797 protein-coding genes, 5 tRNA genes, 4 rRNA genes, 1 other RNA gene, 48 pseudogenes, 3 riboswitches and 1 other annotated feature are annotated in these 922746 nt (G+C 49.0%); of the genes and pseudogenes, 461 read left to right on the top strand and 394 right to left on the bottom strand.

Annotation, left to right across the window (positions count from 1 at the left end):
* Positions 1–20: 20 nt before the first annotated feature.
* The 3 genes from cobO (at position 21) to EL645_RS04055 (ending at position 2636) form a co-directional block, all read left to right on the top strand.
* Positions 21–656, top strand: coding sequence for a cob(I)yrinic acid a,c-diamide adenosyltransferase (cobO, locus tag EL645_RS04065; protein ID WP_126548837.1), 636 nt, complete (start codon positions 21–23; stop codon positions 654–656).
* A 68-nt stretch (positions 657–724) separates the two neighbouring features.
* Positions 725–1780, top strand: a complete 1056-nt coding sequence (gene cobT / locus EL645_RS04060; protein ID WP_218031723.1) for a nicotinate-nucleotide--dimethylbenzimidazole phosphoribosyltransferase — start codon at positions 725–727, stop codon at positions 1778–1780.
* 49 nt (positions 1781–1829) lie between these two features.
* Entirely contained in the window at positions 1830–2636 is an 807-nt protein-coding gene (locus tag EL645_RS04055) for a uroporphyrinogen-III synthase (protein WP_126548836.1), read from the top strand.
* An 84-nt stretch (positions 2637–2720) separates the two neighbouring features.
* Here EL645_RS04055 and EL645_RS04050 read toward each other — a convergent pair whose 3' ends face one another.
* Entirely contained in the window at positions 2721–3578 is an 858-nt protein-coding gene (locus EL645_RS04050; RefSeq protein ID WP_126548835.1) for a sugar phosphate isomerase/epimerase family protein, read from the bottom strand.
* A gap of 170 nt (positions 3579–3748) precedes the next feature.
* On the opposite strand from EL645_RS04050, the gene EL645_RS04045 reads away from it, so the two are divergent.
* Positions 3749–4234, top strand: a complete 486-nt coding sequence (locus EL645_RS04045) for a MerR family transcriptional regulator (protein ID WP_218031722.1) — start codon at positions 3749–3751, stop codon at positions 4232–4234.
* A 275-nt stretch (positions 4235–4509) separates the two neighbouring features.
* Here the strand turns inward: EL645_RS04045 and EL645_RS04040 are convergent, their stop codons facing one another.
* Positions 4510–5166, bottom strand: a complete 657-nt coding sequence (locus EL645_RS04040; RefSeq protein ID WP_218031721.1) for an NAD(P)H-binding protein — start codon at positions 5164–5166, stop codon at positions 4510–4512.
* Positions 5167–5171: 5 nt separating this feature from the next.
* On the bottom strand, positions 5172–5354 hold the full coding sequence (locus tag EL645_RS43895; RefSeq protein ID WP_218031720.1) for an NAD-dependent epimerase/dehydratase family protein: 183 nt from the start codon (positions 5352–5354) through the stop codon (positions 5172–5174).
* Positions 5355–6002: 648 nt separating this feature from the next.
* Between EL645_RS43895 and EL645_RS04035 the strand changes: the two genes are divergently transcribed.
* Complete coding sequence (locus tag EL645_RS04035; RefSeq protein ID WP_161977090.1) at positions 6003–6491, top strand: Hsp20/alpha crystallin family protein; 489 nt, start codon at positions 6003–6005, stop codon at positions 6489–6491.
* 292 nt (positions 6492–6783) lie between these two features.
* Positions 6784–8676, top strand: coding sequence for a molecular chaperone DnaK (gene dnaK, locus EL645_RS04030; RefSeq protein WP_126548833.1), 1893 nt, complete (start codon positions 6784–6786; stop codon positions 8674–8676).
* Between the two features lie 84 nt (positions 8677–8760).
* On the opposite strand, the gene EL645_RS04025 is transcribed toward dnaK (EL645_RS04030), so the two are convergent.
* From EL645_RS04025 to ftsY, 3 genes are all read right to left on the bottom strand, one after another.
* Positions 8761–9747 carry an acetyl-CoA carboxylase carboxyltransferase subunit alpha gene (locus tag EL645_RS04025; protein WP_126548832.1) on the bottom strand — a complete coding sequence of 329 codons (987 nt, stop codon included), beginning with the start codon at positions 9745–9747 and terminating at the stop codon, positions 8761–8763.
* A gap of 74 nt (positions 9748–9821) precedes the next feature.
* A complete protein-coding gene (accD, locus tag EL645_RS04020; protein WP_126548831.1) occupies positions 9822–10697 on the bottom strand; it encodes an acetyl-CoA carboxylase, carboxyltransferase subunit beta in 876 nt (291 codons plus the stop codon).
* A 13-nt stretch (positions 10698–10710) separates the two neighbouring features.
* Positions 10711–11718 (bottom strand): signal recognition particle-docking protein FtsY, encoded by a 1008-nt coding sequence (ftsY, locus tag EL645_RS04015; protein ID WP_126548830.1) that lies wholly within the window; start codon positions 11716–11718, stop codon positions 10711–10713.
* 1139 nt (positions 11719–12857) lie between these two features.
* On the opposite strand from ftsY, the gene EL645_RS04005 reads away from it, so the two are divergent.
* On the top strand, positions 12858–13862 hold the full coding sequence (locus EL645_RS04005) for a sigma-70 family RNA polymerase sigma factor (RefSeq protein WP_126548828.1): 1005 nt from the start codon (positions 12858–12860) through the stop codon (positions 13860–13862).
* Between the two features lie 214 nt (positions 13863–14076).
* Here EL645_RS04005 and prfB read toward each other — a convergent pair.
* From prfB to EL645_RS03975, 6 genes are all read right to left on the bottom strand, one after another.
* A protein-coding gene (gene prfB, locus EL645_RS04000) for a peptide chain release factor 2 (RefSeq protein ID WP_218031719.1) occupies positions 14077–15190 on the bottom strand; the annotation gives its coding sequence in 2 pieces (ribosomal slippage) (positions 14077–15123 and positions 15125–15190; 1113 coding nt in all).
* A 43-nt stretch (positions 15191–15233) separates the two neighbouring features.
* Positions 15234–16388, bottom strand: a complete 1155-nt coding sequence (locus EL645_RS03995; protein ID WP_126548826.1) for a cytochrome P450 — start codon at positions 16386–16388, stop codon at positions 15234–15236.
* Between the two features lie 138 nt (positions 16389–16526).
* Positions 16527–17687 carry a hypothetical protein gene (locus tag EL645_RS03990; protein ID WP_126548825.1) on the bottom strand — a complete coding sequence of 387 codons (1161 nt, stop codon included), beginning with the start codon at positions 17685–17687 and terminating at the stop codon, positions 16527–16529.
* A gap of 197 nt (positions 17688–17884) precedes the next feature.
* Entirely contained in the window at positions 17885–18625 is a 741-nt protein-coding gene (locus EL645_RS03985) for a zinc ribbon domain-containing protein (protein ID WP_126548824.1), read from the bottom strand.
* 508 nt (positions 18626–19133) lie between these two features.
* Positions 19134–20099 carry a ribonuclease HIII gene (gene rnhC, locus EL645_RS03980; protein ID WP_126548823.1) on the bottom strand — a complete coding sequence of 322 codons (966 nt, stop codon included), beginning with the start codon at positions 20097–20099 and terminating at the stop codon, positions 19134–19136.
* A gap of 57 nt (positions 20100–20156) precedes the next feature.
* Positions 20157–21035, bottom strand: a complete 879-nt coding sequence (locus EL645_RS03975; RefSeq protein ID WP_126548822.1) for an alpha/beta hydrolase family protein — start codon at positions 21033–21035, stop codon at positions 20157–20159.
* A 237-nt stretch (positions 21036–21272) separates the two neighbouring features.
* Between EL645_RS03975 and EL645_RS03970 the strand changes: the two genes are divergently transcribed.
* The 6 genes from EL645_RS03970 to EL645_RS03945 all read left to right on the top strand — a co-directional run bounded on the left by EL645_RS03970 (position 21273) and on the right by EL645_RS03945 (position 28858).
* On the top strand, positions 21273–22250 hold the full coding sequence (locus tag EL645_RS03970; protein WP_126548821.1) for an alpha/beta hydrolase family protein: 978 nt from the start codon (positions 21273–21275) through the stop codon (positions 22248–22250).
* A 355-nt stretch (positions 22251–22605) separates the two neighbouring features.
* Positions 22606–24711, top strand: coding sequence for an exonuclease domain-containing protein (locus EL645_RS03965; RefSeq protein WP_126548820.1), 2106 nt, complete (start codon positions 22606–22608; stop codon positions 24709–24711).
* A gap of 153 nt (positions 24712–24864) precedes the next feature.
* Positions 24865–25458 carry a dCTP deaminase gene (gene dcd / locus EL645_RS03960; RefSeq protein WP_126548819.1) on the top strand — a complete coding sequence of 198 codons (594 nt, stop codon included), beginning with the start codon at positions 24865–24867 and terminating at the stop codon, positions 25456–25458.
* Positions 25459–25496: 38 nt separating this feature from the next.
* On the top strand, positions 25497–26132 hold the full coding sequence (tmk, locus tag EL645_RS03955; protein ID WP_126554012.1) for a dTMP kinase: 636 nt from the start codon (positions 25497–25499) through the stop codon (positions 26130–26132).
* A gap of 140 nt (positions 26133–26272) precedes the next feature.
* Positions 26273–27658: an AI-2E family transporter gene (locus EL645_RS03950; RefSeq protein ID WP_126548818.1), complete on the top strand. Its 1386-nt coding sequence runs from the start codon at positions 26273–26275 to the stop codon at positions 27656–27658.
* Positions 27659–27952: 294 nt separating this feature from the next.
* Positions 27953–28858 (top strand): phosphatase PAP2 family protein, encoded by a 906-nt coding sequence (locus tag EL645_RS03945; protein WP_126548817.1) that lies wholly within the window; start codon positions 27953–27955, stop codon positions 28856–28858.
* A 74-nt stretch (positions 28859–28932) separates the two neighbouring features.
* Here the strand turns inward: EL645_RS03945 and EL645_RS03940 are convergent, their stop codons facing one another.
* Both EL645_RS03940 and EL645_RS03935 read right to left on the bottom strand, forming a co-directional pair.
* The gene (locus EL645_RS03940) at positions 28933–29313 is read right to left on the bottom strand and encodes a tetratricopeptide repeat protein (protein ID WP_126548816.1); all 381 of its coding nucleotides are present in this window, start codon (positions 29311–29313) and stop codon (positions 28933–28935) included.
* A gap of 12 nt (positions 29314–29325) precedes the next feature.
* The gene (locus tag EL645_RS03935; protein ID WP_126548815.1) at positions 29326–29967 is read right to left on the bottom strand and encodes a nucleotidyltransferase family protein; all 642 of its coding nucleotides are present in this window, start codon (positions 29965–29967) and stop codon (positions 29326–29328) included.
* A gap of 252 nt (positions 29968–30219) precedes the next feature.
* On the opposite strand from EL645_RS03935, the gene larE reads away from it, so the two are divergent.
* From larE to EL645_RS03920, 3 genes are all read left to right on the top strand, one after another.
* On the top strand, positions 30220–31101 hold the full coding sequence (larE, locus tag EL645_RS03930) for an ATP-dependent sacrificial sulfur transferase LarE (RefSeq protein ID WP_126548814.1): 882 nt from the start codon (positions 30220–30222) through the stop codon (positions 31099–31101).
* Positions 31102–31260: 159 nt separating this feature from the next.
* The gene (nifS, locus tag EL645_RS03925; protein ID WP_126548813.1) at positions 31261–32412 is read left to right on the top strand and encodes a cysteine desulfurase NifS; all 1152 of its coding nucleotides are present in this window, start codon (positions 31261–31263) and stop codon (positions 32410–32412) included.
* Positions 32413–32767: 355 nt separating this feature from the next.
* Positions 32768–33940: an aminotransferase class I/II-fold pyridoxal phosphate-dependent enzyme gene (locus EL645_RS03920; RefSeq protein WP_126548812.1), complete on the top strand. Its 1173-nt coding sequence runs from the start codon at positions 32768–32770 to the stop codon at positions 33938–33940.
* A gap of 83 nt (positions 33941–34023) precedes the next feature.
* Here the strand turns inward: EL645_RS03920 and EL645_RS03915 are convergent, their stop codons facing one another.
* Positions 34024–34659, bottom strand: a complete 636-nt coding sequence (locus tag EL645_RS03915) for a mycothiol-dependent nitroreductase Rv2466c family protein (protein ID WP_126548811.1) — start codon at positions 34657–34659, stop codon at positions 34024–34026.
* Between the two features lie 593 nt (positions 34660–35252).
* On the opposite strand from EL645_RS03915, the gene EL645_RS03910 reads away from it, so the two are divergent.
* A complete protein-coding gene (locus EL645_RS03910) occupies positions 35253–35906 on the top strand; it encodes a ThuA domain-containing protein (RefSeq protein ID WP_246035272.1) in 654 nt (217 codons plus the stop codon).
* Between the two features lie 53 nt (positions 35907–35959).
* On the opposite strand, the gene EL645_RS03905 is transcribed toward EL645_RS03910, so the two are convergent.
* Entirely contained in the window at positions 35960–38839 is a 2880-nt protein-coding gene (locus EL645_RS03905) for a ribonucleotide reductase barrel domain-containing protein (RefSeq protein WP_174845291.1), read from the bottom strand.
* A 5-nt stretch (positions 38840–38844) separates the two neighbouring features.
* Entirely contained in the window at positions 38845–40692 is a 1848-nt protein-coding gene (locus tag EL645_RS39040; RefSeq protein ID WP_161977089.1) for a ribonucleotide reductase N-terminal alpha domain-containing protein, read from the bottom strand.
* A gap of 296 nt (positions 40693–40988) precedes the next feature.
* Between EL645_RS39040 and EL645_RS03895 the strand changes: the two genes are divergently transcribed.
* The 4 genes from EL645_RS03895 to EL645_RS03885 all read left to right on the top strand — a co-directional run bounded on the left by EL645_RS03895 (position 40989) and on the right by EL645_RS03885 (position 45064).
* Complete coding sequence (locus EL645_RS03895; protein WP_161977088.1) at positions 40989–42227, top strand: competence/damage-inducible protein A; 1239 nt, start codon at positions 40989–40991, stop codon at positions 42225–42227.
* Between the two features lie 176 nt (positions 42228–42403).
* On the top strand, positions 42404–43204 hold the full coding sequence (locus tag EL645_RS43890) for an Nramp family divalent metal transporter (protein ID WP_218031717.1): 801 nt from the start codon (positions 42404–42406) through the stop codon (positions 43202–43204).
* Positions 43099–43737, top strand: coding sequence for an NRAMP family divalent metal transporter (locus EL645_RS43885; protein WP_281276260.1), 639 nt, complete (start codon positions 43099–43101; stop codon positions 43735–43737). The genes EL645_RS43890 and EL645_RS43885 overlap by 106 nt, the downstream gene beginning before the upstream one ends.
* A 223-nt stretch (positions 43738–43960) precedes the next feature.
* Positions 43961–45064 carry a site-2 protease family protein gene (locus EL645_RS03885; RefSeq protein WP_126548807.1) on the top strand — a complete coding sequence of 368 codons (1104 nt, stop codon included), beginning with the start codon at positions 43961–43963 and terminating at the stop codon, positions 45062–45064.
* Between the two features lie 64 nt (positions 45065–45128).
* On the opposite strand, the gene EL645_RS03880 is transcribed toward EL645_RS03885, so the two are convergent.
* The 6 genes and pseudogenes from EL645_RS03880 to EL645_RS03855 form a co-directional block, all read right to left on the bottom strand.
* Complete coding sequence (locus tag EL645_RS03880) at positions 45129–46031, bottom strand: NAD(P)-dependent oxidoreductase (RefSeq protein ID WP_126548806.1); 903 nt, start codon at positions 46029–46031, stop codon at positions 45129–45131.
* Positions 46032–46124: 93 nt separating this feature from the next.
* The gene (locus tag EL645_RS40625) at positions 46125–46325 is read right to left on the bottom strand and encodes a biotin/lipoyl-containing protein (RefSeq protein WP_126548805.1); all 201 of its coding nucleotides are present in this window, start codon (positions 46323–46325) and stop codon (positions 46125–46127) included.
* Positions 46280–48166 (bottom strand): acetyl-CoA carboxylase biotin carboxylase subunit, encoded by a 1887-nt coding sequence (locus EL645_RS03870; RefSeq protein WP_126548804.1) that lies wholly within the window; start codon positions 48164–48166, stop codon positions 46280–46282. Before EL645_RS03870 ends, EL645_RS40625 begins: the two co-directional genes overlap by 46 nt.
* Before the next feature lie 9 nt (positions 48167–48175).
* Positions 48176–48970, bottom strand: a complete 795-nt coding sequence (locus tag EL645_RS03865; RefSeq protein WP_126548803.1) for an enoyl-CoA hydratase/isomerase family protein — start codon at positions 48968–48970, stop codon at positions 48176–48178.
* Positions 48971–48994: 24 nt separating this feature from the next.
* Positions 48995–49981 (bottom strand): magnesium/cobalt transporter CorA, encoded by a 987-nt coding sequence (gene corA / locus EL645_RS03860; RefSeq protein ID WP_126548802.1) that lies wholly within the window; start codon positions 49979–49981, stop codon positions 48995–48997.
* A 152-nt stretch (positions 49982–50133) separates the two neighbouring features.
* Positions 50134–51740, bottom strand: a pseudogene (locus EL645_RS03855) (carboxyl transferase domain-containing protein).
* A 276-nt stretch (positions 51741–52016) separates the two neighbouring features.
* On the opposite strand from EL645_RS03855, the gene glmU reads away from it, so the two are divergent.
* The 6 genes and pseudogenes from glmU (at position 52017) to EL645_RS03825 (ending at position 56666) form a co-directional block, all read left to right on the top strand.
* On the top strand, positions 52017–53303 hold the full coding sequence (gene glmU / locus EL645_RS03850) for a bifunctional UDP-N-acetylglucosamine diphosphorylase/glucosamine-1-phosphate N-acetyltransferase GlmU (protein ID WP_218031715.1): 1287 nt from the start codon (positions 52017–52019) through the stop codon (positions 53301–53303).
* 157 nt (positions 53304–53460) lie between these two features.
* Positions 53461–54096: a CNNM domain-containing protein gene (locus tag EL645_RS03845; RefSeq protein ID WP_126548801.1), complete on the top strand. Its 636-nt coding sequence runs from the start codon at positions 53461–53463 to the stop codon at positions 54094–54096.
* Positions 54069–54902: a hemolysin family protein gene (locus tag EL645_RS03840; protein ID WP_136625161.1), complete on the top strand. Its 834-nt coding sequence runs from the start codon at positions 54069–54071 to the stop codon at positions 54900–54902. Before EL645_RS03845 ends, EL645_RS03840 begins: the two co-directional genes overlap by 28 nt.
* A 3-nt stretch (positions 54903–54905) precedes the next feature.
* Positions 54906–55136 (top strand): annotated as a pseudogene (locus tag EL645_RS43880) (hydroxymethylglutaryl-CoA lyase-like TIM-barrel protein); the annotation flags it as partial.
* Positions 55137–55201: 65 nt separating this feature from the next.
* Positions 55202–55837: a hydroxymethylglutaryl-CoA lyase gene (locus EL645_RS03835; protein ID WP_281276259.1), complete on the top strand. Its 636-nt coding sequence runs from the start codon at positions 55202–55204 to the stop codon at positions 55835–55837.
* Positions 55838–55979: 142 nt separating this feature from the next.
* Positions 55980–56666 (top strand): AAC(3) family N-acetyltransferase, encoded by a 687-nt coding sequence (locus tag EL645_RS03825; RefSeq protein WP_246035271.1) that lies wholly within the window; start codon positions 55980–55982, stop codon positions 56664–56666.
* Positions 56667–56697: 31 nt separating this feature from the next.
* Here EL645_RS03825 and EL645_RS03820 read toward each other — a convergent pair whose 3' ends face one another.
* Both EL645_RS03820 and infC read right to left on the bottom strand, forming a co-directional pair.
* Positions 56698–58155 carry a S41 family peptidase gene (locus tag EL645_RS03820; RefSeq protein ID WP_126548797.1) on the bottom strand — a complete coding sequence of 486 codons (1458 nt, stop codon included), beginning with the start codon at positions 58153–58155 and terminating at the stop codon, positions 56698–56700.
* Positions 58156–58404: 249 nt separating this feature from the next.
* A complete protein-coding gene (infC, locus tag EL645_RS03815) occupies positions 58405–59037 on the bottom strand; it encodes a translation initiation factor IF-3 (protein WP_246035270.1) in 633 nt (210 codons plus the stop codon).
* A gap of 454 nt (positions 59038–59491) precedes the next feature.
* Here infC and EL645_RS03810 point away from each other — a divergent pair, with 454 nt between their 5' ends.
* Both EL645_RS03810 and EL645_RS03805 read left to right on the top strand, forming a co-directional pair.
* Positions 59492–60562 (top strand): DUF255 domain-containing protein, encoded by a 1071-nt coding sequence (locus EL645_RS03810; RefSeq protein ID WP_126548795.1) that lies wholly within the window; start codon positions 59492–59494, stop codon positions 60560–60562.
* Entirely contained in the window at positions 60559–61098 is a 540-nt protein-coding gene (locus EL645_RS03805) for a YyaL domain-containing protein (protein WP_136625160.1), read from the top strand. The genes EL645_RS03810 and EL645_RS03805 overlap by 4 nt, the downstream gene beginning before the upstream one ends.
* Positions 61099–61107: 9 nt before the next feature.
* Here EL645_RS03805 and EL645_RS43875 read toward each other — a convergent pair whose 3' ends face one another.
* From EL645_RS43875 to EL645_RS03795, 3 genes are all read right to left on the bottom strand, one after another.
* Positions 61108–61626 carry a methylenetetrahydrofolate reductase gene (locus EL645_RS43875; RefSeq protein WP_218031714.1) on the bottom strand — a complete coding sequence of 173 codons (519 nt, stop codon included), beginning with the start codon at positions 61624–61626 and terminating at the stop codon, positions 61108–61110.
* On the bottom strand, positions 61617–63053 hold the full coding sequence (locus EL645_RS03800; RefSeq protein ID WP_218031713.1) for a bifunctional homocysteine S-methyltransferase/methylenetetrahydrofolate reductase: 1437 nt from the start codon (positions 63051–63053) through the stop codon (positions 61617–61619). The genes EL645_RS43875 and EL645_RS03800 overlap by 10 nt, the downstream gene beginning before the upstream one ends.
* A 151-nt stretch (positions 63054–63204) precedes the next feature.
* Positions 63205–63657, bottom strand: a complete 453-nt coding sequence (locus tag EL645_RS03795) for an Hsp20/alpha crystallin family protein (protein ID WP_161977086.1) — start codon at positions 63655–63657, stop codon at positions 63205–63207.
* Positions 63658–64040: 383 nt separating this feature from the next.
* On the opposite strand from EL645_RS03795, the gene tyrS reads away from it, so the two are divergent.
* From tyrS to recA, 8 genes and pseudogenes are all read left to right on the top strand, one after another.
* Positions 64041–65270 (top strand): tyrosine--tRNA ligase, encoded by a 1230-nt coding sequence (gene tyrS, locus EL645_RS03790; RefSeq protein ID WP_371865718.1) that lies wholly within the window; start codon positions 64041–64043, stop codon positions 65268–65270.
* 364 nt (positions 65271–65634) lie between these two features.
* Positions 65635–66509: pseudogene (gene mtnP / locus EL645_RS03785) on the top strand (S-methyl-5'-thioadenosine phosphorylase).
* A 103-nt stretch (positions 66510–66612) separates the two neighbouring features.
* Positions 66613–66712: signal recognition particle sRNA small type (gene ffs / locus EL645_RS03780), an RNA gene on the top strand.
* Positions 66713–66831: 119 nt separating this feature from the next.
* Complete coding sequence (dnaX, locus tag EL645_RS03775; RefSeq protein ID WP_126548792.1) at positions 66832–67707, top strand: DNA polymerase III subunit gamma/tau; 876 nt, start codon at positions 66832–66834, stop codon at positions 67705–67707.
* Positions 67683–69014 (top strand): hypothetical protein, encoded by a 1332-nt coding sequence (locus EL645_RS03770; protein ID WP_126548791.1) that lies wholly within the window; start codon positions 67683–67685, stop codon positions 69012–69014. The genes dnaX and EL645_RS03770 overlap by 25 nt, the downstream gene beginning before the upstream one ends.
* 15 nt (positions 69015–69029) lie before the next feature.
* Positions 69030–69326 carry a YbaB/EbfC family nucleoid-associated protein gene (locus EL645_RS03765; protein WP_126548790.1) on the top strand — a complete coding sequence of 99 codons (297 nt, stop codon included), beginning with the start codon at positions 69030–69032 and terminating at the stop codon, positions 69324–69326.
* 2 nt (positions 69327–69328) lie between these two features.
* Complete coding sequence (recR, locus tag EL645_RS03760) at positions 69329–69937, top strand: recombination mediator RecR (protein ID WP_126548789.1); 609 nt, start codon at positions 69329–69331, stop codon at positions 69935–69937.
* A 426-nt stretch (positions 69938–70363) separates the two neighbouring features.
* Complete coding sequence (gene recA / locus EL645_RS03755) at positions 70364–71434, top strand: recombinase RecA (protein ID WP_174845316.1); 1071 nt, start codon at positions 70364–70366, stop codon at positions 71432–71434.
* Between the two features lie 175 nt (positions 71435–71609).
* On the opposite strand, the gene EL645_RS03750 is transcribed toward recA, so the two are convergent.
* Positions 71610–73028, bottom strand: a complete 1419-nt coding sequence (locus tag EL645_RS03750) for a DUF4032 domain-containing protein (RefSeq protein ID WP_126548787.1) — start codon at positions 73026–73028, stop codon at positions 71610–71612.
* A 200-nt stretch (positions 73029–73228) separates the two neighbouring features.
* On the opposite strand from EL645_RS03750, the gene EL645_RS03745 reads away from it, so the two are divergent.
* Positions 73229–74005: an SDR family oxidoreductase gene (locus tag EL645_RS03745; RefSeq protein ID WP_126548786.1), complete on the top strand. Its 777-nt coding sequence runs from the start codon at positions 73229–73231 to the stop codon at positions 74003–74005.
* A 284-nt stretch (positions 74006–74289) separates the two neighbouring features.
* Entirely contained in the window at positions 74290–75654 is a 1365-nt protein-coding gene (locus EL645_RS03740; protein WP_161977085.1) for a cytochrome P450, read from the top strand.
* An 87-nt stretch (positions 75655–75741) separates the two neighbouring features.
* Here the strand turns inward: EL645_RS03740 and EL645_RS39035 are convergent, their stop codons facing one another.
* The gene (locus EL645_RS39035; protein ID WP_161977084.1) at positions 75742–75909 is read right to left on the bottom strand and encodes a hypothetical protein; all 168 of its coding nucleotides are present in this window, start codon (positions 75907–75909) and stop codon (positions 75742–75744) included.
* A gap of 303 nt (positions 75910–76212) precedes the next feature.
* Between EL645_RS39035 and EL645_RS03735 the strand changes: the two genes are divergently transcribed.
* The gene (locus tag EL645_RS03735) at positions 76213–76521 is read left to right on the top strand and encodes a hypothetical protein (protein WP_126548784.1); all 309 of its coding nucleotides are present in this window, start codon (positions 76213–76215) and stop codon (positions 76519–76521) included.
* Positions 76522–76804: 283 nt separating this feature from the next.
* Positions 76805–77029, top strand: a complete 225-nt coding sequence (locus EL645_RS03730) for a hypothetical protein (protein ID WP_126548783.1) — start codon at positions 76805–76807, stop codon at positions 77027–77029.
* 118 nt (positions 77030–77147) lie between these two features.
* On the opposite strand, the gene EL645_RS03725 is transcribed toward EL645_RS03730, so the two are convergent.
* Together EL645_RS03725 and EL645_RS03720 are read right to left on the bottom strand one after the other, a co-directional pair.
* Entirely contained in the window at positions 77148–77993 is an 846-nt protein-coding gene (locus tag EL645_RS03725; protein ID WP_126548782.1) for a 2-oxoacid:ferredoxin oxidoreductase subunit beta, read from the bottom strand.
* Between the two features lie 3 nt (positions 77994–77996).
* The gene (locus EL645_RS03720; protein WP_218032039.1) at positions 77997–79697 is read right to left on the bottom strand and encodes a 2-oxoacid:acceptor oxidoreductase subunit alpha; all 1701 of its coding nucleotides are present in this window, start codon (positions 79695–79697) and stop codon (positions 77997–77999) included.
* 838 nt (positions 79698–80535) lie between these two features.
* On the opposite strand from EL645_RS03720, the gene EL645_RS03715 reads away from it, so the two are divergent.
* The 4 genes from EL645_RS03715 (at position 80536) to EL645_RS03705 (ending at position 82431) form a co-directional block, all read left to right on the top strand.
* A tRNA-Ile gene (locus tag EL645_RS03715) sits at positions 80536–80608 on the top strand.
* 162 nt (positions 80609–80770) lie between these two features.
* On the top strand, positions 80771–80977 hold the full coding sequence (locus EL645_RS39030) for a hypothetical protein (protein ID WP_161977083.1): 207 nt from the start codon (positions 80771–80773) through the stop codon (positions 80975–80977).
* Positions 80978–81012: 35 nt separating this feature from the next.
* A complete protein-coding gene (locus EL645_RS03710) occupies positions 81013–81930 on the top strand; it encodes a tyrosine-type recombinase/integrase (protein WP_161977082.1) in 918 nt (305 codons plus the stop codon).
* Between the two features lie 255 nt (positions 81931–82185).
* Positions 82186–82431 (top strand): hypothetical protein, encoded by a 246-nt coding sequence (locus EL645_RS03705; protein WP_126548780.1) that lies wholly within the window; start codon positions 82186–82188, stop codon positions 82429–82431.
* Between the two features lie 171 nt (positions 82432–82602).
* Here the strand turns inward: EL645_RS03705 and EL645_RS03700 are convergent, their stop codons facing one another.
* On the bottom strand, positions 82603–83328 hold the full coding sequence (locus EL645_RS03700; RefSeq protein ID WP_126548779.1) for a YdcF family protein: 726 nt from the start codon (positions 83326–83328) through the stop codon (positions 82603–82605).
* A gap of 4 nt (positions 83329–83332) precedes the next feature.
* Positions 83333–84472: a helix-turn-helix domain-containing protein gene (locus EL645_RS03695; protein WP_126548778.1), complete on the bottom strand. Its 1140-nt coding sequence runs from the start codon at positions 84470–84472 to the stop codon at positions 83333–83335.
* Positions 84473–84789: 317 nt separating this feature from the next.
* On the opposite strand from EL645_RS03695, the gene EL645_RS03690 reads away from it, so the two are divergent.
* The 13 genes from EL645_RS03690 (at position 84790) to EL645_RS03635 (ending at position 92079) form a co-directional block, all read left to right on the top strand.
* A complete protein-coding gene (locus EL645_RS03690) occupies positions 84790–85008 on the top strand; it encodes a hypothetical protein (protein ID WP_126548777.1) in 219 nt (72 codons plus the stop codon).
* 282 nt (positions 85009–85290) lie between these two features.
* A complete protein-coding gene (locus EL645_RS03685) occupies positions 85291–85563 on the top strand; it encodes a hypothetical protein (protein ID WP_126548776.1) in 273 nt (90 codons plus the stop codon).
* Between the two features lie 54 nt (positions 85564–85617).
* On the top strand, positions 85618–86103 hold the full coding sequence (locus tag EL645_RS03680) for a hypothetical protein (protein WP_126548775.1): 486 nt from the start codon (positions 85618–85620) through the stop codon (positions 86101–86103).
* A gap of 50 nt (positions 86104–86153) precedes the next feature.
* On the top strand, positions 86154–86357 hold the full coding sequence (locus EL645_RS03675) for a hypothetical protein (protein WP_126548774.1): 204 nt from the start codon (positions 86154–86156) through the stop codon (positions 86355–86357).
* Between the two features lie 179 nt (positions 86358–86536).
* On the top strand, positions 86537–86863 hold the full coding sequence (locus EL645_RS03670) for a hypothetical protein (RefSeq protein WP_126548773.1): 327 nt from the start codon (positions 86537–86539) through the stop codon (positions 86861–86863).
* A gap of 170 nt (positions 86864–87033) precedes the next feature.
* Positions 87034–87384 (top strand): hypothetical protein, encoded by a 351-nt coding sequence (locus tag EL645_RS03665; protein WP_126548772.1) that lies wholly within the window; start codon positions 87034–87036, stop codon positions 87382–87384.
* A gap of 22 nt (positions 87385–87406) precedes the next feature.
* The gene (locus tag EL645_RS03660; RefSeq protein ID WP_126548771.1) at positions 87407–88216 is read left to right on the top strand and encodes a hypothetical protein; all 810 of its coding nucleotides are present in this window, start codon (positions 87407–87409) and stop codon (positions 88214–88216) included.
* A 221-nt stretch (positions 88217–88437) separates the two neighbouring features.
* Positions 88438–88872: a DUF488 family protein gene (locus EL645_RS39025; RefSeq protein WP_161977081.1), complete on the top strand. Its 435-nt coding sequence runs from the start codon at positions 88438–88440 to the stop codon at positions 88870–88872.
* Positions 88847–89806, top strand: a complete 960-nt coding sequence (locus tag EL645_RS03655) for a TOTE conflict system archaeo-eukaryotic primase domain-containing protein (protein ID WP_161977080.1) — start codon at positions 88847–88849, stop codon at positions 89804–89806. Before EL645_RS39025 ends, EL645_RS03655 begins: the two co-directional genes overlap by 26 nt.
* Positions 89803–90033 carry a hypothetical protein gene (locus EL645_RS03650; RefSeq protein ID WP_126548769.1) on the top strand — a complete coding sequence of 77 codons (231 nt, stop codon included), beginning with the start codon at positions 89803–89805 and terminating at the stop codon, positions 90031–90033. Before EL645_RS03655 ends, EL645_RS03650 begins: the two co-directional genes overlap by 4 nt.
* Before the next feature lie 274 nt (positions 90034–90307).
* Positions 90308–90556, top strand: a complete 249-nt coding sequence (locus tag EL645_RS03645; RefSeq protein ID WP_126548768.1) for a hypothetical protein — start codon at positions 90308–90310, stop codon at positions 90554–90556.
* A 33-nt stretch (positions 90557–90589) separates the two neighbouring features.
* Entirely contained in the window at positions 90590–90814 is a 225-nt protein-coding gene (locus tag EL645_RS03640) for a hypothetical protein (protein ID WP_126548767.1), read from the top strand.
* 68 nt (positions 90815–90882) lie between these two features.
* On the top strand, positions 90883–92079 hold the full coding sequence (locus EL645_RS03635; protein ID WP_126548766.1) for a rolling circle replication-associated protein: 1197 nt from the start codon (positions 90883–90885) through the stop codon (positions 92077–92079).
* 11 nt (positions 92080–92090) lie between these two features.
* Here EL645_RS03635 and EL645_RS03630 read toward each other — a convergent pair whose 3' ends face one another.
* The 6 genes from EL645_RS03630 to EL645_RS45240 form a co-directional block, all read right to left on the bottom strand.
* Positions 92091–92693 carry a hypothetical protein gene (locus EL645_RS03630; RefSeq protein ID WP_126548765.1) on the bottom strand — a complete coding sequence of 201 codons (603 nt, stop codon included), beginning with the start codon at positions 92691–92693 and terminating at the stop codon, positions 92091–92093.
* Positions 92694–92745: 52 nt separating this feature from the next.
* Positions 92746–93492: a DUF5131 family protein gene (locus EL645_RS03625; RefSeq protein WP_126548764.1), complete on the bottom strand. Its 747-nt coding sequence runs from the start codon at positions 93490–93492 to the stop codon at positions 92746–92748.
* A 10-nt stretch (positions 93493–93502) separates the two neighbouring features.
* Positions 93503–93955 carry a DNA adenine methylase gene (locus EL645_RS43870; RefSeq protein WP_503827025.1) on the bottom strand — a complete coding sequence of 151 codons (453 nt, stop codon included), beginning with the start codon at positions 93953–93955 and terminating at the stop codon, positions 93503–93505.
* A 239-nt stretch (positions 93956–94194) separates the two neighbouring features.
* Positions 94195–94989: an IS21-like element helper ATPase IstB gene (istB, locus tag EL645_RS03615; protein WP_126548762.1), complete on the bottom strand. Its 795-nt coding sequence runs from the start codon at positions 94987–94989 to the stop codon at positions 94195–94197.
* Positions 94986–96236, bottom strand: coding sequence for an IS21 family transposase (gene istA, locus EL645_RS03610; RefSeq protein WP_126548761.1), 1251 nt, complete (start codon positions 96234–96236; stop codon positions 94986–94988). Before istA (EL645_RS03610) ends, istB (EL645_RS03615) begins: the two co-directional genes overlap by 4 nt.
* Positions 96237–96332: 96 nt before the next feature.
* Entirely contained in the window at positions 96333–96758 is a 426-nt protein-coding gene (locus EL645_RS45240) for a DNA adenine methylase (RefSeq protein WP_371865717.1), read from the bottom strand.
* Positions 96759–97359: 601 nt separating this feature from the next.
* Here EL645_RS45240 and EL645_RS03600 point away from each other — a divergent pair.
* From EL645_RS03600 to EL645_RS03570, 8 genes are all read left to right on the top strand, one after another.
* Entirely contained in the window at positions 97360–98955 is a 1596-nt protein-coding gene (locus EL645_RS03600; RefSeq protein WP_161977078.1) for a hypothetical protein, read from the top strand.
* A 10-nt stretch (positions 98956–98965) separates the two neighbouring features.
* On the top strand, positions 98966–101356 hold the full coding sequence (locus EL645_RS03595; RefSeq protein WP_126548758.1) for a Rad50 family protein: 2391 nt from the start codon (positions 98966–98968) through the stop codon (positions 101354–101356).
* Positions 101356–102420, top strand: a complete 1065-nt coding sequence (locus EL645_RS03590) for a hypothetical protein (protein ID WP_126548757.1) — start codon at positions 101356–101358, stop codon at positions 102418–102420. Before EL645_RS03595 ends, EL645_RS03590 begins: the two co-directional genes overlap by 1 nt.
* A gap of 204 nt (positions 102421–102624) precedes the next feature.
* Positions 102625–102691, top strand: a tRNA-Ile gene (locus EL645_RS39020).
* A 128-nt stretch (positions 102692–102819) separates the two neighbouring features.
* Positions 102820–103930, top strand: a protein-coding gene (locus tag EL645_RS03585; protein ID WP_371865631.1) for an IS3 family transposase whose coding sequence is annotated in 2 segments (ribosomal slippage) — positions 102820–103098 and positions 103100–103930 — 1110 coding nt in all. Because the reading frame shifts where the segments join, the coding sequence is not laid out codon by codon here.
* 122 nt (positions 103931–104052) lie between these two features.
* Positions 104053–104499, top strand: coding sequence for an SRPBCC family protein (locus EL645_RS03580; protein WP_161977077.1), 447 nt, complete (start codon positions 104053–104055; stop codon positions 104497–104499).
* A 119-nt stretch (positions 104500–104618) separates the two neighbouring features.
* Complete coding sequence (locus EL645_RS03575) at positions 104619–105053, top strand: SRPBCC domain-containing protein (protein ID WP_126548754.1); 435 nt, start codon at positions 104619–104621, stop codon at positions 105051–105053.
* Positions 105054–105114: 61 nt separating this feature from the next.
* Positions 105115–105552 (top strand): SRPBCC family protein, encoded by a 438-nt coding sequence (locus tag EL645_RS03570; RefSeq protein ID WP_126548753.1) that lies wholly within the window; start codon positions 105115–105117, stop codon positions 105550–105552.
* A 131-nt stretch (positions 105553–105683) separates the two neighbouring features.
* Here EL645_RS03570 and EL645_RS03565 read toward each other — a convergent pair whose 3' ends face one another.
* The 4 genes from EL645_RS03565 to EL645_RS03550 all read right to left on the bottom strand — a co-directional run bounded on the left by EL645_RS03565 (position 105684) and on the right by EL645_RS03550 (position 108086).
* Entirely contained in the window at positions 105684–105974 is a 291-nt protein-coding gene (locus tag EL645_RS03565; protein ID WP_126548752.1) for a hypothetical protein, read from the bottom strand.
* 197 nt (positions 105975–106171) lie between these two features.
* Positions 106172–106843 (bottom strand): class I SAM-dependent methyltransferase, encoded by a 672-nt coding sequence (locus EL645_RS03560; RefSeq protein WP_126548751.1) that lies wholly within the window; start codon positions 106841–106843, stop codon positions 106172–106174.
* The gene (locus EL645_RS03555; RefSeq protein ID WP_126548750.1) at positions 106843–107367 is read right to left on the bottom strand and encodes a hypothetical protein; all 525 of its coding nucleotides are present in this window, start codon (positions 107365–107367) and stop codon (positions 106843–106845) included. The genes EL645_RS03560 and EL645_RS03555 overlap by 1 nt, the downstream gene beginning before the upstream one ends.
* A 227-nt stretch (positions 107368–107594) precedes the next feature.
* Entirely contained in the window at positions 107595–108086 is a 492-nt protein-coding gene (locus EL645_RS03550) for a hypothetical protein (protein WP_126548749.1), read from the bottom strand.
* 197 nt (positions 108087–108283) lie between these two features.
* Here EL645_RS03550 and EL645_RS03545 point away from each other — a divergent pair, with 197 nt between their 5' ends.
* A complete protein-coding gene (locus tag EL645_RS03545; RefSeq protein WP_126548748.1) occupies positions 108284–109198 on the top strand; it encodes a CDP-alcohol phosphatidyltransferase family protein in 915 nt (304 codons plus the stop codon).
* Between the two features lie 28 nt (positions 109199–109226).
* On the opposite strand, the gene EL645_RS03540 is transcribed toward EL645_RS03545, so the two are convergent.
* The 3 genes from EL645_RS03540 to EL645_RS03530 all read right to left on the bottom strand — a co-directional run bounded on the left by EL645_RS03540 (position 109227) and on the right by EL645_RS03530 (position 112644).
* The gene (locus EL645_RS03540) at positions 109227–110048 is read right to left on the bottom strand and encodes a class I SAM-dependent methyltransferase (RefSeq protein WP_126548747.1); all 822 of its coding nucleotides are present in this window, start codon (positions 110046–110048) and stop codon (positions 109227–109229) included.
* Between the two features lie 30 nt (positions 110049–110078).
* The gene (locus EL645_RS03535) at positions 110079–111644 is read right to left on the bottom strand and encodes a radical SAM protein (protein WP_246035266.1); all 1566 of its coding nucleotides are present in this window, start codon (positions 111642–111644) and stop codon (positions 110079–110081) included.
* A 130-nt stretch (positions 111645–111774) separates the two neighbouring features.
* A complete protein-coding gene (locus EL645_RS03530; protein WP_126548746.1) occupies positions 111775–112644 on the bottom strand; it encodes a class I SAM-dependent methyltransferase in 870 nt (289 codons plus the stop codon).
* Between the two features lie 260 nt (positions 112645–112904).
* Between EL645_RS03530 and EL645_RS03525 the strand changes: the two genes are divergently transcribed.
* The 5 genes from EL645_RS03525 to EL645_RS39015 all read left to right on the top strand — a co-directional run bounded on the left by EL645_RS03525 (position 112905) and on the right by EL645_RS39015 (position 116646).
* Entirely contained in the window at positions 112905–113690 is a 786-nt protein-coding gene (locus tag EL645_RS03525; RefSeq protein WP_126548745.1) for a PAS domain-containing protein, read from the top strand.
* Complete coding sequence (locus EL645_RS03520) at positions 113632–114591, top strand: sensor histidine kinase (protein WP_161977076.1); 960 nt, start codon at positions 113632–113634, stop codon at positions 114589–114591. The genes EL645_RS03525 and EL645_RS03520 overlap by 59 nt, the downstream gene beginning before the upstream one ends.
* 259 nt (positions 114592–114850) lie before the next feature.
* On the top strand, positions 114851–115882 hold the full coding sequence (locus EL645_RS03515; protein WP_126548743.1) for an endonuclease/exonuclease/phosphatase family protein: 1032 nt from the start codon (positions 114851–114853) through the stop codon (positions 115880–115882).
* Positions 115883–116005: 123 nt separating this feature from the next.
* Positions 116006–116404: a hypothetical protein gene (locus EL645_RS03510; RefSeq protein ID WP_126548742.1), complete on the top strand. Its 399-nt coding sequence runs from the start codon at positions 116006–116008 to the stop codon at positions 116402–116404.
* A 95-nt stretch (positions 116405–116499) separates the two neighbouring features.
* Positions 116500–116646, top strand: a complete 147-nt coding sequence (locus tag EL645_RS39015; RefSeq protein WP_161977075.1) for a hypothetical protein — start codon at positions 116500–116502, stop codon at positions 116644–116646.
* Between the two features lie 172 nt (positions 116647–116818).
* On the opposite strand, the gene EL645_RS03505 is transcribed toward EL645_RS39015, so the two are convergent.
* Positions 116819–117613, bottom strand: coding sequence for a class I SAM-dependent methyltransferase (locus tag EL645_RS03505; protein WP_126548741.1), 795 nt, complete (start codon positions 117611–117613; stop codon positions 116819–116821).
* Between the two features lie 80 nt (positions 117614–117693).
* On the opposite strand from EL645_RS03505, the gene EL645_RS03500 reads away from it, so the two are divergent.
* The 3 genes from EL645_RS03500 (at position 117694) to EL645_RS03490 (ending at position 121723) form a co-directional block, all read left to right on the top strand.
* A complete protein-coding gene (locus tag EL645_RS03500; protein WP_126548740.1) occupies positions 117694–118530 on the top strand; it encodes an IS5 family transposase in 837 nt (278 codons plus the stop codon).
* 258 nt (positions 118531–118788) lie between these two features.
* A complete protein-coding gene (locus EL645_RS03495) occupies positions 118789–120660 on the top strand; it encodes an alpha-amylase family glycosyl hydrolase (RefSeq protein WP_126548739.1) in 1872 nt (623 codons plus the stop codon).
* 586 nt (positions 120661–121246) lie between these two features.
* The gene (locus tag EL645_RS03490) at positions 121247–121723 is read left to right on the top strand and encodes a hypothetical protein (protein WP_126548738.1); all 477 of its coding nucleotides are present in this window, start codon (positions 121247–121249) and stop codon (positions 121721–121723) included.
* 115 nt (positions 121724–121838) lie between these two features.
* Here EL645_RS03490 and EL645_RS03485 read toward each other — a convergent pair whose 3' ends face one another.
* A complete protein-coding gene (locus tag EL645_RS03485; RefSeq protein WP_126548737.1) occupies positions 121839–122486 on the bottom strand; it encodes an ATP-dependent Clp protease proteolytic subunit in 648 nt (215 codons plus the stop codon).
* A gap of 534 nt (positions 122487–123020) precedes the next feature.
* Here EL645_RS03485 and EL645_RS03480 point away from each other — a divergent pair.
* The 7 genes and pseudogenes from EL645_RS03480 (at position 123021) to EL645_RS03450 (ending at position 132607) form a co-directional block, all read left to right on the top strand.
* The gene (locus EL645_RS03480) at positions 123021–124361 is read left to right on the top strand and encodes an NAD(P)/FAD-dependent oxidoreductase (protein WP_246035265.1); all 1341 of its coding nucleotides are present in this window, start codon (positions 123021–123023) and stop codon (positions 124359–124361) included.
* 70 nt (positions 124362–124431) lie between these two features.
* Positions 124432–125523 carry a serine/threonine protein kinase gene (locus EL645_RS03475; protein ID WP_126548735.1) on the top strand — a complete coding sequence of 364 codons (1092 nt, stop codon included), beginning with the start codon at positions 124432–124434 and terminating at the stop codon, positions 125521–125523.
* On the top strand, positions 125466–126188 hold the full coding sequence (locus EL645_RS03470) for a hypothetical protein (RefSeq protein ID WP_126548734.1): 723 nt from the start codon (positions 125466–125468) through the stop codon (positions 126186–126188). Before EL645_RS03475 ends, EL645_RS03470 begins: the two co-directional genes overlap by 58 nt.
* 102 nt (positions 126189–126290) lie before the next feature.
* Positions 126291–126821: a hypothetical protein gene (locus tag EL645_RS40210; protein ID WP_174845290.1), complete on the top strand. Its 531-nt coding sequence runs from the start codon at positions 126291–126293 to the stop codon at positions 126819–126821.
* A 162-nt stretch (positions 126822–126983) separates the two neighbouring features.
* A pseudogene (obgE, locus tag EL645_RS03460) lies at positions 126984–128324 on the top strand (GTPase ObgE).
* 504 nt (positions 128325–128828) lie between these two features.
* On the top strand, positions 128829–130157 hold the full coding sequence (locus tag EL645_RS03455) for a CHAT domain-containing protein (RefSeq protein WP_161977074.1): 1329 nt from the start codon (positions 128829–128831) through the stop codon (positions 130155–130157).
* Complete coding sequence (locus tag EL645_RS03450; protein ID WP_126548732.1) at positions 130094–132607, top strand: tetratricopeptide repeat protein; 2514 nt, start codon at positions 130094–130096, stop codon at positions 132605–132607. Before EL645_RS03455 ends, EL645_RS03450 begins: the two co-directional genes overlap by 64 nt.
* A gap of 74 nt (positions 132608–132681) precedes the next feature.
* Here the strand turns inward: EL645_RS03450 and EL645_RS03445 are convergent, their stop codons facing one another.
* From EL645_RS03445 to EL645_RS03430, 4 genes are all read right to left on the bottom strand, one after another.
* Positions 132682–133986 (bottom strand): MFS transporter, encoded by a 1305-nt coding sequence (locus EL645_RS03445; RefSeq protein WP_126548731.1) that lies wholly within the window; start codon positions 133984–133986, stop codon positions 132682–132684.
* Between the two features lie 251 nt (positions 133987–134237).
* Positions 134238–136190 carry an MraY family glycosyltransferase gene (locus EL645_RS03440; RefSeq protein ID WP_126548730.1) on the bottom strand — a complete coding sequence of 651 codons (1953 nt, stop codon included), beginning with the start codon at positions 136188–136190 and terminating at the stop codon, positions 134238–134240.
* Positions 136191–136299: 109 nt separating this feature from the next.
* Positions 136300–137835 (bottom strand): UDP-N-acetylmuramoyl-L-alanyl-D-glutamate--2,6-diaminopimelate ligase, encoded by a 1536-nt coding sequence (locus EL645_RS03435; protein ID WP_126548729.1) that lies wholly within the window; start codon positions 137833–137835, stop codon positions 136300–136302.
* Positions 137836–137908: 73 nt separating this feature from the next.
* On the bottom strand, positions 137909–138949 hold the full coding sequence (locus tag EL645_RS03430; protein ID WP_126548728.1) for a queuosine 5'-phosphate N-glycosylase/hydrolase: 1041 nt from the start codon (positions 138947–138949) through the stop codon (positions 137909–137911).
* Between the two features lie 419 nt (positions 138950–139368).
* Here EL645_RS03430 and EL645_RS03425 point away from each other — a divergent pair, with 419 nt between their 5' ends.
* Positions 139369–142248, top strand: a complete 2880-nt coding sequence (locus tag EL645_RS03425; RefSeq protein ID WP_126548727.1) for a sensor histidine kinase — start codon at positions 139369–139371, stop codon at positions 142246–142248.
* A gap of 119 nt (positions 142249–142367) precedes the next feature.
* Positions 142368–142634: a MarR family transcriptional regulator gene (locus tag EL645_RS03420; RefSeq protein ID WP_161977073.1), complete on the top strand. Its 267-nt coding sequence runs from the start codon at positions 142368–142370 to the stop codon at positions 142632–142634.
* A gap of 205 nt (positions 142635–142839) precedes the next feature.
* Here the strand turns inward: EL645_RS03420 and EL645_RS03415 are convergent, their stop codons facing one another.
* Positions 142840–143505 (bottom strand): sigma-70 family RNA polymerase sigma factor, encoded by a 666-nt coding sequence (locus tag EL645_RS03415; RefSeq protein ID WP_126548725.1) that lies wholly within the window; start codon positions 143503–143505, stop codon positions 142840–142842.
* A gap of 157 nt (positions 143506–143662) precedes the next feature.
* Between EL645_RS03415 and EL645_RS03410 the strand changes: the two genes are divergently transcribed.
* Complete coding sequence (locus EL645_RS03410) at positions 143663–143965, top strand: anti-sigma factor family protein (RefSeq protein WP_126548724.1); 303 nt, start codon at positions 143663–143665, stop codon at positions 143963–143965.
* 108 nt (positions 143966–144073) lie between these two features.
* Here EL645_RS03410 and EL645_RS03405 read toward each other — a convergent pair whose 3' ends face one another.
* From EL645_RS03405 to EL645_RS03375, 7 genes are all read right to left on the bottom strand, one after another.
* Positions 144074–144391 (bottom strand): hypothetical protein, encoded by a 318-nt coding sequence (locus EL645_RS03405; protein ID WP_126548723.1) that lies wholly within the window; start codon positions 144389–144391, stop codon positions 144074–144076.
* A 17-nt stretch (positions 144392–144408) separates the two neighbouring features.
* On the bottom strand, positions 144409–144915 hold the full coding sequence (locus tag EL645_RS03400) for a DUF2085 domain-containing protein (protein WP_161977072.1): 507 nt from the start codon (positions 144913–144915) through the stop codon (positions 144409–144411).
* A gap of 13 nt (positions 144916–144928) precedes the next feature.
* The gene (locus EL645_RS03395) at positions 144929–145612 is read right to left on the bottom strand and encodes a cytochrome c biogenesis CcdA family protein (RefSeq protein WP_126548721.1); all 684 of its coding nucleotides are present in this window, start codon (positions 145610–145612) and stop codon (positions 144929–144931) included.
* Between the two features lie 92 nt (positions 145613–145704).
* Complete coding sequence (locus tag EL645_RS03390) at positions 145705–147390, bottom strand: HEAT repeat domain-containing protein (protein WP_126548720.1); 1686 nt, start codon at positions 147388–147390, stop codon at positions 145705–145707.
* A 215-nt stretch (positions 147391–147605) separates the two neighbouring features.
* A complete protein-coding gene (locus EL645_RS03385; RefSeq protein WP_126548719.1) occupies positions 147606–148244 on the bottom strand; it encodes a hypothetical protein in 639 nt (212 codons plus the stop codon).
* 44 nt (positions 148245–148288) lie between these two features.
* Positions 148289–149170, bottom strand: a complete 882-nt coding sequence (locus tag EL645_RS03380; RefSeq protein WP_126548718.1) for a protein kinase domain-containing protein — start codon at positions 149168–149170, stop codon at positions 148289–148291.
* Positions 149171–149680: 510 nt separating this feature from the next.
* Positions 149681–150604, bottom strand: a complete 924-nt coding sequence (locus EL645_RS03375; RefSeq protein WP_246035264.1) for a sigma-70 family RNA polymerase sigma factor — start codon at positions 150602–150604, stop codon at positions 149681–149683.
* Between the two features lie 774 nt (positions 150605–151378).
* On the opposite strand from EL645_RS03375, the gene EL645_RS43865 reads away from it, so the two are divergent.
* From EL645_RS43865 to ftsH, 5 genes are all read left to right on the top strand, one after another.
* Positions 151379–151750: a protein kinase gene (locus EL645_RS43865; RefSeq protein WP_126548716.1), complete on the top strand. Its 372-nt coding sequence runs from the start codon at positions 151379–151381 to the stop codon at positions 151748–151750.
* Positions 151684–153183, top strand: coding sequence for a serine/threonine protein kinase (locus tag EL645_RS03365; RefSeq protein WP_126548715.1), 1500 nt, complete (start codon positions 151684–151686; stop codon positions 153181–153183). The genes EL645_RS43865 and EL645_RS03365 overlap by 67 nt, the downstream gene beginning before the upstream one ends.
* 191 nt (positions 153184–153374) lie before the next feature.
* Complete coding sequence (locus EL645_RS03360) at positions 153375–155696, top strand: Tex family protein (RefSeq protein ID WP_218031709.1); 2322 nt, start codon at positions 153375–153377, stop codon at positions 155694–155696.
* A 26-nt stretch (positions 155697–155722) separates the two neighbouring features.
* A complete protein-coding gene (locus tag EL645_RS03355) occupies positions 155723–157564 on the top strand; it encodes a S9 family peptidase (RefSeq protein ID WP_126548714.1) in 1842 nt (613 codons plus the stop codon).
* A 750-nt stretch (positions 157565–158314) separates the two neighbouring features.
* Entirely contained in the window at positions 158315–160615 is a 2301-nt protein-coding gene (ftsH, locus tag EL645_RS43860) for an ATP-dependent zinc metalloprotease FtsH (protein ID WP_126548713.1), read from the top strand.
* Between the two features lie 72 nt (positions 160616–160687).
* Here ftsH and EL645_RS03345 read toward each other — a convergent pair whose 3' ends face one another.
* The 4 genes from EL645_RS03345 to EL645_RS03330 form a co-directional block, all read right to left on the bottom strand.
* Entirely contained in the window at positions 160688–161428 is a 741-nt protein-coding gene (locus EL645_RS03345; protein ID WP_126548712.1) for a nucleotidyltransferase domain-containing protein, read from the bottom strand.
* A gap of 321 nt (positions 161429–161749) precedes the next feature.
* The gene (locus EL645_RS03340) at positions 161750–162679 is read right to left on the bottom strand and encodes a PP2C family protein-serine/threonine phosphatase (RefSeq protein ID WP_161977071.1); all 930 of its coding nucleotides are present in this window, start codon (positions 162677–162679) and stop codon (positions 161750–161752) included.
* Positions 162680–162990: 311 nt separating this feature from the next.
* Complete coding sequence (locus tag EL645_RS03335; protein ID WP_126548710.1) at positions 162991–163707, bottom strand: type 1 glutamine amidotransferase; 717 nt, start codon at positions 163705–163707, stop codon at positions 162991–162993.
* A gap of 275 nt (positions 163708–163982) precedes the next feature.
* On the bottom strand, positions 163983–166181 hold the full coding sequence (locus tag EL645_RS03330; protein WP_126548709.1) for an alpha-amylase/4-alpha-glucanotransferase domain-containing protein: 2199 nt from the start codon (positions 166179–166181) through the stop codon (positions 163983–163985).
* A gap of 570 nt (positions 166182–166751) precedes the next feature.
* On the opposite strand from EL645_RS03330, the gene EL645_RS03325 reads away from it, so the two are divergent.
* The 5 genes from EL645_RS03325 to EL645_RS03305 all read left to right on the top strand — a co-directional run bounded on the left by EL645_RS03325 (position 166752) and on the right by EL645_RS03305 (position 173138).
* Positions 166752–167522 carry a response regulator gene (locus EL645_RS03325; RefSeq protein WP_126554005.1) on the top strand — a complete coding sequence of 257 codons (771 nt, stop codon included), beginning with the start codon at positions 166752–166754 and terminating at the stop codon, positions 167520–167522.
* Entirely contained in the window at positions 167522–169594 is a 2073-nt protein-coding gene (locus tag EL645_RS03320) for a hypothetical protein (RefSeq protein WP_126548708.1), read from the top strand. The genes EL645_RS03325 and EL645_RS03320 overlap by 1 nt, the downstream gene beginning before the upstream one ends.
* 11 nt (positions 169595–169605) lie before the next feature.
* Positions 169606–169890, top strand: a complete 285-nt coding sequence (locus tag EL645_RS03315; protein ID WP_161977070.1) for an ATP-binding protein — start codon at positions 169606–169608, stop codon at positions 169888–169890.
* A gap of 223 nt (positions 169891–170113) precedes the next feature.
* On the top strand, positions 170114–171013 hold the full coding sequence (locus EL645_RS03310) for an SDR family oxidoreductase (RefSeq protein WP_126548706.1): 900 nt from the start codon (positions 170114–170116) through the stop codon (positions 171011–171013).
* 220 nt (positions 171014–171233) lie between these two features.
* Positions 171234–173138, top strand: a complete 1905-nt coding sequence (locus EL645_RS03305; RefSeq protein WP_161977069.1) for a GAF domain-containing protein — start codon at positions 171234–171236, stop codon at positions 173136–173138.
* Between the two features lie 46 nt (positions 173139–173184).
* Here EL645_RS03305 and EL645_RS03300 read toward each other — a convergent pair whose 3' ends face one another.
* The 9 genes and pseudogenes from EL645_RS03300 to EL645_RS03265 form a co-directional block, all read right to left on the bottom strand.
* Positions 173185–174051, bottom strand: coding sequence for a GNAT family N-acetyltransferase (locus EL645_RS03300; RefSeq protein WP_161977068.1), 867 nt, complete (start codon positions 174049–174051; stop codon positions 173185–173187).
* A 177-nt stretch (positions 174052–174228) separates the two neighbouring features.
* A complete protein-coding gene (locus EL645_RS03295) occupies positions 174229–175458 on the bottom strand; it encodes a histone deacetylase family protein (protein WP_161977067.1) in 1230 nt (409 codons plus the stop codon).
* Between the two features lie 196 nt (positions 175459–175654).
* Positions 175655–176518 (bottom strand): succinate--CoA ligase subunit alpha, encoded by an 864-nt coding sequence (sucD, locus tag EL645_RS03290; RefSeq protein WP_126548702.1) that lies wholly within the window; start codon positions 176516–176518, stop codon positions 175655–175657.
* Positions 176519–176523: 5 nt separating this feature from the next.
* Positions 176524–177673, bottom strand: a pseudogene (gene sucC / locus EL645_RS03285) (ADP-forming succinate--CoA ligase subunit beta).
* 261 nt (positions 177674–177934) lie between these two features.
* Positions 177935–178966 (bottom strand): phosphohexomutase domain-containing protein, encoded by a 1032-nt coding sequence (locus EL645_RS03280; protein ID WP_218031706.1) that lies wholly within the window; start codon positions 178964–178966, stop codon positions 177935–177937.
* The gene (locus tag EL645_RS40600; RefSeq protein WP_218031705.1) at positions 178905–179297 is read right to left on the bottom strand and encodes a phosphohexomutase domain-containing protein; all 393 of its coding nucleotides are present in this window, start codon (positions 179295–179297) and stop codon (positions 178905–178907) included. The genes EL645_RS03280 and EL645_RS40600 overlap by 62 nt, the downstream gene beginning before the upstream one ends.
* A gap of 162 nt (positions 179298–179459) precedes the next feature.
* Positions 179460–180026, bottom strand: a complete 567-nt coding sequence (locus tag EL645_RS03275; RefSeq protein WP_126548701.1) for a GNAT family N-acetyltransferase — start codon at positions 180024–180026, stop codon at positions 179460–179462.
* On the bottom strand, positions 180023–181204 hold the full coding sequence (locus tag EL645_RS03270) for a phosphopentomutase (RefSeq protein ID WP_126548700.1): 1182 nt from the start codon (positions 181202–181204) through the stop codon (positions 180023–180025). The genes EL645_RS03275 and EL645_RS03270 overlap by 4 nt, the downstream gene beginning before the upstream one ends.
* A complete protein-coding gene (locus EL645_RS03265) occupies positions 181201–182409 on the bottom strand; it encodes a 6-phosphofructokinase (protein ID WP_126548699.1) in 1209 nt (402 codons plus the stop codon). The genes EL645_RS03270 and EL645_RS03265 overlap by 4 nt, the downstream gene beginning before the upstream one ends.
* Positions 182410–182775: 366 nt before the next feature.
* On the opposite strand from EL645_RS03265, the gene EL645_RS03260 reads away from it, so the two are divergent.
* Positions 182776–183711 (top strand): nucleoside hydrolase, encoded by a 936-nt coding sequence (locus EL645_RS03260; protein WP_126548698.1) that lies wholly within the window; start codon positions 182776–182778, stop codon positions 183709–183711.
* Positions 183712–183748: 37 nt separating this feature from the next.
* Here EL645_RS03260 and epsC read toward each other — a convergent pair whose 3' ends face one another.
* Positions 183749–184519: a serine O-acetyltransferase EpsC gene (gene epsC / locus EL645_RS03255; protein WP_218031704.1), complete on the bottom strand. Its 771-nt coding sequence runs from the start codon at positions 184517–184519 to the stop codon at positions 183749–183751.
* Between the two features lie 386 nt (positions 184520–184905).
* On the opposite strand from epsC, the gene EL645_RS03250 reads away from it, so the two are divergent.
* The 3 genes from EL645_RS03250 (at position 184906) to EL645_RS03240 (ending at position 187189) form a co-directional block, all read left to right on the top strand.
* Positions 184906–186375 carry an MFS transporter gene (locus EL645_RS03250; RefSeq protein ID WP_218031703.1) on the top strand — a complete coding sequence of 490 codons (1470 nt, stop codon included), beginning with the start codon at positions 184906–184908 and terminating at the stop codon, positions 186373–186375.
* A gap of 190 nt (positions 186376–186565) precedes the next feature.
* Entirely contained in the window at positions 186566–186952 is a 387-nt protein-coding gene (locus tag EL645_RS03245; RefSeq protein WP_126548697.1) for a hypothetical protein, read from the top strand.
* Positions 186953–187113: 161 nt separating this feature from the next.
* Positions 187114–187189 (top strand) — tRNA-His (locus tag EL645_RS03240).
* Positions 187190–187342: 153 nt separating this feature from the next.
* Here the strand turns inward: EL645_RS03240 and EL645_RS03235 are convergent.
* The gene (locus EL645_RS03235; protein ID WP_218031702.1) at positions 187343–188134 is read right to left on the bottom strand and encodes an LLM class F420-dependent oxidoreductase; all 792 of its coding nucleotides are present in this window, start codon (positions 188132–188134) and stop codon (positions 187343–187345) included.
* 314 nt (positions 188135–188448) lie between these two features.
* Between EL645_RS03235 and EL645_RS03230 the strand changes: the two genes are divergently transcribed.
* The 15 genes and pseudogenes from EL645_RS03230 to EL645_RS03165 all read left to right on the top strand — a co-directional run bounded on the left by EL645_RS03230 (position 188449) and on the right by EL645_RS03165 (position 204406).
* A complete protein-coding gene (locus EL645_RS03230; RefSeq protein WP_126548696.1) occupies positions 188449–189459 on the top strand; it encodes a Gfo/Idh/MocA family protein in 1011 nt (336 codons plus the stop codon).
* A 184-nt stretch (positions 189460–189643) separates the two neighbouring features.
* Positions 189644–189886, top strand: a complete 243-nt coding sequence (locus EL645_RS03225; protein WP_126548695.1) for a hypothetical protein — start codon at positions 189644–189646, stop codon at positions 189884–189886.
* Between the two features lie 298 nt (positions 189887–190184).
* Positions 190185–191075 carry an LLM class flavin-dependent oxidoreductase gene (locus EL645_RS03220; protein ID WP_161977066.1) on the top strand — a complete coding sequence of 297 codons (891 nt, stop codon included), beginning with the start codon at positions 190185–190187 and terminating at the stop codon, positions 191073–191075.
* A 250-nt stretch (positions 191076–191325) separates the two neighbouring features.
* Positions 191326–193653 (top strand): xanthine dehydrogenase family protein molybdopterin-binding subunit, encoded by a 2328-nt coding sequence (locus EL645_RS03215; protein ID WP_126548693.1) that lies wholly within the window; start codon positions 191326–191328, stop codon positions 193651–193653.
* Between the two features lie 724 nt (positions 193654–194377).
* Positions 194378–195712 carry an ABC transporter substrate-binding protein gene (locus EL645_RS03210; RefSeq protein WP_126548692.1) on the top strand — a complete coding sequence of 445 codons (1335 nt, stop codon included), beginning with the start codon at positions 194378–194380 and terminating at the stop codon, positions 195710–195712.
* A 223-nt stretch (positions 195713–195935) separates the two neighbouring features.
* Positions 195936–196883 (top strand): carbohydrate ABC transporter permease, encoded by a 948-nt coding sequence (locus EL645_RS03205; protein WP_174845289.1) that lies wholly within the window; start codon positions 195936–195938, stop codon positions 196881–196883.
* 251 nt (positions 196884–197134) lie between these two features.
* Complete coding sequence (locus EL645_RS03200; RefSeq protein ID WP_218031701.1) at positions 197135–197809, top strand: carbohydrate ABC transporter permease; 675 nt, start codon at positions 197135–197137, stop codon at positions 197807–197809.
* A gap of 162 nt (positions 197810–197971) precedes the next feature.
* Positions 197972–199072: a HEAT repeat domain-containing protein gene (locus tag EL645_RS03195; protein WP_126548690.1), complete on the top strand. Its 1101-nt coding sequence runs from the start codon at positions 197972–197974 to the stop codon at positions 199070–199072.
* 518 nt (positions 199073–199590) lie between these two features.
* A pseudogene (locus tag EL645_RS42315) lies at positions 199591–199722 on the top strand (rhodanese-like domain-containing protein); the annotation flags it as partial.
* 158 nt (positions 199723–199880) lie between these two features.
* Positions 199881–200609, top strand: a complete 729-nt coding sequence (gene moeB / locus EL645_RS40590; protein WP_218032038.1) for a molybdopterin-synthase adenylyltransferase MoeB — start codon at positions 199881–199883, stop codon at positions 200607–200609.
* 149 nt (positions 200610–200758) lie between these two features.
* Positions 200759–201031, top strand: a complete 273-nt coding sequence (locus EL645_RS03185; RefSeq protein WP_126548689.1) for a MoaD/ThiS family protein — start codon at positions 200759–200761, stop codon at positions 201029–201031.
* A gap of 12 nt (positions 201032–201043) precedes the next feature.
* Positions 201044–201977: pseudogene (locus tag EL645_RS03180) on the top strand (PLP-dependent cysteine synthase family protein).
* Complete coding sequence (locus EL645_RS03175; protein ID WP_126548688.1) at positions 201971–202399, top strand: M67 family metallopeptidase; 429 nt, start codon at positions 201971–201973, stop codon at positions 202397–202399. Before EL645_RS03180 ends, EL645_RS03175 begins: the two are co-directional and overlap by 7 nt.
* Positions 202400–202663: 264 nt before the next feature.
* The gene (locus EL645_RS03170) at positions 202664–203488 is read left to right on the top strand and encodes a hypothetical protein (RefSeq protein WP_126548687.1); all 825 of its coding nucleotides are present in this window, start codon (positions 202664–202666) and stop codon (positions 203486–203488) included.
* A gap of 396 nt (positions 203489–203884) precedes the next feature.
* A complete protein-coding gene (locus EL645_RS03165; RefSeq protein WP_126548686.1) occupies positions 203885–204406 on the top strand; it encodes a hypothetical protein in 522 nt (173 codons plus the stop codon).
* 181 nt (positions 204407–204587) lie between these two features.
* Here EL645_RS03165 and EL645_RS03160 read toward each other — a convergent pair whose 3' ends face one another.
* Entirely contained in the window at positions 204588–205709 is a 1122-nt protein-coding gene (locus tag EL645_RS03160; RefSeq protein WP_126548685.1) for a hypothetical protein, read from the bottom strand.
* A 361-nt stretch (positions 205710–206070) separates the two neighbouring features.
* Between EL645_RS03160 and EL645_RS03155 the strand changes: the two genes are divergently transcribed.
* Genes EL645_RS03155 through EL645_RS43855 form a run of 3 tightly spaced genes read left to right on the top strand, consistent with a single transcriptional unit; the run spans position 206071 to position 208906 of the window.
* The gene (locus tag EL645_RS03155; protein WP_218031700.1) at positions 206071–207357 is read left to right on the top strand and encodes an aspartate aminotransferase family protein; all 1287 of its coding nucleotides are present in this window, start codon (positions 206071–206073) and stop codon (positions 207355–207357) included.
* A gap of 36 nt (positions 207358–207393) precedes the next feature.
* Positions 207394–208440 (top strand): aldehyde dehydrogenase family protein, encoded by a 1047-nt coding sequence (locus EL645_RS03150; protein ID WP_218031699.1) that lies wholly within the window; start codon positions 207394–207396, stop codon positions 208438–208440.
* On the top strand, positions 208436–208906 hold the full coding sequence (locus EL645_RS43855) for an aldehyde dehydrogenase family protein (protein WP_218032037.1): 471 nt from the start codon (positions 208436–208438) through the stop codon (positions 208904–208906). The genes EL645_RS03150 and EL645_RS43855 overlap by 5 nt, the downstream gene beginning before the upstream one ends.
* Before the next feature lie 88 nt (positions 208907–208994).
* On the opposite strand, the gene EL645_RS03145 is transcribed toward EL645_RS43855, so the two are convergent.
* Together EL645_RS03145 and EL645_RS03140 are read right to left on the bottom strand one after the other, a co-directional pair.
* Entirely contained in the window at positions 208995–209543 is a 549-nt protein-coding gene (locus EL645_RS03145; protein WP_126548684.1) for a substrate-binding domain-containing protein, read from the bottom strand.
* Positions 209531–210121, bottom strand: a complete 591-nt coding sequence (locus EL645_RS03140) for a winged helix-turn-helix domain-containing protein (protein WP_218031698.1) — start codon at positions 210119–210121, stop codon at positions 209531–209533. Before EL645_RS03140 ends, EL645_RS03145 begins: the two co-directional genes overlap by 13 nt.
* Before the next feature lie 1106 nt (positions 210122–211227).
* Here EL645_RS03140 and EL645_RS40580 point away from each other — a divergent pair.
* The 4 genes from EL645_RS40580 to EL645_RS03125 all read left to right on the top strand — a co-directional run bounded on the left by EL645_RS40580 (position 211228) and on the right by EL645_RS03125 (position 214841).
* A complete protein-coding gene (locus EL645_RS40580; RefSeq protein WP_218031697.1) occupies positions 211228–211401 on the top strand; it encodes a twin-arginine translocation signal domain-containing protein in 174 nt (57 codons plus the stop codon).
* Positions 211374–212699, top strand: coding sequence for an ABC transporter substrate-binding protein (locus tag EL645_RS03135; RefSeq protein ID WP_218031696.1), 1326 nt, complete (start codon positions 211374–211376; stop codon positions 212697–212699). The genes EL645_RS40580 and EL645_RS03135 overlap by 28 nt, the downstream gene beginning before the upstream one ends.
* A gap of 256 nt (positions 212700–212955) precedes the next feature.
* Entirely contained in the window at positions 212956–213954 is a 999-nt protein-coding gene (locus EL645_RS03130; protein ID WP_126548683.1) for a carbohydrate ABC transporter permease, read from the top strand.
* A 14-nt stretch (positions 213955–213968) separates the two neighbouring features.
* Entirely contained in the window at positions 213969–214841 is an 873-nt protein-coding gene (locus EL645_RS03125) for a carbohydrate ABC transporter permease (protein ID WP_126548682.1), read from the top strand.
* A 100-nt stretch (positions 214842–214941) separates the two neighbouring features.
* Here EL645_RS03125 and EL645_RS03120 read toward each other — a convergent pair.
* The 4 genes and pseudogenes from EL645_RS03120 to EL645_RS03110 all read right to left on the bottom strand — a co-directional run bounded on the left by EL645_RS03120 (position 214942) and on the right by EL645_RS03110 (position 218402).
* Positions 214942–215756, bottom strand: a pseudogene (locus tag EL645_RS03120) (carbohydrate ABC transporter permease).
* 147 nt (positions 215757–215903) lie between these two features.
* Positions 215904–216863 carry a carbohydrate ABC transporter permease gene (locus EL645_RS03115; protein ID WP_371865716.1) on the bottom strand — a complete coding sequence of 320 codons (960 nt, stop codon included), beginning with the start codon at positions 216861–216863 and terminating at the stop codon, positions 215904–215906.
* Positions 216864–217107: 244 nt separating this feature from the next.
* Positions 217108–217455 carry a hypothetical protein gene (locus EL645_RS42310; protein ID WP_246035262.1) on the bottom strand — a complete coding sequence of 116 codons (348 nt, stop codon included), beginning with the start codon at positions 217453–217455 and terminating at the stop codon, positions 217108–217110.
* A 17-nt stretch (positions 217456–217472) separates the two neighbouring features.
* Positions 217473–218402: an ABC transporter substrate-binding protein gene (locus EL645_RS03110; RefSeq protein WP_246035261.1), complete on the bottom strand. Its 930-nt coding sequence runs from the start codon at positions 218400–218402 to the stop codon at positions 217473–217475.
* 530 nt (positions 218403–218932) lie between these two features.
* Between EL645_RS03110 and EL645_RS03105 the strand changes: the two genes are divergently transcribed.
* From EL645_RS03105 to EL645_RS03065, 10 genes and pseudogenes are all read left to right on the top strand, one after another.
* Entirely contained in the window at positions 218933–220141 is a 1209-nt protein-coding gene (locus EL645_RS03105) for an ROK family protein (protein ID WP_126548680.1), read from the top strand.
* 228 nt (positions 220142–220369) lie between these two features.
* On the top strand, positions 220370–221440 hold the full coding sequence (locus EL645_RS03100) for a sodium:calcium antiporter (RefSeq protein ID WP_126548679.1): 1071 nt from the start codon (positions 220370–220372) through the stop codon (positions 221438–221440).
* 255 nt (positions 221441–221695) lie between these two features.
* Complete coding sequence (locus tag EL645_RS43850; protein ID WP_281276257.1) at positions 221696–222385, top strand: FAD-dependent oxidoreductase; 690 nt, start codon at positions 221696–221698, stop codon at positions 222383–222385.
* On the top strand, positions 222352–223374 hold the full coding sequence (locus tag EL645_RS43845) for an L-aspartate oxidase (protein ID WP_281276256.1): 1023 nt from the start codon (positions 222352–222354) through the stop codon (positions 223372–223374). The genes EL645_RS43850 and EL645_RS43845 overlap by 34 nt, the downstream gene beginning before the upstream one ends.
* Positions 223367–224209, top strand: a complete 843-nt coding sequence (nadC, locus tag EL645_RS03090) for a carboxylating nicotinate-nucleotide diphosphorylase (protein WP_126548678.1) — start codon at positions 223367–223369, stop codon at positions 224207–224209. The genes EL645_RS43845 and nadC overlap by 8 nt, the downstream gene beginning before the upstream one ends.
* A 158-nt stretch (positions 224210–224367) precedes the next feature.
* Positions 224368–225417, top strand: a pseudogene (gene nadA / locus EL645_RS03085) (quinolinate synthase NadA); the annotation flags it as partial.
* Positions 225418–225757: 340 nt separating this feature from the next.
* Positions 225758–226363: an ECF transporter S component gene (locus tag EL645_RS03080; protein WP_218031694.1), complete on the top strand. Its 606-nt coding sequence runs from the start codon at positions 225758–225760 to the stop codon at positions 226361–226363.
* A gap of 2 nt (positions 226364–226365) precedes the next feature.
* The gene (locus EL645_RS42300) at positions 226366–228159 is read left to right on the top strand and encodes an ABC transporter ATP-binding protein (protein ID WP_170207711.1); all 1794 of its coding nucleotides are present in this window, start codon (positions 226366–226368) and stop codon (positions 228157–228159) included.
* A 52-nt stretch (positions 228160–228211) separates the two neighbouring features.
* Positions 228212–229045 (top strand): energy-coupling factor transporter transmembrane component T family protein, encoded by an 834-nt coding sequence (locus EL645_RS03070; protein ID WP_126548675.1) that lies wholly within the window; start codon positions 228212–228214, stop codon positions 229043–229045.
* An 80-nt stretch (positions 229046–229125) separates the two neighbouring features.
* Positions 229126–230427, top strand: coding sequence for an ArgE/DapE family deacylase (locus tag EL645_RS03065; RefSeq protein WP_126548674.1), 1302 nt, complete (start codon positions 229126–229128; stop codon positions 230425–230427).
* Here EL645_RS03065 and EL645_RS03060 read toward each other — a convergent pair.
* Positions 230424–230714, bottom strand: coding sequence for a DUF1330 domain-containing protein (locus EL645_RS03060; RefSeq protein WP_126548673.1), 291 nt, complete (start codon positions 230712–230714; stop codon positions 230424–230426). The two genes, EL645_RS03065 and EL645_RS03060, sit on opposite strands and share 4 nt — an antisense overlap.
* Before the next feature lie 527 nt (positions 230715–231241).
* Between EL645_RS03060 and EL645_RS03055 the strand changes: the two genes are divergently transcribed.
* Both EL645_RS03055 and bcp read left to right on the top strand, forming a co-directional pair.
* A complete protein-coding gene (locus tag EL645_RS03055) occupies positions 231242–232570 on the top strand; it encodes an MFS transporter (RefSeq protein ID WP_126548672.1) in 1329 nt (442 codons plus the stop codon).
* Positions 232571–232832: 262 nt separating this feature from the next.
* Complete coding sequence (gene bcp, locus EL645_RS03050) at positions 232833–233330, top strand: thioredoxin-dependent thiol peroxidase (protein WP_126548671.1); 498 nt, start codon at positions 232833–232835, stop codon at positions 233328–233330.
* 59 nt (positions 233331–233389) lie between these two features.
* On the opposite strand, the gene EL645_RS03045 is transcribed toward bcp, so the two are convergent.
* Positions 233390–233953, bottom strand: a complete 564-nt coding sequence (locus EL645_RS03045; protein WP_126548670.1) for an acyl-CoA thioesterase — start codon at positions 233951–233953, stop codon at positions 233390–233392.
* A 333-nt stretch (positions 233954–234286) separates the two neighbouring features.
* Between EL645_RS03045 and EL645_RS03040 the strand changes: the two genes are divergently transcribed.
* Entirely contained in the window at positions 234287–234910 is a 624-nt protein-coding gene (locus EL645_RS03040) for a TetR/AcrR family transcriptional regulator (RefSeq protein WP_126548669.1), read from the top strand.
* A 142-nt stretch (positions 234911–235052) separates the two neighbouring features.
* Here the strand turns inward: EL645_RS03040 and EL645_RS03035 are convergent, their stop codons facing one another.
* The 5 genes from EL645_RS03035 to EL645_RS03020 form a co-directional block, all read right to left on the bottom strand.
* A complete protein-coding gene (locus EL645_RS03035) occupies positions 235053–235901 on the bottom strand; it encodes a ferritin-like domain-containing protein (protein WP_161977065.1) in 849 nt (282 codons plus the stop codon).
* 133 nt (positions 235902–236034) lie between these two features.
* On the bottom strand, positions 236035–236673 hold the full coding sequence (locus tag EL645_RS03030) for an ATP-binding cassette domain-containing protein (protein WP_161977064.1): 639 nt from the start codon (positions 236671–236673) through the stop codon (positions 236035–236037).
* 38 nt (positions 236674–236711) lie between these two features.
* Positions 236712–237416 carry an ABC transporter transmembrane domain-containing protein gene (locus tag EL645_RS03025; RefSeq protein ID WP_246035260.1) on the bottom strand — a complete coding sequence of 235 codons (705 nt, stop codon included), beginning with the start codon at positions 237414–237416 and terminating at the stop codon, positions 236712–236714.
* Positions 237416–237808 (bottom strand): hypothetical protein, encoded by a 393-nt coding sequence (locus EL645_RS42295; protein WP_246035259.1) that lies wholly within the window; start codon positions 237806–237808, stop codon positions 237416–237418. Before EL645_RS42295 ends, EL645_RS03025 begins: the two co-directional genes overlap by 1 nt.
* A complete protein-coding gene (locus tag EL645_RS03020) occupies positions 237805–239553 on the bottom strand; it encodes an ABC transporter ATP-binding protein (protein ID WP_126548665.1) in 1749 nt (582 codons plus the stop codon). The genes EL645_RS42295 and EL645_RS03020 overlap by 4 nt, the downstream gene beginning before the upstream one ends.
* 521 nt (positions 239554–240074) lie before the next feature.
* Here EL645_RS03020 and EL645_RS03015 point away from each other — a divergent pair.
* The 3 genes from EL645_RS03015 to EL645_RS03005 all read left to right on the top strand — a co-directional run bounded on the left by EL645_RS03015 (position 240075) and on the right by EL645_RS03005 (position 247552).
* Positions 240075–244145, top strand: a complete 4071-nt coding sequence (locus EL645_RS03015) for a hypothetical protein (RefSeq protein WP_126548664.1) — start codon at positions 240075–240077, stop codon at positions 244143–244145.
* Positions 244146–244595: 450 nt separating this feature from the next.
* The gene (locus tag EL645_RS03010; protein ID WP_126548663.1) at positions 244596–245429 is read left to right on the top strand and encodes a hypothetical protein; all 834 of its coding nucleotides are present in this window, start codon (positions 244596–244598) and stop codon (positions 245427–245429) included.
* Positions 245430–245524: 95 nt separating this feature from the next.
* A complete protein-coding gene (locus tag EL645_RS03005; RefSeq protein ID WP_161977062.1) occupies positions 245525–247552 on the top strand; it encodes a S9 family peptidase in 2028 nt (675 codons plus the stop codon).
* Positions 247553–247730: 178 nt separating this feature from the next.
* On the opposite strand, the gene EL645_RS03000 is transcribed toward EL645_RS03005, so the two are convergent.
* From EL645_RS03000 to EL645_RS02975, 6 genes are all read right to left on the bottom strand, one after another.
* Positions 247731–248885 carry a Vgb family protein gene (locus EL645_RS03000; RefSeq protein ID WP_161977061.1) on the bottom strand — a complete coding sequence of 385 codons (1155 nt, stop codon included), beginning with the start codon at positions 248883–248885 and terminating at the stop codon, positions 247731–247733.
* Positions 248866–250344: a tRNA (N(6)-L-threonylcarbamoyladenosine(37)-C(2))-methylthiotransferase MtaB gene (gene mtaB, locus EL645_RS02995; RefSeq protein WP_126548660.1), complete on the bottom strand. Its 1479-nt coding sequence runs from the start codon at positions 250342–250344 to the stop codon at positions 248866–248868. The genes EL645_RS03000 and mtaB overlap by 20 nt, the downstream gene beginning before the upstream one ends.
* Before the next feature lie 136 nt (positions 250345–250480).
* Positions 250481–251092 carry a DUF2085 domain-containing protein gene (locus EL645_RS02990; RefSeq protein ID WP_126548659.1) on the bottom strand — a complete coding sequence of 204 codons (612 nt, stop codon included), beginning with the start codon at positions 251090–251092 and terminating at the stop codon, positions 250481–250483.
* A gap of 28 nt (positions 251093–251120) precedes the next feature.
* The gene (locus EL645_RS02985; RefSeq protein ID WP_161977060.1) at positions 251121–251384 is read right to left on the bottom strand and encodes a glutaredoxin family protein; all 264 of its coding nucleotides are present in this window, start codon (positions 251382–251384) and stop codon (positions 251121–251123) included.
* 590 nt (positions 251385–251974) lie between these two features.
* Positions 251975–253837, bottom strand: a complete 1863-nt coding sequence (typA, locus tag EL645_RS02980) for a translational GTPase TypA (protein ID WP_126548657.1) — start codon at positions 253835–253837, stop codon at positions 251975–251977.
* 680 nt (positions 253838–254517) lie between these two features.
* Positions 254518–256380 (bottom strand): glycoside hydrolase family 15 protein, encoded by a 1863-nt coding sequence (locus EL645_RS02975; protein ID WP_126548656.1) that lies wholly within the window; start codon positions 256378–256380, stop codon positions 254518–254520.
* 733 nt (positions 256381–257113) lie between these two features.
* Here EL645_RS02975 and EL645_RS02970 point away from each other — a divergent pair.
* Complete coding sequence (locus tag EL645_RS02970) at positions 257114–257857, top strand: FadR/GntR family transcriptional regulator (protein WP_126548655.1); 744 nt, start codon at positions 257114–257116, stop codon at positions 257855–257857.
* 59 nt (positions 257858–257916) lie between these two features.
* On the opposite strand, the gene EL645_RS02965 is transcribed toward EL645_RS02970, so the two are convergent.
* The 3 genes from EL645_RS02965 to EL645_RS02955 all read right to left on the bottom strand — a co-directional run bounded on the left by EL645_RS02965 (position 257917) and on the right by EL645_RS02955 (position 260017).
* Positions 257917–258894, bottom strand: a complete 978-nt coding sequence (locus EL645_RS02965; RefSeq protein WP_126553992.1) for an aldo/keto reductase — start codon at positions 258892–258894, stop codon at positions 257917–257919.
* A gap of 116 nt (positions 258895–259010) precedes the next feature.
* On the bottom strand, positions 259011–259496 hold the full coding sequence (locus EL645_RS02960) for a helix-turn-helix domain-containing protein (RefSeq protein WP_126548654.1): 486 nt from the start codon (positions 259494–259496) through the stop codon (positions 259011–259013).
* Between the two features lie 200 nt (positions 259497–259696).
* Positions 259697–260017, bottom strand: coding sequence for an SCP2 sterol-binding domain-containing protein (locus EL645_RS02955; RefSeq protein ID WP_161977059.1), 321 nt, complete (start codon positions 260015–260017; stop codon positions 259697–259699).
* A 311-nt stretch (positions 260018–260328) separates the two neighbouring features.
* Between EL645_RS02955 and EL645_RS02945 the strand changes: the two genes are divergently transcribed.
* The gene (locus tag EL645_RS02945) at positions 260329–260802 is read left to right on the top strand and encodes a 6-pyruvoyl trahydropterin synthase family protein (protein ID WP_161977058.1); all 474 of its coding nucleotides are present in this window, start codon (positions 260329–260331) and stop codon (positions 260800–260802) included.
* Between the two features lie 93 nt (positions 260803–260895).
* On the opposite strand, the pseudogene aroF reads toward EL645_RS02945, so the two are convergent.
* The 11 genes and pseudogenes from aroF to EL645_RS02890 all read right to left on the bottom strand — a co-directional run bounded on the left by aroF (position 260896) and on the right by EL645_RS02890 (position 272396).
* A pseudogene (gene aroF / locus EL645_RS02940) lies at positions 260896–261974 on the bottom strand (3-deoxy-7-phosphoheptulonate synthase).
* 194 nt (positions 261975–262168) lie between these two features.
* Positions 262169–262537: a chorismate mutase gene (gene aroH, locus EL645_RS02935; protein WP_126548651.1), complete on the bottom strand. Its 369-nt coding sequence runs from the start codon at positions 262535–262537 to the stop codon at positions 262169–262171.
* Between the two features lie 259 nt (positions 262538–262796).
* Complete coding sequence (gene trpA, locus EL645_RS02930) at positions 262797–263657, bottom strand: tryptophan synthase subunit alpha (protein WP_126548650.1); 861 nt, start codon at positions 263655–263657, stop codon at positions 262797–262799.
* 98 nt (positions 263658–263755) lie between these two features.
* A complete protein-coding gene (gene trpB / locus EL645_RS02925) occupies positions 263756–264991 on the bottom strand; it encodes a tryptophan synthase subunit beta (protein WP_126548649.1) in 1236 nt (411 codons plus the stop codon).
* Positions 264992–265096: 105 nt separating this feature from the next.
* Positions 265097–265789 carry a phosphoribosylanthranilate isomerase gene (locus EL645_RS02920; RefSeq protein ID WP_246035505.1) on the bottom strand — a complete coding sequence of 231 codons (693 nt, stop codon included), beginning with the start codon at positions 265787–265789 and terminating at the stop codon, positions 265097–265099.
* Between the two features lie 60 nt (positions 265790–265849).
* Positions 265850–266547 (bottom strand): annotated as a pseudogene (gene trpC, locus EL645_RS42290) (indole-3-glycerol phosphate synthase TrpC); the annotation flags it as partial.
* Between the two features lie 6 nt (positions 266548–266553).
* On the bottom strand, positions 266554–267600 hold the full coding sequence (gene trpD, locus EL645_RS02910; protein ID WP_126553989.1) for an anthranilate phosphoribosyltransferase: 1047 nt from the start codon (positions 267598–267600) through the stop codon (positions 266554–266556).
* A gap of 58 nt (positions 267601–267658) precedes the next feature.
* A pseudogene (locus EL645_RS02905) lies at positions 267659–268221 on the bottom strand (anthranilate synthase component II).
* A 1-nt stretch (position 268222) separates the two neighbouring features.
* On the bottom strand, positions 268223–269827 hold the full coding sequence (trpE, locus tag EL645_RS02900; protein ID WP_126548646.1) for an anthranilate synthase component I: 1605 nt from the start codon (positions 269825–269827) through the stop codon (positions 268223–268225).
* Between the two features lie 128 nt (positions 269828–269955).
* The gene (gene trpS, locus EL645_RS02895; protein WP_126548645.1) at positions 269956–270996 is read right to left on the bottom strand and encodes a tryptophan--tRNA ligase; all 1041 of its coding nucleotides are present in this window, start codon (positions 270994–270996) and stop codon (positions 269956–269958) included.
* Between the two features lie 584 nt (positions 270997–271580).
* Positions 271581–272396, bottom strand: coding sequence for a LysM peptidoglycan-binding domain-containing protein (locus EL645_RS02890; RefSeq protein ID WP_126548644.1), 816 nt, complete (start codon positions 272394–272396; stop codon positions 271581–271583).
* A gap of 343 nt (positions 272397–272739) precedes the next feature.
* Here EL645_RS02890 and EL645_RS02885 point away from each other — a divergent pair, with 343 nt between their 5' ends.
* The 6 genes from EL645_RS02885 (at position 272740) to EL645_RS02860 (ending at position 277866) form a co-directional block, all read left to right on the top strand.
* The gene (locus EL645_RS02885; protein ID WP_126548643.1) at positions 272740–273462 is read left to right on the top strand and encodes a metal-dependent transcriptional regulator; all 723 of its coding nucleotides are present in this window, start codon (positions 272740–272742) and stop codon (positions 273460–273462) included.
* Between the two features lie 422 nt (positions 273463–273884).
* Positions 273885–275543 carry an O-antigen ligase family protein gene (locus tag EL645_RS02880; protein WP_161977057.1) on the top strand — a complete coding sequence of 553 codons (1659 nt, stop codon included), beginning with the start codon at positions 273885–273887 and terminating at the stop codon, positions 275541–275543.
* Between the two features lie 149 nt (positions 275544–275692).
* Positions 275693–276421, top strand: coding sequence for an MBL fold metallo-hydrolase (locus tag EL645_RS02875; RefSeq protein WP_126548641.1), 729 nt, complete (start codon positions 275693–275695; stop codon positions 276419–276421).
* Complete coding sequence (locus EL645_RS02870; RefSeq protein ID WP_126548640.1) at positions 276411–276989, top strand: TetR/AcrR family transcriptional regulator; 579 nt, start codon at positions 276411–276413, stop codon at positions 276987–276989. Before EL645_RS02875 ends, EL645_RS02870 begins: the two co-directional genes overlap by 11 nt.
* 57 nt (positions 276990–277046) lie before the next feature.
* Positions 277047–277391: a YrdB family protein gene (locus tag EL645_RS02865; protein ID WP_126548639.1), complete on the top strand. Its 345-nt coding sequence runs from the start codon at positions 277047–277049 to the stop codon at positions 277389–277391.
* Between the two features lie 160 nt (positions 277392–277551).
* Positions 277552–277866 (top strand): DUF3307 domain-containing protein, encoded by a 315-nt coding sequence (locus EL645_RS02860; protein WP_161977056.1) that lies wholly within the window; start codon positions 277552–277554, stop codon positions 277864–277866.
* Positions 277867–277955: 89 nt separating this feature from the next.
* On the opposite strand, the gene EL645_RS02855 is transcribed toward EL645_RS02860, so the two are convergent.
* From EL645_RS02855 to EL645_RS02840, 4 genes are all read right to left on the bottom strand, one after another.
* A complete protein-coding gene (locus EL645_RS02855) occupies positions 277956–278708 on the bottom strand; it encodes a PadR family transcriptional regulator (RefSeq protein ID WP_126548637.1) in 753 nt (250 codons plus the stop codon).
* 522 nt (positions 278709–279230) lie between these two features.
* Entirely contained in the window at positions 279231–279638 is a 408-nt protein-coding gene (locus EL645_RS02850; protein WP_126548636.1) for a hypothetical protein, read from the bottom strand.
* Between the two features lie 382 nt (positions 279639–280020).
* The gene (gene purU / locus EL645_RS02845) at positions 280021–280881 is read right to left on the bottom strand and encodes a formyltetrahydrofolate deformylase (RefSeq protein ID WP_126548635.1); all 861 of its coding nucleotides are present in this window, start codon (positions 280879–280881) and stop codon (positions 280021–280023) included.
* Between the two features lie 382 nt (positions 280882–281263).
* Positions 281264–281788 (bottom strand): hypothetical protein, encoded by a 525-nt coding sequence (locus EL645_RS02840; RefSeq protein ID WP_126548634.1) that lies wholly within the window; start codon positions 281786–281788, stop codon positions 281264–281266.
* 368 nt (positions 281789–282156) lie between these two features.
* On the opposite strand from EL645_RS02840, the gene EL645_RS02835 reads away from it, so the two are divergent.
* Complete coding sequence (locus EL645_RS02835) at positions 282157–283737, top strand: sensor histidine kinase (RefSeq protein WP_126548633.1); 1581 nt, start codon at positions 282157–282159, stop codon at positions 283735–283737.
* 23 nt (positions 283738–283760) lie between these two features.
* Here the strand turns inward: EL645_RS02835 and EL645_RS46205 are convergent.
* A pseudogene (locus EL645_RS46205) lies at positions 283761–284434 on the bottom strand (response regulator transcription factor).
* A gap of 316 nt (positions 284435–284750) precedes the next feature.
* Here EL645_RS46205 and EL645_RS02825 point away from each other — a divergent pair.
* Together EL645_RS02825 and EL645_RS02820 are read left to right on the top strand one after the other, a co-directional pair.
* Positions 284751–286022, top strand: coding sequence for a glycosyltransferase family 39 protein (locus EL645_RS02825; protein WP_126548632.1), 1272 nt, complete (start codon positions 284751–284753; stop codon positions 286020–286022).
* Positions 285917–286867 carry a mannosyltransferase YkcB-related protein gene (locus EL645_RS02820; RefSeq protein ID WP_126548631.1) on the top strand — a complete coding sequence of 317 codons (951 nt, stop codon included), beginning with the start codon at positions 285917–285919 and terminating at the stop codon, positions 286865–286867. The genes EL645_RS02825 and EL645_RS02820 overlap by 106 nt, the downstream gene beginning before the upstream one ends.
* 154 nt (positions 286868–287021) lie before the next feature.
* On the opposite strand, the gene EL645_RS02815 is transcribed toward EL645_RS02820, so the two are convergent.
* A complete protein-coding gene (locus EL645_RS02815; RefSeq protein WP_126548630.1) occupies positions 287022–287849 on the bottom strand; it encodes a hypothetical protein in 828 nt (275 codons plus the stop codon).
* Positions 287850–288575: 726 nt separating this feature from the next.
* On the opposite strand from EL645_RS02815, the gene EL645_RS02810 reads away from it, so the two are divergent.
* The 12 genes and pseudogenes from EL645_RS02810 (at position 288576) to EL645_RS02755 (ending at position 298838) form a co-directional block, all read left to right on the top strand.
* Entirely contained in the window at positions 288576–288824 is a 249-nt protein-coding gene (locus EL645_RS02810) for a hypothetical protein (RefSeq protein WP_174845288.1), read from the top strand.
* A 182-nt stretch (positions 288825–289006) separates the two neighbouring features.
* The gene (pcaC, locus tag EL645_RS02805) at positions 289007–289411 is read left to right on the top strand and encodes a 4-carboxymuconolactone decarboxylase (RefSeq protein WP_126548629.1); all 405 of its coding nucleotides are present in this window, start codon (positions 289007–289009) and stop codon (positions 289409–289411) included.
* Entirely contained in the window at positions 289408–290142 is a 735-nt protein-coding gene (gene pcaH / locus EL645_RS02800) for a protocatechuate 3,4-dioxygenase subunit beta (protein ID WP_126548628.1), read from the top strand. Before pcaC ends, pcaH begins: the two co-directional genes overlap by 4 nt.
* Complete coding sequence (pcaG, locus tag EL645_RS02795) at positions 290139–290720, top strand: protocatechuate 3,4-dioxygenase subunit alpha (protein WP_126548627.1); 582 nt, start codon at positions 290139–290141, stop codon at positions 290718–290720. The genes pcaH and pcaG overlap by 4 nt, the downstream gene beginning before the upstream one ends.
* A gap of 13 nt (positions 290721–290733) precedes the next feature.
* A complete protein-coding gene (locus EL645_RS02790; RefSeq protein ID WP_126548626.1) occupies positions 290734–291555 on the top strand; it encodes a CoA transferase subunit A in 822 nt (273 codons plus the stop codon).
* 28 nt (positions 291556–291583) lie between these two features.
* Positions 291584–292375 (top strand): CoA-transferase subunit beta, encoded by a 792-nt coding sequence (locus tag EL645_RS02785; protein ID WP_126548625.1) that lies wholly within the window; start codon positions 291584–291586, stop codon positions 292373–292375.
* A complete protein-coding gene (pcaB, locus tag EL645_RS02780; RefSeq protein WP_126548624.1) occupies positions 292359–293714 on the top strand; it encodes a 3-carboxy-cis,cis-muconate cycloisomerase in 1356 nt (451 codons plus the stop codon). The genes EL645_RS02785 and pcaB overlap by 17 nt, the downstream gene beginning before the upstream one ends.
* A 36-nt stretch (positions 293715–293750) precedes the next feature.
* A pseudogene (locus EL645_RS02775) lies at positions 293751–294925 on the top strand (4-hydroxybenzoate 3-monooxygenase).
* Between the two features lie 620 nt (positions 294926–295545).
* Positions 295546–296055 carry an FMN-binding protein gene (locus tag EL645_RS02770; protein WP_126548623.1) on the top strand — a complete coding sequence of 170 codons (510 nt, stop codon included), beginning with the start codon at positions 295546–295548 and terminating at the stop codon, positions 296053–296055.
* 5 nt (positions 296056–296060) lie between these two features.
* Positions 296061–296804 carry an FAD:protein FMN transferase gene (locus EL645_RS02765; RefSeq protein WP_126548622.1) on the top strand — a complete coding sequence of 248 codons (744 nt, stop codon included), beginning with the start codon at positions 296061–296063 and terminating at the stop codon, positions 296802–296804.
* Positions 296801–298321, top strand: coding sequence for an RnfABCDGE type electron transport complex subunit D (locus EL645_RS02760; protein WP_126548621.1), 1521 nt, complete (start codon positions 296801–296803; stop codon positions 298319–298321). Before EL645_RS02765 ends, EL645_RS02760 begins: the two co-directional genes overlap by 4 nt.
* Before the next feature lie 229 nt (positions 298322–298550).
* Positions 298551–298838, top strand: coding sequence for a hypothetical protein (locus EL645_RS02755; protein WP_126548620.1), 288 nt, complete (start codon positions 298551–298553; stop codon positions 298836–298838).
* A 38-nt stretch (positions 298839–298876) separates the two neighbouring features.
* Here EL645_RS02755 and EL645_RS02750 read toward each other — a convergent pair whose 3' ends face one another.
* The 3 genes from EL645_RS02750 to EL645_RS02740 form a co-directional block, all read right to left on the bottom strand.
* On the bottom strand, positions 298877–299965 hold the full coding sequence (locus EL645_RS02750) for an ABC transporter substrate-binding protein (protein ID WP_126548619.1): 1089 nt from the start codon (positions 299963–299965) through the stop codon (positions 298877–298879).
* Between the two features lie 150 nt (positions 299966–300115).
* Complete coding sequence (locus tag EL645_RS02745) at positions 300116–300511, bottom strand: PPOX class F420-dependent oxidoreductase (RefSeq protein WP_126548618.1); 396 nt, start codon at positions 300509–300511, stop codon at positions 300116–300118.
* Positions 300512–300722: 211 nt separating this feature from the next.
* On the bottom strand, positions 300723–301583 hold the full coding sequence (locus EL645_RS02740) for an SDR family oxidoreductase (RefSeq protein ID WP_126548617.1): 861 nt from the start codon (positions 301581–301583) through the stop codon (positions 300723–300725).
* A 230-nt stretch (positions 301584–301813) separates the two neighbouring features.
* Here EL645_RS02740 and EL645_RS02735 point away from each other — a divergent pair, with 230 nt between their 5' ends.
* Positions 301814–302524 (top strand): TetR/AcrR family transcriptional regulator, encoded by a 711-nt coding sequence (locus tag EL645_RS02735; RefSeq protein ID WP_161977055.1) that lies wholly within the window; start codon positions 301814–301816, stop codon positions 302522–302524.
* A gap of 124 nt (positions 302525–302648) precedes the next feature.
* Here the strand turns inward: EL645_RS02735 and EL645_RS43840 are convergent, their stop codons facing one another.
* Together EL645_RS43840 and EL645_RS02730 are read right to left on the bottom strand one after the other, a co-directional pair.
* Positions 302649–302771 carry a hypothetical protein gene (locus EL645_RS43840; protein ID WP_281276255.1) on the bottom strand — a complete coding sequence of 41 codons (123 nt, stop codon included), beginning with the start codon at positions 302769–302771 and terminating at the stop codon, positions 302649–302651.
* 161 nt (positions 302772–302932) lie between these two features.
* Complete coding sequence (locus EL645_RS02730; protein WP_126548615.1) at positions 302933–303373, bottom strand: rhodanese-like domain-containing protein; 441 nt, start codon at positions 303371–303373, stop codon at positions 302933–302935.
* A gap of 486 nt (positions 303374–303859) precedes the next feature.
* Between EL645_RS02730 and EL645_RS40205 the strand changes: the two genes are divergently transcribed.
* From EL645_RS40205 to EL645_RS02665, 13 genes and pseudogenes are all read left to right on the top strand, one after another.
* Positions 303860–304231 (top strand): hypothetical protein, encoded by a 372-nt coding sequence (locus EL645_RS40205; RefSeq protein WP_174845287.1) that lies wholly within the window; start codon positions 303860–303862, stop codon positions 304229–304231.
* A gap of 6 nt (positions 304232–304237) precedes the next feature.
* Entirely contained in the window at positions 304238–305140 is a 903-nt protein-coding gene (locus EL645_RS02720) for a DUF5724 domain-containing protein (protein ID WP_126548614.1), read from the top strand.
* Positions 305137–306168 (top strand): DUF5724 domain-containing protein, encoded by a 1032-nt coding sequence (locus EL645_RS02715; protein WP_126548613.1) that lies wholly within the window; start codon positions 305137–305139, stop codon positions 306166–306168. Before EL645_RS02720 ends, EL645_RS02715 begins: the two co-directional genes overlap by 4 nt.
* Positions 306074–307375 (top strand): DUF4132 domain-containing protein, encoded by a 1302-nt coding sequence (locus tag EL645_RS02710; protein ID WP_161977054.1) that lies wholly within the window; start codon positions 306074–306076, stop codon positions 307373–307375. The genes EL645_RS02715 and EL645_RS02710 overlap by 95 nt, the downstream gene beginning before the upstream one ends.
* A 330-nt stretch (positions 307376–307705) precedes the next feature.
* Positions 307706–309055: an extracellular solute-binding protein gene (locus tag EL645_RS02705; protein WP_126548611.1), complete on the top strand. Its 1350-nt coding sequence runs from the start codon at positions 307706–307708 to the stop codon at positions 309053–309055.
* Positions 309056–309133: 78 nt separating this feature from the next.
* On the top strand, positions 309134–310114 hold the full coding sequence (locus EL645_RS02700; protein WP_126548610.1) for a carbohydrate ABC transporter permease: 981 nt from the start codon (positions 309134–309136) through the stop codon (positions 310112–310114).
* Positions 310114–310983, top strand: a complete 870-nt coding sequence (locus tag EL645_RS02695) for a carbohydrate ABC transporter permease (protein ID WP_126548609.1) — start codon at positions 310114–310116, stop codon at positions 310981–310983. Before EL645_RS02700 ends, EL645_RS02695 begins: the two co-directional genes overlap by 1 nt.
* A gap of 112 nt (positions 310984–311095) precedes the next feature.
* Complete coding sequence (locus EL645_RS02690) at positions 311096–311974, top strand: SDR family oxidoreductase (protein ID WP_218031686.1); 879 nt, start codon at positions 311096–311098, stop codon at positions 311972–311974.
* Between the two features lie 187 nt (positions 311975–312161).
* A complete protein-coding gene (locus EL645_RS02685) occupies positions 312162–312698 on the top strand; it encodes an RNA polymerase sigma factor (protein ID WP_126548608.1) in 537 nt (178 codons plus the stop codon).
* Between the two features lie 12 nt (positions 312699–312710).
* On the top strand, positions 312711–314276 hold the full coding sequence (locus tag EL645_RS02680; protein WP_126548607.1) for a WD40 repeat domain-containing protein: 1566 nt from the start codon (positions 312711–312713) through the stop codon (positions 314274–314276).
* Positions 314277–314755: 479 nt separating this feature from the next.
* Positions 314756–315896, top strand: a pseudogene (locus EL645_RS02675) (FAD-dependent oxidoreductase).
* Positions 315897–315993: 97 nt separating this feature from the next.
* Positions 315994–316449, top strand: coding sequence for a MarR family winged helix-turn-helix transcriptional regulator (locus tag EL645_RS02670; RefSeq protein WP_126548606.1), 456 nt, complete (start codon positions 315994–315996; stop codon positions 316447–316449).
* A 288-nt stretch (positions 316450–316737) separates the two neighbouring features.
* Positions 316738–317997 (top strand): leucine-rich repeat domain-containing protein, encoded by a 1260-nt coding sequence (locus EL645_RS02665; protein WP_126548605.1) that lies wholly within the window; start codon positions 316738–316740, stop codon positions 317995–317997.
* A 937-nt stretch (positions 317998–318934) separates the two neighbouring features.
* Here EL645_RS02665 and EL645_RS02660 read toward each other — a convergent pair.
* From EL645_RS02660 to EL645_RS02650, 3 genes are all read right to left on the bottom strand, one after another.
* Positions 318935–319612: a hypothetical protein gene (locus EL645_RS02660; RefSeq protein WP_126548604.1), complete on the bottom strand. Its 678-nt coding sequence runs from the start codon at positions 319610–319612 to the stop codon at positions 318935–318937.
* 20 nt (positions 319613–319632) lie between these two features.
* Positions 319633–320241 carry a hypothetical protein gene (locus EL645_RS02655; protein ID WP_126548603.1) on the bottom strand — a complete coding sequence of 203 codons (609 nt, stop codon included), beginning with the start codon at positions 320239–320241 and terminating at the stop codon, positions 319633–319635.
* 151 nt (positions 320242–320392) lie between these two features.
* The gene (locus tag EL645_RS02650) at positions 320393–320803 is read right to left on the bottom strand and encodes a protein kinase domain-containing protein (RefSeq protein WP_126548602.1); all 411 of its coding nucleotides are present in this window, start codon (positions 320801–320803) and stop codon (positions 320393–320395) included.
* Between the two features lie 386 nt (positions 320804–321189).
* Between EL645_RS02650 and EL645_RS02645 the strand changes: the two genes are divergently transcribed.
* Positions 321190–322245 (top strand): hypothetical protein, encoded by a 1056-nt coding sequence (locus EL645_RS02645; protein WP_126548601.1) that lies wholly within the window; start codon positions 321190–321192, stop codon positions 322243–322245.
* Here EL645_RS02645 and EL645_RS02640 read toward each other — a convergent pair.
* Positions 322230–323338 (bottom strand): annotated as a pseudogene (locus tag EL645_RS02640) (IS3 family transposase). The gene EL645_RS02645 and the pseudogene EL645_RS02640 overlap by 16 nt on opposite strands.
* Before the next feature lie 81 nt (positions 323339–323419).
* On the opposite strand from EL645_RS02640, the gene EL645_RS02635 reads away from it, so the two are divergent.
* From EL645_RS02635 to EL645_RS02615, 5 genes are all read left to right on the top strand, one after another.
* Positions 323420–323746 (top strand): hypothetical protein, encoded by a 327-nt coding sequence (locus tag EL645_RS02635; protein WP_126548600.1) that lies wholly within the window; start codon positions 323420–323422, stop codon positions 323744–323746.
* Complete coding sequence (locus EL645_RS02630; RefSeq protein ID WP_126548599.1) at positions 323743–324015, top strand: hypothetical protein; 273 nt, start codon at positions 323743–323745, stop codon at positions 324013–324015. The genes EL645_RS02635 and EL645_RS02630 overlap by 4 nt, the downstream gene beginning before the upstream one ends.
* Complete coding sequence (locus EL645_RS02625) at positions 324015–324851, top strand: hypothetical protein (protein WP_136625157.1); 837 nt, start codon at positions 324015–324017, stop codon at positions 324849–324851. Before EL645_RS02630 ends, EL645_RS02625 begins: the two co-directional genes overlap by 1 nt.
* Before the next feature lie 90 nt (positions 324852–324941).
* On the top strand, positions 324942–325412 hold the full coding sequence (locus tag EL645_RS02620) for a hypothetical protein (RefSeq protein ID WP_126548597.1): 471 nt from the start codon (positions 324942–324944) through the stop codon (positions 325410–325412).
* Complete coding sequence (locus tag EL645_RS02615) at positions 325399–326115, top strand: hypothetical protein (RefSeq protein WP_126548596.1); 717 nt, start codon at positions 325399–325401, stop codon at positions 326113–326115. The genes EL645_RS02620 and EL645_RS02615 overlap by 14 nt, the downstream gene beginning before the upstream one ends.
* A 132-nt stretch (positions 326116–326247) precedes the next feature.
* Here EL645_RS02615 and EL645_RS02610 read toward each other — a convergent pair whose 3' ends face one another.
* The 16 genes and pseudogenes from EL645_RS02610 to EL645_RS02545 all read right to left on the bottom strand — a co-directional run bounded on the left by EL645_RS02610 (position 326248) and on the right by EL645_RS02545 (position 339339).
* Positions 326248–326535, bottom strand: coding sequence for a hypothetical protein (locus EL645_RS02610; RefSeq protein ID WP_126548595.1), 288 nt, complete (start codon positions 326533–326535; stop codon positions 326248–326250).
* A 77-nt stretch (positions 326536–326612) separates the two neighbouring features.
* Positions 326613–327440 carry an NACHT domain-containing protein gene (locus tag EL645_RS02605; RefSeq protein WP_136625156.1) on the bottom strand — a complete coding sequence of 276 codons (828 nt, stop codon included), beginning with the start codon at positions 327438–327440 and terminating at the stop codon, positions 326613–326615.
* Between the two features lie 59 nt (positions 327441–327499).
* A complete protein-coding gene (locus EL645_RS02600) occupies positions 327500–327883 on the bottom strand; it encodes a toll/interleukin-1 receptor domain-containing protein (RefSeq protein WP_126548593.1) in 384 nt (127 codons plus the stop codon).
* Between the two features lie 618 nt (positions 327884–328501).
* The gene (locus EL645_RS02590; RefSeq protein WP_126548591.1) at positions 328502–329530 is read right to left on the bottom strand and encodes a DUF8370 family protein; all 1029 of its coding nucleotides are present in this window, start codon (positions 329528–329530) and stop codon (positions 328502–328504) included.
* Entirely contained in the window at positions 329523–329894 is a 372-nt protein-coding gene (locus tag EL645_RS02585; RefSeq protein WP_126548590.1) for a hypothetical protein, read from the bottom strand. The genes EL645_RS02590 and EL645_RS02585 overlap by 8 nt, the downstream gene beginning before the upstream one ends.
* A 213-nt stretch (positions 329895–330107) precedes the next feature.
* A complete protein-coding gene (locus EL645_RS02580) occupies positions 330108–330905 on the bottom strand; it encodes a restriction endonuclease subunit S (RefSeq protein ID WP_126548589.1) in 798 nt (265 codons plus the stop codon).
* A gap of 33 nt (positions 330906–330938) precedes the next feature.
* Positions 330939–331049 (bottom strand): annotated as a pseudogene (locus tag EL645_RS45235) (restriction endonuclease subunit S); the annotation flags it as partial.
* A gap of 151 nt (positions 331050–331200) precedes the next feature.
* The gene (locus EL645_RS02570; protein ID WP_126548588.1) at positions 331201–331389 is read right to left on the bottom strand and encodes a restriction endonuclease subunit S domain-containing protein; all 189 of its coding nucleotides are present in this window, start codon (positions 331387–331389) and stop codon (positions 331201–331203) included.
* On the bottom strand, positions 331379–331765 hold the full coding sequence (locus EL645_RS40555; protein ID WP_218031683.1) for a hypothetical protein: 387 nt from the start codon (positions 331763–331765) through the stop codon (positions 331379–331381). The genes EL645_RS02570 and EL645_RS40555 overlap by 11 nt, the downstream gene beginning before the upstream one ends.
* 3 nt (positions 331766–331768) lie before the next feature.
* Positions 331769–332578: an HsdM family class I SAM-dependent methyltransferase gene (locus EL645_RS40550; protein ID WP_218031682.1), complete on the bottom strand. Its 810-nt coding sequence runs from the start codon at positions 332576–332578 to the stop codon at positions 331769–331771.
* An 8-nt stretch (positions 332579–332586) separates the two neighbouring features.
* A complete protein-coding gene (locus tag EL645_RS40545; RefSeq protein ID WP_218031681.1) occupies positions 332587–333156 on the bottom strand; it encodes a type I restriction-modification system subunit M N-terminal domain-containing protein in 570 nt (189 codons plus the stop codon).
* Positions 333157–333172: 16 nt separating this feature from the next.
* Positions 333173–335911 (bottom strand): type I restriction endonuclease subunit R, encoded by a 2739-nt coding sequence (locus EL645_RS02560; RefSeq protein WP_246035256.1) that lies wholly within the window; start codon positions 335909–335911, stop codon positions 333173–333175.
* A 54-nt stretch (positions 335912–335965) separates the two neighbouring features.
* Entirely contained in the window at positions 335966–336241 is a 276-nt protein-coding gene (locus EL645_RS45230; RefSeq protein WP_371865713.1) for an IS66 family transposase, read from the bottom strand.
* Entirely contained in the window at positions 336213–337451 is a 1239-nt protein-coding gene (gene tnpC / locus EL645_RS02555; protein WP_371865628.1) for an IS66 family transposase, read from the bottom strand. Before tnpC (EL645_RS02555) ends, EL645_RS45230 begins: the two co-directional genes overlap by 29 nt.
* A 181-nt stretch (positions 337452–337632) precedes the next feature.
* Positions 337633–338004, bottom strand: coding sequence for a cupin domain-containing protein (locus EL645_RS02550; protein ID WP_126548586.1), 372 nt, complete (start codon positions 338002–338004; stop codon positions 337633–337635).
* A 21-nt stretch (positions 338005–338025) separates the two neighbouring features.
* Complete coding sequence (locus tag EL645_RS02545) at positions 338026–339339, bottom strand: helix-turn-helix domain-containing protein (RefSeq protein WP_126548585.1); 1314 nt, start codon at positions 339337–339339, stop codon at positions 338026–338028.
* 196 nt (positions 339340–339535) lie between these two features.
* On the opposite strand from EL645_RS02545, the gene EL645_RS02540 reads away from it, so the two are divergent.
* From EL645_RS02540 to EL645_RS02520, 5 genes are all read left to right on the top strand, one after another.
* Positions 339536–339751 (top strand): hypothetical protein, encoded by a 216-nt coding sequence (locus EL645_RS02540; protein WP_126548584.1) that lies wholly within the window; start codon positions 339536–339538, stop codon positions 339749–339751.
* A gap of 4 nt (positions 339752–339755) precedes the next feature.
* Entirely contained in the window at positions 339756–340094 is a 339-nt protein-coding gene (locus EL645_RS02535) for a hypothetical protein (protein ID WP_126548583.1), read from the top strand.
* Between the two features lie 116 nt (positions 340095–340210).
* On the top strand, positions 340211–340606 hold the full coding sequence (locus EL645_RS40200) for a hypothetical protein (RefSeq protein WP_126548582.1): 396 nt from the start codon (positions 340211–340213) through the stop codon (positions 340604–340606).
* 68 nt (positions 340607–340674) lie between these two features.
* Positions 340675–341847: a methyltransferase domain-containing protein gene (locus EL645_RS02525; RefSeq protein WP_126548581.1), complete on the top strand. Its 1173-nt coding sequence runs from the start codon at positions 340675–340677 to the stop codon at positions 341845–341847.
* A gap of 488 nt (positions 341848–342335) precedes the next feature.
* The gene (locus tag EL645_RS02520) at positions 342336–343265 is read left to right on the top strand and encodes an argonaute/piwi family protein (RefSeq protein WP_136625155.1); all 930 of its coding nucleotides are present in this window, start codon (positions 342336–342338) and stop codon (positions 343263–343265) included.
* A gap of 32 nt (positions 343266–343297) precedes the next feature.
* Here the strand turns inward: EL645_RS02520 and EL645_RS42275 are convergent.
* Positions 343298–343342, bottom strand: a pseudogene (locus EL645_RS42275) (hypothetical protein); the annotation flags it as partial.
* A 285-nt stretch (positions 343343–343627) separates the two neighbouring features.
* Between EL645_RS42275 and EL645_RS02510 the strand changes: the two are divergent.
* Positions 343628–343873, top strand: a complete 246-nt coding sequence (locus EL645_RS02510; protein ID WP_126548579.1) for a transposase — start codon at positions 343628–343630, stop codon at positions 343871–343873.
* 12 nt (positions 343874–343885) lie between these two features.
* A complete protein-coding gene (locus tag EL645_RS02505) occupies positions 343886–344857 on the top strand; it encodes an IS701 family transposase (protein WP_126548578.1) in 972 nt (323 codons plus the stop codon).
* A 288-nt stretch (positions 344858–345145) separates the two neighbouring features.
* Here the strand turns inward: EL645_RS02505 and EL645_RS45225 are convergent, their stop codons facing one another.
* Positions 345146–345616: a D-sedoheptulose-7-phosphate isomerase gene (locus tag EL645_RS45225; RefSeq protein ID WP_371865715.1), complete on the bottom strand. Its 471-nt coding sequence runs from the start codon at positions 345614–345616 to the stop codon at positions 345146–345148.
* A 62-nt stretch (positions 345617–345678) separates the two neighbouring features.
* Here EL645_RS45225 and tnpC (EL645_RS02495) point away from each other — a divergent pair, with 62 nt between their 5' ends.
* Positions 345679–347166, top strand: a complete 1488-nt coding sequence (tnpC, locus tag EL645_RS02495) for an IS66 family transposase (protein ID WP_126548577.1) — start codon at positions 345679–345681, stop codon at positions 347164–347166.
* 500 nt (positions 347167–347666) lie between these two features.
* Here tnpC (EL645_RS02495) and EL645_RS02490 read toward each other — a convergent pair whose 3' ends face one another.
* From EL645_RS02490 to cysC, 3 genes are all read right to left on the bottom strand, one after another.
* Entirely contained in the window at positions 347667–348476 is an 810-nt protein-coding gene (locus EL645_RS02490; RefSeq protein WP_161977052.1) for a sulfite exporter TauE/SafE family protein, read from the bottom strand.
* 145 nt (positions 348477–348621) lie between these two features.
* A complete protein-coding gene (sat, locus tag EL645_RS02485) occupies positions 348622–349788 on the bottom strand; it encodes a sulfate adenylyltransferase (RefSeq protein ID WP_126548575.1) in 1167 nt (388 codons plus the stop codon).
* Positions 349789–350035: 247 nt separating this feature from the next.
* Positions 350036–350596 carry an adenylyl-sulfate kinase gene (gene cysC / locus EL645_RS02480; protein ID WP_126548574.1) on the bottom strand — a complete coding sequence of 187 codons (561 nt, stop codon included), beginning with the start codon at positions 350594–350596 and terminating at the stop codon, positions 350036–350038.
* Positions 350597–351200: 604 nt separating this feature from the next.
* Here cysC and rfbB point away from each other — a divergent pair.
* From rfbB to EL645_RS02455, 5 genes and pseudogenes are all read left to right on the top strand, one after another.
* Positions 351201–352174, top strand: a pseudogene (gene rfbB, locus EL645_RS45220) (dTDP-glucose 4,6-dehydratase).
* 620 nt (positions 352175–352794) lie between these two features.
* Positions 352795–353775: an ABC transporter ATP-binding protein gene (locus EL645_RS02470; protein WP_126548573.1), complete on the top strand. Its 981-nt coding sequence runs from the start codon at positions 352795–352797 to the stop codon at positions 353773–353775.
* Positions 353768–354568, top strand: a complete 801-nt coding sequence (locus tag EL645_RS02465; protein ID WP_161977051.1) for an ABC transporter permease — start codon at positions 353768–353770, stop codon at positions 354566–354568. Before EL645_RS02470 ends, EL645_RS02465 begins: the two co-directional genes overlap by 8 nt.
* Before the next feature lie 30 nt (positions 354569–354598).
* A complete protein-coding gene (locus EL645_RS02460; RefSeq protein WP_126548571.1) occupies positions 354599–355390 on the top strand; it encodes an ABC transporter permease in 792 nt (263 codons plus the stop codon).
* 26 nt (positions 355391–355416) lie between these two features.
* Positions 355417–356403, top strand: coding sequence for a glycosyltransferase family 2 protein (locus tag EL645_RS02455; RefSeq protein ID WP_126548570.1), 987 nt, complete (start codon positions 355417–355419; stop codon positions 356401–356403).
* Between the two features lie 151 nt (positions 356404–356554).
* Here the strand turns inward: EL645_RS02455 and EL645_RS02450 are convergent, their stop codons facing one another.
* Complete coding sequence (locus EL645_RS02450; RefSeq protein WP_126548569.1) at positions 356555–356740, bottom strand: hypothetical protein; 186 nt, start codon at positions 356738–356740, stop codon at positions 356555–356557.
* 201 nt (positions 356741–356941) lie between these two features.
* On the opposite strand from EL645_RS02450, the gene EL645_RS02445 reads away from it, so the two are divergent.
* From EL645_RS02445 to EL645_RS46200, 5 genes and pseudogenes are all read left to right on the top strand, one after another.
* On the top strand, positions 356942–358333 hold the full coding sequence (locus tag EL645_RS02445; protein WP_218031679.1) for a transposase: 1392 nt from the start codon (positions 356942–356944) through the stop codon (positions 358331–358333).
* 13 nt (positions 358334–358346) lie between these two features.
* Complete coding sequence (locus EL645_RS40530; protein WP_218031678.1) at positions 358347–358622, top strand: transposase; 276 nt, start codon at positions 358347–358349, stop codon at positions 358620–358622.
* 47 nt (positions 358623–358669) lie between these two features.
* Positions 358670–358807, top strand: a pseudogene (locus EL645_RS45215) (hypothetical protein); the annotation flags it as partial.
* Between the two features lie 20 nt (positions 358808–358827).
* A complete protein-coding gene (locus EL645_RS42270) occupies positions 358828–359139 on the top strand; it encodes a hypothetical protein (RefSeq protein WP_246035254.1) in 312 nt (103 codons plus the stop codon).
* Between the two features lie 135 nt (positions 359140–359274).
* A pseudogene (locus EL645_RS46200) lies at positions 359275–359444 on the top strand (ISL3 family transposase); the annotation flags it as partial.
* A gap of 230 nt (positions 359445–359674) precedes the next feature.
* Here EL645_RS46200 and EL645_RS40525 read toward each other — a convergent pair.
* From EL645_RS40525 to tnpC (EL645_RS02350), 18 genes and pseudogenes are all read right to left on the bottom strand, one after another.
* The gene (locus EL645_RS40525) at positions 359675–360481 is read right to left on the bottom strand and encodes a GHMP family kinase ATP-binding protein (RefSeq protein ID WP_443090039.1); all 807 of its coding nucleotides are present in this window, start codon (positions 360479–360481) and stop codon (positions 359675–359677) included.
* 271 nt (positions 360482–360752) lie between these two features.
* On the bottom strand, positions 360753–361394 hold the full coding sequence (locus EL645_RS02425; protein ID WP_126548568.1) for a D-glycero-alpha-D-manno-heptose-1,7-bisphosphate 7-phosphatase: 642 nt from the start codon (positions 361392–361394) through the stop codon (positions 360753–360755).
* 164 nt (positions 361395–361558) lie between these two features.
* Positions 361559–362332 carry a 3'(2'),5'-bisphosphate nucleotidase CysQ gene (locus EL645_RS02420; protein ID WP_126548567.1) on the bottom strand — a complete coding sequence of 258 codons (774 nt, stop codon included), beginning with the start codon at positions 362330–362332 and terminating at the stop codon, positions 361559–361561.
* The gene (locus tag EL645_RS02415) at positions 362307–362987 is read right to left on the bottom strand and encodes an HAD family hydrolase (RefSeq protein WP_161977048.1); all 681 of its coding nucleotides are present in this window, start codon (positions 362985–362987) and stop codon (positions 362307–362309) included. The genes EL645_RS02420 and EL645_RS02415 overlap by 26 nt, the downstream gene beginning before the upstream one ends.
* Positions 362988–363005: 18 nt before the next feature.
* Positions 363006–363503: an NAD-dependent epimerase/dehydratase family protein gene (locus EL645_RS43835; protein ID WP_126548565.1), complete on the bottom strand. Its 498-nt coding sequence runs from the start codon at positions 363501–363503 to the stop codon at positions 363006–363008.
* A complete protein-coding gene (locus tag EL645_RS43830; RefSeq protein WP_126548564.1) occupies positions 363500–363928 on the bottom strand; it encodes an NAD-dependent epimerase/dehydratase family protein in 429 nt (142 codons plus the stop codon). Before EL645_RS43830 ends, EL645_RS43835 begins: the two co-directional genes overlap by 4 nt.
* A gap of 183 nt (positions 363929–364111) precedes the next feature.
* The gene (locus EL645_RS02400; RefSeq protein WP_161977047.1) at positions 364112–365050 is read right to left on the bottom strand and encodes a sulfotransferase; all 939 of its coding nucleotides are present in this window, start codon (positions 365048–365050) and stop codon (positions 364112–364114) included.
* Positions 365038–365874: a radical SAM protein gene (locus EL645_RS02395; RefSeq protein WP_371865714.1), complete on the bottom strand. Its 837-nt coding sequence runs from the start codon at positions 365872–365874 to the stop codon at positions 365038–365040. Before EL645_RS02395 ends, EL645_RS02400 begins: the two co-directional genes overlap by 13 nt.
* Positions 365875–365972: 98 nt before the next feature.
* Positions 365973–366677 carry a B12-binding domain-containing radical SAM protein gene (locus EL645_RS02390; protein WP_126548561.1) on the bottom strand — a complete coding sequence of 235 codons (705 nt, stop codon included), beginning with the start codon at positions 366675–366677 and terminating at the stop codon, positions 365973–365975.
* Between the two features lie 44 nt (positions 366678–366721).
* Positions 366722–367159, bottom strand: a complete 438-nt coding sequence (locus tag EL645_RS43825) for a DegT/DnrJ/EryC1/StrS family aminotransferase (protein ID WP_161977045.1) — start codon at positions 367157–367159, stop codon at positions 366722–366724.
* Positions 367160–367190: 31 nt separating this feature from the next.
* Positions 367191–367847 (bottom strand): DegT/DnrJ/EryC1/StrS family aminotransferase, encoded by a 657-nt coding sequence (locus EL645_RS43820; protein WP_161977044.1) that lies wholly within the window; start codon positions 367845–367847, stop codon positions 367191–367193.
* A gap of 190 nt (positions 367848–368037) precedes the next feature.
* Positions 368038–368499, bottom strand: coding sequence for a class I SAM-dependent methyltransferase (locus EL645_RS02375; RefSeq protein WP_126548558.1), 462 nt, complete (start codon positions 368497–368499; stop codon positions 368038–368040).
* A gap of 226 nt (positions 368500–368725) precedes the next feature.
* Positions 368726–369058, bottom strand: coding sequence for an NUDIX hydrolase (locus EL645_RS02370; protein WP_126548557.1), 333 nt, complete (start codon positions 369056–369058; stop codon positions 368726–368728).
* On the bottom strand, positions 369043–369480 hold the full coding sequence (locus EL645_RS02365; protein WP_161977043.1) for a glucose-1-phosphate adenylyltransferase: 438 nt from the start codon (positions 369478–369480) through the stop codon (positions 369043–369045). Before EL645_RS02365 ends, EL645_RS02370 begins: the two co-directional genes overlap by 16 nt.
* Before the next feature lie 8 nt (positions 369481–369488).
* The gene (locus EL645_RS02360) at positions 369489–370079 is read right to left on the bottom strand and encodes a nucleotidyltransferase family protein (protein WP_126548556.1); all 591 of its coding nucleotides are present in this window, start codon (positions 370077–370079) and stop codon (positions 369489–369491) included.
* Positions 370080–370231: 152 nt separating this feature from the next.
* A complete protein-coding gene (locus tag EL645_RS02355; RefSeq protein WP_126548555.1) occupies positions 370232–371380 on the bottom strand; it encodes an N-acetylglucosamine-6-phosphate deacetylase in 1149 nt (382 codons plus the stop codon).
* Positions 371381–371485: 105 nt separating this feature from the next.
* Positions 371486–371761 (bottom strand): IS66 family transposase, encoded by a 276-nt coding sequence (locus EL645_RS45205; protein ID WP_371865713.1) that lies wholly within the window; start codon positions 371759–371761, stop codon positions 371486–371488.
* Positions 371743–372971, bottom strand: a pseudogene (gene tnpC / locus EL645_RS02350) (IS66 family transposase). The gene EL645_RS45205 and the pseudogene tnpC (EL645_RS02350) overlap by 19 nt, the downstream one beginning before the upstream one ends.
* A gap of 481 nt (positions 372972–373452) precedes the next feature.
* Between tnpC (EL645_RS02350) and EL645_RS02345 the strand changes: the two are divergent.
* From EL645_RS02345 to EL645_RS02305, 9 genes are all read left to right on the top strand, one after another.
* Positions 373453–374526 carry a glycosyltransferase family 4 protein gene (locus EL645_RS02345; RefSeq protein ID WP_126548554.1) on the top strand — a complete coding sequence of 358 codons (1074 nt, stop codon included), beginning with the start codon at positions 373453–373455 and terminating at the stop codon, positions 374524–374526.
* A gap of 412 nt (positions 374527–374938) precedes the next feature.
* Entirely contained in the window at positions 374939–375973 is a 1035-nt protein-coding gene (locus EL645_RS02340) for a glycosyltransferase family 4 protein (protein ID WP_126548553.1), read from the top strand.
* A 53-nt stretch (positions 375974–376026) separates the two neighbouring features.
* Positions 376027–376530, top strand: a complete 504-nt coding sequence (locus EL645_RS02335) for a dTDP-4-dehydrorhamnose 3,5-epimerase family protein (RefSeq protein WP_126548552.1) — start codon at positions 376027–376029, stop codon at positions 376528–376530.
* Between the two features lie 71 nt (positions 376531–376601).
* Positions 376602–377702, top strand: a complete 1101-nt coding sequence (locus EL645_RS02330; RefSeq protein ID WP_126548551.1) for a glucose-1-phosphate thymidylyltransferase — start codon at positions 376602–376604, stop codon at positions 377700–377702.
* 120 nt (positions 377703–377822) lie between these two features.
* Complete coding sequence (locus tag EL645_RS02325) at positions 377823–378560, top strand: SDR family oxidoreductase (RefSeq protein ID WP_126548550.1); 738 nt, start codon at positions 377823–377825, stop codon at positions 378558–378560.
* Positions 378503–378751 carry a sugar nucleotide-binding protein gene (locus EL645_RS43805; protein ID WP_281276371.1) on the top strand — a complete coding sequence of 83 codons (249 nt, stop codon included), beginning with the start codon at positions 378503–378505 and terminating at the stop codon, positions 378749–378751. Before EL645_RS02325 ends, EL645_RS43805 begins: the two co-directional genes overlap by 58 nt.
* 73 nt (positions 378752–378824) lie before the next feature.
* Complete coding sequence (gene abc-f, locus EL645_RS02315; RefSeq protein ID WP_126548548.1) at positions 378825–380486, top strand: ribosomal protection-like ABC-F family protein; 1662 nt, start codon at positions 378825–378827, stop codon at positions 380484–380486.
* A gap of 134 nt (positions 380487–380620) precedes the next feature.
* Positions 380621–381796 (top strand): glycosyltransferase family 4 protein, encoded by a 1176-nt coding sequence (locus EL645_RS02310; RefSeq protein ID WP_161977042.1) that lies wholly within the window; start codon positions 380621–380623, stop codon positions 381794–381796.
* Between the two features lie 23 nt (positions 381797–381819).
* The gene (locus EL645_RS02305) at positions 381820–382560 is read left to right on the top strand and encodes a TylF/MycF/NovP-related O-methyltransferase (protein ID WP_126548546.1); all 741 of its coding nucleotides are present in this window, start codon (positions 381820–381822) and stop codon (positions 382558–382560) included.
* 29 nt (positions 382561–382589) lie between these two features.
* On the opposite strand, the pseudogene EL645_RS02300 reads toward EL645_RS02305, so the two are convergent.
* The 14 genes and pseudogenes from EL645_RS02300 to EL645_RS02240 form a co-directional block, all read right to left on the bottom strand.
* Positions 382590–383147, bottom strand: a pseudogene (locus tag EL645_RS02300) (IS256 family transposase); the annotation flags it as partial.
* Positions 383148–383503: 356 nt separating this feature from the next.
* Positions 383504–384175 carry a tyrosine-type recombinase/integrase gene (locus EL645_RS43800; protein ID WP_126548544.1) on the bottom strand — a complete coding sequence of 224 codons (672 nt, stop codon included), beginning with the start codon at positions 384173–384175 and terminating at the stop codon, positions 383504–383506.
* A 428-nt stretch (positions 384176–384603) separates the two neighbouring features.
* Positions 384604–385521 carry an IS110 family RNA-guided transposase gene (locus tag EL645_RS02290; RefSeq protein WP_126548543.1) on the bottom strand — a complete coding sequence of 306 codons (918 nt, stop codon included), beginning with the start codon at positions 385519–385521 and terminating at the stop codon, positions 384604–384606.
* Positions 385440–385637: pseudogene (locus tag EL645_RS02285) on the bottom strand (IS110 family transposase); the annotation flags it as partial. The pseudogene EL645_RS02285 and the gene EL645_RS02290, both read right to left, overlap by 82 nt.
* A gap of 31 nt (positions 385638–385668) precedes the next feature.
* Positions 385669–387558: a reverse transcriptase/maturase family protein gene (locus EL645_RS02280; protein WP_161977041.1), complete on the bottom strand. Its 1890-nt coding sequence runs from the start codon at positions 387556–387558 to the stop codon at positions 385669–385671.
* 166 nt (positions 387559–387724) lie between these two features.
* Complete coding sequence (gene istB, locus EL645_RS02275) at positions 387725–388519, bottom strand: IS21-like element helper ATPase IstB (RefSeq protein WP_126548540.1); 795 nt, start codon at positions 388517–388519, stop codon at positions 387725–387727.
* Positions 388516–388881, bottom strand: a complete 366-nt coding sequence (locus EL645_RS42250; protein ID WP_371865712.1) for a Mu transposase domain-containing protein — start codon at positions 388879–388881, stop codon at positions 388516–388518. The genes istB (EL645_RS02275) and EL645_RS42250 overlap by 4 nt, the downstream gene beginning before the upstream one ends.
* A 342-nt stretch (positions 388882–389223) precedes the next feature.
* Positions 389224–389763 (bottom strand): helix-turn-helix domain-containing protein, encoded by a 540-nt coding sequence (locus tag EL645_RS02265; RefSeq protein WP_161977040.1) that lies wholly within the window; start codon positions 389761–389763, stop codon positions 389224–389226.
* Between the two features lie 666 nt (positions 389764–390429).
* A pseudogene (locus EL645_RS02260) lies at positions 390430–390615 on the bottom strand (IS110 family transposase); the annotation flags it as partial.
* Positions 390616–390849: 234 nt separating this feature from the next.
* Positions 390850–391152 carry a hypothetical protein gene (locus EL645_RS02255; RefSeq protein WP_126548537.1) on the bottom strand — a complete coding sequence of 101 codons (303 nt, stop codon included), beginning with the start codon at positions 391150–391152 and terminating at the stop codon, positions 390850–390852.
* A gap of 26 nt (positions 391153–391178) precedes the next feature.
* Positions 391179–391925 carry a hypothetical protein gene (locus tag EL645_RS02250; RefSeq protein WP_126548536.1) on the bottom strand — a complete coding sequence of 249 codons (747 nt, stop codon included), beginning with the start codon at positions 391923–391925 and terminating at the stop codon, positions 391179–391181.
* A 200-nt stretch (positions 391926–392125) separates the two neighbouring features.
* Positions 392126–392833 (bottom strand): ATP-grasp domain-containing protein, encoded by a 708-nt coding sequence (locus tag EL645_RS02245; protein ID WP_126548535.1) that lies wholly within the window; start codon positions 392831–392833, stop codon positions 392126–392128.
* A 579-nt stretch (positions 392834–393412) separates the two neighbouring features.
* Positions 393413–393507 (bottom strand) — tRNA-Sec (locus EL645_RS39005).
* Positions 393508–393574: 67 nt separating this feature from the next.
* Positions 393575–394228: an HAD family hydrolase gene (locus tag EL645_RS02240; protein WP_126548534.1), complete on the bottom strand. Its 654-nt coding sequence runs from the start codon at positions 394226–394228 to the stop codon at positions 393575–393577.
* A 279-nt stretch (positions 394229–394507) separates the two neighbouring features.
* On the opposite strand from EL645_RS02240, the gene EL645_RS02235 reads away from it, so the two are divergent.
* The 4 genes from EL645_RS02235 to EL645_RS02220 all read left to right on the top strand — a co-directional run bounded on the left by EL645_RS02235 (position 394508) and on the right by EL645_RS02220 (position 400230).
* A complete protein-coding gene (locus tag EL645_RS02235) occupies positions 394508–395854 on the top strand; it encodes a phenylacetate--CoA ligase family protein (RefSeq protein ID WP_126548533.1) in 1347 nt (448 codons plus the stop codon).
* A gap of 189 nt (positions 395855–396043) precedes the next feature.
* Positions 396044–397534 (top strand): MiaB/RimO family radical SAM methylthiotransferase, encoded by a 1491-nt coding sequence (locus EL645_RS02230; protein WP_126548532.1) that lies wholly within the window; start codon positions 396044–396046, stop codon positions 397532–397534.
* A gap of 77 nt (positions 397535–397611) precedes the next feature.
* Positions 397612–398385 (top strand): tetratricopeptide repeat protein, encoded by a 774-nt coding sequence (locus EL645_RS02225; RefSeq protein ID WP_126548531.1) that lies wholly within the window; start codon positions 397612–397614, stop codon positions 398383–398385.
* A gap of 213 nt (positions 398386–398598) precedes the next feature.
* Positions 398599–400230: a helix-turn-helix domain-containing protein gene (locus EL645_RS02220; protein ID WP_126548530.1), complete on the top strand. Its 1632-nt coding sequence runs from the start codon at positions 398599–398601 to the stop codon at positions 400228–400230.
* Positions 400231–400303: 73 nt separating this feature from the next.
* Here EL645_RS02220 and EL645_RS02215 read toward each other — a convergent pair whose 3' ends face one another.
* The gene (locus EL645_RS02215; protein WP_126548529.1) at positions 400304–401380 is read right to left on the bottom strand and encodes an L-threonylcarbamoyladenylate synthase; all 1077 of its coding nucleotides are present in this window, start codon (positions 401378–401380) and stop codon (positions 400304–400306) included.
* A 156-nt stretch (positions 401381–401536) separates the two neighbouring features.
* Positions 401537–401998 carry a GNAT family N-acetyltransferase gene (locus EL645_RS02210; RefSeq protein ID WP_126548528.1) on the bottom strand — a complete coding sequence of 154 codons (462 nt, stop codon included), beginning with the start codon at positions 401996–401998 and terminating at the stop codon, positions 401537–401539.
* A 259-nt stretch (positions 401999–402257) separates the two neighbouring features.
* Between EL645_RS02210 and EL645_RS02205 the strand changes: the two genes are divergently transcribed.
* Positions 402258–403478, top strand: a complete 1221-nt coding sequence (locus EL645_RS02205) for a cytochrome P450 (RefSeq protein ID WP_126548527.1) — start codon at positions 402258–402260, stop codon at positions 403476–403478.
* A gap of 89 nt (positions 403479–403567) precedes the next feature.
* On the opposite strand, the gene EL645_RS02200 is transcribed toward EL645_RS02205, so the two are convergent.
* From EL645_RS02200 to EL645_RS43790, 5 genes are all read right to left on the bottom strand, one after another.
* A complete protein-coding gene (locus EL645_RS02200; RefSeq protein ID WP_126548526.1) occupies positions 403568–404044 on the bottom strand; it encodes an NUDIX hydrolase in 477 nt (158 codons plus the stop codon).
* A 166-nt stretch (positions 404045–404210) separates the two neighbouring features.
* Positions 404211–405449, bottom strand: a complete 1239-nt coding sequence (locus EL645_RS02195) for a sugar ABC transporter permease (RefSeq protein WP_126548525.1) — start codon at positions 405447–405449, stop codon at positions 404211–404213.
* Positions 405446–406267, bottom strand: coding sequence for an ATP-binding cassette domain-containing protein (locus EL645_RS02190; RefSeq protein WP_126548524.1), 822 nt, complete (start codon positions 406265–406267; stop codon positions 405446–405448). The genes EL645_RS02195 and EL645_RS02190 overlap by 4 nt, the downstream gene beginning before the upstream one ends.
* Before the next feature lie 88 nt (positions 406268–406355).
* The gene (locus EL645_RS43795; protein ID WP_126548523.1) at positions 406356–406892 is read right to left on the bottom strand and encodes a substrate-binding domain-containing protein; all 537 of its coding nucleotides are present in this window, start codon (positions 406890–406892) and stop codon (positions 406356–406358) included.
* Positions 406787–407509 carry a substrate-binding domain-containing protein gene (locus EL645_RS43790; RefSeq protein WP_126548522.1) on the bottom strand — a complete coding sequence of 241 codons (723 nt, stop codon included), beginning with the start codon at positions 407507–407509 and terminating at the stop codon, positions 406787–406789. Before EL645_RS43790 ends, EL645_RS43795 begins: the two co-directional genes overlap by 106 nt.
* Positions 407510–407792: 283 nt before the next feature.
* On the opposite strand from EL645_RS43790, the gene EL645_RS02175 reads away from it, so the two are divergent.
* Positions 407793–408827 carry a hypothetical protein gene (locus tag EL645_RS02175; protein ID WP_126548521.1) on the top strand — a complete coding sequence of 345 codons (1035 nt, stop codon included), beginning with the start codon at positions 407793–407795 and terminating at the stop codon, positions 408825–408827.
* A gap of 105 nt (positions 408828–408932) precedes the next feature.
* Here the strand turns inward: EL645_RS02175 and EL645_RS02170 are convergent, their stop codons facing one another.
* Positions 408933–410423, bottom strand: coding sequence for a general stress protein (locus tag EL645_RS02170; RefSeq protein ID WP_126548520.1), 1491 nt, complete (start codon positions 410421–410423; stop codon positions 408933–408935).
* Between the two features lie 367 nt (positions 410424–410790).
* Here EL645_RS02170 and EL645_RS02165 point away from each other — a divergent pair, with 367 nt between their 5' ends.
* Positions 410791–412152: a glutamine synthetase family protein gene (locus EL645_RS02165; RefSeq protein ID WP_126548519.1), complete on the top strand. Its 1362-nt coding sequence runs from the start codon at positions 410791–410793 to the stop codon at positions 412150–412152.
* A gap of 137 nt (positions 412153–412289) precedes the next feature.
* Here the strand turns inward: EL645_RS02165 and EL645_RS02160 are convergent, their stop codons facing one another.
* Together EL645_RS02160 and EL645_RS02155 are read right to left on the bottom strand one after the other, a co-directional pair.
* Positions 412290–412646: a YtxH domain-containing protein gene (locus EL645_RS02160; protein ID WP_126548518.1), complete on the bottom strand. Its 357-nt coding sequence runs from the start codon at positions 412644–412646 to the stop codon at positions 412290–412292.
* 288 nt (positions 412647–412934) lie between these two features.
* Positions 412935–414059, bottom strand: a complete 1125-nt coding sequence (locus tag EL645_RS02155; RefSeq protein WP_126548517.1) for a competence protein CoiA — start codon at positions 414057–414059, stop codon at positions 412935–412937.
* Between the two features lie 101 nt (positions 414060–414160).
* Here EL645_RS02155 and EL645_RS02150 point away from each other — a divergent pair, with 101 nt between their 5' ends.
* The 3 genes from EL645_RS02150 to EL645_RS02140 all read left to right on the top strand — a co-directional run bounded on the left by EL645_RS02150 (position 414161) and on the right by EL645_RS02140 (position 417319).
* Positions 414161–415294 carry an amidohydrolase family protein gene (locus EL645_RS02150; RefSeq protein WP_126548516.1) on the top strand — a complete coding sequence of 378 codons (1134 nt, stop codon included), beginning with the start codon at positions 414161–414163 and terminating at the stop codon, positions 415292–415294.
* Positions 415295–415356: 62 nt separating this feature from the next.
* Positions 415357–415812, top strand: a complete 456-nt coding sequence (locus EL645_RS02145; protein WP_126548515.1) for an NUDIX domain-containing protein — start codon at positions 415357–415359, stop codon at positions 415810–415812.
* A gap of 148 nt (positions 415813–415960) precedes the next feature.
* Complete coding sequence (locus tag EL645_RS02140) at positions 415961–417319, top strand: mercuric reductase (protein WP_307720569.1); 1359 nt, start codon at positions 415961–415963, stop codon at positions 417317–417319.
* 74 nt (positions 417320–417393) lie between these two features.
* Here the strand turns inward: EL645_RS02140 and EL645_RS39000 are convergent, their stop codons facing one another.
* From EL645_RS39000 to EL645_RS45190, 5 genes and pseudogenes are all read right to left on the bottom strand, one after another.
* The gene (locus tag EL645_RS39000; protein ID WP_246035251.1) at positions 417394–417531 is read right to left on the bottom strand and encodes a Beta-galactosidase C-terminal domain; all 138 of its coding nucleotides are present in this window, start codon (positions 417529–417531) and stop codon (positions 417394–417396) included.
* Positions 417532–417666: 135 nt separating this feature from the next.
* A pseudogene (locus EL645_RS02130) lies at positions 417667–419318 on the bottom strand (beta-galactosidase); the annotation flags it as partial.
* 336 nt (positions 419319–419654) lie between these two features.
* Positions 419655–420320 (bottom strand): NUDIX hydrolase, encoded by a 666-nt coding sequence (locus tag EL645_RS02125; protein ID WP_126548512.1) that lies wholly within the window; start codon positions 420318–420320, stop codon positions 419655–419657.
* 18 nt (positions 420321–420338) lie between these two features.
* Positions 420339–420677, bottom strand: coding sequence for a thiamine pyrophosphate-dependent enzyme (locus EL645_RS45195; protein ID WP_371865711.1), 339 nt, complete (start codon positions 420675–420677; stop codon positions 420339–420341).
* A gap of 113 nt (positions 420678–420790) precedes the next feature.
* A pseudogene (locus tag EL645_RS45190) lies at positions 420791–421267 on the bottom strand (thiamine pyrophosphate-dependent enzyme); the annotation flags it as partial.
* A 373-nt stretch (positions 421268–421640) separates the two neighbouring features.
* On the opposite strand from EL645_RS45190, the gene EL645_RS43785 reads away from it, so the two are divergent.
* The 9 genes and pseudogenes from EL645_RS43785 (at position 421641) to ndk (ending at position 431031) form a co-directional block, all read left to right on the top strand.
* The gene (locus tag EL645_RS43785; RefSeq protein ID WP_126548510.1) at positions 421641–422009 is read left to right on the top strand and encodes a thiamine pyrophosphate-dependent enzyme; all 369 of its coding nucleotides are present in this window, start codon (positions 421641–421643) and stop codon (positions 422007–422009) included.
* A gap of 29 nt (positions 422010–422038) precedes the next feature.
* Positions 422039–422590: pseudogene (locus tag EL645_RS43780) on the top strand (thiamine pyrophosphate-dependent enzyme); the annotation flags it as partial.
* 90 nt (positions 422591–422680) lie between these two features.
* Positions 422681–423736 carry an alpha-ketoacid dehydrogenase subunit beta gene (locus tag EL645_RS02110; RefSeq protein WP_246035501.1) on the top strand — a complete coding sequence of 352 codons (1056 nt, stop codon included), beginning with the start codon at positions 422681–422683 and terminating at the stop codon, positions 423734–423736.
* Between the two features lie 144 nt (positions 423737–423880).
* A pseudogene (locus EL645_RS45185) lies at positions 423881–424168 on the top strand (double zinc ribbon domain-containing protein); the annotation flags it as partial.
* Between the two features lie 275 nt (positions 424169–424443).
* The gene (locus EL645_RS42235; protein WP_246035250.1) at positions 424444–424794 is read left to right on the top strand and encodes a hypothetical protein; all 351 of its coding nucleotides are present in this window, start codon (positions 424444–424446) and stop codon (positions 424792–424794) included.
* Positions 424795–425114: 320 nt separating this feature from the next.
* Positions 425115–426383 (top strand): M16 family metallopeptidase, encoded by a 1269-nt coding sequence (locus tag EL645_RS02095; RefSeq protein ID WP_161977037.1) that lies wholly within the window; start codon positions 425115–425117, stop codon positions 426381–426383.
* 23 nt (positions 426384–426406) lie between these two features.
* Positions 426407–430147, top strand: a complete 3741-nt coding sequence (locus EL645_RS02090; protein WP_126548505.1) for a tetratricopeptide repeat protein — start codon at positions 426407–426409, stop codon at positions 430145–430147.
* Between the two features lie 47 nt (positions 430148–430194).
* On the top strand, positions 430195–430542 hold the full coding sequence (locus tag EL645_RS02085; protein WP_126548504.1) for a roadblock/LC7 domain-containing protein: 348 nt from the start codon (positions 430195–430197) through the stop codon (positions 430540–430542).
* 27 nt (positions 430543–430569) lie between these two features.
* Positions 430570–431031, top strand: coding sequence for a nucleoside-diphosphate kinase (gene ndk / locus EL645_RS02080; RefSeq protein WP_126548503.1), 462 nt, complete (start codon positions 430570–430572; stop codon positions 431029–431031).
* Between the two features lie 338 nt (positions 431032–431369).
* On the opposite strand, the gene EL645_RS02075 is transcribed toward ndk, so the two are convergent.
* Complete coding sequence (locus EL645_RS02075; RefSeq protein WP_126548502.1) at positions 431370–431654, bottom strand: hypothetical protein; 285 nt, start codon at positions 431652–431654, stop codon at positions 431370–431372.
* A gap of 156 nt (positions 431655–431810) precedes the next feature.
* On the opposite strand from EL645_RS02075, the gene EL645_RS02070 reads away from it, so the two are divergent.
* Both EL645_RS02070 and EL645_RS02065 read left to right on the top strand, forming a co-directional pair.
* Positions 431811–432395, top strand: a complete 585-nt coding sequence (locus EL645_RS02070) for a hypothetical protein (protein ID WP_126548501.1) — start codon at positions 431811–431813, stop codon at positions 432393–432395.
* On the top strand, positions 432392–432583 hold the full coding sequence (locus tag EL645_RS02065; RefSeq protein ID WP_126548500.1) for a CPBP family glutamic-type intramembrane protease: 192 nt from the start codon (positions 432392–432394) through the stop codon (positions 432581–432583). The genes EL645_RS02070 and EL645_RS02065 overlap by 4 nt, the downstream gene beginning before the upstream one ends.
* Positions 432584–432668: 85 nt before the next feature.
* Here EL645_RS02065 and EL645_RS02060 read toward each other — a convergent pair whose 3' ends face one another.
* The 3 genes from EL645_RS02060 to pncB all read right to left on the bottom strand — a co-directional run bounded on the left by EL645_RS02060 (position 432669) and on the right by pncB (position 435245).
* Positions 432669–433475: a hypothetical protein gene (locus EL645_RS02060; RefSeq protein ID WP_136625152.1), complete on the bottom strand. Its 807-nt coding sequence runs from the start codon at positions 433473–433475 to the stop codon at positions 432669–432671.
* Positions 433476–433836: 361 nt separating this feature from the next.
* Entirely contained in the window at positions 433837–434355 is a 519-nt protein-coding gene (locus EL645_RS02055; RefSeq protein WP_126548498.1) for a beta/alpha barrel domain-containing protein, read from the bottom strand.
* Positions 434241–435245 carry a nicotinate phosphoribosyltransferase gene (pncB, locus tag EL645_RS02050; protein ID WP_126548497.1) on the bottom strand — a complete coding sequence of 335 codons (1005 nt, stop codon included), beginning with the start codon at positions 435243–435245 and terminating at the stop codon, positions 434241–434243. The genes EL645_RS02055 and pncB overlap by 115 nt, the downstream gene beginning before the upstream one ends.
* A gap of 413 nt (positions 435246–435658) precedes the next feature.
* On the opposite strand from pncB, the pseudogene EL645_RS45180 reads away from it, so the two are divergent.
* The 4 genes and pseudogenes from EL645_RS45180 (at position 435659) to EL645_RS02035 (ending at position 439785) form a co-directional block, all read left to right on the top strand.
* Positions 435659–437175, top strand: a pseudogene (locus tag EL645_RS45180) (phytoene desaturase).
* Between the two features lie 203 nt (positions 437176–437378).
* Entirely contained in the window at positions 437379–437783 is a 405-nt protein-coding gene (locus EL645_RS42230) for an alpha/beta hydrolase family protein (protein WP_246035249.1), read from the top strand.
* Positions 437783–438433 (top strand): alpha/beta hydrolase, encoded by a 651-nt coding sequence (locus EL645_RS02040; RefSeq protein ID WP_371865626.1) that lies wholly within the window; start codon positions 437783–437785, stop codon positions 438431–438433. Before EL645_RS42230 ends, EL645_RS02040 begins: the two co-directional genes overlap by 1 nt.
* A 299-nt stretch (positions 438434–438732) precedes the next feature.
* On the top strand, positions 438733–439785 hold the full coding sequence (locus EL645_RS02035; protein WP_126548495.1) for a hypothetical protein: 1053 nt from the start codon (positions 438733–438735) through the stop codon (positions 439783–439785).
* 226 nt (positions 439786–440011) lie between these two features.
* On the opposite strand, the pseudogene EL645_RS02030 reads toward EL645_RS02035, so the two are convergent.
* Positions 440012–441426: pseudogene (locus tag EL645_RS02030) on the bottom strand (dihydrolipoyl dehydrogenase family protein).
* Positions 441427–441692: 266 nt separating this feature from the next.
* Here EL645_RS02030 and zwf point away from each other — a divergent pair.
* Positions 441693–443279 carry a glucose-6-phosphate dehydrogenase gene (gene zwf / locus EL645_RS02025; RefSeq protein WP_126548494.1) on the top strand — a complete coding sequence of 529 codons (1587 nt, stop codon included), beginning with the start codon at positions 441693–441695 and terminating at the stop codon, positions 443277–443279.
* A 121-nt stretch (positions 443280–443400) separates the two neighbouring features.
* On the opposite strand, the gene EL645_RS02020 is transcribed toward zwf, so the two are convergent.
* The 3 genes from EL645_RS02020 to EL645_RS02010 form a co-directional block, all read right to left on the bottom strand.
* Positions 443401–443628 carry a CsbD family protein gene (locus EL645_RS02020; protein ID WP_126548493.1) on the bottom strand — a complete coding sequence of 76 codons (228 nt, stop codon included), beginning with the start codon at positions 443626–443628 and terminating at the stop codon, positions 443401–443403.
* Between the two features lie 274 nt (positions 443629–443902).
* The gene (gene pepF / locus EL645_RS02015; RefSeq protein ID WP_126548492.1) at positions 443903–445699 is read right to left on the bottom strand and encodes an oligoendopeptidase F; all 1797 of its coding nucleotides are present in this window, start codon (positions 445697–445699) and stop codon (positions 443903–443905) included.
* Positions 445700–446227: 528 nt separating this feature from the next.
* The gene (locus EL645_RS02010) at positions 446228–447226 is read right to left on the bottom strand and encodes a glycosyltransferase family 2 protein (protein WP_126548491.1); all 999 of its coding nucleotides are present in this window, start codon (positions 447224–447226) and stop codon (positions 446228–446230) included.
* Between the two features lie 167 nt (positions 447227–447393).
* Between EL645_RS02010 and EL645_RS02005 the strand changes: the two genes are divergently transcribed.
* Positions 447394–447654 carry a hypothetical protein gene (locus EL645_RS02005; protein WP_126548490.1) on the top strand — a complete coding sequence of 87 codons (261 nt, stop codon included), beginning with the start codon at positions 447394–447396 and terminating at the stop codon, positions 447652–447654.
* A gap of 283 nt (positions 447655–447937) precedes the next feature.
* On the opposite strand, the gene EL645_RS02000 is transcribed toward EL645_RS02005, so the two are convergent.
* Both EL645_RS02000 and EL645_RS01995 read right to left on the bottom strand, forming a co-directional pair.
* Positions 447938–449002, bottom strand: a complete 1065-nt coding sequence (locus tag EL645_RS02000) for a mannose-1-phosphate guanylyltransferase (RefSeq protein ID WP_126548489.1) — start codon at positions 449000–449002, stop codon at positions 447938–447940.
* 276 nt (positions 449003–449278) lie between these two features.
* Positions 449279–450172 (bottom strand): acyl-CoA desaturase, encoded by an 894-nt coding sequence (locus EL645_RS01995; RefSeq protein WP_126553974.1) that lies wholly within the window; start codon positions 450170–450172, stop codon positions 449279–449281.
* A 445-nt stretch (positions 450173–450617) separates the two neighbouring features.
* Here EL645_RS01995 and EL645_RS01990 point away from each other — a divergent pair, with 445 nt between their 5' ends.
* The 4 genes and pseudogenes from EL645_RS01990 (at position 450618) to EL645_RS01975 (ending at position 454036) form a co-directional block, all read left to right on the top strand.
* On the top strand, positions 450618–451487 hold the full coding sequence (locus tag EL645_RS01990) for a hypothetical protein (RefSeq protein ID WP_126548488.1): 870 nt from the start codon (positions 450618–450620) through the stop codon (positions 451485–451487).
* Positions 451427–451633 (top strand): annotated as a pseudogene (locus EL645_RS45175) (lipid II flippase MurJ); the annotation flags it as partial. The gene EL645_RS01990 and the pseudogene EL645_RS45175, both read left to right, overlap by 61 nt.
* A gap of 19 nt (positions 451634–451652) precedes the next feature.
* Positions 451653–452978, top strand: coding sequence for a murein biosynthesis integral membrane protein MurJ (gene murJ / locus EL645_RS01980; protein WP_307720554.1), 1326 nt, complete (start codon positions 451653–451655; stop codon positions 452976–452978).
* Positions 452979–452992: 14 nt separating this feature from the next.
* Positions 452993–454036, top strand: coding sequence for a homoserine dehydrogenase (locus EL645_RS01975; RefSeq protein WP_246035499.1), 1044 nt, complete (start codon positions 452993–452995; stop codon positions 454034–454036).
* Between the two features lie 64 nt (positions 454037–454100).
* Here the strand turns inward: EL645_RS01975 and EL645_RS01970 are convergent, their stop codons facing one another.
* On the bottom strand, positions 454101–454424 hold the full coding sequence (locus EL645_RS01970) for a ferritin family protein (protein WP_126548484.1): 324 nt from the start codon (positions 454422–454424) through the stop codon (positions 454101–454103).
* A gap of 325 nt (positions 454425–454749) precedes the next feature.
* On the opposite strand from EL645_RS01970, the pseudogene EL645_RS45170 reads away from it, so the two are divergent.
* Positions 454750–456426, top strand: a pseudogene (locus EL645_RS45170) (isovaleryl-CoA dehydrogenase).
* On the opposite strand, the gene EL645_RS01960 reads toward EL645_RS45170, so the two are convergent.
* The 17 genes and pseudogenes from EL645_RS01960 to pgmB form a co-directional block, all read right to left on the bottom strand.
* Positions 456423–457829 carry an FHA domain-containing serine/threonine-protein kinase gene (locus EL645_RS01960; protein WP_161977034.1) on the bottom strand — a complete coding sequence of 469 codons (1407 nt, stop codon included), beginning with the start codon at positions 457827–457829 and terminating at the stop codon, positions 456423–456425. The pseudogene EL645_RS45170 and the gene EL645_RS01960 sit on opposite strands and share 4 nt — an antisense overlap.
* Before the next feature lie 166 nt (positions 457830–457995).
* A complete protein-coding gene (locus EL645_RS01955) occupies positions 457996–459342 on the bottom strand; it encodes an LCP family protein (RefSeq protein ID WP_161977033.1) in 1347 nt (448 codons plus the stop codon).
* Between the two features lie 441 nt (positions 459343–459783).
* Positions 459784–460242 carry an XdhC family protein gene (locus tag EL645_RS40495; protein ID WP_218031672.1) on the bottom strand — a complete coding sequence of 153 codons (459 nt, stop codon included), beginning with the start codon at positions 460240–460242 and terminating at the stop codon, positions 459784–459786.
* Complete coding sequence (locus tag EL645_RS40490; RefSeq protein WP_218031671.1) at positions 460239–460523, bottom strand: XdhC family protein; 285 nt, start codon at positions 460521–460523, stop codon at positions 460239–460241. The genes EL645_RS40495 and EL645_RS40490 overlap by 4 nt, the downstream gene beginning before the upstream one ends.
* Before the next feature lie 123 nt (positions 460524–460646).
* Positions 460647–460964, bottom strand: a complete 318-nt coding sequence (locus tag EL645_RS01945; RefSeq protein ID WP_126548481.1) for an XdhC family protein — start codon at positions 460962–460964, stop codon at positions 460647–460649.
* 65 nt (positions 460965–461029) lie between these two features.
* Positions 461030–462382 carry a vWA domain-containing protein gene (locus EL645_RS01940; RefSeq protein ID WP_126548480.1) on the bottom strand — a complete coding sequence of 451 codons (1353 nt, stop codon included), beginning with the start codon at positions 462380–462382 and terminating at the stop codon, positions 461030–461032.
* Positions 462383–462384: 2 nt separating this feature from the next.
* Entirely contained in the window at positions 462385–463242 is an 858-nt protein-coding gene (locus EL645_RS01935) for an AAA family ATPase (RefSeq protein WP_126553972.1), read from the bottom strand.
* Positions 463243–463353: 111 nt separating this feature from the next.
* Complete coding sequence (locus EL645_RS01930) at positions 463354–464457, bottom strand: aminopeptidase (RefSeq protein WP_126548479.1); 1104 nt, start codon at positions 464455–464457, stop codon at positions 463354–463356.
* Between the two features lie 231 nt (positions 464458–464688).
* On the bottom strand, positions 464689–465093 hold the full coding sequence (locus EL645_RS42225; RefSeq protein WP_246035498.1) for an FAD binding domain-containing protein: 405 nt from the start codon (positions 465091–465093) through the stop codon (positions 464689–464691).
* Positions 465091–465554 (bottom strand): annotated as a pseudogene (locus tag EL645_RS42220) (FAD binding domain-containing protein); the annotation flags it as partial. The gene EL645_RS42225 and the pseudogene EL645_RS42220, both read right to left, overlap by 3 nt.
* Positions 465555–465567: 13 nt before the next feature.
* Positions 465568–467904 (bottom strand): xanthine dehydrogenase family protein molybdopterin-binding subunit, encoded by a 2337-nt coding sequence (locus EL645_RS01920; RefSeq protein ID WP_126548478.1) that lies wholly within the window; start codon positions 467902–467904, stop codon positions 465568–465570.
* A 95-nt stretch (positions 467905–467999) separates the two neighbouring features.
* Entirely contained in the window at positions 468000–468506 is a 507-nt protein-coding gene (locus tag EL645_RS01915) for a (2Fe-2S)-binding protein (RefSeq protein ID WP_126548477.1), read from the bottom strand.
* A gap of 493 nt (positions 468507–468999) precedes the next feature.
* Positions 469000–469533: a hypothetical protein gene (locus EL645_RS01910; RefSeq protein WP_126548476.1), complete on the bottom strand. Its 534-nt coding sequence runs from the start codon at positions 469531–469533 to the stop codon at positions 469000–469002.
* A gap of 330 nt (positions 469534–469863) precedes the next feature.
* Complete coding sequence (locus EL645_RS01905; protein WP_126548475.1) at positions 469864–470247, bottom strand: cupredoxin domain-containing protein; 384 nt, start codon at positions 470245–470247, stop codon at positions 469864–469866.
* A gap of 262 nt (positions 470248–470509) precedes the next feature.
* Positions 470510–470586: transfer RNA gene (locus tag EL645_RS01900), tRNA-Glu, on the bottom strand.
* A gap of 149 nt (positions 470587–470735) precedes the next feature.
* A complete protein-coding gene (locus EL645_RS01895; RefSeq protein ID WP_161977032.1) occupies positions 470736–472952 on the bottom strand; it encodes a glycoside hydrolase family 65 protein in 2217 nt (738 codons plus the stop codon).
* 66 nt (positions 472953–473018) lie between these two features.
* Positions 473019–473669 carry a beta-phosphoglucomutase gene (gene pgmB, locus EL645_RS01890; protein WP_126548473.1) on the bottom strand — a complete coding sequence of 217 codons (651 nt, stop codon included), beginning with the start codon at positions 473667–473669 and terminating at the stop codon, positions 473019–473021.
* Positions 473670–474204: 535 nt separating this feature from the next.
* On the opposite strand from pgmB, the gene EL645_RS01885 reads away from it, so the two are divergent.
* Positions 474205–474924 carry a hypothetical protein gene (locus EL645_RS01885; RefSeq protein WP_126548472.1) on the top strand — a complete coding sequence of 240 codons (720 nt, stop codon included), beginning with the start codon at positions 474205–474207 and terminating at the stop codon, positions 474922–474924.
* Between the two features lie 140 nt (positions 474925–475064).
* Here EL645_RS01885 and EL645_RS01880 read toward each other — a convergent pair whose 3' ends face one another.
* The 11 genes from EL645_RS01880 to EL645_RS46305 all read right to left on the bottom strand — a co-directional run bounded on the left by EL645_RS01880 (position 475065) and on the right by EL645_RS46305 (position 491018).
* Positions 475065–476375 carry a hypothetical protein gene (locus tag EL645_RS01880; protein WP_126548471.1) on the bottom strand — a complete coding sequence of 437 codons (1311 nt, stop codon included), beginning with the start codon at positions 476373–476375 and terminating at the stop codon, positions 475065–475067.
* A gap of 201 nt (positions 476376–476576) precedes the next feature.
* The gene (locus EL645_RS01875; RefSeq protein WP_126548470.1) at positions 476577–479909 is read right to left on the bottom strand and encodes a glycosyltransferase family 39 protein; all 3333 of its coding nucleotides are present in this window, start codon (positions 479907–479909) and stop codon (positions 476577–476579) included.
* A 37-nt stretch (positions 479910–479946) separates the two neighbouring features.
* Positions 479947–481365, bottom strand: coding sequence for a tetratricopeptide repeat protein (locus EL645_RS01870; RefSeq protein WP_126548469.1), 1419 nt, complete (start codon positions 481363–481365; stop codon positions 479947–479949).
* 25 nt (positions 481366–481390) lie between these two features.
* Positions 481391–482695, bottom strand: a complete 1305-nt coding sequence (locus tag EL645_RS01865; RefSeq protein WP_126548468.1) for an efflux RND transporter periplasmic adaptor subunit — start codon at positions 482693–482695, stop codon at positions 481391–481393.
* Between the two features lie 66 nt (positions 482696–482761).
* Positions 482762–483853: a lysylphosphatidylglycerol synthase transmembrane domain-containing protein gene (locus EL645_RS01860; protein WP_126548467.1), complete on the bottom strand. Its 1092-nt coding sequence runs from the start codon at positions 483851–483853 to the stop codon at positions 482762–482764.
* Between the two features lie 81 nt (positions 483854–483934).
* Positions 483935–484897: an NAD-dependent epimerase/dehydratase family protein gene (locus EL645_RS01855; protein WP_126548466.1), complete on the bottom strand. Its 963-nt coding sequence runs from the start codon at positions 484895–484897 to the stop codon at positions 483935–483937.
* Between the two features lie 34 nt (positions 484898–484931).
* A complete protein-coding gene (locus tag EL645_RS01850; RefSeq protein WP_126548465.1) occupies positions 484932–486122 on the bottom strand; it encodes a glycosyltransferase in 1191 nt (396 codons plus the stop codon).
* Between the two features lie 116 nt (positions 486123–486238).
* A complete protein-coding gene (locus tag EL645_RS01845; RefSeq protein WP_126548464.1) occupies positions 486239–487315 on the bottom strand; it encodes a glycosyltransferase family 2 protein in 1077 nt (358 codons plus the stop codon).
* Positions 487316–487431: 116 nt separating this feature from the next.
* On the bottom strand, positions 487432–488190 hold the full coding sequence (locus tag EL645_RS01840; RefSeq protein ID WP_218031670.1) for an SIR2 family NAD-dependent protein deacylase: 759 nt from the start codon (positions 488188–488190) through the stop codon (positions 487432–487434).
* Positions 488191–488280: 90 nt separating this feature from the next.
* Positions 488281–489366: a DUF8815 domain-containing protein gene (locus EL645_RS46310; RefSeq protein ID WP_503827024.1), complete on the bottom strand. Its 1086-nt coding sequence runs from the start codon at positions 489364–489366 to the stop codon at positions 488281–488283.
* 473 nt (positions 489367–489839) lie between these two features.
* Positions 489840–491018, bottom strand: coding sequence for a DUF8726 domain-containing protein (locus EL645_RS46305; protein WP_503827009.1), 1179 nt, complete (start codon positions 491016–491018; stop codon positions 489840–489842).
* Positions 491019–491277: 259 nt separating this feature from the next.
* On the opposite strand from EL645_RS46305, the gene EL645_RS01830 reads away from it, so the two are divergent.
* Positions 491278–491733: a DUF6992 family protein gene (locus tag EL645_RS01830; RefSeq protein WP_126548461.1), complete on the top strand. Its 456-nt coding sequence runs from the start codon at positions 491278–491280 to the stop codon at positions 491731–491733.
* 100 nt (positions 491734–491833) lie between these two features.
* On the opposite strand, the gene EL645_RS01825 is transcribed toward EL645_RS01830, so the two are convergent.
* From EL645_RS01825 to EL645_RS01810, 4 genes are all read right to left on the bottom strand, one after another.
* Complete coding sequence (locus EL645_RS01825) at positions 491834–493591, bottom strand: Eco57I restriction-modification methylase domain-containing protein (RefSeq protein ID WP_126548460.1); 1758 nt, start codon at positions 493589–493591, stop codon at positions 491834–491836.
* Between the two features lie 101 nt (positions 493592–493692).
* Positions 493693–494295, bottom strand: coding sequence for a type IIG restriction enzyme/methyltransferase (locus EL645_RS01820; RefSeq protein WP_126548459.1), 603 nt, complete (start codon positions 494293–494295; stop codon positions 493693–493695).
* Between the two features lie 56 nt (positions 494296–494351).
* Positions 494352–496229, bottom strand: coding sequence for an Eco57I restriction-modification methylase domain-containing protein (locus EL645_RS01815; RefSeq protein WP_126548458.1), 1878 nt, complete (start codon positions 496227–496229; stop codon positions 494352–494354).
* A 158-nt stretch (positions 496230–496387) separates the two neighbouring features.
* Positions 496388–496930: a hypothetical protein gene (locus tag EL645_RS01810; RefSeq protein ID WP_126548457.1), complete on the bottom strand. Its 543-nt coding sequence runs from the start codon at positions 496928–496930 to the stop codon at positions 496388–496390.
* A gap of 176 nt (positions 496931–497106) precedes the next feature.
* On the opposite strand from EL645_RS01810, the gene EL645_RS01805 reads away from it, so the two are divergent.
* The 6 genes and pseudogenes from EL645_RS01805 (at position 497107) to EL645_RS01785 (ending at position 503214) form a co-directional block, all read left to right on the top strand.
* Positions 497107–497859 (top strand): FKBP-type peptidyl-prolyl cis-trans isomerase, encoded by a 753-nt coding sequence (locus tag EL645_RS01805; RefSeq protein WP_218031669.1) that lies wholly within the window; start codon positions 497107–497109, stop codon positions 497857–497859.
* A gap of 129 nt (positions 497860–497988) precedes the next feature.
* Positions 497989–498144: a hypothetical protein gene (locus EL645_RS38995; protein ID WP_161977031.1), complete on the top strand. Its 156-nt coding sequence runs from the start codon at positions 497989–497991 to the stop codon at positions 498142–498144.
* Positions 498145–498357: 213 nt separating this feature from the next.
* Complete coding sequence (locus tag EL645_RS01800; protein WP_126548456.1) at positions 498358–499563, top strand: sensor histidine kinase; 1206 nt, start codon at positions 498358–498360, stop codon at positions 499561–499563.
* A gap of 485 nt (positions 499564–500048) precedes the next feature.
* Positions 500049–501409 (top strand): annotated as a pseudogene (locus tag EL645_RS45165) (solute carrier family 23 protein).
* 216 nt (positions 501410–501625) lie between these two features.
* The gene (locus EL645_RS01790; protein ID WP_126548455.1) at positions 501626–502498 is read left to right on the top strand and encodes a MerR family transcriptional regulator; all 873 of its coding nucleotides are present in this window, start codon (positions 501626–501628) and stop codon (positions 502496–502498) included.
* 197 nt (positions 502499–502695) lie between these two features.
* Positions 502696–503214 (top strand): carbonic anhydrase, encoded by a 519-nt coding sequence (locus tag EL645_RS01785; protein WP_218031665.1) that lies wholly within the window; start codon positions 502696–502698, stop codon positions 503212–503214.
* 399 nt (positions 503215–503613) lie between these two features.
* Here EL645_RS01785 and EL645_RS01780 read toward each other — a convergent pair whose 3' ends face one another.
* Both EL645_RS01780 and EL645_RS40330 read right to left on the bottom strand, forming a co-directional pair.
* Positions 503614–504264: a YIP1 family protein gene (locus EL645_RS01780; protein WP_176599836.1), complete on the bottom strand. Its 651-nt coding sequence runs from the start codon at positions 504262–504264 to the stop codon at positions 503614–503616.
* Positions 504216–504557 carry a hypothetical protein gene (locus EL645_RS40330; protein WP_176599835.1) on the bottom strand — a complete coding sequence of 114 codons (342 nt, stop codon included), beginning with the start codon at positions 504555–504557 and terminating at the stop codon, positions 504216–504218. The genes EL645_RS01780 and EL645_RS40330 overlap by 49 nt, the downstream gene beginning before the upstream one ends.
* A gap of 672 nt (positions 504558–505229) precedes the next feature.
* Between EL645_RS40330 and pyrB the strand changes: the two genes are divergently transcribed.
* The 5 genes from pyrB to pyrF all read left to right on the top strand — a co-directional run bounded on the left by pyrB (position 505230) and on the right by pyrF (position 512278).
* On the top strand, positions 505230–506222 hold the full coding sequence (pyrB, locus tag EL645_RS01770) for an aspartate carbamoyltransferase (protein WP_126548454.1): 993 nt from the start codon (positions 505230–505232) through the stop codon (positions 506220–506222).
* A gap of 113 nt (positions 506223–506335) precedes the next feature.
* Positions 506336–507481, top strand: coding sequence for a glutamine-hydrolyzing carbamoyl-phosphate synthase small subunit (carA, locus tag EL645_RS01765; protein WP_126548453.1), 1146 nt, complete (start codon positions 506336–506338; stop codon positions 507479–507481).
* Positions 507474–510677 (top strand): carbamoyl-phosphate synthase (glutamine-hydrolyzing) large subunit, encoded by a 3204-nt coding sequence (carB, locus tag EL645_RS01760; protein WP_126548452.1) that lies wholly within the window; start codon positions 507474–507476, stop codon positions 510675–510677. The genes carA and carB overlap by 8 nt, the downstream gene beginning before the upstream one ends.
* Before the next feature lie 13 nt (positions 510678–510690).
* Entirely contained in the window at positions 510691–511350 is a 660-nt protein-coding gene (locus EL645_RS01755) for a phosphoribosyltransferase family protein (protein ID WP_126548451.1), read from the top strand.
* Positions 511351–511429: 79 nt separating this feature from the next.
* Positions 511430–512278, top strand: coding sequence for an orotidine-5'-phosphate decarboxylase (pyrF, locus tag EL645_RS01750; protein WP_126548450.1), 849 nt, complete (start codon positions 511430–511432; stop codon positions 512276–512278).
* Between the two features lie 154 nt (positions 512279–512432).
* Here the strand turns inward: pyrF and EL645_RS01745 are convergent, their stop codons facing one another.
* From EL645_RS01745 to EL645_RS01715, 8 genes are all read right to left on the bottom strand, one after another.
* On the bottom strand, positions 512433–513212 hold the full coding sequence (locus EL645_RS01745) for an alpha/beta hydrolase (RefSeq protein ID WP_126548449.1): 780 nt from the start codon (positions 513210–513212) through the stop codon (positions 512433–512435).
* Between the two features lie 139 nt (positions 513213–513351).
* On the bottom strand, positions 513352–513507 hold the full coding sequence (locus EL645_RS38990; RefSeq protein ID WP_161977030.1) for a hypothetical protein: 156 nt from the start codon (positions 513505–513507) through the stop codon (positions 513352–513354).
* A complete protein-coding gene (locus EL645_RS01740; RefSeq protein ID WP_126548448.1) occupies positions 513504–514952 on the bottom strand; it encodes a penicillin-binding transpeptidase domain-containing protein in 1449 nt (482 codons plus the stop codon). Before EL645_RS01740 ends, EL645_RS38990 begins: the two co-directional genes overlap by 4 nt.
* Positions 514953–515545: 593 nt before the next feature.
* Positions 515546–516349, bottom strand: a complete 804-nt coding sequence (locus tag EL645_RS01735) for an LLM class F420-dependent oxidoreductase (RefSeq protein WP_246035247.1) — start codon at positions 516347–516349, stop codon at positions 515546–515548.
* A 231-nt stretch (positions 516350–516580) separates the two neighbouring features.
* Positions 516581–518659 (bottom strand): arginine--tRNA ligase, encoded by a 2079-nt coding sequence (locus EL645_RS01730; RefSeq protein ID WP_126548447.1) that lies wholly within the window; start codon positions 518657–518659, stop codon positions 516581–516583.
* A gap of 116 nt (positions 518660–518775) precedes the next feature.
* A complete protein-coding gene (gene acs, locus EL645_RS01725) occupies positions 518776–520725 on the bottom strand; it encodes an acetate--CoA ligase (RefSeq protein ID WP_218031664.1) in 1950 nt (649 codons plus the stop codon).
* Positions 520726–521251: 526 nt separating this feature from the next.
* Complete coding sequence (locus EL645_RS01720) at positions 521252–521497, bottom strand: hypothetical protein (RefSeq protein WP_126548446.1); 246 nt, start codon at positions 521495–521497, stop codon at positions 521252–521254.
* Between the two features lie 44 nt (positions 521498–521541).
* Positions 521542–521916 (bottom strand): hypothetical protein, encoded by a 375-nt coding sequence (locus tag EL645_RS01715; protein WP_126548445.1) that lies wholly within the window; start codon positions 521914–521916, stop codon positions 521542–521544.
* Positions 521917–522227: 311 nt separating this feature from the next.
* Between EL645_RS01715 and EL645_RS01710 the strand changes: the two genes are divergently transcribed.
* From EL645_RS01710 to EL645_RS01675, 10 genes are all read left to right on the top strand, one after another.
* Complete coding sequence (locus EL645_RS01710) at positions 522228–522950, top strand: Chromate resistance protein ChrB (protein ID WP_126548444.1); 723 nt, start codon at positions 522228–522230, stop codon at positions 522948–522950.
* A gap of 714 nt (positions 522951–523664) precedes the next feature.
* The gene (locus EL645_RS01705; protein ID WP_126548443.1) at positions 523665–524330 is read left to right on the top strand and encodes a hypothetical protein; all 666 of its coding nucleotides are present in this window, start codon (positions 523665–523667) and stop codon (positions 524328–524330) included.
* Between the two features lie 183 nt (positions 524331–524513).
* Positions 524514–524915, top strand: a complete 402-nt coding sequence (locus EL645_RS01700) for a hypothetical protein (protein WP_126548442.1) — start codon at positions 524514–524516, stop codon at positions 524913–524915.
* A gap of 144 nt (positions 524916–525059) precedes the next feature.
* Positions 525060–525263, top strand: coding sequence for a hypothetical protein (locus tag EL645_RS01695; protein ID WP_136625151.1), 204 nt, complete (start codon positions 525060–525062; stop codon positions 525261–525263).
* Positions 525264–526727: 1464 nt separating this feature from the next.
* Positions 526728–526880: a hypothetical protein gene (locus tag EL645_RS38985; RefSeq protein ID WP_161977029.1), complete on the top strand. Its 153-nt coding sequence runs from the start codon at positions 526728–526730 to the stop codon at positions 526878–526880.
* A gap of 2113 nt (positions 526881–528993) precedes the next feature.
* Entirely contained in the window at positions 528994–529269 is a 276-nt protein-coding gene (locus EL645_RS01690; protein ID WP_126548440.1) for a hypothetical protein, read from the top strand.
* A 4-nt stretch (positions 529270–529273) separates the two neighbouring features.
* The gene (locus EL645_RS38980) at positions 529274–529447 is read left to right on the top strand and encodes a hypothetical protein (RefSeq protein WP_161977028.1); all 174 of its coding nucleotides are present in this window, start codon (positions 529274–529276) and stop codon (positions 529445–529447) included.
* A gap of 169 nt (positions 529448–529616) precedes the next feature.
* Positions 529617–530090: an RNA polymerase sigma factor gene (locus EL645_RS01685; RefSeq protein WP_161977027.1), complete on the top strand. Its 474-nt coding sequence runs from the start codon at positions 529617–529619 to the stop codon at positions 530088–530090.
* A complete protein-coding gene (locus EL645_RS01680) occupies positions 530050–530508 on the top strand; it encodes an RNA polymerase sigma factor (protein WP_371865624.1) in 459 nt (152 codons plus the stop codon). Before EL645_RS01685 ends, EL645_RS01680 begins: the two co-directional genes overlap by 41 nt.
* A gap of 1806 nt (positions 530509–532314) precedes the next feature.
* Entirely contained in the window at positions 532315–532731 is a 417-nt protein-coding gene (locus tag EL645_RS01675) for a hypothetical protein (RefSeq protein ID WP_126548437.1), read from the top strand.
* 94 nt (positions 532732–532825) lie between these two features.
* Here the strand turns inward: EL645_RS01675 and EL645_RS01670 are convergent, their stop codons facing one another.
* The 4 genes from EL645_RS01670 to EL645_RS01655 all read right to left on the bottom strand — a co-directional run bounded on the left by EL645_RS01670 (position 532826) and on the right by EL645_RS01655 (position 540220).
* On the bottom strand, positions 532826–533506 hold the full coding sequence (locus tag EL645_RS01670; RefSeq protein ID WP_126548436.1) for an O-methyltransferase: 681 nt from the start codon (positions 533504–533506) through the stop codon (positions 532826–532828).
* A gap of 211 nt (positions 533507–533717) precedes the next feature.
* Positions 533718–534668 carry a GNAT family N-acetyltransferase gene (locus tag EL645_RS01665; RefSeq protein WP_161977025.1) on the bottom strand — a complete coding sequence of 317 codons (951 nt, stop codon included), beginning with the start codon at positions 534666–534668 and terminating at the stop codon, positions 533718–533720.
* 487 nt (positions 534669–535155) lie between these two features.
* The gene (locus EL645_RS01660) at positions 535156–539610 is read right to left on the bottom strand and encodes a DUF6788 family protein (RefSeq protein WP_126548434.1); all 4455 of its coding nucleotides are present in this window, start codon (positions 539608–539610) and stop codon (positions 535156–535158) included.
* 202 nt (positions 539611–539812) lie between these two features.
* Positions 539813–540220 carry a VOC family protein gene (locus EL645_RS01655; RefSeq protein WP_126548433.1) on the bottom strand — a complete coding sequence of 136 codons (408 nt, stop codon included), beginning with the start codon at positions 540218–540220 and terminating at the stop codon, positions 539813–539815.
* A 516-nt stretch (positions 540221–540736) separates the two neighbouring features.
* Between EL645_RS01655 and recD2 the strand changes: the two genes are divergently transcribed.
* Positions 540737–543058 carry an SF1B family DNA helicase RecD2 gene (gene recD2 / locus EL645_RS01650; protein ID WP_126548432.1) on the top strand — a complete coding sequence of 774 codons (2322 nt, stop codon included), beginning with the start codon at positions 540737–540739 and terminating at the stop codon, positions 543056–543058.
* 216 nt (positions 543059–543274) lie between these two features.
* Positions 543275–543694: an iron-sulfur cluster assembly scaffold protein gene (locus tag EL645_RS01645; protein WP_126548431.1), complete on the top strand. Its 420-nt coding sequence runs from the start codon at positions 543275–543277 to the stop codon at positions 543692–543694.
* A 4-nt stretch (positions 543695–543698) separates the two neighbouring features.
* Here EL645_RS01645 and EL645_RS01640 read toward each other — a convergent pair whose 3' ends face one another.
* The 3 genes from EL645_RS01640 to EL645_RS01630 form a co-directional block, all read right to left on the bottom strand.
* Positions 543699–544325, bottom strand: a complete 627-nt coding sequence (locus EL645_RS01640; RefSeq protein WP_126548430.1) for a uracil-DNA glycosylase family protein — start codon at positions 544323–544325, stop codon at positions 543699–543701.
* Positions 544300–544935, bottom strand: a complete 636-nt coding sequence (locus tag EL645_RS01635) for a flavin reductase family protein (RefSeq protein ID WP_126548429.1) — start codon at positions 544933–544935, stop codon at positions 544300–544302. The genes EL645_RS01640 and EL645_RS01635 overlap by 26 nt, the downstream gene beginning before the upstream one ends.
* 448 nt (positions 544936–545383) lie before the next feature.
* A complete protein-coding gene (locus EL645_RS01630; protein ID WP_126548428.1) occupies positions 545384–545896 on the bottom strand; it encodes a GNAT family N-acetyltransferase in 513 nt (170 codons plus the stop codon).
* A gap of 174 nt (positions 545897–546070) precedes the next feature.
* On the opposite strand from EL645_RS01630, the gene EL645_RS01625 reads away from it, so the two are divergent.
* The 3 genes and pseudogenes from EL645_RS01625 to EL645_RS01610 all read left to right on the top strand — a co-directional run bounded on the left by EL645_RS01625 (position 546071) and on the right by EL645_RS01610 (position 548845).
* Positions 546071–546646, top strand: coding sequence for a Uma2 family endonuclease (locus tag EL645_RS01625; protein ID WP_307720568.1), 576 nt, complete (start codon positions 546071–546073; stop codon positions 546644–546646).
* Between the two features lie 299 nt (positions 546647–546945).
* Positions 546946–547422: pseudogene (locus tag EL645_RS43765) on the top strand (serine/threonine protein kinase); the annotation flags it as partial.
* 91 nt (positions 547423–547513) lie between these two features.
* Entirely contained in the window at positions 547514–548845 is a 1332-nt protein-coding gene (locus EL645_RS01610; protein ID WP_126548424.1) for a serine/threonine protein kinase, read from the top strand.
* On the opposite strand, the gene EL645_RS38975 is transcribed toward EL645_RS01610, so the two are convergent.
* Positions 548830–548970: a hypothetical protein gene (locus EL645_RS38975; RefSeq protein ID WP_161977024.1), complete on the bottom strand. Its 141-nt coding sequence runs from the start codon at positions 548968–548970 to the stop codon at positions 548830–548832. The genes EL645_RS01610 and EL645_RS38975 overlap by 16 nt on opposite strands.
* A gap of 570 nt (positions 548971–549540) precedes the next feature.
* On the opposite strand from EL645_RS38975, the gene EL645_RS01605 reads away from it, so the two are divergent.
* The 6 genes and pseudogenes from EL645_RS01605 (at position 549541) to EL645_RS01580 (ending at position 556636) form a co-directional block, all read left to right on the top strand.
* Entirely contained in the window at positions 549541–549813 is a 273-nt protein-coding gene (locus EL645_RS01605) for an HNH endonuclease (RefSeq protein WP_161977023.1), read from the top strand.
* 250 nt (positions 549814–550063) lie between these two features.
* Positions 550064–550293, top strand: a riboswitch (cobalamin riboswitch).
* A 128-nt stretch (positions 550294–550421) separates the two neighbouring features.
* Positions 550422–551524: pseudogene (locus EL645_RS45160) on the top strand (FecCD family ABC transporter permease).
* Positions 551518–552879 carry an ABC transporter ATP-binding protein gene (locus EL645_RS01595; protein WP_126548422.1) on the top strand — a complete coding sequence of 454 codons (1362 nt, stop codon included), beginning with the start codon at positions 551518–551520 and terminating at the stop codon, positions 552877–552879. The pseudogene EL645_RS45160 and the gene EL645_RS01595 overlap by 7 nt, the downstream one beginning before the upstream one ends.
* 53 nt (positions 552880–552932) lie before the next feature.
* Entirely contained in the window at positions 552933–553979 is a 1047-nt protein-coding gene (locus tag EL645_RS01590) for a zinc-dependent alcohol dehydrogenase family protein (protein ID WP_126553967.1), read from the top strand.
* Between the two features lie 270 nt (positions 553980–554249).
* Positions 554250–555941, top strand: a complete 1692-nt coding sequence (locus EL645_RS01585) for an ATP-binding protein (protein ID WP_126548421.1) — start codon at positions 554250–554252, stop codon at positions 555939–555941.
* Entirely contained in the window at positions 555938–556636 is a 699-nt protein-coding gene (locus tag EL645_RS01580; RefSeq protein WP_126548420.1) for a response regulator transcription factor, read from the top strand. The genes EL645_RS01585 and EL645_RS01580 overlap by 4 nt, the downstream gene beginning before the upstream one ends.
* Positions 556637–556742: 106 nt before the next feature.
* Here EL645_RS01580 and EL645_RS01575 read toward each other — a convergent pair whose 3' ends face one another.
* Entirely contained in the window at positions 556743–557315 is a 573-nt protein-coding gene (locus tag EL645_RS01575) for a putative glycolipid-binding domain-containing protein (RefSeq protein WP_126548419.1), read from the bottom strand.
* A 613-nt stretch (positions 557316–557928) separates the two neighbouring features.
* On the opposite strand from EL645_RS01575, the gene EL645_RS01570 reads away from it, so the two are divergent.
* The 6 genes from EL645_RS01570 (at position 557929) to EL645_RS01545 (ending at position 564552) form a co-directional block, all read left to right on the top strand.
* Positions 557929–558426, top strand: a complete 498-nt coding sequence (locus tag EL645_RS01570) for a response regulator transcription factor (RefSeq protein ID WP_126548418.1) — start codon at positions 557929–557931, stop codon at positions 558424–558426.
* 104 nt (positions 558427–558530) lie between these two features.
* A complete protein-coding gene (locus tag EL645_RS01565; RefSeq protein ID WP_126548417.1) occupies positions 558531–558626 on the top strand; it encodes a potassium-transporting ATPase subunit F in 96 nt (31 codons plus the stop codon).
* A 33-nt stretch (positions 558627–558659) separates the two neighbouring features.
* The gene (gene kdpA, locus EL645_RS01560; RefSeq protein ID WP_126548416.1) at positions 558660–560396 is read left to right on the top strand and encodes a potassium-transporting ATPase subunit KdpA; all 1737 of its coding nucleotides are present in this window, start codon (positions 558660–558662) and stop codon (positions 560394–560396) included.
* 70 nt (positions 560397–560466) lie between these two features.
* Positions 560467–562617 (top strand): potassium-transporting ATPase subunit KdpB, encoded by a 2151-nt coding sequence (gene kdpB, locus EL645_RS01555; protein WP_246035245.1) that lies wholly within the window; start codon positions 560467–560469, stop codon positions 562615–562617.
* A 74-nt stretch (positions 562618–562691) separates the two neighbouring features.
* On the top strand, positions 562692–563387 hold the full coding sequence (locus EL645_RS01550; protein WP_126548414.1) for a potassium-transporting ATPase subunit C: 696 nt from the start codon (positions 562692–562694) through the stop codon (positions 563385–563387).
* 154 nt (positions 563388–563541) lie between these two features.
* On the top strand, positions 563542–564552 hold the full coding sequence (locus EL645_RS01545) for a serine/threonine protein kinase (RefSeq protein ID WP_126548413.1): 1011 nt from the start codon (positions 563542–563544) through the stop codon (positions 564550–564552).
* A 116-nt stretch (positions 564553–564668) separates the two neighbouring features.
* Here the strand turns inward: EL645_RS01545 and map are convergent, their stop codons facing one another.
* Positions 564669–565457 (bottom strand): type I methionyl aminopeptidase, encoded by a 789-nt coding sequence (gene map / locus EL645_RS01540; RefSeq protein WP_126548412.1) that lies wholly within the window; start codon positions 565455–565457, stop codon positions 564669–564671.
* Between the two features lie 30 nt (positions 565458–565487).
* Entirely contained in the window at positions 565488–565811 is a 324-nt protein-coding gene (locus EL645_RS01535; RefSeq protein WP_174845286.1) for a helix-turn-helix domain-containing protein, read from the bottom strand.
* A 332-nt stretch (positions 565812–566143) separates the two neighbouring features.
* Between EL645_RS01535 and EL645_RS01530 the strand changes: the two genes are divergently transcribed.
* Both EL645_RS01530 and EL645_RS01525 read left to right on the top strand, forming a co-directional pair.
* On the top strand, positions 566144–566437 hold the full coding sequence (locus EL645_RS01530) for a MoaD/ThiS family protein (RefSeq protein ID WP_126548411.1): 294 nt from the start codon (positions 566144–566146) through the stop codon (positions 566435–566437).
* Between the two features lie 121 nt (positions 566438–566558).
* The gene (locus EL645_RS01525) at positions 566559–567875 is read left to right on the top strand and encodes an MFS transporter (RefSeq protein WP_161977022.1); all 1317 of its coding nucleotides are present in this window, start codon (positions 566559–566561) and stop codon (positions 567873–567875) included.
* Between the two features lie 4 nt (positions 567876–567879).
* On the opposite strand, the gene EL645_RS01520 is transcribed toward EL645_RS01525, so the two are convergent.
* Positions 567880–568344 carry a MerR family transcriptional regulator gene (locus tag EL645_RS01520; RefSeq protein WP_126548409.1) on the bottom strand — a complete coding sequence of 155 codons (465 nt, stop codon included), beginning with the start codon at positions 568342–568344 and terminating at the stop codon, positions 567880–567882.
* Between the two features lie 131 nt (positions 568345–568475).
* Here EL645_RS01520 and trxA point away from each other — a divergent pair, with 131 nt between their 5' ends.
* The gene (trxA, locus tag EL645_RS01515; RefSeq protein WP_126548408.1) at positions 568476–568841 is read left to right on the top strand and encodes a thioredoxin; all 366 of its coding nucleotides are present in this window, start codon (positions 568476–568478) and stop codon (positions 568839–568841) included.
* Between the two features lie 9 nt (positions 568842–568850).
* Here trxA and EL645_RS01510 read toward each other — a convergent pair whose 3' ends face one another.
* Both EL645_RS01510 and EL645_RS01505 read right to left on the bottom strand, forming a co-directional pair.
* Positions 568851–569456, bottom strand: coding sequence for a response regulator transcription factor (locus EL645_RS01510; RefSeq protein WP_126548407.1), 606 nt, complete (start codon positions 569454–569456; stop codon positions 568851–568853).
* Between the two features lies 1 nt (position 569457).
* Positions 569458–570711: a sensor histidine kinase gene (locus EL645_RS01505; protein ID WP_218031660.1), complete on the bottom strand. Its 1254-nt coding sequence runs from the start codon at positions 570709–570711 to the stop codon at positions 569458–569460.
* A 354-nt stretch (positions 570712–571065) separates the two neighbouring features.
* Here EL645_RS01505 and EL645_RS01500 point away from each other — a divergent pair, with 354 nt between their 5' ends.
* Together EL645_RS01500 and EL645_RS01495 are read left to right on the top strand one after the other, a co-directional pair.
* Positions 571066–571533 carry a MarR family transcriptional regulator gene (locus EL645_RS01500; RefSeq protein WP_126548406.1) on the top strand — a complete coding sequence of 156 codons (468 nt, stop codon included), beginning with the start codon at positions 571066–571068 and terminating at the stop codon, positions 571531–571533.
* 15 nt (positions 571534–571548) lie between these two features.
* The gene (locus EL645_RS01495) at positions 571549–573798 is read left to right on the top strand and encodes an FUSC family protein (RefSeq protein WP_126548405.1); all 2250 of its coding nucleotides are present in this window, start codon (positions 571549–571551) and stop codon (positions 573796–573798) included.
* A gap of 98 nt (positions 573799–573896) precedes the next feature.
* On the opposite strand, the gene EL645_RS01490 is transcribed toward EL645_RS01495, so the two are convergent.
* Positions 573897–576023, bottom strand: coding sequence for a serine/threonine-protein kinase (locus EL645_RS01490; RefSeq protein ID WP_126548404.1), 2127 nt, complete (start codon positions 576021–576023; stop codon positions 573897–573899).
* A 910-nt stretch (positions 576024–576933) separates the two neighbouring features.
* Here EL645_RS01490 and EL645_RS01485 point away from each other — a divergent pair.
* From EL645_RS01485 to EL645_RS01465, 5 genes are all read left to right on the top strand, one after another.
* Positions 576934–577821 carry a hypothetical protein gene (locus tag EL645_RS01485; RefSeq protein WP_126548403.1) on the top strand — a complete coding sequence of 296 codons (888 nt, stop codon included), beginning with the start codon at positions 576934–576936 and terminating at the stop codon, positions 577819–577821.
* 283 nt (positions 577822–578104) lie between these two features.
* Positions 578105–578899, top strand: a complete 795-nt coding sequence (locus tag EL645_RS01480) for an ABC transporter permease (protein ID WP_126548402.1) — start codon at positions 578105–578107, stop codon at positions 578897–578899.
* A 7-nt stretch (positions 578900–578906) separates the two neighbouring features.
* Entirely contained in the window at positions 578907–579731 is an 825-nt protein-coding gene (locus EL645_RS01475; RefSeq protein WP_126548401.1) for an ABC transporter permease, read from the top strand.
* A 35-nt stretch (positions 579732–579766) separates the two neighbouring features.
* Entirely contained in the window at positions 579767–580825 is a 1059-nt protein-coding gene (locus EL645_RS01470; protein WP_126548400.1) for an ABC transporter ATP-binding protein, read from the top strand.
* A gap of 109 nt (positions 580826–580934) precedes the next feature.
* A complete protein-coding gene (locus EL645_RS01465; RefSeq protein ID WP_246035244.1) occupies positions 580935–582074 on the top strand; it encodes a hypothetical protein in 1140 nt (379 codons plus the stop codon).
* Positions 582075–582182: 108 nt separating this feature from the next.
* On the opposite strand, the gene EL645_RS01460 is transcribed toward EL645_RS01465, so the two are convergent.
* Positions 582183–583325 (bottom strand): ABC transporter ATP-binding protein, encoded by a 1143-nt coding sequence (locus tag EL645_RS01460; RefSeq protein WP_126548399.1) that lies wholly within the window; start codon positions 583323–583325, stop codon positions 582183–582185.
* Positions 583326–584005: 680 nt separating this feature from the next.
* On the opposite strand from EL645_RS01460, the gene EL645_RS01455 reads away from it, so the two are divergent.
* Complete coding sequence (locus EL645_RS01455) at positions 584006–585232, top strand: AI-2E family transporter (RefSeq protein WP_126548398.1); 1227 nt, start codon at positions 584006–584008, stop codon at positions 585230–585232.
* Positions 585233–585451: 219 nt separating this feature from the next.
* Here EL645_RS01455 and EL645_RS01450 read toward each other — a convergent pair whose 3' ends face one another.
* Together EL645_RS01450 and EL645_RS01445 are read right to left on the bottom strand one after the other, a co-directional pair.
* Positions 585452–586627, bottom strand: coding sequence for a diacylglycerol/lipid kinase family protein (locus EL645_RS01450; RefSeq protein ID WP_126548397.1), 1176 nt, complete (start codon positions 586625–586627; stop codon positions 585452–585454).
* A gap of 2 nt (positions 586628–586629) precedes the next feature.
* Positions 586630–587094, bottom strand: a complete 465-nt coding sequence (locus tag EL645_RS01445; RefSeq protein ID WP_126548396.1) for a diacylglycerol kinase family protein — start codon at positions 587092–587094, stop codon at positions 586630–586632.
* A 190-nt stretch (positions 587095–587284) separates the two neighbouring features.
* On the opposite strand from EL645_RS01445, the gene fxsT reads away from it, so the two are divergent.
* Both fxsT and EL645_RS01435 read left to right on the top strand, forming a co-directional pair.
* Positions 587285–590062, top strand: a complete 2778-nt coding sequence (gene fxsT / locus EL645_RS01440; protein WP_126548395.1) for an FxSxx-COOH system tetratricopeptide repeat protein — start codon at positions 587285–587287, stop codon at positions 590060–590062.
* A gap of 309 nt (positions 590063–590371) precedes the next feature.
* Positions 590372–591166: a PRC-barrel domain-containing protein gene (locus EL645_RS01435; protein ID WP_126548394.1), complete on the top strand. Its 795-nt coding sequence runs from the start codon at positions 590372–590374 to the stop codon at positions 591164–591166.
* 93 nt (positions 591167–591259) lie between these two features.
* On the opposite strand, the gene EL645_RS01430 is transcribed toward EL645_RS01435, so the two are convergent.
* The 4 genes from EL645_RS01430 to EL645_RS43750 form a co-directional block, all read right to left on the bottom strand.
* Positions 591260–592111, bottom strand: a complete 852-nt coding sequence (locus tag EL645_RS01430; protein WP_126548393.1) for a 3-hydroxyacyl-CoA dehydrogenase family protein — start codon at positions 592109–592111, stop codon at positions 591260–591262.
* A 188-nt stretch (positions 592112–592299) separates the two neighbouring features.
* Positions 592300–592971 (bottom strand): HIT family protein, encoded by a 672-nt coding sequence (locus tag EL645_RS01425; RefSeq protein WP_126548392.1) that lies wholly within the window; start codon positions 592969–592971, stop codon positions 592300–592302.
* 211 nt (positions 592972–593182) lie between these two features.
* Positions 593183–593362: a flavin reductase family protein gene (locus EL645_RS43755; RefSeq protein ID WP_281276249.1), complete on the bottom strand. Its 180-nt coding sequence runs from the start codon at positions 593360–593362 to the stop codon at positions 593183–593185.
* Positions 593363–593384: 22 nt separating this feature from the next.
* Entirely contained in the window at positions 593385–593633 is a 249-nt protein-coding gene (locus EL645_RS43750) for a flavin reductase family protein (protein ID WP_281276248.1), read from the bottom strand.
* A 350-nt stretch (positions 593634–593983) separates the two neighbouring features.
* On the opposite strand from EL645_RS43750, the gene EL645_RS01415 reads away from it, so the two are divergent.
* Positions 593984–595396, top strand: a complete 1413-nt coding sequence (locus EL645_RS01415) for a PQQ-dependent sugar dehydrogenase (RefSeq protein ID WP_218031659.1) — start codon at positions 593984–593986, stop codon at positions 595394–595396.
* 6 nt (positions 595397–595402) lie between these two features.
* Here the strand turns inward: EL645_RS01415 and EL645_RS01410 are convergent, their stop codons facing one another.
* The 4 genes from EL645_RS01410 to EL645_RS01395 all read right to left on the bottom strand — a co-directional run bounded on the left by EL645_RS01410 (position 595403) and on the right by EL645_RS01395 (position 598437).
* Positions 595403–595735 carry a YbaK/EbsC family protein gene (locus EL645_RS01410; RefSeq protein WP_246035243.1) on the bottom strand — a complete coding sequence of 111 codons (333 nt, stop codon included), beginning with the start codon at positions 595733–595735 and terminating at the stop codon, positions 595403–595405.
* A gap of 297 nt (positions 595736–596032) precedes the next feature.
* On the bottom strand, positions 596033–597469 hold the full coding sequence (locus EL645_RS01405; protein ID WP_281276369.1) for a CUAEP/CCAEP-tail radical SAM (seleno)protein: 1437 nt from the start codon (positions 597467–597469) through the stop codon (positions 596033–596035).
* Entirely contained in the window at positions 597466–597798 is a 333-nt protein-coding gene (locus EL645_RS01400) for an oxidative damage protection protein (RefSeq protein ID WP_126548391.1), read from the bottom strand. Before EL645_RS01400 ends, EL645_RS01405 begins: the two co-directional genes overlap by 4 nt.
* Positions 597799–597966: 168 nt before the next feature.
* Positions 597967–598437: a hypothetical protein gene (locus EL645_RS01395; protein WP_126548390.1), complete on the bottom strand. Its 471-nt coding sequence runs from the start codon at positions 598435–598437 to the stop codon at positions 597967–597969.
* A gap of 189 nt (positions 598438–598626) precedes the next feature.
* On the opposite strand from EL645_RS01395, the gene EL645_RS01390 reads away from it, so the two are divergent.
* The 3 genes from EL645_RS01390 (at position 598627) to EL645_RS01380 (ending at position 605095) form a co-directional block, all read left to right on the top strand.
* Entirely contained in the window at positions 598627–599604 is a 978-nt protein-coding gene (locus tag EL645_RS01390; protein WP_126548389.1) for a methionyl-tRNA formyltransferase, read from the top strand.
* A gap of 54 nt (positions 599605–599658) precedes the next feature.
* Positions 599659–603516 (top strand): chromosome segregation protein SMC, encoded by a 3858-nt coding sequence (gene smc, locus EL645_RS01385; protein ID WP_136625150.1) that lies wholly within the window; start codon positions 599659–599661, stop codon positions 603514–603516.
* Positions 603517–603718: 202 nt separating this feature from the next.
* Positions 603719–605095, top strand: coding sequence for an Nramp family divalent metal transporter (locus EL645_RS01380; protein ID WP_126548387.1), 1377 nt, complete (start codon positions 603719–603721; stop codon positions 605093–605095).
* 137 nt (positions 605096–605232) lie between these two features.
* Here the strand turns inward: EL645_RS01380 and EL645_RS01375 are convergent, their stop codons facing one another.
* Positions 605233–606633, bottom strand: a complete 1401-nt coding sequence (locus tag EL645_RS01375; protein WP_126548386.1) for an AAA family ATPase — start codon at positions 606631–606633, stop codon at positions 605233–605235.
* 412 nt (positions 606634–607045) lie between these two features.
* On the bottom strand, positions 607046–607564 hold the full coding sequence (locus tag EL645_RS01370) for a DUF2721 domain-containing protein (protein ID WP_126548385.1): 519 nt from the start codon (positions 607562–607564) through the stop codon (positions 607046–607048).
* Positions 607565–607846: 282 nt separating this feature from the next.
* On the opposite strand from EL645_RS01370, the gene EL645_RS01365 reads away from it, so the two are divergent.
* From EL645_RS01365 to EL645_RS01355, 3 genes are all read left to right on the top strand, one after another.
* Entirely contained in the window at positions 607847–608671 is an 825-nt protein-coding gene (locus EL645_RS01365; protein WP_126548384.1) for a CPBP family intramembrane glutamic endopeptidase, read from the top strand.
* Positions 608672–608833: 162 nt separating this feature from the next.
* Positions 608834–608950, top strand: a 5S ribosomal RNA gene (gene rrf / locus EL645_RS01360).
* 89 nt (positions 608951–609039) lie between these two features.
* Positions 609040–609420, top strand: coding sequence for a RidA family protein (locus tag EL645_RS01355; RefSeq protein ID WP_126548383.1), 381 nt, complete (start codon positions 609040–609042; stop codon positions 609418–609420).
* A gap of 371 nt (positions 609421–609791) precedes the next feature.
* Here EL645_RS01355 and egtD read toward each other — a convergent pair whose 3' ends face one another.
* From egtD to EL645_RS01340, 3 genes are all read right to left on the bottom strand, one after another.
* Complete coding sequence (gene egtD, locus EL645_RS01350) at positions 609792–610700, bottom strand: L-histidine N(alpha)-methyltransferase (protein ID WP_126548382.1); 909 nt, start codon at positions 610698–610700, stop codon at positions 609792–609794.
* A gap of 67 nt (positions 610701–610767) precedes the next feature.
* Positions 610768–612066 carry an ergothioneine biosynthesis protein EgtB gene (gene egtB / locus EL645_RS01345; RefSeq protein ID WP_218031658.1) on the bottom strand — a complete coding sequence of 433 codons (1299 nt, stop codon included), beginning with the start codon at positions 612064–612066 and terminating at the stop codon, positions 610768–610770.
* A 525-nt stretch (positions 612067–612591) separates the two neighbouring features.
* Positions 612592–613752 carry an aminotransferase class V-fold PLP-dependent enzyme gene (locus tag EL645_RS01340; RefSeq protein ID WP_126548381.1) on the bottom strand — a complete coding sequence of 387 codons (1161 nt, stop codon included), beginning with the start codon at positions 613750–613752 and terminating at the stop codon, positions 612592–612594.
* Between the two features lie 292 nt (positions 613753–614044).
* Here EL645_RS01340 and EL645_RS40190 point away from each other — a divergent pair, with 292 nt between their 5' ends.
* Positions 614045–614581, top strand: coding sequence for a GNAT family N-acetyltransferase (locus tag EL645_RS40190; RefSeq protein WP_174845285.1), 537 nt, complete (start codon positions 614045–614047; stop codon positions 614579–614581).
* A 108-nt stretch (positions 614582–614689) separates the two neighbouring features.
* Here the strand turns inward: EL645_RS40190 and EL645_RS01330 are convergent, their stop codons facing one another.
* The 4 genes from EL645_RS01330 to EL645_RS01315 all read right to left on the bottom strand — a co-directional run bounded on the left by EL645_RS01330 (position 614690) and on the right by EL645_RS01315 (position 619269).
* Positions 614690–614920, bottom strand: a complete 231-nt coding sequence (locus tag EL645_RS01330; protein WP_126548380.1) for a helix-turn-helix domain-containing protein — start codon at positions 614918–614920, stop codon at positions 614690–614692.
* Positions 614921–615165: 245 nt separating this feature from the next.
* Positions 615166–616161, bottom strand: coding sequence for a GTP 3',8-cyclase MoaA (gene moaA, locus EL645_RS01325; RefSeq protein WP_126548379.1), 996 nt, complete (start codon positions 616159–616161; stop codon positions 615166–615168).
* 269 nt (positions 616162–616430) lie between these two features.
* Positions 616431–617864, bottom strand: coding sequence for a type I glutamate--ammonia ligase (glnA, locus tag EL645_RS01320; RefSeq protein WP_126548378.1), 1434 nt, complete (start codon positions 617862–617864; stop codon positions 616431–616433).
* A gap of 520 nt (positions 617865–618384) precedes the next feature.
* A complete protein-coding gene (locus tag EL645_RS01315) occupies positions 618385–619269 on the bottom strand; it encodes a helix-turn-helix domain-containing protein (RefSeq protein ID WP_126548377.1) in 885 nt (294 codons plus the stop codon).
* 155 nt (positions 619270–619424) lie between these two features.
* Here EL645_RS01315 and EL645_RS01310 point away from each other — a divergent pair, with 155 nt between their 5' ends.
* Positions 619425–620240: a phytanoyl-CoA dioxygenase family protein gene (locus tag EL645_RS01310; RefSeq protein WP_126548376.1), complete on the top strand. Its 816-nt coding sequence runs from the start codon at positions 619425–619427 to the stop codon at positions 620238–620240.
* A 70-nt stretch (positions 620241–620310) separates the two neighbouring features.
* Here EL645_RS01310 and cofC read toward each other — a convergent pair whose 3' ends face one another.
* From cofC to cofE, 4 genes are all read right to left on the bottom strand, one after another.
* Positions 620311–620955: a 2-phospho-L-lactate guanylyltransferase gene (cofC, locus tag EL645_RS01305; RefSeq protein ID WP_246035241.1), complete on the bottom strand. Its 645-nt coding sequence runs from the start codon at positions 620953–620955 to the stop codon at positions 620311–620313.
* Positions 620956–621120: 165 nt separating this feature from the next.
* A complete protein-coding gene (cofD, locus tag EL645_RS01300) occupies positions 621121–622053 on the bottom strand; it encodes a 2-phospho-L-lactate transferase (protein ID WP_126548375.1) in 933 nt (310 codons plus the stop codon).
* Positions 622054–622064: 11 nt separating this feature from the next.
* Entirely contained in the window at positions 622065–622745 is a 681-nt protein-coding gene (locus EL645_RS01295) for a nitroreductase family protein (RefSeq protein ID WP_126548374.1), read from the bottom strand.
* A 21-nt stretch (positions 622746–622766) separates the two neighbouring features.
* Positions 622767–623534 (bottom strand): coenzyme F420-0:L-glutamate ligase, encoded by a 768-nt coding sequence (gene cofE / locus EL645_RS01290; RefSeq protein WP_126548373.1) that lies wholly within the window; start codon positions 623532–623534, stop codon positions 622767–622769.
* Positions 623535–623844: 310 nt separating this feature from the next.
* Here cofE and EL645_RS01285 point away from each other — a divergent pair, with 310 nt between their 5' ends.
* The 4 genes from EL645_RS01285 (at position 623845) to EL645_RS01270 (ending at position 627521) form a co-directional block, all read left to right on the top strand.
* Complete coding sequence (locus EL645_RS01285; protein WP_126548372.1) at positions 623845–624207, top strand: DoxX family membrane protein; 363 nt, start codon at positions 623845–623847, stop codon at positions 624205–624207.
* A gap of 180 nt (positions 624208–624387) precedes the next feature.
* The gene (locus tag EL645_RS01280) at positions 624388–625119 is read left to right on the top strand and encodes a PIG-L deacetylase family protein (RefSeq protein ID WP_126548371.1); all 732 of its coding nucleotides are present in this window, start codon (positions 624388–624390) and stop codon (positions 625117–625119) included.
* Between the two features lie 53 nt (positions 625120–625172).
* Positions 625173–625335, top strand: a riboswitch (FMN riboswitch).
* 195 nt (positions 625336–625530) lie between these two features.
* Positions 625531–626394 (top strand): ABC transporter permease, encoded by an 864-nt coding sequence (locus EL645_RS01275; RefSeq protein WP_161977020.1) that lies wholly within the window; start codon positions 625531–625533, stop codon positions 626392–626394.
* A 197-nt stretch (positions 626395–626591) separates the two neighbouring features.
* Entirely contained in the window at positions 626592–627521 is a 930-nt protein-coding gene (locus tag EL645_RS01270) for an ABC transporter substrate-binding protein (RefSeq protein WP_126548369.1), read from the top strand.
* Between the two features lie 77 nt (positions 627522–627598).
* On the opposite strand, the gene EL645_RS01265 is transcribed toward EL645_RS01270, so the two are convergent.
* The 6 genes from EL645_RS01265 to EL645_RS42200 form a co-directional block, all read right to left on the bottom strand.
* Positions 627599–628531 carry a CPBP family intramembrane glutamic endopeptidase gene (locus tag EL645_RS01265; RefSeq protein ID WP_126548368.1) on the bottom strand — a complete coding sequence of 311 codons (933 nt, stop codon included), beginning with the start codon at positions 628529–628531 and terminating at the stop codon, positions 627599–627601.
* Between the two features lie 156 nt (positions 628532–628687).
* Positions 628688–629107, bottom strand: a complete 420-nt coding sequence (locus EL645_RS01260) for a LamG-like jellyroll fold domain-containing protein (RefSeq protein WP_126548367.1) — start codon at positions 629105–629107, stop codon at positions 628688–628690.
* On the bottom strand, positions 629089–630933 hold the full coding sequence (locus EL645_RS01255) for a serine/threonine-protein kinase (RefSeq protein WP_126548366.1): 1845 nt from the start codon (positions 630931–630933) through the stop codon (positions 629089–629091). The genes EL645_RS01260 and EL645_RS01255 overlap by 19 nt, the downstream gene beginning before the upstream one ends.
* Before the next feature lie 473 nt (positions 630934–631406).
* Entirely contained in the window at positions 631407–631547 is a 141-nt protein-coding gene (locus EL645_RS46300; protein WP_246035497.1) for a cation transporter dimerization domain-containing protein, read from the bottom strand.
* 17 nt (positions 631548–631564) lie between these two features.
* Complete coding sequence (locus EL645_RS42205) at positions 631565–631924, bottom strand: cation transporter dimerization domain-containing protein (RefSeq protein ID WP_161977019.1); 360 nt, start codon at positions 631922–631924, stop codon at positions 631565–631567.
* 35 nt (positions 631925–631959) lie between these two features.
* Positions 631960–632889 carry a cation diffusion facilitator family transporter gene (locus tag EL645_RS42200; RefSeq protein ID WP_126548364.1) on the bottom strand — a complete coding sequence of 310 codons (930 nt, stop codon included), beginning with the start codon at positions 632887–632889 and terminating at the stop codon, positions 631960–631962.
* 1012 nt (positions 632890–633901) lie between these two features.
* On the opposite strand from EL645_RS42200, the gene argC reads away from it, so the two are divergent.
* The 9 genes from argC (at position 633902) to EL645_RS01195 (ending at position 642611) form a co-directional block, all read left to right on the top strand.
* Entirely contained in the window at positions 633902–634990 is a 1089-nt protein-coding gene (gene argC, locus EL645_RS01235) for an N-acetyl-gamma-glutamyl-phosphate reductase (RefSeq protein ID WP_126548363.1), read from the top strand.
* Between the two features lie 55 nt (positions 634991–635045).
* Positions 635046–635915: an acetylglutamate kinase gene (gene argB, locus EL645_RS01230; RefSeq protein WP_126548362.1), complete on the top strand. Its 870-nt coding sequence runs from the start codon at positions 635046–635048 to the stop codon at positions 635913–635915.
* Between the two features lie 237 nt (positions 635916–636152).
* Positions 636153–637412, top strand: a complete 1260-nt coding sequence (locus EL645_RS01225) for an HAD family hydrolase (RefSeq protein ID WP_126548361.1) — start codon at positions 636153–636155, stop codon at positions 637410–637412.
* Positions 637413–637468: 56 nt separating this feature from the next.
* A complete protein-coding gene (locus EL645_RS01220) occupies positions 637469–638482 on the top strand; it encodes a hypothetical protein (protein ID WP_126548360.1) in 1014 nt (337 codons plus the stop codon).
* A 130-nt stretch (positions 638483–638612) separates the two neighbouring features.
* On the top strand, positions 638613–639221 hold the full coding sequence (hisH, locus tag EL645_RS01215) for an imidazole glycerol phosphate synthase subunit HisH (protein ID WP_126548359.1): 609 nt from the start codon (positions 638613–638615) through the stop codon (positions 639219–639221).
* Positions 639218–639934, top strand: coding sequence for a 1-(5-phosphoribosyl)-5-[(5-phosphoribosylamino)methylideneamino]imidazole-4-carboxamide isomerase (hisA, locus tag EL645_RS01210; protein WP_126553954.1), 717 nt, complete (start codon positions 639218–639220; stop codon positions 639932–639934). The genes hisH and hisA overlap by 4 nt, the downstream gene beginning before the upstream one ends.
* Positions 639935–639939: 5 nt before the next feature.
* Positions 639940–640707 (top strand): imidazole glycerol phosphate synthase subunit HisF, encoded by a 768-nt coding sequence (hisF, locus tag EL645_RS01205; protein WP_126548358.1) that lies wholly within the window; start codon positions 639940–639942, stop codon positions 640705–640707.
* Positions 640701–641639 carry a phosphoribosyl-AMP cyclohydrolase gene (gene hisI, locus EL645_RS01200; RefSeq protein WP_126548357.1) on the top strand — a complete coding sequence of 313 codons (939 nt, stop codon included), beginning with the start codon at positions 640701–640703 and terminating at the stop codon, positions 641637–641639. The genes hisF and hisI overlap by 7 nt, the downstream gene beginning before the upstream one ends.
* A gap of 234 nt (positions 641640–641873) precedes the next feature.
* Complete coding sequence (locus EL645_RS01195; protein WP_161977018.1) at positions 641874–642611, top strand: HAD family hydrolase; 738 nt, start codon at positions 641874–641876, stop codon at positions 642609–642611.
* A gap of 85 nt (positions 642612–642696) precedes the next feature.
* Here EL645_RS01195 and EL645_RS01190 read toward each other — a convergent pair whose 3' ends face one another.
* Together EL645_RS01190 and EL645_RS01185 are read right to left on the bottom strand one after the other, a co-directional pair.
* On the bottom strand, positions 642697–644199 hold the full coding sequence (locus EL645_RS01190; protein WP_126548355.1) for an amidase: 1503 nt from the start codon (positions 644197–644199) through the stop codon (positions 642697–642699).
* A gap of 525 nt (positions 644200–644724) precedes the next feature.
* Positions 644725–645765, bottom strand: coding sequence for a LacI family DNA-binding transcriptional regulator (locus tag EL645_RS01185; RefSeq protein WP_126548354.1), 1041 nt, complete (start codon positions 645763–645765; stop codon positions 644725–644727).
* A 451-nt stretch (positions 645766–646216) separates the two neighbouring features.
* Here EL645_RS01185 and EL645_RS01180 point away from each other — a divergent pair, with 451 nt between their 5' ends.
* The 4 genes from EL645_RS01180 (at position 646217) to EL645_RS01165 (ending at position 649391) form a co-directional block, all read left to right on the top strand.
* Positions 646217–647257, top strand: a complete 1041-nt coding sequence (locus tag EL645_RS01180) for an ABC transporter substrate-binding protein (RefSeq protein ID WP_161977017.1) — start codon at positions 646217–646219, stop codon at positions 647255–647257.
* On the top strand, positions 647232–647498 hold the full coding sequence (locus EL645_RS01175; protein WP_161977016.1) for a hypothetical protein: 267 nt from the start codon (positions 647232–647234) through the stop codon (positions 647496–647498). Before EL645_RS01180 ends, EL645_RS01175 begins: the two co-directional genes overlap by 26 nt.
* Positions 647499–647760: 262 nt before the next feature.
* Positions 647761–648462: a carbohydrate ABC transporter permease gene (locus tag EL645_RS01170; protein ID WP_126548351.1), complete on the top strand. Its 702-nt coding sequence runs from the start codon at positions 647761–647763 to the stop codon at positions 648460–648462.
* A gap of 107 nt (positions 648463–648569) precedes the next feature.
* Positions 648570–649391 carry a carbohydrate ABC transporter permease gene (locus EL645_RS01165; RefSeq protein WP_371865710.1) on the top strand — a complete coding sequence of 274 codons (822 nt, stop codon included), beginning with the start codon at positions 648570–648572 and terminating at the stop codon, positions 649389–649391.
* Between the two features lie 67 nt (positions 649392–649458).
* On the opposite strand, the gene EL645_RS01160 is transcribed toward EL645_RS01165, so the two are convergent.
* The 3 genes from EL645_RS01160 to EL645_RS01150 form a co-directional block, all read right to left on the bottom strand.
* Positions 649459–650493 carry a LacI family DNA-binding transcriptional regulator gene (locus tag EL645_RS01160; RefSeq protein WP_126548350.1) on the bottom strand — a complete coding sequence of 345 codons (1035 nt, stop codon included), beginning with the start codon at positions 650491–650493 and terminating at the stop codon, positions 649459–649461.
* A 211-nt stretch (positions 650494–650704) separates the two neighbouring features.
* Entirely contained in the window at positions 650705–654019 is a 3315-nt protein-coding gene (ileS, locus tag EL645_RS01155; protein WP_126548349.1) for an isoleucine--tRNA ligase, read from the bottom strand.
* A gap of 96 nt (positions 654020–654115) precedes the next feature.
* Positions 654116–654841 carry an alanyl-tRNA editing protein gene (locus EL645_RS01150; RefSeq protein ID WP_126548348.1) on the bottom strand — a complete coding sequence of 242 codons (726 nt, stop codon included), beginning with the start codon at positions 654839–654841 and terminating at the stop codon, positions 654116–654118.
* A 39-nt stretch (positions 654842–654880) separates the two neighbouring features.
* Positions 654881–655250, bottom strand: a binding site (T-box leader).
* A 336-nt stretch (positions 655251–655586) separates the two neighbouring features.
* Between EL645_RS01150 and EL645_RS42195 the strand changes: the two genes are divergently transcribed.
* The 7 genes from EL645_RS42195 (at position 655587) to EL645_RS01120 (ending at position 664050) form a co-directional block, all read left to right on the top strand.
* The gene (locus EL645_RS42195; RefSeq protein ID WP_246035240.1) at positions 655587–656654 is read left to right on the top strand and encodes a 2-oxoglutarate dehydrogenase E1 subunit family protein; all 1068 of its coding nucleotides are present in this window, start codon (positions 655587–655589) and stop codon (positions 656652–656654) included.
* Positions 656597–658444: a 2-oxoglutarate dehydrogenase E1 component gene (locus EL645_RS42190; protein WP_246035239.1), complete on the top strand. Its 1848-nt coding sequence runs from the start codon at positions 656597–656599 to the stop codon at positions 658442–658444. Before EL645_RS42195 ends, EL645_RS42190 begins: the two co-directional genes overlap by 58 nt.
* A complete protein-coding gene (gene odhB, locus EL645_RS01140) occupies positions 658434–659726 on the top strand; it encodes a 2-oxoglutarate dehydrogenase complex dihydrolipoyllysine-residue succinyltransferase (protein ID WP_126548347.1) in 1293 nt (430 codons plus the stop codon). The genes EL645_RS42190 and odhB overlap by 11 nt, the downstream gene beginning before the upstream one ends.
* Positions 659727–659932: 206 nt before the next feature.
* The gene (locus EL645_RS01135) at positions 659933–661387 is read left to right on the top strand and encodes an FHA domain-containing serine/threonine-protein kinase (protein ID WP_161977015.1); all 1455 of its coding nucleotides are present in this window, start codon (positions 659933–659935) and stop codon (positions 661385–661387) included.
* A 106-nt stretch (positions 661388–661493) separates the two neighbouring features.
* Positions 661494–662033: a DUF6391 domain-containing protein gene (locus tag EL645_RS01130; protein WP_126548345.1), complete on the top strand. Its 540-nt coding sequence runs from the start codon at positions 661494–661496 to the stop codon at positions 662031–662033.
* A 38-nt stretch (positions 662034–662071) separates the two neighbouring features.
* A complete protein-coding gene (locus EL645_RS01125) occupies positions 662072–662953 on the top strand; it encodes a sulfurtransferase (RefSeq protein ID WP_126548344.1) in 882 nt (293 codons plus the stop codon).
* A 23-nt stretch (positions 662954–662976) separates the two neighbouring features.
* Positions 662977–664050: a phosphotransferase enzyme family protein gene (locus EL645_RS01120; protein WP_161977014.1), complete on the top strand. Its 1074-nt coding sequence runs from the start codon at positions 662977–662979 to the stop codon at positions 664048–664050.
* An 82-nt stretch (positions 664051–664132) separates the two neighbouring features.
* Here EL645_RS01120 and EL645_RS01115 read toward each other — a convergent pair whose 3' ends face one another.
* Positions 664133–665737, bottom strand: a complete 1605-nt coding sequence (locus EL645_RS01115) for a serine/threonine-protein kinase (protein WP_126548342.1) — start codon at positions 665735–665737, stop codon at positions 664133–664135.
* A 1024-nt stretch (positions 665738–666761) separates the two neighbouring features.
* On the opposite strand from EL645_RS01115, the gene EL645_RS01110 reads away from it, so the two are divergent.
* The 6 genes and pseudogenes from EL645_RS01110 (at position 666762) to EL645_RS01085 (ending at position 672026) form a co-directional block, all read left to right on the top strand.
* Positions 666762–667580: an arginase family protein gene (locus tag EL645_RS01110; protein WP_126548341.1), complete on the top strand. Its 819-nt coding sequence runs from the start codon at positions 666762–666764 to the stop codon at positions 667578–667580.
* Positions 667481–667921, top strand: coding sequence for an arginase family protein (locus EL645_RS42185; RefSeq protein WP_307720567.1), 441 nt, complete (start codon positions 667481–667483; stop codon positions 667919–667921). Before EL645_RS01110 ends, EL645_RS42185 begins: the two co-directional genes overlap by 100 nt.
* Before the next feature lie 102 nt (positions 667922–668023).
* Positions 668024–669552: pseudogene (locus EL645_RS45155) on the top strand (YifB family Mg chelatase-like AAA ATPase).
* A 221-nt stretch (positions 669553–669773) separates the two neighbouring features.
* A complete protein-coding gene (locus EL645_RS01095; protein WP_126548339.1) occupies positions 669774–670628 on the top strand; it encodes an amidohydrolase family protein in 855 nt (284 codons plus the stop codon).
* A gap of 21 nt (positions 670629–670649) precedes the next feature.
* Positions 670650–670973, top strand: coding sequence for an L-rhamnose mutarotase (locus EL645_RS01090; RefSeq protein ID WP_126548338.1), 324 nt, complete (start codon positions 670650–670652; stop codon positions 670971–670973).
* A 138-nt stretch (positions 670974–671111) separates the two neighbouring features.
* Positions 671112–672026: a diacylglycerol/lipid kinase family protein gene (locus EL645_RS01085; RefSeq protein WP_126548337.1), complete on the top strand. Its 915-nt coding sequence runs from the start codon at positions 671112–671114 to the stop codon at positions 672024–672026.
* Between the two features lie 48 nt (positions 672027–672074).
* Here the strand turns inward: EL645_RS01085 and EL645_RS01080 are convergent, their stop codons facing one another.
* From EL645_RS01080 to EL645_RS01060, 5 genes are all read right to left on the bottom strand, one after another.
* Positions 672075–672485: a hypothetical protein gene (locus EL645_RS01080; RefSeq protein ID WP_126548336.1), complete on the bottom strand. Its 411-nt coding sequence runs from the start codon at positions 672483–672485 to the stop codon at positions 672075–672077.
* Between the two features lie 261 nt (positions 672486–672746).
* On the bottom strand, positions 672747–673112 hold the full coding sequence (locus tag EL645_RS01075) for a zinc-ribbon domain containing protein (protein ID WP_126548335.1): 366 nt from the start codon (positions 673110–673112) through the stop codon (positions 672747–672749).
* 214 nt (positions 673113–673326) lie between these two features.
* Positions 673327–673962 carry a hypothetical protein gene (locus EL645_RS01070; RefSeq protein ID WP_126548334.1) on the bottom strand — a complete coding sequence of 212 codons (636 nt, stop codon included), beginning with the start codon at positions 673960–673962 and terminating at the stop codon, positions 673327–673329.
* A gap of 64 nt (positions 673963–674026) precedes the next feature.
* Positions 674027–674728, bottom strand: a complete 702-nt coding sequence (nth, locus tag EL645_RS01065; protein WP_126548333.1) for an endonuclease III — start codon at positions 674726–674728, stop codon at positions 674027–674029.
* Positions 674729–675000: 272 nt separating this feature from the next.
* The gene (locus EL645_RS01060; RefSeq protein WP_126548332.1) at positions 675001–675279 is read right to left on the bottom strand and encodes a hypothetical protein; all 279 of its coding nucleotides are present in this window, start codon (positions 675277–675279) and stop codon (positions 675001–675003) included.
* Positions 675280–675783: 504 nt separating this feature from the next.
* Here EL645_RS01060 and EL645_RS01055 point away from each other — a divergent pair.
* The 6 genes from EL645_RS01055 to EL645_RS01025 all read left to right on the top strand — a co-directional run bounded on the left by EL645_RS01055 (position 675784) and on the right by EL645_RS01025 (position 685005).
* Positions 675784–677019, top strand: a complete 1236-nt coding sequence (locus tag EL645_RS01055) for a GTP-binding protein (protein WP_161977013.1) — start codon at positions 675784–675786, stop codon at positions 677017–677019.
* A 3-nt stretch (positions 677020–677022) separates the two neighbouring features.
* On the top strand, positions 677023–677811 hold the full coding sequence (locus EL645_RS01050) for a hypothetical protein (RefSeq protein WP_126548330.1): 789 nt from the start codon (positions 677023–677025) through the stop codon (positions 677809–677811).
* A gap of 127 nt (positions 677812–677938) precedes the next feature.
* A complete protein-coding gene (locus EL645_RS01045; protein WP_161977012.1) occupies positions 677939–678547 on the top strand; it encodes a 4'-phosphopantetheinyl transferase family protein in 609 nt (202 codons plus the stop codon).
* A gap of 248 nt (positions 678548–678795) precedes the next feature.
* The gene (locus EL645_RS01040; protein WP_126548328.1) at positions 678796–679665 is read left to right on the top strand and encodes a prephenate dehydrogenase; all 870 of its coding nucleotides are present in this window, start codon (positions 678796–678798) and stop codon (positions 679663–679665) included.
* 592 nt (positions 679666–680257) lie between these two features.
* Positions 680258–681736, top strand: a 16S ribosomal RNA gene (locus EL645_RS01030).
* Positions 681737–682046: 310 nt separating this feature from the next.
* Positions 682047–685005: ribosomal RNA gene (locus EL645_RS01025) — 23S ribosomal RNA — on the top strand.
* Between the two features lie 311 nt (positions 685006–685316).
* Here the strand turns inward: EL645_RS01025 and rrf (EL645_RS01020) are convergent.
* Positions 685317–685433, bottom strand: a 5S ribosomal RNA gene (gene rrf, locus EL645_RS01020).
* A gap of 313 nt (positions 685434–685746) precedes the next feature.
* Here rrf (EL645_RS01020) and EL645_RS01015 point away from each other — a divergent pair.
* The 3 genes from EL645_RS01015 to EL645_RS01005 all read left to right on the top strand — a co-directional run bounded on the left by EL645_RS01015 (position 685747) and on the right by EL645_RS01005 (position 689103).
* Entirely contained in the window at positions 685747–687393 is a 1647-nt protein-coding gene (locus EL645_RS01015) for a peptide ABC transporter substrate-binding protein (protein ID WP_161977011.1), read from the top strand.
* 217 nt (positions 687394–687610) lie between these two features.
* Positions 687611–688234: a cyclodeaminase/cyclohydrolase family protein gene (locus EL645_RS01010; protein WP_126548325.1), complete on the top strand. Its 624-nt coding sequence runs from the start codon at positions 687611–687613 to the stop codon at positions 688232–688234.
* The gene (locus EL645_RS01005) at positions 688231–689103 is read left to right on the top strand and encodes a bifunctional 5,10-methylenetetrahydrofolate dehydrogenase/5,10-methenyltetrahydrofolate cyclohydrolase (RefSeq protein ID WP_126548324.1); all 873 of its coding nucleotides are present in this window, start codon (positions 688231–688233) and stop codon (positions 689101–689103) included. The genes EL645_RS01010 and EL645_RS01005 overlap by 4 nt, the downstream gene beginning before the upstream one ends.
* 51 nt (positions 689104–689154) lie before the next feature.
* Here EL645_RS01005 and EL645_RS01000 read toward each other — a convergent pair whose 3' ends face one another.
* The 3 genes from EL645_RS01000 to EL645_RS45150 form a co-directional block, all read right to left on the bottom strand.
* Positions 689155–690663 (bottom strand): sensor histidine kinase, encoded by a 1509-nt coding sequence (locus EL645_RS01000; protein WP_126548323.1) that lies wholly within the window; start codon positions 690661–690663, stop codon positions 689155–689157.
* Positions 690664–690988: 325 nt separating this feature from the next.
* Positions 690989–691477: a hypothetical protein gene (locus EL645_RS00995; RefSeq protein WP_126548322.1), complete on the bottom strand. Its 489-nt coding sequence runs from the start codon at positions 691475–691477 to the stop codon at positions 690989–690991.
* Between the two features lie 818 nt (positions 691478–692295).
* Entirely contained in the window at positions 692296–692712 is a 417-nt protein-coding gene (locus EL645_RS45150) for a zinc-ribbon domain-containing protein (RefSeq protein WP_371865621.1), read from the bottom strand.
* 679 nt (positions 692713–693391) lie between these two features.
* Between EL645_RS45150 and hemA the strand changes: the two genes are divergently transcribed.
* The 7 genes from hemA to hemB are packed head-to-tail and all read left to right on the top strand — an operon-like array spanning position 693392 to position 699632.
* Positions 693392–694753 (top strand): glutamyl-tRNA reductase, encoded by a 1362-nt coding sequence (gene hemA, locus EL645_RS00985; RefSeq protein ID WP_126548320.1) that lies wholly within the window; start codon positions 693392–693394, stop codon positions 694751–694753.
* Positions 694659–695660 carry a hydroxymethylbilane synthase gene (hemC, locus tag EL645_RS00980; RefSeq protein WP_126548319.1) on the top strand — a complete coding sequence of 334 codons (1002 nt, stop codon included), beginning with the start codon at positions 694659–694661 and terminating at the stop codon, positions 695658–695660. The genes hemA and hemC overlap by 95 nt, the downstream gene beginning before the upstream one ends.
* A complete protein-coding gene (locus EL645_RS00975; protein ID WP_161977010.1) occupies positions 695653–696270 on the top strand; it encodes a uroporphyrinogen-III synthase in 618 nt (205 codons plus the stop codon). Before hemC ends, EL645_RS00975 begins: the two co-directional genes overlap by 8 nt.
* The gene (locus tag EL645_RS43745) at positions 696255–696557 is read left to right on the top strand and encodes a uroporphyrinogen-III synthase (RefSeq protein ID WP_126548317.1); all 303 of its coding nucleotides are present in this window, start codon (positions 696255–696257) and stop codon (positions 696555–696557) included. Before EL645_RS00975 ends, EL645_RS43745 begins: the two co-directional genes overlap by 16 nt.
* A complete protein-coding gene (locus EL645_RS00965) occupies positions 696523–697293 on the top strand; it encodes a chlorite dismutase family protein (RefSeq protein ID WP_126548316.1) in 771 nt (256 codons plus the stop codon). The genes EL645_RS43745 and EL645_RS00965 overlap by 35 nt, the downstream gene beginning before the upstream one ends.
* Positions 697294–697320: 27 nt before the next feature.
* Positions 697321–698625 (top strand): glutamate-1-semialdehyde 2,1-aminomutase, encoded by a 1305-nt coding sequence (gene hemL / locus EL645_RS00960; protein ID WP_126548315.1) that lies wholly within the window; start codon positions 697321–697323, stop codon positions 698623–698625.
* 29 nt (positions 698626–698654) lie between these two features.
* Complete coding sequence (gene hemB / locus EL645_RS00955; RefSeq protein ID WP_126548314.1) at positions 698655–699632, top strand: porphobilinogen synthase; 978 nt, start codon at positions 698655–698657, stop codon at positions 699630–699632.
* Positions 699633–699802: 170 nt separating this feature from the next.
* On the opposite strand, the gene EL645_RS38970 is transcribed toward hemB, so the two are convergent.
* Entirely contained in the window at positions 699803–699961 is a 159-nt protein-coding gene (locus tag EL645_RS38970; RefSeq protein WP_161977009.1) for a hypothetical protein, read from the bottom strand.
* A gap of 355 nt (positions 699962–700316) precedes the next feature.
* On the opposite strand from EL645_RS38970, the gene EL645_RS00950 reads away from it, so the two are divergent.
* The 3 genes from EL645_RS00950 to EL645_RS00940 all read left to right on the top strand — a co-directional run bounded on the left by EL645_RS00950 (position 700317) and on the right by EL645_RS00940 (position 704264).
* Entirely contained in the window at positions 700317–702302 is a 1986-nt protein-coding gene (locus EL645_RS00950; protein WP_126548313.1) for a glycoside hydrolase family 15 protein, read from the top strand.
* Positions 702303–702471: 169 nt separating this feature from the next.
* Positions 702472–703674 (top strand): class I SAM-dependent rRNA methyltransferase, encoded by a 1203-nt coding sequence (locus EL645_RS00945; protein WP_161977008.1) that lies wholly within the window; start codon positions 702472–702474, stop codon positions 703672–703674.
* 125 nt (positions 703675–703799) lie between these two features.
* A complete protein-coding gene (locus EL645_RS00940; protein WP_126548311.1) occupies positions 703800–704264 on the top strand; it encodes an SRPBCC family protein in 465 nt (154 codons plus the stop codon).
* Positions 704265–704359: 95 nt separating this feature from the next.
* On the opposite strand, the gene EL645_RS00935 is transcribed toward EL645_RS00940, so the two are convergent.
* Positions 704360–704794, bottom strand: a complete 435-nt coding sequence (locus tag EL645_RS00935) for an SRPBCC family protein (RefSeq protein ID WP_126548310.1) — start codon at positions 704792–704794, stop codon at positions 704360–704362.
* A gap of 241 nt (positions 704795–705035) precedes the next feature.
* Here EL645_RS00935 and EL645_RS00930 point away from each other — a divergent pair, with 241 nt between their 5' ends.
* The gene (locus EL645_RS00930) at positions 705036–706292 is read left to right on the top strand and encodes a hypothetical protein (protein WP_126548309.1); all 1257 of its coding nucleotides are present in this window, start codon (positions 705036–705038) and stop codon (positions 706290–706292) included.
* Between the two features lie 364 nt (positions 706293–706656).
* Entirely contained in the window at positions 706657–708000 is a 1344-nt protein-coding gene (locus EL645_RS00925; RefSeq protein ID WP_161977007.1) for an acyltransferase family protein, read from the top strand.
* Between the two features lie 40 nt (positions 708001–708040).
* Here EL645_RS00925 and EL645_RS45145 read toward each other — a convergent pair whose 3' ends face one another.
* A complete protein-coding gene (locus EL645_RS45145) occupies positions 708041–708361 on the bottom strand; it encodes a sensor histidine kinase (protein ID WP_371865709.1) in 321 nt (106 codons plus the stop codon).
* Positions 708362–708561: 200 nt separating this feature from the next.
* Positions 708562–710940: pseudogene (locus tag EL645_RS00915) on the bottom strand (GAF domain-containing protein); the annotation flags it as partial.
* A 100-nt stretch (positions 710941–711040) separates the two neighbouring features.
* Between EL645_RS00915 and EL645_RS00910 the strand changes: the two are divergent.
* Entirely contained in the window at positions 711041–711337 is a 297-nt protein-coding gene (locus tag EL645_RS00910) for a hypothetical protein (protein WP_136625149.1), read from the top strand.
* A gap of 95 nt (positions 711338–711432) precedes the next feature.
* The gene (locus EL645_RS00905; protein ID WP_161977005.1) at positions 711433–712323 is read left to right on the top strand and encodes a DUF1464 family protein; all 891 of its coding nucleotides are present in this window, start codon (positions 711433–711435) and stop codon (positions 712321–712323) included.
* Here EL645_RS00905 and EL645_RS00900 read toward each other — a convergent pair.
* On the bottom strand, positions 712273–713301 hold the full coding sequence (locus EL645_RS00900; RefSeq protein WP_126548304.1) for a YihY/virulence factor BrkB family protein: 1029 nt from the start codon (positions 713299–713301) through the stop codon (positions 712273–712275). The genes EL645_RS00905 and EL645_RS00900 overlap by 51 nt on opposite strands.
* Positions 713270–713509, bottom strand: coding sequence for a hypothetical protein (locus tag EL645_RS00895; RefSeq protein WP_126548303.1), 240 nt, complete (start codon positions 713507–713509; stop codon positions 713270–713272). Before EL645_RS00895 ends, EL645_RS00900 begins: the two co-directional genes overlap by 32 nt.
* 270 nt (positions 713510–713779) lie before the next feature.
* On the opposite strand from EL645_RS00895, the gene EL645_RS00890 reads away from it, so the two are divergent.
* Positions 713780–714064, top strand: coding sequence for a J domain-containing protein (locus tag EL645_RS00890; RefSeq protein ID WP_126548302.1), 285 nt, complete (start codon positions 713780–713782; stop codon positions 714062–714064).
* Here EL645_RS00890 and EL645_RS46195 read toward each other — a convergent pair.
* The gene (locus EL645_RS46195; RefSeq protein ID WP_126548301.1) at positions 714021–714782 is read right to left on the bottom strand and encodes a hypothetical protein; all 762 of its coding nucleotides are present in this window, start codon (positions 714780–714782) and stop codon (positions 714021–714023) included. The genes EL645_RS00890 and EL645_RS46195 overlap by 44 nt on opposite strands.
* 686 nt (positions 714783–715468) lie before the next feature.
* On the opposite strand from EL645_RS46195, the gene EL645_RS00880 reads away from it, so the two are divergent.
* The 3 genes from EL645_RS00880 to EL645_RS43735 are packed head-to-tail and all read left to right on the top strand — an operon-like array spanning position 715469 to position 720063.
* Complete coding sequence (locus EL645_RS00880; RefSeq protein ID WP_126548300.1) at positions 715469–717565, top strand: DNA gyrase/topoisomerase IV subunit B; 2097 nt, start codon at positions 715469–715471, stop codon at positions 717563–717565.
* Between the two features lie 15 nt (positions 717566–717580).
* A complete protein-coding gene (locus tag EL645_RS43740) occupies positions 717581–718417 on the top strand; it encodes a DNA gyrase subunit A (protein WP_161977004.1) in 837 nt (278 codons plus the stop codon).
* A 32-nt stretch (positions 718418–718449) separates the two neighbouring features.
* Positions 718450–720063: a DNA gyrase subunit A gene (locus EL645_RS43735; protein WP_126548298.1), complete on the top strand. Its 1614-nt coding sequence runs from the start codon at positions 718450–718452 to the stop codon at positions 720061–720063.
* Between the two features lie 102 nt (positions 720064–720165).
* On the opposite strand, the gene EL645_RS00865 is transcribed toward EL645_RS43735, so the two are convergent.
* Positions 720166–720597, bottom strand: coding sequence for a DinB family protein (locus EL645_RS00865; protein WP_371865708.1), 432 nt, complete (start codon positions 720595–720597; stop codon positions 720166–720168).
* 217 nt (positions 720598–720814) lie between these two features.
* Positions 720815–721156 (bottom strand): DUF4342 domain-containing protein, encoded by a 342-nt coding sequence (locus tag EL645_RS00860; RefSeq protein ID WP_126548296.1) that lies wholly within the window; start codon positions 721154–721156, stop codon positions 720815–720817.
* A 339-nt stretch (positions 721157–721495) separates the two neighbouring features.
* Between EL645_RS00860 and EL645_RS00855 the strand changes: the two genes are divergently transcribed.
* On the top strand, positions 721496–721909 hold the full coding sequence (locus EL645_RS00855) for an EVE domain-containing protein (protein ID WP_126548295.1): 414 nt from the start codon (positions 721496–721498) through the stop codon (positions 721907–721909).
* Positions 721910–721971: 62 nt separating this feature from the next.
* Positions 721972–722820 (top strand): aminotransferase class IV, encoded by an 849-nt coding sequence (locus EL645_RS00850; RefSeq protein ID WP_126548294.1) that lies wholly within the window; start codon positions 721972–721974, stop codon positions 722818–722820.
* A 91-nt stretch (positions 722821–722911) separates the two neighbouring features.
* On the opposite strand, the gene EL645_RS00845 is transcribed toward EL645_RS00850, so the two are convergent.
* Positions 722912–723535, bottom strand: a complete 624-nt coding sequence (locus EL645_RS00845) for a helix-hairpin-helix domain-containing protein (protein WP_126548293.1) — start codon at positions 723533–723535, stop codon at positions 722912–722914.
* Between the two features lie 254 nt (positions 723536–723789).
* Between EL645_RS00845 and EL645_RS00840 the strand changes: the two genes are divergently transcribed.
* The 6 genes from EL645_RS00840 to EL645_RS40445 all read left to right on the top strand — a co-directional run bounded on the left by EL645_RS00840 (position 723790) and on the right by EL645_RS40445 (position 727723).
* Positions 723790–724515, top strand: coding sequence for a hypothetical protein (locus EL645_RS00840; protein ID WP_126548292.1), 726 nt, complete (start codon positions 723790–723792; stop codon positions 724513–724515).
* Between the two features lie 171 nt (positions 724516–724686).
* Entirely contained in the window at positions 724687–725208 is a 522-nt protein-coding gene (locus EL645_RS00835) for an NAD(P)/FAD-dependent oxidoreductase (protein ID WP_126548291.1), read from the top strand.
* Positions 725120–725929, top strand: a complete 810-nt coding sequence (locus tag EL645_RS00830; RefSeq protein ID WP_161977003.1) for a geranylgeranyl reductase family protein — start codon at positions 725120–725122, stop codon at positions 725927–725929. The genes EL645_RS00835 and EL645_RS00830 overlap by 89 nt, the downstream gene beginning before the upstream one ends.
* A gap of 201 nt (positions 725930–726130) precedes the next feature.
* Positions 726131–726412: a mycoredoxin gene (locus EL645_RS00825; protein WP_161977002.1), complete on the top strand. Its 282-nt coding sequence runs from the start codon at positions 726131–726133 to the stop codon at positions 726410–726412.
* A 139-nt stretch (positions 726413–726551) separates the two neighbouring features.
* A complete protein-coding gene (locus EL645_RS00820; protein WP_218031653.1) occupies positions 726552–727346 on the top strand; it encodes a cysteine desulfurase family protein in 795 nt (264 codons plus the stop codon).
* Positions 727347–727408: 62 nt separating this feature from the next.
* A complete protein-coding gene (locus EL645_RS40445; RefSeq protein WP_218031652.1) occupies positions 727409–727723 on the top strand; it encodes a hypothetical protein in 315 nt (104 codons plus the stop codon).
* Positions 727724–727854: 131 nt separating this feature from the next.
* Here the strand turns inward: EL645_RS40445 and gnd are convergent, their stop codons facing one another.
* The 4 genes from gnd to EL645_RS00800 all read right to left on the bottom strand — a co-directional run bounded on the left by gnd (position 727855) and on the right by EL645_RS00800 (position 732723).
* Positions 727855–728871: a phosphogluconate dehydrogenase (NAD(+)-dependent, decarboxylating) gene (gene gnd / locus EL645_RS00815; protein ID WP_126548288.1), complete on the bottom strand. Its 1017-nt coding sequence runs from the start codon at positions 728869–728871 to the stop codon at positions 727855–727857.
* A 295-nt stretch (positions 728872–729166) separates the two neighbouring features.
* Positions 729167–730165, bottom strand: a complete 999-nt coding sequence (gene glk, locus EL645_RS00810; RefSeq protein WP_126548287.1) for a glucokinase — start codon at positions 730163–730165, stop codon at positions 729167–729169.
* Between the two features lie 398 nt (positions 730166–730563).
* Complete coding sequence (locus EL645_RS00805) at positions 730564–731106, bottom strand: type 1 glutamine amidotransferase (protein ID WP_126548286.1); 543 nt, start codon at positions 731104–731106, stop codon at positions 730564–730566.
* A gap of 201 nt (positions 731107–731307) precedes the next feature.
* The gene (locus tag EL645_RS00800) at positions 731308–732723 is read right to left on the bottom strand and encodes an amino acid permease (protein WP_126548285.1); all 1416 of its coding nucleotides are present in this window, start codon (positions 732721–732723) and stop codon (positions 731308–731310) included.
* 669 nt (positions 732724–733392) lie between these two features.
* On the opposite strand from EL645_RS00800, the gene EL645_RS00795 reads away from it, so the two are divergent.
* Positions 733393–733770: a zinc-ribbon domain-containing protein gene (locus EL645_RS00795; RefSeq protein WP_126548284.1), complete on the top strand. Its 378-nt coding sequence runs from the start codon at positions 733393–733395 to the stop codon at positions 733768–733770.
* Positions 733771–734081: 311 nt separating this feature from the next.
* Positions 734082–735293: a WD40/YVTN/BNR-like repeat-containing protein gene (locus tag EL645_RS00790; protein WP_126548283.1), complete on the top strand. Its 1212-nt coding sequence runs from the start codon at positions 734082–734084 to the stop codon at positions 735291–735293.
* Here the strand turns inward: EL645_RS00790 and EL645_RS00785 are convergent.
* From EL645_RS00785 to EL645_RS00775, 3 genes are all read right to left on the bottom strand, one after another.
* Positions 735282–735671, bottom strand: a complete 390-nt coding sequence (locus tag EL645_RS00785; RefSeq protein WP_126548282.1) for an MBL fold metallo-hydrolase — start codon at positions 735669–735671, stop codon at positions 735282–735284. The genes EL645_RS00790 and EL645_RS00785 overlap by 12 nt on opposite strands.
* 92 nt (positions 735672–735763) lie before the next feature.
* Entirely contained in the window at positions 735764–736183 is a 420-nt protein-coding gene (locus tag EL645_RS00780) for an MBL fold metallo-hydrolase (protein WP_126548281.1), read from the bottom strand.
* Positions 736184–736214: 31 nt separating this feature from the next.
* The gene (locus EL645_RS00775; protein WP_126548280.1) at positions 736215–736673 is read right to left on the bottom strand and encodes a hypothetical protein; all 459 of its coding nucleotides are present in this window, start codon (positions 736671–736673) and stop codon (positions 736215–736217) included.
* 218 nt (positions 736674–736891) lie between these two features.
* Between EL645_RS00775 and EL645_RS00770 the strand changes: the two genes are divergently transcribed.
* The 3 genes from EL645_RS00770 (at position 736892) to EL645_RS00760 (ending at position 739709) form a co-directional block, all read left to right on the top strand.
* Entirely contained in the window at positions 736892–737338 is a 447-nt protein-coding gene (locus EL645_RS00770) for a response regulator (RefSeq protein WP_126548279.1), read from the top strand.
* 286 nt (positions 737339–737624) lie between these two features.
* Positions 737625–738587 carry a S1C family serine protease gene (locus tag EL645_RS00765; RefSeq protein ID WP_126548278.1) on the top strand — a complete coding sequence of 321 codons (963 nt, stop codon included), beginning with the start codon at positions 737625–737627 and terminating at the stop codon, positions 738585–738587.
* A gap of 120 nt (positions 738588–738707) precedes the next feature.
* Positions 738708–739709: an NAD(P)H-dependent flavin oxidoreductase gene (locus EL645_RS00760; RefSeq protein ID WP_218031651.1), complete on the top strand. Its 1002-nt coding sequence runs from the start codon at positions 738708–738710 to the stop codon at positions 739707–739709.
* A 68-nt stretch (positions 739710–739777) separates the two neighbouring features.
* Here EL645_RS00760 and EL645_RS00755 read toward each other — a convergent pair whose 3' ends face one another.
* Together EL645_RS00755 and EL645_RS00750 are read right to left on the bottom strand one after the other, a co-directional pair.
* Positions 739778–741214, bottom strand: coding sequence for an acetate--CoA ligase family protein (locus EL645_RS00755; protein WP_126548277.1), 1437 nt, complete (start codon positions 741212–741214; stop codon positions 739778–739780).
* Entirely contained in the window at positions 741207–742169 is a 963-nt protein-coding gene (locus EL645_RS00750) for a PAC2 family protein (RefSeq protein WP_161977001.1), read from the bottom strand. Before EL645_RS00750 ends, EL645_RS00755 begins: the two co-directional genes overlap by 8 nt.
* A 269-nt stretch (positions 742170–742438) precedes the next feature.
* On the opposite strand from EL645_RS00750, the gene EL645_RS00745 reads away from it, so the two are divergent.
* From EL645_RS00745 to EL645_RS00730, 4 genes are all read left to right on the top strand, one after another.
* On the top strand, positions 742439–743383 hold the full coding sequence (locus EL645_RS00745) for an RluA family pseudouridine synthase (protein WP_161977000.1): 945 nt from the start codon (positions 742439–742441) through the stop codon (positions 743381–743383).
* 40 nt (positions 743384–743423) lie between these two features.
* On the top strand, positions 743424–743969 hold the full coding sequence (locus EL645_RS00740; protein WP_126548274.1) for a hypothetical protein: 546 nt from the start codon (positions 743424–743426) through the stop codon (positions 743967–743969).
* A gap of 336 nt (positions 743970–744305) precedes the next feature.
* Positions 744306–744659, top strand: a complete 354-nt coding sequence (locus tag EL645_RS00735; RefSeq protein ID WP_126548273.1) for a hypothetical protein — start codon at positions 744306–744308, stop codon at positions 744657–744659.
* A complete protein-coding gene (locus EL645_RS00730) occupies positions 744614–746179 on the top strand; it encodes a MutS family DNA mismatch repair protein (protein ID WP_126548272.1) in 1566 nt (521 codons plus the stop codon). Before EL645_RS00735 ends, EL645_RS00730 begins: the two co-directional genes overlap by 46 nt.
* 76 nt (positions 746180–746255) lie before the next feature.
* Here EL645_RS00730 and EL645_RS40440 read toward each other — a convergent pair whose 3' ends face one another.
* Together EL645_RS40440 and EL645_RS40435 are read right to left on the bottom strand one after the other, a co-directional pair.
* On the bottom strand, positions 746256–746531 hold the full coding sequence (locus EL645_RS40440; RefSeq protein ID WP_218031650.1) for a hypothetical protein: 276 nt from the start codon (positions 746529–746531) through the stop codon (positions 746256–746258).
* A gap of 44 nt (positions 746532–746575) precedes the next feature.
* Complete coding sequence (locus EL645_RS40435; RefSeq protein ID WP_218031649.1) at positions 746576–746926, bottom strand: hypothetical protein; 351 nt, start codon at positions 746924–746926, stop codon at positions 746576–746578.
* A gap of 419 nt (positions 746927–747345) precedes the next feature.
* On the opposite strand from EL645_RS40435, the gene EL645_RS00720 reads away from it, so the two are divergent.
* A complete protein-coding gene (locus tag EL645_RS00720) occupies positions 747346–749280 on the top strand; it encodes an ABC-F family ATP-binding cassette domain-containing protein (RefSeq protein WP_126548271.1) in 1935 nt (644 codons plus the stop codon).
* 33 nt (positions 749281–749313) lie between these two features.
* Here the strand turns inward: EL645_RS00720 and EL645_RS00715 are convergent, their stop codons facing one another.
* Both EL645_RS00715 and EL645_RS00710 read right to left on the bottom strand, forming a co-directional pair.
* Positions 749314–750261: a tetratricopeptide repeat protein gene (locus tag EL645_RS00715; RefSeq protein ID WP_126548270.1), complete on the bottom strand. Its 948-nt coding sequence runs from the start codon at positions 750259–750261 to the stop codon at positions 749314–749316.
* 209 nt (positions 750262–750470) lie between these two features.
* Positions 750471–750971, bottom strand: coding sequence for a hypothetical protein (locus tag EL645_RS00710; protein ID WP_126548269.1), 501 nt, complete (start codon positions 750969–750971; stop codon positions 750471–750473).
* Positions 750972–752123: 1152 nt separating this feature from the next.
* Here EL645_RS00710 and coaE point away from each other — a divergent pair.
* From coaE to EL645_RS00675, 7 genes are all read left to right on the top strand, one after another.
* A complete protein-coding gene (coaE, locus tag EL645_RS00705; RefSeq protein ID WP_126548268.1) occupies positions 752124–752735 on the top strand; it encodes a dephospho-CoA kinase in 612 nt (203 codons plus the stop codon).
* Positions 752736–752752: 17 nt separating this feature from the next.
* Positions 752753–753790, top strand: a complete 1038-nt coding sequence (locus tag EL645_RS00700) for an alpha/beta hydrolase (protein WP_126548267.1) — start codon at positions 752753–752755, stop codon at positions 753788–753790.
* Between the two features lie 574 nt (positions 753791–754364).
* On the top strand, positions 754365–755768 hold the full coding sequence (locus EL645_RS00695; protein WP_246035238.1) for a branched-chain amino acid ABC transporter substrate-binding protein: 1404 nt from the start codon (positions 754365–754367) through the stop codon (positions 755766–755768).
* Between the two features lie 175 nt (positions 755769–755943).
* Positions 755944–756885, top strand: coding sequence for a branched-chain amino acid ABC transporter permease (locus EL645_RS00690; RefSeq protein WP_126548265.1), 942 nt, complete (start codon positions 755944–755946; stop codon positions 756883–756885).
* A gap of 55 nt (positions 756886–756940) precedes the next feature.
* Positions 756941–758989 (top strand): branched-chain amino acid ABC transporter permease, encoded by a 2049-nt coding sequence (locus tag EL645_RS00685; protein ID WP_126548264.1) that lies wholly within the window; start codon positions 756941–756943, stop codon positions 758987–758989.
* A gap of 20 nt (positions 758990–759009) precedes the next feature.
* Entirely contained in the window at positions 759010–759867 is an 858-nt protein-coding gene (locus tag EL645_RS00680; RefSeq protein ID WP_126548263.1) for an ABC transporter ATP-binding protein, read from the top strand.
* 32 nt (positions 759868–759899) lie between these two features.
* Positions 759900–760604 (top strand): ABC transporter ATP-binding protein, encoded by a 705-nt coding sequence (locus EL645_RS00675; RefSeq protein WP_126548262.1) that lies wholly within the window; start codon positions 759900–759902, stop codon positions 760602–760604.
* A gap of 85 nt (positions 760605–760689) precedes the next feature.
* Here the strand turns inward: EL645_RS00675 and EL645_RS00670 are convergent, their stop codons facing one another.
* The 3 genes from EL645_RS00670 to EL645_RS00660 all read right to left on the bottom strand — a co-directional run bounded on the left by EL645_RS00670 (position 760690) and on the right by EL645_RS00660 (position 762781).
* Positions 760690–760899 carry a hypothetical protein gene (locus tag EL645_RS00670; protein ID WP_126548261.1) on the bottom strand — a complete coding sequence of 70 codons (210 nt, stop codon included), beginning with the start codon at positions 760897–760899 and terminating at the stop codon, positions 760690–760692.
* Positions 760900–760980: 81 nt separating this feature from the next.
* Positions 760981–761349 carry a nitroreductase family deazaflavin-dependent oxidoreductase gene (locus tag EL645_RS00665; protein WP_126548260.1) on the bottom strand — a complete coding sequence of 123 codons (369 nt, stop codon included), beginning with the start codon at positions 761347–761349 and terminating at the stop codon, positions 760981–760983.
* Between the two features lie 55 nt (positions 761350–761404).
* Positions 761405–762781 carry a TolB family protein gene (locus EL645_RS00660; protein ID WP_161976999.1) on the bottom strand — a complete coding sequence of 459 codons (1377 nt, stop codon included), beginning with the start codon at positions 762779–762781 and terminating at the stop codon, positions 761405–761407.
* A 113-nt stretch (positions 762782–762894) separates the two neighbouring features.
* On the opposite strand from EL645_RS00660, the gene EL645_RS00655 reads away from it, so the two are divergent.
* Complete coding sequence (locus EL645_RS00655) at positions 762895–764568, top strand: ATP-binding protein (protein WP_161976998.1); 1674 nt, start codon at positions 762895–762897, stop codon at positions 764566–764568.
* A complete protein-coding gene (locus EL645_RS00650; RefSeq protein WP_126548257.1) occupies positions 764561–765259 on the top strand; it encodes a response regulator in 699 nt (232 codons plus the stop codon). The genes EL645_RS00655 and EL645_RS00650 overlap by 8 nt, the downstream gene beginning before the upstream one ends.
* A gap of 34 nt (positions 765260–765293) precedes the next feature.
* On the opposite strand, the gene EL645_RS00645 is transcribed toward EL645_RS00650, so the two are convergent.
* A complete protein-coding gene (locus EL645_RS00645; RefSeq protein WP_126548256.1) occupies positions 765294–767324 on the bottom strand; it encodes an APC family permease in 2031 nt (676 codons plus the stop codon).
* A gap of 587 nt (positions 767325–767911) precedes the next feature.
* Between EL645_RS00645 and EL645_RS00640 the strand changes: the two genes are divergently transcribed.
* From EL645_RS00640 to rsmG, 13 genes are all read left to right on the top strand, one after another.
* Positions 767912–768382, top strand: coding sequence for a response regulator (locus EL645_RS00640; RefSeq protein WP_126548255.1), 471 nt, complete (start codon positions 767912–767914; stop codon positions 768380–768382).
* 87 nt (positions 768383–768469) lie between these two features.
* Positions 768470–768565, top strand: a complete 96-nt coding sequence (locus EL645_RS00635; RefSeq protein ID WP_126548254.1) for a potassium-transporting ATPase subunit F — start codon at positions 768470–768472, stop codon at positions 768563–768565.
* 23 nt (positions 768566–768588) lie between these two features.
* Positions 768589–770328: a potassium-transporting ATPase subunit KdpA gene (kdpA, locus tag EL645_RS00630; protein ID WP_174845284.1), complete on the top strand. Its 1740-nt coding sequence runs from the start codon at positions 768589–768591 to the stop codon at positions 770326–770328.
* A gap of 3 nt (positions 770329–770331) precedes the next feature.
* Positions 770332–772467, top strand: coding sequence for a potassium-transporting ATPase subunit KdpB (gene kdpB / locus EL645_RS00625; RefSeq protein ID WP_126548253.1), 2136 nt, complete (start codon positions 770332–770334; stop codon positions 772465–772467).
* Between the two features lie 29 nt (positions 772468–772496).
* Positions 772497–773090: a potassium-transporting ATPase subunit KdpC gene (gene kdpC / locus EL645_RS00620; protein ID WP_126553944.1), complete on the top strand. Its 594-nt coding sequence runs from the start codon at positions 772497–772499 to the stop codon at positions 773088–773090.
* A 122-nt stretch (positions 773091–773212) separates the two neighbouring features.
* Positions 773213–774499 carry a universal stress protein gene (locus EL645_RS00615; RefSeq protein ID WP_126548252.1) on the top strand — a complete coding sequence of 429 codons (1287 nt, stop codon included), beginning with the start codon at positions 773213–773215 and terminating at the stop codon, positions 774497–774499.
* Between the two features lie 123 nt (positions 774500–774622).
* Positions 774623–775132, top strand: coding sequence for a universal stress protein (locus EL645_RS00610; protein ID WP_126548251.1), 510 nt, complete (start codon positions 774623–774625; stop codon positions 775130–775132).
* Between the two features lie 250 nt (positions 775133–775382).
* Positions 775383–777533: an APC family permease gene (locus tag EL645_RS00605; protein ID WP_246035237.1), complete on the top strand. Its 2151-nt coding sequence runs from the start codon at positions 775383–775385 to the stop codon at positions 777531–777533.
* Between the two features lie 174 nt (positions 777534–777707).
* Entirely contained in the window at positions 777708–779231 is a 1524-nt protein-coding gene (locus EL645_RS00600; RefSeq protein ID WP_126548250.1) for an ISKra4 family transposase, read from the top strand.
* Positions 779232–779401: 170 nt separating this feature from the next.
* A complete protein-coding gene (locus tag EL645_RS00595; protein WP_126548249.1) occupies positions 779402–780805 on the top strand; it encodes a sigma 54-interacting transcriptional regulator in 1404 nt (467 codons plus the stop codon).
* A gap of 11 nt (positions 780806–780816) precedes the next feature.
* Positions 780817–781860, top strand: coding sequence for a hypothetical protein (locus tag EL645_RS40430; protein WP_218031647.1), 1044 nt, complete (start codon positions 780817–780819; stop codon positions 781858–781860).
* A gap of 11 nt (positions 781861–781871) precedes the next feature.
* A complete protein-coding gene (locus EL645_RS40425; RefSeq protein ID WP_218031646.1) occupies positions 781872–783020 on the top strand; it encodes a vWA domain-containing protein in 1149 nt (382 codons plus the stop codon).
* A gap of 1 nt (position 783021) precedes the next feature.
* Positions 783022–783720, top strand: a complete 699-nt coding sequence (rsmG, locus tag EL645_RS00585) for a 16S rRNA (guanine(527)-N(7))-methyltransferase RsmG (RefSeq protein ID WP_126548248.1) — start codon at positions 783022–783024, stop codon at positions 783718–783720.
* Positions 783721–783817: 97 nt separating this feature from the next.
* Here the strand turns inward: rsmG and EL645_RS00580 are convergent, their stop codons facing one another.
* From EL645_RS00580 to EL645_RS00560, 5 genes are all read right to left on the bottom strand, one after another.
* Positions 783818–785149 carry an adenylosuccinate synthase gene (locus EL645_RS00580; RefSeq protein ID WP_126548247.1) on the bottom strand — a complete coding sequence of 444 codons (1332 nt, stop codon included), beginning with the start codon at positions 785147–785149 and terminating at the stop codon, positions 783818–783820.
* Positions 785150–785245: 96 nt separating this feature from the next.
* Positions 785246–786739 (bottom strand): spermidine synthase, encoded by a 1494-nt coding sequence (locus EL645_RS00575; protein WP_126548246.1) that lies wholly within the window; start codon positions 786737–786739, stop codon positions 785246–785248.
* A gap of 51 nt (positions 786740–786790) precedes the next feature.
* A complete protein-coding gene (locus EL645_RS00570) occupies positions 786791–787927 on the bottom strand; it encodes a hypothetical protein (RefSeq protein ID WP_126548245.1) in 1137 nt (378 codons plus the stop codon).
* A 134-nt stretch (positions 787928–788061) separates the two neighbouring features.
* Positions 788062–788526 (bottom strand): M67 family metallopeptidase, encoded by a 465-nt coding sequence (locus EL645_RS00565; protein ID WP_126548244.1) that lies wholly within the window; start codon positions 788524–788526, stop codon positions 788062–788064.
* Between the two features lie 233 nt (positions 788527–788759).
* Entirely contained in the window at positions 788760–789440 is a 681-nt protein-coding gene (locus EL645_RS00560; RefSeq protein WP_126548243.1) for an HAD family hydrolase, read from the bottom strand.
* 287 nt (positions 789441–789727) lie between these two features.
* Here EL645_RS00560 and EL645_RS00555 point away from each other — a divergent pair, with 287 nt between their 5' ends.
* Positions 789728–790000 (top strand): hypothetical protein, encoded by a 273-nt coding sequence (locus EL645_RS00555; RefSeq protein ID WP_126548242.1) that lies wholly within the window; start codon positions 789728–789730, stop codon positions 789998–790000.
* A gap of 9 nt (positions 790001–790009) precedes the next feature.
* On the opposite strand, the gene pdxR is transcribed toward EL645_RS00555, so the two are convergent.
* Positions 790010–791560 carry a MocR-like pyridoxine biosynthesis transcription factor PdxR gene (gene pdxR / locus EL645_RS00550; RefSeq protein ID WP_126548241.1) on the bottom strand — a complete coding sequence of 517 codons (1551 nt, stop codon included), beginning with the start codon at positions 791558–791560 and terminating at the stop codon, positions 790010–790012.
* 161 nt (positions 791561–791721) lie between these two features.
* Between pdxR and EL645_RS00545 the strand changes: the two genes are divergently transcribed.
* A complete protein-coding gene (locus EL645_RS00545) occupies positions 791722–792726 on the top strand; it encodes an SIS domain-containing protein (RefSeq protein WP_161976997.1) in 1005 nt (334 codons plus the stop codon).
* A 260-nt stretch (positions 792727–792986) separates the two neighbouring features.
* On the opposite strand, the gene EL645_RS00540 is transcribed toward EL645_RS00545, so the two are convergent.
* On the bottom strand, positions 792987–793901 hold the full coding sequence (locus tag EL645_RS00540) for a DMT family transporter (protein WP_126548239.1): 915 nt from the start codon (positions 793899–793901) through the stop codon (positions 792987–792989).
* A gap of 503 nt (positions 793902–794404) precedes the next feature.
* Between EL645_RS00540 and EL645_RS00535 the strand changes: the two genes are divergently transcribed.
* The 5 genes from EL645_RS00535 to EL645_RS00515 all read left to right on the top strand — a co-directional run bounded on the left by EL645_RS00535 (position 794405) and on the right by EL645_RS00515 (position 800320).
* Positions 794405–795811, top strand: a complete 1407-nt coding sequence (locus tag EL645_RS00535; RefSeq protein WP_246035236.1) for a cystathionine beta-synthase — start codon at positions 794405–794407, stop codon at positions 795809–795811.
* 259 nt (positions 795812–796070) lie between these two features.
* Positions 796071–796874 (top strand): metallophosphoesterase family protein, encoded by an 804-nt coding sequence (locus tag EL645_RS00530; protein ID WP_126548238.1) that lies wholly within the window; start codon positions 796071–796073, stop codon positions 796872–796874.
* Between the two features lie 197 nt (positions 796875–797071).
* Positions 797072–797491 (top strand): archease, encoded by a 420-nt coding sequence (locus EL645_RS00525; protein ID WP_126548237.1) that lies wholly within the window; start codon positions 797072–797074, stop codon positions 797489–797491.
* 254 nt (positions 797492–797745) lie between these two features.
* Positions 797746–798765: an RNA ligase (ATP) gene (locus tag EL645_RS00520; RefSeq protein WP_161976996.1), complete on the top strand. Its 1020-nt coding sequence runs from the start codon at positions 797746–797748 to the stop codon at positions 798763–798765.
* 100 nt (positions 798766–798865) lie between these two features.
* Entirely contained in the window at positions 798866–800320 is a 1455-nt protein-coding gene (locus tag EL645_RS00515; RefSeq protein WP_126548235.1) for an RtcB family protein, read from the top strand.
* A gap of 207 nt (positions 800321–800527) precedes the next feature.
* On the opposite strand, the gene EL645_RS00510 is transcribed toward EL645_RS00515, so the two are convergent.
* The 3 genes from EL645_RS00510 to EL645_RS00500 form a co-directional block, all read right to left on the bottom strand.
* Positions 800528–801550, bottom strand: a complete 1023-nt coding sequence (locus EL645_RS00510) for an ABC transporter permease (RefSeq protein WP_126548234.1) — start codon at positions 801548–801550, stop codon at positions 800528–800530.
* A 184-nt stretch (positions 801551–801734) separates the two neighbouring features.
* A complete protein-coding gene (locus EL645_RS00505) occupies positions 801735–803276 on the bottom strand; it encodes a sugar ABC transporter ATP-binding protein (RefSeq protein ID WP_126548233.1) in 1542 nt (513 codons plus the stop codon).
* Between the two features lie 56 nt (positions 803277–803332).
* On the bottom strand, positions 803333–804268 hold the full coding sequence (locus EL645_RS00500) for an ABC transporter substrate-binding protein (protein WP_161976995.1): 936 nt from the start codon (positions 804266–804268) through the stop codon (positions 803333–803335).
* Positions 804269–805037: 769 nt separating this feature from the next.
* Here EL645_RS00500 and EL645_RS00495 point away from each other — a divergent pair.
* Entirely contained in the window at positions 805038–805790 is a 753-nt protein-coding gene (locus EL645_RS00495; RefSeq protein WP_126548231.1) for a cytochrome c oxidase assembly protein, read from the top strand.
* A 144-nt stretch (positions 805791–805934) separates the two neighbouring features.
* Here the strand turns inward: EL645_RS00495 and EL645_RS00490 are convergent, their stop codons facing one another.
* The 3 genes from EL645_RS00490 to EL645_RS00480 form a co-directional block, all read right to left on the bottom strand.
* On the bottom strand, positions 805935–806936 hold the full coding sequence (locus tag EL645_RS00490) for a CE1 family esterase (RefSeq protein WP_126548230.1): 1002 nt from the start codon (positions 806934–806936) through the stop codon (positions 805935–805937).
* Positions 806937–807107: 171 nt separating this feature from the next.
* Entirely contained in the window at positions 807108–808364 is a 1257-nt protein-coding gene (locus EL645_RS00485; RefSeq protein WP_126548229.1) for a glycosyltransferase, read from the bottom strand.
* 91 nt (positions 808365–808455) lie between these two features.
* Positions 808456–809073 (bottom strand): TetR/AcrR family transcriptional regulator, encoded by a 618-nt coding sequence (locus EL645_RS00480; RefSeq protein ID WP_161976994.1) that lies wholly within the window; start codon positions 809071–809073, stop codon positions 808456–808458.
* Between the two features lie 305 nt (positions 809074–809378).
* Between EL645_RS00480 and EL645_RS00475 the strand changes: the two genes are divergently transcribed.
* The 7 genes from EL645_RS00475 (at position 809379) to EL645_RS00445 (ending at position 819831) form a co-directional block, all read left to right on the top strand.
* Positions 809379–810500 carry a LacI family DNA-binding transcriptional regulator gene (locus tag EL645_RS00475; protein WP_126548227.1) on the top strand — a complete coding sequence of 374 codons (1122 nt, stop codon included), beginning with the start codon at positions 809379–809381 and terminating at the stop codon, positions 810498–810500.
* 514 nt (positions 810501–811014) lie between these two features.
* Positions 811015–811650 (top strand): PAS domain-containing protein, encoded by a 636-nt coding sequence (locus EL645_RS00470; RefSeq protein ID WP_246035234.1) that lies wholly within the window; start codon positions 811015–811017, stop codon positions 811648–811650.
* Between the two features lie 30 nt (positions 811651–811680).
* Positions 811681–813021, top strand: coding sequence for a hybrid sensor histidine kinase/response regulator (locus EL645_RS00465; RefSeq protein WP_126548226.1), 1341 nt, complete (start codon positions 811681–811683; stop codon positions 813019–813021).
* 178 nt (positions 813022–813199) lie between these two features.
* Positions 813200–814033, top strand: a complete 834-nt coding sequence (locus tag EL645_RS00460; protein WP_218031645.1) for an alpha/beta hydrolase — start codon at positions 813200–813202, stop codon at positions 814031–814033.
* Between the two features lie 555 nt (positions 814034–814588).
* Positions 814589–816838 carry a serine/threonine-protein kinase gene (locus tag EL645_RS00455; RefSeq protein WP_126548224.1) on the top strand — a complete coding sequence of 750 codons (2250 nt, stop codon included), beginning with the start codon at positions 814589–814591 and terminating at the stop codon, positions 816836–816838.
* Between the two features lie 10 nt (positions 816839–816848).
* Positions 816849–819230 (top strand): serine/threonine-protein kinase, encoded by a 2382-nt coding sequence (locus EL645_RS00450; RefSeq protein WP_126548223.1) that lies wholly within the window; start codon positions 816849–816851, stop codon positions 819228–819230.
* Between the two features lie 202 nt (positions 819231–819432).
* Positions 819433–819831: a YidH family protein gene (locus EL645_RS00445; RefSeq protein ID WP_126548222.1), complete on the top strand. Its 399-nt coding sequence runs from the start codon at positions 819433–819435 to the stop codon at positions 819829–819831.
* A gap of 43 nt (positions 819832–819874) precedes the next feature.
* Here the strand turns inward: EL645_RS00445 and EL645_RS00440 are convergent, their stop codons facing one another.
* Together EL645_RS00440 and EL645_RS39915 are read right to left on the bottom strand one after the other, a co-directional pair.
* Positions 819875–820315: a hypothetical protein gene (locus EL645_RS00440; RefSeq protein WP_126548221.1), complete on the bottom strand. Its 441-nt coding sequence runs from the start codon at positions 820313–820315 to the stop codon at positions 819875–819877.
* Between the two features lie 6 nt (positions 820316–820321).
* Positions 820322–820573 (bottom strand): hypothetical protein, encoded by a 252-nt coding sequence (locus tag EL645_RS39915; protein WP_126548220.1) that lies wholly within the window; start codon positions 820571–820573, stop codon positions 820322–820324.
* An 894-nt stretch (positions 820574–821467) separates the two neighbouring features.
* Between EL645_RS39915 and EL645_RS00430 the strand changes: the two genes are divergently transcribed.
* From EL645_RS00430 to EL645_RS00415, 6 genes are all read left to right on the top strand, one after another.
* Positions 821468–821782: a hypothetical protein gene (locus EL645_RS00430; protein ID WP_126548219.1), complete on the top strand. Its 315-nt coding sequence runs from the start codon at positions 821468–821470 to the stop codon at positions 821780–821782.
* Positions 821779–822036: a hypothetical protein gene (locus tag EL645_RS00425; protein WP_126548218.1), complete on the top strand. Its 258-nt coding sequence runs from the start codon at positions 821779–821781 to the stop codon at positions 822034–822036. The genes EL645_RS00430 and EL645_RS00425 overlap by 4 nt, the downstream gene beginning before the upstream one ends.
* On the top strand, positions 822015–822179 hold the full coding sequence (locus EL645_RS38965) for a hypothetical protein (protein WP_161976993.1): 165 nt from the start codon (positions 822015–822017) through the stop codon (positions 822177–822179). The genes EL645_RS00425 and EL645_RS38965 overlap by 22 nt, the downstream gene beginning before the upstream one ends.
* Before the next feature lie 190 nt (positions 822180–822369).
* Positions 822370–822612 (top strand): HMA2 domain-containing protein, encoded by a 243-nt coding sequence (locus EL645_RS38960; protein WP_161976992.1) that lies wholly within the window; start codon positions 822370–822372, stop codon positions 822610–822612.
* A gap of 32 nt (positions 822613–822644) precedes the next feature.
* Positions 822645–827189: an HAD-IC family P-type ATPase gene (locus EL645_RS00420; RefSeq protein WP_161976991.1), complete on the top strand. Its 4545-nt coding sequence runs from the start codon at positions 822645–822647 to the stop codon at positions 827187–827189.
* A gap of 259 nt (positions 827190–827448) precedes the next feature.
* Positions 827449–829884, top strand: a complete 2436-nt coding sequence (locus EL645_RS00415; RefSeq protein WP_126548216.1) for a phosphoketolase family protein — start codon at positions 827449–827451, stop codon at positions 829882–829884.
* 97 nt (positions 829885–829981) lie between these two features.
* Here the strand turns inward: EL645_RS00415 and EL645_RS00410 are convergent, their stop codons facing one another.
* From EL645_RS00410 to EL645_RS00400, 3 genes are read right to left on the bottom strand one after another with little or no spacing between them, the layout of a single operon-like run.
* Positions 829982–830347 (bottom strand): response regulator, encoded by a 366-nt coding sequence (locus EL645_RS00410; RefSeq protein ID WP_126548215.1) that lies wholly within the window; start codon positions 830345–830347, stop codon positions 829982–829984.
* 18 nt (positions 830348–830365) lie between these two features.
* Positions 830366–833908: an ATP-binding protein gene (locus tag EL645_RS00405; protein WP_371865707.1), complete on the bottom strand. Its 3543-nt coding sequence runs from the start codon at positions 833906–833908 to the stop codon at positions 830366–830368.
* Entirely contained in the window at positions 833863–834702 is an 840-nt protein-coding gene (locus EL645_RS00400; RefSeq protein WP_126548213.1) for a helix-turn-helix domain-containing protein, read from the bottom strand. Before EL645_RS00400 ends, EL645_RS00405 begins: the two co-directional genes overlap by 46 nt.
* A gap of 454 nt (positions 834703–835156) precedes the next feature.
* Between EL645_RS00400 and EL645_RS00395 the strand changes: the two genes are divergently transcribed.
* The gene (locus EL645_RS00395; protein ID WP_126548212.1) at positions 835157–835975 is read left to right on the top strand and encodes a hypothetical protein; all 819 of its coding nucleotides are present in this window, start codon (positions 835157–835159) and stop codon (positions 835973–835975) included.
* Between the two features lie 63 nt (positions 835976–836038).
* On the opposite strand, the gene EL645_RS00390 is transcribed toward EL645_RS00395, so the two are convergent.
* Positions 836039–836917 (bottom strand): nucleoside hydrolase, encoded by an 879-nt coding sequence (locus EL645_RS00390; protein ID WP_126548211.1) that lies wholly within the window; start codon positions 836915–836917, stop codon positions 836039–836041.
* Positions 836918–837142: 225 nt separating this feature from the next.
* Between EL645_RS00390 and EL645_RS00385 the strand changes: the two genes are divergently transcribed.
* Together EL645_RS00385 and EL645_RS00380 are read left to right on the top strand one after the other, a co-directional pair.
* On the top strand, positions 837143–837370 hold the full coding sequence (locus EL645_RS00385; RefSeq protein WP_126548210.1) for a hypothetical protein: 228 nt from the start codon (positions 837143–837145) through the stop codon (positions 837368–837370).
* 303 nt (positions 837371–837673) lie between these two features.
* Positions 837674–838315: a cytidylate kinase-like family protein gene (locus EL645_RS00380; protein ID WP_161976990.1), complete on the top strand. Its 642-nt coding sequence runs from the start codon at positions 837674–837676 to the stop codon at positions 838313–838315.
* A 76-nt stretch (positions 838316–838391) separates the two neighbouring features.
* Here the strand turns inward: EL645_RS00380 and EL645_RS40420 are convergent, their stop codons facing one another.
* Positions 838392–838643 (bottom strand): hypothetical protein, encoded by a 252-nt coding sequence (locus EL645_RS40420; RefSeq protein ID WP_218031644.1) that lies wholly within the window; start codon positions 838641–838643, stop codon positions 838392–838394.
* Positions 838600–839475, bottom strand: a complete 876-nt coding sequence (locus EL645_RS00375) for an LLM class flavin-dependent oxidoreductase (RefSeq protein ID WP_218031643.1) — start codon at positions 839473–839475, stop codon at positions 838600–838602. Before EL645_RS00375 ends, EL645_RS40420 begins: the two co-directional genes overlap by 44 nt.
* A gap of 454 nt (positions 839476–839929) precedes the next feature.
* Between EL645_RS00375 and EL645_RS00370 the strand changes: the two genes are divergently transcribed.
* From EL645_RS00370 to EL645_RS00360, 3 genes are all read left to right on the top strand, one after another.
* Positions 839930–840823 carry a PIG-L deacetylase family protein gene (locus EL645_RS00370; RefSeq protein WP_161976989.1) on the top strand — a complete coding sequence of 298 codons (894 nt, stop codon included), beginning with the start codon at positions 839930–839932 and terminating at the stop codon, positions 840821–840823.
* Positions 840824–841104: 281 nt separating this feature from the next.
* Complete coding sequence (locus tag EL645_RS00365; protein WP_126548207.1) at positions 841105–842649, top strand: DUF7125 family protein; 1545 nt, start codon at positions 841105–841107, stop codon at positions 842647–842649.
* The gene (locus EL645_RS00360; RefSeq protein ID WP_126548206.1) at positions 842646–843014 is read left to right on the top strand and encodes a response regulator; all 369 of its coding nucleotides are present in this window, start codon (positions 842646–842648) and stop codon (positions 843012–843014) included. The genes EL645_RS00365 and EL645_RS00360 overlap by 4 nt, the downstream gene beginning before the upstream one ends.
* A gap of 62 nt (positions 843015–843076) precedes the next feature.
* Here EL645_RS00360 and EL645_RS38870 read toward each other — a convergent pair whose 3' ends face one another.
* A complete protein-coding gene (locus tag EL645_RS38870) occupies positions 843077–843292 on the bottom strand; it encodes a hypothetical protein (protein ID WP_136625146.1) in 216 nt (71 codons plus the stop codon).
* A 489-nt stretch (positions 843293–843781) separates the two neighbouring features.
* Positions 843782–845461, bottom strand: coding sequence for a 2-isopropylmalate synthase (gene leuA, locus EL645_RS00355; protein ID WP_126553939.1), 1680 nt, complete (start codon positions 845459–845461; stop codon positions 843782–843784).
* Positions 845462–845983: 522 nt separating this feature from the next.
* On the opposite strand from leuA, the gene EL645_RS00350 reads away from it, so the two are divergent.
* The gene (locus EL645_RS00350) at positions 845984–846832 is read left to right on the top strand and encodes an NAD-dependent epimerase/dehydratase family protein (RefSeq protein ID WP_126548205.1); all 849 of its coding nucleotides are present in this window, start codon (positions 845984–845986) and stop codon (positions 846830–846832) included.
* Positions 846833–847178: 346 nt separating this feature from the next.
* Positions 847179–847943 (top strand): dienelactone hydrolase family protein, encoded by a 765-nt coding sequence (locus tag EL645_RS00340; protein WP_126548203.1) that lies wholly within the window; start codon positions 847179–847181, stop codon positions 847941–847943.
* A 293-nt stretch (positions 847944–848236) separates the two neighbouring features.
* Here the strand turns inward: EL645_RS00340 and EL645_RS00335 are convergent, their stop codons facing one another.
* On the bottom strand, positions 848237–849223 hold the full coding sequence (locus EL645_RS00335; RefSeq protein ID WP_126548202.1) for a glycosyltransferase family protein: 987 nt from the start codon (positions 849221–849223) through the stop codon (positions 848237–848239).
* On the bottom strand, positions 849151–849612 hold the full coding sequence (locus EL645_RS00330) for a hypothetical protein (protein ID WP_126548201.1): 462 nt from the start codon (positions 849610–849612) through the stop codon (positions 849151–849153). The genes EL645_RS00335 and EL645_RS00330 overlap by 73 nt, the downstream gene beginning before the upstream one ends.
* Positions 849613–849802: 190 nt before the next feature.
* Between EL645_RS00330 and EL645_RS00325 the strand changes: the two genes are divergently transcribed.
* Positions 849803–850288, top strand: coding sequence for a redoxin domain-containing protein (locus tag EL645_RS00325; RefSeq protein ID WP_126548200.1), 486 nt, complete (start codon positions 849803–849805; stop codon positions 850286–850288).
* 29 nt (positions 850289–850317) lie between these two features.
* Here the strand turns inward: EL645_RS00325 and EL645_RS40415 are convergent, their stop codons facing one another.
* The 7 genes and pseudogenes from EL645_RS40415 to EL645_RS00300 form a co-directional block, all read right to left on the bottom strand.
* Positions 850318–850806 (bottom strand): transposase, encoded by a 489-nt coding sequence (locus tag EL645_RS40415; RefSeq protein ID WP_218031641.1) that lies wholly within the window; start codon positions 850804–850806, stop codon positions 850318–850320.
* A complete protein-coding gene (locus tag EL645_RS40410; RefSeq protein ID WP_218031640.1) occupies positions 850757–851185 on the bottom strand; it encodes an IS5 family transposase in 429 nt (142 codons plus the stop codon). Before EL645_RS40410 ends, EL645_RS40415 begins: the two co-directional genes overlap by 50 nt.
* Before the next feature lie 298 nt (positions 851186–851483).
* Positions 851484–851886, bottom strand: a pseudogene (locus tag EL645_RS40405) (transposase); the annotation flags it as partial.
* Positions 851837–852265, bottom strand: a complete 429-nt coding sequence (locus EL645_RS40400) for an IS5 family transposase (protein ID WP_218031640.1) — start codon at positions 852263–852265, stop codon at positions 851837–851839. The gene EL645_RS40400 and the pseudogene EL645_RS40405, both read right to left, overlap by 50 nt.
* A 434-nt stretch (positions 852266–852699) precedes the next feature.
* Complete coding sequence (locus tag EL645_RS00310) at positions 852700–853947, bottom strand: hybrid sensor histidine kinase/response regulator (protein WP_126548199.1); 1248 nt, start codon at positions 853945–853947, stop codon at positions 852700–852702.
* A gap of 87 nt (positions 853948–854034) precedes the next feature.
* Positions 854035–854754, bottom strand: coding sequence for a glycine/sarcosine/betaine reductase selenoprotein B family protein (locus EL645_RS00305; protein WP_126548198.1), 720 nt, complete (start codon positions 854752–854754; stop codon positions 854035–854037).
* Positions 854755–855612: 858 nt separating this feature from the next.
* The gene (locus EL645_RS00300; protein WP_136625145.1) at positions 855613–856731 is read right to left on the bottom strand and encodes a S53 family peptidase; all 1119 of its coding nucleotides are present in this window, start codon (positions 856729–856731) and stop codon (positions 855613–855615) included.
* 395 nt (positions 856732–857126) lie between these two features.
* On the opposite strand from EL645_RS00300, the gene EL645_RS40395 reads away from it, so the two are divergent.
* Together EL645_RS40395 and EL645_RS40390 are read left to right on the top strand one after the other, a co-directional pair.
* Positions 857127–858014 carry an alpha-amylase family glycosyl hydrolase gene (locus EL645_RS40395; protein WP_218031639.1) on the top strand — a complete coding sequence of 296 codons (888 nt, stop codon included), beginning with the start codon at positions 857127–857129 and terminating at the stop codon, positions 858012–858014.
* Positions 858015–858130: 116 nt separating this feature from the next.
* Positions 858131–859222, top strand: a complete 1092-nt coding sequence (locus EL645_RS40390) for an alpha-amylase family protein (RefSeq protein WP_218031638.1) — start codon at positions 858131–858133, stop codon at positions 859220–859222.
* A 116-nt stretch (positions 859223–859338) separates the two neighbouring features.
* On the opposite strand, the gene trhA is transcribed toward EL645_RS40390, so the two are convergent.
* Positions 859339–860031: a PAQR family membrane homeostasis protein TrhA gene (gene trhA / locus EL645_RS00290; RefSeq protein WP_126548196.1), complete on the bottom strand. Its 693-nt coding sequence runs from the start codon at positions 860029–860031 to the stop codon at positions 859339–859341.
* A 599-nt stretch (positions 860032–860630) separates the two neighbouring features.
* Here trhA and EL645_RS00285 point away from each other — a divergent pair.
* From EL645_RS00285 to EL645_RS00260, 6 genes are all read left to right on the top strand, one after another.
* Positions 860631–861017: a hypothetical protein gene (locus EL645_RS00285; RefSeq protein ID WP_126548195.1), complete on the top strand. Its 387-nt coding sequence runs from the start codon at positions 860631–860633 to the stop codon at positions 861015–861017.
* Positions 861018–861638: 621 nt separating this feature from the next.
* Positions 861639–862886, top strand: a complete 1248-nt coding sequence (locus EL645_RS00280; RefSeq protein WP_136625144.1) for an alpha/beta hydrolase family protein — start codon at positions 861639–861641, stop codon at positions 862884–862886.
* A gap of 18 nt (positions 862887–862904) precedes the next feature.
* Positions 862905–863189 carry a hypothetical protein gene (locus EL645_RS00275; RefSeq protein WP_126548193.1) on the top strand — a complete coding sequence of 95 codons (285 nt, stop codon included), beginning with the start codon at positions 862905–862907 and terminating at the stop codon, positions 863187–863189.
* Between the two features lie 108 nt (positions 863190–863297).
* Complete coding sequence (locus EL645_RS00270; RefSeq protein ID WP_126548192.1) at positions 863298–863924, top strand: TetR/AcrR family transcriptional regulator; 627 nt, start codon at positions 863298–863300, stop codon at positions 863922–863924.
* Between the two features lie 365 nt (positions 863925–864289).
* Positions 864290–865147, top strand: coding sequence for a hypothetical protein (locus tag EL645_RS00265; RefSeq protein WP_126548191.1), 858 nt, complete (start codon positions 864290–864292; stop codon positions 865145–865147).
* A 66-nt stretch (positions 865148–865213) separates the two neighbouring features.
* Positions 865214–866125, top strand: a complete 912-nt coding sequence (locus EL645_RS00260) for a sugar phosphate isomerase/epimerase family protein (RefSeq protein ID WP_126548190.1) — start codon at positions 865214–865216, stop codon at positions 866123–866125.
* A gap of 14 nt (positions 866126–866139) precedes the next feature.
* Here EL645_RS00260 and EL645_RS00255 read toward each other — a convergent pair whose 3' ends face one another.
* From EL645_RS00255 to ribD, 4 genes are all read right to left on the bottom strand, one after another.
* Positions 866140–866760, bottom strand: coding sequence for a riboflavin synthase (locus EL645_RS00255; protein ID WP_126548189.1), 621 nt, complete (start codon positions 866758–866760; stop codon positions 866140–866142).
* A gap of 22 nt (positions 866761–866782) precedes the next feature.
* A complete protein-coding gene (gene ribH, locus EL645_RS00250) occupies positions 866783–867268 on the bottom strand; it encodes a 6,7-dimethyl-8-ribityllumazine synthase (RefSeq protein ID WP_161976987.1) in 486 nt (161 codons plus the stop codon).
* Positions 867258–868526, bottom strand: a complete 1269-nt coding sequence (gene ribA / locus EL645_RS00245) for a GTP cyclohydrolase II (RefSeq protein ID WP_126548187.1) — start codon at positions 868524–868526, stop codon at positions 867258–867260. Before ribA ends, ribH begins: the two co-directional genes overlap by 11 nt.
* A gap of 144 nt (positions 868527–868670) precedes the next feature.
* Positions 868671–869600 (bottom strand): bifunctional diaminohydroxyphosphoribosylaminopyrimidine deaminase/5-amino-6-(5-phosphoribosylamino)uracil reductase RibD, encoded by a 930-nt coding sequence (ribD, locus tag EL645_RS00240; RefSeq protein ID WP_246035233.1) that lies wholly within the window; start codon positions 869598–869600, stop codon positions 868671–868673.
* A gap of 570 nt (positions 869601–870170) precedes the next feature.
* Positions 870171–870329, bottom strand: a riboswitch (FMN riboswitch).
* A gap of 191 nt (positions 870330–870520) precedes the next feature.
* On the opposite strand from ribD, the gene EL645_RS00235 reads away from it, so the two are divergent.
* Positions 870521–871297, top strand: a complete 777-nt coding sequence (locus tag EL645_RS00235; protein ID WP_126548186.1) for an SDR family NAD(P)-dependent oxidoreductase — start codon at positions 870521–870523, stop codon at positions 871295–871297.
* Positions 871298–871384: 87 nt separating this feature from the next.
* Complete coding sequence (locus tag EL645_RS00230; protein ID WP_126548185.1) at positions 871385–872416, top strand: Gfo/Idh/MocA family protein; 1032 nt, start codon at positions 871385–871387, stop codon at positions 872414–872416.
* Between the two features lie 84 nt (positions 872417–872500).
* On the opposite strand, the gene EL645_RS00225 is transcribed toward EL645_RS00230, so the two are convergent.
* From EL645_RS00225 to EL645_RS00210, 4 genes and pseudogenes are all read right to left on the bottom strand, one after another.
* The gene (locus EL645_RS00225; protein ID WP_126548184.1) at positions 872501–873454 is read right to left on the bottom strand and encodes an LLM class F420-dependent oxidoreductase; all 954 of its coding nucleotides are present in this window, start codon (positions 873452–873454) and stop codon (positions 872501–872503) included.
* A 143-nt stretch (positions 873455–873597) separates the two neighbouring features.
* Positions 873598–875069, bottom strand: a pseudogene (locus EL645_RS00220) (rhamnulokinase).
* The gene (rhaI, locus tag EL645_RS00215; RefSeq protein ID WP_126548183.1) at positions 875063–876283 is read right to left on the bottom strand and encodes an L-rhamnose isomerase; all 1221 of its coding nucleotides are present in this window, start codon (positions 876281–876283) and stop codon (positions 875063–875065) included. Before rhaI ends, EL645_RS00220 begins: the two are co-directional and overlap by 7 nt.
* A 38-nt stretch (positions 876284–876321) precedes the next feature.
* The gene (locus EL645_RS00210; RefSeq protein ID WP_126548182.1) at positions 876322–877140 is read right to left on the bottom strand and encodes a DeoR/GlpR family DNA-binding transcription regulator; all 819 of its coding nucleotides are present in this window, start codon (positions 877138–877140) and stop codon (positions 876322–876324) included.
* Between the two features lie 146 nt (positions 877141–877286).
* Here EL645_RS00210 and EL645_RS00205 point away from each other — a divergent pair, with 146 nt between their 5' ends.
* The 6 genes from EL645_RS00205 to EL645_RS00180 all read left to right on the top strand — a co-directional run bounded on the left by EL645_RS00205 (position 877287) and on the right by EL645_RS00180 (position 885232).
* Entirely contained in the window at positions 877287–877853 is a 567-nt protein-coding gene (locus tag EL645_RS00205) for a LutC/YkgG family protein (protein WP_161976986.1), read from the top strand.
* A gap of 11 nt (positions 877854–877864) precedes the next feature.
* Complete coding sequence (locus tag EL645_RS00200) at positions 877865–880231, top strand: LUD domain-containing protein (RefSeq protein ID WP_126548180.1); 2367 nt, start codon at positions 877865–877867, stop codon at positions 880229–880231.
* Between the two features lie 840 nt (positions 880232–881071).
* On the top strand, positions 881072–882229 hold the full coding sequence (locus tag EL645_RS00195; protein WP_246035231.1) for a sugar ABC transporter substrate-binding protein: 1158 nt from the start codon (positions 881072–881074) through the stop codon (positions 882227–882229).
* Between the two features lie 290 nt (positions 882230–882519).
* Positions 882520–883353 (top strand): ATP-binding cassette domain-containing protein, encoded by an 834-nt coding sequence (locus EL645_RS00190; RefSeq protein WP_126548178.1) that lies wholly within the window; start codon positions 882520–882522, stop codon positions 883351–883353.
* On the top strand, positions 883353–884612 hold the full coding sequence (locus EL645_RS00185; RefSeq protein WP_126548177.1) for a sugar ABC transporter permease: 1260 nt from the start codon (positions 883353–883355) through the stop codon (positions 884610–884612). Before EL645_RS00190 ends, EL645_RS00185 begins: the two co-directional genes overlap by 1 nt.
* A gap of 125 nt (positions 884613–884737) precedes the next feature.
* Entirely contained in the window at positions 884738–885232 is a 495-nt protein-coding gene (locus EL645_RS00180) for a methylglyoxal synthase (RefSeq protein ID WP_218031636.1), read from the top strand.
* A 216-nt stretch (positions 885233–885448) separates the two neighbouring features.
* On the opposite strand, the pseudogene EL645_RS00175 reads toward EL645_RS00180, so the two are convergent.
* Together EL645_RS00175 and EL645_RS00170 are read right to left on the bottom strand one after the other, a co-directional pair.
* Positions 885449–886604 (bottom strand): annotated as a pseudogene (locus EL645_RS00175) (RNA-guided endonuclease InsQ/TnpB family protein); the annotation flags it as partial.
* A 154-nt stretch (positions 886605–886758) separates the two neighbouring features.
* Positions 886759–887163 carry a PPOX class F420-dependent oxidoreductase gene (locus EL645_RS00170; protein ID WP_126548176.1) on the bottom strand — a complete coding sequence of 135 codons (405 nt, stop codon included), beginning with the start codon at positions 887161–887163 and terminating at the stop codon, positions 886759–886761.
* Positions 887164–887972: 809 nt separating this feature from the next.
* Here EL645_RS00170 and EL645_RS00165 point away from each other — a divergent pair.
* The 3 genes from EL645_RS00165 (at position 887973) to EL645_RS00155 (ending at position 891293) form a co-directional block, all read left to right on the top strand.
* Positions 887973–888860 carry an alpha/beta fold hydrolase gene (locus EL645_RS00165; protein WP_126548175.1) on the top strand — a complete coding sequence of 296 codons (888 nt, stop codon included), beginning with the start codon at positions 887973–887975 and terminating at the stop codon, positions 888858–888860.
* A 116-nt stretch (positions 888861–888976) separates the two neighbouring features.
* Positions 888977–890578 (top strand): alpha-amylase family glycosyl hydrolase, encoded by a 1602-nt coding sequence (locus EL645_RS00160; protein WP_126548174.1) that lies wholly within the window; start codon positions 888977–888979, stop codon positions 890576–890578.
* A gap of 322 nt (positions 890579–890900) precedes the next feature.
* Positions 890901–891293 carry a PPOX class F420-dependent oxidoreductase gene (locus EL645_RS00155; protein WP_126548173.1) on the top strand — a complete coding sequence of 131 codons (393 nt, stop codon included), beginning with the start codon at positions 890901–890903 and terminating at the stop codon, positions 891291–891293.
* Positions 891294–891386: 93 nt separating this feature from the next.
* On the opposite strand, the gene EL645_RS00150 is transcribed toward EL645_RS00155, so the two are convergent.
* Positions 891387–893744, bottom strand: a complete 2358-nt coding sequence (locus EL645_RS00150; RefSeq protein ID WP_126548172.1) for a phosphoketolase family protein — start codon at positions 893742–893744, stop codon at positions 891387–891389.
* Positions 893745–894187: 443 nt separating this feature from the next.
* Between EL645_RS00150 and EL645_RS00145 the strand changes: the two genes are divergently transcribed.
* Positions 894188–894502 (top strand): hypothetical protein, encoded by a 315-nt coding sequence (locus EL645_RS00145; protein ID WP_126548171.1) that lies wholly within the window; start codon positions 894188–894190, stop codon positions 894500–894502.
* A 166-nt stretch (positions 894503–894668) separates the two neighbouring features.
* Here the strand turns inward: EL645_RS00145 and clpB are convergent, their stop codons facing one another.
* The 8 genes and pseudogenes from clpB to istA (EL645_RS00110) form a co-directional block, all read right to left on the bottom strand.
* Complete coding sequence (gene clpB, locus EL645_RS00140) at positions 894669–897284, bottom strand: ATP-dependent chaperone ClpB (RefSeq protein ID WP_126548170.1); 2616 nt, start codon at positions 897282–897284, stop codon at positions 894669–894671.
* Between the two features lie 226 nt (positions 897285–897510).
* Positions 897511–899402, bottom strand: a pseudogene (dnaK, locus tag EL645_RS00135) (molecular chaperone DnaK).
* 507 nt (positions 899403–899909) lie between these two features.
* Positions 899910–900380 (bottom strand): Rossmann-fold NAD(P)-binding domain-containing protein, encoded by a 471-nt coding sequence (locus EL645_RS42170; RefSeq protein WP_246035230.1) that lies wholly within the window; start codon positions 900378–900380, stop codon positions 899910–899912.
* A gap of 58 nt (positions 900381–900438) precedes the next feature.
* Positions 900439–900951 (bottom strand): annotated as a pseudogene (locus EL645_RS45135) (metallophosphoesterase family protein); the annotation flags it as partial.
* A gap of 171 nt (positions 900952–901122) precedes the next feature.
* Positions 901123–901275: pseudogene (locus EL645_RS45130) on the bottom strand (nucleoside kinase); the annotation flags it as partial.
* 33 nt (positions 901276–901308) lie between these two features.
* On the bottom strand, positions 901309–901971 hold the full coding sequence (locus EL645_RS00120) for an alpha/beta hydrolase (protein ID WP_126548168.1): 663 nt from the start codon (positions 901969–901971) through the stop codon (positions 901309–901311).
* Between the two features lie 705 nt (positions 901972–902676).
* Entirely contained in the window at positions 902677–903471 is a 795-nt protein-coding gene (istB, locus tag EL645_RS00115; protein ID WP_126548167.1) for an IS21-like element helper ATPase IstB, read from the bottom strand.
* Positions 903472–903532: 61 nt separating this feature from the next.
* On the bottom strand, positions 903533–904717 hold the full coding sequence (istA, locus tag EL645_RS00110) for an IS21 family transposase (RefSeq protein WP_126548166.1): 1185 nt from the start codon (positions 904715–904717) through the stop codon (positions 903533–903535).
* Between the two features lie 195 nt (positions 904718–904912).
* Here istA (EL645_RS00110) and EL645_RS00105 point away from each other — a divergent pair, with 195 nt between their 5' ends.
* Positions 904913–905284, top strand: coding sequence for a hypothetical protein (locus EL645_RS00105; protein ID WP_126548165.1), 372 nt, complete (start codon positions 904913–904915; stop codon positions 905282–905284).
* A 287-nt stretch (positions 905285–905571) separates the two neighbouring features.
* On the opposite strand, the pseudogene EL645_RS00100 reads toward EL645_RS00105, so the two are convergent.
* The 5 genes and pseudogenes from EL645_RS00100 to EL645_RS40375 all read right to left on the bottom strand — a co-directional run.
* Positions 905572–906006 (bottom strand): annotated as a pseudogene (locus EL645_RS00100) (IS6 family transposase); the annotation flags it as partial.
* A gap of 430 nt (positions 906007–906436) precedes the next feature.
* Positions 906437–906592: a LysE family transporter gene (locus EL645_RS00095; RefSeq protein ID WP_126548164.1), complete on the bottom strand. Its 156-nt coding sequence runs from the start codon at positions 906590–906592 to the stop codon at positions 906437–906439.
* 19 nt (positions 906593–906611) lie between these two features.
* Positions 906612–907052, bottom strand: coding sequence for a LysE family translocator (locus EL645_RS00090; RefSeq protein WP_126548163.1), 441 nt, complete (start codon positions 907050–907052; stop codon positions 906612–906614).
* Positions 907053–907231: 179 nt separating this feature from the next.
* The gene (locus tag EL645_RS40380; RefSeq protein WP_218031635.1) at positions 907232–907543 is read right to left on the bottom strand and encodes a dihydrofolate reductase family protein; all 312 of its coding nucleotides are present in this window, start codon (positions 907541–907543) and stop codon (positions 907232–907234) included.
* An 8-nt stretch (positions 907544–907551) separates the two neighbouring features.
* Positions 907552–907758, bottom strand: coding sequence for a hypothetical protein (locus EL645_RS40375; RefSeq protein ID WP_218031634.1), 207 nt, complete (start codon positions 907756–907758; stop codon positions 907552–907554).
* Positions 907759–908398: 640 nt separating this feature from the next.
* On the opposite strand from EL645_RS40375, the gene EL645_RS00080 reads away from it, so the two are divergent.
* Both EL645_RS00080 and EL645_RS00075 read left to right on the top strand, forming a co-directional pair.
* Complete coding sequence (locus EL645_RS00080) at positions 908399–909208, top strand: GNAT family N-acetyltransferase (protein WP_126548162.1); 810 nt, start codon at positions 908399–908401, stop codon at positions 909206–909208.
* Positions 909209–909442: 234 nt separating this feature from the next.
* A complete protein-coding gene (locus tag EL645_RS00075) occupies positions 909443–910393 on the top strand; it encodes an alpha/beta hydrolase (RefSeq protein WP_126548161.1) in 951 nt (316 codons plus the stop codon).
* Between the two features lie 72 nt (positions 910394–910465).
* Here EL645_RS00075 and EL645_RS00070 read toward each other — a convergent pair whose 3' ends face one another.
* Positions 910466–910990, bottom strand: a complete 525-nt coding sequence (locus tag EL645_RS00070) for a transposase (RefSeq protein ID WP_246035228.1) — start codon at positions 910988–910990, stop codon at positions 910466–910468.
* Between the two features lie 418 nt (positions 910991–911408).
* On the opposite strand from EL645_RS00070, the gene EL645_RS00065 reads away from it, so the two are divergent.
* Positions 911409–911639 (top strand): hypothetical protein, encoded by a 231-nt coding sequence (locus EL645_RS00065; RefSeq protein ID WP_126548160.1) that lies wholly within the window; start codon positions 911409–911411, stop codon positions 911637–911639.
* A 603-nt stretch (positions 911640–912242) separates the two neighbouring features.
* Here the strand turns inward: EL645_RS00065 and EL645_RS00060 are convergent.
* Both EL645_RS00060 and EL645_RS00050 read right to left on the bottom strand, forming a co-directional pair.
* Positions 912243–913028, bottom strand: a pseudogene (locus tag EL645_RS00060) (PAS domain-containing protein); the annotation flags it as partial.
* Positions 913029–914027: 999 nt separating this feature from the next.
* Complete coding sequence (locus tag EL645_RS00050; RefSeq protein WP_126548157.1) at positions 914028–915434, bottom strand: ISL3 family transposase; 1407 nt, start codon at positions 915432–915434, stop codon at positions 914028–914030.
* 371 nt (positions 915435–915805) lie between these two features.
* On the opposite strand from EL645_RS00050, the gene EL645_RS00045 reads away from it, so the two are divergent.
* From EL645_RS00045 to EL645_RS00005, 9 genes and pseudogenes are all read left to right on the top strand, one after another.
* Positions 915806–916366, top strand: a complete 561-nt coding sequence (locus EL645_RS00045) for a hypothetical protein (protein WP_126548156.1) — start codon at positions 915806–915808, stop codon at positions 916364–916366.
* A 410-nt stretch (positions 916367–916776) separates the two neighbouring features.
* A pseudogene (locus tag EL645_RS00035) lies at positions 916777–918605 on the top strand (reverse transcriptase/maturase family protein).
* A gap of 575 nt (positions 918606–919180) precedes the next feature.
* Complete coding sequence (locus EL645_RS00030) at positions 919181–919795, top strand: Mu transposase domain-containing protein (RefSeq protein ID WP_126548154.1); 615 nt, start codon at positions 919181–919183, stop codon at positions 919793–919795.
* Positions 919796–919821: 26 nt separating this feature from the next.
* Complete coding sequence (locus EL645_RS43725; RefSeq protein ID WP_281276244.1) at positions 919822–920298, top strand: ATP-binding protein; 477 nt, start codon at positions 919822–919824, stop codon at positions 920296–920298.
* 101 nt (positions 920299–920399) lie between these two features.
* Positions 920400–920597: an ATP-binding protein gene (locus tag EL645_RS43720; RefSeq protein WP_281276243.1), complete on the top strand. Its 198-nt coding sequence runs from the start codon at positions 920400–920402 to the stop codon at positions 920595–920597.
* A gap of 261 nt (positions 920598–920858) precedes the next feature.
* Entirely contained in the window at positions 920859–921266 is a 408-nt protein-coding gene (locus tag EL645_RS00020) for a hypothetical protein (protein ID WP_126548153.1), read from the top strand.
* Positions 921260–921859, top strand: coding sequence for a hypothetical protein (locus tag EL645_RS00015; protein WP_126548152.1), 600 nt, complete (start codon positions 921260–921262; stop codon positions 921857–921859). The genes EL645_RS00020 and EL645_RS00015 overlap by 7 nt, the downstream gene beginning before the upstream one ends.
* On the top strand, positions 921847–922233 hold the full coding sequence (locus EL645_RS00010) for a hypothetical protein (protein ID WP_136625143.1): 387 nt from the start codon (positions 921847–921849) through the stop codon (positions 922231–922233). The genes EL645_RS00015 and EL645_RS00010 overlap by 13 nt, the downstream gene beginning before the upstream one ends.
* A 172-nt stretch (positions 922234–922405) precedes the next feature.
* A complete protein-coding gene (locus EL645_RS00005) occupies positions 922406–922738 on the top strand; it encodes a hypothetical protein (protein ID WP_126548150.1) in 333 nt (110 codons plus the stop codon).
* Positions 922739–922746: the final 8 nt, after the last annotated feature.

Genomic DNA, 922746 nt, shown 5'->3' with positions numbered 1-922746 from the left:
GGTGGAATAGGATAAAAATAATGGAAGAGCAAAACTATGCCGAGACTCAATTTGAGTCTGGTGAACTTGAAGAATTAACTGAAGAGGGCCGTGCCCGTATTCGCAAGGAGCAGGCCGAAATGCGTGCCAAGCGCAAACCAGCGAAAGGACTGGTGATTATCAATACCGGTAATGGTAAAGGTAAGACCACGGCCGCCCTGGGTGTACTATTTCGTGCCTGGGGACAGGGGCTGCGTGTGGTGATGCTGCAGTTTTTGAAATCACAGACCGGCAAGTGGGGAGAGGTACGGGCGGCCCAAAAGATGGGTGTGGAGATCATTCCACTGGGCGAAGGTTTCACCTGGAACAGCGAGGATCTGGAGCATGATAAAGCCCTGGCCAGAAAATGCTGGCAGCTCTGCCGCGACAAGGTCGAGAGCGATCTGTATGATGTGGTGATTATGGATGAGATCACTTATGCGATCAATTATGGTTGGCTGGACGTTAACGAGGTGCTGGAGACCTTAAAGGCGCGCAATCCTAAAATGCATATCATTATTACCGGGCGCGACGCCCCTCAGGCTTTGATCGATTATGCTGACCTTGTCACTGAAATGACCGAGATCAAACATCCTTATCACCAAGGTATCCTGGCCCAGAAGGGCATAGATTTCTAGTTCTATTTGCCTGTTTGCTTTCTCTCACAGAAAGCAAACAGAAAATTGTATATGAAGAAGGTATTTTTATGACTGATATATATGATGTAATGGCGAAGATTACTGCACTTGATACTGACAGTATCGAGCAGGCGCGGGCACGGCAAGCGCAACTGACCAAGCCGGCTGGCAGTCTGGGTCGCCTTGAAGAGGTAGCTGTGCAGATGGCTGGTATCACCAGAAGCGTGACACCAATTGTACAGCGGCGCGCGGTAGTTGTAATGGCGGCTGATCATGGGGTAACCGCCGAAGGTGTGAGCGCCTATCCAAAGGATGTCACACCGCAGATGGTACTTAACTTCCTGGCCGGTGGCGCGGCCATCAACGCACTGGCACGGCAGGCGCAGGCGGATGTCACGGTGGTTGATATCGGTGTGGCGGCCGACCTGGAACATCCCCAACTCTTGTCGCGTAAAGTGCGCCGTGGCACCGCCAATATGGCACGTGAAGCAGCGATGAGTCAGGCTGAGGTGTTGCAGGCGATTACTACTGGTATCGAGGTGATGGAAAACCTGGCTGCGCAGGGTGTGGATCTGGTAGCCACCGGGGAAATGGGTATTGGCAATACAACCGCGGCCAGTGCAATTACCGCCAGCTTATTGAATGTACCAGCTGAACATGTCACCGGCCGTGGTACCGGTATTGATGATCAGCAGTTGACGCACAAAGTGCGCATTATCGAGCAGGCCATCGCGCACAATGTTCCTGATGTAGAGCAACCATTAGATGTGCTGGCAAAGCTGGGTGGCCTGGAGATAGCTGGCCTGGTTGGTGTTATCCTGGCTGCCGCCGCCCACCGTATTCCAGTTATCATCGACGGCTTTATTTCCAGTGCAGCCGCCCTGGTCGCCGTTGCTCTTGCTCCTGCTGCGCGAGACTATCTTTTCGCCGGCCATCTCTCGGTTGAGCGTGGCCACCGCCTGATCCTCGAAAAATTGGGTCTGGAGCCCCTGCTCACTCTCCATTTACGGCTAGGCGAGGGTACCGGTGCTGTCCTGGCTATGCATATCATCGAAGGCGCCCTGCGCACTCACAGCGAAATGTCTACATTCGCTGAAGCAGGCGTAAGCGACAAAGAAGCATAATATTTCTGGTATACTTACGTGGAGTATAGTAAAAAATAGGAGTAAGCTCATGGCTTTTCACGAAGCTCGCATCGCTGTATTAGAAGCGCGCATGAGTGATGAGATGGCTGATCTGATTCGGCGTAATGGTGGCACAGCCTGGAGCGTCCCAGCTGTCCGTGAGGCTTCCTTGAATGCCGCACAACCAGTAGCCACATTTGTGGACCGCTTAGTCGCTGGTCAGATTGCTACTGTGGTATTTTTTACTGGCGTTGGCGTTAAAGCACTCTTGCAAGAGGCTGACCAGCTGGGGCGTCGGGCTGAATTAGTCGATGCTCTGCGTAAGACCACCGTGATTTGCCGGGGACCTAAACCTTCGGCTGTGGTGCGCAAGGAGCAGATCCCTATCGCGGCCAGTGCCCCCGAACCTTATACCAGCACTGAATTGTTGCAGACGCTAAGTGCCTTTGAAGTGGCGGGACAAAGTGTAGGGATCGTGCACTATGGCGAGCGCAACGAACTGGTCTCTGCTGTTCTACATGAGCGGGGAGCTCAATTAGAAGAGCTCTGTCTGTATGAATGGCAACTGCCCACCAATACCGATGCTCTGCGCACCCTGGTACGTGAACTGATCGCTGGACAGGTGGACGCGATCGTCTTCACCAGCCAGATCCAGGTGCGTCACCTGTTTGTAATAGCTGCTGAACTGGATTGCAGCTATGAGTTGACTGCTGCGCTGAATAGCAAAACCATCGTAGCTTCTATTGGACCTACCTGTACAGGTGTGCTAGAAGGATATGGTGTCACCCCCCATGTTATTCCAGAGCATCCAAAGATGGGCCACCTTATCAAGGCCCTGGCTGAATATATGGTTTAGCTTGTACGTATGAATACGAAGCGGCAGTGATCAGGAAATGTTGCTGATCATCGCCGCTTCGTATTCATGAGTATCTATTAGATGTTAGCGTAAACCAGCCTGTTGCCATATTTTAGCCAGGCTCTCGCGGGTGGCTCTGGCACGCTCCGCATAAGGTAGGGCGCGATGCTCGGCGTTGAATGGCTCTACCACTACCGGGCCGTCGTAACCAATGCTTTGCAGGGCCTGTAAGAAGCCTGCGATATCGATAACTCCGCTGGCTCCCGGCAAGAGACGCTCGCTATCGAGTTGCTCATCCACGGCTCGGCCGGCAGGTGCATCGTTAACGTGCACATAGACAACCTGTTGATTGGTCAGTTGTTGGATCTCGGCCACGCTGCCATGGGCTGTATACCAGTGATAGCTATCCAGCAGGAGACCAGTGTTTCCGGTACCAATCTGTTGACCCAGTTCAAGGCCACCAGCGATAGTCGAAATGAACTCATAGCGATGTCCTGCGCGCATCGTCTTTGGCCCCACAAACTCCAGTCCAAAACGCTGTCCGTGGTCGGCCAGTATCTGGGCAACGGGGCGTAGGCGGCTGGCATGGAATTCAATGTTGGCCTGATAATCGCGTGTATCTGAAAAAGGCAGGATCCAGGTCGAGCAGCGGCTACTGCCCAGGGCCTGTGCCAGTTCGGCATAGGCCGGCAGCTGTGCCAGGCCCGCCTGATAGCTCTCCTCATCTCCTCTGAAATCGACAGGAAGTCCCCAGGCTCCAGGTCGGAGTTGTGCCTCTTGTAAGCGCTCTTTAATTTCTTGCACGGAAGTCTGCCGGGCGCGGGTCAGCAGTTCCTTCAACGGCAAATCCAGGCCCTCAAAGCCATTGCTGCGGGCAAGTTGAAGTGCCTCTTCGAAAGACACAGAAATACCAATGGCTCCGGGATCTAAACTGGTGAACATCGCACACTCTCCTTTGACGGGTGAATTGTTCGATATATTCTCATGTGAGGATATACTCTTTTATGGTAACAGAGGATATATAGAGATGCAATGTCGAAAATAGAAGCAAAATAAGTTAATGTTTGATGGTTTTTGTCTATGTGACTTGACAAAAAATGTTAAATTATATTATGATTACAAAAAATAATGCGGCCATAAAAGAGCATGACAACCGCTTTGTCATGCTCGTTTTCCGTGATAACGAAGGTGGCCAGCTAGAAGGAGGTTTTACCATGAAGCGACGTTCCAAAGTATCCCAGTCGATGAGTGATGATGAGCATCGGCGCCTTCCCAAGTATTCTATCGGTGTGGTCTCGCAGTTAGTTGGTATACCTCCGCAGACCTTGCGCCGCTATGAAGAAGCCGGCCTGCTTGATCCTGCACGCCAGGATGGCAAAAATCGGCTTTATTCAGACGAGAATCTGGCTATTCTACAAGAAATTGCAGAGCTGGCCAATCAAGGCGTCAATGCCGTTGGCATTCGTCATATACTTCAGATGCGCCGCCAGGTCATTACCCTCGAACAAGAAGTGAATGAGGTACGGACCCTGCTCATGCGGGTGCAACATACCGAATATATCATCGAAACTTCTGAAGACCTTAAAAAAGATAGCTAAACCCTTAGTTGCGGGCTTTAATACCCGCTTCCATTCCCCACTCGTAAAGCATGTCACTCTTCATATGGATGGACTTTGCCTTCTCTCTTCTCTCCTAGCAATTAGGGGCGACAAGATTATCAGGGGGAAAACCTGTGCTAAGCGCTTAGCACAGGTTTTCCCCCTGATAACTCACGGTTCGCTTAAATTCCGGACGGTTTTTGAGAATTGCCCTCTCAAGTGCCTGATTTTTGAGTGCTTGAACTACAACCGAACCTGATTCAAATCCCCTCAATTCATACGAAAGGGGAAAAGTCTGATGCGTGGTCTTTTGCCCACTGCGCGAGTGTACGTGCCTTATGGGAGGTTAACTGCTCGACGGTAGGGAGCACCACATCGGGAACGGTGACAGTATCCGACCAGTAGTCCAGAAGCATCTTGATGACAGGGAGAGGCATGTACTTCTCCATCTCCTTCTGGAAGGCGTCGACAGGAATCTCTTGAAAATGAAGTTGCTTGCCAATAGCCGTTCCAATACAGTTCAGTTGCTCGAGTCGCGTCAGTGCCTGGGGTCCCGTCAGTGGATATGTCTTTCCCTGATGTCCATCTTGCGTAAGCGCAACTACGGCAACGGCAGCAATATCCGCTTCATGGATGGGTGCCTGGACAGAGTTGGCATAGGGTTCATAGACGGTAGCTCCAGTTTGGATGGAGTATGCCCAAAACAGCAGATTATTAGCAAAGCTTCCCGGGCGCAGGAACGTATACGGAATGCCGCTGGCCATGACCGCTTTCTCGATGGCAAGATGATGCAGCGCACTCACGGACGTTTTGTCTCGCTCATATTCCATCGCTGCAGCCAGCGAGGAGAGTACAACTATCTGTTCCACCCCGGCTGTCTTCGCCTGCTTTAAGAAGGCATCGACGCCCCCCTGTGCAGGGAATAGGAACACTCGGTTCACACCTTCAAAAGCCCTGGAGGACAAATCCCTTTCGTAAAATCACCCTGAAGAGCTTCTACCCCAACAGGGGCTTTGTCTAGATCACGAGTGACAATACGAACCTCCTGCCCAAGGGCGCGAAGCTGGGTCACGATGGAATTGCCTACAGAGCCTGTGGCACCGGTAATAAGATAAGTCATCTATTTCTCCTTCGTTTTCATATCTCTGCGTTGTTCGTTCGACTCCTTGATAGACAAAGTATATCTTTAAAGGAGGGCAGAATCCGACCTCTTTATCCCTTTATCCCGTCGTTTTGCCGAATTTTGTGATACATGTTGTCGTCATCGATGTATCGGTCTCTGTTACAGTCATCCAGGGGTCGGAAAAACCCTCTTTAGAAGAGAACAGTGCTATCGATTGTGATGAAAAAGTGGTTGTTGATTGTGATGAGTGACAACTTAAACGTTCCTCAAGATCGCCACGATCTCCACGCCTGAGTTTGAGCACCAAAGTCGCTCAAGAAGTTTTCTTACGTAGTGCAAAAAAGCTGGCGCAGCAGCGCACGTCTGCGCAAGAGCGGCACGCTTCCCATGATGATGGCAGTAAGACACATACTATGTTTACATATTGTTATGGATCAACTGTTAGAGATTTGTTAGAATGACGAATAATTGCTTGTAAATGACTTGACAAAAATTGTAAGGTAACGCATAATATGGTCGTAAGGTGATTGAGGGAAGCGAGTAAAGTAAAGCTAGTAAATATAACGCTATCCTTCAATAGAACTCTCGAAGTTCGCGCTGTTCATATTCAGAAGAATGGTTATAAACAAAAAGGAGGCTGTTATTATGTCAATGATTATGCGCCACGATCCATTCCGCGATTTTGTCAGTCTGCGCAATGCGATGGACCAGTTGTTCGAGCAGAGCTTTGTCCGCCCAACCTGGGAACAGTCTTCTCAGGGCGTGCGTGCGGTGGTAGATGCCTATGAGACCGAGCAAGGCTATCATATCCGTGCCCTGCTACCAGGCGTCAAGCCAGAGGATATTGAACTGACCGTACAGGATAATACTTTGTACCTGAAAGGCATCCTGCATCCCTGGAATGTCCAGGAAGAAAAGGCCAACTGGTTGGTGCAGGAGAGTGGCTCCGGTAAATTCGAGCGCAGCATTACTTTCCCGAAACCCATTAACGCCGATGGTATCGAAACCAGTTATGAACATGGCGTGTTGACCATCACTGCACCCGTTGTCGAAGAGAGCCGCCCACGTAAGATTACAGTCTCTAGTGGTAAAGCCCAACCCAAACAGATGGTTGAGTCCGGCACCAATGCCTGAGTGTGCGCTTAGCAAAGCAGGAGGGTCAGGGGACCTGATAGCGGTCCCCCTGGCGGCTACACATCTTCTCCTCTCGATCTACAGACGATAAGAGCGGTTACCATAAAATCACACATTCACAGCTTAACACAGCTGTTTTACATACATATCTAAAAAGTTTTTAAGCATAATCAAAGTTACGTGGTAAGGGATGTAAGTGAAGGGTGGCTATGCTTAAACTGATTGAAAACTTTATGCGGGGACTTTTCTCCAGACATAACACAACCTCACTCAAGGGGAGGATCTAGACATTATGGCAAAAGTAATTGGTATTGACCTTGGCACCACGAACTCTGTGGTGGCGGTTATTGAAGCTGGCGATCCAACGGTACTAGAAAATAGTGAGGGTGCGCGCCTGACTCCTTCGATTGTGGCGATCACGAAAAATGGTGAGCGCCTGGTAGGACAGGTAGCCAAGCGCCAGGCCGTCACCAATCCAGATAACACCATTTTTTCGGTGAAGCGTTTGATGGGCCGTCGTTTTGACGATGCCGAAGTGCAGCGCACAATTAAGAATGTACCTTATAAAGTGACTCGTGCCGCTAATGGAGATGCTCGTGTTTCGTTGGCTGGACGTGATTATAGTCCCCCGGAAATCTCGGCCATGATCCTGCAGAAGTTGAAAGCGGATGCCGAGGCGCGCCTGGGTGAGCCTGTGACTCAAGCGGTGATTACTGTGCCCGCCTACTTTAACGATGCACAGCGGCAGGCGACTAAAGATGCTGGCCGTATCGCGGGCCTGGAGGTCTTACGTATCATCAACGAGCCAACTGCCGCATCCCTGGCCTATGGTCTGGACAAGAAGAACGATCAAACGATTGCTGTCTATGACCTGGGTGGTGGTACCTTTGATATCTCGATCCTGCAATTGGGCGAGGGTATCTTTGAAGTCAAGTCCACCAATGGCGATACCCACCTGGGTGGTGATGACTTCGACCAGTTGATCATGGATTGGATTGCCGATGAGTTCCGCCGCGAGCAGGGCATCGACCTGCGCAACGATCGTATGGCCATCCAGCGTCTAAAAGAGGCGGCTGAGAAAGCCAAAGTAGAGCTCTCATCCGCGATGCAGACCGAGATCAACCTGCCCTTTATTACGGCGGATGCCAATGGTCCAAAGCACCTGGTGATGAATCTGACCCGTGCAAAGCTGGAACAACTGGTGGGTGGTCTGATCGAGCGCACCAAAGGTCCAGTGTTAAAGGCACTGGAAGATGCCGAAGTTCGTCCTGGCGATGTAGATGAGGTCGTGCTGGTTGGTGGACAGACGCGCATGCCAGCAGTCGTAGAGATGGTACGCAAACTGTTTGGCAAAGAGCCGCATAAAGGTGTTAATCCGGATGAGGTGGTGGCCATTGGCGCGGCGATCCAGGCTGGTGTCCTGCAAGGAGACGTTAAAGATGTTCTCTTACTCGACGTGACTCCGCTGTCATTGGGTGTAGAAACTCTGGGTGGTGTGATGACGCGTTTGATCGAGCGCAACACGACCATTCCGGTACGCAAAAGTGAGGTTTTCAGCACCGCGGAAGATAGCCAGCCAGCCGTTGAGATCCATGTCTTACAGGGTGAGCGTGAACTGGCGCGTGATAACAAGAGTCTGGGACACTTTCGCCTGGAAGGGATCGCGCCTGCCCCGCGCGGTGTACCACAGGTTGAGGTCATCTTTGATATCGACGCCAATGGCATCCTGAATGTCACAGCTCGTGATAAAGCCACTGGCCGTGAGCAACGCATCACGATTACCGCATCCAGTGGACTTTCCAATGCGGAAGTCGAGCGCATGGTGCGTGAGGCTGAGGCGCATGCACAGGAAGATCGCGCTCATAAAGAGGAGATTGAACTGCGCAACCGGGCTGATAGCACCGCTTACCAGGCGGAGCGTACCCTGAAAGATCTTGAAGGCAAAATTTCTGCCAGCCTGCGTTCAGATGTTGAGCAGCAGATCAAAGCCCTACGGGATGCCTTGAGCAGCAACCAGACCGCACGCCTGAGTTCGCTAACCTCAGAGTTGGAGCAGACCCTGCAACGGGTGGGACAGGAAATTTATGATAGCCAGAACGCGGCGGCGGCCGGCGCTGGCGCGGGACATCCTTCATCTACCACTGATGAGACTGGTACGGTTGAGGGTGAATACCGCGAGGTATAAGTTGTAGCGCATGGTTGCTCCCAATGAGCGTAACAAAAAAAGACATCCATCTAAGTGGATGTCTTTTTTTGTTATTGAGCACTACTATGCTTTAGAGCTGACGAGCTCTGGCTCTTTGATCGAGCCATATTTGCCCATATTGCGGAACTTCTGGTAGCGCTGGTCCAATAGTGTTTCGATTGGAAGGCTTTTGGTCTCTTCCAGATGACGCTCTAAGGCCTCTTTCAAGGTCGTGGCCATCTGTTGATAGTTGCGATGAGCGCCGCCAACTGGCTCGGGTAAGATCTCATCGATCAGACCCAGTGGCAGCAATTCGCGGGCACTAATGCGCATCGCGGTTGCCGCGTGTGAAGCATGGGCCGAATCGCGCCACATAATCGATGCTGCGGCCTCAGGGGCAGCCACCATGTAAATGCTATGTTCCAGCATCAACACACGGTCCGCCACGCCAATGGCCAGGGCACCACCGCTGCCGCCTTCACCAATAACCGTCGCAATGATTGGAACCTGCAAACGAGGCATCAAATAAAGCGTGGCAGCGATTGCCTCAGCCTGTCCACGTTCCTCATCGACCAGGCCTGGGGAAGCACCCGACGCGTCGATCAGCGACACGATCGGCATACGAAACTTTTCAGCCTGTTCCATCAAACGGTGAGCTTTGCGATATCCTTCAGGATGCGGCATACCCAGATTGCGGAACTGCTTCTCCTTCATATCGCGGCCCTTTTGATGGCAGACCAGCATGACCGTTTGTTTGCCAATACTGGCAGGACCCGCCATAATCGCGTGGTCATCACCAAAGGAGCGATCTCCATGCAGCTCAAAAAAATCATCGCAGATGAGCCGGATATAGTCTGCAGCGTAAGGTCGATCCTTGTGGCGTGCCACTAACACAGTTTGCCATGTGGTGAGGTTTTTATAAATCTCCTCGGTTTTTTGCCGAAGTTCGCGCTCAGCCTCTTGTAACTGTACCAGATCGTCCGCTTTCAGACGATCACCCTTGCGTTGCAGTGTAGATATCTTTTTTTCTAGCTCAGCCAGCGGTTTCTCAAATTCCAGATCGTAGGCCATCTCTTTCCCTTCTATAGTGCATTCCTGTCTCGCTGTGCCTGGTAGTCACAAAAAGTGCTACACTCAAACAAAGTTTACGAATAAAGACGTAGGATCCGTCCCAGGGTCGATCTGAGATCGCGTCGATGTACGACGGCGTCGATCATACCATGTTGTAGCCCAAATTCCGAATTGACGGTACCTTCAGGCAATTTGATATGCATAAACTGTTCAATGACACGCGGTCCGGTAAAGCACACCAGGGCTCCGGGCTCAGCCAGTGTAATATCGCCTAGCATCGCAAAACTGGCAGAGACACCGCCGGTTGTTGGATCGGTAAGCAGACTAATGTATGGGAGCTTAGCCTCGCCTAATTTGGCCAGGGCCGCCGAGGTCTTTGCCATTTGCATCAGCGAGAAAAGACCCTCTTGCATGCGCGCTCCGCCCGAGGTAGAGGCAATCATGACAGGGATTCGACGCTCAATGCCAAGTTCGATGGCACGTGTAATCTTCTCGCCGACGGCTGAACCCATACTGCCACCCATAAAGTGGAAATCCATGACCGCCAGGGACAATGGTTTACTCTCAATGGTCGCATGACCAATGATCACAGCCTCATTGATACCTGCTTTTTGCCGCTCAGCCGTTAGCTTATCGGCATAGTTACGTTGATCTGTATATGAAGGTGGAAAGGTCGTGAACTGGAGAGGATCGACAGAAATAATATCAGCATCCAATTCAGTAAAGCTTCCAGGATCAACTAAAAGATCGATACGCTCGTGGGCGGTCAATCTGAAGTGGTGATTACAACGTGAGCACACCTTCAGATTCTTCTCCCAATCGCGACCGTATAAAATTTCTTTGCATTTAGGACATTTGACAGCTATATTGCCCACTGAGGGCAGAGCAGGCTTATCCTCAGTGGGGGAGGAAGCCTGCCTGGTGAGTGGGACAGCCGCTTCTTTTGCCATAAGGAACCTCCGGTTACTGTTGTGCGAAGAGCGCTGCCACGAAATTTTGCGGTTCGAATGGCATCAAATTCTCTACTTTTTCACCCATGCCAATAAATTTAATTGGCACACCTAAATCGTCTGCAACTGCAAACGCGAAACCACCCTTGGCTGTACTATCCATCTTGGTGATAATAACGCCGGTCAGCCCAATATCCTCAGCAAACTTGCGCGCTTGCAACAGGGCATTCTGGCCGGTAGTGGCATCAATTACCATTAACAGCTCGTGTGGTCCATCCGGAACGAATCTCTGAATAATTTTATTAATTTTCTTTAATTCTTCCATCAGGTTAAACTTGGTATGTAAGCGACCGGCCGTATCGACGATCAAGACATCGCTGCCACGGCTCTGGGCCGCTTGCAATGCATCGAAGACGACTGCGCCGGGATCAGAATTTGGCTTCTGACTAATGACCGGTACCTCAACACGATTGCCCCACTCCTGTAGCTGATCAATGGCGGCGGCGCGGAAAGTATCGCCGGCGGCCAACATCACGTTATGCCCCTCTCGTTTGAGGCGATAGGCCATTTTAGCGATGCTGGTAGTTTTTCCTGAACCATTGACACCAATGACAAGAATCACAGTAAGTGGAGATTGTTTAGAAAAGCGAAGAGCCGATGGCTTTCCAAGGAGGGAGGATAATTCTTCTCGTAAGGCTTGTTGTACCTGGCCACCTGTACGCATATTTTCGTCGCTTGCGCGCTGGCGCAGGCGCTCGATGAGCCATATTGTCGTGCTTGGTCCCACGTCAGCCCCCAACAATGACTCTTCCAACTCATCCCACAGGCTATCGGTTATGGTGTCGGTTTCCTGAACAGTGTTGCCCAGCCGGTTAAATATTTGACGGGTGCGATTCAGGAAGGTAAAACGGGGTTCAGCAACAGGTGGTTGTTCCGTTGGCTGCGTAGGAGCAGCCTCACCTGTTGTTTTATTTTGTTTTGGATCTTCCTGAGGTTTCTGCCCAAAGAATCGATTGAGCACGTCAGCATTGACTCCTTTTAATAAAGTTAAAAATTTCTAAATGAATTGCTATACTCTATGACTTTATACCGCATTTGTTCTGAAAAAGCCAAATAGAGGGCCAATAATCACCCTTTCAGGTCACTCCAGTGGCCTTTTTTGTGACTACCCCTCTATGTGTAGAGAGGCAAAAGGAAGTGTACATATAGCTGCCTTTTGCCTCCTCTTTACGCTAGCAAGCGATCAAAACCACTCGTGAGCGCCGTTATTGGTGTTGTCAACACTCCTACTGTCGGCCACTGCGATAAGTATGGAGTGAACCATCACTAATTGGTTCATTAATAATGATATCACCATTACGGATCTTAATATTGTACAGGCAGGAGGGGTTGGTGCAAACCCATGCCTTGTACTCTATGGAAGCTCCCTGGCTACCGAAATCCGAAAGCGGAACCAGATCACCTTCACTACATTTGCGACACCGGGGAAATGCGTTTTCCACGAAATCGCCTCCTTCCTTCTCTCTGGAGGTAATATGCGCTTGTCGATTTTGCTGAACAAGCGTGGCTTAGCGAGATTGTAAGCCGAGGGGGAGCCTCCGCCGCTGCATCCGCGTCCCCACAGCAAGGTGTAACCCATGCCCTACCTATCATACCATAAGTCCCCTTCTATGTCAGTAGTTAAGTGAAGAATTGTTCATTTTTATAGACAAAAAAGGGGTATTCTTCATCTTTCTTCTGTCAATAGAAGTGGTAGGAAGCATAGTTTTTTGCTTCTTACCTTCAGCATAACAGGTGATACAACTCTAGTCAAGCATACATATTTATCGAATTACTGGTCCATAGAGCAATGTGAAAAATTCCTCAATTCTGGAAATATCTTCATTTTTCTACTTTACTCATTGCTTGCTGACTTGCTTTAATATGCTGTCCTGACAATCTCCATGATGTCGTTTATCTCCACTTTATTGTCTCCTGGTTGATGTGCAAAAAGCTGATTATTCGCTTAGCAGGCACGTTATCGGGTCTTTGGCATGATTATTGCAAAGTGAGAGAAGTGGGAAGATATTCTTTAGATCTCTTCGTTGCCCTCTGTCTATTGTCAGGAAGTGAATTGTGTGTGACCTGGATTTATGTGTGTAGGTAGAAGGAGGATGATGTATGGCGTCCAGAACTGGAAGAACGACCAGTCGTGCTACGACCGCGGTAGCTGAGAAGAATGAGAATGGTAAGTCCGCGCCAGAGCCTCTGCTGTTAGATGAAAAAGATTTTAATGATGATGTTTATAGTGAAGAACTTCCTGAGGAAGAGGAGGAAGAGGATCAACGAGCAATCAGTGATGATGCCGTGAAGCAATATTTAAAGGAAATTGGTTTTTATCCACTTTTATCTTCTGAACAAGAATTGGCATTAGCTGAGCGTGTGGCCCGGGGCGATGCCTATGCGCGCCAGCGTTTAATCGAGGCCAATTTGCGCCTGGTGGTAAGTATTGCCAAGCGCTATGCCAATCAGGGTCTGCCGTTATTAGACTTGATACAAGAAGGCAATATTGGCTTAATGCGTGCCACGCAAAAGTTTGATTACCAGCGTGGTTTTCGTTTTAGCACCTATGCGACCTGGTGGATTCGCCAGGCTATCAGTCGTACGATCGCCGAGCATGCGCGTTGTATTCATATTCCAGTGCACGTAGTAGAGCTTATCTATAAAATCAAGCGCGTAGCGCGCCGGATCTATCAGGAGGAAGGTACAGAGCCCTTGCCTGAGCAGATTGCGTTGGAGGTAGGTTTACCTCGAGAGCGGGTGATTGAATTGCTTAACGCGGCCGATCAACCTGTCTCGCTGGACGCGCCAATGGTCGATGATGAAGAATACCATCTGGCTGATGCGATCGTTGATACTACCCATCAAGAGGCGCCGGTGGATCAAGCTGTTCAGCAGTTATTGCAGCAGCAGATCGAGCAGATTTTGCTGGTCCTTAATCCCCGTGAACGTACGATTATCGAGATGCGCTATGGCCTGAAAGACGGCCACTCCTTGTCCTTAGATGAGGTCAGTACCGTATTTCACCTGACACGTGAGCGCATCCGGCAGATTGAAGTAAAAGCATTGCGTAAAATGCGTTATCCCGAACGCTACGAAGGTATACGCGAGCTCGCTCGGGTCTAAGAATGTATCTTATCCGCATGATCTCTGCGCTCTTCGCACCTGTATTTGAGCGACTTTGGCGCTCAAAATTGTTTTTATAGTGTGGTGTAGAAAATGCGCTTTGCGCATTTTCTACACCACACTATAAAAAAGTGCGGGCGCGCCAGCGCACGTCCGCACAAGGGTGGCATCCTCCCCATGATGATGGGAGTAAGATACATTCTAACAAATTACTTTATTCGCTGGTCGCAACCCCACCTGCTTTATCTTGTAAGTAGGCGTGGATGAAAGGATCAACGTCTCCAGCCAGGTAGCCCTCAGTATTGCCAGTTTCAAAGTTTGTACGATGATCCTTAACAATACTATATGGATGCACGGTCACGGAACGAATCTGGGTACCGAAGTCCGCCTGTACATGTTCGCCCTTTAGCCGCGCCGTCTCTTCCTCACGTTTCTTTAGCTCCAACTCAAAGAGTTTGGCTTTGAGAAGTTTCATCGCAACCTCACGGTTTTGAATCTGTGAGCGCTCATTCTGACATGTGACGACGATACCCGTTGGAATATGGCGCATGCGTACAGCAGAATCTGTCTTATTAACGTGCTGTCCACCGGCCCCGGTTGAGCGATAGGTATCGACTTCAATATCTTCAGGACGAACGTTGATCTCGATGGTGTCCTCAACGTCGGGTATAACCTCTACTTTAGCGAAGGACGTATGACGTCGATGGGCAGCATCGAAAGGTGAGAGGCGGATCAAACGATGGGTGCCAGCCTCTGAACGTAGATATCCATAGGCATAGCGTCCTGTGATCTCGACGGTCGTGCTTTTCAAACCAGCTTCTTCACCTTCGCTATAATCATAGACCTCGGTTTTGAAGCGATGTTGTTCAGCCCAACGTAGGTACATACGCAACAGCATTTCCGCCCAGTCCTGGGCATCGACGCCGCCACTACCAGCATGAATACTCACAATTGCATCGCGCTCATCATGTTCACCACTGAGCATCAAGGCAAACTGGAGTTTCTCAATCTGCTCTTCTATAGGAGGGAGGGATTGGGCGACCTCTGCCTGCATATCTTCATCTGGCTCCTCTTCCAGCAATTGGGCTAATCCAAGCAGGTCTTGCAGTTGTGTCGCGATCCCTTCCCAGGTTGTGACCTCTTCGCGTAAAGCGTTCAGCTGTTGCATCACGGCCTGCGCCTTCCGGTTGTCTGACCAGAAGTCGGGGTCCATACTTTCAGCTTCTAAGGTCTTAATTTGTTCTGCTTTTGTCGCCAGGTCAAAGACGCACCATAGTTTTCTCGACGCGTCCCTGTAGGCGTTCGATTCGATTTGTCAATTCATTCATAGTCGATATTTTAACATGATTTCTATTTGATTGTATATTCTTCTTACGCTGTGGCGGTAAACGTGATTGGAAAGCTGCGTACACCTACAATAAATGGACTCTGGACAGGCTCGACTGGCCGGGTAGGATCGCGCTGTATGTTCTGTATGCGTTGCAAGACTATATTGAGTGCGATCTTTGCTTCCAGGCGGGCCAGGGGAGCACCGAGACAGAAATGGATGCCATAGCCGAAGGTGATATGGCGATTGGGATCACGATGGATGTCGAAGCGTTCTGGCTCCGGAAATTGTTCCTCGTCATAATTGGCTGAGATCGCCATGACGCTGACCGTCTGGTGTTTCTGGATCTGTTTATCGCCCAGCATGAGATCTTCCAGGGCCACCCGATTATCTCCTGCGACTGAGGGGAAGCAGCGTAAAATTTCTTCGACCGCTCCCGGCATAAACTCTGGATGTTGGCGCAACTCCTCAACTACCTCGGGATATTGATCAAAGCAGACGAATGCATTTCCCAGCAGGTTGGCGGTAGTTTCATAGCCAGCGATTAACAAGAGGCGGCAGAACTCTAATAGCTCTTCGTCGCTGAGCTTTTCACCATCTACTTCAGCGCTAAGCAGCCGGCTCATTAAATCCTGTTGGGGCTGACTGCGACGTTCGGCCAGCTTTTGTAAGAAATAAGCCTGGAAGCTCTGCGCATTGGAGACGCGTGTCTCGGGTGTATCATTAGAGCCATTGGCGGCGGTCAGTGAGTCAGACCAGGAGCGAAAGATGGCTTGATCTTCGGCTGGTACACCCAGCAAGCCTGCGATAATTATGATAGGTAATGGATAAGCGAAATCTTGAATGACATCCATCCGACCACGCGGTATTACCTTATCCAACAATTGCTGGACCACGGCGGTGATCTGGGGTGTTAATTGCTCGATCATGCGCGGCGTAAAGACCTGTGACACTATATTGCGTAACTTGCGATGTCGAGGCTCATCCATACCCAGGATGCTGGGTAGATGGGGTTGTCCTGGAAGGATGGCTTCCGAAGAAAATAATTGTGGGTGGCTCAGCACATACATCGCGTCTGCATAGCGAAAGACTGCCCAGCCGCGCATGCGTGGTTCAAAATGTACCGGATCGTTCTGGCGCATCTGGCGAAACATTGCCAATGGGATATGGGCAAAAGCTTTGTATGGTATCTCAGACATTGCAGATTTTCCTTCATTTCACAAATATCCTACACACTTTGGGAAAAGGGCATAGAAGCGCATTTCGCTGTATCACTTCTTAATACGCCTTGTTACTGGTAGGGGTTGTAGTTCAACTGGTGAAGGTAGCGCGAAAATTCAATCCAGGAAAAGGTTGGTCAGGAAGAGCCGCCCCTCTTCGTCAGAGGATTTTGGGTATACGGTGATCAGTAGTAATCCTGGCTGATCAGGGATCAGGTTGGTATAGGTGAGTGTGCCAGCAAAATGGCCTGAGCTATCTGTTTGTAAATTGTTGCCATTCTGCAAAGGAATGCTGGTCAGCGTGTGATTGAAGAGGGTCGCTATCACTTTTTCATGGGTTGGAATGACGTTACCCTGAATTTGGAGCGGCGATGAAAGCGGGGTATTGAATTGCGTCTGATCGAGTGAGATGCCCGGCGACTGAGCATTTGTCACCCACCATAGCCCTTTGCGATCAGTCTGAATCAAGCGATCCAGCGTCACCGCAACCTCAATATGGGTATTCTTTTTTTCCAGCAGTACATGGGCCTCACTCCCATTGTTATCTTTCAGCGTCGCATGAATAGCATTGCCAGACCATTGAAAAAGATCCTGGGCCATCTGTTCAGCCGTTGCCACTGGCTCCGACCACGGGAGTACCTGATTGTTGTTGGCCTCATCTTGCAAAGCCTCGGCCTCACTACGACTTGTGACGGGGTAGAGTCCGGGGAAGGCAACCTGGTGTAGTGAGCCATTTTGCCAGGCATACTCCTGAAAGACGCTCTGCTGCAGCGGTAAGAGCAGGGTGTCACTATCAGCGGGTAGGGTGGTGTCGATCTGGCCTATGCTCAAGCTATTGGCCTGCGTAATATCGACTGTACCTTTGATCAAGCCCTGTTGTTTAAAGATCAGGTTGAGCGTTGGCTTATCCTGCTGACGAATACAGTCATACAGGTAGACATCCAATTTTTGCTGTGAGCCAAGATCTTCAACCTGGATCAGGGCAGAGGGCTGGCCACCCGTTACCGCGTTCACAAATTGGACCGCAGCCATACGCTGTGTTTTAGGTTCTACCGGCACCAATTGTGTATAGTCAGCGTTGTGTATGAGTGAGTTACAGGACTGACCTGAGGCCTGGCTAGGACTGGCAACATGGTGGACCGCAATAAAATGAGCTAGAGCCAGTAATAGCAGTAGAGATAGGATAATTGTCAGTACTCTGGGCCGCCACTTACTCCGGGGACGTATAGGAGGTGGCACTTGAATCCCAGGCAATGGCTCATGCTGTGCCTTAGTCATAGATTATTATCCTTTCTCTTTCCTATTGCTTCTTTTTTTTATTCTACCGGATGCACAGAAATCCGCTATATCAATATTCTTTCTGATCGAAGACACAATGATAGAGAAGAAAGAGGATGGGTGGATACGTGAAAAAAGGAGGCAAACAATGCCTCCTTTTTATCTGCGAAGAAGCTGAAGATTTAGAGACGCAAGAGCTATGGAATAAAGGCTCCCATTGCGGGTATGTGAAGCGTTACAATTGTTAATGCCTGCTTAAAGCTATCGGGTGTGACGGCTTTGTTTCCACCGAAGAGGCCACTTTGTAAGGCAAAGAGCACAACTGCTGTCAGGATGAATATCAGTCCACATAAAACTAATATCAGACCGGTAGTGCGTCCGCGGGCCGCGCGGGCCGCATGTTCATTCTGTTGATATTGATTAGGCACCTGTGGATAGCCCATTGATTGCTGGGGCTGATTGGGATAAGACATTCCGCTGCCATATGCGCCGGCTCCATGGGTCGTAAAATCGGGATACATATTTTGTTGGGTCGGGTAGTTGCCGCCACTTTGAGTCGGGTAGTTGCCGCCGCTTTGGGGCGCATAACCTGCACCAGTTTGAGGTGGATAACCTGGATAGGAATTGCCCATCGGTGGCGATTGTGGCTGGCTGGTTGACTCCATCATACTGGTGGCATCATAGGGCATACGTGTGCCATAGTCATTATTTCCCGGTGCACTGTTGCCCGGACGTAATATTAATGGCTGTCCCCCTCCCGCTTGTGGCTGAGATGGTGTCTGATTCTGTGCCAGCAGAGAGGGGGTCGCTATGGTTGCATCATCAGTATGTAACTCACCACCCATGTCTGCGTTTGCTTCTTCAATTGCTGCCCCACAGCGAGGACAACGTGTACTTCCAGGGGCCAATTGTAGACCACACTGACCACAGAAAATCATATATGCTCCTTTCAAACCCCTGATGCATTGATTGTTGAAATGATCAGTGAGTTGCTGAGAATGTAGAATTAGTGGGGATGTTCCAGGCGGTTACGCAGATTTAAGATAGATAATGGCGAATGAATAATGTATGTTCCTGGTATCCCTTATTAAGTTTTGTTGTTGCGTTTCTTCTGTCATCGCGTTCTATTGGGTTTGCTGCCCAATGTGGTAGATGTTTTCTGTGAGATAGAAACTAACATTCTTGCCTACATTTTCCTCATTATAACCTATGAGGGGTAGTGAAGCAACGAACAGACACATTGGCGGCTGTCAATGTGTCTGTTCGTTGCTGTTGTTTGCTTTGACTACGTGCGCTGACGCGCCAGCATCCTTTTTTATGTTGTTGCAGCAGATGTGCGGAGCACATCTGCTGCAACAACATGGGTATTAATGTTTTGAGAGCCGGTGATGCGCTGTATTCACTTTTCTGTGGGTGGTGATATTTTTGTGCTCCTTTTTGCTTATATTATGGTTGGGGTTGTAGGATGGTGGCGGTTGTTTTGAAGTGGAGTTTGGCGATGCGGCGTAGGGCTGTTTCTCCTTGTTGGGCGACGAGTTGGCGACCGATGGCGACAATTTGGGGGTTGGAGGCTCCTTTGGGTAGGTTTATGTCGATACTCTCTGAGAGTTGGGTGAGTTGGTGGACAAATTCAGCACGGGCTAAGATTGAGGCCGCGGCGACCGCTGTGTCTTCTTCGGCACGATGGCGTTGTTCCAGTGAGAGGGTGCTGCCGGTTTGGTAGAGTGCCTGGCGTACCAGTGCTTCATCTCCAAACTGGTCGACGATGGCATGCCGGGCGGCGGTCTGGTTGGCTACGCTGGTAAGGACTTCCGCATGTGCTCGGGCTAGCAATATATTGAGATTTGAGAGTTGTTGATAAAGTTGATTGTAGGCTTCGGGCAGGTAAGTTAAGATGTGGTAAGGGCACAAGCGTTTGATTTCCTGGGCCATGACTGCCATATTTTTGTCTGTGAGCTTTTTGCTGTCCTTTACCCCTAGTTGTAATAGTTGTGGTTCGCTTTGCTGGTCCACATAGACTGCGGCGATAACTAAGGGTCCATAAAAGTCTCCTTTGCCCGATTCATCTGATCCGATACGGGCCAGCCCCGTGGCCTGTGGTAAAGGTGAACTTTTGATGCTGCTTGGCGTCAGGGTGCCCGTTTGTGCATCAGGCGCGACTATTGAGTTTAATGTACCTTGTGTTTGCCCCGGTTGGTCCCAGACTTTGAGCGCTGTCTGTAGCGCACTGGCCTTGCCCTGCACCAGTGTCTTGCCAGTCGCATATAAAGCGACTGGCACGCTGGATTGACCATCGGTGACTGTGAACTGGTAACCGTAAGCAATGGCTTTTTCGCTGCTTATCGACCAGCCTTGTTGGGCAATGAAGTGCCGAAAACGACGTACAATTTCACTAAGCTTATCCCCTGCCAAGAGCGTCCTCCTGTCGCTAACCTCTTTGTTTGGTAGTCTATATTTAGATAGTGGATCTCATTGTAACAAATGGGTTTGTAGGAATACCAGTGTTGCTTCAATAATCTCTTCAGTACGGGCATCGGCATCGAGGATATCGAAGGCGTGCTGGCCTGTGGGATGATTCATGACTGTCAGGGCTACATTCTGGGTCAGGGCTTCACTGATAAAGCTATCTAGTGCTGCATTTAGTTCGGGATAGTCGAGGCCGGCGCGGGCTATAAAGAGTGGGGCGATATCGCGGGTGCGCCGTTGTAGCAGGTCAGTGGCTGAGAACTCATCAAAATCTTCTTCGCTAAATTCCGGGGCGCTGACGTTTTCTGCATCGTTCGTCGCGCCATAGAGACCTTCATAATAGGCTTTTAGTTCGACGAAGCCATAATAACAAATGATGCAACGGATAAACTTTGGCGCTTCATGCATGGCGACGCGCAGACCAAAGGGAGCACCAGCCGAGCAGGTCCAGATGCCAAGACGGTTAGTGTTGATGTGAAGCCGTTTTTGGTGTTCACGGATGTATGTCACCAGGTCATCTACGTCGTTGGCGACGCCGACCACATTATTAAGTCCTTCGGTGGAGCGATGATTGGCGGTAATCGCGATCAAACCTGAAGCTGCAATCAGCTTGCCCCAGGAAGTGTATTGGCCACTATCCTTAATATTTTTGAGGTAATCGGTTGGCCCATCGCCATGAATAAGTATGACCGCGGGGAGAGTCGCTTGTTTCTGATAATTGGCGGGATAATAGATATCCAGTTTCAACTCGACATCCTCCACCGTCTTATATGTAATGTTGGTATGTACCTCAGTCTGCTCCATATCAGGGATGGTATAAACGACAGGACGAAGCTGTAGCATTTCGGGCCTTTGTTCTTCGGCTGAATACTGTTGAGTCATAGCTCTTCCCTTTCTTTATTTGAACATTTGTCCTATTATTGAGATTGTACCACAAATTTAGCCTGTAGTAGAGGGGCTTCCGGACATGTAATATCACAACCCTCTCTCAATGCTATTATTCTTGTACATACATACAAAAATGACGTGGTTAAGCGACGTTTTGTAGATGGAACGGAAAAAACCATTGCCGGTTATCACTGATCCGTTCCGTGGTGTCTTAAAAAGGAGTTTTTGCCCATGTCTGTATCAGAGAATGAGCTGAACCCGGCCAGTATGCGCCAGGCCTTTCTATCTTGTCTGGGAAATTTGCCTCTACCCTCTCCTTTAGAGGTTATTGTGGAAGAGCAATATGAAGGAGATACCTATATTCGTGAACGGATCAGCTACCAGGCGAGCCCGGGGGTTCGTGTCCCTGCCTATGTGCTGGCTCCCCGCCGTTTGACGAAGCCAACGGCGGCTATAGTGTGTATCCATCAACATAATGGCGAATTTCATATCGGGAAAAGTGAGCCGGTTGGCCTGGCGGGCAATCCTGATGTATTTTATGCGCTTGAGCTTTGTCAGCGTGGCTATATTGTCATAGTTCCAGATCAAGAAGGCTTTGAAGAGCGCCAGGCCTCGACCAGCGACATGGAGATATGGAAACGCACTGTCCCCAGGATGCTGGCTGAAGGAGAATATGAACGTTATTTAGCTATGGGTCATCTATTGCGTGGTAGTAGCTTACAGGCGCGTTATGTCTGGGATCTGGCGCGGACGGTGGATTATCTTTTTACGCGGCCCGACGTGGATACCGAGCATATTGGGGCGCTTGGACATTCTTTGGGAGGCCAGGAGGTCTGCTGGTTACTCTTATTTGATTCACGTGTCAGGGTGGGGGTGTGTTCATGTGGGGTTAGTACCTTTGAGGCTATTATGCGCAATGGTATTAACCACAATTTTGCGGCCTATACGCCAGGTATGCTAGAGGTGGGCGACATGGATAAATTGATTGCCGAGCTAGCGCCAACTCCTCTCTTACTGACAGCAGGAGCACAGGATTGGATCTTTCCTATCGATGGGGTGCGCCAGATTGCACAGGCCGCGCGGCTTGCCTATGAGCAGGCTGCAGCCCCGCGTGCCTTTCGCTACCATGAATTTACAGCTGGCCATAGCTTTCCTTCTGAGGTACGTCAGTTAGCGTATAGCTGGTTAGACCGCTGGCTGCATATTTAAGCTTTTTCCTGTCCTGATGCTCTAAATAGCTATTTAATTTCATACTATTTCTAGAGTATATCTGATCCTTATGATCTATGCGCTCTTCATGCCTGATTTTGAGCGCCAAAGGCGCTCGAGAAGTAATCTTATGTGATGCAAAAAGCGCGCTGGGCGCGCTTTTTGCATCACATAAGATTAAAAAGTGCGGGCGCGCCAGCGCATGTCCGCACGCATAGGGCTACCTAGCACTTGCTCAATGTAAGGGCTGAATAGCCCTGTTGTATCTTTGCTTGCCAAAACTGTTTTGCTCGTGCTATTCTCGTACATATGATCTAGTAGGAATTAACCCATTTGTACGAGGAGGCGTGTTGTCATGGTGCAGGAGGGGGAGAGCGGAACTCCGCAACGGAGTGCCTTGTTACGCCGTGCGTATGAGTTGTTGGAAACGCTTGGGCAACCAACAACCGAGGATTTGTTGATTCAGCAATTGTTTGGAGCACATGGCAATGCCGCGTTTTGGACGGTATTACTGCGTCAGACGCTACGGAGTTCTGAATTATTTGAAGAGCAGGGTGAGCCGGCCGCTGGTGATGAGATTCGCTGGTCTTTGCGTGCCTGGAAGAGCACTCAGCAATCCCTGGAAAATGTTGAGTTTGTGGTAATCGATACGGAAACCACAGGGCTGCGTCCCGGTTCTGATCGAGTGATTGAGGTCGCAGCAGTCCGGGTTGGTAGAGGCCAGATACTGGATTCGTATCACAGTTTGATCAATCCTGGCAGGCGTATTCCCCCTTTTATTGAACGCTTTACTGGTATTACGCAAACTATGGTCAATGAAGCGCCTCTGGCCAGTCAGGTATTGCCTGAGCTACTGGACTTTATTGATGGTGCCCCGCTGGTTGGACACAACCTGGGTTTTGACCTCAATTTTTTAACTTTTGAGGCGCAACTGTTAGGTCTTTCTTTCCCGATCGATGGCTTTGATACTATTCCGCTGGCACGTCGTTTCTTACCAGCTTTGAAACGTTTTAAACTGGATATGGTGGCAGCCCACCTGAATATCGAGACCATTCATCGTCACCGAGCCTTTGGGGATGCCGAAGTGACTGCGGAAGTATTTTTACGTATCCTGGTCCTGGCCCAGAAAGAAGGTATTTCAACCCCAGGCTATCTACGACGGCGTTTGCAATTACCGGTGGCCTGGAGTGGCGATATTGCCCAGGTTAGTATGCAGAAAGACGGCACCCAGTGGCGTGCGGATGGCAGCCTGTCTCCTATCGCGGCCGCCAAAGCCCGGCCTAATGGGGGCCTTTTCCTTAATCCAGCCTGGAAGCGCACCTTTCCCACCAAGCCGGGTGTTTATTTAATGAAGGATGTGCATGGTCAGGTTATCTATGTTGGGAAAGCGAAATGCTTGAAGGACCGTCTCTCATCTTACTATAGCCAGCCGCTTGGTTATACACGCAAGATGGATGGCCTACTACAAAACGTCAAAGAGATTGAGACGCGTGTACTGGGTTCAGAGCTAGAGGCCTTACTGGTTGAGTCGCGCCTGATTAAAGAGCTTCAGCCTGCCTATAATGTGCAGTTGCGAAACTACGAATTGTATCCATTTATAAAAATCGACGTGCAACATACGTTCCCGCGTGTCTATGCTACCCGCGAGGTTGCAGCGGATGGTGCACGCTATTTTGGTCCTTTCCGCAGTCGGCGTATGGTAGATATTACCATTGAATTATTGCAAAAGCTTTTTCCGGTACGTACCTGTACGCGTAGTTTGCCGCCGGCCGCCAAAGTCAGCGATCCGTGTCTACGTTTTCACCTGGGGCGTTGCTCAGCTCCATGTCGCGGAGACGGAGATGCTGAGGCCTATCGACAGGTCGTTGAGCAGGTCTGCGCTTTTCTGGGTGGCGAGCGCGAAGATCTGCTGGAACGCCTGCGCAGGCAAATGTTTGAGGCCGCGCAACAGCTCAACTTTGAACGAGCAGCCTGGCTGCGTGACGCGGTTCGTAGCGCCGACGAAGTTCTGATTGGGCAGCGCTTGATCACAGGAGCGGTCGAGGCTAATAATCTCTTTATTGTCTACCCATCCGCGCAGGAAGGCTGCAACGAAATCTTTTTAATTCGACATGGCCGCCTGATCGAGCAGAGTTGTGTACCTCATGAGCCTAATCAAATGCAGACAGCGCTAAATGCACTGCTTCAGAGAGCCATTGAACTGGGTGAACCGCCCAGCATCGTGGGCAAAGCTGAGGTGGATCAGATTAATATTATCAGTCGCTGGCTTCATCATCACAGCAATGATCGGGCCTTTTTCCCGTTTCAGCACGTTCTGACCAGCAGTGACGAGATGGAGGTCCTGACTCAGCGTATCTGGTCTGACGTTGATCTGGCCCATACATTGCCAGCAGAAAATCAAAGTGAAGAGACAGAATTTCTGGCTGCGGGGACTACTCCATTAGAATATGATGCGCTATAATAAGCGGTACTTATTACGAATGGTTTAAATCTACATCTATCAACAACGGATACCCCTTCTCAAAATCTTCATCCTACAGCCAGCGCGGCAATAGTGATTGGTGTGAGCGATCGGGGATGCGATAGTCAGATTGTCACGAGGAGCTATATTTTCATGTTATTGTCAGATAAACGTATTGTGGAAGAGATGAAAAACGATAACATCGTTATCGAGCCGTTTGATGAGCGTCATCTGGGACCGAACTCTTACGATTGCCGGCTGGGTGAATGGTATTTTCAGGGTGATGCTAACGTTGAAGTGATGCACCTGGACATTCCAGATGAGATTCGTCGCTATTGGGGTGAGCCGCGCCATGCTACCGATGGCAAGATAGCCATTCGACCTGGCACCACTATCCTGGCTCATACCCAGGAGATTATTGGTGGGCATAATGGTTATCTGGCAAAGATGTATTCGCGCAGTACCGTCGCGCGTTCGGGTCTCTCGGTTTGTCGTTGCGCAGGTGTTGGGGATGTTGGCTATATTAGCCGTTGGACGATGGAGATCAGCAATCACACACAGACCACGATCTGGGTACCAGTCGGCTTCCGTATCTGTCAGCTTACCTTTGAGTATGTGGGTGAGACGCTTAAAGAGTATCATGGTAAATATGGTAAGAAAGATCAGCAATGGTCGCCCGAGGATATGTTGCCCAAACCATATTTTGATTGGGACTACGATGTCTATCGCACTGATCGCGTTCGTTAACTCGTATGTAAGAAGTTAAAGGAAGGTAGATTTTGAGCATGGGCCAAGGATACTTTATCTCATTTGAAGGCCTGGATGGTGCCGGTAAAACAACCCAGATCGAACTGCTAGAAGGCTGGCTGGAGCGACAAGGCATTGCTTATGTGCGCACCCGTGAGCCTGGTGGTACCCCGCTGGGAAATGAAATCCGGCGCCTGCTCTTTCACCAACCCGAACTAAACGTCACGCCATTAGCTGAAGCGTTCTTATTTCAAGCTGACCGGGCGCAACATTTTCAAACCCTGGTCCTGCCTGCATTAGCCGCTGGTAAGGTTGTGATCTCAGATCGCTGCTTTGATTCGAGCATTGCCTATCAGGGAGCGGCGCAGGGCCTGGGAACCGACCTGATCGCCCAACTCTCCCAGATTGCTACCCAGGGTCATGCGCCTGATCTAACTATTTTTTTGGATCTTGATCCTGCCCAGGTTCATGCACGTACCAGTGCCTCAGATGGCAGGCGCGAAGAACAAAGTCGTTTTGATAGCGCATCCGAGCAATTCCACCTGCGGTTGCGCCGGGCTTTTCTGCAGTTGGCCCAGGATGCTCCCCAACGCATCAAAATTATCGATGCCTCCCAAACCCCCGACCGCGTCCACCGAACTATCATCGATCTTATTAAATCCCGCCTCATTTAGCTTAATTTAGCTCAACAAAACTGCAGCAATCTTTCTGGCTGGATCGTATTACCCTTAGAGAAACGGTTACAGAAATCCTTGCATGCCAAAGGTATTGACCTTTTCTTTTGAAATTATTCGAGCGAGAAGGATAAAAAAGTATGGGCCAAATAAATTGGCAGCAACGACGGGATGTCCTGATCTGCATTATCTGCATGGGGCTAATCCTCTGGACAGTCTGGAATCTTGTTAATCAATTTATCGACGCAATCTTTCTGTTATTATTGTCGATGGCTGTGGCCTTCTTAATTACGCCGGTGACGAATTTTCTGGAGCGTAGTGGCCTGCCGCGATTGTTTGCTACCATTATCTCTTACGTTTGCGTGCTTCTTTTATTGGGACTCTTTTCTTATATTCTGATAACTTCATTTGTCGGTCAGGTTACCGTATTCTCGGATACCATCGTACGCTTTACCCAGCATATTCCTGATAATTTTAGCGCCCTGCTCAGATTTTTGCGGGTGCAGGCGGGTATTCCCCAGACGCGTATCGATCAGACCCTGGCTCAGCTTAATTCGCAGGTGACTAGCTTCGCCAACGCTGCTGTAACCAATACTATTAATGTGCTTTTTGTCCTGACCAATACCTTCTTGAACTTCTTGATTGTACTGATGGTTAGTTTCTATCTAACTCTGGATGGAAAGCGTATTCGCAATAGTATCATGGGAATCATGCCCAAGCGTTCCTTGCCAACGGCCCAGTTGTTTGAAGATGCATTGACGCGTGTGGTTGGCAACTATATTCGTGGTCAATTGACGTTAGCCCTGATCATTGGTGTTGCTGTCGCCATTGTGTGTTGGGCTACCGGACTGGGCCAATTCGCCGTCATCTTTGGTGTGCTCGGCTTCTTGTTTGAGACGATCCCCATGGTAGGGCCTGGGTTGGCCTCAATTTCACCACTTATCGCCTCACTGCTGCTGCCTGATCCGTTCCCACGCACCCTGTTTGTCTTGATTGCTTTTGTGGTTATTCAGATACTTGAAAGCAATATTCTAGGGCCACGTATTGTGGGCCATGCAGTTGGCTTGCACCCGGTTGTCTCAATTATGTCTCTGGTTGTGTTTGCCCAATTGTTCGGTGCCTCGTATGGAGCCTTTGGGGGAGCCGTTGGCGCTCTGGTCGCTACCCCCATTGTTGCTGCCGCCTGGGTGGTTGTAGCCAGCCTGTATCGTTCGGCACGCGGCGAAACCGCCGATCAGATTCTGGCTCGCAAACGAGCGCCATGGATGCTCAAGCGACCTTCGTCGTCCCCTGGTAGGCCTGGATCACAAAGGAATTCCGGTTCTATCTCGGGCATGTTGCGTAGGCGTACTCCTGTGGCCACTGGCAGCGTCTCGCGTAATAACATCATCTCAGTTTCATCACCCGAGAATGATACCAGATCAGCTAAATCTAATTCTAATAATGAGGATAAGGAGTCGACCCAGGCGCGCCAGGAGAGGTTGGCGCCCGAGCAACCTGTTTCGGCAACGGAAGACAACAAGTAGTCCGTTCCATGCCTTGAGAAGAGGGACCATATTTCTGGTCCCTCTTCTTTTTGTCTATATCCTTTAAGGGGAAAGCCGGGTGCAGGGGCGGCAGCCCCTGACGGAGCGCGAGGTGTCCTCGCCACCCCAACCCCCTCTCTGTCCTTCCGGAGGAAGGGCGGAGAGGCCTCTTCTTTTTGTCTAAAACGCCTAATGCTCTTGCTATTTCTTAACAAAGTAACTACAATCTGCGTAAATAACTTCATGTATAAAAAAATGTGGTACTGAAAAGAATTTGATAGGGAAGTTTAACGAATGCAGACACATATACCTTCACAAAAATATACCTCTGCGCTCCCCTGGTTTATCGCAGCGGTCATCTTAGGTATTGTCTTCTTGATCTATACGGCAGCCAATGCCAGTGGCATCCTGAATCAATCGACCCTGGAGATTGAGCGCTCGCTACTCTGGCGTCCCATTACCCGTGTAGATTGTTCTTTTTTGGAATGGCGTAATCTGGGTGAGGTACCAGCGACGGCTGTGGTGTTATTGATCTTAGGCGGATTATGTATTCTCGCTGGCCATAAGAAACGGATACTGGCCTTTTTCCTCTTACTGCTATGTATATGTGTAGGCTTTGAACTGGGTGGGAAGATGGTGTTCGCTCAGCAGATGCCTCCTTCACTGCGTTCAGGTATGACTGTATTGACCTGTCCGCAGATGGAGGGGCAGCCTGTCTCTGTCCAGCTTTCGGCGGCCCTGGGCCTGCTGGGACAGGTACCCGATCCACCTCGTAAACAGGTAAGCTGGGCTCGTGATGTGGCGCAGATGCCTATCGATCCTCGTATGGGTGATAGCGAGAATGGTTATCCTGGTGGCCACGCGGCCCGCTGGTGCCTGGCTGGCTTGATTATGGCCTGGATGAGTGCCCGTTATCTACGCCCGCGTTTTCTGGGTAGATTCCTGGCGGTACTTATCAGCATCGGCTCCTTAGTGGGTGGTTTTATGCAGTTCTATATTGGCGTGCATTTCATTACCGATACGATTGCAGGCTATCTGCTGGGTATCGCCCTGGGTTGCTGCGGTATTGGTTTTATGCTTCTGACTGAAAAGGAGCGCGCGCCGAAAATTGCTACCGATACCCAGGGATATTATCCAGGCGGGGATGCAACGATTGGCTTGCCACGAAAAGAGCAGAGTTTTTCGAAACCTTTGCGTTAGTTAGATCTGCCAGCAGGCCAGGCGAGATGCGCTATGCTCAAACTCAGGTGAGCTGGCCTGCTGCAAGATAGTGCTTAGAGCGCCTCTAGGCGTTTTTTGCGATGTTTAGCCTCACGATAATCTGGTTCGATCTCCAGCGCCTTATTGACGGCGACCAGTGCGGCCTCTTTATGTCCCAGTATGCCTTCGACCCAGGCCTTGCCATCCCAGGCAGCCACATAGTCAGCATTCAGTTGCAGTGCCTGGTCAAAATCCGCCAGGGCTTCTTCGTAGTGGGCTAGCATTGCCTGGCAGGTTCCCCGTGCATACCATGCCTCCGCATTAGCAGGGTCCAGTCTGACTGATCTCTGGGCCGCTGTTAGCGCCTCTGCGTAGCGGATAGAATTGGAAAGTTGCTGGCTATAATCGAGCCAGAATAAAGCTTGTTTTCTCTGTGCATCTGATGTTTCTTCCATCGGTATGTCCCTTCAGGTTGTTTGCTGGTCTTGCCAGGCTGTGAGCGCTGTTTGATAGGCTTCCCAGGTATCAACGTCATGTTGTGCAAGCGCATCGCTTAGTTCAATGTTCTCCACCTCATCCTGGTGGTGCTTGATTACGCTGCGGCCACCTTCATCACCACTAACTGTAAGTAATTCTGCAAATAAACTGGCATCGAACAGCACTGGATTACCTCGCTTCCCATGATAACATGGAGCAATGATGCGTTTCCCGGTCTGTTCTTTTGTCGCCAACAATTTGTCTATTAATTGGGTACTGACAAACGGTTGATCTCCCAGCATTATTAACGCACCAGTGCAGGCAGGATATTGTGCCAGTGCCAGAATGCCTGTGCGCAGGGAAGTGCTCATACCAGCCTGATAATCGGGATTTTCCTGGATATTTAATTTGTTATGGTTCGTATAACTATTGAGAGCAGCAACAACCTGTGAAGATTGGTGTCCAAGTACAGTGATAACCGGCGAGGCTTGGGATTGCAGCGCGGCTTCTACCACATGGGTAAGTACGGGTTGTCCACCCAGTGGTAGCAGTAGTTTATGATAGCCATGGGCCATGCGACTTGAACTGCCGGCCGCCAGAATTAGCGCGGCGATAGAATTCAGGTTTGACATTATGTACTCTTCCTTTTAAGCCTTGGATGGTATGATTTGACTTATGCTATCGATTGTACTCTTATATTTTATATATTCTACGAGCCACGGCTGGAATTAAGAAGATTGTAGATAATGATATAATAACGGCTAGTCACTTCAGCGAAGTTGCTGATGGCTGTTTACCGCAAGTTGTGTGCCTGAAACCGGCCCCCTCTGGACTGCGGTTGCGCATAGCGCTGACCGTAGACCGCACACGTTCAGGAGTTTTAGATGTTAAATACCCCTCATATACATGATGAAAACAGTGTAGCGTTGGATGCTGAGACGCAAGAAAAATACGAGCATCTACAAGCCATTTTGCGCGAGATGGGTTCGGTGCTGATCGCTTATTCGGGTGGTGTAGATAGTGCGCTCCTGCTTAAAGTCGCCCATGATGTCCTGGGTGATCGTGCTATGGGCGCCATCGCATCCTCTCCCGCCTATGCTTCTGAGGAGACTGAGGAAGCTATCGCGGTTGCGCGCCAGTTGCAATTACCTTTAATTACGTTAGAAACCCATGAATTGGAAGATGAGCGCTACGTCAAAAACGATGTCAATCGCTGCTATTTTTGTAAGACGGAGCTCTTCACCAATCTGGAACCGCTGGCGAAAGAACATCATTTAGAGCATATTGCCTATGGTGTTAACAAGGATGACGATGGTGATTTTCGTCCGGGACAGCGGGCCGCGCGTGAGTTTAAGGTGCGAGGACCACTCAAAGAAGTTGGCATGGGCAAGAAAGAGATTCGGGCCATTGCTCGTCTACTTGGAATGCCAGTCTGGGACAAGCCTGCCATGGCTTGTTTCTCTTCGCGTATCCCCTATGGCAGCAAAGTAGATGTTGCTTCTTTGCAGATGGTGTATAAAGCGGAAAAGTTCTTGCACGAACTGGGTTTCCGGCAGTTACGGGTTCGCCATCATGATAAAATTGCACGTATCGAGGTGGAGCGCTCAGAAATTCCACGCCTGGTTGAAGATGAAATGAGCCGTAAAGTTACCGATGGACTTCGTAAAATTGGCTACACCTATGTAACGATGGACCTGCTTGGCTATCGCACCGGTAGTATGAATGAAGCATTTTTTAAGAAGAAAAAGAAACAGTCAGAGGCATAAAAAGATGGGCGCGGCAGGATAGGTGTGACGGACTCGACGTGCATGAGCGCCTACAGCGCCCGCTTCCTGAGCCCTGTGGTATAATTTATATGCTATTAAAAGTAAGCAGAAACGTGTAAAACACATCATCTAGCAACTGGATAACAGGAAAAAGACACCATGTCAGAGCGCACAATCTATCTCGATCACGCGGCTACCACCGCCTTAGATCCGCGGGTACTCGATGCGATGTTGCCCTACTTCACAACCGAATATGGCAATGCCAGTAGCATCTATACAATTGGACGTCATGCGATGCAGGCAATTGATCATTCACGTGAACAGGTGGCTGAGATTTTACATGCCCGCCCCTCAGAAATCGCCTTTGTGGGTTGTGGAACGGAAAGTGATAACCTGGCCATCAAAGGCATGGCATTTGCCGCACAAAAAAAGGGTAATCATATTATTACTACCCCGATCGAGCATCATGCTGTCCTGCATACCTGCCAGTATCTAGAACGTTTTGGTTTTTCTACTACCTATCTGCCTGTGGACGAGTATGGCATGGTCAACCCTGATGATGTGGCACGTTCGATTACAGATCAGACGATCCTTGTCTCCGTGATGTATGCGAACAATGAAGTCGGCACCATCGAGCCCATTGCAGAGATCGGACGCATCTGCCGGGCCCGCAAGATCCCATTCCATGTTGACGCCGTCCAGGCTGGAGGGGCATTGCCAATCGATGTGTTAGAGCTCAAGGCGGATATGTTATCGCTCTCTGCCCATAAGTTTTATGGCCCCAAGGGTCTGGGTATCTTATATGTGCGCCAGGGTATGCGCATCCTGCCGCAGCTACAGGGTGGTTCTCAGGAACGTGGTCGTCGGGCTGGTACTGAGAATGTAGCGAGTATCGTTGGGGCTGCGACCGCGCTTGAGCTGGCTTATGCGGAACTTTCCCAGACCACTCCACGTGTTCAGGCATTGCGAGACCGCTTAATCGAGGGCGTATTGCAAATTCCTCGTAGCCGACTCACCGGTCATCCCACCGAACGACTCCCTAATAGTGCCAGCTTTGCTTTTGAAGGTGTTGAGGGCGAGTCTATCCTCTTAAACCTGGATCTGCTGGGTGTGGCGGCCTCAACCGGCTCTGCCTGCACATCCGGGTCCGTTGACCCCTCCCACGTCCTGGTCGCTATGGGTTTCCCACCCGAGTGGTCCCATGGTAGCCTGCGCCTGACCCTTGGCAAGCGCAATACCGAAGACGAAATCGAGACCGTTCTGACAGCTCTTCCTGGTATTATAGAGAGATTGCGTGGCCTGGGCATCTAAATAAGTCGTATTGTAAGAAGCAAGAGTTTTCGCTGTTGTGTCAGAATGTGCTCTCTTAAAATCTCATCCTTTGTGGAGTGTGTTTGGTGGGCGGCCGCAGCCGCCCACCAAACACACTCCACTCTCCCAACCCGGCGCCGCAGGCGCCAAAGAAGAACCTTAAAAAGCCTTGCAACGGCAGAGAAAATTATTGTTTCATCCACAGAGTTATGTTACCATGAAGAGGGGAGTGTTGAGGGTAGTGGTAGGTGAGCATGTATATAGTCTACTATCATAAATTCTCCTACCAGGATTTGTATGGTTGTTGATTGGATGTTTCAACGCTCTTTACTCGAAAGAAGGGGTAGTATATACTATGGATACTCTCAAGCGGGAAGTTTTATCTCAACGTGTACGGCAGGTAAAACCTTCCGGCATCCGTAAATTTTTTGATATCATCAATACGATGCCCGATGTGATTTCGTTAGGTGTAGGAGAGCCAGATTTTGTGACGCCCGAGCATATTCGCCAGGCTGGCATCGAGTCTATCAAACAGGGGCGCACACGCTATACCTCGAATTCTGGTACCGTTGAATTACGTGAAGAGATTGCCAGCCTGTTTCAGAGTCGCTATGGTTTGACGTACGACCCTATTTCACAGATTCTTGTTACTGTCGGCGTCAGCGAAGGTGTTGACCTGGCCATGCGTACCATTATCGACCCCGGCGATGAAGTTATCTCACCTGATCCTGGTTACGTTGCCTATGAGGCAGATATCATTTTTGCTGGTGGCGTGCCCGTACCTGTGCCGACCTATGCACAATATAATTTTGGCGTACGCGCCGCCGAGATCGCTGCCGCGATTACTCCTCGTACCAAGATGATCCTGCTGGGTAATCCCAATAATCCTACGGGTGCTGTCATACCACGTGAAGAATTGGAAGCGATTGCAAAACTGGCGGTCGAGCACGATCTGATTGTGGTTAGTGATGAGGTTTATAGTCGTCTGGTGTATGGAAGCGAGCATGTCAGTATTGCGACCCTGCCGCAAATGCAAGAGCGCACCATTATCCTGGATGGTTTTTCCAAAGCTTACGCGATGACTGGCTGGCGTGTGGGCTATGTGCTGGCGCCGGTCCATATCCTGGGCGCGATGCTCAAAGTACACCAGTATGCGATCATGTGTGCCGGTACGGCGGCGCAGGAAGCGGCTTTACAGGCCCTGCGCCATGGTGAAGCCGATGTAGAGCGTATGCATGCCGATTATGCGCGTCGTGGCCGTATGTTTGTCGAAGGTTTGAATCGTATTGGCCTGCCCACCTGTGAGCCACGTGGTGCCTTCTATGCCTTCCCCTATATCGGTAACACAGGCATGAGCGACGAGGAGTTCGCGGAAAAACTGCTCTTTGAAGAAGAGGTTGCCGTCGTTCCTGGTAGCTCATTTGGAGCAGCTGGCAAGAATTATGTACGCGCAGCATACTGTACGGCCTATGAGCAACTGGAAGAGGCTCTGGTCCGCATTGAGCGTTTTGTTAACAAGCATGCCTAGCAGTTGTGACCAGCAGGACAAATACTAACATAATTGTGGAGATAGCAACAAGCTCGCTATCTCCACAATTGTATCGTTGTCATTTAAGCTGATACTGGTCCAAATGGAGGCGCACCAGCACGGTCACGTTTCAGTTCATAGATGTTGTCATTGTGGAGCAGCCACACAAAATGATCCCATAGCTCGCCCGCATCCTGGCCCTTTGGCACACTATGGATGACCGGACCGTAGTAGCCCACATTCGAGTCCTCAAGCGCAATGGTAGGTACCCCAAAGGCATGATAGCGCTTAACAGCCTCTTCATGATCATTGATGACATCCTGGATGGTCGAAGCATCGGCCAGGGCCTTCTCAACGAAATCCGCTCCCAGCCCTGCAGCCTGGGCGGCCGCCTCAACGATCTGGCGGGACCGAATATCCTCTTTGCGCCCGTGGGCAGCGTTGCCAAGCTCGATATACAGTTTCTCTATGCTTTCATTGCCGTGTAAGCGGCGCGCTAATGCCAGTGTGCGCAGCGCTGTCCAGCCATTGCCATTGACATAATCGGGTTGTACATCTGGTTTCCGATTGACAATTTCCAGGCTGAAGAGGCGCCAGGTGATGTGAATTGGGCGTATCTGACGTGTTTCCCGTGCCCATAGCGCGGTACGCCAGGCTAATGGACACAATGGATCAAAGTGGAAGTTGATATTTGTTACACTTGCCTCTCTTGTACTCATCAGAGAAAACCTTCTTTCATTTATTTTTGTTGTCGTATTTGCTTTACTTCATAAAGTGAAGTGAGCTTTTATAGCATACGTTCGTGGCATGAATTATGTCAAGAAATGTTGGTTGGTATCTCTATCGACCTTTCCTGGGAGGTCAGTGGCGCTACCGATTTGCAAGCAAATGCTGCTTGTCCACAGGGCTTTTCATGTTCGTCTAGAGAGCGTAGGAAGATCACGAGCAAGCGATACGATATACCTTCTTTCAGGTGTGGAGAGTGTGGTGAGTGGCCGCGCCACCCACCACACTCTCCACACTCTCAATTCGGCGCCGCAGGCGCCAAAAAGGGAAAGTAAACAGCCCTGGATTATCCATTGGTGCGATGAGCGAAAATAATTGGGCATGGTAGACTATGGAGAGGAATGTGTTGTTTGGCTAAACATTTCAGGAGGGGCGCATGCCTAGGAAATTGTTGTTCGTAACCTGCGTTGGGGCGTGTGTGCTGGTGGTAGGCGTGTTTGTTTTCTTTGGGAATCGCCGTCTTTCGTCTGAAAGCAATCGGTCAGCACAACATACAGTGTCGTCAAGAAGCAATGGAGGCTCTACAATGCTATTGATTTTTTCGAGGACCACTGGATATCGTCATGCGTCGATTGAGAATGGCATTGCTGCTATTCGGCAACTTGGTGTCGAGCATCATGTTGAAGTGCAGGCATCTGAGGATTCAGCCGTCTTTACGGATGAAAATCTGGCCCGCTACCAGGCTGTTATCTTTCTGAGTACAACAGGCAATATTCTCGATGACGCCCAGAAAGCGGCCTTCGAGCGCTATATTCATGCTGGTGGTGGCTATGTAGGAATACACTCTGCCAGTGATACGGAGTACAGTTGGGCCTGGTATGGGCAACTGGTGGGAGCTTACTTCAAGAGCCATCCGAAGATTGCGCAGGCGACAGTGCATGTGGAAGATGCCCATACGAGTTCAACGTCGATGTTGCCTGCGCAGTGGGTGCGTACGGATGAATGGTATAACTTCCGCCAGAATCCACGTGCTCATGTGCACGTATTGTTGACGCTGGATGAATCGACCTATCAGGGAGGCGAGATGGGACAGGATCATCCCATTGCCTGGTATCATGATTTCGATGGTGGTCGTTCCTGGTATACCGGGATGGGCCATACCCCTGAAAGTTTCTCTGAGCCACTATTTCTGGCCCACCTGTGGGGGGGGATCAGTTATGCCGCAGGCTTGAAGCAATAACAAAAAAGGTGTGGACGCGTCAGCGCCCACACCTTTTTTATTGTTTTGTTATCTTAGCACTCGCTATGGCCGCAGCTATAGCATTTGCGGCAGCCTTCCTCATAGACCATGGTATTGCAACCGCACTCAGGACACAGGTTGCCAGTGACCTTGAGCTGGCTCAGGTTCACTTCAGGGGCGTGTCCATTGACTGGTGCCAGAGGGGCTACGGCGGCGCTGGCTTTGACCTCTGTATGGTTCTCAGCGGCGTCGATCGCTTCCTGCAGGGTATCCAGATGCAGTTCCAGGGCGCGGGCAACCGCGTCTGGCAACGAGCGTACCTGTTGAGCACCAAAGCCAACCGAGCGGCTACCACCGATACCACGCAACTGATTGGTGATTTCCTGGGCACGATCAGTCTGTGATAACGGGCTGAGCAACTGTAGATTGATTGAGATCAAGCGACCCAGAGCCTCGGAGAGAGCGGCAATATCGCTACCAGCCTTACCTACGTTGACAAAGACCTCGAAGGGTCCCTGATCATCGCTGTTGATGGTGATATTGATTTTACCCTCTGGCGCATTGACCTGGCGGGTATAGCCCTGGACAACCGCTGGACGCTGTTTGATGCCCTGGTGGATCGATGTCACAGGCTCAAACATAGGCGTCTGTGCTGCCTCAGGCACTGCTGGCTGCTTGGCTTTCTGCTCATCCTCAACGCGCGTCAATACGGCGTCACGCGAACCATCGCGATAGTAAGTTACACCTTTACAGCCCATCTCATAGGCCAGGCGATAGAGTGTCTGAACCTGCTCAACCGTATGGTTATTGGGTGCATTCACCGTCTTACTGATGCTGGAGTCGGTGTAGCGCTGGATCATCCCCTGGACGCGTACATGCTCTTCAGGAGTGAGATCTTTTGAAGAGACAAAGTAGGCCGGGGTTGGCTCATTGGGATGGTTCTCGCGCCACTCCTGCAGCAATGGATGGTACAGGATATGCTCACCGGTACGGTCGCGGCGGATCATCGCAAAGTCGTAGACCGGCTCGATGCCAGAGCTGACGCCAGCCAGCAGGCTGGTGGTACCAGTAGGTGCCTGGGTCAGGATAACAGCGTTACGAATACCCTGTTTGCGAATCTTCTCCTGCAGGTTTTTCGGCAAGCGCTTGATGAACTTACCTTGCAGATATTTGTCGCGATCAAATTTGGGGAAGGCCCCTTTTTCGGCGGCATTATCGCTTGAGGCCTCATACGAAGCATTGCGAATGGTGGTGTAGATGCGCTCGATGATCGGTAGCGACTCTTCACTGCCGTAAGCCACGCCCATCTTCAGCAGGGCATCGGCCAGTCCCATTGTACCCAGACCGGTCCGGCGCGTTCCCAGTTGTGCCTCGGCGTTTTCCTTGATGAAGTACTCGGTGGAATCTACCACATTGTCCAGGAAGCGCATCGAAGTCTTGCTGATTTTTGCCAGGCGCTCATAATCCATCTTCCCATCTGTAACGAAGGCCGACAGATTGATCGCACCCAGGTTACAAACTCCCCATGGCGGCAGACCCTGTTCGCCGCAATTGTGGACGACGAGGCCATTGGCTATGAATAAATGATCCTGTTGTGGTTCTGTGAGATCGTATACTGTCTCTTCACCATCTTCGACCAGGCTTTCAAAGGTGGCTACAAAATTCTCTTTGTATGGACCACGCTGGTAAGCGGCGATCAGCGTTTCAAGCTTCGTCTGCTTTTCTTGTGTCAGGAAACCAATCTGGTGGGCGAAGGCCGCAAAGCTCCCTTTTGAAATGACCAGGTCGTGATAGCTCTGGCAATAACCACCTTTTCCATCTGGTAGATTTCTCTCGCCAGCTTCTCGACGCTCTGTGTAGATGCGGGAGTAAATGCCAAAGTTGAGCAGCAGTTGTTGAACGCCTTCCAACAGATTTTGATTAACAGAGGTCAGTCGTACGGACACCCCTTTTTCAAGGCTACCCTGGACGGATCCATCAGCTGTAAAGAGCGCTGCCAAAAAGCCTTTCTGCATCTCATGAGAGCCACGGAAGACCGATGGTGGTACCTGTAATTTATTGACCAGAAGCTCGGGATCGACCATGCGTAAGAGCCGTACTGACTCAACATGCGTCTCTTCGCGTTCCGCGATCTGCAATGTGCCTACTTTATACTGGCGCTGACCCTCCGGACTACTTACCAGGCGATTAACAGCTTCGGCAAAACGTGGTGCAATGGACTGTTCACTGCCAAAGAAAGAGAGTACTGCGCTGCCTTCACGCTTGGTGTTGATATAGCCATCACCAACCAGCCAGCCCAGTACATGTCCCAGATCTAGACTGCCCGTAGTGCCAAAGTGGCCCTCACCGTTGAGCAACTTGATCTTATCACCCGCAATTAGCTCGCCAGCCTCTTTCCAGCCATTTACCGTTAAGACCTTATGATCTTTGGTCAGGCGAATGGTATATCCCTCGCTTGTTTGCAAGCGATACACAGGCTTCACGCCAGTTGGGAAAACGTGGCTGGCCTGGCGCAGGGCTACGCCGTCCTCGTTGGTTGAGACCACCGTGATGGGAGCGCCGATTTCGGCTAATTCACTGGCGGGGAAAAGACCTTTATCGGTATAGATCAGCGTATCACCAGTAACACAGGGATTTACGCAGCGGATGTTCTCGTAGTACCAGGTGTTGGACTCTTTGTTGTAGCGATCCATAAACACCAGGCCGGGTTCAGCAGATTCCCAGGCGGAAGTACAGATGAGATCCCAGAGCCCACGGGCGCGAATGGTCTTTTTGACTTCGCCCTGCCATATCAGGTCCCAGTCAGCATCATCTTTCACGGCCTGCATAAAGGCGTCAGAGATACACACCGACAGGTTGGCGTGCTCGATTTTGCCCGCCGTACGCTTCACGGTGATAAACTCTTCGATATCAGGATGGGTATCGTCGAGCATAAGCATTAATGCTCCCGACGAGAGTTAGAGGTATAGAGTCCACCACCTGCCAGCAGATGGACCTCGTCTACCTCAAAATCGTAGACCTCGGAAGGACCCAGTGGCGTGATCGAGACAATAGCATCGGGCAGGGTACCCAGCAATGCATCCAGGCGCTCAACCATTTCGACGCCGCCAGCGGCCTGAACGCGCTCGCGCACGCGTGTGAGGGCATAATGTGAAACACGCTCTTTGGTTGAATCGAAAAGCCCTTGATAGTAGCGACCAGGGATTGCCAGTTGCTTCCAGGCTTCCATGGGATAGCTAACGCGGTGGCTACGATAGCCAATGCGTTGCTGATCTTTAAAGCTCTTCGCAAATGTGCTGAATCTGGCTTTAAATTGTGCTCCCGTAACGATCAGGCGATAGATAGTTTGCCAGCCCTGGGCACTGCGATCCTGGGTGTGGATATGTGACACGATGCCATTAGCCAGGAGCAGCAACTGCATGTCTTTCAGCATGTCCAGGCTGATGCTATCGATGCCATAGCCACCCTTATGTCCACGATCGCAGCCATCGGCTTCGAAGTAGCCAGCGATAAATGATCCCACTACACTGGAAGGCGAGCGGAAAATCACCTCAGGGACACGTACTGCATTAGCTTTCTGCTTCAGTATGCCATTCTCTTTCAACCACTCGATCAGGACACGTGAGTAGACCCTGATAACTGTACAGGCACCATCGCCCGGGCTCACTACAGGCTCAAGCGCAAAGAGATCTCTAATTGTGCTAATCAGGCGCTCTTGCGCTTCTGGCTGGTTGTTGGCGACCACAAGAGAGAGACCCTTATCATCGGCCCAGGTGACTTTTTTGCCACGGATGACATAGCCATCGCCGTAAACATAGCCCAGGAAGTAAGCCAGTTCTGGCGTCATATGGGTTGGCAATGTGACCTTTTCATTCAGGGTCGTGCTCATTTTAGAGCGTACATACTCACTGGTATTTAATGGTAGCAGGGGCATCTCATTGTGTGTACCTTCACCAACCAGGAGCAGTATTTCGTCGCCCTCTTCAAGTTCGCGCAGGGGGATCGTTACCACCTCGCCATTGCGCAGGACACCCATTTTGTGATCCATGGTTACGCGCACACGATAGCCGCGACTGGTTTCGACCTCATACAGGTCTTTGATGCCATTACGGAAAACAGAGGTAAACGGGCGAAAGCCCTTATGTGTCTGTGCTTGAATCGCTTCACTACGATCCAGGCGATCAGCAAGTTCTGCCGCAGGGATAAGTCCACGGTCGGTAGCGATACGTTCGGCGGGACCGAAACAACCGCCTTGCTGGATGACGTCGCCGGTGGCAACGGAATAGAGTTGGGCCCAGGAACATGGGCCTGAGGCGGTGCCGTTGACCGTCTTGATGTATGAGCCACGTGGACGCAGGGTTGAGAGGTTGATACCTACGCCACCGCCACGGGCCATGATTTCGGTCATGACTTTGAGGTTGTCGAGAATTCCCTGGCGACTATCTTCAGGGCTAGGTATCACGAAACAATTATAGTATGTCACCTGGTGTCCGGTACCAACTCCGGCGAGAATACGACCGCCGGGTACAAACTGAAAATTGGTCAGGGCTTCATAGAAAAGTTTTTCCCACTCAGCACGTTTCTCGTCGGTTTGTTCAACTGCTGCAATACCGCGTGCCACACGCTGCCAGAGTTGCTCTGGATAAAACTCCAGGGCATTGCCATCTGGATCTTTCAGGGAATAGCGATCCATAAATACTTTCTGGCGAATTCCTTCCAGTTGGGTCGTTGTGGGGCTACCTGTATCACCACTATTTTCGACTGAGCGGGCTTCTTGCTCTAGCATCCTGAACTACTCCTCTTTTAGTTTCTTCTTTTTTATTGTATGGAGTGAAAAAGCATTCATTGCCAATCATTGGCATGGATTTTTTGTGTTTTTTGTCTACCGCACTCAGTATACTCGCAAATGTGGCCAAAAACAAGCCTTCAGACACAACATATTGATTGACTGGTTGTGTATAGCACAATATGTTGATACACGACACAGTATGATATTATAAGACTACCTGTAACAGTTAGCAAGATCTAGCAGTTTGGGTACTATCGAAAAAGGCTATGATTGCCTCAAAAGCAGGAGGATGCATGCGTGCAGAGATTTTATCATGTGGTACTGAATTGCTGTTAGGCCACATTACTGATACCAATGCTACCTATCTGGCTCAGAGCCTGGCAGCACAGGGTATTGATCTCTATAATGTTTCACAGGTTGGTGATAATCAGGGACGGGTGGTTGATTTATTGCGCCAGGCATGGCAACGTTCTGACCTTATTATTATGACGGGTGGTTTGGGACCGACTGAAGATGATCTGACTCGCGAGTCGATCGGAGAACTTCTGGGAGAAAAAATGACGTTGGATCCCGAGCTGCAAGCGCAACTACGCGCTCGCTTTAGCCATTCAGGTCCGATGCCCGAACGAAATTTAAAGCAGGCTACCCTGATACCTTCGGCCCAGAGCATTCCCAATCCGGTTGGAACGGCGCCAGGCTGGTGGGTTGAGAAGGATGGCCATATTCTGGTGGCGATGCCCGGGGTGCCGCGCGAAATGTATCGCATGTGGGAAGAAGAAGTTGTACCCAGGCTGGCAAAATATACCGGTGGCTTAATCTTTACGCGCCTTTTGCGTGTGTATGGGTTGGGCGAATCTGCTACTGAAGAGCTATTAACCCCTCTGTTGCGTTCCACCAATCCAACTATTGCCACCTATGCCAAAATAGACGCGGTAGATGTGCGCATCACTGCCAAGGCTGAACGGACCGAAGATGCGTTACAGCTGGTTGCGGAGATGGAAGAGAAGGCGCGTGCCCTCCTGGGTGACCACGTCTTTGGCATTGAAGGCGATACCCTGGCCAGCGTAATTGGTAAGGCATTACAGGCCCGCCAGCAAACGCTGGGTGTAATGGAATCCCTGACCGGCGGCATGCTTGCCAGCACGATTACCGATTTCCACAGCAGTTCCAAGCACTTTATTGGTGGCATCGTCACCTATAGTACCGACCTCAAAGTACAGATGGGGGTGCCACAGGAGATCGTGGACCGCTATGGAGTGATCAGCGAGGAGACCGCCCGTGCGATGGCCCATGCGGTGCGCGAGCGTTTAGGCACAGACTTCGGCATCGGGGTAACCGGCGTGGCTGGACCTGATAAGCAAGAAGATAAACCTGTGGGTACCGTGCATATTGCCATAGAAGGACCTGAGGGGACCGTGACGGGTATGGGACCGGGTTGGCGCGGTGGTAGGGCGGACAATAAACGTCACGCCGTTCTGACGTCTCTCAATTTGCTTCGACGCTATTTAGAAGGGACGATTGTTCCCCAATAAAGTATCTTTTTCAGGGTGCACATCCGTATCCTCCTCAGAGGAAGGCCTGATTATACTCAGGTTTTTACTTGTCACCTCAAGTTGAGGATGATATGATCAGGCCAGGAAATAACACGGACGAAAGGGTGGGTAGGTGGGCATCGACCATATATGCCACCACCCAGTGTGTGCACCCTATGGATACAACACGCCAGAAAGCACAAAAACCTCAGAAGGACCGCGCCGAGCGTAGAACTCGTCGGCGGTCTCGTTTTCGTCTCAGCCGTTCATCCCCGGTTTTAAAACTATTTGCGATCCTTGGCCCTGGACTGATTGCCGCTAATGCTGGTAATGATGCTGGTGGTATCGCGACTTTTTCTACCTCAGGGGCAACTTACCAATACAATTTGCTCTGGGCATTGGTGGTAGCGGGTTTCTGCCTGGCTATTGTGCAAGAGATGTGCGCTCGTATGGGTGTTGTCACCGGCAAAGGCCTGGCTGACCTTATTCGTGAGGAATTTGGTGTACGCTGGACAGTGGTGGCGATGCTGGCCTTACTGGTAGCCAATACAGGGGTGACTATCTCTGAATTTCTAGGTATTGCTGCCAGTGTACAGGTTTTTGCGAACAACGTGCATACTCCCTGGGTTTATGTCGTTGTTCCAGCATGTGGTATCGCCGTGTGGTGGTTAGTCATCAAAGGGTCCTATCGCCGCGTGGAGAAGATCTTTTTATTTATGTCACTGGGCTTCCTGGCTTATATACCGGCAGCCTTTGCTTCACATCCAAACTGGGGTGCCGTAGGTCATAGTATAATATTGCCCACCTTACTGCTAGTAATGCTTATATACTGGCTGCCGTGGCCCTGGTTGGCACAACGATTAGCCCATATATGCAATTCTTTGTGCAGTCCTCAGTGGCAGATAAAGGCATTCCCGCCAGTGAATATACCTATGAAAAACTGGATGTCTATAGTGGAACTATCTTCGCGGTCTTGATTGCTGGATTTGTCGTTATCACTACTGGTGCCGCCCTCTACCCCAATCATCCTGTCGAGACGCCTCTGGATGCTGCAATGGCATTGGATAAACTGGCGGGTGGTTTCTCTTCAATTCTGTTCGGCATAGGCCTCTTTGGGGCTTCTCTCCTGGCGGCAGCGGTCCTGCCTTTATCTACCGCATACGGCATTTGTGAAGCCTTTGGTTTTGAGCGTGGCGTTTCGCGCAGTTTCAGCGAAGCCCCGGTATTTCAGAGCATCTTTACCGGCCTGATTATCCTCAGTGTCTTGATTACCTTGATCCCTGGCCTCCCTATTATCCAGGTATTGGTTATTCTGCAGAGTCTGAACGCGGCCATGGTACCCATTTTGCTGATCTTTATTATTCTGCTGGTCAACAATCGCCGTCTGATGGGACGACATGTCAATGGCCTTGTCTTCAATATCATTTCCTGGGGTACCGTGATCCTGGTCACGATCCTGGTTGCCATGCTCCTCGTTACCACCATCTTCCCGGGTATTATGGGTAGTTAAAAGTGACAGCGAGGGCAAATCTGCCCTCGCTGTACCGTCTTTTCTTTTTACTTCTAGAAAATGGATCATACGAGTAGATTTCCAGGGGAAATGAGCAATAATTCTGGATATACGGGTATCACGGTGATAGTTTGGAATAGGGCAGACAATTTCACTGTTTATACTTATATGGTAAACTTATGCACAACACCATTTTTTATATACCCAGAAATGAGGCATAATTGTGTATAACAGCAATCCCGAGGATTATTCTACATATCGTGATAACAATGGGAGTGCTCAAGAAATAGATTATGCTCACCCGGAGTACTACCATGCTCCCTCTGAGCAGCCAACATCCTTTTCTGCTCAGCCTGACCCATGGCGTGATCCATATGCGGGCTCGCCGCCAGATCCTTATGCTGAAAACTATCCAAATTATCAACAGCAGACTTACAATCCTTATACAGAACAGCCATCGTATCAGCCTCACTATGGGGAGCCAGTGCCGGAATATCGTGGTCCACAGAGCATAGAGCACTATGCTGCCCAGCAGGAGCAGGCCGGCACGGCCCAGAGTGGCGCCCGTAAGAAAGGGGCTGCGGGCCTGGGTGGATTGTTAGTGGCGCTGGGTGGCTTATTGCTAAAATTTGGCTGGCTGCTCAAGTTTGGCTTATTCGGCTTTTCTGCGCTGGCCTCTGTTTTTGTCTATTCGCTGTTGTTTGGCTGGCCCTTTGCTATCGGCCTGGTAGTAATGCTCTTCATTCATGAAATGGGGCATGCCCTGGTCATGCGGTTGAAGGGAATCCCGATGGGTGGCATGATTTTTGTGCCGCTGTTTGGGGCCGCTGTGACGATGCGACGCATGCCGCAAAACGCCAAAGATGAAGCCGAGGTTGGTATCGCTGGCCCGATCGCCGGTGCACTGGCTGCCAGTTTCTGTCTATTAATGGTCCAACAGCATTTCGGCGCGATCTGGGGATCCCTGGCCTACTTTGGTTTCTTTATAAACCTGTTTAATCTTATTCCTATCGTGCCCTTTGATGGTGGGCGCGTCCTGGCCGCCATCGATCGCCGCATCTGGATCATTGGCTTTATCCTCTTGCTGGGGTATCAGATCTGGCAGTGGCTGAGTGGAAATTTCTATCCCTGGCTCATGCTCTTTGTCGTTATGGCCGCGATGCAGTTGTGGACGCGTGGTGTTAGTTCACAAAACGCGCAGACAAAAGCGTACTATGACGTTCCACTTAGCTCCCGTATTCTGATGGGCTTCTTATACTTTGGGCTGGTAATAGTCCTCTTCCTGGGCATGACCATATCTCATGGTATGTTGCCAGTTGCCCAGTAATAACCAGACGATAAAAAATCGCCTCCCATTCGGAAGGCGATTTTTTATCGTCTGGTTATAGTAATTATTTGGTGCGCACCTCGACACCTGCTTTTTCCTCAAGGACTTGCAGCAGCGAGGTATAGTCGTCTTTACCGTGACCGGCGGCCTGGGTCTGCTCATAGAGCTGGCGGGCCAGGGCGGTCATTTCCGCGGATGTCTGGTTTTCAGCGGCCAGATCGAGGGCCAGTCCCAGGTCTTTATGCAGCAGGTCGGTCATAAAGCCGGGCTTGAAGCTACCATTGAAGGCGCGTAAAGGAAACTGGTTGGCGAGCTGCCAGCTAGCGCCGGTACTGATGCCAATGATTTTCGCCATGGTAGCGACGTCGGCTCCGGCTTTAACACCCAGCACCAGCGCTTCGGCCGTAGCGGCTGCGATAGTGCCGACGAGCATATTATTGATCAGTTTGACAACTTCACCCGAACCGCTGGGACCTACATGGATAATATTCTCTTTTTTGCCCATCGCTTCTAACACGGGCAGTGCTCTCTCAAAGCTTTCTTTTTCTCCTCCAACCATAATTGAGAGGGTCCCGTTGACTGCTCCCTGTGAGCCTCCGCTGACGGGGGCATCCAGGAAATGGACACCTTTGGCCGCAGCTTTCTCAGATAGGGCGCGGGTGACGGATGGCGCGATCGTACTCATATCTACAATAATTAAGCCTCTGCGCGCCCCTTCTAAAATACCACCGGGGCCCGCAACCACCTCTTCAACCTGCGGGGAGTTTGGAACCATCGTGATCACGATCTCAGAGGCCATCGCCACCGCTCGTGGTGATGGCGCTTGCTTAGCACCCGCTTGTAGGACTTCCTGGACCTCTGCTTTCTCGGGATGACGCGCATAGATGGCGACATCATGACCTGCTTTGAGCAGATTAAGTGCCATGGGACGTCCCATAACTCCGATACCGATAAAACCTACCTGCATATCTATCTGTCCTTTCGCGCTATAGGATGATCGATTGAGATCGATGCTGCTCCCGGACGCAGGCCTGGATGATAGACAAGCCGGTTTTACTGTTCAGCTTTCTTCTTCCATCTCGACAATGACGGCCCCGCCCTGCACCACAGCACCTTCTGTATAGTGGATACGTTGGATCTTGCCCGCATAGGGTGCGGTAATAGCATGTTCCATTTTCATGGCGCCAAGGATAACTAATACCTGGTGCGCTTCTACTATATCACCATCCTGGGCCTGAACTTTGACAATGGTACCAGCCATAGGGCGGTCAGGCTTTTTTGCTTGTGTTGTCCACTTGTTCCATGGGCGGCGCTATCAACCTCCACTGGCTGTCGCCTGTGCAGTTTATAGCTTTGTCCTGCCAGGGCAATCTGTATTGCTGTGTTGCCAGCCTGTACTACGACTGCTTGCTGACCATCCTGGGAGCGCAAGACAAGATGCTGGTCGTTGCCACGGATGCTTGTCACATCCTGTGCTGCTGCCTGGTCAATACTGATGCGCCAGTTATCCTGACCTGAAGCGAGTGGTTGGATTGCTACCTGGTATTCTTGCTCTCCATAGATATAGGTGAGCGTTCGTTGACCACCTGCGATACGCCACGGACCCAGCTTTTGCCATGGATTGTGTTGCTGATAGGTATTGCTGGTAGGCGTGGTGGGTGGGAATGGCTGCTCTGCTACCTCATGTTGCAGATCGGTGATCGCTGCTGCCATAAGAATTGTAGCAGGGAGTTGAGGTTGCTCATCGCCATTCTCTTTTGTGAGCAGGCCATGGAGTTCCAGGAAACTGGTTGTGGTCTCGCCGCGATAGAAAGCTGGCTGGATGCTGATGCGATGCAAGAGTGAAATATTCGTGGTAACGCCAAAGATGGCACATTGTTCTAAGGCCGACTGCAAGCGAGCAATAGCCGCTGAACGATCTTCGCCATAAACAATCAGCTTGGCGAGCATCGGATCATAATACTGAGTCACCTCATCGCCCGGCGCAATCCCACTATCGAGCCGGATGCCTGGTCCCTGGGGTTTGATAAAGGACGTGATCGTCCCGGTCGAAGGTAAGAACTGTTGTTGTGGATCTTCAGCATACAGGCGTGCCTCGATGGCATGCCCACGAGGTGTGATGTCTGCCTGGGTTAAAGTCAGGGCTTCGCCAGCCGCGACGAGGATCTGTTGCCGCACCAGGTCCAGGCCGGTCACCAGTTCTGTGACTGGATGTTCCACCTGCAGCCGGGTGTTCATTTCTAGAAAATAGAAATGTGAGTCGGTGTCAAGCATAAATTCCAGCGTACCTGCATTGACATAATGGGCAGCCTGCGCGATGCGAATTGCCACGTGCCCCATTTCCGAGCGCAAGGTTGGTGAGAGCGCCACCGACGGGCTCTCCTCAATGATCTTTTGATGGCGGCGCTGGATAGAGCATTCGCGCTCACCCAGGTGAATAACGTTACCGTGCGTATCGGCCAGAATCTGGATCTCAATGTGGCGTGGTTGTTGTAGATAGCGTTCAAGAAAGACGGTCCCATCGCCAAAGGCAGCCTGGGCCTCGCGCCTGGCGCCTGCCAGTTGCTCTGGAAACTCCTCGGCCTGTCGTACGACGCGCATTCCTTTGCCTCCTCCACCTGCTGATGCTTTGATAAGCAGGGGAAAACCAATGCGCAGGGCTTCTTGTAGGAGCACCTGTGTGTCCTGGCTCTCTCCACTATATCCAGGCACCGTGGGAGCATCGACCTGTCGGGCCAGTTGTTTGGCGGCAATCTTTGAGCCCATCAAGCGCATCGCGCTGGCCGAAGGGCCGATAAAGATGATACCCGCCTGTTCGCAGGCCTCAGCAAAGTCCGCATTTTCGGACAGGAAGCCGTAGCCAGGATGGATCGCTTCCGCGCCACTGCGCCTGGCCACCTCCAGGATGGCCGTCACATTCAGATAGCTCTGGCTGGCTGATGCAGGTCCAATCAAATAAGCCTCATCGGCGTACAGTACATGTTGGGCGCCTTGATCTGCCTCAGAATAGACCGCAACGCTGCGGATGCCCATCTCACGGCAGGTCGCCATGATCCGAACAGCAATCTCACCTCGATTGGCAATTAGAATTTTCTTGAACATAGTTCCTCATCAACCTAACCAATGGGGAGGCCGTTTTTCCAGGAAGGCTTGCAATCCCTCCTGCCCCTCTGGACCGACGCGCAGATGAGCAATTGTTTCAGCCGTATAGCGGCGGGCATTTTCTGTGTTCATCTGGCTGACCTGTAGGGCGAGGGCTTTGCAAGCACGAATGGCCTGAGGGCCTCCACTGATCAATTCATTTACAGCACGCGAGACGGCATCGTCCAGGTGCTCAGCAGGCACGACAGAGTGTACCAGCCCGATTTCATGGGCGCGGGTCGCGCTAAAACGCTCACCGGTGACAAACAGGACGCGGGCCATGTTTTCACCGATTTTTCGCAAGACATAAGGCGAAATAACGGCGGGTGCAATGCCAAGTTTTACTTCACTGAAAGCCAGGCGGGCACCTTCAGTCGCAATGACAATATCGCAGACAGCGAGCAGTCCCACTCCACCTCCCAGTGCATCACCATTGACACGCGCGATGACTGGACAGGGAAAGGTATTGATCGCATGCAGCATATCTGAGAGTCGCAACGCATCCTCGATATTTTGCTCTGCCGTGTAAGCTATCGCTTCACGCATCATATTGATATCGGCCCCGGCACAAAAAGCCTTGCCCTCACCGGTCAGGATCACTGCATGCAATTGTTCATCAATGCTCAGCTCGGTAAAGACCGCTGTTAGCTCCTGGATTAACTGTGCATTGAGTGCATTGCGTACCTGGGAGCGCTGCAAGGTGACCACAGCGATCTTATTCCCAGAGCGATAATCAACCTTCAATTGTTGATACTTCTCGGCCATTCCCTCTCCTTCTTAAATTGAAGTTTAAATCCATTTACGATAACGGAAATACCAGATCTGCCCTACTGTTACCAGTGCCATAAACAGTAATACAAACCAGAAGTTGAAACCCTTATCAGCCTCAACCTGCGGCGAGTGTCCAAAATTTTGTCCAAAGACACCTGTTACAAAGGTGATTGGTAAGAAGATGGTTGAGATCAATGCCAGCTGTTTCATGATCTCATTTTGACGATTGGCCACGGTCGTTAAATACACATCCAATAGGCCACTCATCAGATCACGATATGAATCGAGTACCTCAAAGGTACGTATCAAGTGATCATGGACATCAGCAAAGTAGGGTTCAACCTCTGTCGGAATCGTATCTCCCGTGCGTGTGATCAATGAGTTTGAAACCTCGACCTGAGGGCTGATGACGCGGCGCATTTGTGCCAGGACCCGTTTCATACTAAAGATACGCTTCTGCGTCTCATTGTTACTCTGCTCAACGGTGGCATTTTCTAACTCATCAACCAGGTCATCAATATCGTCTAGTACTGGAAAATAGCTATCGACCAGCGTATCCAGGATCTCGTGAAGCAGGTAGGGGATCCCTTGTCCTATTACGCAATCCTCTGATTGATCTGCACTGATAGTCTGGTGTAGCTCTTCCAGCCAGGCTAGCCGAGTAGGATGGACCGTGATCAGAAAATTTTTACTAAAAACGATATCAAGTTTCGGTGTGCCGGCCTCTATATTCTCGCTATCAAATTCTAATCCATGGACGACCAGGTAAAAGTAATTATGCTGACTGAGTAATTTAGCGCGCTCTTTCTCTTCCTGGATTTTTTCAATTGTTAATGGTTGCAAATGAAATTCTTCTGTCAGTAAGTCTGTATATTTTTCTAGATGATTGTCAGATTGAATATCGAGCCAGCTAATAGCCTGAGGATCTTGTAGCGCATCATGCAGTTGCTCACGTGAGCAATCGACCAGCAACGATCCCTGCTTCCAGACAATAATTTGTTGCATAACCTCTGCTGTACCCCTCGTGACAAGATTTTTCTACTTAAAGAAGAGCATGTCTATCTCAGGTCAAGAAATGACTACTCCTGCCCTCAACTGATACACGGAACAGAAGAGATATTCTGATACCTGGTAACAGCCAATTTTGAGGATACAGCTTACATTCTAAACACGCCGAATGGCGTCTCGGGCATAGGAGCATTGAGCGCAGCGGCGATGCCCAATCCAAGGACGGTGCGTGTATCGCGCGGATCGATGATACCATCATCCCAGAGGCGGGCGGTACTATAATAGGGATTGCCCTCTTCCTCATATTTGTCCAGGATAGGTTGCATAAAGCTCGCCTCTTCTTCCTGGCTCATGCTTTTCCCACGCGCGGCCAATCCTTCTTTGCGTACCGTTGCCAGCACCGTAGCAGCCTGTTGCCCTCCCATCACAGAGATACGGGCATTCGGCCACATCCAGAGTTGATGTGGTGAGTAGGCACGTCCACACATGCCATAGTTGCCAGCGCCGAAAGAGCCCCCCATAATCACAGTGAACTTAGGAACCGCTGCATTGGCGACGGCCATCACCATTTTTGCACCATCTTTGGCGATACCACCATTTTCATACTGGCGTCCAACCATAAAGCCGGTAATGTTTTGTAAGAAGATCAAAGGCGTCTGGCGTTGTACACAGAGCTCAATAAAGTGGGTGGCCTTCAAGGCACTCTCGGAGAAGAGGATGCCATTATTGGCGATGATGCCGACGGGAAAGCCCATCAAGCGCGCAAACCCGCAAACGAGGGTGGTGCCATACAGAGCTTTAAACTCATGGAAATCGCTGCCATCCACCAGGCGAGCGATGACCTCCCGTACATCGTAGCTGCGACGATTATCAGCTGGCACAATACCGAGCAGATCATTGTTGTCATAGCGCGGCTCGATTACCGGGCGAATATCCCAGGGCACATATTTGCGGCGATTAAGGTGTGATACGATACTGCGGCAGATAGCCAGCGCATGTTCATCGTTGAGAGCGTAATGGTCGGTTACCCCCGACGTGCGGCTATGCACATCGGCGCCTCCCAGTTCTTCCGCGCTGACCTCCTCTCCGGTTGCGGCTTTGACCAGCGGTGGGCCGCCCAGAAAGATAGTACCATTGCCACGCACAATGACTGTCTCATCGCTCATTGCCGGAACATAGGCTCCCCGGCGGTGCAGGAACCCATCACCGCCGCAATCTGTGGAATGCGCAGACTGGACATACGGGCCTGATTATAAAAGATGCGCCCAAAGTGGTCTCGATCGGGGAACACCTCGGCCTGTAGAGGTAGAAAAGCGCCACCAGAATCGACCAGGTAGATACAGGGAAGGTGGTTTTGTTGCGCGATTTCCTGTGCACGTAGATGTTTTTTGACCGTTTCAGGATAATATGTACCACCTTTGACCGTCGCATCATTAGCTACGATCACACATTCTTGACCTTCAACCAGGCCAATGCCAGTGACAATACCCGCGGCTGGAGCATCGTTATTATACATATCCCAGGCTGCCAGTGGACTGAACTCTAAAAACGGGGTGTTGGGATCGCAGAGTAGTTGAATACGCTCACGGGCCAGCAATTTGTTGCGCTTGCGATGTTTCGCGATGGCATCCGCGCCCCCACCTTGCTGGACTTGCTGGATATTGAGGTTTAGTTGCTCGATAAGTCGCTGAAAATAGGCGCTATTTTCCACAAAATCTGGGCTATGACGATCTACATGGGTTTCGATGACAGCCATAGTATCTATATCCTCTCAACAACGATGATAGAATAGGATTTTTGTTGTAACTATTGCGCATCATTGCGCTGTAAATGAGCATATCACTCTGCTCAGCAAGCGTCAAGGGACAGGTCGGCAAGCGCAATATTATGTTGACAGCGGGTGCCATTTCGTGTACTATACATGTGTAAAATTAGGAATTAAGCTGATCTACATGGGCGAATGGCGATCCGTTTCTCATGTATCCTCCAGGTAATACATATTAAAGAATATAAAGGGTTTGCAAAACAAACTATGAATACATATGCGACCGTAGTCCTTGCAGCAGGCAAAGGTACGCGGATGCGTTCAACGTTGTCAAAACTCCTTCATCCATTGGCTGGCCAGCCGCTATTGTCACATGTGCTGAAATCTGTTGAGGCGATCCCCTCTACCTCTGTATTTGCTCCCTGGCGCGAAAGTGTTGCAACACAGCGTCCTATTGTGGTTTTGGGACATGAGGCAGAACAGATTTTATCCGCTTTTGGAGAGCGCTGTCAGTATGCGATGCAGCATGAGCAGTTAGGTACTGGTCACGCTGTCCTGGCGGCTCAGGAGGCCGTTGACGCACTTGCGCCTTTACCCGATACTGTGCTTGTTTGTTATGGTGATACGCCGCTGGTAAGAAGTGAGATGCTGGCCAGTGTGCTGGCTGAACATCTTTCCCAGCAGGCGACCGTAACATTTCTGACCGCCGATGCTGATCCTTCTTCTGATTATGGGCGTGTCGTACGTGATAGCCATGGAGATGTGCGGGAAATTGTAGAGGTCAAGCGCGCCACACCTGAGCAACTGCAGATTACAGAAGTAAATTCTGGCGTCTACTGTTTTGAGCGGGCATGGCTCTGGGAATCTCTGCACGCCCTGCCGCGCAATGCCAGTGGTGAATATTATTTGACCGATCTTATTGCCGTCGCGGGGGTGCAAGAGCGTCGCATTGCGACCGTGCGTGGCTCATTGGATGAGACACTGGGTGTAAATAATCGCGTGCAGCTGGCCGAGGCCGAGCAAGTGATGCGGCGGCGTATCCTTGAAAGGCATATGTATGCCGGCGTAACCATTATCGATCCAGCCTCGACCTATATCGATGAAGAAGTCTCCATTGGGACCGATACCGTTGTTTTACCAGGGACGATGATCACCGGAAAGACTACCATTGGATCATGGTGCCGCATTGGCCCGGGGACTACTATTTATCAATCTTCAATCGGAGAGCGCTGTGTTATTCGTAACTCGGCACTGGAAGAATCCGTATTAGAAGATGAGGTGAGTATGGGCCCATTCAGCCACTGCCGACCGGGTGCACACCTGGCCCGTGGTGTACGTATGGGTAACTTTGGAGAAGTCAAAAATTCGTACATTGGCGCTGAGACAGATGTCCATCATTTTAGTTATGTAGGTGATGCAACCGTTGGCGAACATGTCAACATTGGTGCCGGCACGATTACCTCCAACTATAACGGACTCACCAAAGAAAAATATCATACCACTATTGGTGATGGTGCCTTTATCGGGTGTGATACCGTGTTTGTGCCCCTGTAACCGTTGGTGAACACGCCATGACCGGGGCCAGCTCGTTAGTTAATAAAGACGTTCCACCCCACGCGTTAGTGTATGGTGTTCCAGCACGACATGTGCGTACGTTGCCTTCATTGGAAGATGAAGCGGCGGATGGTGGCAAAAAGGAATAGGTGCTCATATGGACGGCCCTGGCTTATCGAGCTTAGCCGCCAATATCAATTTTCATGTTTCACAATTCGATGCACAGGCCTGGCTCCAGCTGATCATTATGCTGGTAATGTTAGTGCTCTGTGCATTGGCTTCAGCCGCTGAAACAGCCTTTACCTCGGTCAATCGCATTAAGCTGAAAAACCTGGTCGAGGAAGGTGATAAACAGATGCTCAAAATTGAGCGTTTGTTAGCTGAACCAAATGTTTTCCTCTCGACGATTCTGATCGTAAACAGCGTTGCTGTGGTTGTGGCGTCTAGTATGGCGACAGTCTTAACGCTGCGCTTCTTCTCCGCCTCCTTTGGCGAAGTGATTTCTTCTGTTGCTACTTCACTGATTGTGTTGATCTTCTGTGAAATCTCACCCAAGACGGCCGCGGTACAAAATCCGCTGCGCTGGGCGCGTTTCTTCATTGATCCTGTGCGTGCCACTGCCTGGGTGTTACGGCCAATCGTCTGGATACTCAGTGCTGTGACAGCAGGTCTGGTACGGCTTCTGGGTGGCCACATGAAGCATCGGGGCCTTTCATTACAGAAGATGAGCTACGCCTGCTGGTCACGGTGGGTGAAGAAGAGGGTGTGCTTGAAGAAGAAGAGACCGAGATGATTCGCAGCATCTTTGAATTCGCGGATACCACCGTACGTGAAGTGATGGTTCCGCGTATTGACATGGTGAGCCTGCCCAGCACTGCCACGGTTAACCAGGCGGTAGACCTGGCCATGCAAGGTGGGTTCTCGCGTATCCCGGTCTACGAAGCTTCCGTGGGCGTAGATGACATCCTGGGTATCCTCTATACCAAGGATATGCTGCGTCAGTTGCGTGAGAATCATGGTTCACTGCCAGTCCACAATCTAGTACGTAGCGCCTATTGTGTGCCAGAGACCAAGAAACTGGATGATCTCTTGCGCGAACTGCGTCAGAGCCGAACCCACATGGCCATGGTGATCGATGAATATGGCTCGGTTGCTGGACTGGTCACTATCGAAGATTTGATGGAAGAGATCGTGGGAGATATTCAGGACGAATATGACCATGAAGAGAAACTGGTTGAGGTTGTCAATGAAAATGAATATATCATCGACGCCAAGATGAGCATCTATGATTTCAATGAGTTGATGGGCACCCACATGGACGATAGCGACTACGAGACGCTGGGCGGCTTTGTCTATGCGCAGTTGGATAAGATTCCAGGAGTGGGAGACACGATCTCATTTGAAAATATGACCCTGACAGTTCTGGCCACGCGGGGTCGCCGTATCCTCAAGATACGTGTGGCACGCCACCAGGAAGAGGAGTCAAGTCTGCTGTTGTTACCTGCACCGGCAGAGGATGAGCAGCAGTCCGCGGATACGGTGGAAGATAAGGGAATGCTGACCGAACAGCCATCCCGTTTCGAATACAAAGGTGCGTAATATATGCTTCCAGCTATCGCCACATTGCCAGCGTCAGTTAGGATCGTTGAGGTAGGGCCGCGTGATGGTCTACAAAACGAAAAGGTCCAGATTCCGACTGAGCAGAAGATTCAATTTATTCACCTGCTAGCAGAGGCTGGCCTCCCGGTGGTGGAGGCCACTTCGTTTGTCAGTCCACGGGCCATTCCACAGTTGAGCGATGCCGCCACTGTGATGACGGCTTTGCAGCGCCTGCCAGCAGTTGAATATCCCGTACTGGTTCCCAATCTTAAAGGGATGGAGCGCGCCCTGGCCTCAGGGTGCGCTCCATTGCTGTCTTCACTGCTGCCAGCGAAAGTTTTACTCGCCATAATATCAACGCCAGCATCGCCGAGAGCCTGGCCAATTTCCGGCCTGTCCTGGACCTGGCCCGGCAGGAGTCTATCCCTGTACGCGGCTATATCTCAACCGTTTTTGGCTGTCCCTATGAAGGCCAGGTGGATCCGCAGCGTGTCGTTACCGTGGCCAGAGAATTATTGGATATGGGAGTAGCCGAGATCTCGCTGGGTGATACCATTGGCGTGGCCAATCCACTGCAGGTCGCGCAGGTCCTGGAGCTGGTGATCCATTCAGGGGTGGAGTTAGAACAGATTGGTGTGCATTTTCATGACACGCGTGGTACCGCGCTGGCCAATGTGCTGATGTCCCTGCAGATGGGTATTACTACCATTGATGCTTCCGCTGGTGGCCTGGGTGGCTGTCCTTATGCACCAGGCGCGGCTGGCAATCTGGCGACAGAAGATCTACTCTATATGCTGGATGGTATGGGTATTGAGACGGGTGTAGACCTGGCAAAGGTAGTGGAGGCCACACGTTATATTGCCCCTTACCTGGATCATCCTCCTACCAGCAAATATTATCAAGCGGCCAGGGCTGCGGCGGGAACAGAAGCATGACTGTAACCATCAAAGATATTCGCCAGGCGATAGAGATACTGAGTTTGTCAGGGATGCCCATTTGTGTGCATTCCTCCTTACGCTCATTTGGCCCGATAGAGCATGGTCCTGAGACCATTGTGTCCGGTCTGCTGGCTGAGGGGTGTACCGTGCTGGTCCCTACTTTTTCGGATGCCGCTTACGCCGTGGCTCCCCTGATCGTCCCGAGATGCGGCCTGTACGCAATGGTATACGTTATGATCAGCTCTCCTCTCGCTTCCATATGGGCGGTAACGAGGTGTATACCCCTGCTTCGCGGGAGATAAATATTACCATGGGGCTTATCCCCCAGTATATAGTTGAGCACCCCCAGCGTGTACGGGGCAATCATCCTTTAAACTCATTTGCCGCGCTGGGACCACTGGCTGAGACCTTGATTGATGGACAGGACCCGCTCGATGTCTATGCGCCCCTCCATACTTTGACCTTGATGCATGGCTCGATTATCTTGATGGGCGTTGGTCTGGAACGCATGACTTTTTTACATTATGCAGAGCAGGTCGCAGGGCGTGAATTATTCCGTCGTTGTGCCAATGGCCCTGATCGGCAACCCATGCTGGTTGAGGTTGGCAGTTGCTCAGAGGGATTTGGTCGCCTGGAGCCGGTCCTGGTGACAGCGCAACAAAAGCTCAAAGTAGGCCAGAGTCTCTGGCAAGTATATGCCGCAGGTGAGGCGTTACAGTTGGCGGTGGATGCGATCCAGGAGCAGCCTGAGATTACCCATTGTGCCGATAATGAGTGTGTACGCTGTAATGATGCCATAAAAGGAGGACCGCTGCTCGCGATCTAGGCAAGCAGCGGCCTCGTAGCTTATACGTGACTTATTTATTTCCCTGTAAGTACTCAAGCGCCTTAATGAGTTGATTATCCTGACTTTTTAGTATTTGCTGGGCGTTCATATTCGCCGCATTTTCATCATTAGGTGTCACAATAGTGCCGGTTGCTGGAAGTTTGACCTCAATATTTGGGGTGATACCTCCATTGTGTTGATCTCCCGTATTGCGAATAAAATGCCCCTGAGGCGTCAACCATTCCTGCGTTCCAATAAGCAATTGTGAACCATCTGAAAGGTTGAAGGGTTGCAGTACGGTGCCGGTTCCATATGTACGCTCACCAATGACGGTTGCGCGCCCATTCTCTTTCAGTGCGCCGGCCACAATTTCTGCCGCACTGGCCGAATTGGCATTGACCAGCACAACCATGCGGGATGTCGTATCGACTGGATTACCCGTAACATCTATCGGAGTACGCTTACCGCTGCTATCCTGTTGTAGCAACACATGGCCACTCTTCACAAACAGACTGGTCATATTGACTGCTTCATTTAAGAAACCGCCTGGATTGTCTCGCAAGTCCAGGATAATATTGGTTGCACCCATACTTTTTGCTTTAGCAAGCTGATCCTTGACCTGTCCCGATACGCCGTCCGCGAACTGAACAACCTGGATATGTACTGTATGGGTCTCCGGGATATAATGCATGATCACATTTGGAACATTGATTTCTGAGCGCGTCAATTTGAACGTGCGCGGTTGTGCTTCTCCAGCCCGCTGAACCGTAATATTAACGCTCGTGCCAACTTTGCCTTGAATCATGGTGCTTACACCGGCTGTATCCTTGCCTGCGGTACTCTTGCCATCGACCGCGATGATGACATCACCATGTTTAAGGCCAGCTTTTTCAGCTGGAGAACCTGGAATTGGTGAGGTTACAATCAATTTACCACTGGTTTTATCCTGGCTTAAATAAATGCCAACGCCTGTGAACTTGCCGCTCAATTGCTGATTCTCAGCCTGAGTGGCCTGGGGGTCCATAAAACGTGTATGCCCTTTATCACCTAAAGTCGCAATCATTGCATTGATCGCAGCATACGACATCTTCTGATAATTGACAGCTTTGCGATCCACATAATTTTGATCGATTTTGTTCCAGGCCTGCTGGAATAAGGCGGAGTATGCCTGAGAGGGATCATTCTGGTTGAAATAGGCTTCGCCAAAGTACTGATGCCCAAACCAGCCACCGAAGAAGGCCACCACCACAAGGGCTACAAGGGCAAGGATGCGCCCAATCATATGTTGTAGTCGATGTGTGGTTGGTGCCTCATGTTGTGGAGGATAGGTTACGGCTCCTTGTTGATAAGGGTGAACGTTATTCGCATCCTGCGATGGAAGAAAAGGATAATGATCAAAATCATCGGGATTTTGCTGTGATTGTGGCGACGTCGTTTGATCATTCTGTGGCTGCTGTTCATACCAGCGGGGGTCATCGTATCTGCTCACCAATTGCCTCCTAAGGCACCGTTGCTTTGAGTGCGCTTATATATTTTACTATGTTCCCTATATACCTGAATGTTTAGTTCTATCTTAGATGTCGTTTTCTTAAAAGTCAAATAAAAGCAGGGGTAAACAGGTAAAAAAGATGGTATAGTCCCTACGAACTATACCATCTTTTGCTTTTTATTTTTGTGATCCACTGTTGAGCAACCTACGAGCCATCGACATAGGATGCGGTGCATGTGAGGTGAATAACTACTGTTCCTGTGGCCCACTGGGTGTCTCAGTTGCCGCAGTAGCTTCTGGCGCAACAGGCTCCTGCTCATCCGCAGTCTCTGCTTGTGCACTTTTATTCTTCTCTGCAGCGGAAGCCGCCTGTTTCTTTGGTGGTTCCCAGCCAGGTGCGCGGGAGACGATCATCGACATCAAACGACCTTCCATTGCCGGGGAGCGTTCGATTGTCGCTATACCTTTCAGTTCTTCCGCTATACCATCTAGCAACTTACGCCCAATATCGGGATGGCGCATATCAGGTCCACGGAACTGTACACTGACCTTTACTTTATCACCATCAGCTAAAAACTCTTGGATTTTGCGTGTTTTAACTTCTACATCATGGTCGTCGGTACGTGGACGCATGCGAATTTCTTTGAGTGTGATGGTTTTCTGATTTTTGCGGGCCTCGTTTTCCTTCTTGGCCTGCTCGTATTTATAGCGACCGTAGTCCATCAGCTTACAGACTGGTGGCATTGCGTGTGGCGAAACCTCGACCAGATCCAGGTTCCGGTCGCGGGCAATATCGAGTGCGCGTATTGGAGGCATCACTCCCAGCATCTCGCCATTTTCATCGATTAAGCGTACTTCACGTGTACGAATGCGTTCGTTCACACGTGTCTCTCTTGAACGGTCGTTGTTCCCCCGAAAATCCTTATTAATAGGGCTATTCTCCTCTTCTTGAATTACTAATTGGTAGTTGCCTTCAACAATGAGATACTCTGTCTATGGATGATATTACACTTACGGCTAATTTTGCCCAGCACGAAATATCTGCCATAAACGGACTGTACAAGTATACTACTTGCAAACCAGCTTTGCAAGTGAGCAATAAGGTTAGAATGTATAGTTTCTGAATACTAGATCGGCATGGCAGTTCTTTTTATAAAGGAATAAGCCGCCAATTTTATCATCTTTGTGTATACTGATATTTCGTGTGTTCAAGTAGTGGCAGTGCATGTTTTTATGGTATACTTGAAGCCGAACGGATTTTATTGTAAGAGGTATGCCCATCTTCTCATTTCAACTCCACTTTACAAAACAGGCTTGACACGAAGGAGGCTCTTCTATGAGCGGCAATGTGATCGCCAACAATTCGTGGTCATTTGCTCCCGTGCCTGAGGTATTCCGCTATTCTGCTCATCCTAACCAGGCCTACAAGATTCATTGGAGGGCCTGGGGAAAAGCTGCGTTTGAAGAAGCTATCCAGATGGATAAGCCCATCTTCTTATTGATCTCTTCTCTGTGGTGTCAGGGATGTCATCTGATGGATGAAACGACACTTTCAGAGCCTCGTGTAATTGATGTACTTAATGCGGGCTATATTCCAATTCGGGTTGATAGCGATCTACGACCCGACATTAACCAGCGTTATAATCAGAACGGCTGGCCCAGTGTATTGCTCCTCTCTGGAGAGGGAGAGATTCTCTGGGGCGGCACGTATGTACCGGCCACAACGTTGTTGTATTATCTTGGCTATATTCGGCGTTATTATGCCGAGCATCGTTATGATATCGCTGAGCAGGTGCAAGATCTGCAGTATCAACGCCATACACGTGCGTTGACCCAGACCTTATCTGCTAAGAGGGCACTCACATTGTTGCCAGAAGAGCAGCTAGCGTTGCAAGATTTACCAGCGGCGGCCGCTAATATTCTGCGCGATCTATACGATCATGAACAGGGTGGCTTTACCATCCATCCCCACTTAAAATTTCCACACCCTGATGCCCTTGAGCTTTTACTTTTAAGCAACCAACCCGGCGATTATGAGATGGTGCGCTATTCGCTGGTGCAGATGCGTGATGGTGGGCTCTGGGACAATGAGGAAGGTGGCTTCTTCCGTTATTCCGCTACCAGTGATTGGAGTATGCCGCATACAGAGAAGATGTTGGATGAAAATGCGGCCATGCTGCGGTTATTGATATTGGCGGCCCAGTCTTCTGGTGATCGACAATGGATTGAATTGGCCAGGCAGTTAATTGCCTATCTCAACACTACCCTCTGGTTGCCAGAAGTGGGGCATTTGGCGGTAGCCAATGTGCGGACGAAGACTACTATGAGCCTGGACTATATTCGCGCGCCTCGCGTACCCCGCCACAGGTGGATCACACCGTCTATACCGCCAGTAATGCCCATATGATCTCTTCTTACCTCCTGGCAGCTCAGGTATTGGAAGATGCAACCCTGGGGGCCCAGGCCCTACAAGCATTGGATTATCTGTGTACTCACCTCATGCATCGCGATGGTTATATGTTTCACTATGTTATGGGTGATCAAGCCTATCTGGCTGGCCAGTTGGCTGACCAGGTCTGGATGGTGCAGGCACTCCTGGATGCTTATGCTATGTCTGGTTCCAAAAAACATCTAGAGACCGCAATTGCACTGATGCATTTTACCTGCCAGGAATTATTAGATCCTCAGAGCGGGCTGTTTTATGATTACCTCGCTGATCCTGAGGCCATTGGACGCCTGGCCCTGCGGGAGCAGCCGCTGACCGAGAATGCCCTGGCTGCTGCTTGCCTGCTACGTATGTCTGCTTATAGTCATCGAAAAAACTTGCATGGTACAGCTTTACGTGTCCTCTCAGGTAGTCTGAGCAAATATTATCATACTGGTATCCAGGGTGCATTCTATGCCTGCGTAATAGCGCAGGCCAGCGAACAAAGCTGGCTGTAAATTCTACCTTTAAGCGAGCTGCTGGGCGCGCAACGTCTTGATCAGCTCGCTGACAATGTCATAGCGGCGATAAGATGGCAGTAGATAAACTCCCTGAATATGTGTATAGGCCTCTGCGAGCAGTTCCTGTGCTATCCTCAAGCCTTCTTCATTGCCGTGCTCTCCGGCCGCCCGAAGACGGTTACGAACCTCTTCAGGGATTGTAATACCGGGCACCTCATTATGTAGATATTCAGCATGTTTGGAATTGTGTAGCATCACATACCCAAGGAGCATGGGGACCGGGGGCTTGCCTGCCCTGCTGAGAAATCGTTCCAGGGGTGCCAGTTCATAAATTGGCTGCGTCATGATAAAATCCGCGCCCGCCTCGATTTTGCGCTGATACTTCTCGATCTCGCGATCAGTCTCTTCGTCGGTCATATTTAAATTGAGGGCACAACCAATATGGAAGGATGCCTTGGCACCTATAGAGGAACCGGCGGCGTCGTGACCTGCGGTGAAGCCGCGAATAATCTGAATCAAGCCCACTGAATCGACATCCCAGACGCCAGTGGTATTGGGTAGTCACCGACGCGCAAGGGATCTCCCGTCAGAGCCAGCACGTTACGGATGCCCAGTGCATGCGCTCCCAGTAACTCAGATTGCAGTGCCATCAGATTGCGGTCGCGCGTGGTGTAGTGAATAATGGTCTCAATGCCCAGGTGATCCTGTATCAACCGTGCCAGCGCGATGCAACTCATACGCACGCGGGCCAGAGGACTATCGGCGATATTGATAAAGTCCGCGCCGGCCTGTTGTAACAGGGCAGCCCCCGCCAGTAGTTTGGTAGGATTTAATCCCTTCGGTGGGTCCAACTCAATACTGATGACATACTCCCCAGCCGCTAACTTTTCCTGCAGACGGGTCTTTGTTCCCTCTTGCGGCAGCAAGGTCTCTTCCTCGATCAACTGTGTTACCACTGCATGACCATTTATAATGGCAGGAGAATGACCCGCAGCCGTTGGTGTGGTTAATGGAAGGGTCGCAAAGCGATTGCTGGTCCCATAATGTTTTGCCAGGGCCTGATTCATAGCTTCAATATGGCGTGGCGTTGTGCCGCAGCAGCCGCCGATTAACTGTACGCCAGCCGCAGCGAATTTTAGCGCGTAGTCGGCAAAGTAATCAGGGGTGGAGACATAGAAGAAGCGGTTCTCGATACGTTGCGGCAAGCCAGCATTGGGCTGGGCTGAAAAGAATGGTAGCGTCCTTGATCCTGTCTCGGATGCATCCTGGATGGCTGTGATCATCTCATTCAGTACATCTAATGTGGCTGCGGGACCCACGCTACAGTTTGCACCGATGACATCGACTCCCAGATCATTAAGCACGGTGGCTACACGTGTCGCTGATTGTCCGGAGAGGGTATGGGCATCTTCATAAAAGCTCATCTGGGCTACGATCGGTAACCCTCCAACCTCCTTGGCGGCCAGTACGGCCTGGCGCAGCTCAGAGAGATTCGAGAATGTTTCAAGGATCAGGAGTTCCACGCCACCTTCTTGTAAAGCTTCGATCTGCTGGCGAAAGATTGCTCGCAGCTCCTTGAGGCGCTGTTCGTCAGGAGCCTGGAGTGGTCGGCCTGTGGGTCCTAGCGCGCCTGCCACAAAAGCTGGCTGGCCAGAAACCTCACGGGCCTCCAGCGCGATACGGGCCGCCCGGTAATTCAGCTCGCGTACCTGTTGTTCCAGTCCATGTTCCGCCAGTTTCACCCGGTTAGCACCGAAGGTATTCGTCTCAATGACCTGTGCCCCCGCGCTCAAATATTCGCTATGGATACCCTGAATCAGCTCGGGCTGGGTAACATTCAACTCATCAAAGCAACGATCATATTTCACACCACGAGCATATAACAGTGTACCCATTGCCCCATCACAAAGCACCGGGCCGCGTCTCAGTTGCTCAAGGAACAGGTTATTCATTTCGGTACCTCTCCACCACTATAGACAATCTTATCTGCCGCTATCTCTATTGTACATTGTTTTTAAGCAGTGGTGCAGGCTGCTGAAGCTATGTTGATCAAACAAAAACGCCAGGAGAGATATGTCCCTCCTGGCGTTTTTATCATAATGCTTACTGGCAAGCAGATTTAGCGTGCATTGACCTTGATTGTGCGGGCTTTGGCATGCTCAGCCTTTGGCAGCTGCAGGTCAGAATACCATCGGTATAATGGGCTTCGACGCGCTCAGCGTTGATGGCAGCCGGAACAGTGATGGACTGCTGATAGCGACCGGACTGGAAGCCGTGCCAGTGGACGGTTGCGCCCTCTGGTACCTGCACTTTGGTCTCCCATTTCAGATGTACCACATCTTGCTGGACGGTGATCTCAACATTCTCAACATTGACGCCGGGCATAGGCAACTGGAGAATGAAGCCCTCAGCTGTCTCATACAGGTTGGCGGCTACGCCGCGGCTGCTGCCATTGGTCATGCGAGGGGAGATAACACTATCCTCAAATAGGCGATCCATCGCCTCGCGCAATGAAACTGCTTCGTTGAATGGATTGTAGCGTGTAATACCGGCCATTGAAGTACTCCTTCTTTTTTTACTATCTATGTTAGCTTTTTTATAAAGTGTTTGAACAGGAATGCATGTACCTTTAGGTCTAAAGGAGGCGAGAGCAGCGTACCTCTGCATTCGTCCTCTGTCCTCGCCTCCCTCATGTCTGTGTTTTTCTTTCTGTTGATAATATACTCCACTCTCTGTTAGAGGAACGTAAGCGCAATGTAAGAAGTTTGTTAGAAAGATTGATAGCCCTGTTATCAAGTTTCCTGCCAGGGGGACACTCTCGACGACATTCCTATATTCTGCTACAATGCAGCTAACAAGCGATCCGGGGAGACAAACTTCGCCGTAACAGTGTCGCGAAGTTTAATAAATATGCATATTGGGAGGAATGAAGATTGGTGTTGAAGCAGTCACCTACAAAGAAAGAGATCGACCATCTATTAACACGTGGTGTCTCACTGGTAGAGAAAGAAGCCGACCTGCGCCGGCTATTGGTAGAGGGCAATAAAGGCGAACCTTTGCGTGTCAAACTGGGTGTTGATCCGACACATTATGATTTGACCATCGGACACGCCGTAGTTTTTCGTAAGCTGCGACAGTTCCAGCGCCTAGGGCATAAGACCGTGGTGGTGATTGGCGATTGGACCGCCCGCCTCGGTGATCCCAGTGGTCGCCTGGAGGCTCGTAAGGCCCTGACTGCCGAAGAAGTGAATGCCAATGCCGCCACTTACCTTGATCAGTTCTTTAGAATCGTTGATAAAGATCAGACTGAGGTTCACCGCCAGACGGAGTGGTTTGACAAGTTTAATCTTGGCGATGCGATTAAGCTGCTTGGTTTCAAGACCGTGGCTCAGATGCTGGAGCGCGATGATTTCTCCAAACGCTACAAGAGCGGCATTGAAATCTCGCTATCGGAGTTTATGTACCCACTTCTGCAGGGCTATGATTCGGTCGCGTTGCGCTCAGATGTAGAGCTGGGTGGTACCGACCAGACCTTTAACCTGCTGGTCGGTCGTGACCTGCAGCCGATCTTTGGCCAGGCGGCGCAGCAGATCTTGACGATGAATTTGATTGTTGGTCTGGATGGCGTGAAGAAAATGGGCAAATCGCTGGATAACTATATCGCCATGACGGCCCCAGCGAAAGATATGTTTGGCAAACTGATGTCATTGCCCGATCAGACCATGCGCTCCTACTTTGAGGCCCTCACCGAGGTCGAAAATGAAGAATTGGACGAATTTGATCGCAAGATGTCTGAGGGCTCGTTGAATCCTCGTGATGTAAAATTGCGTATGGCACGTGAGATTGTCACGGAATTCCACAATGCAGCCGAGGCTGCCGAGGCCCAGGAAGCCTTTATTCGCCAGTTCTCTGAGCGCAAATTGCCCACCGATATTCCTGATTATCAGCTGGATAGTGCAAAGAACATCGTAGAGGTAATCGTAGAAGCTGGCCTGGCCGCCAGTAATAACAAAGCCCGTGAGCTGATCAAGCAGGGTGGGGTCGCCCTCTTCCCGAAGGGTGCATCCAGTGATTCAGAGCGCATCTCCGATGCCAACTATACCCTGGATGTCATCGATGGCGCCATCCTCAAAGTCGGCAAGCGCCAGTATATTCGCATCAAAGCATAGTCTTCGTACCTTTACCACTCAAAAAGTAGGTATATTAATACAGAAAATATGCCACTTAAAAAATCTATTATGCGTCATCCCGGATTTTTCAAAAATCCGAAAAACGGGTTTCGCGCTCCCAATGCGGGAGGTGCAGGAGGGCGGCGAGCCCTCCTGCCGGGGTGCGGGGTGTCCCCGCCAAACCTCTTTTTTCTTTTTACGCGCCGCCGCAGGCGGCGCGAGAGGGAAAAGGCCAGGGCGGGGACACCCCGCACCCCGGCAGGGAGGCCCCTGCACCCCAGTTTTGGGAACTTTTTCAAAAGTTAGGGATGACTCATAACGTACGCGAGCTACAAAGTTCCAAATTAGTTAAGGAGGACTCTCTATGCCACAGGCAAAGATTGGGGTGATTGGCGGTAGCGGACTTTATCACATGGAGAACATGACCGAGATAGAAGAGGTCAGGATTCAAACCCCCTTTGGAGATCCTAGTGATGTGATCACCATTGGTAAAGTTTCGGGTGTCTCAATGGCATTCTTACCCGGCATGGACGCGGCCATCGCCTCAGTCCGACAGAAGTGCCCTCACGTGCAAACATCTGGGCCCTCAAAAGCCTGGGAGTAGAGTGGGTAATCTCAGTCAGCGCTGTTGGTAGCCTGCGTGAGAATATTGCGCCACGTGACCTGGTCATTCCCGATCAACTTTTTGATCGCACCAAGAGCCGCGTCAATAGTTTCTATGAAGGTGGTGTGGTGGTCCACTGTTCCTTCGCTGAGCCATTTTGCCCCACGCTTAGCTCACTGCTGCTTGAGTCAGCGCGTGAACTGGGAGATGTCAAAGTGCACCAGGGGGGTACCTATGTCTGTATGGAAGGGCCACTCTTCTCAACTAAAGCGGAGTCCAACGTCTACCGCAAGCTTGAGATGGATATTATCGGCATGACGGCCTTACCAGAGGCCAAACTGGCCCGCGAAGCCGAGTTATGTTATGCCATCATCGCCTGTGCCACCGATTACGACTGCTGGTATGAGTCGGAAGAGACCGTGTCAGTGGATATGGTGATCGGCAACTTGAGCGCCAATATCGAGAATGCCAAGCGTATTTTGCAAAAGGTAGCGCAGAAACTGCCAGCAGATCGCCACGCGCAAGAATGCACATGCGAGCATGCCCTGGCCTCAACCATCATGACCGCCCCCGCCTTGATTCCAGCTGAAGCTAAAGAGAAATACAATCTCTTAATTGGCCGCTATATCTCTTGACAACTGTTCCAATTAGATGTAGAATGGGTTCATCCCACGAGGGAAAAGAAAAAAACCTTCTGGTGGGATGGACCGATTTTCTTCCGGTCCTGTCGGTTGGCGTAATCGGGTCCTGCGCGGCAGATGTTTGTGAACTCCGCTAGGTCCGTGAGGAAGCAACGGTAAATGGACCTCTCTGGGTGACGTGGGGGTTCCTGATTGCGCTAACCGGCAGGACCGGGAGAAAATCGGTTTTCTATGTCAAGCGTATCATCTACAACTCTTCTGGCAGCGGGTGGGCTCGTGGCCCCGTCATGAGGACACATAGGCGGGAGTAAGGAATATGGCCTCACAATCACTCTACCGTAAATGGCGCTCTCAGACCTTTGGCGATCTCGTTGGTCAAGAGCCTGTTATTCGTACTCTCAAGAATGCACTCAGCAGCGGCAATCTCGCTCATGCATATCTCTTCACTGGCCCAAGGGGTACCGGCAAAACGAGTATGGCCCGTCTCCTGGCTAAAACCATCAATTGCCTCAATCCACAAAATGGTGAGCCCTGCAATCAATGCGAACAATGCCGTGAAATTACCAACGGCAGCACTTTCAATGTGTTAGAAATTGATGCAGCCTCTAATCGCGGTATCGATAGTATTCGTGAGTTGCGCGAAAAAGTTATGATGCCGCCCTCGACTGGCAAATACAAGGTCTACATTCTGGACGAAGCACATATGCTGACGACCGAAGCCTTTAATGCCTTGTTGAAGACCCTCGAAGAACCACCGGCCCACGCTGTCTTTGTGATGGCGACCACCGATGTGCATAAGATGTTGCCAACGGTGCTCTCGCGCTGTCAACGCTTTGATTTTAAGCGCTTTAGCCTGCGTCAGTTGGTGAGCCGCTTACAATTTGTGGCCCATGAAGAGAAGGTCGACCTGGAGGGTGGGGCCGCCGAATTGATGGCGCGCGCCGCTGCCGGTGGTATGCGCGATGCGTTGAGCTTACTAGACCAAGCCATTGCCTACTGCGGCCATGTTATTACCCTGGAGCAGGTTCAGGCTATGCTGGGTGTGGCTGATCCACGAGCTATTCAGAAATTTATCCTTCATGTCGCAGAACTGGATAGTGCCGGGGGCCTCCATCTGATCCATGAGTTATCTGAAGCCGGGCTGATCTGCGACAGATCAATACGCAGGTGGCCGAGTTCTGGCGCGCGATGATGTTGTCTAAAGCAGGTGCCAATATCGCTGATATTCTGGACAGTACCGAGGATGAGCTCAAGGAGATTGAGCAGGCGGCCAAATATTTTGGTTTAGAGGAATTGACCGAGTGCGCGCGTGCCTTCGCGCAAAATGAATTGATGCAAAAGGGCCAGGGGACACCACAACTGGGCCTGGAACTGGCTTTTTTGGCATGCGTTGAATTACATCGTCGGGCCCAGAATGGTCATAGTACCGCGCCATCCGTTACTGCTCCTGCCCGTCCATCTACGGTCTCTAACCAGACGGCGCGTCCACGTGTGGCAGATTCGCCTCCAGCGACGTATGAGCCAGCGCCGGTAGCGGAATACCGTACGCCTCCAGCCAGGCCCGAGGTAGCCAGACCTGATCCAACCGCTGAGCCGCCAACAGCCAGTGCACCAGTGCAATCCGCGCCGAGGGCAACCAAAGTTGAAGAAGTAGAGGAATTGCCCCGGGTACCGGAACCGCATCCTACTAATCCAACTGTTGTTACACCAGTGGTACCAGTTACTCCTACTCCAGTAACAGAAGAGATTGAGGCGCCCGAAGCTGCTGCGGTTGATGATCCACCAACCCTGACTCTGTCAGATGTAAAAGAGAAATGGGAGATGATACGTAGGCGGGTACGCACGCGCACTGATGGTCCGAAGATAGCGGCCTTGCTGGGCGGTTATGTCGTTCTGGGCGTTGAAGGTACCAGCCAGTTACCCATTGTCGTTTGCAAAGCAAATATGGATTTCCATTATAAGACCTTGCAGAATGATAGCTACTATGAGGCTATTCGCTGGGCCCTTAAGGTTGAGTTAAAGACTGAATGTAACATTCGTCTGCTGCCGCCCAATGCGAATGTTTCCATTCCCACCTTTCCACGGCCTGCGGCACCGGCCATAAATACTATGCAGGCAGCGGCACCGCAGCAATCTGCGCGCACTGAGAGGCCGGTGCCACCACCAACACCACAGCAATCTGTACGCACTGAGAAGCCAGCGCCACCACCGACGCCACCCGCTCCACAGGCACGGCCAGCCAGCCCGGCCGCTGAGCCACAGCAATCAATACGTCTGGTACCACCGCCAGAACCTCGGGCCGCCGCACCAGTTCAACCGGCTGCGCCTATCGTCCCACCACTTGCCAGAAGTGAGGTTGTGAGAGAGAATACTACCAGGACATCTGCAAATAACGGAACACGTTTGCAGAGCATCAGACAGCATGCGGAGAGTAATCCGGTCGTAACCGAAGTCATTCGTATGTTTAAAGCTGAAATTAAAGAAATACAACCAAAATAAGGAGTTTTTCGCCCCATGAACATGCGTGAAATCCAGAAAATGCAACAAAAGTTGATGAAGATGCAGGAAGACCTGGAATCCAGCCTGTTTACTGGTACCGCCGGCGGTGGTGCTGTTACAATCACCATGACCGGTAAGTATGAAATCACTGAAGTCAAAGTAGATCCTGAAGCATTTAGTGCCGATGATATCGAAGAGCTAGAGGTAATGGTGAAAGCCGCTGCCAAAGATGCGCACGATCGCGTGACGGATGCACAGCAGAAGCTTGTCAACAGTGCCACTGGTGGAATGAAAATTCCTGGACTGTTTTAAAAATGAGTGATGTCGCAGCTCCTGTGGCAGCGTTAGTTGAAGAACTCTCGAAACTGCCTGGGGTCGGCGTAAAAACGGCGCAACGCCTGACCTTTTTCATTTTACGTAGCCCCAATGATCAGGCTCGTCGCCTGGCCGAGGCTATCTTGCGCGTCAAAGAGAGCATCATCTACTGTTCGCGTTGTTATAATATAACTGAGACAGATCCGTGTCCTATTTGCAGTAATCCGGGTCGTGATCAGGATAGTATCTGCGTGGTAGAGGAGCCTCTCGATGTTCTGGCTTTAGAGAAGACGGGCGTCTATAAAGGTCTGTACCATGTCTTGCATGGTGCACTCTCACCTTTAAATGGCGTTGGGCGTAAGGATATTCGCATTGATGAACTTCTCAAACGCCTCTCCGCAGGAAATGTGCGTGAAGTCATCCTGGCCACTAATCCTGGCTTTGAAGGCGACTATACCGCGGGTGTCATTAAAGACGACATCAAAAGCGGAATCGCCGCACCGCTGCGGGTCACAACCCTGGCGCGAGGTCTTCCTCTGGGAAGCGACCTTGAATACGCCGACGAAGGCACACTTAGCCGAGCCCTCGAAGGCCGCCGCGAAATATAATAAAAAGGGATGTCTCAATCGGCATCCCTTTCCTTTTTTCAACCTATAGCTGAGTGTAACTTGACACATGTACAGCCTCGTGGTACACTTGTTCTACTTTGCACGGAAAATAGAAAAACACACAATCTATTTCCGACTTTTTGCCCATATCAAAGAATAGTATTTTGTAGGAACACTCACAAGAGTAACATGGTCATCATCCCATAAAACATTTGTTTGCCATGTGCTCTCTTAAACATACTTTATTGAAAAATGACAGCCCTTGAGTGGATTGAAAAAAGGAGGAAGGCAGGGTGTGCCCTGGGAAGATGGCATAATCCATAGATACCATCCCATATCCTGCTAAAGTGAAACATGGCAATAAGCAAGAAGGACAAAAACGCAGCAGCAGCAGCAGCAGCGAGCAGTAGCGCGAATACGGCTGGCATGAGTGATCGTGAGAAGGCGATTGACCTGGCGCTGAATCAGATCGAGCGACGCTTTGGTAAGGGGTCAATCATGAAGCTTGGCGATGCTGCCAAGATCCAGATCGAGTGCATTCCCTCCGGCTCAATTTCTCTTGATCTGGCATTGGGTATTGGTGGTGTGCCGCGCGGACGTATCACTGAGATTTATGGCCCTGAGTCTTCTGGTAAGACGACCCTCTGTTTACACATTATCGCGAATGCCCAGCGTGCGGGTGGCTTCGCGGCCTTTGTTGATGCCGAGCATGCGCTGGACCCTTCCTATGCCGCTAAACTGGGTGTGGATACCCAGAACCTGTTGATCTCGCAACCGGACACCGGTGAGCAAGCGCTGGAGATTGTAGATTCGCTGGTACGCAGTAATGCCATCGATGTGGTAGTTATCGACTCGGTAGCAGCCCTGACCCCACGCGCTGAAATTGAAGGCGAGATGGGCGATTCCCATGTTGGCCTGCAGGCTCGTCTGATGAGCCATGCGCTGCGTAAATTGACTGGTGCCATCAATAATTCACATACCACCGTGATTTTTACCAACCAGTTGCGTGAAAAAATCGGTGTGATGTTTGGTAATCCAGAGACCACCGCTGGTGGTAAGGCCCTCAAGTTCTACGCTTCGGTACGTCTGGATATCCGCCGTACAGACTCGATCAAACAGGGTCAGGATGTGGTTGGTAACCGTACCCGCGTGCGTGTGGTAAAGAATAAGGTTGCGCCACCTTTCAAGACCGCCGAGTTCGATATCATGTATAGCGAAGGTATTTCGCGCGAGGGTGGCTTGATCGATCTAGGCCTTGAGATGGGCCTGGTGAAGAAGAGCGGCGCCTGGTTTACCGTCGGTGATATTCGCCTCGGTCAGGGCCGTGAGAACGCCAAAGAGTTCTTGCGCCAGAACAGTGATGTGGCGACCGCGATTGAAGATCAGATTCGTGGTAACATGCTGGCCTTCAAGACCGCCGAGGCTGAGGGTGTGGAGGAAGAGGACGACGCTGAGGTAGCCGCTCTGGCAGAGGCTGCTGAGGAAGAAGAAGTCTAAACTTTAAAGCCTGCAAGCAGGCCTCTCGGTGCTACTATCCGATTAGCAACAATTCATCGAAGAGATATCCCAATATCTCTCATAAAAATAAAAGCGGTCGCTCGGAACCAATGCTGGCTATCGAGCGGCCGCTTTATTGCGCTTTATGGTAACGCGTCGTTCTTTCTCTGGCGTACTACTCCTCATCCGATGGCTCTTTATTCAAGATTTTGGGTAGCTCCTGCTCAAGCTGTGGTAAATCCAGATGAACCAGGGGACGTTCGGCGGTTGAGAGCAGTGGATCGAGCTCATCGCTTTCGATCATCGGTGGCTCCAATACCGCCGCTACCGGTTGACGCTGTCTCCACCAGGTAGCAATGGAGGCCGGATCGACCGGACCCAGTTTGCCGGTCTGCGCTGTCAGCAATTCCCAATCCAGGATGGCCTCATCCAACGGAATCTCATAGCCCGCTTTTAAGCTCATCTCCCATTTATGTTGCATTATGGCGAAGTAAGCCTGCATCGGATCTTGCTCACTTGTTAACCGTTGCCGCAGCATCAAGATGGTTGGTAGGTGATAACTCTCATACCAATCCTGGGCTGCCTCTTCCACACTGACTGCCCGCTCTTCGTTCTTGCTCATGATCGCCTGGTGGCCGATGATCAAGTTGTAGAAACGTCGTGCATAGGCGCGTGGGATGGTCACATGGAGCATCTCATAGATGCGCTGTTGATACCAACCAGGCAAAATGGGCGTAATCTGATGCATGGCGCTGCTGGCCTTTTCCGAAAGAATGTCTCTCCAATCCCCCATAGCGCGGAAGAGACGCTGTGTATGATAGATCGTGTTGAGATCATGCGGACCCGTGACGCGGGAATGCTCACGGCGCACTGTGCGATAGCGCTGACAAAAATACCGATAGTCGGCATCATCCAGCACCTGCACATCTTCCGGTAGCCCTTTAGCCTGTCGTAGATCTTCAGCCTGCCAGGCCAGCGATTCACCAAACTGGGCCAGATCCTGTTCACGTAGACCTTCACTGATTGGCCCTGGAAAAAGTTCTACCGTTTCCGCATCGGCCATAATCGAGAGGATCTGTTTGCCATCGATACGAATCAATGCATTGGCTAGCGAAGGATCACCCCAATAAACGCCATGCTCATGTAGCTCGACCATCAGGACCGCGACCGCTGACAGCATGCGCTGCTTGGTGCGTTTGGTCAATGGTAAGCGATAGAGGAGTACATGCGGAACTACCCGTGGCGCCAGGCGTGTCACAGTATAGCCGCGATCGCCATTGATATATTGGCGCATGCCTTTTAAGCCAGGTACCTCAATCGCGATTGGCGGCGCCGATACCAGTACCGTCCCAATCGGACTCAAAGCAGGGATGCCCCGATGCTCAATCTCACGTAGATTACGGATCTCGCGCTCCGCCATGCGTGGTGTCGTCTCCTTGATCGCATAGCGTGCCCCCTGGCGCTCAACGAAGATTACCGGATGGCGCGAGTCGCCGCGGCGCACCACCAGCACCGGAACTCCATGGCTTTCCCATTCTTCTAACTGGATATCCCATGGGAGTCCCTCCACGCGATGGCGATCATCCGCACTCATGGTAAATTGTATTTTAATATTATTGGTAGTAATAATAAGCTCCTTATAGTGGTGATAGGCGGATAAAATCTCATGTATGTGTTAAAGTGATGATAGCATGCCTGGATCATGAATCGCAAACTGAAGAACGAAGGAGTTTTTATGCATACCATAACAGGGAAGTTTTCACAAAAAGCCATTTGTGCCAGAGGAGGTTTACATTGAGTACCTTAGATTTATTTCGCTTAGATGGTAAAACCGCTATTATTACTGGTGGTGGACGTGGCCTGGGCCAATATTTTGCCCAGGCGCTCTCAGAGGCGGGGGCTAACGTTGTGCTCTGCTCACGTAAGCTAGCCGCGTGTGAAGAGGTACAGCGTGAGATTGAGGCCAGTGGTGGCCACGCCTTGTCCCTGGCGTGCGACGTCACGAAGCTTAGTGATGTAGAGCGTGTGGTGGCTGCCACTCAGGAGAAGTTTGGGGGCATTGATATCCTGGTCAATAACAGCGGCACCACCTGGGGCGCACGCGCTGAAGACATGCCACTGGAGAAATTTGAGCAGGTTATTGATGTCAACATCAAAGGCACCTTTCTCATGAGCCAGCAGGTAGGACGCAGCATGATCGCCCGTGGTCAGGGTGGCAAGATCATCAATATCTCCTCGGTGGCTGGCCTGACAGGTGGCAATCCCAAATATATCCAGGTAGTTGGCTATCACGCCAGCAAGGCCGCAGTAATCAATATGACGCGTGACCTGGCCACCAGCTGGGCCCAATATGGTATTACCGTCAACAGTATCGCTCCCGGCTGGTTCCCGACCCGCATGTCGCACGCCCTGCTTGAGCGTTACGAAGAGGCCATGCTGGCCGATATTCCCCTGGCCCGTTTTGGTAGCGCTGACGACCTCAAAGGCGTAATCGTCTTCCTCGCCTCGCCAGCCGCAGCCTACATGACTGGTCAGACCATCGTGGTCGACGGAGGCTCAACCGCCTGGTAACCCCTGAGGGTTTTAATCTCGCAAAAGCTTTTAAAGGGATGTGCCGCTCAATCTTTGAGCGGTACATCTATACCTGGCTCCGAACTTTCTTGTGGTGGGTGAAATTGCCTGCATCAGCCTCATATAAATGCTGATAGCTTGCCGCAAAACTTGTTGGAAGGTTCAGATCGAGTGTTATAATATGGATGTGTAAATATGTGATGTAGCTAAATTTTTGATCTGGCAATGCAGTTGTATGCGCATGCCCTGGCTTTACAGGGGTGTCTGTCAGAAGGCAGATGATAATGAGTATAGAAATCAAGGAAGTTCCCGGCACCAAAAACATTCCGGGTATCACAGAGACGCCACTGGTTGGCTCTATGTTCAAGCATAACAATGATCGCTTGAACCTCTATCGTCATGTCGCGCAGGATTGTGGCGATATTGGACTGATGCACTATGGGCCATTTCGCTTTATTCAGATAAGCTCTCCAGACCTGGTACGTAGCATGCTGGTTGAGCATGCCGCCGACTTCGACAAAGGCGATGGTATGCGCAAGGCCTTTCAGCCAGTTATCGGGAATGGCCTGTTTATCAGTGACGGTGCCTTGCATCGTCAGCAGCGCAAATTGATGGCCCCTTCTTTCCAGCCACGCCATATTGTGAGTTATGCCGATGATATGGTGCGCTATAGTGAGCAGATTCAGCAGGGCTGGCGTGATGGACAGGTGGTGGATATTGGCCATGAAATGACTCAACTGACGATGAGTATCGTAGGCAAGGTTCTCTTTGATGCCGAAGTATTCACCGAAGCCGATGAACTGGGCGCAGCTATGAGCACTGTCCTCTCATTCGTCAACTACTCCCTCTCGCATCTGTTTCCTATCCCCATGACCTGGCCAGTGCCACGCAGCAACAAAGCGCGCCAGGCCCTGGCAGTGCTTGACCGACGTATTAATCAGATGATTGCAGATCGTCGTGCTAATACTGGCGATGCCAATGACTTCCTCTCCGTACTGCTGCGTGCCCGTGAAAATGGGAGTGGCATGGATGATAAGCAGTTACGTGACGAATCTTTGACCCTGTTTGGGGCTGGCCATGAGACGACCGCTACTGCCCTGACCTGGGCCTGGTATCTGTTGGCCCAGCATTCTGAGATCTTTGCTAAAGTACAGCACGAGGTCGATACGGTCCTACAAGGACGCACACCCACCTATGCGGACCTGGCTCAACTGCCTTACACACTACAGGTGTTCAAAGAAGCTATGCGCCTCTATCCGCCTGCCTATGCGGTTTCGCGCGTAGCATTAAAAGATTGTAATCTAGATGGCTATCCCATCAAAAAACAGGATATCGTGATTGCTGCCATCTTTGCTATGCATCGCCGGCCAGAATACTTTCCTGATCCGGAGGTCTTTAATCCAGAGCGTTTCACTCCAGAGAACGAGAAGCAATTGCCGCGCTATGCTTACCTGCCTTTTGGGGCTGGTCCACGCATTTGTATTGGCAACCACTTCGCCCTCATGGAAGGACATCTGATCCTGGCTACCCTGGCCCAGCACGTTACCTTTGACCTGGTGTCTGGACAGCAAGTAACGCCAGATCCCAACAAGACGATCACTATCCGGCCCCATGCGCCCATCAAGATGGTGGTTAAACGTCGCTCATAAACCTAAATAGACTTCCAACCAAATAAAGAGAAAGTAGGCCAAAGCGTGCGCTCTGCCTACTCTCTCTTTATTTGGTTGGAAGTCTATTTATTCCTGTGTTTTGCGGCGGAACAGGAAAAAGATGCCCAGCAGGGTCAGGCCCAGGATAATGGGTAGCGTGAAGCGGAATGAGTTCTTGCCTGTCTCTTCTTGTTCATCTGGTTGATCTACAATCTCTATTTTCGGCATCGTTGTTTCTTGTGTGGCTTGGGCCATGAAAGTTATCCTTTCAAAACTTAAAGGTGCTATTTCGCTCACCGTTGTAGCGAAATCTTCTCTGGTGTCAGGAGTTTTTTACTTCTTTCACCAACACTTATTATTATACGGCGGAGCCTGTAAAAAACGTTACCCCTGTCTATAGATAGCCAGGATACCTCACGTACGCCTGTGATGCCTGTTCCATAACATTTCTTGCTATCTCAAAAATAATTTCGCCCGTGAAAATCTCTTGACGCACCTGGGCCGTCGCGTTATCATCCTACTAGAATAGTATTTTTCGTAAAGGTATCTTTTGTCATCATGATGAAACACTTAGAAGGACGCAATCTGGCCCATCCCGGGTGCTTAATTGGCGTTACTCTTGGTTTAATTATTGGGATCGTCCTGGCTGGAGTTCTGGCTGCAGGCTTTAATGTAGCCTTTAACACCGTTTTGCTGGTCTGGCTGGGTATTACCCTTGGATTGGGACTAGTTGGCTGGATCTGGGGTGCCTATCTGACTACCAGGCAACAGCTAGCAACCATGCGCGCCAATGCCTCAGCGACCCCTGCCGAATCAGAATATACTGCTCAAGAGGGCAATAGTCCTGATCTGCCTGCAGGACAATAAGAGGACCAACATTGTCTTTATGATACGTTAAGAACTGGTAACTTGTATCAAATTATGGTATAGTATATCTTACTCAGCCCCTTTGTTTCGATATTTCCGATGGTGCTGAGTAGAAGAGCAATGATGCTCACGGGCAAAGACGCAGCGGATATGCGTATCATTGTGGGTGTATTCAAAGGCGTGTGCTTACCACTGGATACGATAGTCCCCCTTTGTTGTGTACTGTTTATCTTTTTATGTGTATGAACAGTATCACTGATCAACACAGTAGAGGAGGCACCTGATGTCCAATGAATTCCAGCGACCCGTCTCTGTAGATTTTGCTCCACGTGGTAGCGCTTGCGAATGGTGTGGTAAGCCTGCTGAACGGCAACTTACAGCTATTGGTGGCACGTATCATAATGAAAGCGGCGTTTTCTGCCGTACCTGTGGCGAATTGTTTGTCCAGGGTGTTGCCAATTCTCTTAGCGCCTCTACATTTACTCAAGTGCGTCAGCAGCAACAGTAAAGTAGATCCATAAGCGTCATTTTAAGCTTATGGGTATCAGACTTTGATTTCCAAGAAATAAGTAAAGAAGGGACTGGTTATAATATACCAGTCCCTCTTTATGATTCCTACATGGAGATTATGCGTAGCGCTTCATATATTGTTCAATATCAAATGGTTTAGATTGCTGTACCTGGTGATGGGCTGCCTGGTCCATTGTCTGGCGCTCCTCTTTAAAGAAGACACCTGTATACTGTTTTTCGGTCTCCAGAGCCAGGGTAATGGCTTTCGCTTTATCATGGGTATTATGGTTTGCCTCTATCGACGTGACCGAGGCATCCCAGGCATCAAAGGTATGATAAAACGTGGGACATGGGCTGAGTGCATGAATAAATGAGAAGCCCTTATGCTGTACACCCTGCTGGATCAAGGCTGCCAGTTCTTTAGGTTTGGCCGAATAGCCGCGCGCGACAAAGCTAACGTTCAGTGAGAGCGCGGTAGCGATCGGATTAAACTGAGAGGCCAGCAAACCATAAGGGGTTGACTTGGTGACATGACCCTGTGGCGACGTTGGTGACGTCTGGCCTTTGGTCAGTCCATAAATCTCATTGTCCATCACGACGACCGTAATATCGATGTTGCGCAGGGCAGCATGGACCAGATGACCGGCGCCAATACTGAAGAAGTCGCCATCGCCACCTACAGCAATCACATTCAGATCCGGGCGAGCCATTTTCAGTCCCTGGGCCACCGGCAGAGCGCGACCATGGACACTATGGAAACCAAAGGTCTTCATAAAGTGCGGAAAACGACTGGAACAGCCAATGCCCGAGACAACCACAGTTTGATCTGTGGGCAATTTCAGTTCAGCCAGACCACGAAAGGCTGCATTGAGCACACCAAAGTCTCCACAACCGGGACACCAGGTGGGCTTTACCTCACTCTTATAGTCTTTTGGCGTTGGATTAATCAGTGTTTGAGTCATGATTTAATAAACCTCCTCAATTGCCCGTAGGATCTCGGCGGCTGTAAATGGAATCCCTCCGTATTTATTGACGCGGATGGCCTGCAGCCCATATTTGGCACCTAATAGATTAGCAAGTTGGCCTGAATAATTATTTTCTGGCACGATAACTTTCTTTACTGAGGATATAAAGTCCTGGATTGTTTCATCGGGAAGTGGCGAGAGGATGGTTGGATGGAGTGCCGCGACTTTCAAGCCTTTGGCACGCGCGCGATCCACCGCTTCCTGAATGGTTCCTTCGGTTGATCCCCAGCCAATTACTCCAATAGTGGCATCTGCGTCACCATAGCGCTCCGGTTTTGGCATCTCTGCGGCTGCAGTGGCCAGTTTGCGGAAACGCTTCTTCATCATTGCGGTATGATCTTCTGGTTCATAATTGGGATGTCCGGCCTCATCATGCTCCAGGCCAGTGGCCACATAAGCAGGGGAGCCCGTACCAGGAGTACTCATTGGCGAGATACCCGTTGCGGAATATGCGTAACGGGTATATTCATGCTCCTCGGCCCCTGCACCTACCAGAATCTGTTCAGTTGAGTGTCCATTGTGGTGTCCGTTGCTCCCATTGGCCTCATGCTGACTGTTGTATTGCAGGCGCTCATGCAGCTCAGGTGTTTTGAATACCTGGCTATCAACGCTCTCAACGCGGGCGGTCAAAGACTGGTCACTCAGGAACAAGACCGGCATTTGATAGCGTTCCGCCATCTCAAAGGCCTGGATGATCAGCTCATAACAATTGGCCACATTTGAAGGAGCGATCACGATACGCGGTGTATCGCCATGGCCGGCGTGCAGCGCGAAGCTAAGATCAGACTGCTCCATTTTTGTTGGCATACCAGTACTTGGACCCGCACGCTGGGCGTCTACGATGACGGCAGGCAATTCAGCCATCGAGCTCAAGCCAATCAACTCGGTCATCAAAGAGAAGCCAGGACCTGAAGTGGCAGTCATCGCGCGCATGCCTCCATACGAAGCACCGAGCACGGAAGCCAGGGCGGCAATCTCATCCTCAGCTTGCAGGAAGGTTCCTCCCACCTGAGGCAATTCTTTCGCCAATCCCTCCATGATATCGCTGGCTGGTGTAATCGGATAGCCTGCGAAATAGCGGCATTGAGCTGCCAGGGCGCCAGCAACAATGGCCTGATTTCCATTCAGCACCACGCGATCAGCCTTCTCGACAGGACCAAGCAGGTAAGGATCACTTTTTGTTACTTTCTCGGTAACATATTTTTTTGCTACATCGAGGGCCAGCAAGTTCTTTTCCATCAACGTTGCATTGGCCTTACGAGAGCGAGAGAGTTTTGACTGCACTACCTGGATGATCGCTTCAAGAGGGGGACCAAACAGTCCACAGATCGCTCCCAGCATGACCATGTTTTTCGTCTGGAAGAGCTGCACCTCTTTACGCGCAATCTCATTAAAGGGGACGGCATACGTGATATAGTCACCAGGCTCGGGTGTAAAGTCGGATGGATCATACATCAAAACGCCACCGTGGCGTAGCTCGCCGACGTTACGATCATATGCTTCTTTATTCAAGCAGATCAACACATCCGCGTAATCGCCCATCGACTTAACCGGGTGATCGCTAATACGAACCTGAAACATACAAGGTCCACCGAGAATCTCGGCTGGAAAAGTTCTGAAGGTATAAACATGATACCCCAGCGAGCGGAAGCCAGGGCAAGGATATCACCACCTGAGATGGTGCCCTCACCGGACTCACCGCCGATACGTATTGTTACTTCATTCTCCATTGAATGCCCCCTGGAAAAATGTTGACCGCGCCACTCGTCAGAGCATAGCGCGGTATATACAAAGTCGGGCTGTGCTTTAAGATGGGGATTTTTGTCACAGGAGCATCTATATATCTCTTTCTAACAATAAGAGAGATATGTGTTCTGTGAAAACATATTCTTCTTCCACGTGCCAGACAACATTGAACGGCATGTATCAGCAAGTGCATAATACTGTACCCGTTTCTAGCTGACTGAGCAGATACATCCTCAATCTAACTGTCCGTTCCTACTTGACATTTATAGGGTTGAACGTAGCACTTGGCTATTCTTATTATAGCACACCAAATGGATGAGTGTCCGCATAAAATGATGAAAATTACTTCATATACGCCGATTTGCGCCCCAATTTGACCGAAAAAGAACATATTTATATGCACAGGTATGGGAAATTGTGATAAAAGTAGCGCCATTAAGAGGATCAAGCATCTTTTTGATGAGCCAGAAAAAAGCGGGAGAATGGTAGTGAAATGTATTGTTCACGTTTCACTAGCGCATCAGCAGTTTATTCGGTGATCGTCAATGTAATTGTGCCAGCGAGCATCCTGAATAATTTGTAATCACATAAATAGAGAATGCAGGTAAAAATTTTTTGCTCAAGCCCGACGACCACTATTTTAGAGTAACACAGAGAAAACATGAGCCAGCGGAAAAATTCGCCTGAAAGCCCTTCACAAACGCCTGACGATATGCTACAATACACAGCGCAAGGGCCTATAGCTCAGCGGTTAGAGCAGTCGGCTCATAACTGATTGGTCGCTGGTTCGAATCCAGCTGGGCCCACCCTATTGCTCAGGAAGCCAGTTCTCAGGCGCACTCACGCCAGGCTGGCTGTTTTTGTTTTTTGGTAAGAATTGGTCGAAAAAGCTGTTAGTAACCAATCAGCCCAAAAACGTATGAACAATCAGCTACCTGTGAGCGCGTCATGGAAAGAGAGGTTCCCTGATGGCTGCTCGAAAAACTGATAAACCTACGAAAACCACAAAGAACACAACACCTGCATCTTCTGGCACATTATCTCGCCGCGTCAAAACAATAAAGATCGCGGTGGAAGATTTTATTCTGGATCACCAAAGTCGCGTGGAAGTTTATTCTGGATCACCAAGTCAAAATCATAGCCTCAAACTTTGCGCTGGCACACTATTGCGCTGAGTCATTTCTTGAACTACCTGGAGCAAGAGCAGGATGTGACAGTTATAGACCAGCTGGAGACATATCACTTTCGCGCCTGGCTCGTCTTCCTGGAAAAAGAGGTTGGGCCTCGCGGGAAAGTTCGTGCTACCCGTACCCGTCGCTGGTACGCTCAATCGGTACATGCCTTTGGCCGCTGGCTTTATGGCGAGAGATATATTGGTGAGGACTTCACGGAACGCGTCAAGCTGCCCAAATTAGAAAAGCCCCTCATTCGTATTATTGAGTTTGAGGAATTTGAGCAACTGCTAGATGCATGCGCGCCTCCCCAGGAGAAGAGTTTGACTGCTGAACGTAATGCTGCTCGTAATAAGGCGATATTATGGTTGCTCTGGGATACCGGTATACGACTTAATGAGCTGTGTGATTTTCGCATGTCAAATTTTGATCGTCAGAATGGTTCTATTATTGTGTATGGTAAAGGTCGTAAAGAGCGCCGTGTTGCGCTTGGTCGTAACGCTTTACGTATGCTCCTCTACTATATAGATCGCTGGCGGTATAACTCCGATGGCCTGCAGCAGCTGGGGATTATCGATAGCGGTCATGTCTTTCAGGCTGAGACTGGCCAGGCGCTGACAATGCATGGTATCCAGATGCTTTTCAAACGTCTGCGCAAGCGAGCTAATATCAGCGATCACCGTATTACTCCTCACATTTTCCGTCATACTTTTGCTGTTCGCTATCTCATGCTGGGTGGTGACATCTTTAGTTTGCAGGAGATGCTTGGCCATGAGGATATTAGCACTGTCAAAAACTACATGCATTTGAACGATCTGAATGTTCAATCCCAAAAGCGGAAGTTCAGCCCCGGCGACAACGTGCCCTTCATGGCTCAAACCCAACCGCGTAAGCAGCGCAGCGATTTTCGGGACCCGGTCAAGTGGAAAGCTGATGCTAAAAAAGAGAAGCAATAATAGTAGTACTTCTCGATTACCTGAGAATAAGAAACTGATGGGAACCATATACGGATCTGTCTGGCGGCAACGTACCCTTTCATGGAAAGGCACCACTTACAGGTTTCCGTGATCCTATCAAACGTAAGCCTGGACTTGAAAGGAGATTAAAGCTAACAAAATAGAATTTAAGCGTAATAGGCAGGGTGGTTATTGCATAAATCGATATTGGTGAGATAATTGTATTGAAGAGTTTTTTGTTGAAAGAGGGATCGAATGCAACAATTTCCACAAGGGTATCAGGCACAGATGCCAGTGCAAAACGCACCACAGCCACAACAACAGGCGCAAGAAGTCAAGTTCTATAAATCCTCCATTTTCTTGTTTGCCAGTGCTGCAGGCAAGCTCGAGCGTGATTATGCCCGTATGGCAGGTCAGGGTTGGAAGCTTCTGGGCACTCCGTCGTTTGTGGGTGTCAACTTCTGGCTGCAGCGCGTGATCTGCGCAGTCTATGTGCGCTAAGTCCACAGGTAAAAAGAAACCCGTCTCATATCGAGGCGGGTTTCTTTTTGGATCTTATCTGCCCAGATACAAATAGATGATCATCTCTGCTGCAATGACAATGACCATCAATGCTACCGATCAAAAGAAATTAAATCTGGTCAGAGAGATATTTCCTCTGGCCAGATTTTGTTATAGTAGATCGCCTTTCGCTCTGTATTTCTCGATTCTTTCTCGCTCGCTTTTTATCAGCTTACGATGTTCTTTATTAAGAAACCAGGTCGCCGGGCTCCATTCATCTGAGTCTGCATAGTAGTTAATAATCTCAATGTTATAGGGCTGAAATACTTTTGCAAAAGTGAGATAGGTTCTTAACTGGTGGAATGGTGATGTCACCAGTATTATTCTCTGCATATTGTGCTTTTTGAGAATCTCCAGGACATATTCTGCGTTTTCACGGGTATGTAAGGACTCTGCTTCCATTAAGATCGCCGCGCCTGGCACTCCTAATTTAATGGCCTGGTCACGGATGTATGTTGCTCCTAGCCCTGTGTCCCAGGATTTAGCTGCTACTGTAGCATCCTTCTGGCCAATACGCCCTTCTTTAACTGCCTTCTCCAGGTCTTCAATTGGGATCAATGAGGGGGTGTCGGTTATTTTGAAGCTAAATTTTCCAGAAGCAATCAAATATGGTGCCCACCCTTTACAATAAAGATGAGCAGCTGTCTGGATTTTACCATCAAGAAATTTGATCTTCCCGCGGGTTCCTGCCAGGACAACAATCGCATCAGCATTCTTGAGCCGATCTCGTAGAGCGAATTGTTTGCCTTTGAGAAAGAGTACAGTCCATGCAATAAACGGCATCAGAACAAACGTACTGATGCCGATCAAAAGAAATTTGACTTTGTTTGTCTGCATATTCCTAGTTGGAAAGCATTGCTCCTAAGTGGGCTATGCTAAGTTCCTTTCTCCATTTTGATTGAGTAAGGTAAGAGTAGAGCTGCTTTATCCGTGTTATTGTCTTATTTGATCCTACTGACCTGGCCAGCATTAATGACTCCTCCGCATGAGCGACACAGATATCAATTAAACCCAGGCCACAATATGCTTCAGCCTTTTGAGCTAATAATCTCGCACGGCCACGAATAATTGTAGGATCATACGTTACTAGCCCTCTATCTATTAACGTTATAGCGCGTTCATAGTCTCGCAATAAGACTGCATCTATGCCTTTTTGGGCTGTAACTGATGACAAACTAAAGCGGCTCCCGTTCACTTCTATATATTGATCTTTCCTCTCTAATATACGCTCTGCTAGCCCAATATACCTCCAACTTTCTTGAGGCATTTGTGCCTTCGCATATGCTTCAGAGAGTGCTTGTAGTGTGTATCCCCTTAAGTTTGGTAAACCCTGATTGTTGATGACATTAAGTGCTCCGGTAAGAAACTTTATTGCATCTTCCGGCCTATCTTGCTGGATGAAGGTTACACCCTGGCGCGCAAGCGCTGAACCGATCAGTTCTGGATCATTTATTTCCCTGGCGACCTGGTAAGCGTTTTTGTAGGCCTGGTGCGCTAACTTATAATCCATCATGTCTCTTGCGAGACAACTCTGGAGCTGGTAACTCATTGTAAGCAGCGTCATGGCTCTCACATGCCAGGATGTTCCTTGTGTGGATCTAGTAAAAGCACTGATTTCTTTAATCCACAAGTCTAGCCCTCGTGCGGCTCTCAATGTTCCCCCGGTATGATACATGTCCCAGCGTGTAGTCATTTGATCTTCTAAAAAGGCCATGCGATCTTCATTCAAGGCTATCTCTGCCTGATTGATTTGGGGTGTCTCATTCTTCACATCTAGAAGAATTGCAGGTATACCAAGGAGTCCAACTAGAAGTTTGCGCCTCTCTGTGCTTTTAATCATGCTCTGTTGCTCCATTCGTTGCACAGTTCGCACGTCAATTTGTAGTGCTTCAGCGAGGTCTAGTTGAGACCATTTTTTAGCTTTGCGATACTGTGCTATTACTTGTCCCTGATGTGTTGCATCTAATGACTCAATGCCCATGATGCATTACCTCCTACAAATGTCGTGTCTGTGCGGAATTTGCCGTAGATTCATGCCTACGGATACACGATAATTAGGGTACAAGTTGCAGATGAGCGGATCGCTGGTGGTGAAGGTAGCGCGTCCGCTATTATTCGGAATTTCTTAGAGCATGTTTATCTCAATCCGAGTATACCATCTGCTTGGATGTAAGGCAATAGCAGAAAGGTAGAAATAGCAATTCGGGCTGAAGCGAATATTAGGTCATCTTAGTTACTGGCTTCCTGAGCAGGGCACAGTCTATATTGCTTTATTCTATCCACTCTGATGAAAGGAGTATGGTGACATCCAAGAAGCTTAAGTCGGTTTTGGGCAATAGTTTGCCAGCTGGTATGTCAAAAGCAGATGTCGAGGCTGTATTGCAGTTTCTGTATGGGGCTTTTGATAAAAGATCAGCTAAACAAGTTCAAATTTCTCATCCTTATATCGAGGAAAATGCTCCTCAAGTTAGCGTTTCTGATTTTTGTCGTTGGCTTCAATTTGTGTGTAATTCCTGATGTAAGGAGGTATGCACATTTCTTGCGATGTTGAGTTGTTCCTGGTGAAACGGCTTCTCCCGGGTAGCGGCGGGTAAGTAAGCAGTGTGTTTAGCGATTTGGTGTTGAACTTAAATAGTTTTCGTTCGGCGTTGCGAGGTTCTCTCTCGCGGAAAGTCAGAGGTTGTTATGGGTAAAAAAGAAGTGTTGTTTCTCGTGGTGGCGATTGTCTTGCTCTTGCTGCTAGCGACGACTGGCGGGTTCGTTTATCTGATGAATTTTCTTCATGGAGTCGCGTAGCTGGTGCTCCGATTTGATGTTGCGCTTTGGCGGCGCTGGTCTTCGCTGTTTCCTGACCAGGTTGGATACCTGGAGGCAGATAATGCCTACTCAGCCATTGTTCAGCTGATGCATACCTATGGATATACACAGGTCGAACATGCAGCCGCCAGGGCTCTTGACGGTTCTCTTGTCTATCGCGTCTATCACCTTCGCGGGATTGAACGCGGTCCGATCTGGTTTTATGGTCGAACACTCAAGGATAGTACCATTCAACACGTACCGGATCAAGGATGAGCGTGCCGTTGATGCTTTCGTGAAATGACCAATGTTACTCTGGAGGGTTTCCTTATGGCACATGTATTGCATGAACAAGGTCAGTCTTTCGAAATGGAGCGTGTTTCCACGCAGCGTATCCAGATGTGGGCCTGGGCTGCAGGACATTCCTATTCATCGCTCGAGCTGGACCTTGCATCTACGGCATTTCTGGCGCTGTGGTACGAAGCATTCGCTTTTGATCAGTATGAAAAGCTGCTCAGTGATGCTGGAAATGCCCACAAAGTGGTGAGCTGGTTGGATATGCTCGTCTCGGTTCTGGGGACTGCGGCAAACTGTTGGGTTAAAGTTGTGGAGTTGTTCACCGCTAATCCAGATTGGCCACATACCCATTTACGGCATCTTGAGCAGGATGCTCGGGAACAATTTCACTTCCTAAAGGGGCTGCAGCAACAAGCTGCTGAACATGTCGTTGCGCTTTGCTCTACCTGTGGCTGGGAAGTGGCAAAGGACACCAGTAGCTATCTGGCCTCTCAACAAGAAGGGAATGCAGCGTGGTAGGGCTCCATGCAAAACGCTTTTGCATTCACATCTGGTTCTCAGAGGATGCGGTGAACGTAGTTCCTGACATTAGTGAAGAAGTTGAGGCGCTTACGTCGTTGTTCGCCATTCAACAGGTGATGGATCACCATGAGGTTATGTATGCGGAAATGGTATGTGCTACGCTTGCACACCTGCAGAACCGTATGACCTGGTTCTTTGCAGTTAACAAGACGGTAGCAGGACTCACGTATTCACCTGAGCGCCTGGTTTAACTGTATGTTGTGGTTGCTGGCCAACATGTAGCGATGGTGGCCAGCTGAGAGAACACTAACAGCGTTCGTTCGGCGTTGCGAGGTTCTCAATGGGCATTGTCTCATTGGCTCCTCTGACTGTCAAGGTTCTCTTCAGTTCTTTATTCTTGTGCTTTTACAACACATGAGAGGAGTCTCTGATGATTATCAATCTTTCCAATGTTCAAGCGGCCTGCTACATGTTTCAGGTCGACAATCCTGATCGCATCGTCTGGTATTACTCCCTGATTAAGGAGTGGACGACTCAAACACCCATGGCTGCTGTTGATGAGGTAGATATCGTAGTTTGGATCAATCCCTATACCTCACAGGCCGGGATCATCCATGCACAGCCAACTGGCGTCCGTGGGAAAACCTTGGAGGGATGTCTGGAGCAATTAGCCAATGATGTCTATGCCGATCTGCAAACCGATCTGGAGTACCTGCAGCATATGTGTGTAACGCCTATGCCTGTCTTCGCCCATTAGTGCGGACAGCCCAAAACACAGAAACAGCCTCATGTGATCATTGGATATGCCAATGATGAAACTAAGCAGGCGATTATTACTCACCTGCTTGCGACTGGAATGTGTATGCAACCAGTCATGCTCTATTCAAAACTTCTGTTGAACCACACAAAGAAAAGGAGAGTGATTCCATGAGAATCGATGCTCAAGTAACCAAAGTTGAAGTTAAGAAATTTTCGGCATTTGATCCAAAGACTGGTGCTCCTGACCCTGGCTATATTCTGCAGATGACGGTCACGGACCTGGATACTAGCGATACCCATCAATGTTCTTTCAATGAGGGCTTTGGTCTGGAAAATCTTCGTCAAGCGCGCAAATTAAAAGCTCCAGAAGCTGAGCGGGATCAGATCGCGGCACAAGTTGAAGCTGCGGCAAAGGCACTTGAGGGTCAACGCATTATGCTCGTCGTTGGCAAACCACGTGCCAAAGGATTTGTTACCTTTCCTGTTGTCTCTGTCCAGGGCGCTGGGCAAACAGTCTAGCTGTCTCTAAAGGAGGTCGTCGATGCAATTACCTATGCAGGCGCACGTCCAAACCTTCGCCCCCACCAAAGCGCGTGGGGGTAGTTGGGTTCGGAAAGTCGAACATTGGGCAGTGCGCTTTTTCTCTCTGGTGTTTTCGGTTGTGACAGCACATGCAATCTGGTGGTTTTTCTCCTCTGCGCTTAACTGGCTGGATCAATATCAGTGGATTGTGACCTTACTGATGGCTGTAGGATTTGCGGGCCTGGGCTTTATCATCAGCCGTGGCCTGTCTCATCGCCTGCAGCGCAAAGAGCCATTGGGCGTGGTGGTGCTGATTGTAGCGGTGTTTGAACTCGTCGAGGTTGGGGCCTGTTTTGCGCAAGCGGCGGTCAGTATCAGCCATATTGACTGGCTTGCAGCTTTTCAAGGTGGGATGCATGGTTTTCTCACCTTTCTCTGCTATCTGCTCCTGCCCATTGTTCCCTTTTTCACGATCGCGCTGGCCTGGTTTGATATGGACCTGGATCGGGAAAAGACCGGTGAAAAACCTGCTCCTGCTCCCAAAGCTGATAAGAAAGCCAAACAGGCTCCTGTCTCAACTGCTGCATCCTTCAATGGGACTCCTGGTGTTGGGACGGCCATCAATCCACTTGCACCTACTCATGGGTATCGCGGTCCTCTGCCAGGCACCAGTTCACAGCCACAGAGTGCCTACCCGAGCATGATGCCACCAATGAGTGGGCAACAGGGACAAGCCCCTTTTTTCGGTCTGAACCGGTCACAGGGAATGCCACAAGCGGAACAACAAACGATGGCCATGCCTGGGCCGGGGGGTCCCTATCAGCGGTAGTGCCTCCTGAAGTTGTTCGCATTGATCCATCTGGGAAACGGCGCAATCGGCAAGAATCGGCATTAGTCCGTGAAGCGCTGGAGCAAGGTTACGAGGTGCAATTTACCACAGCGGATCAATGGAAGCACTATCATCGATCACATCCACAATCCTGACGCGGTGGGATGCCTGATGCAGTGAAGCAAAGGGTATCCCTTCTTTTGAGTGAAGGAGGTTTCTCTATGTCTGATGTCCTTGCAACCCCTGCCGGGACGTTTCTCTACCCGATTGGGTATGCTGCGCCTGGCAGTGAGGACCTGGTGCTCTCGCTGATGCATTCCTATCCACAGGCGTTGTTACTAGACGTACGGCTGCGGGCTCGGTCGCGGTGGTTCCCAGCCTGGAATAGACGGGCCTTGGAAACGCGCTGGGGTGAGCGCTATATCCATGAGCTACGCTTTGGCAACGTGAATTATCAGTATCCCCGTCGTCCCATCGAACTGGCTGATCCTGATGCCGTGGTGCCCTGGGCGGCGTCACTTCTGCTGCAGGGGTATCATCTGCTCGTGCTCTGTGCCTGCAAAGACTATGCGCGCTGTCATCGCAAAGTGGTGGTTGAGCGCATTTATCAGCGGTGTGTGGAAGGAGTGCATGATGCATCCAACCGAACTAACTGACCTGGCTGCGCTGTATGCTTCGGTGTTTGTGCATTGCTGGGACTCCTACGCGGTGCAACAATCTGATGGTTCCTATCGCCGCATGCATGAGCCGCTCTCGCTCCAGCACCTGGCTGCGCATCTTACGGGTCACATCACTCTTGGCACGTACCTTTTAACCGCCGATAACACCTGCCGTTTCGCGGTTTTTGATGATGATCAGCCTGGCGGTCTGGTCCGGCTGGCACACCTGGCCGCGGAATTGGAACATCGCGAAAGTGTACAGACACTGCTAGAGATGAGTCGGCGCGCTGGTCATCTCTGGGTGCACCTGGCTAAGCCAACTCCTGCAGACCAAGTGCGCGCCTGGCTCTTACCCTATGCGCTGCAGTTGGGGTGTGAACTCTATCCCAAACAGGATCAATTACTCAGTGGTCCGGGCTCGCTAATCCGGCTACCCCTGGGTATTCATCGCCAGACCGGGCGCTGGTATCCGTTCCTGAGCATTGATCCTGCGATAAGTCAACTGGTGCCGGTCGGCTCCACACAGCAGGCCTGTTTTCAGTGGGTGGCGCAATCCCTCTCACGGGTGGATGTTCCTGATCATATCCGTCTGCAACCTGTGCTTCCTGAGCAAGTGAAAATTCCAGTTGAGACGGTGTTCGTGCCGCCTGGCCATGGTGCTATTCGCGCCTGGTGCCAATCACAAGACATTCGACAGGTCATTGGTCACTATGTGGCCCTGGATCATCGCGGTCTGGGCTCCTGTCCCTTTCAGGGTCATCATCGGCGCGGCGATCGTCGTCCAAGCTTTCAGGTCTTTGGGGGCCGTGATCCCCATTGGTACTGTTACACTTGGCGGCGAGCTGGGAACCTCTTTGATTTTTTCTGTGAATACTATGGGCTTTCAGTGCAAGAGGCCTGGATACGGTTACAAGAAGGGAGGCTTGCATGAGTGGATCAGGTCCTCATGAGAGCAAACATGCCCTGCTGATGTATAACGCTGATGGTCAGCTGCGCAATGGTACGGCAACCTCGAAAGATATTGTAGCTGCGCGCCGCCTGGCACAACAGGTATTTATCCTGCAGCCTGACATTAACTACATCGAACTGTATGTGTGTACCCCAGCGGGTCAACTGGCATCGGGTGCCCTGGAACGGGTAGATCGGGTTCAGAATTGAAGCGTCTCTTGCTGATGGGGCTACCTATCGGCTGGCAGGCTGGCCAGGTGCGACACCTCATCTCTAGCCCACGCTCGCCGCCCGATTCCCTCGCCCCTGGTCGCTCGGCCCACGTGCCGCCCGGCCTCGTCCTCCCGGAGCTTTGCGCGGTGGGGGCAGGGGCCCCCAACATGCGCAAAGCGGAGGGTCTTTACTTGACCCTAATAAGGATAAATCACACAAGTATAAACGCTGATGGGTATCACACACGATGATACCGGAAAGGAAGACACACATGAACGATGACATTTCTATTATTCACAACGCGGAAGTTGCTCACCTTGCCAATAACGAGGCTGATAAGCAAGAACAAAACCGGGTCTCCCTGCAGACACTCAAGCTCTGTTTTTCACATACACAGGTTCCCTGGTTCGTGGAAAAGCAGGTGATTGATCTCTACCATCGCTATGGCCTGGTGGTTGCTCTTGAAACGGCCAAAGTGGTCATTGAAGCGTTTGATGCGGGCCTACGACGGCAGAAATAAGCCGCGTATGTGGTGTTGGAAAGGATGCAACGCATGAGTGATGTACGCCGGGTCCATGTCGAGGGCTCAATCTGGGTTGACGCGGAACACGTCCAGTGGAATGACGATGATGAGCAGTGGGGCACTGCTCTCATCGGCGGCGAAGAGTATGCGGTGATCTGGAGCTATGATGGCGACGGATACACCGAAATAGCGGAGAGTGACCTTGAATGGTTCCGCACCATTAATCCCGGTTTCTATGATGGTTCCTGCAGATAAGGTGCCTCTTATGACGCAAAACATTGTCTTTGTTTATTCTCCCAGGAAAGCGGAAGGCTGTAGAACGTATGTGTATTGATGATCTCGTATTAACGAATTATGTTGATCCCCTTCCTACGTCCATCGAAGGGATTCGGCTTGCTCCCATCTCGGAGCAGGCCGATCTTGCTGAGCAGGCGGGAACAGAAACACTCTACTTTTGCCCTGACTCCTGGGCGTTGCGTCATCGCTTTATCAATCAGGAAACAGGGGAAGTAATACGTGCACGCTGTGACCGTTGGAGCTGCCTCTACTGTGGACCGCGGAAGACGGATCAGTGGCGGCAGTTGATTGCTGCAGCTGAGCCAGAACTGCATGTGGTCCTTTCACGGGCGGGCAACACCGTCGAAGAAGCTGCTCGTGCCCTGACGACCTGGGTACAGTTTCTGCGGCGTGGCTCCAAAGGTCGCGGCAAAGGTCGGATTGGTGCCCGGCCTGCCTTTCCCATTGAATACTTCGCCGTGCTTGAACGCCATGAGAATTTTGAAGAGAGCGGGTTTCACTGGCATATTCTGATCAAGGGCACTGATTATCTCCCGAAAGAGATGCTTGATGCAGCCTGGTCATCGGCGACTCATGGCAAAAATGAGTTTGCCTGGGTTGATCGTGTCAAAAATGCTCGGGCCATTGGCTACGTTACGAAGTACCTGACCAAACATATAGCTCGCGGTGAAAAAGGAACAAAAGAACGACGGCGTGAAGTCACTGAGGCACAGCTGCGGCAGGTCTCTGAGCATGCCTTTGAAGTCGTGCGTGATGACGAGGGCAAGCCGATAGAGCACACGCGTATCCAGGTCGACCAGGTCACGAGTAGTGCTCGCCGTATTCGCTACTCTCGGCACTTCTTCCCGGCGTCCGTTGAAGAATTGCGCTTCCGTCTCTTCTCACAACTGGATGATCCCGACCAACTTGAACGGGATACGACACCAGCAAAACCAACGCCTGCAGACACTGAAGAGCCTAGTCTCTCACGAGAGGAAGAGCAGCCGTCAGACGCACCCTTTGATGAGTTTGCTGAAGCCGAGCAATCACAAGACGAACCACCGACTCGACCACGCTGGTCGCTCTATGAAGCTGAACCGTTTTCGAAAGATGTGAATGAATATAGACAACGGAGGCGACAAGCACTGCTTGAAGCTATGATGGTCGTCCGGTCTGGTCAGTGGCGTATCTCTGGCCGGGTAATATCAATTTGGTCCTTTCAACGCTTGCAAAAACGGCAATGAATGCCAATCTTTTAAGCCTCGCATATGCTTTTTCGGACAACTTCCCATGCAAAAACTCGTCCCCGTTTATGGACAGGATGAATAAGTCCTTCAAAGGTACTTGTAATTCTATCCCCCAAGATAACTTTTTCTTTAGCAAGCACTTCAAAAGCATCTATTGCAGGGTCTAGGGATCTCTTATCATAGTCATAGCCATAAATTAAAATTGCTTTATTGCCTAAAAAAGACGATTGAGTAAGCTTTTCACAATCACTCAAAGCACTATGATCTGTGTAGTAAGGAGAAAGTAGATGAGTAATAATTGTATCTGCAGGCTTACCATTATCACCAAAAAACCTGACCATTTTTACTTCAATAATCCATTCCCAGTTATCAGCTTTACCTAGGCAAATATCACACTTCTGTCTAGTTTCTGCGTAAGGAACTTGAATAGAATAGTTTTCGTATCTATCTGGATATAGCGCAACGAGTTCACCAATAACAAGGTTTATTGTCTCTGTTTCAGTATGTGGTCCTATACCAGGTGAATATGGCATTTTGTGGGGACGCTTCTTATCGGCAAGCATAATACCTTGCGCAAAATCAAAAACCAAGCTACTTAGTTCTAAATCCATATAATTAATTTTTACCTTCAAAAGATAGATGTTGTAATATCATTTTTATCTTCTATAACTTCCGATGCTCACCTTGAGGATGAGTAAAAGGTACATCAGGAAACTCATCCCACGTTTGACCATCTAATATTCTTCCCTTAGCCTTTGGAGTGGTTCCTCCCCATTGCTTAAAGAAAAACGCTACTCGAGCTAAAATGCACTGATCGCGCAAGTCTCTTAGCCATTCTATTTCACAAGGTCGGTATTTATGACCGCTTTCTCCTCCTGCTATTAACCAATGAATGCCATCTAGGTTTAACTGAGGAAGTGCTTCAAGAAGTGGCTCTGCACTTATAAAACGGACCTGTGCAGGCACTTTTCTAAGGTGGTCTATACGCCACGCATATCTATTCGTCTCAACTGACACGCCCACCCAAATATTTTTTTGCCAAGGAAGTGCTGAAGCCATTTTGGCTAAACGAGCACTGCGTTTTGTCAGTATCTGAAATGTATGCCAATCAGCCTTTTGCATAGTTTCAAATATTTGAAAAATATATTCATCAGGTACATTCTGATGAAAAAGATCTGACATTGAATTTACAAATATCATTTTAGGTTTTCGCCATTTGAGTGGCAGCTCCAACCTATCTGGCCATAGTTTTAAATCGAATCCTTGTTCATAGGGGTGTTTAGGAACACCTCTGAAACGCTCCGCAAAAGTCAATGCATAACAATGATCACAACCTGGACTGACTTGAGTACAACCAGTTATAGGATTCCAAGTAGCATTAGTCCATTCAATTGCAGATTGTTCGCTCATATTTATTTACTCATTCTTGACAAACTAACGGCATTTCTTGTGGTGTTTTGGATAAAAGCACATGCAAATCCATTTCATTGCTTACACTATTCAAGTGAGCAATGCGGGTTTCATCTGCATAGTTATTTTCCTCTCGAGCAAAATTTGCAAGATTGCTTATTAGGAGTTCTTTTCCTGTTTTGGCCCTATCAGCCACCCACATTACATCTAAGGAAATATGTTGAAGAATAGGATCAAATAGATACATCTTTCTAATAAGTTGATGATCATGGTAGCTTAATATCCATGGCACTTGAAAGTCTTGTAAACAGTTCTTCAGCCTTAAATGCTCCTCTCTTTTAAAATTATGTGGGTATAAAGTTTGCCCTTTAGAAACATAAGGAGGATCAATGTAATAAATATAGTTATTGTTAGGTTCTAGCTTTGCTTGATCAATAACATCAAATACTGATGCAGTGTAGATAGCTACAATTTTTTCTGAGAACTTTTCTGCGGTGCATCTTATACGATGAGTTAACTCTTTTTTATTAAAACGGCAGTCTATTTTGTATTGTCAAGGCCGGTGTAATCACGAGCCGATTGAGAATTGGCCGCCCTAGTGAAACGAACTCCAAAGAACAACATTCCATGAGCGCCGGCGAACAAATGCCGACCAAACTGCGCCAGAATCAAGTGATCCCAACGCCGGCGCACAAACGCCGCTTACCGAACGCCGGTAGATTTGCCGCCGGTGGCGCTGAGAGCCACTTCCGGTGAGGCTGAGAGGCTCGTACGCTCGGTCTGACGCTCCTTCATGCGATAACTGCGCCCATTAATGGGGATAACCTCAGCATGGTGAAGCAGCCTGTCGAGCAGTGCTGTGGCAAGCACTTCATCCCCCAGGAGAGCGCCCCATTGAGCAAAGCTCGTGTTGGAGGTCAGGATGATCGAGCCATGCTCATAGCGTGCCGTCACCAACTCAAAGAAGTGGTGCGCCTGCTCCTGTGACAGCTTGGTGTAGCCGACTTCGTCGATGACCAGCAGACTGGGCGCGATATAGCGCCGCAGACGCTGCCGCATGAGGCCAGGATGCGATGCACTTTCCAGGGCCTGTGCGAGCTCAGCCAGGGTCGTAAACAACACGGAATGCCCTGCTGCGAGCGCTCGATCCGCCAACGCCAAGCTCAAGTGTGTTTTGCCTGTCCCCGGAGGGCCGAGGAAGACTACATTGGTACAGGTTCGCACAAACGAGAGATCCGCCAGTTCCCGCAGTCGCCGTTCGGAAAGGGTCGGCTGAAAGGAGAAATCGAACCCATCCAAGGTCTTTTTTCCAGGAATGCGCGCCGCTTTGAGCCGCCGAGCGATGGCCTTCTGCTCACGTCCATCTAACTCCGCAGCCAGAGCTCGTTCCAGCAACATCTCATAGGTCCACTGCTCGTGCCGGGCCGCATTTAGGACGTGTGGCAGTGCTGCTTCCAAGTGCGTTAAGTTCAGTTGTTTGTATACTCCTTTCTTCATGCGACCACCTCCTGCATGGTCACGACTCCACAATACTGATCATACTCCTGGAGGGGACGGCTTTCGACGTCCGGGGCAGGCTGCAAATGGCCTAAGGGCGTGGGCGCACGGCGGGTAGCTGAGACGGAGGCGACGGTCTTCCACTGGTCCGCGTGCGGCACGCTCTCTTGCGAGCGCGGTCGCTTCTCGATAGCAAACACCTGAGTGCCAGCCGACCAGACGGTGAGCAAGCCCTTGCGCTCACGTACCTGGACCTGTTTGCCTGCCAGTTGCAGCGTCCCTGGCAGCCCATACAGCACGCCATCGTAGGAGACGTAGCCATCCCAGGTGACTTTGCGCTCTTCGGTGGCGAAGCGTTCCCAAGCAAAGTCTTGGGGCAAGGGCAGCAGCTTCTCTTCGGCAAGGCGATCCACGGGCCGTGCATGGGTCGTGCGATGCACACGGGAGTTGATACGCTCGCACCACGCATGCGCCTGGCGATTGAGATCATCCAGATCGGTAAAGGTGACCCCACCCCATAAACTCTTCTTGACATGGCTGACTGTACGCTCGACTTTGCCCTTCGTTTGTGGTGTGTACGGCTTGCAGACGCGTGCGCCAACTCCAATGGAAACCATGAAATCGGCAAAGCGGGGATTCCACCGCGGCTTGTTCTCCTCCATTTCTAAGAGGACGCTCTTCATGCGATCCGTCAGCGCAACCTTCGTTAAGCCACCAAAGTACTCAAATGCCTCCATTAAGCAGCGGATGAGCGTGGGTGTGTCGCAACGCTTCACAAAGGTCACAAAGCGCATGCGTGAATAGCCAAGGATAGCCGTAAATCCATAAAATTTACGCATCTGACCCTCATGCTCGTATACAAACTCGCCCCAATCGAATTGAACCTGCTCTCCTGGATTGGTTTCGTATCGTTGTACGGGCGCGTGGCCAGCCACTGCAGCCCGCAGCGGCTGCACGTATTCCTTGAGGATACTGATCCTGCCGGTGTAGCCCATCTTCTGTAACCGCTCGAAGATCACCTCGCAATTGGTGCAATGGTCTTCCATGACCCACTTCTTGATCTGTTCTTTAAATGGATCAAGCTTGGAGGGACGCACCGGACGCGGTTTCGGGATCACCGCCTCGGGATGTTTCAAGTATTTGCGTACCGTTGTGCGTGAGATCTCCAACTCCTGAGCAATTTCCTGTACATTCTTCCCCTGTGTGTAAAGATCGTGTATTGTTAGCACTGTCTGACTCCTAAGCATGGTCGGTCTCCTGAGAATATTGTTGTGTTTATATCCTCAGTCTACCGCCTTCTTGGGGGTCGGTCAATTCTTCACCGGCTCGAGTATACACCGTCCTTAATAGTATTTAGAACTCTGCGTTTTTCCTCCTATAATTCCTCCGTGCAATATACCTGAATAGCATGTACGATTAAAGAAGAAACAGTAGAGTGCCTCTTGTCGGATAGTTAGTGGAGGCGTCCTTCTTAGCCGCTCCCAAGTTTCAACGGTGACATCAATATTATTGATATCTTCTATTAATTGTTCTGTATGAAAAAAAAGCATTTGCCAAAAGCTCGTTATCCAAGGATCTATATCAACAAGTATAGCGGATGATACTATCTTCTGGTCCAATAAATATAAACTTACTGAAGAACCTCCACAACAAGGCTCGACAAATGTTCCCCCAAGCCACCCATAATTTTGCATTAACTCTTTGATATGATGAGCCATCTTCCTTTTTGCACCGGGATACCTCAATGGGCTTAAATAATTTACTGGCATGACTTGCAAGCTCAGCTTTCTAGATATCTTTATCATCGAAATACACCGTAAAATAATATAGATAAAATATAACATCATTAGTGATTAATTTCTATACATAAACCCCAATATCAAAAAGATTTTAATACACTTAAAAATTTTCTTGACATTTTTTAACCTAAAGATTATATTTATATACATGAATGATGCAGTTTTTATTATGATTTATAGCAATTTGTCTCTCAAGCTATCCAAGCTTAGATTTCAGCAATTGCTATACATTATCGTGTTGCTAATTAGTCTTGTTCTGTTTTTAATCAAACTGTCATTGTTTGAGATCCCCTATTTACCTTATCCTTATTAAATGCCCTGGGGAATCAACGTGACTATTAGTCAGGAAGGTTTAAAAAGTTAAATGTAAAATATAGATGTGATAATATCAAAAGCTATAGATAATTATCTATAGACAAATTGATGCAATGTATAAAAGTAGGTGAAAAATTGTATACATAACCAAATGAATAAAGCGTATCAATATCAAATCCTAAAGTTATAGATTGGTTTTAAGTTTGTAATTATTGGATTTATGTTCTGGCTACTAAATACAGGTAGGATAACAAGTATGGCTGAATTGGCAGTCCAGGATGTTGTATTTGCTTTAAAGCATTTCCACATAGATGTGGATTCGAAACTACGTCGAAGAATTGAATGGTCTTTAGGTAGTGGAAATTACGTTTGGGGTGAGAAAAATTTAAAGGAAGAATTAAGTAATTTCATATTAAGAAGAAGCCGCTTAAACTATTCTAAATTGTCGGATATTTCATTAGATGATTTCTTATGTGAAAAATACATTTCATTTTCCCAGTACCGCCAGTATGCTAAAACACTTAATGCATCTTATTGCACTCCTTCTATAATAAGCACTGAAAATCTCAACAGCCTTGATATTGATAGCAACTATTTACACTATGCCAAACAAATTTCAAACTTGGAAGAGGTTATTGGTGAATTAAGAAATTTAGGGCTTAGCCATATACAGTGCAAAATGATATTAGGTTTAGGGACAAAGTCATATGAAAAGTTAAAAAAGCGAATACAAGAGCAAAAAAAGTTTGAAGTAAGCCGTCCTGGTAGATCAGAAGAGGACGCTTGGTCATTTGCCAAACACATTATCAGTGATATCTCGGTACAAAAGTTTACAAATCTGCATGTTCCACCACTTACAATACTTGAAACACATCAAGGTATTGGTGATGCAACGTTTATTTACCATAAATATGGTCATGTACTTGGCTTTGAAAATCATCATGACTCACATGAAGTATTTTCCCAACGAGTTCAAAAAAGTGGTTTTTTTTGTAATGCTCGAGAATTTTATTTAAAAAGGTTTTCTAGTGCCTCCTTAAATTCTGAGTCACTTGTATTTGTGAATGAGGAGGCCATTTCGTGCACTCAAGGATTAAAAATCGTGTATGAACAAGGCATAAATTTCGATGTCATAGATATTGATCCTTGGGCTACAAGCAAACCTTATTTTCAAGATGCACTGAGTGTTATTGCTGACCAAGGTCTTCTCATGCTTACAGTTGGTGATCAGCATCCGTGGCCACGAAGTGAAATGCAAGGATGGGAAAATTTTGGTATAGATCTATTCAATATAGTTTTATCAGAGCAAACAAGGCAAGAATGGAGGAGATCTTGGTTCTTCTTAAGACGTGCTTGTGCCTGGTATATGCAGAGTGCAGCAAAGCAGTCTATATGTTTATTGCCAATAGTTTTGATGCGGAATTTTGAACCATGGTCTCTGAGAGGAGATTTTTCTTATGGCGTTACAGGTATTGATAGAATATATTTTCTAGCTAAAAGAGCAGTGAGCTCAGAGCATATCGAGCGGGTACTTCAATATTGGCTAGAGCCACTACCATTTTTTAATGAAATGATGGTGCGCACTGAAGTAAATACATTTGTGGGCCCTAGCGGGCCAGTCAATTTCATGAGTTTCAGCGATGATATTTGGCCAGAAATCAAACTATTATGGCCTCTCTACCAAAATTGGTTAGCATCAACTGCTAAAGATGTAAAATTGCGCTGGGACTGTGTTGAAGTTACAAAATCTGAAGAAGCGCGTAGTGATTTACAAAAGGCTATTGAGAGAGCTAAAAAGGATAAGTTAGCCAAAAGCTTCGATCTGGCAGATGGTTGGTTGAAAGAATTATAAGGAGGTCATAATGAATAATACAGATCAACAAGAAATTATTCGGCCAGTACGATCTGAGTATAAGACATTAGTTGAAACCATCGCATTGTCAGTAGGAGTTACTGCGGATAATATTTCAGAGCTTCTAGAGTCAAATGAACAACTAACCAGGGCTTCAACACTTATAAAAGGCAAACCTTGTACTGTAAAACTTAATATTGAGAAAGATTACCCCATATCTTTAGATAGTAAAAAGTTAGGACGAGTTTTTGAATTGTCGGGTCAAAGTGACAGAAACAAGACAACCTCACTTATATATTTAGCTACTATATTAGGCATAAATTGGGATGAGACAAGACCGTTTTTGGATAAAGATGATAAGGTTTTTCATACTGCAAGTAGAATTGTAGTGCCATCGCTTGCTCGATCTCAAAAAGCCAACTTGCGGTTAACCTCTACTGGTTTTGATCTTGCAATTTCTATAGCAGAAGGTAAAGCAACAATATTGCTACAAGATGAAAAGGGCCAAGCCCTGCCTGACTGTGATAATAGAGTTGTTTCTTTAGCTTCTTCTGAAGACTGGCAAGAATATAGACGTCTAATGGCTTTTATTTGCGACGTTCAATTTGTCGGAAAAAGTCGCGATTTTATAGGCCAAGTCTCTATTGAAGAGAGTAAAGATTTAGGTAATTTCTGCTCATATATTGCAACGAATAAAATTGCAATCAAACTAAGTTCTTTAAGAAATTTGCCTCGAGATCAAGTTTATGGGCGAACAGAGAAAGATTTAGCCCAAGAAATTAGTATTCTTACTAATCGTTCAACGGGGCTACAAAAAGAAATCGATGGTTTTAATAATGAAATTACTAATTTTCAGCAACTAATTCTTTCTAGTCAAGAACTAATTTCTACCTATCGTAAATTGGAAGAGATACAAACTCCTGACCTAGCAGAAGTGCTTCATTGTTTAAAACGAGAAGAAATGGTACGTGATCAAGATAAAGAAAGAGAAAATCTAGAAAAAAATATTATCAATGTAGAAAATGATTTGATGATAGTGCAGGATGATTTAGCCCAAGTAGAACCTTTATTCAATAAAATTATTTTTGATTTAGATGCTCTTAAAAGCAAAATAGCAAATGAATTGAAAAATTTATCTGCACTTAGCGGTTATGCAGCTCAAGTCCTTTCAGGAATAGCCGCTAAAAATTATGATGCGTTACTTGCCTTTTGTTCTTATGCTCAAGTTGATGATGAAGTAATAAATCTATTAGATGGAATTTTAAAAGCTTCAAAGGAATTTAGCAAAGGCTTAGTTATACCAATAAAAACCTTAGATGACAATCGAATAAAATTAGTTGAATTGGAACAAAGCTGGTCCGAAGCTCGTCTAATAGCTTTGGACATTCAAAGATTGAATCCCGAACTTAAAAATGCCTATAGCGCATTCAACGCTGCTGGATTATCTTCTGGGCAAGATGTACATAAATTAGAATCCTCAGTGGAAACAATTCAGCTGAGGATTAAAGATAAAGAAAGGCTACTAAAAGAATTTACTAATAACCTAAAAATTATTAAAGAAACAATACAATCTCTTCTAGGTTCAGAGAATCTTTTGGAACTTAAAGAGCGCCGAGTTCAGTATACTCAATTGCTACTTCCCAATCAAAAAGACTTGTTGGAACGTGTTGAGCAACTTTCTGAAGCTGTTGGTTTTACAGATCCCTGGCAATTAAATCTCTCGGAGTTACAAGATTTCATTAGAGAATGGTCAAATAAAATCCAATTACTAGAAAACAGCAAAGCAGAAAAGGAAGAAACAGAACGAATAGTACGAAATCATCTCATAGAAATGAAACGCAGTTCTCCTCGTAACGATACTGGCCGCCTACAAATAGATGCATTAATAGATTTGCAGAAGATTTTGCTACTCATTAGCAATTATCTCAACGAATATAGAAGAAAAAGAGAAAGAGGACAAGAAGAATCAAAATTATATACCTCAGCGCAATTTGAACAGCTTAAGGAACAACTAGGAAAAAATGGAAAAGAAGTGCACCAAACACTTAACCGTGTTATTCGTAAACGTTGTCCCGTGATGTATAAAAATCGGGCTCCAGGGCAAAAAAAAATACCGGTACATGACTATGATTTCCTAACAGGCGAACAAGTAGTTCCTGATCTTCAAATGGGAGAATGGGCAGGAGGTGGCGGTGACTCAGCAATGACTGTATTTGGGCTTGCTACAAAATCTTCAGGGAGTTATATAGGGACAATACTCCTTGTAGATGAGTTTAACGATGCGGAGACTTTTAAGGACACTGTTTGCGAAGACTTAGCTGTTCTTGAGCATTTAGCATTTGCTATCTTCGTTAATCAAGACCCAGAAGCTTTTGCTGTAAGTTTTGAGGTGATAAAGTAATGTTTTCAATTAATCTAGTAGTAGAAATGATTCGGTTATCTTATGAGCGTTCATGTCCCTTTCTTACAATTAAGCCTCTTTATGACAAGAAAAAGATGCCCGTTGATTTAGCTAGGTATGTCAAACAATTCTGGGGTTCAGAACGTAAAAACAAAGCAACTGCTCAAGGCCTCGTTTCAAAGGATGATCTATTAATCATAGCTAAAAAATTTGATCCTCATATAAATGAAGAAACACTCAGGAGACTTTTATCTGAATTAATTCAAATAGGGGTATTTTGGAGTTTAGAGATAGACGTTAATGGGGCCGTTTGTGAAAAACTTGTTCTTGCACCTTTAGGTCTAGCTTTATGGAAAAACATTGATGGAGGAGCCATTTTCAACCAAGTAGATGTCTCATTTCAACATTTTCAACAAATTTTAACAAAAGACAAGTTGTTTGAAATTCTAGAGTATGAAAAAATTGCCTGGATTGATTTGCATCATCCAAGGCTATCTTCTTCAAGTGGGTCGATAAGCCCTCAGCTAGTTTGTTTGGGCTTATATCTTTTATTAAACGGTGCTATAACACAAAATTGCTCTTTACATCTTGTTCGGACTACGAACAAAAATTTCCAATGGCATGAAACCCTTGTAAAAGGGTTAAATACCATTGCCCAAACGCTATTTGAAGTTGATGATTTATTTAAAGAGCATTCTTTAAAAGATGATTTGCAAAGACGAAGTGGATTAATTAATAAAGTTGGCTCGTCTTTTAAATGGCTAAAACCTAAAAGAGGGCAAAAAACAGAATACTATTGGTGGGAAATTGGTAATTACAAACAAAATCAAGATGTACTTAACTATATTGTCCGAACACTTATCAGTGCAATTCCAGTTGGAGACAAGTACCAGCCGATTAATGATCGTCTGCAAGTTCTTATAAAATATTTCTGTGATCGTGTAGGTTATACACTTCCATTTTTTGAAATGTCACAATTATTTCCACTACAACCTGATCAAGATTATAGTAACGTATTGCAATTTTCCATTGAGAACACGCTACGACAGATCACTGAAACGTAATCAGTATTTGTATTTGCTGGTCAAAAATAGTTATATCTGTTAATACTAATCCAAGTTCTCATGAGCTGTTAATATAAATTGTATTATGTTATACTGTTCTCCAGAGTGACCAATTAGCTAAAAAAATACAGACCAATCAGCTATTTGGCGCACAAAAAAATTTTGATCATCTAGATTGGCTTCTAGAGCCATTTTAAAGGAAGCGGCCTGCGTTTTTGGGACCAGTCTCCTCATAACTGATTGGTCGCTGGTTCGAATCCAGCTGGGCCCACCCTTCGCTTCCTCTGCGTTATCTTTCTTAGTCTTTATGGAAATCTATCTGTATGATGGTACCGGAATCCTGGACAGGCAAATAAGATAAAATAGCTGTATCAGAATGAGTGCAAAAGGAGAAAGATTATGGCAGGACCACGCAAACGATACAGCGCAGAATTGAAAGCAAAAATAGCACTCGAAGCCATTCGCGGCAACAAAACCGCCAACGAAATAGCGGCTGAGTATGGGGTTCATCCAACACAAATTGCTCAATGGAAAAAACAAGCGCTTGACGGATTACCTGCCGTGTTCTCGACACGCGGTCCTGGCCAGGAAAAAAGTGAGGAAGACCTCACAGCGCCCTTGTATCAACAAATCGGTCAGTTGAAAGTGGAACTGGACTGGTTGAAAAAAAAATCAGGCCAGCTCCGTTGAGCACAAGCGCCAACTCATCGATCCTAACGATCCGCAGCTTTCCATTGGACGCCAGTGTGAACTGCTGGGGCTTGCGCGTTCGAGCTACTACTATCAACCCGTTGCAGTCAGTGAGGAAGATCTCATGTTGATGCGCTTATTAGATGAGCAATACACGCGGACGCCGTTTTATGGCACACGAAAAATGACAAACTGGCTCAACCAACAAGGCTATGGAGTCGAACGCAAACGGGTCCGTCGCCTGCTTCGCACGATGGGTTTAGAAACGATCTATCCTCATCCGCGCCTGAGCCAGCCTGGAGCTGTGGAGCAACGATTTCCCTACCTGCTGCGCAATGTGGAGATCACCACTGTGAACCAAGTGTGGAGCACGGATATCACCTATATCCGCCTGGCACGCGGGTTTGTCTACCTGGTCGCTGTGCTGGATTGGTGGAGCCGCTACGTGCTTTCCTGGGAACTCTCCATCACCTTAGATACGAGTTTTTGCCTGGAAGCCTTGGAGCGAGCTTTGAACCAAGCGACGCCAACCATTTTCAATAGCGATCAGGGGGTCCAATTTACGAGCACAGAGTTTGTGCAGCGATTGCAAGCCAATCATATTCGCATCAGCTGGGATGGGAGAGGAAGAGCCTTAGACAACATTTTTGTGGAGCGGCTCTGGCGCTCTCTGAAATATGAAGACATTTATCTCAGGGAGTATCAAAACGTTAAGGACGTAAGGAACGGAATACAAGCGTACTTTGAATTTTATAATCACCAGCGTTTGCATCAGTCACTTGACTATCAAACGCCAGCTCAAATCTATCGGCAACGTTGATAAGCGTAACGTAAAATACTCATTCTCATGTTGCTGAGTTTTATCTTATTTGGGCCCGTTTTTTGTCTTGACAAACGGTACCGCTATACTGCTAGCGATCCCCGAAGAGGAGCAAGATGCTGATGATACCTCCATTACCACATGATACTACTTCCCTTGTGCTGCGGCGCACGTTTGCGGCCTCACGCCAGCGGGTATTTCGCGCCTGGATTGAGCCAGAGGCTGTACGACACTGGTTCAGACCGAGAGGAATGGGTGTGACCGTTACTTCGCTCGATGCGCGCGTTGGCGGCTCGTTCCGTTTCGATTTAGAGGACGGCAGCTACACGGCTGGTACCTATCTGCACATTGTTCAACCCTCAAAATTAGTCTTTACCTGGTCAGGTGGCGTCATTCAGGATAGGGAGACCATCGTCACGCTGGATTTTCTTGAGCATGGTCCAGTGACGGAAGTCGTGCTGACCCACGAGCGGCTGAACACCCCCGAGATGCGTGCGCTGTTTGGAGGAGGCTGGCCATCACTGCTCGATGCACTCGCAGAGGTCCTCTCTTCCCACCTCGATTTCTGAGCATCAGCTGGATTGAGACTCTAAAGTTCTTCAGAGAGGAATATCCTTGACACGGTTCCCCTTATTACCTATACTTAACCTATAGGTTAAGTATAGGTAATAAGGGGAAAGGAACAACAATGCCAACCATTGTTATAGAACGTTCTATTGCAGCGACACCAGGAAGCGTCTTCGATGCCCTGACGCAGCAGGATGGCATAGCGCGCTGGTGGACCAACGATCTGACCGTCAAACCAGAAGTGGGCTCTCTGGCTGAATTTCGCTTTACCAGGTGGGGGGCAGGTATCCTGCAATTTGAGATTGCAGAGCTGGATGCGGGGGCGAAAGTCCACTGGTTTTCCAGGAAAGGACCTCCACAATGGGCAGGGACCAGCGTTACCTGGCAAATCACCCCTATTCAGGATGGGACAAAGATAGTATTTACTCATGATGGGTTTGCCCAGGTTGATGCGGTATATGAACAGACACGGGGGAACTGGGAATACTTTCTGGACAGCCTGAAGTCATTCCTGGAGACTGGCAAAGGCACGCCTGGTCTTCCAGTGTTTTTTTGATTAACGGCAGAGCTTGTTCGCTGACCAGAACGACCGCTTAGAAAGGATTTGTCTTTTTCTTATGGATAAAACACATCTTCGTAGCCGCTCGATTGAGAAAGAACTGTTCATTAAAGCTACTCCTGAACGCGTTTTCCAGGCCCTGACAGAGAAAGAATATCTTGAATGCTGGTTCCTTAAGCATGCTGAGGTCGATTTACGTCCTGGGGGTATGATCAGCTTCGAGTGGGGAACAGGCACGTCTAATTTTGGCAAGGTCCTCGTTCTCGAACCGTTCCATCGCTTCAGCTATACCTGGGAAGCACTTGAGCCCAGCCCTACCACGATTACCTTTGAATTGAAGCCGCGCAACGACGGCACGCTGCTCCATCTCATCCACTCTGGCATTGGCGAAGGTGAGGATTGGGATCACTACTACGACTCCAGAAACAAAGGCTGGAGCGTCCACCTCAAGCATTTGACAGACTGGTTGGAAGCCGGCAAAGAGAGAAGCTGGTAAGAGGAGCGCACTAACTTTTCTCTGCTAATTTTTTACACATAAGAATTGAATGAGTATAGTATTCGACTTTTTCCTTAACAGTTTTTTGCACATATGGAGCAGCTAAGCTTATTCTGCTCCATATGATGTTGTCAGGGTGTATCTTTGGGCGTAACGGTATCTGGAGTTGGCTGTTCTATGGGAGCTTCTTTGTCTTCGTTTTCGTTGGTGGGTTCGGCTGGTTCGATAAATTTCACGTCGGGCTCTGATATAGGATTGATCCAACTGCGAATAGCTAGAACGGGAGAGAAATGGGTGGGCTTTTCTACAAAGGTGTCCAGGGCAAGCTGAAAGTCTGGATTGGAGAGGCCTAATGAGAGGCTGGGTAGGTCTGGACTGTGGTGGCATGATCTTCCAGGTAGTGACCCCAGGATTTGCCACATTTACAATAGCGTTTTTCTGGATACAAGCGTACAATATCTCCACAGTACCAACAATAGAGCAGCTTCAATTCACTCACCTTATTCGTCCTAAGTACGTTTTGTTGTGATTTATTGCATATTTTTCAGGATATCTATATAAACTTTACCACAGCAGTATTATTTTTACTACTACTATTAACACTATTTCGAAAAAGCATCTACTTATCCCTCACTATTTCCGCACGTAGTACCCAGCCGCGCCAGACGAGGCCAGCCGAGAATGTGCTGGCTGCCAGTATGTGTAGTCCGGCCTTTTCGCAAATTTTTTGAGCTTCTGGCAGGGTGTATGCCTTGTTGTGTTGTGGGTCTATGCGTTTGATGAACCATTCAAAGGTTCGCCAGGGAAAGGGAAATGGGCGGCGTGCATAATCTTCTAGTATCAGTTGGCCGTGTGGGGCTAGCAGGGTGGCTAAGCCTTCTAGTACTGCCTGTGGGTTATCCAGGTAGTGGAAGGTGTTAGTGCAGGTAATCAGGTCGAACGCAGCTGGCTGATAAGGTAAAGTAGCCATACTATCGCCTTTGAGCGTTCCCTGAGCCAGGTGGATGTTTGGCATGTTTGCGAGGAGTTTTTGTGCCTGGATCAGCATGTCCGGACTTTGATCTATGCCATGCGAATCGGCCTGTGGGAGCAGTCGGGCGAGCTGCTGTAAAAGTAGTCCTGTGCCACAGGCTACATCCAGGATTTCTGGTTGTTTCTCTTTTATTGCGGGTATTTCTTGTAGTCGTTCGAGGTCGATAGTGGCGATGGTCGCTGCCAGTGTCTTGTCAGAAAAAGTTTTCCAGGTTTGGTTGTAGGCCGCAGCTCGTTTTCCCCGGTAATATGTATTCATCAGCCCTGGTTACTTTCTGCTTTACCGCTTTCAGAGTGCAGGCTGGTTAGAAAATAGATAACACCGAGTATGAGCAGGCCAAGTCCAGGTAGCCAGAGCGAGAGCATAAAGGGGATAAAGCCTGCCGGGGTTAGATGCTTTGCCAGGAGTATTTCTATAATACCGACTCCCATTATGATGATGGCGGGTGAGAGGGCTCCGCGCCCCACGTAGCCGCGACGAGCGGCGAAGGCGATTGGCAGCAAACCGATGCCCAGCGCAAGAATGTAGACAGGAAAGACCAGGTTACCGGGAAGCTGTCCTGTGAAGGTAAAATAGACGGCTATCCCGATGGCTGTAGTCAGGCAACTGGCGATCACCAGGCGCCCTGGATTAATCAGGGCGGCGATGAGCATGCCGACGCCAAGCAGTAAGACGCCGACCGGATATTTAGCAGGGCTGGGCTGGACCAACCACGCTCCCAGGAGAAAGATGATGCCCAGCAGGAATAGTGTATAGGCCTGCCGTCTCTGTCTGGTATCCATTGCGGACAACTCTTTTATCATAGCTCTCTATCCCTTTTACATATTGCTTAAGTATTGCGCGTACTTTAGCGGCTCATGGCTGCGAAGGTTTGTAAGATGCCTCCGGCTAGAGCCCACAGGATGATGAAAAATATCCAGCTGCCTCCATGTCGTTTACGCGCCTCGCCTGTCTGGAGTGACTGTTTTAAACCATTGCGCCGTGGCTGGACGACTCAAGCGCCAGACAATTAAGGGGAGAAGATAAGCAGGATGATCTCCGTCACCAGGGGCCAGTAGTTGCCAATTTTGATACTTTGATACAGGTTAATGAGTCCGACCAGGCCACCTAGCGAGAGTAAAATATTGGCAACAAGTTGTATATTACGTGCCCAATAGCGACCACTGCGTATCATCTCGCCAAAAAGGGCCGGCAGGCAGGCAATAACAAGCGCAACAATGACAAAGAACACATTGCTCCCGATTGGAGTAAATCCGGTTATGTTTAGCATACTCGAGGGACGAAACAAGAGCATAAAAATGGGCGTGAATGCGATCTGTACGGCCAGTCCCCAATCGAAAGCGACGGCCATGCCAATCCCTTGCGGTGCAGGTAATTCGTTTACAGTCTCTGTTTCTAGCGTCGATTTCTGTGTTTCCAATGCTGGTTTTCCTTTAAATAAAGTGGTGCCACCAACAATAATAGCCGTTTTTCCGTTGAGGTGATAGGCAATGATGAGCATCTTCTGGCAGCAGTCTGAATTCTACCATATTTTATCCTCTATCCCTTTTTCCTTACCTGATATTACAGCACGTTCTGGCTCAAATATTTTTACAGGCGCTTAAATGTAGCAGCTTCAGCCAGTTTATGCGACAATACTGCCGGGCGTTACTCTCTAGGGTACATTATTGAGCCGAAGGATTGCCAGGGAGATGTTGCATGCAAAAAGATGCTGAACAGGCTTTTGTGGTTGAGCTATTAACGACGCTGCGTCGTGAGCGTTTTAGTGCGCGTGCCTGGGGCCGCTTCTTTCAATACTCCTGGTTGATGTCCTGCCAGACCGCCTATGAGAATCCGTCGTTGAGACGTTCCTGGTTGCGAGTAACCTGGTTTATTGGCTTGCTGGCCCTGGTGATCTTGTTTGCGAATAGCCTGCTGGCGGGCGTCTCCGACACAGTGCGCCTGTTGCCCGCCTTCATTTTCTGTGTTGCCTGGCAGCAGTGCGACCTGTTCTGGCATCTGGGCCTGCATCGTTCTGTCGCCAGTGGCAGGTTACTACCATATGTTGGAGTCGCCAATACGCTCACCTGGTTACGGGGATTGGGCGCAGCATATTTGCTGGCCCGACTGGTAGGCGGCCTGGCAGTATCTTCAAGCCTGGCCCTCGCCATCTTCTCATGTGGCATCGTGACAGATATTTTGGATGGCTATCTTGCCCGGCACTGGCGTATGCAGAGCAAACTGGGCCAGATTGCTGATGGTGAAGCTGATTTCTGCCTCTACCTGGCCCTCACCCTTATCCTGCTCCAGAATGGCATCTTGCCGCTCTGGATTGGACTGGTGATGCTCTTGCGCTTTTTACTGCCTCTCATTGCAGCCTTGTTGAGCTACCTGGCCTTTGCCCAACCGGTACGGTTTGGCTCGACACTATGGGGCAAAGCTGCCGGGCTGATGCAGTGCCTCTATTTCTTGCTGCTGCTCGCGCCCCCTTATTTATCCAATTTTATCCATTTCCTGCATCTGCCCTTGCTCGTTGTTATGATCTGTTTGCTGATAGCCGCTCCAGTGGCCCAACTGGCTGCAAACGTGGGTACACATATACAGACGACAAAATCCACCTCTTCGCTTGACTAGGGCTGTTGCCAGCTAAGATGTCGCTGTTTTAGGCTGACTGCCTGGCCAGTATCACGACGTAGCCAAAGGTCTGCGCTTGAATCGCTGTCCTGGCTGCTCTGGCCAGCTTTTTTGCTTGCTCCAGGTTAAAAGAGGCTGGTAGTTCGATCTTCTGCAGACGTAGCAGTAGCTCGGCTCCCAACAGTTTTCCTTGGATCTGCTGTACCATTTCTTGTAGTGCCTCATCGTGGGCTTCGACCAGGGTTGGATGCAGGCCCGCATCTGTCAGATAGCGCGTGTAAGCCTGTACGGGTTGGGCGTCCGCGATACAGGCAATCCAGGCCAGCAGACCTTGCAAATCTGCTGGTACTTCACCAGTGCGTGTTAGATCGCTCAGGCCCAGTTGGCCGCCCGGTTTGAGGACACGTTGGAACTCTGTCGCCGCCGTTGCTTTATCTGGAAATGTGCAGAAGGCGCACTCACAGATAACGGCATCAAAGCTGCCAGTGGCGACTGGAAGCTGTTCGGCGTCCCCTTGTTGGAATGTGACCAGATGAGTGATATTGGCCTCGATGGCAGCCTCTGTAGCCTGTCTGACCGCTTCGGCACCATACTCGATGCCTAGCACATGGCAACCAAAACGTTGGGCCAGGGCAAGCGCGCTTCGGCCCTGGCCAGATGCCACATCCAGTACCCTCTGTCCTGGCGCTAGTTGAAGTAAGCTGCCCAGATGTTCGGTCAGACGAATACCACCCGGATGAAAAGAATCACCCAGCAACAGTCGGGCCGCATCGCTCTGATAGGCCAGCGCACAGCAGGCTTTAACTTCGGTTGCGTCAAGCTCAGTTTGTGCCTTGTGCTCTGTATTCATTGTTAAAAACCCCTTGCGGTATCGGATATATTACTTTTCCTCAAAGGAGAAGGTCAGTGGTTCAGGCGTGTAGGGCGTGCCCGCTCGTCTGGCCTGGTTTCGCTGCCGCTCGCGTGCCTGCAACTGGACACGTGCCTGCTCGCGGTAACCAACGTTGTTATAGGCACAGAATGGAATCTGTTTCCCATCTGGTAACAGGATCTCTTTACAACATTTCATTAGATTCTTCTGGTTAAATGTCCAGGGGTCCATAAAATCTTGCAGCATGATCATAAAGATATTGCTGGCAAATGCCTGCAAATCTAATCCGTTATCCGGCAACCCGCAGGCGGCACAGGAGAGGGCGAACTGCTGGGCCGCTTTATCTGAGCCAGCGACGGCCGAGGAAGACCACAGCCCTTCGAGGGCGGATTTAATATCTTCTGAAATGTCGACCACAGCTCGATTGGTGATATAGTCCAGATAATCCTCGACATCGAGCAAACGTGTCAGGGGCAAGACGGTATCGCCATCTTTAAGTACATAGGTGACGGAGTTACAGGTAGGGAAGCAGCATGGCACCGGGACAAAGTCCGATACTTTTAGCGTCTCTCGGGTCTGTTCCTCTAACGCTTGCAATATATCGGGAATGGTCAGGCGCTGCATTGGATCGCTTTCGCCGTGGCGACCAGATTGAAAGGCGGGTTGGAAATTGATGCCACGTACCGCTGGATGTCGCAGGCCAAAGTTGACGATGGCCCCTACTTCGTGCAAATTGACAAAGCGATCCACGGCTGGCACCAGCACGACGTGCGCTCCGATCTCTGCCAGGCGATCCAGGGCGCGGAGCTTTTGTGGCAAGATATCAGGCTCATCGCGCAGGATGCGATAGGTCTCGGACTCAAAGCCGTCAAACTGGAAGTAAACCGAGGGGCGCAGATCGGCCAATTGTCGCAGAAAATCATCGTCGTCGGCAATGCGCTTCCCATTGGTGTTAAGCATGACATGCCGGATATTGCGTTGCTTGGCCGCCTTGATCATATCGATAATCTGTGGATGGATGGTTGGCTCTCCGCCTGAGAACTGGACGACCTCCGGATTGCCCTCAGTCTCTACCAGGTGATCAAGTATATTTTCGACCTCTTCCAGCGTAAGGTTAAAGCCTGCTCCAGCATTGGCAAAGCAGAGCGGACAATCCATGTTGCAGGCGCTATTGACCTCGATGATGCCCAGGCAGGCATGTTGTTGGTGGTCTGGACACAGTCCGCAGTCGTGTGGACACCCATGTTGTATTTCGGTAGAGTAAGCCAGTGGGATGGTACCTGGTTTGTTGAAGCGGGTAGCGGAGATATAAGCCTGTGCATCACCATAGACCAGACCTTCAAAGACGCCATGCTCAGCACAGCGTTTGCGCATATACACTTTATTATCTCGCACGAGTATATGTGCATCAATCACTTTGCGGCAGTCGGGGCAGATGCTGCGGGTCAGTTCAAGAAAAACGTAATCCACATCTTTTTTGCGGCGCATGCGTGATTCTTGCGGCATTGCTGCCATCGCTACTGGTGTTTCTGAGGATGGAACGGCCTGGGTAGATAAATGATCCTGATTATCCATGGAAATCTCCTTAGGCTCTATCATCAACTATGCGAACTGTTCTCGAGTCAATATCTGCCTGCCAGTATCTATGTTGATAGTATACTGTCCATCGTACAAATTGCTATAGGGTCTGGTCTGGATATGCTAATTATTTTGCGTTCTCTCCCCAGGTCGTGAGGTAATACCACAGGCAATTGAAATCTTCATTATTCATCTCTTCTAATGCCTTGGTGTAGAGTAACTCTATCTCATCTTGAGAGGCGATACCAGTGTGGAGCACAAGTGGTTGTAGTAGCTTGAGGAAGACCAGCATATCTTCATAGAAGCTCTGGTGTGACTCGGCGCCTGAAGAGCAATCAACCACAAAGGCTTTGTGTTGAATATTGCGGCATCCGGCGTTGCGCAGGAAGCGCTTGAGCATTGGCGTTACTGCCAACTGGCGTCCATCCTGAGAAAATGTATTTCCACTGAGATGAATGGCTCGCGTGCATAAACCAAATAATTTTTCGGTCATCGGGCTATTACTGATAAACCACTCACAATCTGTCAGGCGGATAATGCCGCCCGGGCGCGCTACACGGACGCATTCCCGTAGTAGCCTCGGCCAGTTATCGATAGAGCGAAACATAAAAGAAGCGATCAAGCGAATATTAATAAAGTCAAAAGCATCTGCCTGAAAATCAAGTGATTGGAGGATGTTCATCGTATGAAAGTGGGCATTGAACAGGGAGCGCTGGGTGGCTTGAAAGCGTGCATAATCGATCATGAGCTGGCTGACATCCACCCCAGTGATTTGTTTATTGGGATAGGTCGAAGCCATTTCCAGTGCCCACTCGCCTGGCCCGCAGGCAAGGTCCAGTACATCGATAATAGTTGACCGATTGATATCCATCCAGCGCCCTCCCATTGCCCTGGTTAGCAAGCGGGCTTGTTTCGTAAGCCGAGCCATTTCTGAAGCACTTTCGGGATCAGTAAAATAGGCCTCTTCATGTGTTACATTGTTCTGTAGGTCTGACATCGCACTTCCCCTTTACTCAGTATTGGTGATGATCTACAATTACCGAATGTAGCATACCCTGTAGTAATATATATTATTCGTAGTCTCCTGTGTCAGAAAAAATGGTACTTTGCTAGTATAGGGATATGTTACTTTTCGTGCAAGCAGAAACACTTCTTGACACGTTTGTTAAAGGAACGTATAGTATTTTATTGTTTGTAAGATGAAATAAGCTTAGAAGTAAGCGTGCAAATATTTCTATTTATGAAGTGAGGCTTGTGATGAGTCAGACGCACATAGGTCAGCAGCTCATTGATAGCGTGGCTCAGAGTGTCCGTGAGTCTTCAGATATCAATTCTGTTATTGGTAGGACTTTGGATACTATTCATACCAATTTGCATACGAGCCTTACCTGTCTTCATGTTGTAGATGATACGCGGCAAAGTTATCGTTTATTAGGTATTCATTCCCGTTGTGACGACGATGCCCTTGCGCAGCGCCTACATACGCTATCTGGACAGCCTTTCCCATTTTTTGAGCAGCAGCATATTCCACATCAACCAATGGTTATTGAAGATATCCAGGCTGACACATATATAGATCACAGGGAGAAATGGCAGCTTTGGACGCATGAACAAATACAAAGCATTATCTTTATTCCACTATGGTTTGGCAGTTGTTACGAAGGTATGTTAACGGCGGCATTTGGCTCGAAACTGCAGTCAGAAACGGCTGAGGTATCCACGTTATTAGCCGTGGGCACATATCTGGCGGCTGCACTTGGACAGGCCCGGCTGATGTTGACTGTGCAGAGTGAGCAGACGGGTTTACATACAATCCTGGATCAGTTACCTGAGGGGGCGCTGATTGCTGATGCTGTAACAGGCTCTATTCGCTACGCGAATGAAGTTGCAGCTCGTTTATTGCAGATCCCGCTTGTTCAATTGATTGGCTTACCAGTGCATCAGTTCACACGTCTCATATGTACAGAAACTGACCCAGGACCCCTTGCCCCCATGGAATTTTTTCCTGATTCAAGCGTTAAGTGGCGAAATTGTCAGCAGTAAAGAAGCCACGATTTTTACTCCCAATGGCCAGCAGGCAGTAGTTCTGGTCTCATGTGCCCCCATCTCTATCAAGCATGATAAGCAGCGCATCTTGACTGGCGCGATCATCCTTTTTCAAGACATAACAAAAGCGAAGGATATTGAGCAGCAAAAAAATGAGTTCCTCTCCATTGCCAGCCATGAACTGCGTACACCAATCACCATTATTCAAGGTTTTGCGGATTTATTAACGCAGATTCCATTAAAAGAAGGTTCGTTCGACGAGTTGACCCAATCGGCACTGATGCATATTGTCGATCAAAGCGAATATTTGACTCGACTCATTGATGCCATGCTTGATATTGCTAGAATTGAGCAACAGCAACTGAGCCTTAATCTAGCCACGCACGACCTTCACCACCTCTTAATCCAGGTAGTGGACAGTCAACTTATGACAACCAATCAACATCAATTACACCTGGTTGTCGAGGGACTACAAGCGCATGAACCTCTGCCAGGCGAGTTCGATAAGCAACGCATCGTTCAGGTGATGAGCAACCTGATTAATAACGCTATCAAATATAGTCCCAATGGGGGCGCGATCGAAGTGGGCCTGCGTGTTACTCATACGGGTGAGTCGCTAAGTGGGAAGTATCGTGATGCGTGGTTGTGGGTGAAAGATCACGGTCTTGGTATTGCTCCCAATGAGTGTTCACGTATTTTTGAGCGTTTCTATCGCGCGAGAATGACCGATAACTCTTCATTGAGTGGTTTCGGCATCGGGCTCTATGTAACCAAAGAAATTATTAATCGCCATGGTGGCAGGGTCTGGGTGGAGAGCCGTCTGCATGAAGGTTCAACTTTTTATGTACATTTGCCATTGCATTCACCTCACCGGGTAGCGACAGAGTTGGTCGATTAATACATCTCCGTGCCCGGGCAGCCCTACCACAATCTACCCATCAACCCACCCCTCAAGAGAGTGACACCGGCGCAAGGTTTCAACCCGCTGTGAAATATGTGATCTTATACCTTGACTCTATCATTGAAATCGCCTACGGTATAAGCACGCGTTTAACGTCGCAGAATGTAGAACTCAATAAAACAGCTAAAAAGCCTGGATTGATAAAGGATCATATAGTATCATTACTATGCATTTGCTAGTAAAGGATTTTTAAGTAATGGTTGGGAACTGGTTTTTACGTGTTTGGCAGAAACAACGTTTCAAGACATTGATTATTGGAACCCTTTGCTATCTACTGGTAGTTGACATAATTATCGTTGCTCATGTTTTCGTACCTCAACGTGAAGGTATATTGGCCTTGCTGGCTATTTTCGCGCCATACCTGTTTATCCCACTGCTAATCCTCATCCCTTTCCTCCTTTGGCGCTTTACCTCTGTGCTGCGTGTGGTATTTGTGCTTGGCATTGTTCTCTTTTGTCTATGGTTCCCGCCGCGTTTGGGCAATGGAGGCGCACAAGAGTCAGCTACAGGCCAGACTGTAACCGCGCTGACCTGGAATTATCGCGGTAGGAATAAGCGCGATGGTTACCTCAGACAAATCATTGATGAGAAGGATCCGGGTATCATCGCATTACAGGAAGCTGATTGGTCAGGTATCGACCTGGCGACTGATATATTGCAAGCCTATCCTTATCATCTCTATCAACCCAATGATGTCCCTCCGGGCGAAGCCTTGTTAAGTAAATATCCGATTGTTGATCATGGTATACTGCAAGCCTCGGATGGTTCACGTACAGTCTGGGATATCCCACGGGTCCTCTGGGTGCGGCTGGATCTGGGCCATGGACGTACGATGCTTGTGGTTAATGCGCATCCAATCTCAGCGGTAAATACGGTTTATGGTTGTCTCTATTGCCCCCAGCGGCGCGACAACCAGGTCAAAGAGCTACACCAATTCTTGCAGCCGCTACTGACACGTGGAGAGCGGCTCTTGTTGTTGGGTGATATGAATTTGACTGATCGTGAACTTGCCTATCATGATCTAGCGTCCGGCCTTGAAGATACTCAGTTACAGGTAGGCAGTGGTAGCGGGGAATCCTGGGGGATAAACTCCTTAAACCGCGTCTGGGCCGTTTTCCGTATCGACTACATGTTTGTCTCGCCCAATATTAAACCACTGAATCTAGATACCGATTGTGTCTCACGTGGTAGCCAGCATTGTATCTTGATTGGCCAATTTTCTGTGTGACCTCTAAATGCCTCCGATTCTATGATAAGATTGGAGGCAGTTGTTTTTTATTCGACTCCTATCAGAGTAGCGCTTGTTGGCGTGATGACTTAATGTTTATAGTGAAGGTTGATAGACGTAAGAATGGCTGAGAAATATTTACCCGTCCCGGTCTGGAACAGTTCGACGGCACACTGGGAGGCAGTTGATTTTCGCCATGGGCAACGCATAGTAGGCTGGCCAGCCGGTTTCGATCCCGCGACTTTACCTGTTCCTGAGTATAGTGAGGGTGACCGGGTACAATTTGTGCGCGATGAGACCTGCGCACGTGAAGGAGTTGTGCGCCGAGTGTTCCTGCGTGGTGGTGTATATGGTCCAGTAGAGGGCCAGGAGAAAGCTATCCAGCGCTGGTACCTGGACCCTGAAAACATCACCTACATCGTCACTGCCCGTGGCCATGACCATACCATCAAATCCTGGAATATCCTGGGACGTTTCGTCTCGCTTGAACGCATCTCGCGTGTCTTTCCTTTGAGCGAGTGACCTGTGTTGCACCACTGGCCACGGATAATGAGAGAATAGATTTTTAAGTTGCTTACCATACCAGATTAATTTTTTTAGCGGGAGATGTGAGATTTATGGAAGATAATGATAGGCGGCGCCCATCCTATGCACAAGAAAGTTATCCTAAGAGCCGCTTTATACGCCTTGCTCTTATAGTCACATTTATTATCCTGGCCTGTCTACTCTATTTTTTCTGGCCCTACGTTGCCAGCCTGTTTTAAGTAGCCTGGAATATTGATGTTCCCAATCTTTTTCAGGTATTGTAGCTAGCCTGTTTTAAGCCGTCTAAAGTGCCAATGTTTCCAAAATTTTCAGGTAGTGTTGCAGAAAACGCGCAACACTACCTGAAAATTTTGAGCGTCGTAGGCGCGAACAGTATGTTTTGTTTTTGTTTTAGTGGGTGGGTTTAAGGGGATGGCCCCAGGCGACGGTGCCGATGACCTGTAGGGGAAGGATACCATTGGGTTGGTAGCGTAAGAGGAGGGACCTGGCCTGCTGATCGAAACTTTGGGCAGCTTCCTGCCCCATGCGTTCACGGGCAAAGTTGCTGCGCGAGTGCAGACCTTCGATGAAATCGTCGATGCTCTGGTGGAAATCGATTGGCGTGGTCTCTGTTTCCCCCACGGTGTGAAACAGGCCGCGTTCTTCCAGTTCTTTGCGTACATAGGTTGAGCGGTGTCCACGACGGGTGGAATATTGAGCCTGCAATTGTGAGAGCTCTTCATTCCAGGGCATCGATAATGTGCGGCGGTGCACCAGGGCCAGCACACCATTGGGGGTCAGCAGATCATGGAAGCGTGGGAAGGCGACTTCCCAATCCGTCCAGTGGATGCTGGAGCCGGCAGTAATTAATGCGTAAGGTGGTGTAAGCGGCACTTCTTCAATCTTACCATAGATCCAATTCAGGTGGGGATGGTTGCCATCGGGCAATTGTTTCCCACGCTCGATCATATTTTGAGAGAAGTCCACCGCGTCCACACGTTCGACAAAGTGTACACATTGTCGTGCTACATCTCCTGAACCTGCGCCTACATCTAACAGTGTGCGGGGCTCATCCTTGATCAGGTCAGCTAAGATGGCAAAGGTCTCTGGTGGATAGGGAGCGCGATAGCGATAAGCATCCACGACATGTTGATTTTTGAATGACTCTGCGTATTGGCGACTAAAGTTTTCAGGTTTGGGTTGCATGCTTTTTCCTATCTAATATATTAGACCTTATCCGAAAACCAGTGATACAATACAGACAAAAAACGATGAGGTGAACAACGATGGTACGAACACGACCGTGGGAAGTCAGCGATGAACTGTGGGAACGCGTACGCCCCCTGATCCCAGAACGGCCGCCGCATCCCAAAGGCGGAAGGCCTGCAGCCGATGATCGCAAGATGTTTGCCGCCATCGTCTATGTGTTGCGAACCGGCATTCAATGGAACGCCCTGCCTCGTGAGTTGGGAGCATCCAGCACCGTCTATGACCGCTTCCGCGAGTGGGAAGCCCAAGGCGTCTTTGAGCGCTTGTGGCAGGCTGGCCTGCAACACTATGACGACTTGGTCGGCATCAGCTGGGACTGGCAGAGCGCCGACAGCTCGACCGTGAAAGCCCCTTTCGCCAGAGCCGCCGTCGGCCCCGCTCCCACCGATCGCGGCAAACAGGGAACCAAACGGAGCATTCTGTGTGATCGCCGTGGCTTGCCCCTGGCGCTGTGCATTGATGGGGCCAACCGCCATGATAGCAAGCTGCTTTTCTCCACCCTGGATGCTCTCGTCGCTGAACAACCAGAACCCACCGTGGAGCATCCTCAAAACCTGTGCTTGGATGCGGCGTATGATCATGAGGCAATCTATGGTGAGCTCTATGAACGAGGCTATGAACCACACGTGCGGCTCAACCGGAAGTACCACACGTGGTATCAGCCTCCCCAGGAAGAAGCCAACAGCCTGGAACCAGGAAAAACGCCGCGTCGATGGGTGGTCGAGCGCTTTTTCTCCTGGCTCAATCGGTGGCGCCGCTTGCTGGTCCGCTGGGAAAAGCTTGGTCAAACGTATCAAGCGTTCTTGCAGCTGGCTTGCGGACTCATTTGTTTTCAGTATGCTTCTCATCATTAGGTTTTCGGATAAGATCTTAACCATGCTATTCTGAAACGGCTACTTGTATATCTTACTACAGATTGAAGAACGTAGAAAAAGGGCACTTCATCGCGCTTATCTATCCCAACAATCGTTGGTTGAAACCTGTAAAAGCTCTGCCACGTGCTAGATATGGTTGGGGTTTGTCTGGGTGTAATATTCGTGGAGGATTGGATGCCCAACTGACAACCTTATTATTTTCTCTAATGATATATATGATTTATAGTAGGAGCATCAATGATCAATTTGCGTGAAGTTGGCGCCTATGCCCGGCCAGCCAACCAGGATGGTGTGGATATAACCTTTGGCATTTATCTTCCCGGTATTACTGCTCAGGATGGCTACGAGGTGCATGTGCAGGTGTTGCATAAAGCAGACCACTTCTATGAAAGCGTTCTCCCGCGAGATTTTACTCTACAGTATAAAGAAGGGTCCACCAATGACCGCTGGCATGCGGATGTGCACCTTTCGCTGGAGGAAGGGACCCATTTTGGCCTCTCCGGCACCTATCTTTATCGCTACCAGTTGTTACAGAGCGAGCCTGATACTGACCAAAAGCGTATTGTGACACGCTGGTTTACAGATCCTTTCGCGCTGGCAACTGATATTGGTCTCCTCTCATCGGTAGTAACTCCTGAGAGTTTTCCGCCTTTCGAATGGACTGATGAGGAATGGAAGACGCCCGAGCTGGCTGATCTGGTGGTTTATGAGTTAAATGTTGAAGAGTTCAACAGCAACTTCGGAGGTGTGGTCGAGCGTATCCCCTATCTGAAGAGCCTGGGCGTGAATTGTCTGGAGCTGATGCCGATTACCAGTCTGAAATTGAATTTTAACTGGGGTTATGAGCCACTGCACTACTTTGCCCCTTACGAGCGCTGGGGTGGTATCCAGGGCTTAAAGCAGCTGGTCGATGCCTGTCACAGTGAAGGCATTGCGGTCATTCTGGATGTTGTTTATCAGCACGTAGATCCCAGTTTTCCTTATAACCTCATTTATAAGGATACAGGGCTGGAGAGCCCCATGATTGGAGGGGACGGTCCCTTTGGTCCGGAGATCGATTTCTCTAAGGACTTTGCTCGTGAGTATATCCAGGCGGCCAATTGCCACTGGCTGCACGAATATCATATCGACGGCTTCCGTTATGATGAAGTGACCGATCTCTATGACGGTCCGATGGGTATCCAGTACGCGCAGATTGCCTACAATACTTATAATGAGTCATTGAAGATTGCGCGTTTTACGCCCACAGGCAAGGCTGGTGAGTATAGCCGCTTGATTCAATGCACCGAGGCCCAGAACCGGCCACAGGAGATTCTCAAAGATACCTTTTCAACCAGCACCTGGCAGGATAGCCTGCGCTGTATGGCGGAAGGGATGGCCGAGACCGGGACCGTGGATGAACATTTTGTGCATAATGTGGTGCTGGATCAAAACTATACCGGTTATCCTTACACTAAGACTGTACAGGATATAGAGGGGCAGCCGGTAGATATGCCGGTGATGCCATTCCAGTATCTGGAGAATCATGACAATAGTCAGTTGATCTCGCATGTGGCAATCCTTCCAGATGATGTGCCATTTGGGGATCGGAGTCAATTCTATAAGCTGCAGCCGTTTGCGATTGCTCTTTACACCAGCGAGGGGACACCGATGCTCTGGCAAGGTCAGGAGTTCGCTCAGAACTATGTCCTGCCAGCAAAGGGACGTGCTCGCGTCTGCTACCAGCGTAATGTCAACTGGGAATACTTCTATGATGAGTATGGTACCCCCCTGGTCCAACTCTATCGTACTCTAGGCTTTTTACGCCGTAATTATGTCGCGCTGCGCAGCCGTGAATCCTTCTACTATAGTGCTGAGTCGCGTATCGAGGATAAGATTGTTGCTTACCGACGTCATCACTGCGAAAGTGGTCAGGTCGCGCTGGTTTTCCTTAATTTTTCTGATGAGCCTCAAAAGATTAGTGTCCCGTTTCCCCTGACAGGCACATATCGTGAGATGATCGATCAGACAAAACGGCCCGAGCCCTATGAGATCACGGTCTCCGAGGAGAACCAGATGTTTGAAGTCGAAGTTCCCGGCCACTATGGCTTTGTCTTTATCAAAGAATAGCTGGTATTGATCAACGAAAAAAGAGCAGGAAAAGTGTCACCTTTTCCTGCTCTTTTTTCGTTGATCATTCCCCTTTTCAGCGTGTCAGACTTCCATATTTATGGGAAAGCATGTCGTTGTTATACAGGCGCGCGCTGTCGCGCCCGAACTGGTTTATTACCGAATAAACCAGTTCGGGCTTTTGCGTCTGCGGTGCTCAATTAATTAAATGGTATGTTGTCGAAACGGGGCTCGGCCCCGTTTCGACAACATACCATTTAAACCAGTTCGGGCGCGACATCGCACGTATACAAGGTGCAGCACGATTCCCCGCACCATAGGAAATAATCACACTCTTTGAGGCATGCTCCAGACGATTCTAAAAAAGTGTGATCTTTTTAGAATCGCTCTACCACTATTTAATAGATCTATTTAATAGATCAGCCTTACCGATAATTACTATTAGATTTCCAGAACATGTATGTCTTACACGCAATGGAAATTGTCAGGAGAGTAGCACTAACACTCTTCTGATGCACATTCTAGACCTGTCAAATAATGTTTTCTACAATAACAAAATGTTCCGATTAATGGAGGTTTACTCTCGATGTCTATGCATAATATTACACGTAAATTGGTTTCTATTGCCGCCGGAGTTGCTTTAAGTGGATTCCTGGCCTTCGTTCCTGCGCAGATTGGTATTCATGCTGCCCCAGCTCCTCATGGTGGTGGACACCATGTTGCTGGACATCATGGCGCAGCCCATCACGGCGCAGCCCATCATGGTGGCGCGGCCCATCATGGTACAGCAGCGCATCACGGCGGCGCAACCCATCATGGTACAGCCGCCCATCATGGCGTTGCTGGTCATCACATTATTAGTGGCGCGATGATTGAAGCCGCTCCAACATCACCAATGGCTCCAGCTCCTCATGGTGGTGGCCATCATGGCGCAGCCCATCACGGTGGCGCAGCCCATCATGGCGGAGCAGCTCACCACGGTGGCGCAGCTCACCACGGTGGCGCAGCCCATCATGGAGCAGCCCATCATGGAGCAGCCCATCATGGAGCAGCTCACCACTAATATAAAGCATATAGTAAATGCCAGGTCGTTGAATGAGCTATAGTGTATCACTGAAATACAGCAGTGCCACCGGACAATTTGTTCGGTGGCACTGTGTGCTTTTTTTGGGCATTGATTAATCTTCTCGGGTGAGCACTTCGTCGATAATCCCGTACTCTACAGCCTGAGGTGCGGAAAGGTAGTAATTACGGTCGGCATCTTTTTGAATGCGTTCGATCGGCTGACCTGTATGCTTGGAAAGGATTCCTAGCAGGCTTTGCCGTAAACGAATAATCTCACGCGCCGTAATTTCGATATCGGAAGCCTGTCCTTCTGCACCGCCTAATGGTTGGTGGATAAGGATGGTCGAATTGGGGAGCGCAAAGCGTTTTCCCTTGGCTCCCACCGCCAGCAGTACGGCCCCCATGCTCATAGCCATACCCATACAAACGGTTGAGACATCAGCTTTCAGAGACTGCATAGTGTCATAGATAGCCAGGCCAGCATAAATGACTCCACCTGGGCTGTTGATATACATGCTGATATCCTTAGTTGCATCTTCATTTTGTAGATAGAGTAACTGACCTACGACACTATTGGCAACCATATCATCGATCTGGGTTCCTACAAAGATGATACGGTCCTGGAGCAGGCGGGAGAAGAGGTCATGGCTGACAATGCCGCGCGGCGTGGTTTCCACAACATATGGTATGATCCCTCGTGGCTCGAGATATTCGCGAGATTCCTTGATCCATTTTGGATCCCGTGGATTGAATGCACTCATATTCGCTCCTGATAACAAACATTTATCTTTCCATCCCCGGATGGAAAACGCGCTCCTCTTTGTCGCAAGATGGCACGGGTAGCATTTCTAAAAGGTGAGTTATATGTCTTCATGATACAAGATGTAGACGAAATTGTCCAAGTTTTTCTGATCAAATCTATTTCATAGTATACAGGCAATTTTTAGAAGCGCAAGGATTATGGCTTGAGTATAAAAAATATGCAAAACAGTTTTTTAAATATGTACAAAGTGTATACAGAGTAGAAAGATAATTTACAGTTTTTCGTGTTGAAATTCTATGGATGATTTATACATAGTAGCTAAACAATCTTTACGGAACTTCCCCGAAAGGTATAGGTGATTAGTAAAGGGTGTTTTGTAAAAAGAGAAAACATGGTAAGCTAGAGAGTATAAATATACTAGTGATAATTTTATATGCTGGTATATACCCATCAAATTTATAGCTAATCGATCGAACATGGTTCAGTGAGGAACTATTATCTCTCGGATGAGGCTAGGGAGAAGAGACACACTTTGGACGCTTTACATACTCAACGTGGCTCGACGACTATTACTGGTGCTGCAAAACGACCTCATGTTGTTATTGTTGGTGCTGGCTTTGGCGGTTTGAATGCTGCTCAAGCTTTAAAGGATGCACCCGTCGATATTACTGTTATCGACCGCAATAATCATCACCTCTTCCAACCTTTATTGTATCAGGTTGCTACAGCTGTACTGTCTCCGGCGGATATTTCGGCGCCTATTCGCCATATCTTGCGCAAACAAAAGAATACAAAGGTATTGCTGGCTGAAGTGACAGGTATTGATCGTGATCAGCAAGTGGTACTGACGGCTGATCGCTCGATTCCCTATGATTATTTGATTGTGGCTACTGGCGCCAGTCATAGCTATTTTGGCAATGATCATTGGGCCCCTTTTGCGCCCGGCTTGAAATCGATAGCCGATGCGACTGCCTTGAGGCATAAAATTTTGCTGGCTTTCGAGGAAGCCGAGCAGGAGACCGATCCTGATCGTCAGCGTGCACTGTTGACGTTTATTTTGATTGGAGCTGGTCCGACCGGCGTTGAGATGTCCGGTGCCATTGCTGAGCTGGCTCACGTAGCCCTGGCTTCGGATTTCCGCAATATCGATCCCAAATCCGCTCGCATTATCCTGGTTGAAGCCTTGCCACGTATTATGCCGGCCTTTGATGAGAAACTAGCCAAAAAGGCCCAGGATGGTCTGCATCAGTTGGGTGTTGAAGTTCGCACCAGTTCAGCTGTACAGGAAGTCAACGAGCATGGTGTCGTGATTGCTGGCCAGCAGATCGAGGCCGGGACCGTCATCTGGACCGCTGGCGTTTCCGCTTCTCCGGCTGGTAAATGGCTGGGAGCTGAATTGGATCGTGCTGGTCGTGCCAAAGTAGATGAGTATCTCAACCTGCCTGGCTATGCCAACATCTTTATTATCGGTGATACCTCCTCGGCTACCCAGGACGGCAAACCCATTCCAGGCATTGCGCCTGCCGCGATGCAGGGTGGTATCTATGCTGCTTCTGTTATTAAAGAGCGTGTCGCAGGTAAACTAAATAGTCAGCCATTCCGTTATCATAATAGGGGCAATCTGGCAACGGTGGGACGTTCCTATGGTATCGCCGATCTTGGTAAAGTGAAATTTACCGGCTTCCCGGCCTGGGTATTCTGGATCGTAGCCCACATTTTCTTTTTGATTGGTTTCCGCAATCGCTTTATGGTTCTGTTCCAGTCATTCTGGGGATATATTACTTTCCAGCGCAACGCTCGTTTGATTACGCATGAGCATCAGCCAGCGATCGCAAAGACAAAGTCAGGAGAGCGGGAACTACAGCCAAGATAGAGCTTTAATCTTCGCCCCTTCGTATACAGAGTGTCACGTGCGCAAAACAACGAGAACTTGAGGTGAAGGGATGCAAGATTTTCCAAAGGGCAAGATAGTCCGAGACCGTTATATTATTGAAGATTTGTTGGGGCAAGGTGGATTTGGGGCAGTGTACCGCGTCAGGGACAGACGTGTCAAAGGAAATGTCTTTGCGCTCAAAGAGGTAGAGAGTGTAGAGCGGCGTCAGCGGGAGAACCTTCTATTTGAAGGGGAGGTTCTCCGGCGCGTGGATCATCCAGCCCTACCTCGTGTCTATCGAATCTTCGAAGAGCCAAAGCGTGATCGCATCTGTATGTTAATGGATTATGTGGCTGGTCCTAATCTGGAGCAGTTACGCTCGAAGCAACCTGATAAGCGTTTTTCTCTGCCTCAGGTTATGCAAATGATGGAGCCTATCGCCTCAGCTCTCACATATTTGCATACTCAGCAGCCACCCATTATTCATCGCGATGTCAAACCATCCAATATTATTGTCCCAACTTCAGGTGAAAACGCCGTGCTCGTCGATTTTGGGATCGCCAAAGAATACGATCAAGATGCTACGACGACAGCGGTACGGCATTGTTCTCCCGGATATGGTGCTCCTGAACAGTATGTTAGTGGCACGGAGACCCGGACTGATATTTATGGCTTTGGGGCGACTCTCTATACGTTACTGTCAGGTGTCATCCCGATTGATGCGCTCTATCGCATTACGCGTATGAGCGTGAATAGAGCTGATCCTCTGGTACCTATACGTGAGATTGTGCCGGATCTCCCTCCTGACTTTGCCGAGGCTATCCAGCGTTCTCTGGCTGTCAATAGTAGCGATCGCTTTGCGACTATCGAGGATTTCTGGCAGACATTACAGAAAACCATGCAAGTGCCAGGTGAGCGGTCAGGTCTGCCAACTGGCCCTCTGCCTGTTCAAGAAGAGGCTCGGCCTGCACTGGCACCGGCCGTCTTGCCTGCGGCTGGGCGCCTGATGTCGCCACCTGTCGTTGATAGAGCTAGTGGACCTGACACACGTGAAGATTTTACGGAATTGGAGACCTTGCCTGTAGGGGGATGCCTGCGGGTAATATGCCGCATTCAACGCCTCCTGTGCCACAGCGGCGGCGGCCACGCAAGACAGGACTGATAGTTCTGGTGATTGTGTTGCTGCTTCTGCTTGGGGGTGGAGCGAGTGCCGCGGTCTGGTTTAATCTGCCTCATGCCGCTCCTGTACATCCCACAACGGGTATACAGCATACACCCGTCGCGCAAAAGACAGCCGTACCCACAACCAGGCCTACCAGTGCACCTACCCATACACCTACCAGTGTACCTACCCATACACCAACGCAGCCAGCAAAAAATTTCCCTGCCATTGTAGCGGCCTACAATGGTACCATCCATAATACACCGGCGGCTGTGGATTCTACTATGACGTTGACGCAGATGCGTCAGCAGCAAGGGGCGATTTCGGGCCATCTGGCCCTGGGTCCGGGCCTGCAAGGTGATGGAGATTTTACTGGTACGGTTACCACGGACAATAAAATCCAGTTTTTGGTACCTGGCTTTGCGGGACATCTTCCCTCTTTTTCCAGGGGCAGGTTCAGCGCGATGGCTCTATTAATGGATCGTATTGTAGTTACCAGAATAATCAATGTAATAATGCCAATGGTGCCGGGTATGGCAGCTGGAAGGTTGAGCCAAACGGGAATAATGGTGGCTCGCTGGTCCCTTCGTCCAGTCCTGGACGTATGGCCTATTCCACCAGAGATTCATGGTTTATGTTGTGAAGATGAATACGAGACGCTTTGAAACTTCTGATTAAAGCGTCTCGTATTATAACGGTCACATGCAATCACAAATGAAATCACTATAGCAGTATTGTTTATAGAGCGATAGAAAGAGTGAACGCTTATGAATCCATACCAGAACAATTCTCAGTTTAATCAACAGTATGCTAATGCCTGGGATCAAGGGACCTATAATCAGATCCCTCATCAAGAGGCCTGGCAAAACTATAATCAATTTGCTCAGAATGTTCCACCACAAGTGTTTGAGCAGGCTCATCAGCAGGTTTATGAGCAGATGCCTCCTGAGCAGCGTGGCGGATTGCTCCAGAATATCCTGGGTGGTTTGACGCAACGTGGGGTGAGTCCGCAGCAGATGGGTGTCCAGAATACTGACCCTTATACCATGTCTCCCGCGGATGCCGCACGAGTGACCAGTTATGCCCAGCAGCAGCAACCCGATGTTTTACATCAGGTATTCAGTCCTGGTGGCGCTTTGGGTAGTCCCTGGGCTAAATTAGCTGTTGCCGGAGTGGCTGCTTTTGCCGCCAAGCAATTTTTAGGCGGTGGCTTTGGTGGAGGAAATCAAGGCGGCTTTGGTGGAAATCAGGGCGGTTTTGGTGGAGGCAATCAGAACAACGATAACGGTTTGTTGTAGTAGAGATAATCCATCCCAAAGCTTTTTCATTTCCCATGAGGATACAAGCCTGGCAGGATCGAACACATCTGTTCACAGCCCCTGCCGGGCTATTTTTGTGCCTGCGGTTCATTTGTGATATACTCCACTCGCCACAAAGATACAGATTTTAATGCCTGCACAATGCATTGGGGATGGATTATGTTTTACGATCATACAAAGATTTTTGTTAAGGCCGGAAATGGAGGCGACGGATCAATACATTTTCGTCGTGAGAAGTTTGCTCCATTTGGTGGTCCAATGGTGATGAAGTGGCTCGTGGAGATGGTGGAAGAGGTGGAAGTATCTACTTTGAAGCTCAAATGGGTTAAATACCCTGATTGATTACCGCTATAAACAGCAGTTCAAAGCTGATTCGGGGCTCCTGGTGTGCGTCAAAAGATGCATGGAGCTAAAGGGGACGATATTATTCTACGTGTGCCCTGTGGCACGATTATTAGGGATGCTGAAACGGACGCACTGGTTGCTGATTTGACTGAGCCTGGACAACAGGTGATGGTTGCTCGTGGTGGGCGTGGTGGCCTGGGCAATGTGCACTTTGCGACCTCAACGCGTCAGACTCCGAAGGAGGCTCAGCGTGGTGAGCCCGGTGAAGAGCGCTGGCTCAAACTGGAGCTACGCGTGATTGCTGATGTGGGCCTGGTAGGTTATCCAAATGCTGGCAAATCGACGCTACTCTCGGTTGTCTCAGCGGCCCGTCCAAAAATCGCTAATTATCCTTTTACTACTTTAGAGCCGAACCTGGGAGTTGTTGAGGTTGGTCAACCACGTAGCGGCGATGGGTTTGGTTTTGTCGTAGCCGATATTCCAGGTTTGATTGAGGGCGCCGCCCAGGGTGTTGGACTTGGTCATGAATTCCTACGCCATATTCGCCGTACACGTTGTTGTCATATGGTTGATGGTTCGGCTATCGAGCGCGATCCCTGGCAGGATTTTGAGGCTATCAATAAAGAGCTGCGCGAGTACGATGCACAACTGGCTGAGCGCCCACAACTGGTAGTACTCAATAAGATGGATGTGCCCGAGTCCCAGGAGCGCTGGCCTGAATTTAAAGCCAGGGTCGAGGCGGCAGGTTATTCAGCTTTCGCCATCTCGGCTGCTGCCCACCAGGGAACCGAGGAACTGATGGCCGAAGCCTCACGGCGCTTGCATGAAATCGCGCGTGAAGAGGCCGAGCGTGCCGCGGCCCAGGTGGTTGTCGATCTGCGCGAAGGCGAGAGCCCCATTCTACGTCCGATGCCTGACGATGCTTTCACCATTTCCAAAGAAATGGGTATCTTCGTTGTCCATGGTAAGCGCGTTGAGCGCATGGTCAATATGACTAATCAGGAAAGTGAAGAAGGCATGGATCGCATGCAGGTCCAGCTCGAAAAGATGGGTGTTACCAAAGCTCTCGAAGAAGCCGGAGTTAAAGTTGGTGACACGGTACGGTTCGGAAAAGTTGAGCTATATTGGGGTGAGTAGCATCCCAATATAACTCTCGGACATTCCCTCTCTGGCCCGATCGGCCCTATCAACGGCCCAAAAAAAGATGTACCCTTCTGTTTGCAATGGCAGGGCTTTTTCATGCTCTTCCAGAGATCACGCGCAAACGATACGATGGACATTCTTTCCGGAGTGTGGTGGGCGGCTACGGCCGCCCACCACACTCCACAGTCCCAACTCGGCGCCGCAGGCGCCAAAGAAGAAAAGTAAAAAGCCCTGTTGTAATGGTCTTTTTGAGATCATTGCAAACACATGTGTGGTATACTTGTACGTGAGAAAACGGCATATTCAGCATTTGTCATCGTGCATTAGCGCGAAAAGCAATGGAATGCGAGATCACTTAAGCCCATGGGAGAAACATTAAGCTTATTATTTTGTGCGCGTGAGGATGGTTCGTACGAGGTACAACTAAAGGAGAGCTGGTCGGGGCATGCGGTGAGTGGATGTTTTGTTCCTCCTTACACATCTAAACAGATAGGCGCATTGCAAAAAAAACTCAATACCCTGGAAAGTAGTGATACGGAGCTACGTGGGATTGGCTATCGTCTCTTTTGTGCTATTTCGGGGACCGATCCTTCACAATGTCAGCCGTCGCCGCCAGCCGAAGGTTCGGTGGCTGCGGTTTTGCGCAATGTGATTCAACGCACATTGAAACGGCGTGGAACGGTGGCTTTAACGCTGATTTTTGCTCCTGGCTGTGAAGAGTTTGTGCGTTTCCCCTGGGAATTACTCTATAATGGAAATCACTTTTTGATCGCTTCTGGCATTTTTACGCTCAGCCGGGCACTGTTGCGTCCAGATGCTCCCGTCGGCTCCGAGTTACCGGTACATCCACCTTTTCGCATATTATATATCAGCGCCTCCCCTTCAAATTTTGCCCCCTTGGAGACCGAGCGTAGTTTTGAAGCGATGGAAGAGGCGTTAAACCCTTTGATCGAGACCGGTCAGGTGTTTTTGGATCGCCTGGAACCCCCAACCTTTAGCCAGTTTGTACGTTATCTTAATTCTTATGGCGGGGCCGGTACTTTCGATGATAGTGATACCACGCTCCCCTGTTATGTGGTGCATTTTGATGGCCATGGAGCTTATGGCAAGCTTTGCCCCAAAGATGGTTGTGAGACAGTCAATAATCCAGACGCACGCAAATGCAGCAAGTGTGGCACCTCCTTAAGTCGCGTGCAGGCTCAGACCTATCTCTGTTTTTGTGATGATGAGGGTTACAACAATTTTATCGATACCCAATCATTGCGTGGTGTCCTGGTTAGTAGCGATGTTCACCTGGCCGTCTTCGCTGCCTGTGAGACCGCGACCGTTACTAATGATAAGGCCGCTGGAGGGACTGCGCCGTCATCTCAGCACCTGACTGCCGTGGATTCGACATTGGCTACCTCACTGGTGACAGCTCAAGTTCCAGCTGTAGTGGCGATGCCATTTTCGTTGCAGGATGATCTGAGTCCAACGTTTATGTACCATTTTTACGAGGCTCTTGCCGATGGTCGAACCCTGGAGGAAGCTTTAGCGCGGGCACGCCAGGCGATGTTGCCAATGCAGCAGAAAAGCTGGTTTATCCCGGTGCTCTATCGCCACGTTGCTGAAGATGACGAGGGTCCTGTAGCTTTGATGATAGCTTCGGATGCGCAGGATGAACATGCTCATCCACTGGCCCATCTGGGTCCTCCTGCGTCGTTTGTGGGGCGCGAAAGAGAGTTGCATGATATCGAGCAACTCTTAACCCTGGCCGCCACCGATTGGTCTGGGCCGACGGCCCGCAGGGGGCACGCAAGCAACAGGGGTATCATCATATTGCCTTGACTGGTTCGCCTGGCATCGGTAAAAGCGCGTTAGCGTTAGAGGCTATTCGACGCAATCGTGATAAATTCTTAGGTGGCATTATCGGGATTTCGCTAGAGAACGGTAAGCTATTTAATGATGGGCTGCTGGAAATTATTCATGCCCTGCAGATTCCCGCACGTAATGTGACGAATAGCGATGCCAGGCAGCGTTCCCGCCTGGTTCAAGGGACCTTGCGCTCCCTGGCTAGCCGCGAACTCCCCTGCCTCCTGTTGCTGGATAGCTTTGAAGAAGTCAAAGATAGAGCTGAGTTAGAACAATGGCTGGCCTTTTTGAATGGCCTGCCTCAGGAAGTGGTGGTGGTCGTTACCTCGCATTCTAATCCTGAGAGTATGCTGGTGATGGATGGTGTGCTGGGTCGCTGGTATGAATATCGAATTGGGAAGATGACCAGCGCCGACCTGTTAACGCTTTTTACCGATCTCGCGGCCACCAGCGGCCTCGATCAGCGCATCCAGTTGGATAATCCGCGCCAGCAAATCATTTTAAAAGAGATCTGTGCCTTACTGGATGGTTATCCTCTGGGGGCCGAACTGATCTTTGGTACCGCACGTTCAATTGGCGGTCAGGTTTATACTCCAGAAGCGGCTACGCGCTCCTTAGAAGAGGTACGCGACGATCTGTATAGTAATCCCCTGGCTGGAATTATGGCGGTTCTGGAAGTCTCTTATCAGCGTTTAAGCTCTCCGGCCCGTGTGTTGCTTTCTTATCTGGCTGCATTTCGTATTCCCTTTAATAGCGAGCAGATCGCGACTTTAATCTCTTCTGATACATTGTTGGCCGGACGTGAGCCGGGATCGGCCGCCACAAAAGAAGATGTCGCTGACCAGACTGAACCGCCGCTACGTCTGACTACATTGCGTCCTCCTCAGCACTGGCGAGCAGCCCGCGACGAATTGGTGCAGGCCTCGATTGTCTTATTCGATGGCTACGTGTACTCAATTCATCCACAGATACGTCATTTTGCTCTCTCTCGCCTCCCTCTGGAAGAACGCCGCCGCGTGCATCGTGTGGTGGCTGCTTACTATTATGGCCTATCTCAGCCAGGAGTAGAAGAATGGATTGAGGCCTTTGAGCATCTAGAGGCGGCGGCTGAGGCAAAAGATCTGCAGGAGGCAATTCAGATTGTTTTGCGCGCGGCGCAACCTCTTGAGGGCCAGGGTCAGTTTGCGAGCTTGCAAAAATTATTGCGCCGGGCCTCTGGCTATGCGGCACGCCTGAATGATCAAACGAGTGTTGGCCTGCTCCAGTGCCGCCTGGGTGCCTTGCTGCGACAATTAGGAAACTATGCCGAGGCTGAAGCATGCTTGAGAAATAGCCTGGCTATCCATCAACGCAATGATGGCAAGGCCGAGTACGCCGGTTGGGCACAATATGAACTGGCCCTCCTGTTGCATGATCAAGGAAATTTTCCGACGACCCTTACTTATATCCAACAGGCTCAAACGCAATTTAAGAACTGTGGGCAAGAGCGTGGCTTAGCGCGCATCCTGGATGTACAGGGCATGGTGTACCGTGGACAGGCCCGTTATGCTGAGGCATTGCATTGCTTTGAGCAATGCATCAATGCCTGTTCTCAGCAGGGGGATAGTATTGGACATGCCTGGGCCCATTATGATCGTGGGACCGCCTATGGCGCATTGGGTCAGTATAGCCGGGCTGTGCGTAATTTTGAAGAGGCACTACGCCTGTTTAACGAATTAAATCGGCCGGTGGATCAATATTGGGCTATGCTTGCTAAAAGTGCTGTCCATATCCAGCAGGGCAAGTTAGATCTGGCAGAGCAGGCCTGTCTTGAGGTGTTACCATATTTTCGGGATCAGCAGTTGCGCCGTGGTGAAGCTCTGGTATTGCGTACTATGGGAGATCTCTATCGCCAGAAGCAAGATATGCAGCGCGCGCATTCGTCATATAATGAGTCCTGGAAATTATTTAATGTCCTGGGGGATCGCTTAAACACCGCCAGTACCTTACAGGCAATTGGTTCCCTCTACTTTGCTGAAGGCGTCTATTTAGAGGCCAGAGAGCGCTATGAGCAGGCACAATTTCTGGCACAGGAGAATGCCGTAATCTACATTCAAGGGCTGGCTCTCGCCGGCCAGGGCGATGTCGCAGTTGTGTTGAGTCAGTTTGCTGATGCGGAACGCTATTATCGCGAAGCCGAGCGTTTATTAAGGGACATTCCACTGGATCGAGAGCGTTTCAACGTTTTATATCGGTTAGGGATAGTGTATCAAACCCGGCAACGCTACCAGGATGCCCTGGATGTCTGGGTTCAGGCCTTGACGCTGCGCTTAGAGGACACTTCAGACCTCCATGCAGAAGTACAGGACAAAATCCAGGCTCTTGTGGCAGAGCAGCATTTAGAGGCTGAATATCGCGCCTCCAGAAACCGTTTTAACCTGGTTTAACGTAAAAGCAACCATAAAAGCAAAAGAAGATGGCAGCGGAAGAGCAACCTGACTCCCCTGCTATCTTCTTTTGTTTACAAGCTACGTATAATAGGCCGAGCCAGCAACAGGTAGAGCGAGTAGAGCCCTACAATTGAGGCGCATATTAACACGGTGAGTGGTCCACCCACCAGAGCGATCAGGCCGCTGGCGGGGAAATCACCCAGTGGGCGTATTCCCATAATCATCAGGGTATTCAGGCTCATGACGCGTCCCCTCATCTGGGGTGGTACCCGTGTTTGGAGCAGCGTAATTGTCGTTGCTCCCACTCCGTTCTGAGCGATACCAAAGAGCAGGAGGGCCAACAACGAGAGCCAGAAAAGATGACTGAGTGAAAAGATAAGCAACGAGCTTGTCCAGACCAGCAGGGAGAGAAGGAGTAGCAAGCCTTTATGTTGAAAATCTCCCAATGAGGCCACCGCCAGGGCTCCCAATATTGTACCCAATCCGGCGGCAGAGAATAACAGGCCCAATTGTGCCGCATTCAAGTGCAGGATTTGTGTCCCGAAGATCGGTAAGATTAAAGTATTGGATGGTCCGAAGAAGAGCAAGGCTCCATAGCCAGACAGCACCCATGGGAGCACCTCATCCCGGCCTACTGTGCCGAGGGAGGCGCGTATGGAGGCCAGTAAGGGGCCCCGCCTGGCTGTACTCTGTTCTGCTGCATCCGGTGGTATCTGGAGCATATACAGTACAACCAGCACCCCGAGAAAGCTGATACCATTGAGAAAGAAGTTACCGGCATAGGGAAAGAGGCTATTCCCGTTTCTGGCACTGCTAAAAATAACAATCAGCACACCCGCCAGCGTAGGTCCGACGAAGGCTGCACCATTGAAGACAATTGATTGGAGTGAGATCGCGTTCATCAGATCTTCACGTGGAACCAGGGTTGGGACAAGTGAAGAGCGGGCCGGTTGATCAAAACTGAGCACGGTGCCGGAGCAGAAAGCCAGCAGAACAATCATCCAGACCTGTACGATGCCAGTAATAGTAATGATACCCAGGATAAATGCCAGGAGCATTGATAGCGTTTGAGTTATCAATAAAAAGCGCCGTTTATCGCTCTGATCGGCAATGCTCCCTCCAATAAAAGCAAATAAAAAGAATGAAATGGCCTGGGCCAATGAGACGATGCCTAGCGCCACTGGCGAATTATGGGTAATCTTTAATACTAATAAACTCTGGCTTACAATCTGGAGCCAGGTGCCAATTGAAGAGACTACCAGGCTGATCCATAAAAGTCGAAAATTGCGGTAGCGCAAAGCACGCAGGGTAGAAATACCTCTTTTTGTGGATCTTTCTTGCGAGGGTTGTTCTGGTAAGGTAGGAGCCCTGGACATTTTTTATATAATCCTCTTTTCCCGCTGGATTTCCTATACTTGATATGCATTATGACAAAAGATGCTCCAATAAGCAAATATAGGTAAGAAAAAAACAGGGCTTTTTATTTTTCCTCTTTGGCGCCTGCGGAGCCGGGTGTGGAGTGTGCGTGGTGGGCGGTCGCGACCGCCCACCACGCACACTCCACACCTGAAAGAAGGTCCATCGTATCGCTTGCTCGCGATCTCAGGGCTTTTTAATGTGTGTTTCCCTATTTTTTCGGTAGCTCCTGCCGGCGCGAGGTATGGGTGCGGTTATTGGTGGATGGGCTATTCTCCTTGTTCGGCAGCTCTTTTGTCTGCTTACTCACCAGCACCTCACCGTTGAGCGGTGTTGTTATCCTTAGCTCTTCATCATCGCTCTCAATAGGATAATCTGGAGTATTAGTGGTCCATATCTGGAGAGGCCCACTGTGACTCTCTTCCTCGCTGACAGGCTCATAAGGATTGGGCAGATCTGCCGGCGGCAAGTTGCCCTCCAGAATAGGCTCTTCTTTTTTGCGCAGAATATCCTGGCGTCGAATCGGCTGCGTCTCTTGTTTTTCGAGCGCTAATTGGCTTTCCAGTTCATTGAGTAGATGAACTATTTCGGGCCGCAAGATACGATTGCGTTCCGGAATGCGGGTCCACTGCGCCTGCGCGGCTGGATAATAGCCGGCACGGTAGCAATAGAGACCTAACATCGCTCTGGCATCAAAGATGGTCATACGCTGCCAGAGGGCCAGTTCTTCTGCTGGCGTCTCAATCACGTCTTCACTGGCCTCTACTACCTCGACCAGGTGATAGAGTCTTAGGCCCATAATGCGGAAAGGATAACCGTAGTAGAGGGCCAGGCGGTAACGGCGGGCGCCTGCCACAAGATGTTTACCAACAAAGTAATTTTTTGACCAGGAGCCACTGGACCAGATCAAGATAGCCAGGAGTATAATCAGGAAACGTCCAATATAGCGTTGCCATGAGAATGGTACCAGGCTGACCATGATTCCAAGTACGGCGAAGCAGGCTCCCAGGGCCCAGGCGGCATAAACCAGGCGCCGGCGATCCCACCCTAGCAGATCGAAATGATGGTGGAGTGGTGTTGCCAGAAAGGGCAAAGGAAATTCTGTATGTGGCACAAAGGTTTCTGTATGTGCGAAGCGCAGGATGGTCAGATAACGGCGGAAGAAGCGGGTCAGTACACGGGCTGAAATCAGAGCCGAAAGGCCCTCCAGCACAAAGGCGCCGCCGATCATCAATAGCAAGGTTTCATTGCGTGAGAAGATGGCGATCATGGCCAGTAGACCACCCATGCCGAGAGCGCCGCTATCTCCCATATAGATTTTCGCGCGCCGGGTGGCATGTCCACGGCGGGCCGCCCAGGCCGAGGGCCAGTTCCATGGCAGGTAGCCCAGAATCGCGCCGGCCCCTAAAAGCGCCAGCACCTCTAACACAACACCATTAGGCTGGGTCCCTACCAGACCTGTGACTACGATACCCAATCCTAATGAAGCACTGAAGACCAGCCCACCAGCCAGCCCATCCAGTCCATCGCTAAAGTCGACCGAGACCGAAGTGAGGCTTCCGATTACTCCGGTCATAAGCATCAGAAAGATCAACCAGCCGTAGTAGGCCACGGGATTGCCCGCAACCGAACAAATTTCTGGATGATGCGCGATAGGGGTGGGGCAGAGAAATGTATTGAGGATAGGGAGATCTTTCCACAGGCTGTAAGAGATTTGTCCACTTTGCGGTAGCAGGTAAAAATAGAGTGCCGCAGCTATCGCGCCTACCAGGAATACGCCAGAGAACTTGGCGATCTCTGAGAGGCCTTCATTGCGATAGACTTTACGCCAATCATCAAGAAAGCCGACCAGTACATAGCCCAGCATTGCTCCCAGGGAAATGAAGAGTAATATCCATTGATCCAGGGAGAAATCAAGCAAGTAGCCAGAGGCGATGCCGACCCCAATGATTGCCAATGTAAAGGCCGGACCGCCTACCAATGGCAATTCGATAGTTCTGATTTCGCGTTTCCCGGTAGGAAGGTCAGCGCGATGGGTGCCGGGTTTGTGCTCACCACTGCGAAACTTGGGAAAAAGCAATCTGGCCACCTGGCATAGCAAGGTACTTACTATGGCACAGCCGATAAACACGAGTAGTAATAACCACGGAGAATTTGGATTCATATGTACTCCCAAGACGTAATGATGGCCTATTCAAACAATTGTTGTTGTCTCGCCCTACGCAGGGCACTTATTTCCTGGCAGATCTGCCAGGAGCAGTAAGCGTTGTATTTCACGCCAGCCATCCCTGCTTTTTGAGCTGTTCGCGCGCAACCCGGCGGTCATCCCAGGGAAGCTTTTCCCTTCCCATGATGATGCTCTGCTCATGTCCTTTGCCTGCCAGGAGCACCGTATCGCCAGCCTGTGCGTGTTCAAAAGCGGCGGCGATGGCCTGGGTACGGTCTGCGATACGCAGGAAATCTTTGCCCTCACGTTTCCCGGTCGCGCTAGCCCCAGCGGCAATTTCTTGTAAAATAGCTTCTCTATCTTCGTCGCGTGGATCTTCGTCGGTGATCACAAAGAATTCAGTCTGTTCAGCGGCGATGCGTCCCATTATGGGCCGTTTTTGCAGGTCGCGCTCACCGGCGGACCCAAAGACCAGGATCAATTTGCCCGTTGTCAAAGGCCTTAATGTCGCAATTACTTTTTGCAAACTATCAGGTGTATGGGCATAGTCCACAATCACTGAGAACGGCTGCCCTTCCGCGATTGTCTCCATGCGTCCAGTGACGCCGGATACTGATGCCATGCCGCGTTCGATGTCAGCAATACTGATACCCTGACTGTACGCTGTAGCAATAGCTGCCAGGCTATTACTGACATTAAAGCGCCCAACCAGGCGAGTTTCGATATGTGCCTCTCCATCGGGCAGTAGTACGCGGAAACTGGTACTCTGTGCACCCAGATTAAGATCAACGGCGCGTACAGCGGCTGGTGTGTCGATCCCATAATCTAATATAGGTACTTGGCAGTAAGGCTTAAGCACCTCATAACTAACATCATCACGGTTCAGGATAGCGACTGGATGAGCATTGATACCTTTGTCGCGTTTAGGATCGAGCATCTCAAACAGGCGTGCCTTAGCTCGTCGATAGGCCTCAATGGTTTTATGAAAATCCAGATGCTCATGGGTAATATTTGTAACCACGCCGACATCGAAATTACAGCCATGGACACGACCCAGTTCCAGCCCATGTGAAGTTGCCTCGACAATCGCATAGGGGACCTGCGCCGAGACCAGCCGTTGGAGAAACTCCTGGATCTCCAGTGCCTCCAGCGTACTCTGGCGGGTAGCATTCTCCCACTCTTGCCCGGCCATCTTAAAATTTGCAGTGGTCATCAACCCATTGCGTCGTCCTGCCGTATCAAATAGCGTGCTGATCAGGTTACTGGTCGTAGTTTTTCCGTCTGTACCAGTAATACCGATCGTACAGAGCTGATCAGCGGGATAGCCATAAAAAGCGCGAGCCAGATCAGCCAGGGCAATGCGAACATTGGGAACCTCGATGTATGGCAGCGGCAATGTCTGTGTAGTCGCGGCAGAAATTTTTTCGCCCACCGCTATACTGGCACCGCGTGCCGCAGCATCTGCGAGATAGAATTGACCATCTGTATGGGTACCCGGTACGGCCACAAAGAGTCCATGCTCTACAACTTTTCTAGAGTCGTAAGCGATGGCTGTAATCTCGCTCGTCGTATCGAGTGAATCGTCTTGTTGTGTGCGCCATGAATAATTTTCTAGCGCTGTCAGTAATGTTTGTAATTGCATAAGTTGTTATTTTACCATCAGTATTTGTATTTATCAGTAAAACGACTGGTCGTATGGTAGTGTCCTGTACGCATCAATAGTATATCGTGCGTGTCCGATGATAGGGATGCATCTCTTCTGAACGTTGCCCGAGTAACCAGAGACGCATATCGATCTCTGCGGCAGTCATAGCATGTCCCTGTCGTTGTAACGACTGGCGCAAGAGCTCACATGCCCAGATCGTACAGGCGCGGATCTCCACTTCTTCCTCACTACCAGCCTGAATAAGCTCTTTATTGTCAACTTTTTGAGCCAGGTGTAACTCATATTCCAGTACATTATATTCGCGCAACACCTGAGGTAGTTTATAATCAGCGAAAATGGTCAATTGGTCCTGGTCAGCAAACTTTCCCCAGTCCTGGCCATGAAAAGAACCACTGATATCGGCGACTGTAATTTGTGCTCGTTTCAAGAAACGCACCTGTTGACCACGATAGGATGTGATATCGCGGAACGAGGGAAAATCCCGTTCCAGTAAGAGAACGAGTTTGATCGCATTTCTATCGGCTTCTTCTATCGCATTGGTAAATTGGCCTGCGTAGCGATCAAGTAACACCTGTCCAACTTCGCGTGCGTTGTGAACGCGTTGTTCAAAGAGAGGAATTGTGCCAGAGCCACGAAAAATATGGGCTATGGTTTCTTCTGGTATCGTGCGTAAATATTCAGCGTCCCAGAGTGGTAGACCTTCTTCTACGGCTCGTTTCAGGGCGGCCGCTTCAGCCCAGTAGCCATTAAGGGTTTGCCCTTGATAGTCAATGGACCAGCGGGCTTGACCTTTTTCAGCCCAGAAACAAAAATTCAGTGCATCCAGCAGCAGCAACCAGTTGACAGTACGTGCTGTACCATCTGAGAAATGATAGCGTTCATCCCATAAGGGGATATCCAGCTTCTGTCCCTGTGTATCTGCTTGTAGCCAGCGTTTACTGAGTTTCTCTATCTGATCTGTATTAATCCATACATCTTCACCGAGTTCAACGACAGTACGTGTGCTGGTCAGGATACCCAATGGATCGCTTGTTTGTATTGTGAAGCTCTCATTACCCTCATCCTCGGGCCAATGTGTAAGCTCTGCCATAATCGCGCCTCTCTGCTTTTTTCGCTTCGATTCTACAAACAAACCCGCGTTTCGTCAATCATTCATCCATCAATGGATGGATGATATAGGTAATATCGGCTGATTCGCATGCTTCGTTGTCAGCTGTTCTATCGGCGATGCCTTGCTTTTCATATAACGATTATCGCTTTCTCTTTGTTGCAAGCACACAGGGCACGTAATTGTCCATGTCTTTGTGCCTTTTGCTCGGATCAGTGGGATTGGCAATAGGCGAGCTATCAGTACTAGATAGGGTGCTCGAATGGCATCTAAACTTGACAATAATGCGTATACTTTCTATTATCTTTTATAAGCTGAAGGAAATTGTATTATTAGTAGTGGAGTCTTAAAAACGAGAACAAGCATCAATATGGTCTGCTTGAAAAGAGGCGACTTTACACATGCCACGTATACATCAAATATTTATGAAATCTCAGCGTCTCCTGATCATATTGCTGGCTATTGTGGCCTTTATTCTCCTATTGCTGATTGATGGAAATTATATTTTTTATGCTACGGTGCGCAATGAGGTGGAAGGAGTTGTTTTAGGGGCAAGCTTCGGTTTTTCACTTATCCTCTCCATGTCGTTTCTCGTGGTGGGTGTCTTTGTCTGGTTATATGCACGCAACCGGCAGGTAGCATCTCCTGTGTTAGGTTTATGTTTATCGTTAGGGGTTGCATTTACATTGCAGGGGAGAGATCCTACAAACGGGTGGTTAGATTTTTTGACGGGGACGAGCAGTAGCTTATCGGTTATTTTCCTGAGCGCTTTTCTGATGATCTTCCCTCATAATCTTCTCCAACTCACTGAACCACATGTATCAAAGCTTGTGTCCTGGTTATCACGGCTCTATCTCTGGATTATTAGCCTGAGCGGCGCATGGATGATCTCCCTGTTTTTTGTCTCCTATGTATTGATGATAAAAGTATCATCCTGGTTATATCTGAGTAATTGTGTCTATTTCTCGCTCGCTTTTGTGGGCATTTTCTTTCTTCTCATCTATTCGTATCGCATTTCATCGTTGTACCGTGAGCGCCAGCAGATCTTGTTATTTGTGGGTGGGGTCATTATAGTTGCAATCCCCCTGTTGATATTTACCGTATTTCCTATAGCTTTGGGCATGGCGCCGTTTAATGGTCGTCTCACGGCAGCGACGCTCTGCTTTTTCCCGCTGGCACTGGGGTATTCGATTCTACGTTACCAGATTTTGATCTTTGATTCGTATATCTGTAAGGCTGTTTCTATTATTTTTGGTGTCGTGGTTTTTGCTACTCTGACCTATGTAATCGTCGCCCTGGGCAATATTTTTCTCATCAATCCAGTTCTTCCGCACCGTAATCTCTACGAGTTGCTGATTGTCTGCCTGGTCACTTTTCTGGCTCCCGCAGTCTGGTGGCTGGCGAAAATGTTGAGTGAGAAAATTTTCTTTCGCGAGATCTCGCGTTATCGCCGTTTGCTTGTTGACTCAACTATGCTCACAGATGAAACCCTGGAGGTACGTGATGCAGCCAGCCTTATTACAGCGGTGGCGATCCGCATCTTTGAGACAGCCCAGGTGTGCGTTTTTGTCTTTGACGAGAGTCGTGAACAGTACTGCCTCTCACCCGCACTGGTAGATAATGCAAGCGATGAGGCACGGCGCTCGTTGTTATGCGCGCTGTTGCAGACATTGCATGTACCAGAACGCATCCATGAAACCAGGGTGGATTATCTGGATACCTTCTTACCGGCGGTACAACGCCTGGAGGCAGCCCGCCGCCCCCTTTTAATCAGTGAGGTTGTTCGTTCGGTGGATGATGAGCCGGTTGGCCTGGAGCGCTATCTGACCTCACCTTCCTCTCTGGGCGAAAAAGAATGGCTGCTGGCCCCTATCCGGGCTCAGGGAAGGATGATTGGCATACTGGTGCTGGGCGAGCGCGGGGACCAGACCTATGCAGGGCCTGAGTTAGAAGTTGCGCAGTTGTTGGTGACGCAGTTCTCAACATTGTTGGAGACGGCGCGGCTCTATGCGCGTACCACCCGGCATACCTCGCTACTCAATACCCTCTATTCGATAAGTAGCCTACCCAACTCGGCGTTCAATACCTTACAAGAAGCCATCAATACCTACACCATAGTAGCTGCTGAAGCTACGGCCGCGGCGGCTGAGATGTGGTTATACGATCACCGTCTCCAGCAACTACAACTGGTGGCTGCTACAGGTCGTGGCTCAAGTCTGGTTGAGCAGTCGCTGCTCTCCAATGTGCAGTCAAAGGATTGGATGACCTATTTCTTTCAAGGCAAAAGGACTTTTCTGGAGGATGACCAGGCAGCTGTTATTCCGCCATGCCTCCCTGGCAGACCTATTTCTCCTTTTGCCTGGTTGCCTTTACAGAAAAATGAGCGCTTTTTAGGAGTGCTGGTGGTAACCTACTCACATCCCCATTATTTTTTGAGAGAAGAGATGAGAGCTCTAGAGATGTTTGCCAGCCAATGCCTGGTTGCATTGGAGAATGTCCAGATGACCACTGAGCTGCGCGCAACCTATGAACGCCAGAAAGAGCTGGATCAACTGAAGGATCAGTTTATTATGACGGCCTCGCATGAACTTCGGACACCCCTGACTACCGTACTGGGTTATATTGAACTGTTAGATCAATACCATGAAAAGTTAGAAGCGGAATCGCGGGCCGAATTTATTGAGAAGGCACAACGTGGCTGTGACGAGCTTTCGTTATTGGTGAGTAACATTATGGATGCCGGCCGTGTCAACCTGGATACTGAAGTAGTACACCTGCGACCGATTGCCTTGTTAGATGCATTGTCCCATGTATTAGAAATTGTCGAGGCGACCCTGACTGGTGAGCAGCGTAGTATCAACGTAGAGATTGCTAAAGATCTTTATGTCGCAGCCGATGATGTACGCTTGCGCCAGGTGTTGCTCAACTTGATCAGTAATGCCCTCAAATATTCTCCAGCAGGTACTCCACTGCTATTTTCGGCCACCAGTGAGCAGCAGCAGGTTATTATGTCTATTCGTGATTATGGTCCGGGTGTTCCTCCAACCGATCAGCAGCGTCTCTTCGAGCGCTTTGTACGTCTGGAGCGAGACATCAATAGTCCGGTGCGTGGAGCGGGCCTGGGACTCTTTATCTGCCGCCGCTTATTAGACGTAATGGGTGGTCGCATCTGGTTAGAGAGCAGCGGGCTGCCTGGCGATGGCTGTATCTTTTCCTTCGCTTTGCAACTGGCGCCGAAAAAGCACGCTGCAGAAACAGAGACAGTACAACTTCCCGTATAATTCTCTCCCTCAATGCTTTCAGGAACGGTACCCGCTTTTCTTGTACACAACGTCATTTTCCATGAACGCATATAGTTGGTATATGCATAAGAAAATTTCATGTGTAGGAGAAAATGCGTATGACTATGGTGCGCCGGACATCTACCAGTGTTACCTCTCGTCAACTAGAAGTTCTGGCATTTCTGGCACGACGCGAACACTGGCTTGTTGGTGAGGTTGCATCCGCTCTCGGTGTGAGTTCTGCGGCAGCGACAAAGGCAATTGCTCGTCTAGAGCGTAAAGGATTAGTAACACGTTCGGTGGATATGATGGATCGGCGTTGTGTCAATGTGCGTATTACGCGTGCGGGCAATGATGCTATACGTCACATTGCTAAATCCGTGTAAAAGCATCCTCCTGGTATATATTCTCTGGCGGTATTGCCAGCGCGGAAGATCTTATGGCCATTCAATTGGATAAGCCTGCCCGCCTGGTGGCTGGCACGTCTCCTATCATCTGATACGCGTTGCAACGGTTGAGATGTAGTGACGGCGCTAGCCGCGACTGAGCGGTGTTCCCAATTGTATTTCATCGCATCCCAGTTAGTGGGATTTAAGAAGCTTCCGTTTTGACATACCCTCTGTCCTTAGCATATTGCCATAAGGATTTCTGTAATTGTCGGCGGGCACGTGAGATGCGACTCATTACGGTTCCGATTGGAATTTGTAATGCTTCGGCTATCTCTTTATAGGAGAGCCCCTCAATATCTGCCAGGATGATAGCCATTCTAAAGTTGGGAGGGAGATCGTTGAGCGCCTTATAGACATCTTCATCCAGATATTGATTTAAAACTTCTTCTTCGGCCCCCTGGCTGCGTTCCTGACCGCTTAAGTCGCGAATCTGGTTGTAGAGGTAGAACTCCTCACCTTCAGGTAATGCGATAGGCGTCGGGTGGTTTGCCTGCTTGCGATAACGGTTGATAGCAGATGTATTAAGTATGCGAAAAAGCCATGCACGTAGGTTCGTACCTGGTTGATAGGTATGAGCAAAACGGATGGCTTTTAGCATAGTTTCCTGTACCAGGTCTTCAGCTTCTTGTGGATTATTCGTCATCCGCAAAGCTGTGCGGTAAAGGCTATCCAGTTGGGCCAGTAATCCTGCCTCAAAATCCTCCGAAGGTGGCTCATTCCTCTGTGTTGGTTCGTTTTCTCTATCTTCTTCAGTCGTTTCTGTTATTTCTTCTGTGGGTAGCTCGTCGAAATGTGACTTATCCTGCATTAAATACTCCTCTGACAAGGGGCTCACCACGAGGTCCTCCTACTTTCTTACGGAAAGTATTATCAGTATATCTTATAGGTCCAGGGAATGAAAGGGCTACCTAATTATGTTAGAATGAACAGATAGAGTGGCGAGCTAGTGTAGGAGAAGTTTTACTATGGAATGTTTAGATTGTGTTGAGGCGACAGCACGTCTGCATCTTTATATCGATCGTGAACTCACCGCTGAGGAAGTGACGATCGTGCAGCAGCATTTAGAAGGTTGCCCACATTGTGAATGCCGTTTTCATTTCGATTTGCAACTAAAGAGACTCATTCATGAGCGTTGCACTATCCAGCGTGCCCCTACTCATCTAAGGGAAGCTGTAATGCGCCTGGCTCGTGGCGACCGTGGTACAATTGATGCTGATCTGGCCCATGAGATCAAGAAAGAAATTAAGGCTGATCTCGAAGGTTGCTAGGTATTACTCTTTCCCCTTGGGATTCCTAACCAGAGAGTAGCCGGTGGACATTGGTAAGTTCCTGGCGGTTATGTATTCTTATAATGCTTGGCTGTTCTATCGCGTGCGTTAGAGAGGAATTCCAAGAGCCTGGAAGAGTAGTAATTTGAGTTGGGCCAATATGAGCAGTTCTCCAGCAGCAGCCAGCAATGCAAGGCCGCAGAACGGGATGAGCTCGTAATAGCGCGTGAATGATTCATCGCGATGTTTGAGCAAGAGGAGAAAGATGAGGTTGACGCCACCTATGGCACTGAGCAGACCCAATGAGCTCAGTATTGCTAATGGATAGAGAACTAGCCAGCTCTGGGATATAGCAGCATAGAAACATAAGAGCAATATTGGCAAGAACCAGCCCAACTCCTTCCAATCTGGTAAGCTGCGTTGCATGTTGCTCTGACGCCAGATTAGCCGTTGATAACTGGGAGCACAAAAATCCCCATCGCAAAGCCCGTTAAAAGGCCACTGCTCAAGCGCAGTAAGTTATCTGGATGGTAGAGGTGGGGTAGACCCAGATCAACTAAAAATGAGTTGATGCCATCGATGGCAAGAAAGAGAATGCCCGCGCTAAGCATGGCAATTTTGGGTTTATCTGGAAGTGCCTGAGCACGTCCGCGTTTCCTTGTATACAAGATAATCAATGTAACAATGAAACCCAGATAGATCCCCGTGTTTCGTGAGCACAGTGGTAATCTTTCGCCTCCCAGATACAGTGAGTGGGTTGCCAATTGCGCACAGATCCCACTATCTAACCAGCGCAAACGCTCGAGTAAATTCGCTCCTGGCCACCATATAAGGGTGGCCAGGAGCGCCACATAGAGTAATGCAAGCAGACCAGTGAACCAGGGCGATAGTCCACCAGTTTCGGGCGTCTTCTTTCTATACTGACGCACCACCATACCCTTCTGGGTCATATTATTTTCCGATCTATACATTAAAGCCCATATTAAAAAGCGAATTGATATAGGTAAGTACATTAAAGAAGATCATACAACCCACGATCATCATCAAGATCCCCGTACCAATCTCTATTTTTCCGAGATGAGGCTTAAACCATTTAAGTGCCCGGCTCATCTGATTAACACCCAGCCCCAAAATTAAGAAGGGAACGCCCAGGCCGAGCGAATAGATAAGTAGTAAGCCAACCCCTTGTTGCAGGGTCGTCGCGTTTGCGGCCAGAATCAAAATACCAGCCAGGATAGGCGTGATACAGGGTGTCCAGGCGATGCCAAAAATAAGCCCGACCAGTAGCGAGGCTGGATAACCAGGTCGCTCAGGTATGAATGTAAAGCGCTTCTGTTGATTAAGAAATGGAATTGTAAGCAGGCCTGTCAGGTGGAGGCCGAAGAGAACCATGATGATGCCTCCCGCCTGGCGTAGGATGGTCAGATGGTCTCTTAAAAAACTTCCCAATGTACTGGCGGTAGCCCCCAGGGCTACGAATGCGATAGTAAAACCCAGAACAAAAGTAGCGGCATGCAGAAATGTTGTCAGGCGTGTCGAGAAAGTCTGCTGGGTATTATTGGATGCTTGATAAACGCTGGGCCCTACCAATTGTGCCAGGTAGATAGGAACCAGGGGCAGGACACAGGGAGAGAGGAACGAGGCCAACCCGCGATAAAAGCTATGCCCAGGCTAATTTGTGTTGGATTCATGCATGCTCCTTGAACAGTCTTTTGTCTTTTGCTTTATAGTATAGGGGGTTAATTCAAACTGTGCAACGTCTTGCGCGCCTCATTTTGCTCTGCTTTTTGCCATTTTTTTAGAATTGCCTGAGCTTCGCGGGCCAGATTATGGGCGGAAGAGGGTTCTTCTTGTAGGCGCGCCAGTTCGAGCAAGGCGTAGACGACAATAGTATCTTCCGTGGTGGCAATCTCACCCAGAGCATGTAGGGCGGTGGAGGCGACATGCTCATCGGCATCCAGCAGGGCCTGTAGCAGGCTGCTAATAGCCCAGCGCGCTCCTATCTGTCCGTAGACATAGGCGGCGCAAGCACGCACGCCGCTATCGCTATCATTTAAAAGTAAAAACTGGCAATAGGGATGAAGATCTTTGGTGGTGTGTAAGAAATTGCCCAGGGCCGCGCACAATTCCAGTGCTCGCTGCCGTAATAGCGGACTGTTAGCGTGGAGCAACTCTATAATGGTGCCATCTTGAATAATTTCCTGGCTAATCTCCTGCCACGCTGGTTGTCGGCCGCTGTTGCGAGCTTGCCAGAGCAGTTGGGCCAGCGAGTCCAGGGCCGTCACCTGAATCTCTTCCTGGGGAGTGGCCAGGACGCGAAGTAGCCAGCGTACAATATGTCCACGCAATGGTGCACGCAGGGCGCCATGAAAACAGCGCAAACACTCGATAACTTCTCCCTGTCCCGGATGCTCTTTGTTCATGACAATCGTACCCAATACTGCCGCCACATATTCACCCCCACAGGCTGCCAGTGTATAGCATGCCTGGCGCCGTAAGTCTGGATGAATGGATTTGAGCATAGGTAAGAGCCGCATGGTCAATGTATGCTGACGCATCTGATGACGGAGAGTTTTATTGTGCTGCGCAATCTCTTCCAGTACTGTCAGGATAATAATTTGGAGTCGTTCATCAGTTGTCTCTAACAAAGGATAGAGCACCGTAACGGTTTGTGCGCTAGCGATCTTGCTGAGCGCATGGGCTGCCTGCTGAGCGATGTCAATATCGGGGTCGCCCAGCAGTTGGATCAAGTGGGCGCTGAGGCGCTCCTGTTGGTCAGTGGTAAGTTGTAGCGGGACCTCCGTTGCCAGAATAAATGTGGCGGCCTTACGTATTTCTGCGGGAATCTCTGCCAGCAATAAGCACATAAGTATCTCCAGTCCGGCAGGATCTCCATTATTCAGTAAAGCATAAGAGGCGGTGAGGCGGACCGGATATGTTTCCTGTTCTCCTTGATGGTGATGGAGTATGGTACAGGTGGAAGGATGCAAGCTATGGGTTCTGGCACGTGTCGCCAGGGCCATGGCGGCCGCGTAGCGGACTGAGGCCCAGCCTGTGTGAAGTCCCTGGCATAGAAGCTCTTCATTGTCCTCTTGTGGTACCAGGCTGGCTGCCTCCATAATGCTGGTCCATAATACGGGTCCGGGTGCATCGCCCAGGATAGGATGCTGTAAGAGCTCGGCCAGACTGATCTTCTCCAATTGACAGAGATGGAGTAAGAGCCGGCTGGTATGTTCGTACTGTGGTGGCCACCAGGGCCATGCTGGCCTGGTAATCTCTGGATAATTGCTGAATGTACTGAGTATGAGCGGGAGTATTGTTGATCCTTGTTTAGCGAGCCGACGACTGGCGCGTAGACGGGTTCGATATTCTGTTTTTGGACCAAGGAGGAGAGCGAGCGCCGCCTGAATGCTTTCTTGCTGCATAGACCACAAATACGCTTTCTTTTGCACTGGATGCTGGTTGTCTGAATGCCGCCATTATTTAAATGCAAGAAACCAACACATGTGGCACCGTTGATCACTCTGGTTAACGGTGCCTTGTATTAGTGTAACTGTTTCCCAAAATTTGTTCACTTTTCTTGTATATGCAGGCCTTGTATTTTTTTCCTCTTTCTGGAACCTTTGCTTCTCCTACACTTTTAGTGATCGGGCATCTTAAATAATTTGTGTAATTGATCCCAGAAATTGAGGCTGGGAACCTCTTTTTCTTTCTGTGACGGACGAATCAGCCTGCCATAATTTCCCGAACTCAGTTCTGGTTGGCTGCTTTCAAAGGTTGGCAGGACGGGAGTAACCGGTACGCCATTGGTTGGTTGTGATTGTTCGGCAGGCATACGAGCAAAGCCTTGCGTGGATTGTGGAGGCGCAGGCTGTTGATATGGCTGTTCTGTTATACGAGCAAAACCCTGGGTGGATTGTGGTGGCGCAGGCTGTTGCTGACGCGGAAAGCCCTGGGTGGATTGTGGTGGCGCAGGCTGCTGCTGGCGTGGAAAGCCCTGGGTGGATTGTGGTGGCGCAGGCTGCTGCTGGCGTGGAAAGCCCTGGGTTGACTGTGGTGGCACAGACTGCTGTGCATTGGATGTAAGCCTTGCCATGTCCCGGGTTGATTGCCTGAATGTAGATTGAGATGGCTCTCTCGAAATGGGCGCAAAATCCTGGGTGGATTGTGCTGGATGGGGCTGTGTTGGTTGGGCCGACTGGATGGGTGTAAAGCCCTGGGTCGATTGTCTTGGTACCGATGGCGTGGGACGTGTATGCTGTTGTTCAATGGTTGTCATATAACGCGGCAGCGCTGCTTGTGGCCGCCTGGGTGGCTGCGAGTTTATTTTATGTTGCGCACCATAGGAAGATTGAGGCACACGAGGATCTGAGGTTGGGGCTGTAGATTCAGGGCACGTAGTTCCTGCGCCATGATGGCCGCTTCTCGATAGCGATAATGGCGATCGCGTGACAGGGCTGTCAGGATGATCTGTTCCAACTCAATTGGTAGAGCTGGATTGTGGAGGCGCGGTGGTTGTAGCTGACCTTGAATAATCGCTTGTGTTACCTCAGGCATTGAGCGACCGGCAAAAGGACGTCGTCCACAAACCATTTCGTAGAGCACAACGCCCAATGCATAGATATCACTACGATTGTCGATAGTATAGCCCCAGATCTGTTCGGGAGAGGAATAGTAGATGCTTCCTACCAGTGTACGCGCCACTGTAATAACCTGAAGGCCAGGGGCTCGCGCCAGGCCAAAATCCATTACTTTAATCTTGCCCCACCGATTGAGCATCAGATTTTCTGGCTTGATATCACGATGAATGACATTTCGTTCGCGATAGGCTGCATCAAGTGCATCGGCAATCTGGGCCGCATATTCTACAGCAAAGTAAGTGGCAATGGTGCCATCTAGATTAAGGAGGCTCGCCAGGGTCGGGCCTTGCACGAACTCCATTGCAAAATAGAGCAGCTTACGCTGTTGTCCTGCATCATAGATCTGCACAATATTGGGATGATTAAGACCTGCGATAATTTGTGCTTCGCGAGTAAAACGAGCCACATAAGAAGCATCTCGCGCCAGGCCCTGTGGTAGCACTTTAATAGCCACCTCACGTCCTAATGCAAGTTGTTTTGCCCGATACACAACCCCCATCGCCCCTCGACCAACTTCCTCTTCCAGGTAATATCCACCAAGACTTTGCCCTGCCAGTTCATTCATGATAGGTTGCGACAGACACAATAACAGCGTTAGCGGCTATGCAGAATGTCGCTCTCCTTTCTGGTATGAAGAATTGTCCATCCGTAGCGATGGATAACGGCCCTACGGCTGCAGCAAATACCCCCGGCTACCTATGGTCCAAACATTTCTATAGATATAGACGGATGATGCCTACTTCAAGAGTAGCCGGGACCAAAAGTACTTTATTCATTCAATCTTTAGCTGTGGGGTTATCTGCTTTTTAGATTGTGCAATGCATGTTTCTATGTTGTCGTGTATCCCTATGGATGCAGTTTGCCACGATTGCGCGGTGTGAATGAATGATTATTGCCGTGACAGGAGATGACGAAGCTGCTAATTCTACTCCTATCCTATATGTTATTTTATAGCCCAATACAGCGTACGTCTAGAGGTTTTTGCATGACATTTCTATCATAGCAGAAAAAAAGGGCAAAAAAGAGTGCAAAGACGTGATATGCCTTGCACTCTCAATGAATTTATTGCACCTACTTAATCGAGATAATCTTTCAAAATCCGACTGGCCTGCGGATGTCGTAATTTACGAATCGCACGCTCTTCGATCTGTCGTACACGCTCACGCGTAACTTTTAACTTTTTGCCCACTTCTTCTAATGTATGGTCATGGTCATCGATGAGGCCGAAGCGCAGTTCAATAACCTGACGTTCACGCACTGTAAGTTGTCCAAGAACTTTGCGAATCTCTTCGCGCAATAATTGTTGATCTGTAATTTCGGTTGGCCCTCGCTCGTGCATATCCTCTATAATATCGCCAAGCGTATTTTCCTCTTCTTCTGAAAGAGGAGCGTCGAGTGAGAAGACCTTTTCTGCCCAGATGAGCAATTCGCTCACACGTTCTGCAGTCATGCCGAGTCGTTCACCGATACTCTCAGGAGTTGGCTCTCGCCCCATTTCCTGGTATAGCTGGCGTGTGGTACGTTTGACACGCATCACTTCTTCCATAATATACACAGGGAGTCTCACAACACGCGTGCCCTCAAGGATGGCACGTGTAATGGCTTGTTTAATCCACCACGTTGCATAGGTGGAGAAACGAAAACCTTTGCGATAGTCAAATTTGGTAACAGCCCTGATGAGACCGATGTTGCCCTCACCAATGAGATCTTCCAGGGAAAGTCCCTGACCAACATATTTTTTGGCAATGCTGACAACCAGACGCAAATTGGCTTCAATGAGATGGTTTCGGGCATCCTTATCGCCTTGCTCGGCTCTCTCTGCAATGCGCGATTCGCTTGCTGCAGAGAGCAGAGGAATGCGTGAAATCTCACGAAGATAGAGGCGTAAGCTATCGCTTTGTGCCAGGTTACTGAGATCAGCTTCCGCTACATTTTCGCGTTCAGGTTCAGCCGCCTTATCACGGTCGCGTTCTGCGTTAAACATCACATTTCGTTCCAAGTGCTTGCTCTCTTCTCCTGCAACATGTACGTAGATCAGTTCAGTCTTGGCTTATTGTATCATACGTAGATGGTATTGCAAGCAACAACGTCCTCTCTTCTGAAGATTGTTTCCCCACGTTTAATGTGTTTATTATTGTGTCGACTTTCTGTCTGTTCTCAACAGGTCTGCACACCTGGCTGCGTGAGGTATTCTCGCCTTTGTTTAAGTATACCCATAAGAACAGTATTTTGTTTTTTGTTATTCCGGATCTCGATCTATGGATGAGTGTTTTCACTGCTCTGGCGTACGTGCGCTGACGCGCCCGATCTGAATTTTTAATAACCTGATGAGAAAAATGCGCCGGGGCGCATTTTTCTCATCAGGTTATTAAAAGTGTATCCAATTCTCATGATCACTGGGATCTTCCCGCCCGAGCTTTTATTTGTGTGGTGCAAACAGTGCGCCCGGCGCACTGTTTGCACCACACAAATAAAAGCTCGGGTGAGCCAGCGCACGTACGCAAAAACCATTTGAGAGGAACGGGTGAAAAGATATAGGGTGGTTGAAAGGAAATATAAAAAAAGTGGCATTCTTTCGGGGATATATAGAGAATACAGGTGGTTTGTTCACCCAATAAGTTATGGTGTGCTATGATAATGGCTGGAATGGATGACACAAATGTTCAAAAAGGATGGTTTGCTGTAACCACCTGGATCACTGTAACGTAAATATGTTGCGTGTCTTCCCGTCTGGTTTAAATCCCAGTTTATGTCTCGCGGAAAGTAGAGGAGCTTGCTCGGCTATGAGCTTACCAGTCGCATTAACACCAGGAACTCTTATCGGGGCCACTATATTATTGGCAATCTGATTAATCAGGGTGGCTTCGGTGCGGTTTATCGCGGGGTCGATACAAGCGAAAAGAATCGTCCTTGCGCGATTAAGGAAACATATGATGTGACGCCCGCGGCACGTCGCCAGGCTTTGATGGAGGCGAGTGTTCTGTTTACTGTGAGGAGTCCTCATCTTCCAGAGGTATATGATGCGCTTGAGGCTAATGGGCGTTTTTATTTGATTATGCAGCTAATTGAGGGCAGAATTTGCTACAGCTGCTACGTTCGCGTGCGCCTGGTGGCCGTGTTGGTGAGCAGAAGCCTGGTCAGTTAGCGAGCGGACCATGCAGTGAACAAGAGGTGTTGAGCTGGCTATTGCCGCTGATGGATGCGCTGCAGGAGTTGCATAGTCGCCGCCCACCAGTAATGCATCGCGATATTAAGCCAGGCAATATTGTCTTGACGCCTAATAATACCGCTGTCTTGCTGGATTTTGGCCTGACCAAGCTTTATGATCCTGATGCGAGCACACAGACATTAGGGCGTGCAGTGACCGAGGGTTTTAGTCCGCTTGAGCAATATATAGGCAAGACCTCTCCGCAGTCAGATATCTATTCGCTGGGAGCGACGATGTATATTTTATTGACCAATCGCCTCCCTCCCGTTGCTACCAGTCGAAGTGTGCGCGATGAGTTGATTGCTCCTCGTTTGCTCAATCCATCTATTTCACCTAATGTGGAATGGGTTTTGCTGAAGGCGCTATCCCTGCACGCTGATGAGCGTTTCCAGAGTATGGGTGATCTGGCCCGTATTTTGCGCGAGCCATCATTTGATGCCTATAACGATCAGACTGTCGCGGTCCAGATGGGTCCTGCTGGTCCCATTGTGACCTCTCAGCCTCCGTCTCAGTTACAGAGCTATGCTGGCACGCCTTATGAGCCGACTGTGGCTGCCAGTACATCTTCAAACGCAATGCCGCCGGGACCAGTAAGCTCGCCCCACCAGGTGCTCGCTCCACAGGCGTATAATCGAGGACCATATTCGCCTATTCCACCACAGCAATCTTACGGTTATGGCGCAGGCAGCAATCCACAGCAGATGAGCTATCCTGGGCAACCTCCCTTTCCTCCGGGCCAGGGCTATATGGGACCGGCCTTGCCTGGAACTCCTGCTTATCCTTATCCAAATCCAACACCAATCGCACCTCCTCTGTCGCCAGCTGAGCAGAAGAAGCGGGCCCGCGCCCAGGCTGCCCAGAATCGACCTTTGCCAACCCCTTCCAGTCAGGGCTGCTTATGGGGATTAATCCAGGGATGTATGGCAGTGTTTATGGTATTGGCATTGAAGGAATCGGCGGATTTCTACCTGGCTACTGTGCTCGGCTTTTTATTCTACGTCCTCTCCGGTTATATGACCACACGCCGTGGTGGTGGCTCACTTCGTGGAGCCTGGGCCGGTTATTGGGCAGGTATCTGGAGCACAATCGTCTTCTGGGTGGGTATCTTACTGGGTTTATTAATCAGTGCCACACAACGCTATCAAACTCTGATTACTTATAATCCTCAGAATGATCCGCGGGAACTATTTTCACAGGCCTGGAGCTTCGTGCAACCGCACTGGCCTGCTGTCCCTATGCTGCTTGCTAAACAGACCCCTTTCGTTAACTTCCTCTTCTTGATGCTGCTTGGACTGATTGTGGCCTGGGTCCTCGGTTTGCTGGGTGGGTTATGGGGCAATGCCCATATGCAAGAATCCCGGCGCGTGTAGGTGGGCCTGAAGGCTATGCTGGCAGATGCTTTATAAAGGCCTTACAGGCGCGTACATAGACATGGCGTAGAAACAACTTATGTGAAGTGTTATACTGGGTAGACGTTCACACACGCAAAGAGGAAACGTTTACTTATAATTGCAATAGAATATACTCCTCTCTATTGTCCAGGGAAGGTAGGCTTAGATAATTGGCAACTCAAGAACCGCTGAAGCAGGCAGCAGTCGAACCTATAGCTGTGTTGTCTGTTGAAGATATTGCACGTACACTCAGTACCGAGTTAAATCTTGGTCAGGGGCAGATCGCACGTACGATTGCCCTTATCGATGAGGGAAATACGACCCCGTTTATTGCGCGTTATCGTAAAGAGGTAACGGGGAGTTTGGATGAGGTTCAGATTCAGGCTATTACTGATCGGGCGGCGGCCTTGCGGGCATTATTTGAGCGCAAGCAGGATGTGCATCGCTTAATTGATGGCCAGGGCAAGTTAACTCCTGAGTTGACGGCTGCGCTTGAGGCGGCAAAGACCTTACAAGAGGTTGAAGATCTGTATCTGCCATATCGGCCAAAGCGGAAGACGCGCGCCAGTGTAGCGCGCGAAAAAGGACTGGCCCCACTGGCTGAGATTATTTTGAGTCAGTTGGAGACTGCTGGTGATGCTCAGGCTATTCTGGAGGAACAGGCCCTTCCGTTCCTGGATGCCGATAAAGGTGTGGAGACCAGCCTGGAAGCTTATGCTGGTGCCAGTGATATTGTGGCAGAAATGATTGCCGAGGATGCTACCGTGCGTGGCTCTGTACGCTCGACATTTTTTAAAAGTTCAGCCGTTGGCGCCCGGGTAACAGATCCAGAAAAAGTGGCTGAGAAAGATCCCAATGGAGTCTATCGGCTTTATTATGAATTTAATGAGAATGTGACGAAACTGGTCCCCCATCGTGTGCTGGCGCTCAATCGCGGCGAGCGCGAAGACGTGCTGCGCGTAAATATTTCACTGCCATATGAACAGGCACAGCGCGACATTACAGCCCACTATCCCATTAAAGCCACCTCTCCTTTTGCTTCTCTGTTGTCCGAGGCCATGGAAGATGGATATAAACGCCTGCTCTCTCCTTCAATGGAGCGTGAAGTACGCGTGGAGCTGACACGCCAGGCTGAAGAGCATGCCATCAATGTTTTTGCCACCAACCTGCGTAATCTTTTGTTGCAGCCTCCTCTGCGTGGCAAGAAGGTGCTGGGCATTGATCCTGGTTTCCGCACCGGCTGTAAGCTCACTGTGGTGGATGAGACCGGTAAATATATTACTTCTGACACCATGTACCTGTATCAGTCCGATAAGGCACGCAAACTGTTGCAGCAGATGCTTTCAGATTACGGTATCAGTGTGATTGCGATTGGCAATGGCACTGCCTCGCGCGAGACTGAGCAGTTAGTGGCCGAGTTGTTGCGCGAACTGGCTGAGCGCGAACAAGGGTCAGAAAAAATTGGGTATATGATTGTTAATGAGGCAGGAGCTTCGGTCTATTCAGCCTCGGAGGCCGCCCGTGAAGAGTTTCCTGACCTGGATGCTACCCAGCGTGGCACGATCTCGATTGCCCGCCGCTTACAGGATCCACTGGCAGAGCTGGTGAAGATCGATCCTAAAGCAGTAGGTGTGGGCCTCTATCAACATGATGTGGATCAGAAGGAACTGGCCGCTACCCTGGAACGTGTGGTGGCATCGTGCGTCAACTTTGCTGGTGTAGAAGTCAACTCGGCTTCTGCCGCCCTGCTAAAGCATGTATCGGGCATTAACACACGCGTCGCCAATGCGATCGTCAAATATCGCGAAGCTAATGGGCCCTTTAAAACACGTAAGGATCTCTTGAAGGTTCCAGGTCTGGGTCAGGCGACCTTTGTGCAGGCGGCTGGTTTCTTAAAGATTGCCAATGGCGCTGAGCCACTGGATAATACTTTTATTCACCCCGAGAGCTATCAGTCAACGCGTACTCTGCTTAAAATGTTACCCGAGGGTGAAGGGAAGCAGAGCAGGCCAGCGGAACGTATTGCGCAGTTCAGGCAATTTATCAAGCTACAAAATAGTTTAGGCCGCTCCAATCGTAACCGAGGCAATGCGGAGGCTGGTAATGAGGCCGCTGCGTGGCGCGACCTGGCCGATAAAGTTGGCGTAGGTCTACCAACCCTCAACGATATTCTAGAGAACCTGGAGAAACCTGGGCTGGATCCTCGTGATGAGCTTCCCGCACCCATTTTGCGTCATGATGTGTTGAAGATGGAAGATTTACAGCCAGGCATGCTGCTGCAAGGAACGGTGCGTAATGTGGTCGATTTTGGAGCCTTTGTTGATATTGGCGTCAAGCATGATGGGCTGGTACATGTTTCTGAGATGGCAGACCGCTTTGTGCGTGATCCTTTGACCGTGGTCTCTGTCGGCCAGGTGGTGCAGGTGCGTGTGCTGGAAATCGATGTTAAACGTAGCCGTATACAACTAAGTATGCGCGGAATCAATGCATAAGGCAAGGATAATTGGAGAAATAGCGCATGGTAAAAGAGGCATATAGTTTTGAGCGTTACCTCAATGTACGTACAGCCTTCGGCCCCCATTTCTCTCCGGATGGCAAGAAGCTAAGTTTTTTGACGAATATCACTGGTGTGGCTGAGGTATGGAGTGTGCCGCTGAATTTACAGGCTGCAACCCCACTCTGGCCAGACCAGCTAACCTTCCGGGGTGAGCGCGTGTCGAGTGCGGTGTATGCGCCACACGCCGATGTTTTGCTGGTTTCGGGCGATATCGGGGGGAATGAACGTGCCCAGCTTTTCTTATTGGAGGCTGATGGTTCACGTCTAACTGCATTAACCTCTAACCTTGAGGTAATGCATATTTTTGGCGACTGGTCTCCTGATGGTCAGTACATCACATATAGTAGCAATGAGCGCGATGCTCGCTATTTCGATGTCTATGAGATGGAAGTCGCGACTGGCGAGCGCCGTTTATTATTGCAGCATGATGGCACAAATTACGTCCATGGTTATTCCCCTGATGGTTCACAGATACAGGTGTCACGCTGGCTCTCCAATACGCGCAGTCAAATCTTACTGGTGGAGCGGGCTACGGGTGCCGTACGAGCCTTGACCCCGGAGCCAGATGCGGATGTACGTGGTGTCGTTTACCAAGCGGCTGCGTGGTCGGCTGATGGCCAGGGACTTTATCTATTGAGCAACTGTGACAGACAGTTTCATTCGCTTGCCTACCTGGATCTATCTACACTGGATTTGCATTACCTGGGTGAAGATCGTTGGGATGTAGAGTTGCTTGAAGTGACAAAAGATGGTACCCGGTTGGCGATGAGTGTCAATGAGGATGGTTATTCCACGCTAACGCTTTTTGATATAGCTCAGGGTTGGGAGCAGCGCCAACCATTGCTGACTCCAACTTTACCCCGGGGTGTCGTCTATGAATTAACCTGGTCTGAAGATGGTTCACGCCTGGCCTTGTCCTATACAACCGCAGACGATGCACTGGATGTCTGGGTCTGGGATCTAGAGGCTGGCGCTATTACACGTGCTACCCAAAGCTCACGCGGCGGAATTCCACAGAGCTCTTTTGTCAATCCGTCGCTCGTCCACTATCCAACCTTTGATGGTCGTGAAATACCCGCCTTCCTCTATCTGCCTGCGGAGCAGCAGCAACAACTGCCTGTAATTATCAATGTGCATGGCGGACCAGAGGGGCAATCGCGACCTGTTTTTGATCCCGTGACGCAGTATTTTGTGTCTCAGGGTTATGCGGTACTGGTCCCCAATGTACGTGGTAGTACAGGCTATGGCTATGAGTATCAGAGCCTCGATGATGTGCGCCTGCGTATGGACTCGGTCGCCGATCTCCAGCATGCCGCGCTCTGGCTAAGTCAGAGTAGTATCGCTGATAGCAAGCGTATTATCGTGATGGGGGGGAGCTACGGTGGCTTTATGGTGCTGTCGGCGATCACGACCTATCCAGATCTGTGGGCCGCTGCGGTAGATATTGTAGGTATCGCCAATTTTGTGACCTTCCTGGAAAATACTGGCCCCTGGCGCCGTAAGTTACGAGAGTCAGAATATGGGAGCCTGGAAAACGATCGCGAGTTTCTAGAGCAGATCTCGCCTATCCGCTCGGTAGACAAGATCACGGCCCCACTGTTTGTCGTACATGGCGCCAATGATCCACGCGTTCCTGTTGGGGAGGCTGAGCAGATCGTGTCCGCGCTACGTCAGCGCCAGGTTCCGGTTGAATATCTCCGCTTTGAAGATGAAGGGCATGGGTTGATCAAGCGTAGTAACCGCCTGATTGCCTACCCTGCCATCGCACGCTTCCTCGAACAGCAACTCGCCTCTCATGCCTAAAGATCCTGCTAAACACGATATCCATAGATCTTTTGCTGAAGATCAGATCTATGGATATCGTGTTTTTTATTATAATGCTATAGCAGAGCGACAAAAATAGAGTACTTCCCATAAAAAGCTTCAAGATAACTTCTATTTTTTATGATTTGAAAAGCAAAAAAGAGTAAGACACCTTGACAGATGTCCCACCCCTTTTTGGTAGTGGCAGTACCCATTATGGGTGAAATGTGTATCAAGTAGAGACAATAGCAACGTATTAGTAGTACTGATAACGTGTAATGGGTTCTGACTGATTTTTACTGAAACAAGCGCGGTCGATTCTATCGATAGCGCTATTCGGGCTATCCTGAGCTATGAAAAAATACTTAATGGCGTGCTTTGAAACATCTTGAATTACCCTGTGATGAGAAGAAAGTACCGCGAGTATCACAGGACACAATGAAACGCGGTAAACTACAGCTAGTTTGACTCCAAGCAGCGTTTGTTTTTCCGACATGGGTTTGTCATTGTCTATTCCTTATCATGAAAGAGGATGTGGAAGGGCGGGTCTAAGGAAAAGAAGACAGCATATGAGAAGGCAAGCTTGCAGCCATAGGGTTGTGATGATGATATGGAGTGCTCTATACCATATAGAAGTGCTGGTTAATCACTTTACTTTTCTGGTTTATGAGTAGTTCTGTTTTTCATTGGGACTAGCAAAACATTTTTTTTAGTAATAGAACAACAACCTGTTTTAGGCGAGGTGAAGGTATGGATGATAAAGCTAGTCGTCGCATGAATCTGGGCAATCGGCGGCGTCAACGGCGGTCTATAAAAGATAATGGTCGGATGTGGTGGAAATTTTTGTATAGTCATCGTAATGCTATTCTCACAGGTACACTTATTATCGCACTGTGCGCATTATTGCTAGGCATCTGTGCGCGGCTCCCTGCGCCTGGAGCCAGTGATCAATCTGATGGGGCGCAAGTTGTCGATTATACAATACTGGTACACCAGATTCAAAATGGTAATGTTTCTGCGGTAGCAATTCAAGATGACAATATCCATGCTTTACTTAAAAATCCCCTACAATCTACAAAAACTATAGCTTCTAAGGCTGGTGCTCAGTCGTCGTCGGATGCGCCCATTGATCCAGCAAGCTGGTATCACATGCTTACCAACAGTGATACTCTTCTGACGGCCTCGCAAGATACCACAGCTTTTGATCGTCACACGGTTTATATTCACATTCCTGCTGGTGGGAAAGACCTCTTAATGACTCAGCTGGAGTCTGCCCATGTTGATGTGAATATTCTTCCTACTCCTCAACCTTCACCTTTGTTAACAGTGTTGGGACGTTTCGCCCCCCTGCTGCTTGTCATTGTGTTACTACTTGTATTCTTTTCCATAAGGCAGAAGCAGAACCCCCTGGGTTCTATGGATGATCGTATCAGTCAGATTGGTAAGAGTCGCGCCAGGCGCTTTGATCGTTTGCCTGAAGGGACAACACCACCTACAAAGCCTCAGGTAACCAGTCCCAAGCTATTGACGGGTGGCAGGAGTCCTGCTTCTGCGGTAGCCAAATCCGCGGCGGCCCCTGTTGTGGCCATCCCTTCGGTGACTTTCGCTGATGTGGCTGGCATCGATGAGGTTAAATCTGAACTGGTTGAAATGGTGCAATTTCTGCGTGAGCCCGGCAAATTTAGTCGCCTAGGCGCGCATATTCCGCGTGGAGCCTTACTGGTAGGTGCTCCTGGTACCGGTAAGACCTTACTGGCCAAGGCAGTGGCGGGCGAAGCGCAGGTACCCTTTTTTAGTATGAGTGCCTCAGAGTTCGTTGAGATGTTTGTGGGTGTGGGCGCGAGCCGGGTACGTGATCTTTTCCAGCAGGCGCGGCGCGTTGCTCCCTGCGTTGTTTTTATCGACGAGCTTGATGCCGTGGGCCGTAAACGTTCTATGAGGGCCTCGGGCAACGACGAAAGAGATCAAACCCTTAATCAACTGCTGGTTGAATTGGATGGTTTTGATGCTCGCCAGGCTGTAATTGTGATGGCGGCGACAAACCGCGTAGATATTCTGGACAAAGCCCTGTTGCGGCCAGGTCGTTTTGACCGTCGGATTACGGTGTCAGCACCAGATCGCGTAGGTCGCGAAGCCATTTTACGTGTGCATGCGCGTCAGACACCGCTGTCCGAAGATGTCTCTCTGGAGCGCCTGGCCCGTTTGACTACTGGTATGACTGGAGCTGACCTGGCCAACCTGGTGAATGAAGCCGCCCTTTCGGCTGCCCGGCGTGATTTGATGGCCATTAATCATGATTGCTTTGAAGATGCCCTGGCCCGCATTCAATTAGGCGCGTTACGGCCTCTGGTGATGAGTGAGTCTGAGCGCCGCATTATCGCTGTGCACGAAGGTGGACACGCATTGGTGGCCCATCATTTACCTGAAGCTGATCGTGTGAACCGCGTAACCATTTTACCGCGCGGACAAAGTCTGGGCGTGACCCAGTTTAGTGCTGAAATGGATCGTTATAATTATAGCCGTGAAACCCTGATGGCGCGTATCGCTGTTGGCCTGGGGGGTCGAGTCGCAGAAGAATTGACCTTTGGACCTGAGCGTATCACAACTGGTGCTGAAAATGATTTGCAGGTTGTGACTGATCTCGCGCGTAAGATGGTGACACGCTGGGGAATGAGCGAACGTGTGGGTGTCGTATTCGCTGACTATCAGCCTGAGGAGTCATATGCTATGAATATGCGTAGTATTGACCCCGATGCTATTCCCTCACAATCTCGATCTCTTGTGGCCGATGTCCGGGGCAATCTGTACCTGAATGGTTCACAGCCTGCTCAGGGCCGCTATTATGCGCAAACCATGGCCTCCAGGTCCTCGGGCGGTGTGATGATGAATGCACTGATTGATGCGGAAGTACAGCGCATTCTTAACGATGGCCGTGCCATGGCCCGCGCCATTCTTACCGAACATGCCACACAACTAACCACGTTAGCTGACGCGTTGATAGAGCATGAGCAGCTGGATCGTACCCAGTTTGAAACTATTATACAGGGCTAGCTGGTAGGTAGGTAGTATCTTCAACAGTGTTTATAGCTGTTGAAGATACTATCTGTCTTATTGCGCTATGTTTTATGCTTCAGATGTCAGAAGATCTTCTTGCTGAGGCTGCTCTTTTTGACCATGAACAATAGTGTGTAATCTGCCACCGGTTGATTGCAATGATTGTTCGGCAAAAGCAATTAAATCCTCTTTCCTTCCATGTTTATAGAAGCTATCCATTGCGTGCAAGCATTGTTGGGCCTGCTGGGGATCATAATGCTGGAATTCGCGTAGGAGCCATTTGCCTGCACCAAGCCAGTGTTTATGGGCATTGAGTTGGATAACAATGGACCCGACGATCACGTGAAAAGCAATGATGTAGTTCTCATAGGGGTTCTTTGATCCAATAAGATCGTCAAGATAGTCTGTAAGCTCATTGCGATGTATATTTTGTTCTTCCTGACTTATTGGTTCCGGGCCATATTGTAGTACTTGCCTGGCTTCATGCTGAATTTGTTGTGCCAGCCCATCAGTGTCTTTAAGGATAATACCTTGCGCGCACATGTGCGATAACACTGGTCGGCGTCGCTGGATTTCCTGCTTGAAGAGCTTGAGGCATGTCTTATGGGTATAAAACAGAACATCAATAGAACGTCCTAAGGCACTTAATGACTCTTCATAAGCAGACGCACCCTCTTCATTGATCACTAGAATATCTAGATCCGACTGCTCTGTTTCTTCTCCCCGAGCGGCACTACCAGCAAGAATAGCGGCTTTACAATTGGGAAACTCTCGATCCACAAAGGTACGCGCAATATCAACAGCGTTCATAAGACCTCCTCTATGTGCTATCAGTGTTAAGCACTATTCTTTATCGGATAGTCTAATAAATATGTTGATGTATTTGATTGTATTACTGAAAAATTCTATGATCCTGAGCTGGCTTTCTCTGGATTGAGTCTGTGATGTTTTCTGTTTGTGAGGAGGAATGGCCAAAAAAGGGAAAAGAGCACCCAGGGGTCGTTGACGACCCCAGCTTGCCGTTCATGCGGATACGTGTTGCTGTCTGTTTAGAATGGCACTTGCAAGCAGATCAGTTGCAAATGTAGCGCCACGCTTCCTTTCTTATTGCGCTGGCTTTTAATAGATTTACTAAAAGCGACATGTCATAACGATGGCGCTCATATCATCTGGTTTGGAACGAATAGTCTGGCTGCGATCTTCGTGTGACCGTTGGCGTGCACTCTCAACCAGAACGCGTGCAGCAGAAGGACGCGGACTTGTTCTCAGGATATCTTCAATCTCTTCGTCTGTTAAATTATCATGGATACCATCAGTACATAAGAGGATGCGATCTCCCGGACGTATACTTATCTTATCGGTGTGGATAGTAGGTGGTATCGGGCCTCCCAGTGCTTGTGTAATGCCGCCGCGTAATCTAAAGTAGCTGTATTCGACTTCAGAGAGCTGGTCAGCTCGCATCGCCTGGTCAATGCGAAAAGCGTGATATTCATTAACAATCTGATTCTCGACCAGCTTGGTTAATAGACCATCATCGTGGGTGAGGCGCTTGATGCGTTCATCTCCACGCAATAGATAGATGCGGCTATCTCCCACATGGGCATAGACCATCATATAGTCATGCGAGCCAGGTTGGCCGCAAAAAGCTGCCAGGGCCACGGTCGTAGCAAGATCATCTGTGCCTGCTCGCTGGGCGCCGCTGGTTCGTACCTGTTCGTCTGCTTCTAAGATGAGTTTTTCCAGAATCTCGCAGAGATCGCGCTTGCTGCAATCTTCCAGAAATGTATAGATTTTGCGACGGTTGCGCTCGCGTGTAAGTATGCGTTTCCAGGCCTGGCGGGTAGAGTGGGCAGCCGTCTGGGAAGCGATTTCAGCAGCTGCGCTACCACCTACGCCATCAAAGACAGCAAAGAGGCCACCGAGTTCATCGATAATCATACTGTCTTCATTACGGGTCGGGTGGCGTTCGTTGGCGATGCTGCGACTAGAAGTAGCGAAAGGTGATCGCTTATGAAGATGATGAATAGTAGTACGTTTATAATGTCTGGTTTTGTGTGGCATCTTCGTCGATTGCTGCCTTTCGAATGATTTTACTATAGATGTTGTACTTTTTCTCATCACTTGATAATTCATGTCTATACCATTAACAATAGAACAGACCACATGGTCCAGGATACCATTAAAGTTGGTTCTTCAAGTCCTATACTTGCTCTACTTTGTCACAACCCCCAACGGCCTGCTGTATACATTTTGGGTTCGTTAGATTGATGTATTGGTCGAACCTCTGTGTGGTTGGTACATAAACTATTGAGTGCAAGTATAGCAGATTGTTGGATGAAAAGAAAAGGGTTTTGCATTCTGGAATGCCCTTTTCAATGGATCAGATTACATATTCTTAGAAAATTCTCAAATAGCATTTTTGTATGCTGTTGATAGATAGGAAACTGTTTTTTTCGCTCTTGCTCGATAGCCTGGTAGGCTGGAATTCCTAAAGTGGTAATCATACTCTCTTTCATTGACGGATGATAAAGCCAGGTATTAAGAGTATCATTATCAAGTTCTATATGATACTGGAGTCCATAGGCGTAGCGCCCATAGCGAAAGGCCTGATTCTCTGTGTTTGCGCTGGTTGCTAGCAGTACTGCGCCATCTGGCAGGTCGAAAGTATCTTCATGCCAGTGAAATACCTTCTGGTAGCCAGGTAAGCCATTAAACAAGGGATCTTGTTGCCCTTGTGGGGTAAGTTGCACGTCAAAAAATCCAATTTCAGCCATTATATGCTGGCGCACTAGCCCTCCAAATGCATCAGCCAGTAACTGGCAGCCCAGGCAGATGCCCAGGTAAGGAATATTTTGAGCAACGATGTCGTGTAGCCAGACTTTTTCCTGTACCAGGTAAGGATATTCTTGTACTGCATATACATGTTGGGAGCCACCCAGCGCAATAATGGCGCTATAGGCGGATGGATCTGGGAGCGTATCTTTTTCGATCTCTGCGACATCATATGCAATGTCATGAGCCTCTAAAAGTTCTCCCAGATAGCCCATGGGATTGCCCCACTCATGCTGTAGCACGAAGACCTTCTGCACGTCCTTTCCTCCTTTCTATATACAGAATAATCGATAATTATCTCAGCAACATAAATACATCACCTTATAGATACGTAAGCTGATGCCGGCTTCGTCCATATGCCTGGTTGTCTGTGCAAGCGATAAGAAAAAGAAACATATAATATGTCATCTCTTGTGCAGAGAATTAGAAAGATATGCCATGAGGCAAATTCTTTCCTCCTTGTAATCAACGTCACATATATGTTTCTTTTTCAACTATGCCTGTTTGATCCTATATGGACAGGACTTTTAGGTTACCTTGACTGCTTGCCCAGGGCAGTAATTTCGACATGCCAGCTTTCACCACCATCCAGGGATAGTGTCCAGAGGAAGGTGAAGTTGCTTCCCTGATGGGTACGTTCAAAGCCTGCTTCTGATCCAGTGACGGTATCGATTGAGTAGTGCCAGAGGGTTGCGGGTTGATTTAGTGAGATGCCCAGGTCTTGTTGTAGCCAGCTATTTCCAATGTGCATAGCCTGGACATTATTGACCTCTCCTGTGCTATCAAAGCTGTGACTATCTAACTGTTGTCCGTCAACGAAACAGTAGGCTTGTGGATTGCCACCGCCGCCGAGCAGGTTCACATTTAATTCAGTGGCGAACGTGCTTTGTAGGCGTGCCTGACCCTGGTTCTCAATCTGGTAACGGATGACCAGCTTTTCCTCTCCCTTAGGAACAAAGAGTGTTTTGGTCAGGCGTACTGGTAAGGGGCTTAGCGCTCCGGCACGTTTAACCTGGCCATCGCGACTCATTACAACCGTGATGCCGGTCTCGTCCTGCGCAATTTCTGTCTGATAGGGTTCGTTGGCAAAGTTGCCCTGCTCCTCATAGCGCACCTGCGCAAAACTGGCGAGTGGCAGGCCGGCAGGTAAGAAATGATCTACCAGGCTACTACGGCGATAGCGATCCATCACCAGATGCTGGTCCAGATCCGCTTCTTTGGTACGGATGGTGCTGTGTGGATTGCCTGGATCGCCACTGGCCTGCTCTTGTTCCTTGCTGGCGGCGTTACGACGTCGCTCCTGCTCGTAGGTGCGCAGTGTCTGGTGATAGCTCTCTTCTTGCCGTGTCATGACGCTGAGCATATTATGGGCGCTACGTCTCAAGTCCCATTCGAACAGACTGCCACCATGCTGGGGGTCCAGATAGAGGTTTTGTTGGTCGCTTTCAATGATCAGTTGCTGGAGCGTGTTGCGCTCAAAATCGGTGAATTCATATTGTTGCCATGATGCTGATCCGTGCTTGACACGGTCGGCGGCATTCTCTGCTTTGATCAAGTGGTGATAAATAGCTGAGCGCACATGGGCCATATAAATGCCACCAAAGAGACCATGCCAGTAGGTATCGTTGGCCTGAGCCTTTAATAGATGGGTTAAGCCAACCTCTTCGCTGGCACCAGCCTTATAGACGGCGTCATGGACACGCAACATTTTCTTATGCTGGTTGTTGATCTCAGGATAGCGCACCAGGAAACTGCGCCAGAAGCCACCGCGCATAAACTGGAGGATATCATTGCGTTTTTCGTGTTCCAGTTGATGTACGAGCTGTGAAAATTGATAAGAGCGCTGAGCTGGTAGGGCCCACTCGGTCATTTCAATATAGGATGATGTGGGAATATAAACCCGTCCCAGGGCTGAGTGCTGATTGGCATATTCTCCCAATGGGGTAGTGTGCAGCCAGTCGCTATTCTCTTCCAGCGCACTGAAGAACTGATCTACCCACCCAGAGTGGCCGTCGGGTCCCCAACAATATGGATGTGTATCGGGCCAGCTACCAAATTTTTCGCCATCATCGCCCATGACCACAATGCGATTGCCATCCGTGGTCGCCAGCTTTTTCAATGTATCAATCGTCTCCTGGGGAGGGCGCCATGGAATGGTGTAGCGCAACGATTGGCTGGTCGCATAGACCTTCAAGATGCCTGTTTGATCCTCGGTGGCATAGTAGCCATAGAGATCTTTATCTTCCAGACCCACATTCTTAAAATGGATGTCGTCCAGAATCGTCCATTCGATACCCGCTTCTGTTAGATAGCGAGGTAAACTGGGCTCCCAGACGCGCTCAGCTAACCACATGCCGGTTGGATGAGTCCCAAAGTCGGCCTCTACACGTTCGGTCAGGCGGCGAATCTGGGTTACCTTGTCACTATCAGGAATAGAGGGGAGGATTGGCTCATAGTAGCCACCACCCACAATCTCAACCTGTTGGCGGGCCACGAGCTCAGCTACGCGGCGCAAGAATTCTGGATGGGCCTCTTCCAACCAATCCAGGAGTGAACCCGTATAGTGGAGTGAGAGGCGTACATTTGGATGTCGTTCCAGTGCCTCAATCATTGGCAGGTAAGATTCTTCGTACACCTGTTGAAATACCCAGGGGAAATTCCCAACTGGTTGGTGATTATGTAAAAGCAGCCCGATATGAATGCTCTTGTGTTGATTTGACCCTGTTGTCATTTCTCTTTATCCTCTATGTTTCGTCTGTAGTGGCTATCTTATAAGCAACCTGCTGTTGCCGCGGTTCTCGCTGTACTATTTATGCTGTAAAAAGGAGTGCACATTGCCACATGTGTATGCATACTATGCACTGTTGCATGTATTATCACGCCTGTGGGTACGTGGCCTCCCTTTGCGCAATGCCTCTACTATGTACGGTGCTATAGTATAGTTTTCTCAGCCTAATTTCAATATAGCATGCACATTCTGGCAGGGTTATTCTACTTCTCTCTTTGACCGAGGGATGGTGGTAGAAGACGAGTGGAGAGGTTTTGGGTGCGCTGTTTCTGACTTTCTGGTTAAATCCTGCGATCCCTTGCATCCCCGTTTCACGCAGTTGTACGACTCCACAAATAACCTGGGCGGTTCGCGGGTGCAGATTTTTGGGTTTCGGATGCTATCTTCTTATGCCAAAAATTGCTATACTTGGCAATATGTATAGATGTGAAAAGCGAAATGCAGGATTGGTCTGCATATGAGAAAAGTCAGCTGTTGGCTGGCATCATCGCATGGAGTAGCCAGGTTATCTGTATGGGAACACTGAAAGTATTGCTGGTTGATGATCACGGTCCTTTACGTAAAGCATTATTTGAAGGATTGGAAGCCACCAGAGATGTGCTAGTTCTGGGAGAGGCGGCAACGGGTCGCGAGGCAGTGATGCGCGCGCTCGAATTAGATATGGATGTGATCCTGATGGATGTGCAGTTGCGCGATCCCCAGGAGGGTCGGCGTGCCTTGAGCGGCGTTGGTGCTGCGGTCGCCATTCGCCGTGAACGTCCTCGTATGCCGGTCGTGTTTTATTCGATTCAGGATGATGACGAGTATTATCGCGAGTTTCGAGCCTCTGGTATTCTAACCCATTACGCTTACGTGCGTAAAAGTAATTATCTATTGCCTAGCATGCTGGTGCCTCTTTTACGCGATGCGGTGAGCGGTCGTAGCCTGGTAGATCCTGAGATTGAAGATCGTGTACAAGAGGTGCGCGATCTGGATGAGCAGTCTCCACGAGCTTTATTGGAGCCAAACGAGTTACGGGTGGCTGAGCTAATGGCGCAGGGTATGACCAATGAGCAGATTGCTACACGCTTAAATCTTCATGATAAGCGAGCGGTAAGTCGGACTAACGGGCGTATTTATGCGGCCTGGGGATTAAGTGAGAACGCTGTGGATGACAAGGTTGCGCGTGCGAGGGCAACCTTGATTTATATGCTAAATCGTATGGTAATGTGGGATGAGGAGGGCGTTGCTCTGGTGCAAGATCGCCGGGGAGAATGGGTACCTCTCTACAAAGAAGAATACTAATGCCTGTACTGTTTTTTCAAACTCCTGTTTTGTTTCTACAAACCGTTTCTCTGGCCCTATCGATTTTTAATCTGATTGCTTTTTTGTGGTTGGCATTCACCGTATGGCTAAATGGCGATCGGCGTAGTATGATCGCGCGCGTAGGCGTGGTGGGATTGGGCCTGGCTGCCCTCTTCTTCTTTATTCATGCACTGTTGATTTCTGGTCCTCTATCCAAAACAACAGGGGGACCCATTTCCACTGATTTTTTGTGGCACCTGGTCTGGTTTCCAGCCGTCGGGGTCCCTTATATCTGGTTTGTGATTGGCCTGTATTATGCCTCCTTCCTCAACAATAAATGGCGTCGGCGACGGCCATATTTATTGGTTAGTAGCGCAGTACTGGGCTGTAGTGTGCTCTTGATACTGCTCTTTAATCAATCAACATTTACGTTTAAAGAAACACTGTTATTGCTGGCTTATGGCAAGGATATCGATGGGGGATTGCCTGGAAGCCTATCTTTGCCACTGCTGGTGTTGCCGATTTTTCTAGCTTATGTGACATTCTGTGTGATTGGACCCTGGTTTACACCGGCACGAGTGGGACGTTTGCTTAACGCCCTCTGGCGTTTTGGCATTATGCGTGCTCGTACGCGTTCTTTGCGTCGCTCACTGGTAGATGCTTTTTGGGATGATCAGATTGATGTGGGTAATCTGGATGAACCCATCCTTTCCTGGCACCTGGCCCGGCCTGTGTTGCTATTGGCCGCCTTATTAATGGTCTGTCTGACATTAAGCCTGGGTGTGCTGGGTGTCTGGTCAATGATCAACTGGGTAAAGGTCCAGGAGACTGGCGCGCAGCCCGCCATCTCTTTTACCGATCCCAATACCATTCCCGCTAATCTGATCATGCTGGATATCTATGCTACCGGGTGCGTTGCTTTAATTGTTTTACTGATTGGATATTCAATTGTGCGACATGGGATTCTGATCGAGCGACCCCTGGCCAGGCGCGGCTTCTTTGAGCAATGGCGTGGTATCGTCATTGTGGCGGCTACTATTGCGCTTTTTATCTCCTTCCTGATGCTGATTACTCATAGTTCACTGGGCAGCCTTTTGCTAATCACTATCATTGCCACGGGTACCTATGCACTCTTTACCTGGAGTAGCTATACGGCGCACGATCGCTATGTCTCATTATTAGGACCCTTCTTGCGCAGTACGAGCGTGCGCCACTGGCTCAATACAGATCTGCAGAAAACTGAGCAGAATATGGAAGCTCTCTTCTTCCATCTATGTAAAGAGGTTTTAGAGGTCCGTTGTGCTCGTCTGGTGGTACTGACTGGACCAGTCAGGAGAAGCTTCTCATATCGTTGGTCGATTGTAGACCCCGCCGGGAATACTGATGAATTGGGTAGCAGCGTGGTCAATGAACATATATTGAGCGATGGCCATGGGCCGCAAACTTTGCGTTCGGATTTGCATGCCTATCGGATTCGCGTGTTGCTGCATGGCTTGCCCGTTATTTGTTGGGTCCTACCAATCTATGATGAATTGGGGTTGGTCGCCAAACTCTATCTGGGGCCCCGTCAGGATGGAGGAGCCTTTACCAATGAGGATATGGACCTGGCACAGGCGTGCGGGCAACGTATTCTGGATACCTTGCGCGATCATGAAGCTATGCTGGCGGTGGCCGGGCTATTGCGGCGGCGTGTCGTAGACGTGAAGTTATTAGGTGCTCAGCAGCGCCGCGTGCTGCATGATGAGACCTTGCCCATGCTACATCTGGCTCTGTTACGCCTGGAGACTGTGCGTTCTCTGCATCATCAGGATACAGAGTCTCCTGAGCGTTTTGAGCAGGTCCTACATGAAGCAATCGGCTCTATCAGCTCTGTCCATCGCCAGCTCGCGTCCATGATGCGAGCTATGTCGACCGGCGCACCCCATCGCCTGGAGCGGGATGGGATGATGACCGCCATCCATACTATGCTTGAACAGGATTTCCAGCATGCCTTTGATGTCGTTGAATGGAAGGTTTCTGAAGAAACGGCCCATCTTATCGATGATATGGTTCCCCCGCTATTGCTGAACTGATCTTTGCTGCCGTGCAGGAGGCGTTACGCAATGCCGCGCGCCACGCACGGGGTACAGATGTCCATCGCCGTCTCCAACTGACCCTCTCTGCCTCCTGTAATCCGCATCTGGAGGTCGTGGTGGCTGATGATGGTGTTGGCATCGTCGCTCCCAGCAGCTCAACTACCGGCACTGGTGGTGGATTGTTGACCCATAGCGCGCTATTGGCGATTGCCGGTGGTAATGTCACCATCAAGACCACCCCAAACGAAGGGGTTAGCGTCCGCATTTTCCTCCCCAGTGAAGCCCTGCGCTAGCCAATGCTTTCCTGTGCAGGCTCACCATTCGACTCATGTTGCCATACCCTGGCCCTGATATTGCTCCAGGACTACACTTAAAAGAGGATGAGCATGGGATGCTGGTACTGATGATCTTGCAACTATTTTCGAGATATCAACAGTAGGAAGCTAATGCTACCTGAACCACGCTTACCCGGCATCTCTAGCGTAAAGAGATTATTTCGAGGGAGGAGTACGGCTAATGTTACTCATTACAGGGGCAACTGGTTTTATTGGACGACACCTGGTCGCGCGCCTGGTGGCCCAGGGCGAGCGACCGCGCTGCCTGGTACGCGATCTGCGCCAGGCCGCCAACATCCTACCTGCAGATAAAGTAGAGTTGGTGCAGGGAGCAACCACCCAACCTTCTACCCTGGAGTCCGTATTGCAGGGCGTCGATACCATTGTACATGCCGCCTTTATGACTGCTGACCGCAAACAATCTGAGGGCAATCACTATGAAGAGACGAATGTGGGCGGTACCTCAAATCTAATACTGGCGGCCAAAGCGGCTGGTGTCAGGCGTATTATTGAGGTCAGCGGCCTGGGCACCAAACCGGATAAACCGGGCAGTTATATGCAAGGACGCTATTTGTCCGAAAAGATGTTGATCGACAGTGGACTGGACTGGACTATTATTCGCCCCTCAGTCCTTTTTGGCAAGGGAGCTCCCTTTATTAAAGGGTTGGTCGATCTCATTCAGACGGCTCCCGTCGTGCCTCTAATTGGTGGTGGCAAGATCATGTTCCAGCCCATTGCGGTGGACGATGTGGTGACGGTTATCCTTAAAGTCTTGCAAAATCCTGCCCAGACAAATCGTAAGATCTTCACTATTGGTGGGCCTGAATACTATTCCTTTAGCCAGATTTTTGATCTGTTGCTCCAGGCTACCCACAAGAGCCGGCCAAAGGTTTATGCACCATTGCCGCTGGTAGGTATAGGCGCCGCCGTGATGGAGGCTGTCTTACCCAAACCACCGTTGACTAAAGCCGCTATGGCTCTATTCTCTTTCGACAATACAACCGACCTGAACAGTGTTGAGCGCGATTTCGGTTTTAAACCCCAATCCTTCAAAATCTATCTACAAACACAAGGCCTCTAAAAGCAGGTGGCGTAAGGGATGATCAGGCAACACAAAAGTTGCTGTGCTATAATAGGTGGGCATATTCGTTTAAGAATAAAAGAATATGCCCACTTTGATTTGCACTATTTAACATGTAGCTGTATCGTAACTTTATCTGGCTATGTATCTATTTGACTGTGGCTGATTTTTCGGAATGACCCGGCGAAGGCCAATGCTCCATCTGGAGGGAGGAATCTGCGTGATCTCTGCCGATTTATCTGGCAAAGCAGGCGATGAATTACGCGCTATCAGTGAAAGGGTAATCCGCATTTCGCGCCTCATCCATGAGAGTTCTGAGAGACTGGGAATAGCTGTTGAAGGGACCTTTGCAAGCGAGGGCAGCGATCCTCGGGTGCGTTTACTGAGTGACGCTTTAAATGTGAGCCGGAGTGCGGATTTAGAATTAGGTCGCATCTATCAGGCTATGCAGCGCACGGTAAATGCGGCCCAGTCGCAGTCACCTACGCCTACTAGCCCGGTACAAATGGCCAATCTTTCCGCCAATCCCTCACCTTCCAGGAGCTCTTTTGAGCATGAGCGCGAGGCTATGGCAACCAGTATCTTTAATCTGGAGCAGCAGCGCGATGAACTGGAGACCCTCTCAGAAATTGCCCGTACGCTAAATTCGACCCTGGAATTCGATGAAGTTCTGACGCTGGTGATGGATCGTGTGATCCAATTTGTGAAGGCTGAGCGCGGTGTGTTGATGTTGGTGAATACAACCTCCGGAGCTTCGGAATTGACGGTCGCACGCGATAAGAACGCCAATACCATTCCTGAAACCACCTTTGCCACAGCCCAGATCAGTCGCAATACGATTAAAAAAGTTATCGAGAGCCGCCAGCCATTGTTGACCGATGATGCGCAGTTGGATGCGGGTTTGAAAGATAATCAAAGCATACTGGTCTATGGAATTCGTTCCATTATGTGCGCCCCCTTGATCGTGCGCAATAATTGCATTGGCGCTGTCTATGTTGATAGTCGTTACAATACCAGATTATTTAGTAAAAAGCACCTGGAGTTATTGCTGGCTTTCTGTAATCAGGCTGCTATTGCGATCGATAATGCACGCCTCTTTGCCGATCTCAATCGGGCTATTCGTACGGTACGTGAAGATAAACAGTACATGGATAATATCTTTGGTTCTATCGCTAATGGGGTGATTACTACCAATTCCGCTGGTGTGATTACCACCTTTAATGCGGCCGCCAGTATTATCCTGCATGTGCATCCTAACCAGGCCCTGGGCAAACATTATCGCGAGGCCTTCAAGTTCTTGCCTCCTAATGTCGGTATTATTGATACGCTGTATAATGCGCAGGCTCACCATGAGCATGGTACCTTGATCAAGCAAGCCATCAATTGCAAGGTTCCAGGTCGTGAGCGCGATGATGTTGTGAGCTTAAATTACTATGTTAGCTCATTGCGCGATACGCAGGGGGCGCATATTGGTATGGCGCTGGTGATTGATGATCAGACCGAGCTGAAGCGTTCTGAGGCAAGAGCCAGGCAGGTACGTGGCATCTTTGAACGCTATGTCCATCCCCATGTGGTGGAACAATTGATACGCGATCCTATGGCCCTGAATCTGGGTGGAGAAACAAAAGAGATCTCCGTTGTTTTTGCCGATATCCGGGGCTACACGCGCCTGAGTGAGAATATGCGGCCGGAAGAGGTCATGCATATGATTAATCGCTACCTCAAGATCATGTGCGATGCGATCTGGGAAGAGTCCGGTACACTGACCGCCTTTCAGGGCGATGCATTGATGGCTATCTTTAATGCTCCTCTGCCCCAGTCGGACCATGCGTTGCGCGCGGTCCGGGCGGCCTGGAAGATGCGTATGGCGGTATTGGATTATCAGCGTTCACAGCCGCAGGAGATTCAGGTTTCGTTTGGGATTGGGGTGAATACCGGACCTGCTACAGTGGGAAATGTGGGGCACAAGAGCGTTTACAGAACTATACCGCTATCGGAGATGCGGTCAATGTCGCCTCGCGGTTACAAAATAATGTATCCGATAATAATATTTTGCTCAACGATACGACTTACCAGCAAGTCATGCATCAGGTCCATACTGGTAAGCCTTATGCTCTCTCCGTGAAGAATAAGAGCGCTCCTCTAACGGTTCGCTATGTATTGGGCTTGCCCTAAAGATGTTTGCGCAGTACAAAGCCTTTTTGCTGCAAGCGTATAAAGCCAAACCACTCATAGAGACGGTGGGCATGGTAGTTATCTTCCTGCGTGTTGAGCATAATACGTGAGACATGCGCGCGCTCAAAAAAGCGGATTGCCTCGACCATTAAGCGTGCTCCAACCCCCTGGCTCGCAGCGGAGGGATGGACGGCTATGCGGATCAGGTAACCGTAATCATCGTCCAGGGCATTGAATTGATAGCCCACTACCTCACCCTGTAGCTCGCTGACGACGAAGTAGGGATGCGTGCTGGCGATATCTTGAAACGCGAGTGCATCGTAGCGCCACAGGTCTTCAAAGCAGGCCTCTTCAATACGCAGCAAGGCCGGCATGTCATGGGCCAGATCTACATTGCGGATCGTTACGTTCTGATTTCCGCTGGTGGGAACCTTGTAATCAAATTTGTCGTAGGAATAGAGATTGCGATAAGGAATAAAACCACGCCCCAATAGCAGGGTGCGGAGCCAGTCATTCTCGCTATCATTGCCTGAATAGTGAAAATAGTGTACGCCCTGGGCGCGCAATTGCTCATAAAGCTGATCAAGCAATCGTGCCAGCACCGCTACATACTCCCTGCTCTCAGTCCAGCTGACACCAAAGCCGCTAAACCAGGCCAGAGGCGGATTGATAATCTGCGAAAGTAGGAAGCCATAAAGAGTGCTATCATTCCACAGGCCAACAGCAGGATAGCGTTTGAGTAACAAGGGTAGCTCATTGAGTGTAAAGCGCTGGTAGACATACTCAGATGTACGCAGCAGCCGTTCAATCGCAGGGATATCTTCCTCGCTGAGTACTCGTATCTGTCTCGGTTTATTTTGCATATGTCCTCTGTGCACGCGGCCCTTTTGCATTATTTCCCATCTCTGTCCTAAGTTGAAATTATTTGTAGTGTATCTCTTAATCTGCCCATGAGTCAACAGGAAGATAAAAAGCAAAGGCGTGGATAAGCATACGAAACATGTGTGTTTATCCACGCCTTTTTTAAAAGACAAGTCGGGTTATTCTTCGTTCTGGCAGCAGCTATCGCTATCTGCTTCTGTGGGTTCAGAGGCTGGAGTTTTGGTGATCACGGGACCTTTAACTTCATTCAAGAGCTTCTCACGGTCGGGTCTGGCCTGGTTGCGCATACGATAGCCAGTGAGCTGGTGTATGCGGCGCAGCTCTGAAATAATGACGTCGGTGTTGATCTGATATTCGATATCGGGAGCCTGGCCATATTTATCAACGGCTTCGTCTCCACCGAGGAGCTGGTTGAGGCTGGTCGCGACGCCGCTGGCGACAACATCCAGGTCATAGCCACCCTCTTGTACCATGATCAACTTGCCATCACAGAGGTTGTCGGCTAGCTTGATAATGATCTCATTGAGCTTGGCGAAGCCAGCCGTGGAGATCCGCATTCCAGGTTGCACTCCTGTATGGCCCTCTGCCTCTTTCCAATGGGCATCATAGCCGGCTGAAACCAGGATCAATTGTGGATTAAAGCGGTCAGCGGCTGGTGCCAGGACCTGGCGGAAGATGGGTTCGTAGATTTCATAGCCTGAGCCAGCTGGTAAAGGAATATTGATGGTCGTACCTTCACCTGCGCCTTCACCCCGCTCGTCGGATTCTCCGGTGCCAGGGAAGAAAGGGGCCTGGTGGACTGAAAAATAGAGGACGCGTGGATCTTCGTAGAAAGTTTCCTGGGTACCATTACCATGGTGCACATCGTAATCGATGATCATGACCCGTTCCAGGCCATAGTGATCCAGGGCATAGCGGGCTGCGACCGCCACATTATTGAAGATACAAAAACCAAAGCCTGCTTCCGCGACGGCATGATGGCCTGGAGGGCGTACCAGGCAGTAGGCATTCTTGATCTCGCCATTCATGATGGCATCGAGGGCTGTCAGGGGAGCCCCGGCCGCCTTGAGGGCCGCTTCATATGTTTTGGAGGATACATAAGTATCGGTTCCCAATTGCAGACTGGTGGGGAGCCCGCTGGTCGCCTCAGTTTCAGCGGCTTGCTGACTGAGCTCTGCAATCTCTTGAATATAGTCGCGCTCATGCACAGTTGCCAGTTCATCGATACTGGCGGCACGTGGTGCCAGTTGCACGAGTCCCGGGCGTTCAAGCCATTTCAGGGCTTTCAGGTAACCGATCGACATCTCCATTCTTTGCGGACGTTCGGGATGTCCTTTGGGAACGCGATGTTCCATAAATATTGGGTCGTAGACGAGGGCCGTTGTCATAGATTTCCTTTGGTCAGGCTTATAAGTGACTGCCTGGTTGTGTTCTATTGCAGTATCCTCGAAGTGGATCGTGAAAGCATGCACGTTGTGGCCCTCTCGCCCTACTTCCAGTATACATACGATGCAAAAAAGGTCTGATGATAAAACACCAGGTGGAGTACCCATGCCGGTCAGACATGGATACTCCAGCGTTATGTTAGAGTACTTTTTTAACTAATTCAGGAATATCAAAAATGGTGTCTGCGACAGGGACGTTCGCGGCCTGTAAGGCGGCTACTTTTCCCTGAGCGGTACCGGTATTGCCAGAGATGATCGCTCCTGCATGTCCCATGCGTTTGCCGGCGGGCGCGGTACGACCGGAGACGAAAGCGACAACTGGCTTGGTCATCGTTTTGATGAACTCTGCCGCGTCTTCTTCATCACTGCCACCGATCTCACCACACATCACTACAACCCTGGTCTGTGGATCATTCTCAAAGAGGCTGAGGTAGTCCGCAAAGGTCGAGCCGATGATGGGATCACCACCAATACCGATACAGGTTGACTGACCAATGCCGGCCTCTGTAAGCAGAGAGACGACCTCGTAGGTCAGTGTGCCTGAGCGAGAGATAAAGCCTACCGGTCCTGGATTAAAGATCTGATAAGGGATGATACCGATTTTTCCAAAACCTGGGGTACACATGCCCGGGCAGTTGGGGCCGATCAGGCGGGCACCCTTTTCGCGCACAACCAGCATGGCACGGGTCATGTCTACGACGGGAATGCCTTCGGTAATACACACGATCAGTTCGATACCAGCAGTGGCCGCTTCCATAATCGCATCAGCGGCCCCGGCTGGGGGAACGAAGATACAACTGGCATTGGCATCGGTAGCGGCCTTTGCCTGGAAGACCGTATCAAAGACCGGCACACCTTCGACGGTCTGTCCACCCTTGGATGGGGTCACGCCGCCCACAATGTTGGTGCCGGCGGCAATCATATTGCGGGTATGGTATTGACCTTCGCGGCCAGTGATACCCTGAACGATGACTCGTGTTGTGTTATCTAATAGAATACTCATGTCCCTTACAGTCCTTTTTCCGTTCGAGCGATCGCGGCCACGATCTTCTCTGATGCGTCGCGCATATCTTTACCCCAGTCCAGTCCTGCGTCTTTGAGCAAGGCTCGTCCTTCTTCTGCACCGGTGCCAGAGAGTCGGACCACGATGGGCAAGCCCTTGGGGAGCTCAGCCTGAGCCATGATAACGCCCTTGGCGACCTCTTCTCCGCGGGTGATACCACCGAAGATGTTGACGAGAATGCCTTTAACCTGGGGGTCCCGAGCCACAAACGTGAGTGACTTATACATGACTTCGGCTTTGGCACCGCCACCGATGTCGAGGAAGTTAGCGGGTTTCCCACCTGAACGGGCCACCATATCGAGCGTGGTCATAACCAGGCCCGCGCCATTGCCGATGATACCCACATCGCCATCCAGTTTGACATAGGTCAGACCGGCCTGCTTGGCTTCGTATTCCAATGGATTGGCCTCTTCTGGTTCGGCCCAGGTGGCATATTCTTTCTGGTCGAAATAGACCGTTATCGTCGATCACAATCTTGCCGTCGGCGGCCATCACTTTTCCATCGGCGGTATAGGCCAGTGGATTGATCTCAGCCAGGTTGGCATCGCTCTCAATGAATGCTTTGGCCAGGGCGGCTAGAATAGCGGCTGATTGGCGGAGCACATAAGAGGGGAAGCCAGCGCGTGCCACGATATCCAGAGCTTCGAAGTGGCGCAGGCCCCAACGCATATCAATAGGCTGTTTGATGATTTTTTCTGGCGTCTTTTCCGCAACCTCTTCGATATCGATACCACCAGCGGTCGAAACCATCACTACCGGTGCCTGAGTTTTGCGGTCGAGGACGATACCTAGATAGTATTCTTCTTTAATATCAATTTTAGAAGTTACCAGTACCTTTTCAACGGTAAGCCCTTTAATATTCATACCGAGCACGCGTGAGGCTGCCTCGCGAGCCTGCTCGGGAGTATCGCCAAACTGGATACCGCCAGCCTTACCGCGTCCCCCAACATAGACCTGAGCTTTAATGACAACTGGACCGCCCAATTCACGGGCAATGGCTTCGGCCTCTTCTGGTGTATGGGCGACTTTTCCCGGCTGGACCGGAACGCCATACTTCCCCAGAATATCTTTGGCCTGATATTCATGAATTTTCAAAATAGTTGCTCCTTGTGATACTTGTCGTACACCATTGTACTCCTCACTATTTTAAAGAAATTACTTATCATGCGCAAGAGAGAATATAGTGCCTGGGATTTCTCCTATGCCGCCTATGAAGGCAAAAAAGGGCGGTAGATAGGAGGTAATCGGGGCTATGCTCCAATTACCTCCTGATGAGATTATTTTCTTCTACACTCCCGCTTTTTTCCTGTCTGTAATATACCACCTGGAGAGCAATCCTGACAGGTGGAAAGAGGGCTATCCGCGAATGAAGGCCAGGACTTCGTCGCGTTTCTCCTCCAGTTGCTTTTGATCTCTGGCTTCGACATTCAGGCGCAGCAGGGGCTCTGTGTTCGAGGGACGTACATTGAACCACCAGTCGCCGTAGTCAACGGTCAGGCCATCCAGCTTATCAACAGCTTTAGCGGATTTGCCAAAGTGTTCCTCTAAGTCCTTGAGCTTGGATTGCGCATCTTTGACGGTGCTATTGATTTCGCCACTGCGCACCCAGTGATCCAGGGGCTTGATGATCTCAGACAGGGGTTTGTCCTCGACAGAGATCAATTCCAGCATGATCAGCAACGCAATCAGGCCGGAGTCAGCGAACCAGTTGTCGCGGAAGTAGAAGTGTCCAGAGTGCTCTCCACCGAAGATACCATTGGCTTTGCGCATATCAGCTTTGATGAAGGAGTGACCAACGCGGGTGCGCAGGCCTTTGCCGCCTAGCTTCTCGATCAATTCTGGCACGCTCTTGGAAACGATCAGGTTGTAGAGGATCGTTGAGCCGGGCTGTTTCTGTAGCAGGCTATTGGTGACGGCCAGGGTAACCATTGAGCCATCGATCAGATTGCCGTACTCATCGACCGGGAACATACGGTCGGCATCGCCATCAAAGGCGGCTCCTACGTCTGCCCCTACCTCGCGTACCTTTTTCTGAACATCAACCATGTTTTCTGGTTCGATCGGGCTGGCAGGATGATGTGGGAAGGTGCCATCCAATTCAAAGTACAGGGGAACCAGTTCACAAGGAAGGTGTTTGAAGACACGGGGCATGATCAGACCGGACATGCCGTTACCGGCGTCGATGACCACTTTAAGGGGTTTAAGTTTGCTGACATCAATGAATGAAAGGGCGTGCTGAACATAATCGTCGATGACGTCGCGCTGGGTAACTTCACCTTTCTTAGCTGGTTGGGCGAAATCCCCGCTCACAGCCAGGTCGCGGATATCACCGAGGCCAGTATCCAGGCTGATTGGGAAAGCCTGGGCGCGGCAGAACCTTAATACCATTATATTTACCAGGATTATGCGAAGCGGTCACCATCGCGCCGGCTGAATAGTTGAATTTGCCCACAGCAAAATAAAGACCATCGGTTGTGATCTGTCCCAGGTCAATCACATTGACTCCCTGGTCGCTGATGCCACGGATCAAGGCCTCGGCGATTTCAGGAGACGAGACACGCATGTCGCGTCCGACGGCAATTTCTGGTACGTTCAGGTACTGGGCGGCAGCGCGTCCAATACGATAGGCGGTCTCGGCGTGTAATGTCTCACCGTAAACGCCACGCACATCGTATGCTTTAAAGATAGAAGGATCAACGGTCGCATGAGAAGTACTCATAGTTATATGTGGAACTTTCTCTTCGCTACGCTTGCCGGATGAGTGGCTCACGAGATAGAGAAGGTTCAACTCCTTTCTTATCTAACTACACAGTATGCTATTCAATCGCATGAGCCAGTGGCAGCGGAGCGAGCCGCGATTAAGCGGCGTTTCCGATTGCTTTTAAATAGCATGTGATTTCCATATTTCCAATAACACCCAGGGTTCACCTGTACTGCGTGGATCATAGATCTGCCCCACCTCGGTAAAGCCAGCTTTTGAGAAGGCCCGACGTGAGGGATGATTGGCTAAAGCCGTTTCGGCATAGATACGCCGAATACCAGGCAAGGTAAAGAGATAACGTACCAGCGTACGAATTGCTTCTGGCCCATATCCCTGGCCCCAGCGGGTTTTATCGCCCAATCCCAGGCCAACCTCGGCTTGTCCCAGTCGGTTATCCACATTGAAGTACGTAATGGTGCCGATAGGGATTCTTTTTTCGTCTTCAATGATGAACCAGAACTGGCGCCCATTGCCGCGGATATAGTTACGTTCGAATGTGGGTAGAAATTCGCCCATAGTACGTGAATACGGTCGATGAATATCATAGCGCCATACTTCATCATCGCGTTCCCAGTGAAAGACAAAATTGGTATCTTTCAGGTTTGGCCGGCGCAATTGGATACGTTCACCTTGCAGGTATGGTCCTTGCCCCATACCTGCTTTGTTATCACGTTGTAGTTCTGTCATACTAACCCCAGTGTGCGTGCAAAACTCGTCCCGGCGGCCAGAGGTTCTACACCAAAGGCTTCGGCTAATGTTTGCCCAAGGTCGGCGAAGGTCGGGCGAACGCCAAGATTGACGCCAGAACGAATTGGCTCTCCATAGGCAAGCAAGGGCACACATTCCCGTGTATGATCTGTGCCGCGATAGGTTGGATCAACCCCGTGATCAGCGGTAAAGAAAAGTGCATCTCCAGGTCGCATGCGTTGTTGAACCAGTGGTAGCCACTGATCCACATCGCGTAAGGCCTGCGCATATCCCTGGCTGTCGCGTCGATGTCCCCATAACATATCAAATTCTACCAGATTGACAAAAAGGAGACCTGCAAAATCTTGTTCAAGCCATTTCAGGGTGGAAGCCATCCCTTCGCGGTTGGTTTCGGTATGATCGCGTTGGGTTAAACCGCGTCCTGCAAAGAGATCTTCGATTTTGCCGAGTCCAATTACGTCCTTGCCTGCATCCTTGAGACGATCCAATAAGGTAATGCCGGTTGGGGCCAGCGAGAAGTCCCTACGGTGCTCAGTACGCTTGAAGGCGCCAGCTTCACCGATGAAGGGACGTGCGATAACTCGCCCCACTGCATGATCGCCTGTAAGCATACTACGGGCAACCTCGCACATCTGATACAACTCCGTGAGCGGAATAACATCCTGGTGGGCTGCGATCTGAAAAACGCTATCGGCTGAGGTATAGAGGATGGGGAAGCCGGTGCGTACATGTTCCTCGCCGAGCTCTTTAATAATCTCGGTTCCTGAGGCAACTTTGTTGCCAATAACTTTTCTTCCAATCGCCCGCTCAAACGCTGTGACGACCTCCGTGGGGAAACCATGTGGATAGGTAGGGAGTGGTCTCGACAGAACGACGCCGGTCATCTCCCAGTGTCCGGTGGTACTGTCTTTGCCAGCTGCGGCTGATGCCATGCGCCCATAGGCGCCAGCGACTTCTTCACGGGCAGGTGTCCCGATAATCGGAGTAATATTGCCTATTCCCAGGTTCCCAAGATTGGGGAGCTCCAGGCCGCCGATGGCCTGGGCACAGTGTTCGAGCGAGCTGGCCCCTTCGTCCCCGTAGGCGCGCGCATCGGGATTTTCGCCCGCGCCCACGCCATCTAGAACGATCAGAATTGCTCGCGTTAGGTGTGTCATGACCTTATCCTCGTCATTTCCAGTTGGGTATGGTGTTCCAATGGTTCACCAATTAATGGTAAGGCATATTCATAGAAAGCCGGCGTTACCATTGTTTTGGTTTCATTTAAATATTCAGCGGGCATCAGTCGCTGTACATTGGCGACCTGGCCCAGGTCCGCTAATCCAGTTGTGCAGTGATAGGGTGATTGTGTTTCTCGTACCAATGTTATCATCTTATCACTTTCACCAGCGAGTAGTGCATGGACGCCCATCTTGCCCACCAGGTATGCTTCATTGCGATCAGGGATTGAGATGTGGGTAGAAGACATACGTTGCAGGTCGCCAGGTTTATCAAAGCGGGCGCGCAGCTTCAACTCGCGTTTAACCAGCTCTACCAGGTATTGGGCCGCCCCGCTTAGTAATGGATGCTGGAAGGCGTCCAGGCCAGCCTGCCCGGCACTGCCAAGGGCATTACCGTTTTCATCGCGAATGGCTTCGGCGGCCACAATAATTACAAAGCCAAGCTTTTTATAGATCTCTTCTACCTGTGTCAGAAAGCTCTGTTCGTGGAAGGGTTTTTCTGGCAGCAGCAAAATATGTGGCGCATCGCTCTCATCACGCTTGCCCAGGGCTGCCGAGGCTGTTAACCAGCCAGCATCGCGTCCCATCGTCTCAATGACTTTAACGGGATAATGCCAGGGGATCGACAGCGTATTCATTGTAGAGTCTTGCGTGGCCTGAGCCAGGAAACGCGCGGCACTGCCATAACCAGGACAATGGTCGGTGAATGGCAGGTCGTTATCGATGGTTTTCGGAATGCTAATAATGAAGAGCTCATAGCCGCTCTGTTGCGCGGCCCCAGCCAGCTGATGGGCGGTATCGGCCGAATCGTTGCCCCCGATATAGAGCATGTAGTGAATATCATAGCGGCGCAGAATTTCAATTGTGCGCTCCAGGTCATGCTCCTGCAGCTTATAGCGGCACGAACCCAGGGCCGCCGATGGTGTATGTAAAAGCTGTGACCATACAGAGTTTGGTTGATTGCCTAAGTCGATAATATCTTCCTTGAGAAGACCTTCAATGCCATGGTGCATGCCATAGATGCCACCGATGCGCTGATCGGCGAGTGCGGCCTCAACCGCACCAACCAGGCTGGCATTAATTACGGCGGTTGCCCCGCCGGATTGTCCGATAATCAAATTCCCAGGTTTTTTTGATGACAATGCAATACCCTCTATTTTCAACTAGCTGTCGCAGCTATGATTTTCCTGGGTCATTATAACAATGCCATCGGCCTGCGTCGAGTGCTCCCCAGAGATCGCAGGAGATCACGAGCAAGCGATACGATGGACATTCTTTCATATGTGGAGTGTGTGGTGGGTGGCCGCGGCCGCTCACCACACACTCCACACTCCCAATCCGGCGCCGCAGGCGCCAAAGAGGAAAATTAAAAAACCTGCTGTTTGATAGGCATGAGTTGAAAATTGATAGAGAGACATGCTACGATAAATAGCACTCATCGATGCGATTATTACCTATCGTTCAGGCTGGCTCTCAATGATGATGTAGCTGACAAAGGATAGAACCACATGAGACAAAAAATCATCCTGGATTGCGATCCGGGACACGATGACGCCATTGCATTGTTGCTGGCGGCCCGTCATCCTGCCTTAGAATTGCTGGCGATAACCACGGTGGCTGGCAATCAATCAGTAGAGAAGACCTCGACCAATGCTTTAAAGGTGTGCTCAGTGGCTAAGATTCTGAATGTGCCGGTGGCACGTGGTATGCATCAGCCGCTGCTACGTCCGGCGCGCTTCGCTACTGATATTCATGGCGAATCAGGTTTAGATGGTCCTGAATTGTCGTCGATTGCCCCTTTACCCCTGGCTTCTCAACATGCTGTAGACCTTTTAATCGAGCTGCTCTTACAATCTGATGGCGATATTATATTGATCCCTACCGGTCCTTTGACGAATATCGCGGCGGCCATGCGCCGTGAGCCAGCCATTGTGCCTAAAATTCAGGCTATCTCGTTGATGGGTGGGGCAATCAGCGTTGGCAATGTAACGACCAGTGCCGAATTTAATATCTGGGCCGATCCGGAGGCTGCGGCAATTGTCTTTGCTTGCGGCAGACCAATTACGATGGTCCCGTTAGAAGTGACGCACCAGGCATTAGCCACCGAAGAGATTATACAGCGCCTGCGTGCGATGGGACGTCCTGTACCCACATTTGTCGCAGATCTACTGCACTATTTCGCGGATTCTTATCGCCAGGTCTTTGGTTTTCCAGCTCCACCCATCCATGATCCCTGCGCTGTCGCCGCGGTAATTGATCCAGACATCATTTCAGGCTGGGAGATGCATGTTGCTATTGAAACGCAGGGAGAATGGACGCTGGGCCGGACCGTGTGCGATATTTATGGGAAGACGGGCCTGCCTGCTAATGCCCGCGTTGGTTACGGACTGCAGGTTGAAAAATTCTGGACCTTGCTCCTGGATACTTTTCAAGCCTACGACTAAGTATCCAGCTTAAGCATGGTTATATTCTGAGCAGTTGTTAGATCTGGTAATCCATTTCCCAGGGATCTTTGCCATTCCAGCCCTGGGTCAATTCCTGGTGCTTCTCCAGGGTTTCGCCACCCTTGACTAATAGCTCGGCTGGTTTGGACACAACTACAGAGTTAGCTGGTACCGATTCTAGTACCAGGGCCATACCGCCAATCTTGCTTCCTTTGCCAATTGTGATTGGACCCAGGATGGCCGTGCCGACACCAATCGTGACATCATCCTCAATGGTGGGATGTCTCTTTTGCTGTTTGCGAAATGGATTAGGTCTCCACCAGCCTGTGGCACCCAATGTGACCTGGTGGTAGAGCATAACATTGTCACCAATGATCGTGGTTTCGCCAATCACGACACCAGCTCCATGGTCAATAAAAAAGCGTTTACCGATCTGAGCGCCTGGATGGATCTCGATACCACCGGTGAGGAAGCGCGCGAACTGGGAGATCAAGCGTGGAATGAGCGGCACATGTGCTTTATAGAGTGAATGCGCCACGCGATGAAACAGGACCGCCCATAAACCTTGATATAGCAGCGCCTCAAAGATATTTTTACAGGCTGGATCTTTTTCAAAGATAACGTCAATGGCGTCCGGCCAGCGTGTCTTGCGGCGGGGTGTTTTTGCCGGAACAGGAATAAACATACCTGGAGGCAACTCTGGCAAGGCCGCCAGATCTTCTCCGTCAGCCGCGAGTTGCTGGTCGTCTTCTTGAGTGCTCTCAGGAATGCCTGTCCCTTTTGAAACACTATTTGGTCCCTGTGACATACCTGCTTGTGTCCTTTTCTCTCGATTACCAATGTTGGTCTATGTCTTCTCTTTGGAGTGTAGGACAGGGATTTCTGCTTGTCAAGTGTGTTTCAATGTTCCTCCTGATCCTATTGGACTTCGTCCCTTGTCTGTTAGCGATATCCTCTACTTATTTCTATGAGTTTCATGAAAAATTAAACCTATCTATAAGGATAGTCAAGGGAGACTTATATTGTTTTATCTAATATATCGGGAAGATTCACAAGAATATTACATTCCCTTAACAAAAATGCATTCTGGCTCCCGTGTTATAGGTAGGCTGTAGTGAATGTAGAAAATTCTATCTCGAATACGATGCGTCATTATTAAGAACTTATTGTTGCACATTGTGAGAGGAGATTTCTGTGTCAACTTCACAAGAAGCGCTGAAGCAGCTTGATGAAAGTCCAATGTCTGGTTTTCATTTCAAAACAGTTATTACGGCAGGCATGGGATTTTTTACGGATGCTTATGATCTCTTTATTATCGGTGTGGTGACCTCTATATTGAAGGACACCTGGCATATCAATTCATTTGAGACTTCGATGCTCAGTAGTGTCGCCTTGCTGGCTTCGGTGCTGGGAGCAATTGTGTTTGGCCGTATCGCAGATACCATGGGTCGCAAGTTTATCTATGGCTATGAACTGCTTGTGCTGGCTGCAGGTGCTATCGCCTCGGCTCTCGCTCCTAATATTATCTGGCTTTTAATCTTCCGTTTTGTGCTGGGTGTAGGTATTGGCGGTGACTATCCTGTCAGCTCAACTCTGATGAGCGAATACTCTAATCGTAAAGATCGTGGTAAGTTGATCACATTTGTCTTCTCTACGCAGGCGCTAGGACTTATCATTGGTCCGCTTCTGACCTATATTCTATTGCAAAGCGGTGTGGATAAAGAATTGACATGGCGGCTAATTCTGGGCGTGGGGGCTATCCCTGCCCTGGCTACCTTCTGGCTGCGCCGTCAGATCTCTGAGACGCCGCGTTTTGCGCTGGCGCAGGGTGATAAGGCAGGTGTAACCCGCGCGGTTGAGATGGCTGAGGGCAAGCATCGCGATGCCGCAGAGGCTGGTGATAGCAGTGAGAGTCTTGTGCCCACTCAGCAACAACCGGCTGCCTCTACAGAAGAGCAACCGCAAAAGACAAGTTGGAAGGAACTATTCACGGTACGCCACTGGTTGATCTGGCTCATTGGTGCGGCGGGCACCTGGTTTCTGTTGGACATTGCATATTATGGCACCACTGTTTCAACGCCAATTGTCATTAAACTTTTCAGCCCCAAGACATCTTTAAGCACAAATATGCTCTATACGTTGCTCATTTTTGTGGTGGCTGCCCTCCCAGGGTATATCCTGGCCGCATTCACCGTAGATCGTCTGGGCCGTAAGCCGATTCAGTTAATAGGCTTTGCTGTGATGGCGCTCTCCTATGGGGTCCTGTTCATTTTCCCGCAATTGACAACGGTCACTATTCCATTCCTGCTCTGTTATGGACTGGCCTATCTGTTCACCGAATTTGGGCCGAATGTGACCACATTCCTCTATCCAGCTGAGATCTTTCCAGTGACTGTGCGTACTACCGCCCATGGTCTTGCCGCTGGCTTAGGAAAGTTTGGCGCTTTTATCGGGGCGTTTGTTTTTCCATTAATGCTGGCCTCTCCTAACTTCAAATTGCCCGGTGCGATGGGTGTGGCGGCGATCATCTGTCTGGCAGGTTTCTTCCTTACTTTTGTTTTGCCAGAACCAAAGCAAAAGTCGCTAGAGACCATCGAGAAAGAAGGTGACGCACTGGACGAAAAGTTGGAAAGTGGAAAAGACCAGACTGAGGTTTCGGCCTAGCTTATACGATAGAAACGTCTGGTGAGGAAGGGTGGGGCAGAGATTGCCCTGCCCTTTTTCTTTTGCCCTCTGGTACCAATTATCGCAACTCTTTTTGACGTAGAGGTAGATGGTGCTGTATAAGTAGAGGTATATATTCAATATGCTTATCTGTGACTCGTGATAAGTCAAATTGCTGCGAAAAGAGAAATTGAATGAAATTAACACGCCGTTCACGTCCCGTAGTATTACCACCTTTGCTCTTTTTGAGCTGATGGGATCGCTGGGCTGTCTTGTATTGCTACCTTTTACCGTTGCAGGCTCACGTGATTTTATTGCCCTTCTGCTGGGAGCGTTGCTCGGCTTTGTTGTTGTCTATAGCCTCTGGACCGTCCAATACTGGGCCTACTGGGCTACAGTAGCTTATGAGACCAGTGAAGTGCTTTATGAGCTTTTCTTGCTTACCCGGCCTGAATACAGAAATATTATACACATGTTTGGGCCCATCTTTGGCATTCTAATGAGCGCCCTGGCTCTCGGTTACCTTTTTCTGGATCGCTCGATCAAGCCGGTTTTTAATCGCACAGCCATCTCTTAGCTTTGTAGATGGACTGTAAGGCTCCTCAAAAGTGGTCAAATTCCACAGTTTTATTGAATTTTGCTGATTCTGAAAAAATTGCGCTGTTTAGCTATTGACAATTCGCAAGTGGTCCGGTATACTGTCGACGTGTTAAGAAATGAGCACACAAAAACAGTATGGTGACCGTAGCTCAATAGGCGGAGCTCTGGATTGTGGCTCCAGCGGTTGTGGGTTCGAGCCCCATCGGTCACCCCACTCAAAGCGATACATCCTTGATAAGATGTATCGCTTTTTTGTTTTCCTTTTACGTAGAATCAAATACTGGACTGTGGCGAGCTGGCAAAAAAAGACCAGGTGACTACAGATTTGTAGTCACCTGGTTTGCTTGTCAGGATAGCGCGCAAGCGTTTACTTGTGGGAGTCGCGCCAGCGTACCAGCTTCTCAACGGCTGCAAAGTCCCAGGGAGCGCCCAGGCCCAGAATGAGCTGGCTGACACCTGCATTGACGAGTGTATCGCGCTTCTCGTCGCTGTCGTCCTTATCGGTGCCACAGGTACGCTCGATCTCGTTGGGATCTCGTCCCTCTTTCGCACACCAATCGTTGAGTACTTCCATTTTGTGGGTGATGGTCTCGGCATCACCGAAGCCATGCCACAGGTCTGCATATTTGGCGGTGAGGCGCAGCGTTTTCTTTTCGCCACCACCACCGATCAGTATGGGAACCGAGCCACGGACAGGTTTGGGGACATCGACCTGCCAGCGTTCTTTAATAGTGGCCAGCGAGTCTTCGAGTGCACTCAGGCGACTGCCCGCTGTACCAAAATCATAACCATACTCTTTATAATCACGCTCGAACCAGCCAGCTCCAATACCAAGAATCAAGCGACCATTGGTGATATGATCGAGGGTCTTGGCCATATCGGCGAGTAAGGCTGGATTGCGGTAGGTGTTGCAGGTTACCAGACAGCCGATCTGAGCTTTGCTGGTGAGCATACCCATCGCTGTCAGCAAGGTCCAACCCTCAAAGTGGTTGCCCTGTGGATCGCCATAGAGTGGGAAGAAGTGATCCCAGTTCCAAATACTGTCTACGCCAATTTCTTCTACGCGTTTTACCGCATTAGCGAAGTCTTCGTATGAAGTGTGCTGTGGATGTAATTGAACACCCACTTTCAATGGATACTTTTTCGTTATCTGTGACACGAGACATCATACCTTTCTCAGTATAAGCAGTATAGAAATACCTATACTTCCATGATTGTATGCACGTTTTAACGCCGGTCGCAAGTTTCAGTATATTCCCTCCATGGCTTTTTTATGTTCCTCTTTGGCGCCTGCGGCCGCCCGCCCCACACACTCCACACCTGAAATGATGTCCATCGTATCGCTTGCTTGTGATCTTTGGACGAACATGATAGTCTCTCGCGATGCCCTGGTAGCAAACCGTGCTATTGAATCTGGTTGGCTGTTTTCGCTTATAATAGAGGGTGAGTTTGAGCGAAAGGATTTTTTAGGTTATGGAACCCAGGATTTTGATTCGAAAAGACCCCGTTCGTTGGGGCATTATCAGCGCGGCCAATATTGGTGTACGAGCAGTGGCACCGGCGCTTCAAGCCTCTTCTAATGGTAAGCTGGTAGCTGTTGGAAGCCGCGATACCAAACATGCTGCTGAAGTCTATGCCTTTGCCCCTAATGTACGTATATATGATTCCTATGAGGCGATTATTGCGGACCCTGAGATTGAAGCGGTCTATATTCCACTCCCTAATAGTTTGCATGCAGAATGGACTATCAAGGCCCTGCAAGCCGGCAAGCACGTGCTATGCGAGAAGCCACTGGCCATCACACGCGAGGAGGGTGAGGAGATGGTGCAGGTGGCGCGCGATAACCAGGTGTTGTTGATGGAGGCCTTCATGTATCGTTTCCATCCTCAGATCGTCTGGGCTCTGGAGCAGATCAGGACCGGCGTGATCGGTCCGGTCCGGCTGGTGCGCGCCTCTTTCTCCTTTGATATCCGCGCCCATGCCGAAAATATTCGTTTACAGCCCGACCTGGCTGGAGGGTCTTTGATGGATGTAGGTTGCTATCCTATCAACCTTTTCCGTGCTATTTATGATCGCTCCCCTCGTTCGGTCGCCGCGCGTGTACATGTAACTGGTCCTACCAGTGTCGATCTGGCTACCAATGCTGTACTGGATTATGGCGATGGCTGTTTTGGCGTCCTTGATTCTAGCTTTGGTTTACCTTCACGCCAGGGAGCAGAGATTATTGGCGAAGCCGGTATTATTACCTTGCCTGTCCCTTTTACGCCAGGCAATTATGATATGACCGCCTTTGTCACTAAAAATGGCCAGATGAGTGAGCAAAATTTTTCTGGTGTTGATCAATACCAGCTAGAAGTCGAGCATTTTTCACAGTGTATGCGGTCTAATCAGGATCCACAACTTTCTCTTAGCGAGACACTTGAAAACCTTGCTACTATCGAGGCCATTTATGAGGCGGCTGGTCACGATTGGCCTATCCTTTAAATGAATACCTGTAGCTTTAAACATAGGAATAAGGTATCCTCCTTGAAAAATAGCTATAACACTGCTTGTTTGTTGACGCAGCTTTAGTATCCATCTAGAATGGAAATAGTACCGAGCATAAGCAGACAAGAGATGAAATGTATCTGGTGAGACACTATCCCTTGCAGGGAAGGAGCCAACAACTATGGATGCAATCTTTGGACGTTACCGGGCTCGTATGGAAGAGGCTGGTTTGATCCTCAAGCACCCCTCGGGCATCAATTTTGATTTGACCCCTGAGGAGACATTGGGTTTACTGGATTTTATCACTGCTTATCGGCAGACGTTGTTGGCACTACAAGAGGAGCGCGATACCGATCCACGTATGGTGAGTATTGTGCTGGATAAAGACGATAAAGCGGGCGGTACACAACCCTTTAATCCTTAGTTTTACCGCCCCTGGCAACAACGCTGGATCGTGGTTAGCAGAGCCACTCTATCTCAGCGCTTGCCTTGATCGTTATGGTTCTTTCTTCAAGAAATAGTAAGCCAGGATGAAACCTACAATTTTCTCCTGGCTATAGGCGTCTGGCTGCCCTTTCTTTTTTCTCCTTCCTTGCTTCCTCTTCCCAAAACATGATAGGCTCAATTTGAGATAGATGTATCACGAGAGGATGCATATTTTCTATTCTGAGCAGGGTGGGTGTTTTTTGCATTTACCTTTACCAGGCAAAAAGATGGAGGTTATGATATTGGCTGCTGCTGAATTTGGTATCATGTTGCGACAGAATGACCCCGGTCATACATTGCACGAGTTGATGGATTTTAATCGCCGCTGTATTGAAGAATTGAAGGCGGGTTTTACCACGCTCTGGTTAGAGGATCATTTGCAGGTTAGTGAGACCGACGAACTGGAGTGCCTGACCACCCTGAGCTATCTGGCGGCCCAATATCCTCAGTTTAAGATTGGTTCACTGGTCTTGTCTCAATCTTATCGCAATCCAGCTTTACTGGCCAAGATGGCTGCCAACCTGCAGGCTCTGACAGGAGGGCGTTTAATACTGGGCATCGGTGCGGGTTGGAAAGAGGATGAATATAAAGCGTATAATTTCCCATTCCCGCCTGTGAAGACGCGCATGGAAGAGTTAGAGGATGCGATTCGGGTGTTGCGCACGATGTGGACTGTACAGCCAGCAACCTATGAAGGTTCGCATTACCAGGCGCATGAGGCTTATTGTGCTCCCCGGCCTGATCCGGCTATTCCTTTGCTGGTTGGCGGTGGTGGCGAACAACGTACCCTGGCCATTGTGGCGCGACATGCAGATTGGTGGAACTTTAATTCCTGTACGGTAGAGGAATATGAGCGCAAACTCGGAATTCTGCGTCAGCATTGCGAGCGCATCGGCCGCGATGCCTCCGAGATTACCTTATCCTATTTGAGTACCCTCAGCGTGTCGGATGATCTTGCGAAGGTCAAGCGCAATCCAAACAAACATTTTATTGCAGGCAACACTGAGGAAGTGATACGTGAGCTTGAACAGTTTCGCGCTATCGGTGTCTCGCACTTTATGTTCCGTATCCTGGATGTGGAATCCTTGCAACATTTTGTGGCCCGTGTGGTGCCGCATTTCGTATAGTTTTGATTGTTTGCTTGGATGGTAGTGCTTGTGTCTGACATGAAACCCATGTGTGTGATACACTGCTTAAATGAAGATCTATTTAAGTCCTAAAAAGCTCTACATGGCGATGGGCCTTTAGTTTAAGCCCTTTTGCCCCTGCCTTTTTCCGCTGCTTTCCGTCAGCCACCAATTGGTGAGGAAAGCACATCGCCCATAACTGGTGAATGTATGTACTGTGTTAGATCATCTTATGGAGTATTTTCCTGATATGACGCAAACAATTGATCCTGAGACAAATCATCTGGCGGTTGGTAAGCCCACGCGCCGTTTAGATGCCGAAGAGAAACTGACGGGACGTGCACGCTTTTCTGGTGATATGTCTTTTCCGGGCTTACTTCATGCGCGTCTGGTGTTAAGTCCTTATGCACATGCCCGTATTGTCTCAATTGATACTGCAGCAGCCCTGGCTATCCCAGGTGTGGTTGCGGTTTATACGGCAGACACGCTGAAAATGGCTAAATCACACGAGAGCTCTCGCTCGCAGTCGCCACTGGCTCGTGGTGAGGCGTTCTGGTGTGGACATCCTGTGGCTATTGTGCTGGCAGAATCCGAGGCTCTGGCAGAGGATGGCGCGGCGGCGGTTGATGTTGATTATGATCCATTGCCAGTAGTAATTGATCCATTGGCGGCGTTGCAGCCTGATTCTCCATTGACACGGCCGCGCTCCGAGGATGAGACCTCTGAAATCGCTGGCGGTGGTACCCATGCCGACGTTGGGACCGCGCAGGCTGAGGAAGAAGAGCAAGAGGAGCTATCACTGAATGTCAGTGATCGGGTGCATATGCACTCGGGAGACATTGAGGCCGGTTGGCGTGAGGCTGACGTGGTGGTTGAACGTAGCTATCGCACACGTTCGGTTCACCAGTCCTATCTGGAGCCACAATCGATTACGGTCGTTCCCAGCAAAGGCAGCCATAAAATGACGGTCTATGCCAGTAGCCAGGGACTATATAGCGCGCGTTCCGATATCTCGGATGCCCTGGCTTTGCCGGAGCGGCAGATTCTGGTTGAGCCTGTGCCGATTGGTGGTGCCTTCGGTGGTAAGTTTGGTTTGATCGAGCCTCTGGCGGCGGCGGCGGCTTATGCTACACGCAAGCCGGTACGCATGGTTTATACGCGCCAGGACGATCTGCTGGCTGGCAATCCTGCCCCACAATCCTTTATTACGGTCAAGTTAGGTGCTAAGCGCGATGGTACCCTGGTGGCTCTGCAGGCTAAAATTATCCTTGATGCAGGTGCTTTTCCAGGTGCGGCGGCCGGACTGGCTGGCTACCTGATGTCGAGCGTTTATCGCTGTCCCAATACTGATATTCGTGGCTATGAAGTTCTGACCAATAAGGTCAGTGTGGGTGCCTATCGTGCTCCTGATGCTCCACAGACGGCCTTTGCCCTTGAATCGACCGTGACTGACTTGTGTCATGAATTGCAGATCGATCCACTTGAGTTCCGCAGGCAGAATGGCTTGCGCGGCGGTGATCCTTCGGGCAATCCTCGCCATCCCGTTTTGCCGCCGCTGGGCTTGATGGAATGCCTGGATGGTATTGAGCAGCATCCTTTGTGGAAAGAGCGCCACGCACAGAAAGAGGTGCCCGCGGAACTGGCTGGTTGGAAGATCGGTATTGGCCTGGCTGTTGGTGGTTGGCCCGGTGGAAATGATGCCGCCGCCGCCGCCTGTCGTCTGGAATCAGATGGCACGGTCTCTGTAGTGATTGGTACCGTAGATCTGACCGGTTCTGATACCTCGCTGGCTTTGATTGCGGCCGAGGCCATTGGTCTACCTGCTTCTCAGGTCAACATTGCCCATGATGCTACCGACACGATGCCTTATAGTGGTGGCACAGGTGGTAGTAAGACAATTTATTCGATGGGACCTGCGGTGCAGGCAGCGGCGCAGCAGGCTCGCCAGCAGATCTTGCAGATTGCCAGCGATATGCTGGAGGCAGCCGTGGATGACCTGGAGTTCAAGGACGATAACGTGGTAGTCAAAGGCGTGCCAGGCAAGGCCCTGTCGCTGCAAAAGATTGCCCGTGCTTCGACCAGCTTTAGTCGTCGCGGACCTGTCTATGGTCAGGGACGCACGCCAACTCCTGATAATTCGCCCATGTATGCGGCCCACCTGGCCAAAGTGGCGGTTGATCCCGATACCGGCGAGGTGCGGGTACTGGATTATGTGGCGGCTCAGGATGTCGGTCGAGCAATCAACCCACCCGCCGTCGAAGGACAGATCCATGGCGGTGTCACCCAGGGACTTGGCTGGGCACTCTTTGAAGGCCTGGAGCATGATGAAGACGGTCAGCTTTTAACGGCTACCTTTATGGATTATGCCCTGCCGCATAGTTTTGATGTCCCTAACATCACCCCGCTGCTGATCGAAGTTCCTTCAGGCATCGGTCCTTATGGTGCCAAAGGTGTGGGTGAGCCACCGGTTATCCCGGTTGCTGGCGCCATTGCCAACGCTATCTATGATGCAGTTGGCGTGCGTCCTGCTGAGCTTCCGATGACACCCGAGCGTATCTTTAACGCGCTCCATCAATAGTAAAATCCATACTCTAAAAAGAGCGCCTGCATATTCTATTCACTGTAGAATATGCAGGCGCTCTTTTTAGAGTATGGATTGGTATCCCCTCTGGCCTTCCCCATTATAGATGAGAGTAGATTTTGCTTTCCCGGGTTGTTGCGGGAGAGAGATGTAAGGCCAGATTTATCGATTTTTTTGGATGAAGAGATTATCCAGTTCATACCATCAAATAGTTGACTTGGCACCTATTTGATGGGTTTTTTCGTCGTGATATGAATATAAATGTAATAAATTATTTAATTGTAGAATAAAATCGTTTTTTACTATGCTTTGATATGCTGTCAATATTGACAGCTATCGAGGTTGATGCTAATCTTAGCATATATAAAATAACACAAATGATATATGTTTTCTGTGTGGAAATAGTATCTAGATCATTTGTGTGTATCTGATTTACCATCAAAAAGGTACCCTGTGGCTATCTCATTTCTAACATGTGAAGTACGATGCTGCATTATCACTAGATATGGATTTCTTTGCCGCAGGGTAGGAAACTCTGTCCTCTCTATACGTAGCTTGCCAGCTAGATGCTTTTCTAGAGGGTAAGCAGAGAGCATTCTGCGTTTTTTTGTAGATAGGTTCTTTTGTCTATAGACACTGAAAAGCCTATCGCTGTTGGCGTACTATCGAGAGGTAAGTGCCAATTACCTGCCGGTAGTAGCTCAAAGGAGAGTAATCATTTATGCAGTCTCGTTTCCATCTTCGTCGCCCGCGTATTACAAACCTCGCGTGTTTGTTCCTGGCGGCGTTTCTACTGCTGCCAGCTTTAGCCGCTTGTGGTGGTTCTTCTAGCACTGGGAGCGATACCAGTAATGGACCTGTCACTCTGACTTTCCAATCCTGGGTCCCTGGTATGCAAAATGCGGTTGATCGCTTCAACAAAAGTCATCCGAATATTCAAGTCAAATGGGAGTCGGTCCCTGCCGGTAATAACGGTACCTACGCAAAAATGTTTACAGCCATCAAAGCTAAGAATGCGCCTGATCTGGGCCAGGTGGAATATCAGTTTCTACCAACCTTCGAGGCTACCGGTGGTTTGCTTGATCTTTCCCAGTATGGGGCTGGTTCACTCCAGAATAAATTCTTACCCTGGACCTGGAATCAGGTAAAGCAGGGTAGCGCTATTTATGCTATTCCTCAGGATACCGGTCCAATGGCGATGTTCTATCGCGCTGACCTGTTCCAGAAATACAACATCCCTGTCCCCACAACCTGGGATGAATATGCTCAGGCGGCTGAAAAGTTGCATGCCGCTGATCCTAATGCTTACATCACATCCTTCCCACCGAAATCACAGGGCTGGTTTATTGGTATGATCTGGCAGGCTGGTGGTCGCTGGTTCAATATCAATGGCGACTCCTGGAAAGTGGGTATCAATGATGCAACCTCCAAGAAAGTTGCTGACTACTGGCAGGGTCTACAAGACAAGAAACTGGTCAAAAACGATCCTGACTTCGCCCAGGCCTGGTATAACGATTTGAACACCGGTCAGGTGGCGACCTGGGTTTCTGCTGTCTGGGGTGCCAACACTATTCTCTCGAATGCTCCTAAGACCGCTGGCGACTGGCGTGTCGCTCCAATGCCTCAGTGGAATGCTGGCGGTAATGTTGCCGGTAACTGGGGTGGCTCGACCACTGTAGTCTTCAGCAATACCCAGCATCCAAAAGAGGCTGCTGAGTTTGCCATGTGGCTCAACTCCAACTCTGATAGCGTCAATGACATGGTCAAATCTGCCCAGATTTACCCTGCTTTGACCTCTGCTCTCAACATTGCTACCGCTGATGATGTCAAAAAATTCTATAGCGGTCAGGATATCAATCAGGTCTTTAGATCTGCTGCCAGTCAGGTGGATGATCAGTTCCAGTGGGGACCAACCATGAACGACGTGTTCACGGCGATGTCTGATAGCTTCAGTGATGCCGTCAATGGTAAAGGCACATTGAGCTCTGCACTGGATAACATTCAATCCTCTATAGTTCAGGGTATGCAGAAACAGGGCTTTAAAGTATCAAAGTAGGTAGACATTAGAGCAAGCTCCCACTCCCCAATGGCCGATGATGGTGATTGCCGCAGTCGGCTATTGGGGTTCCCCTACGATTAGAACTGGTTATGCGATACACGCTTTATCTGCTCTAAGCAAAGTATTCATCGCCTTTTGCCCGATCTATTTCTATTGTAAAAAAGATTGGTTGCCATTGTTCTTATTGCCAGGGGATAGGGATCAGAGAGGATGTATGTTTATGGCAGTTGCGACCTCCAGGACTGAGGGAATCTCTAAGCCGCGACGTGTGCAGTCGCGGACGCGTTTCCAGCGTAAAACGCTGACTCCCTATCTGTTCTTGACGCCTTTTTGTGTGATGTTTGTGCTGTTTTTTGTGGTGCCAATTTTCTATGCAGTATATCAGAGTTTGTTTCGCACTCAGCGTAGTGGGTTGGGCCTGGGAGCTCCTACAGTAGTTTTCGCGGGCCTGAGTAACTATCAGCAGGTATTGACTGATCGCAATTTCTTTGAAGGTATTGGTCGCATGCTGTTGTTTGGTATCGTTCAGGTACCAGTGATGTTGGGGCTGGCTCTTTTACTGGCATTGTTGTTGGATGCGGCGACAGTACGCTTTAAATCCTTTTTCCGGGTCGCATTCTTTATTCCGTATGGTGTTCCTGGAGTAATTGGTGCGCTCCTATGGGGATTTCTGTATGATCCTCAATTGAGCCCCCTGGTGCAAGGATTACATGCGCTGGGTATTAATATCAATTTCTTGAATGGGAATACTATTCTCTGGTCAATGGCTAATATCGTTACCTGGACCTATACCGGCTACAATATGCTGATTATTTATGCCTCCCTGCAAGCGATCCCGACGCAACTATATGAGGCGGCTGGCCTGGATGGCTGTTCGGCTATTGGCATTGCCTGGCGCATTAAAATACCTATGGTTGCACCCGCGCTGATCCTGACCTGTGTACTCTCAGTGATCGGCACATTGCAGCTCTTTACCGAGCCTCAGGTGTTATCGCAGGTGTCTAATAGCATCACCAGCTCTTTTACGCCAAACCTCTATGCCTACTTTATGGCTTTTAGCAACAATAATTATAACTATACCGCGGCACTATCAGTGGTACTGGCTGTGGTTACATTTATCTTTTCCTTTGGGTTCTTGCGTCTGACCCAGCGGCAGTCAGGAGTGTAAGTAATCATGGTAACAACAACTACAAAATCACAGGGGCCAGCTGCTACATTGAAGGTGAAGCACGCCCATTCACGCCGGCGAGTGCGTCCCGGCAGTGTGCTGGCCATGGCCATCCTGTTTGTGCTCTCAGTTTACTTTCTCTTGCCGTTATACTGGTTGTTAATCTCAGCCACCAAGAGTTCCGGGGATCTTTTTAGCACCTTTGGCCTCTGGCTTGCCCCAATTTCAATCTGTGGACCAATATACAGCATGTGTTCGCCTATAATAATGGTTCATATCTGCTCTGGCTTGGGAACTCATTCTTCTATGCCATTGTCAGCGCGGGGATTGGAACGTTGTTCTCATCGATGGCTGGCTATGCGCTGGCGAAATTCACTTTTAAGGGTCGCAATGCCATCTTCTCGATCATCCTGGGTTCGATTCTGGTGCCGGCACCGGCGCTGGTCTTGCCACTTTATCTTTTGATGAGCGGCTTTCACCTGACTGATACCTACCTTGCCATCATCTTGCCCAGTATCGTCAGCCCCTTTGGTGTCTATCTATCGCGTATCTATGCTGATGGTTCGGTACCCGATGCACTGCTTGATGCGGCGCGCGTGGATGGTTCCAGTGAGTTCAGGACCTACTGGTCAATAGCTATGCGCATCATGTCACCCGCACTGGTCACTGTTTTTCTCTTCCAATTCGTGGCCGTCTGGACCAACTACTTCCTGCAGTATGTCATGATCAGCAACTCCAATCTGTTCCCGGTAACCGTTGGGTTGCAACTGTGGAATTCGTCCTATACCAGCGGCGGAGTGCAGCAGTACGTCTATAGCATCCTGGTCACGGGCTCGCTACTCTCGATTTTGCCGCTGATTATTGGCTTCCTATTGTTACAGCGCTACTGGCGCAATGGTCTGACCCTGGGCAGTGTTGTTGGCTAGTTTGATGCCTGCCCACATCCTCTAACCATAAATATATCTCTTGCTCGTGTGGGCCGAAGCCTGCACGGGCAAGAGATATGATATACTTTAGTGTAGTCTCTTTTTTTAATCTTCCTCTCTGACGGTGCGTTGTTCAAATCCTTTTTATTAGGAGAAATTACGATGACGCCCCATTCAGATCCTTATTCTCAAAACTACCATGATATAGAGCAGCAACCCGCCTCGGCTTCGATGCCACCGGCTTCTGATATCACGCCACCTATGGGAGAGACGCCCCCGCAGGTGTTAGCTGAGCAGGCTGCCGAGGGCCACCGTGGCGCAGCCTGGCGCTTGATGATCTGGATCCTTAAAAATGATTCACGCGCGGTGGTTGCCGTTTCCTCATTAGATGATGATCGCCTGGCTCGTAATCTTTTAGAGTTTATTGCTCTGGGTACCTGGGCTGGTAAGCCATTTGTGGTCCCGTTACCGCTGCGCTCTCCTTATGCTCGTACGCGTTTGCGCACCCTTTTTATGCCGGGCGCTGGCATGGATAGCGAACGTGCACACCGGGTCTTGATGGCTGGTATGCATTCTCCTGACCCGCACATGCGTGAGAATGCAGCTTATCTGCTCGGCCAGATCGGAAATCGCAATGATGTTCCGATCTTGATGAACGCATTAAAAGATCCCTCACCAGGAGTACGCTTACAGGCCGCGAGAGCTCTGGGACGCTTAAGAGCGGTTGAGGCTGTGCCTGCCCTACTGAGTGCATTGCATAGCGCTGACGAACTGCTGGGGGCCCAGATCTTTCATGCCCTGGTGCAGATTGGGGTTCCGGCCGTACCGGCTTTAATTGCTGAGAGCAGTAGCCTTTCAGCCTGGACACGCTGGCATTGTGTGCGTGCTCTGGGAGAAATCAACGACGCACGAGCCATCCCGACCCTGGCCCAGAGCTTGAATGATCCCGATCATGGCGTGGCCTGGATGGCCGCGAAAGAACTTATTCAATTTGGTAAATTAATTGTCGTACCCACGCTGCAGGTATTGCTGTCCAAAGATACCTCACCCTGGTTGGCCGAGACGGGCTCGTATGTATTGCATCAGCTCTACATGCGCTATCGAAAATTGAAGCCTTATCTGGCACCTCTGGTGCAGGAGATGCAACAACCATCTTTCAAGATTGGTACCGCTTTAGCTGCCCAGAAGACGTTGCAGAAAATAGAGAACGACAAAGTATTACAGCAAACGACACAAGAGCTCTCAGCTACCGAATGGAGCTGATCTAGCAAAACCAACCGTGCTCAGTAGAGGTGTGGGCATGGTTGGTTTTATATTGCTAGAAATGCAGCTTTTGGGAATAATCGACAACCTCACCATGTTTGTATAAACGAGAATACATAAAATTAAAAAAAGTCTGACCATAAGAGGATATGTATGGAGTGATAGAGGTGTGGGGGGTTGGAAGGGGACATCGAATACCAGTGGCACCTTCTCTCGCCACTGCAGGCGGCTAACAACGCTATCAGGAAGCGTGATCAGTTAGCTCAGCTTTCTTGACAAGAAAAAATCATACATGGTACTCTTTGGTTAGCAAGCTTAAAACTAATTTGATATACTTAGTCAACATTGAGGTGATGTAACATGGGTGATGCTTTTCGCGAGATATTGCGGCAAGCACGGCAACATGTACCCGAATGGTCTGCGTCCCAGGTGAATGAGGCATTGAATCAGCGTAAGCAGGGTGATGCAGATTTCACACTGGTAGATGTACGTGAAAAGACCGAATGGAATGAGGATATATTCCCGGTGCGGTACATGTTCCTCGGGGACATCTTGAATCACAGATTGAAGAGACGGTCCCTGATAAATCGAAACGGGTTGTCCTATATTGTGCTGGCGGTGTTCGCTCACTCATGGCAGGAAATACCTTGCAGCAGATGGGTTACACGGATGTCGTGTCTATGGCCGGCGGTTTTGGGCAGTGGAAGGGCAGTGGTCTGGGCTTTACACAGCCACGCACACTGAACGAGGCCCAGTCGAAGCGCTATAGCCGTCACTTGCTGGTCCCTGAGGTCGGCGAGCAGGGTCAATTGAAACTGCTCGATTCAAAAGTCCTCTTTATCGGTGCGGTGGCCTGGGTTCTCCTTCGGCTCTCTACCTGGCTGCGGCCGGCGTTGGCACCATTGGCATTATTGATGCCGATGTCGTGGATGATAGTAACCTGCAACGCCAGGTTATTCACAATACAGAGCGTATTGGCCAGTATAAAGCCGAGTCGGCTCGCACAACCATCAATGCGCTGAATCCCGACGTCAAGGTTGTCACTTATATCGAGCGCCTGGATGAAACCAACGTTAAGCAATTGGTCTCTGAATATGATCTGATTATTGACGGTACCGATAATTTCCCCACGCGTTATATGCTGAATGATGCGGCTCTTATCTTCAATAAGCCAGTTGTCCATGGTAGCGTTTTCCGCTTTGAGGGACAGGTTACGGTGTTCAAGCCGTATGATGGACCTTGCTATCGCTGTCTATATCCAGAGCCCCCACCCCCAGCACTGGCTCCTAGCTGTGCCGAGGCTGGTGTACTAGGTGTTCTGCCTGGTATTATTGGCCTGTTACAGGCGACTGAGGCCATTAAAGTATTGTTGGGTATTGGCGAGCCTCTGGTTGGCCGTTTATTGACCTACGATGCGTTGTCTGGTGAATTTATGGAGTTGCGCCTCTTCCGCGATCCTAAATGTGAAGCCTGCGGTGAGCATGGGCATCCAGAAGATCTGCCTACATACGCAGATGTTTGTGCGATACCTGCATAATCAATAGCAATTGTAGGTGTGTGGAGGGCGTTGAGCCCTCTACCTGGGAGTACAGAGGCCTGTACTCCCAACTCTTCCCTTTATTCTTCTCGCCGTCAATGGCGGTAATAGACTTGAAATTCATTATTATTTTTGTTGGAGGGAGCATTATGGCAACTATCCGTTTAGCACCAGTTTTACGCTCATATGCGGGCGGTTCCAAACAAGTTAGCGCACAGGGGAGCACCCTGGGTGAAGTGCTGACCAACCTGTATCAGAGCCATCCATCGTTGAAAGAGCAGATCCAGCCCGAGCAAGATCTGAGCCGTTTTGTGAATGTGTATGTCAATGACCAGGATGTTCGTTATCTGCAGGGTCTGGAGACCGCTGTGGGCGCGAATGATACCATTACCCTTTTGCCAGCTATGGCGGGTGGGCGCTAGGAGAGAAGACGTATGCGCTATGGCAGCTTATTAGAGACAATTGGAAATACGCCGCTTGTCGAACTAAAGAGCTTCAGCCCGCGTCCAGGGGTGGAGATTTATGCCAAGCTTGAAGGTAGTAATCCTACGGGCAGTGTGAAGGATCGTGTCGCGAAGAAGATGATTGAAGAGGCTGAGGAGAGTGGCAAGCTACATCCTGGCTCGATTTTGTTGGAACCGACAAGCGGCAATACGGGCATTGCTCGCAATGATCGCTCGCATTAAAGGCTACCAGTTTGTGGCTGTAATGCCTGATAATGTGACGAGTGAACGTAGGCAGATGCTTGAGCTGTATGGCGCAAAAATCATCTATTGTGATGGAAGTCAGGGCAGTAATGGGGCGGTTAGAAGGGCTAAAGAACTGGTACAGGAAGATGATCGCTATGTGATGCTCTATCAATATGGTAATCCGGCCAACCCACGAGCCCATTATGAGGGTACGGCGGTTGAGATTATCCAGGATCTTCCCGATATTGATGTCTTTGTGGCAGGCCTGGGTACCGGCGGTACGCTGACTGGAAATGCGCGTCGCTTGAAAGAATATAATCCTGCCATCAAGGTTGTGGCCGCCGAGCCCCAGCAGGGAGAGGGGGTACAGGGCCTGCGCAGCTTACAGGATGGTTTTGTGCCACCTGTGCTGGATCAGTCGTTGCTGGATGGCAAGATCCTGGTTTCTAGTGGGGATTCTATTCGCCGTACACGCCAATTGAAAGATCAAGAAGGCATCTTTGCTGGTCCATCCTGTGGTGCGTCTCTGCATGCGGCTTTGCGCGTTGCGAGCAGCATGGAGCGCGGTAAGATTGTGGTTTTGCTGGCCGATGGTGGTTGGAAGTATCTGAGTGAAGATCTCTGGACGCGCCCGGTAGAGCAGATCGAAGATACGTTAGAGGCAAAAATATTATGGTAGCTGAAGCAAGTTTTGTGGTGCATATTCCTGCGACCATCTATCAAGAGATGGTCGAGCATGTCAGTGCAGGATATCCTAATGAGACCTGTGGTGCATTGGGTGGTGTGGATGAGCGAGCGGTCAAGCACTATCCGACCGCGAATGCCGCTGAGCGACCCGATGATTTTTCTATTATTGGCTCAGCTGATCTGTTGCGCATCTATGATGATATCAGTAAATATGATGGCGATTTGATCTATTATCATTCACATCCCATTACTGAAGCCTATCCATCTCTACGGGATATCGAGCATGCAAAGCATAACGGCTATCTCTATATTATCTTTTCTCACCGTCACCATCCCGATCTACCCTATGCCCGCGTCTTCAAGATCGATCTGCAGGGCCAGGTCACTGAAGGTGAGATCAGCATAGATGAGTAGCCTGGCGTGCCAACCTACGCACGTGTGCTGACGAACCTGAGCTGTTTTTAGCGTGTGGTGTGGTAAATGTGTATGGCACATTTACCACACCACACGCTAAAAACATTTTTTTGTCTTGAAGGTACGAGCGCGTGCACTTATAGTGCTATGCTTGTTTGCTTTTTCCTTCTTTTTTCCTGTCAAGCTAAACTGTCTCCCTCTTAGCACTTTCACACGTGCTTTAAGCGTATCTCATATTTGCGCATACCAGAAAGGGGGACGTTTATGGCAGCCCGGACCGATCTGCCAGATCTGGTGGTGCAGAAACTGGCAGCTTTTGACCAATTACAGCCCGAGTTTGAGCGGTGTTTTCTTTTTGTTGAGCATATCCAGGGGAGGCAGCGTTTCAACTCCCTATCAGTGGCTGATGTCGTGCGCTATTTGCACGCACTATGGGTTAGTGAATGTAAAACCAGCCTGCTGAGTATCTCACGTACCGTGAAAGAATATGATGGCTTGTTTTGCCTGAATTTGTTGCAGCGCTGGCAGGAAGACGAAGATGTTGCCGCCGTGGTCAGTTTCCTTTATCGTAAGCTGGACATGTTGCCTATTGCAGATATTACGCGGCAGATTCAGGAGGCTCACAGAGCAGGGACCCGGGCAGAACAAATACAACGCCTGGTTTATGGGCGACAGGTCATGTTGACTCGTCAGAGCAACTTGATCCAGATGTTGGATGCCCTCTTTTCTCTATCACCGGAAGAACTATCCCACCAGGTTCAGCAAGCCTGCGCATCTTATGGCCATCTGCCCGCACAGATTGAGCAACAACGTGCAGCTATGCAGGGACCGCTTTATGCTTTTGCACCCCACCAGGTTCTGGCCGAGCGCAATATGCTGGTAATGAACACACTGGCACGTCAGACCGTAGATCGTCCAGCCAATCCATCCGCGCAACGGACTTCGCCCGTCCAACAATCTGAGACTTATCCTCAACCATTGGCTGAAACTGTGATCCCTAATTATCAAGACATGACCTCGTCGGCGTATAATAATCTCATGCAGGATCGTTTTGTGGAACCATCGATAGCGGAACATCAATCTCCGTAAGGAGGAGGCCCTCCATGAATGACAGGCATGCTAAGAAACGAACATGGCTGATTACCGGAGCCTGGTTTGGCACCATCGCTCTGATCGGCGTTTTAAAGCGGATCATGGATAAACAGCAAGCCTCTTAGCTTATTAATTAATGCCTATGCGGTAGCTTTTTTCTTAGTTGTTGCTGATGTATAGAGGAGATGTGGTAGAGCCACGTTCCTGGTATACCAGCAACTTCAAACGAGTGCCGCAGGCGCGAGTACAGCGTTTTGAAAATTGCCTTCAAGGCAATTTTCAAAACGCTGTGTCTCTTTTTTTCCTGTTTTCTCGTGACAACAAAGAAGCTATCGGTATTTCGCAGAGATAGAACTGTATCTGTTGATCGTAAGAAGGAGGATGGTGATATCTATGCTATCGAAGCCCCTTATCGCTGTTTTTGACAATTACGCTCATGCGGAACATGCAGTTCATCAACTGCATCAATGTGGTATTGCGCGCAAAAACATTCAGTGCACTCGTAAAACAGACAACTGGAAGCTTTTACATATACTCAGTAGACGTCATGAAAGCTTTGAAGCTTTAGAGGCGGACCTGGAGTCTATCGGGATCTCGCAGACCGAGATTCATTATTATGAGCGTGCTTACGAGGCGACGAAGACATTGCTGGTTGTGCGGGCCGGTATATATTATGAGCAGGCTAAAATCATCCTCGCCAGCCATGGTGGTTACGACTATGCGACTCACCCACAACTCTCCTTTGCGTCTGCGACCAGTTCTGCTATGAGGATTGAAGACTGTTCTCAGGCCGACACCGCTTTTACCTCAGATGGCGTCAAGGCCATGCAGGTTGACCCCAATGTGATCGATGCTGACGTTACCCATGCTCTCCATCTCCTTAATGAAAAAAACCAGGGTGACCTTCACCCATGAAGGTGAAACCGGGCAATGACGATGATCGTCATTGCCCGGTTTCACCTTCATAAGAATATTCTTGTTTTCTTCCATGCGTACGTGCGCTGGCGCGCCCGGTTATGGTAAGTTAGAAAAATGCGCAAGGGCGCATTTTTCTAACTTACCATAACAATAGGCTTTTTCTCCACAAAGAGTAAAATCACAAATTAATTTTGGGTCTATGTCCTTTAGGGTGAAAGCGGGGTCCCCTCTCCGTCCTTCCCCGGAAGGACGGAGAACCTTGATTTTTATTTTGTGATGGGGGTGGTTTGATCAGGTAGGTGAGGAGTAGTCCGAGTAAGCCGCTGACAACGATTGAGCCGGCTGATAAGTGTATTGTCCAGATTACTCCGTTGGGGGTAGCAAATTGTAGTACCAGGAAGTAGGCCAGGAAGAAGCACATTGGAACAAACAGGGCGAACAGGCGATAGTTGGTCAGGCGCTTTTCGGGGTCTGGCTGCAGAAAATGATAAGCCGTATCGGCCAGCACGCCACCCAGAGCGGCAATCACGATACTCAAAACGCTATCACCGAGTACGGCCATGGTAATGGCTGTTATGCCCCAGGTGAGTGTAAAAAAGCCAGGGAACAACTGCCAGCGCTGCACCGCAAAGAGCGCAAAGCCAGTCACAACTACAGCCTGGAACAAAATACTGACCACGGCCAGCATCTGCCCTGTTCCGTCTCCCGTCGGCGTATACGTAGGCCAGAAGTTGGCCAGGGGATGGAAGCCCGTAGAGATAATTGCTGGCAGCGCCATTAGCAGAATCTGCGACAGGACCAGGTTCAGGCGTTGCAGGCCATGTAAGGTGCCTCCATAGCGATGATAGAGGGCTCGATAGGGGCTGGCCAGAAAGACACAGCCACACATCATGAGCCAGATATGGGTCGGGCTGAGTTCTGCGTCGATGTTGCGCTCGATGCCAAAAAAGATATGCCAGAGCATGTCGCCAACGCCGCCGATGGCGAAGCCGGCCACCGCCAGTACGGTCAGTTCGTAGCCTGAAGGAATGGCTTCATACCACGAATCACAACGTTTGCGATTGATACAAATAGTTACAATCAGCACCAGGGCTGTTACCAGAAAGCCCGAATAGAGGACCGCATGCCAGGGTGTAAAGAAGGTCTCAAGCCGAGCCAGGTGGCTGTGTGCCCAGGCATCAAGGCACGCTCCAGCCAGAAACCAGGCGGTCGATAGCGAAAAGACCAGATCAAAACGTGAGCCTTCAAATTTTGCTTTTTTAGTAATCCCTAACGGAAGATCTGTAGAGAGAGTCTTCATTTTTTTCTCCAGCCACCTGGTAAATATGTATACACAAGCGACCCATCTTTAGTCAGACGAAATTCATTCTAATTATAATGGCACTTCTTCTCCATCATGAATATCGAAATGGTACATGTCACTGTAGTTATACATAGAAATTCCCATTCTGACAATGGTTAGCCAATTGGTGTTACTCCAACATGTCGTCTAACCGATATCAATACTGTAGACTATGTGCCTGAATATTTTATGTAACGAGAACAGAAGTGCCTTTAAGAAATGTTCATGCAGGGCTTTGCATTGACAAAGGTTTTTGTCACTGGGTACATTAATTGAATACTGTAGTTGTGCAAAACATTGTTGCTATCGCTAGAGGTGTATGATGGATACGGTTGAAAAATATGCGCGCTATGTGAATACAAGCTTTGTCAAGAGTATAGAGCCAGTGGTAGTAGAACATGCGGCTGGCGCCGAGGTGTTTGGGGCTGATGGACATAGCTATCTAGATTGTTTTGCGGGTATCGCTGTCGTTAATGCTGGCCATGTGCATCCAAAGGTGGCTGAGGCTGCCAAGGCCCAGATTGATCGTTTGATCCATGCCGCCAGCTATATTTATTATGTGCCGACAACGGCTGATCTGGCTGAAACCCTGGCAAAGATTACGCCTGGAGCACTGCAAAAGACCTTTTTCTGTAATTCAGGGGCCGAGGCGATTGAGGGGGCACTGCGCATGGCGAAGGTGGCCACCGGCAAGCGTGAGGTTATCTCTTTGCAGATGGCCTTTCATGGTCGCACCTATGCTACCCTCTCCGTAACGGGGAATATGGCGCGTAAGACGCGCGGCGGACCCTATATGTCAGGTGTCGCTTTTGCTCCGGCTCCATATTGTTATCGCTGTCCCTTCAAGCTAGAACCCTCTACCTGTGGTCTGGCCTGCGCCAACGCAGTTGAAGATGTTATTCGCACCCAGACCAGTGGAGATGTCGCGGCCTTTGTGGTTGAACCAGTCATGGGTGAAGGTGGCTTGATCCCTTTGCCGCAGGGCTACCTGGGACGGGTCAAACAGATTTTGGAGCGTGCTGGTATCTTATTGCTGGTGGACGAGGTACAGACCGGCTTTGGACGTACCGGCAAGATGTTTGCTATAGAGCATCATGAGGGCATTGAGCCGGATATATTGGCGCTGGCTAAAGGGATTGCAGATGGTTTTCCGCTGGGAGCGTTTATCGCGCCAGCTGCGATTGCTGATAGTTTCCAGCCGGGCGAGCACCTGAGCACCTTTGGTGGCAATCCTGTCTCATGCGCGGCGGCACTGGCGAATATTGAGGTATTGCAAAATGAGGGCATCATTCAGCACGCGGCTGAACTGGGTCAATGGGCCTTGCCAGCTTTAGGCGAGTTGCAGGAACGTTTTCTATTGATTGGCGATGTACGCGGGCAGGGTTTGATGCTAGGCCTCGAACTGGTAAAAGATCGGCAGACAAAGGAGCCGGCGGCAGCTGAGGCTGCGCGTGTACGCACACTTTGCCGAGAATCTGGCGTATTGATCGGTGTCGGTGGCCAGTTTGGTAATGTCTTGCGTTTACAGCCGCCGCTGGTGATCACGCAAGAACAATTAGCCCATGCCCTGCAGGTCCTCGCCCACGCTCTGGAAGCCTGCCACTGATGTCTTGTTTACAATGCTGCAAGGAGTATTTCAGTCATGACTATTTCGCATCCAACCCAGGCACAGGTTTTGCATAACTATATTGGTGGACACTGGACTCCCTCCGAAGCCAGTGAGACACAAGAGATCCACAATCCGGCCACCGATGAGGTACTGGCCCTGGTTCCTTTAGGGACCAGGAAGGATATCGATCAGGCTGTCGAGGCCGCCGCCGCTGCTTTTCCAGACTGGCGCGCTACACCACCCCAGGAGCGTGCACGCTATTTCTTCAAACTGCGCCAGTTGCTAGATGAAAATCGCGAAGAACTGGCCCGCTTGATTACTACCGAGATGGGTAAGACACTGGATGATGCGCGTGGTGAGATCCAGCGTGGCATCGAAAATGTCGAGACGGCCTGTGGCATTCCATCTTTGATGATGGGCTATAGTCTGGAGGATGGCGCGGCCCAGGGAATTGATGAAGAGGTCATCTATCAACCACTAGGTGTTTTCGCGGGTATTACGCCCTTCAACTTCCCATTTATGATCTCATTCTGGTTCTGGCCTTATGCGGTGGCCTGTGGCAACACCTTTATTCTCAAGCCATCTGAACAGGACCCGATGGTGCAGAAACGCGTCTTTGAGTTGATCGAGCAGGTCGGTTTTCCGGCCGGTGTGATCAATATGGTCAATGGTGGCAAAGAGGCCGTCAATGCCTTGCTGGAGCATCCGCGTATCAAAGGCATCTCGTTTGTTGGTTCAACGCGTACAGCGCAATATGTCTATGCTCAAGCGGCTGCGCATGGCAAACGGGTGCAGGCATCCGGAGGGGCCAAGAACGCGATTGTGGTCATGCCAGATGCAGACCTGGATATGTATCTGGGCACAATTATGAACTCCTGCTTTGGGGCCGCTGGCCAGCGCTGCCTGGCGAACTCGCTCATTTTAACCGTTGGCGGTGCCCATGAGGCGGTGCGCGCTCGTGTAGTCGAAGCGGCCTCTCGTCTGAAGATCGGGATGGACTGGCAAAAGGTACAGAACTTGGTCCTGTCGTCTCGGCTGCCGCGCGCGACCGCATCTTTGCCGCCATTACGCGGGGATTGAAGAGGGGGCCATCGCCGCCCTGGATGGTCGCCAGGTTCATATCCCTGACCATCCACAAGGTTACTTTGTGGGACCCACCGTTCTGGATGGTGTGCGGCCAGAGATGAGTGTCTATCGAGAGGAGATCTTTGGTCCGGTGATCAGCCTGGTGCCGGTAGCAAGTCTGGAAGAGGCCATCGGGCTGATCAATGCCAATGAATATGGCAATGCCGCTTCCATCTTCACCCAGAGTGGCTTTGCTGCCCGTGAGTTTCGCTACCGCGTTGAGACGGGTAACATTGGCATCAACGTCGGGGTTGCGGCTCCCGTAGCTTATTTCCCATTTAGCGGCGCCAAACGTTCCTTCTTTGGCAACCTGCATCCCCAGGGACGTGACGCGGTGCGCTTCTTCACTGAGAGCAAAGTAGTAATCACGCGCTGGACTCCAGGCGATGGCCAGCGGGCCATCACTGGCATCGGACGCTAAACGCAAATTAAAAGCTGCTATGTATATTTCAGCTGAATTGTGATCTCGCATTTTTAAATAAAGTAGGAAAAACTACCTTCTTTAAGTATCAGGGTGTCGTTGGGAAGGAGGGATATTGGCGTAGTTGAGGACGCAGGCTGATCGTAGTATCAGAAAGTGCGGGATCCAGCATGAGTTTATCTAAGAGAGAGAACATGGCCTGGACTATGTAGGCCGGGTCAAACTCAAAAACAGTCATATTTTTGGTGCGTCCAAATAAGATTGGGGATCCAGCATTGGCATGGGTAACGATATGAATATCTTTTCCAATGCTGACGCCCAATTCTTCCAGTGCCACCAGCGCCCCATCAGTCATCATATCGTTCGAAATAAAAATACCATCTGGTTTGACTGGATTGAATTCACCAAACACCTCTTTCGCCAGCAAATAGCCTTGCTCTTGTAATGTTAGAGGCCTTTGTGAAGGCGGAATATAGGATTGCCTGGTAAATTCTGGATAATAGGGTATCTTGCGTTCTGCCAGCACTTGCCGCATTGCCAGTACAGGATTATTATCTTCTAGATAAGGATATTGCATGGTTGGAGCCCAGATGCCGATGCGCTTGCAATTTTGCTGTACCAGGGCTAAGGTCGCCATCCGCCCAGTTCTTTCGTATCAAGTGTGATATTCCAATAGCCATTGGCGGCGAATGTAACGCAAGGGATACTCATATCAGCATTAGAATTGCCCTGCAGGGTATTAATACCAATGCTCAGCAGACCATGAAACTTCCTGGCCTCAATCATCTCCACAATTTCAGGCGGAAGTGAATTTATGTGATTGTTGAGAGGTTTGACAAAGCGAAAAGTACAGATTTCATCCCGATAGGAAGTTCGTTGCAATGCTTCTTGTTCTAAGCTAATCCATAGCATGCTCCAGATTGGTGAAGCTGCGGGCCCTGCAAGTAAGGATGAATCGAAGATAATACCAATGGATTTGTGATAGATCGTGGGCGATACAAAGATCCCCTGGCGTTCCTTGCGATATAGGATTTGTTCAGCCTCTAATTTATTGAGTGCCTCACTGAGCGTTACGCGTGTTGTACCCAGTTCATCACATAAATGGCGGATAGTGGGCAATTTTGCGCTAGGTCCCTGGGCAAAAGCCAGGTCACGCAACAGTTTATAGATGACCTCGACTTTTGTTTCTGCTTTGAGTTGTGGTTTCAACGTCACTCTCAACAATCTTTTGTCTGTTGGATAGCGATGGAGTTTCTGATGCTACAGCTGTCCTAGAACAATTATAAGTTTGAGTCTGAAATCTTGTCAAGCTTTTTTAGCTGGCTTCTCTTTTCTCGCATTTATACAAAAGTACTTCTTCAATATCTTCTCTATTATCCGCGCAATATAACCTTATTATGGTATTTAGAGGTGTATTTGGGTTTCTTTGGAGAAGATAGTGATATTTTTATAGGATAATCTGGATTTGAGTAGTAAACTCTTGACAATAAATAAATGTCTATTTTATACTTGTACTAGGACATGAGTCGTTGAAGAAGAGTAGACAAATCTTCTTGTTTTTTTTAACCGTCTCAATTTTATGGGTAAACGAACGATCACAGTATCGCCAGACCATGAAATTATATATTTGATCGGCCTGATCGGAAAATAATGCAAGGAAAGTAGAAGTTAAAGATTAATAAGCGCGTGGATGCGCCTTTTGTTAAATCATTTTTCTTTTACTGGATAAAAGTAGAACACTCGAAGCCATGATGGTTTTCTCTTATCTGTTCTAGTCCTATACCATCACCCCTGATAATCAGGTATAGGATCTTGAAAAATATTGGCGTTTTCATTGCAGAGGCGCTGATGAGCTGAGTGCTAAGGAGCATAAGCATGTCTTGCAGTATTTCTTGTTATCGTGACAGCTGTCTATTTCCCTATGAAATAGATCTCTCCTTCAGTCCTTATCTTAAGGATACAGCGGTTATATCCTGTGGTAGGACACGCTTGGCCAATAAATCGAAATTTTAGCATTTATCACCTTCCGGAATAAGATTGCAGGCATGTTGCCTGGTAATCGTTTACTTTTTTTACCTTTTTCGGCACACCTTGAAATCATTAGGACCTTATAGCTTATCTCTGTTTTAGAACAGAGCGCGTGTTCCGTTTATGATCATGGTTCTGCTGTGGTCATAACTGATAGATATATATTCCTTAACCTGGTGTTTTTTCGATGCAGTTGAGTGTGCTGACAGGAAAATACTTGTCTGCAGAAGAAGCGTTTGTCTGGCATATTTGTCCTGTTCTTATTTTCTTAGAGCAAAGGAGCAAGTTCTGTTATGAGTGATTTTGCGCGTATGAATCGCCGCAGCTTTCTGCAAACCGCGGCCGCCACAGCTGGCGCCGCCACGTTAGGAAGCGCATTGGCTGCCTGTGGTGGCACTTCAGGTAGCTCTTCGTCTACCGTTACATTGAAATACTGGGATTGGTTTGTCACCCAGGCCCGTGGGTAGATGCTGAGATCGCCTTATTCCAGAAGGCAAATCCAAGTATTAAAGTTAAGAAGACAACTCAGGCTTCTGGTACATTTGACAACCTGTATGCACTGGCGGTCAAGAGTGGTAACCAGCCAGATGTCTCGATGATACCCCAGAAGCCGAATCTTAATATCCAGGTTGACCAGGGCTGGTTTTTGCCAGTCGATAAATGGGCCAACAGCGCATGGCGTGCGAAATTCCCAGCTGGCACTTTCCACGAAGGTAGTAATGAGTTTAAGGGAAAGCTTTATTCAGCACCTTTCAGCGGTACGGCCCCCTGGTTACAGCTCTATATCAACAACAAGGTTTTTAAAGATGCCGGCCTGGTCAACGCTGATGGAAGTGTGTTTGTTCCCAAGACCTGGGATGATGTAACCCATGCCGCTGAGACAATTACCAAAAAGAGCGGTGGCAGCACATATGGCCTTGGTTTTGGCAATAGTGCCTTTAACCTCTTGTTCTGGTGGATCCACGTTTTTGTCCTGGGTGCCGGTAGCCCTGGTGGTGCATATGGCATAGATTATCGTACTGGTAAATATACTTTTGGCACGGATCGTAATTATTCTGATTTTCTGACCCTCTTTAAAGAGTGGAAGACGAAAGGCTACTTCCATCCCAACTCGATCAGCCTGACCGATGAGGTAGCCCGTGCCTACTTTGAGCGTGGCAAGTTTGGTATGACCGTTGGAGGTGTCTGGAATCAGCCAGAGTGGACCCAGCACAATTTCACCGACTATACCCTGACTACACTGTTGTCGCCAGATCCCACCCCTAAAGGTTACTTCCCTTATACCCCTGGTGGTACCTTTGTTGCTATCTCATCTAAGACCAAACATCCTGATGAGTCCTGGGCCTGGTTTGATTGGATATATAGCCCTGCAGCTGGTAAGCGTTGGGTTGCCCTGGGTGAGGACCTCTCAATCTTCCAGCAGAATAATGATCCTGCCCTGGTGAAATTTAAACCCTTTGGGCAATATGTTGCGACCTCCAAGCTGGTCTTGCCGGCTCCTGACCCGACGGTGCGTAATCCATTGACCTCTAATGTACAGGTTCAAGGTGTCAAGCCTGACTTTGGCGATCTGGCAGTTGGTTATTACACAGGTCAGATTTCTGATCTGCAGAGTGCCCTGACTGATCTGCAGGGACGCATGCAAAAGGCTCAGGATGATGGAATTAAACAAGCGCAAGCGAAGGGCATTAAAGTAAGTGACAGTGACTATGTCTTTGCGGACTGGGATCTGACCAAGCCCTACATTACAAAACCCGCCTCATAGTTACCGCTTAAGGCTGAAATGGGGAGCGTGCAGAGGATCTCTCTTCTGCCGTTTCCCCTGATGTATCTGGGCTAGCGAGCGGCTGTTTTTCAGCAGCCCTTGCAGATGGCGCAGCATAAAGTAAAAAAGCGAAACCAGTAGAAAAATATGTACCTGACACAGGTTTTGCGTCGGAGTGAAAAAGCCAACAAACGCACATAGGCTAACAAAATGTTCCTCCCACCTGACCTGCTGATGTGTAAAGGAAAGAGATTGTATGCAAGCACCGACGCTGCCTTCTAAACCCTCGGGTACACCAGCAGCATCTCGCCAGCGCGCACCACTCAAGCGGACAATCTGGCAGGATATCATGGCCAACGGTTGGTCATATCTCTACATTGCCCCGCTGGTGATCCTGATTCTAGCGTTTACTATCTATCCCACATTTGCTTCATTGGGCTACACATTATATCAATGGAATGGTATTGGCGACCCCTCTAACTTTGTGGGCTTTGACAATTTTACGCGTGTAATGCACGACTCCATTTTCTGGGGCTCGTTCTTACATACCTTGATTTACACAGCGGTGCTGGTCCCGGTCCAGCTGGCGCTGGCGCTGGCCTTAGCCCTGGTATTGAATAACCCCAAACTAAAATTTTCTACCTTCTACCGCTCGGTCTATTTTATTCCGGCTGTGACCTCGGCTGCAGTCATCGGCGTTGTGGTTCAATTAATCGTCTCAAACTTTGGCGACAATATCAATCAATTTTTGATAAACATACACCTGATCCACGATCAGATTGACTTTTTAGGTGATCCGCGTTTTGCTCTTGGCATCATTATCGCGGTGGGTATCTGGAATACGCTGGGATATAACTTGGTCTATTTTTTGGCTGGACTACAAACCATCCCAACTGAAATGTACGAGGCGGCTACTATTGATGGGGCCAACAGTTTTGGACGCTTCTTTTATATTACTATCCCTATGTTGCGCGCTGTGGGCCTGGTCATTGTCATCCTGGCGATTCTGGGTAGCCTGCAGGTTTTTGACCTGGTCATGGTAATGACGGATGGTGGCCCATATAACGCGACTGAAGTTGTTAATACATATATCTTCCACCAGGCCTTTGGGGGCGCATCGCGTGTAGCGGTTGAGCCAAATATTGGTTTTGCTTCGGCTGCATCATTCTTCTATGGCCTGATTCTCATGGCCTTTTCCGCCCTCCAATTGTTGATTGTTCGTTACGTTAGACGCCAGCGCGAACTTGTATCCTAGAGAGGAAAGAAACAATGTCTGTTATCTCCCAAAAAGGAGCTGTGGCGCGCCCTCGTAGACGGCGCGTGGGCAAATCGATGTGGCTCACCCATCTTATTCTCCTACTTGGCGGCTTGGTCTGGATTTATCCTTTCCTGTGGATGTTGGGAAGTTCGCTAAAGACCAATCAGGATTTCTTTGATGAGGGTTTAAATATATTTCCAAAACAGATCGAATGGGGTAACTATCCCTCAGCCTGGAATGAAGCCTCCTTTGGCCAGTACTTTATTAATACGCTTGTCGTCTCTAGCCTGACCGTAGTCTTTGTACTGCTCTTCACCTCGATGGCTGGCTATGCCGTTGCGCGTACAAACTTTCCTGGCAAGAATTTATTGTTCGGCCTGATCGGGCTAACCCTCTTCTTGCCACATGGCTATACCATTTTGCCCATCTTTGACCTGATCCAGCGTCTGGGCCTATTAAATAACCTCACCTCGATTATCCTGGTGCAGACAGCAGGTGGGCTAATTTTTAGCACCTTTCTCTTTATTGGTTACTTCTCATCAATGGATCGTGAGATCGAGGATGCGGCCCGTGTCGATGGTGCTGGTTTCAATCAGCGTTTCTGGCAGATCATGTTTCCGCTGGCTGGTCCTATGCTAGCCACCGTTGCCCTCTTCACCTTTATCGGAGCCTGGAATAGTTTCTTTATTCCATTGGTCTTCACGCTAGGTGTACCGGAATTGCGTACCCTGGCCGTTGGCATGTATGCCTTCATTGGACAAAACTCCACCAACTGGACCTATCTCACCGCTGGTGCAGTTATCACCCTGGCACCGATTATGATCGTATTCATCTTCCTGCAGCGCTATTTCATCAATGGTGTTGCCGGTGCCATTAAATCCTAACATACTACTTCGACTTTGGCCCTTGGGGAACCTCCGGGAGGCAGGCCAGTGCTCCACACACTGGCCTGCCTCTTTTTTATGCCCGTAAATATCTTACTTCTTACCCTTTGAGGCCGCTTTGTCGATAACCTTCGACAATAAAGCGTTGCAGGAAGAAGAAGATGACCACCAGGGGAGAATGGCGATGACTGTGCTCAGGAAGAGCTCGTGGAGATTGACATCCTGTGAGTTCAAGAAATTGGAGATGACAACCTGGATCGTCCAGGCGGATTGATCCTGTCCAATAATCAATGGCCAGAGGAAGGCATTCCAGCCAGCGATAAAGGAGATCACGCTCAAGGCGGCTATAATACCGGTAGAATTGGGCACCACGATACGCCAGAAGATACCCCAGTAGCCCAGGCCATCTACGCGCCCCGCCTCTTCTAATTCATGAGGAAAACTAAGGAAGAACTGGCGGAAAAGGAAAGTCGTAAAGCCACTAAAGATACCTGGCACGACCAGTCCTTGTAGTGTACTGACCCAGTGTAGATAAGAGACAATGACATAGACCGGTTCAAAGATGACCGCGAACGGAATCATCAGGGTTGCCAGGATAGAATAGAAGATCACATTTGCCCAGCGATAGGGGATGCGAGCCAGTCCATAGCCAGCCAGCATACAGATAAGGATCTGCCCGAAGGTTTGCAGGATAGAGATCACTGCTGAGTTGACCATACCATCGACAAATGGTACCTCCGGATCTCTGAAGAGCTCGGTTATATTTTCAAAATGCAGGCTGGTGGGAATAAAGGGCGAGGTTGGTGAGGTAACCTGCGCCTCGGTCATGAAGCCATTGCGAACCATAATATAGAAAGGCAGTATGAATAAGAACGCCAGGATAATCAAAATACCATAGCGTACAACTGCACTAATAATTTTTCCTGCTGATGGGCGGGTTGCGTTGGCTTTGACCTCTCGGGTTGTTGAGTAACAAGGGTTGCCATTACATCATTCCTTTTTTGCTACAATTGCATGCATTCAGGTGCGGACATACTATCTGTTAGTCGTGTGTTGTACAGACTAATCTCTAGTGCCAAAACCCAGGAATTTTCCTTGAATCAAGGTAAAGATCACAATGATAATGGTCAGGATGATCGCACCTGCGCTACCAAGTCCATAATCCTGGTTATTTAGAGCTACCTGATAGAGGTAGATCAATGGGGTACGGGCCAGATTCGCATTACCACCAAAAAGAATATTAAAGAACTCATCAAAGGCCTGGAAGGCAGCGATCACATTGAGCAAGAGTACTGAGATGGATGCATTACGTAGTAAGGGAAAGGTAATCGCGCTAAATGTTTGCCAACCGCGCCTGGCGCCATCGACATAGGCAGCTTCATATAGCTCGCGTGGAATATCTTGCAGGCCAGCGATGAAGATGATCATATAGACTCCCACCTGTAGCCAGAGGCGCACCGTTACCAGCACCAGCCAGAACCAGGGAGGTGTTGGACTAGAAGTCCAGGCGATCGGATCAATGTGAAATAGATAGAGAATGCGATTAGCGATCCCATAAAAAGTGCCCTGGAAGAGGCTGGCGCGCCAGACGACTGAGGCCAGGACATAAGAGCAGGCTGTCGGCAAGAAAAAGACTGAGCGGAAAAAGCCCTGTCCGAATTTAACGCTATTGACCAGTAATGCCAGGCCCAGCGAAAAGATGAAGGTGGTCGGTACAATGAAAATGGCAAAAACGGTGAAGGTGCCTAATGTACCGGTAAAGGTTCTATCATTGAGCATCTCAATGTAGTTTTGCAGGCCCACAAAATGGGTGGGCGTGATGGTGGCGCGAGCATCGGCGAAACTTAGCACCACCGCCCAGATGATAGGAATATAGAAGAATACTATCAGACCAAGAATAAGAGGTGCGACAAAACTCCAGAAGGCCAGCGCTGTTTTCTGGTTTATGCGCCGTGTCCTTTGTATACGCTCTTTTTTATCATTGCGCAGAGTCAACACCTCTGAATTAGAAGGGGTACTCAGGGACTTCATTGATTCTACCTTTTTGCAATATTTATGGCGACATCTCGTCCATGTTGCGTTAAAAACAGATGTCTTGCCTCACGGTAAAAATAATCTTGAACGGTATACGGCATGTAGATGCGTAAAGAGGAAGAAAGGAACCACCAGTTGCTTGTATGGTTCCTTTCACTACTACTGAAAGTGCCGAGGATTGGCAAGGCCGTTTTTCCTGCGGCCTTTCAATAGTCAGTACCGATAGGTGCGTTTAGAGCAGTTTCTGCAGCTCGGTATTACATTTGTCGGCTGCTTTATCCAGTTCTGTTTTACCGTTGACACCTTTTTTGATGATATTGGTGACAGCATCCACCAGGGCGCTATCCATCGCGGAATCCCAGTATGGAGTCATCGCGTGCCCATACTTGTTCAGGATATCCACGGCTTCAGCTGCGGTCCCTGTTTTGAGTTTATCAGTCTGAGCCGAGATACTGACACGTGGAGGAACATGGAAGCCATAACCAACGTTCCAATCTTTCTGAATGGCAGCATTATCGATCCAGAGAGATTTAACATAGGCTTTGGCAGCCGCGACATTTTTGCCTTTGGCCGCGACCATTTCTGCCCAGCCACCATCTACTGTAGCAGGTTTGCTCTGGGCATCAAGAGCGGGAAGGGGAAGATACCAAAGTCATCACCCAGGGCAACTTTAATTTCAGGCATGGCCCATAGACCGCACCACTGCATCGCGACACTACCATTTTTAAAAGGAGCTGGATTCCACCAGAAGTCTGGAGCATCTGGCAGCAATGCACCAGAGGTATACAGTTCATGGAGCTTCTCGTAGATAGCGCCCATGCGGTCATTGTTAAAGATAATCTTATTATCCGCAGAGATAAAGTCGCCACCGGAGGCCCAACCGGCAATCTGATGGAATGCGTCTACACCGCCATCGGGACCCACATAGATACCTTTAACGGTGCCTGCGGTCAGTTTTTTTGCGACCGTGATAAGCTCGTCGATCGTTTTTGGGGTATCGGTAATATTTGCCTTCTGGAACAGACTCTTGCGATAGTAGATGAAGGTTGGATCATTGATCATTTTAATCGCATAGATATGGCCATTGATGGTCAATGGTTTCAGCGAGGCTTCCAGGAAATCGCTCTTGACATCGGCAATAATGTCATCCAAAGGCTCAATCAAGCCAGCTTTGACCTGGTCTACGGTAGGACCTCCTAGCTCAAATACATCGGGTGGATTTGAGCCGAGCAAGGCCGCGCGTACTTTATCGCCATATTCGTTTCCGACGCCGGGTACCCAGCTAACTTTGACATTAGCCTTGGTATAGTCTTTGGCATATTTAAGCACTGCTTCATGAGTACCGGTTTCGCCATAAACATGATACCATTGGGTAAGATTGGGCAGGTTGTTATTTGTGCTGCTTGGAGTGGATGCACCCGTACCTGCGCAAGCCGCTAAGAGTGAACCACTGAGCGCCAGACCACCAGAGTATTGGAGAAAGCGACGACGAGAGAGTGAGGTGGGAAGGTATTGGCTCTGACCCATTTTTAGTCTCCTTGCCTCGTAATACATCTGTGTATTACCTAAATAAAAAAAATAGTAGAAGTTCATACTTCCATAAAATATCAATGCACCTATATGACATGACGCATTATTTTATGGAATATAAAGAAAAGCAATATTATCTTAAGACGCCAATGCATTAAGACAACACAGCTTATTTTCAATTATGATGTGAATACTTCTTCTGTTTTATTAAAGAGCACATCGATGGGGGGAAGGATTACCCATCTGGGGAATACTCTTCTGGTTCTTTGTTGTCCAGTACAGCTTTCATCCGTCTGGCATAACGATGAAGCAAGAGGTAACATCCCATTATGTTCCCTTTAGCTTCTAATGACAACTAAACCGTGAATATTCTCTGCTACTTGTCAAAACCAAGCATAACATCTATACTTTTTTTTGTCAATGATTAAAATAGACTTCATGAAAATGATAGTTCTTAAACATTGATATGCGTAGCAAGATATGACTATATAATTGTTTTTTGGTAATTGTTGGTAAAGGATTAACATATGTATCGGCAGGTCCCACCAGTAGATCGCAAGATGATGCAAAAGATTAATCAGAATACCTTACTTAATCTGATTCGTGTGCACGCGCCAGTTTCGCGAACTGAGTTGCGGCGCCTATCTGGTTTAAGTCAAGGCACGATCTTTGGCATGACTGCGAGTCTCATAGAACAACAGCTCATTGTAGAGACGGGCGAGACACAATCGACCGGAGGCCGTAAAGCTGAACTATTAGAAATTTATCCGGAGGGCGGATATGTGATTGGCCTGGAGATTCGCGAGTACGAACTGGTAATTGTTTTGCTGAACCTTCATGGCAATATTGTATCGATAGAGCACTATGAAGCCCAGTTTCGTAGTAATGCCAACCATGCGATCGAATGGATGATCACGAGTGTCGATGCCTTTATTGAACGTACCCAGGTGCCACGCAACAAAATTTTGGGCCTGGGCTGTGGTGTTTCTGGCTGTGTTAATACACAACTGGGGGTGGTGGTGGATAGCTGGATCCTGAACTGGCACAATGTTACGATTGGTCCACCATTGCAAGAGCATTTTGCGCTGCCCGTTTTTGTGGATAACGCGGTCAATTGTCTGATCTGTTATGAACGGCTATTTAGAAGTGGCCAGATGTACCACGACTTTCTACTGGTAACCATTGGACGCGGACTGGGGATGGCGGCCATTATTCGCGATATCCCGTTTCGCGGATCGCAAGGGCTGGGTGCAGAATTTGGCCATATTCCTTTTGGTGCTGAAGGACGGATCTGTGAATGTGGTAACCCCGGATGCCTTGAAGCCTACGTCTCTGATCACGGGATTGTGCGCACCTACGCTGAAATCGCGGCCCGCTCTAATGCTTCTCACTCTGCTGTATCTACTATTTCTATAGAGCAACTGGTTGAGTTGGCCCTTCAAGGAGATCAGGATGCTTTACAGGCTTTTGAAGTGACTGGCACTTATTTAGGCAATGGTCTGGCCTCCCTGGTCAATCTTTTCAATCCAGAATGCCTCATTATTTGTAACGAAGGTGAACATCTGCTTTCCCTCCTATCCACAACAATGACAAATGCCTTGACGCAACACACCTTTTCGCAGCTCGGGAAAAATCTCCAAATTATCTGCGAGAAAAATACCACCATCGAATCCTGGGCGCGTGGTGCGGGCTGCCTGGTTCTGCAAGACTTCTTCTCCTCTCCCAAACACTTTTAAACCAGACCACAAGCGGTAACGTGCTCGCATTGCCGTTTGTGGTCTACCGCATTGCGTTAATTGCGCTCAGCAAGAGAGAGCCTTGCCCCGGCAAGCCTGCCATCAATATTGTCTTGTATCACAATGCCTGATCAATAGCGTATAGAAGGCAGCATTTCCATTGTTCTATTCATTGCTCTTATGTCATGCTTGAGCATATATCTAGCGGAATTAAAAAGGGGAATTCCAATGTTCCAATCACTCCCTTTAGTAGCTCTTATTGCAATTTTTATTGTTGCTGCTATCGCTGTCTGGATAGCCGGCATCCAACTCTCCAATAGCACTGATATCCTCTCTGACCGCTTTCATCTAGGACAGGCGTTGGGCGGGTTGATTCTCCTGGCTATTGCCACCAACTTACCAGAAATCGCCATTACCGCGACCGCCGGGTTGACCCACAATCTTGACATCGCAACCGGCAATATCCTGGGTGGTATCGCGCTACAGACAGTTGTATTGGTAATCCTGGATGCCTTTGGCGCCCGGCGTAAAGATGCCCTCTCTCACCTTGCCTCTTCAATTGAGCTCTCTTTGGAAGGTATTCTGGTGATTGCGGTGCTTGTCATCTCCATTATGGGTACACAGTTACCTCAAGGGGTGGCCTTTTTGCGTATGTCTCCCTCTGCTCTACTTATCCTTGTTGTCTGGCTGGTCGGACTCTGGCTCTTAAGTAAGGCTCGCAAAGATTTGCCCTGGCAAATTAAAGAGCAGGATAGTAAGCTAAATTTATCGCCACAGGATAGTAGAAAGCAGCAAAAAGAGAAAGAGAAAAAGCAAAAAACCTCAACCGGGCGTGCGCTATTAATTTTCATCATGGCGTCTGTGATCACATTGATTGCTGGTGCGGCCCTCGAGTTTAGTGGTGATGCTATCGCCAAAGACACTGGCTTGAGCGGAGTACTCTTTGGCGCCACCGTCCTTGCCGCCGCCACCTCGCTACCGGAGATCTCAACGGGACTCCAATCCACCTGGATTGGGGATTACGAACTGGCCTTCAGCGACATCTTTGGTGGCAATGCCTTCTTACCGGTCCTTTTCATCCTGGCTGATCTTCTCTCGGGCCAGGCGGTGCTGCCCCAGGCCCAGAAGAGTGACATCTATCTGGCCAGTCTGGGTTGCCTCCTTACGGCCGTTTACATCTATGGCCTCATCTTCCGTCAGCCCAAACAGCTTTTCCATCGCCTTGGCATCGACTCAACCACCGTCTTATGCACTTACCTTATCGCCATCATTGGCATCATTTTCATCCCGGGCAAATGATGCACATACACACTACCAGGTAGGTAAAGAGATCCAAAGTAAAGCGCCAGCACGTTACTGGCGCTTTACTGGACCTTCCACTCTAGACAAGGAAATTTGAGAGGAGTGCCAGATTCGCACGATCTGGCATGGACAAACGCTCCAAAATAGGGTACACTCTACACCAAAGGTATGACTTAGTGTATAGAAAACACCTTTTCTTTTTTGTCTGAGTCGTAAGTGTACAAGTTACACTTATTCGAAGGAGAATAAGGCATGACTCACAGCCAACCGTTTGATGTTGCTATCATTGGTGGTGGCATCGCGGGACTTTCGGTGGCCTTGCGTTTACCTGAGCATGTGCGTGTGGCGCTTTTTACAAAGGGCCAGCTCGGTGAGAGTAATACACGGTACGCTCAAGGTGGTCTTGCGGTAGCGTTAGGGGATGATGATAGCCCCGAGCTCCATTTGCAGGATACATTGGCTGCTGGCGCTGGATTGTGTGATGAGGATGCGGTGCGTATCCTGGTTGAGCAGGCTCCGGCTGCTGTACGCTGGTTGATCGAAATGGGGGTCCAGTTCGATCGGGCGCAGCCTGGTGAAGATGCTCATACAACACCCGATGGGCTGCTGTTAGGCCGTGAGGGTGCCCATTGTCGCTGGCGTGTGTTGCACGCGGGTGGTGATGCGACGGGCGCTGAGATCGAACGCGCTCTTACTGCCGCTGTTCAAGCGCGTTCCTCGATTGAATTATATGAAGAGACCTTTGTACAGAAACTGATTATGCGCGCTGGTCGCTGTGTGGGTTTGCAAGCGACACGCCGTAATGGAGAGACCTTCGATCTGGAGGCTCAGGCTGTTGTGCTGGCGAATGGGGGGCTGGTGGCCTCTGGCTACATACCTCGAATCCGGCGGGCGCGACGGCTGATGGGTTGGCGCTGGCCTGGCAGGCTGGTGCCGCACTGACCGACCTGGAATTTATGCAGTTTCATCCGACTGTGATGGTGGCTGATGGTGCTTCACATCTGATTTCCGAGGCTGTGCGTGGTGAGGGAGCGTATCTCCGCAATCATGCGGGTGAGCGTTTCATGCCCCGCTATAGCTCTCAGGAGGAGCTGGCTCCGCGTGATGTGGTTGCGCGTGCGATCTTGAATGAGATGCTGAACGAGCAGACTGATTGTCAGTATCTTGACCTGCGGCACTTGCCCGCGGAGAAGATGCGCGCTCGCTTCCCGACCATTTCTGCCTTCTGCCAGCAATATGGCCTCGATCTGGCGACCGATTTGTTGCCGATCGCGCCAGCCGCCCACTATTGTATGGGTGGTGTACTGGTGGATACTTATGGTCGCACAACTGTGGATGGTCTCTATGCCGTTGGCGAAGTTTCCTGTACTGGCGTTCATGGCGCTAATCGTCTGGCCAGCAACTCGCTGTTAGAGGGCCTGGTCTATGGTATTCGCATTGCCGATCATCTGGTACAGATAGACGGTGTGGATGTATCTATGCACACATCATCCTTGTATCGTTCGGCATATGTTTCGACTTATGATGATGCCTTGAGTACAGCAGATGTTTTGTCATCTGCTCAGTTGCACGATCTGTCAACAGCACAGGTGCGCCGTAAGGTACGGCACCTTATGTGGCAATATGCTTCACTGTGTCGGGATCAGGCAGGACTGCTAGAAGCGAAGCAGCAGATCCAGGAGCTGCGTACTGCACTGGCCCAGAATGTTGAACACGATACCAGTTCTTTAGAGACTTTGAATATGCTGCTTGTGTCTGAACTTGTGATTACCGCCGCCCTTGAGCGGCGCGAGAGTCGGGGCAGTCACTGGCGCCTGGATTACCAATCTTCGGATGCTCATCTGGCCGCCCAGCATCTTGCTTTTGTGCCTCTGCGCATTGATCCTTATGGATCAATGGACCGGCAGAAGGAGGCTTGCTCGTATGTATAACCCACCTGTAGATCTGATTAAAAAGGCGTTGGAAGAAGATGGAGCCTTTGCCGATATTACGACTCTGAGCACGGTGCCGGATGACCAATGGTCTGAGGCGCGTATCCTGGCGCGTAAGCCGGGGGTTGTGGCAGGTGTTGCTGTGGCCATTGAAGTGTTTCGGCAAATGGATGAGCGCATTCAGGTCCAACAATTGGTGCAGGATGGAGCGTCTGTGCAGGCCAATGAAAACCTGCTGCTTCTAAAGGGACCGGCTCGTTCGCTTTTGAGCGCTGAGCGTGTGGCCCTCAATTTCCTGGGCCGCCTTTCTGGCATTGCCACCCTGACTGCACAATGTGTGCGGGCTATTGAAGGTGCGCAGACGCGGATAATCGATACCCGTAAGACAACGCCGGGACTGCGCGCACTGGAGAAGATAGCCGTTCAACTGGGTGGTGGACATAATCACCGCTTTGGTCTCAATGATGGTGTCTTAATCAAAGATAATCATATTAAAGCGGCAGGTGGTATTAAGGCTGCGGTAGCAGCGGCTCGGCAATCGGCTCCCCATCTGCTCAAAATTGAAGTTGAATGTGAAACGTTGGCTGAGGTACATACTGCAGTGGAAGCTGGCGCTGATGTTATTCTATTGGACAATATGACAGTCGAGCAAATGCGCCAGGCGGTGGATGTAATTCGCCGTGAGGCTCCCCGCATATTAATAGAAGCGTCTGGTGATATTGGAACCAATACTGAGCGTTTAATCGCAGTCGCTGCCACTGGTGTAGATTTTATCTCGCTTGGTGCCCTGACGCACTCAGCGCCTAATTTTAATATCTCTCTAGAGTTTGCATGAAGCATTTTCTGAAGGAGCAAACCCATGGCTGTAAAGACCGAGTGTGCAGTAAGCCAGGAAACACATGTGTTACCATTGCTGAATCCGCAAAAGCGTGCTCGCTATGATCTTTCAAAGCGCGTAGACACGATACCTTTGTTCTATGCTGAGATGGGGGGGAGGAATTAGATCGGCGTATCAGCGCGGCCCGTGCTGCGCTGGGTGAGCGCCTGGTTATTCTGGGCCACCACTATCAGCGTGATGAGATTATCAAGTACGCGGACTATCGCGGCGACTCGTTTAAGCTGGCCCAACTGGCCTCTAAACGCAAGAACGCCGATTATATTGTCTTCTGCGGTGTCCATTTTATGGCTGAAAGTGCCGATGTGCTCAGCGAGCCACATCAGAAGGTTATTCTGCCCAATCCCGCTGCTGGTTGTTCGATGGCCGATATGGCGAACATTGCCGAGGTCGAAGAATGCTGGGAGCTGTTGCACGAGACCCTGGGAGATGACGCTGGCATTATTCCAGTGACCTACATGAACTCGGCTGCTAACCTGAAAGCATTCTGTGGCGCCAACGGCGGTATCGTCTGCACCTCCTCGAACGCCCCTAAGGTCATTGACTGGGCATTCAAGCAGGGCAAACGTGTGCTTTTCTTCCCGGATCAACACCTGGGACGCAACACCGCGGCCCACTACGGGATTGCGGCGGACCAGATGGTAGTCTGGGACCCCAAAGATCCCATGGCCTTTGATGATGCAGAAGAAGTATTGGCCAATTCCAAAATTATCCTCTGGAAGGGCCACTGCTCGACGCATATGCGTTTTAGCGTTGAGCAGATTGAGAAGGCGCGTATCGATTATCCTGGCATCAATGTGATTGTACATCCTGAATGTCGCCAGGAAGTTGTCAACGCTGCCGATCTCTACGGTTCGACCGAATACATCATCGAGCAGATCGAGAAGGCCCCGGCTGGTAGTCAGTGGGCGGTAGCCACTGAAATCAACCTGGTCCATCGTATCGCGCAAGAGAATCCTGATAAGTTCATCTTTTGTCTCGACCCGATTGTTTGTCCGTGCTCAACCATGTACCGCATTCACCCGGCTTACGTGGCCTGGGTGTTGGAGGAGCTACTGGACGGCAATGTCATTAATCAGATCAGTGTCGATGAAGAAACCGCTCACTGGGCCCGTGTGGCCCTCCAGCGCATGCTCGATCTTGCCTAGACCGCTTTTAATCCAGGTCTGCTGTTTTGATCAATAAGCAGATAGTACAGAGGGACTGTCCATGATAATTATTGGACGGCCCCTCTTTTATATTTATCCAGCTAAAAATATTTTTGTGTTTATTGTCTTTGTTTTCTCTTTTTAAATTATTAAGTTTTTTCTTTTGTTTTGTTAGCAAATATTGACAAGTGATGAGCTAGTTGTGTAAGCTTGTGACATCCATTAGGAATGCAGTCATTATTTTCGGAATGTTTGCTGTCCATCTGAGCATGTTTGCTAATTTAGTTTGAGCAAGCAGTTTTTATTTGAAAGCTGATTTTCTTTCCGAAGGAGCATGAATGTGAGTAACGTTAGCGCTAATCCTTCCACTACTCGTCCCTGGTCTTTGACTACGGAACGCATCATCATTGCAGGTGTGCTGGCTGCCATCACTATTATTCTTGGGGTGGTACCAAACCTTGGTTTTATCCCCCTTCCCAATGCAATCGGTAGTGCAACTATCGAGCATATTCCAACTATTGTTGGTGGCGTCATTGCTGGTCCGATCGTTGGTCTTATTTCAGGTTTAATCTTTGGCGTGCTCAGCTTCTTCCGCGCGACCGTGCCTTTTTTCAAGGATCCGACTGTGGCTATTCTGCCGCGTCTCTTTATTGGCCTGACGGCCTGGGCTACCTTTGCTGGCCTGGTGCGCATCAACCGAGACCTGGCGGCGGCGGCGGCAGGTTTTGTAGGCGCGGCAACCAATACCATTCTGGTTGTGAGCGCTTTGATTATTCGCGGCTATTTTCCCGCGCAGGTCATTATTCCAATCGTGCTAGTGCAATCTATCATTGAAGCGATTATCGCTGCCATCCTGACCGTTATCCTGGTACGTATCTTCTATATTCTAGAGGCGCGCCTTGTCCATGCTCCTGACACCAAGCCACGTGATCAACTGCCTTATTAATTATGATTGAAATCAAGAACGCTACATTTAACTATAGCGCGCAGGAAGAACAGGACGTTCCTCCTGCGTTGCAAGATATCTCCCTGACCATTCGTGAAGGGGAAACGGTCGCCATTATCGGACATAATGGGTCGGGCAAGAGCACGCTCACCAAATTGCTGGCCGCTATTTTGATTCCCCAGGCTGGTTCTGTGCTGGTGGATGATCTGCGTACCGATGCTGGCGGAGAAGATATCTGGACCATTCGGCAACATGTCGGGGTAGTCTTTCAAAATCCTGATGATCAATTGATCGCCAGTACCGTAATTGATGAGATTGCCTTTGGTCCGGAAAATCTGGGTTTGCCACGCGCGGAGATTGCTGTACGTGTGCAGGAAGCTATGCAGACGCTGGACCTGGAAACCTATGCGCAGATGGCGATCAGTGAATTGTCGGTCAGCCTCAAACAGCGTGTGGCTATTGCCGGAGTACTGGCGATGCGGCCGCGCTATTTGATCCTGGATGAACCAACTACCATGATCTCCGGCCATACCGCCCAGCAGCTTCTGAGCACAATTCAGAAGCTGGCGCATGAGCAGGGCATCGCGGTCATCCATATTACTCATTTTATGTCAGAGATTGTCTCGTTTGACCGGGTGATTGTAATGGATGCTGGTCGGATCTTAATGGATGGTACGCCAGCGCAAGTCTTTGCACGCGTAGCCGAACTACAGGCTGTCGGGCTTGATGTGCCGATGGTGACGCACGTTGGACAAACGCTACGCGCGCAGGGCTGGTCTCAGCTTCCGGATGTGGTATTAACTCCCGACCAACTTGCTTTATCTGTTGAGTCTATTAATCAGGGGGATCGTGCCGCGGTTAATGATGTGGATGGCTCTGCGCAAAGCGCTGTAAGCCCTTCTCCACCTGAGTTGACGGTTGGTGAAGAGGGAAGGGCGGCTCTCTTTACCCTAAAAGATGTTTCCTATATTCATAGGAGTGGAACTCCTTTTGCCCTGGTGGCTTTGCAGCAACTGGCTTTAACCATCACTCCAGGTAGTGCGGTTGGCCTGGTTGGCCCGACTGGTGCCGGCAAGTCAACCCTGATTGATCTGCTGGCTGGCCTCAATAAGCCGTCTTCCGGCTTATTCTATTTTGAAGGCACTGATACGGCCGCTAAATCTTTTAAATTGACGCGTATTCGTTCTCAGGTTGGGGTGGTCTTTCAGTCTCCTGAGTCACAGATTTTTGAGGAGACGGTGGGGAAGGATGTCTCGTTTGGGCCACGCCAGCGCAAGGTACCTCTGGCCGAATCGCGGCGCCTGGTGCAGGAATCGTTAGAGGCGGTCGGTCTGCCCTATGAGGATTTTCGCACGCGTTATACTTATGCGTTGAGTGGAGGGCAAAAGCGCCGGGTGGCGATTGCCGGGGTGCTGGCCCTGCAACCAAAGGTGATCATTTTTGATGAGCCGATGGCTGGCCTTGATCCACGTGGGCGCAATGAACTTTTTGCTTTGATCCAGGCGCTTAAGCAACGCACAGGACTGACGATTATCTATGCATCCAGTAGCCTGAAAGATGTCATCGAACTGGTGGATACTATTCATGTATTGGATAAAGGAAGCCTGGTCTTTAGTGGGACGCCGCGTGAGACACTGGCGCGAGCTGCTGAGTTACGTGCCCTGGATATCGCCTTGCCTGAAGCTGCGCAGATCGCGCTTGCGCTACGTTCGCAGTTGCCAACCTTGCGTACCGCTGTGCTGGATCGTGCAGAACTGGAAGCGGAGCTACTGAAAGCGTGTTCCCGTGTCCTTTGAGCTGACTTTTTCTCTTTAAAATAGAATCAGTGTCTTTGTAAGAGTGGTGGCTATGATTGAGCTTTCTCGTTATGTAACCTTTGGGCAATATGTCAATAATGGTTCCCCGCTGGCGCGTATGGACCCACGGGCCAAGTTGATCTGTGCTGTGTTGCTGATCGGATTGACCTCCTACCTGAGCACCTTTCAGGCTTTTGCGCTCTGCTTGCTATTCTGTGTTGTGCTACACCAGCTTTCGCGTATTTCAATCGGCTACGTTCTGCGCAGCTTGCGGCCCTTTATTATCTTCTTGCTGATTGCTTTTGTGTTTGAAGTACTATTCTATGTACCTCCCAAAGCGCCCCAGTGGCTCTGGCACTGGTGGGTGTTGGGTATTACCTGGCAGGGCATCATCAATAGCATACTGACTATTGTGCGCGTACTCTTTCTCTATTATCTGGCCGCCATGCTCTCTTTTACGACTTCGATGGTAGATTTGACCGATGGTATGGAGGTTCTGGCTGCGCCGTTGCAGAAGATTGGTATTCCGATTAATGCATTTGTGATGGTGCTGGTAATCGCCTTGAAATTTATACCCATATTTGTGACTGAAGTTGAACGTTTGATGAAGGCGCAGGCGGCCCGTGGACTTAATTTTGACCAGGGAAATCTCTTTCAACGTGTCTCTAAGCTATCGCTGTTGTTGATTCCGCTGTTTGTCAGCGGCTTTAAAAAGGTCAAAGTACTCAATGTTGCCATGGAGGCTCGTTGCTATGGTAGCCATGCTGGTTGGCACCGCACCAAACTGCGCGCCCTGCACTTCGCTCGTTTTGATGTGCTGGCATTGACACTGACAATTTTTGTCTGTGTTATTCTAGTTGGCGTAAACTTGCTGGTCAGTCGCTAGCATCGGCTACTGTATGCTATATAGTAGAGGTCTATCTGATATTGGCCTTGTTCACTAAGCACTCTTGTGGAGTTTTATATATGCCAGATATTTTACGACCTGAGGATAAGCAAGCGATTATTAGTGCTGCGGACTCCTTGATTGAAGAGGCTATCGATTTCTTGCAAGGAATGCTGCGGATTCCTAGTATTAATCCTCCGGGCGTAGCTTATCCAGAGTGTGCCAGTTATATCGGGGAGCGTCTAGCCGCGCTGGGTTACCAGGTTGAATATATTACTTTATCTGCCGCTGAAAATGCGGAGTTGGCCCCGTATGGTGAGGGGTTGCCGCGTACCAATGTACTTGGACGCCTACCTGGCCCACAATCTTCCCCAGTTATCCATTTCAATGGTCATATGGATGTAGTGCCGGTTGGCATGGATTGGTCGACACCGCCTTTTGGTGGCGAGGTACGTGCTGGTCGTGTTTATGGTCGTGGCGCGGCAGACATGAAAGGTGGTATTGCCGCCCAGGTCTATGCCGTCGAGGCGATCAGGCGCGCGGGCCTGCAGCTACAGGGAACCGTTGAGCAAAGTGGGGTGGTGGATGAAGAGAGCACCGGTAACCGCAATGCTGGGATGGGCCTGCTGGTCGAACGCGGCCTGATCTCGTCTGAACGCACTGACTATGTGGTAATTACCGAACCATTAAATATCGATAATATTTGCCTGGGACATCGCGGGGCTATCTGGGGGGAGATCCAGACCATTGGTCGCCAATCCCATGGCAGTACGCCTGCTCAAGGTGTCAACGCGTTGGAACACATGGCCGGCTTTATTGATGAAGTGACGGGTCAGCTCGCTCCGCGACTACGCCAGCGCCAGAATCACTATCCTGTTGTGCCCGCTACCGCTAACGCGGCCAGTCTCTCTTTCAATGTCATTCAGGGCGGCACCAACGTTAACAGTGTGCCCGATAGCTGCTGCGTAGCATTTGATCGCCGCCTGGTTACCAGCGAAAGCCTGGCAGATGCCCGGCAGGAGCTCTGGGATATATTAGAACGGCGCGTCCAGACCATTCCAGATTTCCGTTATGAGTATAAGGAGCGCTATGCGGCTGCTCCTACCTGGGTTAGCGCCGAGACTCCACTTGTCCAGTCCTTCGCATCTGCCATCCAGCATATCCTGGGGCGCGCACCGGGTTATGTTTGCAGCCCGGGTACAGACGACCAGCGTTTTGTGGTACAAAACGCTGGTATCGAACAATGCATCATCTATGGTCCCGGTGAAATTACGCAGGCCCACATCGTCGATGAATCTCTGGCCATCGCCGACCTGCTTGTCTCCATCAAAATTATGGCTCTCGCCACTGCCGAACTGCTGGGCGTGCAGAGGCATGCTTAATCGACGCCCTGGACCAATATGGCTCGCGCATCTGAAGCCTGGAAGCGGATCTCTCTGATCCTGCTATATTCGGGTGAGCTATACCAGCGTTTGAATTGTGCTGTATCCGCAAATTCCAGCATAACCAGGCGTTGTAGTGGCCATTCGCCCTCGATCACCTCAAATGCTCCCCCACGTATCAGAAATTTTCCACCATATTTTTCCAGGGTCGCGCCGACCTGTTTGCGATAGTCTTCGTAGAGCTGGGGATCATGCACCTTGATATCAACCACAAAATATACCGCCATTGATCTTCTCTTCTTTCTTTTCTAATTTTCCCTTGTGCGTGACAGGTTCATTTTACGTTGGTCTGCCCGCCCTGCGTCACGTTGTCCACAGCATAAAGAAATGGCGCCGATATGTCAATTTCGTTGTATGTGAAGCAGGGCTTTTTCATGTTCGTCCAGAGATCACGAGCAAGGGATACGATCTCCATTCTTTTAAGTGTGGAGTGTGTATGTGGTGGGCGGCTGCAGCCACCCACCACATACACACTCCACACCCCAAACCGGCGCCGCAGGCGTCAAAGAAGAATATGAAAAAGCCCTGCATGTGAAGCACCAGGTAGAAGCCTTTTACTTTATAAAAAATATAGTAGAGAGCGCTCATAAGTCGTATCACAGTCGCTATTAGAAAGATATTCTATTTATGTGTTATGGGTTTTAGTTATATGGCAAGAATCTTCTTTTAGTATAAAAAATCATATTGTTGTGTTGTAGGGTTTGTGCTACAGTGGAGGTACCCTGTGATGGGTTTATATGGAGGTTAATTTACAATGGAAAAACGCGTTGGGAATGTGCGTTGGGGCATTGCGAGCCTGTTAAGTCTAGGAATTATTGTTAATTACCTGGATCGTGTAAATATATCGGTTGCGCTTACTCCACTTGAAAAAGAGCTTGGGCTCTCAAACTTTCAGACTGGTCTGATTCTTTCTTCATTCCTTTGGAGCTATGCTCTTTTGCAGCTCCCTGTCGGTGCATGGTTGGACCGTTTTGGGGTCCGGTGGCTAAATCGCATAGGTAGTTTTATCTGGGCGTTAGCCACGTTCATGACTGGTATTGTCAGTGGTTTTGGATTGATCCTTTTGTCTCGTATCCTGCTCGGTATTGGAGAGGCTCCAGTGTTTCCTGGTGCTTCCAAGGCAACCGGTTACTGGTTCCCCATTAAGGAGCGTGGCCTGGCAACATCGGCTTTCGATGCGGCCGCCAAGTTCTCTTCAGTAATTGGAGCCCCGCTCATGGCATTTGTTGTGGCGGGCCATGGATGGAGAGCAGCCTTTGTGGTGACAGGGATCATCAATGTCGTTTATGCAATCCTCTACTGGATCTTTTATAAAGATCCCTGTGAGTCAAAGTCGCTCTCGGAGGAAGAGCATCGCTACATCGTTGAAGGGGGCGCGCAGCCTGAGAAGGTTGCTCCAACCAACGCTGTCGCTAATTTCGGGTTCTTATTGCGCCAGCCAAAGGTCTGGGGTTTAAGCCTTGGCTTTGCGGCCTACAACTATTCGTTTTATCTGTTTCTAACCTGGTTACCTGGCTATCTGCAGAAATCTCTGCACATGTCCGTTCTGAAAAGTGGTTGGTACACGATTATTCCCTGGATTGTAGCAACAATTACCGATCTGGTTATCGGTGGCGTGCTGGTAGATGCCTTAATCGCGCGCGGTTATGACGCTACCAAAGTACGCAAAACGATAGTGACTATCGGTATGTTGCTCGGTCTGGCTGTAATCGGAGCCGCTTTTACCACTGATGCTACTGTGGCTACCATCTGGATCAGTATCGCCATTGGCGGTCTGGCCTTTGCTGCCCCGGTAGCATGGAGTCTGCCAAGTATCATCGCGCCCAAGGGCACCGTTGGTTCTGTGGGTAGTATTATGAATCTTATGGGCAACCTCTCGGGCATTGTTGCACCGATTGTTGCTGGCCTGGTGATTGATAAGACCAACTCATTTGCCGCCAACTTCCTGATTGCGGGCGCCATTCTCATCGTCGGTATTCTCTGTTTTGTCTTCCTCCTGGGTCGTATCGAACAGATCAAGATGCCGGGCGAGGGTGAGAAAGAAACAGTTGATGAGAGTCTGGTGCAGACCTCTAAAGCGTGAGCTGTGTAGCTCTCATTCCAAAGCTTGATTTTATACCACCAGAAGGCAGTAAGATGCAAACTAACATGCTTCTTACTGCCTTTCTGTTTTCCTCCTTGTGGTTAGGAAATAAGCTGCATTAGAGTCCTGAAGGGAATATTTTTGATGATCTCTCTGTTTCTATGCATGAAAGAGCACACCAGGATGCTTGCCTGTTTTGTCTTTTGGGGTGATCTTTAATAAGAGCTAATTACTCTATTTTGAGATGTTGAGAGGTGTTTTTATGAGCGAGAGCGAAATTCAAGAGCAGCAGCCTGCTCCCGATTTTACTTTACCTGCAATCGGTAGTGAAGATATTGTCAAAGATGGTCAGGTGCATCTAGGGGACCTCAAAGGCAAAAATGTGGTCCTTTATTTCTATCCAAAAGATGATACCCCGGGTTGTACGAAAGAAGCGTGCTCTTTCCGTGATGCCAATCATCTGTTGCAGCAGCGTGGCGTAGTCGTGCTCGGCATCAGCGTAGATAGCGTAAAGTCCCATCAGAAGTTCATTGATAAATTTTCTCTGCCTTTTCCATTGCTTGCTGATACCGAGAAAACGGTGGCCGAGCAGTACCATGTCTGGAAAGAGAAGAGCATGTATGGAAAGAAGTATATGGGGGTCGATCGTCAGACCTTTTTGATCGATAAAGACGGCATTGTGCGTAAGGTATGGCGCAAGGTCAAGCCCGACGACCATGCCAATGAAGTACTGGAGACCGTCGAGTCTTTGGGCCTCTAGCGGTTAAGCGAACAAATAAAAAAAGCGGGTCCCTGTCCTCGAACAGAGACCCGCTTTTTTTATTTGTTCGCGTCGTTTTCAGCTTGCAGTTGTTTAAATTCTTCGTCGATCTTCTGGCGACGCAGGCGGCGCTGGCGAGCGTGCTCAATGATTTTTGCCTCAGCTTCGTCGGCCGGGATCAGCGGTGGGACTGGTCGTGGCTTGCGATTCTCATCCAGGGCAACATAGATGACGTAACTGCTGGCGATCTTGCGTATCTCGCGGTTGATCAGGTCTTCTGCCGTGACCTCGACGCCAACCTCCATGCTGGTTTTACCAACATAGTGCATGGTGCAATGGACAGAGACCACGTCGCCAATGAAGGCGGGAGCCAGGAAGTCAAAGCGTTCGACACGGGCAGTGACGACGGTCGGGCTCTGACTATGTTTGATGGCGACTATGGCGGCAGCTTCGTCGACCATGCGCATGATAACGCCGCCATGCACATTGCCATGTCCATTGGCGTCGATCAATTCCATCATCCTGCGCGTTGTGCTGCGCGAGAAGGCGATGCTACGGCCCTGGGTTATATCGACTTCTGGGAAGTTACGGTAACGGGTGAATATTCTATCGAATGGGTTCATTAGTATTCTCTCTTAAAATTTAGCTTGTGATTACCTCACTACTATACTCTATTCTGTCCCTGGCAACAAGGTTGCTTGCATGCTGATAGGGCTTTTTACTGGTCGTCCAGAGCTCGCAGAGAGATCACAAGCCAGCACACACTCTCCACACTCTCCACCTGGCGCCGCAGGCGCCAAAGAGGAACATGAAAAAGCCCAGGCATGCTGAAAATAAGCATGTCTGATTGTGATTCTTCCGTTTATAGGGTGGTTGATGGTATTGCTAATAGTAGGAAAGACGGATATGTATTCGCTATAGATTTTTTAGTATGCTGATCTGGTTGGGGGGCGAGGATGCGCAATAAAGAAGAGTTGTGGTTGATGGTAGTGAAGTTGTTTAGCGATCAAGGATATCGGGGTACCGCTATGCGTGATATCGCACGTACCCTAGAGCTGAGCGAGGCCCATGTAACGAGTTTGTTTGGCACCCGGGAAGATATGCTCTGGCATATTGTATCGCGCGCGGCTGGCTTGTTTTTGACGCAGGCCCGTACTGTGCCGCGCACTATTTCGCCTGCTGAGCAGTTGCATTTACTGGTCTATCGCCATCTGGAAGTTGTGTCTCAGGATCGAGAGTATGTGCTGGTGTTTTTACGCGATTGGCTCTTTCTGGATGACGTACATCGTCAGGAAATCCAGGCGCTGCGTGAGACATATGAGGCATACTTTTATCGTGTGATTGTGGCCGGGGTAAAGGAGGAGGTTTTCCGTGTTCCCGATACCTTGCTGGCCTGCTTGTTTGTACTTTCAGCTTTGCAATGGACCCATCAATGGTTTAGCACCAAGGATGTTTTAACGTTTACCCGTATGGCTGATCAATACAGTGCGCTGATATTAAGTGCGCTCTGCTCGGGCTATGCCGTGCCACTGGATGGTGCCATAGCTTATCTCTATCAGAAAGAAGAGCAACCAGACTGATGTCCCAGCGTGGTAGTGAATGCGTATGTGTCGCACCACTACCAATGAGGTGGGTAAAGGCTCTATACCAGCGGGTATATGTGATGGGTAGGGTAGAAGTATAGAGCCTACCATCATGTGCTGGTAACATCAGACTGATCGACTAGAATTTTACCCGGACAGCGGCGCCATCACCTGAATCAGGCTGGCTACCATTGCTGTAGCCCCAATTGTTACTATTGGGATTGCTAGTGGTAATGTATGGGGTTCGATACTCAGTTCCAGGGTAATTAGTACTGACCTGTACATACATATATGTATTATTTGAGGTAGGACTGAGATACCCTGCAGAGGATAATACGCTGGGTACATCTTCCACCTGTTTAATCAGTACCGGTGCATAAGCATAATTATTCGCCGGGCTAGAGCCAATAATGATGCGACCCAGTACACGATGCTCTGATTCGATACAAGCGATCTGAGCCAGGATTTGGGCCAGTCGATACTGATCAATTGCAGCCACTTCCGCTATGCCTGCCAGGTAGGCCGAGGCAATGTAACCTTCCAGTTGTTGTTGTGTTGCAATAAATGTTGACAGATCGGTAAACGTGGAGGTGCCATTTGGATAGCTGAATGTACTGGTAAGAGGTTGTGCACCCCAGGATTCAAAGAATAGTTCATGGATCTGCTCTTCTACCAGGGCGGCCTGTAGATAGACCAGGTCGTCGCCTGAGATGCCCAGCGTGGTGGCATTGGCAATACCATTGCTATAAATGGTGACAGCTAATTGTTCGGCTGTGACCGCAATATCAAGGATATGCTGAAGCTTTGAGCGTGAGCCATGTGCAAATACCGCCCCAGATCCGATTAGCGCATTCGTTCCCAGGGCTGACAGCGAGGCCAGGCCGGCAACGGCACCTTTAAGAACTGTACGGCGCGCACGCTGGGCAGAGATCATCTCAATCAAGTTCGTTTTGGCATTATCAAGCGACTGATCGTCATTTTTTCTCATGAGATACATATGTCCTTTCTCAAGAAGGATTAGAAAAATCCTGGTAGTGAGACTAACGATTTAATAGTCTCACTACTAGAATAAACAAGAGCTAAAATGCCGAATGCGTATTCGTCGCTTGTGTTGAAAAGGGCTACTCTGTGCCGGGTTGGAGGCTATATTGTCCTTGCCAGAGGCGTAGCATTTCATCGCTATGGGCCAACAAATCGTCGAGCTTCCCCCGGGCCTCAACTTTACCATCCTTCAGGACAATAATTTGGTCTGCCCGGCGTAGCGCGGCGCGTCGATGTGAAACTGCCAGTACCGTATGTTCGGGATGCTCAAAGATGCGTTGCCAGAGCAACGCTTCGGTCTCGACGTCCAGGGCACTGGAAAGATCGTCCACTACCAGTAAACTGGCCGGGCGCACGAACATACGTGCCGCAGCCGAGCGCTGGATCTGTCCACCCGAGAGGCGCACACCTTTAGGTCCGACCAGTGTATCCAAACCTTTGTCCATCTCGGCGAGATCTGGTTCCAACACCGCCAGCCGTAAGGCTTCCTGTAGTCTCTGCTCATCCTCTGGTAATCCCAGAAGAATGTTATCGCGTAGACTATCGCTGAAGAGTTGCGGTACCTGCGAAGTATAAGCACTATGAGGAGGGATAAAGAAGCTAGCCGGTTCATCAATGAGCTGGTTGTTCCAGTAGATGCTCCCCTTCTCTTTGGGCAAGAGGCCCAACAATGTCTGTAGCAAGGTTGTTTTGCCCGAGCCGATACGTCCGGTAACCACGGTGAAGGAGCCTTGTTCCAGGCGTAGATCGATCTGCTCTATCCTTGTCCACTTTCAGGATGACGATAGGTCAGGTCTCTGGTTTCCAATATTTGGAGTCGATCGTTCCCAATTTTGGGGAGATCTGGTACCTCGGGAAATGGACCTTTTGTATAGATCGGTCCGGGCTGCACAAGCGTGTGAGCGGGAGCGCCTTTGAGCAGGGTAAGCATGCGCTCCACCGAGACCCCGGCCTGGCGATAGCGTGTCAGGACCAGGCCAAACTGGGTGGTGAACTCGGTGATCCAGCCTAGATAGTAGACGAAGAGGGCAAAGTCTCCGATCGTGAATGTACCTGCATGCATCGATTGGCCGGCCAGCAATAAGATCATACCGGTTCCCAGGCTAACGGTATTGGCGAAGAAGGACTGTAAGACCTGGTCAAAGATGCGGTCGCGTACAGTCATATCCATGCGTTTCTGATTGAGTTGGCGAAAATGCTGGATGGCCTGCTCTTCGGCATTGGCCACCTGGATGGCCTGGACGGCCCCGAACAGCTCACCCAGGAAGCCGGTTACATCGCCCGTCGCCTTGCGATTTTCACCGCGTCGCTTTTTGATCTGTACACTGGCAATATTTACTATCGCGGTAATGACAACCAGTGGCAGAAAGATGGCCAGGGTAATCACAACATTGATGCGCAACATAATCAACATTGAAATGACGGCAAAGGTAGAAAAGGCGATCAAATCATTAAAGGCCATCAGAAAGACGGCATTTTCATCGACATCATCGCGCAGGCGACTGATGGCTTCTCCTGAAGAGGCTGGGAGGGCATGTGCTCCGGTAATTGTAGGATGCGTGCCAGAATATTCTTTTGCAACAGGGCTGTATTGCAGAGAATAAATGGTGAATTGGTAAGCTGGCAACTCACAATACCTGCGATGCGCCCCATAACAGCGAATAATAGTAGTGTGATCAGCCACCAGAGCCCGATATCTACCGCTGGTCGCGCTGTCAGACGGTCAAAGAACTGTTGACCAACCAATCCTGGTATCATTTCAGCCAGCAAGACAATAATGATTGCGAGACAATTGAAGGCATAATTCCAGGGTTGAAAGCGGACCAGACTCGCGAAGAATTTCCAGGTTTTCATGCCAGTACCTCTGCTTCGTGTGCTGTCAGGAGTAATTGCGCGAAGTGAGAAGCGGTATCCGCCTGTAGGGCGCTGCGCTTCCCATATTCCGCGATCTGTCCTGCGTCCATAATCAAGATAGTATCTGCCCGTTTAACGGTCCCCAGGCGATGGGCTATGATGATGCCAGTGCGCCCACTGAGTAGTTTATCCACGGCCTGCTCGATGAGCTGTTCGGTGGCGGGATCCAGGCGCGATGAAGCTTCATCCATGATAATCAAGCCGGGATCGTGCAAGAAGACACGTGTAAAGGCCAGTAGCTGTGCCTCGCCAGCTGAGAGTCCCCCGCCGTTGGCGGCCAGCATCGTGTCCAGCCCATCGGATAGTTTATCAAACCAATCGGTCAGGCCCAGATCTTGTAATGCTTGCAGGATGCGTGTGTCAGCGATACTGGTATCGAAGAGGGTCAGATTGTCGCGCACGGTCGCGTGAAACAACTGCACATCCTGGGTGACGATCCCAATATGGCGTCGTAGATCGGCCATGCTCGCCTGGGAGATATCCACTCCACCCAATTTGAGGATGCCGACCGCTGGATCATAAAGGCGGAAGAGGAGGCGCGTGATGGTGGTTTTGCCACTACCGGTACGGCCAAGTAGACCAAGTACCTCACCTGGATTGAGATGGAAAGAGACATTTTTCAGTACCATATCTTCTTCACCATAGCCGAATTGCACCTGCTCAAAGTCCACACTCAATGGTCCAGCAGGCAGTGGTGTACCCGGACCATCCTTTAACTGGCTGTGGGTACTCATCAACTCCTGTACCCGCACAATGCCAGCACTGGCCTTTTGAAAATCATCGAGCTGGTTAGAGATCATCATAATGGGTTGTGAGAGTTGCTGGGTATAGTAATAGATCAGAAAGGCGATGCCGAGACTGATGCTTTTTGTGCTATAGAGCCACGCGATCAAGGTGAAGGCAATGATATAGGCCACGGCAAAGAAAAGAATCGGCAGACTCCAGGGGATAGATGAAAGAAGACGTGCCCGCGTGCCGGAGCGGAGCCGCTCGCGCGTGAGCATATACAGGCGACGCATGATATAGGGCTGGGCTCCATTAGAACGAATATCTTCCGTGCCGCGCAGGCGCTCTTCCAGAAAGCCAAAAAGTTCCGCACTCACCTGGCGAAAGGCTTTCCAGGGCTTGATGGCGATGCCGCGCGCACTATTAATGGCGACCAGTGCGACCACTGCAAAGATGCTCAAGGCCAGGCCGACATGCCATTCGGTATACCAGAGCACGGCCAGGATACCTGCTAAAAGCAAGAGGCCACCCAGAATCTTGATGACGAATTGAGAAAAAAAGTTGGCCATGTTGGTAACGTCACCATCAACACGTTCGATCAGTTCTCCAGGCGTGTGCGTTTTATGAAACGACATATCCATACGTACCAGATGCAAGGCGAGATCGGCGCGCAATGCATTGGTGGCGCTCCAGCCGAGGCGCTCGCTTATATAGGTCGCGGCAATGGTGATCAACTGCTGGATCAATGCCACCACCATAAAGAGGATCGCTAACCCCAATAGAAAAGGTTGTGGGCCGCTGGCTGTAATGGTATCGATAAATGTGCGCAGAAATTGTGGATTGATCAATTGCAATATTATATCTGCGCAAAGCAATAGCCCGAGTAAGAACACGCGTATATGTTGAGGTGCAAGGTAGCGCCATAAGAGCTCCCGATAATCTTTAAGCGGGACTCGCATAAGGAAGGACTCCTTTCCTGAATAGGCGACAATGGGCGACCAGAGACCAGGCAAAAACAGTAAGCCGGATATGCCACGGCAATTAGATGTGTGTGGGGCTAAAAAACAGGCAGAAAAAAACCGTGGACCTCTTCCGGGGCGTCCACAGTCGTATAGATCAATAGAATGCTTTTAAGGGCATAATGTGGTTAGTACTTCAAATTCCCGCAAAAATGAGCATAGTACGACTGTGGGCGATCAAAAGCTGTCCAGCGGGATAATGGAGGCGCAGCCATTGTAAATTCACCACAGTCAAACTCCTTCTAATAGGGGACTACTCGAAGTTGAAATCTTTCTTTCTTTTCTAAGCAAAAAAAGCTTAACCTATTTATTGCGTTTTGTCAAGGATGAAATAGGACATATGACACTGCTGAGTATCCTCTGAGCACAGTACACTGGAACTATCATCTTTGTCTGTATCTTTTTTGTTTATATCAAAACCTCTAGAAAAAACATGTTGTGACATATAAAGGAGTCATATTATGCAACTGCACGCTTCCCGTTGCGATTGCTGTGGGTTGCCCATTCCTGGGAGTGAAGACGAATGTCCACGCTGTGGCTATCCAGTCGAACTCTCTAAAGAGAAGCAGTATCTGCGTGGGACGATCCGGAATCTGGCACGGGTAGCCACCCATGGTGGGGCGGCAATCACCGTTACTGATCTGTTGAGCCGCTACCAGCGCCGTCTGGACTATCTGGTTGGTGTGGAGGCTCAGGCTAATGCTCAAGCACAGAACGTGAGCCGTCCAACTGCCGTGCTGCCCCAGTTTGTTGCCGCATCCGTACGTCCGCTGGAGCCGAAACGACCTGCAGTGCCGGTGCCATCGAGCCCGGCTGTCCCGACTAACCAGCCATTAACGCCGGTGGTTTCCGCTGTACCACAACAGACCTTTTCCTTTCATGCGTTCTTCGCTGACCAATCGATTAATATCGTTGCCTCACTGGGCGCATTTCTTATTCTGGTCGGCTCCTTGAGCTTTATTGCTTCCACTTCTGATGCGCTCCTGGCCCTCCTGGTGCTCTTAGGCGTGCATATCTTCTTTGGTGCTACCGGCGCCATTACATTTCGTTTTTCCAGTATGCGTACGGTTTCCATCATTTACACCGCCATTTTTGCTTTACAGATACCTCTGGTTGGCTTTTCGTTCTATCGACTGGTCAGCCGTGCGCAGTTATCGCCCTCGACACTGATCGCGATCTCCGCTGCCTATGCCACGCTTGCCTATAGTTCGCTGGCTATCTATCAACGTTTTAAGCCATTCGGCTACCTGGGAGCGGTGGCGCTGGCCGTTACGGACCTTGCCATTGCCTCTGCCTTATCATTGAGTCTCTGGTGGTGGCCCTCCGCCTTTCTGCTGCTGGCATTCCCTATGCTCTACTTCGTCACACGCCCGACTGGCCCGAAAGTGGGTAATGAGCGTTTGGAGATACTGCGCCAGCCTGGACTGGCATTGATGTATACGGCTATTATTGGACCACTCTGCCTGGGTGGGCTGCTCTATCTTATTGAGCTCCTGGTCACCCAGCATTGGCATAATACTACTGACATTGAGATGCGCCTGTCCCTGACGATTTTTGTCCTGTTCTTATTGGCCTGGGTCTGTCTTTTCATCTGGCGCTCTCTGCGCTATAGCTTGAGTCGTCTGGTCCCATATCTGTTTCTGGCCTTTGTATTCTGTCTCCTTTATACTTTTCAGGCAGCAACGCCTGTCTATATGCTGGTGATGACACTGGTCGCTATCCTCTACTGGGCTGGGGCCCGCAACATCGCTCAACGCTCATGGCCTATCAAGTTTGTGTCTATACAACTGGATATCCTGATTGTTGCATTGGTGGTATTGACTGCGTTTATTAGTGATCCCAACTTGATAATCGAAGCACTCAAACAAGCATATATACCACATGTAAGTTTTATTAGTTCCTTTATCGTTGATAGCTGGTTGCCGCTAAAATTATTGCTGCTGGCGATTGGGTGCGCCGTCCTCTTTGGTGTAGTACTTAATCATGTTGGCTGGCGGCGGGTGCCCGGGCACGCCGTGGCTCGTTGGTGCTGGTTATTATTGCTGGCTGGCCTGGTATTCCACCTGGTGCTTATCAATATCCTTTTATGGACCCAGGGCTCTTTAGGATGGGGTTTGTCTGCTTTTGCTATCGGTTGTGCTGTAGCCGCCGCATTTGTCCGGCGTCAGACCAGTGAAGCCTGGTCATATCCCCTGGCAATCCTGGCCCTCTGGATTGCCTGTGAGTCTATGGTATTGAGTTTTGGGCTCCCGGCCCAGCAGCTAATCCTCCTTTTGCTCTTGTATGTTGTCTCTTCCTATGCGTTACTCTTTTACTTGAAGCTAGATAGTTGGCTCTGGTTGCCAGTAGCTTTTGCCGTCATCTCTCTGTTTGCACTGAGACAGCAACCCTTGCCGTTTCTGCTACTGGGGCTGGCGATTCCCTTGCTGGCGGCCAGCCTTACGCGTTGGGAGAAGCTGCCTCAACAGTCTGTGCTCGCGCATGGACAGGCCAATCATACCTGGCCGCTGTATGTGATGGGTCTGTTGTATAGCGTGGCTTTTGCGCTCTTCAACTATAATGCGCCTCAGGGCACGTTGGAGACCTGGTTCTCGCTGCCTGGATTGTTTACTATCGAGATGGCTTTGCTGGCGCTATCCTGGTATGCCGCGGCTGTGATTGTACGTGAAGTCTGGCCGCTGGGTGTGGCAACAGGATTTGCACTATTAAATGTGCTGATGCCGACGAACCAATTCTGGTGGTTATTGGGGGTAGCTATTGGAGCCTTGCTACTTGCCGTGTTGATCAGTCGGCTATTCGATTTAAAGTGGGCCTTCCCCTGGTATATCGTGGCGATCAGTGCGGCGTTTGTAATGGGTATCCAGGGAGGAGCCCAGGGTTGGAGCCAGGCGGCCTCCTGGTCATTGCTCTGTTTTGCCTTGTTGGTGTACCTGGCCGGGATCGCTGAGCGCAATGAAATATCACAATTGATCCTGTTCTGGACGTTTACCGTCCTGTCCTGCTGGGCTGTCTATGCGGCTGGATCGGTTGGAGACCTCTATCGTCCGCCTCTCCTGACTCTGCTCTTTGCGGGCATTGGCGTTGGCATTCGCTGTGTGCGCTTTGGCCTTGAAGAGGGGACCGCCTGGCAGCGCCGCCTACGAATGCGCTCTGTTTTACCTCTCTATACTACTGCCACCTTTGGGGCGACACTGACAGGTGTGCAAGGTTGGCTGAACGGCGTCAATGCTCCTTTTTATGCTGCGGTGCCAGTACTCCTGTTTGTCTTTGCGTTGACTGCCTATGGCATCTCTTTGATTGAACGCAGGTCAGTCGGACTCTGGCTGGTGGCTCTCTTTGCCTTCTGGGGCATGCTACTGCTGCCCACGATCGTTACCTGTGGATCGACCATCATTCTCCCAGCTATTGGCCAGCTCAACTGTCAGATGCAGATCCAGCTGGTACTCTTCAGCCTGGCCAGTAGCGTCTTGCTGTGTTGTGTACTTGGCATAGTTGTCTTGCGTCTGTTGAAGCTTCTCTCTGGCCATTCGATACAGCACTGGGGTTGGATCTGGTACATCATTGCATTGGGAGGAACGGTTATTAGCTGCTTCTGGGCTGAAAGCCAACGGGTCGCTCTCCCATTACCCTTGCTGTTATTGACGGTGGGTATGTTTGTCGCTCTGGCGGCGCTTATCATGCTGGTAGAGCGCTTGCCAGAACTTATTATCATGGTCACGCTACTGGCAGCGTGGACTGTTTTACATTTTGCAACCACTCAATGGAACCAGCTGGGCATTCTGAGCATCTTCTTCTGCCTGGTGTTTGCCGCCCAGTTTATCTGGAGATGGCTCGCGCCGCGTACCCAGATAATCGCGGCCGATCGCCTCACCAGAACTGTCGCACTGTTTGGACAGTTGTTGGTGGTCGCCAGTGCATTTGTGATCATGGTTAACGATGGTCAGGCCTCTCACATTGGAGCGGCCACTCTGCTTATATTCGCTGGATTGGTCTTCTGGTGGGGTCAGCTACAAGCTGAGTCGACACAGCGGCACCTGGCTCGTTATGCGGGAGGCTTTCTCTGTGCCCTGGCTGTCAGCTGGGAATTGCACACCTTAGGGCAGACAGAGCTAACAATTCTTTGTACGACCCCGGCAGTCTACCTCATCGTCATCGCACCGTTTATGAATCGTGAGGTACAGATTGAGGAGCATCAGCTACTTGGACAGATCTGTTCAATTGTAGGTGCTACCCTGCTGTTCGGCCCTACGCTCTGGCTTAGTTTCCAGCGTGCTAATGTAGGACCTTCTCTCCTGCTTGCTGGAGAGTCTATCATCTTGCTATTATTGGGCTTCATCACGCGTATCCGTTTCTTTGTACTCAGTTCAGCGGCACTCGTGATTATCACTGCTATCCATGTGCTTTTCCTCCCATCATTGGGGATTCCAACCTTCCTGGCGCTCTTCTTACTGGGTATACTGCTGGTGATCCTGGCTACTACCTTGCTCCTTGTGCGCCCTCGCCTGGCCGCCTTCTGGGCTAACGCCGGATGATAGAGAAAGCTTGAGAAGCGGCTCGCCGCAGGAGCAGTCAGATCCTCCGGTGGCGGGCCGCTTCTCTTACTTATCAGGAAACTGGTCATCAGAATTATCTCAATTCTCCCTCATTGTGATATGATTATGGCGTATATTCTGAAGCGGGCTATATCCAAATTGCATCTGCCTATCTATCACCTTGTGTATTCTTACCTTGCCCCTGATTATGATAGGGGCAAGTATGCTAGAAGGGGACTTTCTTGCACTCACAGGAATAGGGCTGTGAGTGTGGAGTGTATTTTACGAGTTCGGGTGATAATATATTATAAATGGTCTCTGTTTTTTGTCTGAAACAAGCTTTTGCCTCTTGATTCATACCGGTGGACTGGTATGGGGAAAGAGATTATGGGCTGGTAGCATTTCAAATGGATTCAATAGCCGGTTCGTTCGGTTTATGAGGAGGGAGTCATGGAAATTTCGCTGCGGCTGGACACGCTAGGTGTGGTCGAAGTCCGCTATCTGCGTGGCCGAGAACGGTACCGGGACTGGCCCCAGTTTCAATTACTGGCCGCCTCACGTCAAGCACGTGTTATTTCTTACTTCCCAAGAGAAGTAGCGGAGCAGCTTCACCAGCAGATTCTGATGATCGAGGCGGCGCTCGGTTTAGATGCAGGGGATGACGATGATGAGGATGAGGATGAGGAACAACCAGTGCAGAATCATGATGAAGGTGAGCATGAGGAAGCGACAAAGTCAGCTGAACGGGATGGGAATTCGTTTTCGCCAGCGTTTGCCCAGGCTTTAAAGCAGTTGAATGAACTGGCACGTCAGCGCTTACCAGATGCTACTCCGAGCAATCAGAGCCATAATGAGTTGGCTCCGGAGATGGATGCAGATAATGATGAGGATGCTCTGGAGCAGTTGCAAGATGCTTTTGTTCAGATGATGGAAGTTGTGCGTGAGCTGGCTGAGGAAATGTCGACAGATGCGCTGAAAATCACTGGTCGTTTAAAATGTGCCCGTACTAATATTGAGTTTATTCCGCGTGCAGCCAGTACCGAGGAAGAATCTGATGAAGACGAAGAGATTGAGAATCCACTGGATCTACCAAGAGATGATGGGTTACTAAGTCTGGATGAAGTTGAGTTGGTAATGGTTTTGCAGCTTTTTGAAGATGGGCGTGCACGCCCCGAGGATTTGCCTGCAATTGAGCTCCAACTCGATGTAGACGATTTTGAACGCCTTCATGAGACGCTTGATATTGCACTGGAGCGCGATCGTCGGAGTCGCCGTCGGCGTTAAATATTCTGAAATTCTCTAAAAACCCGTGGTAATATGCTGAATGAGAGCGTATATATACCATGGGTTTCGATTTTTTAATGAAGAGGATTGATGCTATGGGACGAGCCATTACAATTGATGATCTTTATCAGCTGAAATTTTTGAGTCGGCCACGTATCTCGCCAGATGGGCAGCGGGTTGCCTATGTGGAGACGACGATTGATGAGCAAAAGCATGAGTATCACTCGGCGATCTGGATCGCTTCACTACAGGATGGGCAGACGCGGCGTTTTACTAGCGGTCCGGCCAATGCTCATAGCCCCAACTGGTCACCGGATGGCCGCTGGCTGGCTTTTGTCTCTGAACGGGTAGGCGAAGGCTATGGTAAGGATCCAGCTGCCCAGAAGAAGCAGGGCAAGGATAAACCGCAGATCTGGGTGTTGCCGACAGATGGTGGCGAAGCCCAGCAGGTAACCTTTATGCAGCATGGTGCCGCTGCCCCTGTCTGGTCACCTGACAGCCAGCGCCTGGCCTTTAATGCTCCAGTTGGGCCTGCCGACGAAGAGACCGCTGAAGGGAAAGCGTTGCCCAAGGTACGCGTGATTGATCGTCTCTGGTATCGCCTGGATGGGGTGGGCTTTATCAATGAGCGGCGCTCTCATTTATTTCTGGTAGATCGTACAGGTGGTGAGCCACAGCAGTTGACCGATGGTGATTGGGATGATGGTGAAGCTGTCTGGTCGCCGGATGGTACACAGATCGCATTTACCTCCAATCATAGCGAGGATCGCTGGCAGTTTCCAGGCGATGATGTTTATGTGCTGGGCCTGCAGAATTCTGAGCTACGTTGTTTGACCAATAGCAAGCTGGGTTGTGCTTCCCTTTCCTGGTCTCCTGATGGAAAGGCCCTGGCTTTTCTGGGCGCTCCTAAGGTCCATGCAGCGGGGCAGTTGCGCCTGTATCGCATTGCTAGTGATGCGCAGACCAGTACACCTACCTGTCTCTCAACCGATTTTATCGGCGCTTTCGCTGATTGGACCAACTCGGATGTTGGCGACGAGCATCTGGCTCCGGCTCCGCTCTGGTCGGCTGATGGACAGATCCTCTACGCTATTGCTACGTATCATGGTGCCTCACAGGTCTTTGCCCTGTCCAGTCAGGGGGAGAATGCTGAGCCACAGGTGCTGACTCCCGGTGAGGTTCATGTACGCGATATCAGCATTGACCATGCCGCGCAAAAGCTAGCCTTGCTGGTTGGCGGAACAACCCAGCCACAAGAAATCTTTGTGCGTTCGCTGGCTCCCCAGGCAGAACTTCAGCGTGTCTCACATGCCAATGATGCCTTGCTCGACGAGCTATACCTCTCACAGGCAGAGCGCATCACGTATGCTGGTGCCGATGATTGGGAGATCGAGGGCTGGATTCTCAAGCCACAGAACTTTGATCCCGCCAATAAATATCCATTGGTGATCGAGATTCATGGTGGCCCCAACACGGGCTATGGTTATGGCTTCTTCCACGAGATGCAACTACTGGCTGCGCAAGGGTATGTCGTATTCTACTGCAATCCCCGTGGCAGTCTGGGCTATGGCTACGAGTTTTCTGACGCGGTACGCAATGCCTGGGGTGAGAAAGACTCCATTGACATTATGCTGGGCATGGATGAAGTTATCAAGCGAGGCTATATTGATGAGCAGCGCCTGGCAGTCACCGGGGGTAGCTATGGTGGCTTTATGACCAACTGGCTGGTTGGACATTATGATCGCTTTAAGGTCGCCATCACCGATCGTTGTGTCAGCAACATGGCCACCATGTTTGGCACCAGTGATATCGGTTGGGACCTGGCCAGCGATGTACTGGACACCACGCCCTGGGAGAGTCTGGACCGCTACATGCACATGTCTCCTATCTCATATGTGCAGCACATTCATACCCCCTTGCTGATTATCCATAGCGAACAGGATCTGCGTTGTAACATTGAGCAGGCCGAACAGCTCTTTGCCGCCTTGAAGTGGATGGGGCGCGAAGTCAAATTTGTGCGCTTTGAAGGGCAGAGCCACGGTCTCTCGCGCGGTGGACATCCTAAACTGCGCCAGATCCGCCTGCAACACATTCTTGACTGGTTCGCAACCTATCTAAAATAACCTGGTAGCGTTTTCCGAGCGCCTGTTTGGATAAAGTAAAGGGATTTCTAGCATGAACCTGGAAACCTATGCTGGAGATCCCTTTCTGCATCTCTTGTCCGTTGAAGACGCGCCCGCGTGAAAGATTTGGAAGCCTGTACAGGTCGGAAGTTAGGATACAAGCATGCAATCATCTTGTTCAGGGTTTGAGCACGCCTATCTGGTTCGTTGCCGATTCTGTAAACCAGAAGCTTTTGTCGGGGGCCTGGGCGATGCCCAGGGGGGTGCAGTCAGGGCTGGGTATGGGATAGTAATTGAACGTTTTTGTTTTAACATTGAAGTGGGCAATGGCATTAGAGACCGAGACGGTGGCCCAGATATCATTAGGTGAGGTGGCAAGCAGCCCATAGATGCCTTGAATGCCATGGCTGATCATGGGGGCGTTATAAGTCGTGAACGTTTCTGTGTCTGAATTAAAGCGGATCAATGTGGCAGTGTTGAATGTGCTGATCCAGAGCATTCCCGCTGGATCACTCACGATCTCCATCAAGGATAATGGATCTTGTCCAACCAGTGTTGGGGGTGTATAGAAATGCAAGGCACCGCTATTGGGGTCGAGGCGACCAAGCGTATTTGTACCCGAGTTGGTGAACCAGACCTCTCCACGCTTATCCAGCGCGATACTATAAGGGCTGAGCTGTTGCACCGTGCGAGGATTTGAGAGTGGATAATGGGTAATTTTGCCGCTTTTAACCTCCAGTTTGCCGATGGCATCAGCGTTCATCTCTGTAAACCAGATGTTTCCTTGCTGGTCCAACATCAGTTCATTGGGAGCAACGGGCAGGCTGAGCGTCTGTTTGCTGTTGCCAGGATCTGGTTTGTTGACTGTAGGCAAAAAATAGGTATCGAAATGTCTGGTGGCAGGATTATAGTGGCCTATATAGTTGGCGTATTGTTCGGCATACCAGATGGTATTGTCGGGGGCCGCGATAACGCCCATGATACCGGCCTGTCCATGTGGCGGTTTAAGTTGTTCAAAGGTCTTGCTCTGGGGATCAAATGAAGCCAGGTAGTTCTGACCCATTTCGCCGAACCAGACGCGGCCATGACCATCTACCGCGGGACGCATCACTCCACTTTTATCCTGTGGCAACGGATATTCATTGAAGGTTCCGCTGGCCTGGTTGAGGGCTGTATGGGCCTGGTTACTGGCGGTATAAGCCGGGCTTGCTGTGGTGCTATTTCCGCAGGCGCTGAGCAATAGTAAGAGTAAGAGGCCTACCAGCAGAGTCAGACTCCAGGCTGGCAGGCATTTGTATTGGGTTGCGTAGTTTTTATCGTGTGTATGTGCCATTGACACCATCATCAATCAGGTGGTTCAGTCGCGCTTGTACGACGGTATGTTGCCAGCCAGCAGCATTTTCTGGTAGCTCATTAACCTCGACGCGAATATAGTTATCGGTCAAACCTTCCCATTTACCATGCTTGAATTGTTCAATCAGTACCGGTACAGTCTGACCCAGGAATTGTTCGCGGAACAGGCGGCTATGCTCATCGTTCAGCTCAAGCAGGCGCTGACTGCGGGCCTTTTTATCCACATCCTTGATCTGTCCACGCATGCGGGCCGCTGGTGTACCCTGACGGGGTGAAAAGCGGAAGACATGTGACTTGGCGAACTCTAACTCTTTGGCCAATTGATAGGTCAACTCAAAATCCTCATCGGTCTCGCCAGGGAATCCGGTGATGATATCTGTGCTGATCGCGATGCCAGGGACCAGCCGTTTGGCGGTGGTAATGATTGTGCGGTATCGCTCACTATTGTAGCGCCGGGCCATACGACGCAGGATCGCATCTGAACCACTCTGCATTGGCAGGTGTAGATGGCGGCACATACGCGGATCGGCCCACATCTCCAGCCATTCCAACTGAAAATCTTCGGGTTCCAGGGAAGAGACACGGATACGTGGCATCTCTGTCTCGCGCAACAAAGTCGCAATCAGATCGCCCAGGTCCAACTTCTCATCGGAGTCCGGATGGTAGTCGCCCAGGTGAATCCCGGTCAGCACGATCTCCTGATAGCCAGCGCGTGCCTTGCGCTGCACATTCTCGACCACGGACTCGATGCTGCGGCTGCGGGACTTGCCGCGCACATAAGGTACGATACAGTAGGTGCAGCGATTATCGCAGCCATCCTGCACCTTCATCTGCACGCGTGTACGCGAGAAGAGCCGATTATTAGCCAGTTCACTGGTCTGTACATTATCTGTGAACGGTGTCAGGCGGGCGGGATTTTCAGGTTGGGGCTCCTCTTCCTGTACCTGGAAAGTCAGAGCATTATCGCTTCCAATATGCTGGGTATCCAGGGGGAGCACTGGCAGCGTGCGCCGTAGTTGTGGCTCTGTTGTTGCTGTTTCATCGACAGCATTTGTACCGGTGAACTCCTGCTGCACCAGTTTCTCGCGAATGGTCGAGACCAGGCCCTCTTTCTCGGTATTGCCTATGACCAGATCGACGCCGGGTAGCGCTGAGACACCCTGCGGATTCAGTTCGGCATAGCAGCCAGTGACGACGAGTAGCGCATCAGGATGGCGGCGATGGGCCTGAGCAATCAATTGGCGTGAGCTTCTATCACCCAGATGCGTCACGGTACAGGTGTTGACAATATAGATATCCGCGGACTCCTCGAAGTCGCGTTGCTCGAAGCCAGCCGCATGCATCTGATCGCTGATGGCCTCACTATCGGCTTGATTGACTTTGCAGCCCAGCGTGGTCACTGCAAATGTGTTTCCCTGTTGTGCTAAATTCTCGGACATACTCTCTCTACTTGTTCTGGCTCTCGCATAATATGCTTGCAATTGTATAACAGCCTGCTGGCTCTAACGATTAGAATTATTCTGCTAATCGCTTGATTATAGCGCATTCCGCCATATTTGGCTACCAGCTTCGCCCTTACTGCGCGCTTTTGCTTTTGTTGCGCGTCATTGCCTGCACTTGTGGGGGAAGGGTCGTCTCTAGCAGGCTTTTCTGCATCAAAGGTAGGGCGAACCAGATATTACCGACACCGAAGAGTGTACCGGTAATCACACGCAGTATCCAATCGCTCTCACGCCAGCCAAACATCTGGGTTGTGCCATCCCAGGCCATAGGAAGTAACATCAAGATCCATAGCCACCAGGGGATGCCAGGCATACGTTTCTTGCTCAGAACAAAGACCAGGCTGGTGAGGAACATAGAGGTATAGATAGAGAAGTTGCGCTCACAGAGGCCAAGCTGATGCCCAAAGATATAGATCGAATGTGATGGAATCTGGGCGCACACATAGTGTAAGGCAAAGAAGAGGGGTTTGGCGATGCTATCCAGTCCAAGATAAGACAGAAAAGGAATCGAGATAGCGGTAGCAACCAATGTTCCCAGGCCGATAGTAATAATCAAAGCCCAGTATTCGGTTAAGAAATCACCACCGCGATCGATCCAGCGTTCAAATGCCGATTTGGGTCGACCTGGTAAAACATGTGGGGGTGGTGCCCCATAATGCTGGTTGGTAAATGGTTGTATTGACATACCCCTACTTCCTTGTCATTTCGCCATGTTAAACATGAAATGCGTTTGCCAGATCACTATATTCTATACGGCCCTCAGCAACAATGGTTTCATCAATCATCACGATAGGAATACGATAGCGATAAAGCTCAAATAATTCCATATCTCGACGAATATCGATTTCGGTGAGATCATATTCTGTGAGGGTCGCGATCTCATCCAATAACTCGCGGGTATCATCACAGAGATGGCAGCCGGCTTTCGTATAGAACGTAACCTGTGGTGCTCTCTGGTTTGGGACCTGCTCTTCCACGTTCCCATTCCTCCATATATTCCGGATTTGCTTCAATCATATCATATTTTGTGGCTAAAAGGACAAGGAGATGGTACAAGAGGACCTGTACAGTCATCTTGTGCCATCCATAGTTTTCCTTACCAGCAGCCTCGGGGTGGGGGAGGACAGGTGACATTACCTCCATCGTGGATACTAACGTGTGCTATCTGAGATGTTGTGTGAAGCTTCTGTGTGTAATGACTGACATTGGAAACATTGTATCCTGTCCATAGTGTGGGCGTAAACAAGCTAAACAAGAATATAGACAGGACAAGGGCCGCTTTGCGCAGGAATTTTGCCATCATGAAGTCTCCATTTCTGACATTGTAATGTCTGTTTTTTGCCAACTGAAAAGGAACGTTGGCGTTCCTGTGGTTTGGGCGCTAGTCCGTCATAACTATTACTATCGGGAAGAGCCATACACATATATAGACAAATTTGAAGGCTTCATGATGACAAATTTTTCATGGAAAATGAGCAAATTTATATACCGCACACATAAAAGCAGTCAAAAAAAGACCACCTGCACATAAATTTTTACGCGCAGGTGGTCTTTTTTTGACTGCTTATTATTCGTTTTCGCGGGAGCGCATGCGAGAGCGCTCATGCTGTGTCAGGTAGCGTTTGCGCAAGCGAATATTCTTTGGTGTGACCTCAACCAGTTCATCATTGTTGATGAAGTCGAGTGACTGCTCCAGGCTCATCAAGATTGGAGGGGTCAGTCGCACTGCGATATCCGATGTAGAAGAGCGAATATTTGTTTTCTGCTTTTCTTTACATACATTGACGACCAGATCATCAGGGCGAGCATTCAGACCAACGATCATACCTTCGTAGACAGGAGTTCCTGGCTCGATAAAGGTATCGCCGCGCATCTGTGCATTGCTCAGTCCATAGGTGACGGCTGTACCCAGTTCAGAGGCTACCAGGGCACCCATGCGGGCACTGTTGATTTTGCCCATCCAGGGTACAAAACCCTTGAGCAGGCTGCTCATCGCGCCATTACCTTTAGTTAAGGTCAAGAAGGCGTTACGGAAGCCAATCAAGCCTCGGGTCGGAATATCATACTCGATACGAATATTGCCAGTGCCATCATTGGTCATGTTGGTCAACTGAGCTTTACGTACAGCCAGAGCCTCGGTTAAGACACCCATATAGGTATCCTTGGTGTCGATAACCAGGTGTTCGACTGGCTCCAGTAGATGTCCACCCTCGTCTTCGCGTGTGATAACTTCTGGGCGTGAAACTTGTAGTTCATAGCCTTCGCGGCGCATCGTCTCAATCAAGACTGAGAGGTGCAGCTCGCCGCGGCCAGAAACGATGAACTCATCAGGTGTATTGCCATCAACGACTCGCAGGCTGACGTTCGTCTCCAGTTCACGATAGAGGCGGGCGCGCAACTGGCGTGAAGTTGAATATTTACCGTCGCGACCCGAGAAAGGACTGGTGTTTACACCAAAGGTCATTTGCAAGGTTGGCTCGGAGATCTCGATTGATGGTAAAGCCTCAGGATTATCAATATCGGCCAGCGTCTCGCCAATATTGGCATCCGAGATACCTGTCAGCGCAACGATGTCGCCAGCAATAGCCTCAGACACCTCGGAGCGCTGTAGACCTCTATAATTCATCACCAGATTGATCTTCTGACGAGAAATTTCGCCTTCGCGATTGATACGAGCGACAGGTGTATTTGGGGCAATCCGACCACGAATGATACGGCCGATCGCATACTTACCTTTGTAGTCATCGTAGTCCAGGGCTGTGACCAGCATCTGGAACGGAGAATCAATCTCAACGTTCGGGGCTGGAACAGTTTTAACGATCGTATCAAACAAAGGCTGGAGATCTTTTCTCTCATCCTCTGGATTGTACATCGCTACCCCATCGCGACCGATCGCATAAAGCACCGGGAAATCCAGGTGATTATCAGCGGTGGCCAGTTCCAGGAATAGATCCTGGGTCTCCTCCATCACATAGTCAATACGTGCATCTTTGCGGTCAATCTTATTGATGACCACAATCGGCTGCAGATTAAGTTCCAGAGCCTTCTGCAGTACAAAGCGTGTCTGGGGCATGGGACCCTCAGCGGCATCAACGAGCAAGATACAGCCGTCTGCCATATTCAGTACGCGCTCCACCTCACCACCAAAGTCAGCGTGTCCCGGAGTATCGATAATGTTAATTTTGATATCGCGATAATCGATGGCTGTATTTTTCGCCAGGATAGTGATGCCACGCTCGCGCTCCTGGTCGTTTGAGTCCATAATCAATTCGCCCACTTGCTGATTGTCGCGGAAGATATGGCTCTGTTTCAGCAATCCATCTACCAACGTTGTTTTTCCATGGTCTACGTGGGCAATAATGGCGACATTCCGAATATTATTTCGTTTAACCAATTTTGAGTCCGCCTGTAAAGCCGTTTCAGCCTGCATAGTAATTTATTAATCCCTCCGTGTGACAGCAGATTTGGCAGCAAACTTTTCAGCATGCGTTCATCTGGACACAACTATTTACGAATATTGCTTTTCTGCCGAACGTTTAAAAAGTTCTTTGAAGTGCTCTTTGCTTCTTAGAGGCATGGACGTTCAATGAGGTCCATACGCACCGCAATTTCTCTGTACGTTTGCATGACCGAGCCGTTGCAGTACAACATTGGGGTCAACGCTCATTGCCAATAGTGGCCGCGGAATGTCGCAAGTCATGAAATCGCATTCTAGTAATCATGCGTCCTTGCAGATTGCATCATAATTACCTGGTTCCCGTAAGATTTTATCCTAATAATGTGCTTCTGTCGAGTTGAAGCCTACCAGATTAGTATATTACCATGCGGAAACTGCTCAAGTTTGTTTTTCTGCATGTATATATGGTCTATGAAAACGTCGACGGCAGCAATGAGCAGAGGAAAAATTCTTTTGCGGCCTCTGTTTTCTAGTGTGCACTTATATCATACCCATACCTGACCAATCTGTCCTATAATATACTAACAAATCCCTCTCATTGGCTATTCCCATGCGACAATTGGCCGTATTTCTCACCACAAAGTTTGCAACAAATTTCAATTCACCTGTTTAGATAGGTGAATTGAAATTTGTTTTTTGCTGGCCAGGAAAGGTTAACGTAACAGGGTACCATTGAGGGCACGGTCCATATTGTAACAGGTACTGATCAGCGAGAGATGAGTAAATGCCTGCGGAAAATTGCCCAGCGCCTCGCCAGTTGGTCCAATCTCTTCGGCGTATAGGCCCAGATGATTGGAATAGGTGAGCATTTTCTCCAGGACCAGGCGGGCCTCGCTGAGGCGGCCAGAGCGTGCCAGTGTCTCCGCTAACCAGAAGCTACAGGGACTAAAGGTACCTTCAAGGCTGCCCAGGCCATCGGCGGCGGCGCGCGTTGGATTATAGCGGTAAACATGAGAATCGCTGGTAAGCTCTTTCTGGATGCGGTCGATGGTATCTCGCATGCGTGGGTCGGTCGGGCCAGTGAACTTGGTCAGTACCATTAGCAGAGAGCTGGCATCGATTGCATCACTGCCATAGTATTGGATAAAGCTTTTGGTTTTTTCATCCCAACCCTGTTGCATAACCTCTTCATAGATCTGTGAGCTCGTGTTGGTCCATTCGGTAAGGGGAGCGGGCAGACCACGATGGCGGGCGATGCGGATGGCCCGATCAAAGGCGACCCAACTCATGACGCGCGAATGGAGGAAACGCTGCTGACCACCACGCACCTCCCAGATACCTTCATCTGGTTCCTGCCAGTGTTGTCCCAGCCAGTCCAGCAAATGGCGCAGATTATGCCAGAGATCATAAGAGATATCCTGGTGGCGATTAAAGATATAGATCGAATCCATCAACTCGCCATAGATGTCTAATTGTTTTTGTTTATAGGCCCCATTGCCGATGCGGACCGGCGAGCTCTGGCGATATCCTTCCAGATGATCCAATGTCAGCTCGGTTAGATCATGTCCGCCATCAATCGTATACATAGGCTGCAACGAGCCGTTTTCTTTCAACTCATGACAACGGGCATCCAGCCAGCCCATAAACGCTTCCGCCTCCTGATAAAAGCCCAGGATAAGCAGGCTATAAATGGAGAAAGCGGCATCGCGTAGCCAGGTATAGCGATAATCCCAGTTGCGTGCCCCACCCAGCGTTTCTGGCAGGCTGGTTGTTGGTGCGGCCACAATCGCACCCGTCGGAGCATATGTCAATAGTTTAAGCACCAGGGCCGAGCGTTGCACCATTTCGCGCCAGCGCCCCTGATACTGACATTGTGAGAGCCAGTTTTGCCAGTAGCTCATGGTTTCCTGAAACGCGCGTTCATATTGCCGTGTGGTAAGTGGTTGAGGCTCTAGATCATGGTCTTGCGCGCTTTCAAGCACAAAGTAAGCTCTTTGATTGGTATGCAGGGTAAAATTTGCGCGCACACCACCCTGCCCATCCTCTTCAAGCGGGATAGTCGCAGCCAATCCCAGGCAGAGCGAGTCGCTATGAAAAATTGCTCCATGATTAGAAATGGTGGTGGTATGTTGATCTCGTCCATAGTTAAAGGCAGGCGTACACACCATTTCGAAGGGAAGTGAGCCACGAACTACTTTGACTTCACGAATGATGTGGTGTTGCAGAACCTTAGAACCAGGTTGCTTGATCGGCATAAAATCCGTGATCTCGCCTACACCATCCGCAGTCAGAAAACGTGTAATCAGGATATTTGTTTCGGGCAGATACATTTGCCGACGTCCTACACTGGTTGTCTGCTCAAAAACTGGACTAATGCGGAATGTTCCACCTTTATTTACATCCAGCAGTGCACCAAAGACGCTGGGCGCATCAAAGCGGGGAATACAGCACCAATCGATTGCGCCATTTTTGCCTACCAGTGCAACCGTATGCAGGTCTCCAATAACACCATAATCCTCAATAGGCTGGTAAGTCCTATTTTTAGAGGAAGGAATGAATATGTGTTCTTGCGCCATTATTTTTCCTCAATGCATAAATATATCTCTATTTTTGATACGTTCCATTCCTATATAGCAGATGTGTTTGATTCCCACAGATATGGGAATCAAATCGCTCTTTTGTGGGCGTGCGCTGACGAGCCCGAGCAGTTATTATAGTGTCGTGGAGAAAAATGCGCCCGTGCGCATTTTTCTCCACGACACTATAATAAAATAATGTTTAGCATCACGGAATATGACTCCTTGAACGCCAAAGGCGCGCAGACTCAGGCCTGAAGATCACGAAGATCAGCCACGCTCTCGTAGTGCGTCAGATTTCCATTGCTATCGCGCCCTTCGTGTATGAGCTACTGTGCTGGAGGAGCTCATACACGAATTTCTTATGTGGTGTAAAAAGTGCGCATCGAGCACTTTTTACACCACATAAGAAAACAGGTGCGGGCGCGCCAGCGCACGCCCGTATGGGCATGGAGGTACCACAGCTGTAGCGGGCAATAAATATGAATAATCTTGCGCAATGAAAGGGCTGCTCAGAAATAGAGGCAGCCGAAAAGCCTCTTTTCTGCTGAGCTGCTAGCGAAGCTTGTCATAGACGATCTTTTTCGCTATAATGCAGGTCAAGGCTTATAGTAAGTCCTGAGCGACTGCTAGAAAAAAGTAATACTTATTCTTTGCCTCACTTAGTTTTCAATCTACAGCTGGTGGGGATAGAAGATATATTTTAAATGTCTTCGGAGAGAAAAAGGAACCTATGACAGCAACCACCAGAGTTGACAGTAGCTATCAACCTCAATATGAGTCCATCGCGACGAAACTTGTTGAGTTTATTCAGCAAACCAGACTGCAGCCTGGCGATCGCCTACCAACCGAGCAGCGATTGGCTGAACAGCTTGGTGTGAGCAGGGCGGTTGTACGTGAGGCCGTGAAGATGCTGACTGCCAGCGGGTATGTGCGCACGCGCCGTGGTAGCGGTATTTATGTTAATGATAAGTCGCGCCCGTTTGCGGCGGCGGCCATCGAGTTCTCTATGCCGGTTGATCCTGAACATGTGCGCGAGCTGTTTGAGTTTAGAAGCTTACAAGAGACATTGACGTCCCAGCTGGCCACCGAGCGCATTACCCTCTCCGAACTGCGCGCTTTAGAGAAATCTGTCAATCTTAATCGCCAGGCCGCCGAAGCTGGTGATTGGAATCTTTTTCTCGAAACTGATAATGCCTTCCATTACGGTATCGCCGAGGCCGCGCACAATCCTTTTTTGCTTGAAACGGTTGCCACTGTTATGCGTTTACAACGCTGGGCGATCAAGATGGCGACCGGTGGTGCGCCTGGTTCACTCTTGACTTCAGCGGACCAGCATGATGCGATTTTTGTTGCTCTCAAGAATGGTACGCCCGAAGCCACCATCAATGCCATGAAAACACATATCGAATCTGTCTTTCAGGCCTATCAGCACGACGTTCGCCGCCGCCTGAGAGAAGATATACCAGAAGAGTAGCTGCATAGGTATAAAAGGCAGGGCTCGGTTGCGAGAATCTGCCTTTTATTTTTTATCGTCTATTCTGCGATTGCGCGCATACCAGCTTCACTGTAGCGTTGTCCGACCGTTTGTCCACTGAGCTGTTCTAACTCCTGCATTTCGGCGGGGCTAAGCTCTATTGAAGTGGCGGCGACATTCTCTTCTAGATATTTTATCCGCTTGGTTCCTGGAATAGGTACAATGTCGTTGCCTTTATGTAAGAGCCAGGCCAGGGCGATTTGTCCCGGGGTTGCATGTTTGGCTGTGGCCAGTTGTTTGACCCGCTTGACCAGTTCCATATTTTTAGCAAAATTAGCACCCTGGAAGCGAGGATCGCTACGTCTGAAATCGTCCGGCGCTAGATCGTCCAATTTTTGAATTTCGCCCGTGAGGAAGCCACGTCCCAATGGACTATAGGCCACAAAACCGATCCCCAGTTCTCGTAGGAGCGGAATGATCTCTGCCTCGGGACTGCGCTCCCAGAGCGAGTATTCGGTCTGGATCGCAGTTAAAGGATGAACCGCCTGGGCACGGCGAATGGTTTTAGGGCCTACCTCTGAGAGGCCGATGTGGCGAATCTTGCCCTGCTGAAGCAGCTCAACCAGGGCTCTCATTGTATCTTCAATTGGCACGTTGGGATCAAGCCGATGCTGATAGTAGAGATCTATATAGTCGGTTCCTAAGCGTTGCAATGACTCTTCACAGACTTTCTTGATGTGAGTCGGATGGCCGTTAAGGTGGCGCTCGCCGTTGTCTGACCACTCCCAGCCGAACTTAGTGGCGATAACTACCTGTTCCCGTCGTCCTTTCAGTGCACGTCCTACCAGGCGCTCATTGGTGAAGGGTCCATATGCTTCTGCGGTATCAAAAAAAGTTATGCCCAGTTCCAGGGCGCGATGAATGACACGTATGCCTTCTTGTTCATCTGGCGGTCCATAGTAGCTGGTCATTCCCATCGTGCCAAGGCCCAGGGCCGAAACAACCAGGCCATTTTTGCTCAGCGTACGTTGTTGCATCACGATTCTCTCTCCTCTAATTTTACTTGCTGCAAGACTACAACAGTGTATCCCTGTTCAACGTCTTGACGTCAAGGAGAGTCTTCACCGGGGCAAACTGAGGTGAAATTTTTTATTTAAAGTGAGGCTTGCGTGCGTTTGCCGCGTTTAATGGGTGATGTTGTGTTTCCTATCGTGGGTGATTCTGCTGAAATGAGGGAAGTAGCTTGCAGGCGTGTGACTTTTTCTCGTATCAGTGATATCTGTGAATGGACTGCTTGACGAGACTGTTGAAGTTTGCGGGCAATTTCGGAGGGACGTTCGTTGGCGATGAGATAATGACAGATGACGGTTTGCTTTTCTGTCAGGCCAATGGCTGGACTTTCGAGGGCTGCTCTGGCCATATCCTCCAGCACTCCAAATTTGCTACGTCTATAGTCATTGAGGTCGTCCGGCGAAAAGAGCCAGCGATCGACTACCCGTACTCCGGGTATTCTTCCGGCTTCTACCAGATGCATAAAGTGCCAATAGCTCAGGTCTAAATGCTTCGCAGCCTCGTGTGTGGTCAACATACCATTCAGATATTGAAGATTATGATGTAACTCACTGCTCCTAAGAACCATGTCGGACGCCTTTCTACGGTGTGCCGTATACTAAAAGTGCCTGGCAAAGACATAACTTAGTCATGTGGAGTATACCATAGGTCCTTGTTGTACTGCAAGGTTGATCAGGTTTGGTGCTCTAAAAGCTGCAAAAGGGCAAATGCTATGTATTAACAGCATTCGCCCTTTTGATTCTAATTGATGGTAAATAATATTTATATTTATTTTGTTGGGAAAAGTTGGGGAATCTTCATTGCGAGCATCATATCGCCTGTTGCTTTAATTTTACCTGATAAGAAGGCATTCATTGGATTTAGCTGGCCCTGGGTGATAGCGATCCAGTCTTGATCACTCATGGTCAATGTGAGATCAGGTTTAATAGATTCGGGTGGAACAAGTTCACAAGTCTGATTCTCAATTTTTAAGGCATAGACGCCTGCGTCATCGCCCGTGATATTCAGTTGGATGGTCTTATTCAGTCCAGCTGCTGCTGCCGGGTTAAAGAGTTTTTGCATAGCTGCGAAGGTGTCAACAACTTTCATCGTTCGCGCATCTCCTTTGTTGTTCGAGCAGGAATGGCTCCTGCTAGCCTGCCCACAGTATACCATATTCTGATGAGACCAAGCTTGCGCTGTCCCGCCTGCAGACTGGGATATCCTTGTCTCACGAGTTCCGCCCTTGTGCCACCGTTTGAGCAATGATATCCTGTGTATACGGTTATTTTTGTCGGGTTCTGTGCACAAAAGAGGATTGTGGAGGTGGCAAGTCTGGTAGAGCACATGATGCTGGCATAAGAAACATTCTATGAGGAAACGAGGTCCCTGGTATGGCTGGTACGAGGATTATGCGGAAGGTGAAGGTAGAAGGCGGCTACCTGAATTTTAGTTCCGCTCATTTTATTACATATAGCGGAAAATGTGAACGTCTACATGGGCATAATTATGGAGTTCTGGTTGAAGTAGAGGGCGAACTGGGTCCTGACAATCTGGTCTTTGATTTTACGGTCTTGAAGAAGCGTACTAAGGAGATTTGCCAGCATCTAGACCATCGTTTCCTGCTGCCTTTGCGCAATCCTCAACTGGAATTGACGCGTTTACCCGATGCCTGGGATATTCGTTTTAAGGAGAAGCACTATGTTTTTCCGCTGGCGGATGTAGTCGAGCTACCGATTGAAAATTCTACAGCCGAGCTGCTGGCCCAATATATTTGTGAAGAGCTCTGTCAGCTCCTTGAGGAATACCCTACGGCCGGCTTGCATAACATTATGGTCGGCGTGGAAGAAGCCCCTACGCAGATGGCTTATTATCAAAAAGATTTACAGGGCTGATATTCGGGTAGCTGGTTAGATATTCAGATAGAGCAAAAGAGCTTTCAAAGTATGAACTGAAAGCTCTTTTGCTCTATCTGTGCTTTGGGCCAGTTATTTGGTGACCAGCGCACGCCCGATGGCTGCCGCTACGGCGTGGACCTGAGGCATCAGTTCGCGAAATTGATCAATGGTGACTGACTGTGCACCATCTTTGAGTGCCTCATCGGGATTAGGATGGACCTCAATGAGCAGAGCATCGGTGCCTGCAGCAACTGAAGCAAGCGACATAGGGCCCACGATATCTCTTCGACCCGTGCCCTGACTGGGATCAGAGATGATTGGTAAGTGTGAGAGACGTTTGATTAATGGGATGGCGCTGATGTCCATGGTATTACGGGTGGTTTTCTCGAATGTGCGGATACCACGCTCACACAGGATGACGTTGCGATTGCCCTGTGACAGGATGTATTCGGCGGCCAGCAGCCACTCCTCGAACGTTGCGGACATACCGCGTTTGAGTACAACTGGTTTGCGGGTTCGTCCAACTTCGTCTAGCAGCATATAGTTCTGCATGTTGCGGGTACCAACTTGCAGGATGTCGGCGTATTCGCAGACCATGGCAACGTCGGTTGGGGTCATGACTTCGGTGATGATGGCCATACCAAACTCGTCACGTGCTTTGGCCAACAACTTCAGGCCTTCTTCGCCCAGACCACGGAATCCGTATGGTGAGGTCGATGGCTTAAAAGCGCCACCACGTAAAATAACCGCGCCCTCTTTGCGTACAGCGGCAGCGGTTGTCATTAACTGTTTCTCGGTCTCAACGGTACAGGGGCCTGCCATCATTACCACTTCAGGGCCACCGATGTGTACCACACCGCCAGCGACGCAGGCTGATGGAACCTCTACCACCGTATCTTCTGGATGGAACTCGCGGCTGGCCAGCTTATAAGGCTTGGAAACACGAACGACATTCTCGACATTCGGCATGCCCTCAAGCGCTTCGCCAACCGCCGGGCTGATCCCACCAATGCTACCGGGGCGCCAGTCGGGCTTATCGCGCCCAGCACACCGATAACGGTTCGCTCTACACCCTGAGAAAGATGGCCGGTTAAACCATGTTTTTCCAGGTAGTTTAATACATGTTGAATATCAGTATCGCTACTGTTTGATTTCATCACGACAATCATGAAAAGTAACTCCTTTTGTTAATCAAATTGATAGAGGTCGGGGACAAGGATGAGCGACAGGCATCATCCATACAGGTTCTGAGCAGATGTATTGCGCATGAACGGTTCATCGTGACCTCTTCGTCATGATTGCCGGTGCTTGCTCTTTTATCGTGTCGATTCATTCCATGGTCCAGGGAATGATCTCTCCTCAGTTACGCATCCACGCCAAAAGTGGGACGTAGGTTCACCGCCTCTTTGAGGTATACATGTTGTATTTCCTGCGCATTGCGCGTTGTATTTACATGGATGAGCACGCGAATACATTTTTGCAGGCTGTTCGGCACTGGAATCTCGCGGGTACACATCAGTGCTGTTTCGGTCCATCCCAGCCCTCTGGCCGCCACTGCAGGAAATTCGGCATCCAGATCTGCTGTTAGTGAGAAGATCGCGCTGACGATATCCTCGACTTTGAGATCATTTTTTTCGATCAGCAACTCGAGTAGTTCTCTGGTTGCAGCCAGAATTTCCTCTCTGTCATTATGCTCTATAGTGGTTGCACCACGAATTCCTCGACAATACATCACTTCTTCATCCCTTTCACAATGGGTAACATCTCCGACTTTAGAGAGAAAGCCAGACGGATGTATCCTTTATTGTAAAGGATGATGGCAATTTTTTATCTGTATTATGTGACCGTTAGTATGACCGTTCCTATGTACAGATGATATGTGTTTTACATCCTCAGGATGTATAAACGGAATGGAGCGTCGAAGGTCTTTTCCGGTTAGAAGACCTGTCGAGCTCTCTGTTTTTTTGCCTGTCTGGTATCTCTGGGCCGGACTATTGTTGGCGCAGGCTTTGGATATAGGTTTTGACGGCTTCAGCCGGGTTGCCGTCTTTATGCTGATCTATAAGTTTGACCAGGGCGCTACCAACGACTGCCCCTTCAGCATAGCTGGTGACGGTGGCGATGTGTTCTGGTGTTGAGAGCCCAAAGCCAACGGCCAGGGGGAGCTGCTGTTCCCGGGTTGCTGCGCGTATACGTGCGATAAAGTTTTGCAGTTGCGGCGGTAGTTGTTGACGCGAGCCGGTGACTCCACTGAGCGATACGCAGTAGATGAATCCTCCTGGGCCAGCGGCGGTCCGCCTGGCTGCCATCGTAATCCGCTCATCGGGTGCGGTAGGTGGTACCAGGAAGATCAAGGCCAGGCCATGGCGATAGGCAACTTCTTGCAGTGGGTCGGCCTCCTCGGCGGGCAGATCTGGAATAATCAAGCCACTAATGCCATTGGCGCGGGCGGTGGCGCAAAAACGTTCCAGTCCATAAGATAGGACTGGATTGTAATAGCCCATCAAGAGCAGGGCTGCATCACTTTTAGCCGCTACCTGTTTAGCAATCTCCATGCATCCCCGGATACTCATACCATTTTCCAGGGCCACATGTCCTGCATGCTGGATTGTAGCACCATCCGCCAGCGGATCGCTAAAAGGCATGCCCAGTTCGATGATATCCGCCCCACCTTCAGCGGCGGCGAGAATGATCTCGACCGAGGCCTCGGCACTTGGATAGCCACACATAAAATAAGGGATGAGGACGCCACGTCCTTCCTGGTGGGCGCGCTCAAAGGCGCGGGTTATTTTATGGGCCGGAATATTCTGACTATCTTGTTCTGTAACGACGCTGCTCCTGGTTGTGTCCATTATTTTCTCCTGCTTCTGCTCGACGCGGCGAGTCGGGCAGCCCCTCTTATCTAGAGGGGCTGGCCCTCTAAGCGCCTGGTCCAGGTCGCTTAGATAACTTACAGATTGACATTAAATGCTTTGGCGACGGTCATCATATCTTTGTCGCCACGGCCTGACAGGTTGATGACGATTAGTGAGCCTTCTGCGAGCTTACCCTGTTCGCCCTGCTCCAACACATAGCCAAGAGCATGTGCCGACTCAAGGGCGGGGATGATGCCTTCGGTGCGACTGAGGGCTTCCAACCCCTTGAGGGCAGTGGCATCATGAGCGGTTACATAAGTGGCGCGTCCACTATCTTTGAGATAGCTATGTTCTGGCCCCACCCCAGGATAATCCAGACCGGCTGAGATGCTATGGGTGTCCAGGATCTGGCCATCTTCGTTTTGCAGCAGATAGCTCATGGCACCATGCAGCACGCCGGGACGGCCCGCAACCAGGGTTGATGCATGCATGCCGGGGTCCATGCTGGTGCCGCCCGCTTCAACACCGATCAATTCAACTTCGCTGGCATCGGCGAAGGGATAGAAGATGCCGATGGCATTACTGCCACCACCGACACAGGCATAGATCTGATCGGGTAAGCGACCCTCCTGCTGCATAATCTGTTGGCGGGCTTCGCGGCCGATGACCGCCTGGAAATCACGTACAATACGTGGATACGGAGCGGGGCCAGCGGCTGTACCAAACAGGTAGAATGTGTTTTCGACATTGGTGACCCAGTCACGGATAGCCTCATTAATGGCATCCTTCAGCGTTTTGGTGCCGCTATCGACCGAACGTACTTCGGCGCCCAGCAGTTTCATGCGGAAGACATTCAGCGATTGGCGTTGGATATCCACCTCACCCATATAAATGATGCAGTCCAGGCCCAATTTGGCGCAGACAGTAGCCGTTGCCACACCGTGCTGGCCTGCGCCAGTCTCAGCGATGATGCGCTGCTTACCCATGCGTTTGGCAAGCATGCCCTGTCCCAGCGCATTGTTGATCTTATGGGCGCCCGTATGGGCCAGGTCTTCGCGCTTCAGGTAGATTTTGACGTTGTTTCCCACCATCTCTGAAAAACGTGGCACATAGTGCAAGGTGGTAGGACGCCCGACATAACTGGCGAGCTCATGATTAAGCTCGTCAATAAAAGTCTTGTCCTGCATTGCATCTTTATAGGCGGTCTCCAGTTCTGTCAGGGCGGCCATCAGATTTTCAGGTACAAATTTGCCACCAAAATCTCCAAAGCGTCCACGCTCATCTGGATAAAGATTATGCTGATAGTTATTCTGTGTTTTTGTATCTTGCATGCTTGTCTTCTTCCCTTATCGCCCTGAAGGGGCGAATCTATAAGCCCATTGAAGGGCCAGCTTATTATCAATAAGAGTATCCAGGTCGTTGAAACGGGGATTACCCTAACTCTCCAATTTCTCTCTGCTGATATTCTCGCTCTGGCGTACCTGTGCTATAAAAGCTGCTATCTTCTGACTATCTTTTTTCTTATCGGTTTCAACTCCGCTGCTAACGTCAATACCCCAGGGGTGAACCTGTTGGATGGCGTTGGCAACATTTTCGATGGTGAGGCCACCAGCCAACAGAATCTTGTTTTGCTGCGCCGCCAACGAGGCCAGTTCCCAGTCACCAATGCGACCAGCACCGCCCCAATCTGGAGTTGGGGTATCGATCAGGAGGCGCCAGGTGACATCTCGATAGGCTTCCATGCGCTCAAGTTCCGTCGCATCTTGTAGTGAGAGTGCCTTGATAACGGGTCTCTTAATCCGTTGGCAGAATTCAGGAGTTTCGTTGCCATGTAACTGGATATAATGCAGTCCAACCTGTTCGGCGACCTCGTTGATATAATCAGCCTCCTTGTTCACAAAGACCCCTACCAGGTCAGGAAGTGCCTGACCTTTGGCTGGCTGCGTATAGCTCCGGCTTGCCGCCAGTATGGAAGAAACGCGCTCTGGCTGGATGTAGCGATGGCTGGGTTCATGGAAAATAAACCCTAGCATATCAGCACCAGCATCAATGGCGGCATCGATATGTTCTGCCTCACTCAGGCCACAGATTTTGACCTGGGTGGTGTGGTTCGCATTGTGTAATAACATTTGAACATGCGTTGGAATATCGTTGGAAACGACCAGCGACTCTCCGACCAGCATCGCCTGTACATCGTAGCGAGCCAGGCGGCGCACATCGGCCGCGCTATGGATACCGCTCTCAGCCACAATAATGCGATCCCCAGGTAGTGTTTGTCGAATTTCCCGAATCAGGTAGGGATGCATCTCAAAGGTTGTCAGGTCGCGGCTATTCACTCCAATGATTATCGCCCCGGCCTCCACGGCCCGCCTGGCCTCTTCCTGGCTGTGCACCTCGACCAGGGCGCGCATACGCAGGCTGGTCGCTACATGCAGTAGATGTCTTAGCTGCTGATCATCCAGAATAGCGCAGATCAGCAGGATCATATCAGCGCCCAGGCTCTGGCCTCATAGACCTGGTACTCGTCGATAATAAAATCTTTACGTAAAACAGGCACACTGACCGAGTTTTTGATCGCGGTCAGATATTCAGGGGAACCCAGAAAGAAATGCGGTTCCGTTAGCACTGAAATAACCGAAGCTCCGTTTTGTTCATACAGGCTGGCGGTCGCGACCGGGTCCAGATCTGGCGCCAGCAGGCCCTTAGAAGGCGAGGCACGCTTGACCTCGGCAATCAGGTGTACCTGTTCTCCTGACTCAAATACCTCGAGCACATCCCGGGGGCGTGGTTGCTCTAGAGCCAGCTGTTGAATTTTTCCCAGCGGCAGCTCTAATTTGCGTTGGGCTAAATCTATCCGTGTTTGATTGACAATGCGATCGAGAAACATATTATTTTACCTACCATATGCTTGGGAACATTCAATGACCTCAGCAAGTTTGCGCCTGGCCTTACCTTCTTGCAGTGTTGACTGTGCCAGCTTAATCCCATCCTTAAAAGAAGCAACCTGCTCATTTGCCATCAAGGCAGCGGCCGCGTTGAGGCAGATCATATCAGTAGCGGGATTGGCATTATAGCTTGAGAGAATTTCACGCAACATCGCGGCATTGTGGGCTGGATTTCCACCCTGGAAGCTTTGTTTATCGCTGATGCTGGTGAGCCCGACTTCTTCAGGCGTGATCGTGTAGGTGTGCAGATCATGACCAGCGCGTACCTCACAGATGTGGGTGGGGGCACTGATCGAGCATTCATCCATGCCATCTTCACTATGTACAATCAACGCATGCTTGCATCCCAGGAGCAATAGCACTTCGCCCATTTTCTGCATTAAAGAGCTGTCCGCGACCCCCAGGACCTGGTATGGTGTATGGGCAGGATTGGTTAAGGGGCCCAGGATATTGAAAACGGTGCGGATACCAATTTCGCGCCGCGTCGGACCTACATATTTCATGGCCGGATGGTAGGTCTGGGCAAACATAAAGCCGAAACCACATTCCTGGACGCTACGCGCCAGTGCCTCAGGTGCCAGGTCAATTTTGACTCCCAGTGCCTCCAGTACATCCGCGCTACCGCATTTGCTGGTCGCCGAGCGATTGCCATGTTTAGCAATCGTAGCCCCGGCAGCGGCGGCAATAATGCCCGCTGCAGTGGATACGTTCAGGGTGCCCGATCCATCTCCTCCGGTACCACAGGTATCCATCGCTCGACTCGCAGCCTGCTCTTCCAGGTTCACCTGGAGTGCCTTGTCGCGCATGACCAGGGCCATGCCCGCAATTTCTTCAACTGTCTCGGCCCCTGGCCGCATCCGTAATGCGGTCAAAAAGGCGCCAATCTGGGAGGGAGTCGCGGCGCCAGTCATAATTTCTTCCATGGCTGCGGCGGCTTCCTCGGTATTGAGGGTGGCACCTGCCGCGATATGAGCAATAGCTTCGCGAATCATGATCACAATCTGTCCTCTCTGGTTGCATTGCAGGCTATAAACCTGCGCTCACATATCTCGTCTACTGCTCTAAAAAGTTTCGTAATAAATCTTTACCAACGGTTGTCATAATAGATTCAGGATGAAATTGGACACCCTGGACAGGATGGGTACGATGCTTGAGTCCCATGATCAGGCCGTCATCTGTATTGGCGGTTACTTCAAGTTCTGCTGGAAGCGAGCTGGCTTCAACAATCAAGCTATGGTAGCGAATAGCTTCAAAAGGTTGGGGCAGGCCTTTAAAAACCCCTGCCCTTCATGGTGCATCAGAGAAGTTTTTCCATGCATTGGTTCTGGCGCACGAATAACGCGTCCGCCATACACCTGTCCGATTGACTGGTGGCCCAGACAAACACCCAAAGTAGGAATGCGCGGACCGAAGGCGGCGATCAGTTCACATGACATTCCTGCCTCACTGGGTGTGCAGGGGCCGGGTGAGACCACAATATGGGTGGGCTGGAGTTGTTCTACCTCGGCGAGTGTGATCTCATCATTGCGCCGCACCACAATCTCCGCACCGATCTCCGCCAGGTACTGATACAAATTGTATGTAAAGCTGTCATAGTTATCGAGTAACAAGAGCATCTTACTTTTTCCCTCCCTGCGGAATCGTGGGCGACTCATGGGTCGTCTCCCGATTAACCTGTGCGATACGTTCGGCCTCATCCAGTGCGCGCAGTAGCGCCTTCGCTTTATTCAAGCTCTCCTGATATTCATTGGCTGGTGTTGAATCCGCCACCACACCACCACCGGCTTGAATATAGGCCCGACCATTTTTCATCACCATTGTACGTAGTGTGATAGCGGTCTCCTGATTGCCCGTATGGCTAAAATAGCCAACCGCACCCGCGTACACCCCACGGGTCTCGCCCTCTAACTCGCTAATGATCTCCATCGCCCGAATCTTGGGTGCCCCAGACACGGTTCCGGCGGGAAAACCAGCGCGTAGCGCATCAAAGGGTGAAACGCCCTCGCGTAGTTGCCCCGAGACATTGGTTACCAGGTGCATCACATGCGAATAGCGTTCAATCGTCATAAAGTCATCGATCTGGATACTACCGATCTTACTAACGCGTCCTACATCATTGCGTGCCAGGTCCAGGAGCATGATATGTTCGGCGCGCTCCTTGGGATCTTGTTGGAGCTCGATGGCCAGTTGCTCATCACTCTGTTTATCCACGCCGCGTGGCCGTGTACCCGCGATCGGACGAATGGTTACCTCATTATCCTCATAGCGTACCAGCAACTCTGGCGAGGCACCGACCAGGTGGAAATCATCTAAGTCTAGAAAGAACATATGTGGCGAAGGATTGATGGCTCGCAGCGCCCGATATACAGTAAAAGGAGAAGCATTTACATGGCGACTCAAACGCTGCGATGGCACTACCTGGAAAATGTCTCCCGCCTTAATATACTCAATCGACCGACTAACCATCCCCTCGAACTCAGCCCGTGTTCGGTTTGAGGTTACCTGTAAAGCGTCATCATCCCGGATTGGCTCGGGTTCTTTGGGTAGACGTACCGGCTCATGGAGTCGGGCCTGTACATCGTCCACAATGGCCTGTGTTCGACGATACTCTGCCTCAATATCGGGTGCATCCAGGTGAATATGGGTTACTACACGTACACTATGGCGCACATGATCGAAGACCAGCACTGTCTCAGTTAGCATGAAAACTGCCAGGGGCAGATCCAGTTCATTTGGTTTGGGTTGGGGAAGGCGTTCAAAGCGGGCCGCCGTATCATATGAGAGATAGCCAACCGCCCCACCAAAGAACTTTGGCAGCTGATCATGTGAGCGTTCTAAATGAGGAGGTGTCACTAACTGATATTGCCCCAACTCCTCCTCTAATAGTCGTAATGGATCATGACAGGCCACCACTTCCTCTTTATAGGAGCCCGGGGTAGCATGCATGCGCCGTAGCCTCACCGTTTCGTCGCGATGAATCATTACCAGGTAGGGATCAATTCCAATAAACGAATAACGAGCCACCTGTTCTCCGCCTGATACGCTCTCTAACAAAAAGCTGTATGGTCGCTGCGCTGTCTTACAATACGCTGAGACTGGCGTCTCCATATCAGCTAGAATATCGCTATAGAGCGGCAAAAGCGGCCGACGGGTATCTTTCCTCTCACCACTCATCACCGCATCCCTTACCTGTTTTACCTCATCCAAGGTTGGATAATACATATCAACACCTGCTCCATTTACCGCTATGCAAATTGCCTTACAAAAATCCCAGGGAACACCCAATGCATTTTTATTTTCTGGTTGCTTGTTTGTACCTGACAGGCAAGCAACCAGAAATCGATCAATCTCTAGCCCAGGCCAGCAGCCTGTTTCATCTTCTGGACCGTACGTTCAGCGATGGGACGAACATCGTCGGCGCCCTGTTTCAACAGGTCTTCCAATGCAGGCATATCGCTGATCAACTCCTGGTAGCGTTGCTGAATTGGACTCAGCGTCTCCACCAGGCGATCGGTCAGGGCTGCCTTGAAGTCTCCATAGCCTTTGCCCTCGAACTCGGCCTCAATCTCTTGCTCGGGTTGACCGGTTAATATCTGGTAAATCGACAACAGATTGGTGATGCCGGGTCGGGCTGGATCAAATTTGACCAGGCGTTCCGAATCAGTGGTGGCGCGCCCGATTTTCTTTTTGATCGTTTTAGGATCATCCAACAAAGTGATGTAGGCATTTGGATTAGGATCACTTTTACTCATCTTCTTAGTTGGATCTTCCAGGGACATAATACGTGCGCCCGCGCTACGGATTTGAGCTTCCGGGATGGTAAAGATTTGTTTGTGATACAGACTATTGACGCGTTGTGCCAGGTCGCGGGTCAGTTCCACATGTTGGCGTTGGTCATCACCCACTGGTACATAATGGGTCTGGTAGAGCAGAATATCGCAGGCCATGAGGATTGGATAGCAATAGAGTCCTGTGCCAACCGAATCCATATCCTCGCCCGCCTTGGTCTTAAACTGCGTCATGCGGTTCAACCAGCCCATGGGTGTGAAACAGTTTAAGATCCATTGCAATTCAGCGTGCTGGTGGACATGCGATTGTACGAATAGCTTGCAGCTATTGAGATCGAGTCCACAGGCCAGATAGAGAGCCGCCAGCTTGCGGGTATTAAAGTGCAATTCTTTTGGATCAATCGGCAATGTAATCGCATGCAGATCGACAATACAGAAAATGTTGTCATATTGGTCTTGTGTCTCAACCCAGTTGCGGATGGCTCCCAGGTAGTTGCCCAGGTGGATATTGCCGGTTGGCTGAATGCCAGAGAAGACACGTTTCTTCACTGGCGCTTTCACCTGCTCGATAGATTGTGTTTCTTGACTTGCTTCTATTGCCATTGTGTATTCCTCCGCGACTATTCAGGTGTGTGATACATGACGCCTGACAATTAAATGCTGTAATGCTAAAAAATTCCAATAAAAAAACGCCCCTCATCCCTTACAAGGACGAGAAGCGTGATAAAATGCGCTTTCGTGGTACCACCCTGTTTTAGATCATCTGCCCAGTATGTGTCGTGTACGTTTAGCTGCTGGTTTTTCTTAGAAAAGGGCAGATAATCCCTCTTGCCGGATACGGTGCATTGTGCTAACGTCGCTTAATTACAAAATTGCGCTAGAGCGCGAGACGTAGCTGCATTATATCCTGTCCTCAGTAACGGGGGACATTCCGAAAGAGTACTACTGATTTCGCGTGTGCCTGAGACACACAGCAGAAATGTTCGCTCTTTAGCTACCAGGCCCATTCCATAGCTAGACTGGTGTCGGTTCCCACCACCCCCGACTCTCTGTGCCCATGCATGGCTATGTACTCTTCCTGTTCGTGGCTTCACTATTTTTTTGTCTATGTACAACAGTATAAGGTGAATAGTGGCAAGTGTCAAGCCTACACTCGCGTTTTTCTGAAATGCTGCATTTTTTGCTTTTTAGTAGTACGACATAAGGGATCGTACATTGTGGACATAGCGCCAGTTAAAAATACCACGGTGGCGCACATTCCAGCCGCCTTCGTTGTAGGCGCTAATGATTTTACTCATGTTGCCGTTAAAACCGTGCCAGAGCGCGCGTAAATAGATGGCGCCTAACTCTATGTTGTCATAGAGTTTGTAAGGATCATAGTGTCCGTTCACTTGCCGGTTGAGACCTTGCGCCGTATAGGGCATGATTTGCATAATCCCGATACCGCCGTCTCTAGCGATAACATGTTGCCTCCAGCCACTTTCTTGCCAGGCAATGGCTAGCATCAGGTTGACCGGAAGACCGTATCTAGCAGCGGCACTGCGTAGCAGATGATGGGCCTGCATGCGCGTTGACCAGTCCAGGGCTCTGTAGTTATACCAGCTGACATAGCCATTGGTATGCAAGCCGGAGGCTGCCCTTTTTACTTTTGATGGAATGCAGAGGCTCTGGCCGGTGTATATCAGATTGATATTGCGAATCCGATTGACCCGGGCAATGGTCCATATATTGGCACGATAGAAATAGGCAATGCCGTTGAGTGTATCACCAGCACTGATGCGATGCCAGGAACAGTTCGCAGACGACAGGGAATTTGATGCAGCGTGTGCATCAGGTTGTTGCTGGGACGTTATAAAGGATCCCCAGAGGAGTAGCATGCTACATAGGAGTAGCACCATATGTTTTGGGGTGATAGAACGTAAACAGGTCAGTCGACCTCTGGTCGATGAGTGATAACTTGTATCAGGTTTGAGTAACATTTTTGACGATGGGTCCTGCTCCATACTTCTACTTCTCCTTTCTCATTTACTATATTCCTCCTCGCAATTGTTAAATACAAATGCAGATGTAGGAAGAAATGCTATTCTTATAAACTGTAGTAAAAATACTACAATAACTACCACATAAGAAAAATGTATACTATAGCGTAACCGGTTGTATCATGCATATAGACTGTAGGCACAAAAAATGTTACACTAGTAGTGGAGTACGCCCCCGAAAAGCGTATGTACAATTGACGGAAAGGGATGCTATCATTTCTTCCTTTCCTTCCTCGAGATTACAGCTCCTCCTGGCTACATATAGCAGCCGCTTTTTGAAGATACTAGAGAAACGGGACATGGTGCCATGAAAACAGAAGAGATCTTAAGTGCAACGGTTGAAGAATACCTGGAAATGATTTACAACATGAGTATGGAAGATGAGGTGGTTATCGGCGCTCGGCTGGCGCAACGTTTTCAGGTCTCGCCTCCTACGGTAACGGAGATGTTGAAACGTCTCGTGCGGGATGGCTATGTAGAGATGAATTCCAAGCGACATGTGTCTTTGACTGAGGCTGGCAATCAGGCAGCGGAAGCTGTTTTACGCCGCCATCGCCTGACTGAGCGTTTCCTGGTTGACATGTTGGGAATGCAGTGGCACGAGGTCCATGAAGAAGCCTGCCGCCTGGAACACTTCATCTCGGGGGCAGTTGAATCACGTGTAATTGCCAATCTCAACAATCCAATGACCTGTCCACATGGTAATCCTATTCCTGGTTCAGTGCCTAACGCTCGTACTTATCTTAAAGACAACCATGCTGTACGCCTCTCAACTGTAACCAATGGCACACATGTTAGAATACTATGTGTCTCAGAGGTGGTAGAGGATGAAGAGGCATTGATTATGTACATGCATGAGAAAAGTCTGACGCCGGGCACACGTTTAATGATGCTGGCCCAGGCCGATGCAACAGCTCCTGCCGAGTCCTCGGAGGCAGAGCCACAAGAGAAGGTGCGCTTACTGGTAGACGAGCGTGTGGTTGCCATCAGTGCCGAAGCTGCTGCTAAGCTCTGGGTTGTACCTGCGTAATAGGTAGCTACTGACTTCAGAAGTAGATGTATCTGTTGCCCATCTGCTCCTGAGGTTAGTGACTTCAGCCTCTATCTTGAGCACGCCTCCTCAGCCATCCTGGTACTATAGATTCCACCAGCACCCCCTTATCTTCTGAGTAATGGACTTAGGTATCTGGATTCTGTTATAATTCTTGTTTGTCTACAGTTTATGTTTTCGTCACCCATCGATATAGAAAAGTCAATAGGAGCGCAGGGAGATGAGACCTTCTCAATGGAAGCATGAGCGCTGTGCCCACATCTACATCCCCTTCTCCTTGATGCCGCATTGACGGCCATAAAAAAAGAATATGCACACTGGCGTGCGGATTGGTAAAATGTGTCATGAGCGATTCACCTATGTCTTTGTCGCATACAAACCTAACATCGCAGGCGCCTGATATGGCGGAACCTGCCAACCTGCCGCCTTCGGTTGCTACTGTCCCTCCAGTGAATCATAATGGCGGAATAATGAGAACGCGTTACGCTTTCTGGCGCGATCGATTGATAGAATGTGGCCTGATTCTTTCAATGGCCCTGTATTATGTAATTGGCAACCAGAATATCAAATTTTCACTTGGCCCCATGGCACACATAAATCCATGGTTCGCCCTCCCTTTTCTTGGTATATTTATTGCTCTTTGCTGGTATCGTCTACCTTTTGCTGTCGCCTTGCTACCCCTGGCCCTTCCTTATTATCTGGCGCCCAAGGACGTGATCCGCTCGGCTGAATTCAGCCCGGCTGAGATTGTGCTCTGGATCTGTGTTGGGGTGGCTACGCTACAGTTGCTGCTGCAGCGTCAGCAGTGGCCATATCGACTCTCGTGGTCTGAATTACGGCAGCGCACTGGACCATTCTTGTGGCCAGTGGTCGTTTTTGTGCTGGCCGCCTTGATCTCTCTGGCTGTTGCCAGTTCACAGCGAGATGCGCTGCGCGCCTTCCGACAAGAGATTCTGGACCCCTTGCTCTATGTGGTATTGATCCTATTGTGTCTGCGCTCCCGCCAGGATCTGGGACGCTTACTGGGTTCACTGTTTGCAACCGGCCTCATTATTGCCATCATGGCCATCATTCAATATGCAATGTTCCAGAAAACCTATACAGTTTATGGAAGTGATCCAAGCGTTGGCCTGTTATTTGATTACACTGTACCAATCGGGCTGGCCATCGTGTTCTCGCGCATTTCCTGGAAGATACGCCTGCCGGTTTTGTTGCTGTGTATACCATTTGTATATTCCTTGTTGCATAATGACTCGCGTGGCTCTGCGATTGCGGCCTTCCCGGTTGTATTATTATTTATCGTGATATTAGCCATTCGCAACCGTAAGGTCTTACTGGTTGGAGGGGCCATTGCCATCGTCGTCGCCGTCGCAGGTTATGGCGTGTTTCATCATAAAGTGAATCAGGCGATCGTTGATACAGTTATTAATGGACATAAAGATACTAATAATGTAACAACGCTTCAGAGACGTATATACCTCTGGCAGAGCGCTGAGGCCATGATTCATGATCAACCACTATTTGGTTATGGGCTCGATAACTGGATCTGCCACTACGCCGATCCGCGCGTTGTTCCTAATATAGGCAATAAAGATTATCAAACGTATGGGCCCAATTCACCCGAGTTTTCATGGATGCAAACCTGTCCGCTTGCCTCCCACTACTATATTGTCAGTGAGGTAAACGGCAAGACAACGCATATGTATGATGAGCCGGGCCTCTCGCACCCTCACAATATCTTCCTGCATGTCTGGGTTAGTATCGGCATTTTTGGCCTGCTCGCTTTTATTACCATCCTGGTCCTCTTCTTCTGGCTCTTTGCCGCCATTCTTCGCTACCTGTCCAGTCATGTAGTAGAACAGAGTGAGCACTGGCGCTGGATGGCGATCGGGTCCGCTGCCGCTATGCTAGCCGGACTCATCCAGGGTATGGTTGATAGCTCGTTTCTAGCGCAGGACCTATCCTTCTGCTTCTGGCTCCTGGTAGCAACATTGCTAGTCATCCGTGTTCAAATCGGCCTCCCATGGAGTAATCCATTTAAACTCCAACGCCAAAAATAAACGATACCAAAAAACAGGCACCGCAAACTAAACTTGCGGTGCCTGTTTTTTGGTCCCTTTTTTTCTTGACAAACTAATCACATTAGTATAATATACTAATGTGATTAGTTAATAAGTTAATGTGATTAGTAAAAAGAATGGAACGAGCAATGAAAGTAACCGCTTCTGGTCATAATCTGTTTCAACTGACCCATCTGGGTGCGATCAATTGTTATCTGGTACGCGAGGATGATGGTTTTACCTTGATTGATACCGCCTGGCCCGAAAATCAGGCACAGGCGATCATGGCTGAAGTGAAAAAACTTGGCCTTCCCATTGTCCGCATTTTGCTGACCCACGATCATATCGATCATGTGGGATCGTTGGATGCCTTGCATGCTGCCCTACCAGACGTTCCTGTCGCCATAAGTGAGCGTGAGGCCCGTTTAATGACGGGCGATTTGAGCCTTGACCCTTCAGAGCCTCAGGATAAAAAGCTCGGTAACTATCCCTGTACCACAAAGCCAACCTTTCTGTTACACGATGGTGATCGCATTGGTTCATTGGTAGCCATCTCTTCGCCGGGCCATTCTGTGGGCCATATGGCTTTCCTGGATACCAGGGATCGGACCCTGATTGCTGGTGATGCCTTCCAGACATTGGGTGGTGTGGCCGTCGCTGGTACATTCAAAATTCTGTTCCCCCTGCCAGCCCTTTCTACCTGGCATAAAGATCTGGCCCTGGAAAGTGCTCGTAAGCTATTGGCCCTGCAGCCATCTGTGCTGGCTATTGGTCATGGGCGCATGCTGAATCAGCCCCAGGTGGCGATGGAGAAGGCTATTCGAGTTATGGAGCAGTCACAATTACAAGAGCAGAGGAAACAATCTCATGTCGCGTAGAGCCGGTCTGGATCATGAAAGTGTCGTAGAAGCAGCCGCCCACTTGATTGATGAGGAGGGGATAGAGCAACTCTCTCTTGGGCGGCTCGCTGAAAGATTAGGGGTGCGTACTCCTTCGCTCTATAATCATGTGGCCGGTTTACCGGGACTCAAACACGATCTGGTGCTCTATAGTTTGAGGGATTTGCTCTCGCGTATTCTGCATGCCATGGTTGGCAAGTCGAAGGGTAAAGCTATCCTGGCGCTGGCTGATGCCTATCGCGAATACGCCAGGACAGCGCCAGGATGCTACCTTCTTACTCAGCAGGCGCCAGATTCAAATGATCAAGAGTTACAAGAAGTGGCACAACAATTGATCCGGGTCATTCAACAAGTGCTGATTCCATACCAATTGAAAGAGGAAGATGCCATCCACGCCATTCGTGGTCTGCGTAGTATTGTCCATGGCTTTATCACGCTGGAAGTATCCGGTGGTTTTGGCATGCCGATAGATCGGGAAGCAAGTTTCCATTGGCTGATTACTATGTTTATCGCCTCCCTCGAAGGCGCAGTTGGTACAGAGCTATAAGCCAATAGCGTATGAACTCCTAAAAAAATTTGATACATGCAGAAAGGATTCTAGATCATGGTTATTACTGTACTGAAAAATATGAATCTGGCGCTGGCTTTTTTCCTGGAACTGGGCGTCCTGGCGGCGCTTGGATATTGGGGCTTCCACAATGGGCAGGGGGTGATTGGTAAGATTGCGCTGGGAATTGGTGCCCCTGCATTGGCAGTAGTGGTATGGGGAATCCTGGGAGCACCAAAATCACAATGGCAACTCCATGATCCCTGGTATCTGCTGTTGCAGATTGTTTTCTTTGGTTCTGGTGCCGTCGCCCTCTTTGTTGCTAATCAGCGCTCACTGGGCATCGCTTTTGCACTCGTCTTTGTTCTGAACTGTATCCTGGCTCGTGTGTGGGCACAGTAGCCTCTATGTTTTCTGGGTGCTGAAAAAGTAGAAGGAGGAACGACCGCACTAACTATAAAAGATATGTGTGATGGTCCACTATCTGATAGCGATGTAGTTCACTGTAATTGTTATCCCTGGCATCTAAAATATGTATAAGAGAGCTGTCAGGGAGAAATATATGAACTTTACTTTTTCGGTCACCACCTTATTAATATGGTTAGCCTGCCACTTTATCGGCGATTTCGCATTTCAAAGCGCATGGATGAGCATGGAGAAGGGGAAAAGTTGGGAAGTTAATTTTTATCATTGCGCCACCTATACAGCGACCTTTGTGTTGTTTGCTCATCCATCTCTAATAGCAACGGCGGTCCTCTTCGGTACTCATTTCATTATCGATCCATTAAAAGCGCGCTATAAACTGATTGACCCGATCTGGTTGGATCAAACATTGCATATAGTCACTATCCTTCTCATCCTGCTGTTTCACTTCTAGATCGCCACATTCTCGCCATGACAAGAAGAGGAGAAGCGCGCGCTTCTCCTCTTCTTGTTCAGTTTGCCAGTAGTTACCTGATAGTGAGTTTAGATGCTCTGATCGGTTGGTGGTGTGCCGCTCTCAGGTTCTGCTGCCTTTTCCGCAGTGCCATAGATGAAGTCACTCAGATCTTTGTGGGTGCGTTCCAGAATAGTGCGTAGGCGGCCTAACTTCTCGCTATCGCGGAAAGACGAGCGACCCGCAATCGCAAAGAGGCGAGCTACTTCCATAGCCTCGGTGCGAATAGCCTGAATTTCGGGCTCATTCCAGAAGCGACCTGGACCATTGCCGCGCGCCCAGGGTGGCGTGAAATTTTCTTCCTCTTTCTGACGCTCAGTCAGAAAATTCTTGCCTTCTTCTGTAATGCTATAGACTTTCTTGCCCTCTGCCTCTTGTACTGTGACCAGTCCGCGATCTTCCAGTAATTGTAAGGTAGGATAAATGGTGCCAGCACTAGGAGCGTAGAAGCCACCGGAGCGCTCCTCCAGTGCTTTCATCATCTCATAGCCGTGCATAGGACGCTCGCGTAGCAACTCAAGCAGCGCATATTTGACGTCGCCGCGCCCGAAGAAACGCTGTCCTCCTTTGAAGGGTCCACCCTCCGGACCAAAGGGACCGCCAGGACCAAAGGGACCGCCAGGGCCAAAGGGTCCACGGCGCATACGCATAGCAAAGAAACGTGGTCCACGATGATGATGGTGGTGATGGTGGTGCTCATCCCGGTTTAACCATGGTGGAGTCCATCCCTCCCAATCCTGGGGCCCACCTTCATAGCCAAAAGCAAAGCGTTTGTTAAACATATTGCTGGTCTCCTTTCCGAGTCCATTACTTTGCGATATATCGCTAACTTATTCTTACTATATACGATATATCGTATTGTTGTCAATATGAATTACGTGCTCTTGCGCAAAAGGTTGCAAAGTATATCATTATTTCGCAATCTATTGCGATGGAGGCATATTATTAAGTAGTGTGTTTGATTTCTGTTGTCAGGGAGCTTTTGTCGTTCGCCTGAGTGCGGGCGCATTCGCGCCCGCATCTTTTATTCTGTGTGCTGCAAAAAGGTGCCGCGGCACCTTTTTGCAGCACACAGAATGCGTTTGAAGGAAGTAAAGGTGCAGCACCCTGAAGCGTTTGAAGAGGGAAAGTGATAGTGCTCGGGGAAGCCTTTGAAAAGGTGTGCAATACACGAAGATCCGCAGTGGGGCAGTATATTCTCTCTGACAGAATGGCTGCACTCTCTGCGGATCTTTGCATTTCTCTTTATGAATATGACTGGTGGTGGAAAATAATGCCTTGTCTGACGACGTCTTGAAAATAAGTTATGCCAATTGGCTATGCCAGCGTGTGGCTAACAAAGCATAATAACTATGGTTGACAAGAGTCCAGAGCGCTTGAAAGAAGGCGGGGTCGCGATATTCAAGGTGGCGTAGCAAGCTTTGCTGTTTTTCCGTACTGGCGAGACAGAAATCTCCATCGGCGGATAAGTTTAACTCATGTAACGCTGTACGTAAACGCTTCTCACTCAACATTGGGGTGTTTTTTCGTCCGGCTTTGGGCGAAAGATGTAGGAGTAGTTCGTCAATTAAATGCAAACTAGACGGGGGTGGAAAATCCTTATCAGACGGTATAAGTAAATCGATAATAGTGTTTAGTTGAGCTTTTTCTTCGATACTTAGCTCAATTCGCTGTTTACGAAATGTCGGTGCGAGCCGAAGCATGTCGTTCATTTGAACTCCTCTTTTGGATTTGGGGGCGCTGCCGTTTCTACCTCGCATAATATTATCATATACTTCTTGGGTAATTCAACACCTGATTCGGAAAATGTGTTTTTTCTAATATGAAGCTTTTAAGCTCTACCATATATGAAAATCTACCTTTAAATCTTATCCATATGGCCTCTTTTAATGTAGTTAGCAAGGGAGTGAGGGAGCCTGTTATCAGGTTTGGGGATAACGTTATCTAGCAGCTTGTTTATTGGTGCGCTTATCAGGGGATCAGGAAAAGCATCTGATTGCATGAAACTGAGCACAAAAAGTGTCAGAAAATGTGGATAAAGTGTATATATCAGGGACTTTTCAAGAACCACTGCTTTTGAAGAGTCCCTGATATTTAAAAGACGACTGTTTTGTTTTCATAGACCAGCACACGGTCAGTGGTATAGAGGCGTACTGCTTCCGCCAGCACGCGACGCTCGACATCGCGGCCCTTACGGATTAGATCGTCAACGCTATCCCGATGATCACAGTGAATGACATCCTGGGCAATGATGGGGCCTTCATCCAGGCTGTTGGTAACATAATGGGCGGTTGCCCCGATAAGCTTGACACCTCGCTTGAATGCCTGGTCATAGGGACTGGCTCCAACAAAAGCGGGCAGGAAACTATGATGAATGTTGATGATACGTTGAGGGAATGCTTCAACAAAGAAAGGCTCCAGGATCTGCATATACCGTGCCAGGATCAGGAAGTCTGCCTGCGCGCCAATAAAATCGAGCATGCGTTGCTCATCCTGTTGCCGCGTCGCCCGCTTGACGGGAAAATGATAATAAGGGACATCATACATATTGGCTAGCCCCTCCAGATCAGGGTGATTGCTGATAATAAAAGGGATATCCATTGCTAGCTCGCCAATTTTCCAGCGCCAGAGTAGATCAACGAGGCAGTGATCATATTTAGAGACGAGGATGCCAACACGTTTGCGTCGGCGCGAATAATTTGCGGTCCATTGCATCTGAAATTGGGTTGCTATCGGCTGAAAAGCTTCGCCCAACTCTCCCTCCCCCAATTGGAAGGTATCTTCTGCGAAACAGATGCGCATAAAAAAACTGCCGTCATGCTGGTTGGTTGAGTATTGATCTGATTCTAAGATATTTCCGTTGTGCTTAAAAATGAAGCCTGAGACAGCGGAGACAATGCCCGGTTTATCAGGGCATGAAATTAGTAAGCTAATTGTATCTTTCTGTGTTGACACCGTGTGGCCCTCCCACCTGTTTTTGGATGACAATGTTTGTATTGTGTGTGCTATAAGTTCAGATGCCTATGGTACGTCTTGTCTATTGCTCTGTCAATGGATAAAATGCCCTGCTCTACTCTACCTATATGAGAAAACGCGGCGATTAGGTCTTGATCGCCGCGTTTTCTCATATGGTGTCTGATCCTTATGATCGCCGCGCTCCTCATGCCTGAGTTTGCACGCCTTCGGCGCTCACGAAGTCATCTTGTGTGGTGCAAAAGTGCGCCCGGCGCACTTTTGCACCACACAAGAAAAAAAGCCCGGGCGCGCCAGCGCCCGCCCGTAAAGGAGCGACAAGCTTCCCATAAACATGAGTGTATGACACTCTGTCATAAAGCAGCTACTGCAAAACCGTTTTATTAAACTGCAATTTGATTTGGGAGAGGTCAATCTTGTCATTGACCGGAAAATCCACATAGCCGCTCTGTGGTTTTCCAGGATACACGGCCGCATTGATTGATGCTACTTTGCCTTGAACGCTCTGCCCTGAAGGCAAAATTAAGCGGGTCAGATTAAAGTAATCGACACCAATGGTATCTTGATTATTATTGGTTGTATTTAAAGAAATACGTACGACATAATTGCCGCCGTGTTTAAAATCATCTGAGAATTTACTGGCCATTTCGGCTTTTGTAAAGACGATATGGACCCCGTTGTAATCATACGTCTGGTGTAGATTGGTGCTGGCCACAGGATTTGTCACCACAACAGTGGGAGTCGGTGGGGCTGCGAAGAGAGAGTCATGTTCGACTTCGTGTGGTCCTGAGTAAAGCACGCTAATCACCGCAAGCGCAATTACTACCAGACCCAGGATGGTACCCGTCCTGTGGGAGATATGAAGACGTTTTTTTGCCGGCTGTTCCATGGTATATCGATAGCTCCTGATAATAATCTCTGTCTATGTTATCGTATTATAGCAAAGGCTTGCTATGAAAAAGCTAGGCGCGAGTAAGCATAGTTTTCGCTTGCTTTTAAGCGTAGGTCACAATTTGTAGCTGTGGGGTTGGTACTTTTTGGAGCTCGAGCCCCTACCTTTTAAGGAAGTTCTAGCCGCCTGTCGTATACTGGTGGTCTGAGAAATATGATATACTCCTTAGACGCATACTGTTGCATCAAAGCCAAAGATCTGTGTTGGTAGTCTTCTCACCTTCACTCTTTTTCTCCCGCCAGGTACAGTATAATCGAGGTGAGCAAATCGGAACATACTGCTTCCGGCAGAAATGAGCGCATACTTTGCCAGAATTTATAGATAAAACACAGAATACCTCTGCCAATCTAAGCAGGTTATTTTTATCAACCGATATCCTCCATCAAGTTATTGAACAAAGTACAGATTGTATTAAAGTGCTGGACCTTGAGGGCCACCTTATCTACATGAATAAGGGTGGGCAAAAACTGTTGGGGATTGAGGATCTTTCTACCTGCCTGTATGCCCCATGGGAGACGTTATGGCCTGAGCATGAGCGGCAAAAGTTACGTGATGCTATGCAGGGAGCAATAGCTGGAAAAACAACGACCTTTCAAGGCGATTGCCCTACTGCTCATGGCTTGCAGAAATCCTGGCGCGTTACTGTGACTCCTACTTTTACCTCAGTTGGCGACGTTGCCAGCTTGCTGGTTATATCAAAAGACGTGACTGAAGAAGTTCTGGCATGCCAGGAACGCGATACTTTGCAGCGCAAATTGCAATTAGAGCAGTTACGCCTGGAAACGATTATGGCCCAGATGCCCTCGGGATTGTCGATTGCCGAAGCACCCTCTGGTAAGTTACTCTTGCATAACGAAGAAGCCATTCGCCTCTTGCGCCATCAACTACTAGAGAGTCCTACCTATGCTGGCTATGTTCAGTATGGCGCCATACATGCTGATGAATCCTCATATCGGCCTGAAGAATATCCTATCACACGCTCGTTAACTGGTGAGGTTGTGTTGCAAGAGGATATGCTTTACCGCCGTGGTGATGGCACCATAACCCTGTTTTCGGTCAGTGCGGCCCCTGTCTATGATACGGATGGAAATATCGTATTTGCTGTCAGTACTTTTTATGATATTTCGCAGCGAGACGAATTAGAGCGCCGTAAAGATGAATTTATCCATATCGCCAGCCATGAGTTGCGCACACCCTTGACCAGCATTAAAGCAAACACACAACTGCTGAATCGCCGCTTGAAGCAATTGCAGACAACCCCTCATCCTTTGACTGGCGATCAACAAGGGTTGGTCGATGACATGGCTACCATGCTCGAACGGACATTGAAACAGATCAATGTGCAGACCAGATTGATCAATGATATGGTTGATGTGACACGTATTCACACTGGTAAATTGGCTGTCAATCCAGTGCCTTGCAATCTTTTTGAAGTGGTAAGAAACGCCGTTATAGAACAGCAACTTATGATCCGTGAGCGCAAGATTACCTTTGATAGTACATTTCAGAACCTTCCTGTGCTGGCTGATGCCATGCGTATCAGTCAGGTCGTCAACAACTATCTGACCAATGCGCTCAAATACTCGCCAGCCTCTTCTCCTATATCTGTAGGTATAGAACCATCCTCTGAGGAAGTGCGTGTCTGGGTCCAGGATCTTGGGCCGGGTCTGAGCGAGGAAGAGCAGAGACGTATCTGGAAGCGTTTTTATCAGGTTCCCGAGCGCAATGAGAATAAAGGGACCGGTGGCGTTGGTTTAGGATTGGGTCTGCATATCTGCCAGGCATTAATCGAGCAACATAATGGACAGGTTGGTGTTGATAGCGTGCCGGGTGAAGGTGCCCGTTTCTGGTTTACCCTCCCCCTTCAACATACGGAGCCACTCTGACTGCATGGTAAATCTCATAGCTGCTATCCGAGTATTTTATAGCCAACACCCCGAACAGTCTTGATCAATGGATGTGGAAAGCCTTGATCAATCTTCTCGCGCAGGTAGTGGATGTATATATCAACTACGTTTGAGAGTGCTTCGAGATCATAACGCCAGACTGCGTCAGTAATCTGTGTCCTTGTCAGGACCTGCCCAGGGTGACGCATCAGATATTCTAGCAGGGCAAATTCTTTGGCCGTCAATTCTATGAGTTGACCATCTCGGTGCACTTCATGGCGCATCATATCCAGTGTCAGATCTCTTACTATCAATTGTTGTTTCTCATCAAAGCGTTGTGTGCGCCGGCGCAGCAAGGCATTGATGCGGGCCAACAATTCTTCCATTGCAAAAGGCTTGGTGAGATAATCATCGGCCCCCACATTCAAGCCGGTGACGCGATCTTCCACTGCCCTAGCGCCGTCAACATCAGGACTGGCGCCATCACATTCTCCGCGCGCATCTGGCGGCAGATCTCAATCCCATCCATGCCCGGCAGCATGACATCCAGAATCACTATATCATACGTATCACTTAAGGCCAGATCCAGGCCAGCAACTCCATCATGGGCCAGATCAACAGCATAGCGCTCTTCAAGTAGCACCCGGCGCAATAAATATGTCAGCCGCTTCTCGTCCTCGACCACAAGAACATGCATCGCTTTTCTCCTCTAGAAACTGTTTCCGCTAATATTGAGAGAATACTTAAACTTTATTGAAAAATCATGAGAGAAAAACATGAATATTGTAAATTTTTGATCAAATGCTTAAATCCTGCCCGTGCCGCCCATAATTTTGCTACCTTTCCAATCTTTTTCTCATCAATACTCTCTACTCTAAAAAATATGCAGCGTCTGTACACATGGCGCAGCTTGAACACTGCCTGTCTGGTAGCTGTGTCTACCGAGGCTGTGATTTGCGCGATATGTCTGGTGAAGGTAGTGATACCTATCCAGAAAGGAAATATGGGGAATAATGATTGATACAACGGCAACTGTTTCTGATTCACGTTCAGAGCGTTGGCCAGAGCCGAAAGCGGGTAACTGGCAGCGTTTTCAACAACCTGTAGGGCTGGCCCTCGTCGCCCTGGTCTCGATTTTTATGAATTTTTATCAATTGGGACAGAATGGATATGGCAATCAATATTATGCGGCCGCGATTCGTAGTATGTTGGATAGCTGGCACAACTTTTTCTTTGTCGCCTTCGACCCCGGTGGCTTCGTCACGGTAGATAAACCCCCTTTAGGCTTCTGGCTGCAGGCGGCCAGTGCAAAAATTCTTGGCTTTACCCCCTTTAGCATCTTTTTGCCCCAGGCGCTGGCCGGCGTGCTCTCTGTCATCTTGCTCTACTACCTGGTGCGCCGCCACTTTGGCGTGATGGCCGGATGGCTGGCGGCCCTGGCGCTGGCCATCAGTCCGATTAGCGTGGTGACCAATCGTAATAATACTATCGATAGTACCCTGGTCCTGGTGATGTTGCTTGGGGCCTGGATGGTGATGAAGGCAGCTGAAGCGGGCAAATTGCGCTGGTTATTACTCTGTGCGGTCTGTGTGGGCCTTGGTTTTAATATCAAAATGCTCGAAGCCTACCTGGTGGTCCCTGCCTATGGGCTGCTCTACCTGTTAGCCGCCCCCAAACGCCTCTGGGTGCGTCTTATTCACCTGGCACTGGCGGCTTTGCTGATGCTGACAATCTCGTTATCGTGGGCGGTGGCTGTGGACCTGACTCCAACCTCTCAGCGTCCATACGTTGGGTCGAGTCAGGATAACTCAGAGATTAGCCTGGCACTGGGCTATAATGGTGTTCAACGTTTGCTTGGTTCTTTTGGTTTAGGTGGCCGCAATACTGGCATTCCGGGTGGTAATACAACTGGACAAAATCCTCCGAATGGCACGGCTGGTGTGCAGGCACCCCCAACTACTGGTGGCGGAAATTTTGGCGGTGGTGGCTTCGGTGGCGGTGGTGGGGCCTTCAATACGGGCACTCCTGACATCTTGCGCCTCTTTACCCAGCCTCTCGGTGGGCAGATAGTCTGGCTCTTACCTCTGGCGTTGCTGGGTATGCTGGCCCTGGCCTGGCAGCGCCGCCCACAGTTCAGGGATGATCGGCAACAACAATCGCTATTGCTATGGGGGGCTGGTTGCTTACGATCGCAATCTTCTTTAGCGCGGCCAGTTTCTTCCATCAATATTACCTCTCCACCCTGGCTCCTGCTATCTGTGCCCTCTTCGGCATTGGGATCGTAGTCATGTGGCAGGATTATCGGCGCGCGGGCTGGCATGGTTGGCTCTTGCCCCTGGCTTTGATTCTGACCGCTTTGGAGCAGATCTATATTATTGCTACTGACCCATCGTGGGGAAGCTGGCTCATTCCAGTGATAGCTATCGTCTGTGCCCTGGCGGCAGCTATACTCTTCCTGGCACGATTGCTACCGCGCCTGGCTTTTACTACGCGTCTGCTGTTGTCTGTGGTTGGACTGGCCCTGGCGGCGTTGCTGCTAACTTCTGCTGTCTGGTCTGCCATCCCGGCCGTCAACAACATTGTGGCGGACCTGCCGACCGCGGGTGCGAGCCAGCAGGGATTTGGTGGTGGTGGCGCTGGCACTGGTCGCCGTTTTGCTTTTGATCGACAGGGTACCACGAGTGGGCAGCAGGCTCCTACAGGAGGTGCGCCAGCCAATGCGGGCGGGGCTCCGGGCGGAAACGTCGATAGCGCCCTGTTAAAATACCTGGAGGCCAATCAGGGCAGCACGAAATATCTGCTGGCCGTTCCCAGTTCACAATCTGCCGACTCGATCATCCTCTCTACGAACAAAGCCGTCATGGCCCTGGGTGGATTCTCTGGTAGCGATCCCATCCTGACCAGCAGCCAGCTCAAAGCCCTGGTCGCCAACAACACAGTCCGCTACTTCTTGCTCAATAGCGCAGGTGGTTTTGGTGAGGGTCCTGGTGGACAAAGCAGTAGTGCAACCTCCTGGGTGACTCAAAGCTGTACTGTTGTTTCATCCAGCCAGTGGCAATCCAGTTCAGCTACCAGCACTGGGGGCTTTGGCGGTTCCTCACATTTATACGATTGTAAAGCTGCTAGTTAGCCAGAGAAGACGACAGGAAGTAGGCCATTGCCGCAATGGCCTACTTCCTGTCGTCTCTTTTTCTATTCGCTTATTGCCGCGTTATCCTCCTGACGATATTTATGCACAATTAATTGCAAAGGCACCAACTCGGTGATGAGGAAACGGAATGTGCCTAGCAGATCGAGGATCTGAGGAAGACAGTGGGTAGGTCGTCATCGATAAAGAGACGCCATTTATTTAAGGTCCAGAACGCTCGTGGCGGCACCCCTTCCTGTGAGCGTTGCCATTCATCCAGATGTTCCAGCATGATAGTCAGGGCGTCCGCCAGTTCCTTTTGCATAATATTGTCAGCCACAAAGCTCTGGGCCTGTTTACGTATCTCTGGAGCGTGATAAGGACTGTTGCTTAACTGTTTAAGCACTTTTGATAACTCTCGCACATCTACCCGTTCGCGTAGCTGACTGCCAACTGCTTTTTGGAACTGTTGTGCTCGTATTTCAGGATCGTTGAATGCAAAATCGCCCAACAGGGTGTCGAGCAGTTTCGCATAGTTGCCCGTTTGTGTTGGCTGTAGCAGGCGCTCTAGCTGTACTCTCTGCTCCTGCTCGCGCTGGGCACGTGTCTGGGCACTCTCTGGTGCTCCGGCGGCCCATTCCTCTAGCAGTGCTCCAAAAACATAGACAATCTCAGAGCGTAACTGTCCACCAGCCAACTCCTTTTCTAGACGTTGACGCCAGAAAGTCAGCGTTTCTGCAGACACCGGTTGACCATCGGCCTGATCCAGCAGCGGTTCCAGGTTGGCGATATCGGGATGTAGTTCCTGGTTGGCAAACTTTAACTGGCGCAAGCCATTGTATAAGGTACGTAGGCGTTCTGTTTCTGTCTCCGTCACATCAACTTGCTGGCGTAATTCGGTATAGGCTTGTGTTAATCGACTACGCTGCTCACGTAACTCGCGCAATTTCATCTGGGTAATAAAATATTCATTGCTTGTGATCATAAATTGACTCCTCCTCCGATGATGCTTTACTGCTAGCAAAGTCAAATATAATTTATATGTTTTGAATTTATGTTCTATTGAGCTTTTTCTTCATTAGAAAGACAATTACGGAAAAATAATTGCATACTTTTACGCAATTATTTTTAATCAAATAGAGTGAGCTTACGATTTCGATGCTAATATGGTAATAAAAGTCAAGCAGTATAATCGTGCGGCATGCACTGCTGTAATCGCTCTATCCTATGTTAGAATAGTGAGGAGTGGTAAATTCTTTGTAGGTGAGTCAGATCTTGTTCTTGTAAAAATTGAATATTGTGAATAGTGTTGCAACCAGTTTGATGGGTAACAAATAGTGTTACCTCCTCTCTTTTTAGCCCAATATTAGTAGGAGGAAATCAAAAATGACCTATCACAGTGAGGTGGTGGGAGATATGTGGTGTAATTTTGAGCGTGCTTTGAGCTGCGCCAAGGATAGAAAAGTATGGTTGGCGGGGGCAGAAATTAGGTCTTGGATCGCAGGGATAGATGAGTTTCTATAGAAACAAAGAGCAACAGCATAGAGGGCTGATGATGATATATGCACTCATTTGCTCTTGTGATGCTTTTGGAAGTAGATGCAACACGTGCTGGCTTATGGATTGGACTTGGATGTCTAAGCTTACCTATCGAATTTCTGGTTGCGTATATAAAATACGGAAGTAACGGAAGCAACTATTTGGAGGACATATGGGAACAAGTCAGGAAGACATCAAAAGATGGCTGAATCGTGGCAAGGAGGAAGGCGCTACTCATGTTATTGTAGTATGCGACACCTTTAGCTACGAGGATTATCCCGTGATGGTTAAACCAGAGGAGAAGGTCAAAGATATTGCCAAGAAATATGATGGCGAGAATATGCAGCGTATCATGGAGGTTTATAACCTGAGCATGGACTTTGATAAACAATTGGCCGAGCGCCGAAGCTTTAACTACTAGCAAGCAACCGACCGGATAACCTATGAGCAATTTAATTGTCATACTTTTTCTAATGACCGCCTGGGCATTCTGGTGTTCAACAATAGACCATCAAGGCTTGGTTATGATTATGCTGACCAGAATGTCAAGTTGGCAGAGGCATACAAGAATAAGGCAGACTTTGAAGAACTGGAGCAGTAATCATGACGGAATCACGCTATGAAGCTGGAATGAATGTCCGCAAAGAGGTGCTCGGAAGCGAGCATGTTGAGCGGTCGCTAGCGAATACGACGGACCTGGATGCTGATTTCCAGCGCTTTATTACCGAGACGGCCTGGGGATTCCTCTGGGCCCGTCCTGATCTGGATCGGCGTACCAGGAGCCTGGTCACGATTGCTATTCTGGCGGCGCTGGGTCGTGAAGAACTGGCTTTGCACCTGCATGGCAGCCGCAATTGTGGGGTTGATCCACACGAAGTGGCTGAAGTGCTGCTGCATGTAGGCATCTATGCCGGTGTGCCAGCGGCCAATGCCGCGTTCGCCCTGGCTAAAAAAGAGTTTCCTGAAACGGCCACGCAAGATGTGAAGCAGGCTCAGGAGGATGTATGAACCCCCATCTTACGATTGGTGATATTGTGCGTGGTGATAGCGAGGTCTTCCCACCCTATTTGTATGAAGCCTATCAATCCACGCGTCGCCGTGCCCCGCTCTTGCCGCTGATTAAGGTGCCATTGACCATCTCTGAATTGACAGGCCCTGGTCCAGCTATTAGCGCCATCACTCCGGAGGATGCAGATCTTACGCGCAATGCCGGCACTGGTGGTGAGGCTCTGGGTCAGCGTATCATCGTCATGGGTCGCGTGCTCGATGAGAGAAACACTCCTATCCCAAATACCTTGCTAGAGATCTGGCAGGCTAATGCGTCGGGTCGCTACCTGCATAAACGCGATCAATGGCCGGGACCGCTTGATCCCAACTTCCTTGGCATGGGCCGTTGTTTAACCGATGCCCAGGGTGTCTATCGTTTCCTGACCATTCGACCGGGAGCGTACCCCTGGAAAAATCACCCAAATGCCTGGCGCCCGGCCCATATTCATTTTTCGGTTTTTGGTCCGGCGCTGCTATCCCGGCTTGTTACCCAGATGTATTTTCCCGATGATCCACTGCAACGGCACGATCCAATTATGCAATCCGTCCCCACTGCAGCGGCCCGCGAACGTCTGATTGCTATCTATTCCCATGAGGTCACCGAGCCAGAGTGGGCACTGGGATACCGTTGGGATATTGTTGTACGTGGACCTTATGCGACACCTTTTGAGCCAGCCGAGGTACCATCATGAATGTACTACCATTAACCGCCTCACAGACTGTTGGCCCTTTTTTCTCACCAGCCCTTTTACGTGAGGATTGTCGTCGTAATATCCTGACCTCGCCGCAGACTGTTGGGGCGCGTATACGTATTGAGGGGATTGTTGTTGATGGCGATGGACTTCCGGTGCCCGATGCGCTGGTTGAGATCTGGCAGGCCAACGCCCATGGGCGCTACAATCATCCATCGGACCAGGGATCAGCACCACTTGATCCATCGTTCAGTGGTTTTGGGCGTTCCGGTACAGATGAGAATGGAGCCTACTGGTTTGAGACGGTGAAGCCTGGTGGAGTGTCCTTTGATGAGCAGCAATTGCAGGCACCGCATATCTGTATAACCGTTTTTGCGCGCGGGCTGCTCAATCACCTGGTGACGCGGCTATACTTTGAGGACGAGCCCGCCAATGCCAGCGATCCGGTCCTGCTGCTCGTCCCTGAGCAGCGGCGACTGACTTTGTTGGCCAGATGTGAACTTATCGGTGAGATGCTTGTCTACCGCTTCGATATTATTCTGCAGGGCGCGCATGAGACGGCGTTTTTCAATCTCTGATGGAGCTAGCCCGATGACCTCTTTTCTTTCATTACAGGCTGCCATTGCTGAGTATGTCCAGGATGGCAGCACGATTGCTCTGGAAGGTTTCACCCATTTGATTCCTTTTGCCGCCGGTCATGAAATCATTCGGCAGCAGAAACGAGACCTATGCCTGATACGTATGACGCCAGATCTAATCTATGACCAGATGATCGGGATGGGATGTGTCCGTAAATTGATCTTCTCGTGGGGTGGGAATCCAGGGGTTGGGACGCTGCACCGGCTGCGGGATGCTGTTGAGCATGACTGGCCCCAGTCGCTGGAGTTGGAAGAGCATAGTCATGCCGCGCTGGCCAATGCCTATGCCGCGGGCGCCGCGGGCCTACCTTGCGCGATCTTCCGTGGCTATCAAGGTTCCGACCTGGTTAAAGTAAATCCTAATATTCGCTTTATTCAGTGTCCTTTCACTGGCGAGCAACTGGCGGCTGTGCCTGCGTTGCGCCCGGATCTGACGATCATCCATGCCCAACGAGCCGATCGTAGTGGCAATGTGCTTCTCGAAGGTATTATTGGAGTACAGAAAGAGGCGGCCCTGGCCGCGCGGCGTGTACTTGTGACCGTAGAAGAAATAGTTGACGATTTGCGTGCGCCCGGCCCCAATGCCGCAGTGTTACCGCACTGGACTATCAGCGCGGTTGTCCAGGTCCCAAACGGGGCATATCCGTCCTATACTCATGGCTACTATGGACGCGACAACGCTTTCTATACTGCCTGGGATGCCATTGCGAGGGATCGTGAGGCCTTTCTTGCCTGGATGCAGGAGCATGTGCTGGTTGCCCGGTCTATGAAGTAGCTTTGGCAACGTAGTGAGAGGAAGTTCAATGGAATATTCTGCGCTGGAGATGATGGCCATTGCCGCGGCACGTGTCCTAAAAAATGAGGATGTCTGTTTTGTCGGCATTGGTGCCCCTTCGGAAGCCTGTAACCTGGCGCGGTTGACCCATGCGCCCGACATCACACTCATTTATGAATCAGGGACGATTGGTACCCGGCCCGCGGTCTTGCCGCTCTCGATTGGCGATCCGGAATTGAGTGAAACGGCCCTGACCACGGTATCTGTGCCAGAGATGTTTCAATACTGGTTACAGGGCGGACGCATCTCGGTTGGTTTTCTAGGCGGAGCTCAACTGGATCGTTTTGGCAATATCAATTCGAGCGTCATTGGGGATTATCAACGCCCTAAAGTGCGGCTCCCTGGAGGGGGTGGCGCGCCAGAGATTGCCAGCCAGTGTGGCCAGACCTATATTGTTATGCGCCAGAATCGCCGTACATTTGTTGAGCAGGTAGATTTTATTACCTCATTTGGTTATGGACGTGGTGGTGATCATCGTCAACAGCTTGGCATTACTACATTAGGACCCACCCTGGTGGTGACCGATCTTTGTCTGTTAAGACCAGAGCCTGGAACACACGAGTTAATTGTTACTTCGCTGCATCAGCGTGTCACGCGTGAAGAGGTTGTGCGCAATACCGGCTGGCCAATTCGGTTTGCGCCTGTCGTTGAGCAGACGCAACCTCCAACCATTGATGAGCTAACGATATTACGTGAACTGCATGCGCGTACAGAGCAGGCTCATACGGGAAAGGCGCTACCCCATGTCAGAACCGATTGATTTCTTATTCAGTACGCCGGCAATGTCTGCTATCTTCTCAGCCGAGGCACATGTGAGCAGTATACTGGCTTTTGAAGCGGCCCTGGCCCAGGCAGAGGCCCGTGCCAGTGTTATCCCAGCCAGCGCTGCCAGCGCTATCACGGCCCATTGTCGCTTAGAGCTATTCGACATAAATACTCTTTATCAAGAGGCGGCCGTTGCGGGGACGCTGGCTATTCCACTTGTACGTATGCTGACGGCCCAGATCGAGGGGGAGGCGCACAAATATGTGCATTGGGGCGCCACCAGTCAGGATGCGCTTGATACGGCGCTGATGATGCAGGCTCGTGAGGGCATAAATCAGCTCGTGGATGGATTGCTGGCGATCTGTGCGCTCTGTGCCAGCCTGGCTGAGCAGCATCGGGGTACCCTGATGATTGGGCGCACCCTTTTGCAGCCTGCGTTGCCGATTACCTTTGGGATGAAGACTGCGCGCTGGTTGAGTATGCTCTTGCGCCAGTTACAGGCGTTGGATGAAGTGCGGACGCGGGCCCTGGCCGTGCAACTGGGAGGAGCCGCCGGTACATTGGCTGCCTTAGGCAACAAAGGTCCGCAGGTAGTGGAGTTTCTGGCCGATAGTCTGCAACTGCCTGTACCGGATCTGCCCTGGCATACCGAACGAGATCGTGTGACCCATATCGCCACGGTCCTGGGTGTGATCGCGGGGGCGATGGCCAAGATCGCCGAGGACCTGGTATTGCTGAGTCAGGGCGAGGTGGGTGAGGCAGTAGAGCAGTCCGCACCGGGGAAAGGTGGCTCATCAGCCCTGCCGCAGAAACACAATCCTGTCTATGCGACCAGTGCCCTGGCCTCATCACGCCTGGCCCTGGGCGAAGTTCCCGTACTACTCGCAGCCATGGTCCAGGAACATGAGCGTGGTGTTGGTGGCTGGCAGGCTGAGTGGATAGCCCTACCCAACCTTTTTCGCTATACCGCATGCGCGGTAGCGAGGGTGCAATCCGCGCTGACCGGTCTCCAGATTGATGATATCCGTATGCGCGCGAATATAGAGCTAACAGGTGGACTGATTATGTCCGAGTCACTCACTATGGCCCTGGCTCATCATCTTGGACGTCCGGTGGCCCAGAGTATTGTAAAAGCAGCCTGTGAACACGCCAGCCGGGTGGATATCTCACTGCAGCAAGCAGCCATGGCGGAAGAGCAGATATCTTCTATTCTGACAGCGGCCGAGATCGAACAGGCCCTCGATCCAGCATCCTATCTTGGAAGCTCAGATATCTTTATCGATCGGGCCCTTAAGGACTATCATGAATTACGCATAGCACGAGGTGGTGTATAGATTTTTTACTCATGGAGGAGACGAATGACTATGCATATGCATACCCGTGTCGGCATTATTGGCGCTGGTCCGGCTGGCTTATTTTTGTCGCTCCTTCTGGCATTGGAGGGGATCGATTCAATCGTCATTGAAAATCGTAGCCGGGCAGAGGTGGCATCAACGATCCGTGCCGGTGTGCTTGAGCAAGGCACGGTAGATCTGATGCGTGAAATGGGTCTTGGCGAACGTATGCAGCGCGAAGGGGTGGTTCATCATGGCATTGAGTTGCGCTTTGATGGCCGCGGACACCGCATTAATTTGCATGAATTGACCAATGGGCGCGCTATCATGATCTATCCACAACATGAGGTCATTAAGGATTGTATTGCGGCCCGCCTCAAGCAGGGTGGTCAGATCCTTTTCGAGGTGCAGGAGGTGCAACTTTCCGGGGTGGCTAGCGATCAACCGCTTATCCAGTTTATGCATGACCATGAGCAGGTTGAGCTACAATGTGATTTTATTGCGGGCTGTGATGGTTTTCATGGCGTGGCGCGTGGCTCTATTCCTGCCTCGATCCAGCATACGTATAGCCGCGCCTATCCCTTTGGCTGGCTGGGCATCTTGCTCCAGGCTCCTCCATCGGCACAAGAATTGATCTATGCCTATCATCAGCGCGGCTTCGCCCTGGTCAGTACGCGCTCACCAGAAATTCAGCGTATGTATATCCAGTGCGATCCGCAGGACGATATCGCCAACTGGTCCGATGCTATGATTATTGAGGAGCTGCAAGCGCGCCTGGTCACCCATGACAACTGGCAATTGCGCGTGGGACCGATTATCCAAAAGAGCATTCTGGCTATGCGCAGTTTTGTGATTGAGCCGATGCAATATGGTCACCTCTTTCTCGCTGGTGATGCCGCCCATATTGTGCCGCCAACGGGTGCCAAGGGCCTTAACCTCGCTGTCGCCGATGTCCGGCACCTGGCCCGCGCGTTGGCCCAGAGCGGCGCACCGACCTCTTAGAAGCGTACTCCGCTACCTGCCTACGACGCGTCTGGCGCACCGAACACTTCTCGTGGTGGATGACCTCGATGCTCCATCGCTTTCCAGATGATGATCCCTTCCAGCAGCGTATGCAGCGCGCCCAACTCGAGTACACCGTTAATTCTCTGGCCGCTGCTACCAGTCTGGCCGAGAATTATGCCGGGCTTCCCTTCATCGAGCAATCATAGCCAGAGGAGCCATTTCGCTTCCTGCTTGTCATACATTATTACCGACCTCTTCCATTAGTTATAGGCTCAAGGGAAGAGGTTTTTTCTGTTGGTACTTTACAATTTTTTTACAGCTTTACGTCTCTTTTTTGATATCGACGCGCTACTATTGATTTAAATGAGTCATAGGACAATGACGACCTCTGAGAAACCTTGCCTGAGTTATCAATGTGATCTGTATGCTATTAATCCAGACTTCATATTCTTGTGATAAATAAGGAACGTACTATAAGTAACCAGATCTGTGTTCCTTGTGACTGCTTTGCTGTTCGACGTAGCTAAAAGACATTGATAATGATTATTGTCAGGCGCGCATGCTTTCTACTTTCTCAGACATTGTGTTCTTGTTGGCAAAGTCAATTAGAAAGTTGGCGTAAGGTTTTAATGGAATTCAAATAAAAGCAATGTAAGCTTTGAGTATAAATAAAAAACGAAAGACAGTCATATGTTCGCTTGCAAATTTTTTGGACTAAGGTAGTCAAAAATGGCAAGCTGAGCGCTGGCTGTAGACCTGGTCCTGGTGACCTTTTCTCTACCATAGCGATTATGGCTCGTGCATTTTTCGGAAGGATATCATATACATGAAGAAATTAACTGTAGCGGTCCTCATTGTAGGCGCCTTTATTCTCTATAGTTTACTATTCAGCCATGCTAACCAGGTGGCTGTTTTACCCTCAACCCCAACGAGTTCAAGTTCTTCGTCAAGCTCATCAAGTACATCAGGCTCGTCTGGCTCATCGGGTAACTCGAACTCCAATGGTGCAACGCCAACAACTGTGCCCAGTACAAATGGTTCCTCGAGCGGTCAATATAAAGATGGTTCATATACGGGAAGTGTGGCGGATGCCCATTGGGGCAATATTCAAGTCAAGGCAATCATTCAAAATGGCAAGATCAAAGACGTACAGTTTTTGCAATATCCCAATGATCGCAATCGCTCAGTTTCTATTAATAGCTTTGCCGATCCACAACTGACACAAGAGGCCATTCAAGCGCAAAACAATAATGTTGATATTGTGACCGGTGCTACCGATTCGAGTGAGGCATTTATTCAGTCGCTCGGCGATGCGCTGTCCCAGGCTAAGGCATAACACCCATGAAGAATACACGTCTGCTGATGGGCATGCCAATTACCGTTGAAGTTCTGGATGCAGCCGCCACAGAGGCTATTTTAGAGCAAGTGTTTGACTATTTTATCGCGGTTGATGAGCGCTTCAGTACATACAAAACTGATAGCGAGATTTCGCAAATCAATCGAGGTGAGTTGCCAGTCGAGCGCTATAGCGCGGATATGCAGACTATTCTGAAGCTCAGTGAGCAGACCAGGGAGGAGACGCAGGGATATTTCGATATCCACCATAATGGTAGCTGTGATCCTTCGGGCATTGTCAAAGGCTGGGCTATCCAGAATGCGGCCGCTATATTAAAGGCGCAAGGCTTGCAGAATTTTTATATTGATGCTGGCGGAGATGTTCAGGTGGCCGGCAGTAAAGATGGCCATCCCTGGCGTATTGGCATACGCAATCCTTTCAATCGTAACCAGAATGTAAAGATTGTGGCCCTTACTGGGCAAGGCATCGCCACCTCTGGTACGGCCATTCGAGGACAGCACATCTATAATCCACATGATCCGCAGAAGCAGTTGCAGAATATAGTCAGTATTACCGTTATTGGGCCAAATGTATATGAAGCGGACCGCTTTGCCACGGCCGCCTTTGCGATGGGGGAGAAGGGAATACTTTTTATTGAAAAATTAGCTGGTTTTGAAGGATATATGATTGATGCCCATGCTCGTGCGACGTATACCAGTGGATTTGAAAGGTATGTATTAAAATCATGATAGCAAAAATAGATTACCTGTTGGATCGCATAACTATGTACCGCCTGGTCCTTTATATCCTGATCGCATTGATCGGCGTCGCGGCGGTCCTGGCCTACTTTAAATTTCTGCCTTTCTCGCCACTGGCGTTGCTGGCATCTACCGCCGTACTGGTCATCATCTGTTGGGCCATGAACACCATCATGGGGTACTTTTTTGAAGTGCCCACCAATATTGAATCCGCCACCATTACGGCCCTGATTCTGGCGCTGATCATTGACCCGGCGCAGTCACAGGCCAGTTTTCAATTTCTCGGTTGGGCGGCCATCCTGGCCATGTCTTCCAAATATATCCTGGCCATTTACAAAAAGCACATCTTCAATCCAGCAGCCATCGCGGTCGTGATTACCTCTTTTGCGCTGGGTGAGTCGGCCAGCTGGTGGATTGGCACTACCAGTATGTTGCCCCTCGTCTTGATCGGTGGTTTGTTGATTGCTCGCAAACTACGCCAGATAGACCTGGTCGTAATTTTTAGTGTGACCGTACTTGTCTGTGCCTGTGTGCTTGATCTGGTGCAAGGCAAATCAGCCCTCTCAGAATTCAACCAGTTGCTGTTGCTCTCGCCGCTTGTCTTCTTTGCTACAGTAATGCTGACCGAACCATTAACGGCACCTCCCACCAGAAATCTACGACGCATCTACGCCGTGCTCACTGGTGTCTTATTCATTCCTCAGATCCATATTGCCAGCATCTACCTGACCCCGGAACTGGCCCTGGTGCTTAGTAACATTTTCTCCTACCTGGTCAGCCCCAAACAGAAAGTTGCCCTTAAGCTCAACCGGAAAATCAAAATGGGCCCAGATATTCTGGATTTTGTCTTCAAACCTTCACAGAAATTGGCTTTTACCCCTGGACAGTATATGGAATTCACGCTGGAGCATCCTCATGCTGATAGCCGGGGCAATCGCCGCTACTTTACGCTGGCCTCTTCGCCGACCGAGAACAATGTACACCTGGGTGTACGCTTCTATGACAAGGGGAGTAGCTTTAAGAATGCTATGTATCGCATGGATGGTAAAACAAAGATTGTGGCCGCCCAGATTGCCGGAGATTTTACGCTACCATCTGATCCTAATGAAAAGCTCGTGTTTATTGCGGGCGGCATTGGTATTACCCCATTTAGAAGTATGCTGAAGTACCTGCTCGATATGCGCCAGCGACGCGATATTATCCTGCTCTACGCCAATCGATACGCCAACGAGATCGCTTATAAAGATGTCTTAAACTCTGCCTATACACAACTGGGTATCAAAACATTTTGCACCCTGACCGACACCAGCGCCATTCCGCGTGACTGGACCGGTTTTGTCGGCCGACTCAATGAGCAGATGATCCTCCAGACCATTCCTGATTATACTGAGCGCACGTATTATATCTCTGGACCCCCGGACATGGTGCGAGCCTATGAACAGGTTTTGAAAAATATGAACGTTAGAAATGATCAGATCAAAAAGGACTTCTTTCCTGGCCTGGTCTAGTTGATCTTGGGCCTGTTGACTTTAACATAAGGGGGAGTGTCACATTTTCTACTGGTGAACGTGTGTACTTTATGATAGAACTACCTGACTACCTTTACTACGATGGTAAACGTCAATCAGCAGGAGATACTCTCCTTTACGAAGGAGCGCGGTATATGAATTTTCGGTAGAGCAGTCAAGATGATAACGTCTGATCCTTGAATTCTCAATGGTTGAGAGGGGGCAGAAAATGGCAAAAAGGCACCAATACTGGCGGTCAAAAATGGCTGGGGGTCGCAATAATCCCCAAAAAAGTACACCGATTACTACTGGAACATACAAGAAGCCAGAAACCTTTCATGCGCAAGCAATGGCGCACGCAAATCCTGGTGTACATCCTCAGACAGAAAAAAAGCCAGCAGGTCGGGATCTACGCATGGGGCGTACCCACAAGGCTGATTCACAGGAGTGCACTCAGGATCGAGATGTGCGATCCGGTAGTGCTTCGAATGCACATAAGCATCGCAAGGGTTCCTAGGTATTATCAAGCTTGCATGCCTGAACAAGTCCCGAAGATTATTGATTGAATGGCACAAGTAGAGGACGCTCTGCTTGCTCTGGCGGCCATACCACACGGCGTTCCCCATCCTGCCATTGCACGATAAGTACCTGGTGCGCTGCTTGCAGGCCGCTCTGAGGATCGATGCGAAACGCGCCATAGAGGGTATTGCATTCCAACTGGCGAGCAGCCGCGAGCTGGTCTGCATCCTCACAACATCCACTATCGCGCAGACAACGCGCGCAGAGTAGCCCGGCGGCGAATGCCTGGGCCGCTGGATAGGGAGGGTCATCCCCTACCATTTTCTTATAGTTTTTAACAAACCAATCTACATTAGGCCCTTCATCCGCTTCTAGTGCTGCCGTGGATATCCATTGTGCTGGACCTAGCAAACCCTCTCGTAGCTTTCCTAGTGGTGCCAGCACTTCTTCTACCCCGGCTCCAACGAATGCCGACGCACGCCATTTACGTGTCAGCAAGGGCGTAGCTACCGCCAGCTCGTCAGCGAAGTTCCCTACCACTAACAGTACATCGGCGTCCGGGACGGTGTGTGCCATGGTCGCAGCCTGCTGCGGTTTGAAAGATATGGATTGTAGTTTAAATTGAAGCTCGCTGGCAGCCTTTATGGCACCACCTGCCACATCGCGTCCGAAGCCAGTCGTAGCATGGAAGAGCGAGACCGTCGTTGCAACTGGATCGAATGCACGCACAGCCTGCAGGACGCCTACAAAATAGGTTGAAGCTGGTGAAAGTACATTGATGACCTGTGGAAACTCTGGTAAAGACAGTCGAGAAGTGGCACCACCATGATTCCAGATCGTACGTTGGGTGGCGCGTGCCATCGCGAGCATCGTATTACTGCCATATGGCCCAAACAATATATCGGGCCGTGTATTTAGCGCTGCCTGGAGGCCCGCGGCCATATCACTGCCCAGGTCATAGACATCAAGCTCCACGCCGGTCCATGGAGGAGGTAATTGCGCAGCATGGCGGGCCCATAGCGTAAGCCCATTGGCACAAGCCCGACCAAACGGGGCCAGCGAGCCACTCAAAGGGGTCACGAGTGTTGCCCGTAAGAGGCGCGTTCCCTGCTGTGGGCGCTTCATCCCTTGAGCCCTCCCAATAGGTATGCCCTGCGCGAGCGATGATTTTCATTTGATAGAAAGAAAGGGACATATAGCATAGTTTAGCATTATTATTGTATCGCTCGCGCGGGGAAAAGCGCCTTTGAGGGACGCTTTATTACTTTGCAGGCGTTAGCCCTGATAGGTTACATGTTCTGGTTGTACAACCATCACCACACGCTCATCGCCGGGTTGATGCCACGGATATTTATCGAGACCAAGATATTTCTTAGCCATAGAATTGATGAAATCCAGCTTAGGATCCTCATCAACGCGTACCACCTTGCCGCGAATTTCAAGGTAGCGCTCTAATAATTTGGGATCTGTAATTGACAGCGCGATACGTGGATCGCGTTGTAGATTATGATACTTCTGACGACCTTTAGTCAGGCTAAAGAGAACATGCTCACCATCCCAGCCAAACCAGACCGGCGAACTCTGGGGTTCCCCTTTAGGTCCGATTGTTGCCACATGAGCAGCAGATTTTGTGTTCAGGAGATCCTTATATTTTTCTGGAATCACTGCCATTGCTAACTTCCTTTGTTTGCTTCGTGCATTTTTAGTAAATCCACTTTAACTCTTAAAAAGAAGGATGTATATCTTGCAAACCTGGAAATTGTTTGCTGTTGCGTTTTCCTTCAATATCTATTAATCGTCACTCTCTGTTGAGATGTGGACTACTCGATTGACCCACGTTTCAGGCAGTGAAAAAATTTCACCAGTCCTCAGTGATTTGTTTCTATTTGCCCAGGCGTGCTTCGAAAAAAGCCAGCATAGCATCTCCTGTTGGATCAACATATTTTTGAGCGGCCAGGCTCTGGATAGTCTCGGAGGTTGTGTAACGGAAATGCGGTGTCTCGCCTAGCGCAGCCGTGAGGATCACCTGACCAACCTGTTCTGGTGTCTGCCCTATCGTAGCGAAGCGTGTTTGGGTTTTGCCCATGTATGACTCAAGCATTGGGCCATAGATTGCTTGTAAATCCTGGCCAGGTGCGGGCAATCCTGAAATAACCGAGGAGACAAAGTTGGTATTGACCGGACCTGGCTCAATCAGGCATACATCAATTCCCAGGCGTTTGGCGACCGGTGCAAAGCTTTCCATCAGCCCTTCAACCGCAAACTTGGCCGCGCAATAAGCATCGTTGAATGGTTGCCCAATGAGGCCACCAATACTACTAATGGTTATGATGCGACCTGAGCGAGCTGAACGCATATAGGGAAAGACAGTCTGGGTGACACGCCAGACCCCAAAGAAGTTCACATCCATCGTGCGCTGCAGATCCTGCATAGAGGTTTGTTCCAGCGTGCCCAGATAACCTGCTCCCGCATTGTTCACCAGCAGATCTATCCTTCCATAGGTCTGGATCACCTCATGGACGCAGCGCGAAATGGAGGCATCATCCTGCACATCAAGCTGGCGCACATCGATGCTGCCGCCAGCCTCGCGTGCCTTTGTTTCTAACTGTGTTGCCTTTGCTGTATCCCGCATAGTTGCAACAACGGTGACCCCTTGCTGTGCCAATAGCACAGCGGTACTGAGACCAATGCCAGATGAAGTTCCAGTAACCAGCGCGATCTTCCCAGAAGGTTGAGTACTCATAGTGTTGTCCTTTCATATTGCTGAAAAATGGCTGTAAATAGGAAAACCTGCCAACATCTTTTCCTGAACGCAAACTAATGACGTATCTGCGAATACTATAGCATAAATATCGTACAAAGTAAACCAAATTTACATTTTTGGTTTACTTTGTACGATTCGTTTACATGACCAACTCAATTTGTTATACTGGTGTAAAACTGTTGCAGGGAATACAGGTAATAGGAGCGGGTATGAAAGCAGATAGTGGCGACACAACCCCAGGGCCCCGCCAGGATTTGAAAGAGAAGTATCTCCTAAAATTGCTGCCCGTTATCAAGCAGCGTGGATTTAGCCACCTGAGAATCGATGATATAGCGCGCTATATGGATATCAGCAAGGCTACCTTTTACAAATACTTTGCCTCGAAAGAGGAAGTAATTGAACAGGTGGTAGACATGGTAGTTGCCTATTTTTACCAGGCTTTTACCCTGCTAGAAGATGATTCCTCCACTTATCTACAGCGCTTTCAGCATATTTTTGGGCAGGCAGTGCTGATCGCCAGCTATCTTTCTGATGCGTTTGTGTCTGATTTAAAACAGGTCTTTCCTGCGCTGTGGGAGCGCGTCAAGCAGGTTCAGCAGGAACGGCAACGGCAAATTCAAAAATTCTATCAACAAGGGGTTGCCGCAGGGGTCTTCCAGCCCATTAACCCTATATTGTTGATGCTTCAGAATGAAATGCTCCTGGGGAGCATCATGGACCCCATATTCCTGATGGAGCACGATCAAACACTAAGAGCGCTATTGTATGACTACTATGAGCTACAAAAATACCAGTGGCTGGCGCCTGAGGCTCGTATGAAGATAGACGATGCACCCATAAAAGAATACATAGATAAGATGGCACAAAAGATCTCTCTCGGTATGCGCCTCGATGGTGGTCCCGATCTTTTTCGATCCTGAAATCTCCTCTAAGCTTGCTTTTGGGATGTATACCATGCTGAGAATCATAACTACCTTGTTATGCCTTCTGGCTCAAGGTAGTTAATGTATTGTTGCATTTGGTTGTATCTATTTTTAGGTGTTACTAACGACCACGTACTACGCGACGGATAACGCGCGCGGCGGCAGTAATCAGGACTGTTTCGGCGATCCATCTCAAGATTGGCGAACCTTTTCTCTCTCTTCTGCCGCGATCTCTTCTAAACATATCTTGTCTCCTTCCTTTCGCATTATGAATAGTTTCCTCATAACATTAGTACGTATGATCCTATGTAATAGTGGCAAATCCCTGGCTATTCTATGGCTTGCCGTATCTGCCAACATCGGTCAGGAAGCAGCAAGCTATTTCTCCTGATTTTCTATATTTACCTAGCGCACGAGAGGTGCCTGTTCGCCCAGCGTTCCTTCTACTGGTCCACCTTCACGCCTCCAATACTCGATTCCTCCTAGCATTTCTTTCACCTGGAAACCCAGTGCGCTCAGCCTGGCCGCGGCTTTGGTAGCAGCGTTGCATCCGGGAGACCAGCAATAGACAACAAGCAGTTTCTCTTTGGTGAGGTGTGTAGTAGAAGCGGCCGTGATTTTGCGATATGGCAGATTGATAGCTTCTGGAATATGGCACTCCTCGAAATCCTGAGCACCACGGGCATCAATCAGGATGAAACCATCTTGTCCACGTTGCAGATCCAGCCTGACATCGGCTGCGTCGGTTTCCACTGAAAGTTTGGCGAGAAAATGACGGTGTGCCTCCTCGGGGCTGGCTGCTGGTGTTTCCGTAACTAAGGAAAAATGGGAAGTAGTTGAACTCATAGTAACGACTCCTCTTGCTGTTTTGATGGTTGAACTGTATCTAGCACCTGGCGCATCCATACTCTACCATAGATTTTCTATCTGTGTGCGTTATAGTTTTCGATTAAAGAGTTCAACAATTTTGATGGATGGCAATCAGTGGATTTTTCTCTTACAGTTCATCTATAGTTTCCATTTTTCATTTTTAAGTATGCTGGCATCACCTTTCTTTTCAACTCCCAATTGTTGGTGGAAGTAGCCCTGGTTACACGCCAATGGTTGTATAACCGCTTTCCTCTCTCATCTGGAGAATGGTATCGTGTGGATGAAAGCTGATCAGTAGAGGCGAAATGCTACACACTCCATTCAATGAGAGTGCGTTTCACCCCTATTGAGATTATCTAGAGGATGACTTATGGATGAGGCTAATATAACTCTGCGCATCGAAGCCAGGGTGATTGGGAAGCGCAAACCACTGGGTGCTCCCTGGCAGGTGACACTCTCCCCATGTTGTTGCGCACTGACACTGAGATCGGGCAGACTTTGCTACTGCGTGACTTGATCGCGGCACTGGTGCGCGTGGAAGTTCAAACTTTTCGGCTCCGCCAGCAAGAACGCCGCATGCTCAGCGTTTTAAGTGCTCAGGAGATCAACGATGCTGCCCAAACAGGCAAGATTAGCATGGGAGGTGAAGAAGCGCAGGCCTCTGGTGAGGTCGATGAGGATGAGGCGGTTCAGGTAGCGCTACAAGGCTTTGTAGATGGTATCTACCTGGTCTTTCTTGATGGCCAGCCACTGCGCGCATTGGATGCCCCGGTGCAGTTGCATCTGGATAGTTTCCTGCTCTTTATTCGCCTTGTTGCCCTGGTAGGAGGTTAAAATAGGATGGTCCTTTCACGCGAAGATGTTCGGGATAGATTGAAATCCGAAGAGACGGCGAACTGGTTGGAGCTCTCTTTAGCCGCCATTGAGAACGAGTTACCAGCTCCCTTGCGTAGTCCTGCCTATGCATTGTTAAATCGTGATGAGCATGGTAAAGAACTGAAGCAGATCTATGATGCCACAGAGTGGCCGCGCCAGCTTAAAGAGCGAGAAAAGCAGATGGCTATTTTGGCTGATCTGAGCTCGAAGGAGCGGTACGCGATTTTCGTGGCAGTGGTGCCTCGCCTGGCCACGCATCTGGAAGCGGCGTGGCAACTGTTCGAACAGTTACCATATCAGTTTCTTGCCCATCGGCGCGCCTTTCGTGCGCCAGCTCAGACCAGAGCATATCGCGAGAAACGTCTGGTCTGGCTTAGAAACATTATTTTACAACTGGCGCCCTATCGTGAGAAAGAGTTGGCCTGGTTCGCCGCCTGGGTAGCGTATCTTGCCCCGTACAATACACAGCCCTTCGGTATCCTCTTTGCTGCTACCATCGATGCGGGCGGCTCTGAGGGTGAAGAGATCTTTCAGCTTCTATTAGCCTGCGCACGTGGCGAACATGAGATTGGCAGGATGGGTCGCCATGTGACCACTGGCCTGCTCGTGGCGGACCGTCAGGATGGTTGGACGTTAGTGGAACACCTGTTGCTGGCCGCCCAACGCGAAGAAGGCCTGCGTCAAGTAATTTTGGAGACGGTGGACGAGGCTCATCCCCAGGCGTTTCGTCGCATGCTCAAACTTATCCTTGAGCACAATTTGTTGCGTTTTAGTGCCATAGTGCGTGCCGTTGATGTCTGGTTGGGCTTCGACAGGGACGTTTCGGACGCCGATGATCTACGTCGTGCCCTTAGCGCGCGTTGTTGACCCGTAAAAGCGTTGAACTGCGGCGCGGCCTGCTTGAGTTGTTGCTCAAAGGTGACGATCAGGCCGTGCTGGCCAGTGCCGGTCGGCTGCTGGCTCAAACACATACCTCGCAGCGCCAGGCTGGACTGGATCTGCTCAATGGATTGATTGCAGACAAACGCCAGGTCGAGCAGGTGACAGCGCTGGCTCGTTCTTTCGCTAAGGGAAGTGAGAGTCTCACTCCTGCAGAGAGCGTGCTCCTTGAGACGATCTTCGCGGCCGGTCGCACAGAAGAAACGTATACGCGTGAGAATGTTTTGGGCCTGATCAACCCCGAACAGCGCACGCCGATTGTTCCACCGCGCAACCTGAGCGTGACTATTGATACACCAGCCGCGCGTGCCTGTCTGCGTTCCCTTGACGCACTGATTGAGGAGCAGAGCACAACTCCGATACAGGTGAAAACCTGGCGTGGCCATGAGGAAATGCTTTTAGGCAATATAAAGCAACCTTATTACCTGCCGCAACCCGACCTGAAGCTGAATGCCGCCGAGGACGAGCGCGAGCATCTGCCGCTGGCTGAGGTCTGGCTCACGTGGGAACGCGAGCGGCCCGCTTCTCTGCGCGATGAAGATGGCCTTGAACTTGTCCGAGCCGCCCTTTTCCTGCGAAGGATGTTCAGGTCGCTTCCAGTGAAGGAAAGTGAGGTTGCCAGCCAGGAACCATTCATCTTGCGTTATTACCTCTTAATAAGCTGGCTACTCAGCTGGCTGCGTCGCCGTCAAGAGATGTCGCTCGTGACCTTGAACTTCCTGCTCGATACCGCAGAAGCCGCGCTTGCCCATATTGATGTCGCCAAACTGGTGACCCAGGAAACGGATTCCCAGAGGCTTGCTAGTGAGCGGCACTATACCCATTATCAATTCTCCTGGTATGGAGGACTGGCGCTTCTCCATGAGTATTCCATCTGGCATGGGCAAAAATGGGAAGCGGAGCACGTCAAACGCCACTGGCAACTTGCGCAACGGCATGTTGAGTGTTACGGTTGAGGATATCACGGTTACGCTGGAGCTTGATCCTATTTCTGCTGAACCGGCATTAAACGTAGTTGGAAATAAAGGCAAAAAGCTCAAAAGCCTGCCGGTGCGCTTGAAAAAGCACGAGGAGGTCGCGCATCTACTCGACCGCAAACGCGAAATCGAGCGCCAGATCTCGCGTATACGTGCCACACTGGAAGCTTCGATGTGTCGCGGCGAGTACTTCACCGCGCGCGAAATCCTTGATCTGCTGGCCCATCCCGTGCTCTCATGCTTGCTGCAACAGCTCATCATCGTACGCGACGCTGATAGGTCAGCCATGGGTTATCCGTGCCGTCTCGAGGGCAAAGGCGAGCCGCAACTCGGCTTACGCTCTTACTCTGGCAACACCAGCGCGGTCGAACTCACTGCCAAAGATCTGCGCCTGGCCCACCCGCACGACTTGTGGCAGACAAAAACATGGCACGCGTGGCAGCGCGAGTGCTTCACAGTAGCGCGCACCCAGCCGTTCAAGCAGGTTTTCCGCGAACTCTATGTCTGCACCAGCAACGAAACACGACACGGTGATGATGCGCTCTCCCAGCGCTACCATGGCCACCAGGTCCAGCAGCGCCAGTCGCACGCTTTGTTGGGACAGCGGGGCTGGATTGTTGACTACGAAGAGGGGGTGCGGCGCACCTTCCATGCTGAGAAGCTGACCGCCATTGTCTCCTTCATCCATGGCGTTTTCACTCCCAATGAGGTTGAAGGGCTGACTGTAGGGGATGTCTTCTTTCTCCAGCGTGATAGCTACAAGCCCATCGCGCTGGCCAGCGTCCCGCCACGCGTCTTCAGTGAAACTATGCGCGACCTGGACCTGGTGGTCAGCGTTGCCCACAGTGGCGGGGTAGATCCAGAGGCCAGTACCTCAACCGTGGAAATGCGCAGCGCCCTGGCTAGCGAAACCTGTACGCTGCTTGGTATCGAAAATGTCACGTTCAAGAGTTCCCACGCCTTGATCTCCGGTTCTCTCAGCCATTACAGCGTCCACCTCGGCAGCGCCAGCGTCCATCGTCAGCCAGGCGGCGCGCTCTGCATCATCCCTGTGCATGCCCAGCATCGCGGGCGCATCTTTCTTCCCTTCGCCGACAACGATCCCAAAACAGTAATCACCAAAATCATTACCCTGGCCCGTGACCACGAAATCAAAGACCCCAGCATCCTGGAACAGATTTTGTGAGCGCGACATGCCTTGTGAATAGAGATCCATGGCTCATCCCGAATTCGGGATGAGCCATCTTTTTTTATCTAAAGTGCCTCTGTGTCATTTTCTTTATTATAAAGGATTGCTTTTGGTCTTAAATTTGAGTATGCTTGTTTTCGGATAAGATGATTTATAGCCCTATGAAGCTGCTTTCCTTATTACCTCTGTCTTTATGCTTGTTATGTTTTCGGTGTTTAGCAGATTGTATGAGGAAATTTTTTGTCATTATGGCCTTGTACTGGCCAGTGTTTTTCAGCGCTGTATTTGTTATCCCATGTTTGTTATCCAATGGAGGAGACAAAATCGATGAAAGCAAGCAGCCGACTAATGAGCCTTTGCTCATCTTGGATTGTATTGCTGTCACTTGTGCTGGCAGCATGCGGTGGTTCCAGCGGTGGTGGGACCACGAACAGTGGTGGTCAAACCCTCCACGTACTGGTAGGTGTAAACACGCTCTTTGCGACACAGCAGAAGCAATGGATGCAGCAAATTGGTAACGATTTCCATAAGGCGACCGGGAGTAGTATTGTCTGGGATACGTACTCGAGCAGCAGCGAGGAACAGACAAAGCTCCAGACCTCGATTGTCAGCGGGAGTGGCCCCGACATATTTAGCCTGGGCACTACCTTTGTGCCTACGGCACAAGCAACGAAAGGTTTCACCACGCTCACCGCTGATGACTGGAACAAGGTGGGTGGGAAGAGCCGTTTCTTCCCGCAACAGATGACCATGTCCGGGTCATCGCCCGATCAGTCGATTGCTGTTCCCTGGGTGATGCGTCCTTTTGGTATGGTCTATAATACGGACCTGTTCAAAAAGGCCGGGATCAGTGTTCCTCCTACCACCTGGAGCGATTTTGTTGCTGACGCTAAGAAAATGACAGACTCTTCTACCGGCGTCTATGGAGCGGAAACGGACCCCTCTGATTCATATGATCCATGGAAGATCTGGTGGATGTTCAACGAGCAGATGGGTGGTGGAAGTTTCCTCTCCCCGGACCTCAAGACCGCTGAAATGAACTCACAAACGGCTGTCGATTCCGTCAAGTTCTGGTTTGACTGGGCCACCACATACAAGATTACCGATCCTAACTCGATGACGTGGAAAGCGGCTGATGCCACGCGTGCCTTTGATAACGGTAAGGTAGGCATGTTGATTATGGTCACGCCGACGATCACACCGACGCTCCAGAAGTCGGCTTTAGCAGGCAAGTACGCTTTTGCGCCCATGCCAACGGTGCCTTATGGTATGCAGCAGCGGCCAGCTAACGGCGTAGCCGCCTCGACGATTGTGTCCGGTGACATGCTTGCCGTCGCTGATTACTCCAATGTAAAGGATCTGGCTTTCAAGTTTATTAACCTGGTTACAGATTACCAGCACCAGCTCGATTGGACCAAAACCTTCGGAGATTTGCCCACGAATGTGCAGGCCGCGAATTACCTGAGCAGTAAGGACCCCACGACCGCGGCCTTTGTCAAGGCAGAGCAAGGTGCCACGCCGACTCCCTTCTCTGGTGAGTGGGGACCGCTCGAGGTCGCATTAGCCAGTGTCAGTTCCAAGCTGGCCAATTCGGTTGCGACGAATCACTATAATTCCTCCCAGATCAAGCCACTGCTGGACCAGGCCAACAAAGCGATTCAAAGTCAGCTGCATTGAGGATAGGATGCGCTCTGATATGAAGCTGAGAGAGACCCGTGTTCAGGCGCGGGTCTCGTAGCCTTGAAGGTAGGAAATATGTCAATACAACCTATTCCAGAAACCAGCCCCGTAAGTCCCTCCGCTCTCCCCGGAGCACGGATACCTGAGCATGCTCCCAGTAGCGGCGCCGGCGGACGGCCTCTCTGGCTTATGTGGCCAAGCATCATCATGCTCTTTGTGATTGTTGGTATCCCTTTTCTGATCGCCGTATACATTAGCTTCTTGAATCTCGATCAATATACGCTGAGGAGCTGGATTCATGCTCCATGGGTCGGGTTGACGAACTACGTGAACTCGTTTATTGAGGGTAATATTGTTGGTGATTCAACGTTGGTGTCGTTAGGGGTGAGCCTGGGGTTCTCGATACTGACGACCGTGATCATTACACCTATTGGGGTACTGGGCGCGTTGACCGTCAATACTCCGTATCGTGGCCGCGGCGTTGTGCGCGCGTTATACTTGATCCCCTATGTGATACCGACATTTGTGACCGCGCTCGTCTGGCGTATGATGTTCTTGAATAGAAGCGGGCTTGTTGATCGTTTCCTGTCCGCTATACATGTAGCGAGCATTAATACATACTGGCTGTTGGGGCCAAATAGTTTCTGGGCGATGGTTATCGCCGATGTGTGGGCTTCCTGGCCGTTCATCTACATTATGGTCCTGGCCGGATTACAGTCGATTCCGGCTGATATGTACGATGCCGCCTCGGTGGATGGAGCGAACTCCTGGCAACGGCTGACAATGATCGTTTTGCCGCAACTGCGTAGCATCCTGGGACTTGCTCTACTGCTCTCGACACTGAATCACTTCAACAACTTTACGCTGCCATTTGTAATGTTTGGCACGCCTCCTCCAGTGCAGGTTGATGTCCTGCCTCTCAATATCTACGTCACCTCATTCCAACTATTTAATTTCGGACTTGGTGGGGCGATGTCCGTGATTACACTGATTGTTATGTTGATTCCCGGTATCCTTTACATTCGCATGCTACGCCTTGGGGAGGTGACCGTATAATGAAGAGGCAGAGAAATGCGCAGGATATTTTATCGCCGCCTGTACGCATCATTGCGACCGTGTTCCTGATAATCTTCGTGTTGATACCTGTCATCTATACATTATTGCTCTCAGTCACTCCCGATAGTGAGATTAGTGATGGTGAGCATCTTCTTCCGTCCAACTGGGCTTTTGGCAATTATATCCAGATGTGGACGACGGTAAACCTGGCGCAGGGTTTATTTAATAGCCTGTACATCTCACTGGTTGCGAGCGCCATCGCTGTGATCATGGCTGTCGGCGCGGGATATGTCATTTCCCGTTTCAAGTTCCATGGACGTTTGCCCTATCTTTACTCTCTCATTGGTTTACAGACCGTGCCAGGCGTGATGCTGTTGCTGCCACTCTTTGTACTCTTTGCTTCGATCCAGGCTGTGCTCCAATTCAAACTTGTGGGGACATACCAGGCGGTAATCATTACATATCTGACATTCGCGCTTCCATTTGCTACCTGGCTTATGGTGTCGTACCTGGGCAGCATACCGATAGACCTGGAGGAAGCGGCGCTTGTCGATGGCGCGACACGGTTGCAGGCGCTCTGGAGAGTAATAGTGCCGCTCGCGCTTCCAGGTGTGGTGGTTGCCCTGGTCTTTTCCTTCCTGACTGGTTGGAACGATGTGTTATTCGCCAGCGTACTTACGGCTCCGGAAACGCGTACCATCGCAGTGCAATTGCAGGCTTTCAGTTCCGCGCAGGAAGGTGGCGCGCTGCCCTTGTATGGACAATTGATGGGCGCGTCGGTCGTGAGTGCTCTGCCTGTCGTCATTTTGTATATGGTGTTCCAGCGCTATTTGATTGGCGGCCTGACGGCTGGAGGCGTGAAGGGATAAAATGCAGGCTGTATGCTATTGTTAGTAATAGACAGCAATCTACACCTTATGCAAAAAAGGAGGAGCGTGCCTCTCTTCGCCTGGATGCGAGAGCTCTGGCACGCATTGATGCATGAATCAGATATACCAACCAATGCACGGCAAGATTTGCCTGGTGACTGGTGCAACTTCAGGGATTGGTAAAGCCACAGCACTTGGCCTGGCAAGGCAAGGGGCAACGGTGGTCATGGTTGCACGCAATCAGGCAAAAGCAGAGGCGGCCCGCCAGGAAATCCAGCTAGCCAGTGGGAATACCTCGGTTGACCTCTTACTCGCTGATCTCTCATCCCAGTCATCAGTCCACCAACTGGCCGCAACGTTTCTGGAGCGCTATGAGCATCTGCACGTCCTCATCAACAACGCGGGTGTCTTTCTGACGAAACGCACCCTCACAGTTGACAATCTGGAAATGACCTTTGCGGTCAATCACCTCGCACCTTTTCTGCTTACGCAACTGCTGCTTGAACGCCTGAAGGTCAGCACACCGGCGCGGATTGTGAATGTCTGTTCTGGCGCGCATTATACAGCCCATTTACCATTGCAAGATCTGCAATTGCGGCGCGGCTACAATGTTTGGCGGGCTTATGCGCAATCAAAACTCGCCATGCTCCTGTGCTCGTATAAGCTGGCTCGCCAGCTGGAAGGCAGTGGCGTGACGCTCAATTGTCTCAACCCCGGCTTTGTGTTCACTAACATGGGCATGTCCAATGTCGGACCACGCGCGCAGGCGGTCGCAAAGGCACTCCTCTCACGAATGGGGTCCAGTCCCGATAAGGGGGCACTCACGTCGCTTTTCCTGGCCATGTCACCCGAAGTCGAGCAGGTAACCGGAAAATATTTCGATAAGCTGATCTTAAAACAGACATCAAAAGACTCGTATGACCTGGCATTGCAAGAACAGATCTGGGCGATAAGCATGCAACTGGTTCAACTGCCCATGGAAGCTCAGTAAGTAGCTTCAGATGATTTGGGCGAGGTAGGGGAGGTGGCGCTCATGGGTGCCATCTCCCCTACCTCTCTTTTTTGATGATCATTTTGCTGTTCCAGAAGATCGATTTGTGACATTTTGTGCATATTCACGATAGTGATAAGTGATATGTTCATGCACGAACATTGATTACAAAATGTAGGAATCAGATATGCGGCAACAGTTATACCTGGATGAGAATATTGATTCGACAATAGCTCTTCTCTATCAGCAGCATGCGCAGACACTCATTACATATCTACGTTTGCATCTACCGCTACGAGAGGATGCGGAAGATATCCTGGTGGATATCTTTGTTGCGGCAATAGAGAACCAGGCATTAAGCTCACTTGAACCTGGACAGCAGAGGCAATGGCTTTGGCGCGTCGCGCACAACAAAGTTGCTGACTACTATCGTCTGGTGGCCCGCAGGCGGCACACTGTGACGTTAGAGGAAGTTACGGACAGCCTTCTTGATGACGACGAACTGGCGCCGGAATGGTTGGCAGAACGCAGCGAGGAGTACGCACGTTTACAGATGCATGTACAAGGACTGCCGGAAATCCAGCAGAAAGTGTTACATTTGCGTTTTGTGAACGGCTTACGTTGCGCGGACATCGCCAGGATGGTAGGAAAACGAGAAGGGAACGTGCGCATGATCCTCTCTCGCACCCTCAATTTCTTACGCACTATCTACGAAAGGCACTGAGGTATAGCAACGATGACAGATCACAGCAACGAATTTACACCTGAGGATGTGGATGAACAGGTTGAACAACATATGCCTCTCACGACCGCTGAGCCTTTGCGATTGATGGGTCCGGAAGGTAGTGCTGATGACAGGTTGATAGTGGATCTACAATTGATGTATAGCCAGGGCGCACCCCGAGCTACAAGTGATGAAGATGCACAATCGCTCCAGAACGCCTGGAAACGCATCACAGCGGTTGCCGCAGAGAAGCAGACAAGGAAGTCGGGGCCTGCTCTGCCCCAGAATAAGAGGAATATCACAATGCTTCAACGGGAAAACCAGAAGGCCAGCCGATCAGAGAAGCGACATACTTTGCAGAATCGGCTCGTGTTCATTACTGCAGCATGCGTCGCAATAATGGTAGTGAGTAGCATGGTGTTATTGTTTCATAACGTACGCCAGGCAAAAACACAGGTAGGTGCGGGTACAGGACATCCAAGTCCAGCGGTGACCACAACACCTGGCTTCAAACCCACGACAACGAACTCGCCAGTTACATTGAGTCGTAATGTGGGGAAAAACGTCTACACCTGGGTTGGGCAACAACATGGGCAGATAGATGGTGTGTATGATCTATCCTGGTCGCCAGATAGCAAACGTATCGCCAGCGCCAGTATGGATGTTGACCTATGGGATGCTACCACCGGTCAAAACGTTGTCTCCTTTCAGCCATACCTCAATGGTGGAGGAGCAAGTATCCTGGCGGCAAAATGGTCACCAGACGGCAAGTATATTGCATCGGTAAAAGGTGGACAGATACAGATCTGGAATCCTATCACGAAGGCGATTGTGCAGACTCTGACCTATCCAGGCGTGCAACCTGTCGCGTCGATAAATACACCTCTAGCAAAGATAAGTGAAACGTCGTATCTGGGTAGCTATCAGCATATGAGTGGTGGTACATTCATTTATGGTTTTGCCTGGGCTCCTGATGGAAAACGGCTTGTAGCCGCCAGTCCCTTTGCTAATGGTACTACAAGTATGGTGATCTGGGATCTGGCAACCCAGCAGACAACGACATTGACAGGACATAGCGACCAGGTAGATAAGGTTGCCTGGTCGCCTGATGGTAAGTATATCGCCTCGTCATCCTACGATAGCACGGTGCGTGTGTGGGATGCGGCAACAGGAAAGAACATTTATACGCGCAATGCTCCAGGCTCACGTGACTCTGCTGCACTCGCCTGGGCGCCCAATAGAGGTGACGAGCGATTGCTGGTTGGCTATAATAGCGGCTCGATTGAGAGCTTTGACGCAACCAGCGGCGCTCATCTTCTGGTGTATAATAGCGCGCACATGAACCAGAGCATCTCTTCTGTGGCCTGGTCTCCCGATGGCAAGGTTGTTGCCGTAGCAGGTAATGGTGTTAAGTTGCTCGATGCGCATAAAGACGCGTTACTCTTTACCTATACAGGGAACGCGAATTACATCCGTTCGATGGCCTGGTCTCCGGACGGAAAATACATTGCTACTGGTGACAATATGGACGAGGGTGGTTCTCTTAATACCGATGTAAAGGTCTGGATAGCCCGGTAAGGATCAGTCATAAAGAAGGCATGACGAAAAAGGAAGCCAAAAGTCGATTGATAAGTCGACTTTTGGCTTCCTTTTATTTTTATGAGCAGAAAGCATATCTATCTTCTCAACCTTCAGCAGCGAAAAGGACGACTTCCAGGGTTCACTTTTTCTCGGTCAGTTTGAGCTGAATTTACAGAGGCGAGCGCGAAAATTACCGGTGAGGGTTTGACAGCATCTTTCCTCTGGTGTATGATGTTCTTATCAATTAATGAACTAGGTTGATTATCAACCAGGTTTGTTAAAATGCGTGCTCTTTTCCCTTAACAGGGACTTATGAAGGAGAAACTTGCTGTGGACAACAAAGATGAAAAAGGAAAGATGAGACAGACGAGGGATAAGCCTGGCATCTATTAAGACATGCTTGATCATCTCGACAGTTCATCACAGGTAAAGCCCTCTCTTCTAAATTGTTTGTCAATGCAAAAGGAGACACGATCTTGGAACAACACATTACTATTATCGGCGCCGGTCTTGGTGGCCTCACCCTTGCCAGCATACTGCATAAACACGGTATTGACGTTGCCGTTTACGACCTTGAAGCATCACCTACTATCCGTCATCAGGGAAGCATCCTGGACATGCACGAGGAGTCGGGTCAGCTTGCCTTACGGAAGGCGGGACTTTTTGAGGCTTTTCGGCAGAAGGTTGTCCCAGCAGGCGACGATATGCTTATTCTTGACAAGAGCGGGACCGTTCGCTGGGAAGACAGCGGCGACGATAGCCGACCAGAGATTGATCGCGGGTCACTCCGTGAAATCTTGCTCCAATCACTGCCAGTCGAGAGTATTCATTGGGGAAGCAAAGTGAGCAGTGTCGCCAAACTGGAAGAGGGAAGCTATGAGGTACGACTGGCGAATGGTGAAACATTCACAACAGGGTTATTGATCGGCGCGGATGGTGCCTGGTCAAAAGTCAGGCCGTTGCTATCAGGCGCGCAACCCATATACTCAGGCATCTCATTCATTGAAACATATCTCTTTGACGTAGATACATGTCATCCTGAGATTGCCAACCTGGTTGGTCGCGGTTCGATGTTTGCGCTATCTGACGAAAAGGGTCTGATGACCCACCGCGATGGCGATGGACGGCTCACCGTCTATATCGGGCTGAAGATACCTGAGCATTGGATGACCTCCGCTGGCATCGACGCTAGCGATACCGAGGCAATCAGGCTGCACCTGCTCAACTACTTTTCTGGCTGGGATGACCGGTTACGTGCTCTCATTGCCGAAAGCGATGCAGAATTTATTCATCGCGGCATCTACGCATTGCCGGTTGGGCAGCGTTGGGGAACGCGTCCCAGGGGTCACGTTGCTTGGCGATGCCGCCCACCTGATGTCGCCGTTCGCTGGCGAGGGTGCCAATCTCGCCATGCTTGATGCTGCCGAGTTAGCCGAAGCTCTACTTACTCACCAGAACGACGTGGAAGCGGCCCTCGCGGCGTACGAAGCAGCATTATTCCCTCGGAGCGAAGCTGCCGCCGCTGAATCTGCCACCAACCTTGTCGACAGCTTCAGTCCTGGCGCTCCTCAAGCTATGGTTGACCAGATGGCTCTCTATACGTCTCAAGGAAAGTGAGGAACAAGCTGTCAATATATGCTATGCTACAGATACTCCCAGTGCTTCCGTCAATGGCGGAAGCACGACAAGAAAATGACAGAAGAAAGGCCATAGGATGAGTCAGGAACATGCACAGGAACTTCCTCTCCCCGCTCTGATCCTTCAACTCTCGCGTGATCAAGCGCGCCTCTATGAGAGGCACGTTGGCATGAGCCAATCCCGCCTGACGCTCTTGCTTGAACTGAGGCAGACGGGAGAAATGAGCCAGGCCGAACTGGTGCAGCGCCTGGGAATGGAAGGGACACTGGTAACGCGCTTTGTCAAACAGATGGAAGGCTCCGGGCTGCTCACCCGTCGGAGCGACCCGCGCGATAATCGTTTTACCCTGGTCACCCTCACCCCCGCAGGAGAGCGCATCGCCCAGCAGATGGCGGATTTCACCCATACGCTTGAGGCTCAGCTCCTGGAAGGTCTCAGTGAGGAGATGAAAGCAATTATCAGGCAGGGACTCGAACAGATCCAGGAGAAATACGAGCAGCTGAAAGAAGCAGATCCCACCATCAATGTATGAATTTGAGCACTGAACCGGTCAGAGCTTGTCCCTTCTCTGCTGGAGGTTGGTTGGTGGCCACCCCTCTGCGCGCATGCCAATATTCCTATAGTCTTGAAGATTAGTGGAATTATAGTTTACATCGCGTCTTCCTGGGGGCTCGGTGTGTTAGCTGAAACACATATAAAGCAGGGATGACTACTATTTCGCGTATCCAAAGCAACGAAGCCTTTTGTTTTCCATTTTCTCGCTGCATAAAAAGGAGAAAAAGAAAAAGTCACATTACATTGAAGACAGCAGGGAGATCTTATGGGCTGGAAAGGTTATGCCATCTTTATTGAATCCATCACAGCTGATCGAGCATTAGCTGCGTTCCCAGGCGCATTTACCTTCAATGAACATCACTTTGATGTCGAGGATGCTTTTAGTGGCACGTTTTCCGAGCGGTTGGCCAAAGGGACGGGGCAGTGGTTAGCCGAGTGTATCATCAGTCAACACCATGGTTGGGTTGTTTTACTTGATCCGCACTGGATGACTCTGGACTGGCACGAGCGTGGTGTCTTTGAGCGGCTCTCGCAGGGGAGGCGCATCTTTGCATTTCTAATGGAAAGTACGTCTGGCACCTACTGGTTCTGGTATTATGTCAATGGAGTGCTGAAAAGATCAGTGTATGATGAAGATACTCGGAGAGACGAGAGTGGCCCTCCATTGCCTCAGGAAGCGCAGATCACTCTTCCATGGTTTGATGAGGAGTATCTGTTTTTGCTGTTGGAACGCGTCACTGGCTGGACGTGGGAACGGATGGAGTCCCTTACCTATGTTGGCGTGGACATGGATCACCAGTGGTATGATCTCGACATGCTTCATCCCGACGAGCAACCAGTGCTGAAACGTATCGTGGAAGCAGTGAGACAGTCATTCGAGCACGTGATCCCTGGCTACAGCCTGGATACGGAAGGCTATTTGACAAAGCTGATGTTGGCACACGCTCCAGATGTGTCAGAGCTTTCTTCGTTGACGCACCTCAAAGAGCTAACGCTTGACCAATGCCAACTGAGTCCGGCAATGTGGTCCTGGCAGGGGGTGGAGGCACTAGAGCTCAAGGGAACTGGCCTGGCGAGCCTCTCTCCACAAATCAGTAATCTCAAGAATCTCACTTACCTGTACATCTGTGAGCCTCTGCTCAGATATCTTCCCAGCGAGATTGGGCAGCTTCCCAACCTGGAATACCTTCAAGTCGGTTGGACACATATCCAGACGTTGCCGGCCAGTATTGGTGATCTTACACACCTGCGCCAATTGATCCTCAACGATAATGCTCATCTGACACACTTGCCAGCCAGCATCGCCAGCCTGACTCACCTTGAACGCCTCGATCTGAGCAGTGCTGCACTCACGCAATTGCCACCAGAAATTGCCAGGCTTTCCTCCTTACAGACATTGATTGTCACGGGCTCACAATTACGTGTGTGGCCTATTGAAATTACCCATCTGCCACATCTCCGACGTTTTGAAATGCAAGAGACACCATTATGTGTCAGCGAAGGGGATGGCTCCTTTGACCTGTAAGCCGGCTCGCTCATCTCATAGATCATTCATGGAGGTAGTGCCATCCTGGCCTTCCTGCTTTTCATCTCTTTTTCCGAGAACTGAAAAGTCCTGAATACAGGATGTTTCTAAAATTATTCCGGACGGCACTGTAACTTAACCCATGGTTCTGCAACTGATGGGAAGCATAGTATTGCAGAAAACAAAAAGGTTAAGCCTAATAGGGAAGCTTCTCTCTATGATTTTTGTCTCTCAATAATTCAACGGTTACGTCTCTTGATAATTAACGGTTAAATTGAGGAAGCATAGTATTGCAGAAAAACCATGGTTATAACGATGGAAGTCTCGCTGGTGGTAAATAAATGCGATGGAGATTTTGGGATGTTATTCTGTCTAGCACAAGCTAAGGAGGAGGGTGCTTTTCTGTGCGTAAAGTTTGAAAACAGGTTTGCCTGTTTGTAATTAGCAAGCCTTATATAGTGGTATTCTCCTTCACCTTCGAGAAAGTAAGTTCCATATACGTTAGGTGAAGAATGGCTATTTGGCGTTTCTTTTTTTGACACTATGTCGATTAGACTCTTCCGCATTTTCCGCGCTCAGCAATAAAGCAAAACAGAGGCGTGTGAGCCTGAGAAGCAGATTGGGAAATATTTCTGTCTCCAGAAGCCGAAAATGGAGGCAAACTCCTGTCCATAGGCTTACTATGAACGCTCCGTGCCAACCGTTTCATTGCTGAGCACGAGAAATGTGGAAGAGCCCAATCGGCATGGCATTCTTCTTTTTCCTCAGCATATCTGAGTCTGATGGGTGTACCAAGTCTGCAATAGATTTGTTTCACCAGCCAATGCTGTACTTGATAATCCAAAGCGATCTCTTTTTCTGTACTTTCCTAGCAGGAAATGGAAGAGAACGGAACTCTTCAGCTTATAAATATAGAAGTCGACTTGGCCTTTCTTGACTAAACTTCACCACTATGAGCGGTATTAATCTTCCAGGCTAGATATTGGATTAGTTCATCAGGGAAGAACATTCGATCATTGTTTTTTCTTCTTTGATACTTTCTAAGCCTTTCTACAATGAATTCTTCACAGTCTGTAAGCGTTATGTGAAATGCATATCTATCTAGCAATAACGATATTTCTGTGTTTCTTCTACCAACTGTTGCTTCCTTACTGATGAATAGCTTGCCTATACGTTTAGATTTATCATGGGACACATATATTTTTTGTTTCTTCAGTATTTTCATTGCTTCCATCGATTCGTCATATGGAAATATTCCAGTTCTACGTATCGCAGCATACATTCTGTTGTCACCAAAAGCCCTTTGGGCTTCTTGCAATATTGCATTTTCACTTAGATCGCCCGTTTTTATTTCTATAATAAAAGCAGTTATTTCTTTATCAAGTGAAAATCCCCAGTGGGCAAATATAGGGCTCCAGTCATCTGGTTGCCCCCCAATTTCTTCATAAACATGAGGAAACCGTATAGCTAATATATCAGTATCTGCTGTTCCATTTTGATCTCTTCTTTCACCTTCTATAGGATGTTGTTGTGGAAGATGTAGAACGAAATTGTTCAAAGGGAAGAAACCGTTAAAACGTAAGAACCAGTAAGCGATAATTTCTCCATAGTTCATTTTGATGCTCCTAATGCTTGTCATTTTTCCACTTTAACAAGAAGAGTTTTAAATGTAGCATTTTTTTGTGATCTATCCAGTTGGGAATAATCATACCAATTAAGCGTATACAGGCTCTTAAGCACAATCGGGGCATTCCTTTCCTTTTTAGTCCCGTTACCAGCCTTTTCCCCCCATTTGAGTGTTCCTGTCAGCTCCCTATTTTGATAAATGTGAAATTCTAGATCTGATTTATGGGCAGATCTATTGGAGGAACAATTCCAATAGGAGCTATCGTTAGAAAGAAAAATTGCATAACCAATTGCATTATACACTTTTATTACTTGCTCGAGCCTCTGAATATCTTTTAGGAAATCATATCTACCTTGATCTCGTGCGTTTTGATTAGATAAGTGAAAATCTTCGTTTTGAAAGTTCGTATTTAAAGCTGTAGTTTTATATTTTAGTTCAATTGCAAAAGCAAGATTTTGATACGTTACCCAAATATCTATGTAAGTATTGTTTGTTGTTAGTGGTTTGTATTCTAGTCTTATTGCGCAACCTTGATATTGTTGGTGAATTTCCCATGCTAAAGCGTGCTGAAAATCAGCCTCTGAATGAAAAATGGGTCTTTTTCTTTGCGAGTTCATTTAAAGTTTTTAACATACCAATCATTTAATAGGATCCTCATCTATTGTGAAATAGACTTAACTTTTATAAGTTGTGCATCTTTTTTATGAAATTTGTCTTGTCTTTAATCTCTTAAGTAAGTGTAGAGAGAAATTCATCAATATTGTTATGTCACTGCTTCTGCTTGAATGAAAGTGACTTGAGTATAGCATACCCTACTTGAGGAGTGACACTGGGATTAATAAAATGTGGCGCAATTGGTGGCTTAATTTGGTCAATAGGTGTAAGCGGGAACGGCGGCTCATCAAATGGTAAATGACCAGTGCAAAGCTCATAAGCAATACAGCCGAGAGCATATTGATCACTTTTCTGGCTTACTGATCCTCTGAATTGCTCTGGAGCCATATAATTTTGTGACCCCGGTTGTTGTGGTAATAAACGGTGATCTATAGAACTGGTCAGAATTGCTAAGTCAAAACTAGTTAATAGAAAGTTGTTATCCTTGTTAATAAGTATTGCTTTGGGTTGAATTCCACGATGAATGATTCCTTGTTTTGTGTAAATATGATAGTACCCGCCCAATTTGCTTCAAAACGCCCATAATATCAACAAAAGGTAAAGGATGAAAAACAAATTCTCGATTCGTTTCTGTAATGTTTCGATGCAAATGTAACTTAACCCATAGTTTTGCAGAAAAACCTATTGTACTGGTGGCTCTTAACCTTGCCCCTTAAGTAGCTTTTCGAAAAAGATGCCAGATCTCAAAGCTTTAAAAAAGTCATTCCTCTCGGTATTGTTGCCCAGTGTGTGAGGTAATCCGTCCCTTTTTATGGCATAGTAAGCTTTGTAGCTAAAAATACTTGACTTATGGCGCTGAGAAATATAATGTGTTTGGGCTTAGAATTTAAGGATAAACTAGCCATTAATTATGATGCAATCTTACTATTAAATATAGTATTTGGGGGCTTATGTCGCAAAAGCTGACAGCAAGTAGTATCGGGCTTCGCGCACAAGAGTTTCATGAAGGCTTGAAGGATATTCACGCATTTGGGCCTAGAGAGGCGCATTTGCAAACAACAATCCTCATAGGGAAAGCTGCTAGTTTGGCTACTCATTTAAAAGGACTTATTTACGTCGACAATATGCAGGCGTTGAGGTATTTAGCCGCAGAGCTGGGTATATCTAGCATCGAATTACAGCCTGTACTCAGAGTTCTTGAAGATGTAGATTTTGCGTCTGTTGTTACCGCTGGATCGCAAATAAAAAGAATAGAATTAAGAGTTCCTGAATTAAGAAATGGGTATAATGATCTTGGAGAGCGATGGCTTCAACTTGAGCCCGGAGAGATTGAACAATCTGCTATAGCCTTATTAGAAAATGTAGCAGCATTTCCTCAAGGAGAATTAGCAATAAGAGAAGATTTAGGCCTGGATGATAGGGTGTTTAATACCATTTTTACTATAGGAGCCGAAGGAGCCTTGCTCGATAAGTATGAAACTCCTACTGGGGATACAATTTTATATTCGCCTTTGACAGTTGAGGAGAAACCTCAGTCACTTATCTCCTTAGCACAAAAATTTCCGGAAAGTGACGTGATAGCAGCTTTACATGAAGTGAAGAGACGACAAGGCTTGGTAATGGAGTTAGTATCGAATAGTGGTAGAAGTGTAATGGATCAGGCTGTTCTGCTGGGAGTTTTATCACCAGTTCAATTAACTATGGGAAGGCAAAATCGCATTTTCCTTTTTTCTCCACGAGGAGGACTAGAAAAAGAAGAAAGGACTATTCTGGAGAAGGCTCGTGCTATTCTTGCGTGTGTGAGATGTGGCGAGCATTATGCTGAAACAAGGAAAATTTTGTATCCACGTCGTATACTAGAGACACTTCGCGACAGCAAAACATTTAGGTACCCTAGACCAGATATAGCGGTACCGTTTGTCAAGACAAAAACGGGCCCAAATAAGATAAAACTCAGCAACATGAGAATGAGTATTTTACGTTACGCTTATCAACGTTGCCGATAGATTTGAGCTGGCGTTTGATAGTCAAGTGACTGATGCAAACGCTGGTGATTATAAAATTCAAAGTACGCTTGTATTCCGTTCCTTACGTCCTTAACGTTTTGATACTCCTGAGATAAATGTCTTCATATTTCAGAGAGCGCCAGAGCCGCTCCACAAAAATGTTGTCTAAGGCTCTTCCTCTCCCATCCCAGCTGATGCGAATATGATTGGCTTGCAATCGCTGCACAAACTCTGTGCTCGTAAATTGGACCCCCTGATCGCTATTGAAAATGGTTGGCGTCGCTTGGTTCAAAGCTCGCTCCAAGGCTTCCAGGCAAAAACTCGTATCTAAGGTGATGGAGAGTTCCCAGGAAAGCACGTAGCGGCTCCACCAATCCAGCACAGCGACCAGGTAGACAAACCCGCGTGCCAGGCGGATATAGGTGATATCCGTGCTCCACACTTGGTTCACAGTGGTGATCTCCACATTGCGCAGCAGGTAGGAAATCGTTGCTCCACAGCTCCAGGCTGGCTCAGGCGCGGATGAGGATAGATCGTTTCTAACCATCGTGCGAAGCAGGCGACGGACCCGTTTGCGTTCGACTCCATAGCCTTGTTGGTTGAGCCAGTTTGGTCATTTTTCGTGTGCCATAAAACGGCGTCCGCGTGTATTGCTCATCTAATAAGCGCATCAACATGAGATCTTCCTCACTGACTGCAACGGGTTGATAGTAGTAGCTCGAACGCGCAAGCCCCAGCAGTTCACACTGGCGTCCAATGGAAAGCTGCGGATCGTTAGGATCGATGAGTTTGGCGCTTGTGCTCAACGGAGCTGGCCTGATTTTTTTTTCAACCAGTCCAGTTCCACTTTCAACTGACCGATTTGTTGATACAAGGGCGCTGTGAGGTCTTCCTCACTTTTTTCCTGGCCAGGACCGCGTGTCGAGAACACGGCAGGTAATCCGTCAAGCGCTTGTTTTTTCCATTGAGCAATTTGTGTTGGATGAACCCCATACTCAGCCGCTATTTCGTTGGCGGTTTTGTTGCCGCGAATGGCTTCGAGTGCTATTTTTGCTTTCAATTCTGCGCTGTATCGTTTGCGTGGTCCTGCCATAATCTTTCTCCTTTTGCACTCATTCTGATACAGCTATTTTATCTTATTTGCCTGTCCAGGATTCCGGTACCATCATAAGACGTGCCAGAGCAATATGGTCTTCTGGTCACCAAGCAAATTGGATTTATTGAGCAGGATATTGCTCGTCCTGGTTTCTACCACTTTAAACTTTATGATACACCTGAAAATATGCATGCATTGAATATCGCTATAGATCTTCTTGATGCTGATCAACTGCCTAATAGTAGGCTTGAGCTTGATGCAAAAGAATTTTTTAATGTGGGTGGTTCTTTTTCCGGCACACTTCCAACACGATCAAGAATGAGTAGGGGTGTAGTACGCTCTAAAGAAGCAGCTCGTGAAATCATTGGAGAGATCTCCAAGTTGGCTAGAGGATCAATTAAATGAACGAAGTTAGCAATCAGATGAAAGATAGCTATTTAAAACTAAGAATTAGAAGAATTTTGTGGTCACAAGGATACCATTGCCCGCTTGAGGTAGATTTATCTCATTTTGATTATGAGGATAAAGAGCAAACTTTAAAAAGAAACCCTTTGACTGACATAGATGTTCTTGGTGTTCGTTTTGAGCCAGATCTAAGAATAAAAACAATAATAGTAGACTGTAAATCAGGAAGAGAATCTGAGCCTAATAGAATATTTTGGCTAAGGGTGTGATGGACTTTTTTGGAGCAGAAGAAGGCATTTTGCTAAAGAAGATTTTACATAGTCATGCTCGGGCTATTGCACCAAAATTGGGTGTACGAGTTATAGATGAAAAAGGATTAGACATACTTGAAAAAACGTTGGCAATAGAAACTTCTTCCTTTGATGTAGGAGATATTGCTGTCTATAACCGAATGACTAGTTTATGGGGAATAGAGGTCAAAGGAAATCAAAAGCCCACAGAGAAACAACTGTCTATTAAAAATGTTTATCAGTATGTTCAGTATCAATACTGGATGGTAGAAGAATATAAAAATATTCAAAACTTGATAGAGAGATTCTCTAGAGTTAAAGCAGAATTGCATGCTAAAGATATTAAAGCGAAATACTTAGCTTATATAGGTTTGCAGCGACTCGTCCTATCAATACTTAGAATGGCAAGTGATGTTGCTTCACGAGATTTAAGCGATGTTAAAGGCCAATCGCACACCTATCTATTTGGTGGAGCTTTTTCATTAAGCGAAAGAAAGCGGATCATTGGACTTTTGAATAAGCTAACCGAAAATTACGGTATAGATGAGCAAATAAGTCTAGAACCATCTTATTTTGATGAATTGGTTGAGATAGTAAACAAAATTGTTCTGAGTTCTTTACATGCAGCGAAAATGCTACAACACTTAGATGTTGTGATTATGAAGTATGTCTTAGGTTCAGCAGAAGGTATAGAGAAATCTTTGGGAACAACATATAGCACAGAGGCACTTGTTCTCGTAAAAAGGATAGCTACACTTTTTCAGAAGAGTGCAGATCTTGAAGAAGAAATGTTCATAGAGCTTAAGCATCTTTAACAGGCATCTTTAAAAGGAATGGGCGAATCTTGAAATCACTGCCAGATGCTTGGCTGTTCCCAAGATTATTAATGGGAGAGGTTACCTGCTGTGACTGTAAAAGAAGATGAATATTACGATGGCCTCTATCAAATCCTTGTAAACATACTTCATCATGAACAGCTGTCTTGGATTGTTCATGACGTGACTGAGCAAATTGTAATGGGTAAAGTGAAGATCCCAACTCCTGAAGAAAAGAAAAAAGCTCCCAGAGGAAAGGTACCAGGAACTTACAGTACTTCTTACACAGCTAAAGAGCGTGTTCAGTTGCTCATAGATTCTATTAGATACATTGTCGTTAATAATGCCTCTATAGAAAAAGAGGTGTTATTATTCTATCTTGAACCAGATGCTGGTAGCCAAACTCAAAAAAGACCTCAATCGGTAGTATTTTCCTCACAAGTAGAACCTGAAGATGTAGTTGTCATTGATAGACAACAATCCCCGCTTAGGTATGCACGGGCACAAAAGTTAGGTATGGTTCTAAATCGATTACAGGAGTTACTTAATGATGGCCATTGAAGATGAACTTCTGACCGAGATTCAAACAACGCTAGGAAGTTCTATTACTCCTAGTCTCAGGAGATCAGACCCTTCAGGTATCTTTGAAGGTTACATACTAAGCCTTATTCTTAGAGCCGCTGTAAGGATGGGAGCCAGGAATCCCATCCAATACGAAGATGTGCATGGTAACGCACCAACAATATTCGAATTTAGAACAAGTCCTGGTTATATTGCATCTAGAGCTAGGCCTTATACTCATGCTATTATCGAATTTCCAGGTAAGCCAGTGTTGGAGGCTCATGTTGGTGTGTTAGTAGAAGGTGAGTCGGGAGTTTTGCATGAATGTGATGTTGCAGTTCTTACTAGAGAAGAAGCTGTAAGATGTCGCAGAGAAAGCCGATTAGCATGGTCAGGTTCTCCAGCCATTTGGGTTTCACCAAGTACGGCAAGAATTGTGCTTTCAGTAGAATGTAAATTCTATCGGCGAGCTAATTTAGATATAGATCTTGCTAGATCCTTCTTGGGGCTCACCTCTGACATGTCTTCAAAGTGTGTGAAATATTTTGTTGCAAGCACTTCTTCTAATTCTGTCGAGGTACTACTAAATAGTAAGGGCAAAAGTTGGTACAGCAATATTCTACCAGGTGCAGTAGGAACTGAAATGCTTCAAGGCTCATTTCAGAAAACCTTTGAGAATTTTATAACCTCACGAAAGTGGTGATAGATGTGAAAAAGTTAGCGCTGGCATATTATAAATCTAGAGTTACCTTACGAAATTTTTAACATTGACACCTGAACTGACGAGGCTCATTCCAGACTGTGTTAACCTAAACACAATATTCTAGAGAAATACTTAGTCTTCTAACTCGGCAAAGTAGTCGAGCAATAGACGATGTATGAAAATGTACCTGTTGCTTACTTTGCGGAGAATAAGCCGTTCCACTGCTTCATCAAGAAAAGACTCGATATCCCTTGGAAACAAATCTGATGGAAGATCTTTGGCTTGAATCATTGTTTGATCTTGTTGAAACATATACTGAGCTAGTTTGGTAAGCCATTTGTGGAACAGCTCTGGGGTACCAGTACGTAATTTCCCATATTTAAGAGTTCTTTCAATATATATAGCAACTACGTTATGCATAGAGTTTCCTTGCTGCATTTCCCTAAGAAAATTTGTTAACGTTCCATTTTGATACGCTGAATTAAAAATACTAAGCATTAAGGATTACGAGTAATGTTGGCAAATTCATCATTTCCAAGAATTAACTCACTTAAGTGAGTTAATTCACTGCCTGCCTGTTGTAAATATTGCTGTATTTCCTCACTCGTCAACGGAAGAAGTTGGACCGCTCGATTTAGCGGCAACTTTGTAGAGAGCATTGAATATTGTAAAGTACGGCAGCAAATAACCAAAGGAGTTCCATTTAGTCCGTGAAAATTTTGATGATAGTTAATAATAGCTTGAATACAAGCCTCAAGCGAAACTTCCCCAGCAATTTCGTCTAAACTGTCAAGCATTGGAAGTATCTGATTCTTTTTAATCCAGCTTTGCCCGATTTCACTCGGAATATTATACAGACGAGATAATTCTTTAATCATCCAGTCCGTTAATGGTAATTGTTCTTGTCCCCAGGAGGAGAGATTAAAGACGACTGGTACAGGATTAGCTGTATTATCTTTTGCTCTTTGCAATAATACACGGGTCAATTGCAGGAGTGCGGTAGTTTTACCTGCCCCAGGTTCTCCGAGTATAAGTAATTCATTGTCGGAAGCATCATAAATCTGAACAATATTTGTGCTTTCGGAAAGTTGGCGCGGAGCCTGGTTAGAATCTTGTATTGTTAAGCTCCATACATTGAATTTCCAGGGATCTTCCAGCATATCTGATTGATCCTCTAAGTGAAGATCGATTTCGCGAGACCCATGAAGAGAGGTTTTTAGTTTGCCTTCGATCCAGATTGTATGTACTTTCTTTATTAACTGGCTACGTAGTTGTTGCTCTTTTTGAGAGATAGCAAGATCTGCAACTAACAGAGATTTGATCATCTCATATAAACCCTGAGCTATATCAAGAAATGCTTGATCAATTTGTTCGCCCCAGGTAGTTACTGCTTGACCATTGCGAGGCAAGCAGTGTAGGCGAGCAAGAGGGTTACATCCCAGAGACAGGGGCGCAAAATAATAGGTACAACTTGTACTTTGTCTCTTCTATGGTGTTCTAGTGCAAAGCGCATTTCTCGAAAACATTCATCAGAGGCCAAGTAATCTGAACTTATTAACAAGAGAATAAGATTTGAAGCTTCGAGTGCATGTCTCTTCTCCTCCGCATAATTTTTCCCAGGTGTGATAAGATACTCAAACCACTCTTTTACTATTCCAATATGCACAAGTGGGGCTAGATGTTTAGAAAGTTGATTACAGAGATATTCATCAGATGACGCATAAGAATAGTAAACAGAAAGAGTGACTTGTCGCGACTGGTGTTTCATATTAAAAGTAGCCCCCTCTTTACTGCTAGCGTATATTTTGTAGTATAGTCATTGGCTCGCAAAAGATAGATGGGCTTGTTATACTATATCCAAACCCGCTAAACTGCTCTATGGCGACTTCATGTTCTGACAAATATCTACTATTTTTAACAGCCATAATACAGTAAATATATTATGATCAAGTATATTCTATATGCTTGGGTACTTTCAATTTATTATTGTACGCGCGTCTGAAAGCGTCTATAGATTTTTTGCACATGGGTTGCAGGATTATTATTTTCTTGCTTGAGGCGGATCATTAGTTTGATATCCTCATCTGTCAATATGAGTATCGTCTTTCGAGGTATACTCGGCGTATCATTGTAAATAGCGTATATTTTTTGAATAATGTTATCACCTGGCTGCTTTCTGGTGGTAACAAATCCTAACATGCCCAACCTTGCTCCCAAGTAATTAGCCGTCTGATTTATGTGTTCAAGTTCTACTTTCTCTACATTTTTATTCTCAAACATCACAAACAGGCTTTTATAAGTGTCTCTAACATACCCCAAAACGATTTTTCAGCTTCATTTGTATAAACTATGTCTCGTCGCTCTGTTCCCTGATAGGTCTTAACCTCTAATTCACCATCGTTAGTTCCGGCTCAAACAAATAATTCAAGATCTCGAAGATGAGCCGTTGGTATTCATTTGCGGTAGCGCGTCCACTAGGCAGGTTGTTTAACCGAGCAATGAAGTTTTCTCCAATCTGGTAGTTAGATGTAGTGTCGCCTGCCTGCTCATGAGTGAGTAAAGGTTCTGCTTGACTACCCTCTTTTTCCTTGCGCCTGATATATTGATCTAATAATGTAAGGCTCTCCCGCGTAAGCTTGACAACTTCTTGCTTGGCAATTTGAAGTTTCTCTTGTTTTGCCATACCTGGATAAGTTGGCATTCGTTTATTGGGGGTTGGACGCAGAAACATTTTAAGCTCGTGATTAACAAAGTCATCATAGTTTATCCAGGGAAGCCTACGCACTATACGACGTGGAACTAGTAGGATCGGATCTCCAGTTATAGGATTTTTTGGAAGATCAAAATAACCATCAGACCATTCCCAACTCTCAAAATCAAAATAGTGTGAGATTGGCAGGCCTGGAGTTAAAGGAATATTCCAAAGTTTAGCCTGCTTTTGGGTATAATTGATCAAGAACTCCTTGAGGACATTGGCCGCAATATCACTAACTCGGTCTGCTCCAATTCCAATAGAGACAAGCTGTAGTTCTTCAATATGACGAAGTCCGCGTACCTGAAGTGGTTCGCTAGCAGACAGAGTATTGGAAAGCAGTTGATTAAGCTGAGTTCCTAGACCACTCCCCTTGCTATGTCTATCGCTATAACCAAAGCTAATTTCATTCGCTTCTGGAAAATCAATAAGATGGGCAAGCTCTTTCTCTTTACCCTCTCGGTAATATCGGATGCCTTGGTTGAATATAGCAAGCAGGTTTTGGTGCTGGTTACTTAGTAATGCATCTTTGCTCCTATAGAGCAAAAATGGATCAATACATAAAGGAATGTCAGTTGTCAAATCAGGTATGACAAAATCGACCTCCGATTGTGTGAAAGATAGTCCAAAGCTATGGGGCAGCAATAGTTTTTTATTAAACATAGTACTCATTACGATCTAGCTTACGCCACTCATTCTGATATTTGTTCTCAAAGCGGCCTAGTGCCGCTCGCACCTGACTTAAAATTAGAACAAGGTCACGCATTTCTGGTAAATCACCTGCTGGAATAATTTCGTTAATATCTTCAGCAAAATCATCGTCTTCGTTTTTTAGAAGATCCTTGAAACTCTTGATTACTTTGTTTGTCTTATTTAGTGTCAATTGTGTTATTGGCATAGTAGGCCATTTGCGAGACAGTTTATCGACTTCTTCATAAAGAGCGAAAACAACGCTCTCGATCTGATGATGCCTCTGTTTTGCTTCTGTCAACCATGTAATGTATTCATTAGTTTGCTCTTCTTTCAATGCTTCCTCCTTAGAAATTCGTTGTTGCTCTATAACTCTCTCTTCGAGAATCTGTTTTTTTTATGGTTAGTAATTCCTCCGAAGTCAATTTTGCCAATGTTCTATCTTCTGCTACTTTTGCTCTAAATATTTTATTGTAGGAAAAATTCTGCTTCCTCTAATATAGAGAGGAAGCTTACTGTACCCCTCGCTTTAATTTTCATATGATTTAGCTTACTCTAGTGGCAATGCCATTTGATAAGCATCCTTACTGATAGGATCAATAACATCTGTTAGAACAAGCGCCTGCTGTTTAGTTACCTCCACATCTGGTATCAATACCTTATCCTCATCCAAACTTAGCTCACCCTGAAAGGCTTTGTGCAGCAGCGTTTGGAATAAATGTTCCGCTTGTCGCTCCGCTTCTCTTTGTTGAGCTTGAAGACGCTCAAACCTCTGAGCAATATCTACGAATTTTTGCTGAAGAGTAAGTGGTGGATGTGGAACAATAAGTTCTTTAATGATCTCCATATTTAGCCCTGGCATGACAGCTCCACGTTCTGATACATTCAATTGGCGTAGCACAGAGGGGTGAGTGAGAAAACAGAATTTTAAGTAGGTGGGTAAGCATTTATCTTGATCTAATGTGATACAACATAAATGTTTTGTATTGATAGCAAGAGGAATATTTTCAGGTATAACTGCACACCTTCCAGGAGTTCCCATAATTGTAATAATTACATCGCCTGGAAACACCCTGTATCTTTTTAGTTCTTGGTATTTCTCCTCAGCTATAAATCTCCGAGCTCCCCATTCGAAACGATTTTGTACTGCATTATCAATGCCTAGTACAGCAATCCCTTCTTTCACGAACTCTGAATGTAAAAGCTGGCTTCCGAATGGACCCGTACGAATTGCACCTTTTCTCTCTTGAGCAAGTGACTCTATGCTTATATTTGGCCAATGAGTGTCTATATTTGCTGAAAACATTTCCAAAAACACAGACTGCAAATATGTCTCGCTCAACTCCAAGGCATACCGCCTTAGCCTCTGCAGACGATCTGCTTTTTCGAGGATAGTGGCGATACGTTTTTGTTCATTAGGTGATGAGGGTAAGGGGATACGCACATTTTCTAAATCATCTCTACTAATAGCATCAAAGGTTGATCCCTGGATGTTTGTGCTAGTTGTGATTCATAGAAACGTAAAAAGTACAGTAAATACTTGGTAGCAGATTTATCCCTGCAGCGCAGTGACGCCAAACCGCGTCCAATGCAAGATTGTTTGAGATTTATATTGGTTGGTCCTACGGGAGCCCTGACCGATATTAAAATGTCTCCAGCTTCAGCAATTTTCTGCGGTTTTGTACAAAATACTCTTGCCTTGGATATAAATCTCCAAAGTCTGCTTTTCCTTGAAAAAATGGTAACCCTTGGCCTTGTAAGTTGTATGATGAGGAGGAGGGGCTTTGACCCATGATGATATCTGCAATTTCTGAAAGTTTTTTAGATTTCATGAAGCATCCTCTCTAATTCCTGTATTTCCTCAATCATCTTTTTTTCTAAAATTAGTATACGATCTGCAGTTGTTTTTGAAGATTCATAATACGCTTCATCTTGTTCCAATTCTCGATAACGGCTTGCGGATAGATCATATTTATTTTTGCTTACTTGGTCTTTTGTAACCCAAAATTGACGTGTCAGCTGGTTTATTTCCCACTGTAAAGGACTAATCTGGGCTTGAATCTCGGATATCTGGCTTTGAGCGGCCTCAAGTTGAGTGCGGGCCTGCTGGTCGTTTTCGGGTGCTATAGCGCTTTCAAAGGTCAGGCAATTAATCTCAGCTTGGAGCCGCAGCTTTTCCACTTTTAAGGGAGTGACTTGTTCCCTCAAATGCTACAATCGCTGCTCTCGCTCAGTTTGAAATGTTGGATCATGCCTTTTGCGCCAGCAGGCTAAAATATCAGGAATATCGTTTTCTGCTATTGGTTGGCGTTTGTCATCTAGCGAGAGGCCATCGTGCTCCATATCGTAGAACCATATCTTATCTGTTGTTCCTCCACGTGTAAAGAATAAAATAGCCGTGGAGACACCAGCGTAGGGCTTAAAGACACCGCTGGGCATACAGATGATGCCATCCAGTTTATTCTCATTGATGAGCTTTTTACGAATATTGATATGGGCTTTGCTGGAGCCGAAGAGTACGCCATCTGGTATGATGACTGCGCTGCGTCCGCCGCTATCCAGAACACGCAGGATAATATGCAGAAAAAGGAGCTCTGATTTGGTAGTATTCGCTGTAGAAAGAGTCGGATTGATGTCGTTGGGATCGACGGCACCTTTGAAGGGCGGATTCATCAGGATAACATCGTAGTCTTTGGCCTCATTAAACTCTTTGGAAAGCGTATCAGTGTAGTAAAAGCGTGGCTGCTCAATACCATGCAAAATCAGGTTCATCGAACCAATTCGTAGCATGGTCATGCCAGAATCGTTATCATAGCCGCGAAAAGCTTCTTTCTGGAGAAATTGGCGCTCTTCTTCGGTCAGTAATTCACCGGTGACGTGATGTGGCCAGTTATCTGTATCATAGCTCAGATGCTCAGATGGGGTTTTCTGTTCTAAAATATATTGATAGGCGTTGACTAGAAAACCTCCTGTGCCAGCGGCGAGGTCGCCAATTTTCTCATTTGGTTTGGGATCGATCATTTGTACCATCATACGAATAATGTGGCGGGGGTGCGGAATTGGCCATTGCGACCAGCTGTACTCAATTTGCTGAGGAGGTATTCGTATAGATCTCCCTGCACGTCTTGATTTTGCGCAGAAATCTGCATCTGGTCAATCAGGTTGCAGGCCTCGATCAATAGGCTGGCTTTGTTGATTTTGAACTCGGCATTTTGCATGTAGAGTTCAAAGCTATTTTTTTTCTCCTGTAGCGTCTCTGTCTCATTGTCAGGGAACACGCCTGCTGCATTTTGAACACGTTCACTGTTACCTAATTGACGAAACCAGGGAAATACTTTGTCACGCAAGTGTTGCAAGACGTTGGAACCAGTTAGTTTTGACCAGTAGCGCCAGCGCATCTCTTCTGGAATACGCGCTGCATAGTTCTCATCTCGTAATCTGGCCAGTTTTTCCTGACGATTTTCTTCGTCATCCAGGCGTTTTAAAAAGATCAAGTAAGAAAGTTGTTCGATGGCATCAAGGGGATTGGAAAGTCCCCCTGTCCAGAGCTTATCCCAGAGTGCATCAACCTGTGAACGTAATTTAGGATCAGTAAGCATGGTTTATCATAAACTCCTAAGCAGCAAGTGAGTTGGTGAAGTTGATGAGGTCGTCGATCTGTTCTTTTGTAAACAGCCGTTCCACTGCATCCACCCCGAATCTTGTAAATGGTTCCTGATACAGATCAACCCGATGTAGACGCCGTTTTTGCAGAAAGAAATTCTCCAGCGCACTCAAAAAACGAAGTTGATCCGAGTTAAAGATATGCTGAGTAGTATAACCCTTAAATTGGCGACGTACAATATCATTATAATCCGGAATGCCGTCCAGCTCTAGCAGGTTGCGCACAAACTCAATCAAACTTCCTATTTTCATGCCATAAGCCATTCGTATATGCTCTTCTGTCAGCTCGACCTCTCCCTGTCCTAGATCTTTATGCAGTGTGCGTTCCAGTTCAAGCAATTGCTGGTCTGAGACCTCTTTATCTTGCGTAATAGCCTCTAGCGTGGGATGTGTATCAATCAACTGTAAAATATGCTCATCTACGCGCCGGCGATATTCCTCAACATAGACCCGCTCACTTCCTCCCTTTAGAAAGATATACCCATGCATATCTATGTAATCGGGGAGATCCAGTTTGATAAACGTATTGGCCTTTTCTCGCCTCTTGTTCATCTGTGGAGCCAGCAGATCAATTACCTCATCTAGCTTCTCTGCTGATGACACCAGGAGTCGCTGTGGAGCCAGGCAAAGGTCAATAGCTGGCTTGTAGCGTTGATCTTGGACGATGAAGTTGGGTAAACGGCTCACATCATCTGCAATTAATATCGCCGTCGTTTGCCACTCTTTACCTGTGAATAGCTGTAGCTTGAGCCGCTCAACTTTATGGGTAAAGGTGGTCACCTCGACGTTGACGGCTGGCACATAGCGCAGCAAAGGGGCAATCTTGCGCTTAAGTAAATCCAATTTGTGCTTCGTAAGATACTGCCAGAAGAAGTCCTGCTGTACCTCTTCCAGATCTTCCTCAAACTTTTTGACTGAGAATGAGTCAGCAGGAATTCTACTGATTTGTTCCCGTAAGCGCTCGATAATGTGGTTTTTCTCTGCTTCGTGCTTTCCACTTTCCAGATAGCGTTCGAGAAGATTGATTCGTGTATTGAACAGCGCCACGAACACAGGCAGACTCTGTCTCAGTTCTTCGCTTGCTGATTTATTAAAGTTATTTTCCCAGAAGTCAATAATCAAGAATTGCTTCTTTTCTCTGTTGGGTAGTCGATTGAGATAGCGACAAGCAGCCTGACTTCGAGTCCCTCGGCCAATCATCTGTTCTAGCTTAATTCGTGATTGTACTGGTTTCATGAAAGCCAAATTAACCACCTCGGGAACATCAATTCCAGTCTCTAGCAGATCGACTGTAATCGCAATACGTGGATATTCTTCTTCGCGAAACTGCCTGATTGAATTTCCTTTGTGATCAGATTTAGAGGTGATGACGCGCACCATATTAGGATATTGAGGAAACATCTCATTGAAAGTTTCTTCAAGTCGTAAAGCATGTTTTTGTGTCATCGCGAAAACAATTGTTTTGCCAGGAATCTGCCCTGACTCGTCTTTATAGCACTCATCCCAGATTTCCTGCCATTGTCTGCGTAGAGTATCTTTATTACTGACATTTCTCTCTAAATCGGTTCCGGTAAAGTCTAGATCATCTGGATCTATACCTTGCTCATAAAGGGCATTGCGATCTTCTTCGTTCAGGTCAATGCCTTTAATACCTTCTCGTTGAAATTTCGTACGTGCTTGAAAAACTGCATAGTCTACTAGATAGCCTTCCTGTACTGCTTGTCGATACGGATAGAGATACGTTGGTTGCATATTGCTGCAGTCAAATGTCAAGAAGGTATTGCGATCAATGAAATCGGCTGGTGTAGCGGTCAAACCAATGATGCGGCCATCGAAGTATTGTAGCACCTCATTCCATTTATTAAAGATAGAGCGGTGCGCCTCATCAAAGATGATCAGGTCAAAAAAACCTGGAGTGAATGATTGGAAGCAAAGATTCAATGTCTGGAGCGTGGCGGTGTAGAGCCGACTAGATTGCTCAAGTTTGTGGGTAGTAATACGCTGACATGGCTCATTAGGTAAAAACTTTTGAAAGCCATCAGTAAGTGCTTGTTGTACCAGTGCATCACGATCAGCCACAAAGAGAATCCGCCGAGCCTGGTTGGCACGCATGAATAGATCAATCAGAGCCATCACTGTACGCGTTTTACCCGTTCCCGTGGCCATTACGAGGAGCGCTTTGCGTTTATGCTGTTGTTCAAATGTCTCACACACCCGCCGAATAGCCTCTTGTTGATAGATACGGTCAACAATGCTTGTGTTAATAGAGACCAGTGGTAATGGTATTTTATTTTGACGAAGAGAAAGCAAATTTTCCAGATCAGATGGTGAGAAAAAGCCCGCTACTGGACGCTTATTCTCGTTGCCTGCATCCAGGAAGTAGATATCTTTTCCATTGGTCATAAAGGCAAACGGTCGAAAGCTCTGGCGCTTTTCTAGTTCAGTGACATAAAACTCCGCTTGCGTCTGGGCCAACCTCGGATCAACACTAGTTCGTTTGGCTTCTACAATGGCAAGAATCTCGCCGTTAGAACGGTACAACACGTAGTCACTGATACCCGTTGGGAGATTTGCGTGATATGTGCCGCCGCTTTCTTTAACGCGATCTAATTTCACTTTTAATGCTGCCCAGGCCTGCGGATCAAAACCATCAACAGGAATTTCGAGTCCTACCTGGTTTGGATTGTCCACGCTCCATCCTGCTTTGTTTAACGCCGGATCAATCAAATCTTTTCTGGTTTGTAACTACTCAGTAGCCCATGCAATGGGGAAAGGAGAACCAGCAAAAACCGCAGCAATGGCAGCAAGCATTGAGCGCCCCTGCTTGCGCATGGTTGAAAGATAGCTGCGAATGATGCAAAAAGCCGTAGCTCCATCGTCACTGCGGAAGGTTCCGGAAATCTTTTGCTGCACTTTCACCATGCGTAAATCTCGTTCGGCGAGATTGTTGGTAAAAGGCACAGACAGGTCCTCCAGAAAACCCAACACTTGATCAGCTCGCTTTAAGAGCGCATCGAGCAGATTCTTGGAGGCTTCCTGTTTTTTGCGTCCTTGTCGTTTGGGCTGCAGACTTCCTGGGGAGGGGCTTGAGCGGCATGCGTGGCAAAGCCAGCGGCCAGAATGGCAAAATACTGGGCAAGCCACTGCTCCCGTTCGGGGTGGGGACGGCGCTCGCTCCTTGGAGGCGCCAGCGATCAGCGGCTTGCTTCATCGCCAGCAACAGATCGAACATGGCTTGTCCCCAAGGCTGCTTCTCCTGTTCGGCGACATACAGGCAGTCGCGTAGCAGGTGGGCTCCGCAGAGGCTATGGGTACAGAGGTAGCGATCATAGCTGGACCAGCGATCATGCATGGAGCGGCCCTGATAGTGTGGCCAGATCCCAATCTGCTCCAGAGCCTGATGCCCTCGTTTGCGATGCCAGGAGTACAGGGTGAGCCAGGGAGTCGCATTGAGATGCATCCAATGCAAGATGCCTTTGACACGCATCCCCGTTTCGTCAGCATGTTGCAAGGGGCTGGCCAGCAGTAAGGTTTTGATCCGCTCGATGCTCGACTCAAGGGTCTTGGCTGCCTGAGCAATCCAACGGACCAGCGTGCCTTCGGACAACTGACACCCGCACAGATCAGCAAGAGCTTCACAGGTGCGTTGCAGTGGCACCAGTTGAAAGTGGGAAAGATAGACCGCCAAGGCTTGGACCTGCGGGCCATACTGGACAGCAGCATCGACGCCTGCCGGAAAAGACGCCTGCGTCACATGCTGGCAATAGGGGCAGCAGATTGCTTGTCGGCAATGCTCCTCGACCAGCAAACGCCACGTGGGCAGATCGTGGACTTGACGGCGTTCGTTGGTGATAGCTGCCTCCTGCTCAAGAGGGTACTGACATGCTTCACAGTGCGTTGGACGATGAAGCACGACGCTATCAGGAGTCAATGCTTGCATCAGGGTATGACCGTGGTGACCGGCTTGTCCACCGGAAGTCTTGCCGCTTTTGCGCCGCTGTTTGCCAGGTTTGCGACCCAATCCATCACTGGAAGGAGGTTTACTACTATTATGACTATCTTTTCCCAATCGCCGTTCAAGCTCTTCAATGCGCAACAAGGCACCTATGAGCAATCCTTCGAGCTCTTCGATCCTGCGATCTTTCTGCTCTGCTTGCTCTTTGAATGCCTCTGCTTGCTCTTTGAGCTCTCGGTAGGCTTTCTGAAGATTTCTCACTTCTTCTTCTGTCATGCTCTTAGTTTATCAGCTTTGTCCAGCTTTTCTCAAGGTACTGAGTAGTTACTTTTTTTTCTATTAGTTCTGCCCATAATATTACCTTAAATAAAATGATGAGTCTCTATGTAATGAAAAATTATTTATCCGTTTTTGAGCAAGCCTCTTAAAAGGCCTGCAAACGTGTCTGCAGGCCTCTCTATTGTTTATTCTGTTGGTAGTGTTTCCTTGACACCAAAGCAAATGAAGCGCATGGGGTCGATCCAGTATTCTTTAGATAGTGTTCTATCTGAGCAGGTATGATGAAGCGATCACCGGGGGCAACGGTTTGTATTTCATCGCCTTTGAATTGGAACGTGCCCGTGCCTTCGAGAAAGTAAAAAATCTCTTCCATATCTTGATGGGCGTGGCTTTTTAAGTCTTCACCAGGCTCGACGTACACTTCATTCAAGAACATCAATTGAGAATTAACATCCTCATGTTTTAGAAGCACCTTCTTGAGGGCTCCATGGCGTGTTGGCTCTAATGCAGCTTCGGCGAGAGAATATTTTGTTGGTTGTCTATTATTCATCAAGAAAATCCTCCTGTATATTTAGATCACATTCTTCCCAGCGCGATAGACGCTGGTGTGTAACGTTCGGAGAAAAGCATTTTTGTTAGTTTGCAGTCTTTGATGGGCCAGAAATTCTACCCGGTAGATTTTATCGAGAAGGGTTGGGAAATGTTGCTCCGCTGGTTTACGTAATTGATCAGTTAGCCGCAGTGCGCTTTCGGGATCGGTAAAGATCATACATTGCGCTTTCGATGTTTGTATGACGAGGGACTCATAGCTGGGAATCTCTATTGTAGCTCCATCCCATTGATTGAGGCGTGAAAGGGCAACGTTGGCATATCGTTCTCTTGTGGCAAACGATAAAGTTTTTTGTGCATGGAATGCCAGGCGCTTATACCCCTCTCCCTGCATATAGTCTATTTGATTTAATGCCTTTGCCTGGTTCTCATTTCCTAGTACGCCGCGTCGAGCTTCTTCCAATTTTTGGAGCCAGCCTGTTTCATTGCCGCAGGTCACCTCTATGTGGGCACGTTCACACAGAAAATGGGTATAAAGAGGAAAGTTATCGGCCGCTTTGGCAAGTGTTAATCCATGCTCACATTCCTTGATAGATGCATCAAATTGCCATAACACCCGATAGTGGCGCCCTCGCTTTGCTAATAGCTGTGCGTAGGCTGAGACAAGGGAACCTTTAAGGGGAAATTTCTGGAAGATAGACTCTTCAATATGATTGTACGTGTGTATAACTGTCTGGTCGCGTTGATACCAGGGTAAGATATATTGTTGTGCTGCGCACATAAGCATACCAAGGCGCATAGAGAGTTCTGCAAGTCGAATATCTTGTGACTGCCTTTGCCTGGGTTCGAGTTTATCGTACCATCTTTGTGATTGCTGAAGCACATAAGAAGATTCGCCTTTTTCAAATAGTTTGTGTAATGCTCCAGTGTAATCATTGATCATATCGAGATCAACGCTCTCGTTGGCACCTTTTGCTTCGGCAGGTTGCTCTCTCGTTCCTGTAAGATAAGCGCCAGCGGTGAGTCCTGCCATCATGCGAAGCGTATCTCGTTTGGTCTCATCGAATTGACCCACTATGCTACCTCCTACTATGGTTGAATCCTCCATCGCCCCTTGTCCCCATGCTTTGTCCGGATCTGAAGCATTCAATCCCAATTCTTCAGCGGTCTTTTTGAGATAGGTGCAAATGCGCTTGCGAGAGTCCAGGCTAATCGAGATACTGTTTTCTGCGCACCAGATAGTTCTGGCGCTCAAGCGAGTCCGAGCCGCGAGGTCTTTCTGCGTAAGGTTTCTCTGCCTTCGCTCTTTTACTAATGGATGCTCACCATTATTCATTGCCGCCCCTAAAGTCACGTAATATATAGGTTCGTTAGGTGTAAGACTCGAAAAACTCTCGAAAAACAATGAGCGCATTTTCAATAAATTATCGGCTCTTATGTGTTCCTGCCGTCTATACTCCAATCATATCACATCAAAAATATCTGCTCAACGTCGAAAGGAACGTTCATGATGGAGGTACTAAAGAGGAGTTATGATGAGTGAAATTGCTGATTTGCGAAACAGGATTGAATTAGAGTGCCAGGCGCTACGGAGCCTGATGGAGGATTTTAGACAAACGGCGCCTCATCACATTATTCAGAGCCGGTTCGAGTCAATCACTCCATTGCAAAAGCAGCTTTCTGCACACATAGGAGATGAAGAAGCAGCACGCATGGTGGTAGAAACCTATATTCGAGTGATTGGATAGAAACATGAGAGGAAATGGAGAACACTATGATCTGGGCGAGATGGTGCCGGTAGCGTCTATCCATACAGCCAGACCCTACGACGATGTTGAAGAGATCGTGAGGCGAATTCTAATCGAGCATGGAGCGCGTATAGAGGTCAATCAAGACGATTGGACTGTAACGTTTCCTGAGGGAACAACGCGAGTAGAGATCTGGCCGCGAGCAGACTCTACGCGGTTTCGCATTATTTTTCCAGATCAGTACCACATTTATGAAACCGTGACGCGATATGGCGTAAGCATTTTACGCTATCCATCTGGCGAATTCCCTCAAGAACTACTTCGGAAATACGGAAAATTTTGAATAAGAAAGAAGTTGCCTATCAGTCTCTAATCTTCTAGAACTACTTCATCTCGTGATTGCTGATCAGTTTTGACGCTTTTATAGGACAGATTGTTTCAAGAGGAAGGAGTCTCAATATGTTGCTGACAATACCAGAGAATTCGTTCGTTTTAGAAGTTAAAGCTCCTCATGCTCCATCCAATCTCTTTCGTCGCCGAGGCGGTGGGGGTAGTAGTGGTGGACGGGGATCTGGTAGAGGAGGAGGCGGTCGAGGCGGTGGGCATGAATCAGGGAAACGTGGAGGTGGTCGTGGGCGAGACGATGATCAATATATAGATTATGATTATCAGGATGACGATGACGAATATGAGTATGACGATCCTGATTCAGATGGAAGTGGCGAGTACAATCATCAGAATCCCGAGAATGATCACGATGGTGGTACTGAAGGGAGCGCTGACCCACGTTACACGCGTTATAGGGAGACCAATAGGTATCATCCTGGTAGGCGTGGCGATCATCGGAAAAATTAATGTATGAGGGATAAAAGAACATGCTCGCTGTTTGAGGATGTCCTTTCTATAAGTAAGGAGCGTGTCATATGGTGGTACAGAAACAACAGATAAACCCATATAACGATCATCTCGTACAGAAGATTGCTCAATTCATCGAACATGAGCCTATTCTTCGCGCATTTGTACTGGCTCCCAGGCATCTGTTTGTGCATGAGTTTTTCCTGCCAGCGAATGCTCCGGGTCAGTTGCCTCAGTGGCGGCGTGTTTCGCCGCAGCTCGTTTCTGAAGACGAATGGTTACAGCAGGTCTATACAAATCAACCACTTATTACAAGAATCGCTGAAGATGGGTACGCGTCATCATCCTCATCGAAGCCATCCATTATGGCATTGATGCTGCAAGTGCTTCAGGTGAGTCCAGGCCAGCGTGTTCTCGAAATTGGCACTGGTACCGGCTGGAATGCTGCATTGCTTTCTAATTTGGCCGAGAATGCTGCCCTGGTGACAACCATTGATATCGATCCTTCTTTGATCGCTGAGGCTGAATCACGGATTACGAGTGTTGTTGGGCCTGGAATGACCATTGTTACCGGAGATGGCCGTGAAGGCTACCAACCTAACGCTCCATTTGATCGCATTATTGCGACTGGAAGTTATCCATACATTCCTTTCGCCTGGTTGGATCAACTCGGGCCTGGAGGGAGGTTGGTGATGAACTGCAAAACTCCGTATGTATCTATGATGCTTCTTGCCTGCCGCGATAGTGTAACTGGCGAGATCAATGGGAATATTCTTGATACTGTCCAGGGGGAGTTTATGCAACTGCACGATGGCACCGGGATCGTACATAATCCTGGCCGCAAAATATATCCCGCCAATAAAATGGATCCTGTAATTGATTCAGATTGGGATCAGGATCGTTGGCCATTCGATCTCATCACGAATGCTCACTTTCAATTCTTCCTCTGGTTGCACTTTCCCCAGATGCACGCGCATTTGATCACGCGAAAAGACAAGTCATCAGCCTTCTATTATCTGCATGACAAACAGACAGACTGGAAGATACAGTTTAATTTTGTTGGCCACAATGATATCCGTGGCAGCCAGCCTTTATGGAGGGAATTGCAAGACATCCTTGAGTATTATCGTGCCCTAGATTATCCTGTGCGCGAGGCATTTACATTTGGCGCTGACCAATACCAACAATATTTTATGTATGCTGATGCACGTTGGAATATTGCTTGTCGAGGAGGCAGATAATAGGAGCTCTCTACAAAAATGTTATGAGCGTTTCCTGATCTTTGTACGTTTAGGATTGGCTGATGAGACGGTAATTTTGTGAACGAGCACAAGGAGTAAGCAACCAGCCAATTTGTGGTTCGCCTAAAATAAACGCCCGTTACCTGAGATGGGTAGGGGCTTTTTCTATTTCTGGTAGATTGCGACGATGAGCGAGTTGAGCGCAGCGTTGCCGACATTGGCCGCAAATATGAGCTGCCAGCCTTCTCGCGCCATCTCAGCACAATCTTTCTCGAAATGAATGTGGGGCGCGCTTGCCACCCCATGATGATAGAACTTAGTCGCCTGCTGCGTTGGCTGTCCAGGTATTGCCTGGACGTTGAGTTGTTCTTTATTATGTTATCCTTGCTCTCCCTGATGATCTTTTGGTTCATTGTGCAACTGTCGATTATATAGAAGATAAACGAGATGTCCACCGAGATTTTCGCCGAGCACTCAAAGCAGAGGCAATGCGCCATCGTTTGACAACACAAATCATTCGACAGCGCACTTATGATGCTGTGCCAGGTATTAAGGATATCGACCATAAATCACGTGTTGCCTGGAACCTGTTTTCTGGCATGTATTTTAAAGGTGGCGGTATTCCTTGGAGTCCAAAGGGGTTAATGCCAGGAACTTGTTATGTTGGGATTAGTTTTTACCGTCCTCTTGGTTCTGCTTCTACTATGTGTGCCAGCGTCGCCCAAGCATTTAATGAATATGGTGATGGCATGGTATTGAGAGGACAAGATTTCCCCTGGGATACTAGAACTCAGGGGAAATCACCACATCTAGATAGTAATCAGGCTAAATTATTGATCGATCTTGTCCTTAAGCAGTATAAAGAAACGATGAAAAATTTACCGCAGCGTGTCGTTGTACATAAGTCTTCTCATTTTTGGTCTCCGGAGGAAGAAGGTTTTCAGGATGCACTTAGGAGTGTGTCCCGTTATGATCTTGTCTCGATACGTCCAACAAATCGTATTCGTTTGTTTCGCGAAGGTCAATATCCACCATTGCGTGGAACCGCTTTTACGATTGATGATGTGCGATATCTTTATACAACAGGTTTTATTCCATCATTAAAAACGTATCCACATGGTCATGTGCCCTCACCATTGCAAATTTCTGACTATATTGGAGATACTTCCCTTACTACTATTCAGGAGGAGATCCTACTTTTAACTAAAATGAATTGGGACACAACTGCATTTGCAGATGTTCGGCCTATTACCCTTCGTTTTTCACAACTTGTCGGCGATATTATGCATGAGATCCCCATAGGCCGTGAACCTCTTCCTCAGTTGACTTCTCAGGCGCTCTCGCAATTGCGTATGCATCTGTTCCCATATACCCGTCTTCCGCCAGATGTGAAAATAGCTCCAATCGTCGACCAATGAGAAAATTCATAAGGAAGCATGCGCCATTGACACCTGCTACGCAATATATAATAGATGCCATTCATCACTTCACGCATATTGGTCGTTCTGTTCCGCTCACCTGGCTTGGCAAGTGGAATGAGCGGTTCCAGAATATTTCACTCATCATCGTTGGTATCACACGGATAGAGTCGCTTTCTCCTTATTTTGCACCTTTATCGCTAAAAATTCCTTTTGTCTGCTGTCTTCTCCGCTCATTCTATCACTTTTTGTCTGGCTCCCCAGGTCTTTCCACACATCTTCTAGTATTACAACCGTAGTTAGTCTTCCTCGTGGAAAAGAGAGAGGAGAAAAAAGGACTGAGCAACGAAGGAGGCATCCAGATGAGACTGGAAGCATTGGATCAGTGGCAGGAAGCGTTTGAACAGTTTCATGCTCGTTTTGCTGACTTGTTTGAGCGGACTGAGTCCCGTGAACAAGCCAAGAAATACCTGCGCGGCTTGCTGGCCAATGTGGGATGCAAGAACAGTTGGCAACTGGCCGAGGTGGTCGGGCAAGGCATCCCCGACCGCATGCAGCGCTTGCTCTATCGCGTCCCCTGGGATGCTGAAGCAGCGCGGGATCGCTGAGAGCAGTTTGTCATCGAGCGCTTTGGGGATGAGGAAGGCATCGGGGTGGTGGATGAGACCAGTTTCCCCAAGAAAGGTAACAAGTCCGCCGGAGTCGCCAAACAGTATTGTGGGGCGATGGGCAAACTGGAGAACTGTCAGGTGAGCACGGTGCTCTCGTATGTGGGCCGGGGGAACCATGTCTTTCTTGACCGCCGTCTCTACTTGCCAGAAGAAGAGTGGACCTGGGATCAAGACCGTCGAGCCGAGGCAATGGTGCCAGAGTCGGTGCGATTTGAAACCAAGCCAGAACAGGCCATCATCATGTTTCGGCATGCTCGGGAACAGGGGGTGCCGATGTGCTGGGTGACGGGTGATGAAGTCTATGGGGACTCACCCCGCTTACGCGAAACGATCCAGGCTGCTGGACGCTTTTACGTCCTGGCAGTGGCAGCCAACACCCGTGTCTGGAAAGAGCTGCCGGCCATTCAGGAGCCAAAGGAGCAGACGGGAGGCCGGCCCCGACGCGCGCGGCGTCTGGCAGAAGGCTCGCCCCAATCTCAAATGGTGTCCGAGATTGTGGCAGCCTGGCCCCGAAAGATGTGGCAACGCCTCTCGGTGATGGAAGGGGAAAAGGGCTCGATCACCTATGACTGGGCCTGCCAGCCAGTCGTGGAAAGCCGAGATCAGCTTCCTGGACCCGATATCTGGTTGCTGGCTCGTTGCTCGATCAGCACACCCGATGAACTGGCCTATTATCTGTGCTATGCTCCCCCGGCAACGGCGCTGCGGGTGCTCATCTGGATGGCCTCAAGCCGCTATACGGTGGAACAATGTATCAAGGAAGCCAAAGGCGAGACCGGGTTGAATGAGTATGAAGTGCGGTTCTGGCACAGTTGGCACCGGCATATCACGCTCTCGATGATGGCCCATGCCTGGCTGGCGAGCATTCGGGCCGCTGAGCGAGAAAAAAAAGCCCGGCCAGCGAGGAACTCGCCGAACTGACCGTCCCAGAAGTGCGGCGGTTGTTGGAGATCGCGCTGCCTTTACCGAAAGGTTCTGCTGAACTTCGGCTGGCCTGGTCAAGGTGGCGGCGACGCAAACGGCTGTGGGCCCGTCAGACTCATTCCCGTCGCCATGCGTATTCTGCCAGAACACCTGGATCAGGAATCGTTCTCCCTAAATAACTACGGTTGTAATACTAGGTAGGTCGCCCACTCATCCGTGATGAACAAGATGGCAAACAAAGCCTTCAGCAGACTCGAACCTGTTGAAGGAGGTGATATAAAAAAACTAAGATGACCTATAGTTGCATAATAGATTCTTCGGCGCCCTCTGAATAACCTGTTTCATATGCCTCGTAATAATATGTGAAAAAATAAGATGAGCATCTTCTTCTTGTTCAATGTTAGAACCGGGAGCTAGTACATAAGCATCTACAATATCTTTCATTTTTCCACCATTTGCTCCTAGTAATCCTATTGTATATGCATCATTCTCTTTTGCAAATTTAAGCGCATTTATAACATTTAAAGAATTACCACTGGTACTAATACCAATTACTACATCATTAACCCCTAAAAAATTTTTAAGTTGCTCTGAAAATATATACTCATAGGCAACATCATTACTCCAGGCTGTTATTAATGGAACATGATCTGTTAATGAGATAGCTTTTAAACGTGGCTTATCGGGTGCATATGTGTTTTTTGTGAGATCAAGGGCTAGATGAGAGGCTGTTGCTGCACTTCCACCATTTCCAATAACAAAAATGGTAACTACTCAGTACCTTGAGAAAAGCTGGACAAAGCTGATAAACTAAGAGCATGACAGAAGAAGAAGTGAGAAATCTTCAGAAAGCCTACCGAGAGCTCAAAGAGCAAGCAGAGGCATTCAAAGAGCAAGCAGAGCAGAAAGATCGCAGGATCGAAGAGCTCGAAGGATTGCTCATAGGTGCCTTGTTGCGCATTGAAGAGCTTGAACGGCGATTGGGAAAAGATAGTCATAATAGTAGTAAACCTCCTTCCAGTGATGGATTGGGTCGCAAACCTGGCAAACAGCGGCGCAAAAGCGGCAAGACTTCCGGTGGACAAGCCGGTCACCACGGTCATACCCTGATGCAAGCATTGACTCCTGATAGCGTCGTGCTTCATCGTCCAACGCACTGTGAAGCATGTCAGTACCCTCTTGAGCAGGAGGCAGCTATCACCAACGAACGCCGTCAAGTCCACGATCTGCCCACGTGGCGTTTGCTGGTCGAGGAGCATTGCCGACAAGCAATCTGCTGCCCCTATTGCCAGCATGTGACGCAGGCGTCTTTTCCGGCAGGCGTCGATGCTGCTGTCCAGTATGGCCCGCAGGTCCAAGCCTTGGCGGTCTATCTTTCCCACTTTCAACTGGTGCCACTGCAACGCACCTGTGAAGCTCTTGCTGATCTGTGCGGGTGTCAGTTGTCCGAAGGCACGCTGGTCCGTTGGATTGCTCAGGCAGCCAAGACCCTTGAGTCGAGCATCGAGCGGATCAAAACCTTACTGCTGGCCAGCCCCTTGCAACATGCTGACGAAACGGGGATGCGTGTCAAAGGCATCTTGCATTGGATGCATCTCAATGCGACTCCCTGGCTCACCCTGTACTCCTGGCATCGCAAACGAGGGCATCAGGCTCTGGAGCAGATTGGGATCTGGCCACACTATCAGGGCCGCTCCATGCATGATCGCTGGTCCAGCTATGATCGCTACCTCTGTACCCATAGCCTCTGCGGAGCCCACCTGCTACGCGACTGCCTGTATGTCGCCGAACAGGAGAAGCAGCCTTGGGGACAAGCCATGTTCGATCTGTTGCTGGCGATGAAGCAAGCCGCTGATCGCTGGCGCCTCCAAGGAGCGAGCGCCGTCCCCACCCCCGAACGGGAGCAGTGGCTTGCCCAGTATTTTGCCATTCTGGCCGCTGGCTTTGCCACGCATGCCGCTCAAGCCCCTCCCCCAGGAAGTCTGCAGCCCAAACGACAAGGACGCAAAAAACAGGAAGCCTCCAAGAATCTGCTCGATGCGCTCTTAAAGCGAGCTGATCAAGTGTTGGGTTTTCTGGAGGACCTGTCTGTGCCTTTTACCAACAATCTCGCCGAACGAGATTTACGCATGGTGAAAGTGCAGCAAAAGATTTCCGGAACCTTCCGCAGTGACGATGGAGCTACGGCTTTTTGCATCATTCGCAGCTATCTTTCAACCATGCGCAAGCAGGGGCGCTCAATGCTTGCTGCCATTGCTGCGGTTTTTGCTGGTTCTCCTTTCCCCATTGCATGGGCTACTGAGTAGTTACCAAAAATGTGTTGGTTTTGGTTATATGCACGCTCCAATATATGTAAAATTGTCTGAATTTGTGGATGCGATATACTTTTTATCATTTGATTCAATTCTTCCAAGTATCTTGTAATTGTTTCCATTAGTTTTTCCTCTTTTCATGAACAAAAGATAACTACAGTCAATAGGTATAGTGATTGCTTAGTACAGGATCTCGATCTACTCTTCAATGCACGCAACACTCCTACTTGTGCATACACGAATGCATTAATAGCCACGTGGTGCTCAGCATAGTACGAAACCTGATTGAAGCAGTCTTAACTCACAGAAATAACCACGTTAGTTTTTCTATTTTTGGCTCTGTAACCAATGAGGAACAATCCCGTATATAAATCTATGATTCTGATTCTTTCTATGAACAAGATCGCACACCTTGTTTATTACTAAGCATTATTTAATTGGGAGTGCATTTTACTGTGTGCTAGGCATTCCCAATCTGCATGTAGGTGGACGTATTAAATTAATTTTAAACCTGAAAGTCCTAATATAACAGCTAGTACGGGATTGAGATATTTGTTAGGAATGTATTTGCTAGAAATGCTACCAATCAAAACACCAGGTAGCGAACCAAGCAATAGCAAACAAACGATGGTCCAGTTGATTTCACCAGAGGCGAAATATCCAACAAAACCAGCTAATAGTAATAAAAATGCTTGAAAAATATCCGTTCCTATCAACTCTCTTGATGGCATCCTAGGGTAAAGGAATGCAATCGCGGCAACGATTAACGTACCACTACCAACGGAAGTGAGACCAACCATAAGACCAACAACTGCTCCTACAAGGATCGTTGCCATCGGGCGCTTCCATATACGCCTGTGTTCTGACCCTTGAGCACCTGTCTTTTGCCTGATTTTCGCTTGCTGTCTGTGCTCTATCCAAAGCATAAGAGTGGGTTTGAAAAGAAGTAATACAGCCACAAAGACAAGCACGAAGCCGATTAAATGTACAATAATGCTATTGATCAGTGAAGCATACTGCTTATGTGTATATTGGACTAATAGCACACTGATTAGTGTTGCAGGAATACTACCACAGGCTAACCAGAAGACAATAGAAAAGTTTACTTGCTTGTGCTGTATATATACAATGGAGCCAAAAGCCTTTGTAACGGTTGAATAAGTGATATCAGACGCAACTGCCCATACTGGAGGGATACGAAACAGAATGATAAGGATTGGAGCAAGTAATGAACCACCGCCCATTCCTGTTAGACCAATGAGAAAACCTACTAACAATCCAGCAAAACTTATATGATAGTCCAAGAATCCCTCCTGATATATCTGGAACAAGTGCATATTGCACAAATTTTATATTTGGTTGAATGGGAACCTGAAACGGCCCCGCATGACTTTTGCTGACTTGATCGATTGGTAGATCTTCATGAGAGTCACACCAAACGTCTAACTATTATGCCTGTTGCTGCATAGCTTCAATAAGTACTTTCGCAACTTGGGGGCGTGTGAACTCAGAGGGGGGGATGATACCAGACTGGAGCATTTGCCGCACTCGAGTTCCGCTGAGTGTCACATGAGCATCACTCCCGTGAGGGCAAGTTTTGGCGGAGGCCATACCTTCACATTGACGACAATAAAAAGTGTGATCGAAGAACAATGGTGTAATGCCAAGTTTCTGAGGATCGAATTCGGCAAAAATCTTATGAGCATCATAAGTGCCATAGTAGTTACCAACACCGGCATGATCACGTCCAACGATAAAGTGCGAGCAGCCATAGTTTTTACGCATAAGTGCGTGGAAGATTGCCTCACGTGGACCGGCATAACGCATTGCTGCAGGTAAAACACCCAGAATTGCGCGATCAGCTGGGTAATAGTTATTGAGAAGAACTTCGTAGCAACGCATACGTACCTCGGCCGGGATGTCATCACTTTTAGTCGCACCGATCAGAGGGTGCAGGTAGAGCCCGTCAACCATCTCTAGGGCACACTTCTGAATGTATTCATGAGCACGATGGACAGGATTACGCGTCTGAAAACCGACAATACGCTTCCAGCCGCGTCGTGCAAAGATTTGGCGAGTCTGTGTAGGCGTGTAACGATACTGTTGGAACATCTGCGGCTGAAGTTCGACAACACGGACAGGACCCCCCAAGAGAACTTCTCCCTGCTGGTAGACAACCGCGACGCCTGGGTGTGCATCGTCTTCTGTGCGGTAGACTTGGCGGGCTTCATCATGTTTATTATACATATATTTTTCTTCGAGTGTCAGAACAGCATAGAGTTCACCTTTATCATTGACAAGTGCAATACGCTCACCTTCAGTTAATGTTGCTGCTTGCTCTCTGGTGACAGGAAGGGTAATAGGAATTGACCAAGGGAGGCCGTTGTCCAGATGCATCGTATTAATGACGCTGAGATAGTCATCCCGTTTGAGAAAACCTTGTAGCGGACTGTATGCGCCATTAGCCAGTTGTTCGAGATCAGCGAGTTGGCGTGGACCAATAATAATACGTGGTAATTCTGAGACCTGTTCTTGTAATTCTTGTAATTCTGCCTCGCTAGCTAGATTAATCATAAGTTTTCCACCCTGAGGCGTGATTAAACCATCTGTTGTCATAAGAGTCTCCTATAATTCTGCTTGCATTTATAATTCTGCACGTAGTGCTATGTGTTATCCCGTAGCTTGTCCTTTTTTATTCGTACAAGAGAGGGATGTTGGGACATAGCCTTGCCCAAACATAGATGCGAGAATTATACTTCCTGTTCACATATACTGAGAAAAGGCCTGTGAATACTCCGACCTCTATTGAGAAACGAAAACTAAACAGTAGACATTGCCACTTGTTGACTAGGGAAACAATTTATTATATGCTGAGAGATTCTTCCAAATAGCTTGGATCAAGGTACTTCATCTCGACTAGCTTGCTCAGAACACGTGTAACGCTTTCATCTAATGTCTCTTTAAAGGTCTCGACAATCAGATCCGGATTTTCTGGCTCCTCATAGGGATCATCCACGCCGGTAAAGCCCCGGATCTTGCCCTCGTCAACCAACTTATAGAGGCCTTTTACATCACGTTTCCGGCAAACGTCGATAGGACATTTCACATAGATTTCGACAAAGTTTCCAATCTCCTGGCGTGCCCAAGCGCGAGCTTCACGATAAGGTGCGATGGCTGCCGAGATACAGATCACACCATTACGAGTAAGCAAATTACAAACGAAGGCGATACGTTTAATATTGATATCACGATCCTCGCGGCTGAAGCCAAGGCCCTTACTCAGATGAGTACGCACGATATCGCCATCTAGGATCTCTACATTGCGTCCATGCTGTTGCAGACATTTCTCGATCCCACCTGCCAGCGTACTCTTACCTGCACCAGAGAGGCCGGTAAACCAGAGAGTAAAACCAGTGTTTGTCATGTTTCTTCTTTATCCTTCCCTCTTATTTTTTCACTGGATAGTAAATATTCAAAATGAACGTTGATAAAGGATATTTACGAACCAAATACTAAACTCAAGGTAAAGTTAAACTACTTTACCTTTTTATAAGGCAATCTATGTTTAATAACGATATAGAATAATTTTGGAAATTATTCTATATAAGAGACAACTCCGACTATAGATAGGTAGCTCTATTTATGTTTGTTGAAACTCTCTTTACCCTCATAAAGGGTGTAAATTATGGTATTGCATTGGTCGAGTTAAAATTGAGAAAAACGTCACATATAACTCCTGACGCACAAGCACTTAAATGCATACATGTAATTGACTTGCATATATACATTCGAATATTGACTTAGTATGCTAATATCATTATAACACATTTTAGACAATTTTAAACCAACTGAAAGATTTGTTGGTGATATTGAATCATTTCGATTTAGATATAACAAATTTTGGAGCTAGAGAAACTATTTCGAAAAGATCATTAGCTGATCTAAAATGTGCTATGTGCAACACTCTTATAGAATTTATTTACAAACTGACCTGGCTATTTGAGATTTTTCTGAAAGGATACTACCAGATGAAACATATTCTTGTTACCGGCGGGGCCGGATTTATTGGTTCACATTTTGTACGCTATATGCTGGAAAAGTATCCTGATTATGCAATTAATATGCTTGATAAACTAACCTACGCTGGAAATTTATCTAACCTATCCGATGTACAAGAGTGCTATGGACCATTAGAACGCTATCACTTCTTCCAGGGTGATATATGTGATCCTACATCTGTTAAAGAAGCGATGCAGGGCTGCGAGTATGTACTCAATTTTGCCGCAGAAAGCCATGTGGATCGCTCACTTGAGCATCCTGGGCATTTTATTATGACAGATGTCTATGGAACTTATGTCCTACTTGAACAAGCCCGAAAAGAACACATAGAAAGGTTTGTGCAAATTTCCACTGACGAAGTGTATGGGGAAATACTCTCAGGCAATGCTGGAGAAGATGCTAACGTGATACCTAGGAGTCCCTACAGTGCCAGTAAAGCAGGTGGAGAGTTCATCGCACAAGCTTATTTTGTAACCTATGGGTTGCCCGTTATTATCACACGTGGTAGTAACAACTTTGGTCCATTTCAACATCCGAGAAGTTTATTCCGCTTCTCATAACAAATGCTAAAGAAGATCGCTTACTCCCGATTTATGGTAACGGTCGGCAAATACGCGATTGGATCTATGTTTTGGATCACTGTCGGGGAATCGATGTTGCTCTCCATCAGGGTAAAGTAGGAGAAATATATAACATTGGAGGTGATAATGAATATCAAAATATTAAGATTGCCCAGCTCATTCTTGATTTGCTCGGTAAATCGTCATCACTAATCCGTTTTGTTACGGACAGACCAGGGCATGATCGACGTTACGCACTCAACACGACTAAAATACGACAACTCGGTTGGCAGCCACAATTTAGCTTTGAAGCTTCCCTTGCAGAGACAGTAAGGTGGTATATGCAATATGAATCATGGTGGAAGCCGCTGAAAGATGTATAGCCTCTACCAGCATTTCTTCTATAAGCGCAAAAATTTTGAAAACGCTTTGGTTTGTGTTGATAGTTTTTTTGCAGGAAAACACAGCATTTCTTAAAAGCGTATTTATGAACGAGGAAGATCAAGTAGGATCTCAAGTAATAGTTCAGCTATTACTCATCCCAATTATGCAGACTAGTTAAAAATTTCATCTTGAAAATCTCATTATCACCAATCGCTAAGAATCTCATCGTTAAGCCCACGAGATAAAAACAAACAAGTCAGAAAAGATGAGAACTATTCTTTGAGGGAAAGGAACAGTTGTTAAGGGATAAATAAAAAATGAGCGACGAATTTTCCTCATACTAATACAAAATCCATGCTTTACAATTACAAAAATATTATTCCCCAAACAAACTTTTTGAGCTACTATTGATTGCGTCGAGACTAATATAATAGTTGGGAAGTTTCTTAGCTCAAGCCTCATTTATGTATTTTTTTCTTTAAAAAGGTACCTGCAAGGATCAAAATAAAATGGTTTCCCAATAATAGCGAGAAGTAGCTTAAGTTGACATCTAAATATAATTGTGTTATATAACTATTATTGCATTTAGTATTAACATCGCAACTTTACGTGGGTGAATATGTCAATTACAGTTAATAAGTTAGCAAAATATTATCGCTCGTACCATCGAAATGTTGGCATTCGAGCTTCAATGAAGAGCTTATTTCATCGGGAATATGAGATGGTGCAGGCAGTGAAGGGCGTCTCATTTCATATTGAACAGGGAGAAATCGTTGGTTTTTTAGGACCCAATGGCGCAGGTAAGACAACAACGTTAAAATGTTTATCAGGACTTTTGCACCCCACATCGGGTACCTCCCGGGTTCTAGGTTTCACTCCTTATAAACGCGAAAAGGAGTTTTTGAGACAGATAACCTTTGTAATGGGGCAACGTAACCAATTGCTTTGGGATTTGCCTGCCATGGAAACATTTTTGGTCAATAAGGCTATTTATGATATTCCAGAAAAACAGTTCAAGAGAACCCTGGATGAACTTGTAACGTTGCTCCATTTAGAACCATTGCTTGGCCGGCAAGTACGTAGATTAAGCCTTGGTGAGAGAATGAAATGTGAGATTGCCGGCGCACTCCTGCATCAGCCTCAAGTGCTCTTTTTAGATGAGCCAACAATTGGCCTTGATGTGACAGCTCAGGCAACTATTCGTAGTTTTATTCAATCCTATAATCGCGATCACAGCGTAATTGTATTGCTTACCAGCCACTATATGGCTGATATAACCGCGCTTACACAACGTGTTCTTGTGATTGAACATGGCACACTCATGTATGATGGTGATTTGCAAGAATTGGTAACGCAGACTGCACCATATAAATTACTACGATTAACGTTGGAACGCTACGTCGATAAATCGGAACTTTTGAGTATTGGAGAGCTGGAAAAACTGGATGGATTGGAAGCAATTATACGGGTGCAGCGACAAAACACAGCGCAAATGGCTGCTCAGGTACTCGAACATTTACCAGTAGCAGACATTATGATTGAAGAGCCTCCAATTGAGCAGATCATTCGCGATGTCTTTCATGGAGAAAATCATGTCTAAATTTGTCAAATTGTATAGAGGTCTGGCGAGAGCTTCGTTTGCTAGTGCCATGACCTATCGCGCACATATGCTGCTATGGATACTTTCTTCAATCTCACCGTTAGTAATGATGGCTGTCTGGTTAACTATCGTAAGCGAGGCAGGCCCCGTTGCGGGCTGGAATCGCAGTGATTTCATTATCTATTACGTTGGCTTGATGGTGATCGACCGATTAACTGTCGCATATCAGATTATATTGCAATGGGATCAAGATATCCGTTCTGGTGAATTATCTGCAAAACTGCTGAAGCCTGTGGATCCTTTTCATTATCATTTATGTGAACAAATAGGCTGGAAAGGATTGTTTCTGCTAGTGATTATTCCTGTTGTCATAATACTTCAATTGACACCTTTACGAAATCACTTACCAGATATAAATCATTTGGCAGTTTTCGTGATCAGTGTAATTGCAGGTTTTTTACTGAGCGTTGTAATGAACTCTGCATTTGCGATGATTTCATTTTGGTCTACCCAAAGCCTGAATCTCTACTCATTTTGGTATGGTATTGGACAGTTTTTCTCTGGATTTGTTGCACCGTTAGCACTACTTCCCTTGCAAGTACGCAATCTGGCGTACTTCTTACCTTTTCGGAGTATTATCAGTCTCCCAATTGAGATCTTGCAAAATAAAATTGCCTGGCCTAATATTGGCATTGGTATGGGAGTAACACTGTTCTGGATCGTATTCTTCTGGTGCCTTTACCGTTGGGCATGGAGAACTGGTGTGAAACATTATGAAGCAGTTGGCGCTTAAGGGCCCTAGTGTTTGTTACTAGGAAAACAGATGAAGATTTATTTGCGGCTACTCAGAATCTTTTATACAAATGCTTTGATGAGCGAATTCGAATATCGGCTTAATTTTTGGTCGAATATCGGAATGAGTTTCTTTTGGTTAATAGTATCCATCTTTAGTATCAATATTTTTTTTCTACATACACAGACAATTGCAGGGTGGAACTATTATAATTTACTGGTTGTATTAGGTTTGTTCTTTGCCATGAATGGCTATCAACAAATGGTTTTGCAGCCCAATCTCTCTCGCTTATCAGAATATGTACGCTTAGGAACATTTGACTATGTCCTTACAAAACCAGTTAATAGCCAATTTTTTATCAGCTTACGTAATATTGGCATTAATAATGTGAGCGATCCTCTTTTTGGGATAGGCTTGATTATATATGGTCTATATCAATCACACAACACCCCGAACTTACTACAGGTCTTATTCTTTATTTTGCTCATGATTTCTGCCATGATAATTTTATATAGTCTGAACTTAATAATCCATATTCCAACCTTCTGGCTCGTCAATTTAGATCAGATCGATATTTTGACCACGCGGTTGTTAGAAACCGCCCGTTTTCCTCTAGCTTTTTACCAGAATCCCTTGTTACGCAATTTGCTGACTTTCGTGATACCAGTTGCTTTCATGACAACCTTTCCTGCTCAAGCCCTTCTTGGCCGATCAGATTGGCCAGTTGTATTAGGAGCAGTGCTTTTAGCAAGTACTTTATTCACCTTATCTGCTGCTTTCTGGCGCTTTGCCTTAATTTACTATAGTGGCGCAAGCAGTTAGTATTCAAATTTCCATCGAGGTATACAGTGATTGATATTTCTATCATTATTGTCAGTTGGAATGTTGCTGAATTGCTGCGTTCTTGTTTACTCAGTATTCACCGATCCCCTGTATATATTGTGCAACCAGATAAAGACGTTCCAACAGAAATAAATCAGTTATCAGTTGAAATCATCGTCGTCGACTCACATAGTAACGATAACACATTGGAAATGCTTCATGAGTTCTCGAATGTCCTCGTTATAGCACAAAAAGAAAATTTAGGTTTTGCAAAATGTAATAACATAGGCTTACAAATAGCAAGGGGAAGATATCTCTTTCTCTTGAATCCTGACACTGAACTTGTTGGAAATGTGCTCAATACTCTCATTGCATATCTTGATCAACATAGTAATGTGGGTATTGCTGGCCCTCATTTAACTGATGCAGCAGGGAAGCTACAAAAAGTACCCCGCCGCTTCCCTAAATTTATTATTACGCTTTTTGATACACCTTCTTTGCAAGCGCATCTGCCGCGTTGGCTACTTTCACGGTATGCCATTATTAATCCTATTAAGGATGCTTGCACTCCAGTTGAATGGGTGTTGGGAGCTGCTCTGATAATTCGCCAGGAAACTTTTCAAGATATTGGTCCCCTGGATGAAAAATATCCAATGTACTCCGAAGAAATCGATTGGTGCATGCGGGCGACACAACATGGCTGGAGTATTGAGTGTGTAGGCATTGGGCAAGTAGTGCATCATGGAGGGAAAAGTTCGGAACAGATTCCTTTAGTGAGACATACATACTACTGGCAAAGTACTTTGCGCTTCTTTCAGAAGTATTACAAGCAATATGCTATTTTATTGCGCTTTTGCGTGATACTTAGTTACTTACATGTGCTATGCTTTGAATTTGGACATGTATTGATGAGCAAAAACAGTAAGAAAAAGAATGATGCCCGAATGAAAATCAAGATATATCGAAAAGCGCTAGTCGCATTAATTACACATCCCTACAAATTAGTAGTATAAAAGAGAAACAATTCCACTAACTCCTCTGAAAAAGGGAGAATGACTGCAGGGCAATGGAACCCCCAAAAAGGCATAACAAAGGAGCCGAAACCAGAAGTTGCTTCGGGAAGAAGAAGGTCTTCTCGAAAGATCGCGCGGTTGCCGAAGCCGGCTATCCTTGAGAAGCAAGAGGAGTCAGAGAGACCTCAAACCCCAGCTTTTCGAGCTGACGGACGAGACGCTTTTCTTTTCCTCGACGCTCCAACTGGCCGAGGTAGTTAGCTCCCAGTTCTTGATACTCCTTGGTTTCAGCTAGGATGTGGTAGATAATAATGAGGAGCGTATGCCCCAAAGCCACGGCAGCTCGCTTCTTCCCGCGACGAAAGGCGATCTGGTGATACTGGGCAGAGAGATAGCACTGCTTGCAGTGAGAGGCTGCGTGTGCTGCTTCAATAAGAGCGGCCCGCAGCCACTATTAACGCCGACGTAATTACGGTTCATCCCAGCATTTGATCCTGGTGGCGAAGTCAAAGAGAGAGCCTGGAACTCATCAACTAAGATGGGTGAAGATGGATCATGTTGTTATGTCGATAGGGAGGTCACCTATGTCGCTCAAACTATTGCCGATTCCGCCGATTCCAGAAGAAGTCGTTCGTATTGCTCAGACTGTCTTTTCCGTGGCAATGTCTTCATGCAGGTACGTGACACGTTAGGAACCATTTACACGGATGAGGCCTTCGCCGACCTGTTTCCGACCCACGGCCAACCCGCTTTCGCCCCGTGGCGGCTGGCACTCGTGACCATCTTTCAATTTATGGAAGGCTTAACAGATCGCCAGGCCGCTGATGCGGTACGAGATCGATTGGCATGGAAATATGCACTCAGCCTGGAACTAACGGATGCCGGGTTCGATCATACGGTGCTTTCTGAATTCCGCTCCCGCCTGATGGAGGGCCATGCAGAGCAACGTTTGCTGGATCTGCTCCTGGAGGGTTGTCGGAAGGGAGGATGGCTCAAAGCGCGTGGACGACAACGCACCGACTCCACCCATATTCTGGCCAGGATTCGCTCCCTGAACCGCACGCTCTGCGTGGCACAGACGATGGTATACGTCCTCAATGTGCTCGCTGAGGTCGCGCCTGAATGGATGTGTGCTCATATCCCAATGAGTTGGGTCGAACGCTATGGCGAGCGGCTCAGCCATGAACACTTGCCTAAAGATGAGCAGGAACGCAAACAGTACGCCAACCAGGTCGGAGCCGATGGACGGCTCTTACTCAGTGCAGTCGAGGCTCCGGATGCCTTAGACTGGATGAAGACCCTGCCTGCCGTCAACACCTTGCGCACGGTGTGGGAGCAGCAATTTGAGCCCCTCGAACAGGGAGGCGCGTTTCGGCGTGAGCCAGCCGTGCCCGCCGCCCAGATGATTACGTCGCCCTATGATCCTGATGCACGCAACGCGAAGAAGCGCGCAACCTACTGGACTGGCTACAAAGTGCATTTCACTCAAACCTGTGATGATGAGGCGCCCCAACTGATCACCCACGTCGAAACCACCGCTGCACCACTGAGCGACGAGGGCGTGGTTTCACACATTCATGCGGAGTTAGCCAGAAAAGACCTCCTCCCAGAACAACATCTGGTCGATTCAGGATATGTCACCGTCGCCAACCTGGTCCAAAGCCAAGCAGATGAAGGGGGGGATCTGCTTGGCCCGGCGATGAAGACCCATTGGTATCAAGCAGAGACGGGCTACGATCTCACGCATTTCTGCATTGATTGGGAGGCCGAACAGGTCACCTGTCCGCAAGGCTATGTCAGTTCCAGTTGGACACCGGTTCAGGAGGCCGGCAAGGAGCTGATCAAGATCAAGTTCTCGCAAAGCGACTGCAAGGTGTGTCCCAGCCAGAGCCTATGTACCGGAACGACCCGCCGGACGCTGACCTTATAACCCCAGAGAGCTCATGCAGGCACTGTGTGCTGCTCGTGGGCGCGAGCAGACGGACATGTTTAAGGACACGTATCGCCATCGCGCGGGGATCGAAGGAACCCATTCGCAAGCAGTACGGGCGATGGGCTTACGCCGCTCGCGCTATATCGGCCTGCCCAAAACACATCTGGGTCATATTGCGGTGGCTGCGGCCATCAACCTCGTTCGGTTGACCAGCTTTTGGCGCGGAGATGTGCCAGAACAAACGCGCACCTCTGCTTTCAAACGGGTGATGAAGCAAGCAGCCTGAAATGTGAGCGACTTCGCCACCAGGATCAAATGCTAGGATGAACCGTAATTACGCCGACGCTGACAATACGAACCTATCAAGCGCAACGAGAAGATCGTTTCCAGCAAGTCGTCTTGCTGTGGGCACAGGGGATGAAACAGGTTGATATTGCCAATCGGGTTGGCACCTCTGAGCGAACCGTTCGTCACTGGCTCAGCGCCGACATTTGCCTAGCTACCGGCGTCCCAACCGCTGCAGTATCTTTGATCCTTATGCAGCCTATGTCCTGGATCGCTGGAAAGAAGGCATTCATGAGGGACAGCAAATCTTTGAAGAAATCCAAGCACAGGGTTTCAAGGGATCTGCCCGCATGGTGAGACGCTTTTTACAAACCCTGCGAGGAAACCGTCGCCCATTGGCTGACCCGGCTCCTCCATCGGCAGCCGAGCAGTTCTCTGCCAAGGCTGTTGTCTGGCTCTTTATTCGAGCGTCTACAGATCTCACGGAAGAAGAGCAAAAAAACCTCCAGTTTCTTTGACAGGTCAGCGTGACTGCTGAAACGGCTTATGGTCTGATCCAGGAATTCTTAACAATGGTGTGTAAACGGGAAGTAGAACGCCTGGATGCCTGATTAGAGCGAGTTCAGAACAGCCGCATCCCGGAATTACAACGCTTTGCGCTCGGCATTCTCCGTGACAAAGAACCCGTTGCCGCTGGATCAACACAGATCTATAGCAACGGTCCCGTCGAGGCCCAGGTACACAAGCTCAAATTGGTCAAGAGACAAATGTTTGGTTGTGCAAAGCTTCCCTCCTCAAGCAGCGACTCATCCACGCCCTCTAATCCTCCGAAGTCGATTACCCGACTGAAAAGTATTGCATCTCTGTGCTTTTTGTTCTCTGCCTCCTTTCTCCATTTCTTCGTTTTTTAGCAAGTGGACACACTAATTGCCGGGGAAGGCCAAAATAATTACCCGTAAACAACTAAAGAGGTTTTTAATTGTGGAGGATAATGAAAAAATCACAATGTTCTCAGTAAAAAGGGTAAAATAGAACATTGTACACTCCTTCTCATCAAGATGTTGCTGAATACGTGTCAATCTTCAGATTGTTAAAATTGGTAACATTAAGTAGAACAGTGGCACCCTGATTGTCAAAACGGAAGTTCATTCGTTTCAAACCGTATTCTTCTAAATTATGGGTTATATCATTTTGTGCTTCCTCATGACTATACAACATAAGAAAACCACCACCACCGGCACCGTTGATTTTCCCTCCCAATGCACCATTATGCAATGCTAGATTATAGCACTTATCAATGAATGGTGTTGAGAGCCCCGGGGCAAGACAACGTTTTTCTTGCCATGAATGATGCATTAGTAGTGCAAATTCATCAAGATTTCCATGCTCTAAACAGCATTGCATATTTTCCGCTATTGCTTTTATATTATTCAATGCATGTATAGTTTTACTATCATGATTCTGTATCGATTTTTGTTGATGTTTTAAGATAGAGGAGGATTCGCGAGAATTACCCATAAAAAATAGCATCAGGCGTTTTTCAAGTGTATTCATTACATCAGGATCTATTTTTAGACTTTCAACTGTAACACCTTTATCCGTAAAGGTAAATTTATTCAGTCCTCCAAATGCTGCTGCGTATTGATCTTGTTTTCCAATGGGCAACTTCATTTTGTCTATTTCAATAAATGATGCGATTTCCGCAATCTGGTATTTGGTCATTGATTGTTCAAGAAGAGTCGAAAGGGCTCGTATCAGAGTAACGGCGGCCGCACTGGATGAACCCAGCCCTGTGCCAGGTGGTACTTCACTGGCAAGAAACAGGTGAATACCACCCCGGATCCCAAAATAGTGTAATATTGCACGCGGAAGCGCTAGATCACCATTCCAAAAGAGCTCTTGCTGAGAGGTAACACGAAAAAACGAGTGGTAATCCGCAGAAATTATCTGTAGATCATCCGTATCACTATCTGTAATAACTGCATAGAAGTACTTATTAATAGTAGTATTAATTACAACACCTTTATATGTTCCATAATACGCCTCAAGATCTGTCCCCCCCCCCCGAAACTAATACGCATTGGAGCTCTCGCAATCAGCATTTTTTTCTCCTTTGAAAACACAAAGTATGTTAAGAACACTTTGAAATGTAGATACCATTCAAAACAGCGTCTACAGCATGATATAAATTTGCTTTCACTAGAAACGGCTGAATCACAGCGCTTGAAGGATGCTGGATCTGTTCTAGTCCTAAACCAGTCAATACAAGTATGGGCAATACACCTGCAGCAAAACTAGCTTGTACATCAGTTATATTATCTCCAATAAAAACAGCATCAGTTAAGGCAAGGTTGAGTTCTTTGCACGCACGCAAGAGCAAACCTGGGCGCGGTTTACGGCAAGCACAACCTTCGTGCTTGCCGTGTGGACAATAATACACGTGTTCAATATGTCCACCTGCTTTTTCTACTTCGGAAAGCATGTGTTGGTGGATATCATTGAGGGACTGGACTGAGAGCCTACCAGTAGCAATACCAGCTTGATTTGAACAAACAACAATTCGATGGCCCGCAACAGTTAATTTCGCAATTGCTTCGCGTGCACCTGGTAAAAAACAAAATTCATTCCAATTCTTTACATAATCGGATCTATTTTCATTGATGACTCCATCTCGATCTAAAAAAACTGTTGACATAACACTTTGATTACCCATTCTTGAACAACCGAGACCAGCTGATCTAAACCCTTGTACAACCTTGCGCGATTGTTCCAGCCACGTATCGGTTTGTTCTGCTAATTAGTTGAATATCCAATGTTGCTCTGGATCTCTAGGAGAGATCTGAAGGGAAATCTATCCATTCATATAAGAAGTGTCGAGTAAGAACTGATACCTTTTTCATGTCCATTCTCATTCGCACCAAACGCTTGACCAATTTTTTATGAAGAGGTGCTTTTTTCAATGAGAAGAGAAATTACCCGCAGTATATGATCCGCGATCTCAGGGCGACATATAAGCAGGTCAGGAAGCCATGGATTGGGCTGATTATACTTTAATTCTGTTCCATTGATGCGAGACGTATAAACACCAGCTGATCTTGCTACGCCAACTGGAGCAGCCGAGTCCCATTCGAACTGCCCGCCTGCATGAATATAAACATCCGCTTCACCACGCACAACTGCCATTGCTTTTACTCCTGCTGATCCCATTTCAATCAACTCTGCATTAAGCTGTTGAGCAAGAGCAGATACAAATTGAGGTGCTCTTGTTCTACTTACAACAATACGCAAACGACGTGATATGCGTGGACTAAGGGTTGGTGGAGCAAAGGTGTTTAATACCAAATCACATGCGGGTAAAGCAACAGCTGCACTTTTTGGTTCCCCATCAAGTGCTAGCGCCACATGAACGGCCCAGTCGCTTCTCCCTGCTTCCCCAAATTCTCTTGTTCCATCCAATGGATCAATGATCCATACACGATGACTTTCTAAACGAGACTTATCGTCTTGTCCTTCTTCCGAAAGGACTGGATCATGAGGATACCGTTTAGAAAGTTCATTCAGAATAAAATTGTGCGATAACTTATCACCTTGCGCCTTTATCTCTTTTGCTGGATAGCCTTCTGTCTCTAGCCTCTGTTGCAATGAAAGTAATAACTTCCCCGCTTGCCTGGCAATATCCATTGCATCATAATGCTCTTTTTGTAATTGCATGATAATCTCCCTTATACTTGCAAAGGCTCCCTAGGATTTTCTGTAATTCTTCTTGCATCTGGGTGTATGTACGAAAATGAATAGCAGGCATCCCAAAGGTTCTAGCTGCGATAACATTTGCTTGATAATCATCAATAAAAATCGTTGTTGCAAAGGTTGAATGAATTTCATGCATCGCATGGAGAAAGATACGCTTATCAGGCTTTTTTATACCCTCTTCCGCTGAACAAACTATGGTGTCAAAGTATTGGGTAATATCCGGCCTCGATTCTAACCATCTCCGAAAGCCAATGTGGTTATCAGAAATCAATCCTAGGCGATATTTTGAATGAAGTTTTGAGAGCAATTTTTGCATTGGCTGGGAGATTTTATAGGAATTATCAACCGCTTCCCACCATTGAGACCAACTTTCTTTATCTCCTTTCCATGCCTGTACGCGTAATCGTTCACGTAATTCTTCAATACTTATTTTTCCAAGATCTAATTCTGTATTGAATGGGTTGTTATAAATAAGATCAGTGAGAACCGTTAGAGGAGGGAGGATGAATGAAGCGTAGTGGTCATCAGCTGCCTTGAGTGCTAATGTTTTATCCATGTTTACAACAACACCATCATAATCAAAGAGAATAGCCTGAATGTTAGTCTGCTGAAACATCTTCATCTCACTTAATATCTATTTAGAACCTCTACTATTAGTGGTAAGGAGCTTCTGTATTCCTTCATCTATACTTATACGTGGAATCCAGCCTAAGCTGTGTTTTACCTTCTCTTGTGAAACGATACGATCATTAGTGGGCCGTAATTCTCCACGGCGATTATCATCGGTATAATGTACAATTTCGATGCCTCCGAAAGCACAAGATACTTTCTCTGCTAATTCATTTACAGTAATATTTTGTGGCCCCTCAAGATTATAAACTTCATTTTGGGCGTTATCATTTAGGGACCTAACAAAAGCATCCACTAAATCATCTACGTGTAGAAAAGATCTGGTTTGATATCCATCCCCAAATATAATAATTGGACCTCCTTCTTTTGCTGCATTAATAAATGCATTCAGTGCCAGGCCTGGCCACATATGTGGTCCATAGATTGGACTATAACGAAAAATAGTAAAAGGTAATCCATAGAGTCGTTGGAAATCGTGAGCTAATAGTTCACGGGCGATCATCGAGCTCGTATAGATGTGCCCCCGCCTGCGGATAGAAATTGTGTGTTTTCGTCGATGGGGCCGTCATGCATAGCATTATAGACCCAACAACTACTTGCAATCACCACCCTTGTAGCATTGATTTGTTGTGCTGCTTGAAGAACACAAGTCGTTCCTGTAATATTTATATGGACAGCACGTATCGGATCAATTAAAGCAGCGCGTGCATCAGCTACTCCTGCAAGATGAAAAATTACTTGTGGCTGGAAGTCCGCAAAAACGCGTTGCAATTGTTGGCTATCACAAATATCAACATCCACTCCTTGCTTATCAGGCATTTCTCGATGGAGGATATCTATACTTAAAACTTCATGACCACAGTTCTGAAGACCATTTACCAGATGTCCGCCAATGAAACCAGCACCTCCAGTAACAATACAACGCATGCTACGTTCCTTTCATTTCAGCCATACATATACAATAAAAGACAATCATAAACGCTGATCACTCGCGGCTAGCGTAGTCGCAACTGATCAGCAATTGGCAACTGATCAGTTATGCGGAAACGCAGAAGCCTGCTAGACAACGTCGCTCACACGATTGAATGGCAGGCCCTTGATTTTGAACAATTACAGCCACTGAGACAAGTCACGTCCGATGATTTGAGATAGCGCTAAAATGTCCTCTCGATATTTTTTTGTGAGCATTGTACGAGTGTCTTTGGACATTGGCGCGACGTTATCTGTGCGATTCCATTTTAAAAGCCGTTCCCTGATTGCTGTTCGGGATTGAGAACCTATCAGCATACGCGAATATTTATCCTGGAACAAGCGCGTACGAAAAAAATATTGGAGTGGAATTGAATACGGACGTGCCTTTTTGTGTAAGTGATCAAATTTGGGCACAAAGCTGGGGTCTACCTCCAAAAATTGGCAAATTTCTTGAAAGGTACGCTCAGGATGTTTAGATACATCATCAAACAATATGGGAAAGACTCTTTCCCGCCCAAATAAGTCAATATAACGTTGTACCTGTTCGCTATACAGCCCACTGTAGAAATACAAGTAGTCAGGGAAAAAATATGGGTTGTTCATTTTAAAATCAGGATCCTTATATCTTGCCTCCTCGGCTTCTAAGGCTTTTTCAAATGTATCAAGCCTCTCATATCCCTCTCTAATCATCATCAAGTACAGAGAATATGCTCGATCTACTGGATTTCTAAGTACCATCATGATTTTGACCTGCCCAAATTCTTCTAGAATCCAGGGGGCGCTCTCTGCACAATAGAGATAATCAGTTGATGATTCTCCAACCGCTTTCTCATCAGACACATCATCAAATAACCCAAGATATGCATCCCAGTGTTCATAACGCTCGTTCCATTCACCATATCCATTATGAATAAAATATGCCGGTTCTTTTTCTATCGGCATGAAGACTTGAGGATGCTGTTTTAGCCAGTAATACAGTGAGGTGGTTGCCGATTTCACCGCCCCAACCACCAAAAAATTGGGGCGATGTTTATGTTGTTTATTTATATTCGGTGTCTGATCTGCTAAGATGCCCATGGTGAGCTCCCCCATTTCATACTAGAAATCAATGTTTGTGTCGACTTTTTTCCGTATGCAAGGCGATCAATGAACCTTCCGTGTGCAATATCATCGAGAGCCTCTAAGATGAGACCCTTCTCTTGCTCATAATCTCCTAAAAGGTCGAGCATAGCATAGAAGGTTACCAGCGATGCTGTACGTCTTGGCATGTGGGTTATGCCAAATTTTTGGCATAATTCCTGCTCATAACTAGGATAGTGCTCGATGAATTTCTCCGCTAGGGTTTTTACCTCAGGATCTTCAGGAAGAATAAAGTGGGGCTTGCGCAATATTTTATTTGCGCCTTCCACAAAGGTGTCTTTGTACATAACTTCGTGTTGTTCAGACTCATACACTGGCGTTCCGGGAATGGCCCAGATGTATGTGTTGATACTGACCTCAACGCCAACTGTAAGCGCGATAATGGATTGCCGAATAGTATCAATTAATTCATCTAACTTGATTGTAGGTGCGAATGGAATAACATAATACAAGGGCTGAATACCGGCGTCGAGTATTCTTTGAATTGATTTCCATATTTCAGGCACCGTAATACGCTTATTGAAATCCTTCAATACTCGTTCAGAGAAGGATTCCACTCCAAGCATGATCATTCGAAATCCTGCCTGTTTCATGTTTTCAAGCATTTCTTCTCCTCTTGCACGATTTAAGTGATCAACCCTGCTCGAGCAGATAAATGTTAAGTCACGTGAAATGGCCCCTGCCTCTTTAGCTTCAATGATGCGTTTGCACACATCATTGACATATTTGATTTGTGGTGTGTAAGCGTCATCATCGAAGATGACTGTTTTTACTTCGGGCCATGTCTTCGATAGCTGAATAATAAGATTGATAGCATTGTCGGCATTGAGGTAGATAACACGGCTACGCTTGCTGTCATCTAAACCACCGGCCGATCTAAAAAGAAGCTGCTAGAACAGAAGGTACAGCGGAAAGGACAGTAGTTTGAGGTAAAAATCCGAATGGTCTTAATTTCTATATCATTTGGCTCACGTTGTAGGTATTGTTGAGTGTTATTTTCCCAATACTTATCATAGGGAACCTGAGCAAAATCGAAGGGTTTGGTAACGTCGTTAAATTCTTGATGATTTAGCTGTGGATTAGGACCAGTGTCTGAAATGGTTCCATTTTGCTTCCAGACAATGCCAGTAATTTTTTGTACTACAAGCTCCAAATCCGTTCGCGGTTGATCAGATAAAGCCTGCAAAAGACTTAACATGGGCTTCTCGCCCTCACCTTTGACAACTAAATCAACATCAGCATAGTCAAAGAATTCTTGAAACGAGAAGGTTGCCTGGATTCCCCCTACAATTATAAGTGAGTCCGGGCAAGCAGCTCGCGCTTGATGAATTAAAGCAATATCATTCTCCAAGGTATCATGGTACGTTCCAAAACCAATTACCTTGTATTCATGTTGTGTAAAACTCACTGAATCTAGATTGGGATCGATAACATCAACCTGAAAGCCCTGCGTTTCAAGATAAAACTTCATACGATACAAGCCAAAAGATGGAGCAAGAAATGTCTCCCATTTTGAGTTTACCTTATAAGGGTTGACCAGTAGTAAATCTTTCTTGAATTTCATAAATTCTTTCCTTGATAATCGTAATTGCTATATTTCAATTTTCTCTAACGCTTTAAGCTTCCTACCTTTCGAAATGCCTGGTTAAGTGATTTGATGACAAATTCAACTTCATCCTCCCTCATTCCATAGTAAATAGGAAGGCATATATGACGAGCACAAATATCCTCAGCCTTGGGAAAGCTTTGCCCCTGATAATATTGTGCAAGCACAGGTTGCTTGTGAAGAGGGCGATCGTAAATCTCTCCTCCCAAATGTACTTCGTCAGCAAGCATAGATGCCTTGATTACGTCTCTGTTGATCTCTTCGTGCAGAATAATAGCATATTTATACCAACTACTTTTATACATGGGAAGTACCGGCGTTGCCCATGGACAATCGGCTAATAGTTGAGTGTATTTTTCTGCTACTTGTGCACGCCAGGAGATAAATTCTTCAATCCGCTTAAGTTGTACACGTCCTACTATTGCATGAAGCTCGCTCATACGTGCATTTGCCCTAGACGTACATGCATGCTTAGCCATTTATCCGGCTTCCCGAGATTCCGATAGAGTCGCGCCTCTGTCGCAACATTTTCATCATTGGTAATGAGCATACCTCCTTCCCGCTGGTAATAACCTTCGTGGCAAAAAAGGAAAAGCCACCGGCCAGGCCAAATGTTCCAGCATGTTGATGTTCATGAAGGCTACCATGAGCATGAGCACAATCTTCAAATAACCATAGATTATGTTCATCACACCAACGCCGTATTTGGGGTAACTCAGGCGTAACGATGCCTCCCATATGAACTAAAATTACTCCAACTGAATTCTCTGTAATGGCATTCTCTAAATCTTCTACGCTGGGTGCAAAGGTTGTAGGATTGATATCTGCCAGACATACCTTGGCACCAGCAAGCAATGGTCCAAGCGCCGTCGAAAAGAATGCGTTAGCTGCTACAATAACTTCTTTATTCGCTACCTTTAACAATCGCATCGTGTTCTCGATTGTTGCTGTACCACAACTCATCGCTATGGCATAGCGGCTATGTGTATAGGTGGCAAATTCATTTTCAAAAGCTTCTACATGATCTCCATTTGAGAGTTGACCACGCTGTAAGCATTTCTTTATTTCGGTTGTAATAAACGCTTCATCATCCTCTGAGAAGAAGATATTTACTGGTTCTATTTTCAATGCTAATTGCCTTCCACTTCGGAGGTTGCTTCCCAAATCATCACCGTATACTCATCATTGACAAATAGTGTCTCTTCCCTATAGATCAAGCGGCACCTCTGTGCGAGCAGTTTATAATCCTCAATCGTTCTCCGAATGGTAATTTTTGATGTCGTTGGGCGACACCGCTGAGGGCTAATGCCATCAATAATTAAAATTTTGCCCCCGGCTTCAATACCCGTGTAATGTTTTTGAGTGAAGTTTGAAAACTACTTTCGTCGATAATATGCTGCAATACAAATATTGCGATTACTGCGTCGAAAACTTGATCATTAAAGGGCATTTGATCAACTGAGGATTGTATAAATTTGAGATTTGGCTGTTGATATGTTTGACGGGCTTTCTGCAGCATTCCTTCACTGATGTCGATGGCTGTCACATGCCTGGTCAGGCCACTTAAAGGGCCAGCAATGCGTCCAATTCCACATCCAACGTCCAATACATCTTTATTTTCTAACGGAGATAGTAATTGAACTATTTTCGCTTGTTGCTCTTGATTAACTCTTTGACAATCTGTAGGAGACCAGCGCTTGGAAAATACTGCATATAAGTCCTCTTGGGCTGCTCTTCTCTCCCATTCTTCGACTGGTATTTGTCCAACAAAAAAACTCATATGGTACTGTTCCTTTCTAGATAGGATTGACAAAGAAAGAGAGCGAGGGCAGTAGGGGCATCAGTAATCTCACCCATTGAAGCCATTCGTAATGCTTCTTGGAACGGAATACGTTCTATTGAGAAAAGCTCTGTTGGCTCTGGATGGTTTTGCTGCATAATAACATTGGGAGCCAGATAAAGATGGCAACGTTCGTTGCTCAGACCATTACTGGTATAAAACGAGTTTATAAAAATGAGATCATGGCATACAGCCCCACCTCTTCTTGCAATTCGCGTAGAGACTCTGTTCTTAAATCTGCTGATTCAATTGATCCTGCGGGAACTTCCCAACACCAATCATTTACTGTATAGCGATACTGGCGTAAAAATACAATCTCTCGTTCAGCGGTCATTGGTACGACTAAAACAGAACCTGGATGGTCAAGAAATGTATATGTTATTTCTTTTCCATTATGAGTACGAACTTGATCTTTTCGTAACTTTAACCATTTTGTAGTTACAAGATATTCCTTTGAGAGCGTAAGCCACGCATTCTTGTTTTCTACACATTTTGGCACTGATATTCCCCTTTTGCCGTAAATTTATCTTCCTCAGTTATGTGATTTTTTCCTATCAAACCTCCCGAAATAATAGCGTTATCAGGAATCACTGTTCCTGGCAATAAAACGGTATGGCTGATGTATGTATTGCGCCCAATCAGGCAGTTAGCTCCAATTACTACTGGTCCAATCAAGCTGGCACCCTGGCAAATAACACTGCTTTCACCAATTAAAAGTGGACCATGCAAGTCTGCATCCTTGGCTATCGAGCAACCTGGCTCGATTCTCGTATTTTTGTTCTGCACACTTTCTGGAAAACTAACCCTGACATGGCCTTGTAGAGCATCCATATTCGCAGTGAATAATGCTTGAGGAGTCCCAATATCGGTCCAGTAAGAAGATGTTTTGTAGCACAATACAGGCATATGCAGAGACAGCATAGTAGGCATCAAATCCTTGCCGAAATCATATACATCAGAACGCCTGAACAAAGTGAATAGAGAAGGGTTATGCAATAAATCCCGCAGCTTACCAATCCATAGTCCTCATGTGGGAGCGGCGGCTTCTCTACAAAATCAGTTAACAAGTTATCTTGTCCGACACTCCCTACCCCAAATCGCCCAGCATCTTGTACTTCCTTCATCACAACTGATAGTTGAGCCCCTGATTTTTTGTGGGTCTGCACAAAGTCATCTAAATTAACATCATGTAATGCGTCCCCTGATACTACTAGCACTACTTGTTCCTGACAAAGTATTTCTTCAAAAGTAAGTAGAGCACCAGCGGGTCCCGACAATTTCGTTTCATGCCCCCATGTGATATGCACACCATAGTTCGAGCCATCACCGAAATAGCTTTTAATAGTCTCAGGAAGATAAAAGAGATTGATGAGGATATCCTGTATCCCGATATTTCTGATTGTTTGAATAGTATGTTCGAGTAGCGGCTTATTGACAACCGGCATCATTGGTTTCGGTAACTCTTGAGAGAAAGGTTGCAGGCGGCTTCCTAAACCAGCTCCCAGAATGACACATTTCATGTCCGTTCTCCTCTAAAGTCTCGTGACTGATAGATGCTCGCGTTCAATATTACGATAGAAACCAGTAATACTCCATTTTGCTAGTAAGTAAAAAAGGCTCGGACCCACTCTTATCAATAGCGAATCCGTTAAGACTCGTGCTGCATTATTTGTTATACCGAAATATCTACAGGTAAGGAGAATACGCCATTCTTAGCAACATACGAAAATCTATCAGGAGGACTATTAATCAGGTCATCTTGCCATAAACCAAGAATACGTTCAGGCACAAATGCAATCATGTCCCAAATTTCTTTTTCATTGAGTCCAATTGCTAGCATATTTTGCATCTGGAGATGCATTGAACTCATTCCCGCCGCTACGATACCATCGTCTTGATACCAGAGATTTGTACCTTCTTTACGCCACAAGCGTTCACCACCAAGCGAATTTGTGTCCGTTCGATCAGTTATCGCAATGATTGATTGTGATCCGACCAATTCAACCACGCGACGACAGACACCAAGATCTACGTGTGCCCCATCGAAATTAATACACAATGTTATTAACCCGGCATGTGCAGACTGCAAGAGAATTGCTGGAACATTACCTAAGCGTTCATCCAGATTTTCCATTGTCCACTCTTCTATTTGTAGGGTTTTAAATTGTTGGTTCCGTGCCTTTTTATCTTCGGTTGTGCGCCAAGCATGTCTAAAATTGAGTGGCATGTCATTAAAAACATGGTCTGTTAATATGCGTCCGGAAAATGGTTTGTTGCCCAACTTTTTTGCGACATCCAACACCGTTTGTATACACTCTACGCTGGCGTTCGGATCATTCTTTTGAAAATGTCCTAGAGCAGGAGAAATATTATGCTGTAAAAGCATTTCTATAATCCAGGCAATGTCAGGATGGTCGGGTTTTAAATTATGCGATAAGCAAGAACCTGGCAACATTGCATCGGGCGAAAGGACAGTGTAGCGTAATCCTAAAGAACCACAGCGAGCAATTTTTTCCCATTCTTGCTTAGTTGGAACCCAACTTCCTCGCTCAGGCGTACCACCAACACTTGAGAGTAGAGGTCCCTCCAGGGATATACCAACAATATAAGATAACTTACCAGCTTTACGAAGTGATGAATAAAGCTGCATAAAAAAGATAAATTCATCGATTGAATCTTTAGGCAATGATATGGTTAAAATGCAGAATATATTTTCTTGCTCTGCCTCTTTGTTCACTGTTTCTAAGTCTAAAGTTTGGAAAGAGCTAAAGTCTTGTTTTTTTATACCGTGAGAATGAAATTCTATTGGGATGGTTGGCACAACATATCCATTATTCGGCTGGTTGTATGGCTGATCATGTACTTGAAACGATTTCCAGTAATTTGTATCTCTAGAAATGGTGGCTTTTCTTAAGCCCTTTAGTAACTACTCAGTAGCCCATGCAATGGGGAAAGGAGAACCAGCAAAAACCGCAGCAATGGCAGCAAGCATTGAGCGCCCCTGCTTGCGCATGGTTGAAAGATAGCTGCGAATGATGCAAAAAGCCGTAGCTCCATCGTCACTGCGGAAGGTTCCGGAAATCTTTTGCTGCACTTTCACCATGCGTAAATCTCGTTCGGCGAGATTGTTGGTAAAAGGCACAGACAGGTCCTCCAGAAAACCCAACACTTGATCAGCTCGCTTTAAGAGCGCATCGAGCAGATTCTTGGAGGCTTCCTGTTTTTTGCGTCCTTGTCGTTTGGGCTGCAGACTTCCTGGGGGAGGGGCTTGAGCGGCATGCGTGGCAAAGCCAGCGGCCAGAATGGCAAAATACTGGGCAAGCCACTGCTCCCGTTCGGGGTGGGGACGGCGCTCGCTCCTTGGAGGCGCCAGCGATCAGCGGCTTGCTTCATCGCCAGCAACAGATCGAACATGGCTTGTCCCCAAGGCTGCTTCTCCTGTTCGGCGACATACAGGCAGTCGCGTAGCAGGTGGGCTCCGCAGAGGCTATGGGTACAGAGGTAGCGATCATAGCTGGACCAGCGATCATGCATGGAGCGGCCCTGATAGTGTGGCCAGATCCCAATCTGCTCCAGAGCCTGATGCCCTCGTTTGCGATGCCAGGAGTACAGGGTGAGCCAGGGAGTCGCATTGAGATGCATCCAATGCAAGATGCCTTTGACACGCATCCCCGTTTCGTCAGCATGTTGCAAGGGCTGGCCAGCAGTAAGGTTTTGATCCGCTCGATGCTCGACTCAAGGGTCTTGGCTGCCTGAGCAATCCAACGGACCAGCGTGCCTTCGGACAACTGACACCCGCACAGATCAGCAAGAGCTTCACAGGTGCGTTGCAGTGGCACCAGTTGAAAGTGGGAAAGATAGACCGCCAAGGCTTGGACCTGCGGGCCATACTGGACAGCAGCATCGACGCCTGCCGGAAAAGACGCCTGCGTCACATGCTGGCAATAGGGGCAGCAGATTGCTTGTCGGCAATGCTCCTCGACCAGCAAACGCCACGTGGGCAGATCGTGGACTTGACGGCGTTCGTTGGTGATAGCTGCCTCCTGCTCAAGAGGGTACTGACATGCTTCACAGTGCGTTGGACGATGAAGCACGACGCTATCAGGAGTCAATGCTTGCATCAGGGTATGACCGTGGTGACCGGCTTGTCCACCGGAAGTCTTGCCGCTTTTGCGCCGCTGTTTGCCAGGTTTGCGACCCAATCCATCACTGGAAGGAGGTTTACTACTATTATGACTATCTTTTCCCAATCGCCGTTCAAGCTCTTCAATGCGCAACAAGGCACCTATGAGCAATCCTTCGAGCTCTTCGATCCTGCGATCTTTCTGCTCTGCTTGCTCTTTGAATGCCTCTGCTTGCTCTTTGAGCTCTCGGTAGGCTTTCTGAAGATTTCTCACTTCTTCTTCTGTCATGCTCTTAGTTTATCAGCTTTGTCCAGCTTTTCTCAAGGTACTGAGTAGTTACGCCCTTTAGAGGGTCTAAAAATGCTTCACATTCAAATCTATCTGTTGGAAACATATTCCAATTCTCCTTTTCCAAATACATCTAAATAAACCTCTGGATCATTAACAACTTTTATAATGAATACTACATCCAGGTAAAATAAGCACATTAAGAAGCTATCACATGCTGAATGTTTTAATCATCAATAAACTGCTCCTTCCTTTGAGATATCAAAAATAACTTACTCTAATTATTAATAACCAGAATGAGATAAAAAGTCAATAGCTTTTTTTAGATCACTAAGTACAACTAGCAATAAATTATCTATTTGAATTTCAAACACTACTATATCTTTCTAAGCTTTCTTGCCATAAAAAAATTATTTGACATAATAAATTTATCTATATTATAATTATTCTATCAAGTATCATAAAGATTGAGGTACTATACATGACCTTATTACGAATTGCACAAATAGCACCTTTAGGATTTCGCCTCCCTCCCCTAGGATATGGAGGTGTAGAGCGTATTGTGCATCAGCTTACGGAGCAACTCGTCAAAAAAGGGCATATGGTAACACTTTTTGCTTGTGCTTCTTCCCACACATCTGCTAATTTAGTTCCAGTAGCACCTCATCCTGTTCTTTACCACAAAGGAAACAAGGAGGAGGTTAGGTATTATGGAAAAAAACAATTAGAGATTGCGCGTGTGCTACAAAATGAATTTGATATTATTCATGCACATAATGCTCATTTTTCTCCATTAATCTATCAGATGGCAGAACAAATTAACAAACCAACTATCGTCACACTGCATCACTCACCCACGCATTGGGAGAGCCTGGCTGTTGATGAAAAGCCTGAAACAGTTGTTGTGGAAAGATACTATACGGATAGTGCCTTGACAATTGCTTTAAGTCAGAGTCATAAGGAGACATTTGCTTCAACATCGATACGCTGGGGCCCGTTAATTCCTAATTTCTTAAATCTGAGTGATTACACCTTGTCCACGCAAAAAAGAGAATATCTGGCGTTTTTGGGCAAACTTGCTCCTGAGAAGGGGCCAGATAAGGCTATTGAAGTTGCACTACGTATAGGGATGAAGATAAAACTTGCTGGCCCAGCCTTTGACAGTGAGTATTTTAAAGACAAATTGCAACCTTTCTGTAATCATCCGCTAGTTGAGTTTGTAGGAGTACTCAACGATCAACAGAAAAGTGATTTTCTGGGAAAGGCACATGCGTTGCTATTTCCTGTGGATTGGCCTGAACCATTCGGCCTGGTCATGATAGAGGCGCTTGCCTGTGGAACTCCAGTAATTGCCTTGAGGAGCGGTGCTGTTCCGGAAATTATTAAGCATGGGGAAACCGGGTTTATTTGTGATTCAATAGATGCCATGAGAAATGCATTCAATAATCTCCAGCAGATTGATAGGCAGAAATGCCGGATTGCTGTGGAAAATCAATATAGTGCATTAGGGGTCGCTGAGATGTATGAAAATCTCTATCAAGAGATAGTTACTTAGTATGCCTTTAGATCTTAAAGGTTTATCTACATCCTTTGGCATTTGCACATCTCACCCTGAGCATTTTCTTGTTTCAAATAAATCCGCAAAACCCGTGCTACATAGCCTAAAAAAGGTGTATTTGCAGTTTTTGTGATCATTCCACGTTTTTTTGCTACCACGGCAATATGTGATCTCTGCAAAAAATATTATACCTTCACAATCCATAAATCTGACCCAGGGTGCCTGCTTTGATTATGAGAAGATTCTCATCAATAAAAAAGCAGTCTCTATATCAGGTATAGATTGGAAATAACAGCCGGACCTTAGCTAACATGTGTATACGATAGCTTATTTGCTAAACGACATGTTACCGTAACAATCAACAGGGGCAAACTGAGGCAAAATTAAGAATGAAAGTGATGTGTGTTGTATGAAAATTGGCATTATTGCTCCACCGTTTGAAAAAGTTCCTCCTCCCAAATATGGAGGAGCAGAACGTGTTATCAGTACTATTACAGAGGGCATGTGCTCACGCGGACATGATGTTGTATTGTTTTCAGTCAAAGATTCACAGACGAAAGCCCAATTACGCTACATATACGAACATCCACTACGGACATTCAATATGTTTAGTGACGATGCTCAGGCAAATTTTGCGTTTCAATCTGCCAGCGAATTTGATATCATTCATGATCATACATACACAGGTGCAGGGGTCCGGTATGCACAAATAGTTGACGTGCCGACCATCGCAACTATCCACAATATCCCAAATGATGCGGTAGAAGCAAATGATCAGACTATAAAAATTTATAGTAGCTATAAAAAAGCCTTTCTCGTGAGTGTCAGTAATACACAGCAAACATTGTTTCCTGGAGTGAACTTTTTTTCTACTGTCTATAATGGTGTGGATACGCATGAGTTCCAATATCATGCCCATAAGGATGATTTTATGCTCCATATTGGAGCTATCTCGCGACGCAAAGGAAGCCATATAGCTGTTGAAGTCGCTCGTAGGACTCGATATCCTCTTAAGTTAGCAGGAAAAATTGATGATCACGAGAAACCATTCTTCGACGAATATATCGCGCCATATTTGAAACCAGGTTTCATTGAATATGTTGGCGAAGTGGGTGGTCAGGAACGCGTTGAATTATTCCAGCGTGCACGTTTTCTCTTGTTTCCGGTACAGTGGCCTGAACCATTCGGATTAGTGATGATAGAAGCAATGGCTTGTGGGACTCCTGTCATCGCTTTTGGAAACGGTGCAGTTCCTGAAGTAATCAAACACCGCAAGACGGGGTTTGTTGTCTTTGACATTGATGAAATGTGCTTAGCAATCAATGATATTAACAGTTTATCTTCAAGGGATTGCCGAGAACATGTTTTAAAAAATTTCAGCAATGAGATAATGCTTCAAAGGTACGAATCTATTTTTCATGAAATATTGCAAAAAAGGAAGTGAATGTAGCGACATGTAATTTTGAGTAGGTATATTTCATCAGAAAGGAAATCTGTATGTCAACCTATTCTCATAAGGTAGATACACACACACGAACGTTAGAACTAGAGGGAGTTATGTTGAAAGAACTAACTCTCCATCCTGACGAACGCGGCTTCTTTATGGAACTTATCAGATCTAACGATGCGTTTTTTGCTGAAGGTTTTGGACAATTGAGCCATTCAAAAATGTATCCTGGTGTGGTAAAAGCATGGCATGTCCATAAAAATCAGGTAGACTGGTGGTATGTGCCGATAGGCCGACTACGTGTTGCGCTCTATGATACGCGTCCTAAATCACCTACCTTTAAAAAAACAATACAACTCTACCTTGGTGAAGGCTATACCTCATCTGTACTTAAAATACCAGCTGGCGTTGCACATGGATGCAAAGCCATCGGAGAAACGGTTCACCTATTCTATGTGACCTCACATATCTATGATACAGCTGAGGAAGGACGCATTTCATACCAGGATCAAACAATTGGGTATAACTGGTTAGATACTCCTGAGATTACATAAATAGCGCAGCATGAAAAAGATTGGAACAACCTCAGAGGTTGCAATTACGTTGTGTTAAGGGGTAAATAGAAATGAAAGCACTCATTTTAAGTGGGGGCAAAGGAACACGACTACGCCCAATTACTTATACACGAGCCAAACAATTACTTCCATTAGCCAATAAACCCGTGCTTTTTTATGCTATTGAAAGTATTCTAGCAGCAGGAATACTGGATATTGGCATTATCATTGGGGATACCGGACAAGCAATACAGTCCGAGATTGGTGATGGATCCTTCTGGGGATCAAATGTACGTATTACATATATTCTACAGAAAGAGCCATTAGGATTAGCGCATGCGATTCAAACGGCAAAATCATTTCTCGGAAATAGTGCTTTTATTATGTATCTCGGTGATAATATTATCGAAGAAAACATCACTCCCTTTGTTGCTGCGTTTGAGCAAAATCACGATCAATGTAATTGCCAGATCTTTTTGAAACCTGTGTCTAATCCTCGAGAATTTGGCATTGCAGAAGTCTTTGAAAACTCTTCTGACTGCACATTATACGTCAAAAAACTTGTTGAAAAACCTCAACATCCTGATAGCAATATGGCATTGGTCGGAATTTATCTTTTTGATGCATCAATTTTTCACGCTGTTGATGAAATATATCCATCTCAACGCGGAGAGCTAGAAATCACTGATGCGATCCAGTGGCTGATCGATCATAGATATATCGTCCGTGCATATAAATTACAAGGATATTGGATCGACACTGGAAAAATGGAAGATATCCTTGAGGCAAATCGATTAGTACTTAACAAACTTCAAACGAATATTTCAGAAAACACCTATATTGATAGCAAATCACAGCTGCAAGGGAATATCGTTATTCAAAGAGGCGCAGAGATTCGCAATAGCGTGATAAGAGGGCCAGCGATTATTGGTGAATATGCGCATTTGGAAAATACCTATATTGGCCCATTTACTTCTGTCTACCATAATGTAGTCATTTGTAATAGCGAGATTGAGCATAGCATAATTCTTGAACATTGCTCTATCTACGATCTTCCTTTTCGTATTGAGAATAGTTTAATTGGTCGTAATGTAAAAATTCATGCTTCATCAATTAAACCACGGGCTTACAAATTCATGCTTGGCGATCATAGTGACCTGGGTCTTTTATAGTAATTAATATTTATTGGATACAGCCAATCTATGCTTTCTCTCTGGCTCTGTTATTTCCCAGATTTCTGTTTTTGACAGCATCTGTAGGCATTCATTATACGTGATCAAGGAGGTTTCAACATGAGTGGTATACTTGTTACTGGTGCTAGTGGACTAGTGGGTAATTGTCTTATTCAACAGTTGCTACAAACAACCGACCAGCCCATTCACGCTCTTTATCATCGGAAAATAAACGGTACTATACCCGGTTATCCACTATGTGCTTATTTTCTGGATATAGCAGACCTGGATATACTGATACAGACCATTATGGCAATTGAACCAGAAATTATTTTTCACTCAGCTGCAGTGACCAATGTTGATTATTGTGAACAAAATAAAGAACATGCATATGCCGTCAATGTGCTCAGTACAGAAGCAATAGCTAAAACTTGTGTATCTATCAGAGCGCGCTTAGTATATGTTTCAACCGATTATGTCTTTGATGGTTCAGATAAACAACCAGGGCCTTATGCAGAAAACGCTCAAACTCACCCTATCAATTATTATGGTCTGACAAAATATCAGGGAGAGGTCGTCATTCAGTCACTTTGTAGCTATCATACAAGCTGGGCTATTTGCCGAACGTGTGTTGTCTATAGTGCACCATCCAAAATACATCATGACTTTATCTCCTGGATGTCACGAGAATTAGGCCAGGGTCACCTTGTTTCAATTGTAACCGATCAATGGAATACACCAGTACTCCTCGATCACCTTGTGAGCATGCTTATTGCTGTCGGGCTCCGGGGGGAAATGGTATCTATCATACCGCTGGTGCTTGTTATATTGATCGATGGGGCTTTGCACGTCAAATAGCGCAAGCATTGTCACTGAACATGCAACTTCTGCAGCCTGTTCTAACTGCTTCGTTGAATCAGATTGCCCGTCGCCCTTTAAGAAATGGCTTGCTATGCCAGCGGATTTTTGATGAGCTTGGTATTCAACCACTTTCTTTGCAAGAAGCAATTCTTCGTGTTAAGCAGTATACAAATCAACTCACTTTATAAAAAATTAAAGTCTCTATACTTTATATCAGAGGTTATCAAGTGGGTTTGTGTATATTCAAGAGGAGAAGAAATTATGTTGTTAGCTGTTCGCAATATATCAAAAAGCTACGGTATAACCACAGTTCTCGAGACGATTTCTTTTGTCATTAATGATGGAGATCGAATTGGACTTGTGGGAACTAATGGTGTGGGAAAATCAGTATTGCTAAAAATCCTTGCCAGAGAGGAAACAGCAGATACAGGTGACATTGCGTATGCACCCTCTATCGAGATTGGTTATCTTCCTCAAGCAACGCCTGATTTTTATGGGCAAACTATCGATGATCTTTTGCTTGAATCGGTTGGCAATCTACGTCAACTAGAGGAAAAAATGAGACAGCTTGAGTTTGTGATGTCCAAGTCTGCGGAGGATGAGATTGCAACTGTAATGGAGGAATATAGTGATGTTACAAGTAAATTTCAATCACGTGGTGGGTACGAACTTGATCATAAAATCGATGTAGTTATGAATGGTCTCGAGCTGTCTCACTTACCACGAGATAGGGATATCGAGACTCTTTCTGGTGGTGAAAAAGCACGCATTGGCCTCGCATCACTCCTCCTACGTGCACCTGACATTTTGCTCTTAGATGAACCAACTAATCACCTGGATTTTGCTACTGTAAATTGGCTGGAGTCTTATATTAATCAACATTCTGGTGCTGTCCTATATGCCTCCCATGATCGACAATTCCTCAATCGCACAGTCAAGAATGTCTTTGAAATTGATGAGTATACTCACAATTTAATAAGCTATACTGGCAACTATGATGACTATGTTGCAGCTAAAGAAGCAGCCAGGCTGAAGTGGGAAGATGATTATAAGGAGCAGCAGGAAAAGCTAAAATCATTAAAGCATTATATTAAAACTACCGCTCGCACCGTAGGAGGCTATAATCATGCAAGTAAAGATAATGAAAAATATTTTTTTAATAATAAAGGAAATCGAGCCGAAAATGCCGTAGTTCGTGCTGTCAAAAATGCAGAGGAACAGATAAGACGCATCGAAGCTGATTCAATTTCAAAACCACCAGAGCCATTAAACATCACTCCTCGCTTTCAGACAGAAACTCTTAAGGCAGATATTGCTATCAGGGTTTCAAATCTTTCTAAAAAGTTCCATGAACGGTATGTGCTACATGATATTAATTTTGCTCTCAAATCAGATGCTCATGTAGTTATTGTGGGGCCTAATGGAGTTGGAAAAAGTACTCTCCTCAAAATTATTGAGCATTTAGAAACTCCAGATCAAGGAGAAGTTTACATTACGAATGCCGCGCGCGTGGGCTATCTAGCTCAGGAACCAGCGTTTCAAGATTTAAATAGAACTACTCTTGACGCCTATAGCGATGGCTTAGAAGGAGGGATGGAGGAGTTTGTGGCAGGTTTATTGCGATATGGCTTGTTCCGCTATGAAGATTTATCGAAGTTGGTTGGACAGCTCAGTTTAGGGCAAAGAAGAAAGCTGGAAATTTCGCGTTTAATTGCCCAACGCCCGAATATTCTCTTACTTGATGAGCCAACTAATCATATTAGCCTAGATGTATTAGAAGCATTTGAGGCTGCAGTCAAACATTTTCCTGGACCAGTTTTGGCTGTTTCGCATGATCGTTGGTTCATTCAACATTTTGGAGGTGAAATATGGCAAATAAACGATGGAATGTTACAACAAAATATTGAATTTGAGTTACCATAGCATAATTGCAGTTTCTTTTCTTTGTTTTTACTAGCAGCATCTTTATTCTGGTTAAAATATTTTCCAGAGAAATGCTGTTAATAGACATGATAGTGCATTAAAATATGTACCACTATACTTAAGAGGTGATGAACATGAATATTTGCTTATTAACAGGCACCTTCCACCCACAAATTGGAGGAGGTGAGACATACGCAAAAACAATTGCAGCTGGTATGTGTGCCATGGGACATACTGTGTTCGTGATCACTGATAGACCTAACTCGAGTTGCCCCGACTACGAACAAATAGGAGGGATGCACATTTTTCGTACTTTTTCCTACAAAGCATTAATTGAAGATCCCGATAAGTCATGCTGGGAACAAGCATACTTCGCGTTACCTGGAGAGATTGCAAATTTACTTAGACATCACCATATCGATATTATTCACGCTAATAGTCTAGAGTGCGCTATTATTGGCTCAATGCTTGCTCTTACAATTCAAGTTCCTCTCGTGTGTAGTTTTCACGAACAAGAACCTGAGGCGGAAGCCGCTGGCGAGGGAAAATGTCGTTTAGTCTTCTCACAATTACCTGTCCAGATTTTTTTAGCTGGTAGCCGCTTTTACTATGATAAAGCAATCGCCTATGGAGCAGATAGTGCACGTTTAAAACTTATTTATCATGGTGTCGACCTGGATAATATTTATCCAGGTACGCGCGCTCAAGCTCGGCAAGCTTTCCAGGTACAACCTGATGACATTTTTATTGTTTGTGCTGCTCGGCTTAAACAACGTAAAGGCCTTCTTGAATTGATTCGAGCAATTCCTGGCGTTAAGAAGAATATGCCGCATATACGTGTATTAATCGCCGGTAGTTGCCATTCTGCTTCACGTCAATATGCCACTAACCTTTATAAAGAGATAGAACTATTGGATCTCACAGGCGTAGTTAGTATTAATGAACAACTCCATTTATCTGACATGTCAGAGGTCTATACCGCAGCTGATATCGTTGTTCAACCCAGCTATAGTGAAGGGCTTGGTCTAGCATTGCTTGAGGCGATGGCGTCTAACAAACCTGTCATTGGGACGACGATCTCAAGTATAGAAGAGATTATTACTTCTGAGCAGAATGGCTTACTGATCCCCCCAGGAGATGTTTCAGCCCTGGGAGACGCAATTATTCGTTTAGCAACAGATCACCAATGTGCACAAAAACTAGCAAAGAAAGGCTACGAGCATGTGAAAACACATTTTAATATTAGGCGCATGATAAAAGAAACAGAACAATCTTATAAAACTGCAATGCAAGTTTTTACTTCCGTATAGTCATAAACAAGAAGGAGGAGAATATGAAGTCATTAGTGTATAACGGAGCTCCTAAGTATGAAGATTTTTCTGAAACAGATACTGATATAGTTGAAAAAGTATATCAGTATACATTGACTACGCCAGAGCGTATCTTTGCTCTTATAAGAGCGGTTGAATATGTAGTTACCCATGATATCCCCGGCGATATGGTTGAATGCGGCGTATGGAAAGGTGGCAGTATGATGGCAATAGCGTATACGTTACTACGTTTAGGGTGTACCGACCGTCATCTTTATCTCTTTGATACATTCGAGGGGATGCCCGACCCAAAAACCTATGCCAGTAAATATGACCTTACCTATAGTGGAGAAACTGCATCCAAAGTGCAGGAAGGTAGGAAATCAGCCAATCCAGATGATGTTTGGCATTATGCACCTCTTAACGAAGTTCAAGCATTGCTCTCCTCCGTTGGATACGATACAAAAAAGATTCACTTTATTAAAGGAAAAGTAGAGGAAACTCTTCCGCAGCAAGCACCTAACAAGATTAGTATTCTTCGTTTAGATACGGATTGGTATTCCTCTACTCTTCATGAATTAGTACATCTTTTTCCCCTGCTTTCCCAAGGCGGTGTACTATTGCTTGACGACTATGGACATTGGCAAGGAGCAAAAAAAGCGACTGACGAGTATTTCCAAGAACACCATATACCTATGCTTCTAAATCGTATCGATTATACTGGACGTATAGGTATCAAATATACAAAACCAAATAACTCATAGTAACAATTGATAAGGATTGTGGTAGTATGTCAAGTATTGTGTAAAAGTTCAGGGTCTGGTTGCGCTTGAGATGTTTGTGGCATCGTGAGCTTGTTGAACTTGAGACCGCGAATAACCGCATAGAAAAGCAGCACACAGCTCCTTTCGTTGCGAAAAGCAGCTGCCATCTTATGCGAGTGACGTTTCACTTCCCCGAAGAGCCGCTCAATCGCGTTATTGGTGCGAATCGTCTTCCAGTGTTCTTTGGGGAAAGAGTAAAAGGTCAGACATGCCTCCAAATCCTGCTGTAAGCACTCGACCGCTGTTGGATACATCTTCTGGTATTTCTCGATGAATGCTGCCGCCGCTAGGTCAGCTTGCTGGCGACTTTTTTGGTAGAACAGGCCTTTGAGTTCCGGATCGATCTGCTCCCGCTGTTTGTTGGGAACATAGCTCAGCACGTTTTCCATTTTGTGTATGACACAGCGTTGCCTCTGCGAGGTGGCGAATTTCACACGGATAGCATTCAACATGGTTTGGCCTCCATCGCTGACCTACAGATCAATCGTTTTGACTTCTCGTGCTTTGAGATCGTCTAAAAGGTCTTCCGTAATGCAGTTTTATGATCCAGCTATAGCAGGCGAGAAGATCGATTCTTGCCTGTTTTCTTTTTCGAGTGTTTCTGTCCATGATATGGAATTAATTTTTAGTCAGATTTTTAAGTTCTGTACTCCATGCCGTACACTCTTTAGAATCTCAACCAGGGGAAAGTGCCAGTTTTTTGATATGTGTCGTTCTGTATCAGCAAGCTCCCTATTGAGAGCGACAACTTTTAAGTTCGATGATCAGCGTCGTCCATTCTCCAAAATCTCACAGCGAGAAAGAAGCCTGAGAAACCGTTTGCCAGGCCTTTTCTGCATTGATGGGATGAGGCACTCGTATTCCTTGATCGCAGAAATGACCGCTAGGAGAGGCCAGGTGCTGTCAACATGGCATGAAATTGAAGCATGACTTCCTCTTGCAGAGGAGGAAGGATGTGTGAATAAATTTCCAGTGTGACAATGATCTGGCTATGTCCAAGCAATTCCTGCACAAATTTCGGATGTGTTCCCATTGAGAGAAGGAGTGTAGCTGTGGTAGGTCGCAAATCATGAAAACGGATGGGTGGGATACTTGCTTTTTCTAATAATGACCGAAATGATCTGCTGATAAGATTACTCACATGCAATGGTTTCCCGTTTGTGCAGCAAAAGACCCACGTCCTTCTCCATTTTCTCTTGTTGCCTCCTCTCGGAGATGTTTCTGTTGCAAGGAGTGGCTTTGGAGAGCATCGAGTGTTACGTAAGGTCGAAACGTATTTGCAGACAACCAGCGTCAAAACAGCGAAGACGAGTTTCAAGCGTTTTCTGCGCTTCCTTGAGGAGACGGGAAGAATAGAGTATGAGCAAAGCGAAGAACTGCGGCAGGTGCTGAGATGAGAGTCTCCCTGGAAAGTAGCAGCCGGCAAGAGGATTATTATACTTACAAGCTCTTTACCTGGAGCGACAACGATGGATTTTTTGACATTTTGTTGGCATCCAGGCCAGTAGTCAACGATAGACAATGACAGCCAAGTCAGAAGTAGAATGGTGCTCATTGGAGCGTAAACAGATGTCTGTAGACATTGGTGGAGAGATTTTTACCTTTTCTTTATGTTGACGTTTAGATAAAATCTGTAAGAATTGGCCTGTAGAGCCATTTTATACTATCTTGTTATGAAATAGCTCAAGCCGCTTCTGGCCTAGCTGCATAGGAATTTTATCTAAACTCCAATTTATGGTCTTCGGAACTAAGTGTTTAAAGCTTCCATGTAAGATGCGAGCAGAACGATTGCTTTTCTTCGTTTCTGGCGTGTTAGAAAATAACTTTGGTCTATGCTACATACATTTTCAAGCGTTTTGAAAGGGTGCTGAGGGCATTTCGCCTGAAAATTCAATTCGTAAGGCCCCGAAAAAACGACAATAAAAACCTGCTCCCGAACCGCCTGGTTGGGAGAATTGAGTGAGAGAGAGCGCTAACTGCCTGCTAACCTGCTGACGTGAGCGTTACCTGAAAGCCCAATGCCTCCAATCGTCGCACATAGTGGCGCTCCAGGTGTTGGGCTTGGAGCTGGTCAAAGTAGCCCTGTCCCAACTCCTGATAAGAAACCTGGTCGCGGAGCATGTAATAAATGCTCACGAGCAAGCTGTGAGCCACCGCCATCATGGCTCGCGACTTGCCTCGTCGACGTGCGATGTGTTGATAGAGTGCATGCAGGTACGTTCCCGGCGTGCAAGCAATGGTGGCCGCGATCTCGCACAAGATCGTCTTGAGCTGTTTGTTCCCTTTGGTGCTCGCCCCGCTGAGTTGTTTGCCAGCACTCCGTTTGTTGCCGGGACAAACGCCGGCCCATGACGCGAGATGAGCAGCACTGGGGAAGCGACCCATATCTGTCCCGATCTCGGCGATGATAGCCGCAGCGGTGACCGGCCCGGTTGCTGGTAAGGTCAGCAGAAGCTCCAGCGCTTTTTCTTCCTTGGCAACCAAGGCAGCAATATTGACCTCCACCCGATGGATCGCCCGATCCAGATAGTCAAGGTGGTCGAGCAGCTCGCCAATCAGCAGTTGATGATGCGCTTGGACTCGCCCGTCCAGAGCCAGACGCAACGCGGGCAGCTTTTCGCGTAAGCGTCCTTTGGCCAGATCGGCCAGAACCTGGGGGTCAGACTCTCCCTGCGTGATGGCCTCAAGCATCCGTCGCCCACTGACTCCGACGACATTGCTGGCGACTGCCCCCAGTTTGATGTTCGCTGTCTCCAAGACCTTGTGGACGCGATTAATTTCCTGGGTACGGTGTTCAACAAGATTCTTGCGATACCGAGTCAGATCCCGTAGGACCCGGATGGGGGAGGAGGAATAAAGCTTGGGCGTAAGAGTCCGTGGCGCAGCAGGTCGGCCAGCCATTCGCTGTCTTTTACATCCGTTTTGCGGCCTGGGACCGCTTTGATATGCTGCGCGTTGACCAGCAGAAGCGTACGCCCCTCCTCCAGCACGTTGAAGGCAGGACGCCAGAGCACGCCCGTGCTTTCGCCAGGGTAAGAGCCGTGCGCCTTACTGTATTGCTACAGTAGGTTTCACTGCTCTCCCCTCAGAACCAACCGTACACCTTTCGGCGTAGCTGGCTCGCCCGTTTTCCCTGTGCATTCGTTTGCTTGCTACTAACTTTCCCGCATGTAACTCGTCATGGCACTGCTCGCAAAGCACCATTGTTTTGCGTCGGCGTTGGATCATTTGACGCTCCCAGGCCGCTTTTCCTGTCAGGTTTCCCAATTTTCGTACATGATGAACTTCCATCATCCCTTCTCTGGTTCCGCACCACTCGCATCGTTGTGCGAGCAGGCGCTTTCCCAGTTCCGTTCGACTTTTGTACTTTAGTACGTTTGGTTTCAGGTCCGGCTGGTGGTAATTGATGACGCCCTTCTTCAGTTGGCGGGTCGATGAAAGCAGTTCATACTCTTTGATGGGCTTGCCTTCCGGGTGGATCGTCATCACATAGCGTCCTGGTCCTCTTTTGATGCTTCTGGCTACTTGTTTCACGGTACTCTGGCGCTTTCCAGCTATCGTGCGAAAGAAACTTCCTGTCGTGAGCCAGAGGATTTTGTGTGCTTCTTTGGTCAAGTTGTCAGCGAGGCTGTAATAACCCAGGAATCCTCGGACTTCCGCGTTGTAGATGAGGAGGATTTCGAGTTCACTGAGGTTGAGCAAGTGATTTCTGTGTTTGCCATGCCAATTCCTTGTATCCCCATAGGTTTTGGCGAAGGCGCTGATTTTGTCTTGAGGCATGAGGAGCCGAGGCTGGTAGGCTCCTGAGCGACGAGTGATAGGTCCTCGTTTTGTTTGCGTGCGTACAATTCGCTGTCCCTTCCATCGGATGATGTCGTACCCCAAGAACCGTACTCGTTTCCGTGCATGGGTAATCAGGGTCTTTTCCGCTGAAAGCTCCAGTTGCAGTTCCTCACGCAGGTACTGCTCTAGCCATGCCTTCAGTTCGATTGCTTCTGTCTTGGTTCCGATGACTGCCACCAGAAAATCATCGGCGTACCTTGTGTAGAAGAGGCGTCGATACTCTGGGTCCTGGAGTTCCCCTGATGGGATACTTAGCATCTGTTTGCGCAGTGCTTTGTATTCCGTCCAGTTCCCATTCTGCCTGGCCTGCTTTTTTGCTCTTTCTACTCTTCCACTGGCCCGGCGATATTCCTTGCTTGTTTTCCTAGCTTTGCCCTTGTTGAACGCTGCTATTTTGGCGTGCATAGCTTGATCGAGTTCATTCAAGTACACGTTTGCCAGGAGCGGACTGAGATTCCCGCCTTGAGGAACTCCTGTATACGTCTGGTGGTGTTTCCAATCCTCGACATATCCAGCCTTCAGGAACTGCCCGATAAGGTGGAGGAACCGTTTGTCCGTGATGCGTTTGCTCAATATCCTCAGTAACATTTCATGGTTCACATGATCGAAAAATCCTTTAATATCTCCTTCTACCCACCATCGTGTGCCCGTCATCTCCCTTTTGATCTGTTCGAAGGCCGTATGACAACTCCTTTCTGGTCGGAATCCGTGGGAACAGTTGGAGAAGCTAGGCTCGTAGATGGCTTCCAGGATGAGTTTCAGGACGGTTTCGAGGAGCTTATCCCGGAAACTGGGTATTCCAAGCGGGCGCAGACGGCCATTGGCTTTGGGAATGTAGACCCGGCGGGCTGGGCAAGGTAGATACCTTGAGGCTTTCAGATCAGCAATCATCTCTGTGATCAACTTGAGTCCCGCTTTGTCTATCGTTTTCCCATCCACTCCGGTGGTCATGTTTCCCGGCTTGGGGGCGATCTGTTGATAGGCCAGGAGCCACAATTCGACATTGTAGAGCTTTTGGAAGAGTTTATCGAATTGTACTTCTGGCTTCTGGGCCATCTTGCTCAGTATTGCAAGCAGGATCGTTGGTTGTTGCACTGTGTGCTCTGTCAAGGCCGGTGTCATGACGAGCCGATTTGGAATTGGTCGCCCCAATCAAACGAACGGTAAAAAACAAACGTTGAGAACGTCAGCGATGAAAACGCCGACCAAACCGCGCCGGAATCCAGGCGATCCCAACGCCGACATCGTGAACGCCGGTTGACTACACGCCGGTGGGCAAATCGCCGGCGGCATGTCGTGCTGTGTCTGACAAGGTTGAGGGGGTTCGGCTCTCTGTTCGGCGCTCCTTCATGCGGTAACTGCTCCCATTGATGGCGATGACCTCTGCATGATGCAGGAGCCGGTCAAGCAAAGCCGTCGCCAGTACCTCATCCCCCAGTAACGCTCCCCAGCCAGTAAAGCTGGTATTGGACGTCAGGATAATGGAGCCGTGCTCATAGCGGGCTGCCACCAACTCAAAGAAGTGATGAGCCTGTTCGGCGGTGAGCCTGGTGTAGCCCACCTCATCAATGATGAGCAAACTGGGCGCAATGTAGCGCCGCAGGCGCTGACGCATGAGACCAGGATGCGAGGCACTCTCCAGGGACTGAGCCAGTTCCGCCAGCGTCGTAAACAGGACGCTGTGTCCCTCTGCCAGTGCCCGATTGGCTAGAGCCAGGCTCAAATGCGTCTTGCCCGTTCCCGGAGGGCCGAGAAAGATCACATTGGTGCAGGTCCGCACAAAGGACAGATCGGCCAACTCCCGGATGCGCCGCTCGGAGAGCGAGGGTTGGAACGAAAAATCGAAACCCTCCACCGTTTTTTTGCTGGGAATGCGTGCAGCCTTGAGACGGCGAGCTGTGGCTTTTTGCTCGCGGCCATCCAGCTCTGCGCCCAAGGCTCGCTCCACCATGGTTTCATACGTCCATTGTTCTCGCCGGGCCGTTTCCAGTAACTGGGGTAACGCCGTTTGCAGGTGGGTCAAGTTCAGTTGCTTGTACGCGGTGATTGACTTCATGCTCCCACCTCCGCTCCGGCCGACACGCCACAATACTGGTCATACTCGGCCAGGGCCCGGCTTTGCACCTGTGGTGCCTGCTGTTGGTGGCCTAAGGGTGCTCCTGCTCGTCGGATCGCCGAGGCTGAGGGAATACCCGTCCATTGCTCTGGATGCGGCACACTCTCTTGTGAGCGAGGACGCTTCTCGATGGCGAACACCTCTTGGCCCTGCGACCAAACCGTGAGCACACCCTTGCGTTCACGAACCTGCACTGTGGTTCCGGCCAGATGCAGCGTGCCTGGCAACCCGTAGAGCACGCCATCGTAGGAGACATAGCCATCCCAGGTGACTTTGCGTTCTTCGGTGGCAAAGCGCTCCAGGCAAAGGCTTGAGGCAAGGGCTGGAGCTTCTCCACCTCCAAACGATCGACCGGGCGAGCATGAGTCGTGCGGTGCACGCGGGAATTGATGCGCTCACACCAGCGATGGGCCTGGCGATTGAGATCATCGAGATCGGTGAAAGTCACCCCGGCCCAAAAGCTCTGCTTCACATAACTCACGGTGCGCTCGACCTTGCCTTTCGTCTGTGGGGTGTAAGGCTTGCAGACGCGGGCGGTGACCCAATGGAGACCATGAAGTCAGCAAAGCGAGGATTCCAACGAGGTTTGTTCTCCTGCATTTCGAGCAACACGCTTTTCATGCGGTCAGTCAGCGCAGACCGGGTCAGCCTCCGAAGTATTCAAACGCCTCCATCAAGCAGCGAATGAGCGTTGGAGTATCGCAGCGCTTCACAAAGGTCACAAAGCGCATGCGCGAATAGCCCAACACCGCGGTAAAGCCATAGAATTTATGGATGATGCCTTCCTGTTCATACGTGAACTCGCCCCAATCAAATTGGACCTGGTGGCCTGGCTCGGTTTCATAGCGTTGCACGGGCGCATGTCCTGCCACCACCGGGCGGAGGGGATGGACGAACTCCTTCAAGATGCTGATCCCGCCGGTGTACCCCATCGGCTGTAATCGTGCGTAGATCACTTCACAATTGATGCAATGATCTTCCATCACCCAACGCGTAATCTGTTCTTTGAATGGATCAAGCTTTGAAGGCCGAGGCGGGCGTGGTTTCGGGATCACCGCTTCTGGATGGGCAAGATATTTGCGCACAGTGGTCCGCGAAATCTCCAATTTCTGGGCAATTTCCTGAACCGTCTTCCCTTGTTGATGTAAATCGTGTATTGTATTCACGGTCTGACTCCTGAGCATGTCGGTCTCCTGAGGTTGTGTTTTTTGATTTTCCTCAGAATACCGCCTTCTTGGGGGTCGGTCAATTCTATTCCGGCTCGAGTATACACCGTCTTTAATAGCTCCTCTGTTCTTTCTTGCAATTGGAAAACCTGCGCCCCTTCGCCCTGTATGCTGCTTTCCAGCATTCCTTGAGTGGACGTCACTCCACCGACTACTATGAGCGCTCCATGATCTGGTCTGATTTTCAGGCGCTGCCGCCATAGCCTGTTCCCTTCATTGGGTTCTTGCATTCAGACTCGGACCATCCCCGTTTAGCATTCAGATAGATGCACTCGATGTAGGTGCCCCGTTTGAACCGTTGTCCCGTTATTCGGGCTGCGTCCTCTGGGTGGGAACAGAGATGTGCCATGGACTCATCTCTGTCCAGAGGAGAGTGGGTGTCACCATCTTTCCCACCCGACCACATGCAATCCGCTTGGTTCTAGGGTTCAGGCTGTCTAGCTTTCACCATGTCGAGCTTGCCCTGAGAGACGCGCGGACGTGATGGCGTCTTCGTTCTCCCTTTTCGCATCATACTATGGTCCTAAGCGACCTTTCGTCCGCTTGGTGAGATGCTGGGCACACTCCTTTCCCACAGGAGTGAGGATTGTCTCCTACTACGTTGAATGCCTCTTACGGGCGTCACATGGCGACATGAGTCACCTCGTGGAGACGCAGCCAGTCGCCCAACGACAACAGATCTGCGGTCATGGTCCCAAAGGTGCGTACAAACCGACGGATCGCGCCATCCAGGTCGGTCAGCAGCACGCAGGCCACGACTGTCTTTTTGTGGATATCCAAACCACAGCAGCGCGGATACAGGACTTGCATACCGTGTATTCCTTTCCGGGCAACCTGCGAGAGGTGCGAGGGAAACACCAGTTTCGCCTGCGTGCTCACCGAACACTCGGGGCAACAGTCATCCTTACGGGAACGCACCAGGATCAGCTTCCTAATCGAGCTAAAAGCATCAAAATGCCACGATCTCGTCTCGCTGGCTCCCCTGGCCAGTATGACACATTTTCATCCGCTTCCCTGTCCGCTACGGACATCGCGCTTCCTAACTCATAGTCCCTCCCAAAGATGAGCTAAAACGCGTTTAGGAGAGCGGATGAGATCAGGACGACCAGCATGTTGAGCGGCCAAAGCCACGATGATGGTAGCGGTGTAGGTCAAGGCGACCTGCCGAGCGATGGTGGACCAACCAGCGAGAGGAGGTCGTTGCAAACGAAAGAAGAGGAAAACGCGGCCAAAGAAGCGTTCGATACCACTGCGCTTTCCTAAATCTTCCTTTGTCCAAGTAGGAGGCAAGCAGAAGCGATTTTTCTGGCGTTTAGGATTCCAGGGAATTACTGCAACCGCACCCAAGGTAGTATAAATCCAGGCGATGAGCTTCAAACCCCAATAGGCAGCGTCCAGGCGAATAAAGTGCGGACGGATCTGATACAATTGCACAGCCCACGCCAAGAGGGGTTGAGCAAAGGAGCATCATGAACATTGGCCGGAGAAAGGAGAAAAAAAAGTGGTAAGCCTGATCCACGACAGATCAGCGTATGGACACGGTAGACACGTAAGAGCGGGCGAGGATGCTGCGCCGGAGCATGGCCAATGGCAGCATCAGGATCAGCACGACGCCAGGCAAGGATGGGCGCGCTATCGATGATGAGATCGCGTGCCCCTATGAGCCGACGACGGAGAGCAGTCAAGACTGTCAGCACAAACAGCGCTTCCGGCAACGGTGCCCCGGCGCGATGGCTGCGCTTCCACTGTTGAGAGGGACAAGGGACGCGAGGATGACCATGCTTGTCCAGCGGCAAACCACACGCAAGAGCGAGAGCAGGCCAGCCACGTAACCAGTCGTGCATATCTTGATAGGAAAGCCGCCAGAGCGTACGCAAGAGTGCGATGAGGAGCAAAGGCTCTTCGCTGTAAGCCCGAGGCGCTCCTCCTGCACCTGTTGGCAATGGAGGAGGACAGCGGCGATGTGCTAGATGCACGGCCAGACGACAGTTAGCAAGCAGATGCAAGGTGTTGATCAGGGTCAAAGCATCGATGTGTAGGGCTGGGCTGAGTCGGGCTTGTGCACGATGATAGGCTGGTGGGGGCACTGGTGCCTCTACGTTTTCGAGTGGAGGTGTCATCCACTGATCTCCATGACGAGGAAACGGGCCTCGTTTGTGTTTTTCGATTTCCTCTCCAAGCGGCCAGTTTCTCACGTGCGCTTGGCATTGCGATTGCATTCCCAATGGGCATCATCGGCCGAGAGGTCAGAACGCCTCACACAGGCGCGAGCGAGGACGGGCAGGATCTGGAGGGGATCACAGCTATAGATGCCAGCAGCTCAGGCAGCATTCGTCTCGATCACTGCCCAGCCGCGCCCGCGTATTTTACCGATGTCGATAACAATGGCAGGAGGGATCTGCACAGTCGGATCAGCAAGCAGAGTCTGGAGGAAGCCCTGTGTTTCTTCTGCTTCCGCTGGCCAAGCTTGCCAACTGCCATCTGAGAGGCGTGTGGATCGGCCACCATGCCAGTATGATGAGAAGGTCATCACGCGCCGCTCAAGGACAAAAAAGCGGAATTCAATCTCCCAGTGGACCGGTTCGGCAATCAGGACAGGCGTAGCCTTAGACAGACTCTGGCTGGTCTGTGGGAGATCTGCGCCCGAAGCGTATACCCCGGCCGCAAAGGCTTTGCCGGTGGCATGTTTGATAAAAGCAGGGCTGGTGAGCTGGCGCGCGTCCGCGAGCGTTTTCCATTCAATAGTGCGCTGACGATAGTTCCAGGAAAGGGAGGGCAGCCAGTCAGGAGAGGCATCGAGAAGTGCCCAGGAAAGCTTGTGCGCAACGACTGGTGTATAGCCAATTTCCCCTGAAAAGATCAGCTTGCGCAGGAAAAGGCGTTCAGGCACATCCCAGCCACCCAGACGCTCAACATGCCAGCCCACTTGCAACGCCGCTCGCCGCAAAACGCGCGAATCCTCTGAATAACGTGGTGATAAAACAAGGATAGGAACAGTGCTTTCAGGTTGTGGTAATGGTGCTGGCATGCCTTCAATGCTCTTTCTATCTCGTTGACCTGCGTTTCAAAACACCTTAGCCGAACAATTGTATCACAGTATGTTCCTGCCTTTTCTAGGGCATTTCCAAACCTGACAAGGCATCCGAGTTTGGAGATGCCCTCAGGGTGCTCTCATTCGCTAAAAGGGACAAAGAAAAATGATGTTCTTGTGACAAGTTTCAGAAAGTTGCCCACCACGCTAGTTAAGGAGTTCGTAGAAAAACAACGAAGCGGGCATCGATGCAAGCTTCCTGTCAATTTTACAACAGTAGCCGTACAACAATGCCCGCTTACAGTCATTGATGACCTATACTAATCACTCACTATTTGTCACTAACAAGTGAATACGAGAGATGCTAAATACACACATTTCACTCATACAAGCAGAAGCGTCTGAAGATTGAACCTACCAGAGGCTACATTGAGCGGTCTTTGATATTGTAGCAACTGTGTAGCAACGCCCCTTTACAACCATTGATTTGCATAGACACCTATTGATAGCGCCTCTTCTTTATTCACAAAACCGATGAGGTAATAGGTGCAAAAGAATGTATTAAGCTCAAATAAACAGAGGCGTATGGGAGTCGAACCCACCGGGGAACGCGCCGAGCGCCCCCCAGCCGTTTTGAAGACGGTGAGACCCACCGGGGCCCCTACACCTCCACGTTGATGTGAGGTAAGTATACACCACCTACCTACCTCTTCATCATGCCACGCTTCAGGTCGCCTGTCAAGCGAGGTTGCGTATGGTTTCGACGTTGACCTGGGTGAGGTCTTTGACCATGAGTTCGGCGGCTTTGAGTCCGGGGAGGTCGCGTTCTCCAGCGACTGCGATGCAGTACATTCCTCCCGCGTGAGCGGCTTGAACCCCGGCGACGGCGTCCTCTATGACCAGGCTGTGTGCTGGCTCGACGCTTAGTTCGGCGGCGGCTTTGAGGAAAACATCGGGGGCGGGTTTGCCATGTGGGACGGTCTCGCCCGAGACGAGGGCGGTGAGGTATTTCTTTAGTCCCAGGGCTTCGCTGATGACTTCGATATTTTTGATCGGCGTCGAGGAGGCCAGGGCTTGCTTATAGCCAGCCTCTCGCAGGGCACTGAGTAGTTCAATGGCTCCTGGCAGAGGTGCGGCTGTATCACGTACGAAATCACGGAAGTAGGCCTCTTTCTTATCGGCCAGTTCCTGTACGCGCTTCTTATCCGTTACATTCCAGAGGATTGGGATGATGGCATCGTTGCGCATACCAAAGGTGTCGTGAAATTGCTGGTCGCTGAAGGGTAATCCTTCCTCTTCCGCCAGGCGATACCAGGAGCGCTTATGCTCCTCGGCACTATCAATAATTACGCCATCTAGATCCCAGATGACGGCATGAATGGTATCTGTCATAGGTGAAAATACTCCTGCATATCCTTTTGCACGCCACTCCTACTTTCCTACCGTATGATGGACGGGATCAGGTGACCATGATAGAATGGTTGCCAGGCATATGCTGTTTGTAACGCATACATATATTTTGACAATTGACGCCTTTTCCTGGTGAAAGTGGGCGCCGAAATATTTCTATGTTGATACTATCATATCCCGTATGTTGTATGTAGTGGATTGTCAATAGGCCAGTCTACTGGCTGCCTGCTGGGATTGAGATATGGATTTGGAGGATATTCTGTGGTAAGTCATCGCAAGTTCTTCAATGAGGAGATGGAGTCGCTTCCAAAGCAGAAACTACAGACCTTGCAGTTGGAACGCCTTCAGGCAGTTGTTGAACGCGCTTATACGCACAATCAATTTTATAGAAATCTCTATGACGAGGCTGGTGTTAAGCCTTCTGATATTCGTACTTTAGATGATATTCGTAAGCTTCCTTTCCTGGAGAAGAAGACGGTGCGGGCCGCGTATCCGCTAGGTACCGCTATGCGTCCGGCTGGTGGTGAAGGGGGCGCGCTCCAACTCCATGCGACCAGTGGGACGACCGGTAAGAGTGTGCCGGTCTTTGCGACTAAAAAAGATATTCAGAACTGGGCGGAGTTGAATGCTCGTGAGCTATGGATGGTGGGCCTGCGTCCTGGCGATGTGTTGATGAACTGCTACGGTTATGGTCTGCCGACCGGTGGCTTTGGTTTCCACTATGGCGCGATGGCTATGGATGTGATGTCTATCCCAATGGGTTCCGATGCGCGTCAATATGAGCGCATGTTTGATTTTATCCGGGACTTCGGGGTTAAAGCGTTCTGTATGACCCCTTCCGTTGGTCTCTATGTTGGCAATAAAGCGATCGAGCAGGGCCTGGATTTTAAAGATACGCAACTAAAGATCGGCCTGTTTGGTGCTGAGCCCTGGCCGTGGGAGACGCGTCAGAAGATTGAGAATCTCTTTGGCATTACCGCTTATGATGAGTTCGGGATGACTGAGTTCCTTGGACCTGGTATGACCTGCGAGTGTGAGGTTCGCGATGGGATGCATGCCTGGGCCGACAATTTCCTGGTCGAGTGCATCAATCCTGAAACTGGTGAGCCGGTCGAAGAAGGTAAAGATGGTGAACTGGTCTGGACCTGGTTGACTGGCGATGGGACCGCTATGATCCGTTATCGCAGCCGCGACCTGTCCCGTCTCTGGTGGGAGGAGCGCTGCGCCTGCGGCCGTACCCATCCTAAAATTGCTTCCATCAAAGGACGCAGTGATGACGCCGTCTCTATTCGTGGCTTGATTGTTTTCCCGAGCCAGGTTGAGGCCGCGTTGGTGCAGTTCCCTGAGACTGCCTCAAACTTCCGCATTATCGTCGATCGCAAAAATGATCTTGATACCTTTGGCCTTAAAGTCGAAGTCAATGATTTGAGTGTCCTCGATGACGCAGAACGTGTCCAGTCGCTACAGGGGCGTATGGCTGCCGCCGTCAAATCGATTACTGGCAACACTCCCAAAGTCGAGCTTGTCGCTCAGGATAGCCTTCCTCGTGCCACCGGTGGCGAGTCCAAAACTGCCAGTGCCCGCGTCGAAGACCGCCGTAAAAAATAAATACTTTTTAGCGGTGCTATCACTTTAAGCGCTAGCACCGCTAAAAGTCAGAAAAGTCCGAGCGCCAGAAGGGTGACAGGTAACCTCACATGGTGTATAATACCGTCCATCTTAGAATAAGGACGAGTAGGTAAGAGATATCCCATATGCTACTACACAGGCAATTGATGCTCGAAGAGAGGCTCTGAAATGACTACAATTAGTATTCCGCGGGGAAAATATCATATTTGGACAGTTGGCTGTCAGATGAATCAGGCTGACTCTCAGCGCATTCAGACTATGCTTGATGAATTAGGGTGGGAAGAGGCAAGCATGGAGCAGGCAAATCTGGTGGTTCTGAATACCTGCAGTGTGCGGCAGGCTCCTGAGGAGAAGGCCCATAATTTGCTTGCCCAATTGAGACGGGCCAAGAACGATCGTAGTGATCTTTTGGTAGCCTTGATGGGATGCATGATTGGCAATCAGAAGACGATTGATACATTAAGCAAACGCTATCCCCATATCGATCTTTTTATGAAGGTCGAACATGCCGATATTTTGCCTCGTTTCCTTGAAGAGCGTTGGACTCCTATCTCCGGGGCGGGCTGCCTGGATATCGAGTTTATGCCCGATCCCGTAGAGGATGCCATCGATGAGATTTCTGTCTCACCTATCGTGCCCACGTTCGCGACCTCTACCAATCGCGTGGGCGCGCGCACGGTGCTTCCTATGGCCATTACCCCCAAGCCAGGGGAGCGTGTCGCCCATTATCCTACTAAGATTGAGCCAGCTCAGGCAAGCCCCACTGCCTGGCTACCGATTGTGCTTGGTTGTAATAAGGTATGTACTTATTGTATTGTACCTTATCGCCGTGGACGTGAGCGTAGCCGACCTATGGATGAGTTGATGGTTGAGGCTCGATCGTTGGTGAATAAGGGAGCCAAAGAATTGACTCTTCTGGGCCAAACAGTGGAGGCCTATGGTCTGGATCTGCCCGGTCAGCCCGACCTGGCGGACCTGATGACCAATTTAAGTGAGATCGATGGGTTAGCGCGTATTCGCTTTATGACTTCCTATCCGCGCCACATGACGGATAGTATGATTGAGCGTATGGCGCATCTGCCAAAGGTGTGTGAGCATCTGAATATTCCGGTTCAGTCTGGCGATGATGCAATGCTTAAACGTATGAAGCGTGGGTATTCCCTGGATGAGTACGTTGAGCGTATTGAGCGCGTGCGCGAGCTGTGGCCGAATATTACCTTATCGACCGATGTTATTGTAGGCTTCTGTGGTGAAACTGAAGAAGAGTTCCAGCATACGTTGGATTTGTTGGAGAAGATCCGTTTTGATGTAGTTCATGTCGCTGCTTACTCGGTTCGCCCTGGAACGGTTGCGGCCCGTTGGGAGGACGATGTGCCCCTGGCGGAGAAGAAGCGCCGTCTGCATGCAGTGGAAGAAGTTCAGGGTAAGATCGCGTTTGAACTGAATCAGTCATATGTAGGGAAGGTAGAGGAAGTGATGGTTGAGGATACGAATACGACGCATGGGCGTAAACAACTAAAAGGGCGTGATCGCGCCAATAAGTTGGTGTTCTGCCCCGCGCCCGAGGACCAGCGTGTCATTCAACCTGGCGATTTTGTGCAGGTGCGTATCGAGCGGGCTACGGCCTGGTCATTGCAGGGTGACGCTGTTGCACTATAAGTTGCGCCGTACAACGTGCTTTTTAAGCGCGTAAGCTAGAAAACACAACATATCCCACGAAGTTGGAGGAGGCTTTGATGACACAAACACTGTCAGCTGAAGAAAAGTTACGACTGAAGAAGCAGTGGACAGATCTGGCGATCCGGCAGGCTCAAGAGGGCCAATGGGGAGAAGCAGTAACGACGAATAAGAATATTCTGAACATTTTTCCCCAGGATCCGGAGGCCTATAATCGTCTGGGTAAGGCATATAGTGAGTTGGGTCAGTATTCAGAGGCTCGACAGGCCTACTCACAAACCTTAAAATACAGTCCAGCTAATACCATCGCTAAGAAGAACCTGGATCGTCTGCAGACCTTACAGGATGCTTCTACTCCCGGCCCTGTCGGCGTGGATCGCATTGATCCACGACTCTTCATTGAGGAGACTGGTAAGACAGGTATTACTGAGCTAATAAACCTGGGTCCTGCTCCCGTGCTCTCACGCATTGGGGTTGGGGATCGCATTAACCTGGTTGTGGATGGCCATCGTTTGCTGGCGCGCAATGCTGCCCAGGAGACGATTGGACAGATCGAGCCCCGCCTGGCGGGCCGCTTGATCAGTTACATCAAAGAGGGTAACCGCTATGCAGCTGGTATCTTGACCCTGGATATTCATCTTGTTCGTATTATCGTTCGCGAAGAGTATCAGCATCCGAATATGTTCGGTACCGTGAGCTTCCCTCGCAGGGTAGTGGCGATACTGTCCGTGCTTATATCAAGGATTCCATTTTACGTCATGACCGTGAGGAAGATGATGAGATGGGGACCGATGATGAGTATTATGATGGTGGTGATGATTCGGAAGATATGAACGATTTTGAATTCGACGGCAATACCGATATTGAAGAGTAACATTTCTAGTAGAAAGGTTGTATAATACAATGAATAAGACAAAGAAAGTCGCCTGGCATAAGCATTTACACAAAGCGAGAAAACTGAAAGAGAAGCAGCAGGCTCAGAAGGCCGCTGCCGCTCCTGCAGCAGCTCGCCGTTAATTGGTGCACTGCTAGTTTGCGTGTGAGTTATGAGCAGTTTGTCCCCTTCGCAATCACAATCTTCGGCTTCAGTCCGGAACATTTTAACTCTGCTCGCCTCACGTGACGCACAATTAGTAGCTGGCGGAGGAGGTCTGGAGCGTCGTGTAACATGGGCGTGTCGTATGCGTTCTCGCTTGCCCGCTTTCGAAAGCGTTCAAGGAGGCGAGCTCGCTTTATTGACATTGTCTCAGTTGCGACGCCTGGACGAAACCCTTCCCCATCTCCTGAAGAGCCTGCACCAGGCTGGCGTAGCGGTCGTTGCAGTCGCTGCGCCATCTGTGGAGGCTTTGGGTGCGGAAGCGCGAGATTTCGCGGATCAGATGCATCTGCCTCTGATTTTGCTTCCGCTCAATGCTCTGCTTGAAGAGATTGAGCGCGAAGTGATTACATTTGTGGTGAGCTTTCGTGGCGAAACCGAGCGCAAAGCGACCGAGATTGCCAGTCAATTAATGCAGTTAAGTCTGCAGGGGGCTGGTATTCAGGGTGTCTGTGAGCATCTGGCGACCAATCGTGGCAAGTGGGTCGTTATACAGGATGCTGATCAGCATGTGCGTTTACAGGCCTCGCCCGCCAATGTCCCTCCCCTGTTATTACCCAGCCCACTAAGTGATGAGCAGTTGCGCCTGCAAGGCCTGGTACGTGTGGTCGAACCGATTCCCAGTAGCCGCCATGAGATTGCTGGCTATCTCTCGTTGGTCGGCAATGAGAGTGATTTCGACTACCTTGAGCGTATTATCCTGGGTCAGGCAACCCCTATTATCGCCATTGAGTTTGCTCGTGAGCGTGATCGTACAGAGGTTGAGAGCCGCTACCAGGTTGAGGCTTTTACCGATGTGATCCAGGGCCATTATCAGCAACCCGAAGAGATGATGGCGCGTGCTCGTTTGCTTGGTTATGATTTAACCACACCTCAAGCCGTGGTGGTCTTTGAAATTTCTCCCAACGAACATGATTTTCCTGCCAGTAGCCAGTATGCCCAATGGAGCAAGCGCGTGCGTGAGGAGCTTTTGCGCGAGTGGTCGGGTTGCTGGGTACAAAACGAGGCGCGGCGTGTAATTGCGATCCTGCCTTTGCCGCCTTTTGAGGATCAGAGCGAGACTGAGCGTGAACATGAAAATTCGCTCTATTCGCGTCTGGAGCGCGTCGTTTTCCGTATCTCTTCCCAGAAAAGCAATGGTACTGCGCGCCCTACCTATTCCTGTGGTATTGGGCGGATCGCGAAGAGCTTGCAGGGTCTGCCCCTCTCTTTTCGCGAAGCACAACAGGCGTTGGAGATTGGCCGCCGTCTCTTTGGTGAGGGCAATCTGCATTCATTTGCGCGCCTGGGTATTTATCGCTTGCTCTTCCACCTCAATGGCCATAGCGAGCTGGACGATTTCTATTATGAGACTCTGGGTCCCTTACTTAATAACGACAGCACCTACGTAGAAACGTTGGAAGGCTTCTTTCGCTGTAATGGTAACCTCAGCGAGATGGCGCGCACCATGCATTTTCATCGCAATTCTTTGCTTTATCGCCTCAATCGCATTGAGGCCCTGCTTGGCCGTTCGCTAGAAGATCCTGAGCTTCGCCTGGCGCTTCAGATCGCGCTCAAGATTCATCACCTCAAAAAACACTGAGTGCTTGACCCTTCGATATATCCACATCCACCTCGCCACAATAGATATACGCTCTTGTCTCAGCAGCAATTGGCTAGAGCTTTTTGACTTTGCCGCCTGTGGCTTTGAGCAGGCGGTCACGTATGGCCAGGCCTAATCCGTGTTCTGAGTAGTTGCGGCAGAGGATAACATCGACGCCCGCTTCTTCTAGCGTGCGCAGGCCGGCGAAGAGCCGGGTAGCGATCTGTTCAGGTGTGTGGCCCAGGCTATAGATGATCGCTCCGCTCTCCTGGAATGCACTCAGGTCTTCGTCGGCGATCAAGACTCCCACCAGCTCTCCCTGGGTCTGGCGCGCTTGTACTTCTGCCAGCATGGCCTGGCGCATGGCCACTACTGAGCCCTCGAACAGATAAGCTGGTACGCTGGGAGAATAATGGATGCGCATCTGTCCCGGAGCCATCTGGGCCAGCATGTGGTCCTCTTCGTCCTGCATCTGCCGTGGACTGGGTGGTTGGAGCTGGGGGAGCACGCTGCGTAGTGCCTCCAGGCCAATGCCACCGGGCCTCAGGATAGTTGGTACCTCGGCGCAGAGGTCGAGGATCGTAGATTCGACCCCGACTGTACAGGGGCCTCCATCCAGGATCAATGGGACACGACCTTTAAGGTCTGCATAGACATGCTGCGCCGTGGTAGGGCTGACATGCATAAAGCGATTTGCGCTGGGGGCTGCTACCGGTATACCTGCGGCACGGATTAAGGCGCGCGCGATTGGATGGGCGGGCATGCGTACGGCCACATTGGGTAGCCCGGAGGTAATCAAGCCAGGCACTCGTGGACCGGCGGGTAAAATCATGGTCAGCGGTCCCGGCCAGAAGGCTGCTGCCAGCTTCCAGGCCGTTTCTGGTACCACTGACACAATATTTTCTAATTCATGCTTATCAGCGATATGCACAATCAAAGGATCGCTAAATGGTCGTCCTTTGGCGATAAAGATCTGTTCGGCTGCCTGGGCATCTAAGGCGTTCGCACCCAGACCGTATACGGTCTCGGTTGGAAGAACTACCAGCTCACCCGCGCGCAACAATTGGGCTGCGTATGCGATCTGCTGTGTATAGTGTTCATCCAGATGGTTAGGGTCTATCTTAATAATCTGTGTCTCTCGCTGTTGCATGGATCTGTTTATGTTCCTCTAAAAAGCTCTTAGCTATTCACATTATCCTGTTTTCGCTTGAGTATAGCACGTTTCCTGCTAGCTCGAAAGTTGTGTGCCAGCTCTGGGTTCAAGCTTTTAACCTTTGGTTTTATTCAAAGGCAGGCACCTGCAAAATTATTGTGCCTGGCTGGTCTTTGAGGAGTTGTAGATGTCGGGATGTAGTATTTCCATCAGGCGCTCAGGATAGCGCGGTGGTGCGAAACCGAATTGCTGGTACAGGCCATGGGCGTCTTGCGTCGCCAGTAGCCAGCGTCGCAATCCTTGCAGTTCAGGATGTGTGGTGATTACCTCCAGAAGCCACTTGCTGAGACCCTGGCCGCGATAGGGTTCTAAGATAAAGACGTCTGCCAGATAGGCAAAGGTGGTGTAATCGGTGACCAGGCGAGCCAGGCCGATCTGCTCTTGTCCTTTGTAGAGGCCAAAGGCGAGCGAGTGTTTGAGTGCTTGTTCCACCGTTTCTCGTGGAATGCTGCTGGACCAATATGCCTGGGTGAGGAAGTTGTGAATAACGGTAATATCTAAACGTTGTTTGTCTGTACTGATAATATAATCGCCGCGTCGCCATTCATAAGACATAGAAAAATACTCCTACCTGGAAATAGCTATTCTGTGCTCTTTTTTGTTAGAACGAAGAAGTGTACTGCTCAGTAATACTTGCTTGCTAAATGGTAGTGCTAAGTAGTTTAACATGCAGCTACGCTGATTTGTCGATTGAGACGATTTGCGTTACTATGATACATATTGGTAAGTTTTATGAAATGCAAAAAGTATAGTGGCAACAGAAAGGAGATGGTGTTTCTCGGCGGTTGACCCTCTGAGAAGCATCGTACCTGCGATGAATCCACGTGACTTGTTGGACCAGCTACTCTATCCATATGAGAGCTTTACGGGCTTGCGCACCGAGTTTGGCCCTGTTTCTTATAACGAGCGAGCGAAGTTTTGGGAAATGTTTGAGTATGATGATGTGTTAACACTGGCCTCGGACCACGAGACCTTTTCTTCAGATGGCGCGCCGTTTGCTGAGCATCCGGAAGAGCTGACCAAGGGTCAGAGTGTATTGACGACTGATCCGCCGCACCATCGCCAGCTACGTTCTCTGGTTTCTCAGGCCTTTACGCCACGGGCGATCGCCAGTATGGCCCCACGCATTGCTGAGATTACCCATGATTTACTGGATCAGGTAGCGCAGCAAGGCAAGATGGATATTATTGCGGACCTCTCGTATCCTTTGCCCGTGATCGTCATTTCTGAAATGTTAGGAGTGCCATCCGAGGATCGTGCTCAATTTAAGCGCTGGTCCGATAAGATGGTGATAAGCGAATACGATGACCTCTCACGCGATAATATCGAAGAACATACTGAGCGTATGCGCACGGTCGTACGCCAAACTTTGGATGAACTCTACGATTATTTTCGCCTGGTGCTGGCCCAGAGACGTTTGCAGCCACAACATGATCTGGTAAGCGCCCTACTTACCGCGCAGATCGAGGGCGAGTTGTTGTCGGAGCCTGATATTCTGGCATTTTGTGCCTTGCTGCTGATCGCTGGCAATATCACGACCACCAATCTGATTGGCAATGCCTTGCTCTGCTTTGACGAACATCCTGAAGTAATGGAGCAGCTGCACGAGCGTCCTGAGCTAGTGCCGCAGGCGATTGAAGAGGTGCTGCGTTATCGTTCTCCAGCCTTATTAGTGGGTCGCTATACCACGCGCCCCGTTGAGATCCATGGCCAGAAGATCCCACGTGGGCAAACGATCATTGGCTGGCTGGCCAGCGCCAACTTTGATCCGACCCAATTTCCTCAACCGGAGCGTTTTGACATTGAACGCACCCCCAATCATCATCTGTCATTTGGTCATGGTATCCATTTCTGTCTGGGTGCTCCCTGGCGCGTCTGGAAGCGAAGATCGCGCTGGGCATTCTGCTGGAGCGCTGCCAGCATATTCACCGTGAGCGCGCCCAGAAGCTTGAAACCATTCACAGCGCCTTTATCATGGGCCCTCGACATCTACCAGTTACCTTCCAGGTGCGCTGATGAGATGCATGATCGCTGAGAGTTGTATAGTGGCAATACATATGGAAAGCAAAAGCGCGCCCCTCGGGGCGCTTTTTAGCTTGCGCTTGTTGCCAGCTCGCTATTGTGTTATCTTGAAACCTCGCTGTGTGTGGCACGATGGCGCAGATATTGCTCTAACATCAATTGAAAGTATGGGCTGAGCTTTTTCGGAAGTTCATCCGCCGGTAGCCAGAGTGGATGTCCCTCGGAACTGGAACGCAGATTGCCGCCGATGATCTCGCCATGATAGATAAAGGTCACGGTACTCATCTGGTGGAAGCCCTGGCTGGTTGCGGGTAGAAAGCCAACCAGATCATGTAGCCGCAGCTCAAGTCCTGTCTCTTCTCTTCCTTCTCGTATCAATGCTTGCTCAGGCGTCTCGCGCCACTTCATAAATCCGCCTGGAAATGCCAGTACACCTCCCGGTTGCTCTAGCAGTAAAAATTGTTGTTCTTTTTCCACGATCACGCAGACGCAGCCAAAGGGAGGTAAGTTTCCTCCCAGTAGAAAATTAAGTATATTAAAGCAGATGCTTGCCAGACTTTTTGCTAGGTAATAGAACATCGCTTTTCTCCTCTGATGTGATGCATATTAGCTCTGCTTCTATTACGTTTCGAGTGCGCTTAGAGGTACGTTTTGACCATGTATACTATCTACTTTTAAACGCGTTGGACTCCCTGTGGACAGTATACATGATTGAGGATGGTTTGTTGTGTCTGGCTGGTGGGCTTCAGCGGCCACTGCGCATTTGCGCCCGGCGGATCAAGGCGTCGCTGGTAACGGCCAATACCAAAACCGCTCCTTCGATCATTTGTTTGACCTCGACTGGCTGATTGTTCAGGTCCAGCCCATTTTCCAGGCTACCTATAATCAAAGCTCCCAGGAGAATGGACCAGACGGAGCCGCGTCCTCCAAACAGGCTGACCCCGCCGATGACTGCGGCGGCAATGGCCTGCAAGAGCAGAGTCGGGTTGATCTGGCTGGCGACCGCGCTGGCACGCGAGGCGGCCAGGATACCGGCAATCGCTGCCAGGGTTGAGCAGAGCGTAAAGATGGTGATGCGTATCACTACAACATTAATGCCAGCACGCCTGGCTGCTTCAGCATTGCCACCGACCGCATAAACATGGCGCCCATACGCGGTCCTGGTTAGCAGTAGCCAGGTTAGGAGGATCAATCCAGCCAGGATGAAGAGTGCCTGCGGGACACCCAGGTAGGCATGGAAGAGCAAGAGCGAGCCAATTACAATCAATGAAGGCACTCCGATTGTTGCAGCCAGATGGAGCGAATGTGTAGCGCGTAACCCCATCTGCTGGCGGCGTCGAGTGATATAGACCACTCCTCCAATATAAACTGCCAGTACCAGCAATGGTAGGCCCGTGCCTATAAAAAGGCCAGACTGGTAATTATTCGCGATCCCAATAATAAAGTCATTGTTAATGATCAATGTAGCCTGTCCCTGCAGCAGGTAGATGAGGAGTCCCCCATAACTGATAGAGGCGGCCAGTGTGACAATAAAGGAAGGGACGTGTAGATAGGCGATAAAGAAGCCATTGAGCAGACCGATGAATGCCCCGGCGGCGATAGCGGCCAGGATGGCGAGCCAGGCCGGGTAGCCCATGCGCTCTGAAAGGATGCCCATCACGACTGAACAAAGGGTAGCGACCGAGGCTACGGATAGATCTATCTCTCCAAGTAGCAGGACCAGGATGACACCCAGGCCGAGGGTGCCAATAGTTGTGATTTGTAGTACCAGCTGTGTCAGGTTACGCGGCGTCAGGAACAAACCCTGGGTGGTGATCTGGAAAAAGACGGCGATCACAATCAAGGTAAGCAATACAGGTAGAAAGCCGAGGTCATTGCGTAGTATCTGTCCCAGCGATTGTTTATGAAGGGAGTAGGGAGCCTCAACACTATTCGGCGTTTTGGGGGAACGTGGCAGCCGGGTATCTGAATTGATCGTATTCATATGCGCGCTCCTTCTGACAATCCTCCATCGACCTCGGCTGATAGCTCTCCGAACTCTGCCCCGGTGATGGCCGCGACAACGCGGGCTGGCGTAGTTGCTTTAACATCAAAGGTCCCTACCCGTTTACCTAGTCGTAAGACAATAACCCGGTCAACCACTTCAAAGACATCAGCCAGGTTGTGTGAGATGACCACAACGGCGAACCCTTGCTGGCGTAGACGTAGGATCAGGTTGAGGACCTGTCTCGTTTGAGCTACTCCCAGGGCGGCCGTTGGTTCATCGAGCAAAACGACTCTGGCATTGCGCAGGATAGTTTTGGCGACGGCGATACATTGGCGCTGTCCGCCAGAGAGCGTGGCAACCTGGGCCCGAACAGAAGGAATTTTAACATCCAGGGTGCGTAGCACTTCCAGGGCACGGTGTTCCATCGCCAGCGTATTCAGCGTGCGCGCCGGGCTACGCATTTCGCGACCTAGAAAAAGGTTAGAGACGACATCCAGATTATCGCAGAGTGCCAGATCTTGATAGACGGTCTCGATGCCTAACTGGGTAGCCACCTGGGGAGTATTGATTTTGACCACTTGCCCGGCGACAAAAATCTCACCTTCATCGCAAGGACTGACACCTGAAATTGTTTTGATCAGGGTCGATTTGCCCGCGCCATTGTCTCCCACCAGGCCGACCACTTCGCCGGCATACACTTCAAAGTCAACATTGCTTAAGGCCCGCACAGCCCCAAAGGTTTTACTGATACCCCGCATACATAGCAGAGGCTTTGGCAACTGCCCGGTTGGAGTTGGTGGAATACTTGTGCCCATAAAAAGTACCTCTTCCTATGTGTTGCCCATACCGCAATTAACCTTAAAATATGATATAATCGCGGTATGGGCGGGCATAAAAGGTTTTTTAGCAGATGCCATGGGTATCGGTGCCTGCAGGAAGATCCTGGCAGACCTGGTCTTTCGTCAGGTAATTGTCGGCGAGCACTGTGCTTGCGATCGTCTCTTGCGTCACGATGACCGGGGTTTCCAGAATTGAAGGGATCGCCGTTCCATCTTGTGTCCTGGTTGTGTGTCCCTGAGTCAGGTTTGCCGTGCTGGTATTGTGGCTAAGCGCTGCCACCAGTTCGGCGGTCGCATTGGCTTCTTTTGAAATGGCCTTGTAAACAGTCATGGCCTGATTGCCTGTCAGTATATTCTGAATACCGGCCACCGTCGCATCCTGGCCAGTGACTAACACTTTGCCATTCATTTTCTGTTCGCGCAGTGCAGCAATAACGGCATTTGCCATGCCATCGTTAGCTACGTAGGCGACCTGAATATTATTTTGATTGGCGGTCAGTGCCTGTTCCATCGAGGTACGGGCGCGATCATTATTCCATTCAGGAACAAAAATGTCGTATACTTTGTGAATTTTATTGCTCTGTATGAGCGGATTGAGCACATTGAGGCTCCCTGATTGAATTGCAGGGCATTATTATCGGTCTTTGAGCCATTGATCATGACCATATTAAGCTGACCATTGTGCGCGTATTGTTGAAAATGATCGGCGATATATTGTCCTTGCAACTCACCCACATGCATATTATCAAAGGAGACATAGTATTTCAGGTATTTGTTTTGGATCAGGCGATCATAGGCGATTACTGGTATATTCTGGTGTCTGGCACTGGTCACGATAGCTGAAGCCTGGTCGCTATCGACAGGCGCCACTACCAGGATACAATCGCCACGGGTCATAGCCTGTTCGGCCTGATTTTGCTGGGTAGAGGCATTCCCTTCAGCATTTACTACATCTATTTTCGCGTTTGGAAGTGCGTGAGCAATGGCCGCTGTCAATAAAGGGCGATCTTTAGCTTGCCAGCGATCTGAAGAAGCGGTATCGGGAAGAAGCACACCAATCTGTTTACAATTGGAGGCTTTTGAGAGCTTAGAGGTTGTTACACCGGCGACATTGCTACTGGTGCTTGTCCCACAGGCAGAGAGAATGACCAGCAGTAATAGCAGGCAGGCCATTGCAGGTACATGGCGATGTTGATAGCCAGATACTCTCTTCGGCATTGAATATGTCCTTTCCTATCTAACTGCATTGAGTTTCTTTCCAGCATATAATCGTGACTTGTCTCTCTTCATCGGCTATTTTCTGTAGTAGTGTAGGTCTGGCATGCATCGGGGATCGTCTCGGCGCTGAAGGATTGCCGGATAGGAAAGTTTTCCCTGTAAAAAACCTTTTGCGACACGTTGTAGTATTGATGAGTTATGCTAATTGAGTCAACTCTTAATTGTCAATGCTGTGTGTCTTCCTTTGACAATCTTATTTGGTGCATATAAAAGGAGCTATCGTGTGGCTACACGTGTTTCTCGGCGCTCTATTTCCTTATTGCTAAGTAGTCTTGTTCTCGCAGCGGGACTATTTATGGTTGGTGGGGGCCTGCTTTACGGTGCATCTTCTTATCATGCCTTTTATCAAGCCATTAGCGTGGGGCGTTTTCAGCTAATCGCGATTGATAATGGGACGTATGCTTTTCAAAAAATTGGTACTGATAGCTATTATGTGGTTGATCCTCGTAAATTTACCCCGCGTATTAATCCTTCTTTATTACTGCTGCATCTTTCAATCACTAAATTGATATATAAAGATGATCCGCAGTCACTTGCTTTCAACCTGAACCATGTTCAAACAAACGTATCCTCTTACGATGTAGAGCAGTTTGCTCTGGCCGATAAAAGGGTCTGGAAGCAATATACTTATACATCATCAGAATATAGTCAGGATGCGGATAGTGCTTATATAGATCGTTGGCCACAGGGGATAGCATTTTCTGTCGCGGGCTTTGTGGCAGCGACTGTTGGCTCTATCCTGCTGATGTTGAGTATGAAACCGCAAAAAATAGAGCGCCATCTACCTGGGCGCCTGGCCGTAGTACCTCCAGCACAAAGCAGTTTTCCTGGTATCATGCGCGAATCTTCGCATGCTTCTCCAGTAGATAGACGGGCAACATCCAATGTTAGCCCTCCTGCGGAGGCCGCTTTTCCTCTTTCCGAGCAGACTACCCAAAGGCAGCCTGCGCAAGCAGCAGGCTTACATTTCAGTACGCAGACTGGTGGACAGCTACAGCCAGACCGTATCATGTCAGCTGCGCGACCTGGAATTCTCTATCCGGAGCAGACCACACGCTCCCTGACCCCTGACAGCAGGTCTGTAGCGCAGGCTGGCACTAACCAGGTTGATGAATTGCCAAAGGTGTCAAGGCGGCGACAATTCGTCTCTGCTAATCCAAAATCACAGGCAGGCGAAATAATCTCTGACATTGAAACTATGCCGACTTTGCCGACCACTCCTCGACCGCTAGATCCTTTCAATGATAGATCATCGTAACCTGTCGCGCTCGGTGCAGAAATATTTATCACAAAAGGGAAGCCAGCCCATCAGATAAATGGGCCGGCTTCCCTTTCCTTTCCAATCGCTGTGTCATTCATAGCCTTAGCGCTCGGGTTTTTGCTTTTGGTCGCGCTTAGCATTGTTATTTTTATATGACTGAGACTCCTGGCGTGACTCACGATTCTTGATCGTGTTGGGGTCTTCAGGCTCCTCATATGAGGAATCGATACCCTGGCTGTAGGGTCCAGCAGGACCTGCCGGATGGATGGGCGGAGTCTGCTGTGCGTTAGCATTGGGCGCTTTTACGTCCTGTTTAGTAAGCTCATCCGCAGGACGCATTAATTCAGGATAGTCTGGCTGACTATTATAAGCGGAACTGCCTGCGTTCTTCGTACTATCCTCTTTGGGATGTATTGGGACCGAGTACTCTGACTGGTTGCTAGCACTGGTAGTATCCTTGTCCTTTTTTAAACTTTCCTGGGTGCTACTATAGTCAGGAGTACCGCTTACTTGTCCGGGGGTGTTTTGGGGACGATTATAGTCCGGGGTAACGCTTTTTTGCCCCGAAATATTTTGTGGCCTGGCAGCCTCTGCAGCATTGATGTTCTGTTTATACTCTCCCGCAGGGCGGAGCGTTGCATCTAGATTGCTCTCTTGCTGCTTGCCAGGTTCTGGCTTGCTAATATCGCGCTGGTAGGTACTAGCTGAAACCTGAGAGGGTCCGGAAGAGCCTGGTTGTTGAGAAGGAGCATTGGTTTGTTGCCCTGGTGTATTTTGTGGTCTGGCGGGGGCTGATTGTTGCCCAAAGGCACCTGCCGTACTCGGCGCTGCATTAGAGCCTTGCTGCTGCTTATAATCAGGCTGGGCTACATTCCGCTCATTGATATTGCCCTGGCGCGATGGTTCATTCTGACCATAGTTTTCAGTTGAGGGTGCCTCCTCCCGATAAGGTTGCTGCTGCTTATAATCAGGCGCATTGACGTCCCGATTGAATACATTGCCAGCAGGCTGAGAAGAAGCAGTAAAGCCGGGCTGACCACTATAGTCGGGCCTATTTACTCCCTGCGCATAGCTGCCCATGCCAGTTCCGGGGGAGCCGCGCTCGCCAGGTGTGGCATTCATATCTTGCCTGGCATTATAGCCTGTTTGCTGCTCATAGGCGTCTGCTTGATTATAGCCGGCTGCACCGCTCTCTGTCCTTTGAGTACCACCGGTTATTGTTCCTTCTGGACTATGGAAGTGATAGCCGCCATGGTTCTGTAGAATGGCCAGTACATCCCTGCTATTCTCCTCTGGTTGGACCGCTACGATTATTCTACCCATCTCAAACTCACGTCCATAGTACTGGGCTTCCTCATCGGGCAGACCCATATTTGAAAGGTCATGCATCACGTTGTTGGAGGTATGAGTGTGAGTGCCGCCAAAGAGGTTTTTGAGGCTATCCAGAAAGCTTTCTTCGGGGTGAGCTGCGCCTCTACCTGAATAGCTAATGCGATTACTTGCCACACCAGCATTGTACAATTGTTCAATGGCTCTCTCTGCACTACCTTGTTCATTAAAGACGGCCACTATCAACGTGCTATATACTGCCATGGAAATTCTCCTTGTCTGGTCACATTCTCAGAGAGAGATATGACAGGCTATTCGTGTGACTCAATACAGTTGACAGTTCATTCTTGAGTTCCCTTTATTCTGATCTGAGCTTCTCTTCTGGTTGAAACACAGTGGTTAATAAGTTACTCTTTGCACGAATAAAATGATGAATAGTGTTACATTAAAGCACAACTTTTCACTATCTTCTCGAAGAAATGAGTAGCAGTGTTTTTTGAGCTTTATGAAGCGCGGTTATTTTTATATGCTGCTTTGTTGTTTTGAGAAAATCGCTCTGTTATACTACTTTCAAAGGTGATACATTGCTCTTTTCGTCTGATATAGAGTAAAAAACAGGAGTAATATGGTCATGGATACGCGGGATGTGATACAACAGACCCAGGCTGCGAAAATCCGGCTTGTGCGCTTCTTATATTGTGACAATGGCGGCATCATTCGCGGCAAAGCCACCCATGCACAGAAATTGGCCAATCGGATGCGAGAAGGGATCGGCCAAACGCTGGCTATGCAGGCCTTTACCGGGGTTGAGACGCTCGCTACTGTTGAGGGAATGGGACCTGTCGGCGAATTTCGTTTACAACCTGATCCAGAAACTTTTGTGGTCCTTCCATATGTGCTTAACACTGCCAGTATGCTATGTGATATGGTGCGCCTGGATGGTGTGCCCTGGGAGGCCTGTCCACGCAGCTTCCTGAAACGTATGATCGCTCGCCTGGCTGAGCATAATATGCGGGCAGAGATCGGTGTGGAGCATGAATTTTATCTGGCCCGCGATGTCGAGGGCCAATATGCACCGGCTGATTATAGTGCCTGTTATAGCAGTATTGGTATGGATGAGCAATCCATGGTTGTCGATAGTATCCTGGCTGCCCTGGAGGCACAAGGCTTTGCCGTTGAATTATTTCATACCGAACTGGGGCCGTCACAGCAAGAGCTATCTTTAAGCCACACGGACGCGTTACGTGCGGCCGACCAGGTATTACGCGTGCGTGAGACTGTACGTGGCGTGGCCCGTTTATTTAAGCTCTATGCCTCATTTGCTCCTAAGCCTTTTCTAGACCAGGGAGGAAACGGAGCCCATATTCATCTCAGTTTGTGGGGAACAGATAAGCATGAGCGAGCACAGCAGAACCTTTTTTATGATGCGCAGCAGCCCGGCAGCCTCAGCCAGACAGGGCTTTATTTTATAGGTGGTGTCCTGCGCCATCTACATGCTTTAGTAGCTATTACCTGTGCCAGCCCTAATTCTTATCGCCGTTTGCTGCCGCACTTTTGGAGCTCGGCTTATGATGCCTATGGCTTTGATAATCGCGAAGGAGCAATCCGTGTACCCTCACTCTTTAGGGGTCGCGAGGCAGAGTCCAGCAATCTAGAATTAAAGAGTGCCGATCACAGTGGTAATCCTTATTTATCTATTGGTGCCTTGATTGCCGCTGGCCTGGATGGCATTGTCAATAAAATCAAGCCTGGCGAGGCCCAGGCTATCGATCCGGGCAATTATAGCGACGAGGAACGTGAACGCTTTGGTATTCACCGTTTGCCCACCACTCTTGATGATGCATTGGATGCCTTAGAGCAAGATCGTGTTCTCCTGGATGCACTGGGACCACTACTTGCCACATCCTATATAGCCGTTAAACGTGAGGAAGCCTCCTTCTTTCTGGAAAAATCACCTGAAGAAGAAGCTGTACAGCATTTTTATAAATACTAGTCAGTTATAAAGGACACAAAAAAGATCCACCTCACCGTAAATGGAAAGAAGTAGCGAGGTGGATCTTTTTTTCAAGTGATATTGTATACCCTGACGATTCATAGGGACATGATGCCCGGCCAGGTCATTGGATGCTATTAGAATGTTGAGTTGTTCTTTGTGGAATTGATAGCATCCTTGGTTGTATCAGCCACATCCTGGCTGTTATTCTTTACAGTTGTCCCAGCATTCTGGGCAATGTTGCTGAGACTATTTGCTGAGCTCTTTACGGTTGTCGCAGCCTGCTGAGCATAATCTTTCAAAGAACCAGCAGTCTGATTGACGCGATCGGAGATCTGGCTTTTGTAGACATCGAGTTGCTCATTCTCGGGAATATAACCGCGCAGTTCGCCAATGCGCTCACTAACCAGTTTGCGCATCTCATCACCCTTCATTGGGGCAACAAGCAGACCAACTCCAACGCCGAGAAGAATACCCTTCACAAAGTTGTTCATAATTTTTCATCCTTTCCCTATGGACACAGCCGTATTTTATTACGACAGTATTGTTAATTTTATACGTCTCACTGAATAGATTACGCGTAGCACAAGCGTTTAGTTTCAGATAGTTATAGTATAGGCTGTGCTCAAAACACTCTCCCATACTCTTGTTGGCTGTTCCTATCTTCTCTTGAATAGAGGTATTTAAATAATAGGGAGTGCTAGAGCAGTTGAAAAAGAGCTGCACGAGATTTTGGTTTTTATTGCTGTTGCGGGCTATAGCTATGACTTGCTTTGAACAGATTAATGCTGGGCGGCGAGGGTTAACAACATTTCAGTGTAGCCTGCGAACGCAGCGTAGGGCCCGGCAAAAGGCAGTTCTTTGGCCAGCGACTGAAGTTTTTCTAACGTATAACCATGACGGACCAGGCTGCGCAGCCAGATGCAGGCTTTGGTGATACGCTGCTGATCATCGGAGCGCAGTGGTTGTCCCGGCAGACCACGGCCATAGTTATAGCGACGAACCAGGTCTGGGTCCAACAGGTAGGCATGGAGCAATGGTATGATAAAAAGGCGCAGGGCCGCGTCGTTGATACCAGGCTGAAGATAGGCGACCAGTTGTTGCTCATCTAACGTTGTCGCGCTACTCATCGTTTGTAAAAGCGTATTACGTTGTAGTGACGCAACACGTATGGGATGGATTAGCCGGGCCTGTGGGTTGAGCTTGATTTCGTTCAGTGTACCCAGTATGGTCATACCATAGCCAGTACGACCCACCCAGCCATCAATGGTGGCTGTCCGTTGTTTATGCGTAGTCTCACTGGCTGGCGCCGCCTGCCAATTTAGAGCTTGCTGTCGGGTGATAGGCCAGCGCAGCCAGGTGCATGGAGGACTGACGAGTGGATCTAAAAAAAGGAGCTCATGAGCGCTGCCAAGCAGTGCCTCGATAAAGGCCTCTTGTTTTTCGCGTCGATTATTGCCAATGATCCAGGTATCGATAATGCCGGCTTTCCTATATGCATTGTGGCGCATCTTCCATTCCTCGATATCCAGAGGAGCGCATTGAAACTCGATTGCCCATTGTTGTCCATCAGGATGTTCTAAAAAGACATCCGCGATCCGATTTGGTTCGGGTAAGCGTTTCTCTAGCGAGATAGTGGCCTGAGGATATTGTTGACGCAGCCATTGTGCCAGTACCAACTTGCCCTGGGCGTGGCGCACCGACTCCGCCTCTGTGCTCCAGGCGCATTCGCCTTTTTGATGTGCGAAATGTAGCTGGGTACGTTTTTCCGCTCCGCCACGCACATGTACAATGCCACGACAATTTGGACAATGCAATTGATGATTGCGTGACCACTGCTGCAGTTGTGAAATTGGCGTCTCTTCTGCGATCACAGTGTGCTGATCGGGACCATACGCGACAAGCATAGGATGTTCCTATATTGATGCATGAAAAAACATGTTCTATCAGGTTTATTATAACACTATCAAGGAAGATATTGATTGTAGAATAGAAAGGATGCTGAATCATGCTGGATCTACGCGATATAGCTGTGATCGATAATCATTGCCATCCTATCCTGCTTGAGCAACAGATGGATGTCGTACGTTTCCGTAGTTTTTTTACCGAGGCGGCGCATGCCGATTTTGCGCACAGGCATGTGCAGCAGACCGTGTACTACACCTGGCTATTGAGGCAACTGGCGACCGTCTATAACTGTCAGCCTGTTGAGGAAGAAGTGCTGGCGGCCCGCAATCGTCTGCAGGGGAGCGAGCTACTGGCCCACCTGGTCGAGGCTGCTGATATTGATACTCTGATCTTAGATATTGGTCATCCTCTGCCTGAGCACTGTTTTTCGCCGCAGGCTATGCAAAAGGCTGCTGGCTGCCGAACGGCTCGCATGTTGCGTCTGGAAACATTAATGGAACGTCTGGTAATTGAACATGCTGATTTCGAGAGTGTTGTGACGCTCTTTGAGCAGGCATTACAGAATCTACGTGGCCAGGGTTATTGTGCCCTTAAAAGTATTGTTGCGTATCGTTGTGGGCTTGAGATTCGTGAATGGAGTAAGGATGAGGCGGCGCAGGCTTTTCGGGAGGCGCGCCAGCTTGTTGAGCGCCAGGGATCATTGCGCCTGGTACAGAAGCCGCTGATTGATTATCTCTTGCACCGTGCCTTTCGGTTGGCGGCTCAACAGCATGTACCGCTTCAGTTTCATACTGGATATGGGGATAGCGATACAGATATGCGATTGGGAAATCCTTTGCATCTGCGTGCGGTTCTGGAGGTGAGCGATTATCAGACGATGCCGATCATCTTGCTGCATGAGAGCTATCCGTATAGTCAACTGGGCGCCTATCTGGCTGCGATCTATCCACATGTCTATTTTGATTTGTCGTATATGATCCCAATGGTGGATAAGTTAGAAATGCAGGCTTTTACGCGCCAGGCTCTCGGTGTTGCACCCGCCAGTAAACTCATGTATAGTTCGGATGGCATCCATGTTCCTGAGATGTACTGGGTTGGAGCGGTCCGTGGGCGCGCCATTATTGGACAGGTATTGCAAGAAATGATTGCGGCCGATGAAATGGATCAAGAGCAAGCATATCGGTTTGCGCGCCTCATTCTACGCGAGAATGCATGTGCGGTCTATCAACTTTGAAGCACAGCTACTAAATTTTTGGTGCGACCTACCGCACGTATGCCAGGGGGAGATTTTCTATCATGATCGATTCCGCACTAAGGAATTTTCGTATTGCTGTCTCTGCACTTATCTTTGACAGGCAGGGACAGATTTTATTGGCTTTACGCCGTGATATCGGGTGGTGGAATTTACCAGGCGGCGGGATGGAGATCGGTGAGACGGTTGAAGAGGCTGTGCATCGAGAAGTGCGCGAAGAGACGGGGCTGGAGATCGAAATTGAGCAGCTGGTCGGGGTATATTCAAAGCCACAGAAGCAAGAGGTGGTCTTGACCTTTCGCTGTCATGTGATTGGTGGAACATTGAGCGTTACCGAGGAGTCCAGCGAGTGTCGCTATTTTATACCTACCAATCTCCCGCGTAACGTATTGCCCAAGCATCGTCAGCGCGTTGAAGATGCTTTGTTGCGGCAGGAAAAGGCGGTCTTGCGCAATCAATTGAGTCGTCCTGAAGAAGATCAGCGTTTAGCGCAAGAATAAACTTTTTTTTCTCTACCTGTCTCTTTTCCATCATATACGTGCGTGTTGAGGGTGTGTGATATGAGCGGCACACCTATTGTGATATTTATTGGATAGAGGAGTAAAACGGAATGCCAACTGTAACAGCATATGATGTAATTATTATTGGATCTGGCCAGGCTGGGGACCCCTGGCGACGGCATTTGGGCAGGCTGGGAAGAAGACAGCAATCATCGAGCGTGAGCATGTAGGTGGAACCTGTATTAATGAAGGGTGTACTCCCACAAAAACTATGGTGGCCAGTGCTCGTGTCGCTTATTTAACCAGGCGGGCCGCTGATTATGGCGTTGAGACTGGCGGACCCGTTACTGTGGATATGACGGTTGTGCGCAAGCGTAAGCGTGATATCGTTGAGAGCTTTCGCGGTGGCAGTCAGAGTCGCCTGGAGCATTCAGAGAATGTAGACCTGTTGATGGGTGAGGCCTATTTTGTGGCTCCTAAGGTCATTGAGGTCCGTTTGCGCACCGGTGAGGTACGCCAGTTGAGCGCCGAAACAATCTGTCTCAACGTTGGCGAGCGTCCAGCACCGCCTCGTATTGAGGGCGTGGAGCAGGTTCCTTACCTGAACTCAACGACCATCATGGAACTGGACCAGGTTCCGCAGCATTTGCTGGTCCTGGGTGGTGGCTATGTTGGATTGGAGTTTGGCCAGATGTTTCGGCGCTTTGGGAGCCGGGTGACTATTATCCAGCGGGGTAAACAATTATTGACGCGCGAGGATACTGATATTGCGCAAGAAGTCACTAAGATTCTGCGTGAGGATGGTATTGAGGTTCTGTTAGAAACCTCGGCGCTCAAAGCGGCAAAGACCGCGGATGGACAGATCCAATTGACGGTACGCACTTCTGAAGGCGAGCGTACCCTTACTGGCTCGCACCTGCTGGCCGCTGCTGGCCGTATTCCCAATTCTGATGCACTCCATCTGGAAGCTGCCGCTATTAAAACCGATCAAAGAGGCTATATCCAGGTGAATGATCGGCTTGAAACCAGTGTTCCTGGTATCTATGCCCTGGGCGATGTTAAAGGTGGGCCTGCTTTCACCCACATATCCTACGATGATTTCCGCATCTTGCGCACCAACCTGATTGAACACGGCAATGCCAGCATCGCTAACCGACTCCTGCTCTATACAGTCTTTATTGATCCCCAACTGGGCCGGGTTGGTATTACCGAAACCGAGGCTCGCCAGCAGGGACGGCATATCAAAATTGCTAAAATGCCCATGAGCTATGTCGCCCGTGCCCTGGAAGTCGATGAGTCGCGTGGTGTCATGAAGGCTATTGTCGATGCCGATAACGACCAGATCATTGGAGCCTGTATCCTGGGCTTAGAGGGCGGCGAAATCATGTCGATGCTCGAGATCGCTATGCTTGGCAAGCTTCCCTACACCGTGCTGCGTGATGGTGTCTTTGCCCATCCCACTCTCGCCGAGTCCCTTAATAATCTTTTTAGTTCCTTTGAATCTTAAAGTTAATAGCAAGAAAGGAGCCAGGTAGTGGGGCGCCCCACTACCTGGCTCCTTTCTTATAGTTTACGAATGGCTTATTGTGCCTGCAGGACAACCGCATCCATGGCCGGAATGGTCAGCTGATCTTTGACCGTAGCGCCATCCAGCAGTGAGGTGTACGTTGAGCCTTTAGGAAGTGTGACCTGGCGGGCCTGTTGCTGGTGGTTCAACAAGAAGTAGACACTCTCCCCATTGGAGGTAATCCGACGGGTAACCTCGATATTGCTATCGATAGGCAACAATGGCTGGACATTTGTTTGCCGGCAGATCTCAGTGGCCAATTTGTTGAGAAAATCCTGGCTGCTCTGGGTGGCCAGGTAGTAAGCGTAGCCAGTGCCAAACTTGTTGACGGTGAGCGCGGCCTGGTTAGCGTAGTAATCCTCGCCAAAGGTGCCCAGGGCTTGAGCTCCTTCCAGGTGCACCAGCTCCCCCACACTTCGCTGGGATAGGTGCCGCTCAGGTTGCCTTCTTTGACGACCAGTTTATTGGTCATGGCAGGTGTCAGAGGATCAAACTCTTCGACGTGGATGCCCAGCAGTTTGCGTAGTCCACCAGGATAGCCACCCAGGAATACATGATCCTTTTCGTCAACGATGCCGCTAAAGAAGGAGGTCAGCAGTGTGCCTCCCTGAGAGACAAAATGTTCCAGGTTTTCGCTGACGCCCGGGCGCAGCATATATAGCAATGGTGCCACCACCACTTTATATTTGCTCAGGTCGCTCTCCGGTTTGACGATATCGATGCCGATATTCTGCTGGTGGAAGGCATGGTAATAGCGGCCTACGATCTCCATATAGTTCAGTCGATCGCTGGGCCCTGGTAGATATTCGACTGCCCACCAGTTATCCCAATCCAGCAGGATGGCTACCTCGGATTGTGTGCTGGCCCCGGCTACCGTGGATGAGAGTTTTGCCAGCTCGGCCCCCACCTGAGCAGCCTGCTGGAAGATACGATTGTGCTCGTTACTCTCATGGGTAACCACGGCACTATGGAACTTTTCCGCGCCTGCTTTGGATTGTCGCCACTGGAAGAACAGGATACCATCCGCTCCGTGCGCGACACCTTGTAGTGAGTGCAGGCGCATCTGGCCGGGACGTTTATGTGGATTCCGGGGCTGCCAGTTGACCTGGCTCGGACTCTGCTCCATCACCAGGTGTGGATGACCGGATTTGGCGGAGCGCATCAGATCGTGGTGCAGCGCATTCCATGCTGGTTCGGTGCCTGGCGCCGGGTACATATCAAAAGAGACGATATCCATGTGTTTGGCCCAGTCATAGACATCCACCGGCTTAAAGGCTACCATCAAATTAGTCGTCAGGGGGACATCTGGTGTGACCGCGCGCAGAATATCTTCCTCAATGCGGTAGCAGCCGAGCAATGAATCATTCATAAAGCGCCAGTAGTCGAGGGTTTGGCCTGGATTATTCTGGGCCGGGCTGAGACGTGGTGGCAAGATGTCTGCCCACTCATAGTAGCGCTGGCTCCAGAAATTGGTTCCCCAGGCTTCATTGACCGCTTCCAGTGACTCATAGCGATCCTGTAGCCAGACGCGGAAGGCCTCGGCACAGTTATCGCAATAGCACTGTCCAGTATGGCAGCCATATTCATTGTTGAGGTGCCACATTTTTAAAGCGGGATGTTTAGCATAGCGCTCAGCCAGGCATTGTACCAGTTCGGAACTCTTGCGCCTGAAATCGGGGCTATTGGGACAATAGTGCTGGCGCGATCCATGAGTCATGCGTACCCCTTCGCGGGTCACCGGCAGCATCGATGGATAGAGACGACTCATCCAGGTTGGGGGAGAAGCTGTCGCGGTCGCCAGGTCCGCCGCAATACCATGCTCATGCAAGAGATCCATAATGCGATCTAATTGCTCAAAATGATAGTGGCCTGGCTTCGGCTCAAGCAAGGTCCAGGAGAAAATATTTATCGAGACCATATTGACGTTGGCCAGCTTCATCAAGCGCATATCTTCCAGCCAAACGTCCTCTGACCACTGTTCTGGATTATAATCACCGCCATACAAAATTTGACCCGGTAAAGGATGTTGCATAACTCAATACTTCCTCGTAAAAATGATTGACACCACTATCTTTATGCTTATCTGAAGCAGGCAACTTTATATAATTGGTGTATATTACATGGATATATATCTGCCTATAACGAAGCGAGGAGATATATATATGTTTCATTATATCAAAAACTCGCCGTTTTCGTTAAGTTGATTGGCTGAGGCACGAGGAGCACATCTCTTCAACCTGCTAGTAGTTAAAAATGAAGAGATGTGCTCCAGGGATCAGTGTAATAAGTCAGAATGTTTTTGTAGCAGCGCTGCAGCTTGAGCCAAAGATTCCCACGAGGGCACCCAGAGTTGACGCTGGCGAGGAATCTCTTGTTGCTCAATAATAGTGACCCCCTGCTGCAATAGACTCTCTAGCGTAGGCTGTTGCAGTAAGGCGGGCCAGAGTTCAGGTCGAATGAGCAACAGCGCCTCGGTTGTTCCGGGCTGTGTAATTGGTTGGGATGGGCGGGCTAAAAATAAGCAGTAATAAGTATAAGGACCCGTAGGGAGTCCGGGACGTAAAGGCGTATAAGGATATAAATTACTCTGGCGTTCAAGCAGAAAAGGAGGCGTGGTATCGGTTGATTTAACTAGATATTGTTCACCGGTATCCAGTTCATGGAAATAGGTTGAAGGTGATGGCAGCAACTGGATCTCGACCTTAAGTTTTTCCCAGGCTTCACGTAGAGCGCACTCCCAGATAGTCTCTCCCAGCCTCTGATCCCCACCCATACCCCTGACCCGATATGCGGCCGTCTGATTTCCCTTTGGTGACGGAAGGTGGTCGGCATTGAGCCTTACCACCAGTTGACCCTCCTGCAGTAGAATGACCCCGGCGCAAAAAGGCTGATTGGTTGTAAGATGTCGCAAATCAATGCTTTCCAGGCGTGAAAATGTCATATCCTCTGCTCGGCTTTCTCATTTTGACTGGAGTGTGTCGCGCAGTGCATTTTGGAGTGCGCGCTCTACTTCGGTCATCATGCGTGTGGAAAGTTGGGCGGCCCATTCTTCATCCCATATGCCTTGCTCTTGTAGAATGTGCTGACATCGCACCAGAGGATCAAAGAGCTTTCCTGCATTGGACTGGGGAGGCGCATACTGTACCACATTGGAGAGATCCCTACCATAAGGAAGTAGTACAGCCGGTTGAGAGCGGGTAATCGCCATTTCCAGAAATGTCGGGCCATGTCCCTCGCGTGCATGTTGCATTGCCTGGCGCATCGCAGTGTAGACAGCGACAACGTCTGTGCCATCGATTCTTTGATAGGCGACACCTGCGGGTAGCGCGTTTTTTGGCAGGCAAGAGGGGGTAGCGAGGTGGCAAAGCTATCTGTACCCCAGATCTGGGTACAATCCTGTTCACAGATAAAAATCACGGGCAGTGCATGTTGGGAGGCAAACTGCATCCCTTCTGCAAAATCTGGTTCCTTTGTGGCATCATCGCCGCAATATGCAATCGTGACGACCGCGGCCTTACGAAGTTTACTGGCAAAAGCGATGCCAGCGGCATGGAGCAACTGGGTAGCGACCGGGGTGGGGCCAGTAATTGTATTATGTTTTTGATAGCCCCAATGTTGGAAAGACGGCTCTGAACTTCCCTTTTGACCCTTTTGCTGTTGACGTTGGAAATGCAAGCACGTCCGAAAAACCTCGTAGGGAGTCATGCCAATGGTCAGGACCACCCCGAGGTCTCGATAATAGGGTAATGTGAAATCTTGCCCAACCTCAATGCAGACTGCGCTGCCTACCTGTGCTGCTTCATGTCCACGGCTGCTGGTAACAAAATCGATGTACCCTTGTGCATACAACCTCCAGGTGCAATCATCCACGATGCGAGTTAAGAGCATCTTTGTGTAGAGATCCCGTAAAACTGCCGAAGATGGAGCTGTGCTCGTCATTTACTGATACATCTCTTTGGGTGCCCATGACCTTCTCTGCCATCAACCAGTATTTCGCTGGTGAGACATGTTCCGATGAAAAAAATAGTTAGACACATTATAGTGCTCAACCAGAGAGAATGTCTAGTAGGTGCTTTCCCATCCCTCCGGAAAAGCCTTTTTCCTGTTTTTTTTCTCTGCTTGTAGAATAGAGAAAAAAGATGCGATCATTGCTTTTCAAAGCCATCAACCATTATAATGGTGGTGTGATTTATTATATTAGGAGTATCGATGAAGCCTACAGCGTCAACGCAGACAAATATGTGGAGGCATTAGTACAAAAATGACAACGAACCTTCGAGCTACAGAAGCCGAGACTCCAGCAAGGCCGCTGGATGTCGTTACACTTTATCGCACAATGGTCACCGCCAGAGTCATCAATGACTTACTGAAAACACGCAAGACGCAGGGGAGATTCCCTTTTTACATAGGCTGCGCCGGGCATGAGGTGATGGCTGCGGTAGTTGCGGCTCTGAATGAAAATGATTGGCTCGCTTTATATTATCGCGATTTAGGTGCCTGGTTACAACGGACCGGTGATGTGTATGGGCCTTTGCGTGAGGCTTATTCGCGTGTAACCGGGCCAATGAATGCCGGCCGCAATATGCCAGCGCATTATGCCAGTAAGCAGTACCAGATTCTCCCACCGTAAGTGAGGTTGCTGGGCTCTGTCCATTTGCTGGTGGTGTTGGTTTTTCCCTTAAACAGGACAAAAGTGACGCTTTAATTTTATGTTCCACCGGTGACGGTGGGGCTGCGACAAATGATTTTAATGTATTGTTCCGACAGGCTGGCATTCATCGTCTTCCTATTTTGATGGTTGTTGAAGATAATGGTTGGGCTATTACTCAGCCCGGTGGAAATCAATGGTCTGGTTCGCTGGTAGATTGGGCAAATGCAGGTAATGTCTATGCCGAAGAGGTCGATGGCACGGACGTGATTGCGACCTATGAAGCGGCTTGCCGCCTGGTGCAGCACATTCGTTCGGGCCAGGGACCTGCCCTTATGCATTTGCGCCTCGGTCTTTTGGATGCACATTCAAGTAGCACCGATATTCGCTCATACCGTACAAAGGAAGAGATTGAACAAACTACAGCGACCAAAGATTCCGTAAAGAATTTTGGTCGTTGGCTGGTTGAGCAGGGGTTATTACAAGATGCGGATATCGAGCGTACACGGAAAGAGATTCGTGCTCATCTTGAGCGCGTCGAGCAAGAAGTGCTGAAAGAGCCAGAGCCAACCCCTGATCGGGTGCTTGATCACGTAATAAATATTCCTGAGTGGCGTGAGAATGCCCCTCGTGGAAACCGGCGCACGCTGACGATGCTGGGGGCGATTAATGAGGCCCTGGTTGAACTAGCGCAGCGCGATCCCGGCTTCTTTGTTTACGGACAGGATGTAGGGAGCCCCAAGGGGGGCGTCTTTGGCGCAACCGCTTCCCTGGTCAAACAATTTCCTGGCCGGGCAATTAGTAGTCCGCTCAATGAGCAGATGATTGTCGGTATCGCCTCCGGTGCTGGTCTGCGCGATGGCAAAGCCCGCTGTGCCGAGATCCAATTTGTGGACTATCATCAGTCGGCAACCCAGACCATTCGCCTGGCTGCACGTATCCCCTATCAGACCAACGGTAATTGGAATTCTCCGTTGCTGATCCGTACCAAATCTGGTAGTGGTGGTGGTGGCCCCATCTCTAGTAGTACCGCGGGTGGCGGTGCCTATGGACACTCCAATACGGGTGAACAATGGTTTACCAATATTCCGGGTATGATTACTGTCTGTCCAGCCTCACCATTTGATGCCAAGGGTCTCCTGTTGGAAGCGGCCCGCGCGCAGTCCCCGGTAGTTTTCCTGGAGCGAGGACGCCTCTATCGCTCAGAACCACCAAAGGATGCAGAAGGCAAGATTATTCCTGAGATGGCTGAATACTGGAATGTGCCCGAGGGCTACTACACACTCCCAATTGGTAAAGCCAGGCGTTTGCGCTTTGGTAAAGGGCCTTTGAGCATCGCGATTATCGCCTGGGGCACGATGGTACTGGAGGCTTGTACGGCTGCGGTTAATATCGTCAGGCGCGAAGGGGTCAGTATTGAGGTCGTAGACCTGCGAACCCTGGCACCTTTTGATGAGGTTGCCGTTGCGGCCGCCGTCAAAGAGGCCAATCGTGTGATGGTAGTGACAGAAGAGATCGACCTGACCAGTTTTGGTCGTCATCTCCATTCCTGGATAGTCCAGAACTGCTTCTATGATCTGGATGGCACGCCGGCCTTCTTATCAGCTGTGCCCGCTCCACCCTCGCCTTATAGCGGAATTGAAGAGCAGAACTTCTATCCTGCTGCCAATACAATTGAGGCAAAAATCAATGAGCTGTTAGCTGAATAGTTTCAGCAGAGGTCCCAACACTCCGCCCTTCTCTCGCCGCCGGCGCAGGGGGCGGAGTGTTGTTGTCCAGAATTATCATGTGTGGCTCGACGAATTGAAGAAACTATGTTACACTGCGTTTACATATATATGTAGCAGATATTAATGTTTCATGTTGCGAAAGGCAGGCGCGGAATGACGACGTGTGCATTCTGTGGAACAACAGTAACCGGTAAGAAATTTTGTCCCGAGTGTGGGAATGCTGTGCAGCCAGCAACAGCTGTTGCCCGGCATTGTCCCCAATGTCAGAGTGAGGTGCGTTCAGATGCGTCGTTTTGCATGCATTGTGGTACCTCGTTAAAGGCTGCTGCGGCCCCGGTGACTCCACCCCCACCGACAACGCGGCCCTGTCCAGCATGCCATACGCAAGTAGCACTGGGAAGTGCGTTTTGCACACAATGCGGACATAATATGAATGCGCCAGCTCAGGTGTCCCAGGCTGCCGGTCTGCAATGCAGGCAGTGTGGTCGATTGAACGCGGCTGATATGAGTTTTTGTGGTGGTTGTGGTGCACCACTGGGTAGCCAGTCTGGCCAATATGCTCCTGCTCCTACATATCAACAGCAGCCCTATCCACAACAACAGCCATATCAACAGCAGCCCCAGCCATATGGGCAACCCTATGGGCAGGCTGGCTATCAGGCACAGCCGATGGTGGGCAGACACCTATGGGATTGCGCTGTCCGACCTGTATGGCGATGGCCCCAATTGGTTCAACAAACTGTGTCAATTGCCGTACTAGCCTGGCAGGTATTGTGCCGACGCCTACGAATATTCCTATGCAGGGTCAGCAAGCAGGTATCGGTGGTTTCTTGCAGGGGAATGGCGGCAAATTTGCCATGGGAGCATTGGGTGGTGCCGCGGCAGTGCTGGGCGGCGAGATGTTGATGCATGGTGTCGAAAATCAAATTGAAGACAATATTGGCTTTGGTGGTCATCATCACCATCATCGCCGTGATGAGGATGATGGAATGTTGGGCGGCCTGGGCAGACTGGCTGATGATATCGGCCTGATTTAATCTCCCCTCTGGGATGGAGTGAACTGTTTATTGTCACTCCATCCACACTGTTCGCACCGCTTCTGACGTGCTCATTTGTGCTGGTTGATTCGATACTGAAACTTCCGGCTTTTCTTCCTATTCCGTCTGTTTTCTGTTGCGGCAGCCTGCTAAACCGTCTATAATACCTGCGAGTAAACTAAATTTGTGTGCAGGAAATTGAAGAACAGCTAAACTGTCGGAATTTGTATCAGTATTTTTTTGATCAGGTACTATAAGGAGATCGGGGCACTCTTTCCACGTATGAATGAGGCTCTGTGCCCAATTATCGAATGAATTACGTGCGAACAACACTAAATAACGGACTACGCCTACTTACCACTCATATGCCTGGTATGCGCTCTGCGAGTATCGCTTTCTTTTTTAATGTAGGTTCTCGCTATGAGCCAGATGCTATTTCTGGTGTTTCCCATTTTATTGAGCATATGCTTTTCAAGGGTTCTCAACAGTATCCAAGCGCAAAGGCCATTTCGGATGCGATCGAAGGGGTGGGGGGTAATTTCAATGGGAGCACAGGCAAAGAGCTTACAAACTATACGGCCCGTGTACCCGGTGAATATGTATCGGTGGTGCTACAGGCCATGGCTGATATGATTCGACGCCCGCTTTTTGATCCTATGGAAGTAGAGAAAGAGCGTGGCGTTATTATTGAGGAACTGAGCTCTACCCAGGATGATCCACAGGAGTGGGTCAACCTTTTAGTTGACGAGGCAATGTGGCCAGGCCTCCCGCTAGGACGTGATGACGCTGGCTCGGTGGAGGTTGTTTCGCGCATACAGCGCCAGCAGATGCTGGATTATTTGAGCACTTATTATCGACCGAATTCCCTGGTGCTCAGTGTTGCGGGCAATATAGACCATGAGCAGGTTATTGAGCAGGTAAAACAGTTGTTTAGCGACTGGGAACCCGCAGACCATCCTCTCTGGAGCGAGAGTTTTCCTCCCCGTGGTGTTCCTTCCGTACGTATGATTCAAAAAGATACAGAGCAGACAAATATTTGTTTGGCGACACTTGGAACTGCGTATGCTTCCTCGGACTATTATCCTATGTTGCTTATTAATGGTATCCTTGGTGATGGCATGAGCTCTCGCCTTTTCCAATCCATTCGGGAAGATCAGGGCCTGGCCTATGATATTGGAAGTTATGTCAATAGTTACTATGAAACCGGGAGCCTGGTGGTAAGTGCGGGCGTTGACCCATCACGGGCGGCTCCGGCCATTCGTGCTATTATTGCCGAACTTACCAAATTGTGCCAGGAGCCTGTGCCATTAGATGAGTTGCAGCGGATCAAAGCATATGTTCGAGGTGGCATTCTACTCGGTTTAGAAGGAACTCAGCAAATGGCTTCCTGGTTGGGAAGTCAGGAATGCCTCTATAACCGCGTGTGGAACGTGGACGAGGTAATTGCAAAGGTGGATGCTGTCACTGTTGAGGATATACAGCGTGTAGCGCGGAACTGCTTTGCTCCTGAGTGGCGTCGTCTGGCAATTATCGGGCCAGAGCCGCTCCACCGAGCTAACTATTTCGAAAAATTGCTCGCAGGTGCATAGGCGGGAAGAGGAGACCAAGTTTTATGGCACAAATAACGCTTCGTGATTATTTGCAAGAGATTGAGGACGCGATTAGTTCGAAACGCGTCGATGAAGCTCTTGCCAGTTGTCAGTACGTTCTGGCCTTTTTTCCGGAATCGCTTGAGGCGCAGCGTCTTCTTGGTGAGGTATATCTGGCTCAAGGCAAGCTGGAAGATGCGCAGCAGGCTTTTGATTGGGTATTGACCAACGATCCTGAAAATGTGGTTGCCTATTGTAGTCGTGCTCTTGTGAGCGAGCAGATGTCCGATTACGATACGGCTTTGGACTGTTATCAGCAGGCATATGAGTTGAGTCGGGGCAATGGGCAGATTCGCCAGGCATTTAATCAATTGAGTGAGAAGGCGGGGCAGCAGGGCTTTATGTTCTCGCGTGCTGGCCTGGCTCGCCTCTATATGCGTGGTGACCTGCTAAGCCAGGCTTCCCAGGAATGGGATATGGTGCTTGCTATGTCTCCAGATCGCCTGGATGCACGAACCGGTTTGCTGGAAGTTTACTGGCGTCAGGGTCTCAATGATCGGGCCGCCCAGCTCGCTGAACAGATCCTTCAAGATGTGCCGGGATGTATTAAAGCGTTATTATTGCTTGCCTATGTAACTGCTCCACAGGATATGTTGCGCTCAAAAGAGCTTGTAAAGCAGGTTGAAGCTTTTGACCCCGATCTGGTGATGGCGCATGATTTATTTGCTGATCACCTGGCCAATCGCGCTGGTGATCCTTTCTTGAAATTGTTGAGCAAAGCTCCTGCCACGCTTGGCGCAGCTGATGCCGCTGCGAAAACAACGGCCTCTCAAACTGCGAATGCTTTCACGTCGTCAAGTGTGGCTGGCGGCTCGGTTTCTTCTAATGCCCTGGCTGGATGGGGAAGTAACGCAGCCTGGAACAATGACGAGACATTGGTAAAGCCACGCTCAAATCAGACTCCTGCGCAGGCTGATGCTTCGTCCCTGCCATCCTGGATGTCTGGAGATCTGACACCTGGTGGCGCAGGCATTTCGAATAGTGGCACCTCTTCCTGGGGAGGGGAGTCCTGGGGTGCTATGGGCAATTCACCCGCGCAGCCGCAAGCTGCGGCTGCCAGCGACCAATCTGATCCGGCTGAACCCTGGCAACTGCTACAGAATGCTCTGCATAGTATTAGCCCTGAAACAGTCAAGCAGGCTTCAGATCCCGGGCTGGCTGATCCTAATGCGACTCCCTGGCTGGGTGGTTCTGGTCTTGAAGCCTCTGAAACTGCCATACCCGACACTCAGGATACAGGCTTACCTGCTGATGACCGTTTTTCACAGGAACCAGATCAGTCGTGGTCGTTTGACATACCTGAAGGGTCGAAGAATAACGCTGCAGTTCCTGCCTGGTTAAATATGTTAACCCGGAATGAGCGCCAACCGATGCAGGATCAGCCGGAATCAGTGACACCGTCCGTGGAGAATCCGCCTGTCGCAGCTGAACCTTTTAGCGCTGGCCCTGTTCCACAGCCTCAAGCAGAGCCGGAGCCACCTGTGGCCCCTCCTGCTCCTGCTCAGCCTGCTGTGAAACCATCGACGATTGCTGAATCCGCATCAGTTCTTTCACCCGGCCTGCAATCTGATGGCGATGGTGACTCTGAAGAGGAGTCATTCTTTGGTCCTGATTGGTTGAAATCTCTTGGCGCGGCATCCCTGGATGGCACGGGCGCTTATAATTTCTCTGAATTAGCAGAACAGCAGCCCGCAGCGCAGAAATCCAGCGGTGCCTCATGGGAGCAAGCTCCAGCGCAGAGATCCAGTGGCGCTTCATGGGAGCAGCCAGCGGCACAGAAATCCAGCGGTGCCTCATGGGAGCAGCATTCCGGACTGGCTTCTCCTGAAGCGTCGGTACAAAATCAAAAGAATAGTGGCGCCCTGCGGGAACAACCTGTAGAGCAACCCAGAGCCAGTAGTAGTCCCTCATGGGAACAGGTGGCGGAGCAGCCTTCCTCGCGGAAGAGCAGCGGCGCCTCCTGGAGCCAGCCAGAGCCAGCGATTGAGCAACCAAAAGCTCAGGCCTTCTATGATCCTTCCTGGTTATTAGAATCGCCCTCACAGGCGAAAAAGAAGAATAGTAGTCCTTCCTGGGAGCAACCACAGGTTGAGGAGCAGCCGGAAGCGAACTCAGTATGGGAGCAAGTACAAAGCCAGCCTTCGGTTTCCCAGCCAGGTGAATCTGCCTTGAATCAGTTGGCAGAGGAGTCACAGAATGCACCCTCTGAGAATGATCCCTGGGCTGCCTGGCAGGCGGCCTATGCGCCGTCTCAGCAACTTCAGCAGCCAGTTGAGAATCAAGACTACTGGTCTTCTTCACAGCCCACGCGTGAGCCTGAGACATCTGAGCAGCCCTCCTGGATGCAGCAATTAAGCCAGAGTAGCTCCAATGCATCTAATCAGGCTTCCAATACGGGATATGATGATTGGGCCGCCGCATATGCGACACCTACACCTGAGACATCAGCTCCGCAGCCCGATCAGGCGTGGCAAGGGATCCCTTCTCATGCGTTGAGCTCTGAGGAGCCAGAACAGCCACGAGAGAGCTTATCTATTGAAAGACCAGAGCCGGAGCAACCGGCAGTGGAAGATCCCTGGGCCATGCTGAATCAGCAGATGCAGTCGCAGAACATTGACTATGATTGGCTGGCGCAACTGGCCGGTGGTAATCAGCGCGCGTCGACCCCGGCTCAACCAGAAGAGGAGCTCGCAAGTAAGCCGATTGTGCAGCCAGAGAGCCAGCAAGCGGAGAACGAACAAAATCTGGTTACAACCCTGGAGGAATTAGAGCAAAAGCTGCTTTCACACGGTTTTACTCCGTTGGAACCCAATTCTCTGGCCAGCATTGCGCAGTCCCAGGAAGAACCCCAGCTTCCAGAGTCTCCACTGGATGTTGTTGCTGATAATAAGCAACAGGTAGAAAAGCCCGAACCATCCCTATCATCGGCATTGGCAGAATTAGGGAATTTCTTCCCTCGGCCAGCGGAACCAGCTTCTGTTGAACCACTGGCTGATGAGCCCCAGGCTCCAGCTTCCTGGCAGCCTCAGGCTCCAGCTGCTGAGCCATCCTGGCTAGCTGCTTTGGGTGCGGTGCCAATCGCTCCCGCTGCGGCTGCTCAGATCCCAGAGCAGCCTGTTGAAGAAGTTATACAGTCGCCTGTTATTGCCGAGCAGCCAGTGATGAATGCACCTGTCGAGCCACCTGCTACACCACCGTTGCCTGCTGAAACACCTTTCCAGCCATTGAATCGTGAAGCAGCCGAGCCCATGCCAACTGCCCGCATGAATCCCTTGTTGGATAGTGGACTAGAGACTACAATGAAGCGACCGGCTGTACGTCTACAGCCGATGCAACAGCGTGCGGCAGTCCGTGAAACAGGTATTCCCACTGGGAATCGCAATCGAGCAGGTGAAAGAGCTGGGCAACGGGTTGCTGATAGCGGCGGCAATGTGAGCCATCGTGAGCGTCTGATTAGAGGCTACCAGGCTCAATTAATCGGGGATTTTGATAACGCGATGCAAGAATATCGTGTAATTATCAGAAACGCTCCTGAATTGCTTGGTGAGGTTGTAAGTAATGTCCGTGCTTTGTTGAAGCTTGCTCCTAACTACTCTGCTGGCTATCGTGTCCTGGGTGATGCGTATATGCGGCAGGGAGAGTACTTACAGGCGATGGAAGCGTATAATAAGGCGCTGACAATGGCCAAGAAGGCGAAGGGCTAAAAACGGAGATGTGTGGCACATCATCCATAAAGAGAAGGAGTCTTTAAGTGGAAACCATCCTGCAACGTTTAACCGAACTCGAAGAGGTACATGATGCGATTCTTGTTGGGAAAGATGGCCTGATTGTCTCTGGTATACTACATAGTGATGACGAGGAAGTTATTGGTGCAATGGCTGCAGCCGCTTTTGGCTCCATTGGCGATTTAACTGCCCAGGTACATAATAGTGAGGCAAGGCACGTGATTGTCGAGACAAAAGCTGGTACAATCCAAATGGAAGAAGCAGGTGACCTGATCCTCATTGTTACAACACAGGGCTCAGGAAATCTTGGGCGTGTACGCGTAGAGATGAAAAAAGCCTGCCGGCAGCTGATCCAATTGGTTGCCAGTTATTAATATATTACAAGGAGTTTCTGTAACGTTATGGAACGTACTTTAATTTTGCTAAAACCCGATGCGGTACAAAGAGATCTCGTCGGTGAAATTATTTCTCGCCTGGAGCGCAAAGGCCTTAAGCTGGTTGGCTTGAAGCTGATGAGCCTTTCAAGCGAATTGTTGAATGAGCACTATAGCCATCTGGTTAGCCGCCCATTCTTTCCAGAGGTGAAATCCTTTATGCAGCGCACCCCTGTGGTCGCGATCTGTGTTGAAGGCTATAAATGTGTGGACGTCGTCCGTTTGCTGGCTGGTGTTACCAACTCACGTGAGGCTACTCCTGGCACCATTCGTGGTGAGTTCTCTATGAGCATGCAGGACAACTTGATCCACTGCTCTGACTCCCTGGAGACGGCCCTGATAGAGGTACCTCGCTTCTTCAAGCCTGAAGAGCTTTTTGAATACAATGATGTTCTGCAGGATTACGTCTACAACTCCAGCGAGCGCTAAATAGCGCGCATTTGCCACACAAAAAGAGACCGGGGAATGACTTCCAGGTAGAAGTCGTTCTCCGGTCTCCTTTTTCAATCCGTCTCTATTAATAGTTTCCCTGCATGCCACAGCGACATCATATATCGCCTCGCAAAGCAAGGCACCATATATAGATGAGGGGGATGAAGGAGATCGCGTATATAGCGAGGATGAGCGGTATCTTTATTCAGCCGTTCTATTAGATTGCTCAAGTTCTGTAGATTGTTGTGTGCGCCCAGGATCAGGATTGGATGTATGCGTCCGGGTGGACGTGGATCGTGGATTGATATCGGCGATCGAATATATGCCTGATGCGTTTAATGTGAAGCTGCTCGAGCCGCTGTGACTGGTTCTTCGGCCGCGGCATGCTGAGACTGTTTTCTTTTTTTGCTGAGACGCCAGCAACAAGACTTACTACGGAAACATTTTTCCTGTTCCTCAATGGTTTCAGGCGGGGTGCCTTTAAGACAGAACACCTGATACATTGGTTCGCCTGCTACATCGTTGCATGGGAACCAACGTTCCCGATAAAATGGACAAGCATTTTTGTGCTTACGCCAGTTGGAATTTTCTTCTGGATTTGTTTCGATTGTCCCTGCCAACCAGGTATCCTTCCTAACTATATGCGACGTGCTATATGTGAAAACGATGGTTTGCACCTAGTATACCATATCTTTTCTGTAGTAATAGGGGTCTGACTACAGACAGAGTGGGAGGTGTAATGGTATAATTGATTATGAAAAAACCGGAGTAAGCTCTTGCTTAAACAGAAGTTTGACAATGTCCCCTGGACTACTAAACAAACCTTTAATGGTATTTTTTTTACCCTTATCCCCTGGATTGCCTTTACGATAGTAAGCTCTCTCTTTAGTACAAGTACTGCAAGTCAGTCTACTAAACCTCTCAATCCACAGGCAGATATCGCCAATGCGGTGGTTACGCTCATTTTTTCGCTGGTTGTGTATAGCGCTTTTTTGATTGCCCCGTTCTTTTATGCTCGACGTCACAGGCAAAGTGCCATATCTGATCAGCGTTCAGTCTGGCAGATGCTGGGCTTTCGCCGCTTCAATGTTGGCCTGGCAATCTTGCTTGTGCTTGGTTCTCTGGTCGTAATCATTTTGCTTAATCAGGGGTATTCTTACCTCATTACAACCTTTCACTTGAACTTGCAGACCAATGATCAGGTTGTATTACAACGTGCGAAGATCGAGCCTATCACCACCTATGCCTCGCTCTTTACCGCTGTATTTATCGCACCTTTTTGTGAGGAGATCTTTTTCCGGAGTTTCTCATTCATGGGGCTCAAGAATGGCATGCAGCCAGCGGTAGCTGATCGATCATGAGTGCTTTGATCTTTGGGGTGGCCCATGGTGACCCGGCCTCATTACCGGTCCTCTTTTGCATTGGGATTGCCCTGGCGCTGCTACGTTTGTTGACGAACTCTTACTGGCCTGGCTTCTTCTTACACCTGCTAAATAATGCTCTGAGTGCGCTCTTGATCATCCTGGTTTTGCATGGTATCCAGATATAATCTCTATGGCCTCAATTAAAGAATTTAGCGCGCAATAAATAAGCTACGCATATGTGCCACTGTTTGTCGCATATGCGTAGCTTATTTATCGTTGCTGGATATGTATACGTCGCTCGCGTTGTAGAATCCTTACGGCTCCTAGCAAGAGGAAAAGGAAGAATACTTGCAAGAAAAAGACATTCTGTTCGGTGGTCAGAGTACTGGCTTTATTCAGGAAAAAGAGCAGGATTGAGGCCAAGCCGAATAGTATGGTTGGTCCGGGCTGATCTCGCCAGCAAGAAGGACGTAGCCACCAGATGGCAACACTGAGTATGAGTGCCCAGTATGCGATCCTACCTTCAATAAATAAGATTAAACTGGTTCCAGCGGGTACTTTGAGGTAGCCGTAGGCCAGGTAGGCGCAGAAGAGCAGGAGTAGTAGCCAGAGCAGGATCGCATCCCATGATTTCAGGCGTGTACGACCTATTGAGAGGCAGAGCGCACTGGCGAGTAAGGAACTGGCCGTAGCGGTATGCATCTGGATGGTCAGCGGGTCCTGTGAGCTTACCCCATGGCTGCTCAGCCAGAACTGCCCAAAAGTGCAAGTGGCCCAGATAATTCCAAACAAGGCACCACCACGTATCCACCAGGAATGCGCGGTAATAAGTATTACCAGCCAGATGACCAGGAGTACTACGCTATAGATCATGCCTATGCGCTCTACTGAGTAGAGGCCGCTATTCAACCAGATGAAGGTTAGCAGACTGGCAATGCCAAGCCCAAAGCCGATCAAGGCGCTAAAGAGGACGATAAATGGAGGTGTCCAGATGACGACCTGGGTACTGGTCGCGCTTTCTGGCTGCTCGGGAGTCATATCTGAAGATGTTGAATACTGCATGTTTGTATCTGTCACAAGTAAAGCCTTATCTATAGATTTTTTTGACCTACTTTTTGTAACGAACAAAGCATGCCATCAGGTACATAGGCTGCCAGAGATACCAGCGTATGCGGGCGTGCGTTGGCGCACCCGCACCTGTTATCTTCTGTGGTGCAAAAAAAGTGCGCCAGCGCACTTTTTTTGCACCACAGAAGATAACACTTTCGCGCCGAAGGCGCGCAAACTCAGGTGTGAAGATTGCAGAGATCATAAGGATCAGATACATTGTCAAAAAAAGTCAGGTATAGTTACAGGATGTGCGCATTTGTGCACATCCTGTAACTATACCTAAAAAGAAGCTTTATGCGTGCCAGGCTGGCACGCATAAAGCTTCTTTTTAGAAACCATTACCATTTAATCCTGATCCTCCGACCAGCTCAAAGGCTTGCTTGCGTAGTGATTGGATACCTTCGCTGAAGCGAACAGGGTATGGATCTGTAACGCTGAGCTGTCGATAACGCTCAGGCAAGAGGCTCAGGTTATACTGGGCCAGTTCGCGAATCTCTGAGAGCGGGGGCAGGCTACCAGGTACAACTTCACCATTGCGTACGACTGGTTTGAGCAGGCGGTGATAATTATCGGGTCTGGGTTCGTGGGCCAGCTGGATAACATCTTCTTTCCAGTCGGGATGGCGATAGATCTCTTTTTTTCCTGGCCACGTACTCTTGGCGCCAGCAATTTTAATTTTAGGATATTCAGTGCCAATCTCATCGACATACCAGGCTTCTTTGTAGACCGTACCTAGCGAACCACCTTCTGCGTTGTGTTCAATAGAGCCAGCTCCACTGCCCAGCGCAGTACCAACTCCGAACGAATCGATTGCCGCCCGGCCTGTAACAATTCCTGAATCTTCCACTCATCCAGATCTCCACTGGCCAGGATGCGCACATTTTGCAGGCCGGCTTTATCCAATTGTTCCCGCACATAAATCGTATCGGCCACCAGATCTCCACTATCCAGCCGTACTGCTGCCAGTGTATGTCCTAGTGTCTCCTGTGAGCGTAATCCTACCTCAATAGCTGTATGGATGGCCCGCCGCGCATCATAGGTATCGAGCAAGAGCGTATAGCGATTATATGCCTCGGCCACCGCCTCAAATGCCTCTTGTTCAGTAGGATACATCTCAATCAATGCGTGCGGAACTGTACCTGTGGCGGGTAAACGATATTCATAGGCTGCGTTTAGCAAAGATGTACTTGAACAACCGCCAATATACGAAGCGCGTGCCACTGTCATTGGTTCCTGTGCGCGCCGAAAAGCAAATTCAGAGATGCGCCGAGGGTGCCCTTGCTCGGCTGCGTAAACGATACGAGAAGCTTTAGTCGCGATCAAAGTTGAAAGTCCAATTGCTTGCAGTAGACCCGCTTCTAACAGGAGCGCCTCACGAAATGGTGCAGTCACCCGCAAAATAGGTTCATGAGGAAACGCAATGCTACCTTCAGGCATCGCCAGAATCTCTCCAGTAAAACGGAGCCTGGACAGGTCATCGAGAAAAGCCGCATCATAATCTCGAATATGGGCCAGAAACTTTAGCTCATCATCTGTATACCGAAACGATTGGGCGAACTCTATCGCAGCCTCGAGGCCAGCAACGAGCAAATAGCCCCCTCCGAAAGGAGCTTTTCGCGTATAGAGATCAAAGGTGGTCAGTCCATTCTGACCTGTCCGCCATGAGACGTATGCTGAGTCTGGATGGTACATATCTGTCATCAATCCCGGATGTAGACTAGGGGCACGACGATTCATAACAACTCCTTTTCTTCCGTGCGCGCTGTGACTTAGTGTATTTTTTACAATATCTCTCTAAGTGCTAACATTGTATCATACCGAGGCAAGTGCGGCTTTTCTATTTATGCCATGCATACCTGTATACTATTCTTGAGTTTTGTTCAGGTTGAGCCTACCCTCTTCACTGGCCCTGGGCGTCACTATAGTGCTTCCAACGACAGAATAGGACCTTTATGTGTCGTGAGCGTACTTAATCGTTACCAACTACAGATAGAAGTGGGTAGAGCGTGTCGAGAGTAGCGTATTATTTCCTATCTGGGAAAGATAGAGTAGTAAACCCCTGGGATTTATTCCAGTGTCCTCTGATTCCTGCACGCAGCAACCTACCTGAACAGATACACATGACCATCAGCTATGATGAGGAGCAGCTTATGAATATTACGGTGATTGGCAGTGGCTTTGGTGGTTTGACGGCGGCGATCCGCTTGCAAGCGCAGGGACATCATGTCACTATGCTTGAGAAGCGTGACAAGCCGGGTGGAAGGGCATATGTCTATGAGCAGGATGGTTTTACCTTTGACGGTGGTCCAACCATTATTACCGCTCCCTGGCTTATCCATGATCTCTTTGAGTTGTGCGGAAAAAAGACCGAAGACTATGTCAAAATTATACCCATAGATCCTTTTTATAATATTCGTTTTGAAGATGGCTCAATTTTTCGTTATAATGCCGATCGTGAACAACTGCTGAGCCAGATTCGCGAGTTCAATCCTTCTGATGTTGAAGGTTATTTGCGTTTTGCCCATGCTGGCGAGAAGATCTTTAAAACTGGTTTTGAGTTGATCGACCAGCCCTTCACCACCTTTGGCTCAATGGCTAAAGTATTGCCCGATCTGGTACGTTTGCAGTCTCAGAAATCAGTCGCCAGCTTTGTTAACCAGTATATTAAAGATGAGCGCCTGCGCCAGGTCTTTAGCTTCCATCCACTCTTGATCGGCGGTAATCCTTTCCAGAGTACCTCGATCTATGCATTAATTCACACCCTGGAGCAACGTTTCGGGGTCTGGTTTGCCATGGGGGCACAGGAGCACTGGTGCGCGCCCTGGTCAAATTATTTGAGGATATGGGTGGCCAGATCTACCTGGACCGCGAGGTGAGCGAGATTGTCATTAATGAGCAGAATAAGCGGGCTGAAGGTGTGCGTACCCGTGATGGTGAGTTTTTCCCGGCCCAGATCGTGGTGAGCAATGCGGATGTGGCCTTTACATATATGCATCTGATCCAGGAGCGCTTTCGCCAGAAAAACACTGATCATAAGCTTAAACGTATGCAATATTCTATGTCACTTTTTGTGCTCTACTTCGGCACTGACCGCAAGTATGAGAACATAGCTCACCATGAAATTCTGATGGGACCGCGCTACAAGGGATTATTGGACGACATCTTTAAGCGCAAAGTACTGGCCAGGGATTTCTCACTTTATCTGCACCGTCCAACAGCCACCGATCCGTCATTGGCACCTGAGGGACATGATGCCTGGTATGTACTATCACCTGTTCCTCATCTGGGAAGTGGTACCGACTGGACCACAACCGCTAAACCTTACCGCGACTCCATTGTGCAGTATCTGGAAGAGCATTATATGCCCGATCTGTCCAAACATATCGTCACCGAGCACTACATCGATCCGCTCCATTTCCGCGATGAACTCAATAGTTATCTCGGTAGCGCCTTCTCCGTCGAACCAATTCTGACGCAGTCTGCCTGGTTCCGGCCACACAATATTAGTGAAGATATTCCCAACCTCTACTTCACGGGAGCAGGAACTCACCCCGGTGCGGGTTTACCTGGAGTCATGAGTTCAGGTAAAATAGTAGCAGATATGATTGGAGGTGGCACCCCTGATCAGAAGATGCAATCGCTAACATCAGTGTCAACGAAGAACTAAAATTACTAGCCTCCGTCTAAATGAGCAATATCCGGGCGATACTGTTTTTGAGGATGGAGAATGCGGCGTCCTGCCCTGCTATTTCGTGTAGTGAAGAACTGGAGACCCTCCACTTCTTCACTCCGCCTTCTTGTGTTCGGTTGGCATTTGTATGTTGATCGGTGATCCAGCTTGATCATTACTACAAGGAGAGGAGTTTGTCTATGGCTGGGCAACATCGATGGGCTTTAGGACTCGCAACAAGCACAGCAAGCCTCCTGGGGCTTACTGTAACCAGCGGATTGGCACTTGTAGCGCACTTCTTTGTACAAGAATTTTCGCGTCCGCATATCCCCCTGCCCGACTCTGCCCTGGAGTGGGGTATGCCTCAATCACTGCTTGAAGAACCTCCGCAACTGGCGCAGCGTTCGTTACTCTTCAAGGCCTCTGATGGGACTTTACTGTGCGGGGATTTCTGGGCGCAGCCGGTGCTTGCGCCAACCATCATTCTCTGTCATGGTTATCGCATCTCTCGCTCTCACCTGCGCCCGGTGGCGCAACTGGAATATTCGCGTGGCTACAACGTCCTCTTCTTCGATTTTCGTGGACACGGGACAGCGAGAGCGTGATGACCACCGCGGGAAATGCTGAGGTACGCGATATGGAGGCTGCGATCTATGTTGCCAGCCACCAGCCAGAGACCCTGCCGGGCAAAATCATTATCCATGGGTTTTCTATGGGAGCGGCGGTTGCGCTCCTGACCACACCGCATCCTGATGTTGTGGCTATTATTGCCGATAGCCCTTACGCGCGCTCAGACGATATCCTGCGCCGCCTGGTCGCCTTTCGACTGGTTGATGAATGGCTGTTGCGCTATCCGCGCCTGCCTCTGCCACAGCTACTGGTAACCCTGCTGGCCTGGAGCATCGTCGGCATGAGCCGTATTGTTTTCCGGCTCCGTTACGGCTTCACTGTAATCGCCCGGCCTGACACCAGTTTTAAACGTTGGAAACAGCGCTCAAAAAAAATCTTACAATACCATCCTATACCAATACTCTTAATCCATTCATCTGGAGACAATCTCATCCCAATAGAGCACGCCCACCAGCTCAAGGCTGAAGCAATGGCATACGGAGCACCCCTTGAAACCTACTTTGCTGACGCCAAAGTGCACTGTGGTGCCTATGGTTGGAATCCAATGCAATATGACCTCGTAATCCAAACCTTTCTGGCTAAACATCTAGCTGATTCTCTACCTGAGCTTCATCGTAACCTCTAAATTTTAGATATTAAATTGTCCAACGAGCAACATACAAAAAAGACAGGTCGTGTTGCAGTAAGTGTGCATTCGCGCACTTACTGCAACACGACCTGTCTTTTTTGTATGTTGAAATACTAAGAATCTACCCTTAAACCCAGATCAAAGGCTATTTTGTGATGAATATCGTGATTTAGGCCCTTGAATCTTTACGAACTTACGTGCATAATCTATAACAAGGAACGCTCAATAATGTAGTTGCATTCTACGCACTATCATCGCTGTATGTTTTTGCGGTACGTAAAGGAGCAAGGGTAAAAATGTTTTCATCGGAAGAAATTTCACAAACGACTGGAGCACTTGAGAATCTTCCTGAAGCACTTGAGAAGCTTTCGCAGACGACTGATGCACTTGAGAAGCTTCCACGTACGTTTGACCATCGTAGTGCCTTGAATGAAGGTCGGCAACAGATTTTACAGCAGAAGCAATCCGATAAAAACACGGATACCTTGCCTCCTCTTGGGGCTGAGGCACCTGCGGTTAAAATATCCTGGCGACAGATGGTGCAACTACGTGAAGAAAATCAGCGTTTGCGGGCCACTCTGGATGAATTGCAAGGGACTATGCAGCAATTGAGTGATGAAAAGACGCAATTGCAGGCTCGATTTGAGGCCGAGATTGCTGTGATCCACAGTGGACATCAGCAGGACATTGCTCATTATCAAACGCATCTCCTGGAGTTGATGGATGAGCGTAATCGTCTGTATGATGAATATAGCGCCCTGAACGTCGTCCAGCAGGATTTCGCGCAACGCTTTGAGCGCTCGGTGGACGAAGAGATACAGCAACGTCTGGAGGCGCTGGCTCAGGTGTTGGATACCTCTGACGCTGGGTTTGAGCTGCCAGACGCCCTGCAGCGCTTTGTGCAGACAGTAGGGCTACAAGCACGCAGTGATGGAGATCGCTATCTGGCTGAAGTGGTGCATTTGAAGCGTGAGGTAGAGCGTATGGCCGAGTCGTTGGATAAGGAGCGGCAGCGCCTTGACGACGAGAGGCGCCAGTTGATCACATTACAGCAGAGTGCATCTGAGCAGGCGCAACTACGCCAGAAGACGCTGGATGCCCGCTTTCGCGCGCGTTGGAAAGCCATTTCACTGTCAACCTCTGCCGGTTTATTACTGCTCCTGATTGTCCTCCAATTTGTCTGTATGGCCCTCTTCCATATCCCGTTGGCAGGAACGGTGACCCTGGCCCTCTTAATGCCGATTCTGTTCTGTGCGCTGATAGCTATTATTATGGCCAGCCCGCCAGTACAAATTCTGAAATATGTACGCGATAGTGTTCCCCGGCGCAAGAAAATTATGGCTTCCTGAAGCTTATGGCTCCTTAAGAGAAGAGAGTGAGCCATCAGCATGGGAAGCGTGCCGCCCTTGTGAGGACGTGCGCTGGCGCGCCCGCACAAGTTTTAGTATAAGGTGTAGAAAATGCTCTTTGTGCATTTTCTACACCACACTACAAAAACAATGTTGAGCACCGCAGGTATGAAAGCACATGGACAGAGCGTGCGAAGGACATGGGAATCGAACACACGCTCAACGGCTACTTTTTCATTCGTAGCACGGTTTGAATCAATCTACGGTTAGTAACAACGGCGCCTCCATGTAAATATGCTTGAAATGTAGCCTGTTGGAGCCCTGTACTGTACGTTGGATAAGGATGGATGGTATTGTAGATATGGCTGATGGAGAGGTGGTGTTTCATAGCCAGGGCCAGTTCACCCAATAAATCGCCCGTTCGGGTGCCAATCAGATGTGCGCCAACGATCTCCTCTTTACGGCCTTTCAGGATTAATTTGATGAAGCCTGCAGGGGCACCTTCGATCTGGCACGATCGATCTCATTCCAGGGGAACGTCACCACTCGTGTATGCTTGTAGTGTTTCTCGGCCTCTGCTTGTGTCAGGCCAATGTGTGCCACTTCTGGATCGGTAAAAGTACACCAGGGAACCACGCGATAATCGACTTTTTGTCTTCTGATAGGGAAGAGCGCATTGCGTATAGCTACGCCTGCCTGGTAAGCTGCGACATGAGTAAAATAATAGCCCCCGATTACATCTCCTAGCGCAAAAACATTGGAGTTGCTTGTTTGTAGATACTCGTTGACTTGAATACCTTGCTCAGTATATATGATGTCGGCAGCTTCTAAATTCAAGTCCGCTACATTAGGTTGGCGGCCGGTTGCAATTAGCAGTTCATCGGTCTCCAACTCAAGGATTTTGTCTTCCAGTTTTATTGTAAGGCATTTTTTATTGCCTTGCTGGCTTACCTGCATGGGTTGGGCATGGGTATAAATAGTTATTCCCTCATTACGTAGTATGCCAGTGAGGGCCGTAGCGATTTCTAGATCCTCGCGTGGTAGTAATTGTGGTGCGCGCTGTACAATAGTGACCCGAGTGCCTAAACGTGCCAGGGCCTGGGCTAATTCGACCCCTACGGGCCCACCCCCTATTACGATGAGCGATGCTGGCAAGCGAGACAGATCAAAAATTGTCTCATTGGTCAGATACTCGATCTCCTCCAGGCCTGGCAGAGCAGGTAGCGCAGGGTGTGAACCAGTGGCGATTAATGTATGGCGCGTGGTGATATCCGTTTCATTGAGCCGCAGGGTCGTTGAGGATTGAAATGTTACCTTCCCAAAGGCTACATCCACCCCATTTGTGTACTCCTGTTCATTGACAGCAATCCGAGCAATCACTTGCTGAATATACTGACTGACCTTTTCCATATCGACCTGGCCACTGCCCGGCTGCAGGCCGAATTGGGTAGCGAGGCGCGCCTGTCGTACCACGTGCGCCACATGGATCAAGCTTTTGCTCGGCACACAGCCATAGTTCAGGCAATCGCCCCCCAGGCGCTCCTTATCGATTAAAAGGACTCGAGCTCCTAGCGAATGAGCTATTTGCGCCGCAGTCAAGCCAGCGGAGCCACCCCCGATAATAGTTACGTCATAATTCATGCGGGCCATGAGTTCTCCTCTAATTTTGTTAATAAAGATGTGTAGCTGGTGGCCGATCGGGTAAGACAAAAAGGTGTGAAGAGTCGCCACCCAAAGGTACCAGTCAACTGCTTTTTTGCTCAACAAATGAATATATGTCAAAGTGTGATACGTGTGGTGCGTATATATCATAGACGTGTACGTTTGCTCGTAGTGGTCAATGCCGCCCTCTAGTGGACTATGTACAGGTTGGGAAGATTGTTCTGTATTCTTGAGGAGAAACTTTTATGACTCAACAAGCTACTGCACCACAGTTGAAGAAACATACGATCTGGCAAAGTGGTCGTACGCCTGATCCCTGTGCGATTGTACTTTTTGGGGCCACGGGCGATCTGGCACAGCGCAAGATCCTACCGACCCTGGCCCATCTTATTCACGATCATCCCCAGCCGGAGACCATTTGCATTGTGGCTTTTGCCCGTCGACCCCTGGGTGATGATGGTTGGCGTTCAATGGTGCTCGACTCGCTTGATAAATATATGCCTGCCGATGATAAACTGGATGACGCTGGTAAACAGGCATTTGCGCAGCGTCTTTTTTATTGCCAGTCAAATTTTGATGAAGATGAGGGCTATCAACGCCTGAAGCAACTACTTGAGAAGCTTGATAAAGAGCAGGGCACCGGCGGAAATCGCCTGTATTATCTAGCCACACCACCTGATACCGATGTTGAGATTATCAATCATCTTGGTAAGGCTGGCCTGGCCCAACCGGCTTCATCGGCGCAGAATGGCAACGGGAATGGGAATGGAAAGAAGCCCTGGGTCCACATTATTACGGAAAAGCCATTTGGACACGACCTGGAATCGGCTAAGGCTCTCAATAAAGTAATTGGCAGCGTTTTCCGTGAAGATCAGATCTATCGTATTGATCACTACATGGGAAAAGAGACTGTTCAAAATATTATTGCATTTCGCTTTGCCAACAGTATTATGGAACCACTCTGGAATCAAAAATATATTGATCATATTCAGATTGTGGTTGCGGAAAGCCTGGGCATCGAGAATCGAGCTGAATATTATGAACATGCGGGCGCGATCAAAGATATTGTGCAGAACCACGTGATGCAGATCCTCTCTTTGACCGCCATGGAGCCTCCAGCTGATTTCTCGGCGAACGATATTCGCGATGAGAAAGTAAAAGTCTTGCGAGCCATTTGCGCAATGACACCTGAGCAGGTCGCCGAGAGGACCGTACGCGGTCAGTATACGGCGGGAGTACTGGATGGTCAGCGAGTAATAGGTTATAAAGAAGAGAAGGGTGTCGACCCAAACTCTACTACTGATACCTATGTGGCGCTTAAATTGTATATTGAGAACTGGCGCTGGGCTGATGTGCCGATATATATTCGTACAGGCAAGCGTCTTCCCAAACGTAGTACCGAAGTTATGGTTCAGTTCAAGCGTGTGCCCCACCAGCTTTACTCACAAGAAGAAATGAAGGGCATGAAACCGAATCGCTTGATCCTGCGCATACAGCCCGAAGAAGGCATATCTCTCTTGATTGGCGCGAAGAAGCCGGGGGCGGCTAATGATCTCTCTACGATAGATCTGGATGCCTCGTATAAGACCGTCTTTGGTATCGAGTTGCCAGAGGCCTATGAGCGCCTGATCGCCGATTGTATTCTGGGAGACTCGACCCTTTTTATTCGCCGTGATGAGATCGAGGAGTCCTGGCGTATCATCGATAGTATTACCAATGCCTGGAAGCAGATGGGACCAGAGACAGTCTATCCTTACCCCGCGGGAACCTGGGGTCCTAAAGAGGCCGATGAATTGATTGCTAAAGATGGTCGTGAGTGGGTTAATCCTTGATTAGCTGACCAGCAATAAGTGGTTATAATAAAGAAGAGCAACCAGCTGATCTGGTTGCTCTTTTAATGTTCAGGTGTAGTAGACATGATTTTTTAACAGTGGGGAAGGGGCTACTTACACCTTATTTGTTGGGATCCAGGGTGTTGTCAATTTTGCGCTCGGTGTGACCAACGGTCGACTGAGTTTTGCCTTCAAACTGCTTGGCATCGCCGCGAGCTTCTTCTTTGGGATTATCGGTTGTTTTACCAAGTGCGCTCTGTACTTTACCGGCAGCCTGTTTTAATTTACCTTTTACTGTATCTTCACTGCCCTGGGTTCCTAAATCTTTTTTATCTTCATACTCACTCATATGTCTTTATCTCCTTTGAATGTAGTTCCTACATATTCGTCAGTCAGGGTTGGGTTAGTTATCCACCCTTCCTTTGTGATACTCATAAGGGGGATCAAAAGGATACAGTTAATCTCTACCATGCATGAATTGTATAACAGAGCAAGATAGTTATGTGTGCTTTGTAACGGCGGCTGGCATTTAGCGGGCTGAAATCTGGCAAGTGGATGAAGCCCCATTATCCCTACTATGCAGAGCTGATGGGGCTTCATGTTTTTTGATGTTGAAAGGTTAATTAGCCCAGGAGCTCTTCCATCTGGGAAAGATGAGTTTCAAAGAGTTGGAATGCCTGGCGCACAGGTTCAGGTGTCGTCATGTCGACACCAGCTTTTTTCAACAGTTCAATGCTGTAGTCGGATGAGCCAGAGCTGAGGAATTTCAGATAGCGCTCTACCGCTGGTTGACCCTCGGTGAGAATCTGTTGTACCAGAGCAGAGGCTGCTGAAATGCCGGTAGCATACTGGTAGACATAGAAATTGTAGTAAAAGTGAGGTATGCGTGCCCATTCGATGCCGATCAGATTATCGATGACAGCTTCTCCACCATAGTATTTTTTGTTGAGTCCGGCATACATGGTAGTCAAGGTGTCGGCAGTTAACGCTTCACCTTTTTCTGCCTGGCTATGAATTTGTTGTTCAAATTCGGCAAACATGGTTTGTCGGAAGAGGGTTGCCCGAATATCTTCTAACGAGTGATTGAGAATGGCGATGCGGACCGCTTTATCAGTCGTATTTTTTAGCAGATATTCGGTGAGCAGGCCTTCATTGAGAGTAGAAGCAACCTCGGCCACAAAGATGGTGTAGTCTCCGTATTGATAGGGCTGATTGCTGCGTGTGAAATACGAATGCATGGAGTGGCCCAGTTCATGTGCCAGTGTAAACATGCTTTCGCGTTTCTCCTGGAAGTTCAGCAGGATAAATGGCTGTGTGCCGTACGCGCCACCACTATAGGCCCCACCGCGCTTACCAGGGGTCTCGAAGACATCGATCCAGCGCTTTGAAAAACCATCTTTGAGCACTGAAATGTAATTTTTACCGAGAGGTGCTAATGCCTCGGTAATAGTATCGCGGGCCTGGGCATACGTGACTGCATCCGTGGTCTCTTCAACAATCGGTGTATAGAGATCATACATATGCAACTCATCCAGTTGCAGGATGCGTTTGCGCAGCTTCATGTAGCGATTGAGCAATGGGATATGCTCACTGACCGTAGAGATCAGATTATCATAGACGCTCTCTGGAATGTTGTAGCGGGAGAGCGCACGTTCGCGGCTAGAACTATAGTTACGCTGGCGTGTGTAAAAGATATCCGTCTTCACCTGTGCTGCCAGTGTCGCTGCAATGGTGTTGCGCTGTTTTAAGAATGTACTGTGCAAAGCCTCAAAAGCATCTTTGCGTACGCGGCGATCTTTGCTGCGAATAAATGTGAGATAGTTGCCCTGTGTCAGTTCAATCTCTTCCCCTTCTTCGTTGCGAATTGTTGGTAGCTTTAGATCCGCATTATCGATCATTGAGAAGATAGAATCGGGCGCATCGCTGATCTCACCGGCAGCAGCCAGTACAGCTTCTACCTCGGCTGAACGCACATGTGGGCGTTTGCGGTTGAGATCCTGCAACTGAACATTATAGAGCTCCAGGCCAGGAGTCTGTTGAATATACTGATTGAGGGTCTCTTGCGGCAGCGCTAGAATCTCTGGCTCAATAAAAGCAGCAACGGTGGATGTACGCACAAATAATTGCATTGCCCTATCAGCCATAGCCAGATATTTGCTATTAGTAGTATCTTCATCCTTGCGCATCGAAGAATAGACATAAAGCTTTTCGAGCGCTTCTGTGATTTCGTCGCGGGTGCGAAGCACTTTGAGCAAGGCGCTCCCACTTTGCGCCAATGTTCCTTTTAATGCTTCCAATTCAGGTAGTCGTTGCTGAATATGTTGGAAATCGCTTTCCCAGGCCTCATCTTGTGAATAGATGCTCTCAAGATTCCAGGTATACTCGGTTGGAATCTCGTCACGCTTCTTAAACGTTTGCAATGTTAGTACGACCTTTCCTCAATGATATGAAAACTGGTCTGTTTGTTTCTGGATGTACTCACATGATATCATATGCCTCCAGCCAACAGATAAATTGCAATCTCTAAGAATGTGCTTGCTTCCCATACCTATGGGAAGCAAATCGTTCCTGTGCGGACGTGCGCTGGCGCGCCCGAACAATTTTCATGGTGTGATGCAGAAAATGCGCACAAGCGCATTTTCTGCATCACACCATGAAAATTGTTCGGGCACCGTAGGTGTGAATGCACCTGGACAGAGCGTGCGGACGTGCGCTGGCGAGCCTGAGCAGTTTTCATAGTGTGGTGTCACAAATGCGCACAAGCGCATTTGTGACACCACACTATGAAAACAATTTCATGGGAGGACTTATCAGAAATAAGGGGCAGAAATACTAAATTTTGGGGACACTAATGTAGTGTATTAGATATCCGACGGGGAAAAATAAAAGGAGTGAATATGCTATATTCACTCCTGATGGTATTTAATAAGAGGGAGAGGCAGCGGAATCTACTCCTCGTCTTCTTCCTCCTCGTCCTCCTCGTCCTCATACTCATCATCGAACCCTTCAAGCAACAGGTCTTCGCGATCACCCCATTTAGAGAGATAGCGATAGAAGTTGCGCTTGGCGAGACGAGTACGCTCGGCATCGGAGAGGGTAGCATTCTGTGGTGCCGGATGAGACTGTAAGGGCAGATCAGGTGTACGAATGATACTCATCTCAAGATCTCGAATAGCAAAACAGAAGTCTACATCCATATATTCTGGATAACGATATCCTTCATCTAGCAGACCAGTCTTTTTAAGGAGGGAGCGTTTGAAAGCCATACACTGACCATCAATAGCTTCCACCTCAGCCTCCTCGCTCTCCTCAAAATGGCGCAGATCATCGGTGCGCAGTCCGCGCAGGCCGGTCAGACCTACCTGAGGATCTTCCAGTGTGTGTGCAAGCGGTGTAAAAATGTCGCCCGTGAGTTCGACATTGCTATCCAGGAATAGAATATAGCGGCCACGGCTCTGCTGGAGTCCCAGGTTGCGAGCCTCAGCCACACCCATTTTGCGGGTTGCGCGTAGGACATGGACACGGGCATCGCGATGATGCAGGGTTTCCGCCCAGATGTCGAGGCCATCCTGGGATGCATTATCAATCAAAATGATCTCAATCGTCGTGTCGCCTGCATTATTGAGCACACTATCGATACAACGACGTGTCTGCTCACTATTGTTCTGGGCTAGAATATTGACGGAAAACGTACAAAGATCGACTTCATCGAGCAACGAAGGTAACTGGCGGGCAGTATGATACAAGGTGCCATCTACAAAAATGTTAGGTAGGATAACCAGGTGAGCCCCATGTGGATTATCTTTGACGACGTAGCCAGCGTCCTCAAGTTGTTGCTTGAGAACATCAGCACGATCGTATTGTCCTTTACGCCGAAGGAGATCACGCTCATGTGATAGGGCGAGAATTTCTTCTGGAATAACCTGACGATATGGACGGGTAGTCATATGTACTTTCCTTCCTTGCTACGCTAAACTCTATCCACGAAACATTCCTACCAGCCCGGTATAAGTGTACGGGTCGGCAGTCCCTCGAAAATACTTTCCTGGTACCATACCATCTTCCCCTTAAATGTCGCGAACAAAGTGACAATGAAGCGCCAGCGCATGTATATATGATGGCGTTTGCTTGTAGTCATGTCGGACGCATCATCTCCATCTGTTCGGTTCTGGTGGAAATTGAGCTCTCGGCTCATCCTTACTCGTGGGACGTACCTGTTGTATTAGCATTGGATCAACATAATCAATTGGACGTAGCGACCAAAGTCTATCATAGTCGCAAGAAATTGTATATCTATGCCAACAATCTGCATATTTTTATGCCTCATTGGAACTCCTCTGCTGTGAAGAAAAACAGGTTGGCTGATCCCGGCTAATATGCCATCTTTATGCGCGTATCATTGCTTGGAGTATGGAGTCGTCCTGGCTGTGTGAAGTCTGGCATAGTTAAGATGAGCGTGTCTCCGCTGGAGAATAGTTGTCTGGAGAGTAGCATTGAAAACCCCCTTCTTGACGAGGCATTACGAATCTCTCAACAATTATAGCATATATTCCGGGTCGTCTGTGTGCTGGAGCCATAAAGTATTACTGCCCAAAAATGTTGGTGACCTCTTTTGCATCAGGCAAAAGAGGTCACCAACATTTTTGGGCAGTAATACTTTATGCTTTTTTATTCTGTTGCTCAGCCAGTTCTTTAACGCGATGCACATGAGTTTTATGGCAAATAACAGTCATGTCTTCCATTTCAACCACAATGGTGTCTTCCAGGCCGATAGTGTAGACCCGGCGTTTGGTATTGTTGTAGACAATCACATTCTGGCTTCCCAGGCCAATATGTGAGCCGACCGCATGAATACCTTTATCATCGCAGGGGAAGAGGGAGCCATACTGTTGCCAGTTACCAACATCATTCCAACCTAGCTGTGCCGGAATGACGGCCAGGTTCTGTGTCTTTTCCAGAATGCCATAATCAATTGAAATAGATTGTAGTTCAGGCCATACACTGGCCAGTGTTGCTTGCGCATGTTCGGTCTGAGCCGCATCAACAATGGTCTGAATTTGCTCGGCTATTTTGGGTAAATGGCTGGCAAACTCAGCTAAAATCGCCTTCACGCTCCAGATGAAAATACCAGCATTCCACACGTAATGGCCATCATCCAGATAACTCTGAGCGGTCTCTAGATTGGGTTTCTCCACAAAACGCTCTACCTGGAAGGCTTTATAGCCACTTCCCTGGCTGATCTCATCTGCAAAGCGAATATAACCATAGCCGGTTTCTGGTGAAGTAGGTTGGATACCAATGGTGACCAGTTTGCCCTGTTCGGCCAAATCATAGGCCAGTTCAAGCGTCTGGCGTAGACTTTCGACCTGGGTAATCACCGCGTCCGCGCTGAAGATAGCCATAATCGCATCTGGATCCTGCCTGGCGATTGATGCCGCTGCCCAGGCGATGGCGGGAGCCGAGTTGCGCCCCATGGGTTCGCGTAAAATGTGATCAGCAGAAATGGTTGGTAAATGTTCTTGAACCAACTCTGCCATACTCTTACCAGTGACAACCCAGGACTGTTGGGGGGTCACGAGTGGAGCAATACGTTCCAGCGTCTCCTGTATCATGCTTTGACCACTTGGGAGTGGGAGAAATTGTTTGGGAAAGCTGGGTGTACTCAGGGGCCATAAACGTGTGCCGCTGCCACCCGCTAAAATAACGGCGTTAAGATGTTTCATGTTGAGAAAATACGCCTCCTCATTGCAAATCCTGTCGTCATGCTGAGATTGATGAACGAGATCCGCTTGTCTCGCATCTAGTCTATGTGGGATTGTATCGGTGTTTTTTGCTGGTGTCAAACAGTAGAACTAAAATGCCAGATCTATCCGCGACCGGTGCTTTTTATGCTACTAGCCGCACTATTCCATAAAGTATGGCGATACGTTCACAGGCCGAATATTAAAAAAGTCAGGAAGACAACCAGTCTTCCTGACATATGTATTATTTTGTGTAACTTATTTGCTCAAGCTGGCTACTTTTTCTACCATGGGAGATGAAGTAACCACGGCTGTTTTAGGCCTGGGATTTTGGTAGCGGCGGGCCAGCATATCTGAAGGAATACGATAAACCTCTTTGGCCAGTCCGACGCGTTCAAGGGCGCGAATCAGGTAGGCCGAGAAATCTATCTGCCACCAATGCAGGCCATGAAAAGCTGAACGAGGAAAGGCATGGTGATTATTGTGCCAGCCTTCACCAAAGGCGAGGAGTCCAACGACCCATTCATTGCGGCTCTTATCGGTGGTCTCAAATTCGCGGTTGCCAAATGTGTGGCAAATCGAATTAACACTCCAGGTTACATGGTGCACGATAAAGATGCGTACCAGCCCTGCCCAAAGTAGACCGTGCCAGCCACCAATTGCAAAAGGAATTAGCAGCGAGAGTACTACCCACAATAGGAATGTGCGGCTGACAAAAACCACCATGCGATCATTGACCAGATTGCGGCAATAGAAGTTTGGATCGGCCATGCGGTCCTTGAATAGCCAGCCCAGGTGAGCATGGACAAAACCCTCGGTTGGGCTATGGGGATCGCCCTCTTTATCTGACTGGGCATGATGCTTGACGTGCGTGGCGGCCCATTCCAGTGCCGATCCTTGCAAAGACATTGAACCAAAGACCAATAAAAGGAATTTGACGATTGGATGAGCCCGGAAACTGCGGTGCGTCAACATACGGTGGAACCCGGCGGTAACGCCAAAAGTAATACAGGTATACATAATAAGGAGCATCACAATATCTGATAGGAAGACAGCTCTATTCCAGAGTGCCCACATAGCATAGATAGTGGCAAGGAATGGGAGTACTACTACAAGGAGAAGGACACCTTTGTATAGGGGACTGGATTTCATCAAACCTCCGATTATTGTATCTCTATTGAGATGAGTCTTTTTTTTCCTCGTTTTAAGAGTTCTATGTAAGTAAGAGCAGATTCCTCTGACATTTGTTTCACGAACTTTGTTGTTGGTGTCAAAATCTCCTGCTTTGCTTTTATCGCTTACCAATGGCTTGTTGATAACCAGTGCTATAAAATGGAACGGTTCAGTGATGCACCAGCCAGGTCGCGCGATGACTCTTGCAATAGCACCTGGCTTATAGTAGCCGCGCTAGCCGCGACTCAGCCATATATCCGATTGCTTTTGGATAACAGGTCGATAGTGTATCAGTGATGAGTACCATCCTACTGATCCTCTAGTCAGAAGCAGTGCTAGTATGGTATGCTTGACGCACAATATTGTATAAAATGTCATTGGATTGAGTTATTATGCTCATTGCGATTTATCGATAGAGAAGAACGTGGAAAACGAAGGACAGCAAAGGCCTCTACCAGATCAGAGGTCGTCAGAACAGCAAGGATATTACAGCTGGCAGTATGACCAGGACGCAACAGAAGTGAGGCCACCCTCTCCTTCTGGTGCTCCGCCTCGGTCCTTTGCCCCTCCCCCGGGCCCTGGACGCTCGGCACCGCAATATCCTCCTCAGGCACATGATCCTCAGCAGACACATGTGCCTTCTAAATATCAACAACAATATCAGCAGCAATCCCAGGAGCAATCCCGGCAGCCAATACAAGATATGGGCATGACGCTGGGATTTGGACAAGGCACAGAATATCAGTATTTTGATGTGCCTCAGCCGTCGCAGCCCATGGCTCAGCTACGTCAGGAACGTCTGCAGCAACTGCGTGAGGAGCGAATGCGTCGCCAGCAGCGTCGCATCCGTGGTGGAGACGTAACCGCGATGTTTCCCTGGAAGGGTGGTAAGCCATCAGGAGCGGCTGATAGCCTGCCCCCTCCGAGTGGTTCGCTGAGTGCCAATCCCAGGGTGCCACGTACACCAGTATCGCCATCCCAATTTACTCCAGGCACATCATTGCCGGACTATGATGATGATGAGACGGTGGTGCCGGTGCGTTCATCTACGCAACCGCCCAATGGGTTGAGCTTACCTAAGCGCGAGGCCCTGGCGGCGGCAGCCAATCTGCAGTCAGCAGCGTCATCATCTCAAGATACTGGCATGCTGCAGAAAGTACGGGTTGGCCGCGCAATGTCGATTTTGACTATTGCCTTTGTGGCCAGTCGTATCCTGGTATTTTGCGTACTTCGATGTTCGCCTATGTGTTTGGCACCAGCCCGATCTCTGATGCTTATCTCCAGGCCTTTTTGATCCCTGACTTTATTTTTAATATTGTCTCGGGTGGCGCTTTGAGCTCGGCTTTTATCCCTGTGTTCACCAATTTTATGATCGGCGAAAAAGATGAGCGCAAAGCCTGGCACGTAGCCAGTTCGGCCTTAAACCTGGCTGTGGCCGTGATGTCTGTCCTGGCACTCTTTGGAATTATCTTTGCTCGTCAGATCGTCCCCATATATAATATCGGGCCCCCCTGCTCAGTTAGATCTCATTGCTTCTTTGACACGCATTATGTTGCTGCAATCTGTTGTTCTGGGCGGTGGTGTTATTGTAACGTCGGTACTGAACGCGCAACAAGATTTCAAATTGTCCGCTATTGGCTCGGTCCTCTATAATGTAGGTCTGATCGGTGGCCTGGTACCTGGTATTTTCTTTGCCTTCGCCGGGCATGGCGACGTCCATGTGGCGGTCTATGCGGCCACATGGGGTGTGGTGGTTGGTGCCATCCTCCAGGTTGGTGTACAGGTGCCTGGATTGTTGAAAGTCGGCATGAAGTATACACGCTCGTTTGATTGGAAAGATCCGGGTGTGATACAGATTGGACGCTCGATGGTGCCGCGCATTGGTAATTCTGCCATGATTTACCTATCAACCTTTGTGGACCGCAACCTGATTTTGCTGGTGGTCGGTTCCGCTGGTGGCGGCGTCACGCAGTACTATCAGGCCTTTCAGCTAGTGCTCTTGCCTTTTGGTATCTTTGGACTTTCGCCCGCTACAGCGGTCTTTCCTACCCTGGCAGAAAATGTGGCCAAGGGTCGCTTTGATCGTGTGCGTAGCACGATTTTAGAAACGTTGCGGAGCGTACTCTTTACGACCATTCCATCCAGTATTGGCTTGATCATTCTTGGCTTGCCTGTAATCCAGGTGCTCTTGCAGCATGGTCACTATAATTTAAGTAGCGCACAGGCTACCTACTTTCCACTGGCTGCGTTCTCGCTTGGCCTGGCGGGGCTATGCGCGGTCGAACTTTTGACGCGTTCATTTTATGCGATGCGTGATACTAAGACCCCGGTGATTGTAAGTATTGCCCAGTTTGTATTCAAGATTGCGTTAAGCCTGGTAGTGGTTAATGCGGCTGTGTGGGGAACCAACTGGGGGCTGGCGGCCCTCGCTTTCTCAACTTCGGCGGCAAATCTATTGGAAGCAACGGTCCTTTTCTGGTTATTAGATCAGCGTATCGGCGATATGCAGACCAGGGAACTGCTGAAGTTTATCGGCCGTGTTTTATTGGCCTCACTGGCTATGGCGGTAGTCGTCTTCATTGCTCGTGAGTTGCTTGATCGTATTTTTGATACCACCAGCGGACAGTCGACAGGCTTTCTGGGTACCATTGAGGCGATAATCAAACTGGGCATAGAGGTCTTTGCAGGGCTGTTTGTTTATGTCCGTGCATCCCGCTTCCTGGGTATTCAAGAGCTGGGTCCCATCAAACGTATCCTGGATCGTCTCAAATTATCATGGATATAGGTCGGTTGGTGAGTATGAAAAAAGTACGCCTCTCTATTGTCGGTTTTGGCGTTGTGGGCCAGGGGCTGGCCGAGCTTTTGCATAAGAAGCGGGAACTGTTGCAACGCGATTACGACCTTGACGTTTCGCTGGTCAGTGTGGCTAATAGCCGCCATGGTTTTATCTACCGTGAAGCGGGGCTGGATATTCCAACCCTGCTCGAACTGGCGGCTCAACGTCAGCCGCTAACACAGCATCCCGGTGTCGATCATTGGACGAGTGTGGTAGAAGGCTTACAGGCGACGCAGGCTGATGTGCTGGCCGAGGCAACCTGGACCAATCTGCAGGACGCCGAACCTGGGCTCAGTCATATCCGCACCGCCCTGAAAAAGGGTATGCACGTGACTATTGCCAATAAAGGTCCGGCCGCTCTGGCTGCGGGTGAACTATTGGCCCTGGCGCAGCAACAGGGGGTTCAACTGCGTATGGAAGCTACCGTGATGGCTGGGACACCGGTCCTGAGCACGGTAAGTGAAGGTATGGCTGGAGTCAGCGTGCAGGCTGTGCGTGGCATTCTTAATGGCACTACAAACTATATTCTGAGCGCTATGGCCGAGGGACGTGACTATGCTGAGGTCCTGGCTGAGGCCCAGGCACAGGGCTATGCGGAGGCCGATCCCACCGCTGATGTAGAAGGTTATGATGTGGTCGCCAAGACTGTTATTCTGGCGGCCCTTGTCTTTGGACAGTTCATTAAGCCAGAACAGGTCCAGCGCCAGGGCATCACCGGGGTGACATTGGAACAGATCCAACAGGCTGCCCGCGCAGGTAAACGCATCAAGTTGATCGCCTCAATCTCGCGCGCTGCCGACGATCCCCAGGCCCCACTCCTGGCTCGCGTCGAGCCGGTCGCCTTGCCACTTGATGATGCCCTGGCCCATGTTAATGGCGCCATGAATGCTATCACTTTCCATGGCGATTCACTCTCGGCGGTCACTATCAGTGGTCCGGGGGCTGGCCGCTTGCAGACCGGCCAGGGATTACTCGCGGACCTGATCGCGATTGCTAAAACACTTTAATAGCACAACCTCATAAAAGAAGGCAGCCCTATCCTGGATAGAGCTGCCTTCGTTTTTATGGAATTTAATTGACTTCTTCTTCCTGATCTTCGCCTTTTTCTGCATTATCCACGATATTGCCATCCTGGAACAACACATTTTTGGCGGCTACCCTCCATTTAGGGGTTCGGCGCAACAGAAATTCCAGGTCCATTGAAAAATGTAAAAACTCCTCTTCCTGAGCATGTTGCATAATCTTCCTGGCTTCTGGATCTGGCTCAACTGAAATACGCTGTTGATACCAGTTGATGGCCTCACACTCCTCCTGTAGAGACGTTATGATTCTTGCAAACGTCCGTGTTTCCTGTGAAAGTTCTGCTGCTGGTTCATGATATTGATTTGTACCCATTTCTGATTCCTTTTCTTCCTCTTTAAAAATATAAATGCCGCTCTTAGACCTTCATGCCTGATCCTGTGAGCCTGACAACGACGCGCTTCCCGTGGTCATGAGGATCAGACATACTTATACGATTGAACGGCATAGACATTCGCGGGAGCTAATCTGGTTTATTGTTTATAATACGATGGATTGTACAGGCGAGATGCTGGGAAATGAGCGGGGAGGGGCTTACCGAGATGGGTCATGTTCTATGTTATACTTGTTGAAGCAAGCGTTCATCTTTGCTGTTTATATTTGCCTGTTTTCTGTGTTCAAGAGATCAAAGGGGATACCAATGGACATCATTGAGCGTTCTACTGCATTGTCTGCGACCGATAAGGTTTTCAACCAGCCTCCACCGTTGATGAACTATAATGCGTTTACGCAAGATGTGACACTGGCTGAATGTGTGCGCCGTGAGGGGGCTGACTGGGCGGAAAAGCGTTTGATTGAGTTAGGAGATGTGGTGGGAAGTGAGGAAGTGATTGGCTGGGGCAGGAGGCGAATGCGTTTGTACCGGCATTGAGGACACATGATCGCTATGGACACCGGGTAGATGAGGTGACTTTTCATCCATCCTGGCACAAGTTGATGCAGATGTCGGTCCAGGCTGGTGCCCATGCGCTTTCGTGGCAACATGAGCAGCCCCAGGGCAACCATGTCGCACGGGCGGCTATTTTTTATTTGTGTACAGAAGCTGAGGCCGGTCATGGCTGTCCTATATCCATGACACATGCTGCTTATCCGGTCCTGGCAGCCTACCAGGAGACAACTGCTCCCTGGTTGCCGCTATTGACCACCAATGAGTATGATCCAGGCTTGCGATCACCTGAGGAGAAACGAGGACTGCTGTGTGGAATGGGCATGACAGAGAAGCAAGGTGGCTCAGATGTGCGCGCTAACATAACCCGGCTCAACCAGTGATGGGTTATCATGGGGAGCCGGCCTATCTATTGACCGGCCATAAATGGTTCTGCTCTGCCCCTATGTGTGATCTTTTCCTGGTCCTGGCTCAGGCTCCTGGCGGGCTGACCTGCTTTCTGCTTCCTCGCATCCTGCCTGATGGTAGTCGTAACCACTTCTTCCTGCAACGCTTGAAAGATAAATTGGGCAATCGTTCCAATGCCTCCAGCGAGGTCGAATTTGTGGATGCCTGGGCAGTGCGGCTCGGCGAGGAAGGGCATGGAGTGCGCACCATTATTGAGATGGTTAATTGTACGCGGCAGGACTGTATCCTGGGGACGGCTGCCATGATGCGGCAGGCGGTAGCCCAGGTTACCCACCATGCGGCGTATCGAGAGGCCTTTGGTCGCCGCTTACTTGAACAGCCCTTGATGCGCAATGTGTTGGCCGACCTGGCTATTGAGGCAGATGCTGCCACGATCCTGGCTTTTCGGTTGGCACGTGCCAGTGATCAGTCACGGACTAATATGCACGAGCGTTTTATACAGCGTATAGGAACCGCTATCGCCAAATACTGGGTCACCAAGCGTGGTCCACAACTGGCGGCGGAGGCGTTGGAATGCCTGGGTGGCAATGGGTACGTAGAGGAAAGTGGTATGCCGCGCATCTATCGCGAGATGCCAGTTAATTCTGTCTGGGAAGGTTCTGGTAACGTGATCTGCCTGGATGTATTGCGCTCAATGGCAAAAGAGCCGCAGGCGTTAGATGCGTTCCTGGCTGAGATAGCGCAGGGTCGCGGGCTGATCGTCGTCTGGATCTGGCCAGCACCCGTTTTCAAGAGGATATCGCGCATATGCCGGTTGGAGAACGTGAAGGGCAGGCGCGGCGCCTGGTAGAGCGTATGGCGCTGTTGTGGCAAGCAGCACTGCTGGTCCAGCATGGCCATCCAGCGGTCGCCGATGCTTTCTGTGCCGCCCGCCTGGCAGAGGATGGTGGGCGAGCATTTGGCACTATCCCTACTGGTGTCGCGCTAGATCCCATTTTGTCCCGTGCCCGGCCGAGCATCTAGTTCCTGACATTTTTTTGTGTTGGTGGGGTCTCCATGCCGGGGACCTCGAAGCGTAGGCGCACACTGCCGAAAGAAAGTTGTGCGCCATGATTAAGCAGTTCAGGCTTGAGTGGCGTCAACACCAGGTTTTCCAGCCTGGTTTTATTGCGGCTCTTAAGGTCCTCGATCGTAAAAAACGTGCCCTCAAAGCGGATGCGAGCGTGCTGACGCGAGATGCTCATTTTCGGATCAATATGGCTGAGATCGAGATCGGGACTGAGTCCACGTTTAGGATCAAGGCGGCCGACAATTATGCTGGACTCGGTGATGGCGATACGTTGTGGGTATTCGCCTTTCTCATAGCGGAGATATGCATAGACGCCTTGTTCGGTGGGAATATTGGCGGGTATAGGCTGCGCGTTTTTGGCTATATTTCTGCTGCTGGCGCTTTCACCCTGGCCTCCTGGTTTCTTGATCGCAGCCTCCATTTCAGCCTGGGATATTTCCGCAGTGTAGCCAGCATTCTTATCTGGTGCTGTGTTTGTCTCTTTGGCCGCCGGGATGGGAACTGAAGTTTGCGTCTGACTCTGCAGTGTTTCCAGTGCCTTGAGTAGTTCAGTCGCGCTGCTGAAGCGTCGGGCTGGCTCTTTGGCCATGGTTCGCTCAACCAGTTGTTGTACCTCGTCTGGTGTCTGATGCTTAAAGACTCGCATCCTGGGAACAGGGCTATTGGCCTGCAAGATTCCAGTCTCGGCTGCTGTACGCCCCACAAAAGGCAGGCGACCCGTAATCAGGGTGAAGAGTAGCAGCCCGGCTTGATAGATATCACTCCAGGGACCGGAACGTTGATAATTGATATACTCCGGAGGAGCATAACGTGGGTCCAGGTAGCCAATATCATAACTGCTCTGCAGATTAATATAGTGCAATGCCTGCAGTAGCGGGCGCAATCCGATATCATCGATCTGGACGCGATCCTGAATACCCACTGTATCCACCGTAATTAATTGTGGCCGTAGATCCAGGCCTGAGATGCCTGCTGCGTGTAGCGCCTGTAGCCCTATGGTTATCTGGCGGCAAAGCTCTAACGCTCGCTCAAGGGTGATATTTTCTGTATCCAATACATGCTGAAGCGTAATCCCACGTGGTGGATCGGTCGCGATATAGATACGTGTATCATCTATTCCCCAATCAAGCACGCGTAATGTGTGTGGTGAATTAACCAGGCGACGCTTTTCATAAGGTTTTAACAAGGTAGGAAGTGCATCCAATTGCTCTGTAGGAGGAATATCCAATATATATAACCCAACCACATCATTCGTATTGTGGTTATAAGCTGTAGATGTGGTCAACATCCCACCAGAGGTAATTGTTTGTCCGATGCGGTACACCCCACCAATGAGGCGCGCGTCGCGTTGTGGCATATTCATCCCTTTCCATCGAGAGGAGCGCAACATCTTATTGCGCCTGTTGTTGGCATTGTAGCACAAACCCTGAGCAAATGAAAAATAGGATAAAATAGTAAATTAGTGAAAAACAAAAAAGCCTGGAGACTTTCATAAATAGAAATCTCCAGGCTGCTAGTACTGGCTAATTGTAGAGATTTTTCGCAATATAATCCTTGATGAGTTGCCAGTTGTTCCCCTGTGGGACCACAATGGATTCCCCATCACTTGCTGTATCGACAGCCATTACATTGCTGGTACTGAGTCCAATACGGGCCGTATGTGGATCAGTCAGGTCCATCTTTTGGGAGAAGAGACCCAGATCAGCCAGCGACATATTGGTATGAATGGTTTGCTCCAGCGCGTCCATGGCGCTGAAGAAGCGCGGCCAGGTGGTGATATCACGAATCTTGGCCAGGGCGGCTTTGATGATTAACTGCTGGCGTGCTGAACGTCCAAAGTCAGTCAACTCCGCCTGGTTTTTGGATGTTCCTTTGCTACAAACCTCTACTGGTTCGCGGGCGCGGGCATAGCTGATCGCAGTAGCCCCATCCATATGCTGATTGCCTTTTTCGAAATCTACTATTCTCCAACTGGCATCTTTAGCTGCATCGTCGTTGTTGGGGTAACAGGCATTAAACGAATCTGGCACATAGACATCGACGCCACCAATCGAGTCAATAAAGGTTTTAAAACCGGTGAAATCGATCATCATCCAATATTTGACATCCATACCTGTAACCAGATTGATCTTCTTTGTCAGTGCGTCGGCGCCAGCCTGGCGATTCTGACCATTGTTGGATGCTGTTTGATACACGACATTAATTTTGGTAAAGGTACCTGAGTCAGGTGGATTCTGTACCCAGAGATCGCGTGGAATGGAGATGAGCGATGTATGCCGGGTGGAAGGAATCATACTGATCACTACCAGGGAGTCGGTCAGGTTGGCCCCATCGTGGTTGCCTCCACCGTAACCCATTACCAGCAGGTTGGTACGATCGCCTGTGTTCATATAGCTTGTTTGTGTGCTTAGCGGTGATTGGGTTGAAATCGCGGAGCCGAAGGCCAGTACACGCTGTGATGTGATCACACCGAAGATGATCAACACAATCAGTACAACCAGCGCACTCAAGCAGCCAATACGGCGCTTATTTCTTTTCTTGCGTGGTTTAAAGGGTGGTTGCTGCTGAGGTGCATTGCCGAATTGATTCCCCTGTCCCTGTCCTGGCTGATGATAAGGATATGCAGCAGGTGAGGACGAGGGCTGTGGATTTCCACGTTGTTGATGCTGGGCTGGCCCATCCTGGCGTTGCCCAAAAGGCTGTGGACCAGGCCCTGGTTGCTGAGGATAAGGCTGTGGCGGACGTTGGTTTTGCTGTTGCTGCTGGAAATTGCCAAGCACCAATTTCCCTTGGGACCCTTGACCCGGTTGGGGCGGATAAGGAGGAAATGCCTCTCTGTTATCGTCTGGTCTATATTGATTATCCGACATTGTGTATCCTTTACTTGAAGATTGTTTTGAGATGGGATGATACAATATAATGCATGCTTTGGGTCTTTTGCTGGACCCCATTGTCATAAAGAATCAATAAACATGGACTCTTACATAAAGACGATTGAAGCACAAAGAAGTTTCATATCAACTTCTTAAGCCTTAACTATCCCATCAAAGTACTAATAATTTTGCATGTATTGCACATGTTGTTAACAATATATGCAATACATGCAAAATGTCTTATTATGTTATTACCCGCCTGCGGCGGGCGGGGAGGAGAGGTTTTATTGGGGACTGTCATGCCCCCAGCATGCCTGCCACCAAACCCCGGCAGGAGGAGCTAGCGCCCCTCCTGCACCTCTTGCATTCGCCCAATTTTATTTGTTCGAGAACCTGTGGTGGGGAGAGGATGGTTAGCCTCTCGTGCAATTTTTTGTGTCAGGGTTGTTTGTCGTGGCGGTAGGCGACGATCTGGGCGATGATGGCGAGGGCGATCTCTTCTGGCGAGGTGGCGCCGATATTGAGGCCGATGGGGCCGTGGATTCGTTCGAGTTGTTCTGGGCTGAGGCCTTGCTGTTTCAGGCGTTCGGCGCGTTCGGCGCTGGTTTTGCGACTGCCGATTGCTCCAATATAGCCGGTGTGTCGTTCAAGCAAGACTTTGAGGGTGGGTTCGTCGAATTTGGGATCATGGGTCAGGACGGCGACGGAGGTAGATGGATAGAGTGGTCGCTGGGATAAGATTTCGTCTGGCCAGGCGACGATCAATTCGTCTGCGTGGGGGAAACGTTCCTGGGTCGCAAAGGCGGCCCGGGCGTCGATTACGACGACGCGATAATTGAGGGTTTTGGCAAAGGTGGTAAGAGGGATGGCGATATGGCCGGCTCCGACGATGATCAATTCTGGCGGTGGGGAAAGCCTTCAATAAAGACTTCAATCGCCTGTGAGTCTGGCTCAAGATTGTAGGTGTGGGTGGAGGCGACGCCACTCCAGATGGCGCGCATAGCATCTCCAATTACTTGTTGATCGAGTTGAGGAGATCCCAGTGTTCCCTGGCTGCTCGCATCAGGATAGATAAGTAGCTTGGTTCCAACGTGGGCAGCACCACGTACTACAGTAGCAATGGCGATACCTCGCTCCTGCTCGATTCTATCCCTGAATTCTTCATAGAGTTTGCCCATGATTCTCCTCTTATTCTTTCTGTGCGTGCGGTGATTGTCCCCGCCTCCTCCGTCCCTGCACGAAAATTAGAATAAACACGAATCGCAGAGGTCCGTGTTTATTGTCGGTTTCTTGGGGTGGTCTTACCAATCCAGGCGTTCAACGAAGACGCGGATGGTGCCCCCACAGGCAAGGCCGATCTTTTCGATATTGTCGGCTTCGCTAATACCAAATTCGAGGAGCTGGGGCTCTCCGTTTTTGATAACTTCCATGGCTGCATGTACGACAGCTGGCTCGACACAACCCCCACTGACTGAGCCTGTTAGCTCGCCTTTTTCGTTGACCGCCAGTTTGGCACCCGGAAGACGGGGGGCTGAACCAATCATACTGATGACGGTGGCGACGGCGACCTGTTCGCCCTGTGCTCGCCATTTTTCGATATCGGGTAGTACGTCGCGCATATTATTCTCCCTCCATGCCTGGACTCGCTGGAAATATACTTCTCTTTTAATATACGGAACAGCCCTTAAGGACGTCTTTGGGGTTTGCTCCAGACTTTGACCGCTTTGCGGCGGGCGGCCTCACTGCGGTCAGGACGGCTATCATCAATGTTAGAGAGTAAGTTCCCCAGACTAAACAGGCTGTCTAAATTGTGTGAGGGCAGAAAATCATCGATGAAAGGCAAGGATGTTTTCATGCCGATGGTGAGTGGGCGGTAGTCCGGTGAGCCAAGCAAAGGATTGAGCCAGATCAGGCGGTGACAACTACGCTGCAGGCGATCCATCTCGACGCGGAGCGTATCGGCCTCTCCACGGTCCCAGCCGTCGCTGATGATAAGTACCACGGCTCCTCGACCCAGTACACGTTTGGCCCAGTGATAGTTAAAGTAGTGCAGGGCATCACCGATACGAGTGCCACCCGACCAATCCTGTACCGACTTGGAGACATCGCGTACCGCATCATCAACATCGCGCTTCTTTAACTGGCGTGTGATGCGTGTCAGGCGTGTGCCAAAGACAAAGGCTTCGACATTCATCAAGCCGTTTGATACCGTATGGATAAAATGCAGTAGCAAACGCGAATAGAGGCTCATCGAGCCACTGATGTCGCAGATAATGACCAGTGGCCGTGGCTTCTGTTTGATCTCGCGCCAGGTCAATTCGATCATTTCCGCGCCATATTTCAAATTGCGCCTGACTATGCGCCGCATGTCGGGATACGAGCCAGAGCGGGCCGGTGCTTTACGGCGCGTGGAACGTTGGCCCAGATTCCAATGCATTTCAGCCATCAAGCGCTTGGCCTCTTGTACTTCCTCCCAGGTAAAGTTCTCAAAATCCTTCTTGCGCAGTTGCTCAATCGCGCTATAGGCGGTCCCCTGTGGCTCACCTAGATCGTTTTTGCTCTCTTCATCATCTTCTTCAGCGGTACGTTTACGCTCGGTCGGGCGCATCTCGCCACGCAGCTCCTTGCGCATCTCGCTAGTTTTTAGATGTTCGGCCAGGCGCTTACGCTCCGAGGGTGGCAGACGCATCTGGCGCTCTTCGCGTTTGATCCCGCTATTGGTATTATTCTCGAGTTTTTTATCCAGATTGGAGCGCATCGACCAGAAATAATAAAACATCTGATCGAAAATCGCCGTCTGCTCATGACGGGTCAGCAAGCTACACTTGAGGGTCGCGTAAAAGTCTTCGGCATTGGTAATATCGATGAAATTCAGCGTCTCCGCCAGGTCCAGTAGCTGATGGGGTCCCACATTAATGCCCGACTCCCAGAGTAGACGACCAAACTCAGTCAGGCGATAGAGCAGCCGTTCGCCGTGCTCTAACTCCTTGGCTGAGAGCGCCTGAATTGCTTGATCCTCTGGTGGTTGTACATTCATGATCAGGAAACTCCTCGCAGTTTCTGCAGAATCTTGCCAATGTCGAGGCCGCCGACCTTCAGCAAGTCATCCTGGTATTTGAGCAAGGCGCCCAGCGAGTCGCGGATCGCGCCCTCCGTTAGCTCCTGTTGATCCAGGGCCAGCAATGAGCTCATCCAGTCCAACGTCTCGGCGATCCCAGGAGCTTTATATAATTCCAGGTCGCGCAACTCATGGACGAAATGGGTTACCTGCTTGGCCAGGCGCTCTGGTGCCTCAGGCATACGTGTCAGAATAATCTGGTATTCTTTTTCCAGGCTCGGAAAATCAATCCAGTAATAGAGGCAGCGACGACGCAAGGCATCATGAATCTCACGGGTACGATTGGATGTGATAATGACAAATGGAGGCTCTTTGGCCTGGATAGTCCCAATCTCTGGAATAGTAATCTGGAAGTCTGACAGCAGTTCCAGCAGATAGGCCTCAAATTCCTCATCGCTACGGTCCAGTTCATCGATGAGCAAGACCGGGGGGGCGGCGTTATTGGGATCGATAGCCTGCAAGAGTGGGCGCTGCATCAGGAATTCAGGTCCAAAGATCTCTTTCATCTCTGTCTGCCGCTCACCTGCATTGGCTTCTAGCATCCGAATGTGTAGCATCTGACGCGTATAATTCCATTCATAAACTGCTGTATTGACGTCGATGCCCTCGTAGCATTGCAAGCGAATCAAACGCGTCCCTAGTAAAGCGGAGAGCACCTTGGCGATCTCTGTTTTGCCGACGCCTGGTTCGCCTTCGAGCAAAAGTGGCTTACGTCGCTTGAGTGACAGAAAGATCGCAGTTGCCAGGCTGCGATCCGCGATGTAGTGTTGCTCGGACATCGCATGTTGTACATCTTCAATTGTTGCAAAATTGTTAAGTTGGCTAAACTGTGCCTGCTCCAACGTAAGCCTCCAATAAATACTAATAATGTTTGATATATGATGATTGTTTTAGACTAATACCTGGCCGTTTTTCAGGAAGAGGGTGTCGTCGATCCATACTTCGCCGGATGTACGCAGATCGCAGACCATATCCCAGTGCAGGGCGGAGCGATTGAGACCGCCGGTCTCGGGATAGCTGGCTCCCAGGGCCATATGGATGGTGCCGCCCATCTTCTCGTCGAATAAAATTTGTTTGGTGGCATGGGTCACACCCTTATTGTTGCCAAAGGCGAACTCTCCCAGGTAGCGAGCCCCTTCATCCAGGTTAAGCATCTGCTGGAGGTAGTCATTGCCCTGGCGTGCGCTGGCTTCGACAACTTTACCTTCGCGGAATACCAGGCGCACCCCCTCAACGGATCGACCATCGTAGGTGGCTGGAATATCGAATTGTACCACGCCATTGGCGCTGTTCTCAATTGGACCCGTAAAAAATTCTCCACTGGGGAAATTGCGTTTACCATCGCTATTGATAAAAATGCGGTCCGCGATCGATAGTTTGAGATCGGTGCCTTCTCCCAGGACATGGACCTGTTTTTTGCCTACCAGCCAATCAACGTAGTGTTGTTGCTGGCTAGCCAGCTCTTTCCATCTGGCGATCGGATCAGGATCGTTAAGGAAGCAGACCTCGAAGACAAATTCCTCGAACTCTTTTAAAGACATATTAGCTTCCTGTGCATAGCCTGTTGTCGGGTAGAGGGTACCACACCAGCGGAAATCGCCGGCCTGCTCACGTTGGCGGAACATGTTGGCGATTGCATGACTGGCCTGGCGGCGTTTGGCACTGCGGGCAGGTGGGACCGTGCTCAAAGCCTTGGGATTGCTAGCGGACTGGATACTCAGGCGGGCATTGGCTTTTTCTGCCAGCGCCAGGGCAACCGGTGAAGCTGTGGTGAGCTGGCTGTCATTGCCCTCGCGCAGTAAGATCTCAGTCAATCCTTCGAGTTCGATGACAGGAACCGGATGTGCTCCGACGTGCAATGCTTCGCGGTAGACAGCCTCAATCAAAGGGGTCGCCAGTGGCGTGGCTTGAATGGAGAGGATGTCTCCTGGTTTTAAATAGAGGCAGTAGTGGACCAGCGTATGCGCCCAGCGCTCTATGCGGATATCGTTCATAACTCAATGGATTCTTTCTAGCGGTCTAGCGGTGATTCAGACTTCTATATTTGTTCCTTCATTATACAAACTTTATGACCATGTTTGCTTGCCTGTATAGATGTCCCCTTGCGGACGCTTGCGCAGTCTTTCAACTGAGCAAACGTTCGCAAGGGGTACATAATACTGTATATTTGTATCGTTACAATGTATTGTTACAATGTATTCTTACAATATACGGGTAGCAACCTTTTAAATGCGCTCGATGGCTTTCAGGATCGCACGGCGCGCGACAACGGCGGCCATTTTACGACGGTACTCTTCGGAACCATGGATATCCGAGATCATACTCTCGCCATCGGTCGCGTGGCTGACCGCCGCGCTGATGGTGGCCTCATCTAGCTGACTGCCAACCAGTGCGCTCTCAACGGCGCTGGCCCGAATTGTACGCACGGTCGCACCGGTAATAGCGATACTGGCTGCTGAGCAGGTGCCGTCCGTTCCACGCGTAATGAGGGCTGCACAACCTGCGATAGCATAATGCGAGGCTTTGTTGGCCAGCTTCTCATAGGCAGAGCCAGTCCGGGCAGCCAAAACAGGGAAGCGTAATTCAACCAGCAGCTCATTAGGTTCCAAAGCCGTCGTGAAGGTATCCACAAAGAAATCGTCGGCTTTGATGGTGCGCTGGCCCTGTGGACCTTGAACCACAATCTCCGCTTTCAGGGCCAGTACAATGCCTGGCATATCGGCGGCTGGATCAGAGTGAGCGATGCTGCCCCCAATGGTGCCACGATTGCGTACCTGTTGATCGCCAATCATCGTGGTCCCTTCGGTCAGCAAAGGAAAATGAGTGCGCAACAGATCGGATTTCTCAATCTGGGTATAGGTGGTCAACGCGCCCACAACGATATTGCCTTCCTCCTCACGGATGTAGGAGAGGCCGCTGATCCTCCGATATCGATCAGATGTTCCGGCTGAGACAGGCGCAGTTTCATCGCTGGAATCAGACTATGACCTCCAGCCAGCACTTTTGCTTCATCTCCGTATTGTTGCAAAAGCGCGATGGCCTCGTCCACCGATGTAGCGGGATGATAATCGAATACTGCAGGTACAGACATACACTTTTCCTCTCTATTGCTTATGGATGATCCGCCACAATTTTTCGGCCTTAAGCGGCATATCAATATGGTTGACGCCCAGCGCATCGGCTACAGCTGCCGCGACCGCTGGTGTCGAGCCAATGGTGCCAGCCTCTCCAACGCCTTTGACGCCCAGCGGATTGACAAGGGTCGGTGTGACGGTATGATCTAGCTCGAAGAATGGTAACTCTGGCGCGATAGGCATGGCATAGTCCATGAAGGTCGACGTCAGCAGTTGTCCGTCTTCATTATAAACTACTTCTTCATACATCGCTTGCCCGACGCCCTGCGCAATGCCACCGTGAACCTGTCCGGCGACGATGAGAGGATTGAGTTGTTTGCCACAGTCATCGACTGCCACATAGCGCGTGATCCTGGGCTCGCCCGTCTCCTGATTGATCTCAACAACGCAGATATGGGTACCAAAGGGGAAGGTACAGGCCTCTGGCTCAAAGAAAACGGTGGTCTCCAATCCGGGCTCGATACCTGGCGCCAGCGTGTTAGACGTATTGGCGGTCGCGGCCACATCCTCAAATGAGACCGATTTCTGTGGCGAGCCGACAACAGTAAACTTGCCCTCTTCTAGCTCAATATCGGTTGCGCTGGCCTCCAACATTGCGGCTGCAATCGTCGCCATCTTCTGTTTTAAGCGCAGTGCAGCCTGATAGACTGCGGTACCACCCACTGCCGTCGTACGGCTACCATAGGTGCCACGTCCTTCGGGAGTAGAGTCGGTATCGCCATGTAGGATCAAGACCTTCTCCTGGGGGATGCCAAACTCATTGCCAACGATCTGGGCAAAGGTCGTTTCTTCTCCCTGTCCATGGGGTGAAGATCCTGTGTAGACCATCACCGTGCCGGTCTGCTCAATGCGCACGCGGGCACTTTCGTACAGACCAAACGGCGTGGTTCCCTTGGGACCGATGCCGCAGATCTCGACATACGAGGAGATCCCGATGCCCATCAATTTGCCTTGCGCGCGGGCCTGTTTCTGCTCTTCGCGTAACTTATCGTATTGGATAATATCCATGGCCTTTTCGAGGGCGGCTGCATAGTTGCCGCTATCATAGAGGGCCCCGGTTGCCATGGTGTGTGGAAACTGTTCGGGTTGCACAAAGTTCAACAAACGGATCTCGGCAGGATCGCGCTTCAACTCATTGGCTACCAGATCTATGGCGCGTTCAACCATATAGGCAGCTTCAGGGCGTCCAGCACCGCGATAGGCGTCCGTTGGAGCCTTGTTAGTAAAGACGGTATCGCAACTGCTATAGATGTTGGGAATATCATAACAGCCACTCAACATTGGCAGGGTAAATGCGATGGCGATCACATCGGTAAAGAATTGCAGGTATGAGCCTAGATCCGAGATAATGTGAAACTTTAGCCCAACGACCTTACCCTCCTTAGTCGCGGCAGCCTCCATGTAGTTTACCTGGTCGCGACCATGGATCGTGGCCGCCAGGTTTTCGTCGCGGTCCTCAATCCACTTCACCGGACGTCCAGTTTTCATGGCGGCAAAAGAGGCCAGCGCTTCTTCTGGATAGATGTTTAGTTTGCAGCCGAAGCCACCTCCGACCTCAGGGACAATGACGCGCACCTGGTGCTGGGCCAGGCCCAATTGTTCCGCCAGATAGTTTCGCAGCAGGTGAGGAATCTGGGAAGAGCTCCATAGACTGAGAGACTTATCGGACTTCCTGAACTCTGCCACCACGCCACGCGTCTCCATTGGAGATGGGGCCACGCGTTGGTTGACGAAGCGCTCTTTAACGATGACGCCGCCGTTGGCCACGGTCTCCGCAAAGACCTTATCGATGGCTTCGGATGAGGGATGCATAGAGACGGCGACATTAGTCTTGAATTCTTCATAGAGGATCGGAGCATCGGGCTGCATGGCTTTCTCGATATCGATAGCAGCTGGGAGTGGTTCATAGTCGATATCTATGAGATCCAGGGCGTCACGGGCGATATAGCGGTTCTCCGCGATCACAATCGCCACTGGATCTCCATAGAAGCGCACTTTGCCTTCAGCAAGTGGCAGGCGTCTTCCCATACCATTTGTGATATGTGGAGGAAGGGGAGCCGCCACTGGAATATTGCCAACAGTACCTTTAATATCTTGCGCGGTATAGACGGCGACCACACCGGGTTGTTGGCGGGCGGCGTCTGTATTGATGCTGGTGATCCGGGCATGTCCGTAAGGGCTACGGAGCACCGCCATGTGGAGCATACCAAGGAGCTTGATGTCATCGACATAGGTTGCTTGACCTGTAATCAAGCGTGGGTCCTCACGCCGTTTGATCGGCGTACCAAGCATAGCTGCAATGCCCATGAGTGTACATATCCTTTCTCATACGTTGAGAAATGAAACCTATTCCATACACAACAATGGTTAGAGAGCATCCTTGCGCAACAAAAGGATTGGGACTAATCTCCTGCGGGGACCGGAGTTTCCGCGCTGGTGCTCATGCGCTCGGCGGCATCCTGGACGGCTCGGACAATATTCTGATAACCGGTACAGCGGCAGATATTGCCTTCTAAGCCACGGCGAATCTCGGCCTCGGTTGGATGAGGATTATTCTTGAGAAGTTGATAAGAGGCCATGATCATACCAGGTGTGCAGAAGCCACACTGTAAGCCATGCTTCTCCCAGAAACCTTCCTGAATCGGGTGCAGGCTGCCTTCAGGGGCCAGACCTTCGATGGTTGTTACCTCACCACCATCTGCCTGAACGGCCAGCACTGTACAGGATTTGACCGCTTCACCGTTGAGCATAACTACGCAGGCTCCACATTGTGAAGTGTTACAGCCGATATGGGTTCCTGTGAGATCCAGTACTTCACGTAAATAATGGACCAGCAATGTGCGCGGCTCGATCTCGCTATGTTGCTGCTGCCCGTTGACGGTGACGGTAATTGAACGCTTCGTCGTCATTGATAGTACCTTTACCTCTGCTAATCGCGACCCCTTTCGACAGCAACGAAAGGCTTGAGCGCGATACTTCTATGCAACCAATGATACAAAAGAGCTTGCTGTGCTTGTGCTGTGAGGAATGAGTCAGGTCATTCTTTAACTTCAGTGTACGCTACTTTGAGAAATCGGCTTAACTCCTTTCGCTCCATACACAGGAAGAGAGCAGAAAGATGGAATAAAGCGACAGCGATACAAAGCGTAGCATCAAATGGTAATCCATGTTGGACTTCATCGATATTGGTTCCTTGTTATGAAGGAGGCAACATGGGTAGCTGTCCATCCACCGCCTCAACCCTTCCTTGGGACGTCCAGAAAAGGAATTCTATAACGTGAAGAGCGTAGCACACGTGAGGTTAGCTTGTCAACGTGAAAAGGCGAGAACACGTTTAACGCGTTCTCGCCTTTTCACTTAAATAAATTATTGTTGAGGCGCACCAGTGGCAACACGATCGCCCTAGTTACCCGGTTTTCGGTTTCTTTTTCCGCCTGTACCAGGTGTAACTGTGCCTGTGGTTTTAGTTCCGGTTGTAACCACAAAAGACTGTGGGCGTGTATTATCTACCTGACAGGACACGTTACCAGAAGAAAACTGAGCCGTAATCAATGAAAGCCGGTTGATGGCGGCGACATGCCCGGCCATAGGTAGATTGGCCACTGCCAGGCCATCGCTGGTAGTAACAGCATTCAGCTGTGTAGTAGATAGATCACCCCAGGTGATATTAAAGTTGACGCCTGCGCCACCAATGCCGACCGGATTGCCATTCTCATCATTTTTGATGAACTTAGCGTAGATGGTGATGACGCCTTTTTCATCGAAGGTGGGGGATGAATTGAGCAGCCAGACGCCACACGCCTGTGGTGGAAGTGTCGGCGTGGGGGTAAGTGATGATCCATTGAGATTAATAGTCGTTGTTGGCTGCGGTTGAGCAGCCGCAGTGGTCGTATCAGCATTTGCCCCGCAGGCGACTACTACAACACTAAGTAACAAAGCACACGACACCGCTCCACATTTGAGAGCGAGTGAAATTGGTTTTACTTTTATGTCTTGTTTGAATGTTTTCTGTTGCATAAATCGACTATCACCCTCGTATATAATCAATACTGCTGCGTAGTATAGCACACCTTCCGGCCGGGGCCGTAAATTTGTGCAACATATACCATGAAAGTACTATATCTTTCTGTATCCGGGACTTATTCTACCAGAAGAAGGGTACATGAGGAGATAAAGAAGAAGAAAAGAAAAGAAGCACAGCGAGGGTCTAGTCTTGCGCGCCAGTTCTAGAAATATGCTGTGCTTCTTAAAGATATTTGAGAAAAATTATTTCACAATCACTGAAAGCTTCATGCCACCGTGAATTGTACAATACAGTTTAAATGTACCAGCGGTGTTGAATGGTCCGATAGTAGCTTTATCGCCACCAGTGAAGTTCACATTGACATCGGGAGCGCCTGCCTCTTTGGTTGGATCTGGTGTGGAACCATTCCAGGTACCGTTTTTAATTACGTGTGGAGCAGCAACGTTATCGATGAGGTCCAATTTTTGGCCTTTGGGCACAGTCACTTCAGTCTCAATAAACGATGATGCACCCATATGGGCGGCCACATTCTTAGGAATAGAGTTGGCATCAATAACTCTACAGGCAGAGAATAAAACGGTAATAAGAGAAAGGGCTAAAAGTCCGAATAGGATCTTTTTATTCATAGTGTTCCTCGGAGTCCTCCTTGAGAATTCTGTTCGTCTCCATCAGATTGAATAATGACAAGGATATCCTGTCTGTGGACACTCCTACTATAGCAAAATGTCGTCGATATAGCAAAGATAATGGCCCGAAAAAGCTTAGCGAATTTCTGGTTGTCATAATCTATAGCAAAAAAAAGCTGATTTGACAAGGCAGGGATGCAACATCTGCCTGAAACGAGTAACAAAAAAGGCATAGGCGACTTTTCGCTCATGCCTTTTGTCCTGGTAGCGCATACGGGATTCGAACCCGTGATCTCCGCCTTGAGAGGGCGATGTCCTAGGCCGCTAGACGAATGCGCCTTATTGGATATGGACATTGTGGCGCGCATGTTCATGCACGTATTGACCACGCGTTATATAATAACCCGACTTTGGTTTTTTGTCAAGCTTTTTTGCCTGCGACGGCGGTTGAAGCAACCATTTCAACCGCCGTCGCACAGCAGGGAATTTTAGGGTTTCAGGTCGATATGAACTGGTTCACCTTTATGCTTAAACTGGAAACTCAAGCGTTGCCAGTTATGAGGCAGGTGAGGATCGGTAGTATAACCCTCCTCGGTGACTCGCAGGCCGGCAAAGCCAAAGACGGTGGCCTGCCAGACAGCTCCAGCACAGGCGGCGTGGATGCCTTCGGGCGTATTGCCGCGTAAGTTTTCCAGATCGACCAGAGTACCTTTCATGAACATCTGGTAAGCTTCTTCCGTATGACCCAGCTCACTACCCAGGATAGCGTGTAAGGCCGGTGTCAAAGAGGAACCATAGTCGTGGTCAGTAATTGGGAAGTAATAATCCCAATTGACCTTCTTGGTATCGTAATCGAATTCCTGGCGCAGCATAGTCAGAAGCATCAAGACATCTGCCTGTTTGATGAGTTGATACTTTTGTATCTCATGCACACCGAGGATACCCTGATACGAATCCTTACGGCCCTTATATTTTTCCTGGTCGAATTTTGCCAGTTTGAAGAAGCCATCGAACTGCTCAAGCAGCCCTGTAACCGGATCTTGTGGGATACGCAGATGCTCTTGCACATCTTGCATATGCGCTATGCGCTCGTCTGTCAGGTCGAGCTGTTCAATCAAGGCATTAGCTTTAGAGGGAGCCGTCTTCTGCAGCCATTTCAGGGCCTCCAAAGCGATCTTAATATTGTATTTCGCCATGAAATTAGTATGGGCATTGTTATTGACATGCTCATGCCATTCATCGGGCCCAATTACATTTGAGATGGTGTAGTCATTTTGTTGCTCATTTTTCTCGGCCCGGCTATCCCAGAACAGGGCGGTACTCAACAACATTTCAACACCATAGTCACGCATAAACTTTTCATCGGCCGTGACACGCCAGTATTCCCACGTCGCATGAGCGATGCTCGAAGTAATATGTAGCTCAATGAAACCGTTGAGCACAGGGATGACCTCACCAGTCTCGGGGTGCACGATCGAGGGTGGTGTCGTCTCTTCGCCGTTAAGGGTACTTTCCCAGGGATACTGTGCGCCTGCGTAGCCGTTGCTGGCCGCCTTTTTGCGGGCAGCAGGGAGCAGGTGGTAGCGATAGAGCAAAAGGTTACGCGCGATGTGTGGAAGCTCATAGGTGAAAAAAGGTAGCATAAAGACTTCTGTATCGTGGAAGACATGCCCACGGTAGCCAAAGCCGGTCATACCTTTAGCGGCAATGCTATAGCGACTATCATCATCTGAGGCATTGATGCGCAATTGATAGAGGTTGTAGCGCACGCCTACCTGAGCCTTATCGTCGCCTTCTATCAAGATATCAGCCTGCTGCCAGAAATGAGCCCAGGCCTCATCCTGTTTTTGCAACTGATAATCAAAGATAAAAACGTTGTGTGCATTACCTGCTGTCTCTTCAGCAGCAGTGTTCAAGATTTTTTGATGATGGGCCAGTGCGCTTTTGAGCGGATCATCGCTATCGCGTGACGTACACATCACTACGGTTTTTTCAGTGGTGACGCTCTCCTGAGGATTGAGAGAGCCGACCAGACGAATACTGGGCTCAATGTCGCCATCCACAAATTCTTTTTGGAATGCGGTGGTATCCGCATTAAAGCTCATTGTTTGTACAAGGGTTACATTCGTTTTACGCGTCTCGCTCTGCAACCAGAGCAGATCCGAGCTATGGCCCTGATCAGTTGTTTCCCAGTGCATTACATCATAATTGCCCCGGGCCGCATTAAAGTTAGCACGCAATGAAATCGCCACAGGCAGATCCTTAGGCGACTCATCGACTGTGACACTATAGCGAATCAACCCCAGATGTTCATCCGCCAGACTGGCGAAGCGCTCGCTATTGATACGCACACGAATGCCAGCAGGGCTTTCCCAGTGGACGGTACGTGTCAGCACCCCATTTTGTAGATTGAGTGAGCGTGTATATGCCAGCAGTTTCCCCTTATCCAGGCGAAATCGTTCGTTGTTGACAAACAGCTGAATACCGATCCAATCAGGGGCGTTCGCCAGTTCTTCCTTGGAAACCGGAACGCTATCAAAAACTCCAAACAGGAGTGTCGCAGGCGTTTCATGCGGATAGCCCTCTTCGAACGTACCGCGTGTACAAAAATAGCCATTGCCAATGGTAAATACCGTCTCCTGGCTCTGTATCTGCTTGAGATTGGTGCTAAACGAGTCCTCGTTTACTTGCCAGAGATTTCCCACGTTGCATCCTCCATGCATTGCATCGCTCTTGTAGTCAGAAGCTCAAAAGAGCGCCTATTCAGGCGCTCATGCATCTGCCAGTATATCTTTTAAACGCACATTCTCCATTGTTGGTACCACTTTGTCGGCGCGCTTAAAGCGCTCTTTGGGTCCTACGCCTAGAGCATACATGCCCGCGGTCTTAATTGCTTCCACTCCAGCGTCGGCATCTTCTACCCCGATACAATCGATCACTGACGTGTTTACCAGGCCAGCGGCAAAGACAAAAATATCGGGAGCTGGCTTACCATTGACCACGCTATTACCATCGGCGATACCATCGAAGAGATCGATAATCTGTAATCGCTCTAGCACGATACGACAATTTTTGCTGGCCGAGGCCACTGCACTCTTCAGGCCAGCCTGGCGAATCTCCTGCAGCAACTCGCGGCCGCCAGCAACAACCTCCTTCGGACTCATCTGTTCGATGAGCTTATTATAATAGTCATTTTTGCGTTTCATCATATCCTGAATCTGGTCTTCGCTATAGTTGCGGCCACGAATAATATACATTAGAGAATCGCGCCGACCTACACCACGTAGATGCGCATCATTCTCCTCTCGGGTCAAAGGAATTCCCTCTTCGTCTGCTAATTGTTTCCAGGCCCGATAATGATATTCAGACGTATCAGTCAGGACACCATCTAGATCAAATAGGATCGCTTTAGCTTTTGGCATCTGCCTCTCCTTACATGCTTGCATTTTTCTGTATGCCAGCAAAGGCATACGAACATTTGTTATGACGGTTACCGATCCCCATCTTGAAATTGGTTAAGGTTGCTTAAAGATAGTTGTTGGGCCTGTCGAAGCCAATGTGCTTTAGCCCTCTAGTTTGTAAACGTTGATCACATGAAAATGTTGACAATGTCTCATTTAAAAGGGGCATAATTCTTATGTGTGTCAAAATATTATTATACGCTGAAAGTATGGAATCAAGAGAGATTATGGGAATTATGGACGGGCGTAATTTCTCGAAAAGGAGCTTCCTTGTGTGGTTAGAATATTATCTTATTGCTACGTTTAATTGTATAGAGAGAAACACATTTGCACGGATGGAAGCTTCAAATAAGACAAATGGCAAGAAGAACTGGCGATTTTTCCTATTACGGCAATTTGAACTGAAAGAAACGCTCTGCTCGTATAGTATTAAGAAGAGGTATGCTTGAGCTCATTGGGAATTTTATGAAACACCATCCGAAAGGCTGAGGATTATATGAATACACCTGTACAAATTGGCTTGCCGCAAGTTATCTTATTTATTATTGCGGTACTTGGCATTGGCATGCTTATCTCATCGCTCATGGGCTTGTTTGGTGGCCGGCATGAACTCGAACTGTTCGAAGATGAAACTGGCCGTCAGTACCGCCGTTGGCGCAAACGACGCCGTGAGTTACGCTGGAAGCGTGGTACCAGTGGCATTATTATGCTCATACTTGCCATCTCGCTGCTCTGGCTTACTTTTGCCGTTCAAAGCTACCTTGGCCTTACCAACGACATCAAAGTCGCTCGTGTGCAGGCCACCAGTTTTGAAAATGATCCACACAACATGAATCTTCAATTGACCATGTTAGATAAAGATGGGAATCCTACTTCAAATAAATTATACAATGTCAACGGGGATCTCTGGCGGCTCGAATGTGTCATGGTCAAATTTCCGACCTGGATGAACATTTTCGGTATCCACTCCAGCTATAAGTTGACCCGTCTGGAAGGCTCTTACAACGACTCTAACCTGGAACGTAACTCCAAGCACATCGTCATTGATCTCAATGGAGGAGCCGGCGATTTCTTTAATCAGGCGCATAATGCCTCCTGGAGCAAGCCCTTTGTAGATGCCACTTATGGCAATGGTGTCTTTGAGCCCGCCGATGGTAAGGCCTACGATATCTATGTCTCGCAAACCGGCCTTTACGCCAAACTCGCCAATAGTTAACAGGTTCTCATATCAGAACTCGTGGGCAAAAAAAGCGAAGCGTAACAGAACCATATTCAATAAATGGTTCTGTTACGCTTCGCTTTTCAGGATAACTGGATGGTTAATCCAGGAAGAACTATAAGTGTTGTCTTGCGATTCTAAGGGGTGGCGCGGCGCATAAACAGGTCGATGATGCCCAGGGCTGCAGGGATCTGTGCACAGGTTGCTAACAGGAAGCTCATCAAGCTTTCCAGGCGCGGTTTCTCTATCATGTTATAGATGTAGTTACCGAGCCAGGCTCCTAAGAGCATGGTTGCGCCTGCCGGGATGGCCAGCAAGATCATCCAGGGGTTTGTATGCCAGATGAAGTAGGTACAGATGGCAAAGATCACACCGCTAATTACTAAAATTCGATTTTCTTTGAAACTGGTCTGGCGCAAGATGGTATAGATGACGACAGCTGCAAAGAGCGGGATTGGTACCCAGAGTGAAGGCTCTGTCGGGATGATGCGCAGGACATCGGTAATCTTATGTGCACCTTCATAGTGCAGGAAGGAGATGGTATACCAGTCACGACCCATCAAGAGCACTGACCATAAGAAGGGTGCCAGTAAGAAGACACGTTTGCGAGCATCCAGGCGGCGCAACAGGACCAGAGCTGCCCCGGCGAAGGTGGTCACAATAGGAATAAACAAAACGTTTGTCTGTCTCGTCAGGCCAAATTGTTCATAGATGCGATACATATGTTGTGCTGAAGGCTCTGTACGCACGATAGGAATATTTTTTAAGGCATTGACCAGATGTGGTGAATACATCAGGTAGAATGGCCCCAGCACTGCAGGACAGAGAAACTCAAGAATCAAGATCGCCATCACCAGATTGGTAATCCAGTTAGTGGGTCGATACTGCCTGAAGGCCATACGGGCCGCCACGAAGCCCAGGATAATAGTGAGCCAGGACCAGCCCAGCATGCAGTGAGGAACCGACCATTGGGTCTCATCCAGACCATAGGTTGAATGCCAGAAGTTATCAAACATAATAGTGATAGTTAATGCAGTCAGACCACCGCCCAGTATCACCAGTGAGCCTGCGATCTCAAATGGCAGGAAAGGCACGCGTACACATGGTCCATACCATGCGCGAAATTTAGGTGTAAAAGCGATAGTAGCGACCAGAGCAGCCGTTATCGATGTCATCACAAACACAAAAAAATGCGGTGGTGACCAGAAAGTATCAAAGCGAACCGTGGCGTGCCAGACACGATCCCAGAGCTTGCCCGCTCCAGTCGAAGCAAAAAAGATGAAGAATGTTATCCATAAGAGTCGATAAGCCCAGACCTGACCAGCAGGGTGTTCTATCTGAGCAGAAGTCGAAATTGATTGTTCCGTCTTCAGATCTTCGCGTATCAGATTGTCTGCGAGCGAAAAATCGGCAGCGGGCAAATCTTCCATTGGAGGCGTTTGCTGCATACGATTACCTACTTTCTCTTTTCCCTTTCCAGGAATTCCAGGTATCCCTCCTGGCGAAGATTGGGGATGTGAATGCCGGGACAGGCACGTGCCCGGCATTCATTTCTTTACCTGGCATCACCGGTTACCTCAGAATAATGGGTGATGCTGAAAGTTTGCGAGCCTTCCTGGTTATTAATATCGGCATGACTCTTCAATACACTAGCCATCACTGCCACGGAAGTAGACCGCCGATCCATAGCCTTCGTACACCATGCGGAAATCGGGCGGAGGGAACGTGAAGCGGCCATTTTTGGTGACGCCACCTTGATAGCCTCCATTGTCCGTGATGAGCCAGATGCGGCTATGGGCTGCCAGCACATTCTGGAAATCTTGCTGATTAAACAGCGGATGGCTGCCTGAAGTGGTTTCGATAACTTTCTTATCCTGTTCAATCAGGAAGAGGGCTCGATCAATCGAAAAGTAGTAGTCGACCTGCCCTACGTAATAGAGTGTCGTTACCGCTGGCGCGACCGAGACCACTACATCTCCTTTTTTGAAATGATTTTTCATATACTGACCAACATTATCGTAGTCAGCAAAGTGATGGCGATAGCTCAGTCCCAGGGAGCGGCTGATGAACAGATTGTAGTTGCTCAACGGCAGCGCTGGAAAGATGAGGATACTGAAACAGAGCAGGCCTGCCAGCGCAGACAATACCATGCGCACCGGTAGTGAGATGACAACGTGAGGCTGCCCATCGACGTCGCGCCTGTTCAGTGTCAGGTGAGGCCGTGCAAAGCGCCAGACCTGTTGCAAGACGCTCCAGAAGGCGTAGGCACCCAGAATGTAGTAGATGGGTAGCAGGGGATAGTAGTAGCGATCCGCTTCCATGGTAAAGATCATGATCAGGGTGATACTTGAAATGATCAAGAAGAGGGCCAGGAAACGTGCGCGCCGATCTTTGCGCACAAAAGCCAGTACACAGCCCAGGACCATCAGTGATGAATTGATGATCAGCCAGGGTTGGGTTAATAGCCAGGGGGCCGCAGTATCTTTAATCGCGATCGCCTTAAAGAGCAGCGAGACATAATACGGCAGGTTATCCAGGCTAGGTTGAATCTGTGGCCGCCGGCTCTGGTCGGTGGCAAAAGTTGGGGGGTGCGTCCAGTAGACGGTTAGCAACTGGATAATGATGATCGCGCAGGCGATGAGGGCTGGTACCCACCAGTGCTTTTTGCGCAGGATATAAGGCATGCCATAGGGGGCTTCACGCGTCGCTAAGAGCGAACAGATCATGGCCGCGGGCAAGATGATAAAGTTTTCCTCATGGCTCAAGTAGGCTATGACCATACAGGTAATGGCCAGGTAGACAGGGCGTTTGTGCTCGCGTTGCTGGATAGCCCGGTAGAGGGTATAGAGGACTAGAATCACCGTGAACTGTGCCTGTTCATACATACGTGTCTGGCGTGACCAGATCAAGGCGTAAGGCGAGAAGGCCAGCATAGCCGCCGCCAGCCAGGCAATCCTGCGGTTGAACAGCCGCTGGGTAAGTATATAGAGCATTGGAATGCTAACCAGGTATTCGGTCAGGCTGATCAGGCGCGGCACTACATTTCCTCCGCTGCCCAGGATAAACATCAGGCCTGCCAGCAGGTAAGAGAAGAGCTCGCCTTTTGGATAGGTAAAGCCCGAGGGGAAGGCTGGAAAGCCATGGACCATGATGTTGCGGGCCGCATCATAGCTGGACAGCTCATCCTGCCAGAACGGTTCGTAACCCAGGTTGTAACAGGCCATTGGAATGATCAACAACATAATGGGAAGCAGTCCCCAGTTCAAGCGTAACCAGGCCAGCACGCGTTGCATCCATTCTTGGGGCTGCGCGTCCTCTACTGGAAGGGAATCTTCCACCAGGGTCAGGAAATCGTTGTCCAGTGCTTCAGGCTCGGGAGCGGGATTAAATTGTACCTGCTGCCGATAGCGCGCATGACGCCAGAGCCCGATAGCACTAGCCACGACCAGGAGGATCAGGATGAGGCCCCACCAGCCGGTGAAGGGAAATGGCTGGGGCAACATCGGCTCGCGGTCCAATACGATTAAGAGGGCTTCTATAACCAGCGCCGGTAGGAAGATGACGCTGGCCGCCTCAAGAGCAGCCCTGCGCGATGCATAGTAACGGCGTAGCACGAACAGGGCCATAAAGAGCCAGCCGGCCAGCACGGCGATGCTACTATACACAATGATTTCCGCGATCAGGATTGGTGGCATTGTCACGACGTTGCGTGGCGTATTGCTATCTGGCAGGTAGTAAGCCATGCTGGCACCAGGCCGACCGATAGGATTAGGAGGCGACCATCGCATGGTGGCGCTACTATTCTGGGTCCAGTTATCTATGGCCTCAGTCGAGGCATGCCATTCATCATCCGGGAAGGCCAGATTGGTCACTGTATTGTCATGGTTGGCCAGGACATCGAGGGATAAAGCATTCTTTAATGCATCCAGGCCCACTTTTGCCGTGCTGGTACCGGGAGCCTGGACATGGATCGCCAGCGTATTGTTGCCTTTATGCAGGTAGGGGGTAATATCATACACACCCGTAATCAGCCCATTGCGATAGACGACCGGCATGCCCAGATCATCCAGGATAGTTGTGAGATTTTGCCGTGGCACCGTTGCCTGACCATTCCACTGCATATACTGGTGGTCATTGATAAACACATCCGCCTGTCCAGTCGCAATCAGGCGTAACAGTACACTGCTACTGTGCTCGGGTACCTCAATCTGACGCACAAAGTAGCCATCCTGTCCACCTTCAGCGCTCAGCCAATGAGATGGCAGCGGGTAGGTATAGATGACCGGATTAATAGTCAGCAAAGAAGCGGGCGCTACCGGTGATGAGACCATGCGTGTAGGTTGCCAGAGGCTATCATCAAAGGTTGGCAGGGCCCAGCTAAAGGTTTTAGCCGTCCCGCGTGGATGGGCCAGCGTCGTCTGCCCGGTTCCTTGCCAGGAAGCGTTAGTACCGATATAGCTTGTCTGGTCACCCCAGGTAATACCGATCAATGCGCGCAACTGTGGATTTTTTTGATCAGCATCCACGACGCGAGCACTAAAAGTGTTTGCCCCCTTATGCAAGGCCACATTGGCATCGAACATATAGGTTCTAGGGGTCTCACCATGGTCAAAGTCCTGCGTATTGGTGCCAATAAAGATACCATTGACATAGAGCTGGAAGACCTGATTGGCCGTAATCATGACAAAAGCATTATCAGGGATCGTGGTTAAATTGGTTGTATAGCGATAATAAGCTACTGGCGCGTTTGTATCTGCCGCTGCGATCCAGCTGGCGTCCATCCACTGGGGCACATACGTTTTTTGTTGGGGAATCAAAGTATACTGGAAAACGAACCAGCTTGTTCCCGCGCAAGCCAGCAGCAGGCATAACCACAAAGTGAAGCTTGTGAGACGGCGCCTGGCTCGTTGTATGACCAGCGCCTGAAGCTTTCTTTGTGGAGATAGGGTCATATCAGGAAATTTCGAGGAAGTTACGCTCATTACCTTTCTCCGTATCTACCAGGCATTTCGTCCTCCATTAGCGCATCCCCGACATATGCTGGCGAGCGGTATTGTTACGATATGCTGGATCTAGATCCTGTGCTTTATACAGATACTCGCGGGCGTTATTGTTATCTCCCAGGTCAAATCTACTCAATGCGATATATGTGTATGCGGCTGATTGCATCTCAGGACTGGGACTGATATTCAAGACCATGCGCATATGTGCTTCACAGCCTGCGTAATCTTGTAAATCATAGAGAATACGTCCAACGGTGAACTGGGCATAAAAATTGTCATTATTGATCTGCAGTATTTCATCTAGCCAGGGCAAGGCTGGCTCATCATTGGTCAGGCGTGTGCTGGGCATCCCTTTGAGGGGGGCGCTTACCTCAGCCATTTGTGCCAGCGCTAGCGTGACCTCGTCCTGTAGCCAGGGCGCATGATCATAGTTATGCCAGGTGGTGAGCATCGTTTGATAGGAGGAGTAAAAGTCATTCTGGGTGCGATAGTAGTGTCCCAGGTAGGTCTCGCTCTCGGCATTGGGCTGTTCTGGATGCAGGTAATACCAGGCTTCGCCACGTGCGATATGGTAAGCAACCAGTTGATCCAATCCAGGGTTGAAGAAGCGAGCACGATCCAGCCAGTTCAGGGCACCACTGTAATCCCCCACATTCAGCAAATGTTCGGCCTGCGTTTCGCTGGCCATGGCCGCGGGCGCTCGACCAAAAATGAGCAACGCGCATAGTATTCCCAGCGCGATCACCCCGGTACGAGCCCGACGTGTTGAACGCCGATAGGCCAGTGCCGTCTCTTCAAAGCGTATGCGCAGCGGTAGGAAGGCGCGTGCCATCAACAAGATTCCCATGCTAAAGAGTGGGAGAAACCAGCCGATGTCTAACTGATCGGTTAAAATGGCAAAACGGTCAGACAGGCTGTTACCATTCAGTAGAAAAGGTATGATTGGTGTATATTCTGGAGTTGCTGCATAGCCTAGATGCGAGCGTGCCAGCTCTAACTGAATTTGCTGTCGAGTTATTTCAGCCATCGTCGACATATCCGCGCAGAGAAATTGAAAGAGGAACAATCCAGGCGGCAGCAGGCAGAGCAAGGCGATCTTTACATAACTGCTGGCTAGAGCTGTCTGTGGCGCGGTCAGGATCTGCACAGGATCAGTACTGTTTTCAGCCCGCGCCGCCCGCCATGATTGATACGTCAAGAAAAAGATGCAGAGGGCGCAGACTGAGCAGAGTAACCCATAGTTGAGAACACTCAATCGCAGCTGCCAGCCAAGATCCACTGGCAGCCGCCAGGCTATCAGACGTGTTCCCGAGGGGCTAGTAAACCAGGAGCACAGGCTGGCGCTAAGCATTATCACACCCGCAATTCCTGGCATTATGACCCGGTATGGTCCCCAACAGTGCTGGGGGGACCAGGGTCGGTTCGAGCTAACCATGTTCTTATTCCCCTCATTTCCAGCCTTATTGTTCAACCGCGTTGACCGTCACTGTTTGTCCCTGGTGCAGGCGATTGAGTGGTAGGACCACAATCTGATCATTGGTTGACAGACCGCTATCGACATAGAAGACATCTGGTGCGCTACCAGCCACATGGACCTGTTTCAGGTAGGCATGATTATTCTGAATGACATACACACTGGATTCATGGTCTGGATTGAGTACCGAGATGCGCGGCACAACGAAGGCGTTCTGCTGACCTTGCAGACGTACATAGGCACTCATACCCGGCAGGAGTAATTGTTGACCATTCGTAACTGTGACATCTACCTGAAACGTATCGGTCTGGGCATTAGCCTGCGGGATAATACTGGTAACCGTTCCATTCAATGTGACGCTGGGTAAGGCAGATGGCGTGATCTGTGCTGGTGAATTCAAATGTACCTGCTGCAGATTGGCCAGAGGAATCTGGGTATGTATGATCAAGGATGACTGATCGGACAAGGTCATCAGGATCGTGTTGGCGGCAAAGACCTCGCCAGGATTAATTGTCACCGTGATAACCGTCCCATCCACTGGTGAGATCAGGTTGCCGTTATGCAGGGTGGGGCTGTTCGTCTGCGCTACCAGAGCGTGGTAGTGGTTATTGGCGATCTGAAAAGCCTGCTGAGCGGCAGCGACCGCGATAGGGTTGGGCGCGCTGGCGGCTACCGAATTGAGGTAGGCCTGGGCGGCGGCAACGTCATTAGCTGCTTGTTGAACCTGGGCATTGAGCTGTGAGGGGTCCAGGCGCAGCAGGGGTTGGTTGTGTTTAATATGATCACCTGGTTTAACCATCACCCCCATGACACGTTCGGCCAATGGAAATTGCAAATTAAAGTTTTGTTTCGCATCAACCAGGCCGCCGCCACCAACGTTTTGCGTCACTATCTGCTGTTTGCCCACGCGGAATACCGTTACCGGCTGGGTGGCCAGAAACGAATACCATATGGTATAGAAGGCGAAGGCCAGGAGCGCTACGCCTGCCACAATGGCTGTAATATTGATGGCCCGTGCATGTTTGGCATGTTTAGTGTGTTGTTTAAACCCCTGTGCTGATTGTCGAATGCTCACTTTTGAACTATGAAGCAACGAGGAGAAAGGACTCTGCGCCTTATCTCTCTTTCCATTTTGTGTGGTGGCATCCGGGCCGCCAGATGTGGTTTTCTCCTGATCTTTTGGCTTTGCCTGTGTCTGTTCCTTGCCATGCAGAGGCAATGTTTCAGTATCTGAATCATCAGAAGAAGGTTTAATATATTCTGGTAGAACTTGAGACCGTCTTTCGTCCATAGTTTAATCTCTCCATAGCTGAATGTGCCCATGAACAAGATGTAGATTTCAACGCTATGCCGCAGATTAGTTGCTTGCAGTACGTTTTAGATGAGCTTTTTCAGTGCGTAGTCCCTTTTTATCGTGTACAAACAGGTAGATGGCGCCTCCAATAAAGGCAAAGATGATGCCCTGTGCATCTGCCAACAGGACCAACGCTGTTGCGGTCGATGTGTCAACATGTAGTGTTGCAAAAATGGTAATAAATGCACTTTCTCGCAACCCATAGCCATTGATAGTTGTAGGTAGGACTGCAATCAGAGAAACCAACGGAACAATAACCATAAAGAGTGGAAGTGGGAGCTGGATATGTAACAGCATAGCAAAAGCATAATAGTTAAGGGCAGCACTCAGATGAAAAAGTACTCCATAAGCGATTGCGCTCCATAACGCTCGTGGATGCCTGAGGCTTTCGCGTAGCGTCATGCCGATATTTACCATCGATGTAACAATGCTATATCTGGCCCATCTTCCGCGTATAAATTGTGGTAGCAAGGTAACGGCAAAAAAAACTACGGCCAGGGCACTACACATACCCATGGCAGCCAGTACAAAGGTTATAATCACCCAGGAGGTGAAAGCCGCGTGCCAGATGATCAACGCTGGTATCGAGACCAGGAGCATGCCTACAAAACCTGTGACACGACTCATGACCACCGCGCTGACCGAGCCAGCGGTATTATGGCCTTCCTTGCCTGCATAATAGGCCTTGACTACATCACCTCCCATGCCTGTTGGTAAAAAATGATTGAATGCTATCCCAATAAAGTAGAGATTGATCAGTCGTCTGAGATCGATATGAATGCCTTCTCCATCCAGCAGGCTCTGCCACTGGTAGGAGCTTATGATGATCCCACTCAGACCTATGATCAGTCCTATTATTACTTCTCCATCGTCAAGATGTTGTAGTTTCTGTAGGACAATGGGCCAGGAAACAGCTTTGAAGAGAAATGTAAGTAGAATTAATGCACAACTGAGCCGGAGTCCAAATTTGAGCCATCTAGAGCGTTGCTTCGGTGGGCTAGTAGGTGGCGGACTCTCAGCAGTTAATTCCGGGGGAGTAGTGGATTGGTAGTTCTCCTCTGGTGGCATGGTTTTATCTGGCAGTGGAATGCTCATTACACCTCCGCTTTTATATGCAAAGGGAGCAGATTGGCTAACGGCATTGGCAGTTATCTGCTCCTATCGCATACCTGTAGATCAAGCAGTTTGGACTAGACGATAGATGGAGCGGGCATAATCAAATTCTTCTGCCAGCCCCTCTTTAAGTGAGATCAATGGGCTGTAATTCAAACATTGCTGTGCTCGTTGCGTATCGGCAAACGTATGGCGCACATCTCCGTGCTGTTTAGCCTCAAAAGCAACCTTAACAGAACTGCAGCTTACCTCCTCCAGGATATCGATGACGCTACGCAAGGTGACCCGTGAGCCACCGGCAATATTCATGACCTGTCCAATCGCAGCCTCACTGGTAGCGGCGCGAATATTGGCTTCGACCACATCCGAGATGTAGGTGAAATCGCGCGTCTGATAGCCATCATCGTAGATGCGAATTGGTTCATGGTTCAATATAGCTTTACAAAACTTATGGAAGGCCATATCGGGTCGCTGACGCGGCCCATAAACGGTAAAGTAACGCAGTGAGACCGTGGGTACCTGAAAGTTATGGTGATAAAGTGTACACAGATTCTCGGCTGCGAGCTTGGTAACCCCGTAGGGAGAGAAAGGACGTAGCTGACTCTCTTCCAGGATCGGAAAAGTCTGAGCATCACCATAGACAGAAGAAGAAGAGGCATATACGAGTCGTTTAACGCCACCCACCCGCAAGGCCGTCTCTAACAGCCGTTGTGTCGCCAGCACATTACACTCGGTATAGCGTGCGAACTCTTCTCCCCAACTGGCACGGACGCCCGCCTGCGCTGCCTGGTGGAAGACCCAATCAACCCCCTCCACCAACCGCTCCAATGGTAAATGGATTAAATTTCCCTCGACAAAGGTAAAGCTATTCCATGAGCGTGGGCCTTCTAGATTTTTTTCTTTAATCGCGCGATCATAATAATCAATAAAGGCATCCACTCCACAGACTTCATGCCCATCTTCCAATAAACGTTCTGCCAGGTGGGAACCAACGAAGCCTGCGACACCCGTAACTAAACAGCGCATGAAGTTCTCCTTTGTACTATCATATGTATGAGTTTTATGCAGCCATTTCTAAAAGATCCGCAGCAAATTCTTCTTGCACACAGGTACTTTTTTTGAGGAATACGCGCCAGCAATAATGTTCCTGAGCAAACAGGCGTCCATTTTCGCCCAGTTCTTTCGCCCATTGTGGATCACTCAAGAGCCGGATTGCTCCTTCTGCCAGACCCTCCGCCGTTGGAGGAACCAGGAGTGATGTTTCAGGTGAGAGCACCTGGGTCTGAGAATAAATTTCAGTGGCCAGAATCGGCTTGCCCGAATGGAGATAGGTATATAGTTTCAATGGCGTATTGGTACCTTTACTACGAGGGCTTAACAGAATATCGGCCAGAGCCATATATTTTGGCATTTCATCCAGAGGTCGTTGTCCAACAAAGCGGATCGTATGATGGACACCTAGCTCTTTAGCCATCGCTGATAGCCGTTCAATTTGAGCGGCCTGACCTCCTACCAGTACATAGTTGGCAGCGGGAAAGTGCTTATGGACTGCCGGGATACTATGGATTAAGAGGTCAATGCCTTGATAACTCTCCAGCGTACCGGTATAGAGCAAGACCGGGCCTGTACCCAGTTCCAATTCCTGGCGCGTTTGCAGGATGTCATCCAGCGCAGGAGCGGGCAATGTCTCATCGACCGCCGAGTTCTCAATCATATAGATCGGGGTCTTATCAGTCATTGTATGGGCTGTAACTTCAATATCGGGACAGATGGCGATGATCGCGTGAGCCTTGCGCACGATCCATTTTTGAATAGCCTCGACGCAGCGAATGAGAAACGGATTGTGTGTGAAGTCGGAACTGACAATCTGCTGCGAGAGGTCTGAGTGCATATAGTACAGGTGTTTACGTCCAAAGATACCACTTAAAAGCACACCCATGGCTCCTGCCTCTTCATGGGTATGGATGCAGTCGTAGCGTGCAACACACAAGCGCCAGAGGGCCAGCAAAAAGACCAGCAGGTCCAGAGGAAACTTGGCCATCGATGGTCCAACCTTCACCTCATGGATGCCCGGGATGGCAGGTGTACGAAAGATGCGCAAGCCAGGCAGGTCTACCGGTTTCCCGATGTGATAAGTAATCAGATCTACTGTATGTCCCATATGCAAGAGCGCTTTAATGTGATGATAGATGGCAAATGGCGCTCCCCGCTCCTCCATAAACGGTTGAGGAGCAATCATTAAAATTTTCACCGTCTTTCCTTTCGTCTGTGTAGCTGATAAATCGTCACCTGACCAGCATTAATCTCTAGCGTGGGAAGACAACGCTGTCCTCCCACCTGAACCCCGCATGTCTGCTCCTCGAACTGCTAACGGCTAGATGTACTTTCCTGTTTGCCGTTCTTCTGGGATGGCTTTGGTGTCTGGAGATTTTCATCAACCAGTTGGATATGCTGGGACGACTCTGGTTGTATCTGCTTTACTACATATGTCGGTTTGTCCTGTGATTCATAATAGATGCGTGTAAGCATTTCTGCGATTAGTCCTGAAACAAGACAGAGCAGGCCAAAGCTTGAGAAGAGTAGAGAAGTAGGAAAGATCGCTGTACGCTGGTGTTTGTCCCGGGTTGGCACGAATGAGCGCAGCAGACTATATAGGCCGCTGCCAAATCCTAATCCTAGCGCGGAGAGGCCGGTGATGCCAAAGGCGTAGAGTGGCTTGGTTCCAAAGCTGCCCAGAAATTTTAAGGTGGTCAAATCCAGTATCACACGCACTACGCGGGAAATACCATATTTCGATTTTCCGAACTGCCTTGCGTGATGGTCCACCACCATTTCAGTAATTTTTGCTCCACTCAGGGCGGCATAAGCAGGAATGAAACGATGCATTTCACCATAGAGTCTGACATGGCGCAAGACCTCATAGCGATATGCTTTCAGGGTGCATCCATAGTCATGCAGTTCAACGCCTGTGACCCGGGAGATTAATTTATTGGCCAGCTGCGAAGGGAATTTACGGCTCCACTGCGCATCCTGACGATTTTTGCGCCAGCCACTGACTACATCGTAGCCCTCATCAATCTTTTTCAGCAGGCGCGGAATATCTACTGGATCATTTTGCAGGTCGCCATCCATAAAGATAAGGATTTCGCCCTGGCTATGGGCCACACCTGCGGCCATGGCTGCTGTTTGCCCAAAGTTGCGCCGGAAACTGATGACGCGGACATGTTCATCCTTTTCGACTAGCTGGCTTAACTGTTGGAGTGTGCCGTCGGTGCTTCCATCATCAATGTAGAGTACCTCATAAGAAAATTGCTGGGTTGACAGAACCGCATTGACGCGCTTGTGCAAGTGTGGAACACTTTCTTCCTCGTTATAGACTGGAATAATTACAGATAGGTATTTTGAGCGTATATCGTTGTTTTTCTTCACAATCGTCTCCCTCATACACATTTTTTCTCCATAAGGGGTATGAATCCTATTTGACATGTGTAGATCTCTGTACACGACACAATCGTCATCCCAGCAAGGATACTTTAGTGCACAGATGTTTGTGAGGAAGGTTAAAGTTGTGCAACCAGGGTTGGTAGAATGTCCCCGGCGCTAGCGTGGATGGCGACATCGGCGACTGTATCCAGTGATGTGGGAGTATGATTGATGATAATGAGGGGGATGTTGCGTCGTAAGGCCAGGCGTGGCAGTGTAGAGGCTGGCACAACTTTGAGCGATGAGCCAATTACCAGAAAGAGATCGCATTGGCTTGTTAGCACTTTGGCGCGGTTTAGTTCTGTATCAGGAACACGCTGACCAAAGAGGATGGTGGCCGCTTTGAGATAGCCACCGCAGATAGGACATTGTGGGTCCTGTTCGCCCGCGTCTACACGCTGCTGGAGCTGCACCATTGAGGAGCGATTACCACACAGGGTGCAGGCCGCCAAACGTGAGGTGCCATGTAGCTCCACCACACGTTCAGGCTGCTGTCCGGCCTCCTGGTGCAAACCATCAAAATTCTGGGTGATGACGCCCAGCAGGCGTTGTTTTTGTTCCAGTGTGGTCAGTGCCCGGTGGGCGGCATTAGGACGTGCAGCCGCCACCTGTCCCGCCAGGGACTTGCGTGTTTGCCAGTATTGTCTACGCGCCTCGGGCTTATTAATAAAGTCCCGATAATTAACGGGTGGTAGTTGTTGCCAGATAGAACCCGGGCTACGAAAATCTGGGATACCTGACTCCGTACTGATGCCAGCTCCCGTCAAGGCAACGATGCGATACGCCTGCTGTAGTAACTCAACGGCGTCTTGTATCTGTTCCTCTAAGCTAAGCATGAGCTCCATATTTCTATGCATTCGGCTGCTTGCCGCCAATCCTTATGTAAATTGTACCAGATGCCGGGGGGATTTGCCTATGTTCTCTGTTCATGGGATGGCGTTGCCGTTGATGCTAAGTGTTGGTTTGCCAAAGTAGATCTGGGTCGCATGCTTGCTGGCGAGCTGGATCAGGATGCGGCCATTTTGTCCGGTATAGTTTTCTGGTTGGTTGGTAGTAAATGTATCATTGGCACTCAGCTGCATGTGTTCCCAATTATGGGTTTGCCAGTTATAGATTTTAGTTTGTATGTTGCTATTGTGAATGGGTGAGCCAGAACCAGGACCCGATGGGTGTGTTATCAGGTCAGGTACAGTGATGGTAATGGTGCCGATATAGAGATGGGGAACATCTGGCAGGTCCAATTCAAATTTGAGGTTGCCTGTGGTGAGGGTATAGGCTCCGGGCAAGATAGCGCCCGCATCAAAGCTAGAGATTTCCACCACATTACCAGTGACACTATCCTGGGGAATAGTGATCAACCCCGAATAGTCAAGTTTCAAGGGCATCTGTACAAAGGTGGTGTGCTGACCCTGTGGGGTCTGATTGTTAATCGTTAGCCCCTGCTGTTGATTGAGTGATTGATCAGCCCAGGCAATTAGCGTGGCCTGCGCGCCTGGAATAAGTAAGGGATCGTAGTCATTCTTGAGATTAGGATCAGGTATCTGTCCTCCTGTGACATAAATAGTGCTCTTATTGGTGATGGCATGCGTCAGGCATGAACCCTCGCAGGCCGAGTAGCTATAGCCTACACCACTCAGGGCGGATAAGAGGGCCATATGTTTCTGTAGATCCGTCTGGGGTTGTTTTTTCTGTTGGAAGGGGAAATATTGTCCTGCCAGGCCTGCCTGGCGCTCAATCTGATCTGCCAGGGTCTGTTCTGAAACTGGTTGGGTTGCATGGAGCAGGACATCGAAGTTGCGTGTCTGGCCGGGATCTATATGTCCCAATGGGATAAATGTGTGTGGAAATAATACATAGGCATCACTCAATGCGCTGGGTAGATTGTTTTGGACACTTCCCAATAAATGATTGTCCCGCACAACCAGGTGGCCCGAGAGTTTGCCTTGTAGCTGAAGATCCTGTTCTGAGATTATTGGGTCAATGGACCAGAGATTGCTATTACTTAATGTCATGCCGGTATTATTTGGATTATAGGTCACGGTAGTTTGTGTACTACTGCTACTACTGCCCGAGGATTGATTGGCACTGAGGGCTGAGTTATGATCCAGGTATGGAGTATCGATCGGTTCGCTCAGGTTCTCACCCGGAAATTGCACATTAACATCGCCCTGGTTGGGGGCCAGGATGCCCATGTAAGTTGTCATATGGCCCGTAGTCCCATCCTGGTTGATCTGTAGGAGAGAGACGCTATTATTAGTAATCGCTGTCGCTTTCTCATAAGCGGCTAGCCCAAAGGAGAGCAGAGAAAAAACCAGGACGGTGCTCAAAACGATGCGCCAGTTATGCAGGCGCGATGTTGGCCGTTTGCGCAGATACCACATGCGTACCGGCCCAAGAAATAATATATAGCCGAGCAGCAGCAGGATCAGCACACTGGTGGTAGAGGAGATATTTGGGGTCAAGAAGCTTACCACGCCTCCCCGGGTCAAAATCTGGCCGGGACCTCCATCATAGCTCTGGGCGCCGCTAGAAATGAGTAGCCGGTCTCCCAGGGCGCGCTGTAAGATTGCTTGCCAGATACCTGTGGAGGTATCCCAGTTATCCAGTGGTGGTGCACCAGGATCAAAGGCCAGATAGTAGACGAGGCCCGCTCCCTGACGTGCCTGGACGAACAGAGGTGTGTTGTTATTGCTGCTGAGAATCGTCTGGATATTAGAAAAGGTACTTTGTTGCCGAAGTTGGGCGGTACTGATAGTTGGGAGGATCGGCGGAATGTCATTATTGGCTGGAACAATGGTATTACCGTTGAATGATAGCAGATGGGTGTCTGGCGGTAGTAGATCCTGTCCATGCAGGTTGACTGGCAGCAGTTTCGCCGGCAATGGGTCCAGGGTACGTTGCCAATTGAGTCCCCCACTTCAATTAAGATACCACCACGATTCACCCATGTTTGTAGTACCTTCATTTGTTGGGCGTTCAACGTGTTGGTTGAGAAATTATCCAGAATCAAGATATCAAAATTTTCCAATACCGCTTCCATCGTTGGCATCGTCTGGGTATCTAAACGAGAAACATTGAGTGAGCCTGACTGATTGATCAGTGTGATTTTAGTCAATTGGGGTTCAAGTGTGGAATCGTCTGAGAGTACTCCTACCAGCATATCGCCTGGCTGTACCTCATAGCTTTGTCGGCTTGCTTGAACGCTGACTGATTGCCCTTGTTCGTTGCGCAGGGTTGCCAGAAAACCGCGCGTAATCAAATTGCCTGTATAGTGGGGAGCATAGATCGTCAGTTGTTTTTTTGCATCCTGGGCCAGAGCTACCGGCTCCTCAAAGCTCCAGGGTGAAAGCGCATCGATATGTTGTTGATGCGCTGAACCTGAAAATGTTTGCACCGAAAGTTTACCCTGAAAGGCTGGTCCACTATTATCGATTGTCACGCGTACAGGGGTCCAATATCCTGCCCGATAGGTATTCTCAAAGCCGGCATCAATTGTGATGGTGGGATGCGCACCATTATTGCTGGAGTGGGGTGTTATGGGAGGAAGCGCAAAACGGTAGAGGGCAAAGATAGTGAAAAGCAGAGCGCAAAGGCCAATCAAGCTATAAATAACTTTTTTATGCTTATTTGTTGTTGTGAGCCAACTGTTGTGGCTAATATGCATGCGAAATGGCCCTTTCCCACAATGTCAAGACATCACTAAGAGTGACAATAAGAGTCTCGGAGTATCTTTCATGCTCTGGTTACATACATGAGATGAAAGCCTGACTACTTAAGCAAGGGCCATCACTGTCAGTGATGGAGTATACTCTGAAATTTTATGACTATTCTTGAGACAAAATGGTATAGATCCAACGCGTATTACAATAGTAAATTTTTGGCTCGCTTTTGTCTAGTACTACAAATAGAAAAGGAGAGAATGTATGTCATCCACATCCGAGAATTTTTATCAATATCAGCGGCGACGACTCGGTATTTTGTGTAGTTGGGGTATGGGAAGTGTCATTTTGGGGAGTATTTTGTCGTGGGTTGGACATCCCTTCTGGAAACAATTTGGTTTACAAGCATTGATCTGGGGAGCTATTGATGGGGCTCTAGCTATCTTCGGTATACGCAGTGCGCGCCGCAAAGAGCTGCGTCTCATTCAAGGAGAATTATCTGTGACAGATGAGCGAAAAGAAGTTCGTTCATTTTATCGGATTTTAGCCATTAATGCAGGCCTGGATGTTCTCTATGTTCTCAGTGGTATGTGGGTATTAGCTCGTTTTAGCGCTCAACCTGAGCGGCAGGGGCTCGGCCTTGGCATCCTTATTCAGGGTCTCTGGCTTTTCTGCTATGATGGTTTTCTCTGCCGTGAAGTCAAGCGGCGCTGGTTCTAAGCTACTATGCTGCCACTGACCCGGCCAGGCGAATAGATCGGTGGCGAGCAAGCGGATGCGCCTGTCAGGCAGCTGCGCACATCCGCTTGCAGCGCATGCCTTATTCTTCCGCGCCCTCTAAAAGCTGGGCCAGGCCCATGCGATATTTAATGTCATAGTTCACAATAAAATCTAGCTCCTGTTGACTGAAGCCATAGTGACGAGCAAGAATTTCATCGATAGCATCGATAATTGGCTTCGATTTGCGAGCATAAATAGTATAACTACCAGTCTGACCACGTTTCAGATGTCTGGCATAGCGAGAAAAATCCTCCATCAAGCGCGAGCTTTGTTCCCGCAATGCCTGAATAAGCTCTGTTTGCTCTGGATAAGTGAAACGAAAACCGAAGAGCATATAATCTTTGAGGTTAAACGTATCAAAGGTTACCGTATAGTACCACCAGAAGAGTGAGCTATTGAAGAGGGCAACAAACACATCGCGTTCAAAGTCTGGCTGAAAGAAACATTGTTTATTGGAGGTAGTGTGGTATGGCCAGGGAAAATTCACGAAGACTTTCCAGTAGAGTCCTCCGGCGGTCCTGTAGAACATCGTATTGGCGTTAGGGATGCGCGATATATAGCGGCTAACCGGTTGATGGGCCAGCAGCCTGGTCAGGATGTTATCCTCGCAGCTCTGGTTCAACTTGGGATAGTAATGACGATTCAACGGGTCCTCTGGTGCATGGATGGCATGATAGCTGAAGCGTGTAAAGAGTAATGGACGTTGTTCCTGGGCCCACTTCATCAAGTGGGTACTGTAGCGCCGCTCAGACCCCTCTGTTTTTGCCAGGTAGATGGCAGTGGGTATACTTGCGATCTTCCCACCTGAAAATAGCATTGAGGGGCGGAAATGATAGAACGAGAGCCAGGTGACCGGGAACCAGGAGCGAAAAGCGCTGAGAAAGGGCTGCATATTTCTGGTTGCAAAGGCTGCCAGGGGTAAAATCATACCATGCCGTCCCTGTGGCGCGAGCAGTTGGCGGCTACGTTCGACCACACACGTATAGAGATTGGCGCAGCCGCGCGTGTTGAAGTGCTTGAGCGCATAGGGAAAGGTTTGTTCGTTGTATTCCACATAAGGTGGATTGCCGATAATAATGGTGAAGCCACCGCGTTGCAAGATGTCTTTAAATGCTATTTGCCAGCGTGCCTCTGTTGTTCTACTGGCTTGCTGCTGCGTTGTTAATAACTCCTGGGGTGAGGAAAAATCTGACCTACCCATTTCAACCAGGGTATTACCAGCAAGAATATTATGATCGATATTGGGGAGCGGCTCAAGCTCCTCAACGCATTTGACCTGGGCAATCAATTTGAGGAAGAGGTGCAACTTACATATTTCAGTGGCTTCCTCCATGATATCAATGCCGTACAGATTCCTGGTGATAATAGTTCTGATAACCTCATAGTGCGATAAAGATTTTTGGACACGAATGGCATTTTCAGGTGCTTGAGAGGCGTTCAGCCCTTGCTGTCGATCCAGGCAAGCCTCGTATAAAGGATGAAGTATCCGCAAGGCCGCGAGCAAGAAAGCTCCCGAGCCACAGGTAGGGTCCAGGATCGTTATGTGCATCAACTGCTCATAGCAATCTTGCAGCTGTTCCGCATCTTCTAGCGCGTAGATGGCATCAATCGCCAGACGATTGATGTGCAGGTTGTGCGTGATGAAATCATCAATGTTTGTTATCTCCCCGCCCGCAAGACGGGTGCGCAGAGTCTGATAAGACTGGCGGCGTTGTAGATGTTCACGCGGAGTCTCATCAGGAAGATAGCCGGGACTGGCTATAACATCGTGGATATAGCGCTCCGGCTGTTGTTGCACGAGGCACCATATCTTACCCCTGGCCGCAAAAGTAGCTGGATGCCGTGTGGCCAGAGCATCGAAGAGGGCGGGGATAATGGTATTGCTGGCAATATAAGTTGTTACATCCTCCCTGGTATAGTAAGCCCCATTTGTTGTTGGTTGACGTATTGCTCAAAGATATATCCCAGCACGTCCGGAGTTAGCAGGTTTTTCTCCTGCCCGGCTGGCTCATCCACATACCAGCGATAGAGATCAAAGAAAGCAAATAGACGCTCAAAAGCCAGATCGGGAATGTTTAGCTGAGGATAGTGGCGCTCGATCTCGCGCAGTGTAAAGAGGCTGCCTCCCAGGTAGGGAATATGCCCGAACAAAGCCAGTGTCTCAGGGCTACGTTCCGCCTTCCCCAGTACTTCATGAAAGAGCGCAAATAAAAACGTGCTGTAGAATTTATCGCTCCCTATGCGCCTCTGCGTTGCCTGCAGTTGATGAAAGAGATATTGTGGATCGCTATTTAGAAAGCCCTGTTTCTGTAAGAAATAGATAAACATCAGGCGATTCAGAATAAGTGAGGCCAGCTGCTCCTGTTCGGCTACAGTTATAGAAGGAGCACCATGTAAAAAATGTTGTTGAAAAGCCGCTCTTTCTACTTTAAAACGATCATAGAAAAGCTTTATGACCTGCTCAATATTCTGAAAGGCTGAATGGTGTCCAGTCTCAAGCACGGCTTTACCCCGTCCTATGTTGGATATGATATCTGGCTATAATACGGTTTAAAAACTTATTTGTAAAGTATATCTGGTATATTGGTGCCTGGCTTCTCATTTTTTGTGTGTCGCGCTATGCGATGTTTTTCATCATAATAGAGGATAAAATCCAGGTCCTCGGGAGTGAAATTAAAGTGCGCAGCCAACAAATGGTCGATTTCATCCATAATCGGCTTAGAGAAGCGCATATAATACTCAGCCAGTTCAATCAAGTGTCCGGCATTATTCTTACGCTGTGTATTGCGTGTACTCAAGCGGGCATGTTGCTGAATATCATTTTCCAGTCGTTCTGCCAGAGTTGCCAGTTCAGTGGATGCCAGTAATTCCTGGCATAAAGGGAAACTTTTGACCAGGGCGTGAGAAAGATGAAAGCCATCAGAGTAGGTGGAAAACCAGACATAAAATAGAGAGCTATTGAGTAGTGCCATGATGCTCAGAGCTGTTTGCCGATCGGCGAAGAACAACACACGGCCGTGGGGAGGGGTCATGACAATACCATTCTTTTTATAGAAAGGAATATGACACACGGCTTTGGTCCAGTAATTGGTGGCCTCTTGATAGTAGATAAAGTGCTTGCTATGCTGTTCGCCAGTAACGCTTCCTATATTCATTCCTCGCGTATGATGGCGTATCTGATCCAACAAATTTTCCTGTCGTGCGGTTGCCAGCTTGGGGAAGTACAGAGGAGTCATGAGCATAGACTGCACCTGTGTATATGAGAGCAAAGGAAACAGGTAGGGACGTTCGGCGCTATACCAGCGATGGATGCGTGTTACATATAATGTACTTTCATGTTTCGGCTGATTGCTGTGCAGGTTTAGTAACAGGATAGAAAGGCGTTGAAACGCACCTTCAAAGAGGCGGCAGGGAAAGATTTCAAAGTTGGCCAGCCAGAGGGTGGCGCCGCTAGAAAGTAGGAGCTGGCGTAGTGCGGTAAAGCGCTGTGCGCCGCATAGACTGATGGGTACGATCAATCCTAGCTGACTCTGTCCCGCTTTGCAGAGGGCCAGGGAACGCTCAATAACGGCGGCATAGATGTTGCCACAGCTTTTTTCCTCATAGCCATGAATCGCATACTCCTGCTTGATCTTGCTGTGTTCCAGGTATGGTGGATTGCCAATGATTACATCAAAGCCGCCCTGGCTGAAGACCAGGGGAAACTCATATTGCCAGTGAAACGGCTGCTGTAAGTGTGTAATCTGCTGTTTATCCAACACCGGCAGGTCGGCCATACTGAGCGTTTCGCCTACCAGAGCATTGCCCGCCCGAATATTGAGGGGAAGTGTGCTCAGTAGTGGTACATCTTCGCTATTTGTAATCCCGCTTAACAGAGTCAGATAGAGGCGTAACTGGCAGATTTCGCAGGCGGCTGGTAAGAGGTCTACCCCATACAAATTAGAGGACAGGATAGTGCGCAAAATTGTTATATGGCGTGTGGACGTGAATTCAGCCGGAGGCTGTACAAGTGCCTGTGTGCCTGTTGTTTCCTGTTGCTGGCGCAAAGAGTTTTGATTGTCTTGCAAGGCTTGTTCGGCTGTAAGTATATCTATGCGCTCCAGGCAACATGTATAGAGTGGTTGGAGAATCTTGACGGCCGCCAGCAAAAAAGCCCCCGAACCGCAGGTAGGATCCAGGATCGTCAGCTGTTGGAGTCGCTGCAGAAAAAGCTGGAGAAAAGCCAGCTCCTGGCTGCTTAACAGGACATCTAACACAAAACGTTGCAGATCTAGAGCATCGGTGGTAAGATCTACAATATCATGGATCGAGCCAGTCTGGAGCCTGTTAAAAAGAATGTGGTAGCGCTGCTGGCGCTGCATATACTCTCGCTCATTTTCTTCTGGTAAATAGCTTTGTGTCTGTATTGCCGCAGAAATGTAGCGATCGGGTTGCATGCTGAGCAACTGCCAGCAAGGTGCATGCTCCCCAGATCCTCCGGTCGATCTTCTGCAACCAGCGAAAATAAGCGTGGTAGGATTGTATTGCTGGTGATATAGAGTGCGATATCCTCCTGCGTATAATAGGTCCCGTTTGTTTCTGATCGCTGTGTTGTTCAAAGATATAGGCGAGGATTGAGGGCTGAAGTACTTCGTCCGTTGCCATGGACTGGTGATCGAGTTGCATGATAAGAATATAAAAAGTTAAAAAGGCGAAAGAAAGTGGCATCTAATAGAGTGAGGTGAGGCGAGCGCAATTCCAGCGCCTCTGGCTGAAAAAGCGGAATATCCACTCGTGGTAAATGGCCAAAGTCAGAGCTGTGATGTGCTGTAGTGGGCTGACCTGTATACAAAGTAGTGAAAAGGGGTAAGAGATGCTCACGAAAGAAGTTGTCGGGACCTGAACGTTGCTGGGCACATTGGAGGCGATGCCAGAGATATTGTGGATCGTTATCTAGTAATCCTTGTGCCTGAAGAAAAAAAAGGACCATCAATCGAAGTAGCAGGGTGGTGATGTATGCGCGCCCTTCGATTTCATTGGAGGCGCCAGAAAGTTGTCTGAGCGCAGCAGCATGTTCAGACTTAAACTGATTGTAGAATCTTTTGTTCAGCTGTTCCGAACTTTGGAATGGATAGTGAGTAGACGACAACTCGGTCACTTGTATACTCCTTATCCGAGTAGTACTGTAGCTGAGTCTATTGTAGCAAGAATGTCAAGATGAAGCGTGCATTGAGCCTTTCTTCTTTTTTCTGCTACCCCTTGTCAGATAAGTAAATTAATGGTAACCTCGACCTGCTATGATTATGCCTATCATCCAGAGGAGAAGATTGTTCCGTGACCCAAACGACGAAAAACCAAAACTCTCCCGTAGAGCGCTCAGGTCGCCCTGGCCAGCGCCAGCGGGAGCGCGAACTGCGCAAGCAGCGCCGCGCCCGCCGCAGACAGTTACTTTTTAGTGGCATTGTGGCTCTGCTTATTTTGATTGCCGCCCTGACCTGGGCCATCATCTCTGCACGCCAGAGTAGTGAGCAAGCCGCCCTCGCAGACACGCATGCGACCGCAACCGCCAACGCAGCTGTGGCGCAATCTACCCAGGCCGCCAACGCAGCCAATGCCAAGGCCACGGCCGATGTCCAGTCCTTAATTAAAGCTAATCCAAAGGGATTGGATACCCCTCCCGAAGTTACTGCACCATTGCAGAAAACTGCTACTGGAGTACAGTATCAGATTATCAAAGCTGGCGATGGTGGAACTGTTCAGTCTGGTAGTACAGTTGCTTTTGAGTACACCGGTTGGATTCAAGGCACTAATAAGAAATTTGATAGTAGTTATGATCATGGTGGTCAACCCTTTGCTGTAACTCTTGGACAGGGACAGGTAATCAAAGGCTGGGAGGATGGCGTGAATGGAATGAAGATCGGGGAGTCCCGGCGCCTGATCATTCCTGCCAGCCTGGGCTATGGTTCTAGTGCCCAAAAAGATCAAAGTGGTAAGGTAATTATTCCTGCTAATGCAACCCTTATTTTTGATGTGACCGCTGTCGCCTTTACACAGCCACCACAACAAAATGCGCAGCCCACTAACTAATTAACGCCTTATACAAGCTACTTTTGAGCATGTCTCATGTGCAGTGTGGGGTGGAGAGGCGGCCGCCTCTCCACCCCACACTGCACATGAGCGCTTCAGGTCCAGGAGTCTGGAAGGGAGATTAGTAGCATGGAAGTTCTAATCTATCATGACGATGCCTTCTCATCTATCCACGGGAAGGGTAATCCCGCCGGTGTGGTTCTTAGCGCGTCAGCAGAAGCAATCGCAGTAACAATTACCGGTACCGCTACTTATGTCAGGCAATGGTATATGAGCGTGCAATAATTTTATCTACCCCTATGCTCCCTCGTCTTCTATAGAGTGGATGTTTTTACCTCATACTTTGGTATTGTGGGTAAAAGAGTATTTGTGTTATGTTTCGTTTAACAGAAAATAAAAGTTTGCATTTGCCGGGTATATTTGCTATAGTCTGTAGAGAAATAATTGCTGGGAACAGCGGTTTTATAATGCGCGCAAAACGGCGCAAGGGGTTCTGGGATGAAAAAAGAGCTCATCTATCACAATTCTCCTGAGAGTCCTCCATTATTGATTAGCCCATTGCAACAGCCACCTATGACTGCGAAGCATGCTGTGGATCTTCCACGTTGGCGTCATCCTGTTGTCGGTTATCTGCTTAGCATTCCTCTGGTAGCCGTCGGGCTGGCTCTTCCCTGGATTGAAAACGTCTTTGCCAGGCATTACTACTTTTTGTGTGCTCCATTCTTTCTGATTGCTGTACTGGTTGCTCTGGTGTGGGGAATTGGACCATCCATTTTCTCTATTATCCTTGGCTTTCTAGCCCTGGATTATTTTTTTGTGCCACCGGCTGGATTCCTATTTTTCCAGGCCTGGCAAGATCTGTGGCTGGAGCTCCCATACCTGGTGGCGGCCCTTGCTGTAACATTGATCACGGCATGGTTAGAACGAGAACACAGGCAGGCGCAACGTGAAGCCAGGGCTCTACGTTTACGGGCCGAAGAATTAGAGCAAGCTAATCAGCAATTGACCCAGAGTCATCGACTCAAAGATATTTTTTTCTCTCGGGCATCGCATGAATTAAAGACGCCCTTAACCACCATTTATGGACAGGCCCAACTGGGGTTGCGTCGTTGTGATCGACTGGCCACGTCGAATACTGATCTAACCCTGGTACGCTTCTCACTTGAAAAAATCGACGATCAGACCCAGCGCTTGCAAACATTGCTGGAAGATTTATCAGACGTAGAAATGATGATGGCTGGTAAGCTGCGTATGCAAATGGCTGAATGTGATCTCTGCTACCTCTGCCAATCTCTAATTGATGAGCAGCGTGAAGCCTCTGGCCGTACGATCCAACTGGACATGCCAAAAGAGAGTGTTATGATCCGTGGCGATAGTCTGCGCCTGACACAGGTCATGATCAACCTGGTCAGTAATGCCATTAAATACTCTTTGCCTGACAGCCCGATCAATGTCAACCTCAAAAAGCAGGATACACACGCCGAGCTACAGGTCAGCAACATAGGCACACCTATCCCAGAGGCGCAGTGGACGAGCATTTTTGAACCCTTCTACCGCGTACCTGATGAAGAAGTAACCAATAAGCGTGGTTGGGGCCTGGGACTGGCTATTTGCCGAGATATTGTGTTCTGGCATGGTGGCAACATTCATGTAGAATCCTCAGCTGATCAAACCACTTTTTTTATTGAACTACCTCTAGCTTAAATTGAATTTATCTATGCATTGAATTGATAAATTGACCATTCCCTCAGGACATGTGCCTTGACTTTTTTTTGAGGAGCACGTATACTTTCACAAGTTTAATTAATCTCCCGCTGTAAACCGACCAGGAAGGACTGTCTATTTTCGTGTTTATTGCATGCTGGACAAACAAAGTATGTATTGAGTTCCAGCGAACTTATTACACCGTCCGTCGAAAAAAGATGGAGACGGAGGACAGTCATTGGTGGTTTGGCAATGGTCTTTCACTTCTCATCCTCTGAGGGATGAGTTTTTTTTTGCGCATTTGCTCTGCAATTATCATTTTAATCTAGGAGGATGGTTTTATGGGTGTTCCAAATCTTAAAAATTCCGCTTGGATATCTCGGACGCCGCCCTCGATAGAATTATCTCCCTCCTGTAATCTCTGGTAGTGTTTTAATCCATGCTCTTATACATAGATCAAGAAAGGAAATGACAATGAGTGATAAATCTGGCTACTTCCCCGCTGGAAGGTTAATACGAGCGGTGGAGTTGTTGCTCCTGATGAACGCCTGCCGTGGGGGCCGAGTTTGTTGCTAGGTGTTCAGCACGTTCTGGCGATGTTCGGCTCGACCGTTGTTGCCCTCTCCTGATGGGGTTTCCTCCTAACACAGCGATCCTCTTTTCCGGTATTGGTACCCTTATCTTCTTCCTGTTTGTTGGGGGCCGTGTGCCCAGCTATCTCGGCTCGAGCTTTGCTTTCCTCGGCGTGGTCGCCACTGCGACGGGTCATCAACTCGGGACGGGCCGAACCCGAATATTTCGGTGGCCCTGGGTGGTATTATTACGGCCGGGGTGGCGTATGCCATCATCGCTATCGTCGTGTTGATAGTCGGCTATCGCTGGCTAAATTATCTTATGCCAGGAATTGTCACGGGTACGGTTGTCATGGTCATAGGCTTGAATCTCTCGGTTTCCGCCATCAAACAGGCGGCCAGCACGCCCTTTGATGCATGGATGGCGCTGGTTACCATTATTGCCGTTGCCCTGGTTTCCGTCTATGCCCCGGCCTGTTGCGCCGACTGCCTATACTTCTCGGCGGCATTGTGGGGTATGGAGTATACGCCCTCCTGGGATTGGCTGGTATCGGGCCGAAAATTGATTTTACCCAGGTCAGTAAGGCGGCGTGGATAGGGCTCCCGCAGTTTACGACTCCCGTCTTTCATACAAATGCCATCAGTATTATTACTCCCGTCGCTATCATTCTGGCGGCTGAAAATATCGGGCATATCAAGGCAGTTGGGGCTATGACTGGGAACAATCTGGACAAATATCTGGGTCGTGCGTTCCTGGGTGACTCTGTAGCTACGATCCTGGCGGGTTTTTTTGGTGGAACGGGGGTCACGACGTACGCTGAAAATATTGGCGTAATGGCGGTCAATCGCGTCTATTCCACGCTCATTTTTGTGATTGCGAGCTGTATTGCTATCCTGTTCGGTTTTTGTCCGAAGTTTGGGGCCATTGTGAGCACCATACCTAGCGGGGTGTTCGGGGCCTTTCCATTGTGCTCTTCGGTCTTATTGCCGTTACCGGCGGGCGCATCTGGATTGAGAACAAGGTGGACTTTTCAAAGAGCAGCAACCTCATCCCCGCTGGCGTTGCCCTGATTATCGGCGCTGGCATGACGGGCGGGCTTGCCGTCCAGTTTGGCACTATTGCCATTGATGGCATTGGTTTAGCAACCTTTGCCGCTATCATCCTCTACCAAATTTTGAGAGAGCGTAATCCTCAACCTGATGAGGCGGTATTTGCCGATGCAGCGGTGGGGATGGACTCCACTGAGGAGCATGTGGATGCAGAACAAAGATAGATGAGTTGCTAGTTCTTCCTAGAAAGAGGCATATTTTATTGATATGCCTCTTTTTGTGCCTAAAAACAGCTTTTTAACTGGACTATAGGGCATAAAATAGCCCGTAACAGCATCCTGTAATACTCGGGAACGATGGTGCCCGCTTGACATTGCCGTAGCGTCAAACGGTACACTGCTTACAGAGAGCACAAAAGAGCTAGATAAGGAGCGACATATATGTTTCGCATCGGCGAATTTTCCAAAATAGCCCAGGTTTCAGGCCGTCTGCTGCGTTATTACGATGAGATCGGCCTGCTCAGCCCTGAGGCCACCGATCCGGAATCGGGCTATCGTTTCTATAGCGCGCAGCAACTGCCCCGGCTCAATCACATCCTGGTCTTGAAAGAACTGGGCTTATCGCTGGAACAGATCGCCCGGCTGGTGGATCAAAATACCTCCATCGACGAGATGCGAGGGATGCTGGCCTTGCGCAAGGCCCAGATCGAGCAAACGGTTCAGGAAGAAATGACGCGGCTGCGCGTGGTAGAGTCACGATTGCAACAGATCGACACGTATGGGCAGATCCAGGAGCCAGACGTGGTCCTGAAAGCCGTTCCGGCACAGCAATTTCTTGCGCTGCGCGAAGTGCTGTCTGGTCTGGGCGTGAGACGCCGTCTCGTTCGCAAAATCGCAACGGTAGTGCCGGCGAAGGTGGGACATGGTAGCCTCGGTAATATCGCCATTGTGACCCATTCTCCGATATTTGATCCCGAAGCGCTTGACCTGGAAGTTGGCTATCTCCTCACCGGGAAAGCACCGCAGTCGGTCAGGCTCTCCGAGGAGCGCGTGCTGACCCAGCACACATTGCCCGCTATTGAGACGCTGGCTACGCTGGCGCACGCCGGACGGATCAGTGAGGTCCATCGCAGTTATGGCGCGCTGGGCACCTGGATTGAGCAACATGGCTGGCAGATCAACGGTTTGGGGCGAGAGCTCCTCATGCAACTCCCCAAATCGGAGGAAGAGGAAGAAGTCGTAATTGAGATTCAAATGCCAGTAATCAAGCTAGATCCGTCTGCCCGCTCCAAAAGAGAATTATCCGATAATTGATGTGTTTGAATGTGAGGGTTGACTTTGACGTTACGTCAAATATTATACTGCTTCTATCAACTAATTAAAGCAGCTTAAATGGATAAGCAGGTTTAAACGCGATACATTCAGAACATCTTCAGTCTGGCGCCCAGAGCATGCCCAGAAAGCTGCATAGCGTGGATATTATCCACGAATTCTCTCTTAGGAGGAGCAATATGACTACTTTTGACACCCTGATGAAACGTAATAAGGACTTCGCTGATCAGGAAACTGCGGCGGATTTACTGATGCCGTCCCTCGCGAAAGCGCTGCCGAACGTGAAAGCATTGATCATCGGTTGCGCCGATATGCGCGTTGACCCGGCCCATGTGCTGGGTATCAAGCCTGGAGAGGCCGTGGTGATACGCAACATCGGCGGTCGCATCACGCCGGGGACGCTGGAGCAGTTGGGCCTGCTCGGCAGAATTGGCCAGGTTGCAGAAGCGATTCCCGGCGGTGGGAACGAATTTCACCTTATCGTTCTTCAGCACACCGATTGTGGGATGACATGTCTTGCTGGGGATCCTGACATGCTGGCTGAATACTTTGAAATCAGCAGAGAGGCACTTAAGGCCAAAGCAGTCACCGACCCGCGGGCAGCGGTTGCCGTCGATGTGGCCGTGCTCAAGGCGACTCCCGACCTCCCGCTGAGTGGATTGTCTCCGGGCTGGTTTATGACGTGTCGACGGGCCTGATCGACGTCGTCGTGCCACCTGCCCCACTCCGTTAGACCTGAGGAATTGAGAGAGAGCTCTCCAGGTACATCAGCGCCTGGAGAGCTCTCTCTCGTTCCATGTTCCATGGAGAGTCTTTTCTGTGGAGAGGGGTGAGCCAGTTCAGGAAGGTATCTGCCGCTATCGTGCTCTACCAGATCTTGCGGGAGAATCATCCGCAACCCGAAGAGTCAGCGGTCGCCGACTCTGCCGTTGGCAACGAATAAGATAGTCAGCTAACGAAGACCATACATACTTTTTATTGCACTGTCTTGCCGGGAAGATATAAGGATGGCACGCTGGTCATAGAACATTGTTCCTTGTTCTATGACCAGCGTGCCAGTTGTGTTTGACGGACGCTTTATGAGTGGCGAAGAGTTCCTATGGGGTCGAGCGTATACCATTGCTGATGGCAGCGATAAGCACGAAGAATCCTACACAGGCCAGAATGATAGCTATGATGGGTAGGATCAATACGGCCAGAGTGGCGCGCCCACCGCTCAGGCGATGGACCGCCATCGTCATATAGACTTGTAGGATGATACGATAGATAAAAATTGCCAGGACGGCCAGCGAGCCAACGAAGGGAATCAGGGAAACAAGTGTACTGAGAATACTGAGTGGAACCTCAAAGAGCAAGTAGCTATAGGTATATTGCAGGAATGTGCCCTGTCCACCGAAGGCTTTAGCGATCAGGAACAGGATACCTGTTCCAATGAAGAAGCCTACAATTACAAAGACAAGGGTGCCAATAGCTATAGGGATCGGCAGGGCAGTAAAGACGGTTTTGATCTGTTCCAGCGAAGAAGGCGAGATGCTACTGCTGCTGTTATTAAGGCTATTTAAGGTCAAAGGCAATGTGATCGCTGTAACCAGACCACTGAGCAGAGCTGAAATGACACCCAGGACTAGCAACTGCACCCAGACAATATTCCAGGCAGCTTTGCCTTTTTCCAGTGCAAAGGTCGCAGCACCGGGTTTGGTTAATACTCTGAGGTACTGGCCTGGCAATTGGCGAATAGCGTCACCCAATGGCAATGGCTGCTGAGGTGGCTGCTCTGCATAGCCGCCTGCTCCATTTGGCGTATAACCACCTTGAGGAGGCGGATAGCCCCCGGGATAGTCACCTTGAGGAGGAGGATAGCTCCCAGGATAGCCACCCTGTGGAGGAGGATAGCTCCCAGGATAGCCACCCTGTGGAGGAGGATAGCCTCCAGGATATCCCCAGGATTCTCACCTTGAGGAGGAGGATAACCGCCGGGATTCCCACCCTGTGGAGGCGGGTTATAACCAGGATCGTTGCCTTGATTTGGATCGTAAGACATTGTAAACCTTTCCCTCTTCTAGTTAGTATAGAATGCAATAATTGCTAAAAAATCTGTCTTTAATCATTTTAATATGAAAATAAAAATAATTCAATCTATTATATGAGATAATATTACGAACTATAAATGATAGTGAGAAAAAGCGCGTATTTATGTCGAATAATAGGGTAGTTGTGTTCCTTTCTATGGTGTTGCGTCACTTTGGGATGTTTGTTCTGATAATCCTTTGGTCAGATACATATTGATATTTAGCAGCGGGGTTGTAGTGGTTTTGGCCAGAAAATATCTCACAATCTTGTTATAATTTGGCCTTGACATAGATGAATTTTATAAGGTATACTCTTAGCAATTTGAATTGGTTCCCAAAACTAGTAAAAATAAAGGACACGGCATCCACATGGGCAAAAACAGGTTATGGCACATCGATAACGTATCACAAAAGATATGTCGATCGATTCATTTCCATGATGGGCCGGGTGTTTCCTTTCTAAGAGAAACTATTTTTTCCTCATCCCTTTTATTCCAGGGGTGAGGAATTTTTTTTTGCAAGCGCAAAGTGTACGGTATCAGGGGTTTACTCTCCACTTAGTCAAGTAGCTAACAATTGCTGATTGTGGAGAAAGAAAAGGATGACCTGTCAAGCTGTCGTCGTGACTGATAAAGGGAGGTTATATGTATCAAATTACATCTCGTCTGCAGCCAGATTTTGAGATGATTTGTGGAAATTTTAAGGGAAAAGATATTGTATCTTTAGATCAATTCGCAGTTGCAGATCTCGATAAATTATTTACTGTCACGCGCCAGATGAAGCGGATTGCCGAGAATAATGAGCCATCGCGCCTATTAGAGGGTTTGTTAGTTGGCCTGCTCTTCTTTGAACCTTCGAGCCGAACTTTTAGCTCTTTTGCTGCCGCAGTCAAGCGCTTGGGTGGACAGACCATCGAGATGCAGAATCCAGAGGCCTTCTCTTCGGTCAGTAAAGGTGAGACCTTTGAGGATACTATTCAGGTGATGGAGGCCTATACCAACGCTATTGTCTTGCGGCATCGCTTCTCGGGCGCTGCGGAGCAGGCGGCCAGGGCAGCCAATTTTGTGCCAGTGATCAATGCTGGTGATGGTAATAATGAGCATCCTACCCAGACCTTGCTGGACATGTACACACTCCACGAGCGCTTTGGACGCCTGGATAATCTGACCGGTCTGCTGGCTGGAGACGCCCTCAATAGTCGTACCATCCACTCGCTGCTACGCGGACTCTCACTGTACGAGAATAACACTATGTATGTGTTGTCGCCGCGGCAACTGCAATTGTCGCGTGATGATTTTGTCAGCTTGCAGGATCGTGGCATTCGCCTGATTGAAATACACCGTGAACAGGATATCCCACACGACTGCGATTTCTGGTACTGGACCCGTGTGCAGAAAGAACGCTTTGCCTCTGCCGAAGAATATCGTCGAGCGCAAAGTGAGATCGTAGTCGCATCGCCGGCGCTACTAGAAACGTATGCAAAAAAAGACATGATTCTGATGGATCCTCTGCCTCGTGTTGAATCGGTTGACCCTGCGGTAGATGCAGATGAGAGAGCCGTTTATCTACGCTCACAGATCAGAAATGGTGTCTATACCCGTATGGCCTTGCTGGCTCTAGTTCTGGGCAGAATATAAATTAAAAAATAGAGTAACTTAATTGATGTGTAGGCCGCTCCAGGCGCGCATAGTTTCGCGAATATATGGAGCGGACTTTTCTGAAAAGATATAGATATCTGAGGGGATTATATATGCACAACACAAACTTTTCTGGCAATCTGCTGGAATCTCCACAGCTTGAAGGGAGTGTGGCTGCCAATGAGCCGCTGTTCGCTGAGCCACCCGTTTATGGGGCACTGCTGCTGGAAGATGGTACACGTTTTGAAGGTCTCTCGTTTGGTTATCGAGGAGCATCAGCTGGCGAGGTAGTGTTCTGTACCGGTATGGTTGGTTATCCAGAGGCCCTTACCGACGCCTCGTTCGCCGGCCAGATCCTGACCATGACCTTCCCATTGATGGGCAATTATGGTGTGCCAGATGAAGCATTATGGGAAGATGATAAAATTCATGTGTCTGGCTTAATTGTCTCAAATTACGTTGATACCCCTTCCCATCCTCAGAGTAAAATGAGCCTGGGTGAATGGTTGCAGCGCGAAGGCGTTCCGGCTCTGGAAATCAAAGATACGCGTCTGCTGACCCAACATATCCGTACGCATGGGGCGATGCTGGGCAAGATCGTGTTTGACGAGGATATCCCTTTTCACGACCCCAATACTGAGAACCTGGTCGCACGTGTCTCAGGTACCGAGGTGCAGCAGGATGGCGAGGGTGATACCACCATTGTGTTGATCGACTGTGGTGCCAAGCGTAATATTCTGCGCAGCTTGCTTTCTAAACATGTGCGTGTCATTACTGTGCCGTGGGACTATGAGCTGTTCGCGCCAGATTGCGACTTCGACTTTGATGGTATCTTGATCTCTAACGGACCCGGCAATCCGAAGATGGCCGATAAAGCGATTGCTACGGTGCGCACGGCCATGGAACATGGTATACCGACCATGGGCATCTGCCTGGGACACCAGATCCTGTCCCTGGCGGCCGGTGGTGATACTTATAAATTAAAATTTGGCCATCGCAGCCAGAATCAGCCTGCGCTCTTGCAAGGAAGCAAGCGTTGCTATATCACAACGCAGAATCATGGGTTTGCGGTTGGCACATTGCCCCAGGGCTTTGAGTCCTGGTTTATCAATGCCAATGATGGCAGTAACGAGGGTATCAGACATCGTAGTTTGCCCTTCTTTTCTGTACAATTTCACCCCGAGGCCGCTCCTGGCCCCGAGGATACCGATTGGATTTTTGACTACTTCCTGGAGAGGGTAAGAGGCGAACATGAGTAAACCAGGTAAGGTGCTGGTACTTGGAGCGGGTGCGCTTAAAATTGGACAATCCGGCGAATTTGATTATTCGGGATCCCAGGCACTTAAGGCATTAAAAGAAGAGGGGATTGCCACTGTACTGGTTAATCCTAATATCGCGACCATTCAGACATCAAAGACTATGGCGGACGAGGTCTATTTCCTGCCGGTCACCCCTTTCTTTGTCGAGAAGATTATCGAGAAAGAGCGACCGGATGGTATTCTGCTCGCCTTCGGTGGACAGACGGCCTTGAACTGCGGTATTGAACTGCATCGCAAGGGTATATTAGAGAAATATGGTGTGACCATCCTGGGCACCCCGATCTCTGCCATCATCCTGACCGAGGATCGGCAGAAGTTCGCCGAGCACCTGGGCCGCATCAATATCCCAACGCCCCAGAGCCGGACCGCTGAGACCCTGGAGACCGCGCTACAGATTGCTGAGGAGATTGGTTTCCCCGTGATGGTGCGTGCTGGCTTCGCGCTGGGCGGACAGGGATCGGGTATCGCCAAAAGCCGTGCCGAATTGGAGCATATCGTCAACGGAGCGCTGGCTTTTGCGCCACAGGTACTGATCGAGCAATATCTACACCATTTTAAAGAAGTTGAATATGAAGTGGTGCGCGACTCTTTCGACAACTGTATTACTGTCTGTAACATGGAGAACATGGACCCGCTGGGCATCCACACCGGTGAATCGGTGGTGATCGCGCCAAGCCAGACCCTGACCAACTCCGAATATCATATGTTGCGCTCGGCCTCAGTAGCCATTGTACGCAGCCTGGGTATTGTTGGCGAATGTAACGTGCAATATGCGCTTAATCCTGAGACATCACAGTATTCGGTGATCGAGGTAAATGCGCGTCTCTCGCGTAGCTCTGCGCTGGCCAGTAAAGCTACTGGATACCCACTGGCCTATGTGGCGGCTAAACTGGCTCTGGGCTATTCTCTGACCGATCTGACCAACCAGGTCACGGGCGTCACCCGGGCCTGCTTCGAGCCCAGTCTGGACTATGTGGTCGTTAAGATCCCGCGCTGGGACCTCGACAAGTTCAAGGGCGTAGACGAGACCATCGGCACCGGCATGAAGTCGGTGGGTGAAGTGATGGGGATCGGGCGCACCTTTGAAGAGGCGTACCAGAAGGCTATCCGCATGCTGGACCTGGATTTTGAGGGCGCCACCTCTGAAAAAGTTTTTAACAGCGGCGATAGCACTGACGCGGTTATCAACAAATATCTCTATACGCCTACCCCTAAGCGTATGTTTGTCCTGCCCCTGGCCATGCGCAACGGTTATAGCCTTGAAACTATTCATGAGGTAACAGGTATTGATCTCTGGTTCCTGCAGCGCATCAAACATATCGTCAACCTGGAAGATGGACTGCATAGCGATCATGACCTGTCAGAGGCTCGTTTGCGCACCTTGAAACAGGCTGGCATCTCCGATAAGCGTATTGGTGAGCTTGTGGGCAAGACCGGACTGGAAATCCGCGCTATCCGCAAACAGGCCGATGTGACCCCCTGTGTCTTCCAGATCGACACTCTGGGCGCTGAATTCCCATCCGAGACCAACTATCTCTATACCACCTATAATGGTCAGCATCATGATGTTGCCCCGACCGGCGAGAACGGCGTCGTTGTGCTTGGCTCCGGTCCATATCGCATCGGCTCTTCGGTCGAATTTGACTGGACTTCGGTCAGCACGGTGCAGGCGCTACACAAATACCAGAAGCGCTCAATTGTGATTAACTGCAATCCTGAAACGGTCTCGACGGACTACGATACCTCGGATCGTCTCTACTTTGATGAACTGACCTTTGAGCGTATCGCCGATATCTGTGAATTTGAAGCGGCCGAGGGCGTGATCGTCTCTGTCGGTGGGCAGACCCCCAATAACCGGGCACGTGCCTTACAGAAATACGGTTTCCGCTTGCTGGGAACAGATGCCAGTAACATTGACCGCGCTGAAGACCGCAACAAATTCTCAGCCCTGCTCGACTCACTGGATATCCATCAACCCGAGTGGAACAGCTTCACCGATCTGGCTGAACTGACCACCTTCGCCGAGCGCGTTGGCTTCCCGGTCCTGGTGCGCCCCTCCTATGTCCTTTCCGGTAGCGCCATGAACATCTGTTATAACCAGCAGGAACTGGAACAGTATGTCAAAGAGGCCGCCGCCGTCTCTCCTGAGCATCCTGTCACGGTTTCCAAGTTCATGCGCAAAGTGAAAGAGATCGAGCTGGACGCTGTGGCCCAGAATGGCGAGGTCAAGGTCTTTGTGATCTCCGAGCACATTGAAAACGCCGGTGTCCATTCTGGTGATGCCACTATTGTACTGCCGCCCCAGACGCTGAACGACGAAACCAAGTCAAGGATTGAGCAGGTTGGCCGTGCGGTAGCCAAAGCCCTGAAGATCACAGGACCCTTCAATATGCAGTTCCTGGCTAAGGATAACCAGGTGTATGTGATTGAGGTTAATCTACGTGCCTCGCGTACCTTCCCATTTATCTCGAAAGTGACCGGCGTCAACTTTATCGAGCTGTTTGTCGATGCCCTATTCCAGGAGAACATCCCGGTGGTCGAGCTACCCAGGCTCAATTTTATCGCGGTCAAAGCCCCGCAATTCTCCTTCTCGCGTCTGACCGGTGCCGACCCAGTCTTGCGCGTAGAAATGGCCTCGACCGGTGAGGTTGCCTGCTTCGGTGATGATATAGAGGAAGCCTATCTCAAGGCCATTATCGCCACAGGTGGTAATATTCCTAAGAAAGGTATTTTTATTAGTCTTGGCGGTGACGAAAAGAAGGCCAAGTTCCTGGAGAGCGCCAAATTGCTGAGCACTCTGGGTGTGCCAATGTACGCTACCGAAAAGACCAGTGCCTTCTTACGCGAGCACGATGTGGATACGACCATGCTCTACAAAATTCATGAAGAGAAAGCACCCAACGTCCTGACCTACTTTGCCGATAATAAGATCGACCTGGCCATCAATATTGTAGAAGGACATATTAATAAAGAAGTGGATGATGACTACGCCATGCGTCGCTATGCCGTTGATCATAACATCCAACTCTTTACCAAAATCAAGCAGGCGCGCCTCTTTACCAAAGCCATCGTTGAGAAAGACCTGGCTACTATTCCCATCAAAGCGTGGGACGAATATCAGGGAAAAGAACTCTAGAAGGAAATCTCGTATGAATGATCTTAATGATCCCAAACTTGTGCAGATGTTTGCCGATGTTGGTGCCATCGTTCGTGACAGCCATTTTGTGTATAGCTCTGGACGCCATAGTTCAGTCTATGTCAACAAAGATGCTCTTTACCTGCATACGGGAGTAATTTCAGAGCTATGCAAGCATATGGCCCAGCCTTACAATGCTGATCAAGTGGATGTAGTGGTTGGACCCGTCATTGGCGGTGTGGTGCTCTCACAGTGGGTTGCTCATTATCTCAATGAGCGACGCACATCGGGTGAGACCCTGGCTGTCTTTGCGGAAAAGGGGAGCGATAGCCTCGATAAGCAGTTTTCCTTCAATCGTGGCTATGACCGCTTTATAACCGACAAGAACATCCTGGTGGTTGAGGATGTTTTAACTACTGGTGGCTCTGTACGCCAGGTGGTTGACCTGGTGCGCCATCATGGTGGTAATGTAGTAGGTATCAGTGCCCTCTGCAATCGCGGAGGTGTGCAGCCCAAGGATGTTGGTGACGTGGCTATTCATGCTCTGGTATCCTTCTCGCTGCAGACCTATAACGAGGATGAATGTCCTTTCTGCCAGCAAGATGTGCCTATTAATACCGAGCTAGGCAAAGGCCGGGCCTTCCTGGCCCGTCAGAAAGCTCAAGGAAAGTAGCCCTCGGTTCAGTGTAGATGCCACATTTCAGGTGTGTATCCACACTGAACCGATTTTTATGATGTGTAAGAGGACTGTTATGATACAAGAGTCAACGACATTTCTGTCCCGGCTAGAACAGCGCTGGCAGCAGGGTCATTTTGTCTGTGTGGGCCTGGACCCTGAGTATGAACGTTTACCTGCCGTAGCCAGAGAGGGCCGCACTCTTGAAGATGCGTTAATCTTCTTTGCGTGCGAGTTGATTGATGCTACCGCAGACCTGGTCTGTGCTTATAAGCCAAATAGTGCTTTCTATGAGGCCTATGGTGATGTTGGTCTGCGTGCCCTGGCAAAGATTATTTCCTATTGCAAAACAACCTATCCAGAGATTCCAATCATCCTGGATGCCAAGCGGGCCGACATCGGTAATACCAACCTGGGCTACGTTAAGTCTTCTTTTGATCTATTGCAGGCCGATGCCATCACCGTGCATCCCTATCTGGGTAAAGAAGCCCTGGACCCATTTCTGAAACGCCAGGATAAGGGCATCATCGTATTGGCCAAAACCTCAAATCCCGGTTCAGGTGAATTCCAGGATCTCCTGGTTGGTGAGCAAAAAGAGCCACTGTATCAGGTGGTAGCACGCAATGTTGCCCGCTATTGGAATAACAACGGCAATTGTGCTCTGGTTGTTGGCGCTACCTATCCCGCTGAGCTCAAACGTGTACGCGAGATTGTCGGCGATCTACCCTTGCTCATACCTGGTATTGGCGCTCAGGGTGGCGATGTTGCCGCTACTGTCAAAGCTGGCCAGGACAGTCGTGGTTGGGGTATGATCATCAACTCCTCACGTGCAATTATCTATGCGTCTGGTTCCGCTGACTTTGCCCAGGCTGCTCGTAACGCTACCTCCAGCTTACGCACAGAAATTAACCAGCACCGCAACTGATATCTTATGCAATTTCGGTAGCAACTAATAAAAAGTTAAAACAAAACGAACAAGCATTCACGCAGGACGCTTGTTCGTTTTGTTTTAACTTTTTATGTAAGCGCTTTTTTGTTGCTAATAGGGTTGCTGTTGTTGATCATGCTTGATCTGTGAATCAGCTCAATGGCGCGTAGTGTGTGATGAAGGTAAGGATACGTTGGTAGAGGTCTGCACTATGGTCGCTGCCAAAGAGAGCCACGCCGTGCAAATTGCTGTCAGTATAGATGTGAAGCTCTTTAGGGGCGCTGGCGACGTCATACATATGTTTAGTATCGTTCGTATAGTCGTCAAACTCACTGTTGATGAACAGTTTGGGCGCTTTAATGGCTTTTACATCCTCATCAGTGACGTTGGTGGGAAACATTTCAGGGGCTGAGAGAGTGACGACGGCCGCTACGTCAGTGCTGGCCGCCACCTTTAATGATGCAGTACCACCCATACTAGATCCAAGCAGGACAATTTTTGTCGCTCCCTGCTTTTTGGCAAAAGTAATGGCCGCTTTCAAATCAGTATCCAGTATTGTGAGATTCGAGGTACCTGCGGAATCCCCATTGCCGCGAAAATCATAGGCCAGTACATGATAGCCAAGGGCAGCCAGGCGTTGTGGCATACCACTATCCTTCCAGATTTCTTTAGTAGTTCTTAGTTCATGTGAACAGATAACAAAGATTTTGCCACTGCCATACATGGAGCCTGCCAGATTGACATCATCCGAGGTTTTAAAATGTACCAGGGTTGAAGTTATGGCTGGGATGGTGGTAGTAGGCGTTACTCCTGGTGTTGGTGAAGGAGCAAGGGTAGGCGTTGCCGCAGGTGTGGCTGTTTCCTGTGACGTACAGGCTGCCAGTAATATGAGAAGAAGGCTGAAAAGGAGCAGGCGGCTAGATTTAAGCATGTCACATCCTTTATGGTGCTTTATATAGTCACATATTTATGCATCATGTCGCTATATACGCTTATCAATGCTTCTTTATCACGGCCAATCAAGTAAAAATTTTAACGCTCATCGTTATCTATCATGAATAACGTGTACTTCATTGTTTCCAGAGATGATGGGCGGGGCAATAAATATCTGATTCAGGATTATTAGGAGATTGGACCTTGACCAGCTGCTGGCTAAAGATGTCGTTGTAGATATTGGCGATTATGGGCCCAATGGCGTCGATAGCTTCACCGCCATTTTCTTTCATCGCCACGACCGTAATGGCTGGTTGCCGGGTTGGATCACTGGAATAGTAGGGGGCCTGGGTGAGCATCCAGCTATGGGGGGTTGACCGGTGCCCAGTTCCGCTGTTCCTGTTTTACCCATGATGCCCCAGGGCGAGGTACGAATGGGGACCGATGGATAGCCCCCATTGCAACGAGTGACGGCAAACATTGACTGCCGAACCTCGTTGGCCGTTTGATTATTAACAACTTGATTGAGTTGTTGCGCTGCTGTGATTTGTATTGGTTGCTTGTTTGGATCGATTATCCTGGCCACCACATATGGTTTCATCAAAATACCATCGTTGGCCACCGTATTATCGACCAGCGACATTTGCAGCGGCGTAACATAATCCACTCCCTGCCCAAATGCATCCTCAGCTAGCTGCCAGGTAGAGAGATCCTGGCCATTCTGATTAAGTACCGAGCTCTGGGCGACGGGCAGATCAAAGGGAATATCCTGGTTAAAGTACAGGCGTTTGGTATAATCCAACCATCTCTGTGGCCCCATTTTTACACCGATTTGCGCAAAGACAACATTATCAGAGTTGGAATAGGCATACTCAGTCGTGATAGGAAAGCCTGGCGTAAAGAAGGGGTAGCCTAGATTTTTATCTGGACCAATACGGCTTCCATCATAAACGATTGGTCCCAATGATTGTTGTTTATTCCACTGCGAATCCAGGGTATAAGTATCGCTATCAAGAGCGCCCAACAGCGTAACAGTCTTAAAGATAGAGCCAGGAATATAGCGAGCCTGCAATGGGCGGTCGATTAGCGCATTCTCTTTGTTCACCTGGTTGAAATAATCTTCCCAATGTTTGCCGCCTGCCGACAGGGTCTGGACCATTTTATTGGCGTCATAGGAAGGCCGGCTCAACATTGCCAGCACCTCTCCGGTGTGTGGATTTGAGACCACGATAGCTCCTCGGTCGGAGGCATAGACCAGTTTATTATCCGGGGGATTAGGCGTATCGAAGTCTTGATTGATAACACGCTGAATACGCACATCGATGGTCAGGTAGATATCATTGCCAACTGGAGCCACGTGCAATGTATGGCCGATGAGATGATCCATAGCATTGGAGCCGGCCTCTCCAGAGAGTATATCATTATACTCGGCTTCAATACCATGAGGAGGAAAGCCAGCGACATAGTAGCCGATCAGGTTTGAGAGCGATGGTTCGGTATAGTGGCGTATATAGCCGCATGGGGCATTGGCATCCTTGATTGACTCTGCCAGTAGGACCCCATTGCGATCAAAAATTTTTCCGCGCAGGGGACAATTTTCTCCGATAAATGCACGCTCATTGTGTGGGGTGGCGCGTACATTATCAGCATTGACTACCTGCCAGTAGACGAGGCTCCCTGTTACTACTAGAAAGGCTAGAATGAATGTATTCATTAATTTTCTTATGCTTTTTGTCATAGCTTTATTGAAATCCTTTTCGGTATATACCTGACAATTATATAGACGTGGATATTATTTAATTATCTCAATGTATTTGGGGTAAAAGTTGGTGCTTTGGATGTTTTTTGTGAGGGATCACATTCCTATTTGTGGGGGAGCGTATTACACGCTTGCGTGCGTGCGCATACGCGCCCGCACCGTTTTAATATGGTTGCAGAAAAGGTGCAGTGCACCTTTTCTGCAACCATATTAAAAGTGAATTTATAGCTTTTAAGTCCGAAGAAGAGGTGAATTTATAGCTTTTTAAGTCTGGAAGAAGAGGTGAATTTATAGCTTTTTAAGTCTGGAAGAAGAGATGAATTTATAGCTTTTAAGTCCGGAAGAGAGGTGAATTTATAGCTTTTAAGTCCGAAGAAGCGATATTTAGATTTTTGCTGTTTGGTAAAAAAGGAAGGAATTATTTTGTTGCTTACTAAAAATTATTTTGTATAATGCAAATAGAGTTAATAATGTTTTGCCGAACCTGCGTTCACGCAGGTTCGGCAAAACATTATTAAAAAAGATGCGGGCGCGCATGCGCACGCACGCAAGGGGATGAAACCCAGGCAGCTTTAGCTATGAGAAGCCTTTAAAGGCTCAACAACTTCCTGGACCAGGCGATGGACAATCCCTTCGGGATAGGGGGGACGAATATTGAGGACGATGTGATTGACACCAGCTTCAATATAGCCCCTGGTGATGTCGCGGGTCTCTTGCAGGTTGTCAGGATTGATTACAATCTGGATTGAGCGGGCAATCTCAGCAGGGTTACGCCCAATGGCGGCACAATGCTCATCGAGGACCGCATTTTTGTGCTTGAAATCTTCGACGGAGCCGCCAGCCATATTCCAGACGCTGGCATATTTAGCCACGGTGCGCAAGGTGAGTTTTTCGCCGCCACCACCAATCACAAAGGGTGGATAGGGCTGTTGGACTGGTTTGGGCTCGCAGTACGCATCCTTGATCTGATAGTAGCGGCCCTCGAAACTTGCCTGCTTCTCGGTCCACAGGCGCTTGATGACCTCGCAGGCCTCATCCAGGCGGCGCAGACGCTCACCGGTTGTGTAAAAAGGAATGCCATAAGCCGAATGCTCATGTTCATTCCACGCTGCTCCAATACCAAAATCAAGGCGACCCTTGGAGATCACATCAACGGTAGCCGCGATATTTGCCAGCACCGCGGGATGGCGATAAGTGTTGCCCGTCACCATCAGGCCAAGACGAATGCGTTTAGTGACCGCCGCAAAGGCAGACAGGACCGACCAGCCTTCCAGGCAAGGACCACTCATATCTGGAGTCAGGGGATAAAAGTGGTCAAAGAGCCAGGCATGTTCTAGCAGTGGCTCCTCATCAGCGGCCAGCCAGATTGCCAGCATATCTTCATACGTCGTCCATTGGGGGCGGTCTTTACGCCAAAACTCAGGTGAGTCATAGAAACGCTACTCTCCTTCGTAAAAATACGTACATTACTTACTTTTAAAGCAGACTATTCAGTCTACCCCATCCCATTCTGAGGTGCAAGGATCCTGCTCTTGAAAGAAGGCAAAAAAAAGCACAAGTGCTGCGCTATTCTCCAGGGGAATGCGCAGCGCTTGTGGCTGATAGTCTTAGATGCGTTCCAGGGGCTCGAAGCCAAGGACGCGCAGAACGTTGTTCATGGTCTGGGCGGTGGCCTGAACCAGGAAGGCGCGGAAGGCTTTAACGTTCTCATCGGTCTCTCTGACGACCGCCTGTGTGTGCTCGTAGAAATCACTGAAGTGAGCGGCTAAATCGTAGACGTAGGCGGCCAGCAGGGCTGGAGCCATTTGTTCAGTATATTCGGCCAGACGTCGCGGATAGACATCGATGTGGCGCAGCAGATCCCATTCACTCTGCTCTAACTGCTCCGGCAATTGTGCGAGCCGGCTGGGAATAGTATATCCAGACTCTTGCAGGCGGCGCAGTATGTTATTGGCGCGTGCATAAGCATATTGGATATAGACGCCTGTATCGCCCTTTGGTCGTAACACTTCGTCCATATCCAGCGCAATGACTTGCTGCAAGTTGAAGCGGATCATAAAGTAACGGATGGCCGAGGACGCGAGGACGCTGGCGGTCTCCTCCGGCAAATCTTCTTTATCATCCTGCTTGCGTGCCTCTTGCATGCGCTCGATGGCGGCATTGATCAGATCGTCGGCCTTGATTTCAATGCCTTTGCGACCAGACATAGCGTAGTAATCGCGGCCATCCGAGGTATCGATGCCCAGGCGTGCAGCCGTCGAAGCGGAGAGGGTCACAACCTCGTAAGCCAGGTGCTTGGAATTATCCGCCTGTTCGGCATAACCCAGGCGGCGCAGGCTCTCATAGACGACCTGCTGTAGATAGGACTGACGTACATCGATGACATTAACCACCTTATTGGCATGCCCGAATTTGGTCGCTGGAGCTTCATCCGAGACAGCTTTAAGTTGTGCATCATTGGGGGTACGCATAGTCCATAATTTACGCCCATCGTGCTGGATACCCCAGGGCACGAAATGGAACTCGATACCCAGCTGATCGGCCAGGCCAAACTTCCATAGCTGATAAGCGATATCTTTGGCCGTATAGGTCGCGGTTCCATCGCTACGCACCAGAATCTTATCGCTGCTGCGATCACCTTCACTGGTCTGGCTATCACCCTCACCGAAGGGCAGAATCCAGCAACCCGCGGCATGGCCAGTCTCAGGTTTTTCCAGCAAGCCACGCTCTTTTAGCATCTCAAAGGTATGTTGCCACAGGCCAGCCCGTAGAATAGCGGACTCCCAGGGTAGGACGTCATAAGAGATATTGAGGCGGGACATTGTCTTCAGATGAGCCTGCACAATCTGGTGTGAAAGATCGGCGGCGATGGCTGGATAATCGGGTCCCGATTCCGGCTCGTCCCCATGTTCGATCGCGTGCAAGACCTCTTTACGCAAGCGAGCTGTCATCTGGCCCATCTCGGACTCTTTATCGTCATAGAGCTTGCTAACGGTTGTGTAGACACGTGAACAGAAGTAATCAAAGGATTCCCCCGGCAACTGTTCGTTACCGCCGGGTAGATCGATCAATCCTTGCTGGAGTAGGGTAAAGCCAACCACGACATCAGCGACCTGGACACCAGAGTCGTCGATGTAGTTATCGGCCTCAACCTGGTAGCCTTGCGAGCGCAACATACGTACAACGGTATCTCCGATGCAAGAGTTACGCAGGTGACCAACGTGTGCCGCTTTATTGCTATTAATATTCGTATGTTCAACAATAACCTTGGTCCCGATCCCGGTTTTATGCTGTCCATAGTCGGCCCCGGCTTCAAGGACACGCTCGATAATGTTTTGTCCAACCACAGGACGATTTAAACGGAAATTGAGGTAGCCCGGTTTCGTGGCTGTGATTTCCTGGATATTGGCCTCTGCGTTGGCCTGAAGAATAGCTTGTAGTCCCTCTGCAATTTTTAAAGGAGGCCGTTTGAGCTTGCCTGACCAGGCCATAACGGGAATAGAGTAATCGCCAAAGCTAGCCTGCGCTGAGAGCCGCAGGTCGATTGGTAGCTGGGTCGCATCGAACTCGATCTGTTCTTGTTGTAGAAACGTAGCGACCGCCTGTTGCATAATACCGGTAAGATATGTATGAATATCTTGCGGCGTTGTTTCAGTCATAGAATGTGCCTCGCTAAGTACTGTCATCAAACCCTCTCTTCAACCTGAATGTTGCAACTTACTATATCGTAGGTTGTGCCTATGGTCAAGCGCCTGTGCCTGTTCTTCTCCCGACAACCGTGATCTGAACTTGAAGAGGCCAATTACATTGTAACGAGATGTATGTGTCCCCGACTATAAAAACAGGAGCAGACAAGATTTTGTCTGCTCCTGTTTTTATAGTCGGGGACACAATGGTAGGGATAAGTTTTGTGCTCAGGCGTCCAATGTACTGGTATCACCGACCGGCTCACCCAACTCACGGCACGAATCACACGGCGCATGATCTTACCCGAGCGTGTCTTAGGAAGACTCGGTGTGAACTCCAACTCTTCAGGGACCGCCAGGGCACCGACCGTGGTGCGAACGTGAAGTTTGAGCTCTTTCGCCAACTCATCGGAAGGCTCAAAGCCATTTTTCAAGATCACAAACACCTTGACATGTTCACCCTTAAGCTCGTCAGGTTTCCCAATCGCGGCAACTTCAGCGACCGCTGGATGACTGACCAGGCTCGACTCGATCTCCATTGAGCCCAGGCGATGGCCACTAACCTTGATCACGTCATCGACGCGGCCCTGGACACGGATAAAGCCCTGTTTATCGATAGTGGCGGCGTCACCGGCGAAGTAGACATCGGGCAAAGTTTCCCAATAGGTCTGGTAGCGGGCGGGATCATTATAGATCGTGCGCATCTGGCTTGGCCAGGGATGGCGTATTATCAGGAAACCACCTTTACCCAGACCGACCGAATGGCTGTTTTTGTCCACCACATCAGCCTCAATTGTTGGTAGCGGTCGGGTGGCGCTACCGGGTTTCAGCGGCTGAATGATGGTTGGGCTGATCATGATTGAACCTGTTTCGGTTTGCCACCAGGTATCCATAATTGGCAACTCGTCACGTCCAATATTGTGGCGATACCACATCCAGGCCTCTGGATTAATCGGCTCACCAACTGAGCCAAGCAGGCGCAGATGAGAGAGATCATGTTTGGCAGGCCATTCCTCGCCAAAGCGCATCAGGCCACGGATGCCTGTGGGCGAGGTATAGAGGATAGTCACCTTAAAGCGCTCGGCCACACTCCACCAACGATCAGGATTTGGATAGGCTGGTGTGCCCTCAAAGAGGACGCTGGTCACGCCAGTCATCAACGGTCCATAGATGATATAGCTATGTCCGGTTACCCAACCCACATCCGCGGTACACCAGAAAATATCGTTATCCTTAATATCGAAGACGAACTTGGTCGTGGCATAAGCGCCAACCGCGTAGCCGCCATGGACATGAACGACACCTTTTGGTTTACCGGTACTGCCACTGGTATAAAGGATATAAAGCAGATCCTCACTATCCATTTGCTCACAGGGCACCACGGTATCGGCGGGAATATCGGCCAGCAGATCGTGCCAGTAGATATCACGTCCCTCTTTCATGGACACATCGAGTCCCTCGCGGTTGAAGACCACCACTTTTTCAATCGTGGGAGTCTCTGCCACGGCCTCATCGGTGATATTTTTCAATTGAATCAACTTACCACCGCGATGGTTGCCATCCGCAGTGATCACCAGTCTGGCCTGTGCATCAATGATGCGATCACGCAGTGCATTGGCGGCGAAACCACCGAAAACCACGGTATGGACCGCGCCCAGCCGTGCCACGGCCAGCACTGCAATAATCTGCTCAAGGATGGCTGGCATGTAGATAGCGACGCGATCGCCTTTCTTCAGACCCAGGTTCTGCAGACCTTTCGCCAGGCGATTGGTTTCGACATATAACTGCTCATAGGTCATTGAGCGTGTCTCGCCATTGTCGCCCTCCCAGTGAAAGGCCACCTTATTACGCACCGGCGTATCCATATGGCGGTCCAGGCAGTTATAGACAATATTGGTTTTGCCACCAACAAACCACTTAAAAAAAGGTTTGGTCGTCCACTCAAACGTTTTTTGCCATGGCTCAAACCAGTGCAGTTCTTTTGCCTGATCATCCCAGTACTCATCGCGATGCTCCAATGACCACTTATAGAATGTCTCGTAGTCATCGAAACCTTTCGATTTCATATAAGCTGTGATGTTCGCATTTTCTACCATCGCCGGGTTGGAGAAAAAATACGTTCCTCAGATAGAAATGAATCGGTGTCTTCGAAAAGATTGCTATTCATGCCGATGTATCCTCCTCAATACAAAAGGACTGTGCGGAGATTTTTCATGGCACTGTGAAACAGCTTGCTGCTAGAGCGGCATTGCTAATTGCGTTTTACAGCCAACCATAGAATTACTCCATTGTAGAACAGGTGGCGTTAAGGTTTCAATGTCCATGTCTAACATACTTTTGCTGCTTGCCTGTTGATGAGTGTCCATCGGATGGACAGGACAAGCTACACATGATATTGATGTTTCTGACTCTCCAACGGTAGTCCTATCTTATTATATGAAATGAATAAGGCTTTATAAAGAGTTTTGGGGTCCAATTTTTGCTGATTATTCAATAATTGTGGATATACGTGTCGTCTGTGGCGACCTCACCATGACTAACGGGGGAGCTTCTCGAAAAACGCTTGCGCGCACGCGAATGGCCTGGCGAGATTTAAATGCCTGTGAGTCCGTGGATGAGTAGGGCAAGAGTAAATAGTAGGATAGTTTGCCAGTAGGCACCGGTGGTCCTGATACGCAACTGCAAGTTGTCATGCTCTTCATCATTGGTTTGCTGCAGGGCAATGAGCAAGGGAAAGGTTGTCAGGATCGCAATGCCCGCGTACCAGGGGTAAATATTGAGCAGGCAATCTAATAGGATCGTCAGGGTAATGAGGCTGATCAGGGCCGCCCCAATCATGCGCAGCCGCCAGGAAGTGATTTGGTTGATCCCTATGGCAACTGTTAGATGCGTGGTGGATAAGAGGTGTGCATAGTAAAAAATGGCCGCATAGAGCCCGATTGCAGGCTAGCCAGGAGCGTGGTGCCACTGATATGTCCGCTTTGCAAGGCGTAGGCGCTGATTACGAAAAGACTCCCTGCCAGCCAGACAAGTATGATGGAGTACCAACTATTTTTATAGCGTTGATCAGGCCCGATGAGATATCTATGCAGCAACCCAAATGTGACCAGGTTTAGTAGCAACGCGAGGGTTACATAGAACCAGTTCAATACTGCCCCCTGTTGCCAGGCCAGCATGATCCCAATTATCAGCGGCGCGATCAGGCCAGGAAACAGGTATATACGCATCTGCTGAAACATCTGTAGCCATGTGCGCATATCGTACCTCATTTGCTCTGAGAACAGATAAACTCATCTCTTTCCAGGACGCTTTTAAGTATACCATTTTGGCGCCTGCGGCGGCGGGTTGGGCGTATGGAGTGTATGGTGGGCGGCCGCGCCGCCCACCATACACTCCATACAGGAAAGAATCTCCATCGTATCGCTTGCTCGTGATCTCTGGACGAATATGAAAAAGCCCTGGACCATGGATGACTTGTGCTTGACTTGGCAGCTTTTTTTGGAGTACGATAGCAGCGATTAGTAACCGTAGATACAAAAAGATCACATTTTTTATTGGGAGAGCTTAGATGCAAGAGCATGGAGTTATGCGTTGGTTGCAGCTCACTTATAAGGTACCCAGCGAGCCGTCGCAGAAACGTGTCTGGGTCTGGCGTCGGCTACAGAATTTAGGTGCTTATGCGCTGCAGAACTCTGTGTATCTATTGCCGTATTCTGAAGAGGTAGAGAAGCACTTCCGGCAATTGTCCCATGATATTCATGAAATGGGTGGCGAGGCCAGTATTTTTTCAGTTGTGGCCCTGGATGTTGCCGACGAGCAACGTATTCTCCATGCCTTATTAGATTGCCGTAATGCCGATTATAATAAAGCGGTCAAGGTATGCGCACGTTTTCTCAGTCGTGCTGTAGATCTGGTTGAGAAACAAGAGTGGAATGAACAATTGCAGGCTGAATTTTCAGATATCCTCGAAAAGGTTCACCTCTCTTTTCGTTCTGCGCGGCGCCATGATGTGTTGGGTTCATATACCGCTATCGCTCGTGCCTCAGCGGCCGAAGCTATTGCTGTTTGTGAGCAAGTTTTTCGGGTGTTGCAAGTGCGCGAATTCGCTAAAGCGCGCCGTTTGCTCGAAATGAATTATGAATGGATCTATCTACCTACTGCAGCCGAGCAAGAAACTTCACCATGTTCGGGGAGTCAGAGTCGTCAAACAGCGAGCCTATCTCTTCCTCATCATCCAAAATATAAGAATGTGTCTGATCCTTATGATTGCACCACACAAGATGAGATGTAATTTAACTGCCCCTAAAGGAATGCTCAGAAAATTGCGCAAGTTATAGCTATTTGGTCAATTTTGTTGATTCTTCCATAGCTTTTTTGGGCCGTATCATGTACACTCAAACTAACTACAACGAAACCTTTCTTTAAACCGTATATAATGTAGTTATAAAGTAGTTTAAGTAGGTCACCCTCCTACTTTTAGGATATCAGGGGAAGGACAATGCAAAGACCAGATCCAAATCATAGATCTAGTGGTGCAAAAGCTATAGCAATTGACGAGCGAGCAAAATATGTGCGCTATCGTCTCTATATGTTAATTACTCTGCTGATTTCTAGTGGTTTTGCTCTTGGCCTCCACCTTATCTTTGGACGCTAAGAAAAAAGAACAATAGCTATCAATTATGAGATGAAAAGTGCCCATCAGGGGGTATATTCCTGATGGGCACTTTTTCATCTCATAACCGATCAGGGGATGGGGTACTTGCATGTATTTCTTAAAATGAGTACAATTTAGCTATACTCGTGCGAATATTTGGCCGTGCTTTGTATGTTGTTAGATTGGTGTTATTTTGAGCTCACTGCAACCTGGAACGAAGTCATCTCTTTCAGCGCGACCAGTACGTGATACGGCTCCGCGGCGCTTGATTGTGACTGCGGGTGTGGTCGCATTTGCTGTTCGTGATTGGTCGCTCTGGCCTTGCTGCGCGTGGGGCCATGGGGACCACCAATGCGGTTAGTGCTTGGTAAAGAATCTGTGGCCGAGGCGGTGGAGAGAACATTAGACGCACTATTGCTGTGGGCGGATTCAGCGACCCTGTTACAGTTGCATTCAGGCTGGCAGGAACAGCAAGTGCAAGTCTGGGGGAGCTCAGAGCAAGGATCATCTGTTTCTTTAATTCACAGTATCCTCTTACGAGCACAGCGCGATGAATTACGTCCCAATCTGCACCTTCAGCCTGTGCCTAGCCTGCACGTAAAGTGGGTGCCAGTTGCAGATATCGAATCGGGCCAGCAGACGATGGACCCGGAAATTCAACCCAGCGTTTTATCTGCCTTACAATCGTTACGCGCCCATATTCAGCACGATCCAGAGGTGATATTGCGTTATCTGGCCGATATGCGTGTCATGAGTCCTGCCGAGCATGATCAAGAGTGGTGGCAGCAAGAGCTAAAGCCTGCCCCTCCTAACCCTCCCAGTTCTTCTAAGAGTCGTGAGACAATGCCATTGAGTGTCATAAAAGAACCTGAGGTCGGGGATGGCACATTAACGCTGGCAGAAGCGACGTTACTCTACCGGGCATTTTTTCCACCGGATGAGTCAATTGATCTTCCTGGTTTGCGCAGGCGTTTCCTGGCACCAAAAAACTGGTTGCCGTGGATGAGGAACGTATAGTGCGTGGACGTGAAAAAGTCATCTGCGCGCCCAAATCGAGCGAGCAAGGTCTATCGCTATCAACCTGATGGACAATAAACAGCGCATAAATTAATATATCTACTTAATAACTCCAGGTACAAAGTAATATAGCAAGGGGCGAGGTAGGGAGGTCTGGCCCACCTTCTCTTAAGGATACTAAAAATGTTTGTGTGGCATGCTCTTTGGGAACATTCTAGTGGTCAACTCCATATCTGGGCTGAGTCCTCTGAGTTGATTAAAAAACAATCGGCGCGAGCAAAAAAGCGAGCCAGGGAATTTTATCCCTGGCTTCATCCTTTCATGGTTCCAGGTGCTGAATTGGCGATCGTCCTGCGTCAGCAGATTCCTCGTTCTTTACTTAATCAAGGGCGCGTGAGCTCACTGTTATTGCGTTTGCCTTCGGGGGCCGAAGCTCCACTTCCCTCTCCTGAAGTCTTTGCCGAGGTATTACCAGACGAGGATATCAGCTTGCGCTCCTGGCGGGTCGAGACGCTCGCTTTTGAGCCGCGTCATGCCTTAGAGGTATTATTATCCTGGCCCCTTGCGCCTCCCGTGGGCACGTAGGAGGCAAAGATATAACATTTCTGGCATAGAATAGGTTTGTTTGCCCAATTACTGCTGGTGCATCAAAAAATTTATGCCAGCGTTTTCAGCATACCCCCCATAGTGATCATGGGGAAGCATGCTGGCAATTGGAGCTATCCGAGGATGAGCGAGGGCAGATACAACTATTTGCAGAGAATATGCCGCCAGCTTGTTGGTCGTTTCCTGTCGCCAGATGAGCAGCAACCTGTGACTTTATTACAAGATTTTATTCTGGATTTTCTGCAACGCTGTATTGATGCTTTTGTACGCGATAGCCTGGGGAAACAGGTACTTCTTTACGCGTTCGGCTGCCCCGACCCTGCCTGAGCGGTTGGTTGACTGCCCTCACTTCGTCGCATCCTACAATTGTCGAAAACGCGGATATCTTGCATTGTGTTTGCAATTAAGTTACGGTATATTAGCTTGCGCGAAATGCTTTATTGGCTGCTCTTGGTCCTGCGCAGGGTACAGGTGGAGTCAACGCACCCTGCAACGCCAATTTCAGAGCATTCCTGTTCTTGGATATGTCGCAGCCACTGAAGACCATAGCAGTGAGAGGTGGATGGTGCGCAGGTATCGAGGACCATGTGCTGGGTGGAGTTCCGGGCTTTTTGCTCACGGCGTGTCGCGACGCATTGTTGAGACCTGCCCATCAGTTCCTGTGTTATCCCGAACTCAGACATCTGTCGAGATGAGCAACTCAATACCCAGTTGCGGGTCGTCTACCGCATTTACCCATACTATCGAGTCTACATCGAACTAGAGAACTCCTTACTGTGTGCGATGCAGAAGTCTAAGGCTGCGGGACTTGTGCGCCACTGGTGTGCCGTCTGTTAGGTAGACAAGGATGGGACTCAAACTGCGCTGCCGCGACAGAGATAGACTTGTACTGGCAGATACTCGTGTCCAGCGCATATCTAACCCCTTCGCTGCGGTGAAGCTTGTTCCTTACACTTGCTCGGATGCAGTCAGTGAGCACAGTAGTGTATTAGGGGAGTGTGCCTGGGTCCTATAAACCTGTCTCCGGTTGACATGCAACCTGCTCGCACTCGGAGCTGTAATATGAGCTCAGTATCTCTAGACGCCTATGAAGATTCTACATACGATATGTCTTGGCTCAGTGAGTAGAATGTTATGGCAGAGTGGATTATGTCGTGGTTTTTTTCGAGTCATCGTTGGGCTACGCCTTGCGTAGTAGCGCTGCTGTTGGGACAAGTTATTTTACACAGATGCCAGTTTGATCTTTTATGCTCTGGCTTTCGGGGAGCGAAGTGATCGGCTTGTAGTGAAGATGTACTCCCTCTGTAGTGAACGTGCTGGGTCAATGGGTTGTAATTACGGCTGCCGAGAGATTCTAGAAGGCGCTGGCCTTTTTCTAGGCGGACGGCCAGGGAAACCGATATTATTCTGGGGAGAAGCTTGGATGTGTGCTGTCACTGACTGCAGGGAGCTATATTAGCGACGACGTGTGGGATGGCCTTTAGTTGAGATTCTACAGTGGCTCTCCTCACGTGTGCACTCGGCTACCGTGTGACTTTAGAAGTATCTTATTTGAGACGCCTGGCGGGGATAGCGTGGTTAGAGCCAGTCGTTCGTCGTTCAGCGGCGTTGCCTAAAATATATGCACCTCCTACGTCCTAGAGCGGTGTCTTTGGAGTCCTTAAAATCTGCTGCCAGCAGCTATCAGGCTTTTTATACCTCAAAGAGATTGGGCGAGTTTCGTGGCATGCCCTTTCTGCGCCAGTGCCGGCATATTTGGCGCTTTGCTCGCCTGCGGATGAGGTCATGGGAATGGGCAAAACCATCCAACTGATTGCCTATTTGCTGCATCAGCGTGAAATCGCAGCCGGGGCCCTCAAACCTAGTCTGATTATTTGTCCTATGTCCACCGGGGTTAGTAGCGAAACTGGTATCTTTGTGACTTGCTCCGCAGAGCGTCTTTGAGCACCCTCGCCTGTCCGTGATCGATTCATCATGCAGGTGAACGTTGAGCTTTGCGTGATGATAATTTACTTTCCAGGATCGGTTCCTGCATATGCAGTTGTCTTGACTCACTTATGCGACGATAGTCCTCTCGCGCTTGCCAGATGCAGCATCTGGGCGTACCGTACAATGGGACCAGCCGTTTGATAACTGGTGGATAGAGGCCCAAGAATAATTAAGAATGAGGAAGTGCCAAACAGACCCAGGCCATCAAAACCTGCAGCCAGTCCACAAATGCTATGTTACTGTATACACCGGTTGCGCGAATCGCTCTTGTCTCTGTATACAGTGTAGCCTCTTGGCCATCGATCATGTGAGATCTTATTATCTCGAATTACCTTGGTTACCGTTAGGGATCGGGAACGATTTCCGGAAACGCTTTGCCTTGCCCATCGAACTCTGATTCATGAAAGTACCGATGCGTGTTCATACAGCCTGCAGCGTTTGATTCAGCCCTTTTGGTTGCAACGGGTTCGATGTGAAAGACGGATAATGAGATCAAGTCAAATGTATGCGCGAGAGAATGTATGGAGATATTGAATCAGTACTTGTGTCAATTCTTGACTCTTGCCGAATTCAGCTTCGTCTGTACGAGAATCCCATCCAGTGCGGTGTCTCGGATCTGTGATGGACGAGAAAAGTTGCGCCTTTAGAGCTCCGGTATTTGACGCCGCATGGCCGATGTTCCTTTGTCGGGTCTTCATCTATTAGACCAACACTCACGAGCAAGCTCAAACAGGTTGTGCAATCATTCCAGATATGTTCTTGCAGTTTATGCAGCCTGATCATAGAATGAATCGCTCCTCTTAGTGAACGGCGTTCAGGGCAAGCTAGAGCGCCACTGCGAGTGTCATGCTGGTCAAGAATGTTTCGCGACCAATACGTGTCCGTAATGTGGATAATCGATGGCGACTTCATTTTCACGCAATATGCCTCAACACTGGGGGCTCTTATTGCGCTGGATTTCCGAATCCCGCTGGGTTTGCGACATTACGTTCATCTTCACCATTAGCACCAAATCAGAGCAGCGGATCTCTTTATCCAGCGCTTTCAGGAGGAGGCCACGGTGCCATTGGCCGTAGCGTGCTGTTTGCCGCTCTTCGTGCTCTCAATTCATTAGTTCGTGAATATCTTTCCCGGCTATGCTTGTATCTGACAGTCCGCCTAACCATGTTTTTTGTCAGCTTGATTACGCTGTGAGTTAATCTCCCGTCTTGAGAATCAAATCTATAGATATCAGCCTTTCTTCGGATATCTGGGCAGTCGAACATTGTGCACATGTTCGTCCATATAATGCGTCAGTGTATGGATTTATCACTGTCCAGAGCGCATCGATCATGATACTGTATCGTAGCGCAGAAACTGCTGTGTTCTGGTTGAAGAGAGTATTGTTGGCGTGCGGGAGCGTTGGCCCGAACTGCGCTGAATCAGTGTGAGTTACCATCATACCCGACCAGCTCAAAGATCTTTCTTGCTTTGGATCGGTTTGCGTCTGGGTAGGTTTGGGTCGATTACTATGATTTTGGACTATGGTATGTGATTGCATGCGGAGTGGAGCTCTCAAATGATTCCTTATTCAGAGAGGGCTATGAGATTGTATGTTTCGTGGTGTACTCTCAAGCACGCACGCAACAGAGCGGACGCGGTTGCGCATTGGCTCCAGCTGGCGACTCAGGTCGGGTCAAAACGCGCTGGGTTGCAGGTGCTGGAAGCATTAGATTGGAGAACACGTCGAGCCCTGGAAGGCTATGCACGTCAGGGCCAGCGGTACTCTGCAACTCGACATTCAAGAGGCCAGATTAATGCACAGCGTGCCTCAAGGATCTTGCGGTGAACCTTATACGATTGAGATTCAATTTGTCGCCGCTAGATGACCAGCAATTGGGAACAGATACGTGCATCACTTACTTCTCGCCTTTCCAGCCCATCTCTTGCCGCCCATCACTATTGTTCAGGCGAGATGGCCGCAGAGTTGAGGAGCGTTTATGACCCGGCCCCGGTATACCCATCGTTGTGGTTTAGCCGCAGCCTCTGACCTACAAACCAGTTGCAGTTGTCCTGACTGGGCGAATCCATGTTAAACATAGCGCGGCAGTTTTACTATATTCTGGCCGAGCAATTTGATGCCGATCCTTTTTTGATCTTTACGCTACGAGGACGTAACAAGGAGCAGGTTATTGAGGCGTTACGCAGCGAACGTGCAGCAGCACAACCTGGAGACCAGACCAGCTCCGAGGTTGTCCAGCCAGTTGTTGCCACCCTCAAGCTTGAAGACCATATCGCAACTTCTGGCAAGCGGGTCCTGCAATCGATCCTTCGGCTGGTCAACCGCACAGCCTCTGGTAGATAAAGCCTTGCTGAAGTGTCTGGGCGAATCGCCCTTCGTCATTAAAGGCCAGAACTTATCCGAACTGCTGGCGCAAGCCTATGATCAGATCCGACTAACTATTCAGGAAAGCATGGAGCACCAGGTAATGATCGTAGAATCTCAGCAGCCAGCTGAGAATGGAGAAACTTCCAAATTGTGAAGTAGTTCATAGTTATACGGTGAAATACCCCGCATACTAAAGAAAATTCATATATATATTTTTAGATTTTCTGGATTTTTCTGAACGAGACAAAAACCGTGAGTTTTGTATTATTCTTTGTAGAGATCTGAATTCAGCAACTCTTGGACATCGGGACTAAATGAATGTAGTGGAAAACGAGACTCAACTGGTCAGCGAAGCCTGCATGGATCGCTTGAGGCCTTTTGAGGCTCTGGTAAAACTGTATGAGCCGCGTATCAGACGCATGATATACGGTATGACGCAGGATGTGCAATTAACGCAGGATCTCTGCCAGGACACCTTTCTGGCAGCGTATCGTGCTTTGCCGCGTATGGAAGGCAAAGATCTGCATTTTGCCCCCTGGCTTTATCGTATTGCTTTGAATCTTGTGCGTAGCGAATGGAGACGCCACAAAAACATCAAGATGGTCCCATTTTCATCACCGCCTGGTACCGATGAGAACTCTTTTGATGAACAACAAGGAGAGGATTTTCTCGTAAGCAACGAGCATTTTGAAGAGCAGGTGATGCAGCGAGAACTGGTTCGGCGGTGCCCTGGCGCAATTGCCAGAGTCCTCAGCCATGTGCTTGCTACTAGATGCAGAGGGATTTTCCTACAATGAAATTGCTGAAGCTTTACAAGACTCACTATCTGCCGTACGTAGCCGGCTCTCACGAGCGCGGCAGGCATTTCAAACGCATATACAACCGTCTCGATCAGGAAGGAAGATGATGAAGGATAGGTATCCTGACCCACAGAATTTTCGCTACCCACCATGTTCATTGAGTGCCAGGTGTATTCAATATCTTGATGAGATTGATACACTGTATTTCCGAGCTGCTCCAGCTCGCTCTGTACCGTGTGGTGATGTATGGGAAGGAGACCAGGTAGAGCAGTTGCACGCACACCTGCTCTCTTGCAGGGTGTGTCAGATTGCGCTGGCTACTGCCCGTACACGGCGAGATCAGCAGCGTCAGGCTTTCCAGATTCTTCTGACTGAAGGCGAGGGATCGTACCTGTGCGCACTTCGACCATTATGACTACTCTGGCGTATCCTGAAGCAACTGCCGCAACGAAGCCCGCAATTGACCAGCATTTTTACTCTCATGGTCTACAGGACCGATTTTCGAGGATATTTTTTGATTTCGCTCCGCATTTTAATCTTTACCACCAAGCCAGAAAGTCACGCCAATCAAAACGTTACAAGAGGGCCCGCCTTAAAAATGGCTGGCGCTTGTGGCTCTAGACTCCCTGAGTGCGTCCCACCCGTCAATATGTGTAAGGTAGACTTTGGCGACTCCCAAGTCGCTAGGGTTTCTAGGCCGCCGGGTGCTCGTGTGACTTCACCCCATGAACTCTTAGTCAACTTACGCGGCCTTTCCAGGCCGACTTGACGGTAATCGCCTGCTCGAAAACCGCTCACGTAGCCAGACGAAATTTGTTTCGAAAGCCTCAAACAGCTCATTATTTTTGCCTACTGTGCATAAATTTAAGCTAGGTTGGCTAACGGTCGGTCAGTCCGGTGTCTTCTCTCATCCTTCAGACATGGTGCAAAGCGGTCTTGCTAGTCAGAGAATTATGATTTCCGGCATGCAGACGACAGGTGCCTCGTCCGCTCTTGTTATCTCTGTCCATTGGCAGCGGCTGTGGATGGTGTGGATCAGGTACACACGCGGTGCGATATAAAGATCCTGGAAATCTTATCCAATCTATATGGATAACAATTCGCTGCACCTAGGCAGACCAGCCTATACATGTTTCTGTACTGAGTGGTAGAATATTTACTTCAATGGACGAGGGCTTTAAACGCTGTCTGGTCGATACTGATAGACAATAATGTTTTTTTTGCCATACAGATGATGGGTTACTGCCTCTGGGAAGGGGGACATTGAACGATCCGACGTGATACGGACCCCCACAAAGGTTATGTCGCCATAACATTGCAGGCTGACACCTGACTTTATGTACTCACGACATATCTTTTATTTTACCTCTAATTATTGTGGCTGTAAGATCTGATTCCACCGTATGCGTCAAGGCCTCTTATCGAGAGTCAAGTAGTCATGTTCTTATGCAGGTGCACGGGACGGAAGCTCAGTTGCTTCGGACTCAAGCGCCCTTTCCATTAAGGTTTTTCGCGGAATGCAGATCCCATCATCTGACACAGCTATACTGATGTCAGGTTAAAGAAACGCACCGGGATCTTCAAAGGATATTTACCATGCACCAGGAGAAAATTTACCACCCCCCTGCGCGCATGATTTGAACAGTGAACGTCTGAATGAGTCACACTCCATTTTGGATTTAATACTAAAGACGCACCTTTTGCAAGTATCTGTAGGTTCAATTAGTCTATTGTAAGTTGGCAATCGGATACTGGCTCTGGTTTTCTGACCTGAAGAAAAACCTCATTCAAGCGAGGACTTGGTGTATATCAAGCTTAGTAAGTCATTGGGAAGACAGGCAAGCGCTTGTGGCGACCTCTGATCCTTCTTCTGAGGGATTTGTCTAATTGTATAAGCCTGGCTCTCGTACACATAACTGGTCGTCAATTGTCTTGAGTCGGGTGGCAATACGAATAGCGCGCAAAGTATCAACTCTTAGAGATCCAATTGATCTGGGATTTACCAAGACGCGCACGCTCGATAACCCTCCCGAGGCCACTCGGAAGACGTCGGTTGACACACTAAATTGTTCTGGGATGAAACTGGTGCTGGACGAAGTTAGCAGAGAGCCGGGCTAATTGTAGTTGAGTCTTTTCTCCTTCGATGCAAAAAGTTCTTGGATCCCATCTCTGACAACATATATATGTCAGGAAAACGCCCGGATCTCAAAGGGATATTTACATGCACCAGGAAAATACATCCCCTGCCGATGATTATGCAGTGCAGTCTAATGGTACACCCATTGGATATACTAAAGACGCACCCAGCAGTTGGTCAATTATCTATGTGAGTTGGAATCCGGATACTGGCGGTTTTGACCTGAAGAAAACCTCTTCAAGCGAGACTTTGGTGAGTAATATCGTTGGAGGACAGGCACAGGCGCTTTGCACCGATCCTTCATCTGAGGGCTCTATTTGTGATAACAGCCTGGCTCTGTCACCAACTGGTCGTCAATTGTTGGTCGGTGGCATCGATAGCGCGCAAAAGTATCAACTCTGGTCCATTGATCTGGATACCAAGACGCGCACTCTCTTAACCCTCCCAGGCAGTCAAGGACCTGTGCAACTAATTGGCTGGGATAAGCTGCTGGCGAATTAAGCAGGAGCCAGGGCTAATTGATGAGTTTTTTCTCTTCGATGCAAAAAGTTCTACTAAAGAAGCCGCGTTGCCTGCGCGGCTTCTTTTCTATTCTCTATTTAACGACGGCTACATTGAAACCGTCAGTATAATCGTTGTCATTGGCCAGTACAATCGTGGTCAGGCGTGGATCCTCGCGGGTTAATTGATTATATTTAACCAGGCCAGCAGTATCCTCACTCATCTCAGGTGATGGTTGGAAGACATTGCCACCACGGACGCAATTATCGGCGATAATGATACTGCCCGAGCGACTGAGCTTGATGGCCCATTCTAAATATTGGGGGTAGCTGACTTTATCAGCATCGATGAAAATAAGATCAAAGGGTGCCTCGGTCTGCAGCGTTGAAAGTTGATCCAGGGCATTGCCAACGCGTACCTCGGCGCGCTCAGCCACGCCTGCGCGGGCAAATGACGCGCGTACTACCTCAGCATGTTTAGGATCGATCTCCAATGTAATCAGCCGGCCATCGGCAGGCAGGGCCCGGGCCAGCCAGATACCGCTGTAGCCAGCCAGAGAGCCAATCTCCAGAATCTTGCGTGCATGGCTGGCGGCTGCGAAAACCTGGAGCAACTTTCCCTGAATTGGATTAATCTGAATTTCTGGCAAGCCCGCCGCTTTAGCGGACTCTAATGCCTGACGGAGCCCATCGTCTTCGGGAGCAAAGAGTTGCGCAATCTGCGCTTCAATAGCATGACGTTGCTGTTTTTCTTGTTCTAATGAGATATCGGACATAAGAGAATCGCCTTTCCCTGGCTCTAAAAGCAACAGGATCAAGCTGCATGAGTGACGCTCGATCGGCACTGACGCAGCAAAAACTCCTTCCCATCATACAACATTCTGTACTAAATCGCCCCCTGCAGGTTTGGGGCTTGTTTCCTCTCCGGTGGCTTTTTCAAGCGCGAAAGAAAAAAGCACCTGCAAGGAGCACACCTAGCTTTCTTATCTAAAATGTTTTAACCAGGCTATCGACCTGGGATTGTTTGTGCATGCCGATGCTGGCATAGAGCTGATGGGCACCAGTCGCGTTATTGGCATCGACATCCAGCATGATACGTTTCATACCGCGTTGATAATAGGTGGTGAGAGCAGTGCGCAGTAGCTGGTTAGCGATACCACGTTTGCGCCAGGCACGTCGCATCCCTACCTGCCAGATGAAGCCTTCTCCGTTGTCCGGATAGACGCGGCAGATGGTAACGCCCACTATCTGGTCCTCGGCAACGGCTACATAGAGCATCGAGGGCTCAAAGCTAGCGGTCTTCTCAAACACCTTTTCATACCAGTCTTCATATGGTCGATAAGGTTTGCCATCGATATCGGGAAACGCTTCGGCGATCACGTCATAGACGGCGCGCTCCTCCTTTCCCGGGATGAATGGACGGACGGTGATGCCAGGTAAGGGCTGCGGCTGTTGTGGCTCTGTTTCTAAGATTACCTCCATGCGATAATCGCTGTTCTCGATCGTAAAGCCATGTTGGATAAAGAGAGCTGTATTGGACTGCGTAAAGCCCCAGGTATAGAGGCGGCGCGGCAACTTGTCGTCGGCAGCCAGCAGGACCCGGGTACGCTCATCGGCAAATTGAAGGAGGAAGTCAGCCAATGGTAGTTCAGCATAAGCTGGATGGACCTGTGTATGCACATCCAGTAGCACGCCCCGACCTGTGTTGGCCACACCTGTATACCCGATCAGTTCACCGCTGGCAGTGAAAATTGCGCAGGAATTGTTTGCCAGGTCCAGCTTTTCACCATCCCAGAGCTCATAGACATCTGACACTGTGTTATCGCTCTGTCCTGTCTCTGCCAGTTCTACTTTTGCGTATAGATCGATGATTGCCTGCGCGTCATCACGCGTGGCGGCACGAATAATCAAGTCTGTTGGAAGTGTAATAGCGGTCATTGATATACTCCATTCTTTCCTGGCTATTGATTGGCAACCCCTGCTTAAAGTATGGGTTGCATATATGTTTCGCATACGCAAGCGAGCGCATCCCTGCTGTTCAAATGGGAGCTTGCCAGGAATGGGGCAGACCAGGTTGGGATACCGGAAGGCACAAGCAGGCTCGCGATGAACGTAGAGGAGAATGCGCCCACGGCCTGATTGGCTGGTTTACCTATGCGAGGAATGTGTGGTCAGCGAACAGTGATGTGAAAGCTACATGCACGGTGCGTCCGACCTGAAAAAGGGCATAGTGAGGCTATGGGCGACCATGCGCTGCTCGGGTGCAAAGATGCACAGACGGCAGCCACAGCGTGCAAACAGGTGTTTGTCTTTCGCCTTCGCCATGTTCAGGATTGTGCCCTTTCATTTGAAGAAAACAAAGTGTTAATCGCAAAAGCAGATATTTAAATCGCTATCCATCAATAAATTTACCATAAACAAAATTCTACGTCAAGCTGCGCACCAGCGCTGGTTCAGAAAAGAGTTGCGCTGTCATGGCCAGATCGATAGCGGCATCGCATTCATGGAAGATCTGATAGCTTTCCTGCATATATTTCAAGCCTCTTTGCTGTAGCGGTGTGGTTGATGCACCCTCATGCAAGTCGGAATCCATGATAGTAGGAGGATCTAGATCGAGGAGTAATGCTCCATAACAGGCGAGTGTGCGAGCGTAATCGAGGCGCAAGCCATGTTCCTGGCAGATTTGTAGTGCCTGCTCGAAATAGACCATGGCCTGGTCGGTTTGGCCCTGGGCATGCAGGATGCGTCCCAGCAAGCGATACGCCCGCTCAATGATACGCGTGGTTTCATAATCCCGGGCATCTTTGAGTGTCTGCTGAGCAGTCTGCCACGCCTCTTCAAGGTTGCCTTGCAAGAAGTGCACCATTGCCAGTAAATGTTTAGCATCAATAATATTCTCAATTTCCATCCCTTCAAGCGAGATTGAGCGTTGCAGGGTAGTACGAGCGCGGGCCAGCAATTGGATGCGGTACTTGACGTTTTCGCTGGCATTGGGATGGTGTTGAACTGCAATTGCCTGTGTAATACGCAGATCGGCCAACCCAAGCAAGGCATAGCGAATGCAGCGCGTACTCTTGATATCGCGGCTGATGGAGATGGCGCGGCGGATACTATTGAGAGCCTCCTGCAGATTGCCCATATCGGCCTGTACGGATGCCAGGGCGATATTGCTCCAACTAATGCGTTCGCGATCATTGATGCGCTCGGCTAACTCCAGGCTTTGATGAAACCATGTTTCAGCTTCACGCAGGGAGCCAGAACGCTGGGCGACGTCACCGAGATTATGAGTTACAAAGGTCATATTGGGGAGATCGCCACTGCGCTCTGCCAGTTCCAGCGAGCGGCGCATATAGCGGCGCGCTTCATCGTGAGCGCCTTTGACAATATTGACAGCTCCTAAATTGCCGCATACACGCGCCATTTCTGAGACGAGCTCACTCCGTTCATAGATCGTCAAGGCGATATTGAGATGTTCGAGGGCGCTATTGACCTCTCCTAAGCTGGCGGCTACAATGCCGAGTCTTTCATGGGCATAGCCAATCTCCAATGGATCGCCGGTGAGTGCTCGTTCGATACGTGTAAGGGAGAGATCGCGCACTTGCCAGTTTTGCTGTCCCTGTTCTTTAGGCAGGTATGGCATTGGCAGCCTTTGATAAGGTACCTGGGGGGCCTGGACGCACTCTTCGAGCATGGACAATGCTTCCTGTAGATAGCGGCGGGCCTGGGTATAGTCTCCTTCCAGACGGAAAAGAGCACCATACTGCAGATGCAGGCACGCCCAGGCTGCACCGCTGGTAATGCCAGACTGTATCATCACATTTTTACCTCGCTCATAGCAACGATTGGCCTGCTCATATTCGCTGGTGTAGGTCCAGGAATTGCCGATCTCGCGCCAGAGCATGGCTTGAATCTGTGCCTCTTTTTGTCGCAGTATCTCGACTTCCTCGATAGAAAGCGCAAGTTCTGTGGTGATATAGCGATGGAAACGCGTGCTGGTACGAAGCTTCAAAATGTACTCATAGACCTGGCGCCCTTCGGCAAACGTGCCCAGGATGATGCTGCATTCAGCAATGCGCTCCAGAATACGACAGAGGTGTAATGGATCACTGAATGGGAGCTGATCAATCTCTCTCTCTATAATATGTTGAATATATTCGGGTGAATCAATGTGATTGGCAGCTGTGAACTCATCGCCACTGAGGGCCTGAAAGACCAGGATATAATATTGTTGTGCCTCAGCGTAGGCAGCCAGTGCATAGGCCTGATTTCCTGATACTTCAGCATAATAGGCCAGCGTTCTACGATCGCCACCACCTTTACTCAGGTGGTAGACGATGGTGGTGGCGACTTTCTCTGGCTGGTTGGCGAAAGTAGCTTTGAGAGCCTCAGCAGCTCGGCGATGTAGCTGTGCACGCCGGGCTGCTGAGAGACGGCTATAGAGATGGCTGATAATGAGTGGATGCCAGAAATGATAAGCGATGTTGGCCCCGGTTCCTTCTTCGATCAACAAGCCCGCGTTCAACGCCTCATCCAGTAGATCCAGGACAGTATCCTCATCTGAATCATTGGCCATAGGCAACAATTGGCGTAGCTCGAATGAGCCTCCGATGACGGCGGCCTTGCCGAGCAATTGCTGGCATCCCTGACTGAGCCTACCCAGACGCCGCTCCAGGACTGCAGCTATGGCCTCCGGCAATGAGACCGTTGGCTGCTGATGTTCATGCTCGGCTTGTGTTGTTGCTTCACTACCTTTTTTGCGTGCGTTGTAACTATTATGGGACTGGCTTGCAGAAGGAGCCGCATCGAGCGACGATAATTCTGGTAGCCCTGTTACTCCATTTAACTCATTAGATGAAGTATCAACGTAACGCGCCAATTCTTCAGCGAAGAATGGATTGCCCGCCGCCTGCGATTGAATACTTTCCACCAGGTCCTGGGGCAAATGTGAGACCAGCGTAGCAATCTGGGTTGAGGTAAGTGGTAAGACCGGGACCACCACTACTGCCTGTTCACGCTGTAGATCTGCGATCAGGGTGCGTAATTTATGTTGCGGTGCCAACTCGCCTTCGCGACAGGTACCGATCAGCAGCACAGATTGTTCCTGCAGATGATGGATCAAATATGTCAGGAGATCGATACTGCTCTCATCTGCCCAGTGGAGATCATCGAGTACCAGCAGTAATGGATGCTGCTTACTAAATGACTCGATCAAGCCAAGGGCGGCTTCCCAGAGATGTAGCCGTTCCTGTTCAAGCGAGATAGGGATTGAGGGTTGCCCATTAGTTGATTGCAGGACTTGCAGATCAGGAAGTAGGGCGCCAAGGCGCTCCAGCTTTAATGAAGATGTGGCCAGTTCGCGCAACATAGAATCGGTCGGCGTATCCTGCTTACGATTGACCAGATCAGCAAAGGCCGATGTGCTCTTAAAAAGGATGCGCAGCAGATCGGTCCAGGGATGATAAGGGATCGTGCTTTCTTGTTCATAGGATCGGCTCCAGGCCACCGTCCAGCCATGTTGATATGCTTCGAGGCTGAGTTCTTCAGCCAGCCGTGTCTTGCCAATGCCTGGTTCTCCGCGTAGCAGCATAAAATGGGTATGCCGTGGGCGTGAAGCCGAAGTTGGTTGGTATGTTTGCTGGTTGGTAGCAGACGGTGTTGACGGTGTATTGTGCGGCGCCGTTTTTATTGGTGCGTTTGCCTTTTTCTCTAGCGAACGCATTACCTGGCGTAGTGTTTGTAGTTCCCGTTCACGGCCAATCAAGCGACTTTGATAATGCCTGCCAAGTTGAAATAGTGGACGCGTGAAAGATAGGTCCAGAGGTGGCAATTCTTCTAATGGTTCCGTGTTTGGTGTATTATCGGCTTTCTGTGTATACAGCGTGGGCACATGTCCAGTGCGCAGCTTTTCATATAGCTCGATTGTTTCAGGTAGCGGCTCGCTCTCATAGTCGCGCTGCAGCATCTCCTGATGGCGTTTATATACCTGCAATGCTTCACCACGACGATCGCGCTGAGTCAACAACATCATCAGATGTTGGAGCGCGGTTTCATTGGTTGGATCAGCTGTACGCAGGCGATCGAGGGTTTCGATCGCGCTAGCATACTCTTCATTCTCGGCCTGGCTCTGCGCCAGATTTAGTAGCAGTCCCACCCAGGCTCGCTGGAGCGCATCACGTCGCTGGCCGGCCCACTCTGAATATAGTTCTTCCAATAAATAACTACCCCGATAGAGGGTGGCGGCTTCTTCTTGCAATTGCCTGGTGCGGGCAGGGTCAGTGGAGGTATCAGCTTCTTTAATGAGATTCTCAAAGGCTTCGGCATCGACCCAGATCTGTTGATGGCCAGCTAGCTCAAGCACATCACGCTCAAGGCGCAGGAGCCGGGAAGCGGCTGGTCGTGTCAGGTCTGGCTCTAGCATCTGGCGCAATTCATGGACAGCGCCATTGAGGCGATTAGCGGCAATTTCAACCTCTAGATTAGGCCAGAGTTGATCCATAACTTGCTCGCGGCTCAAGCGTCGATTCGGGCTACTTAACAGGCAACCGAGCAAGGAACGTGCGCGACGGCGATGCCAGAGACGGCCATCGATAGTTTGCCAGCTATCCTGATCTTGCTTTCTCTCAATACGAAATTGACCCAGCACATATACACGCAAAACCGGACTTGACGAAGAAGGCGTCATCGTGGGAGTATTAGCAGCAAGTTGCTCTTGTTTCACAGACTCGGGCAGGTCTGTCCCAATATATTTGCTCACGGTACGGCCATTTACGCTCCAATAGGCATACCAGTATGGTCCATGCCCAGAGCCCTCTTTGCATTTACGGCAACGTTCTTTTCCGCAGCGTGTAAATTGCTGGCGATAGGTGACTTTTCCATTCATCTTTTTTGCCCTATCTGCCTATTGAGACAAATTGTAGCTTTGAAGAGTGCAATAATTACCTTCTATAGCTGAATAATGTCACATGTGTAGTATTAAAAACTATTATAACCTAGTCAATGGGAACCTCACAATAGCATAGCCTATCTGCTCGTTATTTTGGAACAGATAGGCTATTAACTTTTCTTAATGCAGAGCTTTTTATTTAAGCGGTAGGAAGCTCATTTTCGCCCAATGGGCTATAAATTTCAAGTATATGGCCATCAGGATCGCTGAAGTGCGCGGTGCGAGCCTGCCATGCTGGACGATCTTGCGGCCTTGCGATCGAGTGGGCGCCGCGCTTAACCAGCTCGGCATAGGTTGCATCGACATCTTCCACCTGGAAATTTAGCACTGTTTGCCACTCCTGCGCTGTATGTGACGCTGGCACCTCGCCAATCGAGGTCACGAATTCATCGCGCTTAAAAAGCTCTAACCCGGTTCCATCGAGCTCGAAATAGGCATAGCCCATTGTCTCGTCACTATATTTCAGAGATAGACCAACGATATCATGCCAGAAATTGAGCGATACAGCAAAATCGCTGATCAATAAACGGACACAGATAAGTTTCATAATTTACTCCATTTCCTCTAGTGCTCAGCCCATTGGCGAGCAGCACCTATTTCTGTTACAGCTTAACAGGAGTAAAGGTAACAATCAGTCCTAAATGTGTCTCAACTAGTGTGAGAAAGACAGGGCTTTTTCATGTTCCCCTGTGGCGCCTACGGCGCCGGGTTGGGAGTGTATGTGGTGGGTGGCCGCGGCCGCGGCCACCCACCACATACACTCCACACAGGAAATAATGGACATCGTATCGCTTGCTTGTGATCTTTGGAGGAACAGTAAAAAGCCCTGTAAGAAAGAATATTACGTTGTAAGAAAGAACTAAAAAGTGGTATAGTCACTTTATAGAAACTATGAGACGGACATAAAGGGAATATTTTCGATCAAACTAACCATCCCCTTCTCCAGGATCAAACAGCCGAACGGGTTCAAAAGCGCCTATGACCGAAAATTCGCTAATGCGGAAGAATGCTATTTTGTTAGATGAAGGATAAATGCACCTATTAAGGGACTGATAGACAGACTATGCCAAAGCTCGAAGGTTCAGTTGAAAATATTGTTTTTCGCAATGAGGATAATCAGTATACGGTGGCGCGTTTTCGCTTAAATGATCGTGGACGCCTCTTTCGCGATGATTTGACCACAATTGTGGGGCTCCTGCCCGGTATTCATCCTGGTGAACTGTTGTCGGTGGAAGGTGAGTGGGAGAGTGATGCACGTTATGGGCGCCAGCTGCGCGTTGCCAGCTTTATCCAGCGTTTGCCAGCTTCGACTGAGGGCATGGTGCGTTATTTAAGCTCTGGTTTGATCAAAGGCATTGGACCCAAGAAGGCCCAGGCGATTGTTGATCACTTTGGCGAGCAGACGCTGGCAATTATTGAGCAGCAGCCGGAGATGTTGACCCAGGTCAAAGGGATTAGCGCTAAAGATTGTGAGCGTATCGAGAAGGCCTGGTTAGAGCAGGAAGACATTAAGGAACTACACCTCTTCTTACAATCTCATGAGGTCTCAATGAATGTAGCCACCCGCATCTACAAAGAGTATGGCCGTGAATCGATCCGTATTGTGCGTGAGAATCCCTATCAACTGGCTGAAGAGGTGCAGGGCATTGGATTTCGGACCGCTGATGATATCGCCGTCAAGCTTGGTCTACCACCTGATGGGCTTCCACGCCTGGCAACCGGCTTGAAGTATGTATTGACGCAGGCGGCTAATGATGATGGCCATTGTTTCCTGCTGGAGAATGACCTGATCCGCCGCGCCTCACAGATCCTGCAGGTACCTATAGAAACATTGCAAGGCGCCATGGAACAATTGCGCTCGGAACAGGATATCTTTGTTGAGCCAGCAACTACATTGGCTGATAGCAACCCTGTTGCTGGCGGGAAAACAATCTTCTCTATCGCTGAAGAAACCGGCGACTATGAGCCATCTGAGCCGGAAGAAGCCTCCACTGAGCCGCAGTCGCGTATCTACTATGGCCCTTTCTGGTATGCTGAGAGCGGTTCAACGCGCCTATTGCGTATCTTGCGCAACGCGCCCAGTTGTCTGCCACCCACCTCAGCGCGCCAGTGGGAAATTGTTTTTGAGCGTCTCAAACAGCAGCGCAGTATGGAATTGACGGTGCGACAGCGTGAGGCTGTTCAGGTTGGCTACCAGCAGAAAGTTTCTATTTTAACCGGAGGTCCGGGTACTGGAAAATCGACCTCGCTGCGCGCGTTGCTGATGTTGTTGCGCACGCGTAAAGTGGATGTCGCCCTGGCGGCCCCAACAGGGCGTGCGGCCAAGCGTCTCACTGAGGCCACCGGTGTGCAGGCTAAAACGCTGCATCGCTTGCTGGAATATGCTCCCCATGACAACAGCTACCAGCGCAACGAGGATAATCCCCTGCCTCACCAGTTTGTAATTGTTGATGAGTTCTCAATGGTAGACATCCTGCTCTTCTATCACCTGCTCAAAGCGTTGCCGCGTACCTCCCATCTCTTACTGGTAGGTGATGCCGATCAATTGCCCTCAGTGGGGCCAGGCAACGTCTTACGGGATCTATTGCGCTCAGAGGCCATCCCGGCTGTACGTTTGACTGAGCTATTCCGCCAGGCTCAGCAGAGCAAAATTGTGGTGACCGCGCACCAGATTAATAGTGGTATCGTGCCCAGTCCACGCATCGAAGCGACCAGCGACTTCTTTTTTATGCGCGAAGAAGATCCCTTTCGCGCTCAACAGTTAGTTTTGGACCTGGTACAGCGCCGCTTGCCGGCGAAATACCACTTTAATCCCATCTCCGATATTCAAGTGCTGGCCCCCATGTATAAAGGGGCAGTAGGTGTCAAGCTGCTCAATGAGCGCTTGCAGGCCCAGCTCAATCCTGCTGAACAGGCCCAGGTCGAGTGGGGAGATCGCCTGCTGCGGGTGGGTGACAAGGTCATGCAGACCAGAAATAATTATGATAAAGGCGTCTTCAATGGCGACGTTGGTTTTATTCGTCGCATTGATCGCGAGAACCTGCAAGTCAAAGTAGAGTTCGCAGAAGAGGCTGGTCCATTATTGATCGAGTATGAATTCCACGAACTGGACGAACTGGTGCTGGCCTACGCAGTTACCGTACATAAAAGCCAGGGCAGTGAATATCCCGCCGTCGTGCTGCCACTGGTACGCGAACACCGCATGCTCTTGCAGCGCAATCTGCTCTACACCGCCATTACGCGTGCCAAACGTTTCTGCGTGATTGTTGGTCAGCCCGCCGCCCTTGAATACGCTGTGCATAACGATCGCGTGGCTTTGCGCAATACCGGCCTTGCCGAGCGCCTGCTAGAACTTGGACATGCTCAAGTTCAAACCCCATTTTGAGCGCTTTCTTCTGGTATGTTGTGCTGGAAAAAACAGCAAACAGGCGTGATACACGGTGGGAATAAGTAGAGTGTAGATCGTGTTTACATTAAGAAGAAGAAAGAACGTTGCGCGTTTATATATAAGTATTTTTGTTTGGATGCTATAATTGGTGGATGGAGTAGGGCTCATACCATTGGGTCCTGTGATACTATATCCCTCCAAAGAGGAGAAACTATGAATCGTCAAGAAGCTATTGACTTTCTGTTAGATCACTATGAGAATCCCCGCAATCAGGGCGAAATTGAACATCCGGATGTAAACCTGAATGGTGGTAATCCAGGCTGTGCCGACGTTATTACGATGCAGGCCAGTTTTGGTGAAGACGGCAAGCTCAAAGAGATTGCCTGGGATGGCACCGGTTGTACAATTAGCCGTGCCGCCGCTTCATATGTGACCGAGATGGTGCAGGGCATGAGTGCTGAGGAGATCGAAAATATTACTTTTGAAGATCTGATGGATCAGTTGGGTCGCGAGGTCGTCATGACCCGTCCCACATGTGCCACCCTGGCTCTGGGCACCTTGAAAAAAGGGGTGCACGAGTTCGATATGCACCAGCGCGCCGATCGGGCTGATTACAGCCACCACCAACACTAACTACTCATAATTGATAAAGTTCGCGCCAGTGGGCTAGAATGCTCAGAGCTCGCTGGTGCAGCTTTTTGTGCTCAGAATCATTAAGCCAGCGACTTACACCAGAGGGATGGGGCAGTGGCAAGTAGAATGTATCCTTATCTTCAATATAGGACCCGACGCACTGCTCCAATTTGACCTTGCCACAGAATGCCTCAATGGCCATCGTTCCCACCAGGAGCACAACTTTGGGCTGTAAAATGCGTAACTCGGCCTGCAAATAGGGGCGGCAGAGGGTCATTTCGGCGGGCGAAGGTTTACGGTCTCCATTGCCACGGAGATTACGACCGGGATCGCAACGTGTGAGTGAGCTGAGGTAGGTATGTTCATGCAGATATCCGGGTGGAAAACCCGCAGCCTCCAACCATGATTGTAAAATGCGTCCGCCTGGACCACTAAAAGGCCGATCCTGCGCCACTGAACGATGGCCAGGGGCCTGACCAATTACCAGAATACGGTCGGTGATTTGTCCACTCACAATTGGATGGGCTACGGGAATATAGCCTTGCTCCTGGCAGAGCCGACATTGCCGAATCTGTTGTTGGAGCGCGGTCAGTGCTGCTGACCGCTTAGTTTCTTGCTGCTTCTCCAACATTCTCCGGGTGCTGCTCTTCTACCAGGCCAGGCTCATGGAATAATTTTGCCATGTGTCGATACTGGCCACCATAATACAACAACGGCTCATCCTCTTTAGCTGTGCCATGACCATTCGTGGTGGGCTGACCACCCTGTGTATTCTGGACACGCCCCTGCTCATCAACAAACGCCATCTGATGTGGCGTACCCATCGCTTCAACCTGGCCAATAAAGATCACATGATCGCCACCTGGATATTCAGCCACCACGCGTGCGTCGATAAAAGCCAATCCATCCTTAATGATTGGAGCACCGGTCGCCGCCGTATAATAAGGAGCATAGCAGAAATGTTCAAAACGTTCCGGACTATTGGTAGCGAAGCCGCGCGACCACTGTTCTTGTTTCTCCGTCAGCATATTGACCGCAAAGATCTTACTTTCCCGGAAATAAGACAGGGTACTACTATTATTATCAATACAAATGAGAACCAATGGTGGATTTAAAGAAACCGAACAAAATGAATTGACAGTAAGGCCCGCCAGAACCTCATTACTGCTCGTCGTGACAACCGTCACACCGGTAGCAAAGCGTCCCATCACCTGCCTGAAAAGTTCTTTTTCAATAGCCATGAATTATTCCTTCAAATGGAAGATATGAAAACGTAGGAACGCCATTGGCTCCGCGTTGAACGCAGTGGTCGGTTCCCTCCCCTGCAGCTCAAACACTATAAATAGAGAATTTGCATTGTGCCAGGGCGACTACTCTTTAGTTAAGAGTATCACGCGCCAGCCTCCACTTGTCAACTGACCTTCCGTACAGGATTATGAGCGCGCTATGGTACTGTTGGCTGTTTATGTAAATTCAACATTGTCTATTGAAATCTAAAACAGTTAGTGTCAAATTTTGTTAGGGTGCTATGTGTAATAATGAGACAATAGATAAGCAGAGAGATAGCAGTGAGTGCTTCACATGCTTTAGTATGAAAAAAGATTATTTCACATATATTGAAGCAGAGCAAGCAAATATGTCTCTCCGAGACAGGTAGAAAAAAGGAGATCCCTCGTTTATCCTGACCACTTACAGGTGAATCCAGTAACGGCACACCATTGCAGGCCATTCTCTAACCTGAATTGTATTCTCCAATATTCCCCCATTTGACTCGATAATAGTTCGTGAGCTGTGGTTGTCCTCATCACACGTTAGGAGAACGCGCTCAAAACCGAAAGCTTTTGCTTGCACAAGACCGTACTTGAGGATAAGCTTTCCATAGCCTTGCTTTCTGCGTGATGGGCGAATGGTATATCCAATGTGACCACCTTTTTGAAGCAGTTCCTTATCCAATTCATGGCGTAAGAAAATCCTTCCGAGATAGTTGTTCCCATCGATCAGCCAGAACTCTGAGGTGGGAACCTGTCTAGGCTTGATCTTTGTGCGGTCAGCTTGATTGTGGAGGTGTTGTACAAAGGTATCAAAGTTGGCAGCTACTTCTTCGGGAGAAGGTTCCCTGCCTCGGCCTTCCACTCTATATTCCTGAAGAGCCTCAAGATAACTACTTTGATAGTCTTCTGAAGGTGCACTGAGAAAAGCCATCTCTTCCTCACATTCTCTAGTGAAAATAGTACTTGAATTGCCTTCGCCTTGGCAGTATAGGTTCTTCCCTGAAAAAGAGCAAGCTTATGACATTCTCCATTCGTCAGCGGAGGCCCATATTTATGAACACTCACCTCTCTCAACTCATCTCATCCATTACTAAAGTTATGTAAGATCCAGGTTATTCCTGATAACTATACGCTGGATGAATATTGGCGTATGCTCGAAACTTTTCCTGACCACAAATATGAGTATGTGCATGGCGATATTCGCATGATGACAGGTGGTACGCTTGCGCATGCACAAATCGGCCAGAATATTGGTGCCCTGCTCTGGTTTGCTCTGCGCGGTAGCGATTGTCGAGTGTATAATTCTGATGCAGTTGTCAAGCTTGCTAACGATCTGTGTTATTGTCCTGATGCTTCTATTTCATGTGATCCTGCTGATTGGACGCGTAAAGTGATGGAGTCGCCCACTGTTGTGGTCGAGGTAATGTCGCAATACACTCAGAAAACAGATCAAACTGAGAAACTTGAGGCATATAAGTTCTTCCCGACTATTTTGGAGATCTTGCTAGTGGACTTCCGGCGGCGTTATGTTGAACATTATCATCGTGTAAATATGCATCAATGGGAAAATTACGTGTATGTAAATGACGATGATAAGGTGCATCTTTCGAGCATCGACGTAGTATTAGCTGTGAGTGATATTTATTTGGAAGCCTATCTGGAATTAGAAGAAGAGCCGTAAACATCTTTATCGAATAAGCTGGTAAAGAGCCTTGCGGTAAAAAGCAAATGTCAGTCTCAAAGCGACAATATATATGATCTATAGATATCGTATGTATTGTCGCTTTTTGTTCTGGGAGAGAGAAGCGCTTGCGAGGGGCGCATGTATGCTTTGGCTTTTCAACTGTTTTTTGCTTATCGAGGCCTGATAACTGACGAATTTTGGTTAAACATATAGATGCAGAATAATAATCGGGGCGTAGATCGTATACATAAGTAAGAGAAAAATACTGGAGTAAGTCAGAGGAGCGCGTAAGCATTATGCAAGGAAATTCAAATGACCTGGTCGGGAAGATTCTTGGGAACTGTACCCTGGAGCGGTTGATTGGTCGGGGAGGCATGGGAGCCGTTTACCTGGCTCGCCAGGAGCGTCCTGCTCGTCATGTGGCGGTCAAAGTACTGCATCCTTATCTGGACAATAACGATGGAGAGTCTTCACAGGGTTTTCTGGCGCGCTTTCGGCGTGAAGCTGATGTGATTGCCCGGCTGGAGCATATGAATATTATGCCACTCTATGAATATGGTGAGCAGGATGGCCTGGCCTATCTGGTAATGCCGTATGTTACGGGTGGTAGTCTGAGTGAGCGTTTGAAGCAACAAGGTGCTTTGTCTCTCTCTGCTGTGATTCCCTATATGGACCAGGCAGCGTCCGCGTTGGATTATGCGCATGCACAGGGGTGATCCATCGCGATCTGAAGCCAGCCAACTTCCTGTTGCATGCAGATGGTCGCCTGGTGCTGACTGATTTTGGCATTGCTCGCCTGATTGATGATAACATGCCGGGTACAACTCTGACGCGGACCGGGTAACGTTAGGGACCCCTGATTATATGGCGCCTGAAATGGCGATGGGTGAAGCCATAGATTATCGGGCGGATATTTATGAACTGGGTGTGGTACTCTATACGCTTCTAGACGGCCATGTGCCTTTTGCTGGCTCTAATTCACTGGCTGTGATTACCCGCCATCTACGCGAGACTCTGCCTCTGCTACATTCTACGCGCCCTGAGATTCCTCCTGGCGTGGATGCTGTAATTCAGAAAGCGACCGCCAAAGACCGTACACAGCGCTATTCCTCTGTGCAGGCTATGGCCCAGGATTTACATGCAGCGATTGAGCGCCCTGCCAGCTATTCAGCGAGGCTAGCCCAGGGAGAAGATATGATCCCAACAATGGTGCAGCCTGCCGCTTCTCCAATGATACTTTCTCATACGCCTCCGTCTGGTATGGGCACCTATGATGCTACACCGACCACAATGGCTTCGCCCATGAATGCCGAACCATCCAACCTTCAGGTTATTGAGACTCCTCCCGTGCGGCGTCCCATTCCAGCGCAACGAGGTGCCTGGTGGCGTGTCCCATTGTTGGTGTTATGTGCTCTGGCTTTGGTACTGGCCGGTGTGGTTACTGGCACGCAGCTTTTAAAAAATAAAACAGCTACCACCGCCACTGTAACTCCTACTGTGCAACCCACACAAACTACCACAGCTAAGCAGACGCCGACTGTGGCTCCAACCGCGACGGCAACTGTTAAGCCTACCGCACAGCCCACAGCAACGCCTGCAACCGCTGCTACACCCGCAACTGGTGTTGTTCCAACTGGCCAACTGCTCTATTCTGCGGCCGCTCCCGGGCCAGCCTGTGATACAGGTGGTGGTACCTGGGAGGTATATAATGGTGCGCGTATCAATTGTCAGGGGAAAGCGACACAGATTATCAATACCGCGACCAGCAAAACCCTGCAAGGCCTCTTTCTGACCGGTATATCCGGTAAAAATTATCCGAATGATTATGTACTTGAGGTAGATTTACAGCAAGATCAGAACTCCAATAGTAGCTTTGGCCTCTATTTCCGCAATCAGCCTGGCAGCCTGCTTGGGACCTATACCTTTCTGGTTGAGCCAGATGGTAGCTGGCGCGTGGCTGTATATGATAACACTACAGGTATACCCAAAGCTATTTCTCAAGGTACCTTCGGTGATATCCACGCTGCTAGCAAGGTGGCTGTGGTCATTAAAGGCTCGCAGTTTAGCTTCTACGCGAATGGCAAATCTCTGGGCAATGTCAGTGATGCCACCTATGCCAGCGGTACGGCCGGTCTGGCGGTTGACCAGGGAGGCACCATCAGTGCCAGTAATTTCGCTATTTACGCGACCGCTTGACCTGGATTGTAGATCTTATCGCAAATATCGACCATGAGGGTCTGGGGCAGGAAATCTTCGTAGATAACTTTGCTGACCTCGTTGTTCATCAGGATGGTGCCGAAGATGTACTTTGTACAGGCCACGCATGGTACTCCATGCTGCTTCCTCGTTTGCTTGATCCATCAGACGATCATTTCAACCAGAGGTGAAATCGTGCAGAGTTTCTGCTTTTGCTTGAACAAAATGGAATAGAAGAGCAGAGCAGTTTTCCAGGTGGTGGTGATTGATTCCGCCCCGTTCCAAGGGCACAACCAGTCATGCCCTTTTTGCGAGAGGAAGAGCTTATTTTTGCCCATATTGGAGAAAAGAAATATGCATATTTATATAGTTAATCCATTTCACATTCATATTAATGTAGATAGCCCACTTTTAGCAGTAGCGTTCGTAATCGTTATACTTCTCGTTTTTGTGCTTGCTCTTAATCATCTTAGACTGCGTCCTCGACGCAAACAAAGACATAGCTCACCCCGTGGCCACGCTCCCGCACGAAAACGTCCTCCGATCAACAAGACCCCCCGCCGAAGGTATATAGACAACACATTCCATCCTGGCAAAAAGATCCTGGTGCCAGAGTTGCTAACAAGTATGGCAGAGCTCGCAGCCCTGAGTGGCCCAGAGTTGCTCATGAGCATCTCCGCCACGAGCCTGCTTGTGTGGTCTGTGGTCATCGGGGAAAAGGATTACAGGTTCACCATATTAAACCGTTCCATCTCTATCCCGAGCTCGAACTTGATCCAAATAACTTGATCACTCTCTGCGAAATCAGGGGTCGCACACACCATCTGCTTATTGGCCATCTTGATGACTGGGAATCGTACAACATACGTGTACGAGCAGACACAAAGCGTTATGCTCATCAAAATGCTATCACGATCAAAGCCAATCCTACCTGGCAGAAAGAGGTAGTGCAACGTCCAATGCCTTAACATGAGCGGAATCCATCGTCATTAGGCTGATGGCTATCTGTAAGGTCCAATAGCAAGCGATAAGATGGACATTCTTTCAAGGGAGTGTGTTTGGTGAGCGGCTACAGCCGTCTACCAAACACACTCCACACTCCCAACCCGGCGCCGCAGGCGCCAAAGAGGAACAGTAAAAAAAAGCCCTGGATCGACCATCACAATTCTTGACTTTGTAGGTGATGATCGATATACTCTTCTACAGATAAAAAAATATTTAATAGTGTCTTCATCGGGTGGCCTGAGTAAGATTCGGGCAGAATAGGGAAGTCGGTGAAAATCCGACGCAGTCGCGCTACTGTAAACAGCGAGCGGTTCATATATTCCTCAACCTTTGTGGTCACTGTCCCTGATCGAGCAGAAATGAGTATCAATAGGGATGGGAAGGCCGTTTGAACTGCGTCCACAGCTGTAAGCCAGGAGACCTGCCCGGTGAGAGGCTCACGTTCCTTCGCGTCAAAGGAGTGAACCAGGATGAATCACTATGTGCGGGCCGCGCAAAGCTTTCCTCCATATGTGTCTTGGCTGATACCCCTCCTTCTGGCTGCTACAAAAAATTAAGGTGAGCGCTAGATATGAAAATGGTAACGCGTCCAACATTAACGGCAGCAGATCCAGAGCGGTCGATACGGCGTCGGGTTGTGTCTTCGTTGGTATTAGCCGGCCTGGGAATAATCCTGGTCGCGGTAGTGCTGGTCTCAGTGAGTTTTGGCTCTGTCTCTGTGCCGATCTTGACGATTGTGCAGATATTGTTGAACAGTACGAGGCTATTTGCTTTTCCAGTGAAATGGGACCCCGCATTAGAAATCATTATTTTACAGGTGCGTTTACCTGTCGTGCTGGGAGCGGTCCTGGTGGGGGCGGCCCTGGCAGTGGCTGGGACGCTATTTCAAGGCCTGTTGCGCAATCCCCTGGCCGATCCTTATTTGATGGGCACCTCCTCCGGTGCGGCCCTGGGGGCAACGGTCGCTTTTGTGTTACCCTTTGATACCGTGTATGGTAGCTTCTTTCCACTGACGCCGCTACTGGCCTTTGCCGGGCCTTGCTGACAGTTATTTTTGTCTATGCCCTGGCCCGCTCAGATGGACGTACACCAGTGATCATGTTATTGCTGGCTGGAGTCGTCGTAAACGCAGTCCTGACGGCTTTTCAGACGTTGATCTTGAATCTCTGGCCCTCCAACGACTTTGGGCGTATCCTGGGACTCTATAACTGGCTCTCCGGTGGGATTGCAATTGTTGGTTGGGGTCCGCTGGCAGTAGTTGCCGTGATTGTAGTGCTTGGCTTGCTGGTAGCTTTTGCGCTGGCCCGCGTGCTGGATGTATTCGCGCTGGGAGAGGATGCGGCGGCACATCTGGGGCTGCATGTTGAGTGGATGCGCTTCTTGATCGTGGTTGTAGCCTCGCTATTGACCGCGGCCGCAGTCTCGATCAGTGGTTTAGTTGGCTTTGTTGGCCTGGTAACGCCGCATTTTATGCGCCTGCTCCTGGGGCCGCGCCATCGCGTGCTGGTGCCAGCGGCCGCCCTGGGAGGTGCCATCTTTTTGACGCTGGCCGATCTGCTGGCCCGTGTGGCTCTGGCCCCAACCATAATTCCCGTTGGCGTCTTTACCGCCCTGGTGGGTGCTCCCTTTTTCTTATTTCTATTGCGGAGCAGTAAGCGAGAGTATAAATGGTAGAAAAACCCATATCCGTATTGGAAGCACAAGAAGTAGCCTTTGGATATAAACAGCAAGCGCTTTTATATGATGTCTCTCTGTCCATCCAGGCAGGAGAGATGGTAGGCTTACTGGGGCCCAATGGTTCCGGTAAGACCACGCTGCTGCGTTTACTGAGTGGCGTATTGCAGCCACAGCAGGGGCGGATTTTGCTGGAGGGCCGTGAACTTCGCCACTGGGGACGGCGCAAGGCGGCACAGCGTATCGCTGTAGTGCCACAAGAATTACATATGCCCTTTGCCTATACTGTTGAGCAGATGGTAAGCCTGGGCCGCACCCCCTTTACCTCTTCGTTCTGGGGTACGGGTAGACCCCAGGATCGTGAGATCATTCAAGAAGCTATGCAGGAGGCTGGCGTCGCCCCTTTGTCCGAGCGCATCTTTAATGAATTGAGTGGTGGTGAGCGTCAGCGGGTCACGATTGCGATGGCCCTGGCCCAGCAACCCGCTATCCTGTTGCTCGATGAACCGACCTCGCACCTCGACATCAAGTATCAGATTGAGACGCTGGAACTGGTGCAGCAGCTTAATCGGCAGCGCGGCATGACTGTCATTGCCGCCATGCACGATCTCAACCTGGCCTCGCGCTATTTCTCGCGCCTGCTGCTCTTTCAGCGTGGGATTGTGGCCGATGCCACGCCAACTGAAGTGCTGGAACCGGGACTACTCAGCCGGGTGTATGGCGTTCAGGTGCAGGTTGGTATTCTGCGCGGAGCCGAACACCTGAGTGTCCTACCACCCAGCCAGGATAGTCCCCCTTTGAAGAGTAAGCAGCCCGCGCCACGGGTACACCTTATCGCTGGCGGTGGATCGGGTGAACTGGTGATGCGTGCCCTGGCCGACGCCCGTATCTCGTTTAGTGCCGGGGCCTTGAATATTGGTGATAGCGATCATACATTGGCCCTGCGCCTGGCCGAAGACGTTATCACCGAACAACCCTATACCCCTATTTCTGCCGGCATCCTTGAACAAGTGCGTCAACGCCTGCAACAGGTTGACCTACTACTATTATGTCCAGCCGCTATCGGACCAGGAAACCTGCCGCTCTTCCAGGAAGCGCTGCAAGCTGCCCGGCGTGGCCTACCGGTTGTCCTGGTTACCGCTCCTTCACAAGCGGCCTGTGCTCCCGAACTGTCCCAGGAGTCGTCGTTGGACACCGAACAAGTGCTGCAGCAAGCCTTTGCCGCGCGTGACTATACCGGGGGAGCAGGGCTTCTCTGCCTGCAACAGCTTATGCAAGCAGGTGCGATTATTGCCAGCTCGACAGCTGCCGCCCTCGACGAGACTCGTAGGCACATTGCCTATGCTCTTGAATAGATTGTTGTATTATAGGGCTAGTGTTGAGAAAGGAGTCTTGTTGTATGACAACCATGAAGGGTGTTGTTTTACCAGGAAATCGACAAGTTGAGATGCGCAACTTTGAGGTGCCAGAGCCAGGGTATGGCCAGGCCTTAGTGCGCATGAAGGCGTCATCCCTGTGCGGCAGTGATCTGCGCGCTATTTATCGTCCGACTGATCAAGGAGTGGGACCTGAGGCTTATAGAGGGGTAATCGCGGGCCATGAGCCCTGCGGCATTGTTGAGCAGGTTGGTCCGGGCGTGCAACGCTTTAAGGCTGGTGATCGGGTTGTGCTCTATCATATTGCTGGCTGTGGCGTCTGTCACAACTGTCGCAGTGGTTGGATGATCAGTTGTACCCAGGAGCAGAATGGGCGGGCCGCGTATGGCTGGCAGCGCAATGGCGGCCATGCCGAGTTTTTGCTGGCTGACGAGCGTACGCTGGTGGCGCTTCCCGATGAATTGACCTACCTGGATGGTGCCATGGTGGCCTGCGGTGTCGGTACCGCCTATGCCGCCTGTCTACGTGCCGGGGTATCTGGGCGCGATGCTGTGCTGATCACTGGTCTGGGTCCGGTTGGTCTAGGAGCGGCCCTGCTCTGCCAGGCGATGGGCGCGCGTGTAGTGGGTGTAGAGTATGTTCCAGAGCGTCGTGAACTGGCCCGGAAATTAGGTATTCAAGAAGTGGTTGGTCCTGAAGAGGGACAGGAGATGCTGGCCCAATTGCAGGCTAAGACCAATGGCGAGGGTTTTGAGGTTGCTATCGATTGCTCCGGCAATGCTGACGCGCGCCATCTCTGCCTGGAGGCCGCCCGTGAGTGGGGTCGTGTCGTCTACGTCGGGGAAGGAGGCACCGTCTCTTTTGCGCCCAGTCCATTGTTGATCCATAAACAGCTCAGCCTCTTTGGCTCCTGGGTCTGCAGTATCCAGCAAATGGAAGAACTGGTTGAGCACCTGGTGCGCTGGAATCTGCACCCGGATGTCATGGTCACGCATCGCTTCACGCTCGAACAGGCGCGTGAAGCCTACGAAACCTTCGATAGTGGCAAGACCGGCAAAGTCGCCATTGTCTGGGAATAACCTATGTAGCTGCCTTGAGCAGGCCTATTCCAGATAGGATAGACCTGCTCAAAATGAGAATATCTGCTAGCAATCTCTGGCCTCTTCTCTTGAGCACATCTTGAGGTTTTTTGCCTGTCTCCTGAAACTTTATTGAGCTTCTTTTCACTATAATGATCTCATGAGACGAGATATATACGTCACCTTTCCTCTTTGTTGATCTGGATAGATGCGTTTTCTGCCGTCACATACATGGTAAGTTGTCCTTTATGATTAGAAAGGGCGTTAGTGATGCAGACGAGCGAGAATGTTTTGCCAATGCGCCTGCGCCACTTGCAGACAATGTGGTCGTATGCACTGGATAGCTTCCTGGCTAGCGTGGGAATGCTACTGGTTACCGGCGTGATCTCCATTTTCCACCTCTATCCGCGTATTCCTAATATCTCTATCGTGTATCTTCCCGTCGTGCTCATACTGGCGGTGCGGCGCGGTCGTTATGCCGCGATTCTGGCCTCTTTTGTCGCATTCCTCTCTTTTGATTATTTTATTGTGCCACCATTGTATACCTTTGTGATGTACCATGTCGAAGAGTGGATCTCGTTGTTCGTTTTCCTTATTAACGCTGTGTTGACCAGCCACCTGGCTTCATCACTATGCGTACAGGCCCGGCGAGCAGAGCGTCAGGAGCGTGAGACCCATATTCTCTATGATTTGATGCGCGAGACGACGCGGGAAGAGGGACTGCATAAACAGTTGCAGATTGTGGCGCAAACCCTGGTAAAGGTATTCTCTGCATGGGGAATTTATGATTGTGCCCTGTTACAAATGGCTGGCGATGGGACGCTACAAATGCAGGCAGGCACCTCTCAGTCGGGTGAAGCGGTGACATTATCGGCTGATGAACAAAAGATGGCGGGCAAGGTATTGACCCAGGGTCACAGCATACGACTCAGGCAAGAAACGTTGCCTGCACCAGCGCGTCCAGCTTTCAAGCTTTCTACATGGATGTCCGGCACTGTCATTCAGCAGACAGTACGTCGTTCTATCTGTCTGTTGCCCTTAAAAGTAGGATCGCGTGTGGTGGGTGTTTTAAGGTTGGGCGTACAGGAAAACGATCCGCAATCCCGACTAGAGGAGAGTTTGCAGGCGGAACAGGAGCATCCCCAGGCCCATACAGCTTTTTTCTGGACTTTTCTGGATCAGGCGGCCACCTTGATTGAACGCGCCTGGCTACGCAATGAGCATATGCGCATGGAATTGTTGCAACGGACCGATGAGCTGCGTTCGGCGCTGCTTTCGTCTGTCTCACACGACCTACGTACGCCATTGACCGTTATCAAGGCCGCCACATCCAGTCTGTTACAGGATGATATCGAATGGGGACCGCAGGAGCGGCGCAGTTTTATTTGCTCTATTGAACGCGAAGCCGATCGGCTTAATCACCTGGTCGGCAATCTGCTGGATATGTCGCGTATTGAGAATGGAGCCCTGCAGCCTGATAAAGACTGGTATAACGTGAACTCGCTGATTGCTGATGTCGTAAATCGTTTGCAGCCCATGTTTAAGGAGCGTGAGGTACGGCTAGCTCTTCCATCCGAGATAGCGCTGGTCGAACTGGATTACTTACAGATTGATCAGGTATTGACTAACCTGATCGAAAACGCTCTGCGTTATACTCCCGCTGGTTCTCCAATTGATATTGGCGTTGAGTGGGAAGAGCATGCCGTCACTATATATGTAGCCGATCGCGGCCCTGGTATTCAGAAAGAAGATCGGGAGCGTATTTTTGATAAATTTTATCGTGTGCTTTCAGCTAAACCTACCTCAGGTGACACGCCAGCTGGTTCTGGACTGGGACTGGCCGTTTGTAAAGGTCTGGTGGAAGCGCACGGTGGACACATCTGGGTGAAGCCGCGTAATGAGGGTGGAGTCATCTTTTATGTCAGATTACCACGAGAAACCTATGAAGGGAGCGAGTTATGAATAAGTTAGGCGCGCACATTTTGCTGGTGGATGATGAGCCCGAGATCGTGCGGGCTCTGAGGCGGAGCCTGACCGCGCATGGTTATCGTGTCCTGGTTGCCCGTAATGGGGAAGATGCTTTGCGTATTACTTTTCAGCAGCGCCCGGATGTCATTTTATTGGACCTGGTTTTGCCGGGCATGAGTGGCCTGGATGTCTGCCGCCAGATACGCGAGGTCTCGAATGTGGCGATTATCGTGCTCTCGGCCAAAGGAGCGGAACGCGATAAGGTTGAGGCCCTGGACCTGGGTGCGGATGACTACATTCAGAAACCTTTTGGCATTGATGAAGTGCTAGCCCGTATTCGAGCTACCCTGCGTCACGTCGCCAATGCCCAGGCGGGTACTGAGCCAAAACTACACGTTGGCCCGTTAAGCATCGACTTTGCCTCGCGGGTGGTCCAGCTCGATGGCGTTACTATCAATCTGACGCCGACAGAATATGACCTGCTCAAAGCCTTTCTGACGCATCGCGGTAAAATTCTCACGCGCCAGATGCTCCTGCATCTCGTCTGGGGGCCAGAAGCCGAATCGCGTACCCATAGTCTGCATGTTTATGTGGCTCAGGTGCGCCAGAAGATCGAACCCGATCCGCTGCATCCCCGTTTCATCCTCACAGTTCCCGGCGTCGGCTACCGCTTTCCCGAAGAACTCTAAACTTAGTGCAGTATCCTCGAAGTGGATCGTGAAAGGATGCACGTCGTGGCCCTCTCGCCCTATTTCCAGTGTACATACGATGCCAAAAAGGTCTGATGATAAAACACTAGGACTCGTCCCAGCTTCTCCTCCATAACTCGGGATAATCTAGCACCAGGCCCTGGGTGTCAACATGTAGCTCCGCGCTAAAACCGCTGAGGAGGCTTTCATAGCGATAGAGGCCACCATTAGTGCTGACTTCCAGGCAGGTATAGCGCTGCCTCATCGGTCGTATCTCCACTGCAGGAAGCGCAATGTAGACTACCAGGAGATCAGCAGATTGGCCAGGACGAAGCGCTAAACGGCGAATGGGGAGCGTATTGGTAAAAGGGGTGACGGAAATATCCACGTCAATACAGCCTTCGAGCTCCGGAATAGGAATATTGTCAACGTTTACCCAATGTCCCTGCTTATCGCTCTGGAGTTTAACCTCTTGCGGATGCGCACCCAAAAGACGGATGGCGCATGTCTGGACTTTCCATTCCTGATTACATTGAATCTGATAGCTGACGCGAAATTGCTGCCCTTGATGAGATCCGACCATCATGCTATCGATAAAGATACCCTTATCGTTTTGTAGCAGGTGAAGATTCTCGATTCCCTCTTCTGTCCAGGGCACCCATCTGGCATTCCATTCCATGAGCGACTCTCCTCCAATAATAATGTGTCTGATCCTCAAGATTACTGCGATCTTCACGCCTGAGTTTGAGCACCTTTGGCGCTCAAGAAATATTCTTGTGTGGTGCAAACAGGTGCGCCCAGCGCACCTGTTTGCACCACACAAGAAAAAAAGCGCGGGCTCGCCAGCGCACGTCCGCAAAGGAGCGAGAAGCTTCCTATGCGAATGGGAGTCTGACACATTCTAATAATTATGATTTGTAAGATACTAATTTTGCATAAAGTGCATTTAAGCATCGAAACTGGAATTGTTCAATTTAGTATACCCTCAAGGAGTATCAAAAAACAATCATTGAGCTCGAAAACCATCTAAAGAAGTGCGTGAAAAATGAAGGCGAATCCGGAGGAAATATTGAGGAGTCTCGGCATTCTTTGGAACGCATCTTGATATTTATTCAACTATACTTCCCTTGACCTCAAAAATAACGGAGGTAGGAACCTGCCGAGTCCTTGCTGAAGAGGAATGACTAAAAAGCACCAGGTTCCCAGGTTGTATGACACTGACATATGGTTAAACAGACATACGGACGTGAGCATTTATATCCGTATTTACAGATTGGAAGGAGGCTGCAGGAGTGAACGGAGCACGTATTCTACTGGTTGAGGATGATGATGTGCTACGAACCCTGATGATGCAGAATCTAAGCGCTCGTCACCACATATTGAGTGTTGCTGCTGACGCTGAAGAGGCGCTGGAATTGCTGCGTATGCACACTTTTGATCTGGTGATCCTGGATATCAATCTGCCCGACCTGAGTGGCTGGGACGTGTTGCGTATCGCTAAGCGTGAGGGATATTTGCAGCCATCGTGCCATGATGAGCACGGAGAGAAGTTCCCAGTTGTTATGGTCTCGGCGGTGCGTGTTAGTCTTCATCGCCTGGCAGAATTTCGGCCGCTAGCCTATCTACCCAAGCCATTTCCGATGGAAGCCCTCTTACGCTTTGCCGTGGAGGCAGCGCAACGCAAGAACGCACCTGACCCGGCGGTAGAGGAGGTTAATGGTGTAGCTACCCATGCTACGGTTTTGTCTCACCTGCGAAAGGAAAATTACGATGAGCACAGTGCTCCTTGACATTATTGCGATCGTGGCCACACTGGTTTCCTTTGGACTATTGATCGCTTTTAGCGAAGGTTGTCAGCGTTTATAGTGCCATAGCCATTTAGAGGAGGCGAAAAATGAACACTCCACTCGAATACATTCTGGTCGGTATTGTTACATTGTTACTCACTATCTATCTTATTATTGCCTTGCTCGCGCCCGAGCGTTTCTAATACTGTTTTTCTATCACAATTGAGGTGACTCTCATGCCCGTAACCCTCAATAGTATTCTACAAATTGCAATTTTTGTGATACTGTTGCTCCTGATTACAAAGCCCCTGGGATTGTACATGACCAATGTCTTTGCTGGTGAGCGCAACTGGTTAACCCCTGTACTGCGCCCGGTTGAGCGTATCTTCTATCGTATCTCAGGGGTGAACGAAGAAGAGGAGCAAGGCTGGCTGAGCTATACCATTGCCATGCTGATTTTCAGTGTGGTTGGTTTGCTACTGACGTACCTGGTGTTGCGCACGCAGCAATGGCATGGCTCGTTCTTTAATCCACAAAACTTCCAGCCGGTCGAGCCTGGCCTGGCCTGGAATACATCGGTCAGCTTTACCACCAATACCAACTGGCAGAACTATGCTGGCGAGCAGACTATGAGCTATCTCTCGCAGATGGTCGGCCTCGTTTTCCACCAGTATGCCTCAGCCGCGACCGGTATTGCCCTGGCGGTGGCCGTTATTCGTGGTCTGACCCGGCGTAGCGCCCAGCATCTGGGAAATTTCTGGGTAGATTTTACCCGTTGCGTATTGTATATCTTGTTGCCAATTTCTATTATTGGGGCTCTCTTTTTTGTCTCCCAAGGAATGATTCAGAATTTCCTGCCCTATATCACTGTGCATACGCTGGATGGACAGACACAGGTCCTGGCACAGGGACCGGTAGCCTCGATGGAGTTCATCAAGAACTTCGGTACCAATGGTGGTGGTTTCTTCAACGTCAACTCGGCGCACCCTTATGAGAATCCTAATGCGGCCACCAACCTGGTAATCATGCTCTCGATCCTGGCTATCCCGGCTGCTCTGTTCTACATGTTCGGCAAGATGGCGAAAGATACCCGGCAAGGCTGGGTCTTGTGGATCGCTTCTATAATCCTGGTTATTGTGGGTGTTTCAGCAGCGCTGGTCTCTGAGCAGGCAGGTAATCCCCTGTTCCCGCAGACCATTAACCAGACTGCGACGGCCACACAATCTGGTGGCAACATGGAAGGAAAAGAGGTACGCTTTGGCATCACCGACTCGGCTCTCTTTGCGACTGTCACAACGATGACCTCATGTGGTGCTGTTAATAGTATGCATGATAGCTTTACACCGATCGGTGGCCTGGTGCCGCTAACCGATATCGCGTTAGGTGAGATTGTCTTTGGTGGTGTTGGTTCTGGACACTATGGCATGATCGTTTTTGCCATCTTAGCGGTCTTTATCGCCGGCCTGATGGTTGGTCGTACGCCGGAATACCTGGGTAAAAAGATCGAGCGCAAAGAGATTATGATGGCGGCCCTGGCCATCCTGATCCTGCCAGCATCGATCCTGGGTTTTACAGCTGTCGCCTCGGTCATTCCAGCTGGTACCAGTTCAATTCTGAACGCAGGTCCACACGGTCTTTCGGAGATTCTGTATGCCTATACATCGACTAATGGTAACAACGGATCAGCATTTGCAGGCCTGACTGGCAACACTCCCTATTATAACTGGACCCTGGGCGCTGCCATGTTGATCGGTCGCTTTGCCTTCCTGATCCCAATTATGGCCCTGGCGGGCTCTCTGGGGCGTAAGCGTGTGGTACCAGCTGGCCTGGGAACCTTCCCAACAACCGGTGGATTGTTTATCGCCCTTTTGATTGGTGTCATCCTGATCGTGGGTGCCCTGACTTACTTCCCAGCTTATTCTCTGGGTCCCATCGTCGAGCAACTGCTCATGCACGCTGGTAAGACGTTCTAACATGATCGGCCCTCAACATAGCGCCCCTGTGTTGAGTGGCAGTCTGAATCGATAAGAAGGTATGCTGAAGATGAGTACCAACTCACATGAGGTGAAGAGCACCCGCAAAGGTGATCTCTCCATCTTTGATCCAAATATCATCCGCCGTGCGACTATTGACTCGTTTAAAAAGCTTGATCCGCGCTGGCAACTAAAAAATCCGGTCATGTTTGTGGTAGAAGTGGGCAGTGTGGTCACAACCATCGAGTTCATTCGCCTGCTGTTTACCCAGCCCACGCAGACATTCACGCGTGGCGACCTGACCAGTGAGACCATTTTTGTGCTGGCAGTGGCGATCTGGCTCTGGTTTACCGTCCTGTTCGCCAACTTTGCCGAAGCGATGGCCGAGGGTCGTGGTAAGGCGCAGGCAGATACCCTGCGTAAGGCTCGTACCACCACAGTTGCCAAACGTCTGAGCAGCCGCGATCGCTTTGGCGCGTCCGAGGAGATCCCGGCCACTAAATTGAAGAAGGGCGATCTGGTGCTGGTCGAGGCCGGCGATATGATCCCCAGTGATGGCGAGATCGTTGAAGGTGTGGCATCCGTTGACGAATCGGCCATTACCGGTGAGTCGGCCCCCGTTATTCGTGAGAGTGGTGGTGATCGCAGCGCAGTCACTGGCGGTACAGTAGTGCTCTCGGACTGGATTGTAGTGCAGATCAGCGCCAATCCAGGCGAGACTTTCCTGGATCGCATGATCGCGCTGGTCGAGGGTGCGGCCCGTCAAAAGACGCCGAACGAGATCGCATTGAATATCTTGTTGGCCAGCCTGACAATCATCTTTGTCCTGGTCTGCGTCTCACTAGAACCCTTTGCCATCTATTCTGGCCAGGCTGTCTCAATCACAACCCTGATTGCCCTGCTGGTCTGTTTGATCCCTACCACCATCGGTGGCCTGCTCTCAGCTATCGGTATCGCGGGTATGGATCGTATGGTACAGCGCAATGTGCTGGCGATGAGTGGCCGCGCGGTTGAGGCCGCCGGTGACGTGGATGTTCTGCTGCTGGATAAGACCGGCACCATTACACTGGGTAACCGCCGTGCCAGCCGTTTTGTGCCCCTCACGGGTGTGGACGAGCGAGAACTGGCGCAGGCCGCACTCTTCTCCAGCTTATCGGACGAGACCCCCGAGGGTCGTTCGATCGTAGAACTGGCCCGTGAGCGCTATGGACTGCAGTCCGAGGCACGTGAAGATGTAACGTTTGTGCCCTTTACCGCGCAGACCCGTATGAGTGGCGTTGACCTGGGCGGAAACAATGGTGGTGGTAGCACAGCCACAGCGGTCCGCTCAATCCGTAAAGGCGCCGCTGACTCGGTGGTGAGCTATGTGGGTGAGCATGGTGGTGCTGCTAGCGAGGAGCTCAGCGAGATTGTGGCGGGAATTGCGCGCGCTGGTAGTACGCCGCTGGTAGTTGCTGAGACAGATAATGGAAGTGGTGCTCGTTTGCTCGGCGTGATCGAGCTAAAGGATATCGTGAAAGCGGGTATGCGTGAGCGCTTTGATCAGATGCGCAAAATGGGTATCCGCACCATTATGATCACTGGTGATAATCCATTGACGGCCGAGGCGATTGCGAAAGAGGCTGGCGTCGATGACTTCCTGGCCCAGGCTACGCCTGAAACCAAGATGAAGCTGATTAAAGAGCAGCAGGTTGGTGGTCGCCTGGTCGCAATGACCGGCGATGGCACGAACGATGCTCCAGCTCTGGCCCAGGCAGATGTCGGCGTGGCCATGAACACTGGTACACAGGCAGCTAAAGAAGCGGCCAACATGATTGACCTGGATTCGAATCCAACCAAGTTGATCGAGGTCGTCGAGGTCGGCAAACAACTGCTGATCACCCGTGGTGCCCTGACCACCTTTAGTATTGCCAACGATGTCGCCAAATACTTTGCCATTATTCCAGCTATGTTTATGTCGACCTTCCCGCAGCTGAATGCATTGAACATCATGCACCTGGCGACACCTCACAGCGCGGTCCTGTCGGCGGTTATCTTTAATGCCATCATTATTATCGCGCTGGTGCCGCTGGCCCTGCGTGGTGTGAAATATCGTCCTATCGGAGCGGGTCCCTTGCTGCGTAACAACCTGCTGATCTATGGTGTGGGTGGTATTATCATCCCGTTCATCGGCATCAAGATCATCGACGTTATCCTGCAAGTCTTACATCTCACCCTCTAGTAGATATCAGATATTCTCAGAACGTGAAGGCTTCGTAGTTACGGGGCCTTCCATAAAAGAGGAATTATAAGAATATGAAGCATATTCGTCCTGCTATCATGATCACGCTCTTATTCGTTATCGTGACCTGCGTTTTCTATCCGGCTGTAGTAACCGGGTTGGGACAACTTATCTTCCCGTCTCAAGCTAATGGTAGCCTTGTCTATGCCAATGGGAAGCCTGTTGGGTCAATTTTGATCGGCCAATATTGGACATCGACTAAATACTTCCATGGACGCCCATCGGCTACCGCTAATCCATCTTCTGGATCGTCCTCACCATATGAGGCAGATAACTCGGCAGGCTCTAACCTGGGTCCTACCAACGGTTCTTTGCTCAATGGCAATGGTAGCCAGGTCGTGATTACGAAGGGCACACCGGTGCCTGCAAATGCCACACCCGTGGCTGGTAAGAAAAATACTTATTATGTGCCAGGAACGTATCTGGGCGTGAATAACTATGCGGATCAGTTCCGCAAAGATAATGGGCTATCCGCCAGCACCCCGTTGCCTTCTGACATTGTGACCGCATCTGGTTCAGGCCTTGATCCCGATGTTTCACCGGAGGCCGCCTTATTGCAAGTAAATCGCGTGGCCAGTGTGCGTGGACTGGATGCCAATCGTGTCAAACAACTGGTGAATGACAATATCCAGGGTCGTTTCTTGTGGGTTTTCGGTGAGCCACATGTCAATGTGCTGGACCTCAATCTCGCACTTGATCAGCTCAAATAGTTGAAACTCAGATACCGGTTGGTTCCTTATCCAGAGCGCTATCGTCCTAACCTGTTAGCGCTCTGGATACTCCATCTGTCGTTGTGTGTCTCTGACATATATCTGTCCTCTCCACCTGATCGGGCAATAGCTGGACAGAAGGAAGGGAAATGCTATGGCTACCACCATCGGGTCTATTCATGGGAAACGGCTTGATCACTATACCCTGGTACGTGCACTGGGACGCGGGCTGGTGAACCAGGTCTATCTGGCCTGGGATCACAAGGGAAGACAGGAGGTGATCCTGAAAATGCCGCGTGCTGATATTATTGGAGGCGCCAATATTTTTGCCTGCTATCGACGTGAGTTAGAAGTAGGCAAGCGCCTGCATCATCCAGGCCTCCAACATCTTCTTTATGTAGATGAGGCGCGCACAGGAGCATATCTCGTTTTTGAATACCTGCCAGGTCGTCCTTTGCGTACGTTGATGCATGAACATAGCCATGCCATCCTCATGCCCGCTGAAAAGATTGTCCCCATTATGCTTTCAACCTGCACAATATTGCAGTATGTCCATGCACAGGGTATTATTCACCGCGATATCAAGCCAGAGAATCTGTTGATAGACAAAGATGATGGGGTCAAAGTGCTCGACTTTGGCATTTCGATCACGAAAGAGGAAGCGCTACAGGTTAGAAGCTGGAAAACCTGGTTTAACTTTGGTGATGTAATGGGTACACCGGCTTATATGTCGCCGGAACGTTTGCAAGGCGAGCCTGGTGATGAGCGTAGCGATGTCTATGCCCTTGGTATTATACTCTATGAGGCCCTCTGTGGGCGTATCCCTTTTGTCGATGTTGATGGTTTTGCCCTGACCAATCGACAGCTTGCTTATGATCCACCCGATATTTTGCGTTTCAATCCTGCCCTAGCGCCAGCCCTGGCGGCCGTGGTCATGCGAGCTATTCGTCGTGACAAAGAGCGCCGCTACGCCAGTGTGCAGGAATTTGCGGCTGCCTTGGACAACCTGGATAGCATCGTTCCCGAGACCTATCAGCCGGTCAGGCCATTGTTTGGAGGCGCCTATCGCCAGGCATTGCGGATCGCCCTGCTCCTGCTAATCATTATCGCCATGATTGTTGGCTTTGGTATCTGCACCCAGCTAATCCATCACGCCTCGATCTGAGCGCAGGCATATACGAAGCATACTTTTTGATGGGATTGCTGAAGGGTTTAGAAACAACAAAAAGCCCGGGGAAAAGCCAGATACGACTTTTCCCCGGGCTTTTTGTTGTTTTTCTTTTAGAGTACGGTCAACAGTTCTGGTGCCCCATCGGTGATGGCCAGACTGTGTTCGTATTGTGCCGAGCGCTTGCGATCGGCGGTGACAATGGTCCAGCGATCAGAGAGGGTCTCAGCTTCGTATGTGCCTACATTGATCATTGGCTCGATCGTGAAGACCATACCTTTCTGGATACGCATACCGGTTCCAGGGCGACCAAAGTGGGGGACATTAGGATCTTCGTGCAGGGAGCGGCCGACACCATGACCGACCAGGTCACGCACGACTGAAAAGCCATTGGCTTCAGCATAGGTCTGGATCGCGGCACCAATATCGCCGAGGCGATTGCCATGGCGTGCCTGTTCGATGCCCAGGTCCATGCACTTGCGTGCCACGTCCATCAGGCGCTGTGACTCGTCATCAATATTGCCGACAGCATAGGTCATGCAGGAGTCACCGACCCAGCCATTGAGCGTAACACCAATATCCACGCCGATAATATCCCCATCCTGCAACACTTTTTTGTCGCTGGGAATACCATGACAGATAACCTCATTGACCGAAGCACAGATCGTACCAGGGAATGGTGGAATAGCGGGACGACCATGGCCACCGGGATGCGCGCCATAGCCTTTATAGATGGGGGTTGCATCGTGGCTGCGAATGTAATCCTCGGCAATCTGATCCAGTTCAGCGGTGGTTGTACCTGGTTTAACATGGGGGCGCAATACTTCAAATGTCTGGGCCACCAGGCGCCCAGCCTCGCGTAACTTATCGATTTCTTTGCGTGATTTAATTAGAACTGCCATAATATCCTCTTTTTATTACAAGCAAACCGGTCATGCATACGACGATTTCTGGGTGGTATCCCTGACATATTCAGGATATTTCAGTGGTGTCTCGCGCTCGCGCTCAGGCGAGGATTCCCAGTTGAGAAGATCATCAGTCGTGACCTGAAAATAGCGGCTAAAGTAGGTGAGGAGATGATCAATCGTCGTATAGTCTATGCGTTGGCTTTTACCTGTGTGAAGAGCTGCAAGTACACTCAGCGATACTCCGCTCTCATCGGCAAGTCGACGTAAACTCAAAGCAGGTTCGCCTAATCTAGCCCGTTCAACGTTTGCTTTAGCCAGCATCAGGCGTAGTTTGCAAGAAATGGTCATGATCAACACCTCGATTTTATCAATTCGACTTTTTCTGTATTCAGTATAGCAAAGATTGTTGTGACATGTCAATACAATGTATGGACTTAGGGGCACATTTCGTAGTTTTTAATCCGTCAGGACTACCCTGGATATTGCTCAAAATAGCGAATTTTGACTGTATTGAGTTTAAGGACTTTAAGCCATTTAATCTGCCTGGTTGGAGACTTGCAATCTGAGGCACTTACTCGTATACTTGCACCAAGCCAAAGAACACACGTATATGCAGCTGTTCTTTTTTGTATATAAAATACGCAAAATAAGCTATATTAGAACTGTTTAAAGGGGTGTATATGAGCGATCCAGTAAAGGTGACCGCGACCCTGCGCCTGCCTTCCACCTTGAGTGCCTATAGCGGAGGCAAGAGTCAGATCACAGTCGAAGCTGCGACGGTTGAGCAACTGTTAGATGCCTTACATAAAGAGCATCCCCTGGTCTGGGAGCGCCTTTGTACTGAACAAGGGGCTATTCGCGAGCATGTCAGAATTTTTGTCAATAATCAGTTGATCAGCGGGGATGAAGGTCTGAAAACGGTGTTGCAGCCGGGACAAGAAGTAATTGTATTACCAACGACCTTCAATGTTTAATTTATCCCTCTTCTATAAAGACTTGTTGTGATTTTCGCGACTCAAAACTGAGAGTACCCATGGTATACTTGAAAAAGTATTTTCTATGGTTTTATCTTTCTGGCTAGAGTTGGAATTTTCTATGAAATCTAAATCGCGCAAAGACTTATCATTTCAAGCTGCCGCCTCTGATGATGTCTCTGTTTCAGCTGATGATGTCGCAGTCAACAAAGTGCCCGGCCAGTGGAGCGTATTGCGTAATCGCAATTTCGCTCTCTTTTTTTGGGGTGAATTGATCTCTTCCACTGGCACCCAGATGCAGGTAGTAGCGGTTGCCTGGCAGGTATATCAACTCACCCATTCCGCTGTCATGCTGGGTGTCATCGGATTGTTACAGGCTATCCCACGCCTGATCTTTTCGCTGGTTGGTGGTGTACTGGCAGACACATTTGATCGCCGTAAATTATTGTTGATCGTCGAGGTTATCCTGGCGATGACCTCAGTTATTTTAGCGCTCTCCACCGCCTTTAAAGTCATTAATATCGCTATTTTTTGTGGTGTGGTGTTGATCTCAGCTACCGTCTCGGCCTTTGAGTTCCCATCGCGTCAATCGATGATTCCTTCTCTGGTACCTCCGGAGCAGATGGCCAATGCTGTCTCGCTCAATACCGTCATGATGCAGGTGACGATGATTGGTGGTTCCACACTGGGTGGACTGGCTATTGCCCAGATTGGTGTAGTCAACACGTACTGGTTGGATGTTGTTTCCTATTGTATTGTGATTGGCTCTTTACTATTGATGGTTGTGCCACGCATTCCTTTGGAAAAGCGTGCACAGGCGGGCTGGGGTGGTATGCGCGACGGCATCCAATTTTTGCGCAGCCATCCTATCCTGTTGGCGGTGCTTTTCCTGGATTTCTTTGCCACCCTCTTTGGTTCACCAAAGGCTCTCCTGCCAGTCTATGCCAGCGATATTTTGCATGTTGGGCCACAGGGACTGGGCATCTTGCTCGGCTCGATTTCGCTGGGGGCGGTGGCCTTAACGCCGTTGACTGGTAAGATCAGTCGCATAGCTCGCCAGGGAATGGGTGTAGTACTGGCGATTATGGGTTGGGGAATCTGCATCATTCTATTTGGACTGGCTCCTGGACCCTTATGGCTCTCCGCCTTATTACTGGCCGGGGCTGGTGCTGCGGACATGGTAAGCATGGTCTTACGCCATCTGCTCGTGCAACTGACAACTCCCGATGAGTTTCGTGGTCGCATGGGAGCGGTAACGGCAATGTTTGTAGTAGGTGGTCCGATGCTGGGACAATTTGAGTCTGGCCTGGTAGCTGGCGTAACGACAACGCAGTTCTCCGTGATCAGTGGGGGCGTTGCCTGTATGGTGGCTACCTTGATTATCGTGGCCCTGGTCCCCAATCTATTTAAGATGAAGTCTACCAGCCAGGCAGGATGATGTTCTAACCATCCTGCGCAGCGCGACCGTTTGGATTGAGCACGTTCAAGCGCAACTGTCCTGCCTGTTGATTGGCCCCATGACAATTCGTGAGCACACAATCGATGCAATCAGACAGGTTGGGGCAGTTGCAGCGCAATCCCTGGACCAGCATTTGTTTGACGCCTAGCGCCTGCTGTATCAATGTATCGACCTCAGTCAGCTTCTGGCGTGCCAGCGTTTGCCAATAATCTGCCAGCTGCGTCTCTTCTTCGCGATTATCAAACAGAAACTGGATCTCGGTAAGCGAAAATCCCAGTTTTTGCGCAACCTGAATAAAAGCCAGGCGATCAAGTATGGTTGGATCGTAGCGCCGCTGCCCGCTGATCCTGCGCGGGGCCGGCAATAGATTGATGCTCTCATAATAGCGGATCGCCGATGGACGTAGGCCGGCCTGTTTAGCTACCTCGCTGATTGTCAGTTCTTCCATGCTGAAAAAATATCCCTTTTTTTGGCTTGACTTCAAGTCAACTTGAAGATGTACACTCCTGCTATTGTAGACTTTTGAAGCGGAAAGCCGCAAGTATATGAATAGCTAACAGTAGCGAAAGGATGAAAGCTATGCAGACCAACGCTGGTACAGGCACGCAAGCGAATTTGTTTGAGGTTGGTGAACAGGATTTTGCAGAGAAGGTGCTCAAGTCTCCATTGCCCGTGATCGTAGACTTCTGGGCAACCTGGTGTCCTCCTTGCCGTAACCTGGCCCCCGTTTATCAGCAACTCAGCCAGCAATACCAGGGAAAGTTACGTTTCGCCAAACTGGACAGTGACGAGCATCCCCAGATCCCAGCGACTTATCACGTGCAGGGGTTACCAACCCTGATTGTATTCCACCATGGTCGCGAGATCGCGCGCTATGTGGGACCTCAGCCGCAGCGGCTGAAGCAACTCATCGATCAGACCCTGGTCCAGCATGGTTGTGCCTGAGCTTCAAGTTTAGAGCCAACCTTTTTGTTCAGCGGTGCGTGCAGCCTCGATACGGTTGCGCGCACCGGTTTTTTGGATGGCTACCGAGAGATAGTTGCGGACGGTTCCCTCAGAGAGAAAGAGTTGCGTAGCGATTTCAGCGATGCTGGCTCCCTCTGTGGAAGCGGCAAGTACATCGCGCTCGCGATTGGTAAGTGGATTATTGCCCTCACTCAGGGCAGCCATAGCCAGGGTGGGATCAACGACCCGTTCTCCAGCCATCGCGCGGCGGATAGCAGTAGCAAGCTGGGCTGAAGGGGCATCCTTGAGTAGGAAGCCTACGACACCACTCTGCATGGCCTGGCGTAAGTAGCCCGGACGACCAAAGGTGGTCAAGATTAAGATACGGCAGGTGGGTAGTTTAGTATGGAGCGCCGCAGCGGCCGTGATGCCATCACAACCAGGCATCTCAATATCCAATAAGGCAACATCTGGCTGCGAGGTTTGCGCCGCCCCGACTACTTCATCTCCACGCCCAACTTCCGCCACAATCTCAATATCCCCCTCCAACGTTAACAGTGCCGCCAGAGCACCCCGGACCATGGCTTGATCTTCTGCCAGGAGAACACGAATCATCTTATCCTGCTCCTATCTGCCTGTCATTCTCAGGTGAGTGATGGGCCACGACTGTGGTGGCCCCTGATTTCTTTTGTGTTAAAGGAACCGTAATCGAGAGAAGGAAATTCCCGTTATGGTCGCGACCAGCGGCGAAGGTACCTCCCAGCGTGTCTACCCGTTCGGCCAGGCCGCGTAAGCCGTTGCCTGAACTATAACTTGAGCTGGCCGCAGGCGTGGCCTGGCCGCAATCGTTGAGGATTTCGAGCCGCATAACATTTTTTTCGCGTATAAGCTGGAGGCTACAACTCTGAGCTCGCCCATGACGAATTACGTTCGTAATACCCTCGCGTATGGCCCAGGCCAGTACCGCCTCACTGGTAGTGGGCAATCTCTCCAGACTCGCTTGATCGCTGTGATAGCGGTAACTGATGCCAGCGGCGGCCAATATCTCCTGTGCCCCCTCCAACTCACTGGCCAGGGTCGGTTGACGATAAGTGGAAACGGCTTCACGCACCTCCTGTAAAGTAGTACGCGCAACCTGCTCGATGTCTTGAATCTCTTTAGCTGCTCGGGTAGGTGCCACCGCCAATAGGCGGCCAGCCAGCTCACTTTTAAGTGTGATCAAGGAGAGATTGTGTCCCAGCAGATCATGCAGGTCGCGGGCAATGCGCAGTCGCTCATTCATCACAGCCAGGCGAGCAATCTCTTCACGGGCGGCTCGCAGCTCGCGGCTAATCACAATGGCTTGTACCAGGCCGATAACCACAATACCAACCACCAGCACAAAGACCAGGGATTTTCCAATATCTAGCAATGGGAAATGCAGAAGCAGGCCGAGCAGCGCATTTAATATTAGCAAGCCAATAATGATTTGCAGAGCACATACAGGTTTGAAGGCACTACCCGTATAAGCGCTGGTCAGAATGAAAAAATCGAACCAATCAGCAAGATCACGCTGCACTAACAGTGGAAGCAGCAGGCTGAGTCCGCTCATTATAGCGATCGGTAACCAGTTTTCGAGCTGACCAGCTGTGGCCTGTGGGATCTGACCAACCATGCGCTGGACATTGCGCCAGGTACCCCAGAGATACACGCCAATGAAGAGGATGACTCCCGTGATGATGATACTGAGCAGTGGCCAGCTCAATTGCATTTGATAGAGCGCCAGCAGTCCAGGTGTAAAAAAGAAGATCCAGATAAACCAGATTGGCCATAAAAGATAAGGGGATAGATGCCGGGTTGGCTGCACGGTCTCAGGCTGGCTATCGCTCATGGCTGTCTACCTCTTCCCGTTATTGGTCGATTGCGGTTGGGTCATGCCAACGCACATCAGATCCCTTTTAAGCTGCATTGGTGTGCTATCAATCATTGTGTGTTTTTCTCTCTAGAAATAATTTATGTATGCGTTTGTGGCCTTGCATCATTTCATGTTGCTAGTATACGCGAAAATTCTGTTCGACTCTAGTGAATATCATCATGAATTGCGCTATGACATTTGTCATAGTGAAACACCCATGTCTATGTTTGTTTTCTTTACTAAATCTGTGATATAGTTAGATTATCTAAGTAATTATTAATCGAAGTATTTTGAGCCCTCGTGTCACATTCTCAAGGTGAAGACAATGCTATGGACAGTCAGAGGCTGGCCCATGCTATTCTGGATATACTGCCAGCAGTCCTACGCGACCTTTATACCGATGTATTGAGAAACGCCTCCTCGCTAGATAGCCCGGAGTCGCGGGACCTCTCAGAATTCCGTGTCACCACCAATCAACTCTCCTTCCTGCGTATCCTGGTGCAGCATGATCGTTGCACTATGCAGGGGCTGGCTGATCTTTTGCGCGTTACAGCTCCCACTATGACGGCGATGGTCAAGCGTTTATTGGCACTGGGATACGTTGCCCGTGATCGTGATGCTGAAGATTGGCGCACGGTCTGGATTACGCCGACCGAGCGGGGAAGGCAGGCGGTTGAGCTCTACGATCGTGAACGATTGTATGCGTTGGAACAGCGGCTCAACCAGCTTAGTCCGGAAGAGCGAGCGTCTCTGGTGGCCGCTCTGCCCGCGCTCGAACAATTGATGCATACAAAGTAGAGGAGATGGTTGTTGATGAATACTGAAAAGATGTCGGGCCTCCAGCCCAGGTTGCAGGCCGGGCTAATGGCTATGCGCTCATTTTTTATAATGCCGCGCTCGGATCTCCTCTATGGGTTGCGCATGGCCCTTGTTGTGGCTATACCGTTAATTGTAGGCCCACTTATCGGGGAAAGCTCTCTGGCAGCCATGGTCATGCTGGGTGGCCTCTATTCGGGTCTGGCTGGTATGGGTGGTACTTATCGCACGCGGGCCAGCGCAATGGGGATGGCGGTCCTCTGGTTTGCGATTGGTAGTCTGCTGGCGGCTTTAGCCGGCCAATACGCCTGGCTGGCGATCCCGATCGCCTTCCTCTGGTGTTGTGGTGGTTCACTGATGAGTATTTATGGACCCATCGGCGCACGTGTTGGTTTTATGGTTATCGGTGTCTTCTCCCTCACATTGAGTGAACCGACACCAGACTGGCATACCGCTATCTTGCATGCCCTGGCCCTGGTCATTGGAGGACTCTGGTCCATGGCAGTCGCGCTCTGGCTCTGGCCATTGCGACCGGCCCAGCCAGAGAAACAGGCTGTCTCAGGTTACTATCAAAGCCTGGCTATTTTCACGCGCAATATCGTGAGCCCCCCTGATGAAAATGCGCGCTATAAGGCCTCCCGTGGACAGGTCTGGGCCCAGCATAATCGCGCGCATAGCATGGTAGTCACCGGACACGCCGGTGACGATGACATCTCGCTCGAAGTGCAGCGACTATTCTTGTTGACGCTGCATGCTGATCGCTTCTTCCATACAGCCCTTTCATTATCTAAAGCGGTAGAACATGCTGTGCAAGCTGGCTTATCTGCGGGTACACGTGACCTGTTGCAGCAAGCGTTGCAGCAAGTATCGACCGTCCTCAATCAGATTGCTGATGCTACACAACAGGACAAGAAGACAATTGACACGACCCTGCTCAACCAGGTCATAGAACGCCTGACGGAGCGTGAGCAGTTGCTGCAGCGGCATGCCCAGGAATATCAGGCGATGCCCCGCCAGCATAGCGGAAGTACCGCCGGGCGGCTGCATAAAGTCACTTTCCAGCGCTTGCCAGATGTTACTGAATACAAGGCGGTCTATCATATCCTGCATATGCTGCAAAACTTTAAAGATCTCGTCCATACACTGATGATTATGATAGATACCGTCAGCCAGCAGAAGGAAGAGCAGCAAGATGGTTTTCTGGTCACCTCGGTTCGTAGCGCCTATCGGCAGGAACGGGTCAGGCCATGGCAGACCCTGTGGAATAACCTTACCTGGCGTTCAGCTTCATTTCGCCATGCGGTGCGTTTTGGCCTGACCATGGCGCTTGGCGTTGCCATCTATAAACTCCTGCACATCGACCATGGTTTTTGGATCAGCCTGACCATCATGATCTGCTTGAAATCTCAATTTAGCGCCACTATACAGCGCGCCTTTGAGCGCATGGGCTTCACCGTGATCGGTGCCATGCTGGCCGCGCTCGCCGTTGGCCTGATCCAGATACCTTTTATCATGTTAATTGTTCTGGTGATCTGTAGCCTATGTGCATACGCCTATTATCAGCACAATTATAAGATGTATGTAATCTTTATCACGCCTTTTTCGTTGCTCTTAAGTTCCCTGGAGGCACCGGGACATTGGGATCTGGCGTTTCTGCGTTTCGGCAACACCTTGTTAGGAGGAGCGATTGCCTTGTTAGCCTGTTATTTCCTCTGGCCGCAATGGGAGCGTGAGCGTCTACCGGTCCAACTGGCGCGCGCGATTGCCAGCAACCGGCAATTTTTGCGCAGCGTGCTAGCCTTCTACTTTGATCAGGATAGTGAGCCACACACGGTACAGCAGGCCGGTCGTAAAGCTCACCTGGCTAGCACTGAGGTGGTTGCAGCCTATCAACGCCTGCAGAGTGAACCTAAGGGGCAGCGTGGCAATACAGAACAATTTGAGATACTGGTCACCTACAACCAGCAGCTCTGCGATTGTATCAGTGCTTTAGCCACGCATACACCTTTGCTCGACGGGCAATACCGCCTGGCCGATTTGAAACAATTTGCGCACTCAACCGATGAGGTACTGGTGCAACTAGAACAATATGTCCAGCGTGAGAAGCCACAGTTTATTGCTTCACCGGCGCTCAATCGCTTTGAGCGTAGCCTGTGGCAGCTCCAGACGCTGCTGCAAAAGCTACTCACCGAGCGGCCTGCATACGCAGCCCCAACCACAACCGCCCCCTTAAGAAGCAAGCGTTGAAAGACTTTGTGCCCGTTGTCACCGTCCTCGATCAGATTTCGGAATATATCAGTGGCATGTACCAGACATTGACCTCACGCCGCTAAATGAAGGACCAGCTAGCGGATCTGCAGGGCGTGCATCTCGCCGGTACTGACAAAGATCATACCCTGCTCAGCGGCTGGACGGTTGATGCGTCCTTTGCCAACCTTGGATGTAAAGAGGATATGACCGTTCTGGGCATCAATGGCATAGAGTTCACGTCCAAAGGTGCTGACATAAACGATGTTATTATCAGCTATGACCGGAGCTGATTCGATTTCATGTCTGAGATGGGCGATCCAGAGTATTTTGCCACTGGCCGTATCAATGGCATGCAGCTTCGTATTGGCGGAATCACCAACAAAGCCACCATGTGAGCCAATGTAGGCAACACCATTTTTCAGGATGAGATCACCTGAGATTTGCACATCCAGGCGTGTTGTCCAGATCCGCTGCTGCTTCTGCATATCCAGTGCATAGAGCTCTCCTTCAGCGAAGCAAAGACAATTGATCCCAGTCACTGTAGTCTCAGCTGCAAGGATCTCTCCCAGATCGGCGTAGGTCTCGATCTTTTGACCGGTAAAGGCATCCAGTTCATAGCAAATACCGCGCTCGGTAATCAGGTACATATGGCCACTGGCCAGAGCTGGACGATGGGCCAGACCCGCTTTGACCGTGACCGCCCAGATCTCGCGTCCGCTCTGTGTATCTAAAGCATAGACAGCATGATCTGGATAGGCATAAACGATATCATTCGTGACGGTGGGTCGCACCTTGACAAACTCGTCAGTTGGGAACGACCAGCGCACCTCGCCAGATGCCGCATCTACCGCATAGATTTCGCCAGGCAGATTAATATTGCCGGTGCAGACATAGACGACCCCATTCGCAACCACTGGCGCATCATAAATGCCATAATTCGTGGTAACGGCCCACAACTGCTGCCCGGTCAAAGCATCCAGGGCGCGTAACTGATTGGCCTCTTTATGCGGATTATCAACATTGGTCGTATATGTGCCGGCATAGACGACACTATTGAGTACCGCCGGCTCAGAATAATAGGTATGATCGAGCCCTGTAGTCACCGACCAGGCCAGCACAGTACGAGCTGAATTTTGTCCACCGTTCTGGGTCTGGGGTCGTAGCTGTGCCCGATTGGCAATCGGCGTCTGGGCGGGTGAACGCAACGGACGTGGTCCACGGATCACTCCATCCTCAGCCTGTGTGCGATGTGGATCCAACGGCTGGCCAAGTCGGCTGGCTGGAGGCTCCGGTTGCACTGGCCGAGAAGGATTGGTCGATGGATACTCATTTCCCATTGATGATGGCAACGGAAGAGATGATTGCAATGGAGGTAAGGGCGTACTCTCCGTCATGGGCAGCCCCAGCGCCTCGCGCAAAGCAATCACAAAATCAGCCACATTCTCAAAGCGATCATCGCGTTCCTTGGACAATGCCTTCAGGATAATCTCCTCGATCGCGGGTGGGATACTTGGATTTAGCGTGCTAGGCAATACAGGTTGTTCATAGATATGCTTATAGCCGATTGTATAGGGATCATCAGCTATAAAGAGCTGCTGGCCCGTTAAGAGTTCATAGGCAACGCAGCCCAGCGCATACTGATCACTTTTCTTACTGATCTTCCCCTTAAACTGTTCAGGCGACATATAGGGAGGGGTACCGATCTCATCCACGCGGCGTGTTCGCTGCACATGGATCGCGATCCCGAAATCGGCCAGTACTGCATCCCCATCGGTGTTGAACAAAATGTTGGCGGGTTTTAAATCTCGGTGGACGATGTCCAGGTCATGGGCATGTTGTAAGGCCATACCTACCTGATTGAGGATATGCATCGCATCCGTCAAAGGCATGGGAGATCCATTGAGCGCATCTAAGCGATCTCGTAAAGAGCCACCAGGAGCATATTCGGCCACAAAGAAGGGATAACCCTCGTACAGATTGGCATCGACAACGGGAAGAATATTGGGATGAGTCAATTTATCAAGGATGACCGCCTCCTGGAAAAAGCGGTCAATTTCTTCCTGTGTGTTCAGGGTAGTATTTAGCACCTTCACGGCCACAGGCGGTTTATGTTCCAGCAAAAAGTGCTTACCCAGGTAGACGCTGCCAAATGCTCCGTGGCCCAATATCTCCACGAGTACATAACTGCCAAGCTGGCTACCTAATAATTTGTCGTTCACCATGCGCTTCCTTTGAGTGAGAGGCTGTATTATGAATGTGTCATCGTCTCAACTGAAATTATATCCGATTTACTGAGAATGCAGAAGGGGGCCATGCGTGTAAATATAAACTTTTATCTCTTTTTCTTCCATGAACTGTCAGTTAGTATGAGCAAGTAGGAATGTTAGGGGATATTGAACCAAAATCGGAATGCATGAGGTATATTGAAATATGGATAGTGGGATAGAAAAATTGTATTTGATGTGGATGTATATTGGAAGATAGTGAAGGTGGATCAAGGAATTTCGGGACACTTCTACGGCGAATTGTTAGCCGAGGCTTCCTTGCCTCATAGGGAGGTTTCCTTCCTACTAGGCGCATTATACAAGCTTCGGTTTTAGATTGTAATGTGCAGATTGACCACTAATTTGTGTGCAAAGTGTTAAATATGTAAATATATTTGCCCCCTTCAAGCGTTCTATAGCAGCGTACATCGTTCATTAGTTGCCCAGTCTGATATTTATTTTCATCGCTAAGTGGAGCGTATAAAAATAGCTACATTTATGGTCAGCATTGGCTGTTCCATGTTCTCAGGCTTGTTGAATAGCCAACTTGGGCTTGTTCCGGTAGAGACGTTGACACCTTGTTATGCTGTTTCTATACTAAGGAGGCAGCAGAGCCTGGCGCGCAACCAGATGAGCAGCGTAGTTGCTGGCTGCCTGTGCAGCATTACCACTGGTTTCAGTACAGGTACAACGCATACCATGCCATTCATTTGGATGAGCGAAGCTGCCTGACAGGCGAAACTGTTTGCTCGCTACTGATCAATTCGAATGGCTGAGCCAGTGGCAGCGGAGCTAGCCGCGTTCAAGCGGCGTTTCCAAATGCTTTTTACAGCATGCAATGGATGCGGAGAAGGGAATGGTACCGTCGATGGCGTTTACGCAAGATGAACTACAATCGCTAAACACTATTATGGAGCAAAAGCTCTTTACGCAACGGCGCGACCTGGAGCGAACTTTTGATCTACGCTTGCAGGCGTTGCGGCGTGAGTTCGAGCAGCGGGTGACAACTGTCCAGCATGATTTGTTGCGTACTATGTCTCGGCGTCTCAATGATCAACATACACGTACGCGTGAAGTATTATTGCAAAAATTTGAATCCCAGCATACCAATCTTATTGAGGTGCTGGAACAAAATTTTATGGCACAGCAACAGCAGCAGCAGCAGCATTTTGAAGATTCCGTAGAGCGTTCCCTGGCTGCGCAATTGCTAGCGATCGAGCAGATCATTCATCAGCGTTTGTCTATTATTCTCCAATCCCCTGAATTTTCTTTGGGTTATTCCGCAGAAGGCCAACCAGAGTTCGATACCATCGAAGTACAGACTGAAATTCCCTGGGAAGAGCTCGCGACCCTGGTTGATCGTGCGCTAGAGGAGCGGCTATCAAGCTTGCAGGATGTGGTACTGAGCGCTTTGAAAGAACTGGAGCAAGCATTGCTAGCCAATGCACAGACGCTACATGCTACTTCACCTTCTTCAGAGCCGATCACGCAGAAACTCGACTCTGGTGTTGATGCGCAAGCCAGCCTGGACACCACCAGTAATATCGAGCGCCTGGAACATCTTGTAGAGGCGATGCAAGTGGCGATGACCTCGAATAGCGCTTTGATTTCAAATCGGCTCTATCATCATCAGCAACTGCCGCTGGAGCGTGCCCATCCGGCTCAGCAGCCCCATCAACCGCTGTCGAATTCACATAAGCTCAATCATCAGTCTGCTCAACCATCACTGACTGGATCTTCTGATCTGAACGAATAGATTTATCACCTCTTCCCAGGTTATACCGGGGCCTGTAGCTCAGTAGAGATAACGTACGCAAAAAGAGGTATTGACGAGAAACGCCCTTTCCGTTATACTATGCGTCCGTTCTGTGCTACATGCTTCAATGTAGGCTGCTACAGAATGCTACACAGGGTGGTTATGTGCCATCCTGCATATTTGTATGTCAAAAAATTGTAGAAAATAGCGTTGTAAGCCAGGGCCAGTCATACGGTTGCTGGTTTTTTCTGCTGCTCTCTGTTCTGATGAGAGGGAGAAGGTGATGCTACGGTTCTATTTTGAAGTGGCGCGTACAGCCTTTCGGCGACAGCTTATCTATCGCTGGGCGAATCTGGCGGGTCTGAGCGCCAATGTTTTTTTCGCGATCATTTTTAGTTATGTTATTATTGCCCTCTATCATGCCAGCCCGACTGTGGCTGGCTATGATGTACGTGATACTTTGCGTTACAGCTGGATGATGCAGGCCATCTTAATGGTTGTGTTACCTTTTGGATGGAATGATTTGATGCAGACTATTCGCACCGGTGATGTGGTGGCGGATCTAAGCAAGCCCTGCGACTTTTATTTCTACTGGTTTAGTCGTGAAATGGGTCGCAATGTCTATTACATCTTTTTTCGTGGTATACCGACGTATGTGCTTGGGATGTTGCTGTTTGGATTGGGTCTCCCTTTGAACTGGCAAGCCTGGTTAGCTTATGGGCTGGTCTTGCCGTTTGGTGCCATGCTCGGCGTAGCCTATCGCATCCTGTATAACGTGGTAGCATTCTGGATTATCGAGGCGCGTGCCATGATCACATTTGCCATCACTATTGCCCAATTTTTAACTGGCATGTACGTGCCCGTTCCTCTCTTACCAGCCTGGCTGCGTGCAATCCTCAACTGGTTACCCTTTCATGGTTTTATGGATCTGCCCGTTGAGGTATTTCTCGGCAAGATTGCAGGTGGTGCGCTCTGGTTTGAGGTAGCGCGGCAGTTTGGCTGGCTGATTGTTTTGACCATGGGTGTCCAGCTTCTAACAGGAATCGCGAAACGCCGGGTGGTAGCTCAAGGAGGTTAGAAAGGCAATGCATATGCTCTACAATCTAAGGAGCGATCTGCGGCTTTACTGGCGGCTACTTTTAATCCAGCTAAAGGCGCAGACGCAGTATAAGATGAATTTATTCCTGGATATTTTTACCTATCTGGGAGTTACAGGACTAGAGTTTCTCTCCTTACTACTGTACTTCATCCCTTTTCCAACCTTATTAGGCTGGCATGTGGGAGAAGTAGCTATGCTGGCGGCAGTAATGTCGTTGAGTTTTGGCCTGTCAGAAATGGTAGGTGCGGGCATCGATGACTTTTCAGTTATGATACTGCGTGGCGAATTCGATCGAGTATTGTTGCGACCTGTGAGTGCTTTTGTCCAGGTAATCGGCAGTGATTTTCGGCTGCGCCGCCTGGGCCGTATAACCCAGGGCATGCTGGCATTTATGCTGGCATTGCACTTTCTGCCGCCGCTGTACTGGAGTTTTGGCAAAGTGTTGGTGCTGTGTATCAGCATCATCAGCGGGACCGCCATTTTTACTTCGATCTTATTGCTAGGAGCGACATTATGTTTCTGGACGGTCGAAACCACTGAAGTGACCAATATACTCACCTATGGCGCGCGCGAAATGCTTAGCTATCCACTAACAATTTATCACCAGGTGTTGCAACGTTTTTTTCTATTCATTGTACCGGTCGCATTCGCCTCTTATGTTCCTACTTGCTATATATTGGATCGGCCGTTGCCTTTTGGTTTACCGCGCGAGCTAGCCTTTGCATCTCCCTGCATCGCCTTGATTTTTACACTGGTCGCGGGCTGGATCTGGATTATTGGTGTTCACCACTATCAAAGTACTGGTAGCTAGTATGCTTGATATGAAGCAAAGAAAGGAAATAAGCTATGTCGATGATGATCGAGGCTGAAGGCTTAAGCAAGACTTTCCGTATCACCAAACGGCGCCCTGGTTTTTTGGGCGGTTTGCGCAGCGTGGTCGATCCTGAAGTACGCACCGTCTCAGCTGTGCGGGAGCTGAACTTGCAAGTGAAAAGAGGCGAGATGATCGGCCTGGTAGGGCCCAATGGCGCGGGTAAAAGTACCACCATTAAGATGTTGACCGGCATTTTGATGCCTTCCGCGGGCCAGTTACGTGTAGCGGGTTTGCTTCCTGTGCGCCAGCGCCGAGAGCTGGCGGGTCGTATCGGAGTTGTCTTTGGGCAGCGGTCCCAGCTCTGGTGGGATCTACCATTGCAGGATTCTTTGCAGTTATTGCGTCACCTCTATCGGGTGCCTGAACAGCGCCACCAGCACAATCTTGGCCAGTTGCGTAAGATGTTGGACCTCGACGAGTTCATGGATACCCCGGTACGGCAGCTCTCGCTAGGACAGCGTATGCGAGGGGATCTGGCGGCAGCTTTATTGCATGATCCAGAGTTATTGTATCTGGATGAACCCACCATCGGACTCGATGTAGTTGCCAAAGCGCGTATTCGGGAGTTTTTATTGTCGCTAAATGCTGAGCGTGGCACCACTGTCCTGATTACGACCCACGATATGGACGATATCGAAACCCTGTGTCCGCGCATGCTGATCGTTGATCATGGTCGTAAGCTTTATGATGGAACGGTTGATACTATTCGTGAGCGTTTTGGTGGTCAGCGAACCCTGGTCGCGGTATTGGAAGCGAACGAGACGGTGGCATTATCAACCTTGCCAATGGATGAGATAGGGAACTCCAGTCTGCCTGATTTGCCACCGGGAGTGCGTCTCCAAAAGATAGAAGGGCCACGTCTTGAACTGAGTTTTGGGCGTGATACCATGCCTGCGCATGAATTAGTGGCCTGGTTAGGGGCGCGGTATCGCTTGCGGGATGTTACCTTTCTGGAGCCAGAAATTGAAGCTGTCATTCGGCGTATCTACGAAGAAAATCTGTTGATTGAAGACAGTAGCATTGCTGTCTAAATTTTGATCCCTATTCAACTATTGTAAGGAGAGTAGTGCTCGTGTATGCTTAATGGCGGCGATGCATTGTCACTGGATGCTTTTTGAGCGTAAGAATGGGACACTACTCATGTTGATACTTATCTTCCTGTTACGGGTGGTGGTGTTTGGACTGGGCTTTTTTATTGTCGGTGCCACCTTTCTGTCAGCACTGCGTACCTTTGTATTACCACGCAGTGCGACAGACATTTTCAGTCGAACAGTTTTTATCTGGATGCGCTACCTGGTTGAGATTCGCATGCGAGGGCTGTCAACGTTTAGACAGCGTGATCGGGCCATGGAACTTTATGCCCCACTAAGCCTGCTCGCGCTTCTGGTGGTCTGGTTGGTGTGTATCCAGCTTGGTTATATGTGTATGATCTGGGCGGTTGATGGGGCCTTATGGTATGATGCCTTTAAGATCAGTGGTTCGTCCTTACTGACATTAGGTTTCTCAGTCGTAGATAATTTCCCTTCTACCCTGCTGGTCTTTTCAGAAGCCATCATTGGCCTGGTGTTAATTGCCCTGTTAATTGCCTACTTGCCCACAATCTATTCAGCCTTTGAGCGGCGTGAATCGGCGGTCACCATGCTCGAAGTGCGTGCTGGCTCACCGCCATCGGCTGTTGAAATGATCATCCGCTATAGCCGTTTGAAACGTTTAGACCAGCTAGGAGAGATCTGGACCGCCTGGGAGGTCTGGTTTGTCGATATTGAGGAGAGCCATACCTCGCTGGCCGCGCTCTCTTTTTTGCGCTCACCGCAGCCGCATAGATCATGGGTCACCGCCGCCGGAGCCGTACTGGACGCAGCGTCCCTGGTCCTCTCCTCGGTTGATATTCCCCGTGACTCACAAGCTGATCTATGCATTCGGGCGGGCTACTTATCCTTGCGCTACATTTGTGAGCTATTTCGCATTCCTTATCATCCCAATCCAGATGCCACCGATCCCATCAGCATATCTCGCTCAGAATTTGAGGTTGCGCTTGATCAGATGGTGGCCGCAGGTGTACCTGTGTTGCAGGATCGTGAGCAGGCCTGGAAAGATTACCGTGGGTGGCGCGTCAACTATGATACCGTTCTGCTGGCTCTAGCCGAGCTAACCATGGCTCCTACAGCTCCCTGGTCTTCGGATCGTCTGCTAAAGAATGCTCCACCTGTCGTGTTACGCTGGCGCAAAGGCGCAAAGCCAGTTGAGACACATGAATGGCTTCCACCTTCGGATCTCTAGCCATAAAAATTGGTCTGTGTAGAATATAACGTTTGTTTCTGGTAGAAGTTCTACACGGACCAATTTTTGTGTCTGAGATGAAATATAAATATTCCTCGCTTTAATCGTTCAATGTAAACTAAAGACTGATTGCGCAGTGGGATTCAAAAGTTCTTCTGTATGGGGATGAAAGAAAAATATCTGGTCTGGATTGATGGCTATGGTTAGAATCTGACCATCCTTAATGCTAAAGTTATCCTTGAACTCTGCCATGAATTCTGTATGCTGGCTTGCACGTAGCAACACAGTTCGGCGGCCCATCATAGGGCCTGAATGAATCACCTGGGCACGTAACATCACCCGTGGGGCTGGACCCATCGTATTAATAGACCATTCGGGCACAATAATATTGGGGCGTATGCCCAGAATGATTTTGGATTGTGGACCTAACCTGGAGAGTAGTGGCGTCCATTGGGGTGGAAAAGAGAAGCTCAGACTATCTGTTCGCAGATAGTAGCGTGTGCCGACCAATTGAATATAGCCTTCAATAGTATTGAGAGGGGGATCGCACAGGAAGCGGGCCACAAAGAGATTGGCCGGCGTCTGGACCAACTCATCCGGTGTCCCGACTTGTTGAATGCGTCCCTGGGAGATAACGCCGATACGATTGGCCATACTAAAGGCCTCATAGTGATCCTGGGTAATATAAATGCCAGGTTTTTTTTTGATGCGCTGCACCATCAAAATCTCCTGGCGTGTACGTCGGCGTGTCGTGGGATCTAGCTGTGAAATGGGCTCATCAAAAAGATAGAGATCTGCATCTTTGATCATTACGCGTCCGATGGCTACGCGTTGTAGTTCTCCACCCGAAAGGTTACGCGTCTGTCGTGCTAACTTTTCCCGCAGTCCGAGCATCTCCGCAACCATCTGGACCCGCATCTCCACTTCCTCCTTAGGGAAGCGGCGAAAACGGAGACCCTGAGCAATATTATCATAGACTGACATAGTAGGATTGATGCCATAATCCTGAAATACCACTGCGATATTGCGCTGGGCCGACTCTTTAGTGGTAATATCTTCCTCATTAAGTAAAATAGTGCCATTATCTGGTTGCTCAAAACCACAAATCATCCGTAATATGGTCGTTTTTCCACTGTCCGATGGCCCCAGCAAGACGAAGAGCTCATCCTCATCAACTGTAAAGCTGACATCTTTAACAGCCAACTTATTTCCGTATTGCTTTGAAATGTTCTGCACTTCAAGCTTACTCATACATTTTAATCTCCATTGATAAACATGGCCTGCATGCTTACACCAATTTGGAAGGACATGCGCTGAGTGGCAAAAAAATCTTCTTGTGTATAGAACGCTCAACTGTTAAAAAAATATCAACGTCATATTCCTGCGAGACCGTTTTGCCTATAGAGCTTTAATTATCATTTGTATGAGAAATGATAGTTAACGAATCCATGGAAAAAGCCAGACGTCCTCATGGCGATAAATTCATCTCACGCCGCAGTTTAGATTTTTGATCTTGCGTTTCTTTGTATAGCTACATTTACCAGGGCTTTTTCATATTCCTCTTTGGCGCCTGCGGTGCCGGGTTGGGAATGTGGAGTGTGTGGTGGGCAAGCCGCCCACCACACACTCCACACCTGAAATAATGGGCCTCTTATTGCTTGCTCGTGATCTCGATGTTTGCAAGTGGGGAGGAGGCTGCGGCCGCCCACCACACACTTCACACATGAAAGAAGGTCCATCGTATCGCTTGCTCGTGATCTCCCTGCGATCTCTGGATGAACATTAAAAAGCCCTGTACATTTACTGATATGAATGCAAAACATAGACCAGTACTGGTATACTTGCTCTATATATGCAGTGCACTGTCTTCCTTATAAACAGGCAGAAAGATGATGCGATTGCAACTTTAAAACTTCGGAGGTATCCGATCCATGGGTTCTAAGGAACAACCAGTACAGGAGACGGCTGCTCAGCAGCATGCGGATTCATCTCGTTCTTCTGGCACTACACAGGTGGCGACAACACCAAAATCAGGTTCAGTCGACACAGCGGAGAACCATGAGAAGGTTCGGCGCGCAGCCGACTTTCGTGCTTTATGGACGCGGCGATTGATCGTTGGCGCGGCAATCTTGATCTGGGCTATTCTTTTCTACTTCTTTTTTATGGCTTTGGCACGTGTCGGGGCAGCTCTGACGCTGATCTTTGCGGGCGCGCTTCTGGCATACCTTATTTATCCGATTGTGCTCTTTCTCGAACGCTTCATTCCACATGTTATCGCTATCGTGATCGTCTTTGCGATGCTCCTGGCCGTTTTATGCCTGCTGGTCGCCAGCGTTGGGCAGGCTGTCTTTGGTCAGATTGCCGCATTACCAGGTTTGATCAGCTGGTTGCAAAGCAGAGATGGACAACAGCAGATCCATGGCATCTTGAATAACCTGAGCAAAGTTGGCATTTCCAGCAATCAGATCAACGCTACGCTCAACCAGATCTTTGTGCAACTCCAACATTTTCTTTATGGACTTATTCCATTCTGGCAGGGGACATTCAATGTCCTGATCGATATTATTGTGGTGGCAACCGTGGCGGTCTACTTTATCCAGTCTGGTCCACGTATGATCCACTGGATGCGTGAGCAATCCTTTTTCTCGTACCAGAAAGAGGTTAATTTTCTGCTCGATGAAATTGATCGCGCCATAGGCGGCTACTTTCGCGGACTCTTTATTGTAGGAGCCATCGCTGGTGTGCTGACATGGCTTGTTCTGTGGTTACTGGGCGTCCCCTATGCTGTCTTATTAGGCTTGATTGTCTTTGTCTCCAATTTCATCCCGGTCATTGGTGGCTATATCGGCGGACCTCTCTGCATCTTGATGGCGATCCCACAGGGTTGGGTCACAGTCCTGATTGTCGCGGTCTTTGTGTTTCTGCTTCAAGGTGTCTTCCTGGGGCAGATCCTGAGCCCACGCATTCTGGGAAAAGCGGTCGGCATCCATCCTATCCTGGCCATCTTCGCGTTGTTTGCAGGCAGTGAGTTATTCGGCATCGTCGGCGGCATCCTGGCCGTACCCGTGGTCGGAGTCATTCAACATATTGTTGTGGCTGCCTGGAGTAAGCGCAAGCAGCTCCATCCAGAAGAGATCGTCCAGGAGCTCATTCCCTAGAGAAACGCTCCCACCAGAACCAGCTTATCAGGCGGTTCTGGTGGGAGCGTTTCTCTAGGGACACGCATTTGACATCCACCCTCCAGAAAAATGACGAAATTCTCTCTATTTTCGCGTCCTCTGCAAATGGTAATAAACGTATAGAGTGAACAGATTTTGCGGGACCTGGTCTCTGTCGGTGGAACTGCAGGGATGAAAATCAACGGGTGTCCGATAGGCTTAGTCGACTAACCTCACACGCATGGCTTTGATGACGCCGCGTTTCGTCTTCTTGCCTTCGGCCAGGATTGTCTGGCCCTCCTGCAGTGCCAGGAGCCTTGCAAGCGGTATATGTTCCCCTGACTTGTTGAGTACCTGTGTTTGCTTGTTTACGCGCACCGCAAGGACCTGGACCTCGTCGGTATCCTGTTTTTTGAACTTGCCGGCAACGATGATAGTTGGCTGTTTCCCTTGAGGTGCAATGCTTCCAATAACTTCTATGTTATAGGCTGATTTCTGCCAGGTTGGGGTTTGCCCCTCGTTCTGCGGGTGCGTTTGTCGTGACGCGTTTGCTGGCTGCTGTTCAGCGAGCGGGAGTTGTTCCTGAGGGGAGGGGTTTGCTTTCTGCGATGATTTCTCAAATAGTGGGCCTGCATAGGTTCGTGGAACGGCAACGTGCAGTGCCTTTGGCCTGGCATCGAAGTGATAATCGACCAGCATCTGTTCTGGATCGTCGGTTTGTTGCAAGGCACGCTGCTCCGCTTTTGGTAGGAGATCTTCGGGTTTGACCGTACTCCCGTCCACCTGGATATCGATAGAGGCGGGGATGCGCAGCGAAAAGTGCGTGCCATGGAAATAGGTTGTGATATTTCTGTCTGGCTTGTGTTGTGTGAGTAATGAAATGGCCTGTCCAACCGTCTTTAGCGGACCATTGGCGGTAATTAACGTGACGTAGAGTAATCCATCATCGGCGCGCGAACCCGGTTCTATGTTGACCGCTCCTGCGAAGAGAGGCACCTTGCTTACATACGCTTCCCAAACATCTCCACGCCAGTGAGCTGTGATATTGCCCTTGTCGTCTGTTTGCTGAAGTTCGACGGGAAACGGGCGCTGCCTGGGGAGCTCTTTTGCAGCGGCCAGGTCGAAGGCCAGCGGACCGACCCGATACTTTAGAGGTTTGGACATATGCGCCATCATTGCTGCATCCAGGCCGATGCCAACGTTTAGCAAGAAATAGTGCCTGGTTTTTGTTGATTCTTTTGACTTTTTCAACTTTTTCCCATTAGGGGCTGGTTGCCGGACGTCTTTGGAATCATTAGCAGAAGTCAGACCGGTTGCTTCGAGATGGCCGAGATCAAGGCTGCGTGGTTCGCTATCTACAAGGGCCAGGGCGGCTTTCACGGGATCTTCCGGCATCTCTATTGCCTTTGCCCATACGTTGAAGGTGCCTCCTGGTATATCTCGGCGATTGTACCCTTCCCCTGGGCATACATGGTGCCATTGAGGAGGGCACTCAAAGTTCCATCGCCGCCGTAGCCGATCACGAGCGCATATTTCTCTTTGGCTGCCTTCTGTGCCAGTTGCAGTGTCTCGCCCCCATATTCCTTCAGGGCGACGTCGGTTTTCCAGCCCGCAGCGGATAGAACGGTTGCTATCTCAGGGACGTGCACCAGATGCTCCCCTGATCTAAGATCAACGATGATACAAGCGTTTTTGTTTCCCATGTGTTTCTTTCCCCTCATGCAAAGCAATAACTGATCCTTGAGACGAATACGGGCTAGAAACATGCTCAGTTTCAAATGGGCCGGCCCATTTGAAGCGATCTCCGGCCTCTTCTGCACAACTTCTTTTGAGGTGTTGGGATCTTCAATGCGCTTAATCATATAGTCATTTCTTGTAAGGTGATTTGCAATTGCAGATAGTATATAATGCAATATATTGTAACAGGTAACCCGTGTCCAGCATCTGGAGAGGTTGTTTCAGCAGAGTAGTTGAGACTTGGGGGAATAGGCCCGGTTCATCATCTTACTTATTGTTACCTACTAGCGTCTAGGGACAGGATGCTTTTCAGTTATGACGACGTACTCAAACGCGATTAGTGTATTTCTTTCGTATGCTCATGAAGATGAGCCATTGCGCAATGAATTCGTGAAGCATCTCCGTTCACTTGAACGTCAGGGACTCATCTCGACCTGGTTTGATCGGAAGATTGTTCCAGGCACGAATTGGTCTGAGATGATTGATGAACGATTAGATCGCGCATCGATCATCCTTCTGTTGGTCAGCTCGGATTTCCTCGCATCGGAGTACTGCTATCAGGTCGAAATGAAACGTGCACTGGCTCGCGAACAGGCTGGCCAGGCACGCGCCATTCCCGTGATATTGCGTCCAACTGACTGGAATGGCGCTCCTTTTGCCCACCTACAAGTCTTGCCAACTGATGCCAAGGCAATTACCACATGGGGTAATCGGGATGAGGCGTTTGTGGATGTGGTATCTGGTATTCGCCGAGCCATCGAAGATCTGGCATTGCTGCCAGCCACCTCCACACGTGCCACTTTGCCCTCCATCTGGAACATTCCTTACCCGCGCAATCCCTTCTTCATGGGGCGAGATGAGGTTCTTTCACAGTTACATACCCAATTGCAAGCGGGCCAGACAATGGCACTTTCCCAATCACCTACTGCTATCAGCGGGCTGGGGGGGATCGGCAAGACGCAGATAGCCACGGAATACGCTTACCGCTACCATCAGGACTATGAAGCAATCATGTGGACGCGTGCTGAGAGCCGGGATGCGCTCATCTCCTCTTATATCGCAATTGCCAGGCTTCTTAAGCTTCCAGAATGTGACGCAGATGAGCAGGAGATTACCATCGATGCCGTCAAGAGGTGGTTGCAAAACCATCAGAAGTGGCTGATCATTCTCGATAATGCGGATGAGTTGGATGTGTTGCCGCCGTTTTTGCCCACTGTTCCGGGAGGGCATATTCTGTTGACGACCCGCGCCTGGGATATGCAGCGGCTTGCGATGCGTTTGGAGGTAGCGACACTGTCCGATGAGCAAGGGGCTGCGTTGCTTTTGCGACGAGCGGGGATTCTGGCTCCTGAGGCCGATTTGACACAAGCATGTATTGAAGATCGGCAATTATCAATCTCAATCACACACGAACTGGGTGGATTGCCCCTGGCTTTAGACCAGGCTGGAGCTTATTTGGAAGCGACTGGGATGGGCATGCAGGAGTATCAGGAGATCTATCAGGCCCATCGACAAGCACTGCTCCGCGAGCGTCGTTCCCACATTCCCGATCATCCAGAGCCAGTGGCGACCACCTGGTCTCTTTCCTTTCAGAAGGTTGAGGAAAAGAATCCAGCCGCTGCTGATCTGCTGCGCTTGTGCTCGTTCCTGTCTCCTGATGCAATTCCTGAAGAGATCCTGACAGCAGGTGCCTCATTGCTTGGATCGATACTCGCTCCCGTTGCTGCAGATGTCTTTCAACGCAATCAAGCTTTCGAAGCGTTGCGCGCGTATTCGTTGATCCGACGCAATCCGACGGAGAAAACCCTTTCAATCCATCGATTGGTCCAGGCTGTACTCCAGGACACCTTGAAAGAAGAAGAAAAACATATCTGGGGAGAACGTGCGGTGCTCGTAGTGGCTGCAGGGTTTCCTCATGCGGAGCATGGCACCTGGCCACAGTGTGAGCGCCTCTTGACGCAGGCATTGGTCGCAATACAGTGGATTGAACGGTCCCAAGCGCGCAGTGAGCAGGTAGCGCGTTTGCTCTATGAGACGGCATCGTATCTTAAGGATCGTGCTCGTTATAGCGAAACGGAGCCATTGTACCAGCGCGCTCTGCGCATCAGGGAGCAGCAATTGGGGCCTGATCATCCTGATGTGGTTTACCTGCTTAATAGCCTGGCGATCCTCTACACTGAGCAGGGTAGGTACAGCGAGGCGGAGCCACTGTACCAGCGTGTTCTGCACATCTGTGAGCAGCAATTAGGATCCGACCAGCCCGATGCGGCTGTTGTGTTCAATAATCTAGCACACCTCTACACTGAGCAGGGCAAGTACAGCGAGGCGGAGCCACTGTACCAGCGCACTCTGCATATCTATGAGCAGCAATTGGGGCTTAGCCATCCCCAGGTGGCTATCGCGCTCAATAACCTGGCGAACCTCTACGTTGAGCAGGGTAGGTACAGCGAGGCGGAGCCGCTCTACCAGAGTACTCTGCATATCAGGGAGCAGCAATTAGGGCCTGATCATCCCGATGTGGCCTATCCGCTCAATGGGCTGGCGACCCTCTATTATATGCAGGGCAAGTATAGCGAGGTGGAGTCACTGTATCAGCGCGCTCTGCATATCAGGGAGCAGCAATTGGGACTCGACCACCCTGGTGTGGCTACTGTGCTCAATGGGCTGGCGAGCCTCTACGCTGATCAAGGTAAGTACAGCGAGGCGGAGCCACTGTATCATCGTGCTCTGTGTATCAGGGAGCAACAATTGGGACTCGACCATCCTGGTGTGGCTACTGTGCTCAATAACCTGGCGATTTTTTACGTTGAGCAAGGTAAGTACAGCGAGGCGGAGCCACTGTATCTGCGCGTTCTGGGTATCGAGGAGCAACAATTGGGGCTCGACCATCCTGATGTGGCTATCACGCTCAATAACCTGGCGAGCCTCTACTCTAAACAGGGTGATCATGCGGAGGCAGTGCCACTGTATCAGTGCGCTCTACATATCATAGAACAGAGTTTGGGACCTGAGCATCCTCACACGAAAATGGTACGTGCAAATTATGCAAAACTCTTACCATGGATAGAACCTCACACATGCCAGGACGAATAGAAAAGGTTCCTGGTTTTTTCTGTATGTGGTGTATTTTCTTATGGTAGTTCTGTGCACTTTGAGTATTCTTAAGAAGCCGCTTGTATTGCAGCCCGGGCAAGGAAAAATCTGACATCCACTTGCGTGAACAAAAGGGGATAACACCGATCAGTTTTGCACAAGAACTGTAGCGTGGTGAGCGTGACGCGGACGTTGGAGAGGGCTATAGTCTGGTCAAAAATGGGGAATTGTGTTATTGTTATGAACAGGACAATTTTATTGGGAATACTCGTCCTCACAGATCGTAATACATTCTTAGAGGAAATGCTTATGGATAGTTCTCTTCAACGTGCTAATCCCGCTATTGACGATAGAGATAGCGCTGTCGTCGCTAATTATGAGGAGGATGCGCTGGCTACTGAGGAGGAACATCATATCCACTTACCGAATCCTAGCTTGTGGCCTGTACTGCTCAGTGTTGCAATTCTGGTTTCGATAGTTGGTCTGCTGTTCGTTCCCGATGCGCCATGGCTAACTCTGGTTGGCGCTGTCTTCGTGCTGGTGGGTATCCTGGGATGGGCACTAGAAGATCCGATGGCTGCTCCAGAGGAGACATATGTTTCTTCTCCACAGTTAGGCGGAGCTCTGGCAAAATTTCATATTGGTCAAACGGTTATTGATAGAAATGGTGAGTCTCTCGGCACTGTGCAGGCTCGCCTGGGCAATTACATTTTGTCCGATCGCGGTGGTCTCTCCATGAAGGTTTATTATGTGCCGCTGCGTTTTATTGAAAATGACGTTGTCAATAATGTTGTACGCCTGAAGGTTAACGAATTGGATCTGCTGAAGCGCGGTCTCGACCGTGTTCCTGCTGATCTCTATGATGAGACACCTGATTTTGGTGTGCCCCAGGTAAAAGGTGTGCCAATGTTTGCACGTGGTCCGTTATCTCCTGCAGAGACTGGTCACTACAACTATGGTCCAAACTTTCCTGGTATCAACACCGATGCCGCTGGTTCATACCTGCCTGATGAAGTACGCCCAACGCCTCAGCGTTATGTATCTGACCGCCGTGGCTACAATACACGTAGATCTCTCCCACCACGTGTCGCTGCCGCAGACTAAAACAACAAGGGATGTGAGCTCGACTCACATCCCTTTTTTATGCCCCACATTTCGTGTGACCGCGTAGCTTTTTCGTCTTTAGAAGCCAGACCCCTATTGATAATCGTAGAAGCCTTTGCCGCTCTTCTTGCCATAGTGTCCGGATTGTACCATGCGACGCAACAAGGGAGGAGGCGCATACAGGGGATCTTTGTATTCATCATAGATGGCTTCAGCCGCCCAGAGGGTCGTATCGAGCCCTACGTAGTCCAGGAGCGTGAATGGACCCATTGGATAGCCGCAGCCAAGCTTCATGGCTGTATCAATATCATCGCGCGTGGCTACGCCATTTTCCAGCATGCGCACTGCGGAGATCAGATAGGGGATCAACAGGAAGTTGACAATAAAGCCTGCGGTATCTTTGGCGAGCACTGGTGTTTTACCCAGCGAGCGCGCAAACTGCTGCACGGTCTCGATGGTTTCATCCGAGGTCGAAATAGTGCGTACAATTTCAACCAGCTGCATGACCGGGGCTGGATTAAAGAAATGCAGGCCAGCTATTTTATCTGGACGTTTGGTGACCGCGCCCATCTGTGTTACACTTAATGATGAGGTGTTGCTTAATAGCAAGGCCTCGGGTTTGAGTAAGCGATCAAGAGCAGGATATAAGCGGAGCTTCTCCTCCATATTCTCGATGACAGCCTCGATAATCACATCACAATCGGCCAGATCCTCCAGTTCGATTGTTCCGCGCAGGTGCTCACGTGTCTCTGCCGCTTGTTGCGCCGTTAACTTGCCTTTACTCTCCATTTTATGCCAGGCAGCATCGATGCGTGCTAATCCCTTATCGAGTAGTTCTTGATTGACCTCGCGCACAACTGTTATATAGCCAGACTGTGCACAAGTCTGCGCGATGCCTCCACCCATCAGACCGCATCCGATAACGCCAACTTTGCGAATTTCCATTGATGCTTTTTTCTCCTCTAGTCACAAATATAGACAAAGAAATATCGCCCTGGAACTCATCGAGACAAAAATATCTACGCGGAGCGGGCGAATTGATCAACAAGATCATTGTTCCAATTATCTGTCTTATATATACGCTTTTTTATTGAGCGATGGTGTAGAACCGAAAAAAAAGCCATGGACCAATTTTAGGATGATAGAGCATCAGCCTGTTCATTACGTTGGAAAGTTTGCCAGCGGGCCATAACAGAAGCGATCAGAGGTTTGCCCTCGATCTGGCGTTCTTGTGGCATCCGCCATCCCTTATAGTTGCTATGGGCTGCCACCGCTGGACCAAGCTCGTTTTTGATAATGAATGTATAATCCTCGGGATTGGGAGGGAACAGGTAGCCATGGTGTGCATCTTCAAGATAGAAGTAGTGTCCATGTTCCTGGTGCCAGCGGCGAATGTTGTCCTGGCCATGCACACGCAGGCCGAGCCCACTTTGTTCTAAGTCATAAACGAGTGGACCAATAGGAAAACAGTGTAGATGAGCGTGGTAGACTGTTTGATGGAATATGCCATGTTCCCAATACACAGGCTCTGCATAATTGAGTTCAAAAAAGTGTCGCACTTCTTGTTTTAGTGCGTATATTTCATCATCGAGGGAGGCCGGGACATCACCATAGCAAGTATAGTGTTGTTTGGGGATAATCAGAATATGTCCTTCAATCAGGGGCGCGTAATCGGCTACCAGGCGTAAATTTTGTGTTTCCTTCATTGTCAGTGACTCTATATTCTCCACCTGACAGAATGTGCATTCTTTTATGTTATTTGTAGTGGTTTGATGATCCGAAGATGCGCCGCTCTGACGTTGCATGCAAGGTACTCCTTTTTCTCGCTATGTTCCTGTTTAAGCAGAGCATATGTGTATGCAGAGCTATATTATATATAAGTATGCCACAAGTGGGCACATTGGGGGCCTGCCATATGACCTACCAGTAATGGGAGACGCCGTTCACACATCACTAGTGGCTTCTTTGATTGCTGGTAGGTCATATGGTTATCAAGAGTATGCTGACAATCGTGATTTAGCCAGCGTGACGGAAGCCTGCTTCATTCATCGTAAGCGAGTTGCCTTCAGCCTGTATACCAGCCTCGATGACTTCCGCAATCACCAGCGTTGAATCGCCTGCTGGCACAGTATTGCGTACTGCGCAGGCGACCCATGAGAGTGCATCATGTAAGACCGGATAGATATTTTGTTGCATGCTATAGTCGATGCCCGCCAACTTATTGGGATTTTTTGTTATAAGAGCGGCCGAGTTGCCCTGCCAGCTCACGCTGACCGGTTTTTAAGACATTGATGGTGAATGTCTGGCTATGCTGGATCATCGAAAGTGATTTGGCATCGTTCTCAATCGAGACCGCGATTAATGGTGGCTCGAAGGAGACCTGGGTCAACCAATTAGCTGTAAACGCATTTACGACCTCATCCTCTTTACTCATAATGATATAGAGGCCATATGTGAATGTGCGCAAAGCCTGTTTTTTTCACTGCCAGGTCCATGATTTTACCTCACTTGTATCGTATACAATTTACCTTTATTGTAACCTCTAAGCGATCTGGTAGCCAGCCATTATTATCAAGGCTGTTTAATTGATGGTACTTTGCAGCTATGAATACTGATATACCCTGAAACAGGCGTATAGAAGATAGTGGATCTACTAAAAGCGTGATAGGTTGGAAATGATCAAGGTCATTTGCCCGGTTGATATTTCTTTTATGTACTATTACGTGCTATTACGTACTATGAATATGTTTGTAAAAAGCATGCTTTCAATAGCATGTAAGCCATTGGATGGTTGTTTTGGAAAGGGGAACCGGATCTGTGCGAAAATTTTCACGCCTTGTTGGTTTAACCATATTATGGCTGTGTTTCATGTTGGTGTTGAGCAACTGTGGCTCCAGTAGTACAGGCAATACGTCGCCGCCTGTCACTACGCGTGCTACCACGGGCTCAAAGCCTACAGCGACCGCACAGCAAACCTCAAAGTCTGCTGTCGAAGAGATCTTAAACCATCTCACAGCGGGTAATCAGCGGGTCAAAGTGGCGGTAGCGGCTGATATGCGTACTGGAGCATTTGAGCAGGATCGCTATTTGAATGTGCCCCCACATATGCAGATTGCGGTTTATGCCCGGATTCCTAAGGCCCGTTTTATGGCGATTACGCCTGATGGAGATCTGCTGGTCTCGGTGCCTGATGAGGGAAGAGTCGTGCTTGTGCGAGCTTATCAACAGGGCAATCCCCAGATATCAGATTTTGCCACTGGCCTACGGCGGCCCCAGGATATTGTCTTTCATACCATTGGCCAGCAGACTTATGTCTATATTTCTGAGACCAATCAGATTGATCGCTATCGCTACCAAAAAGGAGATATGCAGGCTCATGATCGCCAGGTAGTGGTGAGTGGTTTACCAGATAGTAGTACAGCCGAATTGCGTGGCGCATATGGCCATGAATTGAAGAATATTGCTCTAGACAGCAACGACAAACTATACGTCTCGATTGCCTCAACCTGCAATGCCTGTCTGGCCGATACCCAGAGCAATCCGTTGCGTGGCGCGATCTACCAGTATAATGCAGATGGTACCCAGGGGCATCTCTATGCACACGGTTTGCGCAATGCAGAAGGCCTGGCTTTCGTTCCTGGTACCAATGTGCTCTGGGTTGCGGTCAATAATCGCGATAATATCTTATATCCTCATCAAGACGCAACGGGACAATATCAGCAACGTATTCCGGCCTATGTTGATAACCATCCTCCTGAGGAGTTTACGCATGTACAGGAAGGAGCCAACTATGGCTGGCCCTTCTGTAATCCTAATCCCGACCAGAGTGTTAATCATATGCCCTTTGATCGCGATGCCGAATTTAATGCCGATGGCCATGTGAACTGTGATCAGATGCAGCGTATCGATAAAGGGATCCAGGCTCATTCTGCGCCACTTGGCCTGACTTTCCTGCAAGATCCATTGGCACCAGACACACAGCGCACCGGTGCCTTGATCAGCTTACATGGCTCCTGGAATCGCACCGTGCCAACCGGCTATAAAGTCGCTTACTTCCCCTGGAACAGTCAAGCGCAGCAGCCAGAACAGCAAATCGACCTGGTTACCGGTTGGCAGGATAGCACAGCGGTCTGGGGACGCCCGGTTGATACCGCTATTGATCATCAAGGCAATATCTTTATCTCGGACGATTTAAGTGGTACCGTCTACAAACTAACATATCAGCCATAAATAGTATCAGGAGATTGCTACGACCTGTCCCCGGGTCATACTTTGAAGATCCTGCGGGGTGAGCTGAAAGACGGCAAAAGGAGTACCAGCGGCGGCCCAGATCTGTTCGTATTGTAAGAGATCCTGATCAATAAATGTGAGCAATGGTTCGGGATGGCCAATAGGGGCAACTCCACCAACGGCATAGCCTGTATGCTGGCGTACAAAGTCCGGGTCCGCACGCTCGATCGGCTCGCCGACGAGCGTGCCTAGCTGCTTCTCATTAACGCGATTGGAGCCGCTGGCTACTACTAGAACTGGACGATGAGTATGCTTGGTTTGAAAGACCAACGACTTCACGATCTGGGCTACCTGGCAGCCAATGGCTTGCGCCGCCTCTTTGGCGGTGCGTGTCGATTCCGCCAGCTCTTTGACCTGAGCTGTATAGCCCCGGCCTGTAATGCATCCTGCACAAATCTGGCTCGGGCCTTCATATCTTGCGACATAAAATATCTATCCTCCTGTTTTCCTCTATTGTAGTTATGCCGTCAATCATGCTACATACCCGTTTTTTCTGAATACACAAAAGGCGTGCAGCGCACGCCTTTTGTGTATTCAGAAAAAACAGGCGCGCATGCGCCTGGTAGCAAGCATCTTCTAAGCGCGTTTGGCACACAACTGATTGCTGGTTGGTTCGGCACAGCAGAACCAGGATTCAGTCAAATGTGGAAGTTCTTTGCGCTCTCCATACTGGCGCATTGCTTTGAAGGCAGAGAGTTTCTGCCCCTGCATGGCCAGTGCGCGGGCTTTGATCTGGAAAAATGTCATCACGGCATCTGAGCCCATCTGCTCAGCCTGTTCGACCAGCGTGGCCACCTGCGTCTGCAGCTCATCCATACGTGGGTCAGGATGTTTCCAGCGATAGCCAAAGGCCGTAGGATCGAATTCGCCGATCCAGCTTGCGCTGCCGGGTGTATCCAGGTGGGCTGAGCCAGGAGGAACCAGCAGGCGAATCGAGAGATGGACAGGATCGATATGCTCGATAAAGTGTCCCTGTTCGAAGAAGTTGAGTAGCTCAATATAGCTCTCAAGAGTCTCCCAGGGAGTAAACGGCAGCAGCGATGGACGCAGTGTAATCCCGACCTGTTCCATCTCGGCAAATGCCTCCGCCACATCGGCGGCCGTATGGTTTTTTGCCAGCTCTTGCAACACTGTATTATTGAGTGACTCAACCGCTGAAACCACAAAGACACAGCCGAGCTCTTTCAGTTCTGGCAGCAGATGTCGATGCTTTAGCAGGTGTTCGATTTTAATGGTGGCATCGAAGGTCAGTTCTGGAAATTCCTGGTGCATCGCACGCGTAATGCGTAACGCATGGGTGGGACCATTCCAGAAATCGGGATCGCCAAAGGTGATGTGTTGGGCACCCTGAGCTACCTGGGCGCGGATATCGGCCAGCACAATGTCTGCAGGAACCGCAAAGAAACGTCCATGATAGATTGGTGTCACAGGGCAATGGACGCAGGTGTGTTTGCAGCCGCGTGTCGCCTCGGTGTAGCCTACTATCCTGGTCTCTGTACCCTGTTCCATGCGAGCATAGCGATCCAGGGCAGGCAGATGGCTGCGTTCAGGCACAATAAAGGGTGTGCGCTGAATCCAGGGGCCACTAACATGTCCCCGACTATACACGCCTGGCACACCTTCATCTTTTTCTTGCTCGATGGCCGTGATCAACTGGCATAATGGAACCTCATATTCGCCCCCGATGGCCGCATCAATGGCATGCTGTTCCAATAGATGGTCCGCATTGAGTAGCGCATACAGTCCATAAAGACAGATATAGGCGTCTGGATTAAGCGTGCGAATACGTTGTGCAACTTGCTCACCCAGGCGCATCGCCGTATGCATTGGGACCGAGATCGCCACAAAGCGTGCCTGGCGAATAGCTTCATCCGAGAGTGTATCGAGCGCTGTATCAACGCATAGCGGTAGATAGCCAGCCTGCTCAAGCATAGCCGACAACGATGCCAGGTGAAATGGCTGATGTCCTAATTCATAGCACGAAATCAACAGAATCTCTCCGTGCTTTTTTATTTCTTTCGTGGTGCGCCTCCTCCTCCTTTACGTTGGGGTGCTCCTCCACCGCCTGCTCCGGCAGTCTCGGGGGTCCAACCGTCCGGCATGGCGGCATCCTGTCCAAAGAAGAACTCTTCCATTTGTTCACGTAGAATCTTACGCGCCTCCGGATCGGCCATATTCAGCCCATAGTGATTAATAATCAACACCTGCTGGGCTGGCCACATATCGTAGGCCTGCTGTGAAATTTGTTCAAAAATGCGCTGCCCCAGCTTTCCCGGGAAAGGAGGTTTCTCCAAACCAGGGAGTTCGCGCTGTAACTTTACGCAATAAACCGTTCTAGGCATATGAACTCTCTCCCATAAAGGGTACTGTTAAAAGACCATTGAGCAGCTCGCACTTGCCGTTAATGGAAAACGTTTGACAATGAATGCCCCATAGCCACTTACTTCTTATTGTACTATGTCGACAGCCATTTTTGCACGCTATTCTTTAAGTCATTTTGTGAGGTGCTCTTAAACGCCGCCAGCAAATTGTGGTCCGAGGATAGATTGTAATAATGAGATAACTGGTTGCTTATTTCCCACATATAAAACAATCAGTCGTCCGGATCTATAGAAATGAGGCGGTGCTACCCAATCGATAACGGCAGATCCGCTGGAACTTTTTTGTATGATATCCCCCTGTGAGGAGATACGTTTAGCCTCATTTTGCGCATCTTCACTGGTGAGATATTCGAAGATAGAGACCCTTTCACCTTTGATCAGCAGCCCATAGGGTGTGCCAGAGAAAAAATCACTATTTTGCGCATCTGCTTTCGTACCAGATACACCGACAGCCTGTAATTTTTTTACAAAAGAGGCATAATTAAGTGCATTTTTCTCCAGCTTCTCCTGTGTAGTATTTGTTTGTGCATTACCACATCCTATCAGGATCAGGCAGAGCAATAAAATACATGTACGCAGCCAAAGAATAGATTTTGGCATACAGCTTTCTCCTGTGCGGGTAGATGTGATATCTCGAATAAAATTATCGTCATAATAAGGACGCCTTTATGAGGTGCTGCGTTCCCCTTTCAGTGTACAAGAAAGCTTGTTTGACAGGGAAGCTGATATTTGTTACTATTTTTTTTGAACTTTTGTTTGCTTGCGTGCAGTAAATGGCAGGTGAGCAGCATGGCTAAGAGGGTAGGAAAGATGCCAGAAGCTTCTTCATCAGGGACGCGTGCCCTTTTCATGGGCATGGAATGTGATTTTTCTCTACCTGTACTAGAGGCACTCATCCAGCATGGAATCGAGGTCTGCGCGGTTGTTATTCCAGCGGACGGAGGCTCGCTACCCGGCATTCATGTCGCTCCGGCTATCCTGCCGAAAACTCCTGCTCGCCAATTGCGTGGCGCGTTGCCCATGCTCTCGACTACTCCAACACTTTCTCTTGTTCAGCAAGCCTGGGCTCACTCTATACCAGTCTGGCAGGTGCGCAAACTGAACGATCCAGAGACGCTGGCGACCCTCTCTGCTTATCAGGCTGATATTCTTTGCGTGGCCTGCTTCTCAAAGATCATTCCGTCTTCTATCCTGAACTTACCGCGCCTGGGTAGTCTGAATGTGCACCCTTCGTTGCTGCCAGCCAATCGTGGTCCACTCCCAATTTTTTGGACCTTGCTGGCCGGTGAAGAGCAGACCGGTGTCACGATCCATCAACTCACTGATAAATTGGATAGCGGCCCAATCCTGGCACAAGAAGCTATTGCGGTGCCCGAGGGAATTCGTTATGAAGAGTTGGAGGCGCTCTGCGCCCGGCGTGGCGCACAATTATTAGCACAGACCGTGCAAGATCTGGTCGCTGGCCATAGCCATGCTCAACCCCAGGACGAAGCAATGAGTAGTTATCATCCTTATCCAGGTGACAATGAATATGTAGTGAATGCTCATGAATGGGGAGCAAGACATCTATATAACTTTATTCGTGGTGTCGCCAGTGTCGAGCGGCCAGTTGAAGTTCTGTGCCAGGATCGTTATCTGTTAGCGAGCGACGCCATTTCTTATAGTTTTCATGCTGAAATGAAGATTATGGATGCTATACAGCAAGATGGTCATGGGGAAGCGACAATTGTCTGTCGCGACGGCCACCTGCGAGTATACTGTATTTGATAGACTAGATGATGTGTTTTTTGACATGTTGCAGGAAGAGGATAAAGCCAGGCAGTGTATCTTAAACGACTAGAAATGCTTGGGTTCAAGAGTTTTGCCTCGCGAACCTTTCTCGAATTTAGCCCTGGTATTACGGCGGTGGTAGGGCCCAATGGTGCTGGGAAATCCAATGTAGCAGACTCTATGCGCTGGGTACTGGGTGAGCAGAGTATGCGGCAGTTACGTGGGAAGAAAAGTGACGACATTATCTTTGCGGGGGGACAGGGGAAAGCGCCGCTCGGGATGGCAGAGGTATCGCTTACACTCGATAACAGCACTGGCTGGGTGCCCTCCGAATACAGTGAGATCACCGTTACACGGCGTAGCTACCGTTCAGGCGAGAATGAATACCTTATCAATAAGCAAAAGGTCCGCCTTAAAGATGTCTTATTGCTACTGGCGCAGGCGCGGATTGGGCATGATTCTTATACCGTGGTGGGCCAGGGCCTGATTGATGCAGCCTTGAGTTTGAGGGCTGAGGAGCGACGCGCGCTATTCGAGGATGCCGCCGGTATCCGTCCTTTTCAGGTGCAGCGTACTGATGCCGAGAATCGTTTGAAGCAGACCGAACAGAACGTTGAACGTCTGCGCGATATTGTGAGTGAGATCGAGCCGCGCCTGGCTCCTCTGGCTGAGCAGGCCAAACGGGCTGTAGAGTTCTCGCAGTTGAATGATGAGTTGCATGATGTATTGCTCTCATGGTATGCGCTGCAGTGGCGGCGCTTACATGTGACGCGCGAGTACGCCGAGCGCGCAGAGCGGGAACAGGGTCAGAAGGTCCGCCAGGGCGAGGTGGCGTTACAGATGCTCACCGAGCAGTCGCAGACACTACGCAGCAAGCGGCAGCAGATTCAGACGAAGATCAGCGAGGCGCGTATCGCCTGCGATAAAGCCAATGAATTGGTACGCAGATTGGAGCGCGACCTGGCGGTGAACGAAGAGCGCATTGGAGGTCTTGAGCGACAGCGCAACGATATTCAGGCGGAAGAGCGCCGTTTACGGGAGCGCTCGATTGCACTACAAAAGCAATCTATCGATCTAGAAGAGCAATGTGACCTGGCGGACGAGGCGGTTGATAATGGCTCAACCCAACTGGCCAGCTTAGAAGGCAAAGTCGCACAGGCGCAGAAAGAATATGAGATGGATGAGCGCCGCCTGCGCTCGGCCCAGAGCGATCTGGTGCAGGTACAGGCGCGCCTGGGTTCAACCCAGACCGAGCTAGGGCGTTTGCAGAAGCAGCTGGGAGAGCGCAACCGCACCCTGGCCAGCCGCCGAGACACAATCTCCCAGTCCCAGCAATCCCAGCGGACCCTGGAGGGTCGACTGGTTGAGGAGCGTGGTCGGCTGGAGACGGTGCGCACCGAAGAGCAACAACTGCTCCAGCGTAAACAAAGTATCTCCAAAGCCATCGCTGACGCTCAGCAGGAACTGGAGCGTATGAAAGGCACCCTGGCCGAGGCCGAGCGCCGTAAGCGCACCACCGTAGATCGCCTGAATATGCTTAAAAACTGGCGCCAGAGTCTCAGCGGCTATAGCGATGGCGTGCGGGCACTGCTGCGTGCACCCGCCGACTCTATCAGCGGCCTGGTTGGTCCTGTGCCGCAATTAGGTGTCGTCTCCAGTGGAATGGAAATGGCCCTCGAGGCTGCCCTTGGCCCCTATATGCAAGCTGTCGTGGTACAAACCCTGGCAGATGCGCAACGTGGCCTCGCGTATCTCCAGAAGACGCAGGCAGGCCGGGCCATGATTATCTGGATGGAGCGCATTGAAGAGGATGAGGACGAGGATATCCAGGAGGTGCGCACTATTCAGGGCCAGGTGGAAGAACGTGTGCTGCAGCGTTACCTGGAAACGGTCCCTGAATTACAGCCACGCATCCTGGGCTTCGCGTGGAAACATCTCAGATGTGAGACCCGCTTTATCCCAATCTTTCTACGCCTCTTGCATGGTGTGGTGTTGGCCCAGGATCTTGCCGCGGCCCATGAGTTATTGGCCTGGGGCATGGAACTAAGTATCTCCTCTGATAGCGATCTACCTTTTACATCTCTGGTTACCCTGGATGGGGAGGTTCTGCACCTGGATGGTTGGCTGACGGGTGGCAATGGCAAAGCAGGGGCACAACAAGGCTTGCTGGCTCATGAGCGTGAGTTGCGTGAGCTACCACAGCACCTGGACGAGATCAATCTTATGATCAATCAGTTGCATGACATGATGAGTGAGGCGCAGCGGAAACAGGAAGGGCGGCGCGCCGAGCAGAATACAACTGAGAAAGAACTGCAGAAGGTTGTTGGTCGCATCAATGAAATCAATAAAGGCTTGAATGCCTCCCAGCGTGAACTGGAACGCGTCCAGACCGAGATTCGGCTGGCGGCCTCGATTGAGCAGCAACTGGCGTCAGAAGTGGCGGGTCTGGAGCAAGAAGTGACCGCAGCTCAGGAACGCGCACGTACCCACGAGAAGTCGCAGCGGGAGATGACCGGACTGGTTGAGGAGCTTCAAATCGAGATGGAGGAGCGAGCGACCAGCTATCGGCGGCAGCAGGATGAATTGGGGCGGGAGCGTACAGCCCTGGCTGTTAAACGGCAGGAGGCACGTTCACTGCGCCAGCAACTCTCAACGCTGCAAACCCAGGCCCAGGACCTAAAAACACAGGTTCAACAACAGGTTACGCGTATCAAAGAAGCGGAACAGCAGCATCAGAGCTTGCAAGAGTCGATCACCCGGCAACGTACAGATCTAGAAGAGGCCCGGCAACGCGCACAGACCCTGACCGAGGAGCTACGTGTTGTAGAGGGTACCCTGGCCGAGGTTGAGCAGCAAATTCTGTCTCAGGAGCAGCAACGCAGCAAGATGCAGCAGAGCACGCGTGAATTGGAAGCAACCTATCGTCGTTCTCTGTTGGATAGCCAAAAAGCACGCGATGCGCTGGAGACCCTGCTCGCACAATTACAAGAAGAGATGGGCATTACAGATCCGGAAGAGTTAACACGGCATATGCAGCAGGCAGGTGAAGTTGTCGATGGTGTTGTTTCCAGCGAAGCATTGAATGGCCAGAATGGGCAGCCTGGACATTCTCAAGCAAAGAGTAATGACCACGCCGAGCTGGCTGTGGCTGTACAGAATGGTGCCCAGGTTCAGGTGGGTGTAGTCGATCAGCTAACGGAAGAAGAAGAGACGCAGCTGCGCAAGTACCGGCGTCGCATTGAATCTCTGCGCAGTCGGATTAAGGCCATGGGAGGCTGTGATGTGAATGCGCCACAATTATACACAGAGACTAAAACGCGCTATGATTTTCTCTCATCGCAGATAGCTGATCTGGATCAGGCCGCGCAACAACTCTATACTATTATCAGCCAGCTTGATGTCACCATGGCCCGGCAATTTGAAGAGACCTTCCAGGCGGTCAACACACGTTTCAAAGAACACTTTACCACCCTCTTTAATGGCGGCACGGCACGCCTGGAGTTAATGGCCGCTAAAGGTAGCGAAGAAGAGGGGGTTCCACCTTCCAGCATGCCCGGTGGGGTCGAGGTCATCGTCCAGCCTCCCGGTAAAAAAGTACAGGATCTCTCATTGCTCTCAGGCGGTGAACGAGCACTGGTCTCAGCTGCCCTACTCTTCTCTTTGCTGGAGATCAATCCACCGCCATTCTGTTTGTTGGATGAAGTAGATGCCGCTCTCGACGAATCCAATGTTACGCGCTTCTGTGACATCCTGAAGCGGCTGGCCCAGCGCACCCAATTTATTGTAATCACCCATAATCGTGTGACCATGACCGCGGCCCAGGCCATCTACGGTGTCACCATGCGTGAAAGCGCCTCCCGCCTTCTCTCATTGCGCCTCGAACAGGTACCCGCCTCCGCCAGTCGCTAAAACTGCTTTTGAGCTAGTAGAGGGATGTGCCCCTCTTTTTAAAGTAAAAATTTTAGCATGGTAAAAATTCATTTTAAAATTTTTTGACAAATTTAAGATTAGTAGATAGAATAATTTTTAGTAAATAAAAATATCTACTTGCGCGCAGTTGATAGAGATGTAGTTAACAATAAACAAGGTATGGATACGAAAGGACTATGCAATGGCAGAAGTCGAAACAATATCTTCCCCTCAGCCAACCGAAGGAGGGTGGAAGCGGCTTTCCATGCTCCCTTCACTGTCGGAAGTTCATGCAACTGTACCTGTGCCGCACAAAAGTAAGGGCGCATGGCTTACCATGCTGGCCTATTTGGGCCCTGGACTGCTGGTATCGGTCGGCTATATGGACCCTGGCAACTGGGCCACGGACCTGGCTGGTGGTGCCCAATTTGGCTACCTCTTAATTTCTGTGATTCTTATTTCCAATTTGCTGGCCATTATCTTGCAGCATTTAGCACTAAAATTGGGGATTGTGACGGGGCGCGATCTGGCCCAAGCCTGTCGTGATCATTATTCGCGTCGCGTTTCCTTTGCTTTATGGGTCTTATGCGAAATTGCCATCGCGGCCTGTGACCTGGCAGAAGTGATTGGTTCCGCGATCGCCCTCAACCTGCTTTTTGGCTTCCCATTGATGTTGGGAGTCGTCTTAACGGCCTTAGATGTCTTCGTGGTACTGTTTTTGCAGCGCAAGGGTTTTCGCTTCATCGAGGCCCTGGTTGGCGTCTTAATTTTTACCATTGGCTTCTGTTTTGCCTACGAGATTTTGGTCTCACAACCTGCCATCGTGCCTTTGCTGGCTGGCTTTATCCCCAGGTCACAGATTGTAATGAATCCCAGTGCTTTATATGTATCCATAGGTATCCTGGGCGCCACGGTCATGCCCCATAATCTTTATCTGCACTCGAGCATTGTTCAGACCAGAGCATTTGAGAGAAATCATGAAGAAAAAGCAAGGGCCATAAAATTCGCTACCATCGATTCAACCGGAGCGCTATTTTTCGCCTTCTTTATCAACGCGGCCATTCTGATTGTTGCTGCTGCCACCTTTTACGGCACAAAGCATGCGAACGTAGCGGATATTGGTCAGGCCTATCAACTCTTATCCCCCGTGCTAGGTGTGCCGGTGGCCAGTACCGTGTTTGCGATTGCCTTGCTGGCATCGGGACAAAATTCAACCCTCACTGGTACACTGGCAGGTCAGATTGTCATGGAGGGTTTTCTTAATATTCGCCTTCGACCGTGGCTACGCCGTTTGATCACGCGTAGCATTGCCATTATTCCTGCCATTATCGTCACCTATTTTTATGGAGCAAAAGGTACCGGGCAACTTTTGATCTTGAGCCAGGTAATCCTCTCGTTCCAACTGAGCTTTGCGGTTTTTCCCCTGGTTCAGTTCACTAATGATAAAGTCAAAATGGGGCGCTTCGCCAATCCAGGTTGGCTCAAGGTATTAGGCTGGAGTGTTGCTATTATTATTGCCTTGCTGAACGCTTATCTCTTGTTCGTTACCATCTTTCCGCAGTTAGCTCCTGGCAGTTAGCAAACAGATAGAGCCACAATACAGGTAGAGAGGGATCTCTTCTTGTATTTGATTAGCAACGGCATAATGGTGCGCTGATCATAGCCAGCGCACCATTATGCCGTTCTTGAAGGGTGTTTCCGATGGTTTGTAATAGGCTAGTGGGAATGGCCCGCCCCTAGTAGTTGTTTGGTGATTTCGCCCCCTTCAATAATCAGCTCGCGTAGGGCTGCATTGATATGGCTATCCTCAATAACGATGTGCATATGTTCATGGTTCTCATCAGCCGAGATCAAGGCTGCCTTTCGCAGTAGCTCGCGGATAAAGGTTGCGCTCACTCCCTTGGTCTGATCCAGGATTTGATCAAGATCCTGGAGTTGTAGGGTAATACCATCGCTATAGAGCTCAAAGAGGCGGCGCCGACAATCTCGATCAGGCAGTGGAATCTCTATGGCCAGGTCGATACGGCCTGGGCGAGCAGCCAGAGCAGGTTCCAATATATCGGGACGGTTGGTGGTTAATAAGAAGAGGATATCCGCATCGTCCGAGATGCCATCCATCTGGTTGAGTAGTTCAAAGAGCAGGGCATTGCAGGCTTGATTCTGGCTTGTGCGCTCCTCCGCGATCAGATCGACATCCTCGATGATAACGGTTGCGGGCTGGAGTAATCGCGCCATCTGGCAAGATTTCTCGATTAAGCCTGCGTTCTGACCAGTGACCAGAATGACGGTGCGGTCGGGCATCTGTTTGGCGATATACATAGCAGAGAGGGTCTTGCCTGTTCCTGGAGGGCCATAGAGTAGCAAGCCACGCTTAATATGGCGTTTGGCTAACTTGAGCCGCTCGCTGAGATGGGCGAAGCGGAGCGTCTGACGCTCAATATGTTCCAATGTACCTGCTGGCAGGATGATGTTATCGCGTGTGATAGCAGGAAGGTGGTGAAATTGTACATCGAGCAAGCGCCGATTGTTGGTATTAATCGAGATCACATGGCTGCGATAGACATTATGGCGACGCATAGCCGTGCGCAGATCACTCAAGAAATTTTCTGCTTCCTCGCGTTGCCGGGCGACTACCTCCAGCCGGATATTGATATCCCCATAGGGATTGCGTGAACTTGAAATCAGTATTGCCAGCCGATAGGTATCCCGCTTGATCAGATAAAGTCCTGTCTGGATGCAGGCGAGCGAACTGCCATCGTGCAGGTAGACATTGGAGTATTCGACCGGCCCTTCCATGGCTTTGGCCCCGCGCTGATTACTGAGGAGATAGGCGATTTTGAGCCCCATATATTCATTGGGAGCAATGACCCCGATCAACTGGGTTTCCCATTCGAGTAGTTCGATTAATTTAGTTAAACCGATGTGGAAATTAGGCTGGTCCGCTTTCTCAAATTGTTCGCTAATTACTGGTAGTTCTTTTGGATCGGTCTCAAAGTGCTGGCGTAGATAGGTGGCAAAAACTGGTTCATCGGATTTTACCTGGTCGACTGCCTGATCCATAAAATCTTTAAATGAGGATAAGAATTGCTTGGTGTCGACTGGTTCTTGCGCAGACATTGGCGTCTTACCTTTCACTCGCACATTTGTACATACAACTGCAAGCTCTACAGGAAATCTGAAGGGCAAACTATGCTCTCTTTTTAAGACGTCATCTTTTCACATTTATTAATAGTTCTGCATTTTTTTTCTGGTACTTTGCGGACGTGCGCTGGCGCGCCCGCATCTTTTTTCTTCGGATGTGCAAAAATTGCTTCCTGCGCAATTTTTGCACATCCGAAGAATTTTTTGTATATCGTGAAATAAGACTGTTTTGTTGTTATTTGCAGAAAAGGTGCAGGCGAATTTTTTGTACCACAGAAGAAAGTATGTGTGTTTCTGTATAAAGATCTGCCAGAATAATCAGGGCCTCATTCACGAAATGATGAATGAGGCCCTGATTATTCTAACTATATCCATTGATAAAACCCTACTAACGACTAAGTTCCAGACCATTCTTAATTTCAAAGGTGACTGCTTTGGGTGAGGTAGCGAACTCAACGGCAGTAATCATAATACAGGTTAAGAAAACTAAGGCCCCGACGAGCAGGGTGAACAGTGCGGCTGGTTCTACCCATGGCATATGTGTGATGACATGGAAGCCGATCTCAAACATACTAAAGACCAGCGTGCCGATAGAGATTTCGGCAGCTAAAATTGCATTCCATTGCAGTCGATGCCGTTTTAAAAGGTGCGGCATTTCTGTTTCGAGCTCGTTTAAACGTTCTTTATTTAAATTACAAAGGTTGTTAATCTCGCGTGGATCACATTGATTGGCTGAGTTCTCTTCTCGAATAGTTCTCAAGAGCGTCATATGCTCAGCATGCATCGCACGCAGACGTGCACTGAGTGAATCATAGCGTTGGAGTAATCCATTCATGAAGAGGGTACAGCTCGAAATCATTACCACGGGGGCAAGGATTAAGCTAATAACATTTTGGATATTATTCATAGGTATAGGTAAAACATGCTGTAAGATGGATAGGACATAAAAAAATCTCACAGGAAAATATGCCGTACACCTTTTGTTGTACAGAATTTTTTCGCTGGAGAATCAATATAAACAGCATACTCCTTTCTGATAGTATATGTTTTCTTTTATAGAACACGATTGTGCCGATGTTTTTTGATACTCAGCCGTACTAATGTATAGCGAGGCGTTATGCTATACTGACATCGTCGAATATAGACTGTTATGATTGGTCATTAAGGGCATAAAAGGAAAATAGTTGACATGCAAGATCTTACTGCTGAACCTCACGAGCCACAACCTGGCAGAAATATGGTTGTGGAAAAGAACAGCGCCTTAAACAGATTTTTCCAGCAGCGTCCTTTGCTTGCTACAATATTACTGCTGGTATTGTTTATTGTTGCCACACGTATCTTTAGTTATCTTTTGCAGTATATTATCAAAGATTGGCACTTATCTTTTGTTGTCAAGAATATCATTGGCGAGTGTTTTTATGCTGTGCTGGTCATCATCCCTTTATCGCTCTTAGGATGGTGGGCGCAGGCTGGTTTTACACGCGGCATTCAGCGTAAACATATCCCATTATTGATCGCGCCATTCATCATTATTGCCTTACCCTCCTTATTAGGGTTATCAGCCACAGCCGCCAAAAGTAGTACACAGCTCATCATATTATCTCTGATCGCCTCGTTGCTGGTTGGTTTTACCGAGGAAGGTTTCTTCCGTGGATTACTGCTGCGGAGCGCATTGCCCCTGGGGATCTGGCCCTCTGTATTGATCTCATCCCTTTTATTCGCATTGCTCCACCTGAGCAATGTGCTCGCTGGTTTTACCTGGAATTATGTCATTGGGCAGGCTTTATTCGCCTTTGGTCTGGGGGTTCTGTTCTCAGCGTTGCGCCTGCGCACCGGCTCAATCTGGCCTGGCATCCTGCTCCATGCAGCCAAAGATTTTCCTGGCCTGATTCTATTAACCATAAACCCCCGCCAGGTGCTCTCGATCCCATTAAATGTGGCCCTTTTAGGCTCCGGGTCTACTGTGTTATTTTACTCATCAATGCCGTTATCATTCTGCGCCCCAGTAAGGTGAGAGAGATGCGCGTGGCTTATGGCCTGGATGCGACATCTCTGCCTTCACCATCCGTATGAGTTTTGAGTGAGACTCAACAAACTTGATCGAGGGGTATTGACAGATAGGTAGAGCTATGATAGTATACCCCTTGTCAAGAAAGCCGCTTGTATGTGCAGGTGAGCTGGTGACTGTAGAGAAGAGGGCACACCCGTTCCCATCCCGAACACGGAAGTTAAGCTCTTCATCCCCGATGATACTGCGTGGGCAACTGCGTGGGAAAATAGGAAGTCGCCGTCTCACCCGCCCACATGAGTGGCTTTTTTTGTGTTTACAAACATTTCTACCAAGCTAAGCATGGCTTTTAGGATGAAAGGAGTTATTTTTGTATGCCAAAGCAGCAGATTTCTACTCAGCAAGGTGCTACTCCCCGTGGAGCTTATTCGCAGGGATTGCGCGCCGGCGATTTTATCTTTGTTTCAGGGCAAGGACCTATTGATCCAGCTACTGGTGAAATTGTAGGCCAGACTATTGAGGAGCAGACGGTGCGCGTGCTGGAGAATATCAAAGCGATCCTCGCCGCGGGAGGGGCCACGTTGGATGATGTAGTTAAATCAACTGTTCATCTCAGCGATCTCAGCCTGTTTGCTGATTATAACAAGGTTTATGCTAGCTATTTCTCTGATCCTAAACCCACTCGTACCACGGTGGGCAGTCAGCTGGCTGGTTTTATGGTGGAGATTGATGTTATTGCCTATGTAGGCAAGTGACATTATGAAGGTTGTGTGCTGGTATGTGGCCTTACGCTTCGCGCCAATGGCGCTCACCTCTCATTTGTAGTGATACGAGTAAACAGGCGGCTGAGGCCGCCTGTTTACTCGTATCACTACAAATGAGAGGTGCATTCCAAGTGAAGGAAGAGTGAATAGGCGTATCACTACAAATGAGAGGTGCATTCCAGGTGAGGGGAAGAGTGGATAAGGCGTATCACTACAAATGAGAGGTGCATTCCAGGTGAGGGGAAGAGTGAATAGGCGTATCACTACAAATGAGAGGTGCATTCCAGGTGAGGGGAAGAGTGAATAGGCGACTTGAAGTTGCCAATTCACTCTTACTCTCGTTTACACTACAGGTTGAATTGTTAGATGACGGAGAGGTATTGGATGCTGAAGAATTCTTTGGGGTCAAGCCAGATGCGCTCGACGTGGAGGCCAGCACTGGTGGCTAGCTGTCCAAACTCATCGAGCGTATACTTATAAGAACTCTCGGTCCAGATACTCTCGTAGTTGTGAAAGGCGATCTGTTCCTTTCCTAGATGTACCTGTTGTTTGCTCAAGCTGACCAGGTGCATCTCGATGCGGCCCTGGCCGGGATTGTAGAATGCATAATGGCCGAACTGGTCTAATTGGAAATCGGTGCCCAGTTCGCTGTTGAGCCGCTCCAATAAGTGCAGGTTAAAAGTGGCTGTGATGCCAGCTTGATCATTATAAGCTCGGTGCAGGATCGAGAAGTCTTTTTTTAAATCGACTCCGATCAGCAGTCCGCCACCTTTGCCGCAGGTTCGGGCAATCTGTGCCAGAAATTTTCTGGCTGGTTCACGATCAAAGTTTCCAATCGTCGAGCCCGGATAGTAAGCAACTTTCCTTCCTCCAGGCTGTGTGGGCCTGGGCAAGGTAAAATTACTGGTATAATCCGCACAAATGGGCAAAATTTCGATGTGAGGATAGGACTGTGATAATTCTACGGAAGCCTGGAGCAGATGCTCCTTGGAAATGTCGATGGGCATATAGGCCACCGGCTGTTCCAGGTGATCCAATAGCTGGCGTGTCTTCAGACTACGTCCACTTCCATACTCGATGAGTATACAATGTGGTCCCAGCGTAGCAGCGATATCGCCAATCTGCTGCTGCATAATCTGCAACTCGGTACGAGTCAGATAATACTCATCGAGTTCCGTGATACGATCGAATAGTTGCGAGCCAACCTCATCATAAAAGTATTTGCTCGGTAGTTCTTTGATCGGTTTCTGTAATCCTTGCAGAATCTCCATCCGGAATGTTTTGTGTTTAGGCGCGAAATCATACCGCTCAAGCTGTTCTTGTATGCTTTGTACGATGTTACACCTCTCGTGCTAAACGAACGCCCATAAATTGCCAGCGTGCATCTGGTGGAAAGAAATTGCGATAGGTGGGTCGGATATGGGTAATGGAGGTTGCGCAGGAGCCACCACGCAGGACGAACTGGTTGCACATGAACTTACCATTGTATTCGCCTAACGCCCCTGGAGCGGGTCGATAGCCACGGTAGGGTAGATAGGCGCTCTGCGTCCACTCCCATACATCCCCGTACATCTGCAGCGGCAGCTCCGATGTCGTTGACGTTGCCAATGGGACGGGATGGAAGGTCTGGTTTTCAACAAAATTGCCTTCGATTGGCAGCAGGCGCGCGGCCAATTCCCATTCTGCCTCGGTTGCCAGTCGTGCATCGGCCCAACGAGCATAAGCGTCGGCCTCATAAAAACTGACATGGCAGACCGGCTCAGCTGGCTCAACGGCACGTAGCCCGCTCAAGGTCATCATCATCCAGCGCCCATCCTGCTTTTCCCAATATAGGGGGGCCTGCCACTGTTCGGCCTGGACGGTATTCCAGCCGCTGGAGAGCCAGAGTAGTGGATTTTGATAACCGCCATCCTCAATAAATTGAAGATACTCGCCGTTAGTGATCAAGCGTGAGCCCAGTTGGTAGGCATCCACAAACTCGCGGTGACGCGGCCCCTCATTATCATAGAAGAAACCATCGCCAGCATAGCCAAGCCAGGCCAGTTCTTCTGGATAGCTGATCCATTCTAGTGTAGCCGGGGGTTGAGCTGGATAGGTAGGCTGTTCCAGGTAAACCGGGTGTAAGGGATTGCAGGAGAGAACGTGTTTGATATCAGTTACCATTAATTCTTGATGCTGTTGCTCATGGTGAATACCCAGGGTTACCACGGGAGCCACCTTTTGCAATACATTTTCATCACATGTCAGCAAAAAGTCGCTGATACGCTCATCCACATATTGCCGGTAGGCATAGGTCTCCTGGACAGTGGGCCGCGAGATTAAGCCACGCTTTGGACGGCAATGGCGCTCTCCGACTGAATTGTAATAGGAATTAAACAGGTAGGCATACTGTGGATGGGGTGATTCATACGCGGGGACGTGTGGTAAAAGTACAAAGGTCTCAAAGAACCAGGATGTATGAGCTAGATGCCAACGTGTTGGACTCACGTCAGGCATTGATTGAATTACATAATCTTCTATCACCAGTGGAGCGCATAGCTGCTCCGAAAAACGACGTACGCGTGTGTAGGCTTCCAGTAAGGCTTGTCTGGGTGCTGATGGTGATAGCACTGGAGGGTCCTGGATATTTTTTGCCACTCTGCAACTCCTTGAAGCGATCTCAATACCTATACTTCTGTTATCCGAGAACAAAACCTACAATGGCTAATAATCGGTATCGTGAGTACTTTCTCCAGTTGCCTGCTCACCTTTCTCTTGTATGGATCATGCTAATGCTGGTTTTTTAGCTATTTCTGCTCAGGTTTTTCAATCTTGTTTACCTGTGCTAGAGCTCTGCATTCTTCTAACATAGGCCTTCCTATTGTAAACTCGAATAGCTTTTTACTCAAGTTAGGGAGCAGAGATTCAGGGCTTTTCCATGTTCCTCTTGGGCGCCTGCGGCGCCGGGTTGGGAGTGTGGAGTGTGTGTGATGGGCGGCTGCGGTCGCCCATCACACACACTCCACACATGACAGAATGGACCTCGTATCGCTTGCTTGTGATCTATGGACGAACATAAAGAAGCCCTGACAGCGATTGGTCTGTCAAAGCAATGTGTCAGGATGATGGAGGATGAAATAAAAAAGCGCCCCTGAAGAGGCGCTTTACAACAATTGAGCAAGGTTATTTTCGATGTAAGAGGGCATGGGCTAAAGTATCGATCTCGCTTTCGGTATTGAAGAAACCGGTCGAGATACGCAGAGATTTATTATCTGGAATGCTGCGAACAGCAATGTTATGCATTTCACGCAGATAAGTGACGAGCTCTACCTCGTCTGTATCAGCAATAGTAAAGGTGAGGATGCCACTGTGCCCGGGTTCTGGTGTAAGTATGGTCAGATCAGGAATCTCTTTGAGTGTCTGATAGGCATAGTTATTAAGCTCCTTGATACGTGCGAAGAGCCATTCATATCCGACCACGGTTTCCAACCAATGCAGGACGGCGCTTTGTCCGCTGATGGCTGCAGTCTGGCGACCGCCGACCTCGAAACGTTGCGCATGGTCATGCAATTCCCAATTTGGACTGGGGCCGAATTTAGCAGAATTGTAGCCCACATAGGTTGACTGAATATAGTGCAACGACTCCTGGCGCACATAGAGCGCACCGGTTCCATCAGGTCCACACAACCACTTCTGCATCGGGATCGCATAGAAATCTACACCTAACGCTGTAACATCGATGGGAATGTTACCTGCGGATTGAGCTCCATCGATAAGGACAGGAATATTGTGTGCGCGACCCAGAGCCGCAACCTCCTGGACATCCAGGATGGCTCCTGTGGTCCAGGTAACATGCGAGAGTGATATCAAGCGGGTGCGAGGAGTAATGAGCTTCTCAATAGCGTCACGCGCAGATTGATTGGCACGTGGACCGAGGTCCGCGACGCGTACAACTATGCCCGAGCGGTCACGTATTTGATAGAGAGGGGCCAATGCACTGATATGTTCATGGTTGGTAGTGATAACCTCATCGCCAGCCTGCCAGTTAATGCCATAGCTGACAATGTTCATTCCTTCACCTGTATTGTCGGTCAGGCTAATCTCTTCGGTCTGGCAATGGAGCAGGCGTGCGGCATGTTCGCGGGCCTGCTGGGAGATAGTGGTGATACTACCGAAGCCAGCAGGTCCCAGGCGACCTTGTTGCCACTCTTCCTGGATACGTGCTGTAATAGCCTGAGGCACACAAGCCGGTAAAGGGCCAAATGTGCCAGTATTGAGATAGATTTGCGTGGTGGTGGCCGGGAGAGCGCTACGGATCTCCTGGAGATGAGCTAGTGTAACCAAATTATATGATCTCCTCTAGTATAGATATGACCAGAAAGCATACAGAGCTGTGAGAATTTAAATAATGTATGTGCTTATAGTATAGCCGATGTATTGGTGACTGTGCATCTTTTGATGGCAAAACAGTTCACCTGTATGTGTAAGCGAGTTGTTTTTTATTTACAACAGATATACTGTCTATGTCTAACGGATTTTTGAATTGAACTAATGCTTTTCACACCTGAAGCTGTTACAAAGTATTATACTATATACAGTTCTCTGTTATTTTTAGCCTAGAAAGACTAACAAGCGTATGCGTATTCGTTATTTTCGTACAGGAGATCTCTCCTCGTTAATTACCATCCAGCAGGCGGCAGCGCTGGCTGACCAGTTACCCGTGAGGGAAGAGCAAGAGTTTTCTGACTGGTTATTAGCCCCTGAGCGTAATGCCCTGGAGAATGCCTTTGTTATGACTGATGATGATGATGAATTGCTCACCTGGGGGCAGGGAGGAACTTTAGAGGGTATTGAAGGGGAGATCGTTGGCTATACATTGCTGGAATGTCTGCAGGATGCTGATGGTTATCATCTGCGCTGCCAGGGAGCGGTACATCCACAGCATCGGCGTAGAGGGGCAGGGCGCTCCTTGCTAGTGGGTGCCTTAAATCGAGCTCGACTTCTGGCTTCAGACTTTGAATTCGAGGCTGAAGCCGAAGGTATCCCTGTTTATTTTGAGGCCTTGCTTCCAATAGCGGATAGTGCAGCCTCTCACCTGGCAGCGAAATGCGATATACGGGCAACGAATCAATTTGTTATCGATGGATTGCAACTATATCGAACTAATTTGTAGAGCTATATAAGACGCTTATACATATAATTTAAATCAATATTTCTGGACCCTGAAAAGCCTCCGTCTGCTAGTGGGGGGGAGGAAACTAGCAGTTCGGAAGCTAATAGACTAATCTGTTTCTGTACCAACGTTGTCTTCATCAGATAGGGATGGTGGGGCTGCAAGTAGGGCTTCTAATGTTGAGCGGCGAATGCGATAAGCCTGGCGTATACCACTATGGGGGAGTGAGATCGCCTCAAGCACACCACTTTTAATCCACCGGCGAACAGTGGTGTCATCGACGCGTAGTTGTTTTGCGACCTCGCCAACGGTCAACAGATCCGCTTCCTCGTTTGCCACAATTTCCTCTTTCTGGCCCGTTACTCTAGTCAGGCCGAATGAATATTTACTACGATGCTAATACATTAAGACAAAATAATATGTCAGACAATATATATTTTGTCTATTTGACTATAATGACGATCCTGCCTCTTTTTTGTAACATTCTTTTTGCATTTATTTACACAGTATTAATGGGGTAAGTGACTAATTAAAAGTATCACTTGTATATGTAAAGAATGTGTACTATCAATCGTTTGATTGAACTATCCCCCAATTCTCGACATTGTCCTATTGGTGCGGCGGAATCTTTTATCCCCGATATAATGCTTTAATTCTTTATTCAACACTGCCTGGCGGATTGTCTGGATGAGTAGCTCATCGTCCGTGTGGGCGCGTACAATGGCGCGCAGGTCTGTCTCCTCAGTTCCAAACAGGCAGGTGCGTAATTGCCCATCTGCTGTAATTCGAATACGATCACAGGTGGAGCAGAAAGGTTCACTGACAGGATTAATGAAGCCTACTTCCCCGATACCATCACTAAATGTATAGCGGCGTGCGGTTTCTGAAGGATCGCCAGAGGTAATTTGTTGCAAGGGACCATATTCAGACTCGATAATTTGTTTGATTTCCGCCCCGGACAGGATATCTTCTTTGCGCCAGATCTGATCGGCATCTAGCGGCATGAATTCAATCCAACGCACCACATAAGCTTTATCGCGAGCAAAGCGAGCAAAGGAGAGTACTTCCTCCTCGGTATAGCCACGCATAGCCACGGCATTAATCTTAATAGGACGTATAGAAGGATATTTTTCCAGTTCGGCCAGTCCTTCTAATACATGCTCTAATTGATCGCGGCGCGTCAACCTGGCAAACTTCTCGCGCAGCAGTGAATCCAGACTGACATTAATGCGTGTCAGACCAGCTTCAGCCAGAGCTTTCGCCTGGTGTTTCAATAGGATGCCATTAGTGGTCAGGCTCAGGCTGCGCAAGCCCTCAATCTGCCCTAACTGATGCACGAGATCTGGTACATCGCGTCTCACCAGGGGTTCTCCGCCGGTCAAGCGAATCTGCTCAATGCCCATCGCGACCGAAACGCGAGCGATGCGCACAATTTCTTCGTATGAAAGGATTTCATCTTTCTTAAGCCAGGGGAGTCCTTCCGCAGGCATACAATAAGTGCAGCGAAAATTACACTTATCGGTAATTGAGATCCGCATACTTTTGATACGTCGTCCATAACTATCTACAAGTAATTCCATATCCGTGCCCCTCTATGTGTAACTCTAACAAACTTGCTGTTATGTCATACTATAGCACGTTTGTCGACGTGTGTTGGGTGCCTATTTTTATGACGCGGAAGTGCGCAAACTATTAAGGATTTTGGTGCGTATAGTACTCATATTAATTATGATGTGTGTTAGCTGGCAAAGCAGGTCATATTTTGAGCAACAATACAGATCATGAAATAGAAATACAAGAAGGCCCCGGGCTACATGTGGGTAGCCGGGACCTTCTTGCGCGTATATGCTTAGGCGTCGTAGTACATGGAGAATTCAATGGGAGCAGGGCGCAGGCGGACCTGATCGGCTTGCTCACGTTTGAGGTCAACGTACTTTTCTAATACATCTGATGTGAAGACGCCACCCTCAAGCAAGAAGGCATGGTCATTTTCGAGTGCCTTAAGGGACTCATCAAGAGAACCTGGGACCGAGCTAATCTCGCTTAATTCTGCTTTGGTCATGCTGTACAGGTCTTTATCGACTGGACCATAGCCATACTGGCTGGGGTCGATCTCATTGCGAATACCATCCAGGCCAGCCATGAGCAGAGCGGAGAAGAGCAGGTATGGGTTGGCGGTTGGGTCTGGCGGGCGGAACTCCACGCGGGTCGCTTTCGGGCTCTCGGTCCGTGGAATACGGATTGCCGCACTACGGTTACCCTGTGAGAAGACTAGATTGACCGGTGCTTCGAAACCAGGAACCAGGCGCTTATAGCTGTTCGTAGAAGATGCAGCAATGGCCAGGATCGAAGGAGCGTGGGTCAAGACGCCGCCAATGTAGTAGCGAGCCAATTGTGACAGGTTAGCATAACCACCCTCTTCATAGAAGAGAGGCTTGCCGCCTTTCCACAGACTCTGGTGGGTGTGCATACCGGAGCCATTGTCACCATAGATTGGCTTTGGCATGAAGGTAACCGACTTACCATACTTGCGGGCAGTATTTTTAATTACATATTTGAAGAGCAAAAGCTTGTCCGCAGTATTGAGCAGGGTACCAAATTTGTAGTCAATTTCACACTGTCCAGCAGCACCAACTTCGTGGTGGTGGGCTTCAACCGAGATACCCAGAGCTTCCAGGTTCAGCACCATCTCTGAACGCAGATCCTGATAGGTATCGCTAGGAGCAACAGGGAAATAGCCACCTTTAACGTTCATCAGGTGCCCCAGATTGCGAGCATCGTCGCGGCCCTTACTATTCCAGTGGGCCTCATCCGAATCGACTTCTGCATACTGGATATTATCACCAGAAGCGTAACGGACATTATCGAAAATGTAGAATTCGGCTTCTGGACCGAAGAAGGCTGTGTCTGCGATGCCTGTGCTGCGCAGATACTCTTCGGCCTTGCGGGCAATGTAGCGAGGATCGCGGCTATAGGGCTTCTGACTACCGGCTGCACCTGGATGAGCGATATCACATGTGAGGCTTAGAGTAGGAACATTGGTGAATGGGTCCAGGAATGCAGTTTCTGCATCAGGAATCACCAGCATGTCACTCTCATTGATGGTCTGGAAGCCACGTACGCTGGAACCATCAAATGGTAAGCCTTCTGAAAATAAATCTTCTGACAATACATGCACGGGCACACTGAAATGCTGCCAGGTACCTGGTAGATCAGAAAATTTGAAGTCAACAATTTTGACTCCGTTTTCTTTTGCTAGCTTTAAGACTTCCTCTGGGGTCATCTGTCTATTTCTCCTCTTAACATGGTATCCTCGCATCATTGCAGGAAGTGATGGCATGCATTGCCCGGTAGTGCCGTAAGCGATTAATACATGTAGTATTAAAATTGGTAAATCTCGTCTCCCACGAGAATGTTCGTGCCTGCCTTTATAATATGACGGTTATAGAGGAGTATACTACAGTCAGTTTATCCGAAACTTACAGGCTCTGGATTGTGCATAATGCACAATTTGTGCTGGATAATGTTCAGCTTCCCGTCAGGATTTACAATGTTGACCTTGCCAGAGGGATCTGTATTTGATCAAACCGATGTGCAGACTAGACATAAAAGTAGATTATTTAGATTTTTATTGTTATAAAAAGGATGCTAGGAGTATAAAAAGCATTGTGTATGACAGGTAAACATAGCGGATGGTAGATGCTATATGGATTATAGCTGCTCATTACACCGCTTCATGCCTGCTTGCTTTTGTGCAAACCATACACATCATCATGTACGGTTTGTATTAAAACCATGGCATTTTAGGAGCGACGTTCGAGGGCCTGGCGATACTTGCTGGGACTCTGACCGAAACGCTGGTGAAATTGCCGACTAAAGTAGAAGGGGCTGCTAAAGCCCACATCTTCAGCAATAGCTGCAATCGTATCGTTGCTAAACTCAAGCAGGCGGATGGCCTTATCGAGTCGCAACGCAATTAAGACATTGATCAAGGAATTGCCAGTCTCCTGTTTAAAGAGATGAGACAGCCGTGAGGGTGAGAGGGAAACGATTTTCGCCAGCGTCTCAAGATCATAATGGGTTTTAAGATCCTCTGCCATTAATTGCAGCAATGACTGAATGCGTGGATCCAGTTTATGTCTGTCCTGCCGGGTGGATTCGCGCGTAGCCAGCAATAAGATCTCTTCCAGCCCATTGAGTGTTAACTCTCGTTGTAGCATAGCAATCGGCGTTGTAACTACAGGTGTGCTGCCCGTATGGAAGGTTGCTGGCAGGCTAGTTGAGGGATCACTGGCATCTGTGTGCAGTTTGAAGAACGTGCTGCGTAAGCGTTCGCGCATAGGAGCAGATGCCAGGGAGACATAAAAAAGTCCTCGCCCATACACTGGAAATTGCCACCAGGAGAGCCAGCTCACCCTGGGTTGAAAATGGGCCCATAGGAACTCCCAGTAGCCGTTGGTTGGAACCGAATAATCGTGGACCGCATCGGGTTGTAGCAAGATAAGATCGCCTGGTCGAGCCTCTAATTGCAAGCCCGGCTGACGGTACAATCCCAGCCCATCCAATGTATAGGTAATTAACCAGCTTCCTGAGCCCCGTGGGCGGTAGACCGCATAGTCATCGTGCTCTTTAAAGTAGCCTGTAATCAGACTTGCGGGTGGTGGTGATGCCGTTTCTATCATCGTCATATAGCAGGATTGTACATGTTCCTGACCACCTTGTCCATTCTTTTTTGTGTCTGTTTTAAGTACAGTAAAGGCAAAGAGATATTGTAAGGTCTATTTCTAAACGTAAAGAATTGATGTGTTATAGTGTTACGACAAGAGGATAGGAGCCGTTACACATGTCAACGACGATGGAACATCTAGCACCTGACCAGATACAGACTTTTCAGCAGGATGGTTATCTGGTCTTGCGAGGCTTACTCGCGCCTACGGAAGTCCAGGCCCTGATCAACAACTTTATGCACATGCACGAGCAGGGACCTATACCCGGCTACTTCGAGCCAGTTTCAGCCGAGAAGGCAAATGGAGACATACTCAAGCAATATCCACGCATTATGCATCCACATCGTTTTAACGAACTGGCTTTGCGCTACCTGTTAGATCCGCGCCTGGGAAACATTCTAGAAGATCTCTTCGGTGAAGAGCCATTGGCTGCCCAGAGTATGCTCTACTTTAAGCCTGCGGGTGGACGTGGGCAGGCTCTGCACCAGGATAACTTCTTTTTGCGCGTCGAACCAGGAACCTGTATCGCTGCCTGGATCGCCCTGGATCGAGTAGATCGAGAGAATGGTGGCCTGGAAGTCGTGCCAGGCACGCAGAATATGGGTATCTACTGCCCTGAAGAGGCCGATCAAGCCGTCTCTTTCACCAAAGATTATGTGCCCATTCCCGCTGGTTTGGAGGCAGTGCCAGTTGATATGGAGCCAGGGGATGTGTTGTTTTTTAACGGCAGCCTGGTACATGGCTCTCAGCCCAACACCAGCCGGGACCGCTATCGCCGCTCATTTATCTGTCACTACATTGGTCGCTCCTCCGAGCGTATGTCGCTCTGGTATCGCCCCATCCTGACCATGAATGGCGAAGAAGTGACCATCGCCGAAAACACCGATGGAGGACCGTGTGGTACCGAATTTGGCATGTCTGGTCCGCACTAGCGCTTATTTTCTTCTTGCCCGAAAAAGCAACAATAATAATGGATTGTTGCTTTTGGTTCATTGCTGATTTTTAAATGAAAATTATGGGGGTCAGGGGACCAGGCGGCCGCAGGTGGTAAATGTGGACATGTCGTAGCGTTCGACAGCTGAGATGTCCTCGATAGTGTCGATGTCCAGAGAGAGGCCAAGGCTGATGAACGGTGCAACTGAGTTGTCGCTGCCTGGCTTCATTCTGGTGGTGATAGCGGCTATTGACACCAAATCTGTAGGGAAGTACCAGCGGAGGGCGTGTCAGCAGCGCATTGGTACCCGAACCATCCTGTGAGGTGGCGATGACAACATCATGGTACCTGGATTTTTCGACGACCTGACGGATATCGGCCACCTGCAGTAGAGGCAGGTCAGCTGATATTGTTAAGAGGGCCCTGGCACCGTGTAAAAGCTCATGGGTAGCAGCAGCGGTTAGGGCGGGATTATGGCCAGCTTGTGTTTCTGCCAGGGCCTGCGCACCCCAACTCCGTGCTTGTTGCAGCACACGCGCATCAGCGCTAACGACCGAGATATGGTCGAAGGCCTGACTTGCCTGGAGCGTTTGCAAGACATGATGGAGCATATCCAGCATCAGATTGGCGCGCTGTCCGGATGTTAAGTGGGCAGCGAGGCGGCTCTTGGCCGCTTCAAGCGATTTAACCGGGACAAGTGCTGTATATTTCACAAGCTTTTCCTGTATTTTTTACCAGATTAATGTGAGTGCGTTCGCCATTCCGCGAGGCATCCGTCCGTGCTAGTCGCAGAAAAGCAGGAATGGAGAGTGGTGAGACTCTCCAGCATTCCCACTACGCATTCATTTGTGCAATGTTCATTCTACTGGCACGAAAATTTAATAATTTAGCCCGGCCGCGCGTAGGACATGGCGGGCAAGTTCGGCTTTGGCTCCCGGGTCACTCATAATAGTATTGGTGACAGAAGTAGGTATGCCGAGATCCTCGATGGCGTTTGCCAGGTGAGCATCCTGTTTATCGATGACCATGACATCCAGGAAATCGCGATAGTGCCGGGCCACACCAACGGCGGAGACATCCATATGCAGACCGCGCATCAGCTTATCGGCCGGCCCCTTAATGGGAGCGCCACCAACGATTGGGCTGACCGCGACAATCATGCCGCTAGCCTCGTGCAGGACATCATGGATGCCGGGCACCGACAAAATACTGCCAATACTGACAATGGGATTACTAGGCGCCAGCAGAATTGCATCCGCAGTTTTAAGTGCTTCCAACACACCAGGCGCTGGCTTCGCATCTTTAGCCCCCACAAAAACAACATCCTGCACTTCATCAGAACACCGACGCTGGACCATGTATTCCTCAAAATGAAAAAGTCCTGCCGGTGTCTGGATATGGGTAGCAATTGGTTGATCGCTCATCGGCAAGATGCGCAGTTTTAAGTCAAAGTGCTGGCGCAACTCATCGGCGATCTCGCTCAGCGTCTTGCCCTCACGCAGGCGGGCCGTGCGATGGATATGGGTTGCCAGGTCGCGATCGCCCAGCGCGAACCAATCCTCGTGACCATAGCTGGTCAATTGCCGCATCGTATGGAAGGTATCATCGCGAATACCCCAGCCATTTTTCTCATCGACAATCCCGGCCAGAGTATACATCACAATATCTGTATCTGGCGAGACGTTCAATCCATAAAAGACGCGATCATCGCCAGTATTTGTAATGACCGTAATCTCTTCTTGCGGCACTACTTGCACCAGGCCCTGTAGGAAACGTGCAGCACCAACGCCACCGGCTAGAACAACAATCATACTACATTACCTCAATCAAAGCGAACTATTAAACTATCTAAAGGCAGGCGTGGGCGTCGTTTGGGATCGGCCGCCGCATAGCCGACGGTAATCAACGCCTGTGGGATAAGCCTTGGGTCCAGTTCGAGGGCCGCGCAAACGACTTCTGGACAGAACAGTGGGGCGCACATCCAGCCAGTATCCAGGCCCAAATCATAAGCGGTCAACAACATATTCTGAATGGCCGCTCCGATGCTCTGGACCGCCATCGTCTTCTCATCCTCTTGTCGCCGGGCATCGGGATATTGATCCAGATCCTCCAGGTAGAGGCAAGGAATGATCATAGCTGGCGCACGAAGGATACGCTGGTATGATTTTTCCAGGCGAATATTGACAATCTCAGCGGGTTGTCCATCCATCTCCAGATTCTCACGCCAGGTTGCCCCCATGGCATCCGCCAGTTGCAGTTTGGGTTCGGGCTGTGTCAGGACCACAAAGCGCCAGGGCTGGCGTCCATGTGGGGATGGAGCCCAGCGAGCGGCTTCAAGCATCTGCAGGAGCATTTCGCGTGGCACGGGAAGGTCTTGATACTGGCGAACACTACGACGACTACGCATTAGGGTTGCCAGATCGGTGACCCGCTCAAGTGCTGTCGCGGGCCGATCCTCGTGTGATGCGCTCACACCCTCATCGGTTCTATTGGTTTCTTTCATGAAATATTTTGGCCTGTTTGACTAGCGGAACATATCCGTGGCACTATCACGTGTCAACGTATGCACAGTTCCGGTTGCCGGAATATAGTGATAGCCACGGATCAGTGCAACCGGGACCCGATCAACTTTGCCCATGACCAGTTCAGCGGCGGAGGCTAGCTCATCGGCGACCGCGATCATACTGGCGCGCATCTCATAGCCATACGCATCGTGCTGACCTCGATAATCGGCCATGGCCTCCATGCCGGCAACGCCAATAGCCATATTCACCTGGCCATTGCGCCAGGCACGTCCCCAGGTATCAGAAACAATCACCGCCACATCCAGCGGCTGTTCTACGCCCTGTAATTCCTGTAAACGGCTCCGAATCTGGCGGGCCGACACATCTGAATCCACTGGCAACAATGTCAGGAACTCGCCCCCCTCGACGTTTGACTCATCCACGCCCGCGTTGGCACAGATAAAACCGTGATAAGTCTCGCTAATCATCACGCCACGATCCATACGTGCGATACGCTTACTCTCGCGCAGCACTACCTCCACATGGCGTGCATCTTTCTCATTGCGTTCCGCAAAGGCTTTCGCAAACTCTGATGGCTCAATCGTTTCCAGATTGACCAGACGCCCCTCAGCTTTTGAAACAATTTTTTGCGTCACCACCAGTACATCGCCAGCCTCTAACGTTAACTGCTGTTGCTGTAATGCTTTATATATGAGAACTCCCAGGTCAACGCCCGGGTCGATCTCACCAATACCAGTAATCGGTATAATACGTAATTCTGTGCTCATAGGCCTCCTCGTGAAAACATTATATCCCTTCTGAAGAGGTCCTGCCAAGCAACAAATGCCGGCCATCACGGATAGAGCGATGGCGAGGCAAGGAAATATAGCATCAAAAAAAGCTCCCCTCTGTTTTTTTAGTGCTGTGAAGAAAGAGGACGGCACGCTGGAAGTAGGAATGGAGCAGAGAATGAAACTGTTGCTATAGGGGCTACGCTATACAGGTAGAGCAGGCAAGCGCACCTGTTCAGTCTGATAGGGAATATAATGTATTTACATTGAAATGTCCCTTTTGATATGAATGATTGTGAGTAAGTATATGTTTAAGACTCTGGGGCAGCTACTGCTGGGTTCAATTTTTATTGTTGGTGGGGCGAGCGCTTTTGCGGAGCCAGGTGGTCGTGTGCAGAAGGTAGAGGCCGCTGGCTTACCACAGCCACGCCAGGCCACCATCGCTAATGGTGGGATAATGGTCGTGGCCGGAGCCGCGCTGGCAGCGGGCGTCTTGCCGAAGTTATCCGCGACAGCTTTGCTGGGCTCGTTAACGGCCACCACAATTGTAGGCCATCCCTTCTGGAAAGAAGAGACGCCAGCTGCTCGATCTGCCCAGCAGCTGCAATTTTTAAAAAACGTCTCGGTGATTGGCGGCCTTTTATTAGTACTTGCCAACAATGATGATTAACTGATAGTATGAGCGTTCCTTGTAGATGCATCATTCCTCACCGAGTTTGAATGTAGAAGGATTGTTTTTCGTGTGAGGAGAGAAGAAGCATGCGCAAGGAGCGCTCATATCTTTTATCTTGATTAGTGAGTGATGTGGGCAGAGGATTGATTGTTTGACAACGATAGAAAGAAGCTAGTAATGCAGGATGAACAGAACAAAGTAGCGATGGTTGTAGTCGCTCATCCGGATGATGCCGAGTTTGATAGTGCGGGTGCAGCGGCGCTCTGGGCGCGTGAGGGCTGGGATGTTTATTATGTCATCTGTACCGATGCCAGTGGTGGTGGACCCGATGCGGCGACCGACGTTAGCGCCGAGGCGCGACGCCGGGTAAGTCAGACAAGGATGGAAGAGCAGCGGGCCGCAGCTAACATTCTAGGCATCAAGGACGTAATCTTCCTGGGATATCCAGATGGTTGTTTGCAACCTGGTCTGGATTTGCGTCGTTCTATTGTACGTCAATTGCGTACCTATTGTCCTTCACGAGTTATCTGCCAGTCACCAGAGCGTAGCTGGACCCCCGAATTAATCATCCCACGCTACCATCCCGATCACCTGGCAGCGGGTGAGGCCGCACTCGCCGCAGTCTATCCCGCCTCCCAAAATCCCTGGGATTTTCCTGAATTGCTGGACGAAGGACTACGGCCACATAAAGTCTCAGAAGTTTATATTACTGGAGCACCGGTTCAGAATCATAGTATCGATATTTCTTCAACTATTGATATTAAACTTGCCGCACTACGGGCGCATGCCAGCCAGGTTGGAGAAGGTTTCGCCGAGCTCGAAAAATTCCTACGCGAACTCAATGCGCAGACGGGCCAGAAGTACGGCTATGCTTACGCCGAAGAATTTCATCGCGTCGAAAACCGTTAGTAGAGCGTAAGCACTTGCATATTTAGACTTGCATATGGCATAATAACTACAAATAAGACCTTCGGGGCAGGGTGAAATTCCCTACCGGCGGTATGGCACAGCGTATAAAGCTGGGTTGAGCCCGCGAGTCTGCCATTGATTGCTTCTTAATTAATGCTGGACAGATTCGGTGAGAAGCCGAAGCCGACGGTATAGTCCGGATGGGAGAAGGTTATAATGTGAACCATCGTCATGCGTGCACGTATGTGTGCCAGTGGCGAGCGGGGTGTTTTCATATATCCACACCTCAAGATGGTTTAATCACATCTCCCTTATATTCCCCCCTGGGTTAGTTGAATTGTCGTCACACTCTTTTGTTTTTACCGTGAGTTGACGCCAGTATTAGCTAAGAACCGAGGGATGTCAATTCTTATGAGTGCCACAACCTCAAGAACTGATGGCGCGCAATTGGATGTGCGCAAAAATCGCCATGCAGGATCTTCCACATCGAGTAGGAAGAATGCAAGGTCGGCCTGGAAAAAATTTAACACGATCTGGAATCTTTTACCACCCTTTGTATTAGGTGCGTTGATCTTGCTGGCCTGGTATGTGGCCACAGCAACCGGGCGCATCAATGCTTTTATCCTACCTCCTCCAAATGATGTGTTTGCCAGCCTGGTTGATGGATTAACCTCTGGCTTGTACTGGGAGCATATTCTTATCACCGTGCAAGAGAGCCTGCTAGGCTTTTTGCTGGGTGTAATCATAGCGCTGCCACTGGGTTATGGAGTCGCCAAATCACGCTTCCTGGCTAATATGTTGCAGCCGTATCTATCGGCTGGACAGGCGATCCCGTCAATCGTCCTGGCCCCTTTCCTGTTTCTCTGGTTTGGGATCGGATCGCTGCCAGTAATGATCATCTGTATGTTGATAGTGCTCTTTCCGATGGTTATCAACACTGTGTTTGGTGTCCAGACCATTGAGCGTGAATTATTAGATGCCGCCCGGTTAGAAGGAGCCTCCGGTCTCTCTTTGCTGGCGCATATCGAGTTCCCGCTAGCCCTACCCGCTGTCCTGGCAGCCGTGCGCACCGGCCTCACACTCTCTATCACTGGCGCGCTGGTCGGAGAGTTCTTCTGTAGCCCCGATCGCGGTCTGGGTGCTTTGATTCAGATGGCGCTGCACCAATACAACATGGCCTTTATGTTTGCTACTGTCATCATCCTGGCATGTCTGGCCGCCCTCTACTATAGCGCGACCTGGCTACTTGTAAAGCTGGCAGAAGTGGTCTATTAGAACATTCATAATTGCGGTGGGGAATGATAGCCCCACCGTATATTGTTACTTTATTTGGACTGTGATTTATCACCTTAAAACGAACTGAAAGGCAGAAACCACTTCGATGTCAGTATATCGTCGATTAACTGTGACCTGGAAACTTTTGTCTCTCGCTCTGCTTTGTACTGTATTATTGGCAGCCTGCGGCGGCGCGGGTGCAACAAATAATAGTACCGATTCCTCCAATGGAGGCAGGCAAAACCCTGAAGAGTATTTCGATTGGCCTGGGATATAATCCCGATATCCAATTTGCCCCCTTCTATGTTGCCCAGAGTAAGGGTTATTATAAGGATGCGGGCTTAAATGTGACTTTCAATCATGGTATCGTCACCGATTTGATTGGCACCATGGCTGCGGGCAAGAATAATTTTGTATTTGCCAGTGGTGATGAGCTGTTGGTGGCCCATGATAAAGATAAAAGCTTACAGGCGATTGATGTTTCAACGATTTTTCAGAGATATCCTGTAAGCATCATTGTGCCCAAAGACTCCTCAATTCAAAGCCTGTCCGACCTGAAGGGTCACACCATCGGTGAGCCAGGACCCTATGGTGCGACGCACACTGGACTACTGGCCCTCTTACAGGCTGGTAAATTGACCGAGTCGGATGTCAAGATCGAATCAATTGGCTTTAACCAGGTTTCCGCCATGCTCTCACATAAAGTTGATGCTGTGGTTGGTTACTCTAATAACGAGCCTTTACAACTGGAGCGCAACGGCTTTAACGTACGTACCTTTGCTGTCTCTGATTATTTCCCCCTGGTTTCCAATGGTATCATTACTACGAAGGATACCTATACCAATCAGTCTCAGACCGTGCATGCATTTGTAGACGCGACCATCAAGGGACTGAAGGATGTGATCGCTGATCCACAGAATGCGGTGGATCTCAGTAAAAGTTATGTCCCTGGTATGAATGCAGACCAGGCACTAGAAGTACTTAAAGCTACTATTCCCATCTACCAGGGTAATGGCAAGCTGGGCTACAATGATCAAGCAACCTGGGAATCGACCGCGAAATTACTGGTCGCAGAGAAAATGATCTCCCCAGTCGATAATCTGTCGCAGCTCTATACCAACAATTAAATCTGGCCTTTTTCATAAAGTTGCGCGCCCGCTCCACACAAAGCTGGAGTGGGCGCGCAACTTTATATGAACTATCACTAGGGTATCACCTTCAAGGAAGATGCTGTATCGAGAACGACATGAAAAATCGATGAAGCCAGCAAGTTGCGTGTACGCTGTAAGATGACGGCCAGCCCTAAACCTATGGTTGCTTGCCCCAGAATGGTAGTAGCCAGACCGAGCCAGAAATTGTTATCGAAGCTAACCATCTGGACCCCGATATGCCAGAATCCAAAGATCAATGAGGAGAGCACGATACTCCAGGTCGTGCCGAATAAATAATTCAGGCGTGTCATCAATGCGCCACGCATCAAAAACTCCTCAAAGAAACCATTCAGGAGTGCGTTCTGTATCACATTGACAATGAGAGCTAAGAATGTAAATGCTCCTCCTAGCAGGCCAATAATGAGCAGGATTAGTGGAAGGAAGTTCCATAGCAGTGTGACCAGCCAGGAACGATAACCTGGCTCGAACCCCAGCTCTTTCCAGCTTGCGCCCAATGGTAGCAAGCAGCATACGGGCAGCACAAAGTAGAGCAAAGGATTGGCCAGGCCATTGGGTAGATGGTGAAGTAGTGCCAGAATGGGATAGATTACAGGTAGCTGCCAGCTGGTTGGTACGCCAGGTTGCAGGATCATACCTCGATAGCCGGTCAGGAGAATGATTATTAGCAGGACCGCCAGTTGTAGCCAGAGCTGGCGCTGCGAGCAGCGCGTTGGCAGCGATGGAAGGATATTGCTCTCGGGGGTTAGTGCGATCGTCAACAGGCTAATGATGACCATATAGGCCGCAAGCTCCAGATAAGGAATGATCCCTATATTGGTAAAGATAGCGATGTAGATGGTGGCAGTAAGCCAGAGCAATAAAAAAAGCCAGCTGGCTGGACTTTTAGCTGCTGACCACAAACTATCTTGATAAGCTTGTATTATTTTGTGTCTGGATGGTAGCGGGGATGGTTGGGTTCCTTCCATATAATATATTGCTCCTAATTATATATTAATATGCTAAATTACATCTATTATTATATGTGAAAAGCAGGTTGAATTCAATCGGAAAAAGCAAAAAACCAGGGCCTGATCAACAGATAAGATGTTGATCAGGCCCTGGTTGGTATAGTGATTGTGGGGTCAGGCGGTGTAGATGGCAAAGTTTTTGAATGAGACATCGGAGTTAGGACCAACGGCGAGGCCGATATTGCCACCACTATTACTGTCGCCAAAGGCTCCGTTGGCTGTCCCCTGCTGAACGCCATTGACGTAGTAGATAAAGTTGCTTCCCTGTATAACGATATCTACCGTGACGGTCCCATCTAACTGGGTACCATGTAGTGGTATTGACGTCAGCGAAGTCTGGGTGCCATTTTTATCAGTATAATTGGCGGTCCACGTATTACTGTTGAACATGATGGTGTAGTAGCCATCAGGCTTACTGTGGTAGTAGAAGCCAAACTGACTATTTGGAGAATTTAGCTTTACTTGCGCCTGGATATAGTAGCTATCGGGTAAGGTCTGTCCATTAGGGAGCTGGGTCAGGAATGTGCCAGCCACCGCCGCCCGGAATTTGAAAGCCTCAACTGGTCTGGTCCGCAGACGGCCTGTATATTATTGTCCTGCCATTTGCCGCCTTTGGGATCACAGGTGCCGGGATAATTGGTGCCATAGATAAGGTTTCCTGCTCCAGGAGCCAGCGCAGCGGGCAAGGCATAACTGGGGTTGAGCTTATTCGCTGTCTGTGTTGGCTTACCGGGCGCGGGCGTGCTCGTGATGACGGCGGTTCCTGTAGAAGTCGCCGAGGATAGATTGGTGGCCGGCTGCGAGGATGAAGTTGATTTTCCATGTTGATTGCTCAGTAAAGCCACCACCCCAACGATGACTATGATGACGGCCAGGGCCGCCCCACCCAGGGCCAGGAAGCGTGGTGTTTTAGAGCCAGGCTGGCGTTGATAGCGATCATGTTGTTGCATCTCTGGATAAACCTGGATCTGCGGTTGGCGCGTGACACGCTCAGCTTGCCATTGGGTAGCTTGCTCGTTGAAAGCTTCTGGTTGTCTGGCTGGTGTTTCGGTGTCTGGATATGGCGAAGAAAACTGCGCAGGGATGGCAGATATAGCAGAACGTATAGGCGAATGTTCTACCGGAACATGGGCCAATGGCACTGCCAGAGGTTCTGGTCGGGCCTGGTCAGCGATCGTCGCATCCATTTCAGTAATGACAGTAGGCATAGCCTGCAAGCGATTCTGGGTCCTCTCAGAGAGCCGTGGTGTATTATTATCCTCTGACTGTTTGGTCTCATCCGTGTCCATGAGCATCGTGGACATAGAGGGTGCTGAATCAGCCGCTTCTTCATCAGATGTAGAGAGGGCAGTAGGCATCGCATCATCTTCTGTCTGCGGTTCTGCTGGCGTTTCAGTTATGTTCTCCTGTGAAAGTGGTGGTAAGAGCACAGGAGTAATGTGCTCACCCAGGGCCGGGGGAGCGACGCTCGGAAAACGATCGCCCAGGGCTTCGGCTACTGCCTGGCGTAAGGCCTGCGCGAAGGTGCCAGCACTACTAAAACGCTCTTTTGGGGACTTTGCCATGGCCTTCATTACCACCGCCTCCACATTTTTGGGCACCTGTGGATTAAAGCGCGTAATAGGAGGGGCCATCTCAAGGGTATGCTTGATAGCCACTGCCACCGGAGAGGTGCCAGTAAAGGGAACCCGGCCCGCTAACATTTGATAAAGGACCACCCCCAAAGAATAGACATCGGTGCGATAATCAATCATATCGCCAGTGCCCTGTTCAGGAGAAAGATACTCGGGAGTGCCTACGATGGTCCCGATGCTGGTAAGATGGCCATTAGTATTTTCTTGATCGGTCACATCCTTCAGCACCTTGGCCAGACCGAAGTCTGCCAACAGGACACGGCCATCGGCATGAAAAAGGATATTGCCTGGCTTTAAATCTCGGTGCACAATACTCTGCGCATGTGCACAATCCAATCCGGCTGCTGCTTGCTCGATGATCGGCACAACCTCTTCCAGCGACAGAATACCGCGCTTCTCAAGCACCTCGCGCAGCGTCCCTCCTGTTACATAGGGCATCACCAGGTACGCGAGATCGCCCTGCTCACCATATTCATACACTGGCATAATGTTGACATGATCCAGAGCCGCAATGGCATCCGCCTCGCGGCGAAAACGGGCCAGAAACTCATGGCGTGACCGCTGCTCAAGGACAAGGCCAGGTAAAAGTACTTTAACGGCTACGATCCGCCGTGGACGTGATTGTCGCGCCAGATACACTGCACCCATACCACCGCGTCCGAGGAGACGTTGGAGTGTACATGTTCCGAGCGCTTGCCCTAGTAACTCGTTGCTATCAGTTACCACGCTCGTGTTTTCCTCTCAATGAAATATATCAACTGGTTGGTAGTTTGCATAAGAAATATTTCTAATTAAGGATCATTCCTGGATATCCAGTCCAACTCGTTAGCAAGTCCGTTTGCGGCTCTCTTCATTGTGGACAGAATAGTGGCAAATGATTTCCTTAATGGCTCCTATTTTTTCGGTAGTCATAACTTTTGCCATTTATATACGTTAACACATTTTCCCCTGACCTGTCAGCCAGAGAAGAAAGGAAGTAATTTTGCGCAAGTCTTTTTGACCCTGTTTGCTTTCCGTGAATGGGAAAAAACGGGATGTACAAAACGCCCCGAGAAAACAGAGCTGGTGATCCTTTAACATTTCTTATTCATTATAATAGACGTTTCGTGTACGTCAACCGTTGCGTTAGCATAGATGGGCTGGGAAATTGGTTAAGGAGCACAGATACACGGAATTGCGTAAGAGGCCGAACGAGATCGCTAGCCGCGACTTGTTGATTGTTCAGGGGGTTCTGTATGTATAACGACCGTATTGAGGTTCGGGTAAGAGCGACGCAGCGCGCGTTTGATCTTTTCGGCGTCAACATGAACCTGGCTGAGTGGAGCATGGGCATCAAAAATGGCATGTAAAACAAGATCTAATTCGGGTGCCCCTTTTGTACCATGACCCCTACTTCCGCGATTAATTTGTTTGGGCGATAGAGGTGGATATCATGGGCGCTGCCAACTCCAGCAATACCATCGGCGATGCGGCACATCTTTTCCGTCATTTCAGGATAATGTTCTGTGACATCCAGCCGCTGCACAATTTTTTCCTCGGGGGCTTCCAGATGGGTGGTTACACGGCGCAGTTGCTTATTGTTTTGCAGCAGAGCCTGTTCCAGTAGAGTGGCGATCTCATGAGCCTGTTCAAGATCCATATCGGCGTGCACTTCAACATCAAAATCCGCTTCCAGTTTGCCCGCTACCTCACGCACATGGATGTCATGGGCATGCACCCCCTGACGCTCAGCCAGGTAATGGATCTGGTCAGTTACCGTTTCTCGGGAGACGCGACCGGTTCAACGTGGACTACCACATCGATATCGCCAGGCTCGGAGAAGGCATGGGCTTCAGAGATTGTTTCGCGCTCGACAAGGTCACTCAGGTGGTGGATCTGCTCAAAGGTCAGCATGCGTGGGGCAGAGATAATTACATCAGCAAAACACTTATTGCCCGCGCGGCGGACGCGTACTCGGCGCACCTCTACCACATCCTCTAGCTGTGTTATGCGTTGCTTGATCTGGGTTGCGAGTGCACCTGGCGAATGATCCAGCAAGGCATCAATCGTCTCGCGAGCCAGTCGTAGACTGACCCAGATTACAATGCCCGAGACACCGAAGGCCGCAATAGCATCTGCTTGCCCCAGCCAGGCTGGCCAGTGGAACAGATTAGTCAGATAGACCACCAGCAAACCAAAGATTACCACCGCAGAGCTCCAGATATCCGTGCTGAAGTGCAAAGCATCCGCTTCCAACGCCTGACTCCCCAGTTTTTTTGCTACGCGCAGTAGTACTTTGGAACGTGTCACATCGACCACAATCGAAATCAGCATGACCAGAAATGCCCAGACACTGACATCCACATGTCCCTCATGGTAGAGCAAACGGCGGACCGCTTCGATAATCACCCAGCTCGCCGTACCCAGCAGCAGCAGCGACTCTAAAAATGCTGAAAGGTTCTCAACCTTCCCATGCCCATAGTTATGATTGGCATCGGCAGGCCGATCCGCCACGCGTACCGCAAAAAACGTCATCAACGCCGCAACCAGATCCAGACCCGAATGGGCAGCCTCCGCCATAATACCCAGACTCCCTGTTAGAGTCGCCACCAGTATTTTCAAGCCTGTTAAACCCACCGCCGCCAGCACAGACGATAGTGCAGCCACAGTTTTCTCGCGCTGGGCACTCTTAGAAAGTGACATGCGTCCGAACCGCCTCCTCTATAGAAAACTCTCAGCAACATTCAGCTTTTGGACACTCTTCCAAAGGCATATCCAACTTATTTTACTCGATGTAGAGACCCACGGCAAGAATGAATTCATTTTCTAAAGATTTTCTTCTTTTACCGCTGTCGTGCCGCCATTACATAGAGAGTGCCAGACTCTCATCTTATCGGGACGCGCGAGCGCTCCCACACGGGCGTCCGCATGCGCGGCCGCGCTGGTTTTCTATGTTGGTGCAACAGGGGTGCATCCGCACCCCTGTTGCACCAACATAGAAACGGCTTTCTGAGCGCCAAAGGCGCTCAAGAATATGCGCATGCGTACGTCCGTGCAAGAGTGGTACACTTCCCATGATAATGAAAATAAGACACATTCTAGCAAAAATAACTATATCCTCCTGTCTCTGTTAAGGGCAAAAGGATATAGTTATTTTTGCCATATGATTATGCTAGTACCATAAAAAATACTAATTGACAGAGACACGTTCTGCTGTTATCCTTTTAATAACAATTCTAATAAATGAAGACTGACCCGTGTTGATCAAACCTAGTATGAGGTTGGGGCCAACAGAGATCCGACATTTGGTGAGAGTTCGGAACGGTATACCCACTCAGAACCCCTTTGTGAGCGGCTGGCCGAAGAAAGTCCTGGTTGCGATGTAAGAATCGCCATATGTGTCTCTTTTTTCTCTCTGGCGCCTTTTTACTAAATAGAGGCAGTGAGGAGAGCTATGAAAAAAGAACATACCGCCAGGGCAAGTAGGGCAGATGGGTGGCTCCCAGGCAGCACAATAGCTAGAAAGAGTGGTCTTTCCACCCTCGCTACAGCGTGGTACGAGGAGAGTAGTTGTTGTTCAGGCAACTTCTCGGGTAAACGTGGAAGACAATCTGGGTGGTACCACGGGAGCAATAATGGCTTTCGTCCCTTGCAGAATGAAGTAGAGGGATGAAGGCTTTTTTTATTGGTAAAATTTTTTGTGAGGTGGACGGCCATGACGACTGTTTCTATTGTGAATGTAACAAGCTATACAGGATCGGAACTATTGCGTTTACTGGCGCAGCATCCCGATTTTGTTGTGACCTCTGTAACCGGGCGTAGTACTGTAGGGAAGCGCCTGGAAGAGGTGTTCCCCTACCTGCGCGCAGGCGTACCCGCTCTGGAAGGCCGGCGACCAGCAATAGATCCAGCGCTCGTAATTACTGAGGAACCAGCCCAGACTGACCTGGCCTTTGTCTGCTTACCTCATGCCGCCGCCGCTGAAGCTGTTGTCAAATTGTTAGAGCGCGGAACGAAAGTGGTAGATCTCTCAGCCGACTTCCGCCTGCGCGATGTGGCAACATATGAAGAATGGTATAAACATACACATCCCGCCCCGGCATTACTGGAGTCCGCTGTATATGGTTTGTGTGAAACCTACCGCGACCAGATTCCAAATGCCACGCTGGTAGCCAATCCTGGTTGTCACACCACAACCTCGATTTTAGGCTTGAGTCCAGCCTTTGCCGCGGGCATTATAAATCCTGATATTATTATTGATTCAAAAACTGGTATTAGTGGCGGAGGACGGAACCCGAGTCCAACATACCATTTCCCAGAGGCCGATGAAGATGTCAGTGCCTACGGATTATCCGGGCACCGGCATATGCCAGAGATCGCGCAAGAGCTGACGGCAGTTGCCGCGGCCCATGGTCATCCCTTTGAAGGTGACCTACGTATTACCTTTGTTCCGCATTTAATGCCAATGACGAGGGGTATCCTGGCAACCTGTTATGCAGATCTCAAGTCAGACGGGAATGGTAAGCTGCCGACAACGGCTGAAATCCGCTCACTCTATGAACACTATTATGCCAATGAACCATTTGTGCATGTGGTAGACCAACCTCCCCATACCAAATGGACCTATGGAAGCAATCATTGCTTTATTTACCCGATTGTTGATCAACGAGCCAGGCGCCTGATTGTCGTTTCCTGCCTGGATAATCTGGTCAAGGGAGCCTCGGGTCAGGCGCTACAAAATGCAAACTTACTCTATGGATTGCCAGAGACAACAGGTTTGTCCTCGCTCGGTGTACATCCATAAAAAAATTGTTTGAATAGAGATTTTCTGGAATTATCCATTCTGAGGAGTACAGCTCATGGCAATCTCATTTTCACGCACACCGGAGGGCGATGTTATCAGCGACCATCACCTTATTGCCCAGGTATTGGGCGAGGCACTGCCTTATATTGACTTTCTGAAGGGCAAGACCCTGGTCATTAAGCTGGGTGGAAGCACATTAGAACATCAGCGTGCAGTCTTGCAGGATATCATCTGGCTACGTGCCCTGGGGGCATATCCTGTATTGGTCCATGGCGGCGGTCCCTATATCAATGAATGGCTTACGAAACTGGATTTGCCAACACGTTTTGTGAATGGTTTACGCGTGACCGATGCGGCAACCCTAAATGTGGTACGCATGGTTTTGCTGGGGCAGGTAAACCAGGGGCTGGTCTTGATGGCTTCACAAATGAACGGAAAAGCCATCGGCCTATGTGGGACAGATGGGGGGATGGTGCGGGCGCACATGGCGGATGAGCGCCTGGGTTTTGTTGGTGAGGTGGATGCCGTTGATCCGACGCCGGTGGAGGCCCTGCTAAAGGAAGGGTATATACCGATAGTGGCACCGTTAGGCGAGGGTCCCGATGGCACCTGCTTAAATATTAACGCGGACCTGGTGGCGGCCCATATGGCCGGGGCATTGAATGCCGAGAAATTAATTTTCTTGAGCAATGTCGCTGGCATCTGTCGCGCTGATGGTAGCTTGATCTCCGAACTACGTGAGTCCGAGGCCAAGCAACTGATCGATGAAGGCGTGATCAACGGCGGCATGATCCCTAAAGTTACCGCCTGTCTGGATGCATTGGTGGCGGTACCACGGGTGCATATCGTGGACGGCCGCGATTCACACGTTCTATTGCGTGAATTGTTCACCGATAAAGGCGCCGGCACCATGATTATTCGCTAAACTTTGTGCGTCTATCGTCGAAGGGGACAGCCAGCATATTGTGGTGGTGTCCCCTTTTTCTTGCGCGTTTTGTGAACTGGTTTATCGCCGAAGCATGCGGTGGAATGATACACTATCTTTAAAAGCAATTATCAGACATTATTGAAAAAGAGAAGAGATGATGTGCGGAGCTCACCGCTGCTTGCCAACTATGGTCTGCGGCGAGAAGGTTCCGCCTGAGCGATTGAAAGGGATATCTTGAGCAACGTTGTTGTGTTTGATTTAGATGGCGTTATTACAAGTGAAGAGGCCTACTGGATTACAGCTGGCCTGGTACTTCACGAGCTCGCGTATAGCCCACGTTACTGGAATTTGTTGGGGAGCGAGAGCTATGTGCCACCGGCCACCGCTGAGGAGTGTGACGAGGCAGGGCATGAAGTATTGCCCAGGGCGGTCATGTTGGGCTTTAAGGCCCGTGCAATTAATTCTAACTGGGATACCTGCTATGCTGCGGTCAGTCTCTGCCTGGTTGATTTACTGGCTCGTATACCAGATCGCTCGTCTCTCTTCCCGTTGCAACCCTGGGATGCCGATTGGATCGCCGCGTTCCGGCATGCCCTATCCCAGGTTGAGGGCGACAAACATATTAGCCTGGACTCATATCGCTTGTTGGACGAACCCCTCTTTCAGAACTATGTGGGCTTTGAACTTTTTGAGCGCCTGAATCAATATGCCAGTGAACTGTTTGGCCAGCAAGTTGAAGGCGTCTTTGCGCGCTATAGCCCATTCTGGATGCTGTGTCAGGAATTATTTCAAGAGAGCTATCTTGGTGATCAGCTCTATGAGCAGGAGCACCATCACGCTCCTTCACAGCAGGGACGTTATGGGTGTATCTACCTGGAGCAGTCAATCCTACCGGCAGAGACCTTGCGCTCAACGTTACAGACACTGCGCGAGCAAGGCTATACCCTGGGAGTGGCCACCGGCCGTCCTGGCCGCGAGGCTATCGTGCCACTGCAGAATTATGGCCTCTATGAGTATTTTGATGCCGCCCACATCATGACCCACACTGAAGTTGCCCAGGCCGAAGAGAAATTACTGGCCCGGGGTGATAGTACCTCGCTGGTCAAACCCCATCCCTATCAATTTCTGGCGGCGGCCAATCCAGACTATCAACCCCATCAAGCGGTTCCGCCGCGTGGCAGCTTTATAGTCATTGGCGATACGACCAGTGATGTGCGGGGTGGACAGGCGGCGGGCGCCCTGGTGGTCGCGGTCCTTACAGGTGCGTTGACCGATGAGGCACGTCGTTTACTGGAAGAGAGCCAGCCCGATTTTATGATCCCCGATGTCACCAGAGTTCCCGAGCTATTACAGCGGCTGGATGATCTGGCCACCATACAGCGTATGCAATTTTTAGAGCGTGAGAAGGCTGAAATCTTGTTGCGACGCTGGTTTATGCGCTACATGGACCTGGAAGTAGATGAGGTAAAGTTGACCCCAAGGCGGTCTCGCTAAACTCTTTCAATGGCATCTACAAGCTAGGAGCCGAAGAGTATTTTTTCAAGACCCATGTGGAAGAGCAGGGTATCGTCGAAGAATACTATCATGCTGAATTATTGCATAAAGCTGGCTATAACATTGTGCGTCCCCTGCGTACCCTTCATCAGAAGGGTCAGCAGATGGTCATTTATCCGGTGATTCATGCACCGGTCATGTTTGATTTGATGCGGGCCGTAGAGACCGGGGATACTTCGCAGGCCGATATTGAGGTTTTGGCGGCAGCCGAGCGGCGTGAATGTGAGCGCCTCTTACGAATTTATAGTGAGACCCTGACCGCGAGTACGGCGGAGGAGCATGCGCACGCCCCTATTCACCAGCTTTTCTGGCATCGACTGACCGGCGGCAGGCTCGCTAGCTTTTATCAGGATAAATGGGTTCCTTTTCCTGCTCAACCAGGAGCTGAAGAAGAGAGGCAGGGCATCTCCTTTGCCGATTTATTACACTGTCAGTGGACGATCAATGGCGAAGAGGTCGGGGAATATGGACAGACGCTGGCTCAGTTAATCGAACGGGCGCAGGAGGTACTGCAGCCTGACCAGGCAGCTTTGACCGTGATTGGACACGGCGATGCTCATTTTGGCAATGTTTTCCTGGAACAACAAACGAATTACCAATACTTTGACCCGGCCTTTGCGGGACGGCATGCGCCCCTGTTGGATATAGTTAAGCCATACTTCCATAATGTCTTTGCCACCTGGATGTATTTTCCACAGGAGGTAGAGCAAGAACTGTCACTCTCTGTGCAAGTACAAGATGGACGCATCATAGTCGAGCATAACTATGCTCTGACACCGGTGCGGCAGGCCATTCTGGATTCCAAGCGCAACTATTTGTTGCCTCCCTTGCTTGAGCTCTTACGTGAGCGACAGGCTCTACCAGATAACTGGGAAGAGGTCATGCGTCTGGCTTTGCTGTGTTGTCCTTTGTTGACGGTCGATCTGCTAGATGTTAGCAAACGGTCGGCAGCGATATGCTGGCTGGGCCTCTCGCAGGTAATGCAGATGGGCAATCTCGCGCTTCTTTAGAATAGTATTCTCAATGTAGATTATAGATAAATACGCGAGCGACCTGTTTGTGAGCAATTTTTAATGGGGATGAGCATATCAGATTGTATACCAGAAATGTCTGTTGATTTTACACCAGGAGGATACCAGTATGATTGCCATTATCGACTATGGCGCGGGGAATATACGTAGTATTGAGAAGGCACTTGAGCATGTGGGGGCGCAAGTACAGGTGACAGACGATCCACAACAGGTGGCACGTGCCGAGGCTGTGGTACTGCCAGGAGTTGGCTCAGGTGGTGCCGCCATGGCACGCATGAGCGCTCGTGGGCTGGATAGCGCGATTCGCCAGGCCACCTTTGATGGAAAACCCTTTCTTGGCATCTGCCTGGGGATGCAATTGCTGGCAGACCATCATGAAGAGGGCGAGGTAGAGGGCCTGCGCCTGTTCCGTGGCGCGGTACGCCGTATTCCTCATGGTCCCAAGATTCCTCATATGGGATGGAACCAGATTCAGGCCCTGCAGCCCGACCTGCCCATCTTCGCGCAGCTCCCGCCTGACGCCTACTTTTATTTTGCACACTCATATTATGTAGAGCCGCAAGACCAGACCGGCGTGGCCGCAGTAACTGATTATGGCTCTCCCTATTGTAGCGTTATCGCTACCGACCAGGTCTGGGGCACACAATTCCATCCCGAGAAAAGTGGTGATGTGGGTATGCAATTGCTCAAAAATTTTGTGAAATGGGTGAATCAATGATCATTTTGCCTGCTATTGATATTAAAGATGGACGCTGCGTGCGCCTGTTTCAGGGTGATTATGCACAGGTAACCACCTATGATACCGATCCAGTGCAGGTGGCACTGCGCTGGCAAGAGGCCGGAGCTTTCTGGCTACACCTGGTCGATCTGGATGGAGCAAAAGAGGGGTATCCTGTCAATGCTGAATTGATCAAGCGTATCCGGGCCGCGACGACACTGCATATCGAGGTCGGTGGCGGAATGCGTACACTGGAGCATATCGAGCAGATCCTGGGATTGGGCGTGGACCGCGTAATCCTGGGCACGGTGGCGATCACTAATCGAGAGCTACTGCAACAAGCCCTGGAGCGCTGGGGAGAGCGTATCGTGGTAGGATTGGACGCGCGCGATGGCCTGGTAGCTATCGCTGGCTGGTTGGAAACCTCGCAGGTGACAGCGGTTGGCCTGGCCCGTGAATTAAGCGCGCTGGGGGTGCAGCGTTTTGTCTATACTGATATCGCCCGTGATGGTGCGCTGACAGGCCCCAACCTGAAAGCACTGGCCGAGATGCAGCAGGCGGTCGGCAATGCCCTGATCGCATCTGGAGGAGTCAGCTCGCTGGCTGACCTGCAGTCCCTGGCCCAAACAGGTGTTGAGGGAACCATCGTTGGCAAGGCTATTTATACTGGCGCGGTCGATCTCGCAACAGCTATTCGTGAAATTGAGAGGTAGAAGCCATGCTCACCAAGCGTATTATCCCCTGCCTGGATGTAATGAATGGGCGTGTGGTTAAGGGTGTCAGCTTTGTCAATCTGCGTGATGCGGGTGATCCAGTTGAGTTGGCAAAACTCTATAATCAAGAAGGTGCTGATGAAGTAACCTTCCTGGATATCACCGCCTCTTATGAAGGGCGAGCGACCATGCTCGACGTAGTACGCCGGACCGCAGAACAGGTGTTTATTCCGGTAACGGTCGGTGGTGGTATTCGCTCAGTTGAAGATATTCGCGCTACCCTGGGCGCAGGCGCCGACAAAACCTCTGTCAACACCGCCGCCGTCCAGAATCCACAGTTAATCAAGGCCGGCTCTGAACAATTTGGAGCCCAGTGTATTGTGCTGGCTATCGACGCCCGTTCAAATCCTGCTATGCCCAGCGGCTACGAAGTCTATGTACACGGTGGACGTACCCCGACTGGGTTGGATGTGCTGGAATGGGCACAGCGCGGTGTCGAGCTAGGTGCGGGCGAGATCCTGCTGACTAGTATGGATCGTGATGGTACCAAAAGCGGCTATGATATCGATCTCAATGCTAAAGTTTCATCTGCAGTCACCGTGCCTGTGATCGCATCTGGCGGAGTGGGCACGCTGGAGCACATGTATGAAGGTTTAACGAAGGGTGGTGCCGATGCTGTGCTGGCGGCCTCAATTTTCCACTTCGGCGAATTTCGAGTGCGCGATGTTAAGCACTACTTGCAAGCAAAAGGGGTAGTAGTACGACCATGTTGAAATTTGATAGTCAGGGCCTGGTCCCGGCTGTAATCGTAGATGATACAACGGGTGATGTCTTGCTGGTTGCCTTCATGAATCAAGATGCGTATCAACTGACACGCGAAACGGGCCAGACCCATTTTTTTAGTCGTTCGCGCAACAAAATCTGGCATAAAGGGGAACAATCGGGCAACGTCCAGGAGGTGCGCGACATCTTCATCAATTGTGAAGAGAACAGCCTGCTGGTCCGCGTCCATCAGCGTGGCGAGGCGGCCTGCCACGAAGGCTATCATAGTTGTTATTATCGTCGTATATTGCCCGATGAAAGTTACGAAGTCGTGGCCGAGCGCATCTTTGATCCTGAAGATGTATACACGACTGAACAAAGTGAAGAAGAACCAATGCCAACAGATAATGAGCAGGCTCAGACGCCACAAGAACTTGAACAAGCCCTGCGCCAGCTATATGCGGTCTATCTTTCGTTGCGGGACCAGGATCATACTGCTACCTCTAATACATCACGCCTGCTGCATGAAAAAAACCATGGTTTTTTGGCAGGTCGGCTAAGGGATGAGCTGGGTGAACTAATTGGTGTAGAGAGAGGCGAGCATGTCCATACGGGTTTGCAGGAAGATACCGCGTTGGAAGGAAGCCAGGTGGGCTACTGGCTCTTCTTGTTGGCGGCCATCAACCAGATGAACTACGATACGTTCAATCCGCATAGCGCGATTCTGCAGGGTTTTACCGCACATTATACGGTGGCCCAGATTGATGAACTGCGCCAACAAGCGATCGAGCAGTTGTCTGGCAATGAGCCTATCCAGCACATTCGAGGCCTGCTCGCGGGCTTCTCAATTATTGGCTGGGCCTGTGTCTCCGCCGGCATCAGCCCTCTAGTTCCTGTCGAATACGACCTCGACCAGATGCGTCGCAAAGGTTTGATTAAGTAAGTAAAAAAGATAGCAGGCAGGGCTTAAGTTTAAGCCCTGCCTGCTATCTTTTTTACTTACTTGTAAGAACTTTTCTTCTTGTGTGGCGCACTTTTTTGCACCACACAAGAAGAAAAGTTCGGGCTCTCCAGCGCCCGTCCGTTGAAAAAGTTATGAAGGTGATACAATTATGGATAAACGTATTGAGCCGAGGGAGATGAATCATTAGTGGTTTAGAAGGGATGAATGATTATTATGACTATCCGAGCAATAATCTTTGATCTAGGTGGTACGCTAATTGATTGGCCGGACTGGGATGATGATGTGCTTCGACGCTGGGGATTATCCTATGAATATTTGTGTAGCAAAGTTCCTGGCCGCCAGTGGCCTGAGAAGGAGCGCTATGTCACTGCCATGCGTGGGGCTGAACTTGCCCACTGGCAACGCGTCAACACAGAACAGGCCAGCGCCACTCCTGAGGAAGTGTTGCAGGAGGGTTTCCAGACCCTCAATTGCGCGGTGAGCGAGGCTGAATTGCTGATAGCCCTCGATGGCTATGGACAGGCCGTCAATGGTTGGGCGATGGTCTTTCCGGATGCCGTTCCGACGCTGCTCAACTTGCGCAAACAAGGTTATCGGATTGGCCTGCTCTCCAACACCTGGTGGGCAGCGGCCTGGCATAATTCAGATCTGGCCACGCACGGCCTTGATAATTTGCTTGATGTCGTACTTTATACCTCAGAGCTACCACACTCTAAACCACATCCAGAAGTATTTCGCATTGTCAGCCGTCGCCTGGAGGTTGATCCGGTTGAATGTATCATGGTGGGGGATCGTCTAATTGACGATGTCTCAGGAGCCTTAGGGGCAGGTATGCGAGGTATCTGGAAGAAGACTCCTTATCCCTGGCCAGAACCCACCCATATTCAGCCTACCGCTACCATTACCCAACTGGCCGAACTGTTGCCTTTGCTTGAAACTCTCAATCGCTAATAGGCATGAGGGCAAGCAAAAAGGCAGGGCACACATACGCCTTGCCTTTTTGCTTGCTCGCGGTTGAAAGAACAGGCTTGCCTGATTAGATGGTGGGCAAGAATTTTGGTTTCTGGCGAGCTTTCGTAATTTGTTCGAAGGCATAAGCAAGCTTGATCAGGGTAGGCTCGCTGTAGGCACGGCCCATAAAAGTAATGCCCACGGGTAGTTCCTGGACATGTCCTGCTGGTACACTAATAGCGGGATAACCAGCCATTGCGGCGGGCTGGGTACTGCTACCGGTATAGTGGTCTCCATTGACATTGTCGATATACCAGGCCGGGCTGCAGGTCGGCATGACCAGCGCGTCCAGCTGATACTGATCCATCACAGCATCTATCCCCTCCTGACGAGAAAGGCGATGGCTCTCGGCCAGGGCCTGAATGTAGGCGGGATCATCCAGGCCAGTAGTGGCCTGGGCCTCGATGAACATCTCGTGCCCAAACAGGCTCAACTCCTGGTCGGCATGTGCCTCATTGAAAGCGATCAGATCGGCCAGGGTACGTACGGGCGATCCTACCAGCTCACTCAAATAAGCATCGATATCAACTTTCAGGTCAGTGATCAGCACCAGATTTTCGGAGGGTGAGGACTCCATTTGTTTGGCGGTAGGGATGTTGGCTGGATCTACCAGGATAGCACCGGCTTCCGTGAGCTTGTGCAAGGCTGCCTCGATCAAGCGATCTGCTTTGGGACTATAGCCAAAGTAGACCTCGCGAGCTACTCCAATGCGTGCTCCACGTAGTGCGTTGGGATCAAGGAATTGAGTATAGTCGGTGTGAAATTTTCCGGCACTTTCACCGGTTACCGCATCACGCTCATCCACGCCGGTGATCGCCCCTAGCAGGATTGCGGCATCAGTTACCGTGCGGCCAAAGGGCCCGACTGTATCCTGGCTGTGCGAGACAGGGATCACACCTGCTCGGCTAGTCAGACCAACCGTTGGCTTGATGCCTACCACATCGCAGATTGAAGCGGGGCAGAGAACCGAACCATCGGTTTCCGTGCCCAGCGAGACGGTTGTCAGATTCGCCGCGACCGCGACCGCCGAGCCAGAGCTGGACCCACATGGGGTGCGGTCCAGTACGTAAGGATTGCGGGTCTGGCCGCCGCGACCGCTCCAGCCGCTAATTGATGGACGGCCACGTAAATTGGCCCATTCGCTCAAGTTGGCCTTACCGAGGATGACAGCTCCAGCCTCACGTAACTTCCGGGCCACAAAGGCATCGCGAGGAGGGCGCGCACCAATGAGAGCCAGCGAACCCGCGGTTGTCTGCATCTTATCGGAGGTAGCAATATTGTCTTTGATGATCACTGGAATGCCGTGTAGAGGGCCGCGTACACCCTCGTTGGCGCGTTCACGATCCAGTTCAGCCGCGATTTCCAGTGCATCTGGATTGATTTCGATAATTGATCTCAGGGTTGGCCCGTTCTGATCAATATTGTGTATGCGTTCTAGATAATATTCAGTTAGCTGATGTGCTGTGAGCTTGCCCTCAGCCATCAAGGATTGCAGTTCAAGAATGGTTGCTTCTTCTTCCAAATGCATGAATGTACCCTTGCCGTGTCTATTTGTCAGGAGCGAATCTATGTTCGCAGGATGAAATAAAGAGAAATAAAAGAGTAAGGAAGAATAAACTTGTGGATTATTCTTTCCTTTAGAATAGATGTAATGGGGAATAGAAAATGGGTACAGGCTAGCAATATTCTCTATCAACTTAAATGAATTTTGGGCCTGTTATTCGCCAGTTACAATTCTATCATTATAACAAAAAAGAGTCCTATCGTATACCGATAGGACTCTTTTGGTGCGTACGTGCGCTGGCGCGCCCGCATCTGGTTTATTATTTGTCGTATAAAACGTGCATATGCACGTTTTATACGACAAATAATAAACCAGATGCGGTACATTTTATGCAACAGCCTGATAAGAAAACCAGATGCGGCACATTTTATGCAACAGCCTGATAAGAAAATTACGCCCTGTTGCGTCAGATTTTTTATAGTGTGGTAGAGAAAATGCTCAAATAGCATTTTCTCTACCACACTATAAAAAATTGAGATGTATTTTATGCTAAAACGTGCAGTTTATGGGGCATGGGCCGGTGGATGAGCGAATGATTAGCCGGGCAGAGAGTTTGATATGGGTCTCGTCGAGTGGCTGGTGTTGTATCAAACGATAGAGCACATCGACAGCCAGGCGTCCTATTTCTTGTAATGGATGATGAAGGGTGGTGAGAGCCGGTGTTATATATGGTAAGTTAAGGGAGGCATCATCAAAGCCAATGACTGAAATATCTTCCGGCACGCGCAGGCCATGTTCCTGGATCGCGTGCATCGCTCCAATGGCCATCCCATCGTTAAAGGCAAAGATTGCGGTTGGTGGATCAGGCAAAGAAAGTAGATGGTTGACTACCTCCTGACCGCTTTCAGGTGTCCAGCGGCCTTCACGAATCAGTGTGGGATCAATGGCAAGGCCCGCTGAAGCCAGGGCCGCATAATAACCGGTTGTGCGATCGATAGTACTTCCCCAGTGAGATGGGCCAGTAATAATCGCAATGCGCCGATGGCCCAGGGAAAGCAAGTGTTCCATCGCAAGCATGCTGGCAGAAATATTTTCCACCGCAATAGTGGGAATCGCATCTGGGAGTGACACAAAAGGATCAGTTACCACAAAGGGTATCCCTTTCTGTTTTAGATGTAGCAAATCCTCGACCGAGTGTTGTGGGAGGATAAAAATTAGACCATTTATGTTCTGTTCCAATAGACGTTGAACCTGGTTTATCTCAGTTTCATACAAATTATTGGTCCGGATAGTAATAAATTGAGCATCTCTCCCGCGTAAGGACTCGTACGCACCATCTATAATGTAGCCGAAGTAATCGTTAAACATAGGTATGCTAAAACCTATCCGGCATGTTGTCGCGCGATCGTTCCTCTGCGGTACATACCCTAATTCAGCGATATGTTGCATTACTTTGTCACGTGTCGCAGCTGATACATCTTTATGTCCATGTAGAACGCGTGAAACGGTCGTTGCCGATACCCCTGACTTTGCAGCAATATCTCCGATAACAGTGCGGGAAAACTCCTTCGTGCTTTTACGATTATCCACTTACAATCTTTCCTGCCATAGATAACATGCTTTGAAATATAAATCATTGGTTAATCACAAGTATAACGAGAAAAAAATAGTGTTGTCAATATTTTTCGGATAAATAACCGATTAAATACCCAGAAAAACCAAATTTTAACCAGTGAGCAAGATTTAAATAATTTTCATAGATTAGTATTTTTAACTCTAAAAATGCTTGACAAGAACCTCATTTATTCTTATTCTTATGAAAAGAGACTGCGTTAACCGTTATTTATCTGGTTATTGTCAAGAAAATATCCGGTTATTTTTCGGATATGTTGTCCATCCAATGCTGGTTGGGGATGTTGGACTTTGTAGTCTATGAGTCAGCATGTTACGCATGTAACATCTACGTTTCAGTTGTGCCTTCTTGCTATACAACTGAAGGATTTTTGTGTGTTGTTTTATCTATTCAGACAGGAGTCCGGTTGTGAGACTTTCATCAAAGAAGATTGCTTTGTGGCTGGCATGTTTCTGTGCGCTTGTTCCTCTCTTGAGTAGTTGTGGTCAGGGAACAACGACGAGTAGCTCAGGGGATAGTACCACGTTAAGTATTTTGCATATCACTGGTAAAGCGACGCCTAGTGGCGCACTATTTCAAAAGATCCTGCATGATTTTGAGACGCAAAATCATGTCACCATCAACCAGACTATCGCGGCCAGCGATGCAACACAGGTCTATGAAACATCATTGCTGGCTCATAAAGAGGCTGATGTGGTGATGGTAAACCTTGCCGATAAGGCAACCGAGTGGTCCAAAGAAGGGGCTACTATTGATGTAAAAGACCTGGCCCAGCAGTGGGGCATCACTCCTCAACTTCAGCCCCAGGCTATCAAAGAGTGGACCCAGAATGGCAAGCTAGCAGCTTTCCCTTATAACGGTTTTAAATGGCCGGTCTGGTACAACATGAGCCTGCTAAATAGTGTGGGCGTGGCCAAAGCGCCTACCACCTTCGACGAATTTTTAGCTGACGGCACCAAGTTAAAGAATGCAGGTAAAGGTGGTTTCGTAGTTGGTGGTAACGACTGGTCTGGCTACACCTTTTTTGTCCAGGTCATGGAATCATATATGAGCGATAGCGACATTGCCACAGTATTGCAAAACGGCACCTATTGTTCAAATCCGGACGCGATGAAAGGCATCAACCTTTTTATCAAACTGCGTAACTCAGATGTCTTTGTGAAGGATGTTGCCGGTTTAAATGCGGACCAGATGAATTCTCAGTTTTACACTGGTGGCGCCTCAATGATGTCGGCTGGTTCCTGGGCATTTGCCGGAGCCTCAAAAGATCTCACCAAGAACATCTATCTGGGTGGCCTACCTGTTCCTTCTGACTCTCCTTATAGCAAACCAACGGCCTATCAAGGTTATACGAGCATGGGTATCTGGATCAGCCCGAATGGACAGAAAAAACCTGGATCTGGTACGCAAGTTTGTTCAATACATGTTCTCACCCAAAGTTATTGGTGAGCAGGTTGCTACCGGTATGATCCCGACCGTAAAAAGTGCCCAGGTTGATCCAAATGCCAGTCCTCTACTGGAACAGGCCTCGAATCAACTGGATCAGCGTGTGACATATCTCAATACAAACGACATCAGCGTACCTGGTAACGTACAGCAGAAACTGATTCGCTCAGCCAGTATTGCTTACACACCAGGGCAAGACAGCACAAAAATTTGTCAGGCGCTTGAAGGAGCTTATAAGCAATGAGTGCATCTATAGACACTCACGGCTCGACCAATCAAGTCAATGAACAAAAGACACCGGTAAGCACGAAGCATAGCGCGTCCCCATCTTCCAAAAGAAGATGGTGGCGCAACCTATTTGCGCTGATCCTCTTCACTGCCCCGGCCATCCTCTGGTATGTCTTTTTCATGATCGGGCCTTTCATTAGCATGTTCTACTACAGTACCTTAAACTGGGTGGTTTACTTGAGACCGGCTATTATGATGGCCTGCATAACTACATATACATGCTTAACGACCCAATCTTTTATGTCGCGATACGCAATACCGCGATTCATATTGGAGTTGTCCTGCCAATCTTGATACCGCTCTCATTTCTACTGGGATATTATCTCAGCCTGAAACCACGCGGCTATCAATTCCTGAATGTTGTCTGTTTTACGCCTGCCCTGATGTCGGCGGCGGCCGCAACAATGTTGTTTATCGGCATTTATGCGCCCAATGGAATTCTCAACGCTCTGCTTAACGCCGCCCACCTGAGCAGCCTGACACACCTGTGGAACGCCGACCCTTCTACGGCACTGGGGTCAATCATCGCCATCAACCTGTGGGGGGGCATTGGTTTTTGCGCCGTAGTCTTCTCCGCCCGTCTCTCCGGCATCTCGTCCGAACTCTATGAAGCCGCACAAATTGATGGAGCCACACATTGGGAGAGGATTCGCCTGATAGCGTATCCCATGGTGCGTGACTTCGTTGGTGTCATGACCATGCTGCAATTCCTGGGGCTGCTCCTTGGTTCTGCGCAGACGGTGCTATTGCTCACACACGGTGGACCCGGGACCGCTTCAACGACGCTTGGGTTTATGCTGTATGATGAAGCCTTTGTTTCTTCACACCTGGGGTATAGCCAGGCAATTGGTGTATTCTTGTTTATTGTTGGTCTGATTGGAATGTTACTGATCCGACGAATCTTCCGCCCCGCTTATTAAGCGGCGCCCTGTGTTTTACTTTTTTTGTATAGATAAAGAGAGGAAGAATAATCGTGGTAAGCATTCCTGCCAGCCGTAATAAAGCTACGCGGCGTTCACGAAAACCATTGAGTTCGATCATCTCCAGTAACGTAGTGCGTGCCCTGGTGGTGCTTTACGTACTGATCATATTGGTACCCATCTATTATCTAGTCATCTCTGCCTTTAAGAGCAACGATGCGATTTTTACCCAGCCTTTGAGCCTGCCAACATCCCTCTCGTTGCAAAATTTTGCAGCCGCGCAAGATGATGCGGGACTCTTCCAGGCGATGGGCGTTTCCATCTATATTACAGTCTGTGCTGAATTGCTCACATTGCTGCTGGCGCTACCGGCTGCCTATGGTATTGCGCGCATCCCACTGAAAGGCACCGTCTTAATAGAGCGTCTGTTTGGTATCAGCTTTTTAATTCCTGGTTTTGCTGTACTCGTCCCCACTTTCCTACTGTCAATCCAATTAGGGCTGTTTCATTCAACGCTTTTCCTGATCCTTTTCTATCCGGTTACCGCGCTGCCTTTGACCGTGATTATGATGGCCCAATTTATGCGCAGCATCCCATACGAGATTGAAGAGGCGGCAATCGTTGACGGAGCCAACCGCCTTGTTATTCTCGTGCGGTTGATGATTCCTTTATGTATGCCTGGAATTGCGACCATGCTCATCCTGAATTTCTTAAATTTCTGGAATGAATATATTTTTGCGCTGGTCATACTGGGTGGAGATACGCAGACCGTGCAGGTCGCATTGCCCCTGCTCAAGACGCTCAACATAGTTGACTATGGCCTGCTTACGGCCGGCACCCTGCTGACTGTAATTCCGGTATATCTCGTGTATATTGTGATCCAGAGAAAGATGCAAGAGGCGCTTGTAGCTGGTTATGCCAAAGGCTAGTTTTCTTGTCTGGTACAAAATGTGTAATCGCACATTTTGTACCAGACAAGAATCACAGATAAAAAGCTTAGCGGGAATTGCTACGTGGACCAGTAGAGTCGCGGACGATGAGGCGGGCAGAGAGTTTGATATGGGTGGCCTCAAGGGGTTGCTGCTGAATCAAGCGATAGAGTACATCAACAGCCAGGCGTCCGATCTCTGTTAAAGGTTGGCGGACGGTTGTCAGGGCCGGTGTAAGGAATGGAAGGTTGAGGGATGCATCGTCAAAGCCGACCACCGAGATATCTTCTGGTATGCGCAGGCCGTGTGTTTGAATGGCATGCATCGCCCCAATGGCCATATCATCATTAAAGGCAAAGATCGCAGTGGGTGGTTCAGGCAGTGCTAATAGCTGCTCTGTAACCTCTTCTCCACTATCAGCCATCCACCTTCCCTCGCGGATCAATGTTGGATCAATGGGGACGCCTGCGGATGCCAGTGCGGCATAGTAACCTGCAATGCGATTAATCGTCATGCCCCAATGAGGCGGACCAGTAATAATCGCGATACGTCGATGGCCCAGGGAAAGCAGGTGCTCCATGGCGAGCATACTGGCGGAAATGTTTTCCACCATTACAGTTGGAATCTCATCCGGCAAAGCAACAAAGGGATCTGTAACCACCACAGGGATGTTTTTGCGCTGCAGTTCGAGCAAATCCTCTGCTGAGTGTTGGGGGAGAATGAATAGCAGGCCTGTAATATTTTGATTTAATAACTGCTGAACCTGGGAGGACTCGATCTCATAGCGATTATGGGTGCGGATAGTAATAAACTGAGCATCTCTACTCTGTAGCGATTCGTATGCGCCTTCCATGATATAGCCGAAGTAGCTGTTGAAAACCGGCACGCTCATTCCCAGCAGGCTGGTGGCTGTGCGTGCGCTGCGAGGGGGAACATAACCAAGCTCGTTTATATATTGCATAACTTTATTGCGGGTTGCCAGGGAGACATCTCTATGGCCGTGCAGGACCCGCGAAACGGTAGTTGCAGAAACGCCTGATTTTTCTGCAATGTCGCCAATGACTGTACGCGATATTTTATCCGTGCTTTTATGATTACTCACTTATTATTTTCCTGGTGCCAATCAATATTATACATGTACTAAGTATATCTGTAGCAATAGGTTGCTATTAGTATAGTTATAGGGGAGTATCTATGTCAACGTTTGACAATGATATTTTTGGTAGGTGATACCCCTATGTCCCAGTGGTGCCACCGTCGGGCGGCACCACTGGGAAAAGAAGAAAGTTGGGAGCATAGCCCCCAGTGGATGATTAGAGTTGGCTGCTATCGCGGACATTTTTGCCGAGGACAACTTCGATGGTGTAACCTTCGAGTTTTTTGCTGGACTCGGGTGAGATGCGCTCGCGATAGACTTCTTCGAAGGATGGGTAGTCGCGCTGACTGATCGAGAGTAAGAGATTGATGGCGAGGGTTTCGACCATGATCTCTTGCTGGTACGTCTGCAAGATTTGTGCCAGCTCGACGTCGGTATAGAGCGCTACTCCGATGTGGTCTTCGATGTTGAAGCCAGCCTTTTTACGCATGTCCTGTATAAAGTGGATCAGATCGCGCACCATGCCTTCTTCACGCAGTTCGGGCGTGATGGTGGTCTCCAGGGCGGCGATATAGCCACGCTCTTCGGCCGTGACAAAGCCCGGGCGGGCCGTTGCCAGGATCTCAACCTCGCTGGAGGTGAGGCTGACTTCTTTGTCGGCGACGGTGAAGGTCAAGGTGCCAGTCGTATTCAACTGGGTTGCTGCCTCCTGGGCTTCATGGGCCGATAAGCCTTTGAGATGGCCCAGGATCTTCTGGACCAGCGGGCCATATTTGGGTCCCAGGATCTTAACCTGGGGTCGTACCGTGTAGGCCAGCATATCGCTATCCGCACTGATCAACTCTAATTGTTTGACATTCAGTTCTTCCAGGATCTGGTCGCTCAGCCGTTTGAGTGCCTCTTCCTCGGTGCTGGAGGGCACATGGACGTAGAGGGCATGCAATGGCTGGCGGACGCGGATCTGTGCCTTCTCACGGGCAGCACGACCCAGTCCAACGATACGCATTACCAGATGGGTCTCGTTGGTCAATTTCTCATCGATCAGCTCTGGACGAACCTCAGGCCAGTCTTGCAGATGCACGCTCAATGGGGCCTGCTCGTCTACGCTACGCACCAGATTTTGGTATAGCTCTTCGGTCAAGAAAGGCATAAATGGAGCCAGCAAGGTGAGCAACGTTGTCAGACTCTCATAGAGGGTCAGGTAGGCACTGATCTTATCCTCGTCCAACTGCGTTTTCCAGATGCGCTCACGGCTACGGCGCAGATACCAGTTTGACAGGTCCTCCAGGAAGCTCTGGATGATCTCAGCCGGTTTGGTGGTATCGTAGTGTTCCAGGCCATCTGTGACATCACGGATAGTTTGCTGCAACTCTGAGATGATCCAGCGATCCAACTCACTGCGGCGCGCTACAGGTAATTGATGCTCGGTTGGATCAAACTGGTCGATGTTGGCATACGTTACAAAGAACCAGTAGACATTCCAGATCTTATCCAGGGTGCGACGCGTCAGCATCCACTTCTCGCTCAAGCGTACCGGCACACCTTTCTCGCGGGCCTTCTCGACCTCCTGCATGCTGGGGATGGCCGGGAAATTCAAGTTTTGTTCCGGTACATGATTGGTATAGAGCCAGCGCATTGTATCAGAGCCAACACTCTCAGCGGCATCATCAAAGATAACCATGTTACCTTTAGACTTATGCATCGGTGTGCCATCTTCAGCCATCAACGTGGCATAACCAAACAAGGTCTTGAAAGGCGCAGTCTTCTCTAGCACCGTGCTCATGACCAGCATGGAGTAGAACCAGTTTCTGAACTGGCCCGGGAAGGACTCAGTCACAAAGTCGGCCGGGAACCACTGTTGCCACTTCTCATGGTTGGTGAGATAGTTGAGCGTAGAATAAGGCACGATACCCGCATCCAGCCAGGGGTTACCGACATCTTTGACACGTGAGACCTCGCTACCACATTTTTTACAGGCAACCTTGATCGCATCGATATATGGGCGGTGGGGAGTATGGCCTTCAAACTCTTCCCAGCCAGAGATGGCCCGTTCTTTCAACTCTTCCTGGCTACCGATGACCTCAAAATTGCCACACTGCTGACAATCGAAGATTGGCAGGGCCAGACCCCAATAGCGCTTCTTGGAGATCATCCAATCGTCCATGTTGCGCAGCCAGTCCATCTCGCGATCAAAGCCGAAAGACGGGATCCACTGGATCTGACGTACCACATCCATGATCTCATAGCGCAGGGTCTCCATTGAGATGAACCACTCGTCAACCAGGCGGAAGATTAATTCAGTTTTACAGCGCCAGCAGGTTGGATAGCGATGCTTATAATTCTGGTGGCGATAGAGCAGACCCTTTTGCGTCAGGTTCTCAGAAACCAGTTGCGCAACCTCAGAGGTGTTCTTGCCCGTCAACCAATCAAAGCCGTCTTTATAGACACCAAACTCATCCACTGGAGCTATCGTTGCCAGGCCAAACTCTTTGGAGAGCCCAAAGTCCTCGCGACCACAGCCAGGGGCGATATGCACGATACCAGTACCCTCAGTCGCATTAGCCTCTTTCCAGGGTACCACAGTATGAGCCACATCCTTTGCCGCAGGCAACTCATCAAAAGGTCCACGATACTTCCAGCCGACCAGGTCCGAGCCCTTGAGGGTCTCCACAACCTTAAAATCGCCTTTATCGCGTCCCTTGAGTGCCTTAAGCACCGAGAGCAACTGCTCGACCAGGTAGTAATATTCCCCATCCTGTTCAACCTTCACATAGGTCAGTTCAGGATTAACGGCCGCAGCCACATTGGCAGCTAGCGTCCAGGGAGTTGTCGTCCAGACCAGCAGATACTCGCCCGGGCGATCGACCAGCGGGAAGCGAACATACAGGCTCAGGTGGGTTAGATCTTTATAGCCCTCAGCCTCCATCTCCATATTAGAGATGCCCGTGGCACAGCGTGGGCACCAGGGCATTACATCGCGTCCCTTATAGATCAGGTCGCGCTCCTGACACTTCTTCAAAAAATGCCAGATCGTATAGTTATTCTCATCTGAGAGCGTATAATAGTCATTGCCCCAGTCCATCCAATAACCCAGGCGGACCGACTGCTCGGTTTGACGTTTCGAAAACGTGAAGACGCGCTCTTTACAACGCTCAACGAAAGCCGCGATCCCATAATCCTCGATATCGCGTTTCGTTTTCAGCTTTAGATCTTGCTCAACATTCACCTCAACCCAGAGACCCTGACAATCGAAGCCATTCTGGTAGCGCTGCTTAAAGCCCTGCATCGTCTTGAAACGTTGGTAGAGATCTTTATAGGTGCGGCCCCAGGCATGATGAACGCCCATTGGATTGTTGGCGGTAATTGGACCATCCAGGAAAGAAAATTTCTTTTCACTCTGCTCATTACGTTTTAGATATTGCTGACGAACTGCATGATCGTCCCACCAATTCTGGATGGCGTGTTCCAATTGTGGATAATCGACCCGATCGGCTGCCACAACTGGTTTGAAAACGCTAGATTTTACTGACACAGTGTCCTCCTCTGCGCCCAAGGCCTCACAGGGTGTAGCCTCGCAGATGAATGTAGCAGTTGTATAACGACTGCTCTGATAAAGCCAATAGAATATTTATTGCAAAGAATCGAGCATAATCTCCAGACGCTTGTTGATCCTGCCCTTATTCTCAGTTTTCGTAATATGTATCCCCCCGACCTCGTGGGTATGGTTGACGTGCGTGCCACCGTCCGCCTGGAGATCCAGGCCGACTATTTCAACGATGCGTATCTCCTCGATTTCAGGTGGCAAAAGATTGATCTTAGTGCGCACCAGGTCTGGGATCGCAAAGGCCTTTTCGCGTGGCAACGAATAGACACGAATAGGATAATCAGCCTCAATGGCCGCGTTAACCTTCTCTTCAATGTAAACGATGCGTTCTTTATCCAGATTCTCCATCGCAAAATCCATCCGCGCGCGATCTGGATACATCTGGCCGCCTGTAACCTGGACCCCAAATTCTTGCCAGATAACGCCACAAAGAATATGGAGAGCCGTATGGGTACGCATCATCTGGTAGCGGAAGTCCCAGTCGATGGTACCGACAACCTCCGTACCGATAGATGGCGGAGGATAATCCAGTGTATGCCAGACCACCTCATCGCGTTTATGCATAGCGATCACACTGGCCGGATAATCCTGGCCAGGCCAGGTAATCGTACCTCGATCGGCCATCTGCCCACCGCCGCCAGGATAAAAAACGGTAGCATCTAGCGCGATATCATCACCCTCCACGGCTACAACGGTCGCAGTACACTCATAGGTAAAGCTATTTGTATGGTAAAGGAGCTTGGTTTTCATGTTATGTCCTTTTCATCAACAAAAAAACCCCTCGCCCAACGAAGGGACGAGAGGAACTCCCGTGGTACCACCCTGATTAGCCTGGCATGGCCTTGCATGCGCTGGCTCACTCAATACATGTATTCCGGACGATTCCCCAGCGAGAGTTTCTCCGTGATAACGGTTCGGCTCATCTTGTAAAGGTGTAGAAGTGCTAGAACGCATAAGGGAACGGTGGACTACATGCCTTCATGGTAACGGGAAGGACCCGACTGCGCCTACGCAGAAATGTTGATTGGTGGAATCAACCATTGCTGGTTCGGCTCGTAGCTCTGGAGTGATATTCTGCGCGCGGCCTGTATCCGGTTTCACCATCCCCGGACTCTCTACTACAAGTGTAGCGGCATACTGGCTCCGTCATCGCTTTTGCGCTATATATTGTATTTTTAGCTAGCATATGTTTTTCGTGGATTGCACGAAGAGATCTGCCTGTTAATGCTCCAACGCTCACGCCCTATCGGCGCAATAGGATTTTAGTTTTCTTGTCTTGTTTTTTTAGCATTAAAGAAACGAAAGTGTATGCTTGTTCGTCCTAAGTCCTATAGGCGTTAGTACCGTGAATATTTTGGAGTATGGTAAAGCTATGATACCATAGTAAGTGGTAGAATACAATAGCTGGATCAGAGACACGAGCGACGAGGCTCATTCCTCAATTTCGTGTTCCGTAAGTTATACACACTGTGTTAAAGTAACCTAAGGAATATACATGCAAAACCTAGAGAGATTTTATGGTCCAAATGCGGGCTACGTTCAGGAACTGTATGAACGCTATCAGCAGGACCCGGCGTCTGTCGATGCTGCGACGCGTGCAACTTTTGATTCCTGGACAGCTGAAGATGCGGGCATAATTGCGAGCCCGCCTGGCACAGGCCCGGTGCCAGCCAAACCCGTGCCAGCGGAAGACCACGAAGACACCCCTGCGTATTCGCGCACCCAGGTTGTAAAGATCGTAGCGGCCTCTACCTATGCCCATGCTATTCGAGAAAAAGGGCATCTGGGCGCCCATCTGGACCCCCTGGGGAGCGAACCAATCGGCGATCCCGCGCTATTACCCGAGACATATGGTTTGTCACAAGCAGACCTGGCGCAGTTATCGCCCCGCGTGGTAGGAGGTCACTCGGCTGAAGGGGCTGAAAATGCACTGGAGGCGATTGCCGCCCTCAAACGAATGTATTCAGGCACCATCAGTTACGAGTTCGATCAGGTCAAAAGTTCCGACGAGCGGCGCTGGTTGCGCGATGCGGTCGGCCTGGACCTCTATCATCGTGATCCCAAAGTGGCCGACGCGCGCAAACTATTAAAGCGACTGACCCAGGTTGAGGTGTTTGAACGTTATATCCACCAGAACTATACCGGTCAGAAGCGCTTCTCCATTGAAGGCATCGATATGCTGGTGCCAATGTTAGACGAAATTATCTCAGGTGCCATAGATTCAGAGACCAAAGAAGTGGTCATTGGCATGGCACATCGTGGTCGTCTGAACGTATTAGCCCATGTGCTGGGCAAACCCTACGGGGCTATTCTGGCCGAGTTCGCACACTCCAAACACGAAGAAGGTGTGCCTTTAACCGATAGCTTTGGTTTTGGTTGGACCGGCGACGTCAAATATCATCTGGGTGCCGAACATCTCTTTGGCGAAGGAGCGGCCATCGATCTAAACGTTATACTATCGCCAAATCCGAGCCATCTAGAATTTGTTAATCCCGTGATCGGGGCATGGCGCGTGCCTCACAAGAGATTCGCACCGTCGCGGGCTCTCCATTACAAGATGTAGATAAAACGCTTCCGATACTCATTCATGGCGACGCCGCATTCCCGGGCGAAGGTGTAGTAGCGGAAACAATGAATTTGTGGCATTTACGTGGGTATTGGGTTGGTGGAACTATACATATTATTGCTAATAACCAACTAGGCTTTACTACAGATCCAGAAGATAGCCGCTCTACTCCCTTTGCCAGCGACCTGGCCAAAGGCTTTAGTATACCAATAATTCATGTTAATGCTGATGATCCTTATGCCTGTTTAACCGCGGTACGTATTGCACATGCTTATCGAGACCAATTTCATAAAGATGTGGTAATCGACCTGGTTGGCTATCGTCGCTGGGGTCATAACGAAGGTGACGAACCAGCATTTACGCAACCAGCTATGTATGAGACTATTCGCTCACACCCGACGACTCGTGAGCTCTATGCCCGCATGTTGGAGCAGCGAAAATTAATCGAGCCTGGCGAGGCGGAGACCCTGGTCAATGAGGCCTTCGCGGTGCTCGAACAGGCCAAGCGTGAGGCTGATGGCGGAGTCTACACCTCCCAGGAACAGAAGCGAACCAAGCGTATGCGCCCAACGCTTGAGACGCCCGAGGTTATCACGGCCGAGCAATTGCGCTCTTACAACGAAGAATTATTGAGCTGGCCCAAGAGCTTTACCCCCAATCCCAAACTGGCACGTATTCTACAGCGTCGAGCGACCACCCTGGGACCTGAAGGTGGCATCGATTGGGGGCAGGCCGAGGCGCTGGCCTTTGCATCTATTCTCGCTGAAGGGACCCCTATTCGTCTGACTGGACAGGATGTGGAGCGAGGCACTTTTAGTCATCGCAACGCTGTTCTACACAGTACCGAGAACAATGAAATCTATATCCCATTGCAACACCTATTTGACTCACAGGCTTCCATCTCCATTTATAATAGCCCATTGAGTGAGGTTGGAGCACTGGGTTTTGAATATGGTTATAGCGTGCATGCGCCAGACACACTGGTCTTATGGGAAGCTCAATTCGGCGACTTTTCCAATGTGGCCCAGGTTATTATTGATCAATTTATCGCCTCGGGCCGTGCCAAATGGAAACAGGACTCATCTATTGTCATGTTGCTGCCTCATGGGTATGAGGGACAGGGACCAGAGCACTCCAGCGCACGTTTAGAGCGCTATCTACAACTGGCAGCCCAGGATAACTGGCGCGTAGCCAACTGCTCAACGGCGGCCCAATATTATCACCTGTTGCGTTTACAGGCTCGCAACCTTAAGAATTATCCACGACCGTTAGTGATTATGTCGCCTAAGGCCCTTCTGCGCAATGCGCAATCTGCCTCTAAACTAGAGGACCTGGCCCAGGGCAGCTTTCAACCAGTTCTGGATGATCAGAGGGCGCGTCAGCATCCAGCTGAGGTCAGACGTGTTATTCTCTGTACAGGCAAAATAGCCATAGACTTGCTTGCGCACGACAGCCGTGCCCATAATGATGGTATCGCCATTGTCCGGGTAGAAATGCTCTACCCCTTCCCTGGTGAAGAAATCAAAAAAGTCCTGGCGAACTATCCACATGCGCGTGAGGTAGTCTGGGTACAAGAGGAGCCACGGAACATGGGAGCGTGGAGTTATATCTCCCCTCGTTTGTCGGACATCGTTGACAATAACGTCACCATCGATGTCATCTCTCGTCCCGAACGATCAAGTCCAGCGGCGGGCTTCTGGGATCTTTATATTGCAGAGCAGGAAAAAATTATCACCGAAGCCTCCAGTTTACCGCTGAAACAACCCGGAGGAAACTATGTCCGTTGAAGTGAGAGTCCCTGCCCTGGGGGAATCAATAGTTGATGCGACAATCGCATCCTGGTTAAAAAAAGAGGGTGACACCGTTAAGCGCGGTGACACCCTTGCCGAATTAGAGACCGATAAAGTTAATATCGAGGTTAATGCTGAGCAAGATGGTGTGCTGCAGAAAGTGTTAAAGCAGGTTGGGGATGTGGTCGCGGTTGGCGAAGCAATCTGTACAATTGGTGAAGGCGGCGTGGCTGCTACTAATGGTTCTGCCCCTCAGGCGAAGCCAGCTGCCACAGAAGAAACTTCCAGTGCGAAGCCGGCCCAGCGTCCGACCAGTGCAGAGGCTCCTATATTTTCAGATTCCCAGCGACCGCCTTCTCCATTGGCGCGCCGCATCGCTGCTGAACATCATGTCGATATCGCGCAAGTTCGCGGTAGCAGTCCACATGGACGGGTCACAAAAGAAGATGTGATTAGCTATCTGGAACAAAATACGCAGAGCCCTGCTCCAAACGGCGAGGTAGCTACTCCGGTTGCTCCAGTTCAGCCGGCTGCGGCTGCGCCTGCCGCCAAAGCCACACCAGCGGCCGCCGCGGATCCGCGCGGTGAAGAACGTGTGCGTATGTCGCGCCGGCGTCAGACCATCGCCCAGCGCCTGGTAGAGGCCCAACATACAGCGGCAATGCTCACCACTTTCAACGAGATCGACATGACCGCTGTCATGGATGTGCGCAGTCGCCGTAAAGATGCCTTTAAAGACAAGCATAATGTCTCACTGGGCTTTATGTCCTTCTTTACCAAGGCCGCCATTGGCGCTTTGAAGGCCTATCCACGCCTGAATGCCGAGATCCAGGGGACCGATCTACTGCTCAAGCACTACTACGATATCAGTATCGCCGTCTCGACCGACGAAGGACTGGTCGTGCCTGTCGTGCGTGATGCTGATCGTAAGGGATTTGCCCAGATCGAGCGCGAGATTGCTGAACTGGCCAAACGCGCCCGTGCCAATGCGCTCACGCTCAATGATTTGCAAGGTGGCACCTTCACCATCACCAATGGTGGCATCTTTGGTTCCTTACTTTCAACACCAATTTTGAACGCACCTCAGGTTGGTATTCTTGGTATGCACAAGATTGAGCAGCGTCCCATCGCACTCAACGGTCAGGTTGTAATACGTCCTATGATGTATGTCGCGCTCTCTTACGATCATCGCATCGTTGATGGCAGTGAGGCTGTGCGTTTCCTTGCAACCATCAAAGAACTGGTTGAGGACCCCGAATCCCTCCTCCTCGAAGGATAATCGGGTACCCCGTTTCGCTCGACATGACGCGTTAATACCTGTATAATCAGGAAGATAGAGAAGAAACATCGACCGCCGGGTCTGGCCTGCCATGGATGGGTCAGATCCTGAGGCGGTTTACGCACCATTATGTATACATTGCTGAAAGTGGATATGCTGGAACTGTCATAGATCACACGGCAGGAATAGAGGGAGTCGTCAGGGTTATGCAACCAGGAAATAACTATCCTCAACAGGCAGGCAACAGTGGCGATATGAACACGCTCATCGGGAAATCCCTGGGACAGTTTCGTATCGTTGAACGCATAGGTACTGGTGGTATGGCGACGGTCTTCAAAGCATATCAGCCAACCCTTGATCGCTATGTCGCAATTAAAGTCTTACCTGCCTATCATGCTCGCGATCCTGTGTTTGTCAAACGTTTTGTCCAGGAAGCTCGTTCAGTGGCCAAACTCGCGCATCCCAATATTGTGCAAATACACGATTTTGGTGAGCAGGATAATATAACATATATCGTCATGGAATATGTAGATGGCGGAACCCTCAAAGATCGGCTTAAACAGGCTTTACCTGTTCCCGAGGCGGTGGATTTTACCATCCAGGCGGCCGAGGGATTGGATTGTGCTCATCGCAACGGCATTATACACCGTGATGTTAAGCCAGCTAATATGTTGCTACGTCGTGATGGCCATCTGTTGCTATCAGACTTTGGCATTGCTAAGATCCTGGAGGAATCGACCAGTTTAACGCGTGTTGGTACCGGCATTGGGACGCCCCAATATATGTCACCCGAGCAAGGTATGGGGCAAAAAGTGGATCGTCGGAGCGATATATATTCGCTTGGGATTGTGCTATTTCATTGTCTGACCGGGCGCGTGCCATTTATCGCGGATAGTCCCCTGACTATTACCGTCAAGCACATGAATGAACCATTACCGATTGAACGCATGGCTGCTGAGGGTGTGCCAACCCCTGTTATTCAGGTGGTGCAAAAAATGACCGCCAAGCAAGCCAGCGACCGTTATCAGGCGGCCGAGGACTTGATAGAAGCTTTAACCGGTGCCCTGGCTGCTTCGCGGTTATCTTTGCCGCGCCTATACAGGGTGCCACCGATTCCTGCAGCGGGGGGCGGATCAAATCCAGGCACCCTTGTTACCAGTCCAGGGGGTGGTTCCGGAGCTGGATTGAGTTCCATGCCAAGTGGAGCATTATCCAATCCGGCTGGCTCATCGTTAGTCTGTTTCCGCTGTGGTGCACCCAATCCAGGGTCACGGCTCTACTGTACAACCTGTGGTGATGAACTATCCAATTCGCGTGCCAGTAAAGATACTTACCTGGTCAATGGTCGCCCGGTGCTGGCCCGGCTGACCTTACAGACCGGGCCTGAAGCCCTGGTGGGGCGTTCATATCGCTTTCATCAGGATGTAACTACCGTCGGACGTACCAATGGGAATGATCTGATTATTCCTGGTCGTTCAGTGTCGCGGAGGCATGCGCGACTCTGGTTTTCGGAAGGGCATTGGTACCTGGATGATGTGGGCAGTTCTAACGGAACCCTGGTCAATAATGTGCGAATTTTCCAGGCCGTTATGCTCAACGACGGCGATATCATCAACTTTGGGGACGAAATAGTCGTATTTAATATTACATACGGTCCATAATTATCCGCATGAAGAAGAAAGCAGGAGACTAGATGAGGGCTGCAATGCCTTTGTGTTTGTGCCAGGGGGTGCAAGGTCGCCTGCTCTTATGGAAGGACAAGAAACTATGAGTTCTATCAATCCCGTCGTACAAGTTGCCCAGCAGATGTTATTAGGTGGCGCGGTTAAACAGAATCATGCGCTAGAGCATGCCACCATCGTCCTGCTGTCACGTAAATTTCCCGAGGTGCGCTTCTCTGGCATCTCTTTTGCCGCTGGCTTCTTTGTGTTTGGGGATGTGCCGACAGAGGCTATTCTACCGGCTGCTCAGCAGGCTTTACAACTGTTGCGAACTTCACAGCCAGAACTGGCCGTGCATGAGCGCTGTGGCACCAATCTGGCCGTTGCCGGTTTATTAACTGGTCTCTCTTCGATGGCGGTTGCCAAATTGCGCCGGCCCTATAGTACCGCCAACAACGTTATCCTGGCTTCTACCGCTGCCCTTGTACTGGCGCGTCCACTGGGCCTGGTCGTCCAACGCTATGTAACAACCCAGACTCCTAACACATCCATGCAGATCCTGGATGTCAAACCAATGACTGTTTTCGGTTCACCGGCCCACTTCGTCAGTACCGATAATCCTGATGCCGCTGGCTTATTCGCTTAAAGCCACGAACTTTATTCGCTTAGAGAGGAATATGTACTATGGGACAGGAGCAGCGCTCTCAATTTCTGGTGGAAACCTCGTGGTTAGAGGAAAACCTGTTTGATCCCGCTATTCGGGTCGTCGACATGCGCGGTTATGTGCGCACTGTTGTTAAGAATGGGCAGCAGGAGGCCGAGTATGTCGGTGCTCCTGAAGAATATGCCCAGGCACATATTCCGGGCGCGGTCTATGTCGATTGGACACAAGATATTGTGGATCATGCTGATCCAGTTGAGGCACAGATCGCTCCTGCCGATCAGTTTGCGGCCGCTATGGCGCGAGCAGGGATTGGTGACCAACACCTGGTGGTGGCATATGATACCCATCCAGCGTCACAGTTTGCCACCCGTCTCTGGTGGGCACTCAACTATTATGGGCATACACGCGTTGTAGTCTTGAATGGCGGCCTGGCTAAATGGAAGCGCGAGGGACGTCCTTTAGACCAGGTAATCCCCAACTATCCCCGGGCCACCTTTACCCCTAAACCGCAGCCACAATTACGTGCGACAGCCGAAGAGGTGCTCTCGATGATCAATCAGCAGGGTACCACTCTGGTGGATGCACGCGATAGCGGCCAGTATACGGGTACGGTAGTTCGAGGTGAGGGCCGCCGGGGTCATATCCCAGGCGCTTTAAGTCTGCCACGTGAAGAATTGATTAATCCTGAAGATGGCACATTCCGCTCAACCGAGGAATTGCAGCATATCTTCAAGGAGGCCAACATCGTACCTGAGCAGCGTGTCGTCGCGTATTGTAATGGTGGCGTGGCCGCTACAACTGTCTTGTTTAGCCTGGCTATGCTAGGATATCCACAATTAACCAACTACGATGGCTCCTGGAATGAATGGGGTATTCGCCAGGATCTGCCAGTAGAAATCTAAGGGAACAACGAGATTACCATCCCATGAACGAATTCGAACAACAACCAACTGAAAGCAACTTTACAGAAGAAAACCTGCTTGATCTCAATGAGGTCATGCAGGCTTTCGGCATTTCCAGGTGGAAAAATCTAGGGCCATTAGATGTGGGCCATGGCGACAACTTGAGCCTGGCGGTTGAGATCGCAGAGCAGCCCTATGTGTTGCGTGAGCGGCCAGAGGGTCCGCTGGGCGAAGATGTGAATTTTCGCTACACTTTTCAAAAACATCTTCAGGATGCTGGCATCCCGGTTCCAACTTTTCTACGCACGCCCCAGGGTGCCCCAACGGTGCAAATAGGTGAGGATTTTTTTGAGATTCAGCAACAGATAGGTGGAGAGCTTTTCAGCACCTCGAGTCCGCGTAGTCTGGAGTGGGTGGAATCGGCCGGGTCGATGCTGGGGCGTATTCACCAGGCTTCACAGCAGTATCGGGGCGGCCAAAATCGCTGGCCCGCTGAAGGTCAGATCGGTAGTGTCGTTCAAGGTTACCTCAACCTGGCTCGCAGCAGGGCAAGCGAAGACTCGCTACAGGCAATCTCTTCGGCCTTGTCTGAATGGGCCGACCAATGGGAGGCGGTTTTACCGCAGGCCATGATGTCGATTGGTGGTAACCGTACTCTGCCAGAGTTCCACATCCATGGTGACTATCATGCCTTGAACCTGCGCTTTGGACCCTTTGGGGTCAGTGCCGTTACCGGGTTAGAAGCGGCGCGCTGGGAGAAGCGCATCTTTGAAGTAGCCTATGCGCTCTTCTATTTCAGTGCCCTGGCCTGGCTCCCGGGTAGCACAGCTACTCCTCCACTCGTTAAGCGCGGGATGGAACCCGAGCGTGTGCGTAGTTTCTTGCAGGGATACGGGGAACTGTGTCCACCAGTTAAAGGCGAGGCCAATTTACTGGTCGATGCCCTCACCGTAATTTCCCCTATTGCCACCCTGAATGGACCACTTGAAGACCTCTTTTATACCGACGAAGAGACTGAAGGCGCGGTAATTGATGATCTCCTGGAGCGCCTGGCCTGGGCAACTGCCTTGCCAGGCTGGCTGGGTCGTGTTACGTAGCTCATTTGCGGAAATGTGGGAATAGTAAAGAAGAGTGGGGTGCTGAGCGATCGGCCCGGCCACAAAGGCCGAAAGGCCGAAGCTACACGTGGCGCATAATCAGGAATGCCAGCACAATTAGAATAACCAGGATGGCTATGCCGCCAATAATCAGCCAGCGTGACATATCTTGCTCTGACTGCTGGTTCGTACCCGGGCGCGAGGTAAGGTTGGGTGATGAATTATGTCCTGTTGACATATTTGATTGAAACGATTGAGCCGGCATAGCCATTGCTTGAGCCTGGGCCGCGTTCCCCTGTTGATACTTTGGGTAGTTAGGCTGTGGCGTCACGGGTGGTGCCTGGACATGGCCTGCTTGCTGTCCAGAGGTACGCGCCAGTGCCGCCTGGCGCATCTGTTCCTGTGACATGATCAAGGTCTGATCTGCCTGCGCAACTGGGGTACTGGCATGATTGGTTGGTGGATTGATATTATGGCCTGGATTGGTCAATGACAAACCGCAGCGTGGGCAGAAAGAAGCATTAGGAGCCAGCGGATTCTGACAGCGCGGGCAAGCCATAGTCGTGCCACGTACCGGAGGCGCAGGTGGTGTCATAGGTGGATTCTGCTGTTGATTGATACTATTTTTGCTTGCCTGGAGCGTATCATAGATCTCCGCCAGGTCGGGTTGGGTGCTGTTCGGGTCTTTTGGCCGATGAGGCGTGGGAGGCTGCGGTAAAGCCGCAATCACATTCTTCAAATCGTTAGCGAAGTCGGCCACATACTGATAGCGGTCGCGTGGACGCAGAGCCATCGATTTCTGAATAATAAGATTTAAAGCATTCAGCACCTCAGGAGACAGGGTTGCAAGCTGAGCAATATGGCGCAAGTGACGAGGCGCTGGTTTAGCCGGTTTGCTCACGCCCAGGCGGAACTGACGAGCAGCATTAGCCTCTGGGCTCTCCTCCGGTGGATTGTTCGCGATATGATCTTGTAAGGAAAGCAGGTCAGGACGACCCTGCTGGATAGACTGATTGCGGGTAGAAACACTGGGTGGCTCTGATGCGGTCAGAGCAAAATAAAGTGTGCCACCCAGAGCGTAGACATCCGAACGAGCATCCGTACCAGTGCCTCCTGGATATTGTTCTGGCGGTGCATAGCCGGGTGTGCCCTGGTGTCGGATAAAGAACAATGTGCGTGCTCCATCAGCCGCAGCCTTGGCATTACCCAGATCCACCAGGACTGCTGTGCCATTAGGCGTGATTCGAATATTATCTGGCTTGATATCGCGATGAATAACGATAGGGCGCTGGCTATGCATAAACATTACGCCATCGCAGATCGATAAAATCCAGCTTAATATCTGAGGGACCGGGATAACCTCATTGCGCTGGCGTGTCAGGCGAATCAAATCGGTCAGATCTTCGCCCTCAATATAGCTAAGCACAACATAATAGCGCCCACGCTCAATGAAGCTGTCCATGAAGGCAGGTAGATTGGGATGGTGTAACTGGCTAAGTACACGTGCTTCATGTTTCAATTGTTCCTGGCCGCTTGCGCCCGTTACTAAATATTCTTTTATCGCTGCTTGTTGATTTGTCATCTGGTCGAGTGCCAGGTACACATGGCCAAAGCCGCCGCTACCCAATACACGCTCAATACGATAACGTCCATGCAATATCGTACCAGATGGGATTGTTTCTATCATTCGTTCCTCCCATGAAAATGCCCTGCCTTGTAAACGGAGAACTTTGAACGTATTAGGGGATGAAAATAGTAAATAGCAATGTCTATCATCCCCATCACTCTTACCATGGCGCTTTTCAACCAGCGCATGACCCAAATTCTTATATTTTGCAATTAAGTGAGTGCAACCATTTGTGTGGCCACATATATATCACAAGCAGTTCAATCATTTGAATATCGTTGCTTGAAAAGAAATCCCTATGAATAGATCTCCAACGCTATCCGAGATGTGGTGGCGTAGCAAGCCACGATGAAGCGGCATTGAAGATTATTATTGTGCATGTAATAAAAAGCATGTATATTAAACCATGCTTAACGTGTTGAAAGGCATGCTTCAGTGAATGTAAAATACTTGGTTTTGAATGTAAAACGTACTCGACGAGGAGACCACTCATCGTAGCTATTAAGCAGGACGATTTTTTTAGTTTATGAATAAATATTATCGTTGCCCAGGCAGCTTTCATGCCCGCATTCGCATTATACACCAGTTCGAGAAACATGTACACGTCGAGGGCCAAACCTAGGACTACCCCTTATCTTTCTGCGTAATCTGTGGTAGGCCTCTTCTTTTAACACGTTTGAATAAACCTTTTCGATATCTATGGTTGTCGATTGATAATCTATAAGCCTGTAGTTCAATTAGCTAGTAAGTGCCAGACTCCCATTCGCATGGGGAGCATATCGCTCCTGTGCGGGCGGGCGTTGGCGCGCCCGGGGCTTTTTTCTTATGTGGTGTAGAGCATGCGCTGGGCGCATGCTCTACACCACATAAGAAAAAAGCAATGTTGAGCACCGCAGGTGTGTAAGCACATAGACAGAACGTGCGCACCACTCTAGAAAACTTCTTGAGCGCCGAAGGCGCTCGAACGCAGGCGTGAAGAGCGCGGCGATCATGAGGATCAGACGCATTGTTATAACGTATGATAAAGTGGATATAATATGTTAGCCGGATCGATAATTTGACTATATTTTGGAAGGATATCTGTATGATGGATGTTGGCGATAAGTGTAGCACTGGCCTGGTTTATGATGAGCGTTTCCTGGCCCACGATACGGGTGTAGAAGCCACTGTATTAACGCGTACAGGTTCATTTGAGTTATCACCACTACCGCATCCATCGGCGTCCACCATCACACAGCGCACGAAAGAATTTTTGGATCGCACTGGTCTGGCCGCGCGTATGCATCCTATCGCGGCCCGTCCTGCCACTCTGGCTGAACTGAGTAGCTATCATACTACCGAATACATCGCTGGCATTCATGCCTGCGCTCAAGAGAGTATCCACGGCCCCGTGAGCGCATCCTGGGGAGAGATTGACGACGAAACTGTTCTGAGTCCAGGTTCTTTTGAAGCTGCGCTTTATGCAGCTGGAGGCGCCATGAACGCAGTGCAGGCTGTTCTGGAAGGAAGCGCGCGCAACGCCTATGCCCTCCTGCGTCCCCCTGGTCATCATGCAACCCGCAATCAAGCCATGGGTTTTTGCCTCTTCAATAATGTTGTCGTAGCTGCCCAGTATGCCCGGCGTGTTTATGGTCTGGAGCGGGTCATGATCGTTGATTGGGATGTTCATCACGGCAACGGTACCCAGGACGCTTTCTATGCTGATTCTGCAGTTCTGTTTGTCTCGCTACATCAACAGGACTGGTTTCCAGAGGCAGTGGGACCCTGGAGCAAACTGGTAGTGGGGCCGGTGAAGGTTATACGATCAACATTCCACTACCGCCTGGGACGGGTGATCGAGGTTATCGTGCCGCCTTTGAGCAACTTATCCTGCCGATTGCGCGCCAGTATCATCCACAACTGATCCTGATCTCTGCTGGCCAGGATGCCTGCTGGCTGGATCCTCTAGCGCAAATGATGATGACTATGGATGGGTATCGCGAACTGACCGCGCTAATGGTTGAGCTGGCTGACAAAGTATGTGAAGGTCGCCTGGTTATTCTCCAAGAAGGAGGATATAGCATCTCCTATGCCCCTTATTGCTCTGTAGCTATCGCAGAAGCGCTGCTGGGCACCAATGTGGGCATCGTGGATCTTTATGATAACGCGCCTGAGCTCAGGCGTAGCCAGACTATTTTTAGTCACGATACCCAGCAAGCACTGCGCGAGGCACATACCCATTATCAGCGCTGGTGGCAATTATGAAATAGTGGTCGCTATTGTATCTCTTGCGTTTTCCGCTTTGCCTGTGCATAATGCGCATTAATAGAGAGAGAAAAATACACACTAGAGGAGGGACTACGAGGTATGCTATCAATGGCTCGTAGCTGTGCAGTGGTGGGCCTGGAAGGGGCTTTAGTTGAAGTTGAGGTGGACCTGGCGACCGGTATGAGCGCTTTCGCAATCGTTGGATTGCCTGATGCAGCCGTTAATGAAGCCAAAGATCGTGTGCGGGCTGCCATCAAAAATAGCAATTGTAGCTTTCCTTTTAAGCGCATTACAGTCAATCTCGCGCCCGCAGACCTACGGAAAGAAGGTCCAGTTTACGATCTGCCAATCGCGATTGGCATCCTGATCGCCTCGGAGCAGATAGCCGATAGTGAGCTGATTCATGCGGCTCTATTTCTTGGTGAACTCTCTCTGGATGGGAGTGTCCGCCACACCAATGGTGTGCTGCCAATGGTCGCTCTGGCCCGTGAGCGGCATGTCAAAACAGTCTTTGTGCCCGCTATCGACGCGTTAGAGGCCACCCTGGTTGATGGTATCGATGTCTACCCGGTTGAGACGCTACGCCAGCTCATCGATCATTTGAATGGGGTCAGCCTGATCCAACAATATAAGCGTGATGTTAGCTTGCTGGATTATGATAGTGGACTTCACCCGGGTCAGGAGATGGCTGCTATTCGCGGGCAAGAGCATGTCAAGCGTGCGCTAGAAGTAGCCGCCAGTGGGGTCACAATCTTCTCATGAGTGGCCCTCCTGGATCCGGCAAGACCTTGCTGGCCCGCGCTGTGCCCTCGATCCTGCCGCGTATGTTAATTGAAGAGGCACTGGATGTCACTAAAATTTATAGTGTCAGTGGCATGCTCTCACCAGACGTCCCACTGATCCGTCAACGACCATTTCGCGCACCGCACCATACAATCAGCCATGCTGGCCTGGTGGGCGGAGGTCGCATTCCTCGTCCAGGTGAGATCAGCCTGGCTCATCGTGGTGTCCTTTTCCTGGACGAATTGCCTGAATTTGGTCAAAACGTCTTAGAGGTACTCCGGCAGCCCCTCGAAGATAAGATTGTCACCATCTCTCGTGCCCAGGGCAGCATCACATATCCGGCCAGTTTCATGCTGGTGGCCGCTATGAATCCCTGTCCCTGCGGCTTTTATGGGGACCCGGTGCGTGAATGTACCTGTTCTGCCACCTCCATTGCGCGCTACCAGAAGCGTATCAGCGGCCCACTGTTGGATCGCATTGATATCCATGTCGAAGTGCCGCGCGTCGACTATGAAAAGCTGGCGGATAAACGCAATGTAGAAGCCTCTTCCACTGTGCAGGTCCGCGTTCAAAAGGCTCGTGAACGCCAGCTCCAGCGTTTGAAAGGAACCAATCTTACCTGTAACTCCGAAATGGGTCCCGCTGAAGTGCGAGATTTTTGTGTGGTAGATAGTGGTGGGGAAAAGCTCTTGAAAGCCGCCATGCAACAACTTCATCTCTCAGCACGTGCCTTTCACCGTGTGTTGAAACTGGCCCGGACCATTGCTGATCTTGTTGACAGCGACCTCATTGCCGCCAACCACGTTGCCGAAGCCATCCAATATCGTCCCAAGGTCCGCTCATGACGTGAAGTTTCTCGCCTGCGGCGTGCAAAAAATCATCTATTGTTGGAGGAAGTGCGCGCACACGTACTTCCTCCAACAATAGATGAAAAATATCAGATAGTTGTCCCTGTAAAAACAGAAGGAATTTTTAGCGATAGTATATGTTATTATGTTGATATTATATCCTTTATCTGTCTTCTTGCCCATTTCAATATAAGGTCGCAGAAGGGATGATTATCAATATGCTTGATTTTCCAATTATTGACACCCACGTGCATCTTTGGGACCCCGAACGTTTTCGCATGAGCTGGTTAGATAATGCTGAAATTTTGAATCGCCGCTATGCACTGCCCGAATATCATCAATACACGCAAGGTGTAGAAATTGAAGGGATGGTCTATGTCGAGGTAGATATTGACCCACATTATACTTTGATTGAGCCGCGCTGGGTAGCTGAACAGGCCACGCAGGATCCTCGTTTACGTGGCATCGTCGCGTATGCCCCGGTTGAAAATGGTGAGCGCATTCGAGCGTACCTGGACGAACTGGTCAGTATTACCTCCCTCGTCAAAGGTGTTCGACGCCTGCTTCAAGCAGAGTCGGATAACGCTTATTGTCTGCGGCCAGATTTTATACGTGGAGTGCAGATTCTCGCTGAGTACGGTCTCTCCTTTGATATTGGTATACGGCATGTGCAATTAGAGAGTGTTGTTGAACTGGTACGTCGCTGCCCCGATACCGCTTTTATCCTGGACCATATCGGCAAGCCTGATGTTAAGGGACAGCTCCTGGACCCCTGGCGACAACATATCGATGCCCTGGCGGCACAGCCTAATGTGGTTTGTAAGATTAGCGGCATGGCCACAGAAGCTGATCCAGAGCATTGGACGATTAAAGATCTGGCCCCCTATGTCTCACATGTCATAGCAGCCTTTGGAGAAGACCGCATTCTCTATGGTGGTGACTGGCCTGTAGCTTTACAGGCCACCAGTTATCCTCGTTGGGTAGAAACACTGGATACTCTGACCATCCAACTTTCTCCAGAGGCCAAACGCAAGCTCTGGGTTGACAATGCGCGTAGATTCTATCGTTTATAGTTTATTGAAGGAGCTGTTACTATGCAACGAGTTGGATTTTTACTCAAAGTCAAACCTGATAAAATCCATGAATATCGTGAGCGCCACCGAGCTGTATGGCCCGAGATGCGAGAAGCCTTAAGCCGCAATGGCTGGCACAATTATTCTTTATTTCTGCATGATGACGGTACCATATTCGGTTATGTTGAGGTTGAAGATAGCTTTGCTGCCGTGCTGGCCAGCATGGATCGTGAAGAGATCAATACTCGTTGGCAAACATATATGGATGGTTTCTTTGAGATTGCGCCTGGCCTGCACGCCGATCAGGCTATGTTGGAGCTCGAAGAGGTTTTCCACCTGGATTAGCTCGTTTATTCAGATAGCCGCTATATATAGTGGAGAGCTGTTTCTCTGTAAGTGTCAATATAGATAGTGAATTGTCGCGACCGGGCAAAGATGCTACAATGAGTCGCACTATAGTTCAGTTTAGAAGGAGTTGTTGCCATGGAGACATCGGCTCCCGCAGGGAAACCTCTCGTTATCCTGAATCCAGTCGCTAATCGGGGAAATATGCAAGCATATCGTACCCTGCTGCAACGCTATGTAAATCAGCAGCGAATTGAGTATAAAGAGACGCAGCGACCTGGACAAGCAAAGGACCTGGCGCAGCAGGCTGCAATGGCTAATCGAGAGATAATTGTTGTTGGTGGGGACGGCACCATTCACGAGGCTGTTAATGGATTATTGGCAGCGGGTCGGCGTGTCCCTCTAGGTATTGTAGCAGCGGGCTCGGGTAATGACTTCGCCTGTAATACACTTAAGCTTCCACATCAACCGGAGGAAGCCGTTGAGCGCGCATTCAACGGACGCCTGACCAGTGTAGATGCAGGTCGGGTCAACGACACATATTTTGCCAATGGGTTCAGTATTGGTATGGATGCCGAGATTGGCGCGCTTACCAACCGCATGAAGAACATCCCACTCATGAGTGGAGCAGGGCTCTACTATGTCGCTGCACTGCGGCAATTATTATTTGGCTTCCAGCGTTGTCCCTGGCTCACCTTTCACCTGGATGACGGAGCAGTGGAGCAAGCCACTGAAAAGCGCTATGTGCTGATCGCCGTCACCAATGGACCAGCCTATGGTGCTGGATTTCATATCAATCCACGGGCCGATTATGCTGATGGTCTGCTTGACATTTGTGTCGTCGACTACACACCACTCTGGCGTGTGCTGCAACTCTTTCCTGGCGTCAAACAAGGCAAGCATGTTAACGCACCAGAAGTTACTTTTTATCGGGCACGTAGCGTTCATATTGAAAGCAAACAGCCCGTAACTATGCAGGCCGATGGTGAAGAGGCGCGTGTTAGCGTGGTTGACGCAGAAATTTTGCCGGGTGCTTTGTGGATACGCATTTAAATAGAGAGCGAGACAGGCCTGCTAAATAAAAATAGGCCTGTCTTTCGGTTAAGCCTTTTTGGCGGGTTTACCTGAAGAGGCACGAAGTTGGCGTAAATAATTGGCCAGGTGAGCATTGAAGGTTACCCCTTCATACCATTCAGGGTAGAGAGTATGTAGAAATTGAAAGGCCACTGGAATGACATGCTGCGCGAACAAGCCAACATCCATTGCTGTCAGTAGCGAACGCAGCCGCTCAGGAGAGGGAGCTTGCCAGCGTGTAATTATTTCGGATTCAGAAGATATATTGGTATATCCCAGTGCAAGACATATATCTGCTGCAACATCTAGTTCTGATGCATCCAAACTTTTTCCACCCATCCATTGATGGATGGTCATAAATAAATCATTATCGTTGAGTGCCAGTAAATCAGTCTGAACCTGTCTGGTAAAATTGCGAGATTGGTTGCTGGTTTTCATGATGAGTCCTTCCTGATGCCCGCGGTTGGTCAGCATAAAAATATGTTTTACCCGACTAAGATATATCAGCTATATTGCAGTGAAATAGTTTTCTAAGTAGAAAACTGGCTCAGGTGGAAGAAAACGGGCAAAAGCATAGGTAGAGCATATACGAATGGCCCAATCGTCAAGCGCACTGGCAGAAATCTGCATATCGCACTTACGAGTTGGGCCATTCGCGTAAAAAATGTTATCTGATAGAGCCAGAAACCTGGCTACAGATTACCAGCGGGAGCGGCGGTCGCTAGAGCGGCTATCACGCTGTGACTGGAAGCAGTCGCTACAATAGACGGGGCGATCTTCGCGTGGCTGGAAAGGCACCTGGGCCTCGTTGCCACAGCTGGCGCAGATAGCGGTGTACATCTGACGTGGCTCGCTGCGATAGCCACCGCCACCGCCGTTGCCGCCACGACCATAACCACCACGGCTCTGGCCACCTGCCTGCTGCTTACGAGCGGCGCGGCATGATGGGCAGCGGCTGGGGGAATTGGTCAGACCACGGCTGGCATAGAATTCCTGCTCACCGGCGGTGAAAGTAAACTCCTGGTTGCAATCGCGACAGTAAAGGGTTTGATCTGTGTATGACATTTCTAAATCTCAATTCTTGGGGATAACCCCTGTGTTGTAATAAAACGCTCGCTATCGCGCTGCTTCCAATAGGCAATCTACTCTAAGCAATCACGCACCTACGGCGTTTTATTATTATACACTATCTGTCTACCCCTTTGTGAAGGAAAGTATGGAAGTACTAACCATATTTATATTTTTTTAATCTGTTTTCTTCTGCTTTTTGTGAGCAGTGCTAGAAATCGGCCAAAGGCGACATGAAATTGAAGTTGCCCGGGCCAGCTGTCTGTTCTAATTGTTGGATAATAAACCTGGAATTGTCATCTGGTCCGGCTATATATAATGGCTTTCCTTTCCTGCCGAACGTAATCTTATATGGTTCGGGTAATTCACCGCGGGGAGTAAGTAGATACTGTGACTGATTGAAATCTCTTTGAGGCGTAAAGCCAAACTGGGCTGCATAATCAATTGAAGCATAGATCATCTGCTGGGCCAGTTCGAGGTCACAGGCTATAAGTGGGGTTCGCATGTCCACTGGCTCAAAAACTTCACGCTGATAGCGCTGTTGAGAATAATCAGTGCGCACGAAAGTATTCTTCAAGCCCAGGCAAAGTTTATCAACCAGATAAAGCCCGCAACACACCCTACCATCTGGTTGTTGGCGAGCAATAATAATCTGCACCAATCCAGGTTGCTCATTTTTCCAATCAGAGCTGATCCAGCACTCAAGCAAAGGATATGAGCGAGCATCATGGATAATGGCATTCTTCGAAAACGTCAAATTCGCCTTTGGCGACACCTTATGTTGTCCCGCCAGCTTTTTGCGTTTCTTCATTACTGCCTTTTGCTGTTTTTTTGGATCTTGTGGCATATCTTCCCTTCCTTACTATATGGTCTGTCTTACCAGAAGCCCCTTAAATATATGCTGGCTGTGTTTATGCTTTGTTGGATGAACTACGTACCGGAATAGCTATAAATGCTGATGGGCAGAGATGGGTTAGCGTGCATTGTTCGCATAAGGGCCTGCGGGCATCGCAGATAGCGCGGCCATGAAAGATGAGCAGGTGTGAGAGATCGAGCCAATCTTCTGGGGGCACGATCAGCATCAGCTCTTGCTCAATCTTGACGGGATCGGTGCTGGTCGTCCAGCCAAACCGGCGCGCGAGGCGACCTACGTGGGTATCAACCACGAAACCAACCACAATACCAAAAGCATTGCCCAGCACAACATTTGCTGTTTTGCGTGCCACTCCTGGCAGGGTCAGCAAATCTTCCATAGTGCGTGGAACTTCACCCTCATAAGCAGTAATCAAACGCTGACAGGTCGCGCGAATATTTTTTGCCTTGTTGCGATAAAAACCGGTAGAGCGGATATCTTGCTCAAGCTCCTCTTGCTTCGCGCCTGCAAATGCCTCAACGCTGGTATATTTTTGAAAAAGTTTGCTTGTCACTATATTGACGCGCTCATCGGTACATTGTGCTGAAAGCTGGGTAGCAATTAGCAGCTCCAATGGATTCGAGAAATTCAGCGAGCAGGCGGCTGTAGGATAGAGGCGGCGCAGTTCTGTGATGATGGCGTTCACTTGTTCTGGAGAGCCCGGTTGTGGTCCTGTATAAATGGGTGTTGCCAGATTCATATATGTGTTCTCTTTACCCCTTCTTCTTTGCTCTACCACTTAATCGCATACATAGCGGATGCTGCCAGATTATTGTACCTGTTTGAAGCGTAAGAGGCAATAGCAGTGTTTACTAGTGGAAGAAATATCTAAATCATAAGTAAATGCTATCTGATCAGCCAGGGCTGTTGGCATTTTCTAAAGAGGGCTTATAACTGGAAGAAGCTATCTGCCATAATCTTTCATCAAGTACAAACACGTTCTTGATGAAAGATTATGGCAGATAGCGATAATTAATCATAGCTTTCGCGTTGAATACGCAAGAGATTGCGCAAGGCGTCAGCTTGACCCCGATTCCAGGCGGCGGACCGAACTTCAGAGCCAATGATAGGGAGGGAGCTCTTCTCACGAATATTAGCGGCACGTTCACGTTGTACAATCTCGTGAATGAGTTGACGTTCACTCAAGCGCCAGCCATGAAGCCTGGCCTGCTCAGATAACCACATGATACGCCCAAAACCAGCCTCATAGTCATGCTCTGCTGAGTCATTGCGCATTGGTATATTTTGCATATAATGCCTCTATGGTAGAAAAATAATGAGATGAAATGCTTCTACTCTGGTTGGATTGTAATTCTATCGTATCGATTATGTCAGAAAATAAGTTTACATGTCAAGAATAACAGCGTTTGCTTCTGTATAATCCTCTGTATAATCCTCTTTATGCCATCACCCGTGGTGGGTTGGCTGAAAAGGGGGATAAATTGATACTGTAATGGTGGATCATTCAAATTTGAGACAGAAATGGTTTTCAACCAGAAACAAGCTTCACCTGGAGGTAGTCTAAAAGCTGTACTGTATGCTAGAATCAGGTGGCATGAATTTCTTGCATAAGCGGCTAAAGGACTTTATGGTAGATCCTGGCGGATTGTATGAAACGTACCCATATGGCTGCTCGTACTACTGTAGTGAACAGTGTTGTTGAATATAATGAGGCAGCAACAACAGCGAATTTGTACATGCGACATATTATTCTATAGAGGTCTCATTGAACTATGTCAGGGAAGGAAGTTGAGCGTGGCTAATAAAAAATTCACCAATCCAAACGACGACAGAGAGAAGCTCAAAAATGATCTGGCCGCCAGTATCTTACGTGAGCGTAAGCAGCCCAAAGGTTTTAAAGAGTTAGGTATTCATACGCTGCGAAATCTCCCTGCGAATATCTCGATGGTTCAAAGCTTGATGAAAGCGGTGAACTGGAAACTTGCGCAGCAAGAAGTCCTGGAGAATCTGAATAATACCGTGGTCATTGTGGGGCAGCCGAATACTGGTAAGAGCACATTGTTTAACACCTTGAAAGGCCAGAATTTATCGCCAGCCTCTTCTATGGCCGGTACAACTCGTACTCTGGTACGCACCGATTTTGGTCCTTTTACGCTGGTTGACACTCCAGGACATCTGCCCGACGTGATGGAGAGTGGCATGGATCAGGCCAGCGTTATTGTATTCCTGATAGATGCATCGAAGGGTTTGCAAGCGTCTGATCGTGAATTGTATAACGTCATTAAACGCTTTGATAAACCAACAATTGTGGCGGTTAATAAAATTGATAATCTCAAAGGCGGTGAGAGCGGAGACCAGCTGGCAACAGAAGTCGCCGTTCAACTTGAAGCACCTGGAGTAATTCCCGTCTCTGCTAAAACCGGCGAGAATATTGCCGAAGAGCTCATTCCAGTCATTATCGAATCCAGCCCCGAAGCTGCATTAGCGATTGGTCGAGAATTACCTGCGTACCGTCGTGCGGCTGCTCAGCGTATTATTCGCAACGCTACACTGGTCAGTTTAGCTGCTGGATTGGAGCCGATTCCATTTATTGATATTCCGATCCTGCTTGGTACCCAGATGCGCCTGGTATTACGCCTGGCTGCTCTTTATGGCGAAAAGATGGATAGTGCCGATGCCAAGCAACATGCCCGTGAGCTGATTGCTACAATTGCTGGTGGACTGGGTTTACGTTACCTGGCACAGCAGGCTGCTAAAGCTGTACCCTTCGGGGGTGACTTTATCGCGGGCGCCATTGCAGGTGCTGCAACCTGGTCTATTGGTCAGGTCGCGCTTGAGTACTATGAAGAGAATAAGCAACTGAGCCCAAAACGCCTGCAAACACTTTACAAAAATTTCTATCGCCGTTTCCGCAAAGACACTCGTATCGAAGAATTGCGAAAACAGGCATTGAGCGAGATTGAGACAGGCCAATCTGAGCCATTATTAGAAGAGTCTGATCGCAAGCTCCTAGAAGAAGGGAAGGCCTAAGCCGTGCCCATGCTCTTTCCTTATGATCATTATGAGACGCTGAACGAGCCATTTACAGTCTATTATCCAGCGAGCGAGCAAGAGCTTGCTCGCCTGGTGACTGATAAAATTGATGCCGCAGGCAAGCAGCTCTCAAATCTTCTCCATATAGATTTGCCTGACTTTGAAGTCTTGCTGGTCGATATGGAAGACTGGCCCCTGGTGCCGCATAGCGAATCTGAAGAGGTGGATTCTCCCCATCCTTATATAACCGACCTTACTACGCCACCCACGCTGGTTGTGCCAACCGAGCTCGACCCAATCTTTGGTGACCTGACGCCAGAAAAGTTCGCGTTTATGCTCTATCATGAGCTTACCGTCGCATTTCTTGAGGATGATCCTCGCCCCTGGCCGGAGGTTGCGCCTCTCTGGGCAGATGAATGGCAGTTTAAGTTTATTTCTCTCTGGCTTTCTCAGCAATTGGATGGGGTCAAGGGTGTCGTGAATAAGGATATGCGTGAGGAATATGCTGAAGCCTTTGAGCCAGAAGCTGATGGCAAAACTCCCGTTACTGTGCGTGGTTTTGATTGGTATGATGATACTACAGCGGAAGAGTATCTCACTTATGAACTATTGTTAGAACAATTTGCTGCCGATCTTTTAGCACGCTACGATATTTCGATTGTACAGCGTTTCCTGGCCCTCTATCGCACGGAGCAGGCAGAGCTATTGAGCGATCAGGTAACAAAGATGCTGGTAGAAGCTCTCGGCCCCCAGTCAGAAAACTGGTTAGAAGAGCTGGTTTACTTTTAATAGCGGGGAGCTGAGCTCACTCAGGCCAAATCATGTTTTTCCTGGTTGTGTAGAGATGTCATGGAGTAAAATTGCTCATGCTCTTCTTCTTTCTGCACTGAAAAAATTTATGCCCAAGGAGAGGAAATTGGAAGCTGACTGGAAGGAGCCACCAGCAGCGTTAGCGCTGGGTTCACATGAGGTTCATGTGTGGCGTGTTCAGGTTGAAGAATGGATACCAGCCGTAGATCATCTACAAACCTTTCTCAATCGTGAAGAACAGGCTCGGGCACAACGATTTTATTTTGAGAATGATCGGCAGCGTTCTATTATTGCTCGTGGTCTCTTGCGCGTATTACTGGGGCGTTATTGTGCTATCGAGCCTGGCCAGATACTTTTTGCTTATAACGAATTTGGCAAGCCTGAGCTGGCGACCCCTGGCCCGGTTACAGCACTTTATTTCAATCTTGCCCACTCGAATACACAAATCGTCTATGCTTTTACGGCTATAAATCGCATTGGTGTTGATATTGAGTATATGCGCGCCAATATCGAGTACGAGCAAGTAGCTGAACGCTTTTTTTCTGCTCATGAAAAGGCGCAATTGCAAACTGTACCTTCTGAACAGAAAATGCTGGCCTTTTTTGCTGGCTGGACCAGGAAAGAAGCTTATATCAAGGCACGTGGTAAAGGCTTATCGATCCCCTGGATTCTTTTGACGTTACTTTGCAACCTGACAAGGCACCATGTTTATTAGATGTTCGTGATGATCCCACACCAGGCCATCGTTGGTCACTCTATACTTTGCCGCCTGATCCTCATTATGCTGGGGCACTTGCTCTAGAAGGGGATAGTGAGCCATTACATTTCTGGCACCTCTCCTATTCACTCTAAAAAGCATTGGTATCCCCTGTTCTTTTGGAATTCATTTTAGTATAATGGCACTCAATTCATAGGGTGAACGTGCGGGTTTGAGATTTATGGTGCGAGAAGGAGTGCTATGCTATGTTTAATCGCGTAACTATTATTGGCCTGGGGCTTATTGGAGGTTCGATTGGACTGGCCCTGCGCAGGGAAAAAATGGCCAAACAGATTGCTGGTTATGACCTGGGACAAGGGGTAAGTGAGCGTGCGCGCAAGATAGGAGCAATCGATGACGCTTATGAGAGCGTTGCAGACGCGGTTAGCGGCTCTGAGCTAGTTATTTTAGCGACTCCTGTCGGGGCCGTACGCACCCTGCTGCAAGCTATTGCTCCAGTGCTGACGCAGGGGACTGTTGTCACCGATGTGTCCAGTACCAAGTCGCAAGTGATCAGCTGGGCCGAGGAATTTTTGCCCCCCACCATCTCCTTTGTTGGTGGACATCCCATGGCTGGAAAAGAAGTGAGCGGTGTGGAGGTTGCCGATCCTGATCTCTTCAAGGACTGTATATATTGCCTGACACCGACCACTCGTACACGCTCAACGGCTGTCAGTAAAGTGGCGGCCCTGGTAGAAACGCTTGGAGCGCGTGTACGCTTCCTGGAGCCTGCAGAACATGATGGATTGGTCGCGGGCGTTAGCCATCTACCTTTTCTGGTTTCTACTACTCTCATGTCTACCGTAGCTGACGATCCAACATGGGGAGATGCAGCACTGTTAGCATCATCAGGATTTAGAGATACTACACGCCTGGCCGCTGGCAATCCAGAAATGTATCGCGATATCTGCCTTACTAATAGCGCTGCCATTGTACGCTGGCTAGATACTTATGTTGCAAAGCTCTCAGACTTACGCGATCAAATCGCCATGCATGATAGAAATATCGACGAAGATTTCACGAAAGCGCAACAACAGCGCCAACAGTGGCAAGTCACACAGCAGTCTGGAAAGTAATTTTATTCTTCCTGAAAAAATGCTTGACAATGTTTATTCCCTATGGCATAATCATCGAGCTGTCAAAAAAGCGACAATCACCTGATCTCTTGCAGAGGGGGTGCGCCTGTCCTTTTTTATCAGTTGTGCCACGTTAAAGTGGCCCCTCTGGGAGGATTATTTCTCCCCTGAAATTCCCAACAGATAGTTGTGTGAAGGGCATTTTGCGCCCTGTTTCAGGGATGGTTGCTACCGCGACCAACGGGAATATGACTTTCGGAGCCGAGCAAAAAATTGCTCGGAAAAACGCTTGACAAAGCACAACGGATATGCGATACTACAGCACATGAGACAAGCGAACGAAAAAACAACGAATGCTTGTCGAAGAGCGAAACAACTGTTTCGCCTGGTACCTTGACAACTGAAGAGTGGAAAGCAGAACAGCAACTGGAACTCAGTGAATACACAAACCAGTTCCTGTCAATTCGGTCCCATGGACGTGTCTATGGTGACCACAATAATCTGCGAAATAAAGCCAATGTTATAAATTGGCCATGATCGCAACTTCACATGCAATAAATAGTTGCTCGCTGAGTGACTATGATATAAAAATTGGATGGCGAGTTTGATCCTGGCTCAGGATAAACGCTGGCGGCGTGCCTAACACATGCAAGTCGAACGCCCTTAGCAATAAGGGAGTGGCGGACGGGTGAGGAACACGTGGGTTATCTACCCCCAGGTGAGGAATACCGGCGAGAAATCGCCGACAATACCGCATAGGCTCGGCAACGAGCAAAGCCCGCAAGGGCGCCTGAGGACGAGCCTGCGCTCGATTAGTTGGTTGGTGGGGTAATGGCCTACCAAGACTGCGATCGATAGCTGGTCTGAGAGGACGATCAGCCACACTGGGATTGAGAACGGCCCAGACTCCTACGGGGGCAGCAGTGAGGAATTTTCGTCAATGGGGGCAACCCTGAACGAGCAACGCCGCGTGCAGGAAGAAGGTTTTCGGATCGTAAACTGCTTTTCTCTGGGACGAGAACGGACGGTACCAGAGGAATCAGCCCCGGCTAACTACGTGCCAGCAGCCGCGGTAATACGTAGGGGCAAGCGTTGTCCGGATTTATTGGGCGTAAAGCGCACGCAGGCGGTCAGATTAGTCTGTGGTGACAGTCGTCGGCTCAACCGACGAAGTACTATGGAAACTGTCTGACTTGAGGGCTTCAGAGGGACACGGAATTCCGGGTGGAGTGGTGAAATGCGTAGATATCCGGAGGAACACCGATGGCGAAGGCAGTGTCCTGGGAAGTACCTGACGCTCAGGTGCGAAAGCTAGGGGAGCGAACAGGATTAGATACCCTGGTAGTCCTAGCCGTAAACGATGACCACTAGACGTTGGGGGTATCGACCCCTTCAGTGTCGTAGTTAACACAGTAAGTGGTCCGCCTGGGGAGTACGGTCGCAAGATTAAAACTCAAAGGAATTGACGGGGACCCGCACAAGCAGCGGAGCGTGTGGTTTAATTCGATGCAACGCGAAGAACCTTACCAAGGCTTGACATGGATTTGCACCAGCCGTAACGGGCTGTCCCTTCGGGGCGGATCCACAGGTGCTGCATGGCTGTCGTCAGCTCGTGTCGTGAGATGTTGGGTTAAGTCCCGCAACGAGCGCAACCCCTGTCGTTAGTTGAATTTCTCTAGCGAAACTGCCGTTTTAAAACGGAGGAAGGCGGGGATGACGTCAAGTCAGCACGGCCCTTACGCTTTGGGCGACACACACGCTACAATGGTCAGGACAAAGAGTTGCGAACCCGCGAGGGGGAGCCAATCTCGTCAAACCTGGCCTCAGTTCAGATTGGAGGCTGCAACCCGCCTCCATGAAGTTGGAGTTGCTAGTAACCGTAGGTCAGCACACTACGGTGAATACGTTCCCGGGTCTTGTACACACCGCCCGTCACACCACGAAAGTTGGCAACACCTGAAGCCGCTGGGCTAACTCGCAAGAGGGGCAAGCGTCGAGGGTGGGGTCAGTGATTGGGGTGAAGTCGTAACAAGGTAGCCGTACCGGAAGGTGCGGCTGGATCACCTCCTTTCTAGGGAGCTTGGATGAGGTCTTTCAACGAAAGACGTTTTATACTCATCCCACTTCCAGGTCGACCAGGAATCGGTACGTGTTCACGCCAGATGGTTGGACTGGTTTCCACTCTTGAGCTGTTGGGGTACAGTGTCCCCTTCTACGGAAGGATGACGACCAACAGTGCACCTGAACAACTGAAAATAGTATTCCTTCAATTTTGCTGAGCGATTTATAGGTCAGCCAGAGTTGAAGCAGAGGATCGATTTTTTCGATAAATGAGAAAAAGTCAAAGCATTCCAGAGACATGATGTAGATCTGAACGAAGAGAACAAGCTACACAGAGTACGAGGTGGATGCCTTGGCGCTGAAGACCGAAGAAGGACGCGGAGACCGGCGAAACGTTCGGGGGGAGCTGCATACAAGCGATGAACCCCGAGATTCCGAATGAGGCAACTCCTCCAGAGTGATGTCTGGAGACCGCCTGCTGAACACATAGGCAGTGACGGGGGGCAGTGGGTGAACTGAAACATCTCAGTAACCCGACGAAAAGAAATCAACCGAGATTCCCGTAGTAGTGGCGAGCGAACCGGGACCAGCCCAAACCAATCATCCCTCGGGACGGTTGGGGTTGTAGGACTAGCAACACAGGAGAGATTTCTACTTGAACACGTTGGAAAGCGTGACCAGAGCGGGTGACAGTCCCGTAGAGGACGGAGAACTTGAATTGGCTAGTATCCTGAGTACCACGAGGCACGTGAAACCTTGTGGGAAGCTGGGGGACCACCCTCCAAGGCTACACATCTTCAGCGACCGATAGCGAACAAGTACCGTGAGGGAAAGGTGAAAAGCACCCCGAGAGGGGATGAAAGAGACCCTGAAACCACGTACTCACCAGCAGTCAGAGGCCACTGTCCCAGGAGGGACCAAGGGCTGATGGCGTGCCTTTTGTAGAATGATCCGGCGAGTGCATCGTCGTAGCCTGGTTAACCAACGCTAAAGTTGGGGAGCCCCAGGGCAACCGAGTCTGAAGAGGGCGAACGTTGCGGCGATGCGACCCGAAACCGTGTGAGCTATCCATGAGCAGAGTGAAGCGGATGTGACAGTCCGTCGAGGCTCGAACCCACCAGTGTTGCAAAACTGGGGGATGACTTGTGGATAGGGGAGAAATTCCAATCGAACACGGAGATAGCTGGTTCTCCCCGAAATGTATTGAGGTACAGCTGTATGAAACACTATCCTGGAGGTAGAGCACTGAATGGGCTAGGGGCCTCGTGCAGGTTACCAAACCCAACCAAACTTCGAATGCCAGGACAGCATGCATGCAAGTGAGACGGCGGGGGCTAAGCTTCGTCGTCAAAAGGGAAACAGCCCAGACCATCGGCTAAGGTCTCTAAATCCGCGCTTAGTGTCAAAGGGAGTCAGTACGCCCAAACAGCCAGGATGTTGGCTTAGAAGCAGCCACCATTTAAAGAGTGCGTAATAGCTCACTGGTCGAGTGTAGTGGCACCGACAACGTATCGAGGCTCAAGCGAGGTACCGAAGCCATGGAATCCGTCGCAAGATGGATTGGTAGGGGAGCGTTCTGCGGGCAGAGAAGCCAGACCGTAAGGACTGGTGGAGCGCGCAGAAGTGAGAATGCCGGAATGAGTAGCGTCATGTCTGTGATAACCAGACACACCGAATGCCTGAGGGTTCCTGGGCACCGTCAATCGTCCCAGGGTAAGTCGGGTCCTAAGCCGAGGACGTCATAGTCGTAGGCGATGGCAAGCAGGTCAGAGATTCCTGCACCGGAGTAGCTCGTTACGAGCAATGGGGGACGCGGTAAGGAAGGTGAGCCCATCGAATGGACAGGATGGGTCTGTGCGGTGAAGTGCGAAGCCGAGGCAAATCCCGGTTTCCTGTGCATGACACGTGCAGCGAGCGGACGACAAGTCCGCGGAAGTCATCGGCCCCTAGGCCGCCAAGAAAAGCCTCTCGCCAGAGTGTACTCCGCCCGTACCGCAAACCGACACAGGTAGGCAGGGGGAACTCTCCCCAGGTGATCGAGCGACCCTCTGTTAAGGAACTCGGCAAATTGACCCCGTACCTTCGGAAGAAGGGGTGCCCTAGTAGCTTTCAGGCTTGCCTGGGGGTGAGGGGGTTGCAAGAAATTGGCTCAACCGACTGTTTACCAAAAACACAGGTCTCTGCGAACGCGAAAGCGGAAGTATAGGGGCTGACTCCTGCCCAGTGCCGGAAGGTTACGAGGAGCGGTGATCGTAGCTGCGAATCTAAGCCCCGGTGAACGGCGGCCGTAACTATAACGGTCCTAAGGTAGCGAAATTCCTTGTCGGGTAAGTTCCGACCCGCACGAAAGGAGTAACGAGTTGAGCACTGTCTCGACAGAGGACTCGGCGAAATTGAAGTACCCGTGAAGATACGGGTTACCCACGACAGGACAAAAAGACCCCGTGGAGCTTTACTACACCTTGACCTCGAAACGAGGCAGAGCGTGCGTAGCATAGGTGGGAGTCGGAGAACCTATCCTTGTGGGGTAGGGGAGACAGCAGTGAAATACCACTCTCGTTGTGTTTTGTTTCTCACACGTCACCGTGAGCCGGGACGTGGACAGGATCAGGCGGGTAGTTTGACTGGGGCGGTCGCCTCCCAAAGAGTAACGGAGGCGCCCAAAGGTTCCCTCAGGGTGGATGGACATCACCCGTAAGAGTGCAAAGGCAGAAGGGAGCTTGACTGCAAGACGGACAGGTCGAGCAGGGACGAAAGTCGGGCTTAGTGATCCCACATTCCCGAGTGGAAGGAGTGTGGCTCAACGGATAAAAGCTACCCCGGGGATAACAGGCTTATCTTGCCCAAGAGTTCACATCGACGGCAAGGTTTGGCACCTCGATGTCGGCTCGTCGCATCCTGGGGCTGGAGTAGGTCCCAAGGGTTGGGCTGTTCGCCCATGAAAGCGGCACGCGAGCTGGGTTCAGAACGTCGCGAGACAGTTCGGTCTCTATCCGTCGTGGGCGTAGGAGAATTGAGGGGCGTCATCTCCAGTACGAGAGGACCGAGATGGCTCAACCGCTGGTGTGCCAGTTGGCCTGCCCGGGCCAGAGCTGGATAGCTATGTTGAGAAGGGATAAGCGCTGAAGGCATCTAAGCGCGAAGCCGCACCCAAGACGAGTTCTCCCATCACATTTGTGTGATCAAGATCCCAGGAAGACGACCTGGTAGATAGACGACACGTGGACGCCTGGTAACAGGTGCAGCGAAGTCGCCCTAATGATCGTACGGCTTGTTTCACCTACTCGTTGGTATCTTCATCGTGGCATTCTGAGGATGCGAGTCCGCTGCTTCAGCGCAGGCTGATCTGGCGCTCGGCAAAATTGAGGATATATGCTATTGCAGTTGTTGAGATCAGAGAGATCTTACTCATCAAGAGTAAGGTCTTTTTTGTTTGTGAATTTGGGTAAAACGCAGCCATCGCGGGAGACAATGGAGAGAGGCCAGATCGTTTAGCGCTCTGGGTGAATGAAGCATCCCTTTGTCCCCTGCATTGAGAAGCGGACTACCTTGAAGTGATACGCAACAAAAAACACCCGTGTGGGCGGGTGAGACGGCGACTTCCTATTTTCCCACGCAGTTGCCCACGCAGTATCATCGGGGATGAAGAGCTTAACTTCCGTGTTCGGGATGGGAACGGGTGTGCCCTCTTCTCTACAGTCACCAGCTCGCCTGCACATACAGGTGTTCTTGACAAAGGGAATAATACTACAGTTCAAAGTCTTTGTCAACCCCTATTTCCAGGTCTTTCAGGAGTTGGAGTGGGTTAGGTGGGCGGCCGCCCACCTAACCCACTCCAACTCCCAACCCGGCGCCGCAGGCGCCAAAGAGGAACATGAAAAAGCCCTGACTTTTAACCTTTCCCTTTGTCATTAAGAGCAACCTCCGGTATAATGATCACAACTATATATGATATCGCCCATCCGCAGGGAGATAAGTGTCTCCTGTCATAAATTAGGTCTGATAAAGAGAGGTCCAGGAATGTATAATCCTTTCCCATATAGACATGCTCGGCGTTTAAGCGCTACTCTCGTGTTTATTTGTGCTGCAGTTTTATTACTGGCCGCCTGTGGTGGTGGAAGTGGAACAATGTTGCTGACAAATGGTAAGCCAACCCTTGCGCCAGGGCAGAATCTAACCATACCCCTGGTTGGTATTACCGATGTTCCCTCTTTAAATCCAACGGATGAGCAAAATGCCAACACAAAAATATTAATGAATATGCTTTACAGCGGTCTTGTCCGTACTGATAAAAATCTTCAAGTTGTGCCTGACCAGGCTACATGGACTATTTCCGCAGATCAAAAACAATATACCTTTCATCTAAATCAGCCAATCATGTTTGGGGATGGTACGCCTGTCACTGCACAAACATATGTTGATTCCTGGACATATGCGGCACGTCCCTCCAATCAATCGCCACTTGTCGCTAGTTTAATGTATGCTATTGTCGGTGCGCGCGATGTACATGAAGGTCATACTAAAACCCTCGCAGGCATCAAAGCTATCGACGACCAAACTATCGAGGTCACCCTCACTAAACCTGCGCCATACTTTCTGGCAGCCCTGACCAATCCTCTATTTGTCCCCATCAATCAAAAGGTAGTGCATTCCTATAGCCGTAATGCATGGTCTATCCCTGCAACTGAACAAGGAATTGGGACCGGACCTTTTATCGTAAAAGATATAACCCATGATGTGGATATGACCCTGGTGCCCAATCCACACTATTATGGCAAGGGATTAATTATTAAGCAGGTTACTGTCTATTTTGAGAATGATCCTCGTGTCGCTTATACCGCGAATCGGGCTGGACATTATGATCTGGTCTGGGATCTAGCGCAGCAGGACCAATTGCCGGCTGTAAAGTTAGCAGGTTTTGAGCGTCCTGAATTGTTACAAACTGATGCATTGTTTTTTGACACGACCAGCGCACCTTTTGACTCGGTCGCCGTACGGCAAGCCTTTGCCCGTTCCCTCGATAAGCAGAGTTTTGCTCAAGTAGCGATGCAAAATTCTGTTGCTCCGGCTAATACCTTGCTTCCTCCTGCTATGCCTGGGTATCAAGCACAGGCTTCTTCTTTTTCCCCCGCTAAAGCGCAAGAACAATGGAAAACTGCCGCTAAAGATGGCTCTTTGCCTTCTACTGTGACCTTTACTTATCCTTATTCTCAGGTTTCGCCCACTATGGCTCAATCTTTGCAAAGTATGTGGCAGAAGGCTCTGGGTATTCAGGTTAACCTGCGGCCGCTGGAAGATATGGCCTATCAGCAGGCCCTGGCCAGTCATAGTATTCAATTTGGCTTTATCTCCTGGACCGCAGAGGTAGCAGATCCTTATTTCTTTATGAAGAAATTTCTCTCTGATTCACAGCAGAATGTCTCTCAGTGGCATAATCCTGCATATGATCAGCTCATAGCGCGCGCCGATAGTTCCAGCACCGATCAGCGCCTGGCCTTATATCACGAAGCCGAGCAGCAAATACTTTCCGACGCGGTTATAATCCCTTTGGACCATCAGCGGCTTGCGGGCTTGATACCCGATTGGTTGCAGGGAGTCTCCCTCAATGCTGAGGGCTTATACTTTGGAGACTGGTCCAATATCGCCATTCTAAATCACAAGCAATAATCGGCTTATAATTTTCCAGCAGGCTCTTATAAAGAAATGATGCAAGAAGAGCCTGTTTTGTGTCTGGTTGTACTCGACGATTACTTTGCTAGAATGTTAGAATGCAAAGGAGTATCCCATTGGATAGGCTCTGGTTACTTATCCATGCTTTATGCCTGTAGCTATATGCTGACATGGCAAGCTGGGATTAATCTGAAATGAATTTGGAAGAGAGAACATGTATCTAGATAAACCCCTACACGAATACCTTGATGATCTGGCTTCGTCAAAGTCCACGCCAGGTGGTGGTTCCACTGCCGCTTTAAGCGGAGCAATGGGATCGGCCCTGGCCTGCATGGTAGCCCGACTAACACTAAGCAAAGCTGATTACTCAGATGTGCACCCTGAGATCGAAGAGATCCTGGCACAGACTGAGCAGCTTCGTAGCCGTTTTCAGGAACTCATACAGGCTGATATTGATGCTTATGGCAATCTTTCTGCTTGCTTTAAATTACCGCGAGCAACGGCGGAAGAAAAAGCTGCGCGTACAAAAGCTATTCAAGAGAGTTTGGTTGAAGCCGCTCTGGTGCCGCTTGAGATGGCTGAGCGTGCCGCGGATCTGGTACAGCATTGTCAGCGTATTGCCGAGATTGGCAATAAGAATGTGTTGAGTGATATCGCGACTGCAGCGATGATGGTCTCAGGAGCTGGCACCGGTGCAGCCTGGATGGTACGCACAAACTTGAATGCTATGAAAGACGTAGAGCGCATCAATGCGTTGAATAGCCGTTTGAATAGCGCCCTGGATACCATTTCCGCTGGAAGTCAGCGCGTAGTCGCTATTGTAGGAGAGAGAGCGTGACAGCAAAAATTCTCAATGGCCGCACTATGAGCGCTGAGCTGAAAGCTGAGTTACGCGAAGATGTGCAGCACTTTGTACAAGTTCATGGTTACGCGCCAGGATTAGTGATTGTGCGTATTGAAGGTGATGCAGCATCTGGCTTTTATAGCAAGGCTATCTTAAAGATTGCAAAAGAGATGGGTGTTGAAGCACGTCTGGACTTATTGCCTGAGCAAACGAGCACAGACGAGTTGCACGCTGCTCTGCTTAACTTGAATAGCGACGATCGTATCCACGGCATTATTGTACAGATGCCTTTGCCTCCTCATCTCTCGCAGGACCTCGTTGCGAATACTATCGCGCCTGAGAAGGATATCGATGGTATCAGTCCGCTCAGTGCCGGGAAGCTTGGCCTGGGTCTTCCTGGCTTTCAGCCCTCTACTGCTGCAGCCGTAATGGAGATCTTGAAGCGCAGCAATATTCAACTAGAAGGTAAGCACGCTGTCGTACTGGGACGCAGCAATGTGGTTGGAAAACCGCTGGCTTTATTGCTGCTCCAACAACACGCGACCGTCACCATCTGTCATTCACGTACGCCCGATTTAGCTTCGTTTACCAGGCAAGCGGATATACTTATTGCAGCGGTTGGACGTGCAACCATGGTTAACGCAGAGATGGTACGTCCGGGCGCGACTGTGATTGATGTTGGTACCAATGCTCTGCCGGAAGGAGGCATGGTCGGTGATGTAGATTATGCGGCCGTACAAGAGGTCGCAGGTGCCATCACCCCTGTTCCTGGTGGTGTAGGACCCCTGACCAATGCACTCTTATTGAAGCAATGCATAGAGGCGGCCTGGAGGCAGGCAGGAGATAGAGCCAGGGATCACTAGCTCTAGTAAGCATCATCAATATATGAGTAATTGCGGAGAGGCCAGCCGTATTTAAGGCTGGCCTGCCAGGTTTTTATAACCTGATAAATTTTGGTCGGCTTTAGCCAAAGTAAACCAGAAGGTTGTACCTTGACCTACTGCACTACTGACGCCTACCTCACCACCATGCTTTTCTATGATCGAGCGGCTGATATACAGACCCAGACCGAAGCCAATACCCGATCCACTTAGCACCTCAGCATGTTGTACACGATAAAATCGCTCCCAGATATGTCCTTGATCTTCTTTCGATATGCCAGGGCCATGATCGTGCACTGTGATCTTGACCACCTTATCCTCATTGTGTAAGGAAATCTCTACCTGTTGATTTTCAGGACTATATTTGAGTGCATTTGAAAGATAGTTGGTGATGACCTGCTCAACATGATCACGATCCATCATCACATAGGCGGGAAGCAGTGAATCTTCAACTTGTATAGTGCGCCTGGTATTTAGCTGGCGCTGTTGATTTACAACATCCTTGAGCAAACCGGTCAGGTCCCCACGTTCGAGCCGAGGATCAAGTTTCTTATCCTGGATACGGGAAATGTACACAATATCATTAATGAGATGAGTCAAACGACGCACTTGATTGTCAGCTCGTGTGAGCAAGTGCTGTATCGTGTCCATGGTCTGCATATACTCATCAACACTAATATTGGTTTTTTGTATTTCGCGTTTAGCTGTGCGCAACAAAATTTGAATTGTGCCTTTGATCGTAGTTATGGGCGTCTTTAATTCGTGGGCTGTAATTCCCAGAAAATCATTCATGCGCTGATCAATTTCGGGGGACACATGTTTTTGGACTGCAGGTGCCTCTTGTAGTGGTTGTGGAGCAGGTAATACCTGATGCTGCTGGTGGGCCTGCTCAAACTGTGTATTTAACACTGCATGAAGGCGTGTTTCGTCTCCAAAAGCAGTTTTGAAGCGATGGCCAATTTGCTCATCTTTCTCTTTGTGTAGTTCTGGATTGGTCTCTACCCAGCGCTGACAGGTATGTACATAGTTAAAGAGTGCTACCAGAAACATATAGTGTGTACCAAGTAGCCGCTGCATCTCTTTACGGCAATGAGAGGAGGCTTTTGAATGGTGTAAGAAGAGATGAACTATGCAGGTAAAAAACATAAGCTCAAGCTTCTTATCGCTTGTCGGCCATCCATCTAATGGCTCTGATAGTGTACGTAGCTGCTGTATATGCTGATCAACTTCCTGAGTAGTTGGAAGTGGAGTTTGCAGTAAGGTAAGGATTTCATGTTCATTTATTCCATACCTGTTAAGCAATATACAATGGTACCTCAAGTCATAAGGCGTATTGCAGGCGTAAGAGATATAAAGAAAGAATTTCTCTTTCATCTCAGGTGGAAGAGGATTGTTAATATAGGTTGTGCGTGTTTGTTGCCACAATCCTTCCAGGAGAGCGTTATCTGACTGTACAGCTGCAAAGACAGGAGGAATGAAGCCAAAGTAATGCCTGATTTGATCAAACGAAGAATCAGTTGTTGTTTTATCAGGTGTGCACATGCTTACCTCCTCCGATGAATGTATGTTGCCCAAGTGTAGTGGGATAGGAAAGGCAACAACGTTATTTTTATAAGAGCTTATATCTGTTTATTTGATTGAATATTGGCTTGTTATAGAAAGTATTCATTTTGAAAACAAATTCTGGTGCCTGACTTTTTTCAGTCACCACATCAGGATAACTGATGGTAGAGTACTTTTATGGCCCTCTGTATGGTAACGATCCAGGCATATTAATTAGATGCATGCTCGATAAGTGAAGGGAGCATACATCTAATGTATAATAAGGAGGAATATTAAGATCTAAATACAGAAATTACGTTGCTCGTTAAGCGCGTCCCGATTGTCGCCGACGGGCAGCAGCAGCCTTCTTGCGTCGTTCACGACGATGGCGGGCCTGCGTGGCCCGCTGCTCTGCTGTAAGCTCTTGATTGCCGACTTCTTCTTGTTCCAGCTCCTGGGGAGTTGACAGCGGGGTTTTACGGACGCGACGACGTGAAGCTGACAGAGTTTGCAAAAGTATTAAAAGAAGCACTGCCGCTGCCAGCACTAAGACAAGTGTGTACAGTGGCACAACAATAGTTGCTACAGATTCGGGGAAAAATCCTGTAGAGATGCCTAGATTAAGAAGAAGAACAACGCCCAGCAAACTATACTCTATGCCTGTTAGTATGCCTACTTGTTTATACCAGACAGCGGGATTGCCACGGTCACGTAGTAACCGCATTCGCTTCTGGCCGACATACATATTGTAGAGACCCATGGCAATAAAGAGCACACTAATAATTGCTGTAAAACGTGGATCGAGATGAATCATGAAAAGTCACTCCTGGATGACAGGCGAGGAACCGGTTCAACCAATCACACTATTAAACCGGTCCGTAAGAAAACTGTCAACAATTTGATCGGAAATTATGTTGATATAATACAACTTTTTGTCTAGCGCAGGAGCATATTTTGACTCATCTTTCCCATTGTTATATCCTTGTTACTGTCTGGGTCATACTTGCCAGCGTGGTTGTGTGAGGTTGAGACATCCTCGGCATTTTATACGTAAATATTATATAGAGACCGAGCAGGCAGATTAAGCCTACAATGGCAAGTAAAAATATCCAGAAATCAGCATGTTGTTTATGCTGGGGTTTCTGGCGCGAGCGAATGACAGAATTAGTACTGGCCATATAGGCTCTTCTAAGAATATTCTGGGTTGCCATGGTTTGGGCTTGAGAAAGAACCGGGCTGGCTGTGACTGATGGGGGAGGGTATTCTCTTCATTTGCAAACACTGCTCTGGATATACCTGTAGACTCCCGTACGATTTCAATCTCAGGTTTATGTGGTATTTCTATAGACGCTGGATCAGCCAGATGCTTAGAAGCTGTACCTGTATATTCCTGTACATTGTTTCTATTTTCTAGCATAGGAGTCGCTGCAGCAGTGCCTTGTTGTGCGGTCGGGTTATCGGATGGATTTGGTGCGGATGGAACCGCGGTTGTTGGTTGATCCGCCACATAGCGTTGTGTCAGCGTTAGCTTTTTCGCTAGCGTAGCATGAGGTGTTGGCGGTGGAGTTTGTTCGTTTTCTCTTGCCTGATCAGGCTGTAGCTGCTTAAAGCCAGGCCGACGTGGAGGTGGACTTAACGGCGTAGATCGGGATGATTGAGATTGAGAGGTACCTGGAGAATAGGTGGGTGGGAGTGGTGTAACCGGTGACCTGTTAGAGGCAAAAGCACCTCCTGCTGCATTTTGTGCCAACGGTTTGCTGGGTATAGCGGGAAATGGTGTAATAGGCCCTGCGTAGCAGATATATTTGTGTATTTGTATTTATTGTCTTCTGGTGGTGGAGATGGTTTTTCATTCTCTTCGATTGTCGGCATAGACTGATAATTATATGTGAATGCTTGTTGATTGGTCGGGAATGGTATTTGTTGAGATTGTTCTTGGGAGCGAGTAGAAATCGGTGTATCTGTTGTATTGATTTGTCGGGAGCCACAATGAGGGCAAACGCGAGCATGGGTTGGCACTTCAGAGCGACAATTCTGGCAGAAAAGCATATACCTCACCTTTAGTTGTAGGATCCTCTCATAAATACTCACTGGAGTCATAAGGATCGCGTACGAAAAATATATTTTATCTTTTTTGATTCACTAGTGTACATAGCATAATACATTATATTAATGCATAATAGTCTGAAAAGTTGATATACACCAGTGTTTTTACCTCAAGTGGGAAATTTGGATAGCCAAAAGAAGTTATGGACGCCTGTTCTCTACTTAAAGAACGTCCATAAAGGCTTTTTTTGTAATTAGAAAGGCAGCGTGTTATCAGAAGTAATCATAGGATTACATAGGATGAAATGAAGAGGCCATCAGCCCGAGCGCGTACCACAGGAGGCATGCTCATTTTTTCCCTCTACGTCATCCTATGCACCTACCTTGATGTCGTGTGAATAAAGAACGGGTAACATATGTAACCGCTACCCGGTAGGTAGTTTTTTTGTTTAGGTACTAGTCGCGTTTCTTTGCCTGATGTCAATACAGTATCTAGGTACTATTGCTGGCGTGCTAGAAATTAACGTATTTTCTAATGCTGTTTGCCAGCTTGTGTCAGAATGTACCAACATATATAGGGTGTTCTCCTGATAAGATATCGGGCAATACAGCCTTGACTAACGGCAAAAAAACGCTAAAATCTCTATAGACTATAAAATATTTAGAGGTTTATGAGGTTTGCATGCATATCATTGTTGTTGGCGTTGATTATACTACCGCCTCTATTGCATTGCGTGAGCGCCTCGCGTGTTCTGCGCGTTATATTCCGCAGCAACTCCAAGCAGCAAGTAAGGTCGCCAGTGAAAGTGTCTTTCTCTCCACCTGCAATCGTGTTGAACTGTATGCAGTGTGCCAGGATGCTATTCAAGGGCGTATAGACCTGCTTCATGTTCTGAGTGAAATGCGCCAGGTTGCTCTCGATGAATTAGAGGCTCATTGCTATTGTTTCATTGATGAACGTGCGACCGCTCATCTCTTTGGTGTGGCCAGTGGCCTCTACTCGTTGGTTCCTGGAGAGCCCCAGATTCAGGGACAGGTAGTAGATGCGTTGGAGATTGCCCAGGGAAGTGGGTATGCTGGCCCTGTGACTTCTGCCCTGTTTCGAGCAGCAGTAGTTGCAGGTAAGCGAGCACGCAGCGAAACTGGTATCAGTAGAAATGCGGCCTCATTAAGCCATGTTGCTGTCCAGTTGGCACGTCATCTATTACCAGATTTTCATCAAGCCAGTGTCTTACTGATTGGATCTGGTAAAATGAGTGAACTGGCTGCGCGTAACCTGAAAGACAACGGGGCCAGGCAGATTGTGATTATCAATCGCACCCATGCCAATGCTGTTGAACTGGCTGAGTCGTTACAAGCAACCCTGCGTCCTTTTCAAGAACTCTCTGAAGCTCTCCTGGACGCTGATGTTGTGATCAGCTCAACCAAAGCTCCACATGCTATTCTAACTCCTGATATGATGGAGCAAGTTATGGAGCAACGCGGGGGCCGTTCGCTATTGATGATTGATATTGCGCTACCACGAGATATAGATCCCGCCGTGGGAACGCTTCCAGGTATTCATCTTTATAATCTTGATGATCTACAATCTGAAGTAGAACGGGGTATACAGCTTCGCTTATTAGAAACAGAACATGTGCAGACTATTATTGAGGAAGAGGTTCAATCCTTTCAACGGTGGCTCTCCTCCCTCAGTGTTGTTGGTACTATCAGTGACCTGAGGCAAAAGGCTGACGAGTTACGCCAGCAGGAACTCACGCGTGTACTGCGCCAACTTTCCCCGACACTTTCTGAAAGGGAAGTGTCAGCTGTGCAAGAATTAACGAAGCGCTTAATGAATAAATTGTTGCATACTCCTATGTTACGCTTAAAAGATGCGGCTGCGGCTGGCCAGGGGCATGTCTATGCTGAAGCTATGCGCTATCTGTTTGATTTAGAAGAGAATAATTATGAAAGTGACCATCGGAACGAGAGCCAGCAAGCTCGCCATGACCCAGACCCAGTGGATTGTCCAGAGATTACACCAACAGTGGCCAAATCTTGAGATCGCTATTGAGCAAATCCGTACAACTGGCGATCGTGTAACAGGAGTGCCACTTTCGCAGATTGGCAGTGATGGCGTTTTCGTTACCGAAATCGAGCGTGCCCTGCATGAAGGTAGTATCGACCTGGCAGTCCATAGCTTAAAAGATTTACCGACGATCCAACCGGACGGTCTGCGCCTTGTCATTGTCGGACCGCGCGAAGATGTACGTGATGTCTTCGTTTCACAGGTGCCTTTTCAGATTGCCGATGGCGTTCTGAGGCCAGTCGAAGAGCGAGCTGACGCTTCAGATACAGTGCGGATTGGTACCTGTAGTTTGCGGCGTACCGCGCAGATGCGCGAATTGGCTCCTCACGCCCAGATTTTATCACTGCGAGGCAACGTAGATACACGTCTGCGCAAGTTGGAGGCGGGCGATTATGATGGTATTGTTTTAGCTTCCGCAGGACTCCATCGTTTAGGACTTCAGGAGCGCCTGGCTGGACGGCTTACCTATTTTCCTGTAGATAAACTGCTTCCCGCGCCAGGACAGGGTGCTCTGGCATTAGAATGCCGGGCCGACGCTCGTATGCTCGAATTGCTGGCTCCCCTGCAGGATATGGCTGTCCTGGCCACGACGACTGCTGAACGTATGTTTATGCGCCGCCTGGGTGCCGGTTGTTATCTACCAGTAGCAGCGTATAGTACCATTACCGAACAAATACTTAAGATTGATGGTATCGTAGCCAGCCTGGATGGTCAGCGACGGATACGGGTACAACAATCTATATCCTGGACCGAGCATTCTACCATAGCTGAAGCAGAACAGTTGGGAATAACTCTGGCCGAGCAAGCTCTGGCGCAAGGTGCGCATGAAATTATCCAGGAACTGGCCCTACCCCGTGATCGGGAGCGTCTCAATGTCTAAGCATAATCATCTTCCTCTAGAGGGCAAGCGTATTCTGGTCACCCGTACGCGGGAGCAAGCCAGTGTGCTATGCGAGCATCTGCGATCATTAGGTGCTATTCCTATTGAATTTCCTACTATCCGCATTGTTCCTCCCGAGGATTGGACAACTCTGGATGTAGCCCTGAAGGGTTTATATACCGATGATAGTTCAGGCTACGATTGGCTGATCCTTACCAGTGCCAATGGCGTCAATATCTGTATGCAACGCCTACAGGCTCTGGGTTATGAACCAGCCGCGCTTCGCAATAGCCGCAATAGCCATAGCCTCCGCATCGCAACCATCGGGCCAGCGACAGCAGCGGCACTGGCCCAATATGGTATCAGCGCGGATCTGATTCCAGACGAGTACATTGCTGAGGGTGTTATCAACGCACTAGAAAAAGATGCCCACGAGCGCCAGATCCCCCTGACAGGCCAGCGTATACTACTCGCAAGGGCTGCTGAAGCGCGTAAGATTTTGCCCCTGGAACTACAACAGGCCGGAGCTTATGTAGATGAGGTGCCGGCATACTATACGGTTCCCGTTGCTCGGGATGATCAGCGGGCCGCGAAGTGTTACAGCTTTTAGAGCAACCACAACTCGATATTTTAACCTTTACCAGTTCTTCTACAGTTCGTAATTTTGTTGCCTGGCTACAAAGCTGTGCAGTTGATGCCTCCATATCTGTATTAGATGTCATCAAACAGCATATACAGGTGGCCAGCATTGGTCCCATTACTTCACAAACTGCGCGTGAGCTGGGTCTCAACGTTGATATTGAGGCGACAGAATTCACGATAGATGGTTTGGTACAAGCAATAGTTTTATACGAGGAAAATCATGGTAGATCAAGCAACCACAACACATACAAATAATATTCCTCAGACCGAGGAGCAGTCCGCTACAGCCCAGCCAAAGCCTAAACAGCCACGACAGCTCGTGCGTTTTAGCTTTTATAAATTAGACCAGCAGTGGCAATTGCTACCCGCTGATGTACGCGAGAAGGGCAAACAGCAGCTCAAGCAAATCTATGATGACTACGCAGCCCAGGACGAACTGATTCGCAGTTTTTCCTTGTATGGTGTGCGTTCCGACGTTGATTTTATGATCTGGCAGGCTACCTATGATATTGATAACTTGCGCAATTTCAACAGCCAGATCCGCCGCAGCATCATGGGACCCTATCTGCGTGAAGAGCGTTCTATGTTATCTATGACCAAGCGCTCTGTGTATGTAGGAAAAAATGCTCGTGGCGCCCATGATCCACGCCTTGTTATCACCCCTGACGACAAAAAATATCTGTTCGTCTATCCATTTATTAAAACTCGGCCCTGGTATGCATTACCCATGGAAGACCGTAAACGCATGATGGGTGAGCATATTCGTGTAGGACTCAAATATCCCAGCGTTTCTTTGAACACGACCTACTCATTTGGTATTGATGACCAGGAATTTGTCGTAGCCTTTGAGACCGACAATATCTCTGATTTCCTGGATCTGGTACAGGAATTACGTGAGACCGAAGCCAGCATGTATACGCTACGTGATACTCCTATGTATACCTGTGTTGCTGAGCCTCTTGCGCATATTCTGGATGCACTTGGCGCTTAAATACACGAGGAGTACAGAGGATATATTATGCACACAACAAATTCTGATAGCTTTTCATTGGAGCGCTCCCACCAGCTCTACCAGGAGGCGCAACAACTGCTTCCTGGTGGAGTAAATAGTCCTGTGCGTGCTTTCAGGGGCGTGGGTGGTGAACCAGTGTTTATTGAACGGGCAGCCGGACCATATCTCTATGACGTAGATGGTCATCGCTACCTGGATTATGTTCAGTCCTGGGGTCCTATGATTCTGGGCCACACCTATCCAGCCGTCGTAGAAGCTGTCGTGGCAGCCAGCCAGCGGGGATTTAGCTTTGGGACGCCTACACAGGCTGAGAGTGAACTGGCACGCCTGGTAATCGACTGTGTGCCTTCCGTTGAAATGATTCGCTTTGTCAATTCCGGCACCGAGGCCACGATGAGCGCGCTACGCCTGGCCCGTGCCTACACTGGCCGCAACAAAATTATCAAGTTTAGTGGTTGTTACCATGGACATGCTGATATGTTATTGGTACAGGCCGGTTCAGGGGTGGCAACCATGGGACTGCCAGACAGTCCAGGCGTGCCAGCACTGACGACACAAAACACATTGACGGCTGATTATAACAATGCTGCAGAGGTTGAAGAGCTCTTTGCTCGCTATCCAGATGATATCGCAGCTATTATTGTTGAACCAATTGCCGCTAACATGGGGCTGGTCCCACCCGCGCCAGGCTTCCTGGAAAAGTTGCGCGAGTTAACGCAAAAATACCACGCCATCTTGATCTTTGATGAGGTCATGACCGGCTTCCGCGTGGCCCTGGGTGGCATGCAGGAACGCGTAAAGATCACCCCTGATCTGACCTGCTTCGGCAAAATTATTGGTGGCGGTTTACCTGTAGGTGCCTATGGTGGTCGTAGAGAGATTATGGAGATGGTAGCGCCAGTTGGCCCTATGTACCAGGCGGGCACCCTCTCAGGAAATCCTCTGGCAATGGCGGCGGGCATCGCCACCCTGAAAGAGTTGCGCCAGCCCGGGCAATATGAAGAACTTGAAAGAAAAGGACAGCGATTAGAAGAAGGCTTCACAAAAGCTTTACAGGATAACAAGGTCGACGCGATCTTCAAACGTATTGGTGCAATGTTCTGCCTGTATTTTTCGCATGAGCCAGTAGTGGATTATACCAGTGCAAAACGTTCAGATACCCAACAGTTTGCACGTTACTTCTGGAGTATGCTGAAGCAGGGTATCTACCTTCCTCCTTCTCAATTTGAATCCTGTTTTATCTCACTTGCGCTTGATGATGCTATGATCGAGGAGACCATACAGGCAGCGGCCGCAAGTATCAATGCTTAAGAATAGTAAGTAGGAGAGGAGTGGAGTTGATGAATAATTTTCCACATGTACGTTTGCGTCGTTTGCGGCAGAATGATAAAATACGCAGCCTGGTGCGCGAAACCCATCTACGGGTAGACCAACTGATCTATCCTATGTTTGTTGCTGAAGGAGCGCGGGAACCCCAGGAAATAAGTTCCATGCCAGGCATCATGCAATGGCCATTAGACCAGGTGGCGGAAGAAGCCACGCGTATTGCTGCATTGGGTATTCCAGCCATCCTCCTCTTTGGTATTCCCAATGAGAAGGATGCAGTTGGCTCACAGGCATATGCCGAGCATGGTGTAATTCAGGAAGCCATTCGCCGGCTGAAAGTCGCAACCCCAGAAACCTTGATCATCACAGATGTCTGTCTGTGTGAATATACAGATCATGGTCATTGTGGTGTCATCCATAACGGGACTGTTCAAAACGACGAGTCCCTGGAATTGCTAGCCCAAATGGCCCTCTCTCATGTTGAAGCTGGCGCGGATATTGTGGCGCCTTCAGATATGATGGATGGAAGAATTGGAGTGCTACGGCGCACGCTGGATGAGCACGGTTATAATCAGACCCCCATTATGGCGTATTCGGTTAAATATGCCTCAGGATTTTATGGACCATTCCGTGAAGCGGCTGGCTCTACTCCTCAGTTTGGAGATCGACGTGCCTACCAGATGGACCCTGCCAATGTTCGTGAAGCCTTGCGTGAATTAGAGCAAGACATCAATGAAGGGGCAGATATGGTCATGGTCAAACCTGCTCTATCTTATCTGGACGTTATTCGTCAAGTGAGAGATCATTGTGACTTGCCGGTAGTGGCTTACAATGTCAGTGGTGAGTACTCGATGGTTAAAGCGGCCGCTCAGAACGGCTGGATTGATGAGCAGCGTGTTGTGATGGAGATACTGACCGGCATCAGACGCGCAGGTGCAGATATGATTATTACCTATTTTGCCCCTGAAGTAGCCCAATGGTTGAATGATTAGTCCAATGGGTGGATGATTCGCCTTGATGAATATGTTATAGTGTCAGAGAAAGACAGCGCTGGTTATATATATACCAGCGCTGCTGTTATTGTTGTGGACCATGGATATTAAGGAAAACGAGAAAGCTGAAGCACTACAAGCATCATCGAGAGCCTCTCATGACGCTAAACTTACCGCTTCATTTTGCCCGCGATCAAGCGACATAGTCCTGCGAACAGTAAGGCTTTACTTGCTTCGCCCATCAAGGTGGCTATGAAGCCGAGTGCCAGACCAAGGGTGATCCCAATTCTACCCGCTGGGTGTCGCATCACTTGTTGGAGTGCTTGCATATATGCCTGCCCTTTATACTAAAAGTAGCTGTCTATAGCATAGATAGTTCAGCTTTTCAGTAGGCGCCAACAGTGGAACCTGCTAAAAGTAAGGTAGCATATATGGGCTATCTCTGTCCATAGGAAGCAGCAAGAACTTCGATTATTGGATATATAATGTGCCTCTGTGAGCGCCTTTAGAAGCTAAAAGATTAAAAAAAGAAAATCTTTAGAAATCCTGTTACCATTCCATGTGCTATTGCGTTTTTCTTTGGTATAAGGCTCCTAACGCTCCTAAGGATTTTTTAAGGAAGCTTTAATAGTTTTCTAAGGCTGTCGTTATAGCAAATTTTTATAAAGAGAGAAGTGTTGTGTAATGGTTGGGAAGAACGAACTCAATCGCACATATCTGCCGATTAATTCGTATGGCGTCATCGGTGACTGCCATTCGGCGGTACTTGTATCGCCAGACGGGTCGGTAGACTGGGGATGTCTACCGGACTTTGATAGCCCGGCCATCTTTTGTCGTTTGTTAGATGCTGAGCGTGGAGGTTACTTCCAGATTGCTCCCACGGAAGGGACCATTCCAGGCTCACAGCGTTATCTGCGTGGAAGTAACGTGTTGCAAACACGTTTTGCCAGTATCGCAGGAGAAATAGTCCTTACAGACTTCATGCCAGTTGAAACACTGAGCGCATGGCCTTATAGGGCTATGAACAATAACACCTGGACTCGCGAAGATGGTTCTTGTCATTGTCTGGTGCGCATAGTTGAATGTGTACACGGAGAAATGTCAGTTACTATGAGGTTGAAGGTTAGCCCCAATTACGCAGCTGATCCCTGCGATGTTGAGCTGATACCTGAACAGCTGGGTGCCTTTATCTCCAGTGGTCGGCAACATGTTGCTCTGGCGATTGTTGGAGCTCACTTATTGCCATCTTATTCCATGCAAGTAGTGCAAGAAAATAATGAGGCTTATGCCACAATTGTAGCTCAGGTGACACTGCGTGAGGGTGAGCGTCTGTTATTCGCCGTTGGTATGGGGCGTACAGCTCAATCTGCCAGACGACTGGTAGAAGAAGAACTACCAACGCGTAACTTTGATGCTGAGCTGGCTCATACCCTTCATGCCTGGCGCAAATGGATTGCAGGAAGCAGCTACCAGGGTCCTTATGCCGAATGGGTCGAGCGCAGCGCGCTGGCTTTGAAGCTGATGACCTATGCTCCAACCGGAGCCATTGTTGCCGCTCCCACCACATCCTTGCCGGAGCACCTGGGTGGTGTACGTAACTGGGATTATCGCTTTACCTGGTTACGCGATGCTACCTTTACCCTTTATGCTTTCAATGTGCTGGGCTTCACTGAAGAAGCACGCGCCTTTACCCATTGGTTGCGTCGCCTCTCTTACGCAAACGGTGAAGATCTGCAAATTATGTATGGTATTCGCGGTGAACGCGATTTAACTGAATTTGAATTACACCATTTAAGTGGTTATTGTAACTCCAGTCCTGTACGTATCGGGAATGGTGCCGCTGAACAAAAACAAATGGATGTCTTTGGTGAAGTGCTGGATTGCATCCATCTCTACAGACGCCAGGGTTGTTTTGAACGCTATGGTGAGACGCTAGAGGGCCCTCTGTGGTCAATGATGCGTATGCTGGTAGATCATGTCTGTGCTCACTGGCAAGAATCCGATAGTGGCATCTGGGAAGTGCGTGGTGGATTACGTCATTTCGTCTATTCAAAAGTCATGTGCTGGGTAGCCCTGGACCGTGGTATTCGTGCTGCCGAGCAAATGAATCTGGAGGCCGACCTGCCGCGTTGGATTGCTGTGCGTGACCAGATCAGAGCTGATATTCTGATGAATGGTTATGATACGAACCTGGGCGCTTTTACACAGTCTTATGGGGATGCAACCTTAGATGCGTCCAATCTCTTACTGCCCCTGGTTGGTTTTATTGCGCCAGATGACCCACGTATGCGTTCGACGGTTGATCGCACGATCGAGCAACTCACGGACGAGCACGGCTTTGTCTATCGCTATCATGCTGATGACGGGTTGGATGGCTCCGAAGGAACCTTTGCCATTTGTACATTCTGGTTAGTAGATAACCTGGCGATGCAAGGACGTATAGCTGAAGCTCGCTCCCTGTTTGAGCGTTTATTGACTTATGCCGGACGCCTGGGATTGTTCTCAGAAGAAATTGATTCAGAAAACAATGCTGCATTAGGGAATTATCCACAGGCCTTTACCCATATAGCCCTTATTAATAGTGCGAACAATTTAAGAAAAGCTGAAATTCGTATGGCGGAACATCACACTGATCCACTTATCGCTGCTATTCGTTTACAAAAGCAGTAAGCTCAGAGCATCTTTATTATTCTCGCAATCATTCATTTTTTTAACCGAGGGACGCTAATAAAAGCGTCCCTCAGTTTGTTTGGATGTTCCTGTCCTTCTATGCGATAATGGGCCAGATTGTATATCCAAATTGTATATATAAGTTATGTTTGAAGGAGTACGTGGTCTAGTGTCTGCTATTCATTATCCTGGTGCGAGTTTGAAACCGCATCGTGACGAGAGCTTGCTTAATGGACATCTCTGGATCTTCTCTGGCGCTCTCCAGCAACCTCCGCGTTGGGTTGAGAACGGGGGTGTATTGGATATAAAATCGGCGACTGGCAAGTTTGTCGCGCGCGGATATTATAATGCCAACACCGATATCGCCGTCCGTATTTTAACACATGATTTTGAGGAAGATATTGATCTTGAATTTTTGCGGCGGCGCATCCACAGTGCGGTAGCGCTACGAGAGGTTTTTGATCCCGAACAAACAAATGCCTATCGCCTGATTAACTCAGAAGGAGATGGTTTGCCAGGATTGGTGGTAGATCGCTATGCTGATATTCTGGTTGCCCAGATTCACACTGCGGGCATGGAGCAGTTGCGTCCACTGGTCATAGAGGCTCTGATGCAAGAGACTGGTGCCAGAGGGATACTATTGCGCAATGATGGTCAATCGCGTCGGAGAGAAGGGTTACAGATTGAGGAGCCCACTATCGCTGCTGGGGAAGTGCCTGAGCAAGTGCAGGTGCGTGAAAATGGTGTCTCTTTCTTCATCGATTTCTGGCAAGGTCAGAAAACCGGTTTTTTTCTAGACCAGCGTGATAAGCGTGAAGCGCTGCGTAAATATACGCGTGGAAAGCGTGTGCTCAATTGCTTTAGCTATACTGGCGGCTTTTCCGTCTATGCAGCCCTGAATAAGCCACCTGCCCAGGTGACAAGTGTAGATATCTCGGCACCCGCTATAGATGCTGCGCGCCAGATTTTTGAGATGAATGGATTAGACACCTCAGCCCACCAATTCGTTGTTGCTGATGTCTTTGATTATCTAGAAGAAGCGCACAGCCAGGGCGAGCTATTTGATGTAGTGGTGTTAGACCCACCAGCCTTTGCCAAGTCACAGGGGGCTCGTACACAGGCGCTCAAGGCCTATCGCAGGCTTAATATGCTTGGCATGCAAGTATTAAAGCCAGGCGGTATCCTTTTGACCTGCTCATGTTCAGGGGTGGTTGGAATGGATGATTTGTTAGGGTCAGTATCGCTCAGCGCCCAGCGTCTCCAGCGTTCAGTCCAGTTGCTTGAGTCTTATACGCATGGGGTAGACCACCCCATTCATATTGCCATGCCAGAGACGGCATATTTAAAATCCATTTTTTGTCGTGTGCAGTAGGAAGAGCCTGCTTGTACCGTCTGCTGGTCAATGAGTCAGTCTGTGATATGATGAATATCTATGTCGATATCCATCATTAGATAATAAAATGGTGATATATCCTGGTTGAAAGGTAGTTGTTCGATATGGAATTTTCCGGTTCGCAAACGATCAACGTCCCAATTGAGAAAGTCTGGGCGTATCTTTTGGATGTCAACAAAGTTGCTGCCTGCGCTCCTGGTTTCCAGAGTCTGGAAGTAGTAGAACCCGAGCACTGGAAAGCTCTGATTTCGGTTGGTGTTGGTCCTGTGAAGGCAAAGTTTAATCTGGATGTAACCCGGCCAGAGATGATTGAGCCTGAAAAGATGGTGGTTAAAGCTCGCGGTAAAGCCCCTGGAAGTACCGTAGACTTATCTGGTAGTATGAACCTTACCTCTTTGGATGCTGCTCAGACACAGATGGACTGGCAGGCCCATGTTATGGTGGGCGGCACGCTGGCCAGTGTGGGGGCACGTCTAATGAATAGCACCGCCGAAAAGCTTACAGAGCAATTTTTCGCGTGCTTAAAGACTAACCTGCAAGCCCCACAGGAAACAAATAGCAGTAATTAGCATAACTTACACAAAAAACAGGCAGCGTATCTGTACAACAATTGTTGCGCAAATACGCTGCCTGTTTTTTGTGTAAGTTATGCTTACAACGGGTCTTAGCCGATATTTTTTTCCAGGTTTTTGAAGAAGCTGCTGAGAGAATTCTTCACAATACCCTGGCCAAGGGGATTGTTTACGGTTGCTACCAGACCTTCGAGCTCGGCATTGGCATTGTAGGTAAGCAGAGCGCCGTCGGCCTCATCAACCAGGCTGATCTGAGCGACTGCGTTGATTGAGCCACCCTTACCCTGGCGCAGGAGCTGTAGTTCGAGATAGCTAGGATCCTGACGGCGTACGATATTGAGATTGAGTCCATATGGTCCGCGCAGGCCAGGCAGGGAGGTGGTAACCTCAACATAGAGTGTGTTAGGGTTCTCATAGCTAACGCTATTAGCACCTGGGATACTTGCTTTCAGCACCTCAGGATTGAGAATTGCATTGAAAACTTGAACGCTGCTTGCTTTAAATTTATGTGTTCCGCTGAGCTTCATGTAGGAAAAATCCTTCCTCTTTTTTTGAAATATGGCGTCCCACCACGTCAGTTTGGACGAACGGTTTATATACGTTCGTGTCGATCTATGCGATCAGGCACTATTGTAGCGTTTTCTCTAAATACTTTCAAGTAGGAAGATGTAAATATGCCAAATTTCCTAGCTTGCTCCTCCTACCTTTAGGACATAGTTATATTACAAGTGAATTAACAATAATGAGGCAAATGTGCTATGGATAGCGGTGAATAAACATTTTTATGCTATACTGCCTCTGTGTATCTCAACATGTATCATATGTCTAAAAAGTGGTTGTATATCGGGAGCTGTGATGATTTTGAATGAAGAACATGATGAACAAAATCAGCAAACATGGCTATCTCGTGTAGCACGGGAGCGTCAAGGCCTCTCTGTTTCTGTTGAAGAAACATTGGGGGATGCTTCTTCAGACGAATTAGGTTGGGCAGAGGTCGATGAGCATGGAATGACAAGCTTTACGCAGTCTGTACGTGAGCCATCGCTTGTTCCGCCGCGCCTGCGCCTACAATCTAGAGTGATAGAGGCCGTTCGTTCTGAAGATAATTCTTTTGCTGATGCTGGCTCATACGCTGTTGTTCCTTCTGGTGAGGTGGGGGAGAGGAAGCCCAATACCACAACACAAAATACGAACATACTGATGCGTTTTGCGCAGCGTTTAACATCGTCTTTTGTTGCCTTTAATGGCCCTGCTCAAATGGCGGAGGCCTCTTCTCTGGAACAAACTGAGTTCGGTTATACTCAGTCAGTCACTACAGGTATGAAGGCTTCTGCCCTGGCTTCAATTGCAGATATAGAAGTCTGCACTGCCTCAACAATGACTGGTCCAATACCAAAGGATCCGAAAGGGCCCTCAACCTCTCCGAAGGAGCAGAGTAGTCGGCAACGCCTGGCGGGTAGAACTACAAAAATTCGTTTAGAAGTTGTTCCTAATCCTGCGTCCCATAAGAATAAGGCGTGGGCATCCAATAGTAGGGAAAGTGATAGATTAGCTGAGGAACGAGAACAGGCTGATCTGGTTAAACGAGGAGATGCGAACACAACGGGAATACATCTTTCTGTGCTCTCTCCACGACGCGAGGAGGCGGGTTCAACCAGTATGCACCTTCCCACAGTGAATACCAAAAGAGAAGAGCGACACGCTAGTAGTCAGCCTCTTCCAGAAGTGGTCGCTGAAAAAGAAGAAGCACGACCAGAGATTTTCAAAGGTGTGCTGGAGCGATCTGCACAGGGAACTCTGTCAGGATCAGGATTTTTTGAGTGTGGGCAGAGAGATGCGACTGTTTCAAACTTGTATGTAACTGGCGCCAGTGTGGTATTGGTCACGCTTACTTCTAATCCGGGTCCTGTAGTGGTGCAATATATCTCTTTGCAGCCGCAAGTAGGATTTACTGTGCATCTAACTGCACCGACTTCGATAAAAACCTCGTTTAACTATATTGTGTTGCTTGGCGAGCTCTTTTAAGATGTTGCGCCTGGATAGATAAGGTGGGGATATAGTAGCATGGGTGGGGTTAGTAGTAGAGCTAACCCCTTTTTTATTGGCTGTGTGGGTCGCATGACTTTCTTTCCTGGGAATTCCAATGTTTATCTCTCATCCTTTAACAATTGCAAGCCAGTCGAAAAATTTTTCATGTGCTTTACAATATAGGTAAAGCAAAAATTTAATAAAATGATAAAAGGGTGAAGTGGTGATGCGGATAGGGAAGGAAACATTAGGAGCGCTTACAAACGATTATGTTTGCAAAATACAAAATAAAATACAAAAGTGGAGCGAGGCTGTAACGTATTCGCTTGAGGACGGGAAGCAGAAAAAAACAATTTATGCCTTGGATGGAGTACGCGCCCTGGCATGTCTGGGAGTGGTCAGTTTTCATCTGAATCTTTGGTCCTATATTGGCCACGTCTGGCATCCGTTTTTTGGTGATTTTGGTGCTATGATAAGTTCTCTGGCCTTGATTGGTGAGACGGGCGTACTCCTCTTTTTTCTGCTTTCTGGTTTCCTTCTCTTTTTGCCTTATGCTAAATCAATGTTATTTGATAGCGATTGGCCCTCGTTGCGGCGTTTTTATATACGTCGTGTCTTCCGTATTCTGCCTGCCTATTATGTCGCGCTTTTCTTGATGCTTTTTTATCTCAACCCCGATTATTTGCAACCAGCTTATTGGGACAAGATTTTGCTTTTTCTGACTTTTCGTATGGATCTTCCTGCGACCTATCAGCAGCTTAATCCTCCTTTCTGGACCCTGGCTATCGAATTTCAGTTTTATCTCCTGTTACCCCTGCTGGCCTGGCTAATGGGCCGCCTGGTGCGTTGGGGATCTCTTCGTTTTCGCATGCTTAAATTGAGTTTTTGTTTGCTAATGATGTTTGCCTGGGGGGTGATAACCCGCTACTGGGGCTTCAAACTAGCAGATACTAATCAATTGGATGCTTTCATTCCGCATGCACTGCTGCAGGTGCTCAGACCTTATATTTTTGGTACCGTGAGCAAGTTTTTTGAATCTTTTGCCATTGGTATGTTTGTGTGTATGTTGTATATATATCTTCATCATGCGCCAGAAGCTGAACAGATGAGGTTTCGTATCTCGCGCTTCTGTCCATTGCTTTTAACTTTTGGATTGGCCCTGCTGTTTATATTTAACATCTGGCATTATTATGCTATATACATGATCCATCTTTCTTTGCACTTTCTTGATCCTTATCAGGTTTTTCTAGAAAGCTACCGGGACATCTTTATGCAAGACGGTTTTTCGCTCGCCTATGGTTTCTTCTTATTTGCCATCTTGCACGGCTCGCGTCAGCTTCAGCGTCCATTTGAGTGGGCTCCCCTGCGCTGGATAGGCTTTATTTCTTTCAGCTTATACATGTGGCACGATCCATTCGTCCTCTACTTTCAAGCCAGCCTGCTGCCTCATTTTCAGTATATGGGCTGGAGTCCAGTTGCCCAATATGTTGTGTATGCTTTCTGGGTGGGTATAACAACTATTCCGCTGGCAATTACTCTCTATCGCTGGGTAGAGTTACCGGGTATCCGCCTGGGAGAAAAACTGTGCAGACTCATTGAACGTCCTCAGCAAAAGGTCGAAGTTGCCGCTATTTCAGCAGCCGAGGGTCGTGAAGCCATTCCCGCCGCGACTGTTAGTGGGCTGCAACCCAAAGAAAAGATATGATCTGTCTTATGGCGTTAAATTGTTGCCGTGTGGATATTGTTTAGCGATTTTTTTCGAGCAGTGGTAGTCTAACCGTAAAACAACTGCCCTCACCTTCGATGCCGCTACTTGCTACCTCGATCGAGCCGCTATGCAGGCGTAGAAATTCCGCAACTACATAGAGGCCAAGGCCGACTCCACGAGCCTGGCTATTGCCGATATTAGGGGCACGATAAAAACGCTCAAAAAGATGTTGTTGTGCCTGCAGAGGAACTCCAATACCGTGATCAGCGATCGCAATCTCAATTGAGGAGTATTTATTATCAGTGCGGCGTTGTGCCATCGTAATCGTAATAGGGCCACCCTGTGGACTATATTTGATCGCATTCTGCAGCAGATTAACAAAAATTTGCTGTAAGCGTGCGCGATCCCCTTTACGATATAGGCTCGATGAGCTTTCTTGATGGTATAACTGATTTCGTGAATAGTTGAAGTCGCACTGTGGTTGAGTACCAGCTCTTTGATGAGCTCGGCCATATCTATCTCTTCTGGATTGAGCTCGATCTGCCCACGATTGAGCCGCGTCACCTCCAAAAAGGTATTAACAATATTGGTTAATTGACGTGTTTGTTCCTCAATGTAAGAAATGCTCTCATTGAGCCGCTCTTTCAATTCTGGTGCCACCTCAACGGCGCGACCGAGCAGGCGTGACATCATCTGACTATGGGCCAGGATAATGGTCAGTGGTGTACGAAACTCATGGGCAGTGATAGCCAGGAACTCATCTTTTAGCTCATTGGACTCGCGCATGGTTGCTTCATTGATGCGCGCGATCTCTGCTTCCTGTTGCCAGTGGGTCTGCTCAATGGCCAGACCAGCAAACTGAGCGATTCCTTCAATTACTGCCATATCCCAGGCATTGAATTCTAGCACAGGCAGAGGACGGGTAGCGCGAGGTGTTTGATGAGCTGGCGTCTTATAGTGGGTTGAGCGATCGAGCAGCATCATTCCCAGTAGATGCTTGTTATGAGTGATCGGGGTAGCCAGCACCAGCGTATGTTTGACGAGTGTTGAGTGTTTATCGAGCTGCTCCTCATTGATCAGCGTGGCATGGCCCTCTTTCAACTGTTCATGCAGGCCAGGGGATTGATTGCCGTCTGGGGCGAACCAGTTTGCCTGTTCGCTCAACCAGACCTTTACTTCATCTTCTGTAAAGCCAATCGATAGCAGTGGCAAAAAGCTTTGTTGCTCATCCTGGTAGATCTGGACTACGCCGCGCTCACAATTCAGCGCGGTGAGCGTCATAGCGAGCACACGATAAAGGATCTCTTTGATATTGGTAACGCCGGAAACGGCTTCGGCTGCATGCAGCATTGTATCCAGTGCGCGGCGAATGCGGCGCTCAACTCTGACCTGTTCAGTAATATCGCGGAACGCGCTCACGATACCAATTTTTTTCTGTTCATTATCGAGCAACGGCTCAATGTTGACTTCAATTGCCTGTTCACTACCATCGCCTGCTTTATCCAGGTAACGCTCACCTCGGATACGCTCACCTCGCAATGCACGCGTGAGTGGAAATTGTTCTGGCGCCAGTGGTTGACCTGCCAGGGTGTGTAGAGGATGATGCTGGAGGTATGTGGCCAGTTGTTTTTTTGACTTATGCTTTAGTCCAAGGAAGTATGCAGCATTTTCATTACTGAGCATTACTTTGCCCTGTGCATCGCACACAATCAGCCCTTCAGTCATCGCATTAAACACTGCATTTAATGTATTGGCCCGTTCATTGGCCAGGGCTTCCGCCCGTTGCGCCTCAGCTAAGTGATATGCCTTTTCAATAGCCAGCGCACAATGAGCGGCAATATCCTGCGCGAAGGCAATATATCCAGATGATGGTGGTTTAGAATGATGGTGATAATCGACAAAGGCAAACCCAACGCAATGTTTTTTGGGGCACGGTTGTTGTTCCAGTTCTTGGGATGTCTGGTAGTGCGTTCCCCCTACTAAGAGAGGAATAATTAAGATGTTTCCCATGCCTAAATAATTAAACCAGCTTAGCTCTTCGTGCGTCAATTGCTCATGATAAATAAACATCGGTGTTTGTTGCTTGATTGTCTGGCAGCAATTTGAAAATGCTGTCAGCTTTGAGGATGGAGTGCTAGATGCAAGTGGAAGCATATGCTGATTGACAAGTTTGAGTTGATCGGCCTCTATTAAAGCGATGGCGGCCTGGTCTGTATGGAGGCCCCTGGCCAGGTGTTCAGCAGCAATATCCAGCACCTCGGAGAGCTTATCGCTGGAGTTTACCGTCATCGCTACCTGATAAATAGATTGTGCCCTTTCAATCAGTCGTTCTGCACGTCGACGTTCTATTTGAGCTTCTTGATAGAGCCGTGCATTATCAATAGCGACAGCCGCTTGCTGACCGATGGCACGTGCCAACTGCAACTGGTCATCGGTAAATTCTGTACATTTTCCAGGATTATCCAGCGACATCATCCCAACAGGCCGATCTTCTCGGATAAGTGCTACCAGCAGTATCGAGCGCACAAAAAACTTTTCGGCCAGAGGCAGGAGCGTAACTTCAGCCGAGAGATCCTTGAGTGAAAGCAGGCCTTGTGCTTGAAGTAGTTGTTGGATAACAGGATTATTAAAGGCGATCGAGCTGTGGTGCCAGACCCGGTCAGCGGCCTGAAAAACTTTGCTTTTAAGGTTCTGGGTTGACATATGATAGGCTGAAGGGAGGAATTGAGTGCAGGTATCATCCAGGAGCCAGACTGCGCAGCGAGAAACATCACAGACCTCTGTTGCACGTCTTACAAGCACCTGTAGGATACGCGTTGGATCCAAAGAAGAGGCCAGCAACTCCGACAACTCTCGTAAAAGTTCACTTTCACGCAATGCTTTGCGCAGGCGGTTATGTTCCTGGCTGTTAGTGGATAATGGACTTTCACTTCGCATATATATTGACCTCTTATGAGAAATGCTTTGGATGCATATGTACAGAGAATTCTTATTGCCAGCACCGTTGCAAACCATGGCTGTACGAGGTTTTTTCTTGTTGAGTCAAAGTGTAGCAGATTCATCTACTTCGCGTCAAGAAACGCGCCAATGCTATCAAAGAGATTTCGCGCTGCCTGATGTAGTGATGTGTGTAAAGTGTATAAGCGCCAGTGCTGGCTTGTGGTCAGCTGCCTCTTTTTATGGGAAGCGTGTCGCTCCCGGGCGGGCGGCCGCTGCCGCGCCCGAGAAGAAATTTTGTATGAGCTCCTCAGGCGCAGGAGATCGTATCGAAGAGCGCGGTGGCGATGGGCGTCTGACATTCGATAAGAAGATTGCTGTTTGCTGCATGCTATAATACAAGCCACTCGATATCCCTATTTGGGGCTTGAAATGTTAGCTGGTGGCGAGTGGAGAGGTGATTGGTTGAGCAGCAAAAAACAAGGAGACTTCATGGCTATTTATATCGGTATCGATTATACAGATACAGGCGCGAAAATTTGTCTTACTGAGGATGATGCTCTGTTAGAGTGGCGGCACTTCCAGGATCCTATTGCGTTGCAAACCTATCTTCAACGGGCTTGTGCCTCTTATTTAGTTGTAAGTATCGCTGTTGCAATCCCAGGTGAAACTGAGCTTGTTTCTCTCGACAACCGGCCTGTGGATCAATGGAAAATAGCACCTGCGTATAAAGATTTTCTTTCTCTCTTACCCTCTCTTTCTCCACAGAGCTATATATTGCCCTCGATTAGATATCTGCCTACTATTGCCGCCCATCGGCGCTTGTTGCGTGCCGACTTTGGCTCATCGGCTACCCTCTGCCGTATTGCGTCGCTACTCTATCAAATGAGAAAGCAAGATGCTCCATGGTCAGAGCTCACATTCCATCATTTAGAATTATTAAATAACGCCTATCGGTTAGCAGTGATCAAAAATGGACAATTAATAGATGGCGTAGGTGAGTGGAGGGTTTTCTCTGAAGCAGGGGAGGTTGAAGAGAATAGTCAGGCCAGGGAAGAGCTCGTGTCGCAAGCGCTATTTGAACAATTGACGAGAGAACTGGCAGCCATGCTGGCGATCCATCACAGCGAAGACATCGTTGTGCTAGAGCATACGCAGCAGCCAGCAGCCTCTCGTAAAGAAATGATAATCGAATATTTTGCTGATCACTATCAATTTTTTCACTATCCGCAAAGCGAGACCGAGCTCATTGGATTCGAAGCCGCCCAGGGGGCCGCTATCCTGGCGCATGGCTTGAGTCGGCCCGGTCTGGCCGCGGAAGTAGTTCAACAGCTATTTGCTATGGCGCATGCGGAATGTTTCAATGACCAGCGCGAGCACTGATCCAGCCACAACGCTTAATGTGGTCGGCAGCTTTCCCGCTGAGCTCTCTTTAGTTTTAGACGGTTCCTGGTGCTGATGCACAATTTTTTGCTGCTTTAGTTGATTTTTCTGCTGATTTCTCTCTTCTTTCACGCGTGTATCAGCAACGTGGGCATAGTCGGCACGGTCGGTTGGTTCGGAATCGACATGGGTTGGCGACTCTGCGTCGGGACGATCTCGATTCAGTTTGCCACCCATTGTGCTCACGAAGGTAGCCAGATCATTGGGTAAGGGCTGAACATGCTCAAAGAAGAACGCATTGACCTCAGCTCCCAGCATCAGGATAACCGCGAAGTAGTAGAAGAAAACCAGCAGCACTACCGCGAAGCCAATCTGGCCCTGATAACTTCCCAGAAAATGGGAGGTATAAAGGGGGAATAAGGCAATGAAAATTTCCAGCAGGACGGCAGCGGCAATGGCTCCTTGCCAGCTATTGCGGGGATTGATCTTCTGATTAGGCACAAACACATAGATTGCCTCAAACAGCAAGAATGCTGCGATCAAGCCTCCAGCGTAGCCTGCGATCTGAACCGTTATCGCATTATTGGCCAGAGCAGACAGAAATGGAATGGCCTTCAGGGCGGGATTATTGCCAACAATGTTTAATAGTACCGAAGGAAGCGTGGCAGCAAAGACCATAATGGGGATGAGTATAGTGAAGATCAACATCATTCCAATCGCGATCCCATTTTGTTTTAAGAAAGGCCGGGGTCGAACGCGATAGACGATATCCATACATCCCTCAATTGCCACAAAGAGTCGGGAGCCGCCAAAAACCGCCAGAATAACCGCCACAATAGCCAGAAAACCAGCTGATTGGGTGAGACGCTTTGTTACGCTTTGGATCAAGTCTTTCTGTGCTGAATCCAGTCCTGGTATGCCTCCTATCGCATCGAGTATATTGGTGCTATGTTGTGCCTGGAATCGCAGCCAGAACAAATCCCAGAATAGCTACCAGGGCAATTGCAATTGGGAGCATAGCTGTTAGCAAGCTATAAGCGAGGGCACCTGAAAAGGTCATTGCCCAATCGTTACTAAATTTACGGAAAAATTGTTGTAAAGGTTTTCCATCTTTTTTAGCAGCAGAGAACAAACTCGTCGTTTTTGATTTTAGTGAGCTATCTGATGTATGGGTTTCACTTGCCATGACAACACCTCTTTAGACCGCTGGTTTTAAGATCTTTTTAGAAAAAAATACCAGTATGAGTACATATCAAGACTGCAGAAATAGGCAGTTGTGGCATCATATCATACGCCCTCTAGTCAGGTATTTTGAAAACCTGGTAACCTAGAACTTCTATTCCTGATATGTATTTTACGGGCGATGCCAGATATGCGTTTCATTGTGAAGAAGAATAGCGTATAGTATAGATATACGTATCAGTTATATCTATCCAATTAAGTAGAAAAGAAGAGAATGAGCTCACAACAACCCAGATCGTTTGTCTTTTTATTATGGGATGCAGTTCGGATTGGCGTACGTACTTTCTGGCAGAGCAATGCGAATCCCGCCCGGCCTATCTTACTACGCCAGCAGGCTCTGGCTGTTCTAGGATTACCGGCGAATGCAACCCCAGAACAGATTAAACGACGCTATCGCAAACTGGCCAAACGCCATCATCCTGATTGTGGTGGAGATCCCAAAGAGATGCAACGTATTATTGCCGCCTATGAATGTTTGATGAAGGAGCATGCCAGGTAAGCTGCGTATTATACCAGGCGTGCTCCACAGCTATTGCAGAAACGTTTACCTGGACGGCACCGTGCCCCACATTGATCGCAGAAGATAGCTTCAGGCCGGCTATTTGCTGGTGTAGAAGCTGAACTGACGGTGGGTTGTTGCATGGGTGGCTGATAGGGAGTGGCTGCCGGTCCAGGGTGGCCTGTGGAGGCCCTGATGGCTGTGGAGATCCTGTCGGCGTCGCGTTCTGCTGGCTACTGGATTCCTGTACTGATTGTATGGTCCCCTGAATGGTTTTAGCGGCTTTGACGGCCATGCCCCCCAGTGTGCTGGCGATTTTTAGGCCCTTGGCGATATCATCCATATCTTTTTGCAGCCTATGTGTGGGTGGCAGCATGGTAGAATCCGACACTTTGGTGAAGTAATTTGGGCCGATCTGTATACCCGCCTCATCAGGAGTAATATGGGCTTGTTCGCTACCACCTTGATCGAATTGCAGGTATACCAACAAATCTTGTTGTGTATATGACCCTTCCATGCGGGTTTCTGGAGCCGCTGATGAGACTTGTTGTCCTTTTATCAAGGATTGGGCGGCGTTAGCTGCTCGGCTTCGATTTTGTGTTGTTAGAACAAAGCGGCCATTTGATTGCAGCACGAGTCGATCAATGCGAGAGGTAAAGTAATCCAAGCCAACCCCAGAACTATGTATACATTCATATTGACCAACGATGGGTTTCATCGGTTGACCCCCTTGCTCCCAGAATATAGTAGTAAGAACAAACTAATGTATAATACTATAGCACTTAATTGGCTGCTATGTCGTCTGTCTGTGTGCTGAGGTTATTCTTGTGGTTATCATAATACTACTCTTCAGCGCGTCTCTATTATATAGCCCAAAGGGGTATGACTCTTGATCATTTGTAAAGTAGCTTTATAATGTTCCAGTGCTGCATCCAGTTGCTGAAACTCCTGATAGATGCCTGCAAGGTGGATCTGAAGTAGCAATAGCTCATAAATCTGTCAATGAATAGCACTATTGCTTATCCCATCCTTCCTACTTGAAAATCTTCACTGGCAGTGAGATAGTATAAGAGAATTAACAGTAATTAGAATTGATAGCGAAAGAAAAATAATCTTGGTATCAGGGAAGGATGAATAGCTCAAAAGTTTAATCAACAGGATAATTTCCTGTGTATATGCGTCTAAAAAGAAGTATCTGTAACGGAAAAATAGCAAGGATCGCGAAAGTATTTCCACTTTCATTTTTGAAGACAAGAATAGAGCCATACAAACTGTTTTAAGAACAAATGCTCAAATCTTTCAGAGGGGTTAGAACTTTTGGTCGAATTCTGTCTTGACTTTCAGGAATGAAGGCTGTATGCTGAATAAGCAATCAAAGCATTCTGAAGAGAGGTATAAGGGTAGATGTTTCGTTCCCCCAATGCACTCCCTCCTACGCAAGATGAGTCGGATGCCAAGCATGAGCAACTCTCTCTTTTTGCCACGAGGAGAACAGGTGAACATAGCGAAGACATGATTTCAAATAAATTAGAAACAAAGCAAGCGACACGCACAAAAAAGAGTGCAACAACTTATTCATCGGCAGATATCCAGGTACTTGAAGGTATTGCTGCCATCCGACATCGCCCAGGAATGTATATAGGTTCTACGTCTACCTCTGGTCTAATACATCTGATCTGGGAAGCGTTGGACAATGCTGTAGACGAAGCGGTAGCGGGGTATGGTAAGAATATTTGGGTACAGATTGATCAAGATGGGTGGGTAACGGTTCGAGATGAAGGGCGTGGTATGCCTTTTGATCCAATGCTCTACCAGGGAGAATATCTGCCTGCCGCGACAGTGATTCTGACCGTACCTCACTCTGGAGGTAAATTCGCCGAAGGGGCATACAAAACTGCGGGTGGGTTGCATGGTGTTGGCTCGACAGTTATCAACGCTTTGTCCGAAAAATTAGAATTAACGATCTGGAAGGACGGCCAGGAATTTTCCCAGACCTTTAGCCGAGGAACGGCCATGCCTCATCAGATCACTCCGTGTGATCCTAAGCTACATGGTACCCAGTTGCGCTGGTTATATGATAGTTCTATTTTTGATCCAGACGTATACTACTCACTAGAGTCATTAGAGAGCCGTCTAAAGGCGGCTACCTATCTCAATCGGGGCGTTACCTTTCATCTCAAAGCCTGGGATGATGCCACTAACGAGCAGGTTGAGCGCGTTTTCTATTCGCGTGATGGTTTGCCCGATTATGTACGTGACCTGGCAACGACCACCAGCACACCTCTGTTCAAGCATGTTATTAGCATCATGAAAGAGAAGGATGAGGTGCGCGTTGAGGTTGCCTTGCAGCCAACCACTGGTTACAAAATCTCGATGTACAGTTATGCAAATGCTGTCAGAACGCGCGATGGTGGGGTACACGAGACTGGTTTTAAAGCGGCTTTGACCAAAGTTGTAAATGACTATGCCCTCAAATGGAACATTATCAGAAATCGTGAGCGCGATGGTTTTCGGCCCGAAGTCATCCAGCAGGGCTTAAATGTGGTTATTTCGATTAAGCTGACCAACCCGCAATTTCAGGGCCAGACCAAGGATCGTCTGAACAATGCGCCGGTAGAAGGAATGGTGCGTTCCGTTGTAGACGAAGGCCTGAAAGATTGGTTTGAGTCCAACGTCAGTGCTGGTAAAGAGTGGCTGAAGAAAATCCAGCAAATGCAGAAGGCGCGCAACGAAGCGCAATTGGTTGAAGAATTGGCGCGCGCGGGTAACAAAAAGAACGGCGAACTGATCGATACCAGCCTGTCAAAGAAATTTCTGCGCTGTAACACAAATGATCCTTCGCGCGCAGAACTCTTTATCGTTGAGGGCGATTCGGCTGGTGGTAGTGCTGGACAGGGGCGTTTTTCAGATTTCCAGGCGGTCCTAAAACTCAAAGGAAAGCCGCTGAATGTCGCTAAAGCTGATCTGAAAAGCATTGTTGAGAACGATGAAATCCGAACCATTATCAACGTATTGGGTACCGGTACACGCGACACGTTCGATCTCAGTCGACTCAAGTTTAATCGTGTCATCATTGCCACCGATGCTGACGTCGATGGATTGCATATCCAGTGTCTGCTTTTAACTTTATTCCATCAAGAATTTAGCGACCTGATTGAGACGGGGCATGTTTATATCGCATGTCCGCCGCTATATTCGGTAAAATACAAAAACAAAGTGCACTGGTTGCTGGATGACGAGGCGCGCATACAATTTATTCGCTTGCATCCCGATGCCCAGAACCTGGAGTTCAAGCGCTTCAAAGGTCTGGGTGAAATGAACCCGAAAGAATTGCGTGATACCACGCTAGATCCGGCTAGGCGCATGCTTAAGCGTGTCACCATGGAAGATGGTGTTCTGGCAGCGAAGCTGGTCGCGGAACTGATGGAAGACAAAAATGCGGAGCGCAGACGCACCTTCCTGGCCGAACATTCCCGCAAAATTAAGGAACTGGACGTATAACAGATGGCTCGTAACATGACAGAAACAGATTCTTCAGGAACTGGAATTATTCGCGAGGATTTTTCCGTCATTATGTCGCAGGCTTTTGCGACATATGGACTCTCGGTAGTCACTGATCGTGCCCTACCTGATGCTCGTGATGGTCTTAAACCTGTACAACGGCGCATTCTGGCAGGTATGCTTAGCGCCCGTTATCTCTCCTCACGGCCTACTGTCAAAAGCGCGGAAGTGGTTGGACTTATCCTGGGCAATTATCATCCCCATGGTGATGTCTCTGTATATGAGGCCGCCGCCCGTATGTCACAGCCGTTTACCCTGCGCTATCCTTTAATCGAGGGTCAGGGCAATATGGGCAGTGAAGATGGGGATGATCCTGCCGCGTATCGTTACACAGAGATGCGGCTCTCGCCCCTGGCGGAAGCCTTGATGGCGGATATTGAACGCGACACGGTGCCTTTGCATCCCACGTACAAACAAGATCCTAAAGTGCAGGAGCCAGACTACCTGCCCGGCCGTATCCCGCCTATCGTCAATCCCTCCAGTGGTATCGCGGTTGGGCTTTCCACCAATATTCCTCCACACAATCTGGGAGAAGTCATGCGGGCCTGTATTGCCCTGTTAGATCGCCCGAATATGACCGTCGAACAGATTATGGGTTATATTCAGGGGCCGGATTTCGCTCAGGGCGGCCGCATTATCGGTATCGATGGCATCAAGGATTATTTTACCAACGGTAAGGGACGCATTATTGTACGCGCGGATGTACGCCTGGAAGAGACTCCTCGTAGCCGTGCTTTGATTGTTACCCAGATTCCCCCATTGGTCGTGATAAAGTTAAGGCCTCGATTGTAAAAGCGATCAATGCGCGCAAGCTCGAAGGTTTAATGCCAGATTTACGCGATGAGAGCGATACCGAGAAGGGTACTCGCATCGTATTGGAGCTGCGCAAAGATGCTGATGCCGCGCAGACCCTGATGCAACTCTTCAAAGAGACAGACCTGCAAATTGCGCTATCCTTCCAGATGGTTTTCCTGTTTGGTGAGCCAATGCAGCCGGGACGGCAGCCAAAGCAGGTGGGTGTAGTCGAATTGCTCAACTATTGGAATGAGCACCAGATTGATGTGTTAACACGCCGCTCACAGTATGATCTCCGCAAAGCTCAGGAACGTTTGCACGTCGTAGAAGGCCTGGTTATTGGTGCCGCTAATGCAGAACAGATCGTTAGAATATTCCAACAGGCTGAAGACCGGGCGGCAGCGCGAAAAGAAATTGAAGCACGCTATCAACTTACCACCATACAGTCAGATGTGATTGCTTCAATGACCCTGGCCCAGGTTACCCGGCTGGATAGCAGCAAATACGCTCGAGAAAGAGAAGAGCTCCAGGTACGCATTCAAGATTTGGAGCACCTGCTCGCCGACCGTAAGATCTTGATTGCTGCTTTGAAAAAAGAGATGCAGCAGCTGATCAAACAATTTAGTGATGAGCGGCGCACAGTGATAGACGTTGATAGCCATGTGTTGACGCCAATCGAAAAAGTTGAGAGCTTGCATGAACGAGAGCCATTGCTGATCGGCTTTACACGCAACAATGCCTTGAAGGCATTGCCTGTAGAGACCTATAAGCCGAAAGGTAAGAATGGCAATGCTACATATACACCAGTACGTGGAGATGAGCAGCTGCGCCAGCTAGCCGCTGCCACGACCCAGGATTACCTGTTGTGTATCTGCTCTAGTGGCCGTGTGTGTCAGGTTGCAACCCACCGCATCCCGGTAACAACGCGCTCAAATAAGGGCGAATTGATCCGTGATCTATTGCGACTGGCCCCTGATGAAGAAGTTGTCAGTGTATTACCAGTGGATGCATATGACGAGGATCGTTACCTGGTCACCTTTAGCACTTATGGCAAAGTGAAGAAATCCCCGCTCAGCGAATATAAAGCCACGGATGTTGATGGTATCCAGGATATGAAGTTATCCGATGGTGATACTGTGGCGACCGCCTTGATCTCATATGGCCGGGGAGAATACTTTGTCTCCACTGATAATGCGCTGACTTTACGTTTCAGTGATGAGCAGTTGCGCAGTCAGGGTCGTGGAGGGCAGGGTGTTGCCGCCATATCCTTGAACAAAGGCGGGGTCGTCGTAAGCGCGTCTTATCTGGATAGTGAACCGGCGATTGAAGCCGATCGCGATATCTTTAGTGTGACCAGCCTGTTAGTTCTCACTGAGGGTGGTTGGGCTAAAAAGGTGCCACTCAGCCAGTTTGTCCAGAAAGGACGAGCAACTGCAGGTGCGCCCATCATTGAATTGGCTGATGAGGATCGTGTGTTGCAAACCATGCTAGTGCAAGAAGATGATGCATTCCTGATCGCGGTTGCCAATGGTAAGAGCGAGCAAGCGGTGTTTATGAAGGCTTCTGATATCAAAACCTTCTTGCGGGCACATAAAGGCGAAGAGATCGCTGCTGGCCGCATTCTCAATGCTATTAAACTATAGCTCCAGTAGCGGGTGTGGATAGGAGATATTCTGGTCTGAGAATATCTCCTATCCACACGTCTTATAGCCATATGTAGAGTAGAGCAAAAATAGAGATGTAAGCTATTGGGGGAGCGCCTGTTTGAGCTTCTCTATTTGTTGTAGATGAATTTCTCCATGTTCAACATAGGTTTGAAAAATGTCATAGAGGCTTAATCTACCGCGCTCGGCGTGCACGCTGGTCAACTCCCAGGATTCGGGGGGAATCAGTTCGAGCAGGGCACCACTGGACGTGCGTAGAGCGGCAAACAGCCTCAATGCCAGATGATAATCTTGCTCGCGATAAAAAAGCGTTTTACTCCAGATATCCTCATCATAAACAGCCAGAATAGAATCCTTTTCTGCTAATGTCTTGCGTATCCTCCAGAAGCCAACCGACTCGCTATCGGCTAGATGAATAAGTACTTCATGGATGCTCCACTCACCCTCTATAGGGGTCTGTTGTAGTTGTTCTTCTGTAAGTTCCTCAATAGCTTTCGCAACGCGTTCTGGGATAGATTCATATTGTTGTAGTTGTTCGGGGTCGCCACTGGCATACTTTACTATATCCTTTCCATCTTACAAGCAAACTATTTATGTCTTGCCATTATATGATAACTATTGTGATATGTTGTTGGCTGTTTTCGAGCATGGAATAAAGCCCCTCCAACAGGTTGTATACCTGCTGGAGGGCTTCTAACTGGCTGAATATAGAATTTCCTTGATGTTTCTATTAGAGTGTTGCGCCACCGTCAAGCTTTACTTCTTCAACGCTATGATCAGTGGTGGTATCGGCGATAGGCGCATCAGTGCGTACTACTTCGATTGAGCATTGGCCGAGCAGAGCACCCAGAACGCCCAGAGCGGCCCATACAGGCGCAATCGCGATACTGGCTACTCCAATGGTCAGTGGGAACTCAATGATTGAGCGCCCATCCTGCTTGATAATGATGCGTCGCACATTACCCTCATGCACAAGTTCTTTGACCTTGGCCAGCAATTGCTCACCAACAACCTGTAACTCTTCTACTCCATAGCCTGTTTTCTGTTCGAGATTTGGATCTGTCTGAGTCATAGTAAAGTTTCTCCTTATATGCGTACATAGTAACGCTTCAATAGAATCTTCAGTAATGCTTAGGGCATGGGTAAACAGATGCATCCTCGTAGAAGTAACCGGCGCCTGGTTCGTTTTACGATGCACATGCAATATATTATGTAAGGTAGCCATTTTGTTGACTACATCTTGTATACGTAGCAGAGTGTTTTTAGGTTATATAAAATGACGTCAATTTGTTCGAATTTATTTCATAATAGCTATGCGTCTGTATTTTTGTTTGATATGATGAATTTATATAAATTTCGATGCCCTCATGGCTCAATGAGAGAGATATGAGGATGAATGTGAGGAATTTGGATGGCGTATTTTTTAGCCAAAACTGACCCGGAAACCTATTCGATTGAGCACTTTGCGCGCGAGAAAGAGACCGTGTGGGATGGTGTGCGCAATATCCAGGCGGTACGTATTATACAGGCGATGAAACCGGGCGACATCGTCCTGATTTATCATAGTATGGGAGAGGCGGCGATTGTTGGCCTGGCGCGTGTAACATCTGAGCCCCGGCCAGATGCTTATAATGAGAAAAGCTGGGTGGTAGATATGGCCTTTGTGCGGCAATTTGACCGACCTGTGACCCTGAGGAGCATTAAGGAGACACATCTGTTTGACGATTGGAGCTTGATACGCCAGAGCAGGCTGTCAACCATGGGGGTCCCCAATGAGTTCGTGAGCTGGTTACATGAGCAACATCCAGAGTATGAGCTGGTGTAGATATTTAATGCCTGATGCCTGATAAAAGTTTTTGTCGCGTCAATTAGAAAGGGGTTGGATGTATGGATGAGCAAGCATGGTGGTATATCAATGGCAATTGGGTGCATCCACATGAAGCGAGCATTTCAATTAATGATGTGGCGGTTCTGCGTGGTTATAGCGTTTTTGAGTCGTTAAGGACCTATCATCGCCGACCGTTTCACCTGGATGAGCACCTACAGCGTTTATATCGCTCGGCCCGGTTAATTGAATTGGACGTTACTTTTGCTGCTGCTTTTTTGCATGATATTGTGCTGGAAAGCATTGAGCGCAACCCTTATGAACATGCGACAGTGCGCTTGTTAGTAACGGGAGGCGTCAGTGAAGATGGTGTGCTGCCTTATGGTGATTCCGGACTGGCGGTAATGGTCACGCCCCTGGCTGAAAGAGACATGGAAAGATTTGCCCGTGGTTGTAAACTGATCACGACCAATCTGACGCGTATGATGCCGGAGGCCAAAACAGCCAATTATGTCTCAGCCATTCGAGCTTTAAAAGAGGCGGCCCAGCAGCAGGCGAGTGATGCGCTTTTTGTCAATGAGCAGCGTCATGTGTTGGAAGGTACCAGGAGCAACTTTTTTATCTTCCATGGTGATACCCTGGTCACGCCACAAAAAGAGGTCTTGATTGGTGTGACCAGGAATGTCGTGTTAGAGCTGGCGCGTGGGCGCTTTACCATTGAGGAGCGTCCTATTCTCATTGACGAGCTTGGTAGTATTGACGAGGCATTTATTACCTCTTCCTCGAAAGAGATTACACCTGTCATACAGATTAATGATCTGGTGATTGGTGATGGGAAGCCTGGAACGCGCACGTACGAGCTTGAGCAGCACTTTATCAAGCTGGTAGAGCAAGGCCAAGGTACTTTGTAGAGTTGGTAGAAAAAGTACAAAGAAGGCGATACTGGATGTGTTTCTATCTCCACACTGTATCGCCTCAGGTATTTATCGGTACTGATCTATGTTATGCCGCTCCCCTGGGAGCGCTATGGTTAGCCAGCTTGCTCTTTGGCAGCAGCTGCTCGGCAGCTGCTTTCAAGCGAGCCTCACTACGAGGGCCAAAGCCTGGTAGCTGACGGATACGTTGTTGATTGGCTGCCCACCACAGCTTCTCAACAGAGTCGATTGCCAATTCTTGATTAAGTCGAATGGCAGTGTAGGGTCCAATATGCTCAACGGCCATCAATGCTCGCACCCCATAAGGGAGGGATTCCATACGAAAGCCATTGGTGATAGTCATTGAACCTAGCTCAACTAATTCAGTTATACGCCCACGCAAGCGTGTACCAAGTCCTGGTATTGGTAGGTTTTCTCCACGGGCAAGAATATCGGCAGCCGGTTCCTCAAGGTCTAAAACTCCGCGAGCGGCATTGCGATATGCCTGGATACGATAGGCATTGCCGTCCTGGCCAGCAATCATATCCGCGATCTCGGATAAGACCTCCGCAATCTGGCGATTCGTAATCTTAGGAGGTTGTTTGGACTCTTGTTCCATACCTGGCAACGTAAGCTGAGCAGTATTCTTGCTGGATCTGAGCGAAAGCGTTGGCATGATATGAATGGTCTGGGTAATTTGCATAATACTCATATACGTTGCTCTCCTTTTTAAAAGGACGATGTCTTATAAGAGGGAATTCTTTTTCTGGCTAGCAAAAACGGAGAACATACGAGGAACTATGAAGGAATAAAATTTAAATGCGTGCGTTCGAAATCTTGTTCTAATTATAGCACAATTCAGAGCCTGAGTCAAATAAAATTGTATAGCTCTGAAGGCGCTTAATTGCTAGATTCAGGGCATAATATAAGAGATGAAAACGACCCTTTTTTGGAAAGAAAAATTACATGAATATTGACAATCATGATCCGGTGGTAGCCTTCACGCTAACGCGTTATCCACGCCAGCAGCGCTTAAGAGCGCTGGCCCATTTAGGGCTTGATCGTTGGCCTTTGGCGCACACTCCTGGTCTGTTGTTCTGGCGATTGTTGGGCGTAGGGCAAGGCCGCGTCTTCGATCCCCACGCGGACCTGCAACGCTATGCCCTATTCACTGTCTGGAGATCCCTGGATGATCTACGGCGCTTTGAAAGTACTTCGACGGTTATGCAGCGCATCTATCAACGCTCTGAAGAGTCCTGGACCGTGCACATGGTGCCTGTCAGCTGGCATGGCAAGTGGGGTGGGCGCGATCCATTGCAAGGGTTCGTAGCCGCCTCTCCGCCGCAAACTGGACCCTGGCTTATTCTCACGCGTGCGACCATACACCCAACAAAAGTAAGCTCTTTTCTGCATGCCGTGCCTGCTGTCGCGGAACAACTCCTGCGGCAGAAATCCTTACTACAATCAGTTGGAGTTGGAGAGGCGCCCTTATTTTATCAAGCCACGCTGAGTATCTGGTCTACTTTACCAGCTGTGCAGCAATTTGCTTATAAACCAGCAGCCCATATGGATGTCATTCGTCGAACGCGCCAGGAACAATGGTATAAAGAGGAAATGTTTGCGCGTTTTCGGCCCTTAGCGTCTTACGGGACCTGGGATGGAATAGATCCGCTTGCCAGGCCCATTGAATAAAATAGGTTCTTGCTAAAAGATTGTACATCTCCTATCTGATAGAGTAGACAGTCAGCTATAGTTCGACTATACTAACCACGATTAGAGTGAGAACCATCCTTTTATTGATTGCTTGCTGGTGATCATTGGTGATGTTCTCTTTATGCATCATTCTCCTAAAGAAGGACTTCCATGTCAGACGATTATAATGTGCTCGTGGTGGGCGGTGGACCGGCTGGTTTAGCGGCTGCAGAAGCTGCTGCCAGAAGAGGTGTCCGCACCCTGATCTTAGAGCGTCAGAATGAAATTGGTTACCCTATTCATACCAGTGGCGGGAGCTGGGTTAAGGACATGCAGACACTCGGCATACCTGAACACCTGTACCATCCTGTCAAGACTGTTTATTTCTTAACTCCACATCGTGAAGTTTCTTTCCAGTACAATCCCGCAGTAGCTTGTGTAGTGGATATTCGTGGTTTATACCAGCACCTGGCTGCCCGCGCAGTAGCCGCTGGCGCAGAACTACGGGTTCGCCATACGGTTGAACAGGCCCTTCTCGAACAGGGGCGTGTTGTAGGTGTAACGGCCAAGACCCACGTCAGCGAACGTATGACAGTGCATGCAGATGTCACAATTGACGCCTCTGCTTTTCGCGTCATATTGGTGTACGTGCGGACATGGGGGAGCATTTCGTCGCTATGGATTTGGGGCTGAATATGACCTCTATGCCCCCAATTATCCTCAAGATGAGTTGTTTCTGATTATGGGGAGTGCCTTCGCGCCACAAGGTTATGCCTGGGCTTTCCCACGAGGCAACGGACGTGTGCGCCTGGGCGTTGGTGTGATTCATCCTGATAACGATGAGGATGCCCGAATTTACCTGGATCGCATCATGCGCGATATTCCACAACTGGCTGAGCGCTTTAAAGGTGCCAGTCCCCTTGAATATCACACGGGCCTCTTCCCTTCTGAAGGAGCCGTACCTGGCTTCTCGCGCGATGGCTTACTGCTGGCTGGAGATGCCGGTGGGCATGGCTCTACTCTGGTAGGTGAAGGTATTCGTTTCGCGATCTATTCTGGACAAATGGCTGGTGAAACCGCGGCAGAAGCTATCAAAGCCGGTGACACCTCGGCGGCCTACCTGGGGCGTTTTGATCAGCGCTGGCGCTCACGTTTTGCGCGCGATATGGATATCGCTTATATGATTAACAAGCATATCGCGGCATACAGCGATGCGCAATGGGATAGTTCGCTGGATCTCTTAAAACGTCTTACTCCGGCCCAGGCTGCTCAGGCCCTGCGTGGTGATTTTACTGCCAGCCTGGTGATGGGAATTCTTGCTCGTAACCCCTCTCTTATCGCAACCGGTGGAAAACGCTTCCTCGATAAAATGTTAGAGCGTATCAATAAACCCGTGGCTGTAAGTGCTGAATAGATTACATGGTGCATAAAATGTCTACCGCACATCTTATGCACCATGTAATACAATCAAAATTAGCATGTGCCGCTGGTTTTCTGATAGCGTGTTTCTGACAAATAGTAGCTGCATTGTTGGCTGGGAATAAGCGTACGCGGGTAGATGTTAGAGATAACAGAAACAATACCAACTCTCTCAGTGCATATCAAGGAGAACACTATGTCTGAATCTACTTTAGAGACTTCACAAACAGAACAAAAGATTACTATGTATGCGACTACCTGGTGTGGTGATTGCCGCTTTGCCAAGCGTTGGTTTGACTCACATGGTATTGCCTATGATTATATTAATATCGAGGAAAACGAGCAGGCTGCTGACTATGTCATGAAAGTTAATGGCGGCGCTCGCACGGTTCCAACCATTATCTTTCCCGATGGATCAGTACTGGTTGAGCCCAACGCCCGCGACCTGGCTGCGAAATTTCCCGAACTGGCAAAATAAATCCATACCGCAACCATGAGAAGCTCCTACATCAATGGTAGGAGCTTTTTGTTTGCTTGCGGCGTACTCTATACATGTGCGCTATGCTATAAAAAGCATGCTACTAATAGTTGTAGCTAAGTTGGAAGGGATTAAAATCATGGCTCATCCAGGTTTAAAGGACGGTCCAATTTATCTCGATTATAACGCCACGACACCCGTAGATCCTGCAGTCGTGGATGCGATGTTGCCGTACCTCTCCACCTACTTTGGAAATCCATCCAGTACCCATGCGTACGCACAGCCTACTCGTATAGCGATGGCAACGGCGCGCGAGCAAGTTGCGCAGTTACTTGGTTGTAGCGCGGAAGAAATTATTTTTACCAGTTGTGGATCGGAAAGTAACGCTCTGGCCATTCGAGGTGCCGCGCTGGCAAACCGTTTTCATGGCAATCATATCATCACGCAAGTCACAGAGCACCCCGCGGTTATCAATGTATGCAAGGCACTGACTCGGCTCCATGGTTTTCGCGTAACCTACCTGCCAGTAGATAAGTTTGGGCGCATTAATCCAGCTGAATTGGAAGCGGCCATTGAGGAGCAAACAACACTCATTTCCATCATGTATGCCAACAATGAGACCGGTACCATGCAGCCAATTTCTGAACTGGCCGATATCGCCCGCCGGCATAGAGTGCTGTTGCATACAGATGCCTCACAGGTGGTTGGGAAAGTTCCGATAGACGTGCAGCATCTGGGGGTCGACTTTCTAACGGTCACTGGACATAAATTCTATGCTCCCAAAGGAATAGGAGCCTTGTACGTGCGCAGAGGACTGCAATTAGAGCCCTTACTCTATGGGGGTGGGCAAGAGACAGGCTTGCGCGCTGGCACCGAGAATATCGCCTTTATGGTGGCGATGGCGCGGCGGCCGTACAGGCACGTGAAAAGCTGACAGCAAGTAAAGCACGGCTGCAACATCTGCGCGATCGACTCCAGCAAAAACTAGAGCAACGCTTGCCGCAGGCGGTACACCTGAATGGTCACCCTGCAGATCGCCTCCCTAATACTTTGAACATAAGTATTGATAATGTAATAGGTGAAGAGGTTCTTGCTGCGACACCGGGCATAGCCAGTTCCACCGGATCAGCCTGTCACGAAGGCAAGGCCGAGCCGTCGACCGTCTTAACAGCCATGGGGCTCTCGCGCGAACGAGCGCTGGGTGCACTACGCCTGACTGTAGGGCGTTGGACAACCGAGAGAGATGTTGATGCTGCCTCTGACCAATTGGCGCAAAGCGTACAGACACTGTGGAGTAACCGCGAGCGTTAAAACTTTACTGCTCATCACCCTGCTAAATATACAGATGCCCGGCCTCTTGTTCTGCTTCAGAAAGAGACCGGGCAGGCACAGTAGCTGACATAAGATATGCTCATCTACCGATGGTAGCCCCTAACGACGCTCTAGCGCTCGTGATGGCCACCAAACTCAAAGCGCATGGCTGACAGAATCTTATTGGCGAACTCTGCCTCATTGCGGGACTCAAAGCGATCGTAAAGAGCGGCGCTCAGAACATGAGCTGGGACACCCTCATCGATAGCAGCCTTCACTGTCCAACGACCCTCACCGGAGTCTGCCACACGGCCCGAGAAATTGCTGAGGTCTGGGCTCTGTAATAACGCATGTGCGGTTAGATCCAGCAGCCAGGAGCTTATGACGCTACCACGGCGCCAGAGCTCAGTGATCTCAGGCAGATTCATATCATACTGATAGTGCTCAGGGCTCTGAACTGGAGCTGTCTCAGCATCGACCTGATGCTCACGTTTACCGATATTGGCATGATGCAAAATGTTCAGGCCTTCAGCATAGGCAGCCATAATGCCATACTCGATACCATTGTGAACCATTTTCACAAAGTGACCAGCACCATGTGGTCCACAATGCAGATAACCATATTCGGCAGTACCGCCCTTATTCTCACGGCCTTCGGTGCGAGAAGCAGCTTCAATACCAGGAGCCAATACCTTGAAAATGGGATCCAGATATTTGACGATCTCGTCTTCGCCGCCGATCATCTCACAATATCCACGCTCCAGTCCCCATACGCCACCGCTGGTGCCGCAGTCGACATAGTGAATATTATGTTTTTTCAGCTCATTAGCCCGGCGGATGTCGTCCTGATAGTTGGAATTGCCACCATCTATGATGATATCATTTGGTGACAGATGAGGAAGCAACTGAGCAATGGTATCATCGACAGAAGCAGCAGGCACCATCAACCAGAGTATGCGAGGTGTGGTGCTCAATTTGTTTACCACATCTTCCAGCGATGTTGCTCCGCTAGAAATGGCTCCTTCTTTAACACGCTGCTCAACGGTTGATGCTGTACGCGCATAACCGACGACCTTATGTCCAGCACGCACAAGTCTTTGTGCCATGTTGGCGCCCATACGGCCAATTCCAATCATTCCAAGTTCCATTGTAAGACGTTCCTTTCTTTATTGTGCACGCTCGCATTTCCCCATAAGGACACACATAAAGAGACCTCAGGTTTTTATGCGAACAGAGCAGGAAAATATCTTCCTACGAAGGTAGAGAACCAGTTTTGATAAATCGTCAGCAGTGGACGATGGTTCTCCTTTCGCATTCAGTATGCTGGTTGTGTATCGCATATGTTTGCCACAAATACTATATCACGTTTGTGAATTTCTCGCAGCGAAAAATTCATTAGAATAGTATGGATTGGTAAACGCCAACCCGCTCCAGTCCTGGCTTTTAGCTACGAGCATAGAACATTTTCAAACCATAGCCAGCAGCCCCAAGTAAGGCAGCTCTACCAAGAATGATGTAAATGGGTATACCCTTCAGAAATTCGGTAAAGCGACCTTTACTGATAAAAGACTGCAAAAAACGTCCATCTCCCAGTGTGTTCTGCAGGTGTTCAACGATGCCGCCAGATAAATAAAGCCCACCAGTTGCCAGTTGCTTCAGAACCAGGTTACCTGCTTCACTACCAAGGATATGCAGAAACATGTCCAGCGTCCTCATCGAAAGTGCGCAGGGCTGCTCTTTATCTAGTGCTGCATTGAGTATATGGCGTGTATATGTATGCCTCTCACCAGTAAACTGAGCTACTACCGCTGGCGTTTCCGATGCATAGCCAGTGTCCTTCAGGTAGTCATAAATATTTGGAATCCCGATGCCAGAACAAACTGTTTCTGCGCTTACATGTTTGGTCTGTTTCCATAGCGCTTGAAGAAGTTTTATCTCATCCTCATTTTCCGGGGAGAACGAGGAATGTCCACCTTCAGAAGCATGTGCTCTATATTCGCGCCCATCCCAGGTAATAAATGCCTCGCCCAGGCCAGTACCTGGAGCGAGGATGGCTTTGGCGCCATTGGCAACAGGTTTGCCAACATTAACGACCTTAATATTGGTTGGAAGCAGATGTGGTATAGAATTAGCAATCGCCTCCAGATCATTCATCAAACGAACCGATGTAAAACCGGTAGTCTGTTTGAGTTCTTCCTCATCAAGTTCCCAGGGCAAATTAGTAAGCTTGACATGGCCATTGATGATAGGGCCAGCCACCGCGAAGCTGGCATGGTGAATAGGAAGATGTACCTCCTCCCGAAATTGATACACAATGGCTTCCAGATTAGGAAAGTCTGTACTGGGATATTGTCTCTGCGCAAGAGGTTTATTGGGACTTGTTTCAGACGCATATGCAGCAAGGAGAGTTTTTGTACCACCAATATCGCCAGCAAGAAGCATCTGCCTACCTCCATAAGAAACGTGTTCGGTTAATCAAGTGCAAAAAACTTTCTCTGACCCGAGGGAAAATAACTTCAGACACTATCACGAATCGTAATGATGTTATGTTTCTTATGCTATCTCCTGATGGCGCTACTCTCCAATGAAGAACGCATGTATGGTCCTGTCACATAATGAGAGCATCTCAGCAAGAGCGTTTCTCAAGCTCGCTTTATTCAATCAGAGTACTCAAACGTAGAAAGTTTTCGATGAGTCGACAAGAGTGATCGTGATAGAGCGGATAAAGTTGTGGGCGCTCATTTAAAATTTTTGCATACGAGTAGATACCACGATTTTCGATAAATTCAGTGCGTGAGCCAGGATCTGTCAGCCAATGCTCAAGCATTTGAGCTGTCAGTTCAACATGATGTTGCAAACCATAGGCATGGGAACCCTATTTTAAATACATGATGTTTACCTGAAGAATGACTGGCCAGCACAGTTGCACCTGGAGGTGGATCAAAGATATCTTCATGCCACTGGAAGGCCTGCTCATAGTCCTGAAAGCCTTGGAAGAGCGGATCGTGTTGACCCTTTTCAGAAAGGTGGACGCGCAAGAAGCCTATCTCTATCGGAGGTTGTGGATGAACATTGCCACCAAAGGCATGGGCTAGAATCTGGCTCCCCAAACAGATACCCAGAATTGGTATTTGTTGTTCTACAGCATGGCGCAGGAGCAACTCTTCTTCTCGCAGATAACGGTAGCGGCTCTCATTCTCTTCGTAAACATGTTGTGTGCCACCAAAACTAACAATGGCATTGTAGGGTGTAAGATCTGGTAAATGCTCGCTCGCAACCTGAACGATATCATAAGGTACTTGATGCTGGCGCAATACTTCTCCGACCAGACCCGGAGGATTGATCTGCACATGTTGTAGCAGCAGGACACGTTGATTACCCAAATGCTAGCTCCTTCTTTGACTTGCGATGTAGATTGGTCCCTTCTAATAATGGGTACGCAACCGTTGGGAAGAGAGTTTCTAGTTCTATCTACCGAGGAATAGGGAGAGATAGGCGGGGGCAGCAGGTTGAGAAAGTAGACCGACCTCAGCCGGGCAGGAGAGCCTCACTGACTCTCCTGCACCGCCAGATCATGGGGTAATTTATTGGACAGCTGTTCTTTCTAACTTACTTGCGTGACGACTGTATATGAAGTAGACAATGAGCCCCAGCACCAGCCAGATCAGAAAGCGCAAGATGGTAATCAGCGGGAGGCTCACAATCAAAACTAACGAAGCTATGATTGAGAGAATTGGAATTAATGGTACAAGTGGAACCCTGAAGCCACGGTGCAGATCAGGTTGTGTACGCCGTAATATCAATACGGCCGCCGAAACGAGCACAAATGCTGTCAACGTGCCAATATTTGTCAACTCGGCCACAATATCAATTGGAGTCAATCCCGCTACCGCAGCCACAATGACACCAATCAAAATGCTGGACAGGTAAGGGGTTTTGAAACGAGGATGGATACGTGAAAAGAACGAAGGCAAGAGGCCGTCTCGTGCCATCGAAAAGAAAATGCGGCTCTGGCCATAGAGTAAAACCAGTAAGACCGTTGTCAATCCGCACAGGGCACCAATGGAGATAATCGATCCAGCTGTATTTAAACCGATGAGGATCAATGCATGAGACACAGGTGAGGCGACATTAAGTTTCGTATATGACACCATACCGGTTAACATAGCGGTGACCAGAATATATAGCGCTGTGCAGATAGTCAAACTTAGTATGATACCCAGGGGTAAATCTCTAGAAGGATTGCGTGCCTCCTCCGCTGAAGTGGAGATCTGGTCGAAGCCAATGTAGGCAAAGAAGATAATACTTGCACCTCGGAATACGCCCCCGGCTCCAAAGGGTAAAAATGGATGCCAGTTGGCCGGATTGAGGTGAAAGGCGCCGATGACAATAAAAACGAGGATAACCGCAAGCTTGATGCCCACCATTATATTATTGAAACTACTACTCTCTGAGGTACCAATAACCAATAAAGCCGTGATAAGTAAGATAATAATCACGGCTGGTAAATTAATGATGCCACCAGAAAAAGGAGAAGCAGTCAAGGATTGAGGAATGGTGATATTGAATAGCGTTTTTAGCATATCAGTAAAATAGCCAGCCCAACCAATACTTACCGCTGCCGCTCCCACTGCATATTCCAGTACCAGATCCCAGCCAATGATCCAGGCGATCAACTCGCCCAGGGTCGCATAAGAATATGTATAGGCGCTACCAGCTATGGGGACAGAACTGGCAAATTCTGCATAGCATATGGCTGCTAAGCCGCTGGCGATACCGGCAACAATAAATGACAGGATCAAGCCGGGGCCGGCATATTTAGCAGCAGCCACCCCGGTTAAAACAAAGATACCAGTGCCAACAATGGCTCCAATACCCATGGCAGTAATACTGAACAGTCCCAGGGTTCGTTTGAGGGAGTGTTCAGTTTCACCGCCTTGCTTTAGCATAAGGTCAACAGGCTTAACGCGCCAGATATTACTACGCTCAGATCGAGACATTTGTATCTCCTTTTTCATATATAATGAGAGTGATAGTAAGCGCAAAGAGTGCAACCACCTGGCAGTCCACTATGTTTCTTCCATATGACTGCTCTACAATTGCTGATTTGTGGTGGCGGTGCTAGCCGCTTGCAAGCGGCGTTGACGATTGCTTTTAAGTAGCATGTGGTATCGCAAATATACACAGGTATATTGAGGAACACGATTGAAGAGAAAAGAAGGTTACAGATTGCTAGCTTGTCAGCCTGCTAGTACTCATTGTACTATCTTTCCCACCGTATTTAGATTGCGGGACTTAGAGGCTACGAGGTTGTATAATGTAGCTAATGTAACAGAGGAAACGTACCTTAAAGAGGAGAGTAAACTTTATTGCTTATCTCGTTTCTATATACTGGCTTTGTTGGATCTATCACCACAAGAAATCAAAAAGTTTTAAGTATATTGTAGTGATAGTATTGCAAAAAAATCTATGCAGGTATAAAGAGAAAACTCTCCGTTCTTATTCGTTACTATATATTTCGGCCGGTGCGCGCTGTATCTCTCTATTCTTACATACCAGGAGTGGAGGATTTATGTTTCTGCTGGCAATTGGGGCGCAGTTGCTGATGATAAAAGAAACATATATATACATATACACTAGCGAACCGTGTATCGATGGAGGAGAAGATTATGCAGTGTCCCAATTGTCATGCCAGGTATACAGAGGATGATCTGTATTGTCAGAACTGTGGAGCTGATCTTACAAAGAAGACGACCAGCATTATACCCATACAAGCCAATCTACCTGCAGTGCTCTATAATTCCCAGTTGCCTCGCAATGTCGCAGCAAGCGTAGGAGCCGTAGCCGTTGGATTTGGGATAGAGCTTTTGCGCCGCAATCTTCTGGCACGTTTACAGCCGAAACGCGGAGTTGAGCGAGCCTTACCGGCACTCGGTGATATGAAAGATCTGGTATTTCCACAGCATAAATCGCCCAAACTTCCCAAGGGCTATGAGATTGAAGAAACTATAGTGTCAGTACGCCGTGTCATCCGCCGTACCAATTAAGCAGCTATCTGTGTACAGTGTTATTGTGATGAGTAATGAGCATGTGCGGTAGCGTGGCAATATTAGAGGACCCTTGCATAACCTCTACAACGGAATTAGTGATAAATCAACTTCTGACTGACCATTAACCACAGCCCGGTTGTATATCAATAAGTTAGTTTAAACCGGGCTGTCTGTGCATATCTAAATGAATGGCATAACCTTGGAGTATGTGCTATCATTTCAACCGACTCACTGGAACAAGTTCACTTCGCATCCGTTGATCTGGTCATTCCAGTGGGGGAAGGATATTTGCAGCAGAAGAGGATCCTATGTATTGCCTGTTAACGAAGTTACGCATTTCGCGTTTTCTCCCATTGAGTGCACTTTGCCTTATATTACTACTCGTTCTGGCCGCCTGCGGTACCGGTTCAGGTATTCTGAATAGCGGTGGAAACTGGCAACCTGCCGGTATCAGTGGTTTTCGTTTCCTTTCCCTGGCTACCGATCCTAATACCCCACAAAAGATATTTGCTGGTAGCGAGCAAGGGGCTATTTTTGTAAGTTCTGATAGTGGTGACCATTGGGTTCGCACCAGGACTGATATCGCTCATCCGGCAGCTATAAACGCGTTAAGTTTCGATAAAACTGGCCAGCAATTGTATGCTGCCAGCGATAGTGGTTTATGGTTGAGTAAGAATGGTGGGCAAGCATGGACTGCGGTAACCAATACAAACTTACCGCCTGATAAATACACCGCCCTGGCATTCGACCTGAAGACAGCCAGCCATTTCTATGTGGGAACCGCCCAACATGGAATTTTTATGAGCACCGATGCTGGAAATGGCTGGACAAGTATTTCTAAAAATCTTCCACCTGCTGTAGCTGTGAAAGGCCTGACATATGACTCTGACCAGCATCAGCTCTGGGCAGCTACCTCTGCAGGTATCTATCGTACCGCCGATCAAGGGGCAACCTGGACATCCCTCAATCAAGGGTTACCGGCTCATGTGGCGACCAATGTGGTGATGCCTGCTAGCCTGACCGGAGGCGAACAAGGCCTGATCTATACTGGAACTGCGCAAGGCTTCTTCATCTCCCAGGATAACGGAGCCCATTGGGCGCCTGGTAGAGACAGCCTCTCGGTGGTTTCTATCACTTCCATTGTGTTAGATTTTCGGGCAACAGATAGCAAAACTCTCTACATAGGTACCGGCGCCGGAGCACTGCAAAGCGATGATCAGGGTCAGAGCTGGCGGGCAGTGGCGCCTGGCCTACCGAGGAGTACCACCGTTAGTAGTCTTACCCTGGGAGGTGATCATTACGCACAACTGGTCGCAGCCGTGAACGATGTTTATCTCTACCCGGGTAACAATAGTGGAAATGGTTCGAATATCTTTCCAATTCTGCTCTTTATAGGCTTCTTTGCGCTGCTCTATTATTTTGCTCAAGGAAGACGGAAGCGGCGGCTGAATGCATTGTCTACACCGGTATCAGAAGACGAAGCGACAAAGACTGAGCCCCCGGCTCCATCAGAGCAATAGCCATTGCAGTACGTAGCGCACATTGTTTTCATGTACCTCGCGATAAAAAGCATGATCAATGTCTGAAGCAGCGTGGCTAACGATCTCATCATAGGGATACTGAATGAGGCTCGAAAGCCACGCCTGTTCAATATTCGGTGCATGATGGGTGGCCAGAAAATTGCGCCAGCGCTTCTCTATGGTGCGTACATATGACAGATTTTGATCCAGGATCGTAGGGCTGGTAGTTTTTCCGTGCGAGCACAATACCACTTGCGCGCCCAGTTCCTGCATGCGAGCCAAAGAATGTAACATTGCGCTAACACCCTGAGCATTCTCGATGGTGGGAAATGGCCATTCTGCGGCATCAAAAGCGAGCAGGAGTTGCAATTCCGGCACCCAGAGCACGCTCTGTTCGGGGCAATGGCCGGGCGTTGAGAGTAATTTAAGTGTCAGGTCTCCCCCATCAAGAGATAACGTATGTTCAAACGCTATCGAAGGGGGATGAGGCGGACATTTTTGAAGATAGGAAAGCGTTGTTGATATTGTTGTAAGAACGCTTGTTGTGTAGGATTAGACATCCGTTGCGCACACAACGATTGTGCAATAATGAGCGCAGCCTTATTCTCGACAAAAAAGCTATTGCCCCATGTATGGTCCCAGTCAGCATGGCTATTGATTACCAGCACCGGTTGTCCGGCATATTGAGCCTGGATATCATGTAACATAAAGGCAGCATCTTCCGGGCAAAGAAGCGTATCACAAACAGCCAGCAAGCGTTCTGTTCTGATGATATAAGCGTCCACCTGTAACTCATCGAACTCGCCGGGAGCAGTAAATAGGCGCCGGAAGATGTGTACGCGTGGATCAAGCTTTAAATCTTGTACCTGAAAGAGTATCGATTGTGGCATAGCCTGTGCCTATGGCTCTTTCTCTAAAGAATTAATGGTGAAGAGAGCCAAGAAATGCAACCAGAAGATAGAGAACATAAATCAGCACACAGACCATAATGCATGCTACATAGCATGTAATATTCCAGGCCCGCTTATTATTTAGTGCCTGTCGTAATTGTTCCCCCATATCCGGAGGGTCCAATTCCATATCAGGACAAAGCTCCGTAATTCTGGGAAGCATTTCACGAAAGTCCTTGGCGTTCGTCATACCTTCAGCAAGAATGATCGTTTCACCATCATCCATATCCGCCATTAAGACGAGTTTGGAGGGAGTTGGTTCACCAGGTACGAGCGTCAAGCGCCGAATGGCCTCTAATTGTACCCGTAGTTCTTGATCTTGTTCTATCCCTGTGACGACAAGTTCATCATAGTAAAGCTGAATTTCTTTGCCCATCCCAAAGCGTACGACGCTGATAGGATGTTTACGCACTATTTCATTATCACTCATGCATTGTTCCGTTTTTTGAAATCAAAAGTATTGCCTAGATTGTACACTAAGTTCATTGAAGCGTCGAGGGAAAATGATGGTAATCTGTTGGCTCTTTTCTGCCGCGACAATGGTCAGCTAGCCGAGATGGGGTAAAACTAGAGATATTCTTGACATGAGTGTATAGAAACATTACAATTTTGACGAAGTCGCCATCAGACAAGGATTACAAATATTCTATGGCCCAGGTAGGTCTACTTGAAGACAATGCACGTATCGCAAAGCTTTGTGCAACGATGTTGCAATATGCAGGTCACCAGGTTATTGTGTATGAGCATCCGCGTGAATGTTTAGATGATTTACTGCCAGAGGCAGATAATAACGCATCTAAAACGTATCATGCTATAACAAAGCGAACATTGCCTGTATTGCCGGTTGATGTGCTAATTTTAGATTTGCATCTCCCGGATATGACAGGCATAGATGTGTTGCAATTTTTACGTGCCAATCCTCGCACTCGATCTTTACCACTGATTTTTTGCACCGCCGCAACTGCTTCTGAAGTTGCCAATGCGCTCAGCATTGCGCCTCAGGCAAGCTTTATTGAAAAGCCATTTACGTTTCAGGAATTGATTTCCGCAATCACCAGTGCGCTAGATATGAATGGAAACGGAAGCGCTAATTAAACCGGTTGCGTGCAAGTTGTCTGGTAATGATCTCTATCCTGTAAGCAGGGTATCTATGTGCAACCCCAATGTTTGACAAGAAAATGACCCAATATATGTATTTGCTTGATTTTAGTACATAGTTTTGTCGGTAGCTTGAGCTTTAAGGGAGAAGCGCCAGCGAAGAATTGAGCTTATAGTATCTACTCCTATCAAAGATTGTGATACAATAGATATCAATCTGGATGGGTTGTTGCCTCGCACGCATAATTACTCTGACCAGGTTCCACAAGAAAGTTAGCGAATTATGAGTACATATGAGCGAGATGCGCTGGCTATGGATGCTTATTCCAACGCTGTAACCGCTGCTGCTGAGCGTGTAGGCCCGGCTGTTGTACGTATTGATATTGAGCGTGATATGGCGCCCCGTTATGGACGCTATGCACCTCCTCCTGGTGGTGGTATAGGATCAGGCTTCATTTTTTCCTCAGATGGTCAGATCTTGACCAATGCGCACGTGGTTGAAAAAGCCAAACGTATCTCTGTGACCCTGGCAGATGGACGTAAATTTCCAGCGGGTCTGGTCGGGAGTGACCCCGAGGTAGACGTAGCCGTACTACGTATTGGCGCCGATCACCTCCCCGTTGCAGAGCTAGGTCGCCAGCCGCTACGGGTTGGCCAGTTAGTCATTGCTGTCGGTAATCCATATGGCCTAAACTGGACCGTTACCGCCGGGGTGGTAAGTGCTCTGGGTCGTACCCTGGATGTACCGGGTTCTAAAAAGATGATCAATTTGATCCAGACCGATACCTCGATCAATCCTGGCAATTCTGGTGGCCCACTGGTAGATAGTGCAGGCCGCGTTGTAGGCATCACCACTGCCATGCTACCAATGGCGCAAGGGCTTGGCTTCTCTGTCCCTCTGGATACCATGAAGGCGGTGCTGGCACGCTTGACGCAAAAGCGCAACGCCGTTCCTGCAGGCGTTTCTCTGGGTGTGGGAGGGATGCGCGTATCCCTGGACGAAAGTTTACGCCGCAGCCTGGGTTTAAAGCAGCAACTGGGAATGGAGATCCTGGAGATTCGCCCGGGCAGTGCTGCTGTACAAGCCGAGTTGAAGCGCCAGGATATTATTATTGCGGCTGACGGAGAAGCCGTGACCGAGCCCCGAGACTTACAAAGGGTTGTGCGCAGCCATAGCATAGGTGAAAAAGTGATCATTACTTTCCTACGTGGAGGCAAGCAGCGTAAAGTCACGGTTGTCCTATAAAGCCCGGTACGTTATGATGTAGACTAGATATGTACATTCCTTATTGAATTGCATGCCTGGATATTCGTTCGCTATGTGCCCAGGCATGCATATTTTAACGAGAAAGAGGGTACCTGGTCTATGTCAACGCTACCCGCGAAGATGCATACGCGTTTTACGGAATTGCTGAATATTCGTTATCCGATTGTCCAGGGTGGACTATCGCATCTCTCCTATGCCGAACTGGCCGCCGCCGTATCCAATGCTGGAGGGCTGGGTCAGATCGGCTGTGCCTGCTTCGCAACTCCTGAGGAATTAAGGGCCGATATACAAAAAGCCAAAAGACTGACGGACAAGCCTTTTGGCGTGAATTTTCCTATCGGGCACGTATCGCTGGATGGTTTTCTAGAAGTCACATTAGAAGAAGCACCAGCCGCAATCAGTATTACTGGTGGCAATCCTGAAAAGCTCTTACGGAGCATTCAACAGAGCGGAGTCAACGTACGCACCATGGTTCTGGTAGCGGGTGTACGGGCGGCTCAGAAAGCCGAAAGCCTGGGAGCGCACGCGGTAATTGCGGTCGGATTTGAGGGTGGTGGACATCTAGGGCGTGATGATATTGGTACCATGGTTCTGGTCCCTCGAATACTGGACTCGGTGCAGATTCCTGTGCTGGCCAGTGGAGGATTGGCGGATGGTCGGGGATTGGCCGCCGCTTTAGCTCTAGGTGCAGATGGTATTGAGCTGGGTACACGTTTTGTGGCGGTACGTGAGAGCAACGCTCATCCCGCTTATCAGCAGGCGCTGGTTGAGGCCAAAGAAACGGATACCATAGTCATCGAACGGGCCATTGGCCGACCAGCTCGTGTACTTAAGGGACCAATTCCAGATGCTATTTTGCAAATAGAGCAAGAACTGGAACGCACTCAGTCCACTCCTGAAGAGCGTTTACAACGGCTCTTACCACATATACGTGGAGAGGTAAATACGCGAGCCTCATTAGAGGGTAAATTAGATGAAGGCTTTGTATGGGCTGGCCAGATGATTGGATTGATCAATGATATTCCTAGCGCCCAGGAGCTGATTGAACGCAATGTAAAAGAAGCGTATGAGCAGGTCCAGCGCCTCCAGCAGATATTTTAATAATTAAAAAGTAATAGAAAGGCTCTTCTAGCCACTCGCTAGAAAAGCCTTTCTTATATGCTAGTGAACTAATATTCTCGGGCCGTCTCCAGGAACTGTCCAACCTCTGTCAGGGCAGCCATCGCGCGACACGTTATTTCTACCGACTCATAGTAAGGAATATTTTCCTCACGCAAAAGCTTGAGTGCAGGAATATCATGGCGAGCATAGACGGTCTGGACCAGCACAGGTTTTTTATATCGTTTTACCAACTGTCCCAGCATGCGTGCGGCAGCCTCTTCCCGAGCCCCGAAATCTTCGGAAAGTAACATGCGATACCCACCAAAGAGTCCGGTGATGATTACCCCATCGACCTCAGGATCTTGCAGGCACACTTCTGTGATGGTAGCAAATGACAGTGGATCTTCATCAGTTGCGCCAGCGACATCAATAGGGTTTGTTGGGGTTGCACGGGCAGGCATAAGTTCACGGAGCTTTTCCTGTGTTTCCGCACTTAAAACTTCTATTTCCATGCCTGCGCGGACCGCTGCGTCGCCGGTAGCAACAGAGCTTCCGCCTCCATCCCCCACAACGGCAATACGACGGCCGCCTTTAGGAGTGGGGGGCTGCACCGCCAGGGCCTGTGCCACAGGAAACAGCTCATCCGAGCGAAGGACACGGATGACACCGCTACCCAGCAAACTGGTATCGTTATCAGGCCGGACAGTTGCCTGGGTACCAGTATGGGCCAGAGCGGCACGTACACCAACCTCAGTCGCGCCACTCAGGAAGATGACCGTAGGCTTATAATTTCCATTGGCATACATCTCCCTGGTCACCTGTCGCAGCGTTTCTTCCTGGATCGCCTCCACATAGCCAGCTATAACTGTTGTTTGGGGGTCCGTAGCTAAATACTGCATACACTCTGGGAAGGAGACATCAGCGGCATTACCGACGCTAAGAAAGGTATTGAAGCCAAGTCCATCCAGATGGGCCTGGGCATACCAGTACATGCCCAGATTCCCACTCTGTGATACCAGGCCAATCGGTCCAACTGGCAAGGGAAAGACCATACCAAGCGCATTGAGCTTTGAGCGATGGACATACAGACCCATGCAGTTGCTTCCAATAATGCGGATACCATGTTCACGGCAACGGGCAACGATCTGCTGTTCCAACGCCCGGCCTTCAGGACCTGTCTCGCTGAAGCCAGCAGTAATAATGACGATACCTTTCACGCCATGGGTGATACAATCCTCAACCCCTTTTTCCACGTGATTGAAAGATGTGGCAATCACCGCCAGATCGACATGTCCAGGAACATCTCGCAGACTGGGATAGGTAGGTTTTTCCAGTATCTCTGATACTGATGGATTAATTAAATAGATATCGCCGGCGAATCCTCCGGCGATCAACTGTTTAGCCGCGACGTGTCCCCATTTTTGTGGGCACGAGATGCGCCCAGTATCGCTACTGAGCGCGGCTGTAGAACCTCTTCTAATGAATAGGGTGAAATACTCATTCACTCTCCTCTTCGTCGTCAGATTGTTGAGATTGCCCGTTGCCTCGTTGTTCGCGTAGTAGTTCCTCTACATCGCGTATAAGGCTATCGGCGCTGGGTAGGGGGCCGCTACTGGGTGCACGATCTGGACTTATCACCAAATCCTCCTCATCTTCATTGTCATCGGGATCAACCCCATTGGCAATCTGTTCCTCCAGTCGACGTACATACTCGCGTGCCTCAGGATCTTTCGCGACCAGGGCTGTGACCTGTTCTTCGAAACGTACGGCATCCGATTGAATCTCGTGTAAATCCAGTCCGAAGGAGAGGAATTGATTAAGATAGGTAAGGAGCGCAGCCGTTACTTTGACATTGGGAGTAGCCGCCAGATAATGAGGCGCTGCAGCCCAGAGCGTGGCTGAGGAGATCCGTGCATGGTGGCTTGCATCATGCAAGACACCAATCATACCAGTTGGACCCTCATAGCGTGAATTTTGAACATCCATCTCATGGAGACGCTCCATGACTTCATTATCCGCCGAAGCCCCAGTAATGGGAACCGTAAGGGAATGAGGCACATCGGCGAGCAAAGCGCCCAGAAAGACCACTTCAGATGCATGGAATTTTTTACACACATCTAAAAATGCAGTACAAAACGTCTTCCATTTCAGTTGTGGCTCCGTACCAAGAAAGAGGATCACGTCACGATTGAGCTCTAGATCAGTATGGGCAAAGAACTGATTGGTAGGCCAGGTAATACTACGCTGGGCGCCATCGACATATTTAACAGTTGGACGAGTTTCAGTAAAAACAAAAAAGTCTTCCGCGTCTATTTCGGCAATTTTTTCTGGTGACCACTGGTCAATAAGAAATTTTATAGCTGTTGTAGCAGAATCCGCAGCGTCGTTCCAGCCTCCGAAGGCCACGACGACAACCGGTTCACGTAATTCTGGCTGATTATGGTAGTGTATTTGTGACATGTCCATCCCTCTTTATCTGCCTGTTTGGGTCTTTTCCAAGCAAATATGTTGTTACCATTCTATCACATTCGCACAATCCCTTATTTTCTTAAAACCGCTCTACAAGCCATTTGAGAATAGTTTTTCTCGTACAATACATGCGAATAAAGTCTCTCATAACTATCATTTACCAGCTAGCCGCACGCTTATTCGTCTATAAAAAGAAAGAGACTTTTAGCTTTCGAGGTTATAATATTGACGTCTCACAGAGAAAAGCCTATACTCACGGCATGGAAATTGCTGACGTCTCACTTATTTATCAAGATCATTACCTCCTGATCGTTAATAAGCCGGCCGGTCTCGTAATACATCCCACATATAAACACTCAGATGGGACTATGTGGGATGCTGTGCTGTCATATTTAGAAAAGCAGGGAGGGGATGACTGGCAGCCTCCTCACCTACCTGATGATCCTGAATGGGCTGGTGCTCCAGCGGCTATTCAAGATATGCTGCGCAAGAAGCGTCTTGAACGATTATGGAAAGAAGATGGTTTGTTGCCACGACCATGTCTGGTGCATCGCCTGGACAAAGACACATCAGGTATTGTCGCACTGGCGCGCACCGAGCGATCACGGCGCCACCTGATCAAGCAATTTCATGATCACACAATTGACAAACGTTATCTGGCCGTAGTTGCGCGTGGAGCATATGAGTGGGCGCGACCGCGTACCTCTTTCACGATTACCAGGCATGCCGCCGATGGTCAAGAAACGCTTGTGGATGGTAATTGTTTTTATTCCGCCGACAGTAAAGATGAGTTTATTCTGGATGGTCCTTTACAACGCGATCCTGATGAACGCAGGCGCTGTATTGTTGGGCCTGAAGGCCAGGCCTCTCGCACAGCCGTGAGAGTGATAGGCGTGGAAGAGCCATTTGCCCTGCTGGAAGTACGGCCGATTACCGGACGTACTCATCAGATTAGAGCTCATCTTTCAACTGCAGGTAGCGCCATCGTGGGCGATCAAATGTATGCACCGCTCGAACATACTGGCGCGACCAATCCTCCCTTAGCACGTCAATTTTTACATGCCTATAGCCTGACGCTGCGGCGCTATCCTCAGAATGATGCATGCCATTTCAAAGCAGCATTGCCTGAGGATCTTTGCTACTGGTTAAAGCACAGTTGCCCTTCATTGTGGAAATCCTGGCTCACCCTGCAAGGGCAGCCTTAAATATGGGCTATATTGGCATGATGAAAGGTATACATCATCAATGGGAACCGAAATTTATCCTCCAAATACAGGTCCATTAGCCCAATTAAGCGCGGAAGACAAAAAGAAACGTCTGGATGCTATGGTCAAAATCTGGCAAAGCGACACTGAAAAGCGCTGTCAACCTGAAAATCTCCCTGCTTTTATCGCCACAACAGGACTGGATGAGTACCGCTATTCGGTCTGGCTACGTTTCCCTGAATGGGAGCGCAGTGCAGTTGTTGGTCAGGTATTGACTTTACAGCGCTCGCCGCAAGGTCAAGAGCGCCCCGTCCTCTTCAGCCAATGGCGGCATGATCCATTATTGCAACAGATGCCCGACTGGAAGCAACAACTTCCCAACGAGAATGTTTTTAATATTTCGGTGCGCATCACTCCTGGCAGCCTGGGTGAAGGAAGTAAATGGGCGATTGTGATGCCAAGAGACCTGGTACCACGCTACAAACCAGGCTGGCCTAAACAGCAGGACTGGGTTAGCTGGACCCAGACTTTTGATTGGTTGGCGGTTAGCACCAGCTTCGTGCATGGCCTGTTGGATGCCCTTTAGCTGATTTCAGCTTTTCTGTTGATGCAACGTCTCTTTATTTTAGAATGTGTCTTCCTGCTATCATCATGGGAAGCGTGCCGCGCTTGTGCGGACGTGCGCTGGCGCGCCCGAGCTTGTTTTTCTTGTGTGTGCATTTTCTTGTGTGTGCATTTTCTTGTGTGTGCATTTTCTTGCACCACACAAGAAAACTTCTTGAGCTCCAATGGCGCTCAAATCTAGTTGGCAGATATACGATGCAACAAAATGGCAATAAAAGCATATATGTATATGGTAAATAAATTTGCTCATTGAGTATCTTGCGTTGTGTCTTTAATTCAACCTTCAAAAGGAACATATATGGAATCAATGTCTTCACAACAGGAAGCTTTGGACCGACAGTTGGAGCGTGTAAAACGACGATTGGCGCGAACCCAACTACTTGACCAGAATAACAAGGTAAGAACCCTGGCAGTAGTTGGCGGCGGCATCTTTCTAACCATTGTCGGTCTGGCCACGGTACACTTGCTAGGCTTTATCTTCTTACTGGCAACCGCCCTTGGTTTTTATCTGCTTGCTCGTTTTCAGCCCAATGTAAATCAAAGCGTTCTGCGCTACCAGGTCTGGTTAAGGCTATTACAGGCTCAGAAAGCTCGCCTGGCCCTGGATTGGGATGGCATGCCCCCGTACCAGCGCGTGAAGAACAAGAAGTAGATCATCCTTTTGAAACTGATCTGGATATCAGTGGTGAGCGCTCGTTACATCGCTTGCTGAATACCGGGGTCTCTCTAGAAGGAACACTACGTTTACGGGATTGGTTATTAGAATTAGAGCCAGATAGCGCTATCATTAACGATCGCCAGGTTCTGGTGCGTGAGCTCATTCCACTGACACGTTTTCGCAATAAATTGTCACTGTATTCGCTATTTGCCACCCGTTTTACAGATGGGCCAGTTGATGGCGATCGTCTTTTAGATTGGCTTGAAGCGCAAGCAGAATCCAGGCAAACCCTGCCAACCCTGCTGGTAGCTTGTGGACTGGCAGTTCTCTTCTATCTCTCGGTGCTTCTATTTTTATTCGAACACATATCGCCCTTATTTTGCGTAGTTACGCTGATTGCTTCCTTTATCTGGTACTTGATGACCAAAAAAGAGCAAGGGCATCTGGCTGAAGACACCCACACACAGAGGATCGCTTTCGGACAATTGCAGCATATTTTTGGCTACCTTGAAAAGTATCCTTATGCCAAAAAATCACGACTATATAATCTTTGTGAACCTTTCTTTGGACATGGGGACCATCGTCCCTCCGTCCTGCTAAAACAGCTAGAGCGAATTACTAGCCGGGCCACATTATCTCGTAGTCCTGAGGGCTGGACAATCTTAAACGCTTTTATCCCGATCGGGGCCATCACCGCTTATCAATTGGATCAATGCAAGGCCTTGATTGCGCAATATCTTCCGATCTGGTTGGATGTCTGGTATGAACTGGAAGCTACCTGTTCGCTAGCCAACTTCGCTTACCTCAATCCAGACTATACCTTTCCCGAGATTGTGGCTGGAAAACAAGGGAGAGATACCACCGTCTTTCAGGCCAGAGGTATGGGACATCCAATGATCAAGAAAGAGCGCAAGGTTGCCAATGATTTCCAGGTGGATGAAGAGGGTGAAATCCTGTTGATTACCGGCTCTAATATGTCCGGCAAAAGTACCTTTTTACGCACTATTGGTATCAATCTTTGCCTGGCTTATGCTGGCAGTGTGGTTAACGCAAGTTCATTACGAACCTCGCTGTTTGAAATCTATGCCTGTATTCGTGTCACTGATTCCCTGGCCGATGGCTACTCGTATTTCTATGCTGAAGTTCGGCGTCTGAAGGGTTTATTGGATGCACTTAATGAAGGGACTCATTATCCTGTCTTCTTTTTAATCGATGAAATTTTTAAAGGCACCAATAACTATGAGCGACTCATTGGTAGTGAGGCCTATATTCGTGCCCTGGTAGAAAAGAAATGTACCGGCGCCATCTCCACCCATGATCTTGAGCTGGTTAAACTGTCTGAACTCTATCCAATCATTAAGAATGCACACTTCCGGGAAAATATCATTGATGACCAAATGGTATTCGAATATCTGCTGCGCGAAGGGCCCAGCCCTACCCGCAATGCCTTGAGGATCATGCAGATGGAAGGTTTGCCTGTCAATTGGGAAGCGGTTTCACCATTTCAGCCATAATGGTCTCTGGCAGGCTTATAGGCACAAAAGAGGAGCAGCAGACATCTTTTCTGCTGCTCCTCTTTTGAAAAGAGGATTATAAACCGAGTGTTCCGGTATGTGGTTCACTCTGCTTACCACGTAAATACTCAGCACATGTACGATAGGTTTCTTCTGTAATCAGACCTTTCGACATATAGTGAGTAAGCATTACGTCAAGTTTTAAGATGCTTATCAAATTATATCCATGACGGCGTAAGCGCTCGGCAGCGCCATGTTCGCGGTCAATGAGCACGATCACATCTTTGACTTTCAGGCCATTTTCTTCAAGGAGCGATGTCGTCTCGAGGATACTTCCACCACGAGTGATCAAATCGTCAATGATGATAGCCGTATCACCTTGAGTGAAATGTCCTTCTATTCCACGTTTGCCAGTCCCTTCGGGCGGCTACGTGCATAGATAAGAGGAATATTCGTTTCTAATGAGTAGGCTGTAGCCAGTAAGAGTCCACCAACCGGAACCCCCGCAATAACGGAGAAGGGGTGAACACGCGGACGACGTAATGATTGGGCTAAATTAATTTCTTGTTGCATCAGTTTGCTTGCAACACGGAGAGCGGTTGGATTACTAATCAAGACTTTAGGATTGACAAAAACGGGAGAACTTACAGCGGATTCACTCACTGTAAAGTTTCCAAATTGTACGCCTCCAAGGTCAAATAGTATTTGGGCCAACCACAAATTATCCAGAGACTGCTCTTTCGCCACCTCAGCATCCTTTCTCTTAGCAGAAGGATTTGTTTCCTAAGTATATCATAATCGCATAAGTTCAGCCAACTTTTTATTAGTAGCTGACTGAATTATATAACTTCATGTGTAATTCCTAAGCTGAAGCCGCGCTTGTGTGCTGAGTTGTGTTTGAATCCTGCTGACCCTTCACAACGCCACAAACGAGAAATTTCAAAGTGAAAGTTACACATAGCGTTATATACGATTCCTTACAACCTCTTTCTTTTAGATTTATGGTGCTAAGTATTTTGTACGTATTATGGAGATCCAGGTTGTAAAGCGAATAGGGGAACTGGCTATATAGACGATATGAACTCTTGCACCAGTTGGGCTGATATGGTACGCTACCCCAAACGTATATGATAAAATCATGCTTTTTGAGATTTGGGTGAAGACATATGCCAGTAATCAGTATCATAAATTTAGGGAAGTCCTTTGGAGCAGAAAGAATTTTTTCTGGTCTGAATTTTCAAATTGATCCGCAAGATCGAATTGGCCTCGTCGGACCCAATGGAGCTGGAAAGTCCACACTGCTCAACATCCTGGCTGGGCGCGAAGAGCCAGATGAAGGCACAATCGCAATTGCGCGTAATACACGCATTGGATACCTCACTCAGATAACGGATTTTCAGCCAGATAACAGCCTGCGTGAAGAGATGCTCTCAGTTTTTACACAGTTACGACAATGGGAGCAGGAGCTCAGTGAACTGGCCATAGCAATGTCATCGACGCAGCCTGATACAGATCAGCACAAATCCTTGTTGCAGCGCTATGATCAGTTACAGGTACGTTATGAACATGCTGGCGGTTATACCTATGAGAATCGGGTTGATCAAGTGCTGGATGGCCTTGAGTTCACGCGAGAGCAGCAATCATCGCCGGTTATGCAGTTGAGTGGTGGTCAGCAGACGCGTGCAGCATTAGGAAAGCTTCTTCTGCAAGAACCTGAAGTCCTTTTGCTAGACGAGCCAACTAACCACCTGGATCTAGCCACACTTGAATGGCTCGAAACTTACCTGTCCTCCTGGAAAGGAGCAATGGTAATTGTGGCCCACGATCGTTATTTCCTGGATAAGGTCGTATCGCGCACTATAGAGCTAGCTTTTGAGCGCATCGAGGAATATCCGGGCAATTACACAAAATATCTCTCTTTGCGCGAAGAACGTATGGAGAGGAGGCGCCGTGAATATGAGGCACAGCAGGCGCACATTGCGCACACAGAAGAATTTATTCGGCGCTATAAAGCGGGCCAGCGGAGCCGAGAAGCACGAGGGCGGCAGACCCTGCTAGATCGAATGGAGCGTGTAGAACGTCCACAGGATATGCCAGAGCTCAACTTTGAGTTTACAGCCGTCACCGATAGTGGTCTGGTTGTCATTTCAACCCAGAAGCTTGCCGCCGGCTATGCTAATGGCACAAAGCTTGCCGGGCAATCAGAGAACCAGGACAATATACTGGTACAGGTAGCTGACCTGGAACTACTCCGGGGTGATCGCGTTGGTCTAATTGGGCCTAATGGAGCTGGTAAGACCACTCTGCTCCGAACTTTAATTGGAGAGTTACCACCGCTCAATGGTCAGGTGCATATCGGCCACGGAGTGCGTATCGGTTATTATTCTCAAACCCACTCGGGCTTAAATATGGAGCGTAGCATTGTAGATGAAATACGCCAGGTCAGCGTACTGAGTGAAGAAGGTGCTCGTAGTTTCCTGGGGCGTTTCCTCTTTTCTGGCGATGATGTGTTTAAGCAAATTGGCTCCCTGAGTGGTGGTGAAAGAAGTCGTGTTGCCCTGGCTAAATTAACCCTGCAGGGTTCAAATTTGATGGTGCTAGACGAGCCGACGAATCACCTGGACCTGCAATCACGCCAGTTCCTGGAAGAGGTATTGGGAGAGTTTGATGGGACCCTACTCTTCGTCTCTCACGACCGCTATTTTATTGATAGTCTGGCCACCAAAATATGGGCCATCGAAGATAAAATACTCTATCCCTACCAGGGTAACTACACAGAATATCGGACGCGTCACCAGCAAATAGTCCTTAATACGCCGAACAACAAAACAGCGGCCAGGGCGGCGCCAGCGAAAGTTGCTCCAGCCAAGCCAGCAGGCAAGAAGCAGGCCAAAGTAAAAGCCAGAACTCTGGAAGACGTTGAGAAGGATGTGGAGAAAGCCGAGGCACAGGTGAAATCCCTGGAAGACGCGCTTTCACAGGCAGCCCTTGAGGCGGATGGTGAGAAATTAACACAACTTTCTGTAGACTACGAGCAAGCCCGGGCCCGGGTAGATGAATTATTGCAGGAATGGGAACAGCTGGCAGATATGGCTAGCTAGTGGATATTATTAGCACCCGGCAGGTAGCACATGCTACCTGCTTTTTTTGCGCCGTAAACGTGTAGGTAAGCCACCAACAAAGCCACCCAGTGCCAGAACAAGTGGCACTATAGCTGCGATAATCAGCCATACAACCAGGGTCAGCGTAGGCATAAACAGCGTTGGATGAAGATTGATCTGATGGATTAGCGAAGCCTGCCCGAACTTGTAAACCCCACCCAATACAGCCACCAGTGCCACCGAAACCATGATAGTTTCAAGCAGCAAGGCAAAGCCATAGCGAAAAGAGCCATGTGCAGCATTCACACAAAGGATCGCCATACCTATGCATGCGATAAAGAGTCCGATGTAAGGAATCGACGCCACGAAGGTTAGCAGTCCAATTCCAACCAACCCCAGCACGATACCAAGGATGCTGAGTGCAAGGCCCAGCATAAAACCGTGGGCTATATTGATAGGCGTTTCCGTCGTGTTTAATTTACTCTTGGGTTGATCCTCTGTTTGGGTTTGCGCAACGGCCAGATTACCCATAATATTATTTTTAATCGCATAGGTTTCTGGATTCTGGGCATCCAATTCCAGTGATCGTTCCACCGCCTCGAGTGCCAGTTGATGCTGTCCCAGATTACTAAAAACCACTGCCCTCATACTCCAGCCCATGGCATTATTAGGATCAAGCTGAAGAATATGCTCAATAGTCTGTTGGGCTTCAGCATAGCGGCCTGCAGTACCCAACAACTGCCCTTTTAATATCAACGCAGGCAGGTCATTTGGCATCACTTGCAAAACCTGTTCAACCAGATTAAAGGCTTCCCCATAATTTTGCGCCTGAAATAGCTGTTGTGCCCTGGCTATCATTTGTTGGCCCTGTTGTTCGCGCTGTTGCTCCAGATCAGAAGACATGATCTGACCTGTTGTGGATTGCGCTGGCGCCTGTACAGGAGGGACTGTCGCTGTTGGCGTGACCGTAGCAAAGGGCATATTCCTTTTCAAAAGTGAGCTACTAGTCTGTGAACCTGTAACAGGTGGAACTCCAATAGAAGATAAATTGGCTGAAGTACTTTGTCGGACAGGAGCTATCTCTGGTAGAGCCCCTACAAGTGTAAAAGGGATTTGTTGTTGTCCAAAGAGTTGAGGGCGCTGTTGTTCGCCAAGGACTCCAAAGAGGTAAGCATGTAACTTTGTGAGAGTTACGGTCCCTGTTGCCTGATCAACTGCTGGCCGCAGAGGCCAAGGATCATTTGATGGGCCAGGGGACCTAATCCTCGCTCGCCCGCTTCGGGAGCCCGCTCGTTTCCTCGACAAGAGGACATAAACAAGCGATTGGGCTGCGACTGCAAAATAGAGAGCACTGAATTGCCCAACAGGGGTTTAGAATCATACGGCGAGGTACGGCGCATATTCCAAATCTGCCCTGTCTGGAAACAATCAAAGATACACAGCACCTGTGAGGCTCGACTGTGGGTCAAAACATGCTGAGCAAAAGAATGAAGGCTCAAGCAGGTACTTAGATCCTGATAACGTGAATTTGTCAGGGCCAGATATCCTTCGCCTGAGCGTTCATCGATAAAAGCGTGGCCAGCAAAATAAAGCAGAATTGAATCGCCTTCCTCTGCTTTATGAAGATAGATTTGCGTGATCAGAGATTCTATAAGTTCCTTTGTGGCATGTTGACCCTGTACGAGCTGCACATCTGGGGGAGACCATTTGCCCCTTTATTATTGACCAACCACTGAGCAAGTGCCCGAGCATCATTTTCGGCAAATTGTAGCGGACGAAATGCGCTATCCTGATACTGATTCACGCCTATGATCAATCCTATATGCCTTGGAGGCTCTTTCTGTGGTGGCGTTTTCGTCAACTCTCCAGAATACATTTTGTTCCTTCCAGTTTTGATACAGTGAAATATTTTTTCCCTAATCTTCTATTATCAACTAGAATGGATAAGATATTTCCCCTTATGGAGGCGTAGATCATCGTCTATAAGCGCATGACCAGACTGTGTGCCTCTCTCCATTCAATGCGATGGTAGGGTAAGCTAAGCAAATAACTGCTTTCATTGTAATCGTGTTCTGTCAGACTGGCAAATCCTTATTGTATTGTGATGCTGTGTTGTTTCATCTTATAACTAGAAGATTGAGCGAACACTGTTATCTCTGGCGAATAACACATATTATATGGCTGCATAAGAGTCGGATCTTTTTTCAAAAATATATGCTGCATAGAGCTATGTGCTTAAAAGCATTTGGAAACGCTGCTTGATTGCGGCTCGCGCCGTTGCCACCGACTCAGCTCTTCGAATCAATCAGCTTCAAGAAGACTGATTCGCCCGTCAGGCAGCTTTGCTCATACGATTGAAATGCTATTTTTTAATTTATATGGATTGACTGATAATTTGATAGAAATATATAATATCAGTCTTCCATGTTTTATCTGTTTGTAGAAGGGATGCATGATAATTAAGATGTTCTGGCACCCTTCTGTCGTTAGTCACTACCGATCATGTTTCAATACTACTTCGCAAGTATACACCATCAAGTGAAGAGATATTGAAAAAATGAGGACTTTTGTCTTTTTTATTCAGCAATATATTGCTGAGAGTGGCTCTTATAATTAATTATTACATGTATTGCTGAAATTTTTCGACCGCGCAGAATCGTATAGTCATTTTTTTGAAAGGAAGGTGTTGTGGCATTTGATACAATTGATGAGATGGTAAGTTCTTTTCTGTAAACAGAAATATCAGAGAAAGATGCTATCCGCATAAATTTGTATGCTCTTGCTTAGAATGGTTCGTTTACATTACATAATAGTATGTATCCAAGAAAGGTTAACGAGCCTATATGCCGTATGTAATAGGGATTACAGGTAATATAGCCTGCGGAAAAACGTCTATAGGGCAGATGTTAGTACAATTAGGGGCTGAGCGTTATATTGATGCAGACTTGTTAGTACACCATCTATATGAGCGAGACCAACCTATTGCTGTACGTGTCGCAGATTATTTTGGGCCACAGGTAGTAGCGCCGGATGGAAGTATTGACCGTAAAGCGCTGGGTTCTATCGTATTTCACGACTCAGAAGCTATGAAGCGACTGGAACAAATCGTTCATCCTGCGGTGCACACAGCTATTCAAGTAGAATTGGACAAAGTAAGCCCGCAAGGTATCGCAATCCTGGACGCAGTAAAACTGCTTGAAGGTGGATCTGCAAACTTTTGTCAGGCCAAATGGCTTGTAGTGTGTTCTGAAGAACAGCAGCTACAACGTCTTATGCAGAGAAATGTCATAAGTTTGCAAGAGGCCCAGGCAAGGATTAAAGCTCAGCCTGGTACTGAGGGTAAATTAAATATAGTCGATGAAGTAATTGTGAATAGTGGAACTTCTGAGGCTACATACCAGCAAGTTGCAGCTGCATTCAAAAGATTCTGCTTGAAATTTGCCATTCATAGTTGACAAGTGGAGAATAGGAGATGCATAGGTCATCATTTACCCATACATTTGTTTTAAGTATTTGTATGGTGTTTGTTGTTTCTGTTGCCTGGTGTATTCATGCTGTTTACATATCACCTGCCAATAGTGCTGCTAACGCATTAAAGCAGAGCGTGCAAATACAGAACAAAGACCAGCTTCCTGAATCTACCCTCCAGACAGAAACGATCAATACAGGCAATTCATCTATATTAAGTAGCTCAACTAAATCGGATCTTTTCCAGCTTACCAATGGATTGCGTCCGGGTCAGAGTAAACCTATCCCTGCAGCGAAAGATGTGCAAGAGATCCCTGTCTTTGATGTCTCCTTTTACAACGAGCGTGGTGATCTTATTTCTGGCTGGTTGGCTGTATCTACTCCCAATGCGCCAGTGATTATCCTGGCTCATGGCACTCCGGGTGATCGTGTAGACATGATCAATAGAGCTTCCTTCCTATTTAAACATGGATACTCGGTATTGTTGTTTGACTTCCAAAGTTACGGGAAGAGCCAGGGTGTAATGTCGACTTTAGGGATGGTTGAATCTGGCGATATTTTAGCAGCTATTTCTTTTCTTCATTCGTATCCTGATACGATTAATAGTAGAATAGGATTGTTAGGGTTGTCGATGGGAGCAACTGCATCAGTATTGGCAGCCGCGCGAAGTACTGATATCAGTGCAGTATTAGCGGAGAGCTGTCCCGTAGATGCAACACGTGTACCTGATGATGTGCCAAATGACCAGGTGCGTGATGCCGATCGGCAGCTTGTCGAAGAGGTATATGGAGTGGATATTACACTGGCGCGTCCCATTGATGTGGTTAATAAGTTAACGGGGCGGACCGCTATTTTCTTTGTTAATGGAGATAGTGATGTCCAGACGCCTCTAGATGGCATGAAGGCTCTCTACAGTGCCGCAGGAGAACCCAAACAATTCTGGGTTGTGAGTGGAGCGGGCCATGCACAATCTTTCGATGTCGCCAAAGCTGATTATGAGACGCGCGTAGATCAATTTTTTGATACTTACCTGGGTTTCTGATCTGTAGCTAGAATGCAGCCAGACAATCATTTCAAAAGAACCAGAGTAACTTCTACTCTGGTTTTTTATATTACCTCTGCCGGGTTAACGTGGCGCAGCGAGCCGCGCCTGAGCGGCGTTTCTTCTTGTTTTTCAGCGTATGTCAATCTGGGGGAGATGAAATTCTAGAGTATATATAATCACAAAAGGAAAGCAAGAATCATCTCTGAATTTCGTCAAGTAGCATGTACAAATAACACATAGTAGTGATGATAACTTTTATTATTGATGCTTTATGTCAATCCAAACAAAAAATATGTATTGACAGTTCAAATGACAATACGTATAATTCCCTCAATCTCTTTTCCTTGTTTAAGAGAAAATACTAGCCAGGTGCCTGGATTTGCTTTATAGTTTTGTAAATTGCCGCTATCACAGCGAAAAAAAGCTCGACAAAGGAATTTATAAGACTTGGTGAGATCAATGCCCTGCGTGACGTATTTATTTTTGTAAGGCATGAACGTCCTTACTATTAGTACAGCAACCTGTGACCCCTTTTTCTGCATTGTTTTTATTAGCTATCTAAAGGTGGAAAGTGTTTCATGCTTATAATGAAGCACTTGATGAAAGGCAGGCTGACTACATTATGCGACGATCTCCGTCTCGTATTTTAGCCTCTATGTTAGGCTTCACGCTGGTTATCAGTATCCTGGCTGCTTGTGGCTCCGGGGCAACGCAAACGAATACTGGTAATGGCGGCAATGGTGGCACCCAGCAAACCATTACAATCAAAATCGGTTCCGAACTGCCCACAACAGCCGGCGATGCCTCGACTGGTAAACCAGCTCAAGATGGTGTGCAATTGGCCGTTCAAGAAGCCAATGCCGATCCTAACTTCTTACCAGGTTACAAATTTGTACTGGTTCCCAAAGACGATGTCGGTATTAACGGCACCCACGATCCGACAACCGGCCAGAAAAACGTAACCGATCTGATTGGCGATGCTCAGGTAGCCGGTATTGTTGGACCAATCAACAGTAGCGTGGCTCTGGCTGAGATTCCAACCACAAACAAGGCTCCAATTGCCCTGATTAGCCCATCAAACACCAATGACTGTCTCACCAAAGAGACACCAGCATTTGAATGTGGTGGTGCTAACAGCAAAATGGCTGCGTTACGTCCCACAGGAAAAGTTACCTATTTCCGTACAGCAACCATTGACCAGTACCAGGGTGCTGCATTGGCGGTTTATGGATACAAAAACAAAAACTACCGTAGTGTTTATGTGCTTGACGACACCGAAGCTTATGGTGTTGGCCTGGCACAGAACTTTACAACCTACTGGAAGAAGTTAGGTGGAACAGTTGTTGGTTCCGCCAGCATCAAACAAACGAACTCATACGAGAATATTCTGACCGAGATTGCTGCTAAAAGGCCAGATTTTATCTTCTTTGGCGGTAACGACTCAACCGGTGGTATTACTATTCGTCAGCAGATGAAGACCGTAGCCGGCCTGGCTAATACTCCATTCTTCGCTGGTGATGGTGCCAAAACGTCGGCCCTGGCTAAAGCTGTTAAGCCTCTGGGTGGTGGACAAGTTTTCGCCTCGATCCCCGGTGTCGATCCCAGTCAGTCACCAGCCTCCAAGACCTTCTTTGATGCCTACACCAAGCAATTTGGTAGCGATGCCATTGGTGCTTATAGCGCTGGTGGTTATGACTGTGCCAAGATTCTGTTGCAGGCAATCCAGACAGTTGTTAAAAACAAAAAGGCCACAGCCCCGAAGGATTCTGGTGATGACACCGGTGCTGCCACATTCCGTCAGGCTGTTATCGATGCTGTGCAATCCATCCAGTACGATGGTGTCACAGGTCATCATAGCTTCGACAAAAATGGCGACACATCCAATCACTTCATCTCACTGTACACCATTGGTGATTTGAACACAGGTGATGGCTGGAAATATCTCGAGCAGATCGACACCAGCAGCCTGCAATAAGCGAAGTGAAAATGATCCAAACTTTACATCTATTATAAGATGAGAGGTTTGCAAGATACCTGGGGAGGTGTTAGCGGATCCTTCTCCGGCTGATGCTTCTCCAGGTTTTTCATTTCTGTACTCTCAACGCGTTCCTGTAGTCAATCACTACTTGAAGATAAGGAGTAACCAACCAATGGCTACTTTCTTAAACCTATTAATCGTAGGTCTGGCAACGGGTGCTATTTATGCCCTGATCGCGCTGGGTTATACGATGGTTTACGGTATTATTGAGCTCATCAACTTCGCCCATGGTGACATTTTTACCCTTGGTACATTTGTAACCATTGCGGTACTTAGTGCGCTAGGAGTTACCGCGGCCAATCCCCCATCGGCATTTAGCTGGCTGCTGGTTAGCGAATTGGCGTTGGCCTGTATTGGTTCATTTCTCTTCTGCGCTATATTAGGCGTAGTCATTGAACGTATCGCTTATCGTCCTTTGCGCAATGCGCCTCGCCTGGCTCCGCTCATTTCAGCGATTGGAGTTTCCCTTATACTCCAGGATGTTGGTAAGCTCTGGTTTGGTAATACCGATGTCTCATTTGTCTCCTTGCCTATTGGTATTATTCATACCGGTCCTATTGACATTGATGTGATCAACATCTTTGTATTGGTAGTTGCCATTGCGCTCATGATTGCGCTTCATCTACTGGTTACCCGCACACGTATGGGACGTGCCATGAGAGCTGTCGCGCAGGATCGCGACGCCGCAGCCTTGATGGGTGTGAACGTAAACTTTGTGATCAGTATCACCTTCTTCATCGGTGCAGGGTTGGCTGGTGCGGCTGCCTTCATTTACAGCCTCAAGTTTCCCAATACCTATTTCTACCTTGGCTTTGAGCAAGGCTTGATTGCCTTTACCGCTGCTGTACTGGGTGGCATTGGAAATCTCGTTGGTGCCATGTTTGGCGGCTTACTGATTGGCCTGATTTATTCGCTGGTAACCCTGATCCCCCCAACAATTTTGCCCCATGGCGGAAATGCGTGGAATAAAGCTGTAATCTTTGCGATCTTGATTTTAATTCTCGTCTTCCGGCCGTCTGGACTTTTTGGGCAGAATACTCCTGAGAAAGTCTAATGGAGCACAGATACAAAGCACAAAACAAATCAAGCGTAAAGCGAGGTGATAAAACGTGGCTGTATCAGAAAGCCCCCGCAAACTGTTTCCAGGTACTGAGACGCGCAAGCTCTTAATTAAATGGCTTGTAGCCTTACTTGTTCCCCTCTCTCTATTCACCTTTGTCTGGATTGGTGAGCAGATCGTCAACCAGGTATTGTTGAGTTTTTTTAATCCACAGGATCCTCAGTACGATCACAATCTGTGGTCTCTTTTGATGCAAATCCTCTTTATTCTTATTGTCTATGCATCTGTTATCGCTCTATCAGGCTACCTGGTAGCGGCGGATAGTGGGCGACGCAGCACAATTGAGGTCTGGTGTGATGTTTTGTTTGCCACTGTCCCTACCCTGATTTTGCTGAACAGCACGGCTAACCTCTTGATTAGTGTCGGGTTAGGTGTGGTGATCTGGGCTATCTACCTCTTTGTGCGTAACCGTATTCGTCAGGCCCGGAACTATGCGCCGCCACCACCACTGGAGAGTTTGCATGTTGTAGACGAGCAAGGAAGGGCGGCCCTGTTGCGCGTAGCCCAGCAAGCTGGTTTCTGGTTTGCAACCATCTTTGCCGTCATTTCTTTGATTGCTGACCTGATTTTCTATGCATCTGGTTCATTACCCGATTTGTTGCTGATCTGGGTAGGCGTACGTACTGTGTTGTTGCCAGTTGCTGGATATTTCCTTGGACGCCTGGGTGGTGTAATCGCTTTGCGTTATGTTGTTGCTCCAGATGCGGGCGTTGAGGTGAGCGACAACGGGCGAGCAGAAAAAGGACGCCTGGGATGGCGCGGCAACGCTCATAAAGTAAGCCGAGAGCAACAGTTACATAGTTTGTCTGCCAGTCGTGCCAAAGAGGAAGCCAGGGATGTTGTCCCTAACGACAAGCCATTGCAGAGTAAGGGAGCAACGCGCTTCTATCTGTTTATATTAATGGCATTTATTATTCTCTATCCTATCCTGGACCCGATCTTGTTTGGGTCTGGCTCTAAAGGCCGTATTAGTAGTTATGGTGATTTAGGTTTCTACATCATTCTGGCCCTGGGTCTGAATATTGTGGTCGGTTTTGCTGGCCTGCTTGATCTTGGTTATGTTGCTTTCTTTGTCATTGGTACCTATGCCTGGTCTATGGTTGGCTCGACACAGTTCTATAAGTTGACCGGCATCTTTGCTAATCCCAACCTTTTCTCCTGGTTTTTCTGGCCTATGATCATTATCGCCGCCATAATTACGGCGCTGTGGGGAATCTTGTTAGGCGCCCCCACGTTACGGTTGAGGGGTGATTATCTGGCTATCGTGACGCTAGGTTTTGGAGAAATCATTCCTATCGTCTTTACGCAGATGGACCAATATACTAATGGTACTGATGGTATCGCGGGTGTTTATCCACCAGCTACCCCATGTATTGGATCTTTTTGTGTGAACTGGGGAAGTAGCCCGACACCATATTACTATCTCATTTTGATCTTGATCGGGGCCTGTATCTTTGCGAATGTGCGCTTGCGCGACTCAAAGCTTGGGCGGGCCTGGATTGCGATTCGAGAAGATGAAGTAGCCGCATCGTCATCAGGTATCAACCTGGTGAATACCAAGTTGTTTGCCTTTGCTGCCGGCGCTTTCTTTGCAGGTATCGCTGGTGTTTATCACGCAGCTAAATTGGGTACCGTAGCTCCAGGTGATTTTAACTCAACCGATTCCATTATCTACCTGGCAATGGTAGTTATTGGTGGTCTGGGTAGTATTCCAGGGGTACTGGTTGGCGCTGTCGTTGTTTACGCAATCAACCTGTTGATCCTCAGTCAATTAGATACCTATGCCACTGATCCCAATAATTTCCTGCATATCTTGCCACAGCTTTTGCCCAACTTCAGCTTTGAAAACATTCGTAACCTGTTGTTTGGCGTCATCTTGATCTCCATCATGATCTTCCGGCCAGAAGGCTTAATACCGAGCGCCAGGCGCCGCCGTGAGCTTCATCATACTGAGAACGAGGATGAAGAGGTAGAGACCTCGGCACTGGATGAACCTCCAGGCACCTCAGAGTTCGAGGCAGAAGTGCGTGTGGAATAGTAGCACAGAAGGAAAAAAAGATGAGTTCTGAACAGGTAAAGCTGGACGGCCAGTCTGCCTCTACTCTATCTACAGCAAATGCATTACTGGAACTCCGCGCGGCCACCAAAACCTTTGGCGGCCTCACCGCTGTTTCAGAGGTAGATTTGATCGTGAGGCCACGTGAAATTGTCAGCGTGATCGGCCCTAATGGAGCTGGTAAGACGACCGTTTTTAACTTGATCACTGGTATCTACCAGCCTACCTCTGGTGAAATTTTACTGGATGGGAAATCCATTGTTGGGTTATCACCGGATAAGATTGTTGTGCAGGGGATAACGCGCACCTTCCAGAATATCCGTCTCTTTAATAACATGACTGTGCTAGAGAATGTGCTGGTTGGGCAGCACACGCGTCTCAAAGCAGGGATTCTGGGTTCGCTTTTTCGGCCACGTTATGTGATCGAAGAAGAGCAGCGTGCGCGTGAGCGAGCCCTGGAATTGTTGGGATTCTTTGGAACTGCATTGGTGGCGCGCCAGGACGAATATGTTATGAACCTCTCCTATGCGGATCGACGGCGCGTAGAGATTGCCCGCGCCCTGGCGGCGGACCCCAAGCTACTTTTGCTTGATGAACCTACCGCAGGTATGAACGAGGCCGAAACGCTTGAGGCCGTGAAATATATTCGACGCTTACGCGATGAACTCGGGCTCACAATCCTCTTAATTGAGCATAAGCTCGCAGTAACTATGGGCATGTCCGATCATATTGCTGTGCTGGATTATGGACAAAAGATTGCGGATGGATTACCTGATGAAGTACGCTATGATAAACGGGTAATCGAAGCATATCTGGGTCGGCAATCGGAGACAGAACCAACGTCGGAGCCAGAAGCATAAGGGTGCAAAAAAAACAAAAAAAGAGGTCTGCGATGTTACGACTCGTTGATGTGAATACATTTTATGGTCCAAGCCATGTATTACAAAATCTCTCACTCGAGGTAGAAAAGGGTGAGATTGTCTGTTTGCTCGGCGCTAATGCTGCCGGTAAGACCACGACCATGAAAACGATTTTTGGTCTGACTCGTGCTAGTAGCGGCTCGATCAACTTTGATGGCCAGGCCATCGAGCGCAAATTGACTGGTGATATTGTCAAGTCTGGCCTGGCCCTGGTGCCTGAAGCCCGACGTATTTTTCCTCGCATGTCAGTGCGCGAAAATCTAGAAATGGGAGCTTTCACCCGCTCCAATAAGAATGAAATTGCAGAAGATATGGACCATGTCTGTCAGATATTTCCGCGCTTACGCGAACGCTTAAAGCAGCTTGCCGGCACCATGTCCGGTGGTGAGCAGCAAATGTTAGCCATGGGGCGTGCCATTATGTCGCGACCAAAGATGATTTGCATGGATGAGCCGTCAATGGGTCTCTCACCAAAGCTGGTTGAGACGGTCTTTGATACTATCCTGCGTATTCGATCTGAAGGCATGACAATTTTTCTGGTGGAACAGAATGCATCAATGGCATTAAGTCTGGCTGATCGAGGATATGTATTGCAGACGGGAAAAATTGTCTTGACTGATACAGCGAAAAACTTGCTTACCAATGACCTGGTACGTCAGGCATATCTAGGAGGATAAGAGAGCGACAAGAGGAACGCCGATGTTATATTGTTCTGCTACGTCAACGTTCCTCTTGTATCTTGTACTATGTTTAAGATTTGTCCTACTGCTTATCCAGTTGACTATGTAACTCTGAAATACGCTCAATGATTTCCGCGAGTGTGGTCACCCCCAGATCCTCCATGTCCTCGCGCAGGGATTCTAGAAGCTCTAATTGTTCCATTGCGTCATACTCAGCGGGCTCATCATCAAAGTCATCAACCTGTTCAGGAACCTTACCAACCAGGTGCAGCTTGGATTCTTTTTTACTCATGTTTTTTTATCCTCCATAACATGGTAACGCTCAGTGTACAGTAGCGCCAGACTGAACCTTCCCTTTACTGTAATCTCATTGCTACTGTACCTCATTGTGTAGATCGATGGCAACAGCCAGTGAATCATTTGACCACCCTGTAAGATCATCAGTGCTACGAGGCGTATATTTGGCAAAGACAATTTGACGAGCTAACTCATCTTCAGTACCCGCCGTAAGGATGCGTGCCTGGCCGGTATAGGTATGTGTAGCAAGCTTCACCTGAACTGCAGGCTGTTGACGCATATTTTTCACCCAATCCGCTTTGTCTCTCCCTCCAGAGAGGAGATACAGGGTTGTACCATGTGCTGCGAACCAGATCTCAATCGTATGCGGCTTGCCTGAACGACGGCCGATAGTAGTAAGATAGCAGAAATCCTCATCAGCAAAATTTTGTATATCTACCTGCATAGAATCCATCCTTTATAATCTACATGATTAATAATATAACATGCTCAACGGTAGCTTAGTATAAGAAAGATGTACTGGGATCTTGATAGGTCCATCCTGCCTCTGTAATTGTCCCGTCGGAAATCTTCGTGGGCGTGCCTTGAGGCTTGCCTGCATCATTTATCTCGATTGTATAGAGTGCTTTATTGTCCAGTAATGTATGTTGTTGCCAATTTGAGTGATCACGACTTAAAAAGATAAAATGGCGGCTATCGGCAGACCAGAGATTGTTAGAGATTGGCTGTAGTAAACTATTTGTTGATGGTAGCGTAATTGGAGCTGCCGATTTTTCTGTGTGAGTCCTTAGTAGCTGCACTTGTTGCCTGGTTGAGATATTGACAAGCGAGAGAGTTTGAGAGCTATCCAACAGTAAGAACTTACTATCAGGTGACCAGTAAGGAACTGCATTGGCTTCGGAGTTTACAGTAAAAGAAGTAGTATCTGTAACATTGAGTAAGGTCATCTGCGTGCCTATGCTATATACAATATAGTTTCCATCAGGGGACCAGGAGAATTGTGTACAGGCGCATGTCGCAACTGTGGTAGCCGGGCCCTCCAGAGTATGCCAGACTAATTTAACTGAGAGTTGGGATGACGTTTGGCTCGCCTTTGTATCTTCAACTGCGTATAGGAAGCTTTGATTCTGATGGGCTGGCCGCCATAAAATACGCTCAAGCGAAGCAGGTAATGGATGGCCTGGCAATGGGCCAGTTACCTGTGCTCTCTGGGTGCCAGCGATGGTTGTTGTGAAGGCTCCATTGGTATCATTGCCGGTGATTAAATAATTATTGCTATCGTAAGATATAGATGGAATTGAAAAGGTGTTAGAAAAAGGTTTAGCGGCAATACCACCAGGCTGGTCATTTTGGGAGATCCACCACTGAGCATTAGAAGGATTAGCCGAAAAATTCTTAGGCGTCTGTCGATAGATCAAACGTGTACCATTACTATTCCATTGAGGATTATTATAGCTAAAGTCCGGGCTGGAAAAAGCGATAGAAATAGGCGTGCCCCCATCGACTCCAATCGTATTTAGCGTACTGGGAAGGTCACCAATCAATTCATTCTGTGGATGTGGCGAGAGTGATTTAGCCGCAGCTGATTTTGCGAAATCGGCATCTAAGGTACGAAACGCCAGCAATCGATGATTAGGAGACCAGGCATAGCCAACCACTGGCGTGGATTGAGAGACCACTGAGAAAGCATTTGCACCACTGGGATCGAGGGTCCAGAGCTGGCCATCACGTATAAATGCTACAACGTCATCGCCCGAGTGGCCTGGAGTGCATGCTGCTAGTAGCTGGCACAACATGAGAACGAGTAGCGCAATACAGGTTTTTCTGCTGCGCCGGGTATTATGTTTAAGAATATGCCTGGTCGAAAGACTGAGCATAAAAGAATGTCTCCTTTTTTTTCTACGTCTTGTGTGATATTCTCTCATCAGGAAATGTAAAAAAAGTTGCAATAATCTATCCTAGAATGGTAGAGAGGGATAAGCGAAATGCTATGAAAAAATTCCACCAGGTGCTTTTTTTAGGTGTAACTGAGGAACACCGTGGTCGAAGGTATATTGTTGATGCCTGCATCGCCCTCCTTCTAACCCTGGTTGTCACCGGCTTGATTTATATCGCGGGGCTTTATCCTTCTATTCCTAATATATCATTCTTATATTTATTAATAGTATTGGGTCTGGCTACAGTACGTGGTTTATATGCAGCAGTAATTGCCTCGCTAAGTGCCTTTTTCGCCTTTGATTTCTTCCTGGTCCCTCCAGTCTTTACTTTTTCGATCAGCAAATATGAAGAATGGCTGGCCCTCTTTATTTTTTTAGTTACTGCGATTATTACGGGCGAGCTGGCTTCTGCGTTGCGTCAGCGAGCCGAGCAAGCCACGCAGCGTGAGAAAGAGACCAGAGCTCTTTATGAGCTGGTTAATGCGACGACCAATGAAGATAATCTGGATCGACAACTAGATATTGTGGCACATGCGATCGTTAACAACTTTGCGACGGCGGGTGTGGTTGATTGTGCAATTTTATTGCCAGATGCACATGGCAAGCCTACCTTGCAATCTGATGCCCAACAAGATGTTGGGCATATGCAGCTCTCAGCCGACGAGATTCGAACGGCCGAATCAGTAATGTTAGAAGGAAGAATCTTTGACTTTTATATCGATACTGATAGACAATTGCCTTTTCGTTTTAGAAGGGTACTGCAGGCAACTCCTTCAAAGCATAACTATGTACGCCTGGTGCCTATGCACCAGGGTCAGAAAGTAGTGGGCGTCGCACGTCTGTTGATGGCCGATGGTTCACGGCGTTTCCCAATGGAGCGCACGCTGATTGATGAGAAAAAGGACTTAAATCATCAAAATGCCTTCTTTTGGACCTTTATTGATCAAGCAACCGCAATGATCGAGCGAGCAAGGCTGCATCGTGAAGCGCTACAAATTGAATTACTCCGTCGCACTGACGCTCTACGCTCAGCACTACTTTCTTCAGTCTCCCATGATCTGCGCACACCGCTTTCCTCTATCAAAGCGGCGGCTAGTAGCCTGCTACAGGAAGATATAGAATGGGATGAGGAAACAAAAAAGAGTTTTGCCTTAGCGATCGAAAAAGAGGCGGATCGGCTCAACCGGCTGGTTGGTAATATATTGGATATGTCACGTATTGAAGGTGGAGCATTGAAAGCCGAAAAAGAGTGGTATCCAATAGATGAGCTAATTCACGATGTTATCGGGCATATGCAGGGAGTTTTGCAAGATAGGGTTGTCTCAGTGCAGATTCCAGATGACTTGCCACCTGTACCGTTGGATTATTTGCAGATAGACCAGGTAATTACCAACTTATTGGAAAATGCTGTGCGTTATACACCACCGGACTCTCCATTAGAGGTCTCTGCCGAATCCAATGATCATGAGATCAAGGTGAGTATTGCAGATCACGGACCAGGTATTCCCCCATATGATCTAGAGCGTATTTTTGATAAATTTTATAGAGTTTCAGGAGCCCGGCGGAGAGCAACAAGTATTATGGGAACCGGCTTAGGGTTGGCAGTATGCAGGGGATTGATAGAAGCCCATGGTGGACGTATCTGGGCAGAAAATCGACCTGGTGGGGGGGCCATCTTCCAATTTACCTTGCCTCTTGAACATATAGAAGGACATATTCATGAGTAAAAGTGGTGCTCGTATTCTTATTGTAGATGATGAAGTTGAAATATTGCGTGCATTGCAGCGCAGCTTAACTGCCCACGGCTATGAGGTATTTACCGCTGAGAATGGAGAAGACGCGATTGAGGAGGTAGGACATCACCGACCCGATCTCATCCTATTGGACCTTGGCTTACCGGGCATCAGTGGCCTGGAGGTTTGCAGGCGTGTACGCGAACAATCAAATCTTCCCATTATCGTCTTATCGGTCAAAGATACTGAGCGCGACAAAGTATTGGCACTTGACCTGGGTGCTGACGATTATGTGTCCAAGCCATTTGGTATGAATGAGGTTCTGGCACGCGTTCGGGTTGCGCTGCGGCATACAGCCCAAATTCAGTCTGGCACCGAGCCGATCTTTACAGCAGGCCCCCTTAGTGTTGACTTCGCGCAACGTAGTGTGCATGTCAATGAGAAAGAGGTCAAACTTACTCCAACTGAATATGACTTATTAAAGGCGTTGATCAAAAATCGAGGAAAAATCATGACTCGGCAGATGTTGTTGGCCCAGGTATGGGGAACAGGTTACGGTACCGAAGCCCATTATCTGCATGTCTACGTTGGTCAATTGCGGCGCAAAATCGAACCTGATCCCGCACATCCCAGGTTTATCCTGACTGTATCGGGTGTGGGCTATCGTTTTAATACCGAAGACTGACCAACATAGAGCAACAAGAGATCCTTAAGCGGTTTTACCACCGCTTAAGGAGATGGGCAACTTTACCTTCTGGTGTCAACTCATAGCGAATACGATCTGGATTGATATCTTTAAATTGACTGTCGTTTTCGATAGCAACCAGGGTATCTCGAGGATGGATCGACTGCCAGATCTGTGTCGCCAATTCTGGCTCCTCCTGGAGATAGATATAGGTTCGATTAGGAACCTTTGCCTTAATCGCTAACGCCTCAGCTTTACTAAAGGCATCCTTTGCATCCTGATCATCCAGGTAGGGATCAATGATTTCCATCATACGTGGAGCGCTTGTGCGTGGTCGCTTACCAGCCAGGTAAAGGAACAGGATCGGTGTCTGGGCATCTGCATTATTAATGGCTGCACGGATAACGGCGCCATTATGTGGATTGTGTGGAGTAAGGATTGCCAGGGTAGTTTGGGGATAGGTACCCTGAAGTCGCGTCATCACCACTGGCACAGGGACCCTACCCTCTTTCTGTTGGCGATTATGATTATAATAAGCCAGGCCCATACCAACCAATGTTACACCACCACCAAAAGCTGTGGCCAGCGGCTTCGTGACCAGGTTTGTCCCCCAGGCAACTATTACAAGCACCGTAGTCAGGATGCCCAATCCAAAGTTGATCTTAAACCACAGCTTTGTTGCCTCGTATGTCTCATTGACATGTCCACCCAGGCTTCCCGACTCCTCTACCTGATTTTCCTCCTCAGTGGCCGTCGGCTGTACATTTGACTTCATTAAATCGTGTACTTCAACAGCGCGATGGGTCTCTCTAGCCTGTCTAGGGCTCTCGGTTTTGGCGGCCAGTTTTAGCGCTTTGGCCCGCTTCAGATCTCTGGAGCGTACAATATCGAGACCCAGGCAGGTAAGTGAGAAGGCTCCCAGCAAGCCAAAGGCATACATATCACCCAGGATATTAATATTTCCCCATACCATGATGAGAATAATAATCGGGATACCTGTTGCCAGAGCAATTGAAAGATGGGGGGTGCCACGTAGCTTATTGCGTTGTAAAATAAAGTCTGGCAAAAACTCCATGCGCGAGAGGGCGATAAAGACGTGGTAGGCGCCAATGATCGCGGTATTACTGGCAAATACCAGCAAGGCACTGGCACTGATAGCCACCTCGGTTTGTAGTACTTTGTTTCCCCAATGGCCAGCTAGCAGCGAAATAATCTGGGCTGACTGTACACTATCTTTTGCAGCTTCGGGTAATAATGACGTTGAAAGCAGTGTCAACATTGGGCTGGTGATGCCGATCGTTAAAACTACCAGTGTCAAGGCAATGCCAGCAACTTTCTTATGGGGTTTTTTCATTACTGGCGATAACTGCGAAATGCTCTCAAGGCCCGAGAAAGCCAGGAACGAACCGGCGAAGCCAGCTAAGAGTGAGAAAGGTGTCAGGTGATTTTTTACGAACATCTGGTCGATCAAATAAAAGAACTCGCCCAGTGACAGGTGAGTAAAGACCGTGAACAGAATCGCGATGTCGCTCGCGAAGGCGATTACTGCTCCCACCAGGCTTACTTTGGCGCTTTCACTGATACCTACCCAGTTCAAAATACCCAACAATATTAGAACGCCGATAGTAATAAAGAGTGGTATCGGCATAATACCGATTGTTGGGAATACCACGCTCAGATAAAGAATACCTGACAGGCTGCTGATAGCTGCCGTAAGGAAGTAGTCTACCAGAATAAACATACCGCCCAGAGCCCCGAACCAGGGATTGATGGCCTGCGCGGCTACCGTTACCACGCCGCCACCCTGGGGGAAGCGATGGGTAACTTCTGCATACTTCAAGGCAAGCAAGATAAAAACGGTCATTGTCAGGAACACGAAAAAGCCTGCCAGCCCCTGAACAGTCTGATACAGAATGCCAGGAGTGTAATAGACAGAGGTTCCTATGTCCGCAAAGACAACTGCCCAGCAGAGAAGGGGACCGAGCAAACTTTGGCCTGACGAGTGCTCGTCCCCCTGGTTATGCGCGATGGTTGATGTGTTTTGAGTCACAGATTCCTGTGCCATACTATTTAATCGTCCTTTGAAAAGGGAAGTTATCCATGTTCCTACAACGTGTGGACTACTCCTACCACACTACGAATAGTCCTATGACAATATACGTAGTCGAAACAATGTATGCTTCCATAGTGTAGCACAGCAGGATAGGACAAGTAAAACCCCCTAAGGGTAAATTTTGACGGAATTTTTAGTTTTTTTCTGGTATTCTTGACCAGTTTTTTATGAATATAGCTTTTCTCCTGATATTTTTTTGAGATGAACGCACCTGTGTACTCTTTTCAGGTTGCTCGTGTCTTTTCAAAGCTTGCGTCGTATATGAGCTATCCTGTTTTTTCTGTGCTAAAAACTATTGTTTGCTCTAATTATGAGAAATAGATAGTTGATTTCTCATCATAGATTGAACACGTTAGAGTAGTGTTTCTAGAGACACCTGCTAGCAAGCTCATTAGCGCAGAGTTCTTTATGTTCTCAATCATGATAGCCGGCCGGTGACATCTTGAGTAATTCTTGAGGATTGTCATTTTTCTCTTTACCTCGCATTGAGAAATTAAGAGGTATATTTGATCTCGTGAGAGGGAAAAGGAGAGAACTTAATGGTAGCGCTACAGAAAGAAGTGGTTGATATGACAGGAGCACGTATTCTGCTTGTCGAAGATGATGACGTCTTACGCAACGTGGTAGAGCGTAATCTGCTAGCGCGTGGGCATGAGGTATACAGTGCCATTGATGGTCAAAGTGCTCTTGATTATTTGCGAACCACCCCTATCGACCTCATATTGCTAGATATCAATTTGCCCGACCAGACCGGTTGGGACATCTTGAGGGCTATCCAATGTGAAGAGTGGTCCTTTGGTCCAACCGATGAAATGCTACAGGGAAAATTACCGGTCGTTGTGCTGTCAGCTGTCAGGGTAAGCCCACATCGACTGGCGGAATTTCATCCTCTCGCGTACTTGCCGAAACCATTTCCAATGGAAGCTGTCTTGCGCCTGGCCGCTGAGGCAGCGAAGCGGCGTGAAAACTGTGCCAGGCAGAAAACGGATGAGGAGGGATCTCATGCTTGATATCCTGATCATTATTGTGAGCATTGCCTTTTTTATATGCTGTATAGGTTTTACCGTTGGCTGTGAACATTTATAGGAGGTTCGCGCATGAATACGCCACTGGAATACCTTCTTGTTGGGATTGTAACACTGGCTATTGTTGTGTATCTGTTTATCGCTTTATTGGCTCCTGAAAAGTTCTAATAGATTGAAATCGAGGAAGAAAGATGCCTATAACGCCCAATAGCGTCATACAGGTTCTTATCTACCTGGTAATTCTTTTATTGATTACCAAGCCGTTGGGTCTCTATATGACCAAGGTCTTTACAGGTGAGCGAACCTGGTTAACCCCTGTTCTCGCTCCTGTAGAGCGCGTGTTTTATCGTCTCTCGGGTGTAGATGCTGAGGAAGAGCAGAAATGGACCGGTTATACCATTTCTATGTTGTTATTCAGCGTGGCTGGTATGCTGCTACTCTATCTTTTAGAGCGCACCCAGCAGTGGCATGGAACGTTCTTTAATCCACAAGGATTTGGAGCGATTGAGCCTCAACTAGCCTTTAATACTGCCGCCAGCTTTACCACCAATACCAACTGGCAGGCGTATGCTGGTGAGCAGACCATGTCTTATCTCACGCAGATGGCAGGTCTGGCTTTCCATAACTTTGTATCTGGCGCGACTGGTGTGGCCCTGGCTCTGGCCTTTGTGCGTGGTTTAACCAGGCGTAGCGCGCAACATCTAGGAAATTTCTGGGTAGATATTACCCGCTGTATTCTCTATATTCTGCTTCCAATTTCGATAATTGGAGCATTAGTTCTGGTCTCACAGGGAGTTATACAAAACTTCAATGCCTACACGCAGGTGGTTACCCTGGAGGGTGTCAAGCAAGTAATTGCCCAGGGACCGGTGGCATCGCAAGAAATTATCAAAGAGCTTGGCACGAATGGTGGTGGTTTCTTTAATGCCAATTCAGCGCATCCCTTTGAGAATCCCAATGTCATCACTAATATGATAGAGATGCTGGCCATCTTTGCTATTCCAGCTGGCCTGACCTATCTGTTTGGCAAGATGGCTGGAAATACCAAACAGGGTTGGGCGATCCTGGCAGCTATGACCATTCTCTTCTTAATCGGTGTGTTTGTTATTCTGCCGGCTGAGCAGACAGGTAATCCTTTCCTGACGCATGCCGGTGCCAACCAGGCGGTCACTGCTTACCAGGCAGGTGGCAATATGGAAGGCAAAGAGGTGCGCTTTGGTATCACCCAGACCGCGCTCTTCACGACCATTACTACTGATGCCTCGTGTGGTGCCGTCAACGGCTTTATTGATAGTTTCACGCCGCTTGGTGGCATGATTCCGATGCTCAACATTGCCTTAGGTGAAATCATCTTTGGTGGTGTTGGTTCTGGATTATATGGCATGCTCATCTTCGCCGTCCTGGCCGTGTTTATTGCCGGCTTGATGGTTGGACGAACACCTGAGTACCTGGGCAAAAAGATCGAGCAGAAAGAAATGAAGATGGCCGCCCTGGCAATCCTGATCTTGCCTGCTTCCATCCTGGGCTTTACAGCTATCGCAACCGTTTTGCCAGCTGGAACCAGCTCGATTTTAAATCCGGGCCCCCATGGCTTATCAGAGATACTGTATGCCTACACATCCGGTACAGGTAACAACGGCTCTGCCTTCGGTGGCTTGAGTGCAAATACGCCATTCTATAACTGGACAATTGGCTTTGCAATGTTGATTGGACGTTTTGCCTTCGTGATACCTGTCATGGCTCTGGCGGGTGCGATTGTGAAGAAGAAAGTAGTACCAGCCAACGCGGGTACATTTCCCACCACCGGGCCCCTGTTTGTGGCCCTTCTGATCGGTGTAATTTTAATTGTAGGTGCTCTAACCTACTTCCCTGCATATGCGCTGGGTCCAGTGGTTGAACATTTACTGATGCTGGCAGGAAAGAGATTTTAAGAGATGAGTACTGATTCACTAGAATCAAAGCAATGGAAGACGCGCCGCAAAAGTGCCAGTTCCATCTTTAATGGACCGATTATTCGCCGTGCTTTTGTGGACTCGCTGAGAAAGCTAGATCCACGCTGGCAGCTCAAGAATCCGGTAATGTTTGTGGTTGAGATTGGTAGTGTTATCACAACCGTCGAATTCTTCCGCTATCTCTTTACCGGACCCTCCAGCGAAACTCTTTTTGTGCTGGGTGTCACGATCTGGCTCTGGTTTACTGTCATTTTTGCCAATTTTGCCGAAGCGATGGCAGAAGGGCGTGGAAAAGCGCAGGCTGATACCCTGCGCAAGACGCGCACCACCACCATGGCCAAACGTCTCAAGCAAGGGAAGCGACAGGCCGATTATCAAGAAGTTGCCGCGCCAGATCTGCGCAAAGGGGACTTTGTCCTGGTGGAGGCCGGTGATGTGATCCCGGGCGATGGAGATGTTATAGAAGGGGTTGCCTCTGTCGATGAGTCAGCGATTACTGGCGAGTCTGCCCCAGTAATCAGAGAGAGTGGTGGTGACCGCAGTGCTGTTACAGGTGGCACACGTGTCCTTTCAGACTGGATCGTCGTACAGATCAGCGCTAACCCGGGCGAAACCTTCCTGGATCGTATGATTGCACTGGTAGAGGGCGCGGCCCGGCAAAAAACGCCGAATGAAATTGCCCTAAACATCTTACTGGCCAGTCTGACCATCATTTTCCTGCTGGCTGTTGTCACCCTGGAACCGTTTGCCATTTACTCGCATAGTCCGGTCTCGATTACTACCCTGGTTGCCCTGCTAGTCTGTCTGATCCCGACCACCATTGGCGGTCTATTATCGGCCATTGGCATTGCAGGTATGGACCGTATGGTGCAGCGTAACGTACTGGCCATGAGTGGTCGTGCCGTAGAGGCTGCCGGTGACGTGGATGTGTTACTGCTGGACAAAACCGGCACCATTACACTGGGTAATCGTATGGCCAGCCGCTTTGTACCTCTGAACGGTGTAGATGAGAAAGAACTGGCACACGCCGCGCTGCTTTCTAGTCTGGCAGATGAGACACCAGAAGGACGTTCGATTGTAGCCCTGGCCAATGAGCGTTATGGATTGCATGAAGACACGCACAGTGATGCAACATTCGTTCCCTTCTCTGCTCAGACACGCATGAGTGGAGTCGATCTGAATGGCCATGCCGATGGATCAGTTTATGCGGTACGTAAAGGTGCGGCCGAATCAGTTATGAACTATGTCAAAGATCTGGGTGGCTCGGCTGGTGACGAACTGCAGGAACTGGTCAACTCGATTGCTCGCGGTGGCAGTACGCCACTGGTTGTGGCCGAGTCTCACGGCACTGATCACCACGGCTTAACGAAAAAAGACGCTAAAGTTCTGGGTGTCATTGAGCTCAAAGATATTGTAAAAGGTGGCATGCGTGAGCGCTTCGATCAGTTGCGCCGCATGGGTATTCGCACCGTTATGATCACCGGTGATAATCCCTTGACGGCCGCCGCCATCGCGAAAGAAGCCGGTGTAGACGACTTCCTGGCCCAGGCCACGCCTGAAACCAAAATGCAACTGATCAGAGAACAGCAGGCTGGTGGACGCCTGGTTGCTATGACCGGTGATGGAACAAATGATGCTCCCGCCCTGGCCCAGGCTGATGTTGGTGTGGCCATGAATACCGGCACCCAGGCGGCTAAAGAAGCCGCCAATATGGTTGACCTCGACTCGAATCCGACCAAACTGATTGAAGTGGTTGAAGTTGGTAAGCAATTGCTGATGACGAGAGGAGCCCTGACTACCTTTAGTATTGCCAACGATGTCGCCAAATACTTTGCCATTATTCCGGCCATGTTCACAGTAGCATTTCCTGAATTAGGTGCCTTAAATATCATGCACCTGGCCACACCGCATAGCGCCATTTTATCAGCCGTCATCTTCAATGCTTTAATCATTATCGCGCTGGTACCTTTAGCATTGCGAGGCGTAACCTATCGGCCATTAGGAGCTGGTCCACTGTTGCGACGTAACCTGCTCATTTATGGATTGGGTGGACTGATTGTACCATTCGTGGGCATTAAACTTATTGACCTCCTGCTAGTGCTGTTGCATTTAGCCTAGTAAGGATCGGGGAAGCAAAAATGAAGACCATCAAAAAAAATATCCGGCCAGCGATAGTTTTAACGCTATTATTCACCCTCGTCACGGGTTTCTTATATCCCGGGATAGTTACAGGCCTATCCCAACTGATCTTTCCCTATCAGGCTAATGGAAGTATCCACACGACCTCTGATGGTAAGCAGATTGGATCTGACATTATTGGACAATATTGGACTTCGCCCCGCTACTTTCATGGTCGTCCGTCCGCGACTGTTTCTATCACTGATTCAAGCAAAAGCGTGCCATATAATGCGCAGAACTCATCGGCCTCAAATCTGGGCCCAACCAACAGTACATTGATCAAAAATGTGCAACAGAACGTCCAGGATCTGCAAAAAGAGAATCCAGGGACTCCTGTACCTGTTGACCTGGTTACCGCTTCGGGCTCGGGCCTTGATCCAGATATCTCGGTCGCTGGCGCGCTCTTCCAGGTGCCGCGCATCGCCAAAGAGCGTGGCCTCAGTCAGGATGTTGTAAAAAAACTGGTCATGGATCATGTACAGGGTCGTTTCTTAGGGGTCCTGGGTGAGGACCACATCAATGTGCTGGATCTCAATCTAGCATTGGATGCTTTACACAAATAAAGGAGCCCATGGACCGCAGCAATAGGCCCTCCTATTGCCGCGGCCTTGTGGTATTGTAAGTAAGTGTGGATGAAGAAGTACGCCAGAGCTATCCATGATGGAGAAATGAGTATAAAGGGAATATGAGCACACAACCTCCAGATAAACGCGTGCAAGCTGACGGTCGCCCAGATCCAGAGGCTCTACTGGAACGTTACAAATTACGTGAGAGCGATCCTGATCTTAAGTCTGGTGACAAGTTGTCAACAGCGCCAGAGAAACAACAGCGTGGACGTTTACGGGTCTACCTTGGTGCGGCAGCAGGTGTAGGTAAGACATATGCTATGCTCAATGAGGGACATCGTAGGAAAGAACGTGGTTCTGATGTCGTGATTGGGTATGTTGAAACGCATAAGCGCGCACAGACCCAGGCACAGCTAGGCGATCTTGAGATCATTCCTTGCCAGACTATTGAGTACCGGGGTGTACTGCTCAAAGAGATGGATACTGCAGCAATTATCGCACGCCACCCTCAGATTGCTCTGGTCGATGAACTGGCCCATACCAATGTGGCTGGCTCCAAACATCACAAACGCTATCAAGATGTGATGGATATATTGGATGCGGGCATTGATGTTGTTACCACCCTCAATGTGCAGCATTTAGAGAGTTTAAACGATCTGGTTGCCAGTATTACTGGTATCCAGGTACGCGAGACATTGCCTGATCGTATTCTAGACCAGGCTGACGAAGTTGAATTGATCGACATCGCCCCTTATGCCTTGCGCCAGCGTATGAAGCACGGCAATATTTATCCATCGGAGCGTATCGAGCCGGCGCTAAGTAACTTTTTCCGCGAAGGAAATTTGACAGCTCTGCGTGAGTTAGCTTTGCGTTTGACTGCTAACAAGGCAGAATCGCAACTCCAGCAATACATGACTGGCCATGATATCAAGTCACAATGGTCAACGACTGAGCGTGTACTGGTTGGTTTCGATCACCGACCGCAGAGTAGAGTTATTATTCGTGATGCATGGCGACTGGCGCATGGACTTCATGCGGACCTGATTGCAGTGTCTATCCAATTGACTGGTTATCCGGCGTTTATTCGTAAAGTTATCGCCTTTTTAAAATATGGTAGCAATATGCAGAAGCGATACGAAGATATGCAGAAGAAAGTCGATGAGCACGCCCTGCTGGCAGAGGATCTGGGAGCCGAAGTTATCAGGCGCACCAGCACCGATATCGCTGGCACGATCGCAGATCTGGTTCAGCAGAGGCATGTGACCCAGATTGTGTTAGGGCAACCCGCCCATAGCCGCTGGGAAGTGCTACTTTATGGATCGGTAACGAACCGGGTCTTACGTCTCACTTCTGATGCTGACATTCACCTGGTTCCTTTGAAGCAGAGGGCCAGGCATGATGGATAAGGGTGGGGAATGAAGTGTCAGATAGAAACTGTTCTTTTATACAGAAGAATTGGTTAAAGATCGCCATATTTTTAAGCAGTGACGTAGTGAAACCAAAAGTTGCTAGAGTGGGAGACGTTCTCGATGAGACGTTTATTGCTTCCCTTTACTCATGGTATTGATGGCACGGCCATTGAGTATGCATTGATATTTGCGCGCCAGACACAGTCAACGCTGGTCGTTGGTTCGTGGCTTGCGCATCCTACGCTTGGAAAACCTGGTCGTCCATTGTTGGGGCATATCGAACAATCAAAAGATTTTCTGGCCCTGACTGGATATAAAGCAAAGCGCTTCCATGTGCCCGTGGAGCCTGTGGAGCTCTATAGCGTTGATAGCGCCAAAAGTATGCAGGTCCTGGCCAGGGAAATGGACTGTGATGCAATTTTGTTATTTATGCGCAAGGATAAAGTATTGCTGATTAGTAAAGAAGAGATGCAGCAATTGTTGCGCAACAGCCATACTCCTCTGCTCATTGTGAGATTGCCGGGTAGATATCCAGCCTGGCAAAAGTTCAAAGCCTGGTCTATCGCCTGGCTGCAGCGCATGCATAGATCGACAAGAGAGAGGCCAGTCTTGATGCCACATTCTTATTAAGCTGGCTAAAAATTGCAATGAATCTTGAGCGATTGCGTATCAGCACCGCTGTATCTGTGATGAAATATTGAGAGATTCGCTAATTTTCTTTAGGATTTATTGAGATCCTATGCCATATAATGCATCAGTTATATAAATCGGGTACAACCCGGCAGGTTTATGGGAAAACAGATCATAGTTTTTCTGTTAGCCTCTGGTTTTATGCCTCATCAAATTCTGATGCTGTGGCACTATTAGGAGAGCACAAGCGATGGATCAGAAGGAAACGCGGGTCCTCAATACAACTGGTAAGAACGAACAAGAAATGCTGGAGACCGCAGGTCTCATCGACGAAGATGATCCTGCTCGCATTGCTCGCACAGAAATTATTAGAGGGAAGTATCCCAGTCATGAACGGATTCGGACGGTTCGGCCCAGTAAAAAGGCCCTACTGAGTGTAAGCCCGGGGCTCCTCACAGCCACTGATGAGATGCTAGCCCCACCACGAGGTGGAAGCCGCGTCTTTTATTATGTTAAGAGGGCACTGATTGGTGCGCCACTGGCCAACTCACAGGCAGAGCATGAACGGCTAACCAAAGTCAAAGCCCTGGCGGTACTCTCATCAGACGCCATTTCATCAGTTGCCTATGCGACAGAGGCCTGTATGGGGGTCCTGCTCTTCGCAGGATTAACCTCTTTACACTTAATTCTTCCTATCAGTATCGCAATTATTGCTTTATTAGCGATCGTCGCTTTATCATATAGTCAGACCATCCCTGCTTATCCTAATGGTGGTGGTTCCTATATCGTGGCCAAAGACAACCTGGGGGTCAAGGCAGGCCTGATAGCCGCTGCCTCACTATTGATTGATTATGTCTTAACTGTATCAGTAAGTGTTGCCTCGGGCGTACAAAATCTGGCTTCTATTCCTGTTTTTCACTTTTTAAATGCTCCTCATTTGGAGGCATTGGTGGATGTTGCGCTGGTGGTTGTCATCACGGTCGTAAACCTACGTGGTGTACGTGAATCCGGCTCGATTTTTGCTATTCCCACGTACTTCTTTATCGTTAGTGCCGTCTTTATGATCATAGTGGGTGTGTTTGATGCTTTTGTCATTCATCACCAACCACTGATTGGAACTTTCCATACACTGAATAACCAGGCCGTCAAAGCGACTGAATCCATTTCGCTCTTCCTTGTATTGAGAGCATTTGCCTCTGGATGTTCGGCTATGACAGGTGTGGAAGCTATCTCCAATGGTGTGCCCGCCTTTAAAAAGCCAGAAGCTAGAAACGCCAGAACTACCTTGATGTGGATGGCAATTATTCTGGGTTTCCTGTTTGGTGGTATCACCCTGCTTACCCTCACCAATGGTATTGCGCCCGACCCGAGTGGAACTCAGACCGTAATTGCGCAACTGGCGTCACATATCTTCAGGGGTCCGCTGGCATTTATGTTCCCTGTCTTCCAGCTAGGCATTCTGCTTATCCTGACCCTGGCAGCCAATACCAGTTATGCCGACTTTCCACGTCTGGCATCGCTGCTAGCGCGCGACAACTTCCTGCCGCATCAGTTTGCTTTCCGTGGAGACCGCCTGGCCTTCTCAATCGGTATCGTCTTCCTGGCGATTATGGCCAGCACCCTATTGCTGGTCTTTGATGGCAGCGTTGATCATCTAATCGACCTGTATGCTGTAGGCGTATTCATGTCCTTCACGCTGTCCCAGAGTGGTATGGTATTGCATTGGTGGCGACTACGCGATCAGCAAAAGAACTGGCTACGTAGTGCAATTATCAATGGAACTGGCGCTTTGACTACCGCCCTGGTGGCTATAGTAATTGCCTATACAAAGTTCTTATCTGGTGCCTGGATCGTTGTAGTGCTGATCCCCTTGCTGGTCTTGATGTTCATAGGTATTCATGCCCACTATAAGCGGGTTGAGCAAGAGCGCACCACCAATATTCCAGCCAAACCAGCCGATATCAAGCATCTATTCATCGTACCGATTGCTGGCATGGATCGTGTCTCGGTCCAAAGCCTCTCATATGCCCGTTCGATCTCAGATAATGTAATCGCGGTACACGTTGCCATTGACGCTGACGACGAGCAGCGTGTACGTGAAGCCTGGAAACAATGGCGGCCAAACATTGGAGCTAGCGAGAAGACTGAACTGGTTGTGATCGAATCGCCCTATCGCTCTCTGACACGGCCCTTACTGGCCTATATTGACACGGTCCACGAACTCTATCCCGACTACACCCTGACGGTGTTGTTGCCGGAGTTCATCGTGGCCCATCTATGGGAGCACATTTTGCATAACCAGACGGCCCTGACCTTGAAAGCCGCCCTGCTTTTCCGTCCAGGTATCGTCGTTACCAGTGTGCCGCAACATTTGCCTACCCGTATGGCCAGAGCGGTATAGAGCGCACAACAAAATAAACTCAGCCACAAAGAGCGCAAGGATAAACCAGAAAAAAGCGTAGTAATGCAGCCGTAGCAGACGCTTAGTATTGGGGGTGTCATTCATTTTTTTGCAGAGCCAAAATGGTAAGATAGAAACAACTCAAACGCAAGGAAGAGAAAGGTGGGCACGATCATGAAGTCAGAAGACCTGGAGCAACGCTGGCAGCAACAAAGTCAAGAAGCCTTTCATACGCTTGCTCAATGGCAGAAGGAGCATCCCAAAGCCACCCTGGCCGAAATTGAAGCCGCCATTGATGCCCAACTCGATCAGGTACGGGCTCGCATCATTGAAGAGATGGCCCAAGCAGAGAGGGAAACCACCCAGCAGGGGCCACGATCGTGTCCGCAATGCGGCACACGCATGCATCAACGAGGGGCACGTACCCGAACCTTTCAAACACGAGGACAGCAAGAAGTGAACGTGAGCCGTGACTACCAGAGCTGTCCCGCCTGCGGATACAGCTTTTTTCCCCTCGATGAGCAACTGCAACTGCCTCCCACCGCGTTGTTACCTCACGCCCATCAAAGTCTGGTTCGCTTAGGAACGCATCTGCCTTTTGGGCAAGCCGCCAAAGAAGTGCAGGCGTTGCTTGGCATTCGCATCAGTGAGGCTAGCGTCCGGCGCTGTACCTTGCAGGCAGGACAGATCGCCGAGGCGATCCAGAGCGAACAAGCCCATCCCGAAGCCGCCCGACCTCGTTTCCCTCTTCCTGCCGCTCCAGTGGTGGAGCAGATGGCGATGGGCAGTGATGGCGGGATGGTGCCCTTGCGCGGTGGGATCTGGGGTGAAGTGAAAATGGCCGTATTTGCTCAGGTGAACCCCTCAACAGCGAAAACCGAGCAGCATAGCTACTTTGCGCGGTTGGCGGATGCATCAATCTTTGCGGATCTGGCTTCGGCGGAAGTGACGCGGCGAGGGATCGCACAGGCCAGGCAGGTATGTGCCATCCAGGATGGCGCCGAGTGGCTGCAAGGCTTTGTGGATGGACATCGCCATGATGCGGTGCGCATCTTAGATTTTGCCCATGCTGCCCACTACCTTGGTCAGGTCGCCGAACAGGGACAACAGCAGGGTTATCATGTCCCTGCTCGCTGGCTCAATGTGGTTCTTCATGAGCTCAAACATGCGGGGCCAGAACGCATCATGAGGCATCTGCAGTGGTGGAAACGTGCTCGGCCGTTGCCCGCGGTCACCGATGCGCTCCGTTACTTCGGCAAGCGTTTGGCGCAGATGAACTATCCGCAGTTTCAAGCCCAGGGATGGCCCATTGGCTCAGGAATGGTCGAAAGCGCCAACAAAGTGGTGATGCAAGCCCGTCTCAAGGGAGCAGGAATGCATTGGGAGCCGGGCAATGTCAATCCCATGCTCGCCTTACGGGGAGAGATGTGTAACGAGCGCTGGGAAGAGAGTTGGCAGTATCAGCAACGCTGGCGCAACGATCATCACCATGGCCAACGACAGCAGCGAAGTCTCCAGCGACGCGCTCGCTGCGCGCAAGAACTGCGAGCGCTCATTCTGCACATCTGTTTGCGGTTGCCTTCCTCTACGTTTGCTCCACAACCTTCTTCTCGCAAAGGACGAACCGAGGGACAAAAACGCTGGGGAAGGCAAACCTTTTCGCATCGCATGCTTCAAGATGGCTCTGCAAAAAAATGAATGACACCCTAGTATTGGTTTACCCTTGCGTTTTCTAAATGCAGGCTGTAGAATCAAGTATGGTTCCACATGTTTTTGGTCCCGTAGGATCATGCCGGATCGGTTACTCGCCCTCAATCCAAGACATGTATCACACGAGCCAACCCCCAAGAAAGGTAGCATAAAACCGAATGACCATCACTACTCGACCGCGCACTATTGGTGAATTGCGTGATAGTGGATATAAGGTGCTTCCCATTAAAGAAGAAATGCGCAAGAACCTTATCCAGAAGATTCGTGACGGAGAAGAGCTATTCCCAGGGATCATTGGCTACGAGGACACCGTGATTCCTCAGATTGAGAACGCTATTCTCTCAGGGCAAGATATTATCTTCCTTGGTGAGCGAGGACAGGCCAAGACACGTATTGCGCGCAGTCTGGTCAATTTGTTAGATGAATATATTCCTATTATTGCTGGTAGTGAAATTAATGATGATCCATTTGAGCCGATAAGCAAATCTGGCCGTGACAAGATTGAAGAATTTGGGGATCGAACTGAGATTGAGTGGATACCGAGGGAACGTCGCTACGGTGAGAAGCTAGCGACCCCAGATATTACTATCTCTGACCTGGTTGGAGAGGTTGATCCGGTCCGTGTGGCCGAAGGCCGTTATCTCTCCGACGAATTAACAATCCACTATGGGATGATCCCACGCACGAACCGTGGCATTTTCTGTATTAATGAGTTGCCCGACCTGGCCGAGCGTATTCAGGTTGGTCTGCTTAATATTATGGAAGAGCGCGACGTGCAGATTCGTGGATATAAGATTCGCCTGCCTCTGGACGTTTACGTGGTAGCCAGCGCGAACCCTGAAGATTATACCAATCGTGGTCGTATCATTACCCCATTGAAGGACCGCGTCGGTTCAGAGATTCGTACCCATTATCCTCATACCATTGATCATGAAATCACGATCATGGAGGCCGAGAGCAGTCATTTCCTCTCCGATGGACTGGATGTGGCGGTCCCGCAGTTTATGAAAGAAGTGATTGCGGAAATTACCCACCTGGCCCGGCGGAGTAACGATATCAGCCAGCGTTCTGGCGTCAGCGTACGCGTCACTGTCTCTAACTATGAGAATGTGCTCAGTAACGCCAGTCGTAGAGCACTGCGCTTGAAAGAGCGCCAGGTTGTGCCACGTGTCAGTGACTTAGAGGCTATCATGGCTTCTACCTGTGGCAAAATCGAACTTGACGCGGTTGGCGATATTAAAGAAGAGCGCGTCGTTCAAAAATTGATCAATGGCGCTATTCTAAGCGTGTTTGGTGAGTACTTCGAGCAACGTGAATTCGAGCAATTAGTAGCAGGTTTTGAGCGCGGACTCAATGTCCAGGTAGGGGATGATATGCCCTCAATGGAATATGTGAATCAGCTCTCAAAGGTTGGTGGTTTGAGCAAAGCGATCGACAAACTGCACGGTCGAGGCAATCCTGCCTTAATCGCATCTACAATTGAGTTCATTCTCGAAGGGCTCCATCTGAACCGACGTCTTAATAAGGATGAAGTAGGTGGTAAAACGCGCTATCGACGCTAAAGGATGCGAGCATGTTCAATCGATTTTCTCGAAATCGCTATGGCTATACCCGTTGGGACGGAACTCAAAAAATAGACGGCATCGATGCGGATGATATTCTTAACGCACTTGCCGATGATTATATGGAAGATGGCAACCTGCAGCAGGCGCTTAAGCGCTTGATGCAGGAAGGCATTCAGGGGCAGGATGGCCGCAAAGCCATGGGTTTACGCGAGATGATGGAGCGTATGCGCAATACGCGCAAAGAGCAACTCAATCGCTACAACATGGCTTCAGGCGTTATGGATGATCTACGTGAAAAGCTAGAAGAAATCAAAAAGCTTGAACGTGATGGTATCCAGCAGCGCCTGGAAGGTCGCCAACCTGAGTCCCCAACCGATCCCTCCACGCAGAAAGGCCAGCCTGGTGAAGAGGGGCAACAAGATCAATCTGGTCAGCAGCCGCAATCTGGTGAGCAGGGGCAGCAAGGTCAATCTGGCCAACAGTCCCAGATGGGAAGTCAGGGGGAGCAGGGCCAATCAGCTCAATCGGGCCAGAGTGGCTCTGAGAGTGATGGATTAACGCCTGAACAGAAGCAGCGTATGTTAGAAATGATTGCTAAACGCAAGCAGGATTTTTTAGATGGACTGCCGAAGGATATTCCTGGCCAGATCAAAGGTCTGTCTGACTATGATTTCATGGACGACCAGGCACGCGAAAAATTCAATGAGCTGATGCAGGGCTTGCAGCAGCAAATGATGCAGCAATTTTTCCAGGGCATGCAGCAATCATTGCAGAATATGTCTCCGGAAGACATTGCTAACTTACGCGAGATGATCCGCGACCTGAATAAGATGTTGCGCGAGCGGCAGGAGGGTCTTGAGCCCGACTTCGACTCTTTTATGCAGAAGCACGGCCAGTATTTTCCAGGAGTCAACTCCCTGGATGATCTGATCGAGCAGATGCAGCAGCAAGCAGCAGCCATGCAGGGTATCATGGATAATCTCTCACCAGAGCAGCGTCAGGAATTGCAGGACCTGATGGAACAGCTGATGGGGATGATCGCATTCGCGTAGACATGATGGAGTTGGCCCAGAACTTAGAGGCGGTTGCGCCCTCTGAGCAGATGCGTACACGTTTTCCATTCCGTGGTAACGAATCGTTACCATTGAATGAAGCTATGCGCGTAATGGGCCAGATGCAGCAAATGGATGGGCTGGAAGAACAATTCCAGGAGGCCCGGCGCTTAGAAAATCTGGAAGCCATCGACAGTCAGAAAGTTAAAGACTTATTGGGTGATGAAGAGTACCAATCGGTCGAGCAGCTAAAAGAGCTGATGAAGACGCTGGAAGAAGCTGGCTATATTCAGAAAAAAGGCAGTCGCTGGGAGCTGACGGCGCGAGGTATTCGCAAAATCGGGCAAAAAGCACTCCAGGATATCTTCAACAAAATGAAGCGTGACGGCTTTGGTCGCCACATCAGTCCTTTCCGTGGGGTAGGCGGCGAACGTACCGACGAGAGCAAGGCCTATCAATTTGGTGATCCATTCCTGCTGGATCTGGAAAAGACCCTGATGAACGCCGTCCATCGGCGTGGTACAGGTACACCTGTCAACCTGGCCAAGGAAGACTTTGAGGTTTACCGTACTGAGTTCACCACGCAATCATCGACCGTACTGATGATCGATATGAGTCTGAGTATGATTTATAATGGTTGTCAGCAGTCGGCCAAGAAAGTAGCTGTCGCCCTGGAGAGCTTGATTCGTTCGCAGTTCCCACGCGACAACCTGTATATCGTCGGCTTCTCTTACCTGGCTCGGGAATACAAGCCCAACGAGCTGCTGGAACTGAGCCGTTACGACAATGAGCGCGGCACCAATATGGCCCATGGTTTGATGCTGGCTCGCCAGCTACTGGCCAAGCAACGCGGGACCAACAAGCAGATCATCATGATTACCGATGGTGGTCCAACTGTCTGGTACGAGGAAGAATATGGCTGGCAATTCGCCTATCCAAGTCCTTTTGCCGAACAGCAAACCCTGCTAGAGGTACAGCGCTGCACACGCGATGGCATTACCATCAATACGTTTATGCTTTATGACGATCATTGGATGGTAGCTTTCGTTAACCAATTGGCCCAGATCAACCATGGCCGCACCTTTTATGCGGACAAAGACAACCTGGGAGAGTATCTCCTGGTTGATTATCTGAATAGTAAGCGGAAGTTAGTATCGTAATATGTCTGAAGAATCCTCAGCCGTATTCCGAGCAGGATTAGCGCAATTAGGTCTCTCTCAACAGCATGAGGAGGCCTTCTTGCTCTATCGACGAGAACTGCTGGATTGGAATACACGCTTTAACCTGACAGCAATCAAGGAGCCAGAGGAAGTGTTGCTAAAACACTTCCTCGATTCATTGACCTTGCTGCAAGCCTATGACAAGCAAAAGGATATACGTCTACTCGACATTGGCACAGGTCCGGGATTTCCTGGTTTGCCTTTAAAGATCGCGCGGCCAGATTGGAAGGTCACTTTGATTGAAGCGACGGGGAAGAAGACTATATTTTTGCAGCATATAGTTGACCTGTTGCAATTAAAAAATGTTGAGATCATCCATGGTAGGGCTGAGGACATTGCCCACAAGCGGAACTATCGTGGGACCTTTGATCTGGTAACGGCACGCGCTGTCTCAGCACTGGCAGCGTTACTGGAATGCAGTGCACCATTTTGTCGTATCGGTGGCTCTATAATCTTACCCAAAAAGGGGGAGATGGGAGAAGAATTTCTTCAAGGAAAGCGGGCCGCCAGCCTGCTTGGCACCCGTTTGAAAGCTGATCTTCCTGTCACCCTGGTTGGTCTGGATGATGGCCGCAGACTTTTACACTGGGAGCAGTACAAAGCCTGCCCCCACAGTATCCCCGCGCCTGGGCCGTATTAACTAAAAATCCTCTGGGATAAAAACCAGGAGAACACAACGGGAGCGCAGCCAATCATCGCTGCGCTCCCGTTGTGTTCTCCTGATTCTCCGAAAAGAACTATTTCATCGCATTTCTGGGGTAGTGATTATCATAAGTTGGCTCCGCCAGAATATCTTGCGTCTGAATCGTCTTTCCACGCTGAGGACTGACTGAAACCATGACGATCGGTGTTTCCAGCACCTCCTCCAACCGTTTCAAATAATTCTTTGCCGCGGCAGGCAGTTCCTCATAGGTACTGACGCCGGTAGTGCTACACTGCCAACCTTCAACTTCTTCATAAATAGGTTCGCAGGCGGCCAGATCATTTGGTGCAGCCGGGAGGCTATGGATAGTCTGTCCACGCAGGCTATAGGCGGTACAAATTTTGATGGTAGGTAGCGTATCCAACACATCTAACTTAGTGATGACGGCGGCATCCAGACCATTGATCTGCGCGATGAAGCGTCCAGCCACGCCATCGAACCAGCCGCAGCGGCGTTCGCGGCCATTATGAATTTTATATTCATGACCTTTTTCACGTAGCACATCAGCCGTGGCCGTATCAAAGATTTCAGTGGGCATTGGACCGCTACCAATGCGTGTGGTATAGGCTTTATAGACTCCAACCACGCGATCGATACAGCGTGGAGGTAGTCCAGCACCAACAGCCGCATTGGCTGCCATCGTAGAAGAAGACGTCACATAAGGATAGGTGCCAAAGTCGATATCTAGCAGGGCGCCCTGTGCACCCTCGAGAAGAATCGTTTTATGTTCGGATAGTGCATCCAGGAGCATTTTTTGTGTATCGGCGACATGTGAATACAATTGCTGGCCATATTTAAAATACTCGCCATGGATTTCTTCCAGGGAAAGAGCCGGTTGTCCATAGATCTGAGTAATCATACGATTCTTCTGTTGCAGAATCATCGATAATTTAGCACGAAAAGCATCCACATCGAGAAGCTCCGCCATCCGGATGCCGGTGCGCGCATGTTTATCTACATAGGCAGGGGCAATGCCACGAGGAGTGCCCTCAAGTTTCTCTCCTATACGAGACTCCTCTTCCAGGCGATCCAGCACAAAATGATATGGCATGACGACATGCGCTCGTTCACTGATATAGAGCCGTGAAATATCGATGCCCTGTGCTTTTAAAAGCTCCAATTCATCGAGCAGACCCTTTGGATCGACCACAACTCCATTGCCAATGATACAAGTAGTATTAGGGAAAAGAATACCTGAAGGGACGAGATGAAAGGAAAACTCACCGCCCTCATGTACCACACGATGGCCTGCATTATTGCCGCCTTGATAGCGCACTACATAATCTGCGCGCATAGACAGCTCATCGACAATCTTGCCTTTCCCTTCATCTCCCCACTGTGCACCAATAACTGCTACTACCGCCATGATCGTATTTCCTCTCCGCTTTCTAGGTTCGTCTACCCATGCCTGATGGAGAACCCTCATTTTATTACAACAAATTTACTTTGCTGCTGTCAATATTCAGGGTTGCAAAATGTAGTTAAGCAACAATTGATCAGTGATCTGCTCAATCGGTGCTTTGTCATCAGTAAAGACTATTCCTCCATCCGCGCGACCGCGCGTAGCCACAGGTAGAACTTCAGTAGCGAGCTGTCCCAGTGTTGTATTGGCTGGGAACTGAGAAAGATTCTCACGGAACGTCTCAAGCGAGGTTGGTTGCATTGTGGCCATAATTTCAGTGTTAATCGTCCCTGGTACATTGAAAACATAGACATTGGGAAAGATTGTACTCAGGGTATTTACAAAGGCCTGGACCAGGCGATAATCATGCGCTGTATGTCCGGTATTGAGGGCGACAACGCCCGTCGAAGAAAGATGGTCACGAACCTGCGTAAAAAACTCACGTGTTGTAAATTGAAACGGAATATATGGTTGTTGGAACGCATCAATGGCTACCACATCGTAGGTATGATGGGATGAAGCCAGGAACGTACGTCCATCCTGCGTATACACATGAAGATCAGGTTCATTCATGTTGAAATAGCGTCGTCCAACATCAACGATGGCGGGATCAATTTCAGCGCCATCAATTTGAACTTGAGGATAGACCTGAGAGAACTGACGTGCTACAGTGCCACCGGCCAGTCCAATAATCCCAACGCGCTTCAATTGTGCAGGTTTAAAGCCTGTATTAAAATAAGGCGCAGCCAAAAAGTAGTCCCAATACCATCCCGTAAGTTGCGCAGTACTATCTGGATTATACACCGAGTGGATAGCCTGTCCCTCATTCAGAATGAGTTGGCGTGTGCCATCTGGCTCTTTGGTTACCTGAATGTAGTTATAAAAGGATTCCTGTTCATAGATCAGGTGAGGAATCTCTTTCAAAGGGCCTAGCTGCACAGCCTGAGCGGCAATCAATAAAATAATCAATGCTGGCACAGGCAAAATAGATGTGATGCGTCGCCAGCGAGGAAGAATGCCCCAGAGGGAAGCCGCCAGTAGCACCACCCCAAAGATAAGAAGCGTGCGCCGTACTCCAAAGGTAGGAATCAGCCAGAGCACTGGTAAAAAGGCCCCCAGGATGCTACCAACCGTAGAAATGGCATAGAGTGAGCCACTGATGCGACCGCTCTTTTTCACATCATTTGTGATCAAGCGAACCGCAAATGGTGAGACAAGCCCAAGTAGGATGACTGGAATGGCAAATAGCAACATAGTGCCAACCAGTGAACCAAGAAAAATGCTAACGGAAACTTGTTCGAGTCCAGTGACTGACCAGGTAAGAATGCTTTGACATACGAAGGGAATAATTATGATGGAAAGAGCCGCCGCCGCAGTAATCACACACAACACCTGTGTATGTGGGTAGCGATCAGCGATGCGTCCTCCCAAGAAGTAACCCACCATCAGGTAAAGCAGAATCAGACCAATGAGATTGCCCCAGATAAAAAGCGAGGTACCAAAATAGGCACCCAGGAGACGTGATGCACACATCTCAAGAGCTAAACTTGTCATGCCACTTACGAACACCAGTCCGCTCAGAAAGTATTTCAACTTTTCCTCCGATTATGGTGTCCCGGTTTGTATAAATTGGAACTTACCAATCATGATATTGTAATACGCCGTACTTACTTGTGCAAATTGGGCATCCGGTGCCTGGAATTCCATCACAAATATTTTTCCTTGATGAACAGTTACACAGACAGCAACATGTTCTTTTGTTTGATTATCGCTCATATAGGCAATAGTCGCAGTCGACCAGGTCTCCCCTCCAATAGTGGCCGCCTGGCCGGTAGGTGGTTGAGGTGCCTCATAACCAGGTTTACTGGCATACGTTGTCTGAATCTCAGCCGCCAGCAATTGATCGGCTGCCATAGTTGGATTATCCAGCCGTTTATAGACAGCGATTTGATCGGGTTGCTGTGGATTGACAAATTGAGCGCCAGCGACGCTGGGAAGAGCGCTTAACTGCCAGCCCAGGGGATACTCATCAATAAAACCGCTGGGGGCGCACTCACTACCACACCATGTAAAGCCGGCTTCTGGCACTGTCGTCGCAACAGCTATTGGTGTTGCTGTGGCCGCAGGGGCAGTAGCAACTGCTACAGTAGTCTTATACGCTTGAGGAGGCTTCTGTGTTGCTCTTTGCTGATTATTATGGCTGGTCACATAAATTGTAGAAAGACCAATAGCACCTATGACGATCAGTACCAGACAAATGCATGCGACAAGAATAGCAGATGGAGAAGGGCCTTTGCGTGGATTCTGTGTCAAGAGCTGACCACTGGATGGTGGCCTGTTGCCTGGATTATAGAATGGCTTATAGTCAGGTTGTGAAGGATAAGGACCGGGAGGGTTGGAAAGTCGTTGACTATTTATTGGAGGGAGGATCATTGCTTCTGTGGCATCGTGATGAATGCCACTGGGAACCGGGTTAGCTGCATATACTGGATCAAATGGCGGAGTTGCGGGAACCGAAGAAACTGGTCTGGCGAAATTATGCTGTTGAGGCAAACCAAATTGGGATAAACGGGATTGAGAAGAGGGAGATACCCCATTGGTATTCTGCGCTGATTGACCATGTTGGGAAGTAGAAAAATAGTTATTGGATGTTGGATTGCCCGGGGGAGCGGATGGGGTCCCACAACGTCCACAAACCTCCCCAGCGGTTTGTAGCTCGTTTCCACACCTTAGGCATTTCATATTTTTTTGCTCCTGCTTATCTCGCTTGTATGCGATTGCTGATATGTTATTTAAAAGCAATTCAGCGCTCATTATTATAACGTATTTATAAAGGTGTGGCTAGGTTTATAACTGATTTGCTAGCTCCCCTTTTTTTAGCCAGTATGGATGGTAATGTGTTTTAGTCCACTATTAGCAAAATGATGGTAGGCGATAAGGGAGGCAGATGTGAGCTCATGGTGGGGTGTATTAAAAGGGCCTTTAATAATAACCCAGACCCATGGAATATTTTGGGCTTGATTGACGCGCTGCATATTTTCGCAATCTGTATCACTGGCTCTTGGATACCCTGTTGGATGGCTGTGGTAGACACCAATGATTTGATCTGGATTGAGTAGTTCAAACTGGAGCAATTCTTCGGGAGCAAACTCAAAGTAGACCGGAGAATCTGCCGTATTCTGCAAAGGGTGGGCCCGATCAACATGCCAGTTCCCATCTGCATCAATAGTGCCCAGAAGTACTCCACAGGCTTCTATCGTAGAACGTTGTGAAACATCCTCAAAAAGAGTAGACAGAACTTCCTTTTTGAGTGAGAGATAAGGTGAGGAGTGCTTAAACATACCTGCTCCTTACAGAATGCCTGTAGAACTCATATAATAAGTATAACCGTAAAATATGAAGAAAACACACGCCATTATTCTATACATTATACTATTCTAGTATAGCGTTGCGAGCAAAATAGCCCTGAATATACAAAAAGGGTAAGCCAGGTCATAAATGATGATGGATCCGGCTTGCCCCGATTACTGCTAGTTTGTTTTAGGATCAGGGGAAAGTGAAAACTTCCCTGCTGCTAAAATTTTTGCTGACCCCAGAACTGTTCTGCTGGCACATTGCGTACATCAGCAATATGTTCGACTGTAATATCGGGAACATATGCCTCCGGGAAGGGCTCTTTTGCATATTTCCCCTGCTTCACAAATACCGTGGTCATTTTATCTCCCATTGACTGTTTAACATCAAAAAGGATTTTTGGTTTATCATCGATAATAACCCAATGATCGGCGGGATAGCGTTGTTGGATATCCTCAATATGTTCCTGCTTATGCACAAAGAGGAGCACACGACCACTAACGGCATCTGCCAGTGCGCTACTGAAGATTTTCTCGGCCTGATAGTTTAAATCGCCGTCAGAGACGATCACAACAGTACCGATACTATTTAAATACTCCATGGTCTCTAAAACATGTGGAAATAAGGCTTTTTGAAACGGAAAGTTTTCAAACATCGAAGCCACATGTTGAAATGTGTAGTCGCTCAACTCTTCTTGCGAGGTACGTTCGCGGAAGTATTGTAGTGCCAGGGGAATGTCCACAACCCCACGTTCTTTTCGCACCTCCTCATACAATTCCCAATAGCGTTCCGTCAAGGCGGGACCTAAATCTGTCTGGAGAAATTGATTTTGCTTTTCCTTAATACCATCGTTATCGAGCAAGGTATTATCGACATCGATCCAAAATACAAGTGCTGGCATAGGTTTATCTCTCTTATCTAATGTAGTAATTGCTAACTGGTTGATACCAGATATATAGAGAGATCAAGCTTTGCTAATAGCGTCCCTCTATAGTCTGTATACGTTTAATGATACGTTCATTTTTTTTCTTTTGTTTCGATTTTAGTGGACGTGCCAGAAATTTGTGCCATTGTAACTGTGAGTATAGCGTAAGTGCTATGCTGACGCATTGAGAGAGTTGTATACTAAGAGGTGGCCTGCTATCAAATGCGACCAGCGCGACAGAGAAATTTTCACAGGAGATCGAAATGAAAGTTGTTTTTAGAAGTAAAGATTTTGCCAGTGTCGACGGTTCAGGTTTTGGCTTCAACCATCGACGGCCCATGGCTAATCCCTGGCAATATCAAGGCAGGGTGCAGCATCGTCAATGGCAGGGCACCTATGAGTGTGAGTGGGAGCAGGGCGAAAATAAAGGCAGGCAACCGGAACTACTATGGATCGTACGTGGTGATGCGCGCCTCTTTGGCCTGGCAGCCGGCTTAAAATCAAAAGGTTTTACCGTCGAAGTTGAGCAAGACTGATCTATAGCTCTACCCAGAATCATTATCGAGTGCTGCTGCCGGGTCATTATTTTTTGTTGAGTGGAGGACGGCAGCCAGGGCTTGAATGCCACGATGGATTTCCTGCTCATTGAATGCAGCATAGCCAAGCATCAGCGCATTGGTTGGGGGATGCTTCATATAGTATTTAGATACTGGTGTCACCGCGATTCCGGCACTGGCCGCCAGCGCAGTGATCTCCGTGTCCCTTCGTGTAAGCGGAAGTTTAGCCAGTAGATGCATACCAGCTTCATCGGGCTCTACAATCAAGATGTCAGCCAGGAAACTATGTTGAGCCGCCCTTACCAGCGTAGCCTGCCGTCCTTCATAGAGCGCACGCATACGGCGTACATGACGAGCAAAATGCTCCTCGGCCATAAAATCAGTCAAAACCATTTGATCCAGCATATGGGCATGCCTATCGGCGGCGGCCCGGGCCGCGATAAAGGCATCGATCAATGCTGGTGGAGATACCAGGTAGCCGATACGCAAGCCAGGAAAAAGTACTTTGCTAAAGGTTCCAATATAGATAACTCGGTCAGCCTGATCCAGACTCTGCAATGAGGCCAATGGATGGCCCGCATAACGATACTCGCCGTCATAGTCATCCTCTAAAATCCAGCTACCTGTATGCGCAGCCCAATGCAGCAATGAGATACGGCGCAATAAACTCATCGTTGTACCCAATGGAAACTGATGAGAAGGCGTCACGTATACCATGCGTGCCTGAGGACTGACCGCTTTGCCATATGCCACATCAATGCCTTCGGCATCAATTGGGACCGGCACAAGATGTGCCCCACTACTTAAAAGGGCTCCCCGCGCCCCCAGGTAACAAGGATCTTCAATCCACACATCATCTCCAGGATCAGACAACAGTTGCGCGGACAGGTTAATAGCCTGTTGCGAACCAGCGACAATAATAATCTGCTCTTCTGAACAACTCACACCACGAGCCGTCTGCAGGTAGTGGGCAATTTCTCGGCGGAGGGGGCGAAAGCCCGCCGGATCGGTATACCCAAAAGAGGTTGGATCGACATTGCGCCAGCGTTTAGCTGCCAATTGCGACCAGAGCTTAAATGGAAATTCATGCAGTGCTGGTACACCATGACGAAAGGCCCGATGAAGTAACACATCGTCCCAATTATGAAGTGGGGCGACCGTTGAATTGGCAATAATTTTACCGCGAGCCGAGAGTTGGGTATCAGCCTGCGCTTTTTGCGTTTGCTCTGAAGATAGTTGCTGATTGGGGAGGCGCAGCAATTCATCGGGAAGAACGTGCTCAACATAGGTGCCGCTGCCAACGATGCCTCGTATGTAGCCTTCATATAGCAATTGTTCAAAGGCAATGATCACCGTTGCGCGTGAAACTCCAAGGGTCTGAGCAAATGCCCGTGTGGAAGGAAGCTTTGTGCCCCCGGGTAATGTGCCTGCAAGAATTGTCTGTCTCATTGCAGTATAGAGCTGGCGATATAGTGGCATAGCAGACCCAGGATCGAGTATGATTGTGAGTAAAGCGGCATTGAAAAGATTTTTTTCCATGAAGGCCTCCCGTTGAGCTGCCCGAAAGTGGTATGGCTATTATAGCTAGAAATGGTTCTGTTCACAAGTCCACTTTTGCTTTAAGATAGTCACTATCACCACTGCGAATGCAGGCACAGGTATTTTTTAAGGGATCTATAGAAGAAGGAGCTGGTTTATATATGGATTTTGCTCTTGATAAGCAGATTGCTTCCCAGGCCGACGCTATCCGTTCATTAATTGCACGTATTGACATACCCATACTGGATAGTGAAAGACCATTTATCTTTTCAGGTATTGGCACATCTCTACACGCCTGTCGAGTGGCCGCCTACTGGTTGTATGAGCTTAGTGCTGGAAAGATACGTGCCAGCGTACTCAACGCACATGAACTGGCTCTCTCCGCTCCCATATCAAGCCAGGACCAGGTTATTGTAATCAGTCATCGTGGCACAAAACGTTTCCCTCGGCAGGCACTAACGCGCGCGCGCCAGGCAGGAGCTCTAACTATTGCCATTACCTGTCTGGATGCACCTGCTCAGGATGCTGACTATACCATTCATACCTGTTCTAATGAGCTGGCGGGGACACATACCGTTTCATATACCACCGCACTGACCGCACTGGCGCACCTGGTTGCCAGTGTCACAGGAGAAGCGGGACATCGTTTCCTCACAGCCATCCATAGCGTTCCTGAAGCCATAGAGACAACGCTAGCTGAGCCAGCGCCCAGCGCGATTGCCGAGAAACTGGTCGACCGCGAGCCGATCCTGCTAGCGGGAATGGGTCTGGACGCCATTACCGTAGCCGAAGCCGCCCTTAAGATTAAAGAAGGTACCTATCAATGGGCTGAAGGTATCGAGCTAGAAAATGCGTTGCATGGACCGCCAGCCGCTATCCGTGCAGGTGTGGGAGCGATTGTCATGGTTCCTGATTGGGAAGATGGTGGTCGGGCCCAGCTTTTAATTGCAAGCCTGAAAGATTTAGGGGCAGAAGTCTATACCTGTGGAAGTGGACAGGAGGACTTGCGCTTTACGGCTGTCGAACGCCTGATAAGGCCGCTAGTGTCTATTATTCCTTTGCAGCGCTTAACTGCCGAAATCGCCAGAATCAGACACACCAATCCAGACGAGATTCACCGCGACGTAGAACCCTGGAATACAGTCATGGGTAACATCGTACTATAAGCCATGAAGAGACTGTCACAAAGCTTCAATGTACATTTAACATTCTAGCGATATATGGCATACAAGTTTCAGGCGGCATTGCACTCTCCATTGCACTCTGCGTGGAGAAGTTATGCTGCCTGAAAAATTTTGAATAGAGCATTATACAGTGTTGTCTGCGATATTGCAGACGATAATTTTTTAGCCCGTTATGTGACTATTTGAATGGAGGATCTATATCATAAGATAGCCAAAAAAAATGCCGAAGGCGATCTAAATTTTTATGGATGCTCAGGAGCTGTGCGCCACGGCCATTTGATCTCGGTCAATAATGTTCCACCCAGGATCAGCAGGCAGCCAATAAATGCGCGTAAACCGAGGGTTGTGCCATGCCAGAGGTAATCGGCCAGGGCCGCGAAGACGGGCTCAGTAGCAAAAATCAGTGCTACCCTGGTCGGTGTCGTAAATTTTTGAATGTGGGTTTGAGCCAGGTAAGCCAGTGCAGTAGCAAAGACAGCAGTTACAATCAGCGCGATGATTACAGGTGCCTGGAATAAGATCGAGTGTTGAAAAATTAGCTGCCATGGTTCAAAGATGAGTGCCGCGATCGCACTTAATACTGCCACAGTCGAGAGTTGGATGAGCACCAGAGTGTGAGCAGAAGCAAGTCCTGAAAACTTACCAGTATAGACAACCTGTAAGCCAAAGGCGATAGCGCAAAAGAAAGCCAGCACATCCCCCGGATTGATCGTACTTATATCGACAAAGGCTAATAAATAGAGCCCAACGGTGGCTACTCCAACCCCAATTAAGGCTAGGAGCGCCGGACGTGTACCTAGAATCAGCCATGCCAGCAATGGAACCAGGGTTACAGCCAGGCCAGTCAGGAAGCCTGATTTACCAGAAGTAGTATAGAGGAGACTGAAGGTCTGTAGAGCATAGCCAAGAAAGAGAAAAAAGCCCAGTAATCCTCCACACATCAACAAATGTACACGTGAAAGAGTCGTGGGAGCGGCTGATTTCTGTTTACCCAGAAATGGCAAGAGCAGCAATGCTGCGCAGCTAAAGCGTAGCGCGACAAAAGAAAACGGAGGGATAGTGGCAATGGCATTTTGTATCAACACAAATGTGAGTCCCCAGATCGCTGCAATAAGCAGCAGAATACCATCCGAAAGCCAGCGTGTTTTGGGTACCATCGTATATCCTTCAGTGCCAGATTAAAATATGCCAACATGAAAATGTATGCGCCAATAGAAATATGATTTTATCATAAAGACAACTAAGGGATGGTAAAAGCCAGGGCTTTTTCATGGTCCTCTTTGGCGCCTGTGGCGCAGGGTTGGGTATGTGGAGTGTGTATGATGGGCGGCCGCAGCCGCCTATCATACACACTCCACACCTGAAAGAAGGTCTATCGTATCGCTTGCTCGTGATCTCCCTGCGATCTCTGGACGAACATGAAAAAGCCCTGGTAAAAGCGAGCTCCAGTGAGACGAGAGAACGTTCATGTGCTATACTAGGAGCTAGATTATATGCTCATATGCATCAGTACCTGATGAGTAAACAAGAGATTAGATAGAGAGATCTATAGTGTCCTTGGCACTGGAGCCTGTCGAAGGACCGCACTGGACCAGGGCGTCTGGTTTGTGCGGTTCGTTTTATGCTCATCAGGAATTCAACCTCAAAGAGGCAAACTTACGTGAAAGAAACAACAGAACCTGCGATGGGAGAAATGCATTATTTCCCAACAGTACTCGACGCGATCGGGAATACTCCACTCGTACGTCTTAATCGAATTGCCAGCGACGTTCCACCGCTTGTCCTGGTCAAAATGGAAATGATGAATCCAGGTGGCAGCGTAAAGGATCGCATTGGTCCAAATTTGATAGCGTACTGTGAAAAACAAGGTTTATTACGACCTGGTGGTACTATTGTTGAGCCAACAAGTGGTAATACAGGGCATGGTCTGGCCATTGCAGCTGCAATCAAAGGCTATCACTGTATTTTTGTAATGACGGACAAAGCAAGTGAAGAGAAACGTAGCCTGCTACGTGCCTATGGGGCTGAGGTGGTGATCTGTCCGAGTAGTGCAACCCACGACTCACCTGATTACTACAAAAATGTCGCGCACCGACTTGCTGAAGAGATCCCAGGTGCCTGTTGTCCGGACCAATACTCAAATCCAGCCAATCCAGCTACGCACTACGCTTCAACTGGCCCGGAGATCTGGCGTGATACAGCGGGCCGGGTCACAGCATTTGTAGCAGGTATCGGTACTGGTGGAACTATTTCTGGTACTGCACGCTATTTAAAAGAAGTCAATCCAGCGATTAAAATTATCGGAGCCGACCCTCCTGGATCAGTTTATTCCGGTGACACGCCGAAGCCATATAAAGTAGAAGGCATCGGAATGGATATGTTTCCACGTAACTACGATCCTAGCCTGGTAGATGAAGTGCTGCGAATCGATGATCGCTCCTCATTCCATTGGGCTCAGAGATTAGCGCGTGAAGAGGGTATTCTGACTGGAGGTTCGGCTGGTACCGCCCTGGCGGCTGGTTTAGCCTATGCCAAGCGATTGACCGCTAATGATGTAGTGGTCATTTTGCTGCCCGACACAGGTCGAGGATATCTAAGCAAACAGTTCAATGAAACCTGGATGCGCGAAAATGATCTGCTAGTCCAGGCAGAGAGCGATCAACCCACCTTATACGATGTCTTGACCTATCGCCGAACACACACCCGCAGCATGCCACTGGTCGTCAGCGTTCATCCCGACGACTCTGTCGCTGATGCTGTCGAGCTCCTGCGTCGTTACGGCATCAGTCAGACACCGGTAATTAAAGATGGGCATATGATTGGAAGCCTGACCGAGGACCTGCTCCTACGGAGATTGGCCAGTGGCGAACCACTGGACACATGTGCTGTAGGTGAGATTCAAGGTGATGCCTTCCCTACGCTTGAATCCAACACCCCCACAAAGGATGCCTATCCAATCTTCAGTGATTGCACTTCAGCCGTAGCTGTGATGAATGGCGAGGAGCTCGAAGGTATTGTGACCAAGAGTGATCTGCTGGAATTCTGGGCTCACCAGACGCGAGCATAAATAAAGTCAGCCCAACCCGATCAAATAAAAGACGGTGGGAGACAACAGTTTCATTGTTGTCTCCCACCGTCTTTTATTTGATCGTAAGATGATAAACGGTCAGTAAGAATGGTACAATACTATATCCCACAAAAAATTGGATGAACAAACAGGCCATTAAGAACGAAAGAGTCCTGAAGCCGCAATCGAAAGCGCTGGCTGAGTGATGCCATCTCTTGTGATTGTGTGTAATATAAACCAGGCGTAGAAGGAATGCCAGATGCAACAAGAAGTTCCCGTATATGTCATTGGCGATATCCATGGTCATCTCCGTGCCCTGCACAAAATTTTGCACGAGGCGCATTTAATTAACCATGCCCATCACTGGACTGGTGGCGAGGCATCATTATGGTTTATCGGAGACCTTGTTGATCGAGGGCCAGATAGTATTCCCGTGATAGATTATGTAATCCAACTACAGCATGAAGCCCAGGAGTCGGGGGGACATGTTGATTGCCTGCTTGGAAACCACGAGCTATTAATGCTGGGAGCCTATCAATTTGGCCGACGATCCACAGGATTAAGCAGCAATTTTATTACAAAATGGCGGCATAATGGAGGTGCTAAAACAGATCTAGCCAAACTTTCCAATAAACATCTTACCTGGTTGACGGAGCGTCCTGCCATGGCGATAGTAAGAGATGCCCTTCTGGTCCATGCCGATGCAACTTTTTATACTCGCTATGGTCGTTCGATCGTAGAAGTTAACGAGACTCTTAAAACCTTAATGAAAAGAAGTAATACCCTGGCCTGGGAAGAATTAATCGAAGAATTCGCCATGCGCGGAGTGTTTAATCATCCTTATGGCGGCAAAGATTTTATTGAGCGCTTCCTGATGATCTTTGGCGGAAAGCAGATTATCCATGGTCACACACCTATTCATACCATGGTGGGAGGCTCGGCCAAAAAAGTTACACAGCCTTTTGTCTATGCTGACGGCCAATGTGTGAATGTAGATGGTGGGATATATATGGGAGGGAGCGGGTTTATCTACCAATTAACCAATTTCCAGATAACACAATAAAATATGTCATATTTTTGTGATTTATATATTGACAAATAGCAAATAATTGCGTATTCTGAAATAGTGATAGAAATACTTCAGTTAAGGAAAGGAAGGGTAATTATGCGTTCAGGTTCTCATACGCAACAAATTGCATATCAGACAGCATTTGTTTATGCATCGCGTAAACCGTGTAATACCCGGGCAGCACGATAGTGATGCGAAAGCCTTATGAAGTATTCGAACATACCGCCGATATTGGCATACACGCCTTTGGCAATACCATCGAAGAGCTCTTTTGTCATGCCGCACAAGGCATGGAAAGTTTGATGGTCGCACCCGAACAAATACGTGTTATGACCAGTCGCCAGATCAGCGTTGAAGGGCATGATCCCATTTCTCTTCTCATCGCCTGGCTCAACGAACTGATTTTTTTATTCGATACTGAATATCTCCTCTTTCGCCACTTCGAAATAGAAGCCATCACCGGAACACAAGTGATAGGCCGAGCCGATGGAGAGATCTACGATCGTCAGCGCCACGACTTGAGCAGTGCAATCAAAGCCGTGACCTGGCACGAAGCCGCCATTACCCATGTAGATGGTGGATATCGAGCTCGGATCATCTTTGACCTATAGTATAGGACTTAGAGAACTTCTTTCACTTTTTGACTTCTAGCCACACCAGGTTTCCCACGCGCAATGCAGGTCATTGTGCGCGGTGCATTATGCCTTTGCAAGAAACACATGATGGCTCTCTAATGAATCCATTTCTACCGGGTACAGCATTGTGTCCAAAATATGCATGCATTTTTGATTTTAAGGTGCATAGAATTATCTTACGATTTTTTAGGGCGAATTTAAGCAGCCAATAGTTAAAGAGAGGTATGCCTATGAGTACACTCATTGTGCCAGTTGCTGTAATCGAAAAGATAGCTCCGCATAGCAATGCCGATGCATTGGAGTTGGCTCAGGTACTGGGTTGGCAACTTGTTGTAAAGAAAGGCCAGTACCAGGTTGGCGACAAAATAGTCTACTTTCCTGTAGACACGGTATTGCCGTTAGAGGTAAGTGAACGTTTTGGCGTGACCAAATATCTATCCAAACAGCGCATTCGCTGCGCCAAATTGCGGGGTGAACCTTCATTTGGCCTGGCCGTCCAGCCTGACGATGAAAGCTGGGATATTGGCGAAAACGTAGCCGACTACTACGGTGCCAAAAAGTTCGAGCCACCGATACGCCCGGGTCAGGGAGATGCCGAGCAGGCTGATCCATTATTCTGGGAATACACAGATATCGAAAATATGCGCAACTATCCAGCCATCTTTGAAGAGGGCGAGACTGTTGTTCTAACCGAAAAAATTCACGGCGCCAACAGTCGTGTTGGCCTGATCGAAGGCGAATTAATGGGTGGCTCAAAAGCCGTCAGGCGCAAGCGGCCGGTCGATGATGTTTTTGCCTCGAACATCTACTGGTCACCATTGACCCTGGAGCCGGTACGAAACGTGTTGGAAGAAATAGGGAAAGAACATCGACAGGTCATCTTATTCGGGGAAGTCTATGGGAGCAAGGTACAGTCCTTGCACTATGGGTACAAAGGTATCCTGGGTTTTCGAGCCTTTGATTTATTGATCGATGGGCATTATCAGAACTGGCCTGATTTTGTGTCCATCTGCCAGAAGTATGGTATTGAAACCGTACCGGTCGTGGATACTATTCCCTTTGATCTGGCAGAGGTTAAGCGCTATAGCGAAGGGAAAACCCTGCTGATGGCAGAGGATGCTCACATGCGCGAAGGCTTAGTTGTGCGACCATTGATTGAACGCACCAACCCTAAAATTGGGCGCGTCATTCTGAAATATGTAAGCGATACCTACCTGTTTGGTGAAAAGACCGACTACACAGATCGATAAAACATAAAAACACAGGTGCGGTGGCAATTCGTATAGTCTATGAAGCTAAACAAAAAGCTGCCGCACTATCTTGATAGTTATTAGTGATAGAGGAGAAAAAATGGGCGATAAGATCCCATTAGAGCGTATTGACGACAATCGTTGGCGTATCCCGCAGCGTTACAGTGATGCAATGCATGTGCCAGGGATAGTCTATGCCGACAACGAACTGATAGAACTGATGCTCAACGATAACGCCCTGCAACAGGTGGCCAACGTGGCGACATTACCAGGTATTGTGGGCTATTCTCTGGGGATGCCCGATATCCACTGGGGCTATGGATTTCCCGTAGGTGGGGTAGCCGCTACGGATGCAGAGAACGGCGTGGTTTCTCCCGGTGGTATCGGCTTCGATATCAACTGTGGCGTTCGCCTGCTGGCAACCGACTTGTTACGCGACCAGATCAAAGGCAGTGTGGAACGGTTAGCTGATGAACTTTACCGTAATCTACCCTCTGGCGTGGGTGGTGATGGCATGCGTTTGCTGAACGAAAAAGAGATGAAAGAAGTAATGACACGTGGAGCAGGGTGGGCAGTGGAAGAAGGTTACGGTGTTGAAGCTGATCTCGAAGTCACTGAAGAGCAAGGTTGCCTGAGTAGCGCCAATCCAGAGGCAGTTAGTCGACAAGCTATCTTACGTGGAATGAAGCAGCTAGGGAGTCTGGGATCAGGGAACCATTTCTGTGAAGTGCAGGTTGTAGATCACATCTACGATCCAGAGGCCGCGCAGGCGCTTGGCCTCAACCAGAAAGGTCAGATCGTTGTGACCATTCACTGCGGCTCAAGGGGGTTTGGGCATCAGATAGCGGAAGACTATATCAAGCTGGCGGAGTCGAAGCAACAGGAATATGGTTTTCACCTGGTGGATCGGCAACTGGCCTGCCTGCCTTTGCAATCCGAAGAAGGAAAGGCTTATCTAGGTGCCATGGCCTGCGGAGCTAACTTTGCCTGGGCCAATCGCCAGTTGCTCATGCATGGGGTGCGTCAGGCATTTTCCAGTGTCTTTGGCCGTAAAGCTCGCACGAAAGATATGCCGCTGGTCTATGATGTCTGTCATAACATTGCTAAGATGGAAGAATACGCGATCGATGGCGAGATGAAACGGGTCTGCGTGCACCGTAAAGGGGCCACCCGAGCCTTTCCGGCGGGCCATCCGGAGGTGCCAGAAAAGTACCGGGCGGTTGGCCAGCCTGTTCTCATCCCTGGAGACATGGGGCGTTACTCTTTCATGCTGGTTGGCGCACCCGGATCGATGGAACAGAGCTTTGGTTCCTGTTGCCATGGTGCGGGGCGCCGTCTAAGCCGGACCGCTGCCAAGAAAGCTGTTGGCAGCAAGCAACTGCTCGAGATGCTGGAGCAAAAAGGCGTCACCGTGCGCGTGCACAGCAAAAACCTGCTGGCCGAAGAGGCTCCACAGGCCTATAAAGATGCCCAGCAAGTCGTCAACGTCGTGCATAATGCCGGCCTGGCGAGCCTGGTTGTACGCTTGAAACCGATAGTCGTTGTCAAAGGATGAGTCATCTCGATAGATTTCGCCTTGAGGCTGGTCACATTCTTCCCATCTTCTAAGCGCTGATTGATATACATTGTCAATTCTTTACTTTGGAGGATTTGAAGCATGCTGTTCAGAAGGTCTGTATTAGTTAGTAGCCGATCCTGGAGAAAATATTCCAGGGTTGGCTCGTATTGAGAACGCTTTTATAACCGATGAAGATGTACGACACTACGCGATGGCACGTCCTGCACGGAAACGATCAATGAGCACTGCGATGACGATTACAGCACCTTTAATGATTTGCTGATAGAAAAATGGAACGTTCATCAAAACCAAGCCATCATTGAGAACACCGATGATCAGCACACCAATGAGAGTGCCGACAATTGATCCCACACCGCCTACAAAGCTGGTGCCACCGAGAATGACAGCGGCGATAGCGTCAAGTTCATATCCTTGACCGCCTGTTGGCTGAGCGCTCAAGAGGCGCGCAGAAAAGATGATGCCAGCAATACCGGCGCAGATGCCGCTAATAGTATAAACCCACAAGACATCCCAATCAACTCTGATACCGCTCAAACGGGCAGCCTGTTCATTGCCGCCTATGGCGTACACATGACGGCCAAAGGTAGTTCGTGTAAGTACAATATAGCTAATGATAAAGACAATCAGCGCTATGATAACAGGCATGGGTATCGGGCCAAGTGAGCCACCACCGAGGAAACCAAAGCTGAGGTCGGTTTTGATGAGTGGATATGCACCTGTTGTAACATAGGCGAGTCCACGCAGGTACGTTAGAGCACCAAGAGTGACGATAAATGCGGGCAGCTTCAATTTTGCAATCAGCACACCATTGAGGAGTCCGCATAAGGCTCCGGTGATAATGCCTCCCAATACCGCGAAAAAGCCAGGAACGCCGATGGCGTCAAGTCCCACAGCCAGCACACCCGCGAGTGCCAATGCCGAGCCGACACTCAGATCGATGCCACCTGTTAAGATAACAAAGGTCATACCTGCCGCGAGTACAGCATTAATTGAAACCTGACGGGCAACGTTAAGTAAATTACCGAATTCCAGGAAGTGTGGGGCGAAGATGGCCATGATAATACATAAGATGAGCAGAACCAGCGCCATGCTGAGCTGCTGCCACAACCGATAAGCTCGTCCACGCATTGATGTATCTTTTGCTTCTGCGGCCCCCGTTCCTTTTGTCGTAGTGTTAACTGCTTGCGTGTTTTTGATGGTTCCCATAGCTCTGTTTACATCCCTTCGTTATGAAAAGGTGTCCCGTATAGCTGAAGGCTACACTGCCTCTACACGCATTACCATGCTGTAAAAAGCATTTGGAAATGCCACCCACTCGCGTTCTTCTCGTTCATTTTTAGAGATAGAGTTGGCTCTCCAGGCGGCTGCGCTCATCCAAATAAGTGGCGTATTATGTATGTACTGCCAGTCCAGCGGCATAGGTCATAATCTTTTCCTGTGTTGTCGTGCGACCAGGTAGTTCAGCAGCGATCCGTCCTTCATGCATCACCAGGATACGATCACTCATACCCAGGACTTCTGGCAATTCGGATGAGATCATTAAGATTGCGACGCCGCTGTGAGCCAGCTTGCTCATGATTCGATAGATCTCGGCCTTGGCCCCAACATCGACACCTCGCGTTGGCTCGTCAAGCAGCAGAACTTTTGGCTTAATGGTTAGCCAGCGTGCCAGCACGACTTTTTGCTGGTTGCCGCCGCTCAGGTTAAGCACCTTTTGTTTAAGTGAAGCGAGACGAATGCCCAGGTTATCCACCTGCTCTTGCGCGGTATCATGGATACGTCGCATATTGAGTAGCCCACTAATAGACATCTTTGACATTGTGTTCATGGCAATATTTTCTTGTACCGCCAATTGGAGGAATAGTCCCTGTTCCTTCCGGCTCTCTGGTACAAGGCCTATACCTGCGCGAATAGCATCAATCGTACTATTAATGACCACAGGTTTCCCATCAACCCTGATCTCTCCAGTGGTATGATGATCAGCGCCAAATATCAAGCGTGCCAGTTCGGTGCGTCCCGCGCCGATCAGTCCCGCCAGCCCAACAATCTCCCCTCGCCGCAGCATCAGATTGGCACCTTGAATATACTGTCCGTCTGAGAGGTCTCGTACCTCCAATACAGTATCGCCAGCCTCAACGGCCTCATGCTCATATAGGTCATTAATTTCCCGACCAACCATACTCTGTATGAGCTTACTATCATTGATGTCGGCACGCTCCATCGTTTCCACGTATTGCCCATCACGTAAAACGGTTGCGCGGTCGGCCAACTCGTATATTTCTGCCATTCGGTGTGAGATATAGATGATCGTGATATCACGACTTTTCAATGTTCGCATGATCTCAAAAAGCTTCTGCGTCTCTCGTCCTGTAAGGGATGCAGTTGGCTCGTCCATTATAACCATACGCGCATTCTCAGAGAGCGCCCTTGATATCTCAACCAGTTGCTGCTGTGCAATGCTAAGACGCCTGACCCTGGTAGAGGGAGAGAATGTCGTGCCAATTTGTTCAAGCACTTCCTGTGTATCTTGATTCATGCGCCGGAAGTCGATCCAACCGAACGGTGAGTGCGGCTCACGGCCCATAAAGATATTCTCCGCGACAGTCAAATTGGGCGAAAGGTTCAACTCCTGGTGGATAATGCTGATGCCCAGGGCCCTGGCTTTACTCGGATTGTCGATGGCGACTGACTTGCCAAATAACTCAATTGTGCCGTTATCTGGACGATAAACCCCGGCTAAAATTTTCATCAGCGTCGATTTTCCCGCTCCGTTCTCACCCACGAGCGCATGGATTTCACCCTCCCTGATTTCAATGTGCATATCTTGCAGTGCTTTTACTCCCGGAAAGCGCTTCGAGATATGCTCCATACGCAGGATAACGTTACCTGGCGGTCTGTTTTCTGGCAAACGCTCTTTTTTACTCTCATCCATACATCTTCTCTTGTTTGTTCTGTGAGCTGGCATGTGGATACTACGAAGAATAGGAGTTAGACGTGCCAGCCATTGTAGCTGTTCACATTACTCTGAGTAACAAGGTTTACCGGTATCTTGAAATCATTCTTTTGCAACTTTTGATGATTGAGGACCTGTATACCAAGCTGTACAGCTTGTTGTGCTATTCGGTCAGGCGCTTGTGCAGATGTGGCAGTGAATATGCCCCGGGTTTTCAAGGATGCTATAGCATCAGGGGAACCATCAACACTGACAATGAAGAAATCACTGCGCTTTGCCTGCTTTGCAGCCAACTCAACGCCTAGAGCAGTTGGATCATTGATAGCGAAGATGGCATCCAACTTTGGATTAGCAGTCAGGATATTCGAGCCAAGGTCAAGTCCGATATCCCGATCCCCTGTTCCAACCTGGGTGGCCACAACCTTAATGCCGGGGGTCTTAGATAGAACCTCATTACAACCTTTCACACGATCCTGAACGGCGGTTACCGGGGGACCATCAACAATGGCGATCTGTCCCCTGTTCTTCAGTTTGTCGGCCATATACTGGCAGGCAGATTTCCCTGCTGCAACATTATCCGAAGTTACCGTTGCCGCAACACCGCCTTGTGCGCCTACATCTACGGCGACCACCGGGATACCTGCCGCAGTTGCGCGTTTCACCGCTGGTGCAATACCAGCGGAGTCGACAGCATTCAGCAGAATAAGAACAACGCGTTTTTGGATGAAATTATCCATTTGATCGCTCTGCACACCGACATCGTGATGAGCATCCTGGAGATCTACCTTTGCCCCTATTTGGGCAGCTGCGGTTTCGGCACCATGTTGAATAGCGACAAAGAATGGATTGTCGATGGCCTGTACACTCAAACCAATAGTTTTACTACGCGGACTAAAGTTTGTGGTACACCCGGAAAGGAGCATACTACCGAGCAGTATGAAGAGAGCAAGTATCAACACCGACTTTCGCATGGGGAAGATCCTCTCATGAAATAATCTGCATCTCATACAAGCATTGTAGTTCTGGTTGAATAGCCCCTTTTCGTCTCTGAATAGGAGATATTCATCGCTCACTCAAAACGGTCGCTTGATTGAGGGTCAACGCGCGTATCGTTTGTATGCCAGGAAAAGATTAGCGTCCAGGGCAAGTTCATGAATATGAGAGTTGCTGAGGGCACTAGAATCAAAAGACATAGTAGTAGTAGTAGAGATTTCTTCTAAATATCTTGTCGATTATGTATAATATATACAATCAATTTTATATGTAGTCAAGTGCAATAAGTAGGCAGATTGTATTGTGAAGAAAAGAACAATGCATGTGAGGTGGGTTTCCTCACGATAGAGTCACACTAATTGGTGAAAAGACATGCTGCTTTTTGGCCATTGGAGCCTCCCTAAGTCGAGTTCATCACTTTTTGTTCCCTCGAGTTCGCACAAACGGTGGAAGTCCAGAACCAGAGACGAAGGCAATTTCATAAACAAGGCCACGAGGCAAGAGATCAGCATATTTATTTCACCGTTCTCTCTATTTGCGGTATCTTCCATAATGTATTAAGGTATTTGTAGGGTCAGAGCAAAAGATGTTAAGGTCTTTGTGCTTGTTACGCGTCTATGCTCTCTCATAAGGGTTGATAATGTCAAATGAGATTGATGTGGATGGAGTGTAGCTTTATTTTCAAGCATACCGGGAATAGAAGAGAGCACTCTATTACAGATAAATATACTGAGTGAAAAGGTATTAATGATGCAAAATAGTACAAGCGCAAAACCATTTGTAAGCATACGAACCATTGCATTTATATTTGGATGGATCTTCGCAGTGATTGCATTTGCGGTTCCAATGGATATATTTGGCATGTATTACATGTTTACGGTGCATATGGCTCAACATCTCCTCCTTTCGCTCGTTGCACCACCGCTTATTCTCCTTGGCGTTGCTCCAGAGAGCCTGCGGCGCTTCCTGGATCGCCATACCTTTCTTCAGCGTTGCTTTGCCGTTCTGACAATACCAGTTCTTGCTTCCCTACTTTTTAATGGCAATATCTGGATCTGGCATGCCCCTGTGCTGATGCGAGCGATGATAAGCAGTCCGTTTCTCCATGATGTAACTAATCTTTTGTACCTGGTGACCGGCTTGTTTTTCTGGTGCCCATTGCTAGAACGGACCGCAGGGAAAAAATCTCCACTCTCATTGGCAGCGAAACTGGCCTATCTGTTCTTTAGTGATATGCCAATGATGCTGCTTGGAGCAGGCCTGACGTTTTCGCCACCATTGTATACATTTACTATGAGTAATCCTTCTATGCATATGGCTGTGACCGCCACCGATCAGCAACTAGGTGGACTTTTGATGTGGGTTGTGGGTGGCGTCTTCATTCTGGTGATTGTTACCAGTGTACTCTTCTTGCGCTGGATGCTGCAACAGGAAAAAGAGCAACAAGCAAAAGATCGCAAAATTGTTGAAGAAGAGAATGCTTCTATGGAAATAGCATAAACTGTTTGGGTTGGCTGTTATGAAAGTGAATATAGAACCAGGCACCTCAACGCAAGCAAGCTGCAAAGGTCAAATGCACCCCAGAGAAGCTGATAGAAGCAGCAGGATGTGATCATAAGATTGTATCCTGCTGCTTCGTGCAATCTATGAGGTCAGGCCAGATAAAGAATGGAGCTTGAAGAAGTTCCAGATTACCTGTTCTGTGGGCAGCTTAGCGATCATTGCTGGAATGCTATGTCCACCCCTTTCAATGCGATAGTGCAGAATAGTTGCATTCTGCCGGCAGCCAGCCCAGCGGAAGCCTGTCGCATTTTTATCCTGGAAAAAAATCTCTGGCCCCTGGGTACAACCATCGCGTTGCGCCCACGCGTGCAGCCAATCCTGTACAGCTGGTAATGGCCATTGTGGGTCTATCTTTGCTGAAATGCCATTATAAGGGACAACGGTATCATTAGTGCCATGAATCTCAAGGAGGGGAACAGCTCGTTTGGGATGGCAGCCAGCTTGCAGTGGGTAGTAATTACCAGCGATAGGAGCGACTGCGGCAATGCGTGTAGACAGCTGGCAGGCGACAAAGCCGCTCATGCCACCACCATTCGAGAAGCCGGTGGCATAGATACGCTGCGTATCGATACAAAAATCCGCTGTAAGTTTGTTCAACATATCGTTCATAAAAGCCGTCTCATCGATATTGTAATCATATAGGCCGATACTGGCCCACATTGGTAGCTGCTGATCATCCGGTAAACCCTGGGGATAGACCGCAATAAAATGTTCTTTATCTGCGAGCTGAGAGAAGCCCGTTCCTTGCTCTGTCCCACTTGCGGTTCCTCCATGGCCGTGGAATACTATCACTACCGGCACTGGCGTCCTGGAGGTATAGTGAATCGGGACATGGACCAGATATGTGCGGGTATGCTGCCCACGTGCTACTGCTGGTTGGGCAGCCACAGCCTGATTTTGCGTCGTGCCTGCCTGAACAGGTGAGCTCCTGGTACAGGAACTCTTATTCTGTTGCTGCGAAGCAGTGCTTGAGGAGGATTGAGGAGTTTGTGTGCTGGCTGGCATGCACCCGCTTACAGCCAGACAGCATAGCCAGAGCAAGACAACGACTAGGGAGGCATGTTTTTGTCGCATCCAATGCATAAAAAAATCCTTTTCCTGCTTTTTCGATTAGCTAATATCTACACATGCATCATCTTTAAAGATTATTATCATTATAACGAGTAATATAAGATAAAAAAAGTCATACATTGCGTTATTTAGCCAACAGGTTAAAGGATATCTTTGAGCATAGAAGATCAGCTAGAAGCATCTCTATTGTTGGCTCTGTTCGATGATTTTTACCGCCTGGGCGATGCCATCCTCGGCTCGAATGCGCTCTCCCAGAGAGGCTGCTTTCTTGCGCATCTCGGCATCTGACACCACGCGCTCGATGGCTTGAGTCAGGTTATCAACGGTCAGACGCCGATGTGCAATAGGTTTGGGACCAACGCCCAGTTCATATACGCGCCGCCCCCAGAATGGCTGATCAGCAAAAAATGGCGTGATGATAGATGGAACTCCTGCCGCCAGGCCCGCCGCGGTCGTCCCAACTCCTCCATGATGTACAATAGCAGCCATACGTGGAAAGAGCCAGCTATGTGGTACAGAGCCAGTCATAAACACAGTCTCCGGCAATTGCTCTTTCTTTAAACCACCCCAACCTGCATAGAGCACGCCACGCTGACCTGTACGTGCGAGCGCCCGTAAGACCATATCAGCGACCTCTTCGGGTTCGCTGTTGCTCATACTGCCGAAGCCAATATAGATAGGTGGTGGACCTGATTGGAGAAATTGCACCAGGTCCACTGGCGGCTCCCAGCCTGCGGGTGGTTCCAGAAACCAGTATCCTGTGACGTGCTGAGAGGCATCCCAATCACTGGGATGTGGCAGAACCTGCGGGCTGTAGCCGTAGAGCACGGGACGTTTCTGCCGCTTCAGCGAGGAGAACGGCCCCCAGAAAGATGCTGACGGTATGTGTAAGACCTCGGTCCGTGCCTTGTTATCCGCTGAACGGAACGATTGCCACATGGTTTGCTGGGTCAGGAGATGGGAGGGCTTATTGAGCCATCTTGTCAAGGGCGACTGTGGCAGTGGCGTTAAGGCACCGGGGAACATGCTGGTCGGAGTAAAGGGGACTAAATAAGCGAGCAGCAAAGGGATGCCCAGTTTTTCTGAGAGAGCTTGTCCGCTAAATAGTCCACTAAGCCCACCAAGAATGAGATCGGAGCCCTGGCAGGCGATCAATCCTTTTTCGGCTGCTTGAATAGCCTGCGTGCGTGAAGCCTGGCTCATCTGTGATAGAATTTTGAGCATGTTCCCTTGTGCTAAGTGCGCTTGCAGACTTTGGGCTACGGCTTGCGAACTACCCCCTGTCGTAAAGAAGTCCAGGCCATAGTCCGTCACCAGATCGTGGAAATTGTCTGAAGACAGAATGCGTACCGCATGCCCTGCGTCCTTTAATCCCTTGCCTAAGGCCACATAGGGCTGAACATCCCCGCGACTTCCTCCAGCAATAATTGTGATTTGCATATCAGAATCTTCTCCTATACGATATATACGTGTCTTTGTTATATTAGTCTGTTGGGATGATTGCTCAAGCAAGCAATGATATGCAAAAAATTTAGTGCTTGCCTTTTTCATTTTTCAGCGCAAAAGAATGCAAGATTTGCGCCAGCACATCAGCAAACGCACTGACATCAAGATTGGGATCCATGATTTTCTGTAGCGCCAGGCCATCGAAGAATGCCAGCAATAGTGTGGCCAGAACTGTTGGTTCAAGCGTTGTTTCGCCAAGCGTGTTCTTGATTGAGTTGGCTATGCTCTCGCGCCCTTCTGTCAGTAGTTCACGAACTTTAGGAGCCATTAAAGCATTATGTAATCCAAGCGCAAACAATTCATGTCTGAGTCGGTACCATTCAGGTTCTGTCGTAATCAGATCTATAGGGAACTGTAGTACCACACTCAATAAATTGGATGGATCTATCGACTCCGTCAATTGCTCGGGCATCTGTTTGTAACGCTCACTGACAGCTTTGAGCACCTCGATGAGGAGCTGATCCTTGCCTCCAAAGTAGTAGTGTACAAGTCCTGGAGCGGCATCAGCCGCCTTAGAAATTTCTTTCAGGGTCGTCGCCTCATAGCCCTTTTCCGCTAATACTTTGTATGCAGCATTAATGATGCGCAGGCGCGTTTCTTGTGTTGCCCCTGTAGGCGTTGTATCGTATTTTTGATTGCTCATGCAAGCAATATACCATAGCAGTGTCAATTTTACAAGAGGCGAAATCATTAAATCTCTGTTATTCAATGTTGTGGACCTGGATATCACGCACATACCGGAGTGACAAGAAGATGGCCTACCTAGTAAAATATGAAGCAGAGTTAATGTATGATTTGTATGAAACAATGATGAGCAAGATGAGTGATAACGGCGGAACATCCGTTGCCCTTGATCCAGATGGTTGCCTGGTTTGAGAAATTTTATCTTTAATATTTCCGTTGTGCGCGGACAATTCCATAAATAAAGTGAAGCTTGAAAGGATCTCTATGGCTGAAAAAATCAACATTCAGGATATCGCGCGTCTGGCCAATGTCTCCACAGGCACTGTTTCGCGCGCCTTAAACAATAAACCCGATGTCAATCCTGAGACGCGTGAACGCATTCTGCGCATCGTAGAAGAACAAGGATATGTTCCCAGTAGCACAGCTATTGGATTGGTGTCAGGGCGGAGCCGTTTGATCAGCGTCCTTGTGCCGGCGCTGACATGGCCACTTGTCTCGGAACTTATGCTGAAGGTGGCTGAAATTGTGGAAGCTTCTTCCTATGAAATTGTCCTGTATAGTATCAGTAGCTCAAACCACTTGCGTGATTGTGGTAAAGTGATTGATCGCATTCTGGCAACAAGGATGACGGCAGGTCTCCTGGCTATTTTTCCCGGTCAATCAGCGCAGCATCTGACGCAGCTCCAGCGACATAGTTTTCCAGTTGTCCTGGTCGATGACCAGAATCCTCCAATCGAAGGTATTCCCTGGATTGGCGCAGATAATCGCGGAGGAGCTTATGAGGCGACGCGTTATCTCATTGGTCTTGGGCATCAGCGTATTGCCTGTATTCAAGGACCGATGAAGTATAAAGTCTCGAACGATCGATATCAGGGATATAAAGATGCCTTGCAGGAGGCTGGGATCCCGCTTGATCCTGCACTTGTGCTGGAAGGTGATTTCATGCCCGTTGGTGGAAACAAGTGTGCAAGAACGCTTTTGACACTGCCTAAAGCAGAACGTCCAACCGCAATCTTTGCACAGAGTGATCTCATGGCCTATGGTGTGATGTCTGCTGCGTCAGAGTTCGGTTTATCTATTCCTAAGGATATTTCGTTAGTGGGCTTTGATGACAACCCATCTTCCGCCCACATGCAGCCTGCTCTCACAACGATCCAACAACCTTTTGGCGCAATGGGCCAGCAGGCGATTGAATTGCTGCTCCAGCTTATAGAGCAGCCGCGTTTATATTATCAGGGACCATACGAGAATAAACGGCAGATTTTATCTGAACACGCGCCGCGTATTCAATTGCCAACTAGCTTGATGATCCGCGACACCTGCCGAAAACTGCCCAAACGTGTTTCTCATACCTCTTATCGCCATAAGCAGGCAATGTCGGGCTGAATGAACCCATTGGTGTCCCAACAGTCTCTTGTTTTTGATGCCTATTTTATAAATAGCGTAAAATTGGTGATGGCGATGTATTGATTATAGATCAGTTTTGTTATAAATATACCTATATTATTGATGCTTTATTGGTTGACATTTATGTGGATGTATATTATTATCGGTGTAGTGATGACTATATTTATAGATGAGTAACAGTGGATATTTACAACGCTGTTAGCGGCTCGAAGGGCCTTTAGTATAGTAAAACAGGAAATTGCGGAGTAAAAGGTAATACTTCAGCCATAGCATCATTTCGATGACGACAACTTAACCGTACTTGCTTTCTAGCAGGAACGGTTTTTTGGGAATTGATGAAAACGGCCCTGCTAGAAAATCATTGTTGATAGAAAGGCAGGCCCAACGCCGATAGTATAGTGTCAACTGTATAATCACCTGCCAGGCTAGAAAATGTTTTACACAAATGCATATCACTGCTCACCTGTAGTTCTACTATGAACCGGAGGTCCGGATGTCCGATTATCTGGATGCACATAGTGCTATTGTCTCTTCGACAAAACATTGCCCGGTGAAATCACATGGTTCCCTTGATGCCGATATCATCATTAAGAACGCCCCGGATCCGGTCTTTGTCTCGGACCTGGAAGGCAAGATCCTCTCGGCCAATGACGCGGTCTATGAGTTGCTGGGCTTCCGGCCTGATGAAGTACTGGAGCAATCGCTCTCGCGTTTCATTGGCCCGGAGGAGACGCGTGAGTTCCTGGCTGCGTTGCGCGAGGTAATTGAGCGCGGCGTGACCCGCAATGCCAGGCTGAATCCGCGCAGCGCCTCGGGAGAAGTTATTCCAACCACACTCAATGCTTCGGCGTTGCGCGATACCGATGGCCGTGTGATCGGTGCGATTGGTATTTTGCGTGATATGCGTGCTTACGAGAGAGTGTTACAGGATCTCCAAGAGTCCAAAGCGGAACTCCAGGAGAAGATTCTGGATCTAGAGAAGTTTGAAGAAGTGGTAGTAGGTCGCGAGTTGAAGATGATTGCGCTTGAAAAGCAGATAGAATTCAACATCATCAGGTCGGGAAGCGTGAGCAAGGCTATAATCAATGAATGCCGTAAACTCACCATGACCCTTTTTGCAACACATTGAGGAAGCAGTTTCCCAGGAGAGAATATAGAAGTGGAACAGTATCAAGAAGAAAAAGAGACAGAATGCCAGTTGCAGGTTACCCCTTTAATGCAGATAGAGCAAGCTGACAAAAAACGTATACCTCGCATCCTCCTTGTCGACGATGATAGTGCGGCGTTAAGCGCTCTTTCACACACATTCCGGCTACGGATGCATGATATCGAAGTAGATACATCTATTTCAGCTCTAGATGCACTCGCCTTGATCACTATCAAAGAGTACGACGCGGTCATAAGTGACATCAAGATGCCTGATATGGATGGAATGCAACTATTGTCAGCCCTGCATAAAACTATGCCAGAGATGCCTGTTCTACTTATTACCGGGCACGGAGAGCACAAATTGGCGATGCAAGCCTTACGAGAGGGAGCTTACGACTATACTCTTAAGCCCATTGATCGAGATTTTTTAGTGGCATCCGTAAGACGCGCACTCCAAACGCGCCAACTCTCTCGCCTTGTACAAGAGAAACAGCAGGCGCTGGAGCAGTATGCACATTCTCTGCAGAGCCTGGTGGAGCAACGTACCAGAGAACTCATCATCATCATGAATGATGCAAAAGATCGTATGTTGACTATGGCTGCGCATGAACTTACAACGCCGCTTACCAGTTTAAAGGGATTGCTTCAGTCGGCACATTGTCGACTGAAGCAAGGTGCTATTGATAAAGCCATGCGAGACATGGAGACAATGGAGACCTCCGTTAATCATCTGGGTATACTTATGCAGAATCTGCGCGATGCAATTCATATCCAGACAAGGCAATTTATTTTGCAACGCAGTCCTTACGACCTGATCAAGTTATGCCAGGATGTGCTCGATGAATTCACGATGGCTGGAATAGTCACTCAGTGTGATTCTCCTCAGCATGAGTCACTTGAAGTTGACATAGATAGTTGTCGTATCAGGCAGGCTCTTTTTAACTTACTCTCTAACGCTTGCAAGTATTCGTTGAAGGGATCGCCCATCACGGTCACATTGCAACAGTGTGAGAATGAGGTAAGTCTCGCGGTGTCTGATTGTGGTGCAGGTATTTCCCCTGAACATCTTTCACACATTTGCGAGCAGTTCTATCGGTTTCCTCATAGCAACCTTCAGGAAGGAGACGCTACCGGATTGGGTCTGGGACTCTATATTACCCGTGCTATTGCGGAACAGCATGGAGGACGTATGGAGGTCCAGAGTTGTCCAGAAGAAGGTAGTACGTTTTCCATCATGCTACCTATACTCACTAATGAGATAAAAGTTTCACACAAGCCCATAACTGACACTTCGCTATGGCAGATTATGTGGATGGTAAAGGTAATGAAGAGCGATTATCTTTTCTCCTGAACATGGTTTGGCCTATAAACAACCCAGCTAACTGGCTGTTTCTCTTATACGACGGCAGAGCAGCTTTTAAACAGGATCATTGCAAGATGGCGCACTGAGTAATACTTGATAACTTTGCTACTAACATATGCTATGCTTTCTAGAGAATGATCTATCCATTCAGCTAGAAAGGTTTATTGTGTTTTCTACTACAATACCATTATGGGAAAAGGGTCAGTATGTACCACAGGGCAATGCTGATTTCATGCCGACGCTGGCAACTTATGTGCTGGATAGCACAAAAAAACGGCCGGCCGTGTTGATCTGTCCCGGTGGTGGCTATGGTTTTACATCACCACGTGAGGCCGAACCGGTGGCTCTTCAATATGTGGCCGCAGGTTTTCATGTATTCGTGGTTTATTACAGTGTCACACCCGCGCGCCATCCTCAACCATTACGAGACGTGTCGCGCGCGATGAACATTATTCGTGCGCATGCAGATGACTGGCATATTGAAGAGCAAAGCATCGCGGTCTGTGGCTTTTCGGCCGGAGGTCATCTCGCAGCAAGTCTGGGAGTCTTTTGGGATCAGTCTTATTGCTCGGATATTCCCGGCCTGAAACGTGGCCAAAATCGGCCGGACGCGCTCATCCTTTGTTATCCGGTGATCTCTTCAGGTCCTTTTGCCCATCGCGGCTCATTTGAGAATTTGCTGGGGCCAACTGCGGTGCCCGAAGATTTACAGGCGATGTCGCTTGAACACCACATCAATGCTCAAACGCCACCAACGTTCCTCTGGCATACTGTCGCTGATAGCGCAGTGCCGGTTGAGAATTCATTGCTCTTCGCACAAGGCTTGCGTGCCCAGCATATTCCATTCGAGATCCATATCTATCCCCATGGCGCACACGGGCTCTCACTTGCAACCGCTGAAACGGACGATGGTACTGGTCAGGATGCACATATTAGTGGCTGGCACAGGCTTTCCACTGAATGGTTATGGCAGATCTTTACACCAGTGAGACGAGCATAAAATCTTATTACCAAGCACTATGACCACAGCACAGTCCTGGTGCCGTGGTCATAGTGGGTCGTTCTCTTATTTTTCAGATCCCCTGGCTTCTTCTCAGGGGCGCACTGCTGGACGTGAGTTGGCACTGGATACTTTCTTGCCCCAGAATCAATATGCTTCTTTTTTCGATAGCAAAGTCTCATAGATGAGCGCTTGCCGTCTTATGCTTTACACGGTTCAGGCAAATTAAAGATACAAGCAATACTAAATTTTTCAGCTTATGTACTGCTAACCAATGCATAGCTGATCGAGAATGAACATTACCAATCAATAACAGTTTTGTGTGTGATATTAGAGATTCTTAGCGCAATCAAAATTTTTTTCTTCTCACAGGATTTTTGAGACACCTGTCTACTTGTACTTATATATGTACACATATACCCTTTTTTGCTAGAATGGTAGCGTAAGCATAGAAATAGTACTAATATTAGATGTGATGAAATTGATGTTTCTGATAGTAATTTTATAATTATCCATCGAATACGCCTGCTAGTGCATGTAAAGAAAGCATGTGGAATGAAACAAGAGCAGCAATTATCTCAGCAAACAGGTAGTGCGTCGGCTTCGTCCTTAGATATGTTAGGGCGCTATCGGATCTTATGCCGGTTGGGACGAGGTGGAATGGGGGATGTCTGGTTGTGTGAGGACCCACGCTTACATCGTCAAGTTGCGATTAAGACCCTGCCAACCCATAATCAAGGCGATCAGGAGTTTGTAAAGCATTTTGAGCGCGAGGCCGAAGCAGCGGCTTCTTTGAGTCATCCCCATATTTTGTCGGTTCATGATTACGGGAAGCAAGCGTTGCCAGACGGAACGGTGGTGACATATATTGTAATGCCTTATATTCATGGTGGAACCTTTGCGGATCGCATTGCATACTATGAACAGAAGCAGTCGTTACCTCCTCTACTTGAGATGCTATCGTTATTGGAGCAGGGTGCACAGGCGATTGATTATATCCATAAAAGACATCTGATTCACCGCGATATTAAGCCTGCCAATATGTTATTGCGGGATGGCAACTGGTTGTTGCTGGCCGATTTTGGTATTGCTCGAATATTAGATAATACAGATCAACAGGCGCAGGGAAGCGTTGCCGTTGGAACGCCAGAATATATGGCGCCGGAGCAGGCGTTTGGTCAGGCAACTATTACCAGTGATAACTATAGCCTGGCCATCATTATTTATCAGCTGAGCACGGGCCGATTACCTTTTCAGGGTGAGACAGCTATTGCAACTATGATGCAGCACCAGCTTCAGCCACCGGCGCCACCTCGCCAATTCAATCCCGCCCTTCCACCGGCCTTTGAGCGAATTTTGTTGCAAGGACTAGAAAAAGGTCCTAAACTGCGGCCTGCCCTGGCCGTTGATTTTGTTGCTCAATTGAAACAGACGCTCACCGATGTTGCCTTTCAGCCCACCGTCTTATCTACTATCCGTGATCTGCCCGCCCTGGATTTTCGGGAAAGTAATACCGTCACCGCAGCGAACCAGGAAGATGAGCAACGGAGGCGCCAGCGTCTCACGCGCCGGAACCTGCTATGGGGATTGGGTGGTACCGTTGCGGCTGCCGTGGTAGCTGGAGCTGGATTGGATATCTGGGAATATGTCACCCATCTTCCACCTGCGCCGTTGAAACTGTCCCCCATCAAATCCATCTCTGCTCTTCCTGACCAGAGTGGTACCGATCAGCCTGTATTAGTGCTCACCGGACACAATCAAGCAGTTCATTCCCTGCTATGGTCTCATGATAATCATTCTCTACTCTCAGGTGGCCTGGATGCTATGACTTTGTGGTGGGACATTGCGGGTCTACAGCAACATCCCACCAGACCCTATGGTCAGCCTTTCTACAGCAAACAACTGGTTGGTAAGCAATTCGGTTTAAGCCCTCTTTATCCCACAATGTCACCAGATGAACGGCAGATAGCCATTTTCAATACAGCAATTATACAAAATAAAAGCACGCAGATTACCACTTATGGGGCCGATTTACGTGGGCCCAGGCCATTTGAAGTACCCCAGGCACAGAATTTCTTTGGGGCTGCCTGGTTACGGAGTAATTATCTTACAGGTCTCTCTATAGAAGTAGATCAGAAGAACCGTAATAATGGGAGCTATAAATTATATGTAATTGATCCGGTCCAGCCACAACAGCAGTGGAAATTAGCGCTTGAAAATGGAAATCTATTTCAGCTCAATGTACCTAATCTGCTGCTTGCTGATCCCACTAAAGGTAGCTCTCTTCTAGCTGTACAATTTGGTAAGCAAATTGTTTTAGGCCAGGTCATGGTTTCTGAGCAGACGCAGTGGCAAGCCAGTGCACATATCAGTGTACCGATGAATATGCAATGTATGGCCTGGACGCCTGATGGACAAAATATCCTGGCGCTGTATGGGGACAGCAACACTAATAAATGGAGTCTGGGTCTTATTTCCCGCCAAAATGCTTTTTCATCATCTCTACAAAAGACTGTTCCATTATCTTCTGAAATAAATCTACCAACGGTTCCTGGCGGGAATGCCAGTAGCGGAACATATAATTGCCTGGCCAGTAGTTCGCAGATGGTAGCTGCTGGCACCAGTGCGGGTGACATCTACATTTGGAAGCTTACTGGTGGCTCTCTGTCAGCGGCAGCGCCATTAAAGCTCAAGACGAGTGGCATTCAAGCATCGGTGCAGCAGTTGGCCTGGTCGCCAGATGGAAAATGGCTTGCGGCTGGCTTTAATGATCAACTTTCATCCATTTTGATCTGGAAATTATGAGGTGCTAAGGATGGTGTTACATTCTGCTATTACCGGACCGGGAAAAATGCTTGGGCGCTATCGCTTGCTTGCGTTATTGGGACGAGGTGGTATGGGCGAGGTCTGGCGTGCTGAAGATACGGAGTTACATCGCCATGTAGCGGTTAAACTATTACCACCTGTGTTAGCCAATGAACAAGAGTATCTCAAAGCATTCGCTGACGAGGCGCGGATGGCAGGTGGACTGGAGCATCCAAATATTTTGCCAGTACATGACTTTGGTGAGATGATACGTGATGATGAGGTTTTAACGTATCTGATTATGCAACTGGTGGAAGGTGGCTCGTTACGTGATCGGCTAGTGCGAGCGGGTCAACAACTGCTTCCTGTTGAAGAGAGTCTGAATTATTTGCGGCAGGCTGCTCTGGCCATCGATTATGCGCATAGCAAGCATATCCTTCATCGTGATATCAAGCCAGCCAATATGCTTTTACAAGAGAACTGGCTCTTCCTGACAGATTTTGGCATCTCCAAGTTGCTATCAACCAATACCTATCGGAGTCGTACAAACGCTGGCGCTGGCACTCCCCAGTATATGGCCCCAGAACAGATTCAGAAGAAGGCCGAGCCTGCCAGTGATCTATATAGTCTGGCTATTACTGCCTATCAGTTGTTGACGGGTCATTTTCCTTTTCAGCATGCAGATGCCTTTGAAATTTTGCTCATGCACATTCAAAAAGATCCACCCGCACCGCGCCAGTTTAATCCCAACTTGCCCGAGTCGATGGAGCGTACTCTCTTACAAGGTATTGCTAAACGACCAGAGGATCGTCCCTCCTCCTGTCAGACTTTTGTGTCAGAATTGGAGCAAGGTTGGAGACACAGCAACTTGAGTCGTATGCTGCCAGCCGGTGTCGATCCTGAGGCGACCCTGCTTGCCCCCTGGAGTAAGCGCAAGATTGCCAGTCAGCCGACTCAGCCAGGCGCAACGCGCCTGGGTGCCATGACTACCCTTACACCTGCATCGAATGTGTCCCCAACCCAAATTGGCGAGCGCACTCCATCTTCAGATACGCAGGAGGGTCAGGTGACGGCGCCAGAAAAACCCGCTGGCACCGTGAAGAGACGTGCCTTCTTGATAGGCGGGATTGCGGCCCTGGCTCTGGTGCTTGAGGGGAGCTATATTCTCTCAAACGTGCTGAACAAACAAGAAAAAGTTACTGGACCAAAAGAGCTAATTGCTGGACAGCCCTTATTCAAGCTGATGGGCCACACCGAGCCGGTAAAGAATGTACGTTGGAGCCCTAAGGAATATTACCTGGTCACTGGTGGGGATGATGCTCGTATTTTGCTTTGGAATATCGATACCCTGAAATCTAAAGCAGCAACCCAGTCTATAACTGTACCAGGTGTGGATTGGGCTTTTGGTGAATGGAGAGGAAATGATTTTCCTCCCAATCATCTAGATTGGTCGCCGGATGGACAGCAGTTGGCAGTGTTATCCGTGCCAACTGGGACTGAAATTGATCCTGAAATAGCTCTTATTGATGTTTTTACAGCCAATGCTAAACCAGATTTTCCCAAGAGCGAAATTAACAAGGCGACGCCAATAGATAATAGCCAGTTATCCTGGTCTCCTACGGATAAAACTATGGCGACACTTTATACGAATGTAAATTTAGAGGGAACCTTTATTGGTGTATGGCAGGTAGACGATAAAAATGTATCTTTGCAGACGAGTTGGAAAGTGCCAGATTCACAAGTAGGTTTTAATCCAGTTGCTCTGGGTTGGACGAATGATGGAAGCCATGTAATCAGTTTGAATGCAGGTAGTGGCATCACCCTACAGTTTAATGTGTTCGCCTGGGTTGTCAGAGATGGTAAGAATGCGGAGCCACAAGTTATCAGTTTGCCGGATCGTGCCAGGTATCTTCCTGGTACCAAAGATCCTTTACAGGTAAATGTGCCTATTCCTTCGATCAAAGGAGCACCTCATACGCCTGATCAATTTGTGACGACGAATCTCGATAGCGTTGTAATCTACGACCTGCAACAGAAAAAAATACTTTATCAACTTGGCACCGATGATCCTGCTGCGCATAAAACGGTCATTCTGGATGTGGCGGTTGGGACGCATGTATATCCTCAGATGGGGGCCCTGGCCTGGTCTCCAAATGGTCGCTATGTGGCAGGTAGCTATATCAGCAGTCCGCAGATATATGTCTGGGATTTACAAGATCCCCATCCCAAACAGACCAAAACTGGTCTGCAACAACCCACCCTGTCCTTTGGGAAAACCGGGGGGCATCGTGGTACTATCTATGATTTATCCTGGTCAGCCGATGGTCGCTATCTAACTTCAGCCTCCAATGACAAGACCGCGATAGTCTGGAAAGTGGATGGCGCCGCATAATATAGTGTCAGCGTTGCATGTTGTCTACTAAATTAGTATGCATGCGTGATATTAATTGTTAAAACGATTAAGCTATAAATGAAAGAGAAGCGGGAGCGATCGGTTAAACAGTTGCTTTGAATTCTGCATTATAGTTGTGCAATAGCGCAAGCAATGCTTGTTACGTTGCGATTCCTAGCGAGGCGATCATCAGGAGGTAGAGATGTATGAGAAGCAGGCTGGTACAGACCTCTCGACTGAGTTGGCGCGGGAGCGCACGCAGGATGCCGCGGACCGAACGCTGATGGCATGGATTCGCACATCCCTTTCACTAATCGGCTTTGGATTTACTATCGGTGAAGCTTTTCACGTTCTTCAAAATGCTGAGTTACGAAAGCTATCGGACCCGTTGCATAGCGTACTTATATTTTCAATTAGCTTTATTGCGCTTGGAATATTGGGTTTGCTGGGAGCTATCATTCAGTATGGGTTGACCCTGAAGCGTCTTGCGCAGCACGGTTTTATGTACAAAGCACCCAGGATATGGACCATGGTGATTGCGATTCTGCTGCTAGCCATCGGTTTATTTGCGCTTATTGCCATTGCAGTTCGACATCCATGATCTATCCCTACAAGATAAATCATGGATGTTTATATTTTAGACTTTATTGTGTTGGTGGGCCTTTATGACTTACTGGACGGTTACGCTCACCCGAGTGAACGTCATGACGGATATGCTGCGCTTCTGCCAGCATATCTTCAGCCCCTTCACGGATACGTGCTACCGTATGGCGAAATTGCAGTTCAGCAACAGTTGTGACAAGAGCGATTCGCTCTTGCATGGTATCAAGCGTAGCTTCGGCTTTTTCTAATGGTGGTTGTTGTGTTTCTGGAGATGTTTCAGCAGATATAATGGCAGGCTCTTGTGGTGTCTGCGATTTATCTATCTGAGAAACGCGTTTGTTGCTGATACGCCTGGTGAAATGCTGAAGGCGCTGACTAGAGTGGGCGGCAAAAGAACCGATATTTTCTCCTATATGAGCAAGCATATGCTCGGATCTTACAGCTGCTGTTTGTTCTGGCTGTGTTTCTGGTACATGGCTCATCAAGCATTACCCTCCTAAACCTTCAGTGGATACCTCTGGCTGCGATATAGGTTGTTCCTTATCTGCCATTCTGGTCTGCTCAAAACTTCGGCTTACACTGTGAGCGAAAGAAGTAATTGCATCGCCTGCTATCAACGCACCGGCTGTTCCATAAACGAGGCCCTGGCGAATGAATTTACGAGCGCGTGGTGAGAAGAGAGCCGCAGCTACCACGGCAGTGACTGCAATTTCAGGTTCCAGATAATCCTCGGGTTCCATATTATGCTTTTCCTTTCATTGGAATAAACAACCAGTCAAGATATTCCAATAGACTGACTTGCATAATCCTTCTCTTTTCTTTTAAGTGAGCCATACACAAAAAATGAAGTGATACCACGAATGACTAAATTTGATAATGTCCACACGAATAGATAGCAAAAAAAGATACACCATTGAAGGTGCAATCGAGATAGGTTTTTTACCCGTTAACGAGGTGAGTAATGACGAGTGGCTTTATTGGATGATAGTCGAAGGCATAATAGTGGGTTATATGCTTTGCTTAATGAGCAAGATTAACGTGAGAAGGCTGAATATTCATGCTAATTGTATTAAGAATAGCAGAGAATGCAGCCATTGCCAGCTTTATAAATAGACCTGCGAGAAGATCAATAAGTGTATCGATTAAGATCTTTGAAATTATACTCCAAAGCATGAAATATCTCCTTTTTGCCTACTCAAGACATGTGTTATTGATCACCCGATACAATAACGTAGTCTTCACTATACTGCCTGCCTGGTTCATTCGCCATTTTACTCTCCAATTGTTAAGAATATTTTAAAGCTATGTTAATTTGACAATACAGATAAAATTATCCGAGTGATTGCATGGCAAATAAAAATTATTATAGGTTGAAGGTACATTAGTACCGCCTGGCAAGGCTTTTTAGGCCTTCTACTGGGAGTGTTATACGACGCCCTGATAGGAAAGGATATTTGTGCTCTCTGATATACTATTCCCATAAGATAGGTTGATAGCTCTAGCAGAGCGCTAAATACCAGGAAAGCCAGCCGTACTCCCTGAGCAGAAATGAATAAGCTACGCATCCGGTAGGGGCTTACCTTTAGCGAAAAGGTTCCCTGGCCACCAGCTATATAAAAGGAAAGAGTAATGATATGGAACTAGAAGATTTTATGGAAGCTGAAATAGCAGTCACTGCAGCAGTAACAGCAGCGATTTTCTCGCCCCGTGCTCGGAAAGTCATGCGCAAAGGCATGGTTTATGGTATGGCTGGCATCCTTACCACTGGTGATGTGCTTACTGCCTTTGCTAAAGGCGTTCGCCAGGGGATGAAGCAAACGGAGGAAGCAGCAGCACCAACCGCACAGGAGACTACCAATCCAGAGATGAATATTAATCCTGAAACGATGACTGCCGCACAGTGGAAAGCCGCTACAAAAACGGAAAATATGGGAGAGCAATCAGCATGACACAGCCCGAGGAAAGAGATGCTATTCTATCAGCGTCTGCGCGTGCTGAACAGATGCTCACCCGTGTTGGCGGACAGCTAGGTACTCTGATGAGCCTGACCAGGCTGCGTTTTCGCCAGGCCGCGCAGACGCTTAGGGAGGAAGCGAATCAGATGGACATGCCGGAGCCAGGATCGGCTAATGGGGATCTCAAACAACGGCAGAGCAGAAGCCAGGTCTGGATCGTCCCGCGATGGAAAAGGCAGAGGAGTTGATGGAGCGTCTAGGGCAGTTGAGCAGAGAGAGCAGTGTGCAAATGAAGAAGACAATGGCGCGCTTGCGGGAAGATGTGGAAGATATGTATGTAGAAGCTCAAGATCTCCATTACACGTGGAAAGACAAAGGTAAGCAAGTATAAGAGGGTGTTTCAGCCACCGATATTCGAAAGGCTCTGCTTAAGCTCATTTTCTGCCCTGATAAACAAAATTCAATAATATGACGCTTGCCTGTTTTATGGTTTTGACGATGTCTATTTAGAAGAGAAGAAGGAGAGAAATCCCTCTTCAGGTGAGTCTGATCTCTTTACAAAAGAAGGGTGGGCAATCGTCATGAGTGAAGCGGAAATGGTTGTTACGGAACCTTGTGTCGTGCATGCTACAACAGGGCGTATACGTGTACACGTGCCAGGATGGTCTGGCCAGGGAAAACGTTATATCGAGATGCAACTACATCAGGTCCAAGGGATACAGCGTATTCAGGCCAATCCAGTTACAGGAAATATTCTTGTCTTATTGATCCCACCATTCTTAATGAACAGGCCATTCTACACAAAATACAAACGCTCGACCTAGAACTGATCAATAACCATCCAACTGAGCCTGAGTTGCCACCAGTTGTACGTGAAAAACAGGGTAAAACAGTGCGTGTACGCATCGCGGTGCGTGGCCTGGATAGGGACCCTCATCTGGCAAAGCGTGTGGTCGAGCGGCTGGAAAAGCGACCCGGCGTAAGTGCACACGCTAATCCCTTAACTGGCCGCGTATTGGTAGAGTTCTCAGCGCACGAGACAGAACTGGACGAACTGATTTCTGATGTAGCTGGAATAGAGTTACCTGATCTACCTGGCGAAGATCGCCCTGCTTATCCACTTGATCCCAGTCCCTTGATTCAGAGTACCACACGCATATTGGGAACGGTCCTCGGCCTGGTTTTTTTAGCAACTCGCCGAATTACCAGACATGAAGAGCCCCTGCCTGGGGCGGAAACCGCTGCTTATGCTGCGGGGGCTATTGGCCTTCTCCAGGGATTCCCACCTGTTCGCACTGGACTGCGCCATGTATTTGGACGTTCTATAGCTGATCTGCTCTTTACTATGCCTGGTATCGTTCTACTAACCCTTTCTAGCAACCCCCTTGGCCTGGCTGTTGCTGGTGCCGAAGCGCTCCGTTTATTTACTGAGGTACAAGCACGGCGTGCAGCCTGGCTCTCTCATGAGAAGCGCGTGGAGCAAGCACCTTCGGCTCAATCAGATGCGATTATCCGCCTGGGGAGTGGTGAGCGAGTGCCTCTGAGCGCAAACATTCATGAGGGAACAGGAACGGCTACCGGCCTGGATGGTATGCCACTACCTATCTACCCGGGTGCGATAATACCCCCGGGTGCTCGCCTCTATGGTGGACCATTTGTTGTGCAACTAAGAGGTGGAACATCTTTTGAGCGTTTTATACCACAGCCTCGCCCTGAACCTGTTGCCCCCACCCTCTATGATCAGTATCAACGTATACAGAGCCCTCTCTCGTTGGGCTATGCTGCCCTGACGGGTCTGCTCACCGGTTCATTTGGGCAGGCATTCACAGCATTATTGCTTGTCAATCCTCGTCCTGCTTCCATTGGTATGGATAGTGCAAACCTACATGCAAATGCGCGCGTACTACGTGCAGGAGTTACTATTGTTGGCACTCGTCTTGCCAGGACCATCCGTCTCCCCAATCTGGTGTTGTTGGATAATGCTCGCTTGCTGACTGAAAAGCTTGAGCTCACCAATGCATTACCCTTAAGTGATGATATGGATGCCACCGAAGTATTAATGCATGCTGCAGGCATCGCTCTTGCCGCAGGTTCGCCGTGGGGAAATATCTTCGGTACGAGTAGTATTACTCAGGCGACCAATGGCAGTTTTGATGGCAAGGTAGCAACTGCTTCCTCGGACGGTGTACGCTACACACTTGGACCGATAGATAACTGGGAAGCTCTGCCAGAGGCTGGGTATCTGCGTCAGAGGGGTAACTATGTACTGGTCCTTCACCGAGAACATGAAGAGAAGCCGCTGGCTATTTTCGCGTTACGCCCACGTCTTGCAACTGAGGTCGCAACATTGGTTGAGACCTGTCAGCGTGCTGGTGTCGAATTGGCATTACTTTCCCAGGGTGATGAGCTGGCATTGCGAGGACTGGCGCAGCGAGCGCATATTGCCTTGATTGAAAGCGACTCAGCCCTCAAAATCATTGCCGAGCGGCAAAAAAGGGGCGAGCTAGTCGCATTTGTATCGGATAATGTGGGAGCGATGGCAGGTTTTGCCGCCTGTGACCTGGCGATTGGCCTGACCGCTGACCGCAGTCGTTTTCTTGCACGTGCGGACCTGCTGGCTCCTGACCTTACTGCTGTAGCCGCGATCATTGATGCCGGGGCAAGGCATGATGCTGCCGCGCGCGATGCCGTTGGTCTCTCAATTGTTTCCGCGCTTGGCGGTATCATCTGGGGTATTAGAGGGATTCCCGAGGTCAGGATTGCCTCACGTATTGTCTATATTACCTCGCTGGCCGCGCTGGCTGATGGGTGGTTTCGATTGCGAGGTGGCAAACGTACACGCTCAACCATTGCTCGCCTGGTTGATCCACAACCAGAGCGCTGGGGAAGGCAAAGCGTGGATGATGTACTCCGCATACTGAATACGAGCAGGCAAGGACTGACCAATAAGCAGGCACAGCAACGCCGGCACAAAGCGCCGGAACTTGAGCAACGCAATGTTCTGAGGACGGCAGTACTGGAACAGTTACATTCACCCCTGACTGGTATTCTCGCAGCAGGAGCGACTCTTTCACTCATGTTCGGCTCAATCGGAGATGTCGTTATCATTGGAGCAACCATTGCGGCCAACACCATCATTGGTGTCTGGCAAGAACACAAAGGCAACCAGGTTGCTGAGACATTACGAAAAATAGGGGTATCACATGCGCGTGTTTTACGCGACAAGCAGGAAAAAATGTTACCATCCACAGAAATTGTACCAGGTGATATTCTGCTGCTGGCAGCTGGCGATCGCATCGTGGCTGATGCGCGGGTAATTGACTCACAGGGTCTGGAGGTAGATGAGGCGGCGCTTACCGGAGAGTCGTTACCTGTCAGCAAAATGGCGATAGGAGGAAGTGACGCCGAACGTATTGTGCTGGATGGGAGTAATGTGACAACTGGTACCGCGCGTGCTGTGGTAGTTGCGGTTGAGGGGCAAACGAGAATGGGCGCAACCCGACTCGCGCTCACGGAAGAAAATGAGCAACCCAATCCATTGGGCGTACGGCTGAGTCGTATCCTGAGCCTCTTCTTACCAATATCTGCGGCCGGTGGCGCGCTGGTTGTCGCGGCCGGGCTACTTTGGGGGCAGCCATTCACAACTATTCTGTCCATAGGAGCGACCGTCGCTCTTGCAGGTGTACCTGAAGGATTACCACTACTTTCTAGAGTAGGGGAGACCGGGGTAGCGCGCCGCCTGGCTAAAAGCAACGCGATCGTACGACGACTCTCCTCAGTCGAGGCGCTCGGTCGTGTAGATGTTATCTGCACAGATAAAACAGGAACAATGACCAAAGGGCACTTGCAACTAAGCGTTGTGGCTGATGTTGATCAGGAGGCCACGCTAGCGCAGGGCTTGCCTGAAGCTTTGTCTCGCGTCCTACTCACCGCCGCACTGGCAAGTCCACATCCCGATGCACAGGGCGCCTATGCACATGCTACTGATGTCGCAGTGGTTCAAGGAGCCATAGAGGCCGGATTGAGCGAACAGGTGCATTTCAAGCACCAGGCAGAACTGTCCTTTGATCCGATACGTTCTTTTTACGTCACCATTGCCCAGGGAAAGCTCTGTATAAAAGGAGCACCTGAAACGCTGATCTCTCGTTGTCATTCTTTACTACAAGGTGGGGTAGAAAAGCCATTGGATGAGGCCAGACGAGCAATGCTTTTGGAGCGATCGCGCCAACTGGCAAAACGAGGGTTAAGGGTGTTAATGGTGGCCGAAGGAAAGAAAGATATACCTCTCGATGATCCCCAGCATCTAACTGCCCTTGGTTTTGTAGGCATTAATGATCCTCTGCGCCCCACTGTCTATGAAGCAGTGAGACATTGCCAGGAGGCAGGAGTAAGGGTGGTCATGATTACTGGAGATCATCCTGTAACTGCCCGCGCGATCGCACAGGAGGCTGGCTTGCTCAATGGCAATGAAGAAGTCTTGAACGCAGCCGCAATTGGGGATCTACAGAACGGTGATCTCGATCATCTGCTAAAAAACGCCGTTGTGATTGCGAGAGCCACGCCCCTCGATAAATTACGGATCATTGAGAGTCTACACCGACAAGGCCATACAGTGGCTATGACTGGAGATGGTGTCAATGACGCTCCCGCCTTGCGTCTGGCGGATATTGGTATAGCGATGGGGAAAAGTGGAACGGAAGTGGCCCGACAAACAGCCGATGTAGTCCTTGCTGATGACGATTTCTCAACGTTAGTTAAAGGATGTGTCGAAGGTCGTAGTTTCTGGCGCAATATGCGTCGCTCGCTTGGGCTATTATTAGGTGGAAATATGGGTGAACTGGGTCTGGTGGTGGGAGCCAGCCTACTTGGAGCCAATACCCCTTTAACAGTAGGGCAGATTCTGGCAGTAAATGCGATTACCGATATTTTGCCTGCGCTGGCCGTCATTTTACAGCAACCAGAGCACCGCAATCTAGTGCAACTCCGGCGCGAAGGTACAGCGGCGCTGGATACCTCCTTGCGCAAAGAGGTTTTGCGCCGTGGGCTGGCCACCGCGCTTCCATCACTTGCCGCTTACTTTATCACGCTTGGCAGGGGTTCTTTGCCCCAGGCTCGCTCTGTGGCCTTTGCTAGCATCGTCTCCACACAACTTGCACAGACCTTGATGGCCGGTCGTTCAGAAGGACACCTGACGCGTCCCGTGCTTGGCGCCGTTGGCGGTTCACTAGGTGTATTGTTAGCAGCATTTGCTATCCCATCATTGCGCAGGCTTCTCAATCTCGTCATCCTTCCTCCATCGGCCTGGATCTTGACAGCAGGTGGTGCGCTGGCGGCTATTCTCATTAATCATTTGCTGCACAGTAGCGCCTACAAGATGCCATCCCCCATAGCTTTTGCATAGATATGCCGACTATAGTACTAAAAATTAAGAATATAGTCAGAAAAGGTAAAAGTAAGCGGATGTTTAGTGTGCTTTAAGGTGAGATGTTTACATTTGTTGATGTATTTCCGTATACAGACTGAGAGGGTGTTCCTCTTTATAGTAAACATCTCGATGGTAGACATCCGGGCCTGAGACGATTTGATAAGAAAAGAAAAACAAGGATAGGCCTAAAGGAGAGACGGAAATTTCGTTCTAATAAAAAGGAGAAGTCGTGGCTATGGCAAAACAGTTGACTTATAGCACCTCTGCGCGAGAGCCGATTGCCGCAGCGGATATTCGTGCGCAGCATGCTGATACATTAGATGCGATTGCTCGTTATCGACGCTTTACTAATTACCTGGCCGCAGCACAAATCTTTTTGAGAGATAATGTTCTGTTGGAAGAGCCCTTGAAACCTGAGCATATAAAAGATCGTTTGCTTGGACACTGGGGGACGAGCCCGGGAATCAACCTTGTATATGCGCATTTAAATCGTCTTATTCTACAATATGATATAGACATGTTTTTAGTGACAGGGCCAGGACATGGAGCACCAGCGAATCTTGCCAACCTCTATCTTGAAGGATCGCTCCATGACTTCTACCCCGAGCTTACTTTTGATAAACAGGGAATACATACTTTTATACGCAATTTCTCCTGGCCTGGTGGTTTTCCCAGTCACCTCTATCCTGGCGTACCGGGCACGATTCACGAAGGGGGAGAGCTTGGATATGCATTAGCGACAGCCTTTGGCGCGGCCATGGATAATCCAGACGTTGTGGTGGCCTGTATTGTGGGAGATGGCGAAGCAGAGACAGGCCCCACCGCTACAGCCTGGCATAGCTACAAGTTTCTTAATCCAGCCGAATCAGGCGCAGTATTGCCAATACTTCATCTCAATGGTTATAAAATCTCTAACCCAACCATCTATGGTACCATGAGTGATGAGGAGCTCACCAATCTCTTTACCGGGTATGGATATCAGATACAGATTGTCGAAGGTGGAGAGCATGATGATCTGGATGCTCAAATGTATGGTGCACTGGATTGGGCATACCAGGAAATCCGAACCATTCAGCAAGCAGCACGTGAGGGAAATCCAATAGTGAAACCCTATTGGCCGCTTATCATCATGCGAACGCCTAAAGGGATGACTGCAATCAAAGAATTAGATGGTCAACCAATCGTTGGCTCTTATCGTTCTCACCAGGTGCCAATTGAAGATCCAAAGACGAACCCTGCACATCTAGCCTTGCTAGAGCAATGGCTACGCTCATATCACCTTGAAGAGCTTATTACCGAGGAGGGGCGACCTAAAACTGAGATCTTAGAGCAATGCCCGGTTGGGGATCGGCGTATGGGGAAGAATCCACATACTTATGGTGGAAAGATTACCCGTGACCTGGAACTGCCAGATATTACAAACTATGCTGTTCAAGAGGACCGTGGTATGCCGACACGCCGTGGAGGCACGAATGTCAGCAGCATGGAACAGGTAGCGCTCTACCTGCGGGATGTAATTCGTCAAAATCCCCAGCTTTTCCGCATTTTTAGCCCGGATGAATTGCAATCAAACAAACTGGGTGCAGTGTTAGATGTTAAGCCGCGCGAATATGAGTGGCCGGTTCCTCCGCATAATGAAAAGGTTGCAGCGCAGGGTGGACAAGTGATCGAGGTACTTAGTGAACATGATTGTCAGGCCTGGTTACAGGGTTATATTCTCACCGGACGGCATGGCCTTTTCCCAACCTATGAAGCATTTTTAAATATTATCGTATCGATGATGGACCAGTTCTCGAAATTCCTTAAAATTTCTAGTGAATTCCCCTGGCGCCTTCCCGTTCCTTCACTCAACTACCTGGAAACCTCTACATTATGGAGACAGGAGCACAATGGATTTTCCCATCAGAATCCTGGTTTCATCAACTCTGTGCTTAACAAAAAAGCTTTAGTGTCTCGGGTTTATCTTCCACCTGATGCGAACTGTCTTGTTAGCACGATGGATCACTGCCTCCAAAGCAAAGGAAAGGTGAATCTCATCATTGCAAACAAGCAGCGCATGCCGCAATGGCTTTCGATGGATGAAGCTATCGCACATTGCCGCGCTGGCGCATCAATCTGGTCATGGGCTAGTACAGATGACGGTGTTGATCCAGATGTCGTACTTGTAGGTATTGGTGACAACCTGACCCTGGAAGTATTAGCCGCAGCACAAATTTTACGCGACGAACTGCCTGAGCTGAGGGTGCGGGTCGTCAACGTCACAGATCTGTTTATCCTGGAGAATGAATCTGACCATCCACATGGTTTGAATCAAGACATGTTTGAGGCGCTTTTCACCAAAGACCGTCCCGTGATCATCAATTTCCATGGTTATCCATCGGCTGTCAAGCAACTGTTGTTTGGCCGTCACAATATTGACCGCTTGATTATCAACGGTTATCGTGAAGAAGGAACGACAACGACCCCATTTGATATGAATGTGCGCAACGGAACCAGTCGTTATCACCTTGTTATACAGGCTATTCGTCAAGCGGCGGCCCACAATCCTCGTGTAGCCGCACGTGTGAACGAGCGTGTCAGCCATTACGAATATCGTCTCACCGAACACCGAAACTATATACAGGCTCACGGATCAGATCCGCAAGAAATTGTCGAATGGCAATGGCACTAACTTTTGAAGAAAGACCAGGACTCAATAGGGTCCTGGTCTTTAATATTTACATGCCATAATTTTTTATAGGTTCCTTCGGTTTCTTCGTGGATGCGGCCTATATTATATGTTGCTCGATTTTTGCTAGCAGATCATCCAGGTCAAAAGGCTTAGCTAAAAAATCATCAGCACCTGCTTCGCAGGCGATATGTTCTGTTTCTCGATTAGCTGAGATGAGGATAATAGGTAGTTTTTTTGTTTCCTCCTGACTCTTTAAATGCCGGCATACATCTTGCCCATTCCAACCGGACAGACGAATATCCAGAAGTAAAAGGTCGGGATAGCCATGAGGGAAGGTTCCTATAGTAGCGCCATCTTTTGTGCTTTCTACCTCATATCCTACATCTTCTAGAAAAAGTGTCAGAGCATCGAGGATTGCTGCATCATCATCGGCGATGAAAATTTTTTTCTTTTGCTGAGTCATAGTATGCTTCTTTCACTCTTATGCGGTTACATCTTGTTGGTCTAATGGTAACGAAAATGTGAATATAGATCCTTTGCCTGACTCGCTTTCCACATAGATTGAACCATGATGTCGTTTTACAAATTCGGCAGAAATATATAGTCCCAACCCCAGGCCTGGATATGTTGATTGAGTATCGCCTTCAACCCTGAAGAAGCGTTGGAAGATATGTTGTAGCTTTTCTTGAGGAATGCCGATGCCAAAATCTTGCACAGAGGTACTGATACATGCACCTTTTATTTCTGTGCGCACCAATACCTTTTCTGCTTTTGGAGAGTATTTAATGGCATTTGTCAGCAGATTGGTGAGGACCTGACCAATACGATCTCGATCAGCACAAAGGACCACGGATTCCGCCAGTTCCAACTGAAGGACCTTGGTCGTTGTGCGTTGTATTTCTTCTATAATCTCCTTGACCAGGGTATTGTAATCAAACGAGGAGGGATGCAATTGCAATTGACCGCTCTCTAGCTTTGTAACATCTAATAGATCTCCAATCAATGTTGTTAGCTTGGTTAATTGTGCATCCATCTTAACAAGTAAGCTTGAAGAGCGAGTATCGCCGGCTTTGCGGAACTGGCGCTCTAGTAACTGCGCATAGGCTTTGACACTGGTAACAGGAGTTTTTAATTCATGGCTAACGATCCCGATAAAGTCATCCTTTTTCTGCTGCAGTTGTTTTTGTTCAGTAATATCGCGAGCGATAGTAGAGAGGTATGATACGGTTCCCTGATCATTTTTATGTGCTAATATCACCTGTGAAACTGGGATCTCTACACCATTTTTATGGCACAAAGCTGTTTCACCTGTCCATATGCCGTGTTGGAGGGCCGTTGGTATACCTTTTTCCTGAACAATCTGTGCTGCCCAGAGGGGATGATAAGCGGTATATATAGATTCCAATGGAGCTTCCGACTCTCCAACCAAATTTTTCCCCGCCTGATTGATGTACTGTAATTTACCTTCTAGCGTAGCGGTCGCAACAAAGTCTGTCGTTGCCTCAAGGATGGCCGTCAACTTTTGCGTTTCTTCTTCTGCCTCCTTCAGAGCGGTAATATCAGTATTGGTGCCAAACCAATGGATAATCTCCCCCTGCTCGTTCCTGATAGGGATAGCACGCGCCAGAAACCAGGAATAGGTGCCATCATATTTGCGTAGCGTAAATGTATCTTCCCACGGCTCACCTGTTTGGAGGGATCGATTCATCTTATTTACAATTTGTTCAACTTGTCTGGGATGATGAGTATCTTGCCAGCCCCAGCCCTTTAACTCTTCAAATGTTTTGCCCGTATAATCATACCAGCGAGAATTATACCAATACCGCCAGCCGTCAGGAGTAGCCATCCAGACAAGGTTAGGAATGTTATCAGCGAGGGTTCGAAAGCGTGCTTCACTTTCCTTGATATATTGGCGTGTGAGAACCTGTTCAGTGACTTCAGTAACAAGAATGAGCATACGAGCCTGAGTCTTGCGAGTTTCTTTGATAGGATGCACAACGAAGTTAAAATATCGCTGTTCATTGTCAGCTTTATTAAAAATGACTGGAAACTCATCTGCGGTGAAGGTTTCACCTGACTCAAAGACATTATCGAAAATTTCATATATTCCTTGCCCGCTCACTTCTGGGAAAACCCTGCGGAAACTTTTTCCTACTAGCTCTTCCTGGGTGCGATCAAATAAATTTTGATACGAAGGATTAGCAAGGGCGAAGGTATGATCCTGACCTTCGACTACCGCAATCGCAGCGGGTGCTTGCCAGAATAAATCATAGAGCTGTTCCTGCTCTGTTTGTATTGCCACCTCGGTTTCTTTGCGCATGCGGGCTAATTTCAGGTGGGTATTCACACGCGCCAATAGCTCCTGGGCGCTGAACGGTTTAATGAGATAATCGTCAGCACCTGCCTGTATGCCCTCGACCTGCGCCTCTTCCCCGGCTCGGGCGGAAAGTAAGATGACTGGTGTATTTCTTGTCTCTTTCATAGAGCGAAGTGCTTCAAGCAATTCAAAGCCATTCATGCCCGGCATCATAATATCCGTCAACACTAGATCAGGATGATATTGTTTGACGACTTCAAGTGCGGCTTTGCCATTCGGAACGGTCAGCACATCATGAGTCGCGCGTAGTAATCTACTGACATAAGCTCGCATATCCGCATTATCATCAACGAACAAGATACGTGATGATATTATTTCTCCTTTAGCGCCTGGCTGGACCTCAGAGATGGCTGGTGAACTGGTAGGAATGCTCTCTTGTTCTTCCGATATATACTCAAAGTGTTGCTCATATCCAGGAATTAAGCTGGTTAGCTCATTTTTATACAAAGTAGTACTAAGTGGACTAGAAGTAGCTTTTTGTACATTTGCATGGGAAGCTCGTGTTGCCTGGTGGGTGTGGAATGGAAGGGAGATAGTGAAGGTACTTCCAACACCCAGGGTACTGGTAACTTCGATAGTTCCTTCGTGTAATTTGACTAGCTCATATACAAGGGATAAGCCAATGCCGGTACCCTCATATGTGCGACCCTCAACTCCAGTGACACGATGGAAGCGTTCAAACATATGTGGGAGTTCCGACTCAGGAATGCCGACCCCAGTATCTTGAACAGAGAACACCACATTTGTCCCTTGTGGTTGGAGGGTTACGGTAATACAACCATGCAACGTATATTTGAACGCATTGGAGAGGAGATTCATGACAATTTTTTCCCACATTCCCTGATCTACATAGACAGGAGAAGAAAGCGGGGGACAATTTACTACTAATTGCACGCCTGCTTTTTCAATAGCCGAGCGGAAATTACTAACCAGATCAATGGTCATCGTAGCAAGGTCTGTGGGTGTATAGACGGCTTGCATTCTGCCCGCTTCTATACGAGAAAAATCCAGGAGCGTATTAACAAGCTTTAGCAAGCGCAATGCATTCTGATGAAGAATAGTAGTATTTTCATATTGTTCTGGCAATAAATGTTGGCGTGTTGATAACAATTCTTCAATAGGGCCAAGCATCAATGTGAGGGGAGTGCGAAACTCATGAGAGATATTACTGAAAAAGAGAGTTTTAGCACGATCTATCTCTGCCAATGCCTCAGCTCGTTTGCGCTCTTCTTCATATGCCTGTACATTTGTGATACTAGCTGTGATCTGACCTGCTACAAGGCTAAGGAAGCGCTGATATTCTTCATCAAAGGCACGAAAAGGATTCAAACCAACGATTAAAATACTTGTTTGTCCTGTTTGCCCAGATGATATCATTGGTAACAATGCGGCCTTGTAAGGAGCTTTGTGCCAGGCACCTGTTGGTAAATCGTGAAATGGACGATCCAATCTGGTTACCAACTGAGTCTGGCGTGCTTTAATTACTTCATTGAAAGGCCAGAAGGAGTGCTCGGTCAGCGCCACAGTTTCAGGAGCTACTGGATGATCTGTTTTAATGCCTGAGGTGCCGGCCAGAGTTGCTACTTGTTTCTCCTGATCTATCAAATAAACCATAGCGAATGGGAAATCATAGGGATTCTGTTCCAGACTGGCTGCGCATAGATGGCAGGCATCTTCAATGGTGCGTGCTTCAACCGCGGACGACGCAAGGGTATGCAGTAAGTTGAGTTGTCTTTCCTCAATAATGTGTTGTGTATCATCTGTATTGGCACAAATAATTCCCCCACTCCTCCATCATCTGCTGGTACAGGACTGTAAGAGAAAGTATAATACGTTTCTTCTTGATAACCATGGCGCTCCATAATTAAGAGCAGGCCCTCATCGTATGTACCCTCATTGTCCCTCATTGCACGCTGCAAGCGTGGCTCGATAGAATCCCATATTTCCTGCCATACTACAGATGTAGGTTGACCCAATGCAGTAGGGTGTTTTCCCCCAACAATCGATTTATAGGGGTCATTATAGAGCATGATCAGATCTGGACCCCAGCCAATCCAGATAGGCTGACGAGAAGTTAGCATGATGCGCACAATTGTTTTTAAACTTTGCGGCCAATTTTCGGCAGGGCCAAGCGATGTTTTTGACCAATCCTTAGTGCGTATGAGCTCGCCCATTTCCCCACCACCACTGAGGAAATCAAGCGTAGATTTTAATTTTGAATCGCCATTAGTGTTATGAGTATGGGGGTTCTTAATAGGAAGATGCTCATCTTTCACAGTCTGAAGTAATGCCTCTTTGCTAAAGAGCCAACCCCCTTGTGTCCCGACCTGTTTGCCTGCTAATTTCTTCTCGCGTGTCCAGCGCTTGATTGTATTTGGATTCACCCCAAGGAAAGCAGCCGCCTGGTAAATATTGAGGAACAATGGTTCTTTTTGCGTCATAGCTCTTCCTGACTCTAACTATCTCGACTAATCGTGACTGGTGTGATATTTTTGAAAAAGCATAGCAAAACGAGCTATAAAATTCAAGCCATTAAGCACTAAATAATCCAAACTATGTTCGAGAATTTATCGATTACGAAATATCTAACTGCTCAGTATTTACAAAAAAACTCATGAATTTTTGTAAGCCCAACTTCTTAAGCTAAAGAGTTTTTATTCAAGGCACGAACATGCAATGCGGTTAGTTTCAAGTTCTTCGCCGAGAGTGAAAAATGGTCCTGCCTATTTCGTTATGGGGTGAGAAAAACTTGAAGCTTTCTTGAGTTTTTCTGAATAGTCTATCCTGAGTTTTCCTATATAATGTAGCAGGGTTATACATTGATGAATTTGACATTGCATATTCATTGTTTCAAGCAAATAAATAGAAGCAGCATTTAGTAAGGAATAATTAACCATGTCATATGATCCAAATTTTCCTTTTAATAATGGACAAGCGCAGGGTAATCCTGAGCCAGACGATGATCCAAGAACTGTACCCATGCAGTCAAACTTTGAAACGGTCTCCTCATCCCAGCCGATGCCTCAACCTTCTGACTACGATGCACCAACGGTTGCCTATGGACAGAATGCGACATTGCCAGAGCCAACGATCGCACCCATGGGAAATCCTTCCCAGGGTTTTGCTCAGCCGGGAATGAACTTTCAAGGGACTATGCCACCGGCTACAACAAAGCCGCCCAAAAAACAACCGAGTAAAAAAATGCTGTTGATCGGCGGCGTAAGCATCCTTGTCTTGCTACTCCTTGTTATCGGTGTTCTGCTGATCTTACCTAACCTGACAGCGAGCGCCTCTAATCAGGCTACCAATGCCACCCCGGTTGCGGCAGCGACTCCTGCTGCTAATGCTACAAAGCCGGCCAATCGAAATATATATACTCCTTACCTGGCGCGCTATCGGTCCACTATCCGAAGCCAGATTGCTCAGGGGCTGCACCTGCCTGTTGATCAGCTCGAGACACAATTGAAGGGAGGAGCAACCTTAAGCAGTATGGCGACCACCCAGGGTATCTCTACTACTCAATTACAGACTATTATTAAGTCAGCTTTCCAGCAGGGATTTCAGCCTTCAATCACTAGTGGTGAACTTACACAAAAGCAAGTAAACACATTGATTACGCGTATGCTCAAGCAGCCTCAGACGCTTGATCGTTTTCTGGCTGTTCAGGCAAAAAGTGGCAATGGCGCCAAAAAGAGTGCGACCCCAACTGTATAATGCCAACTACACAGGGAGCAGGCAGGCTAACTGGTCTTCCTGCTCCCTGTGTAGCCTTATGATTTAAAAGACGCGGAAATACTCCTCAAAGAAACGCTCAGGGTGAACATCTAGCGCGACTTCGTGTCTGGGTGATGAGTTGTTGGTGGTCCAATATGTTTTTCCCGCCAGTTCTGTATTGGCAAGTTCGACCTCTACAGTACCGGGTATAAAAGTACAGATAGAAGGATTAAAGATCGTTGTGGCAGCTAATGGATCATGAAAAGTGATCTGATCAGATTTTTTGAACCAGACATTCGCAAAATCCAGCACCGGTCGTAAGAGTGGAGCAGAACATTTTTCACGGAACTGGTTAGCATTCATCGTTACCCGGGTAGTAACATCCAGGCCCAGTGAGCGATGGTAGCGCACCGGAGCCTGATAGACGATATGTGTTGCATGTGGGTCATTGAGCGCGTTCCATTCACGTTCAGGACTTCCCGCAACCGTATCAGTAAACACCCCACACATTAAAACCAACTGCTTTAAGAGAGCAGGAATTTCAGGATCAACACTAAAAAGCAGACCTAAATTTGTCATAGGGCCGATGCCCAATAGAACCACCTCGCCAGGATTAGCCCGGATAGTCTGGCGCAAAAACTCAATAGCCTCCCCATGTGGAAATACAGTATCATGTTCCCATTTATCCAAGGCCGCCGCCTGTGGAGCGTAAGGTTGTTGGGCTTCAATGAGCAGCGGATGCTCCACACCAGGAAAAATGGGAACATTTTTGTCCGCAATCTTGCACAAAGCGCTAGCCATCATCGCACGTTTATCTGCCTCACCTGAAACCGTTGTAACACCCAGCAACTCGCATTCTGGCTGAGCGAGCAGATAAGCAAGGCAGACAGCATCATCGATATCACTGCCAATATCGGTATCCAGAATGACTTTTATTGACATCAATGCCTCCTAATTGTTTTTTACCTACTGAATAAAAGATATCATTTTTCTAATACACTTGTTGAGAAATACCTGATAACTACTAAAAGCCATTCTCTAAAAACCAGACCCGTTCACTTGAGTTCTTGTCCCTTTTTTTACCGCAATTGCTGGCTCAAAAAAGAATAGCCCCATAAGAGCGAAAATCGTTCACTATGCAAACTTGCTCAAATGAGGAATGGAAGGATGAATACTATTCTGGACCAGGTAAATAACATTTGCGATGAAGATTTTGCCCTGCAGCTTTTTGACTCACTACAGAGCATTGACTCTTCAGCAGAAATTTCGCCTTATATAACGTGTGGTGGGAAGATGTATTATGAGTGGTGGATTGCGAACCAGCATGGTATGAGCGCAACAATCGCCGAGGCGGTACAGAACATGTTCGCGGGCAAGTTAATGAGCATCCTCTAATCGAGACCGGGCCTGAATGACTGTAAAATGCAGGGCATTGAAGGAGAGGACAATGTTTTCCTGTCCTTTTGGGCATTATTGTCTTCTATGTTACCAGCCAGTGGTTGTAAGGGAGAAATCATCCAATAGAATCATCAGATAGGATGAACCCATTGCATAACGAAGCGGCTACACTTTTCGCAGGCAGCTTATTTTTAACGTAAGAAAGAAGCGAAACATGGTTCCTAATGTATCTCAATCCGCCTCGATATGTGCCATTACCGTATCGCGAGAATACGGGAGTGGTGGGGAGAAATTGCGCGGATGTTAGCTATCCATCTTGGTTGGACATTGATGGATGCACAAATTATCCAGCTAGTAGCCCAGAAGCTGGGTATCAGTAGAGCTATTGCACAGACTCATGATGAGCATGTTGAAGGATTTGCAGAACGTCTATTTGAAGCCACGCAATATTTTATGCCACCCGTAGTCTTGAATGAAGCTATCGGACCCTCAATTAATGATTTGACCTATAGCCATGCATCAGGCCAGGTTTTGCGAGCCGCAGTTGATATGGGCCAGGTTGTGATTGTCGGCAGGGCTTCGCAAGTGGTTCTGGCCAGCTATCGGAATGTGCTCCATGTCCGCATCGTAGCTCCCCTCAAGCAGCGTATTGTTTATGTTATGCAGCGTGAAGGATTGGATGTAAAAGCTGCGGAAGCGCGGATAAAGCAAAAAGACCATCAGCGACACCAAAATATCAAAGAGCAATTTAACAAGGATAATAGTGATGCCCATCTTTACGACATTATTATCAACACAGGTATACTAGATCTACCTTCTGCGGTAGAGCTTATCTTCCTGGCCATGGTCTGCAAGGCGCGGAAGCTAAGCGTACCAGCAGAACAATTGGGACCAGCATTTGGATTGCCGCGCTACCCAGGGCGTCCAGGCGATCTGCACTAACCGATACTTCCACAGGTGTGCACAGACGATAAGCGCACCTGTGGAAGTATCGGTTAGTGCAGATCGCTTTGAGGAATTACAGAGAGGTAACCTGATGTAAAGTATCCTCCTGCTGCTCATTAGCCGTACCTGTTAGATTTTCGGTAGCTGATGGCAATTGAAATGCAGAAGCCAATAATTCAAAAGCTCGACTACGGTTTTCGTGTCCATACATCATAGCTGAAATCATCAACTCATCAGCACCTGTTTGTTGGACCAGATCAAGCAACTTCTCTCGAACCACTTCAGGGCGGCCAACTATTTGCCGTCGTCGTGTCTCGCTGACCACTGCCTGTTCCGCCATCGTATAGTGATAAGCGCGTGTCTCTTCTGGGGATGGGAGTGGACCCGCGTGACCTGTGCAGCCGTAACCAGGCCAGTGCCATCGCAGCAGCCAACTCCTGCGCCTGCTCATCAGTTTCCGCACAGATAACGCCAGTAGTCAGAATGACCCTGGAGGATTGCACCTGTTTAGATGGAACGAATTGATCACGATACATCTGAATGGCAGGCAGAGCAAAATCAGGATTAATATGATGAGCAAAAGAAAAGCCTACTCCCAGCATGGCAGCCGCCTGGGCACTGAAATCGCTGGACCCAAGCAACCAGATGGGTGGTAAAGAGATATTGGTGGGAATAGCCCTCACCGACCTGAAAGGGTGACCACCTGGGAAGCCTTCAGCCTCACCCGCGAACGCCAGTAGCTCAGCCAACTGTTCCGGGAAGTCATCCGCATTGAGTGCCTCGCGGGATCGGCGTAAAGCCAGAGCGGTTCTAGGATCTGTACCTGGAGCGCGTCCAAGACCTAGATCAATGCGTCCTGGATGCAATGCCTCCAAGACCTGAAAATTTTCCGCCACCTTCAGTGGTGAATGGTTAGGAAGCATAACGCCACCAGAACCAACACGAATGCGTTGAGTTACCTGAGCGACATGGCCGATCATAATTTCTGGTGCAGGACTGGCCGTCATACTGGTGTTATGATGCTCAGCTAACCAATAACGGCTATAGCCCAGACGATCAGCCAGACGAGCCAGTTTAAGTGTATTTTGTAATGCCTCGGCACTAGTGGAACCTGAATCAACAGGTGAGAGATCTAGTATAGAAAGAGGAAGTGACATAGTAATTTCCTTTAGTATAAGTAACAAAAATAAGCTTACATTTCTTTTCTCTTATTCATAACAATAGAATGACCATAAATTATCCCCTGGCCTAACAGTCAGGGATTTTTTATGTTCCTCTTTGATGCCTGCGGCGTCGGGTTGGGAGTGTGTGGTGGGCGCCCGCCCACCACACACTCCACACCTGAAAGAAGATCCATCGTATCGCTTGCTCGTGATCTCTGGACGAACAGTAAAAAGCCCTGACTAACAGAAAGAATTTCTTGACAAGAGATGCATCTTTCCCTATACTTAATATAGTTGATCAATTTAGTCGACAATAATAAGATTGACGAATGGAGTAGGGGCATAGTTGCCTTAAGCATCTTGTGGATAAATGGTGGAGTTAGTGAGGGACTGTTTCCTCTTTTTCAAGGGGAAGCGGCAAAAAATGAAAGCAACGGGAGGAATCAAAATGTCTTCTCCATTAAAATTAATGTTCATATTAGCCCATCCAGATGACGAATCACTAGCCCTGGGAGGGACAATTGCCAAATATGCTGCTGAAGGAGTTGAGACCACGTTGGTAGTTGCGACCCGGGGCGAGCGTGGTTGGTTTAGCGATTGGAAAGACTATCCTGGAGAAAAAGCATTAGGGGAGATACGAGAGCAAGAATTACGGCGCGCTTGCCAGGCTCTGGGTATCAAACGCCTGGATTTTCTCAATTATATAGATGGGGATCTGGACCAGGCAGAAGAAAGCGAAGCCATCTTCAAAATTGTCACCTTATTAAGGACAATCCGTCCTCATGTTGTGGTCACATTTGGTCCAGAAGGACTTTATGGGCATCCTGATCACATTGCTATTTCACAATTGACGACCTCCGCTGTAATGTGTGCGGCTTCCCCTTATTATCCCCATAGCAATGGAACTGAAACGCACAGCATCTCGAAGCTCTATTATCGTGTATCGCCAGAAGAATGGTTTACCCAATATATGCCTATTTTCGGTAACCTGATCATGACTATCGATGGACAGGAAAGGCGTGCGACCTCATGGGTAAACTGGTCCATCACCACTCGGTTGGATACCAGGCCATACTGGCAATCCGTATGGCAAGCCATCCAATGTCACCAGACCCAGATACCAGATGAAACCATTTTACAACGAATATCCGAGCAAACACATCAACAATTATGGGGCACGCAAGAATACTATCGTGTATTCAGCCTGGTAAATGGAGGCCGAAAAGAAGAGCATGATCTTTTTGAAGGTTTGCGCCTGGTTTCCCATGAGAAGCGGGGTGATTCTTATAGTCTGATTTTTACTCCAATACAACAGGCCTATCAAATTAATGTAGCACAATAGTGCTCAGATGCGAGCGTTATTGAACAATATCAGCCCCTTGCCTCTCTATCTAATCATTAGATAGAGAGGCAAGGGGCTGATATTGTTCAATAACCAGTACTTACTACTATCTTTTCCTCAATTGCTAGGTACTTCTCGTATGTATATTGTATATTCCAGATAATTATTGAGCACCATATTCAATGCGATACCGGGGTATATTTATCATTTCTGTAAGTTAAAAAGTATAAATATGAAACGACTCCTGAAACCATACCGTAACTAAAGAGGAGAGTATATAGATGACAGATGTTACTAATCAACCTACAATAATTGAACGTGTCCCAAGTGGGATTGAGGGATTTGACCAAATTTTACGTGGTGGATTTTTAAAGGGTGAAACATATCTGCTCATGGGCCCACCGGGAGCAGGTAAGACTATTTTTGGCAATCAAATCTGCTTTCATCATGTCGCTACTGGTGGGCGTGCCATCTATTTAACGCTGCTAGCGGAGACGCACAGCAGAATTTTATCGCACATGCAGTCTTTTGACTTCTTTTCCGCAGATCCAGTTGCTGATAAACTTACCTATCTTAGCGGCTATGCTACCCTGGAGCAACAGGGTTTGGATGCACTAACAACGCTTATTCGCAAAGAAGTCCGCAAGCAGCGGGCCACTTTCCTAGTCATTGATGGGATGTTAACCATCGAGCAAAATGCTACAACCCTGCGGGACCGTAAGGAATTTTTGCATGCTTTAAGCGTAACCACTGAGGCTGTTGGTTGTACGACGCTCTTATTGATGCAATATGACAAAGATATTTACGATCAGCCAGAGCACACCATGGTTGATGGACTTTTTCACCTCTCGTCATACCTGCATCACTCGCGATCTATCCGAGAAATGCAAGTGCATAAATTTCGTGGCAGTAGTTTTCTGGAAGGTCGCCACTCATACACAATAGGTAACCGTGGTATTGAAATCTATCCACGCACCGAAGCACTTATGAAGACAAGGCCAATTTTGCCACCTTCGTCACTCACATCCGTTCTACCAACGAGCAGAATGGCCTTTGGTTTACCTCGTTTTGATGAAATGATTAATGGTGGACTTCCAACTGGATCTATTACCGCAGTCCTCGGCGCTCCTGGCACAGGGAAAACATTGTTGGGGTTACATTTTCTTTATGCTGGAGCCAGACAAGGAGAGCAGAGTCTATACTTTGGTTTTCATGAATCGCCTGCTCAACTGAAACGGCGCATGACCTATTTAGGATTAAGTATGGATGATGAAGCAGTAAATGAGCACCTTGACTTCTTATCGCAGCCTCCCACGGAAGACATCGTAGATATCTTAGGTGAACAAATTCTCACAGCTGTTCACACAAAGAAGGTCAAGAGGCTCTTCATTGATGGATTGGCTGGTTTTCAAAATACCGCAGTATCTCAGGAGCGGCTGGACCTTTTCTTAACCTCATTATTTACAGCCTTACGCAATCTAGATGTCACAACCATCTGGACGATAGAACTAGCGGATCTGTTTAACCCAGCTATTGTCATGCCGGTGCAGATCAGTAAAATGGCTGTTCTGGTTGAAAATATCGTGTTTTTACGGTATGTAGAACTGTATTCGCAGCTATACCGTCTTATCTCTATCATGAAAATGAGGCAAAGTGGATATGACTCTTCGATCCGAGAATTTCGTATCAACGATCATGGTTTAGATGTTGCTTCTACCTTTACCAGTGCGGAGGCTATTTTAGCCGGCAATGCACATTCCACAACGACCTATAACCTATCAACCTCCAAGGATGATCCTTCATCCTCCCGAGAGGAGCAACAATGAGTACTATACTGGTTGTTGATGATGAAGTATCGATTATCGAAGTATTGAGGGATGTGCTCATAGACGAGGGGTATGAGGTCATGACCGCCAGCAATGGAAAAGAAGGGTTGGCCTGTTTAGAAAAAACGCGCCCCGATCTGGTATTATGTGATGTCATGATGCCTGTCATTGATGGAAGAGAACTGTGCCGCAGGATGACTGCCAATCCACATTTGCGCTCAATTCCACTTATCTTTATGACAGCGGTACATAAAGCATTTAATCAGATCGACTGTCACTATGTAGCGGTGATTGCCAAGCCATTTGATATAGACGAAGTGCTAGATATTGTGGCCAGATTTATAAAATTGGCGCGCTACTCATAAAGTAAACAGAAAAAGCCACCATTTGAACATTCAAATGGTGGCTTTTTCTGTTTATTGTTTTTTTAGCCATGTTTTTGTGTATATAGCTCGCTGCGATTTTTAAGCATAACTTGCAGAAGCGAAAAAGCCTCATCAATGGTGAGATTTAATTCATTGAGAGTTTCGGTGTCAAAAATACGAACTTGCTCAGGATTTTGTGGATTAAATGAAATTTCGTAGTTATCGGCGCTTATTTGCACTCTCGATCTCGCTTTCTCAATATCGCTATCGAGGTCCATCTCAAAGGATACTTGTGGAACTATTTACTGATAATCCTTAAGGAATTAATTTCTAGTATTTTATAAGATGTATTAAAAAAAGAAAAATAGTTAGTACTTTTTGGACAATATTCTTGCGCGGACGTGCGCTGGCGCGCCCGCACTTTTTTTCTGTATGGTGCCAAAGGTGCGCAGGGCGCACCTTTGGCACCATACAGAAAAACTTCTTGGGTGCCTTTAGCACTCAAACTCAGGCGTAAAGGTTGTGGCGATCATGAGGATCAGACACATTCCTTCAATGTGTCTGATCCTCATGATCATGGGAAGTGTGCCGCCTTTGCGCGGACGTGCGCGGGCGCGCCCGCGCTTTTATTCTTGTGTGGTGCAAAAAAGGGCGAGGGCACCCTTTTTTGCACCACACAAGAATACTTCTTGAGCGCCTTTGGCGCTTTTAATTAAGGGAGGACAACCATCCGGTTAATGGGATGGTTGTCCTCAAAGTAACAAAGTTCAGTTAGCAGAGGAGGACCGATTGAGGCCGCTCAAAACAGCCTTAATGGAGGCAATTTCTATATTCGTATCCATGGCAGCACCAAATAAGGTACCCGATTCTGTTTGAAGTTGGATGTAGGCAACTGCCTGAGTTTCAGATCCCTGGCCAATCGCATGTTCATTGTAGGTCAGTAGTTTAAAGGAAGCCAGATGATGCTGGTTCAAGGCACGTACAAACGCATCAATCGGGCCATTACCCTGAGCACGGAGTTCGTGTACCACATCATTCACTGTTACGCAGGCCACACACTCTATTGTTTGTGAGGAGTCTTTATTTAGAAGTGTTCGGCTTTCAAAAGACTGCAAGGAGAAAGGACGTGTACGTGTCAGGTATTCTTGTTCGAAAGCGGTGAAAAGTTCTGTAGAGAGAATTTCCGAACCACGAACATCGGCTAAATGTTTGATGACCTTACCAAATTCGATATGCATAGCCTTTGGTAATTGAAGGCCGAACTCGCTTTCCATCAGATAAGCAACGCCACCCTTGCCAGATTGTGAGTTAATGCGAATGATAGCCTCATAGGATCGACCAATATCCTTGGGATCGAGAGGCAGATAGGGGACATCCCAGAGATCGCTTGAAGAAGCATCCTGCGCATTCATACCCTTATTAATGGCATCTTGATGAGAGCCAGAAAAGGCTGTAAAGACGAGCTCACCAGCGTATGGCTGGCGAACCGGAACTGGCAGCCGGGTGCACTTTTCATAAATCTGCTGGATCGCTTGAATATCGCTAAAGTCGAGGTCGGGATCCACCCCCTGAGTATACATATTGAGTGCCAGCGTCACAATATCCACATTACCGGTACGTTCACCATTGCCAAAGAGCGTGCCCTCAACGCGTTCAGCACCTGCCAGTAAACCTAGCTCACTGGAAGCGACCCCAGTACCACGATCATTATGAGTATGCAAACTAACTATAGCGGTCTCACGATTGCGTAAATGACGGCAGAACCACTCAATTTGATCTGCATGAATATTTGGGGTTGAAACTTCTACCGTAGTAGGCAGGTTCAGGATGATTTTTTTATCTGGTGTTGGTTGCCAGATATCTACCACCGCCTCACAAATCTCAAGGGCAAAATCAATCTCAGTCAGCGAAAAGCTTTCAGGTGAATATTGCAGCGTGATATCAGTTTCTGGAAGGGTCGCAACCAGATCCTTAATTAGTCGAACGCCACGTACAGCGATCCCCACAATATCAGGTTTATCAAGGCCAAAGACGATACGCCTCTGTTGAGCTGAGGTTGAATTATAAATATGCACAATGGCTTTTTTTGCGCCGCGGAGAGAATCAAAGGTGCGATAGATCAAATCTTCTTTTGATTGTACGAGCACCTGGATAGTCACGTCATCAGGAATATGATTCTCTTCAATCAGGCGGCGTGTGAAATCATATTCTGTCTGTGAAGCGGAAGGAAAGCCAACTTCAATTTCCTTGAACCCCACCTTTACCAGGAGATCGAACATTTCCAGTTTCTCTTCAACGCTCATTGGGATTGGCAAGGCCTGATTACCATCACGTAGATCCACGCTACACCAGGTAGGCGCTGTCGTAATCACTTTGGATGGCCACTGTCGGTCTGGCAAGTCGATAGGAGTGAAGGGCCTATATTTTGTGATAGTTCCTTTTTGCATACCGCCACGTGTTTGCGTACTCATTGGTATTAAAGCTCCTTGCTACATATTCACTTACAAACAAAGAAAAAGAGGGGAGTGTATGATCTATTGTTGTCTGTCACGAGCGCTTAAATTTATGTGCTATCATACCATATGCTTTATATGGCTGTCGAAGGTCTGGAAAGATATTTGGATAGGTTGTGTCTTTTTTGTGGTTGGATGTTGGGGGTATGCGTGCGCCTGCGCGCCCGCACTGTTTCGTCATATGGTGTATAAAATGCCCCAATGGCATTTTATACACCATATGACAGTTATATCAAGTGGTGATTGCGTTTGGTGGGCGGCCGTGGCCGCCCACCAAACGCAATCACCACTTCCAACGAGACGGCGCAGGCGCCAAAGAGGAACAGTAAAAAGCCCTGGAATAATGTTGGAATCTGGTTGTGCGATGGGATGATTGTTGTTATACTGGGGGGGTAATGGTTTGCATATATGGATGTAAGCAGGTAAAGATGCATAATGGGGATGTGAGGTTGGTTTGTGAGAGTATTAGTTACCGGAGCAACGGGATTCTTGGGTCGACATTTGATAGATTTATTGGTAGTGCGTGGTGATGAAGTACGGGCATTGGTTTTGCCACAGGTAGATAGCTCTGATATACGACAAGAGGTTGAAGTAGTAAGGGGAGATATAAGTGATCCACCTTCTCTGGAAAGTGCAGTCAAAGGGGTACAACGCATTTATCACCTGGCCGCTAGAACGGGTCCCTGGGGGATGGATGAGGAGTATTGGAAGATTAATGTTTCAGGCCTGATGAACCTTCTCCACATGGCCTACACCCATAATATTGAGCGCATCGTCCATGTCAGCTCAACGACTGTCTACGGACACCACTTAAACGCGCTGGTAACGGAAGATCACTGTTACCATGCAGAAGATAATCCTTATAGTCGCAGCAAAATTGCAGGAGAACGTATACTGGCGAATCTTGTCAAAGATCTCAAGGTGCCAGTAGTAACTGTACGCCCCGGCTGGATTTATGGGCCGGGAGATAATGCTAGTTTTGGACGATTGGTTGCTCGAATAGAGAGGGGTCGCGCTTTTTTATTTGGTTCAGGCCAAAATATCGTACCCATTGTCTATGTTCGTGACGTTGCAAAAAGTCTTGTTCTTGCCGGAGATGCTGGAAAACAAAGTATCGGTCAGGCTTATACCATCGTTAATGATCAGCGCGTTACTCAATTTGAATACTTCAACGCAATTGCCCAGGCATTGCATACACGATCTGTAGTGCATAAAATTCCATTAGCAGCTTTAATCGCGTTGGGGCGAAGTGCAGAAAAGCTCTGGACATTAGCTGGCAGGCGAAGCGCATCTCCTCCCCCATAACCACCTATGGAATTACTCTGCTTGGATATGATCAACGTTTCTCAATTGAAAAAGCTCGGCGCGAGCTTGGCTATCAGCCAGAGTTTGATGTACAACAGGGTGTGGCGGCAGGAATTGAATGGTATCTAGCTCAGAAATATCAGCAGAACCCATAAATTGAGCGAAGGGTGTAGAATAAAGTTTAAGCTCTTCAGGGGAAAATGCTACCCTTTTTTGCGGCCCATGCATCTGCAACCTGGAAGAGGTCTGATACGTGCCAGAAAACGTATCAAATACTTGTCTGTATTTTGTATAGAGTATGTGCCGAAGATAACTTTTAGATAATAAGGAAAAGGAGAAATCCTCAATGTGTTATGACGACAATGCTCGCCCACCAGTCCCACCAGTTGAAGGTGGCAGTGCCCACGGTGAAGATATTGTATTAACGGCTGCTGACGGCAATCGTTTTGCTGCCTATGTAGCGTATCCTGACAAACCACTCGGTGCCCAGGTTGTTATCTATCCAGATGTACGCGGACTACATCAGTTTTATAAAGAGTTAGCCTTAAGGTTTGCCGAAACGGGTATTCAGGCAATTGCTATAGATTATTTTGGACGAACGGCGGGCCTTACCTCCAGAGATGATTCTTTTGAGTTCTGGCCGCACGTTCAACAACTGCAGTTAGCTTCATTCTTCTCTGATGTGAAAGCTGCTCAGGACTACCTGCACACCAGTCAGGGAGGAAAGCAGCCAACATTTGCAGTTGGTTTTTGTATGGGTGGAACGTTATCGCTGCTCAGCGGTACCCAGGATCTCGGCTATGCCGGTCTGGTTGGCTTTTATGCTGGCTTGAGCCGCAACTTTGGTGGAAACGGAACCGCGCTTGAGCGTGCAGGCGAGATTAAATATCCAGTACTTGGTCTCTTTGGTGGTGCTGATCAGGGAATACCGGCCGACCAGGTAGAGGCATTAGAGCAGAAACTGGAAGAGACCGGGGTGGAGCACGAAATTATAACCTATCCAGGAGCTCCTCATAGTTTCTTTGATCGTCGTTCAACCGAGTTTGCTGATGCATCGACTGATGCATGGAATAGGATTTTGCGTTTTATTGCTGCCCATTCAGCAAAATAAGTATATAGCTTGCCAATTAAGGAATGGAGGGGAGATGCAGCCGCATCTCCCCTCCATTCCTTAATTGGCAGTGTGTTGCTCCTGTGCGGGCGTGCGCATGCGCGCCCGAAGCTCTTATTAGCTGTTGTAGAAAATGTGCAGCGCACATTTTCTACAACAGCTAATAAGAAGAAATATATGCACTACATATTTTCTACAATAGCTAATAAGAAGAAATATATGCTATGGCATGCAGAAATTCATGCGTGAAGATTGCGGAGATCATGAGCACCAGGCACCTGCTGACTCTCACCTTACCTTGTTTGTTCGCGTGCTTGAAACCAATTAAAGAGGTAAGCTAATGTCAGGACTGCAAGCAATATATTGCGGATAGTAGCTACTTCGAAGAAGCCTGAAGGTAGATGAATATGGGCGGGATCCAGGATCTGAGAATAGAAGGCAACATAAATAAATGTCGTTAAAAAGGAGATCAAGCCCCATAGAATAGTCCATACCTTATTAAAGGCTCCCGCATAAGCCAGGAGAGGAATCAGCCAGATCAGATACTGAGGGCTAAAAACTTTTCCGGTAGCGATAAATGCCAGGGTAAGAGCGATCACTGTTTGTAGTAGAGTCATACGTCGTTGCCACTGTAGCCAGAGAATGTAAACTACACTTAATACAAAAAGCAGAGTAAATAATGGAGAAACAAAGGCATTAAGTGCGGTATACATGTTGATCGAACCGAAATCATAGGTAATGCGCCAGCTCATCCCTCCAAGATGGGCTAACCATAAAAGGCTTGCTCCCATCGACTCGATCTGAATGGGACGCTGTAGAAAATAAGAAAATTGACTAATAACAGCATATTGAAAGTCCAGTAGTGCGAAGGCACCTGTAACCGTGATCAAAAGAGCAAAGAATAGCAGGCAGTTGCGCCAGTGCCAACGCGTACATCCCAATATCGTATGGTAGAGTTGAGCCGGTAAGTTTTTCAGCGCTGTACTTGTAGGTGCATAGAGCTTTCCATCACTTTGCTGCTCCGCTATAAAAAAAGCCGGCAAGAGCAAAATTGGATATATCTTTAGAAGGACGGCGACTGCCAGAACAATATAAGCCATGCGCCAGCGTTTCTGGTGAGCCATAATCAGACTAAATAGGGTGCAGGTAGCAGGCAATAAATCATAGCGCATAGGAGCCAGTGCGCAGGCACCGATAACGAGGAAGATCAGAAAGGCGATCGCCCCCCACGTGGTCCATAGCGCAGCAACAGCCAGTAGACGAGTAAAATAGTTACACACATCAAAAAGGCAAAAGCAATCTGATAGTATGGCAACGGAACAAGGAGCGGTAGCGAAAAAGGGAGCAGGGTAAGTGGAGGGTATTCACGAGGCAACATATGAAACGCGGGACGGGTGACAGAGAGATCCAGAAAAGTGCACTGTACCGATGGGAGTAGATGGGTAGCACTGCTACCGAGCCAGAAAGTAAGAGCATAGCATTGATAACGCGCAGGATCAGTAGCAGGCCAGTAACTCTGGGCAGCCGCGCCGAGGAACATAAGTACTGTTATAATCAAAAGAGGATAAGTGCCCACCACGCCGCCACGTTGAGATAATTGTTGTTGCGTTTTTATATAGAAAAGTTTTACTTTGTCATTTTTATCATACTCAAATTTCTTTTGAAACAAAGGTTTATAAATCCTCTCTTTATATAAATTTGACAGTATCAAGTTGCAATGCTACAATCGCGAGCAGCATGCTAAGACCATTATCTTTCATCGTAACCAGAACTACAAGATGCATGATTGGTCGTGCCCGTAACAACCTCAATATTATATTCCTTGAAGAAGGAATATTTTTTAGTGGAAGGATTTTCTCATGGACAGTAGAAACCGCACTGAAACGAAAACCCTGAAGGTTGGGGATATTGCACCTGATTTTACTTTGAAGACAGCAAAAAATGAGCAATGGCACCTCAGTGATTTGCGCGGCAAGAAAAATGTCGTCCTGGCCTTTGTTCCTTTTGCATTCAGCAGTGTTTGTTCCGCCCAATTGCCCTCGTACGAGGCTGAGCTTGAGCGCTTTAAAGACTTTGACACTGAAGTGGTCAGCGTCAGCATGGATAGTCCCTATGCATTGAGCGCCTGGTCACAATCCATGCATACCTCATTTCCCCTGCTATCAGATTTCTATCCTCAGGGTACAGTAGTTGATCAATATGGTGTACGTCATGTGGCAGGCATGCCTGAACGAGCCCTCTTCGTCATTGATAAAGAAGGTGTAATCCGCTATATTGAAGTGCAACATGCCCCTGGAGAGATGCCTGATAATGAAGATCTCTTTGACGCATTGCGCAAACTTTAAATGAGCCATAAGAATGTGTCTTACTCCCATCAGCATGGGAACGGTGGAGCAAGCCTGGTCAACATGCCGACGCTCGCTGAGAGCGCGATGAAGGCCTCGGAGCTTTCTGGCAAGCCCTCGTGATCGCGACACAGACGGCGCCAGCGCGTGATCCAGGCGAAGCTGCGCTCGATGACCCAGCGCCGAGGGAGAGGATGAAAGCCTTTGGGAAACAACTGATCCCAATCGACGTTCTCTCCTTCGAGCACTAAGATGCCGCGTTTGGGTTCACGGAGCGCCTTGACCGTCTGCATGATCCAGCCCAGGTGTACCTTGAGCCAGGTAATGAAGTGGCCGCCATAGTGACTGTCTCCCCACACCAGCAGCATGCGGGGAAAGCGTGTTTTCAGTGACAAGAGCAAGGGCTGGCTTCCTTGCTGATCGGACCAATCGGCTCCGGTCACTTTGATGCCCATGAGATTGCCCAAGCTATCGACGAGGGCGTGACGTTTGCGCCCCCAGATTTTTTTTCCCCGCATCGTAGCCCTTGTTGGACCCGCGAACGGCACTGGTTTTGATGGATTGGCTATCAATCACCGCCGCAGACGGCTGAGGGTCATGCCCCTGTTGCGTGCGCATCTGCCCGCGCAAAGCATCGAGCACCTGAGTCCACACGCCTTGTTGTCGCCAGAGACGAAAATAATGGTACACCGTCTGCCAGGCGGGAAAGTCATGGGGCAACGACCGCCACGGGCAGCCGCTACGCAAGACGTAGAGGATGGCATCCACAATGGTGCGCCGTTCGTGAAGCGAAAAGGCGGCGTCCGGTTTGATCGCTGGGATCAAGGGTTCCAAGAGTTTCCATTGCTCATCAGTGAGATTGGAGGGATACGCTCGATACAGCCGTGTCTTAAACATGGCAACCTGCTCCTTTCCCGTCACTCTGCCGTACGTTGTGCTTCTTTCCTGTATCATCCCACAGGATCATCCATCCTCCAAACTCGTCCACACGAAACTTCTCTTTTTTCGTCTTTCTCCTCATTTGCTGTTTTGTCTATCCCATCAGTGAGGGTCCTTGCGTCCGATCACGATGGGAGTCAGACACATTCTAAGAATGTGTCTTACTCCCATCAGCATGGGAACGGTGGAGCAAGCCTGGTCAACATGCCGACGCTCGCTGAGAGCGCGATGAAGGCCTCGGAGCTTTCTGGCAAGCCCTCGTGATCGCGACACAGACGGCGCCAGCGCGTGATCCAGGCGAAGCTGCGCTCGATGACCCAGCGCCGAGGGAGAGGATGAAAGCCTTTGGGAAACAACTGATCCCAATCGACGTTCTCTCCTTCGAGCACTAAGATGCCGCGTTTGGGTTCACGGAGCGCCTTGACCGTCTGCATGATCCAGCCCAGGTGTACCTTGAGCCAGGTAATGAAGTGGCCGCCATAGTGACTGTCTCCCCACACCAGCAGCATGCGGGGAAAGCGTGTTTTCAGTGACAAGAGCAAGGGCTGGCTTCCTTGCTGATCGGACCAATCGGCTCCGGTCACTTTGATGCCCATGAGATTGCCCAAGCTATCGACGAGGGCGTGACGTTTGCGCCCCCAGATTTTTTTTCCCCGCATCGTAGCCCTTGTTGGACCCGCGAACGGCACTGGTTTTGATGGATTGGCTATCAATCACCGCCGCAGACGGCTGAGGGTCATGCCCCTGTTGCGTGCGCATCTGCCCGCGCAAAGCATCGAGCACCTGAGTCCACACGCCTTGTTGTCGCCAGAGACGAAAATAATGGTACACCGTCTGCCAGGCGGGAAAGTCATGGGGCAACGACCGCCACGGGCAGCCGCTACGCAAGACGTAGAGGATGGCATCCACAATGGTGCGCCGTTCGTGAAGCGAAAAGGCGGCGTCCGGTTTGATCGCTGGGATCAAGGGTTCCAAGAGTTTCCATTGCTCATCAGTGAGATTGGAGGGATACGCTCGATACAGCCGTGTCTTAAACATGGCAACCTGCTCCTTTCCCGTCACTCTGCCGTACGTTGTGCTTCTTTCCTGTATCATCCCACAGGATCATCCATCCTCCAAACTCGTCCACACGAAACTTCTCTTTTTTCGTCTTTCTCCTCATTTGCTGTTTTGTCTATCCCATCAGTGAGGGTCCTTGCGTCCGATCACGATGGGAGTCAGACACATTCTAAGAATGTGTCTTACCCCCATTATCACGGGAAGCGTTCCACTCTTGTGAGGACGTGCGCTGGCGCGCCCGCGCTTTTTTGCACCACTCAAAATGATTTTTTGAGCGCCAAAGGCGCGAAAACGCAGGCGTGAAGAGTGAGGCGATCATGAGGATCAGACACATGGTAAATAAAAACAAGCAGGCTTCGGCTACATTTACTGACTGCTAGCCGGAGTCTGCTTGTTTTTGCTGCAAGAAATTTTTAATGCGTAATAGTCCAGACTGCCTGTGTATGTAGAGAAGCAGGGGGCTCGGCCTGTTGAGTATTGGCCGGATCGACATAAACAGGTAATACTACACTAAAGACGCTACCCTGTCCAAGGACTGTTTGCACCTCAATATGGCCACCATGGCGTTCCACGATTTTGCGAGCAATGAAAAGACCAAGACCCAGGCCTGTGCGTGTGCCTGATTGAATCTCGACTCCCGGTACGCGATAGAATTGCTCAAAAATATGAGGAAGTTCCTCTTCAGGTATACCAATGCCCATATCATGAATGGAAACAATGACCTCATAGCCACTTTGCTGAACTGTAATCGTGATCGCAGTGCCTTTTTTCGAAAACTTACGTGCATTGGAGAGCAAGTTGATAAGGACCTGAGAGAAACGATCTCTATCAACCTCAGCCTCAATAGGATCGCCAAGCAGTTCGCAATTGAGTGAGAGTACGGCGCGCGAGGTATATTCATCAAGCAACTGGCGGCACAAATCCACCAGATTATAACGCTGACGTTTCAAGACAAACAGATTTGTTTCCATCAAGGATGTGTCAAGCAAATCCTGCACCAGAACCTCTGTACGTGTGATAGAACGCTCCATATCGACCAGGCCCTGGTGCACAGCCGTCGTGGCATCTCCTCGTTCGAGTTGGTGGCGCATCAACTGTGTCATGCCTTTTAAATTTGACAAAGGAGACTTCAACTCTTGAGAGACAATATCGAGGAATTTATCTTTCGTCGCATTTGCAGCGACCAGCTCGCTGGTTCGTTTTTCTACCAGGCGTTCGAGTGATTTAGCATGCAATGCCAGAGCTAATTGTTGTTCTGTAACTTTACGTCGTAGATGGCGTGTTTGGATCGCTCGTTGTAATGCATTGATAAAGGAATCGCGATCAATGGGTTTCAGGATGTAATCATAAGCGCCACCTCTGATCGCCTGGATTGCCAGTCCATGATCGCCATGGCCAGTAATCAGCAGTACAGGGGTATCCGGGCGAAGTTCTCGTATGTGTGATAACAACTCAATGCCATCTATGCCGGGCATTTTCACATCGCTAATAATCGCATCAAAATCATACTCTTTGATGCGTTCCAGTGCATGCTGAGCCGAATCGGTTGTCTCCACCTGAACATTCTTCATACGCAGATCTACGACCTGTGGAAGAGCCTGTAACAGAGCCGTATCATCATCTACAATAAGGATTGGCGAATTGTTGATTTCTTCATCCATAACGTCTAGACCTATCTCTACCTGTTTTTATATAATACGAAGGACGAGATTAAATTGTTTCGTCAGCTGTTTTCTGGTAGAAATATGCTAGCCTTCGCTTAAATTGATAGGTTGCCAATCACTACTATCATATTCAGGATAGGCAATTTCCCACAACTGGCCAGGCTCTTCACGTGCTTCCCAGCGTTTTAGTGCATCTAATAGTACCTGGCGCTGCAGATCAACCTGATGAGGGCCGCCCAGACTATGGCCTAGCTTGAAATGTCGAGGAGCGATCGCCCGAGGGGGTCCGGCCTGTCTGGATTGCTCGGGAGCCACTGTAATAAGAACTGTGGGGATGCCGACCATTTCAACCTCACGTGCAATAGAGCAAACCACACGATGACAAAGGGGACAGCCAGCAGTTAGAATTACGCCATCAGCCTTAGAGCGAAGTATAATTTTTGCCATTTCCGGGGCTGTTTTCTCATAAAGCTCACGAAAGTTTTGTGTAAATCCCATGAATCCCAGATGTTTATCGCTAACGCCACCAATGACGCCCTCAGATGCCAACTCGCGTAATCGATCAAGAGGGAAGACACAATTGATGTCCAGATCTGCGTCGTGATGATCATAGTGATTGTGGGTAATCATCAACTGGCTACTATCGCTTTCACCAGGAATCAGGCGCCAGCTATTATCGCCCTCAATATTGTAGGGTTCTTGCTCGCGTAAATGGACGCCGGCTGTACTGATGAGGGCAAAGACCGTATCCGCCAGTTCGCGTGTGCGAGGAGTATAGGGGATACAGCGTTTTGACATTGGCATTGTATTTCATCCTTCCTTTAAGCCAGCCATGATAGAAATATGCTCCTGGTAGGATTGACTATCAGTCAGTTGCTGGCTTTACTGTATATCATTGTATCCTTATAGAAGATTCTATTGTACAGTACATAGCGGTGCTATGAAAAGCAAATTGTATTCACAGACAGGGTTTTTATTGTTCCTCTTTGGCGCCTGCGGCGCCGGATTGGGAGTGTAGAGTGTGTGTGGTGGGCGGCTGCGGCCCACACTCTACCGGTAAGAAGGTCCATCGTATCGCTTGCTCGTGATCTCTGGACGAACATTAAAAAGCCTTGTTTCACAGAGAGAAAATCAAGCAATTTCTCTGTGAATACAAGATAAAACCAGTAAGTGAACGCTAGTGAACGACCGCGCGACACGGACAATGTTTTTGGTGATGAGCGTGCCTGGAATAGTAGTGTATATGATGAATGATGCGAGGAGAGATGGAATAGCAGCACCGGATTGAAACAGAGCGGCATGGTTTTCTCCCATACCTATCGCTATTTGGGTAATAATATGCATTGTACCCCTTCTGAGGGAGAGGCATACGTGCAGGCAATGGTTGGTTAGGATAGGCTAGAGTGTTAGAACGGCATAATTCAAAATGGCATAGTGCTGCAAGCAAGTGAGTTGCTATTGGAGAACCAAGCCCTGTCACGGGGTCCCAGCCTGGTTTGGCATTATAGCCGGGAAAGGTAAAATTAGATTTTAGTATGTGCACCGTAACAGTATTATTACCAGTCAGAATATCATGAAAGATATCTGGATACAGAGGACTTTTGCTAAGGAAGTAAAACGTAGGATTTAAAAACCCCAATCTTCTGCCAGTTAGCTGATTGCCTAATGCTCCCAGCGCGGCCCATTGGGGTGTTCCGGCACTTGTGCCTCCCAGAGGATAAGCATAGGTTGTCCAACTGCATTGCTAAAGACAATGGGAACGCCTGTGTTGGGATCACCAACATAAGCTACATCTGGTACTCCACGGGTGCGGCTAGCCCCCACAAAACCATCTTGATAAGATGGACGCAAGAAACGCCGACTAAAACCACCACCAGTTGAGCCATGTGTATTGCTCCAAACAACCTCCTGCTGATACATATCTGAAGGTAGTAAAGATAGACTGGTGCCTCCTACACCAGTAACCAATGGATCACTGGCAGGATACTCAACGCCGGGGCCTAATGCGATAATTTTTTTTCCTTCACCGCTATACACTGGTTCCAGCGTTCCACGGTCACCAGCCGATGCAAATACCGAAATGCCTTTTGCCCGGGCAAGCTCAAAAAGTGCATGCTCCTTTTGTAAAAAACTTGAAGAGACAGCCGTTTCTGGAAAGCCAAAGCTTTGAGAAATCACATCACCCAGATTATGTTGAATAACAAAGCGTGTTGTAGCATAGAGATCGTTATAGCCCTCGGATTTACTTAAAATAAGGTTAATGGCCGCCTCGGGTGCAATGGCATGGGCCCATTCAACATCTAGATTAATTTCTTCGGCAGCGATTAACTGTGATGTATTCTTGCGCACAAAAGGAGTGAGTCCCAGAGGAGTAAAAATAGTGAGATGTGGATCAGGTAATCCAAAGAGTTGATCAAAAACATGCAGATCATTGCGAATAGTAGGACTTTGAAAGAAATCTATAATCGCAATTGTCTGACCTCTACCAGTAACACCTCGATTAAGGAGTGGTTGAATATGATAGGCATGACGAATTTGTTGCGGCGTATAGCAGCGAGGGGATGAGATGTTAGTCAGGCAGGCCAATTGTTTCTGATATACATGCACTGCATCTTGATTGAGAGGGATATCATGAGTGGCTGCGTGTGTCGCAAGTGTCTTGAGATCGATGGAAGCAGGATACGTTGAAGCAGACACAGATTGTGTCTCAGGGAAAAGAAGGATAAGCGCAAATAAGAAATTGAACAAGACGAAACCCAGGGATAACCGTAAATGAATCATAAGATAGTCACTCCCATCTCAACATCAGCCGAAGGAATAAAAGATGCTGTTGTAGTGCAAGGAATGCGATAAAGGGGAAGACGCCGTAAGCATTCTGGTATTACCAATTATTCAATGATATAGTGGTAACTACTGAAAGCTCCAATTGCGTACAATAAGGAGAGTGCGCAGCATGGGCGATCAGGATAGAAAGAGTCTGCACCGCAACAGAAGATGTCGAGGTGTATAGTAATACGATGTTTCCCCCACCAGCAGTATAGGATGAAACATGAGAGAATGCATCGACTGAAGGGTTGATTTAAGAATGTATATCGGGATGAAAATCATCATTCAAGGGAAAACTCAATATCAAATTCAAAGTCATATAAATCGAAGCTATACAGGAGGGGAAGGGCATGTATATTGTTGAAGCGGGCAGGCCACGTCCTCTAGGAGCCACACCAGATGAGCGAGGCGTAAATTTTTCACTTTTCTCTGAGCATGCGACAAACATTGAGTTACTACTCTTTGAAAAAGGTACTGACACCATTCCCATCCAAACCATCCTGCTAGATCAAATAAAAAACCGCACCTTTCATTTCTGGCACGTGTATGTCAGGGATCTTAAGCCAGGTACACACTATGCCTATCGTATATTTGGATCAGGGCATACAGAGATCACCGGTGACCGTTATAACTTCAATAAAGTACTAATAGATCCATATTGTCGCGGTATTACCGCTGGCTTATGGCAGCGAGATGATGCGATCAGCATGGTAGATAATGTTGCGACCTCTTTACGAAGTACAGTCATTGATATCTCAAACTATGATTGGGAAGGGGACCAATGTTTAAACAGGCCTATGAGTGAGAGCATTATTTACGAGGTGCACGTCGGTGGATTTACGCGTTCTCCTTCATCACACACCACTCATCCAGGATCATTCGCAGCCCTGACAGAGAAGATTCCATATCTGCAAGAACTGGGCATCACAGCTGTAGAATTAATGCCAGTATTTGCATTTGACCCCACCAGTGTAAACCGTACCAATCCACTTACCGGAGAAGCGCTCACCAATTATTGGGGCTATGATCCCATCTGCCATTTTGCCCCCCACCCCGGCTATTGTATTGATAGAGAAGGCCTAAACCATATTAATGAATTTAGAGATATGGTCAAGGCTTTACACAAAGCAGGCATTGAAGTCATCCTGGATGTTGTTTTTAATCATACAGGTGAGGGGATGAGAATGAACCGACGATTAGTTTCAAAGGGATTGATAATCGCATCTATTATTTTCTAGATCCCCATGACAAGCGAGCCTATCTTAACTATTCCGGATGTGGAAACACATTTAACTGTAACCACCCAATTGTAGCCAAACTCATCACAGAATGTCTGATCTTCTGGGTTAAAGAAATGCACGTAGATGGTTTCCGTTTTGATGAAGGATCAATTTTAAGTCGCGGCATCGATGGGAAGCCCATGGAATATGCTCCAGTACTCTGGTCAATTGAATTATCGGACATTTTAGCAGACACAAAGATCATTGCCGAGCCATGGGATGCCGCTGGACTCTATCAGGTTGGAAATTTCCCCGGCTACCGCTGGGCGGTCTGGAATGGGCAATATCGAGACACCATTCGTAGTTTTGTTAAAGGTGATAAAGGCATTATAGGAGCCGTAGCATCGCGCATAGCTGGAAGCCAGGACATCTTCTCCGAACCCGGGCAGCGACCAATTAATGGTATAAACTTTATCACCTGCCACGATGGATTCACGCTGAACGATCTGGTATCATACAATGAAAAGCACAACAAAATAAACGGAGAGAATAACAGGGATGGGCTCAACTACAACAGCAGTTGGAACCATGGCGTAGAAGGTGAGACCCGAGATACCGAGATACAAGAACTACGGGCCAGGCAGATAAAAAACTTCCTGACTATCCTCTTTTTCTCGCAGGGCGTTCCGATGCTACTAGCTGGAGACGAAGCGCGCCGGACACAGCAAGGGAACAACAATGCATATTGTCAGGACAACGAAATTACCTGGTTCAACTGGGAACTGCTTGAAAAGCATGCTGACCTGTTACGTTTTGTCAAACATTTAATCGCCTTTCGCAAAGAACATCCTGGTGTCAGACGAGAACGTTTCTTTACCGGCATTACAGATAGACATGGCAAAAAAGATATTGAATGGCATGGTTGTCAATTGGTAAGTCCCGGCTGGGATGATTCGAACTCACGTGTATTGGCCTTCACGATCTGGGCTAGTGATGAAGTGACCGATATCCATGTCATGATGAACATGGACTTTGCCAGACTTGATTTTGAAATACCCGTACCAGCCAGAGGAAAAGTCTGGAAGAGGATTATTGATACTGCTATAGTGAGTCCTGATGATATATTGCCTGAAGATCAGGCAGCTATTATTGCTGAAAGTTCTTATGGACTTGAGGCTCATAGTGTCGTTGTGTTGGTGGCTATGAAATGTTCTGCTTCAATTTAGATGATTGTGAGTAATGCGTACGTGCGCTGACGCGCCCGAGCGCTAATTTGTTTGTTGATACTAAAAAATGCGCATCACGCATTTTTTAGTATCAACAAACAAATTAGCGCTCGGCGTTATACCCTTGGAAAGGTTAATGCCCATATCCAGACGCAGGAGGCAAAGGCTACGCTTCCCGCAATGACAAAAAGATGGAAGATTTCATGATAGCCAAAGATACGTGGAAAGGGATTGGGCCAATGGCTCGCATAGATGAGAGCTCCAATAGTATAAAGGACTCCACCAGCGATCATCGTCAAGACAAACGCCCAGGGTAGTACTGCCAGGAAAGCAGGCATGGCAAGAATAGCGATCCAGCCCATCAAGATGTAGAGTAACGCATTAAACCACTTAGGGACGTGTAACGCATAGGGAAAAAGCGTAAAAACGATACCAGCGGCAGCCAGGAACCAAATAGAGGCAAGCAGAGCAATGCGAACCCAGCCAGATAGAATATTAAAGCAGAGAGGAGTATATGTGCCTGCAATTAGAACAAAGATATTCGCATGATCAAGAGCGCGCCAGATGCGCCGCCGAGCAGGTTCCCAATGCACGATATGATAAATCGCACTCACCGTATACATCTCAATCATGCTCAATCCAAAGATCAGAAGAGAAATAAAGCGAGGCAGATCTGTCCTGCTATACCAGCAGAGAACAAGCGTCAACAACAAGGAAGCCATCGCGGCTGCGGCATGAAACCAGCCTCTTAATAAAGGTTTTACTTTGTGTTGGACAAGCTCAGCGGTTGATACCTCATTTTTATTCAATGTATTATCACCTGATTTCTCTGTGTGGTGAATGGTAGCGGTGAGAGCTCTCACCAGTTAGTAACTGTTGCAGTATATAGGTATTCGTCAAAAAAAACACTATTGCTAGCTAACAGGATACTACCTTTTAGTTACTGTATTCATCTATCTGGAGCAGCTATTTTTCCGCTCGCTTTTTCAGCGTAGAATCCTCTTCATAGGAGATTGAAGCAAGGGAGTGAATAGACGATATCGTTTAGAAAATTAACACCATTATAGGTATCGCCGCTTGGTATTTTTTTTTGGATTTATAGATATATTTGTATTTTTTATTGAAAAAGAAAGTAAAAGTAACTCACCAAAAAGTAATAAAAAATATGGATTGGGAGATATATTTGTCTTATGGAATAGGTTGAATGTAAAATAGAGTCTATCGGTTGATGTGATAGATACAGTCCTAAGGAAGGGAGCCTTATTTATCTAGAGCCCACGGGGATAGAACTCTGAGAGGCCTAACAGGTTGGTCTTATTCAAGAGCCTTGTGTTAACCAAATTATGTTTAAAAAGTGTTGACTTGTAAAATTGTACGTACGGTTCGCACGCAGAAAGCAGGTTCTCTAATGTCTTTCTCTTCTCGATCAAATGAAGTTCCACCACCACCTTTGGAAAAAATTGGCGACCTGGTCTACTCGCCTGGGACTGATCTGCCATTTGGCAAACGTATACGCATTGGTTTATCCGAGCAAACTATTTATGAGAGTGCAGTCGAGCATGGTTATCGCACAGGTATTCGTGCCCATTTTACTTTTATTGAAGATCACGAATGCTCAAACCCTGTGCCTTTAGATGACAAACAATTTACCATGATCATCGAACACCTGGTACCAACCAATCTGAACGCTTTTGAACAAGGATTGTGGCGTTCGCATTTCATCGCTGGATGGATGGGAGTATATCTAGGATTGGTCACAGATGAAGATGATATGGATACCGATATAGATAAGTAATCAGTCTCAATCTCCCTAAAGGTAGAGTTTCTCAAAAGTTTCTAAGCCATTATGGCAATAGAACTAAAACACCAAAAGACCGAAAAATCTTTCAAGATTTCTATAGGAGCATAATCAACAGCACTGATTATGCTCCTTTTTTGTAGAAAGAACAGGTTTTTTTATTTTCCTCTTTGGCGCCTGCGGCGCCGGGTTGGTAGGGTGGAGAGTACATGATGGGCGGCTGCGGCCGCCCATCATGTACTCTCCACTCAGGAAAGAATGGAGATAGTAGCGCTTGGTGGAGATCTTCCTGTTTGCAGGAGGGAGGAGGCTGCGGCCGCCCATCATGTACTCTCCACTCAGGAAAGAATGGAGATAGTAGCGCTTGGTAGAGATCTTCCTGTTTGCAGGAGGGAGGAGGCTGCGGCCGCCCATCACACTCTCCACTCAGGAAAGAATGGAGATAGTAGCGCTTGGTAGAGATCTCTAGAGGAACATGAAAAAGCCTGCAGAAAGAATAGTACAAATGCCCCTATTTTTCACAAGAGTAACCACCTATACTGCTACTCATAAGCTATTATGGCATACCAACATAATGGTAGCTTGCTTGAACTAATAGAAGGAAAGTGGGAGCATACCATGTTCTACCAGAGAACCTCGCAATCCTCTGATAGTCAACCTCATATGCTGGCTCGAAGGAAAGCAACCGGCCAGACTCCTATTCATAAGCCACTGAAAAAGAGGCAAAAAGGGATGAGAGTGCTGCTTAGCTTCCTCTTCATCATGAGTATTTGCTGTTCTGTTTTTCCCTGGGGACGATCGATAGTACGGTCTGTATTTATTCTCCCAGCACTTATATCAGCGACCCAGCCAGGAGCCCTGATTAGCAATGGTGAAACGATCCAACACACCCAGATAACAATCTCTTCACAGACTGGTCCTGTCTATTTAGACATTTTTCAACCGACAGGGCATGATCCGCTGATCAGGAGCGCCCGTGGTGGTGTATTGATTGTGCCAGGAGTTGGCGACAACCGACAGGTGCCACAGCTAATCAACTTATCGGAAGCGTTAGCGCGTACAGGACTGATTGTGATGGATATGACAACTCCGATCCTGATGAACTACGACATTTCAGAGCAAGACACTGATGCTACAGTGCAAGCCTTTAAAAAACTAGAGAGCTTGCCAGGCATGGCTGGCAGGCATAGCGGGATGATCTCTTTCAGTGGAGGTGTTCCACTTACTTGTTTTGCCGCCGCCGATCCTCGTATCAAAGATAAAGTAGCTTATGTGGCAGCCTTTGGCGGGTATTTTGATACCACAACCCTGATAGAAACTTTTGGACGTAGAAGTATAACGATAGATGGAAAGGCCGAAGCCTGGCACCCTATCGACATACCCATACAGGTACTGACGAATATAACCATCAAAAACTTTTCCTATGATGAGCAAACCACTCTCAGGAGCGGCCTGGCCACTAACGCCCAACCTTTGAGCGCAGAACAATTACAGACCTTATCATCCGGGGCACAGGCCGTCTATCATTTACTCAAAGGAGACGAACCCGGGCAGGTTGAAAGCAATATGAAGGCACTCCCACCTGATGTCCAACAGCTTCTAGCTGAACTTTCTCCAAAACGAGTGATCAAAGATATTCGAGCCCCCATTTTCCTTTTGCATGATCGCAATGATGCTTCCCTTCCTGTTACCGAGACGAGAGAGTTCGATGCTGCACTGACGCAACTACAGCACAAGCATGAATATGTAGAATTCCACATTTTTGATCACGTGGAGGTACGTTCCGGCCTCAACCTGGGGCAGCTAATAGGGGATGGAACTCATCTCTTCAGTACGCTAGACAACCTGCTTTACGCAGGCTCATGATTAGAAAGGAGCATGAAAATGTTCAGCGCAACCGCACTCTGGTTTTCTATCGGTATCGTTGTGGGGATGCTGGCCAGCGCCGCGCGACTGCAGCCAGAAGAATGGTCAAAATGGTCCTGGCCGGGCATGCTGATAATAGGCGGGATCATGGGTTGGTTAGGAGGATGGTTAGGAGTCTGGTTATTTGGTAGTCTCTTTGCACCCCTTACCGCACTGTGGGTTGCCATTGTGAGCAGTCTACTTATTCCACGCTGTATTGTTGCATTGTGGAGAGACAGGCCGACAAAAGTCAGGGGCGCCTAGAAGTGCTAACCAGCCTGATTGAGAAAAGGCTTAATTCCAGCGGCGTTCACTCGTTCCTTCATTTCTGATACAATGGTACGAGACTGATAGAAAAGAGGAAATGAGCTTATGCGGCCCGATGGCCGTTCAATGCGTGAAAGCATATTAGCTGCTGCTGTTCAGCTTTTTGCTCAATATGGATACCATGCAGCGCCACTGAGGGATATAGCTCGTATTGCAGGAATACAGGCTGCCAGCATCTATCATCACTATCCCAATAAGCAGGCTCTTCTCGTGGAAATCATGGAAACCTACATGTTGCGTTTGAACACCAGCCTTGAACATATCCTCAAGGAATACGATGATCCGCTGCAACGTTTACATGAAGCGATTGCCAACCACATTCGCATGCATACGACGTATAAAGAGGAATTTTTTATCATCGACACCGAGATGAGAGCCTTAGAAGAAGAGCACAGGCCACATATCCTCTCCTTACGAGATAAATATGAAGCACTCCTCCAAGAACTCTTACGAGACGGGATGGAACGAGGAATCTTCCGTCAAAGTGACGTCAAGATCGCATCCTACGCTATGATTGCTATGTGTACAGAAGTCGCGACCTGGTTTCGCCCAGATGGAAGGCTGAGTGTGCAACAAGTGATTACCATCTACCGTCAATTCATAGCGGAAGGATTATTAGTATTAATGCCAGACGTCTCACGCATGCCAGACGAGAGCGCACATTTGCTCTAGCATATGCTGCAAAAAGTATTTAGAGACGTTATCACTGACTCAGCTGCGAAAATGGATCAGTTTTCAGGAAAGAACATAGCTTCCCAGGCGGAAGTGTTCATCCAAATGAACAGCATGAGAGCTTTAAATAGAATATGTGTAGCCATAATGGCATGGAATCATATGTGATGGCATACCTGGGGCCGATTTTGAACGTACATGGTAGATAGAGGGGTAGATAGCAATGGAGAAAGGTGAAAGCATCCGAAAGCTCTGAGCGTGAACGAAGTCATAAAGAGCAAAAGCAGGTATGCCAATAGAAACGCGTAGCTGTTAGCTTCGTTTCTACTACTATAGATATTGAAACAAGGGAGCAATTCACTGTTATGGGAAGTGAAAAAAAGCGCCAGAGAAGATGTGTAAGACGTTTCGTCTGGGTTGCTTTACTACTACTTATATTAATAAGTGGTAGTGTTATTTTTGCTGCAAAAATCCAAGGGAGTGGCGAAGGAATTTCTCAAGCTTCACCGACTGCGACTGCCACCAGGCAAGCAAAGACGCCAACAGTTACGCCAAGCGTGACACCAACCACGACCATTACAGCTACACCAACACCCACAACCTTATTTCACGAAGATTTCCTGGACAATCGTAACGGATGGGCTGTATCTAGTAGTCCAGGTTATATACGCTCCATGAGCGATAACAAGCTTACATTATCTGTAGCAGAGCACAAAATATTGATTGAAAATGTTCCAACTACATCTCCCCTGAGTAACTTTGTTTTAAGTGTGAGCTATATTTTTGAAAAAGCAGACAAAAATGACAAAGTCGGGCTCTATTTGAGGGGAGACAGCAATCTGGACCACGACTACCGCATTGATATTTTTGGGAACAACACCATTAGCATCAACAAAGAATATTTAGATGACAATAAAATACCGCAAAGCACTGAACTAAGCCGTATCACCAAGGTGCCATCCATGAAAGCAATTGGATATGAGAACAGGCTTGAGGTAGCTATGAATGGCCCTGAAATAACTTTGAAGGTAAACGGTGCAGAGATTCAAACGTTAGAAGACTCGGACTACATAAAAGGGCAGGTTGCTTTATTCGTAAACAATGGTTGGTCATCAGATGAAGCAACAGCATCTTTCATAAGTATGGATGTAGAGTCTATTCTTGATCCTTTGCCCGAAATGACACCAACCGCGACACCTACCGTTGATAGTTCTAACTCATAAAGCATTGGTTGTATAAGGAACTTACGAGACGTAGTTTTCTCTAACTTATGTAAGGAGGCATAAAGCATGACAGCTAATGACAGCCAGTTAGAAAAAATCGCGGTTTTTCCCAAGTGTTTTATGGATGATCTTTGTATTACCAGAAGGCTAAGCTTATTTGAATGGATAGAGATGGCATCGAGTCTGGGTGTAGATGGATTGGAGTTATATCCAGGTTTTTTCACCTCACTTGAGCCTGAGTATTTAAGCGACATACGTTCTGCATTACGAAAACATCAACTAGCCATGCCCATGCTTTGCGCCTCGCCTGACTTTACCCAACCTGATCCTGCCAAGCGCAAAGCCGAAATTGAAAAACACAAGCGCATGATCGAGCTAGTGGATTTCTTCGCCGCAGCGGCCCCGCGGACCTGTCGCGTGCTCTCCGGGCAAAGAAGGCCCGAAATATCGGAAGAGCAAGGAATAGAAATGGTCGTGGATAGTATCAACCAGCTCCTGCCGTATGCCCAGGAGCATGGGGTTATACTGGCCATAGAGAATCACTACAAAGATAACTACTGGATATATCCAGAATTCGCCCAGCATCTGACGGTATTTGCACATATTGTGCAGGCAATAGACTCTCCCTGGTTTGGAGTTAACTATGATCCATCTAATGCTTTACTAGCAGGAGAAGATCCCTTGCAGGTACTTGATGCAGTGAAAGAGCGAGTTGTAAGCATGCATGCAAGCGATCGACGACTTCAGCCCGGATACACGATAGAAGATCTCCGAGCCGAAGAGGACGGTCCTGGTTATGCCAGCATCCTCTCTCATGGTGAGATTGGTACCGGTCTTAATGATTTTGCCACCATCTTTCAAGTGTTGAAGGCAGCCGGTTTCCACGGCTGGATCTCGATTGAGGACGGAGTCAATGGACTGGCCGAATTGCAGCGCTCAGTGGATTTCTTGCGGAAAATCCTTTCAAAAAAGAACTGAAGCAGCGCGACCGACTAAACAAGTGTCTGTTGATCTCTGGATGCGTTAAATTGGGTAGACTGAGATTGTAGCAGGCGCGCAACATAGCGTCCAACAATATCGGTTTCCAGATTAAGGAACATCCCTTCATAGGCCTGTCCAAGATTGGTATATTCGCGTGTATAAGGGATAAGAGAAATAGAAAAGCGATCTGACCAGACATCAACTACTGTTAAACTAACGCCATTTAAGGCAATAAAGCCCTTTGGAACAATGTATGGGCGAAGATCGGGCGGCAAAGCAATTACCACGTCCAATCCTATCCCATCTTCTCTCGTCGCCAGTACAGGAGAGCACGCTTCAACATGACCCTGAACCATATGACCACCCATACGTCCATTGGCCAATAGTGAACGCTCTAGATTCACCCGCTCACCAGCATGCAAGCTGGCCAGTCGTGTACGCCGGAGTGTTTCTGGCATAGTATCTACGCGAAACCCATCCTCTCCTAGTTGTGTAACTGTCAGACAAATACCATCAACGGCCACACTGTCTTTCACCGCCAGATCTTGCAATATATGCTTGGCTGATATCACCAGACCTGTCTCTTCGCATTGTCGGAGCACACCCTGTTCTTCAACAATACCTGTAAACATAATTATCCTCCTATCAAAAAAATTAACGTTTCTGCCTTAGCAAGCGAGATGTACAAGCAACTTCTACTGCAGCCTGCGCGAATTCTTGTCCCCGTGGAATGCGCTCCTTCGCCTGTTGCTGGTTTTCCGCGCAAAGTACCCCCAGAATAATTGGCACGCCCGTATCCAGAGCAACACGCTGGATCCCCTGTGCAGCCGAGTCGCCGACGATCACATCATGGCGTGTTTCTCCTTTCATAACGCAGCCAATACAGATCAATGCATCATAGATATCATGTGTAAGCATCGCCTGTGCAATGGGGGCCAGCTCATAGGAACCAGGAACATGAACAACATGAATATTCTCTACAGCAACTCCCAGATCCAACAATTCCTGATATCCCAGGGCCAACAAGGCTCCAGTAATAGGCCAGTTATAGCGAGCAACAATAATACCAATCGTAAGCCCGCACCATTTAAAGGTGGCGTGGGAGCAATAGTGTGAATGTGAGATTGTGTCAAAGTTCACCTTCTTTCCAATTATATGAAGAAGCAGTGGTTTTTAACATAGAAAACATGTGCCCCATCTGTTGATATTTAGTGTGGAGATAGCGAATATTATCCGTGGTTGGTTGTATCTCAAGGGGAACACGTTCTACTACAATGCCTGCTGACGCCAGCGCCTGTATTTTTCTAGGACTGTTAGTCATCAAACGAGCATGGGTAATATGGAGGTTCTGTAAAATTTCGGTGGCCGTCTCATAATTACGTGCATCAACGGGGTAGCCAAGTTTTTCATTAGCTTCCAGAGTATCGTAGCCTTGATCTTGTAATGAATATGCCTGCAGTTTAGCGGAGAGCCCGATACCTCGGCCCTCGTGGGGAAGGTAAAGAAGGACTCCACGTCCCTCGGAAGCGATTTCATGGAGTGCCGCCTGTAACTGAGCCTGACAGTCACAGCGCTGAGAGCCGAAGATATCTCCAGTTGCGCAGGCCGAATGTAAACGGACCAACGGAGGGACCGCCTGGGTGTCAGTGATATCACCGAGCACCAGCGCAACATATTGCTGACCGGTGTCTATTTCCTGGTAAGCCAGTGTTTTGAAGCGCGCCTCTGGTAGGGGCAACGAGGTTTGGGCAACCAGGCTCACCCGGTGGTCACGATGGAAACGAGCAATGGCATCAACGGATATAATACGGATGCCCCAATCCTGAGCCATCTTATGTAGAGCAGGTCCGCGTGCAGCATCTCCATTGGCATCCAGCACCTCGCATATTACAGCGCCAGGTGTTAAACCTGCAAAGCGCATCAGATCAACGGCAGCTTCAGTATGGCCTCGGCGCTCAAGCGTTCCACCGGCACGAGCGCGCAACGGGAAGACATGTCCGGGCCTGGCAAGATCTTCTGGTCGTGTCGTAAGACTGACGAGAGTGCGAATAGTGTGGGCGCGATCACGGGCAGAAATGCCAGTGGTAGTAGCGGCGCGAGCATCAACGGAAATGGTAAAAGCCGTACCCTGTAGAGGCTCTCCTTCACCAGTAAGGAGCGGGATATGTAATGTATCCAACAGATCACCTGCCATTGCCACGCAAATGAGTCCGCAAGCAGAATGCAGAAGAAAATTGATATTATCTGTACTTGCAAATTGGGCTGCGAGGCAAAGATCAGCTTCATTCTCACGTTCTTCATCGTCACAGATCAATAGCATCTTACCTGCCTGAAGTGTTTGTATCGCTTCAGCCACACAAATGTAAGAAGGTGTTGTGGCTTGTTGTTTAGCATTCATATATTCTCTCCCTGTTTTACTGATGTCTACTCATCAGAATTTAAGCAAAAACAAATTATTAGCGATACAGAACGTCGCCTGTAATCAGTGCATCCTCACCGCATTGCTGAAGCAAGCTATGGTCCAATTGCCAGGCATCAGACATCATACATTGTCCTTGTCCGCCGACTGGAGAAAGAGCAGAAGCTCCTCCAATAATTTTGGGGCAATAAAAACCGCAACATGATCAACACAGCATTGCGCAAAAGCACTGCCCAGAATTTCCGCGCCACCTTCAATCAGGACATGCATATAACCTTGTCGGGCCAACAATTGTAGAGCGGCAGTAATATCAATCCTATTGTTATCATCAACAGCGACCGGGTAAACACTGGCACCATAACTCTCTAGAGTTTGAATCTGCTCAGGCGAGCATGTTTCGCCGACGATAATGCAGGTGTGGGTAGATAAAGCGGATTGCAAGAGAGTCAGATGTTCCGGCAACTGTCCACGGGTCGCCAGGACAACACGCAAAGGGCCTGAACGTGGAGTGCGGTATAGTTGTACCGGAGTGCCACAAGGGATGCGTACAGTCAACTGTGGATTATCTAGAGAGGCAGTTTGTGCGCCTACCAGAATGGCATCAACGCGATCACGTAAATCATGCACCAGAGCACGAGATTGAGGCCCACTAATCCAACGTGCATCGCCTGTATGGGTTGCCAGCTTGCCATCAAGAGTCATTGCCCACTTAGCTGTCACATAGGGGCGTTGCTGAGTAATAAAAGTGGCAAATGGGCGTACGAGTAGAGCCGCAGGCTTCAGATCCAAACAATGCACATCTATGCCAGCAGCACGTAGTTGTTGAATGCCTCGACCAGCGACCAGAGGATTTGGATCGAGAGTACCCATAACCAGGCGTTGGATACCAGCCGTAACGATCGCGTCTGTGCAGGGAGGTGTATGGATAGTCACGCAACATGGTTCGAGGGTTACATAGAGAGTAGCGCCGCGAGCTTCCAGGCCTGCCATAGCCAGGGCCTCAACCTCTGCATGTGGGCCATAGGGCGGAGCTGTAGCACCCTGTCCAACCACTAGTCCATCGCGTACAACGACTGCCCCACTGGAGGGCGAGGGCTGGTACGGCCCTCAACGCGAGATGCTAAAGATAAAGCTAATTGCATTGCCTCTGAATCATCCACTGTATATAGTCCTTTTGTGCAAGAAAACACACAACCACATCAGCAGGGGAATGGATGAGCGCAGAGACAGGAGAGGGAGACCTGACACAACAACTGTTTATCTACACACGGCGTACAAATCGTAACTCCCACTGGTAAGCAATATCAGTTTTGCACTGACGCTGATACACTGATGAGTAGCTAGAAGACATTATCTCTTCACAATTGATTTGCACTGACGCCATTGAATAGCATGCGCTTGATAGCAATCGCAAACGTCGCTGATCGCAGCTCACCTTCATACCACAACTCAGCAGTTGTTGCGTACCACTATGAAAGAGAGACAGTCGTCTCCCACGTGGCTACGCTTATCTGATTGAGCGGTAGGTTACACAATGTCAGGAACCAGCGCGTTATCACCAAAATCGCAATAAACAGGTATTATGTCACATCGATAGCAACAACACATATAAATGGTTATTGCTAATGTCTTCTCCCATCCGGACTATACCGTCGGCCCTGGAACTTCCCCAGGTCCACCAATGTAGCGGGATAAAATCCTGATACAGTAGGTCGCGGGCTATACCGCCGATCGGGAATTGAAAATGCATAAGCAATTTCTCACCCTGCCCCGAAGACTCTGATGTATTTCTTATATATTCAGAGAGTAATAAAAAAACAGGGGTTTGTCAACTCTAATCTTTATGCTTCTTCACAATGAAATGTGCTGGAAGCAGCAAGTCCATGTATGCTACACTATAAAAAGATCAGCTCTCAACGCCTATTAATCCTAATAATGTATCACAGCATATAGATTATAAGAGGGAGTAATTTATGTTTCGCTTAGATAATAAAATAGCACTTATTACTGGTGCGGGATCAGGCATCGGGCGAGAAATCGCCCAGCTTTATGCCAGGCAAGGAGCATATGTCATTATTGCTGATATACAACTGGAAGCCGCGGGTACAGTAGTCAAAGAAATTGAAGAGCATAAAGGACATGCTCAGGCGATGGAATTGAATGTGTCAGACGAAGATCAGGTGCAAGCAGTATTTGCCAGAGTGGTTCAGGAGCATGGGCGGCTCGATATTTTAGTAAACAACGCAGGTGTGAGCCATGTTGGCAACATTCTGGAAACCAGTCTGAGTGATTGGGATCGCGTGATGGATGTCAATGCCAAAGGAGCCTTTCTCTGTGCGCGAGAAGGAGTCAAATACATGGTGGGGCAACAGCCACAAGGTGGTACAATCGTAAACATTGCTTCGGTGGCAGGCATGATTGCCGTCGATCGTCGGCTACCCTACGGAGCCAGCAAAGGAGCCGTCATCAGCATCACACGCTCTATTGCAATGGACTTTGTGAAACAGAACATTCGAGCCAATGCCATCTGTCCCGGAACAGTTCACACGCCATTTGTTGAAGGTTTTCTCAGCAAGAATTTTCCAGAGACCAAGGATGAAGAGCGAAACAAATTGCATGCCCGCCAGCCGATTGGTCGTATGGGAAAACCAGAAGAAATAGCCAGTGCAGCCCTCTATCTAGCTTCAGAAGAAGCAGCTTTTGTAACTGGATCTACCCTGGTTATCGATGGAGGATGGACTGCAAAATAGTAATACAGCAGGATATCACTTCCTGATGAAGGAAATCAAGGAGTGGTAGCGAGAGAAAAACATCGATTAAGATTTACAGAGGTTACAATGCAGAACCAACAAAAAGTACGCACTGTTCTTGTCGGTTGTGGTGGAATGAGTGGAGCCTGGCTAGAAGCGGCCAGCCAGATGCCTGAGATTGAAATCGTAGGCCTGGTAGATATTTTTGAAGAAGCGGCAAGAAAGAAAGCAGCCGATTTCCAACTACCAGATGCGATAATTGGCACGGAACTGGCTAACGTTTTGGAGCAGACCAAAGTTGACGCGGTCTTCAACTGCACCATTCCCGAAGCGCATTATGAAGTTACTATGGCCGCGCTTAAACACGGATGTCACGTGTTAAGTGAGAAGCCCCTGGCGGACTCAATGGAGCATGCCAGAGAGATGCTGCTAACGGCTCGGCAGGCTGGTAAAATCTTCTCCGTAATCCAAAACAGGCGCTATGATCCTGCTATCCGTCGCGTCAAGAATTTCCTGGTCGAAAAAAGCATCGGTGAAATCACCACCGTCAACAGTGATTTCTACATTGGTGCTCACTTTGGTGGATTTCGTGATCACATGAAACATGTGCTGCTATTAGATATGGCCATTCATACATTTGACGCAGCGCGACTGCTGACCGGAGCCGATCCAGTTTCTGTTTATTGTAAAGAATGGAATCCCAGAGGTTCCTGGTATGATCAGGATGCTTCAGCGATTGCCATTTTTGAAATGACAAACGGCATTATTTACACCTATCGTGGCAGTTGGTGTGCTGATGGTCTGCCAACGACCTGGGAATGTGACTGGCGTGTAATCGGGGAAAAAGGTACCCTGACCTGGGATGGAGGGCAAAAACAGCAAGCTCAAGTCATCAAAGAGACGGGTGGCTTTATCTCAGCCTATCAAGACGTAGACATACCCCCGTATGAGGCGCGCAATATTGGAGGGCATGCGGGTTTGATTCGTGAGTTCTTTGCCTGTATTCAGAATGGCACCCAGCCTGAAACGCAAGCTGAGGACAACATCAAGAGTCTGGCGATGGTCTTTGGGGCAATTGAAAGTGCCGAAACGGGGCTCCCGGTCAAAATAAATTGGTAAAATGTAAGCGAGCAATTAGAAAATAAAGGTTTTCTAATTGCTCGCTTACATTTTACGCAGAGCGTAACGATATAGCCGCTGTTGCTATGCCTGCTGCATACACTGATGTGCAAACAGGCGAACCGACTCAAGATTAGTAGCAGCATCAACAAAATGGATGAGCAACTCCTGAATACCTGCCTCCTCATATTCAGCCAGGCGCTGGCGAATTTGTGCAGGAGTGCCAATCAGACTGGATTTGCGCAGCTCTGCCAGGTTAGCGCGCTCGCCTGGTGTCAGCTTAGCGATTGCCTCTTCTTCAGTCTCAGCAATGGCACATACATCGACGATAGCGGTACGGCGGATAGTATTAAAATCGCGGCCCAGAGTTTCACAATGATTTTTCAGAACCGCCAATTTATGCTTAATATTAGGGATATCACCACCAACATTGCACGCATCTCCATACTGAGCAACGAGTTTAAGGGTCACCTTCTCGCCACTACCGCCGATGAGCAATGGGATATGAGGTTTCTGAACGCCTTTAGGTTGATTGATAGCGCCCCGCACCTGATAATATTTTCCTTCGAAGGTAGCCTCTTCCTGAGTCCACATAGCTCGGATCACCTGAAGGGCCTCACGCAAATGGCGTAAACGCTCAGGAGCATCGGGATAATCATAGCCATAGGCTCGATACTCATGTTCATACCAGCCAGCGCCGATACCGAAATCGAGGCGACCATGACTTAGCACATCAACCGTGCTAGCCATTTTCGCCAGCAAAGCTGGATTGCGATAGCTGTTACAAGTCACAATCTGACCAATACGGACGCGTTTAGTATCGCGTGCCAGGGCAGCCGTACTGGTCCAACATTCGAATGTTACCTCTTGTGTTGGAGTTGGGACAGTATGAAAGTGGTCATAGAGCCATATTGAATAATAGCCCAGAGACTCAGCTTCCTGAGCCACTTTAGTCATAGCTTCATATGCGTCAACAGGATCCGCAATCCCAACAAGGTCCATGCGCCATCCCTGAGGAACGATAACTCCGTAATCCATAATAAAATATGTGCTCCTTTGTTTGCCTGGAAAAATAAGATCAGTTAGATCTCTAACGTTATTAGCCTACAATATCTGCCAGCGAAAATGCAAATGTGTATGATTGATTGATCGGCTTCAGCGTTACTCTGGCTGATGCTGGACTAAGCCTGTATCACCTGGAGAAACCGCGTATAAGCATCATCCCATTGCGAAACCTGGTATGGTTGATAAGTATGAATGGGAAAGGATTGTCGTACCAGGTAACGGGCCTGCTGGAGATTCTCCAGGTATCCAAGGGAGATATACTGAACGAGTAGATTGCCAATAGCGGTTGCTTCTACTGGACCGGCCCAGACAGCACGGCCAAGTGCATTGGCTGTATACTGGCAGAGGAGCGTATTTTGAGAACCGCCACCAACGATATGCAGGCCTGAAAAACGTTTGAGAACCAGATCTTCGATATGCTCCAACACAAAGCGATAACGCAAAGCCAGACTTTCAGCAATACAGCGAAATATTTCACCCTCTGTTCGTGGTATCGCCTGCCCTGTTTGCTGACAATACTGTTGTATCTGGCGAGGCATATGGTCAGGGCTCATAAACATGGGGTGATCGGGATTGATAAAAGAACGGAAGGGAGATGCATCAGAAGTGAGTCGTTTCTCTTCTTCAAAAGTAAACTGCCGCCCTCATTTTTCCAGACTCTGCGACACTCTTGCAAAAGCCAGAGCCCGGTCACATTTTTGAGCAGGCGGGTTGTTTTATTAATGCCCCCCTCATTAGTGACATTGGCTTGCAGAGCTTGCACATTCAAAATAGGTGAAGATATTTCTGTACCCAGTAGTGACCAGGTGCCGCTACTCAGATAAGCAAAATCGGCATTCTCAGCAGGAACCGCTACTACAGCAGAGGCTGTATCATGTTCAGCCACGGTGACAACCTGTAAAGAGGGGAGACCAACTTCAGAGCCAATAGCAGGAACCAACTTTCCAGCCAGCGTGCCAGGATTGACGGGAGATTGAAACAGGTGTGCAGGGAGTCGCAATTTCTGTAAAAGAGCATTATCCCAACTTTGAGTAAATGGATTGCACAACTGAGTAGTTGAAGCAATTGTCCATTCGCTCAAACGTTCACCTGTCAGGAAATAGCGAAGGAGCTCAGGTATGAGGAGCAGGGTAGAGGCCTGATCAAGCAGGAGAGAAGAAGAACGCTGCAAGGCCATCAATTGGTAAATAGTATTGAAAGAGATAAACTGAATGCCGGTGCGCTGAAAAATTTCCTCCTGAGACACCTGTTGGAAGACCTGCTCCATCATACCATTGGTATGTGTATCGCGATAATGATAAGGATTACCCAGTAGTTCTCCCTGAGCATTTAACAGACCGAAATCGACGCCCCAGGTATCGATGCCGATGCTCTGAATATCGGCATGACCCTTTAAACGTGTCTGAATCAATCCCTGTTTAATTTCATGGAACAAGCGCAAGATATCCCAGTGCATATGCTTAAGCACATGCACTGGTTCGTTGGGAAAGCGATGGGTATCAATGATAGTAAGCTTTTCCCCATTGAATTGACCAACGACTGCCCGTCCGCTACTCGCTCCTAAATCGAAAGCGAGAGCTTTTACCAACTTGCACCACCTTTACCACGAGCAAGGATACGCTGGCCATAATCGCTCTGAAGATAAGCACGCATTGGATCAACCGGAACGCCCATTTCCTCACGAACAACCTGTAGTAGAGGAGTGACATCGAACTCAAAAGCCTCCCGGATAGCATTCTCAGCGGCCAGAACATCCTGTTGTTCCTGTGCCTGCTTAACGGCGTCAAAATTAATTAAGAGGGCCTTAGCGAACTGTGTTTGAACGTTTAGGATCGAGCGAATCATAGCCGGGATTTTTGGTTCTATACAATGGCTTTGATCGATCATATAGGCAATATTGGCCGCAGTCTGGCGAGTGCCAGCATCTGTAGCCGAGGAGGCATCGAGGATTTGATAGAAGATCAAGAAAAGCTCATAAGGATTGACTGAACCAACGATTAAATCATCATCAGCGTATTTGCGGCTATTGAAATGGAAGCCACCTAATTTTTGCTCATCAAGGAGATAGGCCACAATTTGTTCAACGTTTGTCCCCTGGGCGTGATGGCCAGTATCAACCAATACCAGAGCCTGTGGACCCAATTTCAAAGCCATATTATACGCCATACCCCAATCGCCCAGATCAGTATGATAGAAAGCAGGCTCAAAGAACTTATACTCAATGAGCAGACGCATATGAGGATCTAAAGCCTGATAGAGCTCTTGCAAAGAAGCCAGCAGCCTATGTTTGCGCTCACGAATATTATCTTGTCCCGGATAGTTAGTCCCATCAGCAAGCCAGAGACTAATTAAAGAAGAGCCGGTTGAGCGAGCGATATCGACGCACTCAAGGGTATGATTAACAGCCTGGCGGCGAATAGACTCATTTGAATTACAGAGGCTACCAAAGATATAGTCATCTTCCTGAAAAAGGTTAGGATTTATCGCCCCCAGCGTAAGCCCAAGTGATTCTGCGTGATGGCGAAGCTGATCATAATCTTCAACCTTATCCCAGGGGATGTGCAGCGCCACAGAAGGACAGGCACCAGTTACACGATGAACCTGGGCTGCATCTTCAAGTTTTTCAAATGGATTGCGAGGAATCCCCACCTGCTTAAAGACCTTAAAGCGCGTCCCTGAGTCTCCATAGCCCCAGGAAGGGGTTTCAATTTTCAATGCCTTAAGTTGTTGCTTAACCTCTTCCAGATTAATGCCACGGTTGGCCTGGTGCTGCTCAAAAAAAGTATAAGCTGAATCTCCCATTGACCGCTACTCCTTCCTTGTACTAGCGATGATCGAAACTAAGCAATCCAGACTTCGATGCCCTTACTGCGTACTTGCTCAACCATTTCGGGAGGCGCCTTTGCATCCGTAATAACCAGTTTCAGCCGTTCAAGAGGACAAAAAGTAGCAAAGGCCAGATGGCCCCACTTGCTATGATCTACAATAGCGATAACCTCTTTCGCCGCTTCAACAATGGCACGTTTTAGTTCAACCTCTTCTCCATTCACATCGGTTAAGCCCTCAGTGGGAGAAAAACCCCGGGCGCCCACAAAAGCCTTGCTAATATGAACCTGTTGTAAGACAGACTTCCCCCAGGTTCCAATAAGCGAGAACGATTCCTGGCGAAGCATACCACCGGGAATAAGGACCGAGACCCCAGGGGTATTAATAAGTTCCATACCAATGCGCAAGCCATTGGTAACGACCGTTAACTCCCGTTTCGCCTTCAAATATTGAGTCATAGCCAGGGCAGTAGTACTGGCATCGAGAGCGATCGTCTCGCCATCCAGCACGCAGCTAGCCGCAGTAGCACCAATACGTTCCTTCTCATTATGTTGAAGTTTTTCGCGCGTATCAAAGCCCATCTCCATAGAATGGCTTGTTGCCAGGACTGCTCCACCGTGAGTCCGTACCGCGATATGATGTGTTTCGAGCCATGCCAGATCTTTACGAATAGTTACCTCTGAAACAGAAAAGAGCTGACTTAAAGCTGGAACAGTCACGCGCTGTTGCTCGCCTAAAATGTGGGCGATTTGCTGTCGCCTTTCATTTGTAAAAAGCGACGAACCTGTAGCCAGGGCATCGGGCACGTAGGACTTTTCATTTTCTATATTCATGTATTACTTTTCTCGCAGGTTTCAAATAGTTTCGATATGTTTCATTTACTTGTAACATATTTTGTTAGTTTTGTCAATACTTATTTTTCGTAAAGATGGATGCTATTATTATATATAAATCCACAAAGGGGAGAAATGAGAAACACATGACAACAACAGAACTTTTCACGCGTTTTCAGCAAAGGATAACCGCTGTAGGTGGGGAATGTTACTGGCTAGAAAATCTCGCACAAGCTACTGATGTTATTATAGCGCATAAGGCCTTTGAAGGAAAAGAGCATTCAATTGTTGTCCCACCCGGTTTCATAGAAAAGCCGTTGTGGGGAAACATAGGAACACAATTGCAAGAAAAGGACTTTATTGTCCAGGAAGCCCGAAGTCCTGCAGAAGTAGCGGATACTCCAGCTGGTCTCTCAAACGCCGAACTAGCCATTGCAGAGACTGGTTCCGTCATGTTGGCTGAGAACAAGTTAGAAGCAAGAATTGTCAGCATGCTTACTCTCACCCATTTTGTGCTAGTAAAAGCGCGAGATCTTTTCCCCATGTTAGATGACGCAGGAACGCGCCTGCAACAACTAACAAAAGCGGGCCCTGAACAAAAACGCTACATCTCACTTGTCACAGGACCCAGTCGAACCGCAGATATTGAACGCACGCTAACCATCGGTGTGCAAGGGCCGAAAGCTATTTGTGTGCTCTTCATAGACGACTGAAAGGTGAGCATATGAGTTTCCAGGATGCAACCCCACAAGACGAGAAAGTACTCGCAAGCCAGCCTGGTGCAGCCCAGGAGGTATTAACGCACACGGCTTCATTGCCGCAAGTGCTCACAGAAGAAAAAGCCAATCCTACTAACGAACACCAGCCATTTAAGGTACGCCTGAACGAATCTCTAGCCGACCAGAATTTACAGCGTGCACTTGGACGTTTTGCCCCCTCATGGCGTGCCTCCAGACAAGATGTTTTCTCCATAGAAGAAACAGACTATGGTGAGGACTATACCTTTACTAAATTACGCCACACACTACGTGAAGCCAAAGACCACGCAATTGAACACCAACCCGAGCTTATTGCTCAATTCATTGAAAACGCAGAAGCGGCAGGAGCGACCGTTTACCGAGCCAGGACCGCTGCAGAAGCCAATGAGTATGTCTATAATGTATGTTTACACCATAAAGCAGACGTAGTTGTCAAATCGAAGACCATGGTCAGCGAAGAGATAGAGCTCAACCACTATTTAGAAGAAAAAGGCATCAAGCCGATTGAAACTGATCTTGGTGAATGGGTAGCACAACTAAATCATGAACGGCCGTCACACATGGTGCTACCAATTGTACACAAAACGCGCCAACAAGTCGGCACAATCCTCTCAAATGCCACCGGTCGAGAGATCTCGCGAGAGAATGTAGCCGAACAAGTTGCCGTCATTCGTGCCGAACACAGAAAATCCTTCCTCACCGCAAAGATAGGCATCAGTGGAGCAAACGCACTGATTGCTGAGAGTGGAACTGTGATGATGATGACCAACGAAGGAAATGGTCGTCTTGTCACCTCGCTCCCGCCAGTACATATCGTATTAGCAGGATACGATAAACTAATTGGGAGCTATGCGGAAGCCATGACGCAACTAAGATTGTTGGCCAGGAGTGCTACAGGGCAGCACATCACCAGCTACAACACCTTTATTACTGGACCTGCAACCCCTGAAAAAGAAATGCACATAGTGCTGGTAGATAATGGTCGTAGCCAGATGAGAGAAGATCCCCGCTTCAAAGACGCTCTGCGCTGCATCCGTTGCGCGGCCTGTGCCAACATCTGTCCACCTTACCAGCAGGTTGGAGGGCACGCCTTTGGACATATTTATAGTGGAGCGATTGGCCTGGTTGTCACGCCTTTTCATCATGGTATTGAAGCCGGGGCTGGCCCACAGAGCTTATGTGTCAGCTGCAACGCCTGTGAAACTGTTTGTCCAGTCGAAATACCATTGCCAAGCTTAATTTTAGATGTACGCCATAAAACGGTTGAAGCCAAAGGATTGCCCTGGATTAAGAAAACCATTTTTGGCCTCATGGCCAGGCCCAGACTCTTTGGGCTGGCATTGCGCCTGATCAGTATTGGTCAACTGCCCATTACATGGGGGAGTAAATATGTACGTGCCAGACGATTTGGCCCGCTAAAAAAGGTGCCAATGATCGGACGTATAGCTGAAATGGCGAGCTGGCGAAGTCTCCCGGCTATTGCCCTCAAACCCCTAAGGGATCGCATAAAAAAACCAGCTGTAGCTCAAATATCAGAAGAGCCAGGCTTAAAACTAACCATCTGCTACTTTGCCGGTTGTATGACTGATCGCCTCTATCCCGAAATGGGAGAGGCTGTAATCAAGGTATTAGAAGCGGCTGGAATACAAGTTGCATTCCCTGCCGACCAGAGTTGTTGTGGTCTGATCGCTCTCAACTCCGGAGATCGCAAAAACGGTATGGAAATGGCGAAGCAAACGATTATCATGTTAGAGCAAGCAATGCAAAAGCAGCAAGCCGATTATATTTTGAGCGCTTCAACCAGCTGTGTCGTCACCATTGTACAGGATTATATTCGCCTATTTGAAGATGCTGGAGATCAAGAATGGCTGAGGCGAACCCAGCAGCTAGCAGAAAAAGTGATGGACTTTACCAGTTTCATGGATAGAATCATCTTACCGAGCGGGATCTTATCTTCTCGCCTACAAAAGAAGCCACAAGAAGGAGTTATCACCTATCATGACTCATGCCAATCCTGTAACTGCCTGGGATTGAGGGCAGAAGCGAGACATACCATACAGGACGCACTAGGGTTAGAATTAAAAGAAATGCCAGATTCAGATGTATGCTGTGGTTTCGGGGGCTCAACCTCCATTGAGCATCCAGAAGTAGCAAAACGCATGTTAAAGAATAAACTCCAGAATGCAGAGAGCACAGGAGCAACCATCCTGGTATCTGACAATCCTGGTTGTTTAATGCATCTGCGTGGTGGAGTTGATGTCACTGGCCAACCGATACGTGTTGTCCACCTGGCCCAACTAATTGCTGAACAGCTCCCAAACGACAAAAAATAGCTTATTCAGCGTGGAAAAGTCTCATTGCCAGAAAAGGTGTGCAATGAGACTTTTCCCTTATAGTGTCTAAGCACCGTATATCACCTTTTCTTTGGTCATCGGCACAAATTTGTAAGATTTTTCCTCTATTACGGAGAAATAGCAAAGGCATTTCTCCCTTCTTTCGAGTAAGATAGTTTCACTTTTTGCAAATAAGCAAAATTCGTAAGTTTGGTTTATTGACAAACTATTATTGCTGTGATACATTTCCACTGTTGGATATATTGTCCGGATTACCAGGAGCAAAGTAGCTGTTTGGTAGTGTTTTCTTAACTTCTTCAATCGGTTCGTATCTAAACTATACATACTAAAGGAAACAGTTTCGCACAATCGTTGCACATATGTAGTGCTGGTAATACGAAGAAGATAGCACCCTGGATAGCATACAAAGAAGCTTTTGTGGAATGCGTATTTGTAACTATAAAACTGGGATGTGAGACACGTATCAATGCGGCTACCTGGTGCAGCATAATGGATCCTCAGACATGGTTGTCCGATGGCAACATTCGGTATATGTAAAGGTAGATAAGTAGAAATTTTGCGTTACTATTGCACTTTTATTTATGGTGTAAATGCAACATCGAATTTATCTACGAAGTCCTGGATCATGTATCGAAAACTCCATATTTTATACGAAATCATAGCTTAATTATTAGGCTAGCTGCGTCCTTTAATACTTGTATAGGTAGAATATATAATCTACTGAGGGAGTTGTGAAAGCGTTCATTAGAAATCGACCAATGAACGTGTCTTTTCTTTGTATAGAAGGCACAGGTGATTTTTATGGAGAAAGGTTTCAGGATGAAACTCTCAAAGGGTCAGCGCGGCAAATGGAGCCTCATGGCAGGCATCCTTTTATTTACCCTCCTTTTATCGGCTTGTGGTAGTGCCAATTCAGGTAACGCCTCAGGCACTCCGACATCCCAGGCAAATAGTGGACCTGATGGAAAAGGCTGTAAAAAAATCGGCGTATCTTTCCCAGAGACCAATACATCATACCGCTGGGATAACCAGGATAAGCCATTGCTCATCAGTGCTTTGAAGAGCGCCTTATCCATTACCGATAGCGATATCATTTATAACAATGCTAATGGAAGTGCAGCAACTCAGCAGACACAGGCAGAGTCTATGTTAACTCAGGGTGCTTGTATTCTGGTTGTTGCTCCTGCAGACAGTAAAGTAGCGTCAGCTATTGTTGACAAAGCTAAAGCGAAACATGTTCCAGTGGTTTCTTACGATCGCTTGATCGCCAATAAAGACGTCACAGCATATGTTTCCTTCCAGGGTCAGGATGTTGGTAAGTTGCAAGGCGGCTACATTGCTCAGCACTACCAGCAGTATGTAAAGGCTAACGGCACCAACAACACCGTTGTCATTAATGGTGCACAGACCGACAACAACGCCATCCTCTTCAAACAGGGCTTACATACTTCTCTGGATCCCTTGTTCACCAATGGGACTCTGAAGAACGTCTATGAGCAGTTCACCGACTGGACTGGTCCTGTTGCTCAGAAAGACATGGAAGCTGCTCTTTCCCGCACCGGAAACAAAGTAGCAATCGCCTATGTCGCTAATGACAACATGGCTGATTCAGTTATCGCTGCCCTCAAAGCTGTCCACCTGGACAAAAAAGTGCTTGTAACTGGTCAGGATGCGGCTCAGGTTGCTATCACCAACATCTTGAATGGTGAGCAGGCAATGACTGTTTACAAACCTTACAGTAAAGAGGCCCAGGACGCCGCTAAGATTGTAGCCGCCATCAGCAACGGTGAAGACATCAAAACCATTGCTACAACTAGCGCTACAGAGCCAACTTCTGGTGCTGCGATCCCCTCAATTCTGGAAGCTCCTATTGCAGTTGACATCACCAACGTAAAAGACACCATCATTAAAGACAACTTCTACACCAAAGATCAGGTGTGTAAAGGTGTCCCAGCTGGTGCTGGTGGCGTCTGCTAAATAGTGACTGTAGTTTAATTAAGGTGGTAACAGATTATATCTAGCTCAGAAGCGTTTAAAATACAAACAGGCGAAAATATGATCTGTTACATCCTTACACTGCAGAACACAGACATTGGACCTATATAAGCCCTCGTACCGTGTTCAAAGACGTGTACCTGGGCTTATATATTTCCAATAGCAAGAAGAGAGAAATATGGCATCTTCAGTGAAGACAGCAAATACCGTAAAAGTAATTTCTTCTTGCTAAGAAAATTTGTCCTCTTTTTTTATTCAGCTGAGAGGTTTATATGGCTGAGAATGAACAGGTTCCAGAGAGCCAGAACGAAAAAGTAACAACCAAACAAGCAGAGCCTCTGCTGCGCATGGTCGGGATCGGAAAGACTTTTGGTGCTGTTAGAGCGCTATCTGGTGTAGACTTTGAAGTATATGCAGGAGAAGTAGTCGCATTGGTTGGAGACAATGGAGCCGGAAAATCGACCCTTGTCAAAACCATTTCAGGAGTTGGACCAGCCGACGAAGGCGAATGTTTTTTTGAAGGGCAGCCCGTTGTCATCAACAGCCCCCAGGCGGCAACGCGTCTAGGTATTGAGACCGTTTATCAGGACCTCGCCTTATGTGACAACCTGGACGTCACCTCCAATCTTTTTCTAGGACATGAGCTTCGTACACCATACAGAACGCTCAACTCCACCGAAATGGAGAAGCGAGCCCTGGCTGTATTGAAGACTCTAGATGTGAAACTGCCCTCCGCGCGAGCGCTAGTCGCCTCATTATCGGGAGGTCAACGCCAATCTATTGCCGTAGCCAAAACCATTTTGCGCCAGGCAAAAGTCGTGATGCTAGACGAGCCAACGGCAGCCCTGGGTGTTGCGCAAACGCGCCAGGTACTCAACCTCATCAAACGTCTAAAGGATCAAGGTCTGGCTGTAGTCGTGATTTCGCACAACATGGTCGATGTTTTTCAGGTTGCAGATCGTGTGATTGTCATGCGTTTAGGAAAACGTGTAGCAACCTTCGATGCCAAAAATGCCACTTCTGGACAGGTTGTCGCTGCTATGACCGGTGCGGATTATAGTACTATGAGCGGAGAAAAAGCCAGCGCCGTGGGAGGAAATGAGTAATGAGTGATATTATAGAAAAACATGGAGCTGACGCCAGTCCTGAGCAAATACAGGCGGCGGCGAGCACAGTAGAGGTTCCCAGCTATCAACCACGGCAGACATTTGGACAAATGTTGCGAAACGACCTGGGTTTTCTACCAGTTCTTTTAACCCTAATTTTGATTATCGCTTTCTTCCAGATTCTGAATCCAATCTTTTTGCAAGGTGAAAACTTTACTAATATCCTTTTGCAAAGTGCCTCATTAGGTATTTATAGCTCAGGTATCGTACTGGTTCTCTTGTTGGGAGAAATTGACCTATCGGTGGCCGCGGTTGGCACGCTATGTGCCGTCGTCATGGCAGTTCTTACCGAGCGTCACGGCTGGTCCGCTGGTCCTGCGATCCTGGTGGCCCTGGCGTTAGGTGCGTTTGCTGGTTTACTCAATGGTATCTTTGTAGCAGTCTTGCGTATTCCCTCGTTCATCGTCACGCTAGCCTTCTTTATTGTGTACTCTGGCCTCTTGCTCTTTTTGCTGGGCTCCCAGACTACGCAGAGTGTGGGTGACCCTTTCATCCTCTCATTAGCAGGTACCCCTGTCAGCTACTTTACAGATGTTCTTGGTATCGGGTTACCCACGCTAGCGGTAGTATTATACGTCATCAGCCTGGTGTATGATTACTTCAACCGTAAAAAAGCTGGTCTACGCACGATGTCACTGACCCGGCTCATCGCTCAATCGGTTATCGCCGTTGCTGTTGTAGAAGTCGTCGTAGTCTTGCTTGAGAACTACCAGGGCGTCCCCTACTCCATGGGTATTCTCTTCGGGATCATTCTGATCTTATGGCTGGTCTTAACCAAGACCTCATTTGGTCGTCACATTTATGCTGTTGGTGGTAATGCCGAGGCTTCTCGACGTGCAGGCATCAATGTCATAGGTATCCGCATCGCTGTGTTTGTGCTTTGTTCCCTCATTGCTGCAGTTGCAGCTATTGTAGACACATCGCGCCAGAACGCAGTTGCCAGTGCTATTCCATCCATGTTGCAGCTGGATATTATCGCAGCAGCAGTTATTGGAGGTGTCAGCCTGTTTGGTGGACGTGGCTCCATCTGGGCTGTAGTGCTGGGTATGCTCATTGTTCAATGTCTGGACAATGGTTTGTCACTGTTAAACCAAACAACAGACGTACAGCAAATGGTCGAAGGACTGGTGTTGATTCTGGCCGTCACCTCTGATGCCTTAATCCGCCGTGCTCAGACTCGTAGCCGCAGCGGTAAGTAAATTCCCATCAAAAAGAGTCCATATTATTGATGTATATTACAAAGTGCACATCAGTATATGGACTCTTTTTAATATTGTTGGTAGTATGCTTATACAAACACAACATTGAATAGAAGGAAGCACATTTGAGCGAAAATATACATTCTCCATTCATAAAAGAAGGGCGTTATAGCATTCTCACGATTGATAAAAAGAAGAGAATCGCCCTGGTCGCGCACGACAATAAAAAAGCGGAACTGATCGAATGGGCGCAGGAGCACCGAGAGATCTTAGCCCAACATATGCTCTACGCCACCGGGACCACAGGTTCGCTACTAGAGAGTAAACTGGAGTTAGAAATTCAATGCTTCCAGAGTGGTCCTCTAGGTGGAGATTTGCAGATAGGAGCTGGTATCGCCGAAAGAGAGATTGATGGCTTAATATTTTTTTGGGATCCTTTAGAGGCACAACCACATGATCCTGACGTCAAAGCGTTGTTGCGCATTGCTGCTGTATGGAATATTCCAGTAGCCTGTAATCGAGCGACGGCAGATTTTATTATTTCATCACCATTAATGGCAAACACCTATGACCGTCTGCTACCACTTTCATACGAAGCCTATATTCGTCGCATGCAGTAAAACCACTAATAAGTATGTACTCGTGGAATCACAAAGAGAGTACCTCCAATGGACACTTAAAGTAGGTGTTCTCTTTGTAATACTGTGGCATAGGTAGAAAGCGAATCTGCTCCAATTAATGTAGTAAAACGTATGCAAGCATAGTCCTACACCTCTTGTTGTTGCTGCTTCATCCTCAATCGCCTCAAAGCCGAAGCTTTTTTGGTCTTCCATCCAGTCCACAGCCAATTTTGCGTCTTCGTCCGAGCCAGTGCCGCCGACGGCTTGATCCATGAGCCCGATCAAGCGAAGGGCTTCGTCTAAGATATTCAAACTGGCATTATGATCACGATCCTGGGGAACGTGATGATAGGCACAGTCCGCATTTTGACAGACAAACAGACGATCCGACAGGTCCATGTCCTCCCATCTCCACCCACACCCATGACAGGTTTTTGACGACGGAAAGAAGCGCCCCACCTTCACCACCTGTCCACTACGCTGCTCCACCTTGCTGGTGAGCAGTGACAACAACGTCCCAAGCGCTGCGTCGGACAACGAACGAGCCAGGCAGCGATTCTTGAGCATCCCTTTGAGGTTGAGGTCTTCGATCCCGATGATCCCATAACAGGTTGCGAGATGGGTGCTCACTTTGTGCAACAGATCCTGGCGTAAACAGGTGATGCGGTAATGCAGTCGTGCCACCTGACGACGCGCTTTCTCACGATTCTTGGAACCTTGAACACGACGGTGCAGCCGTTTGTTGGCCTGACGGAGCTTGTGGAGCGACGCTTTAAGGAATGCTTGGTTCTCGTATCCCTCTGCGGTACTCAACGTGACCAGTCGGTTCAATCCGACGTCGATGCCGACGGCTGCTGCTCGCTTGAAAGATGGTTCCTGGGGAATCTCGACCGTGATGCTGATGAACCACCAATCAGCGGTTTTGCTCATGCGCGCCCCCATAATTTTTCCGTGGAAACGCAGATTCTCCGCCATATTGACCCATCCGAGCTTGGGCACCCAGACGCGATGATCGCCCAGTTCCAGTTGATCATTGGCCAGATAAAAGCTCGCTTTACTGCGCTTTTTGCTTTTGAAGCGGGAGAGCCGGTGCGTTTGCCCGTCTTGAGGCCTTCAAAGAAAGCAGTAAAGGCCTTGCCCAGATCAAGAAAGGGCTGATCGGAGGCGTTTTTTGTCACCTCCCAGGTCCAGGGAAACTGCACACGCCTGATCGCATTGAACTGTTTCTTGAGCATCAAGGCTGTGGGAGTGTCGCCCGCTTCCATTCAGCCAGCGCCCAATTCCAGCAAAAACGGCTGACGCCAGCCGCTCTGGCGAAATAGGCCTGTTGTTCCACTGTTGGATGCAAACGGATTTTATGTGCTCGAATCATCCCCTCTCCCCCTGGACACATCAAGAGCCTGTCATGCAACGTATGATAGAACATATTTTCTTGGCTGTCAAGCCCCACGACATGTCTGCTTTTTTCCATCGTCTGCCCATGTTCTCTCACTTTTTTGGCAACTGTTACTAACCTCTATTGCTGGTCAGACCGATCTACTATTTGGATGATAAGGATCAGTGTCGATGCCCCAGGAAATGATTCTTTGAGGGGTGAGGCGAATAAATTCTGCATCTACATTTTCGTTTTGAATGATTTCCTGACCACCTTTTTTTATAATTTCTGCTCGACCACGTACCTCAATGCCTCGAGGTTGCCATGGAGGAAGGACATCGTCAACGACAAAGGCAGCGAGACCATTCCTCAACACATTGCGGTATTTCAGGCTTTTCATCAGATTATAGCCTGCGATATCAATGGTTCCCAGTTCAGCATTAAAGCTAAAACCTACAGGAACAACATGAGGAGCACCGGTTTGATTGATTGTGGCCAGACGGCCCAATTTTTGATCCGCAAAGTACGCTATTTCAGCTGAAGTAAATGTGTTCAATATTTTATTCTCCTGTTAATGTGTAGATTGGTCCAACCCATGATATAAAAAGGATCTGAGTCAAGCAACGTTCATATTATGCTCCGCAGAGCCCAGCAGGGGCTTGCAGGTCGCAAAGAAGCCGAGGTGAGTTGGATGTTACCTCTTTGAAGTTCGCTGTATGATTGTGTGTCAAAGTCAGACTAACCGGGGAACCGACATGGCCAGTAGTGCTTTTGAGGACAGTTCCATAAGCGATATCCCCTTGAGTATGTGTAAATCTAAGTTCCATGTGGATGCCAGAAATAATATTATTACCCTGTATTACATCACATGGTGGAGCCGAACCCGTATTGCACCAGATATAAGCACGGGCAGTATAAGTTGCATATCCATTAGATTGAATAACCAATGCTGCACCATGACTATACCATGTACCAGTAAAAGCCTCTAGTTGAAGATCTGGACCTGTACCCATGCTAGTAGTGTATGGAAGCACTTTTGCATGGGTAGTTTGTATTTCTGTGCGGCTACTTGTAAAAAAGAGCGAAATGAATAAGATCATGACGCTAAACGCAACAATGTGTAGAGGAATGAAATGATGTTTCATAAGCTGTGCCTGTACTTGAAAATGAAAGGGGACATCTCACAACAGTTGCGATAATAAAAGACATCTTACAGGAACGTTAGCCCTCTTAAAGATAGTATACTCCTAAAGTTTATATGCTCGCAAAAAAGAATCGCAAGAACGCGTGTTATAATATGGCAAGGTTGTGCTTATCCACGCGATTAAGAATGAAACGAATGCATGCAAAGGGGCAAGAAAGAGTATGACGCACTATAATGCAGATATACCTGGAGTATGGGGAGTGTTAAAAGAGGATGGAACCTCTCAGTGTAAAAGCGAGCATATAACCTTAAAAGACAATTGCCAATTATTCCTCCGCTCCTGGCAAAGAGAGAGCACCGATGTGCTCTTAATACTCCATGGTTTGGGTGGACATGGAGGATGGTATGTTGACATGGCCAATGAATTATTTATGCGAGGCCTAAGCGTTTACACCGTGGATCATCGAGGATTTGGGAACTCACATGGTCAACCCGGGCATATAGATGCCTATCAACAATACGTTCAAGATATAGCCGAGATTATAGTAGAAATTCATAAACGGCATCCAGATGCCAGAGTCTATATCCTCGGTCATAGTATGGGTGGAATCTTTGCCACCCATGTTGCGGCAGCCTATGGACATCTCCTGAATGGTGTCATTTTCCTGAATCCCTGGATACGTGACAGAAGTCAACTGTCGTTACGTACAACCCTCTCTATTCTGATTGGTGGGATCTTCAAATCGCGTCGTCTTTGGCGTGTGGGAGGCGGGCACGAAGGGATGACAGCAAACAGTGAAGCCGCACGGATGTTAGAAGAAGATCCCTACTGGGTGAGGGACCTCACCGCGACTTTTCTCGTACAAATATTGCGCATGCGTTTAGAAACGTTAAAAAAAGCCAGATCAGTCACAATTCCCTCGTTAGTATTACAAGCGCAAGGAGATAAAGTTGTTGTTATAGCAGCCGCTCAAACCTTTTACAACGCTTTAAAAAGTACTGATAAAGAATGGAAAACCTATCCAGATTGGTACCACGATACCGAATTCGAGGCGGATAGAGCATTACTCGACAATGATATTGTAAGATGGATAGAAGCACATCGATAGAAAGCTATGATGTGACCTGATACGCATCCATAGCTGGCAGCCAATTTTTGTACTTAACAATGGTGCCAGTTATGGATGAATAATATAGTTCAGTATTTATCAAGAGGTACAGTTGTATGGCACACGCATATGAATGGTGGCAGACTGGTGTTGTTTATCAGATTTATCCACGCAGTTTTATGGATAGCAATGGGGATGGTGTAGGAGACCTGGTTGGTATCAATCAACGACTAGATTACTTAAAATGGCTTGGGATTGACGCAATATGGTTATCACCCATTTATCCATCCCCAATGGCTGATTTTGGTTATGATATTGCGAACTACACTGATATTGAGCCATTATTTGGAACGCTCAATGATTTTGATGCCCTATTGCACAAAGTTCACCAGCAAAACATGAAACTCATTCTAGACTTTGTGCCTAACCACACATCTGATGAGCATCCCTGGTTTGTAGAATCCCGTTCCAGTCGAGAAAGCAGCAAACGAGACTGGTATATCTGGCATGATCCAGCGGCTGATGGAGGCCCACCCAACAACTGGACAAGCTTTTTTGGAGGATCAGCCTGGCAGTTTGATGAAATCAGCGGACAATATTATCTGCATATGTTTGATGTAAAGCAGCCAGACCTCAACTGGAGAAATCCGGTAGTAAAAGAAGCAATGTATAATGTCCTGCGCTTCTGGTTAGATCGGGGTGTAGACGGTTTTAGGGTGGACGTAATATGGATGATGATCAAAGATGCCCAGTTTCGAGATAATCCAAACCGTCCTGAGTGGAAGCCAGGTGACCCTCCATACGCAAGACAAGAAGGTCGCTATACTGAAGATCAGTCAGAGGTACATGAAATTATCAGAGAAATGCGGGCCCTGGTTGACAGCTATGGGGAACGTGTCTTTATTGGGGAAATTTACCTACCTGTCCCACGCTTAATGAGTTACTATGGAGAATTTTTAGATGAAGTACATCTACCATTTAATTTTCAATTCATCGAGCTCTCGGCCTGGAACGCCAAAGCTATCCGTACTTGTGTAGATACCTATGAAAAAGCCCTACCAGAAGGAGCGTGGCCGAACTGGGTACTTGGCAATCATGATCGATCTCGTATTGCCAGCCGTGTTGGCAAAGAACAATCTCGTATCGCCCAGATGTTGCTACTCACATTGCGTGGGACACCAACATGTTACTATGGGGATGAACTAGGCATGCAAAATGCCATTGTCCCGCATGAAATGATGCATGATCCACAAGGCAAGGATAATCCGATCCATAGTCGAGATCCACAGCGTTCACCAATGCAATGGAATAGTCAGCCCGGGGCAGGTTTTGTCAAGCCTGGCATTGCCAGTTGGTTGCCACTGTCTGAAGATTACCAGCAGGTGAATGTACAAAGTGAGCAGAATGATGCGTCCTCTCATCTCATATTCACTAAAACATTACTCACATTACGGCGTGCCATTCCCGCCCTCACAATTGGCAGCTACACCTCAGTAGATGGAATGCCAGAAGAATGTTTTGTATATGTACGAGAGCAAGAGGGGAAACGTTACCTGATAGCATTGAATTGTTCTGCTGAGGAGCAAAAGCTATCACTTGCTCATATCAAGCAAGGCAATATTTTGCTATCGACATTGCTTGATCGCAATAGCCAGGTCGATTTAAACAGCTTTTCACTACGTGCAAACGAAGGCTGCCTTATCGAGATTGCTGATTAAATAATAATCTTCTGGTCGCGTTAGAGCTTATCTACCATAAGCATCCCTGCGTTATCTGCAATCAAAATGAGTAAGTAGGAAAGGGGACCGTGCAATTATCCCTTATTGCGCGGTTCCTTGCTTGTCTAGAAAACTACCTTATTCGTGAGCAAATGTTCTCAGAAGAGAATTAAAAGATAAAAAAATTTAAGTAAGGAATAGATTGCTACTGAAATATGTTTAAGTGAGGTAGAGGGGCAAAACATTCTTCGTTTTTGCTAAATTGCCATATCCATACATATGGTAGTAAGAAAAGCCTCTAATTACTTAAAGGGAGAATAAAATGACTCAGATATCTGAAGATTATAAAGATTTATTAAGCACAACTGCCCTGGCGCATATTGCCACTATTGGGCCTGCAGGAGAGCCTCAGACCACGCCAGTCTGGTTTGATTGGGATGGGACACATATCCTATTTAGTCAGACCAAGGGGCGCCAGAAATATAAAAACCTGCAGCGGGACCCTCGTATTGCGCTTTCAATCGTGGACCCCACGAATCCCTATCGCTATTTAGAAGTGCGTGGCCGTGTCGTACGTGTAGATGAAGATCCAGACCTGCGTTTTATTAACTCGATGGCCAAGAAATACATGGGTGTAGATACCTATCCTAATCACCAGCCAGGTGATGAGCGTGTTGTAATAGTCATCGCGCCAGAACATACTACAAAAATGTAATGTGTATAAAGTAGTTACACATTATAATAGTGGACAGACCCTTTTCATATTTGTGAAAAAGGTCTGTCCACTATCTTTTGAATGCCATTAACTCTAGTCGGTCCAAACCCAGTTGGCTATCTCAGGCATATCCTCCAGATGCTCACGAACGTAAGAATAGTGCTTTTTCAACATATCATTACATTTCTCGATAAGGGGAGGGGTAAGGCTATGTACCCGAGGAGCACGTTTCATGGCTTCTATACAAAGGTGATAGCGGCTCATACCATTTAGTACCACCATATCGAAAGGCGTGGTTGTCGTACCTTCTTCCATAAAGCCACGGACATGAAAGCGTGGGGTATTAGGGCGACCATGAATAACCTCATGAATAGCACGCTGATAGCCATGGAACGCGAATATCACAGGCTTGTTAGTAGTGAAATGCTCGATAAAGGCTGCATCAGACATACCATGAGGATGGAAGTAAGGTGGATAAAGAGTCATCAAATCAACCACATTAACTACACGTACCTTCATTTCCGGAATATGGTGGCGCAGCCAATGAGCGGCAGCGATGGTTTCTAGAGTAGGCACATCACCAGCAGAAGCCAACACTACATCAGGTTCTAATTTATCGTCATTGCTTGCCCACTTCCAAATCGACAGGCCGCGATTACAATGATCGACCGCCTCATCCATATTCAAGTATTGCAAATGAGCCTGTTTATCAATCACAATCAAGTTTACATAGTTGCAGCTATGTAAACAATGATCGGCGATAGAAAGCAAGCAATTAGAATCTGGTGGTAGATAGATACGGGCGACTGTCCCTTTCTTAGAAAGGACCGTATCGATAAGCCCAGGACCTTGATGGCTAAAACCATTATGGTCATTGCGCCAACAAGTTGAAGTCAAAAGGATGTTTAATGAAGAGATAGGAGCTCGCCAGGGTAGTTTTGATCCTTCTTGAAGCCACTTTGAATGTTGGACCGTCATTGAATCCGAGACCATCGCAAAGGCCTCATAAGTAGCAAAGATGCCATGACGTCCGGTGAGCAGGAAGCCCTCTAGCCAGCCCTGGCACAAATGTTCGCTCAACACCTCCATCACCCGGCCATTGGGAGAAACATGATCATCAATTGGAATGATTTTCTCGACCAGGCAACGATTTTCAACGTCGAAGACATCCCCCAGGCGATTGGAATTGGTTTCATCGGGGCAGAAAAGGCGGAAATTGTGTACTTTGGAATTGAGTTTATAGATGTCGCGCATCATTTTACCGAAAGGTCGTGTAGATTCCTGACGCTGCGTAGCAGGTTTTTTCACCTCAAATGCATAGTTATTATAAGATGGTATCTCTAACTCAACCCGCAATTTTCCGCCATTGGCATGGGGATTTGCACCCATGCGGCGATCACCTTTGGGAGCCAAATCCGCTAACTCTGCAATTAAACGCCCGCTATTATCGAAAATCTCTTCAGGCTTATAACTACGCATCCAATTTTCGAGGATTTGAAGATGTGCTGGATTTTCCCTTACATCTGCAACTGGCACCTGGTGAGCACGGAATGTGCCTTCTATAGGGAGACCATCAACTTCCCTGGGTCCAGTCCACCCTTTGGGGGTACGTAAAATGATTACCGGCCAACTAGGACGCTTTGAAAAACCATTCTGTCTGGCATCTGCTTGATAAGCTCGAATTTTTGAATAGCATACATCCAAAGTATCAGCAAAGGCCTGATGGACTTTCATGGGTTCACTGCCTTCGACATAGAACACCTCATAACCATGTCCAGTAAGCAGCTTTTGAATCTCTTCATCCTCAGCGCGGCCCAGCACGGTTGGCCCTGATATCTTATAGCCGTTAAGATGAAGAATAGGAAGGACCGCGCCATCACGTACAGGATTTAAAAACTTAATGCCCTTCCATGCGCCTTCAAGAGGAGCAGTTTCAGCTTCGCCATCACCAACGACGGCAGCAACGATCAAATTGGGACTATCAAAGGCAGCGCCAAAGGCATGTGAAAGCACATAACCTAATTCCCCGCCTTCATGTATAGAGCCTGGAGTGGTAACGCTTACATGGCTAGGCACGCCTCCTGGAGATGAGAATTGCCGAAAGAGGTGTCGCATCCCTTCCACATCTTGAGTGACCTGAGGATATACTTCAGTATAAGTACCTTCGAGGTATACTTGAGCAATGATCGCTGGTCCGCCGTGCCCAGGGCCTGTCAGGTAGATCATATCGATATTATTATCCTGGATCAGCCGGTTCAAGTGCGTGTAGATAAAACTCAGCCCTGGAGAGGTTCCCCAGTGGCCTAAGAGTCGTGGTTTGATATGTTCAGGTCTGAGAGGCTGTTTGAGAAGAGGATTTTCTTTTAGATAAATTTGACCGATAGTAAGGTAATTGGCTGCGTTCCAATATTTGTGCATCCTTAATAAGCGTTCCTGGTTAACTTTTGGCATTGTAGCTTCCATTATAGTAGCCTCCATTGTAAAAGGTACAAAACCGAATGAGCGTATCATCTGGTTATGCTACCTGGATGATCCTTTGGAAAAATACCTACTAGCGCTAATTTAGCCCGAGTTATCTTTTTTTGCTTCCACCATAGATGCATGATTTGAGATGAGTAATAGCGTCTCAATGAGACCCATGGATGCGACGCAGGGAGTAAATCTCCCATATATCTAGTAGAATAGTAGATAGAATAAGGCTGTAGCGTCCTCCAAAGGATGGATGTAGATGGTGGAATTCATCTCTTTGGTGACAGATTTATACTTAAAAAGATGAAGGATTGCACATTCCTTTATTATTTAATAGTATAAATCTGTCTGGAGAGTCCAAGGAGGCACGTGTGTTCAAGGGAATTTTTCGATTATTTTTCGCTTTGATATGTAGCGCTTTTGTAATGACATCCAATGTTGCATTTGCACATCCTATTGGTCAACAACATGACTCTAACATTATTGTGCAGACCAATACGCAAACTATTCCCAATGCTACTGCCGCTGACATTGCGGTTGTGTGTCCTTTCGGCAGGATCGCTATTGGTGGTGGTGGGGCTATTGGTACTGGTGGAATTCAAGGTGGCGCTATTACAACCACAGGACCATTTCCCGCGACTATGTTGAATAATCCTACTGGTTGGCATGTCATTGTTACTAATTTATCAGGTGTTGCACTGCCAGGAACTGCATGGGTGCTTTGCGTCCCACGCAGTTAGCAGTAAGTCTATTATAGACGAATGATGAAAAAGAGTAGTGGCTGATTTCTGTCTACTGCTCTTTAATTTAGCCCGACTCAAAGCAAGACCACATGCATAAACCGTTTATGCACGTGGTCTTGCTTTGAGTTTATTTACCACTGGGATGAGCTAAGTTTACTACATTTTATCCGTGTGCAACGGATACTTCCTGAGACGGAGTTTTTATGGGCTCTATTACAAGCTTGCCATCCCTGACATCAACCTTAATAGTATCTCCGTCATGTATCGTACCATTAAGGATATCATGTGCAATGCGATTTTCTATTTCTCTTTGTATGACTCGCTTTAGTGAGCGCGCACCAAATTGGGGATCATAGCCCATTTCAGCTAACAAATCCAGTGCAGCATCTGTTAGTTGCAATGACATGTGGCGTTCAGCAAGTCGTGGTTGTAACCGATTGATCTGAATACGTACAATATCTTTCATCTGTTCACGTGTGATTGGATGGAAGACCACAATTTCATCAATACGGTTGATAAACTCGGGCCGGAATCCCTCATCACGGAGACGCTGGCGTACCCTGCGTTGAACCTCATCTTCATCCAGCCCCTCAAGTTCCTGAAGCCAGGTAACCCCAACATTACTTGTCATAATGATGACTGTGTTTTTGAAATCGACGGTGCGTCCTTGACCATCAGTTAAGCGGCCATCATCGAGTAGTTGGAGCAACGTATTAAAAATCTCTGGAGCAGCTTTCTCGATTTCATCGAAGAGTACAACACTATACGGTCGACGACGTACTGCCTCAGTTAATTGTCCTCCTTCTTCGTAGCCAACATAACCGGGAGGAGCACCAATCAAACGTGACACACTATGCTTTTCCATATACTCTGACATGTCTATACGGATGAGTGCATGTTCATCATCGAAAAGAAATTCAGCAAGTGCTCGCGCCAGTTCCGTTTTACCGACACCTGTTGGTCCCAGGAAAAGGAAGCTGGCTAGTGGGCGGTTGGGATCTTGCAAACCAGCACGTGCTCGGCGGATCGCATCTGAAACAGCTTGCAATGCTTGTTCTTGTCCTACAACGCGCTGCCGTAAGCGATCTTCCATATGAACCAGCTTTTCGATTTCTGCTTCCATGAGCTTAGATACTGGAATGTGTGTCCACTTAGAAACAACTTCAGCAATATCCTCAGCATCGACCTCTTCTTTGAGTAAGCGCTTTCCCTTTATATTGGTAAGTTGTGCTTCTATTTCCTGGATTTTTTGTTCAATTTTGGAATAGTACTGACGAAGCTCAGCTGCCTTCTCGAAATTATAATCACGTTCAGCTTTTTCAAGCTCAACTTGTGCCTGTTCCAGCTCCTTAGTCAGGCGTTGCATCGTCTCAACTGGCCCACGTTCACGTTCAAAGGCTTGTTCCAGCTCATCCAATTGCTCTTGTAAGGTAGTGATTTCTTGTTGAACTCGGGCCAGCCGCTCCTTACTTGCTTCATCAGTTTCTTTTTTTAGTGCTTCTAATTCAACTTGTAACTGACGAATGCGCCGATCTAGATCGTCGATCTCAGTAGGCGTACTATCTAACTCTACGCGTAATCGGCTAGCTGCCTCATCAATGAGATCTATTGCCTTATCTGGTAAGAAACGATCGGTGATGTAGCGATCAGAGAGAACAGCTGCTGCTACTATTGCGCTATCGGTGATACGCACTCCATGATGAACTTCGTAGCGCTGTTTCAAGCCTCGTAAAATGCTGATCGTATCTTCAACTGAAGGTGGCTCGATTATAACAGGTTGGAAACGGCGCTCAAGTGCCGCATCTTTCTCTATATACTTACGATATTCATCCAGAGTAGTAGCACCGATGCAATGAAGCTCGCCGCGTGCCAGCATCGGTTTCAGCATATTTGAAGCATCCATCGCACCTTCCGCAGCTCCGGCACCAACTAAAGTATGTAATTCATCGATGAAGAGGATGATGTTCCCTTCGGAACTTGTCACTTCTTTCAGCACTGCTTTTAAACGATCCTCAAATTCTCCACGGTACTTAGCGCCGGCAACTAATGCACTCAGATCAAGTGCAATAATCTGCTTATTGGCCAGAGATTTAGGGACATCACCACGCACTATGCGTAATGCTAATCCTTCAACAATAGCCGTTTTACCAACGCCTGGCTCCCCTATCAATACAGGATTATTTTTTGTACGCCTGCTCAAAACTTGAATAACGCGGCGAATTTCCTCATCGCGTCCAATGACAGGATCGAGCTTGCCTTGCATAGCAAGTTGTGTCAGATTACGACCATATTTCTCTAATGCCTGATATTTTCCTTCTGGATTCTGGTCAGTCACACGTTGTGCCCCCCGAATTGAAGTCAGAGCTTGTAATACATTATCGCGTGTAAGTCCTGCTGCCTGTAAAACACGAGGTACTGCACCATCGCTAATATTAAACATTGCTAGTAATAAATGCTCTACGCTAAGATACTCATCATGAAAGGTGCTCATTTCGCGCCAACCATCTTCCAAAACCTTGCGAAGGCGAGGTGAAATACCCGGTTCATTGCCTCCGTAAACTCGAGGCATGCGTTCTAGTTCTTCATTAACAATGTGCTGTGCTGTAGTGAGATTACCTCCTACCTTATTAATGGTTTGTTGTATTACCCCACCTTCTTGGGCAAGTAGAGCAGCTAACAAATGTTCAACCTCCACTTGTCCATGGTTATGGTCTCTTGCAATCTGAGCCGCATCACTAACTGCCTCGCGAGCTTTCTCAGTAAAGTGCTCAATGTTCATTTCAAATCTCTCTTCTTGGGTATTTATCCAAACATTGGCGATAAGACAATGTTTGCCTAAGCCGTTACTTACATGTACACAGCAAGCGTTTTGATGTATTGGAAGAAAGTCTGCTCTGATTGGGAGATTACATTGTATTGTAGTAACTCAGAAGACATGCCTTTTTCCTAAAAGGGGCCTTGTCATGAACAAGGCCCCTTTTAGAATGAGCATTTATTAAATGAAACTAGACTTCTCTGTATTCACCTTCGACAGTTCCCGTATCACTATCTGATGTTGATGCGCCCGCTGAAGTTTCTGTACCTGCAGATGTTCCAGCTTGACTATAGACATCAGGATTAATGCGTTGTGTAGTGGTTTCCAGTTCATTTGAAGCGGTACGAACGCGTGTAATGTCATTACTTGATAAAGCATCACGTACTGCCTTGATTTTTGCTTCTATTTCACTACGCAAGTCTGGGGAAGCTTTTCTCCTACATCTTTCAGCGTTCTCTCCGCCTGGTAGGCCAGACTATCTGCACGATTTCGTGCCTCGATCTCCTCTCGATGTTGACGATCCTCTTGAGCATGTTGCTCTGCATCTCGTACCAATTGCTCTACTTCATCCTTAGAGAGACCGCTAGATGCTGTGATAGTGATCTTTTGTTCTTTTCCGGTGGCTTTATCGCGCGCCGTGACATTCAGAATACCATTAGCATCAATATCAAAGGCCACTTCAACCTGCGGTACACCACGAGGTGCGGGGGCAATACCTTCTAATCTGAAGCGTCCCAAGCTCTTATTGTCGCGAGCCAGTTCGCGCTCACCTTGTAGTACATGGATGTCTACAGCGGACTGATTATCTTCTGCAGTACTGAAGACTTCACCCTTACGCGCCGGAATGGTTGTGTTGCGATCTATTAATTTGGTCATTACTCCACCCATAGTCTCAACACCTAGGGACAGAGGCGTCACATCAAGTAGAAGGACGTCTTTCATTTCGCCCTTTAATACTCCTGCTTGTATTGCTGCTCCTACTGCTACTACCTCATCAGGATTAACTCCTTTATTGGGTTCTTTTCCAAAGATCTTTCGAACCAAATCTACTACTGCTGGCATACGGGTTTGGCCACCAACTAAAACCACTTCATTGACATCGCTGGCCTTGATACCGGCATCTTCAAGCGCTTTTATGACAGGACCACGTGTTTTCTCAATTAGATCGCCTACCAATTGCTCTAACCTGGCTCTCGTCATTGTAATAACCATATGCCGTGGTCCACTGGCGTCTGCAGTGATGAATGGTAAATTGATCTCCGTTTGCTGTGAGGAAGACAATTCAATTTTGGCGCGTTCTGCTGCTTCTTTTAAACGCTGAATTGCCATACGATCTTTACTTAAATCAATTCCTTGATCTTTGCGGAACTCGTCGATCAACCACTCTATAATGCGTTGATCGAAATCATCTCCGCCCAGGTGGGTATCGCCGTTGGTAGCCTTGACTTCAAAGACGCCCTCACCCAGTTGTAAGATTGAGATATCGAATGTTCCTCCTCCAAGATCATAAACGGCAATAATTTCATCATGCTTTTTATCCAACCCGTAGGCTAATGAAGCTGCTGTGGGTTCATTAATGATGCGTAAAACCTCAAGCCCTGCAATTGTGCCTGCATCTTTAGTCGCTTGGCGTTGCGTATCATTAAAGTAAGCTGGCACTGTAATTACGGCTTGAGTAACACGTTCACCTAGTTTTGCTTCAGCATCAATTCTTAATTTTTGTAGAATCATAGCTGAGATTTCGGGTGGGCTATATTCACGTCCACCCATCACCACACGAACGTCTCCATTGGGAGCAGATGTAATCTTATAAGGTACTATTTGCATCGTGCGTTGGACCTCAGGATCGGTGAATTTGCGCCCCATAAGTCGTTTTATAGAAAAAATGGTATTCTCGGGGTTAGTTACTGCTTGACGTTTTGCAACCTGTCCAACTAGCCTCTCTCCACTTTTCGTTATAGCTACAACTGAAGGTGTTATTCGTGATCCTTCGCTGTTCTCTAAAACAGTTGGTTCACCAGCCTCAATAACAGCCATTGCTGAGTTGGTTGTGCCCAGGTCAATGCCAATTACCTTTGCCATTGCTTCTTACATCCTTTCAGGGAAAGTCTTGTTAAGACCGCTTCTCGTCAGAGTTCAGAATTTTTGGGTAACGCAGATACATCATTTCTGCGAAACGATGTGATCGTTGTGTTTGTGGTGCGTAAATATAGTTATATGTTGTTATTTGCGGGATAAAATTATTTTGCATGTGATTTCTAAAATTTGCTTGATGATTTGAAGGACTATGTGTAAATCAATTGATTTGTAATTTTATTAAAAGTTTATAAGTGAGAAATAAATTGCGAGGTATTTTGCGAGGTGGATTTTTAGTGCGCATTTATACTAAAGAATTAATATTGGATATTTATTGCGGTGGTGGAGTGTTTTCCTGATACTTTGTGACATTATCACACATAATTTGTTATAGCATCTATTTTAATGTGACTTTTTTGATCATTGCATAGAGTATACGATAATGGCGTTCTTTTGTCAAGTATTTATGTTTATCTCATCTACTATTGATAGAGATAGCAACATATTTCCTATTTATATGAGTATTTTGAAAGAGAGGTAGTGTTCTATTTCTGAAATGACGAACGTCTTTCCAGCTTTCTCTCTCTGGTCACTGGCAAGTTCTATAACGGCCCTGGCGACATCCTCTGTTGTTGGCCTGGTTGCCCGATTTTTGATAAAATCGGCAGGTGAGAGATCGGGAGGGGAAGTGTACACTCCAAGAGCCGCGCCACTGGAGATGAGCAGAACGGTCGCCCCCGCGGGAAGCGGTATTGTCAATGCTGCCTGCGAGAAAAGCAACGACATCTTGACACCGCTGTTCCAGATGCGCGAGAACTGTTCCCAGTGCTGTTCCACCAATGGTGCCATGTGAGGGATAGAGCTCGCACAGACGACCAGAATATCTGGCAGCAGCGTCGCGAACACCTTCGCAGGAGTGCCTTCCGTGCTGGTTCTGATACAAAAGCGCATAACGAGCGTGAGGGCTGCCGGATTCCATACCATATGTCTCCATCGAGTGGGCCGGCATTCCAACGCTCCCAGGGTTAATGAGGAGCTTTCCTTGCGGGAGGGAAACCGTGCGCGGGATGTGGCTATGTCCACTGAGGATAACGGGTTGGGCAATCTCAGCGACGCTAGTCGCGATGGCTAAAGTACTTCTCAAGAAGACACCAGAAGGAGTGACCTCTTCAAGGAGATACGGCGCATCGAAGAGGTTGCCATGGCAGGCAAAGAGCTCATCGGCGACAATGGTTGTGTCCGGCAAGGAGTACAGCCAGGCAAAATGAGCCGGGGTGAGTTGGGTGCAGGTGTAGTTTTGGGAGAGCGAGCATTTTTCCTGCGGCAGAAACAGCTCGCGATCGTCGTTGCCACAAACATTCATCATCGTGCGGGCGATGAGCAGGTCGGCGGTGCCCGTGGGATCGAGCAGGCCTGTCAGGTGATCTCCCAGATTCACGATCTGTTGGATGCCTCGGCGATCGATATCCTGCAAGATCGCTTCCAGGACCCAACGATTCCCAGGGATATCGACAATGACCGCCAGAGAAGTGTGAAAGGTCTTCGTTTCGCTCATGGTTTTCTCTTTTCTCAAAGCAAGGTGTTTTCAGAAAAGTCTACTATATCGCCGCTTCTCTGCAAATATGCTCAACATTGAGGAACGGTCAGTCAGCAAGCTGTCACTCTCTTGCTACTACCTCGTTGCGCAATCCGTGGGAAAGGGGGACTTGTGGCGATCAGACGTGAAGATATCCGTTGGCGTACCTGTTTCCAGATCGCCTTGATACCTCAATTCCCGGTCACTATGAATGGCCTGGTAGCCACGACGCTGTAATTCTGTGCAGACCGACGTTTTGCCCGTGCCGGAGACCTCCTCGATAAGATAATTTCTCTTCCCCATTCATTGTCCTTTCCTTAATAGGTAGAAGGTCATCTATTCGCGTCCAAACGCCCATGCCACCATCAGCGGGAACTCTTTTCGCCAGAACGCGTCGCCGTGGGATCCGGTCCGCTCTTTCATGACCACGTCCGCACCTGCATCGCGTAGCGCGGCCGCCCATCTCATCGCATTCTCAAGGAAGAACGGCTCTTGCGTGCCAGCAACAAGGTACGTGCGCGGAATCCGAGGAGGCATCCCCTCCGCCGGTGTGTAGCCTGCCCCCGGCGAGGCGCAGAAGATCGCACCGTAGACGTCGGGGTGCCGGAGCCCAAGAGCGAGCGCGAGCTCTCTCCCCGCCGAGGCGCCGAACACCGCGGTGCGTTCAGCGGGCAGCCCTACTCCAAACCGCGACGTTATCCATTGGCGCACATTTCCGACGAAAAACTTCTCATGTGCTGCGAACCGTTCAGCATCAAAGACCGGTGAGTACTCCTGGAGTCGCAGATGCTCGTTCGTCAGCCCATGTCCACCAACGATCATCGTGGGCGGAACGTCAGCTGCCTCGAGGAACGGGCCCCACTGCGAGATCCTCTGACCGTCACTGGCGAATACAACGGCCTCGGGCGGATCTGGCGGGACGTACACCGTCACAGGCCTCCCACCGTCGTAGTCGAACGTCTTGGTGACAAACGCTCCCGCTGTTGCACGGTCATTCATGTTCACACCTCAGCCCTCGTCTCTTTTGGAACAGACACGCACAGGTGTGCTTGTCTCCCAGGTAGTATACCCCATCCTGCGCGTTGAAAGAGCGTGGGAAATCTTTGCCTCTCGTGGGTGTAAACGCGAAAAATACATGAGCACTTTTTTTCATGGTGGCCTGGGGAGAAAGAGGGAGGGGGAGAAACGGGAGGGAAAGCGCATGGGGAGAGGATGGAGGGCGATGGAGGCAGGAGAAGGAGCGCTCAAAAAGCGAAGAAAAAAGCCAACCAAAGAAAAATGGAATTGACTGTGGTAGCCTCCTTGTGTCATTTTTTGATTGATAGATGAGATGAACATGTGAGCGAAAAGTGAGATGGTGGAGATAGAAGGGGACAGGGGGAGAGTGGCGAGGAAGGTGAAGCTGAAGGGCGTCGCGAGAGCGGAAGAGGGCTGCGAAAAACGCTGGTGTGGAGCGTTTTCAAAGGGATGTGTGTTCACGATGTGTTGGATGGGGAAGAACGGAAGGGAGAGACGTTTTAAGAAGGGACGTCTGTTGTCGAGATGGCAGGGAGTGTCAATGCCGATGTACACGCGAGCCGATTTGGAATTGGCTGACTTGAGAAACAAACTCCAGAGAATACGATTCCTGAACGCCGGCGAACAGACGCCGGCCAAATACGGCGCCAGATTGAGATGTTCAGAGCGCCGACAGAGACACGCCGATTACCGAACGCCGGTGGGTACGACGCTGGTGGCACTGAGCGCCGCCTCCGATGGCGCCGAAACACTCGCTCGGTCCGTCTGCCGCTCTTTCATGCGGTAGCTGCGCCCATTGACAGCAATCACCTCGGCGTGATGCAACAGTCGGTCGAGGAGCGCCGTAGCCAGTACTTCATCGCCTAGCAACGTTCCCCATCCCGCAAAACTGGTGTTGGACGTCAAAATGATCGAGCCGTGCTCATAGCGAGCCGTCACTAATTCAAAGAAGTAGCGTGCTTGCTCCTGCGACAAGGTCGTGTAGCCCACCTCATCAATCACCAACACACTTGGCGTAATGTAGCGACGCAACCGGCTTCGCACGAGACCAGGATGCGACGCCGTAGAGAGGGCATGCGACAACTCTGAGAGGGTAGTGAACAACACAGAATGGCCTGCAGTCAGCGCTCGATTGGCCAAGGCCAGGCTCAAGTGCGTTTTGCCCGTTCCCGGAGGGCCAAGAAACACAATATTGGTACACGTGCGTACGAACGACAGATCAGCCAGTTCCCGGAGCCGACGTTCAGAGAGCGAGGGCTGAAACGAAAAGTCAAAGCCCTCGAGCGTCTTCGTGCTGGGAAGACGGGCTGCCTTGAGTCGCCTTGCGATCGCCTTCTGTTCGCGGCCTTCTACTTCAGTGGCCAGCGCCCGTTGCAGCAACGTTTCATACGTCCACTGTTGTGTGCTCGCCTCCTGGAGCAGCTGAGGCAAGGCAGCCTCCAGGTAGGGCAGGTGCAGCTGCTGGTAGATGCTGTGTTTCATGCCAACACCTCCTGCACACTCTCGACTCGGCCATACTGATCATATTCCTGCAAGGGACGGGTCACGACATCGGGCGCCGGCTGCAGATGTCCCAAAGGACTGGCGTCCGCCTCTGAGCCGAGACAGAGGGTACGCTCTTCCACTGATCAGGATGCGGCACACTCTCCTGAGATCGTGGCCGCTTCTCGATCTCAAAGATCCGTTTCCCGTCCGACCACATCGTTAGCACCCCTTTGCACTCTCGAACCAGAACCGATCTGCCGGCCAGATGGAGCGGGCCAGGTACGCCGTAGAGCACACCATCGTAGGACAGATAGCCGTCCCAACTCACTTTTCGCTCCTCGGTCGCGAAGCGCTCCCAGGCAAAATCGGCAGGCAGTGGCAGCAACCGCTCTTCGACCAGTCGCTCCACCGGGCGTACATGTGTGGTCCGATGCACCCGCGTATTGATCCGTTCACCCCAGGCACGCGCCTGGCGGTTGAGATCATCCAGATCGGTGAAGATGATGCCAGCCCACAAGCTCTTTTTCACATGGCTCACGGAGCGTTCCACCTTGCCTTTGGTCTGTGGGGTATACGGCTTGCACACCCGTGCTCCCACGCCGATGGAGACCATGAAATCGGCAAAGCGGGGATTCCATTTCGGCTGATTCTCCACCATCTCCAGCAAGACGCTTTTCATCCGATCGGTCAGTGCCACGCGAGTGAGCCCTCCGAAATATTCAAAGGTTTCCATCAAGCAGCGAATGAGCGTGGGCGTATCGCAGCGTTTGACAAACGTCACGAACCGCATGCGCGAGTAGCCCAGAATCGCAACAAAGCCGTAGTACTTGCGCAGTTCTCCTGCCTCCTCGTAGACGAATTCGCCCCAATCAAATTGCACCTGGTCACCTGGCTTCGTCTCGTAGCGCTGCACAGGTGCATGTCCAGCCACCGCTGGCCGAAGCGGATGGACAAACTCCTTGAGAATACTGATGCCACCGGTGTAGCCCATCTTCTGTAAGCGAGTAAAAATCACCTCACAGTTCGTGCAATGATCTTCGGTCACCCACCGCTTGATCTGCTCGTGAAAGGGATCCAGCTTGGAAGGCCGGGGAGGTCGTGGTTTGGGTAGCACCGCTTCAGGATGCTTGAGATATTTGCGGACGGTGGTTCGTGAAATCTTCAATGCTTGCGCAATTTCCTGAACTGATTTGCCTTGATGAAAAAGATCATGTATTGTTAACACTGTCTGACTCCTAAGCATGGGGCGTCTCCTGAGGATGTTGTTGGAATACCTCAGTGTACCGCCCTCTTGGGGGTCAGTCAATTTTTACCGGCTCAGTATACACCCGGCGCTAACAGGAGAGAAGGTTTCGTGGAGCGTTGCGTGTTTCTGGTGTGTCACTGCTGCTCTCGTGTGATGAGCGGTGTTGTTTTCTGAAGAAGGAAAGGATGAAGGATGCCTGATCTGTGGATAGCGGATATTCCGGAAGATGTTTTTGGTTCTTTGCAAACGCTGGCCCGTTCAGCCAAGGTAGCAGAAGAGGTGTGGATGCGAGAGTACATCATTGCGTCGCTGCGGGTGATATGCCCTATCCCTCAAGAGTCCTATGTGCTTCATTGTAAAGGCAAGCAGGGGAGTTCTGGCATGATTTCCCGAAGATATAAGGAACCGATACTCCAAACAAAAGCGAGATTGGTGTCACCTCGTCAAGAAGAAGCGTTTGAAAAAGCAGCGGAATTGGTGCGCCGAAACAGGATAGGAGATCGCGAGCTGGCCATCCAGGTGCTTCAAACGGTATTTGATGAGGTTATTGAAGATCTCGGATGATGGACCGTATCACGTGAGTGGATGACTAAAGGAAGGATGGAGGCAAGGTGAGCAGGCCCGGCACCGTACCGTGCCTGCTCACTGAGGTGTGAGAGGAAGCTGGTCGCTATGGTTCCAATTGTGTGCGCAGGAGGGTGGCCAGCTGGGTAGTGTGGATAGCGACATCTGGGGAGGAACGGAGCACGTGGGCGACGATGCGTTGGAGATCGGCGTCGAAGTGATCGGGGCGAGGCAATAGCCTGCAGGTGTGTCCAGAGGGCATCAGTGGAGGCGTCGTGCAGGCCGAGCAGAGCGCGTTGTTGGGCAAGAGGCACTAATTGGTTCATTGTTGTGCGAAAGCGGAAGAACTGCTGTAACTCATCAAAAGTGCGACAAAAGCGGGTTGGCAAGGCTACGTTTCCGAAATCTCGCATCGGGTAGTAGCGTTGTTTGACCCCACGATGATCTTGTTCCAGTCGGTTGTTGAGATAGGGATTGCAACGATGATGAACCTGGCTAACAAGTGTCTCACGAATCGCGCGCGGATAGGAATCATGTCCATCGGTCGTCACCTGCTCCGGTCTGTGTCCAACTGTCTCGACTGCTTGTCTGAAAAAGCACTTGGCGGCCTCCATATTCCGTTTCTAGCTCAACATACAGTCAACCAGATTGGCATCACGGTCGATAACACGATACAAATAACACCACTTCCCATACACCTTGACGTACGTTTCATCGACAAACTAGGATCGACCTGAGTTGGCCTAGCTTTCCAGTAAAGGTGAAGGAGAGAATACTGCTCAGCCAGGAAAACCACTGCGGACTGCTCGGGGCGAACGGAAGTGTGGGTTCATAGTGGTCAGCCTCATGAAACGCATAGCATTGGTGTTCGGGAACCCAGGTGAGATGGTACTGTGCGCTCTTTGGCAACGCAGATAGACCTCCTGCTCGTCTTTTGCTACCCATGCTGGTCTGGGTGCTACCCAATCAGCTCATCAAGAGGAGGATACTGTTTGGGGAGCAAGAATACAAGAGAGTGGATGCACTCATGTAAAATGTTGCTGAAAAATGCGGGCCATGCCGGACAACGACGAAATGAAAGTAGACAAATGGCAAAAGTATCTCAAGTTTCTGTATGAGCCTATCTCGTCCAGGTGGAGAGGCGGTTTGGGGTTATCTTTCGAGTGCCAGGCGTACACCCAACGCAACAAATAGCGCCCCGGTGAGGTAGCCGATCCATCGCTTTGCTTTCTGATAAACACGTGTCACTGGTTTCAGAGAGAAAGCACAGACGACCAGGCTATACCAGACAATATTGACGCTCAACATCAGAGCGACACTCGCAGCCTCAACCCAGAACGGAGGATGGGCAGGGAAAGCACGACAAAGACACTGCTAAAGAAAGCAAGCACCTTTGGATTCCCCATATTCGAGAGAAAACCAACTCTCCAGGCAGCAAGTCTTGAAGCAGTGATTGCTGCAACAGAGGAAGAGGGAGCAGGATGGTGGGCATGAAGAATCGCTCGAACCCTAAGTAGATAAGATACAGCGCCCCGAGCAGGCGTATGATTTGGACCAACCAATTGACTTGTGCTAACACCACCGCTAACCCGGCCATGCTCCCGATGATCCAGACAGAGAGCGCGCTCGTGCTCCCTAGAGCGACAAAGATCCCTTCGCGGCGCGAGCGGGTCGAGTAGTAGACCGTTGTGGCAAAGTCCGGACCCGGGCTCATAGCTCCAATAAGTGTAACTCCAACAAGCGTAAGAAGACTTGGAAGATAGGACATAAAACCATTCCCTTTTCTTCGCTCAGAAGCATCATCTGGAATGAGAAGCGTCCCGGACGCTGCTTCAAGAGCAAGTATACTTTATTCACATAACTGCCAACAGTGGAAATAGGCCATGTGGGGAAGATTGTAGCTCGTTTACACCTATCGCGCAATGGTGAAATGAGAGATCATATCCCTCATCTCTTCTCTACGTCGTAGATGATATGAGCAACTTCTTGCGATGGAACAGCCTCCCTCATTTTTATCTTGATATCGGGGTTCATGTTCGCAAAGGGTGGAGTGCCGTGACCAAAAACTACCGGCGCGTAGTGGATCGTGAACTCATCGATCAACCCTGCGTTGAGATATTGCTGGATCGTATTGGCTCCTCCCGCTATTCTGATATCTCCATTGCCAGCAACCGCTCGGGCTTGACGAAGTGCGCTTTCGATGCCGTCAGTGACGAAGTAGAATGTCGTGCCACCAGGGCGCTCCCATGGGGCGTGCATCTGGTTAGTCACGACAAAAATGGGGTATAGAAGGGAGCCTCTTCGGGCCAGAAACGCTCGTCACCACTGAACATATTCTTCCCCATGATACTGACGCTGGTGCGTTGAAAGGTTTCTTCCAACATGCTGTTGGCTCGACCTGTCTCGCCGCCTTCGCCTAGTTTGAGATTCTCGCGGAAGAATTGCTGCTGAAACATCCAATGTTGGAGCTGCATTCATTTGTTCATCCACTGTTTGTATTCCGGGTCGTTGGCATGGGCATACTACTGGCGAACCCTCGAAAAAGCGGAGACAAAGCCATGCATACAATGCACCGATGATGTCTCCGCTAAGAAGACACATCATCTTGTTCAAACAACACAGGAGGCTTGTCCTGTTGGGCTGTTCGATAGGCTGCTGTGTGAGCTGCCGGGAGAGCAATGTTACTAGCAACCAATCCAGAGGGGCTTGATTAGGTTCCTTACCGCAAGGTCGGGGGCCTTTTATCTGGATTAGTCTTAACCATCAACTCTATGTTGAAGGGCCAAAAATCAACGTGCCTCGCAAATACTGGATTTTGCTGGCTTCTCAGGCTATACTAGAGGTGATGCTCTTGCAGAGAAGAAGGAAATTCGGCATGGATTGAAATATTGAACTTCATCAATTAAATGCTTGCCTTTCATACTTGCGAGGAGAAGGAAGCCCGGCAGAAGGTCGACTGTATTCCCTGAGTCGATTTCGTTCAAACGTTGAATGAACTTGAAAACGCTTGGTAGGAGGAAGTGTGTGCTGGAGTATCGCATATAGGCATTCATTTAAAATATAACTGGCTTAAAGGAGTAAGCAAAAAGTAATAGAAAGGGATTTTCCACATTTATGAGCAAAATGCTACAAAGCATCAATCCATCAAGCATTCCAACTGCTATAGACGCTAGTATAATCACTTATAAGAGCTTTTTATGTACCTCCTCACACGGACAACTTCACCAGGAGCCGGATCTGCTCTGGACGGAGTCCAGTCTTGTCAACGCTGTTCTTTACACAAATCTGCAACAGGATACACTACCCTCCACGATTGAGCGCATCCGTAATCACTTTGCGCAATGCAAGCATGGTTTTCAGTGGCACCTGGGACCTTCATCGTGTCCAAAGAACGCTGGTGATATCCTGCTCACACACGGACTGAGGCATGATGAAGATGAGCCGGGCATGGCCGTAGATCTGCACATACTGAATGAAGATATTCCACTCAACTCAAATATTACTATTCTTCCGGTTACTGATCATGCGTTGTTGGAGCAATGGATTCGTGTCTGGTTGTTCCCAGTACCAGAAGAGATTGTACGCACATGTATTGCTAGCTATACACGTGTACCGCTTGGTTTGGCTAGTCCTCTACAGTTCTACCTGGGTCTACTGGATGGGAAGCCAGTGGCGACTGTTTGTGTTTTTTATGATGGGAATGTGGCAGCCATTCATTATGTTGTCACACTTCCTGAAGTGCGACAGCAGGGGATTGGTGGCGCGATGACCCTTATGGCAGCACGTGCGGCACGGTCGAAGGGCTATCGAGTCGCGGTACTTACCGCCTCGCCATTCGGCATCAATATCTATCGCCGCCTGGGTTTCCGTGAGTATTGCACGTTCAGCACATATGAATGGAGCCCGGAGGAAGAGCAGGCTTAGTGCAGAGACATAAGACCAGTGTTGTAAGAAGTTGTTCTGTGAAATGCATTCACGTGCTAGAAGTTTTCCGCTTCGTTCTCTGATACGCTGCCTCTCACAGATAACAGACTCTGGTAAGACAAGGGAGATGTGAAGGAGAGGAGCAAGCCTTCATTTGCTTTTTTTTCTCTTTCTGAGCTTATAATCTCAAATAGATCAGATAATCAAGCGCAATGGAAGGATTAGACCATTCAGATGAGCGAAGTAGATTTTCGTCGTTTTCAACAACAGATACTCGACCTGTATCAGGCGAACGCATATACCCAAGCATTGATGCTGCTCGAGCAGAATTATCAGAACCATCCGGACTACGCGCGCACTATCGCCTATTGGCGCATTGGCGCCTATGCGTTGGTTGGGAAACAGACGGAGGCATTGCAGATTTTCCAGGACGTTTTGGATCAAGGTGAGTGGTTTCCCCCCGCCTGGTTGGACCACGATGAAGATCTGGTTTCCTTGAGGCCACTGCCAGCATTCCAGATCATGGTCGAGACCTGTCGTCAGCGTCTGAATGATCTCCAGAACACGATCCAACCAGAGGTTCTGATTGCTCAACCAGAACTATCAGCAAACGCATTTCCTCTGCTTCTCGCCATGCATGGGAATGGGTCAAATGGTCACGACACGTTGAAACAGTGGAAGGGGTTAACAACACAAGGCTGGCTGGTGGCTATCCCACAATCCACCCAGATCGTCGGGCCAGATGCCTATGTGTGGGATGACCGAGACAAAGGCATCAACGAGGTACGCGAGCATCTGACGAGATTGAAGGAGGATTGCTCCATCGTTTCAGAGACGATTGTGCTTGGCGGTTTCTCGGCGGGTGGCGCACAAGCCATTTGGATGGCGCTCCACCAGTCCGTTCCCACATGTGGCTTCGTGGTGTTGGGTCCTTATTTGCGTGACACTGAGATCGAGGCACTGTCCAGTTTTCTAGAGCATCAGAAACCAACGCAGATACGTGGCTATATTCTCGTTGGCGAGAAGGATGCAGGGGGTCTGCAAGCCTCGCGTGTCATCGCTGAACTGATGCACACTCATCATCTTCCCTGCGAGCTGGCACTGCTTCCTGACTTGGCTCACGCCTATCCAGCCGATTTTGTGCACGCTGTAGTGAGAGGACTCACATTTGTGACGCAGAAGTAAAAACGGGACCGCTCATGCTCTTGCGCACATCATGATGCGCAAGAGCATGAGCAAGTGAGTGCGCATCCATGTTCACAGTGAGAGAGGCTCAAGCTGTGAACAGCCAAAGTAGTCACACACGCATTGCTGGAGTTCCGAAGCCGTCAAAAGGCGGGCAGGTTCGACAATCGCTCGCTTGCTGTGGACCCACTTTGGCTCGATTCGATTCAGCCAGGGGCTCTTGGTAGGCAACCAACACGGAATGATGCGCACAGCTGCTTTGCCAGCTTGAGCGTCTTGCAGAGCTGCTTGGTTGTGCTCATGCAGCCACGTTTTCACCTGTTTACTTAGGTGCCAGGAGGCGTTGTCCCAAATCAGCACGAGCACACTTTTGCCTTGTGCTTGGACCTGCTCACACAGCCACTCCAGGAAGTCGATGGTCATCTGGCTGACGGGGCGGCCTGACACGAAGCGTAGGTGCATACGACCACTCATGACAGAGAGCATTCCATAACACGCCAACGCTTTGGGATCGGGGTCGTTCTTGTCTTTGCTCAGTTCCTGCAAACGCAGCGGCTCGTCCTGTTCACTCCAACTGTGCAGGTTGGGCTGGCTCACTCTGCTCCACCATACTGGTAAATTAAGTGAAGGGCTGACCGATTTTGCACGGAAGGGTGGAAATCTACACTGAAGGATGAAACTTGATGCTTTGATGTCTGGAAAAGCCGCTCTATAGAAAAAGTTGTAAATAACGTGAACGCTCCTGGCAATTACCACACTCTTGTCATGGAGAAAGGGCCTGATTTTCTATCAGACATCTGAGCTGGTGAAGACAGGGGTTTGTCCTGATTAGAACAGGAAGTCGGAGTAGGAATCTGGCTCAAAGTGGGAGCCAGACATACTCCTCTAAACGTACGCACTAACTTGGGGCAACGCTATCCCCATTTCAGCAGGGATGAGGCAAAAAGAAACTCCATCCATGATGATAGCTCAAAAAGATCGTCTAGATATCATTTCCAGAAGGAGTCTACGCACGATGCGTGTAACACAGGGAGAACAGGCACATCCTGACAGAGGGTCTGCCCTTTCTTGCCCAAATACGCCAGAAGCCAGATACTTACATCCTTTCAGGGAAAGTCTTGTTAAGACCGCTTCTCGTCAGAGTTCAGAATTTTTGGGTAACGCAGATACATCATTTCTACGAAACGATGTGATCGTTGTGTTTGTGGTGCGTAAATATAGTTATATGTTGTTATTTGCGGGATAAAATTATTTTGCATGTGATTTCTAAAATTTGTTTGATGATTTGAAGGACTATGTGTAAATCAATTGATTTGTAATTTTATTAAAAGTTTATAAGTGAGAAATAAATTGCGAGGTATTTTGCGAGGTGGATTTTTAGTGCGCATTTATACTAAAGAATTAATATTGGATATTTATTGCGGTGGTGGAGTGTTTTCCTGATACTTTGTGACATTATCACACATAATTTGTTATAGCATCTATTTTAATGTGACTTTTTTGATCATTGCATAGAGTATACGATAATGGTGTTCTTTTGTCAAGTATTTATATTTATCTCATCTACTATTGATAGAGATAGAATATATTTCCTATTTATACGAGTATTTTGAAAGGGGAGGTAGTGTTCTATTTCTGAAATGACGAACGTCTTTCTAGCTTTCTCTATCTGGTCGCCGTCTTGGATTGGTATTCACGCTATGTGCTGGCGTGGGAACTGGATCAAACCATGCAGGTTGCCTTCGTGCTCGAAGCGTTGTAACGAGCCTTGAGACAAGCTCATCCGGCCATTTGTAACAGTGATCAAGGCTATGCCGGAAGTTACAAAAGAGTCCTTCCGCTGCTGCAACTCGTGACGAGCAGCATTATCCATGACAATGCCAATGCCTTGTAGCATCTGGCCATGAACAGCGATGCCCCCCAATAAAACAGGGAGCTTGCTACCATCTTTACACACCAATTCTGTTTCGAACGGGGTCTTGTAGTGTTGCACCACTACTTCCTGATGGACCTGTTCCGGAAATGAAGAGGCGAGTGCCGGCGTCGTTGTTGTCCACTGAATATTTCGCTGATCCAGGTCTTTCTGGCTATATCCTGTCATGCGGAGAAAGGTGGTATTCGCATCCACAATCTCATTATCCTCAGCGACAAAGATGCCAATCAAGCTGGAGCGCATCAGCAGGTCCACACGCTCCTGGCTCTGACGCAATGTATCTTCGGTTTGTTTCTGGTCATCGATGTCGGTGCAGCTAACCATCCATCGTACAATCTTTCCCGCTTCATTATAGTATGGGACAACCTGTGCGAGAAACCAGCGATAGGCACCTGTATGTCCCTCTCTCAGACGATATCTCACGGTAAGCGGTACACCGGTCTCAAAAGCCTGTTGCTGCAGTGCCAGAACGTATGCTCGGTCCTCAGGATGAAGGTTCTCAGGCCATATTTCTTGCTGCAAGAACAGGTTAGCACGGGAAGGCAATTGTTGTTCACCGCTATAGTCACGCCAGCGTTGGTTAGTATAGGCAACGCAACCATCCGGTTGAACGATCCAGATCAATTGAGGCAGCGCATCAATAAACGCATACTGCTCGTTGCTCTTCTCTTCCCATTTTCTTTCTTCGGTTATAGATTTCATGTCGTCATGTCCCTTTCACATACCTCATCCTTGATACACAGTCTCTCCCGCTTGCTAGATAGTCGCCAGGAACGAGTCGAAGCCCGTCATGGCTCTCTTTCCATGGTTGGATGGTTGGATCAGGACCAATCAACCACCTATTGATACGATAGCCCACGACGGAGGGAGAGCCAATGGTCAATAGAGCCAGGAAACGGACGGATCTGGCCATTTGATAATTGCGCGGAATCTTCGAACTCATTTCAGATGAGAGGCTTTCGACGCTTCCTCATTCCAGCCTTTGTGTTGTTTGTCGAATAAAAGGGTTCTCCCGCACAAATAGTGCTCAGTAATAACAGGAACTGCAGCCGTCGTTCGTAAAAGGAATCAGGTACGATATTGAACAGGCTTGCATGTATGCGTGTGCGAGAGGGAAGGATGAGCCTCTAGCCGGTGTGTGCAGTGTCCTGCATGTTCATAGGGGAAGAGGGAGCCCTTTGGTGATGTGAGAGGAGTGTGCTTTTTTGTGGTATATATGGTGGTGCGCCGTCACATATAGCAGCGTTGGGTGACGGCTTGTGTGGGAGCATGGAGTGAACATACGCTCATCATGTGCTCATCACTCTGTAATCACTTTGCCTGTTATTGTTCTGATGCGCGTTTTGTCAGGTGGCCTGGCACGGTGGGGAGATGCGGTTGTATGCCATATTGTGCATATTTGTGTAGGAACGCGCTGCGAGGAGAGGAGGAAGGGCGACGGGTTACCAGGAGTTGACAAGAATTGACGTTTGTTGCCCTGTGTTGCCATAAATTGACAAACATGAGTTTGCGGTGCGCAGGGAGTGTGGTTTTTGTGTGCGGCAAATATGTCGCTGCACCGTCATAAATGAAGAGCGAGGGCAGAGAGGGATGCGGTCTTGGATGAGATGGCGCAGATCAGTCAGGAAGCGGGAGAATATGAGGGCCCAGAAAGGATGGCATGATGGGGAAAGAGGTGTTCTACGAGGAGATTGTGATTTTTCACCAGTGGCTGTAAACCCCTGGTGATATTCCATTCCCACGGAATTTGTGTTTGTGGCAGGATGCCAATTCCTTACAAGCAGCCAAAGCCGGAGATGTGGGGACGCAGACCTGTTCTTGTCTCTGTTGTTTACGAAGCTGCGTGATAAAGAGCCGAAGTAAAGGCTCCGAGCCAGTATATCCGGCCAGTGTGATCTCGTGGTAGATCTGGGTTCCGTTATGGCACCCTTGTGCCCAGCGTTCCAAAATCAAGGGTTTGTAGGGATCAAGAATGCTCGGCTTGGGCACAGAAGGGACCCGTTCAGGGAAACCCTCAGCCTGAATGAATTGCATCACCTTGTGGCGAGAGAGTTGCAAACGACGGGCAATTTCACGTCCGGAAAAGTCTTGTTGGTGGAGTTCTCGAACCGCTTCATAGCACGCATACCGTCGTGCTCGGCTCGCTTGTTTGCGTTCTTGCGCCAATGTCACCTGCGTTTGAGAGGTAGTTCGATCTTCATACTCTCGCAAGCTTGCTGACATCTTGCGAAAAAGAGGCTTCTCTTGATCGGCAGGAGGAGTAACAGAGGAGGCATTCTTTGGTCTTCCTCGCGCTTTTTGTGGAATGGCATCCGAAACAACTTCCTCGGCTTCTGGCAGCAGGGTATGTTTGCGAAGCAGAAAATCACGGAGATGTTCGCGGAGATTTTTTAACAGGTGAAATCGATCCGCAACTTCGAGTGCCTGTGGTGCTCCTTTTCGTACCGCCTCAGCGTAGGCACCTGCACGATCCCGGCTGACGACCTCAATTTCTGGATGAAGCCGTAACCAAGCCTCCACTGTTTCGGCCTTGCGGTCGGGGAGGATCTCGATGGGGCATCGCCGCTCAAGATCGACGAGAATACTTCCGTATGTCATACCTTTTCGCCAGGCCCAATCGTCCACGCCAAGAATTCGAACGGCATCGGGAGTTGGGACAGACCGCTCGCGCATGCGACGAAGCAGCGTCGTTGCGGTGACTGACATTCCCAACTTCGGAGCCAAACGCACTCCTGCCTCTGCACAGGTAGCAACCCCCACGTCCTGGAGAGCTTGGAGCAAACGGTTGGTCAGGCGCGCATACGGGCGCACGAAATCTGGCATACGCTCAGTAAAAATTTTGTGAGAGCACGCTGGGACGCCGCAGATAAATTTCCGCACAGTGAGAGCCAGGGTCACCTGACGGCCGCTGCTTGGAACATCGGCGACCAATCTTCGATATGAACTATGTATTCGTTCTGAACGCTGCTGGCATCCTGGGCAGAGGGCGAAAGAAAGATGGCAGGTAATGCTCACCACCAGGCCAGTGTCTGAGGCTTCAAATCCCAAAATGCTGATCCCGTCGGGGAGAGGAAAAAATGGAGAAGAGATTGTGTCTGAATTACTCATCGAACTGCACTCCTTGCCACATGTGTCTCACAGCCATGTATCGATGACAGTCTATCAAATCTCTGCAGCTTTGTTCAAGCAATCAAGCTCACTTTTTGTGGCGGAGAGCCAGAAAAGGGAGCCACCAGGCCCCCAGTGATAAAGAAAAGGTTGCCAGAAGAGGAGCTGCAGGCTCTTTGTGTGGTGGGAAGAAGGGAAGTGATAAAAGAGTGATATTGATTGATACATAGAGAAGAGGTGAATGAACATATAGGAGGATATGGAAATAGGGAAGTGATAACGAAAAGGTTGCCAGGGAGCGGGGGAGGCATGTATGATAGGGAGAAAACAGGCAAAAGAGAACTGATGATAAATGTGAGGAGGAAGAGGCAGTGGCGATACGAGAGGAAGAAAGGGAACAGATTCGACGGGCGTATTATGTGGAGCGCAAGAGCCAGCGGCAGATTGCGCGCGAGGGGGGATGGAGTCGGAAGGTGATCAAGGAGGCGGTGGGGAGTGAGGGCAGGAAGGTGAAGGGGAAGAACGAGCCAGGCAGGCGGCAGGGAAGGTTGGTGTATGAGCCGTATCGGCGGCGTGTGGAGGAGATGTTGGAGGAGCAGGAGCGTTTGCCGGTGAAGCAGAGATATACGGCAGCGCGGATCTATGAGGTGATTCGAGAGGAGGGATATGGCGGGTGTGAGTCGCGGGTGCGGATGGAGGTGGGGAAGTGGAAGCGGCGTCGGGAGTCTGGGGAGGTGTATGTGCCGCTGAGCTATGAGCCCGGGAGGATGCGCAATGTGACTGGGTGCGCCGTGTCGGTGCATATGCAATACCCGTGTAACACGGGAGAGGAAGGGGGTAATGAACCTCTAGGACATCCAACCGACCTGGAGCGGAAACGCAAAGGGGAAAACAGCATGTTGGAAACGCGGAGAACCCTTGAAGGCATGTAAAGAGTTGCTCTGCAAGTCCTGTGTGCATGGTGAAGCTGGCCAATTGCTAAACCTGAGTTCTCGCATGATGATCACTTGCATCCGTTAAAACCATGCCTGAAAGAACGACATCAGAAAAGCATGAGACCCCAGTCCTCATGATAACACCCCCTCTGATGAATGGCGGGTAATGAACCCGAAAGAGAACAAACGGGCACCTAAACACACTACACGTTGCATATGCGCAAAAGCGGGATCGCCTAAAAGTTGCGAAACTCATGGCGACGGAACCCCCATACGAGACTTCAATGGAACAACGCTGATCCAACGAAATCAAAGGGGCAGCCTGCGAAGGCAGGCCAGAGTGCGTGAAAGATACCCACGCAGAGGGAAGGTATCAAGAAGTTACTAATGCATGGAGGTATGCGAAATTGCAGACAACCGAAACGTATTTAGGGCTTCTCCGTGAACGCGGCAAGCGGGGCTTGCCATTAAAGCGCGTCTACAGACAACTGTACAACACAAATCTGTACTTAACTGCCTACGGTCGAGTCTACCGAAATGCTGGCGCGATGACGCCCGGCGTGACGGAAGAAACGGCTGACGGCACCTCTCTGGAAACCTTTGAAGCCATCATTGCTGCACTGAAGCAGGAACGATATCAGTGGCAACCAGCGCGAAGAACCTACATCTTGAAAAAGAACGGGAAAAAGAGACCGCTCGGCATACCTGTTTGGAGTGACAAACTCTTGGCTGAGGTTATGAGAATGATCCTAGATGCCTACTTCGATGGGACATTCAGCGAACACTCTCACGGCTTCCGTGAAGGACGAGGATGCCATACGGCTCTCCGAGAAGTCTACCGAATCTGGCAAGGCACAGTTTGGATCATCGAGGGCGACATAGCTGACTGTTTTGGCTCCCTTGACCATAATCTCATCATTTCGGCACTCGCCGAACACATCCAGGATGGGCGATTTCTCAATCTCGTCAAAAAGCTTCTCGATGCAGGCTACATGGAAGACTGGAAGCTCAACAACACCTTCAGTGGAGTTCCACAAGGAAGCATCTTGAGTCCGGTCCTCTCCAATATTCTGCTCTCGAAACTGGATAGATTTGTGGAGACAGAACTTATCCCCGAATACACCAGAGGGAAGAAAAAAAGGCCAAATCAGGAATACAATCGCCTGATTAACCGCGCCCGCAAACGGCACAACAGAGGACAGAAGGAGGCTGCCCACAAGATCAAGCAACAGGCCCAAAAGCTTCCCTCCATCGATCCCCAAGACCCCGGCTTTCGACGACTGAGATACGTAAGGTATGCAGATGATTTCGCCCTGTCGTTTGTTGGCCCCAAGGAAGAAGCAGAGGCTATTAAGCAACGGCTCCGAAAGTTTCTGCTTGAAGAACTCAAGCTCAATCTCTCGGACGAGAAGACGTTGATTACCCACACACGGGACAGCGCTGCCAAATTCCTCAATTACGAAATCACGACCTTACACTGCGACACCAAACAGACCCGCGACAAAAACGGGCGAAGAGGCCGAAGCATCAATGGAGGCATCGGTCTGAAAGTACCCAGAAAGGTCGTCGAAAACAAATGCAAGCAGTATATGCGCAAAGGAAAGCCCTCTCACCGAGCAGAGTTGCTCAACGAGAGCGACTTCACCATCATGGCAACTTACCAGCTTGAATATCGGGGTTGGTCAATTACTACCGGATGGCCTACAACCTTTACACGCTCCGCAAACTCAAGTGGGTGATGGAACAATCGCTCACGAAGACGTTAGCGAGCAAACACAAAATATCAGTAAGTAAGGTGTACAAGAAGTACAAAGCGGAAATAGATGTCGAGGGGAAGAAATACAAAGGATTGCAAGTCACGGTCTCGCGTGAAGGGAAAAAGCCACTTGTAGCCACTTGGGGAGGCATCCCTCTTACCTGGGATGTCACCGCACCCATTGAGGACGAAATGAAGCAATACGCCTGGAAACGGTCAGAACTAGAACGGCGACTCCTGGCCCAAACATGTGAACAATGCGGGGCAACCCGCATGACCACTAAGATAGAGGTGCATCACATACGGGCATTGAAAGACCTGAACAAGTATACAGGTCGAGAGAAGCCGCAATGGGTCCAAATCATGGCCGCCCGCCGGAGAAAAACGCTCGTCCTCTGCCATACCTGCCATATGGACATTCAACACGGACGCCCACACAGACGCAACAAGGTATCACGCTCACGGACAGGAGAAACCTGATGATGCTGGAAAGCCCGGTGCGTTGAAAGGCGCACGCCGGGTTTGGAGGGAGCCGGTCAGAAAAAGGAACAACAATGTCACCTTCGCTGGCTGGCTACCCTACGGGGAAGCGGTGGTGGAACTGGGTGGACGAGCGGTGAAGGTGCAGGTATTTGTGTTGGGGATGTGCTATTCGAGGAAACTGTATGTGGAGGCGTTTCCGACGCAGCGGCTGGAATGTTTTTTGCAAGGGCATCGGGATGCCTTTGCGTACTTTGGGGGGTGCCGCAGCGGATTATTTATGATAATGTGGCGACGGCGGTGCATGTGAGCCAGGAGGGAGGAGAGCGGAAGCGAGAGGAGAGAAGGAGTTTTGTGGGATTGCGGAGCCACTATCTCTTTGAGTCACGTTTTTGTACGCCTATGCGCCGGAGGAAAAAGGGGGAGTGGAGAATGGGGTGGGATATATGCGGAAACGCATGTTTGTGCCCGTGCCGCGGGTGAAAAGCTATGAGGAGTTGAATGAGGTGTTGCGGAAGCGCTGCGATCGGGAGAATGGGAGGAAGGTGAGAGGGGAGAAGAAAACGATCGGAGAGATGTGGGAGGAAGAACGTGGGCATCTGCGAGGGGTGCCGGAGGGGGACTATGAGTGCGCGGAGATTCGGGAAGCGAGAGTGACGCCGTATAGTCAGGTGATCTTTGAGACGAATCGGTATTCGTTGCCAGTGAAGCGAGGACGAGAGCAGGTAACGGTGAAGGCGTCGGCGTTTCATGTGGAGATTGTGGAGGGAGTGAAGGTGCTGGCGCGGCACGAGCGCAGCTATGAGCGAGAGGAAGATGTGCTAGATCCGCTGCATTATGTGGGATTGATCAAGCAGAAGCCAGGATCGTTCGAGCATGCGTTGCCCTTAAAGAAGTGGAAGAAGCAGTGGCCGGAGTGTTATTTCGAGTTGCTCAAAAGGCTGCGTGAGAAGTGGCCGGAGGGGAGAGGGGTGAAAGAGTTCATGGGAATAGTGGCGTTGCATCAGAGATATACGGCGCAGGTGATTGAACTGGCGATCAAGCAGGCGTTGGCCTATGGGTGTGTGCATGTGGATGGGGTGGAGTATTGCGTCTCGGAGTTGTTGGGAGGCAGAAAGGAGTGGAGGCAAGAGGAGAAGGGGGAAGCCAGGAGTCTGGGATTGATCTGGCGAGGTATGAGGCGATCGTGACAAGCCGGTGGTAGAGGAGGGGATGTATGACCCAGAAAGCGTTACTGGAAGAGTATTTGGGGCAGCTGAGGCTGTCAACGTTTGTGCAGAACTATGAACAATATGCGCAAGATGCCGCGCGTGGAGACTCGACGCCTGAGCAATATTTGTTGGCGTTATGTGAAGCGGAGATGGCGCAGCGGAAGGTGAATCGGATTGAGCGAGCGATTGGGGCGGCGAAATTTCCGATCATCAAGGATGTATCGAGCTTTGATTTTAGCCAGGTAGGAGGGGTAAATAAGGGTCGAGTGTTGAAGCTGGCGCAAGGAGGATATATTGAGCAGGCGGAAACGATTATTCTGATGGGCAATCCTGGATTGGGAAAGACGCATATTGCGACGGGATTGGGGATGGCGGCGTGTCGGCAGGGGAGACGGGTGCGGTTTTATAGTGCGGCGGGAGTGGTGAATGAGTTGTTGGTGGAGCAAAAGGAACTGCGTTTAACGAGGGTGTTGGGCAACTGAGGAAGGTAGAAGTGTTAATCCTGGATGAGTTGGGATTTATCCCATTTACCAAAGATGGCGGTCATCTGTTATTTCAGATGTGTTGAGAGCTCTATGAAAAAGTGTCACTGATTAGCACGACGAATTTGCGGTTTGCCGATTGGAATAGCGTGTTTGGAGATGAGCGGATGACGGCGGCGCTGTTAGATCGGTTAACGCATCGGGCGCACCTGTTAGAGTTTGTCGGAGAGTCGTATCGTTTCCGAGAGCGGCTGCAGAAAGATGAGCAAGGATCGACGTACGGAGAGTGGGTGGAGTAAGCGCTCATGAGAGCTGAGAAGAGGCGGGGGTGAGCCAGGGCGAGTGCTGGTTGATCGTGAGGAACGGCCTCAGAAGGAAAAAAGGGTGGAAGAAGAGGGGAAGGCTTGACGAGCGCTTTTTTTTTTGGTTAAGATGCATCGTACGATGTTATGAATATTCATACGGTGTATTTAAGGGAGATGGAAGGGTAGGGCAGGTGAGGGGATCGCGCAGCCAGGGATGGCTGGTAGCATGTGGAGAACAGAAGGAGGAGAGCAGGGATGGAGAAGAAGACGTTCGGAGAGCCAGTGCAGACGGCGACGGTGGTGGGAGCGGCGTATGGGATTCACCGGACGACGCTGACACAGGCGGCGAAGGCGGGAGTTTTGGGCAGGAGTGCGTATCGGTCAGGGGATGCGTGGCTGATTAAGACAGATCACCCGGATTTCTGGGAGTGGGTGCAAGAGCATGAGTATCACCCGCGGGTGAAGGGGTATCGCAAGCAGCAGGCAGCCAAAGCGGCGCAGCAGGGCCTGCTGGAGGAGGCGGAGAAGCCAGAAACAGTCAGAGGGCAGGCCTCTGACTGCGATGCCGCAGGGGAGCGCCTGAGAGGGCCGGTGCCCCGGAGCAGAAGCCGGGGGAGGAAAGGAGAGGAGACGCCCTGGCAGAGGTGCCTGCGCCCGTGGTAGTGCCGTCAGGCAGGGAAACGCACGAGGAGGGAGGCCGTCGCACTGAGCCTGCGATGGAGCCATCGCAGGTGGCATTGGGAGCGGTCGCTGGTGAGGATCATCCAGAACGAGATGCGCCTGGCGGTGTGCGAGCGCAAGGGGAGATGAGCGCGGATCCGGTGAGCGTATGGAGAGCAGCGGACAGCGAGGTGCGTTTGCGCCGGCGTCGGGTGATCGCGTATGTGGACGTGCGCCGGGGAGAGGGAATGATGGATGTCGGAACCCCTTTCACCTTTGGTAGGCAGGCACCGCTTTCGGAGGTGCTGGAGGCGGTGCCGCAACTGGGCGAGGCGAGCCAGGTGCGTCTGTGGTTGTGTGGGGAATTGCCGTGTGATAGCAGTGGCTCCTACGAGGGGTGGGTGCTGGCCGGGAATTGCGCGAGCGCTACACGACGGGCACACGCGGGCATTACCTCTCGGATGAGCGGCCAGAAGAGACGGTGGCGCGCTACCGACGGCGTGGGAGTGAGCAGGAGATCGAGATTCGGCACGTCTTTTCGTGGTTTGGGACCGAGTGTCGAGCCGCCGAGGCGCGAGCAGCGATGGTGTTGTTGACACGCTTCTTACAGGAGGTATGTGGAGAAGAGGCGAGCGCCTACGCCACGCCGGCTCTGACGTTTCAAGCGCTGTGGAGTCGGCTCAACCGTATCCAGAAGCGCAGCTTCGCGCCGTTGCCAGCGCCGATCCGCGAGACGATCCGGTCGCACGCGGGGCAGGGCCGCATCGAGCTGTGTACACTGCCAGAGCTCAAGCGTCTGCCGGCGCTGTACTACTATGATGGCATCTTTATGTATAGCGCGCTGGCGTGGGGATTACCGACGGAGCTCGCGATCCACGATAGCCGCAATGAATATGCGGGGAAGTGGCGGCGCGCTACCGCATTCGCTATACGGTGCCGTCGGATTGGCAGCACCTGGGCCTGTTCATGACACCGCGAGACGTGGTGACGGGGAACCAGCGCGATCGACACACGTGGATATTTCCCGGAATGGAGTACGCAGGCCAGGCGTATGAGACGTGGGTGGACGGTTCCGAACTGGACGTGCTGTCCATGGCCTATCCAAGCATTGAGCAGGGTTTTGCGGCCTGGGCATCGAGATCTTGGAGCGGATTGTCTTCAAGCCAGAGAAAGCCTCGGTACAGAAGAAACCGCTGGATGGCCTGGTGGAAAAGCTGGCGACGCTGCGCGAAAAGGTGGAACGCGACAGCCAGGAGCGCCCGGAACTGGACAGGTGTATCAGCTGGTGCGTGGGGGATCCGCAACATTGTGTTGCACGGGATTGGCACCTTTCATCGTCGAGCCGGAACGTGACATACATCCTGGGCATAGAGGAGCCGGCGCCGAATGGCTATAGCAGTCGCAGGGAGATCGATACGGATACTGTGTGGTACAGCGTGCCGGCGGCGACAGAACGACTAAGCCAGCAGTTTTGATACCCCGA

The organism is Dictyobacter kobayashii, assembly GCF_003967555.1.
Classification (GTDB): Bacteria; Chloroflexota; Ktedonobacteria; order Ktedonobacterales; family Ktedonobacteraceae; genus Dictyobacter; species Dictyobacter kobayashii.
This window is presented reverse-complemented; position numbering and strand designations above follow the sequence as displayed.

Excerpts from the sequence above, each read along its gene's own strand:
- cobO (WP_126548837.1), top strand. The coding sequence starts at position 21 with ATGGAAGAGCAAAACTATGCCGAGACTCAATTTGAGTCTGGTGAACTT.
- cobT (WP_218031723.1), top strand. The coding sequence starts at position 725 with ATGACTGATATATATGATGTAATGGCGAAGATTACTGCACTTGATACT.
- EL645_RS04055 (WP_126548836.1), top strand. The coding sequence starts at position 1,830 with ATGGCTTTTCACGAAGCTCGCATCGCTGTATTAGAAGCGCGCATGAGT.
- EL645_RS04050 (WP_126548835.1), bottom strand. The coding sequence starts at position 3,578 with ATGTTCACCAGTTTAGATCCCGGAGCCATTGGTATTTCTGTGTCTTTC.
- EL645_RS04045 (WP_218031722.1), top strand. The coding sequence starts at position 3,749 with ATGATTACAAAAAATAATGCGGCCATAAAAGAGCATGACAACCGCTTT.
- EL645_RS43895 (WP_218031720.1), bottom strand. The coding sequence starts at position 5,354 with ATGACTTATCTTATTACCGGTGCCACAGGCTCTGTAGGCAATTCCATC.
- EL645_RS04035 (WP_161977090.1), top strand. The coding sequence starts at position 6,003 with ATGTCAATGATTATGCGCCACGATCCATTCCGCGATTTTGTCAGTCTG.
- dnaK (WP_126548833.1), top strand. The coding sequence starts at position 6,784 with ATGGCAAAAGTAATTGGTATTGACCTTGGCACCACGAACTCTGTGGTG.
- EL645_RS04025 (WP_126548832.1), bottom strand. The coding sequence starts at position 9,747 with ATGGCCTACGATCTGGAATTTGAGAAACCGCTGGCTGAGCTAGAAAAA.
- accD (WP_126548831.1), bottom strand. The coding sequence starts at position 10,697 with ATGGCAAAAGAAGCGGCTGTCCCACTCACCAGGCAGGCTTCCTCCCCC.
- EL645_RS04005 (WP_126548828.1), top strand. The coding sequence starts at position 12,858 with ATGGCGTCCAGAACTGGAAGAACGACCAGTCGTGCTACGACCGCGGTA.
- EL645_RS03995 (WP_126548826.1), bottom strand. The coding sequence starts at position 16,388 with ATGTCTGAGATACCATACAAAGCTTTTGCCCATATCCCATTGGCAATG.
- EL645_RS03990 (WP_126548825.1), bottom strand. The coding sequence starts at position 17,687 with ATGACTAAGGCACAGCATGAGCCATTGCCTGGGATTCAAGTGCCACCT.
- EL645_RS03985 (WP_126548824.1), bottom strand. The coding sequence starts at position 18,625 with ATGATTTTCTGTGGTCAGTGTGGTCTACAATTGGCCCCTGGAAGTACA.
- EL645_RS03975 (WP_126548822.1), bottom strand. The coding sequence starts at position 21,035 with ATGACTCAACAGTATTCAGCCGAAGAACAAAGGCCCGAAATGCTACAG.
- EL645_RS03970 (WP_126548821.1), top strand. The coding sequence starts at position 21,273 with ATGTCTGTATCAGAGAATGAGCTGAACCCGGCCAGTATGCGCCAGGCC.
- EL645_RS03965 (WP_126548820.1), top strand. The coding sequence starts at position 22,606 with ATGGTGCAGGAGGGGGAGAGCGGAACTCCGCAACGGAGTGCCTTGTTA.
- dcd (WP_126548819.1), top strand. The coding sequence starts at position 24,865 with ATGTTATTGTCAGATAAACGTATTGTGGAAGAGATGAAAAACGATAAC.
- tmk (WP_126554012.1), top strand. The coding sequence starts at position 25,497 with ATGGGCCAAGGATACTTTATCTCATTTGAAGGCCTGGATGGTGCCGGT.
- EL645_RS03950 (WP_126548818.1), top strand. The coding sequence starts at position 26,273 with ATGGGCCAAATAAATTGGCAGCAACGACGGGATGTCCTGATCTGCATT.
- EL645_RS03945 (WP_126548817.1), top strand. The coding sequence starts at position 27,953 with ATGCAGACACATATACCTTCACAAAAATATACCTCTGCGCTCCCCTGG.
- EL645_RS03940 (WP_126548816.1), bottom strand. The coding sequence starts at position 29,313 with ATGGAAGAAACATCAGATGCACAGAGAAAACAAGCTTTATTCTGGCTC.
- EL645_RS03935 (WP_126548815.1), bottom strand. The coding sequence starts at position 29,967 with ATGTCAAACCTGAATTCTATCGCCGCGCTAATTCTGGCGGCCGGCAGT.
- larE (WP_126548814.1), top strand. The coding sequence starts at position 30,220 with ATGTTAAATACCCCTCATATACATGATGAAAACAGTGTAGCGTTGGAT.
- nifS (WP_126548813.1), top strand. The coding sequence starts at position 31,261 with ATGTCAGAGCGCACAATCTATCTCGATCACGCGGCTACCACCGCCTTA.
- EL645_RS03920 (WP_126548812.1), top strand. The coding sequence starts at position 32,768 with ATGGATACTCTCAAGCGGGAAGTTTTATCTCAACGTGTACGGCAGGTA.
- EL645_RS03915 (WP_126548811.1), bottom strand. The coding sequence starts at position 34,659 with ATGAGTACAAGAGAGGCAAGTGTAACAAATATCAACTTCCACTTTGAT.
- EL645_RS03910 (WP_246035272.1), top strand. The coding sequence starts at position 35,253 with ATGCTATTGATTTTTTCGAGGACCACTGGATATCGTCATGCGTCGATT.
- EL645_RS03905 (WP_174845291.1), bottom strand. The coding sequence starts at position 38,839 with ATGCTCGACGATACCCATCCTGATATCGAAGAGTTTATCACCGTGAAG.
- EL645_RS39040 (WP_161977089.1), bottom strand. The coding sequence starts at position 40,692 with ATGCTAGAGCAAGAAGCCCGCTCAGTCGAAAATAGTGGTGATACAGGT.
- EL645_RS03895 (WP_161977088.1), top strand. The coding sequence starts at position 40,989 with ATGCGTGCAGAGATTTTATCATGTGGTACTGAATTGCTGTTAGGCCAC.
- EL645_RS43890 (WP_218031717.1), top strand. The coding sequence starts at position 42,404 with ATGGATACAACACGCCAGAAAGCACAAAAACCTCAGAAGGACCGCGCC.
- EL645_RS43885 (WP_281276260.1), top strand. The coding sequence starts at position 43,099 with ATGCAATTCTTTGTGCAGTCCTCAGTGGCAGATAAAGGCATTCCCGCC.
- EL645_RS03880 (WP_126548806.1), bottom strand. The coding sequence starts at position 46,031 with ATGCAGGTAGGTTTTATCGGTATCGGAGTTATGGGACGTCCCATGGCA.
- EL645_RS40625 (WP_126548805.1), bottom strand. The coding sequence starts at position 46,325 with ATGGCTGGTACCATTGTCAAAGTTCAGGCCCAGGATGGTGATATAGTA.
- EL645_RS03870 (WP_126548804.1), bottom strand. The coding sequence starts at position 48,166 with ATGTTCAAGAAAATTCTAATTGCCAATCGAGGTGAGATTGCTGTTCGG.
- EL645_RS03865 (WP_126548803.1), bottom strand. The coding sequence starts at position 48,970 with ATGGCCGAGAAGTATCAACAATTGAAGGTTGATTATCGCTCTGGGAAT.
- corA (WP_126548802.1), bottom strand. The coding sequence starts at position 49,981 with ATGCAACAAATTATTGTCTGGAAGCAGGGATCGTTGCTGGTCGATTGC.
- glmU (WP_218031715.1), top strand. The coding sequence starts at position 52,017 with ATGAATACATATGCGACCGTAGTCCTTGCAGCAGGCAAAGGTACGCGG.
- EL645_RS03845 (WP_126548801.1), top strand. The coding sequence starts at position 53,461 with ATGGACGGCCCTGGCTTATCGAGCTTAGCCGCCAATATCAATTTTCAT.
- EL645_RS03810 (WP_126548795.1), top strand. The coding sequence starts at position 59,492 with ATGAGCGGCAATGTGATCGCCAACAATTCGTGGTCATTTGCTCCCGTG.
- EL645_RS03805 (WP_136625160.1), top strand. The coding sequence starts at position 60,559 with ATGATCTCTTCTTACCTCCTGGCAGCTCAGGTATTGGAAGATGCAACC.
- EL645_RS03800 (WP_218031713.1), bottom strand. The coding sequence starts at position 63,053 with ATGAATAACCTGTTCCTTGAGCAACTGAGACGCGGCCCGGTGCTTTGT.
- EL645_RS03795 (WP_161977086.1), bottom strand. The coding sequence starts at position 63,657 with ATGGCCGGTATTACACGCTACAATCCATTCAACGAAGCAGTTTCATTG.
- dnaX (WP_126548792.1), top strand. The coding sequence starts at position 66,832 with ATGGCCTCACAATCACTCTACCGTAAATGGCGCTCTCAGACCTTTGGC.
- EL645_RS03765 (WP_126548790.1), top strand. The coding sequence starts at position 69,030 with ATGAACATGCGTGAAATCCAGAAAATGCAACAAAAGTTGATGAAGATG.
- recR (WP_126548789.1), top strand. The coding sequence starts at position 69,329 with ATGAGTGATGTCGCAGCTCCTGTGGCAGCGTTAGTTGAAGAACTCTCG.
- recA (WP_174845316.1), top strand. The coding sequence starts at position 70,364 with ATGAGTGATCGTGAGAAGGCGATTGACCTGGCGCTGAATCAGATCGAG.
- EL645_RS03750 (WP_126548787.1), bottom strand. The coding sequence starts at position 73,028 with ATGAGTGCGGATGATCGCCATCGCGTGGAGGGACTCCCATGGGATATC.
- EL645_RS03740 (WP_161977085.1), top strand. The coding sequence starts at position 74,290 with ATGAGTATAGAAATCAAGGAAGTTCCCGGCACCAAAAACATTCCGGGT.
- EL645_RS39035 (WP_161977084.1), bottom strand. The coding sequence starts at position 75,909 with ATGGCCCAAGCCACACAAGAAACAACGATGCCGAAAATAGAGATTGTA.
- EL645_RS03735 (WP_126548784.1), top strand. The coding sequence starts at position 76,213 with ATGATGAAACACTTAGAAGGACGCAATCTGGCCCATCCCGGGTGCTTA.
- EL645_RS03730 (WP_126548783.1), top strand. The coding sequence starts at position 76,805 with ATGTCCAATGAATTCCAGCGACCCGTCTCTGTAGATTTTGCTCCACGT.
- EL645_RS03725 (WP_126548782.1), bottom strand. The coding sequence starts at position 77,993 with ATGACTCAAACACTGATTAATCCAACGCCAAAAGACTATAAGAGTGAG.
- EL645_RS39030 (WP_161977083.1), top strand. The coding sequence starts at position 80,771 with ATGGCTGCTCGAAAAACTGATAAACCTACGAAAACCACAAAGAACACA.
- EL645_RS03705 (WP_126548780.1), top strand. The coding sequence starts at position 82,186 with ATGCAACAATTTCCACAAGGGTATCAGGCACAGATGCCAGTGCAAAAC.
- EL645_RS03700 (WP_126548779.1), bottom strand. The coding sequence starts at position 83,328 with ATGCAGACAAACAAAGTCAAATTTCTTTTGATCGGCATCAGTACGTTT.
- EL645_RS03695 (WP_126548778.1), bottom strand. The coding sequence starts at position 84,472 with ATGGGCATTGAGTCATTAGATGCAACACATCAGGGACAAGTAATAGCA.
- EL645_RS03690 (WP_126548777.1), top strand. The coding sequence starts at position 84,790 with ATGGTGACATCCAAGAAGCTTAAGTCGGTTTTGGGCAATAGTTTGCCA.
- EL645_RS03680 (WP_126548775.1), top strand. The coding sequence starts at position 85,618 with ATGGCACATGTATTGCATGAACAAGGTCAGTCTTTCGAAATGGAGCGT.
- EL645_RS03670 (WP_126548773.1), top strand. The coding sequence starts at position 86,537 with ATGATTATCAATCTTTCCAATGTTCAAGCGGCCTGCTACATGTTTCAG.
- EL645_RS03665 (WP_126548772.1), top strand. The coding sequence starts at position 87,034 with ATGAGAATCGATGCTCAAGTAACCAAAGTTGAAGTTAAGAAATTTTCG.
- EL645_RS03660 (WP_126548771.1), top strand. The coding sequence starts at position 87,407 with ATGCAATTACCTATGCAGGCGCACGTCCAAACCTTCGCCCCCACCAAA.
- EL645_RS39025 (WP_161977081.1), top strand. The coding sequence starts at position 88,438 with ATGTCTGATGTCCTTGCAACCCCTGCCGGGACGTTTCTCTACCCGATT.
- EL645_RS03655 (WP_161977080.1), top strand. The coding sequence starts at position 88,847 with ATGATGCATCCAACCGAACTAACTGACCTGGCTGCGCTGTATGCTTCG.
- EL645_RS03650 (WP_126548769.1), top strand. The coding sequence starts at position 89,803 with ATGAGTGGATCAGGTCCTCATGAGAGCAAACATGCCCTGCTGATGTAT.
- EL645_RS03645 (WP_126548768.1), top strand. The coding sequence starts at position 90,308 with ATGAACGATGACATTTCTATTATTCACAACGCGGAAGTTGCTCACCTT.
- EL645_RS03640 (WP_126548767.1), top strand. The coding sequence starts at position 90,590 with ATGAGTGATGTACGCCGGGTCCATGTCGAGGGCTCAATCTGGGTTGAC.
- EL645_RS03635 (WP_126548766.1), top strand. The coding sequence starts at position 90,883 with ATGTGTATTGATGATCTCGTATTAACGAATTATGTTGATCCCCTTCCT.
- EL645_RS03630 (WP_126548765.1), bottom strand. The coding sequence starts at position 92,693 with ATGGATTTAGAACTAAGTAGCTTGGTTTTTGATTTTGCGCAAGGTATT.
- EL645_RS03625 (WP_126548764.1), bottom strand. The coding sequence starts at position 93,492 with ATGAGCGAACAATCTGCAATTGAATGGACTAATGCTACTTGGAATCCT.
- istB (WP_126548762.1), bottom strand. The coding sequence starts at position 94,989 with ATGAAGAAAGGAGTATACAAACAACTGAACTTAACGCACTTGGAAGCA.
- istA (WP_126548761.1), bottom strand. The coding sequence starts at position 96,236 with ATGCTTAGGAGTCAGACAGTGCTAACAATACACGATCTTTACACACAG.
- EL645_RS45240 (WP_371865717.1), bottom strand. The coding sequence starts at position 96,758 with ATGCCAGTAAATTATTTAAGCCCATTGAGGTATCCCGGTGCAAAAAGG.
- EL645_RS03600 (WP_161977078.1), top strand. The coding sequence starts at position 97,360 with ATGGCTGAATTGGCAGTCCAGGATGTTGTATTTGCTTTAAAGCATTTC.
- EL645_RS03595 (WP_126548758.1), top strand. The coding sequence starts at position 98,966 with ATGAATAATACAGATCAACAAGAAATTATTCGGCCAGTACGATCTGAG.
- EL645_RS03590 (WP_126548757.1), top strand. The coding sequence starts at position 101,356 with ATGTTTTCAATTAATCTAGTAGTAGAAATGATTCGGTTATCTTATGAG.
- EL645_RS03580 (WP_161977077.1), top strand. The coding sequence starts at position 104,053 with ATGATACCTCCATTACCACATGATACTACTTCCCTTGTGCTGCGGCGC.
- EL645_RS03575 (WP_126548754.1), top strand. The coding sequence starts at position 104,619 with ATGCCAACCATTGTTATAGAACGTTCTATTGCAGCGACACCAGGAAGC.
- EL645_RS03570 (WP_126548753.1), top strand. The coding sequence starts at position 105,115 with ATGGATAAAACACATCTTCGTAGCCGCTCGATTGAGAAAGAACTGTTC.
- EL645_RS03565 (WP_126548752.1), bottom strand. The coding sequence starts at position 105,974 with ATGTGGCAAATCCTGGGGTCACTACCTGGAAGATCATGCCACCACAGT.
- EL645_RS03560 (WP_126548751.1), bottom strand. The coding sequence starts at position 106,843 with ATGAATACATATTACCGGGGAAAACGAGCTGCGGCCTACAACCAAACC.
- EL645_RS03555 (WP_126548750.1), bottom strand. The coding sequence starts at position 107,367 with ATGGATACCAGACAGAGACGGCAGGCCTATACACTATTCCTGCTGGGC.
- EL645_RS03550 (WP_126548749.1), bottom strand. The coding sequence starts at position 108,086 with ATGCTCATCATTGCCTATCACCTCAACGGAAAAACGGCTATTATTGTT.
- EL645_RS03545 (WP_126548748.1), top strand. The coding sequence starts at position 108,284 with ATGCAAAAAGATGCTGAACAGGCTTTTGTGGTTGAGCTATTAACGACG.
- EL645_RS03540 (WP_126548747.1), bottom strand. The coding sequence starts at position 110,048 with ATGAATACAGAGCACAAGGCACAAACTGAGCTTGACGCAACCGAAGTT.
- EL645_RS03535 (WP_246035266.1), bottom strand. The coding sequence starts at position 111,644 with ATGGATAATCAGGATCATTTATCTACCCAGGCCGTTCCATCCTCAGAA.
- EL645_RS03530 (WP_126548746.1), bottom strand. The coding sequence starts at position 112,644 with ATGTCAGACCTACAGAACAATGTAACACATGAAGAGGCCTATTTTACT.
- EL645_RS03525 (WP_126548745.1), top strand. The coding sequence starts at position 112,905 with ATGAGTCAGACGCACATAGGTCAGCAGCTCATTGATAGCGTGGCTCAG.
- EL645_RS03515 (WP_126548743.1), top strand. The coding sequence starts at position 114,851 with ATGGTTGGGAACTGGTTTTTACGTGTTTGGCAGAAACAACGTTTCAAG.
- EL645_RS03510 (WP_126548742.1), top strand. The coding sequence starts at position 116,006 with ATGGCTGAGAAATATTTACCCGTCCCGGTCTGGAACAGTTCGACGGCA.
- EL645_RS39015 (WP_161977075.1), top strand. The coding sequence starts at position 116,500 with ATGGAAGATAATGATAGGCGGCGCCCATCCTATGCACAAGAAAGTTAT.
- EL645_RS03505 (WP_126548741.1), bottom strand. The coding sequence starts at position 117,613 with ATGCAACCCAAACCTGAAAACTTTAGTCGCCAATACGCAGAGTCATTC.
- EL645_RS03500 (WP_126548740.1), top strand. The coding sequence starts at position 117,694 with ATGGTACGAACACGACCGTGGGAAGTCAGCGATGAACTGTGGGAACGC.
- EL645_RS03495 (WP_126548739.1), top strand. The coding sequence starts at position 118,789 with ATGATCAATTTGCGTGAAGTTGGCGCCTATGCCCGGCCAGCCAACCAG.
- EL645_RS03490 (WP_126548738.1), top strand. The coding sequence starts at position 121,247 with ATGTCTATGCATAATATTACACGTAAATTGGTTTCTATTGCCGCCGGA.
- EL645_RS03485 (WP_126548737.1), bottom strand. The coding sequence starts at position 122,486 with ATGAGTGCATTCAATCCACGGGATCCAAAATGGATCAAGGAATCTCGC.
- EL645_RS03475 (WP_126548735.1), top strand. The coding sequence starts at position 124,432 with ATGCAAGATTTTCCAAAGGGCAAGATAGTCCGAGACCGTTATATTATT.
- EL645_RS03470 (WP_126548734.1), top strand. The coding sequence starts at position 125,466 with ATGCCGCATTCAACGCCTCCTGTGCCACAGCGGCGGCGGCCACGCAAG.
- EL645_RS40210 (WP_174845290.1), top strand. The coding sequence starts at position 126,291 with ATGAATCCATACCAGAACAATTCTCAGTTTAATCAACAGTATGCTAAT.
- EL645_RS03445 (WP_126548731.1), bottom strand. The coding sequence starts at position 133,986 with ATGTCCAGGGCTCCTACCTTACCAGAACAACCCTCGCAAGAAAGATCC.
- EL645_RS03440 (WP_126548730.1), bottom strand. The coding sequence starts at position 136,190 with ATGAATCCAAATTCTCCGTGGTTATTACTACTCGTGTTTATCGGCTGT.
- EL645_RS03435 (WP_126548729.1), bottom strand. The coding sequence starts at position 137,835 with ATGCAATTACAAACATTACTGACAGCGCTAGAAAATTATTCATGGCGC.
- EL645_RS03430 (WP_126548728.1), bottom strand. The coding sequence starts at position 138,949 with ATGGCAGAGCTTACACATTGGCCCGAGGATGAGGGTAATGAGAGCTTC.
- EL645_RS03425 (WP_126548727.1), top strand. The coding sequence starts at position 139,369 with ATGCCACGTATACATCAAATATTTATGAAATCTCAGCGTCTCCTGATC.
- EL645_RS03420 (WP_161977073.1), top strand. The coding sequence starts at position 142,368 with ATGACTATGGTGCGCCGGACATCTACCAGTGTTACCTCTCGTCAACTA.
- EL645_RS03415 (WP_126548725.1), bottom strand. The coding sequence starts at position 143,505 with ATGCAGGATAAGTCACATTTCGACGAGCTACCCACAGAAGAAATAACA.
- EL645_RS03410 (WP_126548724.1), top strand. The coding sequence starts at position 143,663 with ATGGAATGTTTAGATTGTGTTGAGGCGACAGCACGTCTGCATCTTTAT.
- EL645_RS03405 (WP_126548723.1), bottom strand. The coding sequence starts at position 144,391 with ATGCAACGCAGCTTACCAGATTGGAAGGAGTTGGGCTGGTTCTTGCCA.
- EL645_RS03400 (WP_161977072.1), bottom strand. The coding sequence starts at position 144,915 with ATGACCCAGAAGGGTATGGTGGTGCGTCAGTATAGAAAGAAGACGCCC.
- EL645_RS03390 (WP_126548720.1), bottom strand. The coding sequence starts at position 147,390 with ATGCAGCAAGAAAGCATTCAGGCGGCGCTCGCTCTCCTCCTTGGTCCA.
- EL645_RS03385 (WP_126548719.1), bottom strand. The coding sequence starts at position 148,244 with ATGACAACCATTGAACAACAGCATACACGTCCCACGCCATCGGTACCA.
- EL645_RS03380 (WP_126548718.1), bottom strand. The coding sequence starts at position 149,170 with ATGAATGAACTGGCAGGGCAAAGTCTTGGTGGATATTACCTGGAAGAG.
- EL645_RS03355 (WP_126548714.1), top strand. The coding sequence starts at position 155,723 with ATGGTAAAAGAGGCATATAGTTTTGAGCGTTACCTCAATGTACGTACA.
- ftsH (WP_126548713.1), top strand. The coding sequence starts at position 158,315 with ATGGATGATAAAGCTAGTCGTCGCATGAATCTGGGCAATCGGCGGCGT.
- EL645_RS03345 (WP_126548712.1), bottom strand. The coding sequence starts at position 161,428 with ATGAACGCTGTTGATATTGCGCGTACCTTTGTGGATCGAGAGTTTCCC.
- EL645_RS03340 (WP_161977071.1), bottom strand. The coding sequence starts at position 162,679 with ATGCCACACAAAACCAGACATTATAAACGTACTACTATTCATCATCTT.
- EL645_RS03330 (WP_126548709.1), bottom strand. The coding sequence starts at position 166,181 with ATGACAACAGGGTCAAATCAACACAAGAGCATTCATATCGGGCTGCTT.
- EL645_RS03325 (WP_126554005.1), top strand. The coding sequence starts at position 166,752 with ATGGGAACACTGAAAGTATTGCTGGTTGATGATCACGGTCCTTTACGT.
- EL645_RS03320 (WP_126548708.1), top strand. The coding sequence starts at position 167,522 with ATGCCTGTACTGTTTTTTCAAACTCCTGTTTTGTTTCTACAAACCGTT.
- EL645_RS03310 (WP_126548706.1), top strand. The coding sequence starts at position 170,114 with ATGTTACTCATTACAGGGGCAACTGGTTTTATTGGACGACACCTGGTC.
- EL645_RS03300 (WP_161977068.1), bottom strand. The coding sequence starts at position 174,051 with ATGCAAAATAAACCGAGACAGATACGAGTACTCAGCGAGGAAGATATC.
- EL645_RS03295 (WP_161977067.1), bottom strand. The coding sequence starts at position 175,458 with ATGACAACGGCCCTCGTCTACGACCCAATATTTATGGAACATCGCGTT.
- sucD (WP_126548702.1), bottom strand. The coding sequence starts at position 176,518 with ATGAGTATTCTATTAGATAACACAACACGAGTCATCGTTCAGGGTATC.
- EL645_RS03280 (WP_218031706.1), bottom strand. The coding sequence starts at position 178,966 with ATGGTATTAAGGTTCTGCCGCGCCCAGGCTTTCCCAATCAGCCTGGAT.
- EL645_RS40600 (WP_218031705.1), bottom strand. The coding sequence starts at position 179,297 with ATGAGTACTTCTCATGCGACCGTTGATCCTTCTATCTTTAAAGCATAC.
- EL645_RS03275 (WP_126548701.1), bottom strand. The coding sequence starts at position 180,026 with ATGACAGAACTACAACGTGATAACAAAGCAGGTATGGGGCAAGGACCA.
- EL645_RS03270 (WP_126548700.1), bottom strand. The coding sequence starts at position 181,204 with ATGACACACCTAACGCGAGCAATTCTGATCGTTCTAGATGGCGTGGGC.
- EL645_RS03260 (WP_126548698.1), top strand. The coding sequence starts at position 182,776 with ATGAGACAAAAAATCATCCTGGATTGCGATCCGGGACACGATGACGCC.
- epsC (WP_218031704.1), bottom strand. The coding sequence starts at position 184,519 with ATGTCACAGGGACCAAATAGTGTTTCAAAAGGGACAGGCATTCCTGAG.
- EL645_RS03230 (WP_126548696.1), top strand. The coding sequence starts at position 188,449 with ATGGAACCCAGGATTTTGATTCGAAAAGACCCCGTTCGTTGGGGCATT.
- EL645_RS03225 (WP_126548695.1), top strand. The coding sequence starts at position 189,644 with ATGGATGCAATCTTTGGACGTTACCGGGCTCGTATGGAAGAGGCTGGT.
- EL645_RS03220 (WP_161977066.1), top strand. The coding sequence starts at position 190,185 with ATGATATTGGCTGCTGCTGAATTTGGTATCATGTTGCGACAGAATGAC.
- EL645_RS03215 (WP_126548693.1), top strand. The coding sequence starts at position 191,326 with ATGACGCAAACAATTGATCCTGAGACAAATCATCTGGCGGTTGGTAAG.
- EL645_RS03210 (WP_126548692.1), top strand. The coding sequence starts at position 194,378 with ATGCAGTCTCGTTTCCATCTTCGTCGCCCGCGTATTACAAACCTCGCG.
- EL645_RS03205 (WP_174845289.1), top strand. The coding sequence starts at position 195,936 with ATGGCAGTTGCGACCTCCAGGACTGAGGGAATCTCTAAGCCGCGACGT.
- EL645_RS03195 (WP_126548690.1), top strand. The coding sequence starts at position 197,972 with ATGACGCCCCATTCAGATCCTTATTCTCAAAACTACCATGATATAGAG.
- EL645_RS03185 (WP_126548689.1), top strand. The coding sequence starts at position 200,759 with ATGGCAACTATCCGTTTAGCACCAGTTTTACGCTCATATGCGGGCGGT.
- EL645_RS03175 (WP_126548688.1), top strand. The coding sequence starts at position 201,971 with ATGGTAGCTGAAGCAAGTTTTGTGGTGCATATTCCTGCGACCATCTAT.
- EL645_RS03170 (WP_126548687.1), top strand. The coding sequence starts at position 202,664 with ATGGCAGCCCGGACCGATCTGCCAGATCTGGTGGTGCAGAAACTGGCA.
- EL645_RS03165 (WP_126548686.1), top strand. The coding sequence starts at position 203,885 with ATGCTATCGAAGCCCCTTATCGCTGTTTTTGACAATTACGCTCATGCG.
- EL645_RS03160 (WP_126548685.1), bottom strand. The coding sequence starts at position 205,709 with ATGAAGACTCTCTCTACAGATCTTCCGTTAGGGATTACTAAAAAAGCA.
- EL645_RS03155 (WP_218031700.1), top strand. The coding sequence starts at position 206,071 with ATGATGGATACGGTTGAAAAATATGCGCGCTATGTGAATACAAGCTTT.
- EL645_RS03150 (WP_218031699.1), top strand. The coding sequence starts at position 207,394 with ATGACTATTTCGCATCCAACCCAGGCACAGGTTTTGCATAACTATATT.
- EL645_RS03145 (WP_126548684.1), bottom strand. The coding sequence starts at position 209,543 with ATGGCGACCTTAGCCCTGGTACAGCAAAATTGCAAGCGCATCGGCATC.
- EL645_RS40580 (WP_218031697.1), top strand. The coding sequence starts at position 211,228 with ATGAGTGATTTTGCGCGTATGAATCGCCGCAGCTTTCTGCAAACCGCG.
- EL645_RS03130 (WP_126548683.1), top strand. The coding sequence starts at position 212,956 with ATGCAAGCACCGACGCTGCCTTCTAAACCCTCGGGTACACCAGCAGCA.
- EL645_RS03125 (WP_126548682.1), top strand. The coding sequence starts at position 213,969 with ATGTCTGTTATCTCCCAAAAAGGAGCTGTGGCGCGCCCTCGTAGACGG.
- EL645_RS42310 (WP_246035262.1), bottom strand. The coding sequence starts at position 217,455 with ATGGTCGCGGCCAAAGGCAAAAATGTCGCGGCTGCCAAAGCCTATGTT.
- EL645_RS03110 (WP_246035261.1), bottom strand. The coding sequence starts at position 218,402 with ATGGGTCAGAGCCAATACCTTCCCACCTCACTCTCTCGTCGTCGCTTT.
- EL645_RS03105 (WP_126548680.1), top strand. The coding sequence starts at position 218,933 with ATGTATCGGCAGGTCCCACCAGTAGATCGCAAGATGATGCAAAAGATT.
- EL645_RS03100 (WP_126548679.1), top strand. The coding sequence starts at position 220,370 with ATGTTCCAATCACTCCCTTTAGTAGCTCTTATTGCAATTTTTATTGTT.
- EL645_RS43850 (WP_281276257.1), top strand. The coding sequence starts at position 221,696 with ATGACTCACAGCCAACCGTTTGATGTTGCTATCATTGGTGGTGGCATC.
- nadC (WP_126548678.1), top strand. The coding sequence starts at position 223,367 with ATGTATAACCCACCTGTAGATCTGATTAAAAAGGCGTTGGAAGAAGAT.
- EL645_RS42300 (WP_170207711.1), top strand. The coding sequence starts at position 226,366 with ATGATTGAAATCAAGAACGCTACATTTAACTATAGCGCGCAGGAAGAA.
- EL645_RS03070 (WP_126548675.1), top strand. The coding sequence starts at position 228,212 with ATGATTGAGCTTTCTCGTTATGTAACCTTTGGGCAATATGTCAATAAT.
- EL645_RS03065 (WP_126548674.1), top strand. The coding sequence starts at position 229,126 with ATGCCAGATATTTTACGACCTGAGGATAAGCAAGCGATTATTAGTGCT.
- EL645_RS03060 (WP_126548673.1), bottom strand. The coding sequence starts at position 230,714 with ATGGCGGTATATTTTGTGGTTGATATCAAGGTGCATGATCCCCAGCTC.
- EL645_RS03055 (WP_126548672.1), top strand. The coding sequence starts at position 231,242 with ATGGAAAAACGCGTTGGGAATGTGCGTTGGGGCATTGCGAGCCTGTTA.
- bcp (WP_126548671.1), top strand. The coding sequence starts at position 232,833 with ATGAGCGAGAGCGAAATTCAAGAGCAGCAGCCTGCTCCCGATTTTACT.
- EL645_RS03045 (WP_126548670.1), bottom strand. The coding sequence starts at position 233,953 with ATGAACCCATTCGATAGAATATTCACCCGTTACCGTAACTTCCCAGAA.
- EL645_RS03040 (WP_126548669.1), top strand. The coding sequence starts at position 234,287 with ATGCGCAATAAAGAAGAGTTGTGGTTGATGGTAGTGAAGTTGTTTAGC.
- EL645_RS03035 (WP_161977065.1), bottom strand. The coding sequence starts at position 235,901 with ATGAGAAAAAATGACGATCAGTCGCTTGATAATGCCAAAACGAACTTG.
- EL645_RS03025 (WP_246035260.1), bottom strand. The coding sequence starts at position 237,416 with ATGGCCTTTAATGATTTGATCGCCTTTTCTACCTTTGCCGTCATTTCA.
- EL645_RS42295 (WP_246035259.1), bottom strand. The coding sequence starts at position 237,808 with ATGAAAACCTGGAAATTCTTCGCGAGTCTGGTCCGCTTTCAACCCTGG.
- EL645_RS03020 (WP_126548665.1), bottom strand. The coding sequence starts at position 239,553 with ATGCGAGTCCCGCTTAAAGATTATCGGGAGCTCTTATGGCGCTACCTT.
- EL645_RS03015 (WP_126548664.1), top strand. The coding sequence starts at position 240,075 with ATGCAACTGCACGCTTCCCGTTGCGATTGCTGTGGGTTGCCCATTCCT.
- EL645_RS03010 (WP_126548663.1), top strand. The coding sequence starts at position 244,596 with ATGGAAATTTCGCTGCGGCTGGACACGCTAGGTGTGGTCGAAGTCCGC.
- EL645_RS03005 (WP_161977062.1), top strand. The coding sequence starts at position 245,525 with ATGGGACGAGCCATTACAATTGATGATCTTTATCAGCTGAAATTTTTG.
- EL645_RS03000 (WP_161977061.1), bottom strand. The coding sequence starts at position 248,885 with ATGGCACATACACACGATAAAAACTACGCAACCCAATACAAATGCCTG.
- mtaB (WP_126548660.1), bottom strand. The coding sequence starts at position 250,344 with ATGTCCGAGAATTTAGCACAACAGGGAAACACATTTGCAGTGACCACG.
- EL645_RS02990 (WP_126548659.1), bottom strand. The coding sequence starts at position 251,092 with ATGTCAATACAACCATTTACCAACCAGCATTATGGGGCACCACCCCCA.
- typA (WP_126548657.1), bottom strand. The coding sequence starts at position 253,837 with ATGCAGGCTGAAACGGCTTTACAGGCGGACTCAAAATTGGTTAAACGA.
- EL645_RS02975 (WP_126548656.1), bottom strand. The coding sequence starts at position 256,380 with ATGGCGCAAGAACACATATTCATTCCTTCCTCTAAAAATAGGACTTAC.
- EL645_RS02970 (WP_126548655.1), top strand. The coding sequence starts at position 257,114 with ATGACAGCAACCACCAGAGTTGACAGTAGCTATCAACCTCAATATGAG.
- EL645_RS02965 (WP_126553992.1), bottom strand. The coding sequence starts at position 258,894 with ATGCAACAACGTACGCTGAGCAAAAATGGCCTGGTTGTTTCGGCCCTG.
- EL645_RS02960 (WP_126548654.1), bottom strand. The coding sequence starts at position 259,496 with ATGGTTCTTAGGAGCAGTGAGTTACATCATAATCTTCAATATCTGAAT.
- EL645_RS02955 (WP_161977059.1), bottom strand. The coding sequence starts at position 260,017 with ATGAAAGTTGTTGACACCTTCGCAGCTATGCAAAAACTCTTTAACCCG.
- aroH (WP_126548651.1), bottom strand. The coding sequence starts at position 262,537 with ATGTATTGTCGAGGAATTCGTGGTGCAACCACTATAGAGCATAATGAC.
- trpA (WP_126548650.1), bottom strand. The coding sequence starts at position 263,657 with ATGGACACAACCAGGAGCAGCGTCGTTACAGAACAAGATAGTCAGAAT.
- trpB (WP_126548649.1), bottom strand. The coding sequence starts at position 264,991 with ATGCAAGATACAAAAACACAGAATAACTATCAGCATAATCTTTATCCA.
- EL645_RS02920 (WP_246035505.1), bottom strand. The coding sequence starts at position 265,789 with ATGTTATTACACAATGCGAACCACACCACCCAGGTCAAAATCTGTGGC.
- trpE (WP_126548646.1), bottom strand. The coding sequence starts at position 269,827 with ATGTATTATCCAACCTTGGATGAGGTAAAACAGGTAAGGGATGCGGTG.
- trpS (WP_126548645.1), bottom strand. The coding sequence starts at position 270,996 with ATGGCAATAGAAGCAAGTCAAGAAACACAATCTATCGAGCAGGTGAAA.
- EL645_RS02890 (WP_126548644.1), bottom strand. The coding sequence starts at position 272,396 with ATGGAGCAGGACCCATCGTCAAAAATGTTACTCAAACCTGATACAAGT.
- EL645_RS02885 (WP_126548643.1), top strand. The coding sequence starts at position 272,740 with ATGAAAACAGAAGAGATCTTAAGTGCAACGGTTGAAGAATACCTGGAA.
- EL645_RS02880 (WP_161977057.1), top strand. The coding sequence starts at position 273,885 with ATGGCGGAACCTGCCAACCTGCCGCCTTCGGTTGCTACTGTCCCTCCA.
- EL645_RS02875 (WP_126548641.1), top strand. The coding sequence starts at position 275,693 with ATGAAAGTAACCGCTTCTGGTCATAATCTGTTTCAACTGACCCATCTG.
- EL645_RS02870 (WP_126548640.1), top strand. The coding sequence starts at position 276,411 with ATGTCGCGTAGAGCCGGTCTGGATCATGAAAGTGTCGTAGAAGCAGCC.
- EL645_RS02865 (WP_126548639.1), top strand. The coding sequence starts at position 277,047 with ATGGTTATTACTGTACTGAAAAATATGAATCTGGCGCTGGCTTTTTTC.
- EL645_RS02860 (WP_161977056.1), top strand. The coding sequence starts at position 277,552 with ATGAACTTTACTTTTTCGGTCACCACCTTATTAATATGGTTAGCCTGC.
- EL645_RS02855 (WP_126548637.1), bottom strand. The coding sequence starts at position 278,708 with ATGTTTAACAAACGCTTTGCTTTTGGCTATGAAGGTGGGCCCCAGGAT.
- EL645_RS02850 (WP_126548636.1), bottom strand. The coding sequence starts at position 279,638 with ATGAACGACATGCTTCGGCTCGCACCGACATTTCGTAAACAGCGAATT.
- EL645_RS02840 (WP_126548634.1), bottom strand. The coding sequence starts at position 281,788 with ATGGAACAGCCGGCAAAAAAACGTCTTCATATCTCCCACAGGACGGGT.
- EL645_RS02825 (WP_126548632.1), top strand. The coding sequence starts at position 284,751 with ATGATTGATACAACGGCAACTGTTTCTGATTCACGTTCAGAGCGTTGG.
- EL645_RS02815 (WP_126548630.1), bottom strand. The coding sequence starts at position 287,849 with ATGATCACAAGCAATGAATATTTTATTACCCAGATGAAATTGCGCGAG.
- EL645_RS02810 (WP_174845288.1), top strand. The coding sequence starts at position 288,576 with ATGGGAACAAGTCAGGAAGACATCAAAAGATGGCTGAATCGTGGCAAG.
- pcaC (WP_126548629.1), top strand. The coding sequence starts at position 289,007 with ATGACGGAATCACGCTATGAAGCTGGAATGAATGTCCGCAAAGAGGTG.
- pcaH (WP_126548628.1), top strand. The coding sequence starts at position 289,408 with ATGAACCCCCATCTTACGATTGGTGATATTGTGCGTGGTGATAGCGAG.
- pcaG (WP_126548627.1), top strand. The coding sequence starts at position 290,139 with ATGAATGTACTACCATTAACCGCCTCACAGACTGTTGGCCCTTTTTTC.
- EL645_RS02790 (WP_126548626.1), top strand. The coding sequence starts at position 290,734 with ATGACCTCTTTTCTTTCATTACAGGCTGCCATTGCTGAGTATGTCCAG.
- EL645_RS02785 (WP_126548625.1), top strand. The coding sequence starts at position 291,584 with ATGGAATATTCTGCGCTGGAGATGATGGCCATTGCCGCGGCACGTGTC.
- pcaB (WP_126548624.1), top strand. The coding sequence starts at position 292,359 with ATGTCAGAACCGATTGATTTCTTATTCAGTACGCCGGCAATGTCTGCT.
- EL645_RS02770 (WP_126548623.1), top strand. The coding sequence starts at position 295,546 with ATGAAGAAATTAACTGTAGCGGTCCTCATTGTAGGCGCCTTTATTCTC.
- EL645_RS02765 (WP_126548622.1), top strand. The coding sequence starts at position 296,061 with ATGAAGAATACACGTCTGCTGATGGGCATGCCAATTACCGTTGAAGTT.
- EL645_RS02760 (WP_126548621.1), top strand. The coding sequence starts at position 296,801 with ATGATAGCAAAAATAGATTACCTGTTGGATCGCATAACTATGTACCGC.
- EL645_RS02755 (WP_126548620.1), top strand. The coding sequence starts at position 298,551 with ATGGCAAAAAGGCACCAATACTGGCGGTCAAAAATGGCTGGGGGTCGC.
- EL645_RS02750 (WP_126548619.1), bottom strand. The coding sequence starts at position 299,965 with ATGAAGCGCCCACAGCAGGGAACGCGCCTCTTACGGGCAACACTCGTG.
- EL645_RS02745 (WP_126548618.1), bottom strand. The coding sequence starts at position 300,511 with ATGGCAGTGATTCCAGAAAAATATAAGGATCTCCTGAACACAAAATCT.
- EL645_RS02740 (WP_126548617.1), bottom strand. The coding sequence starts at position 301,583 with ATGAGTACTCAACCTTCTGGGAAGATCGCGCTGGTTACTGGAACTTCA.
- EL645_RS02735 (WP_161977055.1), top strand. The coding sequence starts at position 301,814 with ATGAAAGCAGATAGTGGCGACACAACCCCAGGGCCCCGCCAGGATTTG.
- EL645_RS43840 (WP_281276255.1), bottom strand. The coding sequence starts at position 302,771 with ATGTTTAGAAGAGATCGCGGCAGAAGAGAGAGAAAAGGTTCGCCAATC.
- EL645_RS02730 (WP_126548615.1), bottom strand. The coding sequence starts at position 303,373 with ATGAGTTCAACTACTTCCCATTTTTCCTTAGTTACGGAAACACCAGCA.
- EL645_RS40205 (WP_174845287.1), top strand. The coding sequence starts at position 303,860 with ATGTTGTTGCGCACTGACACTGAGATCGGGCAGACTTTGCTACTGCGT.
- EL645_RS02720 (WP_126548614.1), top strand. The coding sequence starts at position 304,238 with ATGGTCCTTTCACGCGAAGATGTTCGGGATAGATTGAAATCCGAAGAG.
- EL645_RS02710 (WP_161977054.1), top strand. The coding sequence starts at position 306,074 with ATGAGTATTCCATCTGGCATGGGCAAAAATGGGAAGCGGAGCACGTCA.
- EL645_RS02705 (WP_126548611.1), top strand. The coding sequence starts at position 307,706 with ATGAAAGCAAGCAGCCGACTAATGAGCCTTTGCTCATCTTGGATTGTA.
- EL645_RS02700 (WP_126548610.1), top strand. The coding sequence starts at position 309,134 with ATGTCAATACAACCTATTCCAGAAACCAGCCCCGTAAGTCCCTCCGCT.
- EL645_RS02695 (WP_126548609.1), top strand. The coding sequence starts at position 310,114 with ATGAAGAGGCAGAGAAATGCGCAGGATATTTTATCGCCGCCTGTACGC.
- EL645_RS02690 (WP_218031686.1), top strand. The coding sequence starts at position 311,096 with ATGAATCAGATATACCAACCAATGCACGGCAAGATTTGCCTGGTGACT.
- EL645_RS02685 (WP_126548608.1), top strand. The coding sequence starts at position 312,162 with ATGCGGCAACAGTTATACCTGGATGAGAATATTGATTCGACAATAGCT.
- EL645_RS02680 (WP_126548607.1), top strand. The coding sequence starts at position 312,711 with ATGACAGATCACAGCAACGAATTTACACCTGAGGATGTGGATGAACAG.
- EL645_RS02670 (WP_126548606.1), top strand. The coding sequence starts at position 315,994 with ATGAGTCAGGAACATGCACAGGAACTTCCTCTCCCCGCTCTGATCCTT.
- EL645_RS02665 (WP_126548605.1), top strand. The coding sequence starts at position 316,738 with ATGGGCTGGAAAGGTTATGCCATCTTTATTGAATCCATCACAGCTGAT.
- EL645_RS02660 (WP_126548604.1), bottom strand. The coding sequence starts at position 319,612 with ATGAACTATGGAGAAATTATCGCTTACTGGTTCTTACGTTTTAACGGT.
- EL645_RS02655 (WP_126548603.1), bottom strand. The coding sequence starts at position 320,241 with ATGAACTCGCAAAGAAAAAGACCCATTTTTCATTCAGAGGCTGATTTT.
- EL645_RS02645 (WP_126548601.1), top strand. The coding sequence starts at position 321,190 with ATGTCGCAAAAGCTGACAGCAAGTAGTATCGGGCTTCGCGCACAAGAG.
- EL645_RS02630 (WP_126548599.1), top strand. The coding sequence starts at position 323,743 with ATGAACGAAGTTAGCAATCAGATGAAAGATAGCTATTTAAAACTAAGA.
- EL645_RS02625 (WP_136625157.1), top strand. The coding sequence starts at position 324,015 with ATGGACTTTTTTGGAGCAGAAGAAGGCATTTTGCTAAAGAAGATTTTA.
- EL645_RS02615 (WP_126548596.1), top strand. The coding sequence starts at position 325,399 with ATGATGGCCATTGAAGATGAACTTCTGACCGAGATTCAAACAACGCTA.
- EL645_RS02610 (WP_126548595.1), bottom strand. The coding sequence starts at position 326,535 with ATGCATAACGTAGTTGCTATATATATTGAAAGAACTCTTAAATATGGG.
- EL645_RS02605 (WP_136625156.1), bottom strand. The coding sequence starts at position 327,440 with ATGATCAAATCTCTGTTAGTTGCAGATCTTGCTATCTCTCAAAAAGAG.
- EL645_RS02600 (WP_126548593.1), bottom strand. The coding sequence starts at position 327,883 with ATGAAACACCAGTCGCGACAAGTCACTCTTTCTGTTTACTATTCTTAT.
- EL645_RS02590 (WP_126548591.1), bottom strand. The coding sequence starts at position 329,530 with ATGTTTAATAAAAAACTATTGCTGCCCCATAGCTTTGGACTATCTTTC.
- EL645_RS02570 (WP_126548588.1), bottom strand. The coding sequence starts at position 331,389 with ATGAAATCTAAAAAACTTTCAGAAATTGCAGATATCATCATGGGTCAA.
- EL645_RS40550 (WP_218031682.1), bottom strand. The coding sequence starts at position 332,578 with ATGATCGATCCCAAACCAAATGAGAAAATTGGCGACCTCGCCGCTGGC.
- EL645_RS40545 (WP_218031681.1), bottom strand. The coding sequence starts at position 333,156 with ATGCTTACTGATCCTAAATTACGTTCACAGGTTGATGCACTCTGGGAT.
- tnpC (WP_371865628.1), bottom strand. The coding sequence starts at position 337,451 with ATGACAGAAGAAGAAGTGAGAAATCTTCAGAAAGCCTACCGAGAGCTC.
- EL645_RS02550 (WP_126548586.1), bottom strand. The coding sequence starts at position 338,004 with ATGAATAATAGACAACCAACAAAATATTCTCTCGCCGAAGCTGCATTA.
- EL645_RS02545 (WP_126548585.1), bottom strand. The coding sequence starts at position 339,339 with ATGAATAATGGTGAGCATCCATTAGTAAAAGAGCGAAGGCAGAGAAAC.
- EL645_RS02540 (WP_126548584.1), top strand. The coding sequence starts at position 339,536 with ATGATGAGTGAAATTGCTGATTTGCGAAACAGGATTGAATTAGAGTGC.
- EL645_RS02535 (WP_126548583.1), top strand. The coding sequence starts at position 339,756 with ATGAGAGGAAATGGAGAACACTATGATCTGGGCGAGATGGTGCCGGTA.
- EL645_RS40200 (WP_126548582.1), top strand. The coding sequence starts at position 340,211 with ATGTTGCTGACAATACCAGAGAATTCGTTCGTTTTAGAAGTTAAAGCT.
- EL645_RS02525 (WP_126548581.1), top strand. The coding sequence starts at position 340,675 with ATGGTGGTACAGAAACAACAGATAAACCCATATAACGATCATCTCGTA.
- EL645_RS02520 (WP_136625155.1), top strand. The coding sequence starts at position 342,336 with ATGCGCCATCGTTTGACAACACAAATCATTCGACAGCGCACTTATGAT.
- EL645_RS02510 (WP_126548579.1), top strand. The coding sequence starts at position 343,628 with ATGAGACTGGAAGCATTGGATCAGTGGCAGGAAGCGTTTGAACAGTTT.
- tnpC (WP_126548577.1), top strand. The coding sequence starts at position 345,679 with ATGACAGAAGAAGAAGTGAGAAATCTTCAGAAAGCCTACCGAGAGCTC.
- sat (WP_126548575.1), bottom strand. The coding sequence starts at position 349,788 with ATGACAACAGATGGTTTAATCACGCCTCAGGGTGGAAAACTTATGATT.
- cysC (WP_126548574.1), bottom strand. The coding sequence starts at position 350,596 with ATGACAAACACTGGTTTTACTCTCTGGTTTACCGGCCTCTCTGGTGCA.
- EL645_RS02470 (WP_126548573.1), top strand. The coding sequence starts at position 352,795 with ATGTCAATTACAGTTAATAAGTTAGCAAAATATTATCGCTCGTACCAT.
- EL645_RS02465 (WP_161977051.1), top strand. The coding sequence starts at position 353,768 with ATGTCTAAATTTGTCAAATTGTATAGAGGTCTGGCGAGAGCTTCGTTT.
- EL645_RS02460 (WP_126548571.1), top strand. The coding sequence starts at position 354,599 with ATGAAGATTTATTTGCGGCTACTCAGAATCTTTTATACAAATGCTTTG.
- EL645_RS02445 (WP_218031679.1), top strand. The coding sequence starts at position 356,942 with ATGGGTGAAGATGGATCATGTTGTTATGTCGATAGGGAGGTCACCTAT.
- EL645_RS40530 (WP_218031678.1), top strand. The coding sequence starts at position 358,347 with ATGCAGGCACTGTGTGCTGCTCGTGGGCGCGAGCAGACGGACATGTTT.
- EL645_RS02420 (WP_126548567.1), bottom strand. The coding sequence starts at position 362,332 with ATGCAATTACAAAAAGAGCATTATGATGCAATGGATATTGCCAGGCAA.
- EL645_RS02415 (WP_161977048.1), bottom strand. The coding sequence starts at position 362,987 with ATGTTTCAGCAGACTAACATTCAGGCTATTCTCTTTGATTATGATGGT.
- EL645_RS43835 (WP_126548565.1), bottom strand. The coding sequence starts at position 363,503 with ATGATCGCCCGTGAACTATTAGCTCACGATTTCCAACGACTCTATGGA.
- EL645_RS43830 (WP_126548564.1), bottom strand. The coding sequence starts at position 363,928 with ATGCGTTGTATTGTTACTGGAGGTGCTGGTTTCATTGGCGGACATCTG.
- EL645_RS02400 (WP_161977047.1), bottom strand. The coding sequence starts at position 365,050 with ATGGGCATCTTAGCAGATCAGACACCGAATATAAATAAACAACATAAA.
- EL645_RS02390 (WP_126548561.1), bottom strand. The coding sequence starts at position 366,677 with ATGAAATTCAAGAAAGATTTACTACTGGTCAACCCTTATAAGGTAAAC.
- EL645_RS43825 (WP_161977045.1), bottom strand. The coding sequence starts at position 367,159 with ATGAGCGAGCTTCATGCAATAGTAGGACGTGTACAACTTAAGCGGATT.
- EL645_RS02375 (WP_126548558.1), bottom strand. The coding sequence starts at position 368,499 with ATGAGTTTTTTTGTTGGACAAATACCAGTCGAAGAATGGGAGAGAAGA.
- EL645_RS02365 (WP_161977043.1), bottom strand. The coding sequence starts at position 369,480 with ATGCTGTCTCTGCATATGCCTGTATTGTGCTACAAAACATCTTCTTAC.
- EL645_RS02360 (WP_126548556.1), bottom strand. The coding sequence starts at position 370,079 with ATGAAATGTGTCATTCTGGGAGCTGGTTTAGGAAGCCGCCTGCAACCT.
- EL645_RS02345 (WP_126548554.1), top strand. The coding sequence starts at position 373,453 with ATGACCTTATTACGAATTGCACAAATAGCACCTTTAGGATTTCGCCTC.
- EL645_RS02340 (WP_126548553.1), top strand. The coding sequence starts at position 374,939 with ATGAAAATTGGCATTATTGCTCCACCGTTTGAAAAAGTTCCTCCTCCC.
- EL645_RS02335 (WP_126548552.1), top strand. The coding sequence starts at position 376,027 with ATGTCAACCTATTCTCATAAGGTAGATACACACACACGAACGTTAGAA.
- EL645_RS02330 (WP_126548551.1), top strand. The coding sequence starts at position 376,602 with ATGAAAGCACTCATTTTAAGTGGGGGCAAAGGAACACGACTACGCCCA.
- EL645_RS02325 (WP_126548550.1), top strand. The coding sequence starts at position 377,823 with ATGAGTGGTATACTTGTTACTGGTGCTAGTGGACTAGTGGGTAATTGT.
- abc-f (WP_126548548.1), top strand. The coding sequence starts at position 378,825 with ATGTTGTTAGCTGTTCGCAATATATCAAAAAGCTACGGTATAACCACA.
- EL645_RS02310 (WP_161977042.1), top strand. The coding sequence starts at position 380,621 with ATGAATATTTGCTTATTAACAGGCACCTTCCACCCACAAATTGGAGGA.
- EL645_RS02305 (WP_126548546.1), top strand. The coding sequence starts at position 381,820 with ATGAAGTCATTAGTGTATAACGGAGCTCCTAAGTATGAAGATTTTTCT.
- EL645_RS43800 (WP_126548544.1), bottom strand. The coding sequence starts at position 384,175 with ATGAGCACCATTCTACTTCTGACTTGGCTGTCATTGTCTATCGTTGAC.
- EL645_RS02290 (WP_126548543.1), bottom strand. The coding sequence starts at position 385,521 with ATGGCTGGCCGACCTGCTGCGCCACGGACTCTTACGCCCAAGCTTTAT.
- istB (WP_126548540.1), bottom strand. The coding sequence starts at position 388,519 with ATGAAGTCAATCACCGCGTACAAGCAACTGAACTTGACCCACCTGCAA.
- EL645_RS02265 (WP_161977040.1), bottom strand. The coding sequence starts at position 389,763 with ATGCTCAGGAGTCAGACCGTGAATACAATACACGATTTACATCAACAA.
- EL645_RS02250 (WP_126548536.1), bottom strand. The coding sequence starts at position 391,925 with ATGACACCTCCACTCGAAAACGTAGAGGCACCAGTGCCCCCACCAGCC.
- EL645_RS02245 (WP_126548535.1), bottom strand. The coding sequence starts at position 392,833 with ATGCCAGCACCATTACCACAACCTGAAAGCACTGTTCCTATCCTTGTT.
- EL645_RS02240 (WP_126548534.1), bottom strand. The coding sequence starts at position 394,228 with ATGACAGATACCATTCATGCCGTCATCTGGGATCTAGATGGCGTAATT.
- EL645_RS02230 (WP_126548532.1), top strand. The coding sequence starts at position 396,044 with ATGACTACAATTAGTATTCCGCGGGGAAAATATCATATTTGGACAGTT.
- EL645_RS02225 (WP_126548531.1), top strand. The coding sequence starts at position 397,612 with ATGACACAAACACTGTCAGCTGAAGAAAAGTTACGACTGAAGAAGCAG.
- EL645_RS02220 (WP_126548530.1), top strand. The coding sequence starts at position 398,599 with ATGAGCAGTTTGTCCCCTTCGCAATCACAATCTTCGGCTTCAGTCCGG.
- EL645_RS02215 (WP_126548529.1), bottom strand. The coding sequence starts at position 401,380 with ATGCAACAGCGAGAGACACAGATTATTAAGATAGACCCTAACCATCTG.
- EL645_RS02210 (WP_126548528.1), bottom strand. The coding sequence starts at position 401,998 with ATGTCTTATGAATGGCGACGCGGCGATTATATTATCAGTACAGACAAA.
- EL645_RS02205 (WP_126548527.1), top strand. The coding sequence starts at position 402,258 with ATGAATCCACGTGACTTGTTGGACCAGCTACTCTATCCATATGAGAGC.
- EL645_RS02200 (WP_126548526.1), bottom strand. The coding sequence starts at position 404,044 with ATGTTCTATTACCTAGCAAAAAGTCTGGCAAGCATCTGCTTTAATATA.
- EL645_RS02195 (WP_126548525.1), bottom strand. The coding sequence starts at position 405,449 with ATGAATACGATCAATTCAGATACCCGGCTGCCACGTTCCCCCAAAACG.
- EL645_RS02190 (WP_126548524.1), bottom strand. The coding sequence starts at position 406,267 with ATGGGCACAAGTATTCCACCAACTCCAACCGGGCAGTTGCCAAAGCCT.
- EL645_RS43790 (WP_126548522.1), bottom strand. The coding sequence starts at position 407,509 with ATGCCGAAGAGAGTATCTGGCTATCAACATCGCCATGTACCTGCAATG.
- EL645_RS02170 (WP_126548520.1), bottom strand. The coding sequence starts at position 410,423 with ATGGCAGTATATAGCACGTTGATAGTGGCCGTCTTTAATGAACAAGGT.
- EL645_RS02165 (WP_126548519.1), top strand. The coding sequence starts at position 410,791 with ATGGATACGCGGGATGTGATACAACAGACCCAGGCTGCGAAAATCCGG.
- EL645_RS02160 (WP_126548518.1), bottom strand. The coding sequence starts at position 412,646 with ATGAACAACTTTGTGAAGGGTATTCTTCTCGGCGTTGGAGTTGGTCTG.
- EL645_RS02155 (WP_126548517.1), bottom strand. The coding sequence starts at position 414,059 with ATGCTTGTCGCGTATGGTCCCGATCAGCACACTGTGATCGCAGAAGAG.
- EL645_RS02150 (WP_126548516.1), top strand. The coding sequence starts at position 414,161 with ATGCTGGATCTACGCGATATAGCTGTGATCGATAATCATTGCCATCCT.
- EL645_RS02145 (WP_126548515.1), top strand. The coding sequence starts at position 415,357 with ATGATCGATTCCGCACTAAGGAATTTTCGTATTGCTGTCTCTGCACTT.
- EL645_RS02125 (WP_126548512.1), bottom strand. The coding sequence starts at position 420,320 with ATGACATTTTCACGCCTGGAAAGCATTGATTTGCGACATCTTACAACC.
- EL645_RS43785 (WP_126548510.1), top strand. The coding sequence starts at position 421,641 with ATGACAACGAACCTTCGAGCTACAGAAGCCGAGACTCCAGCAAGGCCG.
- EL645_RS02110 (WP_246035501.1), top strand. The coding sequence starts at position 422,681 with ATGCTGGGGGCGATTAATGAGGCCCTGGTTGAACTAGCGCAGCGCGAT.
- EL645_RS42235 (WP_246035250.1), top strand. The coding sequence starts at position 424,444 with ATGGGATTGCGCTGTCCGACCTGTATGGCGATGGCCCCAATTGGTTCA.
- EL645_RS02090 (WP_126548505.1), top strand. The coding sequence starts at position 426,407 with ATGGCACAAATAACGCTTCGTGATTATTTGCAAGAGATTGAGGACGCG.
- ndk (WP_126548503.1), top strand. The coding sequence starts at position 430,570 with ATGGAACGTACTTTAATTTTGCTAAAACCCGATGCGGTACAAAGAGAT.
- EL645_RS02065 (WP_126548500.1), top strand. The coding sequence starts at position 432,392 with ATGAGTGCTTTGATCTTTGGGGTGGCCCATGGTGACCCGGCCTCATTA.
- pncB (WP_126548497.1), bottom strand. The coding sequence starts at position 435,245 with ATGAATCGTCGTGCCCCTAGTCTACATCCGGGATTGATGACAGATATG.
- EL645_RS42230 (WP_246035249.1), top strand. The coding sequence starts at position 437,379 with ATGGCTGGGCAACATCGATGGGCTTTAGGACTCGCAACAAGCACAGCA.
- EL645_RS02040 (WP_371865626.1), top strand. The coding sequence starts at position 437,783 with ATGACCACCGCGGGAAATGCTGAGGTACGCGATATGGAGGCTGCGATC.
- EL645_RS02035 (WP_126548495.1), top strand. The coding sequence starts at position 438,733 with ATGTTTTCATCGGAAGAAATTTCACAAACGACTGGAGCACTTGAGAAT.
- zwf (WP_126548494.1), top strand. The coding sequence starts at position 441,693 with ATGACTCAACAAGCTACTGCACCACAGTTGAAGAAACATACGATCTGG.
- EL645_RS02020 (WP_126548493.1), bottom strand. The coding sequence starts at position 443,628 with ATGAGTGAGTATGAAGATAAAAAAGATTTAGGAACCCAGGGCAGTGAA.
- EL645_RS02010 (WP_126548491.1), bottom strand. The coding sequence starts at position 447,226 with ATGACTACCCGTCCATATCGTCAGGTTATTCCAGAAGAAATTCTCGCC.
- EL645_RS02005 (WP_126548490.1), top strand. The coding sequence starts at position 447,394 with ATGATGGCGTTTGCTTGTAGTCATGTCGGACGCATCATCTCCATCTGT.
- EL645_RS02000 (WP_126548489.1), bottom strand. The coding sequence starts at position 449,002 with ATGAAACATCTTAACGCCGTTATTTTAGCGGGTGGCAGCGGCACACGT.
- EL645_RS01995 (WP_126553974.1), bottom strand. The coding sequence starts at position 450,172 with ATGAAATCCAGTCCCCTATACAAAGGTGTCCTTCTCCTTGTAGTAGTA.
- EL645_RS01975 (WP_246035499.1), top strand. The coding sequence starts at position 452,993 with ATGAAAAAAGTACGCCTCTCTATTGTCGGTTTTGGCGTTGTGGGCCAG.
- EL645_RS01970 (WP_126548484.1), bottom strand. The coding sequence starts at position 454,424 with ATGGGTACAAATCAATATCATGAACCAGCAGCAGAACTTTCACAGGAA.
- EL645_RS01960 (WP_161977034.1), bottom strand. The coding sequence starts at position 457,829 with ATGCCACAACGCGACGCGCGCCTCATTGGTGGGGTGTACCGCATCGGA.
- EL645_RS01955 (WP_161977033.1), bottom strand. The coding sequence starts at position 459,342 with ATGTCGGATAATCAATATAGACCAGACGATAACAGAGAGGCATTTCCT.
- EL645_RS40490 (WP_218031671.1), bottom strand. The coding sequence starts at position 460,523 with ATGGGCAAACTCTATGAAGAATTCAGGGATAGAATCGAGCAGGAGCGA.
- EL645_RS01945 (WP_126548481.1), bottom strand. The coding sequence starts at position 460,964 with ATGCGCGACGTACTACCCGATATCGAAAAATGGCGAGCACAGGGCGAA.
- EL645_RS01940 (WP_126548480.1), bottom strand. The coding sequence starts at position 462,382 with ATGAATGTACAACCACCAGAGGATCAAGCAATTCAGGCGCTCTCAGCC.
- EL645_RS01935 (WP_126553972.1), bottom strand. The coding sequence starts at position 463,242 with ATGTCCGAGCAACACTACATCGCGGATCGCAGCCTGGCAACTGCGATC.
- EL645_RS01930 (WP_126548479.1), bottom strand. The coding sequence starts at position 464,457 with ATGAACGATATCCGCATAGAGCGCTGGGCGCATACGCTGGTCCACTAC.
- EL645_RS01920 (WP_126548478.1), bottom strand. The coding sequence starts at position 467,904 with ATGGGCATTGCAGCTATGCTTGGTACGCCGATCAAACGGCGTGAGGAC.
- EL645_RS01915 (WP_126548477.1), bottom strand. The coding sequence starts at position 468,506 with ATGACGACGAAGCGTTCAATTACCGTCACCGTCAACGGGCAGCAGCAA.
- EL645_RS01905 (WP_126548475.1), bottom strand. The coding sequence starts at position 470,247 with ATGAATAAAAAGATCCTATTCGGACTTTTAGCCCTTTCTCTTATTACC.
- pgmB (WP_126548473.1), bottom strand. The coding sequence starts at position 473,669 with ATGCCAAAAGCTAAAGCGATCCTATTTGATCTAGATGGTGTCCTGACT.
- EL645_RS01885 (WP_126548472.1), top strand. The coding sequence starts at position 474,205 with ATGAATACACCTGTACAAATTGGCTTGCCGCAAGTTATCTTATTTATT.
- EL645_RS01880 (WP_126548471.1), bottom strand. The coding sequence starts at position 476,375 with ATGCAGCAAACGCCTCCAATGGAAGATTTGCCCGCTGCCGATTTTTCG.
- EL645_RS01875 (WP_126548470.1), bottom strand. The coding sequence starts at position 479,909 with ATGAGCGTAACTTCCTCGAAATTTCCTGATATGACCCTATCTCCACAA.
- EL645_RS01870 (WP_126548469.1), bottom strand. The coding sequence starts at position 481,365 with ATGGTTAGCTCGAACCGACCCTGGTCCCCCCAGCACTGTTGGGGACCA.
- EL645_RS01865 (WP_126548468.1), bottom strand. The coding sequence starts at position 482,695 with ATGGACGAAAGACGGTCTCAAGTTCTACCAGAATATATTAAACCTTCT.
- EL645_RS01860 (WP_126548467.1), bottom strand. The coding sequence starts at position 483,853 with ATGAGCATTCCACTGCCAGATAAAACCATGCCACCAGAGGAGAACTAC.
- EL645_RS01855 (WP_126548466.1), bottom strand. The coding sequence starts at position 484,897 with ATGCGCTGTTTAGTTACGGGTGTCGCAGGCTTCGTTGGTTCCCACCTG.
- EL645_RS01845 (WP_126548464.1), bottom strand. The coding sequence starts at position 487,315 with ATGAGGGAGACGATTGTGAAGAAAAACAACGATATACGCTCAAAATAC.
- EL645_RS01840 (WP_218031670.1), bottom strand. The coding sequence starts at position 488,190 with ATGCTTAGCTTAGAGGAACAGATACAAGACGCCGTTGAGTTACTACAG.
- EL645_RS46310 (WP_503827024.1), bottom strand. The coding sequence starts at position 489,366 with ATGACATTAAGTAATAGCAATCTCTGGTCCATTGACCCAATAATCTCA.
- EL645_RS46305 (WP_503827009.1), bottom strand. The coding sequence starts at position 491,018 with ATGCATATTAGCCACAACAGTTGGCTCACAACAACAAATAAGCATAAA.
- EL645_RS01830 (WP_126548461.1), top strand. The coding sequence starts at position 491,278 with ATGTCATCCACATCCGAGAATTTTTATCAATATCAGCGGCGACGACTC.
- EL645_RS01815 (WP_126548458.1), bottom strand. The coding sequence starts at position 496,229 with ATGCAACCCGATCGCTACATTTCTGCGGCAATACAGACACAAAGCTAT.
- EL645_RS38995 (WP_161977031.1), top strand. The coding sequence starts at position 497,989 with ATGGAAGTTCTAATCTATCATGACGATGCCTTCTCATCTATCCACGGG.
- EL645_RS01800 (WP_126548456.1), top strand. The coding sequence starts at position 498,358 with ATGAAAAAAGAGCTCATCTATCACAATTCTCCTGAGAGTCCTCCATTA.
- EL645_RS01790 (WP_126548455.1), top strand. The coding sequence starts at position 501,626 with ATGTTTCGCATCGGCGAATTTTCCAAAATAGCCCAGGTTTCAGGCCGT.
- EL645_RS01785 (WP_218031665.1), top strand. The coding sequence starts at position 502,696 with ATGACTACTTTTGACACCCTGATGAAACGTAATAAGGACTTCGCTGAT.
- EL645_RS40330 (WP_176599835.1), bottom strand. The coding sequence starts at position 504,557 with ATGTCTTACGATCCAAATCAAGGCAACGATCCTGGTTATAACCCGCCT.
- pyrB (WP_126548454.1), top strand. The coding sequence starts at position 505,230 with ATGTATCAAATTACATCTCGTCTGCAGCCAGATTTTGAGATGATTTGT.
- carA (WP_126548453.1), top strand. The coding sequence starts at position 506,336 with ATGCACAACACAAACTTTTCTGGCAATCTGCTGGAATCTCCACAGCTT.
- carB (WP_126548452.1), top strand. The coding sequence starts at position 507,474 with ATGAGTAAACCAGGTAAGGTGCTGGTACTTGGAGCGGGTGCGCTTAAA.
- EL645_RS01755 (WP_126548451.1), top strand. The coding sequence starts at position 510,691 with ATGAATGATCTTAATGATCCCAAACTTGTGCAGATGTTTGCCGATGTT.
- pyrF (WP_126548450.1), top strand. The coding sequence starts at position 511,430 with ATGATACAAGAGTCAACGACATTTCTGTCCCGGCTAGAACAGCGCTGG.
- EL645_RS01745 (WP_126548449.1), bottom strand. The coding sequence starts at position 513,212 with ATGCTTAAATCTAGCCGCCTGCTCCTTTTCAGCCTTCTTCTCATATTA.
- EL645_RS38990 (WP_161977030.1), bottom strand. The coding sequence starts at position 513,507 with ATGAAAGAAAATGGCGGTGAAGCTATCGACGCCATTGGGCCCATAATC.
- EL645_RS01740 (WP_126548448.1), bottom strand. The coding sequence starts at position 514,952 with ATGACAAAAAGCATAAGAAAATTAATGAATACATTCATTCTAGCCTTT.
- EL645_RS01735 (WP_246035247.1), bottom strand. The coding sequence starts at position 516,349 with ATGCTGGCAATCTGGCTGGCCGCTGATGAGGAGCCACTGCTAGAACAT.
- EL645_RS01730 (WP_126548447.1), bottom strand. The coding sequence starts at position 518,659 with ATGACAGTACTTAGCGAGGCACATTCTATGACTGAAACAACGCCGCAA.
- acs (WP_218031664.1), bottom strand. The coding sequence starts at position 520,725 with ATGAAATCGAAAGGTTTCGATGACTACGAGACATTCTATAAGTGGTCA.
- EL645_RS01720 (WP_126548446.1), bottom strand. The coding sequence starts at position 521,497 with ATGATTGGGGCGGCCCTGATCAGCCTCATTACCCTGACGATCCTATTA.
- EL645_RS01715 (WP_126548445.1), bottom strand. The coding sequence starts at position 521,916 with ATGCGCACATGGCTACAGATGTTTCAGCAGATGCGTATATACCTGTTT.
- EL645_RS01710 (WP_126548444.1), top strand. The coding sequence starts at position 522,228 with ATGCAAGAGCATGGAGTTATGCGTTGGTTGCAGCTCACTTATAAGGTA.
- EL645_RS01705 (WP_126548443.1), top strand. The coding sequence starts at position 523,665 with ATGCGGTTAGTGCTTGGTAAAGAATCTGTGGCCGAGGCGGTGGAGAGA.
- EL645_RS01700 (WP_126548442.1), top strand. The coding sequence starts at position 524,514 with ATGTTTGTGTGGCATGCTCTTTGGGAACATTCTAGTGGTCAACTCCAT.
- EL645_RS01695 (WP_136625151.1), top strand. The coding sequence starts at position 525,060 with ATGAGCGAGGGCAGATACAACTATTTGCAGAGAATATGCCGCCAGCTT.
- EL645_RS38985 (WP_161977029.1), top strand. The coding sequence starts at position 526,728 with ATGGGCAAAACCATCCAACTGATTGCCTATTTGCTGCATCAGCGTGAA.
- EL645_RS01690 (WP_126548440.1), top strand. The coding sequence starts at position 528,994 with ATGTTAAACATAGCGCGGCAGTTTTACTATATTCTGGCCGAGCAATTT.
- EL645_RS01680 (WP_371865624.1), top strand. The coding sequence starts at position 530,050 with ATGTGCTTGCTACTAGATGCAGAGGGATTTTCCTACAATGAAATTGCT.
- EL645_RS01675 (WP_126548437.1), top strand. The coding sequence starts at position 532,315 with ATGCACCAGGAAAATACATCCCCTGCCGATGATTATGCAGTGCAGTCT.
- EL645_RS01670 (WP_126548436.1), bottom strand. The coding sequence starts at position 533,506 with ATGTCCGATATCTCATTAGAACAAGAAAAACAGCAACGTCATGCTATT.
- EL645_RS01665 (WP_161977025.1), bottom strand. The coding sequence starts at position 534,668 with ATGACCGCTATTACACTTCCAACAGACTTGATTATTCGTGCCGCCACG.
- EL645_RS01660 (WP_126548434.1), bottom strand. The coding sequence starts at position 539,610 with ATGAATGGAAAAGTCACCTATCGCCAGCAATTTACACGCTGCGGAAAA.
- EL645_RS01655 (WP_126548433.1), bottom strand. The coding sequence starts at position 540,220 with ATGAAACTTATCTGTGTCCGTTTATTGATCAGCGATTTTGCTGTATCG.
- recD2 (WP_126548432.1), top strand. The coding sequence starts at position 540,737 with ATGCCAAAGCTCGAAGGTTCAGTTGAAAATATTGTTTTTCGCAATGAG.
- EL645_RS01645 (WP_126548431.1), top strand. The coding sequence starts at position 543,275 with ATGAATCGTCAAGAAGCTATTGACTTTCTGTTAGATCACTATGAGAAT.
- EL645_RS01640 (WP_126548430.1), bottom strand. The coding sequence starts at position 544,325 with ATGTTGGAGAAGCAGCAAGAAACTAAGCGGTCAGCAGCACTGACCGCG.
- EL645_RS01635 (WP_126548429.1), bottom strand. The coding sequence starts at position 544,935 with ATGGCTATTGAAAAAGAACTTTTCAGGCAGGTGATGGGACGCTTTGCT.
- EL645_RS01630 (WP_126548428.1), bottom strand. The coding sequence starts at position 545,896 with ATGGCTTTTCTCAGTGCACCTTCAGAAGACTATCAAAGTAGTTATCTT.
- EL645_RS01610 (WP_126548424.1), top strand. The coding sequence starts at position 547,514 with ATGGCGCCTGAAATGGCGATGGGTGAAGCCATAGATTATCGGGCGGAT.
- EL645_RS01595 (WP_126548422.1), top strand. The coding sequence starts at position 551,518 with ATGGTAGAAAAACCCATATCCGTATTGGAAGCACAAGAAGTAGCCTTT.
- EL645_RS01590 (WP_126553967.1), top strand. The coding sequence starts at position 552,933 with ATGAAGGGTGTTGTTTTACCAGGAAATCGACAAGTTGAGATGCGCAAC.
- EL645_RS01585 (WP_126548421.1), top strand. The coding sequence starts at position 554,250 with ATGCAGACGAGCGAGAATGTTTTGCCAATGCGCCTGCGCCACTTGCAG.
- EL645_RS01580 (WP_126548420.1), top strand. The coding sequence starts at position 555,938 with ATGAATAAGTTAGGCGCGCACATTTTGCTGGTGGATGATGAGCCCGAG.
- EL645_RS01575 (WP_126548419.1), bottom strand. The coding sequence starts at position 557,315 with ATGGAATGGAATGCCAGATGGGTGCCCTGGACAGAAGAGGGAATCGAG.
- EL645_RS01565 (WP_126548417.1), top strand. The coding sequence starts at position 558,531 with ATGAACACTCCACTCGAATACATTCTGGTCGGTATTGTTACATTGTTA.
- kdpA (WP_126548416.1), top strand. The coding sequence starts at position 558,660 with ATGCCCGTAACCCTCAATAGTATTCTACAAATTGCAATTTTTGTGATA.
- kdpB (WP_246035245.1), top strand. The coding sequence starts at position 560,467 with ATGAGTACCAACTCACATGAGGTGAAGAGCACCCGCAAAGGTGATCTC.
- EL645_RS01550 (WP_126548414.1), top strand. The coding sequence starts at position 562,692 with ATGAAGCATATTCGTCCTGCTATCATGATCACGCTCTTATTCGTTATC.
- EL645_RS01545 (WP_126548413.1), top strand. The coding sequence starts at position 563,542 with ATGGCTACCACCATCGGGTCTATTCATGGGAAACGGCTTGATCACTAT.
- map (WP_126548412.1), bottom strand. The coding sequence starts at position 565,457 with ATGGCAGTTCTAATTAAATCACGCAAAGAAATCGATAAGTTACGCGAG.
- EL645_RS01535 (WP_174845286.1), bottom strand. The coding sequence starts at position 565,811 with ATGACCATTTCTTGCAAACTACGCCTGATGCTGGCTAAAGCAAACGTT.
- EL645_RS01530 (WP_126548411.1), top strand. The coding sequence starts at position 566,144 with ATGAGCGATCCAGTAAAGGTGACCGCGACCCTGCGCCTGCCTTCCACC.
- EL645_RS01525 (WP_161977022.1), top strand. The coding sequence starts at position 566,559 with ATGAAATCTAAATCGCGCAAAGACTTATCATTTCAAGCTGCCGCCTCT.
- EL645_RS01520 (WP_126548409.1), bottom strand. The coding sequence starts at position 568,344 with ATGGAAGAACTGACAATCAGCGAGGTAGCTAAACAGGCCGGCCTACGT.
- trxA (WP_126548408.1), top strand. The coding sequence starts at position 568,476 with ATGCAGACCAACGCTGGTACAGGCACGCAAGCGAATTTGTTTGAGGTT.
- EL645_RS01510 (WP_126548407.1), bottom strand. The coding sequence starts at position 569,456 with ATGATTCGTGTTCTCCTGGCAGAAGATCAAGCCATGGTCCGGGGTGCT.
- EL645_RS01505 (WP_218031660.1), bottom strand. The coding sequence starts at position 570,711 with ATGAGCGATAGCCAGCCTGAGACCGTGCAGCCAACCCGGCATCTATCC.
- EL645_RS01500 (WP_126548406.1), top strand. The coding sequence starts at position 571,066 with ATGGACAGTCAGAGGCTGGCCCATGCTATTCTGGATATACTGCCAGCA.
- EL645_RS01495 (WP_126548405.1), top strand. The coding sequence starts at position 571,549 with ATGAATACTGAAAAGATGTCGGGCCTCCAGCCCAGGTTGCAGGCCGGG.
- EL645_RS01490 (WP_126548404.1), bottom strand. The coding sequence starts at position 576,023 with ATGGTGAACGACAAATTATTAGGTAGCCAGCTTGGCAGTTATGTACTC.
- EL645_RS01485 (WP_126548403.1), top strand. The coding sequence starts at position 576,934 with ATGGCGTTTACGCAAGATGAACTACAATCGCTAAACACTATTATGGAG.
- EL645_RS01480 (WP_126548402.1), top strand. The coding sequence starts at position 578,105 with ATGCTACGGTTCTATTTTGAAGTGGCGCGTACAGCCTTTCGGCGACAG.
- EL645_RS01475 (WP_126548401.1), top strand. The coding sequence starts at position 578,907 with ATGCATATGCTCTACAATCTAAGGAGCGATCTGCGGCTTTACTGGCGG.
- EL645_RS01470 (WP_126548400.1), top strand. The coding sequence starts at position 579,767 with ATGTCGATGATGATCGAGGCTGAAGGCTTAAGCAAGACTTTCCGTATC.
- EL645_RS01465 (WP_246035244.1), top strand. The coding sequence starts at position 580,935 with ATGTTGATACTTATCTTCCTGTTACGGGTGGTGGTGTTTGGACTGGGC.
- EL645_RS01460 (WP_126548399.1), bottom strand. The coding sequence starts at position 583,325 with ATGAGTAAGCTTGAAGTGCAGAACATTTCAAAGCAATACGGAAATAAG.
- EL645_RS01455 (WP_126548398.1), top strand. The coding sequence starts at position 584,006 with ATGGGTTCTAAGGAACAACCAGTACAGGAGACGGCTGCTCAGCAGCAT.
- EL645_RS01450 (WP_126548397.1), bottom strand. The coding sequence starts at position 586,627 with ATGCCGGAAGATCCCGTGAAAGCCGCCCTGGCCCTTGTAGATAGCGAA.
- EL645_RS01445 (WP_126548396.1), bottom strand. The coding sequence starts at position 587,094 with ATGATTAAGCGCATTGAAGATCCCAACACCTCAAAAGAAGTTGTGCAG.
- fxsT (WP_126548395.1), top strand. The coding sequence starts at position 587,285 with ATGACGACGTACTCAAACGCGATTAGTGTATTTCTTTCGTATGCTCAT.
- EL645_RS01435 (WP_126548394.1), top strand. The coding sequence starts at position 590,372 with ATGGATAGTTCTCTTCAACGTGCTAATCCCGCTATTGACGATAGAGAT.
- EL645_RS01430 (WP_126548393.1), bottom strand. The coding sequence starts at position 592,111 with ATGGAAATTCGCAAAGTTGGCGTTATCGGATGCGGTCTGATGGGTGGA.
- EL645_RS01425 (WP_126548392.1), bottom strand. The coding sequence starts at position 592,971 with ATGCAACGTCAGAGCGGCGCATCTTCGGATCATCAAACCACTACAAAT.
- EL645_RS43755 (WP_281276249.1), bottom strand. The coding sequence starts at position 593,362 with ATGCAACAAAATATCTATCCGGTCTTACATGATGCACTCTCATGGGTC.
- EL645_RS01400 (WP_126548391.1), bottom strand. The coding sequence starts at position 597,798 with ATGCCTAGAACGGTTTATTGCGTAAAGTTACAGCGCGAACTCCCTGGT.
- EL645_RS01395 (WP_126548390.1), bottom strand. The coding sequence starts at position 598,437 with ATGCCAAAATCTATTCTTTGGCTGCGTACATGTATTTTATTGCTCTGC.
- EL645_RS01390 (WP_126548389.1), top strand. The coding sequence starts at position 598,627 with ATGGCTAAGAGGGTAGGAAAGATGCCAGAAGCTTCTTCATCAGGGACG.
- EL645_RS01380 (WP_126548387.1), top strand. The coding sequence starts at position 603,719 with ATGGCAGAAGTCGAAACAATATCTTCCCCTCAGCCAACCGAAGGAGGG.
- EL645_RS01375 (WP_126548386.1), bottom strand. The coding sequence starts at position 606,633 with ATGTCTGCGCAAGAACCAGTCGACACCAAGCAATTCTTATCCTCATTT.
- EL645_RS01370 (WP_126548385.1), bottom strand. The coding sequence starts at position 607,564 with ATGAATAATATCCAAAATGTTATTAGCTTAATCCTTGCCCCCGTGGTA.
- EL645_RS01365 (WP_126548384.1), top strand. The coding sequence starts at position 607,847 with ATGCAAGATCTTACTGCTGAACCTCACGAGCCACAACCTGGCAGAAAT.
- EL645_RS01355 (WP_126548383.1), top strand. The coding sequence starts at position 609,040 with ATGCCAAAGCAGCAGATTTCTACTCAGCAAGGTGCTACTCCCCGTGGA.
- egtD (WP_126548382.1), bottom strand. The coding sequence starts at position 610,700 with ATGGAGATTCTGCAAGGATTACAGAAACCGATCAAAGAACTACCGAGC.
- EL645_RS40190 (WP_174845285.1), top strand. The coding sequence starts at position 614,045 with ATGCGTATTCGTTATTTTCGTACAGGAGATCTCTCCTCGTTAATTACC.
- moaA (WP_126548379.1), bottom strand. The coding sequence starts at position 616,161 with ATGGAATTACTTGTAGATAGTTATGGACGACGTATCAAAAGTATGCGG.
- glnA (WP_126548378.1), bottom strand. The coding sequence starts at position 617,864 with ATGACCCCAGAGGAAGTCTTAAAGCTAGCAAAAGAAAACGGAGTCAAA.
- EL645_RS01315 (WP_126548377.1), bottom strand. The coding sequence starts at position 619,269 with ATGACGATGATAGAAACGGCATCACCACCACCCGCAAGTCTGATTACA.
- EL645_RS01310 (WP_126548376.1), top strand. The coding sequence starts at position 619,425 with ATGTCAACGACGATGGAACATCTAGCACCTGACCAGATACAGACTTTT.
- cofD (WP_126548375.1), bottom strand. The coding sequence starts at position 622,053 with ATGATTGTTGTTCTAGCCGGTGGCGTTGGTGCTGCACGTTTCCTACAG.
- EL645_RS01295 (WP_126548374.1), bottom strand. The coding sequence starts at position 622,745 with ATGAAAGAAACCAATAGAACCGATGAGGGTGTGAGCGCATCACACGAG.
- cofE (WP_126548373.1), bottom strand. The coding sequence starts at position 623,534 with ATGAGCACAGAATTACGTATTATACCGATTACTGGTATTGGTGAGATC.
- EL645_RS01285 (WP_126548372.1), top strand. The coding sequence starts at position 623,845 with ATGTTTAAGACTCTGGGGCAGCTACTGCTGGGTTCAATTTTTATTGTT.
- EL645_RS01280 (WP_126548371.1), top strand. The coding sequence starts at position 624,388 with ATGCAGGATGAACAGAACAAAGTAGCGATGGTTGTAGTCGCTCATCCG.
- EL645_RS01275 (WP_161977020.1), top strand. The coding sequence starts at position 625,531 with ATGAGTGCCACAACCTCAAGAACTGATGGCGCGCAATTGGATGTGCGC.
- EL645_RS01265 (WP_126548368.1), bottom strand. The coding sequence starts at position 628,531 with ATGGAAGGAACCCAACCATCCCCGCTACCATCCAGACACAAAATAATA.
- EL645_RS42200 (WP_126548364.1), bottom strand. The coding sequence starts at position 632,889 with ATGTCACTTTCTAAGAGTGCCCAGCGCGAGAAAACTGTGGCTGCACTA.
- argC (WP_126548363.1), top strand. The coding sequence starts at position 633,902 with ATGACGACTGTTTCTATTGTGAATGTAACAAGCTATACAGGATCGGAA.
- argB (WP_126548362.1), top strand. The coding sequence starts at position 635,046 with ATGGCAATCTCATTTTCACGCACACCGGAGGGCGATGTTATCAGCGAC.
- hisH (WP_126548359.1), top strand. The coding sequence starts at position 638,613 with ATGATTGCCATTATCGACTATGGCGCGGGGAATATACGTAGTATTGAG.
- hisA (WP_126553954.1), top strand. The coding sequence starts at position 639,218 with ATGATCATTTTGCCTGCTATTGATATTAAAGATGGACGCTGCGTGCGC.
- hisF (WP_126548358.1), top strand. The coding sequence starts at position 639,940 with ATGCTCACCAAGCGTATTATCCCCTGCCTGGATGTAATGAATGGGCGT.
- hisI (WP_126548357.1), top strand. The coding sequence starts at position 640,701 with ATGTTGAAATTTGATAGTCAGGGCCTGGTCCCGGCTGTAATCGTAGAT.
- EL645_RS01195 (WP_161977018.1), top strand. The coding sequence starts at position 641,874 with ATGACTATCCGAGCAATAATCTTTGATCTAGGTGGTACGCTAATTGAT.
- EL645_RS01190 (WP_126548355.1), bottom strand. The coding sequence starts at position 644,199 with ATGCATTTGGAAGAAGAAGCAACCATTCTTGAACTGCAATCCTTGATG.
- EL645_RS01175 (WP_161977016.1), top strand. The coding sequence starts at position 647,232 with ATGTTCTCACCCAAAGTTATTGGTGAGCAGGTTGCTACCGGTATGATC.
- EL645_RS01170 (WP_126548351.1), top strand. The coding sequence starts at position 647,761 with ATGCTTAACGACCCAATCTTTTATGTCGCGATACGCAATACCGCGATT.
- EL645_RS01150 (WP_126548348.1), bottom strand. The coding sequence starts at position 654,841 with ATGAAAACCAAGCTCCTTTACCATACAAATAGCTTTACCTATGAGTGT.
- EL645_RS42195 (WP_246035240.1), top strand. The coding sequence starts at position 655,587 with ATGCAAAACCTAGAGAGATTTTATGGTCCAAATGCGGGCTACGTTCAG.
- EL645_RS42190 (WP_246035239.1), top strand. The coding sequence starts at position 656,597 with ATGGCGCGTGCCTCACAAGAGATTCGCACCGTCGCGGGCTCTCCATTA.
- odhB (WP_126548347.1), top strand. The coding sequence starts at position 658,434 with ATGTCCGTTGAAGTGAGAGTCCCTGCCCTGGGGGAATCAATAGTTGAT.
- EL645_RS01135 (WP_161977015.1), top strand. The coding sequence starts at position 659,933 with ATGCAACCAGGAAATAACTATCCTCAACAGGCAGGCAACAGTGGCGAT.
- EL645_RS01130 (WP_126548345.1), top strand. The coding sequence starts at position 661,494 with ATGAGTTCTATCAATCCCGTCGTACAAGTTGCCCAGCAGATGTTATTA.
- EL645_RS01125 (WP_126548344.1), top strand. The coding sequence starts at position 662,072 with ATGGGACAGGAGCAGCGCTCTCAATTTCTGGTGGAAACCTCGTGGTTA.
- EL645_RS01120 (WP_161977014.1), top strand. The coding sequence starts at position 662,977 with ATGAACGAATTCGAACAACAACCAACTGAAAGCAACTTTACAGAAGAA.
- EL645_RS01115 (WP_126548342.1), bottom strand. The coding sequence starts at position 665,737 with ATGATAGAAACAATCCCATCTGGTACGATATTGCATGGACGTTATCGT.
- EL645_RS01110 (WP_126548341.1), top strand. The coding sequence starts at position 666,762 with ATGATGGATGTTGGCGATAAGTGTAGCACTGGCCTGGTTTATGATGAG.
- EL645_RS01095 (WP_126548339.1), top strand. The coding sequence starts at position 669,774 with ATGCTTGATTTTCCAATTATTGACACCCACGTGCATCTTTGGGACCCC.
- EL645_RS01090 (WP_126548338.1), top strand. The coding sequence starts at position 670,650 with ATGCAACGAGTTGGATTTTTACTCAAAGTCAAACCTGATAAAATCCAT.
- EL645_RS01085 (WP_126548337.1), top strand. The coding sequence starts at position 671,112 with ATGGAGACATCGGCTCCCGCAGGGAAACCTCTCGTTATCCTGAATCCA.
- EL645_RS01080 (WP_126548336.1), bottom strand. The coding sequence starts at position 672,485 with ATGAAAACCAGCAACCAATCTCGCAATTTTACCAGACAGGTTCAGACT.
- EL645_RS01075 (WP_126548335.1), bottom strand. The coding sequence starts at position 673,112 with ATGTCATACACAGATCAAACCCTTTACTGTCGCGATTGCAACCAGGAG.
- EL645_RS01070 (WP_126548334.1), bottom strand. The coding sequence starts at position 673,962 with ATGCCACAAGATCCAAAAAAACAGCAAAAGGCAGTAATGAAGAAACGC.
- nth (WP_126548333.1), bottom strand. The coding sequence starts at position 674,728 with ATGAATCTGGCAACACCCATTTATACAGGACCACAACCGGGCTCTCCA.
- EL645_RS01060 (WP_126548332.1), bottom strand. The coding sequence starts at position 675,279 with ATGCAAAATATACCAATGCGCAATGACTCAGCAGAGCATGACTATGAG.
- EL645_RS01040 (WP_126548328.1), top strand. The coding sequence starts at position 678,796 with ATGTTTAATCGCGTAACTATTATTGGCCTGGGGCTTATTGGAGGTTCG.
- EL645_RS01015 (WP_161977011.1), top strand. The coding sequence starts at position 685,747 with ATGTATAATCCTTTCCCATATAGACATGCTCGGCGTTTAAGCGCTACT.
- EL645_RS01010 (WP_126548325.1), top strand. The coding sequence starts at position 687,611 with ATGTATCTAGATAAACCCCTACACGAATACCTTGATGATCTGGCTTCG.
- EL645_RS01000 (WP_126548323.1), bottom strand. The coding sequence starts at position 690,663 with ATGTGCACACCTGATAAAACAACAACTGATTCTTCGTTTGATCAAATC.
- EL645_RS00995 (WP_126548322.1), bottom strand. The coding sequence starts at position 691,477 with ATGATTCATCTCGATCCACGTTTTACAGCAATTATTAGTGTGCTCTTT.
- EL645_RS45150 (WP_371865621.1), bottom strand. The coding sequence starts at position 692,712 with ATGCTTTTCTGCCAGAATTGTCGCTCTGAAGTGCCAACCCATGCTCGC.
- hemA (WP_126548320.1), top strand. The coding sequence starts at position 693,392 with ATGCATATCATTGTTGTTGGCGTTGATTATACTACCGCCTCTATTGCA.
- hemC (WP_126548319.1), top strand. The coding sequence starts at position 694,659 with ATGAAAGTGACCATCGGAACGAGAGCCAGCAAGCTCGCCATGACCCAG.
- EL645_RS00975 (WP_161977010.1), top strand. The coding sequence starts at position 695,653 with ATGTCTAAGCATAATCATCTTCCTCTAGAGGGCAAGCGTATTCTGGTC.
- EL645_RS00965 (WP_126548316.1), top strand. The coding sequence starts at position 696,523 with ATGGTAGATCAAGCAACCACAACACATACAAATAATATTCCTCAGACC.
- hemL (WP_126548315.1), top strand. The coding sequence starts at position 697,321 with ATGCACACAACAAATTCTGATAGCTTTTCATTGGAGCGCTCCCACCAG.
- hemB (WP_126548314.1), top strand. The coding sequence starts at position 698,655 with ATGAATAATTTTCCACATGTACGTTTGCGTCGTTTGCGGCAGAATGAT.
- EL645_RS38970 (WP_161977009.1), bottom strand. The coding sequence starts at position 699,961 with ATGCAAGCACTCCAACAAGTGATGCGACACCCAGCGGGTAGAATTGGG.
- EL645_RS00950 (WP_126548313.1), top strand. The coding sequence starts at position 700,317 with ATGGTTGGGAAGAACGAACTCAATCGCACATATCTGCCGATTAATTCG.
- EL645_RS00940 (WP_126548311.1), top strand. The coding sequence starts at position 703,800 with ATGGAATTTTCCGGTTCGCAAACGATCAACGTCCCAATTGAGAAAGTC.
- EL645_RS00935 (WP_126548310.1), bottom strand. The coding sequence starts at position 704,794 with ATGAAGCTCAGCGGAACACATAAATTTAAAGCAAGCAGCGTTCAAGTT.
- EL645_RS00905 (WP_161977005.1), top strand. The coding sequence starts at position 711,433 with ATGGCTATTTATATCGGTATCGATTATACAGATACAGGCGCGAAAATT.
- EL645_RS00895 (WP_126548303.1), bottom strand. The coding sequence starts at position 713,509 with ATGGCAAGTGAAACCCATACATCAGATAGCTCACTAAAATCAAAAACG.
- EL645_RS00890 (WP_126548302.1), top strand. The coding sequence starts at position 713,780 with ATGAGCTCACAACAACCCAGATCGTTTGTCTTTTTATTATGGGATGCA.
- EL645_RS46195 (WP_126548301.1), bottom strand. The coding sequence starts at position 714,782 with ATGAAACCCATCGTTGGTCAATATGAATGTATACATAGTTCTGGGGTT.
- EL645_RS00880 (WP_126548300.1), top strand. The coding sequence starts at position 715,469 with ATGTTTCGTTCCCCCAATGCACTCCCTCCTACGCAAGATGAGTCGGAT.
- EL645_RS43740 (WP_161977004.1), top strand. The coding sequence starts at position 717,581 with ATGACAGAAACAGATTCTTCAGGAACTGGAATTATTCGCGAGGATTTT.
- EL645_RS43735 (WP_126548298.1), top strand. The coding sequence starts at position 718,450 with ATGCCAGATTTACGCGATGAGAGCGATACCGAGAAGGGTACTCGCATC.
- EL645_RS00860 (WP_126548296.1), bottom strand. The coding sequence starts at position 721,156 with ATGACTCAGACAGATCCAAATCTCGAACAGAAAACAGGCTATGGAGTA.
- EL645_RS00855 (WP_126548295.1), top strand. The coding sequence starts at position 721,496 with ATGGCGTATTTTTTAGCCAAAACTGACCCGGAAACCTATTCGATTGAG.
- EL645_RS00850 (WP_126548294.1), top strand. The coding sequence starts at position 721,972 with ATGGATGAGCAAGCATGGTGGTATATCAATGGCAATTGGGTGCATCCA.
- EL645_RS00845 (WP_126548293.1), bottom strand. The coding sequence starts at position 723,535 with ATGAGTATTATGCAAATTACCCAGACCATTCATATCATGCCAACGCTT.
- EL645_RS00840 (WP_126548292.1), top strand. The coding sequence starts at position 723,790 with ATGAATATTGACAATCATGATCCGGTGGTAGCCTTCACGCTAACGCGT.
- EL645_RS00835 (WP_126548291.1), top strand. The coding sequence starts at position 724,687 with ATGTCAGACGATTATAATGTGCTCGTGGTGGGCGGTGGACCGGCTGGT.
- EL645_RS00830 (WP_161977003.1), top strand. The coding sequence starts at position 725,120 with ATGTCACAATTGACGCCTCTGCTTTTCGCGTCATATTGGTGTACGTGC.
- EL645_RS00825 (WP_161977002.1), top strand. The coding sequence starts at position 726,131 with ATGTCTGAATCTACTTTAGAGACTTCACAAACAGAACAAAAGATTACT.
- EL645_RS00820 (WP_218031653.1), top strand. The coding sequence starts at position 726,552 with ATGGCTCATCCAGGTTTAAAGGACGGTCCAATTTATCTCGATTATAAC.
- gnd (WP_126548288.1), bottom strand. The coding sequence starts at position 728,871 with ATGGAACTTGGAATGATTGGAATTGGCCGTATGGGCGCCAACATGGCA.
- glk (WP_126548287.1), bottom strand. The coding sequence starts at position 730,165 with ATGCTTCTTGCTGGCGATATTGGTGGTACAAAAACTCTCCTTGCTGCA.
- EL645_RS00800 (WP_126548285.1), bottom strand. The coding sequence starts at position 732,723 with ATGTCTCGATCTGAGCGTAGTAATATCTGGCGCGTTAAGCCTGTTGAC.
- EL645_RS00795 (WP_126548284.1), top strand. The coding sequence starts at position 733,393 with ATGCAGTGTCCCAATTGTCATGCCAGGTATACAGAGGATGATCTGTAT.
- EL645_RS00790 (WP_126548283.1), top strand. The coding sequence starts at position 734,082 with ATGTATTGCCTGTTAACGAAGTTACGCATTTCGCGTTTTCTCCCATTG.
- EL645_RS00780 (WP_126548281.1), bottom strand. The coding sequence starts at position 736,183 with ATGCCACAATCGATACTCTTTCAGGTACAAGATTTAAAGCTTGATCCA.
- EL645_RS00775 (WP_126548280.1), bottom strand. The coding sequence starts at position 736,673 with ATGAGTGATAATGAAATAGTGCGTAAACATCCTATCAGCGTCGTACGC.
- EL645_RS00770 (WP_126548279.1), top strand. The coding sequence starts at position 736,892 with ATGGCCCAGGTAGGTCTACTTGAAGACAATGCACGTATCGCAAAGCTT.
- EL645_RS00765 (WP_126548278.1), top strand. The coding sequence starts at position 737,625 with ATGAGTACATATGAGCGAGATGCGCTGGCTATGGATGCTTATTCCAAC.
- EL645_RS00760 (WP_218031651.1), top strand. The coding sequence starts at position 738,708 with ATGTCAACGCTACCCGCGAAGATGCATACGCGTTTTACGGAATTGCTG.
- EL645_RS00750 (WP_161977001.1), bottom strand. The coding sequence starts at position 742,169 with ATGTCACAAATACACTACCATAATCAGCCAGAATTACGTGAACCGGTT.
- EL645_RS00745 (WP_161977000.1), top strand. The coding sequence starts at position 742,439 with ATGGAAATTGCTGACGTCTCACTTATTTATCAAGATCATTACCTCCTG.
- EL645_RS00740 (WP_126548274.1), top strand. The coding sequence starts at position 743,424 with ATGGGAACCGAAATTTATCCTCCAAATACAGGTCCATTAGCCCAATTA.
- EL645_RS00735 (WP_126548273.1), top strand. The coding sequence starts at position 744,306 with ATGGAATCAATGTCTTCACAACAGGAAGCTTTGGACCGACAGTTGGAG.
- EL645_RS00720 (WP_126548271.1), top strand. The coding sequence starts at position 747,346 with ATGCCAGTAATCAGTATCATAAATTTAGGGAAGTCCTTTGGAGCAGAA.
- EL645_RS00715 (WP_126548270.1), bottom strand. The coding sequence starts at position 750,261 with ATGCCCTTTGCTACGGTCACGCCAACAGCGACAGTCCCTCCTGTACAG.
- coaE (WP_126548268.1), top strand. The coding sequence starts at position 752,124 with ATGCCGTATGTAATAGGGATTACAGGTAATATAGCCTGCGGAAAAACG.
- EL645_RS00700 (WP_126548267.1), top strand. The coding sequence starts at position 752,753 with ATGCATAGGTCATCATTTACCCATACATTTGTTTTAAGTATTTGTATG.
- EL645_RS00690 (WP_126548265.1), top strand. The coding sequence starts at position 755,944 with ATGGCTACTTTCTTAAACCTATTAATCGTAGGTCTGGCAACGGGTGCT.
- EL645_RS00680 (WP_126548263.1), top strand. The coding sequence starts at position 759,010 with ATGAGTTCTGAACAGGTAAAGCTGGACGGCCAGTCTGCCTCTACTCTA.
- EL645_RS00675 (WP_126548262.1), top strand. The coding sequence starts at position 759,900 with ATGTTACGACTCGTTGATGTGAATACATTTTATGGTCCAAGCCATGTA.
- EL645_RS00670 (WP_126548261.1), bottom strand. The coding sequence starts at position 760,899 with ATGAGTAAAAAAGAATCCAAGCTGCACCTGGTTGGTAAGGTTCCTGAA.
- EL645_RS00665 (WP_126548260.1), bottom strand. The coding sequence starts at position 761,349 with ATGCAGGTAGATATACAAAATTTTGCTGATGAGGATTTCTGCTATCTT.
- EL645_RS00660 (WP_161976999.1), bottom strand. The coding sequence starts at position 762,781 with ATGCTCAGTCTTTCGACCAGGCATATTCTTAAACATAATACCCGGCGC.
- EL645_RS00655 (WP_161976998.1), top strand. The coding sequence starts at position 762,895 with ATGAAAAAATTCCACCAGGTGCTTTTTTTAGGTGTAACTGAGGAACAC.
- EL645_RS00650 (WP_126548257.1), top strand. The coding sequence starts at position 764,561 with ATGAGTAAAAGTGGTGCTCGTATTCTTATTGTAGATGATGAAGTTGAA.
- EL645_RS00645 (WP_126548256.1), bottom strand. The coding sequence starts at position 767,324 with ATGGCACAGGAATCTGTGACTCAAAACACATCAACCATCGCGCATAAC.
- EL645_RS00640 (WP_126548255.1), top strand. The coding sequence starts at position 767,912 with ATGGTAGCGCTACAGAAAGAAGTGGTTGATATGACAGGAGCACGTATT.
- EL645_RS00635 (WP_126548254.1), top strand. The coding sequence starts at position 768,470 with ATGAATACGCCACTGGAATACCTTCTTGTTGGGATTGTAACACTGGCT.
- kdpA (WP_174845284.1), top strand. The coding sequence starts at position 768,589 with ATGCCTATAACGCCCAATAGCGTCATACAGGTTCTTATCTACCTGGTA.
- kdpB (WP_126548253.1), top strand. The coding sequence starts at position 770,332 with ATGAGTACTGATTCACTAGAATCAAAGCAATGGAAGACGCGCCGCAAA.
- EL645_RS00615 (WP_126548252.1), top strand. The coding sequence starts at position 773,213 with ATGAGCACACAACCTCCAGATAAACGCGTGCAAGCTGACGGTCGCCCA.
- EL645_RS00610 (WP_126548251.1), top strand. The coding sequence starts at position 774,623 with ATGAGACGTTTATTGCTTCCCTTTACTCATGGTATTGATGGCACGGCC.
- EL645_RS00605 (WP_246035237.1), top strand. The coding sequence starts at position 775,383 with ATGGATCAGAAGGAAACGCGGGTCCTCAATACAACTGGTAAGAACGAA.
- EL645_RS00600 (WP_126548250.1), top strand. The coding sequence starts at position 777,708 with ATGAAGTCAGAAGACCTGGAGCAACGCTGGCAGCAACAAAGTCAAGAA.
- EL645_RS00595 (WP_126548249.1), top strand. The coding sequence starts at position 779,402 with ATGACCATCACTACTCGACCGCGCACTATTGGTGAATTGCGTGATAGT.
- EL645_RS40430 (WP_218031647.1), top strand. The coding sequence starts at position 780,817 with ATGTTCAATCGATTTTCTCGAAATCGCTATGGCTATACCCGTTGGGAC.
- rsmG (WP_126548248.1), top strand. The coding sequence starts at position 783,022 with ATGTCTGAAGAATCCTCAGCCGTATTCCGAGCAGGATTAGCGCAATTA.
- EL645_RS00580 (WP_126548247.1), bottom strand. The coding sequence starts at position 785,149 with ATGGCGGTAGTAGCAGTTATTGGTGCACAGTGGGGAGATGAAGGGAAA.
- EL645_RS00575 (WP_126548246.1), bottom strand. The coding sequence starts at position 786,739 with ATGACAAGTTTAGCTCTTGAGATGTGTGCATCACGTCTCCTGGGTGCC.
- EL645_RS00570 (WP_126548245.1), bottom strand. The coding sequence starts at position 787,927 with ATGAAATGCCTAAGGTGTGGAAACGAGCTACAAACCGCTGGGGAGGTT.
- EL645_RS00565 (WP_126548244.1), bottom strand. The coding sequence starts at position 788,526 with ATGTTTAAGCACTCCTCACCTTATCTCTCACTCAAAAAGGAAGTTCTG.
- EL645_RS00560 (WP_126548243.1), bottom strand. The coding sequence starts at position 789,440 with ATGCCAGCACTTGTATTTTGGATCGATGTCGATAATACCTTGCTCGAT.
- EL645_RS00555 (WP_126548242.1), top strand. The coding sequence starts at position 789,728 with ATGAAAGTTGTTTTTAGAAGTAAAGATTTTGCCAGTGTCGACGGTTCA.
- pdxR (WP_126548241.1), bottom strand. The coding sequence starts at position 791,560 with ATGGAAAAAAATCTTTTCAATGCCGCTTTACTCACAATCATACTCGAT.
- EL645_RS00545 (WP_161976997.1), top strand. The coding sequence starts at position 791,722 with ATGGATTTTGCTCTTGATAAGCAGATTGCTTCCCAGGCCGACGCTATC.
- EL645_RS00540 (WP_126548239.1), bottom strand. The coding sequence starts at position 793,901 with ATGGTACCCAAAACACGCTGGCTTTCGGATGGTATTCTGCTGCTTATT.
- EL645_RS00530 (WP_126548238.1), top strand. The coding sequence starts at position 796,071 with ATGCAACAAGAAGTTCCCGTATATGTCATTGGCGATATCCATGGTCAT.
- EL645_RS00525 (WP_126548237.1), top strand. The coding sequence starts at position 797,072 with ATGCGAAAGCCTTATGAAGTATTCGAACATACCGCCGATATTGGCATA.
- EL645_RS00520 (WP_161976996.1), top strand. The coding sequence starts at position 797,746 with ATGAGTACACTCATTGTGCCAGTTGCTGTAATCGAAAAGATAGCTCCG.
- EL645_RS00515 (WP_126548235.1), top strand. The coding sequence starts at position 798,866 with ATGGGCGATAAGATCCCATTAGAGCGTATTGACGACAATCGTTGGCGT.
- EL645_RS00510 (WP_126548234.1), bottom strand. The coding sequence starts at position 801,550 with ATGGGAACCATCAAAAACACGCAAGCAGTTAACACTACGACAAAAGGA.
- EL645_RS00505 (WP_126548233.1), bottom strand. The coding sequence starts at position 803,276 with ATGGATGAGAGTAAAAAAGAGCGTTTGCCAGAAAACAGACCGCCAGGT.
- EL645_RS00500 (WP_161976995.1), bottom strand. The coding sequence starts at position 804,268 with ATGCGAAAGTCGGTGTTGATACTTGCTCTCTTCATACTGCTCGGTAGT.
- EL645_RS00495 (WP_126548231.1), top strand. The coding sequence starts at position 805,038 with ATGATGCAAAATAGTACAAGCGCAAAACCATTTGTAAGCATACGAACC.
- EL645_RS00490 (WP_126548230.1), bottom strand. The coding sequence starts at position 806,936 with ATGCATTGGATGCGACAAAAACATGCCTCCCTAGTCGTTGTCTTGCTC.
- EL645_RS00485 (WP_126548229.1), bottom strand. The coding sequence starts at position 808,364 with ATGCAAATCACAATTATTGCTGGAGGAAGTCGCGGGGATGTTCAGCCC.
- EL645_RS00480 (WP_161976994.1), bottom strand. The coding sequence starts at position 809,073 with ATGAGCAATCAAAAATACGATACAACGCCTACAGGGGCAACACAAGAA.
- EL645_RS00475 (WP_126548227.1), top strand. The coding sequence starts at position 809,379 with ATGGCTGAAAAAATCAACATTCAGGATATCGCGCGTCTGGCCAATGTC.
- EL645_RS00470 (WP_246035234.1), top strand. The coding sequence starts at position 811,015 with ATGTCCGATTATCTGGATGCACATAGTGCTATTGTCTCTTCGACAAAA.
- EL645_RS00455 (WP_126548224.1), top strand. The coding sequence starts at position 814,589 with ATGAAACAAGAGCAGCAATTATCTCAGCAAACAGGTAGTGCGTCGGCT.
- EL645_RS00450 (WP_126548223.1), top strand. The coding sequence starts at position 816,849 with ATGGTGTTACATTCTGCTATTACCGGACCGGGAAAAATGCTTGGGCGC.
- EL645_RS00445 (WP_126548222.1), top strand. The coding sequence starts at position 819,433 with ATGTATGAGAAGCAGGCTGGTACAGACCTCTCGACTGAGTTGGCGCGG.
- EL645_RS00440 (WP_126548221.1), bottom strand. The coding sequence starts at position 820,315 with ATGAGCCATGTACCAGAAACACAGCCAGAACAAACAGCAGCTGTAAGA.
- EL645_RS39915 (WP_126548220.1), bottom strand. The coding sequence starts at position 820,573 with ATGGAACCCGAGGATTATCTGGAACCTGAAATTGCAGTCACTGCCGTG.
- EL645_RS00430 (WP_126548219.1), top strand. The coding sequence starts at position 821,468 with ATGGAACTAGAAGATTTTATGGAAGCTGAAATAGCAGTCACTGCAGCA.
- EL645_RS00425 (WP_126548218.1), top strand. The coding sequence starts at position 821,779 with ATGACACAGCCCGAGGAAAGAGATGCTATTCTATCAGCGTCTGCGCGT.
- EL645_RS38965 (WP_161976993.1), top strand. The coding sequence starts at position 822,015 with ATGGAAAAGGCAGAGGAGTTGATGGAGCGTCTAGGGCAGTTGAGCAGA.
- EL645_RS38960 (WP_161976992.1), top strand. The coding sequence starts at position 822,370 with ATGAGTGAAGCGGAAATGGTTGTTACGGAACCTTGTGTCGTGCATGCT.
- EL645_RS00415 (WP_126548216.1), top strand. The coding sequence starts at position 827,449 with ATGGCAAAACAGTTGACTTATAGCACCTCTGCGCGAGAGCCGATTGCC.
- EL645_RS00410 (WP_126548215.1), bottom strand. The coding sequence starts at position 830,347 with ATGACTCAGCAAAAGAAAAAAATTTTCATCGCCGATGATGATGCAGCA.
- EL645_RS00400 (WP_126548213.1), bottom strand. The coding sequence starts at position 834,702 with ATGACGCAAAAAGAACCATTGTTCCTCAATATTTACCAGGCGGCTGCT.
- EL645_RS00395 (WP_126548212.1), top strand. The coding sequence starts at position 835,157 with ATGTCATATGATCCAAATTTTCCTTTTAATAATGGACAAGCGCAGGGT.
- EL645_RS00390 (WP_126548211.1), bottom strand. The coding sequence starts at position 836,917 with ATGTCAATAAAAGTCATTCTGGATACCGATATTGGCAGTGATATCGAT.
- EL645_RS00385 (WP_126548210.1), top strand. The coding sequence starts at position 837,143 with ATGAATACTATTCTGGACCAGGTAAATAACATTTGCGATGAAGATTTT.
- EL645_RS00380 (WP_161976990.1), top strand. The coding sequence starts at position 837,674 with ATGTTAGCTATCCATCTTGGTTGGACATTGATGGATGCACAAATTATC.
- EL645_RS00375 (WP_218031643.1), bottom strand. The coding sequence starts at position 839,475 with ATGTCACTTCCTCTTTCTATACTAGATCTCTCACCTGTTGATTCAGGT.
- EL645_RS00370 (WP_161976989.1), top strand. The coding sequence starts at position 839,930 with ATGTCTTCTCCATTAAAATTAATGTTCATATTAGCCCATCCAGATGAC.
- EL645_RS00365 (WP_126548207.1), top strand. The coding sequence starts at position 841,105 with ATGACAGATGTTACTAATCAACCTACAATAATTGAACGTGTCCCAAGT.
- EL645_RS00360 (WP_126548206.1), top strand. The coding sequence starts at position 842,646 with ATGAGTACTATACTGGTTGTTGATGATGAAGTATCGATTATCGAAGTA.
- EL645_RS38870 (WP_136625146.1), bottom strand. The coding sequence starts at position 843,292 with ATGGACCTCGATAGCGATATTGAGAAAGCGAGATCGAGAGTGCAAATA.
- leuA (WP_126553939.1), bottom strand. The coding sequence starts at position 845,461 with ATGCAAAAAGGAACTATCACAAAATATAGGCCCTTCACTCCTATCGAC.
- EL645_RS00340 (WP_126548203.1), top strand. The coding sequence starts at position 847,179 with ATGTGTTATGACGACAATGCTCGCCCACCAGTCCCACCAGTTGAAGGT.
- EL645_RS00325 (WP_126548200.1), top strand. The coding sequence starts at position 849,803 with ATGGACAGTAGAAACCGCACTGAAACGAAAACCCTGAAGGTTGGGGAT.
- EL645_RS40415 (WP_218031641.1), bottom strand. The coding sequence starts at position 850,806 with ATGCGGGGAAAAAAAATCTGGGGGCGCAAACGTCACGCCCTCGTCGAT.
- EL645_RS40410 (WP_218031640.1), bottom strand. The coding sequence starts at position 851,185 with ATGTTTAAGACACGGCTGTATCGAGCGTATCCCTCCAATCTCACTGAT.
- EL645_RS40400 (WP_218031640.1), bottom strand. The coding sequence starts at position 852,265 with ATGTTTAAGACACGGCTGTATCGAGCGTATCCCTCCAATCTCACTGAT.
- EL645_RS00310 (WP_126548199.1), bottom strand. The coding sequence starts at position 853,947 with ATGGATGAAGAAATCAACAATTCGCCAATCCTTATTGTAGATGATGAT.
- EL645_RS00305 (WP_126548198.1), bottom strand. The coding sequence starts at position 854,754 with ATGCCAATGTCAAAACGCTGTATCCCCTATACTCCTCGCACACGCGAA.
- EL645_RS00300 (WP_136625145.1), bottom strand. The coding sequence starts at position 856,731 with ATGATTCATTTACGGTTATCCCTGGGTTTCGTCTTGTTCAATTTCTTA.
- EL645_RS40395 (WP_218031639.1), top strand. The coding sequence starts at position 857,127 with ATGTATATTGTTGAAGCGGGCAGGCCACGTCCTCTAGGAGCCACACCA.
- EL645_RS40390 (WP_218031638.1), top strand. The coding sequence starts at position 858,131 with ATGCACGTAGATGGTTTCCGTTTTGATGAAGGATCAATTTTAAGTCGC.
- EL645_RS00285 (WP_126548195.1), top strand. The coding sequence starts at position 860,631 with ATGTCTTTCTCTTCTCGATCAAATGAAGTTCCACCACCACCTTTGGAA.
- EL645_RS00280 (WP_136625144.1), top strand. The coding sequence starts at position 861,639 with ATGTTCTACCAGAGAACCTCGCAATCCTCTGATAGTCAACCTCATATG.
- EL645_RS00275 (WP_126548193.1), top strand. The coding sequence starts at position 862,905 with ATGTTCAGCGCAACCGCACTCTGGTTTTCTATCGGTATCGTTGTGGGG.
- EL645_RS00270 (WP_126548192.1), top strand. The coding sequence starts at position 863,298 with ATGCGGCCCGATGGCCGTTCAATGCGTGAAAGCATATTAGCTGCTGCT.
- EL645_RS00265 (WP_126548191.1), top strand. The coding sequence starts at position 864,290 with ATGGGAAGTGAAAAAAAGCGCCAGAGAAGATGTGTAAGACGTTTCGTC.
- EL645_RS00260 (WP_126548190.1), top strand. The coding sequence starts at position 865,214 with ATGACAGCTAATGACAGCCAGTTAGAAAAAATCGCGGTTTTTCCCAAG.
- EL645_RS00255 (WP_126548189.1), bottom strand. The coding sequence starts at position 866,760 with ATGTTTACAGGTATTGTTGAAGAACAGGGTGTGCTCCGACAATGCGAA.
- ribA (WP_126548187.1), bottom strand. The coding sequence starts at position 868,526 with ATGAATGCTAAACAACAAGCCACAACACCTTCTTACATTTGTGTGGCT.
- EL645_RS00235 (WP_126548186.1), top strand. The coding sequence starts at position 870,521 with ATGTTTCGCTTAGATAATAAAATAGCACTTATTACTGGTGCGGGATCA.
- EL645_RS00230 (WP_126548185.1), top strand. The coding sequence starts at position 871,385 with ATGCAGAACCAACAAAAAGTACGCACTGTTCTTGTCGGTTGTGGTGGA.
- EL645_RS00225 (WP_126548184.1), bottom strand. The coding sequence starts at position 873,454 with ATGGATTACGGAGTTATCGTTCCTCAGGGATGGCGCATGGACCTTGTT.
- rhaI (WP_126548183.1), bottom strand. The coding sequence starts at position 876,283 with ATGGGAGATTCAGCTTATACTTTTTTTGAGCAGCACCAGGCCAACCGT.
- EL645_RS00210 (WP_126548182.1), bottom strand. The coding sequence starts at position 877,140 with ATGAATATAGAAAATGAAAAGTCCTACGTGCCCGATGCCCTGGCTACA.
- EL645_RS00205 (WP_161976986.1), top strand. The coding sequence starts at position 877,287 with ATGACAACAACAGAACTTTTCACGCGTTTTCAGCAAAGGATAACCGCT.
- EL645_RS00200 (WP_126548180.1), top strand. The coding sequence starts at position 877,865 with ATGAGTTTCCAGGATGCAACCCCACAAGACGAGAAAGTACTCGCAAGC.
- EL645_RS00195 (WP_246035231.1), top strand. The coding sequence starts at position 881,072 with ATGAAACTCTCAAAGGGTCAGCGCGGCAAATGGAGCCTCATGGCAGGC.
- EL645_RS00190 (WP_126548178.1), top strand. The coding sequence starts at position 882,520 with ATGGCTGAGAATGAACAGGTTCCAGAGAGCCAGAACGAAAAAGTAACA.
- EL645_RS00185 (WP_126548177.1), top strand. The coding sequence starts at position 883,353 with ATGAGTGATATTATAGAAAAACATGGAGCTGACGCCAGTCCTGAGCAA.
- EL645_RS00165 (WP_126548175.1), top strand. The coding sequence starts at position 887,973 with ATGACGCACTATAATGCAGATATACCTGGAGTATGGGGAGTGTTAAAA.
- EL645_RS00160 (WP_126548174.1), top strand. The coding sequence starts at position 888,977 with ATGGCACACGCATATGAATGGTGGCAGACTGGTGTTGTTTATCAGATT.
- EL645_RS00155 (WP_126548173.1), top strand. The coding sequence starts at position 890,901 with ATGACTCAGATATCTGAAGATTATAAAGATTTATTAAGCACAACTGCC.
- EL645_RS00150 (WP_126548172.1), bottom strand. The coding sequence starts at position 893,744 with ATGCCAAAAGTTAACCAGGAACGCTTATTAAGGATGCACAAATATTGG.
- EL645_RS00145 (WP_126548171.1), top strand. The coding sequence starts at position 894,188 with ATGACATCCAATGTTGCATTTGCACATCCTATTGGTCAACAACATGAC.
- clpB (WP_126548170.1), bottom strand. The coding sequence starts at position 897,284 with ATGAACATTGAGCACTTTACTGAGAAAGCTCGCGAGGCAGTTAGTGAT.
- EL645_RS42170 (WP_246035230.1), bottom strand. The coding sequence starts at position 900,380 with ATGGTATGGAATCCGGCAGCCCTCACGCTCGTTATGCGCTTTTGTATC.
- EL645_RS00120 (WP_126548168.1), bottom strand. The coding sequence starts at position 901,971 with ATGAATGACCGTGCAACAGCGGGAGCGTTTGTCACCAAGACGTTCGAC.
- istB (WP_126548167.1), bottom strand. The coding sequence starts at position 903,471 with ATGAAACACAGCATCTACCAGCAGCTGCACCTGCCCTACCTGGAGGCT.
- istA (WP_126548166.1), bottom strand. The coding sequence starts at position 904,717 with ATGCTTAGGAGTCAGACAGTGTTAACAATACATGATCTTTTTCATCAA.
- EL645_RS00105 (WP_126548165.1), top strand. The coding sequence starts at position 904,913 with ATGCCTGATCTGTGGATAGCGGATATTCCGGAAGATGTTTTTGGTTCT.
- EL645_RS00095 (WP_126548164.1), bottom strand. The coding sequence starts at position 906,592 with ATGTTGAGCGTCAATATTGTCTGGTATAGCCTGGTCGTCTGTGCTTTC.
- EL645_RS00090 (WP_126548163.1), bottom strand. The coding sequence starts at position 907,052 with ATGTCCTATCTTCCAAGTCTTCTTACGCTTGTTGGAGTTACACTTATT.
- EL645_RS40380 (WP_218031635.1), bottom strand. The coding sequence starts at position 907,543 with ATGCACGCCCCATGGGAGCGCCCTGGTGGCACGACATTCTACTTCGTC.
- EL645_RS40375 (WP_218031634.1), bottom strand. The coding sequence starts at position 907,758 with ATGCAGCTCCAACATTGGATGTTTCAGCAGCAATTCTTCCGCGAGAAT.
- EL645_RS00080 (WP_126548162.1), top strand. The coding sequence starts at position 908,399 with ATGAGCAAAATGCTACAAAGCATCAATCCATCAAGCATTCCAACTGCT.
- EL645_RS00075 (WP_126548161.1), top strand. The coding sequence starts at position 909,443 with ATGAGCGAAGTAGATTTTCGTCGTTTTCAACAACAGATACTCGACCTG.
- EL645_RS00065 (WP_126548160.1), top strand. The coding sequence starts at position 911,409 with ATGCGTGTAACACAGGGAGAACAGGCACATCCTGACAGAGGGTCTGCC.
- EL645_RS00050 (WP_126548157.1), bottom strand. The coding sequence starts at position 915,434 with ATGAGTAATTCAGACACAATCTCTTCTCCATTTTTTCCTCTCCCCGAC.
- EL645_RS00030 (WP_126548154.1), top strand. The coding sequence starts at position 919,181 with ATGTGGGAGGAAGAACGTGGGCATCTGCGAGGGGTGCCGGAGGGGGAC.
- EL645_RS43725 (WP_281276244.1), top strand. The coding sequence starts at position 919,822 with ATGACCCAGAAAGCGTTACTGGAAGAGTATTTGGGGCAGCTGAGGCTG.
- EL645_RS00020 (WP_126548153.1), top strand. The coding sequence starts at position 920,859 with ATGGAGAAGAAGACGTTCGGAGAGCCAGTGCAGACGGCGACGGTGGTG.
- EL645_RS00010 (WP_136625143.1), top strand. The coding sequence starts at position 921,847 with ATGGTGTTGTTGACACGCTTCTTACAGGAGGTATGTGGAGAAGAGGCG.